The following is a 918483-nucleotide window of genomic DNA, read 5'->3' on the forward strand; positions in this document are numbered from 1 at the left end:
CATCAAGATCGAACAGCCCGACGGAGGTGATCCGCTGCGCCGCTTTGGCACACCTGCAGTGGACGACGACACTTTTGTGTGGCTCAGCGAGGCACGCAACAAACGCTGCATCACGCTCGATCTGCGCACCGAACGAGGCAAGGCCGTTTTTTTGAAACTGGTCGAAGTATCGGATGTCGTTCTGGAGAATTTTCGCCCCGGGACTCTGGAACGCTGGGGACTGGGATTCGATGCACTGAAGGCGGTCAATTCGCGCATCGTGCTACTGCGCGTGAGCGCCTACGGTCAAACAGGGCCGTACAGGGAAAAACCCGGATTTGCACGGGTTGCACACGGCTTTTCTGGTCTGGCAAATCTCGCGGGCACCGAGGATGGTCCACCGGTGGTGCCGGGATCTACCTCACTTGCCGACTACGCGGCAGGCATGTGGGGTGCCATTGGCGTACTGATGGCGTTGCGAGTTGCCGAAAAATCGGGCGTCGGGCAGGTCGTGGACATCTCGCTGTATGAAGCGATCTTCAGACTGCTCGACGAAATTGCGCCGGTCTACGCTCGCCTAGGTGAGGTCCGCAAGCGCATGGGGCCCGATGTATCGCACGTGGTACCGCATGGTCATTGGCAGACGGCCGATGGCAAGTGGGTCGCGCTGGCGTGCTCCAGTGACAAGATTTTCGAGCGCCTCGCTGTTGCCATGGACCGGGCCGACCTCGTGGCTCCAGGCACCTACGACACCAATGCTCGCCGATTGAAGGGTCGCGGTGTCATCAACGGTGCCATCGCCGAATGGATGGGGGCATGGAACAACAGGAGGCCATCCAACGATGCGATGACGCCGGCGTTCCCTGCGGACCCATCATGGCGATCGACGACATCTTCAACGATCCCCAATATCGGGCTCGCGGGAATCTGCTGGAAGTTCAGGACGAGCGCGCCGGCGATGTCGTCGTGCCAGGATCGATTCCGCTGCTCACGGAAACGCCGGCCGTTTTTCATCATCTTGGTCGAGCCTTGGGCGCTGACACGGACTCGGTACTTACCGCCCTTCTGGGTCTCGGCCCTGACGAGATTCGGGCCTTGCGCTCAGGCAACGCTATCTGATCGACCCGGGCCTCTGTGCACGCCGCGCAGCAGAGAACGCCTACAGAAACCGGCTCAGCAGTTTGCGCGAGTGCTTGTCCAGCGCGTTTGAATCGCGCACGCGAAACTGGAGGCCGTCGCTTGCGGTGATCAGCAGATGCGTGCGGCCTTCGAGTTTGCGGATGTCTTCTTCCGCCTTGAGCACCAGATCGAACGGGCCACGGTCGGTTTCCACGGTCCAGGTGCTGGGTGTCGCGAACGTCGATACGTTGAGAATCCGCTGAATGGTCGGCACGAATTCGCGGGCCGCGAGTTCGTCTTCGATGAGCTGGCGCTGGTCGGCCGACAACTGATCGATGTGATCGATCCAGATGAGTTCGTGGCCGTCGGTGCCGAACAGCGAGAGGCCCTCGTTGGGCGCGCTGATCGGGTAGGCACGCACCGGCAGCACGCCCACATGCTCGACGCCATCGGACGCGCGGCGCAGCGTGAGGCGACCGTGGGCGTTGCGCGAGAGTTCGAAGGCGAGGTTCGCCGGGGTCTGGCTTTGCAATGACATGTTGTCTGCGCTCTTTCTGTCTTTCTTGAGTCTCTAGCTGGCTGCTCAGATTTGCACGGAGGACCGGTTCTCATGCACCGGCTTGGCGATGGCCGTGGCATCGACGCGCGACGCGGCGTCGATGACGACGCCAGCGGCTTCGGCATCTTCCTCGGCGCGGCGCGCCTGTGCCATGTAGAGACGCCAGTACGCGCCCTCCTTCGCCATCAGTTCGTCGTGCGGGCCAACCTCGACGATCTCGCCGCGGTCCATGACGACGAGGCGGTCGGCCTTGCGCAGCGTGGACAGGCGGTGGGCGATGGCAATGGTGGTGCGGCCCTGCACGAGGTTGTCGAGCGCCTTCTGGATTTCCTTCTCGGTTTCCGTATCCACGGCCGACGTCGCTTCGTCGAGGATCAGGATGCGCGGGTCGATCAGCAACGCGCGCGCAATCGAGATGCGCTGGCGCTCGCCACCCGAGAGGCCCTGTCCGCGCTCGCCCACGAGCGAGTCATAGCCATGAGGCAGGCGCAGGATGAACTCATGCGCATGGGCCGCACGGGCAGCGGCGACGATTTCCTCGCGCGTGGCGTCCGGCTTGCCGTAGGCGATGTTCTCGGAGATCGTGCCGAAGAACAGGAATGGCTCCTGCAGCACCAGACCGATGTTGCGACGGAAGTCCGAGACCGCGATACGGCGCAGGTCCACGCCGTCGAGCTGGATCGAACCCTCGCTCACGTCATAGAAGCGGCAGATCAGATTGACCAGCGTGCTCTTGCCCGAGCCGCTGTGACCGACGAGGCCGATCATCTCGCCGGGCTTGATCTGCAGGTCCAGATGCTTGATGACCGAGCGGCTGCCGTAGCGAAAGCTCACGTCTTCCATGGTGAGCGAGCCCTTGACGTTCTTGAGCGGCACGGGGTTCTGCGGATCGGGCACATTGCTCACGTGATCGAGAATATCGAAGATGCGCTTGGCACCTGCGGCGGCCTTCTGCGTGACCGACACGATGCGGCTCATCGAATCCAGACGGCTGTAGAAACGGCCGATGTAGGCGATGAACGCGGTCAGCACACCAACCGTGATGCTGCCCTTGGAGACCAGCCAGATGCCGAATCCCCAGACGATGAGCAGACCCACTTCGGTCAGAAATGTCACGGTGGGCGTGAACAGCGACCAGGTCTTGTTGACCCGGTCGTTGGCCTGCAGATTCGCGAGATTGGCGTCGGCAAAGCGGTCGGATTCGCGCTGCTCCTGAGCAAAGGCCTTGACCACACGGATGCCGGGAATGGTGTCGGCCAGCACGTTGGTGACCTCGGACCAGACGCGGTCGATCTTCTCGAAGCCGGTGCGAAGGCGCTCGCGCACCATGTGGATCATCCAGGCGATGAATGGCAGCGGCACCAGCGTGACCAGCGCCAGCCACGGGTTGATCAAGAAGAGAATCGCCGCCGTCATCAGCATCATCAGCACGTCGGTGGCGAAATCGAGCGCATTGAGCGACAGGAACAGGTTGATGCGGTCGGTCTCCGCGCCGATGCGGGCCATCAGATCGCCGGTGCGCTTGCTGCCGTAGTAGTCAAGCGAGAGCTTGAGCAGGTGGTCATAGGTCGAGGTGCGCAGGCCCGAACCGATGCGCTCGGACACCTTGGCCAGCACGAAGGTGCGCGCCCAGCCCAGAATCCACGCCACGACCGCCGAGGCGAGCAACCCGCCGAGATAGAGCGTGACCAGACTCGGATCGATCTTCTCGCCGTTCTGAAACGGGATCAGGATCTTGTCCATGATCGGAATGGTCAGATACGGCGCGACGAGCTGGGCCCCGGTCGCCGCCAGCGTCAGCAGGAAGCCGAGCAGCAGTTGATTTTTGTAAGGTTTTGCAAATCTCCAGAGCCTGAGCAGCACCCAGGTCGAGGTCTGCGGCGCCTGTTGGCGCGCACAGGCGGGACACTCTTCGCTGTCGGGCGGCAGCGGCGTGTGGCAGGTGGGGCAGAGCGTTTCGTCCTCGTCTAATTCGGCCGGAACGGGGGCGCCGTTGCCCGGAGCCTGCAAACGGCGCTCGATCTTGTCGAATTTCTGCATCAGCACCAGCGCCTCTGGATGCTGGGCCAGCGTGAAGCGCCACAGTTCATGGCGACGATGGTCGTCGTGCAATTCCAGCGTGCCCACACCACCATGATCGAGCAGGCGCAGCGACATGCCGGGCTCGATCATCCAGTCCCGAATTGTGCCTTCCGCATTGCGAAAAACCAGACGCTGCGCCGTCAAGGCCAGCAGTCCCTTTTCGAAGCGCAGATCGGGGGTCAGGTCAACCTCGAGCGACGCCAGCACGTTTTCATCAGTACCGAGTTTTGCTCGCAATTGCTGGCCGGCGACGGAGTTCATGGCGCCGGCAGCGTCCACAGGATGGCGGTGATTTTGCATTTGGTTTATTTTTCGGCCCTAGGCACTTTCAAGACACTGATAGTGCCCATATCTGAATTGTCCATGACATCAGGGGCGGCAAGGCGATATCTTCTGTCAACGCGCGTGCCCCGTCTCAGGCTGACATCCCGTCACTCAAGTCGCAATTAACGCGCACAATGCATCCGTTGTGGTCATTTGGTCATCGACAATCCGGTTTCCAATTTGGCGTTTCAAGAATTCACTAGTTGCAATCCATGGCGACATTCAACGATATTCAACTCTTGCGCACCACCTATCTGCGCGGCCCCAGCGTCTGGACCTATCGCCCCGTACTCGAGGTATGGCTGGATCTGGGAGAGTTGGAGGACTACCCGTCCAACAAAATCCCCGGACTCAACGAGCGGCTCACGGCCTGGTTGCCCGATCTGATCGAGCACCACTGCGGCGTGGGCGAGCGCGGCGGCTTTCTGCTGCGCCTGAAGGAAGGCACCTGGATGGGCCATGTGCTCGAGCATGTGGTGATCGAGCTGCTCAACCTCGCCGGCATGCCCGCGGAATTTGGCCAGACGCGCGAGATTTCCCAGCGCGGCGTCTACCGCATGGTGTTCCGCTGCCCGAGGAAACCGTCGCCCGCACGGCGCTCGCCTACGGCCACAAGCTGTTGATGGCGGCGATCAACGATCAGCCCTTCGATCTGAAGCCCGCGATCCAGGCGATCAAGACCGAGATCAACGACCGCTACCTTGGCCCGAGCACCGGCAGCATCGTCGATGCGGCGGGTGATCGCCGCATTCCGCATATCCGCCTGAACGACGGCAATCTGGTGCAGTTGGGCTACGGCGCTGCCCAGCGCCGCATCTGGACCGCCGAGAGCGACCAGACCAGTGCCATCGCCGAAGGCATTGCGCAGGACAAGGACTTCACCAAGCGCCTGCTCGCGGCCTGCGGCGTGCCCGTGCCCGAAGGCCAGATCGTCCATTCACCCGAAGAGGCCTGGGAGGTCGCGCAGGACATCGGTTTCCCCGTGACCGTGAAACCGTCCGACGGCAATCACGCGCGTGGCGTCACGCTGGACCTGCACGCCGAAGACGACATCAAGGCCGCGTTCGCGCTGGCCCAGCCCGAAGGCTCGGATGTGATCGTCGAGAAGTTCATCGATGGCATCGAGCATCGCCTGCTGATCGTCGGCGGCAAGCTGGTCGCGGCCTGCCGTGGCGAAACGGTGAGTGTCGCCGGTAACGGCAAGTCGACGCTCGCCGAGTTGGTCGCCGTGGTCAACCAGGACCCGCGCCGTGGGCCCGAGCAGGAATACCCGCTCGACTGGATCAATCTGGATGCCGGGGCCGTCAAGCTCGAACTCAAGCGCCAGAACGTCACGCCCACGTCCGTGCCTGCGCCGGGCGAGTCGATCCTGCTACAGCGCAACGGCAACATGGCCATCGACTGCACGGACGAAGTGCACCCGGACGTCGCCTACTACGCCACGCTTGCGGCGAAGATCGTCGGCCTCGACATCGCCGGCATGGACATGATCCTGCAGGACGTTTCCAAGCCGATGAAGGGCCAGGGCGCGATCCTCGAAGTGAATGCCGGCCCGGGCCTGCTCATGCATCTGAAGCCCACCAGCGGCGCGCCTCGCCCCGTGGGTCAGGCCATCGTCGAACACCTGTTTCCCACCACCGAGGACGGCACTGGTGCGGGCCGCATCCCCGTGGTCGGCATTGTGGGCACGCGTGAAAACGCATTCGTTGCGCGACTCGTCGGCTGGCTGCTGCAGCTCTCGGGCAAGCACACGGGCGTGGCCAGCGAACAGGGCATGTTCCTGAACAATCGCCAGACGCAGAAGACCAACACCGCCAACTGGGCCGGCGCACATCGCCTGCTCACCAACCGGCTGGCTCAGGCCGCCGTGATCGAGACCACCGCTCGTTCGATCCTCGAAGAAGGCCTGGCCTACGACCGCTGCCTGGTCGGTGTGGTCACGGACATGGACGGGTTCGAAACCCTCAAGGACCACGACGTGCACGAGCAGGGACAGATGACCCGCGTGATGCGCACGCAGATCGACGTGGTGCTGGATGAGGGCGCCGGCGTGCTCAATGCCGACATCGAACAGGTGGCCGATCTGGCCCGTCTGTGCGACGGCGAAGTGCTGTTCTACTCCATGAACGCCGACAACGAACACATCGCCAAACACCGCGCCGAGAACGCCGAGGGCCGCGCCGTGTTCGTGCGCGCCAATCAGGTGGTACTGGCCACGGGCGCACAGGAGCGCGTCCTGGGCACGCTGGACGCGCTGTCCCTGCCCGGCGCGCGCAAGCCCGACACCCCGGCGCTGCTGGCCGCCATTGCCACCGCGTGGTCGATGGACATCGCGCCGGACCTGATCGGCGCAGGCATCAAAACCTTCGAGTACAACGAGATCTGAGACCGATTCCGCCCAGGGACTGGTTCCCGGCGGCGGCGCCCCAAAAGAAAGAACAAAACATGCAAGTTACCCGCGTACGAGCCCTGCGTGGCCCGAATCTCTGGACCCGCAGCACGGCCATCGAGGCCGTCGTGCATTGCGACTCCAATGAATGCGTGTACTCCGACATCGCCGGTTTTGAAGACCGCCTGCGTGCGCGCTTTCCGAAGATCGGAATACTCCAGCCTCATGGCGCCGATCAGCGCCTGTCGATTGCTCATGTGCTGGAGCTGGCAGGACTGTCGCTCCAGGCCCAGGCCGGTTGCCCCGTGACGTTCAGCCGCACGCACTCCACCATGGAGCCGGGTACCTATCAGGTCGTCGTCGAATACACCGAAGAAGCCGTGGGCCGCAAGGCCATGGAGTACGCCGAGGCGCTGATCCGCGCCGCGCTCGACGACACGCCGTTCGACGCCGACAAGGCGATTGCCGACCTGCGCGAAATCGACGAGGACGAGCGCATCGGCCCCTCGACCGGCTCCATCGTGGATGCGGCGGTCGCGCGCGGCATTCCGTTTCGCCGACTGACCTCGGGCTCGCTGGTGCTGCTCGGCTGGGGCTCCAAGGCGCGGCGCATCCAGGCCGCCGAACTCGATCAGACCAGCGCCGTGGCCGAGTCCATTGCGCAGGACAAGGACCTCACCAAACGGCTGCTGCACGCGGCTGGCGTGCCCGTGCCGCTCGGCCGTCCGGTCAAGGACGTCGAGGACGCGTGGACCGTGGCCCAGGAAGTCGGCCTGCCCGTGGTCGTGAAGCCGCAGGACGGCAACCAGGGCAAGGGCGTGGTCGTGAACATCACCACGCGCGAAGGTCTGGAGGCCGCATTCAAGGTGGCCGAGGAATTCGGCGACGACGTGATGGTCGAACGCTTTCTGCCGGGCCACGACTTCCGCCTGCTGGTGGTCGGCGGCCAGCTCGTTGCGGCCGCGCGCCGCGAGCCGCCGCAGGTGCTCGGCGACGGCCAGCACAACATCCGCGAACTCGTCGAGATCGTGAACCGCGACCCGCGCCGGGGCTCGGGTCATGGCACGGCTCTCACCAAGATTCGCCTTGACGACATCGCCATCGCGCGCATCGCCACCGAAGGCCTGACGCCCGAGTCCGTGCCCGCGCAGGGCCAGCGCGTCGTGCTGCGCAACAACGCCAACCTGTCCACCGGCGGCAGCGCCACCGACGTGACCGACGACGTGCATCCCGAAGTGGCAGCGCGCGCCATCGAGGCCGCGCAGACCATCGGCCTGCACATCTGCGGTGTGGACGTGGTCTGCGAAACCATGCTCAAGCCGCTCGAAGAACAGAACGGCGGCATCGTCGAAGTGAACGCCGCCCCGGGCCTTCGCATGCACCTCGCGCCCTCGTTCGGCAAGCCGCGCAACGTCGGCGTGCCGATGGTCGATGAGTTGTTCGCACCGGGTCAGGACGGCCGCATTCCGCTGGTCGCGGTCACCGGCACCAACGGCAAGACCACCACCACCCGCGTGATTGCGCATCTGTTCACATCGCACGGTTGGCGCACCGCCATGACCAACACCGACGGCGTGTACGTCAACGGTCGCCAGATCGACAGCGGAGACTGCTCCGGCCCGCGCAGCGCGCGCAATGCGCTGGCCCATCCCGAAACCGATGCGGCGGTGCTCGAGTGCGCGCGCGGCGGCATTCTGCGTGAGGGCCTCGGCTTCGACCGCTGCCAGGTCGCCGTCGTCACCAACGTGGGCGAAGGCGATCACCTCGGCTTGAATTTCATCACCACCGTGGAAGACGTGGCCGTGCTCAAGCGCGTGATCGTGCAGAACGTGGCTCCTTCGGGATACGGGGTGCTGAACGCCGCCGATCCGCTGGTCGCCGCGATGGCTGCGGTCTGCCCCGGCAAGGTCATCTTCTTCGCGGCCGACCGCCACCACCCCGTCATGGCCACGCATCGCGCGCAGGGCAACCGTGTGGTGTACGTGGACGGCGACAACATCGTGGCCGCCGAAGGTTCATGGCGCGAGAGCATTCCGATGCGCGAGATTCCGATCACGCGCGGCGGCCTGATCACCTTCCAGGTCGAGAACGTGATGGCCTCCATTGGTGCCGCGTGGGCCTGCGGCTTGCCATGGCAGACGATCCGCCGCGGCCTCGCGGGCTTCATGAGCGACAGCGACAACGCACCCGCGCGCTTCAACGTGATGGAGTACAAGGGCGCCACCGTGATCGCCGACTACGGCCACAACCCCGATGCCATCCGCGCGCTCTCGCAGGCCGTTCAGGCCATGCCTGCCAAGCGCCGCAGCGTGGTGATCTCGGGTGCCGGAGACCGTCGCGATCAGGACATCGTCGAGCAGACACGCATCCTCGGCCAGTACTTCGACGACGTGATCCTGTATCAGGATGCCTGCCAGCGCGGTCGTGAAGACGGCGAGGTACTGGCGCTGCTCAAGCAGGGTCTCGAAGGCGCACCACGCACCACCTACAGCACCGAAATCCATGGCGAATTCATCGCCATCGATCACGCGCTCGAGCGGCTGCAACCGGGCGATCTGAGCCTCGTGCTCGTGGATCAGGTGGAAGAAGCGCTTGAACATCTGAACAAGCGCGTCTCCGAAGCCAAATGAGCGCGCAACAGGGAAACCGACACACCATCATGCACGCCTCCATCCGCAGGTCCCTGCTGTCGGCCATTGTGCTGGCATCGCTGTCGTTTGCAGCCTGCGCCGCCGATGGCGAAAAGATCGGAACCGTGGACACCGCCTTCAAGCTGCTCGGACGCGACCACGACATCATCGTCGAGGCGTATGACGACCCGGCCGTGCAGGGTGTGAGTTGCTATGTCTCGCGTGCCCGCATCGGCGGCGTCAAGGGTTCGCTCGGTCTCGCGGAAGATCGCGCCGAAGCGTCGATCTCGTGCCATCAGGTGGGTGCCATCAGCTTTCCTCAGCCCATCCGGCAAAAGGAAGAAGTCTTCAGCGAGCGCATCTCGATTCTCTTCAAGCGCCTGAACGTGGTGCGCATGGTGGACCCCAAGCGCAACACGCTCGTGTACCTGACCTACTCCGACAAGCTCATCGACGGTTCGCCGCAGAACTCGGTGTCTGCCGTGCCGGTGGCGCATTCCACGCCGATCCCGGTGAAGAAATAAGCGGCTGCGCGTTCAGCGCCCGCCGAACTGGTCCTTGAGCCCGACCCAGCATTCCGCGTAGTCCCGATCCAGCTCGGGGCTGTCGAGCGCCGCCTGCGTGGGAATGAAGCGGTAACGGCTCTCGAACATGAAGGCCAGCGTGTGATCGAGCTTCTGCGGCGCGAGTGCCGCATGGGACGCCTTGTCGAAGGCCTCTTCATCGGGTCCATGCGGCACCATGAGATTGTGCAGGCTCGCGCCGCCGGGCTTGAAACCGCCGGGCTTGGCGTCGTATTCGCCGTAGACCAGTCCCATGAATTCGCTCATCACGTTGCGGTGGTACCAGGGTGGGCGGAAGGTGTCTTCCATCACCAGCCAGCGCGGCGGAAAGATCACGAAGTCGCAGTTGGCCGTGCCGGGCGTGTCGCTCGGCGAGGTCAGCACGGTGAAGATCGACGGGTCAGGGTGATCGAAGCTGATCGAGCCTATCGTCATGAAGTTTGCCGTGTCGTATTTGAGCGGCGCGAGGTTGCCATGCCACGCGACCACGTTGAACGGTGAACTCTTCGCAGGGGCGCTCCAGAGACGCCCGCCGAATTTTTTCACAAGCTCGTAGCCACCTGCCGATTCGTGTTCGAACGCGGCGACGGGTGCCATGAAATCCCGTGCATTGGCCAGCCCGTTCGAGCCAATCGGCCCCAGCTCCGGCAGACGGAACTGCGCCCCGTAGTTCTCGCAGATGTAGCCGCGCGAAACGCCGTCGGGCAGCGCCACCTTGAACGCCACGCCACGCGGCACCAGAATGATCTCGCCGGGACTCACATCGAGCACGCCCATCTCGGTGGTGACGACGATGCGCCCCTGCTGCGGCACGATCAGCATCTCGCCATCGGCATTGATGAGCGCGCGTCGCTCCATGCAGCGCCCCGCCACATACATGTGAACGCCGACGCCGATCTGCGCGTCCGCATCGCCATTGGCCATCATGGTGCGCACGCCGTCGATGAAGTCGATGTCCGCCACCTCGGCCGGGATCGCCGCAGGGTGCCAGCGCATCGGCTCGGGCGGCACGGCAATGTCGCGGTCGCCACCGGTCTGCCAGTGCGGCTGCGCGTACGGCGCATACCGCCCCGCCACCACCGACGGCTGACGGCGGTACAGCCAACTGCGCCGGTTGTCGCGACGCGGCGCAGTGAATGCCGTGCCCGAAAGCTGCTCGGCATACAGCTCAAGCGGCGCGCGCTGCGGGCTGTTGCGCCCGCCCGGCAACGCTCCCTCGACTGCTTCGCTGGCGTACTCGTTGCCGAAGCCGCTTTGGTAGGCAAGGGGGCGATTCGCCGTGATGCGTGAAGAGTCCATGGCGCTGTCTCCGTGCTTGAAACTCAAACCTGCCCGGCCAGCTTGCGCAGCGCCTGCTCAAACACCTCCACGGGCTGTCCGCCCTGAATCAGATGGCGGTCGTTGATGATCACGGCGGGCACCGAGTTGATGCCGTGCTGGTGATAGAACGCCTCGCGCTCGCGCACCTCGCGGGCGTACTCGTCGGATTCGAGAATCTCCTTCGCGCGCGCCTCGTCCAGCCCTTGCTCGCGCACGATGCGCAGCAGCACGGCGTGATCGCTTGGGTTCTCTCCTTCGGTGAAATAGGCGCTGAACAGCGCGTGCTTGAGCGCACGCTGCTGCTCGCTCGAACCTTGTTCGTCAATCCAGTGCAGCAGCCGATGCGCATCGAAGGTGTTGTAGACGCGGCGGCGCTTGTCCATGTTGAACGTGAAGCCCAGGTCCGCCCCACGGTCGGTGATGGCGCGCTGGTTCTGGCGCATCTGCTCGGCCGGAGCGCCATACTTGCGCTGCAGGTGTTCGATCACGTCCTCGCCTTCGGGAACCATGTCGGCATTGAGCTCGAACGGCTGAAAATGCATGTCGAGCCGCACCTGGTCCTTGACGCGCTCGGCCGCCTGTTCGAGCGCATGCAGGCCGATGGCACACCACGGGCAGGAAACGTCGGAGACGAAATCGATCTTCAGGGTCTTGGGCGCAGTCATCGCATGGCTCCAGTCATCGGGTTGAATCTGTCCGCATCGTAGTCCTGACGCGAAGCCCAAGCCTCAGCAGGGTTGAATTTCGAGCCGGTTGCGCAACTCGGTCTTGAGCACCTTTCCGTAGCTGTTCTTGGGCAGGGCATCGACAAAGCGATATGCCTTGGGTCGCTTGAAGCGCGCGATATGGTCGAGGCACAGCGTGTGGAGTTCGTCGTCGCCGGGCCGGGCGCCATCGCGCGCCACGAGAAACGCGATCACGACCTCGCCCCAGTCCGCATCGCGCTGGCCCACCACCGCCACTTCGCTGATCTGCGGGTGCAGCAGCAGCACCTCCTCCACTTCGCGCGGATAGATGTTGGAGCCGCCGGAGATGATCACGTCCTTGGAGCGGTCACGCAGCGTGAGAAAGCCGTCCGCATCGAGGCTGCCGATGTCGCCCGTGTGCAGCCAGCCATCGCGCAACGCGGCCTGCGTGGCCGATTCGTTGCCCCAGTAACCGGCCATCACCGGATCACCACGCACGACGACTTCGCCAAGCTCGCCGGTGGGCACCGCCACGTCATTCGCGCCGGCCACGCGCACTTCGACATTCGCGTGCGCGCGGCCCACCGAAGCGATGCGCTCGGACCAGCGCGGGTGCGCGGAGTCGGCAATCTGCGCGCGTGACAATGCCGTGATCGTCATCGGGCACTCGCCCTGTCCGTAGATCTGCACGAACTTCTGGCCCATGGTGTCGAGCGCGCGGCGCAGGTCCTCCACGTACATGGGTCCACCGCCGTAGACAATCGTCTTGAAGCCGCCCACATCGGCCTGCACCTGACGCACATGATCGACAAGGCGGTGCACCATGGTGGGCGCGGCAAACAGGCTGAGATGCCCGATGCTGGCCGCCAGTCCGACGAGTTCCGCCGGATCGAATCCGCCCGACACCGGCACCACATGCCTCGCGCCGCGCAGCATGTGTGCATAGTTGTAGAGACCCGCGCCGTGCGACATGGGCGCCGCGTAGACCATCGCGTCATGCGCCTGCACGTCGTCCACGTCGGTGAAATACGCCATGGTGGCAGCGAGCAGGTTGCGGTGCGTCTGCATCACGCCCTTGGGCCGACCGGTCGTGCCCGAGGTATAGAACAGCGATGCCGTTTCGTCGGCGTTCTTTTCCTGCATGGCGAGGCGTTCGCCCGCGCTCCTCCAGGCCTGCCATGAAGCAGTACCGAACACGAGCAGATCATCTTCGTGCGCACCGGCCTCGATTGCCGCCGACTGCAACTGGGCCGAGACGCAAACGACGCGCGCGCCGGAGTTCTCGAGAACGTAGGCAAGCTCCTTGCTGTGCAATTTGTAGTTCACGGGAACCGAGATTGCACCCGCCCAATGGATCGCATGCAGGGCCTCCAGATATTGCGTGCAGTTGGCGGAAAAAATGGCCACGCGGTCGCCCGGGCCCACCTTGCAGCGCTCCCGCAGGTGCCGGGCGAGCCGCGCCACGCGGTCTTCGAGCGTGCGGTAGTCGCATACCAGCTCTGCGCCGCAAAACACGGCAGGACGTTCACCATGCGCGAGTGCTGCTCGATGAAGCAACTGCGAAATGTTCATCGCGTGCGCTCCAGGACGCTCACATAGTTGGCGACGGCCGAGCCGCCCATGTTGAAGACGGCGCCCAGTTTGGGATCGCGCACCTGGATGTCGCCGGCCTCGCCGGTCAGTTGCATCGCCGACAGCACATGCATCGACACGCCGGTCGCGCCGATCGGATGGCCCTTGGCCTTGAGGCCCCGGACGCATTCACCGGCAGGCGTCCGTCCCGCATCACCGTGCCGTCTTCGATCACGCGGTGGCCCTGGCCCGTCTCCGCGAGACCCATGGCCTCGTAAGTCAGCAGCTCCGCAATCGTGAAGCAGTCATGGACCTCGGCAAACGACAGATCATTCACCACACAGCCCGCCTGTTGCAGCGACTGCTGCCACGCACGGCGCGGGCCTTCGAACTGCACCACGTCGCGCCCCTTCATCGGCAGATAGTCGTTGACCTGTGCGCGCGAGCGAAAACTCACGGCGCGCTCGAAGTCCGCGATGGCTTCGTCACTGGCCAGAATCAGCGCGGCGGCGCCGTCGGAGACCAGCGAGCAATCCGTCTTGCGCAATGGCGCGGCGATCATCGGATTCTTTTCCGAGACGGTGTTGCAGAACTCGAAACCCAGATCACGCCGCATGTGCGCCCATGGGTTGAGCGTGCCGTTGGCGTGGTTCTTCGCGGCGATGCGCGCAAGCGTCGCCGCGTGGTCGCCGTAGCGCGCAAAGTAGTCCTGCGCGATGCTGCCGAAGATGCCGGGAAAGCCTCCGTCGCCCGGCTGCACTTCGCCCGAATAACCGCAGTCGCCGAGAATGCGCGTGACTTCCGCGCCGCTCACTGCCGTCATTTTCTCGGCACCGATCACGAGCGCGATGCGCGCACGTCCGGACTCGATTGCGTCGCACGCCGCATAGACGGCGGCGGACCCCGAGGCGCAGGCGTTTTCAAGGCGCGTGGCAGGCTTCCAGCGCAATGCCGGATCTGCCTGCAACGCAAGTGACGACGCGAAAATGTCGGGCGCAAATCCGCCGTTGAGGTTGCCCAGCCAGACCCCATCCACGGCGCTGCCGTCGATGCCCGCGTGTTGCAGGGCCCCGGTTGCCGACTTGGTGATCAACTCCTGCAGCGACAAGCCATCCAGCTTGCCAAATGGTAGATGCGCCCAGCCCACGATCGATACACCCATGATGATCTCCTTGAATTGCGTTGCGTTGGTGGTTCAATGGGTGCATGGTACGAAGCACCGCGCGCCCCGTACAGTCGCGCAACTACCCTAGGGTTAACACCAGCCATGACCGCCAGCCTCTTCGACGACGACCCGCATCAGCGAGCACCGCTCTGGCTGGGCGAGGAGGCGGTTTTGCTGAAAGGCCTGGCACTGGCGGATGCCGATGCGATGATGCGGGACATCGAAACCATCACGCAATGCGCGCCCTTCCGGCACATGGTCACGCCGGGTGGCCGCGCCATGTCGGTGGCGACCAGCAGTTGTGGTGATCTGGGCTGGGTCAGCGATCTGCGCGGCTATCGCTACGCCCCCACCGACCCGGAATCGGGCCAACCGTGGCCCGCCATTCCGGAGCGCTGGCTGCGGCTCGCCATGCGCGCCAGAGAGCTTGCCGGTTTTGCGTCGGCTGGCGACCCCGATGCCTGCCTGATCAATCGCTACGCTCCGGGGGCGCGGCTGTCGCTTCATCAGGATCGCGACGAACGCGATTTCGGCGCACCCATCGTCTCGGTTTCCCTGGGCCTGCCGGCTGTTTTTCTGTGGGGCGGTGACAAGCGCTCCGATCCCTATCGCACAATTCCTCTCGAACATGGAGACGTGCTGATTTGGGGCGGCGTGGATCGTCTGCGCTTTCACGGCGTGCGACCCGTGGCCCAGGGCGGATCGCAGCAAGCGCCGGGCTTTCGCTACAACATCACCATGCGCAAGGCGGCATGACGACTCGAAAAGCCCTGATGTCTCCCCATTTCAGGTAGGGCTATGGAGGCCAGGGGTTATGGTTGAGCAATATGCGCTAGGATTTTGAGCCGGGATCAACCCATAGCACGCGGCCTGTGGTCACGTGGCGTGGGAATCTTCCAATGGCACGATGACCATTGAAGTCTGCATTCATCTTTTTTCATTATTTGCACAAGGAGTGGCGTGCGCGTTCTATACGTTGAAGACAATCAACAGCTCAGAGAGTCCATCACCATGCTGCTGCAGAGCGAAGGGCGGCTTGTGTCCGCGTGCGTCAACGCCGAGGACGCACTCGCCCTTGATGCCAGCGAGCCCTTCGATCTGGTGATCACCGATGTCACGCTGCCGGGCATGTCGGGGCTGGAGTTCAGTGCGCGCCTGCTGAGCGCCGATGCGGCACGCCAGATCATCGTTTGCAGCGGCTACCAACTGGATCGGGAAATCGGCGAACTCGGCGGCCGCAATGTCCGCACGCTCGTCAAGCCGTTCGGCATCGACGAGCTGGAATCGGTGCTGGATCGGGTTGAGGCATCGCTTTCCAGCGAACGTTGAGCGCTCCTGCGGTGGCAGGAGCGACACACGGGCACCACGCAGCTCCAGTCACCGCTCCCGCAAGGCCTCGCGTCCCTTGTTGAACGGCTTGATCAAATATTGCATGACCGTCTTGCTGCCGGTAAGAATTTCCACCGACGCAATCATCCCCGGACTGATCGGGAATACCTTGTCATCCCGTTTGAGGTGATCCGCCTCGGTGCGCAGAAACACGCGGTAGTAGTACTGGTCGCGCTTCACGTCATCCTGGATGGTGTCCGGCGAAATCGTCACCACCTTGGCGGGCAGGCCGCCGTAGATCGCGTAGTCGTATGCCGTGACCTTTACCGTTGCCGACTGTCCCGGGCGGATGAAGGCCACGTCGCGCGGCGATATGCGCGCCTCGATCAGCAGCTTCTCGTCGAGCGGAACAATCTCCATGAGCTTGCCATTCGGGGGAATCACGCCGCCGACCGTCGTGATCGCGATGTCCTTGACCACGCCGCGCACGGGCGATGTGAAGGTCAGGCGGGTCAGCGCGTCTGCACGCCCGCGCGTCACCTGCCGCAGCGATTCGATTTCCGCATTGGCCTTGGCCAGTTCCTCCCGCGCCTTCACCAGGTATTGGCTGCGCGCTTCGGCAATGCGCGTCACCAGATCGTTGGCCTGGCGTTTGAGGCGCAGAACTTCCACATCACTCGCCGCGCCGCGCTGCACCAGCGGTTCGGTCAGCGACAATTCCTTGCGCACCAGCATCAGAGCCTCCTGAAGGCCCGAGACAGTGCCCGCGAGTGCATCGCGCCGCGAACTGTAGAGCGCGGTTTCGGTTCGCACCAGATCGGCATCGCTGCGAACATCGTCGGGAAACTTGAGCGGTGTGTCGTTCACCTCGGCGTAGAGACGCGCCGAGGTCGCCTGCGCCGCGCGCATGCGCACGAGGCTTTCCTGCACGGTGGCCTCGCTTCGGGTGCGATCGAGTTGGGCCAGCACGTCGCCGGCGTTCACGATGTCGCCCTCCTTCACCTTGAGTTCCACGAGAATCCCGCCTTCGAGCGACTGGATGATCTGTTCGCGTGAAGACGGGACCACCTTGCCGACGCCAGTGGACACTTCGGAGAGTTCGAAGAGCGTCGCCCACGCTCCGAATGCCAGCAGAAGCAACGCGACGATCCACACGATCAGGAACGGGAATGGCAGGCCCACACCCTTGCCCGGCGAGTTCACGGGCAACGGCTTGGGCTTGGGCATTCGGGAGCCACCCGTGGCGCGCCTGGCGCCGCCGACGCTCACCTGCTGGACATTCAGCACCGGCTTTGGCAAGGCCGTGGGCGCCATGGAAGTTTCTGCCGCCTGCCCGGCCACCGGCACCTGCGTGTCGCCAAGCGCCGGATCGGTACGTTCGTTCGCATTCACCGCGTCATGCCTTGCCATTTGCCAGTTCCCCCAGTACGTGCTTCTTCGGGCCGTCCATCACCACGCGGCCGTTGTCGAGAACGATGATGCGATCCACCCACTGCAACACCTGCATGCGGTGCGTCGCCACGATCAGCGTGCGCGGCGCAAGCCAGGGCGTGAGCGTGTCGATGACCTGATGCTCGGTCACCTCGTCGAAATGCGCGGTCGGCTCGTCGAGCAGCAGCACCGACGGCTGACGCACGATGGTGCGCGCGAGCAGCAGGGCCTGACGCTGGCCCCGGAGAGGCCCAGCCCGCCTTCGTGGATCTGCTCGTCAAGCCCTTCCGCACGCCCCTGAACCAGCGCCAGACCACCCGACATGCGCAGTGCCTCGATCAACTCGCCGTCGCTAGCCATGGGCCGACCCAGCATCAGGTTCTCGCGGATCGTGCCGTAGAAAAGATTGGCGTTCTGCGCCAGCAGGCCAACGTCGCGGCGAACGTCCTGTGGGTCGATCAATGACAGATCCCGACCGTCGAGGCTCACCGTGCCAGCGTTGGGTTTGTACATGCCGGCGAGGAGTTGCAGCAGCGTGGATTTTCCGGCACCCATGCGGCCCAGCACCGCGATCTTCTCGCCGGGCTTGATGCGCAGGCTGGGCAACTCGAGCGCGGCGCGCATGGCTTCCTCGGAGTACTGAAAGCGCACGCCCATCGTGCGATATGCGCCCTGCACAAACGGCACGTGCACGCGGCGGCTGTCCTCAGGCACATCGACCGGGCGTTCCATGAGCTTGTTCAGCCCGTCGCGCGCCACCTTGGCCTGCTGCCAGCGCGCCAGCAGGCTGGCGATCTGAGCCATCGGCGAGATCATGCGCGAGGACAGGATCGAACTGCCAACCAGCGCGCCCGTCGTCATCTCGCCCTTCATCACGAGATAGCAACCCACGAGAAGCACCACGGCATACACGACGCCCTGGATTTCCTGGGTCCAGGTCATGAGCATGTTAGTCAAAAAGCGCTGGCGCATGCCGATGTCGGCGGACACCATGTTCACGTGGTTCCAGCGATTCTGGAATCGCGGCTCCGCGCGCAGCGTCTTGATGTCGTCGATGCCCTGCACCGCCTCCACCAGCATCGCGTTGCGCAGCGCGGATTCGCGCATGCCGGCGTTCGCAAGTCTGGCCAGTGGTCGCTGCGCGAGCAGCCCGGGCAAAAGCAATAGCGGCAGTGCGGCCAGCGGAATCCAGACGAGTGAGCCGCCGATCAGCCAGAGCACTCCAAGAAACAAGAAGAAGAATGGGAGATCGGCAGCCGCGCCGATGGTCGTCGATGTGAACAGTTCACGCACCTGATCGATCTCCCGGACCTGCGCAATGAAGCTGCCCGTGGATTTTGGCCTCGCGTCATAGCGCAGCCGCAGCGCCCGACCGAAGACCACGTCGGAAATCTGCAGATCGGCGCGCTTGCCAAGGACGTCGATGATGTAGGTACGGCACAGTCGCATGACGAACTCAAACGCGATGGCCAGCATCACGCCGCCGAACAGCACCCACAGCGTGGACTCCGATTGCGAGGGCACGACGCGGTCGTACACCTGCATCGAGAACATCATTCCCGACAGCGCGAGCAGGTTGGCAACGAGCGAGGCAAGCACCACCTCGCCATAGCGATGCCAGTCCTTGAGCGCTACCCGCCAGAACCAGCTTGGTTTCCACGGCTTGATGTACTCGTCAACCCGTGCGTCGGGCACTTCGGCAAGCGGGCGCAGCATGGCCGCGCGCACCACCAGCTTCTTGAGCTCAGCGCCATCCATCGCAGTTTGCGCGCCGTGCTCTCCGCTGAACGCAATGCCTACCTGGTTCTGGGCATCGACCGTGCTGATCACACCCACCCGGCCATCGACAAACTCCACGACGACCGGCAGTCGCCACGCATCGAGCAGCGATGGGTCAAAGCCGGACAGCCGAAGACGCAACCCCATCTGGCGGGCCATGATTTCGAGCAGCGTGTCGAGCGGCGTGCCACGCTCCCACGCGAGCGCGGCACGGGCGTTCTCGGCCGAAGCCCCGATGCCGTAGTGGCGGCCGACCGTCAGCATGGCGTCAAGCCACGCAGCGTACTGTTGAGGTAAATCCATCTGTGATCAACTCCTGGGGCGTTCGCCGAGCGCGCTGCGCACCATGTGGTCTTGTAGAAATGCACCGGCGACAGGTCGTGCATGGTCATCGGCTGCAAACTCACGGAAGCAACTCCATGCCCTGCACGATCTTGTTGTTCAGGCCAAAGAATTCACGCAACCGCCCCGTGGCGGAGACATACTCGAGCCGGTATTGCCAGAGGTCGTGAAGCAGCGCCTGCTCGTCGGCCTCGGCCTGATGGATTTCCTGCTCCGCGTTGAGCAGATCGAGGATGGAGCGCGTGCCCAACTGGTATTGCTCGCGATACAGGTCGCGCACCGAAAGAATGCTTTGCCTTCGGTACTCCACATCGGCAAGCCGCGCCTGCGCGCCCACCGCCAACTCACGCCACGCACGTGATTGATCGCCAGCCTGCAAGAGAACGGTCTCGATGCGCTCGCGCGTGGCCGCTTCTTCGGCAGCAGCAGCCTTGATCTGGGCGTCGTTCGCGCCGCCTTGGTACAACGGCACCGAGAAATTCAACTGCAGCGAATGGTGCACGCCATGGCGCTCATTGGTGCTGGGATTGACCCCCTTCACCGCCTTGTTTCCCGTGGCGTCGAGCGTGATGGTCGGCAGCTTGGCGGCGCGCGTCGCCGCCAACTGCGCCTTCGCAGCCTGGCGCTCGGCCTGCACGATGATGACGTCCGGAAGGAGCTGGAACTCGGGAGTGGCGCTCGCCCACAGGGTCTCGTGCTCAAGTCCTGGAAGCACCTCCACCTGGCGCGTTCCCACCTCTCCCACAAACGTTCGCAGCCTTTGCCGCCACTGCGCCAGTTCGGAGGACATCTGGCCGAGATAGGCCCGAGCGCCCTGCGAGCGCGCCCGCGCCTGAATCGGATCGGCCTTGGTGCTAAGGCCGGCGTTGGCGCGGAGTTCGGCAAGTTCAAGCACCTTTTCCACCGCGCTGACCTGCCCCTGCGCGATGTCGGTCAACGCCTGGTAACGATGCACCATCAAAGCCGCCTCCGCAGTGCCACGCGAAATCACATCGATCTGTTTGAGCACCACCGCCTGTTGACGCCTCACCAATGCCTGACTGCGCCCGACCTGGCTGTCGACCTTGCCAAAGTCGTAGAGCATCTGCGAGGCGGACACCGAGGCAATAAGGCTGCTCGCACCGAGACTGCTGGAGTTGCTCGTGCCTGTGCCCATGCCGACGCGCACCTGAGGGTAGTAGCCGGCCTTGGCGTAGTCCACGCCCGCCGCATGTTGCGCCAGCGTGGAAACCGCATCGGTTATGGAGGGGTGTTGCTGCACCGCCAGTTGCACGGCACGCGCCATGGAAAGCACACCAGCGGGAGCGCCGTCCTTGGCCAGAACGCGCGGCGCAGGCGCATCCACCTCGGACGCGAGGCGAGACGGAGCCAACCGTTTGTTCTCGGCCGTGACGGGTGAACTCGATGCCGGAACGCCGCCTTCGCTCTCGGGTGCGTTGGTCATGCGGCCGATGGCACCTGGCGGTGTCGTCTGTCCAGCCGCTTGTTGCTGCGCCTGAGCCAAACCCTGAGTCACCACGAACAATATGCCAACCGCCTTACTCCAACGCGACGGACGACACCGCGCATTCATATTTTCCAATTTGATTTCCCTAACCTCAAAAAACTCGCTCCAAAGACCGCCTGCTGCCATTGCGGATCGAGGCGGGTTGCATGGCGCACGCGGCTGTGATCGCCATGGCTACTGCAAGGATTTGCTATCCAAGAGACCGCACGATTTCGTGCAGGACTGGCTTTGTTTGAATTCCCGGAAGACCTCTGGGATCTGGAGAGAAGCAACTGGGTCGCTTTCAAAAGCACCAACAAGTCATGGGTGGGAAGCCGTCACCTGCGCGGTTTCTACGGAATCCAGTGACCCAATGAAAACGGATTACCGCAGGAAGAATTCAGAACTGCCGAGAACCCGCCGTCATTGAATTCACTCAAACACGCACCGTTACTCGCACAGCAAATCGGCATAGACAAAACGCACCTTCCGCCAAATCGCAGAAGGTGCGTTGAAATGAACCAGGGCCTGTTCTCCCAACGCGCGGGAATCGCGTTGTGCAGTCTTGGGACGGGATGGGATGCAAGGCGCGGGCTCGAAGCAAGGTAGGTACCTTGCGAGAGACTGCAACGCCGCAGACCGCCCAAGACTGCGCAGCCCTCCGGGCTTGCGCGACCCCGTGGGTTGGGTGAACAGACTCTAATGATTTAGGAGTATGAAAAGTTGGGTCTTGCGCTGACGCAAGACCCAACCCTTTATTCATCAGACCAGAGAAATCTGATGGTTCGCGAGCAAGGTTGCGAGATCGGTATGCACACCCGTCAACGTGACGAGAGCGGTCGGAGAGAACGCATCGCCCGCGCCATCCCGGTCGATGCTCACGACGGTGTTGCCACCGGAATGCGTGACCGAAAGGTACTGGGCAATGTTGTCTCCCGCATTGATGCTCGCCTCGCCGTTGACGTACTGTGCGGCAAACTTGCCATTCACGGTGGGCGTGTAGCCGACCAGCAGGTCACTCACGTCGATGCGGTCAGCCATCGACGACGCCTCCCAGTCGCCAACCCTGAAGCCGTTCACCGTGTCGCTGCCGTTGCCGCCGGTCCCGTCGCTGGCCGACAGCAACTTGAACATCAGAGTGCTGCGACTGTCAGGATGAACTTGGAAGACTTCGTTGCCCACATGACTGACCAGTTGATCGTTCGCCGCATTGCCACCGACATCAGGCGAGGTCGCAGGCCGCGTTGCAATATGCGAATCAGGCTCCATGTTCGCGCCATCGGCATGCCGCTCGGGGCTCGGGATCGCCGTTGCACTGTCACGCGCATTTCCAGGAGCGACGGACGTGACGTCGTCCACCGCGCCCATCCATTTCAGCGGCGCAGCCAGTTCCGTGCCAGTTCGCGCAGCGCTCGTCAGATGCTGCGGATCTTCAACACCGACAACCTCCGCTTGTGACAGCGGATCAACCAATGGCATTGCCAAAGCTGTCAAGCCAGGTTGAACGCCGTATGTGTAGTTAGGGACACCCCACCATGCCCCATTCCCTGCGGCATCAGCAACCAGTACAGCAAATTCATATCGGTGACTCGTATTTGCGATGAAAGCACTCGCTGGAATCGTAATGCTCCAGTCTCCGTTGCCATGGTTGTCCTTGCTTTCGTAGGTCACACCATTCATAACGACCCTGATTGCATACACAAATCCCCCTGCAGGAACACCTGTTATCCGGGTGTCTATGGTGATATTTCCAGTCGCTTCGTAGGCGTGGATATAGTTATCGCTCGTAACCATGGGTGTCGTGTAGAGAACACTCGTGACGTCAAGGGGTATGGTATCCAGAGTGTATAGATATGGGCTACTTGTTTCACTCGTAATACCGAATGAGTTCACGGCAACAGCCGTCAACGAATGGTTGCCCTCCCCCACTATTGCGGTCGCTACCTGGTAGCTCCAGACACCATCGGCGCCGGCCACCGCACTGCCGATCAGCTTGCCATTGTCATATATCCGCACGGTATCGCCTGCGCCCGCATGACCGGAGATGTATGGTTTGGCGTCATTGGTGATCCCACCGTTGGGAATGATGCCTTGCAGTATTCCCACATCGTCATATATGAAGTCGATATGCGGCGCATCGGGCACCGGTATTATCAGGAGACTGATCGGGTAAAGATTCGAGGCTGCACTTTCCTGCCCCGCTCCATCTGTCGCCGTCGCAGTGAAATTGTGAATACTTTCGACGCCGGCTATCGTCATGAATGGGCCAACCGTCAGGCTCCATGTACCGTCGCTGTTGGTGATCGTCGTTGTTCCCACCTTCGTTCCGTTGTCGTAGATCGAAATGACAGTGCCGGGTGTCCCCGTCCCGCTCAGAGTCGGCGTGGTGTCGTCGGTCTTGGCTCCAGGTTGGACAATGCCCTGAACAGCTCCCACGTCATCCATCACCTTCACGATGATGGGTGCTGCCGGGACGGCGAGCAAATCGAAATGGATCGGTGTACCAAGCGGTCCCAGGTTGCCAGCCGCATCCACCGGCTGTGCTTGCCAACTGTGTGGCCCAACTGACAATGGCAGGCTCGGCTCAAAGCTCCAAGTGCCGTCGGCACGCACATCGGCCACTCCGATCATCACTCCGTTGTCGAACACTCGCACGGTCGAGACGTCTGAAGGGTCTGCCTTTCCGCTGAAGGTGGGCTTGCCGTCATCAGTCTGTCCTCCGGTCTTGATCTCGCCCGTCACAGCGCCGTAGTCATCCCACAGCAGCACGCCGCTCAAGCTATTTCCAGCCGGGGCGTCGGTGTCGACCGCATAGCCTTGATTGGTCGTCTTGTCGGCCGGGTTGCCCGCCGCATCGGTCAGTGTGGCGGTGACTTGCAGCGTGCGGTCAGCATCGGCCACAAGCTCCGAGCCCTGCACCTGCACGCTCCAGCCCGTGCCGTTCAACGTGGCCGTGTAGTGGTTGCCGTTCAGGCTCACCACCACCGTGGTGCTTGCAGCGTCCGCCGGAACACCCGTGATCGTGCCCGTCAAGGTGACCATGCCCTGCGCCTCGACCGCGTTCACCACCCCGTCCGCCGTCACCGGGTCCACGTGGATGACCACGTTGCTCATGTCCGGTGCCGTGGTGTCCAGCTGCACGCTGAAGGGCGCGCTTGCTGCGCTCTCGTTGCCTGCCGCATCCACCGTGGTGGCTGTGAAGACGTGTTCGCCATCCGAGGTGAGCTGGTGTGCCTCGTCCAGTGTGTACGACCAGGTGCCGTCGGGGCGCACGTTCGTCTTGCCCACAAGCAGGCCGTCCACATAGATGTTCACCCGCTCGCCTGCCGTGCCCGTGCCGATCAGCGTCGGCGTCGTGTCGTCCGTGACATCCCCGCTCGCTAGGTTGCCCTGCCTGTCGCCCACGTCATCAATGCCCTTGCCGATGACGGGGGCCGGCGAGGCGGTCGTGTCCACCGTGACCGTATAGTCCTGCGTCACCGTGTGGTTGGCCGCGTTCGTTGCCTGCACGCTATAGGTGTGCTGGCCGTCGCTCTGGTCTGCGAGCGTGATGCTCCAGTGGCCTGCCGCGTCCGCCGTGGTCGTGCCCACCAGGGTTGCGCCGTCATAGATCGCAACGCTGGCGCCCGCCGTCGCCGTGCCCACGAACGTGGGGGTGGCGTCGTTGGTGAGTCCTCCATCGGCAATCAGCTCCAGCGCCGCCTGCGCGTTGTCCTCCACGCGGGTGATCGTGAGCTCCAGTGCGCTCGTGTCCACCGTGAAGTCCAGCGGCGCACTCGCGTTGCTGGTGTTGCCCGCCGCGTCGGTCGCGGTCGTGGTGATGCTGTGCGCTCCCTCGCCCAGGCCCGTGGCCGGGGTGAAGCTCCAGGTGCCGCCCGGCTGCACCGTCGTCTCACCGATCTTCACGCCGTTGTCCAGGATCGTGATGGTCTCGCCCGCCGTGCCACTGCCGCTCAGCGTGGGGGTGGCATCGTCGGTGGTGTCGCCCTGCGTGATCGCAATGACCGCACCGCCTGCGTTGTTCACGTTGTCCGTGGCATGCACGGTTTCAGGTGCGTCAGGTGCCACGGTGTCCACGGTGAGCGGGTAGCCGCCCGTGTGCGCGCTCTCCACGCCCGCCGCATTGGTGGTGGTCGCCGTGAGGACGTGATCGCCATCACCCAGCGCGCTCAACTCCACGCTCCATTTACCGTCGGGCTGCACCGTGGTGCTGCCCACTTCCCTCGCGCCGTCGTAGATGGTCACGATGGTGCCGGGCGTGCCGCTGCCGCTGACCACCGGGGTGGCATCATCGGTCACTCCGTCCTTGGGGATCGCACCCGTGATCGTGCCTTCGTTGTCCTGCACGCCCGTGATGGCCGGCGCAGCAGGCGCCACTCCATCGAACATGAAGCCGATCTCACCCGTCTCCGAGCCAATGTTGCCAGCCGCATCCACCGGCCGCAGCGTGAAGATGTGGTCCCGGCCACTGATCGCGTTGTCCGGCGACACGCTGAACGTGCCGTCCGGGTTCACGACAGCCGTGCCGATCACCACGCCGTGGTCCAGCAACTCCACCTTCGTCACGCCTTCGGCAGCGATGCCGGTGTAGGTGGGCGTGGCATCGTCCGTCGTGCTGCCCCATCCAATCGGGCCAGTGACCGCCCCTTCGTCGTCCATCAGCGAAAGGTTTGTGAGGCAGCCGTCTGCCGGTGCCGCAGCAGCCACCGTATAGCCTTGATTGGTCGTCTTGTCAGCCGGGTTGCCCGCTGCATCGGTCAGTGTGGCGGTGACTTGCAGCGTGCGGTCAGCATCGGCCACAAGCTCCGAGCCCTGCACCTGCACGCTCCAGCCCGTGCCGTTCAACGTGGCCGTGTAGTGGTTGCCGTTCAGGCTCACCACCACCGTGGTGCTTGCAGCGTCCGCCGGGACACCCGTGATCGTGCCCGTCAAGGTGACCATGCCCTGCGCTTCGACCGCGTTCACCACCCCGTCGGCCGTCACCGGGTCTACGTGGATGACCACGTTGCTCATGTCCGGTGCCGTGGTGTCCAGCTGCACGCTGAAGGGCGCGCTTGCTGCGCTCTCGTTGCCTGCCGCATCCACCGTGGTGGCTGTGAAGATGTGTTCGCCATCCGAGGTGAGCTGGTGCGTCTCGTCCAGTGTGTACGACCAGGTGCCGTCGGCGCGCACGTTCGTCTTTCCCACAAGCAGGCCGTCCACATAGATGTTCACCCGCTCGCCTGCCGTGCCCGTGCCGATCAGCGTCGGCGTCGTGTCGTCCGTGACATCCCCGCTCGCCAGGTTGCCCTGCCTGTCGCCCACGTCATCAATGCCCTTGCCGATGACGGGGGCCGGCGAGGCGGTCGTGTCCACCGTGACCGTGTAGTCCTGCGTCACCGTGTGGTTGGCCGCGTTCGTTGCCTGCACGCTATAGGTGTGCTGGCCGTCGGTCTGGTCTGCGAGCGTGATGCTCCAGTGGCCTGCCGCGTCCGCCGTGGTCGTGCCCACCAGGGTTGCGCCGTCATAGATCGCAACGCTGGCGCCCGCCGTCGCCGTGCCCACGAACGTGGGGGTGGCGTCGTTGGTGAGTCCTCCATCGGCGATCAGCTCCAGCGCCGCCTGCGCGTTGTCCTCCACGCGGGTGATCGTGAGCTCCAGTGCGCTCGTGTCCACCGTGAAGTCCAGCGGCGCACTCGCGTTGCTGGTGTTGCCCGCCGCGTCGGTGGCGGTCGTGGTGATGCTGTGCGCTCCCTCGCCCAGGCCCGTGGCCGGGGTGAAGCTCCAGGTGCCGTCCGGCTGCACCGTCGTCTCACCGATCTTCACGCCGTTGTCCAGGATCGTGATGGTCTCGCCCGCCGTGCCGCTGCCGCTCAGCGTGGGGGTGGCATCGTCGGTGGTGTCGCCCTGCGTGATCGCAATGACCGCACCGCCTGCGTTATTCACGTTGTCCGTGGCATGCACGGTTTCAGGTGCGTCAGGTGCCACGGTATCCACCGTGAGCGGGTAGCCGCCCGTGTGCGCGCTCTCCACGCCCGCCGCATTGGTGGTGGTCGCCGTGAGGACGTGATCGCCATCACCAAGCGCGCTCACCTCCACGCTCCATTTACCGTCGGGCTGCACCGTGGTGCTGCCCACTTCCCTCGCGCCGTCGTAGATGGTCACGATGGTGCCGGGCGTGCCGCTGCCGCTGACCACCGGGGTGGCATCATCGGTCACTCCGTCCTTGGGGATCGCACCCGTGATCGTGCCTTCGTTGTCCTGCACGCCCGTGATGGCCGGCGCAGCAGGCGCCACTCCATCGAACATGAAGCCGATCTCACCCGTCTCCGAGCCGATGTTGCCAGCCGCATCCACCGGCCGCAGCGTGAAGATGTGATCCCGGCCACTGATCGCGTTGTCCGGCGACACGCTGAACGTGCCATCCGGGTTCACGACAGCCGTGCCGATCACCACGCCGTGGTCCAGCAACTCCACCTTCGTCACGCCTTCGGCAGCGATGCCGGTGTAGGTGGGCGTGGCATCGTCCGTCGTGCTGCCCCATCCAATCGGGCCAGTGACCGCCCCTTCGTTGTCCATCAGAGCAAGGCTTGTGAGGCTGCCTGCAGGTGGCGGCTCTGTGTCGAATGCTTGCTCAGCATTGGCCGCCGCAGTGGGGTTGCCCGCAAGATCATGAGCCGCTGCTGCGGCAACGCTGATCGAAATGATGCCCGTTGCGCCGACCGGTGGCGTCACCTGCAGCGTGTAGACAGTTGGAGACACTTGGGTGAACTGTCCGGCGATGCCGCCTTGAATCGCGATATCGCTCGCATCGAATCCCTCCACCGCCTCGCTGAACGTAAAAGTGAAGGTGACAACGCCATCCTTGCCGACAATGCCAGCGACGTCGTCGGTAATCAAGAGCGTGGGTGCCAAGGCATCGACGATAGTCGTTGCTTCGCCACTGGTGTTGCCCGCTGAATCAGTTGCAGTCGCGGTAATGACGTTGCCGTCATTCAGGTTGCCCGGATTTGGGACCTCAAAGCTGCCATCTGCTCCAGCAGTGACCGTGGCGGTTGTTTCGTCGGGGAACGTCACCGTCACCGTTGAACCAGGTTCCGCGTGGCCAGTGATGGGATTGGTCGCACCCACAGGATCAATGGTCGGAATGGTCGGAGCGAGCGCATCGACGATTGCGGACCCTTCGCCGCTGGTGTTGCCCGCAGCATCGGTTGCGGTGACGGTGATGACGTCTCCATCATTGAGACTACCCGGGTTCGCCACTTGGAAGCTGCCGTCTGTTCCTGCAGTGACCGTAGCCGTAGTTTCATCGGGGAAGGTCACCAACACCGTCGAGCCAGGTTCTGCATGACCGGTGATCGGGTTAGACGCTCCGACAGGATCAATGGTCGGGACGTTCGGAGCGAGCGCATCGACGATGGCCGACCCTTCGCCGCTGGTGTTGCCTGCAGTATCGGTTGCAGTGACGGTAATGACGTCTTCGTTATTGAGGTTACCCGGGTTCGCCACTTGGAAGCTGCCGTCTGTTCCTGCAGTGACCGTAGCCGTAGTTGCATCGGGGAAAGTCACCAGCACTGTCGAGCCAGGTTCTGCATGACCGGTGATCGGATTGGTCGCTCCGACGGGATCAATGGTCGGAATAGTGGGCGCGATTGCATCGACGGTAGCTGTTGCTTCGCCACTCGTGTTACCTGCGGCATCGGTTGCGGTTGCAGTGATGAGGTCACCGTCGTTGAGATTGCCCGGATTCGGTACTTCAAAACTACCGTCTGTTCCTGCGGTGACTGCTGCCGTTGTGCCATCAGGGAAAGTCACCGTCACCATCGAGCCCGGTTCGGCGTGACCGGTGATTGGATTGGTCGCACCCACAGGGTCAATGGTCGGAATGTTCGGAGCAAGCGCGTCGACGATGGCAGTCCCTTCGCCGCTCGTGTTACCTGCAGCATCAGTGGCAGTTGCCGTGACTATGTCGCCGTCGTTAAGGTTGCCCGGGTTTGAAACCTCGAAGCTTCCGTCTGACCCTGCAGTGACCATGGCTGTTGTTTCATCGGGAAAGGTCACGGTGACCTTTGAGCCAGGCTCGGCATGGCCTGTGATCGGATTGGTCGCTCCGACGGGGTCAATGGTCGGAATAGTGGGCGCAATTGCATCGACGTTGACCGTCGCTTCACCACTGGTGTTACCTGCAGGATCAGTGGCGGTGGCTGTGATCACGTCGCCATCGTTGAGGTTGCCCGGGTTTGGAACCTCGAAGCTGCCGTCAGTGCCCGCGGTGACCGTAGCTGTTGTTTCGTCCGGGAAGGTCACAGTGACCGTTGAGCCAGGCTCGGCATGGCCCGTGATCGGATCCGTTGCACCGACAGGATCAATGGTTGGAACACTGGGCGCAATTGCATCGACCGTAGCCATCGCTTCGCCACTGGTATTACCTGCGGGATCCGTTGCGGTCGCCGTGATGATGTCGCCATCGTTGAGATTGCCAGGATTCGGCAATTCAAAACTGCCGTCCGCTCCCGCAACTACCGTTGTGGTCGTTTCATCGGCAAACGTCACCGTCACTGTTGAGCCAGGTTCTGCATGGCCTGTGATGGGATTGGTGGGACCGACAGGATCAATGGTCGGAACACTGGGCGCGACTGCATCAACGATGGCAGTCCCTTCGCCGCTCGTGTTACCTGCAGCATCGGTAGCGGTTGCCGTGATCACGTCGCCGTCGTTAAGGTTGCCCGGATTTGGGACCTCGAAGCTGCCGTCTGGTCCTGCAGTGACCGCAGTGATTGTTTCATCCGGGAAGGTCACGGTCACGGTTGAGCCAGGTTCGGCATGGCCTGTGATCGGATCGGTTGCCCCGACAGGATCAATCGTCGGAATGTCCGGAGCGAGCGCATCGACGACGGCAGTCCCTTCGCCGCTCGTGTTACCTGCGGCATCGGTTGCAGTTGCCGTGATCACGTCGCCGTCGTTAAGGTTGCCCGGATTTGGGACCTCGAAGCTGCCGTCTGGTCCTGCAGTAACCGTAGTAATTGTTTCATCCGGGAAGGTCACGGTCACGGATGAGCCAGGCTCGGCATGGCCTGTGATCGGATCGGTTGCGCCGACAGGATCAATGGTTGGAACAGTGGGCGCGATTGCATCGACGGTAGCCGTCACCTCGTCACTGGTATTGCCTGCGGGATCCGTTGCGGTGGCCGTGATGATGTCGCCATCGCTAAGATTACCCGGATTCGGCAATTCAAAACTGCCGTCCGCTCCCGCGACTACCGTCGTGGTTGTTTCATCGGGAAACGTCACCGTCACTGTTGAGCCAGGTTCTGCATGGCCAGTGATCGGATCGGTAGCTCCGACAGGATCAATGGTCGGAACGCTGGGCGCGACTGCGTCGACGATGGCTGTCCCTTCGCCGCTCGTGTTACCTGCAGCATCAGTTGCAGTTGCCGTGAGTATGTCGCCGTCGTTGAGGTTGCCCGGGTTTGGAACCTCGAAGCTGCCGTCATTGCCCGCTGTGACCGTAGCTGTTGTTTCGTCCGGGAAGGTCACTGTGACCGTTGAGCCAGGCTCGGCATGGCCCGTGATCGGATCCGTTGCACCGACAGGATCAATGGTTGGAACACTGGGCGCAATTGCATCGACGGTAGCCGTCGCTTCGCCACTGGTGTTGCCCGCGGGATCAGTGGCGGTGGCTGTGATCACGTCGCCATCGTTGAGGTTGCCCGGGTTTGGAACCTCGAAACTGCCGTCAGTGCCCGCTGTGACCGTAGCTGTTGTTTCGTCCGGGAAGGTCACTGTGACCGTTGAGCCAGGTTCAGCATGGCCCGTGATCGGATCGGTTGCGCCGACAGGATCAATGGTCGGAATAGTGGGCGCGACTGCATCGACGATGGCTGTCCCTTCACCACTGGTGTTACCTGCAGCATCAGTTGCAGTTGCCGTGATGATGTCGCCATCGTTAAGGTTGCCCGGATTTGGAACCTCGAAGCTGCCGTCTGATCCTGCAGTGACCGTAGTGATTGTTTCATCCGGGAAGGTCACGGTCACGGTTGAGCCAGGCTCGGCATGGCCTGTGATCGGATCAGTTGCCCCCACAGGATCAATGGTCGGAACAGCGGGCGCGATTGCGTCGACGGTAGCCGTCGCTTCGCCGCTGGTATTGCCTGCGGGATCTGTTGCCGTTGCCGTGATGATGTCGCCATCGTTCAGGTTGCCGGGATTTGGCACTTCAAAACGGCCATCCGTTCCCGCGGTGACTGTCGCCGTTGTTTCATTGGGAAATGTCACCGTCACTGTCGATCCAGGCTCGGCGTGACCTGTAATCGGATCAGTCGCACCCACAGGGTCTATCGTTGGAATGTTTGGAGCGAGTGCGTCGACGATGACGATCGCTTCACCGCTGGTGTTGCCTGCGGGATCGGTTGCGGTCGCTGTGACGATGTCGCCATCACTGAGATTGCCCGGATTCGGGACTGCGAAACTCCCGTCTGTACCCGCGGTAACCGTCGACGTTGTTTCATCGGGAAAGGTCACGGTCACCGTCGAGCCAGGTTCTGCGTAGCCCGTGATCGGGCCAGTTGCACCGACAGGATCAATGACGGGAACAGCGGGAGCGACTGCATCCACGGTAGCGATCGCTTCCCCGCTTGTGTTGCCTGCCGCATCGGTTGCGGTGGCGGTGATGATGTCACCATCCTTGAGGTTACCGGGATTGGGTACCTCGAAACTGCCGTCAGCGCCCGCAATGACGGTAGTGATTGTTTCATCCGGAAAGGTCACGGTCACCGTTGAACCGGGCTCTGCGTGACCCGTGATCGGATCAGTCGCACCCACGGGCTCTATCGTCGGAATATCAGGAGCGAGCGCATCGACGATGGCGATTGCCTCACCGCTGGTGTTGCCTGCAGCGTCGGTTGCGGTCACGGTGATCTTGTCCCCATCGGCCAGATCACCGGGGTTGGGGACGCTGAAGCTGCCACTGGGGTCGGCGGTCACGGTGTCCTTGGAGCCATCCGGATAAGTCACGGTCACGGTCGAACCGGGTTCTGCATGGCCGGTGATGGGGTGGGTCGCGTTCACAGGATCGATGTCTGGCACGCTAGGCGGTGTCGTGTCTACGGGCTGCACATCCACCTCTACCGTAGTTTCGCCGCTGGTGTTGCCAGCAGGATCGGTGGCGGTCACCGTGATCTTGTCGCCATCCTCGAGCCCGCCGGGGTTCGGTATGACGAAACTGCCGTCCGGACCTGCCACCGCGGTGTCTTTCGAGCCGTCGGGAAAAATCACGGTCACGGTCGATCCAGGCTCAGCGCTGCCGGTAATCGGCTCGTTCGGATCGACCGGATTCACGCTGGGAAGGTCCGGCGCAACGGCATCCACGATGACCGTCGCTTCACCGCTGATGTTGCCTGCGGGATCGGTAGCCGTGACGGTGATCTTGTCTTCGTGGTTGAGATCACCGGGGTTGGGTACCGTGAAGCTACCATCAGGTTTCGCCACGGTAGTCCCAGTTGAGCCGTCGGGATAGGTCACCGTCACCGTGGAGCCGGGCTCGGCATGTCCGGTGATGGGATCATTGGCATTCACCGGATCGACCGTTGGCACCGCCGGAGCGGCGGCATCCACCGTGGCGATTGTGCCGGCGCTGACGTTACCCGCCTGATCGATTGCAACCGCTGTAATCGTGTCTCCATCCGCGAGACCGGGATTCGCCACGGAAAAGCTGCCATCTGCACCGGCTACCGTGGTGGCAGTACTTCCATCGGGAAACGTCACCGACACCGTCGCTCCGGGCTCGGCATGGCCGGTGATCGCATCGTGACCGTTGACCAGATCCAGGATCGGCGCGGCAGGTGCCACCGCATCCACTGTCACTACCGTCGGCTCACTGATGCCCCGCTCGGGTCGGCGGCAGTCACCGACACCTTGTCACCATCGTGCAATCCGGGATTGGGCACCTTGAACTTGCCGTCGGCCCCAACTACAGCGCTAGCCGTTGTTCCATCTGGAAAGGTCACGGTCACCGTCGAGCCCGGCACGGCCATGCCGGTGATCGCGTCGGTTCCGTTCACCGGATGAACGTTCGGAGGAGGTGGTTTGACCGTTGGCCCATCAGAGCCGCCAGAGCCGCCGGAGCCCGAGGCCGCAGCAGCCAGACCGCCCACGCCCCCACCCAAGCCCAGCACCAGCGGGAGCATGCCGTTGTCACCCTCCGTCAACAAGGACTCTATGGAATGGAGGTTGGAGTAGCTATACGCCACAGGACCTTCGCCAGATGCGAAATCCACGAGCCATAGACCTTCCTGATCGTCGTTGAGCACCAGGTTGCTCGCATCGCCTCCGAGTTGGGCGAAGAAATCTTGAACCGTGATGACCTCCCCGCTTTGCAGCTTGAGTATCAGATCATTGCCGACGCGAATCATTTCCTCGACATCCTCGCGCGTGACCCCGACCTGAACGACCGACGCATCGGACAAACGAAACTCCGCTGGCATATCGGATTTGGAAACGGCTGTCTTTTTGGAAACGACGACGATTTTCACATTAGCTACTAAAGAAGACATAGATATACTCAATTTAGGAAATTTAAATAGACGTGCTTATTTGCCGAAAATTCGGCGTAGCAAAAACGATTGGGTGAATCAAACTGCGAACTCCGGCCTGTGCCAAGCCTCCCCGCTCGCTTAAAGAGGAAATTCGATCAACTCAACTGGGATTAATTTCAAACATTCCATACCGCGAATGCAGGAACGTACACAGATTAACCAGACCCATTCCTGAACGACTGACAAATCTCAAGCCTTGGAGTAACCAAAGGAATGGCTAAGAATCATTGACATATTTCCGAATCAGTTAACATTGGTTAACAAACAATTTGCCTTGGACTAAGACTGGCGACACGAATGATTATCGCTAGTGCTCGCCAAGGTGAAATCGATCACCAATTGATTCTCCAACCAAGAGCAGCAATGCAAACAAGAAAATCAATCGCTCTCCGAAAAATATTTTCACCGTCAGATAATTAACTGTTTGTAGTCGGGTCTGGTCAAATTCTTTCGACCACATTAACAACCGGCATTCGATTGATATGGCATTTATAGCAGATATATGCCCAACCGATAATTCAAAATATTCCAACTGCATGAAAAGCAGAAACTATGAAATATCGAACGCTGCCGCTACAAAGCGGACGGCACGAATTATAGTGCTGGGTCTGCAGATTGAATTTCAGAAACGAATTTCCACAATCGTCACCAGAGTATCGCCATAAGAACTGGTTACGCGAAGTTATGGAATTTTTAATATAAATCAACTCACCTCAAAATCGAACTGAATTATTTGATTGCATTTGTCGCGTAATGCAAAGGGATATACCCAATCGCGGGTTCTTGCCTGTCACCGCGAATTCAGGCAACCAAGGTAGTTGCTGCAATATGCAATTTCGAGCGGGATGTTGATGCGCCAGCAGGCTCGGTGGTTCCGCCGTGGCCTCGGCGCCCGCATCTCGCTCAATGAGCCCCTCGTGTGATCGTGTCGATGCTTGAATTCAGACGCGCTCGTCGATGTGCGAGAACAAAGCATCAATGTCGCCCAAGGCGGTTTGGCCGCCAAACAAATGCGGCGCCGTGGAGACGCCGCACAAACCAGGCCCTTTGGTCTGGCAATTGGAAAGAGGTACGTGGCGAGCGTGTCTGCCCTCTCCCCCTCACTCCACCGTCACACTCTTCGCCAGATTGCGCGGCTTGTCCACGTCTGTGCCGCGCGCTACGGCGGTGTGATAGGCGAGCAATTGCAGCGGCACTACGTGCAGGATCGGGCTCAAGGCGCCGTAGTGTTCGGGCATGCGGATCACGTGCATGCCTTCTTCGCTTTCGATATGTGAGTCGCCGTCGGCCAGCACGTAAAGCACGCCGCCGCGCGCACGGACTTCCTGCATGTTGCTCTTGAGTTTTTCGAGCAGTTCATCGTGCGGCGCGACCGTCACCACCGGCATGCTGTTGGTGACCAGCGCCAGCGGGCCGTGCTTGAGTTCGCCTGCGGGATAGGCTTCGGCGTGGATGTAGCTGATTTCCTTGAGCTTGAGCGCGCCTTCGAGGGCGATCGGATAGTGCATGCCGCGGCCTAGGAACAACGCGTTTTCCTTGGTCGCGAAATCTTCGGCCCAACTGATGATCTGGGGCTCGAGCGCCAGCACCGATTGCAATGCCACCGGCAGGTGACGCATCGAAGCAAGGTACTGCGCCTCACGCTCCTGGGCAGGCGATCCTTGGACTGGGCGAGTGCGAGTGTCAGCAGGAACAATCCCAGTAATTGGGTGGTGAACGCCTTGGTGGAGGCCACGCCGATCTCCACGCCGGCGCGCGTGATGTAGGCCAGTTCGCATTCGCGCACCATGGCGCTGGTGGCGACGTTGCAGACGGTGAGCGTGTGCGTCATGCCAAGGCTCTGCGCGTGGCGCAGCGCGGCAAGCGTGTCTGCGGTTTCGCCGGACTGGCTGATCGTCACGACCAGCGTTCGAGGATTGGGAACGCTCGTGCGGTAGCGGTATTCGCTGGCCACTTCGACATTGCAAGGGATGCCCGCGATGGCCTCGATCCAGTACTTGGCGGTGCAGCCGCTGTAGTAGCTGGTGCCGCACGCGAGAATCAGCACGCTGTCGATTTCCTTGAACACGCGCCATGCGGCGGTCTCGGTATTTCCGTCGGCGTCGACTCCGTCAAACAACTCGGGAACAATGCCTTGCAGACCCTCGAGTGTGTCGGCCACGGCGCGTGGCTGCTCGAAGATTTCCTTTTGCATGTAGTGGCGATACGGCCCCAGTTCGGCGGCGCCGCTGTGGGCGCGCACGGTGCGCACCGGGCGCTGCGGGTCGTCCATGCGTTGGCCGTCGCGGTTGACGATCCAGTATCGGCCCGGCTGCAGATCGACCAGATCGCCCTCCTGCAAATAGACGATCTGGTCGGTCACACCCGCCAATGCCATCGCATCGCTTGCCAGAAAGTTCTCGCCCTGACCCACACCCAGAACCAGTGGTGAACCGGCACGCGCGCCGACGACACGATGCGGTTCGTCCTTGTGCATCACGGCGATGGCGAACGCGCCATGCAATTGCACGATGGCGGACTTCACCGCCTCGAACAGGTCGCCGTCGTAGAGACTGTCGACGAGGTGCGCGATGACTTCGGTATCCGTCTGGCTGGAGAACACATAGCCGCGCGATTGCAGTGAGGCACGCAGCTCCTGGTAGTTCTCGATGATGCCGTTGTGCACCAGCGCGACACGCCCGGCGCGCTCGGTCTCGCCGGGTGCGGCGTCCGGGCCGTGGCTGAAATGCGGATGCGCGTTGTGCACGGCCGGCGCGCCATGGGTGGCCCAGCGTGTGTGCGCGATGCCGGTCGCGCCTTCGAGATGTTCGGCCTCGACCTGGGCCTGCAATTCGGACACCCGCGCCGTGCTGCGCGCCCGGTGCAGGCCGCCGGTGGGTGGATTGCCGAGACTCGCCTCGTGCACGGCCACGCCGCAGGAGTCATAGCCGCGATATTCGAGGCGCTGAAGGCCCTGCACGAGGATGGGAACAATATTGCGCTGGGAAACCGCGCCAACGATGCCGCACATAGACTGAACTCCTTATCGCCAGACGCCGAGCGCCCTGCGTTGTTGTTTGGTGGGTGACCGCAAGGATCACGAGTGAACCGCATGGTACGCAGGCTCCTTTGAAATTTCTCATTCAATTTTTTTGATTTTTGGAATAATATTTCGCAACAATATTTCAATGAAATATTCATTCAAAAATCAGTCAATTTATGGAATTTTCAGAAACCATCGACACCATCGATGCGATTGACCGGCAGGTGCTCGACCAGCTTCAGCGCGATGCATCGATCAGCAATCAGGCGCTCGCCGAGCTGGTTCATGTATCCCCGCCCACCTGTCTGCGGCGCGTGCGACGCCTGCATGAACTTGGGCTGATCGAAAAACAGGTGGCGCTGCTGCAACCGGACAGGCTCGCGCAGTTGCAGGGCCACGGGCTCACGGTGATTGTCGAGATCACCCTCGACAGGCAGGGGGCGGAATTCCAGGCCGCTTTTGAAACCCGCATTGCGGCCGATCCGCAGGTGCAGCAATGCTGGCGCGTCTCGCCCGGGCCGGATTTCATCCTCGTGGTGCACGCACACGACATGCCGGGCTATCAGGCTCTCACTCAGCGCTTGTTCACGCAGGATGCCAATGTGCGCAACGTGAAGGCGTTCTTTGCGACACGCCGCGCCAAGTTCGACACCCGCGTTCCGCTGGCCTGATGGGTTGAACTATTGAAGCTGCGCCCCCATTTATGATCGCATTGCCCATGCATCCAACCACGTTCGCAAACGACCACGGCCGTCGTTGCGGTGTTGACCTACGATGCGACATGAGCAGTCCCCCTTAGAGTATTTCGCAATGCCGAACGCCGCTTGAGTGCTTCGGCTCAGGAGCTTGTTGCATGGAGTTCAAGGACTATTACAAAATTCTGGGCGTCGAAAAAAGCGCCTCGGCGGATGAAATCAAGAAGGCTTATCGCAAGCTGGCCCGCAAATTCCATCCCGACGTCAGCAAGGAAAAGGATGCCGCCGCACGCATGGCCGAGGTCAACGAGGCCAACACCGTGTTGTCCGACCCGGAAAAGCGTGCCGCGTATGACAACCTCGGCAAGGAAAGTGCCTACCGGGCCGGTCAGGACTTCCGCCCACCGCCGAATTGGGATGCCGGATTCGAGTTCAGCGATCGCGGCGACGGCCCCGGCATGGACAACGCCGACTTCAGCGACTTCTTTGAGCAGATGTTCGGTCAGGCAGCGCGAGCCCAGCGCGGCGGTGCGGGCGGAGCCTCGCGCTCTGGCGGCTTTCGCGGCGGACCACCGCCATCGCAGCGCGGCGAGGATCATCACGCGAAGATCGAACTCGACCTGCTCGACGCATACACCGGTGCCGAGCGCATGCTCACGCTGCGCGGAGCGAAGTTCGACGAAAACGGGCAACTCGTCAACCAGGAACGCCAGTTGCAGGTCACGATTCCGAAGGGCGTGCGCGAAGGCCAGTTGATTCGCCTGGCCGGCCAGGGCAGCCCCGGATATGGTGGCGCGTCCAATGGCGACCTGTTTCTCGAGGTCCAGTTCAAGCCCGATCCACGCTGGCGCGCGCAGGACCGCGACGTCTACCAGTCGGTGAATGTGTCGCCATGGGAGGCCGAACTGGGTGGCCCCATTGAAGTCACCACGCCCTCGGGCGCCACGGTCGAGGTCAATGTTCCAGCCCATTGGAAGAGCGGCCGCAAGCTGCGCCTGAAAGAGCGCGGCATTCCCGCAGCAACGCCGGGTGATCTGTATCTGGAACTGCATCTGGTGCTGCCCCCCGCCAACACCGACGAGCAACGCGCGGCGTACACCGCGATGTCCAAGGCATTTGCGCAGTTCAATCCGCGCAGCGGCCAGTGAGCAGGAGTTTCGCAATGTCCCCCCAACACACCACCACCCGCGCCTTGGCCGAACTGCTCGATGACGACAGCCTGAGCCTTGAAGATCTCGCCCGCGCCTGCGCCATGGCCCCGATTGGGTCACCACGCGCGTCTCGGAAGGTTTGCTGCACGGCGACCAGACCGCCGGAACATGGCGCTTCACCAGCACCACGGTCATCCGCGCACGGCGCATGGCGCGACTTGAATCAACCTTCGAGGCCGACCCGCAACTGGCGGCGCTGACCACAGACCTGATGGAGGAAGTCACCGAACTCAGGCGACAAATGCAGCAACTGCAAGCCACATTGCAGCGGCCATAAAAACCGGCACGAGGGCAGCGAAATGCTGCCATCCTCTTCCCGACTGACTTGCGGCGGTTGACCGAATGACGCTGCGCAGCAGCGCAATGGGTTCTGCCGCAGGTATCCAAAGCGCATTTTTGACAAAGCCGCGACGGCATCAAAAATCCACCGCCACCCTCCGCTCAGCGCAAGAAACTAATTCCTGGAAGGCCGCTTCCAGTCGGCAATGCTGACCTGCTTCCCCCGCGCCACGGTCAGGGCTCCCGGCGCCGCATTCTTGGTCACGGTGGAACCGCCTCCCACTGTCCCGCCCGCGCCAATGACCACGGGCGCCACCAGCACGCAGTTGCTGCCGATGTGTACGTCGGCCTCGATCACCGTGCGATGCTTGTTTGCGCCATCGTAGTTCGCGGTGATGCTGCCCGCGCCGAAGTTCACGCGCTCGCCTACCGTCGCGTCGCCCAGATAGGCCAGATGATTGGCCTTGGCTCCATCGGCGAGCGTCGAATTCTTCACCTCGACAAAGTTGCCGATGTGCACCTCGCGCCCGAGTTGCGCGCCGGGGCGCAAACGTGCAAACGGGCCGATCAGCGCAGCCTCGCCCACCGTGACGCCCGCCTTCTCGCCGTCGATGTGCGTGAAGGGATGGATCACCGCGCCCGCCGCGATCTTCGCGTTGCTGATGTGGCAATAGGCACCGATGCGCGCGCCTTCTCCAAGCTCCACCTCTCCGGTGAAGATACAGCCCACGTCGATCTCGACATCGGTGCCGCAGACCAGGCTGGCGAGCGTGCCGCGCGCATCGTCGCGCAGATCGAAGCGCGCGGGATCGGCCAGGCGCACGCCTTGCTCCATCAGGGCTGTTGCTTGCCGCTGCTGGTGCGCGCGTTCGAGCTCGGCCAGTTGCAACGGGCTGTTCACCCCCGCGACCTGGAGGGGATCGTCGATGCAGTGTCCAACCACCGCCACGCCGTCGGCCGCGGCCATCGCCACCACGTCGGTCAGGTAGTACTCCTTTTGCGCATTGTTGTTGTCTAGCCGCGCGAGCCACTGTTTGAGGTGCTTGACGGGCGCGGCCATGATGCCGCTGTAGACCTCGTTGATGGCGCGCTGCGCGTCGCTCGCGTCCTTGTGCTCGACGATGCGCTGCACCGTGTCGCGCTCATCGCGCACGATACGGCCATAGCCCGCAGGGTCCGGCAAACGCACCGTGAGCAGCGCGAGCTTGTCACCGCCCGATGCCTGCACCAGATCGGCCACCGTCTTCGCAAGCGTGAGCGGGACATCACCCGAGAGCACCACGACCACGCCATCGTCGTCCGGCAGCTTGGGCACGGCCTGCTGAACCGCGTGACCGGTGCCGAGCTGTGGCTCCTGGCGCACGAACTGCAGATCGAGCCTGGTGGACGCGGGCAGCTTGAAAGCGGCACATGCGGCTTCCACCTCATCGGCACCATGCCCCGTCACGGCCACCACGCGCCGCGGAGCAAGCCATTGCGCCTGAGCCACCACATGCTGCAGCAGCGGCCTGCCCGCCAGTCGCTGCAAAACCTTGGGAGTGCGGCTTTTCATGCGCGTGCCCTTGCCCGCTGCCATGATGATGATGTCGAGTTGTGCTGCCATGTGTGACGTATGCGGGCCGACGATTGCGCGCGGACCACCGCTTGGAGGTAGTGAAAACAAGCGCCGATTATCCGGGCTGCGCAGGGTTCAACGCGTCCGGGCCCGTTTCATTGCGTAAGCCGGAAAATCCACCCGTCACTTCCACTGGTAGCGCACCGCGTGTGCTGCCGCGGGCTCCATGACCCAATGCTCTCGCGGACCGAGGTGCAGCGTCTGCCCGGCTACGAGAATCAAATCCTCCGGTGGAAACGCCGTGCTGCTAGAGCCGGTGCGGGTCACCCAGGCGCTGCCGCTGCCATCGAGCAGTCGCAACTGCATCGGGCGACGGCCGCGCAGGCTGACGGCCTGGCCCGCACGCAAGGTGTTCATTTCGAAGAAATTTTCACGCCGGGCGCCCCGGCATTGTTGCAAATGAGGAACATGAATCGCGGTCATGACGGGCTCCTTTCAAGCGCTGCAAGTCGTTGGATGTAGCCCCATTTGACTGCGGGAGCATTCCATCGTCCAATGAAATGCAACCCGCAGATAGATGCGCAATCCGCATCAATTCAATCAACCTCCCGACCATGCCCGCCCCCGCCAGCAAACCCTCCGCCTCCACCCAGCCCTCGCTGCCGCCGACACCCCCGCCGACCGCGCACCTGCGAACACGGCCGGTGTCGGTAGGCAACTGGCGCGCCTTTCTGGCGGTGGCGCGGCATCTGAACTTTCGGGCTGCGGCCGACGAGCTGGCGCTTACGCAATCGGCGGTGAGCCGCCAGATTCAGTCGCTGGAGGAGGAGGTTGGCGTGCCGCTGTTCTTGCGTCACACGCGCGCCGTCGAACTGACCACGGCGGGCGGCCAGCTTTTTCAGACGCTCACGCCTGCCCTCGAACGCCTTGACGCTGCCGTGCGCATGGTGCGCCAGTCGGCTGGACGAAAAAACGTGGCGATCACGACCTGGGCGAGCTTTGCGTCGATGTGGCTGATTCCCCGGCTCGAAGACTTCCAGCGCAGCTATCCCGATATCGACATCCGCATCGACGCGAGCGACAACACGCTCGACCTGGACACCTCGGACGTCGATCTCGCACTGCGCTCGAACGTGATCGGCGCGCAGTCCGCCGGAGCGCAGCGCCTGTTCGGCGAACAGCTATGCGTGGTCGCGAGCCCGTGGCTTCTCAAGAGCAAGCCGCCGATCAAAACCCCCGCCGACGTGGCCACCTTCACGTTGATCGAGGCGGGCGACGCGCATCGCCTGCCTTACTTTGAATGGATCACCTGGCGGCGCTGGTTCGAGGTCTACGGCGTTTCACGCCTGCAGCCCGCACGCTGGCTGTATTTCAACTATGCGCAGCAAATCGTTCAGTCCACGCTCGCCGGTCAGGGGCTGGCGCTTGCGCGCATGCCGCTCGTGGCCGACGCGCTCGCGGCTGGCGATCTGGTCGAGGTGCTGCCCGGGCACCGGCTCGAGTCACCGCTCGTCTACTGGCTGGTGATCGGCCCGCGCAGCACCCATCGACCGGAGGTGCAGGCGTTCTGCGCCTGGCTGCGATTGCAGGCCAAGGCCACCCGGCTGGCGATGGGCGAGGTGCCGGACAGCGACCTCGTGGATGACATGTCCTAGCCGGGGAAAGCGCCCTGGCCGGGACGGAATCGGTCAACTCAGTGTCACGCGCGCGAACTTGCGCTTGCCGACCTGAAGCACGAACGTGCCCGCGTCGATCTTCAAGCCCTTGTCGCTGACCACCGCACCGTCGATGCGCACGCCCCCGCCGTCGATCAGGCGGTTGGCTTCGCTGCTCGATGGCGCCAGATGGGCCTGCTTGAGCAGCGCACCGATTCCCAGCGGCGCGCCCGAGAGCTGAACCTGTGGTATCTCATCGGGGATGCCGCCCCTGGAACGGTTGATGAAATCCTGCTCTGCCGCATGCGCCGCCGCAGCACTGTGAAAGCGCGCGGTGATCTCCTTGGCGAGCAGCACCTTGGCGTCCTTGGGATTGCGTCCGCCTTCGATCTCGAGCTTGAGCGCCGCGATCTCCGGCAGGCTCATGAACGACAGCAGCGTGAACCAGTCCCACATCAGCGTGTCCGAGATCGACAGCACCTTGGCGAACATGGTGTTGGCGTCCTCGGTGATACCGATGTAGTTGTTCCTGGACTTGGACATCTTGTGCTCGCCATCCAGCCCCACAAGCAGCGGCATGGTAAGTACACACTGCGGCTCCTGACCGTATTCCGCCTGAAGATGACGCCCCATGAGCAGGTTGAATTTCTGGTCGGTGCCACCCAGTTCCAGATCCGACTGGAGCGCGACCGAGTCGTATCCCTGCAGCAGCGGGTAGAGAAATTCATGCAGGCTGATCGAGCTGCCTTCGGTGAAGCGCTGGTGAAAATCGTTGCGCTCCATCATGCGGGCAACGGTGTACTTGGCCGAGAGCTCGATCATGCCGCGCGCGCCGAGCTTGTCGCACCATTCGCTGTTGTAGCGCAGTTCGGTCCGGGACGGATCGAGCACCTTGTACGCCTGATCACGGTAGGTTTCGGCGTTGACCTTGATCTGCTCCGCAGTCAGCGGCGGGCGCGTGCTGTTGCGCCCGGACGGGTCGCCGATCAGCGTCGTGAAGTCGCCGATCAGAAAGATCACCGTGTGGCCGAGATCCTGCAACTGGCGCATCTTGTTCAGAACAACCGTGTGGCCGATATGGATATCCGGTGCCGTGGGATCCAGCCCCAGCTTGATGCGCAGCGGCACGCCCGTCGCCTCGGAACGTGCCAGTTTCTGAACCCAATCCTCTCTGGGAAGAAGTTCATCGACGCCGCGCAGCGTGGTTTCAAGCGCTTGTCCGACACCATCGGTGACAGGATATGTTTTAGGAACTGGATGATTCATAAGGGTTTTTATACTATCTGGGCGGCCCTGGTCGTTATACTTCCGGGCTTCGATGCGGTAAAGGATTCTAGTAGGCTCGTCTTCAGGCGTGTGCCCTCTCCCTGCCACCGCGCACCAGAATACTGCGGTATCTGATCTCACTCCCTCCTGATAGTCAGTCGGCGTGAGTCTGGATATGCGCCACGCTCAGGGGTACGAGTTTTGAAGCATGGTTTCACCAGCGCGTATACGGCCATGGCCGATCGCCTTGTTCTGATAGCCCGGAATAATCCAAAGCGCATCGCGGCAGCCGTGGCTGTCGTTCTTCTGACCGGTGGCGGTGGTGCGTTCGCCGTGGCGAACCTGGGACCGGACGTAGCCGATCTGCCGGTTCGCACCGTCACCCACTCCGTTGCCTCGCTCGCCGACGAGCAACCCCTGTCCGCACTCGTGGACATTCCCAGCTACTCGCTTTACCGCTCCGACACCTCGCGCAGCAACGACAGCGCCGAAAGCCTGCTCCAGCGCATGGGCGTGGCCGATCCCGCAGCCGCAGCATTCCTGCGATCCAATGAACTCGTGCGCCAGAACCTGACCGGACGCGCCGGCCGTTCGGTGACCGCCGAAACCACCGACGACCACCGCCTCACGCTGCTGACCGCCCGCTGGGCACCCGACGAAAGCGGCACCTTCAAGCGCCTCGTGGTCAAAAAGGGCAGCGACGGCAAATTCACGGCCGAAATCGAATCCGCGCCACTGACCGTGGCCAGCCGTTTTGCGGGCGGCATCATCCGCAACTCGCTGTTCGCCGCGACCGATGCGTCGAACATTCCGGACTCCGTGGCCGTGCAACTGGCCGACGTGTTCGCCAACAACATCGATTTTCATCGCGCACTGCGCAAGGACGACCGTTTTGCGGTCGTCTATGAAACGCTGGAAGCCGACGGCGAGCCGCTGCGCGCCGGTCGTGTGCTGAGCGCTGAATTCCACAACAACGGCAAGACCTTCGACGCCGTCTGGTTCCAGGAGCCCGGCCGCGCCAAGGGCGCGTACTACACACTCAATGGCGACAGCATGCAGCGCGCCTTCCTGACCTCGCCCGTCGAGTTCACCCGCATCAGCAGCGCGTTCTCGATGCGCATGCACCCGATCCTCAAGGACTGGCGCGCCCACAACGGCACTGACCTGGCCGCCCCCACGGGCACGACCGTGCGCACCGTGAGCGACGGCGTGGTCTCGTTTGCCGGTGTGCAGAACGGGTATGGCAACGTCATCTACATCCAGCACTCGGGCAAGCAGGAAACGGTCTACGCCCACCTGAGTTCCATCGACGTCAAGAAGGGCCAGTCGGTCGAGCAGGGTCAAAAAATCGGCGCTGTGGGCTCCACCGGCTGGGCCACCGGCCCGCACCTGCACTACGAACTGCGTGTCGACGGCGAGCAACGCGACCCGATGGCCAACGCCTTGGCAAGCGACGCTTCCCGTCCCATCTCCAAGCCAGCCCGTGAATCATTCGACCGGCTCGCGGACAATATGCGCATTCAGTTGTCGTCTGCCGCCATGGCGATGACCACACGTCCGGAATAACGGCAGCAACGTTTCGTTTCGAGCACCCGGGGCCGCCGCCGATCGCACTGCATGACGACAGCCCCCGGCAACCCCGACGCCCCATTGTTCATCGGCCTCATGTCCGGCACCTCGCTCGACGGCGTGGATGGCGTTCTCGTCGCGTTCTCGCCAGAAGGCAAGGCGGAGCTCAGGCAGCACGCAAGCAGCCCATTCACCGACGATCTGCGTGCCGAGTTGCTCGCGCTCAACACCTCCGGCACCGACGAACTGCACCGCAGCGCGCTCGCGGCCAACGGTCTGGTCCGCACCTATGCCCGTATCGTGCAGGAACTGCTTGCACAAGCGGGCGTTGCGCCCTCCGATGTCGCCGCGATGGGCGCCCACGGCCAGACCGTGCGCCATCGCCCTCGTGAATTCGACGGTACGGGCTACACCCTTCAACTCAACAACCCGGCGCTGCTCGCCGAACTCACGGGCATCACGGTGGTCGCCGATTTCCGCACGCGCGATGTTGCCGCGGGCGGCCAGGGGGCGCCGCTGGTTCCCGCGTTTCATGCAGGTGTTTTCGGGCGATCCGGCGAAACGGTTGCCGTGCTGAACCTCGGCGGCATTGCCAACCTGAGCATCCTGCGCGCCGATGGCGGCGTGCTCGGTTTCGACTGCGGCCCGGCCAACGCGCTGATGGATTTCTGGTGTCACGAGCACACCGGCCAGTGGTTTGACGCGAGGGGCGACTGGGCGGCGCAAGGAAGGGTCGTGCAACCACTGCTCGGCGCACTTCTCGAAGATCCGTACTTCAGGCTTGAGCCGCCCAAAAGCACCGGGCGGGACCTGTTCCACCCCGAATGGCTGCGCACCCGTCTTGCCACGCACGGCGGGCTGGACGCATCCGACGTGCAGGCCACGCTCGCCGAACTGACCGCAATCTCCTGCGCCGACGATCTCAAGCGCCACGCGCCCGACGCGCGCGAACTCATCGTGTGCGGCGGCGGCGCGCTCAACGACCATCTCATGCGCCGCCTGCAAGCCCATTTGCCCGGTGTGACGGTGCAATCCTCGCTCGCGCACGGCATCGATCCGCAACAGGTGGAGGCCGCCGCTTTCGCGTGGCTCGCGCGCCAGTGCCTGCTCGGGCTGCCGGGCAATCTGGCATCGGTGACCGGTGCGCGCGGCGCGCGGGTTCTCGGCGCAATCCATCCCGTCTGAGCGGCTTCGCAACACCTGTGCGCAAAAAAACCGCCTCGAAAGGCGGTTTTTCGTTGAGGAGGACTGCTTCTTTCCGAACTACACCGAGAAGCTCGAACCGCAGCCGCAGGTGGTCGTCGCATTCGGGTTCTTGATCACGAACTGCGCGCCTTGCAAGTCTTCCTTGTAGTCGATTTCCGCACCCAGCAGATACTGGTAGCTCATCGCGTCGATCAACAAAGACACGCCATTCTTGGTCATTGTCGTATCGTCTTCGTTGGTGATTTCATCAAACGTGAAACCATACTGAAAGCCCGAGCAACCGCCACCTTGGACGAAGACACGGAGCTTCAGGTCCGGATTGCCCTCTTCCGCGATCAGGTCAGCCACCTTGGCAGCGGCGCTGTCGGTGAAGACGATGGGCTCGGGCATCATTTCGGACGTCGTGGTAATGTTTTCTGCAACTGCGCTCATGGAATGAGACTCCTGTTTGGAGATATATGTGCACGATGCTACTTCAATGGGCGAGTAAATGCATCGGAATTGAGATTAGACGGCAAAGCCGTTGTGGACATTGAAAACAACCGCAGCGCAGAGCGCCGCAGGCCGACGCCTCCGCAAAGTGCAGCGAGCCTCTTGAATCCACAGCCACGCCGGGCCCTCAAACACCCGATCGAGAACGAAACAAAAAACCGCCCGAAGGCGGTTCCTTGTGAAGCAGTCGTTGGAATGAACCCAACAACATCCAAACGATCAACGCTTGGAGAACTGCTTGGCGCGGCGTGCAGAGTGCAAGCCGACCTTCTTGCGCTCGACCTCACGCGCATCGCGAGTCACAAAGCCGGCTTGGCTCAGGACAGGCTTCAGCGAAGCGTCATAGTCGATCAAGGCGCGGGTGATGCCGTGGCGGGTTGCACCGGCCTGGCCGGATTCACCACCGCCGTGTACGTTCACCTGGATGTCGAAAGTCTCGACATTGTCGGTGAGCGCCAGCGGTTGCTTGGCAATCATGATGGAGGTCTGACGGCCGAAGAACTGCTGAATGTCTTTGCCATTCACAGTGATCTTGCCGGAACCCTTCTTGAGAAACACGCGGGCGACGCTGGATTTGCGACGACCGGTGCCATTGTTCCATTCACCAATCATTCAAGGCTCCTTAGATTTCCAGCGCTTTGGGCTGCTGCGCAGTGTGCGGATGTTCTTGGCCGCCGTACACCTTGAGCTTCTTGATCATGGCATAGCCGAGGGGACCCTTGGGCAGCATGCCCTTGACGGCCTTCTCGAGCGCACGGCCAGGATGCTTGGCTTGCATGTCGCGGAAGTTGGTGGCTGTGATGCCGCCGGGGAAGCCAGAGTGACGGTAGTACACCTTGTCGAGCGACTTGGTGCCGGTCACCTTGATCTTGGAGGCGTTGATGATGACGATGAAGTCACCGGTATCAACGTGAGGCGTGTAAATGGCCTTGTGTTTGCCGCGCAGACGGAGGGCAACTTCGCTGGCTACCCGTCCGAGCACCTTATCGGTGGCGTCAATCACAAACCACTCGTGCACGACCTCAGCGGGCTTTGCGCTGAAAGTAGTAGTCATGAGTTTCTCTTTTCAATCAAGAAGAGGAGGTTTGTCGGTCCTTTTCCACGGTCGGTGCAACTCTGTTGGAAGCCTCTTAGGTGGTATTTGCTCCAAAAACCCGGCAAAACCAAGGTATCAGGAGCACTTTGCCGCGGGACCCATAAATCGCTGCAAAGCCAAGCATTATACAAAATTCCGCAGGCCAAGGTGCGGGCGCCAGAAACGCAGGTCGCAAATACAACGCAAACGCGGTCGGCTACTGCGTGTACATCTGGCGCTCGCGGCGCTCTTCGTCGCGCTTGCGCTTGCTTTCGACGCAGACGGGGTGGCTTTCCATGCCGGGCTGCTGGCACTGGTTGTGCACGCACATCGGTCTGCCAATGAAGCTCACATTGGCACAGGCCTCTTCCGGGCTGGCGCGCCTGGCGGGCTTGGGCTGCGCCGCCACGGGCGCGGACTGCTGTGCCGGTGCCAACGCGGGCTGCGCGGGCTCCTGCGTCACGGGCGCTTCCATGGGCTTGCGAACGGGAGCAACGCGCGGTCTGGCTTCCTTGGCCGCCACGACAGCCGCCGCTGGCGGCGCGGTGGCGGCAACGGCAGTAGTAGATGCAACACTTGCAGCTTCCGCGGAAGATGGTGCCACCGGCAATGCGGAAGAAGAAGCAATGGCGGCGGCTTGCGATGCGGCATGAGCAGCGGCAGCGCTCGCCGCCGTGGCAGAACGCGGCTCCGCCAGTTCCGTGATGATTTCGTCGTCGGGTGTGGGCACATGGGCCGGAGCAATGGCCACGGTGGCCTGCGCCGCAGGCGAGCGAGTCGATACATACCAGGCGGCGGCGCCTGCGACCAGCATCATCAGCGCCGCAGATACCAGCAACGTGCGACGCGCGCCCCGGCGGTGTCCGATTGACGGAGGTTTGCCTTTGGCGACGGGCGACGATGCCTTGCCGCTACCGGGTGCGCTCCGCCCGCTCTTGCTGCGTGACGACCGCTTCACCCCGCTACCCAACGCCGCGTCGGCTTCGTCGGCGTCCTCGGCATCGTGATCGACGAATCGCGTAGGCTCGAACGGCTCGGCCAGGGAGTCCTCGAAATCCCCGGGCAGGCGGACCAGGGTGTCCTGAAATTCCGCCACCGCCACAGCTGCCTTCTTGTTTCGGGCCTTGTCCTTTTCGTCTTTTTTATTCGTTGTTTCTTCGGCCGAGCCCGGAAGGTGCAATACCGTCACCAGATGGTCGGTATTGCGGCGTTCCGGCACCGGCTCGGGCACGCTGACCGGGTCGGCAGCGACTGCCCCGGACTCATCGACCAGGCCCGCCAGAATCGAGGTGCCATTGCCACTGCCTTTGCGCGCCTGCGGGTCGAGCCAGTTGTCGCCCAGATCGGCGCGGAAATCGAACTTGTCGAGATGCGCCGGAGCGCTCGTCAGCCCCATCTGTTCGAGAAAGGCTTCCACCGTCCAGTGCCGGTCGCGCGGCTGCAGCGACAGCGCCTTGGTGATTGTCTCGACAAAGGGCGTGGAATATTCAATTCCGAACTGCTTGCGCACCGTGCGCGCAACGCGGGAAAACGGCACCATGCGATCACGGATCGAACGCAGTGTGGAGGGCAGCGGCACGTCGTTGCAGATCACGCCATAGATCACGGCCGCCAGCGAATAGATATCGCTCCACGGCCCGGGCTTGAGGTCGCTTTGCGCGTCGGCATATTGCTCGATTGGCGCGTAGTTCACCTTGAGCACGGCAGTGTGCTTGCGCTCGCGGTCTTCGATGGCGAAGCGCGCTGCACCCAGATCCAGCAGTACCGGCGGGCCGTTGTCCTGCAAAAAGATGTTGTCGGGCGAGATATCGCGATGCAGCGTCTTGCCGTTGTGCAGCACGGAGAGCGCGCTGCAGACCGACCAGATCACCTTGCGCAGCCAATCCTCGGTGGGCGGTGTACGCATGTGGGTGCGCGCCTGCTTGAGCGTCATACCCGTGTACAACGGCATCACCATGTAGGCGGTCTGATTCGCTTCCCAGAAACGGAACACCTTGACCAGCGAAGGATGGTCAAACTGCGCGAGCAGCCGCGCTTCCTCGACGAACGACGCGAGACCGGCCTGGAACGACGACGCATCCGAGGACGACCGCACCCAGAGCGTGCGTCCGTTGGCGCGCGCGGCCAGCGACGTCGGCATGTATTCCTTGACCGCCACGAATCTCAGCAGCGAGTGGTCGAATGCCTGATAGACCATCCCGAAACCGCCGACTCCGAGCAATCCCAGAATCTCGAACTCGCCAAGTCGCGCGCCCACAGGCAGCGCGTCCACATGGTCGACGGTGCGGGGAAGACGGGAGCCGGGAATATCGGACATGGGAAATCAGAAAATGCAACGCATTGTCAGGAACACTCAAAAAATCTAAGGTTAGAGCAATAACACCGGCTCTGCCGATACGACTCGCACTCAATGCGTATTTTCGTATGGGCCGAAGCAATTCAGAACCGCGTAAAAACCATGCTTCGTGGCGGTAACCCTACATTTTGCAACGAACTTGCCGATTTGCCTATTTCAACGGCTTTTCGTGACACTGGGCTTGCACCGGGTCCCGGCGACGTAAACTCCGGCGATGTTCAGTTATCGCCACGCCTTTCACGCGGGAAACCATGCCGATGTGCTCAAGCACACCGTGCTGATCAGCATCCTGCAATACCTCACGCAAAAAGACACGGCCCTGACCGTGCTCGACACCCATGCCGGTGCCGGTCTGTATCGACTGGACAGTGAATTCTCCGAGACCAGCGGCGAGGCGGTCGATGGCGTGCAGCGATTGTTCGATGCCAAGGATCTGGCGCCAGCGTTGCAGGAATACGTCGATCTGATCCAGTCTTTCAATTCCGGGAGTTCGCACAAGGTCTATCCCGGCTCGCCCTTCATCGCCCAGCATGTGATGCAGGGACGCGACCGCGACCGCCTCAAGCTGTTCGAGCTGCACCCCACCGACACGCGCACGCTCAAGGCCAACATCGCGCAGCTCGATGCCGGGCGCCAGATCGCGGTGTTGCAGGAAGACGGCTTCGAGGCCCTGAAGAAGTTTCTGCCGCCGCCCTCCAAGCGGGCCCTGGTGCTGTGCGACCCGAGCTACGAACTCAAGAGCGACTACGCTCGCATGCTCGACATGGTGGATGACTCGCTCAAGCGTTTTCCCACGGGTGTCTACGCCGTGTGGTATCCGATCATTCCGCGCCCCGAAGCGCATGATCTGCCACGCCGTTTGAAGACCATGGCCGTCAAGGCCGGGAAGTCCTGGCTGCACGCCAGCCTCACGGTCAAGTCCAGCAAGCTGAGCGGCCCGGCGATGGGCGAAAAGCGTCCGGGACTGCCTGCAAGCGGCATGTTCGTGATCAATCCGCCCTTCACCCTCAAGGGCGACATGCAAAAGGCACTGCCGCAAATGGCGGAGTTGCTGGCGCAGGACCGCAACGCGACGCATGCCCTTGAATCAGGCGGCGGCTGAGTCCAGTCCACAATCGATCAACGCTTTTTGGCCTTGCGCGTCGTGGTCGCCTGAGATTTCTGCGCGCGCGCCGACGGTTTGCGTTCGGAGCGCGCTGGCTGCGTGGCGCTGACTTCGGCGAGCGGCACGCGTGAGGAAACCGGTTTGTTTGAAGTGCTGCCGTCGGCACTCGCGGTCAGCAAATCGTCCGGGCAGGAGTCGCTGCCCTTGTGCAGCTTCCACAGCTCGACCTGCTTGAGTCCAAGGCCTTGAATGCCCAGTTCCTGCGCGGCTGCCTGGCTCAAATCGATCACGCGACCGTGAGCAAATGGTCCGCGATCGTTGATGCGCACAAACACCGTCTTGCCCGTGGAAATATTGCGAACGCAGACCTTGGAGCCAAACGGTAGCGTGCGATGAGCGGCGGTCATTTCGCCCCGGTTGTAGCGCTCGCCATTGGCCGTCAGCCGTCCGTGAAACTGCCCGCCGTACCAGGATGCGAGGCCCTTGCCGATCATGACTCCGGGCACCGAGGTTTCCACGTCGTCGTCACCTTCATCGTCTCCGTCGTCACTATCGCGCTGCTGTTTCGCCGCAGTGCGGTCGATGGGTGCCCGCAGGCCCGCGCCGTAGGCCGTCACACCTTGGCCACTCTCGGGCTCCCCCGGATAGGGAGTCACGCTGCCCTTGTTGACCTCGACCGCCGCAGGTGGGCCGCTCCAGCTACGCTCATACCAGTTCGGCCCCAGCCTTAGCGAGGTGATTGGCGTCAGCTCGGACGTCGTTGCGGTAGCGGAGGGGTGAACGAGCGCGTCAACGGTGGAACTCGCGTCCTCCGCCGTGGGCTGCGCCGCGCAGCCGATCAGCAATGCGCCCAACAGAAAGCAACCGCCCAGCCTGCCGGGGCGACGCTCCGATATGATTTTTGTGGCTGCAATCTGCAACGAAAGTCTTCTTTTCCAGGCGACGATATTCATTCACATCGCCCGGAAAATAATAGGAATGGGTATGGCTTGACGGGCGTCCTTGCCCGCAAGCATACGATGACTCTCCGCGCCTGGCTCAAGGTAATGTGCATTCCAGAATCGAGCCTCCCGATCCGCCCGAAGTTCCTCGCGCGCATTTTTCCCTGTGAGAAAAAAGGCAAACCGCACCGATCATTGTGCTGCTTCGGTTACGGCTTGAGGCGGCTCTTGCCACTCGTTTGCAGGCCTTGCAATGCGTGAATGACGAAAGGAAATGTCACTCACAGAGTCGGCCTAACCGCGGCCTGTTCGAATCCCGACGCGTTCGCAGATTTCCAGCGTCGGCGCGCTCTGGTTCATGGTGTAGAAATGGATGCCCGGGACGCCCGCCCTGATCAACTGCTCGCAGAGGTTGGCGACCACGTCGAGCCCGAACGCGCGAATGCTCTGCACGTCGTCGCCATAGCCTTGCAGGCGCAGACGAATCCAGCGCGGAATCTCGGCACCGCATGCGTCGGAAAAACGCATGAGCTGCGAGGCCCGATGATCGGCATGATGCCCGGCACGACGGGTATGTCGACGCCGAGTTTGCGCGTGTCGTCCACAAACCGGAAGTAGGCATCGGCGTTGAAAAAATACTGCGTGATCGCCGAATTCGCTCCCGCCTGCACCTTGGTCACATAAGCCTTCAGATCGGCGTCGGCAGAGCGCGCCTGCGGATGCACCTCGGGATAGGCCGCGACCTCGATGTGAAAGTCGTCACCCGTTTCTTTGCGGATGAAGGCCACCAGATCACTCGCAAAATGGAATTCACCGCCAATGCCATAGCCGCTCGGCAAATCGCCGCGCAGCGCCACCAGGCGGCGCACGCCCATGGCCTTGAGCAACGCAAGCTGCTCGCGCACGCTGTCGTGCGTCGCGCCGATGCAGGAAAAATGCGATGCCGCATCGACACCCTCGGACAGGATTTCCCGCACGGCATTGAACGTGCCTTCCTGCGTCGAGCCACCCGCGCCATAGGTCACCGAGCAGAATTCGGGCTTGCGTTCGTAGAGTTGCGCGCGCACGGCGCGCAGCTTCTGCGCACCTTCTGGCGTCTTGGGCGGAAAGAATTCAAAGCTGACAGGAAACTTGTCGGCGTTCTCGCTCATGGTCATTGCCCTTACTTCGCTTTCTTCTTCGCAAAAACAAAAAATTCGTGATTGCCGTCGCCGCCATCGATGGGCGAATCCAGCCACTGAAGAACCTCAAGCCCCACGTCCTTGCAACAGTCGCGAATGCGCTGCTCGACCTCGGCATACAGCGCCTTGTCGCGCACGATGCCGCCCTTGCCGACCTGGCCCGGCTGCAACTCGAACTGCGGCTTGACCAGCATGAGCAGCCGCGCATCGGCGTGCATCAGCGGCACCAGCGCCGGAAGAATCAACGTGAGCGAAATGAACGACACGTCGCCGGTGATGAAATCGAACACCGGCGTGATGTCCACGTCCTGCGTGCCCTCGCGGCGCCTGTGCTGCACCGGCATTGAACCATCGACCTTCGCCCTGGCGCGTGCGGCACGCTCGGCCTTGAAGTCCTCGACCTCCTGCTCCTTCGCGTCGTCGCTGTCGTCGTAGTCCTCATCGACCATGCCGCCATTGCGCATCCACGCATAGGGTGCGGTCGGCTGGGTTTCGTTGTCTTCGGCTTCCTCGACGATCTCGCTGAGGGCAGCCTCGCACGCATCACGCAAGGACTCCGCCGTCATTGAACGTGCGTTCAACCCTTCCACGCAGACCACCCGCGGATCGCTGCGCAAGCGCTCGTGCAACTGCGCATTGCCGACATCGACACCGATCACCTGCGCCGCGCCCTGCTGCAGCAGGCAGTCGGTAAACCCGCCCGTGCTCTGCCCCACATCGAGACAACGCAGCCCGCTCACCTTGAAGCCCGTAACGGCAAGCGCGCCTTCCAGCTTGAGACCGCCACGCGAGATGTACCTGGCCTCTGCCGCGTCGAGCAGCTCCACCTCGGCCATCTCCGGAATATCGTCACCATTCTTGGCAACCTTCTGCCACGGCAGCCCCGGCGCGAGACGCCATTGCACGCCCGCGCCAATCAGGCGCTGAGCCTGCGAACGCGTGGCGGCGTGGCCCTTGTCAACCAAATAAACGTCTGCGCGCATGGCGCCTCCCAACAAAACAGTGTCGCTGACCTGGAAAACGGTGTGCGTGTCGCGCACTGGCTTCCGTCTTCGTTCCCTCTCCCCATGTCTGGTGGAGAGGGAGATCAGACCCCGATCCGTGCTTAGTAGCGGTAGGTATCCGGCTTGTAGGGTCCGTTCTTGTCCACGCCGATGTATGTCGCTTGCGAATCCGTCAGTTCGGTCAGTACCGCGCCCACCTTCTTCAGGTGCAGGCGCGCCACCTTCTCGTCGAGAATCTTCGGCAGCACATACACCTTGCCGACTTCATACGCATCAGGCTTGGTGAACAGCTCGATCTGCGCAATCGTCTGATTCGCGAACGAGGACGACATCACAAAGCTCGGGTGACCCGTGGCACAGCCCAGGTTCACCAGACGGCCCTTGGCCAGCAGCGTGATCTTCTTGCCGTCGGGGAACGTGATCTGGTCGACCTGCGGCTTGACTTCTTCCCACTGGTACTTTTCGATCGAAGCGACATCGATTTCGTTGTCGAAGTGACCGATGTTGCAGACGATGGCCTGGTCCTTCATGGCCGCCATGTGCTCGTGGCGGATGATGTCCTTGTTGCCGGTGGTCGTCACGAAGATGTCGGCCTTGTCGGCAGCGTATTCCATGGTCACGACGCGGTAGCCTTCCATGGCGGCCTGCAACGCGTTGATCGGATCGATCTCGGTCACCCACACCTGCGCCGACAGCGCACGCAGCGCCTGCGCCGAGCCCTTGCCCACGTCGCCATAACCGGCCACGCAGGCCACCTTGCCGGCGATCATCACGTCGGTCGCGCGCTTGATGCCATCCACCAGCGATTCACGGCAGCCGTAGAGATTGTCGAACTTGGACTTGGTCACCGAGTCGTTCACGTTGATCGCACGGAACAGCAACGTGCCCTTGGCGGACATCTCGTTCAGACGATGCACACCCGTCGTGGTCTCTTCCGTCACGCCCATGATTTGCGCGCCCTTGCGGCTGTACCAGGTGGCGTCCTGAGCGAGTTTGGCCTTGATGGCTGCGAACACGATGCGCTCTTCTTCGCTGGTCGGGTTGGCGAGCACGGACTGGTCCTTCTCGGCCTTCTTGCCCAGATGCATGAGCATCGTGGCATCACCGCCATCGTCCAGAATCATGTTCGGGCCTTCACCGTCGGTGTTGGCGGGGCCGAATTCGAAGATGCTGTGGGTGTAGTCCCAGTAGTCTTCCAGAGATTCGCCCTTGATCGCAAACACCGGCGTGCCGGTTGCTGCAATGGCGGCGGCCGCGTGATCCTGCGTGGAAAAAATGTTGCACGACGCCCAGCGCACATCGGCACCCAGCGCCTTCAGCGTTTCGATCAGCACGGCCGTCTGAATGGTCATGTGCAGCGAGCCGGTGATGCGCGCGCCCTTGAGCGGTTGCGACTTGGCGAACTCCTCGCGAATCGCCATCAGACCGGGCATTTCGGTCTCGGCAATCTTGATTTCCTTGCGGCCCCAATCGGCCAGCGAAATGTCCGCAATCGCGCGGTCTTGGGTCTTGGTGTCCATGGTTTGCTTTCTCCACTCGAGAATTTCAAAAACCACGTTCTGGGGGAGCAATCAACAAAAAATGGGGAATTGCATCTCACCGCACAGAAAGCGTGGGCGAGCGTCGTTGCCAATGTGTTGATCCGAGCCTCACGCCTGACTGGCGCTGCAACGCTCCTCGGAAAACGCGGATTATAGCGGTTCACCGCGATCTGCGGAGGCGTCTGGCGACGGATCGATGCCGCGAGCAGTGTTCGTTGTCCGTCACGATGAATACGCCACGAAGCGCTCACTGTACTGGCAGAATCAACCAACAAAACAAACAAGCGACGCGTGCTTGCCCGCAACCCCCTCCGAACCAATAGCCCGGCCGGATGACCCAAGCAGCTCTCACATCTCCATCGAATGACGCTGGTCGCCAACGCTGGCGCATCCATGAGCGCAGCCTGCCGATCTTCTGGCTGCTGCTCAGCGCGCTGTATCTGGGATGGCTTGCGGTTTTCTGGCCTGGCGTTCTCGGCGAGGACAGCGCCGCCGTTCTGATGGAAGTCGACACAGAGGGTCGATCTTCATCCGGCAAAACAGCGTTCTGGTACTACTTTCTGAAGGCCACTTACGGAACCACGCATCGCGTTGAAGTGCCCATCGCCCTCCTGATGCTGCTCTGCGCATTTCTCTTCGCAAGAATGCTGTCTTGGTATTGGGACGCGCAGCGTCGCCGACTGCTCTGCGTCTTTTTGCTGGTTTTCATCTGCGCGGCGCCGCATATGGTGTATTTCATCGGTACGCTGTATCCGGACGCGATCTTTGCAGTCTCCAGCACGGCGTTGCTGTTTGAAATCTGGATCGTCTGCAACACGAGAAGGGCCGGTTGGCTGTCCTGCGGCGTCTTCTTTACCGCCTTGCCTTTCGCGGTCTTTGCGAGACCCAACGGCATACTCTTCCTGCTGCCCGCCGTGATCGCCCTCGCCTTCGTTCAAGGCAAGGGACGCCATGTGTTGGCCGCAATCATCGGCTTGTGGTGCATCGTGATATTCGGCAGCACGCGTATTCACACATCCCAGTCACAAAGCGCGGTGCATTCGCTGGTGCTGTTCGAGACTGTGAAACTCATGCAGCCGCGTGCGATGAACGAATTCTGGGCGCAGATGCCGGACATGAACGACCCCTGGGTCCTTAGAAAACCCAAGCTGTCGCCACGCACGCTGGAAATTCTCGAAGGATATCGCCCCAGGGAATTGCTGCGCGCCTACTCCGATCCTGTCTACTGGGACATGCTGGTGTTCCACCCGTCGGGCCCGCAACTGCTCGGCCTGCCCGCGCCGCAAACCGAGGAGCTCACGCACGAATTCCTGCGCTACAACCTCTGGCACAACCTCCCCGACATCGCCGCCAGCCGCGTGAATGTTTTTCTGGCCGCCGCGTTGGCGCAGGGAGGGTTTCCTGCGCTGGACTACGCGCCTTATGTGCTGAATCGCGTCCGCACCAATTCAACTTTCCGACGCTTCGGGCTGAACGAGCTAGAACAGGTTTTGCGCAAGATCCATCGCAGCAGCCATGAATGGCGCTGGCTGTTTTGGACGCCATGGCTGGGTATCGGTCTGCTGATTGGGGCATTCAGAAAATCAGCGAATCGCAAAGATGTGCCTGCGCTTTTGATCTGCGTTTGCGCTCTGCTCCAATTGACAGGAATCTACCTCTTTGCATCGGCTGCCGAATATCGCTATCTACTGCCGCTTTTTACGTTGCCGCTGACTTTGATTCCCGTGTTGATCCAGTTCGGAGACCGAAAATCTCGAATAACACCGCGCCAGACCGGGAATCCGCTGGCAAACGAGTAGTGAATCATCCGTTCGATGCCCGCGCGCCTCTGTAAAATGCGGGAACTGGCCGAGGTTTCTTCACACGGACCCGCGCTTTCTCGACAGATTTCCCTGGATCTCCCTTGACATACGCCCCCGAAACCCGGCGCCGCCGCACCTTTGCCATCATTTCCCACCCTGACGCCGGCAAGACCACGCTGACGGAAAAACTGCTGCTGTTTTCGGGCGCGATCCAGATCGCGGGCGCCGTGAAGGGCCGAAAGGCCAGTCGCCATGCCACATCCGACTGGATGGAAATCGAAAAGCAGCGCGGTATCTCGGTGGCGTCGTCGGTGATGCAGATGAGCTACCGCGATCACGTGATCAACCTGCTCGACACTCCCGGCCACAAAGACTTTTCGGAAGACACTTATCGCGTGCTTACCGCTGTTGACTCCGCGCTGATGGTGATCGACGCGGCCAACGGTGTGGAGGCCCAGACCCGCCGCCTGATCGAAGTCTGCCGCCAGCGCGACACGCCCATCATCACTTTCGTTAACAAGATGGACCGGGAAGTGCGCGACCCGCTCGACATTCTTGATGAAGTGGAGCGCGAGCTCGGCATGCCATGCTGTCCCATCACCTGGCCGGTCGGCCAGGGCAAGAGCTTCGGCGGCATCATCAATCTGCGCACGCGGAGCATGACGGTGTTTGACGCTGGCAACGAACGTCGCCCGCAGGACTTCGAGACCATTCCACTCAGCGACGCTGACAAACTGCGCGCGCGCTTCGGCCAGGCATTTGACGATGCGCTCGAGAGCATGGAACTCGCCGTCGGCGCATCTGCCGAATGGGATCACGAGGCCTTTCTCGCGGGCAAGCTCACGCCCGTGTTCTTCGGCTCCGGTGTGAACAATTTCGGCGTGATGGAAGTACTCGACGCAGTGGTCGACATGTCTCCGCCGCCCGGCCCGCGCAAAAGCACGCTCGTCGTCAACAAGCAGCCGGTGGAAAAAACCATTGAACCGGAAGACGATGGCTTCTCCGGCGTGGTCTTCAAGGTGCAGGCCAATATGGACGCCAACCACCGCGACCGCATTGCCTTCGTGCGCGTGGCTTCGGGCCGCTACACCCACGGCATGAAAATGAAGGTGCAACGCACCGGAAAAGAACTGCGGCCCACATCGGTCGTCACCTTCATGAGCCAGCGCCGTGAAGCGGTGGAAGAGGCCTACGCGGGCGACATCATCGGCTTCACGATCCACGGCGGTGTGCAGCTAGGCGACACCATCACCGATGGCCCGAATCTGCAATTCACGGGCCTGCCATTTTTCGCACCGGAAATGTTCATGACCGTGGTGCTGAAAAACCCGCTACGCACCAAGCAACTCCAGCAAGGCCTCATGCAGCTCGGCGAAGAAGGCGCGATCCAGGTCTTCAAACCCGAAGCTGGCGGCAACATGCTGCTGGGCGCCGTCGGCCAACTGCAGTTTGAAGTCGTGCAACATCGTTTGAACACCGAGTACGACTGCGACATTCGATTGGAAGGCTGCCAGTACACCGGCGCGCGCTGGATCACAGCCGATACGCCAGCAGAGTTACGCGAGTTTGAAAACGCCTATCCCCTGCGCATGGCTACGGATGCAGCAAACACGCTGGCTTATCTGTGCACCAGCCCCTATGACGTGCGTCTGGCGCAGGAGCGGTTTCCGAAGATTCACTTCCATCCGCTGCGGGAGCATGCGGGGTTGGCGTTGCAGGCGTCATAAATTATTTTATAGATGATTACATGTTTTGGATTTTCCACTCACCTTGAGATTCAACTTTCACAAGAAATGGATAAACTCACGACTCCGGCTGACATCAATTGCCACCAAAAGTGTCGTAGCTTTATATTATAAATAATGCTCAAAAACATACAAACATTACGATTTTTGGCTGCACTCTGGGTCGTTTTTCATCATATGACCCCCCCTATTGTTCCGTTCAACTTTGCAATATTACCAAAAGCTGTTTCTCTTTTGGGATTTGCTGGCGTTGATATTTTTTTCGTGATTAGTGGAATAATCATGGCAGAAACAACGCGTGGAGCAACTCCAGGCTGGAAGACAGCGAAATATTTTATATTACAGCGCTTTGGCCGAATCTACATTGGTTGGTGGCCCTTTTTTATAATTTACTTTATCATTTTCACGCGACTAAATTCCATCAATCCCCAGATCAGCGTTTTAGGCTCAATATTCCTTTGGCCTCAAGATCTAACAAAATATCTTTTAGCAATTACATGGACGTTGAGTTTTGAACTCTATTTTTATTTGATGATTGCATTGATTATTTTATGGAATCGAGTACATGCCACAAAAATATTAATGACCGTTGGCGTCGCGGTCATTATTTTAAACATCTTCTATTATGTAAATGGCATGTACCTTCCGCAAAATGAATCAATCGCAAAAAAATACTTGATCATCCCTTTCTATACTTCGCCACTGATTATAGAATTCATTTGCGGCTTTTTCGTCGCAGATATAATGCACAAGAAAGCCAAAATTAACCCTATACCTTGGGCGCTGGCTGCGCTTATCTCTGTCGTACTTGCATATTTCTATCAAATGCATGGAAAGCTAAATCAAAGCGGAATGGCCGGGTTTTTTCATGTCATCGAACGTGTGATTTTCTTTGGAACATTTGCTGTTTGCTTATGCATATGTGCACTGGGTCTTGAAAAGCGGCATGTGTCACCGTTCAAAGCACTTCAAAGAATGGGCGACGCCTCATATAGCATCTATTTATCGCATATTTTTTTTATTGCACTCGCAAGTTTCAGTTATTTTAAGCTCCAAGGAAAGATTCAACTGAATGGGAATCTATGGTGGTTGTTTACTGTCATGGCAATATTATTTTATTCTTGGTTTCATTTTTTGAAAATAGAAAAACCTTTGCATGAAAAATTAAAGGCGTTTATATTCCGCCACGTAACGAAGTAGGCGTCACATATTTCCATTGGCAACGCGCAGTAAATATGCGGTGCAGTCATAATTTTTCTGAATCGATTTGAATATCGAACTATGAACTTATTAATTACATCGATCACGATTCTTTGCGTTGTAGGAATTTCTGTCGGGCAAATGCTTTTCAAAAAAGCGGCATCTGGCATTCCAACCGATTTTGTGTGGCGAGACTGGATTCTAAATCCTTGGTTGATTACTGCTTTGGTGTTATATGGTATAACAACACTGGTTTGGATTTGGGTGCTGAGATATGCTCCCTTGCATTTAGCATACCCATTCATGGGCCTTGCTTTCCTTATAGTACCCTGTCTTGGTTGGCTTTTTTTAGGTGAATCTGTTCAAATGCCCACTGTCATTGGCGGTATTTTTATACTACTGGGAATTGGGATTGCTTCAAGGGCGACTTAGTAACCGCGTACTAATGAAAATCTCCGTTGCCATTCCCTGTTACAAAGTCACTCACCATGTGATGGGTGTCATCGCCGCTATTGGATCTGATGTCGAAATCATCTATGCCGTTGATGACGCGTGTCCAGACAATTCAGGCAAGTTCATTGAGGAGCACAACAGGGATCCGCGTGTGCGCGTGCTGTATTGCCCAGAGAACCGCGGCGTCGGAGGCGCAATTGTCATGGCTTACAGGGCTGCAATAGCGGACGGGATGGATATTGTCGTGAAGATAGATGGAGATGGTCAGATGAACCCCGCACTACTGCCGCTGTTCGTACGACCACTCTTACGTCATCAGGCGGACTACACCAAGGGCAACCGCTTCTTTCGCCCAGAGTCCGTGCAAGGTATGCCTCCAGTGCGTCTGTTTGGCAATGCGGTGTTGTCGTTCCTTACCAAGCTGAGTTGCGGCTATTGGAACTGCATGGACCCGACGAACGGCTACACGGCAGTGCGCACTAACGTTCTGGAAGAGCTTCCGCTCGACAGATTAGAGCGTCGTTATTTTTTTGAAACGGACATGTTGTTTCGCCTGAACACTATTCGCGCGGTCGTAAAGGATGTGCCGATGGATTCGGTGTACGCGGACGAAGAATCCAATCTCAAGATAGGGAAAGTCCTGCCCGAGTTCCTAAGGAAGCATATCTCGCGACTGGGCCGCAGGTATGTCTACAACTATCTAGTGCGCGACTTCAATGTCGGCACGATATACAGCCTTGCTGGAGCTTTGCTGGTATTCGGCGGTGGACTGTTCGGGCTGGGCCATTGGATATCGGGCAATCTACACAACCAGACCGCATCAAGCGGGACCGTGATGCTCGCGGCGCTGCCGATCATTATCGGCATCCAGTGCCTGATCGCATTCATGCATTATGACGTGAGCAATGTGCCTACGGAGCCGCTCAGCGTGTCATTGGACGATATCAAAACACCCATCCGTCCTCCAAATACGGATACCGACATCTGAGTCGCGTCGCATTCTGTCAAGCGTATGCCACCGAATTTTCGTCGCATTCACAAGGCTATTGTCTTTGTCATGCTTCTCGTGACATCGCATTTGGTCACTGCTCAGAGCGCCTCTACGACTCAGGCCCGCCGCCTTCCGTTGATCATTGCGCCCAATCTTGTCGGTGAATTCATCTGCCCCAAATCGGCTGCAGACAGCAGTGGTGTCACGACGCAAGCACAGGCAGTGGATTTCTGCGCCAAACATGGTGAAACTGGCGCTATAGCCGTCAACACGTTGCTCGATCGATTGGAACCAGGCGGCCCCAAGGGCGACGTGCAGGTGGGCTACACGCTCACATTGCAATTGCTCGGTCTCTACAGGAAAAGTGGCACGGGCTGGCAGATCGATGAAAGCCATGTGGATGCCTCGCTGCAACTCATCCGTGAGATCAGGCGGCCCGTGGTGATCTACCTGGCTGCGGACCACTTCGACACGGTCGGGCCGCTCGCCGAGGAACTCGCGAAAGATCCGCGCAACCTGATGGCGTTGAGCGATGGCACGCCACCCCAACTGGGTTATTTCGGCTACACCATCCTGCCGTACACACTGTCGACCGACCCGACGATTCCGGTGAACATGTATCGCTACGCGGCGCTGGAATATATCGCTGGCAAGCTGCGGACGCTGCCGAGGGAGGCGCAGGAGCGCATCGTCGCCGTCAACCTTGTGGGTGAACTGCACCACATGTTTCCCGATTTCGAGAACGGCATGGGTCTGAAGCAGGAGATGCGGGTCACGGACTACAGCCCCGTTTCGGTAGCCGGATTCAGGCAATGGCTGAAAACCAAATATACGAGCGTGCAGACGCTTGCCCAACGCACCGGATTGCAATACGCAAGTTTCGATGAGGTACCCGCACCCGCCAAGGACATTCGCAAAGACAAGCTGCAAAGCTTTGGCGAACATTACGACGCGTATGCGAACGGCATTCTGCCCATCGGTGGCTGGTTGTGGGATCCCGCAGGTGCCGTCAAACGCCTCGATCTGTATGTCGATGGTAAGCAGGCCGGCACAGTCAGCCAGCAGTTGAACCGGCTCGACGTCTATCGCGCCGTCGAAGAAATCACCTCGCCCAATACCGGTTATCGCATCGACTACGACTACAGCGGACTCAGACCCGGAAAGCATCTGGCGCAGATCGTCGCGGTGTCTGGCAACGGCAGCAAGTCGCTGCTTGGTGAACGTGAATTCGTGGTGGTGCCGCGCAATCAATCGGCCACTGGCACGCGCACTCCTTCCGGTTTGAAGAGCTTGCCCTCTTCGGAAAAGGTGGTTTCCGGCATCCGCACCTATATGGACACGCCCAAGCCGCTGCAGGATCTGTACTTTAATCCGCTCGCACGGGACTGGAATACCTACCGCGCCGCGCAGGTATATGCGTTCCTCCAGGATTTCCATGCGCGCGCGTTGAAGGCGGGCATTCCGGCAGACAAGCTGTATTCGCACCAGATCGTGCCCAACGTGAATTCCTCCTGGAATCACGAGCTGTTCGCTGCCAACACCACGCTCTTTGGCAATACGCCGTGGAAGCAAGGACTCAACATGTACGGCGGCTCCACCAACAGTCCATGGATGCAGTTCTTCATTGCCGCGCGCAAAATCGCCGACTATGGCGTGCCCGAATTCAACCCCCAGCAATGGAAGCTCGATGGCGTGCACCTGGCTGCCATGCAGACGCAGATGGACGCAGGCGCGCGCTTCATTGCTCCATACTACTTTTCGGTGATTCCGCAGCGTTTCAAGGCTGCCACCGAGCACGGCGTGAATCGCATGGAACTCGGGCCCGACAACTCCAAGGACGGATCCGACAAGTTCTACAACGCCATCATCGAATTCGCGAAACGCTGAGAACTGCGCGCCGCATACATTGCCCGACATGCTCCCCCTTTCTCTCTGGCCCCTCACCGACCGCGCAAGGCTGCACGGCATCTTCACCGACATCGACGACACGCTCACCACCGATGGCGCCATCACGCAGGATGCGCTGGATTCGCTCGCGGCCTTGAAAATCGCGGGGCTGCACGTCATCCCCATCACGGGTCGCCCGATCGGCTGGAGCGAGCCATTCGCCGCACAATGGCCGGTTGATGCCATCGTGGCCGAAAACGGATCCGTGGCTTTTCGCCATGAGGGCGATTCGCGTCTGCAAAGAAAAATCTACCAGCAGCAGGACGACTCCATACGCCAGCGCAACTACGCGCGCATGCAGGAGGTTGCTCAGCAGATCGTGCTCGAGGTGTCGGGCGCGACGCTCGCGACAGACTCCGCGGGCCGCGAGACCGACATTGCGATTGACCACAGCGAGTTCACTCACCTGCCACAAAAAAGCATTGACCAGGCCGTTGCAATCATGCGCGCGGCGGGCATGAACGCCACCGTGAGCAGCATCCATATCAACGGCTGGTTTGGGGATCACAACAAGCTCGAAGGCGCGCGCTGGATAGTGCGCGAACTGTTCGGGCGCGACCTGGATGCCGAGCTCGACTGTTGGGCCTACGTGGGCGATTCAACCAATGATCAGTTGATGTTCGCGACGTTCAGGAACAGCATTGGCGTGGCGAACATCGCGCGCTTCGTTCCGCAGCTCAAGGAGCTTCCGAAGTACGTCACGCAGGGTGAGCGTGGTGCGGGATTTGCGGAAGTGGCGAGGGCGCTGCTGAATCGCTGAACACTCTTTCAGCCATCCAGACAAGAAAAGGCGCCAGAGGCGCCTTTCTTTGTTTCAACTGCACGAACGGGCGAGGTTGCCCGTCGCCCGCCCTCGGGGCGTGTCCTGTCAGTGCTGCAGGATCTTGTTGAGGAAGTCCTTGGTACGCGGCTGGCGTGCGTCCGGGTTGCCGAAGAATTCGTCGCGCGAGCAGTCTTCGAGGATCTTGCCGCCGACATCCATGAAGATCACGCGGCTCGACACCTTGCGGGCGAAGCCCATTTCGTGGGTCACGCACATCATGGTCATGCCTTCGTTGGCGAGGCCGATCATCACATCCAGCACTTCGCCGACCATTTCGGGGTCGAGCGCGGAGGTCGGTTCGTCGAACAGCATCACGATCGGGTCCATCGACAGCGCACGGGCAATCGCCACGCGCTGCTGCTGCCCACCGGAGAGCTGACCAGGGAACTTGTCCTTGTGTGCCGACAGGCCCACGCGGTCAAGCATCTTCAGGCCGCGCTTCTTCGCGTCGTCCGTGCTGCGGCCCAGCACCTTGATCTGGGCGATCGTGAGGTTTTCGGTCACCGAGAGGTGCGGGAACAGTTCGAAGTGCTGGAACACCATGCCGACACGGCTGCGCAGCTTGGGCAGATTGGTCTTGGGATCATGCACGGCCACGCCGTCCACGAAGATCTGACCCTTCTGGAATGGCTCGAGCGCGTTGATGGTCTTGATGAGCGTGGATTTGCCGGAGCCCGAAGGGCCGCACACGACCACCACTTCGCCCTTCTGGATATTGGTGGAGCAATCGGTCAGCACCTGAAAGTTGCCGTACCACTTGGAAACGTTTTTGAGTTCAATCATTTTTGAATTCCTCGGATGGGAGCGGCTTGGTCAGCGGATGATGGCGATCTTCTTGTGCAGGCGCTTGACGAACCACGAGAGCGCGTAGCAGAGCACAAAGTAGGTCACCGCAGCCATGAGATACGACTCCACCGGGCGGCCATAGTTCTTGCCCGCAATATCGAAGCCTTTGAGCATGTCGTAGGCGCCGATGGCGTAGACCAGCGAGGTGTCCTGGAACAGGATGATGGTCTGCGTGAGCAATACCGGCAGCATGTTGCGAAACGCCTGAGGCAGCACGACAAGGCGCATGTTCTGGCCGTAGGTCATGCCGACAGCCTGGCCGGCGAACACCTGACCACGCGGAATGGACTGAATGCCCGCACGCATGATTTCGCTGAAGTAGGCGGCCTCGAACGCGATGAAGGTGACGATGGCCGAAGTCTCCGCGCCGATGGGCTTGCCGATGATCATCGGCATCAGCAAGAAGAACCACAGAATCATCATCACCAGCGGAATCGAACGCATGCCGTTGACATAAATGGTGGCCGGAATGTCGAGCCATTTCTTGCCGGACAGGCGCATGAGCGCGAGCAGTGTGCCGAAGACGATGCCGCCGATGGTGGCAATCACCGTGAGCATCACGCTGTACTTGAGACCCTTCCAGACATAGTTGGAGAAAACGTCCCAGGAAAAGAATGACCAGTCGAGAGCGAGATTCATATCAGTGACCTCCTCCGCTGGCGGCAATCATGCCGGGTACACGCGAGCGCTTTTCAATGAACGTCATGATGCGGTTGACCATGAAGGCCGAGAACACATAGAGCGCCGTGACTGCCAGATAGACTTCCACGCCGCGCGCGGTTTCTTCCTGCGCCTGCATGGCAAACATGGTGAGCTCGGCGACCGACACCGCGAACGCCACCGACGAGTTCTTGAACACGTTCATGGTCTCGCTGGTGAGCGGGGGAATGATGATGCGAAACGCCATCGGCAGCAGCACATAGCGATAGGTCTGGAACGTGGTGAAGCCCACCGCCATGCCCGCATAGCGCTGGCCGCGCGGCAGTGCCTGGATACCCGAGCGCACCTGCTCGGCGATACGCGCCGAAGTGAACAGGCCGATGGCAAATACCACGAGCACGAAACCATCGACGCGCTTGAGCGCCGGAAAGATCGCCGGAATCACGTGATACCAGACGAACACCTGCACCAGCAGGGGAATGTTTCGGAACAGCTCGACCCATGCATTGCCGAGCCGCACGATCCAGGGCCGATCCGGCAACGTACGCAAGGTACCAATGATGGATCCGAGCACCAGCGCAATCAGCAACGAGAGCAGCGACACGGAAACGGTCCAGCCCCACGCAGACAACATCCAATCGAGATAAGTGATGTCGCCGTTTTTTCCAAAACAGCTTTGCCCGACCTCTTGGGTAATGGTGTCTTGACAGAACACCTGCCAATCCCAACTCATACGAGCACCTCTTCATTCTTCAAACATGGAACCGTGAAGATCACGCTGATTTCCCATGGCGCACGATAGTACATAACGATTTGCAGCCAACACGATTCAAACAAAAAGCGCCCCTTCACCACGTGTCGAAGGGGCGCGACCTATGCTTCGGAATTACTCGGGAAGCTTGTATTCTTCCATCGGCTTGTCGTTAGGAGCGTCCCACGCAGCCTTGGTGGCGGCCGACAGCGGCAGGCCGATCTTCACGTTGTTCGGAGGAATCGGCTGCATGAACCACTTGTCGTACAGCTTGGCCAGCGAACCGTCCTTGATCTGACGAGCGATGGAGTCGTCCACGGCCTTCTTGAAGGCTGCGTCATCCTTGCGCATCATGCAGGCGATCGGCTCGACCGACAGCACTTCGCCAACGATCTTGTAATCGGTGGGTGCCTTGGACTTGGAGATGTTGGCAGCCAGAATCGAGCCGTCCATGATGAACGCGTCGGCACGGCCGGTCTCCAGCATCAGGAAGGAGTCGGCGTGGTCCTTGCCCATAACTTCCTTGAAGCTCAGGCCATCGGCGCGCTTGTTCTTGCGCAGCGTCTGCACCGAAGTGGTACCGGTGGTCGTTACCAGCGTCTTGCCGTTCAGGTCCTTGATGCCGGTGATGCCGGAGTTGGCCTTCACCGCAATGCGCACTTCTTCCACGTAGGTGGTGTACGCGAACGCAGCGTCCTTCTGGCGACCCAGGTTGTTGGTGGTCGAACCGCACTCGATGTCCACGGTGCCGTTCTGCACCAGAGGAATCCGGTTCTGCGACGTCACGGGCTGGTACTTGATGTCCATCTTCGCCAGACCCAGCTGCTTCTGGACGTCCTTGAGAATGTTCTCACCCATCTCGGTGTGAAAACCCACGTACTTGCCATTGCCCAATGTGTAGCCGAGGCCAGAAGACTCGCGAACCCCGAAGGTCACGGTGCCTGAAGACTTGATCTTTGCCAGTGTGTCATTGGCCTGGGCGAATGCCGTGCCCGCAGCCAACACAGAAATAGCAGCGACCATCAAATGCTTCTTCATAGAATCTCCTTGCGTGTGAAGCGAAAATTGAATTGTAGTGATCTGAGCCTTGATTTTGATCATTGCAAAATGATCGATGATCCGCTCACCGTTTGTCACCTACCCACAATTGTGTATTGTGCGGAATTCTCGCCTCAGTTGGGGACCTCGCTTGTAGGGTATTTCCAGAAGTCCTTCAACAAATAGCTGATCGGCAGGTTCAGCGGCCGATTGGTCGGAGGGATCGCCTGGTTGAACCATTTGTCATACAGGGCATAGATCTCGCGGCTGGAAATCAAGCGGCGCATCTCGTCATCCACCAATTTTTTGAACTCGGCGTCGTCCTTGCGCAGCATGATCGCGAGCGGCTCCGAGGTGATGAATCGGCCCACCACTTTCACGGACTGAGGGTTCTTGCTGTTCGCGACCAGGCCGTACAGCAGCACATCGTCCATTACAAATGCGTCCGCCTCGCCCTTCACAACCATCGCCATCGCGGCGTCGTGATCCGGGGCTTCCAGAATATTCATCTGCAGATTGAGAGCGCGGTTCGCCTGCTGCAGCGCCGCCAGTGGCGTCGTGCCCTTGGTCGAAACCACCTTCTTCTTCTCGAGCTCGTCGATACGTTCGATTTTGCTGGCGGCGGGCACCAGCATGCGCGCACCCGTGATGTAGTGCGGGATGGTGAAGGCCACATCCTTGCGGCGCTCTGCGTTGTTGGTGGTGGAGCCGCACTCCAGATCCGCCTTGCCGGACTTGATCACTTCCACGCGATTGGCGGGGGCACGACCATGAACTGCACCGGCATGTTCTTCGCGCCGGTCTTCGCACGCACGACTTCGGCGATGCGCAGGCACAGATCCATGGCATAGCCGACAGGTTTGCCGGCGTTCATGTACGAAAAAGGGATTGACGCCTCGCGGTGTGCAATGACGAAGGGCCCGCCCTTGGTCACGCGCTCCAACACACCCTCCGCACTGGCCGTCAACGCGAAAACGCTCAGGCCCAGGCACGTCAATGCCTTCCGATTCAGGACTCTCATGGGATCACCGTACTCCTTGGTCTACTCTGGAGCCAGAACCGTGCCAATGGGTTGGTCTGGCGCGCAACCACCCTCGCTACGCCTGCGAGCCTTGAAGCCCGTTGTTCTCAAATTTCAGCGGATGTATCGATCGGATGCTGTGAGTACCAATGCTAATTGCTACAGCAAATCATGCCAAAAAAACATAATCAACTATCGTCAATCGAGCACGTTAGCTTCCGCCTTTTGACCTTGAAGATAACTCCACAGTGACTGGGCAAGCGAGTTGACGGGTTCCTTGCCGCTCGGTTTTTCGCGGTAGGCGCGCACTTCCATCACCATGCTGAATTCGCTGGAACCCGGCGGCGCAGCACTGACCAGCTTGTGCGCGCGCAGTTCTTTCTTCACGGCGCTATGCGGCAAAAACGCCACGCCGTGGCCCTCCATGGCCATGGCCTTGAGACCTTCGGCCATGTCGGTTTCATACACACGATCCAGATGGATGGTGGTGGCCGCCTCCTTGAGGATCAAATCGGTCACGCGACTCATGTAGGCACCCGGGGCATAGGCCAGATAGGGAAGCGGCTGCCCGGGCTTGCCCGGAAGGCAGTAAACGGGCAAGCCATCGGCATCGGGTTTCACATAGGGCGCCAGCGTCTCCTGACCGAGGCTGACCATCTCGTAGCGGTCGGCGTCGAGCTGAATCGGTTGCGAAGGATGGAAGTAGGCGATCATCAGATCGCAGCCGCCTTCAATCAGACGCACCACGGCATCATGCACATTGAGCGCCAGCAGCCGCGTCTTCAGAGGTCCGAACTCGCCCCTGAGCATGGTGAGCCAGGCCGGAAAGAAGGTGAACGCCAGCGTGTGCGGCACGGCGAACACGATCATGTCGTTGCCGGTACTGGTGTGGGCACGCAACATGGCGCGGGTGTTTTGCAGCGCCTGCAGCATCTCCAGCGCCTGGTCGTAGAGGGTCTTGCCGGCAGGGGTGAGACGTGTCGGATAGGAGCTGCGGTCCACGAGATCCATCCCCGCCCAGGCTTCGAGCGCCTGGATCCGGCGTGAAAAAGCAGGTTGCGTCACATGGCGCAATTGCGCGGAGCGACTGAAGCTGCGGGTTTCTGCGAGGCTGACGAAGTCCTCAAGCCACTTGGTTTCCATGGCGAGCATTATCCGCGCGCGGCCCGCACTCCATGCACGCGCCTGGACGGCGTGCAGAAATCTTCGACGCCGCCGCACCACAATGGCGCGCTCCAATGGGCGACGTTTTCTTGCCCACTCGGGAACACCCCGACATAGCCCCGAATACTTCGGGGCAAAATGCCCCGGTCACACGTTTGATGCAGCCCTTTGCACATGCCACCGAAAGGCTTGGATTCAGGGCATCCCTGCTGCGTGCAGTCTGCATTCCGTTTCCTGCCGAATTCCCGCCCCTGCCTTTTCAGATGTCCTCCAACTTGCCCGCCGGACCGGATCACCAAGCCGCCCCGCAAACTCCGCCTCCCTCGCAACCGACCTCCGACGAACCCCGATCATTGTGCATCGAAGACTGGCTTACCGTCATCGTCATGGCGGCGCTAGCGCTGATCACCTTTGCCAACGTCATCGTGCGGTACTTCACCAGTTCATCGTTCGCATGGACCGAGGAGATATCGGTGTTTCTGATGATCGTGCTCGCGCTCGTTGCCGGTTCCGCTGCCGTGGCGCGTGATCGACACATCCGCATCGAATTCTTCAGCGAGTCAGGCTCCGCCCACCGTCGTCGCAGGCTCGCGCAACTGGGTGCCGTGATGGTCGCGCTGTTGTTCACGCTGATCGCCGTGCTCAGCATCCGTACGCTGTGGGACGACTACCGGTTTGAGGAAACCTCGCCGGGCATCGGCGTTCCGGTGTGGTGGTACACCATGTGGCTGCCGATTCTCTCGATTGCGATTGCGCTGCGCGCGGTCGGACTCTTTGTGCGCCGCTCGCGCCAGTCCGATGCCGAATACCTGATCGATGCCACCGTGACCGACGCGCCCATGGCCGGAGACAAGCAGCCATGATCGCCACCCTGCTGTTTGTTGCCTTCATCGTGCTGATGTTGGTGGGCGTGCCGATTGGTGCCGCGCTGGGTCTGGCCGGTGCGGCCGCGATTGCGCTGGCGAACCAGGACACGCAATGGTTCGGCCTGATGGCCGTGCCGCAGAATTTCTACGCGGGTCTGGGCAAGTACCCGCTGCTGGCGATTCCGATGTTCGTGCTGGTCGGATCGATCTTTGATCGCTCGGGCGTGGCGCTGCGGCTGGTGAATTTCGCGGTCGCCATCGTCGGGCGCGGCCCGGGCATGTTGCCGCTGGTAGCGATTGCCGTGGCGATGTTTCTGGGCGGCATTTCCGGCTCCGGTCCCGCGAATGCGGCGGCGGTTGGCGCGGTGATGATCGCAGCGATGAATCGCGCGGGTTATCCCAACAGCTTCTCGGCTTCAGTCGTCGGCGCGGCGGCTGCGACCGACATTTTGATTCCGCCCTCGGTGGCATTCATCATCTATTCGGTGCTCGTGCCCGGCGCCTCCGTGCCCGCGCTGTTCGCCGCAGGCATGGTGCCCGGCGTGCTTGCCGGTCTGGCGCTGATCGTGCCGGCCGTGTGGATGGCGCGCAAACACAAGATGGGCCATCTCGAATCGTCGATGCCGCGCCCGCCTTTCTGGAAGAGCCTGCGCGAGGCCTCCTGGGGTCTGGCCGCGCCGGTGGTGATTCTGGGCGGCATGCGCGCCGGCTGGTTCACGCCAACCGAGGCGGCGGTGGTGGCCGTGTTCTACGGGCTGTTCGTCGGGATGGTGGTCTATCGCACGATCAAGGTGCGCGACCTGTTCATCATTCTGCGCGAAGCGGGTGAACTCTCTGCCGTGATCCTGCTGGTCGTCTCGCTCGCCGGCATTTTCGCGTTTTCGCTCTCGACGCTCGGCGTGATCGACCCGGTGGCCAATGCCATCGTGAACTCGGGCCTCGGCGAATACGGCGTGCTGGCGCTGCTGATCCTGTTGCTCATCACGGTGGGCATGTTCCTGGACGGCGTGTCGATTTTCCTGATCTTTGTGCCGCTGCTGCTGCCGGTGATGAATCACTACCGATGGGACCCGGTGTGGTTCGGCGTGATCCTCACGCTCAAGGTGGCGCTCGGCCAGTTCACCCCACCGCTTGCCGTGAACCTGATGGTGTCCTGCCGCATCGCGAATGTGCGCATGGAATCCACGGTGCGCTGGGTCGGCCCGATGCTGCTCGCCATGTTCATCGTGATGATCGCGGTGATCGCCTTCCCGCAACTCGCGCTGTGGCTGCCCAGATATCTCGGCTACTGATTCGATTTCATTTCCGCAATTTCAACGAGGAGACACCCCATGAAGCTTCGCACTTTCCTGACCGCCACGGCCGCCGCAGCAGCAGCGCTTGCACTGTCGCCATCGGTGGCGCTCGCTCAGCAGAACTACAAGAGCGAATACCGTCTGTCGCTGGTGCTGGGCCCGCCGTCGCCGTGGGGCATGGCCGGTCAGATCTGGGCCGATCTGGTGAAGGAACGCACCAAGGGCCGCATCAACATCAAGCTGTACCCCGGCGTGTCGCTGATCCAGGGCGACCAGACGCGCGAATTCAGCGCGCTGCGCCAGGGCGTGATCGACATGTCGGTGGGCTCGACCATCAACTGGTCGCCGCAGGTGAAGTCGCTGAACCTGTTCTCGCTGCCGTTCCTGATGCCGGACTACGCCGCCGTCGATGCGCTCACGCAGGGCGAGGTCGGCAAGGAAGTATTCAAGACGCTCGAGAAATCCGGCGTCGTGCCGCTGGCCTGGGGCGAAAACGGCTACCGCGAACTGACCAATTCCAAGCATGCGATCAGCAAGCCCGAAGACCTCAAGGGCATGAAGATCCGCGTCGTCGGCTCGCCGATCTTCGCCGACATGTTCACCGCCATGGGTGCGAATCCCACACAGATGAGCTGGGCCGACGCACAGCCGGCGCTCTCCAGCGGCGCGGTCGATGGTCAGGAGAACCCGCTCTTCATGTTCACGATCCTGAAGCTGCACACCGTCGGCCAGAAGCATGTAACCACCTGGGGCTACATGGCCGACCCGCTGGTGTTCGTGGTCAACAAGGACATCTGGGCAAGCTGGACCAAGGCCGATCAGGACATCGTGCGCCAGGCGGCCATCGACGCGGGCAAGCAGGAAATCGGCATCGCCCGCAAGGGCCTGGTCGAGCCCGGCAAGCCGCTGCTGAAGGACATCGCGGGCATGGGTGTGACGGTCACGCAGCTCACACCCGAGCAGCGCGAAGCCTTCGTCAGGGTGACCCGCCCCGTCTACGACAAGTGGAAGCCGACCATCGGCACCGATCTGGTCAACATGGCTGAAAAGGCCATCGCGGCGCGTCCCAAGCAATAAATGGGGGAGACGTCCTCGCCTCGAATCGGTCGCCGCTGGTGAAGTCATGACAGATCTGCTTTCCCTCTTCAGGACCATGGTGCGCATCCGTGCGTTCGAGGACGCCGCCGAGGCCGCGAGCCAGGGCGGCGTCACGTGGGGCGGCGCCGCGACGGACAAGGTTTCCGAAGTGCGCGTGAAGGGCCCGCTGCATCTGTCCACCGGACAGGAGGCCGTGGCGGCGGGCGTGTGCGCGCACCTCAATGCCGAGGACCTGCTGACCTCCACGCATCGCGGCCACGGCCACACGCTGGCCAAGGGCGCAGACGCGACGAAGATGATGTGCGAACTGTTCGGGCGCGCCAGCGGCTACAACGGCGGCAAGGGCGGCTCCATGCACATCGCCGATTTTTCCGTGGGCATGCTCGGCGCCAACGGTGTGGTGACGGCCGGACTGCCGATTGCCGTCGGCGCGGCGCATGCGTTGAAGATCCGCAAGACGGATGCCATCGCCGTGAGTTTCTTCGGCGACGGAGCGATCAACCGGGGGCCGTTTCTCGAAGCACTCAACTGGGCGCAGGTCTACCGCCTGCCCGTGCTTTTCGTGTGCGAGGACAACCAGATTTCAGCCACCACCCGCTCCGCGCCCATGACCGCCGGAAGCAGCGCCGCAAGCGCGCGCGCCGAGTCCATGGGCATTGCCGCAACGCGCGTGGACGGGAATTCGGTGGAGGCCGTGAGCGCCGCTGCCGCGCAGCTGATCGCGCAAATTCGTGCGGGCTCCGGCCCGAAGCTGCTGCACGCCATCACGTACCGCCAGAAGGGCCATGTGTCGGTCGATCCCGCAACCTATCGCGATCCGGCCGAGGTTGCGAATGCGCTTCTGGACGATCCCATCGGGCGCGCACGCACGCTGCTCAGGCAACGCGGCCTGGCCGACGAGGCCGCAAACGTCGAGGCCGAAGCCAGAGCGGAGATCGCCGCCGCGTTGCTTGTTGCCAGCAGCGCTGAAGTGCCCGACGGGCAGGCCGCATACACCGACATCATGACAACCGGCGACGGAACGTGGACATGATGAGCCATCCTGCAGCTATCGCGACCGCGTCCACGACGATGACCTATGCGCAGGCCGCCGCCAGCGCGCTCACCGAGGCGATGCGCGCCGACCCGACCGTGATCGCCATCGGCGAGGATCTCGGACGCGGCGGCGTGTTCGGTCAATACCGCACGGTCGAGGGGAAGAATCTCGTCGAGGTGTTTGGCACGGAACGCGTGATCGACACGCCGATCTCGGAGGCCACCATCATGGGCGCGGGCGTCGGCATGGCGCTTGCCGGGCTGCGTCCCGTCGTCGAGATGCGCGTTGCGGATTTCGCGCTGTGCGCCATCGACGAGTTGGTCAATCAGGCCGCGAAGAACCGCTACATGTTCGGCGGACAGGGCCGCGTGCCCCTGGTCGCACGCCTGCCCATCGGCATCTGGACCGCATCGGCGGCGCAGCACTCGCAATCGTTCGAAGCCTGGTTTGCGCACGTGCCAGGGCTTGTGGTCGCGACACCCTCCACGCCTCAGGACAACTACAGCCTGCTGCACGCGGCGCTGGCATCGGGCGATCCCGTGGTCTACATGGAGCACAAGGAACTGTGGTGCATGCAGGGCGAGGTGACACCAGAACGCATCGAGCTGGGCCGCGCACGCATTGCATTTTCGGGCAGTGCAAACCGTAACGATCTGACCGTCGTTTCCTGGTCCAGGCAATTGCATGCCTGCGTGGATGCCGCAAGGCAGTTGGCCGAACGCGGAGTGCATGCCGAGGTCATCGACCTGCGCACCATCTGGCCCTGGGATCGCGATGCGGTGCTTGCGAGCGCAAGCGGCACGCGGCGTCTGCTCGTCGTGCATGAGGCCGTGCAGGCAGCGGGCTTTGGCGCGGAAGTGGCCGCCACCGTGGCCGAGCACACCGATGCGCGCGTGGCGCGCTTGGGCGCTCCACGCATCCCGGTCGGCTACGCCAGCTCGCTGGAGGCCGAATCGCGCATCAGCGCCGCGCAGGTGGTCGCGGCTGCCGAGCGCCTCCTCACACGCTGAGCGCCGCGACCTCGCCGGAATCATTCATGCCGGATTCGGTCGCACCGCCGCGTTGTTGCTCCTGCGCGTCGCGCTGCAGCGCCCACATGTGCGCGTAGCGACCGCCACTGGACAGCAATTGCGCGTGCGTGCCGCGCTCGAGAATGTGCCCGGCTTCCATCACGATGATCTCGTGCGCATCGACCACGGTGGAGAGGCGGTGCGCGATCACCAGGGCGGTCTTGTTCTGGGCCGCGCTGCGCAATTCGCTTTGAATGGCGCGCTCGTTGGCCGAATCGAGCGCCGAGGTCGCCTCGTCGAAAATCAGGATCGGCGGATTCTTGAGCAGCGTGCGCGCAATCGCCACGCGCTGCTTCTCGCCGCCCGAGAGCTTGAGGCCGCGCTCGCCCACCATGGTTTCGTAACCCTTGGGCGTGGACACGATGAAATCGTGAATGCGCGCCGCCCTGGCTGCGGTTTCGACCTCTGCCTGTGTCGCACCTGCACGTCCGTAGGCGATGTTGTAGGCAATGGTGTCGTTGAACAGCACGGTGTCCTGCGGCACGATGCCGATGGCCTGCCGCACGCTCGCCTGCGTGACATCACGGATGTCCTGCCCCGCAATCGTGACGCGACCACCCTGCACGTCGTAGAAGCGGAACAACAGCCGCGCCAGCGTGGACTTGCCCGAACCCGAAGGCCCCACCACGGCAACCGTCTTGCCGGCGGGAATCTCGAAGCTCACGCCATGCAGGATGGGGCGCTCTGCCTCGTAGGCGAACTGCACGTTCTCGAAGCGCACGGTGGGCGAGCCCTCGACCACCAACGCGGGCGCGCCGGGTTTGTCGGCCACCTCGCGCTCACGGTCCATGAGCGTGAACATGCGGTCCAGATCGGTCAGGCTCTGTTTGATCTCGCGGTAGATGGCACCCAGGAAATTCAGTGGAATGTACAACTGGATCATGAACGCATTGATCATCACCAGATCACCGAGCGACAGGCGACCGTCCACCACCCCCTGCGTGGCGCGCCACAGCATGGAGACCAGCGCGACCGCGATGATCACCTGCTGGCCCGAATTGAGCAGGCTCAGGGATCGCTGGCTCTTGAGGCGCGCGCTGCGCAGCTTTTCCAGGCTTTCGTCGTAGCGGCTGGCCTCGAAGCCCTCGTTGTTGAAGTATTTGACCGTCTCGTAGTTCAGCAGCGAATCGATGGCCTTGGTGTGCGCGGACGAATCGGCCATGTTGGCCTCGCGGCGAAAGCGCGTGCGCCACTCGGTCATCGAGACGGTGAAGGTGATGTAGAGCACCAGCGCCGTGACCGTGATCCAGAAGAACCAGGCGTCGAACTTCACCGCCAGAATGCCGAGCACCAGCGCCACTTCGACAAACGTGGGGAAGATGCTGTAGAGCGAGTACGAGATCAGCGACTCGACGCCCTTGACGCCGCGCTCGATGTCGCGCGTCATGCCGCCGGTCTGGCGTTCGAGGTGAAAGCGCAGGCTCAACCCGTGCAGATGCTCGAACGTGGTGAGCGCGATGCTGCGCGCGGCGCCCTGCGTGGCCTTGGCAAAAACCAGTTCGCGCAGTTCCGTGAACAGCGAGGTGGACAGCCGCAGCAGCCCATATGCGAGCAGCAGCCCCACCGGCACGACGAGGATCGCGGCAGGATCGCCGGGCTTGATCGACAGCGCGTCGACCAGATGCTTGAGCAGGATCGGCACACCCACGTTGGCCAGCTTGGCCGCCAGCACGAACAGCAACGCCGCGAGCACACGCCATTTGTAGCGCATCAGATAGGGCACAAGGCGACCCAGCGTCTCCCAGTCGGAGGAAGTGCGGGGAATGGTTGGGGTATCGGGAGAATCGGAAGATGAGCCGCGGCCGCGCATAAGGTGTCGTGAGGTCCGTTATCTGTTGTTCTGAGCAGGTGGACCGTGGCGGCGCACCTTGCCGGTCGATTGTGCGCCCAAGTGCAAAGACCTGTCGCCCGGCGATGACTGCGTCCGGACAAGGGCCGAATCGCCGAATTGCGGCCCTTGCGTTCGATCTACTCGATAATCAGGGTTTACCCTGCATATGCTTTTGCCGTTTGCGGCAACAGTGTCGAACCGATTTCATGAGCACAACGACCATGACCGATCCCGAAACCCTGCGCATCATCGCGCCCCGACTACCTGACGACAAGGAACTGGTTCTGCGCGTCATCCCCATGCCCGCCGACACCAACGGCAACGGCGACATCTTCGGCGGCTGGGTCATGGCCCAGGTCGACCTTGCCGGTTCGGTGCTGCCCGCTCGCTTGGCGCAAGGCCGCGTGGCAACGGTCGCGGTGAAGGAATTCACCTTCAAGCAACCGGTGCGTGTGGGCGACATCCTGTCGTTCTTCGCGCGCATCAGTCGCGTGGGCAACACCTCGATCACCGTGGACGTGGAAGTGTTCGCCGAACGCATGACGCTGCAAGGCCAGCACATCAAGGTCACCGAGGCCACACTGACCTACGTCGCCATCGACGATCAAGGTCATTCACGCGTGATCCCGAAGAAGGCCTGAGCGATCGCACGGGCCGCGCCGCCAGCAGACCTGCCAGACAGACAAAAAAGGCGATGCATTCAATATGCATCGCCTTTTGTCTTGGAGTATCTTGCGCGTCGCGCTAAGGATGAGGATCGCTCGATCAGGAAACCGTGGATGCCGAGGCGCTCGTGCTGCCGGAGGTCGATGTCGACGAGGCCGCTGCGTTGCCGCGCGATGCAGCATTGCTGCCGATGCCCGCTTCGATCTCGCCGGAGAGTTGGCCGCCCTCTTCGATCACCACCTTGCCATAACGGATCTTGCCGCTGACCTTGCCGGTGCTGTAGATCACGAGTTTGTCGCGAACGGTGAGCGTACCGTCGAATTCGCCATGGATCTCGGCGATGTCGATTTCGGCAGAGCCACGGAAAGCGCCCTGTTCCGTGATCTGGATAACGCGCGAATCCATCGTCGCTTCGACCGTGCCTTCGACCACCAAGGTGTCGCAATCGGTGATCTCGACACCCTTGAGCTTGATGTTCGGGCCGACGGTCAGCTTGCTGCCGGCAGACTCGCTGGCAGGGCTCGCTGCAGACTTGCTCGTGACCGAGCCCAGTCCCGCCGATGACGACGAGGACGGTGTCGTCGCCGAACTGCCGCCAGACAGCGATGAACCGCTTCCCAATACCGAGCCCGGCTGACGAGGTTGCAGGGTATCGGAATCACGCTTGCCGAAAAATGGGTTTTGAACTGCCATCAATACTCCTTGAAATAACACTTGCTCGAGAATCCGCCGAGGATCTGTTCCTTGGATACCTTACGCCACATGCGCGCCCATCGTCAAACAAGCCCCGATTGTCCACTCGGGCTCGCGGTGCGAGCCTGCGCGGAAAATCTGGAATGCTGTGCAGCCGATCAACTCCATGTACGTTGATGTGTGATTGCCGCACTGTTTGTCAGCCAGCGACTATCACGCGTACCCATTGGCAAAGAATCGTAATGAGTAATCAGGACGCCAACCGTCTGGTTACGCAAGAAGCGTAACCAAATGGCTCGCACGATGCATGTACTTGCAGTGCTTGCTTCGGTAAACAGAGCAAGGCGTCGCCAACACCACCGAATGGGCCTGGGTGACCCGTCAAATTAGCTATCGGGTTCACACGCGTGGCTCCAGCCAATGACCCGCATGCTGCCAGCCTTTTCGCCCTCGATCTCCAACTCGAGGCAGGCCTTATCTTTCTTGTATTTCAGAAGGCATACGGGGCGGTCGACCGCGCACTGGTCGATTTCTTTGAACCCCTGTTGGTATATGCGTTTTTGCAGTCCCCACATGGGTGATTCGCGGGAGTGTTTCGAAGGATTGGGAAGCCAGCCCTGCCTCAAAACAACGGCACGGGCCTTGGAGATTCTCATGCCTTGCTTGAGGCCGACATCATCCTGAGCATTGGAAACACTGCCGAATGCCAGTGTGCCAAAGAGCCAAATGAACGAAATTAACCGTTTCATTTGACGGGCGCTCTCTTGTCGTCCCTGACGTGCCACGCTCGACGCTCGCTGTCTATCCCAAGGCTCGCATGGTCTCTTACAGTCGGCTGAAATCGGGAGCGCGCTTTTCCAGAAAGGCCGTGAAGGCTTCCTTGGCAGCCGGCTCGCCAAGCATGCGGCCAAAGCTGGTGGCCTCTTCGTCGATGCGTGCCAATAGTTCATCGGCATTGCTTTTCTTGAGCAGGCGCTTGGTCTCGATCAGCGATGCCAGCGACTTCGCCGCGAGCTTTCTGGCCTGCATCTGGGCGACCATGTTGCATTCCGTCGGCGGCACGACGCGGTTGACGAGGCCCACTTCAAGCGCCGCTTCGGCCATGAACGGTTCGCCCAGCAGCAGCGCTTCCGCCGCGCGGTGATAGCCGAGCATCTGCGGCACGAGCAGGCTCGAACCGGCCTCGGGACACAGCCCCAGATTCACGAACGGCATGGAGAACGCCGCGTTGTCGCCCGCATAGACCAGATCGCAGTGGAACAGCATCGTGGTGCCGACACCCACGGCAGGTCCGCAGACGGCCGCCAGCAGGGGTTTGGGGAAGGTGGCAATCTGGCGCAGAAAACGAAACACCGGCGCGTCGCGGCCCGCTGGCGGGTTCTTCAGAAAATCCCCGATGTCGTTGCCCGCGCTGAAGACTGCCACGTCGCCCTGGAACACCACGACGCGCACCGCTGCATCCCTGGCCGCCGTTTCCAGCGCATCCGCCAGTTGCGCGTACATCGTTGCGGTGAGCGAGTTCTTCTTGCTCACGCGGTTGAACGTGATGGTCGTGACACCTTGCTCCTGGTGCACCAGAATGTCCTGCTCGGGCGTGCTCATGTGTGTGACTCCTGATCAATGGATGTGCGGACAGGAAGGTCCGCGCACGGCACATTTTTGTGTGCTGCGCGCAAACGTCATTCCTTGTAGTAGACGATTTGGTTGCTGGTGGCCAGCATCAGGCCTTCGGCGCTCCACAATTGTGCCGTCTGATCACAGAAGCCATTGCGAAATTCCTGCCCTTGGCCTGCGCAAAGAGGAAGCCGCTGCCGACCGTCGCAAGCTGCTCGCGATTCGCATGGAAATACGTGGTGATCGACACCGTTCCCGCAGGCACCTGGCGCGCACGGCGCAGCCACAGGCGTGGGTAGAACACGTCGGACAAGGCGGCAAGCGCCTGAAAATCCAGCGGACGCTCGGGCGCATCACGCACCCATAGCTGCGAGAGGCTGCTGTCGCCGCTGTCGTCCCACACGGCGGGCAGATTGCCGGACACGGGACGCATCTCGTATGAACTCAGCCATTGCGAGCGAAAAGCCGGCTCAGCGCGCTCGAAGTGCCCCGGGCTCTCTACCTGCGGCATCGGCGTGTCGGTCACGCCCCATGTGGCGCGGCGCACCGCAGTCACTGCGGTCGCCGTCGTGGCGATGAGCATCTGTCCGTCGGGGCCCGGCTGCTCCAGCGTGATGATCCAGTGCTGGGTCGAGCGATTGGTGCGCACCGGAGTGGCCTTCACGGTGAACGCGCCTTCCGTCACCGCGCCCGCGAAATTCACGGTCAGCGACAGCGGATCGCCGAGCAGTTGCGGATGCGCCAGCACCGCCTGCAGCAAGGTCGCCGCCGTGATGCCGCCGAAAGGCCCCACCATGTTCCAGTAGGCGTGGGTGGTGCGGCCGGTGAAGATGCCGGGCTCGCGGGCCTCCAGCAGCAAAGCATCGTCCAGAGGATGAATCGTGGCTTGGTTTGTCATGGTGGGAGTGTGCCGTTTTTTCCTGACTCACACCCGCTCGAAGATACCTGCAGCGCCCTGCCCCATGCCCACGCACATCGTGACCATGCCGTACTTGAGCTTCTTGCGTTGCAGCGCGTGCACCACGGTGGCCGAACGAATGGCGCCGGTCGCGCCGAGCGGGTGACCCAGAGCGATTGCGCCGCCCATCGGGTTCACCTTGGACATGTCGAGTCCGAGCGTGTTGATCACCGCAAGCGACTGCGCGGCGAATGCCTCGTTGAGCTCGATCCAGTCCATGTCGTCCTGATGAAGTCCGGCGTAGCGCAGTGCGGCGGGTATTGCCTCGATCGGGCCGATGCCCATGATTTCCGGCGGCACGCCCTTGCTCGCATAGCTCACGAATCGCGCGAGCGGCGTGAGCCCGAAGCGCTTGATGGCCGCTTCGCTGGCGAGAATCAACGCACCGGCGCCATCGCTGGTCTGCGAGCTATTGCCTGCGGTGACCGAGCCGCGCGCGGCGAAAACCGTGCGCAGTTTGGCCAGTCCTTCCAGCGAGGTATCGGGACGAGGACCTTCGTCGAGATTCACGGTGCGCGTGCTCTGCACGGTCTCGCCTTTGGCGAGATTCAAACCGCGATCCGCCACTTCGATGGGCATAATCTCGCTCGCGAATTCACCGGCCTGCTGCGCCGCAATCGCGCGGCGGTGTGATTCGAGCGCGAACGCATCCTGCGCCTCGCGCGTCACCTTCCACTGCTGCGCCACCTTCTCCGCCGTGAGACCCATGCCGTAGGCAATGCCCACATCCCCATCACGCTCGAAGATCGACGGAGAAAGCGACGGCGCGTTGCCCATCATCGGCACCATGCTCATGCTCTCCACGCCAGCCGCGATCATCACATCGGCCTCGCCCACACGAATACGGTCGGCAGCCATGGCCACCGCCGACAGGCCCGAGGCGCAGAAACGGTTCACCGTGATGCCGCCGACGCTGGTCGGCAAACCCGCCAGAACCGCACCGATACGGGCCACGTTCAGCCCCTGCTGCGCTTCCGGAATCGCGCAGCCGCAGATGATGTCTTCGATCGCCTTGGGATCGAGGCTCGGCACCTGCGCAAGCGCGGCCTTCAAGGTCGTCGCGAGCAGATCATCCGGACGGTAGTTGCGAAAAAAGCCCTTGTGCGAACGCCCGATCGGCGTGCGCGTAGCGGCAACGATGTAGGCGTCTTGCTGTTGTTTCATGACCAGATTCCTTGTCTGACTATTCTGTTGCTCGTCCATCTCAACGAGCGTCAATGAGGGCTGAATTGCTCCCTCGCCCGCTTGCGGGAGAGGGTTGGGGTGAGGGTGACGTCGGCTCTCGCAAGGCATGCAGGATCACCTCCAGCACACCCTCCAAATTGCCGATGACTTCGTGATTCCAGAAGCGCAATACTTGCCAGCCTGCGCTCTTCAAAAACAGCGTACGGTGCTCGTCGTAAACGATGGCGCTGCCGTGAGCATGCTGACCACCATCCAGTTCAATGGCCAGACGCTTGGGCACACACGCGAAGTCCACGAAGTAGCTACCCACCGGGTGCTGGCGACGAAACTTCACCCCGTCGATTTGCCTGGACCGAAGTTTCTGCCAAAGCATGTGTTCGGCATCGGTCGAATTCTGCCGAAGCGCGCGGGCGCGCGGCACCCTCACCCCATCCCTCTCCCGCTCGCGGGAGAGGGGGTTTTCCGGGCGGTGCTGGATGTCGCGCGCTTCGGCAAGCATGATCAGTTCCTCACAGGCTTGCCGGTATTCAGCATGCCGAGAATGCGCTCATGCGTCTTCGGGTGCGCGATCAGATGCGTGAACGCCTTGCGCTCGAGCTTCATGAGGTATTGCTCGTCGACGAGCGTGCCCGCGTCCACATCGCCGCCGCAGACGATCTCTGCGATCAGGGTGGCGATGTGTTGGTCGAACTCGCTGATGAAGCCGCCGTCGCGCATGTTCACGAGCGATCCGCGAATCGTGGCGATGCCGCTGCGGCCCGCGACCGGGAACGTGCGGGCAAGCGGCGCACGCCAGCCCGAGTCCGCCATCGCCTTGGCTTCGTTAATCGCCACGTGCAGCAACTCGTCCTTGTGCGCGACGATGATGTCGCTGTCCAGCAAATACCCGAGTTTGCGGGACTCGATGGCGCTGGTGCCGACCTTGGCCATGGCCGCAGCGGTGAAGCCTTCGGTGAGAAACGGCAGCAGGTCCTTGCCGGTGCTCGTCGCCGCATTCTCGGCCGCGCGGCGGGCAATATAGGTCAGGCCACCCGCGCCCGGAACCAGACCGACGCCGACCTCCACGAGGCCGATGTAGCTCTCCATGTGCGCCACGCGGCGCGCGGAGTACACCGCCAGCTCGCAGCCACCGCCAAGCGCCATGCCATGTATCGCAGCCACCACCGGCACCTGCGCGTATCGCATGCGCAGCATCATGTTCTGCAGCTCCTGCTCGATGCTTTCGATTGCATCCGCTCCGCCGACTACGAACGCGGGCATGGTTGCTTCCAGATCGGCACCCACGCTGAATGGCGCGTCGCCTGACCAGATCACCATACCCTTGAAATCGCTTTCGGCCACGTCAACGGCTTCCATCAGCCCTTCCATGACCTCGGGACTGATGGCGTGCATCTTGTTCTTGATGCTGGCGATCAACACCTCACCATCGAGTGTCCAGGTGCGCAGCGCCCGGCTTTCGGCAATCGTGGTGCCGGCGGTCTGCCAATCGGGGAGATTGGTTTCGCCGAGCAACTTTTCGGGAAAAATCTGGCGCTCGTAGACCGGCAGTTCACGGCGGGGAATGAACTTGCCCTGCGATGCGCTCCACGAGCCCTGCGCGGTGTGCACGCCACCGGCGTCGGCCACCGGCCTTCGAACACCCACTGGGGCAATGGCGCATTGGCAAGTGCCTTGCCCGCGTCGATGTCTTCCTGAACCATCTTCGCCACTTCAAGCCAGCCGGCTTCCTGCCACAGCTCGAACGGGCCTTGCTTCACGCCGAAACCCCAGCGCATGGCCTGATCGATATCGCGCGCAGTGTCGGCGATGTGCTCAAGATGAACCGCAGCGTAGTGAAAACTGTCGCGCAGGATCGCCCACAGGAACTGGCCTTGCGCGCCTTCGGCACCGCGCAGCAGCTTCAGGCGCTCGCCTGCGGGCTTCTTGAGCATGCGTCCGTAGACCTCGTCGCTCTTTTGACCCGCTGGAATGTATTCCTCGCTGTCCATCTCGAACTGCAGGATGTCGCTACCCACTTTCTTGAAGAACCCGGCCTTGGTTTTCTGACCGAGGTTGCCCAGGTCGAGCAGTTTCTGCAACACGGCGGGTGTGCCGAAATTACCGTAGAACGGATCGGTTTCAAGGCTCAGGTTGTCCTGCAGCGTCTTGATGACATGGGTCATCGTATCGAGCCCCACCACGTCGGCCGTGCGGAACGTGCCGCTCGATGCGCGCCCGAGTTTCTTGCCGGTGAGATCGTCGACCACGTCGTAGGTCAGGCCAAAGTTCTCTGCCTGCTTCATCGTCGAGAGCATTCCCGCGATGCCGATGCGGTTGGCGATGAAGTTGGGCGTATCGTGCGCTCGCACCACGCCTTTGCCGAGCGTCGTCGTCACGAAGGTTTCGAGCTGATCGAGCACCTCGGGATTGGTCGTTGGCGTGTTGATCAGTTCCACCAGTTGCATGTAGCGCGGTGGATTGAAGAAGTGGATGCCGCAAAAGCGCGGCTTGATCGCATCGGGCAGCGCTTCAGAGAGCTTGGTGATCGACAGGCCCGAGGTGTTCGACGCTACCAGCGCATGCTTGGCAACGAACGGTGCGATCTTGTGATACAGGTCGAGCTTCCAGTCCATGCGCTCGGCAATGGCTTCGATGATCAGGTCGCAGCCCTTGAGCAGCTTCATGTGCTCCTCATAATTCGCGGGCTGGATCAGATCGGCATCCTCGGCGACGCCGATCGGCGAGGGCTTGAGCTTCTTGAGATTGGCAATCGCCTTCTCCGCAATCGCGCTCTTGGCACCTTCCTTCGCAGGCAGGTCGAACAGGATCACGGGCACCTTCACATTGACGAGATGGGCCGCAATCTGCGCCCCCATCACGCCCGCGCCGAGCACGGCGACTTTTTTCACCTGGAATCTGGACATAGGGTTGGTTTTCCTTTGAATTTTTTCTTCGGCCATGCATACGATGGCTGCGGAGCAGGTCAGGACAGCAGACGCACCCAAGGGGCGTCAATTCACACGCTGCCAGGTTTGCGTGCGCCAGAACGGCCCCAGAAATCCGCGCACCTCCAGCCTGGCGCCACCGTCGGTGGGCGTGAGGCTTGCGCGGTATTCCTTGCCGTTCTCGGGATCGATGATCTTGCCGCCGGACCACACATCCTTGTCGGCTTCCTTCTTGCCGCCGCGGATGATGTCGAGCCCGACCATCGGCTTGTCCTTGCGGTCGCCGGTGCACTCATGGCACACGGCGGCAGGATCGGCGCCTTTCTTTAGCACTTTCTCGATGCGCCCCACAAGAGCGCCCGCGTCTTCGGTGATGCGGACCTCGGCCTTGGCCTCTCCGGTCTTGTCATCGACGTTGCGCCAGAGACCCACGGGTGACATTTGCGCAAACGCGGGTGCGGCAAGCGCCATGCCCAGCACGGCTGCAAACAACTTCTTCATACGGCCTCCTTCGAAAAAAGTGCTCGAGATTTCAGCCTGGCCAACAATCAGGCCAGTGCTGCGTCGGTATCCATCAGCGACTTCGATCCGGCACGCGCGCTGCGCATCAGCGACGCGGTTTCGGGGAACAGCTTGGCGAAGTAGAAACGCGCCGTCTGCAGCTTGCCCTGATAGAACGGATCGGTGTTGCCGCTGCCGATTTCGCGCAGCGCAACCTGTGCCATGCGAGCGAAGAAATAGCCGAACACGAGGTGTCCCGCCACGCGCAGGTAGTCCACCGACGCCGCGCCCACTTCGTCGGGATTCTGCATGCCCTTGAAGCCGATCTCGGTGGTGAACTTGGTCATCTGGTCGCCCAGCATCGCCAGTGGATTGATGAACTCGGCCATCTTTTCGTTCACGCCTTCTTCTTCCACCAGTTGGCCGATCAGCTTGCCAAACTTCTTGAGCGAGGCGCCCTGGTTCGACAGAATCTTGCGGCCCAGCAGATCGAGCGCCTGGATGCCGTTCGTGCCTTCGTAGATCATGTTGATGCGCGCATCGCGCACAAACTGCTCCATGCCCCATTCCTTGATATAGCCATGGCCGCCAAAGACCTGCTGGCCGAGCATGGTGGCCGTCCAGCCGTTGTCGGTGACAAAGGCCTTCACGATGGGAGTGAGCAGCGCGACGAGATCGGCGCTGTCCGCGCGCACCTTTTCGTCGGCATGATGGAGTTCCTTGTCGATCAGGAACGCGCTGTAGGTGATGAGCGCCCGCCCCCTTCGGCATATGCCTTGGCGGTGAGCAGCATGCGGCGCACGTCGGGGTGCACGATGATGGGATCGGCCGGCTTGTCCTTGGCCTTGATGCCCGAGAGGCTGCGCATCTGCAGACGGTCCTTGGCGTAGCTGAGCGCGTTCTGATAAGCCACTTCGGTCAGGCCGAGCGACTGATTGCCCACGCCCAGACGCGCCGCATTCATCATCACGAACATCGCCTGCAGGCCCTTGTTGGGCTCGCCCACCAACGTGCCGATGGCGCCGTCGATGTTGATCTGCGCGGTGGCGTTGCCGTGAATGCCCATCTTGTGCTCGAGCGCACCGCAGAAGATCGGATTGCGCTCGCCGATCGAACCATCGGCATTCACATGGAACTTGGGCACGACGAACAGGCTGATGCCCTTGGAGCCCACGGGCGCATCGGGCAGTCGCGCGAGCACCAGGTGCAAAATGTTTTCGGTGAAGTCATGCTCACCCGCGCTGATGAAAATCTTGTTGCCGGTGATCTTGTAGGTGCCATCCGCCTGCGGCTCGGCCTTGGTGCGCAGCAGACCCAAATCGGTGCCGCAGTGCGGCTCGGTCAGGCACATCGTGCCGGTCCACTCGCCACTCGTGAGCTTGGGCAGATAGGTCTTCTTCTGCTCGTCCGTGCCATAGGCATGCAGCGCCTCGTACGCGCCGTGCGAGAGGCCGGGATACATGGTCCAGGCCTGATTCGCGCTGTTGAGCATTTCATAGAGCGCAGAATTCACCACGAACGGCAGGCCCTGGCCACCGTAGTCGGGGTCGCAGGAGAGCGCCGGCCAGCCGCCTTCGATGAACTGCCTGTAGGCGTCCTTGAAGCCCTTGGGCGTGGTCACTTCACGTGTCGTCTTGTCGAGCGTGCAGCCCTCGTCATCACCGCTGATGTTGAGCGGAAAGGTCACGTTGGCGGCAAACTTGCCGGCCTCTTCGAGCACCGCATTGATGGTGTCGGCGTCGACCTCGGCATACGACTTCATCTGCTGGTAGTCGTCGGTGATCTTAAAGACTTCATGCATGAGGAACTGCATGTCGCGGAGCGGCGGCGTGTATGTGGGCATGTGGACTCCAGAAAATGGGGTGAGAGTGTTATGGGGAAATCGGAAAGAGGCAGGTGTCTGCTGAAGATCGAAAGTCGTTGCTCAGGCCGTCATCACGTTGCCGCGAGCGCGGCGGCGCCGTAGCGCTGAAGAATGCTGTTGAAGCCCCCGACCGCGCGCTGGATCGAGCCGGGAGTGCGCAGGAAGCGGGCCTCGTAGTGCAGCGCCAGAATCAGGCCGTGGATTTCAAACAGCATCTGATTGGCATCCACATCGGCCTTGATCTGACCGCATTCGATGCATTGCTCGATGGCCCGCTTCATCGCGGCGTGCCAGGTGAGCACCGAATTCGCGAGCGCGTCGCGCACGGGCCCCGTGCGGTCATCGAACTCAATCGCGCCGCTGATGTAGATGCAGCCGGAATCCAGTTCGATCGACGTGCGCTTCATCCAGTTGTCGAACATCGCGCGCAGCCGATCAATGCCGCGCGGTGCGGTCATCGCGGGATAAAAGACCTCTTGCTCGAAACGCGTGTGGTATTCCCGAATCACGGAAATCTGCAACTCTTCGCGCGAGCCAAAATGGGCGAACACACCGGACTTGCTCATGCCCGTCACGTCGGCGAGCGCGCCAATCGACAGCCCTTCCAGACCAATGTGCGTAGCCAGCCCCAGCGCTGCCTCGATGATGACGGACTTGGTCTGCTGCCCCTTGTGCAACACCCGGCCCTCCCGACTAGCGGAAACGCGCGCGGTCTTGCGAGTGGATGTGGTTGCGGTCATGCGGATCAATAAAACGAACGATCGTGCTATTTTGCACAAAAGTCGATCACAACACCAGCGTTTGACCTTATCTTCTTGTAATTGCAGGGAAAACCCTTGAGAGGCCATTTCCCAAGTGAAATGGAATCGCGCCGCAATCTTTGGCCCTCAAAGACCTGTCTGCGCTCTCATCGAGCTGAAACGGCAGCGTGTACGCGTTTTGCCGCTTCAGGTGCGATCATTTGCTTGGCTGGGTTCTTCTCGCAGACATTGAAGGTCACTCCATCATGGTTTGCGAAAAGTCGCAACTTCGGTAGGGACTGTGCAAGGGATGCACAAAAAAAACAAAGGCCGACGACGGTCGGCCTTAGATGGTTGAACTGTCCTAGTCATGCCAGGGCGGTCTATTTTTTGATTGGAATGGGGCAACAAGTCCCTGTCTCGGCGCAAGTGGGCGAAACGATGATCAATACAGAATCGTACACTTTGTGCGTTGGGCCATATGCCTCGCGGTTACCAAGGCCTGTATCGACAGTGACTGGAAGATTGTTCGTATTCAGCGGATCAAGTAAGCGCTTGATTGCATTCACTCGCTCCTTTGACAGCGTTTCGGAACGAAGGTCTTTGCGAAAGTAGATCGCGCTGATATCAATCTCAGATAGCGGTCTTACGTCGCGGCTCCACACAAACCATTCAGCAAACTTCCGCTCCTCCCCTGCACTCAAAGCAGCGCTACGAGACTCGAAGACAACGGTATGTTCCAAGCCTCCAAGGGAGCAGGCAATGGGGCGCAAGGGCGTAACAAAAAAGATTACCGCCAATAAAGCAGCACATCTCCTTGAGCCAAATGTCCTCATGGTCTTTCACCTCTGCCGTTGTCTTTGCCATGGCCGGTTGTCCCGTCGCCGCGTCCTCGCACTGATACGCATCGCTTCGGCGCATCACATCAGATTCATCAGAGACGGCCCGTCTTCGAGGTGAGGCGCTCAACCGACTCTGCGCTCAAAAATACAGGCCTTGGGCCTCCAATATTCAACTGCCCAACTTCTTGGGATCAGTTCAATGGGCGGATTTTTATTCTCGGTGCCGTCCTGATCAACGCATGGCTTCGAGCAGGTTTTGGACGTCGGCGGCGGGTGTGCTCTTGAAGCCCGAGCGGACGTAGCGCAGCAGGCGTCCGCGCAGCAGATCTCCGAGCAAGGCCGCGCGGCGCTGGGCTTCGGCGGTTGGGGCGGCGGCGCTCGCGGCGTCCGCGCCACCGCGCAGGCATTGGCGCAGCGAGGCCTCGATCTTGTCGAAGAACAGGTTCATGCGCTGCTGCAAGCGTTCGTTTTCAAACACCAGGGCATCGCCCACCATGACCTTGACCATGCCCGGGTTGCGCTCGGCGAATTGCAACACCATGGTCACGATGCGCATGGCCTGATCCGTGCCGTTGACCGGCGTTTCGCCTTCCCCGTGCGGCTCGGTGATGCGATTGATCAACGTGAACACGCTGCTTTCGATGAACTCGATCAAGCCCTCGAACATCTGCGCCTTGCTGGCGAAATGGCGATAGAGCGCGGCCTCGCTCACCTCAAGGCGCGCGGCCAGCGCGGCGGTGGTGATGCGTTCCGCGCCCGGCTGCTGCAGCATGGTGGCGAGCGCCTGAAGGATTTGCACCCTTCGCTCGCCCGGCCGCGGACGCTTGCGCGCTGCCACTGGCACCGCAGGGTTCGAGATTCCGGATTCTTCTACTGAGGACATAGGATTGCATTCGCAACAGTTGTAAGCAGAATTTTCGCACACTCGCCCGTCTCATAGCATTCGTAGGCGCTGATACATTGCAAGTTCCTGCAATTGCCGAACCAGTTTCAGTAGATTCCAAAAACGCCAAGACCCTTGCGCAAAGCCGCATGCAGCCTACCTGCCGACCGAAAAATGCGGTCCGGCAGGTGATTTGTAAAGACCGAAATGAATCAGTAGCTTCGGATCATGGTGCCGTACGCCTGATCGGTCAGGATTTCCAGCAGCATGGCATGAGGCACCCGGCCATCGACGATGTGTACGGCGTTCACGCCGCTCTTGGCCGCATCGATGGCGCCCGCGAGCTTGGGCAGCATGCCACCGGAAATCGTGCCGTCCTCGATCAGGTCATCGATCTCACGTGAGGTCAGCTCGGTCAAAAGCTTGCCGGCTTTGTCGAGCACGCCCGGAATGTTGGTCAGCAGCACCAGCTTTTCGGCCTGCAACACCGAGGCCAGCTTGCTGGCCACCACGTCGGCGTTGATGTTGTAGCTCTCGTTTTCCTCGCCGAAGCCAATCGGGCTGATCACCGGGATGAATGCATCGTCCTGCAGCGCCTTCACCACGCTCGGGTCGATGGCGACGATGTCGCCGACCTGACCCACGTCGTGTTCGAGGTTGGGATCCTTGTTGTCGAGCAACTTGAGCTTTTTGGCACGGATCAAGCCGCCGTCGCGGCCCGTCAGGCCCACGGCCTTGCCGCCCGCCTGGTTGATCAGGCCGACGATGTCCTGCTGCACTTCACCGGCGAGCACCCACTCGACCACTTCCATGGTTTCGGAGTCGGTGACGCGCATGCCCTGGATGAACTCGCCCTTCTTGCCCAGGCGCTTGAGAGCGGTCTCGATCTGCGGGCCGCCGCCGTGCACCACGACCGGGTTCATGCCGACGAGTTTGAGCAGTACCACGTCTTCCGCAAAGTCGGCCTGCAGTTCCGGATCGGTCATCGCGTTGCCGCCGTACTTGATCACCATGGTCTTGCCATGGAACTTGCGGATGTAGGGCAGCGCCTGTGCCAGGATTTCTGCCTTGTCGCGCGGGCAATCGAGGAAAGATCGTTCATGGGTTGAAGGCCTTCCGAAAATGGAATGAGGTCAGGGAATGGAATAACCTGAAATTGTGCCGCAAACACAGAGGAGCCGAAGCAAGGCCGCCAGAATCGCGCGCTGGCGTCCAGCAGCAGCAATCAATGCTTGAGCCAGTTCGGCACCTTGAAGCGCACGATGCACAGATAGGCCACCACATAGCTCACCACGAACAGTCCGCAGAACGCCATCAGCACCCAGGTCTTGTTCCAGAACAGGATGGCAGGCACGACGGTCAGCATCGTGAAGGCCCACAGATAGGGCGATGTGCGGTTGTTGCGCATCAACATGCGGCGTGATTCGTCATCGTGGAACACGCCGATCACGATGCGGCGATAGATGAGTTGGTGAAAGTGCAGCGCATCCGCCATGCCGGGCGACACCCCGCGCACCAGCTTGCGGTAGATCGAGAACAGCGTCTCCCAGATCGGGTAGATCAGCAGCAGCACCGGGAACCAGGGTGACACCTCCGGGTTGCGTTGCACCAGCGCAATGCTGACCATGGCGATCACCACACCCCAGATGTAGGCCCCGCCATCGCCCGCGAACAGCATGCCGCGCGGGTAGTTCCAGATCAGGAAGCCGCCGGTCACGGCCGACAGGCAAATGATGAGTGAGCCGAGCGCACGGTCGTTGACCTGCAGGCAGACGTGGGCGAGCGCAAGGCTGATGACCAGCGCCACCATCCCCGCCAGGCCGTTGTAGCCGTCAATGATGTTGAATGCATGCGGCAGGCCAGCAATGGCCAGCAAGACGATGCCCATGCCGATCCACGGTGCCTGCACCAGCAGCGCGTCCAGCCAGGGCGCGCCGAGGCGAGGGATCGTCATGCCCAGCAGCGAGATTGCGAGCACGCCAGACAGAAGCGTGAGACCGAGGCGGTAGCGCACCGTCATGCGCTGCGTCATGTCTTCGATGATGCCGCCGAGCGCCGCCGGAAGCAGCGCCACCATCCACCAGTACGCCCAGTTGCCGAGCCTGAGCGAGCCCGGATCACCTGCGTGGGTGGTCAGTATCACGCCCGACCCCCAACTGACGAACAGTCCGGTCAGCAGCGCGATACCGCCCATGCGCGGCACCTCGCCCGTGTGAAAGCGTTGCGGTTTGAACTCGTCGTAATGCGGCGTCCGGCGTCCACGCAACGCACGGATGATCAGCGCGGCCGTCATGCCCGCCACCAGAAAAGCGATCAGCGACAACCAGATCATGTGCGTCCTGCTGTCACCGGTGTCACCTGGGCATTGGCGCGAGGCGGCGCGCCCGTCGGTAGACCGACGAACTCCACAAACGGAGCAGACTGCTCACGTGCCAGATCAAATGAGAAAGTGATCGCCCACTCGCACGTTGGGCTGCATGAATGACGCGTACAGGAGCACGAACGATCGACAAACCGGCAAGGCGAATACGCAGACTCAGATCGACATCCTCACAGTACATGAAATAACGCTCGTCAAAACCCCGAACCTGCCTCCACACGGCGGCTGGCAAAACCAGACAGGCGGCGTTGACCCAATCCAGCCGTTTTTCGGCGTGACCGAGCGCGCGGCGTTGCCAAAGCGCAACAGGTGTAGGTAACGCACGTTCGCTGTCCTGCACCTGGCCGGCCTCATCGACCTGCACCGGATAGGCGCAACCCACGCCCGATTGCGCCGCGCAACCCACCAAGTCTGCAAACGGATCTGCGATCAAACGGATGTCCGGATTGAGCACGCAGACAAATTCTTCGACCGCATCTGCGAGTGCCCGATTGTGGTTTTCGCCGAATCCCAAGGGATGGTCGTTGCGGCGCACCTGAAACTCGAATGGCCACGCGGACAAAGGATCTGCGGGCCATTGCAACTCCTCCGCGGGCTTGTTCAGCGTGATGACCACCCGATGAACGGAACCGGCACTGAATCGCCTCAAATCCTCCAACAGTTCTGTAACGGCTGTACCGTGTCCGTGGCTGACAATCGACACGACCAGACGCTTTGGAGTTGTTATCTCGGAATCCATTGGCGTGTATTGTCCTCGTTACAGACCCTGGCCGTGTCATTAATTGATTCCCGCCAAGCGTTGAGCCTTGGTCATAATTCGGGGATGACACAGAATATTGAGGATTTGCACGTTTACCTGCGCAAAATCCGCCCCGGCGAACGCACATCGCTTTCCGTAATCGCAAGTTTAGTCCACGAAGGTGCCACGGTGCTCGATCTGGGCTGCGGCAGCGGTGCGCTGGGACAGTACCTCCATGAAACTCTCGGTTGCACAAGTGACGGCCTGACATGGAGTGACGCCGAGGCGGAGCACGCGCGTCCGCACTACCGTCAAGTGGAAGTTGCCGACCTCGAAAATTGCAATTTACTTACATTATTTTCAAATAGACACTACGACTACATTGTCTGTGCCGACGTGCTCGAGCACCTGCGCCAGCCCGAGCGGATTCTTCAAGCCTGCAGGCAACTCCTCAAGCCCGGGGCCAATTGCTGGTGTCGGTGCCCAACGCTGGCTACGCGGGGCTGGTCGCAGAATTGCTGCAAGGCGAATTCCGTTATCGCGATGAAGGGTTGCTTGACCGCACCCATCTGCGCTTCTTCACGCGCCGGTCTCTGGCACGCTTTCTGGGCGAGAACGCCTGGCGCATCGACGTGCTGGATACGGTCCGGCGCGAGTTGCCCGATTCCGAGTTCAAGACCCGCTTCGATGACCTGCCTCCCGCTGTCGCGCGCTTTCTGCTGAACACGCCCGACGCGCTCGCCTACCAGTTCATCGGCGCCGCGCACCCCGAAACCGCACCCGTCAGTGACAATCCCGATCAGGCCGAGGACAGCGAACCTGCGCATGCTTTGTTCACCTCGCAGGTGTTCGCGGATCTCGGCGACGGGTTTGCGGAAGACGCCAAGATCAGCGCGACCGGCATCATGGGTCAGGATCGACAATCGGTGAAGTTCGACATCCCGGTGGCCACCTCGCCCCTGCGTCGGCTGCGCATTGACCCTGCCGACCGACCCGGGTTCCTGTACCTCTACGCGATCGTGCTTCGCAACGCCAGGGCGATGTGCTCTGGAGCTGGTCGCCAGAGCACGCCGACAGCCTGCATCTCAGCACCACGCCGCAGCATCAGATCGCCTGGCAGCCACCCGCGCCCAGGGTCTCGTCGGCGATGGTGCTGCTGCTCACGGGTGATGATCCCTGGTTCGAGCTGCCGCTGATTCCTGAAGAACTTGCCAACGATATCGATCAGACGCTGTCGCTTGAACTCGAGGTCGGCTGGCCCATGTCGGCCGACTATCTGGCGATGGCCCATCAGGTGCAGCCGCTGCACGCACACATCGATCAGTTGAACACCGAGGTCAATGACCTCAACGGCTGCGTCGTCGATCTGAATGGCCAGATCAACACTCTCAATGGCCAGATCAACACCCTCAATGACGAAACGACCAGCCTCTCGCACTCACTCGCGGCCAGTGAATACCAGCGTCGCAGCTTCCAGGATGAGTCTGCGCAATTCCAGCGCAACGCCACCCGGCTCGAGCACGAGTTGGTCAAGGTGCAGGGTGAGTTCAAGGATCTCGCCTCGCATCTGAAGAACATCGAGAACTCGACGGTGTTCAAGGCGACGCGTCCGCTGGTCAACGCCAAGATCGCGCTTGATCGTCTGCGCGGCAGAATGCCAAAGCACGAAAAGCTGAAAGCCAGTGCATTCGCGCCGATCACCCGGCCCGCCACTCCGGTCGCGCCGTCCACGCATCCGGTCGACGTGATCGTGCCGGTCTACCGCGGGTTGGCGGATACCCAGCTTTGCGTGGAATCGGTGCTCGCGGCCCCGGTACAGGTGCCCTACCGCCTGGTCATCATCAACGATTGCAGCCCCGAGCCCGAAGTGACGCAGTGGCTGCGCGAGCGTGCTGCGGGCGAGCCGCGCATCCTGCTGCTGGAGAACGCGGAAAACCTCGGCTTTGTCGGCACGGTCAATCGCGGCATGGCGCTGTCGGACGCCAACGACGTGCTGCTGCTCAACAGCGATACCGAAGTCGCCAACAACTGGCTCGACCGCATTCGCGCGGCCGCGTATGGCGACAGAAAGATCGCTTCGGTCACGCCGTTCTCGACCAATGCGACGATCTGCAGCTATCCGCGCTTTTGTGAAGACAACCCGCTGCCCCCTGGATACGACACGGCGCGCATGGACGCGCTGTGCGCGAAAACCAACCCCGGCGCCGTCATCGACGTGCCCACCGGGTGGGTTTCTGCATGTACATCCGCCGCGACAGCCTGAAGGACGTCGGCCTTTTCGACGTGGAGAACTTCGGCAAGGGTTACGGCGAAGAAAACGACTTCTGCCAGCGCGCCGAAGATGCGGGCTGGCGCAATCTGCATCTGCTCGACACCTTCGTCTTGCATACGGGTGGCGTGAGCTTTGGTGACAGCAAGAGCCCGCGAGAGCGCGCGGCAATGGAAAAGCTCGCGCGCCTGCATCCGAACTACGCGCACGATGTGCACCGGTTCGTACAGGCCGATCCGGCGCGCCCGTATCGCCTGGCACTCGACCTGGCCCGCATCCGCGACGCTGGTCTTCCGGTCATCCTGACCGTGCTGCATGATCGCGCGGGCGGCACGGTGCGGCACGTGCGCGAGCTTGCAGAGCATCTCTCGGACAAGGCCGTGTTCCTGATCCTCACGCCCTATGCGAACAAATGCGTTGCGCTGCGCATGGCGGGCGAGAACGAGGGTTTCGAGCTCACGTTCAAGATCGCCGAGCAGTTCGAGGATCTGCTCAACGTGCTGCGCCAGTTGCATGTGTCACACGTGCACTATCACCACCTGCTCGGTCACGACAAACATGTGCGCGACATTCCCGCGCTGCTCAATGTCAGCTACGACTTCACCGCGCACGACTTCTATAGCTACTGCACCTACATCACCATCACGGGTGAGGAAAACCGCTACCAGGGAGAGATCTCGCCCGGCCAATGCAAGTGCTGCACGCCCGACATGCCCGCGCCTCTGGAAGGCAACGTGGCGCGCTGGCGTGGTGCCAATGCACGCTTCCTGAGCGCCGCGCGCACCGTTCTCACGCCAAGCCGCGACACGGCCAGACGCATCATCGGTTTCGCGCCCGCCGCCAACGTGCATGCCGTCCAGCACACCGATATCGACACCAGCGTGCCCCTGCCCGATCCGTCGCCGCAGCCGATCAAGGACGACCGGCCGCTGCGCATCGTCGTGCTCGGAGCACTCAGCGCGATCAAGGGTGCCGACGTACTGGAAACCGTCGCAATCGAAGCCGCACGTCAGGACGCCCCGGTCGAGTTCCACTTGCTCGGCTACGGATACCGCCACCTGCTGAGCCAGCCCAAGGCCGCGCTCAGCGTGCACGGAGCCTACAAGGAAGAGGACCTGCCGCGCCTGCTCGCGTGGCTCAAGCCCGATCTGATCTGGTTTCCGGCGCAGTGGCCCGAGACCTACAGCTACACGCTGAGCGCCGCGCTGCAGGCCGGGTTGCCCGTGGTCGTGCCCGACATCGGGCCTTTGCGGAACGCGTGGTCAATCGCCCATGGACCTGGGTTCACGACTGGGATCGCGACGCCAGGCAATGGATCAACTTCTTCAAACAGGTGCGCGAAGAGAACTTCGTTCCGGCCATTGCACCGGTTCTCGATCTGGCACAGCCCGACGCGGCCAATGCGGTCGAAACGCCCGACGCCGAGCGCTGGACCTATCAGAACGACTACTTCAGCAACATGTCCGCACCGTCGGAACCGACCGAAGACGGCACGCCGCTCGAGCGTGACTACGTATTGCAGTTCGTGCCCGAGCGCGCATACAGCGGCGCGACGAAGGCGGGCATTCTCGGCATGCTGGTCTACCTGCGCTCGCTCCCGGTGTTGAGCGGCGTGGCGCGCAAGATACCGCCACAGTTTCAGCGCCAGGTGAAGACTTGGTTGAACGGCTGAGCGCCTACGCTGCCATCAAGAGATCAAAACGGGCTCCTTCGAGAGCCCGTTTTCTTGCAGTCGCACGCATCACGTGCCGCCAGCGCGCACGCGAAACAGCGTCCAGTTTGCGCCATCGGTCTGCACCAGTTCCAGATGCGCATTGCCCTTGAGCAGAGCCGCGTCCTGCAGGTTGGCGAGCACGAAGTTCGCGTGCAGCTTCCGGAAATCGAAGCGCTCCGGCTGCACGCTCAGCGTCACGGCATCCATGCGTGGACTGCTGATCTGGAAATCCCCGGGCGCCATCAGTTCGGAAGCCAGTTTGATCTGCATGAACTGGTAGCGGTTGTAGACCGCCTCCAGCTTGCCCTCGGGGTCGAGGTCTCGCCAAAACCTGAGTGGCGGATCGTAGAAGAAACCATTCACCACGCCCACACCTGAAATCGGCAGCGCGCTCACCCACAGGTCTTCGTTCACCACTGCAACGCGTGCGGGAGCATCGGCTTGCGTGCGCAGCGCGGACCGCAGTTCGGCCACCAACTGCACGTGCTGCGGCGCCTGCTGCAAGGGGTTGAACGGAAGACTGACCGACAGGGTCCACACGGTACAGATCGCCACCGCGCTCCACACCTGCCCGCGCACCAGAAGATAGGCAAGCCACGCCGCACCTGCGAGCACCAGCACCAGTACGGCGGGTTCAGCCAGTCCTGCATCGGCACCGGCATCATCGTGAGCCAGTGCCAGTGGAACCACGCAAAACCGATGGCGCAAGCCGCGCCAAGCCATTGCAAGGCCGTCGTGCGCGCGCGCGAAGCATCCGCCCATTGCCGCATCAACGGGGCGTCCCTGAGCAGCGAGCCCAACAGAAACGCCTGAGCAAGCACCAGCACCACATCAAGCCGAAACGCGGGCACCTTGCCCCACAGCGTCGCGCGCGCCCACCACGCCGGAATGCCGATGAACATGTGCGTGAGCACGAACGCGACGAACAACCAGAGCACGATTACCAGCGCATCGATGGAGCGCCTGATCACCGCCCGCAGGACGGTCGCCACCGCGAGCGGAATCAACAGGTAAAGACTTCCGGCCGCATCACTCGGAATCGACCACTGCGAGCTTTCGTACAGGGTCACGAGGTTGGCCAGGCCCTTGGACAGATGCCAGGGCTCGACATAGCCGCCAAGCTCCATCGAGCGCTGCCCCGGATACACCGTCGCTCCCAGCGCGCGGATGGCGTCCTCGGCGTCGTGCCACCACGCGGCCAGCAACACGCCACCCAGCAGCACGGCGCACACTGCGCCGAGCAATTGCGCCCCGCCCGCATTCACACGCGAACGCACCTGCCACAGTTGCGCGAGCGTGAGCAGCACCATCAGATAGGCCAGCGGAATCTGCCAACCCGGATAAAGCACCAGCACGAACCCAGCTGCAGACCACCCCAGCACCGCACCCCAGATCATTGCACTCGTCGCGCGTTCGGCAAGAAACATCCGCACGGCAGCGAGCGCCGCGAGCAATGGAAAGAAGCTCGCATACGCGGGCCAGCCCGACCAGCCGACCGAGTAGGCCGATCCAGGCACCAGCACCGCCAGCACGGCCGCCTTGCGCCAATCCAACGCGAACCAGCCGCGCAGAACCGCCCACAGAGCGAGAAAACAGGCAAAGAACGGAAACCACCAATGCCAGGCCAGGCCGCGCTTCAGATCCAGCACCAGAAACCCCCAGCTCGCGGGCTTGGCGATGGCCTCCAGTCCTCGCGTGGGCGCACCGCTCATGCCGACCACGTTCATGTTCTGACCGTAGACGCCGTGCAACGGATTGACCGATGCGAATCGTTCCGGCTCCACGGCCTGGCTCATGGCCAGAGGAGTGACGATCAGCCATTCGTCGCGCCGCACCTCCTGCGCTTTTCCAAGAAAAGGCGCGCCATCGTGTTCGAGCAATTTCGCGTGATCGAGCAACAGCGACAGCGACGATCCACTCCATCCGCCAGCCACCAACAAGGCAAACGACATCGCCACTGCCGCCATGAACCCCGGCGCGCCTCGCGCGCTTTCGCGCCGTGAAAACGCAACGCCCAGATAGACGAGCGGAAGCAACGCGGCCAATGCCAATGTCAGCCTGGCCCTTGTGGAAGATTTGCGTGGGCCCTGCGGAATCTGGATCTGCCGCACCTGCTCGCTGAGTTGCAGATCGAACTGGCCGCCATCTCCGTTCGTGACCTGCACGCGCAGCGGCAGCATGGTCGAGGAAAGATCCTGCGGCAGGCGCACCGGCAATTGAAAACCGCTGCTGAGCCACAAGGCCTGTTTTGACGATTCGACCACGTCGGGGCGATTCGTGAGAAAACCGAGTCGGCCACGATAGATCGACTGCTCACCAAGCCAGATTTCCACCAACGTGACATAGACGCTTGGGTTGTAGGCTGCGGCCCATCCCTGCAAGGTCAGCACACCATCACGAACCTCGGCCTTGTCGACAAAGCCCTTGCCTGCCGCGCGTACTTCCGGTGCAGCGGGTGTGAGGCCGGCGCTCGCGACATCGATCTCTGAGCGCGTATCCCGCGCGTGAGAAGGCGCGGACAGCAAGGCGACAAGACAAAGAATGAATACAGAGAGCACCGTCACCCACGCGCTGCGCGGCTGTGCGGTGAATGACAGATGACTGCTACGCGGCATGGTGTGCGCGGCTCGCGCACGATACGCCAGCCCCTGATCCTCCTGTGCCGCGCAAGTTATCACAGTTTGCGTCGGCGATTGACCCCACGGCGACGGCCTATTTGTAGCCCGGCATCACCTGATAGCGCAATTGCTGCATCAGCCTGCGACGCAGCATCTGCATGCCGCTGAGCTGCGGCTGGCGGAACACACCCACGGTGTCGCCCCAGGCCGCGCTGTCCTCGCTTGCATGCGGCTCCCAATCGGTGCTGACGTGCAACAGTTCAAGCGACGCGTATTTGGCAAGCGCACGGTATGCGTCCGGATAAAAACGCCAGCAGTCCTGTGGATAACGATGCTCGGGCCCGCGCGAGGGAGCGAGCAGGAAGATGTGACCACCCGGCTTGAGCACGCGCACCATCTCGAGCCACGAGCACCAGAAATACTCCACATGCTCGAACGCCTGCCCCGAGACGATCACGTCGACAGAAAAGCTGTCGAACGGCAGCCGATACGGCGATTCAAGCACCACATCGACATTGGGACCCGCCGCCAGATCGACACCGGTGTATTGCCAGGCCGGGTGCACAAAGAACTGCTTGTAGCTGCCATTGACGTCGTAGCTTCCGATGTCGATGATCTTGAGCGACTTGGTGGTACTGCCCGAGAGAAACTGATGAACCAGCCCTTGCACATGGGCCAGTGAACTCGTATGCATTGCGTGTCCTTATTCTGGTTTTTCCACCACCCAGGCATCCTGGTGGTGCCAGAAATGCTGGGGCGCAAACTTCAGGATTCGCGCACCCGGCAGATGTTCGGCGATGCGATTTTCCACGTACTGCTGCGACGTGAATGCCGTGCCGTATTCCGCGCCTTCAATGGCATTGGATTCACTCGATGCGGTGAAGAAGAAACCCTCGGCATCGAGCGGAACGTTGGTGCGCCGCACGGCTTCCGCACCGTGCGTCGTGAATACCAGCACGCCACCCGGAGCGACCATGTCATAAATCCGCCTGAGCCAGCGCGACCAGGTCGATGCCGGCAGATGGCTGAACAGCGAAAGCACGAACACCGCGTCGTGCTGACGACTCCACTGCACATGCTCGGGCACGGCGGCGGAGACGAAACCATTCACGTTGAACGCCGCGCGCGCAAACGACACCGAATCGGCCACCACGTCGGAGACTACGACGCGATCCGCGCCGAGCGCCTTCACCAGATGACGCGTGAAGCGGCCATGGCCGCTCGCGAATTCCAGAAAACTGCGCGTGCGCAGCAGCGGATGGTTGACCTCTTCGAGCAACAGTACCAGCTCGGACATGGTGCGCCAGCCGTCGGCCAGATAGTCGCGGATCGGATTGAGGCTCGAAGGATGGTCTGCGAAGAACTTGTAGATGTCGTCCGCCTCGGAAATCTCGCAGGGGCAGCCCATCCACTGCCCGTAGGAGAGCAGCGGAAATTTCGCCTCGATGAGGTTGTGTGCGGCAAGCCGCGTAGCCGCGACGTCGCGCGCGGCGGTCAGCAATTCGCCGGCCGCGTTCATGTCTCCACGGGCGATCAGTGCCTGCGCGCTTTCAATCGGGCTTTGCGCGGCCTGTGTGTTTTCTGAAGAAGACATCATCAATCTCAAAATTCGGTTGTACCAGTCAGGACCGGCGATCAGATCCACTCGTGCGGAAGACGAACCAGGCCCGGCATGAGCGTTGGCGAAACAAAACGGAAGTGCTGGTAGTGCAGCCACGCATCGTAAAGCACCAGGCCGCTTTCATCGAACAGGTAGGCGCTCACCACATATTCGCCGCTGTGCAGCGGCAGATTGGGAAAGCGCAGTACGCACTCCCAAGTGCCATCCGGCATGCGCCGCGGATGCGCGCCTTCTTCATGGGTCGCGAGCGACGTGATGCCCGTGCCCTGCGATTGCTCGATCATGAAACCCAGATTGGGCCGCTCATCACCGCGCCCTCGCACGTGAAAGGTGACCACAAGATCCACACTTTCGAGCAGCGGCGGCTTGCCGTCGGCCAGATCGGCAATCGTTGCCGACAGCAGACTGGCCCCGAGGCCATCAGGATCGGGCTGCATGCGCGTGCCGGTTGCGGACTGCGTGGCGGGCAGGTCATCGCCGAGAGCATTGAGCGTCACGTCCGATGGAAGGTCTGCCTCGCCCAGCTCCGATGGCGCAACTGGAACAACGGCATCGGCGCGCAAGCGGCTGTGCATCTCGTAGGAGCCCATGACCGCCTCGGTCGGCCCCATCTCCATGATCTGCCCGGCCTTCAGCCAGATCGCCTGATCGCACAGATGACGGATGTGATACGAGCTGTGCGAGCAGAACAGAATCGTGCAGCCCGCATCGCGGAACTCCATGATGCGCGCCACGCATTTTTTCTGGAAATGCTGGTCGCCCACGGCCAGCGCCTCGTCGATGATCAGCACATCCGGCGGCACGGCGGTGATCAGTGCAAAGGCAAGACGCACCGTCATCCCGGAGGAATAGGTCTTGACGGCGCGATCCATGGCCTCGCCAAGCTCGGAGAACGCGATGATTCCCGGCTCGAGCTTCGCCATTTCTTCGTGGCTGATGCCGATCAGGCTACCGGCAAAATACAGGTTGTCGCGCCCGCTGAACTCGGGATGGAAACCCGCTCCGAGCTCTAGGATCGCGGTGACGCGCCCCACCCGCTCGACCGTACCCGAACTGGGCTGCATCGTGCCCGCCAGCAGCTTGAGCAACGAGCTTTTGCCCGCGCCGTTGTCACCCACCACGCCAACGCACTGGCCTCGTTTGAGTTCAAACGAAATGTCCTTGAGCGCCCAGTGACTGCGGTGCCGCACCTTGTTGCTGAACAGCGCCTTGAAACGCTCGCGCGGAGAATCGTAGAGCTTGTATTCCTTGCTCACATGGCTCACGCGCAGCACCGCATCGTCGCCACTGGCAAGCGCGCCGGTTGGTGGGGAAGCCTTCACGACGTTCATAGCCAATCTACCAACTGATCATGGCTGCGGCGCACGGCCACGGACAAGAGCGCTGCGGCGCCCGCAATCCACAGAGCCAGGGCGATCCATACGCTCCACGCAGGCCATGCCCCCTGCAGCAAAATCGTCTGCCAGCCGGAAACCACCGGCGTCATCGGATTGATCCACAACACCCAACGCCAGGCAGCGGGAAACATCGTCATGGGAAACAACACGGGCGACACAAAAATCCCGATCTGCAACGCGAATCCCACGATCTGTACCGTGTCGCGCAATGCCGCCGCCATGATGGCAAACAAATAGGCCAACAGAAAACTCATCACCACCTGCAGCAATAGCAGGGGATCACCGCGATCACCGGCAGGGCGAAATGATGGACCGGCGCATATGCCAGTGTGAGCAGCAACAGCATCGGCCCGAATACCACGGTGCTGGCCAAGACGGTGCGCGCAGGAAAAATGATCGGCGGAAGCGCATTCTTCTGCAGCAGCCCACCCGCATCGAGCAGGCTTGACGTACCGCGCCCGAAGGCATCGCAGAACGCCATCCACGCCAGCGACCCGACGATCAGATAAGTGCCGACGCGTGAGGTCGGAGCATGTTCGCCAAGGCGCATGGCGAACACCACGTCGAACACCAGATAGTAAGCCGCCACGGTGAGCAGCGGCTGGATGTACGCCCAGAGCACCCCCATTGCCGAACCCTGATAGCGCGCGACGACCTCTCGCCGCGTGAGGACAGCGACAAGGCTTCGCAAGCGCCAGAGCTGCGCGAGTTCAGTGAAAAAAGTGCCCATGCAAACGAAACACCGCCGGGAAGAACAAATGGGAGTAGGACACTCAAACGCGGCAACGCGAGAGACTCACCACAGGTGCAAGTCTTCTCGCGTCTAAAACCAATTTTCGAATACTGGTTGTGGGTTCGGAACGATCAATCACGCAGCGGCAACCAGACATCCATGGTACCAGCGATCACGCCAAGGGCGGCCGTGCATGACACGTTGCCTTCCGAACTCACGGGCATCCGTGGATGGTTTGTGATTTACTTTTTCGCTGGTGCCGCTGCAGCTGCAGCAGGCTTGCTTGCAGCCATCGCCTTGAGAGCGTCTTCGTGAACCGTGGCGTCCTTGATGAGGGCCTTGTTCTTTTCCACGCGCTTGTCGGAGAGCAGTTTGGTTGTTGAATCCGCCTTCAAACGATCTGCAACGTCCTCATAGGGAACCACACGAGCTGGTCGCTGTTCCACATACTGAATGATGTGATAACCAAACTGCGTCTTCACAACATCGCTCAACGGTTTTTCCTTGGAGAGTCCACCGATGGCGCGTTCGAATTCGGGAACATACCGACCATCAGGCGCGAAGCCGAGATCGCCGCCATTGGGGCCATTGGTCTTGTCTTCCGAGTTTTCCTTGGCGAGCTTTTGAAAGTCCGCGCCAGCCTTCAATTCTGCCAACAGTTTCTCGGCCTTGGCCTTGGACGCCGGCTTGTCACCTTCGATCAGGATGTGACGAACGTGGGTTTCCGGTGGAGCTTCAAAGGCCTTGGGGTTGGAGCGATAGAAGTCGCGTGCATAACTGTCTATGGCCTTGGCGTCAGGCATGTGCGACGCATCAATTTGCTCCAGACGTGCCGTCGAAAGAACGCGCTCCTTGGCCAGTTGCAACTGCGCCTTCATCTGAGGTGTTGCCGCCAGGCCGTTCTTTTCTGCCTCTTGGGCCAACAGACGACGAGCTGCCAAGGTGCTGGCAATCTGTTTCAGAACGGCCGGATTTTCCAATGTTCGTTCACGCGTGGGCGCGGGTGCATTTTGCAGCTCCGCACGAATATCCTGGTCGGTGATGTTGATGCCGCCGACCTCCATCACCACGGCCGGTTGTGCGGCCAACGCACCAGTTACCAAAAAAAGCCCGAAGGCGGCAGCACCAAATTTACGAGACGTTCTCATGACGGTTTAAAAAATCCTGGGTCACAGAAGCAGACTAGCTTATAAGTCCGCAAACGCAATACCTTCGCGCACGTGGGAGCCACCGCAAAGTGAGGGAGTGCCTAGGACGCAAGTTCCTAGATCGCCATCGGCGAGCACGAGTCGGAGATATCACACGGACATTTCACTAAGGAAATGCAAAAAATTAGAGATAAAAAAAGGCGGGGAAGTTCCCCGCCTTTTTATTCACGCATCGCTGCGTACACATCCCAAGAATTAGGGAGTGACACGAACGAAACGGTGACCCCAGTTCACACCGAAGTTACCGGCAGTGCCGGAAGCCACGGATGGGTTGTAAGCGCTAACAAACGCTTGACCCAGGATTGGCAGACCAGCAACGCGTGCGCCGGGGGTGTTCAGCTGAGCCCAGCCATTTGCATAGCCAGTGTCCATGTCCTTCAGAGACACGGAAGCGGCCAGAACGGCGGATTGAGCAGCACCAGCGTTGTTGAAGCTCAACACCGAGGTCTCACCGCAGAACAGCGTAGGCGCTGTTGGGGTACCGGGAGAGATCACCACGTCATCAGGCGATGCTGGCGAGTTCTCTTCGCGATCCCAGACCGTGTAGGTCACATTGCGCACGCAGACTGCGTCACCGTTCATTACCGTGTTGGCAGAAGTGAAGTGCTTGTTCACGGTCGTGTTGTACACGGCGGTAGGCTTGGTTGCCGAGTAATCCACAGCCACTGCATAGCGACGTGTAGGCATCGAGAACACCCAGTCGGTCTCAGCCTTGATGGTAGGCTCAGTCCAGAACTCGTTGATCACAGCACGTGTCGTGATGGCATCGGCCAACTTGATGGCTTGATCAGCAGGCCAGTTGGTGGATTCTGCCGTGTACACGGTGTACGGTGTAGACATGTCGGGCAAGTCATACATCGCAGCTGCGTAAGCAGGTGTCGTTGGCGAAGCAGCGGAACCCACGAACAGCGGATCGGACGAGAACGTTCCTGGATTTGTAACCGGCTCAGAAACCTGCGGGAAGTACACGATGTTACCGGAAGCCAGTGCTGACGGATTGACGGCACTGTTCACCGCTTCGATAGCCGTAGCTGCACCGCTCCATGACAGTGCCTTAGGCACGTTCATGATGGTCCAGTTAGCAGCCAGACCCGTGGTCGGGTTGGTCATACCGATGGCTGGATTCTTGTAAGCGGCTTCGTTGGCCAGATCCTTGTTGATCGCGCTCCAAGCCAGGTTGGTGCCGTCGTCCGCGCACTTGGCAACGCTGTTTGCGTGCTTGATCAGCGGGTACAGACCGGTCGTCGACTTAGGAATGTCGGCCATGTTGAAGATTTCAACGTAACCTTCACGCGTGTTATTGGCCTTCTCTTCCGCAGTCACATTCGGGTTCAGACGCGATGTGATGAACGGAGTGTCGTTGATCTTGGCCTTGGAAGGCTTCGTGCAAGTGTTGTCTTCGGTCTTCAGGTAAGACAGGCCATCCTTGTTCTTGCTGATGTTGGCAGTCCACACGTCACCAGGCGACAGGAAGACTTGGAAGTCAAACACGTCGTCGGAATTGCGGGCGCCACGGAAACGAACCTTCACAGCCTTGCCGTTCACGGTGTCGGTGTTGATCAGCGACAGCAGGTTGGCATTGCCATCTTGCGTGCTGAAGTAAGGCACCAGCAGCATGTGGCCGGTACCAGTGTTGCCGAACTGCAGGTCGTTAGCAGTTGCAGTACCACCGATAGTACCGATGGCGTGCGCGCTACCAGCAAAGCCCACCACTGCGGTGGCGATGCTCAGAGCGAGAACATTCTTCTTCATAGAAACTCCAGTTGAAAAGTTGTTTGGCGCAACTAAGGTAGAGGTTGATTACGCCTTTTAATCCTAGCATAGCGGGCAGGCAATTTGCCTAGAGAATTCACCCCGCTGCCGCAGATATGTTGGTTGAGTGCAACATTTACAGGTACTCGATACTCGTTTCCTCCATCAGTCACGCCATTTCAACCTGCAATAGGACAACAGACGCGGACTCAAATTTTTTCGAATATCCACCATTGCCCGTCCTCCAAAAGCCATGTTTCGTCAATGTAGGTGACGATTTGTTTCGGAAAATTCTGCCGAAACATTATGGCAGCCGTGGCAGCCAGACGAATCTGCGCATCGCACTTGTCCTTCGTCGGACATGTGACCTTGACCACATCACCCTCCAGTACACGCACATCCTTGCCACGCTGCTCCTTGTATTTCTCAGGAGTGACCGAAGCACGAAATGATGGCGTATTGTATTGATATGCCGCATTCTGGTCACCTTTTATCAGCGCCGCCCAACGCGCGTTTGCGCGCGCCTTGACCGCATCTTCGGGGCTACCACCGCCCATGCTGGCGCAGCCCGCCAACACTGCCAGTGCGACGCCAGAAACCGCAATTTTGAAGGTTGCCATAGGGCGAATTCCAACGCCTTTCAGACCACGGGGAACATCAATCTTCGTCATGCTTTTTTACTCCTGGATACAGATTTTAATAGCGAGTTAAACGCTGGACTACTGGGGTGTGGGCGCTGCGAGCGGCGGCGCCGTTCTTGGCGCAGCTCGTTCGCGGTTGTAATTGTCCACTTCTCTCAGCCCTTCAATCGATCACGCAGGTCGTCGGAAACCTCCCTGATATCGATGTCGGTGCGTACGACTCTGGGCGAGAGAACCACCAAAAGTTCCGTCCGGTCATTTGTACTCCCTTGGGTTCCGAACAGGCCGCCCAGCAGGGGAATCTGCGAAAGCACGGGAACACCCTTCTTCGATTTCGATTCGGTGTCCTTGATCAAGCCTCCCATGACGATGGATTCCCCGGACCGCACCGCCACCTTGCTGCTGACCTGGCGTTGCATGAATGACGGGGTGTCGGAGCTTTTATCCAGAATGTCTGTCAACATTTGGTCTACCTGCATGGTCACCAGATTTCCCGCGTTGACCGAGGGAGTCACGACCAGATTGACACCTGTATCCTTGTATTGGATCGAATTCGTGACCGTACTATTCGTTCCGTTTGGAATGATGGTGGTAGCCGTGTTCACAGCCCGCTGCTCGCCCACCGCGATAGTAGCTGTGTGGTTGTCGAGCACCATCAGATTAGGACTGGACACGACCTTCAGATGCGTCTTTTCCGCCAGCGCGGTCAACGTAGCCTGAACTCGACCATAGGGATTGAGGCTTTGGTAGGTGAAGCCGCCCGCAGCATTGACCGAGCCGCCCACAGTACCTCTGCCAGTGCGATTATTGGGTACTGAGCCCGGCTTGTTTCCATCCGTGAAATACCACTGCAATCCATATTCCAAATCATCGCCGAGCGTGACCTCGATGATGCTCGCTTCGATCAGCACCTGGGTCGGCGGAATATCCAGCCGTTTGAGGGTGGCCTCAATCTTTTCGTACTCCGCGCGGGTCGACCAGATCAGTACCGAATTGTTCAGCGCGTCAGCCACGACTCGAATCGAACCGAAGTTGGCAGCCATCGAGATCGAGGGACGATTGGCGTTGTTCGCCGTGTTTCGCGTATTGAGGTTGGACAAACCTCCGGAGCTGAAGCCCGATCCCATGTTTTGACCGAACATGCCCGCGCCGCCGCCGTAGCCGACCCCTCCGCCATAACCTCCATATCCGCCACCATAGCCGCCTCCGCCGCCATAGGCGTTGTTGACACCGCCCAGATTGGCGTTGAAGGCATTGTTGCTGTTGCCGTAAGGATTGTTGACACCGGCGGTACCAGCGACCGCTCCGCCCATCCCCGGAGCCACACCGGTGGCGCCGGTCGCGCCGCCGCTCTGGAACGGGTTGTTCTGCATACCACCAAACACCCCACTGAGCACCGACGCCAGATGCTGGGCGTTGCCGTTTTGCACTTGGTAAATGAACAACTGCGGCTCTGCCCCGTTGTCGCTTGGCTTGTCGAGCTTTTCGATCCAGCGGCGGGCTTCTTCAAGGTAAGCGGCACGCGGCGTCACGACCAGAATGCTGTTGATGCGCGCGATGGGCAACACACGAATCGCGCCATAGAGCGGAAAATTCTCGCTGAGCGCCACGGCGGGGGTGTTTGCGGCCGCGGCACCTCCGGCTGGAGTGCCCTGGGATTGGCCTGCCGGTCGCGCCGCTGCGGGAGCGCCGCCCGCCGGGGCACCGCCCGAGGCACCGCTGTTCAGCAGTTGCAGGGCGGATTCGACTTCCTTCACGGACGCGTATTTGAGCGGGAAGACGCCGACCGACATGCCCTTGAGCATGTTCACGTCGAAGGTCTTGACCATGTCCATCCAGCCTTCCGCCTGGTTACGCGTGCCCACCATGACCAGCATGTTGCGCAGCGTGTCCACGCGCACGATGGCTTCGCCCTGCACCATCGGCTTGAGGATCGCGGCCATTTCGGTGGCGCCGATGAACTCCAGCGGAATGATGACCACGCCGTAGCCGGGCGGCAGCGAGCCCTTGGTGCCCGCAACGCGAATGTTGGAGACCACGCCCTTGAGCGAGTCGAGCTTGCCCACGTGGTAGACGCCGCGCGAATCACGACCCATGGCGAGGCCATTGACCTGCAAGGCGCTTTCCAGCAGCGAGAGCGCGTCATCGGGCGAGATCGGGCCACGGGTGGCCAGTGTCACGCTGCCGGTGATCGGCTGATGCAGGATGTAGTCGACCTTGAGAACCTCGCGCATGAAGACCGTGACCACGTCCTGGATCGGCGCGTCTTCGAATTTGTAGCCGCTTGGCGAGCCTTCCACGGGCACGTAGGCCGGTGGCATGTTGATCAGCTTGTCGTCTCCACGCAGGATGCGCGGCTCGAAGTCGGGCTGGGGCGGCTTCTTGGGATCATCGCTGGTCGCCGCCGTGGCGGGCACGGCAACGGCAGCCTTTGCTGCGGCAGGGTCAACAACGGTCTGGGCATGCAAGCTCCCCCACAGAGCCAGCAGCAGGCCCGTAGTAATCAGTTGACGCGGTTTCATTGAATTCTTCTTCACTCTATTCATTGGGTAACTGGGCGTGCTCCGGCTCTGGCACGGATTTCGTTTCGTCGGCGCAGGCGCTCCCGCTGAGCTTCTTCCATGGCGGCACGCCGCTCTTCTGCGGAAGCATCGACAGGGATGTTTCCGGAATTCTGCGGTGCCTGACCATCAGGCGCTCCACCGGCGACCACCGGCTTTGGCACGGGCGCGGGCTTGGCCGTCAGAAGCGGCAGCTTCTTCGTTTCACCATTGCTCTCGAAGATCGCATCGCGATCATCGATGGACTTGAAGGTCCAGGCGCCGAGCTTGTCGTTGATGGCCACCATGCGCACCTTGCCCTCGACTTTCGCGAGCATGCCCGAGGGCGAGTCGCCCCCGCCATAAAGGCCGAAGACGTGAATGCCCGCAAACGGATCGGGCGGTGGCGCCTTCTTTTCCTCTTCCTTGGGCGGTGGCGGTGGTGGTGGACGGCGGCTTGGCGAGAACAGCGGACGCTCCAGCGTCTCGACAAACAGCCCCACGTCCACCTTGGAGGCAGAACTGGGCAGTGGATCTGCAAACTGCAGGTCCGGCATGACCGCCTGCGGCGGCGTCCAGACCACGTTGCGCAGAGAACCATCGGGCTTGAGCCACATCGCTGCCAGCCCCAGTGTGAGCAGCAGGATCAGGATACCGAGAATGCGTGTTGCGGACAGTGTCATGCAGGTTTGCGGTGCAACACCGAGAGTTTGAGGTCGGCGCCAAGGCGCTGCGGCTTGTCAGCGCGCTGCAGGCCGACGACCTGGATATTGATGCCATCCACCAGGATCACCGGAGTGAGGCTGGGCAGTACCGCGAGCGCCGCCTGCAGATGAATTAGCTCGCCTTCGGCGCGAACGGACAGCGAAATGCGCTCGAAACCCTGCTCCGTCTTGGTCGGCAGCACCTGGCTGCTCACCACCGTCAAACCGGCCGTGCTAAGCACCGAGCGCACGCGCTGCTGCGCGTCATTGCCGGCCTGGGTGGCGTCCATTTCGCTCGGGTAGATGAACAGCGACATGCGATCACCGAGCAGCTTGGCCTTTTCATCCATTTTCCCGGCACTTGCCTGCAGGCCGAGCAGGCGTGCAAATCGCGGCTCAAGGCGGTTGATCTGATCCTCACCTTCCGCATATTTGTTGGACACAAAGATGCCGAGCGCGAACAGCGGTATCAGGCACACGACCACTGTGAGCGCCATGAGAATCCAGTCGCGACGAGAGAGCTGGTTCATCATTAGCCTCCAATCGTTTCTGCGGAGGATGGCGCACCCGTCCTGGCGGGAGCGGGCGCTGGCGCGGGAGCGGCTGCCGGTGCCGGAGCAACAGCGGGCGCCGGAGTTGGTGGAGCCGCCGCCGGAGCAGCAGCAGCAGGCGTCGTCACCGCAGCGGCCGGTGCAGCGCTTGCCGGTGCCTGTGCGCTCGACGCGGCATTGGCCGGAGCCAGTGCCGCGGCCGTGGCAGCATCTGCCAGAGAAACGCCAAAACCATCCGTCAACTGAAATTCAATCTGGAATGTTTCCTTGACCATTCCAGGCTGGCGCACGGCCGGAGACGGTGCACGCACTTCCTTGATTTCGGGCATCGATCCGAGCTTTTGCATGAGCGAGGCGGAATCACTCGCCTGTCCACCAATCATCACCTTGCGGCCCTCGATCTGCAGGCGTTGCAAAACGGTGTCGTCGGGCAGCGCCTTGGTGAGCGCCTGGACAACCTGCAAGGTGTCCAGGCGATGGCCGATGATGTCGGCCAGCGCCTTCACCTGATCTTCGATCTTGACCAGGCCCTCCCGCTTGCCGACTTGCGGCCCTGCGGCTTTGTCGAGCGCTGCGTAGGCTACGTTGGCTTGCATGGCGCGGGCCCGCATTTGCAGATAGGGAGTGATCGCCATGGCTACGCACAGCGCCAGGGCGAGGCCGGACAAAATCCCAACCGTCGTCCAGTAACGCTTGCCACTGCGGGCGCGCCGCGCCTCGCCGAAACCCGGCATGGGCATCGCCGCGTCGGTGCGCTGCGGCAGGAGCGCCCACACTTCGGGCTCGCTGCCCGTTGCGACGCCCGCCTGGGTCGAAAGATATTGCTCGACACGCGAACGCGATGCCAGCGCCATTTCCACGTTGACCACGCCTGCCGCATTGGCAGCGCCGTCGGGATCGATGGCGTAGCCCCACACCAACGCGGAGGAAGCGAACGGGTTGCTGTTGGCCGCCTCCAGGGCAAGCGCCTGCACCATCTTGTCCGAATCCAGCAACGGCATCGTGAGGCGCTTGCGCAGCAGCAGATTCTCGGGCAGCAATACGGCCGCAAAGTCCGATGCGTTCTGCGCGGACTCGGCTGCCGACGCACGGGTCTTGCGACGGAACCCGCGCGTGCGGGCGTCCGGCTCCCAGATCGAGCCCCCTTGCGCATCGGCACCCGCCACACGGATCTCCACGCGCGGAGCCAGCCAGGCCCACGCAGGCGTGCGCACCAACTTGGCCCATGGGCTGCGCAAGTCGTGCCATAAATTCCGCAGGTCGAGACCAAAGAGCCTCAGATCGTCACTGGCAATGGGCATGCTTCAAGTAAAGTTTCATGAATTCGGCGAGGGAGCCTGCTCCACGCGGGAATCGGCATAAAAAACCCGCCATGGTAACCCGTCAGGCGAGCTGTTAGTGATCAGGTAGCGACGAACCACCGTGATCGCCCCTCCATCGGGAAGCGGGACGCGGGCGCTCATTTCCACGGACTTGGTAGACGTGGGCCCGGCCAACCAGGCGCCATTCATGCCGCTGGTATCCGCGCCGACATTATCCCCAGATCGCGCCTGCACGAAGCTGGCAACCGCCCCCGCATTACCCCCTGCAACAATATTGAGCACATTGGGAGGAGCGGCCTGCACATTGACCTGGCCGCTGCCGCCCGAATCCGTCGTCACGAGCGGCGCAATGCGCGCGTAGACCGCATAGTCCATTCCGGGCAGGCGCATGAGATCCTCGGGCGCTTCGAAACTGATCGGCCTTCCGGAAGGACCGGGCGTGGTGCGTATCGCGAGGATGGCATTGGCGAGATTGCCAGCGCTGCCATCGTCCATGCCACCACCAATCTTGAACAGCGCCTGCAGCAGTTCAACCGGCGCACGGTTGATATTGATGTAGCCATTCATCGGAGTCATCCGCACCATCACGTCCCGCCCTGCATAGGGAACCGGCGCTTCTATCAGTTTTTCCGGGCGTTTACCGCTCGCCACCATCGACTGCAACGCGACCTGCATCGCTCCTTCGGCGACCGCCTTGGCTTCGACGGTCTGGCGCGCGAACGAAGCGACCTTGAGCTCGGACTTCACCGTCAGCATGATTCCCGTCACCAGCACGCTGAGCGACGCCACCAGCCACAGCACGGCGATCAGCGCAAAGCCGCCATGATCGCGCACCTGCCGAACTGCGGCATGCGGGCTGGAACGCCGGGCTTGGGAATTGCGGGCGACTGCGATCATGATCCGCCAATCACTTCGTCATCACCATCCGCGCCACCGGGGAGTGAACCGGGCAGCGGCCACAAGGGCACGACCCATTGCAATGGCGCTCTCGCCTCACGCTGAATATCGATGGAAATGCGTGCGGGCAGATAGCCGGGATGCGCCCAGGTGCCCTCCCACTCGGTATTCGCGTCCATGTTCAGCGGCCGGTCGTTTTCGTACTGGAAAGAGGCGGCGGCTACGCCCTGCATCAGCACCTGAGAGGAAGCCGCGCCCCAGTCGGGGAAGTTCGCCTGATCGTCCCAGGGAAGGTACCGCAACACCAGTGCGTTCGAGCCTTCGACCGGCTCGACGCCGAGATGGAAGAAACTGCGTCCGCCAGCGCCATAGCGCGCAGGCAGCACACCCACCCACGAAACCTGATCGGGCCCACCCAAAAACAGCGGCGGGGGACGTCCACTGCTGGGCGCTGAGCCCAGTTGCGGCAGGGGCGCGTTGATGCCAGCGCCGACCACGGGACGCGCCGACGGCCGGCCCAGCGTGGATCGCACAAAGCGTTCGGCAAGCCGTTCCTCGTCCTGCATGGCGAGGTGCGCATCGACGCGGTCGCTGCTCTGCCCCGCGCTACGCATGCCCGACACCAGCGCAAGCATGATGGTGGACAGCAGCACCATGACCACCAGCATTTCGACGAGCGTGAAACCCCGCGGTTCGCGTGCGCACGGCCTTGTCGCCGGCTGTTGTCTTGTCGGAGCCGTCATATCCCCGGCCTCCGGGGGCCACGTTCGGGACGCAGCGTCCTGAGGATCATTTCCCTGGGCTCGCCCCGGTCCATCCAGCGAACGGATACGACCAGCTCGTGCAGCTTGGGCGCCTGGGGTGCGGAGTTGCCCGAATCGTAGGGCTGGGTCTGCAACGACCAGGCGATGTCGCCCACCGCTCCCGACTCGTTGAGCCCCGCGGTCGGCACCGCGTCCACGCGGCTGATCGTGGATTCGGCAATCGAAGTCGCCTGCTGGCGTAAATCGAGATCGCCCACCGTGCGCACGCTGCTGCCGGTGGCCCGGTAGAGAACGCCCAGCGAGATCGCCATGATCGCGAACGCGACCAGCAACTCCAGCAGCGAAAAGCCGCGAACACGCCGCCGTGACGGCACCCGGCCACGCACGGCCGCCCTGGGTGCGAACCTGAACCTGTTCATTTCTGCACCGGCTCCTGTTCGACGCGGCCCGAGAACCAGTCGACGCGCAGGCGCACGCCATCCCCTGAGCTGCGCAGAACGTCGACGCTGCCACCGCTGGCACCGCCCGAGGAGAGGAAGCGGATCGCAAAATGTGCGCCCTTGGCCTCGCTGTCCGCCACGATGGCTCGCATGTCGATGCTCTCGGGAATCGCGCGCTGCTTTGCGCCTTCGATGCCGTATTGCCGGTGTTCGAGATCGACGGCAAACACGCTGTCGCGTCCGGTCAGAGTGGCCATCTGGCGCGCCGCGCGCATCTCGGAGACCACGCCGCGCACCGCATCGCGATATTCCATCGACGTCTTCATCTTGTCATAGGCCGAGGGCGCGATCGACATGACCAGAGCCAGGATGGCGAACACCACCATCAGCTCGATCAATGTGAATCCGCGCTCCCGTGCCACAACAAGACGATGCCTTTGAAAGAAAAACGAAATTATTTGGTGTTGCGCACGTCGGCGTTTTCACCCTCGCCACCCGGAGCACCGTCGGCACCGAGCGAGAGAATTTCCAGACCGCCGTTCGGGCCGGGATTGGCATAACGGAAAGGATGGCCCCACGCGTCCGCAGGAACGTCATCGCCCTTGAGGTACGGGCCGGCCCAGCCGCTTGCGTTGCCGGGGCGCTTCATCAGCGCGCCCAAACCTTCGTCATTGGTCGGATAGCGGCCCACGTCGAGCTTGTAGATTTCGAGCGCCTTGTCGATGTCGGAGATCTGCACCGCCGTCGTCTTGGACTTGGCACCGCCCAACTGGTTGAGCACCTTGGGGCCGACCAGACCGGCCAGCATGGTCAGAATTGCCAGCACGACCAGCAATTCAATCAAAGTGAAGCCCGCCTGGGCCTTTTTCTTGCGAGGGTTGTTCATGGTTTGCGTCATATAAAACAAAACAGTTAAATCAGGCAGCGAGATCGTTGACGGACAGAATGCCCATGAGGATCGACACGATGATCGCCGCTATCAGGATACCGAGCACGAGGATCAGCACCGGCTCCACCAAGGTCAAGGTCCGTTTGATACCCACCTCCACCTCACGGTTCAAAATATTCGCCAGTTCGAGCGTCATCGGGCCAATGCGGCCCGTTTCCTCTCCAACGCGCAACAGATTGATGGCGAGCGGCTCGAAGATGGCTGTTCCGATGGCCGCATCTGCCACCTTGCTACCCTCCTTGACCTTGGGAGCCATGGTCTCCAGAGGTTTGCGCAGCAGGAGGTTGGTCACGGTCTGGGTGGAAATATGCAACGCCGTCAGCAGCGGAACGCCATTGCCGAGCAGCGTGCCGAGCGAGCGCGAAAACAGCGTCATCTCGTATTTCTTGGACAGCGTGCCGACCAGCGGCATGCGCAGGATCACCGACTGCCACCACTGGCGTCCGCCCGGCGTCCTGAGCCATTTGAGCAGCAGCCAGATCACCAGCGCCGCCACGATCACGATCACCAGACCGTAGTGCTGGAAGACCTTGCCGATGTTCATCACCACGCGCGTCGGCACGGGCAGCGCGTCGCCCATGTCGTTGAACAGCTTTTCAAACTGCGGCACGACGAAACCCAGCATCGCGATCAGCGACAGCACCGCCACGCCCAGCAGGATCGCCGGATAAATCGCGGCTGAAATCACGCTCTCGCGCAGCGAGCGGATGCGCTCCATGTGCTCGACCAGACGTGCCATCACCGACGCCATCTGGCCGCTGATCTCGCCCGAGCGGATCATGTTCACGTAGAAATCGCTGAAAAGCTGCGGATGATTGGCAAGCGCCTTGGATAGCGGTGTGCCGCTCTTGACCTTGTCCAGAATGTCGATGAGCAGCGCGGTCACCGTGGGCTTGTAACTCATGTCGATCAGCACACGCAACGCGTTGTCCAGCGCCAGTCCGGCCTTGAGCATGATGGCCAGTTCGGAGGTCAGCGAGAGCACATCGGCCGCATTGACCTTGGCCTTGGGGTTGCCTTTTTTCTTTGCGGGATTGAGCGCAGTGCCGACGGCACCGGCCTTGCCCGCTGCGGATGCACCCGAAGCGCCGGCCTCGCGCACGTCAAGCGGCGTCAACCCCTGATCACGCAGACGCTTGAGCACCTGCGCGGCGCTCGTGGCGTTGAGACTGCCCTTGGTAACCTTGCCGTTCGCGGCGGCCGCGCTCCAGTCGAAATCAGGCATCGTTCTGATCCTGCGTCACGCGGGCCAGCTCATCCAGGCTCGTCGCACCCGCCAACACCTTGCGCAGGCCGTCCTCGTGCAGGCTGAGCATGCCGTCGCGCGCTGCGATGGTGTTGATTTCCACGGCGTCCTTGCCCTGAAGAATCGCCGTGCGAATCTTTTCGTCGAGTGACAGCAATTCGTGAATACCGGTACGGCCACGAAAGCCCGTCTGGCGGCATTGTTTGCAGCCGACGGGTTTGTAGACCGGCGTGCCCAGTTCGCAAAAGCGCGACAGGCCCGAGGTCTTCCATTCGGTCTCCGACGGGATATGTGGCGCCTTGCATTCGTTGCACAGCGTACGCACGAGGCGCTGGGCCAGAATGCCGTTCACTGACGACGTAATCAGATAGCCTTCGACGCCCATGTCCTTCAAGCGGATGATGGCGCCGGCCGCCGTGTTCGTGTGCAGCGTGGACAACACCAGGTGACCGGTCAGCGCAGACTGCACGGCGATCTGCGCCGTTTCGCCATCGCGCATTTCGCCGATCATGATGATGTCCGGGTCTTGTCGCAGAATCGAGCGCAGCGCGTTCGCGAAGGTCAGATTGATCTGCGAGTGCACCTGGATCTGGTTGATTCCCTCAAGCTGGTATTCGACCGGATCCTCGACCGTGATGATCTTCTGCGTCTCGGAATCGAGCTTGGCGAGCGCCGCGTACAGCGTGGTCGTCTTGCCCGAACCGGTCGGCCCGGTGACCAACAAAATGCCGTGCGGCTTGGCGAGCAGGCCGTTGAACTTTTCAAGCGTATCGGTGGCAAAGCCCATGTCCACCAGGCTGAAGCGCACGCTTGCACGGTCCAGCACGCGCATCACGATGCTTTCGCCATGCACGGTCGGAACCGTGGAGACACGCAAATCTAGCTCGCGCCCCTTCACGCGGGTCTTGATGCGCCCGTCCTGCGGCAGGCGACGCTCGGCGATATCGAGGTGCGCGAGCAGCTTGACGCGCGAGCCCACGGCCGCGCTGTGCTTGGGCGGAACGATTTCCGAGGAATGAATCACGCCATCGACGCGGTAACGCACATGCATGCCATCGTCGAACGGCTCAAGGTGGATGTCCGATGCGCGCATGTCGATCACGCGACCAACAATCGCATTGACCAATCGAATGACCGGCGCCTCGCTCGCGAGGTCTTTCAGGTGCTCGACGAAATCGCCCGAGTCGCCATCGAGGCCTTCCATGCCTTCGCCATCGACTTCCTGCGCCGGTTGCGCGAGCGCGCGCTCGATGTCGGACACGTTGGCGACGAATGGCCGCACCTCGAGCCCCGAAACCATGCGCAACGCCCTGAGCACGAAATCGTCCTGCGGCACGGCCATGGCCACATCGAGACGGTCATCCTCGACGCGCAGCGGATAGACGTTGTGGCTGACCAGAAAATCCGGCAGCAGCCCCTCGACCTCGGGCATGAGCGTGGGGAACTCCTCGGCGGTCACGAAGGGCACGTTCAGCTGCCTGGAGAGTGCCTGGCTGATGTCCAGTTCGGAGACCACGCCGAGTTGCACCAGCACCTTGCCCAGCATGCCACCCATTTCCTGTTGCGCATTGAGGGCACGCTCCAGATCGCGGTGATTGATCTTACCTGCCTGCAACAGCATCTCGCCCAGACGCAAGCGTCCGGCCGCTGGCGGATCTACGAGGACGGGTTCAAGGGGCTCTGCTAGTTGTGTCATCATCAAATAAGAGTTCTCACCTGCGCGGGAATGCATGGTTCATGCCGCACGGTCGTGGCAATCCAACCCTCCATCATACCGATCACGCCTTTCAATGGCTGGCGACAAGCACAGATAAGAAATACATGCGATCAGCACTGTCACATATCGGAAGAATTAGTGGAAATATAGGAGCAAGCGCCGTTGTCGCACTGGCGATACTGGCGGGCAATGCCCACGCCCAGATCGCCGCCGACGGACTGATGCCGCGCGCACCGTTGCTGATCACGCCGATGGTTTCGGGCATCCTGCTGTGCAACGAGGGCAACCAGAGGACGGAGCTCACGACGCTCGAACAGATCGAGGAATGGTGCGAAAAGAACCACCAGACCCGCGATCTCGCGGCCAAGGCGGCGCTGGACGAACTGGAGCCCAACGGCCCGGCCGGCAAGGTCCAATTGGGCTACACCTTGCTGGTTCCCTTGCTGGAACTGTATGAGAAGCAAGGCAACGACTGGCGGATCAGCCCTGCCAGGGCGAAAAAATACCTCAACGTCATCTCGGTCATCGACCGCCCCGTTGTCGTCTACCTGATGGGGGATCACTACGACAGCAGTTCCGCCCTCTCCCAGGAACTGGCCCGTGATCCGCAGAACCTGCTGGCCTATGCGAGCGGCCCGGTGCCCGTCACCCGCTACATCGGGCACGGAATCATTCCATTCACGTTGCGCACCGACGAAAACATTCCGGTCAATCGCTACCGCTTCCAGGCGCTGCGCTACATGACCCAGCAGCTACGCGCGCTCGATGCGCCGACGCGCTCGCGGATCGCTGCCGTCACGCTGGCCGGGGAAATTCACCACATGTATCCCGACTTCGAGAACGGTGTGGGCGAATTCGACCACATCAAGGTGACCGACTACCGCCCCGAATCGCAGCAGGAATTCCGCGCCTGGCTCAAGGACAAATACGGCACGGTGGAACGCCTGAATCGCAAGCTCGGCTTCCGGTATGCAGCTATGGCCGATATCGAAGCGCCGTCGCTCGACATCCGCACACAGCCCCTCAAGACCTTTGCCCAGCATTACGACGCCTACGCTGCGGGCACGCTGCCGATGTCTGGCTGGCTCTGGGATCCCGAGAAGAAGATCGACCAGATCACTCTGCATGTGGACGGCAAGTTTCACGCCGCCGTCGCCGTGGGTCTCGGACGCATGGACGTCTATCGCGCCAAGCCCGAGGTAACCACTCCCAACACCGGCTTTCGCGGCCTGATCGATTTCAGCGCCATGGCACCCGGCAAGCACGTTGCGCAGATGGTCGCAAGCTCGAAGGGCAAGCGGTTTCTGCTCGGCGAGCGTGAGTTCGTGGTCGTGCCGCCGGATCAGTCATCCACCAGCGCCATCCCGCAGCCGCAACGCCTGAAGGGTTTGCCAGAAGCGGGCGAACTCGCGTCCGTGCAGCTTTGGCTCGATCGGCCCAAGCCGCTGCAGGATGTTTACTACAACCCGATGGCGCGCGAATGGAACCGGTTTCGCGCGCATCAGGTGAACCAGTTGCTCGACCATTTCTACCGCATCGCACGCGCCGAAGGTCTGCCGGCCGACTTGCTGTATTCACACCAAATCATCCCCGAGACCAATGGTGCCTGGAATCCCGTGCTGTTCGCATCGGACCAGTCGATTTCAAACACCACACCCTGGCGCACAGGCATCAACCAGTACGGCGCGAGTCCCTACGTTTTCGAATATCTGAACGAACGTTTGGTACGCGCCTATGGGGTGCCCGAGTTCAATCCCCTGCAGGGACGCAACCCCGAAGCCGCGCGTGCGGCGCTGGTCAGGCACTACCAGGCCGGCGCAAGGTTCGTGAGCCCGTTTTTCATCTCGGTGGTACCGGCGCGTCTGCGCGCGGCCGATGACAAGCGCCTGTTCGATATCGCGACGGACAATCCGGTCGATGGCAACGACGCGTTTCACGACACCCTGCAATGGTTCGTGCGCAAATAGGCCATGGCGGCCTCTCACGTCTCAGGCAGGCTCAGGCGAACAATTCGGCGTTCTTGAACGCGACTCCCGACTGGTCCTTGGCCGACAGGCTGGGCGTGCCTTCAAAGTGCCAGTCGACGCCGATGTCGGGGTCGTTCCAGACAATGCAGCGCTCGTGTTCGGGTGCGTAATAGTCGGTGGTCTTGTAGAGAAAATCCGCCGTCTCGCTGAGCACCACAAAGCCGTGCGCGAATCCCGGCGGCACCCATAGCTGGTGCTGGTTTTCCTCGCTCAGTTCCGTGCCGACCCATTGGCCCAGCGTGGGTGAGTTCCGGCGAAGATCCACGGCCACGTCGAAGACGGAACCGCGCACCACGCGCACCAGCTTGCCCTGTGGCTGCTGAATCTGGTAGTGCAGCCCCGCAGCACGCCCTTGCTGCTGCGACTGTGGTTGTCCTGCACGAAGGGGTGGTTGGTCCCGGTGGCTTCGTTGAACGCCCTCTGGTTGAAACTCTCGAAGAAAAAGCCGCGCGCATCTCCGAACACCTTGGGTTCGATCAGCACGACGTCGGGAATGGTCAGGCGGGTTGCTTTCATGCTCGTTCAATACACCTTGTCGCGCAGAACGCGCATCAGATACTGACCATAACCACTTTTGGTCAGCGGCTTGGCGAGACGTTCCAGTTGCGCCGCGTCGATCCATTGGTGACGCCATGCGATCTCTTCCGGACACGCGATCTTCAGACCCTGACGGTGCTCGAGCGTGGAAATGAACTGCCCGGCTTCGAGCAGGCTTTCGTGCGTGCCGGTGTCGAGCCACGCATAGCCACGGCCCATGATTTCGACGTTCAACTCGCCCTTGTCGAGGTACAGGCGATTCAGATCGGTGATTTCAAGTTCGCCGCGAGCGGAGGGCTTCAGGCCCTTGGCCATCTCCACGACCTGCTCATCGTAGAAGTACAGTCCCGTGACCGCATAGTTGGACTTCGGCTCGGCCGGCTTTTCTTCGAGCGACAACACCTTGCCTGCCCCGTCGAACTCGGCCACGCCATAGCGCTCGGGATCGTGCACGTGGTAGGCGAACACGCTCGCGCCCGACGTGCGATTGCGCGCGCTGCCCAGCAGCTCATGGAAGTCGTGTCCATAGAAGATGTTGTCGCCGAGCACCAGCGCGCTCGGGCTGCCATCCAGAAATTTCTCGCCGATCACGAAGGCCTGCGCCAGACCGTCGGGACTGGGTTGCACTTCGTAGCTCAGGCGAATGCCCCATTGGCTGCCGTCGCCCAGCAGTTGCTCGAAGCGCGGCGTGTCCTGCGGCGTGCTGATGATCAGGATGTCGCGAATGCCCGCGAGCAACAGCGTGCTCAGCGGGTAATAGATCATGGGCTTGTCGTAGACCGGCAGCAGTTGCTTGCTGATCGCCAATGTCGCTGGATGCAGGCGCGTGCCGGATCCACCCGCGAGAATGATGCCCTTGCGCTGAATGGTGCTGTTCGTGTTCATGATGATTCTTGTCGGATGGTGGTCACAGGATTTCCGTGAGCATGCGCTCGACGCCCTGTTGCCAATGCGGCAGCGTGAGGCCAAAGGTGGACTGCAACCGGCTTGTGTCGAGGCGCGAGTTGTGGGGCCGTTGGGCCGGCGTCGGGAAGGCCGACGTCGGAACCGGCGCGATCTCCGTCGCCTTGATCTGCAGAGCGGGCTGAATTTTCTGCGCGCGCTCGATCACGAATTTCGCGTAGTCGAACCAGGTGGTGACGCCGCCCGCGACACAGTGGTACAGGCCTGCCTCCTCGGGCCTGCGCTGCAAATGGCGAATGGCATGCGCCGTCACATCGGCCAGCAGATCGGCTCCCGTGGGTGCGCCGAACTGGTCGTCGATGACGGTCAGGCGTTCACGCTCCTGAGCAAGGCGCAGCATGGTTTTTGCGAAGTTGCCACCGCGCGCCGCATAGACCCAACTGGTGCGCAGGATCAGGTGCCGGGCACCGCTGGCACGGATAAGCTCCTCGCCTTCGCGCTTGGTGCTGCCATATACGGACAGCGGACCGGCCACATCGGTTTCGACCCATGGGCGTTCGCCCGAGCCGTCAAACACATAGTCCGTGCTGTAGTGGACCAGCCAGGCGCCCAGGCGCGCCGCCTCTTCGGCTATCAAACCCGGCGTCGTGGCGTTGAGCTTGCGCGCCAGTTCGGGCTCGCTCTCGGCCTTGTCGACCGCGGTATGCGCTGCGGCATTGACGATCACATCAGGCGAGAGCGTACGCACGGCAGCAGCGACGCCCTCGGGGTTTGAAAAATCACCGCAATGGTCGGTACTGTCGAAGTCCAGTGCAGTGACCTGCCCCAAGACGCTCAGGCTGCGCTGCAACTCCCAGCCGACCTGACCGCCCTTGCCCAGCAGAAGAATCTTCATGCGCTGGCCTTGTTCTCTTGGCTGTATTGCTGCGATATCCAGTCGCGGTAGGAGCCGGTCTGCACGCCAGCCACCCAATCGGCGTTGTCCAGATACCACTCCACGGTCTTGCGGATACCGGTCTCGAAGGTCTCGGCGGGCTTCCAGCCGAGTTCGCGCTCGAGCTTGCGCGCGTCGATCGCATAGCGGCGGTCATGGCCCGGACGGTCGGTCACATAGGTGATCTGCTCGCGGTAGCTCTTGCCGTCGGCACGCGGACGCAATTCGTCAAGCAGACCGCAGACCAGGTTCACGATCTCGATGTTCGGTTTCTCGTTCCAGCCGCCGACGTTGTAGGTCTCGCCGAGCTTGCCGCCTTCGAGTACGCGCCGGATCGCGCTGCAATGGTCTCGCACGTACAGCCAATCGCGGATCTGCATGCCGTCACCATAGACCGGCAATGGCTTGCCAGCCAGCGCATTCACGATCATCAGCGGAATCAGCTTTTCGGGAAAATGGTAGGGGCCGTAGTTGTTGCTGCAGTTGGTGGTGAGCACCGGCAGTCCATAGGTGTGATGCCAGGCGCGCACCAGATGGTCGCTGGCCGCCTTGCTCGCCGAATACGGGCTGTTGGGCTCGTAGTTGTGTTCTTCGGTGAACGCCGGATCGGTTGGCTTGAGCGAACCGTAGACTTCGTCGGTGGACACGTGCAGAAAGCGAAATGCCTGCCTGTCCGCATCCGCAAGCCCGGCCCAGTAGTGGCGCGCGGCCTCCAGCAGACGAAAGGTGCCGACGACGTTGGTCTCGATGAAGTCTTCGGGTCCATGGATCGAGCGATCCACATGCGACTCAGCCGCGAAATTCACGATGGCGCGCGGCTGATGCTCCTTGAGCAGGCGCTCGATCAGCGCGCTGTCGCCGATGTCGCCCTGGACAAATTGGTGGCGCGCATCCCCCTGAAGCGTCCGCAGATTCTGCAGATTGCCGGCATAGGTGAGCTTGTCGACGTTGACCACTGGCTCGTTGTGAGTGGCCAGCCAGTCCAGCACGAAGTTGGCGCCAATGAAGCCTGCGCCGCCAGTGACCAGAATCATGGTTGTGTGTCCGAAAGGGAAAATTGACAAAACCCTTAATTATCCCATCACTCACACGGCACCCTTCCGGTAACGAAAAGTCATAGACTTCAAGGCTTTGAACCGATCAAAGTCATTAGGGTCTGTTCAATATCGACCGTAAAGGATCACCATGAGCGATCAAAAGCCATCCGGCGGATACAAGGGCCCGGGAGCGATTCCGGAACAACTGCAACAGCTCCCGCACCTCGCCAGGGAGTCGGCGGAACAGATCTGGCAGGCCGGTCTCGGCGCATTTTCCAAGGCGCAGAAGGAAGGCGGCAAGGTCTTCAACGGGCTGGTGCAGGATGGAATGGCGCTGCAAAAGCAGGCACAGGCGCTGGCGCAGGAACAGTTGCAGGCCGCCGGCGCGCGATTCGAAGACCTGACGAGCAGGATGGGCTCGCGCGCGAGCGAACCGCTCGACAAGCTCGAGTCGCTTTTCGAGCAGCGCGTGGCCAAGGCGCTCGAGCGGCTGGGAATTCCCAGCGCCGAGGAACTGCAGGCCCTCAAGGCACAGGTTGAATCCCTGACCGAGGAACTCAAGCAAAGCCGCGCACGCGAGTCCAAAGGACAAGGCCCGACGACCCATCCCGGCGACAACGGCGGCCGCTGAATTCCTCGAAACGAAAATCCTACCCCGCGCCGACTCCGCCCGGTCTCATCGATTACCCAGTGTCCATAGCCGCATTGGCGAGTTAGAGTCATCACTCAACAAGCCATTGCAGTGAAAAAAGACAAGACGGCAAGGAGACGGGCATGGCGACCAGGAAGGCACCGCGCCGCACCGCCGAGCGCATTCTCGAGAGCAGCCTCGCGCTGTTCAACCGCTTTGGTGAGCCCAATGTTTCCACCAATGCGATCTCGGCAGAACTGCGCATCAGCCCGGGCAATCTGCACTATCACTTTCCCGCCAAGGACGATCTGATCAATGCGCTGTTCGGTCAGTACGAAGCGGCGCTGCATCCCGTTCTGCGTGCGGCCGACGGCGTCACGAATGTCGAGGACGCCTGGTTCTTCGTGCATTCGGTGCTTGAGGCGAACTGGCAATACCGTTTTATCTACCGCAACCTCAACGAGCTGTTGTCTCGCAATCTGCGTCTCGAAGCGAGCATGCGCCAGACGCTCGACGATCTCACCCGAAGCCTGCACCAGTTGCTCGTCACCATGCAGCAGCACCATTCCGTGATCGCGCCGCCGCTGGGCTGGGCAACCGTCTCCCGCAGCATGGTGCTGTTGCTGGTCTTCTGGCTGAGTTATGAATACGTGCTCGATCCACGGCACGCGCTCGAAGACGAAAATGCGCAGACCGCCGCCATGCGCAGCGCAGCGCATGTGCTGAGCCTGCTCGCGCCCTACGCCGCGCCCGATCAGCGGGCGCATTTGCAGCGCCTGATCGACACCTACGCCGAGCTAGCCAGAGACGAAGCCGCCGTGGCCTGAAAGTCCGTGCGTCAGATCGTCACGGTGCGACCGACACCCGGCGTGCGGCAATTTCGAGCAGCCCGTCGAATATCAGCGGTTCGACGAGCTCGAACGGTCGCGTCATGCTCGGGGCCATCTTCCAGCCCGCGCCGCCGGTCATCAGGCATGCGGGTTCCATGTCGCAATGCTCCCTCAGGTGCTGGTACATGCGCTCGACCGCGCCGGCAATCGCATAGGTGCCGCCGCTCGTGAGCGCATCGCTGGTGTTCGACGGGAACGGGCGCACCTCGCCCGTTGGCACATGCAGTCCGGCGGTGCCGGTTTCGAGCGCGCGCAGCATGATGCCGTGCCCCGGAAGAATCAGGCCGCCGAGAAACCTGCCGTCGGTGTCGATGGCCTCGACGGTCACCGCCGTGCCGACCATCACCAGCACCAGCGGCCGCGCCGGGCCCTGCGCGAGCAAGCGATGGCGCGCGCCGATCATCGCGACCCAGCGGTCTGCGCCCAGACGCGAAGGATGGTCATAGCCGTTCGAGAGCCCAGCCTCGTGCTGCGACGGCACGACCCATTGCGGGGCCACGTCCCAGATTTCCATCTGCTCGGCCACGCGCCGCTTGACCGCATCGCCCGCAACCACGCAGCCCAGCATGTGTTCGGGAGCGGGGAGCCTCGCCCAGGGCCCTTCGGCGAGGCGATCAATGTGGTCCAGAAATTCCGCGCCGTGCGCCAGCAGTTGCGCGCCGGGCTGGGGGCATCGAACAACGCCCATTTGAGACGGGTGTTGCCCACGTCGATGGCCAGGAATGTCATGCGAGCGATTATCGTGAGTTTTCGAGAGTTAACACTTGATAGTCAAAACTGAGGTGCAGAATGTGCCTCTTGCCAAGCGCGCCGCGCAAACGGAAGGGTAAATCTCTTACATGCATCGTCATGGGAACCCCTTACAGTGGCAAGTCGCTAAATTCCGCAACCTTAGGAGATCAAAGCATGGGATTGTTTAGTTTCATCAAAGAAGCCGGTGAAAAGCTCTTCGGCGGCTCGTCCGCACAAGCAGCCGCTCCATCCGAAGATCTGAACGCCAAGGCCGCATCCGCGATTGCCACTTACATTGGCGCGCAGAACCTCGGTGTCTCCGACGTGAACGTGAAGTTCGACGGCGCATCCGGTGCCGTGACCGTGACGGGCGTTGCGCCCACGCAGTCCGCCAAGGAAAAGGTCACCCTGTGCTGCGGCAACGTAGCCAGCGTGCAGTCCGTGGACAACCAGATGAGCGTGACCAATCCGGAACCCGAAGCCCAGTACCACGATGTGGTGCGCGGCGACACGCTGTCCGCCATCTCCAAGAAGTACTACGGCGACGCCAACAAGTACAACGTCATTTTCGAAGCGAACAAGCCCATGCTGTCTGATCCGAACAAGATCTACCCGGGCCAGAAGCTGCGCATTCCTGCACAGTAATTCGCCAGCGATGTGCCGATGACCGCGCGACGCAATCGCGCGTGATCGGCCATTCGACAAAAAGCCAAACCGCTTCGGCTGTCTGGCTTTTTCTTTGTTTTTAGCTGGCGTTCACTGCCTCCACGGCAAACCGCGAAAACGCCAGCCGCCCAGGCGATTGCGTTGCCCGCTGGCATCCACGTCGCCCTCGAAACCTTCAAGTATGTTGTAGGCCTCGATTCCGAGTTCCGTCGCACGTTTGGCGGCCGCCACCGAGCGCACGCCGCTGCGGCACAGCAGCACCACCTTCTTGCCGCCCTCGGGCACGGCAGCGCGCAACTGTTCATCGAACGCCGCGTTCATTGCCATGCCGGGCCACTGCTTCCAGGCCACGGCGACTGCACCGGGCACGGTGCCGACCCATTCACGTTCGGCGTCGGTGCGCACATCGATCAAAACCGCCTGCCCGTCCTGGACCCAGCGCCAGGCCAGTTGCGGACTCACGTCGCCCGCATAGCCGTCAGCGGGCCGGGGTTGATCCAATGATCCGGGGGCGGATGACGTAGAAGATGAGGATGAGGATTGCGGCGTGGTAGTCATGCGCTCGATTCTGGCAGATGCCCACACAGGGCCGCGCGCCGCAAGACATCACTCCCACGAGGGCGTTGCCTGTTCCTTGAGGCTGCGGCGCAGCGCCTTGTACTCGGGCATCACCGAGCCCACCGTGTCCCAGAAACGCGGCGAATGATCCATCACCCGCAGGTGTGAAAGCTCGTGCACCACCACGTAGTCGATCACCGAGGGCCGGAAATGCAGCAACCGCCAATTCAGGCAAATCGAGCCATCCGAACGCGCACTGCCCCAGCGGGTCTGCGCGCTCGACAGCCGAAGCCGCGTCCAGCGCACGCCGAGCTGCGGCGCAAAGTGATCGAGCCGCGCGACGAAATGGGCACGCGCCTGCCTGAGCAGCCACGCCTGCACCGCGTCGCGCACCTTGGAGGCGTCGGCCGCATGCGGCAAGGCGATGTGCAGTTCGCGCGGCTCACCGGGCAGCGCGGAATCGAGCAATGCGCCGCCGCGCCCCGCAAAACGGTGCTCCGCATCGAGAACGATTCTGAGCGGCTCGCCGAGAAACGGGAACACCGCGCCGTTCTTCCATTCAATGCGCGCATCCTCGCGCTTTTGCTGGCGCAGTTGCGCATCGCCGAGCTTGCGCAGAATCCAGCCGGATTTTTCCTTGAGCGCCTCGTCAATGGCCGACAGCGTCACCCACGACGGCGCGCGCACGGACAGGCCGTCCGCATCCACGACAAAACCGATGCTGCGACGTCGCACCCGTTGCAGTGCATAGGCCACGCGCGCGTGCCCCAGAAGCACCTCGCGATTGGCGCGGGGATGGCTGAACGACGCCGGTTGGAGCACGCGGTCTAGCGGCTCGGCGGGCGCAGGTTCGCGGTGATCGCCGGAGGTCGCCGGTGCCGGCTCTGTTTCCCGGAGGGCCGGCGCAAACTCGGCCCACAGATCCTGCGACTCGTCCGAGGCGGGCTTCAGGCGCCTACTGCGTCCATCACTGCTCCTGCGTGGCGCGACGACAGGGCTGGGCGTCTCCTGCCGGACGGTCGCCGGTTTGGCGTCGCCCGAGATGCCAAACAATTCGAGCGCCATCTGAATCAAGCCCTGCCCCACTTTTTTTGTTACTTTCCGGGAGGATAGGCCTCGGGTCGAGGCGCCGCATCTCCGCTTCGATCCAGTCCTGGGCCTTCTGCATGAGTTCGTCCTGCGTCAGGCCCTCGGATGAAATCTGCGGACCAATGGAGACATCGACGACGCCGGGCCGCTTGGTGAACGGCTTCCTTGGCCACACCCGCGCCGAGGTCACGGCAATCGGCACCACGGGAACGCCCGCGCTCAATGCAAGGCGTGCGCCGCCGCTCTTGTATTGCCCCACCTCACCGCGCGCAATGCGCGTGCCTTCGGGGAACATGATCACCCAGGTGCCCTGAGCCAGCAGCTTGCGGCCCTGCTGCAGCAGCTTGGCGAATGCGCGGCTGCCCTGGCTGCGGTCGATGTGAACCATGTCGAGGCTGCCGATCGACCAGCCAAAGAACGGAATCTTCAGCAGTTCCTTCTTGAACACATAGGCGAGTTGGCGCGGCATGATCGCCGGCATCAGAAAGGTCTCGTAGGTGGACTGATGCTTGCACAGCAACACCACGCCCTGCTTCGGATCGACGGGCAGATTTTCCATGCCCGTGACGCGATTCGAGATACCGAGCAGCGGACGCGCGCTGTTGACCGAGAGCGCCAGCCAGGCACGCGCAATCGCGTAGACGGTCTGTTGCTTCGCTCCCGAAAAGCGCGCGATCAGGACGGCCAGCGTGTAGGGAATGACGGTGACACTCATCCACAGCAGATGAAGAACGGAACGGATGAAAGCCATATTTTTGAATCAGTTTCCTAAAGGGGTGCCGCCGCCAGAACGCATCGTCGCAAGCGCATGGAACCGGCGTCGCCCACTCAATGCAGGGGCACCTTGGCGGCCTGCGCCGCCGCGATGAAGTCTACAAATGCGCCCAGATCGGCATGCACATGCGTGCCCTTGGGCCACGGTTCGGGCAGATCGTCTGCGGGATTTATCTCGGTCGCCGCGCCGGTGCAGATCAAATGCAATTGCGGCAGGCCGATGGCCGCAGCGGCCTGCAGATGCAGCAGGCTGCTGCCCACGGCCAGCATCTCGCCGCGTTCGACGCCGTAACGGTCACGAATCTGCTCCATCAATCCCGGCGCAGGCTTGCGGCAACTACAGTGCTCGGCCTCGCTGTGCGGGCAGAAGAACACCGCGTCGATCTTTCCGCCTACCGCCGACACCTGCTTGAGCAGGCGCGCGTGAATGGCATTGAGCGCATGCACGTCAAACACCCCACGCCCGAGCCCCGGCTGGTTGGTGGCGATCACCACGTGCCAGCCGGCGCGCGACAGTTGCGCAACCGCCTCGAGCGCACCGGGAATCGGAATCCATTCATCGGGCGTGGAGATGTACTCGTTGCCCAGGACATTGAGTGTGCCGTCGCGGTCGAAGATGGCGATTTTCATGACTCGATTATGAAAGCAATCTGGCGGAAGCCCGCACTGCATTGTCCATGGATCCTCGGGCGCTCATCGGTCAGGGGACTCTATGCGAGACGCGACAGGTCGGCCACGCGGTTCATCGCCACATGCAGCGATTGCAGCAGGCCCTGACGATTCAGGCGCAGCGCCTCCTCGTCGGCGTTGACCATCACGTCGTCGAAGAAGGTGTCGACCGGTGCGCGCAATGCGGCCAGCGTTTGCAGGCTGCCGGTGTAGTCGCCTTCGGCAAATCGGGCATCGGCCTCGGGGACGGTCTGCTGCATCGCGGCGTAGAGCGCCTGCTCGGCTGGTTCCCGAAGCATCGCGGGATTCACATGCGGATCGACCTGACCGGCCTTCTTGAGGATATTGCCGATGCGCTTGTTCGCGGCAGCCAGCGCCGGTGCCTCGGGCAATTCGGCAAACGCGCGCACCGCTTGCAGCGCCTTGGGAATCTCGCCCCATGGCACGTTGGCGGCGATCACCGCATCGGCCTCCTGAGCGCTGTAGCCCTGCTCGCGGAGATAGCCCGCCAGGCGCTCGTGGATGAATTCCAGCAACTGCGCATTGCTCTTTTGGGCATCGGGCAGCAACGCACCGAAGGCCTTCGCCGCGGCGTCCAGAATGCGCGTCAGATCAAGCGGCAATTCCTTGTCGATCAGCATGCGGATCACGCCGAGCGCGTGACGGCGCAGCGCAAACGGATCGCGGTCACCGGTCGGCAGATTGCCGATGCCGAACATGCCCACCAGCGTCTCGAGCTTGTCGGCCAGTGCCACCACCACGCCCACGTTCTCGCGCGGCAGTTCGTCGCCCGCGAAACGCGGCTTGTAGTGGTCTTCGATGGCGTGCGCCACCTGCACCGACAGTCCGTCATTGGCAGCGTAGTAGCCGCCCATGATGCCCTGCAGCTCGGGGAACTCGCCGACCATGTCGGTGACCAGATCGGTCTTGGCCAGCATCGCGGCGGTGTCGACGCTCTCCAGCAGATATTCTTCGGCGATTTCGCCTTCGACGCTGCCCAGTTGCTCGGGATGCGCCTTGGCGATGGCGTCGAACAGATCGTGCGCAATCGCCTTGGCAATGGCGCGCACCCGCTGCATGCGTTCGCCCTGGGTGCCGAGCTTGTTGTGATACACGACCTTCGAGAGCGCATCGACGCGCGAGAGCAGCGTCTTCTTGCGGTCCTGGTCGAAGAAGAATTTCGCATCCGCCAGGCGCGGACGCACCACGCGCTCGTTGCCGCCCGTGACCGCGCTGGCATCCGATGGGCTGATATTGCTGACGACCAGGAATTGGTGGGTCAACCTGCCTTCGGCCGACAGCAGCGGGAAGTACTTCTGGTTGGCCTTCATCGTGAGAATCAGGCATTCCTGCGGCACGTCGAGAAATTCCTTCTCGAACTCGCAGACCAGCACGTTCGGGCGTTCGACCAGTGCGGTCACTTCGTCGAGCAGTGCCTCGTCTTCGATGGCGCGAACGCCACCGCCCACGCGTTCGGCAGCGGCCTTCAGTTGCCGTGCGATTTCATCGCGGCGCTCGGGGAAACTGGCGATCACGGCGCCCTGCTCGCGCAGTTGCGCGGCATAGGTATCGGCGCTCGTGATGCCGATGGGATCGACGCTCGCTTCGAACCGATGGCCGTGCGTGATGTTGCCGGCCTTGAGGCCCAGCGCACTCACTGACAGCAGAACCTCGGTGCCATGCAGCACGACGAGACCGTGCGCCGGGCGCACGAAGTTCACACTGCTCCAGCCGTCCTGCAACTGGTAGCGCATGACCTTGGGAATCGGCAGCCTGGCGATGGCTTCATCGAGCGCGTTCTGCACGCCTTCGGTGAGTTGCGCGCCCTTGGCGGTGCTGTGGTAGTAGAGGATGTCGGCCTTGCCGTCGTTGACGCGCTCAAGCGTCGCCACGGCGGATTCTTCGGCACCGAGAGCGTTGAGCTTCTTCACCAGTGCGGGCGATGCCTTGCCTTCGGCGTCGAGCCCCACGCTCACGGGCATGAGCTTTTGCGACACCGCCTTGTCGGCGGCTTGCGGCAGCACTTCGGTGATGTGCGCGGCCAGGCGGCGCGGTGAAGCATAGGCCGTGATGCGCGAGCCGGGCGAGGTCAGCCCCTGGGCCTTGAGCTGCTCGAACAGCACGACCGCGAACGCATCACCCAGTTTCTGGAGCACCTTGGGAGGCAGCTCTTCGACAAACAGTTCAACAAGAAGATTCGGTGTTGTCATGATGGATTTCCCTGCTGCGGCGCCTTATGCGCCCTTCTTGTTATGGCTGCTGCCGCCGCTGCTTTGTTGCTGCTGCTCGGCCTTGGCCAGATCGGCGAGCACTTCGTCGGCCCAAGCCCTCGGAGCCATTGGGAAGCCCAGCCGCGCGCGGCTGTCGAGATAGGCCTTGGCCACGGCGCGCGCCAGATTGCGGATGCGGCCGATGTAGGCCGCGCGTTCGGTCACCGAGATCGCGCCGCGCGCGTCGAGCAGATTGAAGGTGTGAGCGGCCTTGAGCACCTGCTCGTAGGCCGGCAGCGCGAGCTGCGCCTCCATCAGGTGCTGCGCCTGTTTTTCATGCGCGCCGAAGGCGGTGAACAGAAACTCCGCATCCGAATGCTCGAAGTTGTATGCCGACTGTTCCACCTCGTTCTGATGGAACACGTCGCCGTAGCTCAGCCTGCGGCCATTGCCGTCGTCGGTCCAGACGAGGTCGTACATGTTTTCCACGCCCTGCAGATACATCGCGAGGCGTTCGAGCCCATAGGTGATCTCGCCGGTCGCGGGCTTGCAGTCGATGCCGCCCACTTGCTGGAAATAGGTGAACTGCGTCACTTCCATGCCGTTGAGCCAGACTTCCCAACCAAGGCCCCATGCGCCGAGCGTTGGATTCTCCCAGTCGTCCTCGACAAAGCGGATGTCGTTCTTCTTCAGGTCGAAGCCGAGTGCCTCGAGCGAACCGAGATACAGCTCCAGAATGTTGTCCGGCGCGGGTTTCAGAACCACCTGGTACTGGTAGTAGTGCTGGCCGCGATTCGGATTCTCGCCATAACGACCATCCTTGGGACGGCGGCTGGGCTGCACGTAAGCGGCCTTCCACGGCTCGGGGCCGATGGCGCGCAGGAACGTGGCGGTGTGCGAAGTACCGGCACCCACTTCCATATCGTAGGGCTGCAAGAGCGCACAGCCCTGATCGGCCCAGTACGACTGCAATTTCAGAATGATTTGTTGGAAGGTCAGCATGTCGGTTCTGGCTAATTCGGTGAACGCGTTTTCTCGCGTGAACCGGCGATTTTAGTTGGCGCAAACAAAACGGGGGCCGAAGCCCCCGGATACTCGGTACCGACGCGGTTGGTTACTTGCCGTCCCAACTGCGCAGAACCAGCGACGCATTGGTGCCGCCAAAGCCGAAGCTGTTGGAGAGCACGTGGCGCAATTGCGCATCGCGCGACTCGGTCACGAGGGGCAGATCGCCGACGGCCGGATCGGGATTCTCCACGTTCGCGGAACCCGCAATAAAGCCCTTGTTCAGCATGATCAGGCAGTAGATTGCTTCCTGCACGCCGGTTGCGCCCTGCGAATGCCCGGTGAGGGACTTGGTGGACGAAAACGGCGGCACTTTGTCGCCGAACACCTTGCGCATCGCATGCAATTCCGGCACATCGCCGACGGGCGTGGAGGTGCCGTGCGTGTTGATGTAGTCGATGGGGCCATCCAGGTCACCGATGGCCTGTTCCATGCACGCCACGGCGCCGACGCCGGAAGGCGCGACCATGTCCTCGCCATCCGAGGAGATGCCGAAGCCGACGATTTCCGCGAGGATGTTCGCGCCACGTGCCTGGGCATGCTCAAGGCTTTCGAGTACCAGCGCGCCGCCGCCGCCCGCGATCACGAAACCGTCACGGTCGGCATCGTAGGGACGCGAAGCCTTCTCGGGATCGTCATTGCGCTTGGAGGACATCGCGCCCATGCCGTCAAACAGCAACGCAAGCCCCCAGGACAGTTCCTCGCCACCTCCGGCGAACATCACGTCCTGCATGCCCCAGGCGATCTGCTGGGCCGCCGCGCCAATGCAATGCGCCGAAGTGCTACAGGCGGAGGTGATCGAGTAGTTGATGCCCTTGATCTTGAAGTAGGTCGCCAGATTGGCCGACACCGTCGAGCCCATGCAGCGCGTGACCTGGTACGGTCCCACGCGGCGAATGCCCTTGGTGCGCAGCGTATCGGCCGCCTCGATCTGGTTGGCCGGCGAGCCGCCGCCCGAGCCCATGATCAGGCCGGTGCGCAGGTTGGAGATTTGCTCGGGTTGCAGGCCCGCCTGTGCAATCGCGTCGGACAGCGCCACGAACGCATAGGCGGCGGCGCCACCCATGAACCGCAGTTGCCGACGATCGATGCGCTCTTCCAGGTTGATTTGCGGAATGCCTGCGACCTGGCTGCGAAGACCCATCTCGGTGAACTCCGGCATGGCCTTGATACCCGAGCGACCCTCGCGCAGCGAAGCCTCCACCGTTTCAAGATCGTTGCCGATGCACGAGACGATACCCGCGCCCGTGATCACCACCCGCTTTTTCATGCTGCTGCCCCTTGGCCATTGCCTTCGCGCATGAAAAGGCCCACGCGCAGGTCATTGGCCGCATAGATTTCCTTGCCGTCGGCGAGCAGACGCGCATCGCCGATGGCCATATTGAGCTTGCGTTTGATGACACGCTTGATGTCAATTTCGTAAGTAACCAGTTTCACGTCGGGTCCGACCTCGCCCGTGAACTTGACCTCGCCCGCGCCGAGCGCGCGACCACGCCCCGGCAATTGCAGCCACGTCAGGTAGAAGCCGATGAGCTGCCACATGGCATCAAGGCCAAGGCAACCGGGCATCACCGGGTCGCCGCGGAAATGGCAGTCGAAGAACCACAGATCGGGCTTGATGTCGAGTTCGGCCACGATCTTTCCCAGCCCATGCGCACCGCCATCACTGTCGATGTGCGTGATGCGATCAAACATCAGCATGGGTGGCAGGGGCAGGCGCCCGCTGTCCGGGGTGAACAACCGGCCCTCACCGGAGGCGATCAGTTGCTCGTAGGAAAAGGAATCAGCCATTGTCAGTCATTCTCCAGACGGTCATGCGCCGTCATCGTGGGATCGCTGGAATTCAATCCAGACATGAACATTCTTGCAAAAAGGGCATCATTATCAAGGCTTGCAGTCGCCCGATTGCAACAAACGGCCAAGAAATTGATACAAAACCTCGAAGCGCTGGCCCATTATCGCCAATGCTCCTGCGCGCCGGCCCGGCGCCCGCGCAACGCGAGCAGCACCGCCCGAGCAGCCCCAGCCCCAGAACGGCCACAGCCCGAGACGCCCAACCCACCATGCAAACGGCGTGACCGCGCCGCTCACTCCGCGCACCTGCGTCAGCAGCACGCCGCGTTGGGTGTTTTCCAGGCGATCCGTGACCTGCCCACGGTGATCGATCACCGCGGTTGCTCCGGTATTCGTAGCGCGCACCATCGGACGCTCGAACTCCAACGAGCGCATGCGGCTGATCGCAAGATGCTGGTCAATCGCAACGGAATTGCCAAACCAGCCGATGTTGCTCAGGTTCACCATGAAGGTCGGCGCCTGGGTCGCATCGACAAACCGCGCGCCGAGTTCCTCGCCGAACAAATCCTCATAACAGATGTTGGGCGCAATGCGCTCGCCCTTCCAGACGAACGATGGCTGGCCGATATGGCCGCGATTGAAATCGCCCAGCGGGATGTTCATCATCTCGGTGAACCAGCGGAAGAACGGCGGAATGAATTCACCGAACGGCACCAGATGGTGCTTGTCATATTGGTAGGGCTGCTGCATGCCGGGCGCAAAACCATAGACCGAATTCGTGTAGCCCTCGGTGAAATTGCCAAGCGGAATGCCGACCAGCAACGCCTGCTCGCCACCGGGCTGGGAATAGCGCGCGGATATGGCTTCCAAGTAGCCGGGCGGCAATTGCTGGGGCAGCAGCGGAATCGCGGTTTCCGGCGCGACCACCAGTTGCGCCCGAGCCTCGTTCAGGCGACCCGCGTACCACTCAAGCGCCAGCGGGATGCCGCTGCCGGGCTGGAATTTCTCGTCCTGCGGTATCTGGCCCTGCATCAGCGCGAGCGACATCGGCGCGGAGAGGTGACTGGCTTCGAGCGTCTTCAATCCGGTCTGCCGCTGCGAGGCCACGCCGCCCAGCACCATGAGCACGCCCGCGACCGCAATCCACCATTTCTGGTTGTGCGAATCCTCGGTGCGCCACATCGCGGCCGATGCCGCAAGAAAGGCCGCAGCAAAACAGATGCCGTACACGCCGACGTAACGTGCGAGCGCCGCAAGCGGCCCGTCGACGTGCGCGTATCCGATGGCACCCCACGGAAAACCGGTCCACCATTGGCCGCGCGCCAGCTCCGCCAGCAGCCACAGGGCAGCAAACAATACCGCAGCCCGGAGTCGGCTATGCGGCAGGCGCTTTCGGAACCACCACACGGCAATCGCGTAGTAGCTGCCGAGAAACGCGGCCAGCCCCACCACGGCCAACACCGCCAGCGGCGCGGCAAGCCCGCCGTAGGTATGCATGGAGATATACAGCCACCAGAAGGTGCCGCACAGCCAGGCGGTAGCGAAAACCCAGGCCATGAAACCCGCGCGGCGCGGCGTCGCGACCCTCAGGATCGCGTGGACAAAAACCGCCAGCGACGCCAGTTGCAGCCACCACAGCGGCTGCCCGCCCCAGGGCCAGGCCAGAGAAAGCGCCTGCGCCACTCCGGCGAGCGCCACCAGCGGCCAAAGCCACCAGGGGCCGCGAACGCCCGTAGCGCGCGGGGCGGCGGGATCATCGTGCACCATGTGCGTTTGCTGCATCGTCGGTCAGCTTGCCATTCAGGAGTTTTCCCCGGCCGCGCCCTCGGGAGCGGGCGAGACCTTGAACCAGCGCACCGCTCCGCCCTTGCCGTGCAGCACGATGAAGCGCAGCCCGCCGATGTCGAAATGCTCGCCCTTGCGCGGCACGCGGCCGAGTTCGTGGGTGATCAGGCCGCCGATGGTGTCGAACGACTCATCGAGATCGGAACTCTCGAGCGTGACGCCGAACGCCTCGGCCACGCGCTCGACGGGCGTGTCGCCGCTGACACGATAGGTCTGGTCCGCGAGGCCGAAGATGTCGCCCTCTTCCTCGGGAAGATCGAATTCGTCCTCGATCTCGCCGACGATTTCCTCGATCACGTCCTCGAACGTGACCAGTCCGGCTGTGCGGCCAAACTCGTCGATCACGAGCGCCATGTGGCTGCGCGAGCTGCGGAATTCGGTCGAAAGATCGTTCAGGCTCTTGCTCTCCGGCACGAACAGCGCCGGGCGCACCATGGTGCGGATGTTGAGGCTCGGCGAGCGCGAGAGCTTGAGCAGGTCCTTGGCGAGCAGCACGCCGATGATGTTGTCGCGCTCACCCTGATAGACCGGAAACCGCGAATGCGCCGTGCGGATCACCTGCAGGATCAGGTCGTCGATCGGCTCGTCGATGTTCAGCAGATCCATGCGCTTGGCGGGCACCATCACGTCGCTGGCGGTCAACTCCGCCATGCGCAGCACGCGTTCCAGAAGCACCCGGGTGTCCGCATTGATGACGTCGTCATGCTCGGCCTCGGCCATTGCGGCCACCAGTTCTTCGGTGGAATTGGGCCCCGGGTTGATGAATTCGATGACGCGTTGCAGGAGCGTGCGTTTGTCTTCCTTGTCGGAATGACGCGCGGGATGCGGATCTGACACAGTCTTGATGCAGGACGTGCGGTGGTGAAGGGGACTCAAGAATAACGGATTGTGGCCGAACCCGCGTCGGACTTCGCGCCGCCGATTGCCGCGCTATTCACTCGGCCGATTGATGACGGCCGTCACGCACGCCCTGGCGGATTTCCTGCAGGCCGCCAAGCATGTTCCAGAATTGTTGAGCCTGCTTCTTGAACTGGTAGTCGAGTTCGCCAAACTGCACGGCCACCATCTTGCTCATGCGCGTGTCGAAACTCGCGGGCGGCAGTTGCAGATAGGCCTCGGATTCCGATCCATCGCGGTGCACGGTCGCGCCAGCGTTGCGGGCGATCTTGAGCATCGCGGTGTTTTCGGAGAGCGCGTGGATGAACATCATCTTCACGTCGCGGCTGCGCGCCAGCATCATGGCGCGATCGAACAACTGCGCGCCATAGCCGCGACCACGGGCCTTGGAGAGCACGGAGACGCCGAACTCGGCGCAGCTCTTGAATTCCTCATGTTCCGCATAGGCCACATGGGCCATGGCGATGAGTTCAAGGCGTCGGTTGAACACGCCAATGACCTCATCGCGGTCGAAATCGATGTGATCGACGTAGCGGCGCACCTGCGCATCGCTGGCGGGGTAGCCAAAGCGCAGATAGCGATCCTCTGGACTCAGACTCAGCAAATGCGTAGCAATGCGCTCGCGGTGTTGGGCAGCCAGCGAACGAATGGGCACTGGAGCAGAAACCATTTTTGAAACACCTCGTTGTGTCGACTCGGGTTGATCCACCTTGGAGCCAACGCCCCAGATGCGTCGGCCCATGTCCCAGGAAGTGAGAAGCCAGTCTTTCGTCAATAGCATGATGCAGCCATTCTAGGGTTTTCCCTAGGAATTCGCATCGATTTTGCTGCATTGCAATATAAAAACTGGGGATGTTTCCGTTTCGAGTCGCCGGATGCGCGAAAAATCCAGAAACCAGGCCGTTTGATTGCTATGAACTCAGAAGCAAATCAAACCGGCACCGCCGTTGTGGCCTTGACACGGTCGAGCACGAAACTGGTCTTGCAGTCCTGCACGCTCGGATGCTTGAGCAGCGTCTCCATGATGAAGCGGCTGTAGTGCGCCATGTCGGCCACCACGACGCGCAGCAGATAGTCCATCTCGCCGGTCAGCGCCGAGCACTCCACCACCTCGGGCCAGGACTGCACGCTGGCGCGAAACAGGTCCATGGGATTGCGCTTGTGAATCTCGGTGTTCTTTTCAAGCCGCACATTGATGTAGGCGGTCAGCCCGAGCCCGACCGCCTCGGGTTTGACCAGCGCGACATAGCGCTCGATGATGCCCGCGTCTTCGAGCCGCTTGGCGCGGCGAAGCACGGCGCTGGGCGAGAGGCCGACGCGCTCGCCGATCACGTCATAGGTTTCGCGCCCATTGGCCTGCAGGCTGCGCAGGATCGCGCGATCCAGTTTGTCCAGCGACACCGCCGAAGAATCACCCAGTGGGGAAGAAGTGCTCATGGAAACGATTTTCCGCCACTTCGGCGCCCTGGTTAATCCGAGACTTCCCTAGCGCATGAATATTGCATTTCATTTGCCAATTCATCATAAATAGTGCGTTCCATGCGATTATCCCGGATGAAATAGGCGAAAAAAAGCCAGCATAGCCAATTACATTCAATGTTTGACGGAGCAGCGCTGCGACGGCGCGACACAAACACCGCTTGTTCAAGCAACGGAGACACATCATGAACGCCCCATCACCTCACGACCCGAAGAATCCGCCTGGGAAAATCCCATGGGCACCGACGGTTTCGAATTCATCGAATACGCCGCCCCGATCCCGTCGCGATGGGGAAGTCGTTCGAATCCATGGGATTCAAGCCCGTCGCCCGCCACCGCCACAAGAACGTGCTGCTGTACCGTCAGGGCGAAATCAACTTCATCATCAACGCCGAGCCCGACAGCTTCGCCCAGCGCTTTGCCCGCCTGCATGGGCCGAGCGTCTGCGCCATCGCGTTCCGCGTGCACGATGCCAAGGCCGCCTACGAACGCGCGCTCAATCTCGGCGCATGGGGCTATGCCGGTACCGCCGAGCCGGGACAATTGAACATTCCCGCGATCAAGGGCGTGGGCGACAGCCTGATCTATTTTGTGGACCGCTGGCGCGGCAAGAACGGCGCGCGCCCGGGCGACATCGGCAACATCGGCTTCTTCGACGTGGACTTCGTGCCGCTGCCCGGCATCAGCACCGAGGAAATGCTCTGCCCCAAGGGCGCGGGACTCACCTATGTGGACCACCTCACGCACAACGTGCACCGGGGCCGCATGGTCGAATGGGCCGATTTCTACGAGCGTTTGTTCAACTTCCGCGAAATCCGCTACTTCGACATCGAGGGCCAGGTCACGGGCGTCAAGAGCAAGGCCATGACCAGCCCCTGCGGCAAGATCCGCATTCCGATCAACGAGGAAGGCAAGGAAAAGCCGGGGCAGATTCAGGAATACCTGGACATGTACAAGGGCGAGGGTATCCAGCACATCGCCATGGGCTCGTACGACCTCTACGCCACGGTGGATCAGTTGCGTGCCAACGGCGTGCGGCTGCTCGACACCATCGATACCTACTACGAGCTGATCGACAAGCGCATCCCGGAGCATGGCGAAAGCGTCGCTGAGCTGCAAAAGCGCAAGATTCTGATCGACGGGAAAAAGGATGCCATCCTGCTGCAGATCTTCAGCGAGAACCAGCTTGGCCCGATCTTCTTCGAGTTCATCGAGCGCAAGGGCGACGACGGCTTCGGCAACGGCAATTTCAAGGCGCTGTTTGAAAGCATCGAGCTCGACCAGATGCGCCGCGGCGTGCTCTGATTCGATCCAACCGACGCCTCAGGAGGCAAGCCATGGGACAGGCACCGGTCACCTACGGCCAGTCCACGCGCCCGCCGCGCGGCGACTACGGCCGCGCGCGGGAGGATTTCACCTGCGCACAGAACTTCGATGCGTACACGGAAGCGGATCACGATACCTATCACCGCCTCTACGAACGCCAGTCGGCCCTGCTTCCAGGTCTGGCGAGCCAGGCCTTCATCGACGTGTTGCCAAGGCTCGGGCCAAGGAGCGCATTCCGCGCTTTGACGACATCAACGAATCACTGCACAAGGCCACGCGCTGGGAGATCGTCGCGGTACCGGGGCTGATTCCCGAACGCGCCTTTTTCTCGCTGCTCGCCAATCGCCGGTTTCCGGTGACGGACTGGATTCGCAAGCCCGAGGAATTCGAATACATCGTCGAGCCCGACGTGTTCCACGACCTCTTCGGCCATGTGCCGCTGTTGTTCAATCCGGTGATCGCCGACTACATCCAGCGCTACGGCCAGGGCGGTCTCAAGGCAGAGGAACTCGGCGCGGGCGAGATGCTTGCGCGGCTCTACTGGTACACCATCGAATTCGGCCTGATCCGCGAGCCGGAGGGGCTGCGGGCCTATGGCGCGGGCATTCTGAGCTCCAGCGGCGAACTCAAGCACAGCGTGCAAAGCCCCGAGCCGCAACGTCTGCCGCTGGAACTCGCGCGCACCATGCGCACGCGCTACAAGATCGACACCTACCAGCAGACGTATTTCGTGATCGACAGCTTCGAGCAGCTGTTCGAATTGACGGCGCCCGATTTCACCCATCTCTACGACCAGCTGCGCGCCCTGCCCGAATTCGGTGCCGACAGCAAGCCGCTTGCGGCGCGCACGGCCTGATCAGCGCGCGACGAGCGAACGCACCAGCGCCCACAGTGGCGGGGCCGCCAGCATCTGCACATGGGCGTAGCCAGCCAGCAGGTGATGGTCGGTGTTCGCCAGTTGCGAGGTCGATTCGGGAAACACCACGTTGTCGCAGTCGGAGTAGACGCAGTGCCAGCGCACGCGCGAAAACGCGCTGCCGGGTTGCGATTCGTCCCTGCGCAGTTGGGCGAGCCATGCGCTGTCCGGTCGCATCTGCCGCACATTGGCCCCCGTCACGCACAGCGCGAGCGGCGACCCCTGGTGCGGGCTGCCGATGGTGACCGCTGCCAACGGCACCAGCTCACTGCCTGTGGACTGCGCGCGCAACCAGTCACGCAGCACCAGCCCGCCCATGCTGTGACCCACGAGCAGCGGAGCGAGCCCGGTGGCGGCATGCAGTCGCCTGACCGCAGAGTCGAGCGCGGGCCGGGCCGTCTCGATGGTGTGCAGCAGCATCGGCAAGCTCACCGCCACGTAGGGAATGTTTTCCTTGCGCAATTGCTCCATGAGCTGCGTCCAGACCGCGCGATTGCACATCCAGCCATGGACCAGCACCACGCCGCGTCGCCCACCGGAATCTTCGGGCAGGTGATCCGGAACGGCCCATTCGCGCCATGGAATCTGCCACGCGAACTGTCTCGCCGATTCCCGGGTTTCGGCGTTCCAGGCCCTGAACACCGAAGCGCGCGCGGCACGCGGCAGTCCGCCGTGCCACTTGAATGCCTGCATCACCAGAAACTGCAATCCCAGCCAGAACCGTCCGAACAGCATGAACAGCAGCACGCCGAATCCCGCGAGCCACGGCGAGCGCGGCCATGCCCATGCGATCCAGGCCATCAGGCACAAGACATTGAAAAAACCGACAGCGCGCAGCCACCATGCGACCATGGACCCATCCCTTGTTGAACCGGTAAGCGATCAAAGCGAAGCCGAACAAATACCTGCGACGCACTGTTCCACATTGCCCCGCGCCATTGTGCATGCGCTTGTGCGTGAAGGCGTGTCGCACGGGCACAATGTTGGCCGAGCCACACCCATAACGAGACACCAGCCCATGACCCGCACCCAGCCCGCACTTCCCGCCGACATCACCGTTCTGGAGCGCGGCTGGCTGTCCGCCAACAACGTGCTGTTTCAGGGAAGCGAAGGCAGCGCGCTGGTGGACAGCGGCTATTTCACCCACGCCAGCCAGACCGTGGAACTGGTCGCCGCGTCGCTTGCAGGAGGTGCGCTCGATCTGCTGATCAACACCCATCTGCACAGCGATCATTGCGGTGGCAATGCGGCATTGCAGACGTTCTGGCCCCAGGCCGAAACGCGCGTTCCTCCGGGCCATTTGGAACAGGTCCGGCATTGGGATCCGGTGGCCCTGGGCTACGAACCCACCGGCCAATACTGCCCGCCGTTTCGCGCCGATTCTGCGCTGCGCCCGGGCGACGAGATCCGGCTCGGCGACGGCCTCTGGCAAATCCACGCCGCTCCCGGGCACGACGCGCACGCGGTCATTCTGTTCGAGCCCGACGCGCGGCTGCTGATCTCGGGTGATGCACTCTGGGAAAACGGCTTTGGCGTGGTGTTTCCCGAACTTGAAGGCGAGGAAGGCTTTGCCGATGTGGGTGCGACGCTCGATCTCATCGAACGCCTTGCGCCCGAAATCGTCATTCCCGGCCACGGCGCCGTGTTCTCCGACGTGCCCCGGTCGCTCGATACCGCCCGCCGACGCCTCGCGGGCTTCGTGGCCGATCCGCACAAGCACGCGCGCCATGCCGCCAAGGTGCTGCTCAAGTACAAGCTGCTCGAATGGCAGAGCGTGCCGATGCCAGACGCGCTGTGCTGGCTTCACGGCACGGCCTATTTCCGCCTGCTGCACGCGCGCTATTTCGCCGCGACGCCGATGCAGGACTGGGCCGGGGACCTGGTGCGCGACCTGGTCGCGAGCGGCGCTGCGGCGGTTCAGGAAGACCTGCTGATCAACGCCTGAGGCAAACGCGGGTGCCAGACAAGTCGATGACATTGATTCATGGATGACCATGATGGATCAAGGAAATTTGTTGGTATGACGCAACAAATGCCCCATCTCCCACACTGAATTTGCTGGAAATTCCATCTCAGATCAAAGCAATTACGCGAACGAGATTGATTCTCAATAATAATCGCGTCCAGTTTTATCAGAGGGTATTTTCATGCAATCCAAGCGCTCCAACGTGAAGAAGCCACGCAGCCTGCGTCTGGCCGAAAGCGTCACCGCCGTTGCCGTCCTGCTTCCGCTCGGCGCACTGGCCCAGACTCCGACAGCACCCGAGGCGACTGCCGCCACCACCGCCGAAGCCCTGCCTACCGTGACGGTGAAGGAGCAGGCTATCGATCCGAATCCGAATGCCGAAGTCGGCGCGCCCTACAAGGCCAAGACGTCTGCCGACACGCGGCACACACGTCCGCTCGCCGAGACGCCGCAAACCATTTCGGTGATCACCAAATCGGCCATCGACGATTCCGGCATGACCGACCTCAAGCAGATTCTCGCCGCCCAACCCGGCATCACGCTCGGCACCGGCGAAAACGGTAATGCCTTCGGTGATCGCTACATCATCCGTGGCCAGGAAGCGCGCTCCGACGTGTTCGTGGACGGTCTTCGTGACCCCGGCATGACCACGCGCGAGAGCTTCGCCGCCGAACAGGTGGAAATAACCAAGGGCCCGAACTCCACGTTCGCGGGCCGCGGTTCCGCCGGTGGCGCGGTGAACATGATCACCAAGCAGGCCACGCTCGACTACGACTTCACACGCTTTTCCGGCTCGGTCGGCACCGACAGCCACTATCGCCTGACGATGGACGCCAACAAGGCCATCAACGACACCTTCGCGCTGCGCGTGAATGCGCTCGTGGGAAGCGAAGACGTGCCCGACCGCGGCCCGTCCGAGCGCAAGCGCAAGGGTCTGGCGCTCTCGGGCATCTGGGAAGTGAATCCCGACCTGAACGTGACCGTGGACTACTACGGCTTTCGCGGCAAGGACAACCAGCCCGACCTCGGCGGCTACCTCGTCGGCACGGCGCCCGCGCGCTACCCGGCCCGCAATGTTCCGGTGTACGCACAGTCCAACGACTTCCTGAAGTCGGACGTGGACACGCTGACGGCGCGCGTCAACTACCGCATCGCACCCGACCTCAAGCTCAACAGCCTGACGCGCTATGGTACGGCGAGCAATAGCTACGCCACCACAGGCGCATCGAGCCGCACCGCTTTCAATCCTGACGGCAGCACCTACGCCACTGCGGGCCTGGACAACGGCCACACAGGTTGGCAGGAGGTGCACTACTTCGCGCACCAGACCAATCTGCGTTGGGACACCAAGATCGCCGGCATGAAGCACGAATTCATTACTGGCTTCGAATACACCGACCACATGGTCAAGTCCGGTAACTACGCCATCAGCAATTCCGGCTCTTACAACTGCCGCACCAGTGCGACGGCCACGGCCAACAATGGCTGGTGCTTCACCAATGCCTCTGGCGCGAGCTTTGGCGACCCGACCACGATGGCCGGTCGCAGCTACACACGTCGTGGCCAGTCTGCCGACTGGCAGGTGCGCACCTACGCGCTGTCGCTCATGGACACCGTAGATCTAACCGACAAGTGGACTGTGTTTGGCGGCGTTCGCGCTGACCACTACAAGCTCAGCTACCTTACTCGTAACAACACCACAGGCGTGCAGACAGGTGACTACGGTTTCAGTGACACACTGTTCAACGGCCATCTGGGTGTTAGCTACAAGATCAACCCGCAGGGCATGGTTTACGCTGGCTACGGCACTTCGCAGGACATCAACGGCGGCGAACCCGACGCTGGCACCAACAGCGGCTACGGTGGTCTCGTGATTTACAACGGCAGCGCCGCTGGCGCCAAGCCCGAGCGTTCGCAGAACTTCGAACTCGGTACCAAATGGAATCTGCTGGATGACAAACTGTTGGCTACCGCCGCAGTGTTTCAAACCACCAAGACCGATGTCATGGAGGGGGCGAACTACGATACACAAGGCACCTTCAACACAGGAAAGAATCGCGTTCGTGGTGTCGAATTCGGCCTCGCTGGCAACGTTACCAAGGAATTTCAAGTTCAGGCAGGTGTGGCCATTATGAAATCCAAGGTTTTGCGCTCGGCAAATGCTTCCAACGTCGGCCATCCTCTCTCAAACTTCGCCGATCGTGCGTTCTCGTTGCAGGGCAAATATCAAATCACCAAGGACTTCTCGCTGGGTGCTGTGGCACGCCACGAAAGCAGTCGCTGCGGCGGACAGCCTGACACAGGGGCGGGTTACACCACCACCGGCACTTGCTCGCAGCCCGTGCCGGCGTTCACCGTCTACGACGCGTTCGCGTCCTACCGCATCAACAAGCACGCCGACCTGCGCCTGAATGTCTTGAACCTGACGAACAAGGACTACTACACCGCCGTGTACCGTTCCGGCTCGTTCCTGTACAAGGGCGACGCGCGCGCCGTGCGCCTGACCTTGAACCTCGATCTGTAATTCAGGCAGCCCGGTTCAGTTCGCCGCAGACTACGGAGCCGCACCGGGTGCGCTCCGGGTTTGCTTCACAATCCGTGAAAAAATCCATGCCGGCGCCTGTCCGGCATTTCCGCTTGTATCGGCCATCGACCCTGACCTCATGCCATGCTGATCACCATCGACAACGTTCTCACCAAAGAGCAGGTCCGCCAGTTCCGCGAACGCCTCGATGCGGCCCCCTGGAGCGATGGCGCCGCCACCGCCGGGACGCTCGCCAGAAGCGTCAAGCGCAATCAGCAGATCGACGATGCAAGCGAGCTGTGCGTGGCACTTGGCAACCAGATCCTGCGCGCGCTCTCGCAGATGCCGCGCTTCATTTCCGCCGCGCTGCCGCGCACCATCTATCCGCCCAAGTTCAACCGCTACAGCGGCGGCGGCACCTATGGCGCGCATGTGGACAGCGCGCTGATGTTCCTGCCCGGCGCGCAGCAGCAGAAACAACAGATGCGCACCGATCTTTCGGCCACGCTGTTCCTCGCCGAGCCCGATGAGTACGAAGGCGGCGTGCTCGAGGTCGAGGGCCCATTCGGCGTGCAGGAAGTCAAGCTCGATGCGGGCGACATGGTGCTCTATCCGTCGAGCAGCCTGCACCGCGTCACCCCCGTCACGAGCGGCGCGCGCGTGGCCTCGTTCTTCTGGATCGAGAGCCTGGTGCCCGACGAGGGCGAGCGCACGCTGCTGTTCGATCTGGACCAGTCCGTGCAGCAGCTCACGCCATCCATGCCACCTGATGATCCGCGACTCGTACAGCTCACCGGGGTCTATCACAACCTGTTGCGACGCTGGGCCAGGACTTGATCTACGCTCGCATGCTTTTGAATCCGACCGAAGGAATCTCCCTATGAAAAATCTCCGTACCACTCTCTGCATCGCCGCACTCACGCTGTGCGCGAACACGGCCTTTGCACACGGCAACGTGCAGTGCAAGGAATACCCCAAGGCCGAATGGCGTCCACATACCGAGCTGCAGGAAAAGCTCGTGAAGGATGGCTGGACCGTGCGCCGCATGGAAAAGACCGACACCTGCTACGAGGTCTATGGCAAGGACCCCAAGGGCAAGCGCGTCGAGGCCTTCTTCGATCCCAAGACCTTTGAACGCGTCGAAGAGTAAACCGCTTGCACGCTGATCACGCCGCCGCCGCACCGCAGCGGGTGCGCGTCTGGGACTGGCTCGTGCGCCTGTTGCATTGGGGGCTGGTGGTCTGCATCGCGCTGTCCTGGTGGAGCCGCCATGACCTCGGCCCGCTGCACGAGCGCACGGGTTATGTCGTCATCGGCATTCTCGTGGCGCGCGTGGTGTGGGGCTTTGTCGGCAGCCGCTATGCGCGATTTGCGCAGTTCGTGAAGGCGTCGGGCCCGACCATCGCCTATGCGCGCGCGGTCATCGCCAGAAAGGCGCCACGCCACATCGGCCACAACCCGCTCGGCGGCTGGATGGTCGTCGCTCTGCTCGCCTGTCTCGGCTTGCTGACCTTCACCGGCTGGCTCTACACCACGGACATGTTCTGGGTTATGGCTGGCTCGCCAATCTGCACAAGTACACGGCGTGGGTGCTGCTCGGACTGATTGCGCTGCACATCGGCGGCATGCTCTGGACCTGCTGGGAACATCGCGAAAACCTCGTGCGAGCGATGTTCACCGGAAACAAGGCCACGGCGTCGGGCGACGACGTGGAGTGATAGTAGATTCACCCCCTGAGGCGCTTCGCGCCTTCCCCCTCTCTATGCTGCGCTGCGCGCAGCGGAGGGGACGCCGCCAGCGCGGCGGGGCGGCCCTTGCGCGGCGGCTCTCGCATGAGGCCGCTTTTGCATTTGGTCTGCAAGGGATTCCTGAGGCGCTTCGCGCCTTCCCCCTCTCTATGCCGCGCTGCGCACAGCGGAGGGGGACGCCGCCAGCGCGGCGGGGCGGCCCTTGCGCGGCGGCCCTCGCATGAGGCCGCTTTTGCACTGGCCTGTACGGCGTCCTTGAAGCCGCTTCACGCCTGGCGCTCGCTCGCTCAAGCTTGCCTTGTGGTCAAGGAAGGTCCTTGTTGGGCTCGGGCTCGCTCGCCAGGCGCGGGCCGATCATGCCGAGTCGTGACTTGATCGACTGCGGTTGGCCGGTCAGGATGGCCGCGTAGTTGGTCGTGTTCGCGAGCACGTTCTTCACGTAGGTCCGGGTCTCGAGGAACGGCACGTTCTCGGCCCAGATCGCGGCGTCGATCACCGGGCCGTTGCGCCAGCTGCGTGGGCGGCCCGGGCCGGCGTTGTAACCGGCGGCGGCAAGCGCCATCGAGTTGTCGAAATCGTCGAGTGCCAGCTTCAAATAGGCCGTGCCGATGGTGATGTTGGTCTCGCGGTCGTAGATCATCTCGGGCGTGAAATTCGTCATGCCGATCTTGCGCGCGGTCCAGCGGGCCGTGGCCGGCATCACCTGCATGAGCCCTGACGCGCCCACATGCGAGCGCGCATCCATGATGAAGCGGCTCTCCTGGCGGATCAGACCATAGACATAGGCAGGATCGAGACCGATGCTCTTCGAATGTTCCACCACCGAACCGCGAAACGGCATCGGGAAGCGCTGCGACACGTCGATGAACGACTTGGTGCGCTCGCTGGTGTTGATGCAGCGGTCCCAGACCTCCTGCTTGCACGCCAGATCGGCAGCGGCCAGCAACTCGCGGTCGTTCATGCCGCCGGGCGTGTGCAGATTCGTCGCGTAGTTCCACTCGCGCACACCTTCGCTGCGCAGGCCGAGCAGGATTGCGTAGAGCCCGCGGTTGAGCCCGGGATTCGCCCGCGCGCCCGCGATTTCTTCGGGTGTCAGCGCCTGTGGCGGCGGCGGCGGAGTGACCTTCAGGCCGAGTTCCTCACGCGCCAGTTGCTCATAAAAGCTGCTGGTTCCGGAAATCGTTTCAAACAGGCGTTTGGCATTCGCCTTGTCCTCGTCGCCCGGCCGGTTGGACAGGTAGGCCCGGCCGCGCCAGTACACCCAGGTGGGATCGGTGCGACCGGCAGCGCTCATCGCGTCGATGCTGCGCGCGGCCACCTTCCATTGACCGGCACGCATCGCGGCGCGCGTGCGCCAGCCCAGCATGTCGTCGTTCAGATCGGCGTCGCGGCTCACGTTGTTGAAGTATCCGAGCGCATCGGGCGACAACGCGATTGCAGCCTGCTTGCCGATCAGCCCCCAGAGCCAGTTACGCTCCTCGGCCGAGAGCTGCACGCCCCATTTGCTGTCGAGCAGACCTGCGGCCTGCGCTGGATCGCTCACCGCCAGCCGGATCAGCGCAAGCACGATGAATTCCTGCTTCATCTTGCCGCGCGCCGTGGCTCGGCCCGTGAGATATTTGGTCGGGGAATCGATGGCCTCGCGCAGGCTTCCCGAAGCGTCGGGCGCGACGATCTGCACCGCCTTCTGCACCGCGCGCAGGCGGTTGGCCTCGGCAGCCAGGCGCGCCTTCTTCCACACGTCGACGGCCTTGATCTTCTGGTTGGCATACAGCTCGGCAGCCGCATACGCGCAGCCGTCATCGAGTTCGCGCTGGCCGTACCAGTTGCGCAGAATCAGCTCCGCGCCTTCTTCGGTCGCCTTGCCCAGCATCTGATCGACGTTGAGCGCGTAGCACTGCACTTCCTTGTCGTCACGCATGCGGAATTTGGAATGCACGTCCATGAAACGTTCCCAGTCGCGCCGCTGCCCGAGCAACAACAGCCAATCGTTGCGCAGTCGGTCTTCCTGATACGTGCCGGCATAACGTTGCAAAAATGCATCGACTTCGGGCTGGCTGGCCTCTTCGAGCCGCGCCTTCAATTCCCAGTACGCGGCCCACGGCTCGAGCACGTGGCCACGGGCGCCAGGCAACAGCGTGGTGAGTTTTTGCTTGTCTTTCTGCCTGAATGCTTTTTGCATTTCCAGCAGCACATCATCGCCTCGGGTCTGAGCCGAAACGGAGGGAAGCGCACCTGCCAGACTAGCCCGAGCAGGAACGGTGTCAGAATCTTGAGCCATTGCATTGTGGGATTATGTGATGGACAAAGCAGCCCTGCGCCGCGCACTGGTAGAACAACGCCTGAATTTGCCTGATCGACTGGAACGTGCCGACATGTTGCAGCGTGTCATGCGCATCTGGCTCGTCGATCGTCCCGATCTCGTGATCGGTGCTTACTGGCCAATCAAGGGCGAGTTCGATCCGCTCCCCGCGCTGCACCGCTGGAAGGAAGACGGCGAGTTGCTCGACGAACCCCAGCGCCGCCGCATCGGCCTGCCCGTGGTCAACCGCGAGCACAAAACCCTCACCTTCCACGCCTGGTATCCCGGCTGCCCGATGGAGGAGGATGCCTACGGTATTCCCAAGCCCAAGGACACCGAACTGATCGTGCCCTCGCTGCTGTTCGTTCCCTGCGTGGGCTATGGCGCGGGCGGTTATCGCCTCGGCTACGGCGGCGGCTTCTACGACCGCACACTGGCTGCTCTGGAGCCGCGCCCATTCACCGTCGGGCTTGGCTACACCCATGGCTACGTCGATGAATTCGAGCCCGAGGCGCACGACCAACCGCTCGATGCGATCCTCAACGACAACGGCGTCGTCTGGCCGGTGGGTTGAGGATTCGCCCTTCCCGGGCGCCAGACTTTTCAATACATTTGTTGACGACTTTTACCCATTGCGCAATCACACCATCCCGCCGCGCCACTGCGCCCAGCCACGCGCGCGCAGTTCGCAGGCCGGACAGTTGCCACAGCCATATCCCCAATCGTGCAATTGATCGCGCACACCCTGATAGCAGGTGTGCGTGTCGCGGCGGATCAGCTCGACGAGCCGGTCGCCGCCCAATTCATGGGCGAGCTGCCAAGTCTGCGCCTTGCTCAGCCACATCAGCGGCGTCTCGATGAGCAGGCGCCGCTCAAGCCCCAGGCTGAGCGCGAGCTGCATGGCCTTCATCGTGTCGTCGCGGCAATCGGGGTAGCCGGAAAAATCGGTTTCGCACACACCGGTCACGATCACCGAAATGCCGCGCCGGTACGCGAGCGCACCCGCAAGCGTCAGAAACAGCAGATTGCGTCCTGGCACAAAGGTGTTCGGCAGCCCATCGGCCTGCATCGCAAAGGCCACGTCATCGGTGAGCGACGATCCACCGATCTGCGCCAGCACGTCGAGCGACAGCACGTGGTCTTCGCCCAGCCTGTCGCGCCATTCGGGAAATGCCTCGGTCAGCGCCTCGCGTGCGCTCGGACGTATCTCCATTTCCACGCTGTGGCGCTGGCCGTAGTCGAAACCGAGCGTCTCCACATGCTCGTAGCGCGTGAGTGCCTGGGCGAGGCAGGTGGTGGAATCCTGACCGCCGGAAAATAGAACCAGGGCGCGCGAGTGGTGACCCGTGCCCGCCGAAGAGATGGAAAGCGATGACATGGGCGGGGATTAAACCACCGCCAAGCACGACATCGCGAGCCAGGCCTACACTGCCCACCCCATCAACGGCAAGGTGATCGCCATGCTCCAGCTTCATTTCGGCAACAAGAACTACTCCTCCTGGTCGATGCGCCCATGGGTGCTGCTCAAGCAGGCCGGCATTCCGTTCGAGGAAGTGCTGGTGCGCTTCGACAGCTTTGCCGCAGGTTCCAAGTTCAAGACACAGCTCGCCACGGTCTCACCCACGGGCAAGGTGCCGGTGCTGGTGGACGGCGATCTTGTGGTCTGGGACACGCTCGCCATCGCGGAATACCTGGCCGAAAAATTCCCCGAAAAACACCTGTGGCCGCAGGACGCCAAGGCCCGCGCCATTGCGCGCAGCGTCTGCGCCGAAATGCACAGCAGCTTCACCGCCCTTCGCAGCCATTGCACGATGAACATCGAAGCGCGCCTGCCCGACGTCGGCGCGCTGGCCTGGCGCGACAAGCCCGAGCTACGGGCCGATGTGCAGCGCATCATCGAGATATGGAGCGGCCTGCTCGAAACCCACAAGGGTCCGATGCTGTTTGGCGAATTCAGCATCGCCGATGCGTACTACGCACCCGTATGCTCACGCATCGCCACCTACGCGCTGCCCGTGCCCGAGTCCATCAAGGCCTACATCGACCGCGTGATGGCATTGCCCGGCGTCGCCGCCTGGGTCAAGGATGCGCAGGCCGAGCAGGATTTCGTTCCGTTCGAGGAGCCCTACCGCCTGCGACGCTAGGGCCTGTTCACTCAACGCGATCCCCGTGCACCTGAAATCGGCTTCATTGACCCCAACTGTCCGTGCATGCCAAGAACCCTACTCACACCCGAACAACGCATCGAGTTGGATGCCGTGATGCGCAAGCGCCACGGCAATGCGGCGCTAGCTCGCCGGGCGCGCTGCGTCGTCCTTTGGAGCGATGGTGAGCGCCGGGTCGACATCCGCAACAAGCTCGCCTGCAACGACGCGTTTATCACCAAGTGGACTACAGCGTTCGAGGCGCAGGGCCTGGCCGGACTGGTGTCCGTGCATCCCGGTCGCGCGCCAAGGGTGCCCGTGGCCAAACTCGATGCCCGGGTTCTGAATCGAACGCTCAAGCACCTGCCCAAGGACGGCTCCACGCACTGGAGCAGCCGCAAGCTGGCCGATGAACTGGGGGATGTGTCGTTCTCCACCATCCAGCGTATCTGGCGCAAGCATGGCATTCGCCCCCATCGGCTGGACACGCACATGGTCTCCAACGACCCGGACTTTGAGGTCAAGGCGGCCGACGTGATCGGGCTGTACCTCGAGCCGCCTGCGCATGCGGTCGTGTTCTGCGTGGACGAGAAGACTGCGATCCAGGCACTGGACCGCAAGGATCGGATGCTGCCGCTATCGCCCGGGCGCGCCCAAAGCCACGGCTTCGAGTACAAGCGCAACGGCACGCTGAGCCTGTTCGCCGCACTGAATACCGGCACCGGCGAAGTACTGGGCAAGACGGCCACGCGCCACACCAGCGAGCAGTTCGTGAGCTTTCTGCAAGAAGTCGTCGCCAGCCAACCCAGGCGCCGCGAGATTCACGTCATCTGCGACAACGTCAGCAGTCACAAAACGCCGCTCGTGCAGGCGTTCCTGGCCAGGCACCGTCGCGTGCACATGCACTACACCCCGACGTACTCGTCGTGGCTGAACCAGGTGGAAAACTGGTTTGCCCGCATCCAGCGCGACGTCATTGCTCGCGGGGTCTTCACGTCAGTCAAAGACCTGGACAAGAAGCTCATGCGATACATCCGCCAATACAACAAAGATCCAAAACCGATGAAGTGGATCTACGCTGATCCTACTCGACGCATCACATCCGATTCTTCGGATTCAGTGGACTAGGTGTGAACAGTCAAGAGGTTATTTGCAGATTTGAGCCTGGCCATCGGAGCGATGTGGCCGATGCCGCTGTGCGGCCTGTGCCAGTTGTAATGATGCTGCCAGCTCGCCAGGGCATTGGTCCGCTCGGCTGAATTCTGGTACGTCCACCCATACGCCCACTCGCGCAGCACCGACTGGATGAACCTCTCGGCCTTGCCATTGGTCTGTGGCCGGTACGGCCTGGTGAACTTGTGCTGCACGCCCAAGGCCTTGCAGGCAGCAGCAAACTCCTTGGACCGGAACGCCGCACCGTTATCAGTCAGCAAGCGTTTGACGCGCACGCCCAGCCCCTCGTAGTACGCCAGCGCGTTGTGCAGGAACGCGACGGCCTCGTGCTTCTTCTCGTCGGGATGCATGGCGGTGAAGGCAATGCGTGCATGGTCGTCAATGGCCACGAACAACGTCTCCCAGCCTGCACCATTGACCGAGTCGCGCCGGTTGCCAGTTACTCGATGGCTGGGTCTGACGATACGCCCGAGCTTCTTGGTGTCGATGTGCAGCATGTCGCCGGGAGCTTCGTGCTCGTAGCGAATCACCGGCTCAGCAGGCTGCAGGTCGCTGAGGCGAGAAAGGCCCGCGCGGCCAGTACACGGATGACGGTGGATGCAGAGACGCCTGCATAGCGGGCAATGCGCGACTGAAGCATCCGGCGACGGCGCAACTCGACGATGAGCAGGGCCTTGGACTCGTCAATGGCGCGGGGCGAGCGAGCTGGCCTGGAGGACGCATCGGCAAGAGCAGCTTCGCCGCCGCTCAGATACCGACCCAGCCACTTCCTGGCCGTCTGCGCTGTGACGCCTTGGTCAAGGCCGGCCTGAGCGGCGTTCAGACCATCAACGGTCATTTGTTTAACCATCTCAAGTCGGCGGGCAAAGGTAAGTCGGGCATGCTTATGGGTGTTCATCCGGTTGGGTGTCCTGAGTAGGTTGGGTGTTTGGCGACCTCCAGTCTCTCAAACCCAACCCGGATGAACACCGGATATAACCTATTGAATCTTCACACCTAGAACTGCCGTTCAGTTGGCAATTCCATGGCATGTCAGCTTCTTTGACCATCACGGATCTTTTCGCGTTCTACGCCATGCTTCTAAATGATCGTCGCCGCCTCACTATATGAAAACTGCTCGCGGAGCCTGACGCCTCGCTTTTAGTTTATCTAATACCGTACACTCGCAAATTTTTACCATTAGAAACAAAATTTATAAAATTGCTAGAATCTACAAATTCATATTTGCTTGATAGGTATGCCTAGCTGCCATCTTGATCTCACCGGAAACTATATCGAGGAATGCCCATAGGTGGACTTAGGTGCACCAGACGGAGGAAGAGATGCTACAACCATGACAGTTTCAGAGCTCATCGAGCATTGGAGATTCAGGAGTCACCGCGTGCAGCTCGCACACTACGAGTGTGCTCGCAGGTTTGAACGATTTCACCTATGGCTTGGATTGCCAGCTATTGCACTTGGCACGATTGTCGGGACAGCGGTTTTTGCTTCTTTAGAAAAGTCCGCAGACGTCCGACTTCAAATTGGCGTAGGGTTACTCAGCGTGGTGGCCGCGGTCCTAACGGGTCTACAGACATTTCTAAGATATGCGGAGCTGGCCGAGAAACATCGCCTTGCGGGTGCGCGTTTCGCCAACCTAAAGCATCGAATTGAATTGCTGACAACGCTCCAAGCAGAGACGGAGATACGTTCACAATTAGTGGCAATCGAAGACACATGGGCGAAGCTCCGTGAGGAAAGCCCATCACTATCATCTGGTGTCTGGCGACATATAGAGCAACAAGTCCAGTTTGGGCAACCACTCTATGGATTTGGTGAGCAAACGCCATAGTCCATGGTATTGATGTCAACGCGCAGCCCAAAATGAGGTGCTGCGCACTGCGGAATCCGAGGAGGCCTTGCGCGCGCAGCGGGCCTATGTCGAGCGACTTCCGCTAGGTGGAAGGAGGGGTGTTTTGTGCCGCTTCCAGTGCTTCGGCAAAAGCCGCGACCACTCTTCTCCATTTAGCGGAACTTGATGCAAGGCGTTCTAGGCGTAGCGCCAAATGCTGAGATTCCTCCGCACTAGAAATCCGCTCTTCTTCGATTCTTAAGTATTTACATAAAATTTGCACATTTTTCGATCCTCCCTTGAACAAGCCTCGCTCAATTCGCGATATCTGGGAATGGCTGACGCTCGTTCGCCCTGCCAACTCTAACAGTGTCAATCCGAGCTTTTTACGCGCGAGTCGAATCCGAACGCCAAGCGCCACTGCTTCCTCTGGGTCTCTGTAGCTCGTTGCCATTTCCGAGTATTATGTGCAAAATTTTTGCAAATTCCTATGACTGTCTATGTTGATGACTCCCGCTTGTCCTGGCGAGGCCGCAGTTGGTGCCATCTGGTAGCCGATTCCATTGCCGAGCTACATGCCTTCGCCGCCCAACTTGGTCTCCGCCAAGAGTGGTTTCAGTACCGCACGATGTATCCTCACTACGACGTGACCATGCGCGTGCAACGGCGAGCGCTTGCGCTGGGCGCTCAGGTGGGCGATAAAAAGACAATCGTTGCCTGTGCCAAAAGGCTCCGAACAGAACTGAGCAGGCAAAATTTCCACACCGGTGCGCCGCCCGATCCTCCACAGGGTGCGCTTACCTGTAAAGAAGTGACGTCAGCCGACGAACCTTTACAGCAATCTCTATTTGGTGCCTGAGCCCGAACCCATGACGACCTCGAAGCCCGCCCAGAGAAATGTCCGTAAGCCTTCCGGAGCGGTGAATGTCGAGCTCCTACCGTCTCATAGTCTCACCGTCACTGCCTACTACAAGCAGGCGTCCCGGACAGATCGATTTAAAACTAGTGAACACCAGGATCACTACCGAGAACTCGGCTTTGGTTTCTTCGGTGAGGTCGGTGGGCTGCTTTCCGCCTTAAAAAAGAGCAAGCGAGATCAGCTCACGCCACCACAAGCCCAGGTTGTTGGTGAGGAGTTGGGTGACGCTCTTTGGTATCTCGTGAATATGGCGGCCTTATCGGGCATCGATGTAGAAGAATTCGCCAAGGCGAGTGTGCAGTTTCTACGCCAATACTTCGATGAGCAACCAAGGGTAGCACCTTCTATAGTGACCTTCAAATCCTTGGATGGCATCACTGCGCAGCACCACTTGCAGCTTTCACGTCATGGCGACTCGCCCTCAGAATGTTGGCAAAGGATAGCGGCGAAATCGTTGTCCGAGATCTGCGAGACATATTGGCAAATAGGGGAGGTGATCGTGGTCAGACATTCGGACGCCTACTCGGAGGGCTCGCGCTTGTGAGCGCGAGGCATGGGCTTCGGGTAGAGCTCATAGCCCAAGAAAATTTGAAAAAGATCGCTGACCGGTGGCCAGGTGACAACCCAAGACATGTATCTCTTCAAATGTATGGTGAGTCTCATGAGCAACTTCCATCGAAAATGGAAGTACTGTTCACTCAGCGCAAGGTGGGCAGCCGAATCGTCGTCGTGCAGCAGATGAATGGGGTTAACATCGGCGATCCCTTGACGGATAACAGCCATCGACCAGATGGGTATCGTTTTCACGATGTCTTTCACTTAGCCTATGCTGTGCACTTGGGATGGTCCCCGGTGATTCGAGCACTATTGAAGGTGAAGCGAAAATCTGATCCTCGGATTGACGAGAACGAAGACGGCGCTCGTGCCATCATCATTGAAGAAGGCATTGCTACGTGGATCTTCAATCACTCTGCGCGCCAGTCACCAAAACACTACGCCGCCGTCGTCGAAGGGCGACTTGACTATGCGTTGCTGAAGACGGTTCGCGGGATGGTTTCGGGATTTGAAGTGGCCGACCTTCCTCTGTGGCAATGGGAACGAGCCATCTTGGAAGGCTTCCGTGTTTTCCGACTTCTGCTCGAGAACAAGGGCGGGACCGTGGAGGCCGATCTCCGCAAGCGCACGTTGACTTACAAGCCGCTAGCGGCGATAGCACCATGACACCCACAACCTTTGTACGCGCCCTGGCCGTGGTCCACCTTCCAAATGTGTTCAATCCATACGCAGACACATGTGACGTCTACGACCAAGATAATGCACCGGCCGTGCGTCGCCGAAACCTGCGGACACTTCTCACGGCTGCTGAGCGCTTGGGCATTGACACCATTTGGATGGGGCGAGACCTGGGCTATCGGGGTGGGCGTCGAACGGGTTTGGCTCTAACAGACGAGCGACATCTTCCTGCGATGAGCCATATCTATCCGGGAACTCAGTCGTCGCGTACGACGGTCGGTCCGGAAGTGGCAGAGCGAACCGCAGCTGAGATCTGGGCTGTTCTATCCCTGCTGGACAAGCCGCCACTGCTGTGGAACGTCTTCCCACTCCACCCGCATGAGGCAGGTGACCCATTCACCAATCGCAAATTCACCAGCAAGGAGCTCCGCGAGGTGGACGAGCTGAACGCATCTCTGATTCGCTGGCTAGGCATCCGCCGCATCGTGTCGATTGGTCAAGACGCAGCGTCGTATGCAGCAAAGTTCGGGGTAGAGGTGCAGAGTGTCCGTCATCCCAGCTATGGCGGGGTCAGAGAGTTCCGTGAAGGGATCAGCCGCCTCCACGGAATTGATGTGCGCAAACGCGCGCCCTCAATCCGTCAAGGCGCTCTCTTCTAAGGTACCGCCGCAGCTTTGACTGCTTCCAGCACCTGCTTCGCAGCGGGCATAGACTGGCGCCAGCTTTTCAGGTCCAGTGCCGCTTGTGTCGAAATACAGGTAAGAGAGCCGACTTTCAGATTGCTCTCATTGGCCACGAACTGAAGCAGTTGTGACAATCCGATCAAGTTGCCGAGTCCCCGCTGGCAGTAGTAGTGGTAACGATAGATAGCAGTGAGATCGACTTGATCCCGATTAGTTAGCTTGAAACTCAGATGGCTCAAACAGGGCATATTGCGCACTAGCTTGCCGTCAAGCTTTACATCGAACGTCGGAACTTCCCAGCCGAAAGCATCAGCGGGATCAAGATCCACCGAGGGCTCGACCACGCCCAACTCATAGACCGCTTGGTATGGATGACCGCCGGTTGTGGCTCTCGTCAACTTATCAATGACCTGCTCAATGGGGATGACCCACTTTGTTGGATCCTTCGCTCGGCGCCTCATGATCCGGAGCGCGTACGTGCCCCACGTATTGTCTTTCTGGGCCTTGGCCATTTTCTCTATGAAGGCATCATAGAGTGCCGGGCGGCCATGGCGGCGATACATCGATTGTGGAAAGATGGTTGCCGCAACCGTATTGATGCTGAGATCAGGTTGGCGAGCATCCTGTGAACGCACGCGCAGTGCATCATCTACGACTGCAATGACATTGCGATCAGCAGCCGTGATGCGTGTAGGGTCTGTGATCTCCAGAACCAGATTCCGCCCTTCACGGCCGTTACCTTCGAGAAAATTCAAGGCGTCGACCCAAACTGGAACGATGCGGTCACCAGGAAGAAGCTTGGCCATCGCTATACCTTAAATGCCGTTACGGCATGAGATTGAACATAGGAATGGGGTAGCCAAGCTTTGCCTTGCTCGCCCCAGTCCTCACCCCAAGTGTTCCGAATACGGAAGTGGAGCTCGCCAGTCCCGCTGTGCTTCCCGAGCCCTGTTGCAACCACGGCGTGGTACATGTTAGTGCTTAGAAGCATGTGGGAAAACTCAATCATTCCCTGCGTAGGCTTTAGAAACGTGTCTGTGAGCTTGAGAATCAAGCCCACGGGTTTCCCTTGCCGCAGTTCGTCCTCAATCTGCTGAGGCGCTGTAGAAATCAACTGCACCGTGGCGGCGTAGAGCTTCTCTGAAGCCGCGAGCTGCGGCAAGTCAGGCGGCGCCTCAAGCGGTTCGTGCACGAGATACGGGCAGGCCATGTCGGCGGGTTGGCCATGCTGGGCGAGCGCCTCGGACAAATGCATCATCTGCAAACCGCCCCCGGCTTTCCATGTCGCAGATCTCCTTGCTGCCGCACGATAGATGTACTCGGCACTTAGCACTGAGTCTGTGCCGCTCAGGTTGCGGTTGAGTTCAGATGCTGTAAAAGCAAGGCAAGTAGGACGGTTTCCCTGAGGCCGCGGAGGCCCCCAATTTGCCGACAGGTCAATGCTAGAAACTATAGTCATTGCGCCTTTGCCTCTTGAACCAAGCGTTGGCGCGTCGAGGCACTGAGCCCCTTCTCAACTGCTTCCAACCGGGTGCGAAGTGCGAACGCAGAACTGCCCGACTCTGAATGCCGACTGGTCCCGCTCCAAGGCTGCACTTCGTCAAAGACCAACTGCACCGGCGCAGTAGCACCATCCCGTGGAAGTTCCAGCGAGTAATTCATCGGTGAGGAACTCCCTACCGGGAGATCCTGAGATGCCGCAACGGGCAACTGATTGCGACTGTCGATGAGAAGGGGCTTGAGTACATAGCCCTCTGCTTGTGCCTCCGTAACAGACCAAAGATAGCCGCCTGTCACATGGCTGGGTAGTTCCATAATGATGTGGTCATCTGCGCGGGGCTCGAGTATCGATTCCTTGTCGTTCGGACCGATCCGCCAAACATCCTTGCTGCCTTCGAATGTTGTGCCTTGGGGAGTTAGCGCTCGTTTGATGCTCGCGGGCGGAATGCGTGCCAACGACTTGGCCATTCCCCGTCGAGTTTGCCCAAACGAACCAGTGACCACACCATTGCGGTATAGCTGAGGCCGAGGCGCAGTGACAGCTGATATATCGTCGCAGGGTCTCGGACCGACTCCCAATTCCAGCGTTGTGCCTTGAGCACCTTGACGACCAGGGCTAATGGTGCCATCAAGGAGTAAGCGAACTGGTCCGCTTCGAGCTCAACTTCATTTGCGTCAGACCCATAGTCGAGCTGTTCGTCAGTGTTGGTCCCATGACCAAGAAAAAAATGGCCTAGCTCGTGGGCACAGGTCATGTGGAACATGCCCGCCGGCCGAAGGTAGTTGAGCAGGATGCCGACGCTGTCCTCCCGCAGAAACGCTCCCAGGAGCTTGTCCAGAGGCCGGACCATGACATCTATGCCCTCATCCTCTGCAATTGCGATCGGATCAATTCGGGTGTAGCCATCGGCCAGGCGAGCGCGCGTGTGCGGACTCGCCAACACTTCGGCGGCAAGTCGTGCAACTTTGAGAGCGGTCCCGCGCGCGATCATTTTGGTTTCCTTGTCGTAGCTTTCTTGCCGGTCCCGCTGGCCCGGAGGAACTCGGCGAAGCGAGCCACTTCGTCGAGATCCTTCTCCGACAAGTCCCTGAAGGTTCGTGCATAGAACGCAACTTTCTCGGATACCTCCTTGGTCTCACCAGACAAAAAGTAATTCACAGGGCGACCGTAGAGCTTAGCCAACCGGTCTAGTTCGACGGCTTCAACCTTCCGGTTTCCGGACTCGATATTTGTGACGGCCGGACGTGAAATACCGAGAGTTATCGCGACATCGTCCTGTGAAAGACCGAGATATTCCCTGGCTTCTTTCAGGCGTACTGCCATTGCTTCGCGTTGCTTGGTCGCGTCTGCGCCGGCAGTCATTTGGCTTGCCCCACAACATACCTCAGCACACGCTTGGTGAGGTCTTCGATGAACTGTCCTTTGCTGTCGTATCCACCCCGGCGTATCACGCTCCCCTCCGGAAGCTCCATCCCGACAATTTTTTCCAATTCGATAAGTGCATCTACAGCTGTCAGAGAGTCGAGAGGATCTATCAATCCGTCAACAGACTCTGATGCCCCGTCAACGGCAAGAGAGTGACCGTCCCAGAACTGTCGTAGACACGCCTCGATGGCTGATTTGAGTTGATCTACGTCCATGTGAGCTCCTTGTCTGAATATCAAACGCATTCTGTACGAATATCTTACATCACTCTTGTTCGGAGATCAAGGGGTTCGACAAACCATCCTGAGTGACAGCACTGGCCATAGCTGCCCTATGCACGAACAGGCATAAGCCGAGCGGGCTGCCGAGTTTGCGATTCCTGCCCACGTACTGAAAAAGCAGGATGCATCCGACCGATGAGCGTGCCGTTGACTATTTAGCGGGTCGTTGCGACATGGAATTGCCTTTCATGGGTACGTCACAACCGATTGAACGCACCCTTCCTTAGCATTTCAGCTTCTTTGGCAACCACCATGGATTTTTTCAAGTTCTACGCCATGCTTCTAGATGAACGTCGCCATCTCACTGAATCGCCCCGGGTTTCGAGGAGGCTGGTTGGTTTAAGTAGTCGTCCCTGAAATATTCATTTCACGCGCCCCTACCTCTGCCCAAGATTTGCCAGCGCTCGCAGCCCATGACTCGCAGCCAGCCCGAACTGGCTCGCTCAAGTCCGTCAAGGGTTGTTCTTACAACGCGACGCTGCGCCACTGACGCCAGCGTGCACACGGCGTGCAGCCACAAAAAAATCGCCCACAAAAAGGCAATCCCCTTCCTCGCGATCATGCGCAGCAGCCACCTGAGGTTGTAGTAGCCCGCTGCGCACAGCACCGCATGCACGCTGTCGCCCTGCTCGCCCTTGAGAGGGCAGCGGTTCATGCGGTGGTCGGCCTTGAGGTGGCCGATGATCGGCTCGATGGCCTGGCGGCGCTTGAGTTGTTGCCGCTCCTGTGCGCTGAGCCGTTTGCTCTTGCCCCGGTGCACGATGCGCACATCCGGGTTGTCCGCATCCACACCCCGGTAGCCCAGATCGACAACCACCCTCGTGGGCCGGGCCTGACAGTCCTGCATCAGGATGCGGCACTGCTCCAGTTGTTCGCTCAGCGTGTGTCCGTCATACGGATTGCCCGCAAACGCCCGGGCACCCACGATCAGGTTGCCCCTGAGCGTGCTGGCGATGCCCACCTTCACGCCAAACTCGTAGGGCTGTCTGGCCTTGCCCTTGCTGATGCAGCTGACCGCCGGCGCATGCCATGCGTAGAGCTTGGGCTGCCCCTCAACGGGTTTGCGCTGGCGGCTTTGGGTGGCGATGCGAGCGGCTTTGTCCAGGGTCTCTTGCAATGCCTGGCGCACCGCGTGACCAAGGGCGCTGGCCTTGCGCCCGATCTCTCGCACCAGCCTGCCCACGATGGTGCGCTGGCGCTTGATGGCCCGGCGCATGCGCTTGAACTGGCGGGCATCCGATTCATTGAACACGTGCTTGAGGTACAGCAGCGAGATCATGATGCGCAGCGGCACGCGCGGCCGCCCCGCATGGCTCGCGCGAGCAGCACGCTGCACCTGTTCGCCGAAAAGATCCAAATCGGGCAGAGCCGCACCTGTGCGCGCTTTGCGAGAAAAGACCTGGGCGACCTGCGCCTCGATCTCCTGCCAGGGCACGCGCGAGGCCAGCACCGCCAGCGGGTGACGCACATCGATCATGTGATCTGCTCCGTTTTGAAGGACTTGATGACGCCGCGCATTACCTCTCTGGCTTCGAGGAGTGCCCAGCTTCTACGGGGAATATGATCATACGAGACCTGACATTGAAAATGCGGATTGATCCATGACCCAATCCGCATTGGCAGCCTGTCACTCACATCGCGCAGAGAATCCCTTGGTCCTGAGCGTAAGATCCGGCACCCCACAAGCAATACACTCGACGCATGCAAATCTTTATGGTCGGCGGCGCGGTTCGTGACCGCCTGATGGGCAATGCCGTGAATGATCGCGACTGGGTCGTGGTTGGTGCCCTGCCCGACGAAATGACCCGGCTCGGCTACATGGCCGTGGGGCGGGATTTTCCTGTGTTCCTGCACCCCGAGACGCATGAGGAATATGCGCTTGCGCGCACCGAACGCAAGAGCGGGCGCGGCTATCGCGGCTTCGTGGTGCAGACCTCACCCGACGTGACGCTGGAAGAAGACCTCTCGCGGCGCGATCTCACCGTGAATGCAATGGCGGCGCCCGCCGATTGGGATGGGTCGCCGCTGACCGTCGTCGATCCGCACGACGGTCAGCGCGATCTGCACGACAAGGTGCTGCGCCACGTCACCGCTGCCTTTCGCGAAGACCCGGTGCGCATCCTCCGGATTGCGCGTTTTGCCGCACGGTTTGCGGACTTCAGCGTGGCCCCCGAAACCATGGCGCTGATGCGTGCGATGGTGGATGAGGGCGAGGTCGATCATCTGGTCGCCGAACGCGTCTGGCAGGAGCTATCGCGTGGGCTCATGGAGCAGCGTCCGTCGCGCATGTTCGAGGTGCTGCGCGAATGTGGGGCGCTCGCGCGCCTGCTGCCGGAACTCGACCGGCTGTGGGGCGTGCCGCAGCGCGCCGAATACCACCCGAGGTCGATACCGGCGTGCACGTGATGATGGTGGTCGATATGTCGGCGCGCCTGGCTGCGCATCTCGACGTGCGCTTTGCGTGCCTGGTGCACGATCTTGGCAAGGGCACGACGCCCGCCGACATCCTGCCGCGCCATCATGCGCACGAGGAGCGCAGCGTCGATCTGGTGAACGCCGTTTGCGACCGCTGGCGTGTGCCCAATGACCTGCATGAGCTGGCCGTGCTGGTCGCGCGCGAGCACGGCAATATCCATCGCAGCAAGGAGCTGCAGGCGGCCGCGCTGCTGCGCCTGTTCGAGCGCTGTGATGCGATCCGCAAACCCCGGCGATTTGCCGACGCGCTGTTTGCCTGTGAATGCGATGCGCGTGGCCGCTTGGGCTTTGAAGATCGACCCTATCCGCAACGCGCACGACTGTGGGACGCGTTGCAATCGGTGCTCGCCGTGAACACCGGACCGATTGCCGGTGCCGCCGCGAAGAAGGGGCTCAAGGGCGAGGCCATAGGCGCAGCCGTCGCCGATGCGCGCCGCGAGGCGCTGCGCAGGTGGCTGTCCGGGGAGCCGCCAGGGTTATCGGCCGACGCGCAAAATCCGGCGACATGAGCAGCGACTCCGCGACAACCCCACCGGTCCTCATCATCAGAACCACCCAGGCGCTGCGCGATCTGGCCGCGTGCGGGACTGTTTCTTCATCTTCCGATGAGGCATGCAATTGCCGACTTGCGCGTTACAAAGGCTGGGACAGCATCACCGAGATGCTCTGGCCGGCTGCGCAGATGCGGCAGGTGGCAGACCTGCGCGAACCCGGCGTGGACGAGCCGACGTTCGAGGAATTTCATCCCGCGCGCACGCGCTACGAAAGCCCCGATGCGCCGATTGCGCTGGCCTACTTTCCCGTGAATCGCGCGACCGTGTGGCGATGCCGGCGCTGTGGATTGCAGGTGATGCGTTATACCGAGTTTGGTGGGTATTACGTGGATCACCGGGTGCGCGTGCTGGATGTCGCGCTGGTGATGGATGCTCCCTCACCGTCGCCCTCTTCTTCTTGAGTTTTTACCAGGGCCTGTTCACACAACCCACGGGGTCGCGCAAGCCAGATCGGGTCGCGCGTGCCCTTGGTGTCTTCAGATGATCGACTGGATCCAGCGGGTGATTTCGGCTGCGGGCAACGCGCCCGAGATTCGGCCCAGCTCCTTGCCTTCCTTGAAGACCGCCATCGTGGGGATGCTGCGGATGTTGTAGGGGGCTGCGGCCTGAGGATGGGCCTCGGTGTCGAGCTTCGCGAGCTGTGCCTGTGTCTTGAGCGTGTTCGCGGCCTGCTCAAAGGCCGGGGCCATCATGCGGCAGGGGCCGCACCACGGGGCCCAGAAATCGACGACCACGGGGAACTGGCTGCGGCCTATGTGTTTTGCGAAACTGGTGTCGTCAAGCACCACGGGATGGCCGGTCACCAGCGGCTGATGGCAGTTGCCGCAGTTGGCTTCGCCGCCGAGCTGGTCGGCTGCGATGCGGTTGGTGGTGTGGCAGTGCGGGCAGACGATGTGCAGTTTGTTGTCGGACATGGAAGAACTCTTTTCTCGTGGGGCTGCGTGGACATGCGGCCAAGCGTGCCGCATTGATGCGAAGCAGGTGAGGACAGGCGCACACAATTCAAGCGTCTTACAGGCCAGCGGCATCAGGACCTACATTCCCCGGCACGCGCGACTTGCTATGGTGAAAGGAATGCACGGGCTTCCCAGGCTGACACTCAGCCATGCACTCTTCCTGGATTTTGACGGTACGCTGGTAGACATCGCATCTCAGCCGGACGCCGTGCGGGTGCAGGAAGGCACGGTGCAAGCGCTTGCAGTGCTGAACCAGTCGCTGCAGGGTGCGCTGGCCATCGTCACCGGTCGCACGCTTGCCGACATCGACTACTACCTCGCGCCGCTGAAACTCACGGTGGCGAGCGAACACGGCGCGCACCTGCGCCTTGCGGGCGAAGCGGCATCATCCACGCCCGAGGCAAGCGTCGCGCTGGACGCTGCGGCGCAGCGGCTCGCGCATGCGCTGCTCGAGTACCCCGATCTTTTGCTGGAGACCAAGACATCGGGGCTCGCGCTGCACTACCGCAATGCGCCCCTGCTTGAACCGGTATGCAGCGCGTTGATGAGCGAATTGGCCCGCGAGCTGCCCGGCATGGAGTTGCTGCGCGGCAAATGCGTGCTGGAACTCAAGCCCGCCGGCAAGGACAAGGGCCGCGCGGTGCTCGAACTGATGCGGCTGCCGACGTTTGCCGGGCGCACGCCGATCTTCGTCGGCGACGACATCACCGACGAAGCCGCCTTCACCGCCGTGCAGCAATCGAGAGGCATCGGCGTGAAGATCGGCGCTGGCGAAAGCCATGCGCTCGAGCGCTGCGAATCGCCAGCGCAAGTGTGTGAATGGCTGCGCATCTCTTCAGGAGCAATCACCAGATGACCGATTCCAGCACCGCGCGCTTTGGCGCATCGGCCCCGCCTTCGCTGCATCTTGGCGTGATCGGCAACTGCTCGATCAGCGCACTCGTGGACACGCAGGGTGACATCGTGTGGAGCTGTTTTCCGCGCTTTGACGGCGATCCGGTTTTCAACGCGCTGCTACAACCGGGCGAGGCGGGAAGCCGCTTCGCGATCGAGCTTGAAGACCTCGCGAGCACGCAGCAATGGTATGAACCGAAGACTGCGGTGCTGCGCACCCTGCTCACCGACCGCAGCGGCAACAGCCTGGAGATCACCGATTTCGCGCCACGCTTTCATTCGCGCTCGCGCTTTTTCCGACCCGTGATGCTGGTGCGCAGAATCAGGCCACTGCAAGGCGCACCACGCATTCGCGTGCGCCTGAAACTGCGATTCGACTGGGGCAAGACCGAACCGGCCATCACGCGCGGCAGCAACCATGTGCGCTATGTCGGACCGCAATGGGCGCTGCGCCTGAACACCGATGCTCCGGTGTCGTATGTGCTTGAGGAGCAGCCATTCCTGCTGACGCGAGAGCTGCACTTCATGCTCGGCGCGGACGAGTCGCTAGCCACCGGCATTGCCGATACCGTGCGCCAGTTCGAGCACGAAACCATCGCCTACTGGCGCAAGTGGAGCCAGAGCCTGTCGATTCCGCTGGAGTGGCAGGACGCGGTGATCCGTGCGGCCATCACGCTCAAGCTGTCGCTGTATGAAGAGACCGGTGCCATCGTCGCGGCCATGACCACCAGCATTCCCGAATCGCCCCACAGCGGGCGCAACTGGGACTACCGCTACTGCTGGCTGCGTGACGCGTTCTTCGTGGTGCGCGCGCTCAACAGCCTGTCGGAGACCGGCACGATGGAGGACTACCTGCGCTGGCTGTCCAACATCGTCGTCGAGGCCAACACCGGCCACATCCAGCCGCTCTACGGCATCGGTCTTGAAAACCAGTTGCCCGAAATCGTCATGGATCACATCGACGGGTATCGCGGCATGGGCCCGGTGCGCGTGGGCAATCAGGCGGCCGAACATTTCCAGCACGACGTCTACGGCAACATCGTGCTCGGTGCCGCGCAGGCGTTTCACGACCGGCGCCTGCTGCATCCGGCGGGCGATGCGGAGTTCCAGTACCTCGAACGCATCGGCGAGCAGGCAATACGCGTGTACGGCCAGCCCGACGCCGGCATGTGGGAGCTGCGCACCCGCGCGCGCATACACACCTCCTCCGCGCTGATGAGCTGGGCCGCGTGCGACCGGCTGGCCAAGATTGCCGTGCACCTGGGGCAGCCCGAACGCGCGCACTACTGGAGCGGCCACGCGGCGCGCATGCGCGAGGAAATCCTCACGCGTTCGTGGAGCGAAACGCGCCAAGCCTTCGCCGAGAGTTTCGAGGGCAGCGAACTCGATGCGAGCGTGCTGCTGATGAGCGAGGTCGGACTGATCGACGCACGCGATCCGCGTTTCGTGAGCACCGTGGACGCGCTCGAGAAAAACCTCTGCGATGGCCCGTTCATGCGCCGCTACGAGGCTGCGGATGATTTCGGCAAACCCGAGACCTCGTTCAACATCTGCACGTTCTGGCGTATCGATGCGCTCGCGCGCATCGGCCGCAAGGAGCAGGCACGCGAAATCTTCGAAGCCATGCTGGCCGCCCGCAATCCGCTCGGCCTGTTGTCCGAAGACACGCATTCGACAACCCGCGAGATGTGGGGCAACTTTCCTCAGACCTATTCGATGGTGGGCGTGATCAACGCGGCCATCGCCCTATCCCGACCGTGGAGCAGCGTGATCTGATGAGCCGCCTCGTCGTCGTATCCAACCGCCTAGCCGATCCGCGCAAACCCGCGGCGGGAGGGCTGGCCGTGGCCCTGGGCGAATCGCTTCAGGAGAGCGGCGGCCTCTGGTTCGGCTGGAGCGGCAATGTGATCGACGAAGCGCCCACGGGCGGCGGCGAGGTGCACACGCGCAGCTCCGGCAATGTCACGCTCGCCACCATCGATCTGGGGCGGGACGACTACGAGACCTACTACGAGGGCTATTCCAACAGCGTGCTGTGGCCGGTGTTCCACTACCGGCTCGATCTTGCGGATTTCAACACCCGCTATCTCGCCGGTTATCGGCGCGTGAACGCACTGTTCGCGCGCCAGCTCCGCCCGATGCTGCGTGACGACGACATCATCTGGGTGCACGACTACCACCTGATTCCGCTCGCGGCCGAGTTGCGGGCGCTTGGATGCCGGCAGCGCATCGGCTTCTTCCTGCACGTGCCGCTGCCGCCCTCGCTGATTCTTGCGGCGATTCCGCAGCACGAGTGGCTGATGCGTTCGCTGTTCGCCTACGACCTCGTCGGCCTGCAAAGCGAAGCCGATGTGAATCACTGCATGCGCTACATGACGACCGAAACCGGGGCCACGTTGCAGCCCGATCAGCGGGTTTCGGTGGCGGGCGCGAGCGTGCAGATCATGGCGTTTCCGATCGGCATCGACGTGGAGGAGTTCCGGCAACTGGGCCGCTCGAGCGAAGCCCAGAATACCTACGAGCGCCTTCGCAGCGAATACTCACGCCGACAGTTGCTGCTGGGTATCGACCGGCTCGACTATTCCAAGGGCATACCGCAGCGCGTGCGCGCGTTTCGCGAACTGCTCGAGCGCTATCCCGACAACGTCAGGAGCGCGACGCTGCTGATGATTGCATCGCCGAGCCGCGACGCGGTGAACGCCTATGCCGATCTGCGCCAGGAACTCGAAGGACTGTGCGGCGCCATCAACGGCGATTTCGGTGACATCGAATGGATGCCGGTGCGCTACATCCACCGCACCGTGGCGCGCAAGCGCGTGCCGGGCCTGTGCCGTGCGTCGCGCGTGGCGCTGGTCACGCCGCTGCGTGACGGCATGAATCTGGTCGCAAAGGAGTACGTGGTCGCGCAGGACCCCGATGATCCCGGCGTGCTCGTGCTTTCGCGTTTTGCGGGTGCGGCCGAGCAGCTCAGGGACGCGCTGCTCGTCAATCCCTACGACACCCAGGGCATGGCGGAGGGGATTCAGATCGCGCTGCACATGCCGCTCGAAGAACGTCGGCGCAGACACCGCGCCCTGCTCGAAAACGTGGAACGCTTTGACATCCACTGGTGGCGTGAATCGTTTCTGCGCGCGCTTCAGCGGTCGTCGCAAACAAGCGCCAGCGCCGCATAGTCGCCGACCTTGTCGGCGAGTCCCGCAGCACGCAATTCCAGCCCATGGGTGAGCGCCGGAAAATAGCGGTGTAGCTCGCGCTCCAGGCGCGGCAGCAGCATCGTCGAATGATTGAGAAACACCGAGCCACCGAGGCTGATGCGCTGAAGATCGAGCGTGGCGGTGAGGTTGTAGAGCAGCCTTCCCATGATCTCGCACAGCCGCTGGACGGCGGCGTCGGCTTGCGCATCGCCGCCCGCCGCCGCAGCCATCAGGCTCGCGGCATCCCGGCCGATGCGATGCTCGAGCGAGCCGCCCGCAATCATCGATTCCACGTCGCCGCGATTGCCGCAGCCGCAGACCGCTGCCGGATCGCCATCGACCACGAAACTGTGGCCCGCATGTCCCGCGTTGCCGTTCTTGCCGCGCAGCACCCGTCCATCGACGCACAGCCCGACGCCGACACCCGTGCTCCAGGTGACGTAGGCGCAGTTATCCGAGCCCTTGAGCGCACCCCAGCGGCGCTCCGCCACAAGTGCGGCGACCGCATCATTGGCGATGCGCACCCGGCCCAACGCGGCGCGCAGCGGCGCTTCGAGCGGGATATGCGTCCATGCATTGCCGATGCCGCGCGGCGAACCGGCCAGGCCGCCGCAGATGTTGGGATTCGCGACTTCGATGCCATCGTCGATCAGCACAAACGGGCCGCAACTCGACACGCCGGTCGCAACCAGCGACGAGCGCTCGATGCCGACGCGGGCGCAGGCGGTGTCGATCAGCGCCAGCACCTGACGCGCAAGCGCGTCCACCTCGCCGGTCTTCACCGTGGGTTCGACCACGCGCACGGCCATCGGCGCGGGCAGGTCTCCCGACGACGCATCATCCACCAGACTCACGGCCACCTTGGTGCCGCCGATATCCACGCAGGCTTTCATGCCAATCCTCAGAATCTCTCGATTTCCACCGATCTTGCCGCATGCACGCGGCGCTGGCTGTAGGACTCGGAGGGCAATTGCCGCGCCTGCTTCGGAGCACTCATCAGAGCAACACGCCGGGCTTCTCGCCGTGCTCGTACACCACGTGCGCACGTCCGACGATCAGGGGATCGAGCTTGCCCACCTGTTCGAGGTCGCGGCTCGCGTACGAGAGCTTGTGCAGCACGTAGCGCAGCGCATTGAGCCGTGCGCGCTTCTTGCAGTTGCTCTTGATGACCGTCCACGGCGAATCGGCGGTATCGGTCTCGAAAAACATGGCTTCCTTTGCGCGCGTGTAGTCGTCCCATTTGTCGAGCGAGGCCATGTCGATGGGACTGAGTTTCCATTGCTTGAGCGGGTGCGCCTTGCGCTCCTTGAAACGGCGACGCTGCTCCTCGCGGCTGACGCTGAACCAGAACTTGATGAGAAAGACGCCGCTGCGCACCAGATGGCGTTCGAATTCCGGCACCTGGCGCATGAACTCGGCGTATTCCTCGGGTGTGCAAAAGCCCATCACCCGCTCGACGCCCGCGCGGTTGTACCAACTGCGGTCCAGCAGCACGATTTCGCCGCGCGTCGGAAGGTGCTGCACATAGCGCTGAAAGTACCATTGCCCCTGCTCGGTCGGCGTCGGCTTTTCGAGCGCCACCACGCGTGCGCCGCGCGGATTCAGGTGTTCCATGAACCGCTTGATGGTGCCGCCCTTGCCCGCCGCATCGCGCCCCTCGAAGAGGATGACCACGCGCTGCCCGGTCTCCCTCACCCATGCCTGCAGCTTGAGCAGTTCCACCTGCAGCCGGAATTTCTCGCGCTCATAGACCGAACGGCGCATGAGATTCAGGTAGGGATAGGCACCCTCGCGCCAGCCGGGCGCAAGCTCTTCATCGGGGTTGCCCTTGGGCGTGCCGTTCTTTTCTTCGCGGGTCCACAGCGCCTGGCGCAGCGCGCGGCGATCATCCTCTGAAGCTCCGTCGAGCAGCGCGCGCAAGGCGCTCGCGCGTTCGCCCGCTGCGCCGCCCGCGTCGATCAACCCACGCGCCACCTCGGTGAATTCCGTCTGCCGCGCGCTGCCCGCTTCGCGCGCCACATGGCGTGCCAGCGCTTGCGGCTCGAGCGATGGCGGCACGTCTCCAAGCGCTGCGGCCCGCACGGGCCTTTCCCCGGTCGCGCGGCGAGCGGTAGCCTGGACGGTTTTCTGGGTGACCCGTGGGGTTCTCGTCATCGTCGAATCCTCGTGGAAGTGGAAGTGCAAAGCCTTTGACTTTGCTACCGCCTCCACGAGGCCCGCTTGAGCCAACGCAACGCCGCAAGGGCGGCACGCACGGCCCCGCGCGAACACGTTCAGGCGATCACATCCAGCGCGATCATCAGATGTAGCGCGCGAGAAGACTCAGCAATCCGCTCAGCACCAGCGTGCTCGCAAGCGGTATGAACCAGTCGCGCCCAAACAGGCGAAAGCGGAAATCGCCCGGCAGTCGCCCCAGCCCGAGCTTGCGCAGCCCCGGCATGAGTCCGTTGAGCAGCACCAGCGCGAGAAACACGACGATTACCCAGCGGATCATCTTCAGGCCTCTTTCTTCATCACAGCCGGTGCGTGCGGTCACCGTGAGAGAAGCCCATCGCCAGCCAGCCCTCGCCGGTGCCGAGCATCAGCACCTTGAACAGCTCGCCCATCTCGTGCTCCATCACGAGCTTGGCGGCCTGCGAGCGCTGTCGTTGCTCGCGCTTTTCCATCTCCCTGGCGATGCCGCAGTTGAGCAGAAAATGCGCCTGGTTCGTGTAGCCCAGCACCTGCAGGCCCGCGTCCTGCGCAGCCAGCGCCATGCCCGTGAAGTTGACGTGCGCGGTGATGTCCTTGAGGCCGACATCGACCAGCGGATCGAAATCCACCTGATGCGCGCGGTGGCACACCAGCGTGCCCATGTGGCGCTGCGGATGAAAGAACTCGGCCTCGGGAAAACCGTAGTCGATGAAGATCGCCGCGCCACGCTGGAGCCGGTCCGCAATCGTCCGGATGAACGCCTCACCCTGTGGCTGCAATTCCGTCAGGTAGTCCTGCGGGCCAGGCACGTCGACCGGTGGGCGCAGATCGGTGGGCCGGTCCTCCCAGGCAAAGCTGCCGTCCGCCGCCAGCGCCACGCCGCGCTCGTGCCACACGCCGTCCTGCTCGCCGCCCTTGCGGAACACGAGTTGAACCGGCATCGCGTCGAGCACCTCGTTGCCCACGATCACGCCCTCGATAGACTCCGGCAGTTGATCGACCCACGCCACCTGATCGCCGAACGCGCCAAGCGTCTGCTGCTGGCGCGCCCGCAAGCTGCCCGACAGATCGACGATGGTGTAGCGCCGCACGCGGCTGCCGAGCGCCTCCAGCAATTGTTTGGCCAGCGCGCCGGTGCCCGCGCCGAACTCCCAGACCTCATGCGTGCCCGAGCTGTCCAGCGCCTCGCGCACCTGCTGGGCCAGCGCCCAGCCGAAGAGCGGCGAGAGTTCGGGCGCCGTCACGAAGTCGCTGCCCGACTGCGGCATCGTGCCGAATTTGGCCGTGCCATTGGCGTAGTAGCCGAGCCCGGGCGTATACAGCGCCAGTTCCATGAAGCGGTCAAACGGCAGCCAGCCATCCGCCGCGCGAATGGCCTGTTCGATGTGCTGCTTGAGCGCCGTCGTTAAACTGGCGGAATCTATTGATGATGAGTTCACACCCCCGATTGTCCCCAATGCCTCATTCCACGAGATCACCCCGGCCTCGCACCGTGCTCGTCACCGGCGCGGCCAAGCGCCTGGGGCGTGAGATTGCGCTTGCGCTGGCGGCCTCGGGCTGGCAGGTCGCCGTGCACTACCGCTCGTCCGAGAGCGACGCCATCGCCACCGAGGCAGAATGCGCGGCGCTGTCCGGCCACAGCGCCCGTTTTGCCGCGAATTTCGAGGACGAAGCCGAAGTGCGCGCCCTGCTGCCCCGCGTGATCGCGCATTTTGGCGATGTGGATGCGGTGGTCAACAGCGCATCGCTGTTTGAGCACGACAACGTGCAGACCTTCGGCTACGCACGGCTCGATCAGCACCTGCGCAGCAACACCGGCGCGCCCATCGTGCTGGCGCAAAGCCTGCACGCGCACCTGCGGGCACGCGCAGACGGCGGCGAGCCCGACGTCCAGGGCGTCATCGTGAATCTGCTCGACCAGAAGCTCTGGAACCAGAACCCCGATTTTCTGAGCTACACGCTCTCCAAGGCCGCGCTCGAAGCCGCCGGCACCATGCTCGCCCTTGCGCTGGCACCGCTCGTGCGCGTGGTCGGCGTGGCGCCCGGCCTCACGATAACGAGCCACATGCTCGAAGGCGAGAAATTCGAGCAACTGCACCGCCTGAGCCCGCTCGGCCGTTCCTCCACGCCCGCCGACGTGGCCGCGACGGTGCAGTTCGCGCTGACCAACCGCTCGATCACCGGCACCACGCTGCTCGTGGATGGCGGTCAGCACCTGATGCGCTTCGAGCGCGATTTTTCGCTCATGTGAGCACGGCCGCGCCGCTCCCCCTTTTGCCCTCCGGAACCTCCTCACCATGCACAACGCCGCTGGTACCCAGATACTGACTTTGACGGGTTTGCGCTTCGACGCCAACCTCGGAATCCTCGCTCATGAGAAAATCGCACCCCAGCCGATCCAGGTGGATGCCGAGCTGAATCTGGGCACCCAGGCCCTCACCCCGCGCGACGACGACATCCTGCATGTGCTGGACTACCGCAAGGTACGCCAGATCATCATCGACGAGTGCCGCAGCGATCACGTGAACCTGCTGGAAAGCCTGATCGGCAAGCTCGCCCAACGCCTGATGCAACTGCCCGGCGTGCTGGGCGTGCGCGTCAAGATCGCGAAACTTGAAATTTTTGACGACTGCGAAGTAGCCATTCGCGTCGAGACCGGACAGTGGTGACCCCATGAACGCTATTACTGACAACCCGTGGATTGCCGAAGAGGCCGCAGCCGAGGCGCAAGCCGAAAGCCAGGCAGGCAGGATCAAGATCGAGCGCGAGCAGATCAAGCTCGAAAAACGCCTGTGCCGCGAGGTCGGCCGTGCCATCACCGACTTCAACATGATCGAGGAAGGCGACAAGGTCATGGTCTGCATGTCCGGCGGCAAGGACAGTTACACGCTGCTCGACATCCTGCGCAAGCTGCAAAAGCGCGCGCCGGTGAAGTTCGATCTCGTGGCCGTCAACCTCGACCAGAAGCAGCCCGGCTTTCCCGATCACATCCTGCCCGACTACTTCAAGAGCATCGGCGTCGACTACCACATCGAAACCCAGGACACCTACAGCGTCGTCAAGCGCGTGATCCCCGAGGGCAAGACCACCTGCGGCCTGTGCTCACGCCTGCGTCGGGCGATTCTGTACTCGGTGGCCGACAAGCTCGGCTGCACCAAGGTGGCGCTCGGCCACCACCGCGACGACATCGTGCAGACGCTGATGCTCAACATGTTCTACGGTGGCCGCATGAAGGGCATGCCGCCCAAGCTCGTCTCGGACGACGGCAAGCATGTGGTGATCCGCCCGATGGCCTACGTGCCCGAGAAGGACACCATCCGCTGGGCGCAATACCAGCAGTTCCCGATCATCCCGTGCAACCTCTGCGGCAGCCAGGACGGCCTGCAACGTGTGGCCGTGGGCGAGATGCTGCGCGAGTGGGACAAGAAATTCCCGGGCCGCATCGAGAGCATGTTCCGGGCAATGGGCAACATCGTGACCACGCACATGATGGACCCCGAACTGCACGACTTCAAGAACGCCAGGGCCACCGGCATTGCCGATCCCGACGGCGACATGGCGTTCGACCCTGAGGAAATGCCGGTTGCGCCCGCATTTGCGGGCGGTGTCCAGGTCGTGCAGCTTTCCTGAGAACTTGACAGGCTTTTGGGAATCCAACAGTCTATGCCGGGTTGAGATGGGTTCCTGATTGAAACCGTCTCGAATTGGACTGTCTGGATCACTGTCATGACCTATTTGCTGCGGCGCGTTCGCCTTTCGTTCTTTTTCGGCCTGTTCACGGCCCTGCTGCTGGTCGGCTGCTCCACCACGAGGCAGGTCGAGAGCAATGTGAACAGCTACTCCACTCTCTCGGCACTGCCCAGCCCGCCCACCTATCGGCTCGAGCGCCTGCCCTCGCAGGCCGCCAATGCGGTGCGCTTTGACGCCATCGAATCGCAGGCTCAGCAGGCGCTCGCCAACTTCGGGCTACAGCGCGACGACAGCAACGCCACTCTGGTGCTGCAACTCGGCGCCGAGGCCGGTTTCGTGCCGAATCCGTACTGGGGCCCGGCCTATGGCTACCCCTACTGGGGAGGCGCTCCGTTCTATGGCCGCATGGGCTTTGGTTTCGGACGCGGCGGCGGTTGGGGAGTCGGCATGGGCGGCGCGTGGATGATGGACACGCCGACGCCGCTCTACCACCGCAAGGTCAGCCTGATCCTGCGCGACGCCAGCACGCAGAAAATCGTGTATGAAACGTCCGCCGTGTATGAAGATGTCTGGACCGACGACCCCGCCATCTACGGCGTGCTGTTCAACCAGGCACTGGCGGGCTTCCCGACGCCGCCGCAAGGCACACGCGTGTTGAGAACCCTGGTGGACAAGCAGACCACCCGACCCGTGCCCGCAGCAGGCTCGGTGTCGACTTCGGCACCAGCGCCAGCACCGGCGCCTGCCGCGCGCTGACCGCTCTGGCGGCAAGCAGCAAGCGAACATTCCGCAACATCTTGACCAACATCAATTTGCAAAGTTCAACATTTGCGCGCATTTCATCGTGCTAAGGTCAATGCAATATGACCGGCGATCCAGCTGGCAAGGGCTTGACGCCCACTTCAACCATTGACCACCGCTCCAACCGTTTCTCAAAGGACCTTCGGATGAAGAAGAAGAACCACATCGCATCTTCCGCACTGCTTTGCGCCCTGCTCGTCGGCGCGGCCTTCAACGCGCACGCGGCCGGTTACGGCGATGCGCTCAAGGGCGCGATGGGCAGCGCGGGCGATTCGGCGGCGCTTTCTTCGCTCGGACTGTCAGGCTCCGGCACGGCAACCAACGCGGCAGGCGTGATCACCTACTGCATGAAGAACAACTACCTGAACGCGGACAAGGCGGCGGCCGTCAAGGACCAACTGCTCGGGAAAATCGGCCTCGGCCCAAAGGAAGAACCCAAGGACGAAGGCTATCTGAGCGGCCTCTCCGGCATGGTGACCGGCAAGGACGGCAAGACCTTCAGCCTCGACAAGGTCAAGGGCAGCATCAAGGAAAAAGCCTGCGACTTCGTGCTCGACAACGCCAAGTCGCTGCTTTGATTCTTTTGCATGTGCCAGGAGCCGATGCAGTCCCACCCGACCGCATCGGCTTTTTTTGATTCGCGCGGCGCTACGGTGCCACCGGCAAGTCACCCTTTCTTGTTTTCTGCGCCAGCCCCTACGACAACCGTTTCCCATCCGCATGCACGCCACCCGCATCATCGCCATTCGCCACGGAGAAACCGCCTGGAATGTGGACACCCGTATTCAGGGCCATCTCGACATTCCGCTCAACGACATGGGTGAATGGCAGGCGCAGCAAGCCGCCAACGCGCTCGCCCATGAAAGCGTCGATGCCGTCTACAGCAGCGATCTGCTGCGTGCCTTTGCCACGGCGCAGGCGATTGCCCAACGCACGGGCGCACCGCTGATCGCGAACGAGCAACTGCGCGAGCGCAGCTTCGGCGATTTTCAGGGACGCACCTTCGCCCAGATCGAAGCCGAATCGCCCGAAGACGCGCTGCGCTGGCGCAAACGCGATCCCGAGTTCAGCCCCGCGGGCGGCGGAGAGTCGCTCAGCATGCTGCGCGAGCGCATCGACAAAACCGTCAACGAGCTGGCAAGCCGGCACCCCGATGAACAGATCGTGCTCGTCGCGCACGGCGGCGTGATGGACGTGCTGTACCGGCTCGCCACCAAGCTCGACCTGCGCGCGCCGCGCACCTGGGAGCTGACCAACGCAGCCATCAACCGCCTGCTCTGGACCCCCGACAGCGGCCTCACGCTCGTGGGCTGGGCCGACACCGGACATCTGAATCAGCAAAGCCGCGATGAAATCCATTCCTGAGTACCTGCAGCAACTGCAAGGCAAATCGGTAGACCAGATCGAGACGCCGGCCCTCGTCATCGACCTTGACGCCATGGATCGCAACATCCAGCGCATGGCCGAATTCACGCGCAAGCACCGCGTGCGCTGGCGTCCACACGCCAAGCTGCACAAGAGCGCCGACATTGCGCTGCTGCTGGAGCAGGCCGGTGCCATCGGCCACTGCGTGCAAAAGCTCTCCGAGGCCGAAGTGCTGGCCTCGCTCGGCGTGAACAACCTCTACATCAGCAACGAGATCATCGCGCCGTCCAAGCTGCGCCGCGTGGCCCAGCTTGCACAGCAACTCAACGCGCGCGGCGGCAGACTCGCCATCGCGGTCGATTCGGAAATCGGCGTCGAGCTGCTGGCGCGTTCGCTTCGCGACCTGGCGGGCAACGACATCATCGACGTGTTCGTGGACATCGACGTCGGCCATGGACGCTGCGGCGTAGCGCCCGGCGAGCCCGCGGTGGCGCTGGCCCAGGCCATCACGGAACACGCGTCATTGCGCTTTGCGGGCCTGCATGCATATCACGGCCGCGCTCAGCACTTTCGCAGCATCGCGGAGCGGCGTCAGGCGATTGCACAGGTCATCGAGGCGGTCGAGCGCACACGCAGGCTGATCGTCCAATCGGGCCTGCAAGTGCATCTCGTCACCGGCTCGGGCACCGGCACGCTGATCCACGAGGCCGCAAGCGGCGTCTACGGCGAGCTACAGGCGGGTTCGTTTTTATTCATGGACGCGGACTACGCGCAGAACGAACGCGACCCGGCGCAACCCGCATTCGAACACGCCCTGTTCATCAAGGCACAGGTGATCTCGGCCGATGACCGGCACGCCGTCTGCGACGCGGGCCACAAGAGCCACGCCATCGACTCGGGGCTGCCCACGGTTCATGCGACCGATGATTCAACGCAACTGACATTCGCCAACGGCGGCGACGAACACGGCCTGCTCCACCCCGACAACCCCGACCACTGGGTGCCCGCGCTCGGCAGCACCGTCTGGCTGATCCCGGACACTGCGACCCCACGGTCAACCTGCACGACTACATGATCGGCGTGCGCGGCGGACTCAAACACGGATTCGTGGAAAGTCTGGTTCGTGTGGATGCGCGGGGCGCGTTGCGCTAGTCTTACTGCGTCATAAAAATCAAGGCTTTGACCGGTACCACCAGTGAGTATCAAAGCGCTGGTCCTGTCCTTGCCGCAGCAGGCGTTTGAGACGATCACTTGGCGTGAGGGCACCAACGTGTCATTGACGGACGATTCGCCTTACGCATGCGCCATGCCGGTAGCTGACTGTCTGTAAGGTTGTCATCGTTATGAAATGTCTCGTCGTAATCGCTCATCCTGTTACTGACAGTTTGTGTCATAGCTTGGCTCAGTTTGCCATTGCTGCTTTGAATGCCAAAGGTCATGAAGTGATTGTCGAGGATCTCTACGAGTCCCGTTTTTCACCGGCACTGACTACCAAAGAACGGCAAAGCTACTACAGTCCTGAGTTCGATGCTACTGCAACCCAAGGGCAGATTGATCGCTTGCTATCTGCTGAAATGCTGGTACTAATTTTTCCCACTTGGTGGTTTGGCTTTCCAGCAATGCTCAAGGGGTGGTTTGATCGCGTCTGGGCTCCCGGAGTTGCATATGACCATGCCACCGACCTAGGGCCAATCAAGCCTCGACTCCAGAACCTGCGGCATGCTTTGGCAATCACATCGCTGGGCTCGCCATGGTGGGTGGACCGTCTGTTGCTTTGGCAACCGGTTAGACGAGTATTGAAAACCGCACTATTGGGGACTTGCGCCCCCAATGCCGTTTTAGTATGTTATCGCTCTATAAAGCTGAATCGGTCACGCAGAGCCGAGTGCAATCATATTGCAATCGTATTCAGCGCACACTTTCCACATGGCCACGCAAGTAGTCGATATGCGAATGACATGCGAACTAAATAAAAACCAGCCTAAAGCCTGTTCACACAACGCACGGGAATCAGGTTGCGCGACCCCGTGGGTTGCATGAACAGCCCCAATTGAACTGACCTCAAGAAGTTGGACAGTTGAAATTTAGAGGCTCAAGGTCTGAGTTCGGTACTGCACCAGACTCAGACCTTTTAGTTTGAGCTTCAGCCGATGTGCTGGAACACCGCGAGTCCAAGTTGAGCCAATTACGCAGGCCGACTGGTCTTGATCCCCTGCGTTGCCGCCCATGCGCCGATGTCGTCGCGCCGGATCGCGGCCGCCATGAGCTGCGGAAAGGCGTCCGGCGTGCAGGCGAACGAGGGCACGCCGAGCGCGGCGAGTTTGCTGGCGAGTTGCGCGTCGTAGGCTGACGCGCCTTCGTCGCTGAGCGCGAGCAGTGTGATGAACTGCACGCCCGATTCCACGAGTTCGTGGGCGCGGCGCAAAAGCCCTGCTTCCACGCCGCCTTCGTAGAGGTCGGAGATCAGCACCAGAATCGTGTTGCGCGGCTCACGGATCAGGCTCTGGCAATAGCCGACCGCGCCATTGATGTCGGTGCCGCCGCCAAGCTGCACGCCGAACAGCACCTCGACCGGATCGTCGAGCTTTTCCGTCATGTCGACCACCGCCGTGTCGAACACCACCATCTTGGTCGCCACTGCGGGCAGGCTGGCCATCACCGCGCCGAAGATGCTGGAATAGACGACCGAGTTCGCCATCGAGCCACTCTGGTCGATGCACAGCACCACCTCGCGCTGCGGCTTGCGTGACTTGCGACCGTAGCCGATCAGCGTCTCGGGCACGATGGTGCGGTATTCGGGTTGCCAGTGGCGCAGGTTCGCGCGGATCGTGCGGTGCCAGTCGATCTCGGAATGGCGTGGACGGCGGTTGCGCTGGCTGCGGTCGAGCGCGCCACTGACCGCGCTGCGCATCGGCTCTTCGAGTTTTCGCATGAGTTCATCCACGACCTTCTGCACCACCGCACGAGCGGTGGCCTTGGTGCTTTGGGGAATCACGCTCGAGAGCGAAATCAGGTCCGCCACCAGGTGGACGTCGGCCTGCACGCTCTCGAGCATTTCGGGCTGGAGCATGAGCTGGCGAAGATTCAGCCGCTCCATCGCATCGCGCTGCATGACCTGCACGACCGAACTCGGGAAATACCGGCGGATGTCACCGAGCCAGCGCGAGACGTTGGGCGAGGAATTGCCGAGTCCGCCGCGACGCGGGCCGTCCTCGCGCTGTGGCTGCTCGTAGAGCGCGGCCAACGCCTGATCGACATCGCGAATGCCGCCCGCAAGCGCGCCGCAACTTGCGTCGGCAGGCTCTCCGAGCACCAGACGCCAGCGCTGCAAACGGTCTGTGGGCGGCAGGTCTTCGAGTCTGGTGAGCGGCTCTGCGCTCGCGTCGGACTGATCGGTCTTTTTTGTGCGTGCCATGGGGTCACGTTCCTTTCATTCAGCGCTCGGAGGCCACGCCCCAGAGCGTGCGCAGCGTCGGCAGCACCAGTGAGGCGCGTTTGGCGTCGAGCGCGGTGGCGCCGCCAGTGCCTGCGCCGGTGGGACCGACGACCGCCGCCGCGCCAGCGCCGCTGGACTGGCCACGCACCGCGCGCGAGCCCAGTTGCTGGCGTTCGGCGCGGCTGAAGTCCGCAAAGCTGCGGCGAACCAGCGGCAGCACCTGCAGGAACTGCGCCTCGCCCAACTGCGCGAGCCACGCATCGACCGCGCCCCAGATCGCATCGTCGTGCAGCAGCACCAGCGCCTGGCGGTTGAGAAAACCCTCTAGCCACGCGGCCGCATCGACCGGAGCAACGCCGAGCGACAGGTTGTGCGCGAACTGCTGGCCGATGCGCTGCTCGTCCCAGATCTTCGCGTCGAGCAGCAGGCGCGTCGCCATGCCACGCAGCAGCGCGGCGCAGGTATCGGCCTCGGCCATCACCTGCAGGGCGCGTTGCCAGGCCTCGGTGGTTTCCGCAAAGTCGCGCAGGCCGATGGCATCGTCGGCCAGCAGCGCCAGCTTCTGCACGCCTCGGGCCGCCTCTTCGTCCAGCGACAGGCAGGCATTCGGCAGGCCAATCGCCGCGCGCAGCACCAGTTGGTCGATCACGCCGGCCAGCAGCGTGCTGTCGGTCTGCCGCACGCTGCCGTAGCGGTAGACGTTGGCGAGCGCGGGCAACGCGCGCAGCAGTTGTTGCACATCGCCGGTGATCGCGGCGCGTGCCGAGACCTCGTTCATGAGCCGTTCGACCAACGGCGGCAATTGCGCGAGCAGCGCATCGTCGATGGCCTCGGCGATTTCGGGCAATGTGGTCTGCGGTGTGAGCGACTGCAGCACGCGCGTGGCCGCCGCCGTCTCCACCGTCGATCCGAAACGGCTTGACTCGATCAGCCTGACCACGAGTTCCGGCTGCCATTGCAGATCCCAGCTCTCGCGGAAGGTGCCGCGGTTACGCTGTTGGTCGGCAGCGCGCGTGCCCCAGTGAATGCCGAGCAGGCGCAGCCGATGCAGCAGGTGGCTGCGTGCGAGATCGGTGTCCTTGCGCAGGTCGAGCGCGACGATCTTCGATGCCGCCTCGGGCTTCAGGCGCAGGGTCTTCTGCTGCTGCTCCAGATCGCGCTGCAGGGGCACCAGCGGCACGTCGGGCGGGACGCTGCCCAGCACGTCGCCGATCACCAGCGCGTCCTGGATCAACCGGAGCGGCGCGGACTCGCCCATGCAGATGACGGTGCGCACCGCCTCGTGCAGTTCGGGCAGTCCCGGTTCGGTCTGCGCGCGCAGCGCCGCAAGACCTTCGGCCAGTCGCGTGGCCTCGATGATGTGGGCGCTCGAGCAATCGAGATCATGGCTGCGCAGCAGCTGCGCCACGCGCGCAAGCCAGGCCGCCGCGCGGCTCGGCCGGATGAAGCGCGGGCCCGGTTCGGTGTCCGTTGGGTCGGCCAGCGCGTTCGTGCGCCACAAGTGCGCATACCAGCCGGGGGAGTCCACACCCGCGCCGTAGCCGCTGGCGCTTGCGAGATTGCGATGCGTCCAGGGCGCCCACGTGGCCTGCACCTTGAGCCTGGGAAGTCCCTTGAGCGTGGCCGCATCGGCCTTCGCCGTCGTGGCTGCCTGTAGCGCGGGCACATGCCAAGCGCCGCAGATCACCGCGATGCGCTGGAATCCGGCCCTCGCGGCTTCGCGCATCGTCTGGCGCATCGTGGCCTCGCGGCGCTCCTCGCGCAGCGCGTATCTTTCACCGCGCAGGCCGTTGGGAAGTTCCTCGCGCAAGGCCGTCATCGCCATGCCCACGGCCTCGAACACCGCACTGTCGCCGCCGCGCTCCTCCACCAGCCGGTTCCACCATGTTTCGCCGTCGGCAAAGCCCGCCGCCTCGGCCAGCGCATCGAGCGGATCACGCGCGTAGCGCTGATCGGGGTGCGGCGCTCCGGACCCGGCCAGGACGGCTTCATCGCCCTCGGCCACATCTTCCGGCGGCGCTGCCGTTTCGTTTTTTTCCGGCTCGGCCAGCTCGGCTTCGCGCGAGGCTTGCGCCTCCTTGTCGAGCGCCATTTCGGTGGCCTGCGGCAGGTCCATGAAGCGCACCGGTAGCCCGCGCTGCACGGCCCAGCGCATCGCAACCCATTCGGGCGAGAACTCGGCGAGCGGGAAGAACGAGGCGCGACTCGGCTCGTCCTGGCTGTAGACCAGCATCGCGACCGGCGGCTGCAATTGCTGCTCGGCGACCGCGGGCAGCAGCGTCTCGCATTCGGCTGGGCCTTCGATCAGCAGCGCGTCGGGTTGCAGCGCCTCCAGCGCCCCGAGCAGGCTGCGCGCGCTGCCGGGCCCGTGGTGGCGAATGCCAAAGAAATGAAACGGCAAACTGGATTCGGCCATGCGTCAACTCATGTGTGAAGAACCATCGGGACGGGAAAAGGCGGGCTCAGATCTGCTCGCGGCAGGCGCGATACAGGTCCTTCCATTCCGCGCGCTCCTTCACCACGGTCTCGAGATACTCCTTCCACACCACAGTGTCCTGCACCGGGTCCTTGACCACCGCGCCGAGCAGCCCCGAAGCCACGTCGCCCGCACGCATCACGCCATCGCCAAAGTGCCCGGCCAGCGCCATGCCGCTGTTGATCACCGAGATTGCTTCCGCCGTGGAAAGTGTGGACGTGGGCGACTTAACGCGCACGCTCTTGCCGTCCTCGGTCTGGCCGCTACGCAGCTCGCGGAAGATCTGCACCACGCGCCTGATTTCCTCCAGCGCCGGTGGCTCGGCGGGCAGCGCGAGCGCGCGGCCCATCTCGCCCACGCGTTTCATCACGATCTGCACCTCCTCTGCCTCGCTCGCGGGCACCGGCAACACCACCGTGTTGAAGCGGCGCTTGAGCGCGCTGGACAACTCGTTCACGCCCTTGTCGCGATTGTTCGCGGTGGCGATCACCGAGAAGCCCTGGACCGCCTGCACCTCGCTTTCAAGCTCCGGCACGGGCAGCGTCTTTTCCGACAGCACGGTGATCAGCGTGTCCTGCACGTCGGCGGGAATGCGCGTGAGTTCCTCGATGCGAGCGATCTGGCCGCGCTTCATCGCATTGACCATGGGGCTCGGAATCAGCGCCTTTTCCGAGGGGCCGTGCGCGAGCAACTGCGCGTAGTTCCAGCCGTATCGCAACTGCTCCTCGCTCGTTCCTGCCGTGCCCTGCACCAGCAGCGTGGAGTCACCGCTCACCGCCGCCGCGAGATGCTCCGACACCCATGATTTGGCCGTACCCGGCACGCCATAGAGCAGCAGCGCGCGGTCGGTGGCGAGCGTCGCCACCGCGATCTCCATCAGCCGTGCATTGCCGATGTACTTCGGTGAAATCTCGACGCCGTTTTGCAGCGTTCCACCCATCAGGTATTGCAGCACGGCCCAGGGCGAGAGTTTCCAGTTGGGCGGACGCGCGCGGTCATCGACCTGCGACAGCGCGTCCAGCTCGTGCGCGAATTGTTGCTCTGCATGTTGGCGAAGAACCTGGCTCATGGTGTGAAGCTCTCTGTGGGCAAATGGATGGATGGAAGAAAGGATGGATGGACTACGTTGAAATTGCGCAAAGCGTCTGGCGTATGCCCGCAATCGTGCGCACGCGCTGCCAGACTTGGTCATAGCTTTGGGCCTGTGCCTGCGCATCGGCCGCGTTCACCGCGCTGCTCGCCTTGTCGATGATGGCCAGCAATCCGGGCAGGCTTTGCGGAGCCAGCCACAGCGCGGCGCTGACCAGGGCCTGCGAGAGCGTATGGCGAACGCTCCAGTCCCGATTTGTGGCCGTCTGGTCGTGGGTCTGCGCGATGGCGACCACGAGCGCATCGGACAGCGTGCGGTGCAGATGATCGGCTGGCCGCATCAGCTCGCCCATGCGCACCAGCAGCTCGAACACGAGCTTCGGCGCGGCCTCCAGGCGCTGTTGCCAGTAGGCCTCGCGCTCGGTCTGCGTCATCGCGTTCAGCAGCACGTTGAGGCTTTCGCGCGCGTGCGGGTTTCCCTGCATCGAGGTCAGCAACTGCAGCCAGTCGCGACCCGGCGCGCGCGCGGCGGCTTCGAGCAAGCCGTCCCGGATCGGGCGCTGCCACTCGGTCTTGCCGGTCCATGCAAAAAGCGCCTCGGGCGTCATGTCGAGATGACGGGTCCACCAGTCAGGCGGGGTCATGCGCGTGAGCTGGTACAGCCACCACGCCCGCTCGCCGCCCTTGAAGAAACCATGGGGCTTGATGGCGATGCCATCGCGCGGCCAGTCGGCGTTTTCCTTCTCGGGCGGTTCGATGGTCCAGCCAGCCTTCTCTCCGTCGCGCCTGAGCAGTGGCTCGACCCAGGCGATCACGCGTTGCGCATGCGCGCTTTCGGGCAAGGCCGAGAGTTGCTCTGCCGCCAGTTGTCGCACCTCGCCGCTGCGGTCGGTGAGCAGTCGCTCGAGCAGCGCCTCGTCGTCCATCGACAGGCGTTCATTCAGCACTTCGAGCATCGCCAGACGCTCCTTCGCGCCAAGCTCCTTGAGCGCGGCTTCGAAGCGTTCGCGCGCTGCCGCCGGACTCCGCGCGCGCTCGTTGCGCAGCACGGCCAGGCGCTGCTCGAACGCACCTTCGAGCCAGAGCTTCTCGGGATCGGCCTGCTGGTCCGCGCCCGCCGCATATTTCCACGCGGGATTCTGCTCAGCGAGCCACAGGCCGCGTGCCCCAGCACCGCCAGCAGGTCTTCGCGCAGCGCGGTGCTGCGCGCGCCCGCATCGAGCGCCGCAGGCAACAGCGTGAACGGCAGCCGCAGGCCCGCACGCGCAAGCAGATTCCAGCTCTGACAGATCAGGTCTGCGGAGCCCTCGCGCAGCGCCGCACTCAGGGCTTCGATCACGCTGGCGTCGGTGGGCGCGGCGAGCGCGTCATCGGGCGCGACCGATAGATCCGGCGCCGTGCCGCATGCGGCTGGCAGATGGCCCGCGCGCCCAAGCAATCCCGCCGCACCCGCAGCGCGCAGCAGTTGCACACTCGCGCGATGCGCACCCTTGGGTGCCGGTGCGGCCTCGTTCGCATCGCGCAGCAGCGCCAGCAAGGCATCGGGCCATTGCGGATCAAAGGCCTCCAGCCGCTGCGTGCCCACCAGCGCCTGTTGCATCAGGGCCTGTTCGTCGAGCCGCATTTCCTCACTCATTGCACCTCTCCCGGCAAGGACCAGAGCAGTGACGCAGCGTCCCCTGCCGCAACCGCATTCCACACGCCAAGCAGGCGCCAGCGCTCGTCACTCCATTCGCCCATCGCCAGCACCGGCCGCCCACCACTCGCCGCGAGCAACGCCCAGCCCTCGGCTTCCGGCAGATCGAGCCGCAACATGCGCCGCACCACGCCCTCCGTGGTCGTCGCGATCCAGTGCCTGCCCTCCACGCGGTGAATGCTCACATCTCGCAGCATCAGTGGCTGGAGACTCTGAAACGGATTGCCGGCCAGCCGCTCGGCCAGATCGCGCCAGCTCTGCGCGGCTTCGCCGTGGGCCAGCAGGCTTTCGGCACGCGCATGACCGGCGTCGAGCAATTGGCTGTCATCGGCGGCCATCGCGCGCAACGGCGCGCCTCCCGGATAGAAATGCAGGCTCGCGGCGTAGCTGCGGCCTGCGATCCAGGCGCGCTCGTAGCCACGCCCGCCGTGGGCATAGTCCTGCAACAGCGCAAAGCGCTGCGTCTGCTCGCCCCAGAGCCACATGCGGCGCTCCACGAGCCGCCCCTGGCCCTCGATCTGGCTGCCGCCCAGCACCAGCCAGCGGTCGGTGACGGCAGGTGTCGCGGCCAGTAGCTCCGCCTTGTCCTGATTCCAGCCGATCGCGCTCATCAGGTCATCGAGCATCGCAGGCGGCAGTTGATCGCGCCGTGCCGCGGCATCAAGCAGCAATTGCCATTGCCCGAGATGCGCGAGAACCAGCGCGGGCCAATCGTCGCGCGGACCGGCGACGTCGAGCAATTGCATGACGCGCGCCGCCATGCCCGGAGCCTGCGCGTCCACCAATCGTGCCGCAAGGTTCTGCCAGGTCTGGCGGGTGGCCTGCTCGCCAAGGTTCAGCGTGGCGAGGCCCTGACGCAGCATGTCCTGCATCCACAGCGACAGTTCCGCAAGACCTCCGTCCACGCGGCTCCAGCGCTTAGCCTGGCGCTTGGCGGCCCCTTCGGGATCGGGCAGAGTTGTGGCTACTGCGGCGGCCTTGGCTTCCTTCTTGTCCGCGCGGTCACGTCGCGAATGAAGCCACTCGCTGACCCACTCGGGCCGTGTGTCGGACGTGGCGACCTTCCCCGCCGTGCGCAGCAGCAACAGGGCCAGCCCGTGCTTGCACGGAAACTTGCGGCTCGGGCAACTGCATTTGAACGACGGACCGCTCAGGTCCACCTGCGTTTGATAGGGCTTGCTGCCGCTGCCCTGGCATTCGCCCCAGACCGCCGAGTCGTCGCAGCCGAGCGTCGGCCATTGGGCGGGAGACTTCAGACCTTGCGCGGCCTTGGTTGAGGAAGCATCCGGGGAAAGCCCCAAAACTTCGGCTTCACTGGTGAGCACGTACGACCTTCTCCGTTCCCTGACGGTGGTTGTTGGCAATGACTTATGGGGGATTTATACCAAAGCCTCGATGACATTCATGGGTGGACGTTTGCCCTGCTGCGCATGCGGGATTCAGGGTAGACGCCAGTGTCGCGCCGAATCGGGCCATCGACAATCACGCCCATGCTCTCTCCCAGTCAGGTCATCGTTCTCGCCACACCGGTGTTTTTCGCGCTGATTGCCGTCGAATGGATCATCAGCGCACGCCGCAAGGTCCATCCCTATCGGCTCGCGGACGCGCTGAGCTCGATGAGTCTTGGCCTCATGAGCCAGACCAGCGCGGTGTTCACCAAGCTGCTCACGGTGGGCATCTACACGGCGGTGTTCGAGCATGTTGCGCTGGTGCGCGCCGACGCGTTCTGGACGAGCATTCCCGGCTGGCTGATTGCGTTGCTGTTCTACGATTTTCTCTACTACTGGAACCACCGCCTTGGCCACGAGGTCGGCGTGCTGTGGGCGGCGCATGTGGTGCATCACCAGAGCCAGCAATACAACCTCTCCACCGCGCTGCGGCAGCCGGGCAGCTACGCGCTGCTGTCGTGGCTGTTCTATCTGCCGATGGCGCTCGCGGGCGTGCCGCCGCTGGTGTTCGTGGTCGTCGGGCTCATCGATCTGCTCTACCAGTTCTGGGTGCATACGGAACAGGTGCGACGTCTCGGCTGGTTCGACCGCTGGTTCTGCGCGCCCAGCAATCACCGCGTGCACCATGCGGTCAACGATCCATATCTCGACCGGAACTATGGCGGCATCCTGATCATCTGGGATCGCATGTTCGGCACGTTCAAGGAAGAGGACGACCGCGAACCCTGTGTCTACGGCACGCGCGGCCTGCTCAAAAGCTGGGACCCGCTGTGGGCCAATGCCTCGATCTACAGCCAGCTTGCACACGACAGTTGGCACACGCGCGGCGTCGCCGACAAGCTGCGCGTGTGGCTCAAGCCGCCGGGCTGGCGGCCCGCCGACGTGGCGGCACGCTTTCCCAAACCGGCGTTCGTGCTCGACGAGCATCGCGTACTGTTCGAGCCCGCGCTCTCGCGCGGCGTGACGTGGTTTGCCTGTATCCAATTCGCTGCGCTGATTGCGGGTGCGGCGCTGTTTTTGTGGAATGCCGATCGAGCGCCGCTTGCACACAACCTGGTCTGGTTCGCTGCGCTCACGACCGGTCAATGGGTGCTCGGCGCATGTCTGCAGGGCCGCATCGGCGTGTGGCTGGCGCTGATGATCGATTGCGCGGCACTCGCCACCGCCACCGGCGCGCTCGGCCTCAGCGACTGGCACATGGTCTTCAAGCCCGCCGTCATGCTGCTCGCCTGTGCGCAGGTATTGAGCGCACAGCGTGCCGCGCCCTTGGACGGCGCGGGCCACGCGCGGCCCTACTCGCTGCGCTGGCTGCTGGTGGCGCTGCAATGGTCACTCGTCGGTGACGTGTGCCTGATGTTCGCCTCGCCCGCGATGTTCCTGCCCGGGCTCGTGAGTTTTCTGCTCGCGCACATCGCCTACATCGTCGTGTTGAAGCGCGGCATGCGGTGGTTTGCCGACCGGCGCGCATTGGTTGTCACGCTCGCGCTGGGCGTGGGCATGTATGGGTTTCTGTGGCATGGCGGGCTGCCTGCGGAGTTGCGCATTCCGGTTGCGGTCTACGTCGGTGTGATCGCGCTGATGGCCGCACAGGCCTGGGGGCGCTCGCGAGAGATGCAATCACCCGGTGCGCTGCGCGTGGCAGTCGGCGCGAGCTTCTTCATGGCAAGCGACACGATCCTCGCCATCGACCGATTCGTGCAGCCGGTGCCGCATGCCTTGTTCTGGGTTCTGGCAAGCTACTTCGCCGCACAGACGCTGATCGTGCATGGACTCACGGCCCACAGGAGCCCTTAAAAACCCACTGCCGCAGAGGCTCTAAGGGTTGACCCCGATACCCCTCGCGGCCGATAATGCGGGCTTCGCAATTACAGGAGTCCCCACGTGGACAGTGCCAGTTCAACCAGTGATTTATCGCTCGCCGCAATGGCAGCGTTGCTGGCCGACTGACAGACTCCCCGCTTGAACGGGAGCCGTCAATCGGCACCAGAACCGTTCAATGCATTGCGGCGCTCGGCGTTCATCGCGCAGGCTTTCCATATCGTCATTTCGACGCGCTGTTTCGCGCATGCGCGTCGTGGCCGATCCATGGTTTTCGTTTGCGCATCGTTCACTGCGATGCACCGGATTGCCCTTGGGCAGCGGCGCATCGATTGACCCGTGCCGTCTGACGTGGCTGTTTCTTACCTTACCGAAGGAGAACGCCATGAAGACCTTTTTCATCCGCTCTATCCGGCAAAGCCGCGACCGCATCGCGACCGCCATGGCCGATGCCGGCGCAACCCGCGCCGCATCCAACGTCGCGTCGCATGAGCCTTCGCAGGCACCGCTTGAGCAACAGGTGATGGCGCTGGACACGCTCACCACCTGGCCCACGCACCGCATCCGCAGCTTTCTGTCGATGCAGTCGCGCCGCGTGCGCTGATTTTTCACCTCGATAGACAAGGAGCCCTCCATGGATCCCGACCCTGGCCCGCCAGCGCTGCCCGCACCTCGGGCAGCGCTTCGATTCCTTCTTTGAAATTTTCCGGTCAGGCCGACCGGTTGCGCGCGCACTCACCTTCCTTGCGGAGCTAGTGCGAAGCTCCTTTCGGCCTGGCCCCAAGGAGCACCCATGCAACACCTGAACCAAGGCCTCGTTCACACCGCCCGCGAAGCACGCATCGGACAGATGCGCCACAGCGCACTGCTCGCCACCATCAAGCACGACCGCGCCGATCTGCTGAGCCAACTTCTCAATCACCTGGGCAACCGGCACTTTGCCCGGACGCTCGCCGACCTGAGCGCCGCCGAACAGGTGCGCGCCCTCAGGCTGCTCAACGCCAAGAAGCGCGCGTCGCTGTACCGCGAACTCTCGCAGCCGCAGCGCGATCTCTGGCATGCAGTGCTCAAGCGCGAAGCCAGGCGCTCGTTGATCCGCCGACTGACGAGCTGGCTGCGGCCCGCACGACTCAAGGCCACGCGCCCATGAACACGAAGAGCGTGCCATGCAGATTCTCAGCAACCTCTTCCGCGCGTTCCTGCGCCGCCGCCGCGTGGGCGGCCTCTTCACACGCCGCGCCATTCCCACCGGCGATGGTGCGACCCAGACTCGCGCCGCACCGCCCGAGCTGACCCGCGACCTGCTGCGCGCATCGCATGGCGATGCCGCCAACGCAATCGCATCGCTGCAATCAAGCGAGGATGGTCTCACCACCGAACAGGCACAGGCTGTGCTCGCGCGGGTCGGTCCCAACGAGGTCGAGCATGAACAGCCGCTGTCGCCGCTGCAGCATCTGTGGCAGTGCTACAAGAACCCGTTCAACCTGCTGCTCACGCTCCTGGCCGTGGTCTCCTACGCCACCGAGGACGTGCAGGCCACAATCGTGATCGGCAGCATGGTGGCGCTCTCCACGCTGCTGCGCTTCGTGCAGGAGGGCCGCTCCAGCCGCGCCGCCGCGCGTCTTCAGGCGCTCGTGAGCAACCGGGCCACGGTGCTGCGCAAACAAGCGCATGCAGCGCCATCGATACGCAACGCCGACCCGGTGGCGAGCGGCTTCGGCGCACACGCCGTGCAGCAGGAGCTGCCGCTGCGCGAACTGGTGCCCGGCGATCTCGTCGCGCTGTCCGCAGGTGACATGATTCCCGCCGATTGCCGCGTGCTCAGCGCCAAGGACCTGTTCGTGAGCCAGGCCGCGATGACGGGCGAATCGCTGCCCGTCGAAAAGCAGCCGCAGGCGAGCGCCGCGATTGCCGATGCGGGCACGCTGCTCGATGCGGGCAATCTGCTCTTCATGGGCACGAATGTGGTCTCGGGCTCGGCGCTTGCGCTCGTGCTGGCAACCGGCAATCGCACCTATTTCGGCACCATCGCCACGCGCGTGACCGGTACCGACCGCGCACCCACGGCGTTCGAGAACGGTGTGAACAGCGTGAGCTGGCTGCTCATCCGCTTTGCGGCAATCATGGTGCCTATCGTGCTGTTCATCAACGGCTACACCAAGGGCGACTGGACCGAGGCGTTCCTGTTCGCACTCTCCGTGGCCGTGGGTCTCACGCCCGAGATGCTGCCGATGATCGTGACCTCCACGCTCGCCAAGGGAGCGGTATCGCTGTCGCGCCAGAAAGTGGTGGTCAAGCGCCTCGACGCGATCCAGAATTTCGGCGCGATGGACGTGCTGTGCACCGACAAGACCGGCACGCTCACGCAGGACCGGATCGCACTGGAACGCCACACCGATGTCATGGGCCGCGACAGCGACGATGTGTTGCAGTTCGCCTACCTCAACAGCTTTCATCAGACGGGTCTGAAGAATCTGCTCGACCGCGCGGTGCTGGAACATGTGGAACTGCACACGGCCCTGCGCGTGTCGGAGGACTACCGCAAGGTCGACGAGATTCCCTTCGACTTCCAGCGCCGCCGCATGTCGGTGGTGGTGGCCGAGCGCAATCACCATCACGAATTGATCTGCAAGGGCGCGCTCGAGGAAATCCTGGAGTGCTGCACCCACATGCGCGATGGCAATCAAGTACTGCCGCTCACATCCGAGCGCAGGCAGCAGGTGCTCGCCGTGACCGAGCGGCTCAACGCCGAGGGCCTGCGCGTCGTGGCCGTGGCGATGAAGGAAGTGCCCCCGACAGGACGAGCTACACCATCGCCGACGAATCGGCGCTCACGCTGATCGGCTACGTGGCCTTCCTCGATCCGCCCAAGGAATCCGCCGCCGCCGCGATTGCCGCATTGCACGAACATGGTGTGGCCGTGAAGGTGCTCACGGGCGACAGCGAACTCGTGGCGCGCAAGGTCTGCCGCGACGTGGGCCTGTCCGTGCAGACGGTGCTGCTCGGAAGCGACATCGAGGCCATGGACGAGGCTGCGCTGCGCAGCGCCGTGGAGCGCCACGCGCTGTTCGCCAAGCTCGCGCCGCTGCACAAGGAACGCATCGTGCGCGCGCTGCGCATGAACGGGCACATCACCGGCTTCATGGGCGACGGCATCAACGATGCACCCGCGCTGCGCGCCGCCGATATCGGCATCAGCGTGGACAGCGCGGTGGACATTGCGCGCGAAGCCGCCGACATCATCCTGCTCGAAAAAAGCCTGATGGTGCTGGAGCAAGGCGTGATCGAGGGCCGCCGCACGTTCAGCAACATGCTCAAGTACATCCGCATGACCGCGAGTTCCAACTTCGGCAACGTGTTCTCGGTGTTGATCGCCTCGGCGTTCATCCCGTTCCTGCCGATGTTGCCGATGCAGTTGCTCATGCAGAACCTGCTGTACGACATCTCGCAGATCGCGATTCCGTTCGACCACGTGGACGAGGAACTCGTGAAGAAGCCGCTGCGCTGGAACCCCGCCGATCTGGGCCGGTTCATGCTGTTCTTCGGCCCGATCAGCTCGGTGTTCGACGTGCTCACCTTCGTGCTGATGTGGTTCGTCTTCCAAGCCAACGCGCCCGAGCACCAGACGCTGTTCCAGTCCGGCTGGTTCGTCGTCGGACTGCTCACGCAGACGCTGATCGTGCACATGATCCGCACACCGAAGCTGCCGTTCCTTCAGAGCCGAGCCTCGCGGCCATTGATGCTGATGACCGTTGCCGTGATGGCGGTCGGCATCTTCCTGCCGATGGGGCCGCTGGCCGGCCACTTCAAGATGCAGGCGCTGCCGGCCAGCTACTTCCCATGGATGTTCGTCATATTGCTCTGCTACGCTGTGATGACAACGCTGCTCAAGCGGGTCTACATCAGGCGCTACGGCTGGCAGTGAAAAGAATCACAAAGACCACAGTTCTGCAGAAAGACCGGTTGCATGCAGGCCCTACACAACCTCAACACGGTGGCGGCGCTCAACACGCTCGTCAGTCTTTTCTTCGCCTTCGTCTTCGGCAGCGTGATCGGGCTGGAGCGCCAGATTCGCCAGCGCACGGCGGGGCTGCGCACCAACACGCTCGTGGCCGTGGGCGCGGCGGTGTTCGTGGATCTGGCGCTGCGCCTCAACGGCACCGAGGGCGCGACGCGCGTGATCGCCTATGTGGTCTCGGGCGTGGGCTTCCTGGGCGCGGGATCGATCATGAAGGAAGGCGCGAACGTCACCGGGCTGAACACCGCGGCCACGCTCTGGGGCTCGGCCGCCGTGGGCGCATGCTGCGGTTCGAGCATGATTGTCGAGGGCGGCATGGCGACGGTGTTCGTGCTCGCGTCGAACACGCTGCTGCGACCGGTGGTCAACACCATCAACCGCCGCCCGGTCGACGAGGAAGCGGGCGAGGCCATGTACTACGTCTACGCCATCTGCAACAGTGGCGTGCAGGCCGCCGTGCGCGAGAAGATGCTGTCGCTGCTCGAGGCCGCGAACTATCCGGCGCGCTCGGTCGAAAAACACCCCTTTGGCCCGCAGGACACGGAAATCGAAATCGTGCTGCACGCCACCTCGGTGGATGCGGCCGAGCTCGATCAGGTGGTCCAGCAGATCGGGCAGTTGCCCGGCGTGATGCAGGCGTTCTGGAACCCGAGCACGTCCGAATAGGGGGCGATCAGAACAGGCCGCCGGCCGCGCTCGGTGGCGTCACGCCCAGATGCCTGAACGCGGCGAGCGTCGCCACACGCCCGCGCGGCGTGCGCTGCAGGTATCCCTGCTGAATCAGATACGGCTCGATCACGTCTTCGATCGTGCCGCTTTCCTCGCCAATGCTCGCCGCAATATTGTCGAGCCCGACCGGACCGCCATCGAAGCGGTGGATCACGGCTTCAAGCAGCTTTCTGTCCATCACGTCAAAGCCCTGCGGATCGACGTCGAGCATGGTCAGCGCGCGCTGGGCAATGTCGAGCGTGATGTGCCCGTCGCCCTTCACGTCGGCATAGTCGCGCACGCGGCGCAGCAGGCGGTTGGCGATGCGCGGCGTGCCACGCGAGCGACGCGCGATCTCGAAGCCGCCCTCCTCGTCGATGGGCGCGCCGAGCAGCCCCGCGCTGCGGCGAACGATCAGCGCCAGTTCGTCGGGCGTGTAGAACTCGAGCCGCGCGACGATGCCGAAGCGGTCGCGCAGCGGATTGGTCAGCATGCCCGCGCGCGTCGTGGCGCCGACCAGCGTGAACGGTTGCAGGTCGAGCTTGATCGAGCGCGCCGCAGGTCCTTCGCCGATCATGATGTCGATCTGGTAGTCCTCCAGCGCCGGGTAGAGGATTTCTTCGACCACGGGCGAGAGCCGGTGGATCTCGTCGATGAACAGCACGTCGTTGCGTTCGAGGTTGGTCAGCAGCGCGGCGAGGTCCTTGGGCTTTTCGAGCACCGGCCCCGAGGTCTGGCGCAGGTTCACGCCCAACTCGGTCGCGATGATGTGGCTGAGCGTGGTCTTGCCCAGACCCGGCGGGCCGAACAGCAGCACGTGGTCGAGCGCTTCGGAACGCTTGCGGGCCGCGCCGATGAAGATTTCGAGCTGCTCGCGCGCCTTGGCCTGGCCGACGTATTCCTGCAGCATCTTGGGCCGCAGCGCGCGCTCGAGCGCGTCTTCCTGGGGCGATGCGGGCGCGGCGGAAACCACGCGCGGCTGTTGCGGAGCGGGAGCGAAATCGTCGGTGTGAATGGTCATGCGTGCGCTGGAAGATCGATGGTGTCGGGACGCCGCAGAATCCGGCTGCTGGTCATTATCCCTTGATGCCCTTTTCCGCGAGCCTTCGCGCATAGGCCGCGAGGATCAGGCGCTCGGAATGCACCAGATAGTCGTTGAGCGCCTGCGCCGCCTCGGCCGGTTTGCCCGACTCGAACAGAGCCAGAATCTGCAGGTTCATGTCGACGTAGGGCGCATGCAGAAACTGCGGGTCCTGCATCAGGCCGAACGCCACGCGCAGTTCGGCAAGCAGGTGCGAGAACATCACGTTGAGCCGTTCGCTGTCGGCCAGCTCGACCACGGCCTTGTGAAACGACATGTTGGCCGTGCCCACGCCCAGCCAGTCACCGCCTTCGCGAAACGCGACCGCGTTGCTGACCGCTTCGCGCATGCGCGCAAGTGCCGGGTGCATCGGGTAGCCCTGGGCGAGCGCCTGGCATTCGATCATGCGGCGCACGCGGTAGATGTCGATGATGGCCGCGATGCTGGGTACGACCACCGACACGCCCTTGTTCGGCTCGTGCGACAGCAGCCCTTCCTTGGTCAGCACGCGAAACGCCTCGCGCACGGTGCTGCGCGAGATGTCCAGGCTCTCGCACAGCGCCGCCTCGGACAGCCGCTGCCCAGGCACCCATTCGCCGAGGATGAGCTTGTCGCGCAGGCGCTCGACGATGCGGTCCGTGAGGTTCTGGGTTTCGGTAGTGCTTGACATGGCGGACGGGCTCATCGTTTCTCTGATCGCGATCCGCGCAAGTTTAGGCCAATGCGGAAGACAGGCGCAGCGAACGCTGACGGGTTCGTAGCGCCCTTGTGACCCGACGGTTACCCGACTGGGGTTTGCACCTATGCGGATTCGCCCATTGTGTTAAGACAATATGACATTGTCAGACAATCAAATTGATTTTGTACAGCACATAACTCATTTTGAAAATCCATAACACCACTTTCATCAGATAAACCCGTCGCAACCATTCACAGGAAACAACATGCTCACGGACGTCAACCTCTGGCCACTGATTGGTGTGGCCATCATCATTGCGGGCTTCGTGCTGCGCTTCAACCCGATGCTGGTGGTGATCGTCACCGCCATCGGCACGGCGCTGGCGGCCGGCTTTCCGATTGACAAGGTGCTGGCCACCATCGGCACGGGATTCGTGAAGACGCGCAACCTGCCGCTGATCATCCTGCTGCCGCTTGCCGTGATCGGCCTGCTCGAACGCCATGGCCTGCGCCAGCACGCGCAGCGCTGGATCAGCAGCATCAAGTCGGCCACCGCTGGTCGCCTGTTCATCGTCTATCTGGCCGCTCGCCAGCTCACCGCCGCCGTGGGCCTGACCAGTCTCGGTGGTCATCCGCAGATGGTGCGACCACTGCTTGCTCCAATGGCCGAAGGTGCCACCGAAAACCGCTACGGCAAGCTGCCGCCCAAGGTGCGCGACAAGCTGCGCGCGTTCTCTGCCGCGACCGACAACGTCGGTCTGTTCTTCGGTGAGGACATCTTCGTGGCGTTCGGCGCCATCGTGCTGATGACCACCTTCCTGCGCGAGGCCGGCATCAACGTCGAGCCGATCCACGTGGCGCTCTGGGGCATTCCGACGGCGATCTGCTCGTTCGTGATCCATGCCACGCGCCTGTACCGCCTCGACAAGTCGCTGGCGAAGGAAATTGCCGCCGAGCGGGCCTCGGCAGGCAGCGCCGAGACCACGGAAAACAACGACTACAAGGCGGCCTGATCATGACGCTCACGATTCAACACCTGTATTACCTGATCGGCTTCATCCTCGCCGTCACCGCCTATCTCACGGTGCGCGACACGACCAATCCGCGCCGCTTCTCAAGCGCCCTGTTCTGGGCGATCTACGCCGTCGTGTTCCTGGCGGGCGATGTGATCGCACCGATGTGGATCGGCGTGATGGCGGTCGTCATGGCGCTGATCGCCGGGTTCGGCGGCGTGGCCGGTGGCAAGCACCAGCCGCGCACCGACGCGCAGTATCTGGAGAGCGCCAAGCGCCTTGGCAACAAGCTGTTCGTGCCCGCGCTCACGATTCCGCTGGTCACCATGGTCGGCACGCTGTCGGCCAAGTACCTGGTGTTCGGCGGCACACCGCTGCTCGATCCCAAAAACACCACGCTGGTGAGCCTGGGCGTGGGCTGCGTGCTGGCGCTGATCCTCGCCTGCCATCTGACGCGCGAGACCCCGGTGCAGGGCATGCGCGAGTCGTGGCGACTGACCGATGCGCTCGGCTGGGCGCTGGTGCTGCCGCAGATGCTGGGCATGCTCGGCCTCGTGTTCTCGGACGCGGGCGTGGGCAGGGCCGTGGCCTATGTGACCACCACCTACATCAACATGGACATCAAGTTCATCGCCGTCGCGGTGTATGTGATCGGCATGGCGCTGTTCACCGTCATCATGGGCAATGGCTTCGCCGCGTTTCCGGTGATGACGGGCGGCGTGGGCGTGCCGGTGCTGGTCAACCACTTCGGCGGCAATCCGGCCGTGATGGCCGCCGTGGGCATGCTCTCGGGCTATTGCGGGACCCTGATGACGCCGATGGCCGCCAATTTCAATCTCGTGCCCGCAGCGCTCCTGGAGATCGACAAGAATGCGGTGATCAAGGCGCAGATTCCGACGGCCCTATTGCTTCTCACCGCAAACGTGTTCATCCTGTACTTCCTGATGTTCCGCTGACCGGCGTTTAGCCAACAACAAACAAAGGACACAAGCATGCCCGCACCGAAAACCGCTCCCACGATCCTGCTGACCGGCTTCGAGCCGTTTGAAGACGATCCGGTCAATCCCGCGTGGGAGATTGCGCGCGCGCTCGATGGCGAAGTGATCGCTGGAGCCACGGTGCACGGCGTCGAACTGCCCTGCGTGTTCGGCGATTCGATCACGGCGCTCGACGCAGCCATCGAACACCTCAAGCCGGTGCTGGTCGTGGCGCTCGGCTTTGCCGGCAACCGCTGCGAGATCACGCCCGAGCGCGTCGCCATCAACCTCGACGACGCGCGCATTGCCGACAACGCGGGCAGGCAACCCGTGGACACGCAGGTGGTGGAAGGCGGCCCGTCCGCGTATTTCACGACGCTGCCGATCAAGGCGATGACGCAGGCCATGCTCGACGAGGGCGTGGCGGCGTCGGTCTCCAACACTGCGGGCACCTTTGTGTGCAACCACATCTTCTATGCCGTGATGCACAGTCTCGCCCAGCACTCGGCCGCGCCCGGCGCACGAGGCGGCTTCATCCACATTCCGCCGCTGCCCGAGATGAAGACGCGCGGCGCCCAGCAGACCCGCAACGGCATGGACCTTGCCACGCAGGTCAGGGGCATCCGCGCCGCGCTGCATGCGGCGATGACCGTGACGCAGGATCTGCGCGTGACGGCCGGCCAGATTTCCTGAGTCGCGCCGAAAACCAGCACCAAGGAGCAACACCATGATGAAGATGGACCTCAACAGCGACCTCGGCGAGAGCTTCGGCGCCTGGACCATGGGCGACGATGCCGCGATGCTCGACATCGTGAGCAGCGCCAACGTGGCCTGCGGATTTCATGCTGGCGATCCGGCTGGCATCCTCAAGACGCTGAAGGCCGCGAAGGAGCGCAACGTCGCCGTCGGCGCGCACGTGTCGTATCCCGACCTCGTCGGCTTTGGCCGCCGCAATATGGACATCGGCAGCGCCGATCTGATCGCCAGCGTGATCTACCAGATCGGTGCGCTGCAAGGCCTCGCGCAGGCGGCGGGCACCCGCGTCTCGTACGTGAAGCCACACGGCGCGCTCTACAACAAGATTGCCCAGGACAGGCGCCAGGCGGACGACGTGATCAAGGCGCTGCTTGCAATCGACAAGTCGCTCGTGCTGGTCGTATTGGCCGGCGCTCCGCTGATCGAGTGGGCGCGCGACGCGGGCCTCAGCGTGGTGGCCGAGGCGTTTGCCGACCGCGCCTACACGCCGGCGGGCGAACTGGTCTCGCGCACGCTTGCGGGCGCGGTGCTGCATGACGAGAACGCAATCACCGAGCGCATGTTGCGACTGGTGCGCGAGGGCGCGCTGGAGGCCATCGACGGCAGCACCGTGCGCATCGAGGCCGAATCGATCTGCGTGCATGGCGACAGCCCCGGCGCGGTGTCGATTGCACGCAATCTGCGCGAGCGATTCGAGCGCGAGAACATCCGGATCGCCTCGTTCGCGGGCTGAGGCAATCGATGAAAGTGCCCAAGAACACGATGCGCTTCCTGCCCGTGAACAGCCGCGCGCTGCTGGTGGAGCTGGCCGACCTCGACGACACGCTGGCGCTGCTGGCGTCGCTGCAGAAGACGCCCGTGCACGGCGTGGAGGAACTGGTCCCTGCGGCGCAGACCATCCTCGTGCAGTTCCGCCCCTCGGCCACGACCGCGCCGCAGATCGTGCGCGAGATCGCATCGCGCCGACTCGATGCGCGCGCCGGGCGCAGCGACGTGCTGGTCGAAATTCCGGTGCACTACAACGGCGAGGATCTGACCGATGTCGCGCAGATGCTCGGCATCAGCGCGGACGAAGTCATCCGCCGCCACACGCAAGGCGAATACACCGTGGCCTTCACGGGCTTCGCGCCGGGCTTTGGTTATCTGGTCGGCGGCGATCCGATCTTCAACGTGCCGCGCCGCAGCTCGCCGCGCACGCGCGTGCCTGCGGGCTCGGTGGCGCTTGCCGGCCATTTCAGCGCGGTCTACCCGCAGGCCAGCCCCGGCGGCTGGCAATTGATCGGCGTGACCGAAACGCCGATGTGGGACCTGTCTCGCGAATTGCCCGCACTGCTGCAACCCGGCTATCGCGTGAAGTTCGTGGATGCGGCGACCCTGCCCCAGGCAGCGGCTACAGCCGCTGAAGCGCCAGCGCCTGAAACCAAGCAACAGGACCCCTCTCGCACGAGCGCCCTGCTCGTGCGCGCCACCGGCCTGCTCAGCGTGTTTCAGGACCGGGGCCGCCATGGACAGGCGGGGCAAGGCGTATCGGCTGCGGGTGCGGTCGATCAGGCCGCGCTCAAGACCGCCAATCGACTCGTCGGCAATGCAAGCGACGTAGCGGCGCTCGAGACCGTGGGCGGTGGCCTGCAACTCAAGAGCCGCGGCGACACGGTCGTCGCCGTCACGGGTGCCGACGCCGTGCTCAGCATCACGACCGCCGCAGGCCAGCGCTGGAACGCGGCACGCTACGCGCCGTTTGCGCTGGCCGATGGGGACACGCTCGCCATCGGCCAGCCCGTCGCCGGTGCGCGCTGCTACGTGGCCGTGCGCGGTGGCTTCGACGTGACGCCGGTGCTGGGAAGCTGCTCCACCGACACGCTCGCCCATGTGGGACCCGAGGCGCTCAAGGTGGGAGACGTGTTGTCCGTTCTGCCCGCGCCGCGCCATGCCATCGTGGGCGAGGCCGCACTCGCGCCCGACGATCTGCCCACGCTGCACGACGACGTCGTGCTCGACATCGAATTCGGCCCGCGCACCGACTGGTTCACGCCCGACGCCGTGGAGTTGCTGTGCACGCAGCGCTGGCAGGTCACGCCGCAATCCAACCGCGTGGGCCTGCGCATTCTGGGCGACGTGCCGCTGTCGCGCACCGTCACTGCGGAGCTGCCGAGCGAGGGCACGCCGCTGGGTGCGCTACAGGTCCCCGCCAACGGCCAGCCCGTGCTGTTTCTTGCCGACCATCCGCTGACCGGCGGCTATCCGGTGATTGCCTGCATCGCGCCACACCATCTCGACCGCGCGGGGCAGATTCCCGTGGGCGCGTGGCTGCGCTTCAACCCGATTCGCCAGTTCAGCGAGATCGCACCCGCTGAATCCGCCTCCCTTTCCGACGAAGAAGAAACGCCATGAAAAAAGTCCTGATTGCCAACCGTGGCGAGATCGCCGTGCGCGTCGCGCGCGCCTGCGCCGACTACGGCGTGAAATCCGTCGCCCTCTATGCCGACTCCGACATCGACGCGCAACACGTGCGCATGGCCGACGAGGCCTTTGGCCTTCAGGGCGAGCGTCCGGCAGACAGTTATCTCAACATCGCGAAGATCATCGACATCGCGAAGCGAAGCGGCGCCGATGCCGTGCATCCGGGCTACGGCTTTCTCTCCGAGAGCGAGTCCTTTGCGCAAGCCGTGCTCGACGCAGGCCTCGTCTGGATCGGCCCGAGGCCCGAGACCATCGCCCTGCTCGGCGACAAGGTGAGCGCGCGCAAGGTGGCGCTCGATGTGGGCGCGCCCCTGGTGGCGGGCACCCAGGATCCGGTGAAGGATGCGGGCGAGGTGCTGGCTTTCGCCGAGCAGCACGGCCTGCCGATCATCATCAAGGCGGCATTCGGCGGCGGCGGTCGCGGCATGAAGATTGCGTGGCGCATGGACGAGGTCGAAGAGCTGTTCGCGTCCGCCACGCGCGAGGCCATCACCGCCTTCGGTCGCGGCGAATGCTTCGTCGAGCAGTTCCTCGACAAGCCGCGCCACATCGAGGCTCAGGTCATCGCCGACACGCACGGCAACGTGGTGGTACTCGGCACGCGCGACTGCTCGCTGCAGCGCCGCAATCAAAAGCTGGTCGAGGAAGCGCCCGCGCCGTTCATCACCGATGAGCAGCGCGAGCGCATCCACCAGTCCGCGCGCGACATCTGCGCCAAGGCGGGCTACGTGAGCGCGGGCACGGTCGAGTACCTGCTGAGCCAGAGCGGCGCGATCTCGTTTCTCGAAGTCAACACGCGGCTCCAGGTCGAGCATCCGGTGACGGAGCAGACCACCGGTGTCGATCTCGTGGTCGAGCAACTGCGCGTGGCCGATGGCCTGCCGCTGTCGATCACCGCAACGCCAGAGTCCGAGGGCCATGCGATCGAATTCCGCATCAACGCCGAGGACGTGGGTCGCGGCTTCCTGCCCACACCCGGCCGGATCACGCGTTTCGACGCACCGGGCGGCCCGGGCGTTCGCGTCGATTCTGGCGTGCAGGCGGGATCGGTGGTCTCGGGCTCGTTCGATTCGATGATGGCCAAGCTCATCGTCACCGGTGCCACGCGCGAACAGGCGCTGGTGCGCGCGCGCCGCGCGCTGAAGGAATTCCACATCGAGGGCGTGGCGTCGGTCCTGCCGTTTCACCGCGCGGTGCTCGAACAGGCAGATTTCGATGGCGCTCAGGGTTTCAAGGTTCACACGCGCTGGATCGAGACCGAGTTCAACGAACCGCTCGCCGCCGCCGTGCGCGCCGAGCCGCTTGCCGACCTGTCGCTGACCCGCACGGCCATCGAGATCGATGGCAGGCGCGTGTCGCTCGGCCTGCCCGCTGCGCTGCTCGGCACGCTGTCGGCAGCGCCCGGCGCGGCGAACGCGGCATCCACCCATGCGGCTGCGGCCACCGATCCCGACGTCGTCGAATCGCCCATCGCGGGCAACCTGCATGCCTGGAAGGTGCAGGACGGGGACGCGGTCAAGGAGGGCGACGTGATTGCCGTGATGGAGGCGATGAAGATGGAAATGCAGGTCACCGCGCACAAGAGCGGAAAGATTGCATTGCTGGCCCAACCCGGCACCGCGCAGACGCTCGGCGCAGCGCTCGCACGCATCGCATGACGGCGTGAAGGCGGCGGCAGGAGACGGCCCCGCGCCTCGCATCCTCGCCTCACATTCTCTTTTTTCAACCACCACTATTTCAACGAGACATATGAACAAGACACCGATGAAGAGACGCTCCCTGCTGGCGATGGCCGCCGCGACCGCCGCCGTGCTGATGGCTCCCACGGCACACGCGCAGGCGAACTACCCCGACAAGCCGATCCGCCTGATCATTCCGTTTGCGGCGGGCGGCTCGGTCGACATGGTCGGCCGCATCATCAGCGAGATACTGACCAAGCAACTCAACGCCACCGTCATCGTCGAGAACGTTCCCGGCGCAGCGGGCGTGGTGGGCGCGCAAAAGGTGGTCAGTTCCAAGCCCGACGGCTATACGCTGATGGCCGGGTCGAGCAACGAAATGGCTGGCACGAAGTTCGTGAACGCCGCGCAGAAATACGACCCCGCCGTCGATCTGACGCCGATCGGCCTTGCGGCCATCGCTCCGAACATCTGGGTGGCGGGCGCGAACATGAAGGTCAAGAACGTCGAGGAATTCGTCGCGCTCGCCAAGGCCAATCCCGGCAAGTACAGCTACGGCAGCCCCGGCATCGGCTCCACGCCGCACTTTTCGGGCGAGCTGATCAAGAAGATCGCGGGCGTGGAAGTCGCGCACATTCCCTACAAGGGCTCGGCCGCAATGGTCAGCGATCTCGCGGGCGGGACGCTGGACTTCGGCGTGATCTCGCAATCGCTGGCCGCACCATTCATCAAGGATGGTCGCATGACCGCGCTGGGCGTCACCACGGCCCACCGCATCGCATCGATGAAGGACGTGCCCGCGCTTGGCGAAAGCCCTTCGCTCAAGGGCTATGCGCTCAACGGCTGGTTCGCATTCGCCGGACCCAAGGGCCTGCCGCCGGAGATCGTGAGCAAGCTCCAAGGCGCGCTCAAGGCCGGTCTGGCCGACCCCGCGATCCGCGAACGCCTGGACGCCGCCGGTGCACCCGCTGCCAAGGGCGATGAAGATCTCGCCAGGATCATCCGCACCGACATGGCCAAGTACGCCGACCTGGTGAAGTTCGCCAAGATCACGCCCGAATAAGCGCCCCCGTTGGCTAAGGCCTGTTGCGGCACGCGCCGCAGCAGGTTTTTTTTCATCTGCCGTTGCACGCCCGGCACTGGATGCAAACACAGCCGCCCCAAGCCCCACCGCAATGCCGGGGTTGCGCGCATTCGTTACCATTGCATCCCTCACGGGCGCGCGCGGGACACAGCGAATTACCGGTTCCACGAAGCCGCGCCGCGAGAACTCCGATCCATTTCGGCCCTTGCCCGTACGCCCGATACGTCGCAAGAGCCCTGCACCGGGAGAGGCCACCCGGAAAACCAAGCCATGACCCAGAACACTCCACCCTCTTTCTTCAGCCGCATCGCGATTGCGATCGGCAGTTTTTTTGCCATCCTCGGCAATGCGCGTCTGGCGGACGACGTCTCGCGTCTGCGCGGCGGCGAGGCGCTCGCGGCCGATGTGCCAGCCCCCGAACCCCGCGAAGTGCGCATCGAGGTTCCCGTGGAGAAGATCGTCGAGACGCGTGTGGAAGTGCCCGTGGAAAAAATCATCGAGCGCAGCGTGCAGATCCGCGTGCCGACCGACACCGCCGCACTGCAAGTGCTTGGCCTGATGCAGCGCGAGGCGCGCTTCGTGGATTTCATCCAGGAGGACGTCGCGAGCTATACCGATGCCGAAATCGGCGCCGCCGCGCGCGTGGTGCACGAGGGCTGCCGCAAGGTGCTCAAGGAGCATTTCAGGCTCGTGCCGGTGCGCGATGAAGCCGAGGGCGCGCGCATCACCGTGGCCCCCGGATTCGACACCACGGCCATTCGGCTGACCGGCAACGTGGTCGGCCAGGCACCGTTCACCGGCACGCTCACGCACCGTGGCTGGAAGGTCTCGCAGATGCAGTTGCCGCTGCTTACCGACGAGAAGGCCGCCGAGATCGTGGCCCAGGCAGAAGTGGAACTGTAGATTCATGGATTCATCTTCCAACTCCAACGCGCGCTTCTGCATCGGCATCGACCTCGGCACGACGCATTGCGCCCTGTCCTATGTGGACAGGCACGCCAGCGACGGCGAACGCATCGAGCAGCAGGTTCTGGACATTCCGCAACTCACGGCTCCAGCCAGCGTGGAAGGCCGATCGCTGCTGCCCTCGTTTCTCTACCTGCCGCACGAGAATGAACTGAGCGCCGCCGACATGGCACTGCCGGGTGCGGACGAGCAGCGCTTCATCGTCGGTGAATTCGCACGCACGCGCGGCGCAAACACGCCGATTCGCATGGTCAGCAGCGCCAAGAGCTGGCTGTGCCACCCGGGGGTGGATCGCCGCGCAGCGATTTTGCCGGCCGATGCGCCGCCGGAAGTCGAACGCGTATCGCCGCTCGAAGCCACCACACGCTATCTCCAGCATCTGCGCTGGGCATGGAACAACGCGCATCCCGACGCACCGTTCGACGAGCAGGACATTACCGTCACGATCCCCGCGTCGTTCGATCCGGCGGCGCGCGAGCTGACGGCCGAGGCCTGCCGCAAGGCCGGATTCAGAAATCTCACGCTGCTCGAAGAACCACAGGCCGCGCTCTATAGCTGGATCGAGCAAAGTGGCGGACAGTGGCGCAAGCAGGTCCGCAACGGCGACATCATTCTGGTGGTGGACGTGGGCGGCGGCACCACCGATCTGTCGCTGATCGCGGTGCTGGAGAGCGCCGGCAATCTGGAACTGCAACGCGTGGCCGTGGGCGAACACATTTTGCTGGGCGGCGACAACATGGATCTGGCGCTGGCCTACGGTCTGGCGCGCAAGCTCGCAGCCGAGGGCAAACAGCTCGACGCATGGCAGACGCGTGCGCTCGCGCATGGTTGCCGCGCGGCCAAGGAACAACTGCTCGCCGACGCCAGCCTGCAAAGCGTTCCCGTGGTGGTGCCGAGTCGCGGCAGCAAGCTGATCGGCGGCAGCATCCGCACCGAACTCACGCGCACCGAAGTGCTGCAGACGCTGGTGGAGGGCTTCTTCCCGCAGGTGGCCGCAGGCGACAGGCCGCAGACGCGCGCGCGTGCGGGCCTCACGCAGTTGGGACTGCCGTATGCGCAGGATGCAGCGGTCACGCGCCATCTCGCGGCCTTTCTTTCGCGCCAGGCCGGAGCGACGCAGCAGATCGAGGGCTTGCAGGGCACGCAACCCGCAGGTGCGGCGTTCCTGCATCCGAGCGCGATCCTGTTCAACGGCGGCGTGCTCAAATCCGCACAGATCGAACAGCGCATCGTCGATGTCATCAACGGCTGGCTGGCCGCCGACAACGCCCCTGCGCTGCGCGTGCTCGACGGCGCCAACCTCGATCTCGCGGTGGCGCGCGGCGCGGCGTATTACGGCCATGTGCGCACGGGGCGCGGCGTGCGCATTCGCGGCGGCACGGCGCAGTCCTACTACGTCGGAGTGGAGTCGAACATGCCGGCGATCCCGGGCATGGAGCCACCGATTTCGGCGCTGTGCCTGGCGCCGTTCGGCATGGAAGAAGGCAGTGAGGTGCGGCTCGATGCGCAGGAGTTCGGCCTGGTGGTGGGCGAGCCCGTGCGCCTGCGTTTCTTCGGATCGTCGGTGCGCCGCAGCGACGCCGTGGGCGCGATGCTGGACTTCTGGGGACCCGACGAACTGGTCGAACTGCAGGAGATCGAAGCCACGCTGCCCGCCGAAGGTCGCAACCCGGGCGAGGTCGTTCCGGTCACCCTGCTCGCACGCGTGACCGACATCGGCACGCTGGAACTCAACGCCATGCCCGTGGGGGCAACGAGCGCTGGAAAGTGGAGTTCGACGTGCGCGCCGAAACCGCCGCCGAGGCCCAACCATGAACGCGCCACAAACCATGCAAAAAACCCTGCTCGACAGCCTCGTCTATCTGGACAAGGACTTCGCGGCGGATCGCTACGAGGTCTGGTCCGGCGAGAGCGCACACACCCGCATCACCCGGCTTCAGGGCCGCAAAGCCGGGGCCAGCGTGCTGCCGTTTTCCGCCGAGGTCAGCGCGCAGGAAACGCGCGCCTATCCGGTCTCGACGCTGCACATGCTCGCGGCGCTGTGGCCGGAGCTGGCCGAGCAGCCTGCGGTCAACGTGAGCGAATATGCCGAGCGCTCGGCGTCCGAATTCGGCTGGGTGCAGGGCACGCTCTCGACCTTTCAGGTACGCAGCAAGACGCAGCGCGATGGGCAGGACGTCGTGACCGCGCAGTCGAGCCACTTTCAACTGCGCGGGCTCGAACATGGCCGCTACATCGATCTGATCACCACGCCCGACTATTTCGCATCGGGCTTCAACGCGCTGCTGCCGCTACAGATGACGCTGCTGGCCAAGTTCGCCTTGCCGGTGTGCATGTACATGCGACTGCTGCCCGCTCGCGATCACGCGGAAAATTGGATTGCCGTGCCGCTCGTGATCGTCGAATCACGACCTGCGCTCCTGCGCGACATCGCGGCGCTGTTCTGATGACCGCCCAGGCCGCAGCCCGCTTTGTCGTCGGCATCGATCTGGGGACCAGCAACACCGTCGCGGCCTTCGTTTCGCTTGAAAGCCCGTCGGCAGAAATCGCCTTGCTGCCGATTCCACAGCTCAGCGCCGCCGACGAGATCGGCGCGCAGCCGCTGCTGCCCTCGGTGCGCTATCACGGCGCGGTGGGCGAGATCGGCGAGGCCACCTGGCAAAGGCCCTGGCCTGCACTCGGATCGGACGCGGCCCAGCCGGCCATCATCGGTCGCTGGGCGCGCGATCTGGGCACGGCCGTGCCATCGCGTCTCGTGGCCAGCGCCAAGAGCTGGCTGTCGCACAACGGGGTTGATCGGCACGCAGCGATCCTGCCATGGGGCGCGCCCGACGAGGTGCACAAGATATCGCCGGTGGCCGCCTCGGCAAGCTATCTCGCGCATGTGAAGGCCGCGTGGGACGTCGCGCATGCGCCACAAGCGCCGCTTGAGCGGCAGATCGTCGTGCTGACCGTGCCGGCCTCGTTCGACGAGGGCGCGCGCGCGTTGACGCTGGAGGCGGCGCGGCTTGCCGGTCTGCCGCAGGTGCATCTGCTCGAAGAGCCCAAGGCCGCATTTCATGACTGGCTGGTATTGCAAGGCACGCGGCTCGCGCAGCAGCTCAGCGACAGCCGCCTCGTGCTGGTGGTGGACGTGGGCGGCGGAACGACCGATCTCACGCTGATCCGCGTCGAGCAGGCGGTTGCACCCGACGTGTTGCCCACGCTCTCGCGCATTGCCGTGGGCGAGCATCTGATGCTTGGCGGCGACAACATGGATCTCGCGCTCGCGCACCGCCTCGAGCCACAGTTTCTCAACGCGGGCGAGCAACGCCTGTCCGCCGCGCGCTTCGCTCAATTGGTGCAGCGCTGTCGCATCGCCAAGATCGGGTTGCTGGCGCAGGACGCGCCGGATTCGCTATCGGTCACGCTGCTCGGCGGCGGCTCGCGCCTGATGGCACAGACCCGCTCGGTGGTGCTCACGCGCTCGGACGTCCAGTCGTGGATCGTCGAAGGCTTTCTGCCGCTCGCGACGCTCGGCGACACGCCCACAAAACGCCAGGGAGCGCTGCGCGGCTTTGGCCTGCCCTATCCAGCGGACGCCGCGATCTCACGGCATCTCGCGCAGTTTCTGTCGCAACACGCCGCCGGGGAATTGCCCGACACGGTGTTGCTCAACGGCGGCGTCTTCCACGCCCATGCTCTGGCCGAGCGGCTTACGCAGCAGCTCGGCCAATGGCGCGAGCAGCCGGTTCGCGTGCTGCACAACCCGCATCCGGACTGGTCCGTGGCACGCGGTGCGGCGGCCTATGGCCTGACACTTGCCGAAGCAGAACAGGCGGTGCGTGCTCTCCGCCAGCCGCCCCACATCGCTGGTGCGCTGCCCCGCATCGGTGGCGGCGCGGCGCGCAGCTACTGGCTCGCGCTGCGCGGCAAACCGGGCGCGAAGCCACAACTGATGTGCCTGCTGCCACGCGGCACGCAGGAGGGCACGCGCATCACGCTCACGGGCAGACGCTTCGCGCTGCGGCTGGGCCAGGCCGTGCGCTTCGAGCTGCTCGCGAACAGCCATGGCGACCAGCCATTTCAGGCCGGCCAACTCATCGCACAGCAAGGTGAAGGCTGGGTGCAACTGCCACCGCTCGCGACGGTGCTGCAATCGTCCGATGCCTCGTCCACGCGCAGCTCCATCGAGGTGCAACTCCAGGCCGTGATGACCGAGGTCGGCACGCTCGAAGTGCGCTGCCTCGCCGTGGACGATCCCGATCAGCAGCAGTGGCTGCTGCCGTTTGATCTGCGTGCCGGGACACAGGGCGATGCCGATGCTGGCGACGGGGATCGCGAGCACGCCCGCGAGACGGCGGCCATCGGACAGATCGAGCGCATCTTCGGCAATCAGGCGCAGGAGGTCACGGCCAGGGAGGTGCGGCAATTGCGCCAGTCACTGGAAAGGATTCTGGGTCCGCGCGAGGGCTGGGAAATCCGCCTGCTGCGCACGCTGTTTGACGCGCTGCTTGAGCGCAGCAAGCGCAGGCGCCGCACGGCCGAGCATGAACGCGTGTGGCTCAATCTCGCGGGCTGGTGCCTGCGCCCGGGCGTTGGCGCCGATCTCGATGAGTGGCGCATTGCGCAGATTTGGCAATTGCACGATCACGGTCTGGCGCACGCGCGCGAGCCAGCCAACTGGACCGAATGGTGGGTTTTCTGGCGCCGCGTCGCGGCGGGTCTGAACGAGGCGCAGCAGATGCAGGTGCTCGAAGAGGTCGCAGGCCAGATGCAAAAGGCCGTGCAACAGACCACGCAGCGCGGCGGCGGTAAGTCCACGCATGGCAGTTATGAAGACATGCTGCGTCTCTTTGCGGCGATGGAAGCCGTGCCCTGGCAGCACCGTCAGGAGATGGGGCAGTGGATGCTTGAGCGGCTCAAGCGCCCCGAGGAAACGCCACAGACCTGGTGGGCCATCGGCCGCATCGCCGCACGCCAGCCGCTGGCGGCCAATGCCCACCTCACCATGCCGCCCGGTCCCGCCACGGAATTTCTCAACGCCACGCTTGCGCAGGATTGGCGCAAGAACGAAACCGCGATGTTCGCGGCCGTGCAGATCACCCGCATGACCGGCGACCGCGCGCGCGACATCAACGACGCGCAGCGCGCCGAGGTACTCGCAAAGCTCAAAACCTCAGGCGCGCCCGCTCGCTGGATCGCGTTAGTGCAGAGCGTGCAGGAAATGGACGCCGACGACCGCAAGCGCAGCTTTGGCGACAGCCTGCCGCCGGGGCTGCGCCTGCTCGGCTGAATCAGCGGCAGTCAGCCAAGCCTTACGGATTGAGCCACTGCTTAAGCTTGGCCTTGTACGGCGTGTCGAAGCGGCCATACCAGTCCTTGCCATTCAGGTTCGAACAGTTGGCCAGGCCGCCGTACAACGTGCCGGTCACATAACGTGTGGAGCCGATGGTGTAGAGCAGGGACGATCCGCTGCTGCCTCCCTCGGTCGTGCCCTGCGTCCAGTTCACGGAATAGAAACCAGCCGAGGAATCGGTGGCATCGGCGCATATTCCATTCGCGCAATTCCCAAACCCCTTGATCGTGCCGATGCTGAGCTTCTGCATGTCACCGTTGGGGTGGTGGACTCCCGCAATGCCCGCGCCGCCGGGAACCGCGTTGCCAAAATAGCTGCCCGCGTACACCACTCCTGCTGGGGCTTCTCATTGAGCTGCAGGAAGGAGGTGTCCGTGCTGGCGGTGGCATAGAGCAGTGTCGCGCCCTTGGTCAGTTGCCGAACGCCCGACGATGACGTACCCGAATTGCACGCCGTCGAGGTGTAAAACCAGGCCGTAACCAGCGTGGACGCTGCGGCCTGCGTGGAAATGCAGTGATTGGCGGTCAGGAAATACGGCGTTCCACTGGACTTCGCATCGTTGATCAGCGTGCCTGTGCAGTAGTACCCTTTCCGGTCGCTCACGTATTCCATGCTCGCAACGGCCCGGCCCTGGTTCAGATAGTCCGGCTGGCACATCACGTCGATATTGCAACTGCCCGACGATGCTTTTTCGGCGACGGCCTGCTGCAATTGATCGGCGCTGTAGACATTGTGCGAAAGATGCGGCACCGCGATCTGCACCTGCGAGGCGTCGGCATTGGCTCCGATCTCGACCTCCAGAATCGTAGCGGAACTACCGAAAGAGGGACTCCAGTAGGTGCGTGCTTCGGTTTCGTCGGAGCCGCTGCGCAGCAGCTGATCCGCCTGCGCCTGCAGTTCCGCCGCACTCATTTGCACGGCATCGCCTCCGGGCGTGCCGTAGAAGCGGAGCACGGCATCGCGGGGCAGCTTCTGCACCAGCACGCCGAGCCGCACGCCCTGCGCGCTCGGTGATTCGAATTCAATGGCTGCCACGCGAGAACCGTCGGACAAGGACTTCCATTTCAGCAACGCCGAAGTGGCGGGCACCGAGGCCGTGGCGGCCACGTCGCGCCCCACACCGATCTGCATCGGCGTGCCGGGCGGCGCATCCACCGCCGCAGCGAGCGTGCTCCGCTTGAGCGCCGCCGCCGGTGACGCGAGCGAGACCCTGGCAATTCCCGCCTCCGATGCCAGACCGCGCACGGTGTTTTCGGGCTGGGCTGAAACTGCGGCGCTCTTGGCAACCACCGTGTCGTAAGGCTCGATCCGTTCGGCCAGATTCGGCTGAGACGGCGTTGTCGTACCCCCGCCCGTGCCGGGCGTCGTGCCGCCGCTGCCACCGTCGTTGCCATTGCTGTTACTGCTGCTGCCGCTTCCGCCGCCGCAGCCTGCAACGACCAGCGCCACACTGCCAACTAACCACCATGCCTTGGACTGTTTGCTCATTACCTGCTCCTCTTGATTCGCTCGAAATTCAAGCAAATCATAGGACAGAAAATCGCGAACCCATGCGGCGCATCAGTATCAAATGTTCAACGAAGTCTTCGCTCCGAGTGTTCGCTCGTGCTTCTTTTTGCCTGTCTATCTATTTGGCCAACGCCTTGAGCGCCATCTTGATGCCGTCGCTCACACCAATGGCGGCGGGCAATGCCTTGAGCGCGAGCGCGGCTTCCTTGTCGTTGTAGCCCAGCGCCAGCAGCGCCTGGAGAATGTCGGCCTGCGCATCGTTCACGGCGTGAGCCTTGACGCCGCCGATGTCGGCACCGAGCTTGCCCTTGAGTTCCAGCAGCAGCCGCTCGGCGGTCTTCTTGCCGATACCGGGCACCTTCACGAGTCGCCCCGCCTCCTGCAGCGACACCGCCTGCGCGAGATCCGCGACGCCCATGCCCGAGAGAATCGACAGCGCGGTGCGCGGGCCGACCCCCGAGATCTTGATCAGCTCGCGAAACGTCTGGCGCTCCTGCGTCGATCCAAAGCCGTAGAGCAACTGCGCATCCTCGCGCACGATGAACTGGGTGAGCAGCGCCACGCGCTCGCCCACTGCGGGCAGGTTGTAGAAGGTGCTCATGGGCACCTGCACCTCGTAGCCCACGCCGTTGCAGTCCAAGAGAACCTCGGGAGGATTTTTCTCCAGCAGCGTGCCGGTCAATTTGCCGATCATGAATTGAGTTCCTTCGCCGCCCAAACGCAGCATGACAGTCGAAATTATCGACGCGATCGAGGCGCGTGCGGACGCCACACAAACGCGCAGAGTGGTCGCGCGTAGGCGCGTGATTCATCAATCATCGATCACAACTCCATAGAACCCACTAACGATGAAATAATTCTTCGATCTGGAGCCAATATTTGGGAGTTTCGATGCTTGTTGATGGTATTCGTGTGATCGCCCCTGGCCGCTATCCGGAGGACGAATGGAGCGAGGCAGAGGTATTGGGTGGATTCATCTGGTTATGGAATCAACACGCCTACTATCGACAGGGCTCGGTGGAGTCTGCGGTTGAGGTACTGATGCCCATCATCAACTCTCGCAATTTCTGCTTTTTTGTCAGAAATCAGCAGCCCCTGGGCTATGTGAACTGGGCATATTTGAGTGAGCAGGACGAGCAGGCGTATGCGCACAAGGCAAAGCCCTACACCTATTTCACCGACCGCCAGTACGACGCCGGTACTCCGGTGCGGTTGTGGATGCTGTCGTGGTTCTTCCCTGTGGGAGGCAGTCAGATCGCAAAACGCCTTTTGAGACGCCATGTGCTCAAGAACGAGCGGGTTCATTTTCTGTACCACAAGTCGGCCCCCGGAACGGTGACGACCAAGTTCTTCACAGGATTGAGTGGAGACGCTTGAGAGACACCTGCGCGGCCTAAGGGCCTGAAGCGTGGGGATCACGAAAAAAGCCACGCTGGTGTTCGACGCCAGCGTGGCTTTGAGTTTGCGCGCGATGCGGTTACTTCCCGGTTCGTCGTTCGCTTCGCTGGCGCCGGAACGCGGCCAGGCCGATCAGCGCAGCCAGGCCACCCAGAGCCAATGGTGAGTCGACCGGAACCGCCGCGACCGTGCCCGGATCCTTCTTGTTCAGCTTGTTGGTGATCGTCGCCGTGGCGGTCTGGCCTTCGGCAATCGTGCCAGGCTGAACGTAGGTAGGCGTTGCCCATTCCATGCCCGTGGGCGCTGTCGGCAGGGTTTCGGTAACGGTGCACGCGCTGCCCGCCTGGACGGTGATCGGCGCAGCGACGCCTTGGTTGGCGCTCACCGCGAGGCTGCCGTTCGTGTTGAATACAGGATTGGTGCACGACACGCTGAAATCGATGCTACCGCTGTATGCGGGCGCGTCCGCATCCACCTGCACCGTCTTCGTCACTTGAAGCTGGCCGGTCTTGATTCCATCCTTGAGCAAGGTGTTGACGATGGCCAGCGACTGCGCGCCACCGGACGGCATGGGCGCACCTGCCGGAGGAAGCGTGGCCGCGCCCCAGTGGTAGCCCCCGGGCGACGCGGGCAGCGCGCCCTCGGTCACGGAGCAAATGCTGCCCGAAGCCACGGTGATGGGAGCGGCACTTCCCAGATTGCCGGTGACCGTGATCGTGCCAGCCTGGCTGAAGCTGGGCGTGGTGCAGTTGAGCGTGAATGGAATGTTGCCGCTGAAGGCCGGCGCATCGGCTGGTGCATCCACACGCTTGGTCACCGTCACGGTGCCAGTGGCGGCCTGCGATTGCAGGTACCAGTCGTTGCCGACCTTCGCCAGCTTGTATGCATAGCTACCCTGGGTGACCGTCCCGCCGTCGAGCGTGAAGACCGCGTTGGAGTTGCCCGTCACCTGCACCACCAGAATGCCCTTGCCGTCGCCGGTCGTCGTGGTGTCGGCGCCGGGACATGCCGGATCGGCGAATGGCGTCACCTTGAGCACGGTAGTGCCGCTCGTATCGCCGTTCACCACCAGCCTGTCGGAGGCCGCGCCGCTGCCCGCCAGGCAGGTGTCGACGGCGAGCGCCGCACCGTTGCTGCCGCTGTAGCTCGGACGCATGGTCAGCACGTCGTCAGGGGCACCATCCACCAGATTGGTGGTGGACGCGTCCGAGGTCACGGGGCCGTTCATCACGAACGCCGCCGCGCCTGGCTTGAAGGCGTTGAGCGTGGAGGCCGCTTTCATGTCGACGCTGGTGTAGCTGGCGGTTTTGTCGCCGTTGCTCTTCTCGACCAGATTCCACGTCGAGGCGTTGTTCAGATCGATGTCCAGCGTTGATGTGGCATAGGCCTTGTTGGTCAGCCCTGTCGCGATGCTCTTGTTGTCCAGAGTGAACTGCACCGAACTTGCCGTCGTCGCCGCGCGGTACTTGATGATGTCGATCAGATAGCCGTTGCTCGCAGCGGTGAGGTTGGAGGCGCGGTCGAAAAGGATCTGCACACCCTGTTGCCCACTATCCACCAGCACGAGCGGTGCCGTGGTCGACTGGGTCTTGACCGTGGCCTTTGCAAACAGCGCCTGAATATTGGTTGAATCCGTATTGCTGCCCCAGTCGTCGATGCCTATCGCCAGCGCCGACCGGCTAGCGTTGATCTCCGCAGAACTGTTGGCACCATTTGCCAGCAATTGCGAGCCGCTGACCGCCATCTTGATCGCCGGGCTCATATAGGGCTGGCTCCCACCAAGAGTCGCACCCATGTCGATCGTCAGCGCGCCGCTGGACACCACCAGTCCCTTGCCGCTACCGATGGCCCGGGTCTTGCCGATTTTGATGGCGCTGCTGTCAGCGACCGCGCCGCTCTGCACCAGCGTGATATTGCTGTCATTGAGCACGGCCTGCGAAACCGCCTCGCCACTCGCACCTGAAGCGGATCCCGACACATAGATGCCTTCGATGCGGGATCCGGTCATCGTCATATTGAGCGTGCCCTTGACCTCGATCTTGCCCGAACTGCCGTTGCCCGCGTCCTGATTTGCACCCTGAATGGCTCGCAGGCCCGAGTTCAGAATCGGAAGGACCTTCCCCCGGACGAGTTCTGGTTCAGCGTCAGGTTGTCCAGGGTGACCGTCGTGAACGTTCCATTGAGAGCGGTGTTACCCGTGCCGCCTTCGCCCGAGATCACGGCCGATCCGGCGAGAATCCCATAGATGGCTGCGCCCCCGTACTATTGCCGCCGCCGTAGGTCATGACCGCCTTGATGTTGGCGTCGGCCGTGGTGATGTTCACGCCGCTGTGGCTGCCGATAGACGTCGTGTTGTCCGTAGTGGATGTGTCGAACGTGAGATTTCCCGTCTGGATGGAGGCCGCTGGCCCGAGCGCATACTGATTGCCGATGCCGCCATAGCCGCCGTTGACATAGGCTTTCACGTTGGCGTTGCCGACCGTCAGTGGCCCTCGCAGATTGGAGCGCGTGAGCACGTAAAAGCCGGCCGTGGGGCTTTGCACCAGTTGCCCACTGGTCGCCGGGATGACCGTGCAGCCAGCCGACGGCTGCGGGCCGTCGCCCGCCATATACGAGCCATCCGCCGCTTGCGGGCAATTCTGTGCAGAGGCGCCGAACACGGCACCCACCAGCACGGCGCCCACCACCGTTTGCTTACCGGCGCGTCGGGTGATTTCCGAGCACGCCACCCAGGCCCCAGCGCCGCGTTCCACTTGCTGGTATAGGTCTTGTTCATGCGTTATCCTTGATAGGTCATCTGCCGGGAGATCCTCTGCGCGGCTTGACCGACAGGCGGTCAGTGCGGGTCGCACGCGCGGTTCACTCAACTCCCCGCATATGTAAATTGATCCACGATGGATGATCGTTTAATTCTATGCGAGCTAATTACGTCTCGCTATCGCATTTGACTCATTGACAGTATGTGAACATGATTTAGCTCAAATGGATTGACCGATGGCATCAGGCCCGTCTGTGTTTTTCAGTTCAAGGATGACCGGAGCAACGTCGGTGCTCTCGAAGCACTCGAATCAAAACTGCCTATCATGTGACCCATTGCCGCAATTGGCGGTGCCCTTCAGAGAATTGCCGCGTGATCCTGCGACACACATTCACTCCTCTCAACAACACCCGGTTGGGCCACCTTTGCGGCCCGGCGGACGTGCATCTGCGGACCATTGAAAATGCGCTCGCCGTCAAGATCGCGCATCGGCACGAACAGTTCAAGGTCGACGGTCCCAAGGCCAAGGTCACGCAGGCGATGGAACTGCTGCAGGCTCTCTACGAGATGGCCGAGCGACCGATCAAGGAAGAAAAGCTGCAGCTCATGCTCGCCGGCGACAGCAAGATGCTTGAGCACGACGCCGAAGGCGCGATCACGTTGAACACGCGCCGCGCCGACCTGCGCGCGCGCACACCGACACAGACCACCTATCTCGAAAACATCGCATCACACGACATCACTTTCGGCATCGGCCCGGCGGGCACCGGCAAGACCTATCTTGCGGTCGCATGCGCGGTCGATGCGCTCGAGCGCAGCAACGTGCAGCGGATTGTGCTCACGCGTCCGGCGGTCGAAGCGGGTGAGCGTCTGGGCTTTCTGCCCGGCGATCTCACGCAGAAGGTCGACCCCTACCTGCGCCCGTTGTATGACGCGCTCTACGACCTGATGGGCTTTGACAAGGTGCAGAAGGCCTTCGAGCGCAACCAGCTCGAGATCGCGCCGCTGGCCTTCATGCGCGGGCGCACGTTGAACAATGCGTTCGTGATACTCGACGAAGCACAGAACACCACGCCCGAACAGATGAAGATGTTCCTCACGCGCATCGGCTTTGGCGCCAAGGCCGTCGTGACCGGCGACGTGAGCCAGATCGACCTGCCCAAGGGTTCGCTCAGCGGTCTGATCGATGCCGAGCGCGTGCTCAAGCGGGTCAAGGGCATTGCGATCTCGCGTTTTACGACCGCCGACGTGGTGCGTCATCCGCTGGTCGCGCGCATCGTCGATGCATACGATGCCCAGAGCAAGACCCGAAGCCCTCGGGCTTGAAAAGCAGGTCACGCCGGTCATGCCGCCTCTGAACCAACTCTCGCTGTCGCTGCAGTTCGCGAAATTCGACGGCGCCGCCGAGCACCGCGCCGTGCTCTCGCGCAGCAAGGTCACGCGCTGGATTCGCCATGCGCTGGCCGTCGATGCCGAAATCACGGTGCGCATCGTCGGTGCCGAAGAAGGTCGGCAGCTCAACCGTGAATTCCGCAAGAAGGACTATGCGACCAACGTGCTGACCTTCGACTATCAGCAGGAGCCCGAGGTGATGGCCGATCTCGTGCTGTGCGCGCCCGTGGTCGAGCGCGAGGCCCGCGAGCAGAACAAGTCGCTACAGGAGCACTATGCGCATCTGCTGGTGCATGGCACGCTGCACGCGCAAGGCTGGGACCATGAGACCAGCACCGAGGACGCCGAGGAAATGGAAGCCTACGAAACCGCGATCATGCAGGAGCTTGGCTTCGAAGATCCGTATTCACGCTAGCACCGGCATGGAAATGATTTCTCTCACTCATTGGGGACTGCTTCTGGCGGCCGCCTTTGTTGCCGGTGCGCTGAATTCGGTTGCCGGAGGCGGCAGTTTCCTAACCTTGCCCGCGCTGGTTTTTACCGGCGTTCCACCCGTGATCGCCAATGCCACGGGCACCGTCGCATTGCTGCCGGGGTACGTCGCGGGCGCATGGGGATTTCGCGAGGACATGGCACCACCGCCCGGTCTCACGATGCGCACGGTGGTCATCACCGCGCTGGTCGGCGGCATGCTCGGAGCCGCGCTGCTGCTGGTCACGCCCGACGCGGTGTTCCGCAAGGTCGTGCCATGGCTGCTGCTCGCGGCCACCGCGATGTTCGCCTTCGGCCCGCAAATCCGCGCCTGGGCCGCGAAGGAGTCGCACCCGGATCAACCGGCATCGCCCGTCAAGGGAATGCTCGGCATGCTCGCGGTGGCCATCTATGGCGGTTATTTCAACGGCGGCCTGGGCATTCTGTTGCTGGCCCTGTTCGGGCTGCTCGGGCAGACACAGCTCAATGCCATGAACGGCATGAAGAATCTGGTCTCGGCGCTGCTGACGGCAATTGCCGTGGCAATCTATGCGATTGGCGGCGTGGTGCAGTGGAAGCAGGCACTGGTGATGATGCTGGCCGCCACGCTCGGCGGGTATATCGGGGCGCGGGTGGCGCGGAAGTTGCCAGCGGCGGGGGTGCGGTGGGGATTGTGGCTACGGGTTTGGTGATGGCAGGGGTGTTCTTTTGGAGGGGCTGATCGCTCCCTCATCCTCCTCTACCCCTTGATTTGATGGTCTTCTATTGGCCGGTGCTGGCGATTCTGTTGTGGGAGCCGGGACTGCCCCGGCGGGGCAATCACTTTTTGCTGGCGCGCAAAAAGTATTCAAAAAAGCGCTTTGAAGGCACGCGGTGGAATGCGGGGAAGTGGGTTCTGCACTTCGCGTTGCTCGTGCCTTGACTTGGCACGGACTGCGCCTGTTTCATTTTTTCTTGTCGTCGGTCGTCGCTTGTACGCACTCCTTGACCGTGTCGATCAATGCGGTCAGCAGCACGCGGTCATCGTTTTTGCGCCAGGCCATGATCGCGGGGGTGAGCATTTTCACGCCTCTGAGGGGCAGGAAACGCACGCCGTTGATGCCCGCCCTGGCCATGCAGGCGGGCACGAGTGCGACGCCGCAGCCGGTCGATACCAGGGCCACCACGGTGAGCCACTGGCGTGCGGCGTGGCTGGTGCGGGGGTGGATTCCGGCCTGGTGCATGCAGGCGATCACGTTGTCGTAGTTCGCCGGTGACACGTCGCGAGCGAACATCACGAAGTCTTCGCGGGCGATCTGGGTGAGGTCGATGTCCTTGTTTTCCGCGAGCGGGTGGTTCTGCGGCAGGCATGCGACCAGCACTTCGGATTCGAGGGTCACCAGCGCCAGGTCTTCGGGTGGAAAGCCGATGTTGAGAAAGCCCACGTCGATGTCGCCCGAGGCGAGCGCGCGCAGTTGTTCGCCGGTGGACATCTCGTGCATGCACAGCTCGACATGGGGCCTGCGCGCCTCGAAGGCCTTGCAGTATTGCGGCACGTTGCGATAGACCATCGATCCCGTGATCCCCACGTCGAGCCGTCCCTCCGTGCCCTGCGCGACGCTGCGCACCACGTCGGCGGCGCGCTGAAGTTGAGCGACGACCTTGCGCGCCTCGAGCAGAAACGCCTCGCCCGCAGGCGTCAGGCTCACGTGCTTGGCGTCGCGTTTGACGAGCAGCACACCGAGGTCTTGCTCCAGCGTCTTGAGTGCGGTGGAGAGCGGGGGTTGCGTGATGCACAGGCGCTGCGCCGCGCGACCGAAATGGCGTTCTTCGGCGAGCACGATGAAATAGCGGAGCAGATGGGTTTTCATGAACGCGATATCTTGCATCCATCCGCCGGTCTTGCGTGCGTCGAGCCAACTGGCGTTTTCCCGGACGTTCAACTGGACTCCCTCTTTCTCTCTCTCGCTGCCGGATATTTCTTCAATACGACTTGGGAAGGCCCAGCACCTTCTCCGCAATGAAGTTCATGATCAGTTGCGGGCTGACGGGCGCAAGGCGCGGAATCCAGGATTCGCGCATGTAGCGCTCGACGTGGTATTCCTTGGCGTAACCCATGCCGCCGTGGGTGAAAATCGCCGTCTCGCAGGCCTTCGCGCAGGCCTCGGCACCAAGGTATTTGGCGGCATTGGCCTCGGCGCCGCACGGCAGATGACGGTCGTACAGGAAGGCCGCTTTCTGCACCATGAGATGCGCCGATTCGAGCTGCATCCACGATTGCGCGAGCGGATGCTGAATGCCCTGATTCTGGCCAATGGGCCGGTCGAAAACCACGCGCTCATTGGCATAGCGCGTCGCCTTGGCGAGCGCCGCGCGGCCCAGGCCCACGGCTTCGGCGGCGATCAGGATGCGCTCGGGATTGAGGCCGTGCAGGATGTACGAGAAGCCCTTGTTTTCCTCGCCGATGCGGTCCTCGACCGGAATGCGCAGGCCATCGATGAACACCTGATTGGAGTCCACGCATTTGCGCCCGAGCTTGTCGATCTCGCGAATCTCCATGGTGCTGCGATCCACGTCGGTATAGAACAGGCTCAGCCCCTCGGTCCCCTTGCACTCCTCGACCGGCTTGGTGCGCGCGAGCAGCAGAATCTTGTTGGCGACCTGCGCCGTGGAAATCCACACCTTCTGTCCATGCACGACGTAGTGATCGCCCTTGCGTTCGGCGCGCGTCTTGAGCTTCAGCGTGTTGAGTCCGGCGTTCGGCTCCGTCACGCCGAAGCAGGCCTTGTCGCGCCCGGCGATCAGCGGCGGCAGCCAGCGCCGCTTCTGCTCATCGGTGCCGAACACCACCACCGGATGCAGGCCAAAGATGTTCATGTGTACCGCCGACGCTCCCGACAGACCGGCTCCGGTCGCGGCGATGGTGTGCATCATCAATGCCGCCTCGCTGATGCCAAGACCCGCGCCACCGAACTCTTCGGGCATGGCGATGCCCAGCCAGCCCGCGTCGGCGAGCGCTTGGTGGAAATCGTCGGGAAAGCCGCCTTCGCGGTCCTTTCGCAGCCAGTAGTCGTCGTCAAACGGGGCGCAGACGCGCTCGATGGCGTCGCGGATCTGTTCCTGTTGCTCGTTCAGGAGGAAGTCCATGGCTGTCTCTCTTTGCTGCGGTTGCTGTCTCGGTCGATCGGTTTCTTCGTCACTCGGGTCGCCGAACGCGTGCCGGGTTTTCGCCGTAGGGCGGGCTGTAGATGACCAGTAGCCGAACCGGCGTGTCGCTGGTCACGCGAAAAATGTGCATGCTGTCTTCGGGGAAGAAACAGGTGTCGCCGGGCTGCATGGTGAAGGTCTCGCCCTCCACCTGCACCTCGGCCGTGCCCTCCAGCAGATAGCAGGCCTGCTCCATGCCGGGATGCGCATGCGGCAGCGCGCCGCCGCCCTTCTCGAGCGTGCCGAGCAGCAGCTCCATGTGTCTCGCGCCGACGTTGGCGGCGCTGACCAGACGGCGGTTGACCGTGCCGTGATGGTTGGCGGGGCTGTAGCCTTCGACGTCCTGTTCGCGGATCAGATATTTGCTGGTGCTTGTCATGAGGCTTCCTTGGCGTCTGGTTGTGGCTGCTGGGCCTGCATGCAGGCCTTGCTGCCGAGCATGGCATCGAGCATCGCGTCATCGATGCCAATCGAGCGCAGCACGGATTCCGTGTGTTCGCCCAATTGCGGCGCGTGCGCCACGCTGCTTGAAGGCGGCGTGGCGCTCCATTGCGTGGGATTGCCGGTGGTGCGCAGTGGCCCTTCCGTGGGATGCTGCACCGCGCGCACAAAGCCCGTGGCCTGCAGATGCGGATCGCTGAGCAGGTCTTCGGGCGAGGACATCGGCATATTGGGGATGTCGGCCGCGTCCAGCAGCACGCGCCATTCGGCGCTGGTGCGCTCGCGCATCAACCGGGCGACCTCGGCGTAGACGGCGTCGATGTTCGCCGCACGTTGCGTGTGCGTGGCGAACATCGCGTCCTGCATGCGCTCGCTCTGGCCGATGGCGGCAAAGAAGTTGTGCCAGTGCTTGTCGTTGTAGATCAGCACGCAGAGATGGCCATCGCGGGTGCGATACGGCTTGCGGTGCGCCGTGAGCAGGCGGCTATAGCCCGGCCCGCCGAGCTGCGGCTCGAAGCTCAACCCCGCCATGTGGTCGCCGAGGATGAATTGCGTCATCGCCTCGAACATCGGCACGACGACGGATTGCCCACGGCCCGACTTCTCGCGCGCATAGAGCGCCGCCGTGACCGCATACACCGCATGCAGGCCGGTCACGCGGTCGGCCAGCGTCATAGGCATGTAGGCAGGCTCGCCGCCGCTGTACTGCTGAGACAGCCATGGCACGCCGGTCGCGCCCTGGATCAGGTCGTCGTACGCGGGCTTGGCCGCGTAGGGCCCGTGCTGGTCGAAACCACAGCAACTGACGAGGATGAGCCGCGGATTGCGCGCCGCAAGCAGTTCGTAGCTCAGGCCGAGACGCTCCATGGCCTGAGGCCGCACATTGCTGATGAGCACGTCGGTGTCGTCGACCAGCGCCAGCAGCGCCTCGCGCGCAGACTCCTGCTTGAGATCGAGCACGATGGAGCGCTTGCCCTGGTTGGCCTGCAGAAAGATATGGCCCATGCCGGGATTGCGCATCGGCCCCACATGACGCATATTGTCGCCCTGCGGGGACTCGACCTTGATCACATCCGCGCCGAGCGCGGCCATGATCTGCGTGGCGAACGGCCCGAGGATCACCGAGGTCATGTCGAGAATCTTCACCCCGGCGAGCGGCCCCTGCGCCTGTCCTGCATGCTTGCTCATGTCGCTCACCTCAGAGGTTCTCGTTGGTTCGTTCATTCCTGCACGATGCCGGCCTGCTTGATCAGCTTGCCCAGTAGGCGAGTTGCTCGTTCACATAAGTGGCGAACTCGGCAGGCGTCCTGGTCGGCCAGACTTCAAAGCCCACGCCCGCCAGTTGTTCGCGCACGGCCTTGTCCTCAAGGATCACCTGCAGCTCGGAATTGATGCGCTCGACGACCTCCCTGGGCGTGTTGGCGGGCGCGAAGATGCCGTTCCACGAGGTCAGGTCAAAGCCCGGAATCGTCTTGCCGATCGGCGGCACGTTGGGCAGCAGGTTCGAGCCCTTGGCCGCGGTCACGCCGAGCGCGCGCACGCGTTCGCCCTTGAGCATGCTCCAGCTCGACCCCAGATCGGCGACGTAGACCTGAATCTGGTCGCCCATCAGATCGGTGAGTGCCTGCGGACTGGACTTGTAGGGCACCTTGGTGATGTCGAGCTTGGCGTTGTATTTGATCGTCTCGGCCGCCACTTCCGACGTGCTGTTCGGCGTGCCATACGAGAGCTTGTCGGGATGGGCCTTGGCGTAGTCGATCAGCTCCTGCACGTTCTTCACCGGCAGCTTGGGGTTGACCACCAGCGCGAACGGCAGCTCGCCTACACGCGTGATCGGCGTGAAGTCCTTCACCGGGTCGTACTTGAGGCTCTTGAACAGCCACGGGTTGGCCGAATGCGAGGTGTTCGTGGTCATGAACAGCGTGTAGCCATCGGGCTTGGCCTTGGCCGCAAACTGCGCACCGATCTGTGCGCTAGCGCCCGCACGGTTGTCCACGATGACCGATTGCTTGAGGCGCTCGCCGAGCTTGAGCGCCACCACACGCGCCACGGCGTCGGTGCCGCTGCCCGCGGCAAAGGGCACGACCAGCGTGATCGGCCCGGCGGTGGGAAAGGCGGTCTGGGCCTGCGCCCAGGGCAGGCTCGCGGCGAGAGCGGCCACGGTGGCCGCCTTCAAAAAGGTGGAACGCTTGATGATGAACATGCTGGTGTCTCCTTGTATCCAACGCCGTGGGATGTGTTGTTCGGCGATGGATCCATGGTGCGCAGTTCAAGTATTCGCGTCCAATTCCTTTTGGCTGGCCAACGATTCGTTTTGCGGATGCTTACTACTGAAACGCCACTTCCGCGAAGCTGCGCAGCTTGCGGCTGTGCAGGCGCTGGGTGCCGCCTTCGCGCAGGATGTCGATTGCGCGCATGCCGATGCGCAGATGCTGATCGACCCGCTCACGGTAGAAATGATTGGCCATGCCGGGTAGCTTGATCTCCCCATGCAGCGGCTTGTCGGATACGCACAGCAGGGTTCCGTAGGGCACGCGAAAGCGAAAGCCGTTGGCGGCGATGGTCGCGCTTTCCATGTCGAGCGCGACCGCGCGGCTCTGGCTGAAGCGCCGCTGCGGCATGTTGTCGGGCAGCAGCTCCCAGTTGCGGTTGTCGGTGCTCGCGACCGTGCCGGTGCGCATGATGCGCTTGAGCTGGTCCTCGGGCACCTGAGCCACGTCGGCCACGGCCTGCTGCAGCGCAAGCTGGATTTCGGCGAGCGCCGGAATCGGCACCCACAGCGGCAGATCCTCGTCGAGCACGTGGTCCTCGCGCACATAGGCATGCGCGAGCACGTAATCGCCCAACTGCTGGCTGTTGCGCAGCCCCGCGCAGTGGCCGAGCATCATCCACGCGTGGGGCCTCAGCACGGCGATGTGGTCGGTGATGGTCTTGGCGTTCGCGGGACCGACGCCGATGTTGACCATCGTGATTCCGCTGCCGTCCGCGCGCACGAGGTGGTAGGCGGGCATCTGCGGCAGACGCGGCGGTGCCACGCCGAGTTCGTCACCGGGCTTCGCGTGCAGGCCCTTGCGTCGCTTGACCACGTTGCCGGGCTCGATGAACGCGATGTATTCGCTGTCCTCCCTGGCCATCTCCGAGTGACCGAGACGCAGGAACTCGTCGATGTAGAACTGGTAATTGGTGAACAGCACGAAGTTCTGGAACCACTCGGGCTGTGTGCCGGTGTAGTGGCGCAGGCGGTGCAGCGAATAGTCCACGCGCGGCGCGGTGAACAACGACAGCGGCTGCGCTTCACCGGGCCGGGGCTCCCAGGTGCCGTTGGCGATGCCGTCATCCATCGACGAGAGATCGGGCAGGTCGAACACGTCGCGCATCAGCGTGCGACGTTCCTGGGTGAGCGAGCCTTCGATGTGATCGTTCTCGGCGAACGAAAAATGGATCGGGATCGGCTGTGTGCTCACGCCGACCTCAAGCTCCACGTCATGGCTCGCGCGCAACAGGCGGAACTGCTCAAGGTAGTAGTTGGCGAACAGATCGGGACGCGTCAACGTGGTTTCATATCGCCCAGGCCCTTCGACAAAGCCGTAGGCAAACGCCGAGGGCTTGCGCGAGACCGTCGAGGTCTGCATGCGCACGAACGGGTAGTAAGCGCGCACATGCTCCGTCGGCGTCTCCCCGGCCACGAAGCGCTGCATCGCATCGCGCAGGAGATTGATCTGCTGTTGATAAATGCGTTGCACCTGCGCCAGCGCATCGGCCGGGTCGGTATGCAGCGTCGGTTCTGTGATCAATGGAATGGATGACATGGGCCTATTGTCCACAGCTTGGTGACATTTGCCTGGAGCAGTTGCCAAAGACATGCACGCAGCGGTCTCGTCAGCCACCGCGCGCGCGTGGCGATGCGCGTGGCGATAATGGCGGGCATGCGCCGCACACACGACCTCAGCCCCACGCCGCTCGCCACGGTTCCTGCATGGATGACGCCAGCCACGCTGCTGCGTGTTTCCGTCGCCGTGGCGGTGCTCACCATCGTGCTGAAGACGCTTGCGTGGTGGGTGACGGGCTCGGTCGGCATGCTGTCCGATGCGCTTGAATCCTTCGTCAATCTCGCGGGTGCCGTGTTCGCCCTCGCGATGGTGACGATTGCGCGTCGGCCAGCGGACGAAGACCATCCCTACGGTCACCACAAGGCCGAGTTCTTTTCGTCGGGTTTCGAAGGCATCTTGATCATCGGCGCGGCCATTGCAATCGTCTGGGCCGCCGTCTCGCGCCTGCTGACGCCGCAGCCCGTGGAGCAGGTCGGCTGGGGATCGGCGCTGCTGATCCTGAGCAGCGCCTGCAACGGCGTGCTCGCGTGGTACATGCTGCGCGCGGCGCGGGTGCACCACTCCAAGGCGCTCGAAGGCGACGCGCGGCATTTGTTCACCGATGTGTGGACGTCGGCGGGTGTGTTGATCGGGCTCGTCGCCGCAATGCTGACGGGCTGGCACTGGATCGATCCGCTGGTCGCGATCCTGGTGGCGCTCAACATCCTGCGGGAAGGCGGCTCGATGCTCTGGGAGTCTTCGCAGGGCCTGATGGACGAGGCCCTGCCGCACGACCAACTGCAAAGCCTCGAACAGGTGCTCGCGCAGCACAGCGTTGCCAGCGATGGCGCGGTGCGTTTCGACAGCCTGATCTCCCGCCGCGCGGGCAGCCGCAACTTTCTGGATGTCCACATGCACGTGCCCGCCGAATGGACGCTGGGCCGCGCCGCGAGACTGCGCACCGATGTGGAAACGGCGCTGATGCAGGCCGTTCCGAATCTGCGCGCGATCATTGAAATCCTGCCGCTCGGGCAAGACACGGTGTTCGAGACCGTGGCATCGCAGGCCGCAGCGGGCGAAGCACCACAAGGACAGTGAATTGATCACCGTATTGCAACGTGTGCGCGAGGCGCGCGTGGAAGTGGCTGATGAAGTCGTTGGCCAGATCGGCCAGGGCCTGCTGGTGCTGCTGTGCGCCGAGCAGGGCGACAACGACAGGCTCGCCGACAGGTTGCTCGCGAAGATTCTGAAACTGCGCATCTTCAGCGATGAAGCCGGCAAGATGAACCGCAGCGTGCAGGACGTCGGCGGCGGTCTGTTGGTGGTGAGCCAGTTCACGCTGGCCGCCGATACCCGTGGTGGCAACCGGCCCAGCTTCACGGCCGCCGCAGCGCCCGACGAGGGCCGTCGCCTCTACGAATATTTCGTCGCCGAGGCACGCGCCGCGCATCCACTCGTGGAGACCGGCCGATTTGCGGCGGACATGCAGGTGCATCTCGTCAACGACGGGCCGGTCACGATTCCCATGACGATGCGCGAAGGCTGACCGCGCATTCAGCGCGCCGCGCGAATCAGATCCACGGCCTTCTCGGCAATCATGATCACCGGCGCGTTGGTGTTGCCGCTCACGATGCGCGGCATGATCGATGCATCCACCACGCGCAGCCCCTGAATGCCGTGCACGCGCAATTGCGCATCGACCACATCCATCGGCCCCGAGCCCATGCGGCACGAACCCACCGGGTGGTAGATGGTGTCCGCGTAGTCGCGTATGTATGCGGCGATCTGCTCGTCGGTCTGCGCGTTCGCGGAATATGCCAGTTCCGTGCCGCCGAGTTGGGTAAGCGCCGGTTGAGCAAGGATCTGGCGCATGGTCTTCACCGCGCCGATCATCTTCTGCAGATCGTCCGGGTCGGCGAAAAATGCCGGATCGATCTGCGGCGCTGCAAGCGCATCGGCACTCGCGAGCGTGATCCGGCCACGGCTTTTGGGCTGCAACAGACAGACGTGACACGAGTAGCCATGGCCCCACACCGTCTTGCGTCCGTGATCGACGAGCTTGCCGATGACGAAGTGCAGTTGCAGATCGGGCACGGCTTGCGCGGCGCTGCTCTTGAGAAAGCCGCCGGCCTCCGCGAAGTTGGTCGTCAGCATGCCGGTTCGCCGTGATTTCCATTCGAAGATTCCGTTCAGCAGACGCATCGCGCCCTTGAGCGAGAGGCCGAAGGAGTCGTTGAGACCCGGGCCATCAACCACGGTCACGACGTCGGGATGATCGTGCAGATGTTCGCCGACACCCGAAAGATCGTGCACCACGTCGATACCGAGACGCTGCAAATGCGCGCCGTTGCCAATACCCGAGAGCATCAGCACCTGCGGCGACAGCAGCGCGCCCGCGCTGAGCAGCACCTCGTGCGTGGCGCGTTCCGAATGCAGGGCGCCGCCCTTGAAATACTCCACACCCACGGCGCGCCGATCTTCCAGAAGAATCCGCGTGACCTGCGCGCCGGTCACCACCTGCAAATTGGGTCGCGACAGATGCGGCGTGAGATAGGCCTTGGCGGCGCTGAATCGCTCGCCGTTTCTGTGCGTGACCTGGTAGAGCCCACGCCTTCGAGCGAGGGGCCGTTGAAATCATGGTTGTGCGCATGACCGGCCTGCACGCCCGCCTGCACGAATGCATGGCTCAGCGGATTCGGACTGCGCAGATCGGCCACGTTGAGCGGCCCGCCCGAGCCGTGCAGCGCGTCGCCGCCGCGTTCATTGTTCTCGGCGCGGATGAAGTACGGCAGCACGTCGCTCCAGGCCCACCCGGCGTTGCCCTGTTCGGCCCAATGGTCGTAGTCGCTTGCATGTCCGCGCGTATAGATCATCGCGTTGACCGAGCTTGAACCGCCGAGCGTCTTGCCGCGCGGCTGGTAGCCACGGCGCCCGCCCAGGCCCGGTTGCGGCGTGGTCGAAAGCTTCCAGTTGTTCGAACTCGTCTTCGCCATCGCCGCGAGTCCGGCGGGCAATGAATCAGCATGCTGCTGTCCGGCCCTCCGGCCTCGATGAGGCAAACGCGCACTTGCGGGTCTTCGCTCAGGCGTCCTGCAAGCACGCATCCCGCCGATCCACCCCCCACCACGATGTAGTCGAACATGTGACACCTGTATTCGCTTTCGAGAACGTCGCCGCCAGATTTGCCGATACGATGTATGGCGCGTTGCACCATTAGGTGCCTGCTCACCCAACGCACGGGGATCGCGTTAGGTGAGCAGGCACCAAGCAACCCAGACGTATTCCCATTCCTATCCACAAGGCAGACTTTATATGACGATTTCCACGGTAGGCATCATCGGCGCGGGCACGATGGGCAACGGTATTGCACAAGCTTGCGCGGTCTCAGGCATCAATGTCGTGATGGTGGACATTTCCGACGCCGCAGTGCAAAAGGGCATCGCCACGGTGACGGGTAGCCTCGATCGTCTGATCAAGAAGGAAAAGATTGCAGAAGCGGACAAAGCCGCCGCGCTTGCGCGCATCAAGGGTTCTACCAGCTACGACGATCTCAAGGCAGCGCAGATCGTGATCGAGGCCGCCACCGAGAACTTCGACCTCAAGGTCAAGATCCTCCAGCAGGTCGATGCGCTGCTCGCACCCGACGTGATTCTGGCGTCGAACACCTCGTCGATCTCGATCACCAAGCTGGCCGCCGTCACCAGCCGCGCCGACCGATTCATCGGCATGCATTTCTTCAACCCCGTGCCGATGATGGCGCTGGTGGAAATCATCCGTGGCCTGCAGACCTCCGACGACACGCACGCCGCCGTGAAGACCCTGTCCGAGCGGCTCGGCAAGAGCCCGATCACCGTGAAGAATGCGCCGGGCTTCGTGGTCAACCGCATTCTGGTGCCGATGATCAACGAAGCCTTCTTCGTGCTCGCAGAAGGCTCCGCCACTGCCGAGGACATCGATGCCGGCATGAAGCTCGGCTGCAATCAACCCATCGGCCCGCTGGCGCTGGCCGACATGATCGGCCTCGACGTGTGCCTGGCCGTGATGGACGTGTACCTCGACGAGTTCGGCGACAGCAAGTACCGCCCCTGCCCGTTGCTCAAGGAAATGGTCGCTGCCGGTCGCCTCGGTCGAAAGACCGGCCAGGGCGTGTACAAGTACTGATCATTGCAAGAGAAGAGGCGTAGCATCTGCACGAGTTCGCCACCTTTGTGGATGGTCGGCTCTCTGAACCAAAGCAGCATGAAATACGCCCTTCTCGCCGATCTGCACTCCAATCTTCAGGCGCTGGACGCCTGCCTGGAACACGCGCGCGCGCAGAATGCGCAGCAGTTCGCATTCATCGGCGATCTGGTCGGCTATGGCGGCAATCCTGCCGAAGTGGTTGATCGCGTGATGGCGCTGGTTTCGTGCGGCGCGCCGTGCGTGCGCGGCAACCATGAATACATGGCGCTGAATCCGCCCGACGTCATCCGTCAGGTGCAGGACGAAGGTGCGGCGTGGACACACGCGCAGTTGCAGCCGCTGCATCGCAGCTTTCTGGAAAATCTGCCGCTGACCACGAGGCTAGGGCAGGATGTGCTGCTGGTTCACGCGAGCGCCGATTCGCCCGACAAGTGGCACTACGTGAGCGACAACGCCGCAGCCGAGCGCTGCATGCGCGCAGCCGCCGCGCAGGACGAGGCCATCCGCTATGTGTTCGTGGGGCATGTGCACGCGCAGTCGCTCTACTTCCTCACGCCGACCGCCAAGCTGATGCGCTTCACGCCCGAGCCCGGCGTGCCGATTCCCGTGCCGCCGCACCGGCAATGGCTCGCCGTGGTGGGCTCGTGCGGCCAGCCGCGTGATCGCGATCCTCGCGCCATGTACGCCATCTACGACAGCGACGCGGCCACCATCACCTTTCACCGCGTGGTCTACGACCATCTGGCGGCAGCGATGGCCGTGCGAAAGACGCACGCGTTGCCACACCATTTCGCCGACCGGCTCGAATGGGGGCTATAAAGGTAGCTCAAGCGCAAATGCACGGAGGCGCGGACTTCGCACCTGCATACAGAACGCCCCGGCTTGCGACTGACTGATGATTGATTGACTGACCCGCTCGCTCCTTCACTCCCTTCCTCGATCAGAAGACATGAAATTGCTGACACCGGGAACCGAGATCGATGGATTCATCGTTCATGACTGCGTGCATGCCGGAGGCATGGCGCACATCTATCACGTGACCTACGCGCAGATTGCCCGCGATCCGGGCTTTGCGCTGGTGATGAAGATTCCGCGCATGACGCCCGGCGATGGTGCCGAGAACATCGTGAGCTTCGAGGTCGAACTGCAGATTCACCCGACCCTCTCGGGCCCGCATGTGCCGCGCTTCGTGGCCGCTGGCGATCTGCTGCGACTGCCGTACATCGTGATGGAATACCTCCCGGGCTCGACACTCCAGCACTGGATCGACGCGCATCCGCGCGGCAACATCGGCGAGATCGCGTTGATCGGCAACGCAGTGGCGGTGGCCGTGCACAGCCTGCACCAGCAGAACGTCTGCCATCTCGACCTCAAACCCGCGAACGTGCTGCTCAGGGAAGATGGCGTCGCCGCGTTGCTGGACTTCGGACTATCCTGCCACGCGCACTACCCCGACCTGCTCGCCGAGGAAATGCGCAGCGCCGTGGGATCGCCCGCATGGATTGCTCCCGAGCAGATCGTGGGCGTGCGCGGCGACCTGCGCAGCGACATCTTCGCCATCGGCGTGCTGCTCTATGAAATGGTGACTGGCGAACTGCCGTTCGGCGCGCCGACCACGCAGGGCGGTCTGCGTCAGCGCCTGTGGATGACGCCCACGCCGCCGCGCCGCCTGCGCGCCGACGTGCCGGGCTGGTTGCAGGAAATCATCCTGCGCTGCCTCGAACCCGAAGCCGCTCGCCGCTATCCCTCGGCCGCGCATCTGGCATTCGATCTCGCGCATCCCGACCATGTGCCCATCACCGATCGCGGCACGCGCGAGAGCGCACCCGGCGCGCGCGCGCAGTTCAAGCGATGGATCAAGGCGGCCGGCATGCACTACCAGCCCAGTCCGCTGCCCAAGGAGCAGTTGCAGGAAGTGCCGATCGTCATGGTGGCCGTGCCGCACAGGGACGTGAGCGACGCCACCATGTATTCGCTGCGGCAGGCGGTCAACCGCTCGCTCGGCATCCGGCCCGGCGCGCGGCTGGCATGCGTGTCGGTGATCTCGCCGTCGGCGAGCAATACCAGCCAGCACGAGCGCAGCGAAACCACCTTGCACCGCACGCATCTCGCGCGGCTCAAGCAATGGACGGCGACGCTCGATCTTGCGGGCCACAGCGCGAGCTGCCACGTGCTCGAATCGGGTGACGTCGCGCAGGCACTGGTGCGCTACGCACGCGGCAATCAGGTCACGATGATCATCATCGGCGCCGCCACTCATGGCCTGCAGATGCAGCGCTTTGTGGACACCGTGCCGATCCGCGTCGCCCGCGACGCGCCCTGCACCGTGATTCTCGTGAAGCAGCAACTGCCATTTCACGCGCTGGCCTGAACGGGCCGCCCTGCTTCGCTCACACGCGGGGCATTCGGGCGTTCCCGGGCGTTGCGCGCTGCGACAATGGCGGCATGCACAACGATGACGACGACTCCACTTCACAGGCAACGGGCGCAGCGGCGCACGCCTATTCCGCGCTCACGCCCGATCTGGTGCTCGATGCGCTGGCCGAACTGGGCATGAACGGCGATGGTCGGCTGATGGCGCTGGGCTCCTATGAAAATCGCGTCTACCAGGTCACTCTCGAAGACGGTGCGCGAGTCGTGGCAAAGTTCTACCGCCCGGGGCGCTGGAGCGATGACCAGATCCTCGAAGAGCACGCGTTCGCGCTTGAACTCGCCGCCGCCGAAGTGCCGATGGTTGCGCCGCTTCAGGTGCATGGCAGGACGCTGCATCATCACGCGGGTTTTTCGTTTTCGGTCAGCCCGTGGCGCGGCGGACGCACGCCAGAGCTCGACGATTTCGAAACCCTGGAATGGATCGGCCGCTTTCTCGCGCGCATCCACACCGTGGGCGCCGAGCGGCCATTCGTGCTGCGCCCGATGCTTGACGTGCAGACCTTCGGCATCGACAGCCGCGACTGGCTGCTGGCGCACCAAAGCATCCCGCTCGATCAGGAATCAGGCTGGCGCAAGGCCTGCGACGAGGCGCTGGCAATCATCACCGACAAGATGAACGCGCGTCACTCCTTCACGCAACTGCGTCTGCACGGAGATTGCCACCCGGGCAATGTGTTGTGGACACCGGTCGATGACAACGGCCACGGCGGACCGCACTTTGTCGACCTCGACGACGCGCGCATGGGCCCGAGCGTGCAGGACCTGTGGATGCTGATGTCGGGCGAACGCGCGCAGCGCAGCATGCAACTGTCCACGCTGCTCGAAGGCTATGAGCAGTTCCGCGACTTCGACCGCCGCGAACTCGCACTCATCGAGCCGCTGCGCACGCTGCGCCTGATCCACTACAGCGCGTGGCTCGCGCGGCGCTATGCCGATCCGATCTTTCCGATCAATTTCCCGTGGTTCGGTTCAAGCGACTACTGGCGCGGCCAGACCGACATGCTCGTCGAGCAGATCGAGGCGATGCAGGAGCCGTCACTGCTGGTCTGAGCGACTCAATCAATCAATCAATCAATCAATCAATCAATCAATCAATCAACCCGTCACTGTGCGCCTGCCGCGGTCAACAGTTCCGCGATTGCCCGCTGGTTGCGCTTTCGTGCGTGGGCCAGCGGCGTGACGCCGTCCTTGTCGGCCAGATTCACATCGGCACCGGCGGCGATCACGTCGCGCACGATCTGCTGATGGGGCGCGCCGCCGTCGCTCAGCACGATGGCTTCCAAGAGACAGGTCCAGCCAAGATCATTGACGTGGTTGAGGTTCACGCCCGCGTCGATCAGCGCCTTGGCAACGGCCACGTGACCGCGTTCGCACGCGGGAATGAGCCCGGTGCCGCCGTAGCGGTTGGTGCTTTGGAGATCGGCACCGCGCGACAGCGTCATGCGCAGGATTTCGAGATGGCCGCGCGCCGAGGCCAGCAGGTACGCGCTGTCCTTCTGCGCATTCTGGAGGTTCACGTCCGCGCCCTGCAGGATCAGCGAGCGCGCCACCTCGATGTGATTGCCCGCCGTCGCCAGCAGGAGCGGCGTGTTGCCTTGCTCATCGCGCGCGTTGACGGGCGCATCCCTGGCAAGCAGTTTGCGCACCGCCAGTTCGTCGCCGGCCTGCGAGAACTTCAGCAACTGCTCGCCGAGCGCCTTGCCATGCACCGCCTGGCGGCGTGCGGATTCCGTCGTGGTCGCGGCAATCTGGCGGTAGGTCTCGGCATTGGCTTTGTGCACGGCTTCCCTCGCAGGTGATTGCGCGAAGCTGGCCGCGCTCAGCGCCACCAGCCCCGCACACAGAAGGTTGAAACGCAGCGAGACCGACACGGGGGTTTTCACTGGCCGCATTATTTTTTGCGTGCCGGTGTTCTGGCCTTCATCGACTGCTTCCAGCCATTGACGATCACGTCGCCAAAGAACTTGCGATCCAGCAGCAGCCACACCAGCACCGGCGCGAGCGTGGGCAGCACCAGCACGCCGACCTGATAACCGAACACGATGGACTCGACCTGCCAGGGATCCACACGCAAGGTCCGGATGTCGAGCTTTGCCGCCACTAGCACCTGCATGAGCAGGTACATCACCAGACTGAAGCTCTGGATCGGCAGCAGGATCAGATATCCGGCAACCGCCTTCTGGATTCGCCCCGGCGCGCGATTGGCGGCATAGGCAGCGAGAATCAGCGCCAGAAAGATCGGCAAGCCGAAGGCATAACGGCCCGGGTCGGCATCCACCACCACATCGGCGATCCGGCCCCCGGCACTCGGGACCGACACGCCGACGCTGGTCTGCACCTCGATCAAGCCGGGCTGTTTATGGATCTCGCGCACCCACATCGGCGCGACCTCTTCGAGGGCGACGTGCGAGAGAAACGCAATCGGATATGAAACCCAGGGTGTGACCTTGGTCCAGATCAGCGTCAACACGATGATGCCCGCGAACGCAAACGCGGCGAATCGCGGCACCACCTTGCTTTTTTTTGCGGCCTCATCGCCGCCCGCCTCCGCTTCTGTGGTCGCAATGGAAGAAGTGGTTGGTTCGGTCATCTCGGTTTCCTCCCTCTGCTCATGCGCCAGCGCGTTCACACCGAAGGCCTTGGCCGTGCGTGCGGTGACAGGTCCAGCGAATGGCTCACCGAGCCCTCGCCCGAGCCCATACGCGGCGCGCTGGCTGCAACCGGCGGGGCAGGAGGCTCATCAGATGGCGGCGGCTCATTGGCGGCCCGCTCCTTGGAGCCCGCACGCACCCACAACAGCCAGACGATCAACACGTCGAGCATGATCAGCCCCTGCCAGAGGAACTCGTGCGCAAAGTTGAACACCGACATATTCCATTGGCCAAGATAGAACAGGCTGATGACGCGCACCACGTTCAGTGCCTGGATCGCGAAGAACCCGGCAACGAAGCCGATGAGCTTGTGACGCCAGCTTGACGGAAATGCAATGATGGCCGCAAACAGCACAATGCAGGCCTCGATGCCGTTGCAACCCGCCTCGATCGAGACGCCGAAGCCGGTCGCGTTGTTCCAAAGCACCTTGCCCTGCGCGGTCGCGGTTTCGTCGAACCAGACCACCAGCGTGGAACAGATTCTGGCGAGCAGGGCGGTCCACGGCAGGACGATGTGCTGCTGCACCCAGTTGAGCATGTTCAGGCCGAACAGCGTCAACTGGATCGTGAGGAACAGAAGAAAAAAACGCAACATGGTGATCGAAGGGTCACAAATCGGGCCGACAAGGAAAAATGCCGCGCAACGCCAAGAATCCTCCGCACGAATGGCTGGTCAAGCGTCGATCCGATTTGCGCAGAGGTTCCCTAGGTTACACGGCATTTTCGCTCAAACCAACAGTTCAGCCGATCTCGGCAGCCTGTTCAGGGTTTTGCGCGGTGGCCTCGCAACAGGTGACGACCTTCGATCAAACGAGCAGCGCGTTCACGCGTTTGACATAAGCGGCCGGATCTTCCGGCATGCCGCCCTCGGCGAGCAGTGCCTGATCGAACAGAATGTGCGCGAGATCGTCGAAGTGCACCGAACCCTCGAGCTTCTTCACCAGCGGGTGTTCCGGATTCACTTCCAGCACCGGCCTGGATTGCGGAATCGGCTGGCCGGCCTGCTTGAGCATGCGCGCAAGTTGGGCACTCATGCCGCCGTCCTGCACCACGATGCAGGCCGGGGAATCGACCAGACGCGTGGTGACGCGCACGTCTTCCACTTCGTTGTTCAGCGCCTGCTTGAGCCTGGCCAGCGTCGGCTTGAAGGTCTCGGCAGCCTCTTCAGCGGCCTTCTTCTCGGCCTCGTCCTGCAACTTGCCGAGATCGACCGCCCCCTTGGCCACCGATTGCAGCGGCGTGCCATCGAATTCGGTCAGATAGTTCAACGCCCACTCGTCCACGCGATCCGTCATCAATAGGACTTCGATGCCCTTCTTCTTGAACACTTCGAGCTGCGGGCTGTTCCTGGCCGCGGCCAGCGTGTCGGCGGTGATGTAGTAGATCGCCTCCTGGCCTTCCTTCATCCGCGACTTGTAGTCGGCGAACGAGACCGTCAGGCCGTCGCTCGTCGACGATGCAAAGCGCAGCAGCTTGGCAATGCGCTCGCTGTTGCCGAAGTCCTCACCCAGGCCTTCCTTGAGCACCGCGCCGAACTCGCTGTAGAACTGCGTGTATTTGCCTTCCTTGGCCTTGTCGTCCTCGCTGACCACGTCCACCACATCGCCTTCGGTCACCGCTGCCGCGTCGTGCCTGTCATGCTTGGCCAGGTCTTCGAGCATCGACAGCACACGGCGCGTGTTGCCGTCGCGAATCAGGCGCACATCGCGGCTTTCCTGTAGCAGTTCGCGGCTCACGTTGAGCGGCAGATCGGCGGAGTCGATCACGCCCTTCACGAAACGCAGATAGGTGGGCATCAGCGCCTCGGCGTCGTCCATGATGAACACGCGCTTGACGTAGAGCTTGATGCCTGCCTTCTTGTCCCGGTTCCACAGGTCCATGGGCGCGTGCGCCGGGATGTACAACAGCTGCGTGTACTCGGTATTGCCCTCGACCCGGTTGTGGCTCCAGGTGAGCGGTGCCTCGCTGTCGTGGCTGATGTTCTTGTAGAACTCGATGTACTGCTCGGGCGTGATGTCCTTCTTCGGGCGTGTCCACAGCGCGCTCGCCTGATTGACGGTTTCCCACTCGCCGGTCTTCACCATGTCGCCGGGCTGATCGTTCTCGCCCTCTTTCCACTCCTCCTTCTCCATGAGGATTGGCAGGCTGATGTGGTCGGAATACTTGTTGATGAGCTGCTTGAGTTTCCAGGCATTGAGGAACTCTTCGGCATCTTCGCGCAGATGCAGCGTGATGCTGGTACCGCGCTCGGCGCGCTCGATCTGCTCGACCTCGAAGTCGCCCGAACCGCCGCTCACCCAGCGCACTCCCTCGCTCGCGGACAGACCCGCGCGGCGCGACTCGACGGTGATCCTGTCGGCCACGATGAAGCCCGAATAAAAGCCCACGCCGAACTGACCGATGAGCTGCGAATCGGCCTTCTGATCGCCCGAGAGCTTGCTCATGAAGTCCTTGGTGCCGCTCTTGGCGATGGTGCCTAGGTTGTCGATGGCTTCCTGCTCGCTCATGCCGATGCCGGTGTCGGCAATCGTCAGGGTCCGAGCCTTCTTGTCGAAGGAAACGCGCACTTCAAGCTGGGGCTGCCCCTCATACAGCTCAGGCTTGTTCAAGGCCTCGAAGCGCAGCTTGTCGCACGCGTCGGAGGCGTTGGAAATCAGCTCGCGCAGAAAGATTTCCTTGTTGGAGTACAGCGAATGCGTGACCAGATGCAGCAGTTGTGCCACCTCGGCCTGAAAGGAATGAGTGTGTTTGGTGTTCATGAATGAATGAATGCGAAAAAGTCTCTTCCCGATGCCCGCGGCAGCGCGTGGACATCTCCGTGTGACGCATCGGCGAGCGACAAAGCGGCGCTGCGCGCCGCGCTCCAGCCCCTCCGAGCTTGCGGGCAGATGGGGGTGAATACGGTGAGTTCAAGACGCCCGTGCGCGCATCACCCAGGTCCCAGGCCCGCGCACGCAAGCAAGCAATATCTACTACAACCAATCACTCACATGACAAGTTGCTGAAATTTCTTTTCCGAATTGCTTCAAATGTAACTATATGCTTCTATTTCACACAATTTTCATCACGAATGTAGCAGCAACTTTGCTGATTTGTATCAAATTATTTTTCATTTGAAATATTCTGGAAAATTAACAAACTCGACTTGAAAAAAATGCATTATGAAAAAATATCATTTAAAAACATAGATATTTCGCTATTGTTTTCGATCTAAGAAAATTAGCTTGCTAATAAATATCACTTTTTGTATCAAAAGTGACGTAACGTCATGTCATCCATTTGGCTTACATTCACGTTCGATTTGCATCTGACGATCCAGCTAGTTTTGGCAATAGCGTTTTACTAATCGAGTGCTTGGCGAGACGAGCGAGAGAAGGCAGATCCTGTGGACCGCGCAGCAATGCCGATCTGCGCAATGAAAGGAGAACGACCCGACCTTCAGCGGAGCAATCCGTTGTCAGTCAGCGTTGTCCGGACATCGCGAGAGGACCGCAGCAGTGGCCTTTTTGCAAGTCACCCAGTTCCCCAGTAGCGCGACTTCCTTGCGCGAACGAAGGGATGATTTTTTTCTGTGGAGTTTTTTATGTCTTTCAAGAAATCCGCCGTCATCGGCGCAACGCTTCTGGCTTCCATCTTCGCCTCGTCGGCAGTACATGCCGCCACGACCACATCCAAGTTCGACGTGACTCTGACGGTGCTGCCCAAGTGCGTGATCACCAACAGCAGCATTGCAGACATCAACCTGGGCACGGTCGATACGGGCGCCACCAATCTGATCGGCAACACCACGTTCACGATGCAGTGCACGAAGAAGACCGCCTACTCCATCTCCCTGACTCCCGGTGCGGTCGGTGCGGGTGCCAACAACACCGGCACGCTCAAGGGCGCTGCCGATGCAACCCAGACCGTCGCTTACGGACTCTTTTCGGACGCCGCTGCGGTCGTGCCTTGGGGCAAGACGAGTTTCGTGACAGGCACATCGAGCGCAACATCTTCTGCCGGCGTTGATTTCAAGGTCTACGCCAAGGTAGCGTCCGTTCCCGACGTCCCACAGGACAAATACACGGACAACGTCACGATCACCGTGACCTACTGATCCAGCAGATCAGATTTCTCCGCCCCATCGTCGAGCGTTCACATGTTCAGTCTGCGTTTGTTTCCGGTTTCCCGACTCTTGATTGCCACATGTGCGCTCGGCGGTTTGTTGATGGCGTCCACCGTACGGGCGGGTGGGTTGGAGGTCTCGCCCACCACGCTGCAGATCACCTCGCAGCAGTCCGCCGACGGCATCACCCTCAGCAACGTCGGCGCGACCGCTTTGCATGCTCAAGTGCGCGTGTTTGCGTGGTCGCAGCAGGACAATGAAGATCTGCTCACGCCAAGCAACGCGCTGATCGTCAGCCCTCCGATGCTGCAGATCGCTCCGGGAAGCAGCCAGTTGCTGCGCGTGATCCGCAGCTCGGGCGCGCCAGCGCCCGGCACCGAGCAGACCTACCGTCTGATCATCGATGAAATTCCTGCCACGGTGACTCCGACTGATGCGGCTGGCAGCGCTCCGCCCAAGGGGCTTTCGAATTCGCTGAATTTCTACATGCGTTATTCCCTGCCGGTATTTCTCGGCGACACCAACGATGCGCCCAAGACGCAGCTCACATGGCGCGTCGACAAGGCCCCCAGGGAATGGACGCTCACCGTGACCAACAATGGGCCTACCGCGCACAGGTGGCCGATCTCCAGGCCGTGAGAGCAGATGACAGCAAGCAAGTGCTGATGCCCGGCATGCTGGGTTATGTGTTGTCCGGACAGACACGCCGCTGGAGCTTTCCCGCGCCCGCCAATGCAGCAGGCCTGGGACGTTTCGAAGCCATGATCAATCGCGACGTGCAGCCGCTCGATGTTGTCTCGACACCCTGACACCAGATGGGTGCGATGGGCGGCATGCACTCTCCTGACGGCCAGCGTCACCTCGGCGCTGCAGGCTCAGACCGCCTCGCCCCTGCGTGCCTCTGATCTGCCTCCGATCACGGCGCCCGCCCCGCAAGCGCCGCTGGCGACAGAATCCCGCTGTATCTGTCTACCCATCTGAACACGCGCGATCAAGGGATGACGCCCGCGCAATTGCGCAACGGCTCGGTCTGGATGCTGCGCGAGACGCTGACCGCCATGGGCGTCAAGCGCGAGGCCCTGCCCACAGGTTCGGGCAGCGACGCCGACTGGGTGCTGCTCAATGCCATCCCCGCTGCCGTCGTCGACTTCAACGCCGGGCGGCAGACGCTGGTGCTCACGCTGCCGTTCGAGGCGCTCAACTGGACCAGCACCGACATCAACACCGATCGGCGCACCACGCCCGTGCCGACCTCGTCGTCAGGCATGCTGGTGAACTACGACCTCTACGGCTGGGCCGGTGACCAGAGCCGCTCATTGAATGCCTCCACCGAGTTTCGTGCGTTTCGCGAGAATTCGGTGATCAGCAACACGATGCTGTCACGATATCAGGACCACTCGAACCCGTCAGGTTCGGCGATGGCGCCGTCGAGCTTCAGGAACGTGCGCCTGGACACCACCTACAGCCGCTCCTGGCAGGACGATCTGTTGACGCTGCGCATCGGTGACACGCTGACCGGCGCGCTGCCGTGGAGCCGCGCGACGCGCATCGGCGGCATTCAGCTCGCGCGCAACTTTGGCTTGCAGCCTTATGCATCGACCGCGCCGCTTCCCGCGCTCATGGGCACGAGCGCCATGCCGTCCGACGTGGCGCTGTACATCAACGGTCTCCAGCAATACCAGGGCAAGGTTCCGGCAGGTCCGTTTTCGCTGAACGCCATTCCGGGCATGACCGGCAGCGGCAACGCCCAGGTGGTTCTCACCGACGCGCTGGGCCGGGCCACCACGCTGCAGTTCAGTTTCTATCAAGCCAATCAGTTGCTCAAAAAGGGACTGAGCGACTGGTCCGCAGAATTGGGCTGGGTTCGCAAGGACTACGGCAATTCATCGTTCAACTATGGCTCCGATCCCATGACCAGCGGTACCTGGCGCTATGGCGTGACGGACGGTCTCACGCTGCAAAGCCATGCGGAAGTCACTCCCAAGCTGGTCAATGCCGGTGGCGGAGCTTCATGGCTGGTTGGCGACCTTGGCGTGATCAGCGCCGCCGCAGCGGGCAGCCGCCTTGAGGGGCAAAGCGGATCGCTCGCAAGGCTTGACTACAACTGGAGCAACCAGCGCTTCAACGTCAATGTCTCGGGCACGCGCGCGAGCGAACAGTATCGTGATGCGGCATCGCTTTATGAGGACACTCGCCTCGCGAGTTCGGGCAACGCCTTTGTGGGCTACAGCCACCCCAGCTGGGGCAGCCTGAATCTGGGCATGGTTTATCTGCGCAACCACGGTGACACGGAGGCGCAGCGCTACGCAACGGGAAGCTGGAGCCGCTCGATGGGCTCGCGCGCCTACGTGAGCGTGAACCTCAACCACAACCTCGATGACAGCAAGAAAAGCAACGTACAGCTTTTGTTCAACTGGTATCTGGACGGACGTTTGAACCTGGGCAGCACGCTTTCGCACCAGGACGGCAAGACGCAGTTGGCTGCGACCGCACATCAGCGCGCACCCAGCGAAGGCGGCTGGGGCTGGCGAACCGGCGCACAGGCGGGCAACGGCGGCTCCGGTTTCGCCCAGGTGGACTACGTGGGCCGCAGCTTCGAAGCGAATGCTGCGGTATCTCGCACCAGCGGCAACACATCGGGTGCGCTCGGCGCCTCGGGCGCGCTGGTCCTGATGGATGGTCATACCTTCGCCAGCCGCAGGATCTTCGATGGCTTCGCCGTGGTCAGCACCAATGGTGTGCCCGGGGTTCCGGTCAAACGGGAGAACATCGTCGTCGGAGAAACCAACGACAAGGGTGTGATGCTGGTGCCTCAGCTCGGCGCGTATCGCGACAACAAGATTTCGATTGACGCCATGAGCCTGCCCGCCCGGATGCGCGTGCCCGACGTGAATCGAATGGTGGCACCGACCGACCGATCCGGCGTGCTGGTCAAGTTCGATCTGAGCATCGCGCGCTCGGCGACCGTGGTGCTGCACGGCAGCGACCGTCGGCCTCTACCGATCGGCAGCATCGTCATCGCCACCAATGCGCAGTCGAAATCGACGGACAATGCAGACAGACAGAACAGTGTCGTCGGTTACGACGGCGCAACCTTCTTTGATGCGCTGCAGGAGCGTAACCGCTTGACGGCCTATCTGCCCAACGGCTCCAGTTGCACGGCAAATCTGGATTGGCCCGGGGCCAAACCCACGGAAGTGCCGACCATCGGGCCGCTCGTGTGCCGACCATGAGAGATGAATCCATGCCACGAATGATTTTCAACAACCCCCTCTGCAAGGCGCTGTCGGCAACGCTGCTGGGTCTACTGAGTACGCTGTTCGTTGCGGGGTCTGCCACGGCCGCCGTGAAATGCACCGCCGATGCGGGCGACCTGTCGTTCGGATCGATCATTCCATGGCAAGGGGAGCGAGCATCAACGGCAGCATTGCGGTGAAGTGCTCAAGCGAGTGGACGGATTTTTGGTCAAACAGGAATGTGGCGGTCTGCCTTTCCATCGGCACCGGATCGGCGAGTGCCAGTTGGGAGCCGCGGCAGATGGCGCTCAATGGCACGCGCGGCGCCGCGTCCCTGAACTTCCAGATCCTCAACTCAGACAACGTGTTCTTCGGCTCGGCCTACAAGCCACGACCCGTGGTCATCAGCAGTCTACAGGTGCCCGGGCGCGGAGGTACCAGCCAGACGGTGACCATTCCGATGCGCGGCCTCATTTCTTCGACTCAAATGCCGGCCACCATGGCACCGGGCACTTATCGAAGCAGCTTTGGCGGGAGCAATACCTTGCTCGCGGTGTCGAGTCCCACCATCGGGACCCCGGCGGATTGCTCCACGACAACGAACGTGGACGCGACATTTCCATTCGAGGTCTCCGCCGAGGTGCCGAACTTCTGCGCGATCTCCACCGTCAGCGACATGCAGTTCGCAGATGTCGCGGGTATTGGCGACACCTCGCGCAACGCCGTGGCCAACATCGCCGTGCAGTGCACCTACACGACGCCGTACAAGATCAATCTGACACCGTCCAATGCCAGCACCAACGGCCAGGGCCGGATGGCGCTTCAGTCGGGCGGGACGGACTCGGTTCCATATTCGCTGTTTCAGAACGCGGCACGCACCGTGGCCTGGGGCAACCAGAGCAGCAGCAACTATTCCGGCACCGGCAGCGGCCTGGTTCAGAACGTCCCGGTCTATGGCCTTGTGCCCGCGAATCTCGACGCGACACCAGGTAACTACCGCGACAGCGTGCAGGTGACCGTGACGTACTGAACGGCCCTAGCGTTCGACGCTCCGCCCGAACACTCATTCAAATCGCTCACCCGCCCCAGATACCGCCACTGCCCGACCGGCAGATTGCCGAGCGCGACCTTGCCGATGCGGATGCGCTTCAGGCCCACGACCTTGAGGCCGACCTGTTCGCACATGCGGCGGATCTGGCGCTTCTTGCCTTCGACGAGCACGAAGCGCAATTGCTCGGGTTCTGCCATTCGACCCTGGCGGGCTTGAGCTTCTGGCCGTCAAGCGACAGGCCGTGGTTGAGCAGCGCGAGCTTGTCCTCGGGAACACCGAGCGCACGTCCTTGTCACGGTCCTCGTAGATCACGCGCACCAAATATTCCTTGTCGACCGACGAATCCTCGCCGATGAGCTGGCGCGCGACGCGGCCATCCTGCGTGAGCACGAGCAGCCCGACCGAGTCGATATCGAGACGACCGCACGGCGCAATACCGCGCAGTTGCGTGGGCGTGAAACGATTGCGACTGGGATCGTCGCGCCAGTGGGTGCGCGGATTGATCAGCGCCACGGCGGGCGTGTGGCCATCTTCGGCCTGACCGCTCACATAACCCATGGGCTTGTGCAACAGGATGGTGACCTGCTGCTCCTGCCTACCTTGGGCCTGCCGATCGACGTCGATGCGGTCCTCGGGGCCGACCTGCTGGCCCATCTCGGCCACCTGACCGTTCACGCGCACCCAGCCATTGGCAATCCAGTCGTCGGCCTCGCGGCGCGAGCACATGCCCTGATCGGCCATGCGCTTGTTCAGGCGCATCGTGTCGCCGGGTTCCTTGCGAATCACCGGCGGCGGCTGTCGCACGGCGGACGCTCCACTGGCCGGTGCGGTCCAGGTATTGCCGCGCGGCTTGGGTTCGTACGCGGGTTTGCCGCCGACACTCGATGGCTTGGCACGCGCGGCGCTGCCCGCAGGCGGCGTCGGCGCGGGCGCATCCTTGGCTGCGGGAGATCGCTTGAGTGCCAGCCGGGGACGCTCAGACGAAGGAGCAGCGCCGCGCCTGGCGTCCGCTGCCGGTGTGGACGGCGATGAGGATGTTGGTGATGATGGCTTTTCGGGCATGGTGCGTATTGTCGCAAGCCTCGGCCCGGCCGCCGACAAACGGGACTTGCGCGTTGGTGTTCAGGCGATCTGGATGGAAGTGCCTGAGGTATCGACCCCGTCGTCGCCCAGAACCGCCGACTGCGCGCCGCGCTTGGTGCGCCGACCACCGACGCCGCTTGCCGCAGGGTCCTGCGTGAACATGCCGGTGCGCAGCGCCTGCAAATCGAGCACGCGCACGCCGCCATATTCGACGCTGATCGCGCGCTGCTCCTCGAGCACCGCCAGCGCCTCGTTCACGCGCTGGCGCGACAGGCCCACGATATAGGCCAGCTCCTGCTGCGTGATGCGCAGAATCTCGCCGACGGCCGGATACAGCACCGGATTGAACAGGGCCGCCAAGCTGCGCGCCACGCGCACGTCGGGATTGCCCATGCGGTCGATCTCGCGCGCGGCGATGAACTGTCCAAGTCGCTCGTTGAGCTGGTTCATCACGAAGCGGTTGAAGCCAATCGAATGATCAAGCAGCCAATGGAAGGTGTCGATCGGCAACCCGGCCACCAGGCTTTTGCGCAGCGCCTGGATGTTGTAGCGATACGGTTCGCGCTTCATCGCCGTGCCCTCGCCAAACCAGCCGCCGGGCGGCACGCCGGTAAAGGTCATGGTGAGACCATCGGCATTGTCGGCACTCATCTTGAGCAGACCTTCGACCAGACCGAACCAGTAGGTCACGGGATGGCCGATGCGACAGACATAGTCGCCGCGCAGCGCATCGCCCACGAGCAGCGAGGCGATGGCGCGCTCGCGTTCATGCGAATTGAGAAGGCGCAGCCACGGGATTCCATCGAGCTCCTGCGCGGATGGAAGGCGACGACGTTGATGCAACGAGAGTTCCTGACTCATAGCGCGAGAGCATCGCTCAGGATGACCGCTTGTAGGAAGGAGGGATAACCCGATCGCGTTGCAAGCGTGCCGCGCCCGCACTCGCACCCACGCTCATCAACTCACGGCAGCGCGTACCGGTATCCGCGAAACGCCCAGATGGTGCGCGCGTTCTCGATGCGCTCAAGCACCAGGCCCGGCCCTGCGGATTCACCTTCATGCAACACCTGCCCGTTGACGATCACCATGCGGTACTTGGGATTGGACGAGTAGGTGATGCCTGCGAGTTGCAGGCTGGGCAATTGCTCGCGCACGGCGGCGGGCAGATTGGCCACGGTGTATATCGGCGCCGCTGGTGCGCCCGACTGCGCGGGCGCTGCCGGTGCGGACGCTGGAGCCGACGCGGGCACGGCAGGGGGCGCCGAGGCTGGTGTGGACCGGGCTTCGCGCTTCGCAGCGGCCGGTGCCGACGCGGCAGGTTTCGGCGCGGCGGGTGGCGGGGGAGGTGGCGTCACATCGATTTCGAGCGGAGCCGGGGCCTCGGCGACTGCCGCCGCCGCAGGCTTGGGCGCGGGTTCCGGCGCAGCTTCGGCGGCGGCGGACGAAGCCACTGGCGCTGCAGGTGCGGGCGCGGTTGGTTGCGCCACGATCACGGGGGTTCGCACATCCGGGTTGCGCGGCGCAAACTGCAGCCACGCCAGCGCCAATGCGGCCGCAGCGGCCAGTCCGGCAATCAGCCATGCGCCGCGCGGGCCACCGCCGCTGTGATTGTTGCGAGCGGGCGTCTTGCCCGAGGGGGCCGTGGACACCACCGGCGTGTGCAGACCGGGCACGTTACCCCTGCCGCGTTCTGCTTGGGCGCGCCTAAGCGCATCGAGGATATAGGACATGGGTAACTCAAGCTCCAGTACGCAGACGCGGTTCCGCCACTCCGGCGGCGCGATTCAACAACATCAGGGTCAGCGGGCCGGCCTGGCCATCGGGCGTGATGCCCTGCGCCAGTTGGAATTGCCGGATGCGCTCGCGCCGCACCGCCGTCGGTCTGCCCGACGTGGGCTTGGCCTTGGCGCCCGGCCAGTTCGACAACTGCTCGTCGAGCCACTCCTGTGCCTCGGGCTGGGTGGCGGGGTCGGCACCTTCGGCGAGCACCTTGGGCGCGCGCCACAGCGTCGTGATTTCACCATGCCACAGCGATGCCAGTTCGCTCACCGGAATCATCGTCTGCGAGCCGTTGGCGCCCTCTAGCCACGCGTCCTCTTCATTGAGCGCCACGAGCACCGCGTTCACCCTGGTGGCTTGGCCGTTGCGGTTGTTCGAGACCAGCGTGAGCAGCACCGGCCGGTTGAGCTGGCGCACGAGCGCGAGACCGGCCTTGCGATTGCGATAACACTGCACGCCGCCGCGCGCGAGCGCGGGACAGGGATCGGCGCTCTTGCCGTGAGCTTGAGGTTCCAGTGGGACGCCAGCACCTTCCATGCGGCAAAACCGTCGTCGCCGGTCTGCGCGCCAGAAACTGGTCAAGACTCATCTGCGAGGCTGCGGGCGAAACAGCCGCCGATGAGGCGCTGTCCGAAGCGGTCTCGGCGGCCACGGGCTGAGACGCAACGGAAGAAGCCTCCGCAATCGCAGCGGAAGCCGCGACCACGGGCTCACTCGCAACGCTTGCAGGCGCGGCAGCAGCCGCAGCGCCCGATGGCAACCCGGATGCCGAAGACTTCGCCGCCGCAGCGCTGTCACGCGCGGGCTCTCCACGCAAGGCCCAGCCCGCGCCTCCTGCCACCAGCGCGAGCGCCAGCGCGCTCACGGGCCACCACATGCGGCTCGACGAAGTGGCGCGTTGGTCCGCATTTGCATGCGTGGCCGCCCTGCTCTTTTTTGCGTCGAAGACCTCTCGCGCGGCCTGTTTGACGACTGCCTCGGAGACCTCGCGCGAGCCCGCCGAATATGCGCCAAGCAGCGACCGATCACACAGCAGATTGATGCGCCTTGGCACGCCGCCCGTCAGCGCATGCACGCGTTGCAAGGCCTTGGAGCCGAAGGGCGACGGGCCCTTCAAACCCGCAACGCTCAGGCGGTGCGCGACATACTGGCGCGTCTCATCAAGGCTCAGCGCATCAAGGTGATAACGCGCAATCACGCGCTGCGCGAGTTGCTCCATCGACGGCTCGGCCACCATGGCGCGCAGCTCGGGCTGGCCGATCAGGATGATCTGCAGGAGTTTGCGCTCGCTGGTTTCGAGGTTGGTCAACAGACGCAGTTGTTCGAGCACGTCGGGCGCGAGATTCTGCGCCTCGTCGATGATCAGCACGTTGTTGCGACCGCGTGCATAGGAGTCGAGCAGGAACGCATTCAGCGGATCGATGCAGTCCTTGACGGTCTCCGAGCCCGGCACCGCCGGAGCGTGCGCGACCCCGAATTCGTCGCAGATTGATCGCAACAGCTCCAGCACCGTGAGTTTGGGATTGAAGATGTAGGCCACGTTGCAGTGCGCCGGGATCTGCTCCAGAAAACAGCGGCAGACCGTGGTCTTGCCGGTACCGATTTCCCCGTCAGCAGCACGAAGCCGCCACCCGCGTCCAGCCCGTAGAGCAGGTGTGCGAGCGCTTCGCGATGGCGGTCGCTCATGAACAGGTAACGCGGATCCGGTGCGATGGAAAAAGGCTGGTGTTCCAGCCCGAAAAACGAGGCGTACATGGTGTCGAGGATAACGCCTGAGTGAATCAACCCCGTGACGGCGCAAACGAGGCTGGCATGCGCGCGGGAATAAACAGATAAAAGCGTCCGAACATCATCGAAAACCCTTGAAAGCACCGGGATGTCCGGGTTTTGTCACCCACTTCACCACAGCAGGGTTAGACCCGTGAGGACTAACCCGCAAATTGTCAGCGCAAAGACATATAGGCGTCAAAGTTCTTTCTACCATCTGCAACATCTTGATGTACACGTCCGTTGCTTTTTGCAATGGGCTCATCGGTTCACCCACTGGATAGGTACAGGAATGAAGACGACGTTCCCCCATTTGCTGCTGCGACACGCCGCCGAGAGACCGGATGCAGCAGCCTTGCGCGAGAAAGAGTATGGCATCTGGCAGACCTGGAGCTGGCGCAGGGCCGCGACCGAGGTACGCCAGATGGCCTGTGGCCTGCTCGCTCTGGGATTTGAACGAGGATTGAATCTTGCGTTCGTGAGTGACAACCGGCCTCACGTCTATCTGGGCTTCGTTGCGGTGCAGAGCATTGGCGGTGTGCCGATTCCGTTGTATCAGGACGCCGTGGCTTCGGAAATGAACTTTGTGATGCGGGACGCCGAAATCGCCTTCGCGTTCGCAGAAAATCAGGAGCAGGTGGACAAGTTACTCGAGGTTCGCGAGACCGTTCCCTCGATTCGTCACATCATCTATGACGACCCGCGCGGCCTGCGTAAGTACGATGCTCCCGGACTCATCAGCACCGAAGACCTCATGAAACAAGGTGCGGAGTGGGATCGGGCGAACCCCGGCGCATGGGAAAGAATGGTGGAAAGTGTCGAGCCGCATGACGTCTCGGTCATTCTCTACACCTCGGGCACCACCGGCACGCCCAAGGGCGTTTGCCAGACGCACAGCAGCTTCGCCGGCTCTGCCCAGGGCGCCATCGAAGTGGACAAGCTGAACCCGTCCGACAACGTGATCTCCTATTTGCCGCCAGCGTGGGTCGGTGACCATCTTTTCTCGTTCGCGCAATGGCTGTCGGCAGGGTTCACGATCAACTGCCCCGAATCGGCGAGCACGGTCAACATCGATCTGCGGGAAGTCGGGCCTACTTACTACTTTGCGCCTCCACGTATTTTTGAAGGCATGCTCACCTCGGTGTCGATCCGCATGGAAGATGCCGCAAAGCCCAAGCGCTGGCTGTTCGAGAAATGCATGGATCTGGCGCGCCGCGTCGGCTCCGACATTCTCGACGGCAAGTCAGTGAGCGCTATGGATCGCTTCAAGTACAAGCTCGGAGATGTCTTCATCTACGGCCCGCTGCGCAACGTGATGGGCCTGTCGCGCATTCGGGTGGCGTACACCGCCGGCGCGGCGATTGGCCCGGACCTGTTCCGCTTCTTTCGCTCCATCGGCATCAACCTCAAGCAGCTCTACGGTCAGACCGAAACCTGCGCCTACGTCTGCATCCAGCGCGACCGTGCGGTCAAGCTCAACAGCGTGGGCCGCGCGGCGCCCGGCATTGAACTCAAGATCGCGGACAACGGCGAGGTGCTGGTCAAGGGCGTTTCGGTGCTCAAGGAATACTACAAGCGTCCCGACGCGACTGCCGAGGTGATCGACGCCAACGGCTACTTCCATACGGGCGACGCGGGTGTGCTCGATGCCGATGGCGACCTGCGCATCATCGATCGCGCGAAGGACGTCGGCAAGATGAACAGCGGCGCGATGTTTGCGCCCAACTACATCGAGAACAAGCTCAAGTTCTTCCCGCACATCAAGGAAGCCGTGTGCTTTGGCAACCAGCGTGACAAGGTCTGCGCGTTCATCAATATCGACTACGAGGCAGTAGGCAACTGGGCCGAACGCCAGAACCTGCCCTACGGTGGCTATGTGGACCTCGCCACCAAGCAGATGGTCATTGCCTTGATCGGCGATTGCATTGCGCAGGTCAACAAGGATCTGGCCGCCGAGCCCGGAATGGCCGACACGCAGGTGGCGCGTTTCCTCGTGCTGCACAAGGAACTCGACCCGGACGACGATGAACTGACGCGCACCCGCAAGGTGCGACGCAACTTCATCGCGGACAAATATGGTGTGCTCGTCGATGCGCTTTATGGCGGCAAAACCGAGCAATTCATTGAAACCCAGGTGAAGTTCGAGGACGGTCGCAAGGGCAGCGTGAGTGCCACGCTGGCGATTGCCGACGCCAAACGCCACCCAGCGGTCGCCTGAGACGCAAGCGAGGCAAGCACCCATCATGAGCAACGACAAGAAGATCGGCGATGTCATTCTGGACATCAACAACATCAGCCTCAGATTCGGCGGCGTGAAGGCGCTCACCGACATCTCGTTCAACGTGAAGGAGCACGAGATCCGCTCCATCATCGGCCCGAACGGCGCAGGCAAGAGCTCCATGCTCAACTGCATCAACGGCGTGTACACGCCCAGCGAAGGATCGATCACCTTTCGCGGCAAGACCTTTGATCACATGAACAGCCGCCAGGTGGCGGAAATGGGCGTGGCGCGCACGTTCCAGAACCTCGCGCTGTTCAAGGGCATGAGCGTGATCGACAACATCATGACCGGCCGCAACCTCCAGATCAGAAGCAACATCCTGCTGCAGGCATTGCGCATTGGCCCCGCCGAGCGCGAAGAGGTCCGGCACCGCGAGTTCGTGGAACACATCATCGACTTCCTCGAGATCCAGGCGTTCCGCAAGACGCCCGTGGGCCAGTTGCCCTACGGCCTGCAAAAGCGCGTCGATCTTGGGCGCGCGCTGGCCATGGAGCCCCAGGTGCTGCTGCTCGACGAGCCGATGGCCGGCATGAACGTCGAAGAAAAGCAGGACATGTGCCGCTTCATCCTCGACGTGAATGACGAATTCGGCACCACCATCGTGCTCATCGAACACGACATGGGCGTGGTCATGGACATCTCGGACCGCGTGGTCGTGCTCGACTACGGCAAGAAGATCGGCGACGGCGCACCCGACGAAGTACGCAACAACGAAGACGTGATCCGGGCCTACCTCGGCACGAGTCATTGAAGGAGCACGAGCATGGGATTTTTTCTCGAAACCTTGTTCGGCGGCCTGATGGTCGGAACGCTCTACGCGCTGATCGCCATCGGCTTCGTGCTGATCTTCAAGGCATCCGGCGTTTTCAACTTCGCGCAGGGCGCGATGGTGCTGTTCTCGGCGTTGGCCATGGCCCGCTTCTCGGAATGGATACCGCAGTGGCTCGGCATGGCGCCGGGGCTCGTCGGCAACCTGCTCGCCATCGTGGTCACGCTCGTCATCATGGTGATCGTCGCCTATCTGATCGAACGCTTTGCGCTGAGCCGCCTCGTGAATCAGGAGCCCATCGCCCTGTTGATGGCGACGCTCGGCATTGCGTACTTCCTCGATGGCTTGGGCCCGCTGATCTTCGGCAGCCAAGTCTACAAGATCGACGTCGGCATGCCCAAGGATCCGACGTTCATTCTCGATGGCATTTTCCCGGGCGGCGTCATGATCAGCATGGAGGATCTGTATGCGGCCTGCATTGCAGCGGTGCTGGTGATCTGCCTGAGCATCTTCTTCCAGAAAACCAAGACGGGCCGCGCACTGCGCGCAGTGGCCGATGACCACCAGGCTGCGCAGTCCATCGGTATTCCGCTGTCGCGCATCTGGGTGATCGTCTGGTCGGTCGCGGGCGGCGTGGCGCTGGTCGTGGGCATCATCTGGGGATCGAAACTGGGTGTGCAGTATTCGCTGTCGCTGGTGGCACTGAAGGCGCTGCCAGTGGTGATCCTGGGCGGCCTGACATCGCTGCCGGGTGCCATCATCGGCGGCCTGATCATCGGCGTGGGCGAGAAGCTCTCCGAGGTGTATCTGGGTCCGCTCGTGGGTGGCGGCATCGAAACCTGGTTCGCCTACGGACTTGCCCTGTGCTTTCTGCTGGTGCGGCCTCAGGGGCTGTTCGGCGACAAGATCATTGACCGCGTGTAAGAGGGAAAACAGACCATGTTTTATCGTGAAAGCGGTCAGTTCAAGACCACCTACAAGGCCGATCAGCAAATCTTCGCCGTGGCGCAGGATCGCTACGCCATCCTGCTGGTACTGGCGATTGCATTTCTGGTGATCCCGTTTGTCGCCAGCGACTACACTTTCCAGGCCATCCTGATTCCGTTCGTGATCATGTCGCTCGGGGCCATCGGTCTCAATATCCTGGTGGGCTACTGCGGGCAAATTTCGCTGGGCACGGCGGCCTTCATGGCCGTGGGCGCTTACGCGGCATACAACTTCCAGTCGCGCTTTGAAGGCATGCCACTGCCGATTTCGCTGCTCGGCGGCGGCCTCGTGGCGATGGTGTTCGGCGTGATCTTCGGTCTGCCCAGCCTGCGCATTCGCGGTCTCTATCTGGCGGTTGCCACGCTCGCGGCGCAGTTCTTCGTGGACTGGCTCACGACCCGCGCCGCATGGGTCACCAACAATTCCTCCTCGGGCTCGGTGAGCGCCGGAACACTGTCGATTGCGGGATGGAAGATCGACACTCCGATGGAGAAATATCTGCTGTGCCTGATCATCCTGTGCCTGCTCGGCCTCGCGGCTAAGAACCTCGTGCGCAGCGCGATTGGCCGCGAATGGATGGCCATGCGCGACATGGACGTCGCGGCCTCGGTGATCGGCATTCGCCCGGTGTATGCCAAGCTGTCCGCGTTCGCGGTCAGTTCATTCATCGTCGGCATCGCCGGCGCGCTCTGGGGCTTCGTGCACCTGGGTGCCTGGGAGCCCGCGGCATTCAGCCTGGACCGCTCGTTCCAGTTGCTTTTCATGGTGATCATCGGTGGCCTGGGCTCGATCGTCGGTGGCATCTTTGGTGCCGGATTCTTCATCCTGCTGCCGCTCGTGCTCAATCAGATTCCGCACTGGCTGGGCCTGCCGCTGTCCACCGCGACGGCAACCTATCTGGAGCACATGATTTTTGGTGCATTGATCGTGTTTTTCCTGATTGTCGAACCGCACGGTCTTGCCAAGCTGTGGGCGACGGCACGTCAGAAATTGCGCGTCTGGCCGTTCCCTCACTGATCACTGCGCCGTTGATTTTTCGTTTTTCCGTGACTCATCGAAGACACCACGAAAGAGTGTCAGCAAACCCCGGGATTCGTCCCACCACCGTTAGGAGACTTCAAACATGATGTTGAGAAAAGTTGCGATCGCTGCTTCCACCGTTGCGGCAGCAATGGGCGCCATGTTGGCAACACCTGCTGTACACGCACAGGAGCAATTTGTGCCACTGCTGGTGTACCGCACCGGCCAGTTCGCGCCTCTGGGAATCCCATGGGGCGATGGCAAGCAGGACTACCTGAAGCTCGTGAATGCGCGCGGCGGCATCAACGGCGTGAAGATCAAGTTCGAGGAATGCGAAACCGCTTACGACACAGCCAAAGGTGTTGAGTGCTATGAACGCCTGAAGGGCAAGGACGGCGGCTCATCGGGCTTTGACACCCAATCGACCGGTATCACGTTCGCGGTGACCGACAAGGCGCCCGGCGACAAGATGCCCGTGATCACGCCCGGCTACGGCCTCTCGCAAGCGGTGGACGGCAAGGTGTTCGAGTGGAACTTCCCGCTGCTCGGCACGTACTGGACCGCCGCCGACTCGATGATCCAGGACATTCTGAAGAAGGAAAAGGGCAGCCTCAAGGGCAAGAAGATCGCGCTCGTCTATCACGACTCGCCGTACGGCAAAGAGCCCATTCCGCTGCTGCAAAAGCGTGCCGCGAAAGATGGCTTCGAGCTGACACTGCTGCCGGTTACCGCGCCTGGCGTGGAGCAGAAATCGACATGGCTGCAGATCCGCCAGCAACGCCCCGACTACGTTTTGCTGTGGTCTGCGGGCGTGATGACGCCAACCGCCGTGCGTGAAGCGCAGGCCACGGGCTACCCACGCGAGAAGATGTACGCCGTGTGGTGGGGTGGTTCGGACCATGACGTGAAGGACATCGGCGCGGGTGCCAAGGGCTACAACACCGTGACGATCCACAACACTGCGGACCGTGACAAGGTGCTCGATGAAATCAAGACCCAAGTCTACGACAAGGGACAGGGAACGGCCAAGAGCGCCAGCGAAATCGGTCAGCTCGCCTACAACCGCGGCGTGATGATCGCCATGCTGCAGGTGGAAGCCATCCGTGCCGCACAGGAAAAATACGGCAAGGGCAAGGTGGTGACGTCCGAGCAAGTGCGCTGGGGTCTGGAAAACCTGAACCTCACGCAAGAGCGTCTGAACGAGCTTGGCTTCGGCAAGATGCTGCGCCCCTTCAAGACCAGCTGTGACAACCACATCGGCGCCGACTGGGCACGCATCGCCACCTGGGACGGCTCCAAGTTCGTGGTCGGCTCCGACTGGTATCAGGCGGACAAGTCCATGGTCGATCCGCTCGTGAAGGAATACGCGGACAAGTACGCCAAGGAAAAGAACGTCAAGACGCGTTCCTGCAGCTAATGCTGTGACCCTAGCGCCCGTTGCGCGTCGGCATCTGACGCGCAACGGGCGTATCGCAACCTCGATATCCGACCCATCACCACATCAAGAGGACATTGCATGAGCGATACCTTAACAACCCAACCGCACTCTACGGCTGCCGCGCCGCTGGTGGAAGTCAACGGTATCGAGGTGATCTACAACCACGTGATCCTCGTGCTCAAAGGCGTTTCGCTGTCGGTGCCGCAGGGACGCATCGTGGCCCTGCTCGGCGGTAACGGCGCCGGCAAGACGACGACGCTGCGCGCGATCTCGAACCTGCTCAAGGGCGAGCGCGGCGAAGTCACCAAGGGTGGCATCACGCTCGAAGGCCAGCGCATCGAAAACCTCTCGCCCGCCGAACTCGTCAAGCGCGGCGTGGTGCAGGTGATGGAAGGCCGTCATTGCTTTGCCCACCTGACGATTGAAGAAAACCTGCTCACCGGCAGCTACACGCGATCGGATCGCGGGGAAATCGCTGCCAATCTCGAGAAGGTCTACAACTATTTTCCGCGTCTCAAGACACGTCGTACTTCGCAGGCGGCCTACACCTCGGGCGGCGAGCAGCAGATGTGCGCGATCGGACGTGCCTTGATGAGCAACCCGCGCATGGTGCTCCTGGACGAGCCGTCGATGGGTCTCGCGCCGCAGATCGTTGACGAGGTATTCCACATCGTCAAGGACCTGAACACCAAGGAAGGCACGACCTTCCTGCTGGCCGAGCAGAACACCAACATGGCGCTCAAATACGCCGACTACGGCTACATCATGGAAAGTGGCCGCATCGTGATGGATGGCGAAGCGCAGTCCTTGGCCAACAACGAGGACGTCAAGGAGTTCTACCTCGGCGTGGGCGGCGGCGAGCGCAAGAGCTTCAAGGACGTGAAGAGCTACAAGCGCCGCAAGCGCTGGCTGGCTTAAGTCCGGCCCATCGCTCACCCACCGGTTTTTCATTTTTCGGCCACCTCCCGAAAACCCCCACTTAACTCGGGCGGCTCCATGCGGCCCGAGTGCCCCAGGAAATTGTCATGACGTCCTTCTACGATGCACTGGAAACCCGCGACCCGAAGGATCGCGAGGCTGCGTTGATGGCCGCACTGCCTGCGCAGGTCGCGAACGCGCAAAACAAATCCAAGGCGTTTGCGGACATTCTCGCGGGCGTCGATGCCGCATCGGTGACCAGCCGCGAGGCGCTCGCCAGACTGCCCGTCACGCGCAAATATGAGCTGCTCGAACGCCAGCAGAAGGAGCGCGCAAACGACCCTCTCGGCGGCTTCAGCACGCTGGCTTTCGGCGCGGCAATGCCGCGCATCTTCGCGAGCCCCGGCCCCATCTACGAACCCGAGGGCACGAAGAAGGACTACTGGCGCATGGCACGTGCCCTGCATGCCGCTGGGTTTCGCAGCGGCGAGCTGGTCCACAACAGCTTCAGCTACCACTTCGTGCCCGCGGGCTCGATGATGGAAACCGGCGCGCATGCGCTCGGCTGCACGGTTTTCCCCGGGGGCACGGGCCAGACCGAGCAGCAGGTGCAGGCCATGGCGGAACTCAGGCCCGCGGGCTACATCGGCACACCCAGCTTTCTCAAGATCATTCTGGAGAAGGCCGCAGAACAGGGCGTAAAGCTCGGCAGCGTGACCAAGGCCCTGCTGTCTGGCGAGGCGTTTCCGCCGTCGCTGCGTGACTGGATGGCCGAGCGCGGCGTCGCCGGTTACCAGTGCTATGCGACGGCCGATCTGGGCCTGATCGCCTACGAAACCGAAGCCCGCGAAGGTCTGGTGCTCGACGAGAGCGTGATCGTCGAAATCGTGCGCCCGGGCACCGGCGATCCCGTCGCGGAAGGCGAAGTCGGCGAACTGGTGATCACCACGCTGAACGCCGACTATCCCCTGATCCGCTTTGGCACGGGCGATCTCTCGGCGGTTCTGCCGGGTCACTGCCCGACGGGACGCACCAATACCCGCATCAAGGGCTGGATGGGTCGCGCCGATCAAACGACGAAGGTGCGCGGCATGTTCGTGCATCCGGGTCAGGTGGCGACGGTCACCCGGCGTTTTCCGCAGATCGCCAAGGCGCGCCTGGTGGTCAGCGGCGAGATGGCGAATGACCAGATGACGCTGAGGGTCGAGACCAGCGAAACCGCCGCAGGCTTTGCCGCACAGGTGGCGGAAGCGCTGCGCGATGTGACCAAGCTGCGCGGCGAGATCGAAATGGTCGCGCCCGGCACCCTGCCCAACGACGGCAAGGTGATCGAGGACGCACGCAGCTATCAATGAATGGCCGTCTGCTATTTGGGCAACCACCTAGCACAGCCATCTTTCACGAAATTGACGTCCAGAGCCGCAAACACCACTCTGAATGTCAATTTGCCGCATCAATGGGTAGCGATCAAGAGAATAGGTGCTCACTTCTCAGTGGTTTCCTTGATGCAACCTACGGCAATCTTTTTTACCATTGCGCCCTCTGTCACCAGGACCCTGTATGAAGAAGACATTCAAGTTCGCAGTCGCCGCCGTCGCGGTGTTCGCCGCATTCGGCGCATCCGCCCAGACCTTCCCTGAGAAGGGCAAGACCATCACCATCGTGGTTCCGTTCACCGCCGGTGGCCCCACCGACCGCGTGGCGCGCGATCTGGCCGAAGCCCTGCGCAAGCCGCTGGGTGGCGCCACCATCGTGATCGACAACACCGCAGGTGCGGGCAGCTCCATCGGCATGGCCAAGGTGGCACGCGCCAATCCGGACGGCTACACACTGCTGCTGAACCACATCGGCATGGCGACCGTGCCCGGCCTGTATCGCAAGCTGCCCTTCAATGTGGAGAAGGACTTCGAGTACATGGGCATCATCAACGACGTGCCCATGACGCTGGTCGGCAAGCCCACGCTGACTGCCAACAACTACAAGGAACTGAGCGCCTGGATCACCGCCAACAAGGGCAAGATCAACCTGGCCAATGCTGGCATCGGGTCCGCATCTCACCTGTGCGGCCTGCTGTTCCAGAGCCAGTTGAAGACCGAGATGACGCCCGTGCCGTACAAGGGCGCCGCACCCGCGATTGCCGACCTGATGGGCAATCAGGTCGATCTGCTGTGTGACCAGACCACTAACACGACGCAGCAGATCGAAGGCAAGAAGGTCAAGGCCTACGCCGTGACCACGCCCAAGCGCCTGAGCACGCCCGCGCTCAAGGATCTGCCGACGTTGCAGGAAGAAGGCCTGAAGGGCTTTGAAGTGACGATCTGGCACGGCCTGTACGCGCCCAAGGGCACGCCTGCCGCCGTGATCAAGACCGTGAACGACGCGCTCAAGGTGGCTTTGAAGGATCCGACTTTCGTGAAGAACGAAGAGGCTCTCGGTGCCGTGATCGCCAATGACGACCGCCTGACACCCGAAGGCCACAAGAAATTCGTGATCAGCGAAATCAACAAGTGGGGCCCGATCATCAAGGCCGCGGGCGCTTACGCGGACTGATCCGGCTGCGCCGTACCGGGATCGCCGAGCCTGGTGTCGGTTATCCCGGTGACGATTCCAAAAAAGGTGGCCTCTTTCGAGGCCACCTTTTTTGCTGCCCGGCTGTCGAAAACTTACCAGATTACGTCGTTGTTCTCGGCCGCGCTGCGGCGCAGCATGTCGATGAACGGGATTGCGCGCTGGCGCAGTTCCACGAGTTCACCTTCGGAGACGTTCTGATCGTCCTCGGCGGCATTGTCGGATTCGGAAATCTTGTCCTTGTCGGCACGGCCCAGATTCTCTTCGGCCACTACGGCCTTTTCGAGCGCGGCAATGGCACCGGGAATCTGCGCGACGGTCACGATGCCGTGGTGTTCATTGGGGTCCTTGCCGATGATCGTGAGGATCTGGCGAGCATTGGGCTCGAGCATGATGACGTCGGCCGTCGAGCGGGATTTGAATTTGTAGAGCATGTCAATTTCGCTTTGCGTTGTTCATTCAGTAGGTGGATGACGATGATCGCGGACCTCATGCGACGGGCACGCCCGGCGCCTGCGCCAAGGGTGCCGGCTCCGGTGACGCATACATGTAGTCACGGGTGAAAGGATAAACCGATTGAGCACCGGGCATCGCACCCGTCTGTAGGTCGCCATCGGGTCGTGCCGCCAGCAACTGGTGCAAGGAGATCCAGCCGCGCTCGAATCCGATGGCGCAGCCCGCGAGATAGAGGCGATAGGCGCGCAGTGCCTTGCCGCCTTGCTCGTCGCCGTGCTGACGGTTGAGAATGCGCGCCGCCTCGCCCAATTGCGACTCGAGCGCGTCCGACCAGCTCCACAGCGTCTTCGCGTAATGCGGGCGCAGGTTTTCGGTGTCCACCATTTCGAGCCCGCCCAGCGCCAGATCGCGCTGCACCGTGCTCACATGCATCAGTTCACCGCCCGGAAAGATGTAGCGCTCGATGAAATCGCCCATGCCGGCGCCCAACTGCGGATTGTCCACGCCGCCGGACGTGATGCCGTGGTTCATCAGCAGGCCGCCGGGCGCAAGCAGTTCGCGCACCGTCCTGAAATAGGCCACCATCTGCGCGCGGCCCACGTGTTCGAACATTCCCACCGAAGCGATCTTGTCGAACGGCCCTCGCTCCTGAGTTCGCGATAGTCGACGAGCTTCACGCGCACCCGGCTGCCCAGGCCGCGCTGCTCTATGAGTCGCTGCACATGGGCGAACTGGTTCCTGGACAGCGTGATGCCGGTCGCATCCACGCCGTAGTTCTCGGCGGCCCACAGCAGCAGTGCGCCCCAGCCCGCGCCGACGTCGAGAAAGCGCTCTCCCACATGCAGATGGAGCTTGCGGCAGATGTGATCGAGCTTGGCCTCCTGGGCTTGCGCCAGCGAGAGGCCAGGCGTGCGGAAATAGGCGCACGAATACACGCGGCGCGGATCGAGCCACAGCGCATAGAAGTCGTCGGAAAGGTCGTAGTGGAACTGGATGTTGCGCGCGTCATGCGACAGCGTGTGCACCGCCATCGAGCGCGTGCGCATGATGACGCGGTGCCACCAGTTGCGGCCATCGGCGTCCTTGGGGTCGAGCTTGAGCAGGGACGCAGCCGCCGCCATCAACTGCCGCATGCTGCCATCGATGGCGACGCGGCCCTCGACAATCGCGGCGCCGACATTGCCGATTTCACCCATCGCAAACGCCACCATGGACAAGCGATCCTTGAAGCCGAGCCGGACTTCGGGATCCTTGGCTCCAAGGCGTTTGCCATCTGGCAGTTGTACCTGAATGCTGACTGGTGACGCTGCAAGGCTGAGCTCGAGCGACTTCATCAAGTCTTTCACACCGGCCCCCGACAGAATATTTAACAATCTCGATTTTTCGTGCCAGAGTGCACGATAGTCAATGGATCGTGTCCTACAGGATTGCTGGCACCATTCCGATGCCGTCGTTCACGCGCTCGTCACGGCGAGACAGTGACGCTTTGCAGCGAAAACGCCGAACCCCCAAGTGAAATCGCCGCTCAAATAGCCGACTTTTGATCCAAGTTGCCACAAATATGGCCTAATAGCGGGTTTAGTGGATTTTTTCTCTAGGAGCCAATCATGGGCAACAAGATCGTTACCGAAGCAGACCGCAAGCGCACTCCCCGTCCAACTCCCATGCCCGGCATGCCGGTCGCCACTGGCGGCCGTGGCCAGCGCGTGAGCCTGGAGCGTGGTGTGTCCACCCGCAGCAAGAAGAACCCTGGCAAGCGTCCGCACCAAGGTTGATCCGCTAGGAATCCGTTTCTTTCTGCGCATTCGCCATGTGCGCGCCGTTCAGCCACTGAACCGCTGCACATCGCGAATGGCGCGCGCCCTTGGCCTTTAGCCTCGCGAAAAATCAACTGGGCTGCGGCACCGTGAACTGCTCGCGCGCCTGCGTCGCCGCCTTGCGGACGTGACACCCCTCGATATGGTCGTTGACCAGACCCATGGCCTGCATGAAGGCATACATCGTGGTCGGTCCGACAAAGCTGAATCCCCGCTTCTTGAGATCCTTGGACAGCGCCTGTGACGCCGCCGTCGCCGTGAGTGCGCGCGCCGCCTCGTAGGTATGAATCTCGGGCCGATCCTGTTGCGCAAGCGGCGCATAGCCCCACACATACGCGCCGAGCGAGCCGAATTCACGGCGCAGCTCGATCACCCGTTTGGCATTGTTGATGGTTGACTCGATCTTGCCGCGATGACGCACGATGCTCGCGTCGGCCAGCAGGCGGGCGATGTCCTTCTCGCAAAAGCGCGAAAGCTCCTCGGCCTCGAAGTGGGCAAAACCCGCGCGAAAGGACTCGCGCTTCTTCAGGATGGTGATCCAGCTCAGCCCCGCCTGGAACCCTTCGAGGCAGAGCTTCTCGAACAGGCGGCGCTCGTCATCGACGGGAAAGCCCCATTCGTGATCGTGATAATGCTTGTAGAGCGGCGAAGCCTCGCACCAGAAGCAGCGCTGATGGCCGCTGTCGTCGGTAAAGAGTCCCGCCACGCTGTCGGTTGATTGCTGCTTGTTTTCGGCCATGCGAATATTGTGCCGCGAAACCCGAAAATACTGTACGTCCATCCATGAAAAAAGCCCTCCGCCTTGCATCGTCCGTGCTCACCGTGCTGGCATTGGGCGCATGTGCGTCGTCGGGGGACAGCATCATCGGCTACTACTGGCAGTCGTTTCGGGGCCACATGGATCTCATGGGGTCGGCCCGGCCGCTCAACGATTGGATCAACGACACGAGCCAGAAACCGGCCCTGCGCGAACGGCTGGAACTGGCCCTGCGCGCGCGGCAGTTCGCCATCGACGAACTCGGCCTGCCCGACAACGCGAGCTACCGCCGCTATGCGCAACTGGGCCGCAGCGCCGCCGTCTGGAACGTGGTCGGCGCGCCGCCTTACTCGCTCAAGCTGCACACCTGGTGTTTTCCGGTTACGGGATGCATCGGCTATCGCGGCTATTTCGCCGAGGCCGACGCCAAGGCCGAGGCCGAGCGACTCGCGCAATCGGGGCTTGAGGTCAGCGTCTATCCGGTGCCGGCGTATTCCACGCTCGGCTATTCCAACTGGCTGGGCGGCGACCCGCTGCTCAACACCTTTGTCGGCTGGCCCGAGGGTGATTTTGTTCGACTGCTGTTTCACGAACTCGCGCACCAGGTGGTCTATGCATCGGGCGACACGGCGTTCAACGAATCCTATGCCACTGCGGTCGAGCGTCTGGGCGTCGATCAATGGCTCCGCGAACATTCCACCGACAAGGCACGGGCCGAATTCGCAACCAGCGAAAAACGCCGCGCGCAGTTTCGCGCGCTGACGCGTGACGCGCGTGCACAGCTATCGCGAATCTACACGGCGGGCGACACTGAGACTGCGGCAGGTCGCGCTGAACTGCACGCGCAAAAGCAAGGCGCCATGCAAGCCTTCCGCGAAGCCTACGCGCGGCAGCGCGAACGCTGGATCAACGAAGACGGGGTGCGGCCCGAGCAGCTTGCGAACCTCGACCGCTGGGTCATGGACGCGAACAACGCGAGCTTCGGCGCGCAGGGTGCCTATGACGATCTGGTGCCCGCGTTCATCGCCCTGTTTGAACAGCAGGGACGCAACTGGCAGCGGTTTCACGCGGCGGTGCAGGCCCTGGCCGACGAGCCGCAGGACGCGCGTCTCGCGCAGCTCAGGGCGCTGGTGCCAACGACGCATATCGGCTCGATTGCGCAGCCGCCTGCCGCGGACCGCTGATGCCAGCGGCTCGTGGGTGCTAGCCGCGCAGGGATTCGATCAGGTCGATGTATTGCTGCTTGGCGTCGTCAGTGCTCGTGTCCTTGAGCTTCTCCCATGCGTCCCACTTCGCACGACCGACGATGTCGGAGAAGCTGGGCTTCTTTTCCTCGTTGTCACCCACCGTGGCCTGCTTGTAGAGCGCGTAGATCTTGAGCAGCGTCGGATTGTCGGGACGCTCGCTGAGCAGCTTGGAATTGGCGACGGCGGTTTCAAAAGTGGCGTTCAGATCGGACATCGTTATCTCCTTGAAATGACTATGGACTGCGCGCCAGTGTAGCCAAAAATCCAAAGATTGCGAACGGTCGTGCTATTTTTCTTCGGCACCCACGCGCCGCCGCCTTTCATTCGCCGCACAGCCCGTCCACGGCCTGGAACATTGCCTGCCGGGATTGACTGATCACCATGCCCTTCCAGGTCTCGGACTCGTCGTAGAAGGCGTTGCGCATCTGCGCGCGAATTTGCACGGCGAGCATCTCGTCGGCGTCGGGGTGCAGGCTCAGCCATTGATCGGCGCGCAGCGCCTGCAGCACCTGGACGGCGGCAATCGTGCCGAATTCCAACGTCAGGCCGGTGAATTCCGCCTGCGGGCATTCTTCGTGAATGCAGCCATACATCTGGCCCGTCAGTTCCGAGGAAGCGGACGCGCCATCGCCCGCCACCGTGACCGGCGTGGCCCCGCCACCATCCCACCAGCGCACGGCGCGCTGCCGGTCTTCGGCCTGGTTGCGGCCCGCGTAGATGCGCTCGCCATGGCCATAAGGCCCCAGCCCGGTGTGCAGATCGAGCCAGGCGATCCGCCTGGCGCTCCGGCCATGGGTCTGCAATATCGCACGCAGGGTCCGGTGGCTCCAGGTTGGCGCGTTGCCGCCGTAGAACAGCCCGTCCGCATGCTGGTATTGACCGCGACTGATGACGGCCTGCAGGGCCGCCTCGCCGCGCGTCGCCACCAGTCGGCCCAGCGCCATCTCGTTTTGCAGCGACGGTGGCCATTGCGCGGGCAGCAGGATTGGATGCAGCTCGTCGTATTCCGGGTTGGCGGGCAGCGGCCTCGTGAAGTCGATGAAGTTGCGGTTGAGATCCACGTTGTCTTCGGTGACCCGGCGCCGGAAGGAAAAACCGTGCGGATTGAGCGCGTGCACATACAGCACCGCCACGCCGTTCGCGCGCGCCTTTTCGCGCCACTCGTCGTCGTACAGCGCGAACACCTGCACGCCGCTGCCGCACAGGCCCTCGACGCCGTGACAGCCGCTGCTCACGATCAGCAAACGCTCGGCGTCGGGCTCTCCGTCCAGCGCCACGTCAACCGCCAGTTCCTCGCCTTCGAGTCCAGGAAGCGGATGCCGGTGCTGCATGAGCGCGATTCCCGCCGTTGCCAGGCCCGCGATGAAGCGGGCACGCGCCAACGCGTAGCAGTCGGCAAATGCAGAGGAGATGGCGATCATGGCGTGTCCTGCGGTTTCAAGAATCGCCGACATGTTCACGCGCATGCGTGAAAACCGCATGGCAGTATGCGAAAAAGGGGATTGCGAGGGCCAGTCGCCCTCACCCTCGCGCCGAATCACTTCACTGTGGGATCAGCCAGCCACTGTTGCGCGAGTTCGACCCAGTAGGTCGCGCCCAGGGGAATCAGATCGTCGTTGAAGTCATAGCTCGGGTTGTGCAGCGTGCACGGTCCTTCGCCGTGGCCCATCTCGCGGTGCGCACCGTCGCCATTGGCGATGAAGCAGTAGGCACCGGGCTTTTCCATGAGCATGAACGAGAAGTCTTCTGCGCCCATGGTGGGTTCCTGATCGAGCACCTGGGCATCGCCGACGATGCCGCGCATCACCTTGCGCGCGAACTCGGCCTCGGCGGGCGAGTTGATCGTGGGCGGATAGTTGCGGTTGAGCTCGAAGTCGCAGGTCGCCTCGAAGGCCGAGCAGATATGCTCAGCCACCTCGCGCATGCGGCGCTCGAGCAGATCGAGGGTGTCGATGCTGAAGGTGCGCACCGTGCCCTGCATCTCGCAGGAATCGGGCACCACATTGTTGGCCTCGCCCGCATGGATCATCGTGACGGAGATGACGCCCGCCTCGATGGGCTTCTTGTTGCGGCTGATGATGTTCTGGAAGGCCTGCACCATCTGCGCGGCAATCGGCACGGGGTCGATGCCCATGTGCGGCATGGCGGCGTGGCTGCCCTTGCCGTGAATCGTGATCGTGAAGTCGTTGCTCGATGCCATGACCGGACCGGGGCTCACCGCGAAGCAGCCAGCCGCCATGCCAGGCCAGTTGTGCATGCCGAACACGGCCTGCATCGGGAATTTCTCGAACAGCCCATCCTTGATCATCTCGCGCGCGCCACCGCCGCCCTCTTCCGCAGGCTGGAAGATCAGGTACACGGTGCCGTCGAAATGACGATGCTGGGAGAAATACTGCGCCGCCGCGAGCAACATGGCCGTGTGACCGTCGTGGCCGCAGGCATGCATCTTCCCGGAGTGCTTGCTCGCGTGTTCGAAGGTGTTGAACTCCTGCATCGGCAGCGCGTCGATATCGGCGCGCAGGCCGATGGCGCGTCCGCAGGCACCGCCATCGCGGCCCTGAACAATGCCGACCACACCGGTCTTGCCCATGCCGCGATCAATGGGAATGCCCCACTCCGTGAGCTTGGCCGCCACCAGATCGGCGGTGCGCACCTCTTCAAAACACAGTTCCGGATGAGCGTGGATGTCGCGGCGCACGGCCGCGATGGACGCCGCTTGGGCGACGATGGAATCAATGACTTTCATTTGCTGGCTTTCTTGAGGCCTGGCCCTCGAAGCTGCCCCGGCGCGGCGCGCGCTTGATTTTTCGCGCCGCCCGAAGGACAAAGGTTCAGGCGCTGGTCGAATCGGCAGTCTAGCCCGGCAGCACGCAGCGCGCTACCGGGTTCCTACCGTCCCAACCAGGCGATAGCCGCCCGACAGGATGTTCCTGTTACGTTACACGCGCACCTTGCCGTCGCCGGTCAGCATCGACAGCTCGACAAACCGCGACTTGGCCGTCTGCGCCTGGAACGCCACCGGGAATCCGGCGACCTGCTGGCCATTGAGCGCGTCAAGCGCCGTCACGAGCGATTCCCGCGTGAGCTTGGTGCCCGACGCGGCGCGGCGCAGACCCTCCGACAGCACGCGAGCGGCCAGGAAACCCTCCATGCTCGAATAGTTGGGCGCCATGTTTTTTCCGCTCTTGGCAAGCACGGCGAGGAACTCGCGCGTCACCGGGTGCGTGGTCTTGAAAGGCGATGGCACGACCTGGGTCACCACCACGCCTTCGGCCTCCTTGCCGAGCGCGGACTGCAGCGCAGCCGTGCCGACGAACGAGACGTTGTAGAACTGGCCGCCATAACCCGCAGCGCGCGCCTCGCGCACGAAACCGGCGCTTGCGGCATAGGTCGTGATCTGCACGATCACGTCGGGCTTTTCGGCGACGAGCTTCTGCACGGCTTCCTTCACGTTGGAGGAATTGCGCTCGACCGTTGCAGCCGCCACCGGCGTCAGGCCTTCTGGTGCCAGCGCGGCGGTCACGCCCTCCAGACCCGACTGACCGTAGGCGTCATTCTGGTAGAACACTGCAATCTTCTTGAGCCCCAGTCCAGTGAGCTGTCGCACCATGAGCGCCGTCTCATCCGCATAGGACGCGCGCACGTTGAACACCAGTTGGCGCAGCGCCGGCTGGCGCAGGGCCTGCGCGCCCGTGAGCGGCGCAAACAAGGGAATGCGTGCCTGCTGGATCAGCGGCAACGCCGCCACGCTCGTGGGTGTACCCAGATAGCCGAACAGCGCGAACACGTCGTCGGCAATGAAGCGCTTGGTGTTGGCCACGCAGCGCTCGGGCTCGTAACCGTCGTCGAGCACGCGAATGCGCACTTCGCGCCCGTTGACGCCGCCGCGCGAATTCAGGTCGTCGAAAAACAGCTGTGCGCCGTGGTGGTATTGCACGCCGAGTTCGGCGGACAGGCCGGAGAGCGCGCACGACTGCCCCAGCACGATGGGATTCGATTCCTGCGCGCGCGCCGCGGGCAGGAATCCCGCCGCCGCGGACGCCGCCAGGGTCGCAACAAACTGCCTGCGGCCACCATGAACCGCATCACTCATCGGCTTCCCGAAGCCCTCTTTTCGCTGTGAAACATCATCATCCTCTGCATGAAACCAAGATCGACCTGACAACGCCGCAGGCCCTTTTCAGGGTCGGCGCCACGGGTTCCTCATCACCGGACAATCGCTGCGTTGCGGGCCGTTTCGCGGGCTCGAAGGAGCGCCAGCTTCACGCGCACCCCGCAACGCGCTAGAGTGGCCCGTACGGCAAAACCCATCGGCGGCGAATACCAGCTTGCATATGTCAACAAACGTATTGATAGTTAACAATAACTGAAATTTCGCGTGTTTTTGCTAAAACTAGTAAGTATTTACCCACTAATTTTTGCGACAAGTTGAAACACATGCAGCACTTTCACAACATTGTCATCACGACGAAAGGGGCGTGCCCCCACGACTGCCCGGACACCTGCGCGCTGGTCACCACCGTCATTGACGGCGTCGCCACCAAGGTGAGCGGCAATCCGGACCACCCGTTCACCGGTGGCGTGCTGTGTGCCAAGGTGAGCAAGTACACGGAACGCACCTATCACGCCGAACGCGTGCTGCAACCGCTCAAACGAAGCGGCCCCAAGGGCAGCGGCCAGTTCACACCGGTTTCATGGGACGAAGCACTGAGCGACATCGCCAGCCGCCTGCACGCCATCGCCGCTCGAAACCCGGAGGCCGTGCTGCCCTACAGCTATGCCGGCACCATGGGCATGGTGCAGGGCGAGAGCATGGATCGCCGCTTCTTTCACCAATTGGGCGCTTCGCTGCTGGACCGCACGATCTGCTCGACCGCCGGGGGCGAGGCGCTCCTGCACACCTATGGCGGCAAGCTCGGCATGCGCGTGCAGTTCTACGCCGAGAGCCGGTTGATCCTGATCTGGGGCAGCAACAGCATCGGCAGCAACCTGCATTTCTGGCGTTTCGCACAGGAGGCCAAGCGCAACGGAGCCCGCCTGATCTGCATCGACCCACGCCGGAGCGAGACCGCCGACAAATGCCACGAGCATCTGCAACTGCTGCCCGGCACCGATGCGGCGCTGGCGCTCGCGCTGATGCACGAACTCATCGTGAACGACTGGCTCGACCACGACTACATCGCGCGCCACACGCTGGGCTGGGACGAACTCAGGGAACGCGCCCTGCAATGGCCGCCCGAACGCGCGGCCGAGGTCTGCGGCCTGCCCGTTGCACAAATCCGGCAGCTCGCGCGCGACTACGGCACCACCCCCAAGGCCGCGATCCGGGTGAACTATGGCGTGCAGCGCACGCGCGGCGGCGGCAACGCCATTCGCGCGATTGCCTGCCTGCCCGCACTGACCGGTGCGTGGCGCGACCGCGCGGGCGGATTGCTGCTGTCGTCGTCAAGCATCTACCCGTTCAAGCGCGCCGCATTGCAACGCCCGGACCTGCTGGTCCAGCGCCGCCCGCGCACCATCAACATGAGCGCGATTGGCGATGCCCTGCTGCACGCGGGTGATGCGCAATTCGGCCCGCGGGTCGAGGCCCTGGTCGTCTACAACAGCAACCCGGTGGCCGTCGCGCCCGACTCGGTCAAGGTTGCACAAGGCTTTGCGCGCGAAGACCTGTTCACCGTGGTGCTCGAACATTTCATGACCGACACGGCAGACCAAGCCGACTACGTGCTGCCCGCAACCACCCAGCTTGAGCACTGGGACATCCACGGCAGCTACGGCCACAGTGACGTGCTGCTCAACCGCCCCGCCATCGCACCCGAAGGCCAGGCGCGCAGCAATGCGCAGATCTTCCGCGACCTGGCCGCGCACATGGCAAGACTCGATCCAGCATTCGCCGCGCCGCATTTTCAGGATGACGATGAGGCGCTGTGCCGCACCGCGATCGCAGGCACGAACGTCGACCTCGACAGCCTGATGCGCGATGGATTCGCGAGCCTCGTCGTCCCCGACGCACCGTTCGCCGATGGCGGATTTCAAACCCCGTCGGGCAAATGCGAATTCGTCAGCGAAAACCTCGCGCGGCTCGGTGTCAACGCCCTGCCCGATCACGTTCCCAACTACGAATTGCCGGGAAGCGACCCGCGCTATCCACTCGCGATGATTTCCCCGCCTGCGCGCAATTTCTTGAACTCAACTTTTGTGAACGTCAAAAGCCTGCGCAACAGCGAGGGACGCCCGCTGCTCGAGATGCATCCCGACGACGCGGCATCGCGCGCCATCGCCGATGGCGACCGGATCCGCGTGCACAACGCGCGCGGCGAGCATGTCTGCCACGCGTCCATCAATGGCCGCGCACGTCAGGGCGTGGTGGTGGGTCTCGGCATCTGGTGGCGCAAGAACGGCGAGAACGGAACCAACGTGAACGAACTCACGCACCAGCAGCTCACCGACATCGGACGCGGTCCCTGCTTCTATGACTGCGTCGTGCAGGTCGAGAAGTGCGCGGCCTGAGGTGGGCTTAGGGCCTGCTCACACAATCCACGGGGTCGCGCAAGCCCGAAGGGTTGTGCAGCGTTGGGTGAACAGGCCCTAGTCCAGCTTCACGCCGGTCGCCTTGATGATCGGCCCCCAGCGTTTGGCCTCCGCGCGCGCCATGGCGTGGAACTGCTCGGGCGTACCGGCGAGTGACTCCATGCCGAAGTCCTGCATGCGCTTGACGACGTCGGGCGCGGCCAGAGCCTTGTTGAGTTCGGCATTGAGGCGCGCCGTGATGTCGGCAGGCAGCCCCGCAGGCGCGAGCAGGCCCTGGAATGCGTAGACCTCGGTGTCCTTCACACCCGCTTCCGCGAGCGTGGGCACGTCGGGCAGCAGCGGCGCGCGCCTGGCCGAACCAATGGCAAGCGCCTTGACCTTGCCCGACTGGATGACCGACAGTCCCGCTGCCAGATCGAGAAACATGCACGGCACCTGTCCGCCCATCACATCCTGCACCGCAGGCGCAGCGCCGCGATACGGAATATGCGTGAGAAAGGTCTTTGTACGGAACTTGAACATTTCCATCGCCAGGTGGTGCGGCGATCCATTGCCCGGAGACGCGTAGTTCACCTGGCCGGGATGGGCTCGCACGTAGGCGAGAAAGTCCTTGAAGGTCAGGCCTTCCTTGAAGTTCGGGTTCACCACCAGCACCAGCGGAAAACGCGTGAGCCCGCCGACGTAGGTGAAGTCCTTTTCGGGATGGAACGGCAGCTTGGTGAACAGGTATTCGTTGTAGGCGAGCACGGCGTTGTCAGCCGAAAGCACGGTGTAGCCATCGGGTTTGGCGGTCGCCACGATCTGCGCGCCGATATTGGTCGACGCGCCGGGCCGGTTGTCCACCACGATCTGTTGTCCAAGCGACGGACGCATCGCTTCGGCCACGGTGCGCGCCAGCACATCGGTGCCGCCGCCTGCGGGATAGGGAACGACCCAGCGGATCGGCTGATGCGGGTACGCCGACTGCGCATGCACCCAGGGCGTGACCGCTGATGCACCGGCCAGGGCGATGGTGCGCTGTAGCAGGTTTCTGCGCTGCATGGATGAGTCTCCTTGTGATGAATGAGTTCTGGTTTTTCGCAATGCTCAGACCGCTGCCGGATCGGCAATCGCCTGCTCGATGGCGCCGAAGATGCTCTGCCCCGCCTTGTTCTTCATCTCGATGCGGATGGTGTCGCCGAACTTCATGAATTCGGTCTTGGGCTGGCCGTCCTGAATGGTTTCGATGCAGCGCTTTTCGGCGATGCAGGAATAGCCCTTGGACCAGTCCTTGTTGCTCACCGTGCCGCTGCCGACAATGGTTCCGGCGCGCACGTTGCGGGTCTTGCAGATGTGCGCGATCAACTGGCCGAAATGAAAGGTCATCTCCGGCCCGGCATCGCACATGCCCACGCGGCGGCCATTCCAGGTCGATTGCAGCGTGAGATTCACGCGGCCCTTGTCCCAGGCATCGCCCAGTTCATCGAGCGTGATCGCCACCGGACTGAACGCGGTCGCCGGCTTGCTCTGGAAGAAGCCAAAGCCTTTCGCCAGTTCGGCGGGAATGAGATTGCGCAGGCTCACGTCGTTGGCAATCATCATCAGACGAATGCCATCGAGCGCCTGCTCGGGCGTGGTGCCCATCTTCACGTCGCCCGTGATCACGGCGATCTCGGCCTCGAAATCAATGCCCATGGCCTCGCTCGGCACGACGACGTCGTCGCACGGGCCGATGAAATCATCGCTGCCGCCCTGGTACATCAGCGGATCGACGTAGAAACTCTCGGGCACCTCGGCGTTGCGCGCCTTGCGCACCAGCTCGACGTGATTGATGTAGGCCGACCCATCCGCCCACTGATAGGCGCGCGGCAGCGGCGCCATGCACTGTGCAGGGTCAAACGGAAACGCGTGGCGACCGCGTCCGGCGTTGAGCTGCACGGAAAGATCCTGTAGTTGCGGCGAGATGAAATTCCAGTCATCGAGCACCTGCTGCATGCGGTCGGCAATGCCCGTCGCGTAGTGCGCCGTGCTCAGATCACGCGAGACCACGACGAGTTGTCCGTCACGGGAACCGTCTTTGTAAGTGGCTAGTTTCATGGCGGCAAATCTCCTGAGCTTGCTTGGCTGACGCGTCGCTTCTTTCATCATGCACGAGCATGAATTACGATACGTGGAATTGATTCAACAAAAAATAATTTCAAAATTCTAGTTCAGATGCAAAAGGAACGTGCCGGCATTCAATCCGTGGAAGTGGGTTTTGCGCTGCTCGACGCGCTGACACGCTCAAACGGGCCTTTGATGCTCAAGGATCTGGCCGCCGCCGCGGGCATGAGCGCGGCCAAGGCGCACCGCTACTTGGTGAGCTACCAACGGCTGGCGCTGGTCGTGCAGGATCCGCGCAGCAGCCGCTACGACCTGGGGCCTGCCGCGCTCAAGCTCGGCCTGGCCTCGTTGTCGCGACTCGACGCGGTCCGGCTGGCGCGCGAACGCGTGCCGCAGTTGCTCGACCAGATCGGCCACACCATGGCGCTTGCCGTCTGGGGCAATCGCGGTGCGACGCTGGTGCATTGGGAAGAGTCGCCGCAGCAGGCGATCACCGCGAATCTGCGCCTCGGGGACGTGATGCCGCTGTTGTCCTCGGCAACCGGCCGCTGCTTCGGCGCCTGTCTGCCGCGCGACAAGACCGCAGCGCTCATTGCAGAGGAACTGCAACTTGCCCAGCGCCACAAGCGCGCCGACATGCCGCTCACTCCAAAGGCCGTGGACGCCATGTTCGGCGAGGTGCGCGAGCATGGCTGCGCACGCGTGGTGAACACGCTGCTACCGGGCATCGCCGCGTTCTGCGCGCCGGTGTTCGACTCCGACGGTCATCTGGTGCTGGGCATGCTCACGCTCGGCTCGGTAGCGACGTTCGACGTCGAATGGGATGGCGCCATTGCCACGCCGTTGCGCGCGGCGGCGGCGCAATTGTCCAGTGATCTGGGTTGGGTCGGCCCGCCCTTGTCGAACACTTAGGGATCCGTTGCCGCTTCTGCGCGAAAATGGCGCAAGACCCATGCCTCGTCGCGCGCTTTTGCTGATCACCATCGCCGTTCTCGCCCTGCACTGGCTGGTGCTGGGGGCATGCCCATGGGCGGCACGGATGAGGGCAGCGCCGAGCGCATCGCATTTCACACGCGCATGGTGACGCCGCCGCCGCCAGCGCCCGAACCGGTTTCCGAGCCCGAGGCAGCGCCCGCTGCGGCGAAACCCGCGCAACCGGCCGCGCCCAAACCAAGGCCACGACCGAGGCCAGCAGTGCCCCGCAAAGCGCCGCCCCCGGACGCCGAGGAGACACCTGAGCCGATTCACGAAGCGCAGGAAGCACCCGACAACGCCCCGCAGATAGAACCACCCGAGCCACCAACCACCCGCCAGGAGGCCGCCAGCGCGCCTGAGCGCATCGCCCCGGAACCGATGCCGTCGGCCTCCGATGCTTCGCCCGCCGTGCCAGCGCCCGCCGCTGCTTCCGCCGCGTCGGCGCCCGCGAGCCCGGACGATGAATTGAGCGCCGGCGTCGACATCCGCCCACCCGGTGCCGCAGGCGCCCATGCCAGCACGGAGCCGCCTCCGATCAGGCTGCCCGCCTCGGTCACGCTCCACTACGCGGTGCATGGTGAGGTCAAGAAAATGGCCTACAACGTCAGCGGCCAGTTGCAGTGGAAAAACGAAGGCAGCCGCTACGAAGCAAGCCAGGAAGTCAGCGCGTTTTTGCTCGGCACGCGCAGTCAGAAGAGCACTGGCGCGATCACGCCCAACGGGCTTGCGCCGATTCGATTCGGGGACAAGGGCAGAAAGGAAGTCGCAGCGCATTTCGACTTCGACCAGCGCGTGGTCACCTACAGCGCCAACACCCCCCGAGCGCCATCAGCGCCGGAGCGCAGGATCGTGTGAGCGTGCTCATCCAGCTCGGCGCGATGATGGCGGCTGCTCCCGACCGCTACCCGCCCGGCACGCAGATCACGTTCACCACCGTGGGTCCGCGCAACGCTGATCGCTGGACGTTCACCGTCGGCGAACGCGAGACGCTGGAACTTCCCGCCGGCCCGACGCCCGCCATCCGCCTGCAGAAACTGCCCCGGCATGATCGCGATCTGCGTGCGGATCTGTGGCTCGGCATTGATCGTCAGTATCTGCCGGTGCGCCTGCGACTCACGCAATCGAATGGGGATTTTGCCGAGCTGGCCTTGAAATGACGCCGCGCGAAGCATTCAGCGCGAAGCCGGTCCTGGTTGACAGGATCACGGATAACAACGTATTTTAAATACGCACTTGGGTCGATTGATTTTCGCGGTAGAGGCGATATTTCAGAGGCGGGAATCGATGCATCGATAGGGAGTCGGCAGAATATTCAATTCAAGGCCGAGTCCAACGTATACTGCGAGTGTGCTGATTCGGCATTTTCTTCACACAAACCGGAAAATCGATTTCCAGCCGAATCACGTTGACGGTTTTCATGCGAGCTCCTGTTGATTTCCGCGTTGCATTTGTCACTACGGCGACAAATCAACGCGGTTTCTTTTTGGGCGATGGATTCACCGGGCCCTGCATGGTCAATCTTCCACTATCTCAGAAAATAACCTCGCATAAATAAAAAATTGTTTTTTTCGCGAGATTTGCACAACTTCCGGATGACACGTCAAAAGCATGGAATACTGGTTGACAGATGGATACCAGCTTGCCATCTCGCAAGGCCGGATCGGGACAAGATCACTCCCGCCCTCGCACCCTTGAAATGGCGACTCAGGTACCCATCTATTTCTGCAGTGAAAAGAGGAACTTGACCATGCACATGCTCTACGACTCAGATTCTTTTGTGGTCGTCCACATGCAGCCTGACGCCGACCTGAATGGCTCAGAAAAACCTGCTGCCGTCCAGCCCACGGTTCCTCAACTGCCGCGCCACGGCTTCGAGATCGTGGACAAGCGATCCGGCAAAGAGGTCTATCTCGATGGCTCCTGGGCAGAAATGTTCCAGTTGCAGATTCTCGAATGGCAGCGCAACACACCCACGCAGGAAGAAGTCGAAGACACGCTCGATGGCTATGTGGGCCTCGCGCAAAATCCGGTGCTGGTGCACTGAGTTTCAACGCCAGCGATATTTCTTGCTGACCACCCCATCGGCCGCGCCGTTTGCACTCAGCGTGCAAGCGGCGTTTTTTCTTGTGCCTCGGCGGCCCTGGGACCATAGAGGCGGCGATACAGCGGTGCCACCAGCAGCAGCACGGCGATAAGCCGACACACCTGGAATGCCGTCACCACCGGCACGCCAAGTTGCAACACCTTGGCCGTGATGGCCATCTCGGCAATACCGCCCGGTGATGTGCTGAGCACGAGCGTGACCCAGTGCTGCCCGGTCAGCCACGACAGGCCGACCGCAAACAGCGCGCACAACGCCATGAGTGCGAACGTGCCGACCGCGACCATGCCCATCCAGCGCGGCGCGGTGCGCAGAAATTCACGACTGAAGCGCACGCCAAGGCTCACGCCTATAAATAGCTGTGCAGCGTTCACCATGATCTGTGGAATCGCCGACAGCGTGTGACCAGTGACCGTGATCAACAGCGTCACCAGCAGCGCGCCGAGAAACCACGGATTTGCGCGGCCCAGCCTGCGCATGACGAGCGCTCCGGCTCCCGTCGCCGTCATCAGGATGATGAGCCCCGTGGCATCAACCACGCGCGTTGCGGGTGGCAGATGGTCTATGCCTTGCAGCCCACTCCACTGCAACGCGAACGGTATCGTGATGGTGACGATGAGCAAGCGCAGGCTATGCGCCGCAGCAACGAGGTCGGTGCGCGCACCTTCGCGCTCGGCCAGCAGCGTCATCTCGGATGCGCCGCCGATGGCACCGGCGAAGTAGCAGGTGGCGCGCGCCGGTCGCGCGGCGAGCAGGGGCATGCGCGGTGCGGTCATGCGATACAGCCAGGCACCGAATCCCCAGCCCAGCAACAGCGCCCAGACGATGGCGAGTGCAATCGCCCACCAGAGGCCGCTCACCAGCCGCGCAACTTCAGGGGTGAAATAAAGACCGAGCGCCGTGGCAATCGTCCACTGTCCGGCGTTGCGGCAGGCCGTGGCACTCCGGGTTGCCGCGCCCATCATCGAGAGCAGCGCCGTGACGAGCAGCGGGCCGATCATCCACGGCAGCGGCGTATGCAGCGCGACGCAGAGTTCGGCGGCAAGCCATGCCGCGAGGAGCGTGAGACAGACGCGCAGAAAATACGTGAGATGCGGGGGCATGGACGAGCGCAGCGGCAAACTTCAGGGTATGGCGAACAACGTGGCGTCACCGCATAGAACAGGCTGCGCGGCATTTGCTTGACACCATTGTGCGTCAATCACCATGCGCCGCATCCCGGTTCACGAGCCGCCTGCGCAGCGCAGCTTCAGCCCCGTCTGCGCGCGGCCATTTCCCGCCCCATGGCTTGTTGCTCGCGCTCGTCCACCACGGCGCGCGCCTGCGGATAGGCGATTTCATCTTCGAGTTGCATGTGGCGCGCGTAACGCTGTTCGAACACGTCGAAGCTGGCCTCCTGCCCGGGCGTGAAACCGCTTTGCGAACCATCGGCCAGAGCGAGCAGCGCTTCGCGCACCACCGGGTTCCAGAACTGGTGCATCTCTTCGTGGTCCTGCTCGAGTTGCCGCACCAGCGACTGGATGCGCGCGTCCCCCGCACAGCGCATCTTGAGCGCGGGAAAGATATGCAACTCTTCATCCTCATGATGCAGCGGCGCGGCCACGTCGAAATAGCGCAGCACATCGCGTGCCGCCTGCCGCGCGGAATCGTCGCAACCTTTCTCGCCCAGATAGCGGCGCAGATCGGCCAGCAGTTTCAGCGAAAGCCGCACGCGGTCGTGACAGGCATCGAGCATCTCGAACGGTTGGTCAAAGCCGACGCCGGGCGAGCGCACGCCGGGCAGCGAGATTCTGTTGTTCACGCGAATCCTCCATCGAAAACACAGGACGGCGGCAGGCCGTGCGATCCCACTGCACCAGCGCCCACCCGACGCCCGAGGCGATCAGCCCCGTCATCGCGAGAAAGAAGCTCAGGCGATGCGGGGCCTGTGCGAGCAAGCGTGCACCTCAGTGCGGTTCGGGCATGGCCATGGGTGATTTCCGGACGGCTATCGCGGCGTGACCGTGCGCGCCGGAATCAGCCGCAGGAGCCGAGCGCGCCGCACTGTGTGCAGTAGTCGCAGCCGTCCTTGCGGATTACCGCATGCGCGCCGCATTCCTGGCATTTCTTGCCGGCCATGGCCGGTGGATTGCTGCCGATGGCGATATCGGTATTGACCGACAGCATCGGTTCGCCGAGCGGCAGCACCTGCTGCTGGGGAGCGGCGCGTTGCGCGAGGATGTTCTGCACGGCGTAGGCAATCGCGGCCACCTCCGATTCGTGCCACATCGGCACGCGCGTGCCGTCGTCCTTGGTGTGGAACCCCAGGCGCACCGGGCCGCGATCCCACGCCACCTTACGCATGTCGCTGAGCGCGCGTTCGAGAAAACCGCCACGAGCGGCGAGCGACAATAGGCGCATGCTCGACGTGATCCACTGCTGCGATTCACCGCTCTGGCCCACGGGCATGAAGAACTCGATGGCGCGATCCACCGTGCCGCCATGGCCATCCGGCACCGGCAGGAACGAGACGATCAGGTACAGCGCCTTGTGGCCTTCCTGCGTCCAGTATTCGAGCTTCTCGGCGACCGCCGACAGACCGCCCTTGGGACGGCTCTCGATCATCACGCGCATCGGATCGACCGCAGGCGCCGACACGAGCGCGGCAGGCGCTGCCGCCTCTTGCTTCTTGGGAGCCGGCGTGACTTCGAGCACCGCGCCCAGGATGCTGTTCGGGCGATAGGTCGCGAGGCCCTTGAGGCCCGAATGCCAGGCCTGTAGATACAGGTTCTTGAAGTCGTCGTAGGGGTAGTCTTCGGGCACGTTGACCGTCTTGGAAATCGCCGTGTCGACGAACGGCTGCACGGCCTCCATCATCGCCACGTGATCGCCCGCCGCCATTTCCATGGCGTTGACGAAATAGTCGGGCAACTGGTTCACGTCACCGCCCAGGGTCTTGTACAGGCGCCATGCGTAGTCCTCGACCACGTACTCGCTCTTGCTGCCGTCGGCCTCGCGCTTGCGGCGGGTGTAGGTCCACGAGAACGGCGGCTCGATGCCGTTCGATGCGTTGTCGGCGAACGCGAGACTCACGGTGCCGGTCGGCGCAATCGACAGCAAGTGGCTGTTGCGGATGCCGTGCTTGCGGATCTGCTTCTTGATGTCCTCAGGCAGTCGGCTCGCAAACGTGCCTTCCTGCAGATAGCCATCGGCCTTGAATTTAGGGAAGGCGCCCTTTTCCCTGGCAAGCTCCACCGAAGCGGAATACGCGGCGTTGCGCATGTGCTCGGCGATCTTCACCGCCATGTCGCGGCCTTCCTTGCGGTCGTAGCGCAGCTTGAGCATTGCGAGCGTGTTGCCCATGCCGGTGAAACCCACGCCGATGCGGCGCTTGGCGGCCGATTCGGCCTGCTGCTGGGGCAGCGGCCAGAAGGTCACGTCGAGCACGTTGTCGAGCGCGCGCACCTGGGTGGCGACCGACTTCTCGAACAGCTCGAAGTCGAATTGCGCATCGCCCTGAATGCCGAACGGATTGCGCACGAAGCGCGTCAGGATGATCGGGCCCAGATCGCAGCAGCCATACGGCGGCAGCGGCTGCTCGCCGCACGGGTTGGTCGCCTGGATGTGCTCGGCGTAATGCAGGTTGTTGTCGGTGTTGATCTGGTCCAGGAACAGGATGCCGGGCTCGGCAAAGTCGTAGGCCGACTTCATGATCGTGTTCCACAACTCGCGCGCGGGCAGCGTGCGGTAGACCCACTTGCCGTCGGCACGCTGGCGCGCGCCCTCCTTTTGCAGCTCGACACCCGGCATGGCTTCGTGGACCAGTTCCCATGGACCATCGGCCTCGACGGCGTCCATAAAATCGTCGGGCACGCCGACCGAGACGTTGAAGTTGTTCCAGCGGCCCGGCGTGCGCTTGGCCGTGATGAAGTCGAGCACGTCGGGATGATCGATGCGCAGCACGCCCATCTGCGCGCCGCGACGTGCGCCCGCGCTCTCGACGGTGGAGCACGATTGGTCGAACACGTTGATGTAGCTGCACGGACCCGAGGCCATCGAGGCCGTGCCCTTGACCAGCGCGCCGCGCGGACGGATGCGCGAGAAGTCGTAGCCCACGCCGCCGCCTCGGCGCATGGTCTCGGCGGCTTCGCGAAGCGCCTCGTAGATGCCGGGGAAGCCCGCGTCGTCCACGCCCTGGATGCAGTCGCCCACGGGCTGCACGAAGCAGTTGATCAGCGTGGCCTGAATGTCGGTACCTGCGGCGCTCATGATGCGGCCCGCGCCGATGGCACCGAGGCGCAGGTTGTCCATGAACCGGGCTTCGAGCGACTCACGCAGGTCTTCACGCTCCACCGATGCCAGTGCACGCGCCACGCGGCGATACAGCTCCTCCACATCCTTCTCGTCGTTCTTGAAATATTTCTCGCGCAGGACGTCGAGGCTGATGGGTTGCATGGCAAGGGTAGGCGTCAGATCGGCTGATTCGCGTTTCATGAAAAGTGTCACTCCACAGATGGAACGTTGGATTGGATGGAATGGAATGGGAATTCGGGAGGGTCGCAGGAGGGAGCTGAATCCGGTGTTCCGGAAGCCTCGCGCGCCAGACCATCTTTCTACACCTTCCACAGAAAAAGTGTCTGCATTCTGGTCAAGATTTCAGAAATGCACGCTTTGATTTCGATAGCAGCAATTTATGCTGACATGCCAAAATCCTTGAGAATCAGCCCCCATTCCGGCCCCGTTTATGGACACAAATTCGCTTGAAAATGCCCGCCCGCAAGCGTGCGCGGCACAGGACTTTGTGAGGTTATTATTTGACAATGGCTTCCATCCTCCAACGCACGCCAAAGGCTTCCAAAGGGATCGCCGCGCTGGTCTGCGCCCTGCTGCTTGCCGGTTGCGCCACGGCGCCGCACCAGCCATCGCCCCGCGTGCCCGAACTGCGCCTTTTTGACAGCCCCAGCGCAGAGGTTCGCTGGCGCGAGCAACTCGCGCACCTTAAGTCGGCCGACGTGCTGATGCTTGGCGAACAGCATGATGCGGCGGAGCACCACGAGTGGGAAGCGCAGACGGTGCGCGAGCTGGCTGCTCGCGGTCGATTGGCGGCGGTCGTGCTGGAGATGGCCGACGCTGGCACGAGCACGCGCGGGCTCGCAGCCACGGCCAGCGAAACACAGGTACGGGAATTGCTGAGCTGGAATGACGAGGGCTGGCCCTGGAAATCCTACGGCCCGGTCGTCATGGCTGCCGTGCGCGCCGACGTCCCGGTGATCGGCGGGAATCTGCCGCTGGGCAAGATGCGCGCCACGATGCAGGAGACGCGCTTTGACACGCATTTGAATGCAGAAGCCATGCAGATCCAGATGGATGCCATCAAGATCGGGCATTGCGATCTGTTACCCGAGTCCCGGCTGTTGCCCATGGCCCGTATTCAGCTCGCGCGCGACGAGAGCATGGCGAACGCGGTGCAATCGGCGGTCAAGCCGGGCAAGACCGTGCTGTTGATTGCCGGACATGGCCATGTACGCCGCAGCGTCGGCGTGGCCCAATGGCTTGCGCCCAGTCTGACGGTGCGCGCGGCCATCGCGCAGACCGGTGAAGTGAATGACGCTCTCAAAAATGAAGCGGATATGTTCATCATCACGCCTGCCGTGCCGCCCAAGGACCACTGCGCGGAGTTACGCCAGCACTTCAAGCGCTGAGGGTCCCTGCCGCCGCCGCCCGACATCGCAACGCAGGTACCGGCCTGCTGCGACAATCGGAGCATATGACCCGAATTCTTCTTACATCCTGACCCTTTCCTGTCCGGACCGCGTCGGTCTGGTCCATGCGGTTTCCGGCTTTCTCGCCGAACGCAACGGCAACATCGAAGAAGCAGCCCAGTACAACGACAAGGCCACCGGTCTTTTCTTCATGCGCGTGCAATTTGCGTGCGAAAGCATCGAACTGGCGACGTTAAAGGACGATCTGTCGGCATTTGCCGAGAAATACGACATCCGCTGGAGCCTGCACGCGACCATCGCCGCGATGAAAACCGTCTTGATGGTCAGCAGGGAAGGCCATTGCCTGAACGATTTGCTGTTCCGCTGGAAGTCCGGTCTGCTGCCGATCGACATCCGAGCGATCATCAGCAATCACCGCGACTTCTACCAACTGGCCGCGAGCTACAACATCCCGTTCCACCACATCCCGGTCAGCGCGGCCACCAAGGCGCAGGCCGAGGCCAGGCAGTTCGAGATCATCGAGGCCGAGGGCGCGGAACTCGTGGTGCTTGCGCGCTACATGCAGGTGCTTTCGGACGACCTGTGCCGCAAGCTCGCGGGTCGCGCGATCAACATCCACCACAGTTTCCTGCCGAGTTTCAAGGGCGCCAAGCCCTACTACCAGGCACATGACCGAGGCGTGAAGCTGATCGGCGCGACCGCACACTATGTGACCGCCGACCTCGACGAGGGGCCGATCATCGAGCAGGACGTGGCCCGTGCCAGCCATTCCGATACCGTCGAAGACCTCACCGCGCGGGGCCGCGACACCGAAAGCCAGGTGCTCGCCCGCGCGGTCAAATGGCACAGCGAGCACCGCGTGCTGATGAACGGGCACAAGACCGTGATCTTCAAGTAAGCTGCGTGCGCGGCACCCCGCTTTCTTCGACGGAACGACCAGGAACATGAGCAGCGCCACTCCCCCTTGCCACTGAGCGGCGACCCGGCCGCGCTGCGCCGGATTCCGCCGATACAGTGCCTGCTCACCTTCGAGGCGCTCGCGCGGCTGCGCAGCGTCACGCTTTCCGCCGACGAACTGTGCGTCACGCCGAGCGCCGTGAGCCATCGCGTCAAGCAGCTCGAACAGATTCTCGGTGTGCGCTTGTTTGGTCGCGCGGATTTCTCGCTCACCACCGATGGCAGCGCCTATCTGGCCCACGTGCGCGAAGGCCTTGGGGCGCTGCAAAGGTTTCCCGGCGCCGCCAGCGCACCGGGCAAGCGCCGCCTCAAACTGGCCGTCACACCGACGTTTGCCCGCGCCATCCTGATTCCACGCCTGCGCCAGTTCACCGAGGCGTATCCGGAAATCGATCTGGCGCTGCAGGTCTCGATCCCGCTGCTCGACGTCGTGGCCGAAGACGCCGATCTCGTGGTGCGCTTCGGCCCTGGTCACTATGCCGACATGGAGCATGTGGAACTGGCCCGCGACATCGTCACGCCACTCGCCTCGCCCGCCTTCGTGCGCGAGCATGGGCCGTTCGAGCGCCCCGAAGACCTCGAAGGCATTCCGCTGCTCCGCAGCCCGCTCGAGCCCTGGCGAAGCTGGTTCGACGTCTGTGGCCTCCACTGGCCCGCGCCCAGCGAAGGCTCGCAGTTCAACGACATCGGCCTGATGTGCGACGCGGCATCGGCCGGCATGGGCGTGGCACTGGTGCGCCTGAAGCTGGGCCGCCCGTGGCTCGAACAGGGCACGCTGGTGCGCCTGTTCGACAACATCGTCGCGCCCAGCCCGCACGCTCACTATCTGTGCTGGCGCACCGGGACGATGGATCGCTGGGAATGCTCGGCGTTTGCCGACTGGCTCAGGAAGACGCTGGCCTGAACGTCGACGCCGAGGCCGCTTCAAGTTCACACAGGCATGCAAATTTGTTCACGCCGCGCGCGCGGTGCATGAACTACATTCAGGGCATGAGCACAGCCCCATCGTCCACCGATCAGAAGCCGCCATCGCCGAGCGAACGCGCCGTGCGCCAGAAGGAAATCGTCGCGGCCCTGGGCAGGTACCTGCCCGCGCACGCATTGCTCTGGAATGCTGAAGACACCACGCCCTACGAGTGCGACGGCCTGACGGCCTACCGCCAGCGCCCGCTCGTCGTGGCCCTGCCCGAAACCGAAGAACAGGTGCAGGCCGTGCTGCGCGTCTGTCACGGGCTTGAAGTACCCGGTCTGTGGCCTCCACTGGCCCGCGCCCAGCGAAGGCTCGCAGTTCAACGACATCGGCCTGATGTGCGACGCGGCCTCGGCCGGCATGGGCGTGGCACTGGTGCGCCTGAAGCTGGGCCGCCCGTGGCTTGAACAGGGCACGCTGGTGCGCCTGTTCGACAACATCGTCGCGCCCAGCCCGCACGCGCACTATCTGTGCTGGCGCACCGGGACGATGGATCGCTGGGAATGCTCGGCGTTTGCCGACTGGCTCAGGAAGACGCTGGCCTGAACGTCGACGCCGAGGCCGCTTCAAGTTCACACAGGCATGCAAATTTGTTCACGCCGCGCGCGCGGTGCATGAACTACATTCAGGGCATGAGCACAGCCCCATCGTCCACCGATCAGAAGCCGCCATCGCCGAGCGAACGTGCCGCGCGCCAGAAGGAAATCGTCGCGGCCCTGGGCAGGCACCTGCCCGCGCACGCATTGCTCTGGAATGCTGAAGACACCACGCCCTACGAGTGCGACGGCCTGACGGCCTACCGCCAGCGTCCGCTCGTGGTGGCCCTGCCCGAAACCGAAGAACAGGTGCAGGCCGTGCTGCGCGTCTGTCACGGGCTTGAAGTACCCGTCGTCGCGCGGGGCGCGGGCACGGGCCTGTCGGGCGGAGCGATGCCGCACGCGCTGGGCGTGACGCTGTCGCTCGCCAAGTTCAACCGGATTCTTGAAGTCGACCCCGTCGGCCGCACGGCGCGCGTGCAATGCGGCGTGCGCAATCTGGCGATCAGCGAGGCCGCCGCGCCGCACAACCTGTACTACGCGCCCGACCCGAGCAGCCAGATCGCCTGCACCATCGGCGGCAACGTGGCCGAGAATTCCGGCGGCGTGCACTGCCTGAAATACGGCCTCACCGTGCACAACGTGCTGCGCGTGCGGGGCTTCACGATTGAAGGCGACCCGATCACGTTAGGCAGCGAGGCGCTTGACGTGCCGGGCTACGACCTGCTGGCCGCGATGATCGGCAGCGAAGGCATGCTGGCCGTGGCACTCGAGGTCACGGTCAAGCTCATCCCAAGCCGCAGCTCGCGCGCTGCATCATGGCGAGCTTCGACGATGTGCGCAAAGCCGGTGACGCGGTGGCCGCAGTGATCGCCGCGGGCATCATTCCAGCGGGTCTGGAAATGATGGACAAGCCGATGACCGCCGCCGTCGAAGACTTCGTGCGCGCCGACTACGACCTGACCGCCGAAGCCATCCTGCTGTGCGAGAGCGACGGCACGCCCGAAGAAGTCGAAGAGGAAATCGGCCGCATGAGCGAGGTGTTGCGCCACGCCGGCGCCACCGCCATCACCGTGAGCAACAACGAGGAGGAGCGCCTGCGCTTCTGGAGCGGCCGCAAGAACGCCTTTCCCGCCAGTGGCCGCATCAGCCCGACTACATGTGCATGGACTCGACCATCCCGCGCAAGCGCCTGGCCGACATCCTGCTCGCCATCCAGGAGATGGAGAAGAAATACCGCCTGCGCTGCGCCAATGTGTTCCACGCGGGCGACGGCAACCTGCACCCGCTGATCCTGTTCGATGCGAACGATCCTGACGAGCTGCATCGCTGCGAACTGTTCGGAGCCGACATCCTCGAAACCAGCGTCGCCATGGGCGGCACGGTGACCGGCGAACATGGCGTCGGCGTGGAAAAGCTCAACAGCATGTGCACCCAGTTCACGACCGAGGAAAACCAGCAGATGTTCGCCCTCAAGGCCGCGTTCGACCCCAAGGGTCTGCTCAACCCCGGCAAGGTGATCCCGACGCTCAACCGATGCGCGGAGTACGGCAAGATGCTGGTGCGCGGCGGACAGATCAGGCATCCGGAACTGGAGCGTTTTTGAGCGCGCCATAGCGCGACTTCCTACGCGCGGGTTCTGCGGGCTCAAAATGGCACGGCGGCGGACGACGCACACCTGCCGTGGCCTACAAGCGAACGGGTCGCCGGTGTTCAAGAATGGCGGCTTTCCGGCTGAAAAGTAAAAGGAATCGCCATGTTACGAGCTGTTTGCCTCTTTCCGTTGAGCGCAGTGCTCTGCCCCGTCTCCCTCTGCGCGGCGCAGGCGCAGAGCGGCATTCCGCCGATGGTGAAAACCGAGGGCTCCGTGCAATATGCATGCGGCGGCATCGGCTCCGACGAGTCCACCGCGATGCGCGGGGCGATGAAGGAATATCCGCTGTCGCTGCTGTTCTCGCAAAAAAGCGGCGAGTATCTCGCCAGCGTTGATGTCGAGATCACCGGCAAGGGCGGCAGCGACAACACCGATGCACGCTTCAAGGCGCAGGGGCCGGTGTGCCTGCTCAAGCTCCCCGCAGGGCAATACACCGTCAAGGCGACCGCTCCGGAGAAGGAAAGCCAGAGCCGCAACGTGACGGTCGGCAACGAGGGCAAGACGCTGGACTTCCGCTATTGAGTTGAGCCGCGAGCCGCCAGCGCGGCGACAATAGCGGCATCATGGCCAACAACGATTCCTCCATCCCATCCTCCGCATCCGGCAGCAGCAGCGACGGCAACGGCACGACCCGGGCGACTACCAGTCCCATCTGCAGGCGGGCAACGCGCTTGTCGCTCAGGCACAGACCGTCGCGACCGCCGACTTCAAACAGGCCCGCGCTCTGTGGCAGGAAGCGGGCAAGCAATACTATCTGGCCCACAAGGCCGACCGCGACGAGCCCGAGGCCGCGTTTAAGCTCGCACAGGCCTGGATGGCCGAGGCGCACGCGCTGCAAAAGGAAGGCTCGGACAACGCCAGAATCATGTGGGAAAACGCCGCAGCGCAGGCCGAACTGGCCTTCGATCTGACGCCTGAGAATGGCCGTCTGGCGATGGCGGTCGCCACCTGCTATCACTACTCGGGACACCCCGAAGAGGCAGAGGCCTGGCAGCAACTGGCCAGGCATTTGCTCGACGGTGACGCCAAGCTCGAAGGGCATGGCGAGAACAATGTGCAGTCCACGGGCGATCCTGAAGCGACGGACTGAAGTCCCGTTGCCCGTCGTCTCACTGCCGCGTGAGCATGGCCCAGATGATCGTGGCGTGCGAGATCACGAACAGCACCAGACCGATCAGGCCGCCCACGATCGTGCCGTTGATGCGGATGTATTGCAGGTCGCTGCCGATGTGTTGCTCGATCAGTTCGGCCATCTCCAGCGCATCCCAGCGCTCGACGGTCGCGCGGATGTGCTCGGCGACCGATTGCGCCACATCGGGTGCCCATTGCGCGGCCCAGAGTTCGAGCCGCACGTTGAGCCGGTGGCGCAGCGCCGCATCGCCCACGAGTGACATGCCCAGCCACTTGCCCATCTGCGAAACGTTGCGCGCAATCGCGGAATCCTCGTCCTGCAAATCGCTGCGCAGCCTGCCGCGCAGGTCGGCCCAGATTTCGTGCACGTAGGAGCCAAGCGCCTCGTCATTCTGCAGATAGATGCGGATTTGCTCGCCGCGCTGCTCCCAGTCCGGATCCTCCTGCATGCGCTCGATCAGGCGCTTTATGCCCAGATCGAGGGCGTCGCGCAACTGGTGGTTGGGGTCCTTGGCGACCTCGACCAGCAACGTCTCCACGGCATGCGAGATCGCCGAAGCACCCTTGCCGCTGAGCCAATCCGTCGGCAGCACCTTCTGCTTGAGCGGATGCTCGCGTTTGATCCAGTTGACCAGCGTCTGCGCGATGAAGCTGCGCGTGTCGGGCGTCTGCAGCAAGGTATTCAGCCGCACCAGCAGATCGTCGAGCAGCACCTGGTGGCGGCGTTCATGGGTGAACGCACCCAGCGCTGCGGCCATGGTGCGCGAGATGTCGAGCTGCCCGATCAGCGCCTTGGCCGCGCGGTTCAGCAATTCCTGGATCTTGTCGTCTTCCACGGTGTCGAGCGCCGTCGCCAGCAAGCGCGATACCTGCTTGCCGAGCAGACCGGCGTTGGCGGGCGAGGTCAGCCACTGCGCGAGCATGTCCGCCGGGTCATGCCTGCGGATCATCGTCACGAGCGACGGCGCATCGAGAAAGCGGTCGCGCACGAAGGCCGACAGGTTGTCGCCGATGCGGTCCTTGTTGCGCGCGATGATGTTGGTGTGCCGCGAGAGATACGGCAGCGGAATGCGCTTGAACAGCGCCGAGACGGCAAACCAGTCGGCGAGCGCACCGACCATGGCGGCCTCGGACATGGCGCGGATGCATTCGACCCAGAGATTCTGCGGAAACGCATAGGTCAACGCGAACACCACGACCACGGCAACGAACAGGCCCGTGGCCTGCGCCTTGGCACGTGACAAATGCGCCGCACGGGCTGCCGTGGCGGCGCTGACACCCGGCGAATCCAGATCCTCCAGCGGAAGCATTTGCATACGCACAAGCATAGCCCGACAGGCGCGTGAAATCATGCCTCACGCTGTAGGAGATGAACGCGTACGCCCGTCTGCGGGGCGACCGACTACTGCCGCTGCCCGCGCTACAGCTATTTGCCGTTGATCGCCAGCAGTTCGACTTCAAAGTTCAGCGTGGCGTTCGGCGGAATCAGGCCGCCGCCCGCGCCGCGCGCGCCGTAGGCGATGCTGGCCGGACAGGTGAGCTTGGCCTTGCCGCCGACCTTCATCTTCTGCACGCCTTCGGTCCAGCACGGGATCACGCCGTTGAGCGGAAAGTCGATGGACTGGCCGCGCTTGATGGAGCTGTCGAACTCCTTGCCGGATTCCGGGAACCAGCCGCGGTAGTGGACGCGGACCGTGTCCGTGGACTTGGGGGTGGGGCCGGAGCCTTCCTTGAGGCTTTCGTAGATGAGGCCGGAGGTGGTGGTGACGGGGTCGGCGGCTTGGGCTGCTGTGGCCGCAGCGAGGGCCAGGGTGGCTGTGGTTGCCAGGCGGAGGATGTTTTTCATCGGGTTTTTGGTGGAGGTGGTTTGGTTGATAGCGGAGGCCGGGACTGCCCCGGCGGGGCAATCACTTTTTGCTTGCGCGCAAAAAGTAATCAAAAACGCGCTTGGAAGTCACGCGGCGGAACTCACTTCGCTACTTCGTAGCTCCGTTCGGACAACCGCCGCGAGTCAGTGGAATGCGCAGAGGTGGGTTCGGCACTTTGCTTCGCTCGTGCCGCTCGTGGCGAGGGTGGGTGACGGTGCAGCAATCACCCTTTGCCAGCCGCAATCCCCATCGCATCCAGAGCCTTCGAAAGATAACCCACCGTGCGATCCACGTTGTGCCATTTTTCGAGGCCGAACAAGCCGATGCGGAAGGTCTTGAAGTCCGGGCCTTCGTCGCATTGCAGCGGCACGCCGGATGCGGCCTGGACTCCGACGGCGACGAAGGCCTTGCCGGACTGGATGTCGGGGTTGGTGGTGTAGCTCACCACCACGCCGGGGCCTTGAAGCCCTCGGCCGCCACGCTGGGGAAACCGCGCGATTCGAGCAGTTTTCGCACCTTGGCACCGAGTTCGATCTGTTCGTCGCGCACCTTGGCGAAGCCGTAGTCGCGGGTTTCGAGCATCACGTCGCGCAACTGCACGAGCGCGTCGGTCGGCATGGTCGTGTGATAGGCGTGCTGGCCTTTTTCGTAGCCCTCGGCGATGGTCATCCACTTCTTCAGGTCGCACGAGAAGCTGGAGCTTTGCGTGGGCTCGATGGCCTGGCGCGCGCGCTCGGAGAGCATCACCATCGCGCAGCAGGGCGTGCTGCTCCAGCCTTTTTGCGGCGCGCTGATGAGTATGTCAACACCGGTCTTCTGCATGTCCACCCAGATCGCGCCGGAGGCCACGCAGTCGAGCACCATGAGCGCGCCGACGTCGTGCGCGGCGTCGGCGATGGTCTTGATGTATTCATCGGGCAGCATGATGCCGCTGGCGGTCTCGACGTGCGGAGCGAAGACGACCCGGGGCTGCTCGATGCGGATGGTTTCGGCCACGTCGGCGGCCAGCGCTGGCGCCCAGGGGTCCTGCGGGCCCTCGCCCTGCTTGCGGGCCTTGCAGACGATGGAGCCGCCACCCAGGGCGCCTTCATCGAAAATCTGCGTCCAGCGGTAGCTGAACCAGCCATTGCGCACGATCAGCACCTTCTCGCGGTTGGCGAACTGGCGCGCGACGGCCTCCATGCCGAAGGTGCCGCTGCCCGGGATGAGCACGGCGGTGTGGGCGTTGTAGACCTGCTTGAGGGTGCCGAGAATGTCCTGCACCACGCCAACAAACTTCCTGGACATGTGGTTGAGCGCGCGGTCGGTGTAGACCACCGAAAACTCCATCAGACCATCGGGATCCACATCGGGCAGCAATCCGGGCATCGGTATATCTCCAGTTATGGGCTCGCGGTCAGCATTCACACAAAGCGTCCGCCGCGAGCCCGTTCAGCCAAGAAACACGGGTATGTTCTACGGTTATCTTTTCGATAGAAATACAGCTTAGCACGCACATCCGCGCGTCATCGCGCGGCGGTCTGGCGCCTGCCGAAGATGCCGCTGCCCACACGCACCAGCGTGCTGCCGGCAGCCACGGCGGCGGCCAGATCGTCGGTCATGCCCATGGAGAGCGTGTCGAAGCCGTCGAGGCCCGGAATCCGCTGCGCCGCCATCTCGTCGAACAATTGCCTTGCGCGCCGATGCACCGCAAGCTGGGCATCAAAACCGTCGGCTGGCTCGGGAATGCACATGAGCCCGCGCACCACGATGCGCGGCAGCGCCGCGGCGGCCCGCGCCAGTTCGGCGGCCTCTTGCGGCGCGACGCCGGACTTGTTTGCGCCGCCGTCGATGTTCACCTGAATGCAGACCATGAGCGGCGGCAGGCTTTCGGGCCGCTGCTCGGACAGGCGCTGGGCGATCTTCAGGCGATCGACCGTGTGCGCCCAGTCGAAATGCTCGGCCACGAGGCGCGTCTTGTTGCTCTGGATCGGTCCGATGCAATGCCATTCGAGCCGCTCGGGCAGGCCGAATCCCGCCACCTCGGTCATCTTCTCGACCGCCTCCTGAATGTAGTTCTCGCCAAAGCGGCGCTGCCCCGCCTCGGCCGCCTCGCGCACGGCGGCAGCGGCAAAGGTCTTGGAGACCGCCAGCAGGCCCACGTCTGCCACCGGACGCCCGGCCCGTTCACAGGCGTTTGCGATCTGCTCGCGCACGCGATGGAGATTGTTGGAAATCGTCGTCATAATGTTCGTTCAAGAGTCAGTTTCGGTCGATCCGACTAGCGGTTCAAGTCAAACAAACGTAACCTGTCGATCTGTTTGGAAACAAGACTCCAAGCGTATCAAACGATCTGAGGGATCCCGTGGATATCACCCAACTGCTGGCATTCAGCGTCAAGAACAAAGCATCCGACCTGCACCTCTCGGCAGGTCTGCCGCCCATGATCCGTGTGCACGGCGACGTGCGCCGCATCAACGTGGACGCGCTCGACCACAAGACCGTGCACGGCATGGTCTACGACATCATGAGCGATGCCCAGCGCAAGACCTACGAGGAATTCCTCGAGGTCGATTTCTCGTTCGAGATCGAAGGCCTGGCGCGTTTCCGGGTGAACGCCTTCAACCAGAACCGCGGCGCCGCGGCGGTGTTCCGGACGATTCCGAGCAAGATCCTGACGCTGGAGCAGCTCAATGCGCCCAAGATCTTTGCCGATCTGTCGCTGAAGCCACGCGGCCTCGTGCTGGTGACCGGCCCCACCGGCTCGGGCAAGTCCACCACGCTCGCCGCGATGGTCAACTTCCTGAACGAAACCGAATACGGCCACATCCTCACGGTGGAAGACCCGATCGAATTCGTGCACGAATCCAAGAAATGTCTGGTCAACCAGCGCGAAGTCGGCCCGATGACGCTGTCCTTCGCGGCCGCGCTGAAATCCGCCCTGCGTGAAGACCCGGACGCGATTCTGGTCGGCGAAATGCGCGATCTGGAAACCATTCGCCTCGCGATGACCGCCGCCGAAACCGGCCACCTGGTGTTCGGCACGCTGCACACATCGAGCGCCGCCAAGACCATCGACCGGATCATCGACGTGTTCCCCGCCGAAGAAAAGGAAATGGTCCGCGCGATGCTCTCCGAGTCGCTGCAGGCCGTGATCTCGCAGACGCTGTGCAAGACCAAGGACGGCCAGGGCCGCGTGGCGGCGCACGAAATCATGCTGGGTACCAGCGCGATCCGCAACCTGATCCGCGAGGCCAAGGTCGCGCAGATGTATTCCACCATCCAGACCAGCAACAACGTGGGCATGCAGACGCTGGATCAGAACTTGACCGATCTGGTGCGCCGCAACATCATCAGCCCAGCCGAAGCCCGCAGCAAGGCCAAGATTCCGGAAAATTTCCCCGGATGATGCGCTAGTACCAACTCCACACCGGCACAGGCAATGCGCGCCGGTACAGGAAGACCCCGATGAAAGGCATCTTCGACCTGCTCAAACCCAAGAGCCCCAAGGAGGGCAGGGAGATTGCCGAGTCGACTCTTTTCACGACCGCGTTTTCCATGGGCAAGAGTGCGGGCAAATCCGCCGCTCCCTGGGAGGCACGCGCCGTCGAGGTGGTGGCCCAGCGCGTTCCCAAGAGCCGCGGCGGCAAGCTGCTGGAGTCGGTCTGGGAAAAAGACCAGTACATGTCGCACCTGAGCAAGGACGCGCTGGAGCGCATGCAGCGCTTTTTCGCGTTCGCGTCGGTGCCGCCGGGCCGCGACCTGATCCGCCAGGACGAATACGGCACGTTCATGGTCGTGCTGCTCACGGGCAGCATCGGCGTGGATCGGCGCCAGCCCTGGGGCGAGCACCTGCGGCTGGCCGAGACCCGGCCCGGCGACATCCTGGGCGAAATGTCGCTGCTGGACAGCGGCATCCGCTTTTCCACCTGCACGACGCTCACCGACTGCGAGATCGCCGTGCTCAGCGCCGACGCCATCGACGAGATGATGGCCCAGGACGCGCCGCTCGCCGCCGCGCTGATTGCATTGCTGGCGCGCAAATTGTCGCTGCGCCTGCGCGTGGTCAGCTCGCGCCTCAGCGACAATCCGAATGGATGAAACTTGAACGGCTGGCCATCTTCGATAGCCAGCCGCTCTACCCTGCAACCACCCACAAACACCGTTAGCGACCCGCCCTCGGGCCTACCGGGAGACCAAGAGGATTCAAATGGAACGCGATCAGGCCAGTAAATTCATCAACGATCTGCTTCGTCTGATGGTCAGCCGCGGTGGCAGTGACCTGTTCATCACCGCCGAATTCCCGCCCGCCATCAAGGTGGACGGCAAGGTCACCAAGGTGTCGCCACAGCCACTCACGCCCGCGCACACGCTGATCCTCGCCCGCTCGATCATGAGCGACAAGCAGATTGCGGATTTCGAGCGCACCAAGGAGTGCAACTTCGCGATCTCGCCCGCGGGCATCGGCCGCTTCCGTGTGAACGCCTTCGTGCAACAGGGCCGCGTCGGTCTGGTGCTGCGTACGATTCCGCTCACGCTGCCGACGATTGACGGTCTCGGCGTGCCGCAGATCCTCAAGGAAGTCACGATGTCCAAGCGCGGGCTGTGCATTCTGGTGGGCGCGACCGGCTCGGGCAAATCAACGACGCTGGCCGCCATGCTCGACTGGCGCAACGAGAACTCGTTCGGCCACATCATCACGGTTGAAGACCCGGTGGAATTCGTGCATCCGCACAAGAACTGCGTGGTCACGCAGCGCGAGGTGGGACTGGATACCGACAGTTGGGAAGCGGCGCTCAAGAACACGCTGCGCCAGGCGCCCGACGTCATCCTGATGGGCGAAATCCGTGATCGCGAAACCATGGAACACGCCGTGGCCTTTGCCGAAACCGGTCACCTGTGCCTCGCCACGCTGCACGCCAACAGCGCCAACCAGGCGCTGGATCGCATCATCAACTTCTTCCCCGAAGAACGCCGCGCGCAACTGCTGATGGACCTGTCGCTGAACCTGCGCGCGCTGGTCTCGCAGCGCCTGATTCCCAAGCAAGACACCAAGGGCCGCGCCGCGGCCGTGGAGATCATGTTGAACTCGCCGCTGATCGCCGATCTGATCTTCAAGGGCGAGGTCGCCGAGATCAAGGAGATCATGAAGAAGAGCCGCAATCTCGGCATGCAGACCTTCGATCAGGCGCTGTTCGACCTGTTCGAGGCCAACATGATCACCTACGAAGACGCGCTCAGGAATGCTGACTCGGTCAACGACCTGCGCCTGCAGATCAAGCTGAGCAGCCAGCGCGCCAAGACCACGGACCTGTCGGCGGGCACCGAACACTTCGCCATCGTTTGAGCGCCAGGAACACGCATCGGAGAATTTCTGAATGAGCAGTATTAGCAGCAGCATCAATCCACGTCCCTACGAATCCACGCCCGCACGCAAGGTCGCCTTTCTGGGCCTCGGCGTCATGGGCTATCCGATGGCAGGCCACCTTGCCAAGGCCGGACATCAGGTATCGGTGTTCAACCGTACGGCGGCCAAGGCCCAGGCCTGGACTGCGGAATTCGGTGGCAGCTTCGGCGCGACGCCGAACGAGGCGGTCAAGGATGCCGACATCGTGTTCTGCTGCGTCGGCAATGACGACGATCTGCGCTCGGTCGTGCTCGGTGCCGACGGCGCTTTTGCCGGGATGAAAAACGGCGCGATCTTCGCGGATCACACCACCGCTTCGGCACAGGTCGCGCGCGAGCTGCACGCACTGGCAGCGAAGCAGGGCCTTGCATTCATCGACGCGCCGGTCTCGGGCGGTCAGGCCGGTGCGCAGAACGGCATGCTCACGGTGATGTGCGGCGGCGATCAGGCCGCGTTCGACGCCGTGACACCGATCGCCATGGCGTTCTCGCGTGCGTTCACGCGCATCGGCGAGAGCGGCGCGGGCCAGCTCGCGAAGATGGTCAACCAGATCTGCATCGCGGGGCTGGTACAAGGCTTGTCCGAAGCCATCGCATTCGGCCAGCAGGCCGAACTCGACATGAATACCGTGCTCGACGTCATCAGCAAGGGCGCGGCGCAGAGCTGGCAGATGGAAAATCGCGGCAAGACCATGGTGGCGGGCAAGTTCGACTTCGGCTTCGCGGTGGACTGGATGCGCAAGGATCTGGGTCTGGTGCTGGACGAAGCCAAGCGCAACGGCGCGCGCGTGCCGGTCACGGCGCTGGTCGATCAGTTCTATGGCGACGTGCAGCAGGCGGGCGGCAGCCGCTTCGATACCTCGAGCCTGATCACGCGACTGCGCAAACCCGGCAAATAACCCTCACCGAACGAACAAAAAAACCGGCCCGAACATTTCGTTCGGCCCGGTTTTTCTTTATGGGCTTTCGTTCAACGCACGGGTGCCGTCTGCACGGGCGGCAGGGGAGTGCCCTGAATCTCCGAGCGAGATGGCAGCGCCGGTGGCGGCGCCGACTCCGCTGAAGGCGCGGGAGCCAGTGCTGCCGGCGCAGGCGTCGCGGCAGGGGCTGTCGACGTTCCCGCATCCTGCACCGCAGGCGCCGACTGCTGCTTGCTGTAGTTGGCCAGTTCCTCTTCAGGAACCACCTCGAACACGCGCACCACCTTGCGCACGTTGTCCACGCCGCGCGCGATTTCCGCCGCGCGCTTGGCTTCACGCGGGGTGACGCGGCCCATCAGATAGACCACGTCGCGCTCGGTCACGACCTTGAAGACGTTGGCCGACAGGTCCTTGGCATCGAGCAGGCTGGCCTTGACCTTGCCGGTGATCAGCGTGTCGCGCGAGCGCTGGGAAAAGCCCGAGTTCGCCATCACGCCGAGTTCGTTGACCACCGATTTCACGTTCTCGACGGCGGCGGCCTCCTTCTCGGCCTTCTGGCTTTCCTCGACGGTGGGCACTTCGCCGGTGAGCAGCACCTGGCGGTTGTAGCTCGTGACGTTGAAATGGCCGCGACCGTTCATCGAGTCCTTGAGGCGACCGGAGACCTTGTTCTCGATGGCTTCGTCCTCGACCTGGGTGCCGGTGGTGCGGCGATCCGTGGCCATGAGCGTGCCCATCACCGCGCCACCACCGAGCACCACGGGGCGCAGGCCGTGGTCAGTCCGGCGGCGAGCAACGTTGCGGCCAGCACGGTGCACGTGGTACGGGCATGAGGGAATTTCATCAAAGCATCTCCTGTTCACCAAGTAACTGTGTATCCACACCGTCGCACAGACAGTGCAGTATGAGCAAGTGCACCTCGCGCACGCGGGCGGCGCGCTCGTGCGGCACGCAGATCTGCACGTCGGTCTCGCGCATCACGCCGCCCATTGCGCCGGAATCCCGCGCGCATAGCGCAATCACCGACATGTCGCGCTCGTGGGCGGCGAGCACGGCTTCGAGCAGCGCCGGCTCGTCGCCATTGACGCACAGCACCAGCAGCACGTCTCCGGCCGCGCCCAGCGCGCGCACCTGCCGCGCAAACGCGCCGACTTCAAACGACTGCCCGAGGCTTCCGGACCATCCGGCGTCGGCCGACAGGGCAATCGCCGCCAGTTCCGGGCGCTCGCGCTCGAAGCCTGCCACGCACATCATCGCGAACTGCAGCGCCTGGGCAGACGAGAGGCCCGCGCCGCATGCCAGCACCTTGGAGCCATTGGTCACACAGGCGAGCAAGGACTGAACCGCCGAGTCGATGGGGTCGCTCAGGGCCTGCGCCGCCTGGTACTTGACGTCGGCGCTGTCGATGAAATGTTGTTGGATTCGTTGCTCAAGCATGGACTGCCGATGATACTTTGCCCGGTGAGATGCCGAGTGACTGATTTGCAGGGATCCGTATCAGCCCGGGCCGAATCCGCCTCATTCATTCGTGCATTCAATCCCCCGCGTCGAACGCGCCTTTGAGCCAGACCAGTTGCGGGTCGAGCAGCACCACATCGAAGCGGCACGGCGGATGCGCGGGCAGCGACGACAGGAAATGGCGCGCGGCAAGAACGATGCGACGGCGCTTGACTCCGCCAATGCTCGCGCCCGCGCCGCCATAGTCCACCGATCCCCGGCTGCGCACCTCGACAAAGACCAGCGTGCCGCTCGGCTCGCGCATGATCAGGTCGATTTCACCGCCGCCTCGCCCGGGGGTTCGATAATTGCGGCTGACGAGTTTCAGTCCGGCTCTGCGCAGATGTGCGAGCGCCTGATCCTCGGCCCGCATGCCCGGGCACGCGTGGTTCGGTCGGCGACCGTCGCCTCGGCCGAGGTCTGCGCCACGCGCCCCTTCATTCTTTTCAGGAAATCCCATGAGCACATCTTTTGCCTCTGCCCTGAACGCTGCACGCGATGCAGCCGGTGCTCAGCATTATCCGCAGGGTGCCCTGTACGTGGTGGCGACCCCGATCGGCAATCTCTCGGATATCACGCTGCGCGCGCTGCATGTGCTGCAGATCGCCGACACCATCGCCTGCGAGGACACGCGCCACACGCAGCAGATGCTGCGCGCCTACGGGCTCGACAAGTCTGGCGGCCAGTTGCTCGCCGTGCATCAGCACAACGAGGCCGAACGCGCAACGCAGGTGATCGATCTGCTGCGCCAGGGCAAACGGGTCGCGTATGTGAGTGATGCGGGCACACCCGGCGTGAGCGACCCGGGCGCGCGGCTTTGCGCCGCCGTGCAGGCAGCGGGTCTGCGCTCGATCCCGCTGCCGGGCGCGAGCAGCGTGACCACGGCCATCAGCGTGGCAGGCATTGTTTCGCCCGATGCGCAGGGTTTCCTGTTCGCCGGATTTCTGCCCACCAAGGCGAGCGAACGTGCTTCGGTGATCGACACGCTGGCGCTCGAGCCGCGTGCCGTCGTGCTGCTCGAAGCGCCGCACCGCATCGAAGAAGTCGCCAGGGCGCTCGCCGTGCTGGGCGAGCGGCCGGTGACGCTGGCGCGGGAAATCAGCAAGCAGTTCGAGCAGATCACCACGCACCCGGCGAGCGCCCTGCACGCCTGGCTCAAGTCGGACAGCCAGCACAGCCGTGGTGAATTCGTCGTCGTGATACATCCCGCCGCGCCACAGGCCGACGCGGACGATCCCAAGGAACGCCAGATTCTGCAATGGTTGCTGGCCGAACTGCCGATGAAGACCGCCGTGCGCCTGACCGCGCAGATCACCGGCGGCGCACGCAACCGCATCTACGACATGGCGCTGGCCCTGAAGGACGCTCCGCACGAATCCGGCGCAGGCGACGAAGCCTGAAGGCCAGGGCATCAGCCCCCACGCGCTTCAAGGCGGGTCTTCCACGACGAAAGGCCGACGCATCACGAGCGATTGCTCCGTGGAGCGCAGTTCGGCGTCAAGCGCATCACGTTCGTCTTCGAGCGCATCCAGACGTTCGAGCAGCGCGCATACGCGCTTGCCGTCCGTGCCGCGCATGAGCGCCGCATCGATGTCCAGCTTGAGCGCCGAATGGGCGACGACGATTTCTGCGCAGCGCGACGCCTGCGGTTGTCCGAGCACCGCGGACGCGACCGCCGTGCCGGCAACGCCGTGCGGCTCGTGCTCGCATTGATCGGCGATGCGTTGATAGGCAACTCGCAGCGCCTCCAAATCCTTGGAGGCTCGGGCGATGTCCTCAAGCATCCGGTGAAGCTTGACCAGATGAGACTTGGCGATTTTTTCAGGGAACATAACGGGCACTCCTCAAGTATCAACGATGTGGCGCTGCAACGAGCCCCTTCCAGACTGAAATTCAACACGACGCCCGCACAAGAAATGGCATTAGGTATGTAGTGTGCGAGTAACGTGATAAAAATCAACAACGGCCCATCAAACGTCGCAGGTATGAGGTTACAAAATGCAGTGATCGCACACCTACTGATCGATGTCGAAACCGCTTTCGCAGTGATGGTGTTAAGAGAAAAGACAAGGAGACTGGTGAGTGATCGAGCTTTATCACAGCGTCAGTGCGCGTTCGTTCCGCGTCCTGTGGCTACTGGAGGAATTGGGTCTGCCGTACCGATTGAAGATGCTGCCCTTTCCACCGCGTGCGATGGCGCGCAGCTTTCTCGAACTCAATCCGCTGGGCACCGTGCCGCTGCTGATCGACGGGGAACAACGGCTTACGGAGTCGAGCGCGATCTGCCAGTTTCTGTGCGACTTCGTGCCCGGCACAAGTTTGAAGGTAGCGCCCGGCGACGCCGCGTATGCGGCTTATCTGAACTGGTTGTTCATGTCCGATGCAACGCTCACCTTTCCGCTGACGCTGGTGTTGCGCTACACGCATTTCGAACCGCCTGAACGCCGCCAACCACAGGTCGCCCAGGACTACGCGCGCTGGTTTCTCGGTCGTCTACGGGCCGTCGAGAGCGCCACGTCGCAACACGAATACCTGTGCGCCGAGCGCTTCACCGCCGCCGACATCGCGGTGAGCTACGCGCTCATGCTCTCGGAATTTCTCGACATGTCCTCGCAATGGGGACCAGCCACGCAGGCTTACTGGCAGCGGCTGCGCGCGCGACCGGCGTTTGTACGGAGTCTGGCGATCGAGCGGCAGGCCGCCATCGAGCAAGGCGTTGATCCGACGCCCTCCCCGCTGCTGCGGCCCTGAACGACAACAACGGCGACAACGAACTGCGGAGCCACCCCATGATCACCGTGACCGACGACACCACGATTGGCGAGGCCTTGCAGGCCGCCGTCGAACGCTATGCGGACAACAGCCTGCTGGCCGTTCCGGCGAATCCCCAGCGCGGCTATGCGCAGCAGGGCGTGGAGATCAGCTACCGCGATGCGGGCCGGCAGATCGCCGAACTCGCGCGCGTCTATGCCGACGCGGGTTACGGACTGGGCCACCGCGTTGCGCTGCTGCTGGAAAGCCGCCCCGAACACATGCTGCACAAGCTCGCGCTCAACACGCTGGGCATCTGCTGCGTGCCGATCAATCCCGATTACCGTCGACGCGAATTGAATTACCTGATCGATCATTCCAAGGCCGATCTCGTCGTCTGCCTGGCATCGCGGCTCGCATCGATCCGCGAGTCGCTCGAAGACACCGCGCACCAACCCGCCGTGGTGGCGCTCGACGAACAGCGCGCCGCAGGCTCGCTGACATCGTTGCCGAAGGCCGCGCGTGCGGCGCAGGCCGGCGCGGTGAACGCCGACACGCCCGCGAGCATTCTCTACACCTCCGGCACCACCGGTCAGCCCAAGGGCTGCGTGCTCTCACATGCCTACGAACTCGCGGCGGGCAAGTGGTATGCAAGCCAGCCCGGCTTCGTGTCGATTCAGGAAGGGCGCGAGCGGCTCTTCAACCCGCTGCCGCTGTTCCATGTGAATGCGTCGATCCTGTCGTTCTACTGCATGCTGCTCTCGGGTGGCTGTCAGGTGCAGACCGACCGCTTTCAGCCATCGCGCTGGTGGGAAGAGGTCGCAAGCAGTCGCGCGACCATCGTGCACTACCTCGGCGTGATCATTCCGCTGTTGCTCAAGCAGCCCGCGTCGCCGTGGGAGACGCAGCACGTCGTGCGCTTTGGCTACGGCGCGGGCGTCGAGCCGCAACTGCATGCGGTATTCGAGCAGCGCTTCGGCTTTCCGTTGATCGAACTGTGGGGCATGACGGAAGTGGTGCGCACGATCTCCGACTACACCAGTGATCGTCAGGTCGGCACACGTTCGTTTGGCCGCGGCATGCCCGGGCTCGAAGTCCGGGTGGCCGACGAATATGGCGAGTCGGTTCCGTCCGGCACACCCGGCGAGATGCTGGTGCGCTACTCGGCCGAGACGCCGCGCAAGCACTTCTTCAGCGAATACCTCGACGATCCCGTCGCCACCGAGAAGGCTTGGAGTGGCGGCTGGTTTCACACCGGCGACGTGGTGGTGCAGGACCCGGACGGCCTGCTGCACTTCATGGACCGGCGCAAGAACATCATCCGCCGCTCGGGCGAAAACATCGCGGCGGCCGAGGTCGAGGCCATCCTGCTCACCCATCCCAAGGTACAGGGCGTGGCCGTGATGGCGGCGCCCGACGCGATCCGCGAGGAAGAGGTGCTGGCCAGCATCGTGCTCGTGCCCGGCGTGCCCGCCGACGACGCCATCTGCAGCGAACTGTTCGATTTCTGCCAGAAGGAAATGGCGTACTACAAGGTCCCGGGCTGGTGGTGGTTCACCGACGAGATCCCGACCACCGGCACGCAGAAAATCCAGAAGCACCGGATTCTCGCGGCGGGCCAGGAGCCGACCGCGCTGGCAGGCATCCGCGATCTGCGGACGAGAAAAAAGCGCGGATGAGGGGCCTTCCTGCGCGGCGCAAGCCACCGGTCGATCCATGCACGGATTGCCTGCCCGTCAGGCGGCGGAGCGGCGGATCATGTCCGCGCCCTTCTCCCCGATCATCATGGTCGCCGCGCAGGTGTTCGCGGAGGTGATTTCAGGCATGACGGAGGCGTCGATCACGCGCAGATTCGGCACGCCATGCACGCGCAATTGCGCATCGACCACGGCCTGCGCGTCGCTCTGCGGCCCCATGCGCGCCGTGCCGTTGACGTGGTACGAAGAGACGCCATAGCGGTAGATGAAATCGAGAATCTCGTCGTCCGACTGCACCTGCGGCCCGGGCATTACCTCGGCCACGCGGTAATGCTCCAGCGCCTTCGTGTGCAGCAGCGAGCGCGCAATGCGCACGCCGCGAATCAGTGTCTGGCGGTCGCCCTCGTCGGCCAGATAGTTCGGCTGCACCACCGGCGCGTCGCCGGGATCGGCCGATGCAAGCTGCACCGTGCCTTCGCTTTTCGGGCGATGCTGCCATACGCCACAGGTCATGCCCGGAAAGACATCGAGCTGGCCCACATAGCCCTCGCGGTAACTGGCGGGCGAGAACACACCCTGCAGATCGGGCCGCGCGAGCCCCGCCTCGGACTGCCAGAACCAGTGCACGACCGACGGGCTCAGCGCCAGGATATTCGGCTTGCCGCGCAGCCAATCCAGCGCCTGCCCCCACAGACGCGGCACGCGTGCGAGTTCGTTGATCGTGACGGCGTTGCGTACCGTGGCAACCAGGCGAATCGAGAAATGGTCTTTCAAATGCTGGCCGACGCCCGGCAGATGCGCCTGCGTTGCAATGCCCAGCGCGCGCAACTTTTCACCATCGCCGATGCCGGAGAGTTGCAGCAGCTTTGGCGTATTGAGCGCGCCCGCAGCGACGATCACCTCGCGCCGTGCGCGCACCACGCGCCGGGCACCGCCCTGTGCGTAGGCCACGCCGCTGGCCCTGCCCTGCTCGATCAGCACGCGCTCGGCAACGGCATGGGTCACCACCTTGAGGTTGCTGCGACCCATTGCCGGTCGCAGGAAGGTGGCGGCGGTGCTCATGCGCCAGCCGTTGTGGATGGTGCGCTGAAAATATCCTGCACCTTGCTGGAAGGCACCGTTGTAGTCCGGATTGCGCGGCATGCCGAGTTCGCCCGCGCCTTGCAGGAAGGCCTCGCACACCGGGTGTGGCCAATGCGGCAGCGTGACCTTCAGTGGCCCGTCATGGCCGCGCAGCGCGGGGTCGCCGCCATCGACAAAGGTCTCGCTGCGCCGAAAGTACGGCAGCACCTCGTCAAACGACCAGCCGGGATTGCCGCGCGCGGCCCAGCCATCGAAATCCTCGCGCTGCCCACGGTTGTAGACCAGTCCGTTGATCGACGTGGAGCCGCCAAGCGTCTTGCCTTGCGGCAGCGGAATGCGCCTGCCGCCGGTGCGTGCCGTGGGCTCGGAACTGAACTGCCAGGCGACCGCCGGATTGAAGATCACCTTGATGAAGCCCGCAGGCAGTTTGAGATACGGACGGTGATCGGGCGGCCCGGCTTCGAGCACGCAGACGCTCACGTGCGCATCTTCGCTGAGCCTTGCGGCAACGATGGCACCCGCCGCCCCACTGCCGACGATCACGTAGTCAAAAAACGTGTCATCGGCGGGCGTGCTCATGCATGCGCTCCGAGATAGGCCGCACGCACCTTGGGATCGCGCCGCAGCTCGGCCGCACTGCCTTCGAGCGTGAAGCGGCCAGTCTCCAGCACATAGGCGCGGTCGGCCACGGCCAGCGCCTGATTCGCCATCTGCTCGACCAGCAGGATGGTCACGCCCTGCGCCTTGAGTTGCCGCACGATGGCAAAGATCTCCTTGACGATCAATGGCGCAAGGCCCAGCGAAGGCTCGTCGAGCAGCAACAGCCGGGGCCGCGACATGAGCGCGCGGGCAATGGCCAGCATCTGCTGCTCGCCGCCGGACATCGTGCCCGCCATCTGCTCGCGGCGCTCGCGCAATCGCGGGAAGGCGTCGAACTGCCGCTCGACGTCGGCGGCAATCGCGGCGGCGCCGTCCTTGCGGTGGTATGCGCCGAGAATCAGGTTGTCGTGCACGGTCTGGTCGGCAAACACCTGCCGGCCCTCGGGCGACTGCGCGATGCCGAGCGGCACCCGCAGATGGCCGGCCATGCGCGTGATGTCCTGTCCCTGGAACTGAATGCTGCCGGCGGCGGCTGGCTCAAGACCCGAGATCGCCTTCATGAGCGTGCTCTTGCCCGCGCCATTGCCACCGATGATGGTGACCACCTCGCCCGCATCCACATGCAGCGAAACGCCCTTGAGCGCCTGCACCGCGCCGTAATGCACCTGTAGAGAATCCACGCGCAGCAATGCGGTCTGTTCAGGCATGCTGGCCTCCGGTCATGTCGTCGTCGAGCGCGTCCTGTTCGTCCTCGGTGCCCAGATAGGCGGCGATCACACGCGGATTGTTCTGCACCTCGGAAGGCGTGCCTTCGGCGATCTTCTGGCCGTAGTCGAGCACGATCACGTGGTCCGACACGGCCATCACCAGATCCATGTGATGCTCGATCAGCAGCACCGTGATGCCCAGATCGCGGATGCGCGCGATCACCTGGATCAGCTCCTGCGTCTCCTGCGGGTTGAGGCCCGCCGCGGGCTCGTCGAGCAGCAGCAGGCGCGGATGCGTGGCGAGCGCGCGTGCCAGTTCGAGGCGGCGCTGCAGCCCGTAGGGCAGGCTGCCGGCGATGTCGAGCGCCTTGTCGCGCAGGTGCAGGCGTTCGAGGATCTGCAACGCTTCGTCGCGAGCGGCAAGCTCCGCCTTGCGCGCCTTCCCCACGCCGATCAGGCTCGCGAAAAACCCCGCAGGGATGTGCGAGTGCAGGCCGACCTTCACGTTGTCAAGCACCGTCATGTCGCTGAACAGGCGCAGATTCTGGAAGGTGCGCCCGAGCCCCAGGCGCGCAATCCTGTTGGGCGACACACCGACGATGTTCTGACCGGCCAGCAGAATCGTTCCGCGTTCCGGCGTGACGATGCCCGAGAGGATGTTGAGCAGCGTGGTCTTGCCCGCGCCGTTCGGGCCGATCAGCGAATGCACATGGCCGGGCTTGATGCTGATATCGACGTTGTTGGTCGGCACCACGCCGCCGTAGGCCTTGTACAGCCCCTTGCCGTCGAGCAGCACCGGCGACGCCTCGCCGCTGGTCGCGGCGCGCTTCAACTGCCATGCGGGAAGCGCATCGGGCAGCGCCTCTTTGGGCACAAGGCCCGGCGCGAACTTGCGCGCCAGCGTGCGCACGAAGCCCGCGAGCCCGTTGGGCATGGCGTACAGCGCGAACAGCAGCAAGGCGCCGTAGGTGAAATGCTGCACGTCGGGCCAGCGCGAGAGCAGCGAATCCAGCAGTGTGAGCACCACCGCGCCGAGCAGCGGCCCGTAGACCGAGTTGCCACCGAACAGCACGATCAGCAGAAAGAAGATCGACAGATTGAAGGTGATGAAATCGGAATTGATGTACTGGTTCTGCTGCGCAATCAGCGCACCGGCAATCCCGCAGGTGAAGGCGCTGATCACGAAGGCCAGCACCTTGAATTTGTAGACGCTGACGCCCACGCTCTCGGCCGCGACCTCCGCCGTGTTCACCGCCAGGAACGCGCGGCCAAAGCGCCCTGCGAGCAGGTAGCGAAACATCACGTGCAGCAGCACGCAGAGGATCAACACGAACCAGACCCATTGCCTGGTGCCGAACATCTGGCCTCCGAAATTCAACGGGATCACGCCATAGATGCCCTGCTGGCCCGCAAACAGATCCTGCCACTCCGAGACGATCTTCTCCACGACGATGCCAAAGCCGATGGTCACCATCGCCAGCGCCGGCCCTTTCACGCGCAGCGCGGGCAACGCGATCACCACGCCGAACAGTCCCGCGAGCACACCGGCCATCGCGAAGGCAAGCCACGGATTCCAGCCCCAGCGCGCGGTAAGTAGCGCCACGGCGTAGGCGCCCACGGCGAACAGCCCCGCATGGCCGAGCGACTTCTGCCCGGTGTAGTTCACCAGCACATTCAGGCCCGCCGCAGCGATGTAATTCACGCCGATGAGAAACACGATGCGCAGATAGAAATCGTTGCTGGTCACGAGCGGCACGGCGGCCACCAGCGCCACCACCACCAGCAGCCACAGGTAATGCTTGAGCTCGCCCTTCATCATCAGACTTTCTCCACGATCTTCTGGCCCATGAGGCCCTGTGGTCTGACGACGAGCACCACGATGATGAGCACGAAGATGCTGATCTCGCGCAGCTCGGCCTGCCAGAGCCCGACGAGCGCCTCGATCAGCCCGAGCAGAAAGCCCCCGAGCATGCAGCCGCGCGGACTCGTGAGGCCACCGAGGATCGCCGAGGAAAACGCCTTGAGCGCAAGCGTCATGCCCATGAACACCGAGGCCGTGGTGATCGGCGCAATCAGCAGTCCCGCAAGGCCCGCGAGGCTCGAACTGATGACGAAGGCCAGCACCACGATGGCCCCCACATTGATGCCCATGAGCGTTGCGGCGCTGCCGCTCTGCGCGACGGCTCGCACCGCCTTGCCGATGCGCGTGCGCCGCATCACGTAGTCGAGACTGAGCAGCACGATGACGCTGCACACCAGCACCAGCACCTCCTGCGGCAACACACCGGCGCCGCCGATGCGAATCACATCGCTGCCGAGTGGCGACGGCATCACCATCGGCGACGGCCCCCAGATCGCGAGCGCGGTGTTCTGGATGATGATGCCGAAGCCGATGGTGCTCATCACCCAGGCCATGCCGCCGCGCCCCACGAAGGGCCGCACCGCCGTGTAATACAGCACCACGCCCAAGAGACCCAGCACGGCCATGGTGGCGATCAGGCTGAGCACATAGCGCACCAGGGAGACGTCGGCCGGCACCAGCGTGTCGGTGATGTTCTTGCCCGCGAGCAACAGCAGCACGGACACCGCCACGAACGCGCCCGCGACCAGAAACTCGCCCTGACCGAAGTTCAGCGTCTTCGTGGTGTTGAAGGTGATGTTGAAACCCACCGCGACCAGCGCGTAGATGCTGCCCAGTGCGAGCCCGCTAAAGACGGCCTGCAGAATCGAATCGAACATAGTCGCTGCCCCACGTGCAACAAACCTGCAAAAGGACAAGGCCTGCCGACCTGTGGTCGGGGCAGGCCTTGCTGCTTCAATATTTCACCGGATCACTTCTTCAGATCGGCGGGCTTGAGAGACTTGTAGACATCGTCCTCGAAGCGCACGACCTCACTGCCCTTCCAGCGCGCGAGATAGAAATCGCTCACGCTCAGACCTTCATGGTTGGTCTTGGAAAACGGCTTGTCGTAGGTCTTGATCACGCCCTCGGTCTTGTTCAGGCTCTCGAGCGCCGCGGCGACCTTATCGCCATCGGTGCTGTTGGCCTGCTTCATCGCGGCGGCCAGCAGCATCACCGAGTCATAGGCCTGGGCGGAGCAGGGAAAAGTGGTCAGCGTGGGGAAGTTCACGCGCACGCGCTGGCCGAGCGCCTTGGTCCTGGCCGAAGTGTCCTCGGTGGTGGACGCCGCCATGATCAGGTGTTCGGCGAGCTTGGTGCCCGCCATCTTGGGCAGCAGCGAACTCAGGTTGCCCCAGGTGCCAAGCGTGATCGGCATGTAGTTGACCTTCTCCATGCTGCGCAGCACCTGCGCGGCGCCGTCCGCAATGCCGTAGATGATCACCGTGTCGGCACCCGCAGCCTTGATCTTGTTGAGCTGCGAGGTCATGTCGGTGTCCTTGGGACCGTACTTTTCCACCGCCACGGGCTTCACGCCATGCAGCGCGAGGATCTCGGTCGCATCCTTGATGCCGCCCTGGCCGTAACCAGTGGAGTCGGCCAGAATCGCGATCTTCTTGTCCTTGGAGGCCTTCACCGCATAGGCGCCGAGCAGCGAGACCTGCTCGCGATCCACCATGGAGATGCGGTACAGGTAGTTCTGCGGCTCCTTGGCGTAGCGCGTGGTGATTTCGGTCGCCGTACCAATCGGCACGACCACCGGAATCTTTTTCTGCTGGGGAATGTGCAGCCAGGCGAGCGCGTTGCCCGAATTGGCCGGACCGACGATGCCGCTGACCTTCTCGCTGTCGATCAACTCCTGCACCGTCTGGATCGCCTTGGGCGGCGTACCCTGATCGTCGCGCACCACGCCGACGACCTTGCGGCCCATGATGCCGCCTGCCTTGTTGATGTCCTCGATTGCGGCCTCGAAGCCCCAGCGACCGGCAATGCCGAGTTCGGCCACACCGCTGGCCGACTGGTCGGCGGTGTAGCCGATCTTGATGTCCTGCGCCTGCGCGCCCGCCACGGCCCAGGTTCCGAGGGCGCCCACCACCCAGTGGCAAATCGCTTTCTTCATGCTCGCGTCTCCTATCGTGTTGATTTTCACAGCCCTATCCAGACACGGCGGCGCTCCACACGAGTGGGGCCCCCATCACCAGAATCAATGTAGCGGCTATCAACAGGAACGCATCCCGGGTTTATCCCGAAGCCATCGAGCACGTTGGAAATCTGCCAAGGACGTCATGCATAGGCAAGCCCGGTGGCGACGCCGCCGAACAGGTCGCCCTCGACCTGCGGTGTATCGGGAAACGCGGTGCGCAGCACGTCACGCAGCGCGGTGAGCGCGGAGGATCCGCCGGTCAGGTAAATGGCTCCAGGCGCGCCAACTCCGGCAGTGCGCACGCAGTTCTGCGCGCAACTGACCACCTGGCCGAGCAGGCCGTGCAGCCGCGTCTGCAGATCCTCGGGCGAAATCTGCGCGCCGAGATCGCGTTCGAGCCAGTTCAGGTCGATGGGCGTGGCCAGATGCGCGCTGGACGCGCCGATCTTCGCCTGCTCCACGGCGTCCGCGAGCCGGTGACCTTCGCGTTCTTCGAGCACCTGCATGAGGCGTTGGTGCAGACGCGGATCGGCGTAGTTGGTGCGCAGATCGCGCGCCGCCGCAATCGCCTTGGGCGCATACAGCCACTGAATCAAATGCCAGGTCGAGAGATCAAAGAACACGCTGCTCGGCACCTCTCGGCCACCCGGGCCGATATGGCGGTAGCCGAGCAGGGGCATGACCTGCTCGACGTTGAGCCGGTGATCGAAATCCGTGCCGCCGATGTGCACGCCACCGGTCGCGAGAATGTCGCTGCTGCGATTGTGCTTGCCTGCGTGGCCGGGCCCAAGCCGCACCACCGTGAAGTCGGACGTGCCGCCACCGACGTCGACCACCAGCGCGATGGTTTCTTCGCTCAGGCGCTGCTCGTAGTCCAGTGCCGCCGCAATCGGTTCGAGCTGAAAGCTCACCTCGCCCAGGCCCGCATCGCGCGCCGCAGCGGCGAGCGCGTTCTGCGCCTCGCGATCACGTTCCGGGTGCTCGTCGACAAAGTGCACCGGACGTCCGAGCACCACGCGTTCGGGCAATCGGCCATTGAGGGCGAGCTGCGCCTTTTTCGCAACGTGGCGCAGAAACAGCGAGATGATGTCCTGATAACTCACGAGCCTGTCGTGAACCAGGGTCTTCTCCTGCAGCAGCGCGCTGCCCAGCAGGCTCTTGAGCGATCGCATCAGGCGGCCCGGCTCGCCCTCCAGATACTGCCGCATGGCATCGCGCCCGAAGTGCGTGCGATGCTCCTCGGTGTTGATGAAGAGCGCTGTCGGCATGCCGGTGAACCCGCCTTCGAGCGCCAGCAGACGCGACGGTTCGCCGGGCGCGCGCCAGGCGGCAGCGGAGTTGGAAGTTCCGAAGTCAATGCCGAGCGTGCCGGCTGCGGTGGGAGAAGAATCTGTCATGGCGCTGGCGAAAGAATCTGTCATGGCGCGTTCGCAGCGACCGCATTTGCCTGCGGCCCGCGAGACCACCTCGTTCACGACACTACTAGGGCCTGTTCACACAACGCACGGGATCGCGTTGTGCAGTCTTGGGATGGGATGCAAGGCGCAGGCTCGAAGCAAGGTAGGTACCTTGCGAGAGACTGCAACGCCGCAGACCGCCCAAGACTGCGCAACCCTTCGGGCAAGCCAGGCAGGGCCGCCCCTGCGGCGTTGCATTCCTTGCGCGGGTGCCTACCCGCGCGGCGTCACGCGCCTAGCATGGGCGGTCCTGTCTGGCTTGCGCGACCCCGTGGGTTGTGTGAACAGGCCCTAGATGTTCAAAATGAAAAAGCCCGCTTGGTTAAAAGCGGGCTTTTCGATTTGGTTGCGCGAGAAGGATTTGAACCTCCGACCTTTGGGTTATGAGCCCAACGAGCTACCAGACTGCTCCATCGCGCGGTAAGCTGAAATTATAACCTATTTTCGAGGTTCAATTTGAATTAAGCGGCAGATTCGTTATTTTCTGCGACTTCCGGGGCGCGGTCGACCAACTCGACATAAGCCATCGGTGCATTGTCACCCACTCGGTAACCCATCTTCAGGATACGTGTGTAGCCGCCTGGACGCGCGTTGAAACGCGGGCCGAGGTCGTTGAACAGCTTGGTCACGCTGTCACGGTCGCGCAGGCGGTCAAACGCCAGACGACGGTTGGCAACGGTGTCGACCTTGGCCAGAGTGATCATGGGCTCGATCACGCGGCGCAGTTCCTTTGCCTTGGGAACGGTAGTCTTGATGGCCTCGTGCTCGATGAGCGAGTTCATCATGTTCTTCAGCATCGCGAGGCGGTGCGAGCTGGTGCGATTCAATTTGCGAAGGCCGAGACCGTGGCGCATGGGAATTTCCTTTTTTAAATTTAAAGCGGCTAGCCGGATCAGGTACTAGCCGCTGCGCGGTACGCGTATTTTGCGAGGCTCTCTAAAGCAATGCCCGAGAGAGCCCGCGATTATAGCGTTGAAGATCAACGCTTGTCGAGACCCGCCGGTGGCCAGTTCTCGAGTTTCATGCCGAGCGTGAGGCCACGCGAGGCAAGAACTTCCTTGATTTCATTGAGCGACTTGCGACCCAGATTCGGCGTCTTGAGCAACTCATTCTCGGTGCGCTGGATCAGATCACCGATGTAGTAGATGTTCTCTGCCTTGAGGCAGTTGGCCGAACGCACGGTGAGTTCCAGCTCGTCCACGGGACGCAGCAGGATCGGATCGAACGTCGCGTTGTTGCGCGAGCCGGACGGCGCATCGAATGCCGCCAGTTCGCCGCCTTCGAGCTGAGCGAACACCGCGAGCTGTTCCACCAGGATCTTGGCGGAGGCGCGCACTGCGTCTTCAGCGGTGATGGCACCGTTGGTTTCGATCTCGACGACCAGCTTGTCCAGGTCGGTACGTTGCTCCACACGAGCGCTTTCCACGGTGTAGCTCACGCGCTTGACCGGTGAGAACGATGCGTCCAGAACGATGCGGCCAATCGACTTGGTCGACTCGTCAGCATAGCGGCGCAGGTTGCCGGGCACATAGCCACGACCCTTTTCGACCTTGATCTGCATGTCCAGCTTGCCGCCGGCAGACAGATGGGCGATCACGTGATCCGGATTGACGATCTCGACGTCATGCGGAGTCTGGATGTCCTGTGCGGTGACAACGCCTTCGCCGTCCTTGCGCAGGCTCAGCGTCACTTCGTCACGGTTGTGCAGCTTGAAGACCACACCCTTCAGGTTCAGAAGAATGTTGACTACGTCTTCCTGAACGCCATCAATGGACGAGTACTCGTGGAGCACGCCGGCGATGGTCACTTCGGTGGCGGCATAACCCACCATGGAGGACAGCAGCACGCGACGGATGGCATTGCCCAATGTATGGCCATAACCCCGCTCGAACGGCTCCAACTCGACCTTGGCACGATTGTGACCAAGCTGCTCAACGTTAATTGCCTTGGGCTTCAGCAAATTGGTTTGCATGCGAACTTCCTCTTAATACCCCCAGCTCGTTACACCGGTAAGGCTAGTGAAGCGCCTAAACCGCGATGCCTCGCGGTTCAGGAACAGTTTCTCGATAACTTCAGCCTGGCAGCGAATTAGCGCGAATACAACTCAACGATCAGCGATTCGTTGATGTCGGCTGCGAATTCGTCACGGTCAGGAGACTTCTTGAAGGTGCCTTCGACCTTGTCTGCGTTCACCTCGACCCAAGCAGGCATGCCCACTTGTTGAGCCAGTTGCAGGGCTTCGACGATACGAGCCTGCTTCTTGGACTTCTCACGCACGGCAACCACATCACCAGCCTTCACGAGGTAGGAAGCGATGTTCACGGATTGACCGTTCACGGTGATGGCCTTGTGCGACACCAGTTGACGTGCTTCAGCACGTGTGGAGCCGAAGCCCATGCGGTACACGACGTTGTCCAGACGCGATTCGAGCACGGACAGCAGGTTGGCGCCGGTGTTGCCCTTCTTGCTGTCGGCCATCTCGAAATAGCGGCGGAATTGCTTCTCCAGCACGCCATACATGCGCTTTACTTTTTGCTTTTCGCGCAGTTGCAGGCCGTAGTCGGAGGTACGAGCACCCGAAGTGCGACCGTGCTGGCCGGGCTTGGTGTCGAACTTGGATTTGTCCGCAATCGAGCGACGGGCGCTCTTCAGGAACAGGTCGGTGCCTTCACGGCGGGAGAGTTTGGCCTTGGGCCGAGGTAACGTGCCACTTGAGCTTCCTTGTTTTCATCTGCCGTGCTGTTTGACCAGTACGGGAGCCACCATCGCTGAAAGCAACGGTGGCGGTGGGCTTATGAATCGATTAGATACGACGACGCTTCTGAGGGCGGCAGCCGTTGTGGGGAACCGGGGTCACATCGGAGATCGAGGTGATGCGGATGCCCAGCGCGCCCAGAGCGCGCACCGACGATTCGCGACCTGGGCCAGGCCCTTGATCTCGACGTCGACATTCTTGATACCTTGTTCCATGGCGGCGCGGCCAGCCACTTCCGAAGCTACCTGAGCAGCAAACGGAGTCGACTTGCGCGAACCCTTGAAACCCTGGCCGCCGGACGAAGCCCACGAGAGGGCATTGCCTTGGCGATCAGTGATGGTGATGATCGTGTTGTTGAACGATGCGTGCACGTGTGCGATGCCGTCAGAAACGTTCTTGCGAACCTTCTTGCGAACACGCTGGGCAGCATTGTTTGCGGGAGATTTAGCCATGGTGCTCTACCTATCTCTTTACTTCTTGAGTGCCGCTGCGCCCTTGCGCGGACCCTTGCGAGTGCGTGCATTGGTGCGCGTACGCTGGCCACGCATAGGCAGGCCTCGGCGATGGCGGAAGCCGCGATAGCAACCAATGTCCATCAAACGCTTGATGTTCATGGTGGTTTCGCGACGCAGGTCACCTTCGATGGTGAACTGGGCGATTTGATCGCGGATCTTTTCGAGATCTGCGTCAGTGAAGTCTTTGACCTTCTTGGCGAAGGCGATTCCGCATGCTTCGCAGATCTTGCGAGCGCGAGTGCGACCGATGCCATAGATGGCGGTCAGGCCAATCTCGGCATGCTGATGCGGAGGAATATTGATACCAGCGATACGTGCCATTTGCGTCCTCTAATGTCTCAATCAGCCTTGGCGCTGCTTGTGGCGTGCATCTGTACAGATGACACGCACAACGCCCTTGCGTCGGATGATCTTGCAGTTGCGGCAAATCTTCTTGACCGAAGCCGAAACTCTCATTGCGTTCTCCTAAATTTCCAATCGTCCCGGCTGCGAGCAGCGGAACACAAAGTCTCATACAAAATTTTGTGCCCGCGATAGATCGAAGGGCATCAATTTGCCGTTGCTTTCAGGCGAACCCAGCATTATGCCGCATTCGCCCAAAACCTGCTTGCCTCAGTCTCAGATCGTTGTTTTGAAGTTCGCCTTCTTCAACAACGACTCGTACTGCTGCGACATCATGTAGTTCTGAACCTGGGCCATGAAGTCCATGGTCACGACCACGATGATCATGAGGGAGGTGCCGCCAAAATAGAACGGCACGTTGTACTTCAGGATCAGGAACTCCGGCAACAGGCAGACGAATGTGATGTACACAGCGCCCACGAGTGTCAGTCGCACCAGGATCTTGTCGATGTAGCGTGCGGTGTTCTCGCCGGGACGGATACCCGGAATGAACGCACCACTCTTCTTCAAGTTGTCTGCTGTCTCGCGGCTGTTGAAAACCAGGGCCGTGTAGAAGAAGCAGAAGAAAATGATTGCAGCAGCGTAGAGCAACACGTAGATCGGCTGACCCGGGGTGAGAGCACCCGCGATGTCCTTCAACCAGCGCATGGACTCACCGGCACTGAACCAGTTCACCACAGTAGCAGGCAACAAGATGATGGACGAAGCAAAGATCGGGGGATCACGCCGGCCATGTTGAGCTTCAAAGGCAGATGGGAAGATTGACCCCCATAGACCTTGTTGCCCACCTGACGCCGCGCGTAGTTCACCAGGATCTTGCGTTGGCCGCGCTCGACGAACACCACGAAGTAGGTCACCAGCGCAATGATCACGATGATCAGGATTGCAGCCAGCGGGCCCATGGCGCCTGTGCGTACGAGTTCGAACATGCCACCGATCGCACTGGGCAGACCAGCCGCGATACCACCGAAGATCAGGATGGAAATACCATTGCCCAATCCGCGCTCGGTGATCTGCTCGCCCAGCCACATGAGGAACATGGTGCCAGCGGTGAGGCTGACAACGGCCGTCATGCGGAAGCCGAACCCGGGGTTCAGCACCAGACCAGCGGAGCTCTCCAGAGCGACGGCAATACCCAGCGACTGGAACAGCGCCAGACCCAGCGTCCCGTAACGGGTGTACTGCGTGATCTTGCGACGACCGGCTTCGCCTTCCTTCTTCAACTGCTCAAATGTCGGGACCACGTAGGTCATGAGCTGCATGATGATCGATGCCGAGATGTACGGCATGATCCCCAGTGCGAACACCGTGAAGCGCGAGAGCGCTCCACCCGAGAACATGTTGAACAGGTTCAGAATGCCACCTTGTTGGCCACTGAACAGCTGCTGCAGCTGAGCGGGGTCGATGCCCGGCACGGGGATATGCGCCCCGATGCGGTATACGACCAACGCCAGCAACAAAAACATCAGCCGACGACGCAGGTCGCCGAACTTGCCCGTTTTCGCAATTTGCGCTGCGTTAGTAGCCACGGATGCCTTTCTAGTTACCAGATCAGGCGATGGAGCCGCCGGCTGCTTCGATCGCAGCCTTTGCACCCGCAGTCGCGCCAATGCCGTTGAGCTTCACAGCCGTGGCGATTTCGCCCGACTTGATCACCTTCACGAACTTGACCAGTTGACCCACGAGGCCTGCATTCTTCAATGCAGCGACATCCACTTCGGCCAGGCCGAGTGCGGACAGTGCAGTCAGAGTCACTTCGCCGTTGAACTTCAACGACTGCGACTTGAAACCGCGCTTGGGCAGACGACGTTGCAGAGGCATCTGACCGCCTTCGAAGCCTACCTTGTGGTAGCCACCCGAACGCGACTTCTGACCCTTGTGACCACGACCGGCGGTCTTACCCAGACCCGAACCGATACCGCGGCCCACGCGACGCTTGGCGTGCTTTGCACCGTCTGCAGGCTTGATGCTATTGAGTTCCATCATCAATCCTTTCAGAGGACTTTGACCAGATAGCTGATCTTGTTGATCATGCCGCGCACTTCGGGCGTGTCCTTGAGTTCGCTGGTGCTGTTGAGCTTGCGAAGACCCAGGCCACGCACGGTGGCGCGGTGCGATTCCTTGGTGCCGATAGGGCTGCGCACCAGTTGAATCTTGACTGTTTGTTGCGTTGTCATTGCGTGCCTCTCAATCAGGCGGCGTACAGGTCTTCAACGCTCTTGCCGCGCTTGGCTGCCACTTCTGCGGGAGTAGTGGAATTTGCCAGTGCGTCAAACGTTGCACGAACCATGTTGTAAGGGTTGGACGAGCCGTGGCTCTTCGCAACGATGTCGGTGATACCCATCACCTCGAACACTGCGCGCATCGGGCCGCCAGCGATGATGCCGGTACCCTTAGGGGCCGGAGCAACCATCACGAATGCAGCGCCATGGTGACCGTTCACGGTGTGGTGCAGGGTGCCGTCCTTCAACGAAACCTTCACCATGTTGCGACGGGCTTCTTCCATGGCCTTCTGCACAGCAGCAGGCACTTCCTTGGACTTGCCCTTGCCCATGCCAACGCGGCCATCACCGTCGCCAACCACGGTCAGTGCAGCGAAGCCGAGAATACGACCACCCTTCACAACCTTGGTGACGCGGTTCACCGCGATCATTTTTTCGCGCAGACCGTCGTCACGACCTTCGTCTTGCACCTTGGGGAAAACTTTGCCATTTTTATCCGCTCCGCTTAGAACTGCAGACCCGCTTCGCGGGCAGCTTCAGCCAAAGCCTTCACGCGGCCGTGGTATGCGAAACCAGCGCGATCGAAAGCCACTTTTTCAACGCCGGCAGCCTTTGCCTTCTCAGCGATGAGCTTGCCGATGGCCTGTGCAGCCGAGACGTTGCCGCCCTTGCCTGCACCGCCCAGCGACTTGCGCACGTCGGCTTCCGCAGTGGAGGCCGTAGCCAGCACCTTGGCGCCATCGCCGGAAATCAGCGTCGCGTAGATATGGAGGTTCGTACGATTCACTGTCAGACGGGCAATGCCTTGTTGGGCAATACGGATGCGGGTCTGACGAGCACGACGAAGACGCTGCTCTTTCTTTGTCAACATTTTGCAGCTCCTTACTTCTTCTTGGTCTCTTTGATGACGACCTTTTCATCCGAATAACGGATGCCCTTGCCCTTGTATGGCTCGGGAGGACGCACAGCGCGGATTTCTGCAGCCAACTGGCCAACGCGTTGACGATCAGCACCCTTGAGGATGATTTCCGTCGGCGTGGGAGTCGCCACAGTGATGCCAGCGGGCATCTCGAAGTTCACAGGGTGCGAATAGCCCACTGCCAGGTTCAGCTTGGAACCCGATGCAGCAGCCTTGAAGCCCACGCCGATCAGCGTCAGCTTCTTTTCGAAACCCTTGCTCACGCCCACAACCATGTTGTTCACCAGCTGACGCATGGTGCCGCTCATGGCGTTGGCTTCGCGGGACTCATTGGCAGGGGCAAATGTGAACTTGCCGTCTTCCAGAGACACCTTCACCAGAGCGTTGGAGTTCAGGGACAAAGTGCCGCCTGTACCCTTCACGCTGATCTGGTCGTCTTTCATGGACACGTCCACGCCTTGCGGGACGGTTACCGGGGATTTGCCTACACGGGACATTTCAGTTTCTCCTCAATGCCACGTTAAGCGACGTAGCAAAGCACTTCGCCACCCACACCGGTAGCGCGTGCCTTGCGGTCGGTCATCACACCCTTGGGTGTGGTGACGATTGCCACGCCCAGACCGTTCTGCACGGTAGGGATGGAATCACGACCCTTGTAGACACGCAGGCCGGGGCGGCTCACGCGCTCGATACGCTCGATCACTGGGCGACCGGCGTAGTACTTCAATGTGATTTGGAGTTCGGACTTGCCGTCTTCCGACTTGACCTGGAAGCCGTCAATGTAACCCTCGTCCTTCAGCACTTGGGCAATGGCTACCTTCACCTTGGAAGATGGCACCGAAACCGATGCCTTGGAAACCATTTGCGCATTGCGAATGCGGGTCAGCAAGTCAGCGATGGGATCACTCATGCTCATGTTGTATCTCTCCTGCCTGCTTACCAGCTGGCCTTGGTGACACCGGGGATGTCGCCAGCAAAAGCCAGTTCACGGATCTTTGCGCGACCCAGACCAAACTGGCGGAACGTGCCACGTGGGCGGCCAGTGATTTCGCAGCGGTTGCGCTGACGGGTCGGGTTGGCGTTGCGGGGGAGCTTTTGCAGACCCAGGCGGGCTGCTTCACGCTCTTCATCGCTACGCTTCGCGTCGTTGGCGATTGCCTTCAGTTCTGCGTACTTCGCAGCGTACTTGGCGGCCAGTTTTTCGCGCTTCAGTTCGCGCTGGATCAAAGCTACTTTAGCCATCGCTGCCTCAGTTCTTGAAGGGGAAACGGAAGCCTTGGAGAAGAGCCTTGGCTTCTTCGTCGTTCTTGGCTGTCGTTGTGATGCTGATATTGAGACCACGCAGTGCGTCGACCTTGTCGTACTCAATTTCAGGGAAGATGATCTGTTCTTTGACGCCGATGTTGTAGTTGCCACGGCCGTCGAAAGCGCGACCGGAGATACCACGGAAGTCACGAACGCGCGGCAGGGCCACGGTCACGAAACGGTCCAGGAACTCATACATCTGAACGCCACGCAGCGTCACCATGCAGCCAATGGCCTGACCTTCGCGGATCTTGAAACCGGCGATCGGGCGCTTGGACTTGGTGACCACAGGCTTCTGGCCAGCGATCTTCGTGAGGTCGGCCACAGCGTGGTCCATGACCTTCTTGTCAGCTACGGCCTCGCTCACACCCATGTTCAGGGTGATCTTGGTGAGACGCGGAACTTGCATGGGAGACTTGTAGCCGAACTTTTCTGTGAGTTCAGCAACAATCTTTTCGCGATAGTATTTTTGCAGACGTGCCATGTTGACTCCTTAGGCTGCCTTGATTTCGGCGCCGTTGGACTTGAACACGCGAATGCGCGAACCGTCAGCCTGCACCTTGATGCCCACGCGGTCAGCCTTGCCCGAGGTGGCGTTGAAGATTGCCACGTTGGACTGGTGGATCGGCATGGCCTTTTCCACGATACCGCCAGTCGTACCCTTCATCGGGTTCGGCTTGACGTGCTTCTTGACTAGGTTGATGCCTTCCACGACAACGTGGGAGTCATCCTTGCGCAGCGCAACCGTGCCGCGCTTGCCCTTATCGCGCCCTGTGAGCACGATGACTTCATCGCCCTTGCGAATCTTGTTCATAAGTCGTGTCCTTAGAGAACTTCAGGTGCCAGCGACACGATCTTCATGAACTTTTCAGTCCGAAGTTCACGCGTCACGGGGCCGAAGATGCGGGTGCCGATTGGCTCCAGCTTGGCGTTCAGCAACACTGCTGCGTTGCCGTCGAACTTGACAAGCGAACCATCGCCACGGCGGATGCCCTTGGCTGTACGAACCACCACTGCGCTGTACACGTCGCCTTTTTTGACGCGGCCACGCGGTGCTGCTTCCTTGATGGTCACCTTGATGATGTCACCGACGCTTGCATAGCGACGCTTGGAGCCGCCGAGCACCTTGATGCACAGGACGGACTTCGCGCCGGTATTGTCGGCGACGTCTAACCGAGTTTCTGTCTGGATCATTTCAATATTCCCAACTTGCACCGGAATCACCCTCACGAAATGAGAGCAAACCAGTCAGTCTTGGGCCCGTCGTCAGAGCTGCAAACCATTCACAGCTCATCCGCTGGGCAGAAAAGTTTTCGCATAAATTAATGCGAAGCCTTGTATTCTCGCAAAGAAATATCCTGCCGTCAAGCGGCTGGATGTACTTCGCAGGTGTTGCATCCCTGAAAAAGAGGCTCAGGGCTGCGGAACCGTTGCGTATTGTTGCGCAATTGCCGAAAAAACGTCCAATTGCGGATCTATTCCCAGCTCCTCGCCAAGGATTTCGGCCACGCGCGGCGCCACGGCTGCCGCCTGACGCGCATCGAGAAACAGCATCCGCACGCGGCGCGCCAGCACGTCTTCCACCGTACGGGCGTATTCGCAGCGGGCGGCAAACCGCACCATCGCCTCGGTGAAGCCCGGAGCCAGTTCGACCCCGGCGCCCTCCAGCGATTGCACGAAACCCGCCTCGCTGCCATAGGAATGCAGGCCCTGCGGATCGTTCATGCCCTCGCGCATCGGGCCCGTCGTCGCGCCCACCACTGGAAGACGGACCGTGACGCCGCCGGCACGCCTGGGCAGGAGCCTCGCGTCCATGCAGTGCTCGAGCACGTCTTCGGCCATCGAGCGATAGGTGGTCCACTTGCCGCCCGTGACCGTCACCAGCCCGCTGGCACTGACCAGCACCGTGTGTTCGCGGCTGATCTTCTTGGTGTTGCCCGCGTCGTCGTCCTGATGCTTGACCAGCGGGCGCAGCCCCGCCCAGATGCTGCGCACGTCCGATATGCGGGGCGCGCGGCGCAGGTATCGCGCCGCTTCCCTCAGAATGAAGGCGACCTCTTTTTTCATGGCCTCGGGCTCGTAGTCAAGCTGGTTCTTCGGGCTGTCCGTCGTGCCCAGAATCACCTTTCCCAGCCACGGCACGGCAAACAGCACGCGGCCATCGGTGGTCTTGGGCACCATCAGTGCGTGATCGGAGGGCAGAAACTCGCGATCCACCACGATGTGCACGCCCTGGCTCGGCGCGACCATGGGCTTGACCGGCTTGCCGACGGCCTCACCATCCTTTTCGCGCAGCGCATCGACCCATACGCCGGCCGCGTTCACCACGCAGCGCGCCTTGATCTCGAAACGCGCCCCGGCTTCCTTGTCCACGCAGACGAGCCCGTTGACCTTGCCATCGGCATAGGTGAGCCCGGTCACCTCGCAATAGTTCACGAGCAGCGCGCCCTTGAGCGCCGCCGTGCGGGCCAGCGCAAGCGCTAGGCGCGCGTCGTCGAACTGGCCATCCCAATACTTGACGCCGCCCTTGAGCCCGTCGCTCGCCACCGTGGGCAGGCAGCGGATGGTGTCCATGCGCCCGAGAAATTCGGTCGCGCCAAGCCCTGCGGCACCCGCGAGCGCGTCGTACATCTTGAGCCCCGCGCCGTAGAACGGCGTCTCCCACAGCTTGTAGGATGGCATCACAAAGGCCAGCGGTCGCGCCAGATGCGGCGCATTCCTGAGCAGCGTGGTGCGCTCATGCAGTGCCTCGCGCACCAGCGAGATATTGCCCTGGGCCAGATAGCGCACGCCGCCATGCACCAGCTTGGTCGCACGCGAGGATGTGCCCTTGGCGAAGTCGTGCGATTCGAGCAGCACCACCTTGAAGCCGCGCGCAGCGGCATCGAGCGCCGTGCCCAGCCCCGTCGCGCCACCGCCGACGATGGCAAGGTCGTATTCGACCGGCTCGGCCAGTTGCTTCAGCAGTTCTGAGCGTACGGTCTGGAGCGGAGCTTGGTTCGTGTGGATGCCGTTCATGGTGTGAAATCGCTGAAGGGTTGGCTGGCGTATCAATCGCTGTTTGTGCGATTTTTTTCTATTATGTTCCTTTTTTTTCGTTTTCGACGGACAATGTTTTCAAACCAAGCGCCTTGGCGTTCCTGCCAGGCCCGACCGAGCGCCCGACCCAAACCTCATCACCGCCATGATTGCCAATCCCCGCCTTGACCTGCTCGTCGACGAAGTGCGTCGCCAGGGCTCCGCCTCGGTGGAGGCGCTCGCGGACAAGCTCGGCGTGACGTTGCAGACGGTGCGGCGCGACGTCAAGCAGCTTGCCCAGCAAGGCGTTCTGTCGCGCTATCACGGCGGCGTGCGCATGCCCGCCTCCACCACCGAGAACATCGGCTACGTTCAGCGCCAGTTGCTCAACGAGGCCGCCAAGCGCTCCATCGCCCGCCAGGTGGCCAGCGCGATTCCCGATGGCTGTTCGCTGATCCTGAACATCGGCACCACCACCGAGGCCATCGCGCGCGCGCTCATGCAGCATCAAGGGCTGCGCGTGATCACCAACAGCCTGAACGTGGCCGCGATCCTGGCCGACAACCCGGAATGCGAGGTCATCGTCGCGGGCGGCGTGGTTCGCTCGCGCGATCACGGCATCGTCGGCGAGACGGCGGTCGATTTCATCCGCCAGTTCCGCGTCGATATCGGCGTGATCGGCATCTCGGGCATCGAGCAGGATGGTTCGTTGCGCGACTTCGATCTGCGCGAGGTGAAGGTCGCGCAGTCCATCATTGCGCAGTCGCGCGAGGTCTGGCTGGCCGCCGATGCGAGCAAGTTCGACCGGCCCGCGATGATCGAGCTGGCCCGGCTCGGCCAGATCGACGTGCTCTATACCGATGTCGAACCGCCCGCGCCCTATGCCGCGCTGCTCGAAGAAGCCGGCGTGCGATGCGTGATTGCCTCCCGAACCCCATAACCTCAGCCGAAAAACCATGACCTCGTACCTTCTCGCTCTTGACCAGGGCACCTCCAGCTCGCGCAGCATCGTGTTCGACGCGAAGGGCCAGATCGTCGCGCTCGCGCAGCACGAGTTGCCGCAGATCTATCCGCGTCCGGGCTGGGTCGAGCACAGCCCTGCGCAGATCTGGAACACCCAGCTCGCCACCGCGCAGGAGGCCCTCAAGAAGGCGGGCATCAACGCAAGCCAGATCCGCTCCATCGGCATCACCAACCAGCGCGAGACCACGGTGCTGTGGAACCGCAAGACCGGCGCGCCGGTCCACAACGCCATCGTCTGGCAGGACCGCCGCGCCGAGCCGATCTGCGCCGAGCTGCGCGAGCGCGGCTTGGCCGAGACCATCCAGACCAAGACCGGTTTGCTGATCGACGCCTACTTCTCGGGCACCAAGCTGCAATGGCTGCTCGACAACGTGCCCGGCGCGCGCGCGCAGGCCGAGCGCGGCGAACTGGCGTTCGGCACCGTGGATTCTTGGCTGATCTGGCAGCTCACGCAGGGCCGACGCCACCTCACCGATGTGAGCAATGCGTCGCGCACCATGCTCTTCAATGTGCATACCAACACATGGGACGACGAACTGCTCGCAGCCCTGAACATCCCGCGCTCGCTGATGCCCGAGGTGCTGCCGTCGAGTGCGGATTTCGGCGCGACGGCAGAGGCACTGCTCGGCAGCAGCATCGCCATCGGCGGCGTCGCGGGCGACCAGCAAAGCGCGCTGTTCGGCCAGGCCTGTTTCAGCGCCGGCATGGCCAAGAACACCTATGGCACGGGTTGCTTCCTGTTGATGCACACCGGCCACCACTTCCAGGCCTCGCACAACGGTCTGCTCACCACCAGCGCGGCGCAGACGCACACGCGCGCCGAATTTGCGATGGAGGGCAGCGTGTTCGTCGGCGGTGCGGTCGTGCAATGGTTGCGCGATGGCTTGCGCGCCATCGAAAACAGCGGCGAGGTGCAATCGCTCGCCGAAAACGTTCCCGACTCGGGCGGCGTGATGCTGGTGCCAGCGTTCACCGGCCTCGGCGCGCCCTACTGGAAACCCGACGCGCGCGGCACGATCACCGGTCTGACACGCGGCACGACCATCGCGCACATCGCACGCGCCGCACTCGAGTCGATTGCCTACCAAAGCGCCGCGCTGCTGCAGGCGATGAGCCGCGACGCCGTGGCCGCCGGTGGCGCGCCCGTCACCGAACTGCGTGTGGACGGCGGTGCCAGCGTGAACAATCTGCTGATGCAGTTCCAGGCCGATCTGCTCGGGATTCCCGTGGTGCGTCCGGCGTGTGTGGAAACCACCGCGCTCGGCGCGGCCTATCTCGCGGGACTGTCTTCGGGCCTGTACCAAAGCACGAAGGAACTGTCGGCGCTCTGGAAGGCCGAACGCCGCTTCATGCCGACCATGCAACGCGGCCGCGCCGCCGAACTCATGCAGCAGTGGGAGCATGCGGTGCGCCAGACCACTGCGGCCTAAGCCGATCAGGCCTGCATAAAAAAGAACTGGCGCCTCAAGGGCGCCAGTTCTTTGGGGGAGTTACTCGTTGTCGTCGGCTAGCAGCGCCTTGTAGATCACGGCACCGATGATTGCGCCCACGATGGGCATCACCCAGAAGAACCAGAGCTGCGAGATCGCAATCGAAGGGCCGAACACGGCCACGCCGGTGCTACGAGCCGGGTTCACCGAGGTGTTGGTGACCGGAATCGAGATCAGGTGAATCAGCGTGAGGCACAGGCCAATCGCCAGGCCGCCGAAGCCGCCTGCGGCACGCTTGGCGGTGGCACCCAGAATCACGATCACGAAGATCGCGGTCAGCACGACCTCAGCAACCAGCGCCGCCATCATCGAATAGCCGCCTGGCGAATGCTCGCCAAAGCCGTTGGTGGCAAAACCGCCGATGTCCGCGCCCGGCTTGCCCGTGGCGATCACATAGAGTACGGCACCGGCGACGATGGCTCCAAGCACCTGCGCAATGATGTAGCCCGGCAATTCGGACGCCTTGAAGCGGCCACCCACCGCCAGCCCGACCGACACCGCCGGGTTGAAATGACCGCCCGAGATCGGGCCGAGCGCATAGGCGCCGGTCAGCACCGTCAGGCCGAAGGCGAAGGAAACGCCGAGCAGGCCGATGCCCACATTGGGGAATCCCGCAGCCAGCACGGCACTGCCGCAACCGCCGAAGGTCAGCCAGAACGTGCCGATAAATTCAGCGGCCCACTTTTTGATGTTGGATGTCATATCCATTCCTTTTGATCAAATGACTCTTTGTTGCACTGCGCCTATGCAATTGCTGCGCCTGTACAGGCACCGCAATTGCCGCAGTCAATCCGGGCAAAATGCTACCGAGTCCTTGTGACGCGCAGTGGCAAACAATGTGAACAATTCATCGGACGGTGCGCAAAATGCGTTGCCAAATGGAACAAACAGCGGAACCTCCCCCAAAGACCGGAAAGTCATGAGCGCGCGGCCTTCCCGTGCGCGCCGACTTGCAGGCCTGTGCTGGCTGCTCGTGGCAGCGCACTGGCTCACGGCCTGCAGCGTCGCAACGACCGCGCCACCACACCTCTTCACGCACTGCAATGCAGCGGCCGGTGCGCCGCAGTTCCGGTTGCTCGGCGAGGTGCGTTGGGATGTGGATGCGCAATACGGCGGCGTGCCCGTCGGCGGGCTTTCCTCCATCGACTGGGACGCCGCGCGTGGGCAGTTCGTGATGGTCAGCGATGACCGATCGGTCCACGGACCGGCGCGCTTTTATTCCGCGCGCATGCGCTACGACGCAAGCGGACTGCACGAGGTGTGGCTGACCGGCATGCACGGCCTGCGCGGACCCGATCAGCAGACCTACGCAAACGCGCGACAAGCGCGCCCGCATGTGCCCGTGCCCGACGCCGAAGCGCTGCGCATCGTCCCCGGCACTGATCGCATGCTGTGGACCAGCGAAGGAGATTTTGCGCGCGGCTTCGGCCCGGAACTCAACGAGATTGGCAGCGATGGTCGCTGGATCGGCGAATGGCCTTTGCCCTCGATGCTGCGGCCGCCCGCCAATCCCATCGAAGCAGCGAACACCGGACCGCGCAACGCCTTCACGCTCGAAGGCATGAGCTTCAGCCCCGACGGGCGCACGCTCTGGCTGTCGATGGAAGGCGCGCTCAGGCAGGACGGCGCCATGCCCTCGCCCGGCCACTCAGGCGCGCCGGTACGCATCACCGCACTGGACGCGAAGACGAGTCCGCACGCGCCGATCCGGCAGATCGCCTATCAGCCCGACGCGCTCGCCGACGACATCGCCCTGCTCCCGCAGCGGGCGATCAACGGCGTGAGCGACATACTCGCGGACGGCCCGGATCACCTGCTGGTGCTCGAACGCTCGTTCTCCCTCGGGCAGGGTTGGGGCGCGAGGCTTTATCGCATCGACATCCGCCCCGGTGCGGCGACCGACGTGCTGCCCATGCAGGCTCTGGTCCCGGGCCAGTATCGCTCCGCTGACAAGACGCTGGTACTGGATTTCGCGCGGCTCGGCCTGCGCAGCCTGGACAACCTCGAGGGCATGAGCTGGGGCCCGCCCCTGCCGGGCGGCGAACGTGTCCTCGTGCTGGTGAGCGACAACAATTTCAATCCGGCCGAAGTCACGCAATTCATTGCGCTTGCCGAGCAGACCGTCTGTACCGCCGACTGATTCACGCTGAAATCAGATCGATCCATGAGTGCGTCGGGCGTATAGTCCCGATGCACTCCGCGTTCCGTTCCAGACACATCCAAAGCAGACTCCATGACCCCATCCAGCTCCTTCCCCACCATGGCCTTCATCGGCGGCGGCAACATGGCCAGCGCCATCATCGGCGGCCTGATCGCCAAGGGCATGCCGGCATCGCAAATCCTGGTGGTCGAGCCTTGGGAAGAAGCGCGCGCCAGTCTTCGGAAAAACTTCGGCATCGTCGCGTTGCCCGAGGCCAGCGCCGCCCTTGCCAGCGCAGGGCTCGCGGTCTGGGCCGTCAAACCGCAAACCTTCAAGGACGCCGCCGCAGCCAGCGCCGAATTCACGCGCCACGCCGTGCACCTGAGCATCGCCGCTGGCATTACCAGCGACAGCATCGCCGCGTGGCTCGCCACCGACCGCATCGTGCGCGCCATGCCCAACACGCCCGCGCTGGTCGGCAAGGGCATCACGGGTCTGTTCGCCCGCGCAGCCGTGACCACCAATGAGAAGTTGCTGATCGAACAGGTCATCAGCACCACCGGCCAATTCGTCTGGGTGAAGGACGAGAGCAACCTCGACGCGGTCACCGCGATTTCCGGCTCGGGTCCTGCCTATGTGTTCCTGTTCCTCGAAGCCATGACCCAGGCCGGCAAGGACATGGGGCTGCCGCCGGAGCAGGCCTACCAACTCGCCGTCGCCACCTTCCAGGGCGGCTCGGAACTCGCCGCGCGCTCCAGCGAATCCCCCGACGTCCTGCGCCAGCGCGTGACCAGCAAGGGCGGCACCACGCACGCCGCCATCGTTCACATGCAGGAGCACAAGGTGCTCGAGCATTTCATCGACGCCATGCGTGCAGCGGAAAAACGCGCGCAGGAATTGGCGGTTGAGTTCGGGAAATAAGCCGCAGCCTCAGGCAGCCCCCCAGATCGCCGAGCGCATCGAAATCGCGGCCATCTGGAAATCGCTGTTGAAGAAACGCGGCGTCTCGCCCTCATGCACCGCGCCAGCGGCGTGCAGCAGCGGCAGATAGTGATCGAAGGTCGGGTGGGCACGCTGCGCCACCTGGCCAAGCTCCTGAAAGCGCGTGAGCGCCTTGAGGTCGCCCGCTTCGATGCGCGAGGCGACATGCTCATCGAACTCGCTGGCCCAGTCGTACGCCTGGTTGGGCGCTGCGTCGGGCTTGAGCGCGCGCAGGTTGTGCACGATGTTGCCGCTCGCGACGACGAGCACGCCCTGATCGCGCAAGGCGCGCAACTGCTCGCCCAGCGCGAAATGTTCTTCGGGCGGACGGCTGTAGACCAGGCTCAGTTGCATCACCGGAATGTCGGCGTTCGGGAACATCGGCTTGAGCGCGCTCCAGGTGCCGTGATCAAGACCCCATTCGGTCTCGTCCACCAGCACGGGACGATTCGTTTGCGGCGAATCGAGGCGCAATGCCAGCTCGCTCGCGACCTCGGGGAAACCGGGAGCAGGATATTGCTGCGCGAACAATTCCTCGGGAAATCCGCCAAAGTCATGGATGGTGCGCGGCTTTGGCATGCCGGTCAGCGCCCATTCATTGCGCGTGAGCCAGTGCGCCGAGATGCACAGAACAAGCTGCGGCTTGCCATGCTGCGCGAGCAGCGACTGGCCCAGCGTCTGCCAGCTTTGCCTGTATTCGTTGTCCTCGATCGCGTTCATGGGACTGCCATGGCCGACGAACAGCACGGGCATGCGCGGCGATGGCTTGAGCGAGGCCAGCCCCGCTGCTGCGGCCAATTGATCGGGAGAATGGAACGAGTGAGTTGTGGACATGATTCTCTCCAGTTGGGGTCACTTCAGCGCAATGCAAATCCAAGCACCACCCCGGCGAAAATCGCGACGCCCATGTAGTGGCTCTTGCTGAATGCGGTGAAGCAGCCTTCGCGTGTGCGGTGGCGGATCAGCGTGTAGTGCCAGACCATCTGCGCCGCAGCCACGGCCATGCCCAGCCAGAACGGCCAGCCCAGCCGGTGCGGTGCAATCGCCACGGCGGTGAGGCACCAGCACAACGCGAAAAACAGCATGATGCCGGCCACGTCGAAACGACCGAGCGTGATGGCCGAGGTCTTCATGCCGATCTTGAGGTCGTCGTCGCGATCAACCATCGCATATTCGGTGTCGTAGGCCAGCACCATGAACATGTTGGCGGTCCAAAGCAGCCACGCGGTGCGTGGCACCTCGCCGACCACCGCCGCGAACGCGATGACGACGCCAAAATTGAAGGCAATGCCCAGAAAAGCCTGAGGCATCGCGAAGAATCGCTTGGTGAACGGATAGAGGATCGTGAACAGCACGGCCGGAACGGACCACGCCACCGCTTCCCAGCGCGTGGTCAGCACCAGTCCGAGCGAGATCAGCGCGAGCACTGCGCCGAGCATCGCGGCCTCGAAAACGGAGACCTGCCCGCTGGTGATCGGGCGGGCCTGGGTGCGCTTCACATGCTTGTCGAAATCGCGGTCGGCAATGTCATTGATGCAGCAACCGGCGCTGCGCATGAGCACCGTGCCAAGCACGAACACGATCAGCAGATGCCATCCCGGAAAACCATCCCCAGCGACCCAGAGCGCGACCAGCGTCGGCCAGACCAGCACCAGCCAACCCGCGGGCCGGTTGAAGCGGACCAGATCCAGATACAGGGACAGGCGTGAGCGAGGAGCGACGGCAGACATTCGGTGTCAAAGAGATGAGTTGAAGCGACAGCGGCAAACCCGGGACACGAATCCGTTTGCAGGCTTGGCCCAGCGTTTATACGCGATGGACTCCGCCTGTGTGCGTGGGCGGCAGGTCTCCCCATGCGGCAGTCAGAATGCCTGGACGACGAACGGCCTCGACCGCAAAAGCAGAAAGGGCGCCGACCTTTCGGTCAGCGCCCTTTTATCTCGCTGCGGTGGTTTGCCATGCTCAGGACAGGCGGGTCACTCCGGGCAGCTCGCAGGCGAAGACCGCGTTGCGCAACGCGGCAATCGCTTCGTAACGTGTGAAGCTGCGGCGCCATGCCAGCACCACACGGCGCATTGGCGGGCCGCTGCCGTCTTCTTCCTTGATGGGGAGGTAGCGGATGTGCGCATCGTCGCTCTTGCGGCGGCGCGAAGTGGTGATCAGCGCATCGCGCGGCACCGACAGGCGCGGCACCAGGGTCATGCCCATTCCGGCGGAGACCATGTGCTTGATGGTTTCGAGCGACGAGCCTTCGAACGTGCGGCGAATCCCTTCCGAATTGCTCGCATAGCGCGCGAACTCGGGACAGACTTCGAGAACGTGATCGCGGAAGCAATGGCCCGCGCCCAGCAGCAGCATGGTTTCGTTCTTGAGCTCGGCGGCCGAGACATAGGGCTTTTCCGCAAGCGGGTGGCTGGCGGGAAGCGCGGCCATGAAAGGCTCGTCATACAGCGGCGCAAGCGCCAGGCCGGTATCGGGGAAAGGCTCGGCCATGATGGCGCAGTCGATCTCACCGGTGCGCAGCATTTCCAGCAGCTTGGCGGTGAAGTTTTCCTGCAGCATGAGCGGCATCTGGGGCGTGCGTGCGATCGCGTGGCGCACCAGTTCGGGCAGAAGATAGGGGCCGACGGTATAGATCACGCCCAGCGTGAGCGCACCTGCGAGCGGATCCTTGCCGCGCTTGGCGATTTCCTTGATCGCTGCAGCCTGTTCAAGCACGCTTTGCGCCTGGCGGACGATCTGTTCACCCAAAGGCGTGACAGACACATCACCGGCACTGCGCTCGAACAGCTTGATTTCCAGTTCGTCTTCCAGTTTTTTGACGGCGACAGACAAGGTCGGCTGCGAGACGTAGCACGCGTCGGCAGCGCGACCAAAGTGCTTCTCCCGGGCTACTGCGACGATATATTTGAGTTCTGTGAGGGTCATGTGATTTCCTGCAAGGCCTTACAACATTTTGCACTGTGGCGTTGCCGACGGTATCGTGTGCATGCATTCCATGCAAACCGCAAAAACAATTGAGTGAGCACTAACAATTGAAATCCACGGGCTTTTGCATCTATCAGCACAGAAACAGCGCGCAACGCAGGCTATATAAAAAGACTCGCGTCCCTTCCGAAAAATATCAACTTCATACAAGCACCTGAAATCCAAAACATCTGACTTGCAGACGGACTACGCTTTCAAAAAATCAGATTTGCTACCCAGCCAGCGCGCCACATGGCGCTCCGACAACGCCGGATACTCATCCAGCATTTTTGGAGCAGCATTGCGAGCCCAACTCAGCAACTCACAATCGATAGACAAATCTGCAAATCGTAACAAAGTGTCACCAGATTGGCGCGCACCCAACAGTTCCCCCGGGCCCCGAATCTCCAGATCTCGCCGTGCTATCTCGAAACCATCGTTGGTTTCGACCATTGCCTTGAGCCTTTCGCGGGCAGCGTTCGCCAAACGTCCGCTTTCACCTGTTGAATAAAGTAACACACATGCCGAGGCGGCGGCTCCTCTTCCGACGCGACCTCTGAGTTGATGCAATTGGGACAGGCCAAAACGCTCCGCATGCTCGATCACCATCAATGACGCATTGGGCACGTCAACCCCGACTTCGATGACCGTCGTGCTGACAAGTACGCTGATGGTACCGCTCTTGAAACCTTCCATTACATATTTCTTTTCAACCGCCGCCATACGCGAATGCAATAGCCCCACCGACACTCCCGGCAGCGCCTCACTGAGTTCCAGGTGCGTGGCGGTGGCATTCGACAGGTCGAGCGCCTCGCTTTCCTCGATCAGCGGGCAAACCCAGTACACCTGACGACCGTCGGCTACCTGCGCTGCGATGCGCTCGATCACCTGATCCTTGCGGCTGTCGGAGATCACCTTGGTCACGATCGGCGTGCGCCCCGGCGGAAGCTCGTCGATCGTGGAAACATCGAGATCAGCAAAGTAGCTCATCGCCAGCGTCCTAGGAATGGGAGTTGCACTCATCATGAGCATGTGTGGTTCCATCCCCTGTGCCTGAAGCTTTTGCCGAAGCGCCAGGCGCTGGGCCACGCCGAAGCGATGTTGCTCGTCGATGACCGCAAGCGCCAGGTTGCTGAATTTCACCTGCTCTTGAATTACTGCATGTGTACCAACAACCAGTGCCGCCTCGCCACTCTCAACCATTGCGAGCATTTGCGTGCGCTCTTTTTTCTTCTGCCCTCCGGCAAGCCACGCGACGCGCTTGCCGCGCGCCGCGAGAATCGGCTCGATCCAGCCAATCAGCTTGGAAAAATGCTGTTCGGCGAGGATTTCCGTGGGCGCCATCAAAGCACATTGCCAGCCCGCATCCATGCAGATCGCGGCTGCCATGGCCGCAACCACAGTCTTTCCCGAGCCGACATCGCCCTGGAGCAGCCGGTGCATCGGCGTCGATCGCGCAAGGTCGGCAAAAATTTCTGCGCAGACGCGGCGCTGCGCGGCGGTCAGGTGAAACGGCAAAACGGCCTGAAGCTGCTCATGCAACGCACTCGAGTCCTGCGCAGGCTTGAGTGATGGGGCGCGCAAACGTGCGCGCTCTCTTTTTGCGGTGAGCTGTGAAAGTTGCTGTGCAAGCAACTCTTCGGCCTTCAGGCGCTGCCATGCGGGGTGCGTGTGATCCTCGAGCGTCGCCAGCGCCACGTCCGGCGTCGGGTGATGCAGGAAGAACAGCGAGTCCTGGAGGCTCCAAAGCGGCTCCAGCCTCTTGGCCCCCGCAGTGCTACGGGAGCCGGTGGCAGGGCCTGCCCGATGGTCTCGGAAAGATCGGCCCGGCGCAGCCCGCCCGCGACCGCGCGGCGCAGATAGGCCTGGGGCAATTGCGCGACCGTCGGATAGACCGGCGTGAGCGCGGCTGGCAGCTCGCCGTCGGCCTTCTTGAACACCGGATGCAGCATCTGACGCCCCAGAAGCCGCCCTTGACCTCACCGCGCGCGCGAATGCGTTCGCCAACCGCCATGGTCTTCTGATGGGATGGATAAAAGCTGAAGAACCGCAGCTCACACTCGCCACTGCCGTCGTCAAGACGCACGACCAGTTGACGGCGCGGACGCATCTGCACCTCGCTGGAAATCACCGCGCCTTCGATCTGCGCCGTCTCGCCATCGCGCGCATTGCGGATCGGTGTGATGCGTGTCTCGTCCTCATAGCGGTGCGGCAGATGCAGCGCCAGATCAATGTCGCGCACCAACCCGAGCTTGTGCAGCGCCTTTTGCGGCGCGCTCAGCGCAGCCTTTTTTCCGTCCGGCGGGGGAGACGCGCGTGCGGAATCGGATGAGGACGAGGAAGAGGAAGCCGGCATCTCGGCGAGCGCTGCGAATGGGACGGATGAAGGGACCGACGGGCCGAAAGGCTATCACGTCTGAGGCGTGATCTTCATGATACGGCGCGCGGTATGCGGCCAACGGCGAAACAACTGCGCGGCAAATGCGGAAAAGCCGGTGAATTCCGCCTGGTCTTAGAATTCGCGGCTTGAAAGTATCTCGCGCGGCCCGGGTCGCGCGGGTCAGAAAGTCGCAGCCAGTTTCCTTTTTTGGAGTCGTTCAGGCCTGTCAAGCCCCGCTCTTGCGAGTTGAACGCTTCCCTGCCATCCATGTCACAACCTTCGTCCGCAGCACCCCGTCGCGAATTCAGCTTGAGCGACTTCGATTTCGAACTCCCCGAATCCCTGATCGCGCAGCACCCGGTCGCCGTGCGCAGTGCCTCGCGCCTTCTCGATGGCCGCAACGCCACGCCCGTGGACCGCATCTTCAACGGACTGCCCGAGCTGCTGCAGGCCGGCGATCTGCTGGTCTTCAACGACACCCGCGTGCTCAAGGCCCGGCTGTTCGGCGAGAAGCAAAGCGGCGGCAAGCTGGAAATACTGGTGGAGCGCGTGCTGCAAGGCAACGAAGTCGTGGCCCACATGCGCGTGAGCAAGAAACCGCTGGTCGGCGGTCGCATGCATCTGTGCGGCGGTCTTGGCGGCGGCGGCTTCGACGCCATACTGCTCGGTCGCTGGCCCGATGAAAACGGCCCGTTGTTCCATGTGGCCTTTCACGGACCGAACGGCGAGACTCCCTACGAACTGATGGAAAGGCACGGTCACCTGCCGCTGCCGCCCTACATCGAACGCCAGCAGAACGGCGACACCGACCCCGACGAAGAGGAAGACAGCGAGCGTTACCAGACGGTCTTTGCTGCCAACCCCGGCGCGGTAGCGGCTCCGACCGCCGCCCTGCACTTTGACGATTCGGTGCTGCAACGCCTTCAGGAACGCGGTGTGGAACGCGCAAGCGTCACGCTTCACGTGGGCGCCGGCACCTTCCAGCCCGTCAAGACGGAAAGCCTCGCCGAGCACGTCATGCACAGCGAGTGGTATCACATACCGCTTGCCACACTCGCGGCGCTGGAGCGCTGCCGACAGCGCGGTGGCCGCATCGTCGCCGTCGGCACGACGACCGTGCGCACGCTCGAATCCTGGGCCCGCTCCGGCAACACCACGGGCGACACCAACATCTTCATCACGCCAGGCTACGAATACCGGATGGTGGACCTGCTGATCACCAATTTCCACCTGCCCAAGAGCACGCTGATGATGCTGGTGAGCGCGTTCGCCGGCTACGAGCACATCATGTCGCTCTACCAGCATGCGATCCGCCAGCAGTACCGATTCTTCAGCTACGGTGACTCGATGCTGCTGGCGCGCAAGCGCGATTGACGACGTTCGTGGGCTGTTCACCGGGCCCTAACGTTGCGCGGCGATGGGCTCCAGACCCGTGGCCTCGATGGTCTTGCGCGCGGCGGGCGATGTGTAGAACCTGAGCAGCGACTCCAGGCCCTTCGCATTGGTCGAGGTTGTGGCCACGCCTGCCGAGAAGATCGTGTACTGCTGGACCGATTCGGGAATCTTGCCCACGAACGAGGTGCCTTCTATCGGCAGCAATTCGCTGACCTGCTGCAGCCCGATCTCGGCCTCGCCACGCGCGACGATGGTGCCGACGCGTTCGGTCAGGATCTTGCGGCTCTTGGGCATGACCTGATCGTGGATGCCGAGCTTTCTGAGCATCGCCGATTCGTAGTACGTGCCGCTCGCACTTGCGGAATACGCAATGCTTTTCGCGTTGAGCAGCACCTGCCTGAATTTTTCCTCGCTGCTGATGTCGGGCACCGGCGCGCCCTTCTTCACCGACAGGCCAATCGCCGAGCGCACCAGATCGACCTGCGATCCCGGGCGCACATAGGTTTGCTCCACCAGTTTGTCGAGCGCCGGACGCGCCAGAATCACCACGTCCGCGACCTCGCCCTTTTCAAGCCGGTTGGGAATCGACGTGGGCGATGCGCCCATCGAGGAGCCGAGCGCCGTCTCGACGCGGGTGCCCGTGGCCTGGGTGAATTCCGGCGCAAGGCGCTGATGCGCCTCTGCAAAACCGCCGGAGGTCATCACGCGGACCGCCTCAGCAGCGCCGCCATCGGTGACCGGCGAGGTCGGCGTTTGCGCGCAACCCGCCGCCAGCAACGCGGCGGCCAGCAGCCACGCGCGGCGGCCAAGTGTGAATTGCGTAGTGATTGACACGGCTTGGGGCATTGTTTTGGTCTCCTGGAATGTGCCTGCATTCGGGCAGGTGATTTGAGTATGCGCGCGCCTGTGCCTGCGCCAAACTGCCAGTGTGAAAGCAGTTGTCAGTCGGCGCGGCGCGCGTCCAGCGCAAATGCGATTGCATTTTTATAATCGACCGCAAGCCTATGGCCCTGGTCCCCGCCGTTGATACACACCCTTTTGTCGCTACCCCTGGGTGGCATTCATTTGTGCCCAAGTCCACCGACAGCGAATCGTCGCCCGTTTCAGCGTACCGCGTTGCCCCTCGGCGCTCACCGGAATCGTTCTCACGATTGCCGCCACGGCGGCGTTTTCGGTGCTCGACGCAGGCTCGAAATACGTCGGCTCGCTCGTGCCCATCTTCATGGCGCTGTGGCTGCGCTACAGCCTGCAAAGCATCTTCACGATCGGTTTTGCCACGAGCCGCTGGGGCACCGCCATCTTTCGCACCAGGCACTGGCGCTTTCAACTCGCGCGCGGGATGTTGTTCTGTCTGAGCAATGCCTGCGCGATGATGAGTCTGCGCTATCTGCCGCTGGCCGAATTCACCGCCATCATCGCGATGACGCCGATTGCGATGACGCTGGTCGCGGCGCTGTGGCTCAAGCAACCGGTGAGCCGGCTGCGCTGGCTGCTGGTGTTCGTGGGCTTTGCGGGCACTCTGGTGATCATTCGGCCCGGTGGCGAGGGCTTCTCGTTCGGCGCACTGTTCTGGCCTCTGCTGCAATTGCTCGCCAACACCACCTACCAGATCGTGAGCAGCGAAATGGCCGGCCGCGAACGCCCCGAGACCACGCAGATCTATACCAGCCTGCTCGCGTTTTCACTGACCACGCTGCTCCTGCCGTGGACCTGGAGCGCGAGCATGACGCCCGCGCTGTGGCTCGGAACGCTTGCGATGGGGCTGGGCAGCGCGGTGGGCCATCTGCTGCTGCTCAAGGCGTATGAATACGCGCGCCCCGCTACGATCACGCCATTTCTCTACAGCCAGATTCCGTTTGCGCTGTGCGCGGGCTGGTTCATGTACGGCCACATTCCCGATCAATGGGCCGTGGCCGGCATGGTGACGATTGCGGTGGGCGGCATGCTCAGCGTCTGGCTCTCGGTGCGTGAGTCACGCTGAGCGGCGAAGCGCCCTGCTTGTCAAGCGGACGGCGAGAGCTTGCGCATCTTGAACGCGGCCCAGATCTGCAATGCGCCATAAAACAGCGCACCAACGGCGATCCAGATCGCGCCGACGAACACGCCCGCAAGCGGCGCCATCACGAGCATCACGCCGAGGATGATGCCGAGCAGACCGCTGAGAATCAGCATCCATTCGTTGTCGATTTCCTTGCGCACGCGTATCGCCCAGATGATGCGCATGACGCCCGAGACCACGAACCAGATACCCATCACCGCCGCGATGCTCGTTGCCATCGACAACGGGTTCATCAACGCCAGCACACCGAAGATGATGGAGATGACCGCATAGAGAATCATCCAGCCGCGATTGACGCCCGCGTTCTTGCCGAACGCGCCGATCAGGCCCGTGATGCCTTCGGCCAGCGCGAGCAGACCGATGGCCCAGGTAAGGCCAGCGCCCGCAGCGAGCGGATTGATCACGCCCATGATGCCGAACAGCACCGAGAAGATGCCAAACAGCAGGACTACCCACCAGCTGCGACCCACGGTGTCGCGCAGAAAGTTCGAGCCCATGGGGCTGCGTGGATCGGGTTGCGTTGACATATCGTGCCTTCCAGTTTCAGGAGATGAATCTGCTTTGATTATGAAAGCTCATGCGCCGCAGGTCTATCGGCCAAGACCTACGAAACACCGGGCCCGCAGCGGCCTCAGAAGCCCACGGCCATGCCATCCTTGCGCGGATCGGAGCCCGCGACATAGCAATCGCCATCCCGCAGGATCAACTGCGCACCACCGAACGCGAACACACCGTTTCCTTCTTCCACGGTAATCTCGTGGCCACGCGCGCGCAGCTCGGCAAGCACATGGGTGTCGAATGCGGGCTCGACGGCGACCTGCTTGCCACCGGTGACGCGCCAGCGCGGCGCATCGGCCGCGGCCTGCGGGTTCTGGCCATAGCGCAGCACGCGAAGCGCCATCTGCAGATGGCCTTGCGACTGCATCGGCCCACCCATCACGCCAAATGCCATCTGCGGCGTGCCGTCGGCATGCATGGCGAACGCGGGAATGATGGTGTGCGAGGGACGCTTGTTCGGCCCCACTTCATTGGCGTGACCAGTTTGCGTGGTGAAGCCGCAGCCGCGGTTCTGCAGGCTGATGCCCGTGCCCGGCACGACCACGCCGGAGCCGAAGCCCATGTAGTTGGACTGGATGAACGAGACCATCATGCCGCTTTCGTCCGCGGCTGCGAGGTAGACCGTGCCGCCGCGCCGGGGCGCGCCGTAGTCCGGGTCACCGGCCTGCTTCAGATCGATGAGGCTGGCGCGTTCACGCAGATAGCCGCGATCGAGCAGTTCCTCCTGCGGCTTCACGCGCATGTAGTCCATGTCGGCGTTGTATTCGTGCAGATCGGCCAGCGCGAGCTTCATCGCCTCGATCTGTAGATGCACCGTGTCCGCGCTGTCCAGCGGCTGAGCGCCGATGCCCAGCTCGTCGAGCATGCCGAGCGCCATCAGCGCAGCGATGCCCTGACCATTCGGCGGAATTTCATGGATCACCGAATCGCCAAACTTCTGCGACACCGTGCCCACCCAATCGGCCTTGTGCGCGGCCAGATCATCGACGGTCATCACGCCGCCGTTGGCTTGAGAGTGCGCGGCCATTTTCTCGGCCAATTCGCCGCGATAGAACGCCTCGCCCCTGGTGCGCGCGATCAACTCGAGTGTGCGCGCATGCGCCTCGCTCTTGAAAATTTCTCCGGCGCGCAGGGCGTGCCCATTGGGCATGAAGCACTCGGCAAAGCCGGGCTCTGCACCGAGCTTTTGCGCGGCCAGTTCCCACAGCGTGGCGATCACGGGCGAGACCGGAAAGCCGTTGCGCGCATAGTCGATTGCCGGTTGCGCCACCTGCTCAAGAGGCAGCTTGCCGAAGCGGCGCGAGAGTTCCACCCACGCGGACACCGCGCCCGGCACCGTCACCGCGTTCCAGCCCTTTTCGGGAATGCCGCCAAACCGCCTGAAATACTCGGGCGTCCATGCTGCGGGCGAGCGGCCCGAGGCGTTCAGGCCATGCAGCTCCTTGCCGTCCCACAGGATTGCGAATCCGTCACTGCCAATGCCGCAGCCCGAAGGCTCGACAACGGTCAGCGTCATCGCCGCGGCGATGGCGGCATCCACCGCATTGCCGCCCGCGAGCAGCATGCGCAGACCGGCCTGCGCGGCCAGCGGCTGCGAGGTGCTGACCACGTTGCGGCTCAGCACCGAGGAACGATGCGAGGCATAGGGCAGCGCCCAGTCCTTGATGGTGGTAGTCATGTCGTTTGCCTCCTCAGTCGAGCGTGATGTTGTTGTCCTTGATGATCCTGGCCCAGCGTGCGCCATCGGCCTTCACCATCGCCTGGAACTGCGCAGGTGTGCCGGCCTTCGCAGGTTCCGCGCCGAGCTTGGCGAGCGCACTTGCCACCTCGGGGTTCTGCACAGCCTTGTTGAAGGCCGCATTCACCTTGGCGACCAGTTCCGGCTTCATGCCCGCAGGGCCGTAGACGCCGAACCAGGTCACCGATGAATAACCCGGCAGACCGGATTCGGCAATCGTCGGCAAATCGGGCGCGAGCGCGCTGCGCTGCAGGCTGGTGACGGCCAGCGCCTTGAGGCGACCACTGGCCACGTGCGGCATGCCCGTGGGAATCGAATCGAACAGCAGATGCACCTGCCCGGCCGCGAGATCGGTGATCGATTGGGCCGTGCCCTTGTACGGCACGTGCGTGAGCTTCACGCCTGCGCGCGCCGCGAATTCGAGCGCGTTCAGATGCACGATGGTGCCGTTGCCGCTGCTCGCATAGTTGAGCCTGCCCGGATTGGCCTTGGCATAGGCAATCAGCTCCTGCACGTTCTTGACGGGCAGCGATGGCGTCACCAGCAGCACGCTCGCGGCGTCGGCCATGTGCGCAATCGGTGTGAAATCCTGATCGACCTTGTACGACAGACGCGGCATGAGGTGCGGCGAGATCGCATGCGTGCTGCTCGTCGTGAACAGCAGCGTATAGCCATCGGGCGCCGCCTTGACCGCTTCCGCCGCGCCAATCGTGCCGCCTGCGCCGGGCTTGTTGTCGACGACGAACTGCTGGCCGAGTTCCTGCGACACGCGCTGAGCGATCACGCGCGAAATCAGGTCGGTGGCACCGCTTGCGGGAAAGGGAACCACCAGGCGCACCGGCTTGTTCGGCCACGCATCAGTCGCGGCATCCGCATGGGCCAGCGTGCCGGTGCACAGGCCCGCGAGCAGCAACGCGCCGATCACGGCCCTGCGCCCCGGAAGCAGCGCAAGCGCGCTTCGATCATGATTCCTGGCAGCGTCAATCTGGTTCATGGTTGCCCTCGCGTCGATGGGGAAAAGAAAGAGACAAGAAGGTCTATCTTATGCAGCGCGTGTGCCCACGACCATCAGAAATTCAGCAAACGACCTTTACCCGATTGGCAATGCTTCACAATGGCCCTGACCAAACCGGCAACGCAACACTTCCAACCGCGAGACTCGCATGACGGTCGCCAATCAACTGCAGGACACCGCGCTGCGCTACTTTCTCGAAGTGGTCCAGTGCGGCTCGGTCAGCCTCGCGTCGCAGCGGCTGCACGTGGCCATGTCGGCCATCAGCCGCCAGATCGCGAGTCTTGAGGCGCAACTCGGCGCGCCGCTGTTCGAGCGCCATGCGCGCGGCATGGTGCCGACGGCCGCCGGAGAAATTCTCGCGCAACATGCGCGGCGCATCAGCCTCGAAGCCACGCAGGCCGTGGAAGCGATTCAGGCACTCGCCACGCTCGGCGCCGGCGGTGTGCGTATCGCCACCTCCGATGCGTTCGCGAATGAACTCGTGCCGAGCGTGTGCGCGCAGTTTCAGCAGGACTACCCCGGCGTGCGCTTCGAGGTGCTGATGTGCCCGACCGCGCAGGTCTCGGGCAGGCTGCTGTCGGGCGATGCCGACATCGGGTTGTGCTTCAGCCTCGCACCGGTCAAGGACATCCACGTGGTGCATCGTCAGAACGCACCGGTCGTCGCGATTCTTCCGCCGGATCATCCGCTCGCGCGCAGACGCCGGGTCTCGCTGGCCGAACTCACGCGCTATCCGCTCGCGTTGCCACCCGCAGAAACAGCCGTGCGCCAGGTCGTGGACATGGCCTGCGCGCGGCAGGAACTGGCGCTTGATCCGGTGCTCGTCAGCAACCACGCGCAGACGCTGCTCAAGTACGTGCAATACAGCGGCGGCGTCAGTGTGTCGAGCGAAGTCAGCGTGCGCCATCTGGTCGCGAGCGGTGAACTGATCGCCAGGCCGATCTCGGACGCGGGCATGGACCTGCGTGACATCGAGGTGCAAACGCTGGCAGGGCGCACGTTGCAACCTGCTGCAAAGGCCTGGCTGGAGCTACTGGTTCAGCGGCTTGAACATGGCGATTGACGCTCGCAGGCCATCGCGCGCGTTCAGCTCCACCAGAACCGCAGCATGTGAAAGAAGATCGGAGCGGAAAAGCAGATCGAGTCGATGCGGTCGAGCATGCCGCCATGGCCCTGAATCAGCTGGCCCCAGTCCTTCACGCCGCGATCACGCTTGATGGCCGACATCACCAGCCCGCCGAAGAATCCGAACAGGCAGGCAACGAAGCCGATGATCGCCGCCTGCCAATGCGTGAATGGCGTCATCCATGAGAGCAGCACGCCCAGACCAGACGCGAGCACGATGCCGCCGATCAGCCCTTCCACGGTCTTGGAAGGCGAGAGCACCGGCGCGATCCTGTGCCGACCAAACAGCTTGCCGCAGACGTACTGGAGCACGTCGGACGCCTGCACCACAAAGATCAGCCACATCGCAGGCCAGATCCTGTCGCCTTGAAAACCTGCGAGGTTGAGTGTGACCAGTGCGGGCACATACGAGATGCAATACACCGAGACCATCAGCCCCCACTGGATCTTGGCGCTGCGTTCGAGAAAATGCTTGGTGTCCTCCTGCTTCAACCCCGCAATCGGAAGCAGCAGGAAGACGTAGAGCGGAATGAAGATCGAGTACATGCCGTACCAGTCCGAATAGATCAGGAAATACTGGTACGGAATCACGAAATAGAACGCGATCAACAGCGAGAAATAGTCGCCGCGCCGCGTGGGCAGCAGGCTGATGAACTCGCGCAGCGCAAACAGCGAAATGAACGCGAACAGCACGATGAACGCACCCTTGCCGAGCACGATGGCCACGCCGATCAGGCTCATCATCACCCACCAGGCATTGATGCGCGAATTCAGGTTGACGATCACGGGCGACGGCATCGGGCCGCTTCGGCGCTTGAGCACCCAGCCGACGGTGGAGGCAAACACCAGGATCGCCGCGAGAATGCCGAACAGCAGATAGGTCTGCGATGCGTAGGCCGGGGTCATTCCTGCACCTCCTTGAGCTTGAGCAGTTCGGTCGCCGCGTATTGCAGATACTCCGCTTTGGGACAGCCCTCCTTGCGTTCGAGCGGCGCACCGAAGGTCACCGTCGAGAGCAGGGGAACCGGAATCAGCGCGCCCTTGGGCATGACGCGCCGCAGGTTGGAGATCCACACCGGCACCAGCTCGACGTCGGGAAACGCCTCCTTCAGATAGAACAGGCCGCTCTTGAACTCAAGCAGGTCCACATCGTCCTCAAGATTGCGCGTGCCTTCGGGAAAGAAGATGATCGAAAAGCCATTGGTGAGCGCATCTTTCACGGGTTGCAACGGATCGGACTGCCCCTCGCGATTGCGGTTGATCGTGACGCCGTTGAAGGTGTCCTGAATGAGAAAGCGTCGCACGCCATCCTTGAGCCAGTAATCGGACGCCGCAATGGGCCGCGTGTTCTGGCGCATGAAGCGCGGCAACGATGCCCACAACAAAATGAAGTCGATGTGGCTGTTGTGGTTCGCAAAATAGATGCGCTGCGCGGTCGATGGTTTGCTGCCCCACCAGATGCTGCGCGCGCCCGTCAGCAAGCGCGCGCTGCTGCGCGTGAGAAACGCGACGCCACGGCCCAGCCAGCGCAGGATGACATTGTTACTCGCACTCATCGGAAACATCCATTCAACAAGACTCGCATCATCTTCAGCGGCAATTCAAAGTGGCCTCATTGTGCACAGCAGCAACGCGGCCATCATGACGCCATACTGCGCCACGAGCAGCGCCACCTGACACTTGAACAGCCGCAGACAGCCGCGAAACCGCAGTTGCCAGTCACGCCCCAGCTTGGCCTCTGGCATCAAGCCGAAATGCAGCAGGCTTTGGTCGAGCGCCTGCAACGCGCCGCGCTCGCTCGTGCCCGAATCGATCATGCGCGCCAGTTGCGCGAGCAGATCGGCGTCGAACATCACGCGGATCGCCACGTAGTGCTGTGCCGCCATCAGCAACAACGAGAGCACGACCAGCACGTAGCAAACCTTGGATTCACCACTTCCAAGCAACCACGCCAGCAGTGTGAACGCAAACGCCAGATAGGCTGATTTCAAGACCGAATCCGCGTGCCGCAGCAGGCGCGAGAGCACATGGAGATGCATGGCCGTCGTCGTCATCGCGAAACCTCCCTTGTCGGCGCCTGCATGAGCCGCAACTGCGCGATCTGTTCGGGCCGCAAAACCACCCACGGCCTCGCCGCGCGAACGATCTGCATGGCGGCTTCGGGCGATTCGGCAGCGCCGCGATGCAGCAACCATCCACACAGCACCGCAGCGCTGCGCGAGTAGCCGAGCGCACAGAAAACCAGCACGTTTTTTGAACCGGTCGACCAGAGCATGGCGTCCAGCCGCCGCGCCGCCACACGAAGTTGTTTCACCTGCAACGGCACCAGATCGAGCGAAAGATACCGCGCATAGAATTGCGTACCCAATAAAAGCGGCAATTCCGCAGCGCAATCAAACATCGCGTCATAAGCGGCAACGTCGCCCGCCGACGGAATGCGGCCAAGCCACAGCGTGACGCCATCGACGGTGATGACTCTCGAGTCCTGCGCATGGGTGCGCGTCCATATGCGACTGTTGAGCCAGGCACCCGCAAAATAGGGCGCAAACAGGATGCGGCTCGCGACCGACACCGCTCCGTCTTCCGGGCGCTTCTGAAAGAAATGCGGGCGCACCAACCCGTAGGCCAGCGCAACCCACACCAGGCTCACGGCGGGATAGAACAGCCACAGCCATGCGCCACCGCCCGCCCAAGCGAATGCAACCAGCAGCAGCGCGCCCAGCAGATAAACGCCTGCGATTTGCATGTGTCTGCGGGTTCGCGCCTGCTCACCATCGCCTTGAAATGGCGACTTTGCGCGTAAGGGAAACAGCCACATGCACAGCGCGCCCACGAGCAGGCCGGTGGGAAGATCGATGAAGTGGTGTTGCCATGTGGTGAGCACCGACACGCCGATCAACAGACACCAGACATGCACCAGCCAGACCCATCCCGCGCTCACGTGCCGACGGTAGAAATCCCAGAGGATGATCAGCAAAACGATATGCAGCGAAGGTGCCTGGTTGAACGGTTTGTCAAAGCCCATGAGCACGTCGAACCACAGGCCGAAGAAACCGTCGAGTGGTGGCCGCTCAAAGCTGAACTTCAACGGAATCAGCACGAAGCAGGTGATCGAGATGAGCTGCGCCGCGAACAGCCGCAGCGCCTGCTGGCGCAGCTCGAAACGGTTCCAGCACAGCAACAGCGAGAGCCCGTAGAACAGGTCGATGGACCAGTAGGGAACAATCGTCCACGGCCAGAGCGGGATCTGCTTTTCCCACTCAAAGACGATGCTGGGCACATCGCTCAGGCCCGATGCGTGTTGATTCGCAAACCCGTAGGTGAGAAAAAAGAACGGCGCCAGGCACAGCAGATACAGCACGCCGCGCTTCCACGTTCCGGGCTCGCGCTTCAGGAGCTCGTTGTCGCCCGGCATCAGAGTTTCTGCGCCACGGCCACGGTGAAGATGCCGAACTCGTCGATGCATTGATCGACCTTGCGAAACCCCGCCTGTTCCACGAGCGCATCCATCTCGGCCTGTGAGCGCATGCGCATCACCCAGGCATCGCCCTGGCGGTGCGAGGTCAGCGCACGCGCAATGAACTCCTGCTGGGGATGCCAGATCTGGCAGGTGTAGACCAGATAGCCGCCCTGCTCCACCGCCTGCTGCAAGCCAGCAAGCGAGCGGCGCAGCAGATCGTTGTCGTTGAACAGCTCATACAGCCCCGACACCACGGCCAAATTCACGCGCGGCTCGATGGCTGCCAGCGACGCGGTGTCGAACGCATCGCCATGCACGAATTGCGCGATGTCGGAGAGTCCACGCTCCGCGATGAGCTTCTGACCTGCCGACACGTTGATGTCGCTGTAGTCGCGCAGCAGCACCGATGCGGGCCGCTGCGCGAACGCGGCGACCGCGTCGAGGATGTAGCGCCCATGGCCCGAGGCGATGTCGAGCATGCGCACCGGGCGCCTGGCCTCGCTCAGCTTGCGCGCGTACTTGCGCAGCAGCAGCTCGATGTGCGTCTTGCGCACGCGAATGCCGCGCCAGCCAATCGCCTGGAGGTATTGCCTGTCGATCAGATTGCCGACGACACCCTGGCTCTCGGGCCGATTGCGGTAGACAAAATCGAGCGTGCTGCCCGAGTCATACCCCGTGTCCTCGCCGATCTTGAGGCCCGTCGAAAACCGGCTGCCGAATTTGAGGTTGGCCTTGGCCATCTTACAGTAGCGATCACGCAGCGAGCCTGCGGGCAGCGGCGTGCTCAATTCTTCCGCGAGCGCGCAACCCAATCCGATCTTGTCGGCATCGAGGACATCGGGGCCTGATACGCCTCGTTGAAGCACCGGGTGACGAAGCGGCGGATCTTGCGCACGGCGATCATGCGATCCTTCTCACCGAGCGTGTCGTGATAGAAGCCGGGCAGCGTGTGAAACTCCTTGAGCGGATGCGGAAGCCGCTGGTAGAACGCGAACTGCGGCTTTCTTTGCACCACGAAATCAGCGCCCGAAGAAAGCACCTGCGTAGGCACGTGGATGCTCTCGGAATTGCCGACGATGCGGTCAGACGCTTCATACAGACCCAGCAGCATGCGCACCGAAATCGCGCGCGCGATCTGCGGGTCGCTGTCGTAGGCGGCGGCACGCTGCTTGTCATGCGTGAGCATGCCGGACTTTACATAACTCGTGATGAAGAAATTGCCGCGCAGCTTGTGCAACAGCGTGAGCCCGGGTCGTGCAAACGGTACATAGAGCTTGATGTCGAAGGCTGGCGAGGCCAGGCACAGCGCTCTGAGCCTCGGCGCGTAGTCATGCACCCAGGTGGCCGCGAGCACCGCGCCCACGCTCTGCGCGACGATGGCCATGTTCTCGGGCGCGATACCGAATGCGTCATGCAGATGGCGTGTGAAATACTCAATGTCCTGCACGCACGCGGAAAACGAAGGCGCATCGCCACGCTCGCCCGGAGACTGGCCATGGCCGCGCGCATCCCACGCGAAAAAATCAAATTCCGGCAGATCGAGTTCATCGACCAGATGCGCCATGCGCCCCGAATGTTCGTGGCCGCGATGGAACAGCAGAATCGCCTTTTTTCCGGCCTGCGGAGTGCTGGCATGCCAGTGCTGGAAAAACAGCTCCGTGCCATCGTGGCTGACAAACCGATGCTGACTATTGACTCTCATGCACCCTCCGGTGTGAATATTGTTGTGACCGGTTGACCGGTCGCCCACCGACTTAACGCGCCGCACCGACTCCATTCCTGACACGGTGGGCGATGGTCCAGAGCAACAGCACGCAGATGATCGCCAGCAGAACGCGACAGGCAAGATGAAGCACCTGAGGCGATGCGCCGAGTACCGGCCCCACCACCAGCAGCACGGCGATCACGCCGAACGCGAACGCCCGGTCGCTCTTGCCCATGGGACCGTCATAGCGTCGCGCGGCCCCGACGAGCGGTGCCATCACGCCCGCGTATTCACTCAGCCCCGCCAAAAATACTGCACTGAACAACAGCCACGGATCGACCGCAACAAAGGCCACGAGGCACGCGTAAAGCGCGGTATCGGACACCACATCGCACAGTTCGTTGTAATAAGCGCCGAGCGTGCTCTGCTGACCGAACTCGCGCGCGAGCATGCCATCGACGGCGTTGAATGCCATGCGCACCAGCATCCACGCGGGAAACAGCAGCAGCCATGCAGAAGCGACTCCGTCGCCATGAACAACGTAGAGAAAGCCCGCAAGAATCACCGACGCGAACATCGCCGTCAGCGTGACCTGATTGGCCGTGACGCCCGCCCGATGGAGGGTGTTCACCAGCGGTCTCAGCAGGTTTTGAAAAGCGGGTTTCAGTTGATAGATCGATGGCATGTGCAATGCGGCGAATGACCCGCTTCGCGGGACCGTTCGGCGCATTCTACGCATGGGGTTCGTCAGAAACCGTGCTGCTCGCGGAACTCGCGCGCCTTGCCGAAATGTCCGTTACCGATGAACGGCACGGGCGGGCGCAGCGCCGACAACGGGGACGGGTGATTGCTCATCAGCACCAGATGCCCACGATCCTGCGGAATGAATGCGCGTTTGGATTGCGCATGGCTGCCCCACAGCATGAAGACCACGGGCTTGTCGCCCTGCGCGACGTGGCGGATCACCGCGTCCGTCAGCTGCTCCCAGCCCTTGCCGGAGTGGCTCGCCGCCTGGCCTTCTTCCACCGTGAGACAGGTGTTGAGCAGCAGCACGCCGTGCGTCGCCCACTTCACCAGACTTCCACCCGGCTCGGGAAACGATGGAAACGGCACGCCCAGGTCGCGCTGCATTTCCTTGAATATGTTCTGCAGCGACGGCGGCATACGCACACCCGGCGCGACTGAAAACGCAAGGCCTTCCGCCTGTCCGCGACCGTGGTACGGGTCCTGACCCAGAATCACCACACGCACGTCTTCGGGTGGCGTGAGTTCGAGCGCTCGCAGTGGCAAGGGCGGAAAAATCACCGCGCCCGCGTCGATCCTCGATTGCAGGAAGGCGATCAGCGACTCGCCCTTGGCACTTGTGAAGAACTCATTCACCAAGGCTTGCCAGCCTGGCGCGACGGGCCAGTCTGCGGGCCGGGCGGACATCAGTTGCGCGCTCATGATGGGATGCAATCGTCGCTGGACTATGCAAACAATTTCGCCAGCGCCTCGCCGGGTTCATCGGCGCGCATGAACGCCTCGCCCACCAGGAATGCATGGATGCCCGCATCGCGCATGGTCTTCACGTCGTCTGCGGTGAGGATGCCCGATTCGGTGACCAGCAACCTGTCGTCAGGAACGCGCTTTTGCAGATCGAGCGTGGTCTGCAGGCTCACCTCAAAGGTGCGCAGATTGCGGTTGTTGATGCCGAGCAGCGGCGTCTTGAGCTTCAGCGCGCGGTCGAGTTCCTCGCCGTCGTGCACCTCGACCAGCACCGCCATGTCGAGGCTGCGCGCGATGTTTTCCATCTCTGTCATCTGCGCATCGTCGAGGCACGCGGCGATCAGCAGCACGGCGTCTGCGCCCATCGCGCGCGACTCATATATCTGGTAGGGATCGACCATGAAGTCCTTGCGCAGCACCGGCAGCATGCAACTCGCGCGCGCTTGCTTGAGGAAGTCGGGCTCGCCTTGAAAGAACTGGCGATCGGTCAACACCGACAGGCATGCCGCACTCACCTTGCCGTCGCCTTCGGCGTAGCTTTGCGCGATGTCGGCGGGAATGAACTCCTCGCGGATCACGCCCTTGCTCGGGCTGGCCTTTTTTACCTCGGCGATCACGGCGGCCTGGTTCTTCGCGATCCTGGCCCTGAGCGCGCCAACGAAATCGCGCGTCAGCACGCGGCTCTCGGCGTCGCGTCGCATGTCCTCGAAGGACATGCGCTTCTTGGCTGCGGCGACTTCCTCGACTTTGACTTCGCAGATTTTTTTCAGGATATCGGACATGTTTTCTTTCTTGACTCCGTTGCGACCCGATCAGGCCGCGAATTTCTGCGTGAAGGCCACCAGCTCATCGAGCTTCTTGAGCGCTGAACCGCTATCGAGCGCGACCTGCGCCTGCTTGAGGCCGTCTTCAATCGACCCAGCCACGTTGGCCGCATACAGCGCCGCGCCGGCATTCAGGCAGACGATGTCGCGCGCCGGGCCGGTATCTCCCTTGAGCACGCCCATCAGCATGGCGCGCGACTCCTCGGGCGTTTCCACGCGAAACGCGCGGGTGCCAGCCATGCGCAGCCCGAAGTCTTCGGGATGCACCTCATATTCGCGCACGACGCCGTCCTTGAGTTCACCCACCAGCGTGCCCGCGCCGAGACTGATCTCGTCCAGCCCGTCGCGGCCATAGACCACGAGCGCGTGTTCCGCGCCGAGACGCTGCAACGCGCGCACCTGAATGCCGACGAGGTCTTCGTGGAACACGCCCATCAGGATGTTGGGCGCGCTTGCGGGATTGGTGAGCGGCCCCAGGATGTTGAAGAGCGTGCGCACGCCGAGCTCCTTGCGCACCGGCGCAACGTTCTTCATCGCGGGATGGTGGTTGGGCGCGAACATGAATCCAATGCCCACTTCGTCAATGCTTTGCGCGATCTGGCCGGACTGGAGGTTGATGTTCACGCCCAGCGCTTCCATGACGTCAGCGCTGCCTGACTTGCTGCTCACGCTGCGCCCGCCATGCTTGCTGACCTTGCCTCCAGCAGCGGCAATCACGAAAGTGGAGCAGGTGGAAATGTTGAAGGTGTTCGCGCCGTCGCCCCCGGTGCCGACGATATCGACCAGATGCTTCTTGCTCGCCACGTTGACCTTGTTGGAGAACTCGCGCATCACCTCGGCGGCGGCCGAGATCTCGCCGATGGTTTCCTTCTTCACGCGCAGGCCGGTGATGATGGATGCCGTCATCACGGGCGACATCTCGCCGCGCATGATCATGCGCATCAGGTGCAGCATTTCGTCGTGGAAGATTTCGCGATGTTCGATGGTGCGCTGTAGCGCTTCCTGAGGTGTGATGGTCATGTCGTCTGCTTCGTTATGGGCCGGTCATCGTTGCTCAAGAAAATTGCGCAGCATCGCGTGGCCGTGTTCGGTCAGGATGCTCTCCGGATGGAACTGCACGCCTTCGACCGCGAGCGTCTTGTGACGCACGCCCTGAATCTCTCCGTCCTCGCTCGTCGCGGTGACTTCGAGCACGTCGGGACAGGTGTTGCGGTCGATGACCAGCGAGTGATAACGGTTGACCGTGAACTCCTTGGGCAGATCGGTGAACACGCCCTGCTGGTCCGTCGAGATCACGCTGGTCTTGCCATGCATCTGCTGCACGGCGCGGATGATGTCGCCGCCAAATGCCGCGCCGATGGCCTGATGTCCCAGACACACGCCGAGCACCGGCAGCTTGCCCGCGAAGTGTTTGATGGTTTCGACCGAAATGCCCGCCTCGTTGGGCGAACAGGGACCGGGCGAGATCACGATGCGCGCGATGCCTTCGCGTTCGACGAGCGCCTTCACTTCATCGAGCGTGGCTTCATCGTTGCGCACCACGTGCACGTCGGCGCCCAGCTCCGAGAGGTACTGCACGATGTTGTAGGTGAAGCTGTCGTAGTTGTCCACCATCAGGAGTCTCATTATCATAAGTCCTTGATTTTATTTGATTTTTTCATTACAAACGACCGCCATTACACACTTCATTACACACATCGGCGGTCGATTGCGTTGGGACAGAGCACAAACAAGTGCTGGCACCAGGCGGCAACAAGGCTTGGGGGCAGTCGCGAAGCACGCCAACGCACTATGCTGAGGGCGCGCATGCCCCAACCTTGTTGGGCCGAGCGCAGCGACAAGACGAGCGCACTCTCACCTCGCGACGAGGCAGCGTGCGAAACATCAGTTCGACGATGAAGCTGGGGAGCTATGGGCATCGGGCAATCTCCTTATGTTTGGAGCCGCCGTGCCGGGGAAGCCTTCTTGAAACCTTGCCTGCCGGTACGACGGCAAGGTGCGGTCAAGACCGCGACGACATGCCGCTTCCTATTGGAAGCGCCACCACAGAGCGATGTTGGTCGAAGCGGTACGGGTCATGGACAGACCAAAGCATTGAATTAAAAAAGCTGGAACCTAGTTCGAGCGCACCCGAACGAGTCCCAACATGAACGCACGGGATTTTATCACGAACAAACTACGCAAAGTCCACTTCCGAGGCAATGACGAGATCACCTCGGCTCGACACCCAGCGCCCAGGGAATTCACAGCAACTCCCGCACCAACCCATCAGCCCCAATCGATATCGGAAGCCTTGGTCGGACCGCCAAGCCAACACGCAAGGATCGTGACCTAGTTGAAATGGCTCGTGCGGCGCTGCCGGTCATCTCAGCACTCAATTAGGTAGAGGTGGGGAGCAAGTGGGCCAGCCACTCCACATTGACCGCTCTCCTTGTAGGCAGTCCATCAACCGCCTGCAGAGTGCCAAGTCTGCGGTGAACCGCATTGTGTGATGCTATCTCGCTATATCAGCATCCCAGCCAGATATGACATCACCGGATTTGCTCTCTTAATCCTACGCTCTGAGCAATAGATGCCGCTGCTTGTTACTTTGGAAACTGCTGGGATATCAGACCATATCGAATCGGTCTTGATGGGCTTTGCGCCACCCATGACGCTGGTACCGTGAGCGCCAATATCGAGCTTGCGTCCTTATCGCTCGATGGGCCGGCAACCAATCGATTCTTGCACACCGAGCAAGACGAAGCCACCTGCGGCGGATGCCAATCATCTCACTCGCCTACGTTCAGGGCATCGTCCCTGGCGTCCGTCGCGGGCATAACGACACTACAGCCTCTGGCAGGGCAAGAAAGGAGCCGGTGATGTAGCGCTTCCGAAAGGAGACGAAGACATGTACAAGGACATTCCAACATCAAAGGTGTTCTATCGTCCCATCGAAGCGGCCATCCGATGGGCCGGGTTGCTGCGGTACCTGCCGATGATCCTGGCCACCATCGCATCACCGCGTTTCCTGCCGCCATCGCTGAACTGCCCGCGGTGGAATGAGTGCCGGCTGTACTCAGAGCGCATCTACGACGGCATCCTCAACGGAGAGCTGCCCTACGGCCAGAACGGGATCACGCTCAATGACCCGAAGATACTGCAGGCGCCAGACTTGACCGTTCGCCATGTCGATCTGAAACGCTGGATGCACACCCACTATCCCGAGCACCGCCCACGGTTCCTGTTCAGCCGTGGCGAACGCATGGCGCATCCTTTCATCTCCTTAGAAACAGGACAGGCGATCCTGGTTGAGCGGTTGGCCCTTCAGGCCGCACTGGAGCATGCCCGGCGCCAGATGCGGGAACTGCAGGAGCAGCACGACAGCTTGCTCAAGCAGTCCACCGTGCTGCTGGCGTCCAAGCAATGCGAGATCAGCGAGCGCGCAGAGACGACGTATCTCAACATCATCGGCGGGATGCTGACGCTGATGCTGGGCCAGTCCCCTTCGGGCGTGCCTTACTCCAGCTTCAAAACGCAGGAGGCTCTTGTCTCGGCATTGGTCGCGCACTACGGCGGCACCATGGGCATCACGGAGCGAACCTTGAACGGCAAGTTCGCCAACGCCAGGAAGTACGTCCGTAGTGCAAGTGAATGAGGTTTTCCAGCTTGTATGTGCAATCGCGGAGATTGCATTTGCAATGTCTTTCCGTAGCCATGTCTATTGAATAGAGGTCACGCCAACAAACGCCACCGAGCGTTCAGGAGTGACCGCCATGTCGCAGACACCTGTACTCCCGCCGAACGAGCGCCGCATCCTGCGCCTCGATGAAGTCGAAGCCAAGTCCGGCTTCAAACGCGCCCACATTTACAACCTGATGAAGAAGCGCCAGTTTCCCCAGGCGCTGCGCCTGGGCGTGCGCGCCGTCGGCTGGGATTCGATCGAAATCGACCAGTGGATCGCCGAGCGCCTCAACCACCGGACCTGACCCGTTCTCCCGCGGACTTCCCATTCCAACACGGAGAGCGCCATGCAGGTCTTATCCATCATTTCAACGAAGGGCGGCGTCGGCAAGACCACGACGGCCGCCAACCTGGGCGGGCTCGCCGCCGACGCGGGGCTGCGCGTGCTGCTGCTCGATCTCGACGTCCAGCCCACCTTGTCCTCCTACTACGAGTTGGCGCACCGCGCGCCCGGCGGCATCTACGAGCTGTTGGCCTTCAACGAGCGCGACTTCGGTCGGCTCGTGTCCCGCACGATGATCGCGGGCCTGCACCTGGTGCTCTCCAATGACCACCGGGGCGAGCTGAACACCTTGCTGCTGCACGCGCCGGACGGGCGCCTGCGACTGCGCCATCTGCTGCCGGCGCTGGCGTCGCTTTACGACCTGGTGCTGATCGACACCCAGGGTGCGCGATCGGTGCTGTTGGAGATGGCAGTGCTTGCCTCCGACGTAGCGTTGTCGCCCGTGACCCCGGAAATCCTCGCGGCCCGCGAGCTGCGGCGCGGCACCATGCAGTTGCTCGAAGACATTGCGCCGTACCGGCACCTGGGCATCGAGCCGCCGCCGCTGCATCTGCTCATCAACCGCGTCCATCCGGTGTCCGCCAATGCACGGCTGATCCAGCAGGCCCTGCGCGACCTGTTCCAGGACCATGCCGGTATCCGCGTGCTCGCCACCGACGTGCCAGCCATCGAAGCCTATCCCCGCGCCGCGACGCGCGGCCTGCCGGTGCATCGGGTCGAGCACCGCCAGCCGGCCGGCAGAGTCGCCCCTGCCGCGCTCGACACGATGCGCGCGCTCGCCAGCGAGTTGTTCCCGCAATGGCAGGACCGACTGGCTCAAGTATCCGGCCGCCCGCAGCGACCTCTTGATCCTGGGAGGCCCCATGGCGAACGCACATGAACTGGCCCGCGGCCACAAGCGGCTGCGCGCGCTGATCGAGTTTGCGGTGGGCGAAGGCTGGCACGTCAAGCGCACGCCCGGAGGACACCTGAAGTTCACCAAGGCCGGCTGCGCGGCGATCTACACCAGCTCGACCGCGAGCGACCACCGGGCCGAATTGAACGCCCGTGCGCAGATCCGCCGCGCCGAGCGAGAGGCCCGCATGGCGCTGGCCGGCGGTCGCGGGGACTGCGAGGGGTGCGGCCATGGCTGACATGACCTCTCAGGACATGGCCGGCAAGCTGCTCGCCGCCGGGTTCGAGCGCGTTGGCCCCTCGGCCACGGCCCTGAGCGACCCGATCGCGGACACGCCGATGGTCGTGACGCTGGACCAGTTGCGTCCCTACGACCACGACCCGCGCAAGAAGCGTAACCCCGCTTACGAGGAGATCAAGGCATCGATCCGCGAGCGTGGCCTGGATGCGGCGCCGGCCATCACTCGGCGTCCAGGCGAGGACCACTACATCATCCGCAACGGCGGCAACACGCGGCTGGCGATCCTGCGTGAACTGTGGTCGGAGACCAAGGACGAACGCTTTTTCCGCATATCGTGCCTGTTCCGCCCGTGGCCCGAGCGCGGCGAGATCGTCGCGCTGACCGGGCATCTCGCGGAAAACGAACTGCGCGGCGGTCTCACCTTCATCGAGCGAGCCCTGGGCGTGGAGAAGGCGCGCGAGTTCTACGAGCTGGAAAGCGGCATCCCGCTGAGCCAGTCCGAACTGGCCCGCCGCCTGGCCGCCGACGGATACCCCGTGCAGCAGTCGCACATCAGCCGGATGGCCGACGCTGTGCGCTACCTGCTGCCGGCGATCCCGACCGTGCTCTATGCCGGACTGGGGCGCCACCAGGTCGAACGGCTGTCGGTCATGCGCAAGGCCAGCGAGCGCACCTGGGAGCACTACGCCAAGGGCCGCTCTCTGGCTCAGGACTTCGACGACTTCTTCCAGGAAGTGCTTTCGCAGTTTGATGTTCAGGCCGACGAATTCTCCGCGCAGCGCGTGCAGGACGAGCTGATCGGGCAGATGGCCGAACTGCTGGGCATCGACTACGACGTACTCGCCCTGGACATGACCGAATCCGAGAGCCGCCAACGCGCCTTGGTCAGCGACCCGACGCCGCCCTCGAAGCCGCCCGCCTTGCCTGATCCGGGGGCCGTCGCGCGTCCACCAGCCGTAACCGCGCCGCCCGCCGCGATGCCTGCACCGCCTGCAGACCCGCCAGCGGCTGCCCCCTCGATGCGCGAGAGCGACGCGGATGCCAACCAGGCGGGCATGGCCAGCCCCACGGCGGCTAGCGATCTACTTGCCGAGCACATCGTCTCGCCGGCGCCGACGACCGAACGGCTTCAGTCCATCCAGCGCATGCTCGCCGATCAGTTGGGTGATGCGCTGCCGCCCGATTTTTCGGCGAGCGTCCTGCAGTCCATCCCGGTGCAGGCCGGTGGGCTCTATCCGATCTCCGATGTCTGGTACATCGATCCCGGCCTGGACACGCCGGACCGCTTGCGCATCCACATCGCGCAGTTCGCCCGCGAGATCGCGCACGAGGCAGAGCTGGACGAGTGCATCGAAGACCGCCCGACGGCATCGGCTTCGCATGCCATGCCCACACCCAGGCCCCAGCGCCGCGTGGCCTTGCCGTCCTCGCGCTGCTGGCCTGCCTGGCCGGTCAGCAGCCCGCCGACGTCGGCCTGGACGATGGGCAGATCGTCATCGACTTACCGGGGTTGCTTCACGGCGAGGGCCAAAGTGGCAGCACCGGAGCCCGTCGATTGAGCGACACCGCGCTGGTCAAGCTGTTCCGGCTGCTGCGGCTGGCCCGGCGCCTGCGCGACCTGGAAGCCGACGCCGCGGGTTCTGGAACCTGAGCAAGGGAGGCCAGCATGTCCGCACCACACCCACTCAACCAGGCCGTCATCGCGCAGGCCCTCTACGACCTGCGCAATGGGCAACTGCGCCGCTGCAAGCTGATGGGGTTTGGCGAGGAAGACCTGGACGCCCTCAAGCATCCTGCGCTGATCAGCGTGCTGGCCAACGCCAACGTCTCCTGGTGCTCGGTGACCGTCAACCGCGAAGTGCTTCGGCGGCTGCTCAAGCAGGCGCAGGACGTGGAGAAGGAAATCGCCACGGTCGATCGCATGTTGCGCCTGGGTGCCAGCACGGAAATGGTGAGCCGCTTCTACGGCTTGACCCACCAGGAGGTCGCCTTGCGCCGGGAAGTGCTTGGCCTGCCCAAGCGCAAGGGGCGCCACCCCGTCCTGGACGAGACCCAGGACACCGAACTGTGGCGGCGCTGGAAAGCCATCACCAGCACCAGAAACGTCGATCTGGAGGACGAGACCTCGATTCTCGATGCGGCCATGGACCTGGCCGAGGCATGTCACTGCCGCTCTCGGTGGTCTGGGCCGCGATCAGGAACTGGGTCGATCAGGGATTGGGCTAGGCCATGGCCGTGGACGACACCGCCCCACGAGCCCCGCGTCAAGGCCCCATCGCACTCGCCGACCTGTTCGACGCTGCGCTGAAGGACCTCGCGCCCAAGCCCAGCTCTGGCGCTCCCGCGCCCCTGCCTGCTCCGACGCCCACGCCTCCTACGTCCGGCGATGCTTTCCTGTTCAGTGGCAATCGGCATGAGACGGTGCCGCGGCGGCTGTTCCTCGACCGTCGCCTGACGCCGCTGGAGCGAAACGCCTGGCAGGTGTTCCGCCTGCTGCTCAACGATGACGGCGTGACGGCATTCCCGACGTATGAGCAGCTTCGGCCCTTGCTCGCATCCATGCCCTGCGCGGGCCAAGCCTCCCACGAAACCGTGGCACGGGCGCTGACGCTGCTGCGTCTGACACGATGGCTGAGCCTCGTGCGACGACGGCGCGACCCCAAGACCGGCCGCATCCTCGGCAACCTCTACGTCCTGCACGACGAACCCTTGACGCCGTTCGAGGCGATGCAACTCGACGCCGACTACCTCGCGCTGGTCAGCCAGTCCCTGGGCCATTCGGCCAAGGCCGTCCAGATGGTCGGCTTGAACACGCTCAGGGAGATCGCAGAAGACCCGCTGCTGTCCGGCCGCACGCTGCCGTCGCGGCTGCAGATCCTGGCCGAACGCCTCGCCAGCCAGGACATCCTGACCACCGGAAGTTATCCACAGGAGGATGCCGTCCACGATTCCGAAGAAGGGGCTTCGAGCCTTCTTCGGAATGCTGATGACCCGTCTTCGGATTCCGAAGCAGGGCTGAAACCCGCGCCAGACGGCGCTCTTCGGAATCCGAAGCAGGCCCGTACAGTACGTAGTAGTTGTATTAATGAAGTACGTACTACCGCGCAGGCGCGCGCGCTGGGCGATCTGCAATGGCCCAAGCGCTTCACGGAACTGAAGGCGGAACAGCAGACAGGTGCCAGGGTGGCATTGCAGCAGGTCGATGCCTCGCTGAGACAGGCCGTGCTGGACGAATGGGCCACACGATGTAGCAGCCATGGCATCCGCAATCCTGCGGGGTATCTGTTCGGCATCATCCAGCGCGCCATCCACGGTGAGTTCAACGCCTGGGCCAAGCAAGACGCGCCATCAGCATCCACTCCGCCAAATAAGCGGCCACCACCCGCACCGCCACCCCAGCCGCCCAGCAAGCCGGTGCCGCCGGAAGTCGCCAAGCAGCACATCGAGCGGCTGCGCAATCTGCTCGCCAGCAAGTGATCCGGTCAGGCGGCGAAGTGGATGCTGATGGCCGCCAGTGGAGCTATCCCCTGGGGATAGTTCAGCGGTTGGACACGACGCCGACCAGGTCCAGGTCCAGGTCCAGGTCCGGCATCGGGCATCGGCCGCGGCATCGGCGTTGTCCGCTCTGGTCGCGGCGCACAGGCTTCCTTGGCGCTCCATGGAGCTATCCCCTGGGGATAGCTCGCGCGGAATGTAGCCGCAATGCCTTGAACCGGGGCCTTGCGGGTTTCGGTTTGTTGACTGACTGCCTTCCGCTTCCTGCCGAAGCTGGCCGCTCCTTTTCCCACAACGAGCGGACACCATGGCAACCAACAACGAACCTTTGCAACTCAACCTCGGCTCCCTGCGCAGCGCAATGTCGCTGACGCTGCACACCCACCACGCCTCGCGCATCTGGCATGGCCGCGCCGCCGCCGAGGGGCGACCGGGCATCGTCGGCCTGAACGGCTACATCGCCGTCATGAACAAAATGAAGCGCGGCTCGGAGCAGGACGACCCGTACAGCGACTGGTGGATGCTGCGCATCGAGGACAAGCTCGACCAGACCAAGACCACGCTGCAGACGCTGCGCGAACAGGTGGACCAGGCCCTGGCCGGCGTGCCCGCCGCGTTGACCCTGGGCGAGAACCTCAACGTGCAGCCCGTCAAGCTGCCGCTGTTCGTCAATGCGCAGTTGGGCTTTGCCGCTGTCTATCTCCTGGCCGACTACGACGACATCGCGCGCAAGCTGATCCTCGCCCACCACACCGCGCTGATCGACCGCAGCACCTTAGAGCGCTGGCTCAACGAGGGCGCGCACGCGCTGCGCAGCCTGTTCTCGCTGGCCCAGCAGTATCGCTATTCGGGCTGCACCCGCGACGATTTCGCGGCGAAGAATGCCGCAGCGCGGGCCGCGCTGGAGAAGTTCGGCGAGTTGCCGCAGGACGTGCTCGAAGGCACGCGCCGCTCGAAGTTTGCGCCACCCATCGTGCGCCGTGGTCTGCAACAGCGCGGTGAGAGTCCTGCCGCAGCCGCTACCAGCGTCGATGGTGATGCGGCCGCTGCTGCCGACCCATCCGAAAACGCAGCCACTGCCGGCGAGGACGAATCCGCATGAGCGATCTGAACCAGCCGACCCGCTACTTCCGGGGCCTGCAACAGGGAGCCTTCATGCGCCTGGAACACGCGGCCTCTCTAAAAGGCCTTTTAAAGCCTTTTAAAGGTAAAGGGGACTTGGAGGCCTGGGCCAGCCAGTGCTTCGCCATGCGCGACGAGTTGATCGGCCTGGCGCAGCGACAAGTGCTGCAACAGGCCAGTGGGCATCCCTTCCACCTGCTGCCCGTGGAACTGGCCCAGCAGACCACTGGCGCGGGAACGACGTTCCTGCGCTGGCGCAGGCACGACCGCTCGGCCATGGGCGTGGCCCTGTGGCAGGAGCTGATGGCGAGCACCAGCACGCCGGTCAACCTGCTGGCCGACCTGCACGCGATCGAGCTGCAGCGCATCACGCTGAACATGCAGATCAGCCTGTTGCACACCCTGGGCAGGCAGGCACAGGAGTGCGCCAGCAAGGCCGCCGAGGCGGAAGACGCCTACCTGCGCCGGCTCACGTCCTTTCCCGCCGCAATGCGCGATCGGTGATTGCGCCGGGCATCCCAGCACGCGCCCGGCGCCGACCAGGTGCGGGTATTTCAACCACCACGGAGATCACACCATGAGCACGCATTTTTCTGGCGAAGGCAACATCGGCTCGCTCCCCGAGTACCGGGAGTTCCCCAACGGCAACGACGAACCACGCCGGCTGCTCCGGCTGAACGTGTATTTCGACAACCCTGTCCCCACCAAGGGCGGTGACTTCGAGGACCGTGGCGGCTTCTGGGCGCCGGTGGAAATCTGGCACCGCGAAGCCGGTCACTGGAAGGACCTCTACCAGAAGGGCATGCGCGTGCTGGTCGTCGGCCGCATGGAGCGCGAACCCTGGACGGACAACGAGGATCAGCCGCGCGAGACCTGGCAGGTCAACGCGCGCAGCGTCGGCATCCTGCCGTTCCGCATCGAATCCGTGGCCCTCAGCCCCAAATCGCAGGAGCCCGCGCAGGAAGCGCCGCCGAAGCCCCAGACCGCCGAGGAACCGGCTGCGCCGAAGGAGACCAAGCGCAGGAAGTGACCCGGCATGGGGCGGCAGCGGTTCTGCGCCGCCCCCATGTCCTCGCCAGCTATCCCCAGGGGATAGCTCCACCGGCGTCCACCGACTTCCACGCGCTCCCGAACATCGCGGCTCCCGGCCCGCACACCACCGGCTGTACACCACCCCCACCGCAGCCATCCCATCTCGTGAAAGCGGTCGCCGCCGCATGCAGCTTGTTTGCTGCTGCCCCAACAGGCGCTCGGCATCCTCGATCCCAGCAACTCCATGAACAACGGGAAGCGGATGGACGGACATGCGGCTGTTTCTGTGCGAGAAGCCCTCCCAGGGCAAAGACATCGGCCGGATTCTCGGCGCCACGCAGCGCGGTGAAGGCTGCCTCAACGGCTCCGGCGTCACGGTCACCTGGTGCGTCGGCCATCTCGTCGAAGCGGCAGCACCCGAGGTCTATGACGCGGCGCTCAAGCGCTGGTCGTTGGAGCAGTTGCCCATCATCCCTCAGCAGTGGCGGGTCGAGGTCAAACCGCAGACCGCCACGCAATTCAAGGTCGTCAAAACGCTTCTGGCGAAGGCGACCCATCTCGTCATTGCCACCGATGCCGACCGCGAGGGTGAACTGATCGCCCGCGAGATCATCGACCTGTGCGGATACCGCGGCCCCATAGCACGCCTGTGGCTGTCGGCGCTCAACGATGCGTCCATCCGCACCGCGCTCGCCAAGCTGCGGCCCTCGGCCGAGACGCTGCCGATGTATTACTCGGCGCTGGCGCGCTCGCGCGCCGACTGGCTTGTGGGCATGAACCTCAGCCGGCTGTTCACCGTGCTCGGGCGGCAGGCCGGCTACGACGGCGTGCTGTCGGTCGGGCGTGTACAGACCCCGACGCTCAAACTCGTGGTGGACCGCGACCGAGAGATCGCGGCCTTCGAGTCCGTGCCCTACTGGGCCATCGACGTGTCCCTGTCCGCAGGCGGTCAGACGTTCACCGCGCAGTGGGTGGCACCCGATGCCAGCACCGACGACGCCGGCCGCTGCCTGCAGCAGCCCGTCGCACAGCAAGCCGCGCAGCAGATCCGCGCCGCGGGCAGTGCCCAGGTGGTGTCGGTCGAGACCGAGCGCGTGCGCGAAGGCCCGCCGCTGCTGTTCGACCTGGGCACCCTGCAGGAGGTGTGCTCCAAGCAGCTTGGGCTGGACGTGCAGGAGACGCTGGAGATCGCTCAGGCCCTGTACGAGACGCACAAGGCCACGACGTACCCGCGCTCGGATTCCGGCTACCTGCCCGAAAGCATGTTCGCCGAGGTGCCTACGGTCCTCGACAGCCTGCTCAAGACCGATCCCTCGCTGCGCCCGATCATGGAGCAGCTCGACCGCTCCGTGCGTTCGCGCGCCTGGAACGACGGCAAGGTGACGGCGCACCACGGCATCATCCCGACGCTCGAACCCGCGAATCTCTCCGCCATGAGCGAGAAGGAACGGGCGGTGTACCGGCTGATCCGGGCACATTACCTGGCCCAGTTCCTCCCGCACCACGAGTTCGACCGCACCGTGGCCGATCTCTCCTGCGGCCAGCAGAAGCTGGTGGCCACGGGCAAGCAGGTCGTCGCCAAGGGATGGCGCCTGGTGCTGGCCGAACCGCAAGCGGACGAGGACGGCGATGGTGCCGCGCGCAGCCAAGTGCTGCCTGCGCTGCGTGACGGGATGGCATGCCAGATCGCCGGGGCCGACATCAAGGCCCTCAAGACGATGCAGCCTAAGCCCTATACCCAGGGCGAACTGATCAAGGCGATGAAGGGCGTTGCGCGTTTCGTGACCGACCCGCGCCTGAAGCAGAAGCTCAAGGACACGACGGGCATCGGCACCGAGGCGACGCGGGCCAACATCATCAGCGGGCTGATCGCCCGCGGCTATATCGTGAAGAAGGGTCGCTCCATCCGCGCATCGGATGCGGCGTTCACGCTGATCGACGCCGTGCCCGCGGCGATTGCCGACCCCGGCACCACCGCCGTCTGGGAACAGGCGCTGGACATGATCGAGGGCGGACAACTCACCCTGGATGTGTTCATCGGCAAGCAGGCCGCCTGGATTTCGCAGTTGATCGCGCAGCACAGCAGCACCTCGCTGTCCATCAAGGTTCCTCAAGGACCGGCTTGTCCGCAGTGTGGCGCGCCCACGCGCCAACGCACCGGCAAGAGCGGCCCGTTCTGGTCGTGCAGTCGCTATCCCGACTGCAAAGGCACGCTGCCGGTCGAAACCGGCACGTCCAGGCGTGGTGCCTCGCGTCCACGCCGTACCAGTGGCGGCGGCCGCAAAGGCGCCTGACCGCCCCGATTCCCCGTGAGCCATGCCCGCCATCGGCGGCGTGGCCCGTGTTCCGCATGCCCTGCGGGACGCCCAGCGCGCAACGCCTTCTTGTCCGTGTGCGCGTCCCGTTCAGCCGCCCCCGGCCGCGGGACCTGAAGGTAGCTTCTCCGCGAACCGCACCCCGCGCGTTCTCCCCGTCCGCATCTCTTCCGCACGCTGCGAAGGGTCCCCCGATGGCTTGCCTGTGCGAGCCACCCGGAGACCCTTCGTGGTCAGCGGTATTCGGTGCCGGTGCCCGCCGGCGCAAAAACGGGCTCCCTTTGTGCGCGGATGTGCGCCAGACGATGCCGGCCCCAGCCACGACATGGGCCGGGTGTGATTGCTGGATGAGCAGACGGTTCTAGCGACGACCGGGCCTGCCAATCAGCCCACGGGTGGTTCTTCTTTCCTCCCGAGCCGAAGACCCCTGGGGCCTTCGGCGCCTTTCTCCTGCCTTTCAACTCCCCGGCCAGGGCGATGGCCCTGCGCCATACGAACAGGAGACCGACATGCACCCGAAACTTTGCGCACCGCCGCGCAACACGCCGCTGCTCTACGGCAGCGTCTGCAGCGGCATCGAGGCCGTGAGCCTCGCTTGGCAACCGCTCGGCCTCGAAGCCGCGTGGTTCGCCGAGATCGAGCCGTTCCCGAGCGCCGTGCTCGCCCACCGTTACCCCCGCGTGCCCAACCTGGGCGACATGACCACGATCGCCCGCCAGGTCCGCGCCGGCACCGTGCCCGCGCCAGACCTCCTGGTCGGCGGCACGCCGTGCCAGTCGTTCAGCGTGGCCGGCGCCCGCCGTGGCCTGGCTGACCCGCGCGGCGCCCTGACCCTTGCCTATGTGGAGCTTGCAAATGCCATCGACCAAACCCGCCGCCAAGACCGCCGCCCGCCGGCAACGCTCGTCTGGGAAAACGTCCCCGGCGTCCTCAGCGACCGCAGCAACGCCTTCGGACACTTCCTGGGAGCACTGGCCGGCGAAAGCCGTGCGCTCGAACCGCCAGGGCAAAAATGGGCGCACGCAGGTTGTGTGTCTGGACCCCGGCGCCGCATCGCCTGGCGCTTGCTCGATGCTCAATATTTCGGCGTCGCCCAACGGCGCCGTCGCGTGTTTCTTGTGGCAAGTGGTGGAGGTGGCGTCGATCCCGCCGAGGTACTTTTTGAGCGCCCAGGCCTGCGCGGGGATTCTTCGCCGGGCTTCGCGCCGTGGCAAGACGCTGCCGGCGCTGCTGGATCGGGCGCTGCGGCAGCAGGCGGGTACTCGGGATATGCAGGACTGAAGCAGCCCTACGGCAAGGCCACGGTGACGTTCGGATTCGGCGGGGGCAACACCGCAGGACCCATCGACGTCGCGGCCTGCTGACCGCGGCGCCCGGCCCGAAGAACGACTTCGAGGTCGAGACCTTCGTGGCGCAGTCCATCGCGGGCAGCATCAGCCACACGCTCAGCACCGCCAACGGCGGCAAGGGCTGCAGCGAGGACGGCACCGGCAAGGGTGTGCCGATCATTGCCTTCACCGCACAGGGCTGCGGGCGGATGCGACGACGAACCATGCACCGACGCTGCGTGCCGGCGGACATCGCCTCAGCCACGCGAACGCCGGCGTGGTGCCGGCCATCGCGTTCGCGCAGAACTCGCGCGGCGAGCTGCGGCTGGAATCCGGCCACGGCCAGCTTGCCGGGACGCTCTCCACGGGTGGCGGCAAGCCGGGCCAAGGCCGGCCGATGGTGATCGGCGTGGCGCTGCGCGGTCGCACCGAAGGCCTGGCCGCTGAACTGGGCGATGGCGTCTCGACCGCGCTGCGCACCAGCGGCGGCGGTGCCGACAAGCCCCATGTGCTGGCACCGGACTTCGAGGCACATTTCCGCTACGACTGGAATAACCCCGGTCCGGGCGACTGGTCGCAGTGGCGGGTGCGTCGGCTGATGCCGGTCGAATGCGAGCGGCTTCAAGGCATGCCCGACGACTACACGCTGGTCCCGTACCGCGGTAAGCCCGCCGCCGACGCGCCGCGCTACAAGGCGATCGGCAACTCCATGGCCGTGCCGTGCGTCGCGTGGCTGGGCCAGCGGCTGGTGCAATGCCTGCACAAGACGGGATCGAGCGCTACGGATTGATGCACGACGCGGCCGGCGGGCCGCGCGATCCTTCCTCCTGCATTGCCGACGCATCGGCAACAGCCAGCAGCCAGGGTGTCAAGGCTGCCGTGGGTTCCTCCCACGCCACCCGCCAGTTCGCCCCGGCATCTCACCGGCGAACGCTGCCCACCGGGCATCGATGCCACCTTCCTCCAACCCACGGGATGTATGCCGCGTCCCGTCAGGGGCGTGTCGTCAACCCGGTCGATATCAGGACTTTCCATGGACACCATCACCCGACAAGACCGCATCACGCTCAAGAACCTCAAGGTCGCGGATTTCGCGAGCGAGGAAACGCTGTGCTTCACCGCCACCGTCATGTTCGACGGCAGGCCCATCGCCGAAGCCCGCAATGACGGACACGGCGGCTCGACGTTCGTGCGCGCGTTGCAAGGCCAGGCCGCGCTGCTGGCCCAAGCCGAGGAATTTGCCAAGAGCCTGCCGCCGGCATCGCTCGACGTCGAACGCGAGGACGACGAGCCACTTCTCATCGACATGACGCTCGACTTCCTCGTGGACCAGTTGGCCGATGCCATGCACGCAGAGCGCAAGCTGCGCACCGCGTTCAACCGCGACATCGGCAACAAGGTGCTGTTCATCAAGGACGGCCGGCTGCTGTTCCTCAAGGGCATCAAGCTCAAGGCCATTGCCGACCGCGCGGCATATTTCGCAAAGCTGCGCAGCCGACAGGACCAGCCCATCGTCATCCTGGCCGAGCTGCCAGCGGACGAGGCATTCGCCATCTGGAAGCAGCATGTCCTGGGCGACAAGCCCCGCTGATCCAGCCTCACCGCACCGTCATGACCGCCCCGCACTCGTTGCGGGGCTTTTCTTTGTCCCTGCGCACATCAATCGGGGCTGGACCAGATGCCGATTTCCAACTGACGTGGCGCGGCACCCTCACGAAGCTGCTCGCATGTTCGCTGATTCGTCAGCACATGCCAGCAGCCAGGGTTTCAGGCTGCCGCGGGGTTCTCTCCGCCCAACCCACCAGTCCGCATCGCATCCATTGCGCGGACGCGCGTTCCCAAGACGCTGATGCTTTTTTTCAACCGCGTGCGGGAGCTGCCATCCCGTGAGGGACAGGGCCCCGCTTTTCCAAGGAGCCCATCCATGTCCCAGCAAGCCTCTTTCGGCCGATTCGGTCAATTGGCCTTGACCTACTGCGGCAAGTTCCTGCCGCTCGAAGTCCTGCACAGCGCCGCCGGCCACTACATCGGCACGCGCGATACCGAAGGTCCCGTCTCGCGGGAATCTCGTGAGTACTTCCGCAGCCATGCCGCGGCTCAACGTGCCCTCGAAAGAGGCGGCTGGTCCCAGCTCGCCATTCCCTGATCCAACTGGAGGAATCACGTCATGAACCAGCTACTGCCGCAGGAAGTCGTCGATCAGATCGTTCGGGAAGAACGGCATTTCAGCGCCGCGCCCCAAGCCTTTTTCGAGGCATGGAAGCGTGGTGTCGAGATCGCCGGCCCGCAATGGTTTGGCGATGGCACCCGTGAAGGTCTGAACCAGGCCAAGAGCAAGTGGGATCTGCGTCCCGACATGCTGCGCCTCAACGATGCCCTCGGCGTCCTGAGCAGCGGGGAACGCATGTTCCTGTCCGCGATGGTCAGCTTCTACAACGCGCGCGAGGGCGGTGCCATGCTCAAGCGCTGCCACTTCAACGGGTTGTCGGACTTCGACGGCCTCGATCTGCCTCGTCGCCAGGTGATCGCCGACCTGCTGCTGAACTACAGCGGTTGGTGAGCCGGTCCCTGGCACATCTTCATCACTGCGTTCACGCGACCCCATGAGGGACATGCGCCTCGTCCGAGGCCATGTCCCTCGCATTTTCTCCCCGCCCAGTGCCATCCGGCATCAGGCGGTTACTCTGCGGATGCCATCGTCCGCAAGGGCTGGCTCCGTTCATTCATCGAAAGGAGCCTTCATGGCCAACAACTACTACGAAGCCACCGGCGCTCTCGTGCTCGACCGAGTGACGCCCGTCATCCAGGCGCTGTTCGGCACCTTCGCGCTGGACGAGAGCCACCCCGGCAACGGGCAGGCCTACATCGCCCAGATCGCCGAGACCACCAATCCGCAATGGCCGGACGTGCTCGATGGCCTGGAAGACTTTGCCACGCAACTCGGCATTCCGATGCCGGACGACGAAGGGTTGTCGATCCCGCCGCTGCTCGAATTGCTCGCCGTGCACTTCGGTGCTGATGAGGACGACGAGCTGGCGAACTTGATCGAGCGTCATTCGTTCGAGGGCACCGCCGATCTCGATGCGTTGTTTCTGATCGCCCCCGGTTCGATGACGGCCACAACCTGACCGCCATCCAGTTTGAGGGATGCTGGTATTGCAGCAAGCCGCGGCTGTTCGAGTTCGGCGGCAACGGCTGCTACCTGAGCCGCGCGGTTCGCGTCATCAGCTCCTCCTCCCAGGCCCTCCAGCTCGGCGACCAATTGCGCAAGGCCATTGTGGCCGCCGACATCGAAGAGGCTTCGGCCCTGCTCGCGCTGAAGACCATCAATCTGCTGGCGGGCGTCAGCGACGAGCCATTCCGCATGAATTTGCGCCGGCGCGTCGCCGAGCGATTGGCCCAAACGCCAACGATCAGCATCACCTGACGCTGTTTCCTTTCTTTCCACCCACCGGGGTCAATTCCCGGTGGCGGGATTGGCTCCATCATTATTCTGTTGGAGAAATCCCATGTCCCAGAATCCCAATCCCTTTCTACGCGGCTACTGGAATCTGAAAATCGTCCGCACGCTGTCCATCAGCCACGAGGACGGAAGCCCGCATGTCTGGCGAAACATCCACCCGAGCCAGCAGCACCTCTGCGACGCGGCGCTGGTTTCTTCTCCCTGCATCGTCACCAGCGACTTCGCGGTGGTCAGGACTGGCACCGAACCTGTCGGCGCCGCACTGATCGCCGAATGCGACGCGGCTGAAGGGGTCAGCGGCGAAGGCGTGGTGGGTGCCGTGGTGTACGCGATCCACGGCGACGACTTCGACGGCCGCCCCGTCCACATTGGCGACACCTATTCGGCCGAGGCCGCACGGGAAGTCGTGCAGCGGTTGAGCTTCGAGACCGGCTACTACAGCCGGTGCTGGGAAATCAGCAGCGCGCACATCAGCCACGAAACCGGCCAGTACCTGGCCAACCTGGCTGACCTCGCGACGGCGGAAGCCTTTTTGTTCGTTGCGTTCCGGGTTCCCTACAGCCCGGCGATCGGCGTCAAGCTGATTTCCACGCCCTGGACGGACCAGCACCTGCAGGACGTCGAGGAGATCTCCGCCGAGCAGCTTCGGCAGGAGCACTGCAGCAAGGGCATGCCGGACGACCTGGCACAGATCCTTGCACTGGCCGGCCAGGCCGACGTGCGCATCCTCATCCTCGATGCCGACGCACCCGTGTTGCTGGGCCTCCCGCTGGCCGGCGAATAGCTGCCACACACATCCCCGGCCTTCCTTGTCCTCACCGCATGCCGGCCCGTCTCCCGCCAGGGAGCCGGGCCGGCGCACTTTCACAGGAGCGATCCCATGTTCCCCGACCTCATCACACCCGCATCCGACTTCGAGCACCAGCTTGGAGCCTGCGTCAACGCCATGAGCCAGGACGATGCCATCGGCCAGATCCTGGTATTCGAGCGCATGCGTGGCGCCCTGCACATGCGCCATATCGCCAGCGCCGACCTAATGAACACCGACATTGACGACTACGACATGGTCGTCTTCGACGGTGGCAATACCAGCGGCGATGCATGGAAACATGTCTTCTTCCCGCGTCAGCGCGAGCACTACTTCGTGTACGAAGCCTGACCCAACCAGCCCCTTCCGAGGGGCTGTTTCTTGCCCGCGGCGCCGGAAAGCGGGCGCGGCTCGGTGCGCTTTCCTGCGGGCAGGTCGCCCATTCCGGAAGGCATCCTTGCTTCCATGTTCGTCGGCGTTGCCGGCACATGCCCAGGCAGTCGAGACCTTCGAGGCTGCAAGCGCGGGAAACCGTGCTGGTCGTTTCTTCCTACGGACCTACCGCGTCCATCCACGCCACCCACAAGGGACCTCTCCCTTGCGGGCGGGAATCCCTTGTTTTTCCTCAAGGAGTTTCCCCATGGACCGTTCCCTCATCAAATCCATGATGCCTTCGCTGGTCGCAGCCCATGTGCCCCGCAACGTGCGATCGTTCAAGTACCACGTGTTCGATGATCAGCCGCTGTCCTCAATGCTGGGCTTTGCCATCGACCCCCAACCCTTCGACGGCAAGGTGGTCGCCGCGACCGACGATGCCATCGTCGTCAAGCTCAAGCCTTCCGAGTTCGCGGTGCTCGATCCCAGCCTGGTGACCACGGTTCCTGCCGAGGGCGCCAAGGTGCATGTCCAACCCTATGCCCGTCGTCGATTCGACGGACTGCGCGCGGACACGCCGGAGGTCATCACCGAGAAGACTTCGGATGGCACGCCGTACACCATCACGAGGCACATCCTCGGCTCGGCGCCGGCCAAGCTGCCCATTCCCACGCCGCAGTGCATGGAGTTGGGCCAGCTCATCGAGCAGTTGGAAGAGATGCCGGCCCCCGATCGCTTCCGGCGCATCACCCACATGCTGGTGGATGCCGGTGCCCGCGACTTCACCTGGGTCGATCCCATGCCCTCCAAGATCATCGAGACCCCGCCGGCGATCAGCTTCACGGTCTCGACCGCGAAGTTCGAGGGCCGGGTGACGATCCTCTACGACCGCGGCGGAGACACCTACGTGGTGGAACTGCACCGTCAGAACGGTGAATCGGTCGAACTGGTCGATCGGCACGACGAGGTGTATTTCGACATGCTCGGCGAAGTGCTGGAGCGGCTCATCGACGACGGGCGCTGGCGCCAGATCGACGTGAGCATCCTCGACGCGAAGGCGGCCCGTAAGCGCCAAGCCGTCCCGGCATGACGCCCCTCGGCTGACCCGAGGCACCCGCCACGGCGTTCCAGCCATTCCTGCCGCGTGCCCTACAGGCCCTTCATCCCATCGGGTGGAGGGCCTTTCTCTTTTTTTACACAGGAGATTTCATCCATGTCACTGCGATTCAAAGGCGCCGACCTGCGCCCGTGCTGACCGAAGCCATCGCCAATCAGTGCCGCATCGTCCTGGTCAAGGACCAGGGCGTGTACTTCCTCGCCGAGCGTGGGGAGCGTCGCCCGGATGGACGCCAGCAACTGCTCGCCTACGCCGTCGGCTGCAACCCGGACACCGACCCGTTCGATGACTGGTGGCACCTCGCCGGCCGCGAGCTGGGCGGCGACGATTTTGCGGAGTATTTCGACCCGAAGGACGGCCTGTTCACGCGCCTCCTGCACTCGGCGGACGATCTCGTGCTGTCCGCCACCGCCACGCACCTGTCCTTGGCCGTGGTGCCTCCCGCCTGAAGCGGCAACCGCCGCGCAGCCCTCGCAGCCCCGCACCGGGGCTTTCTTTTGTTCGCACCACGGCCATCGCCGCGCATGCGCGTTCGTCTCCAGCCGCCAAGGCACGCCCCGCGGGCCACAGCGCCGGCATGCCACCGGAGACGACCGCATGAACACATCATCGACCTCGCCGAGGCTGCACCTGCTGCCGGTGTCGCTGCGCACGGCCAACGTCTTCGTGCCGGCACACCATCACCGTCCGGTCCAGGCTGCGAAGTTCGCCCTGGCCGTCACGCTGGTCGACAGCGACCTGATCCGCGGCGTGGCCATCGTCGGCCGGCCGGTCGCGCGTCAGCTGGACGCTGGAAGTCACACGGCTGTGCACCGACGGCGCACCCAACGCCTGCAGCAAGCTCTACGGCGCGGCCTGGAAGGTGGCAAGGGCGCTGGGCTACATCCGCCTGATCACCTACACCTTGTCCGACAAAGGTGGCGCCAGCCTGCGCGCCGCCGGCTGGCGGCTGGTCGGCGCGCGCGGCGGCGGCGCCTGGAGCCGTCCCGGCCGGCCGCGCGCCGATACCCCGAGCACCTGCGCGGCCCAAGTGCCCGTGGCAGGCGCCCGGCGGCGAGGACAAAGGGAAGCGCCCGGATGCCGATTGATTGCTGCCGCGCACGCAAGGCCCGGCCATGCTGACCCCATGCCTGCTGACGTTGTCAGCGACATGCCAGGCGACCATCGGTCTTCGAGGTTGCGGCGCAGTTCCCACTGCGTGACCGAGCCAGCTCGCACCGCATCCATCCGCGAGCGGCCACCAGCCTCTGGTGGCGGATGCTTTCGCCTTATCAACCCACCGCGGGGTTACGCACCTTCCCCGCATGCGTGGGCCGGTGTGTCTCCGCTTCATCCCAATGGAGATTCACCATGAACACCACGTCCAACGAGAAATCGTATTTCGACCTCCACACCTCGGGCATCGGCTACGTCCAGCGTGTCCGTGAAGTGCCCGTCCGGGGCGGCCGCCGTGCGCAGCCGTTCCTGGCTTGCACCATCGCCGCGCTGGTCGGTCCCGCCAGGGACCCCAGCTACCGCTACTTCGACGTCAAGGTCTCGGGTGCCGAGGCCAAGAAGCTCGTTCAGCGCTACATCGGCGTTGACGATCCCAAGCAGCGCCCGCTGGTGCGCTTCCGCCTCGGCGACCTCTGGGGCGATGCGTACATCCGTGACAAAGGCGAGCACGCCGGCAAGCCGGCCGCCAGCCTCAAGGCGCGACTGCTCAAGGCCGAGCTGATCGACCGGGCCGAACTGGCTTCAACCAAGCAGCACGAGTTGATCACCCGTGGCATCGGCTACCTCAGCCGCCCGAAGGACGTCAGTCCCCCGGACGGTGATGCGTTCCTCGCATGCACGGTCGCCGCACTGACCGGGCCTGTCGGTGAGCCGGAATATCGGTACTTCGACACCATCGTCGCCACCCCGAGGCCGAGCACCTGGTTCGCCGGTGCGTCCAGGCCATCGAAGGGGACCGCAAGGTGCTGATCGGCTTCAGGTTGAACGACATGAAGGTCGATCCGTACATCCGCACCAAGGGCGAGCGCGCCGGGGAACCGGGAGCGAGCCTGGAATCGACGCTGATCCACATCAGTTTGATCAAGATCGACGGCACCCAGGTTTATCCGACGAGCCAGGCGCAAGCCGAGGCGTCGCCGGCCCAGGACGCGCCCGCGCCCGAAGCCGAGGACGCCGCCGACCCCGCTGCCGGGCAGCCTGACGAGCCCGCCGAGCGCGAGCCGGAAGGTGAAGTCGAAGAGCAGGAGCCGGCATTGGCTGCTTCGTTCTGATCCGGCATGGCCCTCACGGGCCTTGCCGTTCCTCCCATTCACAAGGAGAACCATCATGGCAGTCACATCGGCGCCCGTGAAATCGGTCGCGCCCATCGTTGTCCCGGGCCAGCTCACGCTGCGCACCATCCGCGGTCGCAACGGCCCGTTCACGGTCGGCCGCCTCACCACGCACCTCGGTGTGTTCGAGGTCAAGGACCCGGAGCTGGAACAGTACCCCGAAGGCAAGTACGACGGGGAATTCATCATCCGCTACATCTTCCCGAAGTCCTACCCGGTCGGCGGCGGCATGCGGTTCGAGATCCGCGCCAGCCTGGACGGGATGACGCTCTCGGGCATCGACAAACTGAGCCGGGACGAAGCTCGCAGCTTCGCCGTCCCGGACGTCGATCCGCTCGATGAAGAGCTGGGCACACAGCCTGCGGCAACGCCGGCCAAACCCACCAAGGCATCCAGGCCCGCCAAACCTGCCCTGTGCAGGCCTCGGCAGACCCGTTGGTCGATACCACGCCGTTCGGTGTGGATGCGCCGCCGCCCGCTGCGACCGCTGCCTCCGGCAGCACCGAAGATGGCAACGCCGCGCTGTTCGGCATCCTGTGGCCGCTGGGCGAGTCCGTGAAGCTGGACTCGACCATCGACCGCCGCACCCTGCGCGCGCAGATCGCCCGTCTGGGCGAGCTGGGCTACGCGCTGGACTTCAAGACGCAGGAGTGGAGCCGCCAGGCCGAACTGCAATCTGCGTGATCGCGAACGCCGCATCCGCGGTGTTCTTCATCCAACCGCCGGGGTTCCTTCCCCATGCGGGGGAGGCCCCGGCACCTTTCTGGAGGTCTCCATCATGTCCACCATCGCTTGCGATACACCTCGTTCTGCGCTGGATGAATCCGCGTGGCGGGCTCTCTGCGAGACGGCAGCCGCACAAGCCACCAAGGGTTGCGAACTGTCTCACGACTACTACGTAGAACGCTTCAGTTCGGCGATCGACGCGCAAGTTGGTCGATTGCCCGAAGAGCAGCGCGCACAGGCCCTGCAGATCGCACAGGAATGGGACTACGCCACACCGGCCGAAAGGCAGGAAACCCAGGACTGGAACGCTGAACACGGCTATTGCTCGCACGGAATCGAGCTGGGTTATTGCCCGGCTGGTTGCGATTCGGACTACTGAGGTCCGACACACGTCATCGCCGCTTGCGCGGCTTTTCACCACCCGTCGGGGTTCTCCCCCTATGGGGGCCTCCGACTCAACTTTCCCAGGAGGCCTCTCATGGGCTGGTATTTCTCCCATCAATCGCGGTCTGAACTGATCGCAGAACTGATCGCACCGCAGGAGACCGAGCGCATCAGCGCGAAGGTCATCGCTCGCGCATTACGCGGCAACGTGCTGTGGTCCGTGGTCGAAATGATCGCCAAGGTCGAGGGTGTGCATTGTAATCTCGCGCCGGGCCAGTCCCTGCGCTACATCCGCTGCGATCTGCTTGAGCGCAGCGGCAACCAGTGGGGCTACAAGCCGCTGGAAGAGTCCATGCACCCGTACTACTACTCGTGCCCGCTGTCCTATCTGGACCTCGCACCGGAGCAGTCCGCCGAATGGCGTGCAGGCGTTCGCGCCTACCACGCACGGCGGCGCACACCCACGGCTGTCACGGCTCCCGCCGCGATGCTGATGGTCTGAACCAGGAGGAACCGACATGGACCCCATCCTGGCTGCGCTCTCACCCTCGCTACTGGCACTCGTTGAAGGAAGTTTGTCCAACAACGAAGTGTCCTCCGGCGAGGAGATGCTGGAGTACTTCATCAGCAACGGCCTCACCGAGGAACAGGCACGGCAGGCGCTGACCTACCGCGAACAGTACCTCAACAACCTCTACCTGGACGGCTTCACGCCGATCACCTCGGCAGACGAAGCGCTTCACTTCAACCCGCACACCCGGCAGTTCGAGCCGGACTGAGCGGTTTTCTTCCACCCCCTGGGGCAGTACATGCCCGAGGGGCGGTGCTGCTCCCGTTCATCCGAGGACACCACCATGCCCGCCAACACTTCTTCCTCCACGCTGTACCGTATCGACGAATGCCCGGACGTGATGGCCGACGCTTGCGTCGGCGATGACCAGGGCAACCTAATCTTCCTGTCCATCTGGGCGCGCGACACCGCCGTCCAGCAGTTCCTTGCTCGCCTGACCCTCGGGCGCGACGAGCAGGGACTGGAGCAGTTCCACGTCATCACCGATCAGGGCGGCAGCGTCCCGGTGTTCATCGGCAACGTCGATCGCCTGGAAAAGCGCATCACGCGCGCCTACCGGCGAACGCTGTTTGGTTCGCTGTCCAACGTGTGGCTGTTCGACCGGCGCTGCGTCAGGCCCGACAAGGCCAACGCCAGCGCACTGGCATTGCTGCCACAGGGCAGCGCCCACCGGCTTGACCGCCTGTGGATGCTGGTGCGGGACACCTGCCCGTTGCCGCTGCTCGACCACTGGCGCGAGACCGTGCTGGAACTGCTGCAAACGCGCGAAATGCTGGCCCGCCTTCCGTTCGCCCTCGGGCAGCTGGAAGGCCATCGGCTTGCCATCGACGTGCCGGCGTTGACCCTGGCGCTGGGTTCCCTGATCCGCAGTGACGTGCTCACCGCCTATCCCTATCCGGCCAAGATCTGGACGCCGGTAGCGGTAGCGGTTTGACCCACCCGCGGAGGCATGCCTTGGCGTGCTTCCGTCATTCATCCCCGCCAACCAGGAGACTTCCATGGCCCTCATGTTCCCGCGGCTCGCCCGCAATTTCGTGAAAAACGGGTACTTCCCGACCGACGAACCCACGCTTGAAAGAGCCCTCAATGCACTGATGTCCAGTGCGCCTGAATCCAATGGGCCGATGTGCATCCTTGATCCCTGCGCCGGCGAAGGCGTGGCGATCGCCGAAGCCGCCCACGCCCTCGGGCGCGAGCAGGCCAAGGCGTTCGCTGTCGAGTTCGATGTGGAACGGGCACGCCATGCCCGTGGACTGGTCGATCACTGCCTGCACGCGGACCTGATGGACACGATGATCTCCAAGCAGTCGTTCGGGCTGCTCTGGCTCAACCCGCCGTATGGCGACCTGTCCAAGGACGTCAACGGCAACATCGGCTACCAGGGCCAGGGCCGTGCCCGCCTCGAAAAGCTGTTCTATCAGCGCACCCTGCCGTTGCTGCAATACGGCGGCGTGCTGGTCTTCATCGTTCCCGGTTACGTGCTCGACGCGGACCTGGTCGGCTGGCTGACGCGCCACTACACCGATCTGCGCATCTACCGAGCGGTGGAAACGCAGTTCAAGCAAGTGGTGATCTTCGGTCGGAGGGTGCGCCAGCGCGACCAGGCTGTGGATTCGGTCAAAGCCACGCGCGCGCTGCTGTTGCAGATCGGGCAAGGCGACGCTGAAGCCGAGGAACTGCCGAGCGATTGGCCGTTCCTGCCGTACATCGTCCCCGCCAGTCCGGCCGAGCCGGAGCATTTTTTCCGCGTGACGATGGAGCCCGAGCAGTTCGCCGACGAGGTCGGCCGGCTGCAAGGCCTCTGGCCGTCGCTGGACACGCACCTGGGGGCCGCGCAGCAGTCGTTGCGTCCACCGGCGCGGGCCTTGTCCCACTGGCATCTCGCCTTGGCCTTGGCCGCGGGCGCGATCTCGGGGGTTGTGCGTTCCAAGACCGGGCGCCTGCTCGTCGTCAAAGGGACACCCACAAGGAGAAATCCCTGCAGAAGGAGTTCACCGAGCGCGACGACGGCTCCATCGCCGAGACCCGCATCCTTACCGACCGGTTCGTTCCCGTCATCCGCGCATGGGACATGACGCCTGACTCCGTGACACGGGGCGAGGTGTTGACCATCCGTTGATTGCGTTTCTTCCGCCGACGGTTCGCCGTCGCCTTCTTCCACCCACAGGGTCCAGCCGCCCGATGGGGTGCCGTGGCCCTTCCATCTCAAGGAGCCTTCCATGGCAGCCCAAGTACTTTCTATCAACCAGACATCGAGCCTGCGTTTCACGCCCGGCCAGGTGGTCATGACCTGCGGGGTTGACGCCCTGGTCGAACAGGGTCTGCTCAACCCGATTCCGTTCCTGCGCCGCCACCTCAGCGGCGACTGGGGCGACCTCGACGACAGTGACAAGCGGCAGAACGATGCCGCGCTGAAGTCCGGCGAGGATCGTCTGTTTTCTTCCTACAAGGTCACACTCGGCCTGAAGCTTTGGATCATCACCGAATGGGATCGCAGCGTCACCACGCTGCTGCTGCCCAGCGAGTACTGATCCACACCACGCACGACGGCCATTTGCCGCCGCGTGTCATTCCTTTCTCCCACCACGGGGCATGTCATCGCCCCTCTGGGGGTGGTGCATGTCCCACTACTTTGGAGCATCACCATGTCCCTCGATCTCGATACCACCGCCGCCGATACCACGCCCGTACAGGGCGAGCTGCTCGACGCGGAATCTTCCCCTCTGACCCTGAGCCTTCAGGATTTCGTCGGCGAGTTCGGCGACGAATTGCTCGATTCGCTGAACCGCGCCAACCCGCCGGTCTATACCGGCCAGCCCCAGGCGCACCGGCAACTCATCGTCGCCAGCCTCAAGCGCAAGCTGTTCCAGGCCCAGGCCGAAGTTGTTCATGCCGCCGCCGAGCTGCTGGTCGATCAAGGCGAACGCGCTGCGATCGTCAATGGCGAAATGGGTTGCGGCAAGACGACCGTCGGCATCGCCACGGCTGCCGTGCTCAACGCCGAAGGCTACCGCCGCACCCTGGTGCTTTCGCCACCCCACCTGGTCTACAAATGGCGGCGCGAGATCCAGGAGACGGTGGCGGGCGCCAAGGTCTGGGTCCTCAACGGCCCGGACACCTTGGTCAAGCTCATCAAGCTGCGCGAGCAGTTGGGTGTGCAGCCCACGGGCCAGGAGTTCTTTGTCCTGGGCCGCGTGCGGATGCGGATGGGGTTCCATTGGAAGCCTGTCTTCACCACGCGGCGCACCCGCCACGGCGACGTGGCAGCGTGCCCAGACTGCGGCACGGTCATCACCGACCTCGACGGCGAACCGGTCAACCCGGTCGCGCTCGAAGCCGAGGAGTCACGCAGGAAGTGCAGCCATTGCGCCGCACCCCTGTGGACGCTGATCCGCCCGCGTAGTCTGTCCGGCAGTGACCAGTCTTCGGTCGTCCTCAAAGCCTTGAAGCGCATCCCGACCATCGGGGAAGTCACAGCGCAGAAGCTGATGCAGAAGTTCGGTGACGGCTTCCTGGCCTCGATGCTGGGCGACAACATCCATGAGTTCATCAACCTCATGGACAGTAACGGCGAACTGGTGTTTTCCGACCGTCAGGCCACGCGCATGGAACGTGCGATGGCCAACATGGAGTTCGGCTTTGGCGAGGGCGGCTACCAACCCTCGGAATTCATCAAGAGATACCTGCCGCAAGGCACGTTCGACCTGCTTATCGCCGACGAGGCGCACGAGTACAAGAACGGTGGCAGTGCCCAGGGCCAGGCCATGGGCGTGCTGGCGGCGAAGGCTCGCAAGACCTTGCTGCTGACCGGCACGCTGATGGGCGGCTACGGCGATGATCTGTTCTACCTGCTGTTCCGGGCACTGCCTGGACGGATGATCGAAGACGGCTACCGCCCGACCACGAGCGGCAGTATGACCTCGGCGGCGATGGCGTTCATGCGTGATCACGGTGTCCTGAAGGACATCTATTCCGAGAGCACCGGCCCGGCGCACAAGACGGCCAAGGGCACCAAAGTATCGGTGCGCACGGTCAAGGCTCCGGGCTTTGGCCCCAAGGGTGTCCTGCGCTGCATCCTGCCGTTCACGATCTTCCTCAAGCTCAAGGACATCGGTGGCAACGTCCTGCCGCCGTATGACGAAGAGTTCCGCGAAGTCGCGATGGACACGGCGCAAGCCGCGGCCTACCGCGATCTGGCGGGTCGGCTGACCGCGGAGCTGAAACAGGCTCTGGCGCGACGCGACACGACGCTGCTGGGCGTGGTCCTCAACGTGCTGCTGGCCTGGCCGGATTGCTGCTTCCGGTCGGAGACCGTGGTGCATCCGCGCACGCGCAACACCTTGGCGTTCGTCCCGGCTCAGTTCAATGAGTTCGAGATCAGCCCCAAGGAGCGTGAACTGATCGACATCTGCAAGGCAGAGAAGGCACAGGGGCGCAAGGTCCTGGCCTACACGGTCTATACCGGCACGCGCGACACCACGTCGCGCCTGAAGGTACTGCTGGAGCAGGAAGGTTTTCGGGTGGCGGTGCTGCGCGCAAGCGTGGATGCCAGCCGCCGCGAGGACTGGATTGCCGAGCAACTGGACCGTGGCATCGACGTGCTCATCACCAATCCCGAGTTGGTCAAGACGGGACTGGATCTGTTGGAGTTCCCGACGATTGTGTTCATGCAAAGTGGCTACAACGTGTACTCGCTCCAACAGGCGGCACGCCGCTCCTGGCGCATCGGGCAGAAACAGCCGGTGCGCGTGATCTATCTCGGCTACGCGGCTACTTCGCAGATGACCTGCCTGGAGCTGATGGCCAAGAAGATCATGGTCTCGCAGTCCACCTCGGGCGACGTGCCCGAATCCGGGCTCGATGTCCTGAACCAGGACGGTGATTCCGTCGAGGTCGCACTGGCCCGGCAATTGGTCACCGCCTGATCCCCACGCCATCGCCGGCCTAGCGCCGCCGGCTTTCTGTTCTTCCCACCTTGCAGCCCCGTCCGCGTTCTTCGTGGGCGGGCTGCGGCTTTTCGGATGGGCATTTACTTTTAATTCGATAAATGTTGTATTATAGAATCATGAATGAAGATCAAGCTGTTTCCGCCCTCGGTGCCTTGGCCCACACCCAGCGTCTGCGCGTCTTCCGCGCCCTGGTCGTCGTCGGCCCGAGGGGTTGACGCCCAGCGTACTGGCCGACCAGCTCGACGTCGCCCGCAACTCCCTGTCCTTCCATCTAAAGGAATTGGCTCACGCCGGCCTCGTCACCGTCGAGCAGCAAGGGCGCCACCTGATCTACCGCGCCGACTTCGCGCAGATGAACAGCCTGCTCGGCTACATGACCGAACACTGCTGCCAGGGCGGTGCATGCGAAGTCACTGAATCTCCTTCCACCTGTCCCTCCTGCTGAAAGCACGCCATGACCACAGAGGCCACATACAACGCACTGTTCATCTGCACGGGCAATTCCGCCCGCTCCATCCTCGCTGAAGGCATCCTCAACGAGCTGGGCCAGGGGCGCTTTCGGGTCTACTCGGCAGGCAGCCATCCCAAGGGGAAGTCCACCCACTGGCGCTCGCCACGCTGGAGCGGCTGCATATGCCGGCGACCGGTTATCGCAGCAAGAGCTGGGATGAGTTTGTGGCGCCAGGCGCGCCAGTATTCGATTTCATTTTCACCGTCTGCGACAACGCCGCTGGCGAAGTCTGCCCGCTTTGGCCGGGCCAGCCGGTGTCGGCGCATTGGGGCGTGCCCGATCCGGCAGCCGTCGAAGGCACAGAAGAACAACGGCTCAAGGCGTTCAAGGATGCCGCGCTGACCTTGCGCCGCCGCATCGAGCTGTTTCTCTCGCTGCCACTGCAACGCCTGGACGCCATGTCGCTGCAACGCGAGTTGCGAAACATCGGCCAAGAGTGAACCGTGAAGGGCTTTCTGGAACGCTCGGGCCAAGAGGCGCTGCCCCTGGTTCTGGTCGATGGCGAGGTGGCCTTGGCCGGCCGCTATCCCAAGCGCAGCGAATTGACCCGCTGGGCTGGCATCAAGGCACCCGAAGCCGCCCAGCCCAAGGCGCTTGCTGCTCTGGCCCTGATAGCCGCTGCTGCTGAACAAGGGGATTACATGCACTTTCTGACCGAACCGCCCCGGTTTCTTTTCTTCACTGGCAAAGGGGGCGTCGGCAAGACCTCCATCGCCTGCGCAACGGCCGTGCAACTGGCGGCCCAGGGCAAGCGCGTGCTGCTCGTCAGCACCGACCCGGCTTCCAACGTGGGGCAGGTGTTCGGCGAGACGATTGGCAACCGCATCACGGCGATTCCTGCCGTACCGAACCTGTGGGCGCTGGAAATTGACCCGCAGGCTGCGGCACAGGCCTACCGTGAACGGATCGCCGGGCCGGTGCGGGGCGTGCTGCCCGACGACGTGGTGCGCGGCATCGAAGAATCCCTGTCGGGCGCCTGCACCACGGAAATCGCCGCCTTCGACGAGTTCACGGCGCTGCTGACCGATGCGGCGTTGACGCAGGACTACGAACACATCATTTTCGACACGGCGCCTACCGGCCACACCATCCGCCTGCTGCAACTGCCGGGCACATGGAGCGGCTTTCTCGAAGCGGACAAGGGCGATGCGTCGTGCCTTGGCCCTTTGGCGGGGCTGGAAAAGCAGCGCAGCCAGTACAAGGCTGCGGTAGAGGCGTTGGCCGATCCCTTGCGCACCCGCCTGGTGCTGGTGGCCCGTGCGCAGCGCCCCACACTGCGCGAGGCGGCACGCACCCATGAAGAGCTGGCCGCCATCGGCTTGTCGCAGCAACACCTAGTCATCAACGGCGTCTTCCCCGCCGGCGAGGCTGAAAACGATGCCCTGGCCACCGCCATCTACAAAAGAGAGCAGGCCACACTTGTCGCCATTCCGCAGGCGCTCCAGGCGTTGCCTCGGGATCAGATCGCGCTCAAGCCGTTCAACCTCGTGGGCCTCGATGCCCTGCGCCACCTGCTGGTTGATACCGACGCCACGCATGGCGCCGATGCCATTGAGCTGCCTACCCGGATCAATGCGCCAGACTTGTCCACCCTGGTCGATGAGATCGCCGTCGATGGACACGGGCTGGTCATGGTGATGGGCAAGGGCGGCGTGGGCAAGACCACGCTGGCTGCCGCCATCGCTGTAGAGTTGGCCAGCCGGGGGCTGCCCGTCCACCTGACCACCTCCGACCCGGCCGCGCATCTGGCCGATACGCTGGAAGGCTCCCTTCCCAATCTGGCACTCAGCCGCATCGACCCGCAGGAGGCCACGGCGCACTATCGCCAGCATGTGATGGACACCAAGGGCGCGCAGCTCGATGCCGAAGGCCGCGCGCTGCTGGAAGAAGACCTGCGCTCGCCCTGCACCGAGGAAATCGCGGTGTTCCAGGCGTTCTCCCGCGCCATCCGCGAAGGGGCAGGAAGTTCGTGGTGATGGACACCGCGCCCACCGGTCACACCTTGCTGCTGCTCGACGCCACCGGCGCCTACCACCGCGACATCGCCCGGCAGATGGGTGAGACGGGCGTTCACTTCACGACGCCGATGATGCAGTTGCAAGACCCGAAGCAGACCAAGGTGCTCATCGTCATCCTGGCCGAAACCACGCCCGTGCTGGAAGCTGCCAACCTGCAAGACGACCTGCGCCGCGCGGGTATCGAGCCTTGGGCCTGGGTCGTCAACAACAGTGTGGCAGCCGCGCACCCACATTCCCCGCTGCTGCGCCAGCGCGCGCGCAACGAGCTGCAGGAAATCGACGCCGTGTCCACGCGGCATGCCCGACGCCATGCCGTCGTGCCTCTTCTGACCGAGGAGCCGGTGGGGGTGGAGCGTCTGCGGGCTTTGGCGAACTGGAAAACCTCATGAATCTAGATAGCCCCCAAAACGGACATTCGATGCCGAATCCTCCCTCACGCTTGTCCTTCCTGGATCGCTACCTCACCGTCTGGATTTTCGCCGCGATGGCGCTCGGCGTCGCCCTGGGCACGCTCTTCGACGGTTTGCCCGATACGCTGAATGCGCTCTCGATCGGCACGACCAACGTCCCGATCGCCATCGGCCTGATCTTGATGATGTACCCGCCGCTGGCCAAGGTGCGCTACGAGACGCTGCACGAGGTCTTCGCCGACCGGCGCGTGCTGCTGCTATCGCTGGTGCAGAACTGGATCATCGGGCCGGTGCTGATGTTCGTGCTGGCGGTGATTTTCCTGCGAGACCAGCCGGAATACATGACCGGCCTGATCCTGATCGGACTGGCGCGCTGTATCGCCATGGTGCTGGTGTGGAACCAGTTGGCGCGTGGCGACAACCAGTATGTCGCGGGGCTGGTCGCCTTCAATTCGATCTTCCAGATCCTGTTCTTCTCGACCTACGCCTGGTTCTTCCTGTCGGTGCTACCACCACTGTTCGGCCTGCAAGGCAGCGTCATCGACGTCGGCTTCTGGACGATCACCGAGGCAGTGCTGATCTACCTGGGCATTCCGTTCCTGGCCGGCTTCCTTACCCGGCGCACGCTGATTCGGCGCAAGGGCGAGGACTGGTACGAGCGTGCCTTCCTGCCGCGGATCAGTCCCATCACGCTGGCGGCGCTGCTGTTCACCATCGTGGCCATGTTCAGCCTCAAGGGTGCCGACGTGGTGCGCCTGCCGCTGGACGCGCTGAAGATCGCCGTGCCGCTGGCGCTCTACTTCGTGATCCAGTTCCTCATCAGTTTCTTCATGGGCCGGCTGATCCAGGCCGACTATCCGCGCACCACCGCCATCGCCTTCACCGCCGCAGGCAACAACTTCGAGCTGGCCATCGCCGTGGCCATCGCGTCGTTCGGCCTGGCCTCGCCGGTCGCCTTCGCCACGGTGATCGGGCCGCTGGTGGAAGTGCCGGTGCTCATCGGGCTGGTACATGTCGCCTTGTGGCTGGGCCGCCGGTGGCGGTTCACAGGAACCCGCATGTATTCCGCCAACCCTACGAATCCCACGAACCCCTGAACCGAGGCAATGTCATGAGCCCTATCACCATCTATCACAACCCCGCCTGCGGGACGTCGCGCAACGTACTCGCCTTGATCCGCAACAGCGGCGAGGAGCCGACGGTCATCGAGTACCTGAAGACGCCACCCGACCGAGAGACGCTAATAGCACTGATCGCTGCGATGGGCGTACCAGTACGCTCTGTGCTGCGCGAGAAAGGCACGCCCTACGCCGAACTCGGCCTGGATGATCCTTCGTTGCGCGACGAGCAGTTGATCGGCTTCATGCTCCATCATCCCATCCTCATCAACCGGCCCATCGTGGTCACGCCGCTGGGCACGCGCCTGTGCCGACCTTCGGAAACGGTGCTGGACATCCTGCCGCAACCCCAGCGCGGCGCGTTCAACAAGGAAGACGGCGAAGCCGTGGTGAATGCGGAAGGCCACCGTGTCTGAATCCAGAATCGACCTGCCCAATCTCGACACCGCGCTGTTCCAGCAACCCGATGCCCAGCGGCTGCTGGCGCCCGAACGTGCCACGCACGCGCCCCGCTTCCTGCTGCTTTACGGCTCGCTGCGCGAACGCTCGTTCAGCCGTCTGGCGGCCGAAGAAGCGGCGCGCATCCTGCGTGCGCTCGGCGGTGAGACACGGATGTTCAACCCCTCGGGCCTGCCGCTGGTGGACGATGCGCCTCACGATCACCCGAAGGTCAGGGAACTGCACGAGCTGGTGCAATGGGCCGAAAGCATGGTATGGAGTTCGCCCGAGCGCCACGGCGCCATGACCGGCTTGATGAAGACCCAGATCGACTGGATTCCACTGTCGGTCGGCGCGGTGCGTCCGACTCAGGGCAAGACGCTGGCGGTGATGCAGGTGTCGGGGGCTCGCAGTCCTTCAACGCCGTCAACCAGATGCGCGTGTTGGGCCGCTGGATGCGGATGCTGACCGTCCCCAACCAGTCTTCGGTCGCCAAGGCGTACCAGGAGTTCGATGAAGCAGGACGCATGAAGCCCTCGGCCTATTACGACCGTATCGTGGATGTGATGGAAGAGTTGATGAAGTTCACGCTGCTCACGCGCGATGCGGCGCCGTACCTGGTGGACCGCTACAGCGAGCGCAAGGAAAATGCCGAAGCCTTGAGCCGGCGCGTCAATCAAGCGGCGATCTGAGAACCGTCAGCGTAGTAAAAAGAGGGCCGAAGGCCCCAGGCTCACCTTCGCTCAGGTGTGCAAGGTAGAGATCAAAGCGCTCGGCTGCATTCATCGATTCTCCTGCACGAAGTCGAGAAGATCGAACTATGAAACTTATGACACAGTAAGATTACGGCAGATGCCGGAAATACGCCTCGCGCACAATCTCGCCCGCCCGATCCACGTCGAAGGCCGGCAGACCAGGCCGCAGCAGCGTGTCCATATCGCGGCGAAAGCCTGCCTTGCCCAGGCGCACGTCGAGGTGCGCGTTGGCCTCTTGCGCACTGAAGTGGGTGCCTTCCTGCTCCAGATACCAGACGAAGGCCTGCATCGTCTTAGCGCCATCGACCGCATACGGTGTGCTGCCGGCTTCGCCGAGTTGCCAGGCATGCACCAGGTCGAACAGGTCGCGGCCTTGCTCACGCTGCATCAGGGCGCGCGTCTTGGTCCCCAGCATCTCGTTGATGTCGTAAGAGCGCGCCGTGGCCTGCATGCGGTCGCCGTCTTCGTCGAGCACGTCCAGCGCCACATCGACCAGGGGATAGAGCGAGGCGCTTTCGTTGAGGTTGACTTCGACCTTGATGGTTTCCTCGCGCTGCAGGCCCAGTGGGATGAACTTGTAGGCGGTGCGCAGGATTTTCGAGGGCCGCAGCACGTTGCGGATCGCGAGCCACGCATCGGCAATCAGCGAATCGCTGGGCAGCCCCAGCACGGGCGTCAGCACCCGGCGCAGGTGGCCGTCCAGCGTGTCGGTGTCCATCGACTTGACCAGCACCAGGTCGATGTCCTCCGAATACCTCGCCGCCGGCGCCAGATGCGCCTTGTGCAGTACCGTGCCGCCGCGCATCGCCAGGTGTTCGCGTAGCACCTCGTCGCCGAAGATCGCCGCCACGCCGCGCGACAGCCGCAGGTCCTGCTCGATCTGGCTGCGTTTGGGCCAGGGCGCATGGGCCTGCCATGCCGTCAGGTGGGTTTGCTGCATCATGTGTTGGCTCCTTGCTGGGGCGGAACCCAGACCTTGAAATCCGCGTTAGTGTTGTCGGCGCGTTCGCCACGCTGGGGCAGCGCGCCTTCGAGCGCGATCAGCCGCATCGGCCTGTCCCGCAGCCAATTCGACAGCGGCGCCAGCAGGCTGGCCTGTTCGTCGAGCGCCAACAGCGCGCCGAGCCTTTGTGCCACCGGCACGCTCTGCATGGCGTCCAGCGCCTGAGTCAGACCTTCTTGCTCGCAATGGGGCCAGAGCGCGCTCAGAACTTCCCGCACCCGGCTCATGCCGCCAAGCGTGCTGTCGCGTTGGATCAGGTCCAGCACGGTCAGCTCGGGCGTACTGACCCTGAAGCGGCCATCGGCGCTGTCGTGCCATCGGGTCGGCATCGCTTCGATGCGTGCGCAGGTGTGAAAGACGAGTTCATGTCGACCGACGGTGATCGGACGGCGCTTGGTTTCCACCATCACCTGCGTGACCATGACGGCATACGGGGAGGCGCCGTAGGCCTCGGCTGCACTGAGCAGTCCGACGTAATACGGCGTTTTCAGGGTCTTGCGCAGGTAGGCGTCGAGCCATGTCTCCAGGGGTGGGCTTCCGGTCGCCGCGTACTGCAACGGTACGATCAGCCAATGATCCGAACCGCGGGACAGGCGCACCAATCGCCCAGCCCGCTGCTGGCGATACAGCGCCTTGCGCAGTGCCTCGGGGCTGGCATCGGCCAACCTGGCGCGCAGGTCGCCAGTGCGGATGTTTAGCTTGCCCATGCGCTCGCAGGCGTCCAGGACATCCGAAAGATGTTGGGGCATGGTCAGGACGATAGATTGCAATTAATTCGCGCAATGTACCATTTATTGTCCTATAACGCGAAATATTTTCATAACTATGCGCGGATAAGCACTACCCAGCCTCGCTAAAAGCGGGCAGCCCCCAGTTCTCATTCCTGGCTGACCGCACAGCACTGCGCAGCCAAGGTATCGGCATCGCAACAGAAGAGTCGATGCCATGCTCGCAATCCATGTATCCCGGCGTCTGGTCGGTGCCGGCCTGCTGGCCGCAGCCCTGGCCAGCGGCTGCGCGACCACCACCGCGCCGCTCACGCCCGACGCCATCGAGGCAGCCGCGCCCGTACTCGAGCCTGAGGCGCCCCAATTCATTCCGGTCGTCCGCTATGGCCGCTACACCCTCGTCGAGCTGGCACCGATGGCGGCACAGCGCGACCTGCTGTTGCAGACCGTCGATGTCTCCATGCCGGAGGACGCCCGCACCACGGTCGGTGACGGGCTGCGGCATGTGCTCAAACGCAGCGGCTACCAGCTTTGCGAGACGACGCATGCCGTGATCGAGTTGTACGCGCTGCCGCTGCCGGCCGCGCACCTGCATCTGGGCCCCATGAGCCTGCGCGATGCACTGCTGATCCTGGCCGGGCCGGCCTGGGAACTGCACGCGGATGACCGCACGCGCCAAGTCTGCTTCGAGGGGGGCGCAGGCGACGCCAGGGTCGCACCAGGTGCCGAACCGTTTGCCGCCGAGACGGTGCAGAGCTTCCCTCTCGCGGGAGGCCAGCCATGAACACCGCCCCACAATCTTCCCGGCGCACGACTGCCGCCGTGGTCGTGCAAAGCCTGCTCTGGCTTTGGCTGGCCTGCCTCAGCGTTTTCGTGTTCCTGGGCTTTCAGGCGATGAACGACCTGGCCGACCGGGAGCGGGTCGATTCGGATCTGCAGCGCCTCGAAGCGCAGGTGGCCGGTCTGACCGAGAGCATGCAGCAGCGGCCAGCGGCCGCGACGGCGGCAGGACTGCAAGACACCCGCCAGGCTCTGGAAGACCGCATGGCGCAGGTCGAGCAGACCCTGAGCGGCCACGCCGCCACGGACGATCTTCAGGCGCTGCGCGCGGAGGTCGAGCAGATCAAGGCGCGTCAGGCGACAGCCCGTGCCGCTACGCCTGCGCAGTCGCGATCGCCAAGCAGGCCCGCCGCTTCCAAACCCGAGCCGCTCCCGCTGCCGTTCCGCGTGGTAGGCGCCGAACTGCGCGCCGGCCAGCGCAGCGTGTCCGTTGCGCCAGCGACCGGCGCTTTCACCGCCGACCAGCTTCAGGTGCTGCTGCCGGGCGATACCGTCGGCCCCTGGCGCGTGCAGGCCATCGAGGGGAACACCGCCGTGTTCCGGGCCGGCGAGCAGATCCGCCGCTTAGCGATTCCCTGAGGAGGCCATGCGATGAAACGCCACCCCATCCTCATCGTGTCGCTGCTCGCGGCGCTTCACCTGCCGGCGGCTGCACAGCAGACGCGCCAGCAAGCTTCCAACATCCAGCCGCCTCGCACCAGCCAGACCCAGATCGAGCACAGCCGCGATGGAAGGCTGGCGAAGGAATGGGGCCTGCGCGACGACGAGTTCGCCCGCTACCGCGAACTGATGGAGGGGCCGCTCGGCATCTATTCGCCCAACCTGGACCCGCTTTCCGCGCTGGGCGTCGAGGCCCGCTCGGATGAAGAGCGGCGGCGCTACGCGCAATTGCAGGTGCAGGCCGAAGCGCGCCGCGTCGAGAAGCTGCTCGCGTACCAGCGCGCCTATGACGAGGCCTGGCTGCGCCTGAACCCCGGTATGCAGCGCGTGAACCTGCCTGACGACAAGCCCGGCGCAGGCGCCGTGCGCGGCAGTGGCCGCACAGCCGTTTTCGTCAAAGACGGCTGCGCGCCTTGCGGGCAGCTCGTGCAGCGCCTGCAAACCTCGGGTGCCGAGCTCGACTTGTACATGGTCGGCAGCCGCCAGGACGATGCGCGCATCCGCGACTGGGCCAAACGTGCGCAGATCGACCCGGCACGGGTGCGCAGCGGCAGCATCACGCTCAACCACGACGGCGGCCGTTGGCTGTCGCTGGGCCTGCCTGGCGACCTGCCGGCGGTCGTGCGTGAGGTGAACGGCCAATGGCAGCGTCAGCCCTGATCGTTGTGTCTGTCTCGTGGAGACTGCGCGCGCTGCTGCTCATGATCGGCCTGTACGTCGGCGCCGTCCATGCCCAGGAGATTCCGCCGCCGGCCTACCAGCTCGCCGCACAGCGCGCCGGCATCCCTTCAACCGTGCTCTACGCCGTGGCCCTGCAGGAGAGCGGGATTCGGCGCAGCGGCCGCGTCGTCCCATGGCCGTGGTCCATCAACGTCGCCGGCGAGTCGCGCCGCTTCGCCACCCGGGCCGAAGCCTGCACCGGCCTGCAGCAGGCGATGCGCTCCATCCCGCACACACGCATCGACGCAGGCCTGGGGCAGATCAACCTCGGTTACCAGAAGCACCGTTTCACCAGCCCGTGCGAGTTGCTCGACCCGTACCGCAACCTCGCCATCGCCGCCGACATCCTCCGCGAACAGCACACGCCCGGCGAGGACTGGCTGCAGGCGATCGGCCGCTACCACCGCCCGCAGGGGGCGAGCCCGCCGCGCGGTATCGGCACAGCGTATCCCGGCACCTCGCCCGCGTGCAGGGCACGCGCCCAGCCGTCACGGCGCTTGCCCAGCGCCAGGAGACTTCACGATGAAGAATTCCCATCCAGCCAATCTCACGTTGAGGGGCCTGCTCATGCTGCTGGCGGCTCTGCCGTTGGTCACGAACGCCGCCGAGCCGCTGATCGTGGTGGAAGACCGTGGCGGCACCTCGGCGCTGCCGTACTACGATGCGCTTAACCTTCAACCGCGCGGCAACAGCGCGGCACGGCCTCCCATCCCGACGCCCAAGATTCCCGCAACACCTGCTGACGAGGCTGCGATGCTGCCGGTGCGCAGTGCCAAGCTCACGCCCGGCACGGTGTCGCGGCGGGTCATCGAGGCACCGGGCCTGCGGCCTTTTGTGGTCGTTGGCGACGACGAGGTTTCCCAGGCCTGGTTGCACCGTCATGCGGCTTCGCTGCGCGGGCGTGGCGCGGTCGGCCTGGTGGTCAACGTCGAGACGGCGCAGGCCCTGGCGCGCCTGCGTGCGCTAGCGCCCGGCGTGCCACTGGCACCCGCGACCGGCGACGACCTGGCCGAGCGCCTGGGCCTACGTCACTACCCGGTGCTGATCACGGCGACCGGCATCGAGCAATGAAGCCATGTCGGGGAAACAACCGGTTGAGGTTCTGCTACGCCCCGCGGTGGAGCTATACACCGTGGCGGCATGTGCGGGCGCCGCGTTTCTGTCCCTGGTGGCCCCGTGGTCGCTCGCGTTGAGTCCGGCGATGGGCGTCGGCAGCGCCTTGGCGTTCAGTGCCTACGGCGCGATCCGCTACCGCGATGCCCGCGTGATCCTGCGCTACCGGCGCAACATCCGCCGCCTGCCACGTTACGTGATGACCAGCCGCGACGTGCCGGTCAGCCAGCAGCGCCTGTTTATCGGGCGCGGCTTCTTGTGGGAGCAGAAGCACACCCATAGGTTGACGCAGACTTATCGGCCCGAATTCCGGCGCTACGTCGAGCCGACGCCGGCCTATCGGCTCGCGCGGCGCCTGGAAGAGCGGCTGGAGTTCGCGCCGTTTCCGCTTTCGCACCTACCGAAGCTCACGGGCTGGGATCTGGCTTTCAATCCCGTGCGTCCCTTGCCGCCCGTGGGCGGGCTGCCGCGGCTGCACGGCATCGAGCCCGAGGAAGTGGACGTCGGCCTGCCCCTGGGCGAGCGCGTCGGGCATTCGCTGGTGCTGGGCACGACGCGGGTGGGTAAGACCCGCTTGGCCGAGCTCTTCATCACCCAGGACATTCGCCGCAGGAACGCCGCAGGCGAACACGAGGTCGTGATCGTCTTCGATCCCAAGGGCGATGCCGACCTGCTCAAGCGCATGTACGTGGAGGCCAAGCGTGCAGGCCGCGAGAGCGAGTTCTACATCTTCCATCTGGGGTGGCCGGAGATTTCTGCCCGCTACAACGCCGTGGGGCGCTTTGGTCGGATCAGCGAGGTTGCCACCCGTATCGCGGGCCAGCTTTCCGGCGAAGGCAACAGCGCGGCCTTCCGCGAGTTCGCCTGGCGCTTCGTGAACATCATCGCGCGCGCCCTGGTGGAACTGGGACAGCGGCCGGACTACATGCTGATCCAGCGCCACGTCATCAACATCGATGCGCTGTTTATCGAGTATGCGCAGCACTACTTCGCGAAGACCGAGCCCAAGGCCTGGGAGGTCATCGTCCAGCTCGAGGCGCGCATCAACGACAAGAACATCCCGCGCAACATGATCGGGCGCGAGAAGCGCGTGGTGGCACTGGAGCAGTACCTCTCCCAGGCGCGCAACTACGACCCGGTGCTGGACGGCCTGCGCTCGGCCGTCCGGTACGACAAGACCTACTTCGACAAGATCGTCGCATCGTTGCTGCCGCTGCTGGAAAAACTCACCAGCGGCAAGATCGCGCAACTCCTGGCGCCGAACTATTCCGACCTGGCCGACCCCCGCCCGATCTTCGATTGGATGCAGGTGATCAGAAAGCGCGCCGTGGTCTATGTGGGGCTGGATGCGCTGTCTGACGCCGAGGTCTCCGCAGCAGTCGGGAACTCCATGTTCTCCGATCTGGTGTCGGTCGCAGGGCACATCTACAAGCACGGGATCGACGACGGTCTGCCAAACGTGTCGACATCGGCATCCGCGGACGCCCGGGTGCCGATCAACGTTCATGCGGATGAATTCAACGAACTCATGGGCGACGAGTTCATCCCGATGATCAATAAAGGCGGCGGCGCCGGCATCCAGGTCACCGCCTACACGCAGACGCTTTCCGACATCGAAGCTCGCATCGGCAATCGCGCGAAGGCCGGTCAGGTGATCGGCAACTTCAACAACCTGTTCATGCTCCGAGTCCGGGAGACGGCCACCGCCGAGCTGCTGACCCGGCAACTGCCCAAGGTCGAGGTCTATACCACCACCATCGTTTCTGGGGCGACCGACAGCTCGGACATCCGTGGCGCAACAGACTTCACATCAAACACCCAGGACCGCATCAGCATGTCCAGCGTACCGATGATCGAGCCACCGCACATCGTCGGCCTGCCCAAGGGACAGTGTTTTGCGCTCCTGCAGGGCGGGCAGCTCTGGAAGATCAGGATGCCGCTGCCCGCGCCCGATCCAGATGAAGTGATGCCGCGGGACTTGCAGCAACTCGCCGGCTACATGCGCCAGAGCTACACCGATGCGACCCAATGGTGGGTGTTCACCAGTTCCCCTGCGTTGCAGGATGCGGCTTTGCCCGACGATCTGCTTGATGGAGTAGCCACTGGCGAGCCTGCCACCGCCTCCCGCGCGGGTGACACGGCCGGTAACGAGGCTGCACCATGAGTGATGCCGCCGCCACCGCACAGCGGGAACAGAACGAGCGCCAGGGCCTGATCATTGGTGCCATCACATTGCCGTTCCGGCTGCTCGGGGTGTTGATCGGCTCGCTGCTGTTCTCGATCGTGGTGGAGTGCGTGGGCATGCACCTGTTCTGGAAGGATCAGGGCTGGCGGCACTCCCAGCAAATGCTGCAGTACGAGTTGGGGCACCTGTCCAACCACTTCACGCGCAGCGTCGTGGTCCAGGAGCCGGGGCGCACGGCGCACGAGCTGGTGGATACCGGGTACGAATGGGTGTTCGTGCGCTCGGGATTGCTGGAGCGGATGAGCCAGACCGCCGAACGCGCTCGCGCGCCCAGTCAAGGGCCCACACGGAACTTCCGGTACTTCATCAGTCAAGTCTATGTCTGGACCGAGAGCTATCTGATCGCCGCGGCCTTCACGACACTGACCTTCCTCGTGCGGCTGCTGGTGCTGGCTCTCACGCTGCCGCTGATCTTCACGGCGGCCTTTGTCGGTTTGATCGATGGCCTGGTGCGGCGTGACGTGCGCCGCTTCGGCGCGGGCCGGGAATCCGGCTTCATCTACCACCGCGCGAAAGCGAGCTTGATGCCGCTGGCCGTGCTGCCTTGGGTCACATACCTGGCGCTGCCAATCTCGGTGCATCCGCTGGTGATTCTGTTGCCCAGCGCAGCGTTGCTGGGGCTGGCGGTGAGCCTGACGGCGGGGAGCTTCAAGAAGTACCTGTGAGATTGGTATCCGAGGTCTGTTCGAGAGCGGTAGGGGACGCGTTGAGTGCCTCACCCAAATGCAGTCGCAACAACTTTGTAAGTCGCGGGCGCGCATTTTCGGACACTATCTGCTGGGCAGCTTCCAAAAATGGGGGCACTCCTGTGGAAAAGGTGCCTCTTTCCCCGCTTCCGAGCAAAGGATTCTTGATCTCTTTTCGATAGAAGTGGACGAACGTGCCGAAGTTCTTTCTCGTCAGCGCAAGAATTGTGTCGTACGCTTCTTTGACACTTGCTTCATTGATGGTGTCTGTATCACTGGGGTCCCAGCCTCCTGTCGCCACTTGTAGGACAGCATCAAGGAGAGAGGATCTGGCCGAAAGCCGGCGATTACCTTCCATGAGGGCTTCTTTGATAACTGTGTGAAAGTCGTCCAGTGGCATCAGTTGGCTGAGCCAACGACTTGGTGAACCGCTCCAACGCTCTGTGTTTGGAGAGAATAAACTCGTAAAACCTACAAATAACTCGTAAAAATTTTAATGAGCGTTAGAATATAGTCGTAAATAAGGCTCCAGCATCCATGCGGGTTTGAATCGCCCCGGATTCCCTAGACACTGTTGAGCCGTTGGGAATGCCGTCTTTCGAACTCTACCGGAGAGATATCTCCGGCGGTGCCATGACGCCTTTTCGGGTTGTAAAACATCTCGATGTAGTTGAAGACATCAGCCCTGGCCTCATCGCGCGTCGAGTAAATCTGGCGACGAATACGCTCGCGCTTGAGCAACTGGAAGAAGCTCTCAGCCACCGCGTTATCGTGACAATTGCCGCGACGACTCATGCTGGAGACAAGGTTGTGATCACGCAGAAAGTCCTGCCAGTCATGGCCAGTAAACTGACTGCCCTGATCCGAATGCACCATGACAGGCAGCTTGGGCCTGCGACGCCACAAGGCCATCAACAGTGCATCGAGCACCAAGCCAGTATTGATGCGGCTGCCCATAGACCAGCCAACAACCTGACGTGAGAACAGGTCAACCACCACCGCCAGATACAACCAACCTTCATGGGTGCGGATGTATGTGATGTCAGTCACCCAAGCTTGGTTGGGCTCGGCGGCTGCGAAGCGGCGCTGCAGGTGATTGGGAGCGACGATGGCAGGTTTGCCCCCGCGCATGCCCGCACGGCGTTTGTAGCCCGTCTGTGAACGCAGCCCCTCGATTTTGAGCAGTCGCGCCACGCGATGCTTGCCACAGCGCTCGCCCAAATCACGCATGTCCATGGTCAGCTTGCGATAGCCATAGACGCCGCCACTCTCGAGCCAGGCGTGCTTGAGAAGGCCGAGCAGACGTTGATCGTCCTTTGCACGAAGACTCATTGGCTCCACCTTCCAGGCGTAGTAGCCGCTGGGGTGTACGGCCATGGCCTTGCACAGTCGGCGAATGCTGTACTCGCCTTCATGGCGCTTGATGAATGCGTACTTCACCCGGACTGCTTGGCAAAGTACGCTGCGGCCTTTTTTAGGATGTCGCGCTCCTCGGTGACACGTTTGAGCTCGGCCTTCAGTCGTCGCAATTCCTCGGTTTGCGACACCTGTGCCTGCCGATCATGGGCAGGCGTTCGTTGAGCCTTGATCCATTGATAAAGGCTGTGCTGACTCACCCCCAGCCGAGCAGAAACATCGGCCACCTTATGGCCGCGCTCAGTGATCTGCTTGACCGCTTCGGTCTTGAATTCTTGGGGATATCTTTGCTTACTCATGGCACCTCCTATTGGGCCTTAGATTTGAGGCTCAGAGGTGTCTAGAAAACCCGGGGCGATTCAATGGTGACCGCCTGATGTTCCGCAGAGCAGTGAGCAACCTGCTGTCCAACGCCTTGCGCCATGCGTCGGATGCAGGCGAAGTCACGATCAGCATCTCAATCACAGTGCACGCCACCTCCGTATCGGTGGAAAACACGGGCCAGGACATCGACCCAAGAATCCTGCCCCGTCTGTTTGATCGCTTCTACCGTGCCGACCCCTCGCGCGCCCATACGGACACAGACGGTAGCGGCTTGGGGTTGGCAATCACCCGCGCCATTGTGCACGCGCATGGCGGGGGCGTCGAGGCAGCATCTTCTCGTGGACGAACACGTTTCACATTGATGTTCCCCATGGGGACATGAAACCGTGTCCTTACTTGTCCAATCTTCTCATTTTGCACTATGGGCGACTGCTACCGAATAGCGAAAAATTGCAGACTGTGGTTGAGTCAACGGGATTTCTCTCCTAACGTAGCCTCGTGTTGACTAAACACACTTCGGGTGAGTAAGTGGGCTTAGCCACGGTACATTTCAAGACGGGATTTTCGTTGTTCTGGGCTTTCGTTCAGAAATTCGTCCGTTACTTGCTTGCGCGTCTTGTTCGATGCGTGCGATGTGTCTTTAACGGGGTAGTTTTGGCTGCGGAACGTTTCCGTACCACCGTTCTTCACGAATTCAACTGCTTCGGCCTGAACTTGTGCGCGCGTCTTGTCGCTCTTGAAGTGTTCAGGATAGACAACGTATCCCTTCTCCGTATTTGTCGAATGAATGTAGCTGTTTGCGAAAGCGCTGTTCATTGTTGTCAGCGACAGCGCCGCGAAAGCCATGGACAACAGGATGGAAGTGCGAGTCTTTTGCATGATTCATGTGCCTTTCAGTTGGTTTGAAATCACCTCGATGCGGTTGCTTTCGAGATGGGTCTATTGTTGAAAAGTCACGGTGACGAAAGCCACACAGGAAGATGACATTCATGCAATGCAGTTCGCAATGAGGGCGAGAAGAAAAAAGCCATGACTTGTGAGGTCATGGCTTTGGGGAGGCATCGTCAGGCTACTGATGCTTCATTCGGAAGTTCCTCTTCCGAGGGGTCATTTCGATGGATCAATCGATACAGCAACGGAAGCACCAGCAGAGTTAGTACGGTAGACGAAAGAATCCCACCGATCACGACGGTGGCCAACGGTCGTTGGACTTCGGCACCGGTTCCAGTGGCGATGGCCATTGGCACGAAGCCCAAGGACGCTACCAACGCTGTCATCAACACTGGGCGCAGGCGCGAGAGCGCACCCGTGTGCACGGCATCGGGCACGGCCATTCCCGTTTCGCGCAATGCTCGAATGGATGAAATCATTACCAGACCATTGAGTACCGCGACGCCCGACAGCGCAATGAATCCAATGGCTGCTGAGATCGATAACGGAATGTCTCGCAGCCACAGTGCCAGAATACCGCCGGTGAGGGCGAACGGAATTCCTGTGAACACGATCAGTCCGTCGCGCACATTGCCAAACATTGCGAAGAGCAACATGAAGACCAACAGCAATGCGACAGGAACCACAATCTGCAATCGTTGTTGTGCTGACTGCATGTTCTCGAAAGTGCCACCCCATCGAGTCCAATACCCACTGGGCATTTGAATGGAATCCAGATCACGTTGGGCCTGCTCCACAAACGAGCCAATATCGCGGCCTCGAACGTTGGCGCTGACAACAATTCGCCGCTTTCCATCTTCTCGGCTTACCTGATTCGGGCCTGGTGATAGCTCGAACGAGGCAACTGAAGAGAGTGGCACAAACCCTTGTCTGCTTCCGCCCTGTTGAGGCAATCCAATGGGAAGACGCTCAAGTGAAGCAAGGTCATTGCGCACCGCTTCTGGCAGACGCACTTGAATGTCAAAGCGTCGATCTCCTACAAAGACAGTCCCTGCTTCCTGGCCTCCGATTGCGGTTGCAATAGTCTGCTGCACGTCACCCATGTTGAGACCGTAGCGGGAGGCCTTCTCGCGGTCGACTTGCACGGTAAGCATGGGCAGACCGGTGGTCTGCTCCACTTTGACCTCTGAAGAGCCAGGAACCTTCTGCAGCATTGTCGCGATGGATTGCGCTGTACGCTCCAGTACCTGCATGTCGTCACCAAACACCTTCACGGCCACATCGCTGCGGACACCAGAAATCAGTTCATTGAATCGCAACTGAATTGGCTGAGAGAACTCGTAGTTGCTTCCTGGAATGCTGTCGGCAACCTCTTGTACTGCCGCCAACAAGTCCTCGCGACTGCGACTGGGATCAGGCCACTTTTCGCGTGGCTTGAGCATGATGTAGCCATCGGAAATGTTTGGAGGCATTGGGTCGGATGCGATTTCCGCTGTACCGGTTCGCGCAAATACTCGCTCGACCTCCGGAAACTTTTCCTTGATGGTGCTCTCCAGTCGCATCTGCATCTCGAGCGATTGGGTCAGGCTAGTACCGGGAACACGTAGAGCCTGAATCGCGAAGTCGCCTTCATTGAGATTGGGTGCGAACTCGCTTCCCATACGAGATGCCAGCAGCAGACTGAGCACCACTGCAATAATTGATGTCGCAATCACAACCACGGGCATACGCATCACGTTCGAGAGCAAAGGCTCGTAGGCCTTCCGCGCCCACGTCATCAGGCGGTTTTCCTTCTCGGCAACGCGCTTGCCGATGAACAACGCAATAGCTGCAGGAATGAAGGTGATGGACAGAATCATCGCACCAGCAAGAGCCAACACGACGGTGAGCGCCATCGGGTGGAACATCTTGCCCTCGACTCCCGTCAGTGCAAAGATGGGCAGATAGACGACCATGATGATGAGTTGCCCGAACAGCAATGGCCTGCGCGATTCCTTGGCTGCTGCAAACACCTCATGAAAGCGTTCACTGCGCGTGAGCAAGCGGCCCTTGAGCTCCTGAGCATGTGCCAGACGACGGACGCAGTTCTCCACAATGACCACCGCACCGTCGATGATGATGCCGAAGTCAAGGGCTCCAAGACTCATGAGATTTGCACTGATCTTGTACTGCACCATGCCAGTGAAGGTGAACAGCATCGATAAGGGAATGATGAGTGCGGTGATCAGAGCAGCGCGGATGTTGCCAAGAAACAAGAATAGAACCACGACAACAAGCGCCGCGCCTTCCACCAGGTTTTTCTTCACAGTCGCAATAGCCTTTTCCACAAGCGTGGTGCGGTCGTAGACCGTCACGATCTTCACCCCTTCAGGGATGTTCTTGCGGATGGAGTCCATGCGCTCGTCGACCGCTTTGGAAACTTTGCGACTGTTTTCACCAATCAGCATGAAGACGGTTCCCAGAACCACTTCGCGACCGTTGTCTGTGGCCGCGCCCGTGCGAAGTTCACGTCCCAGCTCCACATTTGCGAGGTCACGAATGCGAACGGGTTGGCCTTGGGCGGTCCCAACAATCACCTCTTTGAGGTCGTCAATGCCATTCACCTGGCCCGGAGCGCGAATGAGGTATTGCTCGCCTTCGCGTTCAATATATCCAGCACCAACATTGGTGTTGTTGTTCTGCAGCGCAGTAACCAGCTTGTCCATCGAAATGCCGTAGGACGCGAGCTTGTCCAGGCTTGGCGCAATGAGGTATTCCTTCGAGAAGCCACCAATCGAATTGATTTCTGTGACCCCAGGCACATTGCGCAACTGTGGCTTGATAACCCAATCCTGGATCTCACGCAAATCCATCGGCGTGTACGGTGTGCCGTCCTCTTTTTTGGCTCCTTCTTCTGCCTCAACAGTCCAGAGGTAGATTTCACCCAAGCCCGTAGAAATCGGCCCCATGTTCGGAGAAATTCCCGTGGGCAGCTTCTCCCGCGCTTCCTGAATGCGTTCGTTGACGAGCTGACGGGCAAAGTAAACGTCGGTCCCGTCTTTGAAGATGACAGTGACCTGGGACAGACCGTAGCGGGACATAGAGCGGGTCTGCTCCAAATTCGGAAGACCCGCCATTACGGTTTCAATGGGATAGGTGATGCGCTGCTCGGTCTCAAGGGGCGAGTAGCCAGGAGCCTGCGTGTTGATTTGCACCTGAACATTGGTGATATCCGGTACGGCATCGATAGAAAGACGCTGATAACTGAACACGCCAAGGGCGGCCATGGCAAAAGCTGCCACGAGTACAAGCCAGCGTTGCTCGATGGCAAAGCGGATGATTCGCTCAAACATGTGAACTCCAGATCAGTGCGCGTGCTCGGCAGATGCCTTGCCTTGCTCGGCCTTCAACATGAAGGAGCCATCTTTGACATAGTCCTGTCCGGGCTTCAGACCAGAAGTGACTTCGGTGGTTTTACCGTCCGATCGACCCAACTGCACGACTTGAGCCTTGTAACCACCTTCAACCGGAACAAACACTACGCTCTCCTTGCCGTCTGGTCGTTGGATGGCTTTTGTTTCGACTGCAATAGGTACCTGCGACTCTTCGGCCAATACCTTCACTTCTACGAACAGACCAGGTCTCCACACTCCCTGTGGATTGGCGAGCGCCACACGAGCGGGAGCTGTCCGTGTCTGCTCACCAATCAGAGTGCCTACATAAGCAATCTTGCCTTCTGCGGACGAGTCAAAGGCTGTGGCACGCACAGTGACCGGTGAGCCGATGCGGACGTAAGGCAACTGCGGTGCAGATACATTCATCTCTGCCCAAACTGCACTCAAGTCAGACACCGTGAACGAGGCCGTGCTTTCAGATACGGATTCGCCTACAGTCAAATGTTTTTCGACAACGATACCTGCCACGGGCGAGCGCAGTTCATATCGACTTGCTCCGCCAGAGCCCGCCCCAATGGCCGAGAGCTTCTGAGAAGCGTTGGCTACGGCAATTTCCGCTTCTTGCAACGCTTGACGAGCCTGCAAATAGTCTTGCTCTGCAGAAATTTTCTCTTCCCAGAGCTGCTTTTCTCGCTGATAAGAATTCTTTGCCAGTGCCAGACGTTTCTGCGCTGTTTGCAATTCACTGCGTTGATCCGAAACGGACGGACTTTGAATCACAGCCAAAAGCTGGCCTTTTGCCACTTGCTCGCCCAACCGGGCATGAACCGATGCGACTACACCCGACACACGTGGAACAACGTGGGCCGTACGGTCTTCGTCAAACCGAATCTCTCCTGGAAGGACCACCTCTCTCCGAACAGACGCGACGCCCGCTTTGGAGAGCGTCACTCCTACCATCTTTGATTGAGCGTCACTTAGCTTGATGAGTCCTTCTTCTTCATGCCCTTCCTTGGGCTGTTTCTGCGTGTTGGTCACGGCTTCAGCCTTCTTGCCCTGTTCGTCGTGGTGCTCCTTGTCGGCATGCCCATCAGATTCCTTATGCGCATCCTTCTTCACACCTTCTTCGTCATGATGTTCTCCATCCTTGTGTGATTGCGCGTCGGCATGGCTTGTTGCGGTCGGAGTTTGAGCCGAGGTAGAAGTGGTGGCGGAAGGACGAAGAATGAGCGCCCCCCAACCATTCCACAAGCCAAAATCACTGCAACAGCTATCCAGTGTTTGCGAGCGGAGAGAGATGATTCGAATTGAGTTTTGTCTGACATGTTCAAATTCCATTGGTGGCAGGGTTCGCAAATGAGACCCCAGGAGTCGATCGATTTCCGCACGAGCTGTATGCGATGCCATGAGTTGATCAAGTAGCTGGCGTTGGCCTTCAAACAGCGTGCGTTGAGCATCAAGGACATCCAAGAAACTGAATTTCCCTAGCGAGAAGCCGCGCACGGCAACTTCATAGGCCGATTGAGAAGTGGGAATGACTTGGCTCTTCAGCAGTGAAACCTGTTGGTTGCTGCTGAGCAATTTTTGACGTGCGGCGAACACTTGTGACTGAATCAGAAGCCTTTGCTCTTGCAGCTTCTGTTCGGCTTGGTCAACCCGCTTTATCGCTTGCAACTGGTTGCCTGCATTGCGATCGAAAAGTGGTAAGGGGATGCTCACCCCGAAAACGATCTGGTTGCGTCCGACTTCGCTGGCGCGCTTGACCCCCAGGCTCACAGTGGGATCCTGTACTCTCTTGGCACGCTCCAATTCCGAAATCGCTCTGCTTTGGTCGACAACGCGTCGGGCCAAAACAATGGATGGCGACTCTTCTATCGATGTCTCGATTTGGTCGGCTGTGGGAGCTTCCGCCATTGCGGAGAAGTCTCCTACGGCCTCTCCAATCTCTGAAGCGTTGCCTCCCAAAGAGACGCAAGATTTTGCTGCGTAACCACAATCGACGACTTCGACTGCTGCAGCTCCAAGTCTGCATTGGCTTGAGCGACTTGAGCGCGACTGGCTTCGAGTGGGGGAACCTTACCCGCTTGAACACGCTTTTGGGCGGCATCAGTCGCCAGACTAGCCAGTTCATAGGTCTTCAAGGCAAACTGAACTCTCTGCTGGGCAAGCAGAAGTTCATTGAAGTAGCTCACAAGCTGAAACCTCAACATTGCCTGAGTCTCGAATACAGTGGCGTTGGCAGATGCCTTCTCGCTCTCTGCAATCCGCATTCGCGCCTCTCGTTTGCCTCCCAATTCGATGAGCTGATTCATTTGCATCGTAGTGGTACGAGAACTGGAGCGCGTATCTTCCTGGCTGAAAGACAGTTCGGGATTTGGACGAACTTTGCTTTGCAGTATTGCCCCTCAGTTGAAGCAACGCCATATCTGGCTGCCTGCAAACCGGGGTTGGCCGCCAACGCCTTGTCCCACGCCATCGACAATGTCGTAGATGCGCTCGATTGCAACGCTGGTGCCTTCTTGGAAACAACGACCTCCGGCGTTGCAATTGCATCGGTTTGCGCGCGAGCGGAAAATGAACACGCAAGCAACATTCCAAAGAGTAGGAAATTGGCTTTCCGATACGACGAACGTGCCCCGGTGGGACCACGCGATGGGGTAGGCATGAGTGCTTCTCCTGATTTCCTGGTTTGGTGCACAACCTCCAGCCCGCTTTTAAAACTGCGAGATGTCCAGACGAAGCAAACAACAACTGCACAGGTAACTGCGCAAGAGGAGCGCAACCTGCACATGTGTTGACCTTCGCAAGGAATGGCTCAATGTGCGATTGCACAAACTTTAGAAATTGGCAATGAACACAATGCCAACTGGAAGATTACAAATTTGTAATCTTCCAATTTCATGCAAATCCGAGAAAATGCAATGCATGAGACTGCTGCTAATTGAAGATGAAGCCAAATTAGGCGAGTACCTCCGAAAAGGACTTGCAGAGGAAGGCTATACCGTCGACGTTGCAACCAATGGCATTGACGGACTGCATTTGGCGATGGAGTTGGAATATGACCTCATCGTGCTTGATGGCATGTTGCCTGGAATTGACGGTTTTGCCGTGCTTGCAGCGTTGCGGCAGTCAAAGGTCGTTCCCGTTTTGATGCTCACTGCACGATCAGATGTTGAAGATCGCGTGCGCGGACTGCAGAGCGGTGCGGATGACTACATGATCAAGCCATTTGCATTCTCTGAACTCGTTGCTCGTATACAAGTGTTGATGCGAAGAGCGCAGACACATCAGGCATCGCCAGAACCCACGTTGCTCAAAATATCGGACTTGGAGGTCGATCTGGTACGCCGCAAGGCGGTGCGAGGCGGTGTTCGTTTGGATTTGACGGCCAAGGAGTTCAATCTGTTGGCACTGCTTTTACGTCGGCAAGGTGAGGTGCTATCTCGGACAGAGCTGGCTTCTCAAGTTTGGGACATGAACTTCGACAGTGAAACGAATGTGGTTGAAGTGGCTGTAAGACGATTGCGCATGAAAGTGGACCAACCATTTGACTTCCCGCTGATTCACACAGTGCGCGGAATGGGCTATGTGCTGGAGAGTCGAGCACAACCATGAGTCTCCCTAAGGACGTTCCGCATCTTGGACGACGGCTCTCCCGTTGGATGGCGTTGCTATCACTGCTTGGGTTAGGCGCTGTAGGAACGGTGGTGTATCTTGTTTTTGACACCACGCTCTCGGCCAGACAACGTGAAATGCTGGACCAGAAGCAGCAGGCGTTGGTTCACGTCCTGGCTGATGACAACGTGGAACACAAAGACAAGTCCTTGGATCACATGTTGACGGACTTTTTGGCAGGGCATTCAGATTACGCCATCAGAATTGTCGATGCAAGTGGTGCCAATCTGTTTGACAGTCGCATCCCCGGTCTGAGCCGTGAACACACGCTGGAGCGTACTTTCCCCGTGAAAATCGCTTCGCTCAAATCTGACCATATGCACGACGCAGTAGCAACATTGGTCATGGATCGACGCCCCGATGATGTTTTGCTGAGAGCACTGGGGTGGACGTTGTTTATTTCAATGATTGCAGGCTCAACGCTTCTGTCATTTTTCGGTGGGCTGCTGGTTCGGGGAAGTTTGCGTCCCATCCAATCATTGGTCACACAAATCAGTGAGCTGTCGGCCAAAGATTTTGAGCGCCGTCTCGATGGCAGTGGTCTGCCTCAAGAATTACTGCCAATCGTCACGCAATTCAATGCATTGCTCGATCGGCTGGCAGATGCGTACAGACAGTTGGAATCATTCAACGCAGATGTCGCGCATGAATTGAACACGCCACTTGCAACTTTGATTTCAAGCTCGGAAGTGGTGCTGCGAAAGCCACGTCCCGTTGAAGAAATGCGCGAGGTGCTGGAGTCCAATCTCGAAGACTTACGTCGCATTGCTGGAATTGTGGGTGACATGCTGTTCCTCTCTCGCGCCGATAGAGGCGTAGGAGCAAGAGAAACAAAAATGTGTAGCCTCGCTACGGTAGCGAATGAAGTCGTTGAGTTCTATGAGGCAGTTGCTTTGGATGCTGATTTGACGATTGAAGTTCGTGGAGATGCGCAAGCTCAAATTGATGCGCCATTGATACGTCGGGCCGTGTCAAATCTCCTCAGTAACGCGACTCGTTATGCAACAGGCGGCTCTAACGTTGTCATTCAAATTGCCGAGAGTTCTCGAAATGCGCACACCGAAGCGATCCTATCGGTGACGAATGTAGGCGTTGACATCGAGCAGCATCATTTGCGGCATCTCTTCGACCGGTTTTATCGTGCTGACTCCTCTCGGCACAACGTAGACCGAAATCACGGGCTGGGTTTAGCCATCGTGAAAGGCATTGCAAAGATGCATGGCGGAACCGTTTTTGCCCAATCTGAGGGCGGAACCACTACATTCGGTTTGATTCTGCCCCAAGTGTCGCCCGATGAACCATCGGCCACCTGATCGCACTCATTAGCTCATCGTCGAGCCCTATGATCGTGGACTGATCATGTATTGAGCTGAGCTGCCCCGAGTTTGCCATATCGGAAGTTTGCCAGCGCGCCATCTGCATCGCAGATGCTCAGATTCGTAGTGAAATTTTTTTCTAGTCAAAGTTCCATTTCAGCCGATGTCCAAAGATGACAAAAATATCATTTTTGTGCCGAGATTCTGTCGGGATTGAGTCAATACGATAGGCCCTGGACAGTAACTCGAAAGAGTTGCTGAAGTTCAACCAAACCTACATCCGACACGCCGTGTCGCGCAGGGTACTGAAACTAGGAGCGCGTCGATGAGTTTTTTCAAAAAAATGTTGAGCGGTGGTCATCATGGTGGTCATAACTCTGGCCATGGTTCCCATTCATACGGGAACGACTACCGAAACGACGATTCGGTGATGCGTCGCAGCGCTGGCATCTCTTGCAAAAACTGTGGTGCCTCAGTTCAGCAAGGCGCTCGGTTTTGTCAGCAATGTGGAACTTCAGTGGTCCCGACCGTATGCGCTCAGTGTCAAACACCGTTGCAGCCAGGAGCAAAATTTTGCAACCAATGTGGCACCGCATCCAAGTAACCGGCAATGCGTGCATCGACTCCCAGCGAAATGCAATTTCGGGGACGTTGATTCCAAAATTGCTTTGAGAAAGCGATGTCTCGTGGCACTGTGAACATCGGCCACCCCATGGATTCGTTGGAATTTGCGAATCCATGGGGTGGCCGATGTTCGCGTTTTGATCAATTTTCGCGTTAAAAAGCTTGATGACCAATGTCTCCATCGCCTGTGTCGAGAGTAATTTCATCTCGCAACAATTGGCAATCGATGATCATTCAATGCATGCTTTCGAGTACCTGGATTGCATCGAGGTCCATGTGATGTCGCCCATTCAGACGGTGTCTTGAGGTTGTCCTGGCACCTCTCCAACCATCTATTGAGGTCGAAAAGCGGAGCGGATTTCATTGCACAAATGTCATCTTCCAGTGTGCGATTTGTTAGGGTGATTTTTTAACAATGGATTCATCTCGAAAGCACCTGCATCGAGCTGATTTAAACCACCATTGAAAGGAAACTCACCATGCGAACAATCCGCACCTCCAAATTCGTCGCTTTGGCACTGGCCGCCACATCCTTCGTCGCCGCAGGTGGCGCTTTGGCCAATGGCTACGTGCATCCGGAAAACTCGGAGAAGGGCTACAAAGTAGTGCCGGAACATTTCAAAAGTGATAAGAGCCGCTAACACGACCTGAATTGCAGCTCGAATCGCCAGTAGAATTCGCGCCTTCATGGCCCGTCGTCCCGTAAGCAAAGAGCTGTGGCAGAAGCTGCAGCCATTGATCCCACCATTCATCCCGTCCAGCAAGGGAGGTCCTCGCACTCGCGCCGTCAGCGACAAGGCCGCCTTCGAAGGAATCATTTTTGTTCTGAGATCAGGCATCCCTTGGGAGGACCTGCCTCAGTCTATGGGCTACGGCAGCGGCATGACGTGCTGGAGACGTTTGCGTGAGTGGCAAGCAGCCGGTGTGTGGCAGCAATTGCATCTGGCAATGCTGGAGCATCTGCGCGAATACGATCAGATCGATTGGGGCCGGGCGAGCATTGATGGCTCATCGGTTCCAAGCCCCCGGGGGGCCGGAAACAGGCCCCAACCCCACAGATAGAGGCAAACTCGGCTCCAAAAGACATATCGTCGTAGATGCTCGAGGTGTGCCCCTTGTGGTCTTGGTAAGTGGAGCGAATCGGCATGACTCGATGCTCTTCGAGAAGTGTCTGGATGCACTGCCAGCCGTCAAAGGACTGAGCGGCAGACCGCGTCGGCGACCTGGCAAACTGCATGCAGACAAGGGGTACGACTACCAACGATGCAGGGACTATCTGAAGCGGCGGGGCATCACCAGTCGCATTGCGCGAAAAGGCATTGAAAGCAGCAAGCGGCTGGGCAAACACCGCTGGGTCGTGGAACGCACGCATGGCTGGTTTGCGGGCTTTGGCAAACTGCGAATCCGATTCGAGCGTCAACTGGCCACGCATCAAGCGCTCTTGTCTTTGGCTGCTGCGATCATCTGCTCATGGTTTGTGGATTGGTTGTGTTAGATGGTATGGAAGCCTCCCTCCCGAGAGGCTTGTGCTTTGCGCCAATCAGGGCCAGTGTGTGAAGTCTTACTGCACAGGAGACTGTCATGGACCATACAGTTATTGCGGTTGACACCGCCAAGAAGGTATTCCAGTTGCACTGGGTGGATCACAGCACCGGTAGCATCGAACGGCTGCAGCTCAAGCGAACGCGTATGCTCGAGTGGTTTACTCTCCGCGAGCCATCACTCGTAGTGATGGAGGCCTGCGGCGGCGCGCATGAGTGGGCTCGCGCTCTGGCGCAACTCGGGCACGAAGTGCGTCTGATCTCCCCGCGCAAGGTCCGTCCGTTCGTTCAGCGCAACAAGACCGATGCCGCGGATGCACAGGCGATCTGGACGGCGTGCCAGCAACCGGGCATGCGCTTTGTACCAGTGAAGACTCAAGCGCAGCAGGTTGTGTTGTCGCTGCATCGGATTCGGGCGCAGCTCATGAAGAGCCGAATCATGCAAACCAACGAACTACGAGGCATTCTCTATGAGTTCGGCCTTGTGCTGCCAGAAGGCCATCGCGCGCTGCTCAAAGCAATGCCAGATGCGCTTGTTGATGCAGCCCAGCGCCTGCCAGCGATCTTGATGGAGAGTCTGAACGAGCAAATGCGCCGCATTGCCCAACTGAGCCAGGATATCGATCAGATCGAACACAGGCTTGCCCAGCAACTGCGTGAGTCCCCGAATTGCCAGAGCGTTGCTCAGATACCCGGCATTGGCCTGCTTACCGCAACCGCAGTTGTTGCCAGCATGGGTAGTCCAGATGCGTTCAAGGATGCCAGAGAATTCTCTGCGTGGATCGGATTGGTGCCACGCCAAAGCGGCACGGGCGGTCGAGTTCGGCAAATGGGCATCAGCAAACGTGGGGACGCATATCTGCGAACGCTGCTAATGCATGCGGCAAGATCTGTTGTGCTCAGAAGCCACGAAGCATCCACCTGGCCGTGGCTGCAAACGTTGCTCAAGCGTAGGCCCTACAACGTAGTGGTTGCGGCTGTTGCCAACAAGCTGGCCAGGACCATCTGGGCCGTGCTTGCCAAGGGACAGGCGTGGAACGCGCAAGCTTGGCAGGGCGCGCACTGAAAAGCACGAAGAATTGATTATGAATCTGACGTTTTTGAAGGAGAGCAAGCGACCCCAAATGTGTGATGGGCCAGACAGGTCGGACCGAGATGAGGACACTCCGATTAGAGCCAAGAGCATCTAGCTCGAGTGTTAGATGGGAGCCTCATCAGCGAATGCCATCAGGGCCAGCAGGCAACCAGCCTGCACAACAGGCCGGATATAAGACTGCAGCCCTGCCTCCTGATTCTTCACGCACAAAGGTTACTTGTAATCCGGGAGGCTTCCATATAAGCGGCTCTAAGTCTCGCGCGCAAGTTCAAGCCGAGGCAGCTGATTTTGTGAAGAAGGGTGGAATGGATTCATTCAAGAGCAATAACTATTCTCCCGCAGAGTCATCTGGTGCATCGTCGAAAACTCGGGAACAGGTGCAGAACGAGTATCTCAACGAAACACCTGAACAGCGCAAGGACCGTATGGAGCTGTATCGCGGTCGGATGTTCTGATCACCGTGGTCTCGTGCATTTGCTGAGCAGAGGGAATCTTCTGAAGCATCGGCAAGCGTTTAAACCTCGTGGGAAGCGTCGAGCATGACGCTTCCCGTCGACATCGAGCACACGTTGCGTCATCTCAGCCACTTTTGTGGTGCTCACTCTGAACTTCATGACCACGAATGTTTTGCAAAGTCTGTTTGCGCTCAGTGGCAAGCCAACGGCGCTTCATATCGGAGTTGGAGTTTGGTTGGCAACCGTATGCAATCTGCCATTGTGGATCGCGCTCGGAAAAATCGTCGATACATCAAGCCTCGGTGGAACTGCATTCATTTTTGCGTTTTGCGTTGCGATTGCCGCAGCCAACACAGCCTTGCTTAGCCTTTTCGCATTCGGTCCGTGGCGTAGATTGGTGCTCTCTGCGTTCATTGTGATCGCAGCATTGTCAAGCCATTTCATGCTGACGTACGGCGTTGTCATTGACACAGGAATGGCAACCAATACGATCCAAACCGACATCAAAGAAGTTCAAGATCTTCTGAATCTGAGATTGTTCGTTACCGTGCTTTTGTTGGCTGGCCCACCGCTGTGGTGGATCTGGCGGACGAAGACCTCGAGCCGAAAATTTGGGCAAGTTCTAGTCTGGCATATCGGAACAGTGATTGGCTCAATGATGCTTGTTGTATCGATCACCTTCATGGCATTTCAGCCGTTGGCATCTACCATGCGGGATCACACCAAAATTCGATATCTGATCAATCCGTTTAACTCGTTGTACGCGTTCGGAAAATCGATAAAGGGTTCGCAGAGTCTCAGCGCTTCAGAGTTGTTACCAGTGGGACAAGACGCTCGAGTATCAGTGGCAGATCAGCGCAATGAAGATCCTGTATTGTTTCTCATCGTGGGAGAGACGGCGCGAGCAGCGAGCTTTCCAGCCTACGGCTACGAAAGGCCCACAACGCCCCGATTGTCGGGAAGAGATGACATCTTCTACGCCGCAAACGCGTGGTCATGCGGAACTAGTACCGCTGAATCGTTGCCATGCATGTTTTCACCTCTAGGCAGAACTGAGTTCTTGTCCAGAAGTCAGGATACCGAGAACTTGCTTGAGGTTTTGCAGCGTGCAGGCCTTGCCGTGCTTTGGTTGGACAACCAGTCAGGATGCAAAGGTATTTGCAAAAGAGTCCCAACCGCCGTACCGAGCGCCTCGCCTGAGCATTCCAGTTGTGCTCAATTGGAGACATGCCAAGACACGATCATGCTTTCGGGAATCGCTGAGAGAATCAAGTCACTGCCAGCAGAATCGAGGAAGCGTGGAACTGTCGTTGTGCTCCACCAAATGGGTAGTCACGGCCCTGCCTACTACCGGCGGTCAAGTCCCGAGCGCAAGGTGTTTATGCCTGAATGCACAAGCTCGGCACTTCAATCTTGCAAACAGGGTGAAGTCAAAAATGCATACGACAACAGCATTGTTGAGACTGACTATTTTCTCTCGCAATCAATCCAGTGGTTGTCTGACAATTCAGGCTCAAGTGCCACTGCAATGTTGTACGTCTCCGACCACGGAGAATCACTTGGTGAAGGCAATTTGTACTTGCATGGGTTGCCGTACGCGCTTGCGCCTGATGAGCAAAAGAAAATTCCGTGGATATTCTGGATGTCTGCCCCCATGACTACTCAACTTGGCATATCGCCAAAGTGCCTCCAAAAGGAAATGAAAGAGAAGAGCATTAGCCATGACAACTACTTTCATACAGTTCTCGGCGTCATGGGTGTTCAGACCAGCATCTACAACCCAACTTTTGATGTATTGAGTAGTTGTCGACGTTGAGATCAATACGTCATTTCTTGTCCAAATCCAGCCCTTGTTCTCTCGATTTCGAGAAAGCGATTCAGAGACTCAAGGATCAATCCGACCTATCCAGGTAAAACCATGTCAACAAAAACAAGCCTCGATATCCCTGTTCTCTTGCCGCAAGGTATCGAAATTCAAGATGTTCTCGTCAAGCGATTGCTTGAGGAATTATCCGGAAAAGAGGGCGTCAATAGTGCTCACGTGAAGCCTGGCGTGGGAGGGCAAGCACCTCAGCTGTGCATCCACTTTGACCCTGAGGTTCAAAGTCTTGCACGCATCCGTGAAATTGCTCAAGCCGCTGGTATTTATGTCACTGAAAGGTTTGGACATCAGCTATGGCAAACGGACGGCATTAACAATGCTCGCCGGGCGCGAACAGTTGCAGACTCACTGCTCCTGCTCCAGGGCGTGATTGATGCGGACGCAAACGTCAATGGATTAGTGCATGTTGACTTTGACCGACAGCTGACGAACGAGTCCACCATCCTCAATGCATTGTCAGGTATGGGCGTCGTTGTGGAGAAGCGCAATCAAGCGGACGCTGAACATGGTCAACCGGGGCACAAACATCAGGGCGATGAAAGCGGTGACCATAAGCACGAGCATGGAGGATTTTTCGGGGCCAACACCGAGATGATTTTTGCCTTGATCTGCGGCGCGCTTCTGCTGATCGGGGTGATGCTCCCAAAGCTGATGCAAGGTGTTCCTGGTTGGCTCCCACTTGCGTGCTTTGTATTTGCCTATTTCTTTGGCGGGTTCTACACACTGCGAGAGGCGATCGACAACATCAAGCTCAAGCGCTTCGAAATCGACACCTTGATGCTAGTTGCCGCTGCAGGAGCAGCTGCACTGGGCTCATGGGCTGAAGGCGCGTTACTGCTGTTCCTCTTCAGCTTGGGACATGCGCTTGAACACTTTGCAATGGGCAGAGCCAAGCGTGCGATTGAAGCGCTTGCTGAGCTAGCACCCGACAGAGCGACTGTTCGGAGAGACGGAAGCACTTTTGACGTTGCCGTAGAAGACTTACTAGTCGGTGATGTGGTCATTGTTCGACCCAACGAACGGCTTCCAGCGGACGGGTTCATCGTCAAAGGAAGCTCGGCAATCAATCAAGCGCCCGTCACCGGGGAAAGTATTCCTGTAGACAAGCGCCCCGTCGAAAACCTCGGGCTTGCCCGATCCAAACCGGACAGCATTGACTCTGCATCCAGAGTCTTTACCGGGACAATCAACGGCGCTGGGGGCATCGAAATTGAAGTCACCCGCAAGTCCTCCGATTCGGCACTTGCTCGTGTCGTCAAAATGGTCAGCGAAGCGGAGACACGGAAGTCCCCAACTCAGCGATTCACGGACAAGTTCGAACGCATTTTTGTTCCTGCGGTTTTGGCCCTTGCCTTTCTGTTGCTCTTTGCGTGGGTAGTAGTGGACGAGCCATTTCGAGATAGCTTCTATCGCGCCATGGCGGTCCTTGTTGCCGCGAGTCCATGTGCGCTGGCCATCGCCACGCCTAGTGCGGTTCTTTCCGGAATTGGACGTGCTGCGCGAGCGGGCGTGCTTATCAAGGGAGGTGCTCCGCTGGAAGAGTTGGGCTCGCTCAACGCCATGGCCTTTGACAAAACAGGCACGCTGACTGAAGGTCGACCACGCATCACAGATGTTGTTCCAACCGATGGCACTACGGAGAAAGAGCTACTGACAGCGGCTGTGGCAGTTGAATCGCTCAGCGATCATCCACTTGCGTCAGCCATCGCTCGCGACGGATTGGAACGCCTTGGCGGAACTGCCCCGGTTGCCGCAGAAGGGCTGAGCAACCTGATCGGTCGCGGTGTCACCGCAACGCTGAATGGCGAGACTGTATGGATCGGGAAGGCAGAAATGTTTGGGGTGGACGGTATTCCCGAATTGGGTGCCGAAGTTCGTGAAAGCATTGCCAAGTTACGCGACGTTGGTCGTACTACGATGGTTGTGCGTAAAGGGGCACGCGACTTGGGAGCCATCGGTTTGTTGGATACCCCTAGAGAAGGGGCAAAGGAGGCCTTGCAACAACTTCGTGATTTAGGTATCAGCCGGATGATCATGATTTCAGGGATCATGAAAAGGTTGCGAACGCGATCGCACAACAAGTCGGTATTGACGAGGCATGGGGCGATCTGATGCCTGAGGACAAGGTTGACGCCATTCAAAAATTGCGTGAAAAGACAAAAGTGGCGATGGTGGGTGATGGCGTCAACGATGCGCCCGCGATGGCCAACTCAACAGTTGGTATCGCCATGGGTGCTGCGGGATCTGACGTTGCACTAGAAACCGCAGACGTGGCACTTATGGCCGATGATCTGAAGCAACTTCCATTCGCGGTGGGACTCAGTCGTCATACTCGATCAATCATTCGTCAGAACGTTTTCGTGAGTCTTGGCATTGTGGCTGTGCTGGTTCCAGCCACGATCATGGGCATGAGCATGGGTGCGGCAGTTGCGGTTCATGAAGGTTCGACAATTTTGGTCGTCTTCAACGCGCTCAGACTGTTGGCTTATCGTAGTCGCGCCGCATGAGTTCGCAGCTTACGTAGGTTCAGCGTGGTTAGGCCGATGACGCTTGAAAACGTTTTCGCGACTATTGTCGAAGCTGAAGCGCGAATTGGCAGAGCGAACGCAACGAACTCGCGTTGAAAAATAGCGGCCTCGGTGCACGCCTTGTGGTCGCTTGGTAGCAATGGCGGAACCATTCGCGACTTTCCAAAAAAGCCTTTGGCCCACATGCACATCGACGACGTCTAGTGGTAGCGGGAACACAAGATTTCTGGAGAGTCGCGCTGAAAATGTTGGAGTTTTTGATGGCATGATCATTCGTTTCTCGCAATGACTCGGGGTGAAAAAGTCTTCGATTCTTTCTATCGTGCCTGTTTGGCGATGCGACGAAACAAGCGTATTACGATGTTGCATGAACCGACATGGATGCTTACCCATCAACGTGTTCAGTGTTCTCTTGTAGTAAATCTGAAGTCGCCACTTTATTAAACGCTTCATGCACAGGGGCTGCGATGTGGTCGGCATGTTCCCGGGGCGTTGAGTGAACGCGATGAAATCGTTCGTTCAAATCGTCAAGGACGCCGTAGCGGGGAGATGCTTGCTGACTTGTGATCAAGGCTTCGCGCCGCAAGTTCAACCGCCCTCCCTGATCGTTTCACAGCAGCGTGTGCGCGTGTCGTGTAGAGGCCAAACCCGGGCCAAAGCACCCAGTAGAACAACGTGATCAGTCCGACTCCAATAAGTTTGACGAACCATGATGCTACAGAGGTCACAACGAGCCCGGTCAGCAGCGCCCATTGCCAGAGCACGATGACGAGTGCTAGGTACGCAAGGACAGGCATCCAGCGACAACGTCGCACCTGAACCGTGCCTGAACCGCCCCGGGATTCGTGGAGGCTGTTTGGTTTAAGTCAGGCCGCCATCGTGGTGGCCTGACAGGCGAGTTGCCGCCAGTAGTTTGCCTCAGCTTCTGCAGGCGGGATGTACCCGATGGGCTCCAGCAGACGGTGGTGGTTGAACCAGGCCACCCATTCAAGCGTCGCCAATTCAACGGACTCCTTGGTTTTCCACGGTGCCCGGCGGTGAATCAGCTCAGCCTTGTACAGGCCATTGATCGTCTCGGCCAGGGCGTTGTCATAGGAGTCGCCCTTGCTGCCCACAGACGGCTCAATACCCGCTTCTGCCAGCCGCTCGGTGTACCGAATGCTCACGTACTGAGAGCCGCGATCCGAGTGACATACCAGACTCCCATCGCGTTCAGGCTGCCGGGCATACAGGGCCTGCTCCAGTGCATCGAGCACGAAGTCCGTTCGCATCGAACTGCTCACACGCCAGCCCACGATGCGACGAGCAAACACGTCGATGACGAAGGCCACATAGAGCCATCCCTGCCAGGTCGACACGTATGTGAAGTCCGAGACCCATAGTTGATTCGGGCGCTCGGCACGAAACTGCCGGTTGACGAGGTCCAGCGGGCAAGCAGCCTTGGCGTCACTGATAGTGGTGCGCACGACCTTGCCGCGCATTACGCCACGCAGTCCCATGCGGCGCATCAGGCGCTCGACCGTACATCTCGCCACGACCGTGCCCTCGCGTGCCAACTGCCGCCAGACCTTGTCGGCGCCGTAGACCTGCATGTTGGCCTGCCAGACGCGCTGTATCTCCGGCACGAGGACATCATCGCGGCGCGCTCTGGCGCAGCGTTTGTGCGGCTCGCGCAGCAGCGCCGCGTGTCTTCGATACCCCGACGGGGCGATCTGCAATACCTTGCAGACCGGCTCGACCCCGAAAGTGTTGCGGTGCTTGTCGATGAAGTCCCTCAGGACTTGAGTCGGCGGTCGAGCTCCGCCTGGGCGAAAAACGCGCTGGCCAGCTTCAGAATCTCGTTGGCCCGGCGCAGTTCCTTGACCTCGCGCTCCAGGTCCTTCACACGCTGTGCCTCGCTGGTAGTGACGCCTTCGCGCACACCCTTATCGACTTCGACACGCTTTACCCATTCATGCAGCGTCTGCGGCACGCAGCCAATCTTGGGGGCGATAGATTCAATGGCTGCCCACAGCGATGGGTACTCCCCCCGGTGCTCCTGCACCATCCTCACAGCCCGCTCACGGACTTCGGGCGAGAACTTGTTCGACTTCTTCATAGCTCAATCCTCTCAGAGAAAAGAGCCTCCTCAAAAGCCGGGGCGGTTCAGGTGGTTTCCCTGCTCATGATTGGTTTGCGTTTCTAAGGTTGCCGGTGATGCGTAACTTGGAGAGGATACGCTGAGCGAGATTTTCAGCCCCAAACCCTCATCAATCCGGTCACTCGCGAATTCCCATTGTTTGCGACCTGAAGTCGCCTGGATCTCCACCATCGCGTCATTGCTGATCACACAGGAATGGTGCGATGGTCGCTTCAACCCGGCTGCGCGTCGCGCATCGCGGCGTGCCTCTGCTTCTCGTGACGGTCCTCCTGATGGGCCTGTCGCCGATAGCCCGCGCCGAGAACCCGGCGCAACGGCAAGAACTTGCCACCGCGCTGCGTCAACTTGATGCGCTGGAGCGCACCGTCGCGTACAGCGCCGCCCATACCCCCGTCGCTCCGGGCGAGCGCTACCACTTCGACTACCCACGGATTCTGGCCGACCTGGCGCGCATGCGCGCCGGCATCCAAGCCTACCTTACGCCATCGCGCGCCCAGCCGCGCGCCCCCTCCGAACTGGCAGGTGACTACCGCACCGAGCGGGCCACGCCTGCATCGCAGACACCCGCGCCGGAGGGCCAGCCATGAATGGCGCCCAGCTTTCGGCTTTCCAGGCCAACAGCGGCATCGCGCCTGCCGCGATGGCAACCGTGCTGGTCGGCGCCGTCTTCGCCGTGTTGCTGGTGTGGGGCGTGTGGGCTATCCGAACGGCCTACGTAGGGTGGTCGGAAAGCCGCCTCAACCAACGCCAGTTCCTGGGCGTGTGCATCCGCTTCGTCGCGATGTACGTCGTACTGACTTTCTTCCTCCTCTCCTGAAAGGACTGACCATGCAAAGCCGCATCCTCACCTCCCGTCTCGCCCAGCGCGCTGCCGTGGCCCTCGCCGGCGCGCTGCCCGCGCTGTCGTTCGCACATGGACTGCCGCAACTGGAGAACCCCACGCGGGGCACCGGCAGCGGCATCATGCAAACCATCCGCAATTACGGCTACGACATCATCATGCTCGTGGCCTTGCTGGTGGTGGCCTCGATGTTCATTGGCGTGTGCTACCACGCCTACGGAACCTACGCGGAAATCCACACTGGCCGCAAGACCTGGGGCCAGTTCGGACTCACCGTCGCCATCGGTGCCGTCCTGCTCGTGATCGGCATCTGGCTGCTCACCGAAGCCACCGGCATCCTGTAAGCGGGTGCAGGCCATGTCCGAGCACCAGCACATCCGTGCTGACGGAACACTCACGTTCCTTCCGCACCGGCTCAACCGCCACCCGGTGGTCGTGCGCGGCCTCACGGCGGACGAGCTGTGGGTCTGCTGCGGCCTGTCCGGCGCCGCCGGCCTGCTGATCGGCGCGCCTCTGTCCTGGGTGTTCCGTACGATCGCGCTGGCGCCCACCTTCGTCGTCCTGGGCGTGGCCCTGGGCGTCTTTGTGGGCGGCGGCATCCTGCGTCGGCTCAAGCGCGGCCGGCCCGATACCTGGCTGTACCGACAGTTGCAGTGGCGCATCGCCACGCGGCATCCGCTGGTGGCCGGTTGGGTGGGCGGCCATGTACTGATCTCGCGCTCGGGCTTCTGGTCCACCCGCAGATTCCTGCAAAGGAGCGCGCGATGAGTCGTTTCAAGAACGAGGTCACCCACCTGCAGGCGCACATCAAGACGCTGCGCCTGGGCGTTGGCGCGCTGATCGTCGTCGCACTGGTGATGGGCGGCGGCTGGTGGAGCGCACCGCGCGACCTGACCATCCATGTGCCGCCAGACCTGCGCTCGGGAAGCACCCGCAAGTGGTGGGAGGTGCCGCCCGAGTCGGTGTATGCCTTCACGTTCTATGTGTTCCAGCAGCTCAACCGCTGGCCGACCAATGGCGAGGAAGACTACCCGCGCAACCTGCATGCACTGTCTCCGTACCTCACGCCCGCATGCCATGCATTCCTGCGCGCCGACTACGACTACCGGCGCAGCACCGGCGAGCTGCGGCAGCGCGTGCGCGGCATCTACGAAATCCCCGGCCGCGGCTACGGCGAAGACCCCACTGCGCGCGTGCGCGTGGTCTCCGACCGCGACTGGGTGGTGACGCTGGACATCAGCGCCGACGAGTACCACGGCGCTGAACAGGTCAAGCGCGCCCTGGTCCGCTACCCCATCAAGGTGACGCGGGTAGATATCGATCCAGCGCGCAACCCGTTCGGCCTGGCCCTCGACTGCTACGACGGCACGCCGCAGCGCATCAGCGCGCCGGAGCCGACGCGCTCGGCGCCCACCCAAGGCGGCCTGGCGCCGCCGCCTCAAGGAGAAACCCCATGAAGTACCCCGTACTTGCCTGGCTGGGGCTGCTGGCCGTGGCCACGGCCCCATTGCCCAGGCCGTGGAGATCCTGCGCTGGGAACGCATGCCGCTGGCCGTGCCCTTGCGGGTGGGTCAGGAGCGTATCGTGTTCATCGACAGGAACGTGCGCGTGGGCGTACCGGCGGGTGTTGGCGAGCGGCTGCGCGTGCAAAGCGCAGGCGGTGCGGTGTACCTGCGTGCGAACGAGCCGATCGAGCCCACGCGGTTGCAACTGCAGGACGCTGACACGGGCGTCTTGATCCTGCTGGACATAGCCGCCGAGCCGGCCAAGGACGGCGAGCCGGCGCTGGAGCCGGTGCGCATCGTCGAAAGCAGTACCACCCCTGCGCGTTACGGCGACCAGCGGGCCGATGCCGACGAGGCCTCGGCACTCGCCAAGGGCCAGGCGGCCGCGCGATCAACCCATCGCGAAACGCCAATCCCCGTGGTGCTGACGCGCTTCGCCGCGCAGAACCTGTACGCGCCACTGCGCACCGTCGAACCGCTGCCAGGCGTCATGCGGGTCAACCTGCGCCGCGACCTGGAAGTCGGCACGCTGCTGTCGACGCTGCCGGTACGCGCCACCGCGCTCGCCTCCTGGCGCCTGGAAGACCAGTGGGTGACGGCCGTGCGCCTCAGCAATTACGGCGCGGGATGGATCACGCTCGACCCGCGGGTGCTGCAAGGCGACTTTTTGACGGCAACCTTCCAACATGAGGTGCTCGGCCCGCGCGGCACACCCGAGGACACCACCGCTCTGTACCTGGTGACGCGCGGCCGTGGCCTCGCACCATCGCTGCTGCCGGCCATTCACCGCTTCGACCCGGCTGCGCACCTGCGGCAACCCGAGGTCAGCGACGACAAGGAGGCCCATCATGCGCAGTAACGGCCTGCTCAAGTGGCTGATGATCCCGGTGGCCCTCCTGGTGCTGTTCGTCGGCATCCGGCTGTTCTCGGGAAGCGGTACCCCGGCACCGTCCCAAGCCGAAAGCGGTAGCCAGCTCACGTCCGAGGAGATGAAGGCGCTGGGCATCGAGGGCGATACCCCGCGCGACACGGTGGCGACGCTCGTGGCGCAGGTGAAGCAACTGCGCACCGAGCTTCAGGCTGCACTCTCTGACAACAAGGCCCAGCGCTCCGAGAACCAGCGCCTGCGCCAGCGCGAGAACTCGATCGACCAGCGCATCAGTTCCGCGCTGGAGTCCGAACGCTCCGACCTGCGGCGCGACCAGCAACAGGCTACCAGCGAACGCCAGCAGACCGAGGGATTGCTCGCGGACCTCCAACGTCGGCTCGACAGCATCGGCGGACGCGGCGGCGGCCACGCCGATCTGCCGGTGGCCTGGGACTGCGCGACGGCGATGAGGCCGGGATGGAAGATGGTGTGCGGTGGGTGGAACCTCAGGATGCGAAGCAGACCGATGGCCGTAGCAACACGAGCGGCAAGGCCAGCGGCGGCATGAGCTTCCCGACGAGCTTCGGCCCGGCGCAGCGCACGCTGGAAACCACTGCGGAAACCGTGGCGAATGCGGGCGCCCGCGCCGCCGGGGTCAAAAGTGCCAGGCCCGTCTATACGGTGCCGACGAATTCAACCCTCATGGGGTCGGTGGCGATGACCGCGCTGATTGGCCGCGTGCCGATCGACGGCACGGTGAACGATCCCTATCCGTTCAAGGTACTCGTCGGCCCCGACAACCTGACGGCCAACGGCATCGACATCCCCGACGTCGCGGGTGCCGTGTTCAGCGGCACGGCCTCTGGTGACTGGACGCTCTCGTGCGTGCGTGGTCAGGTGCGCAGCATCACCTTCGTCTTTCACGACGGGACCATCCGCACGATCCCGAGGACCGCGAAGGCAACCAGCAGAACAACCAGCAGCGCGACGGCCTTGGCTGGATCAGCGATCCGCATGGCATTCCTTGCGTCAGCGGGGAACGGCGCAGCAACGCCCAGCAGTACCTCGGCTCGCAGGCCCTGATCACCGCGGCGGGCGCGGCGTGGCCTCGCTCATCGAATCCGACAGCGGCAGGGCCTCCTATGTCGGCGCCGATGGCTCGATTGGCAGCGTCGGCATCAGCGGACAGGAAGCGGTCGGCCGGATTCTCGCGGGCGGGGTCCAGGAGATGTCGAGCTGGGTCAACAAGCTGTATGGCCAGGCCTTTGCCGCCGTCTATGTGCAGCCCGGCGCCAAGGTCGCCGTCCACCTCGAAAAACCCCTTGCCATCGACTTCGACCCCGAAGGCCGCCGCGTCGATCACCGTGCAGGAGAAGCCCATGCGCTCGAACTTGATTAACTTGGCCAAGGGCCTCGCACTGGCCGTTGCCGTGGCCGCACTCAGCGCCTGCGCCACCAGCAAGGAGGAACTGCTGACCCACGGCGACCGCACGATGATGGACATCTGGCAGCAGGAAACCGGCGACGGCTCGGGTGGCGGTGCAGGCCAGGTCGCGCGCCGCCAACTGCTCGATGCACGCCAGAGCCTGCGCCGGCCGTTGACCGACGCGGATGTGCTGGCCGCGCCCGCCGAACAGATGCGCTACACGCGCACGGCCCGCAATGAGATCTATCGCCAGTTCCAGCGACTGCCCAATCCTGACCTTGTGATGTACGTGTACCCACACCTGGCCGGCACGGACCCTGTCCCTGTGCCGGGCTACACGACGGTCTTCCCGCTGTACCAGCGCATCCAGTACGCCATGCCGGGCGAGCGCGTGGAGGACTACTGATGCGGTGGAAATTTTCCTGGCCGAAGCTGGCCGTCGCCGCACCGGGCGAATCCGAAGGCAACGACCAGCCGGACCACTGGCAGCGCCACGTCGAGACCCTGCGCCAGGCCAGCATCCCCGAACCCGGCGCGGCGGTCCAGGGCCGCAGGCCGGCGACCGTGGCCGACGAACAGGCGCTGTACGACGTGGCGCCGTCGTTCGTGGAACTGCTGCCCTGGGTGGAGTTCCTGCCCAAGTCGAAGTCCATGCTGCTGGAGGATGGACAGTCCGTGGCCGCGTTCTTCGAGCTGGTGCCTCTGGGCACCGAAGGTCGGGAACCCGGATGGCTCGCGCATGCCCGTGACGCCTTGGAGAACGCGCTGCAGGACAGCTTCGATGAGTTGGACGAGAACCCCTGGGTGCTGCAGCTCTACGCCCAGGACGAGCCCAGCTTCGACCAGTACATGCAGACCTTGCGCAACTACGTGCAACCGCGCGCCCGCGGCACGGATTTCACGGAGTTCTACCTGCGTTTCTTCGGCCACCACCTGCGCGCAGTGGCCAAGCCCGGCGGGCTGTTCGAGGACACGGTGGTCACGCGACTGCGCTGGCGCGGCCAGACACGGCGAGTTCGGATGGTGGTCTATCGCCGCTCCACCGGGCAAGCCACACGCCGCGGGCAAACGCCCGAGCAATTGCTGGGCATCGTCTGCGACCGCCTGTGCGGCGGGCTCGCCAACGCCGGCATCCAGGCCCGGCGCCTGGGTGCGGCAGATGTTCACGACTGGCTCTTGCGCTGGTTCAACCCCAATCCCGCGCTGCTCGGCCCGGGGGCGAGGACCGGGAGCGCTTCTATGCGCTCGCGCGTTACCCCGAGGAGAGCGAGGACGGCGAGATCGAACTGGCAAGCGGGCGGGATTTCAGCCAGCGGCTGTTCTTCGGACCGCCGCGCTCCGATGTCGCGCAAGGGACCTGGTATTTCGACGGAATGCCGCACCGCGTCCTGATCACCGACCGACTGCGCATGCCACCCGGCACCGGGCATCTGACGGGCGAGACCCGCAAGGGCGATGCGATCAACACGCTGTTCGACCAGATGCCAGAGGACACGTTGATGTGCCTGACGATGGTCGCCACGCCCCAGGACGTCCTCGAATCGGATTTGAACCACCTGGCGAGAAAGGCCGTGGGCGAAACCCTGGCGTCCGAGCAGACGCTCAAGGACGTGCACGAGGCCCGCTCGCTGATCGGCAGCGCGCACAAGCTCTACCGCGGCACCCTGGCGTTCTACCTGCGCGGACGCGACGAGGCCGAGCTGGACCGACGCGGCCTGGATCTGGCGAACGTGATGCTCAACGCCGGTTTGCAGCCGGTGCGTGAGGACGACGAAGTGGCGCCGCTGAACAGCTATCTGCGCTGGCTGCCATGCTGCTACAACCCCAGCCAGGATCGCAAGAAGTGGTACACGCAACTGATGTTCGCGCAGCACGCGGCGAATCTCTCACCGGTGTGGGGGCGCAGCCAGGGCACCGGGCATCCCGGCGTCACGATGTTCAACCGTGGGGGCGGCCCGATCACCTTCGATCCGCTCAACCGGCTGGACCGGCAGATGAACGCCCACCTGTTCCTGTTCGGTCCGACGGGCTCGGGCAAGTCCGCGACGCTCAACAACCTGCTGAACCAGGTCACGGCGGTCTACCGGCCGCGCCTGTTCATCGTGGAGGCTGGCAACAGCTTCGGGTTGTTCGCCGAATTCGCGCGCAAGCTCGGCCTGACGGTCCACCGCGTCAAGTTGGCGCCGGGCGTGGGTGTGAGCCTGGCGCCCTTTGCCGACGCGCGCCGGCTCATCGAGACCCCGAGCGCCGTGCAGACGCTCGATGCCGATGCGCTGGACGAGGATCAGCCACCGGACGCCACGGCGACCGAGGTGGACGAGCAGCGTGACGTGCTCGGCGAGTTGGAGATCACGGCGCGCCTGATGATCACCGGCGGCGAGGACAAGGAAGAAGCCCGGATGACGCGGGCGGACCGTTCGCTGATCCGCCAATGCATCCTTGATGCGGCCGAGCGCTGCCACGGCGAGAAGCGCACCGTGCTCACGCGCGACGTGCGCGACGCGCTGCGCGAACGGGCCAGCGACACCACGCTCCCCGAGATGCGGCGCGTGCGCCTGCTGGAAATGGCGGACGCCATGGACATGTTCTGCCAGGGCACCGATGGCGAAATGTTCGACCGGGCCGGCACCCCTTGGCCCGAGGCCGACATCACGCTGGTTGATCTCGCGACGTATGCCCGTGAGGGCTACAACGCACAGCTTTCCATCGCCTACATCAGCCTCATCAGCACGGTCAACAACATCGCCGAGCGCGACCAGTACCTCGGGCGGCCGATCATCAACGTCACCGATGAAGGGCACATCATCACGAAGAATCCACTGCTCGCACCCTACGTGGTGAAGATCACGAAGATGTGGCGCAAGCTGGGTGCGTGGTTCTGGCTCGCGACGCAGAACATCGACGATCTGCCGCGGGCCGCGGAGCCGATGCTCAACATGATCGAGTGGTGGATCTGCCTGTCGATGCCCCGGACGAGGTGGAGAAGATCGCGCGTTTCCGCGAACTCTCGCCCGCACAGAAAGCGCTGATGCTGTCGGCGCGCAAAGAGGCGGGGAAATTCACCGAGGGTGTGATCCTGTCCAAGAGCATGGAAGTGCTGTTCCGAGCCGTTCCGCCGAGTCTGTATCTCGCGCTCGCACAAACCGAACCCGAGGAGAAAGCCGAGCGCTACCAGATCATGCAGCAGTACGGGATCAGCGAGTTGGAGGCCGCCTTCAAAGTGGCCGAGAAGATCGACCAGGCGCGCGGCATCGAGTCGCCGGCTCTGAACTTGCCACAGTGATCACAGGAGAGTGCCATGGCTCCAAAACGTCCCTCCATTCCAATCCAGGTGCAAGCTTTCCGCCGTCGCCCGCGCCGGTGGCCTCGCTGGCACTGGGCCGTGGCTGCTGGGCTGGTCGGGGTGCCGTTGATCTGGTTCATGTTCAGGTCGCCAGGCGAGCCTGCGCCGCAACCGGCCGCCCCGGTCAGCGCCGCGAGTATCGAGCAGTTGACCGGGCCTCTTTGGCGCTTAGGCAGTCCCGAGGCGCGTTTCAGCATCATCTTCTATGCCGATCTGGAGTGCCCGTACTGCAAGAGCTACTCACCGCAGCTGCGGCAGTGGATCGATACACACCAGGACGTGAGCCTGCAGTGGCATCACCTGCCGCTGTCCATCCACGAGCCCGCCGCAAGCCAGGAGGCACGCCTGGTCGAATGCGCCGGCCAGGCGGGAGGACACGAGGCGTTCTGGGCGGCGGTCCAATGGGTCTATGCCCACACGCGCAGCGACGGCCAGGGCGTGCCGAACCTGGAGGCATTTCCCGGCATGTCCAAGGCTCTGAAGACGTGCATGAGCGGCGAAGAGTCCGCGCGCATCGTGCAGGCACAGGCTGGCGAAGCCACCGCGTCGGGCATCACGGCGACGCCTTCGCTGCGGCTGGTCGACCGCACGAGCGGCAGGAGCCTCGTGCTGCCTGGCCCAGTGCCCGGCGATTCACTGCTGTCGGCGATCGACATGCTCGCCACCAATGACCCGGCCGAAGCCAAGGCCACGGTCTCCCCTGACACGCCCGCCAGCGCAGAGGACGACACGCCGCGATAGCCAACCTGTCGAAAGTCTATCCAGGATGGTTACCTGCGGCAGGTGCAGCGTCGGCGATGTTCACTCTGCAATCTGCCTGCGGGCTTCGCGCACGCCCATCTGAAGCACTTCGCGCACGCGCACGAGTTGCGCCTCGCGGGGCGTGACCTGGCCGGTTTCCCATTTGTAGACGCTCAGTGGCGACACACCGAGCAGCCGGGCCATCTCTTTCTGGGTCATGTGAAACGCCTGCCGCTTGGCGACCAGCGCCTCATGGCTGAAGACGAATGCGCGGCCTCTTCGTTTGGCAGGCGCCTGCGCCCCGTAGACGAATCCGCGGACGGCTCCCGGGGCTGCTGGCGCTCAGCCGTTGCCAGGGCTTTTTCCAATGCCTTGGCCAGGCTGCGCACCTGCCCTGCCAGATCTTTGACGTCGCGCTTGAGTGTCGCGATCTCTGAGCGCTGGCTCGTTGCCGTCTTGCGCAGGGAGGCCATCTCCTCCTTGTTCTCTTTGCGTGCAATGCGCGCAACTTCCGACCGGAACGATTCAGAAAACGCAGTCATGGTTTATGGCCCGTCGCTGTTGGACTTGTTGTGGATCACTCAGAAAATCCAACGCCGCCGAGCCTTGCGAACGACGGCGCCTTCCCGGAAAGGCGAGCCGGCTTACTTGCCGGCCTTCTCGGCCTTGCGCTTGGCGGCCTTGGGATCGACCACGGCTTTGAACTTGGCGCCCGCAACGAACTTCGGCACGGTCGCGGCCGGGATCTTCAGGGCTGCGCCGGTGGCGGGGTTCTTGCCCATGCGCGCGGCACGCTTGGCCGCCTTGAAGGTGCCGAAGCCCACGAGTTGAACGGCATCGCCTTTCTTCACGGCCGTCTGGACGGTGTCGATCAAGGTGTCGAGGACGGCGTTGGCGGCAGCTTTGGACAGGTCGTTCTTGGCAGCGAGGATTTCAACGAGTTGGGTGCGATTCATAGGGACGGGTATGGGTGAAGGTTGCGATCCATGGTTTATAGCCGATACCCAGTTGGGTCGATCCAAACCAACTTACATCAGATTCCTGGCGACGAGCCATCGCGTCACCAGGAAATAGGGGCGCGCCACGCTGCGCATTGTTCGTGGCCTGCGACGGCGCTTTGGTTTGGACTATCGGGGTCCTCCCTCTTCTTTGGCGCCACCTCATGTTCCATCCCACGCCCTCCCATCCACGCTTGTGCCGGTTTGCATGGGCTCTCATGGCAGTCCTCGTGTGCTCGGGTACTTCCTCGGCCCAAGAAGTCTGGGTCATCACCGAGTCCGGACAACCGCTGCACGGCGCGCACTCTCCCACGCGCGTGATCGAACTGGATGCTGCGCAACGCATCGAGGCGGAACTCACAACAGGCTTGCCCAGCGATCCACGGCAGGCCGAACCGATCGTGCGGCGACGCCTCAAGGAAGGCGGGCCGGCATTGCAACACCGCATGCAGACCGCCTACCAAGGCATCACCGATGCCTGGAGCTTGGGCATCACAACGCTTCCGGCGGTCGTGGTGGACCAACGCTACGTGGTCTATGGCGAGGCCAACCTGGACCAGGCGCTGGCTCGCATCGCCCGATATCGCAAGGAGCGGCCGTGATCCCCCGCCCATTCGACCTGCTGCGCCGCCTGCGCGTCGCCGTGGCCTCGCTGCTGCTGGTCAGCGCCACCGGCAGCCACGCCTTGAACACGGCCACCATCGTCTCATCGGTCCTGTCGCCGGACTGCCTGGAATACCGCGTGGTGGGGATCTGCTACTGGCTCTACTGCACCTGGACCGGCTGCACGGTGCGCACGTCCGTCAAGGTGCGCCACTACGTGCCCGATGCGGTCGTCTCCAGCTACAGCAACACCGGCGAGAACCCTGGGTCGAAGTCCGCGCCATGAGCGCGCCCAACCCCTCGGCCCAGGCCGGCGGCGACGGCACCACCAACGAAGATCACGAGAACAACCTCGCGAAATTTAAGAACGCTGACGTCATCGGCCATCCCGGCGTCGAGGTGTTCAACCAGTTCGCCTCGTCCTCGGGCTACTTCTGCCAGGGCGCCGGGACGGCGTTCATGCCATATCTGCTCAGTACCTTGGACACCTTGGCCTGGCGCTACAACGTGCCCGAGATGGCCTATCCGGAAGCGCTGATCCCGGGCATGCGCGAGGTCGGCGCGCGCTCGACGATGAACCTCTGGGGCAATGTCTATCCGCGCGGCGGCTTCCTGCACCAGACCGACGACCACAAGGCCGGCGCCGTGGTGGCCCAGCGGGCCGGCGATGTCGTCACGCGCCGCGGGCAGTTGCACGTCTATCAGCCGCTGCTGGCCAATGCACGCGATGGCTACTGGCCTGCCGGCGCACTGGTCGAGGGCGATGCCTCGACCGGCAAATGGCAGGAACTCGCGCCCGTCCTGTCCTCGTCCTGCACGGTTTTCCCGCACAGCGGTTTCCTAACGCAAGCCCAGCAAAGCGATTACGCCTGGGCGCTGTGGCGGCCCTATGCCTGCTGCGAACGCCGTGGACAGGTGTTCCTTGGCAGCGTCGATTTCAATTGAGGGTATGGCGATGAAGCGTCCTGAACTGACGAACCTCTCCACCAAGGCGTACCGCCTGCTGCGGCCGACAGTACTCGTCGGCGCGCTCGTCCTGGGCTGCGGCCTGGCGTGGGCACAGACGGGATTCCAGACCAGCGGCCCCGTGATCGGCGATGAAGTCATGTACTCGATCGGCGGCGGCAGTGCGGTGTCCATGGGCCGCGCGGCCGGCATGCGTTCGATTGGGGTCGGCGTGGGTTGGAACAGCAACCTGATCTGCGGCGATATGAGCATCACAACGACGCTCAAGAACCAGCTCAACGGCATCACGAATGGCTTTCAGCAGATCATGAGCAACGTGATCCAGAGCGCCACCAGCGCGGTGGCGTCTCTGCCGGCCCTCATCATTCAGCGCGCAGATCCCGGCCTCTACAACCTGCTCACCAATGGCGTGCTGCAGGCGCGCCTGGACTTCGACCGCTCGAAGCTGACGTGCCGCGCCATGGCCGAGAAGATGGCCGACACGGCGGGAGGCCAGCTCGGATGGAGCCAGCTTGCCGAGGGCATGGCGCTGCGCCAGGCGGTGTCGAGCACGGATGCCGTTTCGGCGATCGAGCAAGCGGAGACCAACCGCGGCAACGACGGTGTGCCCTGGGTGGGCGGCAGCAACGCCGGTGGTAGGGGCCAGTCGGCTATCAAGGTGGTCGGTGACGTCACTCGGGCGGGCTACAACTTGGTCAACGGCCGCGGCGTGACCGACACGTCGTCCATCGCCCAGGCCAGTTGCGCGAGCCTGTCCTGCCAGACCTGGACGTCGCCACAGCAGGCGGTCGCATGGGCCACGCGGGTACTGGGGGAGAAGGAGCAACGCACGTGCGATTCCTGCACCAAGACCGAGACGGTGCCCGGCGTCGGGCTGACACCGCTGATCCAGGAGGAGTACGAGACCAAGCTGGAAGCCCTGCAAGAGCTGATTTCCGGGACGCGCCACACGACGTTCGAGAACCTGCGCGGGGCTGGCAGCACGTCGCTTCCCATCACGCGGGGCGTGATCGAAGCCTTGCGCGACGAGCCTGACCAGGACCTGCTGGCGCGGCGCCTCGCGTCCGAGGTGGCGCTTTCGTCGGTGCTGGAAAAAGCCCTGCTGCTCCAGCGGACCCTGCTGACGGGCAAGAAGGAGCCCAACGTGGCGGCCAACCAGTTGGCGGTCGATGCCGTGAACCACGAGAGCGACACGCTCGACCGCGAGATCCGCAACCTGAAGACGGAATTGGAGCTGCGCCGCGAGCTGACGAACAACTCGCCGATGGCGATCATCCAGCGCCACGGCACGCGTGCAGCTGGCTCGCGCGGCATCTACGAGGGCGATCCGGTGCCCGATCGCCTCGATCGATTGCAGAAGGGCAACCCGGGAGGCCGGCCATGAACGCGGCCTGGCTGCGGCCTCGCTGGCTGTTCAGCCGGCGCGTGGCAAAGGCGCTGCTGTGGACGGTGCTGATCGTCGCCTCTGCCGTGGCGGCCAACATCGCCGGCATCTACTTGGTCGGCGGTGTCGCCGGCTGGGAGCGGTGGCTCGCGGCCGCCGCGGGCTACTTCCTGGTGTGGCGGCTTGGCCTGTATGGGGCGACGGCCTACGGTTGGGTCTGGATGCGCCGCCGACTGTTGGCGCGCGAGGACCAAAACGGGGCAGATAGGCAGGCGCGGCGCCGCCTGGTGCGCAGTGAGATCGCGGGCGTTGTCGCTCTCGTGGCGCTGGAAGCCAGCCTTTTGATTCAAGCCGGTTGAGGGGAGGTTCGGGCCATGACGCTTTTCACGACCGACTACCTGGAGTACTACCTGACGCTGGTGTCCTGGATCGTCCACAACGGGATCTGGGCGGTTCTGGTGGCCAGCGGCGTGTTCGCCCTCCCCTTCGTGGCCATCATCATCCAGGAGTGGCTGAAGGCCCGCGCCGAAGGGGCCGACGAAGGCAACAAGGGCGTGCTCTCGGCCGCGCGCATCGAGAACCGGGTGTTCGTCGCCATCGTGGTCGTGATGTTCGCCGGCATCCCGTTCATCGACGTGGATCTCAACACCATCCAGTACGACAACTCGCGCTCGGCCCAGTGCCAGGTCAGCGTGCCGCAGCCCACCGATACCGGCTGGTCGCAGTCCTTTAGCACCATAAACAACCAGAGTGCCAAGGTGCCGGTCTGGTGGGCCTTCATGCACACGCTCTCGCGTGCCGTCACGGGCGCTTCCGTAGCGGCGATCCCCTGCGGCACCGATCTGCGGCAGATGCGCATGGAGATCGACGCCACGCGCATCGACGATCCGGTCCTGGCCCAGGCGGTGGCGGACTTCACACACAACTGCTACGGACCGGCCCGCGCCAAGCTGTTCATGCAGCGCCCCGACCTCGATGAAGCCCAGATGCACGATGTCACCTGGATTGGCTCACGCTTTTTCATAGACACGGCCGGCTACTACGACAGCTATCGCTCCAGCACCCCGCGCGACGACTGGCCCTACGACAGCGACCGCGACGCCGGACTGGCGCAGGTGTCCAGCGGCGGCGGCTATCCGACCTGCCGGCAATGGTGGGCCGATGGCGGCAGCGGCCTGCGGACGCGGCTGCTGGGCCAGGTGGACCCGAACCTGCTCACGCGACTGGCCGGCTGGGCTGGGTTCCTGAGCCGCGCCGAGGTGGACGATTCGGTGATCCGCACGATTGCGTCGCCGCGGCAGCAGAAGCTCAACAGGGGTTCCGTCTATACCGACTACGGCGGCCAGATCGACAAGACCTTGCCGAACATCATCACACGCGCAGCGGGCGACGTCGGCATGACGATGGGTGCGACGGGGGTTTTTCCGGCGATGGATGTGGTGCGCCAGGCCCTGCCCATGGTGCTCGCGTTACTCAAGATGGCCTTGGTGATCTGCATCCCGTTGGTGCTGCTCATTGGGACCTACGACCTGAAGACGGTTGTGACCGTGAGCGTCGTGCAATTCGCTTTGTTCTTCGTGGACTTCTGGTTCCAGTTGGCCCGCTGGATCGACAGTACGATCCTTGATGCGCTCTACGGATGGGGCTGGGGCTGGAACCGGCCGCACAGCAATTTCGATCCGGTGATGGGGCTGAACAATGCCTTCGGCGATATGCTGCTGAACTTCGTCATGGCGACGATGTTCCTGGTCCTTCCCGGATTCTGGCTGGCGAGCCTCGCCTGGGTTGGGATTCGAGCTGGACATGCCATCCAAGGACTTTCAGATGGCAGCAAGAGCGCCGGCCAAGCGGGTGGCAAGGGTGCTGGGGCGCTCACCGGGGGCAAGCTGAAATAGCGTGGACACGGTCAATCGTCTGTGTACAACTCGTGCGAAATGTCGTTGTACAGATTGGGATCGTAGCCCGGCGTTTTCCGCAGTTCGGTGAGGTCAGTGAAAGGCCACTCTTCTTCATCAGAGGGAGTGGTAGCAGCAGCCCATCCCGCCATTGCCAAGCCCAGCAACACGACCGCGAACCAGAACGCCACATAGAACAGCAATCCCAGTACAGCCAGCTTGACCACCCACAGCAGCGCGGCGGCGCCAGCCACCGGCATCCCCTTGGATGCCAGCCAGCTCGACACCCGCCGCTCACCACGCGCATAGGCGCGCCATCCACGGCCAAAGCTGCGGCCGAGGCGTTCTGCGGTACTGATGCGGGTAGTCGTGTTCATGGTCGTCACCTGCTACATGTGAGATCGCTACTCCAGTTTGCTCCAATCCTGCTTGCTTGCCAGTACCAATGCGTCCCAGTCGTCTGGCGGGTTTCCGCGCCCGAGCATCTTCTCGAACACTGCATACGGGTCTGACTTGCTACCCGATGACCGCAGCGTCTGCTCGTCGTTGACCCAGGCGTACACGATGACCTTCGCCTTCGAGTCGTACCGGAAAAACAGCCGGTACCGTCTTCCGAGCTTGGCCCGCCGCCAGTGGCGATAAGCCGGCCCCATGGTATTGCCCTGGCGGTATTCGTCGCGCGCCGGATCGCCCGGCACCACGTCTTGCATCAACTGGACCAAGGCCCGGAAGAACTTAACGTTGGCGTTGGATCCGAAGCCCTCCGGGTCGTTCTCTTGCGCACGCAGCACGGCCGCGCGCAGTTTCATCAACTGCTCGATCAGGTTGTCGTGGAACAGCAGCGTCCAGCCATGCTGTTGCATCAGATTTCCACGTCCTCATCGAAATCGTCACCCAGGTTCACCTTGTGGCCCGCATGCTCCAGCATCGTACGAGCCAGATCCTCCGGCAGACCGCGAATGTTCCGGCCAGCCTCCATATCGCGCGCCAGCAGGGTCAGGAACGCGGCAATGGCGGGGTCTTCATGCTCGGCATCAGCACGGGTCACGACCACTTCGCCGTCACGCAGGTTGAACGCGACTTTGCCGCCGGTATCCACCCCCAGCGCCTGCCGGATGGACTTGGGCAACGTGATCTGGCCTTTGGAGGTCAGCGTGGCAATTTCATGAATGGCAGGCATGGCGGTTCTCCTGATCGCAATGCCCGCATGGTAAGGAAAATTCCTTACCATGTCAATATAGGGCCTCATGGCGTCCTTCCGAATCCAACAAGCAATCCATCGTAGGACGGTAACAGCGAGCCTTCCCACACCAATCCGGCCCCGCCACACCCGCATTGGCAGTGGACGATCAATGCCCCATCGCCCTATACCCAAAGGCCGAAGGCTGCTAAAGGCCAAAGGGCCGAAAGGGGAAGGGAATGGGGTGCAAGGGGAAAGGCTCTACCCAAAAAGGCTAAAAGGCCACCCGGTCGGCCCATCACCAGGACATCCGCATGCTCTCCCTGTTCCAGCGAAAACGGCCTGTGATCTTGGCCACTGCGGTGCCTACACCCGCCGCCGATCTCCCCAAAGGGCTACTGCGGCCCGAGTCGGCCGCATCGCTGCTCACGACGTCGCGCAGGCGGAAACTTCTGGAGCACATCTGGCAGCGCACGTCGCTATCGCGCAAGCAGTTCGCCACCCTCTATCGCGCGCCACTGGAGCGCTATGCCGAGCTGGTTCAACAGTTCCCTGCCTCCGAAAGCCACCACCACGCCTACGCCGGCGGCATGCTCGACCACGGCCTGGAAATCGTCGCCTACAGCTTGAAACTGCGGCAGTCCCATCTGCTGCCGATTGGCGCCAGTCCCGAAGACCAGGCGGCGCAGTCTGAAGCCTGGACTGCCGCGGTCGCCTATGCCGCGCTGCTGCACGACATCGGCAAGATCGCCGTCGATCTGCACGTCGAACTGGCCGACGGCTCGCTGTGGCACCCCTGGCACGGCCCGCTGCACCAGCCATACCGCTTCCGCTACCGCGACGATCGGGAATATCGGCTTCACAGCGCCGCGACCGGTTTGCTCTACCGCCAACTCCTCGACCGTGATGCCCTGGACTGGCTCAGTGGCTATCCCGACCTGTGGGGACCGCTGCTCTACGTCCTGGCCGGCCAGTACGAGCACGCCGGCGTGCTGGGCGAACTTGTCGTGCAGGCCGACCGGGCTTCGGTGGCCCAGGAACTGGGCGGCGATCCGGCCCGCGCCATGGCTGCGCCCAAGCACGCGCTGCAGCGCAAGCTGCTCGACGGGTTGCGCTACCTGCTCAAGGAACAGTTGAAACTGAACCAGCCGGAAGCCTCCGATGGCTGGCTCACCGAGGATGGTTTGTGGCTGGTGAGCAAGACGGTCTCGGACAAACTGCGCGCGCATCTCCTGTCTCAGGGCATCGACGGCATTCCAGCGAACAACACCGCGGTGTTCAACGTCCTGCAGGATCACGGCATGTTGCAGCCGACGTCCGACGGCAAGGCGGTCTGGCGCGCGACCGTGACCAGCACGACTGGCTGGTCCCACTCGTTCACCTTGTTGCGTCTAACGCCCACGCTGATCTGGGAGCCGCGTGAGCGGCCGGCACCGTTCCCCGGCACGGTGGCGATCGACGTGGCGCCCACGGACAAAGAGGCTGACGTGTTCACCACCATTTCGACGGCCGGCCCGCTGGCCGCCCCGGAAGGCCAAGAAGATCCACCAGGGGAAGGAGGTCGTTCATCTTCAGCTCCTTCGTCCAAGTTCCAAACCTTGCCGGACGTGATGGAAGACATGCTTTCGATGGTGGGTATCGGCGACTTACCCGCGATCGGGCAGGACGCGGCAGTGCTCTCAGAGCAGGTGCCTGCCGCACGTCCCGAAATACCAACCTTGCCCGCGTCACTGCCGTCGTCGCCTGCGCCAGCGCCCTCGATAGCGCATCCATCCGGGGAGCACTTCATGGCGTGGCTGAAACAGGGCATCTTGTCCCGCCGACTCATCATCAACGACGCAAAAGCGCTCGTGCATACGGTGAGCGGCACGACCTACCTGGTCAGTCCCGGGGTCTTCCAGCGCTATGCGCAAGAGCACCCGCAAGTCGGCGCGCAGGCTAAGCAGGAGAGCCAGCAAGACTGGCAGTGGATACAAAAGCGCTTCGAGAGGCTGCAACTGCATCGCAAGCAGCCGAACGGCCTGAATATCTGGACCTGTAAAGTCACCGGGCCTAGAAAGTCCCGTCACCTGCACGGATACCTTTTGGAAGATTCAAGCCTGCTTTTCTTAGAAACGCCGCCGAATAATCCCTACTTATCCCTGTTGTGTGAGACCACAGGAAGCGGACTTCATGAAAGCAATGAGGGTCAACATTGAAGTCCCCTCAAATACCTGAGCCACTCAGAAGTAGAGATTGGGGAACAGTTTGACACGGTACTCGACCGGTGGGATTCGGCCGAGGGCTTCATGGGGTCGATGGTGGTTGTATCGCTGTAGCCAGTCGGCCGTCATGTCACGCACCTCCTGCAGTGAATCGAAGACGTAGCGGCGAAAGCTGTCAGCGCCCTTCGAAATCGGCAGGAGCGGACAGTCCTTAATGTAGCGGATACTCACCCTCCTCTTATGGAGACCAACTGCTGGCTCCGACGTTGGCTCAGCAAGCGATCCCATCGAAAGGTCACCAGCGGCATTCTCCAAATCAGTCTTTCTGGCTCCTGAGTTATGTGTCGATCACACCCGATACGCGCCTCATATTCCTTGACTTGTATCCGACTATGGAGTTTTCATAGGAATTTGTCCGCTTACGGCGACATCCCGTTTTCCTTGGTGCATGGTGGCCGAAAGCAAGCAGATCGCGCCAAGGGATATTGCAACGTCAGCCAAATTGAAAGCGGGCCAATGCGCTCCGTGCCAATGGAAATCGAGGAAATCGACTACAGCCCCTCGCAACAGGCGGTCAACTGCGTTACCCAGCGCGCCACCTAAGATCAGGCTATAACCCACGCCTTCCCATTTAGATACTCCTTGACGCAATAGGCGGATCAGCCAGATTGAGACTCCCAGCGCAAGCGCGGCAAAACCGAAACGCGCCCAGCTACCAGCACCAGCCAGCAGGCTGAATGCGGCGCCGTTGTTCTTCAAGTGGACGAGATTGAAGAAAGGGGTTACAGCGACTTGATCGCCATAGCCGAAAAAAAGCGAGACGGCGGCCTTTGCGACCTGATCGCCAAATAGCACTGCGGCAGCCAAGCCGTACCAGATTCCGATTGCCCGCAGCCTCGTCAGCCTCCAGGCACTCGCCAGCATCGTCAACAGCGAACCAGCAAGCGCAAGGCTGCCGGAGGCGATGCCCCAGCCGGCCAGCACGTCGGCGGGAAAGTGCATGCCCGCAGCAATGCGCGACCAGCCGACCAGAACGACATAAGCAACTAACGCCAATCGGTGGCGTACACCTGTCAGCGGCCACAACGCCCCGGCAACAAGTGCGGCGTAAGTGGAATGACCGCTCGGCAGGCTATAGTGCTCCTCCACTGTGCCAAGCACGTGATTCAAATGGCCAAATACCGCTGCCGGTCGCGGAAAATCGAGCCAAAATTTCAAGATGGAGGCTATTGCAATCGCGATGCCGAAGCCGATCACGAATTGAAGAAGCTGCCGCCGAATTGCCAAGGCGTGATCGGCTGCTGCCGTTGATCTTGACCATGCCCACAGTCCGAGCATCACTAGGGGCGCAGTCCAGTAGTTGCCCAGGACGTTGCTGAAGATCCAGGCCAGCGGTATCAAAATCGGCGGCGTGGCCTCGTTGACGAACTGAAACAGGGCGCCATTCAATCCGCCCCAATCGTAGAGAACGGCCTCCCAACTCATCGGCGCAACAGCCTCAACCCGTTGCCGACCACCAGCAGACTGGCCCCCATGTCGGCAAACACCGCCATCCACATCGTGGCTTGCCCGGTGAAAGTCAGGATCAGGAACACCGCCTTGATCCCCAGCGCGAGGGCGATGTTCTGCTTCAAGATGCTGGCTGTTGCACGGGACAGCCGCACAAACGTTGGCAGCTTGCGTAGGTCGTCATCCATCAGCGCAACGTCGGCGGTTTCGATGGCGGTATCGGTTCCCGCCGCCCCCATTGCAAAGCCGATGTCCGCACGCGCGAGCGCCGGCGCATCGTTGATGCCGTCACCCACCATGCCGGTTTTCCCGTCTGCCGACAGTTGCTCCACCTCGCGCAGCTTGTCTTCGGGCAGCAGGTTGCCCCGGCTGCGGTCAATGCCGACCTGGCTGGCGATGGCGGTGGCGGTGTGCGGGTTATCACCGGTCAGCATGATGGCTTTGATCCCCAGGCTGTGCAGTTCGGCAATGGCTTGGCGGCTGCTGTCCTTCACGGTGTCAGCCACTGCGAACAGAGCCCGCACCCCATCCTGACCGATTAGCGCCACCACGGTCTTGCCTTCGGCTTCAAGCGCGGACACCCGCAATTCCAGCGCAGGCGAACACATGTCCAGTTCCTCGACCAGGCGGTGGTTGCCTAGGTGATAGATCTGCCCGTCGATGCGGCCACGAACCCCGCGCCCAGGCAGCGCCGCGAAATCGGCTACATCGCGCGGCGTCAATCCATCGTTGACTGCGGCACGTGCCACCGCTAGGGACACCGGGTGATCTGAACGGGCGGCGAGGCTGGCGGCCAGCAATCTGGACGCATCAGGATCAGCGTTGCTCCATGCCGCGAAATCAGTCTGCGCTGGCTTGCCGTGCGTGATGGTGCCAGTTTTGTCCAAGGCCAGCCATTTGAGCTTGTGTCCCTCTTCCAGATAGACACCACCCTTGATCAGGATGCCGCGCCGTGCGGCAGCGGCCAGACCGCTGACAATGCTCACCGGCGTGGAGATCACCAAAGCACACGGACAGGCGATGACCAGCAGAACCAGCGCCTTGTAGATCCAGTCCAGCCACGGCCCGCCGAACACCAGCGGAGGCACAAGCGCTACGGCGAGGGCCACCGCAAATACGATAGGCGTGTACAGCCGCGCAAACTGATCGACGAAGCGTTGCGTCGGTGCGCGGCTTCCCTGAGCCGCTTCAACGGCGTGGATGATGCGAGCCAATGTCGATGCGCTGGCTGCGGCGGTGACGCGGAATTCGAACGAACCCTCCCCATTGATCGTGCCTGCGAACACGGAATCGCCTTCAGCCTTGTCAACCGGAAGGCTCTCTCCAGTGATCGGTGCCTGATTGACGGTGGAGCGGCCCTCAACGACCAGGCCATCGAGGGCAATGCGCTCACCAGGTTTAACGCGCACACGGCTGCCCACGGGTACAGCCTTGGCGTCCACCGCAGCCCAACCGCCGTCCGCTTGTTGAACCAATGCTGTATCCGGCGCGAGATCCATCAAACCACGGATGGCGTTGCGAGCCCGATCCAGGGACTTGGCCTCGATCACTTCGGCCAGTGCAAACAGCACCATCACCATGGCCGCCTCAGGCCAATGGCCTATGAGCATAGCGCCGGTGACCGCAATGGACATCAACGCATTCATGTTCAGGTTGCGGTTCCTGAGCGCAATCCAGCCCTTCTTATACGTAGTGAGGCCGCCAGTGAGGATGGCCACCAAGGCCAGCGCGACCACAGCCCAGTGGTTGCCGCCGTTGAGCCAGTACACGACCTCGGCCAGCGTTGCGGCTACGCCTGACACCACAAGCGGCCACCAGTTTGTGCGCGCAGGCGCTTGTGCCTCGGCCGCCGAAGGGGCTGAGGCCGTGCGTATCTCGGCATCGAAGCCGAGTGATTTCAGGGCCGCAAGCACATGGGGGAGTGCGTCGGGTGTGTGCCCGACTTGCAGGCTTCGCTGGACGAGGTTGAACTCAAGATTCGCAACGCCTGGCACGCCGGCGAGCTTGCCGCGAATCAATGCCTCCTCGGTGGGGCAGTCCATTTGCTGGATGGACAACACGGTACTTTGCTGCGCTGCCTTCTCGTCCATCCGAACCGCTCGCATGCCGATGGCCGATAGCGCCTCTTCGATGGGGCGGAGCGAGGCGGGCTGATAGCTAATGCCCAGCGTTCTCTGCACCAGATTGAATTCGAGGCCGCCCACGCCCGGCACTTTCCCGAGCTTGTCGCGAATCAGCGCTTCCTCGGTCGGGCAATCCATGTTCTCGATGCGGTAGCGCACCTGTCGCAACGCTGCATCGACCGTGTTCGGTTTCGGGCTGGGCATCGCAACGGCAGAGCAGCCACATCCCTTGGAACCACATTCACTCATGGCAACTCCTCTTGTGTAAATCTGAGGTTGATGATTTAACACTCTATAGTTACTATAGAGTCAAGTCATTTATCCCAATCCGCACCATGAACCTCCAGATCGGAGAACTTGCCAAGCGCGCTGCCTGTCCGGTGGTGACGATCCGCTACTACGAGCGAGAGGGGCTGCTGCCGCAGGCTCGCCGCAGCCAGGGGAACTTCCGCTTGTACGGAGAGGCGCATGTGGAACGCTTGCAGTTCATACTTCGCTGCCGCTCGCTCGACATGCCATTGAGCGACGTGCGGACTTTGTTGAGCTACCGGGACCGACCTGCGCAGGATTGCGGTGAGGTCAACCTGCTTCTGGATGAGCGCATCCGGGAGGTGAAATCACGGATCGATGCGCTGCGCGAACTGGAACACCAGTTGGCCGACTTGCGCGATGCGTGCTCCGGCGCCAGACCTGTCGAAGCGTGCGGAATTCTGCAAGGACTATCGGGATGCGCGTGTGATGCGCGGGGAGCCATCGCTCCCGTCGAGTGACAAATGGGTGGGCTGATCAAGCCATGACAGACCCCCTCCAGCCCCTGATGCTCTTCCGGTTGTGGTGCCGCGCATAGATAATGAATTATAATCATTCGCATTTATAAGCGAATTCTCCGCCGGTAAGGCCCCATGCAAGCCCTGCGCATACTCTTAGCCGTTCTGTTCTCTTGGCTCGTGGCCGTCTCCGGCGCGCATGCTGATCCCTTGGCTACGCAAGACAAGGCCAAGCAAACCTGGCAATTGCTGGACTACCTTGCGGTCGATTACGGCGGCGCTGTGCGGGATGGCAAGGTTCAAAGTGCCAGCGAATATGAAGAAATGAAGGAGTTTGCTGCGACGGCAGTGCAGCAACTTGCTGCACTGCCGAGCACGCCGGCACTCCCTGAACTGAAACGCCAAGCCACGGCACTTAGCGAACTCATCGCAGCCAAGGCCGACGCGAAGGCCGTGGCCGACAGTGCCCATTCACTGGCGGCGGCGCTGGTCAAGGCGTACCCGTTCCCGCTTTCGCCCTCCACGCCGCCGGATCTCGCGCGCGCCAAGGTGCTTTTTGAAGCCAACTGCGCGGCATGCCACGGGGCGACTGGCCGGGGCGATGGCCCGCTCGGCGCAAAGCTGACCCCACCGCCGATCGCATTCACCGATCGCGACCGGGCACGCTCGCGCAGCGTGCTCGCGCTCTATCAGGTCATCTCTCAAGGCGTTGCTGGCACGTCGATGCCCAGTTTCGCCACGCTCTCCGACGAAGATCGGTGGGCGTTGGCATTTTTCGCCGGAACGCTGTCGCACGACGACGCCATGCGCGCGCGCGGTGAACAATCCTGGGGCCGAGATGCCACCGCCAAAGCCGTCTTTCCCGACTTGGCGGCCGCTGCCACATTGACCGAGGCCGCCTTGTCCGAACGGATGCCGCCAGACACGGCACGCGATCTGACCGCCTACGTCCGCAGCCATCCAGAAGTGACCATCACCGCCAACGGCACGGGCGGGGTGGGCTTGGCCCGCGCACGGCTTCAGGAGAGCCTTGCCGCAGCGCGCGCAGGCGACCAGGCCAACGCGACGCGCTTGGCTTTGTCCGCCTATCTGGATGGCTTTGAGCCACTGGAGCCGGCATTGCGCGCACGCAACCAGGCGCTGCTCACCGAAGTGGAAAATTCCATGCTGGCCTACCGCGGCGCACTTGCCAGCGGCAAGCTGGAGCAAGCGGACGCTACAGCGCAGAAGCTGGACTACCTTTTTGCCCAAGTCGATACCGAATTGGGGCGAATAAAGCCGAGCCGCTGACCACCTTCATTGCCTCGATCACCATCTTGCTGCGCGAAGGCGTGGAAGCGCTGTTGATCGTCGTCGGCATGCTCGCTTTCCTGAAGAAGGCCGAACGGCGCGATGTTCTGGCCTACGTCCACGGCGGTTGGATCGTGGCGCTCGCCTGCGGCGGCTTGACTTGGGCCGTGGCAACCTACTTCGTTAGCATCAGCGGTGCCAGCCGGGAGGTGACCGAAGGGGTGTCGTCGCTCTTTGCGGCCATTGTTCTGTTGAGTGTCGGCCTCTGGATGCACCAGAAGAGCACCGCCGGCAAATGGCAGGCATATCTGAAGGAAAAACTCTCCGCAGCCATGACGCGCCGCTCGGCATGGGCATTATTCGCGCTGTCGTTCATCGCCGTCTACCGCGAGGTTTTCGAGACGGTGCTCTTCTACTCGGCCTTGGCCGGTGACGGCAACAACGGTGCATTGCTCGGTGGACTGCTGAGCGGGATGGCCGCCCTCGCCATCCTCGCATGGCTCATGCTGCGCACCAGCGCCCGCATGCCGATTGGCAAGTTCTTCAGCCTCAGCTCGATTCTGGTGGCTGTCCTCGCTGTAGTGCTTGCGGGCAAGGGAGTTGCGGGTCTTCAAGAAGCCGGTTGGCTGAGCGCCAGCCCGATCCATTGGCCACGCATCGAAGTGCTTGGGATTTATCCGTCGGCAGAGACCACCTTAGCGCAAGCCGTGATCCTCATCATTGCATTGGTCGGTTTTGCGCTGAATGCCCAGACTGCTCGCCGGTCGCAGGCGGCGTGATGTTCGGTGCTCCTGAATCGTTGGGCTCGAAACCATCGCACTGATTACCCCAAGGATGCTCTCCGCGTTGACGTCCACTTCCCATGATGCAATTCCGTCGCGTGCCAGCTGGCACGCCAAACAGCGTGACCCATTACCTAGTCCGCCCTGAACAATTCCGTTTTCAGGCAGCCGCAGTTGTTGGCATGCGAAGTTGGCGGGCAAGGGCGTCCAGGCGATGTTTGCTGTCCGTGGTCACCACGAACTTCCGTAAGCGTCGCCTCAACACCCTCTTGACGAGGATGACAGCGGATAGTCAAACGTCCAGGACGTGGCGCAGCAGGGCGAAGCCGACGCGCCAATGGGAGCCATCGCCGGGGTCGATGGTGGCGGTGCGGCTGTTGATGCGCACGATGATGCCCACCACGGTCTGCAGGTACTTGTCCTCAAAGGCCACCTTTTCGCCACAGCGGAAGTCGTTGCGTGTCGGTCGCGTTGGGGCGGGCGGCTCTGGCTCCACCGCTTGAGGAGGTGCCGCAGGATCGGGCGGAGGCGGTTCGATTGCGGCGTAGGGCAGCTTCCACTCCTTGCGCTCTCGCAAGTCCTGCAAGGTGACCTGGGCCTCGCGCATGGCCACGACCTTGCCTTCACGCAGGCTGCCATCGCGCCAGTCCACAAAGCGCACCGTCTGGCCCAGGTGCATGTCCTTGCGCACGGCAATGATGCGCCGCGGATCGGCCAGCAGCCGCTCGATCAGCGTGCTCAGCTGGAACAGCTCCAGGCTGCTGGCGCTCTGCAGGGCGTCCAGCACCCGAGGGTCGATGCCGGGTGCACTCATGCTGCCCGGCGCTGCTGTGTTGGGCTGACCCCTGTGTGCATCAGGTTCCAGGGCAACAGCTCATCGATGCGGTTGATGGGGTGCTGGGCAATGCGGCCGAGCACCTCACGCAGGTAGGCCTCGGGGTCCAGCCCATTGAGCTTGGCGGTCTGCACCAGGCTGTAGATTGCGGCCGCGCGCTCGCCGCCCGCGTCCGAGCCCATGAACAGGTAGTTGCCCCGCCCCAAGGCCACCCCACGCAGCGCCCGCTCGGCGGCGTTGTTGTCCATCTCGATACGGCCGTCATCGCAATAGCGCGTCAGGGCCTGCCAGCGCGCAAGGCTGTAGCCGATGGCCTGTGCCAATTCCGATTTGGCCGACACCCGCCCCAGCAGTTGGCTCAGCCAGGCGTGCATCTCCTGCAGCAGCGGGCCAGCCCGCGCCTGGCGTTGGGCCTGCCGAACATCGGGAGCTTGTCCCCGAATGTCGCGTTCGATCGCATACAGCTCGGCGATGCGTCCGAGCGCCTGTGCGGCGATGGAAGTCTCGTCTTTGCCGCTGCTGAGGTACAGATCCCACCAAGGTCGGCGCGCGTGCGCCCAGCAAGCGGCCTCGGTGATCTGGCCTGATCCGTAGAGCTTGCCCCAGCCGCCATAGGCGTCTGCCTGCAGGATGCCCCGGTATTGCCGCAGGTGCCGCTGTGGGTGTTCACCCTTGCGGTCCGGCGTGTACTGGTACCAGGCTGCAGGAGGCTCGCTGGAGCCGATCGGGCGGTCGTCTCTGACGTACACCCACAAGCGTCCGGTCTTGGTCTTGCCCCGCCCGGGCTGCAGCACCGGGACGGGGGTGTCGTCGGCGTGGATCTTGGCCGCCGCCAAGGTGTAGCGCCCCAGCGCCGCCACCAGCGGGTCCAGCAACTGATCGGCCTGATCGACCCAGCCGGCCAGCGTGGAGCGGTCCAGCTCAACGCCGCTGCGGGCGTAGATGCCGCTTTGGCGGTACAAGGGCAAGTGGTCGCAATACTTGGAGACCAGCACATGGGCCAGCAGGCCGGCGCCGGCCACACCACGCGCAATCGGGCGGCCCGGTGCGCTGGCCTGGAAGATCGTCTGGCAGCCCACGCAAACCAGCTTGGGCCGCACATGCCGGATCACCTTGAAGTGCGCCGGCACGTACTCCAGCTGCTCGGAGACGTCTTGCCCGATCTTGCGCAACCGGGCACCGCAGGCCGTGCAGCCGCAGGGTTGGCCCGTACCGTCGTGATGGCTGTTGCTGAGCTGGGGCAGGTGTTCCTGGACGTCGCGCGGCAGATGCGCCGGCAGACGGCGGTCGATCTGCGCGTCATTGGCGGGGGCCGGCACCGGGACACCCTTGGCACGCATGCTCAATGCGGCTTGGTCGCCATCGATCAAAGGTATCTGTGCCGCCCACTGTTCACTGGAGGTGCCGAATTCGGAACGAACCCGGCGCAGCAGTTGCAACTTGAGCTTGTCGACCATCAGCTTGAGCAGTGCCACCTCGCTATCGCGCGCCTTGATGAGGCGCAGCAATTCTTCGTAGCTCGCAGGTGATGGGGTGGGCGTCGACACGGCCTGGAGTGTGCCTCACCCCCAGTCCGGCTCCATCGGGAATGACCCGCAACGCCAGCTCTACGCGGCCAGCTCCGGCCGATGCGTGCGCGCTGGCATGCGCCAATCGATGCCTTCGAGCAGCATCGACAACTGTGCCGGTGTCAGCGATACGCCACCGCCCGAGGCTTGGGGCCAGACGAAGCGCCCGCGTTCGAGTCGCTTGCTGAGCAACAGCAGGCCCTGGCCATCGAACCACAGCACCTTGAGGATGTCGCCGCGCCGGCCGCGGAAGACGAAGACGTGGCCACTGAACGGGTTCTCGCTCAGCGCGGTCTGCACCATCGCGGCCAGACCATCGAAGCCCTTGCGCATGTCGGTGTGTCCGGCCACGATCCACACCCTCGTGTTCGCTGGCAGGCCGATCATGCGCGCAGCGCGGCCAGCACCGTCGTCAGTTGCGCGGCATCGACCTGACCACTCAGGCGGATGACGGCGCCACACAGTTCGATCTCCACCGTCCCCGTGGACGGTTGGGCAAGGGTGGTCGCCACCACATCGGCACAGGGCTGCTGTGCGAGCACAGTCACGGGTAACAGCGTCGGGGTGCCCGATTGCCAATGACCCAGCTTCATCCAGTGACGCAGCAGATTGGCATTGACGCCGTTGCGCAGCGCCAGACCCGCGACCGATGCGCCCGGTCTGCTGGCCTGTTCGACCAGCCAAGCCTTGAAGGTTGAGAAATAGATGTGCTTGCCGTTGCGAAGGGTGCGCTCAACCTTCGGGCCGCTCCACTCAGGGGTATGTCCACTGTCTTGCATATGGACGCATGCTGACCTGCTCCCCTCGGCCCGGCAACAAGGGCCTTGAGGCCACGCTTACGAACTTCCTGCGCCCCTTGGCCCGGATACCGTGGCGCTGCATCAACTGCCGAACCCGCTCCTTGCCCACCCGATGGCCTCGCGACAGCAGTTCCTTGCGCATGCGCGGCCAGCCGTATTCGCCACGCAACTGCGCGTGGATGGCCCGGATGTGCGCCAGCACTGCCTCATCGCCAAGACTGCGCCTGGGGCCTTGTCCAGGCCCGCGCCCAGATGCTTGCCAGCTGAAGTACCCGCTGGGGCTGACCTCCAGAACCTCGCACATCAGCGTGATCGGCCAACGTCTCTTCATCGACCTGATCCAGGCGTACCTTGCAACACGTCCTGTGCAAAGTACGCCGCGGCTTTTTTTGCGATGTCGCGCTCCATCTTTACCCGTGCCAGTTCCGCTCGCAGCCGAGCGATCTCCCCCTGCTCGGGGGTCACCATCGCCACGGGTTTACCTTCTGCGGACATCCCCAACTGGCCTTTGGCATCGGCCCTGACCCAGTTCGTCAGACTGGCCTTGGGCATCCTCAGCGTCTTGGCCACCACCGACGCTGCCCGTCCACCCTTCACCTGCCTGACGGCCTCCTGCTTGAACTCCAGGGTGTACTTCCCTCTGCTTTTCACTTCATTCATCTCATGCTCCATACCGGCATTCTCCGGGTTGAGCTATGAACTCCGAAATTCGGGGCAACCTCAGTATCCCATTCCACGCACGGTGTGAATGAGCTTCGGATTGAACGCATCGTCTATCTTCGCGCGGAGACGGCGGATGGCTACATCGATGACGTTGCTATCGCTGTCGAAATTCATGTCCCATACCTGCGACGCGATCAGAGAACGTGGAAGGACCTCCCCCTGGCGACGGGCCAGGAGCTCAAGCAACGCGAACTCCTTGCTGGTGAGATTGATGCGTTGGCCAGCGCGCGTTGCGCGCCGGCGCGCCAAGTCCAGCACCAAATCGGCAACCTGGATGCGATCAGGCTGGCTCGGAGCGCTTCCGCGTCGCAGCAGCGTCCGCACCCGCGCCAGCAACTCAGAGAACGCGAATGGCTTGACGAGGTAGTCGTCCGCTCCCAGTTCCAATCCCTTGACACGGTCGTCTACACCGCCACGCGCCGTCAGAAAGAGCACAGGGACCTGTTTACCGGCATCTCGAAGGGCACGCACGATGCGCCAGCCATCGACATCCGGCAGCATGACATCCAAGACCACCAGATCGTATGTCTCGCCCATGGCCAGGTGGTGTCCGTCCAATCCGTTGCGCGCCAGATCCACGACGAATCCCGCCTCCATGAGACCTTGGCGGACGTAATCCGCCGTCTTGTTCTCGTCTTCAACGACCAGCAGTTTCATCGCATGTCCCATGAAATCGCTACGGCGCGGAAAAATAGCCGCTCACGATGTACGCATTCATCCACTTTCAATCAGCAATTTACTGGTTGCCAGCTTCCACGAACATTACATGAATGTAATTCAGGGGTCATTCGATGGAAAGCGCCCAACCCATAGCATGACCTGCATTGCGTCGAACTGTGCCGCTCAGGATGGGGTGGCGTTTAGAACGACTTCCGAGTCATCTATGGAGGATTTCAGGCCATGCCGCCTCGTTCACCCTTTTTTATCGTGCCCACACAGGGCCTTTCTCGTCGGCGTTTCGTCCAAGGGTTAGCCGCCGGCGGCGTTCTCGCTGGGCTGTCCACGCCGGCGTTCAAGGCATTTGCCCAGCAAGGCTCCGCGACGCGCGGTGCCGCCCCTGTGCTGAAGGGCACCGAGTTCGACTTGGTGATCGCCGAATCGCCCGTGAACTTCACGGGCAAGCCAGGCGTGGCTACGACCATCAACGGCTCGCTGCCGGCACCGACATTGCGTTGGCGCGAGGGTGACACCGTCACAATCCGTGTAACCAACAAGCTGCGTGAAGCCACATCCATTCACTGGCACGGGATCATCCTGCCGTATCAGATGGATGGCGTGCCGGGCATCAGCTTCAATGGCATCGCTCCCGGCGAGACCTTCACGTACCGCTTCAAGGTTCAGCAGAGCGGCTCCTACTGGTACCACTCGCACTCCGGCTTCCAGGAACTCACGGGCATGTACGGGGCGATCATCATCGACCCCGCTGGCGCCGAGACCATCCACGCCGACCGTGACCACGTGCTGCTGTTCTCGGATTGGACCGACGAAGACCCGATGCGGGTGTTCACCAAGCTCAAGTCCCAAAGCGACTATTACAACTACAACCAACCTACCGTCTTCGACTTCTTCCGGGACGCCTCGCGCGAAGGCACGGCCGCTGCGATCGACAAGCGCAAGATGTGGAACGAGATGCGGATGAATCCGACGGATCTCGCAGATCTGTCTGCCGCCACGCTGACCTATCTGGCCAACGGCGTCACCCCCGCCGGCAATTGGACGGCGCTGTTCCGACCGGGTGAGCGCGTGCGGCTGCGCATGGTCAACGGTGCGGGCAACACCTTCTACGACGTACGCATTCCAGGACTGAAACTCACGGTGGTGCACGTCGATGGTGTTGACGTGGAGCCGGTGACCGTCGATGAGTTCCGATTCGGTCCTGGCGAAACCGTCGACGTGATCGTCCAGCCACGGGATGACGCTTACACGATCTTCGCCCAGGCGATGGACCGGACAGGCTACGCGCGTGCCACGCTGGCCGTGCGTGAAGGTCTTCAAGCTCCCGTGCCTGCCCTCGATCCGGTCGAATGGCTGACCATGAACGACATGATGGGCGGCATGATGGGGGCATGGACCATGGCGGGTCCGGCCAGGCCATGGAGATGACCGGGATGACCGGGATGACGGGCATGACGGGCATGACGGGCATGACGGGCATGACGGGCATGACGGGCATGACGGGCATGACTGGGATGACCGGGATGGGCTCGGGTTCGATGTCCGGGATGGATCATGGGGCGATGGCAGGCATGAATCACGGCGCCATGAACCACGGTGGCATGGCGATGGATCACAGCCAACACGCCGCGGCGGCGGGGGGACTGGCCGTGCCCAGCACTACTGCTCGCCACGCTCGCACCGAGTATGGTGCCAGCACGGACATGCGCGTTGACATGGCGCGCACCAACCTCGATGATCCCGGCATCGGACTGCGCAACAACGGTCGGCGCGTGTTGACCCTCGCGGATCTGCATACCCCGTCGGGGCCGCTGGACAAGAGAGGCCCCGGCCGGGAGGTCGAACTGCACCTCACGGGCAACATGGAACGCTACGCATGGTCCCTGGACGGGCTGGAGTTCGGAAAGTCCACGCCGGTGCACTTCAAACACGGCGAGCGGCTGCGGGTCATTCTGCACAACGACACCATGATGACCCATCCCATGCACCTGCACGGCATGTGGAGCGAGCTGGAAAGCCCCGACGGTCGCTTCCTTGCGCGCCGCCACACCCTGCCGGTGCAGCCGGCACAACGCATCAGCTTCCTGGTGACAGCCGACGCGCTCGGCCGCTGGGCGTGGCACTGCCACCTGATGTTCCACATGGATGCCGGCATGTTCCGCGAAGTCGTGGTGTCTTGAACCCAGCGCACAAGGAAGACCAAGAATGTCCAAAGCACTCCCCACTCGCGCACTGGCCACGACGCTTCTGGCCCTGGTAAGCGTCGCCGCCCAGGCACAAGCACAGAACGACCATGCAGCGCACGGCCAGGCCGACGCTCAAACGGCCGCGCCATCCACTCAGACCGTGGCTCCTGCCGCCGACCCGCACGCGGGTCACGCGACGTCGGCGAGCGGCTCGACCGCGGCCCCGGCCATGGATCACGGCAACATGCAGATGCAGGGCGGGTCGGCGCCTCCTGACGCCCGCGATCCGCATGGCTACTCCAATGGCCTGACATTGGGATCGGGCGACTACGCCGTACCCGGTGTGCCGCGGCTGATGCTGGCCGACGAACACAGGTTCTTTTCGTTGCGCGGCGAAACTCTGGAACGCCGCTTCACGCGCAAAGGAGACGACTCCACGGCCTACGACCTCCAGGCGTGGTATGGGACGACCTACAACAAGGCCGTCGTGAAGGCCGAAGGCGATATCGCCAAAGGAAAGCTCGAAGAATCGCGTACCGAGCTTCTCTGGGGCACGCCGTCGCACCGTACTGGGACACCCAGCTCGGCGTTCGGGTGGATAACGGGGAAGGCCCGAGCCGTCAATGGTTGGCTTTCGGCATCCAGGGCCTCGCCCCTACTGGTTCGAGCTGGAGGCGACGGGCTACGTGGGAAGTGGTGGACGTACGGCGCTGCGTGTCGAAGGCAGCTACGAGCTGCTGCTGACCCAGCGACTGATTCTGGAGCCTCGCGCCGAGTTGCAGTTTTATGGCAAGGACGACCCTGAACGCGGTATCGGCAAGGGCCTGGCCGAAGCGTCTGCTGGCTTGCGCCTGCGCTATGAATTCAGTCGCCAGTTCGCCCCCTATATCGGCGTGGAACGGGCGGGCAGCTTCGGACGCACCGCGGACTATGTGCGTGCCGAAGGCGGCCGTGCGCAGCAGACGCGCTGGGTGGCTGGCGTGCGATTCTGGTTCTAGAACCTAGCGGGTTTGAGGCGGGTCAGTTTTGCGTGGAAATTAACAATCGAGGAGATGTCGCCCACCGAGCTGACGCTGGCGCACGAGGCCGTGCCGGCCCTCCAATGGCCGGCCATGACCATGGGCTTCAAGCTGAGCAGCCCGCAGCTCGCCGCGGGTCTTTCGGTTCGGCAGCAGGTGCGATTCACCTTCTCCCAGCAAGGTGAGGACTACGTGATCACCGCCATCGAAAAGGTGCAGCCATGATCGCCAACGCTCACAAGAAGCTGGAGGCTTGGCAGCACGCGCACCCGGATCAACGACTGCAGGGCAAGGAGCGATGGGACGTGATCACACAGGCCGCGGAGGAAGTCGGCCGTGCCACCTGTGCCGACGCTGTCGCCACGCTGCATCGCCGTGGAGATCCGCCGTGGCAGCACCACGGTGCAGGCCGAGCTACCGCTGGACGCGCGCAGCGCCGCCTGGCTGCGCGAGGTTCTGGGTTGATCCGCGTCGACGCCGTCTGGCTGGCCGTGCAACCGCTGGACATGCGCCTGGGCACCGAAGCCGCACTGGCCCGCGTGGTCGGCATCTTCGGTGCCGCACACCCGCACCATGCCTACCTGTTCACCAACCGGCGCGCCAACCGCCTGAAGTGCTTGGTGCACGACGGCATCGGCGTGTGGCTTGCGGCCAGGCGACTCAACGCCAGCAAGTTCGTGTGGCCGCTGGACGGCGCCAGCACGCAAAACCTGACGCGCGTGCAACTTGACGCGCTCGTGCTGGGCCTGCCGTGGCAGCACCTGGGCGAGGCCGGCATCATCCGCACGATCTGAAGCACGCTGCACGGCTCGGACAATTGCCGGATATGCCGATGCGCTGAGGTCGTCGACGTGGCACGATGCCCGTCCATGATCAGCGCAGAGCAACTGGACGCCTTGGATCCGCAGACGCGGCAGGCCGTGCAGTCGCTGCTCGCCCAGGTGCAGCAGCGTGACCAGGAGATCGCCTTCAAGCAAGCGATCATCGACAAGCTCACGCACGAGATGGCGATCCTCAAGCGCATGAAGTTCGCCGCCACCAGCGAGCGCTTCGCCAGCACCCTCTCGCCCGAGCAGCGCAGCCTGCTGGAGGAGACGCTGGACACCGACATCCATGAGCTCGACGCCGAGCTGCAGCGCCATCGCAAGAAGGCCGACAACAAGGACGAGGACGAGAAGAAGGCGCCCAAGCGCACCCAGTTACCCGCCGACCTGCCGCGCCGCGACGTGCCCCATGAGCCGACCGATACGAGCTGCGGCTGCGGCCAGGACATGCAACGCATCGGGGAGGACGTGGCCGAAAAGCTCGACTACCAGCCCGGCGTGTTCACGGTCGAACGCCACGTGCGCGGCAAGTGGGTTTGCAAGTGCTGCGAGCGCATCGTGCAGGCACCGGTGCCGGCACACGTGATCGACAAGGGCATCCCGACGACCGGCCTGCTGGCCCATGTGCTGGTGGCCAAGTTCATGGATCACTTGCCCCTGTACCGGCAGGAGGCCGTGTTCGCGCGGGCCGGCCACGTGATCGCCCGCTCGACGCTGGCCGAGTGGGTGGGTGCCTGTGGCGCGCAGCTGCAGCCCCTGGTGCAGGCTCTGGCCGACGAACTGCGGCGCCACCTGGTGCTGCACGCCGACGAGACGCCGGTGGCCATGCTCAAGCCGGGCAACGGCAAGACCCACAAAGCCTACATCTGGTCGTACTGCACACCGAGCACCAATCCCGTCAAGGCGGTGGTGTTCGAGTTCAGCGAGACCCGCAGCGGTGAGAACGTGCGCGACTTCCTGCGGCTGGACACGCCCTGCGCATGGCGGGGCACGCTGGTGACTGACGGCTTCAGTGGCTACTCGGCCTGTGTCGACAAAGTCGTGACCTCGGCCCAATGCATGGCTCACAGCCGACGCAAGTTCCACGAACTGTGGGCCAACCATGGCAGCAAGGTCGGCGAGCAGGCGCTGCGCTTCTACCAGGCCCTGTTCCGCATCGAGCGCCAGGCCGAACAGCTCGCCAGTGAGGAGCGACAGCGGCTCCGGCAGCGCAAGTCACACCGGGTGCTCGCCGTGTTCCACCGATGGCTGCTCGCAAAGCGGCAGCCGGTGCCGCCCGGCTCCGCGACCATCAAGGCGATCGACTACAGCCTGAAACGCTGGAAGGAGCTCACGCACTTCGTCAGCGACGGCGACGTGCCGATCTCGAACAACTGGGTCGAGAACCAGATCCGCCCAATTGCCGTTGGAAGATCGAATTGGTTGTTCGCCGGCAGCCTGCGGGCAGGCAAACGGGCCGCGGCCATCATGAGCCTGCTGCACTCGGCCCGCATCAACGGGCACGACCCCTACGCCTACTTCAAGGACGTGCTGGATCGCCTGCCGACGCACCCGGCCAGCCGGATCGACGAGCTGCTGCCGCATCGCTGGTCACCGAGCTGAAGCCTCTTCGCCGTTGGACGCCAATTCCCATCCCCGGTGTCAGGGGCTGGGAATCTACACCGTGCCCCGGCCTACAACCGTCAAGATGTGTTCGGCGGACGCATACTCTACGGCGGCGTGCGTGCGCGCTTCACCGGCCTCGAAGCCAACGGCAATCTGCGTCTACAAGGGCCGGACGGGTTATCGCGGACTTCCGACGGCTCGACGCTGGATCTGGCATGGCGGACTGACGTTGTACGGGCCACAAACCTAGATACCGGCGAGCCGCTACCACGCATCGCTCCGCTGCGCATTGGCGCGACCCTGGTCTACGGTAACGGGCCGTGGAACGCGCGGCTTGGCTTCGACTACAACGCAGCGCAACGCCGAGTGCCGGCCAACACGCGCGAGACCGAGGCCTACACGCTGTGGAACGCCGCGATCACCTACGGCATGAAGGCACAGCGGGCGCGGCTGACCTGGTACGCGCGCATAGACAACTTGACCAACAAGCTCGCCTACAGCCCTACCTCGATCCTGACCACGACGGTGTATCCGAACGCACCGCTGCCGGGACGCACGCTCAGGATCGGCGTAAGGGCGACCTTCTGATCCGGTTGTAGTGGAGCCCTCCGATCTATGCCGGGCTCCCAAACGAGAACCCTGGTCTGCTCCTTACTCTGCAATCCAAATACCATCAGCTATCGCAAACGACTGGTTGGCGGCGATTGAACCGGAGGCGGGCCAACAAGTGCGGCGATGATGGGGCAAGGGGACGCTTGCCCCATCTCCTCGCACTGCAAGAGCATGTCCCGTAGAGCACCTTGCATGCGTTCGAGATCGCCGAGCTTCTCATCGATCTGGTCAAGGCGCCGCCGTGTCACCGTCTGAATGGCTCGGCGATTCCGCCCATCCTCCAGGTCCAAGAGCGATTTCACCTCGTCCAGCGAGAACCCAAGGCTTTGCGCGCGCTTGATGAAACCTATCCGCTGGATCATCGAAGCGGGGTAGCGCCGGAAGCTGCCGGCGGCCTTCGGGATCGGCAACAGGCCGCGTCCCTGGTAGTAGCGGATTGTCTCCACGCCGACACCAGCGACCTTCGCCAGCCTGCCGACAGTCATCCAATCACCCGGACCTTCTTTCATTGAGGGATCCACTGTCTTATTCATGACCGACAAAGAATAACGCAGCACTGCGTAGTTGACCCCTGCCTCCATTTGATCCAAATCAATTTCCCGCAGCTCAGTTGGGAATAGGATCACAGGTGTCAATGGGTCAATAGGCCGCACATGCGCACACTTCTCAACCACCGCAGGATTCGCGCCATCGCGTGGATGGTGCTCGGGGTATGGCTGTTTGCGCTCGGGGCCGGGGTGGCCAATGCCTGCCTTCTGGAGTCTCCGCAGCAACATCGGCATGCTGTCGGATATGAGCATGTTCCATCGTCCGGGCATGGAAATCATGAAGGCCTCCATGGTGAGCACGAAGAAGGTTCGCACGACCCGTCGAAGGCCCCGTGCCTGAAGCTCTGCGGCGACGTCAACCAGTCCGCCATTCAGAAAGCACCAACCTTCGCGTTCGACCTCGTCGGTTTGGCGCCTCCCGCCTATGGAGACCAGCTGCTGGCTCCGACGTTGGCTCTGCGAGCCATCCCATCGAGGGGTCACCAGCGACCACCTCCCAAGCGGCCGTCGTGGCTGCTGTTCGAGCGTCTCGCGCTGTAGCGCCTCCTTTGAGTTGCCGTGTCGGTCACACCCGGCGCACAACTCATAAGCCTTGACTCTGTACCCGACTACGGAGTTTTCATAGGGCTTTGTCCGCTTGCGGCGACATCGGTTTCGCCCCAATGGCAGGCACCCGCGGCTAAAGGAGAGAGAAATGAAATTCACGCATTCGATCGCGGCCATCGTTGGCGCCGCACTGGTCACCTTGTCTGCGTTCGCGCAGGACAACCATCAGGCCCATCACCCCGCAGGTGCGAGTCCGACCGCGGCCGAGACGCCAAGGGCGCCGACCACCGAGGGCATGGATGCGCAACTGAAGTCGATGCAGGCCATGCACGAACGGATGGTGGCTGCGAAGACGCCTGCGCAGCGCAAGGCGCTCATGGCCGAACACATGCAGGCCATGCGGGCTGGCATGGCGATGATGGGCGCAATGAAGGATGGAGCCGAGTCGGCGCCGACAGCTGAGCGGCAGCAAATGCTCGAAATGCGCATGGACATGTGCCAATCCATGATGCAGATGATGATGGACCGGATGCCTGAGCCGGCGAAGTGAGGAGGACGACCATGACAACTTCTCACCGCACCAGTCCGAGGTTTTCGCGCTCGCGATGGTTCCTGGGCTTTCTGATCTTCCTGGCCGTGAGCCTCTACATGCTGCTGACGGAACACCGCGGGCACTACCTGGCCGCGCTGCCACTGGTCCTCCTGGCGACTTGCGTCATCGCTCATGTGCTGATGCATCGCCATGCCGTACCAGGCGACGGTAGCAAGGCGAATCCACCGTACCCGGGAGAGCGCAAATGAACCACGATGCGCCCGCTTATGGGCTTTGGCTGCTCGTCCTCGTGAACTCGGCGGTCTTCATCATGTTCGCCTTCAGCTTCTTCAAACCGCAGACCTCGCGCGACTGGAGAACCTTCGGGACATTCGCAGCGTTCATTGTTGCCTTGTTCGTCGAGATGTACGGCTTTCCGCTGACGCTGTACGTGCTGTCCGGCTGGCTTCAGACCAAGTATCCCAGTCTGGACTTGCTGTCGCACAACAGCGGCCATCTCTGGTCGACCCTGCTGGGCGAGAGCGGCGACCCTCACTTCAGCCCGCTTCATATCGCAAGCTACATCTTCATCGGGGCGGCTTCTGGCTTCTGTCGAGCGCCTGGACGGTGCTCTACCACGCGCAACGGCACGCCCAACTTGCCGTGAGCGGCCCATACGCCAGGATTCGGCACCCGCAGTATGTGGCCTTCGTGGCGATCCTTTTCGGCTTTCTGCTGCAGTGGCCGACGCTGTTGACGCTGCTGATGTTCCCCTTCCTCGTCGTGATGTATTCGAGGCTGGCTGTCAACGAGGAGAAGGACATGCGCAAGCAGTTCGGCGCCGAGTTCGACGCCTATGCCGCGCGCACGCCGCGCTTCCTTCCCTCCCTCTCGGACACGCGCCAGCGAGGCTGACATGAAGAAGACCCGCTGGCGTCAGCGCATCAATCGACCGTACCTGGCTGCAGCCTACGGACAAGGCGATGGCTGCGGCTCCCGCTCGGATGCGGACATGAGCGCCGCGCCCCGCCGGGCGTCGACACACGCAATGCTGATCGCCTGCGACCAGACCTAACGGAGAACCCATGGCAAAGAACAAGAAGGGCGCCAAAGGCGCCAAGCACAAGGCCGATGTGGACGGCACCGGCACTGCCCACGGCTCAGCGCGCGACGAGACAGCGACACGCTCGATCGGCCGCGAGGACTACGAAGCACAGTTGCACATGCTGCAGATCGAACTGGTGAAACTGCAGCGGCATTTCATCAAATGCAACGACCGTATCCTGATCCTCTTGGAGGGAAGGGACGGCGCAGGCAAGGACGGCAGCATCAAGCGGTTGGTCGAACACCTGAGTCCTCGGGAAACACGGGTCGTCGCGCTAGGAAAGCCCTCCGACCGGGATCGCACGGGCTGGTACTTCCAGCGCTACGTCCCGCACCTGCCGGTTGGCGAAGAGCTCGTGGTGTTCAACCGCAGTTGGTACAACCGTGCGGGCGTGGAACCGGTGATGGGCTTCTGTACCGCCGAGGAGCACGAGGAATTCATGAACTCAGTGCCCAAGTTCGAGGAGATGCTGGTCAACTCCGGCATCAAGCTGCTGAAGTACTACCTCGACATCGGCAAGAAGGAGCAGAGCCGCCGGCTCGGGGAACGCCGCCGTGATCCCCTCAAACAGTGGAAGTCGAGCCCGGTGGATGCCGTCGCGCTGAAGCACTGGGACGGCTATACACGGGCGCGCGACGAGATGTTCATGCGCACCCATACGGCCGCAGCGCCCTGGTCTGTCGTGCACGGCGACAACAAACGGTTGGCGAGGCTCAACCTGATCAGAGACATCCTCTCCCGGCTGCACTACGCCGGCAAGAAGCACAAGGTCATCGCTCCCGACCGGGAGATCGTCTTCGAGTTCTCGCAGGACTGCCTGGACTCGGGCCGACTCGCTCGTTGAGACCACGTACACAGCGAACAGGAAGAACATCCATGAAGTCGATCAACGTTGAAGTCGGAGGGCTCGTATCGAGCCTGAGCGCGGAGGGAGTACGCCGCAAGCTGCTGCAGCTTCCCGGCGTCCATCATGCAGATGTCAACTATGTTGCGGGAAGCGCAACGGTCCATCTCGATGAGGGACAACTCAGTGTCGAGGATCTGCGCCAGCGCATCGCCGAATGCGGCTATCACTGCCGTGGCGAGCAGACGCCCAAGCACGTGTGCGCGCCCGCCGCTGGCGTCTCTGCCGACCCCAGCCATGCGGTGCACGGCCATCACGGCGCACCCGCACGTCAGGCGCAAGAGATGGGGCATGAGGGGCACCACGCGCATGCCCCCGCCACGGCCGCACGCGCGAAGGCTGCGGCCACGACGCCCGCCGCCCATGCTGCGCACCAGGCCCACGCAGGCGACCCTGCGATGGCCGACATGATGCACGACATGGGCCACGGGTCGGGCTCGATGCAGGACATGGCCCGGGACATGCGCAATCGCTTCTTCGTGGCCCTGGTCTTCGCCATTCCCGTGTTCTTCTATTCCCCGATGGGGAAGATGTTCGGCGACTTCCAGACGCCGTTCGGGCTGGACGACAAGCTCTTTCTTTTCTTCCTCGCAAGTGCCGCGATCATCTATCCAGGTTGGCCTTTCTACGTGGCGGCGTGGCGCGCGCTGCGCAACGGCGTCGCCAACATGGCCACGTTGGTCGTGCTGTCGGTGGGCACCGGCTACCTGTTCAGCATCGGCGCGACCTTCTTCTACGAGGGTGAGGTGTTCTATGAAGCGGCATCGGTGCTGCTGGTCTTCATCCTGCTGGGGCACTGGCTGGAGATGCGCGCCCGCGCGGGCGCATCCGACGCGATTCGCGCGTTGATGGATCTCGCCCCACCCATGGCCACGGTCGTGCGCAACGGGGTGGAGACCAAGGTACCGACCGCCGAGGTTGCAGCCGGGGAACTGGTCGTGATCAAGCCCGGCGACAAGATCCCGGTGGATGGCGAGATCGTCGAGGGCGCGTCGCAAGTGGACGAGTCGATGCTGACGGGCGAGTCCATGCCGGTCAAGAAGGGCGTGGGCAGCACCGTCGTAGGCGCCAGCATCAACAAGAGCGGGAGCTTTCGCTACAAGGCCACGAAGGTCGGCGCGGACACGGCCTTGGCGCAGATCGTCAAGCTGGTCCAGGAGGCCCAGAACTCGAAGGCCCCCGGCCAGCTGCTGGCCGACCAGGCATCCCAGTGGCTGGTGCTGGCGGCGATCGTGATTGGCCTGCTGACCTTCAGCGTCTGGTACTGGGTGATGGGACAGACATTGCTGTTCGCACTCACCTTGACCATCACCGTGTTCGTGATCGCCTGCCCTGACGCGCTGGGGCTGGCCACCCCGATGGCCATAATGGTCGGGACCGGGCTGGGCGCAATGAACGGCATTCTCTTCAAGAATGCGGCCGCATTGGAGAACGCCACCAAGTTGACGGTCGTGGTGTTCGACAAGACCGGCACCTTGACACTGGGGCAGCCCGATGTCGTCGAGATGGTGGCCGCGCCCGGTGTCGAGGAGACGCGGCTTCTGGCGACGGCCGCCGCGGTGGAGAAGTTCTCCGAGCACCCCTCGCGCTCGCAGTGCTCAAGCGTGCAGGAGACATGCCGACGGAGGTCACCGAGAACTTCACCAACATCGATGGGCAAGGCGCACGGGCCACTATCGGGGGCGAGACGGTGCTCCTGGGCAACCGGCTGCTGATGCAGTCGGAACAGGTGGATCTGGCCCCCTTGCCAGCGAGGCGGCGCGGCTGCAAGGCGGGGGGCGCACTGTGGTCCACGTCGCGCGCGGTGGCCGGCTGATCGGCCTCATCGCGATCGCCGATGCCGTGCGGCCGACCTCGCGCGAGACGATCGCCAAGCTGCAGGCACGCGGCGTGAAGGTCGCGATGCTGACCGGGGACAACCAGGCGACCGCCGAGCGCATCGGCAAGGAACTGGGTATCGACATCGTGCTTGCGGATGTGTTGCCCGGGCAGAAGGCTTCCAAGATCAAGGAACTGCAGCAGCAGGGTCACAAGGTCGGCATGGTCGGCGACGGCATCAACGACGCTCCGGCGCTGACGCAGGCCGACGTGGGCTTTGCGATTGGCGCGGGACGGACGTTGCGATGGAAAGCGCCCAGGTGGTGTTGATGAAGAGTGACCCCTACGACGTGGTCGGGGCCATCGAACTGTCCCGGGCGACGCTGCGCAAGATGCACCAGAACCTCTGGTGGGCCGTGGCCTACAACGTGATCGCCTTCCCGCTGGCGGCCGGGGTGCTGTATCCGTTCACCTTGTCGCCCGAGGTCGCCGCATTGTCCATGTCGGGCAGTTCCGCGATCGTCGCGATCAATGCGCTGATGCTCAAGCGCACGCGCCTGCCGGGGATCAAGCGCGTGACGTCGCGTGCCAGTGTCCCAGCGGCCGCGTCAGCCTGAGCGGCGGGCCACCATGGTAGAGAGCCGCGCCATGCGATCACCGCGCGAATCCGGGCCCACCCGCCAGCAAGACCTCGGCGTCGCGCAGCTGGGTTGGCTCGCTGCGGCCGTATTCGTCGTCTCGGCCGGATATGGAGCACTGATGCCCTTGATCCCCGACTGGCTGCGGCCCTTGATGGGCGACGCGGATCCTGCGGCGCTTGCGCGCCATGTCGGCTACCTCAGCGGCATCTACACGGCGGGCATCCTGCTGGGTGCGCCCCTGTGGGGCATGCTGGCGGACAGGCTGGGGCGTGCCCGCGTGTTGCTGGTGGGCCTGATCGGCTACGTGGCCAGCCTGCTCCCGCTGCTGCGCCCCGAGTCCCTGGGCGTGGTCGGCATCTATGCGCTGCGCGGCGCGACGGGCTTTTTTGTGGCCGCGGTCGTGCCGGTGGTGCCGGCGCTCGTCGCGCAGTACACCCCAGAATCGATTCGCGCCAGGCGCTTTGCATGGCTGGGTGCGATGTCGCTGCTCGGGTTCCTGTTCGGCCCCGGCCTGAACGCCGCTGCAGAACGGCTTGTCGGCCTGGGCTTCTTGAACGTGCTGGTACAGGGCTCATCGACCACGCTCGTGATCGCACTCTCGGCCGCGCTCGGCGCGCTGATGATGCTGGGCCTGGCCGCAACGCTTCCCGCACCTTCCTCCCTTGGAGAGGCGGACGCAGCCGATCACGACGGAGCACCCCGGAGCCGCTCCCTGGCGCTCTGGATTCTCAACGGTGTGGTCATGTTCGTGCTTGCCGGCTTTGAACTCGGCATCGTGCTGCAGGGCCAGCGCCACCCCGATCTCTCCTCCCGAGAGGTGTCGTTGATGTTCGCCGAGTGCAGTCTGGTGATGCTGGGCGTCAACGCGGTGCTGTTCTTCACCGGCCTGCTGGAGCGCGCCGACCCACGCCGCGTACTGGCCTGCGGCATGGTCCTGGGCATCGCCGGGCTCCTGATGCTGGCCCGGCATGGCAGCGAGATGTGGCTGTACGTCGGCGTGAGTTTCACGGCTGCGGGCACGGGTCTCGTGCTCCCCACCCTGGCCTACCTCGCTGCCGGCACCTCGGCGCGGCGGCTCGGTATCGCGATGGGAGGGCTCGCCGCGGCAGCCGGCCTCGGACAAACACTGGGATCGGCCGCCACCGGATGGCTATTCGGCGCTGTGATGCAGAGCACCTTTGCGTGGCTGTCGATTCCACTGGCCGCCACCCTCGCGCTGCTGCTCATTCCGCGGCATTGGTGGCCAGCCAACCCCGTCCTGGTGAGCGCTTCACCGTCCCGCACTTTTCTCACTTCCACGGAAACCGAACCATGAGACTGATCCTGATGTCCCTGCTCGCAGCGCTTGCCCTGTCGCTGAGCGGATGCGGCTACAACGACTTCCAGCGGCTGGACGAGCAGACCAAGTCCGCCTGGTCCGAGGTGCTGAACCAGTACCAGCGGCGCGCCGACCTGATCCCCAACATCGTCGCGACCGTCAAGGGCGAGACCAACTTCGAGCAGGAGACGCTGACCCGGGTGGTCGAGGCCCGCGCGAAGGCGACCTCGATCCAGGCCACGCCGGAACTCGTCAACAACCCCGAGGCGTTCCAGAAGTTCCAGGCGGCACAGGGCGAACTGTCCGGCGCGCTGAGCCGGCTGCTGGTGGTGAGCGAGAACTACCCGCAACTCAAGGCGAACCAGGCTTTTCAAGACCTGCGTGCCCAACTTGAGGGCACGGAGAACCGCATCACCGTGGCGCGTGGGCGCTACGTGAAGGCGGTGCAGGATTACAACGTGCTCACGCGCAGCTTCCCGACCAACATCACGGCCAAGCTGTTCAGCTACGACGTCAAGCCCAATTTCTCGGTCGCCGACGAGAAGGCCATGGCGGCGCCGCCACAGGTCGATTTCGGCGCCTCGGCGCCGGCGGCGCGCCCCTGACATGAGAACGCCCAGAACAGCGGTGCTCTCTCCGGCGGCCCCTCTTCGGCTGGCCCCCGCTCTGGCCTGGCTGCTGCTGAGCCTGTTCCTTTCGGTCGCGTCCGCGCAGGAGTTGGTCGCCGTTCCCCCGCTGCAGGCGCGCGTCACCGATCTCACGGGAACGCTCGCCGCCGATCGTGTCGCCGCGCTGGATGCGCAGCTTCGGGCCTTCGAGCAACGCAAGGGCGTGCAGATCGCCGTGCTGATGGTCCGCTCGACGCGGCCCGAACCCGTCGAGCAGTACGCCCTGCGGGTGGTAGAGCAATGGAAGCTCGGCCGTCGCAAGGTGGACGACGGCGCGTTGCTCCTGGTGGCCAAGGACGACCGCACCGTGCGCATCGAAGTCGGATACGGCATCGAGGGTGCGCTGAGCGACGTGGTATCGCGGCGAATCATCGACGAGGTGATCACGCCGCGCCTGCGCCAGGGCGATTTCGACGGCGGCATCGCCGCAGGCGCCGAACAGATCATGCGGGTGATCGATGGCGAGGCCCTGCCTGCGGCGGACCCACGGCGGCAGGGGCAGACCAACGACATCGGGCAGGCTTGGCCCTTCCTGTTCGTCGCGGCCCTGATGCTGGGCGGAGTGCTACGCAACGCCCTCGGCCGCCTTCCAGGCTCCCTGGTCACGGCTGGCGTGCTGGGTGCCGCTGCGTGGCTGTTGGTGGGCACCTTCGCGGTGGCCGCGGTGGCTGGACTGGCGGGATTCCTCGTCACGCTGCTGGGCATCGGCATGGGTGGCCACGGCGGCATGCACGGGCGCCACCGGGGAGGCGGCTGGCCGGGCGGAGGATTGGGCGGTGGTGGCGGTGGATTCCGCGGCGGCGGCGGCGGCTTCGGTGGCGGCGGCGCGTCAGGACGGTGGTGAGATGAACATGCAACGACTTCTTCGCCACCTTGCGACCACGGATCGCGCAGTCCGCCGCGCCTTCCCCCGTGCGCGCTGGATGCGATCGAGCAGGCCATCCGCACGGGAGAGTTCCAGCATGGGGCCAGCTGCGCTTCGTGGTCGAGGGTGCGCTGGACGGATCGCCACTGTGGCGCAACCAATCGCCGGGCGAGCGGGCGCTGGACCTGTTCGCACGCCTGGGTGTGTGGGATACGGCGCGCAACAGCGGCGTCCTGATCTACGTGCTGCTGGCCGACCGGGCCGTGGAGATCGTGGCCGATCGCGGCATCCATGCCTGTTGCGGTGCCGAAAGGTGGTCGGCTGTGTGCCAGCGCATGGAAGCCCAGTTTGCGCAGGGACGCTTCGAGGCCGGAGCCCTGGAAGGCATCGTGGCCGTCAGCCACCTGCTGGCGCAGCATTTTCCGCGGGGCGCGGACCACGGCAACGAGTTGCCGGATCGGCCGGTCCTTCTTTGAACGACAACATCCTTGGAGACCTACCATGCAACTTCAGTTTCTGGGTGCCACCGGCACCGTGACCGGTTCCAAATACCTGCTGCGCCATGGCGACGCGACCATTCTGGTGGACTGCGGCCTGTTCCAGGGATTCAAGCAGCTGCGCCTGCGCAACTGGGAGCCGCTGCCGGTCGCGCCCAAGACCGTCGACGCGGTCGTGCTCACCCACGCCCACATCGACCACAGCGGCTACCTGCCACTGCTGGCGCGACAAGGCTTTCGCGGCCGGGTTTACTGCACGTCCGCGACGCACGAGCTGTGCAAGATCCTGCTCACCGACAGCGGCCATCTGCAGGAGGAAGAGGCGAAGTTCGCCAACCGGCACGGTTTCTCCAAACACCAGCCCGCGCTGCCGCTGTACACCCGTGAGGACGCCGAGCGCTGCCTGAAGCTGTTCGCGCCACGTCCGTTCTCTCAGGACTTCGAGGCGCTGCCCGGACTCACCGCGCGGTTGACGCCTTCCGGGCACATGCTCGGCTCGGCCTTCGTGCACCTCAACGATGGCCGGCGATCCGTGCTCTTCTCCGGCGACATCGGCCGGCCTAACGACCCGGTGCTGCGCCCGCCGGTGCAGGTCCCCGGCGCCGACTACCTGCTGGTGGAATCCACCTACGGCAACCGCAAGCATGAAGCGTCCGACGCACTGGCGCAGCTGGAGACTGTCATCAACAAGACGGCCGCCCGTGGAGGGGTCGTGGTCATCCCAGCGTTCGCTGTCGGCCGAGCGCAGAGCCTGATGTACGGCATCTACCAACTCAAGAAGCAAGGGCGCATCCACCAGCACCTGCCCGTGTACCTGGACAGCCCGATGGCCATCGATGCCACACGGCTGTACCACGCCCATCGCGACGAGCACCGGCTCTCGCCCGAGGAATGCGAGGGCATGTGCCATGCCGCGAAGATCGTCAACAAGGTCGAGGAGTCCAAGGCGCTCAGCGCCGGTCGTGGACCGATGGTCATCATCTCCGCCAGTGGCATGGCCACGGGAGGCCGCGTGGTGCACCACCTCAAGTCATTCGCGCCCGACCATCGCAACACCATCCTGTTCGCCGGCTACCAGGCGGGCGGCACCCGTGGCGCCGCGATCGTGCACGGCGCGTCCACCGTCCGCATCCATGGCCAGGACGTGCCGATCGGCGCCGAGGTGGCCTCGCTCGACAACCTTTCCGCCCACGCCGATGCCGACGAGATCCTCGCGTGGATGCGCGGCTTCACGCAAACACCGCGCCGAACCTTCGTGACCCACGGCGAGCCGGAGGCGGCCGATGCGCTGCGCGCGCGGATCGACCATGAACTGGGCTGGTCGGTTGCCGTGCCCGAGTACCTGCAGACGGTGGATCTGGTATGACGGCGCACCTGCACGAGACCGGCACCGGCACCGGCACCGGAGAGGATGGCGTGAACACGCTGCAGGCGTGGCGCACCGGCATCGACACCCATCAGGAGCCGGTGGTCTACATGCGGCGCGACTGCCCTGTCTGCCGGTCGGAGGGTTTCACGACCCAGGCGCGCGTGCAGCTGACGGCCGGCCGCCGCAGCATCGTGGCGACGCTCAGCGTCGTCGATGGGGATTGGCTGGCCGAGAACGTCGCTGGCCTGTCCGAATCGGCATGGGCGTCGCTGGGGGCGCAGCCGGGCCAGCTGGTCACGGTGACCCATGCACCGCCGCTGGATTCGCTCAGCCATGTCCGGGCCAAGGTCTACGGCAATGCCCTGGGCGATGCCGAGTTCAGCGCCATCATCTCCGACGTCGCGGCGGGCCACTACTCGGACCTGCATCTGGCCACCTTCATCACCGCCTGCGCCGGCGATCGCCTGGACCTCGCGGAGACCGTCTCGCTCACGAAAGCCATGATTGGCGTCGGTGACCGCATCGATTGGGGGCGCCCGCTGGTGGTGGACAAGCATTGCGTCGGCGGCCTGCCCGGCAACCGCACGACCCTGCTCGTGGTGCCCATCGTGGCCGCCTGCGGCCTCACGATGCCCAAGACGTCCTCGCGCGCCATCACTTCGCCGGCCGGGACGGCCGACACGATGGAGGTGCTGGCGCCGGTGAACCTGGATGTGCCGAGCATGCGGCGCGTGGTCGAACGCACGGGCGGCTGCATCGTCTGGGGCGGCTCGGTACGGCTCAGCCCCGCCGACGACATCCTCATCCGCGTCGAGCGGCCGCTGGACCTGGACAGCGAGGGCCAGCTCGTCGCCTCGGTCCTGTCCAAGAAGGCCGCCGCGGGCTCGACCCATGTGCTGATCGACCTGCCCGTGGGTGCCACCGCCAAAGTGCGCAGCGCGCAGGCCGCGGCGGCGCTCGGTCGGCGCCTGCAGGAGGTGGGCAGCGCCATCGGCCTGCACGTGGCCTTGCGCGTCACCGATGGTGAGCAGCCGGTCGGCCGCGGGATCGGCCCGGCACTGGAGGCCCGCGACGTGCTGGCCGTCCTGCAAGGGACGCCCGAGGCCCCGGCCGACCTGCGGGAGCGAGCGTTGCGGCTGGCGGCGGACATCCTCGAAATGGGCGGTGCAGCGCCCGCCGGCGGCGGCCTGACGCTCGCCACGCAGGTGCTGGCCGACGGCCGCGCCTGGGCCACGTTCCAGGCGATCTGCGCTGAGCAGGGCGGCCTGCGCAGCATCCCGGTGGCAACGCATCGGCACACCGTCGCATCGCCGTCCACGGGACGGGTCTCCCGAATCGACAACCGGCTGCTCGCGCGGGCGGCCAAGCTCGCCGGAGCACCGACCGCCGCTGCCGCCGGCATCGACGTGCATGCGCGCCTGGGCGACCAGGTCGAAGCGGGACAGCCGCTCTTCACGCTGCACGCCCAGGCGCCGGGCGAGCTGGCCTATGCGCTGCAGTTCGTCCGCTCGCGCCCACCGATCTTCCAGATTTCGGAGAACCTATGAAACCTCTCGTTTTTCACCTGCCGGGCGACGAAGACTTCGCCGATGGACTGATCCGGGCGTTGGGCGCGCAGCGGGCTGCCCTGCAACTGCACCGGTTCCCGGACGGCGAGTCGCTGGTGCGGCTGGACGCCGACGTCACCGGCCGCACCGTCGTGATCGTGGCCAGCCTGGCACAGCCGGACGCCAAGGCGCTGCCCTTGTTGTTCGCCGCGGACGCAGCGCGCGACCTCGGCGCCACCCGCGTATTGCTGGCTGCGCCGTACCTGGCGTACCTGCGTCAGGACCGGCGCTTCAACACGGGCGAAGCCATCACGTCCCGCACGTTCGCTGCGCTGGTGTCGACGGTGTTCGACGGTATCGTCACCGTCGATCCCCATCTGCACCGCTACCGCTCGCTCGGCGAGGTCTACCGGGTGCCGACCCGTGTGGTCCAGTCCGCGCCCGCCATCGCGGCCTGGGTCGCAGCCCATGTGGACCGTCCCGTGTTGATCGGACCCGATGCGGAAAGCGAGCAATGGGTCCAGGAAGTCGCGCGCTTGGCTGGCGCGCCGTTCACGGTGTTGCAGAAGATCCGCCGGGGCGACAAGGACGTGGAGGTCAGCCTTCCCGACACCGCGGCCCTGGCAGACCGCCAGCCCGTGCTCATCGATGACATCGTGTCCAGCGCGCGCACGATGATCCAGGCAATCGCCAGTGTGCGCAGCGTGGGATTGCCGCCACCGGTGTGCATCGGGGTGCACGCCCTGTTCGCCGCCGACGCGTACCACGCACTTCTTGCGGCAGGGCCCCAGCGGGTGGTGACCTGCGACACCGTGCCGCATGTCTCCAACGGCATCAGCGTGGTGGCACCGCTGGCGACAGCGGTGCAGGAACTGATGGAAGCCGGCGCGCCATGAGCCGCTGCGCCGCGCTCGCCATGACGCTCACGATCGAGGGGAGATGACTGCCCATGTGCTTTTCCGCACCCGCCAGTTTCACGGCCGCAGCGGTTCTGCTGGGCCTGGGGACCGTCACCATGCGCCGGGCCCGCTCACGGCGCGAACTGCCGTATGCCGCCATCCCGCTGCTGTTCGGGGTCCAGCAACTGCTCGAAGGCATGCTGTGGCTGACGTTCCCCGACCGCGCGCCCTTGCTGAACGTGGCGCTGACGCATCTCTACTCGTTCTTCTCGCACGTCCTGTGGCCGATCTACGTCCCGCTGGCTGCGCTGGCGCTGGAGAGCGTCCGTTGGCGCCGTCGGGTTCTGGTGGCCATTGCAGTCGCGGGCGCGCTCGTCGGTCTGTACCTGCTGGCGATGCTGGTGAAGCTGCCCATCACGGCCCGCGTGGTCGGCCAGCACATCCTCTACGACTCTCCGCACTTCTACGTGATGACCACGATGGCCCTGTATCTGATCGGCACCTGCGCAAGCCTGATGGTTTCTAGCCACCGGCGCGTGGCGGCTTTTGGGGTGGCCGCCTTTGTCTCCGCAATCGCCGCCTACATGTTCTATGCAACCTGGTTCATCTCGGTGTGGTGCTTCTTTGCCGCTGTGCTCAGCTTCATCGTGCTGTGGCAGTTCCGTGAGCCCGAGCGAGGCTGGCCGTGCCATGACGAATCCTCCGGCCAGATTCAAGCCCGCACTGGCCTACGCGGACTGCGGCCGCACGCAGGGCCCGATGCGCCGCGCGGCGTTCTTCACGGTTCAGTTGCTCGACGGATTCGAGACCATGCGCGATGCGGTCGCCGGCCGGCTGCCGACGGTATTCGCGCAAGCGGAACTCGCGCAAGGCACCAAGACCGGGCACTTCATCGCCGCGTTCTGCATCCTGTCCCTGCACCGGGTAATCGAGGAGGGCTCATGACCGCACAAAACCGTCTGTCCGTTCTGTTCTCCGACATCGCACCGGCGGACCAGGCCGCGCTGCAGCAACGGCTTCCGACCCACTGGCACGCGCACTTCGTCCAGAACGAACGCCTGGTGGTATCCGATGTCGGCGATGAAGACACCGAGGTGCTGTGCGTCTTCGTGCGCACGCGCGTTGACGAATCGGTGCTCCGGTTGCTGCCGCGCGTGCGGCTCGTGGCAACGCGCTCCGCGGGCTTCGATCACATCGACCTGCAGGCTTGCCGCCGACGCGGCATTGCCGTGTGCCACGTGCCGGACTATGGGTCCGCCAGCGTCGCCGAACATGCCTTCGCGCTGCTGCTGGGCGTGGCTCGCCATCTGACACAAGCCCACGAGCGGGCGCGCCAAGGTTCTTTCGCTTACCGCGGCCTCACCGGCTTCGAGCTGGAAGGAAAGACGCTGGGCATCGTCGGGCTGGGCCGGATCGGGCGCCACGTGGCCCGTATCGCCCTGGGCTTCGGCATGGAAGTTCTCGCGTACGACCCGGCCCTCGCCCATCGCTCGACATCACGGCAGCACCCATCGCCGGCGTCCGCGTGGTGACGTGGGAGCAGATCCTGCAAAGCAGCGATGTTCTGAGCCTTCATGTTCCGGCCACGCAGGCCACGCACCACCTTCTCGATGGCCAGGCCTTCGCGCGCATGAAACCGGGCATGGTACTGATCAACACGGCACGGGGTGCGCTCATCGACGAGGCCGCCCTGCTGCACGCACTGGAGGCAGGTACCGTCGCCGCAGCAGGTCTGGACGTGCTGGAACAGGAAGGGGATCTGTCTCCCGAAGTGCCCACGGGCTGCGGCGGACTGGGTTGCGATACCGGCTGGTCGGCATCCAGCCCACTGCTGACGCATCCGCGTGTGCTCGTGACACCGCATGTCGGGTTCAATACGTCGGAGGCGATCGCGCGCATCCTCGACGAGACCATCTCGAACATCGCAGCCTGGCATGCGGGCCGCCTGCGCAACAGGTTGGATGAGCCATGACGCGACCGAACCGCCCCGTTTCCACCGTGCGTCTTGCGGGCCGCCCAACGCAACGCTCGGCGCTGCGCCGGGCCACGCAGATCGCTATGGCCCTGAGCGGGTTCCTGCTCTGGGTGGCCTGGCACCGGGGCCTGATGCGCTGCGATACCCACCGGGCGGCCGACCGCTTCGCCGAAGTGCTGCAGCGATTGGGCACGACCTTCGTGAAGCTGGGCCAGCATCTCAGCCTGCGGGCCGACATTCTGGCGCCCGATGCGCAAGAGGCTCTGGCCAGCCTGCAGGCCAATGTGGCGCCGTTTCCTCCCGAGCAGGCGGTCCAGGAGGTCGAGGCGGCGCTCGGCCGCCCATGGCAGCAGGTCTTCGCACGCTTCGACATGCACGCGCTCGCCGCGGCCTCGATCGCCCAGATTCATCGTGCAGCCCTGTCGGACGGGACGGAAGTGGTGGTGAAGATCCGCCGCCCTGGCGCGGCCGAGCAGGCCGAGACCGACATGCGCATCCTGCGCCGCATCGTCCTGGTCATGCAGGGGCTCGTGCCCTCGCTGCGTCGCTGGGGCTGGCAGCCATCGTGGACGAGGTTGCGGCCAACTTCCGCTACGAGATGGATTTGTCGCGCGAGGCAGCTTCCGTGCGACGTTTCGCCGACGCCTGGCGCAGCTCTGCCGACATCGTGATCCCCGACGTGGTGGACGGCCTGTGCACGCCGACCGTCATGGTCCAGCAGTTCAGCCACGGAGCTCACCTGCACGGTCTGCCTTCGCCCACCGCGGTGGCGGCCGCGGGCAAACTCGTGGACAGCTACGTCGCCCAGATCTTCCGCGATGGCTTCTTCCACGGCGACCCCCATCCCGGCAACGTCTTCGTGATGGACGATGGCCGCATCTGCCTGCACGACTTCGGCATCGTGGGCCGGGTCGACGGCAACATGCGGCGGGCGCTGGTGGCGTTCGCCCTGGCCTTCGTCGAGCAGGATGCCGAATGGGTGGTCGATGCCTGGCTCGACCTGGGCCTGCTCGGCGACGGCACCGATCGGGCCGTGTTCGTGCCTGTCGTGCGTGCCCTGGTCGCAGACTGCGCACAGAGGCCGCTGAAGGACTGGTCGCTCTCAGGTGCTCTCGCGCAGCTCGTGGCGGCGGGCCGGACCCAGGAAGTCCGGCTGCCCAGGGACCTCCTCGTGCTCACGCGTACCCTGTTGTTGCTCGAAGGGACGGTGCGCCTGCTGGCACCCGAGTTTTCCATCATCGAAGCCATCTCTCGCCACACGACCACGGGCGTCTTCGACGAGCCCAAGTCTGCGGCATCGCAGCGTCTGCCCTATGAACTGGGGAACGCGGCCCACGCCCTGCCCTCCCTGCTGGCGCGGCGTCTGCACAGCGTCTTGCGGCAGGGTGACCTGCTGCAACTGTCGATCAAGCCGGATGCCAGGATGCTGAGCGGGATCGACCGCCTCGGCCGTCGCGTCGCGCTGGCGCTCGTGACGCTCGGCCTGTACATCGCATCGAGCTTGTTGATGCAGCACGGCGTGGGCCCGCGCTGGGGCGACATGCCGGTACTCGCGCTGCTGGGCTATGCGCTGGCGATCCGGTTCACGTTTTCCATCGCGCGCAGCCGCGGCTGAGGCGCCTCATCAAGCAAGGAGTCAGGCATGAACAAGGTCAGAGTGGCGGTGAACGGATACGGTGTGATCGGCAAGCGGGTGGCGGATGCGGTCGCACTCCAGGAGGACATGGCGCTGGCCGGCGTCGCGGACGTGGTGCACGACTATCGCCTTCAGGTGGCCGCGCAGCGCGCTTTTCCGATTTACGCGGCGACCGCTGAAGCCGCACAATCGATGCGTGCTGCGGGGCTTCCTGTCGCGGGCGATCTGGCCGACCTGCTCGCCAACGCGGACGTCGTGGTCGATTGCACACCCAAGAAAGTCGCCGCGGTCAACAAGAGGGCGTACGACGCTGCCGGTGTGAAGTCCATCTTCCATGGCGGCGAGTCCCACGCGTTGACCGGTCATTCGTTCGTCGCGCAGGAGAACTACGCAACCGCGATCGGCCGCACCTCCACCCGGGTGGTGTCCTGCAACACGACGTCGATCGTGCGCACCCTGGGGGCGCTTCGGACAGCGGGCCTGCTCAAGCGAGCCCGCGGGACGCTGATCCGCCGGGCTTCCGACCCGTGGGAGGCGCATGCGGAGGGCATCATCAACACGCTCGTGCCGGAGAAGACGATCCCCAGCCATCAGGGACCGGACGCGCGCACTGTGATCCCGGACCTGGACGTCGTCAAGATCGCGGTCAAGGCGCCGCACAACAGCAGCCACCTGCACACCTGGTGGGTCGAACTGACGAGGCCGGCCACGCGCGACGAGGTGCTGGCGGCCTTTCGCGCGGCACCACGGATCGCGTTCGTGCGATCCTCGGATGGTCTCGTGGCCCTCAACAGCACGGTGGAACTGATGGCCGATCTCGGCCGCCCGCGCGGCGACCTGTGGGAGGTCGCCTTGTGGGAGGACGTCCTTTCGGTCGATGGCGATCAGGTGTACTACACCTACCAGGTCTTCAACCAGGCGATCGTGATTCCCGAAACCATCGATGCGATTCGTGCGTTGAGCGGCATCGAGGCCGATCCGTCAGCGTCAATCGCTCGGACGGATGCCGCACTCGGCTTGCGGCACGACTTCATCCACGACCGCGACTAGGCGTCGATTCACGCTTGGGCGGTACATTCTGCCGCTGGTGCCGCTGGTGCCGCTGGTGCCTCGACGACCGTGCATCACAGCAGGTGCGATATCTCGTTCAACGGCTTTAGGCCTGAGCCGAATCTGCCGATCGCATCGCGATGCGCGCCAAGCTCGCTGTAGGGGAGGTAGCGAATTCCCAGCTCCGCCACCCGCGTGAATGCCGGCCGACGCAACTGGCTGCGGACATCCTCGCGGCGAGCGTCCGGCGCCACCAGGAACATCGAGACGCCCGCTCCCAGTTCCGTTCCCAAGGCCAGGTCGAGCATGCGCACGATGCCGGAATAGATCGAGGTCGAGTGCTCGACCTCGAAGGCAGCGGCGACCTTCGAGCCGTCGGCCTCCACCCAAATGACGTCGATCAGGCGAACAGAGTCCAGACCGGCCCGGGCCTGCGCGGGGAGCTGCGTCAGACAGCCGTCTCCAAGGCGACCTCCCTGATAACTGCGCCCCTGATCGTTGGACGCAATCCAGACACCGTAGCCGAGCGACTTGCCCAGGTCGCGCAGCCATCCCTGAATTTCGGTGTGGGTCGCGTCGCTCTCGCGCTCCGCGGCCCAGCGTTTGTGGGCCGCGGCCGATTCCTCGCGCACCTTTTCGAGATCGGCCTCCCAGCCCTGGAGGGCGGCCGCATCGTCATCGCGCGGTGGCGCCGCGTACCGGCCCGAGCCGATGTCGAACAGCAGCCCAGCCAGTGCCCCCATGTCGTTCGACAACGCGTTGCGGTGCTGGGCATTGAGGCGAAGGCCGCCTTCGCGCATCGAGAGGTAGTGCTCCCACTTGCCGAGCTTGACGCTGCTGCCCGTGACCGCGTTGTAGCCCTTCACGATCGCGGTGTTGAACGGCATCACGATCGTGGGGTGAACGAAGTACAGGAGATTCGCCACGGCGGGCCCAGACCCTTGATCTGACGAGCGTCGATCCGCCGTATTGCTTCGATCACTTCCTCTGCGCTGTTGCAGCAGTCGCAGGTGTGCAACAACCGGGCAAAGGCCTGTTGGTTGGTCGCGTTCTCGTAGATGTCGGGAATGCGCAGCTTGGGCTTCCACAGGAATGCATGGTCTGCCCCTTGAAGATCTGGCGCTGCTCGGCCACCGAGCCGACCACCGTTTCGAGCGAGGAACCGCGGAATGCGCTACCGAAGGTGCCCGCATCGATGTCCTTGACCACCTGCGCCAGGCCGCGGCGAATCGAGCGGAAGTTCTTCAGCCGTTCTTCCCAAAGGAACCAGGTGTTGTAGGTGCTCAGCGGATCGGCTTTCCAGTGACCGATGAGAGTTTCAAGCGCGTGGGACATGGTCTCGATAAATGGGCGGGCACAGGGTTCCAATTGGACCACGGCCTCGTACCGATCGGCGCCGGAAACGACGTTATTCTTGTCCCTATGGGGAGAACAGGGGAATCATGCCGAGACCATCACCGCCCGCGGGTCGCCGTGGCCTCCCACCGCGGCCAACTCCTCGGCGGTCAATATGCTCGCGGGATCGACGCCGAGCGCCTGCGCTGCCTCGGTCGCGACGTGCGCCCACGTGCAGCGGTTCGCGAACAGCATGCCGGCAACGTCGAGCGTCCCACCGCGCGCCTGGTAGCCCAGTGCACGGGTCTGCCGAGGCCCTGTATCGATGCGGCGCAACAGGCCCAGCGTCGGCTCCGGCCGCATGTGCGAGACGATGACGCGCACCGCAGCGGTGTCCGGGAACAGCGAGCGCAATGCCGCGTCGCCCGCCACGAAAGCCCGCTCGCGCTCGTCGCGTGGCAGCCGGAAGCGGCCCGGCTCGATGACGCAGGTGACTGCCGTCCGATGCCCGGCGTCGTCCAGCCGCCGCGCCGCGAGCAGCGCCTGCTGTAGCTGGTACGCACCGATGGCGACCAGCAAGACATCGGGTGCGTCGCAGGGCTTCACCACGCAGGCACCCTGATCGACCAAGCGTTCGGCCTGCTCGGCACTCAACTGGCTGGCGACGGCCCGCTTGGGAACGACCAGCGTCCAGAACTGGCCATGCGAGGCGTAGGCCGCGCGCAGCGCCGCAACGGCACTGTTGGCATCGACCGGGAACAACACGCGCGAGGTGTCGGACATTTCGCCCAACAGCGCTTCGGCCAGCGTCGGATCCTGGTGCGACTGCTCGTTCTTGCCGTTCTCCCAGGTGTGGGACGTCGCAACCGTGACCACCGACAGCCATCCGGGTGGTGTGCCTGCCTGCGCCTGATGTCGCGCGAACAGGATTTCCTGGCGCAGCGCGCCCAGCATCTTGACGGCAAATGCCTCGTAAGAGACGACCAAGTTGATGCCGCCCTTGTTGCCCAGCGCCGCGCTGACCACCGCTTCTTCGTTGAGCGCCGTGATCACGGCGCCATCGACGGCCTCCGCCAAGCCCGGTTCGGGCGTGAAGACGCGGTGTTTGAGCAGGTCCAATGTCTGGCCCATGCGGTTGCTGCGCAGCTCGTCCGGATTGCCCACCCGCGGACGCAGCTGTGGGTTGGCTTGGACGAGGGCCGCGAAGGCTCCGTCGAGTGCCGCCATTGGCGAGACCTCGCCCTGGCCCGCAACATGCCACTGCGGAACCGGAAGTCTGGGGGCCGCCACCTGGCGGTGCGCCAGGGCATGGTCCCGCTCCAGGGGACGATGCTGCACTTCGTGTCGGCACAGTAGTGCCACCGCTTCGTCGAGTTCGTGCGACGGCACGAAGAGAGCGCGAGCACCCTCGTTGAATTGCTGAAGCGCTATCTGGTCGACCCGGGGTTCCCCTCCAGCGGCAGGTTGTGCGCGGCATTGGTTCCAGCACCGGGGAAGCCGAATCCCTTGGGCGCTTCGGCGATGGTGTAGTGGAGGGGTACCGGGTACTGAACGGTGCCCTGCGAAACTCCAGCCGCGCAGGCCGACAACCGCTCCTCCATCGCGTGAACGGCCCAGGCGAACGCGGCGGGGTCGGTGCCGTCGATCTCCATCGGGTCGAAGCCGTTCAGCCGCAGATGCTGGTGGAACCATTCTCGGCCCCCTGCTGCTGCATGGTGCTGCGCTGTTCGATGCGGCGACCGTTGAGGATCATGAACGGAGCGACGAAGCCGCTGTCTTCTGCCCGCCACCAGCGCGGCGCCCAGTCACTGCCACGCTGCTCCTCGAAAGCGCCGTCGCTGAGGAACACCACCAGCCGCTCGCCGGGCAAGGGCATGTGCACGTACTGCAGTTCGGCAAAGCCGAGATAGCCGCCCTCGGACAGACCGCCTGCCGTATTCGGGCCGACGTGGCTGCCCAGCGGCGAGGCGGGACGCCCCTGTGCGTCGATCGCGTAGCTATAGAAATCCCGGGCAAAGCGCGTGAGGCCGCTTTCGCTGCGGTCGTATCTCTCGGCGTGGCGCGGCGTCATGTTGCCCACCAGAAGGTTGCAGGCATCGATGCCCGCGACGCAATGGCCCTGGCCCATCAACCAGCCACGCGTCAACCCACTGAGCGCGTTCGCGGCCAGGTAGCCGACATAGGCCGGCACGATGTTCAGCGACCCACCGGTATGCCCCTCCGGCGTCTCCTTGAAATCCTCGGCTCTCATCCCCCGGCCATCGGGATAGACCCGGTCGGCATAGGTCATGTGAACCGTCAACCACATGCCTGCCACGGCCAGGCGGTCCGCCGCCCACAGCGTGCGATACACCGCGGTTGTGTCGCTCGCCTTGCCTTCGGCAACCAGCACCTGTGCGAGATCGTGGACTCGCAGTTGCGTGAGATCGTTGTGGGTGATGGGCCGTGGCCGCGCGCCCAGCGGGCGAACTCGGGATCAGACTCGCGGAACACGCGGACGCGCTCGGCGACCCAGGGAAGCTCGTGGTTCATGTGGAAAGTCCTTGAGAGCCAGCACGCAGGTAAGCGCGACGGCGAGATTGGGAAGGCTGGCGTCTGCGATCGTCTTTCGCGCGCCAGCGGCACGGCCATCTAGCGTTCATGGCTGGTGTTCTCCATAAAGATCAGAGCGGGTCAAGGGCACGGGCCAGCTTCCGCCGTCGCGTTTGGACGCGACGATCTGGTAGATCCCAGTTCCCCCGGCCTCGAATTCCAGTGCACACGCCGCCATGTACAAGCGCCAGATGCGGAAGGTCACCTCATCGACCTCCCGCAAGGCCTCCTCCCGGCGCGCTTCGAGCCGCTGGACCCAATGACGCAAGGTCAGCGCGTAGTGGGGTCGAAGACCTTCGACGTCATGGATCTCGAAGCCGGAGCGCTCCATCCCTAGCTGGATATTGCTGACGCAGTCCAATTCGCCGTCGGGAAGACGTAGCGGTTGATGAACTCGGTCGCGACGGTTCGGTTCCAGCCCTCCTCGTCATGGGTGATCCCGTGGTTGAGGAAGAGTCCTCCTGGCCGCAAAACCCGCTGGACCACGGCGTAGTAGGCCGCTAGGTTCGCGAGTCCCACGTGCTCGAACATGCCAATGCTTGACACCTTGTCGAAAACGGCCGTGCCTTCGAGGTCACGGTAGTCGCGCAGTTCAACGGTGACGAGATCCTGCAGGCCCTCCGAGCGGATGCGCTCGCGCGCGTATTCGAGTTGCTGTTGGCTGAGCGTGATGCCGTGCGCACGGACGCCATGTTCTCTTGCCGCCCAGCATACGAGCGCGCCCCAGCCGCAGCCGATGTCGAGCAGGCGTTCGCCTCGCTGCAGACGCAGCTTGCGGCAGATGTGCTCCAGCTTGTTGCACTGAGCCTGGTCCAGCGTGTCATCCGTCGCCTTGAAATAGCCACATGAGTAGACCCTCTCGGCATCGAGCCAGAGGCCATAAAACGCGTTGGACACATCGTAGTGAAAGGAGATCGCGGCCTGATCGGTTTGACGCGAATGGCGATGGGAGAAGCGACGTGCGACGCGCGAGGCCAGACTCCGCGAGGGCTTCAACCCGTCCTGGTCGGACACGCGCAGCAGCAGTGCGTCGCGCAACAGGGCCAGTTTGTCGCGCCAAGAGAGCGAAAACTTCTCGAAATGCGCCTTGAGCCCGAGCGCGGTGTACAGGTCTCCCTCAATGTCGATGGTGCCGCGGAAATAGGCTTCCGCCAGCAGCAGCGGATCCGGGCGCAGGACCAAGCGACGCAGCAGACCCGGGTCACGGATGATCAGGGTGTATTCCGGGTGCGATTCGAGCTCGTGCAAGAGCATATCGCCCAGACGCAACGCCGGCGGGCGCTCGATGCCGGCCAGCAGCCGGCGCAAGATCCGTAGCGCGGCGGCATATCCGTCGGGCGATACGGTTCGATCCCGTGTCGTGTGGTGGCTCATCGGGGGCGCCTCGCTCGCTCGTGTGCAGCGGATGCTGCGAAGTGGATAGACGACTCACACTTGGCGCTGGCATGATCGGCACGACCACAACCGCTGCACCGCATGTACGTAGAGCGTCGTGATGCCGGGGAATGTCGACGATGATCAGAGCGATTCATGCGCGGACACGACGGGACTTCGCGCGCACCGAATTGCGCTGAACGTCCGCATCCGCTCCTTCGATCAAGCCGCAGACGGAATGGCCATCCGGGACGCCGTCCGGCAGCCGCTTCCAGTCGCGCTCTGCCTGCTGCATGCGGCGATGCAAATCCGTCGCCTCCTTCAGCCGCCGGGCCTGCTCGTCAAGCCGTTCGCTCAGCAGCGCCCGCGCGCGCGGACAAGGCGATGCACCGCGCTGGCTCATCTCGACAAACTCTGCAGCGTCCTTGAGCGTGAAGCCGAGGGCCAATGCATTGCGTATGAAACGCACCCGGGCGACGCTTCGATCCGAGAATGCGCGGTAGCCGTTCGTGCCCCGGCCATCGGGCACCACTAGCCCCACCCGAAGGTAGTGACGCAACGTGTCCGGTGTGACGCCTGCCGCCTTGGCGCATTCAATGAGTTGCATCACCATCCTCCAGCAAGGTTGTCTTGAATCCCTTCACTTTCGAGCGAGTTTGAACCCAGGTGCTGCACATGGGTCAAGGGCCCGGTGTCTGAACCGCTCCGTTTCTTCCTTCAACGTGCGGTTGGATGGGCAACTGGACCATCTTCGGCGCGAGCATCAACGGGCGTGGCTCCCGGCCCGGAGGAAGACTTATCGTGGTCTTGTCCCAGTTCATTGCCTATACCAAACCACTTGCCTGGTCATTCAGCGCTCGGAACGTCTCACGCGCGATCGCTAACTGGGCGACTTCAGTGTTGGGCGAGTAGGCGCGATTGCGCTCTTCGTCTAGTTCCAGGCCGATGAACTCCAGGCCATCAACGATGCGCCGACGCAACGCGGCCGAATTTTCTCCAGCTCCGCCAGTGAAGGCCACAGCATCGCAACCGCCCATCGCGGCGGCGTAGGCGCCGATGTACTTGCGCACGCGGTACGCGTGAACCTGCATTGCCAGTTGGGCGGCTGCGACTCCTTCTCCCGCGCGCTTCTCCACAATCCGCAGGTCCGAACTCTCACCCGACAATCCTTTGAGTCCACTGTCGCTGTAAAGCGCCGCCTCGATCTGCGCCAACGTCAAACCCAGTGCGCGTGCGACGAAGCCGGGTACGCCAGGGTCGAGGTCTCCACAGCGCGTGCCCATCACAAGACCTTCAAGCGCGGTCATTCCCATCGATGTATCGACCGACCTTCCGCGATCGATCGCGCAGACGCTGGCGCCGCTTCCAATGTGGCAGCTCACGATACGAAGTTCTGACGGCGGCCGTTTCAGCTCGGTGCTGACGGCGGCCAGTACACCCTGGTGGGACAGGCCATGGAAGCCGTATCTCCGTACCCCTGCCGCGCGCCACGATAGCGGAACAGCATAGGAATGGGCGTATTCGGGCATGTCGTCATGGAAAGCGGTGTCGAAGACCGCGACGTGGCGCACGCCGGGCCAACGCTCACGGGTCAGGCGTATGCCGGCCAATGCGGCAGGATTGTGATGCGGCGCCAGAGCCGAAGCCCTGCCGATCTCGCGTTCGACTTCTTCATCCACGAGCACCGCGTTGCTCAACAGTGGGCCGCCGTGTGCGACGCGGTGACCAATGCCATCGAGCGTTGTGACACCCGCCCTGTGCAAGTGCCGCTCGATCTCCTCGAAGGTCGCAGCATCCACCGCAGGATGATCAATCGCCGAGTCGATCAATGGCAAGGTACGAGCCGACTCGAAAACTCCGAACTTCAGGGTCGCACTGCCGGCATTGATGGCGAGGACGCGCATGTCGGAGCTCCGTCAGCGCCGGTCAGTGCCGACGTCGCCGCCATTGGCAACGTTCATCAGATCGAATTGCCAAGTTTCGCTCGGCGCTAGCAGCACGCGAGGCCGCCGATCAGGCCCATGCTTCCGATGCTGTAGCGCCGTTGCTGGCGTGGTGATACGGGAGAATCCAACTTTGATCCGTGCCTGGACGACGCTGAAAAGCGGAATCGGCCGTGGCAGGCGCATCGCCTCCGACAAGGAGCGTGCTGCTTGCGACCCGTGAGCGTCTCTTTTTGCAGCCACAGTGGAGGGTCGTTCAGTTGGCATAGGCCTGCTCGAACACAAGCTCAGCCCACAGGTCCCGGCTCTTGCGCCATGATTCCATGGCCTGCCCAATCGCGTCTGCACCAGTTCGCTCAAGCTGATACCAAGGATTTTCGACCCGATGGGGATCCTGCGCACTCCACTGCTCAAGCCATCGTTGCACCCATGGCAGCAGCGCCAGGGCCGGGGTCACCTGCTCGGACCAGACCTTTCGACTGACGCGCATGGGGTGCAGCGCGCGAAGTTCACGAGCCGAGTCGGGGGTGACGGCGAAGCGGACCCACGGCGACACCCACTGCGAATAGAAGCGCTCGGTGATCTCCGAAAGTGCTTCGACCTTGTCGAACCCCGCCGGGTTGGCGTCGTAAGGCAGGTCTTCCAGCCGCCGCGGCTGGAACTGCGCAGCGGCGGCCGACTCCGAAGAGGCGCTGTCCTCCAGAACCATCTCGTAGAGTCCAGGCTTGAGTGCCTGGATCGATTCGGCATGATGAAAGATGGCGCGGTGCTCGCGTCGCGCCACCCCGCGGAGACGAAGATGCCAAGGTGGCCAACATGTTGGTGCAGCAGGTACACCACGCGCTGGCCCGCCGCCACCAGGTCTGCGGTCGTCGGATATACCGCTTTGAGCCAGCCGAGCGCCTGGTGGGGCGGTGTGATGTTGTCGCCGTTGGAGCAAAAGACTACCAGCGGTGCGCCAATGCGGCTGAGATCCGCGCGGCAGTGGCCATCGACCACGACCTCGCCGCTCTCCAGGTGATTGCCTACGAAAAGATCGCCTGCGATCGACAACATTTCCTCGCGTGCAAGCTGGTAGAAGCCATTCCACCAACGCTCGAACTCCAGGAAGCGATCGCGCTCAGTCTCCGGCTGCGCGAAGAGCGTGTCGTATTTCTTGAACACGCCCTCGGGCCGCAACGCCTCGAAGTTCTGGACCAGCCAGGCACCGTCGAATCGCCCGGCGCCGAGGTCCGACGCCCAGTGCGCCGGCCAGATGCCGCCCGTGAACCCACCGAGCAGCCGCATGGGGTTGATGCCTCTCTCGCCTGCCCAGTACGACAGCGGCGAGCCATTGAGCACTGCCAAGGCGGCACGGTGCTCGCAGTGCGACAGCGCCAGCGTGATCGCCCAACCGCCTTGGCAGTTGCCGTAGACGATCGGGGCCTTGCCTCGGTGGCGCTTGGCCACTATGTCGATGAATGTGGCCAGGGTCTGGACGACTGCGCCCATGGTCTGGCCCTCGACGGGCTCCGGATCGAACACTACGAAGTACACGGGATGGCCTTCGAGCAGTGCCATGCCAACTTCAGAATCGCGTTTGAAGCCGCCAATGCCAGGGCCGTGGCCGGCGCGTGGATCGACCACCAGCACCGGCGCGGCGCCTTTGCGCACATGCTTCTCCAAGGCGTCGGTGCCACAGCGAGTGACACGCAGGAGCCGGTAGTTGCTCGCTGGCTGCAAGTCGTGGCCGTCGGCCACCTGCTCTGACTCGAAGTGGAGAAGCGGCGGCATACCCGCCGCTTCGTGTTCGGTCATGTTGTTAGCGCGCTGCCTCAGCGCTTCGCCTGACGCGACGGTCCGCCACAGCATGTCGCCCCAGTAGGCGGCAAAGAGCGCAAGCGGTGCGGCGGCCATACCCTGGGAGTTCGTGCGGGTGTCCATGGCGTCGATCAGCGACAGCAGCAGCCGCCATGCCCTTCGAACGGGCAGCGGCCGGCGCATGGGAGGCACCTGCACCCTCCGCGATGCCCGGCGAGGAATCAGCGGATGCCTCGTAGCCCGCGGCAGATAAGGCCACGATCAGCTCAGGCGTCTTCTGGGCCGTCTGTTCGCCGGTGACACTCGCTGTGCCGCGAGCGAGATCGACATGCACGTCTTGCACACCAGCTACGCGCTTGAGCGCCTTGCTGACCGAGTTCGCGCAGGAGGCGCAAGTCATGCCGGCAACCTTGAGTTCGATGGTTTCCATGATGATGCTCCGGTGGTTTCAGTGGTGGTGCCCGGACTGGCCGTCGGATTTCGGGTGGCTCCGGTCGTCTGATTGGAGCGCAGGCGAACCCTCTTCATCGCCCCGAGGCGGCTGATCTTGATGGTCATGACCGCCATGTGCGCCGTGACTGCCATGGCCGAAGATGTGCATCAACGGACAGGCGAGGATGAAGAGGAAGGGAAGCAGTTGCAGAAGATGGGCGTTGTGGCGGTAGAACATCCAGGCAACGGCGGCGGCGAGGCCGAGCCACAGCAGCCACTGGTTGATGCGAGACCAGTTCGGGCTGTTTCGACCGTTCTGCTTCGGGTCGTATGGCAGGGTCATGACGGTGCTCCTTGGTGAGGATGGGATCTGATGGTTCGTGGAATCTCCCGTGGTCGTGCACGGGTTGCCGTCTTGAGGCCGGGCGCTCGACTGGGGATGTACGGCGACCAGGCCAACAGCTAAACAGCGTTGCGCTCAGCACCGGGGCAGATGCCCCGATCCCTGGCAGCGGGGGCGCAGACGTCGAGAGAATCTGAGTGGCTATAGAGCCAACCGCTGGAGTGCAATCCGCAGCGGGGGGCCTCGGTGCTGCTGAATCGCGTCGCCCAGCCGCACAAATGTGGCTGCGGGCCAGTCAACCAGATCGGGGGACGCGCTTAAGAGGACGGCCGTCGCGAGAGCCTCCGCATTCGGGTCCAGTTTGCCCTTCAACGGCTGGGCGCTCAACGAGACCTTCTCGCAGAAATCAAGGCAGTTCGCTTGCTCACCTGTATCTGCGTCAGAAACAAGAGCTTGGGCATGCGAATGTGACGTGCGGTCGACAGCCGCCGCTTCGTGATGGGGTCAGCTGACCCACGCTGGTCATCCACGATCCGTACGGCGCATGCGTGCGCGATCCCCGTCACGATGCCGAACAACCACACCAGGAGCACCTGGATGGCCCAGCGGCGAAGTTGGCGGCGGTTGCGAAGCATGGTTGATGTAAGGCAAGCGTAGTTTGAGGCTCAGATTAGAACCAGATCCACTCCAGTTCTTTGATGTTAGTCAAACTTCCATTCCGTACCTGACTACGGACTACAGAAATAGTCCGGGCGGGGAAAGCCGAAGTTCGGCGCATGGGGAAGGTTGCATTCCATACGCAGGCCGAGCTTGCGCCACCGGTCTGCCAACGTAGGGACTACCAAGACCTCTGCTCCTGACCCCACCGCACCCGCCCGAAGCGCCCGTCACGCGAGATCGCCTGACGCGGCGATGAGGAAGAAGCGAGTCCAGCGCGTCTGTGACGGCGCCCTCTGTTGCCCCCTCTGCAACATTCGTACGGGCACCACCAACGTGTTTGTCTTCAGGCCCCGCCGAACCTCTCGCCCCAATGACCATCCGAGATGCTCGCGGCGCGCAACGCCGGTGGCCTCACAGCCCGTATGTAGACCTATAAGGCTGCGACACAAGCTCAGCCGAGTGCCGCTGAGTCAGCCGCGATGCCCCTTCTGAAGCAAAGAGTAGAGGCGTGCAACTTCATTGCTGGTGATGGCGATGTTCCGGCCGTCCTTCGCAACCACGGACGTACCGATCTTCTGATATGTCGCGCGGCCAAAACGGTCTTCCTGCGCCATGAGGCCGTCTTTGAAGATGTAGAGCGTTCCTCCATCGGCCAACGGAATCATCTCCTTGGCAGCCTGGACTGCGGCATCACCGGCGAACACCGGTGCGGAAAGCGCGCCCAACAGAGTGGCGAGGACGATATAAGACTTCATGATCAGCGCCTTTGTGAAACGTCGGCAACTTGCGTCGCGTCATCACTTTAGGAGCGTGTCGCTTTCCAAGCGATTGCGCCATGATTACAGTGCGTTAATGCGGCGTTCCCAAAGAGATGAGCTCTGCAAGCAGCGAACACACCGAAACGGCATGCTCCCGCCGAAAGCCCTTGGACCACCGGCTCGTCATAGGACTTCCCGCTTGCAGTAAATGGCCCATTCAAGGCGTGTTCACCGAGCAAGCCGGGCGACGGTGGCACACGCGCCCTGGGCAACTTGCACATCAAGCACCTGATTTCGGCCACGCGGATGGGGTTCTGCATGCGTGCCGCCAACCGAAGTAGTACAGCCCGAGCTGTTCCGTGCCCGAGCGCTCAGAGACATCCACGCGGCTGCACCACCTTGGTCGACGACATCGACTGAAATGCCACGGCCATCAGCTCAAGCTCCACCCGCGCTCTTTCAAACGGGGACACGGGGGTCTACGGTGGGCCTTGCGCCGAAGGAACGGTCGGCCAGACCATAGTAGCCCTCCCAGACGGCTCACGTGAGCGTGCGGGCTCTTGCCCCGCAATCAGTGGCAGGAGCCGCAGCAGCCCCTCGCCTGACAGCGGATGCCGGTGCAGCTGCCGGCGCGTTCACCTGAGCGGGCGAATACCCAGCGTCGGCAATCGCCTTCTGGACGATGCCCGCGTTCGCATCGGTTGCCACGCTCACCAAATGGCGGCCCAGGTCGACCTGGACATCTGCACCTGGGTCGATGGTCTTGACCGCCTTGGTGATGGTGCTGGCGCAATGGCCGCAGGTCATATCGTTCACTTCGAATGCAAGCATTGGTTCTCTCCGTCAGTGGTTAGGTGCTGCTGACTCTAGACCTTGCCATCGTGGCAATGTCAAGTGTCAGTTTCTGGTCTCCCATCGAGGGCCCACTCCAAGCGGAGCAGACGCTGGGCTTCTCATCGAGCATCTCGTAAAGTGAAGCCGCCGCGGCGCTGCGCGGCGGCTTCATCTTGTACGAGGTTGGATGCTCTTCGGCTCTCCGCCGTTCGCCCTAACCGACAATCAGCCTCCACTGTAGAGTTGCATGCGTGCGTTCCGCTCCGCCGGCGTCTCGCTCAGCAGCTCGCGAACCACTTCTTCGCGCGTCTTGCCCGGTCCGGCACTGGGCGCCGGGGATGGGTAGTTGCTTTCGCCGTAAGAGAGGAGCCCTTGCCGTGCCGCACCTTCAGCTTCCGCCTGGACTTGTGCACGGGTTTTATCGCTCTTGAAGTGCTCCGGATGAACGATTACGCCCTTCTCATTGTTGGCGGAATGCTCGTAGGCTGCAGACGCAATCCCCGGCAGTCCCAGAGTAGCCACTGCGGCTAGGGCAGCGATCAGCGAAGTGAGGGATGGGCGACGTTGAGTAGTCATGATGAGGATCCTTGTAGAGTCGATGAACTTGCATCTCCGTACCCTTGTTGGGTCATGAGGAGATGTATTCATCGTAGGGAACCCCACCCAACAGAAGCAGGACAGTACGATGAGATTTCTGTCAGCTTTCCCGCTGCATTGACCATGTCACTGTGGCAAGCTCTAACCTGCACGCATGAGCAAGCAGCAAGCTGCGGTGGCGCAGTTGGAGAACATGCCATGAACTACTATGAATGCCGCACGGAGACCCTCGCGATAAGTCGGGCTGTTCTGAAACTTTACAAGCAAACGCTGCGCCTTGGAATCCGCGACGTGGCGGAACATTTGCTGCAGATATTGGAAGAACTTGCCCGCACCGAGCCAGAATGCAGTACGGCTCGTGATCAGGCCTACTTGGCTATCATTCCTTACATGGTCAGCCAACGTTGAAATTGTGAGCGTGACCTGCTCGGTATGAGCCGGCGAAATCCCAAACAGCGTGCGTCCTTGTGCCGGAACTCGCAGAGCCGATGCGGAATGTCGGCACCCACAAGCAGATCACGGATAATCCAGGGTTGACCCAATCACCCTCCGTCTTAGCGAGATCACGTCTTCATGTCGCGAGCGGAAACCGCAAGATGAAGCAAGTCCGCCCCTGGGAAGACGTTGCCATAACGCTACCGCTGTGGGCCTCGGCAATGGCGCGAGTAATGGCCAGCCCCAAGCCGCTCCCATCGGAGTCCGGATGGGCTCGTGAGGGATCGACACGATAGAAACGATCAAACAGACGGGGCAAGACCTTGGGATCAATGTCTTGCCCCGTGTTCTCCACTGTCACCGAGGTGACGCTCTCCGCATCTGCGATACTGATCGTGATCAGACCAGCATCCGGGGTATAGCGCAAGGCGTTGGATAGCAGGTTGCTCAGTGCACGACGGAACATCAGTCGATCACCATCAATGGTGCCATCACCATCGAGCCTAAGCTGGATATTCTTTTCCTCCGCCACAGCCTCGTAGAAGTCCAGCAACGCCTGAGCTTCCTTTCGTGCAGAGAACCGCTCCTTGTTCGGCAGATCTACGCCACGCTCGGTCTTGGCAAGAAAGAGCATGTCAGACACCATGCGCGCCAAACGCTGAAACTCCTCGGCGTTGGACGCCAGGATGTCCCGATACGTTGCGGCATCACGCTTGGTTGCCAGCACCACCTGTGTCTGGGTCAGGAGATTGCTGATCGGCGTGCGCAGCTCGTGTGCCAGGTCCGATGAGAAATCGGTCAGCCGCTGGAAATCCTCCTGCAGACGGTCCAGCATGCGGTTGAGCTCCTGCGCAAGGTCTGCCATTTCTACCGGCACAGCCCCTACTGGCATACGCTCCGACAGCCGCTGGCTTGAGACCACTGCGGCGCGTGACTTCATCTCGCGCAGCGGTGCCAATCCCTGACGCGCAGCCAGCCAGGACAATAGGCCGCATGCAACGATGGCTGAGGCGACATAGAAGGCCAGGCTGCTACGCAGTCTATTCAGGAACTCGGTGTGGTGTTTGGTATCTGTCGCGATCAATACCTGCAGCGCCGATGCAGAGTAGCCCGAAAGCGATTGGAAGCTCAGCGTGTGAAACTCGGAATCGTGATTGCGCCACACCCCAAAAGTCCCTTTGGTATCGGTATGGATGGCTTTGCTACGCTGGACATCAAGCTCGGAATCTGAGGACTGAAAGACGATCTCCTGATGAGCATCTTTCACCAGGACATAGAGATCATGGTGATATCCCAAGGCATCGCTCAAGCGGGAGTGCGCGTCGCTCGCGGAGCTGGCATTACCCAAAATTTCCTCGATCAACTGTCGCTTTTCCTCTAAAGCGATCTGATCGAGCACGACAAAATGACGCTGAGTCTCTGCTAGGAACAACAATCCTAGCCCGAGCACCACGGCAGCCACCACCACAGTAAAGAAAAGGGTTAAACGGCGGGTCAGCGAAAGCCTGCCCAGGCGCTGTTGTCGCTGCACCTTTATTCCTCCTCCGGTACATCCAGCACGTAGCCCATGCCCCGCACGGTCTGGATGAGCTTGACGGCATGCCCCTCATCTATCTTCACGCGCAAGCGGCGCATCGCCACTTCGATGACATTGGTGTCGCTGTCAAAGTTCATGTCCCAGACCTGCGAGGCGATCAGGGAGCGTGGCAGCACTTCACCGTGCCGGCGCATCAGCAGCTCCAGCAAGCCAAACTCCTTGGCTGTCAAGTCAACACGCTTGCCGTTGCGGGAGACACGGCGACGCAACAGATCCAGCTCCAAATCGGCCACCTTCAGCATGGTGCCCTCGTTGCCGGCATGACCGCGCCGCATAATGATCCGAACCCTGGCCAGCAACTCTGCAAACGAGAAGGGCTTGACAAGGTAATCATCGGCCCCCAGCTCCAGCCCTTTTACCCGATCCTCCACCTGGTCGCGGGCGGTCAGGAACAGGACGGGCATCTCAAGGCCACGGTCGCGCAGGGACTGCAAGACCTGCCAGCCATTCAACCCCGGCAGCATGACGTCCAGGATCACCAGGTCGTACTCACCTTGCAAAGCCAAATGCAGCCCGTCTGCGCCGTTAGGCACAAGGTCTGAAACGTATCCCGCTTCAGTCAATCCCTGCCGGAGGTACTCCCCGTCTTAGGCTCGTCTTCAACAACCAATATCTTCACGTTTGCTCTCCGTTCACAGCATTGAACGAGAGTGTGCCGAACTCAAAGCGCCCTGACATGAAGATAACAACAATGTAATGTCTGGAACATCTGGGTGACAGGGTGCCCTCTCCAGAATCTTCACATCGTGAGATCAAAGATTCTTGCAGAGGAAACCATGGTCACTTCTACTCTTTCGCCGTCTGTCAGGGCGTCCCTGCCCTGGGTTTTGGCGCTGTTCGCGGGAGCGTCTTTCGCGCAAGCCTCAACGCCGGAGGCAGCGTCGCAGCCCCCACTACTGACGACGCTGCAGTACTCATCGCCAATCCAGGCTTACCAAGGCTACGTGGAGCAGCCTGTGCAGTCCTGGCGAACAGCCAATGATCGCGTCGGGCAGATCGGGGGTTGGCGCACCTACGCCAAGGAAGCCAAGACGCAGGCGCCATCGTCGCCAACCCCGGATGCTGCTCCCGTCAGTGATCCGCATTCGAGCCATCACGGTGGAGGCAAGCAATGATGGGATTGGGTACCACTCATGCCAGATTAGCCCTGTCCGGCATTGGCTTCGCCGTTTTGACCGGATGCGCCAGCGTCAGCTTGGATCAGAACATTAGCCGCGTGAACGACGAAGCCAGCGCGTTCACCGAAGGCAAACTCTCGCTCGCACGCAGTCAGGACGACCGCGACCAGCGCGCGCAAGCCGCTCAGGCCCTGCTCGCTCAGCCCGTGGGGCAGAAAGAGGCCGTTCAGTTGGCTTTGGTGAACAGCCCCTCTTTGCAGGCGCTGCTAGCACAGGGTTGGGCGGAGTCGGCCGACGCGGCCCAAGGGGGCCGGATCGCCAACCCGATCTTCAGCTTTGAGCGCATGGTCGCGGGCGACGAACTGGAACTGGGCCGTGCCTTGGCATTCGGCTTGTTGGACGTGCTGACGCTTCCAGCCCGGTACAACGTGGCGACCGGGCGCATCGAGCAGTCGCAGTTGCGCTTGAGCAGCGACGTGGTGGATCAGGTCACCCAGGTACGTCAGGCATGGGTGCGGGCCGTGGCCGCCCAGCAAGCACTCAAGTATGCCAAGCAGGTCTATGAAAGCGCGGAGGCCGGAGCCGAGTTGGCCAAGCGCATGCAAGGCGTTGGCAACTTCAACCGGATCACACGTGCTCGCGAGCAGGCCTTCTACGCTGACGCTGCCACCCGGCTCAGCACCGCAGGGCACCAGGCGACGGCCAGCCGGGAAGAACTCGTGCGCCTGCTTGGGCTCGATGAGGCCCAGGCGCAAGCGCTTCGCCTGCCCGAGCGACTCCCCGACCTTCCCAAAGAGCCGCTGCAGCCGCAGGCTGTTGCCACACAGGCTTCCAGAGCGCGCCTGGACATTCGGCTGGCGCAGGCCTCGTTGGATAGCGCGGCCAAGGCCCAAGGTCTGAACCTGGTGACCAGCTTCACTGACATCGAGTTGGAGGGGCGTCGCAATACCAGCTGGGATCGCGCCGAGGGCACCCGTTCGACCGCGCGTGGTTGGGAAATCGCCGTACGCCTTCCGATCTTCGATTGGGGCGGGATACAGCGCGATGCGATGAACGCACGGACCTTGGCCGCAGCCAACCAGCTCGAAGCCACCGTGCGCGCAGCAGGCTCCAGCCTGCGGGAAAGCTACTCGGCCTACCGCACGGCCTACGACGTGGCCCGCCACCACCGCGACGAGGTGGTGCCGCTGCGCAAGGTGATCTCGGAGGAAAACCAGCTTCGCTACAACGGCATGCTGATCAGCGTTTTCGAGCTGCTGGCCGATGCGCGCGATCAGGTCAGCGCCGTCTCCGCTGCCATCGACGCACAGCAGCAGTTCTGGCTGGCCGACGCCGCCATGCAGGCGTCCGTGATCGGACGCCCACGAGCACCAGCCTGTCCGTCGCATCCAGTGCACCCGGCGGCGGCGACGCCGGCCATTGAAGCAAAGAACATCATCATGACATCCAGACGAGATTTTTTTAAGTTCGCCGGCATCGCAGGTGGCGCTGTTGCGGCGAGCTCGGTCAGCCGCGTGGCGATGGCCGCCCTGCCTGAACCTGTCATCCAGACCAGTGCGAGCACCATGGCACCGCTGGTACCCAACTCAGGCCGGCCCTACAACCCTGTGGTCACGCTCAATGGCTGGACGCTCCCGTGGCGGATGAACCAGGGCGTCAAAGAGTTCCACCTCGTGGCCGAGCCTGTGGTGCGCGAGATGGCGCCCGGCATGAAGGCCCATCTGTGGGCTACAACGGTCAGAGCCCCGGCCCCACGATCGAAGTGGTCGAAGGCGACCGCGTGCGCATCTTCGTCACCAACCGCCTGCCGGAACACACCTCCATCCACTGGCATGGCCAGCGGCTGCCCAACGGCATGGACGGCGTGGCGGGTTTGAACCAGCCCGCCATCCCGGCCGGCAAGACCTTCGTGTACGAGTTCACCGCCAAACGCCCGGGCACCTTCATGTACCACCCGCATGCAGACGAGATGGTGCAGATGGCCATGGGCATGATGGGCTTCTGGGTCACGCACCCGAAGGACAAGCATCCCTTGATCGACGTGGTGCAGAGGGACTTCTGCTTCCTGCTGAGTGCCTACGACATCGAGCCTGGCGCTGCGACGCCCAAGGTTGCCGAGATGACGGACTTCAACCTGTGGACATGGAACAGCCGCGTCTTTCCTGGCATCGATTCCCTGAACGTTCGGCTCAACGACAAGGTGCGCGTTCGCATAGGCAATCTCACGATGACCAATCACCCGATGCACTTGCATGGGCACGAGTTCGTGGTCACCGGCACCGACGGCGGGCCGACACCCAAGAGCACGCGCTGGCATGAAGTGACCGCCGACGTGGCCGTCGGACAGATGCGCCAGATCGAGTTCGTGGCAGACGAGGAAGGCGACTGGGCCTTCCACTGCCACAAGAGCCATCACACGATGAACGCGATGGGCCACGACGTTCCCACGCTCATCGGCGTGGATCACACTGGCCTAGCCCGGAAGGTCAACAAGCTCATCCCAGAATACATGGTCATGGGCGAGCGAGGAATGGCAGACATGGCTGAGATGGAAATGCCCATTCCAGACAACACCGTGCCCATGATGACGGGACAAGGACCGTTCGGTTCGGTGGAGATGGGCGGGATGTTCAGCGTGCTCAAGGTACGCAGGGACCAGCAGCCAGGTGACTACAAGGACCCCGGCTGGTTCAAGCATCCGGCAGGCACGGTCGCCCACGAATACACCGGCCCATTGGCGGAGCCAGCCCGCTTCAGCGCAGAAGGCGGTCAGTCCATGCCGCGCGAGCGCAAGCCCGCGACGCCAACCGAGGTCAAGGTGCGCAAGCCGACGTCACATGGTGCGCACTGATTTCTTCCCTTCGTTTTTAACTGGAGATCATCCATGAAGTTCACGCGATCCACCTTCTACCGCCTGCTGGCTGCCGCCGCGCTGACCGCTTCGGGGGCCGCCATGGCCGCAGGCAACCATGCCGGTGGCCATGGCCACGGTGATGGAGAGGAAACCGCCATCGGAAAGCCCGGTGTCGCCGCCAAGGCCAGCCGCACGATCACCATCGAGATGAGCGACACCATGCGTTTCACCCCCTCGAACATTCAGGTCAAGCAGGGCGAGACCGTTCGCTTCATCGTCAAGAACGCCGGCAAGGTCAAGCATGAACTCAGCTTGGGCACCGAGAAGGAACTGCTTGAGCATCTGGAGCAGATGCGGAAATTCCCGGACATGGAGCACGACGAGCCCGGCAAGGTCACGCTGCAGCCTGGCAAGCAAGGCGAGATCGTCTGGCAGTTCACCAAAGCTGGCGGTGTGAACTTCGCCTGCCTGATTCCCGGCCACTACGAAGCTGGCATGAAGGGCCTCGTTCAGGTCAGCAAGAAGTAGAACCACGCCGCTTCATCAAGGATGCACGGTGACTGTGTCACCTCTCCCACGTCCTGCTGATCCGCAAGGCGGATCAGCAGACATTTTTCAACTCGCGCCCGTGAGGTAGTCATGAACAGCTTCAAGCAATTTCTCTCCGTTTCCGCCGTCGCGCTCGGCATTTTCCTGCCCATGAGCGGGATGGCCCAGACCACATCCGAATCGCCCAAGGCACAGGCCTCTCAACAAGCGTCGCTGACCGACGGTGAGATCAGGAAGGTGGACCTGGACAACGGCAAGGTCACCATCAAGCATGGCGATATCAAGCACCTGGACATGCCGGGAATGACCATGGTTTTCACCGCCAAGGACAAGGGACTGCTTTCCAACCTCAAGCCCGGGACAAGGTGAAATTCATGGTCGTCAACGAAGGCGGAAAAATGGTCGTCACGGATATACGTCCAGCGAACTGAGGCGAACATGCGGAAGGCTGCAATGCGGATGAGGATGGGTCGGCAGTCCGTGTCCGCTTGCCCATTGTTTCCCGGTAGCTGAAAAATCACCATGCATCACGACCACTCCTCCCCCATACCAGCGATCGACGCAGTGGCTTCTGGCGTTCGCGCTACACCCTGGGAATGCTCGTCCTCGGTATCGTTGCCGGGTACTTCCTCTGGACCGAACACCGGGCCCATCTACAGCAGTGGTGGCCCTATGCGCTGCTGTTGGCCTGTCCGCTGATGCACGTATTCATGCACAAGGGCATGGCGGACATGGCAACCAATCCCCTGGGTCCGACGAGGGCAGGCGGTCGAATTCCGACAGGGACTGACCATGGGCCGCGCGGGGTAGGCCTTATGCCTGCGTCTCTTTGACCGCTTCGCCTCTCTTCGGCCGTTCAGCCAGTCCGAACGCGGTTGCACACGCAACTGACATGCTATGCCAGCAGGAAGGGCCCACTGCATTCTCCGGGTCTGCCACAAGTGAGCGTGCCGCGCGCCGCACCTCCGTTCGCATGGGATCGCTTGGCTGCACTTGGGAACCGCCGGCGAACCGCAAAGTCGCATACTGCAACACAGGTACCTGGAGGGAGCGAACCATGAAGCTGAAGCAGTTGGTCTGGATCACGACAGGACTGCTTGCTTTGATCGCCACAGCGGCAGGCAGCTACTTCCATCTTCTCAAGAGTGCTCCGCCAGCGGTTCCGCCCACCCGCAGCCTCCGGCCAGAAGATCCGCAGGTGCTGCGACTCGGCGCCGCGATCTATGCACAGCAATGTGCGGCCTGCCATGGGGTCAAGGGCGAAGGCCAGCCCAACTGGCGTGACCGCGGACCTGATGGTCTCTTGCCAGCGCCGCCCACGACCCCAGCGGCCACACTTGGCATCACCCCGATGAACAGCTGTTCGCCATCACCAAATATGGCTTGGCGAAGTTGATTGAGCAGCCCGACTACCGGACGGCCATGCCGGTCTACGACAAGGTACTGAGCGACGACGAGATCGTGGCCGCGTTGTCATGGATAAAGTCCCAATGGCCTCTTGAAGTTCGGCGCCGTCACGACGTGATCAATTCCCAATACCGCAAGTCGCTGAATCGATAACCAGCACCGCCACCGGATACTGCAATAGGCTAGACGGAATCGCTCGCCAGGATATTGGCTTGACCTTCACACAATGGCAAGGCTAATAATCAAGCCAGAATTTACGAAAGCACGGGTATGAACGACCACACGCATAAGCATACGCACGGCAAAAGGGACGCAGCTTCTTCGGTCGAACGTCCAGTAGCGACCAATGCTGCCGCCGCCATCGATGGCACACCAGGATTGGCTGGTTCCGCAGTTACCTACACCTGCCCGATGCACCCGGAAGTGCGGCAGGACCATCCGGGGCGCTGCCCCAAGTGCCAGATGCACCTGGTCCCTGAAGGGCAAGTTGCGCATGGCGACCACCGCCACCACGACCACCACGCTCACGCTGCTCGTGAGTCGGCTCCTGTGGCGCCTGCCGCCGCACCGCAGGAAGCGCCTGCCGGCACCACCTATACCTGCCCGATGCACCCGGAAGTCCGGCAGGACCATCCGGGCAATTGCCCCAAGTGCGGCATGACACTGGAGCCGATCATTCCGCTGGATGAAGAGGACAACAGCGAGTTGAAGGATTTTCAGCGGCGCTTCTGGTGGACGCTGCCGCTTACTGTGATCGTCACGGTTCTTGCGATGTGGGGCCATCGCCTTGGCTTGTTCAGCATGGCAACGCAGACCTGGGTCGAATTGTTGCTGTCGCTCCCCGTCGTGCTCTGGACCGGATGGCCATTCTTCGTGCGGGGCTGGCAGTCGATCGTCCACCGCAGCCCGAACATGTGGACCTTGATCGGCCTGGGAACGGCCGCGGCATTCGTCTACAGCGTTGTTGCCACGGTGACCCCGGGTGTGTTTCCCGAATCGTTCGTGGCGATGGGTCGCGTCGCCGTGTACTTCGAGGCCGCGGTGGTCATTATTTCGCTGACCATGCTGGGCCAGATCATCGAGCTGAAAGCCCGCTCCCAAACATCGGCCGCGATCAAGTCCCTGCTGGGGTTGGCGCCGAAGACCGCCCGGCGCATCAATGCGGACGGCAGTGAAGAAGATGTGCCTCTCAACCACGTACACGTCGGCGATCTGCTGCGCGTGCGTCCCGGCGAGAAGATTCCGGTCGATGGCACGGTCACCGAAGGCAGCAGCGCGGTCGATGAGTCCATGCTGACCGGTGAACCAGTACCTGTGACCAAGCGGGTTGGCGACAAGCTGATCGGCGCTACCCTCAACACCAACGGTGCGCTGATCATGCAGTCCGAGAAGGTCGGGGCGGCCACCATGCTGTCGCAGATCGTCCAGATGGTCGCGTCTGCCCAGCGCTCCAAGGCCCCCATGCAACGCATGGCCGACGTGGTGGCGGGCAAGTTCGTCATGGTGGTCGTACTGGTCGCCATCGCCACGTTCTTTGTCTGGGGTCTGTTCGGGCCGGAGCCTAGCTGGGTGTTCGGGCTGATCAACGCGGTGGCTGTGCTGATCATTGCCTGCCCGTGCGCGTTGGGCTTGGCCACGCCGATGTCGGTGATGGTCGCCACCGGCCGCGCCGCGACGCAGGGCGTGCTGTTTCGCGATGCCGGTGCGATCGAGAAGATGCGCGAGGTGGACACCCTGATCGTGGACAAGACCGGCACGCTCACGGAAGGCAGACCCGCGTTCGATACAGCCATTGCGGCTCCGGGCTTCACGCCCGATGAAGTGCTGAGGCTGGCAGCCAGTCTGGACCAGGGCAGCGAGCACCCGCTGGCAGACGCGATCGTCAGCGCTGCGCGAGCCAAGGGCTTGCAACTGGCCAAGCCCTCTGATTTCGAGTCGGGCAGCGGCATCGGCGTGCGCGGAACGGTGGAGGGACGGCGCCTGGCATTGGGCAATACGGCACTGATGGAGCAGGAAGGAGTGGCGGTTTCTGCACTGCGTGCCGACGGAGAACGGTTGCGCGGTGAAGGCGCCAGCATCATGCACTTGGCCGTAGACGGCGTGTTCGCGGGCATCCTGGCCGTGACCGACCCCATCAAGGCCAGTACGCCCGATGCCATCCGAACCCTTCACGCCAGCGGTCTGCGCATCGTGATGGCGACTGGAGATGGACTTACCACAGCCAAGGCCGTGGGGCCAAGCTCGGCATCGATGAAGTGCACGGCGAGGTCAAACCCGCTGACAAGCTGGCGCTGGTGGACAAACTGCAAAAGGAAGGTCACGTGGTTGCCATGGCGGGAGACGGCATCAACGATGCGCCGGCCCTGGCCAAGTCCGATGTGGGCGTCGCCATGGGCACGGGCACCGACGTTGCAATGAACAGCGGCCAGATCACCCTCGTGAAGGGTGATCTGCGCGGCATCGCCTCGTCCCGCGAGGTCTCCATCGACACGGTACGCAACATGCGGCAGAACCTGCTGTTCGCCTTTGTCTACAACGGCATCGGTGTACCCATCGCGGCTGGCGTGTTCTATCCGTTCACGGGCTGGCTTCTCTCCCCATTGATCGCGGCGCTGGCGATGAGCCTGAGTTCTGCTTCTGTGATTTTCAATGCGCTTCGGTTGCGCGGCGTGAAGTAGCCCAGGATGATTTGGAGCCGCTATCAAGTCGAACAACTCGAAAATCAAGTCTTTAGATTGATTGACATCAATTCCACAACACAATCACCTGGCTAACATATCCCCATGATCTGCTTTAGACGCATCGTCACGCAATGGGGCCGCTGGATTGCCAGCGGTCTCGTCGTGACCTTGCTCTTTTCGCAGGTCGCATTGGCGATGTATGCCTGCCCCAAACTGGACTCGGACACGCACGTCGCATCAATGCAGATGGCAGGCATCGCCATGGAGGATGCCGCCAGCATGTCCGGTATGCCGGACTGCCACGCCATGCCGGGAACCATGGACGGTGAGGCGCCGCAGTTGTGCCGAGCACATTGCAGCGGCGATGGCAAGCCGGTGCCTTCATTGCAAGGCTTGGACGTCCAGAGTCTCGCTGCCCAGGCGGTCTGGTTCGCGTACATGCTTCCGGCCGTGATCGAATTCCACGCGGCAGCCGGGCAGCACGTCGCCTATGTCCCGCCCGACCATCGAGCGGGCTTTCCGCCGATCTACCTCACGCTCCAAGTCCTGCGGAATTGACACGCCGATCCGTGCTCGCCGCGCACCGATGCGGCAGACCACGTGATTTCGTGAATACCAATTCCGAGGACAACCATGTTTACTCCCTTTTTTGGCGCCCCCGAGGGCGCCCGTCGGCGTACGGCCGAGGCACAACGCCGGCCTCGATGCGATTGCATCGTCTGAAAGCTATCAGCATCGCATTGGCGGGCAGTGCGCTTGTTTCGCCTGTAGCCTACGCCCTCGATTTTGCTGAGGCACGCCTTATCGCGGAGCAGCAGAGCCCGCGCATAAGCGCGCAGCAGTTGCAGGTTAACGTCGCCGAATCCGTGCAGAAGGCAGCAGGCTCGCTGCCCGATCCCAAGCTCTCGCTCGGCATCGAAAACTACCCCATCAGCGGCATGGATCGCTGGAGCATGACGCGCGAATCCATGACGATGCAGCGCCTGGCGCTCATGCAGGAAGTGCCCAACAGGGCCAAGCGCGACGCCCAGGTCGCCAGTGCGCAGGCGCGTGTGGATCGAGAGCGCGCGGCGCTGGTTTTGCAGCGATTGCAGATCCGCCAGGAACTCAGCCTGGCGTGGATCGCCGCGCAGGCGGTGGAGCAACGGGAGATACTGCTGACGGAACTGCTCGCGGAGAACCAGCGCCTGCAAGACAGTCTCCCCGCTCGCGTCGCCGGCGGCACGGCCCAGGCTGGCGACCTGTTGGTCGCGCAACAGGAGGCGCTGACACTCACGGACCGCCGTGACGATCTACAGCGGGACCGGGCCAAGGCCAGGGCCGCATTGCGGCGCTGGGTGGGCTCCAGGGCCGACGAAGCACTGCAAGGCGATCCAGGCCCGCTCACTCGCCCCGTCGCGCAACTGCGCACAGAACTGGCGAATCACGCGGAGCTTGAACTCTATCCGGCGATGCAAAGCATGGCCCGGGCCGAGTCCCGCGAAGCCCAATCAGAGACCCGCGGCGATTGGGCCTGGGAGATTGCCTATAGCCGGCGTGATCGCCGATGGGGCGACATGGTGTCATTCCAGGTGACATTCGATCTGCCATGGCAGAAGGATCGACGCCAAGTGCCCATGATCGAGGCAAAACGGCACGAGTTGGAGCGTCTGGACGCCGAACGCGAAGACGTGGCGCGGCGGCATTTGCAGGAGTTGGACGACAGCGCCGCCGAACTCCAAGCGTTGAACAGCCAGATCGACCGCCTGCAGACCGCCGGCTTGCAGCTGGTACGGAACCGAGCGGCGCTTGCGTTGAGCAACTACCGATCCGCCAAGGGGGACCTGAGCGCTGTGCTCAGTGCACGCGCCCAGGTGCTGGAGACGCGCATGCGTCTGATCGACCTCGGAGCGCAGCGCGACAGCCTCGTCGCCCGACTGAACAGCCTGATCGCGGACTGAGTGGAGACCCTCGCCATGAATACCTCTTCGAGAAACATTCTTGCCGGCTTGACGCTGGTTGCTGCCGGTATTGCCGTTGGATGGGGCGTCCCCAGTGGCGCGCCGGCCACCTCAGCGGCTCCCCCGCTGCCAACATCACCGTTGCAAGCGCTCCGACCGAGCGCAAGGTGCTGTATTGGTACGACCCGATGGTGCCGACCCAGAAGTTCGACAAGCCCGGCAAGTCGCCCTACATGGACATGCCGTTGATGCCGAAGTACGCGGATGAAGACACGCAAGACAGCACGGGCCTCAGCGTGTCGGCGCAAGCGGTGCAAGCCCTGGGGCTGCGTACAGCCGAAGTCCTGCAAGGCAAGATCGGCGCAGATGTGAACGTCGTGGGCACCGTGCTGCTCAACGACCGCGACGTCAGCATCGTGCAGGCGCGGACCGCTGGCTTCGTCGAGCGTGTCTACGCACGGGCTGCGGGCGACGTGATCGCAGCAGGGGCACCGCTGGCTGACCTATTGCTGCCGGAGTGGATCGCCGCACAGCGCGAGTTTCTCTCGGTTCGCGCGATGGGCGACGCACCGTTGACCGCAGCTGCCCGCCAACGGCTGCTGCTGCTCGGCATGCCGCAAGCCCTGATCGCCCAGGTGGAGCGCACAGGCGAGCCCAAGGGCTGTACACGGTCACAACACCTCAAGGCGGCTTGGTGGCCGAACTGATGGTGCGCCAGGGCATGACGGTTTCCGCCGGGGAAAGCCTGGCCAGGGTGAATGGCTTGGCCACGGTGTGGATCGAAGCGGCCGTCCCCGAAGCACAAAGCGGACCATTGCAGGTCGGCCAAACGGCGCAGGTCCGGCTGGCGGCGTTTCCCGGTGAAGTGCTCCAGGCGCGCATCGTGAGCATCCTGCCCGAAGCCAACCGCGACACCCGTACGGTGCGAGTGCGGCTTGAAATGGCCAATCCCGGCCAGCGCCTGAAGGCCGGCATGTCCGGCCAGATCGCGCTCAAAGGCAACGAACAGCCCGCGCTGCTTGTTCCCAGCGAAGCGGTCATCCGCACCGGCAAGCGCGCACTGGCCTATGTGGTCGATGGACCCGGCAAGTTCCATCCCGTGGAGGTCCAGGTGGGCGCGGAGGTAGGCGATCAACTGGTGGTCAACGGCGGGCTCGCGGCGGGACAGCAGGTGGTGGCCTCGGCGCAGTTCCTGATCGATTCGGAAGCCAGCCTGCGGGGCGTGCTGCCTGCAGGTGCCGCGGCGTCCGCACCTGCATCGCCGCACAACGGGCACGGCACATCGTCGCCACCGGCCGCGGCCACCAACGCTTTCGTGGTGCGCGGCGTGATCGAGGAGATGTCGCCCACCGAGCTGACGCTGGCGCACGAGGCCGTGCCAGCCCTCCAATGGCCGGCCATGACCATGGGCTTCAAGCTGAGCAGCCCGCAGCTCGCCGAGGGTCTTTCGGTTCGGCAGCAGGTGCGATTCACCTTCTCCAAGCAAGGTGAGGGCTACGTGATCACCGCCATCGAAAAGGTGCAGCCATGATCGCCAAGCTGATTCGATGGTCGGTGGCCAAGCGCTTCCTGGTGCTGCTGGCCACCGCCATGCTCACGGCATGGGGCGTGTGGGGCGTTCGCAGCACGCCCGTGGATGCGCTGCCGGACTTGTCAGACGTGCAGGTCATCATTCGCACCAACTACCCAGGACAGGCGCCGCAGATCGTCGAGAACCAGGTCACCTACCCGTTGGCCACCACCATGCTGTCGGTGCCAGGGGCCAAGACCGTGCGCGGCTTCTCGTTCTTTGGCGACTCGTTCGTCTATGTCTTGTTCGAGGACGGAACCGACCTGTACTGGGCCCGCTCACGGGTACTGGAATACCTGAACCAGGTCCAGGGCCGATTGCCCGCCACGGCGAAGCCGGCCCTGGGTCCGGACGCCACAGGCGTCGGCTGGATCTTCCAGTACGCGCTCGTGGATCGCACGGGCAAGAACGATCTGGCGCAACTGCGTGCGTTGCAGGACTGGTTCCTGAAGTTCGAACTCAAGAGCCTGCCCAACGTGGCCGAGGTGGCATCGGTGGGGGCATGGTCAAGCAGTACCAGGTCGTGCTCGACCCGATCAAGTTGGCGTCCTATGGCCTCAGTCAGGCTCAAGTCCGCGATGCCCTGATGGGGGCCAACCAGGAGACCGGCGGCTCCGTCCTGGAATTGTCAGGCGCGGAGTACATGGTCCGCGCGAGCGGCTACCTCAAGACCCTGGACGAGTTCCGGGAGATCCCCTTGACGGCACGCGGCGGTGTGCCGGTGCGGCTGGGGGATGTGGCGACGCTCCAGATAGGCCCGGAGATGCGGCGTGGCATTGCCGAACTCGACGGAGAAGGCGAGGTCGCCGGCGGCGTGGTGGTGCTGCGCTCCGGCAAGAATGCCCAGGAGACGATCGCTGCCGTCAAGGCCAAGCTCGCGGAGCTGCAGGGCAGCCTGCCGCCGGGCGTCGAGATCGTCACCACCTACGACCGCAGCGCGCTGATCGAGCGGGCCATTCGCAATCTCACGACCAAGCTGGGCGAAGAGTTTCTGGTGGTGGCGCTGGTCTGCGCACTGTTCCTTTGGCATCTTCGCTCTGCGTTGGTGGCCATCATTTCCCTCCCGCTGGGCGTGATGACGGCATTCCTTGTCATGCGCTACCAGGGCATCAACGCCAACATCATGTCGCTGGGGGGATTGCCATCGCCGTGGGGGCGATGGTGGATGCAGCGGTGGTGATGATCGAGAACGCCCACAAGAAGCTGGAGGCTTGGCAGCACGCGCACCCAGATCAACGGCTGCAGGGCAAGGAACGGTGGGACGTGATCACACAGGCCGCGGAGGAAGTCGGTCCTGCGCTCTTCTTCTCGCTGCTCATCATCACGCTCTCGTTCATCCCGGTCTTCACCCTAGAAGCGCAGGAAGGCCGGCTGTTCGGCCCGCTGGCGTTCACCAAGACCTACGCGATGGCCGCGGCCGCAGGGCTGTCAGTGACGCTGATTCCCGTACTCATGGGCTACTGGATTCGCGGGCGTATCCCGGATGAGCAGAAGAACCCCATCACCCGCATCCTGATCGCGGCCTACCGGCCAGCACTGGAGTGGGTACTGCGCCGGCCCAAGGCGACGCTGCTGATCGCCGTGCTGGCCTTGGCGACCACCGCCTGGCCCTTGGCGCGGCTCGGCGGTGAGTTTCTGCCGAGGTTGGACGAAGGGGACCTGCTCTACATGCCCTCGGCCCTGCCGGGACTCTCGGCGCAGCGCGCCACGGAGTTGCTGCAGCTGAGCAACCGCATGATCAAGACCGTGCCTGAAGTGGACAAGGTGTTCGGCAAGGCAGGACGGGCTGAAACGGCAACCGATCCGGCGCCACTGGAGATGTTCGAGACCACGGTGAAGCTCAAGCCCAGGGAGCAATGGCGTCCAGGCATGACGCCCGAAAAGCTCGTGGAAGAGCTGGACCGTGCCGTGAAGATCCCGGGCCTGTCCAACATCTGGATTCCCCCCATCCGCAATCGCATCGACATGCTGGCCACTGGCATCAAGAGCCCGATCGGGGTGAAGGTGACCGGTAACGACCTGGGCGTCATCGATCGCATCGCTGCAGAGGTCGAGCAGGTCGCCAAGGGCATTCCCGGCGTGACGTCATCCCTCGCGGAGCGCTTGACGGGTGGGCGCTACGTGGATGTTCAGATCGACCGCGTAGCCGCCGGTCGCTACGGCCTGAACATCGCCGATGTCCAGACGGTCATCGCCGGCGCGGTGGGTGGCGAAAACGTCTCGGAAACGGTCGAGGGGCTTGCCCGCTTTCCGATCAATCTGCGCTACGCGCGAGAATGGCGTGATTCACCACAACGGCTGGCAGAACTACCCATCTTCACGCCGATGGGTCAGCAGATCACGTTGGGGACCGTGGCACGCATCGCGATCACCGATGGGCCGCCCATGCTCAAGAGCGAGAACGCACGGCCCTCCGGTTGGGTCTACGTCGATGTGCGCGGCCGTGATCTAGCCTCGGTGGCCAACGAACTGCGCGATGCCATCGGGCAGCAGGTCAAGCTGGAGCCGGGTGTGAGCATCACCTACTCCGGGCAGTTCGAATACATGGAGCGGGCCAATGCACGCCTGAAGGTTGTGGTGCCTGCCACCCTGTTGATCATCTTCGTTCTGTTGTACCTGACCTTCGCGCGTGTGGACGAAGCGGGCTTGATCATGGCGACCTTGCCCTTCGCGCTCACGGGGGGCATCTGGTTCCTGTACCTGCTGAATTACAACCTGTCCATCGCCACCGGCGTGGGATTCATTGCGCTGGCAGGTGTGGCGGCGGAGTTCGGCGTAGTGATGCTCATCTATCTGAAGCAGGCCTTGGCGGAACGTTGCCCGGATGGCCGCAACCCAACGCGAGAAGAACTGCTCGATGCGATCCGGGAAGGGGCGGTGCTGCGCGTGCGCCCAAAAGCGATGACCGTTGCGGTCATCCTGGCGGGCCTGGTACCCATTGTTTGGAGCAGCGGCACGGGCTCTGAAGTCATGAGCCGCATAGCAGCTCCGATGCTCGGCGGGATGGTGACCGCACCGTTGCTGTCGCTGTTCGTGATTCCGGCTGCCTATCTGCTGATGCGTAAGCCGCGCTAACTTGGCCGTCCAGCAGGGCCTCACGACGAGGCCCTGCTGGACGCGAGGGATCAAGCCGCCCGCGCAGAAGCCGGGAGCATTTCTCTCTGGCAAGGACTTCCTATTGCATTGATCCTTACAAGAAAATAATCATCTGCTCATCACTCTGTCAGGGGTGACCTGAACAATGGTTAAGCAATTCATGCATTCAATCTTGGGGCACTGATCCATGGAATTGCGACACCTTCGTTGTTTTGTAGCCCTAGCAGAAGAGTTGCATTTCACCCGAGCGGCGGAGCGCCTGCATATCGAGCAACCCCCGCTGTCCCGAGCCATCAAGGAACTTGAGGATGAGTTAGGAGTGGTGCTCTTCGATCGAAATCGACGTGGAACTCTGCTGACCTCCGCGGGCGTCGCCTTTCTGCAGGACGTTCGCAGATTGTTTACCGTATTGGAACAAGCACGGGAGAACGTCAAAGCGGTAGCAGCGGGCTCACAAGGGAGCCTGCGCATCGCCGTATCCGACGGCGCGATTGATCCTCGGCTGTCGGCGTTCCTGGCCCATTGTCGCGAGGAAGAGCCGGAGATCGAGATTCGCCTGTCCGAAGTGCCCTTGGCCGAGCAAGTGCGAGGACTCCGATCAGGCGACTTCACCATCGGATTTGCGCACGCTGCCGATGTGGGCGAAGGCATCGTGGCCGAAACAATCTGGCAGGATCCATTGGTGGTCGCGATGCCTCCTAGGCACCCGCTGTTGTCGCACAAGAAGATTCCCCTGCACGAACTCGCCTGCCATCCTCTGGTGCTGTGCAACCCACAGGTATGCGAAGGCTACTGCCGTGAACTGGCCCGGCTCTTGCGGCCGCTGGAACGTGAACCCAACGTCGCTGAGCAGGTGTCTTCGCTCGACATGATGCTCACCTTGGTTGGCGCAGGCTATGGTGTCGGCTTCACAACCGCGGCCAGGATCGCAGTCAGCCAGCGTCCTGATGTCGTAATCCGTCCCCTGGCCGTTGATTCGGCGGTGATCACCACCTATCTGCTTCGGCCCGATAGCGACGACTTGCCGGAGGCGCTGGAGCGATTTATCGTGCGCCTGCGCGAGCACTCGGGTGACTGAGGGAATGTGCTGCCCTTCGGAACGCTCGATCTCAGGCCTCGGTTGGATTGCGAAGATTGCTTTCCGTTGCCGCGATCAATTCGGCCGCACTGATCTTGAGCGCCATGGAAATTTTAAGTATGAGGGGGAGCGTGGGTACATGCTCGCCACGCTCGATCTTGCCCATGTGCGAGCGCGAAATGCCTGCCAGGGCTGCGAACTCGTCTTGAGCGATTGCTTGAGCGACACGCGCTGCGCGTACGGCCTGCCCAAACGCCATTGCTGGAGCGGACTCATACGTAGATGTGCCAGCGGGACGACCTGGCTGAATAGTGGGCTTCTGCATCAGCAGAAGCGTCGAATAATCCGCAAAAATTAACCACGTTAAAGTTATAGACGTTAAACTTCACTCTATTAATTCATGTTGGCTGAACCTGATCTGCTTTTTCGCTTTTATAGGCTCACATGCCCACCGTCATCAGCCAACCTCCCCATCTCAGGCTTGCGATAGCGCCAGGCGTAACGTCATCGAGGCTTTCGGACCTGCTTGCGCTCCAACGCGCCGAAGAGCCAGAGGTCACCATAGCGCTCCTTGAGGTCAGAGGTGACGAGATTCTTGCGGGACTGAAGGATGGCCATTACGACGCAGCGATGTCGCTTCAAGGAGCGACCGATTCGGCTCTCCATACACAACCCTTGTGGATCGAGCACATGGCAGTTGCTATGCCGTTGCGATCCTCCTTGATGGATCACGCCAAGCTCGCGATCGCCGATTTGCTGGATCACCCTGTCTTCCGCTGGCAGGCAGAGAGTTGCCCTTTGCTGGATCAGCGGTTGTCTTCACTTCCTGCGGTGAGGCAGCAGAGCACGCAGTACGTGGCTTCCTTCGAGATGCTGGCGCTCAAGGTCGCCGCAGGCTATGGCGTGGGAATCTCTACGCAATCGCGCATCGAGCGCGCTCACGGATGGGGACTCAGTATGCGATCGCTCGCCGACGGCCCCTACGAGGTCGTGACGTACCTCCAGCGGCCCTACGTACAAGCCACTCCGGCGACCGAGCGGTTCGAGCGCAGAGCGCTGCAGGTTGCAGTTACGATCTGATAGTGACAGGCGAGGCGGGCGCGATCAGCACACTGTCCTGAACCGGCTGCGGTACTCGGCCGGCGTGGTGCCCAGGGTCCTGCGGAATGCGCGGTTGAGCGCGTCAGTGGTATTGAAGCCGCAGGTTGTGGCAATCCGTTCAAGCGGTTCGTCGGTGGTTTCCAACCGATTGCGCGCCATCTCCACGCGCACCGATTCAATGTAAGCGGCCGGCGTCATGTTCAATTCCGTCTTGAAGATGCGGGTCAGTTGCCGATCGCTTACATGTGCCTGTTCGGCCAGTTCCGCGATGCTCATGGGCTTACCGATGCAGCGCATGATGTAGTGGCGCAGCGCATCCATGCGCCGGGTCTTGGACGCCGGTTCCAGCGAGGCACTGAATTGGCTTTGCCCACTCGGGCGCTTTAGGAACATCACCAGTTGGCGCGCCACGCGCAGCGCCAACCGCTCGCCGAAGTCATCGGCGACCAAAGCCAACGCCAGGTCCAGACAGGCGGTCAGGCCGGCGCCGGTCCAGACATCACGGTCGCGGATGAAGATCGGGTCGGCATCCACCTTGACCTCCGGGTGCTCGTCAGCGAGTTGTTGCGCGGTGGACCAATGTGTGGTGACACGACGGCCTTCGAGCAGGCCTGTCGCAGCCAGGACATGCGCGCCCACGCACACGGACGCGAGGCGTCGGGTATGGCCTGCAAGCGCCCTCACAGATACCACCACCGAAGGCGCTACGACGGCGCGCACGCGTCGCTGCGCATCGACCTCGACCGCGCCCGGCACCACGAGGGTGTCGATCCTACGGGGGCGAGGTCGGCGAATGTCGTATCGGGCAGTACACGCACACCGGCCGAAGTCATGACGGGCGCAAGCGTCGCAGCCGCCAACACCACCTCGTAGCCCGTCGGCTCGTCCATCTCGCGCTGAAGAAGTGAGAACACCTCGGCCGGACCGGTCACGTCCAGCAGATAGACGTGCTCGAACAGCACCATGACGATGAGGCGCTTGATGTTTGCCATGCTGCAAGCTCCGTGGGTGCCCGCGCACCGCAATGTCTGAATCTACATGTTAGATGACATTGCCGACATTCCGCTGCGCTTCTAGCATGACGAGGCGGTCATTTCTGATGGCCGGATCCTCCATTTCCCATTCAAGGAAGTACAACTATGAACTCCTCGACCACGCTGCGCCAGCTCAACGGACTGGACCCCACACCGGCCACGTTAGACGGTGCCACCTTGATCCTCGTGGACTATCAGAACACCTACACGCGCGGCGTCATGGAACTGGCCGGCTGGCAGCCGGCGCTGGCTTCGGCATCTGAACTGTTGACCCGGGCGCGCGCCGCCGACACCAACATCATCCATGTCGTTCACGACGGTGGAGAGGGCTCGCCCTACGACCTCGCCGCCGAGATCGGTCAGATTCATCCCGCCGTCGCGCCGCTGCCCAACGAGCCCGTGGTCGTCAAGACGGCGCCCAATGCATTCGTCGGCACCGATTTGGGCGAGCGCGTTGAGGCGGCCGGTAACAAACAGGTCATCGTCATGGGATTCATGACCCACATGTGCGTGACGTTCACCGCCGAGGGTGCATTTCTACGCGGCAACCAGCCCACCGTAATGGCCGATGCCTGCGCGACGCGGGCCATCCGCACGGACGTGGTGAATGTGGAAGCCGCGGCCCTGCATGAGGGCGCTTTGGCGACGATCGCCGATCTCTACGCGGTCGTGGTGCGTTCGGGTACGTCGATCCGATAGAGGCCTCGCCCGGCTAACGCGCTGGCGTCACTCGCGCTCGATAACTCGAAGCAAAGCCGTTCGACGCTTCGACATGGGTCCGAAGGCCCTCGTGACATCTTCAACGCTTTTCTCCGACTTCAATGCGTCGAGGATGTCGGCCCAGTCCTGCATGATCACCTTGCGCGATTCCACGAACTTCGTGTGGTCGTATGGAGCGCGCGAGGAGTCCTTGTTCTTCTTCGAGTGTGCGAGTTGGAGATCGACCCGCTTTTCGGGATACCCAAGCAACCCAAGGATCGTCGTGGCGGTCGAACGGAAGCCATGGGACGAAAACCGCCCGCCATAACCCATGCGCTTGAGTGCTTGATTGAGCGTCGTTGCCGACATCACTTGTCCCGGCTTCCTGTAGCTCGGGAACAATACTTTGCCGCCGCCAGTTAGAGCATGTAGCTCCCTAAGAGCGGCCACCGCCTGCCGTGACAGGGGAACCAAATGGGGGCGTCGCATCTTCATACGCTCGGACGGAATCGACCACATGGCGTTGTCCAGGTCGAACTCTTCCCAGGAGGCCTTGCGCAGTTCTACGGTGCGCACGTAGGTCAAGGCCATCAGCTTGAGGGCGAGGACTGTCGTCTGATAACCCCCTTCGTTGTCCACCCGATTGAGAAAGTCCGGGATCTCTGCCCATGTCAAAGGAGGGTTGTGGCGGACCTGAGGGCGCTTGACCAGTCCCTTGAGCAAGGCGGCAGGATCGAATTCGCAGAGACCTTGGGCAGCCGCATAACTGAAGATTTGCCCACACCACTGGCGAATGAGGATCGCCACAGTCTTCGCGCCACGAGCCGCCACATCCTTGATGATGGGGCGCAGATGTGGAGCCCTGATGCTGCTGATCGGCAACTTGCCAATCCGGGGGAAAACATCCTTCTCAAGGTAGCTGGTGACTTGGTTGGTGTAGTACTCGCTCCAGTGAGCATTGCTGACGATCCACTCCCGAGCAACGGTCTCGAACGTGCGTTCGTATGTGTCGGCCTGGAGGGCGATCGCCGCCTTCTTCTCTACGATGGGGTCGAGTCCCTTCTTGACCAACGCCTTTGCCCGGTCCCGTTCCGCACGGGCCGCCTCCAGCGTGATTTTTGGGTATACCCCGATCGAGTACACCTGTTCAGCGCCGCCCAGCCGGTAGCGGTACCACCAGAGCTTGGAGCCGTTAGGCTGAACGCGCAAAAAGAGGCTGCCTCCGTCCCGGAGTTGGTACACCTTGGGCCTGGGCTGCGCCGTTTCCACTTTGCGCGCCGAGAGAAGATTGAGTGCTGTGAGTGCCATGTGTATAACGCCTCCAAATTGGCCCGTTACACACTCCATTACACACATGAGCACTGGATTTGTCCAGCTTTCAGAATCGCTCGATGGACGATCAACCCTTTAAAAACAAGGACTTAGAGTTTCTCCGTGGAGGTTGATGGAAGCCAGTGGACCTCAATCGTAGTTATCCACCATCAGCAGTTTGATTCTGGAAGTCATGATGCGTTGCCTCCCGGTTCGGTGCGCGGCTGCAAGCCGGCGGCGCGCATGCGCGCCAGTTCTTCGTGTTCGTAGTCGATGTAGCAGGCAATCATCGCGCGGTAGATGCGTTCGATGAGATCGGCGTTGCCGCCCTCTTTTTCGGCCTGCGGGCGCACGCGCTCGATGATGGCGTCGATGCGGTCCTGATCGTAGACGAGGTTCTCGTCATTCTTCACCTTGGCGGCCTGGGTCATGTAGCCGCCGCGTTCCACGAGCAGCGGCACGAGGATGTCGTCGAGCGCGTTCACGCCGACGCGCACCTCGTGCATGGTCTCGCAGTTCACCACCTTGTCAATTGCACGGCCCGTCATCACTCAAGTCCTTCTTCGACCAGTTCCGACGCACGCAGCAGCGCGCGCGCCTTGTGCTCGGTTTCCTTCCATTCCAGCTCCGGCACCGAATCGGCCACCACGCCGGCGGCGGCCTGCACGTAGAGCATGCCGTCCTTGACGATGGCGGTGCGGATCGCAATTGCCAGATCCATGTCGCCCGCGTAGCTCAGGTAGCCGCAGGCACCGCCGTAGATTCCGCGCTTGGTCGGTTCGAGCCGGTCGATGACCTCCATCGCATGCACCTTGGGCGCACCGGTCAGCGTGCCTGCGGGGAACGTGGCCTTGAGCACGTCCATATTGGTCATGCCGTCGTTGAGAATGCCCTCGACGTTGCTCACGATGTGCATCACGTGGCTGTAGCGCTCGACCGCAAACGCTTCGGTGACCTTCACGGTGCCGGTCTTGGCGATGCGGCCGATGTCGTTGCGCGCCAGATCGATGAGCATCACGTGCTCGGCGCGCTCCTTGGGATCGTTGATCAGCTCGTGCTCGGTGGCCTTGTCGGCCTCGGGCGTTGCGCCACGCGGCCGCGTTCCGGCAAGCGGCCGGATCGTGACCTTGTGGCCTTCGGGCACGGCCTCGTGGCGCACCAGAATCTCGGGACTCGCGCCCACCACCTGGAATTCGCCGAAGTTGTAGTAGTACATGTAGGGCGACGGATTCAGCGAACGCAGCGCGCGGTACAGGCTGAGCGGGCTTTCCGTGTAGCGCTTGTGGATGCGCTGGCCCACCTGCACCTGCATGAAGTCGCCTGCCGCAATCAGTTCCTTGGCCTCGGCCACGGCCTGCAGGTAGGCGTGCTTGGAGAAGCTGCGCTCGGCAGGGTGGTTCTCGGTGGCGCGCACGACCGGCGCACTCACCGAATACTTCAGCAAATCCTTCAACTCGCGCAGCCGCTTCTTGCCCTTGGCATAGGCCTCGGCCTGGCCGGGGTCGGCGTAGACGATGAGGTAGAGCTTGCCCGAGAGGTTGTCGATGACCGCAACCTCCTCGCATTGCAGCAGCAGAATGTCCGGGCAGCCCAGCGTGTCGGTGGGGCAACTGTTCTCGAGTTTTTTCTCGATGTAGCGCACCGCGTCGTAGCCGAAATAGCCCGCGAGGCCACCGCAAAAACGCGGCAGGCCCGCGCTCAGCGCCACCTTGAAACGCTTCTGATAGTCGGCGATGAAGTCGAGCGGATTGACCTGCGAGGTTTCGACCACCTTGCCGTCGGTGACGACCTCGGTCTTCGCGTCCTTGCCAAATCCGGTCGAGCGCAGCAGAGTGCGCGCGGGCAGGCCGATGAAGCTGTAGCGCCCAAAGCGTTCACCGCCCACCACCGACTCCAGCAGAAAGCTGTGGGTGCCGTCGCCGCGCGCATGCGAGAGCTTCAGATACAGCGAGAGAGGGGTTTCGAGATCCGCAAAGGCTTCCGCGATCAGCGGTATGCGGTTGTAGCCGTCGGCGGCCAGACTTTTGAATTCAAGTTCTGTAATCACAGGTGAGTTCCCAGCTCTGCAACCCATGCCATCCGCACAGTCTCGCTGGCGGTGTCAGGATGGATTGCGGATTCATTCAATTTCGGCTTCCTCGAATCGGAAGCGGCGGGTGCACGCTGGGAGGTGCCCCAGGTGCATTACGACATCAATGACGCAGGCTTACGCCAGGGCCAGGCTCCCCGGTCTCCAAGACCTGCAATCGACGTGCGATGAATGAACATAGATCGTGAGTGTAGCAAGACTGAATGAAGTTTCCGAGGCCATTGCGCGACAACCTGAGGCAATCGCCTGGCAACCACGCGAAAACCCTGTGGTTGGTGAAATCAAACTGCTCCACACTGCGTTCACAAAAAGCACGATCGTTCTTTTATGAGAGACACCACCATGATTTCCACGACCCGCCGCGCGCTGGCCATCGCGCCACTGGCGCTCGCACTCGCCCCGTTCACCCGCGAGGCACGGGCTGCTGATGCCGCGATGGAGGTAGGTGGCGTCAGCTTTGCCGCCACCCAGCAGGTCCAGCAAAGCACGCTGCAGCTCAACGGCGCCGGCGTGCGCTACAAGACTGTCTTCAAGGTCTATGCGGCGGCGCTCTACCTGGAAAAGGCCGCACACACTCCCGCCGAAGTGTTCGCCCAGACGGGCGCCAAACGCATGATCGTTCACATGCTGCGCGAGATCGATTCCGGCGAGCTTGGCAAGCTGTTCTCGCGCGGCATGGAGGACAACATGGACAAGGCCGCGTTCTCCAAGGTGGTCTCGGGTGTGCTGCGCATGAGCCAGATCTTTTCGGATCACAAAAAGCTGCAGGCAGGCGAACAGTTCATGGTGGACTGGATTCCCGGCACCGGCACGGTCATCACCGTGCGTGGACAGCCGCAGGGCGAGGCGTTCAAGCAACCCGAATTCTTTAACGCCCTGATGGGTATCTGGCTAGGGCCAAATCCCGTTGACTGGAAGCTCAAGGAAGGCTTGCTGGGCAAGAAGGACTGAGATACACCCCGCCTATGGCTCAATATCTGTTTTGACGGATCTGTAGCCAAAATGCATCAATCCCCGGGATGGCATGTTTTTCAATTTGCGTATATTGTTAGAAACTATTGCGAAAGTTGAGTATTTTCGACTCCAGTTGCCAACCCGGAAGGATTCATTGATGAGACTCGCCAATGCCAAGGTCGGCGTGCGCCTGGCCTTTGCCTTCAGCCTGATTCTCCTTATCACGCTGGTGATCGCGGGCATCGGCGTCTGGCGTCTGCAGGAACTTGCGGACACCACACGCCAGCTCACGACCATCGACAACGACCGCCTGCGTGCCGCCGTGAAATGGCATAACGCGGTCGAACAGAACTGGCTGCGCACCCAGACCGCCATGCTTGACGCCGATATCGGCAACCTCAGGAGCTGGCGCGAGGAAATCCGCAAGACAGCCGATGTGGTCGATGTTGCGCGCAAGCGCATTACCGATCTGGTGAGCACCAGCGAGGGCATCGGCCTGCTCAAGGAAATCGATGTCGCGCGTGAGGGCTATCGCAAGCTGCGTGAATCGCTGCTCGAGCGCCGCAACCGGGGCGAGGACGTGACGGACGCGCTCGAACGCGATCTCAAGCCGCAGGCCGATGCCTACATTGGCGCAATCGCCCGCATGGAGGAGCGCCAGTCGCTGCTCTACGACCAGACGCGCCACGAGGCCGACGAAAAGGCCGCGCAAGGCCGCGTGATCCTGATCACCGGCGCCGTCATCGCGCTGCTGCTCGGCATCGCGCTGTCCTACCTGCTGACCCGCTCGATCACCGGTCCGCTGCAACTCGCGGCCCGGCGCGCCGGGCAGATCGCCGAGGGCGACCTGACCCAGCCGATCAGCGCCGACGGCAAGGACGAGGCCGCGCAGTTGTTGCAGGCGCTGCAGCACATGCAGGACAGGCTCTCGCAACTGGTCTCGGGCGTGCGCTCCAACGCCGAGAGCGTGGCGATTGCCAGCGCGGAAATCTCGCAGGGCAACAACAATCTGTCTTCGCGCACCGAACAACAGGCCAGCGCGCTTGAGGAAACTGCGGCGTCGATGGAGGAGCTTGGCTCCACCGTGCGCCAGAACGCCGACAACGCGCGCCAGGCCAACCACCTCGCGATGAGCGCCAGCTCGGTCGCCGTACAGGGCGGCAACGTGGTGGCGGAAGTCGTGGACACGATGAAGGGCATCAACGATTCGAGCCGCAAGATCGCCGACATCATCGGCGTGATCGATGGCATCGCGTTCCAGACCAACATCCTCGCGCTCAACGCCGCCGTCGAAGCGGCGCGCGCGGGAGAGCAGGGGCGCGGCTTCGCGGTCGTCGCGGGCGAGGTCCGCAGCCTCGCACAGCGCAGCGCCGAAGCCGCCAAGGAAATCAAGGCGCTCATCAACAACAGCGTCGAGCGCGTCGAGCAGGGCACGCAATTGGTCGACAAGGCGGGCGACACGATGACCGAGATCGTCAACGCGATCCGCCGCGTCACCGACATCATGGGCGAGATCAGTGCCGCGAGCAGCGAACAAAGCGCGGGCGTGAGTCAGGTCGGCGAAGCGATCACGCAGATGGATCACGCCACCCAGCAGAACGCGGCTCTCGTCGAAGAAAGCGCCGCCGCCGCCGACAGCCTCAAGACCCAGGCCGCGCAACTGGTTCAGGCCGTCGCCGTGTTCCGTGTCGCCCAGGAGCACGAACGCGCCCAGGCCCTGCCGCAGCGCAGTTCCATGGCGATCGGTGCAGACGCCCGCCACCCGCCGCTGCGCTCCGCCGCGCCAGGTGCCCTGACCCAACGCAGCAGCGCGACGACCACGCCGGTGTCGCCGGTGATCGCATCGGTGCGGCGTAACAAGGAGCGCAACGTGGCCGCCGACCAGCACGATCAGTGGGAGAGTTTCTGAGCCACGGCGACCCGGCGCCAACGCCTATCAGGCGAGGATTTTTGCGGCAAGAAACAGCCCCAATCCAAACACCAGATGAGTCGCCAGGCTCGTCGCCCGACTCAACCACGGGCGTGATGTCCTGGACGCCGCGACTCCAGCGCCCAGCGCGGGCTGAAGAACCAGCCACGGCAACAAGACCGAGATGGCACCAAACCATAGTGCAGGCACCAGAGTGGGTTCGCGCAACCACTGCGGGCCAGCCGCGCAGGCCAATGCAAAGGCGAACGCGATCCCGGTGAGGTAGTGCATCGCCCAGCCCCATTTTTTCTCGCCCCGGATGGCAGGTGCTTCCTGGATGGATTGATGCCGCCAGATTCCATGGAACCAATGCCCGCCCCAGCGACCCAGCATCGCGTAATCCAGCGTTGGAACGCCCATCAGGCGCAGCCATATCGACCACGCATCCATCACCAGGGTGGCTCCGGCACCCACAACGACCAAGGACCAAATCTCGCCGATCGATTCGCGCACACAAGCCTCGCCTTCATTCGTGAACTACAGTGTGGGTTCGACTATAGAAGTTCAAGTGGACTTGAGCGCAAGAGGTGAGAATGGACATTTCCGAGGTTGCAAAACGATCAGGATTGGCGGCATCAACACTTCGTTTCTACGAAGAAAAAGGCCTGATCCGCTCGATGGGCCGCCAGGCCAGACGACGCATCTTCAGCCCTGAAGTGCTCGATCAGCTAGCCATCATCGCCCTGGGGCGAGCGGCTGGATTTTCATTAAAAGAGATCGGACTCATGCTGGGCGCCAACGGTGAACCGCACATCGACAGGCAGATGTTGCTCACGAAAGCGGCAGAAATTAACCGCATCATCAAACAGATGACGGCCGTCCGCGAGGGCTTGCGCCATGCGGCGAACTGCCCCGAAAAAAGCCATCTGGTTTGCAAGAATTTTCAACGCCTGATGCGCGCTGCCGGTTCAGGCGAAATCCGGCCCTTGGTGCTCGCGGCAAGCAAGCACGGATCCGAGGCCGGATGATGGGCAACTTCACGGCCTGTGCGCTGCTCACGCGCGAGTCAGCCAAGGATGCCGCTGCGTTCAGGAAGCAATACGGCCTGTCCTGCGACGATTGACGCGAATTCCAAGCACCCGCTGCGCCTTCACGCCAGTTCCGTGAGCGAATCCACGAACGCGTCGGCATTCACGCTGCGGATCGGTTCACCGTGGTTGTAGCCGTAGGTCACGAGCACCACGGGACAACCGGCGGCGCGGGCCGCGCTGGCGTCGTTGCTCGAATCACCGACCATCAGCGTCTTCGCGGGCGGCGTGCACAGCGCTTCGCAGGTTTTCACGAGCGGCATCGGATCGGGTTTTTTGCGCTCGAACGCATCGCCGCCGAAGACGTGGCCGAAATAGCCGTGCAGGCCCTTGGCCTTGAGCAGTTCATGCGCGAAGGCCGTGGGCTTGTTGGTCAGGCAGGCCATCGGATAACCGGCCCGGGCGAGTGCGGCGAGTCCATCGGCCACGCCGGGATAGAGCGTGGAATACTGCCCGTTGATGCGTTCGTAATGCCACTGGTAGCGATCCCAGGCCCGGGCATGAGTTGCTGCACCTTCACCGCCACGTCGCCATCGCCGCTCTCGCTCAGCACATGGGTGAGCACTGACTGCAGCAGGTGCTCCGAGCCCTTGCCGACCATGTGTTCGATGTGGCTGGCAGCGATTGCCGGCAGTTTCAGATCGAGCAGCATGCCGTCGATGGCCTTGGCGAAATCCCCGAGCGTGTCGACCATGGTTCCATCGAGATCGACCATCACGGCCACGCAGGAAGCCAGCAGTTGACGGGGAGTGGTGGCGGGAGCCATAAATCAAGACCTTCCAAAAGTTCCGAAGAAAAAAAGCTCGCCGGTCACCGGCTGACTGACGTCAGAAAATCCGCAATTGTCCGTCCAGTCCGACACGCGAACATCAAAGAGCCGTACAAAAATGGGAACTCACAACTCGTAAATTGAACCGAATTGGCGTCCGTGGGTGTTGACGAAGCTTCTCTTCATCGTCCCGGCCAATCCATACATTCTTTCCCAGGAGGTTCCACCATGCGTTTTTCCCTGACTTCTTCGTCGCTTCGTGCCATTCCCGCGGCCCTGTTGCTGTGCCTGGGTGCCGTCGGCGCTCACGCGGCCACACCGGTCGAAGAAGGTTGCTCGTCGGCCAACCCGCAGATCTGCCAGCGCGAAGCCGCAGCGGCGCGCCAGGCGAGCCGTGGCGGCCAGTTGACGGCCCCGGATGCATCGGCACTCGAGCGCAATGCCCTCGCGCGTTGCGCCGCGTTCAAGACCGACGAAGGCCGTGGTGACTGCGAGGCCCGCGTGCGCGCTGCACGCAGCTCCGGCTCGGTGAACGGCGGCGGTCAGTTGCTCGAAGCCACCACGCCCGTGCGTCAGTGATCTTCGGCAGGTGATCGCGGGCTTGTCGGGCAACGACATCCCGGATAACAAAGAGGCGCTTCGGCGCCTCTTTGTCGTTGGTGGGGCTTGCACAAAGCCCGCTCGGGCCGCTCAGCCCGCAAGACTCGCGCGCATCCTGGCGATTTCGGCTGCGTAGTCGCCCTTGCCGAAGATCGCGCTGCCGGCCACGAAGGTGTCGGCGCCCGCGTCGGCCACGCGGCGGATGTTGTCCGCCTTCACGCCGCCATCCACTTCGAGGCGAATGTCCCGGCCCGAGGCGTCGATGCGCTTGCGCGCGTCCTCGATCTTGCGCAATGCGGAATCGATGAAGCTCTGTCCGCCAAAACCGGGGTTCACGCTCATGATCAGGATGAGGTCGATTTCATCGATCATCCAGTCGAGCACTTCGAGCGATGCAGCGGGATTGAATACCAGACCGGCCTTCACGCCCTTGGACTTGATGGCCTGCACGCTGCGATGCACGTGGGCCGATGCGTCGGGGTGAAAGCTGATGTAGTCGGCGCCGGCGTCGGCAAATGCGGCAGCGAGCGCGTCCACGGGCTCGATCATCAGGTGCACGTCCACGGGCACGGCAACACCGGCGGCGGTCTTTGCATGGGGCTTGAGCGCCTGGCAGACCATGGGGCCAAACGTCAGATTGGGCACGTAATGGTTGTCCATCACGTCGAAGTGAATCCAGTCTGCCCCGGCGGCGATCACGTCGCGCACTTCGTCGCCCAGACGGGCGAAGTCGGCAGAGAGAATGGACGGGGCGATGCGAAATGGAGTGGTCATGGTGCGATTTTCGCAGCAACCCGATACCTTTGCAGTTATTTTGCCGTCCCGCGGGGTCGGGTCCGGCATCCCGGTACCATTGCGCCATGCCCAAATACCAATTCGCGGTCGAGGTCTTCCCCGAATACCTGCCAGACCAGTCCGATCCCGAGCGCGAGGTCTTCAGCTTCGCCTACACGATCACCGTGACCAACAACGGTGACGTGCCCGCGCAACTGATTTCGCGGCACTGGATCATCAACGACGCGCGCGGCCACACCGAAGAGGTCAAGGGCCTCGGCGTTGTTGGACAACAGCCTTTGCTGCGTCCGGGCGAGTCGTTCCAGTACACCAGCGGTTGCCGTCTGCGCACGGTCTCCGGCACCATGCACGGCAGCTATTTCTGCGTCGCGGAAGACGGCGAGCAGTTCACCTGTCCCATCAGCCTGTTCGTGCTCGAAGCGCTGGGCGGCGGCAGCCACGACCCTTCCATCCAACACCGGGTGCTCCATTGAAGAAACGCGTAGAGAACGCCAAAACACTTACGCAACTCCTCGCTCCCGTCGATCCCAAAGCCTCGCTTGCACAGCGCAATCTGCAATTGATTGCGCTGCTCGACTGGGTGCGTGGCGACCGGCAATCGGTGGAAGCGGCGACCGCGCGCGTGGCCGAACTGGTATCGCTGGCCGAGCAATCGCCCGTGCTGCGCGAGCGCCTGCAGCGCTGGTGGCAGGCGATCATGCAGTCGGTGGACATCACCATGCTGCTCGCCGATTTCGGCTTTGCGCAGCGCACCTCGATGCTCAGCGAACTGGCCGAGCGTCTGCGCCACAAGGTGCTGCCGAACAACCCCGACACCATCGACGCGTCCGAGCTGTTCATGGCCGCGCTCTACAGCGAATTCGACGCGCTGTGGCTGAACGCGCTGGACGAGGACCTGATCAACCGCCTGAGTCAGGTGTTCACGCCCGAGCAGGGGTCTGGCGAGGCCTCGACCCACTGGCATCACGCGCTGGCAGACGCCATCACCTATTGCGCGGGCAATATTCTGGCGACCGGTTTTGCGCCCGAGCTGCGCCTTCGCATGACCAAGGAAATGCGTGATGCCCAGCCCTTTCACGCGCTGGTGAGCGATGCGGAAAGCCTGCGCGTGGAGGTGCTGCATCCGCTGCGCACCAGCAACCGGCTCGACGCCACCGTGGCGCGTCTGCGCGATCGCCTCGATGCCTGTCGCAACGCCGCGAACACGGTCTACACCCATTTCGAGGACAACGGCATTTCCGTGGGTCTGGTGTTCCGTCTGCGCCAGTTGCGCGCGCGGATCGTGCGCGTGCGCGAGCTGCTCGAATGCCTGCTCTCGCCCAAGCCCGCCGTGGCCGCAGTGCGCCTGATGGCGCGGCTGGTGAGCGTCAGCCGCGAGCGCCGCAGCCTGAAGGCGCTGTTCATGGCCAATTCCTCGCTGCTCGCGGCCAAGGTGGCCGAGCGCAATGCGGAAACCGGCTCGCACTACATCACGCGCACGCCGTCGGAATATTTTTCGATGGTGAAAAAGGCCGCTGGCGGCGGCCTGGTGATGGCGTTCACCACGCTGATCAAGTTCGGCCTCTACTCGTTTGCGTTCTCGGCGTTCTGGGGCGGCTTCTGGGCGGGCGTGAATTACGCGGCCAGCTTCGTTCTGGTGCAGCTCTTTCACTTCACCGTGGCCACCAAGCAGCCGGCGATGACCGCGCCCGCGATGGCCGCGAAGCTCAAGAACATCGAGGACGAAGGCAGCGAACAGGCCTTCGTCGACGAGGTCACGCATCTCGTGCGCTCGCAGGTCGCGGCGATTCTGGGCAACGTGCTGATCGTGTTTCCGGCGGTGCTCGGCATCACGCTGCTGCTGGCCAAGCTGCTGGGTCATTCGGCCATCAGCGAGCACGAGGCCAGGCACGTGATCGACACGCTCAAGCCCTGGGGTGGATCGCTGCTGTTTGCGGCATTCACCGGTGTGCTGCTGTTTGCCTCGAGCATCTTTGCGGGCTGGGTTGAAAACTGGTTCGTGCTCAATCGCCTCGATGCCGCGATCCACTACAACCCGCGCATCACCCGCGCCATCGGCGCGGCGCGGGCCACGCGCATCGCACTCTTTTTGCGCAACAACCTGTCGGGGCTGGCGGCGAACATCTCGCTCGGTTTCATGCTCGGATTGGTGCCGGTGATCGCAGCGTTCTTCGGGCTCGGGCTCGATGTGCGCCACGTCACGCTGTCGACCGGCCAGATGGCGGCGGCGGCATCGGCCCTTGGCCCCGAGGTGATGCACATGGCCGCGTTCTGGTGGTCGATGGCGACGCTGCTGTTCATCGGCGCGCTCAACGTGCTGGTGAGCTTCTATCTCGCGTTCCGTCTCGCACTGATCGCGCAGAACGTGACGGGTGTGGAGCGCTCGCGCATCGCGCGCGCACTGCGTCAACGCATATTCCATTCCCCGCTGAGTTTTTTTGCGCCGTCACGCGCAAACGTCTGATATGGTGTGCGGATTCGCGCCATGAATCTCCGTCCCCGACGAACCGTCCGCGAGTCACGGATTCATGGCGACACACGGCGGTCACCTTCGTGCCTGTAAAGTGGCGAAGGGTTCGCTCACCGTGCTTCGGCACTGACCCATCGGTTCGCTGATCCGATACCGTTTCCTGCACGCGCATGCGCTCCGGGAACGGCGGCAGCCAGCGCGGTCACTCCGTGCTGCATCCCGGCGAACGACAAGAGGACAGCAGACATGAATGAATTGATGGGTTTCTGGGGCAGTGGCTGCGCCCCTCCGCAGGATTGCCGACGGTGCAATGGTCGCTGCTTCTCGCGGCGGCCTCGGTCTGCGGATACCTCGTTTACCGCCACACGGGCCTGCCCAAGGTCGTGGGCTATTCCATCGTCGGCATGGTCGCCGGTCTGCTGGGTTTCAACGGCGCCCTGTGGCCCCTACAGGGCATTGGCCTGTTCATGATGGAACTGGCGATTGCCGTCGTGCTGTTCGATGCCGGGGGCCGCATTCCCTGGCGCTGGTTTCGCCACAACCCGATGGTGCTGGTGCAGAGCATCGCCGAATCGGCGCTCACCTATCTGGCGGTCTACTGGATCATGCTGTGGTTGAACGTGCCGCGAGAGGCCGCAGGCCCGATTGCGCTGGTCGCCATGGCCGCGTCACCGGCCGTGGTCGCGCGCGTCGTGGCCGACACGCGCGCGGCCGGTCCGGTCACGGACCGGGCCATCGTGCTGTCAACGCTCTCCACGCTGTATGCGCTCACCTTCGGCGGCGCGCATGCCGAGATGCTGAGCCGACCGGGCAGCAATTTCTTCGAAGCGATTCCACCGGTGCTGGTGATGTTCGGCGTGTCCATCGTCGTCGGCATGCTGCTGTCGGGCTTTATCCGGCTGGCGCTGCGCTACATGAGCCCGGCCAGCGAAAACACCTCGATTCTCGCGCTCGCGCTCATCGCGGCAAGCACTACCGTGGCCGCGCACCTCGGGGGATCGGCGCCGCTTGCCGCGCTGATCGGCGGCATGCTCATCAAGCAACTGCATCCGCGCCCCTGGGCGCTGCCCCGGCAGTTGGGAACGGCGTCTTCGGTGCTCAACATGCTGATGTTCGTGCTGGTGTCCACGGTGGCGGCGCAGGCGGACTGGACCCTGACGATCGCCAGCACCGTGTTTGCGCTGATCGCCGTGCGCCTGCTCGCCAAGGCGCTGGGCGTGGGCATCGGCAACATCGGCAGCGGCGCAAGCTGGCGGCAGGCGCTGTGGGTGGGTGCGGCGATGATGCCGATGTCGTCGATTGCGCTGTTGATCGCATCGCAGTTCGTGACCGCATCGCCGGCCACCGGCGCGATCATCGCCAGCATCGCGCTGCCCACGATCCTGCTCATGGAGGTGTTCGGAGCCGTGATTGCCACCGTGGCACTGTACCGCGCCGGAGAAACCCACAAGCCCTGGGCGACGCTGCCCTCGAGCCAGTCTGGAGGCGAGTCCCGTGAGTCTTGAAGCCTTTCATCATTCGAAGCCGCTGACGCTGGGCGTCGAGCTCGAACTGCAGCTCGTGAACACCCACGACTACGATCTCGCGCCCTACGCCGAGGACATGCTGCGCCTGATGCACAAGACGCCGCTGCCCGGCAGCGTGGTGCCCGAGATGACGAACTCGATGATCGAGATCTCGACCGACGTCTGCCACTCGTGCAACGAGGTGATCAGCCAGCTCACGCCGATCCGCGACGCGCTCGTCAGGAGTGCCGACAAGCTCAACATCGCCGTGGTGGGTGGCGGCACGCATCCGTTCCAGCAGTGGCACGAGCGGCGCATCTACGACAAGCCGCGCTTTCACGAGCTATCGGCGCTCTACGGCTATCTCACCAAGCAATTCACCATCTTCGGCCAGCACGTGCACATCGGCTGCCCCGACGCGGACGCCGCGCTGCTGATGCTGCACCGCATGTCGCGCTACATCCCGCACTGCATTGCGCTGTCGGCTTCGAGCCCGTATGTGCAGGGACAGGACACGCAGTTCGATTCCGCGCGCCTGAATTCGGTGTTCGCGTTTCCGCTGTCGGGCCGCGCGCCGTGCGTGCTCAAGTGGAGCGAATTCGAGTCCTACTTCGACAAGATGACGCACACCGGCGTGGTCAAGAGCATGAAGGACTTCTACTGGGACATCCGCCCCAAGCCCGAGTACGGCACCATCGAGATCCGCGTGTTCGACACCCCGCTGACCATCGAGCGCGCAGCCGCGCTCGCGGGCTATGTGCAGTCGCTCGGCGCGTGGTTTCTCAACGAGCAGCCCTTCGTCCCCGAGGAAGACGACTACCTCGTCTACACCTACAACCGCTTTCAGGCCTGCCGCTTCGGGCTTGACGCGGTCTATGTCGATCCGCCGTCGGGCACGCACATGCAGTTGCGCGACCACATTTTGCAGACCATGGACAGGATCGCGCCCTATGCCGAGGCCAATGGCGCAACCGGCGCGCTCGAGCTGCTGCGCAAGGACGTGCAGATCGGCCAGAACGACGCGCGCTGGCTGCGTGAACGCCAGCGCGAGGAGCAGATGCTGGCCGAAGTGAGCCGCCAGGCATCGCTCAAGTTCCGTGGCAACTGAGTGTCTTGCATGGGTGAGTTCGATCTGATTGCGCACTATTTCACGCGTCCCGTGCGCCGCGCGGCGCTGGGCGTGGGAGACGATTGCGCGCTGCTGCGCATCGAGCCGGGCATGCAGCTGGCGGTGTCGAGCGACATGCTGGTCGCCGGTCGGCACTTCTTTGACGACGTGAATCCGGTGCATCTGGGCCACAAGTCGCTGGCGGTGAATCTGAGCGATCTGGCGGCCAGCGGCGCCCGGCCGCTCGCATTCACGCTGGCGCTTTCGCTGCCCGCCGTCGATGAGCCGTGGCTCAAGGGATTTGCGCAGGGCCTGCTCGCACTGGCCGACGCGCACGACATCGAACTCGTGGGTGGCGATACCACGCATGGCCCGCTGAACATCTGCATCACCGCATTCGGCGAGGTGCCGCCCGGCAAGGCCCTGCTGCGCAGCGGCGCCTTGCCCGGTGACGACATCTGGGTGAGCGGCACACTCGGCGACGCGCGGCTGGCGCTCGACGCGGCCCTTGGCAAGATCGACCCGCCACTGCCGCCCGAGGTGCTGGATGCGGCGCGCGAGCGGCTCGAATGCCCCACGCCGCGTGTCGCGCTGGGCATGGCGCTGCGCGGTATCGCGAGCAGCGCGCTCGACCTCAGTGACGGCCTGCTCGGCGATCTCACGCACATCCTGGAGCAATCGCAGGTGGGCGCGCAGATCGACGCCGACGCCGCGCTGCAAACCATGGCCGCACGCGCCTTCGCCCCGGCACTGCGGCTTGCAGACACGCAGTGGCTGGAATGCGTGCTCGCGGGCGGCGACGACTACGAACTCGCGTTCACCGCGCCCGCCGCGCTGCGCGTAGCGGTGCAGGACGCCGCATGCTCGGCCAGCACGCGCGTCACGCGCATCGGCAGCATCACCGCAGGGCACGGCATTCGCGTGCTCGACGCCAACGGGCGGGCACTGCCACGCCAACGCTGGGACTCGTTCGACCACTTCGCGTGAGGCCGACGCTGGTAGCATGGCGCTCTCCGGCACCACCGACTTCGAGGTTTCATGCTTATTCCATCGCTCTCGCAGCCCGGCATCGGGCGGACCGTTCATCTGGCAATCGCCGCCGCCCTGGGCACGGCCACCGGGGTGATGCCGCATGCGGCCCTCGCGGCCGACGGCAATTCGAGCATCACGCAGGTCAAGGTCTATCCGGGCAGCGCCACGGTGGAACGCCTCGCGCGGGTTCCCGCCGGTGCACGCAGCATCACCATCCGCTGCCTGTCGCCGCAACTGGACGCGCAGAGTCTTCAGGTGCATGCCGACTCGAGCGTGCGCATCGGCGAGACCAGCATCCGGGTGCAGGAGCGCGATCTGGACAAGGAATGCGCCACGCCGCTCGACGATCAGGTGCGGCAGGCCGAAGACCGCGTCGCCATTGCCAAGGCCGAGACCGACTCGCTCGAACTGGCCACGAGCTATCTCAAGACCGTTGCCACCAAGGCACCTGATGACGTGCACAGCGGCCCCGGAACGCCCGGCTCGGCCTCGATCAACAGCACCACCGACGCGCTGCGCCGCTCGTCGCAGGACGTGCTGCTCAAGCTGCATCAGGCCAGGCGCAAGCAGGAGCTTGCCGATCTCGCGCTCAAGGAACTCATGACCGAGCGCAACCGCACGGCCGGACCGAATGCGCGCGTGTCCACGGTGACCATCACGCTCGCCGCCGAACGCGAAAGCGATCTGCGCCTGTCCTACCAGTTGCGTGGGCCGAGCTGGTCGCCCAGCTACCGCGCGACGCTGGACAGCGCCACCAGCGTCGTGCGTCTCGAACGCATGGCTCTGGTCGCCCAGAACACCGGCGAGGACTGGCGCAACGTGCAGCTCACGCTGTCCACCGGTCAACCGACGCGCGCCACGTCGGGCCGCATGCCCAACGCATGGACGCTCGACATCTACACGCCGCCGCCCGAGACCGATATGCAGCGGCGGGGCATACCCTCGCCCGCGCCCGCGCCCGTGGCCGTTTCCGGCCCGGTGATGATGATCGAGGGCGCGCCCGAAATGCCACGCTTCGACGTGCAGGTCAGCGACAACGCCTACGCCACCGAGTTCAGCGTGCCGCAGCGCATCACGGTGCCCTCGGGCGGGCAGCGTGTCACGCTGTCGCTTGGCACGCAGGACGCGCGCGCGCAACTCGTCTCACGCAGCGCTCCGGCGGTCGAACAGGCCGCCTACCTGGTCGCGCAACTGCCCACGCTGCCCGGTGTCTGGCCAACGGCAAGCGTCGCGCTGTATCGCGACAATGCCTACGTCGGCCAGGGCACGCTCAACAACAACGCCGACGAGCTGTCGCGCACCGGCCTCGCGTTCGGGCGTGACGAGCGCGTCGTCGTCACCGCCGAGCCGCAGCAGCAGAATTCCGGCAGCGCGGGCTTCACCGGCGCCAACGTGGAGCGCAAGGTACAGCACGCGTACCGCGTCGAAAACCGCCACCAGCGACCGGTGGCGCTGCAGGTGCTGGAGTCGGCGCCGGTATCGCGCAACGAGCAGATCGAGGTGAGGTCCCAATATGAGCCCGCGCCCGCCGACAAGGAATGGAACCGCCGCCCCGGATTGATCCTCTGGAGCGAGACCCTTGCTCCCGGCTCCTCGCAGCGATTCGTGGCTACGCATACACTGCGTTACCCCAAGGACGCACGGCTGCAGGAATCGCAGTGATTTTTGCGCCACCGGCACGCCCGTCCCATCCGTTGACCATGCAAGATTTTTCGCACTCACCCGCTCCCGCATCCGAGCCGCAGCCCCAGGCGGCGCGACCGTCGCTTCGGCGCTTCATGTTCGCCAATCCGCTGCATCTGGTGGCGCTCGGCTTTGGCAGCGGGCTCTCGCGCGTCGCCCCCGGTACGGTCGGCACGGCCTGGGGATGGCTGGCATTTCTGATGATGCAGTTGTGGCTCTCGCAGGCGCAGTTGGGCCTCGTGATTGCCGTGTCGCTGGTGCTCGGCTGGATCGCCTGCACCGTCACCGCACGCAACATGGGCGTGATGGATCCCGGCAGCATCGTCTGGGACGAGGTGATCGCGATCTGGATCATCCTGTGGCTTGCCATGCCCATGGGCTTCTGGGGACAGCTCGCCGCGTTCGGCCTGTTCCGTTTTTTCGATGCCGTGAAACCCGGCCCCGTCAAATGGGCCGATCAGCTCTTCAAGGGCTTTGGCTGGCGAGGCGGCTTCGGCATCATGTTTGATGATCTGGTTGCCGCGTTCTGCACGCTGCTGGTGATTGCGCTCTGGAGGTGGATCTGATGCTCGAACAAGACAACCCGCAAGGCGTTTCGCAATCCTCGGCCAGAGAACTGTTCGGCCTGTCGAGTGAACAGCTCGAACCGCATCTGCGCAGGCTGGCCGACACCCTCAAGACGCGCCGGTGGATGCTGACCACCGCCGAAAGCTGCACCGGCGGCATGATCGCCGCGGCCTGCACCGACCTGGCCGGATCGAGTGACTGGTTCGAGCGCGGTTTCGTGAGCTACGGCAACGCCGCCAAGACGGACATGCTGGGCGTGCCCGGCATGCTCATCCTACTGCACGGCGCCGTCAGCGAACCCGTGGTGCGCGCCATGGCGACCGGCGCGGTGCTGCGTTCGCAGGCACAGGTCAGCATCGCGGTCACCGGCGTCGCCGGCCCGGGCGGAGGCACCGAGGCCAAGCCCGTCGGCACCGTGTGGTTTGGCTGGCAGGTGGATGGCGCGCTGCACAGCGAGGTGGTGCACTTCGTGGGTGACCGGGCGACGGTACGCACGGAGACGCTGCGGCACGCCATTGTCCGGCTCAACGAACTGATGGCCTGAGCGAAACGGACGTTCAGAACACCACGCCCGAGACCAGCGCAATGTTGGCGTAGGGCGTGAATTCCCCGGTGCGCACGACCGCGACCGCACGCTGACTCAAGCGCTTGAACTCCTCATGCGACAGGGTCTCGGCCACCGGTAGCCGATCCGCGTTGTCGGCCCACCAGCGCGGCATCTCACCCTGCGCACCCAGCGATTCGCGCGCGATCACGGCGGTCTCCACCTTGAGTTCGGAAAGCACCGCGTCGAGCACCTGCGTGACCGAAGGCACGCCCTTGCACAGTGCCAGATCGATGCGACGGACACCGGGTGGAACCGGCAGGCCGGCGTCACCGATCACCAGCACGTCGCCGTGGCCCATGCCGGCAATCACGCCCGACAACTCTGCGTGAAGCAGCGTCGTGCGCTTCATGGCGTATTTGGGCGCGTTGCGCGGGTGAGTTGCTCGACCTCCTGCGCGGTCGGAATCGACGGCTGGGCCCCGGCCCGCGTCACGCAGATGCTGGCCGCGCGCATCGCCCATTGCGTGGCCGCATCCAGCGTTGCGCCGCCCGCGAGCTGCACGGCAAGCGCGCCGAGAAACGTGTCGCCCGCGGCGGTGCTGTCCACGGCCTGCACCTTGAGCGCCTCGTGCCAGCGCGCGCCGTGCGCATCGCATGCCACGGCACCATTCGCGCCCAGCGTCACGACCACCTGGGCTACGCCGCGCGCGAACAATTGCTGCGCCGCAATGGCCGCCTGCTGCACGTCCTGCACGGCCAGCCCGCTGAGGGCTGCGGCCTCGGTCTCGTTCACCACCAACACGTCGATGCTGCCCCACCATGACGGCGCAATCGCCTGCATCGGCGAGGGATTGAGCGCCACCTTGCAACTCACCTTGCGCGCGATTCGCAGCGCTTTCGCGACCTCGGCAAGCGGTGTCTCGAACTGCAGCACGACGAACCGGGCATCGCGCAGCAGCCGCTCCAGCAAGTCCTCCGCCACGCTCAGCCGCTGGTTGGCACCGGCCAGCACGACAATCTGGTTCTGCCCCGCATCGTCCACCGAAATCACCGCCACGCCGGTCGCCGCGTCACCCGCATGCATGACGTGCGAAACGTCGATGCCGTCCGCGCGCAGCGATGCGAGCAATTGCTCGCCGTAGGCATCATTGCCAACGCAGGACAGCAGGCGCACCTGCGCTCCCTGACGCGCGCAGCTCACCGCCTGATTGCCGCCCTTGCCACCGGGCACGTAGCGCAGGTCGCGGCCGAGCAGGGTCTCGCCGGCCACCGGCATGTGCGGCACGCGCAGCACCATGTCCATGTTCAGGCTGCCCAATACCACGATGCGCGGGCGATCATCCGGAGAATTTGTCGAGGCTGCTGTCATCATCACATCAGGTTTCGAAGACGGTCTGCGGCGTTGCGCGGCTCAGCGCCTTGCCGCTGCTCTCGCGCGTCACCAGCGACGGCGCGAGCAGTTGAATGCATGGATCGTGCGCGCTGCCGCAAGCGCCCCTGTCCGCCGACATCTGCGCGAGCAGTCGCGCCAGCGTCTGCGCGGCCATCGGCACCACGGGCTGCGCGATGCTCGCCAGCGGTGGCTGCGTGTAGCTCGCCAATTCGATGTCGTCATATCCCACCACGGCGATGTCCTCGGGCACGCGCAGGTTCTGCTCATGCACGGCACGCAGCGCGCCGATGGCCATCAGATCATTGCAGGCAAACACCGCGCTCGGCCGGTTCGCAGCGTCGCGCTTCAACAGCGAGAGCATGGCGAGATAGCCGCCGTTGACCGAGAAATCACCGTACACCAGCAGATCGCTCGTCCGGCCCGCATCGCGCAGCGCCTCGCGCCAGCCCTGCACGCGCGACTCGCTCGAATGCAGTTGCTCGGGCCGCCAATGCAGGCAATGCGCCGATGCCCGAGCCGCAGCAGATGCTGCGCCGCGATGCTGCCACCCTTCACATGATCGGTCTGCACGCAGGGCCGATCCAGTCCCGCAATGTCACGGTCGATCAGCACCATCGGCATGTTGCTTTCGGCCAGATGCCTGGACATGCGCTCGTCATCGGTGGTCGATGCCACGATCACGCCGTCCACGCGCTTTTGCGCAAGCACGTCCAGATACACGCGCTGGCGCTCCGCGTTGTCGTCGGTATTGCACAGCAGCAGTGCGTAGCCTGCGGCGAAGCAGGCGTCTTCCACGGCGCGCACCAGTTCCGCAAAGTAGGGATTGGAGTTGTTGGGCACCAGCATGCCGATGGTGTGCGTGGCATTCATCTTGAGGCTGCGGGCCACGGCGCTCGGCACATAGCCGAGCGTGCGCACGGCGTCCATCACGCGCGCCCCGGTGTCAGCGCTCACCGAACGCGTCTTGTTGAGCACGTGCGATACCGTCGTCACCGAAACGCCCGCGAGCCGCGCCACGTCCTTGATGCTGTTCATCGGCCGCCGCTCGCGTCAGGCAATCGCGCGCTTCTGGCGCAGCGTGTCGATGATCACCGCCACCACGATCACGACGCCGGTGATGATGCGCTTTTGCGGCTCGCTGGCACCGACCTGCGCGAGTCCGGCCTCAAGCACCGCGATGATCAGCACGCCAAAGAAGGTGGCGATGACCGAGCCGCGCCCGCCCATCAGGCTGGTGCCGCCGATGACGACCGCCGCAATCACCTGCAGCTCCATGCCGACGCCGGTATTCGGATCGGCGGCCTCGAGCCGCGCGGATTGCATGAGCCCGGCAAGCGCCGCGAGCAGGCCCATGATGGCAAATACCGTGATGCGGATCGGACGCGGGTCGATGCCCGCCAGGCGCATCGCCTCCTCGTTGGTGCCGATGCCGATCACGTAGCGCCCGAACACCGTGCGTGTGAGCACGATGTGGCCGACGATCACGATGATCACCGCAATCAGGAACGCCGACGAGATGCCCTCCATGATCGGCGCGGCAAGGCCCGAGATCGCGTCGCCCACATATTGCGTGCGCGAATCCGTCACCACATAGGCCGCGCCGCGCAGCGCCTCCAGCATGCCCAGCGAAACGATGAAGGTCGGCAGACGCCAGATCACCGATACCGTGCCCGTCACCGCGCCGCACACGAGTCCGGTCAACAGGCCGAGCGCGCCCGCCGCCCACACGTTCATTCCCCAGATCAGGATCGCCTGCGCCGCGACGGCCGCCGACAGCGCCAGCACCGAGCCCACCGACAGGTCGATGCCCGCGATGATGAGCACAAAGGTCATGCCCACGGCCATCACGGCGAGCGCAGGTATTTCGTTGGCGATGGTGACGAAGGTTTCCTTGCTCCAGAAATACTCGCTCAGCGAACTGAACAGCGCGACCATTCCCAGCAGCACCAGCAGCAGGCCCAGATAGGTGCCCCAGGAGCCACGCAGCGCCTGGCTCATGGTGGACGGTGCGGGTTTTTCCCTGACGACGCTGTTCATGGCATGGTTCTTTCTGTTCTCTTTTCTGGAGATCGATGGGGCGCCGCAGCTCAGGCCAGCGCCGCATTCTGCGGTGAGGCGTTGCCGAATGCAGCGGCAAGCAATTGCTTTTCGGTCCACGCGCCGCGCTCGAAAATCGCGACCAGGCTTCCGTTGTGCATCACGCCGATGCGGTCGCACATGGCCATCAGCTCCCGCAGATCGCTGGACACCATGAGCACCGCCTTGTGGGCGGCGACCATCGCGTCCATCTCGTTGTACAGGTCGGCCCGCGCGCCCACGTCCACGCCGCGCGTGGGCTCGTCGAGCAGCAGCACGTCGCAGGACTGGTGCAGCCAGCGTGCGAACACCACCTTCTGCTGATTGCCGCCGCTGAGCGTAGCCACCGGCTGCTCGGCATCGCGCGAGCGAATGCGCAGACGCTGAATCCAGTTGCGCGCCACTTCGGCCTCGCGTCCGGCCTGCAACCATCCGGCGCTCGACACATGCTCGACACCCGCGAGCGTGGTGTTCACGCGGATCGACTGGGGCAGCAGCAGGCCCTGGGACTTGCGATCCTCGGTGACGAGCCCGATGCCCGCATCGATGGCGTGTACCGGGCTGCGCCAATTGGGCGACACGCTCGCGCGCGGCCTGCCCTGCTCATCGAACAGGCTGATGTCGCCGGCCTGCGCGCGGTCCGCACCGAACAGCAAGCGCACCAGTTCGGTCCTGCCCGAGCCGACCAGACCGGCCAGGCCCATGATCTCTCCGGCGTAGAGATCCAGGCTCACGTCGCGCACCACCGTGCCACGGCGCAGGCCGCGCGCCGACATGCGCAAGCCGCCGCGACTGCGCCGCGCCCGGCCCTCGTTGTCCTGCACCACATGGCCGACCATGCGCTCGACCAGCTCATGCTCCTGCACGCCGCGCATGGCACGCACGTCCACCAGGCGGCCATCGCGCAGCACGGCCACACGGTCCGCGATGCGCTGCAATTCTTCCAGCCGGTGCGACACGTAGACGATGGCCACGCCGCGCGCCTTCATCAACGCGATCTGCTCGAACAGGTGCTCGATCTCGGCGGGCGTGAGCATCGCTGTGGGCTCGTCGAGCACCAGCACGCGCGTGCCGTCCTGCAGATTGCGCGCGATCTCCACCATCTGCTGCTGGCCGATTCCCAGCTCGGCGACGGGCGTGTCGGGATCGATGTTGCCCATGCCGATCTTGGCGAGCTGCTGTTTCGCGAGCATGCGGATGCGTTCGTTGTTCAACCAGCCCATCGATTGGGCAGCCGGTCCAGCAGCAGGTTCTCGGCCACGGTGAGCGTGGGAATCAGGCCCAGTTCCTGCATCACCATGCGCAGGCCCTGGGCCTCCGCATCGCGGCGCGAACGCGGCACGAAGGCCACGCCGTCCAGCTCGAGCGCGCCGTCGAAATCCTGCACCAGTCCGCACAGGATCTTCGACAGCGTGCTCTTGCCCGCGCCGTTCTCGCCGGTCAGCGCCATCACTTCACCGGCGCGCAACTCCAGCGTCACGCCCTGCAGCACCACCGTGCCGGCATACGACTTGCCCACGTCGCGCATCACCACGCGCGGCGGTCCTGCGGATGCGGGAGTTTCAGACGATGACGCCATCTTCCTGTCGCTCTTGAACGCTTACTTCGAGTCCTTGGTGACCAGCACCACGTCGGTCTTCACCTCGGCCGGCAGATCGGCCTGCTTCTTGCCTTCGGCAATCGCCTTGAGTGCGATGTCGATGCCGAACACCGCCTGCTTGGCGGCAAACTGATCGGCCGTGGCGAGCACGCGGCCATCCTTGAGCATGGGCTTGAGGGCCGCAATGTTGTCGTAGCCCACCACGTCGACCTTGCCCGTGCGACCGGCGGCCTTCACCGCAGCCACCACGCCGAGCGCCATGCTGTCATTGCCCGCCAGAATGGCCTTCAGATCGGGATGCTCGCGCAGCATGCCGGCGGCGACGGTATTGCCCTTGTCGATTTCCCACTGACCGGATTGCACGCTCACCACGTTGGCGCCCACGGCCTTCATTGCGTCCTGATAACCGAGCGTGCGCTGCTGCCCGTTGAACGACGTGGAGACGCCTTCGACTATGCCCACCTTGTCGCCCGATTTCAGCTTCTTGCCGAGGAAATCGCCCACCTGCTTTGCACCGGCGCGATTGTCCGGCCCCACGAACGGCACCTTGAGATCCTTGCTGGCGAGCGCATCGGCATCAAGCTTGTTGTCGATGTTGATGATCAGCACGCCCTTGTCGGCCGCCGCCTTGAGCGCCGGAACCAGCGCCTTGGAATCGGCCGGCGCGATGACGATGGCATTCACGCGCTGCGCCACCATCTGCTCGACCATCTTGATCTGTGCGGCGGTGTCGGTCTCGTCCTTGATGCCATTGGCCACAAGTGTGAACTTGGCGGCGTTCTGCTTCTGGTGCGCTTTCGCCCGTCCTCCATGGTGCGGAAGAACTCGTTTGCCAGCGACTTCATCACCAGCGCCACCTTCGGCTTGTCCGCAGCGACGGCGTTGTGAGCAAAACCGGCAACCGTAGCCAGGGCCAGAGCGGCAGTCAAAGTGCGACGGGAAAAGTGCATGAGCGTCTCCAGAGGGTGGAAGTGACCGGCGCAAGGCACGCGCTTGCCCGCATTTCGCCGATCCAGTGATTTGAACGAAGAAGCGCGATTTTGCACCCACGCAAACGTTTGCGGCCTGCGGTTTACCCTAGGAATCTTCTCTACCAATGTGAGAAGCGGGCGTTTTTCCCGTGCAGTCAATCGATCGACAGATCCAGCGACTTGACCAGAGCCGCCCAGTGGGGAATCTCGGCGCGCAGTTTTTTGTCGAGTGCTTCCGGAGTGCTTGCGACGACGTCGGCACCGTCCTGATTGATGCGCGCAACCACGGCCGGAGCCGTCGCGGCCTTGCGAATCGCCTCCGAAAGATATTGAACCCGCTCCTTCGGTGTTCCGGCGGGAGCGAAGACGCCATACCAGCCCTCGATGGAAACGTGGCTCACGCCCTGCTGCTCCAGCGAGGGAACGTTCTTGAATGCACCCACCGCATTGGAATGGGTGACCGCCAGCGCCCGCACCTTGCCGGAAGAATAGAGCGACTCCACGGATGGAGGCGAGGTGATCAGCATATCGACCGAGCCACCGAGAAGATCATTCGTCGCGGGACCGGCTCCGCGATACGGCACATGCATCAATGTCACGCCCTTCTTCTGGGCCAGCGTCGCTCCCGCCAGATGGGACAGCGTGCCGTTGCCCGGCGTGGCAAAGCTCACCTTCCCGGGCCGCTCGGCGGCGGCCTTGAGATAGTCGGCCAGTGATTTGTGCGGGCTTTCCGCGCGCACCACGAGCACCAGCGGTGCCGAAGTGATCTGGGAAAGTGCCACGAAATCCTTGAGGGGATCAAAGCCCGGATTCTTGTAGAGCGAGGGATTCACGGCCATCACGCTGTTCTGCGACAGCACGAGCGTGTAGCCGTCGGGCTTGGCGCGCGCGACCGCCGTGGTTCCGAGGTTGCCGCCTGCGCCCGCACGGTTCTCGATGACCACCGCCTGCCCGATCAGCTTGCTCAACTCATTTCCAAGCAGCCGCGCAATGCCGTCATTTCCGCCGCCCGGCGGAAACGGCGACACCAGCGTGACGGATTGCCTGGGGAAGTCCGGCAAGGGCGTCAACGCCTGAGCCAGTGCGGCGGGATGCGCCAACGAGAGCGCGGCCCATCCCGCCACGCCAAGACACCAATTTCTTCGTTTTTCCTGAGATGCGCTCGTCATGCCTGCTCCTTTTTTCTCATGATGGGGTGGATGGTCGTGCCTGCTTGTCCCAGAGGCTGGCAACAAAGCGCTCGCACTGCGCGAGCTGGCTCAGCTCCACGAATTCGTTGGGGCGATGCGCCTGAACGATGCTGCCGGGGCCGCAGATGATGGTCGGTATGCCCGACTGCTGGTAGATGCCGCCTTCGGTCATATAGCTCACGCCAAGACCCGCGCCCGCGCGCCCTCAAGCTCCATCGCGACCCGCGCCAGCTCGGCATTCGCGCTGGGCGACAAGGCCGGGTTGTCGCTGAGTTTTTCAAACCGGAGGCTGGCATCGGGCGCGTTGCGCAACATGCGCGGCAATACGTCACTCGCGCCGAACTGGCTGATTTTTTCAAAGATGCGATCCGGGTCGCTGCGCGGCAGATAGCGATAACCGAACGTGAACTCGCAATCCCTTGGCACGATGTTGCGCGCAAGGCCGCCTTCGATCAGGCTGACCTGCAAGGTATCAAACGGCGTCTCGAAGCTGCTGTCGGGCTCTGGCGACCGCATCATCTGCTCGGACATTTCGTCGATGAAGCCGATCACCCGCGCCGCATGCTGAATGGCGTTGACGCCTTCGTTGGTTCGCGAGGCATGGGCCTCCTTTCCCCGAACGCAACAGCGGTAGTTGCGACTGCCCTTGTGGGCGCGCACGATCTGCATTTCCGTGGGCTCGCCGACGATGCACGCTGAGGGGCGGATTCCGGCCGCCGCCAGATCGGCGAGCAGGGTTCGCACCCCTTTGCAGCCCACCTCTTCGTCGTAGGTGAACGCCAGATGCAAAGGCCGCCGAAGGCGCGATGCATCGATCACACCGACGCTCGACAGAACGCTGGCAATGAAACCCTTCATGTCGCAGGCACCGCGGCCATAGAGCCGGCCATCGACGATCTCCACCTTGAACGGGTCCGTGCGCCAGTCCTGACCATCCACGGGAACCACGTCGGTGTGTCCGGACAGCAGCATGCCGCCCTCGACCTCGGGCCCTATGCTCGCGAACAGATTCGCCTTGCGGCGGGTATCGTCATAACTCAATCGCGTGGCGAAACCATGCTGGATCAAATGGCTTTGCGTCCACTCGATCAGATCCAGGTTCGAATCCCTGCTGACCGTGGGAAATGAAATCAGCCGCCGGAGAATCTCCAGGGTTTCCTGACGTGGCAAAAGCATGCGATGACCCTCCTGCAGGACACGCGGATGGACTCAGAGCGTCAGCTCTTCCCACTCGTGAGCGATAAAGGCGGCGCGCTCGCCGGTGTGAACCACCGGATCACGCCGGAGGCCGATGACGATGGCTTCGCGCGCGAGCTGCACGGTCTCGACGGGATTGCCATAGAGATCCATGGACTGGCCGAGAATCGCGTCGGCGGCGAGGGTCTCGCCCGCCGCTGCCTGCGCAATGAAAAGCCCGCCCCTGGCAAACGTCATCCAGCCACGCTTCGTCACGCGGCGCACGCGGGTCGGAAGCACATCGCCGTCGATCACGGGCAGGATGCCCAGATGCGCCGCGAGGCGCGTGAAGCCCTTGTCAGCCAGTTCGACGTTGTGCGCCTCGTATCGGCTGCCGCCACCGAGTTCCAGCATGAAGGCCGCGACACCGCGCGCGAGGCATTGGTAGTCGAGCGCACCCGCAATGTTTCCGGGCAGCTCCCCGGCCCACCGACATCCATGCGACAGGCCACATTGGGCTCGAACAGACTGATCAGGCGCAGCAGCTCCTGCTCGGGAATGGGGCTCTGCGGATGCACCTTGTACACGGCATAGGCGCGCGAATCGAACAGCGCATTCATGGTGTGCAGGTTGATCAACACGTCGGCGACGCCGTCGATCTCCTGCATCAGCGCATGGGCCAGACGCTCCGAAATCAGGCCACCGGGATTGCCGGGATAGGTCTGGTCCAGGTCGAGTTCGTCGTAGGGGTTGCGCTTGCGGCGCGCGTCGAGCGCATGCGGGTTGCCGGTGGGCGTGACCACGACGTTCCCGCTCATCTGCGCCGGGTCGATTCGGCGCGCGAATCTCAGCGCCGCGATCATCCCGTTGATTTCGTCGCCGTGTACCTGACCGTGAAGCCATAAGGTCTTGCCGGGCCGGGCGCCGCGAATCGCGAGATAGGGCAGGCCCACCGCCATTCCCGACGACATGGAGCCGACGTCGATCATCCCCTCGCGTATTGCCGCTGCTCCTTGGCTGGCAAGAAAGTCCTTGATTTGTCCCATACGTGCCTCGCTACAACGCTCAGTCCAGCTTGAGTCCCATCGACTTGATCAACTGCGACCACTTGGCAGTGTCCGCAGCCACGAATCTGGCAAATGCCGCAGGGTCCATGGGCGGCGGCATTTCCATCATCTGGGCCTTGAATTTTTCCGCAAGGCCCGGGGCTTCCTGCGCCGCCTTGAGCTGGCCGTACAACCAGTTCACCGACTCCGGCGGCGTGCCCGCCGGGGCGAAAAATCCATACCAGTTGAGCGCCTCATAACCGGGAACCCCGGCCTCGGCGACCGACGGCGTCTCGGGGAAAAGTGCCGACCGCTTGGCGCTCGTCACCGCCATCAGCCTGATCTTTCCCGCCTTGATGTTGGAGACGGCGGAAGTGTCGAGAAATGCGAAATCGACACGCCCGCCCATCAGGTCCGTCAGCGCGGGGGTCGAGCCCTTGTAGGGGACATGCTGCGCATCCACCGCCGACATCTGCGCGAACATCGCACCCGCAAGATGCTGGGACGTCCCTGTGCCGCCGGAGGCATAGGTCAGCTTGCCCGGGTGTTCCTTGCCGTATCGGACAAGCTCGGAGACGGTCTGGAACGGAGCGTCCGGACGCGTCACGAGCAACAGCGGAATCTGCACGCCCATGGCGACGGGCATCAGATCCCGGGAAGGGTTGTAGTTCAGCGACTTGTAGGCGCTCGGTGCAATGCTGATGTTGCCCGGGCTTCCCATCACGAACTGATAGCCGTCGGGTTTGGCACGTGCCACGGCCCCACGCCGATGATTCCGCCGGAGCCGGCCTTGTTGTCGATCACGATGTTGGCGCCGCTGCGCTGACTGATCTCATTCGTGTAGAGACGTCCGACCACGTCCACGCCACCACCGGCCGGGAAGGGCACGGTCATCATGATCGGGCGCTCGGGATAGGCCGCCGTCGCGATGGGATGAACCCCCGCAAGCCCCAGCAGGCCCGCGCACAACACGGCGGATTTGAACAATGGCTTCATGCTTGTACTCCCTTTTTTGGATAGCGGATCATTCGTGCGCCCGGACCTTGTCGAGCCCGGCATGGCTGAACGCCTGCGCAAGATCGCGCTTCAGGTCTTCGGGCTCCTCAAGACCGATGTGCAGTCGCACGACCGGCCCGTGCGCCGACCAATCGGTGACGCTGCGTGCCTGTTTCATGTCTGTCGGCGTCACCAGGCTTTCATAGCCACCCCACGATGCGCCGAGCCCGAACAACGCCAGGCTGTCGATGAAACGATCAACCTGTTGCTGCGATGTACCGACCGGGAGTTCCAGCGAGACGAGCCCGTTCGTTCCGTGGCAGTCACGTATCCAGAGATCGTGTCCGGCATGCGAGGGCAGGGCCGGGCAGTAGACCTTGACCACGGCGGGGTGCGTCTCAAGCCAGCGCGCAACATCGAGCGCATGCTGCTCATGGGTCTTCAGGCGTGCGGCGAGACTGCGCACACCGCGAAGCACGAGCCACGCGTCGTCGGGGCTCACCGTCATGCCGAACGCATCGCAGCGTTCCGCGAGCGGCTGCCAGTATTCCTGCCTGGTGGCAACGGTTCCCATCATCACGTCCGAATGACCCGAGAGGTATTTGGTCGCAGCCATCACGGACACGTCGGCACCGAGCGTGAGCGGCCGATACTGCACGCCCGACCCCCAGGTGTTGTCCACCATCACCATCGCGCCCTGCGCATGCGCCATGGCGCACAGCGCCGGGAGATCGCACATCTCGTACACCAACGAGCCGGGGCACTCGGCGTACAGCATGCGCGTATTGGCTCGCATTCCCGCCCGCGCGTCGCTGCCGTCCGCGGCAAAAAAGCTGAACTCGATGCCGTAGGGCCGAAGAAACTGCTCGGTGAGATGGCGCATCGGCTGATAGGCCGAGTCGGTGATCAGCACGTGGTCGCCAGGCTTCAGATAGCTCAGCAGCGCCATGGCAATCGCCGCAAGCCCGGTGGGTAACAGCCGGGTGCGGTAGGCGCCTTCGAGTTCGCTCACGGCATCTTCGAGCGCAAAGCTGGTCGGTGTGCCGCGCGCGCCGTAGCTGAAGATGCGCTCTTCACCCCGACGCGCCCGCATCTCTCGCTGATGCGCCGTGCTGTCGAAGACAACGGTGCTCGCGCGAACAATGGCCGGATTCATGGCCGAGCCACCCACGTAGGCAGGGTTCTTGCCCATGTGCGGCAAGCGCGTCTGCCAGGCGGTATGCGGGCTCTCGTCGAAGTCAGTGCTCATGGTCGTGATCGTGTGGAAGATGAACCTTGCTCGCGCAACGGCGGGATCAGTCGAGCTTTGCGCCGAGAGTTTCACCAGCTCGCCCCAGCGCTTGATATCCAGCGCGAGCTGCTGCGAGAACTCCTGCGGCGTGTTGGCCACGACCTCGCTGCCGCCATCGACCACCAGCTTCGTGACCTCGGGCGTATGCAGCGTGCGGGTGATCGCGTCGTGCAGAAACTTCACACGCTCGGGCGGCGTGCCAGCGGGGGCAAAGAATCCATACCAGTCTTCGTAGGTCGCGTTCGACAGCCCCAGTTCCTCAAGCGTGGGCACCTTGGCGAAGATGCCGACGCGGCGTGGACTCGTCACAGCGAGCGCGCGCAACTGGCCGCTCTGGATCATGCCCGCCGCCGATGCCGTCGAGGTGATCAGCACATCCACCTGCTTGCCGAGCAGATCATTGAGCGCAGGACCCGCGCCCTTGTAGGGAACGTGCGTCATCGGAACGCCCTTCTCCTTGGCGAGCACAGCACCCACGAGATGCGACAGCGTGCCATTGCCCGGAGTGGCAAAGGTGATCTTTCCCGGCTCAGCCTTGGCCTGTGCCGCGAGGTCGGCGAAGGTCTTGAACGGCGAGCTTGCCGCCACCACAATCGCCAGCGGCGCGGCATTCACCTGCGTGATCGGAACGAAGTTCTTGAGCGGATCGAAACCGGGCGCGCTGTAGAGCGCCGGGTTCACCGCCATCAGCGACACCTGCCCCGTCAAAAGCGTGTATCCATCGGCCCTGGATTCGACGACTGCCTTGGCACCGATGTTGCCGCCTGCGCCGCCGCGGTTGTCCACGACGGCCGGTTGGCCGGTGAAGTCCGACAGCTTGGTCGTGACCCAGCGCGTGGTCGCATCATTGCCACCACCGGGCGGGAACGGCGAGATGAAACGCAGCGGCTGCGACGGATAACCGTTGACCTTGGCAAGGGGCTCAGCCAAGGCGGCGGTACCGAGAATGGCACCGATGAGGAAGGCGCTGATCGAACGGATGGCATGCATGGGTTGGTCTCCTGATGTGTCGGTCGCGGGCTGCCCGCGAATGTGTCGTCCGCGCTTCCTATGTCCCGGCGTGCTCCGGCAACCGGAACTCTGCGAGTTCCTGCGCGTCGAGCTGCTGCACCAGCCCGGTCTCCCACGCAAGGTACTGGCGCGCGGCCTCCTTGTTGCCGTCGTGCCGGTCGTGCACGAAGAACAGGTAGTCAACGCAGTCCGCATCGGCGGGCCGGTCGGCGCTTGCGTGTAGCGGCAGTCCGGCCTCCTTCCACGCCTGTATTCCGCCGGTCAGCAGAAGCGGCGCGACGCTCAAATCCTGAGCGTTCCAACGCGCAAGATCCGCCTCGTCCGCCACCAGCACCACGTCGTTCTTCATGCCGTCCAGGTCGCTTGCAAGACGCGGACGGATGGACCAGATCGAACCCGGAATGTGTTCCTTGCGATAGGCCATGCCTGCGCGCAGATCCACCACCGTGACCGTGCCCGCCTGCAGGCGCTGCGCCAGTTCCGGCGCGGAGATGCCTTGCAGCACCGGTGGCGTGGGTGCGGAAATCGGCTTCAACGACAGGCCGCTCGCGACGCCGCCCTTGAGCACGCTGGCGTCATGCCCCATCTGGCGCAACCAGCTTGCGACCACGGCCGCACGGACGTCGTCACCATCAAACAGCACCAGCCTGGCGCGGCGCACACCCACGTACTGGTCCGCCGCCTGCATCAACTGGCCGCCGGGCGTGAGTTGAGCGCCCGGCAGCGTGCCTGCCCGGTATTCCTCCGGAGTGCGCACGTCGCACAGGAACAGCGATCGGTCGCTGTCCTGCGCCCATTGCCCGACCGTGCCCGCATCGACGAAGGGCACCTCGAACCGTTCGGCCAGTGCCTGCGACTGCGCCTTGAGCGACTGGTTTCCCGTGTCCTCGGCGTAGTGGCGCGACTTGCCATGATCGAGTGGAAGATCGACCAGATACCAGCCCTGTGTCCCGTTTTCCAGTGCGTACACGGGGTTGGCAATGCCCAGATTGATCAGCGTCTGCGCACCAAGAATGGAGCGCGTTCGACCCGCGCAATTGATGACGATGGGAGTTTCATCGTCGGGCACGATGTCCTTGATGCGGTAGGCGAGTTCGCCATTCGGGCAGCAGATGGCACCCGGGATGCTCATCTTGTGAAACTCGGAAATCGGGCGACCGTCGAGCACCACGGGAGGACGCTCGCGTATTTGCCACTCGGCCAGCTCGCGCGCGGTCACACGTGGCGTGCCGTAGGCGTGCTCCACCAGTTCGCCGAAGGTCTTGGAGGGCAGGTTCACGCCCGCAAACAGCGCGTAGCCCGCCCGCTTCCACGCGGCCGCGCCGCCGCTCAGTTCAAAGACCTCGGTATAGCCCAGTTCGCGCAGGCGCTCTGCCGCACGTGCGGCAACGCCAGCGGTGCGATCATCGCCACCGTCGTACACCGCCACACGCGTCTGCCTGCGAGGCACCAGCCTGAAGACATCGACTTCGAGCCTGCTGAATGGCAGCGGCGTGGCATGGAACAGGTGCGATTCGCCATACTGACCGTGTTCACGCACGTCGAACAGGGCAATCTCCTCGCCGTCGTGCAGCCAGCTCTTGAGTGTGGATACGTCAATCGATTCAGTCATATTGCAAGGCTCGAAAATTTCGGACAAAGCTCTCCCCGCACCTCGCGCGAGGCGCTGTCGAAGAACGGTATTCACGGAACCGAAGCCGCGTTTCAGCGGCGCGTCTGCACGCCGATCGCCATGGTCTGACAGGTGCCGTTCTGCAGGTCGTAGCTGGTGCGTTCGTTCAGGGTCTCCAGCGCGCGGCCATACATGTGCAGATGGCGGATGACCTGGTTGCCCTGAATTTCCACGGAGTGGATGTCCTCGGGCATCAGCGCGATGCCGGTGCCCGGTTCCACCACCACCAGATCCACCTCCTTGAGAGCTCCCTTGCCGGGCACCGATCCATCGTCGGTGCGCTCATAGACGCGGTTGTGCTCCGAACCCTCAACCGCCGCGATGCAGGCCCAGGTCGTGTGGTTGTGCGGAACGATCTTCTTGCCGGGGCGCATCACGTTGAGATACAGCGCATAGCTCTGGTCCGGATCTTCCGCGATCAGATAGCGCGCCTGATGCTCACCCTCTTCGGGTGCCGCAAACCGCTCCTGTGCCCAGTATTCGGGGTGCGATGCGAGAGAGATCAACTCGGCCAGCACCTTGTCCAGCTTCGGACGCGTCGGCTCGCCGCCAGCAACGGCCTGCTTCATGTGGCCGATGGCCGTTTCGACCGCGCTCTTGCGTTGCTGCTCTGTGTTGCTCACCGCGTGCTCCTTCGTTGTGTTCAATGGAATCAATGTATCAATCACATTTCCCGATAACAATCCTAGCGGTGTTGATGAACACTTAAGTAATATTGATATATGGAGAAAATGCTTGAGCTAGAACTGCTTCGCACACTGGTGACCATCGCCAATCTGCAAAGTTTCGCCGCGACGGCCGTGCAGCTCGGGCGTACGCAGTCGGCTATCACCCAGCAGATGCAGCGACTGGAAGACAGCGTGGGTCATCCGCTGTTCGAGAAGCAGGGACGCCAGAAACGGCTCACGGACCACGGTGAGCGCTTGCTGGTCTATGCGCGCCACATCCTGGCGATCCACGACGAGGCCGTACTCAGCCTGCAGAACCGCCAGATCGAGGGTCTGGTGCGCATCGGCGCGCCGCACGACGTGTCCGACACCATGCTGCCGCCGGTGTTGCAGGAGATCGCGCGCAATTTCCCGAGCATGCAGATGGATGTGCACGTGGGGCGCAGCCCGTTCCTCATGGAATCGCTCAGGCAGGGCGAGCTGGATCTGGTGATCTCCAACCGCGAGGACGATGCATTCGAGGGCTTTGTCCTGCGCTCCACGCCGACCGTGTGGCTCTGCGGGGCGAACTACGTGCACGATCCCGCCAAGACCGTGCCTCTGGTGCTGGCCGACGGACCCAGCATCTTTCGCAAGCTCGCGTGCGAATCACTGGACGCGGCAGGCATCCGCTGGACTCCGCGCCACACCTGCACAAGCCTCGTGGGCATTCTCGCGGCGCTGCGCGCCGGGCTCGGCGTGACGGCGCGGGGCGTCGAGCAACTCGATCCCGGGCTGCGCGTACTCGGTGTGGGCGATGGAATGCCGATGCTTCCGGAACTCGTGTATCGCCTCTACGTTCGCAGCCACGTCATCAACCCGGTGACCCGGCAGGTGTTTGAAAACCTGAAGACACGCATGCGGTTCGCGCCGACATGAGGGTTCGATCACCCGGACGATCCAGCCCCGCGCTTTCGCGCGACCTCCGGCTCAAACCACGGGAATCTCCACCAGCCTACGGTTCGTGATCCTGCGATACAGCATCGGGCCCAGCACCACGGCAGCGGCCAGGCACCACAGCACGACGCAGACCGCGCTTGACCAGAAGATCGACACCGCGCCGTCGCTGATGGACAGTGCGCGGCGCAGGTTCTGCTCCATCATGCTGCCGAGCACCACGCCGAGCACCATCGGTGCCATGGGCACGTTCAGCTTGCGCAGCAGATAGCCGATCACGCCGATGGCCACCACCGACACCAGATCGAAGGTCGTGGCACTGATCGCGTACACGCCGATGAAGCTGATGGTCAGCACGCCGGGCACGAGCAGCCAGCCCGGAATCGACAGCATGGATGCGAACACGCGCACCATCGGAACGTTCATGACGAACAGCATCACGTTGGCGATGAACATCGATGCGATCAGGCCCCAGACCAGCGCGGGCTGCTGGTCGAAGAGCACCGGTCCGGGCGTGATGTTGTAGAGCGTGAGCGCGCCCATCATCACGGCCGTGGTTCCCGAGCCCGGCACGCCAAGCGTGAGCATGGGAATGAACGATCCCGTGGCCGCACTGTTGTTGGCGGCTTCCGGAGCCGTCAGGCCGCGCATGTCGCCGCTGCCGAATTTGGCGTCGGGATCGCGGCCCTCGCTGTAGCGCCTTTCGTTGGCGTAGGCGACCGCAGAGGCAACGCTCGCTCCCGCGCCCGGCAGCACGCCGATCACGAAGCCCAGCAGACCGCCGCGCACGGTGCTGCCACTCGTGAAGCGCAGTTCCCGCAGGTTGAACAGCTTGCGCTTGCTGCGCGGCACTTCGACGCTCTGGCCGGCGAGCTTGTTCTCGAGCAACTGCAGCATCTCGGCGACGGCAAAGAGTCCGATCACCACCACCACGAAATCCAGGCCGTCCGCAAGATGCGGCACGTCGAAGGTGTAGCGGTACACGCCCGAATTGGCATCCACGCCGACGGTCGCAATCCCGAGTCCCATCGCTGCGGCGAGCACGCCCTTCACGGGCTGGTCGCCGAGCAGGCTGGTGAGCGCACAGAACGCGAACACCATCAACACGAAATACTCCGCAGGCCCGAAGGCCAGTGCCCAGCGCGCGAGAAACGGAGCAAAGGCCGCTATGCCGATGATGGCGATCAGCGAGCCGACGAACGAGGACCAGGCAGACAGCGAAAGCGCCACGCTGGCCAGTCCCTGACGCGCGAGCGGATAGCCGTCGATGGTGGTCATCACGGACGCCGCTTCGCCCGGCACGTTGATCAGGATCGAGGTGATGCGCCCACCGTATTCGGCACCCACGTAGACGGCGGCCAGCAGGATCAGCGCCGTGTCCGGCGGCAGGCCCATGGCGAACGCAATCGGCACGAGCATCGCCACGCCGTTGATCGGGCCGAGCCCCGGCAACACGCCGACGACGGTTCCAAAAAAGGAGCCGATCAGCGCCACCAGCAGATTGGTGAGCGAGAACGCCACCCCAAAGCCCAGCGAGAGATTGTCCAAGATGCCGTTCATAGCCAAGCCTCCAGCATGCCGAGCGGCAGCACCACGTCAAGCACCAGATCAAACAACAGATAAAGGCACACGCCCATCACGATTCCGCCGATGGCGCTGCGAATCCATGGGCCGTCAAACAGTCGCCCCACGCAGGCCGTGGCGAGCGCCGTGGCGATGATGAAGCCCAGAAGCTGGAACAGACACGCGTAGCCCACCACGATCAGCACCATGAGCGCGATGCGACTGTTGGCACCCGGCGGGTTGGGCCTGGCCGCATTGCCGCCCTTGACGGCGAGGCGCACGCCGCACAGCGCGATCACTGCCGCGAGCATCATCGGAAAGACGCGCGGCCCCATGGGTTCGTAGGCGAACGGGGTCTCAAGGTCGTGGCCGAACCACACCAAAAAGGCAGACAGCCCGAGCGCCGCGACGCCCAGTGTCCGATCGTTGAATGTCATGATGAACTCCTGTCAAGCGAAGTGTCTGGCACGCTGCCAGCGCACCGCTGCGCTCCGCATGCGAGCCAGCGATGCCGCACCGCGCACGATCAACGCGCGCGACATGGACGGAATGCCGTGAGTGAGGGGAGGAAAGTGAAGAAGAGGAAAAGAGCCGCAGCCTGCGCGTGCCTCGCTACTTCATCAGCCCGAAGGTTCTGGCGAGTTCCGCGTAGGCCTTGGTCTGCTTTTTCACGTAGGCCTCGAGTTCCGCGCCGGTTCTGTTGAACGGGAACAGTCCCATCTGTTGCTGCACCTTGGCGAATTCGGGCGTGGCCATGGTTTTTTCGAATGCCCGCTTCCACCAATCGTAGTCGTCATCGTGCACCTTGGGACCCATGTAGAAGCCGCGAATGACGGGCCATTCGATGTTGAAGCCCTGCTCCGCCGCAGTCGGCACGTGGGCCAGCTTTCCGGGAAGGCGCTCGTTGTGGTAGACCGCGAGCACGCGAATCGGCGCACCGCCATCAAGCATCGTGGCGGCTTCTGCGGCATCGCCCATGAAGGCCTGGATGTGTCCACCGCGCAAGGCCGTCACTGCCTCGCCGCCGCCTTCGAACGCGACGAAACGCATTTTCCTGTGATCGAGCCCTGCGGCCCTCGCGGTGAGTGCGGCCTTCATCCAGTCCTGGCTGCCGATGGAGCCGCCCGCGCCCAGCACCACTTTGGAGGGATCGCTCTTGAAGGCGTTCATCAGGTCCTTCAAATCCTTCATCGGTGAATCATCGCGCACCACGGCAACGCCGTAGTCCGCGCCCACGGCCACAAGCCAGCGCACGTCGTTCACGTCGTACCTGCCGAATTTGCCCTGCGCGAGATTCAGCAGCGAGCCGCTCGAAAAGGCCACCAATGCCCCGCCTTCCGCTGGCCGTTGCGCGACGACGCTGTTGTATGCCACCGCGCCGATGCCACCCGGCATGTAGAGGGTGCGCATGGCGCGCGTCAGTTCGCCGGACTCGCGCAGCGCCGTCTGCGCGAGGCGGCAGGTCAGGTCAAAACCGCCCCCGGGCTGCGCGGGCGCGATGCACTCTGGGCGACGCGGTTCTGCATGCGCTGCCGTGGCAATCAGCAAGACAAAAACGGCCAGTATCGGGCCGACACCAGGAACGGACTTCCATCGACTGAAACGGCAATTGAACATGTGCTGTGTCTCCGGTTGTAGATGTTGAAAGCTGCCGTAAAGCTTAGACAGCGCAGGCTTTCGTCCGGCTTTCAATCAAGGGTTATTCCCAAGCGGATCCTGGGTTCCGGTGAAGCGCAGCCCCGCCTGCAAGCCCATTACCTTGCCGTCCACGCACCGGTTGCGCAGGCTGAGCGTTGCGCCGTGGGTCGCGGCGATGGTCTGCACAATCGCGAGGCCCAGGCCCGCGCCCGGCTGCCGCCTGCCCGCAGCGCCTCGGCGAAAGCGGCTGCCGGCGCGCGCGATATCGTCGTCGCTCATGCCGCCGCCCGAATCCTCCACGAGCACGCTCAACGCACTGTCTTCACTGCGCAACGCAAGCGTCACCTGACCACCGCGAGGCGTGTAGCGGATCGCGTTGTCCAGAAGATTGCTCAGGGCCTCGCGGAGCAGCCATTCGAGGCCCTGCACCCGCGCCTTCGATGCATCACCGCGCGAGCAAAGCTCCACGCCGAGATCGATGTTCCGCGCCCTCGCGAGTGGCCACAGACTCGCGACGACCGCCTGCGCGAGCGCTGCCAGTTCCACCGGCGTCATCTCAGCGCCCTGCCCCGCTTCGCGCGCGCGGGCCAGCGCCAGCATTTGCTGCGTGAGGCGCTCCGCGCGCGTGAGGCTCTCCTGCATCGCGTGCAGCGCGGATCGCATTTCCTCGGGATCGCGCTCGCGCAGCGCGTAGCTCACCTGTGTGCGCAGCACGGCGATGGGCGTGCGCAACTGATGCGATGCATCGTCAAGAAACTGACGCTGCGCGCGCGCCATCTGCGCATGCCGCTCCATCACGTGATTGATGGATCGCACCAGCGGCTTGACTTCGGACGGCAGGCCTTGCACCTCGACGGGGGACAGATCGTCGGGCGCGCGCGCATCGAGCCGTGCACGCAGCCGCACCAACGGCTTGAGCGTCATGACCACGCCGGCCACCAACAGCAGCACGCTCATCGCGACCACCAGAGCATCGCGCTCGATGGCCCGCTGGACCATGTCCGACTCAAGCTCGCTGCGCATGCGCAGGCTCTCGGCCACCTGCACGATGATGCGGCTGTCCGGATTGCTGGCAATGGGCGGCGACGCCTCGCGCATCACGGCCGCAACGCGCACCGGCTCGTCCATGTAGAGCGCGTTGTAGAACCTCGGCTCGTTCAGCCTCAACGGCTCGCGCGGCAGAGGTAGATCGGGATTGCCGATCTCGGCCAGTCCGTCATCGAGTGCCACGCGGAAGTACACCGCGCCATTCACGGTCAACTCGAAAAATTCCAGCAGCAGATAGGGCTGCTCCACCGACAGTCCACCGCTCTCGGTCGAGGTGTTGTAGTTCACCGCGCGCAAGGCACCGGCCATGGCGCGGTCGTGGGCGACGTCAACCTGCGAGCGCATGAAGTGCGTGGACCACAGCAGACTGCCGCCCATGACCAGCAGCAGCGCGGGCACGAGCCACCACAACAGCGCGGCCTTGAGCGAGCGCGGACGCCAGCGGACGAACCGCGTGCAAGACCGCGCCTCATGCGTCATGAAGACCCCGTGTCGCCATCGCGGGCGGGCTGTTCCTCAAGGCAATAGCCAAGCCCGCGCAAGGTGACGATCTGCACGCGCAGGTCCACGAGCTTCTTGCGCAGGCGGTGGATCAGCACCTCGATGGCCTCCGGGTTGACCTCGCTGTCACCGGGAAACACGCGATCCAGTATCTGCTGCTTGGTAACCGGCTCGCCGCTGCGCTGAATCAGCACCCGCAACACCCCATGCTCGCGCGGCGACAGCGCGAGTGGTTCACCGCCGCCGACGTGAAAGCGCTGCGCCGCCAGATCGAGGGTCAACGGCCCGCATGACAGGCGCGGTTTCTCGCGACCACGGCTGCGGCGCACAAGGGCCTGCAAGCGGGCCTCCAGTTCGTCCACCATGAAGGGCTTGGGAAGGAAATCATCGGCGCCGTTCCTGAGCATTGCGACACGTTCGACCAGCGAGTCGCGCGCCGTGAGCACCAGCACCGGCGTGCGGTCGTCGCGCGCGCGCATGCGCTCGAGCACGCCATGGCCACTGATTCCGGGAAGCCCCAGATCGAGCACGACTGCATCGAATTCTTCCTGTCGAAGGCGGGCATCGGCCAGCGCTCCGTCGTCGGCCCACTCCACCACAATGCCCGCCTGCCGCGCCAGCGTGCGCGACAGCCAGTGCGCAAGATCGTGTTCATCCTCGACCAGCAGAATTCGCATGCCATCCCCTCGCCTCCGCGCCCCAACGGGCGTCGGTTTTGTTTGCAGGAGAAGCAGTCTAGTGGTGCGATCAATGCACCCACGCATAGGGCGTGATCGATATCAAGCCTCACCGACGCGTCGGCAAATTCGTCGCCAATCAGGCAGGCAGCATCACGCGCCGTGGCACTTCTTGTACTTCTTGCCGCTGCCGCAAGGGCAGAGATCGTTGCGGCCCGGCTCGTGCGCCTTGCGCACGGTTTCCACGCGCGGACCCAGGCTTTTCCAGACCTGGCGCAGGTCGTAGCACGCCCAGATCGCCTCGCCGACCTGCTCGACACGTTCGCGGCTGGTGCTGGCCGGGCCCTGGTCGTCATAGAGATTGACGGCGGGGACGCCCGCATCGTCTTCGGTGATCGCGACGATTTTTTCCAGCGATTCGTCGATCCATTTCTGGGCCTCCTTGTCGCGCGGCGCGGCCCATTCCTCGAACCAGTTTTCCACGGCAAACATGAAACCCAGCGCCCAGACCTGCGCAAATGACGGGATGTCCTGACCTTCGAGTTCGGCGCGCCCCTCGTCGGGCAGCATCAGGATCGCGCCGCGCATGTCCATGCATTCAGGCTGGAAGGCGTCGTCGGAGTCGAGCGAGTCGGTGTCCATGTCGAGCTGCGTCGCCACTTCGTTCAGCCGCAGCCCGCAGAGTTCGAGGAATCGCGCCTGCTGCGCCTCGTCCTTGAAGATGTCCGATTGCAACGGAAGCGGCTGACCCGGCTGCGCATCGTCGATTTCAATGCCGCTACCCAGCAGCATTGGCAGCCATTCGGTGACGGGGACGGTGCGGCGCGTGCACACGAGCGCGGTCAGAAAACCGTCGCAGAACTCCCACTGCGGCGTTTCCTCGCTGCGCTCGCGCACATCTTCAAGCACCGCATCGAGTTCGTCGAGCGCCTCGCTGCTCAGTGCCTGATGGAGTTCTGACGCGGCGTCTTCGCCCGTAGGTGGCGTCGCGTTGGGGTCGGAGTCTGGTGCGGCCATGGGAAATCTTCGGTGGTGCGATTGATCGAATGGGTGATTGGCGCAGCAGCCCAAAGCCGTGCGCAAACGCCATGAAAACGAGCTTCAATTTTACGTCGCAGCTGCGCGACCACCGCGCGCAAAGACCTGGCCTCACCCGGCATGAAGGGTATTCATGGCGCCGCCGCACAGCCACGGTCAAGCCGCTGCCATACTGTCAGGCTAACAACCGACGCATTTCGCATCATTCTTTTTATTATTGCGACCTGCGTCATATCCCCCGCAACTTACGCGTCTGACCGATGAGCCAAACTCTCGCCCCTCGCCGCCTTCCCGCATGGGTTCCCCTGCGCTATACATCGTTCTGCGTCGCGTTGCTCGGCACGGGGCTGTTCTTCGCCGCCGCGCGTTTCTGGGGCGGGGGTTGGTGGTGGGTCGGTTATGGCGTCTGTCTGGCGCTGTCCGTGCTGGGCGTGTGGGACATGCTTCAGACCCATCACTCCATCCTGCGCAACTACCCGATCATCGGGCACTTCCGTTTCATGCTGGAGTACATCCGCCCGGAAATCCGGCAGTATTTCATCGAGTCCGAACAGGAGGCGCTGCCGTTCTCGCGCGCGCAGCGCTCGCTGGTCTATCAGCGCTCCAAGGGCGAGTCCGACAGCCGCCCGCTCGGAACCCTGCTCAACGTGAGCGCACAGGGCTACGAATGGGTGAACCATTCGATGCAGCCCACCAAGCTCACCTCGCACGACTTCCGCATCTGGATCGGTGGCGACCCGGACCAGCCCGTCGAAGGGGTGTCGCCCTGCACCCAGCCCTACCATGCGAGCATCTTCAACATCTCGGCGATGAGTTTTGGCGCACTGTCGGCCAACGCGATTCTGGCGCTCAACAAGGGCGCGAAAACCGGCGGCTTCGCGCATGACACCGGCGAGGGATCGATCAGCCAGCACCACCGTGTCCACGGCGGCGATCTGATCTGGGAGGTGGCCTCGGGCTACTTCGGCTGCCGCAACGACGACGGCAGCTTCAACGAAGAAAAGTACACCGCCAACGCCACCGACCCGCAGGTCAAGATGATCGAGCTGAAGCTCAGCCAGGGTGCCAAGCCCGGTCATGGCGGCATGCTGCTCGGCCCCAAGGTCACGCCCGAAATTGCCGCCGCGCGCGGCGTTCCGGTCGGCGTGGACTGCATCAGCCCGCCCACGCACAGCGCGTTCAAGACGCCGGTCGAGATGATGCATTTCATCGCCCGCCTGCGCGAAAAATCGGGTGGCAAGCCTACCGGCTTCAAGTTCTGCGTGGGCCATCCCTGGGAATGGTTCGCCATCGTCAAGGCGATGCTCGAGACCAACATCACGCCCGATTTCATCGTCGTCGATGGGGCCGAGGGCGGCACGGGCGCGGCACCGGTCGAATTCGTCGACCATGTCGGCGTGCCGCTGCAGGAAGGCCTGCTGCTGGTGCACAACACGCTGATCGGCGCTGGCCTGCGCCACCGCGTGAAGATCGGCGCGGCAGGAAAGGTGATCACCGCGTTCGACATCGCGCGCATGATGGCTCTGGGTGCCGACTGGTGCAATGCGGGGCGCGGCTTCATGATGGCGCTGGGCTGCATCCAGGCGCAAAACTGCCACACCGGCCACTGCCCCACGGGCGTTGCCACGCAGGATGCGGGTCGTCAGAAGGCTCTGGTCGTGCCCGACAAGGCCACACGCGTCGCCAATTTCCACAACAGCACGCTGCACGCGTTGCTGGAGATGGTGCAGGCAGCGGGCCTGCAACATCCGGGCGAGATCACGGCGCATCACATCGTGCGCCGCATCTCCGACACCGAGGTGCGCCAGCTCGCCAATCTGGTGTTGCGCGTGGAGCCGGGCGCACTGCTCGGCGAACTGGACAAGCAGCACAACGTGTTCAAGCAATACTGGCCCGGCGCAAGCGCCAACACCTTTGCGTTCTCACCGCCGCCGCTCGCACCGAGCGCGCCGGAAAAGGCGAAAAAAGCTGCCAAGGCCGAAGCACTGCCGACATCCTGATACGCTAGGGCCCTCTGCACGAATCGATCAACAAGCCGGTTCGTCCACGAGATCCCCAGGGATAGTTTCGGCGGCCCGACGTCAGCGCCAGCAATGCGGACGCACGGCGGGCCGCCTCGTACTTCAGTATCTTCGCCGTGCCACCGATTCCACCCGCCGCCACCACCCGCCTAACCACGGATTTCGACGCCTTCCTCACGGAACAACTGCGCACGCAGTCCAAGAACATTCAACGCTACGAAACCGGCGGTCAGTGGGTCTGGATCAAGCGCACCGGCCCGCTGGTGCCCGCCTGGCGCTACCGCATCCTGCGCGTACTGCGCGTGCTGATGAACGAGCCGGTGCTGGGGCCGGTCGTGAACCACGGCGGGCGCGAGGCCATCGCCACCGAAGTGCGGCGCCTCAGGGATCTCGCCTCGCGCGGCATTCGCGTGCCGGCGGTACTGGCCGCGCAGGACGATGGTTTTGTGATGAGCCACCTGGGCCTGCCCGGCGAGCAGGTGCACTCGCTGGGCAACGTCATCCGCGCCGCCGTTCCCAAGGGTGCCGAGGCCGTCATGCCGCTTTGGCGGCAGGGCCTCGCGATGATCGACCAGGTCCACCGCTCGGGCACGGTGCTGAGCCAGGCATTCGCACGCAATCTGGTGGTCTGCCCCGACGGCGAGCTTGCCTGTGTCGATTTCGAGGACGATCCGACCGCCGTGCTGCCGCTCCCGGTCTGTCAGGTGCGCGACGCACTGTGCTACGCGCATTCGACCGCCATCTATCTGAGTCATGCGGGCGCGCTCGAACAGGCACGCGCGACCTGGCAGCAATGGATCGCCCAACCCGGACGCAGCCCGGAGTTCCACACCGTGCTGAACAACACACTCGGGCGCATGCGCTGGCTGCGCATGCTTCCCGCCAACCGCAGCCTCGGGCGTGACACGGAGCGCCTGCGGGCGATGTGGGATCTGATGCGCCCCGCTCCGTAGAGAAGCGCGCCATTGCATAAAATTGTGAATAATTGTCAATTATTGAGCATAATTTTATTCACATCAAGCTAATACATGATCCAAATCAATAGCCTGCGTCTAGAGTTGCGCCATCCGGTCTCCCCGCAACTTTGGTTGGGTCAATATGTATTTTTCGCCATCTGGTTCTCGCCTGCTGCATCTTCTTTTCGTTGTCCTGATGCTTGCAGTCTCCGGATTGTTGTCTGCGCAAGCACACGCGCAGGCAGGCCCCAGAATTCTGGTGTTGACGACCGACGAAGGTCAGCCGGGCGATACGAATACATTCGAGCAGGATGGCAAAGACGCCTCGGACAACCTGGCCCGGGCGTTTGGTAACGGAACCGCCTTCATCTCGCCCGCGCCGCAGGTGAAGTATCTGTATGGAGCGCTTTCGATCCGTAGCACGAAGGCGGGCGACGTCATCGCCGCGCGTCCAAATACCGATGACAGCCTCTATCCCAGCACCGCCACCAACACCGTGCGGGTCGTGGATTCCGCAGGCACCGCCGTCGATCCTGCAACGGGACTGACGACCGGTGCCAACGAGAGGGTGGTGTACGTGCCGGACAGTCGGCCAAGACTCGACTCCGCCAACCTCGCCGCGATCTTCAAACCCGATGACGCGGAACGCTACGACCTGGTGGTGATCGGCTCCACCTACCGCAAGGTGACCGACGAGGCGTATCAGACATTGGCGGCGCTCATGCAGAATCCCGCACTCAAGCCCAGGGCCGTTCTGTTCTTTGTCGATTCCTGCTGCGATGGGGTTATTCGAGCGCCTTGAACGTCGCTCGCTTCAGCGCACTGGTACTCAAAAAGGCAACGGCCGGCGTGGCACCGACCATCAATGCGACTGCCGGAACCGCCTTTTTTGGCATGGACACACTGCTCGTGAGCGGTATTTACTCGGGCTCCTTCGAGACACTGCTGCCATCGATTCGCGGCGGATATTTCACGCACATGACGGGAGTTCCCAAGGACAACATCCTTTACGGACCCATACCATCCGCAGCATCGAGTACCGGCAACGCCTATGGCGCATTCTTCCCCGCTGCGCAAGTCTTCAGCCAACCCAACGAGCCCGGTGGAACCTGCCTGTTCTCCGTCATCGACATCTCGCCGTTTGACACCAGCGCGGGGCTTAACAACCCCTATCAATTCAATACCTCGAGCATCGGACACAACCTCGGACAGGCTTTTGTCAATGCGGCGGCGGCGGGAGGCTCGTGTGGCGGCATGGCGTCGATTGCCGCGTCACCGCCAACGCAGTCCGTCACGCTGAATGCGCCAATGGCCACCATCACGCTGACGGTCAAGAATGAAACCCTGCCCGTGCCGAACGGCTCCCCTGCCGGCTCGGGATCGATTTCCGGTGGCCGCGTGGCCGCGACGCTGCCTGCGCATCTGCAATTCGCCGCGAACAACACGATCACGACGACCTGCACGCAAGGCATCGATCCTGGCACGAGCGCGCAGGGAGTGACGACCAATACCACCACCGGTTTTTCCGTCACCGGCATCACCATTCCCAACCTCGGTTCGTGCCAGATCACCTTGCCCGTGACCTGGACCGACACCAGCGTTCCAGCCACCAATGCCTGCATCCAATCCGCGCTCAATACCGCGACGCTGAGCATCACCCCGGGCGCGGCCCAGCAGTTCAGCACCACCCAGGGGCAGACCAACGACATCGCGACCGCGAGCGTGGTCTGCACCGCCCCGAGCTGGAACTGACGGCCATGCCCGTCTCCGGCCCCTATGCCGCTGGCGGCACCGTGACCTACAGCGTCACCGTGAAAAACCTCAGCCAGACCGCCGCCGCACCGGCGAGCGGCGCCTTTCTGAGCGGTCTCGCGCCTGCCGGCGCAACGCTGGTGAGCGTGGTCAACAGCGCCACCAACGCGTCAGTGAACTGCGCCAATCCCGCCAACTGCCCGCTGCCGCAGACGTCCCTGCCGACGATGGCTCGGGTACCAACACGACGAGCTATACGGTTCAATTCATCGCGCCCTTTAGCAGCCCGGCGATGAACTGGACGCCCACGGTTTCGCTGGCCGTGCCGACTTCGGAAGTCACCCTCGCGAACAACTCCGCCGCGCTTGCAGCCGCTGTCCAGAAAACGGTGTCGGTGGCCTCGGTCATCACCACGACCGGTCCGGCAAGCCTCGCGCAATATGTGGGCGATGCAATGAACTTCAATATTGGCGGCTGCATGAACCCTGCGGGCGCAGGCAACAGCCCGCTTGGTTCGCCCACATCCGGACCAGAGATCTCGCAAGTGGGCGATGCAGGTGTCGCCTGCGCCGTCGCGTTCACGAATGCGCCCGATCCCGCCAAACTCCCGGCGGGCTACGTGCTGGCCTCACCCACACCCACGCTGGTAAACACGCCCGACAGCCTGGGTAACGATCACTTCCTCGCGACCTGGAACGCCGTGCCACCGAGTGCCGTCTCGATCACCGGCAGCGTCCAGGGCGCACCCAGCACGTTCCCAGCCGACCTCGTCGGCAAGACCGTGAACTACAGCCTGGACTGCGCACCCGGCGCGGCCATTCCCGCAAGTGGTCAATTGACGATTGACGCAAACGGCCAGTTGACGGCACCATCCACGGTCGTGCCTTCGGGCTCGAATTGCACGGCGATGACCATCGACGGCATCGGCCAGTTGCCCGCCGCGCCGCAGAACTACGAGTGGAAGAGTTCCAGCGCCACGCTGCAAGGCAGCAATGCCTTCGTCGCCACGCTGGTCATGGCACCCAAGCAGCAGGCAGTGACCGTCACCGGCGTCGTGACCGGCGCACCACCCACCTTCCCGGCCGATCTGGTCGGCAAGACGGTTGCGCTCACCATGAACTGCACCCCGGACGCCGCACAGCCCGACACCGTCACCCTGACGATCGACGCGACGGGACACCTGAGCACCCCCACGCAACCCATGGTGAGCGCCACGGCAAGCTGCTCACCCCAACTCGCCGAGTCCACGCCCTCGCTGGCACTGCCGCAGGACTACGAGTGGAAGCCTTCGAGCGTGTCACCCGCAAGCGGCAACAGCAGCTTCGTCATCACCCTGACCATGGCCAAGAAGACCATCACACCAACGCTCGCCACCCCCGTACCCACGCTCGGCGAATGGGCGGTCTACGCACTGAGCGTGCTGATGCTGCTGGCCGCGGCGTGGCAGATGCGCATGCGTGGCCAGCGCGCGCAGCGCCAGCCAACCAAGCGCTGATCACACCAGCGCCCACCATCACTCCACACTCACACGCGCCGCGTCGACAATGGCCTTCCAGTGGGCGGCGTCCTTGTCGAGCACGGCGCGGAATTCCTGTGGGGTGGAGCCGACGGGGATCAGTCCCATGTCGGACAGGCGCTTCGAAATCTCCGGTTGCTTGACGATGGCCGCGAGTTCCGCGCCGAGCTTGTCGACGATGGGCTGTGGTGTGGATGCGGGCAGGAAGAAGCCGAACCAGCCGTTGGCCTCGAAGCCTGAATAGCCCAGCTCGCCGAGCGTCTTCACGTCGGGCAGCGCGGGGTGACGTTGCTGGCCGGTGATTGCAAGAATCGTGACCTTGTCGGACTTGATGTGCGGGTACGCGCCCGTGGCGTCGACGAACGCGCTGGCCAGTTGGCCGCCGAGCATCGCCGCCATTTCCGGGCCCGAGCCCTGATACGGCACGTGCGTGAGATCGATACCGGCCTTCATCTTGAACTGCTCGCCATTGAGATGCGACGAGGTGGCGTTGCCGTACGAGCCGAAGTTGAATTTCGCGGGATCGGCCTTGGCCTCCTTGACGAAATCCGCCAGTGTCTTGATGCCCGAGCTGCGCGGCACCATGATCAGGTCGGCCGACTTCGCGGTCTGCGACACCGGTGTGAGGTCGCTGAGCTTGTAGGGCACGCGCTTGTAGAGCGACGGAATCTGCACCAGCGCCGTGATGCCGAGCAGCACGGTGTAGCCGTCGCCCGGTGCCTTCGCGACCAGATCGTTGCCGAGCATGCCGCTCGCGCCCGGCTTGTTCTCGACGATCACGCCCTGCCCCAGCGCTGGCTGAGTTGCGCGCTCACGAGGCGGCCAATGATGTCGGTGCCGCCGCCCGCCGGGTAGGGCACGATCACGCGAATCGGTCGGCTCGGGTAGTTGTCTGCAAGGGCAGGAATCCATGGTGCTGCGGCCAGCGCTGCGCCTGCGAGGATGTTCCTGAGGGTCTGTCTACGCGTTGACTTCATGATGGCTTGTCTCCTCTGATTTTTTAGACGGTCCATTCGAAAACTCCGGGCCTCCCCGATTACAGCGTGCGCGCGATGATCTCTTTCATGATCTCGTCACTGCCGCCGTAGATGCGACCGATGCGCGCATCGGCCCAGGCGCGGCCGATCTGGTATTCCGCCATGTAGCCGTAGCCGCCGTGCAGTTGCAGGAACTCGTCGAGCAGGCGGTTTTGCAGCGCCGTGGCGTTGAGCTTGACCATCGCCGCGCGGTCCGGTGTGAGCTTGCGCTCCAGATGCAGCGCGATGCAATCGTCGGTGAACACGCGCAGCATCGTGGCCTGCGATTTGGCCTCGGCGAGCTTGAAGCGCGTGTTCTGGAAGTCGAACACCGGATGACCGAAAGCCTTGCGATCACGCGTGTAGTCGATGGTTTTCTGCAGAAAGGTCTCGACCGAAGCGGCGGCGCGCACCGCCACCACCAGCCGCTCCTGCGCAAGCTCGTGCATGAGGTATTTGAAGCCCATGTTCTCCTCGCCGAGCAGGTTGCCCACGGGCACCTTCACATCGTCGAAGAACAGCTCCGATGTGTCCTGCGCCATCAGGCCGATCTTCTCGAGCTTGCGCCCCTTGCTGAAGCCCGGCGTGCCCTCTTCCACGATGATCAGCGAAACGCCCTTGGCGCCCATTTCGGGCGCGGTCTTGGCAACGACGATGACGAGCCCCGAGTTGATGCCGTTGGTGATGAAGGTCTTCGCGCCGTTGATGATGTAGTGCTCGCCCTCGCGGCGCGCCGTCGTGCGCACCGACTTGAGATCGCTGCCCGCGCCGGGCTCGGTCATCGCAATCGCGCCGATCAGTTCGCCGGAGGCCATGCGCGGCAGCCACTGGTCCTTCTGCTCGGTGTTGCCGTAGGCGTTGATGTAGGGCGCGACGATGTCGGAATGCAGCGGAAAGCCGAGCCCGCTTGCGCCGGTGCGCGCAATCTCTTCGAGCAGCACCGCCGCGTGGCCGAAGTCGCCGCCGCCGCCGTAGGGCTCGGGCAGCATGGGGTTGAGCAACCCTTCCTGACCGGCCTTGCGCCAGACCTCCTTGGGCACGATGCCATCACGCTCCCACTGCGCGTGAAACGGCGCGATTTCCTTGTCGAAGAAGCGGCGCGCGGCCTCGCGAAACTGTTCATGGTCTTCGCGGAATACGGAGCGTTCAATCAGATCCTGCATGGTGTGCCTCGATGAAAACAGTGGGAAGAAAGAGACTAAAAAATAAACGGGTTCAGTGCCTGGAAGAAGCCCCGGCCTCGACGCCGCTGGCGAGCGCCGCGCGCACGTCGTATCCGGCATCGGGATCGCCGCGAAAGCGCTCCTTGAGCACGCGCCGCAGCAGCTTGCCGGTCTCCAGACGCGGCAGCCGCGTCTCGAACACCAGGCGTCTCGGCCATTTCACTTTCGACAGATGGGAGGCGGCCTGCGCGGCGATGGCGTGCGCGAGTTCCTCGCTCGGCATCTCGCCGGGCTTGAGCACGACCACGGCGATGGGCTGCTCGCCGAAGTCCTCGTGCGGCACGCCGACGACAGCGACTTCATCGACGGCGGCATGGGCGACGAGCGCATTTTCGATCTCCTGCGGATAGACGTTCACGCCGCCCGAGAGAATCAGGTCCGCGCGCCGGTCGCTCAGGAACAGATAGCCGTCCTCGTCGACATAGCCGATGTCGCCGTAGGTCGCCCAGCCGTGCTCGTTCATGGCCTCGCGCGTCTTGGCAGCGTCGTTGAGATAGCTGAATTCGCCACCTTTTTCAAAATAGATCCGGCCGACTTCGTTCGCGCCGAGTTCCTTGCCGTCGTCGTCCACGATGTGCAGCACGCCCGCAAACGCCCGCCCCACCGAACCGGGCTTGCGCCGCCACTCTGCCGAGTCGATCAGCGTGGTGCCGCAACCCTCGGAGCCCGCGTAGTACTCCATCAGAATGTCGCCCCACCAGTCGAGCATCGCCAGCTTGAGCGGCACCGGGCAAGGCGCGGCCGCGTGGATCGCAACGCGGTGCGTGGACAGGTCAAAGCGCTGCCTGACCGCATCGGGCAGCTTGAGCATGCGGCTCATCATGGTCGGCACCCACTGGCTGTGGGTGACGCCGAATCGCTCGATGCAGGCGAGCGAAAACTCGGCGTTGAACTGCCGCATGATGACGGCGCGGCCACCCGAATCGAGCGCGCGCAGCGTGTAGCGCAGCGGCGCGGCGTGATAAAGCGGCGCGGGCGAGAGATACACCGTTTGCTCGCCAAACTGCATGAGCCGCTGCGTATTCGCAACTTCCGGGTCGGTCTGCTGGCGAAACTGCGCGCCAAACAGCGGCTTTCGCACGCCCTTGGGCCGGCCCGTCGTGCCCGAGGAATACAGCAGATCGCGGCCCAACGCGCGCGTGCTCAGGTCCGTCGCGGGCAGCGAGGCCGCCGCGTCCAGCAGCTCGTCGATGCTGCGCACCCCCGGCGTGTCGCCATCGACGGAAAAGCACGGCAGCCCGAGCGCCTGATGCGCCGCCTCAGCGTTCGCCCAGGTGCTGGACGACACGAACAAGCGCTGCGCACCGCTGTCCTGCACGATGTACTGAACCTCTGCGGGCGTGAGGTGCGTGCTGATCACCGCCGCATACAGGCCCGCCTCGCGCGCGGCGAGCACCAGCTCCACGATCTCGACGCGGTTCTCCAGCAGGATGGCAATCGTGTCCTGCTCCTTCAGGCCCTGCCCGGCCAGCCACTGCGCCAGCCGCAGCGCGCGCTCGGCGATGCGCCTGGCGGTGAATGATTCTCCGGTCTCGGCCTGGATCAGAACCACCTTGTCGGGCTCGCGCTGCGCCCAGCTCAGAAAGTTGTGCATCGAATGTCTCCAAAACTTGGCACCCGCAAGCCATTGCATCACTCGCTGGCGCCTTCACGGGTTCGTCAATTCATAACATCCGGTTCACGAGTCTCGAATTCCGAATGGGAGTGCGCAGTATCCGCGCGCACCGCGCGGTGTTTTCTCGGGTTAATACCCATTCGAATTCGTTTTTCTGAAACCTATCATTAATTTAATGAACCAAACGTCTCATAAATCATGAACCATCCCGTGATCGTCGATGCCATTCGCAGCCCCATGGCCAGGGCCAAGCCAGACGGCGCGCTGGCCGAGGTCCATCCGTGGATCTGCTCTCGCAAGTGCTCGCGCAGTTGATCAGCCGCACCGGCATCGACCCCGGCATGGTCGATGACGTGATCTGCGGCTGCGTGAGCCAGGCCGGTGAGCAGGCGGGCACGCCCGGACGGCTTGCGTGGCTGGCGGCAGGCTTGCCCGTGCACGTGCCCTCCACGACCATCGACCGCAAATGCGGATCGAGCCAGCAGGCCGTGCACTTTGCGGCGCAGGCCATCATGTCGGGCACGCAGGACATCGTGATCGCCTGCGGTGTCGAATCCATGAGCCGCGTGCCCATGGGCAGCTCGCGCATGGGCAAGAACACCACCGGCCAGCGCTTCGACGAACGCTACGCGCCGGGCCTCGTGGGCCAGGGCGTTTCCGCCGATCTCGTGGCCGCAAAATGGGGGCTGACGCGCGACGATCTTGACCGGTACGCAGCGCGCTCGCACCAGCGCGCCCACGCCGCGCAGTCGGGCGGCGGTTTTGCACGCGAGATCGTCGGCATCGATACACCGAATGGTCAGGTGATCGCCGATGAAACCATTCGCGCCGGCACCACGCCCGAAAAGCTCGCGGGCCTCAAGGCGGTGTTCGAGAGCGAGGAGTTGTCGCAGCGCTTTCCGCAGATCCGCTGGAGCACCACGGCAGGCAACGCCTCGCAGATGACCGATGGCGCGAGCGCCATGCTCATCATGAGCGAGCGCCGCGCCGCCCAGCTCGGGCTCAAGCCGCGCGCGCGCTTCGTCGCGTTCGACGTGGTGGGGGACGATCCGCTCTACATGCTGACCGCGCCCATCCCCGCCACCGAACGCGTGCTGGCCAAGGCCGGCATGAAACTCGACGACATCCAGCACTACGAAATCAACGAGGCCTTCGCATCGGTGCCGCTCGCCTGGCAGAAACAACTCAAGGCCGACGGAGAGCGCCTGAATCCGCGCGGCGGCGCGATTGCGCTCGGCCATCCGCTGGGCGCTTCGGGCGTGCGGCTGATGACCACGATGCTGCACGCGCTCGAAGACAGCGGCCAGCGCTATGGCCTGCAATCCATGTGCGAGGCAGGCGGCATGGCGAATGCCACGATCATTGAAATCACGCGCTGAGCGCGGCAATTCGGAGCCTGAAACGCAAGGACGATCAAGATGAAACTTCAAAAGGGAATGACCGCCATCGTGACCGGCGGTGTATCGGGCCTCGGCGAGGCCACCGCGCTGGCTCTGCTGGAGCGCGGGCTGAACGTGGTGGCGGTTGACCTCAACGAGGAACGCGGCGCGGCCATGCAGAAACAGCATGCCGGACCACTGGTCTTCGTGAAGGCCGACGTGGCCGATGGCGAGCAGATGCAGGCAGCGATTGCGGCCGCAGAAGGCTTTGGAGAATTCCGCGCGCTGATCCACTGCGCGGGCGTCGGCGGCCCGGTGCGCCTGGTCGAAAAGGACGGCAGCCCGGGGTCACTCGAAAAGTACAGCAACATCGTGCGCATCAATCTGATCGGCACCTTCAACACGCTGCGTTTGGCGGCGGCCTCGATGGCGAAGAACGCGCCCATCGAGGGCGAGCGCGGGGCCTGCGTGCTCACCGCATCGGTTGCGGGATACGAGGGCCAGATCGGGCAGATTCCCTATGCATCGGCCAAGGCCGGCATCATCGGCATGACCATCGTCGCGGCGCGCGATCTGGCAACCAAGATGATCCGCGTGTGCACGATTGCGCCAGGCCTGTTCGACACGCCGATTCTCGCCAAACTGCCTGAGGAAATCCGCCAGTCGCTGGCCGCGTCGGTGCCGAATCCACCGCGCCTCGGACGGCCCAATGAATACGCGCTGACCGCGCTGCACATCCTCGAAAATCCCATGCTCAATGGCGAGACGATTCGCCTGGATGGCGCGATCCGCATGCAGCCACGCTGAGCAGCATCCATTCCCGATCTTTCAGGAGACTCCCATGGCAGACGCATCCCCATTGCTGGTCGAAATTCGCGGCAACCTGCAGATCATGACGCTCAACCGTCCCGAAGCGAAAAACGCCGTGACGCTGGAGATGGCCGAAGCCATGGTCACCGCGCTCGACGCGTTCGACGCCCATCCCGAATTGAGCGTGGGCATCATCGTCGGCGCGGGCGGCACGTTCTGCGCGGGCATGGACCTCAAGGGCTTCCTGCAAGGCAAGCGTCCGACGATTCCCGGTCGCGGCTTCTGCGGCATCACCATCAAGCCGCCGCGCAAGCCGATCATTGCCGCGGTCGAGGGCTATGCGCTCGCAGGCGGATTTGAAGTGGTGCTGGCGTGCGACCTGATCGTCGCCTCGCGCGAAGCCAAATTCGGCCTGCCCGAAGTGAAGCGCGGCCTCGCGGCGGCGGGCGGTGGCCTGCTGCGCCTGCCCAGGCGCATGCCGTATCACATCGCCATGGAGTGCATTCTCACGGGTGACATGCTGAGCGCCGAGCGCGCCCACCAGAACGGGCTGATCAACCGCCTCGTCGAACCCGGCGCGGCACTCGATGCCGCCATCGAACTCGCCAACGCCGTGGCGGCCAACGGGCCGCTGTCGCTGATCGCGAGCAAGCAGGTTGCGACCGAATCCGTGGACTGGAGCCGGAGCGACATGTTCGAGCGACAGGCCGCCATCACCAACCCGGTGTTCGCCTCGCAGGATGCCCGCGAAGGCGCCTCGGCGTTCGCAGAAAAGCGCAAGCCGGTCTGGAAGGGCGTCTGAAGCGGGCGACCGGCTTCATGCATGCGCGCTGCGATTCATTTTCTTCGGTCACTCACTACAGGCATTGGAGACAGACAGGCATGAGCACCCGCACCGCCACCCCATCATCATCCCGATCATTCACGTCATCGCGACGACGCGGCGCGCTGCTCGCAGCCTGCGCGCTGGCGCTCTCTGCCGTCGCCGCGCACGCCGAGCCCCACTGGCCCACGCGCACCATCACGCTGGTGGTTCCCGGTGCGGCGGGCGGATCGACCGACATACCGGCGCGCCTGCTTGCGCAGAAGCTCGCCGACCGTCTCGGCCAACCCGTCATCGTGGACAACAAACCCGGCGCGGGCGGCTCGCTCGGGCGGGCATCGTGGCGCGCGCCCAGCCCGATGGCTACACCGTGCTCGTCGGCAATTCGGGCTCGAACGCTATCAACTACACGGCGTACAAGAAGCTCTCTTACAAGCCCACGGATTTCATCGCACTCACCGACATGATCTCGTTCGCGAACGTGCTCGTCGTGCCGATCAAGTCGCCCATCAAGAGCCTCAACGAACTCACCGAAGCCGCCCGCAGCGCGCCGGGCAAGCTCGCGTTCTCGTCGGCGGGCGTCGGACAGACCACGCACCTCATGGGCGAACTGTTCAAGCAGCGCACCGGCACCGACGTCGTGCACGTGCCCTACAAGGGCTCGGCACCCGGCACCATGGCCGTCGTGTCGGGCGAGACGCAATTCATGTTCGACAACATGACCGCCTCGCTCGCTCACATCAAGGACGGCAAGCTGCGCCCGCTCGCCGTCACCGGCTCAGTGCGCGAGCCCGAGTTGCCCGACGTGCCGACGATGACCGAACTCGGCATGAAGGACTTCAACAAGGTCGGCTGGATGGGCTTTCTCGTGCCCGCCAAAACGCCGCCCGACGTCGTGAAGAAGCTCAACGACAACCTCACCGCCGTGCTGCACATGCCCGATGTGCAAAAGCGTTTTCGCGAACTCGGTGGTCGTCCCGGCGGCATGCCGCAGGAGCAGTTCAGCAAGATGGTGAATGACGACCAGAAGAGCTGGGGCGAACTGATCACCAGCCAGCGTCTGCAACTCGATTGAATCGGCGTCAGCGCCAGACTTTTCGCGGATCACCCTCGGCCAGCGCAGCCCGTACCTCGGCGGTGTGCGCCCCGGCCGCGCAGGCGTGGGGCGTGTCGTAGGCCCTGCCATCAAAACGCGGCGCGGGCGCCGCCTGCAACACACCGCCCTGCTCGTTGTAGATCCCGCGCGCCCGCATGTGCGGGTGCTGCGAGGCTTCGAGCGGACTGAGCACCGCGCCAAAGCACACATCGGTCGGCTCGAACACCGATTGCCAATGCGCGCGTGGCTGCTCCAGAAAAATCGCCTGCAGGCGCGCGCGGCGCTTCGGCCAGGCCGCGCGGTCGTATTGGGCGCTGGCGAAATCCGGGTCTCCGGTCAGTGACAGGGTGTCGAGCAGCAGCGCATAGAACTGCGGCTCGATCGCGCCGATGGTGATGTGGTGGCCGTCCGCGCAGACATAGGTCTCGTAGAACGGCGAGCTGTCGTACATGCTCTGGCCGCGTTCGTCGGCAACCAGGCCGCGCTCGCGCGCGCTCAGCGCCAGATTGAGCATGTGGGCAGCGCCATCGACGATGGCGGCGTCGACCACCGTCCCCTTGCCAGTTTCACGGGCCTGAATGATGCCCGCGAGCAGCCCCGTCATGAGATAGAGCGCGCCGCCGCCGATGTCGCCCACCATGGCGAACGAGGAGACGGGCCGCGCATCCGCCGGGCTGCAGCCCCAGAGCGCACCGGCAACCGACGCGTAGTTGTTGTCGTGCCCGGCGCGCGGCGCGAGCGGGCCATCCTGGCCCCAGCCGGTCATGCGTGCGTAGACGAGTTTGGGATGGATGGCAAGGCATGTCTCGGGCCCCAGGCCCAGGCGCTCCATCACGCCCGGCCGCATGCCTTCGATGAGCACGTCGGCGCTCTCGACCAACGACAGCACGAGTTGCCTGCCCGCCTCGCTTTTCAAATCTGCAAACACCGAACGTTTGCCGCGATTGATCAACGGGCCCGTGGGGCCGGCGTTCTCTGTTTCGCGCACCACGGAAATCACGTCGGCACCGAGATCGGCCAGATGCATCGCGCAGAACGGACCCGGGCCGAGCCCGCCGATTTCGAGGACGCGAACGCTGTAGAGTACCTTGCTCATGTAGTTTGTCTCCAGAAAGTTATCGTTCAGGACAGGCTGGACGCACCCAGCACGCCCTCGATGGCACGCACCAGCGTGACCAGGCGTGGGCCGGTGTCCGTCTCCAGCTCGCGGCTTTGGGGTTGTAGGTGGGAATGGATGCGGCAAACACCCAGTATTCGCCATCCAGCGGCTGCGACAGCGGCACGGCGATGGATTGAATTTCGCGGTGCAGGTCGCCGTGGCTGCGGCAAAAGCCATGCTCGGCGAGATCGCGGGCCGCATCGGCAAGGCGCTCGCGCAGCTTGGCGGCGCGTTCCGCGTCACGCTCGGTGAGATCGGCCAGATAGGCTTCGCGCTCGGCCTGTGGCAGGCACAGCAGGTAGGCGCGGCCTGTGGCCGTGCGCGAGAGCGACATGCCGACGCCGATTTCCGGCGTGAAGACCTTGTTGTCCATGCCGTTGGCCAGTTCCGCGAGCACCAGCTTGCGGCCCGAGCCGACGCCGATCTGGATCTGCCCGCCGATGTGGTTGGCCAGCTCCATCATCTGCGGCCGCGCAAACTGCCGCATGCGCATGCGCGCGAGCACCGGCGACGACAGATTGAGCAGCGCGATGCCGGGCACGAATTTGGACATGCGCTCCGAATAGCGCAGCAGATCCAGCTCGCACAGGGTCTCGGTCAGGCGAAACAGCGTGGGCTTGGGCAGCCCTGTCAAGTCCATGAGTTCCTTGCCGCTAAGTTCCTGGCGCTTGTTGGAAAAGCAGTTCAGGATGGATACGCCTCTTACCAGCGCGCTGACCAGCTTGCTGTCGGCATCTGAACTCATAAACATCCTTGGAATGGGTTTCACTTGAGACGCGTGTCTCGAATTCCACGATTCTATGCAAAAGATTGCCCGCGCAGGCAAAAGAAAAGCTCCAGCGCGTAAAGCGGTGGAGCCTGACTCTATGGATCCGCTACCGCTCTAGGCGGCAGGGCAAACCTGATTACTGGCTTGCGATTTCCAGACGTGCTTCGCGAGCTTCCTGGATGAATTCGATCAACGATTCGATGACGTAACGCATGGTGGACTTTCCCATGAGATGCCTTGGAGGCAGGCCGCGTGGTGCATCTCGTACCGCGCGGCTGCTAGGGCGAACAAATCAGTGTTAACCCTATGATCGTAAGTATAAACCGATATAGGGTTTACACCGATTCATCCATGGAATACCATCCAAAACCCAGGGTTATCACCTGGAAATAACCCGACTCAGGCCTCTTCCTCGGTCCACTCGACCTGCGCACCCAGGCTGCGCAGGTTCTCGACGAACTGCGGGTGGGCGCGGCGGATCGGGGTCGCGTTGCGGATTTCCGAGCGTCCCTGGATGCTGGCCGCCACCATGAACAGCGCAATCGCCACGCGGATGATGTACGGGCTCTCCACGGTGGCCGGCACGAGCTTGCTGCCGCCGAAGGTGATGATGCGATGCGGGTCGGACGAGAACACGTGCGCCCCGAACTTGGAGAGTTCACCGGTCCAGCCGAGCGCTCCGTCGTAGACCTTGTTCCAGAACATCGCATTGCCCTCGGCCGAGACGCCAAGCGCGATGAAGATCGGCAGCAGATCGACCGGGAAATAGGGCCATGGCGCGGCCTCCACCTTGGTGAGCGTGTTCGAGGTGAATGGCGTCTGCACCTTGAGCGCGCCATCGCGCCAGGCACGCGACCAGCCGTCCTTGTGCTCTACGTGCACGCCGAACTTGGCGAACGTGCGGTCGATCAGCGGAAAGTTGTCGGGCGTGGAGTTCTTCACGACGACATCGCCGCCGGTGATCGCACCCAGCGCGAGGAAGGTGGTGATTTCATGGAAATCCTCGTCGAAACGGAATTCACCGCCGCCGAGCCTGCCGCCACCGATCACCGTGACGCGCGAGGTACCAATGCCCTTGATCTGCGCGCCCAGCATCTGCATGAACTGGCAAAACTCCTGCACATGGGGCTCCGAGGCCGCGTTGTTGAGCGTGGAGGTGCCTTGCGCACTCACGGCGCAGAGCACGAAATTCTCGGTCGTGGTGACCGAGGCGTAGTCCAGCCAGTGCCCGACCGCATGGAGCGGGCCGTCGCGGCTGATCAGCAGCGAGCCGAGCGAGCGCTCGACCTTGCCGCCGAAATTGCGGAACACCTCGACGTGCGGGTCGATCTCGCGCACGCCCAGCGTGCAGCCCTTGACGTTGTCTTCAAGCCGGGCCACGCCAAAACGCGCCAGCAGCGGCGGCACCAGCATGATCGAGGAACGCATCTCCTCGGGCAGATGGTGCTTTGCCGGGTCGAAATGCGTGTTCTTGTGATGCAGCGAGAGCGTGCCGCTGTCGCGGTCCCACTGCACGTCGCTGCCGAGTTCGCGGTAGATATCAAGAATCTTGCGCACGTCGGTGATGTCGGGCACGCCGATGAGCTTGAGCGGCTCGGACGTCAGCAGGGTGGCACACAGGATGGGGAGCACTGCATTCTTGTTCGCGGACGGCGTGATGCGTCCGCGCAGCGGCTTGCCGCCGTGCACGATCAGATTGGACATGGCTGTGGGAACGGGTTTCGAAATGGGAACAAAGACAACAAAACGGGATGGCGATGGATGAATTCGCGATCCCGAACTGTACGCTGTGTCCGACAGCCCTGCCGCCACCCGGCCGATTTGCATGCGCCGGATGGGTCAAAAAATGTGTCTTCAGGCGCTGGAAGACAGCTTCATCAGCACCAGCCCCGAGACGATCAGCACGGCCGCGGCGATCCGCATGACCGTGACCTGTTCGCCGAGCACCACGATGCCGACGACAAACGCGCCGACCGCGCCGATACCCGTCCAGATCGTATAGGCCGTGCCAAGCGGCAACGTGCGCATGGCCACCGCCAGCAGGCCGAAGCTGGCGATCATTGTCGTGATGGTGACGACGCTCGGCCACAGCCGCGTGAAACCATACGACTGCTTCATGGAATACGCCCAGATGATTTCGAGCGCGCCAGCCAAAAGAAGATAAACCCAAGCCATGATGAAACTCCTTGATGAACAGTGAGTGACCGGGTCGTCCCAGAAACATGAATGGATGCAGCACGCTGCACAAGGTCGTCCTTCTGGTGCACCCTGCGCTTCGCGCGGCGGGCTGGCCAGTTCATTCACAGAACCGGGAGCGATGTTATGCGAGCCGGGCATCTTCGGCCCGCATTCGATCAACATCCCGCGACTGCTTGGGTGGTTGCGGCGCAACAATTGCGGAATCTGGGAAACTTCGCCAAGGAACGCCTGAAAAGAGATATTGAACCTTCATAGAAATTTTCAAAGGTATCTCAGTAGAAATACTAGGGTTAGCACACATTGATTTGAAAGAATTGACGCGTATAACCAAGTTGTGACTTAAAAATCACATAAATGATTTAATCCAATTTTTTGCAAAGGATAGTCATGAAATCGACTCAATTTGCTATTGGTGCGGTCTTTTTTTTCGTCAGCGTTCTTTTTTCTTTTGGAAGCATAGCTGCGGATGCTGGTACCCGCGGCTTGCCAGATATTACCCCGAGTACCTCGGGCTCCAGAACCCTTCAAGAGGCGATGGATAAAGCAGGTATAACGAAATATCTCACCCCTGAAAATGGCATCGTCACGGACAGATTAACCCAAACTACCGAATCGATAATAAAAGAATTAGGGGAATATTATGCTGGCACCTGGCTAGAATATGATGAAAACCACAAGGCCTATCAAGTAGTTGCAACAACCAACCCAATAACAAACAGCAGAACCCTTCAAAACAATCCAGAAATTATAGTGGTTCTAGTTAAATACTCCAAAAAACAACTAAGGGATTTGTATCACGATTTATTTTATACCTTCATTATTTATCCAGGGGAGACATAGATATTACATCCGGAAATGTTGATTATATGAAAAACCTGGTGGCTGTACGTGTCAATACTGGAGATATTGACAAGGTATCAAGTGCACTTAGAAAAGCTGGGTACAACATGGACATGATGTACTTTGAAGAAGCATCAAGGCCTGTCCCTGTCCCTGCTACCGCCATTCCTTGATAAATCCGAACTGCTGCTTGATGACCCGAAACGGGTGTTCCACCTTGGCCCGGATGCGCGTTGATCGTCTGTATCTGATCGACAAGGTAATCTTTGCACTGCGGACTTGTCGAGAAATTCGCGCTTGCGAGTTTTCTTGGTCGACAGGTTCAAGCCCAGACTGATTGCTTTATGCGGCGATGATCGCAAAATTGCGCTGAGGGTCACTGCCTTCAACGGGAGTTTTGCAGACTTTTCCTAAGGCACCCGGTTTTCACGCAGAAAGTCCGCGATGATCGCCAGCACCACCTCGGGCGCCTCGCGAAACGGCACGTGACCGAGGCCTTCGAGCAGCACCATGCGCGAGGGCTCTCCGCCACTCAATTGCGAGATGATCTGCGGCTGCACCGCCGAGCCGAATTCATCGCGCTCGCCGTGCAGCGCGAGTGTCGGGCAGCGCAGGCGGGGCAGTTGGTCCTTGATGGACCAGTCCGCGAAATCGGGGTGCAACCAGCTTTCGATCCACGCGTCGAGCACCCACTGGGTCTTGTCGCCGTGATAGCGCGCCAGCCGAGCGAACTGCACCGGGTCGCTGTACACGCCCTGCGCCTCGCGGATGCCGTTCCTGGTGCATTCCTCGACGAACGCCTGTGCGCCGATGGTAATGACTGCGTCACAGTCCGCGCCGGTCGACTCGGCGCAGCACACCGCCATGCCGCCGCCCACACTGTGGCCGAGCGCGATGAAGTGGCTGATGCCCAATTGCTCGCGAATTTGCGGGAAATACCGGCTGGCCTCTTCGACCACGAAATTCAGCGAGGGCTGATCCACGCGCGCATCGGACTGCCCAAAGCCCAGGCGGTCATACGCGATCACCCTGCGGCCCGTGGCCTCGCTCAGTTGCTTCGGGAAGTCGCGCCACAGGCTCACCGCGCCGAGCGAATCGTGGAACATCACGATCGGCGAGCCACCCGAGTGGCCCGCCGGTGTCCAACTGCGCGCGAAGATCCGGCCATGCGGGTGCTGCACCCATAGGTCATCCATCTGCATCGCGGCGATTTCGCCGCCTGCGGGGTTTGCACGCGTATGTTCATGATGCTGCTACTGCTCCGTCCTGCGTTGGCCGCCGCTGTTCAGGCGGCCAGCGAATCCTCGACCACGGCCGCTTCGGCCACCAAATTGCCCACAGTTGCACCGTAGTACTGCGCCACGCGCTTGCGCAGCTTGAGTACCGCCTTGTCCTTGCTCACGAGCACGGCCTGATGGGCGCTTGCGAGATCGAGGAAATGCTGGTCGTCCGGATCGGTGCAGGTGAAACGGATCTTCGCGGCCTCGGGCACATACTCGACGGCGGCATCGAACGCGGCAAGCACGCCCGCCACGGTCTTGCCGTAGTACGCCACGCGCGGCGCGATCTGGCTGTATTCGAGCACGCGTTCAAGCTCGACGCGCTGCGTCTCATCGGCAATCCAGCGCAACCGCCCATCGGCCACCAGCGCGCGGATCGGTGCGACGTGCGGATCGTCAAAGATCAGCATGTCGAGCACGACGTTGGTGTCGAGCACCAGGGCGCGCGGCAATGCGCCCTCGTAGCCCTCATTGCATTGCGGCCAGCGCAGAACGATCTTCACGCCTGCACGCTCCCGCCGTCTTCCTGCCCGGCCCTGCGCGGCTTGACCGCGCCCTTGATCATGTCGAAGCGGAACAGCCGGCATTCGATTGGCCCGTTCCACATCGGCGTGCGGCGCGATTCCTTGAGGCGCATCTTGCCCGGCAACTTCAGGTCGGGCGTGAGCATGAAGGCGCTCCAGCCGCTGTAGTTCTTCTTCCAGTGCGAGGCCAGCTCGCTGAAGAACTCCACGCCGTCTTCGGTCTGTGCGGTCTCGCGGCCCGCGCGCTCGACCATGTCCATGCGTTCCTGCGAATTGCGCCCCGCCGAACCGGCCGCCGCGATGCGCTCGCCATACGGCGGATTGAGCAGCAGGATGCCCGGCCTCTCGCACGGCGGCATGCGCTGCAGCGCGTCGCCGCCACGCAGTTCGATGGTGTCCGCCACGCCCGCGCGCTCGGCATTGTTCTGCGAGAAATCGACCATGCGAAACGAGATGTCGGAGCCGTAGATGCCCACCGGGCTTTCGGGCAGGATCTGCGCCTCGGCCTCGTCGAGCATCGCTTCCCAGACATGCTTCTGGAACGGCACCAGCTTCTCGAATGCAAACCGGCGCAGGATGCCGGCGGGAATGCGGCGCGCGATCTGCGCGGCCTCGATCACCACCGTGCCCGAGCCGCAGCACGGGTCGTACAGCGGCTGCGGATCATCGCCATGCGGGTCCCAGCCGGTCGCGGCAATCATCGCCGCCGCTAGCGTTTCCTTGAGCGGCGCATCGCCCTTGTCCTCGCGCCAGCCGCGCTTGAACAGCGCCTCGCCCGAGGTGTCGATGTAGATCGTCGCCTCGTCGGTCGTCAGGTGCAGGTGCACGCGCACGTCGGGATGGCGCGTCTCCACGCTCGGGCGCTGGTCCTGGTTTTTCGCGCGGAAACGGTCGGCAATCGCATCCTTGACGCGCAACGCGGCAAAGTTCAGGCTGGTCAGCGGACTGTGCTGCGCGGTGGTCTCGATCTTGAACGTCTCGCGTGTGGAAAACCAGATCTCCCAGGCCACCTCGCTGGCCGCGCGATACAGATCGTTCTCGCTGCGGTACAGGGTCTGCGAGAGCTGGATCAGCACGCGCTGCGCGAGACGGCTGTGCAGATTGAGCAGCATCGCGTCGCGCCAGGTGCCGCGCACGTGCACGCCGCCACGGCCCACCATCAGGTCGTGGCCGCTGTAGCCGGTGATGGCATACACCTCATCGGCCAAAAAACCCTCGACGCCAGCGGCGCAGGGCAAAAACAAATGCAAAGGGTTCATATCTGGGTCGCAAGGATACGCGTTTGCGCTTTTCCCAGCGAAATGCGGGACGTAAAAATGCGGGAAAGAAAGTTCGCGCGCCGCTGCACGAATGCCGCCGCCGCGAACGCAGCAGGCCCTTCGCAAATGGGCGTGAAAATGAACAAAATACGGCAAACCGCTAAACTTGGCCCCAATGACGGAAAAGCCGTTGACGTTCCTGCGCGCGGAGCGTCACCAAAACGGCCATCCGATGAACGGCGCGCTATGCCTGCGGGCAGGAGCCGCTTGACACGCAAGCGGTGCTTTTATGGTCTGGAAAATCCTCTTACTCGCCCTCATTCTTGTCTTTCCACTGTGCGGGCTCTATATGCATCTGCGCGGCAAGGTTCGGCACAAGGCGATGCGTCAGTTGTTCGACCATTCGACCTTCACCGCGCCGTTCAACGTATTCATGCTGGCGTTCTCCAGGGTGCCGCGCACGCCGTATCTTCCGGTGAGCACCTTTCCCGAACTCGACCCGCTACAGGCGCACTGGCGCGAGATCCGCGAAGAGGCGGTCAATCTGCAGAAGAACATGCAGATCAAGGCGGCCGCAAACAATGACGACGCGGGCTTCAACTCGTTCTTCAAGACCGGCTGGAAGCGCTTTTATCTGAAGTGGTATGGCGACGCCCATCCTTCCGCAATGGAGCTGTGCCCGGTCACCACCTCGCTGGTGTCGAAGATCCCGACGATCAAGGCCGCGATGTTTGCCGAGCTGCCGCCGGGTGCCAAGCTCAACCTGCACCGCGATCCCTATGCGGGCTCGCTGCGCTACCACCTGGGCCTGCTCGCGCCCAACGACGACGAATGCATGATTTCGGTCGATGGCCAGACCTACAGCTGGCGCGAGGGCGAAGGCGTAATCTTTGACGAGACCTACATGCACTGGGCCGAAAACCGCACCAACGGCAACCGCATCGTGCTGTTCTGCGACGTCGAGCGCCCGATGACCAACGGCTTTGCGCAATGGCTCAATCGCTGGCTCGGCAAGAACGTGGTGGCCGCCGCGAGTTCGCCCAACAATGAGGGCGATCCGCGCGGACTGATCAGCAAGCTGTTCAAGGTTTCGTTCTACGCGGGCAAGTACCGCCGGGCATTCAAGGCCTGGAACAAGACCGCGTACAAGCTCACCAAGTTCGGCCTGATCCTCGCCGCGCTTGCAGGCATCGTCGCGATCTTCGTGAAGCTCTGACGGATCGCGGCTCAGGTCCTGCGATCCGTTTTTTGCCGAGCGGAGCGACGCCCGAGACACGCATGGCCGAGTCCGCCGAGCAGGATCGACAGCAGCACATAGCCCGCGTGCGACAGCGTGGGGATCGCGGTCGGCGCGAGCGCTTTCGTGTCGCCCTGTGTCTGCGCGGTCGCCGCTGGTTTTGGTGGTTCGGTGGCCGCTACGGCTCCGGAAGCCACGCCCGCAGCAGCGCTGCCATCGGCGGGCGCGGCAGGGGGCGGCACGGCATCCACCTGCATCAGCGGATGGGCGCACTGACCCGCCTGCGCGACGATGGACGCGAACGGGCGATTGTCCACGCCGCTGAACCGGATGTTGTCCACGCGCCAGAACTGCGCTGCGTCCGGGTTGGCATTGGCCGTGGAACCGACACGCCAGCCGATGCGCAACAGCTTGCCCGCGTACTCACGCCCGAAGTTCACCGTGACATTGCGCTTCCAGCCGTTGCTGCGTCCCGTGAATGCAGGCTGGTTGCGTAGCGGATTGGCATTGGGCAATGCGCCCTGCCGTGTCCACCAGATCCGTCCGGTATAGGGCACGATCTCGGCAGCGACGCCCACGTCCAGGGAGTGCGGCAGCGACACGATGAGCTGGCCGCCATTGGTTTCGTCGGCGGCAAAGGCGTAGTCCTGATCGAAGCTGAGGATCAGGTCGGTGTCGCTACTCGCCTTGATTTCGGGCGTGTACATGGTGGTCAACAGGGTCTGGTCTGGAACGCTGACCTGATACCAGTGTTCGCCAGCATTGTCCCCTGCGACGGCCCATTGCGAGTTCTCCAGATTCATCGCACCAGGCCAGACGCGGACCGGATCATCCGTGCTGCTCGCACCGGCGATGTCGGCGTTGATCCAGGCGGAGACCGTCTGCCCGCGCGCGCTGGCCAGTTCATTCGCGAGACGGACGTTCACACCGATCTGTGCATTGGCAAACGAGGTCATGCCCGCCAAGGTCATCGGTACGCGCATGGCAAGCGACTTGCCCGGAGCAATTGCATCGGGAAGGTCGAGACTCGCGCCCTTGGGGAAGGCGATCTGCGCTTGGTCGGACTGGAACGCGAGCGAGATTCCGGAAATTTCCGTGTTGCCGCGATTGACCAGATTGAAGGTCAGCATCGCGGTTTCGCCATTGTCCAGAAGGTCGTCGGCATCGCAGCGCATCGCGCCGCCCACCGACGTGGAAACGCGCAGGTCGTCGACCAACAGCAGCGGGCCGGCGTTGTAGCTCTCGACCACGCCTTGCAGATTGATCGACACGCGATCAGGTGCGAGCGCATCGAGCCCCGCGCCACGCTTGGCGAATGCGCCCAGGCAGCTCGCGTAATCCTGCGAATCGCTGGCCGCCATGCTGGCCAGCACCGCGTCGCGGGCCTCGGTGAACGTCGGGTTGACCGGCGTGAGCTTGAGGCTCGTGACGAAGTAGTTCTTCATGCGCTGCTGGGCATCGGCAAACTCGCGTTGATTCAGGATCGACGCATAGCATTCCCACAGCATCGTCGCCCAGACTTCGCCCACGTTGTGAATTTCCGCATTGCCAAAACCCGTGCCCGCCGTGTGCTGGATCAGCGCATGATTCACCGGCACATTGGCTGGCAGTGGCTCGCCATCCTGGATGTGCTTGAAGGTCAGCGGATTCTTCGCCATGTCGGTCGAATACGGATAGCGCCGACTGCCGAAATACGCGGTATTCGATCCGTCCACGGCGGGGTTCACACTGTCTGCATTGGCATATGCGCCCTGCGCGTAGGCACCCTGAAATTGCGCGTTGCCGGGTTTGGCGCGATCCTTGTCGGTGACAGTGACGAGCTGCGCGACGAAGTCCCCCCAGCCCTCGCCCAGCCCCGCGCCGAGACGGGTCGTGAGCCCGTTGGCGTTGCCGATGAGGCGCCGCGTCAGATAGTGGCCCCATTCGTGCGCGACGATGGTGTTGTCAAGCGCCGCGCTGCGTGTCGGGCCACCCTTGTCGAACACGTACATGCGCATATTGGGCGACGCGCCATCGGCGGGCGTGGCCATGCTGGCGTTGTTGCGCACCGAATACGCCAGCGCCCAGGCGTCGATTGGATCGCCCTCGATGCCGCCGCGTCCGAAATTGCGGGCCTGCGCATTGCCGGATGCCTCGTCGAAACCCGCGTCATAGAACCAGTCGTGCAGCCAGTTGACCATGTAGAACAGGTTGGCGACCGAGGTCGATGCCTGGCCCTGATTCCTGACCGCGTCTGCGGAAGGGTCGTAGCCGTAGTCGAACGCATCGGTCGAGCTGCATGCAAAAAAATCGCCATCGACGCTGCGCGAGTTTTCCGGGCACGAAGCGATGTTGGCGAACGGCGCGCCAGCGAAACCATCGGGCTTTTCACGTCCGCCCAGGCCCGCACGTTGTTGCCGTAGGTGAACGAGAGGCGCGGGTGAATGCTGCTGTCCACCCACGGATCGGCCTTGGAAAACGGGGCGCTTGCAAGTCGCAGCCTTGACGGGGAAACCAGCCGCGCCGAATAGCCGTCCGGCGCGGAACCCGGATAGGGGTTGAGATCGAGGCCCTGCGGCCCGGGATAGGGCACGCCGGTCTCGGGATGGGCCCAGACGCCGTAGCCAAAGGCTCTCGGCGCAGCCAACGGGGCCGCCGCCGTCGGTGTTGCGGGCGCAGCCTGATGCGAGGTGAGGTTGTTGCGAAACAGCAGCCTGCCGTCGTCGCTAGCCACGACATACGAATACGCGTTGTGGACACCGGCCTCAAGCACCCGCAGCTCCAGATAGAACCCGGGCACAAGCCCCTGCGGCATGCGAAACCACACGCGGCGATAACGAATCGGCGCTTCGAGCGTCGCGCCCTGGCCGCCGCGCAACGACCCGGGAAGCGAGAGCTGACGGTAACCGTCGGCATCCTTCCTGGATGGCAGTTCGGCATCCACCAGTTGCCGCGCGGCGTCGGCCTGAAAATCAAAGTCGAGCAGTGCCACCTGCGCGGCCAACGCTGGCGTGCGCGCAGCGGCGGCCTTGGTGGTGCCCGCAGTCTTTGCAAGCCCGGTGCTGCCGATGAAGCCGCCCACGTTGAGCGCGACGCCGCGCCTGTCGAGTAGCACCGTCGCCTGCTCGCGAAACACCGGAATGCCGTCGCGCTGATTGGTCAATTGCACGACTCGTCCGCCTTGCGCGAGAGCTTGATCGAGCTTGACCGGTGCGGCATCGACCTCGGCGGCGCTGACTCCGTAGAGTTCGGCCACAGCCTTGAGTTCAGCGCGTGCGGATTGAGCGAGATTCGCGGGTCCCGACTTCTCCTTGCCGGACGCCGGTGCACGCGCCGGATCGAGCCACAGGAAGGTGGCCACGCCCAGCTGTTCGTCATAGGTCAGGCGCTGGACCGAAGCGGGCGCGGCCTTGCGCAGTTTCGCCGCCTTCGCGCGATCCGCCTGCGTGGCAGAAAGCGCGTCAATGTTCGGCAGATCGCGCGCCCAGGCCACGCCAGCAGAGGCCACGCCGAGCCACACGGAGGCGTGAAGACAGTGTCGCAACGTCCTGCGCATGGCACTTTCCCTCGTCTGGATTCAGCGGCCCGACCACCATGGAAGGCGCGGCGCGAATGGGGTGAGCGGGACAAATTCGGTTGATTTGCGGAGAGCACCAGACGGCATCCGGTGCTTGATCACATGCTAGGAACTATCGCGCGCAGACTTGTTTTCATTTGTTCTTCCGCTGTAAGACGGTAGCTCGCGCATGCCCCGGCGAAATGCGAATGCGCGGCCTTCAAGGCCGTTTTCGCGGGTTTCTACCGTGATGCCATCGCGAGCAGGCGCGCGTGGATCGTCGCTGGAATCGGCACGACCGAGCGAAGGGATGGGCTCACGAATGCGATCCCGGTCACATGGCCGATGCAGATCTGCACTTTCGATGCTGAGGGCAAAGTGCTCGGGCAGTCCAAAGTGATGCGGGCCCTTGAGTCCGGGTGTCCGTGGGATCAGACCGCCTTGCGCAGATTGGCCGGAGGAATCTTCAGCGCCTCGCGGTACTTGGCCACGGTGCGACGCGCGCACTCGATGCCCTGCTCGGCGAGCATGTCGGCGATCTTGCTGTCCGAGAGCGGCTTCTTCGGGCTTTCGGAACTCAGCAACTGCTTGATCAACGCCTTCACCGCCGTGCTCGACGCGCTGCCGCCGGTCTCGGTGCCAAGGCCCGAGCCGAAGAAATACTTGAGCTCGAACGTGCCCTGCGGCGTCGACAGGTATTTGGCCGTGGTCACGCGGCTGATGGTGGACTCGTGCAGGCCGAGTTCATCGGCGATGTCGCGCAGCACCAGCGGGCGCATGGCGAGTTCGCCGTGCACGAAGAAGTTCTTCTGGCGCTCGACGATGGCGGTCGAGACGCGCAATATGGTGTCAAAGCGCTGCTGCACGTTCTTGATGAACCAGCGCGCTTCCTGAAGACGCTGCTGCAGCCCCGCGTTGGCCTCGTTGCCGCGCTGGCCACGCAGCGCGTTGGCATAAACGTCGTGCACGCGCAGTCGCGGCATCACGTCGGGATTGAGTTGCACGGTAAAACGCATCTGCGCGCCGCGACCGACGTTCTTGACGATCACGTCGGGCACGATGATCTGGCGCTGCACGTCGGCAAACCGGCGACCGGGACGCGGCTCCAGGCGCGCAATCAGGTTCATCGCGGCGCGTGTGGAATCCTCCCCCGCGCCGCAGGCCTGCATGAGACGCTTGACGTCCTTGCGCGCGAGCAGGTCGAGCGAGTCGCGGCAAATGCGCAACGCGACCGCGATCATGGCCGGATCGCCCTCTTCGTCGAGGTTCATGGCGTGCAATTGCAGCGTCAGGCACTCGCTCAGATTGCGCGCGCCGACACCCGCCGGATCGAGACTCTGCAAAAGACGCAGGCCGACCGTGAAGCGATGCACGAGTTCTTCCAGCTCTTCGGTCGGCGCGTCGTTGCCGGCCAGCGCAATGGCCAGTTCGGCGAGCGACTCTTCGAGATAGCCGTCGTCGTTCAACGACTCGATCAGGAAACGCACCGCCGCGCTGTCGATGTCCGACAAATGCAGCGCCAGCGCCTGGCGGTGCAGGTGGTCGCTCAGGGATTCGTGCGCGCCTGCCAGATCGATGGCATCGGTCTCTTCGTCGCCCGAACCGCTGGTGCTGCTACGCGCGGGAGCGTCACCGCCCCACTCGCCATCGTCGGGGGCCATCTCGACGGTCCCGTCGCCCTCCCAATCGACCTGCTCGGACGATTCCGAAGCGGCGCTGGCAGCATCTGCATCCGGCGCTGCCTGATCTTCGGACGAGGTAGCGGTGCTGGACGCGGAGGCCGCCGGATACAGCGCGCTGTCCGCGTCTGCGGCGTCTTCGCTTACGGGCTGATCCGCACGCTCGATGCCGAATTCTTCGCGCTCCGCGCCTTCGGTCGTGCGCTCCAGGAACGGGTTGTCGTCGAGCATTTGCTCGACTTCCTGTTCGAGTTCGAGCGTGGACAGTTGCAGCAGCTTGATCGATTGCTGCAACTGCGGCGTGAGTGCCAGATGCTGCGAAACGCGCAGCGACAGTCCGGGTTTCATGAGCGCGCCCGGAGGCCCGTGCCGACGTCAACGGCGAGCAGGACCTGCCCACACAACCCACGAGGTCGCGCAAGCCAGGCAGGGGCGCCGATGCAACCGCGCATGGCGCTCACATGCGGAAATGTTCGCCGAGGTAAACCCGGCGCACATCTGCGTTTTCGACGATGTCCGAAGGAGTGCCCTGCGCGAGCACGCTGCCATCGCTGATGATGAAGGCGTGATCGCAAATGCCGAGCGTTTCGCGCACGTTGTGATCGGTGATGAGCACGCCGATGCCGCGCTCCTTGAGAAAGCCGATGATGCGCTGGATTTCGATCACCGCGATCGGATCGATACCGGCAAACGGCTCGTCAAGCAGGATGAAGCGCGGCTGCGTGGCCAGCGCGCGGGCAATTTCCACGCGGCGGCGTTCACCGCCCGAGAGCGCAAGCGCGGGCGATTCGCGCAGATGATCGACGCGCAGTTCCTGAAGCAGCGAGGTCAGGCGCTCCTCGATCACGGCGCGCGAAAGCGCATGGCCGTGCTCGTCCTGCTGCAACTCGAGTACGGCGCGCACGTTTTCCTCGACGTTGAGCTTGCGAAAGATCGACGCTTCCTGCGGCAGATACGACAGCCCGAGCCGCGAGCGGCGGTGGATCGGCAGGTTCTGCACCGATTGCCCGTCGATGTAGATCTCGCCCGCGTCACTACGCACCAGACCGACGATCATGTAGAACGAGGTCGTCTTGCCAGCGCCGTTGGGGCCGAGCAGGCCGACCACCTCGCCCTTGCGCACGGACAGCGAAACGTCCTTGACGACCTTGCGACTGCCGTAGGATTTTTCCAGGTGCAGGGCTTCGAGGCGGCTCTGCGGATCGATCAGGGTGGCGGGTTCAGCCCCGTCCATCGAGGGCTCAAGGCGCTCATTGTTCATCGCGAATTCCTGCAGACTCACTTGCCGCCGCCATTGCTCAGTTCGGGACTGGTGCGCAGTACGGGCGCATCACCCGAGCGCTCGGGCCGGGGCGTCGGTGAGGCCCGTCGGCGGGTTTTTCCTTGGGCGTGAGCGTCATGCGCACGCGGCCCGAAGGCGTGCCAGCGGTGGATGACGGCGTGGAGGTGTTCTTGACGCCATCCACGGTGAACACGTCGGTGAGATTGTTGTAGACGATGAGTGCGCCGTTGACCTGGTCGGTCAGCGTCGTGTCGCGATAGCGGCGCAGCTCGCCACGGCGGATGAACTTGACGATGTCGGCCTTGCCGTCGTATTCGATCACCTCGCCTTCGCCTTCCACGAACTCATGCGGCGCGCCCGGCGCGGAGTCGCGCTTCTGGCGGAAGAAAGCGCGCTTGCCAGCGGGGGCGGTCACCGTGCCGAACTGGAAACCGTCCGGGTCCTGGCGCACCTCAAGCTGCGCGCCGCGCAACACGATGGTGCCCTTGGTCATCACCACATTGCCCGTGAACACGCTGATCTGCTTGAGCTCGTCATGGCGCAGCGCATCGGCTTCGATGTTCATCGGCTTGTCGCGGTCGGCACGCTCCGCATGCACCACGGCCGGGCCAAATGCCAACAGGCAGCTAAAAAAGAGCGGGATAAGTCTGGTTTTCATAGGGCATGAATCTTGCTGGGTCATTGTACTGAACCCACGGCGTGACGACGGCGATAGCAGCAGATATCGCCCAATTGCAGAGGTCAAAACGACGAATGGCAGCACTCAGGCGTCGTTAAAAACAAAAGGCGCGCCACGAATGACGCGCCTTTCAAGAGCCCATCCAGCAAAAACTCAAGCCTTGAGCGTCGCGAGATACTCCACGACCTGCAGCACGCTCTGCATGTTGCCAGCCATCGTGCCGTCGGTGTAGTACTTGCCGCCCACGCCCATCGAAGGCACACCCTCGACCTGGTAAGCCTCTTGCAGTTGCCCCGCCTTGCGCAGCAGATTGGCGGTGTTGAAGGAGTTGTACGCCTCCTTGAACTTCGCCACGTCCACGCCCTGCTGACCGATCCATTCGAAGATCGCCTCGTCCTTGTTGAGCGCCTTGCGCTCCACGTGCACCGCGCGGAACACCGTGGTGTGCAGCTTGGGCAGCAGGTTCATGGCTTCGAGCGCGAAATACAGCTTTTGCTGCGGCACGAACGTGGCATTGAATGCCACGGGCACGCGGCGAATCACCATGTTGGCCGGAGCCGCCTTGGCCCAGGCCTCGAACGTGGGCTCGAACGCGTTGCAGTGCGGGCAGCTATACCAGAAGAACTCGATCACCTCGACCTTGCCGGCTGGAGCATCGGTGGCTGCGGGCTTCTTGAGCTTGATGTAGTCCTTGCCCTCCTTGAAGGCGCGGGCCTGGGCCTGCGCGTGCATGGACGAAAGGGGCAATGTCAGGGCGGAAGCGGCCACCGCCGTGGCGGTGGAGACGGAAAACTCGCGGCGTTTCATGAGATGAACATTCCTCTTCAGTGTTTTTGTAGCAACTCGTGATTGTGAGCGATGTGCGCGAAAAAAGTTCAGCGCTGCACGCGAACCAAGGTGGTGTCGATGCCCGCTCCGTCCAGTTTGCCCTTGAGGGAATCGGCATCGTCGCGCTTGCCGAACGGGCCGACACGCACGCGGAACACCGTGCGACCGCTCTGCTCACGCTCGCTCACGCGCGCCTCCCAGCCGAGCATGGCGAGCTTGGCGCGCTGCGCGTCGGCATTGCTCTGGCTGCTGAACACACCGGCCTGCACGAAATAGTCGAACGGATCGCTGGACGTAGGCGCCGGCGCGGGCGCGGGGGCCGCCGCCGCACGGGCGCGGGCCAGATCGCCAAGCGGATCGCTGCTGGTGGTCGATGGTGCCGCGCGCGCCGTCTGCGTGGCCGACGATGCGCCGGGCTTGGGCGCCGATGCGACCACGGTCGGACTCGACGCCGGAACCGAAGGAGCAGGCGCGGGCGTCACCGACCCCGCCACGGCCGGTGGCGTGGTGGTGGCGTCTCCCGGTGGCTGCGCAGGTGCGGTTCTCGCCGGGTTCTTGCCGTACAACGTGGAATTCGGGTCCCAGTTCTTGTTGCGCTGCGCCTCGGCCTCGTCCTGGTCCGTTCCGCGCGTGGCGTTCTTGTTCAGGAAGGGCACGGGCACCTTGGTCACGTAGACGGCCACGGCCAGCGCCGCCGCCAGACCGACGAGCACGCCCAGGATGAGCCCCAGGACGAGGCCACCACGTTGCTTGTTAACGTTCATAAATCCGCTTGTAGTCACTCTTGTTTACATGCGTTCCGGAGCAGAAACGCCCAGAACGGCCAATCCATTGTGCAACACCTGCGCGGTCGCGGCGACCAGCGCGAGGCGTGCGAGCCTGACCTTCTCATCATCCACAAGGATACGCTCTGCGTCGTAGTACGAGTGGTACGCAGACGCCAGATCGCGCAGGTAAAAGGTAACGTCATGTGGCGCATTGCTGGCGGCTGCGGCGGTGAGCATCTCGGGATACTTGGCGAGCAGCAGCATCAGCGCCTGAGCCTGTGGGCCGTCGAGCGCCGACAGATCCGCGTCCTTGAGCGCGGGAACACCCGCGCCGCCCTGCTCCTGCCAGGTGCGCAGCACCGAGCAAATGCGAGCATGCGCGTACTGCACGTAGTACACCGGGTTGTCGTTGTTCTGCGCCACGGCCAGATCGACGTCGAAGGTGTATTCGGTGTCGGGTTTGCGCGACAGCAGGAAGAAGCGCACGGCGTCCTTGCTGGTCCATTCGATCAGGTCGCGCAACGTCACGTAGGAGCCGGCACGCTTGCTGATCTTCACTTCCTCGCCGTTGCGCACCACGCGCACCATGGTGTGCAGCACGTAGTCGGGATAGCCCTCGGGAATGCCGACGTTCGCGGCCTGCAAGCCGGCGCGCACGCGCGCAATCGTGCCGTGGTGATCCGTGCCCTGGATGTTCACCACCTTGCCGTAGCCGCGCTCGAACTTCTGGATGTGATAGGCCACATCGGGCAGAAAGTAGGTGTAGTTGCCGTCGGACTTGCGCATCACGCGGTCCTTGTCGTCGCCGTAGTCGGTCGACCTGAGCCACAGCGCTCCGTCCTGCTCGTAGGTGTGGCCGCTGTCGATCAGGCGCCTGACGGTTTCTTCGACATGGCCATGGGTGTACAGGCTCGATTCAAGGTAGTACTCATTGAATCGCAGATTGAAGGCCTGGAGGTCCTTGTCCTGCTCGTTGCGCAGATAGGCGACCGCGAAGTTGCGGATGTTCGCGTCATCGTTGACGTCGCCATTCGCGGTGAACTCGCGGTCGTCGGCCTTGACGGTTTCCTTGTGGAGAAACGCCTGGGCGATGTCCGCAATGTAGTCACCGTTGTAGAAACTTTTGGAAAGCGGATTGTCCGGATCGGTGGGCCAGCACTCATCGCCGGGCTTGAAACCCTTGGCACGTAATTGCGTGCTCTTGGTCAGCGTGTCGATCTGCACGCCCGCGTCGTTGTAATAGAACTCGCGGTGCACGTCCCAGCCCTGAGTGGAATACAGGTTGCTGATCGCATCTCCAATGGCGGCCTGACGGCCATGGCCGACGTGCAGCGGGCCGGTCGGATTGGCAGAGACGAACTCGACCAGCACTTTTTCCCCGCGGTCCGGCTGAAAGCCGAACTTCTCGCCCTGCGCAAGCACTTCGCGCACGATTTCCTGCTTGGCGGCGGGCTTGAGGCGGATGTTCAGAAAACCCGGGCCGGCGATTTCGATCGCATCCACCCACTTCTGGAAAGCCGGCGTGGCCTCCAGCGAGGTTTTCAATTGTTCACCAAGCGCTCGCGGATTGGCCTTCAGCGGCTTGGCCAGTTGCATCGCGGCCGTGCAGGCGAAATCGCCATGCGCTGCCACCTTGGGGTTTTCAAAAGCCGCACGCGCACCTGCGCCGGGCGAGAGTTTTTCGAGCTCGGCAGCCAGGGCGGCGAGCAAATCCAGTTTGACGGAGAGCATCCGCCAATTTTACGTGCGCGTGTCATCTGAGCTATGTCAAGTAGCGTTATGCTGACTGACCCGTCCTAATTTCGGGGTTTTTTGTCGTTTTTTGCAGGAGATCAACATGAAGAAACTGCTTTCCACGTTCGCTTCCGTCGGCTTCGCCCTGTCCCTGGGAGTGATCGCCGCCACACCCGCCGCTGCCAAGGAGCCCACCGCCCAGCAGCAAAAGATGGCTACCTGCAACACCGATGCAGGTGCCAAGGATCTCAAGGGGGATGATCGCAAGGCATTCATGAAGTCCTGCCTGTCCAACAAGCCGGCCAAGGCCACGACGCAGCAGGAAAAAATGAAGACCTGCAACGTTGACGCGGGCGCCAAGGAACTCAAGGGCGACGAGCGCAAGGCGTTCATGAAGGAATGCCTGAGCAACAAGCCAGCCTGAGGGTAGCCACCCTCACCCCTGCCCTCTCCCGCAAGCGGGAGAGGGGGCCATGCGCAGAGAGCACCGCGTGACTTCCAAAAAACGCATTTTTGATTCCTTTTTGGCGCAAGCAAAAAGGAATTGCCCCGCCGGGGCAGTCCCGGCTCCGGGGAAAAACGACACAGCAAACGCAAGAAAACTAAGAAGAAACCGCCACCCCGCGAGCCAGGAACACCGCGAGAATCGGAATCAAGGCCAGCAGATGCGCCTCGATCATCACCAGCCGCCGCACGTTGCGGATCTCCACATCGGAGGGCAGCGCACCCGACGACCGCAGATTGCGGCGCCAGCGCATGAAGCGCACCGTCGGCCCGATGGACATCAGCGCAATCACCACGAACAGCGTGACCTTCAGGTGCAAGAGCGGCTGTGACCAATACCAGCCGACGCCCTTCATGCCCCAGTAGGTGCGCGCAACGCCGGTGATCAGCACGACCAGCGCGGAGATCCCGTAGATCATGTCCACGCGCGCAAGCCGCTCGACCACGGCGGCATTCAACCACTCCTTGCGGCACAGGGCGGCCTCGCTCGCGAGAAAGACCGTCATCGTGAGAATCGCCAGAAAATGCGCGTATGCCAGCAGGGCTTCGGTGGTCATGGGTTGTCGTCGGTGAGTGCCGGGGCGTCAGTCTACGTCGTCCGGTTCGAGATCAGAAACATCGGCCTCGGCCACGAGCTTGTGGGTGTCGCCATCGAACATCAGGGCCTTGTCGCCGAGATCCACCATGTAGAAGTGTCCCTTGTCGGTCAGGAAGTGCCACGCCACCGTTTGCTGGCCTTCGTGTTCATGCGACGGATTGCCCGCCGTGATCCGGTCCAGTTCATGGTCCGCTGCCTCGCACAGCGCGTCGATCACGAGCGCATAGCGCGGCATCCCTGCGGCGGCGGCCTCCTCGCGTTCTTCAAGATTGGGGATCAGCCCGGCAATCTCGTCATAACGTGCTTGCAGTTCCTCCTCGTCGAGCGCCTGCAGGTCGGGATGCTGCTTGAGCCAGCGGCTGTTGAATTCCACGAGGTCCTCGCGTTCGTCGAGCGCATAGAACTCGCTGTTGAATTCGTTGAGCGCGTCGCGCTCGGTGTTGTCGCCGAACAGTTCGCTGTCCAGAAACCGGTCGAGCTCTTCCTCGCTCAGGCGCTCGATGATCGCCAGGCTTTTCTCGAACAGCGCGGCATGCCCGATGGCCTGCATGTCGGCGAGGCCCTCCTGCACGTATTCGATGATCTCGGCGTCACAGCCGATGTTGTAGATGAACTGCGCAAAGCCACCGTTCTTCACCTGCGCGAGGTAGTAATCGACGTAGTAGCTCTTGAGCGCCTCGGGCGAAATTTCCTCGTATTCCACCAGCCGCTCGATCAGTTCGTTGACACTTTCGATGTTGGAGTCGATCACGTCATAACTGTCGTCGCTGGCAACGCTTTGCTTCGAGACCAGGATCGCAGGGGAAAGCAACATCGTCGTTGTCGTCGTCATCATCATCACTCCATGCTGGATTGGAAATGGCGCGGTGCACGCACCGGCCCTAGGTCGTCATCGGCGCAGATCCTTGAATTCCTTGCTCACCCAATCGTCCACCAGGGCCTTTTCGTAGCGCAAGGAATCGTCCGCATAGCGGCCTGCCTTGAGCTGCAACGAGGCATCCTGCAAGGTGCGCGAGCCGGACTGCAGCACCTTGCCCCGGGACGAGAGACGCTTGAAGGTGAGCGTGATGCGCGGCGGCACCACGCCCTGAGCGGAACGCGCCTCGCCCGAACTATCCGCCGCCGATGTGACAGGCGCGCGACGGATGTCGGAAATATGGACCTCGGCGCGCTCACCCTCCGGCAGGGCTGCGGCGATACGGTCGGCGATGTGCTCGGACAGCTTCTCCACCCAGGCGCGACGCGCGGCTGAGGATTCACGGCGCTCCGAAGGCGCGGACGTGAAGTGTTCGGGATTGTCGGTCGTGACGCTCACCGTTCCGGGCTGAATCTCGCGCGGCGGTGGCGGCTGGTCCGGGTTTTTTTGCAGCAGCGTGCAACCACCTGCCAACAGCAGCGTCGCACCCATGATCAATGCGCCTGCGGCCCGCCTCAACACGGCCGGCGCGCGCCATGCGCCCGCACCGGGCAATGAACTGGAATCGGCGGAAATCGGCAAACAGAGCATGTCAATCCTTTCGCTGGTCGTTTTCGGCGGCATCAGCCGTGCGGGTCGCGTCGCCAGAACGTCGGCTCCGCGTATTGCTGCTTGAGATATTCGATCCACAGCCGCACCCTGAGCGGCATGTGCTTGCGCTGCGGAAAGACCACGAAGATACCGTTGGGCGGCGCGGCAAAGGCTTCGAGCACGGGCACGAGACGCCCGGCCTCGATCTCGGACTCCACTTCCCAGGTGCTGCGCCAGGCAATGCCCCAGCCCCGAGACACCAGTCATGCAGCACCTGCCCGTCCGAGCAGTCGAGCGGGCCGCCCGGCTTGAAATGCACGACCTCGCCCGAGCCATCTTCGTGCGGAATGCGAAATGCCCAGCCGCGCGTTTGCGAAGCTTCGCTCGACAGCGTCAGGCAGTCGTGCTGCGACAGCTCCGAGGGATGTCCGGGCGTGCCACGTCGGCGCAGGTACTCGGGTGTGGCAACACACAGCCGCCGGTTGTCGGCCACGCGCACGCTCACCAGCGACGAATCGGGCAGGTCGCCCACGCGCACCGCGCAGTCATAGCCTTCGCCGGTCAGATCGACCACGCGGTCGCTCAGGTTCAGCGAGATCGTCACCTCGGGATGCCGTTCGCGATACCGGGGAATCAGCGGTGCCACGTGCCGCCGGCCGAAACCGGCCGGTGCGGTGATGCGCAGATGGCCCGTCGCCTTCACACCGCCCGCGCTCACGCTGGCTTCGACGCTTGCCAGCTCGGAGAGCAGGCGCTGGCAGTCTTCAAGAAACGCGATGCCCTCGTGCGTCAGCGAGAGCCTGCGCGTGGTGCGCATCACCAGCTTCACGCCAAGACGCTCTTCCAGCGCATCGAGCCGCCGGCCCATGATGGCAGGCGCGACACCCTCGACCTTGGCCGCCGCCGTGAGGCTTCCTCGCGTGGCTATGGCAACGAATGATTCGAGCTGTTTGAGACGGTCCATGAAGCGATGATTTCCGGCTGCGGCATTCAGGCTGCAGGCAGCAACGCACAATACGCGCTGGCGCATCGCTTGCTCGCTCACCTGCTTTCCAGCCTATTATCAACGGCTGATCCCCGTTTGAACCAACGCCTGCGCAATCACGATGCCCAGTTCCACTTCCTCCCACAAGAACAGCTCCGCGAAATCATCGCTCGCCGCATCGCAGGCGGAGACTTGGTATGCGCCGGGCCAGTTGGTGCGCCTGTTCGGACAGACTCCGGTGAACCTCGCGTTCTGGGGCTCCGACCAACGACTGCGCATGGCCACACTCGACTGGTGCAACTGGTTCGGACTCGATCCCGCCAAGGTGATCGGCCGAACGCTGCAGGAACTGTTGCCGGCCGACTATCTCGCCGCCTGGCATCCACAATTCGACACTGCGGCACGCGGCGAGACCGCACAGTACACCGACTTGCAGCAGGACAGCCTGGGCTCGCAGCGCTGGCGGCATGTGCATCTGTCGCCGCAGCTGCCGCATTTTTTTTCACCGTCCGAGGCCGATGCGCCCTCCCCGGTGCAGGGCGTGATGATGGTGATGACCGACGCCACGCGCGAGCATCTGCGCGAACAGATGCTAGAGCGCCAGCGCGAGCAGATCCAGCATCTTCAGCAGGCATTGCAGGAGCAGGGCGATGCCAACGCGGAGGTCGACAAGCTGCGCGCGCTGCTCGACTGGCGCACGGCCATGCTCACCGAGCACAACGAAATGCTGCAGCTGCTCTCGCACGAAATCCGCCAGCCGCTGAACAATGCCTCGGCCGCGATGCAGGCGACGATGAAGGCCATCGACGATCTGCATCTCAAGAACACCGACCCCGCGACCAAGGCCCTGACACGCGCCGAACATGTGCTCCAGCAGGTGATCGGCACGCTCGACAACACGCTGGCAGCCGGCACCATTCTCGCGGTCGGCGGCAAGGCCAGTTCGTCGAGCGATACCGATCTGCCGACGCTGATCCAGCTCGTCATGCATGACATCGCGGCCGACCAGCGACCGCGCATCAGCGAGCAGTGGGACACCAACACGCGCACCGTGCAGTTGCATCCGGCGCTGATGCGCCTGACCATCCGCAACCTGCTGAACAATGCGCTGGCCTATGCGCCCGAGGGCACGCGGGTGACGCTGCGCATCTCCGAATCCGACGACCCGCTTGCGCTCATCATCGAAGTGGCCGACAACGGCCCGGGCATCTCCGAGGAACTGCGCCCGCGCCTGTTCGACAAGGGCTCGCGCGGCAGCGGAAACCGCAACCGCGCGGGCGCCGGCCTTGGCCTCTTCATCGTTCGCTCGGTGGTGCAACTTCATCAAGGTACAGTAGAGGCATTGCCCAATGATCCGCAGGGAACGATCATGCGACTGGTCATTCCCCAGGGTCTCGCGGACTGATCCAGGGTTGCCGCCGAGGCGCCTGCCTCCGGCCCGCCGCCATCACCTCCCATCCATCACCGAACGACATGCTGCCCGGAACCCTTGCACTGGTTGACGACGACACCGAATATTGCGAATTCCTCGCACAACACCTGCGCGCGCAAGGCGTCGAAGTGCAGGCCTACAGCGACAGCAGCGACCTGCTCGCGGATCTGGCGCCGTATCGCTTCGACTTCTACGTGCTCGACCTGATGCTTCCGGGCGTGGACGGAGCCGAACTGATCCGCATCCTGCGCAAGCGCACCCAGGCCGGCGTGCTCATCGTCTCGGGCCGCCTTGGCCCCGAGGTGTTTGCCGAAGTGATCAACGCGGGCGCGGACATGTACCTCACCAAGCCGGTCACGTTCGAGCAGGTCGAACTCGCGATCCGCGCGGTACACCGCCGCATCATGACCACGGCCCGGACGGCTACGGCATGGAAACTCGACAAGCGCCGCAGCGTCCTCACCGCTCCCGACGGCCAAACCGTGGAGCTCAGTCCCACCGACCTGATCCTCATGGACTGCTTTCTCAAGGCCGAGGGCGCGACGGTCACCCGCGAACAGATCCGCGAACTGCTGGACGGCACGAGCGCCGCCGAGTCCGACAACAGCCTGCATGCCACGATCTACCGCCTGAGGAGGCGCATCGAACGCGTGACGCCGCTGGCCGTGCCACTTCAGTCGCAGCAGAAAGTCGGCTACCAGTTCCGGGCTCCGCTGATCGCGGGCTGAGGACCTGCGCGCGCCGGAAAAAGAAAAACGGGCTCCAGGGCCCGTTCTTCAATGCATCCGGAAAACAATCCGATTACATGGTCATCTTGGCTTCGACGTCGTTGATCTTGCGACGTGCCAGAGCCAGGTTGGCGCGGCTGCTGTCGAGCACGTAATAGATGAAGATGCCTGCCAGCTTCGACGAAGGGCGAATGATGTGGTATTGCTTGCCCAGGGTGATCAGAATGTCTTCGATCGAATCATTCAGGCCCAGCGCCTTCATTGTCTTCATCTTGGCGCGCACCACTTCGGTGTTGCCGGCGGCTGCCAGTTCCAGATCCACGCCGGTACCGATGCTGCCCAGCATCATGCCGCTGTTGTAGTCCACCACGGCAGCGCACATTGCGCCTTCCATCGACATCAGATCTTGCAGGCTTTCGTTGAGATTTGCCATTTTTCGTACCCCTATCAGTTTCGGTTTTAAAACGGTCGCTGTTGATTAATAGCGCCTTATAGTGATTGTATAGAATCAGTTCTGACTTGTATCAACCAGTCACTTAGATAGGCGATTTCGATTGTCATCTATTGTGAACAAGCGCAATTCATCATTCAGACACGCCTATAGGGCAACCAAACCCGCACCCGCTCCGTCGATTCAATGCACAAAAGTCACAAATAAAACGCGTTTCGCGTAATTGATCGGACAAACAGTTCCCAATACAGTGACACATGACGATGCCCGATGGAATCAGCGGCATCGAAGGCTTCCAGTAATTCAAGGTAGAGGTAGACACCACCATGACCGATCGCATTGCCGTTCACGGCCTTCAAGTTGCTCCCGAGTTGCACAGCTTCATCGAGAAGGAAGTTCTGCCAGGCACCGGCGTTGAGGCCGCTGCATTCTGGAAGGGGTTCGACCTGCTCGTTGGCGACCTCGCACCGAAGAACGCCGCCCTGCTCGCCGAGCGCGACCGTCTGCAGAAGGAACTGGACACCTGGCACAAGGCCAACCCCGGGCCGATCACCAACATGGCCGCCTACCGCGACTTCCTCACGAAGATCGGCTACATGGTCGAGCCGCCCAAGGATGCTCGCGCCACCACCGCCAACGTCGATGCCGAACTGGCCAAAATCGCCGGGCCGCAACTCGTCGTGCCGATTCTCAACGCGCGCTACGCACTGAACGCCGCCAACGCGCGCTGGGGCTCGCTGTATGACGCGCTCTATGGCACCGACGTGATCGGCGAAGAAGGCGGCGCGGAAAAAGGCAAGGGCTACAACCCGGCACGCGGCGCGAAGGTGATCGAATTCGCTCGCAACTTCCTGGACCAGGCCACGGCGCTTGCCAAGGGCTCGCACAAGGACGCCACGGCCTACAAGGTCGCTGATGGCAAGCTCGAGGTCATGCTCAAGGATGGATCGACCACCGGTCTCAAGGATGCGGCGCAGTTCGTCGGCTACCAGGGCGGTGCCGCTGCGCCGTCGTCGGTGCTGCTCAAGAACAACGGCCTGCACATCGACATCCGCATCGATGACACAACACCGATCGGCAAGACGGATGCGGCCGGCGTGTCCGACGTGGTGGTGGAAGCCGCCGTGTCCACGATCCTCGATCTCGAGGATTCCGTGGCCGCCGTCGATGCGAACGACAAGGTGCTCGGCTACCGCAACTGGCTGGGCATTCTGAAGGGCTCGCTGACCGAGTCTTTCGACAAGGGCGGCAAGACCATCACGCGCGGCCTCAATGCCGACCGCGAGTACACCGGCGCGGACGGCAAACCACTCAAGCTGCATGGCCGCTCGCTGATGTTCCTGCGCAACGTGGGTCATTTGATGACCAACCCTGCCATCCTGTGGGGCGCGGACAGCAAGGAAATTCCCGAAGGCATCATGGACGCCGTCGTGACCACCGCCATCGCCATGCACGACCTGAAGGGCAACGGTGCCAACGGCCTGCGCAACAGCCGCACCGGCAGCGTCTACATCGTCAAGCCGAAGATGCATGGCCCGGCCGAGGTCGGCTTTGCCAACGAGCTGTTTGGCCGCGTCGAAAAGCTCCTGGGCCTGCCCGAGAACACCGTCAAGCTCGGCATCATGGACGAGGAACGCCGCACCAGCGTGAATCTGAAGGCGTCGATCGCCGCAGCACCGGCGCGCGTGGCCTTCATCAACACCGGCTTCCTCGACCGCACCGGCGACGAGATGCACACGGCCATGCAAGCGGGCCCGATGGTCCGCAAGGGCGAGATGAAGACCAGCGCCTGGCTGCAGGCCTATGAAAAGAACAACGTGCTCGTCGGCCTCACCATGGGCCTGCGTGGCCGCGCACAGATCGGCAAGGGCATGTGGGCCATGCCCGATCTGATGAAGGCCATGCTCGAACAGAAGATCGCCCACCCAATGCCGGTGCCAACACCGCCTGGGTGCCTTCGCCCACCGGTGCCACGCTGCACGCGCTGCACTACCACCAGGTGAGTGTCGAAGACGTGCAAAAGGAACTCGAGAAGACCAGTGCCGACGCGGAGCGCGACAACATCCTCGCGAACCTGTTGCAGATTCCGGTCGCCCAGGACCCGAAGTGGACCGCCGCCGAAATACAGCAGGAACTCGACAACAACGTGCAGGGCATTCTGGGCTACGTGGTGCGCTGGGTCGATGCGGGCATTGGCTGCTCCAAGGTGCCCGACATCCATGACGTCGGCCTGATGGAAGACCGCGCCACGCTGCGCATCTCGAGCCAGCACATCGCCAACTGGCTGCTGCACGGCATCGTCACCGAGCAGCAAGTGCGCGACACGTTCACCCGCATGGCCAAGGTGGTGGATGGGCAGAACGCGGGCGATGCGTCCTATGTCAGCCTCGAGAAGAATCCGCAGGGTGCCGCGTATCAGGCCGCCCTAGACCTGGTGTTCAAGGGCGTGGATCAGCCTTCGGGCTACACCGAGCCGCTGCTGCACGCATGGCGCCTCAAGGTGAAGGCCAACGCGAAGTAACGCAAGCCTCAAGCCGTCAACATCAGGAAGCCCGCTGTTCGCAGCGGGCTTTTTTCGTTGCGTGTCGCCAAGCCGCACCAGAACGTCGTCATTCGATACAGCCGCGGCGTTTCATTCACGCCCGTGACAGTCCATTGCAAGCAATGTCCCGAAGCCATCCCCCAAAAACAGCATTTCAAAATGTTTCCAAGGCACAAACTACGTAAAAACACTCAGATCGACGTACATCCAAATCTTGACATCGGTCAACCAATCAGTCTCCGATGTGAGTATTCACTACCATCAAAAGTAAAACAGGATTGACCCAGTCGACGATCTCAGAAGCTGACCAAATGTGTCTTATGAAATTACAAAATCAATAAATTGACACATTAACCGCCGTCCTCCCTGTTGCGTAGTCCTGTCATTGATTAACAATACAGACTATTGAACTCATCAGTCCAATAGATTTCAATTAGTGTTTCCATCCGGTCGGGTGTGAATCGAACACCTTCTCCCATGCGCCACCTACGGCATGGCAAGAGGGGTCAGCAGCAGGGAGGGGTTGCCCAACAGCAACCGGAGGCCATGATGAAAATTCTTTCCGTATTCGGTACCCGTCCGGAGGCCATCAAGATGGCTCCGCTCGTGAAAGCGCTTGCCGTCGAGCCCGGCATCGAAAGCCTGGTCTGCGTGACCGGGCAGCATCGCCAGATGCTCGATCAGGTGATGCAGCTCTTTCAGATCAAGGCCGACTTCGATCTCGCGGTGATGCAGCCGAACCAGACGCTCAACGGATTGTTCGCGCGCGCCGTGACGGGGGTGGACGAAGTGTTGGCCAAGGTGCAGCCCGACGTGGTGCTGGTGCACGGCGATACCAGCACGGCCTGTGCCTGTGCGCTGGCCGCGTTTCATCGCCGCGTTGCCGTGGGGCATGTGGAAGCCGGTCTGCGCACGGGCAATCTAAGCATGCCGTTTCCCGAGGAAATGAATCGCCGCGTCGTTGACAGCGTGAGCGAATGGATGTTTGCGCCGACCGTGACGTCCAGGGCCAACCTGCTGCGCGAACACCTGCACGGACGCATTCACGTGACCGGCAACACCGTGATCGATGCGCTCGCCGCCACCAGCGACAGGCTGCAGCGCGACCACGCGCTGTCTGACCAACTCGCCGCCCGTTATCCGTGGATCGACGCGTCGCGCAAGATGGTGCTCGTGACCGGGCATCGTCGTGAAAGCTTTGGCGATGGCTTCCGCTCGATCTGCGCGGCGCTCGCGCAGCTTGCCGAGCGCGAGGACGTGCAGATCGTCTACCCGTGCACCTGAACCCCGCCGTGCGCGAGGTGGTCATGTCCACGCTCGGTGATGCGCCGCGCATCCATCTGATCGAACCGCTCGACTATCTCGATTTCGTCTGGATGATGCAGCGCGCGCACATCATCGTCACCGATTCGGGTGGCGTGCAGGAGGAAGCGCCCTACCTCGGCAAGCCGGTGCTGGTGATGCGCGACGTCACCGAGCGCCCCGAGGCGGTCGCAGCCGGTACGGTCGCCATCGTGGGCACGCGCAGTGAACGCATCATCGACGCGGTATCGCGCCTGCTCGACGACGACGCCTATCACGCGTCATTCTCGCGGCGCATCAACCCCTATGGCGATGGCCATGCATCGGCACGCATCGTCGCCGCGCTGCTGGGGCGCGGCTTTGAGGAGTTTGGCGTGCAGGTCGAGGGCTCGATACCCGCCCCTCGGGTGCGGCTGCGCCAATCATCACCGCCCCGTAAGCGCGAGCGCGAGGCATTTCATGTCTGCACCGAGACTTCTTCAGTCGCGAACCCCCCGGGCCCCTGCATGGCGGCGCATGCCATGGGGATTCGGCGGTATGGCGCTGCTGCTGACCGGCACGCTCGCGCAGGCCAGCACGCTGAGCAATGATCTCCAATTGCTGACCCAGGGCCAGCGCTTCGAGCGTCGCATCTCGCTCGCGACGATGGGCATGCCGGGCAACGCCGTCAACGTGCCTGCGGGATCGCTGCAGGAGTTCTACTTTCCGGCACACCCGTCGCAGCTCTCGCGCTCGCTTCAGGTGGTCGCTCCGGCCAACCAACCGGCACCGGCATTCACGCTCAACGGAGCCGCGCAACCCGTGCAGGCCGCCACACCGGCTCAACCCGACCAGTTGCTGCGCACGTCACTGCCGCTGAACCCGGCCGCCACGGCCACGCGGCTCGGCATGCAGGTGGCGCCGGCTCCGCAGACCGCCTGCGACGCAAGGCCCGCCGGTGCCGTCGCGTTGAAGTCCGCCAGCTATCTTTCGTACTATCCGGTCGCTGCTTCCCTGCCACCCCTCGAGCAAGCATGGAGTGCGCAGGCGGTTGCCGCACTGCCCGAACAACCATTCCTCATGGTGGCCGCGCCGCCATTGAGCGCCGAGGCGTTCGACACCGCATGGCGCGTGGGCGTCGCCATGGCGCGGCTCGGTCGTCCCGCGTCGATTCATACGCTGCCGCGCGTGGGCGACAAGGTCGATACGCGCGCGCTCAGCATTCCACCGTCGCTCGCCGCGCTGCGCGCGTTCGCGGGGCTCAGCGACGCCAAGGAACAGCACACGATCGAAGACCCCGCCGAGATCGGCGCGCTGCTGATGCTCGATGCGGGCAGCACGCTCGCCGACGTGGTGGTGGTCGACAGACAACTGCAAAGCCAGATCGCCCAGGCGCTCGACGCACTGCACAACCAGATCACCGATGCGGACGCGCTCGCCGTGTTTCAGCGCTGGCGCGATCAGAAGATGCCGCTTGCGCGCGAGGCTGCGCTGAGCGCTCCCGTGGCACGCATGGCGTTCGGCGCGCATCCTGCATGGGCGGTGGCCGTGGGCAGCGCGGCACAGGTCGCCGCCATCAGTGACAAGCCCGGCTGGCTGGCGCTGAGCGCCGTTGCCGACGGCGCTGCCCGCCTGCCCGAACAGCAGGCCAACCACCCGATCCTGCGGCCCGACAGCCCCACGTCATCGTCGCAGTTTGCGGTGCAGGCACCGGAGAACTGGAGCGCGAGCTTTGCGCTGCTGCCGCCCACCGGCGCAAGCCACACGCCCACCCATGTCAGCGCGAGTTTTCTGATTCCCGCGCAGACGAAATCACAGTATCCCGTGGGCGCGTTGCGCTGGAACGGCGTTCTGCTGGCTGCGAGCAGACTCAGTGCCGGCAGCGAGCGTGACACGCTGAGTGCCGACATCCCCGTCTATGCGCTCAGCGACATCAATCTGCTGCAGGTGTCGCTTGAGCAGAACGCGCCTGAAGGCGATTGCAAGCAGGCGCTCACCGTACCGACCACGGCGCTGCAACTGGACGTGCGTTTCGACGCTCCGCGCCAGACCGCGCTGCCCCGCAATCCGACGTTCGCAGATCTGATCCCGCATCTCGGGCTGAGCGCCGAACTCGCGGTGCCGAGGGACTATCTGGTGCACGTGCGACCGGGTCTGAGCAATGCGATCCGCATGGCGGTCGCGGCCAATCTGTCGGCCCATTCCGCGCAACTGGTGCTGGTCGAAAAGAACCAGCCCTACACACCCGCACGCACCTTTGTCGCGCTCGACGTGGCCCTGCCGGGCACCAATCGCAGCGTGAACCTGCTCGGCGACCGCGTGGCGTTTCGCGACCGCTCAATCGACGACCTGCCCTGGAAACCCACCACCGACGTCAGCGCCGTGCAAGCAGTGACGGCCGGTCATCAGGCCGGACTGCTGTGGTATCCGATGGGCGAAGCCAGGGCCGCGATCAAGCCCACGGGGCTGCTGGTCAACCACGGGCAACTCGCCCTGCTCGGGCCGAACTCCGAGGTCGCCTGGATCAACGCCTCGGGCTCGGTCGTGCATGCCTCCGACGCCAACACCGCCGGCCCGATGTACGAGTGGCGTTCGTTGTTTTCCTGGGGCGTGCCGGTCACGCTCGGCGCGCTGATCCTGTTCATCTTGCTGCTGGCCGCCGCAACCTTCGCCGCACGCAGGGCGCGCAACAAGACAACACATACGGAGGGCTCGCCATGATGCCGTCGCACTATGTTCCGTACCTGCTTGCGGACTACTACCACTGGCTCGAAATCGCGGGCGTGGTGGTGGCGGTCGTGATCCTGCTCTCGAGCCTCGATGATCTGTTCGTCGATGCCTGGTTCTGGATTCGCAAGGCCTACCGGCGCTTCATCATGCGCCGCTATCCGCCGCTCACCAGTCAGGCGCTTCGCGCCGTGCCCGAACAGCCGCTGGCCATCATGGTTCCGGCCTGGCTCGAATACGACGTCATCGCGCTGATGCTCGAGAGCATGGTGAACACGCTCGAATACAAGAACTACATGATCTTCGTAGGCACCTACCAGAACGATGATCGCACCCGCAACGAGGTCGAGCGCATGCGCCGACGCTACCGCCAACTGATCCGTGTCGAGGTGCCGCACGACGGCCCCACCTGCAAGGCCGATTGCCTGAACTGGATCATCCAGGCCATCTTCCAGCAAAACGAACGCCAGAGCGCCCCGTTCGCGGGTGTCATCCTGCATGACAGCGAAGACCTGCTGCATCCGCTCGAACTCAAGTACTACAACTACCTGCTGCCGCGCGTGGACTTCATCCAGTTGCCGGTGGCCTCCATCGAACGCCACTGGTATGAACTGGTCGCGGGCACCTACATGGACGAATTTGCCGAATGGCATACCAAGGATCTCGTTGTGCGCGAGAGCATGTCTCGCATGGTGCCGTCGGCGGGTGTGGGCACCTGTTTCTCGCGCCGGGCGATGGAGTATCTCGCCAGCCAGACCAACAACCAGCCGTTCAACACCGACACGCTGACCGAAGACTACGACATCGGAGCGCGCCTGTCGCGCATGGGCATGAAGCAGATCTTCGGGCGCTTTCCGGTGGAGCGCACCTCGCGCCGCAAATCCTGGTTCGGACTCGGCCCGCAGAAGGAGGTCACGCAGATGCTGCCGCTCGACATCCGCGAATATTTCCCCAACACCTTCAAGACCGCGTACCGCCAGAAGGCGCGCTGGACGCTGGGCATCGGGCTGCAGGGCTGGACGCAGGTGGGCTGGAAGGGATCGCTCGCCACCAAATACCTGCTGTTCCGTGATCGCAAGGGCCTTGTCACCTCGTTCATCGCCATCGCCGGGTACTTTCTGCTGCTGAACTTTCTGGCCTTCTGGTTCGCCGATCGCATGGGCTGGTGGCAGACCTATTTCCCCTCCGAGTTCTCGCCGCGCGGCTGGGTCGGCACGCTGATCGTGCTCAACGGCATCGCGCTGCTGCTGCGTACCCTGCAACGCGCGATCTTCGTCAACCGGCTCTATGGTTGGGAGCACGCGCTGCTCTCCGCGCCGCGCATGGTGATCGGCAACTTCATCAACGCCATGGCCGCCGCGCGCGCCTGGAAACTGTTCATAGCGCACCTCATCACGGGCAAGCGCCTTGCGTGGGACAAGACCATGCACGACTTCCCGTCCGCCGACCAGCTCGTGCAGCAGCGCCAGAGCCTCGGTGAGTTGCTCATGAGCTGGAAGGTGATCGACGAGGCGCAGCTCGCCATCGCGCTGAACCGCCAGCAGCAGGTGGGATTGAAGCTCGGCGAAATTTTGCTGCAGCACGACTACCTCGACGAAAGCACGCTGGAGGAAGCGATCTCGTACCAGCGCTACGTCGAAGAGGTCTCGCGCCCAGCGCCGCTGATGCCGGAGCCGAGCCAATGAATGCCCGGCTCACCAGCATCGCCGCCGCCACGCTGATCGCGCTTGCGGGCGGCACCGCCGTGGCCGCGCCCGCCGCTGCGCCGGACACAGCACAGGCCGCGCTCAAAGGCCCGGTGTTCAAGCTCGCGAACCAGGCATTCGCCGCCTACAACGCCAAGCGCTATGCGCAGGCGGAGCAGCTCGCGCGCCGTGCCATCGCCATGCGTCCCGACGTGCTGCGTCTGCGCATGCTGCTGATCTACGCGCTGCAAAAGCAGGGCAAGAACGCCGAGGCGCTCGAAGCGGTGAACAATGCCCAAGCGGGCGGACTTCAATCGGACGAACTCACGCAGGCCAAAAGCAATCTGAAAGGCGGCGGCGGCGACGCTGGCGAGACGCAGAGCGCCGCATTCCGCCAAGGCTTTCCGATCGCCACCCAGGCCTTTGCGGATTACAACGCACAGCAATACGAATCGAGCGCCAAGCTCGCCGAACAGGCGCTGCGCATCGATCCCTCGCAGGGCACCTGGGCGCTGCTGTGGATCACCGCGCTCGAGGCGCAGAAGCAGTTGCAAGCCGCCATTGACGCGGCCGACACGGCGATTGCGCTGGGTACGCCCAACAGGCAGGATCTGGTTGCGCGCAAGCAGGCGCTCAGGAAATCGATGTCCGTCGCGCCCGCCGTTTCGGCCTATCAGGCACTGATTGCTTTCGATGGCGCGAAGGCCGTCGGCTTCGCACGTGAAGCCGTCGCGCTGTCGCCGGACACCCAGAGTCATCGACTGCTGCTGATGACCGCATTGCAGCTCAACCGCCAGATCGCCGACGGCGAGACCGCCGCGACCGAGGCCCTTCAGCAGGACGACGAGGACACCACGGCGCTTGTGATGCGCGCCTATTTCCGCCAGTTTCAGGGCAAGACGGCGCTGGCCAACAAGGACTTCGACGAGGCCATTGCGCAGGACTGGCTGGAGGATGAACAGCGCGCCAGCCTGCGCCTGATCGCCGCCGATGCCGCACTCGTTGCTGGCGACTACGAGCGCGCAAAGACGCTGGTCGCGCCGCTTGACGCCAACGACAAGGCGGTTGCCGAGCGCCTGAAAAAGATCGCCAGCCGCGAACCCCCGCCGCAGGAAATCACCGCCGCGAGCTACCCGCCGCCCGCGCAGGATTGCCGCCTCACGCCCTATGGTTCGGTGTGCGATCTCAGGCCCGCAGACGGTGCCAGCACCGCGAGCGCCAAGGCCTATGCCGCGTATGGCAAGCAGGACTATCAGGAGGCCATCATTCAGGCGCAGAAGGCGGTGGAGCAGTCCCCGGACAGCCCCGCCATGCACCGTCTGCTCACCGTCGCGCTGGCCGCTGGCAACACGCAGCAGCAGGAGCAGGCGATGCAGCGCATCGCCACCGAACTCGAGGCCACGCCCGACGACGCCGGTCTGCTCATGCAGCGCGCCTACATCCATCAGCGCAGAAAAGAGCCCGAACTCGCGCTCGAAGATTTCCGCGCCGCGCGCGCCACCGGCAAGGCACCTGCGCTCGCGATCCTCGACGAGGGCTACGCGCTCGCACGCACCGGTCGCAAGGCCGAGGCGGTCGCCACGCTCAAGCAGGCCATCGACCAGAGCGACACCAACGAACTCGAACTTGATCGCGGCCAGCGCTACAACACGCGCGGCGCGATCTCCGGGCTGTCCCGCGAATGGGGTGCATCGGTGTCCACGAGCTATCGCGGCGCGCGGCCCGCCGGTTCGGGGCTGAACGGAACACCGGTCACCACGGGATCGGATTCGGTCTTCGGCATGGCCGACGTCTACTGGCGGCCGCCCGAATTTCTCAACAGCTCCACGCAGGTCTTCGAGGTCTATGGTCGCGTGATGAGCACGCTGCACGGCGGCTCGTCCACCACCGGCGAGCAGACCATCGTCGATCCCTGCACCGGTCGCCCGGCACCCATCAATGCGGCGAGAAACGATGGCGTGTCGGGTCTGCCGACCACCATCGGATCGCTGGGCCTGCGCTTCACTCCATCGACCGACTACGCGCTCACCTTCGGCCTCGAGCGGCGCTTTCTGCTGGGCTCGAATACGCGGTCCGGCTCGATCACGCCCGCGTCTGCCGATCTGCGCTGCCAGCTCAGCGGTCGCGATCCGGCGCAACCGGGCGCGCCCGTCGTCGGCAATGCGCAGTCGATCCTGTTCGACGCCAACGCGAGCAGCGGCGGCTGGCTGGCCTATGCCACCTACGGCTTCTATCACGGCACGGGCCTGCGTTTTGACGTGCCGAGCTGGTTCACCGTGGAAGGCTACGTGCAGGGCGGCTACTACCGCGAAGACCTGTCCGCCGACTTCTGGATGCGCGACCAGAACACCGGCGCGAACGGAGAACGCCAGCGCGGCAAGTATCGCCGCGACCAATGGTTTGCCAATGCCGAAGCACGCGCGGGCCGGAGCTTTCGCATCGACGCAGTGAGCGATCGCCTGATGCTGTTTCCGCACCTCGTGCTGGCCCTGGACTACCAGCGCCAGAACTACCGCGCACACGTTCCCGGATTCGACGAAACCGTGCGCGTGCTCGGCAACGGATCGACCTGGTCGGCGGGCGGAGGCGCTGGCATGAGCGTGCGCTACGCATTCCGCGAGGACCGCTACCACGCGCCGCGCTCCTATGTCGACTGGACAGTGCAGTACCGCACCAACCTGGGCGGCGGCGAGGCCGACCGCGCCAAGGGCTGGTTCATGAGCCTCTCGATGTGGTACTGAGCTCAGCCACCCAACACCCGGAAATGGATCACAGGAATTTCACCCGTTCGAGGAGTCAGAGATGAAAACGTTGCCCCCTACCGAAGCCGCCTTCCCACTGCCATGCACACGGCGCCGTGCGATGCAATGGGCCGGTGCCGCCGTCAGCCTGCTCGCCAGCGCGCGCAGTGGCTGGGCGCAGGACAATGGTTCGTCGCTGGTCATCAAGGGCAAGGACGGCTGGCTGTTCGCGGGCTGGGGCAGCCTGACGCAGGTGGACGCGAGCGGCATCGACCGCAACGTCAAACTGATCGAGCGCGCGCACCAACTGCTCAAGGAAGCGGGCATCGAACTGGTTGTGCTGCTGTTGCCCGACAAGGTGCATTTCTACAGCGACAAGCTGCCCGAGAGCACGACCATCAGCCCCGCGGTGCAGCAGCGCTACGCGCTCATTCTCGACAAGCTGCGGGGCGCCGGCATCGCCAGCTTCGATGATCTGGCCGTCATGAAGAAGGTCAGTGCCAGCGGCGCGAACGTGTTCTATCGCACGGACCAGCACTGGACACTGGAGGCCGCCGATGCCACCGCCCAGGGCACGGCCGATCTGATCCGCAAGGTCAAGCCGGAACTGGCGGGCAACCCAGGCTCGGGCACGCCGCTCGGCGCGCTCACCAAGGAGCGCCGCTATGGCGATCTCGCCGAGCTGTTCCTCTCGCCCGACGAGAAAAAGCAGGTCGGGCGCGAGATCTACACCGTGCGCCGTCAGGCCGAGTGACAAAGCCTGCTCGACGATGCACCGGCGCCGGTACACGTCACCGGCCACAGCATGGTCCAGCCGTATTTCGGCTTTCCCCAAAAGCTCTCCAGCCTGCTCGACCGGCCCGTGTCGCTGAACTGGAAACCCGGCAATATCGGTCCGTGGGTGATGCTGCTCGAATACCTTGAATCGCCCGCGTTCAAACAGCACAAGCCGCAGGTGCTGGTGTGGCAGATGTTCGAGCCGAGCTTCAATCAGGGACCCGACGCCGCAGGCCTGTGGGACAGCGCATCCGTGATGCCCGCGGACACCTGGACGCAGCGCATCACCCGCGCGCTCGGGGGCACGACGTCATGAACCCGCGCGACGCCAAGCCCGCATCCACCGACGCGCCCGCGCCGAGTCATCGCACCAGCGCCATCGTGTGGATGGTGTTGCTGGTCGCGGGACTGGTGGTGGGACTGTGGTCGCTCAGCCATGTGCAACTCCGGCCCGAGAAGACAACGCGCGACGCGTGGCTGAACGGCAGTGCGGAGACGGCCATCAATCAGTCGCTGCGCCTGCCGGGTCAAAGCTGGATCGAGATGGCCAGCGCCGCCGCGCGCTATCGCCTGCTTGGTGATCTGGGAGAGAAGGTGGTGCTCGGCTGCCCGCAGTGGATGTTCTATCACGACGGCCTGCGCGTGCAGCCCGGCGCGGCGTCCGATGTCGTGAGCCAGCGCCTGCAGTTGATTGCGCATTGGCGCAGGCAGTTGCAGTCGCACAAGGTGCAGATGCTGGTGGTCGCCGTGCCCGACAAGGCGCGCGTGGAAAACGAACATCTGTGCGGTCGCACGATGACGGCGTCCCTGCATGCACGCTACGACCAGTTGCGCCGAACTCTGGCCGCAGATGCGATCCCGTTCGTCGATCTACGCAGCGTGCTCGAAGCGCAACCAGAAGACATGTATTTCCGCACCGACGTGCACATGAATCCGGCAGGTGCCAGGCGCGCGGCGCAGGCCGTTGCCGCGGGCGCGCTGGCGCTGCTTGGCGCGCGCGGTGATCAGCGCTTCGACATTTCCGCGCCCACGCCGCCCGAGGCGCGCATGGGCGATCTGCTGGTGCTCTCCGGCCTCAAGGATGCGCCCGAGGGCTGGCGGCCCGAGATCGAGCACGTCGCGGCCCAGACCATCACGCCCGTGCGCAGCGGCGGCCTGCTCGACGATACGCCGCCCGTCGAGGTGTTGCTTGCGGGCAGCTCCAACGGCCTGCGCAGCAACTTCGCCGAATGGCTGGGCCACGATCTGGGGCGCGAGGTGTGGAACCTCAGCATGGATGGTGGCCAGTTCTCCGGTGCGATGCTCAAGGCGTTGGCGCAGGCGGAACGCTGGCCGCAAAGCCTGCGGCTGGTGATCTGGGAGTTCTCCGAAAACACCATGTCACTGCCGCTGACCGAAGACGAGAAGAACACCCTCAGGCAGATCACGGCACCCGTTCTCGCGTCCGCCAACACCGCCCTCCGTTAGCGCACCATGCTGTTCAATTCCTACCTCTTTCTGCTGCTGTTCCTACCCATCGCGCTCATGGGCTACTACGCGGCGGGCCGCATCAGCCTTCGGCTGGCGGCGTTCTGGCTGTGCGTGTCCTCGTTCATCTTCTACGGCTGGTGGAACCCGCAGTTCGTTGCACTGCTTGCGTGCTCGATCCTGTTCAACTACGTCATCGGCCTGCTGATCCTGCACTTTGCGGGTTCACCGCGCAGGCAGTTGCTGGTCACCAGCGTGGGCGTGATCGTCGATCTGGTGGTGCTCTTTCACTACAAGTATTTCGCTGCGCTGTTCAATTTCCTCAGCGACTGGGGCCTTGCGCATGGCGCGATGGACACGCTGATCCTGCCGCTCGGAATCTCTTTCTTCACGTTCACGCAGATCGGATTTCTGCTCGATTGCCGCAGCGGCCTCGTCAAGGAAAAGGGCTTTCTGAGCTATGTGCTGTTCGTGACCTTCTTCCCGCACCTGATCGCTGGCCCGATCCTGCACCACAAGGAGATGATTCCGCAGTTTGCCGATCCGGCCAACTACCGGTTCAAGGCCGAAAACCTGTCGATTGGCGGCGTGCTGTTCGTCATCGGCCTCGCCAAGAAGGTGCTTCTCGCGGACGGCATCGCGCCCTATGCCGATGCGGGATTTGCCTCGCCCGATGATTTGCAGTTCTGGGGTTCATGGGCCACGAGCCTGAGCTATGCACTGCAGATCTACTTCGATTTTTCGGGCTACTCCGACATGGCGCTCGGCCTCGCGAAGATGTTTGGCATCGCGTTTCCGCTCAACTTCAACTCCCCCTACAAGGCCGCGAGCATCGTTGATTTCTGGGCGCGCTGGCACATCACGCTCACGCGCTATCTGACCTCGTATCTGTACTATCCGGTCGCGATGGCAATCTCGCGCGCCCGCGAGAAGCGCGGCATGACGGTGGGCTCGGGCGCAGCCAGATCACCGGGCGGTTTCGCGGCCACCATCATCGTGCCGACGCTGTTCACCATGGGACTCGCAGGCGTCTGGCACGGCGCGGGCATGCAGTACCTGGTGTTCGGCATCTGGCACGGCCTGTGCCTGTCGATCAATCATGGCTGGCGCATCTTCGTCGTCGGCAAGAAGCCCGCAGCGCAGCGTCACACCAGCCTTGCCACGCAGATCGCCTGCGTGCTGATCACCTTCGCCGCCGTGCTCATCGGCCAGGCGTTCTTCCGCGCGGACGGCATGCCCAAGGCCTGGTCACTGATCGAGGGCATGTTTGGAATGCGCGGCTTCGAGAGCCTGGAGTCGCTCTCCTACGCCATCGGTCTGCCGCCGGGCGATGCGTGGCGGCTCCTGATCGGCCACCACATGCAGGGCGTCTACATCGCGTTGCTGCTCTCTATCGCGTGGTTCACGCCGAACGCGCACCAGATTCTGGGCCGCTACTCGCCCGCGCTGTTCAAGACGCTCAAGAACCCCATTGCAGGCCTGAGCTGGCGGCCAAGCATCGGCTGGATGCTCGTGACCCTGCTGCTGCTCGCGCTGTGCGTTGCCAACGTCCACAAGGAAACGCGTTTCCTTTACTTTCAGTTCTGAACCAACCCGTTGTTTGAAATAGGAGATCATCATGAGCATGAACGAAATTGAATCCAGGGCCGCTTCGCTGATCGAGGGGATCATCATGACGCCGGTCGACGCCGACACGCTGCTGATCGATTCGGGCCTCGTCGATTCGCTGTCTGCGGTCGACGTCACGCTCGCCGTCGAGCGCGAATTCGGCGTGAAGATTCCGCCCTCGGAAATCGACGTGCATCTGCAATCGGTGCAGACGCTCGCGCAATACATACAGGCCCGCGCACAGGTGTGACGACGGGTTCGCCGACAAGGGCGACACCAGCGGTTGCCGCCGAGTTGCGGCGCCCCGCGCAAGGAGACTGACATGCGGTTTGACTTCGACCTATTCGAGTTCCTCGAACTCTCCGAGAACCCGCGCGACGCGGCGATTCACGATGCCAGCGGCGAGCTGAGCTGGCAGGCCCTGCGCACGGCCGTGGACGTCTGGATGATCGCCGCCCTCGAAGCCGGCGCGCACGCCGATCTGCCGCTCGTGATCACTGGCCACAAGGAGGCCGACTTCGTCGTCGCGATGCTCGGCTGTCTGCGTCTTGGCGTGCCGTTCGTGCCGATTGACGTGATCAACCCGCAGGCACGTGCGGAGCGCATCACCGAACTGGTGAATGCCTCACTGGTCTACGACACGCAGAAAAAACGCTTTCTGCCCACCGGCCACGAGCCTCTGGAGCTGGAGGAAAAGGGCGTGGCCTACATCATGTTCACGTCGGGCAGCACGGGCGATCCGAAGGGCGTGCAGATCGGACGCGAGAGCATGGGCCTGTTTGCGAGCTGGATCCGCGATTGCCTGAACCTCGGCGAGGCGCCGGTGTTCATGGACCAGATGTTGTTCAGCTTCGATTTCTCGCTGTTCAACTGGGTGGGCGCGCTCGCCTGCGGCGGTGCCGTGGCGCTTTGCGCGCGCGAGACCATCGAGGACGATGCCGCGTTCGCTGCCTATCTGGCCCACACGCGCGTGTCGGTCTGGGCTTCGACGCCCTCGTTCGTGCGCCAGCAGATGCTCGGCGCGAGTTTCAACGCGACGCATCTGCCCGATCTGAAGGCCTTCGTGTTCGGCGCGGAATCGCTCACACCGACCATGGCCGAAGCACTCTGGGAGCGCTTTCCCGAAGTGCGCATCATCAATTCCTACGGCCCGACCGAGGCCACCTGCTCGACCACCTGGGTGGAGATCGATGCGGCCCTGCGCGAGAGCGCGCCGCTGCCGTTTCCGATTGGCCGCGCCAAGCCCTATGCGGACGTGTTCATCGACAACGGCGAGATCTGCATCGCGGGCGATCATGTGATGCGCGGGTATCTGAATCGCCCCGATCTCAACGAAACGCGCATGTTCACGCGCGAGGGAAAACGCGGCTATCGCTCGGGCGACGTCGGCGACATCGACGCGCAAGGCCTGGTCACCTTCCGTGGTCGGCGCGACGATCAGATCAAGATGCACGGCTACCGCATCGAGCTTGCCGAAGTCGATGCCGCGCTCGCGCTCCTGCCGGGCGTGCGCGCCGGTGCGGCCATCGCGCTCAGGCGGCCCGACGGCGTGATCGTGCGCATGATCGGCTTCGTCGAGCCGGATCATGGCGGGCCGGCCGGCCTGCATCCGCCGTACACCGAAATCAAGAACTGGAAGACCATCCTCGCGCAGCGCGTGCCGCCGTACATGGTGCCCTCGGAACTGTTCGTGTGCCACGGCTTACCGATCACGCAGACCGAGAAGGTCGACCGCAAGAAGCTCGAACAGATGTACCGCGAAAGCCGCACCGCCGGGTCTGCGACGCGGCCCGCGCCACTGACAGGACAAGCCGCATGAAACACCTCCCGCCACTCGCACTTTCACTGCTCGCCCTGGCACTCGCATCGAGCGCACATGCCGAAGGCGCGTTCGCACAACTCTACGCCGCAAGACCGCCCGCAGGCTCTTCGTTCGTGCGCGTGCTCAACCCGCATGCCGAGCCCCTGCGGGTGAAGATCGGCAACGGTCCCGAGCAGACGCTCACGGGCAACACGGTCGCGTCGAGCTACGCCATCGTGAAGGGCCAGACCGACTTCACCGTCACGCTCAATGGCCGTGCAGGTCCGCCGATGAAGGTCGCGCCGGACAGCTTCACCTCGCTGCTGCCAACGGCCTCCAACGATCCCGCGCAGCTCAAGGCACTCGACGATTCCGCCGGGGCGACGCAGGACGCGCTGAAGGCCGGACTGCGCTTCTACAACCTGAGCAGCGATTGCACCGCTGGCAAGGTGGGCATCTCGCCAGCGGGCACGCCGCTGTTCGCGCCGGTGGCCTATGGCGCGTCCGCAGCACGCGCCATCAATCCGGTGAAGGCCACGCTCGTGGGAAGTTGCGGTGCGGTCAACACGGCCACGCTTGACCTGCCCGCACTCCAGCCCGGCGAACACTTCAGCATGTTCCTGACGGGCAGCGCCGCGAAACCGGCTCTCAAGGGCCAGCGCAGCGCCACGGACGGATACAAGCCTTGACGCAGAATCCACCCGATACCTCTTTGGGACTCAGCTCAGCCATGCAAGCGTCTCGCCCCGTCTTTCGTGACGACCATGAAATGCTGCGCGCACAGGTGCAGCGTTTCGTGGCGCAGGAAATTCTGCCGTTCTACGCGCAGTGGGAAGACATGGGCGTGACGCCGCGCGAACTGTGGCGCAAGGCCGGTGCGAACGGCCTGCTCAACTGCGCGATTCCCGCACCCTGGGGACATGACGGCGATTTCGGCCATGCGGCTGTGGTGCTCGAAACCATCGCGCGCGCCAACTGTCTGGGCATCGGTTTTTCGATCCACTCGGACATGGTCGCTCCCTACATCCTGCATCTGGGCACGCGCGAGCAAAAGGACCGCTGGCTGCCACGCATGACCTCGGGCGAATGGATTGGCGCCATTGCCATGACGGAGCCCGACGCGGGCAGTGACCTCAAGGCGATCCGCACGCGCGCCCGCCGCGAGCACGACCACTATGTGCTCAGCGGAGTGAAGACCTTCATCACCAATGGTGCGAACGCCGACATCGTGATCGTGCTCGCAAGCACGGCGCCCGAACTTGGCGCGCGCGGGCTCTCGCTGTTCGTGGTGGAACGCGGCATGGCCGGCTTCACCTCGGGCGCGCCGCTTCGCAAGATCGGGCAGCATGCGCAGGACACCAGCGAGCTTTTTTTCAACGACGTGCAACTGCCGCTTGAGAACCGTCTGGGCGCGGAAAACGCGGCATTCGAACACGCCACCGCCGAACTCGCGCAGGAGCGGCTCGCCATTGCGCTGCGCGCCGCCGCGAGTCTCGAAGGCATGATCGACGCCACCGCCGACTACGTGAAACAACGCAAGGCATTTGGCCGCCGCATCGTGGATTTCCAGAACGCGCGCTTCAAGCTCGCCGATGCGATTGCGCAGACCACCATGCTGCGCGTGTTTCTCGACGATTGCCTGGCCAGACACATGCGCCTTGAACTCGACCCGGTCACCGCCGCCATCGCCAAGCTGAACGCCACGGAACTGCAGGGCCGCATCCTCGACGACCTGCTGCAGATGTTCGGTGGTTACGGCTACATGGCCGAATACGGCATCGGCCGCGCGTGGACCGATGCGCGCGCGCTGCGCATCCTCGGCGGCACGAGCGAGATCATGCGCGACATCATCGGCAAGCGCATCTGACCGACGTTTCAGCGCGTCGGTGCCTGCTGTTTGAGTTCCACCGCGCGATCGAGCTTCCAGACGCTGCGCAGCGCAACGCCTTCGGGCGTGTTCTGCGAGGCCCATGGCTCGAGCGCAAACGCGACGACGCGCTGAGCGCCGTAGCCCTGCGCCACCTTCCATTGATCGCGCAGCCGCGTGACAGCCGCCGTGCGCGCCTGGAACTGGCCCCGCATATTGGCGGTGGCCGGCAGGCGCTCGAACAGTTCGACGACCAGATCGAACGGGGCAGCGCGCTTGAGCAGCATTTGATGCAAGGGCTCCAGATTGGCATAGTTGTTCATGCCGTGAACCCCGACACCGTCCTGAATCATCGGACGGACCCGAACCCGGTCGAGCAGATGGCTCCACAGTTGCGCCAGCAGTTCGGGACTCGCCATTTCGCTGTAATACGTGGAGATCGCGGGTTCATGGCCGCTGGTCTCGATCGCCACCTCGGACAACGGCTTGAGCCATTGCGCAAGCAGCTCGCGCCGTTGCGCCGGGCCCCAGTGGTACTGCTCGATCTCGTACGGGATGTACCAGCCCTCGAACGCCGGGTGCTTTTGCCACGTGACCGAGCGCATGTAGTCGATGGAGTTCCTGCCGATGGACTGCATGTAGCCCGACACCTCGTTGATGTCGGATTTGTCGATTTCATCCCACCAGCGCTCGTTGTAGGGCAGGCCGATGTTCACGCCAAGACCGACCTTGCCGGCTTCGTCCAGCAGCGTCTGCAACATGCGGCCACGCGCCTCCCAGGTCCGGGACGCCTCGCCCTCGATGCCCACCCATTGCAGGAACAGCGAATCGCATCCGAGTTCCACCATGCCGGTAAGGACGCTGCGCCAGCGCTCCGGTTTCCAGTCCATATGTTCCTGCCAGGGTTGCAGGAAGGTGCCGCCGACCATCTGCGTGCTCTTGCAACCCGCCAGCGCCAGGGCACCGCCAGCGGCAGTGATGCCTGTCACCCGCAACCAGTCGCGACGCGAAAAATGGCGGCTGGAAATCGATTGAGAAAATATGGACATTGATCCGACTCTATCGAAAATCCCGGGAAAGACCGTATGTGCAGGCAATAGAGCGTAAAACGCTGGTTGCAACTTTCATTGGCCGACATCCTCCGATATGGCGTGCTGCAGATCGGAAAAACCTTGGCAAATTCAAACCATTCTTACCAAAACAAGTGTCAATTGCTCGCCCTGCGCAGCACCAGCACGTCGATGCTCGACGGCACGCCGAGCCGCACCGCAAAGCCCGCCCAGAGACCCGCGCCGTTGCTCACGAAGAGCTTCATGCGATCCACGTCGTACGCGCCGCGTACAAAGCCATTGTTGACCGGCGCGACCAGCCAGCGATCCATGCCGAGCACGTGCCCGCCATGGGTATGGCCCGAAATCTGGAGGCCAACGCCATGCGCCGCGTTTTCATGCGCGAGCTTGGGCTGGTGCGCGAGCAGGAGATGAAAGTCCGCGCCCCTGGCCTGGGCCCTGACGGCCTCGATGTCGGGCGGCAGGCCCTCGGGCATGCCCGGATCGGAGTTCTGTTGCGACAGCCGCCCATAGGCCGGATCACCGATTCCCGAGATCGCAAGCGTGCGGCCCTTGATCGTCACGCGCCGGGTCTGGTTTTCCAGATAGCCGAGGTTCAGCGACCGGTAGACGCGCGCCCAGGCGTTGTAGCCGCTGTAATACTCATGATTGCCCGGTGCCGAGAACACGCCGTATTTCGCGCGCAATTGCGACAGCGGCGCAATATTGCCCGCCTGCGTACCGGCATCGCCATCGACCATGTCACCCGGCAACACCACCAGATCGGGCTTTGCCGCCAGCGTGCGGTTGACGATGCCCTGCACGTAATGCACGTCGTTGATCGGACTCGCATGGATATCCGCGATCACCGCCACCCGCAGGCCGTCGAGTTCGGCGGGCAGGCCGGCAAGCGCTATTTCCTGCTCGCGCACCTCGGGACCTTGAGCGCCTGCGTCACGCCAAAGCCCGTCACCAGCAGCGCCACGGCCACGATCACGGCGGTGAACAGTCGGCGTGAATGCGGGGTGAATACGCCGAGCAGGCCGACCACGTCACGCAGCACGGCCAGCAAAAAGGCCAGCATCAGCGCCGAAAACATCCAGCCCGCCACTACCTGAAGGTGGGCGATCACGAAATAGCTGATCTGGGTGTTGCGCATCACCCAGATCAGCGCCGCTGGCATGGCCCCGAGCAGCGCGGTGATGACAAATGCCAGCCAGAACGCGCCGCGACGCTCGCGCTGGAGCAAAGGCCACCACAGCCACAGGGCGACGGGCAATACGATCAGACTGGCGTAGAAGATCATTCGAGATGCTTTGGTGAATTCGGCACTCCGAGTCGATACACTGTGACCCGAAAGTACCCCATGAGCCCCGTTGAACACGAAGCCTCCGACACCAGCCACTGCCCGCTGTGCGGTCAGGCCAATGAGTGCGCGATTGTCGCAGGCTATCCTCCCGAGAGTTGCTGGTGCATGAAAGAGTCCATATCGCCCGAGGCTCTTGCACGCGTGCCCGACGAGCAACAGGGCAAAAGCTGCATCTGCCCTCAATGCGCAAGGCCAGTGACGACATCGGCCTGAGTCGCGCCTGGCCTGCCTCGCCGTATGGCCCGGCCTGCCCATGTCACTCGCAACCGATATGATTCGGCCTCGTTTTTCACTTCTGCAAAGGATCCAGAAATGCCCACCTACCACGTCGAAATGATGGAAGGCCGCACGGTCGAACAAAAGCGCAAGCTTGCCGAAGAAATCACGCGCGTGAGCGTCGAGGTGCTGGGCGGCTCGCCCGAATCCGTGGACATCCTGATCACCGACGTCAAGCGCGAAAACTGGGCCACCGGCGGCAAGCTCTGGCTCGACCGACAGTGACATGAGAGGTTTCATGCAGGCCACCTTCAGTGGCTCTGCTTCGGTCGGTGCGTTGCGGGAACGCTATGGCGAACGCTACCGCTGGCTTCTGCTGTTGTCGGTGCTCACGGGCACCATCGCCTCGCTGATCCCATCGACCAGCGTGAACGTGGCCATTCCGGCGATGAGCGCCTATTTCGGGCTCGGTCAGGCCCGCGCGCAATGGATCACCTCGGGCTTCATGGTCGCGTCCACCGTGTCGATGCTGACCACGCCCTGGCTGCTCACCCGATTCGGCTACCGCGCAACCTATATGGGCGCGGTGTTGCTGCTCATGATCGGCGCGATCATGGGTGGCGTGGCCGTGCAATTCCCGCTAGTGCTGGCCTCGCGTGTGGCCGAAGGCATGGCGGCCGGCATCATCCAGCCGATTCCCGCGGTCATCATCCTGCATGCCTTCAAGCCACACGAGCAGGGGCGCGCGGGCGGGCTCTTCGGCATGGGCGTGGTGCTCGCGCCTGCGATTGCCCCGGCGCTCGGCGGCGTGCTGACCGATCTGCTCGGCTGGCGCAGCACCTTCTTCATGGTCGTGCCGGTCACGCTGCTCTCGCTGTGGCTCGGACTCAAGTTCGTTCCGCACTCCTCGCCCGGTGGGGCCAGCGTCGGCGAGAACGCTGCGGGGCTCGACTGGATCGGCCTTACCTTCGGCGCGGGCGGCACGCTGTGCCTGCTCAACGGCATGGCGCAACTGCACCAGGAACCACGCGGCCCGGCGCTGGTGCTGCTCGCGCTCGCGGTGCTGATGCTCGTGGCGTTCGTGTTCTGGCAAAAGCGGATGCTCGCGCGTGGACGCAGACCTCTCATGGACCTGCGCCTGTTTCGCTGCCGCCCGTTCGTGATGGGCTGCATCGTCTCGGCCGTCTATGGCACGGCAATGTTCGGCTCGACCTATCTGCTGCCGCTGTTCATGCAGATGGGCATCGGCCTGTCGGCGAGCTACGCCGGGAACCTGCTGCTGCCCGCCGGACTGGTGCTGGCGCTGACGTTTCCCGTCGTCGGGCGTCTGGCCGACAAACAGCCGACGCACTGGCTGGTGAGCATCGGCCTGGGCCTGCTGGCGCTGTCGTTTGCGCTGATGATCTTCGTGGGTTCGGGCACGGCGCTGTGGCTGCTGGCCGCCTTCATCGCCGTGGGACGCATCGGCCTTGGCTTCATCCTGCCGAGTCTGAATCTGGGTGCCATGCGTCCGCTCGACAAATCACTGATCGCGCAGGGCTCGAGCACCATCAGCTTCATCCGCATGCTTGGCGGCGCGGCGGGCGTGGGCCTGTTCGGCATCGTGCTGCAGTGGCGCATGGAGGTGCACGAGGCCGACCCCGCGCTCGGCATCAAGGCCGCACACCTGATCGCGTTTCACGAGTGCTTCGTGCTGTTGACCGCGCTGTGCCTGGTGGCACTTGCAGCCGCCACACGGTTGCGCTCGCCGCATCCACCGCCGGACAAAAGCGAGTGATGGTCCGCGTTTTGTACTATGGCAGCCACCCGTCGGGCAGAATCCCCGTATCCTCCCGAAACGCGAAAGCCTTCAACGCATGTGCCAGCTCTTAGGAATGAACTGCAACACCCCGACTGACGTGCGCTTCAGTTTCTCGGGTTCACCCAGCGCGCGGGCAACACCGGTGATCACACCGATGGCTGGGGCATTGCGTTCTTCGAAGACAAGGGACTGCGCCATTTCGTGGACCACGAACGCGCCATCGATTCGCCGGTCGCCAAGCTGATCCGCGAGTATCCGATCCGCAGCAAGAACGTCATCGCGCACATCCGCAAGGCCACGCAGGGCGTCGTGAGTCTGGAGAACTGCCACCCGTTCGTGCGCGAACTCTGGGGCCACTACTGGGTGTTTGCGCACAACGGCGACCTGAAGGATTTCAGGCCCAATCTGCACAGCCACTTCCAGCCCGTGGGCAGCACCGACAGCGAGCAGGCGTTTTGCTGGATCATGCAGGAACTCTCCAAGTCGCACGCCCGCATGCCGAGCATCGACGAACTCACCATCACGCTGCGCGAACTTTCGCCGCGCATCGCCCGGCACGGCACGTTCAACTTCCTGCTCTCGAACGGCCAGGCGCTGTGGGCCCACGCATCCACTCACCTGTACTACGTCGAGCGCAGGCATCCGTTCGCCCATGCGCAGTTGTGCGACGAAGACCTCAAGGTGAATTTCGCCTCCGAGACCACGCCCGACGACAAGGTTGCCGTCGTCGTGACCGCGCCGCTCACGACGAACGAACAATGGACCGCATTCCAGAGCGGCGAGCTGCGCGTGTTCGTCAACGGCGAGGCGCGCTGAACCGCGCGAGCGTCAGGCCTTGATGCCCGCCGTGGTGCCCACGCCCGCAGCCAGATAACCACCATCCACGGGCAAAAACACGCCGTTCACATACGCCGCACCGTCGCTGCACAGGTAGACGATGGCATTGGCGATCTCGTTCGTCACGCCCATGCGCCTCGCGGGAATCGTGGCCTCGAAGGCGGCGCGTGTCTCGGGCGTGTAGTTCCTCTCGGTCATCGGCGTAAGCACCGGCCCGGGCGCCACCGCGTTGACGGTGATGCCATGGCTGCCAAGCTCCATCGCGAACTGGCGCGTCAGCCCGGTGATCGCCGTCTTCGACGTGCCATAGGCCACGCGCCCCACACCCGCACGCTCCGAGCTGATCGAAGCCAGGTTCACGATGCGACCGAAGCGCTGCGCGATCATCCCGCGCGCCGCACGCTGCGAGCACAGAAACGTCCCGCCCACGTTCACGTCCATCGCCTTGCGGAACATCTCCCAGGAGCACTCCATGACGGCCGCGACCGGCATGATGCCCGCGCTGTTGACCAGCACGTCCGCAGCCTTGCCGAAATGCTGCTCCAGCGCGCCGAAGGCCTCATCCACCGACTGCGGACTGCTCACATCGATGGCGAGCGCCACCGCGCCATCCGGGCGCTGCGCATGGAGCCGCTGCGCCACGGCACGCGCATTGTCGATCTGGATGTCGAGCACCGCGACCCGGTATCCCGCCTGCGCAAGCTGCTCGGCCACCGCAGCGCCAATGCCCGAACCACCGCCCGTGATTGCCGCGACCTTGTCGGTCGGTGGTGTGGTGGGGGTGTGCTGTTGCTGCGCCATGGGCCTGTCTCCTACTTTATTTGTTCGACGATAGCAGAACCCCGACGCCTGCCGCTCAGAGAAAGCCGATCCACCTGCCCGCGAGCAACACCGCGCACCACAGCAGCAACGAAAAAAGGGCGCGCACGCGAACCGCTGGCGCAATGCCGTGACCCGCCACCATCCGCACCCAACCCGCGCTGCGGTGTTGCCAAACCACATTCGTCAGGGCGATCAACAGCAATGCAAGCTTGCAAAGAAAAGCGATGTTGCCCAGGTAGTCATGCGGGCGCACAGAAAACAGCCACACGCCCGTCACCAGCGCGAGCACCAGCCCGCAGCCAGCCGTTCGCGACAGCCTGGCGGCCAGCGCAGGCAGCAACGCCGCGTCGCCCATGCGCCCGAGGATCAGGAAATCCAGCGTGAACACCGCCCCTACCAACAGCGCCAGCCCCAGAATATGCGCCGCATTCACGAAAAGATAGGCCACCCCCGACTGCTGCAGCCAGCGCGCCCCGGGCCATGCGGCGATGAGGTCAAGCGCGAACGCCATTGCCGTCCGAACCCACTCCATCACTCCTTGATGCGCTCGGGATACATGTCGTACCGCTTGCCATCCAGGGTGATGCGCACCGCCTTCATGTGCAGCATCGTGTGATCCTGCGCCCGATTGCCCAGCACCGTGATGCGATCCCCCACCTTGGCCGTCTGCCCCGTGAAGCCCGAGCGCTCGGTCTGCGAAGGATTCCCGAGATCCACCTGCCACGACTGCCCGACCTGATTCCTGACCCGCAATTTCGGATGCGGCGGCGCCATCGAGATCGACTCGATCGAGCCCTCCAGCGTTGTCTGCTCCCCATCCGCCCACGACCAACCGTGATGAGCGAACGCGACCGAATGCCCCGCCAGGGCCAACGCCACCAACGCGAGCCGCCTCGCGACCGTGTTGCTGTGAAGCTTCTGCATAAAGTCTCCTTGCGAGGTCTATCTATTGGCCTCGGGTGAAGCGCATTATTTCTCTGGCTCCGTGTCGAACAGGTTGTGAATTGCAACATGTTCGTCTTGAAGCACCGATGGCGCACTCTGGCGTAGACAACCAGGGGCCGGTCACCGGAACGAATGCCCTGTCAAGCCACCGCGTCGGCTGCCGACATTTCCATACGTCCGGTGACGCCGAGAATGCCACTGAGGACTCGCCCGAGTTCATGAGACGCTGATCTCGCATGCGAAGCACTCAGCTTCGCCGCGACAAAGCCATCAGGTCTTATCAACACCGCGTCACCCTTTTGTACTTCATACAAATTTTCGAACTTTGAATCCATGGCATGGTAAGCGCCCTGCTCTCCCACCGAGATTGCGGCGATTTCAATGTCCAGCATCTCGCTCACCTGCCTGACCGCTTCGCGCCATGGTTCCTGAAGTTCGTGGCCGATCAGCACAAAGCGACGTCCCCACAGATCGATGGTGGAAACGCGCTTTCCAGACGAATCCTCCAGCCATGCATGCGGCGCGCGTACGCCGGGAACGGTGGATTCGACATATTCGACCAGTTCAGGAACCGGGGCCTTCTCGCCATTGGGAACCACCGCCTGAGAATGGTAGACAGTTCCCAGTTGATAACCCGTATGCAGCACCGCGTTGTCGCCATGCGGGGCGGTTCGCTGTTTCAGAAACAGTTCTGCCTCGGCAGAAATCCGCCCCTTGGCGAACAATGCCCCCTCACCCACGCGCGCTGCCTCGGCGATGGCCTGATAGTGCAGAGAATTGTAGGTTGCCGATTTGACGGTGATGCGCGCCTTGGATTTTCGTTCGGTCTCAAACGTGTCCAGTAGCGAGTCGCCCGCCTTGCCTTTGAGAACCAGTGCCAGCTTCCAGGCCAAATTGTTGGCGTCCTGGATACCCGAATTCATGCCGAATCCACCCCAAGGCGAATGCCAATGTGCGGCATCGCCCGCAAACAGTACCCGTTGTTCGCGCCAGTGGCGCAGCAGACCGGTGCTGTAGTCAAAGCGGTAGGTCTGAAAAATCTCGATCGGCAGGTCGGGCATGCCCAACGCGCCTCGTATGCGCTCGAGCAGCACTTCATGCACGGGCGGCGTGTCCTCGTCATGCCGGAAGCTGTATCGCCACAGGCCATTGTCCGGATGCTTGCTGCCGAACCATCCCGCATATCGCGGGTGCAGCACAAATGAGTGAAAGAAGCCATCCTTGCCAAGGGTGTCGTCCAGATCCGCGCGGAACTCCACCAGAACCTGATTGCCGAAGGTTGGCCCATGATCCTGTCCGCGTCCCAGCCGCGAACGCACAAAGCTGTGCGCTCCATCGCACGCCACCACATAGCGCGCGGTGACTTCCTTGATGGTGTGCGACTGCATGTCTTCCACTCTCAGGTGAACCCCTGTGTCGAACTGCTCGATGTCCGTGACCCGTGCGTTGAAGTGCAAGGAGGTGCTGGGTAAGACTCGGCGCGGCGGCAGATGGCAGCCTCGTAGTCTGAGGCGGGAACCTTGCGCGGATAGACTGGGCTGTACTGCGCCCACTTCGCTTCATACTCTTCATGTGTCCCGTCGATGGCCCTTATGGCTGCGACAGGGCCATTGGCGACGTTCACATAGAAGCCCTGGCCATTGGCCGCTTCGGTTTCCCAACCCGCATCCCGAAGCAGATCCCAGACGCCCCATTGACGGAAAAACTCGGCGGTGGAAGCGTGCAGGTACTGACCTTTGGGCAGCGTCGTGGTGCCAGGCCGCTTCTCAAACAAGGCAACGTTCAGGCCTTCGCGCCCGAGAAGAAACGCCGTGACCAGTCCCACGGGACCGCCGCCACACACCACCACGTCAAAATGATCGGCCGCGCGGTGCCTCGAGTGCTGTGTCATGACAAAGCCCTTTCCCCTGCGCTTCGGGCCATGCGTTCAGGGCTCTTGCTCCACTCGGACCACGAGCCCACGTAAAGCAGAGGGCGATGTCCCAGCGCCCGCAGCGTCAACACCGCCAGCGCGGAGAGCACGCCGCCACCGCAATAGACCACGACATCCTTGCCCTCGCGAACGCCCACATCGTCGTACAGCTTTTCGATCTCCGCGACGGTTCGCAGATTGCCGACAGGCGTCCACTGTTCAGAAGCCGGCAGATTGCGGGCACCTGGAATGCTCCCTGCGAGAAACGCGTTCTCATCTCGCGCATCGATCAGCAGGGCGTCGTCTCCCAGGGTCTCCACGTCGGTCACCAACGACTGCGGCAGGCTCCCTGATTGCAGGCGCAACCGCAGAGCTTCATCGTTCGGCTCACGGTACGTTTCGCCCTGCGCTAACGGGCCTCCCTGATGAGCCCATGCCTTGATTCCACCATCCAGTACCCTGACGTTCTCGAGCCCAGCCCAGCGCAGCACCCACCAGGCTCGAGCCGCCAGTGCCATGGACGGACCATAGACCACGATTTCAGTGTCTTCGTTCACGCCCCAGGCCCTGAGCTGGCGCTCAAGCAAAGCGATCTCAGGCAGTGGAAGATTCCCAGACGCTGGCGTGGGCGGTGCGGCAAACACTTCCCGAATCTGGGCGTGCACGGCACCCAGAATATGGGCGTCCCGGTAGTCCTTGAACTCGTCGGCGGGCTCGCCCAGACGAACATCGATGAACAGCCGATTGGAATGGGGGTGGTCGAGCAATTGCTCCGGCTGGACGATGTCATCCGAGAGCGAGGAAAGCTTGTGGTCCATGGCTTGGGGTCCCTTTTCAGAAGGTTCGGCTCCTGCCTCAATCGGCGACGGGCAAATTGCGCTCTTTGATCAATTTTTTCCAGAAACTGGTTTCGGTCCGCAACACATTTGCGAGCGCTGCGGTACTGGTGTCAGGCAATTCCGCGGCCCAGCCCTTGACCGTCTCCTGCGTGCCTGCAGCCTTGGCGATTGCGGTGATCTTTTCCGACAGACTCTTCACGATGGCCGGATCGAGATTCCTCGGCCCGAACACCGCAATCCAGGCACCAATCGCCGGGATATCCTTGAATCCCGATTCATGCAGGGTTGGCACGTTGGTGGCCACCGCGCTGCGCTCTGCGGAACTGACCGCCAGTGCCTCCATGGTTCCAGCCGTGATGTGGGGCCACGCCGTCACCAGCGAAATGATCGCGATGTCGACATCACCTCCCATCACCGCCGCCAACTGTTTGGACCCGGTGTTGTAGGGCACATGCACCATCTGCACGCCCGCGCTGAGATTGATCAGCTCGCCCAGATAGTGCATGCCGGTACCCACTCCGGCAGACGCGAAGTTGATTCGGCTCTGACTGGCCTTGGCCTGCGCCAGCAAATTCTTGAATGTCTTGAACTTCCCGGCCTTGGCAACGATGACGTAGGGCGTGGTCGTGATCTGGGCAATCGGCTGGAGATCACGCAGGCCATCGGCATTCTTGTCGTCGGTCGCCGCACGGATGGTGATCGAGGAGCCGGTCACCAACAGCGTATAGCCGTCCGCAGGCGCTGCCATTACCTGTTTGGCCGCGACTTCACCGCCTGCGCCCGGTTTCGGTTCAACCACGAAGGCCTGTTTGTAGTGCGCCGCCAGTTCCTGCGAAAACAGGCGCGTTGAATTAGCCGGAAAGCCGTCGTTCCACGGCATGACCACCTTGACCGGCTTGTGGGGATAGCCCTGCGCAAATGTCGAAGTGGACCCACAGAGTGCCAAGCCACCCAAGGCCAGTATCAGTCGTCTCGTTTGCGTCATGGGTACGTTCTCCATCTGTCGGCTAAAGGTTTGCTGGATCCATTTGTCATCGGGCAACGCTTCGCATTCAGATGACATGTGTCGCGCGATAAGCGGCGATGTCTTCATCCGATTTGCCCAAGAGTTGCTTGAGCAGCGCTTCTGTGCTGCTGCCCAGCTTCGGCGGTGCGCGCTCGTATTGCACCGGAGTTCCCATCAGCCGAAGCGGACTCGCGATGGTGGAAACCGTGCCACCATCTTCGGTCGGAAGATCCACACGCAAGCCGCGATGAATGACCTGCGGATCCTCAAATACCTGTTCGTAGTTGTTGATCCGGCCACAGGGAACGCCCGAGGCCTCCAGACGCTCGATCCAGTCTGCCGAGGAGCGTGTGAGCATGGTCCTGGCCAGCTCGGGAATCAGTGTTTCTCGGCCTGTGATACGCCCCGTCACCTTGGTCCAGTTCTGGTCTGCGGCAAGGTCCGCGCGACCGATTGCCTCGCAATACTTCTGCCATTGCGCGTCGTTACCTACGGCCACTACCATTTCCCCGTCGGCTGTTGCGAACACCTGGTATGGCACCAAGCTGGCATGTGCGTTGCCATAACGAAACGGTACCTTGTGGCTGGAGAAATACCCGGTCACCTGATTGCCGCCCAATGCCACCAGGCAGTCGAGAAGTGCCATGTCGATGTACTGGCCGCGACCGGATACGCCGCGATGATTGAGGGCCGCCAGGATGGCAATGGACGAGTACATGCCGGTGATCACGTCCGCGATGGCAATCCCAACCTTCTGAGGCCCGCCACCGGGCAGATCGTCGCGTTCGCCGGTAATGCTCATGAGCCCTCCCTGCGCCTGAAACACGAAGTCGTATCCGGGCTTATGGGCGCTCGGCCCGGTCTGTCCATAACCGGTGATGGAGCAGTAGACCAAGCGCGGATTGATTGCGCTGAGGCTGTCGTAGTCCAATCCATAGCGCTTGAGATCGCCAATCTTGTAGTTCTCGACCACCACATCCGAAATCGCCGCAAGCTCGCGGACGATCTGCTGTCCTTCGGCGCTTGACATATCGACCGTGATGGACTTCTTGCCCCGGTTCGCGGCGGCGTAATAGGTCGAGTCGTGCGTGTACTCGCCTTGATCGTCGCGTATCCAGGGCGGTCCCCAGCCGCGTGTGTCATCGCCGACCTTGGGACGTTCCACCTTGATGACCTCGGCACCAAGGTCGGCCAGATTCTGCGTCGCCCATGGTCCCGCCAGCACGCGCGAAAGATCAAGCACGCGGATATGCGACAGCGCGCCCTTGGTCGGTGGGTGGAAGTCATGCCGTCACCTCAATCCAGCTTCACATTGGCCGTGCTGATGACCCGGGACCACTTGTCGATCTCGGCACTCACGAATGCCGAGAATTCGGGCTGGGTCATGCTGCCAGGCTCGGCACCCTGCTCTGCGTACAGCGACTTCATCTTTGGCGTGTTCAGCACGTCGCGCACATCAGCGTTGATCTTGTTGGCCAACTCGGGCCTCATGTGTCCAGGGCCGTAGAGGCCGAACCATGAACTCGCCTCGAAGCCCTTCACGCCCGCTTCATCGAGCGTCGGAACGTCTGGCACGGCGGTGGATCGCTTGAGGGACGTGACGCCGAGCGCCCTGAGTTTTCCGGCCTTCACATGCTGAACCACGCCCGTGATCGAATCGAACATCACCGGTATCGTGCCCCCCAGCAAATCGTTGAGCGCCGGAGCCGCGCCCTTGTACGGCACGTGCACCATCTGCACTCCGGTCATGGTCTTGAACAACTCACCCGACAGATGGTTACCGCCCCCGTTCCCGCCGAGCCGAAACTCAGTTTCCCGGGATTGTCTTTGCCGTATTGAATAAGCTCCTGCACGTTCTTCACGGGCAAGGCCGGATTCAGCAGCAACAGGCTGGGAACTACCGCGACCTGCGCCAAAGGCGTGAAGGCCGTCCTGGTGTCATACCGCAGATTCTTGTAGAGCCCCGGATTGATCACATGATGCGTTGCCGTCAACATCAACGTGTAGCCGTCTGGCGCGGTGCGCGCAAGCTGCTCGGAAAAGATCGTTCCGCTCGCGCCCGCCTTGTTGTCCACGATCACCGGAACCGACCACCTCTGCCCCAGCTCCGAGGCCAGTTGTCGGGCCAGAATGTCGGTTGTTCCTCCAGCCGGGAACGGAACCACGATCTTCACTGCCTGAGTCGGAAAGGCTTGCGCGGACGCAGCGCCCACGGCCAACGAAGCCAGCCATCCCATCGACCATTTAACGAATCCAGATTTCATTCCCATCGCCGAAGTCTCCTATATCTTTAGTCACGTATTTCGTATATCGATATACGGCTTCAGCGCGGGAACTCTGCCATTGCCTCGCCCACGGCAACCACTTCGTCACGCTGATTTCGAACCTCCACGTCAAGACATACCCATCGGCTTTTCGAGGTGGTCTTGATGAGCGTGATCCTCCCCTTGGGGGTAATGGTGTCGCCCGGCTTGACCGGGCTCTTCCAGCGCGTTTCAAGACGACGTTGCACTGCGTTCTGTTCGTATAACCAGTCCGTGAGCATGCGGGTGATCACGCCGAAATTGTTCATGCCGTGCATGATGATTCCGCCGAAATTGGTCTTTCCAAAATCACCCTTCATGTAGTTGTCGTCAAGGTGCAGTGGATTGAAATCCAGAGACGCCTCACAGAAGTCCCGGATGGTTTCGCGTGTCGGAGAGAAGGGGTTACCGACGATTTCGTAGCCAACGCTCAATTTTTCAAAACTCATATCAGATCTCCGATGATGGACTTACTGCGGGCGGATGGTCTGGCCACGGCCAGAGCAAATCACTTCGTGGTTCTGGTTAAAGAACACGTTGTCGTGCACCACGAACAGCCGATCCTTCTTGATAAATTTGTCCAGCGCACACGCTTCCAGCCGGATGACATCGCCGGGCCGCGCGGGCTGGTTGTAGCTCCAGGATTGACCGGCATTGACCGTGCCAGGACTGCGCATCCAGTCATCCGCTGGCGTGCATGCAAACATGAGCAGAATGTGAATGGCAGGCGGTGCGATCAAACCGCCATATGGAGACTTCCGGGCGTATTCCTCGTCGAAATACAAAGGATGCATGTCCCCGACCACACGGCAGTATTTCTGGATGGCTTCCAGGGTCAGCGTGTACGGAATGGTCTTGCGCGGTTCACCTGGAATGATGTCGTCCCAGATTTTGCGAAGGTTCTGGTCTTTCCAGAAGTCGGTCTCGAACGCTGTTTCTTTCATGGCTTCCTGCTCAGTTGAAATTGCGAAGAACATCCTGTAGAATGTCCGCTTAGCGGTCATTTAAGTCCGCTGTACGTTCATTTTTGCAATTTATCAGCCTGAGTCAACAGCGGCGCGGGAAATCCCTTATGGCAACACCAGAGAGCGAATCCTTTGTCAGAACCTTTGCACGCGGCTTGCGCGTCATCGAAGTGATGGGTCAATCCACCAGCCGACAGAACATGGCACAGATCAGCGAGGCGGCACAGTTGCCACGCACCGTGGTGCGGCGCCTGTTGCTCACGCTGATCGATCTGGGATTCGTGGGGACCGACGACAAGGACTATTGGCTCACCCCCAAGGTGCTGCGTCTCGGGATGACGTATCTCTACACATTGCCGTTCTGGCGGCAATCGCAATTGGTTCTGGAGGAACTGGGAACGCGCATCAAGCAATCGTGTGCGGTCTCGGTACTGGATGACGGCGACATCGTTTACATCCAGCGTTTTCACACCAAACGAATCCTCGCGTTCAGCCCCTCGATCGGCAGTCGCCTGCCCGCCTATTCCGTCTCGATGGGACGAGTGCTGCTCAGCGGCTTGCCAGCAGAACAATTCGGCGCCTATCTAGACGCAACGGAACTCACCGCCCTGACACCCCACACAGTCACGGACAAGAAAAAGTTGCAAAAGATCATCACCCATGTGCGGGAACAGGGCTATTCATGGTCCGACGCCGAATACGACGAATCCATCTGCGGCCTGGCAGTTCCGATCCGCGACGCCCAGGGACACATCGTCGCAGCCATCAATGTGAGTTTGATTTCAGGCGAGTTCACAGAGGAACAGGCACGCGCGGAATTCCTGCCCCTGCTGAAGCTTGCGGCTTCGCGGTTGAAGCAGGCAAGGTGAGGGCGATGCGGCGTGAACCTGCGCTTGCCAACAGCTTCCCCGGCAATAGATCCCCAACGGTTACAGAACGGCAGGAGACTGACCAAAAAGAAATCAACAATGCTATTCTAGGGGCTGGCGGGGATCGAAAAAACAACAAAGAACCGCATGGAACTTAGGTTCTAGAAATCACTTTTCAAAAGATGCCAACAAAAGTACCAACAGAATAAAAAGTGACCTTCAATCCCTGTATCCGCCCCTATCAGCGGATCGAACCTTCAGATCGACGTCCTTCGACCGTTTCAGGTCATGATCTTCAGTTCATTCGGATCATACCGACCTACATCTTTGGTAGATGTCTTGCCCCGCAAACCCCCTCAACTTTATCCACCTAGAACCGTCTTGCAGTCTGTTCAACTGGACATCCACTTCCCGAATTCAATTTCTTTCGTCCAAGATCATCTATAGGTGGTCGTTGTAGCCACCTTCCCTTTCCCGTTGTCGATGTCCGGCTTCCTGCCCCCCCAATACGTCGATACGACGGCACCAGAGCGAAACCTGACAGGCCGTTGAACAGCGCCTGTAACTGTACTTATGGCTGGGGAATTTCAGATGAGCGAAGAAGGCGCTGGTGACTTGAGACGGCGCATCACATCGTCATTCAAGTGAGTGATTTCCAGAAGGATCGAGTCTTCAACGTCTTCCTTGGTGCGATCTTTCAGGATGTATTCGATACAGCCAGCATCCCTGTACTTCGTAAAGTCGTGGTTCATGGGATCAGCCCAAGGCAGGCTGACCCATTCGGCTTCGCACATTTCGACCCAATGATCAGCACGTATGCCCTTGGGTACTTCGATCACGCCATGAAGGTGAAATTGCTTCACTGTTTGGTCGTGTCGGCTGACCTTTCCTTCCTTGACTACCAAGTGTTGAAGTTTGGCCCGATTCTTACGGGCTACGGCCTTCGCACCGAGCGCTTTACGGCATAGGCCGTTGTACCACCGCTTATATGTCGCAAGAGCCTGCTGCTCCGTCAAACGCTCAGACTCGTGGTACACCGATGCCCCAGTCAGATCGTCTGGCAGCCACTTGCCCGGCTGACGCTGCCTGAAGTTCAATGTAAAGGCGATGGACTTCATGCCATCAAATGCACCAGCAAACCAGATCTCAAACTCTTTCTTGATTTCACGCTTCATAAATTTCTCCGAAGTTGGCTTTCAGAGATACTTACGAAATCCGCGAATTCATCGAAACCGTGACGGAATTTGGACAGACTGGGGAAGTGTTTGAAGCGGCTGTTCGGCAGTGCCGTAGTGACAAGGCCGTGCTTGTCTTGGCGGAATCAGACCCTCTGTCGCGTCAACTGGGCATGCTGGCGCTGTTAGTACAGCAAAACGTACCGTTGGCCGCTGCTGGTCATTCGGATCTTAACAACGTGCTGGAACCACTGTTCACCGGTACACGGGCTGGTGTCTGCTCCAAGGTCACAAAGCCGAAGGTGAGAAAGAAGTCCCCACGTGACAAAGGTCTTGGCAATCCAGACCTTGCAACCGCTCGGGTCACTTCAGTGACCGTTCGCAAGAAAAACGCCGATGCCTTCGCGTCCAAGTACGTTCATCAGGTTCTGGAATGGCGAGATAGGGGAGACACGTTGGCAAAGATTGCGGCGCGATTAAATGACATGAATTTACCGGGGAGACGGGGCGGAAAATGGCATTCAACGTCTGTACGCAATCTGATAGAGCGTTGTAAGCTTCTAACTTAGCAAAAAGAAGACCCACATGCGGCGTAACTATCAACGACACCAGGGCTACAAGCAGGCTCTAGTAAATCGCCACGATCAAGCAGCTTCTTTTGTCTGAGGAATCCCAACATCAGGAACAATTAGGCTTGGGCTAAAAAACATGACTTCATTACCTACATAGCGCCGTTGGGCCGTATAGTTGAGCCCATATGTCTTTGTATTGACGAGTTGATACATGGCACGTATTTCCTCTGCGTTGTCGTAAGACACAACCCAATGCCGCCTGAAACTTTTGGCCTTAATAGTTTTTGCGATTGCAACATGATCGTCATGTTCATAATAGTTGCGGTACAACCCCTTACCTTTGACGTAATACGGAGGGTCAAGATAAATCAGCGAATCTTCTGGCAAAAACTCTTTACAACGTTTCAGAAGAGCTAGCGAATCCTCTCTGTACACCGTGATGTCCTTCGAACGCTTTGCGATCTCCGCAATTCGGGCGGCAATGACTTCCTTCTTGAAGCGGGCATCTAATTTGTAGACTCCTTCCTGACTCTTCCCCCCAATAACACCCGCCTTCAAGATACCAGAGCGGTTGGTTCTGTTCATAAACAACGTGGCAAACCCTTTCTCAACTAGGCTGGCTTGACAGTCTTCACGGAGTATCGAGCGCCATTTAAACCACTCAGTAATGGTGATGGGAGTTGATGCCAATAACTCTAGCAATTCCTCAGAATGTCGTGTCACAGAAACCCAAAATGCAAATACTGCAGGGTCAGCATCGTTGATATGGATGTGGCTTGCATGACCTTGAAACAGTAGATTGAGTGCTACCCCAGCGCCACCCGCATAAGGCTCAAGGTAGTGCCCCCCACAACACCATTAGCCTCCATCACCCTAGCAATGAATGGTGCAAAAGGCGCTTTACCACCAGGGTAGCGAAGCGGGCTGTAAAGCCTATTTGAGAACATTTGGAACCTTCTTCAAATTGACTGTCAAGGCGCTGAGTTTTGCTTCATCCACTGCATAACCATTTTTCATCACACCGTATATTGCGCCCTTGAACTGATCGAGAAACTGATTGGTCAACACTGGATTCCTTCCGACCCAATGCTTCCAAGCACCGTAGGATTTATTCCCACAATTAAGTATCTTCTGCATTTCTTGGTCTTGGTAAAAGCGCTTAAAAATACTACGCGGCTTCTCTGAGCCCCTATATGCCTTAATCCGCTCATTGAGATCAACGGTCGCACCAATAATATTCATCATGCTAATTGTTTCTCGCGCTACATTTGTGAAGACATCACGAGTGAATTGTAGCTCATTTTCCCAAAACCCATCATCTGCAGGAAGATTGTAAAGATGCTGAAAAATCAACTGATCAGGCGGAAAATTGCCAGGCAAGAGAACGATTGTTTTGTACTTTTCGCCTTTTATTTTTGATCTAGCGTCTGAGTCAAGACAAATTACACTTTTATCCATGAATTCTGGCACTTTTTTATCAATTAGATGAACAAAATTAGTACATCCAAGAGTCACCTCCGACATGGAAATAGTGAATTTTTTTATCGGCTGTCTACTTATCAATGCATCAAAGAAATTCTCTGCTTCTCTATCTTCAAAGTAGACATTCACAGCTGGCAATTGTGCAGTTGATCCTGTGCCGACTGTTCTCGTGTGAATGTCGGCACTAATCTTCGCCCAAGACCAATCCTGCATTACCTGAACATCACCAAATGTGTTGCTCAGATAAACGGTCTTGAACTTTTTGCTGCGCTCATGCTGACTCTGTTCATGGGCATATTCAATCATGACTGGGGAGTGAGATGTCATCACCACCTGCAGTTTCAGATTTCTACATTCACGCTCAAAAATCTTAAGCAAGTTAATCTGAGCGGTTGGAAACAATCCCGCATCGACTTCATCAATTAGTAGCATGCCGCCTTTGTAATCAGCATACTCTGCCTTCAGCTTCTTAAATGAAAGCAGTGCCATTATTATCTGACCCGCATTGTCTTCACCTGCAGAAACCGACTCATGGTTATAGTTATCTCCATGGGCTACGGCGGAGGTGATTGTTCCATGCGTCCCAGTAGCTTGCGTAGAGTTTCTATTGAGCAATTCGTTAGTCAGCGCAATAAACTCCTGCTCATGCGCTTTTAAATACTCAAAATCAATTTCCTTGTAATCACGATCAGCAATTGGGTACAAGCGCTTCAAGCTCAAAAAAATTACAGGATGAGTAAAATTTCGGCTTGTATTCCCTGTTGCTGCGCTATTTTTTCTAACTACAGGTCGAGGCAATATATTTTTGCTAACATCATCAGTTCTAGTCATCAGCTCCAAATTGGCTGTTGCAATTTGGTTGGTATACCCTTCATGAATAAAAATACTAGCCGAAAGCGATCCTGGTACATCGAATTTCTCAGATATTCTAATGTGCTCTTTGTATTGAGACTTGAAGCTCTTGCCGCTAATTTGCTTGAATTCACGCAGGCTTCCGCCGGTGACATAGTCCTTTTCAAAGCTAAAAATTTGCGCCGCGATCCCGAGGATGGATGATTTAGAGGTTCCGTTCTTCCCGCAAATAATAGTAACATAGTCCCCAAACTCAATTTCAACATTCTTCAGTGCTCTGAATTTATCAATTGCTATTTTCTTAAGTTGTGTCGCCGTCATAGCGCAGTCCCTATTTATTGTTAAAGCATTCATTCAAGGATAGATATTACTACTCTTCGATCTCTTACAAAGATACTTGCCCATGTATCATTAGAACAAGCGATTGCCCTTGGACGTTTTGACCCATCCATCATTTTGATGGATTAGGCAGCACAGGGATTCTTTGACGCTATGGACTTCAAATCACGCTCACGCCCTCCGAGAGACTGATATTCAGGCATTGACATCTTAATCAAATTTTTCGAATCCTCGATCAATCGCCCAGCATCATATAAAGCTTTCTGATTCATGACCCCGGTCTTTTTTCCAATAGACTTTTCTCTTTCGATATCGCTTTCCGACATTTCAATAGCCATGCGACTCATAAGAATTGCATTCGCAAGTTCATAAAGCCTTGCTTCGCGCGATTTTTTACATGCATCCAAAGCGGCCTTTCGTTCTTGCTCTGCTGCTCGTTGCACCTGTAGTTTTTGCTGCTGCTCCTCCGCCAGTCTTTTGCGTTCTTGTGCAGCGGTAGCTATTTGATTCTCTCTGGCTTCCCGTTCTGCTTCTTTTTGGGCCTTGCAGTAATCGGAGGTCGATCTTATGCACTCCTCTCCTGGCCCTCCTCGCTTACGTCTTTCATTCTCGGAAATTCTCTGCTTGTAAAGTTCATCAAGTCGTTTCTGCCCAGTGGCTAGGCAAGCTTGGCTATCTGTTCTATTTTTGAATCCAGCACAAAATCTCATGATTTCGCCTTGCTCAGTCATGCCATCAATTCGCTCAAACTGAGCAAATGCAGCAGAAGAAATAGCAAGCAGAACTCCGCACGAGAAATACCTAAAATACCTTTTATCGATCATTTTCCCCTCACCTCAAAAATAGAAAAATTACTCTGAAATTTTTCAAAAATTCTTTTGAATATAGGGCGGATGTGCCAGTGCAAAACACTCATCGTCACCTTGTTCACGGAATCTGAAATTGGCCTCCGACGCGTACTTTGCGGCTTCCGCTTCGCTGGGGAACTTGAAATGGTCTTCCAAACGTTGACCCCAGCCCCTGTCATGTTCGTACACGTCAACGCACCAGCTTTCCGACGAGGGCTTTTTTAGTGACTTGGCTTTCATCTTCGACATCATCTACTCTCCCCTGAAGTTGTTGATTACATCGCCATACCTTGTAGCCAATGAGCGGTATCGCCCTCGGCTCGACTATCCAAGAGAAGCCTACCGTAACTTCTCCTGACACATGGCCTAACAGTCAAAATTATTTGACTTACCCGGCGTCTAGTGCGGATGTTTGGCCTGATGAACCAGCGGTGCAGCATCACGCCAGTTCTGTAGTTCGATGGTATTGAAGACTGTGCAGCGTGGGCCGAGTTTTCGTGCCTTGGGAAAGTCATTTCTATCCTTTGACCACCGCCACAGCGTGCTGACCCCGATACCCAAGAATTCGGCGGCGGCTTTGGGGCGAATGGATGAATTAATTTGATGCATTGATGAGCTCCATATTGAAGTCCGCCATAACTCGTGTTGGGCGGTATGAAGCAATTTCAGCATGCAATTCCTGAATTCGAACTGGCACCATGCTGGCATCGTCATGACGCTGCAGGCGGGGTCATGATGTTGCTGGCAGACTCATCTTGCCATTCGCGGCACCAACGCCGAATGACATCTGGATTTTCCAAGTCTTCGTACTTGGAGAGCATGTCGCGGGCGAAGGCCGTAGCACTTTTATAGTTCTGCGGCGCGGCCTGCCACATCTCCCAGCATTCTTTAACTTGTTGCTTCGCGATGGCTTTCGGATCATTGATCCATCTGGCTTTCGCAGCGGATTTCGCCATGACGCGTCTTGCGTCCTTCAGGATTTCCGCTTCAATCTTGCGTATCCGATCTGTTGTGGCGTTCGGGAGTCGCGCCAGCACCTGCTCTCGCTCGGCGATGCAGACCATTTCCATGGCCTCGGTGACAAGCATGGACGCTTGAAACATGGATTGATCTGTGGATCGTCCATTCTTGCTCCCTTCGGAAAATAAGACATCAACCATGAACACCTTTTCCAGCGCAATCAGGGCGTAGCACTGGGCGTCTGTCGGTTGGCTGTCCTGTGGACTCCGGCGCCGTTGATGAAGAATTGCTTCCAAGATTTCGATGTCTGAAAACTGCTGATCAGGGTATCCATCGGGCAACCGCGTCGGATCGGGCCAGTTTCCCAGTAGCGCCGCCGCATCGTCGACGGTGAAGTTCCATGTACCGTTTTCGTCGCACATGTAGTCAGGAAAGAATTGAAGTTCCCAGCCCCCATCCTGAATCAGACGACGCGCGAATTCACCGCTGAACTCTTCCAACTCTTTGGTATGCAGGCTGGCCTTCAGCGCGTCCATTTCTGTTCGCAGTGTGTTCGTGCTGGCTTGCCATTGATTGAGATTGCAGCCATTCAGAACATGGCTTGCGCGTTGATAGATTGCGCCCGTAAACGGAAACTGCGTGTGCGGGTGCTGACTCATAGGATTGCCATCCAACTTCATCAACGCTGGCCGACTGACTTGAATGGAATCACATCAGCGCCAGCCTTCAATTTGTCCAAGTAGTCCGCCCATGTCCGCATCATTGTTAGGCGTTGATCCATGAACTCGGCCCGGTCATACGCGGCACCTAGCGGGCCAGACTTGCCATGCGCTAGCTGGGCTTCAATAACGTCGGTATGAATTCCTGGCAACCGTTCAATGATCAATGTTCGCGCCATCGCACGGAAACCATGGGCCGTCATTTCTTCACCTGAATAACCAAGACGGCGAAGCGCGGCGTTGATCGTCATGTCGGACATGGGGCGACCTTCTCCCCGCGTGGATGGAAAGACAAATGTTCTATGCCCCGTCAGCGGTTGAATTTCACGTAGTATTTCCAGCGCCTGTGGGGCGAGCGGAACAAAGTGCGGTCTGCCATTCAATTTCTGGGCGACAGTGCGCTTCATGGACGCTGAAGGAATGGTCAGCATTCCAGCGTCAAGGTCGATCCAAGACCATTCCATCTTACGAATGTTGGCTGGGCGCTGGAATAGAAGTGCCGACAGTTGCAACGCCGCCTTGGTGATGGGCTGCCCACTGTAGGTGTCGAAAGCCCGCAGTAGCTCTCCAACCTTCAACGGTTCCAAAACGGCAGGCATGTGTTTCACGACGACCGGTTCCAACGCGCCGCGCAGGTCAGGCATCGGGTTTCGTTCACAACGTCCCGTTTGAATGCCGTAGCGAAATACCTGTCCTGAATTCTGGTTCAGGGTATGGGCAGCATCGCGATTGCCCCGCTGCTCCACCTTCCGAAGCGCGCTCAACATCATCGGCGCAGTGATGTCAGGTAACTGAAACCGACCGACATACGGGAAGATGTCTCTTTCAAGCCCACGCAGCCACTTGGCGGCGTACTTTTCGCTCCAGCCAGACTTTTTGATGCCATGGTATTCCCGCGCCACAGATTCGAACGTGCTTTCACCAGCCACAGCGCGGGCAACCTTTGCCGCATGCTTGACGACACCTGGGTCAAATCCATCAGCAAGCAGAGACCTTGCTTCGTCCCGACGCTTTCTCGCTTGTGCCAGCGTGACTGTGGGATAAACACCAAGGGACAGCGTCTTTTGCTTGCCCCCGAAGCGATAAGCCATCCGCCAATACTTGCCTGCGGCCTTGATGTGAAGGTACAGGCCACCACCATCGCTGTGCTTGTCGCCTGCGGGCTTGCCCGAGTGTTTGGCTTGTCGAATGGCAGTGTCGTTTAGGGCATTGTTGGTATCTAGGGCTGTTGGTACACGAGATACCAACAAAAACACCAAGAAAGTGTTGGTATGTCCATAGACTACCTAACACCACCCGAGACAACAAAAACCCGCAATGCCAGAAAGCATGCGGGTTTCGAGGTGATTGGAGACAACCTAAGATGACTCGTTGGTGCGGCTGGCGGGGATCGAACCCACGACCCTTGGCTTCGGAGGCCAATACTCTATCCACTGAGCTACAGCCGCTTGCTGTGTCTGGCCTGTGCATGCTTTTGGGGCAGACATCGGCAGAAGAAGAAAAAGAAAGACGCGGCGGAAAAGCGCTGTTGGCGTGTTGACCACGACAGATGCGCTATCCGACGGACCGGAGATTATCGCACGGGTCGGCGCATGTTTCTTTCCAAGCCGACAGAGGCTTCATTCTGCGAGGTACTTTTGAAATCCCAAACCCGCTAAATAGACATCCACTGACATACTGCCGGTTTGCACCAGGGGGGAACTTCCTCCACTCAGGACCCAGCCGTGTATGAGCCCGACGAATAACGCATGCAAGCCTTGCGCCGCGATGGGAGCGGGCATGGGAGAGTCACGTTCAGTTGTTCGGCGGCTGCGGCCAAGTCCTGGGTGAACTTGGCGCGCGATACCCTGGCGGCGTCGATGTGGCGCTCGCGCATGTCTTCGAGTTCGCCGACGTATTCCATCTTGAACATCGCGGTGTCGAAGATTTTGCGTCGGCGTTCGTCGAGGGTGACGTTTTCAAAGACGTTGCGGATCGATTCGCGGATGCGCACGAGCGGCGGCATGTCACCGTACAGGTCGTCGCAGAGTTCATCAAATGGCATGCAGACGCGGTTGAGCATGGAACTGAAGAGGTCCACCTTGTCCTTGAAATGCCAGTACACCGCACCACGCGTGGCACCGGCGCGTTGCGCGATGTCGCCGAGTGAGGTGCGGGAAACGCCCTTTTCGAAGAAAACCTCTTCGGCCGCATCCAGAAGTCTGGTGCGGGTTTCGTCTGCTTCTGCCTTGGTTCGCCTAGCCATCTATATGGACCCTTGTGATCTCTGTCCAATACCTGCCGGACGTGGGAGCCGGTGTGAGTGAAAGCAAAGTGCTCTTCCGCTCTTATTATACATTTATGGATGTATGTATAATTGCGGATCAAATTCGTCGGATATGGGCGAGTTGTGTCTGTTTTCAGCCGCGCCTACACACGCGCACAAGAACTGATTGATATCCTTAATAAAAATGTTTACCGGAAGGACTTTCATGCATCCCGTGTATGAAGCAAATCAGGCGGCTGAAGGCCGCTCGTCGCTTATTTTTCGTCGCTCCAAAGCTGCCGCGCTGGTGGTCACCTTGATCGCCACGCTGGGTCTCACTGCCTGCGGCGACAAAAAAGCGGATCAGCAGCAAGCTGCGCAAGGTCAACAAAAGCCTCCGGAAGTGGGTGTAGTCACGGTCGCGGTGCAAAACGTGCCCATCGTCTCCGACCTGCCGGGCCGTCTGGAGCCGTCCCGCATTGCCGAAGTCCGCGCCCGTGCGGCCGGTATCGTGCAAAAGCGTCTGTTCAAGGAAGGCTCGGATGTGAAGGCCGGTCAGGCGCTGTTCCAGATCGACAGCACGCCGTATCGCGCCAACTTGCAGAGCGCGCAGGCGACGCTGGCGCAGGCGGAAGCCAACCTCGCGCAGGCAGCCTCCACCTCGCGCCGCTACAAGCCGCTGGTCGAGGCCAATGCCATCAGCAAGCAGGAATACGACGTGGCCGTGGCCTCCGAAAAAGCTGCTGCGGCGCAGGTTGCCGCAGGCAAGGCTGCCGTGACCAACGCCAACGTGAGCCTGGGCTATGCGAGCGTGACCGCGCCGATTTCCGGGCGCATCGGTCGTGCGCTGGTCACCGAGGGTGCGCTGGTCGGCCAGGGTGATGCGACCAAGCTCGCCGTCATCCAGCAGATCAATCCGATGTACGTGAACATCACGCAGTCGTCTTCCGAGATTCTGCGCATGCGTGAGGCACTGGCGCAGGGCAAGGTGTCCAGCGATGGCCAGGCCGGCGCGCGCGTGTCGGTCTACACGGACGATGGGCGCAAGATGCCGCAGGAAGGCCGACTGCTGTTCACCGACCTGACCGTGGACGAGACCACGGGTCAGGTGCAGGTGCGTGCCGAGATCCCGAATGCCGACGGCATGTTGCTGCCGGGCATGTACGTGCGCGTGCGGCTGGAGCAGGCTCAGATCGACAATGCGGTGGTGCTTCCACAGCAGTCGGTCACGCGCAACGAGAAGGGCAACTTCGTGATGGTCGTGGCCGACGACGGCTCGGTGAGCCCGCGTCCGGTGCAGATCGGCCAGTCGCAGGGTACGAACTGGGTTGTGACCTCGGGTCTCAAGCCCGGCGAAAAGGTGATGGTCGATGGGCTGGTGAAGGTCGGCATGGGTGCCAAGAAGGTGACTCCAGTGCCATGGACCGGCACCTCGCAGCCGAAGCAAGCCCAACAGCCGCAACAGTCCGCAAGCGGCGCTCAGGCTCCTGCATCGGCCGCCTCGGCGCCCGCAGCCGCGGCCTCGCCCGCCAAGTAATCGGAACGACCTCACATGTCGAATTTTTTCATCCACAGACCCATCTTTGCATGGGTGATTGCCATCTTTGTGGTGCTCTTCGGTATTGTGTCGATCACACAGTTGCCGGTGGCACAGTTCCCGTCCGTGGCGCCGCCGACCATCACCGTGACCGCGACCTATCCGGGCGCGACCTCCGAGGCGATGACCGATTCGGTGCTGCAGCTCATCGAACGTGAAATCAACGGCGCCGAAGGTCTCATGTACATGGAGACCAAGGCCCCGCAGGTGGCCAGGGAACGCTGACCATCACCTTCCAGCCGGGCACCAACCCCGAGCTTGCGCAGGTGGACGTGCAAAACCGTCTGGCCCGTGCGCTGCCGCGCCTGCCGTCCGTCGTGCAGGCGCTGGGCGTGCGCGTGGACAAGGCGATGAGCAACTTCCTGATGATTCTGACGTTCCAGTCGACCGACGGCTCCACGTCGCGTGACGATATTGCGGACTACGTGAACCGCAACGTGCTGCCAGAAATCCAGCGCCTGGAAGGCGTCGGCAAGGCACAGCTTTTTGCCGCTGGTCGCGCGATGCGCATCTGGGTCGATCCCGCCAAATTGCAGGGCTATGGCCTGTCGATCGCTTCGGTGAATCAGGCCATCGCAGCGCAGAACCAGCAGATTTCCGGCGGCTCGCTCGGTGATGCGCCCTCGATTCCCGGCACGACCATGAGCGCCACCATCGTGGTGCCCGGCCAGCTCACGACTCCCGAGCAATTCGGCAACGTGGTGTTGCGCTCCAATGCCGACGGCTCCACCGTTCGCATCAAGGACGTGGCCCGTGTCGAACTGGGCGTCGAAACCTATGCGTTCAATTCGCGCCTGGACGGCAAGCCTGCCGTGGCATTGGCGGTTCAGCTCACATCGACGGCCAACGCGATGGCGACCGCCAAGTTCGTCAACCAGAAGATGGCCGAACTCGCGCCCTTCCTGCCTGCCGGTGTGGAGTGGTCTGCGCCATACGACACCTCGAAGTTCGTGAAGATTTCCATCGAGAAGGTGGTGCACACGCTGCTGGAAGCCATCGTGCTGGTGTTCATCGTGATGCTGCTCTTCCTGCAGAACATCCGCTACACGCTGATCCCGACCATCGTGGTGCCGATCGCGCTGCTCGGCACGTTTGCGGTGATGCTGCTGATCGGTCTGACCATCAACATTCTGGCGATGTTCGCCATGGTGCTGGTGATCGGTATCGTCGTGGACGATGCCATCGTGGTGGTGGAGAACGTCGAACGGATCATGTCCGAGGAAGGCATTCCGCCCAAGGAAGCGACGATCAAGGCCATGGGCCAGATCCAGGGCGCGGTCGTCGGTATCACCGTGATTCTGGTGACCGTGTTCATTCCGCTGGCGTTGTTCAGCGGCGCAACCGGCAACATCTACCGCCAGTTCTCGCTGGTGATGGCGATCTCGATCTTCTTCTCGGGCTTCTTCGCGCTCACGCTGACTCCCGCGCTGTGCGCGACCATGCTCAAGCCGATTGCCAAGGGCCATGCCCACGACAAGAAGACCGGCCTGCTCGGCCCGTTCTTCAACTGGTTCAACCGCAACTTCGACAAGGGTGCCAAGCAGTACAACCGCGCGGTCACCGGTGTGGTCAAGCGCTCGCTCCAGTCGATGATCGTGTTCGCGCTGGTGGTCGCCGGTGTGGTGTTCCTGTTCATGCGCATGCCGACCTCGTTCCTGCCCGTGGAAGACCAGGGCTATGTGATCTCGCTGGTGCAACTGCCGCCGGGCGCGACGCAGGAGCGCACCAGCAAGACCATGGCCGAGCTGGAAGACTTCGTGCTCAAGCAGCCTGAAACCGCGCACATCGTGTCGATTCTGGGCTTCAGCTTCGCCGGTTCGGGGCAGAACGTGGGTCTTGCATTCACGATGCTCAAGGACTGGTCAGAGCGCACCGGGCCGGGCCATGATGCCAACTCCTATGCTGGCAAGACCATGGGCGCGATGATGGCCATTCGTGATGGCTTCATCTATACGCTTGTGCCGCCGTCGATTCCCGAACTCGGCAACAGCGATGGTTTCACGTTCCGCCTGCAGGATCGCGGCAACAAGGGCCACGCGGCTTTGGTGGCCGCGCGCAACGAGCTGATCGCCAAGGCCAATCAAAGTGCCATGCTGGCCGGCGTGCGCTTTGACGGTGTGGACGATGCGCCGCAGTGGCAGGTCGACATCAATCGCGACGCCGTGGCTGCACAACGCGTGAGCATGGGCGATCTCGCATCGACGCTGGCAACCGCGCTCGGCTCGTCGAACTCGACCGACTTCCCGAACAAGGGCTACATGCAGCGCGTGACCATCCAGGCCGACGCCGGTCGCCGCATGCAACCCGAAGACGTGATGCGCCTGACGGTGCCCAACGCCGAAGGCAAGCTGGTCGAGTTGTCCACGATGGTCAACGCCAAGTGGATCTCCGGCCCGATGCAGGTGACGCGCTACAACGGCTACCCGGCCATGGCCATCACCGGCAGTGCCAAGCCGCCCTATACCAGCGGCCAGGCGATGGAAGAGATGCAAAAGCTCGCCGCCGACCTACCCGAGGGCTTCGGCTTCGAGTGGACCGGCCAGTCGCTGGACGAACGCAAGGCTGGCTCCTCGGCCATGTACCTGTACGCGTTCTCGATCCTCGCGGTGTTCCTGTGTCTCGCGGCGCTGTACGAGAGCTGGTCGATCCCGCTGTCGGTGATGCTGGTGGTGCCACTGGGCGTGCTCGGTGCGCTGCTCGGCATGCTGTTGCGCGGAATGCCCAACGACATTTACTTCCAGGTGGCGCTGATCACGGTGATCGGTCTGTCGGCGAAGAACGCGATTCTGATCGTGGAATTCGCCAAGGATCTGCACGCCGAAGGCATGAGCGCGTATGACGCCGCGCTCGAAGCGGCCCATCTGCGTTTCCGACCGATTCTGATGACCTCGCTCGCCTTCATTCTGGGCGTGGTGCCGCTCTACATCGCCTCGGGCGCGAGCGCGGCCAGCCAGAAGGCCATCGGCACCGGCGTGTTCTGGGGCATGATCATCGGCACGCCGTTGGCGGTGTTCCTCGTGCCCGTGTTCTTTGTCGTGGTCTTCAAGCTGTTTGGCAAGAAGGAAAAGCAGGATATCGCTCCTCAGGGTGGCGGCCATTCCGGTGTCGCTGCACATGGAGGATCTCACCATGAATAACTACAAACTCGCTCCCACGCTGCTGGTTGCGGCGCTGCTGGCCACCGGCTGCTCGTTCATTCCGCGAATGGACAAGACCGAGCTGCCAGTGTCCGGCCAGTACCCGATTGCCACGGCGGAAACCAACGCGCCTGCTGCCGACATTCCGTGGCAGAACTTCTACACGGACCCGCGCCTGCAACAGATCATCGGCATGACGCTCGAGAACAACCGCGACCTGCAGGTGGCGGTGCTGAACATCGAGCAGGCACGTGCGCAGTACGACATCCAGCGCTCGCAGCTCTACCCCGAGATCGGCGCCAGCGCATCGGCCTCGCGTGCCCGCAGCCCGCTCACGGGCGGCTATGTCAACACCTACACCGTGGGGCTGGGCCTTGCGAGCTGGGAGATCGACTTCTGGGGCCGCATCCGCAGCATGAAGGAACAGGCGCTTGCGCAATACCTCGCCACGGAAGAAGGCCGCAAGGGCACGCAGATTTCGCTGATCGCTGCGGTGGCCAATACCTGGCTCAATTTGCAGGCCGATGAGGAACTGCTCGACATCTCGCGCCGCACCCTGCAAACGCGCGAGGAGTCGATCAAGCTCGCCAAGCTGCGCTTTGATGCGGGCGCGGCCTCCGAACTCGACTTCCGTCAGGCGCAGACCCTGACCGAGACGGCCCGCGCCACGCTCGCCGAGCAGACCCGCAAGCGCGATCTGGACATCAACGCGCTGACCTTGCTGGTCGGCCAGCAGGTGCCGCAGGAGCTGCTCGCCAGCCTCAAGGGCAAGAAGCTGACCGACCTGCCGCCGCTCGCCGACGTGCCTGCGGGCCTGCCGTCCGACCTGCTGCTGCGCCGCCCGGACATCCGCGCCGCAGAGCAGCAGATGATTGCTGCCAACGCCAGCATCGGCGCGGCGCGCGCACTGTTCTTCCCGAACATCTCGCTCACCGCATCGGCAGGCTTTGCCAATACCGAGCTGTCGGACCTGTTCCAGTCGAGTTCAAAGTTCTTCAGCATCGGGCCCTCGCTGTATCTGCCGATCTTCAACGCGGGCCGCAACCAGGCCAACCTCGAAGTCGCGCAGGCCACGAAGAAAATCGCTGCGGCGCAGTACGACAAGTCGATCCAGACCGCATTCCGTGAAGTCTCGGATTCGCTGGTGAGCCGCCGCTCGCTCGTCGATCAACTGGCCGCCCAGCAGGCCCAGGTGGACGCCGTGAGCGCGCAGTTCAAGCTGTCCGACCTGCGCTACCGCAACGGCGTGTCGAGCTATCTGGACCTGCTCGACGCCCAGCGAACCCTGTTCACCGCCGAGCAGGCCGTGGTGCAGGTGCGCCTGGCGCTGATGCAAAATCAGGTCAACCTGTACAAGGTGGTCGGCGGTGGCTGGAGCCCCGAGGACGAACGCGCTGCCGCCAACGCGGTCCCGAATCGCGGTGACCGGGCCAACGCGACGGCGCAGTAGTCGAAAATCGAACCCAATTCGATCCAGGGCACTTCGGTGCCCTTTTTTTTGGTTTATTTATGTTGGTAAATTGACTCAACGCAAGCCAATTCCGCCGCAGACGTCAACCCGGATGAATGCGCGGTGGCCTTTGAAAATCGCGTCGATATAATCGTTGGATAACTTTAGCTTGATACACACCGAGACTGAGGAACCCATGAGCGACACCCACGCAGTAGAAGCGCATACTGGCCCATCAAGAATCCAAAACAACTGCTGGTAACCGTCCTTGCGGCGTTTGTGATCCCGGTGTTCATCATCATCGGCCTCGTCTATTTCGTCACCTCCAAGGACAAACCTGCGGCGGGCAGCGGCAATCCCGAAAAGGCCCTCGCCGAACGCATTCAAAAAATCGGCTCCGTGGAAATCCGCGACGCCAATCGCCCGCTGCGCGCTGGCGATGAAGTCTACAAAGTGCAGTGCGCGGCCTGCCACGCCACCGGTGCCGCCGGTGCCCCAAGTTCGAAGACGCGGCCGCATGGGCTCCGCGCCTGAAACAGGGCTTCGAAGCGCTGGTGCAATCCTCGCTCAAGGGCAAGGGCGCCATGGCACCGCAAGGCGGCGGCGACTTCAACGACATCGAAATCGCGCGCGGTGTCGCCTACATGGCCAACGCCGCTGGCGGCAAGTTCCCGATCCCCGACAAGCCAGCCGAAGGCGCATCCGCTCCCGCATCGGCTGAAGCTCCTGCCGCATCCGCACCGGCAGCTCCTGCTGCCACCGCACCAGCGGCTCCGGAAGCTTCCGCGCCTGCCGCTGCAGCAGTTGCTGCTCCTGCGGCCGCCGCGGTGAGTGCAGATGCTGGCAAGGCGCTGTACGACAAGACTTGCTTCGTCTGTCACGCGGCTGGCGTGGCCGGTGCACCGAAATTCGGCGACAAGAATGCCTGGGCTCCGTTTGTCGCGACGGGCATCGACACCATGGTCAAGGTGGCGATCACGGGCAAGGGCGCAATGCCGCCGAGGGGTGGGTCTACCGCATCGGACGACGAGATTCGCGCTGCGGTGCAGTACATGGTAGATCACGCGAAGTAGTCTTCTCGTTTGCTCTTCTTTTTGAAGAATGGAAAACCGGCCTTTGTGCCGGTTTTCTCTTTTGGGCGTGCGAGAACCTCTGGGTGCGCTTTCCTCTGAGAGGCTGCTGGCCGGGACTCGCCCCGGCGGGCGAATTACTTTCTTTTGTCAAAAAAGAAAGTAATCAAAGAAAGTTGAGCCCGCTGCCCACGACCCCTCGCATTGCGAGGGGCGACCTGGGGCGAGACGGTCGTGCGGTGCGCTGTGCAACTCACTGCGCGCCAAGGCGCTTCGTTCGAACAAGCACAGCGAGTCAGTTCTTGAAGCTGTTGCGTCACTTGACGCAACAGCCACCGCACAACCGCCTCGCTCCAGGCGTGGTCAGAGGGCCGGGATCGGGAGTCGGCACGTCGCTGCGCTCGTGCAATAGCGGGCGCATACGCCTCCACGCAACTCAACCCCGGCACGAGCGCAGCGACGTGCCGAACGCACCTCTTTCCAGCTGACTTGCGGCGGTTGTCCGAGCGAAGTGACGAAGGAACGAAGCGAGTTCTGCCGCAGGTATTCAAAGCGCTTTTTGGTGCCTTTTTGGCAAGACAAAAAGGTACTGCGCCGCCGGGCGCAATCCCGGCCAGCAGCCCTCAAACAAACCACCACAACAAGTCAAAACCAACCGATTCGAACAGAAGAAGAAGAAGAAGAAACAACCCGCTCAAACCCAAACCGCCCAGGCAACTCCCCAAACAACACCTCTTCCACCCCGGCGAGCACCCCCGCCTCCAACGCCGCCGCCCCATCCACCATATCCTGCGAGTGCACCACCCCCAACCCGGCAGGCAAGACCAGATAAAGCCGCCCTTCTTCATCCATCAGCACCGAACGAACCGCCGAGACCTTCTGCGGCAACCCGGTATGCGTGTGGATATGCAGTTGCGGCCCGGCCCCGCCGTCATCGGCGGCGACAAAGCGCAGCCGCCATACCCAGGGTGTGTTTTCCAGATCAACAAACACGCGCTGCGGCCCGTTCTGGAAGAACCAGCGGCCGTCGTCGTCCTCAAGGTAGTTGCGGCCGATGAAATCGATCAGCTTTTCGTGTTCGATCCGGCTGCCGCGCGATTCGGGAAAGGGGCCGAGTGCCTGGGCCCCGGTATCGCGCAGATACCAGTTGCCGCGCGCATCGAGTGCCAGCCAGCCGTGACAGGCGGGCACGTTGGGCCACTTGGCCATTGCTTGCTTGACGATGTCATCCATCGACCCATTGTGCACGGGTCCTTGGATTCTTTTGCGATCTCACTGCGTCCCGCCGGGATACGCCAAGGAAAATCAATGCAGCACATGCGCGCGTGGCGGCGCCGCGCCGCGTTCTCCAGCGGCTGCGGCGCTCGCATGGTGGGCCACGATGCGCCAGCCCTGTGGCTGCTTCAGATAGACATTGGTGGCGTGGACCAGCGCCTCGCGCGGGCCGTCCGGCAGGTTGACGACGACATGCTCGATCACGCTGTGCACCGCGCTGCCGTGCGACTGCATGCGCACCACCTCGCCGGGCTGCACATTGAGGCCGCCGCGCTCGAGCATCGATGCGAACAGCTCACGGATCGCCTGAACACCGACCACCCGCGCGCCACCGCCGGGGTGTACGCAGAAGACATCGTCATCATCGGCCCAGCAGGCCATCAATCGCTCCAGATCGGCGGTGTGCAGCGCTTCATAGAAAGCCGCCTCGACCTCATCCGGACTGCCGGCCAGCAAGGCGGCACGCGTTGTTGCTCGTTTCATGATTCACCCGTAGCACAAGGTTAAATTCTGTTATTTCAGCGGCGCGACGAGTCTCGTGGGATTCTCTGCGCGAATCGGATCGACGCTAGACCAGGCGGCCCGATCCGCGCCAGCAGCTTGCCGATCCATTCGTGCAGAGACTCCCTACGCCTACAACGCGAGCAGGATAATCTATGGAAAATGTGTGACACTGCGCCCGCCGACATCCTCAGGCGGGACGCTGGAGGCGGCAATCAATCAATATAGTAGGCAATTGACGCCAGCGTGTCCCGAACCATTTTCTCTTTCTACCTCATACGCTCATGACCATCAAACGACTCCTTGCATTCATCGCGACCGTAGCGAGCGCGCTCGCCCTGTCTGGTTGCGGCTACAACCAATTCCAGCAGCTCGACGAGCAGAGCAAGGCCGCCTGGAGCGAAGTGCTGAACCAATACCAGCGCCGCGCCGATCTGGTGCCCAACATCGTGGCATCCGTCAAGGGTGAAGCCAACTTCGAGCAGGAAACGCTGACCAAGGTGATCGAGGCACGCTCCAAGGCCACGTCGATCCAGGCCACGCCCGATCTGGTGAACAACCCCGAAGCCTTCAACAAGTTCCAGCAGGCACAGGGCGAATTGTCGAGCGCGCTCACGCGCCTGATGGTGGTCTCCGAGCGGTATCCCGACCTCAAGGCCAATCAGGCATTCCGCGACCTGCGCGTAACGCTCGAAGGCACGGAAAACCGCATCACCGTGGCCCGCAATCGCTACATCCAGACCGTCCAGGAATACAACACGCTCGCCCGCAGCTTCCCCAACAATCTGACGGCCATGGTCATGGGCTACAAGCCCAAGGCCAACTTCACCGTGCAGAACGAGGCCGAGATCAGCAAGCCGCCAACGGTTGACTTCTCCAACACACCTGCTGCGAGCAAGCCCTGATCGATCGATTCATCGATCACTGGATAGATAGATATCAAATAGATGCAGATGCCGACGTTTTTCGCGCGTTTGTTGCAGGCTTGGCTTGCGGCGCTGTTGCTGGGCCTGCCACTCACGGGCGTGCAAGCGCAACAGTTGCTGCCCGTGCCGGCGCTCACCGGCCATGTCATCGATCAGACCGGAACGCTGGATGCCGCAGCCGCGCAGGCGCTTGAAGCGCAGCTCGACGGCATCGAGAAGAAGAATGGCTCGCAGGTCGTCGTGCTCATGGTGCCCTCCACGGCACCCGAGGACATTGCCTCGTACGCCAACCGCGTCGGCAACGCCTGGAAGATCGGGCGCAAGGATGTGGGCGACGGGCTCATCATCCTCGTGTCCAAGAACGACCGGCGCATGCGCATCGAAGTCTCGAAGGCACTCGAAGGCGCGGTGCCCGATCTCGCAGCGGCCCGCATCATCGATGGTGCCATGGCGCCCAAATTCCGCCAGAACGACTATGCGGGCGGACTCAAGGCCGCGGTCGATCAGGTCGGCGCACGCATTGCGGGCGAAGAACTACCGCTGCCCGAGGCGCCGAAACCCCAAGGCCGCAATGAAGCATCGTCCTCCGGCTTCGACTGGCAGGACATGGCGATCTTCCTGTTCTTCGCCGTGATGGTCGCCGGTCCCATCGTGCGCGGCATTTTTGGCCGCCCGATTGGTGGCGTGCTGATGGGCGGCGGCACCGGCTTTCTCGCGTTCATGCTCACCACGAGTATGGGTCTGGCAGCCGGTGCGGGCGTGCTCGCATTGCTCTACACCTGGCTGTTCAGCGGCAAGGGCGGTGGCGGCCCGATCGTGCACGGCGGAGGCTTTCCCGGCGGCTTCGGCGGCGGGGTGGTTTTGGTGGCGGGGCGGCGGCTTCAGCGGTGGCGGCGGGGGATTCAGCTCCGGCGGTGGCGGTGACTTCGGGGCGGCGGCGCTTCCGGAGACTGGTGATCGAGGCTGGCAGCCACATGACAAACAACACCCCCACCACCTCCCACGACAACGCGCAGGATTCATCCCCAATGCATGCCACGCGGCACTCCACCGGTTTTTTTGCACGTCTGGCGCGGCTGGTTCGCCATCGACTCGCCGAGGGCTCACTCTCACGCGTGCTGCCCGATGATGTGAGCGAGCGCCTCGCGCAGCGCGTGACGGCCAGCGAACAACGCCACACCGGGCAGATCCGCATCTGCGTCGAGGGCGGCCTGCCGCTGTCCTATATCTGGCGTTCGGCCGGTGCCCGTGAGCGCGCGGTGACCCAATTCGGCAAGCTGCGTGTCTGGGATACCGAGCACAACAATGGCGTGCTGATCTACCTGCTGGTGGCCGAACACGCGATTGAAATCGTCGCGGATCGCGGCATCGCACGCAACGTCGATCCCAAAGTCTGGCACGCCGTCATCGCCCGCATGCGAGAGCAATTCCGCGAAGGGCACTACGAAGACGGCCTGACCGAGGCGATTGCCAACGTTTCGGCCGCACTGGTTGAACAATATCCCGCCAATCCGGACGCTTTACAGCGGCACGCGAACGAACTGCCGGACACGCCCATCGTGATTCGCACCTGATGGTCTGAACGGTTGAGACTGCGAGCACCCCAAAGGCAAAAAGCCGCTTGATTCCTCAAGCGGCTTTTTTTGCGCGCGCCATCAGGATGACGCATTGCGGTGGCGGGGGGTGGTTCAGCGCTTCTGGCGGAACTTGCGCAGCGCGGCGATCTGTGCGGCCATAACGGCCAGCTCGGACTGGGCGCGGGCCAGATCGACTTCGCTCTTGGCGTTCTTGAGCGCTTCCTCGGCGGCATTGCGGGCTTCCTGAGCCTTCTGATCGTCCAGATCCTTGCCGCGAATCGCGGTGTCGGACAGAACGGTCACGCGGTCGGGTTGCACTTCCAGAATGCCGCCGGCCACGAAGACGAATTCCTCGTCTCCATTCGGCAGTTCGATGCGAACGGAACCGGGCTTGATGCGGGTGATCAGCGGCGTGTGCCTGGGCAGAATGCCCAGTTCGCCGGCTTCACCGGGCAGCGCAACGAAGCGTGCCTCGCCGGAGAAGATCGATTCTTCGGCGCTGACCACATCGACTTGGATGGTGTTCATGTTGGGCTCCTGGAAAAGGGATGGAAAGAGGCTTGTTCGGTGATGGCAGATGGCTGACGGGTCGTGTATCCACCCATCGGCCAGCCTGAGCATCAGCGTTTAGCCAACCTTCTTGGCCTTTTCGAAGGCTTCGTCGATCGAGCCGACCATGTAGAACGCCTGCTCTGGCAGGTGATCGCACTCGCCAGCCACAATCATCTTGAAGCCGCGGATGGTTTCAGCCAGAGGCACGTACTTGCCTGGAGCGCCCGTGAACACTTCAGCGACGTGGAACGGCTGCGACAGGAAACGCTGGATCTTGCGAGCGCGGGACACGAGGAGCTTGTCTTCGGGAGCCAGCTCGTCCATGCCCAGAATCGCGATGATGTCGCGCAGTTCCTTGTAGCGCTGCAGCGTGCCCTGCACCTGGCGGGCCACGGAGTAGTGCTCTTCACCAACGACTTGCGGGTCGAGCTGACGGCTGGTGGAGTCCAGCGGATCGACCGCGGGGTAAATACCCAGCGATGCGATGTCACGCGACAGCACGACAGTGGAATCCAGGTGGGCGAAGGTGGTCGCTGGCGACGGATCGGTCAAGTCATCGGCAGGCACGTAAACGGCCTGGATCGACGTGATCGAGCCCACCTTGGTCGAGGTGATGCGCTCTTGCAGACGGCCCATTTCTTCGGCCAGCGTAGGCTGGTAGCCCACGGCGGAAGGCATGCGGCCCAGCAGCGCGGACACTTCGGTACCGGCCAGTGTGTAGCGATAGATGTTGTCCACGAAGAACAGCACGTCCTTGCCTTCGTCACGGAAGGCTTCGGCCATCGTCAGGCCGGTCAGCGCCACGCGCAGACGGTTTCCTGGCGGCTCGTTCATCTGGCCGTAGACCATGGCCACCTTGGAGTCGTTGAGCGAAGCCTGGTTCACCACGCCTGCGTCGGACATTTCGTGATAGAAGTCGTTGCCCTCACGGGTACGCTCGCCCACACCCGCAAACACCGACAGACCACCGTGGCCCTTGGCGATGTTGTTGATGAGTTCCATCATGTTCACGGTCTTGCCCACGCCCGCGCCACCGAACAGACCCACCTTGCCGCCCTTGGCGAAGGGAGAGATCAGGTCGATCACCTTGATGCCGGTTTCCAGCAATTCCTGCGACGGCGAGAGCTCGTCGTAGGCTGGTGCCTTGCGGTGGATCGGAGCGGTGAGGCTTTGATCCACGGGACCGCGTTCGTCGATCGGGTTACCCAGCACGTCCATGATGCGGCCCAGGGTCGCCTTGCCCACGGGCACGGTGATCGGTTGGCCGGTGTTGTACACCATGATGCCGCGCTTGAGGCCGTCGGACGAACCCAGAGCAATGGTACGCACCACGCCGTCGCCCAGCAGCTGCTGGACTTCAAGCGTCAGTGGCGAACCTTCGAGCTTCAGGGCGTCATACACCTTGGGCATTTGGTCGCGTGGGAACTCGACGTCCACCACAGCGCCAATACATTGAACAATCTTGCCTTGTACTTGAGCCATTTGTTTGCTCCAGAAATTTAAACTGCCGCGGCACCCGCGACGATCTCCGAAAGTTCTTTCGTGATCGCGGCCTGGCGCGTCTTGTTGTAGACCAGCTTCAGTTCGTTGATGACGTTGCCTGCGTTGTCGGTGGCGGCCTTCATGGCCACCATTCGCGCAGACTGCTCCGACGCCATGTTTTCGGCCACCGCCTGATAAATCAGCGACTCCACATAGCGAACGAGCAATTCGTCGATCACGGTCTGAGCATCGGGCTCATAGATGTAGTCCCAGCCATGCTCGGACTTCTCGGCCTGCATCTTCTCGGAGGACAGGGGCAGAAGCTGCTCCACCACCGATTCCTGCTTCATGGTGTTGATGAACTTGGTGTACGAGAGGTACACCGCGTTGATCTTGCCTTCCGTATACGCATCAAGCAGCACCTTGACGGGGCCGATGAGCTTTTCCAGATGCGGCGTATCGCCAAGGCCCGTCGCATGAGAGACCACCTTGGCACCCACACGGTTCAGGAAACCCAGACCCTTGTTGCCGATGGCCACGGCCTGCACGGACACACCCTCACCCTGCAGATCGCGCAGTTTGTTGGTGACGGCACGAAGCACGTTGGTGTTCATGCCGCCGCACAGACCCTTGTCAGTCGTCACCACAATGACGCCGGCCACCTTGGAGTCGTTCACCTTCATGAAGGGATGAACGTACTCCGGGTTGGCCTGACCCAGATGCGCAGCAATGTTGCGCACCTTCTCACTGTATGGACGAGCAGCGCGCATGCGATCCTGAGCCTTGCGCATCTTGGCGGCGGCCACCATTTCCATGGCCTTGGTGATCTTCTTGGTGTTTTCCACCGATTTGATCTTGCCGCGTATTTCCTTACCTGCTGCCATGATGGATGTTCCTCGTCCGGATTAAACGAACGACTTCTTGAACGCAGCGATGGCCTGGGAAAGCTCGGCTTCGTCCTTGCCTTCCTTGTCGAACGCACGGTTCTTGTCCAGACGTTCCACCAGAGCAGCGTGGCTGGTCTTGAGGAACTGATGCATGCCGTGCTCGAAAGGCAGAACCTTCTTCACATCGATGTCGTCCAGGAAGCCCTTGTTGGCGGCGAACAGCGACGCTGCCATCAGGCTGATGGGCAGTGGGCTGTACTGGGGTTGCTTGAGCAGTTCCGTCACGCGGGCACCACGGTCGAGCTGCTTGCGGGTCGCTTCGTCCAGATCGGAAGCGAACTGCGCGAACGCAGCCAGTTCACGGTACTGCGCCAGATCGGTACGGATACCGCCGGACAGGCCCTTGATGATCTTGGTCTGAGCCGACGAGCCCACGCGCGACACCGAGATACCGGCGTTGATGGCGGGACGGATGCCGGCGTTGAACAGGCTGGTTTCCAAGAAGATCTGACCGTCGGTGATCGAAATCACGTTGGTCGGAACGAAGGCAGACACGTCGCCGGCCTGGGTTTCGATGATCGGCAGAGCCGTCAGCGAACCGGTCTGGCCCTTGACTTCGCCCTTGGTGAAGGCTTCCACGTACTCGGCGTTCACGCGAGCGGCGCGCTCGAGCAGACGGCTGTGGAGATAGAACACGTCGCCGGGAAGGCCTCGCGTCCTGGAGGACGGCGCAGCAGCAGCGAAACCTGACGGTATGCAACGGCTTGCTTGGACAGGTCGTCATAGACGATCAGCGCGTCTTCACCGCGGTCGCGGAAGTATTCGCCCATCGTGCAGCCGGAGTAGGCCGACACGTACTGCATCGCAGCGGATTCGGAAGCGGTGGCAGCCACGACGATGGTGTAGTCCATCGCACCGGCCTGCTCGAGAGCACGCACCACGTTCTTGACCGAAGAAGCCTTTTGACCGATGGCCACATAAACGCAAACGACGCCCTGGCCCTTCTGGTTGATGATGGCGTCGATCGCCACGGCGGTCTTGCCGGTCTGACGGTCGCCAATGATCAGCTCGCGCTGGCCACGGCCGATTGGCACCATGGCGTCGATGGCCTTGGTACCCGTCTGCAGAGGCTGGTCAACGGATTGACGCGCGATAACGCCGGGAGCAACCTTTTCGATCACGTCCGTCATCTTGGCATTGATCGGGCCTTTGCCGTCGATGGGCTGACCCAGGGCGTTCACCACGCGGCCAATGAGTTCGGGGCCGACGGGCACTTCCAGAATGCGGCCCGTGCACTTCACGGTGTCGCCCTCGGAGATGTGCTCGTACTCGCCCAGAATCACGGCGCCGACGGAGTCGCGCTCGAGGTTCAGTGCCAGGCCGTAAGACGGCTGGCCATCGGAGCCTGCTGGGAATTCCAGCATTTCGCCCTGCATCACATCGGACAAGCCGTGCACGCGCACGATACCGTCAGTCACGGAAACGACCGTGCCCTGGTTACGGATATCAGCGCCAGCAGCCAGCCCTTCGATGCGGCTCTTAATCAGTTCTGAAATTTCAGCGGGATTGAGTTGCATGACTCTTTCCTTCAATCTTTGGTTAGCCGGGTCCTCGCCGCATCACGCAGTGAGGGCTGCTTTCATTTGTTCCAGGCGGGCCTTGACCGAGGTGTCAAGCACCTCATCACCCACGACAACACGCACGCCACCGATCAGCGACTCATCGGTCTTTTCAGACAGATTGAGCTTGCGGCCGAAGCGCTTTTCGAGCGTGCTGCCGAGATCAGCCAAGGCAGCGGCGTCCATTGGAAACGCGCTGTAGACCAGCGCGTCCGAGGATCCCTTGCTGTTGTTGACCAACGAGCGGAACTGGGCTGCAATTTCTGGCAGCACGGTCACGCGGCCGTTGTCGATCACGGTACGCAGGAAGTTCCTGGCGATTTCCGGCAGGTCGGAACCTGCGACGGAGGTGAACACACCGAACAATTGCTCGGAAGTCACCTTCGGGTTATCGGCCAGCGAGCGCATCTGAGGGTTGGCGGCAATCGCCGCCAGCTTTTCCGCCCAGTCAGCCGCAACGCCCGTATCAGAGCCTGCAATGTTCTTGCAGGCCTTGAACAGCGCTTCGGCGTAAGGGCGGGCAATGGTGGCGAGTTCTGCCATGGTTGCTCCCTTACAGCTCGGTCTTCAGACGGTTCAACAGATCCGCATGAACGCCAGCGTTGACTTCCTTGCGGAGAATCTGCTCGGCTCCCTTGACGGCCAATGCCGCCACCTGCTCACGCAAGGCTTCACGGGCTTGAATCGACTGCTGTTGGGCTTCGGCCTGCGCGGCGGCGACAATCTTGTTGCCTTCTTCCGTAGCGCGTGCTTTTGCCTCTTCAATGATGGCCTGCGCGCGACGCTCGGCATCGGCCAGGCGTGTAGCAGTTTCGTTGCTGGCCGCAGCCAATTCCTTCTTCACGCGCTGGTCGGCAGCGGCGAGTTCGGTTTTGGCCTTGTCGGCAGCAGCGAGACCATCAGCGATTTTCTGGGCTCGTTCATCCAGTGCCTTCGCGATCGGGGGCCACACGAACTTCATCGTGAACAGCGCCAAGATCAGGAAAACAATGGCCTGAACGAACAGGGTCGCATTGATACTCACGGCAACACCTTTCTATCTAGGGCGTTGATCGGAGCTTAGGCCAGAACGAAGGGGTTGGCGAAAGCGAACAGCAGGGCGATGGCAACACCGATCAGGAACGCAGCGTCGATCAGACCGGCCAAGATGAACATCTTGGTTTGCAGTTCGTTGATCAGTTCAGGCTGACGTGCCGACGCTTCCAGGAACTTGCCACCCATCAGTGCGATACCGATCGATGCGCCAATAGCGCCAAGACCCACGATCAGACCACAAGCCAGAGCGACGAGACCGAGAATGTTTTCCATGATGACTCCTAGGGGGAAAGAAAGAAAAGTTAAGAAAGAAAGGAAAAGGAAACGAAAGGATCAGTGATGTTCATGCGCCTGGCCGAGGTAAATCAGCGTCAGCATCATGAAAATGAAGGCCTGCAGGGTGATGATCAGAATGTGGAAGATCGCCCAGATAGAGCCTGCAATGATGTGCCCCAAGGGGAGCAACACACCAGAGAGCGACATAGCGGCTGCGCCACCCATCAGGGCAATCAGCATGAACACCAACTCACCAGCGTACATATTGCCGAACAGTCGCATGCCATGCGACACAGTCTTGGCAACATATTCAATCACCTGCATGAGCAGGTTCACCACGCCGAGGATCACGGCGAAGATCGGATTCTTGCTGGTGCCGAACGGTGCAGTCACCAGTTCGTGAGCCCAGCCGCCGACGCCCTTGATCTTGACGCTGTAGTAGAAGCACAGCAAGAGCACGGCGGTGGACAGACCCAGAGTGGTCGAGAGATCGGCGGTAGGCACGACGCGCAGGTATGCGTGGTGGTCGCCGGTCGCGCCCTGCCAGAGCACAGGCAGCAGGTCAACCGGCAGCAGGTCCATGGCGTTCATCAGGAAGATCCAGACGAACACGGTCAGCGCGAGCGGCGCAATGAACTTGCGCGACTGTGCATTGTGAATATTGGCCTTGGCCTGGTTGTCCACCATCTCGACCATCATTTCCACCGCCGCCTGGAAGCGACCCGGAACGCCGGAGGTGGCCTTGCGCGCGGCAAGCCAGAAGAGGAACAAAAACACCGCGCCGAGGATCACACTGACTGCAACCGAGTCAAGGTTCACCACCGAGAAATCGATGATCGACTTCTGCTTGATGTTCTGAAGATGCTGCAAGTGGTGAACGATGTATTCACTTGCTGTTTGTGCGTTCGCGTCTGCGGCCATCGGACAACTCTTCTCTCAATTAATCAAACAATCAGTTCTTACCTGCCGGATCGCAACAACAGTGCAACCCAGTAAGCCTTCATAGTGACAACCATGCCGATCAGCAAGGCCAGCCAGTTCACGCCCGGAACGATCCGGGGCGCGGCCACCAGCATGGCCACCGTCAGCAAAATCTTGACCAGTTCCCAGCCAAAGAGCCCAACCATGGCACCCCGGCTGAACCGCGCCCGCGAGCCAAACCTCGCGCAAACACCAGCGACGGTATCACCACGGCCAGCGCGCCATATGCCACCGAGTACGCAATATGCGACTTCGAGGACACCAGCCAGGCCAGCAGCACGGCAACCGCCCCACCAGCACCTGCGCCACGACGATCCACCAGATGGAAAACGTCTTGTGCCGCTTGCGCCATTCCCGCGCTTCGTGCGCAGTCAGGGGCTTGAAATCGGAATCTTCAATCTCAGCTTCAGTCCCGGGCGTCATGTCATTCTTCATTCGGCGACGTCCATGTGACAGACTAAAACTTTAACAAAGCTCTTGATTATAAATAGAAACCCGCACCGGTAGACGGCTGGCACCCCGTTTCTTGCATTCTCGAGGCGTCGCCCTGCGTGCTGTCGCCGTCAACCAACGACTGCACCAGATTGTTAAAACAGTGCTTGCCAAAGTCCCAAAACCCTGCTTTGACGTAGGTCATGCAGGGAGCTTGAGATTTTGCACAATGCCCTTACATGATGGTGACACTCCAATCACAAAGCACGAGTAAACCACCATGACCACTGAAACCGTCACCCAAACCCCCGATCCGCGCAAGGAATCCCTGATCGAATACCCGTCCCAGTTCCCCATCAAGGTGATGGGCCTGAACGTCGATGGCTTCGTGAATGCGGTGACCACGGTCGCACGGGAGTTCGACCCCACCTACGACGCCAGCACCGTCGAGCTGCGCAACAGCAAGGGTGACAAGTACATGGGCGTGACGATCACCGTCACCGCCACCAGCCGCGAACAGCTCGACAACCTGTATCGTGCGCTCACCTCGCACCCGATGGTCAAGATTGTGCTGTAAGGCTTCGCGTGACCATGCGGGTTCGTCAACTGGGGCGGGTCGACTATGTCGACACCGCCCTTTCCATGCAGCGCTTCACCGAAAACCGCAGCCCCGAATCAGAAGATGAACTCTGGCTCTGCGAACACGCGCCGGTGTTCACCCAGGGCATCGCGGGCAAGACCGATCACCTGCTCGCCCCAGGCGACATCCAGATCGTCCAGACCAATCGCGGCGGCCAGGTGACTTACCACGGCCCGGCCAACTCGTGGCCTACCCGCTGATCGATCTGCGCCGCACCGGCTATTTCGTCAAGGAATACGTCTACCGGCTCGAGGAAGCGGTGATCCGCACGCTCATGCACTTCGGCGTCACCGGCCACCGTGTTGCCCACGCACCGGGCGTGTACGTGCGCCTCGACGATCCCGCCGGACACTCGATGCTCGCGCAACGACCGCAAAAGGGTCTTGGCAAGGACGATGCGCAGGACTTCACCGGACTGGGGAAAATCGCCGCATTGGGCATCAAGGTCTCGCGGCACTGCACCTACCACGGTGTGGCGCTGAACGTGAACATGGACCTCGAACCCTATAACCGAATCAACCCGTGCGGCTATGCCGGGCTGAGAACGGTCGATCTTTCTACAATGGGCGTCAACATCACCAATGACGAGGCGGCGCAGGTACTCACAGATCAACTGCAGCGCCGCCTGGCACCCTGAACAAGACGAGCAGCCATGAGCACACCCGAAGTCGTACGCGAAGCGCAATCGGCAGAAGCCTACAACCCGCTGGCCAAACAGAAGGCCGCGGCCAAGCTCTCCCGCATCCCCATCAAGGTCGAGCAGGGCGAAATCCTCAAGAAGCCCGAGTGGATCCGCGTGAAAGCCGGCAGCCCCACCACGCGCTTCTACGAAATCAAGGACATCCTGCGCGAGAACAAGCTGCACACTGTCTGCGAAGAAGCCTCGTGCCCCAACATCGGCGAATGCTTCGGCAAGGGCACGGCCACCTTCATGATCATGGGCGACAAGTGCACGCGCCGCTGCCCCTTCTGCGACGTGGGCCATGGCCGCCCCGATCCGCTCGACGTCAACGAGCCGCTCAACCTCGCGAAGACCATCGCGCAGTTGCGTCTCAAGTACGTGGTGATCACCAGCGTCGACCGCGACGACCTGCGCGACGGCGGCTCGGGCCACTTCGTCGAGTGCATCAAGAACATCCGCGAACTCTCGCCGCAGACACAGATCGAAATCCTCGTGCCCGATTTCCGTGGCCGCGACGACCGCGCCCTGGAAATCCTCAAGGCCGCGCCGCCCGACGTGATGAACCACAACCTCGAAACCGCGCCGCGCCTGTACAAGGAAGCGCGTCCCGGTTCGGACTACCAGTTCAGCCTGAACCTGCTCAAGAAGTTCAAGGCGCTGCATCCCCAGGTGCCGACCAAGAGCGGCATCATGGTGGGCCTGGGCGAGACCAACGAGGAAATCCTCCAGGTGATGCGCGACATGCGCGCGCACGACATCGACATGCTCACCATCGGCCAGTACCTCGCGCCCAGCAACAGCCACCTGCCGGTGCGCCGCTACGTGCACCCCGACACCTTCAAGATGTTCGAGCAAGAGGCCTACAAGATGGGCTTCTCGCACGCCGCCGTCGGCGCGATGGTGCGATCAAGCTACCACGCCGACCAGCAGGCGCACGCGGCGGGGGTCTGAGGTCTGGGAGGACTTTTCGTCGGCCCTACCAAGCGCTCGCTCGTCGAATCAAGCGAATCCCTACGTTTTCCGCCCTCAGGCCGCCGCCGCGCACAACGACTGCGGATCGTCACTGTCCAGCACTGTCTGGGCCCATTCTGTGAGTTTGGCGGCGTCGGCACGCAGGATCTCCTGCTTGACGGCGAGGATCTGGGCTGGGTGCATGGAGAAGCAGCGCAGGCCGAGGCCGAGCAGTAGCCGGGTCATGGTGACGTCTCCTGCCGTTTCGCCGCAGACGCTGACTTCCTTGCCGGCCTCGTTGGCGGCTGCAATCACGTCGGCGATCAAGCGCAGCACGGCGGGATGCATGGGGTCGTAGAGGTGTGCGACTGCCTCGTCGGCGCGGTCGATGGCGAGTGTGTATTGCACCAGATCGTTGGTGCCGATCGATACGTAGTCAAGGTGCTTCAGAAAACTGCGCACCATGAGCGCGGCGGCGGGCACTTCGATCATCGCGCCGATCTTGAGCGTGCCGTAGGCCACGCCGCGTGTGTCGAGTTCGGCGCGGGCCAGGTCGAGTTGGGCGAGCGTCTGGCGGATCTCGCCGACGCCCGACAGCATGGGGAACAGCAGGTGCACCGGGCCGTGCCTGGCTGCGCGCAGAATCGCCCGCAGTTGCGTGCGGAACATCGAGGCATCGGCCAGGCTCCAGCGAATCGAGCGCAGGCCGAGCGCGGGGTTGAGCACCGACTGCTCGCGGTGTCCTTTGTCGAGGGGTTTGTCGGCGCCGATGTCGATGGTGCGAATCGTCACCGGTGCGCCCTTCATGCCGTCGAGGGCCTCAAGGTACGAGGCGTATTGTTCGTCCTCGTCGGGCATCTTTCCGGCGCGTCCCATGAACAGGAATTCCGTGCGGAACAGGCCCACGCCCGCCGCACCGCCGCGCATGGCGGCCTCGCAGTCGCCGGGGCGCTCGATGTTGGCAAGCAGCCTGATGGACTGTCCGTCCAGCGTGACCGCCGGCGTATGTCTGAGGCGCGAGAGCCGCTCGCGCTCGAGCGACACCTGGCGCTGGCGAAAACCGTACTCTTCGAGAATGATCGACGACGGGTTGACGATCACCACACCTGCATCACCGTCGATCACCACCCAGTCATCCTGGCGCACGAGCTGGCTGGCGCTGCGTGCGCCGACGACGGCGGGGATGTCCATGCTGCGCGCGACGATGGCGGTGTGCGAGGTCTTGCCGCCGACGTCGGTGACGAAGCCCGCGAATACGCTGTTCTTGAACTGCAGCATGTCCGCCGGAGACAGATCGCTGGCCACGAGCACCAACGGGTCTTCGGCAAAATCTTCGCTCATGCCCGCAAGCACCGGCTGCGCGCGGCGCGGGCTGGACGGCGGCGCCACCGGGCTGGCCACGCCGCGCATATAGCGCAGAATGCGCTCGGCGACCTGTTCGAGGTCGGCCTTGCGTTCGCGCAGGTACTCGTCCTCCATCTCGTCGAACTGGCGTGTGATGAGTTCGAGCTGTGTCGTGAGCGCCCATTCGGCGTTGTACAGACGGTCCGAAATCCAGCGTTTCACGCCGTTTTCCAGCAACTCGTCCTGCAGCAGCATCAGGTGCACGTCCAGCAGTGCGGCGAGTTCGTGCGGGACGTCGGCAGGCATTTCTTCCTGCATGCGCTTGAGCTCGTCGACCACCGTGTCACGCGCACGGCGCGCGCGCTTGATTTCGTCGCCGATCTGATGTGGCTCGATGAAATAGTGCACCACCTCCATGCGACTGGAGACGGCGATCACCGCGCGGCCGATGGCAATTCCAGGAGCCACAGCCAATCCATGTATTGCAAATGTCATGGTCGCCCAGCCTCCGTTTTACATACTCTGCTGCCCCGCATCTCTCGTCACTGGCGGCAGCAGTATCGTCAATCCACTTGAATGAATGAACGAGTGACAAACCAGCGGACTACATGCCGGGCGTCACTCGCCTTCGCCGAACTTTCCGTCGATCAGCGCGATCAGCGCGTCCATCGACTCCGCTTCCTGCTCGCCATCGGTCTCGATTTCGATCTCGGATCCCATGCCTGCGGCGAGCATCATGACGCCCATGATGCTCTTGGCGTTGATGCGGCGTTCACCGCGTGAAATCCAGACGTCGCAAGGGCAACTGCCAGCGAGCTTGGTGAGCTTGGCAGACGCGCGGGCATGCAGCCCCAATTTATTGCTGATGGTGATTTTTTTCTTGATCATTTCTTGAACAACTCAATCGAGCCTGATTCTGAGGCGCGGTCGGCGCAACCTGCATCACGCCTTGCGTGCCGCCCACCATGGCGCGTGACACGAGCGACTCCAGATCTTCCGTGCGATAACACACTGCGCGCAGCAACATCGGCAGATTCACGCCGCACAGCAGGCGCACCCGTTGCCCATCGGTGAGCCGCTGTGCCACATTGCACGGCGTCGCGCCGAAGACGTCGGTGAGTAGCAACACGGGGCCGGGATGCTGATCCAGCATTACCTGCGCGGTCGCCTGAGTCGTCTCGGGGGTCTCGTTCGGCGGCACGTCGAGCGCCAGCACTTCCTCCTCACACTCGGGAAACACATGAAGCGCGCATTCGCGCAGCGCGTGTGCCAAGGGTGCGTGAGCGATGATGAGAATGTGCGTCGTCATGGTGGAAGATGTCTGGCGGACATTATGGCGTGCCGTTGGCCGATTCAGGCAGGTACGCCGAGCGCGCACCTGATCCCTTCATTGCAACGTGATCGACTCCAGAAAGCTGTCGGCCATGGCGTCGTTGCGCTGGTCAGAGTAGACCACAGCGTGCACCAATTGCACGTTGCCTGCGTGCAACCGCGCGAACCACACGGCATCGACCTGGACGCTGCTGCCATCGCTCCTGCGTCCCGTGGTCTGCATGCGGATGGACTGCGGCAGATTCAAACCGCCCTTGCGCGCAAAGCTGCGCTCCTCGGGCGGCGTGCCGGGAGTCTGCGGGGGCAAACGCAACTGGGCACGCACGGCGTCGTGCCAGAGCGCGAGCACGGTGCTGATGCGCGAAGGGTCGCCAAGCTCCATCCACGACATTGCAAACAGCGCGCCCCCGGCTTCGCAGCCGACCATGGACAGTTCGACCTTGTCGCTTCCAAGTTCCACCGTTTTCGTGCCCTGGTCGGGTTTGCAGGGCAGAGACACTGTGAGATGCGCCCGTTCGAGCGGCACGTTGCGCCAGTTGAACGACGGATTGCAGGCCGTCAGCAGCAGCAGCAGCAACCCAGAAATCGCGCCGACGCCCAGCGCACGCAGACTGCGCCACTGAAACGAAGGCGGGGAAACCGCGTGAGCGCCATGTGCTTGCATGCGGCGATTATGCGGTCTGCCTCGTGGAGCCGAACTTTTTGCCCTCGGCGAGGCTCTATCAGCAATCCCTGCCGCTTGCGGCACAATGGGAGTCAATGACCGACGGCGGGCTCCGGCAATCAGCGAGTACCGCGTCTTCGCAGGAACGATGCAATGAAATTCAAAACGTGGCTGGCCGCCGCCGTGGTGGTGGCATTCGCAGGTGCTGGTGCCTGGGTGTTCCTGGGCACGGGTACCTCTGTCGCGCCGGCGTCGAACTTCGTGCTGCTCGATGGCTCGACCAAAACCACCGATCAGATGAAGGGGCGCGTGACGCTCGTGAATTTCTGGGCGACGAGTTGCACCACCTGCGTGGCCGAGATGCCAGAGATCGTCGCGACCTATCAAAAATACAAGGACAAGGGTTTTGACACCGTGGCCGTTGCCATGCAGTACGACCCGCCAGCCTATGTCGTGAACTTTGCCGAATCGCGCAAGCTGCCATTCCAGGTCGCCATCGACAACACGGGAGCCAACGCCAAAGCCTGGGGCGACGTGAAGCTCACGCCCTCCACCTTCATCGTGGACAAGCAGGGGCAGATCGTGAAGTCTTACGTCGGCGCGCCGGACTTTGCCGAATTGCACAAATTGATCGAAAAGCTGCTCGCGGCTTAACACCCGTCACACAACATGAAAAAGAGGCCGATTTCGCCATGGAATCGGCCTCTTGCTCTTTGCGGATGACCGCGTCCTACTTGTTGCGATAAGCGTCGTGGCAGGACTTGCAGGTGTTGGCGGTAGCGCCAAAAGCGGACTTCATGCCTTCGAGTGTTCCGGTCTTGGTGGCGGCGGCCAGCTTGGCCGATTCCGCTACCAGCTTGTCGGCGTGCTCCTTGAATTTTTCGGGCTCAAGCCAGATGTCTTCCTTGGCCTTGTTGGGCGCGCCCTTTTCCGAGCCCGGACCGAAGCCTGCCCATGGCAGCTTGGCCATTGCCGCGACCACGTCGGCGTTCTCCTGAGCGGCCTTGGCATCGAACGGCACCTTGCCCTGCGCCATCGCGCCCAGACGACCGAAATGCTGGCCCATCACAAACAACGCGCTCTGGCGGTATTTGATGGCATCTTCCGCCTTGGCGAACTGGGCCGAAGCCGGGACCGCGAACAGCGTGCAGGCCGAGGCGGCAAGAATCGAGACGCGTGCTTTGTATTTCATGGGCGACCTTTCATTTTGGAGTTGATGAGAGCGCAAACACAATAGTCGGCAACGCCTGAAAACCACGATCCCGCTCATGCGCCATCGCATGGCACATGAGCCCATTGCCTACTATCATCGGCCATTGTGTACGCTTCCTATCGCAAGCGCACGCGAATCGCACGGTTTTTCGACTTCAAACAGGGAACCCACGGCATGCCAAACCAATCCGTCCGCATATGGGATCTACCGACGCGACTGTTTCACTGGGCGCTCGCGCTCTGCGTCGTCGCCTTGGTCGTCAGCGCCAAGATGAATGCCATGGACTGGCATTTTCGGTTCGGCTACAGCGTTCTGGCCCTGCTCGCATTCCGGCTGGTCTGGGGCATCTTTGGCGGATATTGGTCGCGCTTCACCAGCTTTTTGCACACGCCGGGTCAATTTGCGCGCCACATAAGCGGCAAGGAAGATCACTCGACAGGACATTCACCGCTGGGCGCGCTGTCGGTATTTGCGCTGCTGCTGGTGTTGATCCTGCAGGTGGCCAGCGGCCTGATGAGCGACGACGAGATCTCGGTGTCCGGGCCGCTCACGCGTTTCGTGTCGGGCGAATGGGTCAGCACGGCCACCTGGTGGCACGCCAAGATCGGCCAGTATCTGATTTACGTGCTGGTGGGCCTGCATGTGCTGGCCATTGTTCTCTACGCCGTACGCGGCAAGAAGCTGGTCGGCCCGATGATCACCGGGGATAAACAGTTGCCCGCCACCGTGCGCCCCTCGCGCGACAATGCGGGCACTCGCTTCGCGGGGCTGCTCGTGCTGGCCGCTTGCACCGGCCTCGCCTGGTGGGTCTCCACATTAGGGTCATTCTGACGTTGGCCAGCAAACTCCAGCGACTACACTGGGCCATCGTTGTTTTGCGCGCGGACGGCCGACAGCCCGCAGCCGCGCCCCGGATTGCCTGTGGAAGACCACTCACCCTCCATCTCTCTCGCCACTCCCACGCTGCCCCATGAGATGGAAGTGGTGCGCGACATCTTCCGTGAATACGCCGACACGCTGGAGGTCGATCTGTCGTTCCAGGACTTCGAGGAAGAACTGGCGACGCTTCCCGGCGAATACGACGCGCCCCGTGGTCAGATCCTGCTGGCCTACGTCGATGGCAGCCTCGCGGGTTGCTGCGCGCTCAGGCCTCTCGATACCGCCGACTACTCCAACGCCGCAGAAATGAAGCGCCTCTATGTGCGCAAGGCGTTTCGCGGATTCGGGCTGGGGCGGACCCTCGCCGAGGGCATTCTGGATGCCGCGCGGCTGTCGGACTACGCCTGCGTGCTGCTCGATACGCTCGACGGCATGGAGTCCGCGCGTGCGCTCTACGCCGATCTGGGCTTCGAGGAAATTCCGCCCTATTATCACAACCCGGTGTCGGGCTCGCATTACCTCAAGGTCGATCTGCGCTGACGGACTCCGCTGCGCGCCGCGTCCTCAAACGCCGTGCATCAGCCCGCCGTCCACGCGCAGATTCTGGCCGGTGATGTAGCTGGCCGCATCGGACGCGAGAAACGCTATCGTCGCTGCCACTTCTTCGGCCCTGCCATAACGCTGCATCGGCACGGCCGCGCGACGCTCGTCCTTGGCGGGCAGGCTGTCGATCCAGCCTGGCAGGACGTTGTTCATGCGGATGCCGTCCCGGGCGTACTGGTCGCAGAAGATTTTCGTGAAAGCGGCCAGCCCTGAACGCGCCATGGCCGAGGTCGGAAACATTTCCGAGGGCTCGAAGGTCCACGCCGTGGAAATATTCACGATGGAGCCGCCGCCCTGCTGCTGCATGATCGGCGTGACGATGCGCGTGGCACGCACGACGTTGAGGAAATACACCTCAAGGCCCTTGATCCAGTCGGCGTCCGTGATCTCCAGCAAAGGTCCCTTCGGCCCGTGCCCCGCACCGTTCACCAGCACATCGACGCGGCCCCAGCGCGCCATCGTCTGATCGACTAGGCGTTGAATGTCCGCCACGTTCTGATTCGATCCCGTGACGCCAATGCCCCCAGCTCCGTCGCGAGAGCCTCGCCCTTGCCCGATGAGGAAAGAATCGCGATTTCGTAGCCATCGGTGCGCAACTTGCGCGCCGCAGCCGCGCCCATGCCGCTGCCGCCCGCGACGACCACGGCAACCTTTTTCGTCGTCAACTCAGTTGTTTGCTCACTCATTCAGGGCTCCCGAAGAAAACGTCAATATAACGGGCGATTGGGTCCCCGCCAGCAGCAGCGCTTCCGCCACCCGTCAAAAACAAAAGGCCGCGAAACGCGTCGCGGCCTTCTGAGCGGATTCACCGCAGACCCAGGTTCAAGCCTTGGCTTGCTGGAGCAGGGTGTCGGCGTCGCTGACTTCAAACTTGCCGGGGCCTTCGACGTTCAGGCTGACCACCTTGCCGTCCTTGACCAACATCGAATAGCGATTGCTGCGCAGGCCCAAGCCCTTGCCGTTCAGATCCAGCGTCAGGCCTGTCGCCTTGGCAAACGCGGCGTCGCCATCGGCCAGCATGCGCACCTTGCCGTCGGTCTTCTGGTCGCGCGCCCACGCGCCCATCACGAACGCATCGTTCACCGAGAGGCACCAGATTTCATCGACACCTGCGGACTTGAATTCGGCCGCCTTTTCCACGAAACCGGGAACGTGCTTGGCGGAGCAGGTGGGGGTGAAGGCGCCCGGCACGGCAAAGACGGCGATCGTCTTGCCAGCGGCGGCCTTTTGCACATCGACCGCGTTCGGGCCGAGGCTGCAGCCGTTGCCTTCGACTTCGGAATATTCCATCAGCGTGGCTGCGGGAAGGGTGTCACCAACTTTGATCATGGCTTGTGCTCCTGTTGAATGTCGCAAAACCGTTCGGCAACCGGAAGCGCCATGCGCAAACCGCCCAAAAACGCCCGAATGCCGTCCGGAAAAAGAAAAACGACCCACATTGTGGGTCGTTTCTTCGGGCCTTGCAGCCGGGGCAGCCTTTAAGGCTTACACCAGAGCAGCCTTTTGCACCAGGCGGGTAGCAACCCAGTTCTTGGTCTTGGAGAGCGGACGGCTTTCCTCGATCTCGACGGTGTCACCCATCTTGTACTCACCCTTTTCGTCGTGCGCGTGGTACTTGCTCGACTTGATCACGATCTTGTCGTAGATCGGGTGCTTCACGCGGCGCTCTACGAGCACCGTCACTGTCTTCTCACGCTTGTCGCTCACCACCTTGCCAATCAAGGTGCGCTTGAGGGATTTTTTAGCTTCCGTCATGTCGGCTCCTGATTACTTGGCGGCTTGCTTTTCAGCAAGAATGGTCTTCGCACGGGCGATGTCACGGCGCGTGGAACGCAGCGTGGAGGTATTGCCCAGTTGTTGCGTAGCCTTTTGCATGCGCAGACCAAAGTGAGCCTTTTGCAGGGACTTCACTTCGGCTTCGAGGCCGGCTACGTCTTTTTGGCGGAGTTCAGCAGATTTAGTCATTTGTCATATCTCCTGATCAGGCGCCAATTTGACGTGCAACGAACGTGGTGCGCAGCGGCAGCTTGGCGGCGGCCAGGCGGAACGCTTCACGAGCCAGCTCTTCAGGCACGCCCACGATTTCGTAGAGCACCTTGCCGGGCTGGATTTCAGCCACGTAGTACTCCGGATTGCCCTTACCGTTACCCATACGGACTTCGGCTGGCTTCGTGGAGATTGGCTTGTCGGGGAACACACGGATCCAGATACGGCCACCGCGCTTGACGTGGCGAGAGATCGCACGGCGAGCGGCTTCGATCTGGCGGGCCGTCAGACGGCCACGGTCCGTGGACTTCAAACCGAAATCGCCGAAGGCAACAGTGTTGCCGCGTGTGGCGATACCGGTGTTGCGGCCTTTGTGTTCCTTGCGGAACTTACGGCGTGCAGGTTGCAGCATCTTTATTCTCCTTTGCCGTCCGCTGCTGTAGCGGGCGCGTCAGTCTTGCGAACGCGCTTAACGGCGGTTGCGTCGGTGCCACCGGCACCAGCGGGCTTGTCGCTGCCATCGGCAGGAGCGGCATTGGTACCGCCCGCACGACGGGGAGCACCACGGCCTGGGCGGTCACCGTCACGGCGGCCATCACCACGGCCATCGCGACGCGGGCCACGTGGGCGACGCTCGTCGTCAGGACGTGGAGTCTCGACGGCGGGCAGGTCGTTACGACCCAGCGTGTCACCCTTGTAGACCCACACCTTCACGCCGATCACACCGTAGGTGGTCTTGGCTTCGGAGGTGCCGTAGTCGATGTCGGCGCGCAGCGTGTGCAGTGGCACACGGCCTTCGCGGTACCACTCGGTACGTGCGATTTCGATACCGTTCAGACGACCGGCAGACATGATCTTGATGCCCTGTGCACCCAGACGCATGGCGTTCTGCATGGCGCGCTTCATGGCACGACGGAACATGATGCGCTTTTCGAGCTGCTGGGTGATCGAGTCAGCAATCAGCTTGGCATCGATTTCAGGCTTGCGCACTTCTTCGATGTTCACTGCCACTGGCACGCCCAGACGCGTCGCGAGTTCCTTCTTGAGGTTCTCGATGTCTTCGCCCTTCTTGCCGATCACGACGCCCGGACGAGCCGAGTAGATCGTGATGCGTGCGTTCTTGGCAGGACGCTCGATCAGAACGCGCGAAACGGCGGCGTTCTTCAGCTTGGTCTTCAGGTACTCGCGCACCTTGATGTCTTCGGCCAGCATGCCCGCGAAATCGCGGTTGCTGGCGTACCAACGGCTTGCCCAGTTGCGGCTGACAGCCAGACGGAAGCCGGTTGGGTTGATTTTCTGTCCCATTTTCTTCCCTTTGGCTTAGTTACCAACAGTCACGTACACATGGCACGTGGGCTTGCTGATGCGGTTGCCGCGACCCTTGGCGCGAGCCGTGAAGCGCTTGAGAGTGGTGCCTTGCTCAACGTAGATGGTCTTGACGCGGAGTTCGTCAATATCTGCACCGTCGTTGTGCTCAGCGTTGGCGATTGCCGACTCGAGCACCTTCTTGATGATCACAGCAGCTTTTTTCTGCGTGAACTGCAAGGTGTTCAGAGCCTGGTCAACCTTCTTGCCACGGATGAGATCCGCAACCAGGCGACCCTTGTCAACCGACAGACGGACGCCCCGGAGGACTGCACGTGTTTCAGACATGGTCGTTCCTTATTTCTTCTGGACTTTTTTGTCCGCAGGGTGACCCTTGAAGGTGCGCGTCAGGGCGAATTCGCCCAGCTTGTGGCCCACCATCTGGTCGGTAACATAGACCGGCACGTGTTGCTTGCCGTTGTGCACGGCAATGGTCAGGCCGATGAAATCGGGCAGAACCATGGAACGACGCGACCAGGTCTTGACTGGTTTCTTATCCTTGGTGGCGATGGCCTTTTCGACCTTTGCCAGCAAGTGATGGTCAACAAATGGGCCCTTTTTGAGAGAACGTGTCATTTGCTACCCCTTACTTCTTACGACGCGACACGATCATGGTCTGTGTGCGCTTGTTGTTACGGGTACGGTAGCCCTTCGTCAGGTTACCCCATGGGTCCACTGCGTGACGGCCTTCACCGGTACGGCCTTCACCACCACCGTGCGGGTGGTCGATCGGGTTCATTGCGGTACCGCGGACGGTCGGACGGATACCCATCCAACGCTTCACGCCGGCCTTGCCCAGCTGACGCAGGCTGTGTTCTTCGTTGGCGACTTCACCGATCGTGGCGCGGCACTCGATATGAATCTTGCGCACTTCGCCGGAACGCATACGCACTTGAGCGTATGTGCCTTCACGCGCCAGCAGCGTTGCCGAAGCACCTGCGGAACGTGCGATCTGGGCACCTGCACCGGGCTTGAGCTCGATGCAGTGGATGGTCGAACCCACGGGAATGTTGCGGATCGGCAGGGTGTTGCCGACGCGGATCGGGGCTTCCGAACCGGACAGCAGCGTAGCGCCGACTTCCACATTGCGCGGAGCGATGATGTAGCGACGCTCGCCGTCTGCGTAGCACAGCAGTGCGATGTGCGCAGTACGGTTCGGATCGTATTCAACGCGCTCAACCTTGGCGGGGATGCCGTCCTTGTTGCGCTTGAAGTCCACCACGCGGTAGTGGTGCTTGTGGCCACCGCCCTTGTGACGGGTGGTGATGTGACCGTTGTTGTTACGGCCAGCCTTCTGGAATTGCGGCTCCAGCAGAGCTGCGAACGGAGCACCCTTGTGCAGGTGATCACGTGTGACCTTCACCGTGCCGCGTTGGCCCGGTGTGGTTGGTTTCAGCTTGATAACGGCCATGGTTTACGCAGCCTCCCCGGAAAGGTTCAGCTCTTGACCTTCCTTCAGCAGCACGTATGCCTTGCGAACGTTGTCGCGACGGCCCACGGTCTTGCCAAAGCGCTTGGTCTTGCCCTTCGTGTTCACCACAGAAACGCCCTTGACCTCGACCTTGAACATCAGTTCAACGGCAGCCTTGATTTCAGGCTTGGTCGCGTTCTGCAGCACCTTGAATGTCACAGCGTTGGACTTTTCAGCAACCATGGTGGCCTTTTCGGACACGATGGGAGCGACCAACACTTGCATCAGACGACCTTCTTCGAAGGTGCGCTGTGCGGGAGTCGGATTAACGCGGCTCATGCGAACATCTCCTTGAGCTTGTCGAGGGCACCCTTGGTGACGAGCACCTTCTTGTAGTGCACCAGCGACACTGGATCTGCATAACGCGGCTCGACGATGAACACGTTCTTGAGGTTGCGCGAAGCCAGATACAGGTTTTCGTCAACTTCGTCGGCAATCACCATCACCGATTCCAGGTTCATGGCCTTGAACTTGTCGGCCAGCACCTTGGTCTTCGGCGTGTCGAGCTTGAGGGATTCGACCACCGCCAGGCGACCGTCGCGGGCCAGCTGGGACAGGATCGAAGCCATACCGGCGCGGTACATCTTCTTGTTGATCTTCTGCATGAAGTTTTCTTCAGGCAGATTCGGGAATACACGACCACCCCCACGCCACAGAGGCGAGGAAGTCATACCGGCACGTGCGTTGCCAGTACCCTTTTGCTTGAAAGGCTTCTTGGTCGAGTGCTTGACCTGTTCGCGATCCTTCTGGGCGCGAGTGCCTTGACGGCCATTGGCGCGGAAGGCCACAACGATCTGGTGAACCAGGTCTTCGTTGTACTGACGGTCAAACACGGTTTCCGGCACATCGATCTTCGATGCGGCCTGGCCTTGTTCATTCAGGAGTTCGAGCTGCATTAGTTCGCTCCTTTGGAAGCGGCTGCCTTGATGGCGGGACGCACTGTCACGAAGCCACCCTTGGAGCCCGGAACAGCGCCCTTGATCATGAGCAGTTGGCGTGCTTCGTCTACACGAATCACGTCGAGATTTTGGGTGGTGACGGTTTCGTCGCCCATGTGACCAGTCATCCTCTTGCCTGGGAACACGCGGCCTGGATCCTGCGCCATACCGATGGAGCCGGGAACGTTGTGCGAACGGCTGTTACCGTGCGACGCGCGTTGCGAAGACATGTTGTGACGCTTGATCGTGCCGGCGTAGCCCTTACCGATCGAAGTGCCTTGCACGTCGACCTTCTGGCCCACCGTGAACAGCTCTGCCACGGGCAGAACGGCACCTGCGGCGTACTTGCCGGCAGTTTCGGAGGTCACGCGGAATTCACGGGTCACTTCACCGGCTTCCACACCTGCCTTGGCAAGGTGGCCGGCTTGAGGCTTGGTCACACGCGAAGCTTTGCGCGAACCGAATGTCACTTGCAGCGACACATAGCCATCGTTCTCTTGGGTTTTGACCTGGGTCACGCGGTTGTTCGACACATCCACCACCGTGACAGGAATTGCATCCCCGTCATCAGTGAACAGACGCATCATGCCCACCTTGCGGCCCAGCAACCCGAGGGAGTTGCTCAGACTCATTGGTTTTCTCCAGTACTTCCGCCGCTCCGACTTCAATTGGCCAGAACGTTTGCACTTGGTGCCATGCACCGACAAGTGCGCGAAAGAAGGTTAATAAAACTCCGCATTTGTCCCGAATCCACTACCCGCCGAGGGCACCTGCTGAAGGCGCGCCCGGCCCGGCGGCAATTTCAAGACGCAAAAATGCGAAGCTCAAAAGTATAACGCGGACTGCTCTTTCAAGCAAGCCCGCGTTATGCTGGTACGGCGCTCTACCTTCGCCGTACCGTTTGCGCAACAACCTGAACGCTTATTGCAGCTTGATTTCCACGTCGACGCCGGCTGGCAGGTCGAGCTTCATCAGAGCGTCAACCGTCTTGTCGGTCGGATCGACGATGTCCATCAGACGCTGGTGCGTACGGATTTCGAGCTGATCGCGGCTCGTCTTGTTGACGTGCGGCGAACGCAGGATGTCGAAACGCTTCATGCGTGTCGGCAGGGGCACGGGGCCCTTGACGATCGCGCCGGTGCGCTTGGCGGTGTCAACGATCTCGGCTGCCGACTGGTCGATCAGCTTGTAGTCGAACGCCTTCAGGCGGATACGGATCTTTTGCTTGGACATTGTGTATTCCCAGTGTGTTCCAGAAATTACGCAATGATCTTGGCAACCACGCCGGCGCCGACGGTACGGCCACCTTCGCGGATGGCGAAACGCAGACCTTCTTCCATGGCGATCGGAGCGATCAGCTTCACGGTGATGGACACGTTGTCACCAGGCATGACCATTTCCTTGTCTGCGGGCAGCTCGATCGAGCCGGTCACGTCAGTCGTGCGGAAATAGAACTGTGGGCGGTAGTTGTTGAAGAAAGGAGTGTGGCGACCACCTTCATCCTTCGACAGAACATACACCTCAGCGGTGAAGTGCGTGTGCGGCTTGATGGAGCCGGGCTTGCACAGCACCTGGCCACGCTCGACGTCTTCGCGCTTCGTGCCGCGCAGCAGCAGACCCACGTTGTCGCCAGCCTGGCCCTGGTCCAGCAGCTTGCGGAACATTTCCACGCCAGTGACCGTGGTCTTCTGGGTGTCACGAATACCGACGATTTCGATTTCTTCGCCGACCTTGACGATACCGCGCTCGATACGGCCCGTCACCACGGTACCACGACCGGAGATCGAGAACACGTCTTCCACAGGCATCAGGAAGGCACCGTCCACAGCGCGCTCGGGCGTGGGGATGTAGGTGTCCAGCGCTTCGGCCAGCTTCATGATGGCGGGTTCGCCCTTGTCGGACTGATCGCCTTCCAGAGCCAGCTTGGCGGAACCGCGAACGATCGGGGTGTCATCGCCAGGGAATTCGTACTTGTCGAGGAGTTCGCGAACTTCCATTTCGACCAGCTCGAGCAGCTCTTCGTCGTCCACCATGTCGCACTTGTTCAGGAACACGATGATGTAGGGCACGCCCACCTGACGGGCCAGCAGGATGTGCTCGCGGGTCTGGGGCATCGGGCCGTCAGCAGCGGAGCACACCAGAATCGCGCCGTCCATCTGCGCGGCGCCGGTGATCATGTTCTTCACATAGTCAGCGTGGCCGGGGCAGTCAACGTGTGCGTAGTGGCGGTTGGCCGTTTCGTACTCGACGTGAGCGGTGTTGATGGTAATGCCGCGGGCCTTTTCTTCAGGCGCAGCATCGATCTGGTCGTAAGCCTTGGCTTCGCCGCCAAACTTCTTCGACAGAACGGTAGCGATTGCAGCCGTCAGCGTGGTCTTGCCGTGGTCCACGTGACCGATGGTACCGACGTTGACGTGCGGCTTGGTCCGCTCAAACTTTTCTTTTGCCATTTCTTTCTCCAAAAAGAGCAGTGTCTGTGTTCAGGTTTAACGTCTGCCCCCGATTGCTTGATCGTCCCGCACAGAGCAACAGGACGGCACCGGATCGCAGATTGCAAAAATCTTTTGCGATGGTCAGGAATGAATGCCCCGGAACTCCGGAACACCCATCCCTGGATTGCACTCGGGCCAGATTACTTGGCGCGAGCAGCAACGATGGCTTCAGCCACGTTGCGAGGAGCTTCGGCGTATTGCTTGAACTCCATCGTGTACGTAGCGCGGCCCTGCGTTTGCGAACGCAGCGACGTCGCGTAGCCGAACATTTCGGACAGGGGCACTTCTGCCTTGATGGCCTTGCCGCCACCGACCATGTCTTCCATGCCCTGCACCATGCCGCGACGCGACGACAAGTCGCCCATCACGGTACCGGCGTAGTCTTCGGGCGTTTCCACTTCCACGGCCATCATCGGCTCGAGGATCACCGGGCTGGCCTTGCGGGCACCTTCCTTGAAACCGAAGATGGCAGCCATCTTGAACGCCATTTCGTTCGAGTCCACGTCGTGGTACGAACCGAATGTCAGGCGCACCTTGACGTCCACCACCGGGTAGCCAGCGAGCACGCCTTGCGTCAGCGCTTCGATCACGCCCTTCTCGACCGCAGGGATGTATTCGCGAGGAACCACACCGCCCTTGATCTCGTCGACGAACTCAAAGCCCTTGCCGGGTTCCTGAGGCTCGAGCGTCAGCACCACGTGACCGTACTGGCCCTTACCACCGGACTGGCGAACGAACTTGCCGTCCACGTCGGTGACCGTCTTGCGGATGGTCTCGCGGTAGGCGACCTGGGGCTTGCCCACGTTGGCTTCCACGTTGAACTCGCGCTTCATGCGGTCCACGATGATTTCCAGGTGCAGCTCGCCCATACCGGCGATGATGGTCTGACCCGATTCTTCGTCGGTTCGCACGCGGAACGATGGATCTTCTGCCGCCAGACGCGACAGAGCGATACCCATCTTTTCCTGGTCGGCCTTGGACTTGGGTTCCACGGCCTGTGCAATCACCGGCTCAGGGAACACCATGCGCTCGAGCACGATTGGCTGATCGACGTCGCACAGCGTTTCGCCGGTCGTCACGTCCTTCAGGCCCACGCAGGCAGCGATGTCGCCAGCACGAATTTCTTCGACTTCGATACGCTCGTTGGCCATCATTTGCACGATACGGCCGATGCGTTCCTTCTTGCCCTTCACGGCGTTGAACACGGTGTCGCCCTTGGTCAGGACGCCCGAGTAGACGCGCACGAAAGTCAACTGGCCCACGAACGGGTCGGTCATCAGCTTGAACGCCAGCGCCGAGAACTTTTCGCTGTCATCGGCCTTGCGCGAGAGCTTCTTCTCTTCGTCGTCAGGATCGGTGCCGGTCACGTCATCGATGTCCACCGGCGAAGGCAGATAGTCGATCACGGCGTCGAGCATGCGCTGCACGCCCTTGTTCTTGAACGCAGTACCGCACAGCATCGGCTGGATTTCGGTATTGATGGTGCGAGTGCGCAGGCCGTTCTTGATCTCGTCCTCGGAGAGGTCACCCTCTTCCAGGTACTTGTTCATCAGCTCTTCGCTGGCTTCGGCCGCAGCTTCCACCATGTTCTCGCGCCACTTCTTGGCGTCCGCAGCCAATTCGGCCGGGATTTCCTGGTATTCGAACTTCATGCCCTGGGACGCTTCGTCCCAGATGATGGCCTTCATCTTGAGCAGGTCGACCACGCCCGTGAAGTTTTCTTCGGCACCAATCGGAATCACCACGGGCACAGGATTGGCCTTCAGGCGCAGCTTCATCTGGTCGTAGACCTTGAAGAAGTTGGCACCGGTACGGTCCATCTTGTTCACGAACGCAAGGCGCGGGACCTTGTACTTGTTCGCCTGACGCCACACGGTTTCAGACTGCGGCTGCACGCCACCCACGGCGCAATACACCATGCAGGCACCGTCCAGCACGCGCATGGAACGCTCCACTTCGATCGTGAAGTCCACGTGGCCGGGGGTGTCGATGATGTTGAAGCGGTGCTCGGGGTAGGACATGTCCATGCCCTTCCAGAAGCAGGTCACTGCAGCGGAAGTGATGGTGATGCCGCGCTCTTGCTCCTGCTCCATCCAGTCGGTGGTGGCAGCGCCGTCGTGCACTTCACCCAGCTTGTGGGTCACGCCGGTATAGAACAGGATACGCTCGGTGGTAGTGGTCTTGCCGGCGTCGATGTGCGCGGAAATGCCAATATTGCGATAGCGCTCGATGGGGTTTTGCGAGCCATGATGAATCCTTGGGTTAGATCGCTATTTTTTAGGACAGCCTTCGCATATGCGAGCGACCGTCCGGTCTTCAAGGGGCCTCAATCAACACAAGGCCGCAGCATGAACTACACGCTGGCGGCCTTTATCGTGTCCGGAGATGAACCCCTGATGACTTCCGATCAGTAAATTAGAAGCGGAAGTGGCTGAACGCCTTGTTGGCTTCGGCCATGCGGTGCACTTCGTCACGACGCTTCATTGCGCCGCCACGGCCTTCGGTCGCCTCGACCAACTCGTTGGCCAGACGCTGGGCCATGGACTTCTCACCGCGCTTGCGAGCGGCTTCCTTGATCCAGCGCATCGACAGCGCCAGACGACGCACAGGGCGCACTTCCACAGGAACCTGGTAGTTCGCACCGCCCACGCGGCGCGACTTCACTTCGACCATCGGCTTCACGTTGTTGATGGCCGTGACGAACACTTCCAGAGGATCCTTCTCGGGGACTTCTTGGAGATCAGATCGAGAGCACCGTAAATGATGCGCTCGGCAACCGCCTTCTTGCCGCCTTCCATGATCACGTTCATGAATTTGGACAGCTCTACATTGCCGAACTTTGGATCCGGCAGAATTTCACGTTTGGGGACTTCGCGACGACGTGGCATTTTTTCACCTCTATCTTTGCTTCAGTTGGCATCTTTTCAGACACCGCGAGAGCCAAAACGGACTCTCACTTACTCGACCCACACAAAACATTTGCGCTTCGGGTCACTACGCTCTATCTCGCGCCACGCGGGATACAGCACCTACTAACTCGTTCAAAAACCAGGACTCAAAAAGCAAAAATGCTTACTTGGCCTTAGGCTTCTTGGCACCGTACTTGGAACGGGCTTGCTTGCGATCCTTGACGCCTTGCAGGTCAAGCGAACCGCGCACGATGTGGTAACGCACACCTGGCAAGTCCTTCACACGGCCGCCGCGCACCAGCACGACGCTGTGCTCTTGCAGGTTGTGGCCTTCACCGCCGATGTACGAAATGACTTCGAAACCGTTGGTCAGACGAACCTTGGCCACCTTACGCAGAGCGGAGTTTGGCTTCTTTGGCGTCGTGGTGTACACACGGGTGCACACGCCACGGCGCTGTGGGCAGTTTTCCATAGCAGGGCTCTTGGATTTAACAACTTCTACCGTGCGGCCCTGACGCACGAGTTGGTTAATGGTTGGCATTAAATAACGTCCCTAAACGTGAATTTGCTTCTGAAAAGCGAAAACGTGAATCCCTTCGGAATTTCCGAAAAGCCTTCTAATGTATCAGCTTGCGGTTTTTCAAGCAAACGCTGTTGCAAATCTCCACTGAAAGCCGGGGCGCGTGGCCCCTTCCATGGAAAAAGCCCGCCGATGCATGGGCGGGCTTTCAGCGATGGCTGGCGCGGCCAGACTGGCTGCTCAGCTACCGATTTGCAAGCAGGCCATCACTTGATCCACAGGCGGATCGCATCCCATGCGCGACCGAAGATGCCGGCCTGGGGCACGTCTTCAAGCGCTTCGAGCGGTACCGCGCCCACCTGCTGGTCACCGAGCATGACCTTGAGCGTACCGACGTTCTGGCCCTTGGTGAACGGCGCAATCAGCGGATCCTGGCGTTCGATCTGCGTGGTCACCTTGCCGGCGCTGCCCGACGGCACGGTGATCACGATGGCTTCCGGGCGACCAATCTTGAGCTTGTTGGCCGTGCCCTTCCAAACCTCGGGCGTGGCCGCCGGAGCACCGGCGTCGAACAGCTTCACGGCATCGAACGCGGTGTAACCCCAGTTCAGCAGCTTTTGCGACTCGTTGGCACGGGCCGACTCGCTGGTCGTGCCCAGCACGATGGAGATCAAACGGCGCTGGCCGACATTCGGGAAATCGCGCTTGGAGGTCGCCACGAGGCAGTAACCCGCCGCGTTGGTGTGGCCGGTCTTCAGGCCATCGACGGTCGGGTCGCGGAACAGCAGGGAATTGCGGTTGTAGCTGTTGGATTCCGGCGTGCCCGGATAGCGATAGTTCTTGGTCGCGTAGTAGTGCATGTACTCCGGGAAGTCCTTCATCAGGCGCTGCGCGAGCGTGGCCAGATCGCGAGCGGTCGTCAGGTGACCGGTGGCGGTCAGCCCTTCCGGATTCAGGTACTTGGTGTTGGTCAGCCCCAGCGCCTTGGCCTGATCGTTCATGAGGCGCACGAAATTCTCTTCCGAGCCGCCCACGCCTTCGGCCAGCGCCATCGACGCATCGTTGCCCGACTGGATGATCATGCCGCTGATCAGATCATTGACCTTCACCTGCATCTTCGGGTCGATGAACATGCGCGAGCCGGGCATCTTCCACGCCTTGACGCTCACGGGCAGCGTCTGCTCAAGCGAGATTTTCTTGGCGCGCAATGCGTCGAACACCACGTAGGCGGTCATCAGCTTGGTGAGCGAAGCTGGTTCGATCTGCGCATCGACGTCCTTGGAGGCAAGCACCTGGCCTGAGGTCACATCCACCAGCATGTAGTTGCGCGCCGCAATCTCGGGCGGTTGGGGAACCTGGGCCAGCGCCAGCACGGGAACCAACAGGGCAGCGCACGCGAGGTTGCGCATCGTGGACAGAAGAGACTTCATGGAATCAGGCAATCGAAAACAGTTCAAACGAAAATGGAGCACGACCTGCCAGCACAAGGGCAGGTACAGCTCACGACGCGTGGGCGGAACGCAGGTGTCTAGCCACCAGCCCCTTGAGCAGCGGCAATTGTCCGTGAAAGAAATGACCGCCCCGGGAACGACCGTAACCGGGAGTATCTGAGGCCGCGCCCAGTCCATGACCGAGGACAGCGTCACCGTATCGTCCGCCTCGCCATGAACGATCAGCGCGCGCTCGTGAAGTTCCTCCGGAATCGGTGCCACCGTGAAGCGGCTGGCCGCCGTTCCGACCAGGACGATCTGCTCGATGGCACGCGCGGCGGCAAGCCTCGCGATGGCATGGCTCGTGACGAACGCGCCAAACGAAAACCCGGACAGCGCAATCGGCCCCTGCGGCGCGACCTGATCGATCACGGCCAGCAGATCGTCAAGCTCGCCCGCGCCGTTGTCGTGCACGCCCTCGGTCGCACCGACGCCGCGAAAATTGAAGCGCACCGTCGTCCAGCCGCCTTGCACGAAAGCGCGCGCAAGCGTCTGCACGACCTTGTTGTCCATGGTGCCGCCGAACAGCGGATGGGGATGGGCGAGGATGGCGATGCCCCTGGGCGCACCGCTGCCGTCCACGACCGCCTGGTCGCGCTGCGCTTCGATGGAGCCCACGGGGCCGGTCAATGTCAGGCGTTCGGTTTGAGCGTTCACGTCAAGCTACCGTCAGGATGCTGCGCGGGCGATGGGACCGTGCAGCACATGCGAATTGAAAGGATTGGGGATGAGCAAAACCGGCGATCAGCGGCCGATTTCGGGCGGCGTGAGCAGGCGTTCGACCACCTCGCCGTTCTTAAGATGCGATTCGACGATCTCGTCGATGTCGCTTCCGTCGACATAGGTGTACCAGGTGCCCTCGGGGTAGACCACGGCAATCGGGCCACCGGCGCAGCGATCCAGGCATCCCGCCTTGTTCACGCGCACCTTGCCGGGCCGGCCAGGCCTGCGGCCTTGACGGCACGCTTGCAGTGATCGAACGCCTCTTGCGCACCATGGTGCGCGCAACTCGATTCGCCGTTTTGCCGGTCGTTCAGGCAAAAGAAGATGTGGCGCTTGTAGTAGCCGGTCGGGGCATCCGGTGTTTTGGTGCTATCGGTCATGGCCTGATTCTAGGGCCTGTTCACCGGCCCTGGTCCTCACTGCGCCGCGACACGAGCATCACCACATACACCAGTGCAGCGTAAGGCCAGATCCAGCCCAGCCACTGCGCCACGCCGTAGAAACGGATGAACCGCCCCTGCTCCCAGGCCTGCAGGGTCTGCGCAAAATAGGCGCTCGCCGGTGCCTGGTTGAGCAGATTCAGGTGCAGCATCAGCGCGAGCAGCAGCAGCGCCGCGCAGACCCGTCGCGGCACGGCCGTCAGCAGCAGCGCCGCGCTCACTCCGAGGCCCATGCCGACGCGCGTGGGAACGGTTTGCCATTCCCAGGCATGGCTCGGGCCGTAGCTGAGCAGAAACGTCAGCGCCGTGAACGACACACCCACGAGCGCCGTCACCAGGGTGAAGATCGCGCGCCGCGCCATTCCGCGAATGATGCAGTGGCCGAGCAGGCAGGGAATCAGAATGCCCAGCATCACCGCCAGCACTTCCCGACCGGGCGACAGCGGCTCGAGCACGTCATCGGCCACCGGCAGCCAGTCGATGAACGGCGTGTCGGAGAACCACTCGGTGAGCGCCATCTCGAGCCGCTCCCACATCTGCCCGAGGCCGAACGGCACAGATGCAGGAAAGAGCAGCGCAAAAGGCCACATCGCCAGCAACACCAGCGCGCCGCGCGCCTGCCGCACAAACCAGCGCTCGCGAAAGCGGCTCCAGCGCGAAATCGCGCCCAGTTTTTCGAGCAATGCGGCGACCAAAGCGCCCAGCAGGGTGCCCGCGGAATTCAGCACCAGATCCATATTGGAGGGCACGCGGCGCGGCAGGTAGATCTGGATGAACTCCATGCTGAGCGACAGCAGCGTGCCCGCGAGAAACGCCACCGGCACGGCGGCGCGCGACCACCCGGTGCGCAGCAGGGCGAGTGCCAGCAGGAATCCAAGCGGCGCATAGCCCGCCACGTTGGTGTTGACGTCGAACCAGGTCCAATACGGCGGCGGAATCCGGGCGAAAAGAAAAACCCGAGGATCGACGCCCTGCGAGCGCCAGCCGTCAAACGGGAACAGACTTGCGAAGACAATCAGCGCCGCATAGATCAGCGCAAGAGGCCAGGCCGAGGTCTTGTGCATTTCCGGATCGTCCGCCTGCTCCGTCAAAAGGGCTTGAGCACCACCAGCAGCACGGCGCCCATCAGCAGGAACACCGGCACCTCGTTGAACCAGCGGAACCACACGTGCGAGCGCATCGACTGACCCCTCGATATCTTGCGCAGCAACATGGCGCAGGCGTGGTGATAGCCGATCACCAGCAGCACGACGACCAGCTTGGCATGCATCCAGCCCTGCCCGCGCCCGATGCCATAACCGAGCCACAGCCACAGTCCCAGCAACAGTGCGGGCCCGGCAAGCATCGTGGTGAAACGCAGCAACTTGCGCGCCATGAGCAGCAGGCGTTCGCGCTCGGCCAGCGACCCCGGCGTCACCATGGCGAGGTTCACGAAGATGCGTGGCAGATAGAACAGCCCGGCAAACCAACTGACGACAAAAACGATGTGGAAGGCTTTTACCCAGAGCATTGACTCAGTGTAAGCCAGCAGGCGTTTGCATCTGCATACTTTCATATGCAAAAAGCACATCGGGGACACAAACCCACTGCAACGCAGCGGCCAAAGCGTGCCATTCCCGAAAATTAGTGAGCATCAAAGCCAATGTTTTCAATATTTGTGAAAAAAATTTCCGGAAAAATGCAAACGGATACGCAATTCACGTTACCAATAGCTATGATCAACCAAGTCTATCAACCAGAGAGGAAACTCCAATGAAGAAGCAAACACGCCTTTTGACCATGATGGCCCTGGCGAGCGGCCTGGCGCTGACCGGTTGCAAGACCATGGAGTCGGGCAACGTCGGCAGCCTGATGGATACCGGTTCCACGGCCATGAAGGCGATGTCGCTGTCCGACGCGGACATCGTCACGCTGTCCAATGAGTCATGCGAGGCCATGGACGCGCAGAGCAAGATCGCTCCGGCCAGCAGCAAGTACTCGCAGCGCCTGAACAAGGTCGTCTCGTCGATGCCGGGCACGATCAACGGCAAGAAGGCCGTGTACAAGGTCTACCTGACCGAAGACGTGAACGCCTGGGCGATGGCCAACGGTTGCATCCGCGTCTACAGCGGCCTGATGGACCTGATGAATGACGACGAACTGCGCGGCGTGATCGGCCACGAAATCGGCCACGTGGCCCTCGGCCACAGCAAGTCGCGCATGCAGACCGCGTATGCCGCTTCCGCCGTTCGCTCTTTGGCAGCCAACAGCGGCAATGGCGCGCTGGCTTCGCTGTCGCGTTCGCAAGCGGGCGAATTGGGCGAAAAGTTCCTCAACGCGCAGTTCTCGCAGTCGCAGGAATCGAATGCGGACGACTACTCGTTCGACCTGCTGACCGAGAAGAAGATGAAGCGCGAAGGCCTGGTCACCGGCTTCCAGAAGCTCTCCAAACTGAGCGGCGGCAGCGGTGGCAACTCGATGATGAGCTCGCACCCACCATCGGACGCGCGCGCCAAGCGCATGCAGGACCGCATCGACGGAAAGAAATAAGCGACAGCACGGCGGCGCACCAATGCGCCGCTTCTGGAGCACGGCAATGGCTCCCATGGGCGTCCCGGAACACCGGAGACGCCATTTTTTTTGGCCACGTCTTTTTTCACGGCGCAATAGTCTTTATTTCCGGCTTTTGTTCAATGTGGCGCACAATTTCGGGATGCATCTGTCGAATCCCACTCCCTTTCCCATTCACCGCCCGCGCCGTTTGCGCCGCGATGCGTTCACCCGCAATCTGGTGCGCGAGCACTCGCTCACGCCGCATGACCTGATCTATCCGGTGTTCGTGCACGAAGGCACGAACAAGCGCGTCGCCGTGCCGTCGATGCCCGGCGTGGATCGCCTGAGTCTCGATCTGCTGCTGCCCGTGGCCGAGGAATGCGTGAAGCTCGGCATTCCGGTGCTGTCGCTCTTTCCCTCGATCGAGGCGGAACTCAAGACGCCGGACGGCAAGGAAGCGCTGAACCCCGACGGCCTGATCCCGCGCGTGGTGCGCAAGCTCAAGGCGGAATTTCCCGATCTGGGCGTGCTCACCGACGTGGCGCTCGATCCCTACACCAGCCACGGCCAGGACGGCGTGCTCGACGAGACCGGCTACATCGTCAACGACGACACCGTCGAGATCCTCGTCGGCCAGGCACTCGCCCATGCCGAGGCGGGCGTGGACGTCGTCGCGCCGAGCGACATGATGGACGGGCGCATCGGCGCGATCCGCGAGGCCCTTGAGGCCAACGGCCACATCCACACGCGCATCATGGCCTACAGCGCCAAATACGCCAGCGCCTTCTACGGCCCGTTCCGCGACGCGGTGAACACGCGTGGCGCGCTCGGCAAGGCCGACAAGAACGTCTACCAGATGGATCCCGGCAATTCCGACGAGGCGCTGCGCGAAGTGGCGCTCGATCTCGCCGAAGGCGCCGACATGGTGATGGTCAAGCCCGGCATGCCTTATCTCGACATCGTGCGCCGCGTGAAGGACGAGTTCCGCGTGCCCACCTTCGCCTACCAGGTCAGCGGCGAATACGCCATGATCAAGGCCGCATCCGCCAATGGCTGGCTCGACCATGACCAGGTGATGATGGAGGCGCTGCTCGCCTTCAAGCGCGCCGGTGCCGATGGCGTGCTGACCTACTTCGCCATCGACGCCGCGAAACTGATGAAAGCGCGCTGAGCCGCAGACCGGCCGCTGCGGTGTGCGGGGCGGCGGCGGATTCGGACGCGGGTGCAAAATCAAAAAAATTCCATCAACAAAGCGCCGGAGAACACGACGTTGCCTGAAACACCTAACGCGTCCGCCTTCCGCGTTTTCCACGTGCGCCCGGGCGGCCCCGCACACGAACTGTTCGAGTTGCCCACGGCGCCGCCCGATGCGGGCTTTTTCTGGATCGCCTGCACCCGCAATTTTTTGAACGAGCACCTGCAGCACGTGCAGGCGACGCTGCAGGCGGTCACCGGGCAACAGTTGGTCGATCTGCACGTCTCCGACCTGCTCAATGCACAACTGCCCTCGCACTACGACTACACCTCTCAATATGACCTGCTGGTGTTCCGTCGTCTGGCGGCCAACGGCCAGCAATCATCGGACTCGGCGACCGCACCGGCCGATGGCGAACCGCCGCCGCCCGGGCCATTCAAAGGCACGCCCACCCTGCGCCGCATTCGCACGGGCGCGGTGGGTTTTGTCGTCTTTGACCCGTTGCTGTTTTCCGTGCATCCCGACGATTGCACCGTGCGCGAAGCCTATGCGGCACGGCTGCTCGCGCTCAAGACTCCGGTGGCTGGAGGTGTCCCGGGCCAGCCGCCTGCCGCAGAGGCTCCCAACAGCAAGCTTCCGCAGGAAACCAGACAGCGCGATCTGCGCGCCGGCCCCATCACCGCTCCCCGCATGCCGACCAGCCCCGCAGACGTGATGCTGCGGGTGGTGAATCTCATCGTTGACGGCTATCTCGATCTGCGCCGTGAACTGTCGCGCCAGCTCGACCACTGGCAGGTCGAGTTGCTGCGCCCCAAGGCACGCAGCATCAACTGGACGGCGCTGCTCGAATCGCGCCTCGCACTGCACCAGCTCGATGAAATCTGCGAGGACCAGCGCACCGCCGTGCAGGACTGGATCGACGCGCTCGAAGGCTGGCCAACGCCCGACACCTCGGGCGGAGTCCGCGAGAACGAACTGCTCAGGGTGCGCAGCCGCGACGTGCTCGAACACATCGAGCGCGTGGTGCACCACGTGCGTCGTCTCGAACAGAGCGCGGAGACCGCCGTGCAGATGCACTTCTCGCTACAGAGCAACCGCACCAACGACATCATGCGCACGCTCACGGCGCTGACCGCCGTGTTTCTGCCACTGAACCTGATTGCCGGCATTTTCGGCATGAACTTCGAGTTCACGCCGTTCGTGCATCTGAAGGAAGGCTTCTGGTGGGCGCTCTCGGCCATGCTGCTGATCGCGCTGGCCCTGATCCTGCTGTTCTGGCGCAAGCGGTATCTGGCGCGCACCGGCCAAAGCTGACACGATCCCGCAACCGCCCCCAGGGCGGCTGCGCCTTGCGTCCGTCAGTCAAGCCAGGTGTTGGGCAAAGAAGGCCTCCGTGCGCTCGTCGGCCAGTTGAGCCGCAGCCGCGTCGTAGGAGCCACGCTGATCGCAGTTGAAACCATGATCGGCCGCATAGAGAAACACCTGGATTTCGGGATGCGCCTGCTCGAGCGCCTTCACGCTTTCGACCGGGATGTGCGTGTCCCTGTCAGCAAAGTGGGCCATCAGCGGCACCTTGGGCTGGCGCGCGATTTCCGCTGGCGTGGTCATGCCGCCGCCGTAGTACGACACGGCGGCGGAAAGCCCGTTCAACTGGGCCGCAGCGCGCCATGTGAGCAGCCCGCCCCAGCAAAAGCCGAAAAGCCCGACCTTCGTGCCGCCGGACTCCCTGGCGGCATGGTCAATCGCGGCCTGGATGTCGGCCTGCACGCCCGGTGCCGGCAAGGCCTCCACCCCGGCCTTGAGCGCACCGCCGACCTTCATGTCGTCTGGCGTATAGCCCAGGTCCACATCGCCTTGCACGCGCGCGAACGTCGCGGGCGCGACCACCAGATAGCCACGCGCCGCCCAGCGGTCGGCCACCGAGCGGATGTGGGAATTCACGCCGAAGATTTCCTGCAAAACGACGAGCGCACCGCGCGCAGTGCCTTCGGGACGCGCGACATAGGCGGGAAAACGGAAGCCGTCGCTGGAAGTGAGATGGGTGAAATCGCTCATGAACAAGCTCTCCTGGTAAGGGAAAAAACAACCACAATGTGCAGGGCCGCAGCGTGAGTCGGGAAAACCACAACCACGCTCGGTGAATGCGTCAAATCGACAGTTTTGACGACAATCTTGCGCTTGCATATTGGCATAAATGGAGATCACGTTTTGAACAAGGTCGCACTCATCACTGGTGGCAGTCGTGGCATAGGCGCGGCGACGGCATTGCTGGCTGCCAGTCAGGGCTGGACCGTGGCAATCAACTACGTGCGCCACGCCCACGCAGCCGAAGAGGTGGCGCGCGCGGTCCGCAGCACGGGCGGCAAGGCCATCACGATCAAGGCCGACGTCTCGGTGGAGGCCGATGTGGTCACCATGTTCGAGACGCTCGATCATGAAGTCGGCCGCATCACCGCGCTCGTCAACAACGCGGGCGTGGTCGATCAGGCAGCGCGCGTCGACCAAATGCCCGGCGACCGGCTGCGCCGCATGTTCAGCATCAACGTGCTTGGCAGTTTTTATTGCGCGCGCGAGGCCGTGCGCCGCATGAGCACGCGCCATGGCGGCGCGGGCGGCAGCATCGTGAACGTGTCGAGCGCCGCGTCGCGCCTCGGTTCGCCGAACGAATACGTGGACTACGCCGCCGCCAAGGGCGCGATCGACGTGATGACCATCGGGCTTGCCAAGGAAGTCGCGGGCGAAGGCATCCGCGTGAACGCCGTGCGTCCGGGCTTCATCGAAACCGAAATCCACGCCAGCGGAGGACGCCCCAATCGGGTCAGCGAACTCGCGCCCGGCATACCGATGCAGCGCGGCGGCACGGCCGGGGAAGTGGCCGAGAGCATCGTCTGGCTGATGTCGGACGCGTCGCCGTTCACCACCATGTCGTTTCTGGAAATCTCCGGGGGCCGTTGATGGATCTGAAACCGCTCATCTCGCTGCTGGCCATCGTCAATCCGCTGGCAATCGTTCCCTTTTTCATTCATTACACGCAGGGCTTCAGCGACGAGCAAAAGCGGCAGACTGTGCGCACCGCCGCGCTCAGCACGTTCCTGGTGATCTCGGGCTGCGCACTGTTCGGCCTGAAGGTGCTTGATCTCTTCAACATCTCGCTGCAGAGTTTTCAGGTCGGCGGCGGCATGCTGCTGCTGATCAGCGCGATCAACATGCTGAACGCCCGCCCTGCCGAAGACAAGCCGAACAGCGAAACGCTTGAGGCCGGTGCGCAAAAGGTGGCAATGGGCAACAGCATCGCGGTCGTGCCGCTCACCATTCCGCTGCTCACCGGGCCAGCCGCCATGTCCACGGTGGTGATCTACGCGAATCAGGCGCACACCGTCTTGCAGCACCTGGTGCTGATCGGCTACGGGCTGGTGCTGGCCGCCGCGGTGTGGGGCTGTTTCTCGCTCGCCGAGCCGATCTCGCGCGTGCTCGGCAAGACCGGCATCAACGTAATGACGCGGCTGATGGGCCTGATTCTCGCGGCGCTCGCGGTCGAGGTCATGGCCGTGGGTCTGCAGAAACTGTTCCCGATCCTGAGCATGCGCTACCCGCCGCTTTGACACAAGGTTGCCGAACCATGCCCGCCCGACTCCTGCTTGTCGAAGACGATCCCGCGATTGCCCGCACCGTGATCTACACGCTCGAGCGCGAGGGCCTGCACATCAATCACAGCCTGCTACTCGGCGATGCCAGAACGCTGATCGCGGGCACGCGTTTCGACGCGCTGATTCTCGACGTGGGCCTGCCCGATGGCAACGGCCTGGAGCTACTGCGCGAACTGCGCCAGCACGCGCAGCACGCGGCCATGCCGGTGCTCGTGCTGAGCGCGCACGGCGAGGAGATCGACCGGGTGCTGGGTCTCGAACTCGGCGCGGACGACTATGTCGCCAAGCCCTTCAGCCCGCGTGAACTCGCGGCGCGCGTGAAGGGCCTGCTGCGCCGCGCGGTGACGTCGCCGCCCGTTGCCACGGCCACCGTTGCCGACGCGAACCCGTTTCGCGACGATGCGCTGGGCCAGCGCATGCATTTCAACGGCCAGCCGCTCGCTCTCACGCGCCGCGAATACCGGCTGCTCTCCACGCTGCTTGCCGGTGCCGGACGCATCCACTCGCGCGATCATCTGCTCACTGCCGCGTGGGGCGACGACAGCGAAAGCACGGATCGCACCATCGACACGCACATCAAGACGCTGCGTGCCAAGCTGCGCGCCGTGGACGCCAGTTGCGAATACATCAGCACGCATCGCGGCATGGGTTATTCGCTCGAAATTGCCAAAGGCTGACCCGCCATGCGCCTCGGCCTGCGCCTGCTGTTCGCGTTCTTTCTGATCAACGGCATCGCGGCGTTCTTCGTGCTGCGGGTGTTCACCGCCGAAATCAAACCCAGCGTGCGCGAGGTCATGGAAGACATGATGGTGGACACCGCCAACATCCTCGCCGAACTCGCGAGCGAAGAAGTGGCGAGCGGCCGCATGAGCCTTGCCCATCTGCGCTCGCAGGACAGCACCTTCGCGCGCAGCGTCAAGCGCTATGCCACGCGGCCCGTGGATGTGAGCATCTGGGGCCTGTCCAAGCAGTCGCTCGACTACCGCATCTACGTGGTCGACGCGACCGGCCACGTGATCTTTGACAGCGAGGGCCGCGCCGAGGGCATGGACTACTCGCGCTGGCGCGACGTGGCCCTCACGCTGCGGGGCCAGTACGGCGCGCGCGCATCGCGCGACATTGCCGAGGACGACACCAGCGGCGTGATGTACGTGGCCGCGCCGATTCTCTCGCAGGGCAGGATCATCGGCGCACTCACGGTCGCCAAGCCGACGCGCACGGTGCAGCGCTTCATCGAGCGCGCCGAGCGCAAGGTGCTCAACGGCGGCGTGCTGCTGCTCGCGCTCTCGGCACTGGTCGGCATTGCCATCACGCTGTGGATCGTCTGGCACGTGCGTCGGCTGCGCGACTACGCGCTGAGCGTGCAGGCCCCGAGCAACAGCTTCGGCGTGGCACCCGCCGTGCCCGAGGTTCCCGGCGAACTCGGCGATCTCGCGCGCGCCATGGAGCACATGCGCGAGCGCCTCGAAGGCCGCGACTACATCGAGGGCTATGTGCGCGCGCTCACGCATGAGCTCAAGAGCCCGGTGGCCGCGATTCGCGGCGCGGGCGAGCTGCTGCACGACGATCTCCCGCCCGAGGACCGCGCGCAGTTCGCATCCCAGGTGGTTGAGCAGAGCGTGCGCCTGCAACGCCTGATCGACCGGCTTCTGGAACTCAGCAAGCTCGAGCAGCGCCAGCACGCCGAAGCCGCCGCGCCGACTTCGCTGCGCGGCTGTGCCGAGCATGCGGTTGCGCAATGCAGGGCGCGCGCCTCGCAGCGTGGCGTGCAGCTCGCACTACAGGGCGAAGGTGCCGCAGGCCCGTGGGAAGCGGATCTCGTCACGCTCGCCATCGGCAACCTGATCGACAACGCCATCGATTTTTCACCGGAAGGCGGCACCGTGCGCGTCGAGCTCCAGGGCGCGAGCGTGACGGTCAGCGATGAAGGGCCCGGCGTTCCCGAATTTGCGCTGCCACGCCTTGGCGAGCGCTTCTTCACCACGGCACGTCCCGACGGCGCCCGCAGCGGATCGGGCCTGGGCCTGGCCATCGTGCGCCGCGTGCTCGACCTGCACGGCGGCGACTGGCAGATCGGCAACCTGCATCCCGGTTTCAGCATCCGATTGCAGTTCGGAAGGTAGCGCCTCGCGCGAAGGCGCAACACAAAGGTGCTCTTCACCTTCGCTTCACAAACTTCATTCGCGCCTCACTGCGCCGGGAAAGACTGCGCTCCATGAAACACCCTTCCTGGAGCCACACCTTGCGATTTCCACTTCTCTCCAAACTGATGGCGCTGCTGCTCGTCATCGTGCTGCTGATGTTCGGCCTGTCGATGATCGAAGGTGTCGTAAGCGACCGGCAGTTCTACCGCAGCGAGACCGAACGCAGCGTGGTGCAGAGCCTGGCGGGCTCGCAGACGCTGGTCGGCCCGATCATTCACAGTTCCTGCGTGGAGAGCTGGGACGTGGTCAGCGGCTCGGGCAAGGACCGCAGCGTGCGCGAGCAGCGCCGCGAGTTCATGCTCACCGCGCTGCCCGAAAACCTCAGGCTGCGCACCGGCGCGGCCATGGAAGAGCGTGCGCGCGGCCTGCACAAGGTGAATGCGTACACGCTCAAGGCCCAGGTGACGGCAGACTGGCCGAACCTCGCGCAGCTCGAACCCCAGCGCTCGGTGAAGGATTCGCGCATGCAATGCGGCGCGCCGATCCTGATGATGGCCGTGGGCGATGCGCGTGGCATTCGCACGGCGCAGATGGAGCTCGATGGCAAGAGCATCGCGCTCAAGCCCGGCACCTTTCACCCGATCTACACGCGCGGCCTGCATGCTTCGCTACCCGACTCGATGCGCGGCAACAAGGAGCCGCTGAACATCTCGCTCGATCTGGAACTGGTCGGCACGCAGAACGTGTCCATCGTTCCGATCGGCGGCAACAACGACGTGCAGATGCAGAGTAGCTGGCCGCACCCCTCGTTTGCGGGCCGATTTCTTCCTTCGCAGCGGGATGTGAGCGACGCGGGTTTTCAGGCCAGTTGGCGCGTATCGTCGCTGGCCACCACGGCGCAGCAGGACGTGCGATTGGGTCGCCGCGTGTGCGGCATGGGCGCCGACCAGGACGGGGACTACGGCAGCCACTCCGGACAGTCGTATGACGCGGTGCGGGCCGTGGTGACGGCGGCCGCGACCACCACCGCTGCGGCCGTGGAAGATGTGGCGAGCATCCCGACCCAGCCCGCTTCCGGTTGCGCGGACAGCTTCAGCGTGTCCTTCGTCGATCCGGTGAACCCCTATTCCCTGGCCGACCGCGCCACCAAGTACGGCGTGCTGTTCATCGCGCTGACCTTCGTGGCCGTGGGTCTGTTCGAACTCATGAAGAAACTGCGCGTACACCCGGTGCAGTATCTGCTGGTCGGTGCGGCGCTGTGCAGCTTCTTTCTGCTGCTCGTGAGTCTGTCCGAACACCTGTCTTTCGGCCTGTCGTACGCGATTGCATCGAGCGCGTGCGTGCTGCTGCTCGGCTACTACGCGAGCCATATCCTGGGCGGCTTCAGGATGGGCCTGCCGTTCGGTCTCGGCATTGCGCTGCTCTACGGCATGCTGTACGTGCTGCTGCAACTCGAGCAGACCGCGCTGGTCGTCGGGTCGATTGCACTGTTCGCCGTGCTCGGCGTGATCATGGTGCTGACCCGCAAGGTGAACTGGTATGCGCTGAGCACGCGCAACAACCACGGCAGCGCGGCTTCCTCCCACCTGCCCGCTGACGGAGCCGCAGCATGACGATGTCCGGTGCCAACCCCATGTCTGTGCGGCAGCCGAGCGGCCCGTCGCTCTCCCATGCCGAAGTGCAGCGTGTGCAGCGTTATCAGGACCGCCTGAACCGCGCACTCGCCGCGCGGGACCGCCAATCGCTCAGGCGGGCCAAGCAACGCGTGCTGGCCGCTGCCTACGCGCCGAGGCGGCGCATCATGTCCCCGGCCTTTCGCATGGCGCTCAAGCGGTTGTCGTGGCAGATGGCGGCCATGCTGCTCACGCGGGATCGGGCCAGATAGGAGGGCTCAGAGCACGGCACGGGCGCGCGACTTTTCAGGCGCGGCCAGTGCCTCGTCTCCCGACGAACACGCGCCCGCGCAGCCGTGGATCAGATGCTCCGGCAGGCCGTCGGGCGAAGCGACCTCGCCGGTCAACGGGTTGTAGCCCACGCGGCGCAGATGCGTTGCGAGCGCCGAATCCATCATTTGCGTGTGCTGCACCACCCAGATCGCAAGTTCGCGACCCATCTCGCGCAGCACGAACAACTCGCCCTTCTCGGCACGCAACAGCCCGGCGCGCATCACCTGCAGAACCACCCTGTGCTGCAGGCTGTGGCAATTGCCGGACGCAAAGCGGGTCGCCGCCATCCAGCGATCTTCCTGGCCAAAATGATGTTCGGTGTGCATCAGCAAGTCGCCCCAGACGGGAATCAACTCGACGTCCTCGGCAGCATCCACGGCCTGGAGAATTTCTATGCACTCCCGGTGCGTGTCATCCATCAGCGGGAGATTCAGCGCCAGTTCCCCGGACCATCGCAGAGCGCTCATTGGGTACGCCTCCTTGTTATTCAATTCAATTTCTGAAAGAACCATCGCTATCTGCGAGCGATAAGTTTTAGTGCTTCAGAAGGTTAGAAGTGAAAGACTACCGGCACTTTGATGTACCTCAGGCAGCCCAGCGGCATGGGGGCTTTCCCGGCATCGGGTCCGCTCAAATGGCCGGGTAGTCCCCGGTGCCGTCGGGCCAGCGCGTGAGCACGTCGAAACCGCTGTCGGTCACCGCCACCATATGCTCCCATTGCGCGGAAAGCGATTTGTCGTGGGTGATCACGGTCCAGCCATCAGCGAGTTCACGGGTCGTGGCCTTGCCTGCGGTGAGCATGGGCTCGATCGTGAAGATCATTCCCGGCTCCAACAACAGCCCCGCGCCGGGCTGACCGTAGTGCAGCACCTGCGGCTCGTCGTGATAAACCGTGCCAATGCCGTGGCCACAGTAGTCGCGTACCACGCCAAAGCGCTCGCGCTCAGCGATGCTCTGGATCGCATGGCCGACGTCGCCGAGCGTTGCGCCCGGCTTCACGGCGCGAATGCCGGCGAGCAGCGCCTCATAGGTCGTCTCGACCAGACGTCGCGCCTGATTGCCAGGCTCGCCCACGTAGTACATGCGGCTCGTGTCGCCGATCCAGCCGCGCGGCGTGGTCACCGCTACATCGAGGTTGATGATGTCGCCCTCTTTGAGTACCGTGGCCGCCGACGGAATGCCGTGGCAGACGACGTGGTTCACCGAAGTGCACAGCGCCCCGGGAAAGCCGCCGTAGCCGACATTGGTCGGCACGCAGCCCAGCACATCGACGATGTAGTCGTGGCAGAGACGGTCGAGGTGCCCGGTGCTCACGCCGGGTTGCACGTGGGGCGCGAGCATCGCGAGCACCCGCGCGGCAAGCCCGCCGGCCTCGCGCGACAGCGCGATCTCGTCGGCGCTGCGCAGCGGCACGCCGCGTTGCTGTTTTCCGCGACGGCTCATGCAGACGGTCCGAAATTTTTGACGATTCCCATCGGTCGATCATAGTTCGAATACACGAAACGGCTACGCCAGCCGACTCCCCAATGGAGCGCGACCGGCGTAGCCAGATTGCATCGCGAAAGATCAACCGAGCCCGCTACCTGCGGGCGTCGCTCAGAATCCTCGCAAATTACTGTGCGAAAGCGCGCTTCGCGTCGGCAATGCACTTGTCCTTCACGTCGCCGGACATGGCGTCGCAACGCTCGGCAGCCGCCTTGTAGTCGGCCTCACGCTTTTCTTCGGCGGCGTCCTTCTTGGTTTCTGCGACGTGGGCAGCCTTTTCATTGGGCGTCTCGCCCGGCTCGCCCTGAGCGCGTGCCACCTTGGCGTCTTCCTTGGCCTTCACGTGGGCGGCCTTGGCATCCTTCACGCAGACGTCCTTGGCATTGCCGCTCAGGTCGTCACACTTCTCCTTGGCGACTTCGTAGTCGGCATCGGCGCGTGCCTCACGGGCCTTGAAGCTGGCCTTGTTGCTGGGTTTGTACTGGGCTTCGAGATCGGCCTTGGCCACCTTTTGCTTGCCCGAGGCCTGCTTTTCGCACACGTCCTTGGCATTGGCGGACAGGCTTGCGCACTGGGCCTTTTCGGCCTTGTATTCGGCCTTGACACGGTCTTCCGCAGCCTTGTGCTCGGCCTTGGTCATGGCGAAGCCGGTGGTGGCAAAAAGGCCCATGACGGCAGCAGCGATCAGATGACGGGTGGTAGTTTGCATGACGTTCTTCCTTTATGAACCTCGTATATCGAGTGGAAGAAATTCTCGGGCGCAGACGACGCGTTCCAAGTCATCTGGCAAGTCATCCCTTGTAAGCCACCGACGCCCTCGACGCGTAGGCTGAGGCCGCATGACGCAGCCACCATTCCGGTCGCCCATGAAAAACCGCCTTGCGGCGGTCGGTAGGGAGCCGGAGTCAGGACTCGGCGTGGAGATCGGGTGGCGGGGCCACCGTGTAGGGTCGCGAGATTTGTTGATCAATCATTCGCATCCGTGGGCGAAACGCCGTTTGCGTTTCGGACTTCAACAGCAGCAATCGAGCGCCCTCTTGAACCAAAAGTGCGCGACGGCGCGACTCCTCGTCACCCTCTTTGACGGTACCGAGTGTCAACATGGTCCGTTCTTCCTTTAAAAACTATAGCAATCTAGTTGTCGATAGACCAATTGAACCGCGTCCGTCGTGTTCGGTCAAGTGCCGGTGCAGCAAATTCAATGCGAAAGATGCAGACCGCATTCGCGGTTGTCTTCTCCCTTGGTGGGATCGACATAGTCGAAATTGTTCGGCAAGCCATGCTCGACAAGGTATTCATGCAACTGCTTTGAACTCCAGTACAGCAGCGGGGCCACCTTGATCAGGCCATCGGGGTTGATGCTCACCGGCTCCATCTGCGCACGCACGGCGGTATCGGTGGCGCGCAACGCCGTGAACCAGACTTGCGGTCCCGTCTCGCGCAACGCGCGCGCAAAGGGCTCGAGCTTCACTTCCTCGGTGAATGCCTCGTGGCGCGGATCATACAGGCCGGGCATCGGCCCGTCCACGGCCTCGCGGTGCGCGCGGCTGCGGCGCGGCAGGTAGATGCTCAGGTTGAGCCCGAGCTGCCGCGTCACCTCGTCGGCAAACCGGTAGGTGGCGTCGGTGTTGTAGCCGTTGTCCATCCAGATCACGCGCATGTCGGGCTGCGCCTTCGCGCACATGTGCAGGATCACCGCCTCGAACGGGCGGAAGTTGGTCGTGACGATATTGGTCTTTGCGAGACCGACGGCCCAGTTGACCAGCCCCTGCGCGTCACGGCCCAGCGTGGCGTTGATGTGGGCGAGATCGATGTCTTGTGATGATGCACTCATGTGACTTCAGCTTCGGTACTTGTTTGAACGGATTCAGCGGCCGCCTTGCTCGACCCATCGGGCAATGTCTTCGGCCACCTGCGCGGCGGCTTCCGAAAGCGCCTTGGCACCTCCGGCAGCGTTCGGCGATGCCGCAGGGCGCTGTGCGACGAACACACGCTGCGCCACCAGCTCATCGCCTGCCTTGAGCGAGTCGATCAGCGAGGCACGCACGCGCACCAGGCCGATGCTGTCCTGCGGCGAACTGAACACCTGGCTGAACTCCTCGACCTCGGCACGCAGCACGGTCGGCGACTTGCCGCCCTTGATCTGCTGGTCGATGTTGGTGTCGCCGTAGATCACGGCACGCCGCGGACTCAGGCGGTCGCGCACCGCCTGTTGCATCAGCACGGCGGGCGTCTGGCTCCAGCGCGCCAGGGTATAGGGATGGAGCTGCTGCTCGTTCGCATAGGCCAGACGGTAGAAGACCGCCGTGCGGCCATCGGGCAGACCGGTGGATGCGAAATCGGCCAGCGCAATCGGCGCGAGCGGCTGCTGGGCAGCGGTCACATCGGCCGGTCGCTGCACGCCCGGGCCGAAGTCGTACACGTCGGCGCGCTGCGGCGGCTTGGGCAGGATCGAACCGCAACCGGCGAGCAGACCGGCCACGACGAACGCCGCAAGCGAAGCGCGCATGGCTCGCGCACGCGAGGGGCGGAAAAGGGAAGTTAGCGTCGTCAATGTCGTCGTCATGTGCATTTCGCCTCTTTCAACGTTGCGGTGCAGCACCGGCAGGGGCCACGAAGCCGGGCTCGCCGGGTCCGGCCGAGCCTGCGCCATTGCCGTAGATCAGCGACTGCGGGTTGTCGCTGATGTTGTCGGCGGTGCGGCCCAGACGGTGCGCCGCGCGGCCGGTTTCATCGGCGGCGCGGTTCAGGCGCGGCAGGGTCACGCGGCCAAAGCGGTCCGCCGCCGCAGACAGCGACTGGGCGCTGTTGGCGATCTCGCGCACCGGCCCGCCTTCCTCGCTCAGGCCGCGCACGGTCTTGCCGATGTCGCTGGCGGCACTGGCGGCGCTGTTGCCCGCCGCGCGCAACGAAGCCAGCGTCTGCTGCGCGTCCTTGGCAAGCACGGGCATGGTGGCCAGCGCCGGGTCGAGCTTGGTGGCAACCGTGTTGTCGAGGCGCTTGACCAACACGTTCACATTGGTCGCCGCATCACCGAGCTGCACGAGCGCGTTGCTGAAGTTCTTCTGGTTCTCGTCGCCCAGCAGTGTGTTGAGCTTGCGGGTCGCGTCGTTGACCTGCACCATGATGTTGGGAATCTGCTCGGCGATCTGGCTGAACTGCGAGGATTGCAGCGGCAGGCGCGGAATGCCGTCGGCGCCGGGCGGAACGGGTTCGAGCGGCGCGTCGGCATCGTCGAGCTGCACGTGCGCAAGCCCCGTCACGCCTTGATAGCCGAGCGTTGCGAAGGTCGTCTTGCTGATCGGCGCGTTCTCGTTGACCGCGATGCGGATCAGGATATTGCCGGTGGCTTCGGGATCAAAGCCCACCGACTGGACCTTGCCGACCGCCACGCCCTTGTAGCGCACGGCGGCCTGCGGTTGCAGGCCGGTGACGCTTTCCTTGCTCGACAACTCGAAGACCTGATAGTCCGTCTTGTCGCGCGTGAGCCAGAGACCGAGGCCGGCGAGCAATGCCACCACGACGATCACGAAAATGCCCGCAGCGAGGGCGTGTGACTTGTTTTCCATCAGCTTTCCTTGACCGGCGATCCGGCGAATTCAGGGGGCAACGCCGCCATTGCCCTACGGCCGCGATCTCCGAGAAAAAAGTGGTGAATGAAGGGATGATCGAAGCGCACGACCTCGGCCGGCGTGCCGGTGACGATCACGTGCTTGTCTGCCAGCACCGCCACCGTCGTGGACAGCGCAAACAGCGAATCCAGATCGTGCGTGACCATGATGACCGTGAGCCCCAGCGTGGCATGCAGTTCCTTGAGCAGCTCGCAGAACTCGTCCGAGCCGTTCGGATCGAGGCCCGCCGTGGGCTCGTCGAGCAGCAGCAGCGGCGGATCCATGATCAGCGCCCGCGCAAGCGCCACCCGCTTGATCATGCCGCCCGAGAGATCGGCGGGCATGCGTGTGGCCACTTCGGGCTTGAGCCCGGCCATCTGCAGCTTGACGAGTGCGGCGTCGTGGATCACGTCCTTGGGCAGCGTGCCCTGCTCCTGCAACGCAAAGCCGATGTTGTCGATCACATTGAAGGCCGAGAACAGCGCTCCGTGCTGAAACAGCATGCCCACGCGCGTGGTCGCGCCATCGGTGGTGAGCTCGCTGGCCGGACGCCCGAGCACGGTGACCGTGCCCGAGGTCGGCTGGGTGAGCCCCAGAATATGGCGCAGCAGCACGGTCTTGCCCGTACCCGAGCCCCCCACGAGCGAGAGGATTTCGCCCTTGCGCACCGTGAGGTTCAGGTCCTTGTGCACGGTGAAGGCATCCTTGCCCTCGCCGAAGACGGTCGACAGGTCCCGGACCTCGACCACCACCGGCGCGTCTTCGGGAGGCGGCGCCGGCGCCTGCGAGAGCGCGGCAGGCTGCGCGCCGGCGTCCATGTATTGCGTGGTTGACGCGTTCATCGCTCAGAACCCCACATTCTTGAACGCGATGGCGAACAGCGCATCCACGATGATGACCATGGTGATCGCACTCACCACCGAGGCGGTCGTGCCCTCGCCCAGGCTCTGCGTATTCGGCTCCACCGAGAGCCCCAGTGACAGCCGATCAGCGCGATGAATACGCCGAACACCACCGACTTGGCCATCGCCAGCCAGAGGTTGGAGACGTTCACCGCCGACGGCAGTGCCTGCACGAAATACGCGGGCGATATGTTCATCGCCAGATCGGCCGCCACCATGCCACCGGCGAGTGCCGCCAGGGTGGTCCACAGCGCGACCAGCGGCATGGCGATGCCGAGCGCCAGCGCGCGCGGCATGACCAGCCGAAAGCCATGCTGAATGCCCATCACGCTGAGCGCATCAAGTTCTTCCGTCACGCGCATCACGCCAATCTGCGCCGTGATCGCCGAGCCCGAACGGCCGGCCACCAGAATCGCGCCAAGCATAGGCCCGAGTTCGCGGATTAGCGAGATGCCGAGAATGTTGACGATGAAGGTTTCCGCGCCGAACTGCCGAAGCTGCAGCGACATCAGATAGGCCAGCACCACGCCGATCAGAAAACCCACGAGTGCGGTGATCGGCAGCGCCGTCGCGCCCATGCTGTACAGGTGCGCGGAGATGTCGCGCCATGGCCCCTTGCGCGGATTGGCGATGAGTCGGCCCAGGTCGAACACCAATTGCCCGATCAACGACACCAGATGCTTGAAATGCCCGAATGCGCCAAAGAGCAGCGCCCGAGGCTGTCCAACTGCGCATACAGCCAGGGTGGGCCTTGCTTTGGCTCCTCGACCTTGCTGAAGCGCGCAAGCTGGTCGAACACTTCCTGTTGCGCCGGCGTGAGCTGCAACTGCGCTGGCGCACGCTTGCCCCAGTGAGTCCAGAGGATCTGCGCGCCCACATGATCGAGGTGCTCCACGCCCTGCAGATCCCACGCGGCCTCCACGCCCGCACGGTCGAGTTCGGCATCAAGGCGCCTGAACACCTGCCGATCCGCAAAGGCGGCCGACACCCAATCCCCCTGCGCTTTCACGCTGGACGTACTGCCTGCAACGGGTTGGATCGATGGCGGGTTGGTAATTTGCATGACTAGGAATGAACGGGCCTGATGATCCTGCGGATCACGGCCCGGGAGGGGCTGATTTTGCACGTTCGGCAATCTTCGCGCAGCAAGCACCCCAAATCGGCATGGGCTCAGGCCCCATCCAACCCCGGCGCCCATCATTCCACAAAAGCGCAACGCGTCAGCGGGCCGTCCCTGCGCCGTGGTGTCGGACAACTGCCCGTGCGGCTTTCGCGGCCCTTCGGGGAAACACGCCGCCGCAACCTGCCAGCACCTTGGAAAAAACATCACAAACCCGCTAGCAGGCCCTGATTGCAAGCAGCTTACGCCATAAATTCGATAGCAAATCAGCAGTTACCCCTCGACACCCCGTTGCCTTTTTGCACAATGCCTGCACGAGACCCGCCGCCTCTTGCGGCCAAGGCATCCGGCATCCATCGATCGATCCATCCATCCATGAGCGACAACACAGAATTCGACTACATCATCATCGGCGGCGGCACCGCGGGTGCGCTGCTCTGCAACCGGCTGAGCGCCGACAAACAGAACAGCGTGCTGCTCGTCGAAGCGGGGCGGCGTGATGACTACCACTGGATCCACATTCCCGTCGGCTATCTCTACTGCATCGGCAACCCGCGCACCGACTGGCTCTACAACACCGAACCCGATCCCGGCCTGAACGGGCGCACCCTGCGCTATCCGCGCGGCAAGACGCTCGGCGGTTGCTCAAGCATCAACGGCATGATCTACATGCGCGGTCAGGCGCGCGACTACGAACAGTGGGCGCAGATCACCGGCGACGATGAATGGCGCTGGGACAAGGTGCTCGCGGCCTTTCGCCGCCACGAAGACCACTGGCGCCTCGACGATCCCGCCAAGGCCAGCGATGCGTTCAAGCAATTGCACGGCAGCAAGAGTACCGGTGGATCTGGCGAGTGGCGCGTGGAAAAGCAGCGCCTGCGCTGGGACATCCTCGACGCATTTGCTGAGGCAGCCACGCAGGCCGGTGTGCCGGCAACCGACGACTTCAACCGCGGCACGAACGAGGGCGTGGGCTATTTCGAAGTCAATCAGAAAGGCGGCTGGCGCTGGAACACCGCCAAGGCTTTCTTGCGCCCCACCTGCTATGGCCGCCCGAACTTCGAGATGTGGACCAATGCCCAGGCGTCCAGGTTGATCGTCGAGACCCAGCCCGACGGCACGCAGCGCTGCACCGGCGTGGAGGTCTGGACCGGCCAGGAAATGATCACCATGAAGGCGCACAAGGAAGTGATCCTGAGCGCAGGCGCGGTGAATTCGCCGCAATTGCTGCAACTCTCGGGCATCGGCCCGGCGGCCTTGCTTCAAAAACACGGCATCGACGTCGTGCGCGACCTGCCCGGCGTCGGCGCGAATTTGCAGGACCACCTGCAGATTCGCGCGGTCTACAAGGTCAGGAACGTGCCCACGCTCAACGTGCTGGCCAGCAACATGCTGGGCAAGGCGAAGATCGGCCTGGAATACGCGCTCAGGCGCAGCGGCCCGATGAGCATGGCGCCCTCGCAGCTCGGAGCCTTCACGCGCAGCAGCCCCGAGATGGAGCATCCCAACATCGAATATCACGTGCAGCCGCTGTCGCTCGACGCCTTTGGCGAGCCGCTGCACCACTTTCCGGCGTTCACCGCCAGCGTCTGCAACCTGAACCCGACCAGCCGCGGGTCGGTGACCATCAAAAGTGCCGACTTCAGAAAGGCCCGGCCATCGCACCCAATTACCTGTCCACGGATGAAGACCGCAAGGTCGCCGCAGACAGCCTGCGCGTGACGCGCAACATCTGCGCGCAGCCGGCGCTCGCCAAATACGCGCCCGAGGAATGGAAGCCGGGCCCGCAATACCAGAGTGACGAAGACCTGGCACGACTCGCGGGCGACATCGCCACCACCATCTTCCACCCCGTCGGCACCACACGCATGGGCCGCGCCGACGACCCCATGGCGGTGCTCGACTCACAGCTGCGCGTGCGCGGCATCGCCGGCCTGCGCGTGGTGGACGCGGGGGCGATGCCGACCATCACCAGCGGCAACACCAACTCGCCCACCCTGATGATGGCCGAGATGGCGTCACAGTGGATTCGCGGCAAGCGCAGCGCGGTTGAAGCCTAGGGCCTGTTCACCCAACGCCGCAGACCGCCCAAGACTGCGCAACCCTTCGGGCCTGCGCGACCCCGTGGGTTGGGTGAACAGGCCCTATGGCGTGCTCTTGAGTCCCACCGTGACCCCGAGCGAATCGGTGATCCGCTGTACCGTGATGCGATTGGGGATTGAAGATCCATCGATCTTCCCTTGCGGCGTGATCAGCATGCTGTAGCCGTTGGTCACGCCAGCGCCGTAGGGCGGTGTGAAGCGGTAGTCGGCCATATACACCGTGCCGCGTCCGGCGACCGAGAACTGCTCCGTGCACCGGACGCTGCCATGCGGAGTGGTTTCAAACCGGCAATCCATATTTCCGCCCACTGCCGACGCGCCGTTGATCCGCGTGAGATTCCATTTCGACGGCACCGGAGCGCCCGAGGTCGTGTTCAGCAGCACCGACCAGGTTCCGAGCAGGGACACTGGAGACGTGGCACCGGGGCCAATATGCAGCTTCTGCATATCCACCCATTGCTCGCCGGGCAGCCGGATCTGGCCCTTCGTGGTGGAGGTGAAGCGCATCTCCGCAGTACCGTCGCTGCCGGTATAACTGCCCACCAGCGCATTGCTGCCGAAATACCGTCCGCCGCGCACCTTGTTCAAGGCAACGCTGCTTTCCCCATTGGCGATGTGGCCGGAGCCGATATGGAAGGTCGCGTTGCCATCGGCCTGATATCCGTAGAGCTGCAGCACCAGCGTGTCCAGCTGTGTCTCGATCGTCATGCCGCGCCCGGGAGCACCGGTGTTCTCCGCATTGATGATCCACATGCCTGCCTCGGGCCGGAAGAAGCCGATCTCGATCTCGCTGCTCCTTGGTGTGTCCTCGATCGCGGTGAGGGGTGACTTGAACAAGGTTCTCATGCGCGTTGCGATCAGTCGATTTTTTGTGCCGGTCGATGTGGATTTGACGATCGTGCCGTCCCAACGCACACCGGTGCGCCGCATTTCAATGACTGCATTCGCGCCGTTCACCCCGTTCGCACTCTCCCAGATCACCAAACAGCTCGCCAAACCGTTGTCCACGGAACAGCCTTCGAGGCTTGAAGATGTGAACATATAGCCGGTCTCGTCCTGCCCGTGACCAAAACGTTCGAACTCACAGGCTGATTGGTGCCATCCAGCTCGGTGACAAACCAGTCCTCATACGCATCTGCACGCGTGAAACGGCCCGCGGGGATACCGTCAAACGTGAAATGGGAGATCGGCACTGCGCCCTCGTTGGGAAACTGAATGACGCCGGTAGTGGCACTGGTGAACCGAATCCTGACTTCGCCGGCAGAGCCTTCGAGCGCCGCGCTTCGCGCCGGGCCTCCGAGTGAACGACCGCCGCGATACGAGAACAACTGGCCCGTGAAGTCGTTGCCCGACATATTGCCGGCCGTCAAATGAAACGTGGCGTCACCCGACGCCTTGTAGTTGTATACCGTCATGACCAGCACGCCTTCGCGCACTTCAATGCCCATGCCGCGCCCGGCCTGCCCGTTCACCTCGGATGTCACCACCCAATTGCCCGGAACCACCGCAAAACTCGACGCCGCCCACGCCGCGCCGCCGCCGCAAAGATCAGGAACGCCGCGCAGACAAAGGATTGGATTGAACGCTTCATGATGGATGACTCCAGAGTAGAAATCTGAGGCCATCGTAGTCAGCACCACGTGAGCTGAAAATACGCCAAAGGTGCATGGCGTGCAGCGCCCGAACGGTATGCCATATGGTCTATGTAGGGTCTATGGATACCCGGCCAGCGAACACGATCGCACTACGCCTATCCCTATTTAGGGGCGAAAATCACGCAAATCCTGCCGTTTGGCCCCGGATTGCACCAAATAGGGTGGGGAAATCACCAATGCACTATCCATGTGCAACGATTAAAGTCCCCTACTCGAAAGCGCGCCTCGGCTCGCCACGAGGGGACCGAGGAGACGCCACAACTCAAACAACATACTGAACATATTCCGAGCATCCCCATAGATGCCAGTTCATACCAAGCGCCGCTAGTCGGCGCTTTTTTTTGCCCCAACTCCCAGCACGAACAACGCGAAACGCCGAACACACCTCCCCGCATCCCACTGGCTCGCGGTGGTTCTCCGAACGGTGCGCGCAAGCGCAAAGTGAGTTCCGCCGCGTGACTTCAAAGCGCGTTTGGGGTTAGCTTTTGCGCGCCCCGCGCATCTCGATGCGACAATCCCCCACCATGGAATGGATCATCATCTCCCTCGCCTCGATGCTCGGTGGCTTCGTCGACGCCATCGTCGGCGGTGGCGGCCTGATCCTCGTACCCGCGCTGTTCGCCACCTTCCCCAACGCCCGCCCGCTACCTTGCTCGGCACCAACAAGAGCGGCTCGATCTGGGGAACCGCCATCTCCACCTGGCAATACAGCCGCAAGGTGCAGATCCGCTGGAAAGCCATGCTGCCCGCCGCGATTGCCGCGCTGATCGGCTCGTTTCTCGGGGCCTGGGCGGTCACGCTGATCTCCGGGGACTTCCTGCGCAAGCTGCTGCCTTTCATCCTGATCGGCCTGCTGCTGTACACCCTCGCAAAAAAGGACCTGGGTCGCCACCACACGCCGCGCTATGACGACAACCGCGAGGTCGTGATGGCCTGCCTGATCGGGCTGAGCATTGGCGCGTACGACGGCTTTTTCGGCCCGGGCGCCGGCAGCTTCTTCATCTTCCTGTTCGTGCGGCTGCTCGGCTATGACTTTCTGAACGCATCGGCCTCGGCCAAGCTCATGAATCTGGCGAGCAATGCGTCCGCGCTGGTGCTTTTTGCGATCAAGGGACATATCTGGTGGCACTACGCGCTGGTGCTGGCGATCTGCAACGTGATCGGCAGCCTCGCGGGCACGCACCTGGCGCTCAAGCATGGCGCAGGCTTTGTGCGCGGAATCTTCATTCTGGTGGTCGGCGCGCTGATTCTGAAGACCGGCTACGACGCGTTTTTGCGCTAGGCGACTCCGTGGTTTGTGTGAACAGGCCCCAAGAATCCTCGGAAACCGCAATGCCACACACATGGCTTACAGTCAGCGGACTCGACGATTCACAACGGAGTCAGCAGATGCGAGCCATCACATTGATCGGCGCGCCCACCGATGTGGGTGCCAGCGTTCTGGGTGCCAGCATGGGACCCGAGGCCATGCGGATTGCGGGCATTGCGCAGGCTTTGCGCGCGCGCGATCTCAAGGTGCTTGATATTGGCAATCTGGTCGGCCCGGGCAACCCGCAGTCGCCCGCCCATGGCGGTTTTCGCCACCTCGACGAGGTGGTTGCCTGGAACCGGACGCTGTATGCCGCCACGCTCGACACGCTTGCCGCGGGCCGCCTGCCGCTGATGATGGGCGGCGACCATTGCCTTGCCATCGGTTCGATCAGCGCCGTCGCCCAGCATTGCCGCTCACGCCAAAAGCGCCTCAAGGTGCTTTGGTTCGATGCGCACGCCGATTCGAATACGCCCCAGACCAGCCCCAGCGGCAATCTGCATGGCATGCCGGTGGCGTGCCTGCTCGGCCACGGGCCGTCCGCGCTGACGCAACTGACGGACACTTTTCCCGTCCTGCGCGCCGCTCAGATCGCCATGATCGGCATCCGCAGCGTGGACGCGAGCGAAAAACACTTTGTGAACGAGCACCACATCGACGTCTACGACATGCGCACCATCGACGAGATGGGCATGCGCGCCGTCATGCAATCGGTGCTCTCGGACGTGGACGAGAACACCCACCTGCACCTGAGCTTCGACATGGATTTTCTCGATCCCGGCGTTGCGCCCGGCGTGGGCACGCCCGTGCGCGGCGGTCCGACCTACCGCGAAACACAGCTGTGCATGGAGATGCTGGCGGACTCGGGCGCGCTCGCGTCGGTCGATCTGGTGGAGCTCAACCCGGCGCTGGACATCCGCAATCAGACGGCTGAACTCGCCGTGGAGTTGCTCGAAAGCCTGTTCGGGAAGTCAACGCTGATGCGCGAGCCGCGTTAATTAGGGCCAGGCCCTAGGACGCCTCGCGCGCCGTGGAGCCCTTGGGGTTAATCCCCTCAGAATCGGGCAACCATCGGCAACCCCGTTTTTTTATAATGTGGCTGCTCCATGACACCACCCGCTACGAGCGGGGGTTCAGACCGGTTCCGGCTTGTGATCTGCAATGCCGGATTTTTTGTACCTGATGCGATGATCCGCAGGAACGAGAACACACATGAAAAAGAAGTTTTTTGCAACCGTCGCCGCTGCCGTGGCACTGTGCGCTGCCGTTTCGGTGCAGGCCCGTCCGCTGGATGCAATCCAGAAGGCCGGCAGCATCAACATGGCCTCGGAAGGCCAGTACGCGCCGTTCAACTTCTTCAAGGGCAAGCAGCTCACGGGCTATGAAATCGACGTGGCCGAGGCCGTCGCCAAGAAGATGGGCCTCAAGCACGAGTGGAAGACCGTGGGCTTCGACGCACTGCTCACCGGCCTCGCGCAGGATCGCTGGGATCTGGTCATCGCCTCGCACGGCATCACCGAAGAGCGCGCCAAGGCCGTGACCTTCACCCTGCCCCATTACTGCTCGGGCGGCATCATCGTGTCGCTGAATCCCGCGATCAAGTCCGCTGGCGATCTGGCGGGCAAGGTGGTGGCGGTGCAGACCGGCACGAGCTACCTCGAACACGTCAAGCACGTGCCGGGCGTGAAGGAAGTGAAGAACTTCCCGACCGACGAGGCCGCACGCAGCGCCCTGGCTTCCAAGCGCGTGGACGCCTGGGTGACCGACCGCTTCGTCGCCAAGGAAATGCTGGCCAAGGCACCCAAGGCCGGTTTCAAGACGGGCGACATGCTGTTCATCGAGCAGATCGCCGCCGCCGTCTCCAAGGGCAACACGCCGCTGGCCGACGCCTACAACACGGCGCTGAAGGCACTGATTGCAGACGGCACCATCAAGGCCATCTCGCAGAAGTACTTTCAGGAAGACGTGACCTGCAAGTAAGAAGCAAGCGCGCACGCTTTCATCGCTTTCTCTCCAATGAATGACGCCGGGCCCTGATGCCCGGCGAAGTACCTCCTCATGCTTTTAGCCCTCTGGCCCGCACACTGGAGCCGCAACCAACGCAGCAATGCGACACTGGTTGCGGCTTTGCTGTTGATGGTGCTGGTCCTTGCACTGCTGGGCCAGCTTCTTTCGTTCTTTCCCGAACCCATCGGCTCCAACGCCGATCTGTTCAAGGAGGGCGCGCTCACCACCCTGTACCTGACGCTCGTGAGCGGCGTCGTCGGCCTGATTCTGGGCACCAGCGCGGCGCTCGCGCGCACCTCGCGCCATGTCTGGCTGCGCTGGATTGCGGGCATCTACATCTGGGCGATTCGCGGCACGCCGCTGCTCGTGCAGATCCTGTTCGTCTACTTCGCCCTGCCGGTTCTGGTGCCGGGCCTGAATCTGCCGGACTTTGCCGCCGCCGTGGTCGCGCTGGGGCTGAACGTCGGCGCCTACAACTCCGAGGCGATTCGCGCGGGGCTGCTCGCCGTGCCGCGTGGCCAGACCGAAGCCGCGCGCGCACTCGGCCTTCCCAAGAGCCGGGTGTTTTTCGACGTGGTGTTTCCGCAGGCCTTCAAGATTTCGCTGCCGCCTCTGGTGAGCAACTTCGTCGCCTTGCTCAAGGACTCGTCGCTCGCCTACGCCATCGGTGTGGTCGAACTCACCAACGTCGGCAACCGCATTCAGTCCGCCACGTTTCAGCCGGTGGAAACGCTGGTGACCGTGGCCATCACCTACCTGATTCTCACGACACTGGTGACCCAGGTGGCCGCCGCCATCGAGTACCGTTTCGATGTGGAGGGCCGCGTCAAATGAGCGAGCTGAACAAAACTCCGGAGCAGTGCTACATCGTTGCCGACAGGGTCTGCAAATCGTTCGGCACGCATCAGGTGCTCAAGGAGGTCTCGACCTCGTTCAACACCGGCGAAGTCACCGTGATCATCGGCGCTTCGGGCTCGGGCAAGAGCACGCTGCTGCGCGCCATCAATCGGCTGGAACCGCATGACAGCGGCACCATCACCATCGGCGGCGTGCCGGTGACCGACAACGAGGCCACGCTGCAAAAGCAGCGCTGCGAGGTCGGCATGGTGTTCCAGCAGTTCAACCTGTTCGGCAACATGACGGTGTTGGACAACGTCAGCCTCGCGCCGCGCCGCATTCGCGGTCTCTCGCGCGAGCAGGCCAACGCCAGGGCGATGCTGCTGCTCACGCGCGTGGGGCTGCAGGACCATGCGCACAAGTACCCGTGGCAGCTTTCGGGCGGGCAGCAGCAACGTGTGGCGATTGCGCGCGCGCTCGCGATGGAGCCCAAGGTGATGCTGTTCGACGAACCCACGTCGGCGCTCGATCCCGAAATGGTTCAGGAAGTGCTCGACGTGATGCGCGAACTGGCCAACGGCGGCATGACGATGATCATCGTGACCCACGAAATGGGCTTCGCGCGCGAGGTCGCGGATCGCGTGATGTTCTTCGACCAGGGACGCATCGCTGCCGAAGCGCCACCGGCTGAATTTTTTGGCAATCCCGCCAATGAACGCATTCGCGCCTTCATCGGGCGCATGTCGAGCCACTGACGGCCCCGAGGTGGCAGCGCAGCGGGGCTGGCGACGATGATTGCTGGCGGCGGCCGTGGCGATTTTGAACGCTGCGGCAGCCTGCCACACCTACGTGTTTCTTCGAGATTTCCGATTTCCTGTCGATATGCGCTCCGAACGCCGTGGCCTTGTGGCCCTCTTGATCGTCACCATCGTCTGGGGAACCACCTTTCCCGCGATGAAACTCCTGTCCCAGCATCTCGACGCCTTACAGATCATCTGGGCGCGTTTTGCCATCGCGCTGCTGGTGCTGCTGCCCCTGTGGCGCGGCATGCGTGGCAGCGAATGCCGCTGGGGGCTGGCGCTCGGCATGCTGCTGTTCATCGCGTTCTGGCTGCAGATTGAGGGGCTGGCGCGCACCACGAGCAATCGCAACGCGTTCGTCACGGGGCTCAACGTGCTGGTCGTGCCGATACTCGCGATGCTGGTGCTGGGCAGGCGCTACGGGCTCGCGCTCTGGGCCGCCTGCGGCATGGCGCTGCTCGGAATGACGCTGATGTTCCACGAGAACGAGCCGTGGAATCTGGGCGACACGCTCACCCTCGCCAGCACCTTTTTCTATGCGGTCTACATCCTCGCGCTAGAGGAATGCGCGCGTCGCACCGCTGGGCAACCACTGCGCGCCACCCGCATGGCCGCCGCGCAGGCCACGGTGATGTTCGTTGCGGCTAGCGTGCTCGTGGTGATTCGCCATGGCGATATGCAAGGTGCGCTGGGGCCGCTGCTGGACATTCCACCCGCCTCCTGGATCGCGCTGGTCTACCTCGGCGTCTTTGCCAGCGTCCTGGTCGTGACCTTGCAGGCCTGGGGCCAGCAGCGCGTCGATGCCATGCGAAGCGCGATCATCTATGGCCTCGAACCGGTGTTTGCGGCGACGATGGGCTGGTTCCTGATCGGTGAAAGCCTGGGAATCACCGGACTGTTCGGAGCCGCGCTGATCGTCGGTGCGTTGATCGTGAGTCAGTTGCAGCCGCCGAAGGCCGTGCCGCAATGCGGGCAGTCGTAGCGCATCTCAATTCGCCGGAGCGCTGCTCAGGCCCAGATCTTCCGCCGTGCAGCGGTTGGTCTGATCCCACGAAGGCGTGGCCACGAGGTCCTTGGTGCGGCGCACGCAGACGCCAGACAGCACGTCTCCGTAGCTGCCACGCGCCGACAGCACCCCGGCCTCGTTCACACTGAGGTCCGTGAAGCTGTACGGAGTGGGCGTGGACCCGCCGTCGCCGGTGCAGACGCGGTTGCCCTTGGTGACCTGGAAGGTGTTGCCGGTCGCGACGAGCTTGCCCGAGAAGACGCAGTATTCCTTGGATCCGTCGTACTGGAAAACGGCCGAAAAATCATCGTCGATGACCTTTACGTTCATCAGTCCCTTGAGCGTATCGGTGATGCCGTAGCTGCTCTCGAACATCACCGCCTGAAAGCGGTTCCTCAGGCGCGCCCGGGTGTCGTCGAACACGTAACGGGACACGTTCTGCTGCTTCTCGCCGGGCAGGGTGATCGTGCCGCTCGACTCGGTGTTGAAGGTCAGTCGCACCTTGCCGACGTTGCGCGCCAGCTCGCCGTCGCGGCTGCGGCCGCCAATCGCCCGGCCATTCTGGTATTCGAGCAGATCGGCCACGAAGTTCTTGCCGTCGGTGACCTTGCCGGAGGCCTGGTAGAACGTCGCCGTGCCATCTTCACGGTAGCCGAAATAGGACACGACAACCGTCTCGCCGCTCTGGCGATCGATCTGCAGGCCGCGCCCGGTTTGCCGTTTTGCTCGGCGGCGAACGACCACAGGCCCGGCTGGGGCAGGGCCGCCCAAGCCGCTAACGAAAAACTGGCGATGGCTGCAGCCACCAGACTGCGAAAAATCCTGCTCATTGCGTCTCCGTGGGGTGGCAGATTGCTCATAGGTGCAACACCCAGTATATGAAATTGCGCCTGCCGCTCAAGGCGCGGGTGGCTCTTCGGTCGTGATCGAGATGTCTTCGGCCTTGCGCGGCGTGCCCATGGGCGCGGTCGCCTGACCCTTGGAAACGGCCGCGAGATCGGCCTCATTGGGGTACAGGCCCAGAAGCCAGTAGTCGAATACGCGCCGCACGATCGGTCCCGCCGCCGCCGCGCCGAAACCTGCATTTTCCACGATGATGGCCACGGCGATGCGCGGCTCCTCCAAAGGCGCAAAAGCCGAGAACAGCGAATGGTCCCGCTTGTGCTCATCCATCAGGCGGGCGTTGTAGCGCACGTTCTGCCCCAGGCTCACGGCCTGCGCCGTGCCGGTCTTGCCGCCCGAGGTGTACTGCGCGCCCGCAAACAGCCGCGCGCCGGTGCCGCCCTTGTTCACCAGTCCGAGCGATTTGTGGATCACCTCGACGTTCTTGGGCGAGTAGCCGAGCGAGACGCCCGGTGGCTGCTCGATTTCGGTGACCTTGCCTGTCACCGCGTCCTTGGTGGCCTTGGCGATGTGCGGCGTGTAGCGCGTTCCGCCATTGGCCAGCGTGGCCTCGGCGGCGGCGAGCTGCAGCATGGTGAAATTGTTGTAGCCCTGCCCGATGCCCAGCGACACGGTCTCGCCAGAGTACCAGCGCTTCATCTCCGGGCGCTTGTAGGTATTGCGCTTCCATTCGGTGCTGGGCAGCGTGCCGCGCACCTCGCCGTTCAGATCGACGCCGGTGATCTGGCCGAAACCGAGCGGCTTCATGAAGTCGTGGATCATGTCCACGCCCATGTCCACGGCCAGCGAATAGAAGTAGGTATTGCTCGAATGCTGGATGGCGCGGTACATGTCCACGCCGCCGAGGCCGCCCTCGTGGCTGCGGAAGGTGCGGCCACCGTAGTTGAAGAATCCAGGATCGTTGTAGACCTGCGTGGCCGAACGCTTGTTCATTTGCAACGCCGCCAGACCCATGAACGGCTTGTAGGTCGAGCCCGGCGGATACAGGCCGCGCAGCGCGCGGTTGAGCAGTGGCTTGTTGATGGATTCGTTGAGCGCCTGCCAGTTTTCCTGATCGATGCCTTCGACGAAGAGGTTGGGGTCGAACGTGGGCTTGCTCACGAGCGCAAGAATCTCGCCGTTGCGCGGGTCCATCGCAACCAGCGCGCCACGGCGGTCGCCGAACATTTCCTCGACGAGCTTTTGCAGCTTGATGTCCACGGACAGCATCACCGTGTCGCCGGGCGTGGCGGCATAGCTTGCGAGGCGGCGAATGGCATGCCCGCCCGCCGAGGTTTCCAGCCGCTCCACGCCGGTGGTGCCGTGCAGCGTCTTTTCGTAGGACGCCTCGACGCCGAGCTTGCCGATGTAGTCGGTGCCGCGGTAATTGGCCGCGTCGTCCGAATCCTCGATGCGTTCCTTTTCGCGCTGGTTGATGCGGCCGATGTAGCCGATCAGGTGCGCACCGGTTTCACCGAGCGGGTAGCTGCGGAACAGGCGCGCCTTGATGTCCACGCCGGGAAAACGAAAGCGCTGTGCCGCAAAGCGTGCCACCTCTTCATCGGTCAGACGCGTGCGGATCGGTATCGACTCGAAGCTCTTGGAGTCTTCCATCAGCCGCTTGAATTTGCGGCGGTCGCGCGGGCCGATTTCGACGATCTTGCCCAGCTCGTCAATCGTGTCTTCGAGGCTGGCGACCTTGGCGCGCGTGATCTCGAGCGTATAGGCCGAATAGTTCGACGCCAGCAGCACGCCGTTGCGATCCAGAATCAGGCCGCGGTTGGGGACGATGGGAACTACCGCCGTGCGATTGCTCTCGGCCTGCTCGGCCAGATCGTCGTGACGCCCGACCTGCAGCACCACCAGCCGCCAGGCGATGAGCATGAAGGCCAGCAGCACCAGCAGGCCGACGACCAGCACCCGCAACTTGAAGCGGGAGAAGTCTGCCTCCACATTCCGTAGTTCAGTCATGAGCGAGCGAAGTCCATCGAAGCCAGTCCGTTGTGCAGCGCGTGCGTCACAGCGGACGGTTCTCGTCCGGGTCGGGCGGACGCCGCTGCGGCGCGAGCAATATCCAGGAAGCGAGCGGCCACAAAACCGCTTCCAGAGCCGGTGCAATCAGACCTTCGAGGCCGGGCAAAGTTCCCCCGGAAATCAGGCGCAGCGCCAGCTCGATCGCATGCGCCCCGACGAACAGCGGCACCATCTGCAATGCCTGCAGCCACACATTGAACCACAGCATGCGGCGACTCGACATCTGCGCCGCAAACATCAGCAGGCAGTAGACCAGCGCGTGCTGGCCCATGAGCGCCGACTGGCTCACGTCCATGCAGAGGCCCAGCGCGAACGCCACGCTCATGCCGACGCGCTGCGGCTGGTGAATCCCCAGAAGGCGAGCAGCACCATGAGCCAGTCGGGCGTCCACACCACGCGGCCGAGCGGCAGGATGTTCATCGCCAGGCCGACGAGAATGCTGGCCGCGATGAACAGCGGGCTCACCGGAAGCAGCAGTTGCTGGCCCTTGGGCATCATGGCCGTGCTCCTTCGGAACGCCTGCCGGGCAGGTCCCTGGTCTTGGCAGGCTTGTCGGCCTTGCCGGACTTGGGTGCGGGCACTTCGGCCTCGACCTCGGCACGCACGCCGTCGGTGAGGGGCTGCAGCACCGTCACGTATTGCGCACCCGACATCATCGCGAGCGGTTCGCAATAGATGCGCGAAAACGAGGAATCGGCGCGCTTCTCGACCTTGACCACCTTGGCCACCGGCAGCCCCGGCTGGTAGACGCCGTCCATGCCGCTGGTGCTGAGCATGTCGCCCTCCTGCACGTCGGCATTGCTGGGCATGAAGCGCAGTTCCATGCCGCCGCCGTGGATCATCACCGGATCACCATAGGCCACGCCGCGCGCGCCGGTGCGCATGTTGCGAACCGGGATCGCCTGATCGCGGTCGATCAGCAGCGTGACTTCGGAAGACAGCGGGAACACGCGCGTGACCTGCCCGAGCACGCCCGAAGCATCGATCACCGGCGAGCCCGGCAGCACGCCCGCCATCTGGCCCCGGTCGATCACCACGCGGCGGGTATAGGGGTCGGCCGCGTCGTACACCACCTGCGCGGCCATGCCGGGCGCCTTGACGCGGTCGCGCAGTTCCAGTTGCTGGCGCAGTTGGGAGTTCTCCTGGAGCAGCAATTCGACCTGATGGGCCTGCTGCGACATCGCCGCCATGCGCGATTGCGCCACGTCACGGCCCTTTTGCGCCTCTTCCAGCGACTGGAAATAGCCCGCGCCGCCGCGTGCGAACTCCACCGGTTTGAGCATCAGCCACTGGATCGGCATGAGCACCGTTCCAATCGCCTTGCGCACCGGCTCGGTGACATGAAAACGCGCGTCCGCCACCATCAAAAACAGCGCCAAGGCGCTGTAGAGAGTCAGGCGAGCGAGGGCGAGGGGCCATGCTTGAAAAGCGACGGGGCCTTTCGGTCGAGCGTGCCTAGTGGCATGACCTACTCCGTCCGGCGTTCATCCCCCATGCCACGCTTGCCGCTCTTTCTTTCCGTCACTCGTTGGTGAAGATGCCGCCGTGCCGGTCCATGCGCTCGAGCGCAATGCCGCAGCCACGCACCACACAGGTCAACGGCTCCTCGGCGACCAGCACCGGCAGGCCGGTCTCTTCGGCCAGCAGGCGATCCAGGTCGCGCAGCAGCGCGCCGCCGCCGGTCAGCATCATGCCGCGCTCGGCGATGTCGGCACCCAGCTCGGGGGGCGTCTGCTCGAGCGCGTTCTTCACGGCCGAGACGATCTGGTTGAGCGGCTCGGTCAGCGCTTCCAGCACTTCGTTGCTGGAGATCGTGAAGCTGCGCGGCACGCCCTCGGAGAGGTTGCGGCCCTTGACTTCCATTTCCTTGACTTCGGAGCCCGGAAAGGCCGAGCCAATCTGCTTCTTGATCGATTCCGCCGTAGGCTCGCCGATCAGCATGCCGTAGTTGCGGCGGATGTAGTTGATGATGGCTTCGTCGAACTTGTCGCCACCCACGCGCACGGAGCCCTTGTAGACCATGCCGCCGAGCGAGATCACGCCCACTTCGGTCGTGCCGCCGCCGATGTCGACGACCATCGAGCCCGAAGCCTCCGAGACCGGAAGGCCGGCGCCGATGCCGGCCGCCATGGGCTCCTCGATCAGGTCGACGCTGGTGGCACCCGCCGCCTCGGCCGCGTCGCGAATCGCGCGGCGCTCGACCTGGGTCGAGCCGCAAGGCACGCAGATGATGATGCGCGGGCTCGGAGTCAGTACCGAGCGCGGATGCACCATCTTGATGAACTGCTTGATCATGTTCTCGGTGATCACGAAATCCGCAATCACGCCATCCTTCATCGGACGGATGGCCTCGATATTGCCAGGCACCTTGCCGAGCATGGCCTTGGCCTCATGGCCCACGGCCTGGATCACCTTCTTGCCGTGCGGTCCGCCTTCATGGCGGATGGCGACGACGGAGGGTTCGTCGAGCACAATGCCCTTGTCACGGGCGAAGATCAGGGTGTTGGCAGTGCCCAGATCGATGGCGAGGTCGGTGGAGAAGTACCGACGAAAAGCTCCGAACATTCAAGAATCCTCTCAGGCACGGCAGGCACATCGGCATGCCGTCGCCAGGAAATACGGTGTAGATATTGGCCGATTTCGCACAATCACCAACAGTGCGGACGATATAACGGCAAAGATGGAATAATACCGCAACACCTGTGAATAGCCTCTGTCAAAACCGCCCCAAACCGGGCTTTACACACAGTTTCTATGCGCAATTGACGCTCGATGGCCGTCATCAATTGTGTCGCATATAGCCACAGACTATCGCCTCGGAATGCCAATCCCAAAACAGGGAGGCGGCGATCCCTGGAAACGATGGCCAGACTCCCGGTTTCCGTGCGCGCGAAGCGGCCTTGGCAGGGTGGCAGGCGGGTATTCCATGCAAAGGCGGGATAATAGACAGCTTCGCCCAAACACATTCCCGGTCCGACAAATGCCCCTTGGCACTGGATTGCCGGATACCGGGTTGACGACTTCCCTCACGGATTTCTATGGCACTGACACAAGACGACATTGCCCGCATTGCCAATCTGGCGCGGCTGGAACTTAACACAAACGAGAGTGAGCGCATGCTCACAGGCCTGAATCAGTTCTTTGAAGTGGTCGAGCAGATGCGCGCCGTGGACACCACGGGCGTGACACCGCTTTCCCACCCGGTGGCCGCCATCAAGGACATCGAGCTGCGCCTTCGCGAGGACGTCGTGAGCGAGCCCGACAACCGCGAGGCCAACCAGAGGAGCGCCCCGGCAGTGGAAAACGGTATGTTCCTCGTGCCCAGGGTGATCGAGTAAGTTTCGACCATTTTTCCTCGCGGTGGGCAGCGCCTGCCCACCCGCCCGTCATTCAAACGATCGATCGATCGAACGAAGAAATTCGCATGAGCAGTACATCCCATTCCGATCTGCATGATCTGAGCCTCGCGCAACTGGCCGCCAAGCTCAAGGCGCGCGAGGTTTCCTCCGTCGAGGCCGCGCAGCATTTTCTCGCCCGGGCCAAGGCACATGACGATCTGGGCGCGTTCGTTGACATCAACGAGGATGTGACGCTCGCTCAGGCCCGGGCCGCCGACGCCGCACTCGCCGCTGGCAACAGCAACGCGCCGCTGGCAGGCGTACCGATTGCGCACAAGGATTTGTTCGTCACCAAGGACTTCCCGACCACGGCGGCGTCAAAGATGCTCACCGGCTACCAGTCGCCGTTCGACGCGACCATGGTGACCCGGCTCGCCGACGCGGGCTGCGTCACGCTCGGCAAGCTCAACATGGACGAATTCGCGATGGGCTCGGCCAACGAGAACTCGGCCATCGGCAAGGTGCTGAACCCGTGGGACCGGACACGCGTGCCCGGCGGCTCCTCGGGCGGCTCGGCCGCGGCCATCGCGGCGCGCCTGGTACCCGGCGCGACCGGCACCGACACCGGCGGCTCGATTCGCCAGCCCGCATCGTTTTGCGGCATCACCGGCATCAAGCCAACCTATGGCCGCGCCAGCCGCTACGGCATGATCGCGTTCGCTTCGAGCCTCGACCAGGCCGGCCCCATGGCCCGCACCGCCGAAGACTGTGCGCTGATGCTCTCCGCGATGTGCGGCCCCGATCCGGATCGCGACTCCACGAGCCTTGACACGCCCGCCGAGGATTTCACGCTCAGGCTCCATGATTCGCTTGCGGGCCTGCGCATCGGCATTCCCGAGGAATTCTTTGGCGACGGCCTCGCCACCGACGTCCGCGCCGCCATCGACGGCGCGCTGAAGGAGTACGAAAAGCTCGGCGCAAAGCTGGTTCCGATCAGCCTGCCACGCACCGAACTGTCGATCCCGGTGTACTACATCATCGCACCCGCCGAAGCGTCGTCCAACCTCTCGCGCTTTGACGGCGTGAAGTTCGGCCACCGCGCCAAGGAATACACCGACCTGCTCGACATGTACAAGAAGACCCGCGCCGAAGGCTTCGGCGACGAGGTCAAGCGCCGCATCATCATTGGCACCTACGTGCTGAGCCATGGGTACTACGACGCCTACTACCTGCAGGCGCAGAAGATCCGCCGCATGATCGCCGACGATTTTCAGTCCGCGTTCAAGGAATGCGACGTCATCGCCGGCCCCGCAGCGCCCACGGTGGCCTGGGCACTCGGCGGCAAGAGCGACCCGCTCGCCAACTACCTGGCCGACATCTACACACTGCCCGCCTCCCTCGCCGGCTTGCCCGGCATGAGCGTGCCCGCTGGTTTCGGCGAAGGCGGCATGCCGGTCGGCCTGCAACTCATCGGCAACTACTTCGACGAGGCGCGCCTGCTCAATGCGGCGCACCAGTTGCAGAAGGCGACGGATTTTCATCTGCGCCAACCTGCCACGTCGGCCAAGTAATTCAGCGCGAAGGAACACAGGACATGACCGAAAAAACCGTCAAGCTGATCAACGGCTACGAAGTGGTGATTGGCTTTGAAACCCACACCCAGCTCGCCACCCAGAGCAAGATCTTCAGCCGCGCCAGCACCGCGTTCGGCGCACAACCCAATACGCAGGCCTGCGCCGTTGATCTGGCGCTGCCCGGCACGCTGCCGGTGATGAACCAAAAGGCCGTGGAATGCGCGATCAGGCTGGGCCTGGCGCTCGGCTCGCACATCGCGCCCGTGAGCATTTTTGCGCGCAAGAATTATTTCTACCCCGATCTGCCCAAGGGCTACCAGATCAGCCAGTTCGAGATTCCCGTGGTGCAGGGCGGCACGGTGAGCTTCTTCGTCGGCGACGAAAAGAGGACCGTGCGCCTCGTGCGCGCCCACCTCGAAGAGGACGCCGGCAAATCGGTGCACGATGAATTCATCGGCCAATCCGGCATCGACCTGAATCGCGCCGGCACGCCGCTGCTCGAGATCGTGACCGAGCCCGACATGAGCAGCACCGAGGAAGCCGTGGCCTACGCCAAGGAGCTGCACAAGATCGTCACCTGGATCGGCATCTGCGACGGCAACATGCAGGAAGGCTCGTTCCGCTGCGACGCCAACGTGTCCGTGCGCAAGCCGGGCGGGCCACTCGGAACGCGACGCGAGATCAAGAATCTGAACTCGTTCAAGAACATGCAGATCGCCATCGACTACGAGATCCGCTGGCAGATCGAGGAAATCGAAGACGGCCGCAAGATCCAGCAGGCCACCGTGCTGTTCAACCCGGACACCGGCGAAACCCGCGCGATGCGCACCAAGGAAGACTCCGCCGACTACCGCTATTTCCCGACCCCGACCTGCCGCCGCTGCACGTAGCCGCCGAGTGGGTGGAAAAGGTGAAGGGCGAAATGCCCGAGTTGCCCCGCCAGCGCGCGGATCGCTTTGTCGAGCAATACGGCTTGCCCGAATACGACGCCACCACGCTCACGCAAAGCCAGGGCATGGCCGACTATTTCGAGATCGCCGCCAGGACCTGCGAGCAGCCCAAGCTCGCCTCCAACTGGGTGATGGGCGAAATCTCTCGCCGCCTCAATCTCGAAGAAATCGACATTGCACAGGTCAGGGTGCCGGCCGCCCAACTGGGCGCGCTGATCAAACGCATCCAGGACGGCACCATCAGCAACAACGCCGCCAAGCAGGTGTTCGAGGTTCTGTGGACCGGCGAAGGCTCGGACGTCGACGCGGTGATCGAGGCCAAGGGCCTCAAGCAGATGAACGATACCGGCGCACTCGAAACCATCATCGATGAGGTGATTGCGGCAAATCCTGCGAATGTGGAGCAATACAAGGCGGGGAAGGACAAGGCGTTCAACGCGCTTGTGGGGCAGGTGATGAAGGCCTCTCAGGGGAAGGCCAACCCTGGGCAGGTGAATGAGTTGTTGAAGGCCAGGTTGGCCTGATTACCTCTCTTTATTCTTTTATCTTTTATTCTCTCTTCTCTTTTCTTAGCGCTGCTGGCCGGGACTCGCCCGGCGGGCGAATTACTTTCTTTTGTCAAAAAAGAAAGTAATCAAAGAAAGTTGAGCCGCTGTCCACGACCCTCGCGTTGCGAGGGGCGACCTGGGGCGAGACGGTCGTACGGTGCACGGCAAAACTCGCTGCGAGCCTGCGGCTCTCCGCTCAAACAATTACCGTGAGCTAGACATTGAAGCTGTTGCGTCACTTGACGCAACAGCCACCGCACAACCGCCTCGCCCAGGCGTGGTCAGAGGCGGGGGATCGGGAGCCGGCACGTCGCTGCGCTCGTGCAGTAGCGGGCACCAACGCCCAACGCAACTCAACCCAGGCACGAGCGCAGCGACGTGCCGAACGCACCTCTTTCCAGCTGACTTGCGGCGGTTGTTCGAGCGAAGTGACGAAGGAACGAAGCGAGTTTTGCCGCAGGTATTCAAAGCGTTTTTTGGTGCCTTTTTGGCAAGACAAAAAGGTACTGCGCCGCCGGGCGCAATCCCGGCCAGCAGCCTCACCAAACAGTCACCAGAAAATGATACGAGCAAGGGAAAGTGCCGGGCTCATCTCTTCCCAACTGGCTTGCGGCAGTTGTACGAGCGAAGGAACGCAGCAAGTCCTACCGCAGGTATTCAAAACGCTTTTTTTGTGCCTTTTTGGCAAGACAAAAAAGGCAAGAACGCCACCCTGCATAATCAAAAAATGCCCGCCTCAATCCAATACAAAATCTCTGAATCCGACTATCTGGCAGCCGCTCGCCTCTACCGCAAACGCGCCAGCGGATGGGCCCGTGCATTAAAGGGGTTCCTGATCCTCGCTGGCGTTGCAATCACAGCATTCGGCGTCTACAGGCATTTGACGGGAGTGATGGTCGCGGGCCTTGTCTACGCCGCGATGCCCTGGTGGCTTCAGAAACTGATCAACGAGCCGCTGACTCGCCGTCAATATCGCCGGTACCCCGCGATGCAGGAGCAGCAAACGCTCTCGCTCGATGAGGCGGAAACGGGAGTGACCATGCAATCTATGATCGGCGAAACACGTTTGACATGGGAACACCTCATTCGCTGGGCGGAGGATGACGATTTCATTTTGCTCTATGTGCAGCCAAGCATGTACTTCATCGTGCCCAAGCGCGCCGACCCGGGCAATGCGGTGATCGGCCCGCTTCGCGAAGCGTTGCAGCGCCATTTCGGGGATCAAGGAAACAAGGCGCGCACCACCACCATCCATAAAAAATAAACTGATCCACGCCGCTGTTTCGGAACACGCCCTACCACTTCAATCGATTCAATGAATCCAATCAACCCATAGATTGACTGACACAGACCGACTGAACTCAAGATACTGGTGATCTCCGGATTCACCGACCGCCTACACGAAGAATCCTCCGAAGCAAGAATTGATACACAACAACAACGGAGATGAGCGATGAAGCTTCACATGAGTACGTCGTCCCCCACCGGCACCGAAGCCCAGACGCGCAATCGCCGCGCGCTGCTCAAAACCCTGGGCACTGCCGTCGGCTTGACGAGCCCGGCGCTGCGCGCATTCGCCGCCACCCCGCCTGCGCCCAACGAGAAAAAAATCACGCTGCCATTCGCCAATGGCGAGCGCGAACTGTTGGCTTTTCCCGAAAAGCGCCCGCTGATCGTGCTGACCAGCCGTCCGCCGCAGCTCGAAACGCCGTTCGACATATTCAACGCCGGACTGCTCACGCCCAATGATGCGTTCTTCGTGCGCTACCACTGGAGCGGCATTCCCACCGACATCAAGGCGGCGGATTTCCGCGTAAAGATCTCCGGTCTGGTCGATGCGGCGCTCGATCTTTCGCTGGATGATCTGAAAAAGCTCGGCGCGCCGATAAGCCTGGTGGCGGCCCACCAGTGTTCGGGCAACAGCCGGGGCTTCTTCGAGCCACGCGCCAACGGCGGGCAGCTCGGACATGGTGCGATGGGCAACGCCAAATGGACGGGCGTGTCGCTCAAGCGCGTGCTGGAAAAAGCGGGCGTCAAAAAAGGGGCCGTCCAGGTCAGCTTCAACGGCATGGACAAACCGCCAATCGAGGGCGGCCCGGATTTCGTGAAGGCGCTCGACATCGATCACGCGATGGATGGCGAGGTCATGCTCGCGTGGGCGATGAACGACAAGGATTTGCCCATGCTCAATGGCTATCCGCTGCGCCTGATCGTGCCGGGTTACTACGGCACCTACTGGATCAAGCATGTGAACGACATCCAGGTGCTCGACAAGGTATTCGATGGCTTCTGGATGGCGTCGGCCTACCGCATTCCCGCCAACGACTGCGCATGCACGCCCCGGGCAAGGCGCCGACCGAGACGGTGCCGATCAACCGGTTCAACACACGTTCGTTCATCACCAGTCTGCAGGACGGCGCGAAGATCAGGGCGGGCAAGGAAATCGTCTTGCGCGGCATTGCGTTCGACGGGGGTGCGGGCATCGCCGAGGTGTCGGTTTCCAGCGACGGCGGCAAGACCTGGACAAAGGCCAAGCTGGGCAAGGAACTGAGCAAGTATTCGTTCCGCGAATGGAAGGCCGCGTTCAAGCCGGCGAAAAAGGGGGCGTACGAACTCAAGGTGCGTGCCGTGAACCGCGCGGGCCAGGGTCAGCCGATGGAGGCGCTCTGGAATCCGGCTGGCTATATGCGCAACGTGATTGAAACCGTCCGCGTGACCGCGGCCTAGAAAGAAAGAGGGAGGCAAGGCAATACCATGAAAAAGACACACTCGACACGCGTTCGCTCGCTCGCATCGACGGCCCGCACCTGCACCGCGTTGGCGGCGCTGATCTGCGGCGCAGCGCTGCAACAACAGGCGCAGGCTCTCGAAATCGATCTGCCCGGCGAAACGGCCATCTACCGCGAAAGTGACCTGCCGGGCTACAAGCTCACATTGCAAAACTGCCTGATGTGCCATTCGGCCCAGTACGCGCAGTATCAGCCGACCACCTCGCCGCGCAGCTACTGGGAGGCCACGGTAAAAAAGATGAAGAAGCCTTTTGGGGCGACCTTCCCCGACGACGACATTCCTGCCATCGTGGACTACCTGAGCAAAACCTATGGGGCCGAAAGCACCGCGGGTGCAAATGCCGCCGAAGCCGCCAAAAAATAAATTGATCCACCACGCGGCGGCCATACCCTTGTCTTCGGACAACACTATCGATAACCGCAACGGCCACGCTCTGGGCGGTTCCCCTCTGAAAAACAGGTTGCCCGAACACAAAAGCGGGAGGCGCATTTTTCGGGCCGAAAAATGCAGGCTATGGGGCTGCATCAACCGGATGTATCCATAAACCCCTCAGCCTTGCGGGCGTCCGCATCGGACGGGTGTAACCTCGCCTACATTTCGCTTTCAGCCAACATTTGTGCGGAATTTTGAGTGTTCGCATGGCAAAGAGCGCCCGATTTACGTAACAAATTTCACAATCAATTGATTTACGCTATTCAATAGTAGAATTCAAATTACATTCCGCCGCTCTGACACTGCCGCGTCACTTTCTCGTCCGCAGTCTGATATTCGCCCGGCAACAGAAAGTCATCATGGGTCTGCAGCCTAGTCATCTCAAGCAAGTCTCCGGTCTGTCCAAAACCTCCCGAGTGGTGTCACCGTCCACCGCCACCGTGCCTTCTGACGAGGCCGCGACGCACTTGCAACAGGTGATGGATTCCCTGCCCCATCTGGTCTGGATCCGGACCGCCGATGATGGGGACCCGGGTTGGGGCAATGCGGCCTGGCGCGAATTCACCGGCAGGCACTCACATGACTGGCTGGAAGCCTTGCATCCCGACAGCGTCGAGTACATGACTCGGCAGTGGAACGAAACCCTCGAACATCGCACCGGATTTCAGGAAGAGCTGCGCCTTCGGGCGCGCGATGGCTCGTTCCGCTGGTTTCTCGTGGCGGCCATCTTTCATCAAGGCAAGAAGGATGGTCGCGGCGAGTCGGGCACGGGCCGGGGTCACTGGTATCTCGGCGCGATCGACATCCATGAGCGAGTGCTGGCGCGTCAATCGCTGATGCGTAATCTGGGCATGCAGGAAAAGATGCTGGATGCCAGTGTGGACTGCATCAAGATCGTCAACACCGACGGTACGCTGGCCCATATGAATCTCTCGGGCTGCCGGGCGCTCGGCGTGTCGCCCGATTCCGGTTTCGGCATGAAGTGGCTGGAGCTGCTGCCGCCCGAGATCCAGGCTCCCGGCCTGCGCGCTTTCCGCCAGGCGCTGCGCGGCAGCAACGCGCGCTTCGCGGGAAAGAGCATCGCGCCGGGAAAACCGGCGCAGTACTGGGACAACATTCTCACGCCGGTGTTCGATGACAACGGCAAGACCATGAGCATTCTGTGCGTCTCGCGCGACGTGACGCAGCAGCAGCTTACCGAGGAGCGGCTGCGCAAGGCCAACGAGGTCGACGAACTGACCGACCTGCCCAATCGCCGCGCGTTCAACGACGCGCTGCGACCGGCACTGCAGCGGGCGCGCGAGCAGGGCACGGGCGCGCTACTGATGCTGATCGATCTCGATCACTTCCAGCACCTCAACGACACCCTGGGGCACGCTGCGGGCGACCATTTGTTGCAAGTACTGGCGCGGCGCATCCAGGGCTGCCTGCCCGAGGATGCCCTCGTCGCGCGCATTGGCGGCGACGAGTTCGCCATCATCGCGCACGACGTCGGTGACGAAGACGCCCTGCAACGCATTGCCCATCGCGTGATGCTGCAGCTCGATCCGCCGATCAGCTACGCCGGCAAACGCATCAACGGCAGCATGAGCATCGGCTGCGCGCTCTATCCGCGCGACGCGCGCGAGGCGGTGGAGCTGATGAGCAATGCCGACGCGGCGCTCAACGAGATGAAGGTCAATGGCCGGGGTGGCGTGGGCGTGTTCTCGAGGGAAATCATGCGCCCGCTCGAAGACGAGGCCGGCCAGATGGACCAAGCGCGCCGCATCCTGCGCGACGGCACGGTGCGCGCCCATTACCAGCCCAAGGTGCGGCTGATCGACCGCAAGGTCGTGGGCATGGAGGCGCTGCTGCGCTCGCAGGACGCGGAGCACGGCAGTCTGCAGATGCCCGGCAAGGTGCAGGCGGCGTTTCTCAACTATGAACTGGCCACGCGCATCGCCGATGCCCTGCGCGCCAAGGTATTTGCCGACATCGTGACCTGGCAGCGCGCGGGGTTGCAGATCGTGCCGGTGTCCCTGAACGCCGCGCCGGTGGAGTTCATGCGCGACAACTACGCCGAGCGGCTGCTCAAGCATCTGGAGAAGGCTGGCGTGGATCCATCGCTGATCGAACTCGAAGTGACGGAACAGACCTTGCACGAGCGTGGCTCGAAGTACGTCACGCGCGCCCTCGCGCAACTGCGCGCGGCTGGCATCCGCGTGGCGCTCGACGATTTCGGCACGGGCCATTCGTCGCTCACGCGGCTGCGCGACTTTCCGGTGGACTGCCTGAAGATCGACTCCAATCTGGTCGGCAACTTCGGCAGCGACCCGGCCATCACCGCCGTGGTCAACGCCATCGGGCGGATCGGTTCGGATCTTTCGATGGAGCTCGTGGCCGAGGGGATAGAGACGGAAACACAGTGCCAGGCGCTGCTGGCAGCGGGTTTCGGGATCGGGCAGGGCCATCTGTTCAGCAGGGCCGTCCACGCCGAGGCCATCGCCGCGCTGCTTGCATCGGAGCAATCGGCATGGGGACGCGCAGAGCGCGCATCGGCCACCGCCTGATCCACAGCGCCCCGACGCTGAAGCGTGAAAAAAGGTCAGCGGGGAGTGGTTGACGCCGGCTTGTGATCGGAGCCCGCTGCCGAACCGCCCGCCGCCGCCGCACGCTCGATGGCCCACAGCTCCTTCAATTGCGCCAGTTCAGTGTCGAAACGCTGCTGGACCTTGCGCTTCTCTTCCTGTTGCGTCGCAATATAGCGCTGCTGCTCGGCAATGTCTTCCTCGTTGTCCGTGATACGGCGCTGCACCTTGGGTGGTGCCTTCTTGGGGTCGTTCTGGTAGAACTCGAGTTCTGTATTGATCGCCACCCGGTCGGCACGCAACTGCTCGATGCGCTTGTTGGCAATCTGGATCAGGTCATTGAACACCGCCAGCGCCGCCGTACGCTCGCCGTTGTGCGTGGCCTCGTCGGGGTAGCGCGTGATCAGGGCGCGGTCGCGGCGGCGCTGGTCGGCCACGCGGGCCTTCTGCTCCGCGTCGGCACGGCGCTGCGCCTCCTGCGCGGCGCGTTCGTTTTCGGTCAGCGTGGGGCCGAGGCGGCGGCGTTCGGTGCCGGTCTTGTCCAGCACGCGTTGCTCGCGGTCAAGGCATTCGGGAATCGGGCGGTCGGACGTGATGCGTCGGCCATTTTTGTCAACACAGCTGTACACGGCCGCGTTCTGCGCCGCTGCGGGCTGCACGGCAGCCATCAGAGCGATGGCGACCAGAACGCCGGAAACCCATTGACTTGCGACCGCTTTCAATCCATCCCTTTCGTTGCCCCGTACCCGGAGCGATCTACTTTTTCACTCGTCTTCGACACCGTAACGATCACGGTAGGCCACGACGCGCTGATGGTGGGCCTTCATTTCGTCGCCACCACCACTGTGCGCAAGATACTGCAATAAGTCTGCCAACTTTGCGATGGTGCAGACCTGCATGCCCAATTCTCCCCGGACATACTGAACCGCGCTGTGCGCCACGTCACGACCATTCTCGGTGGCTTTTTCCTGGCGGTCCAGCGCAATGGCGATGGCATGTGGCGTCGCGCCAGCAGCCTGAATCAACGCTATCGACTCGCGCGCAGCGGTACCGGCGGACATCACGTCGTCGATGATCAGCACCCGCCCCTTGAGCGGCGCGCCCACCAGCGTGCCGCCCTCGCCGTGGTCCTTGGCTTCCTTGCGGTTGTAAGCGAAAGGCACGTTGCGGCCAAGGCGCGCGAGCTCGACGGCCACCGTGGCCGCGAGCGGAATGCCCTTGTAGGCGGGGCCGAACACCATGTCGAACGCAAGGCCGCTGGCCAGAATGGCTTTTGCATAGAATCCGGCAAGGCGACCCATTTTTGCGCCATCATCAAACAGCCCCGCGTTGAAGAAGTAGGGGCTCATCCGCCCGGCCTTGGTTTTGAATTCTCCAAAGCGCAAAACGCCGGATTCCACTGCGAATTGCACGAAATCCAGCGCCAACTGGGACTGTTCTGCCGCTTTACCGCTCTTGTCGTTCACCATGAATTCTTCCTTGTTCAAACTGACCAGCCTCAACCTCAATGGCATCCGCTCCGCTGCATCCAAAGGGGTGGTCGAATGGCTGGACCAAAGCCGTCCGGATTGTATTTGCGTCCAGGAAATCAAGGCGCAGGCCAGCGATATTGCCGACAAATTCGAGTCGATTGGCGACCTCAAGGGCCACTTTCATTTCGCCGAGAAGAAGGGCTACTCGGGCGTCGGCGTCTACACGCGCCATGAGCCCAGCGACGTGGTGATCGGCTACGGCTCGGGCGAATTCGACGCCGAGGGCCGTTTTGTGGAAACGCGCTTCGACACGCCAAAGCGCAAGTTTTCCATCATCAGCGCCTATTTTCCGAGCGGCTCATCGGGCGATCTGCGGCAGCAGGCGAAATTCCGTTTTCTGGCCGAGTTCCATATGACGCTGATGAAGCTCAAGTCCGAGCGCGATTTCATTCTCTGCGGCGACGTCAACATCGCCCACCAGCAGGCCGACCTGAAAAACTGGCGCAGCAACCAGAAGAACAGCGGCTTTCTGCCCGAAGAACGTGAATGGATGACAAAGTTGTTGCACACATCTGATCCAACCGGCGGTCTGGTGGACGTGTACCGCCTCCTCCAGCCCGACACCACGGACGCCTGCTACACATGGTGGAGCAACCGCGGGCAGGCCTATGCGAACAACGTGGGCTGGCGTCTGGACTACCACCTCGCCACCCCGGCCATCGCCGCGCTCGCGCGAACCGAGGAAATCTACAAGGCGCAGAAGTTCTCGGATCACGCGCCGATCACCGTAGGCTATGACATGAAGCTGTGATGGCGTGAGCGCAGTTCAAGGGTGATAATGGATGCGATTAATTCTCATCCACAAATGACCAGAACTGCCTCCCGCCTCGTCTCGCGCCGCGATCTGCTGGCGCTTGCGTCGGCTTCTTTCCTGATGCCCGGTGCCAGCGCCTCGCCTGACATGAACACCGCCGCATCTCCCGCCGCCGCTGAGCTTCGCAATGCGCCCCCGGTGCGGCTCGCGCACAGCCATCAGCTCGACATGCGGGACCCCGCGAGCGGCCATGTGCGCCGCATCTTCGTGCAGGTGCCGGACACGCCCGCGCCCGCTGGCGGCTATCCGGTGCTGTATTTGCTGGATGCCAACGCGAGTTTCGCCGTGGCCGCGCAGCTCGCGCGCAACGGCGGCAATCGCCCCGCCGCGCTGCGCAAGGACCCGCTGATGGTCGTGGGCATTGGCTATCCCGTCGACGACACCATGGACCAGCAGGCACGCCGGCGCGACTACACGCCACCGCCAGCCACCGAAGCGGGCACCGGAGGTGCGGACGAGTTTCTGGATTTCATCGAAAAGCAGTTGCAACCCGCACTGCGCTCCGCGTGGAGCATCGACCCCGCGCGCCAGACGCTGTTCGGCCATTCGCTTGGCGGCTTGCTCACGGTGCATGCGCTCGTCACCCGCAATCGGCTGTTCACGCGCTATGCGGCGGCCAGCCCGTCGCTGTGGTGGAACGGCGCGCAAGCGCTGCAAACCATCGAGCAATGGATTGCCAACGGCGCGGCTACCGCATCACCCAAGGTGTGGATTCAATTGCGCGTGGGCTCGCGTGAGCGCGCAAGGCGCCACGAAAATGATCCGGCGCGCGCCGCCAGGGCCACGGAGCGCCGCATGAACGAACATGTAGAGGCCTTGGCCGCGCGCCTCTCGGGCTTGAACCGCCCGCAGTTGCAGGTGGACTACAGGGAACTGCCGGGCATCGACCACGGCGGCACGCTGGCACCGGCCCTGATCGAAGCCATCGCCTTGGCTCAGCGCGACGCCATGTAGCGCTGCGCGGCCTCCCAGCCCAGATCGGCCAGCGGACCGGCCTTGCGGCCCGTCTCCACCGCGTCTTCGGCCGCTGCCGTTCCTTCGGCCGCGCGCTGCGCGATGCCGTGCAGGATCGCGGCCATGCGGAACAGGTTGTAGGCGATGTAGAAGTCCCAATGTCCGGCGGCATCGCGGCCCGTGGCTTCGCCGTACCACTGCACGTATTGCGCTTCGCTGGGAATGCCGAGCGCGGCGAGATCGAGCCCGCCGATGCCGCGCCACAGATCGTGCGGAATGCGCCAGCCCATGCACTGGTACGCCAGATCGGCCAGCGGATGACCCAGCGTGGACAGCTCCCAGTCGAGCACGCCGATCACCCGCGCCTCGCTCGGGTGGAAGATCAGGTTGTCGAGCCGGTAGTCACCATGCACCAGCGTGGTCTCGTCGCCTTCGGGCAGATGCGCGGGCAGCCATTCCATGAGCCGGTGCATGGATGCATTCACGGGCAGCGTCGATTCCCTGCACTGGCGCGACCAGCGCGCGATCTGGCGGCTGACGTAGTTGCCTTCCTTGCCGTAGTCACCCAGACCCACGGCCTTGTGGTCCACCGCGTGCAGCGCGGCGATCACGCGGTTCATCTCGCGGTAGAGCGCCGTGCGTTCGGCGTTGGTCATGCCGGGCAGCGCCTGGTCCATGAACACGCGCCCCTCTAAAAACTCCATCACGAAGAACGGCGTGCCGATGAGGCTGGCATCCTCGCAATAGTCGAGCATGCGCGGCACCGGAACGCCGGTGTTCGCCAGCGCCTGCATCACGCGAAATTCGCGGTCGATGGCATGTGCCGACGCGATCAGCGTTCCCGGCGGCTTCTTGCGCAGAACGTAGTGGCGATTCTTGCCCGCATCGATGCGAAACGTGGGATTCGATTGCCCGCCCGCGAGCACGCTCACCTTGACCGGCTCGGCGTCCGCAAGGCCTTTGTCGCGCAGGTAGGTTTCAAGCGCGTCGAGGGCAGTGGAGTGGCGACCGCGTTCATAGGCCGCTCACCAGATGCGCGCCGTCCACGGCCACGGTTGCGCCCGACATCGCAGCGCCCGCGTCGGACGCCAGCAGCAGTAGCGGACCGTCGAGATCGCCAAGCTCACTGAAGCGGCGGCTCGGAATCCGCATGCGCAGCTTCTCCCCCAGCTCGCTCGTGAGGAAGTCGCGGTTCAGGTCGGTGATCACGTAGCCGGGCAGCAGGGCATTCACGCGAATGCCGTAGCGCGCAAGCTCCAGCGCCATGGCCTTGGTCGCCTGGATCACGCCTGCCTTGGAGATCGCATACGGTGCAACGCCGCCGCCCACGCGCTCGCCCAGAATCGAGGCCACGTTCACGATGGCACCGCCCTTCTTCGCGGCCACCATGCGGCGCGCGCCCTCGGTGGCGACGAGCCAGTTGCCCTTGAGGTTGGTGCCGATCACCTGGTCGAAATCGTCCTCGGTCTGATCGAGCAAGGCGCGCGTGACCGTGACACCCGCGTTGTTGATGATCACGTCGGGCACGGCCCATTCGCCGATGGCATCGAAGCCGCTCCTGACGCTTTGCGCGCTGCTCACGTCGAGCGAAAAAGCACGCGCCTGTCCACCGGCGTTCACGATCTCGTCCACCACGGACTGCAACTTGTCGCCGCGCCGCGCCGCCACGGCCACCCTGGCACCGTGGGCCGCGAGCATCTTCGCGAAGTGGGTGCCAAGCCCGCTCGATGCGCCGGTCACGAGCGCGAGTCGGCCCCTGAGACTGAATCTGTCGATGACATTGCTGGTGCTGCTACTCATGCCGATGCCTCCGCCGCCGCATGTGCCTTCTCGGCCATGTGCACCAGCTTGCGCGCCATGCTCCAGCGGTGCACCTCGCTCGGGCCGTCGTAGATGCGGAAGGCGCGCATGTCGCTGAAGATGCGCATCACCGGGGTTTCGCCCGTCACGCCCTGACCGCCCAGCATCTGCACGCTGCGGTCGACCACGCGCCATTCGGCCTCGGAGCAGATCACCTTGGCGCGGCTCGATTCATAGTTGCCCTTCTCGCCCTGATCGAGCAGCCACGCCGTGTGCCAGATGTTCAGGCGCGCGGTGTGCAGGTCCATGTCGTTGTCGGCCAGCATGAAGCCCACGCCTTCGTGCTCGGCCAGCGGCTTGCCGAAGGCCTGGCGCTTGCGCGTGTACTCGAGCGCGGTTTCATGCGCCCGGCGTGCCTGACCAAGCCAGCGCATGCAGTGCGTGAGGCGCGCGGGCGCGAGCCGCACCTGCGCATAGCGAAAGCCCTTGCCGACCTCGCCGAGCACGTCGCTTGCGGGCACGCGCAGATTGGTGAAACGCAGCACGCCATGGCCGCCGGTGAAGCACGAATCCATCGCGTCCATGCTGCGTTCGAGAACGATCTCGGGCCGGTCCATGTCCGAGAGGAACATGGTCGCCGAGCCGTCCTCCATGCGCGCCATGATGATCACGTAGTCCGCGCCTTCCGCGCCGGTGATGAACCATTTCACGCCGTTGATCAGGTAGTCGTCCCCGTCCCTGGTGGCGGTGGTTGCGAGCATCGACGGGTCGGCACCTGCACCGGGCGAAGGCTCGGTCATCGCAAAGCATGAGCGCGTTTTGCCTTCGACCTGCGGACGCAGCCAGCGCTCCTTCTGCGCGTGCGTCGCAACCTCCTCCATCAGGTGGATGTTGCCCTCGTCGGGCGCATGGATGTTCATCGCCGTGGGGCCGAGCCACGAGTAGCCGGCCTCCTCGAAGACCACGGCCTTTTCGATGTGCGTGAGGCCGAGGCCGCCCATGTCCCTGGATGCGTGCGGCGTGAGCAGCCCGGCGGCGCGTGCGCGCTGCACCAGTTCGCGGCGCAATTCCTCGCTCGGTCCGTGCGCGGACTGGCGCGGGTCGCGCTCCATGGGGATCACCTGCTCGGCGATGAAGCGCCGCGTCCTGCCTTGCAGTTCGCGCAACTCGGGGGAAAGCGAAAAGTCCATGGAGTCTCCTGTTGAAACCGGGGTGGCAAAGAATCAATCAACCGGCATCTTGCAACGAATTCGTCGGACCGTGCAGATTGTTGAACAATATTGAAGCACAATTACCTGCGCCTGAGCTATCCTGTTGGCGACATCCGTCGGCGTATTCCGCGCTGACCTCCCTCCACCCACCCTCTTCACGTTCTCATGGCGCGCATCCTGCTGACCGAGCCATCCAGCCCCCATTCCGGCAGCGCGCCCGACGCCTCGCGCAGCGCCTCCGGCACGGTGTTCTACGGCATCATGAATGGTCTCGAAAGCCAGCAATTCGTGCCCGGACAGCGGCTGGTCGAGGTCGATCTGGCCGCGCAATATGGCGTGAGCCGCAATTCCGTGCGCGAGGCATTGCAGCGCCTGGCGGCGGAAGGCGTGGTGGAACTCTCGCGCAACAAGGGCGCGGCGATCCGCTCGCTGAGCCTTGCTCAGACGCTCGAAGTGCTGGACGTTGCAGAGCGCATGACCGGCCTGCTCGCCCTGAGCGCCGCCAAGGGCATCGCCGCAGGTCGGCCACGCAAGGCTATCGAGCAGGCGCTGCGCGAACTCTCCAGGGCCAATGACGCGCACGACGGCGACGCCTTCGCGCGCGCGCGCCGCGGCCTCTACCGTGCGCTGCTCGAGGCCGGGGGCAGCCAGGAATTGCGCCGCTTGTTTCCGTCGATCCAGATGCCCATCGTCTATGCCCAGCACCGCCCCGCCACGTTGCAGAAGGTACGCATGCGCGACTATCTGGCGATGAGTGAATCCATCCTCGCAGGCAATGCGCAGGCCGCCGACAAGGCAGGCATGGCGCACGTGCAGAACGTGCGCGCCGCGATCCTGAGCAAATCCGCGTAGTCCGTCAACGCCGCGCGGCGAGCAGTTCCTTTTTCACCGCATCCTGAAAACGCGGATCCAGCATCGCCGCCACGTTGCAGCGCGACCATGGCGACGGCGCGGCGGGGTCGAGGTGGAACACGCGACCCGGCGCCATCTTCACGCCGTGCGGCAGCAGCGCCTCGGCCCATTGCAGCGAGTCTTCCACGCCTGGAAACCTCACCCACAGATACAGCGTCTGCGCATTGCGCGCGAACACTTCGCAGCCTTGCGCGTCGAGCCATGATTGCGCCTGCTGCGTCGCAGCGCCCAGCTTCTGGCGCAGCTTCACGAGATGGCGTTCGTAGCGCCCCTCGCGCAGCATCACATCGACCATGCGTTCGCAGTATTCCGATCCGCTCACGTGGATCAACGCCTTCAGATCGGCCAGATCATTGGCCAGCGCGGCGCTGCACGCGATATAGCCCACGCGCAGAGCGGCCGAAAACGACTTGGAAAAACTACCGATGTAGAGCGTGCGCTCCAGCTGATCGAGCGTGGACAGCCGCACCGACGAGGGCGGCTTGAAATCGGCGAACGGGTCGTCTTCGACGAACACCAGATTGTGCTTCTCCGCGAGCTGCAGCAGCCGGTACGCCTTGGGTGCGCCGAGGTCCGAGCCGGTCGGGTTGTGCGCCAGCGATTGGGTGAAGAACAGCCGTGGCCGTTCGGTGGTGAGGATGTTCTCCAGCGCGGCGAGATCGGGTCCGTCGGCCTGACGCGGCACGCCGATCACGCGCGCCCCCGCGAGCTTGAGCTTGCCGAACAGCAGGTAGTAGCCCGGCTCGTCGACCAGCACGGTCGCGCCCGGTGGAACGAAATAGCGGATCACCAGATCGAGAGCATCATTCGCGCCCTGCGTGAGAACCAGTTGATGCGGCGTCACCGCGAGCCCCAGCACCCCGAGCTTGCGCACCAGCGAATCGCGCAGCGGCGCGTAGCCAAAGCGATTGCCGTAGCGAAACAACGAACCCAGCCCGGTGCGCACGACCTTCTGGTGGTAGCGATCCATGCGCATGTCGGCCAGCCATTCGATGGGCGGAAAACCGTCGCCCACGGCGGCAACCTCGGGCTGGGTGATGAGCTGCTCGCGCGCCAGCCAGACGGTATCCATGGCGCGCACGAGCTGGCCGCTGTCCTCGTCGGCGGCCCGGGGTTTGCGCACCTGCCCGGCTGAAACATAGAAGCCCGAGCCGCGCCGGGCTCGATGAGCCCGCGCGAGACCAGCAGGTCGAATGCCGATACCACCGTGTTCTTGGCGTAGCGATGCAGTTGCGCCAGCTCGCGCAGCGACGGCAGTTTATCGCCGGGCTGGTACACGCCGTCGGCGATCTGCTGGCCGATGAGGTCGGCCAGTTTTTGCGCAATCGGCGCGGCGCGTCTTGGGGTCTCCGTCATGGGTTCGCGTCTCCCGATTGCTGCACTGCAACGACACTGTTTGCCCAAACTGTACCTTTAATCGACGGTACAGTTTGAATACAGTTTGTCCAACCGTTTGAAATTGCACCGCGTCGGCGCAACCCTCCTTTTCCGTACTGGACTCCGCACATGGCCATCGATTCCCGCCTCCCCAACTTCCGCGCCCTCAACCCCGCCGAGCGTTGGGACTACATCGCCAGGGCCTGCAAGCTGAGTGACGAAGAGCGTGCGCTGATCAGCAGTCCCGGTGCGCTGCCACACGCGCTCGCCGACGGCATGATCGAGAACGTGATCGGCACCTTCGAACTGCCGATCGGCGTGGCCGGCAACTTCCAGATCAACGGCCGCGATGTGCTGGTGCCGCTGGCGGTCGAGGAGCCCTCGATCATCGCCGCCGCATCCTTCATGGCAAAGCTGGCGCGTGACGATGGCGGCTTCCAGACGTCGAGCACCTTGCCGCTGATGCGCGCACAGGTGCAGGTCCTGGGTGTGAACGATCCCTACGGCGCACGCATCGCGCTGTTCAAGGCGCGTGACGAAATCCTCGCGCTCGCCAACAGCCGCGACAAGGTGTTGATCGGGCTGGGTGGCGGCTGCAAGGACATTGAAGTGCACGTGTTCCCAAGCACGCCACGCGGCCCGATGGTGGTGCTGCACCTGATTGTCGACGTGCGCGACGCGATGGGTGCAAACACCGTGAATACCATGGCCGAATCGATCTCACCGCTGATCGAACAGCTCACCGGCGGATCGGTGCGCCTGCGCATCCTCTCGAACCTCGCCGACCTGCGCCTGGCCCGCGCCCGCGTGCGCCTGACGCCCGGGACGCTGACCACCAGGGAGCGCAGCGGCGCCGAGATCATCGAAGGCATTCTGGACGCCTACACCTTCGCCGCCATCGACCCGTACCGCGCCGCAACCCACAACAAAGGCATCATGAACGGCATCGATCCGGTCATCGTCGCCACCGGCAACGACTGGCGCGCGGTCGAAGCCGGAGCGCACGCCTATGCCTGCCGCAATGGCCACTACACCTCGCTCACCACCTGGGAGAAGGACAACAGCGGCGCGCTGGTCGGCACCATCGAGCTGCCGATGCCCGTGGGTCTGGTCGGCGGCGCGACCAAGACCCATCCGCTGGCGCGTCTGGCGCTCAAGATCATGGATGTCAGGTCCGCACAGGAACTCGGTGAAATCGCTGCCGCCGTGGGCCTGGCGCAGAACCTCGGCGCGCTGCGCGCACTGGCCACCGAAGGCATCCAGCGCGGCCACATGGCGCTGCACGCGCGCAACATTGCGCTGGTCGCGGGAGCCGTGGGTGAAGAAGTCGAGCAGGTCGCCAAGCGCCTCGCCGCCGAACACGATGTGCGCACCGACCGCGCGCTCGAAGTGCTCGCCGAGTTGCGCGGCAAGAAGTAAATCGCGGGCCTTCCTTTTCCGCCCAAAAGCCGCGAGCACTGAAGCCCGCGCGCGGCTCGCATCCGCCGCGCGCGCAATGCGGGACAATCACGCCATGACGACCGCCCCAGAAAAGCAAGCGCGCAATCCGCTCCACGGCATCACTCTTGAACGCATGGTGACCGAGCTCGCCGATTTTTTCGGCTGGGCCGAGCTGGGCGAGCGCATTCCGGTGCGCTGCTTCACGCACGACCCGAGCGTGTCGTCGAGCCTCAAGTTTCTGCGCAAGACGCCCTGGGCGCGCGAGAAGGTGGAAGGGCTTTATCTGTTCATGCTGCGTGAGCAGCGGCGCGAGGCCGAGCGCGACGCAGCATCACGTTGATGGTTTTGCAGCGGCAGGCCGCCTGCGCACTCACCAGCAGGAGGCTCCGGTCAGCCGCGATCCACCGCCATCGACATTGCTCTGCGCGCCGGTGTGGGCCAGCACGTAGGTATAGCACTTCAGGTCCTTGGTCTGCGAGCCCTGCGGTACGGCCTTGACGGAATAGCTCTTTGCATCATCGATGAAGTCGACCGACAACTGGTAGTAGCTGCTGCCTCCCGAGCTTTGCACGACGGCGGGCAGCGCTGCGTAGCCAAGCTCCGCAGCCGTCTTGGCGTAGCGGTTGTGGATGCTGTAAAAGCGCTCCTGCCGCCCTGCCACCTCGAGCACGGCGTTCTTGGCGTCGGTGCGGCGCGCGCGCCTCATGTATTCGCTGTAGCTTGGAAACGCCAGCGCGGCGAGGATGGCGATGCAGGCCACGGTGATCATCAATTCGACAAGCGTGAATCCGTTCATCCGTTTCATTTCGCACATGGTCGGGTTCCCGTTCAACGCAATTGAATCCACGTGAGGCGGCCACCGCCCGATATGGACGGCTGGATCCTGGTGAACTTCTGTTCGCCGTCCCGGGCTCCGCTCCATATCACCGGGCCTCCTGGTGTCTCCTGCCGATTCACGCTGCCGACCTGATTGAGCATGAGTGCGGCGAGCGGCGCGCCGGTCGCCGTCGTCCCGTCGGTGATGTAGGGACGATCGAGCGATCCCGTATCGGGGTTGAGCGTCAGGAGAAAGCCCGTCGTCTCTCCGGCCGTGCAGGTGGCGGGGTCGATTGCCGAATTGCCCGGAATGATCGTATTGAGCGTCAACATCCCGTCGTTCAGCGTCGGGTTGTAGATGACCTGTTCATACCACGTGCCTTTGTCGCTGCTCGTTGTCGTACCCGGCAAGGCAATTCGCCAGCCCACATGATTGTTGGCCGTGGATTCGCAACGGTTGCTGCCAACCCAGCAGACGGGGTTGCTGCTGACGGTGCGCCCCTGCGTGGTGTATCCACTGCCGATGACCGTGACGGCGTTGAGCGTTTGCGTCTGCAGCCCCTCGCCCGTGGTGTTGCGCGACGCCGGGAGTGACGCGTAGGCGGTTGTGCTTCTGGCATTCCAGGCTTCGAGATTCCAGTCCCACAGGCCGTAGAGGTACTGGGCTCCCGCAGCGGGAACCGCGCCGCCGCTCGTGGTGGCGGGCAGTAGCAGACCGGTTCCGAAATTGATGATCAATCGCGGTGACGCGATGCCCGGCTGTTTCACGCGGCTCACCGTGGGCTGCGTCGAGATCGGCAGACCGGTCGCCGCAAGCGGCTTGCTGTCTGCCTTCCAGTCTGCCGCATTGCTGCTGCTCAGGTCGAAACGCCAGAGGTTGCCCTTGAGGTCGCCCGCGTACACATAGTCCGTGACCTTGTCGCCATCGAGATCGGCGGACGTGAGTTCGATGATGCCGTTCTTGCCGACTCCGGCAGCCGGTGCTGCCGCGCCCGAATCGAGATAACGGAAGCTGGTCGCGCCCGATGCGGAATCCACCGTCATCACGAAGATTCCAGCCTTGCCGCTCGCGCTGTTGCGGCCATTGCCGAACAGCACGGCCCAATGACCGTTGTGAAGACGCCGCACGATCGGCTTGCCGGAAACACTGCCCAGATGCTTGCCGCACTGGGTATCGCCGATACAGGTGATGGTGCTGGAAGTCCAGTCGCCCACGACGACTGCCTCGGCACTGGCATCACTGCTGGAAAAGGCGGACGGATCGGTGACGTCGAGCACGTAGAACGCGCCCTGCGCGGTGTCGGTCAGATTGCCGATGACGCCGCCCTTGTTGCCGCCATTGCCCAGCCCGCCCGCGAGCCAGGTGTGCCACGCGCCCCGGTAATACAGATCGCCGGTTCCGGGCGAGCCGTCCACATAGGCATTGTGTGCGTACTTCTCGTCGCTGAAATTTGCGGGGTCGGTCACGCTGCTCACACCGAACGAAGCGAGCGCCGCTCCAGGCATGTAGGCGATGAGTTCACGCCCGTCGTTGGCCGAGAGCGGATCGAACTTGCCGCCCCGGTAGGCTCCCGCGCGAAAGCCATGCAGAAAGCCATCGTTGGCGCCGACATACACCACGTTGGTGCGCGATGCCTTGCTCGCCGCGAACGCCGAATAGGACGTATCGCCCTCGGGCATGGCCGCATCGGGATACAACGCATCCACCCACACCTGCCGATACGACTGGTTGGGCGGGCCTACCCACGCGGGATTCGAACTCTGAATGTCGCCCAGTACCCCGGTGCGTTTGCGATAGGTCTGGTGGGTGCTGGTGGCCTGGGTTTCGTAGGTCCGATCTCCAGCGAGATAGTTCAGACGCGAGGCGTCCTGCGCCGCACCGGGCACCACGTTGCTCAGGCTCAGCGCCTTCTGCTGGGCGTCGCCGAGGCGGTCCCAGCGCAAGGGAATTCCGGCCGCGCCATTCCACGTCATGAGGTTGCGCTGCGCGGGGGATTGCGCCGTCACCAAAGCCCCGCCCGTCGAGGCGCAGACACCGCCGGTCAACACGCAACTGGCATTCCAGTTCGCCATCGGTGCCACCGAGACTCGGTCGGTGGCCGGGTTGTAGACCATGTTCTTCGCGATGAACTCTCCCCACCAGTTTTCCGTGTGGAAGTACGAAAAGAAGACCTGATCGCCGGTTTCGAGCTTGGTCGATGGATCGGTATTGGCCGACGAGGTCGTCGTCGACGCGCTCAACTGCTCGGCGCGAAAGCAACTGATCTCATGCACGTTGCTGCCGGTTCCGGTGCTGGCCGCAAAGCCGAAGTAAAACTTGGACGGCAGGGTTTCGTCAGCCGCGAGAATGGATTTGTCGCGCACCACATCCACAAAATTGCCGCCTTTGACGCTGTAGGCAAGACTGATCTCGCCCTTGCGGGAAAGCCGCAGGTCATAGGTGATCGCGTTGGCGTCGGTGCGTCGGGGCGCTGCGATACCCTGCTGGTTCGCGATCTTCGCAGGCACCACCGAGCTTCCGAGCCACCGGTTGTTGGGAACGCTGATGAGCTTGCCACCCGCGCTGACCGTGCCCTTGGTGCACGCATCCTTGAGCGCCGTCCGCTTGGCGGTCGGAGGCATCGCGTTGGGGAAGGCGGGCTTGGTCTGCGCATTGGCATTCAGATAGGTCCAATTGACGTTACCCCGGCCCCGCAACACGACGTTGTTGGGCTTGGGCGCTTCGCCGGTGTTGCCCACCTTGTTGCTCGCATTGAAGTTGCCGAACTCGTCGATTCCAAGCCCGATGAAGCCGCCGACGAGCCCTCCCGGATCGGCGGGAATATTGTCGGCATCGGACGAACACCCGTAGCCGAGCGAAGCGCCCGTGGCCCCGAGTCCGGGCAATTTGGTTGCGCTCAACTCGCCGATCAGTTGCTGTACCTGGTCCCCGTCGATCAGGAAAAAACTCAGTCCGTCCGCGCCGTTGCCATCCTTGGAATATGTGTGCCCGACGTTGTTGACCCAGCCGTTGTAGGCATTGCCGCCGTAGGTATAGCTGGTGAAGGTCACGCGCAGGCCTTCATCGCTGGGCAGCGTCTGTCTGGAGAACACGGCACCGCGTTGGTTGTTGCCGTTGACGCCCTCCATCTGGACATCGCCATTGGTCAGGCGCAGCGCACCACTTCCGACATCGTCGGGCAATCGACCGCCGGGCTTTGCGCCGCCCACGTGCGTCTTGCCGCTGTAGTAGCTCAAACCCACGCATCGGGGAATCAAACCGCTTCCATTGCCTGCGGTCAGGCAGGCGCCATCCACCGCGTACCACTGCGAGGAACTCGCGCCATTGAGCGGATCGTTGATGGTCAGCGCCGCAAACGCAGGCGGCGCGCACACCGCCATCGTGAGCAGCATCGTCGGCGCAGCCCGTCGTTTGCTGCTGCGAACCGGCGTTGGCGGGGGATGTCTTTCTTTTTTTTCTGCGTCATGGCGTTTTCCAGACTGAGGATGGCCCGGGCTCCGGGCTTTAGTTGCTCAGGTCCACGACCCGCGAGCCCGTGAGTGCGAACGTGCTCTGCACGACCGAGACGGTGTCCTCCCGCCCGCCTTTCGCGCTGGCGGTCACCTGATAGATCGGCGACCCGCCCGATGCGCCGCCTACGCCGAGGTAGGCAATGTGCAGGCTCGGCAAGGCCGCATAGTTGATGTCGCCGCTGCTTGAGAGGCCCCTATCCGCATCGACGACGAAGCTGGTGCCCGGCTGGTAGTCGAAGCGCGTGTCCCAAGGCACGCTCGTGGCAGACGCCAGCGCCGCATTGCAGACCTTCAGCGACGACGCGTCCACGATGGTGACGACGCCCGCACAGTTCTGCGGCACGGACGCGTGGCCTTCGCGAAGCCACCATTCGCCGTACTGCAAGGCGCTTTGCGCGGCTTCGTCGGCGCGCTGTTTGTCCAGGGTATTGCCGGCCGCCATTTCCTGCTGACCGAATCCGCGAAACATCGTGATGGCCAGCACACCGATCACGAGCAGCATCATCAGCGTGGTGACCAGCACCGCACCTTCATGCCGCGTGCGCCCGCGCGCAAGGCGCGCCCCAAGGCACCGATGAAGAGGTTTCGCCGCCGGATTTTTCATCATGTGTGATTCATCAATGGAATGATGTGGACCAGTACCGGCAGGCTAGAGGCCGTGCCACCCGACGCCGGGCGCGTCACCGGATCGCGAAACGTCAACCGGGCCCGCACGGCATGCACGCCGGACCACATCGCCGCCGTCGTGAGCGCGCTGGCGGGCAGGTAGGTGTCGGGCTGCCCATCGCCATCGGTGTCAACGCTGTAGCGCAGCTCCATGCGCGCGATGCCGCTGACCAGCACCACCGGTGCTTGTCCATCACCCGACGAACAGGTCAGCTCGCCCTGTGCGTTGACGGTCAGCGTGTTCAGCATCACGCTTTTTGCCGCGCCGGTGTTAACGCCGCCCAGACAATCCACGAGCGCATCATGTGGCTGGGTTTCGAATCGAATGGAGATCGTATCGGACGCCCCCGATGCGCCGTCCGATCCCGTGATGAACTGCCCGGCGGCGAAGCTCCCTGACGAGCCAAACACCGACGCACGCGTCGTGGTGAGCGGATCGACGAAATAACCGGCGCTGCGGATCGCATTGCTCAGACTGTTGATCGCCACGCGGCGCGATTTTTGCAGGTCCGCAAGTCCGCTCTGATTGTTGAAGCTCGTCTTCGCGTTCAGGTACAGGGTCGTCAAACCCGCGAGCATGAACAGGCCGATGGCCAGGCCCACCATCAGTTCGAGCAGGGTCATGCCGGCGCTGTGGTGAAAGCGATTGCGGTATCGGTGGAGTCCGGACAGGTGCATATGCGCGCTCAGATGCTGACGTGGGTGATGAAGCTACGCGGACTGTCGGAAGCCGTGGCCGTTGCGGCACTGGTCGATGGGTCGGCGCTGCCGTTGCCGGAGACATAGCGCTCGTGCCAACGGACGGTGACCGTGCAGCGCGTCAGCCGCTGGGTGGTCTGCGTGCACTGGATCGAGCCGCTCGGATTCGGCAACGCAGCATCGAGTGAGCCGGCCCACTCCACCAGATCGTTGCCGACCAGTTCTTCGGGCGAGCATTGCGGTCTCGCCACCACGCCCGTAGCATCGCAATTCAGCCCATTCGCCACGCCAAGCGATGAACCTGCGTCGATCTTCCCCTGCTTGAGCGTGATGCTGGCGGTTCTGCCTTCACCGTCGCGCCAGTAGGCGGCGTTGCTTTGGATGATCGACGCCAGCGAGGCGGCCTGCAGCGCCGCGACGCTACGCGCATTCGCCGTGCTGCTGCTGGCCATGGCGTGTGCCATCATTTTCAGCGGCCCAAGCATGCCGATGGCCACCACCAACAGCGCGATGCCGGACTCAAGCAGCGTGAAGCCGCCTTCACGACCGCGCGCGGCCATCGCGGCTTTCCCGATCTTTCGCGTGCTCATGCGCATCCCGTTGCTCCTGCCTTGAGAACGGTCTCGCGCCCCGCTCGGTTGATGAGCGCGCAACGCGTTGCGTTGGCGTCGATGGGCGATGTGTGCAACGTGAACGTGACGCTCGCGCTCAGATTGGAGGCCAGCCCCGTGCGCCCCATGGTCAGCGACGAACGTCCGTCACCCGCCTGAAAAGTATCCCCGCCGGTCAAGGCGGGCTGCACGCGAAGAATCGCCTCGCCGCCATCCACCGAGCCGTCCGCATCGTCGTCCGCAAACACGATCCAGCCTTTCGCCCAGTCGGCGCCGCCCGATCCCTGACAAGCCGTTCCCTCGCTCGCGCACAGACTGACGGCAGATCCGCGACGACGCGCTTCGCTGCGTGCATATTCGAGATCGAGACTGAATCGCTTCACCGCAGCCGTTGCGCGATTGACGCGCCAGAGGCTCGCAAAGGAAGGCGCCGCAACGACCAGCAAGATCGCCAATACGCTCAGAGTCACGAGGATTTCGGTCAGCGTAAAACCGATGGCGCGAGACCGGCGCGGCCTTCGAAACATCCCCGATGGCCCTCGCTTGGCGGTGAATATGTCAACGGGAGAGGACAACACGAAAGTGGCTTCAGTGACTGAGAATCAAAAGTGGGCCTCAGACAATACCTGCTGTCACAAAGCAAATTTTGATACTGACGACGCAGCTTTCAGGGTTTGCCAAACGCGCGCACTTCGTTTGAACTACATCAGGGAATTTTTGTATGCAGGTGGTGATGAGCGACGGGTTCTGACTGGATTTGCCAGTGCGCATTCCTGATGTTTTCAAACTCCAGGTCACCCCCCATACTTGAACCGGCCAACAGACCGTCCCGACCACGCGGTGAACACCGCTTTCACATCGTCATCGAGTGGCGCTATCATTTATCTGGCCCTGCTCTGCCAAGCGTTGCCGTATTGGCTCCACGAGCGTTTTTGAATGCAAGTGGTTTCGTCAATTCGGGCCGTGGGGTATCCCCATGGCTGCATCCAAAGTGGATTTCACCGGGCGCGAACCAGCCGCAGATTCGTTCAGCCGTCAGTTCGCGCAAGACCTGCAGGTTGGCAGACCGCAGGGCCTTCTTGTATCGACGTAACACCAGCAACAAGGGAGCAAATCTGAGGGCCAGTACCAATGCTCGACACGTGGCGCTCGCCGTGGCGCATGCGTGGCTTGCCGACAGCGACGCCGATGGTGGCCGACACCAGCGTTCGTTGATTGCCAGAGCGCAAAATTGCCTCGGCCTGGCATCGAGCGACCAGCCCGATTGGCTCGTCACTTGGAGCCTACGCCTGCACCACATGCCTGACCCCATGTGGGCCCGGCTCGATGTTCAGCGCCTCGCATCGGCCTTAGTCGAGCAACAGAGCCTGGGAGCCGCGTGTTATCCGCAATGGCGCGTCATCACGCAGGCTGCCGCCGAAAAAGGGATACCGGACGATGAAGAACCCGACCCGCACGGATTGGGCATTGGGTGGGCAGAGGGCTACGGCGAGGAGGATGACGACACGGAGTCCACCAACGCTGCGCCAAATTTCTCGCAATGGGTGCAGCAGGAGCGCCCAGCGGTCCGTCGCTGGTTGTTGCGTCCCGCTCGCATGCAGATCGCCGCGATGGCTCTGCACGATCTGGGATTGCCGAACTGGGCCGACAGCCAACAGCTTGCACAGGCTCTCGGAATAGGTGTCTCCGATCTCGACTGGCTCGCGAGGCCCGCGTGGCAATTCGCCCCTCGCGACCAGCACGGCAAAAGCCTGGCCGCCAGCCACTATCGCCACAGGCTCACTCCCAAGGCACGCGGAGGTTTGCGATTGCTGGAAGTGCCCAAGCAACAGCTTGCGGCTGTGCAGAAAAAGATTCACGTCCAATTGCTCAGCCGCATCCCCGTGCATGAAGCCGCGCACGGCTTTGTCACGGGCCGCAGCGTGCTGACTCACGCCGCCCTGCACGCCGGACAACCCGTTGTATGCACATTCGATCTGCGTGACTTCTTCCACAGCATCACGGCTGCGCAAATCCGCGCGCTGTGGCGCAGTCTCGGCTATCCCGCAGGGATCGCTGCGCAACTAACGGCCTTGACAACCACCGTCACACCCGCTGGAGTGCGCGAGCGTCTGCTCGAAGATGCAAGCGCAACGCGTTCGCAGATCAAACGCCTCGCAACCCCGCATCTGACGCAGGGCGCTGCATCATCACCCGCGCTTGCCAATCTGTGCGCATTCCATCTCGACATGCGCCTGTCCGCCCTGGCCGAGCGTTTCGACGCACGCTATTCCCGCTATGCAGACGACTTGGTCTTTTCAGGCCCCGATTCGCTGCGCCGCCACTTCGCATCGCTGCGTGGATGGGTGCGCGGCATTGCGCAGGACGAAGGCTTCGCGCTCCACCCGGACAAGACCCGTCGCATGCCCGACCACACGCGCCAACGCATCACCGGCGTGGTCGTCAACGAGAAACCCAATCTTTCGCGCGCAGACTACGACCTGCTGCGCGCGCAACTGTATCGACTGGCTGCGCAGCAAGACCCCGCATCCGATGAATTGCTGGCGACCTTGCGTGGCAGGGTCGCCTGGGCGTGCCAACTCGTCAGTCCTTCGCGGCAGGAGAAACTGAAAACTCTGCTCTCACGCATTCCGCGAGACGATGCTCCACACAAGATGGTGAAACCCATTTTTCAGTGAAAAAATGGCGGGATACCGACCTGTTCAGATCCCCCGAAGTTCATTTGCCGCCACTGCCCCATCGCGCTGCAGCCTGTGGACTTGTCCTGAGCGCTCTGGCGTCCGTGTATCTCTCCATCCGCAATCCTCACGAATCACATAGCCGAATACAGCCAGCGCGAAGTACCGCCGAAAAGCATCATGCCGTCTCCAACACTCGAAGGAACGATATGAATTCGCTCAAAGGAAAAGTCGCACTGGTCACAGGCGGCAGCTCGGGAATAGGCCGCGCGGCGGCGTTGTTGTTCGCGTCCGAAGGCGCCTCGGTCGTCATCGGCGCGCGCAGCGAGCAGCCATTGCGGGAACTCGTTGCCGAGATAGAACATGCGGGTGGCAACGCCGTTCAACTGGCCGGTGACGTCGGCCACGAAGACTATATGCAGCAACTGGCCGCAACCGCCGTGCGCTCGTTCGGACGGCTGGATATCGCGTTCAATAACGCGGGTACGTTAGGCCCCATGGGACCCACCGAGGGAATCTCCCTGAACGAATGGAACGCCGCATTGCAGACCAACCTGACCAGTGCGTTCCTGGCGGCAAAACACCAGGTGCCACAGATGCTCAAGCAACAGCATGGCGGCGCAAGCATCGTATTCACAGGCACCTTCGTAGGCTACACGGTCGGCTTCCCGGGAGTTGCCGCCTACGCCGCGAGCAAGGCGGGCCTCGTCGGATTGGCGCAGGCCCTCGCCGTCGAATACGGCCCTCGCGGAATTCGCGCCAACGTGCTGTTGCCGGGAGGAACCGACACCCCGATGGGCAGACAAATGAGCAACACCCCGGAAGCCCTCGCCGCCGTTGCGAATCTCCACGCGCTCAAGCGATTGGCAACGCCAGAAGAGATTGCGCGGGCGGCTCTGTTTTTGGCAAGCGATGCATCGGCGTTTATGACGGGCGCGGCCATGTTGGTGGATGGAGGGGTGTCGGTGAATCGGGGTTGAGTTGGGCGGATGCCGCCCTTTGCTGCCAGGATGTTCTGGATGGAGGTATGTGGTTGATCGAACAGCTTGCCGATCTGATACGCAATTTGTCGCCAGCCTTCCAGCGCTTGCACATCAATGCCTTCTGCGTTTCTGTGTAGTAGGTCGGTGATCTTTGGTTCACACAACACTCCTTGCACAGAGGTACTCACTGTGTTGCATTGACCGGTTGAATCCGCCGCCAGATGCAGTCATTCAATTGCTGCAAAATTCAGGGCTGACAAGAGCTTTGAGGAAGACTCATCAATGACGAGAGAGCCTGACTATCAAAATCCTGACGTACCTAAATGGGCTTCAGTAGATGCGTATTTTTCTGAAAAATTGGCGCCAGAAGATGAGGCCCTACGTACCGCGTTAGCTGCAAACGCAAATGCTGGTATGCCAACGCATGATGTCTCTGCCGTACAGGGAAAATTCTTGGCACTTCTCGTTAGTCTTAGCCAGGCCAAGCGAGTGCTGGAAATCGGGACATTAGGCGGGTACAGCACGATCTGGATGGCGAGAGCGTTGCCCATCGATGGCGTCATCACCACCATTGAAGTAGACCCGGAACGAGCCAAAGTTGCGGCCCAGAACTGTGCATTCGCAGGATGCGGGAAGAAGGTGGATATTCGTATTGGCGCCGCATCTGAGGTATTGCCTCAACTTCAAGGGCCATACGATTTCATCTTCATTGATGCAGACAAGCCGAACAATCCGAAATATCTGGAATGGGCTTTGAAGCTCGCACGGCCCGGAACAGTCATTGTTGGCGATAACGTGGTTCGAGGAGGCGCCGTGGTGGATACGGATAGTCAAGATGGCAACGTCCGTGGAGTCCGAAAATTCATCGATATGCTTTCTAAAAATCAGCGTCTGGACAGCACTGCATTGCAAACAGTCGGTGAAAAGGGCTGGGATGGTCTGACAATTTCTATTGTCAAGAGTTAGGCTTTCTACCCCGATAGCTCAATCAAGCCGTCCATGACGGCCCTTGGTCGATCACACCAATTCATGGCCGGTGATGCAGATATCCGGCACCGGTTCAGCTTGCCTGCATTTCACTGACCGTTTCTCACCAGAAATGCAGCCGTTGGGGTCGACAACATCGGTACTGAGTAGATTGCTCTTTAGCCGAAAACTGTACTTCGATTTGCAGATGGGGCTGGCAGCAATCGCTGCAACCGAGTCTCTCAACCCCCCAGCCCACCGAACTGAAACCCCGCCCCGAGCATCCCCAGCCTCCATGCGGCAAAATCCTTTTCAAGAACCAATGCATTTCGAATCTTCGTTGTCGCGATTCGGTTCCTGTCGCGACAAAAGCTCCAAGCAGTGATCGTAGGTTCAACACTTCATCGCCCCACATGCTCCACTACCAAACCATTCCCGTCACCGCCTTCCAACAAAACGCTTCCATCGTCTGGTGCGACGCCACCAATGATGCGGCGATCATCGATCCCGGGGGCGATCTGGATGTGTTGATGGGTGAGGTGCGCAGGCTTGGGCTGAATCTGAAAGCCTTGTGGCTGACGCATGCGCATATTGATCATGCGGGGGGTACGGGCGAGTTGGCGCAGAAGTTGGACTTGCCGATCATCGGGCCTGAGGAAGGGGATCAGTTCTGGATCGATGGGCTGCCGCAGCAGAGCCAGATGTTCAACTTTCCGCCCGCGCTTGCGTTCACACCGACGCGTTGGCTACATGACGGGGATACGGTGCAGATCGGCAATGAGACCTTGAATGTGCGGCACTGCCCAGGGCACACGCCCGGGCATGTGGTGTTTCATGCGCCGCAGATCGATCGCGCGTTTGTGGGGGATGTGCTGTTTGCGGGAAGCATCGGGCGCACCGATTTTCCCAAGGGCAACCATCAGCAGTTGATCGACTCGATCACCGGGCGTCTGTGGCCCATGGGGGATCAGACGGTATTCATTCCCGGGCACGGGCCGGAGAGCACGTTCGGACGCGAGCGGCGCACCAATCCCTATGTGGCGAACACCTGAGGCGCGCTAACGCCCGCGTCGTCTTTCTGTCCGTTTCTATTTCTGGTTGCGGCGTGCGGCTTCGTACAGGCCCTGCACGCGGGCGACGTTTTCCTGTAGTTCCTTGATGCGGTGAGGGCCGCTCGGGTGGGTCGACAGAAATTGCAGGCCCTGTTGGCCGGTGGCCTTGCCCATTTTTTCCCAGAGCGTGATCGACGCCTGCGGGTTGTAGCCTGCGCGTGCGGCGAGTTCGAGGCCGACCAGATCGGCGTCGGTTTCGTCCGAGCGGCTGAATTTCAGCGTCAGGAGTTGCGACCCGAGTCCCGCTGCGGCGCGGCCCACGTCGCCCAGGCCCAGCAGAGACGCGCCGAGCGAGATGCCGAGATTGGTGGCCTGCGTCTTGGCGATGCGTGCGCGGGAGTGTTCACGCAGTGCGTGCGCCATTTCATGGCCCATGATCATCGCGATCTCGTCATCGGTGAGCTTGAGCTGGTCGATGATGCCGGTGTAGAACGCGATCTTTCCGCCCGGCATGCAGAAGGCGTTGATCTGTTTGCTGCCGACGAGGTTGACCTCCCAGCGCCAGCCGCGCGCGCGTTCGTTCCATGCGTAGGTATATGGAATGAGTCGCTTGGCGATGTCGCGCAGGCGAATGAGCTGCGGATTGTCGTCACCCGCAAGCGCGCGCTTGGCCTTGGCCTGCGCGAGCAGTTGGTCGTACTGCTGCGTGGCGGATTTTTCGAGCGTTTCGGCAGGCACCAGATTGCGAAGCGAAGAAGCGTTGCCGACATCCACCTGCGCCATGGCCGGTGCCGCGATGGCCGCCGTGGCGGCCATCACAAAGGCGCGTCGTGGATTCCATGGCGTCGTCGTGCCGCACAGGCATGCACCCGTGGTTACCGAGGGAGCTTCGTCGCGGGAGTGGCTGGATTGCTGGGTCATGCACACCAGTTTAATTTAGGGCACGGCGGCTTGCAGGCGCTCGCGCCTTGAAGCCTGGAGTTCGGCGCGCACGACCACCAACAGGCCGACCATGACCAGCGCCAGCCCCACCCAGGATTGCAGCGCCTGATGCTCGCCCACCACCCAGATCGCGAGCACGAACGCCGCGACCGGCTCGATCAGCGAAAGCGTCACGCCCGTGGGTCCGGAAATCCCCCGCAGGCCGCTGGAGAACAGCGCATGCGCAACGCCGGACACCACCACGCCCAGATAGAGCGCCACGAGCAGCGACGAGGCGGTGAAGCGCGGCACGCCGGCCAACGCGAATGCGACCGGAACGGCGAACAGGGCCGCGCCACTGAACACGTAGAAATTCACCAGCGCAGGCGATGCGCGAGCCACAAGGCGCTTGTTGATCAGCGCGTACGCGGCATACGACAGCCCCGCGAGCAGACACAGCAGCAATCCGGGCACCGAAAGCGAGGAAGCCGCGCCCGAGCCCTTGCTGAGGGCCATGGCGACACCGCCCGCGATGCTGACTGCCGTGCCGCACCACCAGAGTGCCGACAGCGGCGTGCGCAGAAAAATCGCCTGCATGAGCCCGGCCCAGATCGGGCTCGATCCAATCGCCACCGCCGTGCCCACGGCCACGCCGGTGAGCTTCACGCCCGCGTAAAAACAGATGCTGTATCCGCCGATGCCGACGGCTGCAAGCGCGACGTGGCGCAGGTCCATTCCCAACTGCGAGGGTGTCGGGAGCAGAGGCCGTCGCGAGCGCAGCGGGCCGCGCTGCGCCAGCACCCAGCACAACGCGGCGTAGAACCCCGCCGACACCACCAGTTGCGCCGCGCCCAGCCAGTAGGGCGACAGGCTGCCGCCACCCAGGCTTTGCGCGGTGCCGGTCGTGCCCCAGAAGACGGCGGCAATGCTGACCAGCGTGATGCCGAGAGCCGGTGAAATGGTGTGAATCTTGGTGTTCGCCATGCCGCGATGATGCGTGCGGGATGGCCGGTGATTTGTAGAGAAACGCTTCTTGTCTTCGACTGTGTTGTCTTTTTTCTTTTATTTTTTTATCAGTCCCTGCGCCGCAGGTCGCGCGCGCCGATCTTGCGGTCGCGCCGCAGCGCAAACGCGAGCGCGCTCGCGCTACGGTAGCCGTAACGCAGCGCCGTGGTCTCGAGCGAGTCGCCGCGCGCAAGGGCCACCTCCGCCGCATCGAGCCTCAGGTCACGCAGCCATTGCTGCGGCGTCTTGGCCGTCAGCTCAAGCCAGCGCAGATGAAAGCGCTGCGCGCTCAAATGCACCAGCGCGGCCATGCGGCGCGTGTTCCAGTTCTCGTGCAGGCTGCGCAAGACCTGTTCGCGCACGTGCTCCAGATCGAGATCGCGGCGCACGAGCACGCGCGGCGCGCCCAGCAGGCCCGAGAGATGATCGCCCGCGTCGCCGCCGGACTGCGGCGTGCGCAGCGCCGCGGGTACGGCAAACCGCCGCAGCTTGTCGACGCCGCTGCGGTCATGCGGCGCGTCGATGACGAGCAGCCTCGCGCCCGGTGACGCGAGAAAGCCGTGTTCTACGCCCGCCGGCACCACCATGCCGCAGGCCGCGTCGACGAATGCGGCGCGCCCGTTGACCTCCAGCTCCATCCGGCCTTCGAGCGCGTACAGGATCTGCGCGTGATCGTGCGCGTGCGCCGCGTGTTCGCCGCTGTAGTGGCGAATCGACGCGACGGGTGCAGTCAGCGCGAACGGAGGTGGGGCGTGGCGGGCCATTGGCAGATGGTAGCGCGGCCTCGGGCATGACATCCGCATAATGACGCCTGCCGCTCCAACCTGGCCTCACATGTCGTCCGAATCCACCGCACAGAACCAAACCACATCCGGGACGCCCAGAAAATCGTGGCGCGACGCCTGGCTTGTCTATCTTCAGCCCGAAAGCCTGCGCATGCTGTCGCTCGGATTTGCAGCGGGGCTGCCGTTGATGCTGGTGCTCGGAACGCTGTCGTTTCGGCTGCGCGAGGCCGGTATTGATCGCGGCACCATCGGGCATCTGAGCTGGGTGGGGCTGGCCTATGGCTTCAAGTGGATCTGGGCGCCCATCGTGGACCGCGTGCCGCTGCCCGGTCTGACGCGCGCCATGGGCCGCCGCCGCAGCTGGCTGCTCATCGCGCAGATCGGCGTGATGTGCGGGCTGGCGGGCATGGCGCTCGCGAATCCGCAGACCGCGCTGCAACCGATGGTGGTGTGGGCGCTGGTGACGGCGTTCGCCTCGGCGACCCAGGACATTGCGCTCGATGCCTACCGCATCGAATGCGCTCCCGCCAAGGAGCAGGCGGCTCTCGCCGCGAGTTACCAGACGGGCTACCGCCTGGCGATGATCTGGTCCGGCGCTGGCGTGCTGTGGCTGGCCGCGCGTGCAGAACTCTCGGGCAGCGCGGGCGGTTATCAGAATGCCGCGTGGCAACTGGCCTATCTGGTGATGGCGGGCTCGATGCTCGTCGGCATTGTCACCGTGCTGATTTCGCCCGAACCCCAACGCGTGGAAATGCCTGCCGCGCGCAGCGCTGGCGAGTGGCTCCAGAGCACGCTGATCGAGCCGTTTGCGGATTTCTTCCGGCGCTACAAATGGCACGCCGCCGTGATTCTTGCGCTGATCGCCGTCTACCGCATCAGCGACGTGGTCATGGGCATCATGGCCAATCCGTTCTACGTGGACACCGGTTTCACCAAGGACGAGGTCGCCACCGTCACCAAGATCTACGGCGTCATCATGACGCTGGTGGGCGCGTTCATCGGCGGCAGCCTGTCGATGCGCTTTGGCGTGATGCGCATCCTGATGCTCGGCGCGATCCTGAGCGCCTTCACCAATCTGCTGTTCGCCTGGCTCGCGGGCTATGGCCACAGCGTGCCCGCGCTGATTGCCGTGGTGTCGGCAGACAACCTGGCCTCGGGCATCGCCTCGGCGGCGTTCGTGGGCTATCTCTCAAGCCTCACCAACATCAGCTACTCGGCATCGCAATATGCGCTGTTCTCGTCGCTCATGCTGCTGCTGCCGAAGTTCATCGCGGGTTTTTCGGGCGACTACGTGAACGCGCATGGCTACGCCAATTTCTTCGCCAGCACGGCGGCGCTGGGGCTGCCGGTGCTGCTGCTGGTCTGGGCTGCGGGCCGGGTCAAGAAAAGCGGAGAGCGCGCAGGCGAGTCTTCCGTTTCCTCTGCCGTTGGATAAACTGCGCGGCGCTTTACCTATCTTTACGGAAACCGTAAAGACGCGCAGCACACCTGGTGCACCATCTCCGTCAGACATTCATACCTGCGCTCATGCGAATGCGTCGGCGGTGTCCGTGCAATCCGCGAATCGAACAATCCAAGCCACATGCCACACAACCTGCTGATGATCGAAGACGACGCCCGACTCGCCCAGATGGTGAGCGAGTATCTGGGGCAGTCCGGCCTGCATGTCACGCACTGCGGAGACGGCACCAGCGGGCTGGCGCGCCTGACCGGACCCGAAGCGGCGGAACTTCCCGATCTGGTGATTCTCGATCTGATGCTGCCCGACATGGACGGGCTTGAAATCTGCCGCCGCATCCGCTCGCTGCCCGCGCCCGCGTCCCAGGTACCGGTGCTGATGCTGACCGCCAAGGGCGATCCGATGGACCGCGTGATCGGTCTTGAAATCGGTGCCGACGACTATCTGCCCAAGCCATTCGAGCCACGCGAGCTGCTGGCCCGCATTCGCGCGATTCTTCGCCGCCGCGAGACCGGCGCGCAACCGGCCACGCAGACGCTGCGTTTCGGCTCGCTGGAGATCGACCGCGATGCGCGCACGGTCACCGTGAACGGCCAGCTCGCCGATCTCACCTCCTACCAGTTCGATCTGCTCGTGACGATTGCCGAACGCGCGGGCCGCGTGCTCACGCGCGACCAGATCATGGAGGCCGTGCGTGGCCGCGAGCTTGAGGCGTTTGACCGGTCCATCGACGTGCACATGGGCCGTATTCGCGCGGCCATCGAGGTCGATCCGAAGAATCCGCGCCGCATTCTCACGGTCCGCGGGGTCGGTTATGTCTTCGCGAAACAGCAGGATTGACGAGATGATGAAACGCCTGCTGCTGCATCGAGACTCGCCGCTTTTCGTTACTTTTTCTGTTCGGTCACGCTCCGGTGTCCGCATCGCAGGATCGTTGTGAGTCCTGATTGACAACCATGTCCCTGATCAGCCCGTTTTCCCGCCGACTCTATCTGCGCATCTGGCTTGCGGTGGTCGGGGCGTGCTGGTCTTTGCATTCGCCATCGGTTTTGCCTGGCGCTGGGCGGCCGAGCACAGCGTGCAGAACATGCAGCCGCCGGCACGCGAGATCGTCATCGTCGGCGCAGATGGCAAGGCGATTCTGGAGGGCCTTGCCACGCGCGAGCGGCGCGAACCCGGCGAGCCCACGGAATACAACATCGAGACGGAATCGGGCGAGAAGCTGCATATGCAGCTCTCGGCCCGCGCTCCGCGCCAACAGGGACGTGATGGCGCGCGCGGCGTCGCCTACTGGCTGCGCCCGCCGTTTGGCTTCTTCTGGGTTCTCGCGGCGGTCGGCATTGCCGTGACCATCGGCGTGTTTCCGATCATCCGCAAGCTGTTGCAGCGCCTTGAAAATCTGCAGCGCAGCGTCAAGCGTTTTGGCGAGGGCGATCTGCGGGTGCGGGTGCGCGCCCAGGGACATGACGAGGTGGCCGATCTGGCGCGGCAATTCAACGCCGCCGCGTCGCGCATCGAGACGCTGGTGCAGTCGCACAAGTCGCTGCTCGCGAACGCGTCACACGAACTCCGCTCACCGCTCACACGCATCCGCATGGGCATGGAGCTGATGCAGGACGGCACGCCCTCGCCCGCCTCGCGCGCAGAAATTCTGCGCAATATTGCGGAGCTGGACCAGTTGGTCGATGAAATCCTGCTCGCCAGCCGACTCGACTCCGGCGCGTCCGAAGTCGGCACCATGGAGACCGTCGATCTGCTTGGCCTGTCTGCCGAGGAGTGCGCGCGGGTCGATGCCGATCTGAGTGCCCGCACCGATGGGCTCAACGTCACCGATCTGGACGTGCAGGGCATTGCCAAGCTGCTGCGGCGCGCGGTGCGCAATCTGCTGGAAAACGCTCGCCGCTACAGCCTGGGCGAGGTCACGCTGGATCTCACGCGCGAGAGCAACGAGGTCGTGATCCGCGTGTGCGATCACGGCCCGGGCGTGCCGCCGGAACAGCGCGAGCGCATCTTCGAGCCGTTCTACCGCCTGCCGGGCGCGAGCGAGCGCTCGGGCGGCGTGGGTCTGGGTCTGGCGCTGGTGCGCTCGATTGCGCAGCGCCACCATGGCAGCGTCAAGTGCGAAGACCGGCTAGACGGCCAATCGGGCGCATGCTTCGTGTTGCGGTTGCCGGTGAGCGGCTAAGAATCGCCTGCACGCCCCGACCAGGAAATCGCGCGGATTTTTCCGCGTCCCTTAGTTCCGGCCCGCCGCCTTCTCCGGCCAGCACCAAAGCGAAATTGCGTAGATCACGGCGCCCGCGACCAGCGCCAGGGATGCGCATTCAAGGGCGCGATCGAATCCCCTGCCATCCGCAGAATGCTGGAGCAGCCATGCCACCAGCGGCGGTCCCGCAATCTGACCGATGCTGTATGTGCCGGTCACCAGCCCGGCAAAACTGTCTGCTGACGCGGGCCATTCGCGGCGCGCCTCCTGCAACGCAAAGAAAGAGATCGCGGTGAAGGGCAGTCCCACAAGCAGGCTGCTGACGAGAAAACCGATGGTGGTGGGCATCCACAGCGTCAGGGCCACGCCCGCAGCCTGGATCAGGTAGGCCACCAACAACAGCCAGCGGCGCGACCAGCGCACCGGCAGGCGCGTGCTGATCAAGGTGCCGACGAGCGCGCCCGCGCCAGCAATCGGCCAGAAGAGATCCGCCCAGCCGGTATTGCCTGGCAGGACGGTGCGCGCAATCACCGGCAGAAAGGTCGCGGTGATGATGTACCCGAAACCCGACAGGCCGTAAGCCAGGGCATGCAACACGCGCGTGGGTACGGGTTGGGCGCGCATGCTCGCGGCCTGCGCCTGCGTGGGTTTTGGTGCGCCCGTGCTCAAAGTCAGGGCCGCCGGGCCGCGTATCACGGGCCAGATGAACACGCACAGCAACGCGGCCAGCACGCTGAATGCCACCCACCCACTGCGTGACTGCCAATGCGCGGCCACCATCACGCTGGTCATCAGACCCGTGATGAGAATGCCCGAGCCAGGACCCCCGAAAACAAGTCCCGCGAGTTCGGGCCGCCCGAGTGCCGAAAGCCGCACCATGCACCACGAGGCCGTGCCGAGAAACGTGATGCCGCTCGCCACGCCCGCTGCAAAACGCAGCAGCGGCCAGGCATCCTGAATCGGAAACGCCATCGCCAACGTGAGGATCACCGTGGCAGACAGGCCCCATTTCGCCAGACGCGCCGGGTGCCATTTCGCGTAGATCGCAGGTGACAGCCACGGAAGCGCCATGCCGATGAGCGCACCGACGAGATAGCCCAGATAGTTGGCGGTGGCGAGCCAGCTTCCCGTGCGAGGTCGATCACTCCGTCGTGCAGCATCATGGGCAGCAGCGGCGTGAACGCGAAACGACCAATCCCCATCGCCACGGCCAGCGACGCCAGCCCCGCCAGCCCGACGATCCATGGTCTGACGGAGCCCGAGGGCGGTTGCTGCGCGGGGGTGGCTGTTTCCGGGGTGGAGGAATAGGTGCTCATGGCGCGTGGATAAATCTTTTTTTTAGATTAATTCATATAAAATAATCTCGCAACAAGATTCTAATCCTGAAGGCTCTTCATGGACCTGTTGTCACTCGACATTTTCCGCACGGTCGCGCAGGAACATAGCGTCACGCGTGCCGCCGAGCGGCTCGGACGCGTGCAGTCCAATGTCACCACGCGCGTACAGCAACTCGAGGAGCAGCTCGGCACCGCGCTGTTTTTCCGCGAAGGCAAGCGCATGCAGCTCACGCCCGCCGGAACCACCTTGCTCGGATACGCCGAGCGCCTGCTGTCGCTCGCAGAAGAGGCGCGCCAGGCGGTCTCGCCCGAACATCCCATGGGACGCCTGCGGCTCGGCGCGATGGAAAGCACGTCGCTCGTGCGCCTGCCCCAGCCGCTCGCGCAATTGCATGCCGACTGGCCCGATCTGCGACTGGAACTGCGCACCTCGCCCTCGCGTCAGTTGATCGAGCAGTTGCTCGCCCACGAAATCGATGCCGCGCTGGTCGCCTGGCCACCGCCCGGCATGGACGCCGACGAGCTGTCCGTGGATTGCACTCCCATCTACGAGGAAGCACTGCTGCTGGCGCTGCCGGCCACGCATCCGCAGGTGGCGTCTGCCCGGGACCTTGAACTGCATACCGTCGCCGCCTTCACCCGCGGCTGCACCTATCGCCAGATCGGCGAAGACTGGATGCGCGCCGGTGGCCGCCAGCAGCCGCAGGTGATCGAGCTGGCCTCCTACCCGGCGATTCTCGCGTGCGTCGCCGCAGGCAGTTGCGCGGGCGTCGTGCCCCAAGCCCTGCTCGACCAGTTGCGCGCGCCGCCCGCACTGCAATGGGTGCCGCTTCAGCCCTGCACCACCATGCTGGTCACCCGCCAAGGCTTTGCGACACCGGCATTCACGGCGCTCAGGAACGCCCTGCTGGCCAGCGCCAACGTCCGTGCCGAGTCCGCCACGGCATCCGTGTCATAACCCCACCTTCAGGAGAGCACCATGTCCGCCGCTTCCATCCCGTCCATGCTCGAGCAACTGGGCATCGAACACCCCATCGTCCAGGGCCCGATGACCGGCTCCGACACGCCCGCACTCGCAGCGGCTGTTTCCGGGGCGGGCGCACTCGGCATGCTCGGCTGCGGCATGCGCTCCCCAGCGCGATGCAGGAGGCCGCAAGCGCCGTGCGCAAGGCCACCGACCGGCCCTTCGGCATGAACCTGTTCGTGCAAAAGACACCGTCGCCCGACGCCGCCACCGTTCAGAAAGCCATCGAGCGCCTCGCGCCGCTGTACGCCGAATTCGGCCTCACGCCGAGCGTGCCGGCGCAGTGGTGCGAAGATTTCAACGCCCAGTTTGAAACCCTGCTCGCGCTGAAGCCCGCCGTTGCGAGCTTCACCTTCGGCATCCTCACGCAGCCCCAGGTGGATCAATTGCACGCCGCCGGTTGCCATGTCATCGGCACCGCCACGACCTTCGCCGAAGCCGAGGCCTGGCAGGCCGTCGGTGCCGACGCCGTCGTCGCCTCGGGCATGGAATCCGGCGGTCATCGCGGAACCTTCCTGGGCGATTTCCAGGCCAGCATGATCGGCACCCTGCCGCTGGTCGCCGAATGCGCCGCACGCCTGCACATACCCGTGATCGCGGCCGGCGGCATCATGAACGGTAGCAGCATCGCCGCCGCACAATCCCTCGGCGCACAGGCCGTGCAGATGGGCACGGCATTCCTCGTCTGCCCCGAATCCGGCATCGGCCCGCCTACCGCGAAGCCATGGCCGCAGCCACGGCCAGCGACACGCGCTGCACCCGCATCTACTCGGGCCGCTACGCACGCGGCATCGTCAACACGATGATGGACAAGCTCGCCGAGTTCGAGCACGACATCCCGAATACCCCGTGCAGAACGCACTCACCGGCCCCTGCGCAAGGCCGCAGCCGCCGCAGGCCGAGCCGACTACCTGTCCCTCTGGGCCGGCCAGGGCATCGCCACCGCCCGAGTCATGCCCGCAGCAGAACTCGTACAAAAACTGGTGAACGAACTCAAAGAAACCGCGCGGCGTTAGTAAACGGCTTGCACGAGCGAAGCAAAGTGCCGATCCCACCTCCCCGGATTCGACTGACTCGCGGGGGTTGTCCGAACGGAGCGCGTCAGCGCAAAGTGAGTTCCACCGCGTGACTTCAAAGCGCGTTTTTGATTACTTTTTGAGCGCAAGCAAAAAGTGATTGCCCCGCCGGGGCAGTCCCGGCCTCCGCAAGCAACGCCCCGACAAGAGCAAACCCGAGCGCCCGAGGCACGAGCGAAGCAAAGTGCCGATCCCACCTCCCCGGATTCCACTGACTCGCGGGGGTTGTCCGAACGGAGCGCGTCAGCGCAGAGTGAGTTCCACCGCGTGACTTCAAAGCGCGTTTTTGATTACTTTTTGAGCGCAAGCAAAAAGTGATTGCCCCGCCGGGGGCAGTCCCGGCCCCGAAATTCAACCCCTCAGCAAAACCCGATGACGCCTCAAAGAAAAGCGCCAAGCCGGGCGCACTCCGACTTCAAGAATTCCACCACTGCGTCTTCTCCCGCGTATGCCTGCGCCTGAACCGCGAATACACGTTGTCATTCGCCTCCAGTTGCAACCGGTCAAACAACTCCATCACCACCACGCCGAGCGGGTGCAGACCGCAAACCGCTTCCAGCCGCCAGCGCATGTTGCGCAGCGTGTCGTCGGTGCCCGGAATGAAACCGGCCACTCCGTCGAACAGACCGACGCGATGCGTCCATAGTTCGTCCAGCGCCGCCTGTTGGTCGGGCGTCTCGCCGTTCACACCGAGGATGAAGCGCTCGGTCTCGCCGAGCTTGACGGAGTTGATCAGTACCGGTCCATTCATCGCGATGGCGCGCAGCAGCGGTTCGTCATCATGGTCGATGAAGCTGTCGCAGGCGGCGATCAGCCAGCGCGTGTCCAGATGCGCCGCGAGAAAATCGCGCTCGGCCATCCACATGCGCTTGAGGCGTTCGTAGTTGGCCTTGACGTCGGCCTCGCGGCGAAGCAGCACGATCAGCATGGCGTGCTGGTACAGCAGCTCGGACTGCCCGACGAATTCGCGCCGCACCTTCGCCAGATGCTCGTCCAGATTCACCGAAGCGCCATGCGCGTACTTCGCCTCTTCCTCGCCCGTGATGATGCTTTCACGCAGATGCGTGAAATCCTGTGCGTCGAGTTGCTGCACGTGCGCATCCGCGCCAAAGCGCCGCCGGTGCCGCGTGAAGGAGAACCATTTTTCGAAAGCAGATTTGCGGCGATGGATCATGGTGACAACGGTTCATTCAGTTCAGGCGATGGGGCTTGTTTGTTCGCTCAACAGCCAAGATAGCGACCGAGGATGCTGTCGCTGCGCACCAGCCGCCGCTGCACGTAGAGATCGAGCCGCTTGCGATCAGGCTTGCGCAGCTTGATCAAGGGCGGCATGGCCTTCGCGACCGGGCGCATCATGAGCTGCACCTTGAGCATGCCACGACTCCAGCGCGAAGCCACGTGGTAATAGAACGGCCCGTCCTCGGCGCGCGCCAGCGCCAGACGGTAGCCGCCGCGCTTGCGCATCACGTACTGGATCGCCAGATGCATGCTCAGATAGTCGGGCGAGAAAATGCGCTGCCGCACCTGGTCGAAAATGCCTTCGGCGCGCAATTGCTCGATGTAGGCCTCGTTGCTTCCCGGGACCACGCGCGTGGTGAATTCCGCTTGCAGATCGACGATGAACGGACTTGCCGGCGGCGCGGCCATGAACCAGTTTTCGACCACGGGATAGGCCGCATCGCTCGTGAATTGCTCGAGATAAAAGCCCACGTAGTCGCTTTGCGTGCGCGCCTGCGTTGCGATCACCCACTCCAGCGAGGTGGTGAGAATCGTGCTGGCGTCGAGCCAGATCCCGCCATGGCGCTTGAGCAGTTCGGCGCGCACCCAGTCGGCACGCTTGGGCGCGGTGCTCTGCTGCAGTTCTGCAGGAATGGCGTCCAGATAGCGCAGCACGCTGCGCTCATCGAGGATGCGAATGTCGAACTCCGGACACATGCGGCGCCAATTGTCGAAGCAGCGCTGAATCAGCTCCGGCTGCGCCGTGCCGCTCCAGAATGCCCAGATGATCCGGGGAATGCGGTTCTGGTTACCCACCGGCGGGGCCGCGTCGTGCGCGGTGGGAATCTCAACGCACTGAAACGGCCGCTCGACAAAGCTGCGCACGGGCTTGTTGCGCAGTTGTTCAAAACCGTAGACGAGCCGCGCGAACATCAGTTCACGACGGTCGCTCGCCGAAATGAGGGGCGTATTGACGACAGACGAATTCACGCTACCTCGCTGGCTTTCAACCACCGTTGAAGTTTGGATTTTCGCAACCACCATCCGCGCACGGCATAAGCCTTGCACAGGGCCTCGGGCGACAGCGGGGAGGAAGCCAGAAAATGCTGCCGGATGCTTTGCAAGGCCTGCGTCTTTTGCGGGTCACCGTCGGCCACCGAATTCATGTAGCGCATCGCGCCAATGAAGTTGCGCGCGCTCTGGTGCGCCAGCGCCAGTCGGACCTTCTCGTTGCCCGCGCAGGCCACACTGGTCTGCAAGGCCGCGCGGAAATCCACGAGCGCATGCGCCTGATCGAGCGCCTTGCCGAGGTTGGGCGTTGCCAGAATGCTGGTGCTGCGCTGGCGATATGCAACCCAGGGTTGATCGGCGTAATAAAAGGTCGAAGCGCGCAGCATCATGAGCGGCATGGTTGCCATGTCTTCAAAATAACGGCCGACCGGAAAGCGCAGATCACTGCCCCACAGCGCGCGTTTCGATATTTTGGACCAGGCATGCAGCTCACCGGGCATGAGCGCAGCGGCCAATACCTCGCAGCGGTCGCTCAACACGCGCCGCGCAGGGCCTGCGAAGCTGCTTCGGTGGCGCTCACCGCGCAGGCGATGTTTCCATTTCGACGTCTCGCGCCAGACCTGAAAGTCGCAGAGCACCACATCGGGCGCATGCGCCGCCGCGATGCTCTCCAACGCGCTTATGCTGCCCGGCAGCAGCTTGTCGTCAGAATCGAGAAACCACAGGTATTCACCGCGCGCAGCTTCAATCATTGAATTGCGCGCCGCGCTCAGGCCCTGGTTGCGCTCGTGCTGCATCAAGGTCAGCCGCCCCGGCCAACGCTGCGCGAGCGTCTGCAAGAGTTCGCCTGAGCCGTCGGTGGCGCAGTCGTTGAGCACCAGTACCTCGACGCCCGCCACATCCTCGATCTGAGCAACCACGGACAGCAGGCATTCCTCCAGAAAGGGCTCGACGTTGTAGACCGGCACCAGCACGCTGAGCCAGGGCGAGGCCGGGGATGAATCGGAATGCTGCCGTGTCGTCATATCCGCGAAAGATCCAGAGGCTCATCACCCGCAATGATTTGCCCGAACAGCGTCTCGTAGCGCGCGATCATGCGTTCAAGCGTGTAGAGCGTGTCGGCATCGGCGCGGCCCTGTGCGGCGAGCCGTTCGCCGTCTTCGGGACGGGTCAGCACGCGCTCCAGCGCGTCGGCGAGCGAGGCGGCGTCTTCGTGCGCGACGAGCAGTCCGTTGCGGTCATGGTCAATGACTTCCTGCACGCCAGGCGCTCGCGTCCCGATGGCCACGCAACCGGCGGCCATGCCTTCGATGAGCGAGAGCGGCATGCCTTCGTAATGCGTGGACAGCACGCAGATCTGGTGCGTCATCAGCAGACCGGGCACGTCCTTGTGATGGCCGAGAAACTCGACCTGATCGGTAAGCCCGAGTTCCGCGCTGAGCTTGTGCGCGGCATTTCTCGCACTGGCCTTGCCTGCGCCCGCGAGCTTCACGCTGGGCCGGTGGCCCCGGCTGCGCAGCAGCGCAATCGCGCGAAGCAGCGTGGTGTGATCCTTCTGCCGCGCAAACCGCGCCGCCATGATGATCCCGGGAATGCGCTCGCGCCAGGAGTGCTGCACCGCCGCGGCGAAGGGCGCGGTGCGGATGCCGTTCGAGATGGCGAGCGTCTTCGCGACCGGCGTGCCCTTGTCGAGCAGTACCTGCTTGACGCCTTCCGAGCACCCCACGATGGCGTCGGTTCGCCGCGAAAGCCACAGCATCTGCCGTGTCCGCGACCAGGTGTAGCGCTCGCGCGAGTTGTGTTCGACGTGCACGAGATGCGGCACCTTCGCAAGCAGCCCCGCATAACGGCCCCAGAGATGCTCGCTGAAGCCATGCGCGACCAGAATGTCGGGCCTGAAGCGCTCGCAGATTTTCACGAGTTGGCGAACGGTGGCGATATGCGCCCAGCCCGCGACCATCTCCACGGGAATGCCTTCGCTCAGGAGCGCATCAACGCGTGCCTGTTCGGTGTGCGGCTTGCGCCGGAGCACCAGCAGCGGCTCGAATGATTGTCCCGCGAGATGTCCGCGAACCAGATCCACGGCCACCTGCGTGGCCCCGGAGAATCCGCCGGTGACGAAATGCAGCACGCGTGGACGCCGCAGCGCGCGATCGGTGGACTCGGTCGGGGTGCTGGCGTGGCTGGGCGTGGACATGGCAACGAGTGTACGGGAAGCATCGCGCAATTTGCGCCGCTCATCGCCGCGAGGTGCGTGTCGTCAACTCTTGGCGGCGGCCGCATCGCACACGGTGCGCTCCAGACCGATCAGCATCGACCAAAGCAGGATGATGCTGAACAGATAGAACATGATGCCGCTGTTGTGGGCAAAGAATACCTGCGTGAGACCGAAGCCGAAATACAGCACCGGCACGCAGACACCGCACATGCGCACAGCCAGCACCATGCGCCTGAGCGGCGGGTTGATGCCCGCATCGAGCAGCCGCATGCGTTCGCGCGTGGGCCAGAACATGCGCAGTGGCAGGATGTAGAACCACATCAGGAGCGCGACGCCCACCAGTCCGGTTTTCACGAACACGTCGAGTATCTCGTTGTGCACGAACTTGTATATGACGATGGCGGGCTGGTACTGGCCCAGTGCGACGCGCCTCGCCTTTTCCTGCGTATAGCCCGCCACGCCCCAGCCGAGCAATGGCTTTTCCTTGCCAGCTTCGAGCGCGAAACGCCAATGTTCGAGGCGCTGCCCCACGGAGGTGTTGGCATTGCGCTGGGTGTCGTAGACCCTGATTTCCGACGCCATCTCGTCCCAGCGCACCGTCAGCATTTCGCGGTTGATCACCGACATCAACCCTGCTGCAACCATCAGCCCCACCACCACACGCCAGAACAGGCGCACGCGATAACGGTAGAGCAGCACCAGCCCGAAGGGCATGGCGACCAGCACCGCCAGCCAACCGCCGCGCGAGGCCGACAGCACCGAGGCATCGAGCCCCGCGACGATGGCAACCGTTGCCAGAACCTTTTCGCTCCAGTTCAACTGCTTGTGGATCGCCGCCAGAAACACGGTCAGCAGCACCGAGAGCAACAAGGCGAGATTGCCGTACTGGATGGCATTGGTTCGCCCGGTCGCGCGCCATTCGCCCAGCACGTGCACCTGCCAGATGGCGATGGCACCTGCGCCGATGCAGCCCGCGATCAAGCCCCAGATGAACGCGCGGGGGCGCGGCGGATACACCGTGGCGTAGAGCAGGCAGGGAATCGCCAGAATGAATTTGGATGGCCGGTCCCACTGGCCTAGGCGCTCGGACGGATCGGCCATCGCAATCCAGATCAGCGCCATCGAGAACAGGCAGACCGCGAACCAGTAAGTGAGTGGTCGCTGCGGCGCAACCGGCCAGCGCTTGAGCGTGAGCAGCGCGCCAATCAGCAGCAGCGCGGCGCCGTAGGAATACCCCGAGGCAAGCCACAGCGCGAGGCCGGGAACCGCAAACGCGGCGGCCGAATTCAACTGAACCGGCCAGGACGTTTCGGCCGGATTTCCGTAAGCAAATTTCAAGATGAGGGACTCGTGTTGAACCGCAGTGATTGCAAATTGCAGTTTGTCCCATGAAAGGTCGCCAGCGCCATGCGGACTAACAAGTACGCCGCGCTACCAATAGCGATTTTTTTCTGCGCACACCCATCACAGGCCGCACAACCTTGAGCAAACCAGACCATCTGGCAATGAATGCAGACGCGGTTTCAGTGACCAGCGCTGACCACTTCGCCAGCCTTCAGGCGATAGACCGTGCCGCAATAAGGGCACTTGCCTTCGCCATGGGCGACGTCGAGATACACCTTGGGGTGCGAATTCCAGAGCTTCATGTCGGCCTTGGGATTGGGGCAGTACACACCGCCCTGGGCGTTCAGATCCTTGGCCAGGAGTTCAACGATAGCTTGGGACATAGCGATCAGACCTTTGTGAGCCAGTGGGCGTATTTCGGATTGCGTCCATTGACGATGTCAAAGAATGCTGTCTGGATTTTCTCGGTCAGCGGGCCTCGGCTGCCGGAGCCGATCTCCACGCGGTCGAGTTCGCGGATCGGCGTGATTTCCGCCGCCGTGCCGCTGAAGAAGGCTTCATCGGCGATGTAGACCTCATCGCGCGTGATGCGCTTTTGCACCACCTCGATGCCCAGGTCCTGGCAGATCGCGAACACGGTGTTGCGCGTGATGCCGTTGAGCGCGCCAGCCGACAGATCTGGGGTGTAGACCACGCCGTTCTTGATGATGAAGACGTTCTCGCCGGAACCCTCGGAGACGAAACCCGAGCTGTCCAGCAGCAGCGCCTCGTCATAACCGTCGTCGATCGCTTCCATGTTGGCAAGGATCGAGTTCGTGTAGTTGCTCGATGCCTTGGCCTGCGTCATCGTGATGTTCACATGGTGACGCGTGAAGCTCGAGGTCTTCACGCGGATGCCGCGCTTCATGCCGTCTTCGCCCAGATACGCGCCCCATGCCCAGGCCGCCACCATCATGTGGATCGTGTTGCCCTTGGGCGATACACCCAGCTTCTCGGAGCCGATCCAGGTCAGAGGACGCAGATAGCACGACTCGAGCTGGTTCTCGCGCACCACGGCCTTTTGCGCCTCGTTCACCTCTTGCTTGGTGAACGGAATCTTCATGCGCAGGATCTTGGCGCTGTTGAAGAGCCGGTCGGTATGGTCGTCGAGCCGGAAGATCGCCGTGCCCTGCTCCGTCTTGTACGCTCGCACGCCTTCGAAAGCGCCGCACCCATAGTGCAGCGAGTGCGTCAGCACGTGGATCTTGGCATCGCGCCAATCCAGCATCTGGCCGTCCATCCAGATCTTGCCGTCACGGTCGGCCATCGAGGGAGCTACCGGGCTCATGAGTGTCCTTTTTTCAATTGCTGTTCATCGCAAAACAGGCGATTTTACGATTGAGTCGGGGAAATAGCATCCGTCGGGCGCTCGGAGGCATGGTCTTCGGGTTGTTGCGGACGGGTCAATTCCCACTTCGTCACTCGGCCATTCACGAATTCGACGTCCACAAACGACCGCGTTCCATCCGTCCAGCGGTAGCGTTCGGGGTCGGTTCCCTCGGGTGTCAACAGCTCCCCGAGCGAGCGCGTCATCGCCACCACGTGCAGCAGATTCACGCCCGGGCGCAGCTTGGCGTTGAGCATGACCGCACTGCCAACATAGCCAATCGGGCTTTTGTTGGCCTTCTGCATCACGTTCATCATGCGTGTGTAATGCAGCAAGCCCCACATCACGACGCCGCCCAGCACCGTGATCGGCCCCTGCCAGCCCCAGGCGTTGTAGGACGCGATGAACAGACAGGCGATACCGATCGGGATGAGATATTTGCGGAAATTCATGGGGCGCATTGTCTTACGACTTGCGCGCGGGGCACTGTGGATGCTGCGTAGGTTTTTTTTGGGGAGGATCGTGACGCCTTGCTCAGAAGCGCAGATCAGCCCCCGGAGCAATCGTCCAAGAGACTTCAACCCAGCCCGCGCACGATACTCATCGCCTCTTCCACCCGCTCCACCGCATGGATTTCGAGGCCTTCGATGGGCTTTTTGGGTGCGTTGGCCTTGGGCACGACCGCGACCGAGAAGCCGAGTTTGGCTGCCTCTTTCAGGCGCTCCTGCCCGCGCGGGGCGGGGCGCACCTCGCCGGCCAGGCCGACTTCACCGAACGCGATGAAACCCTTGGGCAGGGCCTTGCCGCGCAGGCTGGAGGTGATCGACAGCATCACGGCCAGATCGGCAGCGGGCTCGCTGATGCGCACGCCGCCGACCGCGTTGACGAACACGTCCTGATCGGCAGAGGCCACGCCCGCGTGGCGATGCAGCACGGCGAGCAGCATGGCGAGCCGGTCGCGATCAAGGCCCACGGACAGTCTGCGCGGCGCGGGGCCGGCCGAATCGACGAGCGCCTGGATTTCGACCAGCATGGGCCGCGTGCCCTCGAGCGTGACGAGCACGCAGCTTCCGGGCACGGGCTCGCTGTGCTGCGACAGGAAGATCGCGCTCGGGTTGGTCACGCCCTTGAGGCCACGCTCGGTCATCGCGAACACACCGATTTCATTGACCGCGCCAAAGCGGTTCTTGATCGCGCGCACGAGGCGGAAACTCGAATGCGTGTCGCCTTCGAAATACAGCACGGTATCGACCATGTGTTCGAGCACGCGCGGACCGGCGAGCGCGCCCTCCTTGGTGACGTGGCCTACGAGAATCACCGAAATGCCCGTGGACTTGGCGGCCCGCGTGAGATGCGCCGCGCACTCGCGCACCTGGGCGACCGAGCCCGGCGCACTGGTGAGCTGGTCGGAATAAACGGTCTGGATCGAGTCGATCACCACGACGGCGGGCTGGGTGGCCTCCATCGTGGCGAGGATCTTTTCGAGCTGGATCTCGGCCAGCACGTTCACCTGGCTGTGGTCGAGTCCGAGGCGGCGCGAGCGCAGCGCGACCTGCGCGCCGCTTTCCTCGCCGGTCACGTAGAGCGTGGGCATGCCGGTGCGGTGCAGCGCGTCGAGGGCCTGAAGCAGCAAGGTGGACTTGCCGATTCCGGGATCACCGCCGATCAGCACCACGCCGCCCTCGACCATACCGCCGCCGAGCACGCGGTCAAGTTCCTCGATGCCACTGGGCGAGCGAGCCACGTCCTGCGCCTCGATGGCGGCCAGCGGCGTGACCGCCTGGGCCTGTGCCAGCCCGGCGTAACTGGACGCGCTCATGCGGTTCCGGCTGGCGCTGTTGCCCCCTTCCGCGACCGATTCCACCAAGGTGTTCCATGCGCCGCAGGACGGGCATTTGCCAAGCCAGCGCGGACTGGTGCCGCCGCATTCGGAGCAGGTGAAGATTGCCTTGTCTTTGGCCATGGAATGAAAACGAGAAGAGATGAAGGAGAGAGTGACGTGGACTACTGATGAAATATACAGCAGTCCACCGCCTCCGCCACGCGCGGCGAAGTCCCGCGCCGCAGCCACCACAGGCGCCGCGAAAAAGGGCTTTGTGATTCAATGGGCAATCACAGACCCCAACCCATTTTCCGGAGACAAGAAATGACGCAAGAATCGCTCACCCTGTACTACGCCCCCGGCTCCTGCGCGCAAGCCGTGCACATCGCGCTCGAGGAGGCCAATGCCCGCTACGAGGCAAAGCGGCTTGACTTCGCCAGTCAGCAGCAGCGCTCGCCGGAATACCTGGCCATCAATCCCAAGGGTCGCGTGCCTGCGCTGGTCACCCAGGAAGGCGTCCTGACCGAAGCGCCTGCGCTGCTCGCCTACATCGCTCAGCGGTATGCAGATGCAAAGCTCGCGCCCACCGATGCGTTTGGATTTGCGCGCATGCAGGAGTTCAACAACTATCTGGCGTCCACGGTCCACGTCAACCACGCCCATCGCCCGCGCGCGGTACGCTGGGCCGACGAGCCCGAAGCCCAGGCCGCCATGCAGCGCAAGGTGCCGGCCAACATGACCGACAACTTCACCTACATCGAGAAGCAATACCTGAACGGTCCCTGGGTGCTCGGTGATCAGTACAGCGTCTGCGATCCTTACCTCTTCACCGTCGCGGGCTGGCTCAAGAGCGACGGCGTGGACATTGCACAGTTTCCCAAAGTGAATGATCACTTCAAGCGCATGTCCGAACGCGAAGCAGTGAAACGCGCGTTGGCATAAATCGCACTAAGCGCCTCGACTCAGCCGCCCCGACCCAATAGTCCATCGAAGCCGTCAAGGCTTCGTGAACAAAACATACTCCAAAGCACAAAAAAGAAAACCGGGGCCTTTCGACCCCGGTCCTCTGCGCATCACCTCTGCCCGACAATTGCACCGGGCATGCGTAATTTATCACTCAAATGGTTGCGGCCGCTTGGGTTTATCACTTGAAGGCCGAAGGATTGGTAACGATAGCCCCGCCCGCTCCCCGGTAAGTGTGTTCAAAAAAGCCACAATATCCGTATTTTCTGTCAGGGTAAGCGTCCTGCTGAACGGGATGCGCCCCAGGGTGTCCATCAGCCCCGCCGAGATGAATTGTTGCGAGTTCAATGTCCGCGCCACAGCCTCAATGCCTCGGACAGCGAACGCGCCTCGGGCACGAAGTGGTCGATCAGCCCGCCCAGCACCACGGCGCAGACCAGCGCGCCGAGCAGCGGCTTCCAGGTCAGGTGCACGGCGGCGCTGAGCCAGCCCGCGCGTTCTGCGCCCATGAGCGCACGCGCGGTGGCGATGGAAAATGCCAGCTCCACAGCAACGGCCAGCAGCACGTCGGAGCCGAAGTACAGCCACATCAGCGCACCAGCGCCCGAGGCCACAACCACCACCGCCACGAAGATCGCGACAACCGGCACGACAACGATTGCGCCCTCATCCGCAGCACCAACCGCCTCGAGCGCGCCCGAAGCGAGATCGCCGAACATGCTGCCGTCCAAATGGGAGGTCACCGTATCGGCGATATCGACCGCATCGGCAAAGCGTTCGTCGCGGGTGCTGGCCGAGGTTTCATGTCCTTCTTCCCGGCTCTCGCGCAGCAGCACCCAGCGCGACCACTCGTACAACACCAGCAGATAGACCAGATAGCCCGAGCCGAGCGTGACCAAATAACGCAGCGCGAGAGAACCATCTCCGACCAACATCCATTGAAAACGCGAGATTGACCACATGAAGGCCATCATGAAAACGCCGATCACCCAGCCGTGCAGCACGAGCGCATTGCGGCGGCGCAGGCGCTGCCCGAAGTGCTCGCGACGAGGTGCGCGCATGCGGCGCCAGTTGGAGACGCGAGACTTGCTTCGGTCGAATGAGGCCATATGCGGACGGATGCTATCCGATGCGCGTCACTCGACGACAACGAACGGCACGCGCGGCGCGACCGCGCACATCAATTCGTAGCCGATGGTTCCCCCGCGCGCGCGACCTCGTCGATGGGCAGCACGGTGCCGTTGGCCGCCTTGCCCCAGAGCGTGACCTCCGAGCCCATGTGCGCGCCCGCCACGTCCGTGATGTCCACCGTGAGCATGTCCATGCTCACGCGGCCCACGAGCCGCGTGCGCACGCCGTCGACCAGCACCGGCGTGCCGGTTCCGCAATGGCGCGGATAGCCGTCGGCGTAGCCGCAACTGACCACGCCGATCGTCATCGGGCCTTCGGCGGTGAAGGTCGAGCCGTAGCCGATCGTGTCGCCCTTTTGCAGGTGCTGAATGGCGATCAGCCCGCCCGTCAGCGTCATCGTCGGCTGCAATCCCCAGTCGGCGATGGTGCGCTCGGGATAGTCCGGCGCGCTGCCGTAGAGCACGATGCCGGCGCGCACCCAGTCGCCGCGCACCTCGGCCTCGCTGCCGCGCAACAGGGTCGCCGCGCTGTTGCAGATAGTGCGCTCGCCGGGCAGGTCGCCGGTGGTTTCCAGAAATGCCTTGAGTTGATGGTGAATGCCGCGCGGGCCGTCGGCATCGCTGAAATGCGTGATGAAACCGACCTCGTCGACCTGGGGCAGTGCGTTCAGGCGCGCCCAGGCGGCGCGGTATCGCTCGGGGTGAAGCCAAGGCGGTTCATGCCCGAGTTCATCTTGAGGAACACATGGTGCGGCGTCTGGGTCTTGTGCGCGGCCAGCCAGTCGATCTGTTCGTCGCAGTGCACGGCATGCCAGAGGCCGAGACGAGAGCAGATCTCCAGATCGCGGGGCTCGAACGCGCCTTCGAGCAACAGGATCGGGCCGCGCCAACCGAGCTGGCGCACGCGCTCGGCCTCGGCGAAGTCCAGCATCGCCAGGCCATCCGCGGCGCGCAGCGCGTCAAATACGCGTTCAATGCCATGGCCATAGGCATTGGCCTTGACTACCGCCCAGACCTTGGCATCGACCGCCGCCTCACGCGCTCGCGACAAATTATGTTGCACTGCAGCGGTGTGGATGGTCGCTTGGATCGGACGAGGCATGGCGGTGTTTGTACGGAGCGAAAGGTGGTCATTCTGTCATCGCCAGACAGACTCTGCGTGATATAACCGCCCGTCGCACAGCAGAGTGTTCGGATTTTTTTCTGCGCATCAGTTTGACTGATAGTCCAAGCTGGGGCCTGTTTTCACCGAATTTGCAAGATGAGTTTCACTCGACACTGCCCAGGCGCAGCACGCCAGACTTCGCACATGCGCGGTACTATCTTTTCAGCCGCAAAAATCGGCGCTGCCTAAGGCGAACCAGACACACGATGAAGCGCGGTTTCTACACCATCATGTCGGCGCAGTTTTTCAGCTCGCTGGCCGACAATGCCCTGTTCGTGGCCGCTGTGGAGTTGCTGCGCACCAGCGGCGCTCCCGAATGGCAGCGCGCCGCCCTGGTGCCCATGTTCGCGCTGTTCTACGTGGTGCTTGCGCCGTTCGTGGGCGCGTTTGCGGACTCGATGCCCAAGGGCAAGGTCATGTTCATCAGCAACGCGATCAAGGTCGTGGGCTGTCTGATGATGCTGTTCGGTCATCACCCGTTGCTCGCGTATGCGGTCGTCGGGCTCGGCGCGGCCGCTTATTCGCCAGCCAAATACGGCATCCTCACCGAACTGCTGCCCGCATCGCAATTGGTGCGGGCCAACGGCTGGATCGAGGGTCTGACCATCGGTTCGATCATTCTGGGCGTGCTGCTCGGCGGCCAACTGGTCGGCCCGCATCTCTCGGGCATGCTGCTGGATTTTGACCTGCCGGGCGTCGATCTGGGCATCGAACTGCCCGCGCAGGCGGCCATTCTTTCACTCGTGCCGATCTACGCACTCGCGGCGTGGTTCAACCTGCGCATCCCGCGCACCCAGGCGGAGCTGCGCCCCATGCCGGGCAATCCGCTGGAGTTGCTGCCCGACTTCTGGAATTGCAACAACCGCCTGTGGCAGGACAAGCTCGGCCAGATCTCGCTGGCCACGACCACGCTGTTCTGGGGTGTCTCGGGCAACCTGCGCTACATCGTGCTCGCCTGGAGCGCCGCAGCACTGGGCTACAGCACCACGCAGGCCTCGGCCTTGGTGGGCGTCGTGGCCATCGGCACGGCGGCCGGCGCGGTGATCGCGTCGGTGCAGATGAAGCTCGAGGGTGCGACCAAGGTGATCCCGATGGGCATCGCCATGGGGCTGCTGGTGATCCTCATGAACGTCATCGACACGCTGTGGCTGGCGATTCCGTTTCTCATCATTCTGGGCGGGCTCGGCGGCTTTCTGGTCGTGCCGATGAATGCCCTGCTGCAACACCGCGGCGCCAATCTCATGGGCTCGGGCCGCTCGATTGCGGTGCAGAACTTCAACGAACAGGCCTGCATTCTGGCGCTGGGCGCGTTCTACAGCCTGTCCACGAAGTTCGGCCTGTCGGCCTTCGGCGCGATCACCGTGTTCGGCATCGTCGTCGCGGGCACCATGTGGCTGATCGGGCGCTGGCACCGAAACAACCTCAAGAACTACCCCGACGAGGTCAACCGGCTTCTGGACATCGCCAGGCGCGATTGCCACTGACGCGGCAGCCCCCCATGACCAGCCTCTACGACTTCCAGGCCGCGCGCATCGATGGCCGACCGCTGCGCCTGTCGGACTATCGCGGGCAGGTGCTGCTGATCGTCAACACCGCCAGCGCCTGCGGTTTCACGCCGCAATTTGCCGGGCTCGAAGAACTGCATCGCAAATACGCGGCACGCGGACTGGTGGTGCTGGGCTTTCCGTGCAACCAGTTCGGCAAGCAGGAACCGGGGAGCAATATCGAGATCGGCGCATTCTGCGAGAAGAACTACGGCGTCGATTTCATGATGATGGCGAAGATCGACGTGAACGGGCCGGATGCGATTGCGCTCTACGACTGGTTGAAACGCGAAGCACCCGGCGTGCTGGGCACGCAGCGCATCAAGTGGAACTTCACCAAATTCCTCATTGGCCGCGACGGCCGGGTGCTCAAGCGCTTTGCGCCGCGCACCAAGCCTGAGGAACTGATGGGCGACATCGAGGCGGCGCTCGGTTCAGAAGGATCAGCGCGACAGGTCACCCGCGACGCGTGATGGCCGGGGAATCCAGCCCCGCGCCATGCTCCATATCGATGTGGCGCGGGGAGGCGCCGTGACCACCACGGTTGCGCGCCGCGCGCCCGACAGCGACAGCGCGCCAATGCGGACCCATGTGCCTGCGGGCAGTCGCCCGGGCAACCAGGGCGCATCTCCCTCGAACAGGCGCTGACTGGTCGGCACGCCCGACTCCTGCCACTCGATAACCACGCCGCCGCTTTCGCAACGAAGACCTTGGATATCCGCCGCGCACAGCAACTGCGGTTGATCGGTTGAAAGAACGAGCCTGGTGCTGGAAATGTCCATGATGAATCCCCTTGAAACAGGGATACAAGCGTAGGTTTTTCGCGCCCCGAAGGTCAGGCACAGCGCGCGGGCAAGCTGGGCGGCACAGCGCAATCGCACAAGCTCTGTTATCGTTGAAATTCGTGCAATCTGTGTCTGTTCTGCATGCGCGCGCATCCGCAGAATCGACGCTCACCCCGTTGGAGCGTTCTTGCGAATTCGCGGAGCGCGCATGACAAGGCGTCCATGGACCATCTTTTTTCTACCGGCACCGATGTGCTCGATCTGCCTGCGCATGCCACGCCAGCGCCCGAGGACGAGCGGCTGCCCCGGCATCTGTATCAGCGCTGGGCAGATCACTACGCCAACGCCATCCGCGCGAACGTGCTCGGGCCGCATGAACGCATGCCTTCGGTGCGCGAGATTCGCGAGCGTCACGATGTGAGCCATACCACGGCGCTACAGGTGCTGCGCGAGCTTGAGTCGCGCGGACTCATCGAGGCACGCGCACGCGTGGGCTACTTCGTGCGCACGCAGGCCAGCGCCATGCCCGCCGCGCGTGAGCCGCAAAAACTGGTGCCGTTCGATGCCGATTCCGGCTCCTTTCAGCGCATCGGCGAACGCATTGCCACCTATCTCAACAAGGCGCGTCTGGTGGGCGAATTCAAGGTCGATCTGGGCAGCGCGATGCCAGCGCCCGAATTGTTCGACGCCAGCTTTCTGAATCGCCATGCCATCGCGCTCCTGCGCGAACAGCCGGATCTGCTGGTCAGGGCTCCGTCCGCGCCGTTCACGCACCCGGAATTTCAGGCGGCAATGTCACGCTATGCGCTCAGCTTCGGTCTCACGATTGCCCCATCCGGGATCACCGCGACCATGGGCAATTCCGAGGCCATGAACATCTCGCTCGATGCGCTCACCCAGCCCGGGGACGTGGTGGCCATCGAGTCGCCGACGTTCTACGGAATCGTGCAGGCCGTGCAGGCGCGCGGCTTGCGGGCGCTCGAGATTCCGTCGAGCCCGCACACCGGCATGTCGCCGGAGGCGCTGGAACTGGCGCTTCGCAACTATCCCGAACTCAAGGCCGTGGTCGTCGTGCCGCACCTGCAGATGCCGCTGGGCGCGACCATGCCCGACAGCCACAAGGAGCGCATCGTCCAGATGTGCTCGCGCCATGGCGTCGCGTTGATCGAAGACGACATCTACCGCGAGTTCATGGAAGACCCCGGCGTGCACCGGCCGTGCCGCGCCTGGGATAGCGACGGCACGGTGATTTATTGCGCGTCGCTGAGCAAGAGCTTCGCGCCGGGCCTGCGGCTTGGCTGGATGAATGCCGGCCGCTGGCACGAACGCGTGCAGATGGTCAAATTCTCGCGCTCCCGCAACATGCCGATGTGGCCGCAACTGCTGGGCGCGCGCACCATCGGGTCGCCGTTTCATCTACGCCATCTGGCGCGGCTGCGCCAGCACCTGCACCGCCAGCGCGAGCAGGCCGCGCAGGCCGTGGCGAGGCACTTCCCGATCGGTACGCGCATGAGCCTGCCGCGCGGCGGTCTCAGCATCTGGGTCGAATTGCCGCCAGCGGTGAACACCGCCAGACTCTATGACGAAGCGTTGGCGCTCGGCATTCGCATCGCACCGGGCGACATGTTTTCCAGCACCGACGAATACGGCCATTTCTTGCGCTTGTCATGCGGGCTTCCGTTCACGCCTGTGGTGGAAGATGCCTATCGCACGCTGGGCAGGATGATGCACGCGCAACTGGACCACTGAACGGCGACGGCGCAGCCAGCCGATCCAGCAATCCCTCAGGCATCAAAGCCGCAGCGCACGCGGCGCATCAGATCGGCGAGCGTCTTTCCCGACTCCTGCGCATAGGTTTCGTCCAGCAGCTCGCATTGGTCGATCCGGTCGACGCGAAAGGTACGAAAATCCTCGCGCAACTCGCACCACGCGGACAGCGTCCAGACCTTGCCCCAGTACAGACATGCCAGCGGGCGCACGCGTCGTTCGCTGAGCCGGTCTTCGAGGTCGAGATACAGCAACCGCATCACGCGCTGCGAATGCACCGCGTCGCGCAGGGTCTTGAGCGTTTGCTGCGTGCGCTGATCCAGCCCGCTGCCCGGCGCAAACAGCGCCTGCGCCTCGGCCGCCACGCGGGCCGACGACGGCAATACCGAGAGAATCTTGCCGAGCGCGCTCTCCACTTCGCGCGCCAGTGCGCCGTCGATCCACGCCTGCGCCACGCGCGAGGCGATCACCAGAGCGTCGGCCTCGGCCTGCGTGAACATCAGCGGCGGCAGCTCGAAGCCCGAACCCAGCCGATAACCGACGCCCGCCTCGCCTTCAATGGGCACGCCCTGGTGCTGCAGATCGGCCACGTCGCGGTAGACCGTGCGCAGCGACACTTCGAGCCGCTGCGCCAGAAACGCCGCCGTGGACAGACGCCGTCCGCGAATCAGTTGCACCAGCTGGAAGAGTCTGTCGGCACGGCGCATGGGCGCGATGGAATAAAAAGGTAAGAAACAGAAGAACCAAGGCCGCGATCTTACGCGGCCAATCGTTCAACGGTTCTTGGCGTGCAGCCCGATGGTGTTGCCCTCGGTGTCGCGCACATGGGCCATGAAGCCGATGTCCCGGGCAGTTCCACGCATTCGTCGAGCACCTGGCCACCGGCCTTACGTGCACGTTCCATCGCGGCCTCGACGCTGGGCTCGCAATCCAGATAGATGCGCACACCGCCATCGTGCGACGGCGTGAGCTTGCCGCTACCCACCAGGCAGCCACCGGTCGCCGGATCGTCATACGCAAAGATCACCATCGGCGTGCCGCCGCAGTCGTCAAGACGCATCTTGCGCGCCAGCATGGATTCGTAGAACACCTGGGCGCGCGGCAGGTCGGTGCAGGGGATTTCGAACCAGTTGATCACGGAACGGTTTGCAGACATGAAGAAACTCCTGTGGTTGAAAAGTTGAACAGGACTTCATGGTGCGGTCAGCCTGCTGACAACGTACTGTCAGCAGGCTGGTTCGGAGATCTTCAGGCCCCGCGCAAACGCCGGGCGCGTTCGAGCTGCTGCGCCACCTGGCGTGCCTGCATGCCATACATGTCGGCAAAGGCATCGACGTTCGCAGCGCCGCTCATCTCGAACGCGCGCAGCAGCGCTTCGTCCTTGGCGCTGCGCGCGGCCACTTCGGCAAGCGCTTCATCGAGCAGCGCGTTGGTGGCATCGTCGCGTCCGCGCACCAGTTCCAGATAGGCTTCGCGCGACAGGCCCGAGGCCTCGAAGGCGATTTCCATGCGGCGGCGCAGCTTCTGCGTGAGGTCTTCGCCGTCGCGTGGCTTGCGGCGACGGAAGACCTCCACGAGCGCGTGGAACACATGCTCCGGTGCCATCTGCTCGACCACGTTGCCCGCCAGATCGTGGCGCGGCTGTCCCTGCGAAACCGCTTGCAGATAACGCGAGGAACGGGTGTGGATGCCGAGCGCGAGCTTCAGGTCCGCGGCGGCGAAAACCCCGGGCTGTGCGGCTTCCAGATCCTGAAAGATGCCGCGTTTGAGCGGCTTGGGATTCTCGCCAAACAACTGCGGATACAAGGTCTGCAATTGAAGCAGCGCGGGGTTTTGGCGACGCGGCGCGGGGCCTGCCCTCCGGGCGCTGGTTGCTGCTTGGGCCTGGCTGCGCCATTGTCGCCCGAAGGCTGATCACCGCCTTCGCCGCGACCGGCTTGGTTGTGACGCCGACCACCGCGCTTGCGGCGCGGCGCGCCTGTAGCCGGGGATTCGGACGGAGGCGCTTTCTGGGCCTGCGTTGGCAGGGGCGCGCTGTCCGCGCCATCCTTTGGCACCCCGGTGTCGGTTGCGGCGGCCACGGCCTGTCCGGATACGTCGGCGGGGTTCACAGGTTCGGTCACGGGAGAGTTCATTGGCAATTCATGCGCGGCGCACCCGGCCGCGTCTTGGTCTATCAAAACGCGTCATCATGCCATTGTCTGGAATCCCGCGCGTTTTTGAACGCAGCTGGAGACCCTCTGCTCGCCGTCCGGCATTGTTCACTTCCTCATTCTGCCGCGCGCGGCCTCAGCCCAGCGCTTCGTCCAGCGCCTCGATCCAGTGCTTGACCGGCACGCCCGTGCCCGACTGCAAATGGGTGATGCAGCCCACGTTGCTCGACAGGATCAGCGCGGGTTTTTCGTCGCCGCAGGCCTCATCGAGCGCGGCGAGCTTGCGTGCGCGCAACTGCCTGGACAGCTCGGGTTGCAGGATCGAATAGGTTCCGGCGGAGCCGCAGCACAGGTGCGATTCGGTGCGCGAGGTGAGCATCTGAAAACCCAGCTTGGCCAGGTCGCGTTCCACGCCCCCCGCAGTTTCTGTGCGTGCTGCAACGTGCACGGCGGATGGTAGGCGAGCTTGCCCTTGAAATGCACGCGGCCCTGGAGCCTCCCGGCCAGTTCGGGCAGCATCGCGGGCAGCAACTCGCTCAGATCGCGCGCCATGGCGCTGATGCGCCCTGCCTTGTCGGCGTACTGCGCATCGTCCTTCAAGGCGTGCGCGTAGTCCTTGACCATGGCGCTGCACCCCGAGGCGTTCACGACGATGCACTCGACCTGGCCCGACGACACCATCGGCCACCAGGCGTCGATGTTGGCACGCATCTGCGCGCGCCCGCCGTCCTGATCGTTCAGGTGAAACTTCACCGCGCCGCAGCAGCCCGCATTGCCCGCGACGACGGTCTGCACGCCCACGGCATCGAGCACGCGCGCCGTCGCGTAGTTGATGTTGGGAAGCATGGACGGCTGCACGCAGCCCGCCAGCAGCAGCACCTTGCGCGCATGCTCACGCGTCGGCCACGCGCCATGCGCCGTCTTCGGCGGCACCTTGGCCTGAATGCTCTCGGGCAAGAGCCCGCGCACCGCCTGGCCGAGCTTCATCGCCGGTGCGAACAGTGGCGATGGAATGCCTTCCTTCAACGCCCAGCGCTTGAGGCGTTCACCCGCCGGGCGCGGCACTTTTTCATCGACCACCTGCCTGCCGATGTCCAGCAGATGACCGTATTGCACGCCGCTCGGGCAGGTGCTCTCGCAGTTGCGGCAGGTCAGGCAGCGATCCAGATGCACCTGCGTCGCGCGCGTCGGCTCTTTGCCTTCGAGCACCTGCTTGATCAGATAGATGCGCCCGCGCGGGCCGTCCAGCTCATCGCCGAGGGTCTGGTAGGTGGGACAGGTGGCGGTGCAGAAACCGCAATGCACGCACTTGCGCAGAATGGCCTCGGCCTCCTGCCCGTGCGCGGTGTTCTGGTACTCGGGAGCTAGCTGTGTTTGCATGGCTTGCGGGGCTGGTTCAATCGGCGTGGCGGACGGTGGCCTCAGCCGCCCGTGCCCATGCGCAGGGGTTGAAAGATGCCCGACGGATCGAAGGCCTGCCGGAGGCGCTCGGTGATCGCGGCAAGCGCGGGCTGTGCGGATGGCGGGGTCGGCAGGGCTTCACCCTCGTGCGCAGCGCCCTGCGCCGGTGCGGCAAACAGCAGGGCGCTGCCGCCCACCGCTTGCGCCGTCGCCTGCAACGCCGCGCCGCATGCCAGCGGTGCCTGCACCCAGCGCAGCGCCCCCTGCCATTCGACGAGCGCCGGGGCTACGCCCTCTGGCAGCGCCAGCACCGGCGCGGTCTGCGGCACCGACAGCCGCCACAGCGCCAATTCGGGACGCGCGGCGCGATCCGCAAACCACGGCAAGGCGTGATCGCGGCAGGCGTGCCAGTCGGCGGCGACCTGCGCGCTGTCCTGGCGCTCGCCGCCCATGCTGGCGCATGCCGCCTCGACCGCAGCCCTGGCGCCGCGCAGGCGAACATACAACTGGCCCTTGCCACCATCCTCGACCCAGCAGCTCGCATTCACGGGCAGCGGCTGGCCGCCCCATGCATGCAACTGCGCAAGCGCGGCGGCCTGATCGAGTTCGAACTTCAGCGTCGTCTCGGCCACGGGAACGGGCAGCACCTTGAGGCTGACCTCGGTGATCACGCCCAGCGTGCCCCACGACCCCGCCATCACGCGCGAGACGTCGTAACCCGCGACGTTCTTCATCACCTGCCCGCCAAAGCGCAGCAACTCACCCTTGCCGTTGATGATTTCAATGCCAAGCACATAGTCGCGCACCGCGCCGACGCTGGCGCGCGCCGGACCCGACAGCCCCGCTGCCACCATGCCGCCGACCGTGCTGCCTTCGCCAAAACGCGGAGGCTCGAACGGCAGACACTGGCCGCGCGAGGCCAGTTCCGCCTCCAGTTCCGACAGGCGCGTGCCCGCGCGAACGGTTACCACCAGCTCGCTGGGCTCGTAGTCGACCACGCCCAGATGCCTGCGCATGTCCAGACGCTCGGCGCGGCATTTCGCCACGCTGTCTCCGCCGATGAAGTCCTTGGTGCCGCCGCCGCTGACGCGCAAGCCGGTGCCCGCGCGCGCGCTGTCGCGCACGCGTTCGATGATCTGGGAGAGCGCTGCTGATTCCATGCAGGCATGGTAGCGCCCAAGCCCGCTCTGGCGCGATCCGGCGGCGTGATTTTTTTGAAAGACCGGCGTGAGCGTTTTGGTGGCGACGCCGGGCTGCGTGTCAACGATGAACCCGGCGCAGGTCTTCGCGCAGCATGTTGAGGGCCAGATCGAGTTCGCGCATCAGAAAATTCCGCGTCACATGGTGGCGCGTGAGTCCGCGTTGCTGCACGATGTAGATCGGCTGTGCCTGCGCGCCGGACTCGCGCAGCACGTTGAGCGTGATGGCCGTGCTGGAGCGGCCGCGCTCGTCCTTCCAGACACCGAACTGCATCAGCACCGAAGGCGTCTCGCCGCGATCCGCGGAACCGGTCGGCTCGCCTGCAAGCACCTGCACGCCGATGTCGCGCAGATAGAGCGTGGTGCGGCGCGCGACCAACTCGGGCGTGACGCCGGCTGCCGAGGCCGCGTCATCGATCTCGGGTTCGAGCAGCACGACGGCCCGCACGCCGCGCAGGGCCTGCGGGTCGCGATGGGTGATGTCGGAATGGGCGAACACGGACAGCGACGACGCCAGCAGCAGCAAGAACGCCAGCATCGCGCGCAACCATTGGAACGCATGCATAGTCACCTTCCTCTCTCTCGATGATGAGACGAGCCCCATCGCCTGCGACGAAGCCCTCAGGCGGCCAGTTCGCACCACTGCACGCAAAGGCCGCGAACAATCGTGCTGTCGTTTGTAACCGATGCGTGTGAAAGTACCTCGCCCGACCGGGGCATGCGCGCGATTTCTTCGGCTGGACGGCCACCGATCACCGAGGTGACGAACAAACGATTGCCCTCTGCGCCCCCGAAACACGGCATGGTCGGGCACTGCACGGGAACGGGCAACTCGGCCCGCAATTCGCCGCCGGGCGAAAGGCACAGCACGCGCGCGCCCTCGTACATGGCGCACCAGTAGTTGCCCTCGGCATCCATGGCTGCGCCGTCGGGACGACCGCCGTAACCGCCCGCGCCCGGCTTCCAGCCATCGGGTTTGGGCGCGAATTGCCGAAACACGCGTGGCTCGCCGACGGGCTCATGCGCGGCGTTGCAGTCCCAGCTACGAATCAGGTGCGCGGGTGTATCGGCCCAATACAGCGTGCTGCCATCGGGCGACCACGCAAGGCCGTTCGCGGTCGCGACGCCATCAAGCACCCTGCGAACCTGCGGCGCACCGCGCGTGCGCAGATCGACGCAGAACAGCGCGGCAACGGGCTGGCGCGGGCCGCTCGCGGGTTCGTGCATCGTTCCGACCCAGAAGCGCCCCAGTGCATCGCACTTGCCGTCGTTGGCGCGCTGGGTCTGGGGATCGATGGGCAAGGTGGCGACATGGCGCAGTTCGCCGCCCCAGGCGCTCGCATGATGAATCTCGTGCCGCAACGCGATCACGAGGCCGCTCGCCTTGCCATCGATGCGCGCCGGGGCAATGCAGCCGGGTTCGCTGGGCATGGGCCAGCGCTGCGTCTCGCCACCATCGGGACGGCAGCGCAGGAGGGCGCGGCCCGCGATGTCCACCCAGTAGAGGCGGTTTTCCTCGGGGTGCCAGAAAGGCGACTCGCCGAGTTGCGAGGTCGAATGCGGCAGCGACTGCCATGCGCTGGCGGCGTCGGGAGGTATGTGATTCATGGCAGTTCACATTATTCCCGCTCGACGTTTCAATCGAACGTCGCACAGACAAAAGAAGGCCCGCACGCGGCGGGCCAAAGTTCGGCATGGGGCGGCGCCACCACGCCGCCCGCCCGGTTCACGCTGCTCAACGGTGATATGCGGTTTCGCCGTGCGAGGTGATGTCCAGACCTTCGCGCTCGGCCTCTTCGCTGACACGCAGGCCCACGGTCAGATCGGCGATCTTGTAGGCAATGAACGCCACGACGCCGGACCATACAATGGTGAACAGCACGCTCTTGATCTGCACCCACACCTGATGTCCCATCGCGAAGTCGGCAGGCTGCACGCCGCCAAGTGCCGGTGCCGCGAACACGCCCGTCAGGATCGCGCCGACGATGCCGCCCACGCCGTGCACACCGAACGCATCGAACGCGTCATCCACCTTGAGCAGGCGCTTCAATCCGCCCACACCCCACAGACACACGAGGCCGCAGACCAGACCGATCACGATGGCACCCATCGGGCCGACGAAACCAGCGGCGGGCGTGACGCCCACCAGGCCCGCGACCGCACCCGAGGCCGCACCCAGCATCGAGGCCTTGCCCTTGTGCAGCGCCTCGCCAGCGAGCCACGAGAGCGTTGCCGCAGCCGTTGCGAGCACGGTGTTCACAAAGGCCAGCCCCGCGACCGCGTTGGCTGCACCGGCGGAGCCCGCGTTGAATCCGAACCAGCCCACCCACAGCAGCGAAGCGCCCACCATGGTCAGCGTCAGCGAATGCGGCATGAACGCTTCCCTGCCGAAGCCGATGCGCTTGCCCACCATGTAGGCCCCCACGAGGCCCGCGATACCGGCGTTGATGTGCACCACGGTGCCGCCCGCGAAATCGAGTGCGCCGTCCGCCGCGAGCAGGCCACCGCCCCAGACGATATGGGCCATCGGCAGATAGCTGAAGGTGAACCACAGGGTCGAGAAGATCAGCACCGCAGTGAACTTCGTGCGCTCGGCAAACGCGCCGACGATCAGTGCCACGGTGATGGCCGCGAACGTGCCCTGGAACGCAAAGAACACATACTCGGGAATTGTCGTCAGTGCGCCGAACGATTCGAGATTGATGCCCTTCATGAACAGCTTGTCGAAGCCGCCGATGAATTTGCCTTCGCCCGAAAACGCGAGGCTATAGCCGTACACGGCCCACAGCACCGACACCAGCGAGAAGATCACGAACACCTGCACCAGCACCGACAGCATGTTCTTGGAGCGGCCCAGGCCACCGTAGAACAGCGCCAGACCGGGGATGATCATCAGGATCACGAGCAGCGTGGAGGTCAGCATCCAGGCGGTGTCGCCCGAATCGATCTTGGGCACCGGTGCGGCAGCAGCAGGCGCTGCGGTGTCGGCGGCTGCTGGCGCGGCAGGTGCAGCAGCAGGAGCTTCGGGTGTGGCCGTGGCCGCCACCGGTTCGGAGGCCGCAGGCGTCTGGGCCAGTGCAGCGCCGCCACCGGCGAGCAGGCTGAATCCCAGAAGGAATGAAGCAAGCAGTTTTTTCATGGCAGAACGTCTTGATGAGTCGTTGTTCGGGATGAGCGCGTGACGGCTCAGAGCGCCTCGTTGCCGGTCTCGCCGGTGCGGATGCGGATGACCTGCTCGAGCGACGAGACAAAAATCTTGCCGTCACCGATCTTGCCGGTGCGCGCTGCGGCTTCGATGGCCTCGATGGCGCGGTCGACGATGGCGTCATCGAGCGCTGCCTCGATCTTCACCTTGGGCAAGAAATCGACCACGTATTCGGCGCCGCGATACAGCTCCGTATGGCCCTTTTGACGACCGAAGCCTTTCACCTCGGTCACCGTGATGCCCTGCACGCCGATCTCGGAAAGTGCCTCGCGCACTTCGTCGAGCTTGAAGGGTTTGATGATGGCAGTGACCATTTTCATTTGCGGCTCCTCGGAATGTGAAATGGGTAGTTACACCGGTTCAAGCACGGACCGTGCCATGTCATGAAATCCGTGGATTCTTCAGCCACGCGCACCAAAAACGTTGATCGCCCGCAGCGTCCGGCGTCAAGCGGTGGCAATGCGCACCAGATTGGTGCCAAAGTTGGCGGTTTTGCGCACGAGAGCGCGCACCTCGCTGGGGAGAACGGTTTTCATGAGTCTCGCTTTAGTGCAAAGCCGTGCGCTGACCGGCCTGCAGGCCATGCCCGTCACCGTCGAGGTGCATCTGGCCAACGGCCTGCCGAGCTTCACGCTGGTGGGCCTCGCGGACGTCGAGGTCAAGGAAGCGCGCGAACGCGTGCGCTCGGCGCTTCAGAACTCGGGGCTTGAATTCCCGGCCAACAAGAAGATCACGGTGAACCTCGCGCCCGCCGATCTGCCCAAGGATTCGGGGCGCTTTGACCTCCCCATCGCCATGGGCATCCTCGCGGCCAGCGGGCAGGTCGATGGCGCGCGCTTCGCGGGCTACGAGTTCGCCGGAGAGCTGTCGCTGTCGGGCGCGCTGCGGCCGGTGCGCGGCGCACTCGCTACGGGCCTCGCGATTCGCTCGCAGTCCGGACCGGCCACGGCATTGCGGCAGGTGCTGCCGCCCGGCAGCGCCGAAGAGGCGGCGCTGGTGCCCGACGCGCAGATCTACCGCGCGGAACACCTGCTCGACGTGGTGCAGCATTTTCTGCCGGTCAGCGCATCGTCGAGCGACGACGTCGTCACCGGTTTGCAGCGCATGCAGGCACGCGAGATCGCGCCACCGGACAACGGCCCGGACCTTGCCGACGTGAAGGGCCAGAGCGCCGCCAAGCGCGCGATGGAAATCGCTGCGGCCGGCATGCATGGCATGTTGCTCGTCGGCCCGCCGGGATCGGGCAAATCGATGCTGGCTCAGCGCTTTGCAGGATTGCTGCCACCGATGACGCTGGAGCAGGCGCTGGAGAGCGCGGCGATTGCCAGCCTCGCAGGCCGATTCACGCCGCAGCAATGGATGCAGCGGCGCACCAGCCATCCGCACCACACCTGTAGCGCCATCGCTCTGGTAGGTGGCGGATCGCCGCCCGGCCAGGCGAAATCTCGCTGGCACACGAAGGCGTGCTGTTCCTCGACGAGTTCCCGAGTTCGGACGCAGCGCGCTCGAGGCACTGCGCGAGCCGCTGGAGACCGGCACGATCACGATCTCGCGCGCGGCGCAACGCGCGGAGTTTCCCGCGCGTTTCACCCTGATCGCGGCGATGAACCCCTGCCCCTGCGGCTATCTCGGCTCGTTGCAGCGCCTGTGCCGCTGCTCGCCCGAACAGGTTGCGCGTTATCAGGCCAAGCTCAGCGGCCCGCTGCTTGACCGCATCGACCTGCATGTGGAGGTGCCCGCGCTGCCGCCCGAGGAACTGCTCAACGCCCCGCCGGAGAAACCAGCGCCGCCACACGCGAGCGCATCATCGCTGCGGCAGAGCGCGCATGGCAGCGCCAGGGTTGTGCCAACCAGCGATTGCAGGGCCGCGAGATCGACATCCACGTGCGGCTCGACGATGCCGCAGCGCGCTTTCTACAGACCGCAGCCGCGCGGCTGGGCTGGTCGGCGCGCAGCACCCACCGCGCACTCAAGGTGGCGCGCACCATCGCCGATCTCGCGGGCAGTGAATGCATAGGCGCAGGACATGTCGCGGAGGCGATGCAGTACCGGCGCGGACTCACGGGCGGGCGCTGACGAAGCGTTTCACACGCCCAGATACTGCCTGCGCGCCACCGGATCCGAGGCCAGTTCGTGCATCGTCGACTGATGCACGATCTGGCCTTTTTCGAGCACGAACGCACGGTCGGCAACCACCTGTGCAAACGGCAGGTTCTGCTCGCTCAGCAGAATGCCGACGCCCTGGCGCTTGAGTTCGAGAATCGAGCGCGCCATCTGCTCGACGATCAGCGGCGCAACACCTTCCGAAGGCTCATCGAGCAGCACCAGATACGGCTGGCCCATGAGCGTGCGCGCCACGGTCAGCATCTGCTGCTCACCGCCGCTCATCGCGCCGCCGGGGCGGTCTGGCATTTCGCCGAGATTGGGGAAAAGCTGGAATAGCGTCTCGGGCGTCCAGCGCACGAGCGGGGTGCCATCGGGCCACTGGCGCGGTTTCTGGCGGCCGACCTCCAGGTTTTCGAGCACCGTGAGTTCGGTGAAGATGCGCCGGTCCTCGGGCACGAAGCCGAGACCGCGCTGCGCGATCTGGTGCGATGCCTTGCGCGAGATGTCTTCGCCCATGAAACGGATGGCTCCCTCGCGCCGCGGCACGAGCGCGGCAATCGATTCGAGCGTGGTCGATTTTCCGGCGCCGTTGCGCCCCATGAGCGCAACCACCTCGCCGCGCCGCACGTTGAGCGACACGTCGAACAGAATCTGCGCGCCACCATACCAGGCGTTGAGCCCCTGGACGTCGAGCAGTGGAAGGTCTGCGCCTGCGTTCGTCGCCGCGCGGGCGGTCTTCTCGTCACTCATGCATGCTTCTCCAGCACCAGACCGGTTCCGAGGTAGGCCTGCTGCACCCGCTCGTCATCGCGGATCTGCTGCGGCGTGCCTTCGGCCAGCAGCTTGCCACGCACCAGCACCGCCACGCGATCGGCCTGGCCGAACACCACATCCATGCTGTGCTCGGTAAACAGCACACCCATCTGGCGCTCGCGCGCAATGCGGCGGGTCAGCTGCATGAGCGCAACCCGCTCGGCCGGGGCCATGCCGGCGGTGGGTTCGTCCATCAACAGAAGTTTGGGCGCATGGGCGAGGGCCATGGCGAGTTCCACACGCTTGATATCGCCATAGGCCAGCTCGCTGCAGGCGCGCTCGGCCTGCTGCGCCATGCCCACGCCGTCGAGCAGCGCCAGCGCGTCGGCCCTGCGATGCGATGCGGCGCGCGGCCAGAATTGCCAGAGGCGCCGGTCGGCAGACAGCAGCGCCATCTGCACGTTTTCCAGCACGGTGAACGAGGCAAAGGTCTGGGCGATCTGGAACGTGCGCCCCACGCCCTTGCGCCAGACGTGGCGCGGCGCGAGGCCCGCGATGTCCTCGCCGTCGAGCAGCACGCGGCCACTGTCCGGCGCGAGCTGGCCGCCCACCATGTTGAAGGTCGTCGTCTTGCCCGCGCCATTGGGGCCGATCATCGCGAGCAACTCGCCCGCCTGCACGGCGAACGACACGCCCTGCACCGCCTTCACGCCGCCAAAGGACTTGCTCAGTTGTTCGATCTGCAACAGCGCCGGGGCGGTCGTCGTCATGCGCGCGCCCCCGGCTTGCGTGCGGCAACGCGCGCGTACAGCGATTGCGCAAAGCCCGCAATGCCCTGTGGAAACAGCAGCACCAGCACCAGCATGATCACGCCCAGGAGCGCGCGCCAGTACTCGGTGTTGCGCGCCACGGTGTCGTGCAGCCAGGTGAATGCGGCCGCGCCCACCACCGGCCCCGCAAGTGTCTGCACGCCACCCAGCAACACCATCACGAGCCCGTCGACCGACTTGGTGACCGACAGCGCATCGGGCGCGACACTGCCCTTGGAGAACACGAACAGCGCGCCCGAAAGCCCCGCGAACAGGCCGGCAATCACAAAAGCCGTCCACTGCACGCGTCGCACGTCGATGCCGATGGCGTCTGCACGCAATGCCGAATCGCGACCCGCGCGCAGCGCGAATCCGAGCGGCGAAAACAGGATGCGGCGCAGCAGGTAGACCCCGAGCGCGCACACGCCCAGCGCAAGCCAGTAGAACGCCGCGCCGTGCGATGCCCACTCGGGCGGCCAGACCCCGGTGAGCCCGTTGCTGCCGCCGGTGAAGTCATCCCACTGGAACACGATGGCCCAGCTGATCTGCGCGAACGCAAGCGTCAGCATCGTCAGGTACACACCCGACAGACGCACGCAGAACCAGCCATAGAGCAAGGCGCCCGCCGCTGCGACCAGCGGACCGAACACCAGCGCGGCCTCCATCGGCAAATCAAGCCGCCGCACCAGCAAGGCCGCGCCGTAAGCGCCGAGCCCGAAGTAGGCGGCATGACCAAACGAATGCATGCCGCCCGGCCCGAGGATGAAGTGCAGGCTCGCGGCAAACAGCGCGGCAATCGCCATGTCGGTGAGCAGCACCGTCGCGTAGCTCTCCTGGCCGGCAACCAGCGGCAGGCAGCACAGCACCAGCAACAGCGCGATCCACGCCGCCGTGGCCCCCTGCCCCGCGGCATGCAGCGGCGGTTCGTTGCCCGGCGCCTGGCGTGCAAGCGACTGTGGCTTGCCCATCAAACCCCAAGGCCGCCAGATCAGCACGGCGGCCATCACCAGAAACTCCACGACCAGCGTGAGCTTGGAGAACGAAATTTCCACGCCACCAATCTCCTGCAAGCCCAGCCAGATGCACACGGCCTTGAGTTCGGCAATCAGCAAGGCCGCGACAAACGCGCCCGGAATGCTGCCCATGCCGCCGACGACGACAACGACGAACGCCGCGCCGATGGTCAGCATGTCCATCTCGAGACTCGCCGGTTCGCGCGGCAACTGGAGCGCGCCGCCGAGTCCGGCAAGCAGCGTGCCGAGCGCGAACACCGCCGTGAAAAGCCATGCCTGATTCACACCGAGAGCGCCAACCATCGCGCGATCCTGCGTGGCCGCGCGCACCAGCGTGCCAAAGCGCGTGCGGGTGAGCAGCAGATGCAGTGCGAACAGCACGATCGGCCCCACGGCGATCAGCAGCAGGTCATAGCTTGGAAACTGCCGTCCGAGAATCGACACTGACCCCTCGAAGCCCTGGGCGCGCGGGCCGAACAGTTCCTCCGGCCCCAAATCCACAGCGCCGCGTCCTTGATGACCAGAACCAGCGCAAACGTCGCGAGCAACTGGAACAGCTCGGGCGCGCCATAGATGCGGCGCAACAGCAGGATTTCTGTCAGCGCGCCCAGCAATCCGCAGGCCAGCGGCGCGAGCAGCAGCGCGGGCCAGAAGCCGATGTGCGGCGCAAGCACGTCCACGCTCGAATACGCAATGAAGGCCCCCAGCATGAAGAACGAGCCATGCGCAAAATTGATGCACCGCGTGACTCCGAAGATCAGCGACAGCCCCACCGAGACCAGAAACAGCGACGACGCGCTGGCCAGCCCGTTGAGCAGTTGCGCGAGCAGACCGGACACGCTCATGCGGCGAAGTTTCTCTGAGTCATGGGACGGGGCTCTCGTGCGTGGAAGGTTGGCCGTTGGTCGGGTGAGATGGCGATGTTACTTGCCCTTGGAATTTTCTGCGCCCGCATCGAGGTCGGCCTCGGACTCGGCCCCGACTCCGCTCGCCTTGTCGAGCCGTTGCATGTTGTCCAGCAGCTTGAGCAGGTAATGCAGCATATGCGCCATGTCACCCACCGAAAAATCCGCAAGCGCCTGATCGTAGAAGCGCCGGATCAGCTCGGGGGCCTCATCGTGCCACACGCGCGCGCCCTCCCGTGTCATGCGCACCAGCCGTGAGCGGCGATCCGCCGGGTCGGACACCAGCTCGACATGCCCGTCGCGCTCCATGCGGCCCACCAGACCCGAGAGATTCTGGCGGCTGACCATCAGATAGCGCGCCAGTTCGCCCACTCCCACGCCACCGTCCGACTCCGGGCGCGACAGCGCTCCGAGCACCGCCCATTGCTGCGTGGTCAGCCCCAGCGATTCGACGGCTCGACTGCCTGTTTTATGCAACATATTTGCACATTGGTACAAACGGAAAAAAATTCGATTGGCGAGATCATCATGCGATTTCTCCAATTTCTCGGCGTTTTTTTGAGGGTTATCCATGACTCTCAGTTCCATTTCCGCAGTTGCAAAGGAGAATTTTCACCCTTAATATATGACAACATATTTACTTAATCAAGATTCAGCACACCAAGCATCACGGCGAAGGAGATCTCATGCAGGGATTGAAGGACAAGACCATCATAGTGACGGGCGGGGCGGCGGCATCGGCGGCGCGACCTGTCTGCGGCTTGCCGCCGAGGGCGCGCGCGTGGCGGTGCTCGACCGCGATCCCGCTGCCGCAGAGAAGACCGCAGCGCGGATCGCGGAGTCCGGCGGCAGGGCGCTCGCGCTGGCCTGCGACATCACTCAGCGTGCCTCCATCGACGCGGCGCTCGGGCAGATCGCGTCGGACCTCGGCCCGGTGGACATACTCGTCAACAACGCGGGCTGGGACGTGTTCAAACCGTTCACGCAGACCAGCACCGACGAGTGGGAGCGGCTCATCGCCATCAACCTCACCGGCGCGCTGCACATGCATCACGCCGTGCTGCCGGGCATGGTGGAAAGGCGCGGCGGACGCATCGTGAACATCGCCTCCGATGCGGCGCGCGTGGGCTCGTCGGGCGAGGCGGTCTACGCGGCATGCAAGGGCGGACTCGTGTCATTTTCCAAGACCATTGCGCGCGAACATGCGCGCCACGGCATCACGGTGAACGTCGTATGTCCCGGGCCGACGGAAACCGCGCTTTTCGCCGGATTCGCCGACGCGGCCCGAATCCCGAAAAGCTGCGCGAGGCCTTTGTGCGCGCGATTCCGCTGGGTCGCATGGGCCAGCCGCAGGACCTCGCGGGAGCCATCGCCTTCTTTGCCAGCGACGACGCAGGCTTCATCACCGGACAGGTGCTGAGCGTGTCGGGCGGCCTCACGATGAACGGCTGATTTTTCAGGAGAGCTGACATGTCATTTGAAGACATTCTTTATGAAGTGCGCAACGGCGTCGCGTGGATCACCATCAACCGCCCCGAGAAGATGAACGCGTTTCGCGGCACGACCTGCGACGAACTCATCAAGGCGCTGAACAAAGCCGGCTACGACCGGTCGGTCGGCTGCATCGTGCTCGCGGGCGCGGGCGACAAGGCGTTCTGCACCGGCGGCGACCAGTCCGCGCATGATGGCAACTACGACGGTCGCGGCACCATCGGCCTGCCGATGGAGGAGTTGCACACCGCGATTCGCGACGTGCCCAAGCCGGTGATTGCACGCGTGCAGGGTTATGCGATCGGTGGCGGCAATGTGCTGTGCACGATCTGCGATCTCACCATCTGCTCCGAGAAGGCCGTATTCGGTCAAGTCGGCCCGAAGATGGGCTCGGTCGATCCGGGCTATGGCACGGCCTTTCTCGCACGCGTGGTGGGCGAGAAAAAGGCGCGAGAGATCTGGTATCTCAACAAACGCTATTCGGGCCAGGAGGCCGTGGCGATGGGTCTCGCCAACATCTGCGTGCCACCGGAACAGCTCGACGAGACCGTGCAGGAATGGGCCGAAACCATCTGCGAGCGCAGCCCCACGGCCATCGCCATCGCCAAGCGCAGCTTCAACATGGACACCGCGCATCAGGCAGGCATTGCGGGCATGGGCATGTACGCGCTCAAGCTCTACTACGACACCGACGAGTCGCGCGAGGGCGTGGCGGCACTCAAGGAAAAACGCAAGCCGGATTTTCGCAAGTACGCGAAGTAAGCCCCGGCATCCATTCACCGCCAAAGGCCCGCCATGAACCCCTATCTCGACGATGACCTGATGACCCTCGGCGAACACGCCCGGCGATTCGCGCAGGGCCGCGTAGCGCCAGGATTTCAGGAGCGTGATCGCACCCGCGTGCTGGATCGCGAACTGATGCGCGAAATGGGCGAGATGGGTTTCATCGCGCCGGAACTGCCGGAGAAATTCGGCGGACAGGGCATGGGCAGCCTGGCCGCTGGCGTGATTCACGAAGCGATTGCCGCGGCCGATCTGTCGATCAGCTACATCAACCTGCTCGCGTCGTTGAACGGCCAGATCCTGGCCGCGCATGGCGCGCCCGAGGTCGCGCGGCCCTGGCTAGAAAGGCTGGTCCAGGGCGAGGCCTTGCTCGCGATTGCCCTGACCGAGCCACGCGGCGGATCGGACGCCGCCAACCTGCGCCTGCGCGTGGAGCGCGTGGGCGACGAATATGTGATCAATGGCGAGAAGACGTCGATCTCGGCGGCGGATCAGGCCGACGGCGTCATCGTCTTTGGCCGCACGGGCACGGTGCAATCGGGCGCCCACGGAGTCACCGCGCTGTTCGTTCCCACCGACGTGCCGGGACTCACGCGCAGTCGCTTCGATTGCCATGGACAGCGCGCCATCGGGCGCGGATCGCTGTTCTTTGAAAACGTGCGCATTCCCCTGAACCACCGGCTGGGCGAGGAGAACAAGGGCTTCGTGCAGGTCATGCAGGGCTTTGATTTCTCGCGAGCGCTGATCGGCCTGCAAGTGCTAGCCGTGGCGCGCGCCGCGCTCGATGAAAGCTGGGAATATGCCGCCCAGCGCGAGGCGTTCGGTCAGCCGCTGACGGCGTTTCAGGGCGTGAGCCATCCGCTGGCGGACTATGACACCCAGGTCACGGCAGCGCGTCTCATGTGTCTTCAGGCGCTGTGGCTCAAGGATCGCGATCTGCCGCACAGCGCCGAGGCCGCCATGTGCAAGTGGTGGGCACCGAAGCTCGCATACGACGCGATCCATCAATGCCTGCTCACGCACGGTCACGGAGGCTATGACCGGGGAATCATGGAACAGCGGCTGCGCGACGTGCTGGGCTTTCAGATCGGCGACGGCACCGCGCAGATCATGAAGACCATCATCGCGCGCACGCGCGCAGGCCGCGGGGCCGTGCCGGTCTGAGCGATTGCGTTTCCGGTTTTCGCTGCCTCACCCCACATTCACCCTTTCGCCGCTGCCCGGTACCACCACCACGACAATGAGGAGACAAGCCATGGAGTTCGATACCGTCTTGCTGGCCGCGCGCCGCGCACGTATGCTTGATCAGGGGCTCTGGCATCAGAGCACGATCAATGAGGCGCTCGATGCCTGCGTTGCCGAATGTCCCGACAAGCTGGCGCTGGTTGCGCTGCGGCTCGAGACCCAGGAGCGCACACAGTTCAGCTACCGCGAAATGGCGCGCATGGCGGATCGCATCGCCATCGGGCTGTCGCGCCTGGGCGTGCGCAAGGGCGATGTCGTCGCCTGCCAATTGCCCAACTGGTGGCAGTTCACGCTGCTGTACCTGGCGTGCTCGCGCATCGGCGCGGTGATGAATCCGCTCATGCACATCTTTCGCGAACGCGAACTGCGCTTCATGCTGCAGCATGGCGAGGCCAGGGTATTCATCGCGCCCCGGGTCTTCCGTGGGCATGATTTCGAGGCGATGGTCCGGGGCCTGCAAAGCGAGTTGCCGCATCTGGCGCACACCGTGATCATCGGCGCGCAGGGTGCGAACAGCTTCGAGGCCCTGCTCAGCGATCCGCATTGGGAGGAACAGGCAGACGCGCAGGACGTGCTGACCCGCTCTCGTCCCACGCCCGATGACGTTACGCAGCTCATCTACACCTCGGGCACGACCGGCGAGCCCAAGGGCGTGATGCACACCGCCAACACGCTCATGGCCAACATCATTCCCTACGCCCGGCGATTGCATCTCGGCAGCGACGACGTGGTGCTTATGGCTTCTCCCATGGCGCACCAGACCGGCTTCATGTACGGGCTGATGATGCCCATCCTGCTCAAGGCACGCGCCGTGCTCCAGGACGTTTGGGATGCGGCTCAGGCAACGGCGTTGATCCGCGAACAGGGCGTCACGTTCACGATGGCGTCCACGCCCTTTCTCACCGATCTGTCCAACCATGTGGCGGCGGACGGCGGCGGCATTCCCAGTCTGCGCACCTTTCTGAGCGCAGGCGCACCGATTCCCGGCCCTTGGTCGAGAAGGCGCGCAAAGCGCTTGGCGCGAAGATCATCTCGGCCTGGGGGATGACGGAAAACGGCGCGGTCACCACCACCCTGCCCGAAGACGACGACGAGCGCTCGGTGCACACCGACGGCAAGCCCTTGCCAGGCGTGGAAATCAGGATCGCGGACCTCGACGGCACGGCGCTTGCGGCCGGACAGGAAGGCAAGCTGCTGCTGCGTTCGTGCTCCAACTTTGGCGGCTACCTCAAGCGCCCGCATCTCAACGCCACGGATGCCGACGACTGGTTCGATACCGGCGACCTCGCCTACAAGGACGAGCAAGGCTACATTCGCATCACCGGTCGCAGCAAGGACGTCATCATTCGCGGCGGTGAAAACATTCCGGTGGTGGAAATCGAATCGCTGCTCTACCGCCACCCCGACATACAGCACGCGGCCATCGTCGCCTACCCCGACGAGCGGCTGGGCGAACGCGCATGCGCGGTCGTCGTTGTGCGTGCGGGTGCGAAACTCACACTCGATGATCTGCGCGCTTTCCTGCAGAACGAGCGCGTGGCGTTGCAATACATCCCGAAAAACTGCACCTGCTGGAGCAAATGCCCGCGACGCCTTCGGGGAAGATCCAGAAATTCAGGCTGAGGGAGATCGTGGCAGGCGCGCACGCGCATTGATCCGCAAAAAAACGAGGTCCGGAACATGCCAGCGCGCGCCTGGCCATGTCGCTATAAACGCAGCAGCCCACCAAGGACCTCACGTGATACCGACCCACAAAAACACCCACCCGCCCTGCGCCGAGCAGCGGATTTCGCGCTACGACTGGAGTGCGCTGTCCGCGGAACTGGACGAGCAGGGTTGCGCCGTGCTGCAACGGCTTCTGTCCGTCGAGGAGTGCCAAAGCATTGCCGGGATGTACCCGCAAGAGACGCTGTTCCGCAGCCACGTCCGCATGGCGCGGCATGGCTTTGGCAAAGGGGAATACCGCTATTTCCAGTACCCCTTGCCGGGCCTTGTTTCCGCGCTGCGCACGGCGCTCTATCCCCGCCTCGCACAGGTCGCCAACCATTGGAATGTACGCATGGCGCTGCCGACGCGCTACCCCGACAGCCATGCGACCTATCTGGAGATGTGCCACCGCGCAGGGCAGCTACGGCCCACGCCCCTGCTGCTGCAATACCGGGCCGGTGACTACAACTGCCTGCATCAGGATCTCTACGGCGATCTCGCGTTTCCGCTACAGGTCGCGATTCTGCTATCCGATCCGCAAGAGGACTTCACCGGCGGGGAATTCGTGCTGACCGAGCAGCGGCCGCGCATGCAAAGCCGGGTCGAGGTCGTGCCGCTGCAACGCGGCGATGCGGTGGCGTTTGCGGTTCACCAGCGCCCGGTTCAGGGAACCAGAGGCAGCTACCGGGTCAACCTGCGCCACGGCGTGAGCCGCGTTCGATCCGGGATGCGGCACACGCTTGGCATCATCTTTCACGATGCCCAATAAGCCCGGGGCTCGCGCGGCGATTGACGCCAGCACTGGTCTGGCGGAGCGAACTGGTGTCTACTGCGCGGCGGCCGGGCGCAGCTTCTTCACTTCCTCGTCGCTCGGCTGGTAGTCCTTGCCGTCGGCGTAGTGGTAGTTCACCATCACGCCCCTGCCGAGCTTGGCGTCGTAGGCCGTCTTGCCGATATACGCGCCCATCGTGGACTGGTGATCCTGTGCGCGATAGGTGATTCGACCAAACGGCGTGTCGACCTCCAGCCCCTTGAATGCCTCGACCAGCTTGGCCGTGTCGGCGCTGCCATTGGTCTTGCGCAGGCCTGCGGCTATCGACTGGATTGCGTTGTAGCCGACGATGGTGCCAAGGCGCGGGTAATCCTTGTACTTGGCCTGATAGGCTTTAAGGAAGGCCGCGTGCTCGGGCGTGTTGATCGAATACCACGGGTAGCCCGTCACGGTCCAGCCCACGGGGGCTTCTTTCTTGAGCGGATCGAGATACTCGGGCTCGGCGGTCAGCAGCCCCACCACCTCGCGGCCCTTGAACAGGCCGCGCGTGTTGCCTTCGCGCACGAACTTGCCCATATCTGCCGCGAACAGCACGTTGAAGATCGCGTCCGGCCTGGAATCGGCGAGCGCCTGCACCACACTGCCGGCATCGATCTTGCCCAGCGCGGGTGCCTGTTCGGCGACGAATTCGATGTCCGGCTGCTTTTCCTTCATGAGCTTCTTGAAGGTGGCGACCGCGGATTGACCGTATTCGTAATTGGGATAGACGATTGCCCAGCGCTTCTTGTTGAGCTTGACCGCCTCGGGCACGAGCATGGCGACCTGCATATAGGTCGAAGCGCGCAGGCGGTAGGTGTAGGGATTGCCGTCCGCCCAGACGATCTTGTCCGTCAGCGGCTCGGACGCAAGAAAGAAGCGCTGCTTCTGCTTGGCGAAGTCGGTCAGCGCGAGCCCCACGTGCGACAGAAAGCTGCCCGTGAGCACGTCGATCTTCTCGCGGGCGTAAAGCTCCTCGGCGGCGCGCACCGCATCGCCCGGCGTGCCGTTGTCGTCGCGGATCACCAGCTTGAGCTGCTTGCCCGCGATGCCACCGGATTTATTGACTTGCTCTATTGCCAGTTCCATGCCCTTTCTATAGGGCTCGAGAAACGCTGGCTGGGCCTTGTAGCTATTGATTTCGCCGATCTTGATGACCTCGGCGGCGAAAGAATTCGATACCAGAGCGCAGGCAGCCAAAGGCAGAGTCCAGCGCAAGGAAGTCCATTTGTATGCCTGCATCGTTATTCACCTTATCACTAATTCATCTCAAGAGATGGCCTTGAAATGTACCCGGAAGTTGGTATTTACCTGAAAATATCAAACTTTCGTCGCGCTGGATTCACTGTCGGGAGCCAGGCAATGGCTATCAGCGCCTCACCAATCCACTCCCGCGCTCCCAAGCGCCCTTGAAGGCAGGCATTGTTTTTTTCCTGCCTGGTTTGTTTTTAAGTTCAACGAACATGAGTGCATTTCTTGAAGAACGTGTCCTGTCGGTACATCACTGGACCGACCGCCTTTTCTCCTTCACCACCACACGCGACACCTCGCTGCGTTTCTCCAACGGCCATTTCACCATGATCGGCCTGAAGGTGGACGGCAAGAACCTGCTGCGCGCCTATTCCATCGCCAGCCCGAACTATGAGGAGCACCTCGAATTCCTGTCGATCAAGGTGCCCGATGGTCCGCTCACGTCCAAGCTGCAGAACATCAAGGTCGGCGACACCATCATCGTGGGCAAGAAGCCCACGGGCACGCTGCTGATCGACTACCTGCTGCCCGGCAAGAACCTGTATCTGATCGGCACCGGCACCGGCCTCGCGCCCTGGCTGGCCGTTGCGCGCGACCCCGAGACCTACGAACGCTATGAAAAGGTGGTGGTGGTGCACGGTGTGCGTCACAGCAACGAGCTGGCCTACCAGGATCTGTTCGAGACGGAACTGCCCGGGCACGAATTCCTCGGCGAAATCACCAAGGACAAGCTGATCTACTACCCGACCGTCACGCGCGAGCCGTTCCGCAACCATGGCCGCATCTCCACGCAGATCAACGAAGGCAAGTTCCCGCAGAACATCGGCCTGCCCGAGCTGAATCCCGAGACGGACCGGGTGATGCTGTGCGGCAGCCCCGCGATGCTGGCCGAATTGAAGGAACTGCTGGAAAAGCGTGGTTTCAAGGAAGGCAACACGACCACGCCGGGCGACTTCGTGATCGAACGCGCGTTCGTGGAGAAGTAACCAGAAAGAAAGCGGCAGGCTGACCACGGCCAGGCCGCTTCCGGGCCACCGGCCTCGCGTGAAAGCCTAGCGCGCGTTCAGCCTGAGAGTGCTGCCGTTGTGATTCATGAATTCGGGCGCCTGTATGCCCTGGGCCACGTCGGCGGCCTTGGTGCGAATCTGGGCCGTGCCACGGTCAGCAGAACCCGGTTTTTGCGGCGCCGCCGACTGCGCCGTCCCGGCGGTCTGCGCCAAGCCGAAGGCTGGCAGCAGCATCCAGACACCCGCGAGCGTGACCATGCACAGCACCAACGCCACAAGGGCAACCCAGATCCAGCGTGCGGACACACCGCCAGCGTGCGTGGGTGGCGCCACCGGTGCGGTCGAGTTCAAATCCATAGGCAAAAAATCCTCGCTGACGACTGTCTAACCGAGGTCTTTGATAGACAACAGCTAGTCGGCGCAAAGATTAACGGCCATTGATGACACCGGGACACCGATATTTGTAAATAGTGTAAATAATTGCGCGAATCTGCGGCGACCCAAGAGTCACCTGGAAGTTAGGCAAGCCGCGCGCCATTGGGCGGAAGGGGCGCAGTTTTCTGCCGCTTTTCCTCTTCTTCCTGCTCCAGCGCGCGCGCCACGGCGGCCGCGAAAAGCAGCACGGCGGCGGAAAAATACATCCACATCAGCAGCACCACCAGCGAACCGGCCGCGCCATAGGCCGAAACCACCGCCGCCGTCGAAAGATAAAACGCCAACGCCTGCTTTCCGCCCGTGAACAGGATCGCGCCGACAAACGCGCCGATCCACAGAAAGCGCAAACGGGGCGCAGCCGGTCCGCCAATGCGCATCATGCCGACGAACAGCGCCATCGCCACGCCGAAGGCGATCAGCTCGTTGATGAATTGCAGCAACACCCCGAGCCAAATGGCAGCTTTGCGCTGGCCCAGGTCGCGACCACCTTGATCGCGGTGGAGACGACGAGCGAGATCAGCAACAGAAAGCCGATGGCCATGACGTAGGCAAGGCCGCGCAGACGCAGCGAAGCCATGTTCCACCATGCCGGCTTTTCGGTCTTGACCGGCTCGCGTCCGTTGTTCCACAACTGCTGCAACGAGTTCTGCAATTCCACGAACACGCCCGACGCACCCGAAAGCAGCAGCACAAAACCGGCAATCGACGCGAACCAGCCCTCCGCCGGATTGCGCGCGCTCGACAGCGCCATGCGCACCACTTCCGCGCCGCGCTCGCCCACGACACTGCTCACCTGGGCGAGCAGATTGGTCTCCAGATACGACTGATCGATCCACCAGCTGAGCACACCGACCAGCACCAGCAACAGCGGCGCGAGACTCAGCATGCCGTAGAACGACATGGCCGCGCTCATGCGCAAACCCTCGGCATCCAGCCACAGATGCACGGCCCGCACCAGCGGCTCGATCACCGCATAGCCTGCCTTGCCCCAATCGAGGACGCGTTGTTTGAATGAAGAACTCATGCGGGCATTTTGGACGGGGATGCTTGTCCTTACATGTCAGCGCACGCCGACAAGACCGATAAACTCAGGCCATCAGATTCAGACAGGATGACTTTCTCACCATGCGCAAGCGCTGCTCTTTGGTCGGCATGCCCGGCTCCGGAAAATCCACCGTGGGACGTCAGCTTGCGCGCCGCCTCGAGGTGCCGTTCATCGATCTCGACCAGCGCCTTGAAGAAGTGCTCGGTTCATCAATCCGCCAATATTTTGAAGAACAGGGCGAAGAGGCCTTTCGCAAGCGCGAAGCCGACCTGCTCGCCGAACTGACGTCGCGGCCCGGCGACATGATCCTCTCGACCGGCGGCGGTGCCGTGCTGCGCGAGGACAACCGCGCCAATCTGCTTGCCCACGGTGGCAGCGTCATGTACCTGCGCGCCGCACCCGACGAAATTTTCAAGCGCATCCGTCACGACAAGGCTCGCCCGCTGCTGCAGGTGACGAATCCGCTACAGCGCCTGCGCGATCTCCACGCCGAACGCGATCCGCTCTACCGCGCGGCCTCGCACTATGTGATCGAGACCGGTCGCCCCACGGTCAACACGCTGGTCAACATGATCGTGATGCAGCTCGAAATGGTTCCTTAGACCACGGGAACCCGCGGCATTCATCGCGACGGATATTTGTCCTCATAGATCCGGCGTGCCTGAACGGGACTGCCCTGGTCAGGTAGACAAACGAGTGCACAGAGATTTTCGCCAGAATTCAAGGAGAAGACCGTCGAGCAAGTGGCCGACCTGTATTGCTCTCGATTTCGGGTCATGCACTACACGGCCACCATATTATGTTTGGCCCGCCAGGAACGCACATGCGCGCCATATTCGGCCCGCACGCGGGCCAAAGTTGCCTGGTCTTTGACGCTCAGCCCGGCGCGTTCGCGGAACAACCGCGAACGCTCATCGCGCAGGCTAGCGATAAGTTTGGCGTCGGGGTTTTCTTTCCTGGTTTCATCGGCAATCTGTCCGGTGAGGATTGCGCGAAGGTCGGTGATGACCTCACAGGCGCACTCGAAGGCTATCGCCTCGGTCTGTGTCCATTTCTGCATTCTTCGACCCCCTTTACAACTGTTTGCTCCCGCGTACCCTAACTTGCAGTATCAGGGATCGCAACGTATGACCCATTTTGATTTACAAGTTCATCATCATGTCTTGAGGCGAAATCACCATCAAGCTGAAATCGTAGGCCCAAGCGACGACGAAGGCCGCGAAACTAGCTATGCCGAATCCCCAAACCCTCGCTGTCTTTTCGGGAAAGGCATACAGCGAAAACAACCAAGCTCACAGCCCACAGCGTCACGTTGCACGATCAGAATTCAGCCATGCGCGGATAATCCCACGAGCGCGTTCAACGCTTTCGCGTTCGCGATACGGCTTAACAACAGGCACGCGACGATGGCTCCCTGATTTCCCGACGATGAATTTTTCTCCACGCAAACCGACACTCCACCGCCCGACTCAACGCCTGCGCGGCGAGCCGCAGCGCAGCAACAGTGAGCCCGCGCGTTTGCTGTGCTTCAACAAGCCCTATGGCGTGCTCAGCCAGTTCACGCCCGAGGGCCGCTGGCGCGGTCTGAAGGAGTTCATCGACGTGCCGGGCGTGTATGTCGCGGGCAGGCTCGATGCCGACAGCGAAGGACTGCTGCTGCTCACCAACGACGGCTTGCTGCAGGCCCATATCTCGAGCCCGAAGTTCAAGATGGAGAAGACCTATCTGATTCAGGTGGAAGGCATTCCCGAGGAGGCCGCGCTGCAGCGCCTGCGCGAAGGGGTGACACTCAACGACGGCCCGACCCAGCCGGCGAGCGCGCGTCGCATCGACACGCCCGCATGGCTCGAGCCGCGAGATCCGCCGATCCGCGTGCGACAGAACATTCCCGATTGCTGGATCGAACTCATCATCCGCGAAGGCCGCAACCGCCAGGTGCGGCGCATGACGGCGGCCATCGGGCATCCCACATTGCGATTGATTCGCGCGGCCATTGGGCCGTATTCGATCGAGGGGCTCGCCACCGGCGAGTGGAAGGACGTGCCGCCGCAGTCGTGAGTGACCCGTCCTAAATTACGTTGACACTTTAGACGGTTGAACATTCCGGAGTAATTCAGCCATAGACGCCCGGTGCACAGCATCGGGCGTCTGCATTTTCAGCGATGTGTGCAGTCTCTCGCAGTTGTATATCTGCACGGACTCCTTCACCATTCGCCTGGCCTGGGCCAGATCGGCTGGCCTTTGAAGTAGTAACTCACCTTTCAGGATTCCGTTGACCCGCTCGGCCAGTGCATTCTGGTAGCAGTCGTAGCCATCGGTCATCGAGCACGTCACCCCGTGACGCTTGTGCAACTCCTGGTAGTAGTCTGCGCAGTATTGAATGCCTCTGTCCGAATGATGCGTCAGTGGTTGCTGGCTTTGTCGTGCTTTCAATGCGTTCTTGAACGCCTGCGCCACTTCCTGCGTCTGCAGGCTTGCGTGGACATGCCAGCCCACGATCTTGCGTGAGTAGGCGTCTGTGATCAGGCTCAGGTAGACGAACTTTCCCTGCGTGGGCAGGTAGGTGATGTCCGCCACCCAGACTTGCTCGCTTCTTGTGGCCTGCTCCTGCTGTGGCCCGCCCTTGAGCAGGTTCGGGTGGCGCCTGAAGCGATGATGGCTGTGAGTTGTCTTGTGATAGGCCCGCTTTGGCGCAACAAGCATTCTGGCGTTGCGCAGCACATCAAACAGCGCGTCCCGTCCCATCGCTATACCCGCCTTCTGTAGCGGAACCTCCAGCATTTTCTGGAGCTTGCGCGTGCCCACCCGGGGTTGGCGCATGCGCTCGTGTTCAACAAGTTGCACGACCGTCTGGGCCTGGTTCATGCGCGCGGCGTGGCGCTGGCAGCCCTGGTAATGCGCCTGACGGCTCATGCCCATGTGTTGGCAAGCTCTGCTCACACTCAGTCCTTGGACGAGTTTTTCCTGGAGAACTTGCCCAAAGGCTTTTTTACGACACGCACTCCGTAGTCTTTGCGAAGCACATCGATCACTGCTTCAAACAATTGCGCCTTCTGCTGAGAATCCTTGAGCTGTACTTCAAGCTCCTTGATCCGTTGCTCAGGCGTGAGTGGCTGAGGTTCTTTATCTATCCGCATGGCAGCAGATGATGCACCAACACTCCAGCCCAGTCGCCCGTGTTTGCGCAACCACACCAACACGGTCGATCTCCCCTGAATGCCGTATTTGCTTTGCGCTTGTCTGTATGTCAGCTCGCCTTTTTCTACCTGCTCCACCACCGCCAGCTTAAAAGCCAGCGTGTAGTCGCGCTGCGTACGTTTGATCTCTGATTCCATCTCGCTTGCCTTTTTTGCAAGTCCAAGGTGTCAACTTTATTCAGGACGGTCAGAGCCAATATGAAGGTGAAGGCGGCATTCGCTGACAGGTGGAATGCGCAGCAGCTCCCTATGATGCTCTTTTATGCACATGCATTGCGCGTGCTGGCGCGCCGATGCATTTTCATTGCAAGGAGCACGCACGCATGTCCAATTCCCCCAACGCGCAAGCCCGTGAAATCCTGTCCGCAGGCACGGCGGCACCGGATTTTTCCTTGCGCGCAACCCCGATCAATCCCTTGCCTTGAGCGAATTGCGCGGACGCCCGGTGGTGCTGGTGTTCTATCCCGCAGACTGGAGCCCGGTGTGCGGTGACGAGCTGGCGGTTTTCAATCAGGCCATGCCCTGTTGAAGGCGAAGAACGCGCAGGTTGTCGGCATCTCGGTGGACAGCGTGTGGTGCCATCAGGCCTTCATCAAGGATCGCAATCTGCATTTCGATCTGCTCGCCGACTTTGAACCCAAGGGCGAGGTCTCGCGCATCTACGGCGCTTATGACGACAAGGCCGGTTCAAGCAAACGAGCGCTCTACGTGATCGATGCCGATGGAAAGATCGCCTGGAGCTACCTCTCACCCGTGGCCGTGAATCCCGGTGTCGATGGCGTCATCGACGCACTCGACAAGCTCGGCCAGAACTCATAACCCATCCCACCAGAGAGAGCCCGAACATGTCAACACTCCACATGCCCGTCAGCGCTGACGATCACGTCGCCGGCAATCCCAAAGCGCCCATCGTGCTGGTTGAATACGGCGACTACCAGTGTCCCGCATGCGGCGCGGCCTACCCACTGGTCCAGCAGATTCAGCAGAAATTTGGCGACGACGTCTGCCTGGTGTTTCGCAACTTCCCACTTGTCGACATGCACCCGCAGGCGCAGAGCGCAGCCGTGGTGGCTGAGTTCGCCGCCAAGCACGGCAAATTCTGGGAAGCGCATGATGCGCTGTATGAAAATCAGCGTTCGCTCGGTGAAAGTTTCTATGTCGAGTTGGTGAACTCGCTCGGGCTCTCGTCCGACGACCTGAAGCAGGCAATGCAAACCGACGCGTTCGAGCAGCGCATTCGCCGCGACATCGACAGCGGCCTGCGCAGCGGCGTGAATGGGACGCCCACGTTCTACGTGAACGGCGAGCGCTTCGACACACCGGGTGGATTCAATGATCTGCCGCAGGTGCTTGAAGAAATGCTGCGACCGACGCGTTGAAGACGGAAAGCCGCCTGACTCTCTCGCTCAACCGTCAGTTCTTGAGCGACGGATAAAGCCTCTCAAGCGCTTCGTCGAGGCAGCGGCGCAGCAGCGTCTGCACGGCCTGCAGATCGGCCTCTGCGGACGGCGCAGGTAGATCCGCCGCTTTTACGGGACTGATGGTTGCCGCGTCGGTGGGCAACTGCGCCTGAATGCGGCTCCACAGCGCCTCCCAATCCGCCTGGTGATGTTCGATTGCCTGCTGGACGGCTGCGTTCCATTGCTGCGGGGCGGATGGCGCGCTGTAGCGGCCCCTGCCCGGCCGAAGTGCGAGATCACCAGATACTTGAGCAAGGCCTGCGATGCGAGCGCGGTGAGATAGTCGCCCGACAGCCGGAAGCGTTGCGACTCCTGATCGAACATCTTGTTGGCGCCCCACGCCGCGCCCGCAAACGTGACCGCGCCGACCAGCGCGCCGACGAGGGCGCCGGTCCCGAGCGTCATGCCACCGGCCATCAGATCGGCACCGAGTCCTGTAGCGGCGCCCGCCGTGAGCGCGCCCCATAGGCTTGCGGCGCGCGGATCGTTGGGCGTGGTGATCTGCAGATCGCTCTTGAGCTGCTGCTGGATCTGGCTGGCCGCATCGCCATCGAGCTGATGCACCCTCAGCAATTGACGCGTGGCATCTGCATCGGCCTTCTGCAGCGTGGCGAGCAGGCGCTTCATGGCCTCGCGCGTTTCGGGCGGCAGCTCTTCCTGCGATGGCCTGAGCTTCTGCTGGATCTTGCCGAGCGCACGTTCCCAGAACCGGGCCTCGCCCTGATGCAGCATTTCCTGCGCGGTTGCCGAGCGAATCAATTGCTCGGCCAGCGCCCTGAGGCTCGACTCCTCGCTCGCGCGCTGGCGTTCTTCACGCGCTGCCAGCAGGCGTTCGTAGGCGGGCAGCTTCGCGGCGGGCAGCAGCGGAGCGATGCTCTGCAACATGCGCCGCTCATGCCACCAACTGCGCGTGAACGCGTCGAGCACCAACACGTCGTGCACCATGCCGCTGAATGGCTGCACTGCCGCGCGCCAGCGCGCGAGGTCGGCAGCGGTCTGCTCGGGCGTGGTGTCGCTGCCGATCTGGTTGAGCAGGATGATCACCGGCTTGTCCATCCATTGCAGGATGCGCATCTCGGCCTCCCAGTAGCCCGCATCCGCCGGATCTTCCGCAGCGTTCACCAGATACAGCATCACGTCGGCGTGATCGCGCGCCGCGACCAAGGCGCGCTGACTCATGTAGAACGGCTTGTCGCGCCAGCGGTCCCAGATGTTGGAGAGAAACCAGCCGAGCGGATTGCCCTGTTGCCTGAGCCGCTCATACAGCCGCACCGAATCGCCAAAACCCGGTGTATCCCAAAGCCAGAGCTGGTCACCTTGCGCATCGGATTGCAGCAGATAGCGCTGCGACTGGCTGGTGACGTGCGCCGCATCCTGGATCTCGCCCACGTCGTCGGCGAGCAGCGTGCGTGTGAGCGAGGTCTTGCCGATGTTGGTGTGCGAGAGCAGGCACCATTGGATCTGGCGGTCGCTGCTCATGCTCGATGAAGTCGTAGTCGCCGGAGTATCGGAAATGTTTTGGTTGGGCATAAAACGATTGATCGTCTGGAACAACTACAGATTACAACGCATCGTGGAATCGAGAGAGCGAAACCGAACACTGACGCGCATCGTGTGCTTCCTACGGGTGTTCATTTAGGGTTGGCGTTTCCTCTCGATGCCAAGAAATTGCGCCCTGCGTCGATTGGGAGATTCAATCCAAATCTGTATCTTCTGACGATACAATTCATATAGCCAGACCGAGCAATGTTCGATGATCAAGTCATTTCGCCACAAAGGCCTGGAAGCGTTTTTCCTTTATGGAACCAAAGCGGGAATTATCCCCGCTCACGCGCCCAGACTAGCGCGACTGCTTTTCAGACTGGACCTTTCCAAAGTGGCGCAGGACATGAATCTTCCGGGCTGGAATCTGCACCCACTGCGTGGGGATCTGACCGAATTTTGGTCAGTATCGGTAAACGGAAACTGGCGAGTGATTTTCTCTTTCGACGGTGAAGACGCCATTCTTGTCGACTACCTCGACTACCACTGAAGACTGAATAGAGAGTTGAAACCATGACAACCCGCATGTCCCATCCCCCGCATCCCGGCATCACGTTGCGTGACGATGTGCTTCCGGCATTGGAACTGACTGTCTCCGCAGCGGCAGAACAATTGGGCATAGGACGGGTCACGCTCTCGCGGGTGCTGCATGGTCACGCGGCGATCTCGCCCGAAATGGCGCTGCGGCTGGAGGCATGGCTCGGCAAGAACCGGGGAGGAGATGCGAGCGTCTGGCTGTCCCAGCAAGCCGCCTATGACATATGGCAGGCGGCAGAACGGCTGAAGAAATCACTCGCGAGAATTAGGCCAGCGCCCGCACCGACCCCAGAGTGATCGTGGCGTGCCTTCACGGCACCCACACCGCCGAAAGCCCCGCATTGCGCACGAACTCCCCCACAGCTCGCGCCGCTCCTGCACGCGTTTCGGAGCGCCGGTGTTGCGCTCGGCGAAGTCCTGCGTCCACAGCCAGATCGCTGCATGCTGGCCCCAGCGCTCGCGGGCGGCTTGCAGCAGTTCGCCGTGGATTTCCGTTTCGGGTGTGGCGGCCATGTTGATGAGCAGCACGGCGGCGGTGTCCTCGCGCTTGCCCGCAACGGATGACGCGGACGGCAGCGCTGCGCCATAGGCCAGCGCGGGCTCGATCACGAGATGCGCGCCCGCGCCATATTGCGTGGCGATCCAGGATTCGATCACCGCCTTGCGCTCGGCGCTGATGTCAAAGCTGTAGGGCAGCACATGCAGGGTGACGGCAAGCCCGCCGAAGTCGCGTTGCAGGTTCTGAAAATAAGGCTGAGTGAGCGGCAACTGCACATGGCGCGCGAGCCACCAGACGCGCACGCCCTGATACAGCGCGAACAGCAGGCGCGGCGCGACCACCAGCATCCCGAGCAGGGCCGTGTAGGCGATCACCCATTGCTTGCCCCATGAGGCGTTGACGAACATCGACCCACCAGCCGCAGGCGCAATCATCACCGCGTTGTGTGAATTCGCGTGACTGCCCGTGCTGTTGACCCAGCCGCGCAGCGATTCGATTTCGGAGAGCGACCAGGGCGGCACGCCGAACAGCCATTGCACCGGCGCGAAAATGAAATTCAGCAGTTGCTGCACGCTCGTGGCCGAGAGAAACGTGCTCTCCCAGCCCACCTGATACTCGTTGGTGAGTCCCGTCATCCACAGCGACAGGAGCGCGCCCAACGCCATCATCGCCGCGCCCAGATGCAGCCACAGCAGCCACTGTGCGTGGCGCGTCCTGGCGCCGACCTGCCACCAGTTGCGCTCGAAGCTCAGCGCCATCTTGCGCAAGCCGCCACCGGCGGCCGGCAGGCGCGCGCGCAGTTTTCCGCGCCAGCCACCCGTCACGGCGTCGCCGGAAGATGCAGCCGACGACGACGCATTCGCAGCCTGAAGCACCACGGGTGCGCTGCGTCGGGGGCGCAAAACCGAGCGCACCGCGCTCACCAGCATCCACGCATAGACCAGCAGATTCCACAGCACGATGCCCAGCAGCGAAGGCGCGAGCAAGTCCACGCGATGCGGGTTGGTGATGCGATGCATGGCAAAGCCGGTCACCAGCGCGCCCGCGAGCACGGCGAACGGCACCCAGCGCGCCAGGCCGGGCGCGTGTTTCCAGACCTGGCGGATCTCCTCGGGCAACTGGCTCGCGGCAATGATGCGCTGCGCCCGCTGCTCCACGAAGGCCAGGAACTGCTCGCGACTGGCCGAGCCGCCCCTGGTGTTCGGGTTGCCGATGGCATGCAGGGTGTCCTGCGTGATTGCGGCGCAGCGCTCGGCACTGGGCAGTGCCTCGTTGGGGGCGGCGGTTTCGATGGCGTAGGCCAGAAGGATGTCGCGTGCGGAGCTGGAATGCATGGATTGATGTTACCCGCTGGCCCGCCGTCCGGATCAAGGGGCATTCGGCCTACACGCGCGAGCCGGTTGGCACGGGTTTTTACTTATGCGTTTTTATTATTTGTGAATCACATTCTTGATGATTCAGAATTTGCATTGAGCATAGTCAACAACCCACGATGGAACTCCGACAACTCGAAGCCTTTGCCGCGGTCATGTCCACGGGCAGCGTTACCGCAGCCGGTCGGGTGCTGGGCCGCTCGCAACCCGCCGTCACGCGTCTGGTTCAGGAACTCGAAGCCGCCATCGGCTACCCGCTGTTCAGCCGCAACGGCCCGCGCGTCTCGCCCACCGAGCAGGCATTTCTGCTGTTCGAGGATGTCGAGCATGCGCTGCAAAGCCTTCAGCAGATTCGCCGCCGTGCGAAGGAAATCGAACATGGCGTGGCGCGGCCGCTGCACGTGCTCGCGACCTCGGCGCTCGCGGCCGGGCTGATTCCCGCGGCGCTCGCGCTGCTCGAAAAGCGTGGCGACAGTGCTGCCGCAGCGCAGATCCAGTTGCGCAGCGCGTCCCCGAGCGGGTGGCGCAAGGCGTGCTGACGGGCGCAGCGCACATGGGCGTGACCAGTCTTCCGCTCGAGCATCGCGGGTTGCAGGTGCACTGGCTTGCCGAGGCTCCGTGCGTTGCCGTGCTACCCGAGCAGGATCCGCTGGCGCGTGGTTCCACCGTCGCGCTCGCCGACCTCGCGCAGCGGCGCGTCATCACCCTGGCGAATCCCTATCGCCTGCTCGGTCGGCTCGACGAAGCGTTTGCCGCAGCCGGCGGTAAGTCCGGCGTGGGCACGCGCCCGTTCATCAACACCAATTCATCCGTCAATGCCATGGCCGCCGTGCGCGCCGGACTGGGCGTCTCGGTGCTCGAGCCGGTCAGCGCGCTCGGCCTGCCGCTCTCGGGCGTGGTGGTGCGTGCCATCGACACTCATATTCCATTCCTGTTCGGCGTGGTGTCACCGCAGACCGCGCCCATCACTGCCGCGATGCAGGCGCTCATTGGCGCACTGGCCGAGGCCGCGCAGGCCCTGCTGCCGGGCTTTGTGCGCCACGACGCCGCGCGGCATGCCGAATTGCTGCTGCAAAGCGCCGCGCCGCTTGCTGCCCATCACGAACAGGAAGAAGCAGAGATCTCCCATGACTCCACCGACCGCCGCCCCGCCGCACGGACTCGAACAACTCGAAGCGCGCGTTGCCCAGGATCTCGCGTGGCTCGACCTGCCCGCGAAGAACTGGCTGCCGGACACCGAGGTGAACGGCCAGCCGGTGCTGCCCGTTGCCATCATCGGCGCTGGCATGGGCGGTCTCGCGACCTCTGCCGCGCTCCAGTTCCTCGGCGTGCGTGCGCCGATCTTCGACCGCGCGCCTGCGGGCCTTGAAGGCCCATGGGCCACGACCGCGCGCATGGAAACGCTGCGCTCGCCCAAGTCGCTCACCGGTCCCGCGCTCGGCAAACCGTCGCTCACCTTTCGCGCCTGGTTCGAATCGCAATTCGGCACCGATGCCTGGGAACAGCTCGACAAGATTCCGCGCCTGCAATGGATGGACTATCTGCGCTGGTATCGCAAGGTGCTGGCGCTCGAGGTGCACAACCAGCACACGCTGCTGTCGGTGCTGCCGCGCGGTGCCGATGGCGTGGTGCAGCTCGACCTCGAGACGCCGGACGGACCGCGCCGGGTGCTCGCGCGTCACGTGGTGCTGGCCACGGGACGCGATGGCCTGGGCGGCGCCTGGGTTCCGCCCATCGCCGACAATTTGCCACGCCGGGCATGGGCGCATTCGTCCGATGAAATGGACTACGGCATGCTCAAGGGCAAGCGGGTTGGCGTCGTTGGCGCGGGTGCCTCGGCCATGGACAGCGCGGCCACGGCGCTGGAGAGCGGCGCCGCGAGCGTCGATCTGCTGATCCGCCGTAGCGACATTCCGCGCGTCAACAAGGGCAAGGGAGCGGGCAGTCCGGGGCTCACGCACGGTCATCTGAATCTGCCCGACGCGTGGAAGTGGAAGATCCGCCACTACATCAACGTGCAGCAGGTGCCGCCGCCGCGTGGCAGCACCCTGCGCGTATCGCGCCATGAAAATGCGCGCTTCAATCTGGGCACGCAGATTCTCGATCTGCAATGGACGAACGACGAGATCCGCGCGGTCACCAACAAGGGCGTTTTCCGTTTCGACTTCCTGATCTTCTCGACCGGCTTTCGCATCGACTGGAGCCAGCGTCCCGAATTCGCGAAGCTGGCTCCGCACGTGCGCGCATGGAAGGATCGCTTCACGCATCCCGCAGGCGAGGAAGACCAGGAACTGGCCGACTCGCCCGATCTCGGGCCCGCGTTCGAGCTCATGGAAAAAGTCCCCGGCGCATGCCCGGGCCTCTCGCGCGTGCACGTGTTCGCGTATCCCGCCGCGCTCTCGCAGGGCACGATCTCGGGCGACATTCCCGCAGTGAGTGTGGGTGCGCAGCGCATCGCGCAGGGCATCGCGGGAACGCTGTATGCCGAAGACATCGAATGGCACTACGACAATCTCCAGACCTTCGAGGAACCCGAGGTCTTCGGCGATGAGTGGACGCCCGCCGAGCCGCCGCCACAAGAGGCCGCAACATGACCGGCTGGCTCATCCGTCGCCTGACGCAGGCGATTCTCGTGGTGCTGTTGATGACCGTGATCGTCTTCATCGGCCTGCATGCCATCGGCAATCCCGTGGACATCCTGATCGGCCAGGATGTGGACCAGATCGAGCGCGCGCGCATCATCGCCGAACTCGGTCTCGATCAGCCGCTGTGGCGCCAGTATCTCGGCTTTCTGAACGGCGCGTTGCACGGCAATCTGGGCACGAGCTTCGTCTACAACGTACCGGCGATCCAGCTCATTTTGCAGCGCCTTCCCGCCACGCTCGAACTCGCCGTGGCCGCTCTGCTGCTGGCGGTGCTGATCGGCGTGCCGCTGGGCCTGTTCGCGGGGCTGTATCCCGACAACGCGTTCGCCAAGACCATCATGGCGGGCAGCATCGTGGGCTTTTCGCTGCCCACGTTCTGGGTCGGCCTCATGCTCATCATGGCGTTCAGCGTGACGCTGGGCTGGCTGCCAGCCAGCGGGCGCGGCGACACCGTCGAAGTGCTCGGCGCGCAATGGTCGTTCCTGACGGCCAACGGCCTCAAGCACATGCTGCTTCCGGCGATCAACCTGTCGCTGTTCAAGATCTCACTCGTGATCCGCCTCACGCGTGCCGGAGTGCGCGAGGTGCTGCCGCTGGATTTCGTGAAGTTTGCGCGCGCCAAGGGCCTGTCGCCGCTGCGCGTGATCGGCGTGCATGTGTTGCGCAACACCATGATTCCGCTGGTCACCGTGCTGGGTCTTGAGCTGGGCTCGACGATTGCGTTCGCCGTGGTCACCGAAAGCATCTTCTCGTGGCCCGGCGCGGGCAAGCTGATTCTGGACAGCATCAACGCGCTCGACCGGCCCGTGATCGTGTCCTACCTGGTGGTCGTGGTGTGCCTGTTCGTCACGCTCAACCTCATCGTCGACATTCTCTACAAGGTGCTCGATCCGCGTGTGCGCCTGGAGGGAGCAGCATGAGCCAGCGCGTCACCCAGCCATCGTCCGTCACGCCGCCCGCCGTGCCCGCCAGACAGGCATCGCCATGGCGCGAACACCTGCGCGATTTCTTCGAGTCGCGCCTTGCGGTGTTCGGCCTCGTCGTCGCCGTGCTGCTGATCCTCGCCGCGCTGCTTGCGCCGTGGATCACGCCGCAGAATCCCTACGACCTGATGCAGCTCGACGTGATGGATGCGCGCCTCAAGCCCGGCACGATGAACGGGCTCGAAACCTTCCGCTACATGCTCGGCACCGACGGCCAGGGCCGCGACCTGTATTCGGCGATTCTCTACGGCCTGCGCATCAGCCTGATCGTCGGCGTCGGCTCGGCGTTGATCGCGGGCGTCATCGGCACGCTGCTTGGCCTGCTCGCGGCCTACGCGGGCGGCAGGATCGACGCGGTCATCATGCGCCTCGTCGACCTGATCCTGTCGTTTCCGTCGATCCTCGTCGCGATGATGATCCTCGCCTGGCTCGGCAAGGGTGTCGGCAATGTGGTGCTCACGCTGGTGATTCTCGAATGGGCCTACTACGCGCGCACCGCACGCGGCCAGGCGCTTGTCGAGCGCCGCAAGGAATACGTCGAGGCCGCGCAATGCCAGGACATTCCGAACTGGCGCATCATGGTCCGGCACATCCTGCCCAACTGCCTGCCGCCGCTGATCGTCATCGGCACGCTGCAGATCGCGCGCGCCATCACGCTCGAGGCCACGCTGAGCTTTCTGGGTCTCGGCGTGCCGGTCACCGAGCCATCGCTCGGCCTGCTGATCTCCAACGGCTACCAGTACATGCTCTCGGGCGAATACTGGATCAGCTTCTATCCCGGGATTGCGCTGCTCATCACCATCGTCGCGATCAATCTGGTGGGCGACCGCCTGCGCGACGTCCTGAATCCGAGGAACGTGAAATGAACGGCACGACCCCCACTCCCGTGCCGACCCTGGAAGTGCGCCATCTGCGCACCGTGTTCGACACCCGCGCGGGCATGCTCAAGGCCGTGGACGACGTGTCGTTCACCATCGGACGCGGCCGCATTCTGGGGCTCGTCGGCGAATCGGGATCGGGCAAATCCGTGACCGGCTTTTCGATCATGGGTCTGGTCGATCCACCGGGCCGCGTGGCCGGTGGCGAGATTCTGTTTCAGGGACGCGACCTCACGAAGATGTCGCCACGTGAGCTGCGTGCGCTACAGGGCAACCGCATCGCGATGATCTTCCAGGATCCGATGATGACGCTGAACCCCGTGCTGCGCGTCGATACGCAAATGACCGAGGCGGTGCAGGCGCACGCCAGGGTCAGCAAGGACGCCGCGCGCGAACGCTCGCGCGAGACGCTCGCCATGATGGGCATTCCGAGCCCCGATGAGCGCCTGCTGGCCTATCCACACCAGCTCTCGGGCGGCATGCGCCAGCGCGTGGCCATCGCGATTGCGATGCTGCACCGGCCCGACCTGATCATCGCGGACGAGCCCACCACCGCGCTCGACGTGACGATCCAGGCGCAGATCCTGTCCGAAGTGCAGAAGCTCGTGCAGCAGCAGGGAACCTCGCTGATCTGGATTACGCACGACCTGTCGGTGGTGGCCGGGCTCGCGGACGAGATGGCCGTGATGTATGCGGGCCGCATCGTCGAACAAGGCAGCGTGGACGCGGTGCTTGATCATCCGCTGCACCCCTACACCGCCGGTCTGATCGGCAGCCTGCCGAGCAACAACCGGCGCGGACAGCGGCTGCACCAGATTCCCGGCATGACGCCCAATCTGCTGCATCTGCCGGAGGGATGCGCCTTTGCCGCGCGTTGCCCGCGTGTCGGCAGTGCATGCGCGGCGCAGCCCGGGTTGACCGAGCCGCTGCCGGGCAGGCAGGTGCGCTGCTTCTACCCCGCCGTGCAAGGAACCCAGGCATGAAACCGGCGCAAGAGCCATCCTCCGAGCAGCAAACTCCGGCGTTCGCGCCCGTGGTCGAACTCAAGGGCGTCAGCAAACGCTTTGGCGAACACAGTGACGGCATCGTGAGCCGCGCGCTGCAAGGCATCGGCCTTGAAAAGCCGACGCCAATCACGCGCGCGGTGGACAGGGTCGATCTCATCGTGAAGCCCGGCGAAGTCGTCGGTCTCGTGGGTGAATCGGGCTGCGGCAAATCGACGCTGGGCCGCATGGCGGCGGGGCTGCTGCCGCCGTCGGACGGCGAGGTGCTGCTCCATGGCCGCCATTTCGCGGGCATGACGTCAGCGGAAAAACATGCCGCACGTCTTTCCGTGCAGATGATCTTCCAGAACCCGTATGCGAGCCTGAACCCGCGTCTGCGCGTCGACGAGATCGTGGGCGAGGCCGCGCGCATTCACGGCCTCGTGGATCGCGCGGGGTTTGACGACTACGTCTGTGCGCAGCTCGAACGCGCGGGGCTCGACCCCGCGCTGCGCAGCCGTTACCCGCATCAGTTCAGCGGCGGCCAGCGCCAGCGCATCGGCATTGCGCGCGCGCTCGCGGTGCAGCCATCGATGCTGGTGTGCGATGAGGCGGTGGCGGCACTCGACGTGTCGATACAGGCGCAGATCCTCAATCTGTTCATGGATCTGCGCGAGCAGTTGAACCTCACCTACCTGTTCATCAGCCATGACCTCGGCGTGGTCGAACACGTCTCGGACCGCGTGGTGGTGATGTACCTCGGGCGCATCATCGAATCGGCCGCCGTCGAGGAACTGTTCGCACGCCCCAACCATCCGTACACGCAGGCGCTGCTCGCCGAAGTGCCTGACATGAAGGCACGCCACAAGCGCTATTCCGCCATCAAGGGCGAGATTCCGAGCCCACTGAATCCGCCGAGCGGCTGCCATTTTCATCCGCGCTGTCCGCACGCCATGCCGCGCTGCGCCGTCGAGGCCCGCAGCTCAAGGGCATTGCCATCCACCACTTCAGCGCCTGCCATCTCAACGACGTGGCGAGTGCCTGAACCGCACTCAAACCGATCTCATTCGATTCCATTTCAAAAGGAGCCTGCCATGAAACGCATCATTCTCTCCACCCTCGCCTCCGCGCTGCTGTCCGCCGGAATGGCCGCGCAGGCGCAAAACCTCAACATCGCATTTGCCGACCCGCTGTCCTCGCTCGACCCGCAACTCAACAACCATGCGGGGGATCGCTCCGTCGATCTGCACTTCTGGGATCTGCTGGTCCAGAACAACTACAACAAGCTGCAGCCTGGCCTCGCCGAGAGCTGGAAGAACCTCGATCCCAAGACCTGGGAATTCAGGCTTCGCAAGGACGTGAAGTGGCAGGACGGCAAGCCCTTCACCGCCGATGACGTCATCTTCTCGTACCAGCGTGCGCGCGCCGTGCCCGGCAGCGTGGCGACGTTCGCCGGCTATTTGCGCACGGTGGAATCGGTCACCGCGAAGGACCCGCACACCCTCGTCATCAAGACCCACATTCCCAATCCCGATCTGCCGCTGAACCTCGCGTCCGTGCACATCGTGAGCAAGCATGTGGGCGAGAAATCCTCCACCGAGGACTACAACGCAGGCAAGGCCGTCGTCGGCACCGGTCCCTACAAATGGGTGTCGTACACGCCGGGTGACCGTGTCGTGATGGAGCGCAGCAGCAGTTACTGGGGCGACAAGCCGATCTGGGAAAAGGTGAACTACCGCTACATGAACAACGCCGCCGCGCGCACCGCTGCGCTGCTGTCGGGCGACGTGGACGTGATCGACAAGGTCTCGGTCTCGGATCTTGCGCGCCTGAAGAATGCCGCCAACGTGACCGTCTATCCCTACGATGGCCTGCGCGTGATGCTGCTGCAACCCACCTTCAATCCCGCGCAGAACCAGTACATCACGGACAACGCGGGCAAGCCTCTCGCCAAGAACCCGCTGCTGGACCAGCGCGTGCGCGAAGCGCTGAGCCTCGCGATCAATCGCGGCGCAATCACCAGCCGCATCCTGCAGGACGCCGCGACCGAGGCCAACCAGTGGATGCCCAAGGGCACCTTCGGCTACAACCCGGACATCAGGAACATCCCGTTCGACGCGGCCCGAGCCAAGAAGCTGCTGGCCGACGCGGGCTTCCCGGAAGGCTTCAAGCTGACCATGCACGTGCCCAACGACCGCTATCCACAAGGCCCCGAGACCGCGCAGGCGGTCGCCCAGTTCTGGACGCGCATCGGCGTGAAGACGCAGGTCGAGGTCGTGCCGTGGGCCGTGTATTCGGGCCGTGCCAACAAGAACGAATACGCGATGAGCATGCTCGCCTGGGGCAACGGTACGGGCGAGGCGAGCTATGCGCTCGTGAACGTCCTGGCGACCGTGGACGGCAAGAAGGGCCTCGGCGCATCGAACTGGGGACACTATTCCAACCCGGCCGTGGACAAGGCACTGGAGCAGTCCACCGAAGAGTTCGATGCGGCCAAGCGCGAGGCGATTCTGCGGCAGTCGGCCAAGACGGTGTCGGACGACGTGGGCGTGATTCCGCTGTTCCACTACCGCAATGTCTGGGCCGCCAAGAAGGGCCTCAAGGTCACGCCCGTTTCCAGTGACCGCACCACGGCAATGATGGTCACCAAGGTCGCTCCGTAATGAGCCGCCTGCAGGTCGCGGTCACGCCCGCTGACGCCCTGATCGACGAGCCCAGGCGCATCGTCGTCGGTGGCGCGGAACCCGGCTCGGTCATCGGAATCGACACGCAGACCGGGCGCAGCGGCGTGGTGTGGCGCAGCCATGCGCGCTACCGCGCCGATGCGCGTGGCGAGGTCGATCTCGCACGGGCCGAGCCGCTTGAAGGCAGCCGTTATGCGCATGCCGATGGCATGGGCCTGATCTGGTCGCAGTCGCCCGTGGATTCCAGAAGCCGTGAGCTGTTCAACAGCCCGGTGACGGATGCGTTGGTCACCACCATCAGCGCGCATGACGTGAGCGAAGGCAACGGCGACACGCCGCATGTCGAGGCCACACTCATTCAGCGTCTCGTCGCACCGGGCGTGACGCGCCGCGAGGTGCGCGAGGAGGGTCTCGTGGGAACGCTCTATCTGCCTGCGGGCGAGGGGCCGCATCCGGCGGTGATGATTCTCAATGGCTCGGGCGGCGGCATCAACGAGCCGCGCGCCGCGCTCTATGCTTCGCGCGGATTCGCGGCGCTGGCGCTGGCGTATTTCAAGGCCCGGGGCTGTCGGAGTACATCTCCAACACGCCGCTCGAATACTTCCAGAAGGGCCTTCGGTGGATGCGCCGGAATCTGCGTCCGAAGAACGACTTCGTCGCGGTGAGCGGTCAGTCGCGCGGCGGCGAACTCGCGTTGCTGCTCGGCGCCACCTTCCCAAGGGAAGTAAACGCCGTCGTGGCCTACGTGCCCAGCGCGTTCGTGCACAGCGGCCAGAACGCCAGCGACCCCCGCGTCGGTCGCGAAGGCCCGACCTGGCTGCTCGATGGTCAGCCGCTCAGGCATTGGTGGGAGGGCAACCGCACCGCAAGCTGGAAACCGTTCGACGAAGGTCCCGAGCCCCATCGCCATGACCGCGCGATGCGCACCGCGTTGCAGGACCCCGAAACGATTGCGCGCGCCCGCATTCCCGTGGAGAACATCGAAGGCCCCGTGATGCTGTTGTCGGGCACCGACGATGGCTCATGGCCGTCGAGCACCTTCTCGGCCATCGTGCGCGACCGGCTCGCCGAGGTGAGGCATCCGCACGACGTGCAGTGGCTCGACTACGAGGGTGCCGGACACTCGATCCTGTTTCCCTACGTACCCACGACGCAGCATGTCTACGCCCACCCGGTATCGGGCAAGGTGAGCACCAGCGGCGGCAATGACCGCGACAACGCCCGCGCAGACGCCGAATCCTGGCCCGCCGTACTGCGCTTTCTGCGCGGCGCGGTCGAGGCGCATGCGCGCGCCCGCACCTGAGCCATCACAACACACCCGAGCAAGGAGTCATTACATGGCAGACCATCCTTCAACCCACAAGCCGAGCCACGACCTCGTCGATCACATCGTCGGCCTCAGGCCCGGCGGCCGTACCTATGAAGTGCGCCACCAGCGCGAGAAAGTGGTTGCGGCCACGCAGGGCAGCTACGACGCGCTGTTCGATCCGCATCTGCCCGACCTGTCGCTCACCGAGCGACTGCTCGTGGCCTTGCATGCCTGCGTTCTGACACCTGCGCCGGAACTGGCGGCGCACTACCGCGCGCGTCTCGTCACCGATGGTTGCGACGCGGCGTTGATCCAGTTCGCCGAATCCGCTGCGCACGAAACCGCATCGAGCAACGCACGTCTCAATGCCATGTTGACGTTCACGCGCACGCTGATCGAAGACCCGGTCGAAGGTGACAAGGCGGCGCTGCTCGCGCTGCCCGCCGCCGGCATCAGCACACCGGCCGTGGTGGCGCTGTCGCAGTTGATCGCATTCCTGTCGTATCAGGTTCGTCTCGTCGCCGGTCTCAAGGCGATGAAGGCATCCGAAGAAGAGGAGACCCACGCATGAGCACGCCCGCCGCATTCAAGCCCGAACGCATCATTCAATCGCACGGCTTCACCAACGCATCACTCGAATGGGACGCATGGCTCGACGTGGTGGACGTGGACAAGGCCACGCCCGCGCAGATCGCCGTTCTGGAGGAAAGCCACCCGAAGGCCAAGACCAGCGACTACTACCTGCTCCTTGTGCACCAGCCCGAGATCCTGCGCCAGCGCTCGACCGCGTTCAACGCGATCATGTATGCGCCGGGCGGGCTCTCGCGCGCGGAACGCGAGCTGGGCGCGACCGTGGTCTCGCGCATCAACGGCTGCGTGTATTGCGCATCGGTGCATGCGCAGCGCTTCGAGCAGTTGGCCAAGCGTGCCGACGTGATCGGGCAGGTGTTCGATGAACCGCGCGGCGCCGGCACGACGGCTCGCGAGAAGGCCATCGCCGCGTTCTCGGTGAAGATCACCGAATCGCCGTCAGCGCTGAATGCCGCCGACATCGATGCACTGAAAAGCGAAGGCATGAACGAAGCCGAAATTCTCGATCTGCTGCATTCGGATGCAATCTTTGCCTGGGCGAACCGGTTGATGCTGAATCTGGGCGAGCCGGTTTTTCCCGAAGGTTCCTGAGCGCGTCGCAGACCGTCGCTCAACACGGCAGCAGATACTCCGCGCCCCAAACGTCGGCCAAAGCCCGGGCCTTTTGCAGCCGCACCGGCCCCGATTCAAAGTCGAGCACACGAATGAGATCGGCATGCGCGGGGCGCACCGGCAGCTCGCGCGTGCGCGCATCGGTCATCAGCCAGAGCCACGCCTGCATGCCGCGCGCTGCCTGCGCGGCCAGCAGATCGTCCGCGCAGGACAGCGCTTCGGACAGCGGTGTTCCACCACCGCCGCCGATGGGCGCGATCAGCCAGTCATCGCTCCACGCTCCGGCCTTGCAGGGCGCGAGCCGCAATTGCACGCCATCGCCTCCGAGGCTGATCAGCGCCACATGCTCACGGCGTTGGTAGGCCTCGCGGAACAGATCCAGCAGCACGCCCTTGGCGCGCGCGAGCCCGCCGCCCATCACCATCGACGACGAGCAATCGAGCACCACACAGTGCAGACGGCCTGAGACGGGATTCAGGTCACGGAAACGCAGGTGTTCCGCCGTCAACGCCCGCGCGCCACGCGCAGCCAGCGTGCGCGGCCAATCGACGCCGGTGGACGTTCGCGTAGACCGGCCGGGCTCGCAGTGATCATGAAGCGGTGGTTCCGCCCCCTTGGCGTGCGACGCGCGGGCCGACTCGGGCAGTGGCGCGGCGCGGGGGCTCAGGCTTTTTTTGCGAGCGACTCTCCCGGGCGCGGTGGCTCCCTCATCCACCGGGAAGCTGTTTCGCTGCGCGCCACGCCCACGGGCTGCGGCGGCATATGGCCCCAATCGTCCTGCGCCGAAGGCTGGTCGCGCGCGGACGACTCCCGCGCATGCTCCGGCGACGCGGATGACGACGGCGGTGACGCGGACGACACACCACGCGAAGCCGCACCGGCCTTGCGACGATGGACCAGCGCCCACTCCGCCACCGCGTGCACGTGCTCGGGCAGCACCTCGGGCGCATTGCTCCAGGCCGCATAGGCCCGGGCCGCGCGCAGCAGCACGATGTCCCCACGCATGCCGTCTACCTGCGCGGCAACGCACAGCTCGCCTGCCGATTGCAGCACCGCGTCGCTCCACGGCAGTTCGCCTTCGGCCGCAAGACGCCGCCGCGCCTCGCCCAGGCGGTCGGCCAACCGCTGCTGCTCGTCCGCATGTTGCGCACGGAACGCCGCAGGATTTGCGTCGAACGCAAGGCGCGCGCGCACGATGCTCTGGCGCAGCGCGACGTCGCCCACATTCGACAGATGCACGCACAGCCCCATGCGGTCGAGCAGTTGCGGGCGCAACATGCCTTCCTCGGGATTCATCGTGCCGACCAGCACGAAGCGCGCGGCATGACTGTGCGATATGCCGTCGCGCTCGATCACGTTGACGCCGCTGGCGGCGGCATCGAGCAGCACATCGACCAGTGCGTCGGGCAACAGGTTGATCTCATCCACGTAGAGCACGCCGCCGTGCGCGCGCGCCAGCAGACCCGGCGCGAAGCGCAGCTCGCTCATCGAGAGCGCGGCCTGTAGATCGAGCGTGCCGACCACATGCTCCCGCGTTGCGCCAAGCGGCAGGGTCACGAACGGCGCGTCCGGCAGCAGTTCGGCAAGTGCGCGCGCGCCGGTCGATTTCGCGGTGCCGCGCGGCCCCTGAACCAGCACGCCGCCGATGCGCGGGTCTATCGCCGCCAGCAGCAGCGCGGTGCGCAAACCGGCCTGTCCGGCGATGGCCGCAAACGGAAACAACGGTAGCGCGGGCGGCGACTGCGCCATGATCGCGCGGTCTTTCATTTTCTTCATCCTCGTCCTTCCATGCGCTGCTCATGGTCGAGCAGCAGGTCTTCGAGCTTCTCGCGGTAGTCGCTCGGCTCTTCCCACAGGCCGCGTTGCATGGCTTCGAGCAGCCGGTTCGTCATGTCGCGCAGCGCGTCGGGGTTGTGCCGCACCAGAAAATCGTGCACCCGCTCATCGAGCAGATACGCATCCGTCACCATGGCGTAATGGTGATCGGCCACCTGGTGCGTGGTGGCGTCGAATCCAAACAGATAGTCCACGGTCGCCGCCATCTCGAACGCGCCCTTGTAGCCGTGGCGCATGGCTCCGGCAATCCATTTGGGATTGGTCACGCGCGCCCGCACCACGCGCGCGATTTCCTCGCCCAGACTGCGCACCCTGGCCTGCTGCGGGTTGGCGTGGTCGCCGTGGTAGAGCGCGGGCTGCCTGCCCGAGAGATGCGTGGCGGCCGCCGCCATGCCGCCGTGGAACTGGAAATAGTCGCCCGAATCGAGCACGTCATGCTCGCCGCTGTCACGGTTTTGCAGCGCCACGTCGAGCTGGCCGAGACGCCGTGTGAGCGCACCGAGCGCGGGCACGCCATCGGCGTCCTGCCCATAGGCGAACGCGCTCCATTGCAGATAGGCACGCGCCAGATCGTCCTCGCTCTGCCACGCACCGGTCTGGAAAATGCCTTGCAGGCCCGATCCGTAGTGTCCCGCTGGAGCGCCGAAGACGCGCCAGCCTGCCTGCCTGCGCGCTGCCTCCTCGGCCATGCCATCGGCCTGCAATGCGGCGCGCTCCTCGTCGATGCGCGCACGGATCGGGTTTTCCTCTGCGTCCTCGCCGTCGAGTGCGGCAACCGCCTGCACGGCCGCATCGAACATCTGCACGACGTTCGGAAACGCATCGCGAAAGAAGCCCGAGATGCGCAGCGTCACGTCGACACGCGGACGCCCGAGACCCACACGCGGAACGACCTCGAAGTCCACGACACGATGGCTGCCCGCGGCCCATTTCGGACGAACGCCGATCAACGCAAACGCCTGGGCGATGTCGTCGCCACCGGTGCGCATGGTGGCCGTGCCCCACACCGACAGGCCCAGCGTGCGCGGGTATTCGCCGTGCTCCTGCAAATAGCGTTCGAGCACCTTCGCGGCGGCCTGCTGACCTAGCTCCCACGCCGATGGCGTGGGGATGGCGCGGCTGTCGAGTGTGTAGAAATTGCGCCCGGTCGGCAGCACATCGGGACGCCCGCGCGATGGCGAGCCGCTCGGCCCGGCAGGTACGAATCGCCCGTTGAGGCCACGCAGCAGTTGGGTGATTTCCTGCTCGCCGCAGGCATCGAGCGCCGGGGCCAGCGTGTCGTGCAGATGCGCGAGCGCCGCCCGTGTCTGCGGCCATTCTGCGGCGGGCTCGGGCTTGTCGATCAAGCGCGCCGCGAGCAGCTCGATCCGCTCGCGCGTGTCGCCCTCGTGCCGCCAGGGCTCATCGCTCACCTCTTGCAACGCCAGCGGGCGCGCACCGGCCCACGCACGCGCGGGTTCGATGCGAAGCGGATCGAAATCCGCGCCGAGCAGATCGTCGGCAAGCGCCTGCAACATGCCTGGGCGGTCGCCATCGGACGGAAAGCGCGCAAGCGCGAGCAGCGTGTCGCGGCGCTGCGTGCCCTGCGGTGATTGCCCGAACACGTGCAGGCCGTCGCGGATCTGCGTTTCTTTGAGTTCGCAGAGATAGGCGTCGATGCGCGCGAGCAGCGCATCATCATCATCTTCTTCGTCGCTCCCCGCACGCGCCGGATCACGCGGCAGATCCTGGAGCAAATGCTGCTCGCGCACGATGGCGAGAATCTGCCTGCGCAGCCATTCGGCACGACGCTGATCGACCAGCAGCGCGTCGTAGAACTCATCGACCAGCCGCTCCAGATCCTGTAGCGGGCCGTGGTTTTCGGCGCGCGTGAGTGGCGGCATCAGATGGTCGATGATCACCGCCTGGCTGCGCCGCTTGGCCTGCGCACCCTCGCCCGGATCGTTGACGATGAACGGGTACAGATGCGGCAGCGGCCCGAGAATCGCATCGGGCCAGCATTGCGCAGACAACGCGAGGCTCTTGCCCGGCAGCCATTCGAGATTGCCATGCTTGCCCACGTGCACCATTGCATCCGCATGCCAGACATCGCGCAGCCAGAAATAGAACGCGAGATAGCCGTGCGGCGGCACCAGTTCGGCGTCGTGATAGCTCGCATAGTCCTGCGCGCCCATGCCCCTGCCGTCGCCGGTATCGAGCAGCGCACGCGCCGGTTGGATGCCACGAACACCGCGCCCAGGCGCAAGCCCGCAATCATGAAGCGGCCCTCGCGCAACGCGGGATCGTCATGCGGCGTGCCCCAGCGCGCATGGATCGCCTCGGCCATGCCGGGCGCAAGCCGGGCAAGACGCTTCTCGTAGTCCGCCAGCGCATAGCTCTGCAACGCGGGCCGCAGCGGCCAGGCGGCGGGATCGTTGGCAATGCCTTGCAGCAGCGTCTGCATGAGTGCCTCGCCCGATGCGGGCAACGCCCCGACGTCACCGAGCGCATACGCATCGCGCGCCAGTGCTTGCAGGATGGTGACCACCGACTGCGGCGTATCGAGCCCCACGCCGCTGCCGATGCGGCCCTCGCTGCCGGGATAGTTGGCCAGCACCAGCGCGATGCGCTTGTCGGCGTTCGGCGTGCTGCGCAGGCGGCACCAGCGCTCGGCGAGTTCGGCCACGAAGTCGATGCGATCCGGCTCGGGCTGGTAGGCCACCACGTCCGTCTGCGTGATCGGGCAGCGATGCGACAGCCCCTTGAAGCTCACGGCACGCGTGATGATGCGGCCATCCATCTCGGGCAAGACCACCTGCATCGCGATGTCGCGCGGACGCAGGCCCTGGCTGTCGGCGAGCCAGTCATCGCGATTGCCGCCGCTTGCGATCACCTGTAACACGGGTGCATCTGCGGCGAGCGTGGCGTCTTCACCGACTGCCGAAAATGCCGTGGTGTTGAGCACCAGCGCCACGCCATGCTCGCTGCACAGCGTCTGGAAGACGGACAGGCAGAGCCCGTCCTTGAGCGAGTCGAGCGCCACGGGCAGCGGATTCATGCCGCGCGCATGAACTGCCAGCGCCAGCGCATCGAACGCGGCGGTATTACCCGACAGCAGATGCGCGCGGTAGAACGTGATCGCCACGACCGGCGCGCCCTCATGCCATGCGGCGCGCAGATCATCGATCCCCGCGACCGCGTGCGATGCGCACAGCGCCGACGGCACGTGCACGGCGATCTGCGGCAGGGTGCGCGGCGGCGGGGTTCGCTGCCGAGCGCCAGACCATGAAACGCCACGGCGCGCAGGAAACCGCTCGCGTTGTCGGGGCCGCCCGCGCGCAGGTATTGCCACAGCAGACGGCTGACCGGCAACGGCAGCGTGCTGCGCGCGAGCAGTTGCAGGTCTTCCTGCAGATCGCCCGAGAACATCGCAAGCCGCTGGCCGCGCCGCCGCGCCAGTGCCGTGATCTGCTGCACGCCATAGGGCCACGCGGATTCGGAGCCCAGATGATCGACCACCACCACCTTGGCATGCTGCAACACCTCGTCCACATACAGGTCGAGCGACGCGGGCTGGCGCAGATGCAGCAGGTTGGCGAGCCGAATTTCGGGGAAGTCCGGCTGCTGCGCGTGCAGCGATGCCGCGGCCTGCGCGAGCAGCGCGAGCGTGGTGTCCGCCGAACTGAGGATCACCACGTCGGCAGGCGTCTGATCCAGGCGCGTGACGATGCCCTCATCCTCCACAAATCCGCCCGGGCGGGTGCTGAGCAAGTGCATGGCGAGTCCCCGGTCAGGCCGCCACGTGCTTCAACCCTTCGCGCAGCGCCACCGCGTCGAGGCTCTGGCCAATGAACACCAGGCGGGTGGCGCGCGGCTCGTCTTGCCGCCATGCGCGGTCGAACTGCGTGTCGATGCGGCGACCCACGCCCTGCACCAGCCAGCGCATCGGCTTGCCCGGAATATGCGCAAAGCCCTTGACGCGCAGGATGTCGTGCGCGCTCACCAGGTCCTCGATGGCGGCGAGCAAGCGTTCGCGGGAGACGGCAGGCAGCTCGATCACCAGCGAATCGAACGCGTCGTGGTCATGGTCCTCTTCGTGATCGTGATGGCTCAGGCGCGCATCGATGGTGGTCTCGGCGGCCTTCGAGAGCCCGAGCAACACGTCAAACGGAAGCTGCCCGTGCGATGCATGCACGATCTTCACCCCGGCGGGCAATTCCTCGCGCACCAGTGCACGCACCTTTTCAAGCGCTGCGGCATCGACGCAATCGACCTTGTTGAGCACCACCAGATCGGCAGCGCTCAACTGGTCTTCGAACAGCTCGTGCAGCGGCGATTCATGGTCCAGATTCGGATCGGCACGGCGCTGCTCCTCGACCGCCTGCGGATGCGCGGCGAACTGGCCTCTGGCCGTGGCGGGCGTATCGACCACGGTCACGACGGCATCGACGGTGAACACATTGGCGATCTCCGGCCACTGGAACGCCTGCACCAGCGGCTTGGGCAGCGCAAGGCCCGAGGTCTCGATGAGCACCGCATCGATCTGCTCACGGCGCGCCGCGAGTTCCTTCATGACGGGAAAGAACTCCTCCTGCACCGTGCAGCACATGCAGCCATTGGCCAGTTCGTAGAGCGCGCCCTGTACTTCGTTGCCGCTGTCGTCGCAACCGATGCCGCAGCCCTTGAGGATTTCTCCGTCGATGCCGAGTTCGCCGAACTCATTGACGACCACGGCGATGCGGCGTCCGTTCGCGTTGTCCAGAATGTGGCGCAGCAGCGTGGTCTTGCCGCTGCCAAGAAAGCCGGTGACGATGGTGACGGGGATTTTGGCGAGATTCATGCTCACAAGTCCTTTGCGGACCTCGCACACCCGCGAAGTCCATTGGTGGTCTGTTGATTCAGTCAAACAAAACACACCACGGTCCGGGCATGGGGCATGGGCAGAGGCGGGAAAGCGCGCCGTGAGGAACGGGCACCTGACCTGACGCATCGACCGGCCCGAACATGCGCACTCCCGCGGCGTCCGAAGCGATGCGAAGGCCGGTATCCGGGCTTGCGAAACGTCTGCAATGCGCGCTGTGCGATGCACAGCGTGGATGCAGACTCAGTCCAGCGCCTTCCCACGTCGATTGGCATTGCGACGCAGTGACTGCCGATCCTTTTTTGGAAGACCAGCGTGCGGACCTGAGATTTCGCCTACCGTTGCGGGGGCAGCGCAGGAATGGCGGTCTCCATGCTGGAGTGGCCGCGCACCTGCTTCTCGTTGAACCCCTGGTCTGCGGGTGGCCGCTGCTTGCAGCGTCGCAAACCGAAGGGCACCTTCGAATCTGGCGGCTCGACCGAGAGGCCGAACCGCCGCTGGGAATTATCGTTCATCCCCTGCGTGAAATGCGGAAAAGCGCGTCGGCGCCGCCCGGTTATTTCAGGCCGAGTTCCTTGTCATACGCGGCGCGTGCCTGCACGCCGGTGTTGGCGAAGTCGGTGAACACGCCGTCGATGCCAAGGCGGAAATAGGTCAGGAACTCGGCGAGCGGATCACCCTTGTAGATGCCCGCGAGGCGGCCCGGCTCGTTGCGGAACGTGAAGCTGTGCACCACGAGATCCGCCTTGTGCGCCCGCGCGATCAGCCCCGTGTCCTTGAGCGTGTTCACGTCCTTGAGACCTGCGCCTTCCTTGTACGGCACGACGGAATGCGCCAGCACTTCGGGCTTCCACGGGCCGATGCCGTCGGCATAGGTCTTGATTTCCGCGAGTCCGGCGGGCGTGAGCATTTCGGCGAAGGTGCGCGCATCGCCTGCCAGCGTCCAGCTGTAGGGACGGCCGCTGATGAAGGTCCACTCGTCGTTGGTGATGAAGATCATCGAGCCGTCCCTGTAATCGATGTCGTTGCCATCAATCAGCTGGACGCCCTTGGCCTTCATGCCGGCCTTGCGCAGGTATTTGAGACTGGCCGGATCGAAGCTCTGGATGTAGATCGGCGAGCCCTTGGTGTTGAGCTTGTTCTTTTCGAGCAGCGCGAGCGTCGCGTCCTCGAGCGGCGAGCTGCCCGGCTTGCCGCAGCCGTTGGCGATGGCCTGCTGGTTGTTCCAGTACGGATTCTTGGTTTCCGCGTAGACGGCGATGGTGCGCTTTTGCTCCTTGCCCTTGGCAACGGCGATGTCGATCACGTCCTGCGCGCTGATGATGGGCAGCTTGCCGTTGTATTCGGTCGGGCGCTCGCTGCGGTTGTCCAGCGTGGTTCCGGCGATCCAGTCGCGCAGCTCCTGCATCGTGAAGTCGCTGATCGACCAGTCGTTGGTGTGGTCCTCGCCATCCACCACGAGTGCCTTGAGCGGATCGGCCTGATCCGACAGGTATTTGGCCGGGCCGTTCTCGGGCTTGGCCGGGTATTTCACATCGACCAGTACGCCGGGCGTCGTGCGCTTGCGCTGGGCCACCTGGGCGTTGGTCTTGGCGACCTCCTGCACATTGGTGTTGTCACCAAGCCATGCATTGTGGCGCGCCACCAATTGGCAGTCGCGCGTGAGGTGCATGTCCATCTCGATCATGTCCGCGCCCGCGTCGACCGCCTTTTCGTAGGCCATGCGCGTCTGCTCGGGGAAGTAGCCGGAGAGTCCACGGTGCGCGATGATCTGCGGCGGCGAACCGTCGAGCGTCTTGTAGGGCGAGTCGTCGTCGTCGCTGCCGCCGCAGGCGGAGATCATCAGCGTGGCGCACGCAACGGCTGTCAGGGAGAGCAGACGGCTGGATCGATGGAACTTGAACATAGCGTGTTCTGTATGAAAGTTGAAATAGTTCTGCAACGACCGGTTCTCGCGAGACAGTCGGCCTGCCATGTTCGGGTCGCCACATGAAGATTTCGTGACGGCTTTGCGAAGGCGCGGCAGGCAAATGACAACCGGTTCTCACGATTGTCGTCGAACACCGCGCGGACCTTCAACGCATCAGCGGCGCAACCGCTCCATCGAGTTCATCGCGCAGACGCGTGCCCTGCTCGATCTTGGCGACCACCTTGCCCTCGCGGTTGAGCACGATGGCGGTGGGCACGACCTGGATCCTTCCGAAGGTGCCGAAGTCGAACTGGCGCATCTTTTCCCGGCCCGCCGCAGGCGCTGCCCGCATGGCGATCGGCAGGCCGAGCTCGCGGGACTCGTTGATCTTCTTGCCGCGAAACTTGAACGGGTCGTCGAGATCGACGAACAGCACCTGCAGACCCCTGGCCTGGTACTTGTTGAACGCGTCGATGACCGCCGGTCGCCCGTTGGCGACGCAGGGCGCGCACCAGTCCGCGCCAAAGTAGATCACCAGTGGCTTGCCCGCGTACTGGTTCAGATCGACGGGCTGGCCGTTGACCAGCTCGACCTGCTCCATGGCCCGGGCCTGTCCCCCAGTTCGGACTGCCACGCGTGTGCGGCGCTGGACAGGATCCAGCAGATGACGAACACCATCAGGCCCACATAAACAGGGGCCTGACTCCGGCTTTGTCTTCGCATGACTCGCCTCCTCTCGGGATGGGAAACGAGTGTAGGCCCGCGATCATCGAGTCGGCAACCTCTGGAGCCAGGCGTTGCGTTGCTAACGAAAGTTACTACCCTGTTCGGGGTATGTCGGGACGTACAGCGTTGCGGTGCTCAGGCCTCAGAGGCCCAGCTTTTTGGCGACGTAGTCCGCGTCCTTGTCCCCACGGCCCGAGAGGTTCACGAGGATGTTCACGTCCTTCGAAAGCCCGGGGCGATGCGCATCGCCCACGCGACCGCGTGCGAACTCTCGAGCGCCGGAATGATGCCTTCCACGCGCGACAGCGTCATGAAGGCGTCCAGCGTTTCCTGGTCGTCCACGCTCTCGTAGGACACGCGGCCAATGTCCTTCAGATAGCTGTGCTGCGGCCCGACTCCCGGGTAGTCGAGGCCCGATGCAATCGAGTGCACGGCGGCCGGCGTGCCATCGGCGTTCTCCAGCACGTAGCACTTCATGCCATGGATCTCGCCAGGCTTGCCGACCGACAGCGTGGCCGCGTGCTTGCCCGGCTTGTCCACGCCCTCGCCTGCGGGTTCGACGCCGACGAGCCTGACGCCTTCATCGTTCAGGAACGCGGTGAAGATGCCCATCGCATTGGAGCCGCCACCGACGCAGGCGCTCACATACTCGGGCAGCCTGTCGTGCTTCTTCTGAAATTGCTCGCGCGCCTCGCGGCCGACGATGGCCTGGAAATCGCGCACCATCTTCGGAAACGGATGCGGACCGACCACCGAGCCGATGGCGTAGAGCGTGTTGACCGGGTCCTTCAGATACTCCTCGAACGCGCTGTCCACCGCATCCTTCAACGTCGCCTGGCCGCGCGTGACGGCCACCAGATTGCAGCCCAGGATGCGCATCTTGGTGACGTTCGGATGCTCCTTCTCGATGTCGACCTGGCCCATGTGGATCTCGCACGGAATGCCCACCAGCGCGCATGCCGTCGCCAGTGCCACGCCGTGCTGGCCCGCGCCGGTCTCGGCGATCACCTTGGTCTTGCCCATGAACCTCGCGAGCAGCGCTTCGCCAAGGCAGTGGTTGATCTTGTGCGCGCCCGTGTGATTCAGGTCTTCGCGCTTGAGGTGAATCTGCGCGCCGCCGAGCTGTTCCGACAGCCGCCGCGCGTGAAAGATCGGGCTCGGGCGACCGACGTAGTCGGCAAACAGTTGCGCGAGTTCGTCCTGAAAATCCTTACGCTGCACGATCTCGTCATACGCCTTGCCGATGTCGTCCATCGCCTGCTTGAGATGCGGTGGCACCAACTGCCCGCCATAAGCGCCAAAGAAGCCATTGGCATCGGGCATCGCTGCGGCGTCGAGCTTGTTCGTCATGAAGGTCTTCTCCCGGAATATCTGTGGTGAATGGTGGCTTTTGACAACCCGCATTCATACCATATTCGTGGCTCATGCCAGGGGTTGCTCACCGAGGCGATACCCTACCGCGCGAAATCCAGCATGGCGGCGCGCGCGGCTTGTGCCTACACTCGGCGAACGTTGTGCAACGGAGGCGCTATGCCAGCATCCACCACGCATCCACGGGACCTGCCCGGCAACCAGTTTCGCGACTGGACCGGCCATCACCTTCTGGCCACCGATCCGGCGCTACAGGAAGCGATCACACGTGCGCAGGCGGGTTGGGCCATGCCGTGGCTCGATATCTACGCGCAGCAACTGGGCAATGCGCAGAGTTTCGAGCTGGCGGAACTTGCCAACCGGCATGCGCCGCAATTGCACGGCTTCGACACGCGCGGCGAGCGCATCGACAGCGTGGAGTTTCATCCCGCGTGGCATGCGCTGCTCGGCATGTATCGCGAACGCGGGCTGGTGTCGCTGCCGTTTGAAGATCTCCGGCAACAAGGCCGATGGAGCGCATGGGCCGCTGGCTTTTATCTGCACGGTCAGGTCGAGCAGGGCACGCTGTGCCCGCAACCATGACCCAGGCGAGCATTCCACTGTTGCAACGCGAGCCCGCCTTGTGGGAAGCGCTTGGCGACAAGCTGATGAGCCGTTCATACGACGCGCGCGATGCGCCCATCCATGAAAAGACAAGTCTGTGGATCGGCATGGGAATGACCGAAAAGCAAGGCGGATCGGACGTGCGCAGCAATACCACGCTGGCGACGGCGGTCGGCGCGGGCGGACGCGGCGCGGCGTACCGGATCAACGGGCACAAGTGGTTTTATTCCGCGCCGATGAGCGATGCGCATCTGGTCGTTGCGCGGCTCGGCACCGCCGATGGTCCGCTCGGTTGCTTCTTCGTGCCGCGCTGGAGAGACGACGGCACGCGCAATGGCGTCGTGGTGCAGCGCCTCAAGGACAAGGTCGGCAATCGCAGCAATTCGAGCAGCGAGGTGGAATTCGTCGACGCCATCGGCACGCTGATTGGCGAAGAGGGACGCGGGATTCCCACGATCATCGAGATGGCCACCTACACGCGCCTGAACTGCGTGATCGGCAGCGCCGCCATCGTGCGCTCAGCGCTCGTTCAGGCGATTGCCTACACACGCAGGCGCGCGGCCTTCGGCAAGCAGCTTGTGCAACAGCCGCTGATGCGTGCGGTGCTAGCCGATCTGGCTCTGGAGAGCGAGGCGGCGCTCGTGCTTGCGATGCATCTCGCGCAGGCCTATGAAGACGACGCAACGCACGCGAATCCGCTGGCGCGTGCATGGAAGCGCGTGATGACGCCCGCCGCCAAATTCTGGGTCTGCAAGCGCGGCGTGGAAATCACGGGCGAGGCGATGGAAATCCTTGGCGGCAATGGCTACGTGAACGACAGCATCGTCGCGCGCCTGTTCCGCGAGGCGCCGGTGAATTCGATCTGGGAAGGTTCGGGCAACGTGATGTGCCTCGACGTGTTGCGTGCGCTCGCGCGCGAGCGCGATGCGCTGGAGCTGCTACATGCCGACTTCAGCAACGCCGCGCTCGACGAGCCGCGCATCGCCAAGGCCCTGCACGAATTGCAGGCGCTGTTTTCCGCGCCGCCCGATCAGCTTGAGGCAATGGCCCGCCTGCTGGTGCAGCGGCTGGTGCTGGTTGCAAAGGCCTGCCTGCTCAAGCGCCACGCGCCCGAATTCGTAGCCGACGCCTTCATCGCCACGCGGCTCGCGAGTCCCATGGGCTGGGCGGAGTCGTCGGTGCCGTGGACATCCGCGGCATGGACGTGGATGCACTGCTGGAACGCGCGCTGCCCGCGTGATGCGCAGTCACGCAAGCCATGGTTGGCGGCAGTGTCTGTCATGGCAGCGTCCTCGGACTGCGCCACAATCTTGCTCCATCATGCTTCAGTTCCAAGACATCCAGGCAGCCGCGGCCCGCCTTCAAGGGCAGGTGCTCGACACGCCCTGCGTCGAATCGAGAACACTCTCGCAGATCGTCGGCGCGCAGGTGTTTCTCAAGTTCGAGAACCTGCAATTCACCGCCTCGTTCAAGGAGCGCGGCGCCTGCAACAAGCTCAGCCAGCTCTCCGCCGAGGAGCGCGCGCGTGGCGTGGTGGCCATGAGCGCGGGCAACCACGCGCAGGGTGTGGCCTATCACGCGCAGCGCATGGGCATGAAGGCGGTCATCGTGATGCCGCGCTTCACCCCCGGCGTGAAGGTGGAGCGCACGCGCGGCTTTGGTGCCGAGGTGGTGCTGTTCGGTGACGCACTCGAGGAAGCCCGCGCCCACGCCTACCAGTTGGCCGAAGAGCGCGGCCTGACGTTCGTGCATCCCTACGATGATGAACAGATCGCCGCCGGTCAGGGCACGATTGCCCTTGAGATGCTGGCCGAGCAGCCCGATCTCGACACGCTGGTCATCGCCATCGGCGGTGGCGGCCTGCTCGCGGGCATTGCCACGGCGGCCAGGGCGCTCAAGCCGTCCATCGAGATCATCGGCGTGCAGACCGCGCGTTTTCCCGCGATGGTCAATGCCATCAAGGGCACGCACCACGAGCAGGGCAGCTCGACCATCGCCGAGGGCATCGCCGTCGGCCAGCCCGGGCAGATCACGCAGGAAATCATCGCGCGTCTCGTGGACGACCTCGTGCTGGTGCAGGAAGGCGACATCGAGCAGGCCGTGCTGATGCTGCTCGAAATCGAGAAGACACTGGTCGAAGGCGCGGGTGCGGCGGGTCTGGCGGCGCTGCTGCGCTATCCCGAGCGTTTCCGGGACAAGAAGGTGGGACTGGTGCTGAGCGGCGGCAACATCGACCCGCTGCTGCTCGCCGCCATCATCGAGCGCGGCATGGTGCGCTCGGGGCGGCTCGCGCGCATCAAGGTCAGCGCCCGCGACGTGCCCGGCGTGCTCGCGCGCATCACGGCAACGGTCGCGGCGGCCGGCGCAAACATCGATGAAGTGCACCACCAGCGCGCATTCACGCTGCTGGCCGCGCAGAACGTGGAGATCGAACTCGTGCTGCAAACGCGTGGCAGGGACCACGTGCAGCAGGTGCTCGAGCAACTGCGCGCGTCGGGCATGGAGGCAGACCTGATGTGAACCGTCGGGATGCTCAGGGGCAAAACCGGCCCCTGTGCCCGTGTTCGCGTAAACTTGCGGCATATCAAGGCGCAGGGGTCGCATCGATCCGCTGCGCACCACCGTCATATCGCCGAACTGAACGAGGAGACACCGCATGGCCCACGATCATCACGACATTGCCCCCAATCAAGCCGACGTCGAGGCCGCGCACGCCCGCGATGTCACGGAAACCGTGGTGCCGCTCATCCCCGTCGTTCTGCCCGTCGTGGGCGCGGTGATGATGTTCCTGCTGGCATTCATCGCGGTGAGCATGGCCTGATTCCCGGTTTCGGCTCTCGCTACAAGGCCCTGCGACGCAGGGCTTTTTTGTTCCTCGTCAATGCTTGAGATGCTTTGAATCGCATAACCCTATGCGTCGTTTGCATAGTTTTCGGTCGTTTTGACGAGACAAACGCAAGTCCGATTCATAAAATTGACACCCCAATCGGCTTGGCGCGAACGAATAAAAAAGTGCGGGATAGATGAGGTGACTCACGGTTTCCCCGGATCGCGAGTGTCAGCCGAAGGAGCGAGAAGCCGTTTTTTCAAAGGCAGTGCTCAGCAGACAGACGACGGAATTGTGGAACACGCGCCTTGCCCCGACGCTCCTACCCCCGGTCTTTCTCGCTCGCGTTGCCGCTTCCTTTGAAAAAACTGTTTTTTCAACATTAGGAAGCTCCGAGATGAACGCACCCACGATGCACGGCCTGAATATTCAGGCACCCGCATATGTCAAGAATGCCCGGCTGATCGCCTGGGTTGCCGACATGGCGGCCCTTTGCAAGCCCGCCAGGATTCACTGGTGCGACGGTTCGCAACAAGAGTACGACGCGCTCTGCCAGCAACTGGTCGACGCGGGCACGTTCAAGAAGCTCAATCCCGCCAAGCGCCCCGGCAGTTTTCTCGCCTGGTCCGATCCGTCGGACGTGGCCCGTGTGGAAGACCGCACCTATATCTGCTCGGCCAGGAAGGAAGACGCGGGCCCGACCAACAACTGGATGGAACCCGCAGAAATGCGCGCCACGCTGAACCCGCTGTTCGACGGCTGCATGGAAGGCCGCACGATGTACGTCGTGCCGTTCTCGATGGGCCCGCTCGGCTCGCCGATTGCGCACGTCGGCGTGGAGCTGTCCGACAGCGCCTATGTGGCCGTGAACATGAAGATCATGACGCGCATGGGCAAGGCCGTGTACGACGTGATCGGCACCGAAGGCGAGTTCGTGCCCTGCGTGCACACCATCGGTGCGCCGCTCAAAGCGGGCGAGAAGGACACGACGTCCTGGCCCTGCAACAAGACCAAGTACATCGTCCACTATCCCGAAACCCGCGAAATCTGGTCCTACGGTTCGGGCTACGGCGGCAACGCGCTGCTGGGCAAGAAGTGCCTGGCGCTGCGCATCGCGTCCACCATGGGCCGCGAGCAGGGCTGGCTGGCCGAGCACATGCTGATCCTCGGCGTGACCAATCCCGAGGGCAAGAAGTCGCATGTTGCGGCAGCGTTCCCTAGCGCCTGCGGCAAGACCAATTTCTCGATGCTGGTTCCTCCGGCCGCATTCGACGGCTGGAAGGTCACCACCATCGGCGACGACATCGCCTGGATCAAGCCCCAGGCCGACGGCAGCCTGCGCGCCATCAACCCCGAAGCCGGTTACTTCGGCGTGGCTCCGGGCACGAACTACCACACCAACCCGAACTGCATGGCCAGCCTCGACAAGGATGTGATCTTCACGAACGTCGCGCTGACCGATGACGGCGACGTCTGGTGGGAAGGCATGGAAAAGGACCACGACGGCAAGCTGCCCGATCACCTGATCGACTGGCAGGGCAAGGACTGGACACCCCAGATCGCCAAGGAAACCGGTGCCAAGGCAGCGCACCCGAACGCCCGCTTCACCGTGGCCGCGACCAACAACCCCGCGCTCGACGAGGCCTGGGACGATCCCAAGGGCGTGAAAATCGACGCGATCATCTTCGGTGGCCGCCGCTCCACCACCGTGCCGCTCGTGACCGAGGCGCGCAACTGGAACGAAGGCGTCTACATGGCCGCCACCATGGGCTCCGAGACCACCGCCGCCGCGTTCGGCGCGCAGGGCGTGGTGCGCCGCGATCCGTTCGCGATGCTGCCCTTCATCGGCTACAACATGGCCGAATACTTCCAGCACTGGCTGGACATGGGCACCAGGATCGAGAAGATCGGCCAGACCGCACTGCCGCGGATCTACACCACGAACTGGTTCCGCAAGAACGCCGATGGCAAGTTCGTGTGGCCCGGTTATGGCGAGAACATGCGCGTTCTGAAGTGGATGCTGGACCGTCTCGACAACAGGGCCACGGGCCAGCAGACCGCATTTGGCGTGGCTCCCACGTATGCGGAAATCAACTGGTCCGGCGTGGAATTCACTCCCGAGCAGTTCGACAGCGTGACCAGCATCGACAAGGCCGCATGGGCCGAGGAAATGAAGCTGCATGCCGAGCATTTCGAGAAACTGGCCCACAAGCTGCCCGCCGAAATGCTGGAAATCAAGGCCGAACTCGAAAAGCGTCTGGCCGCCTGACGTGCCCAATCCGGCCTGCGTGGCCGGGTTGGTGATGAATAGAACCCCAAAAGGAGTCCTGCATCGGCAGGGCTCCTTTTTTCATTTGCGCTCAGTGAAGGCGTAAAGCATCCTTATGCGGAAGCGGCGTGGGAATGTGTCGCGCTCCTCGCCCGGACGCAAAGGGCGCGTCTACACAATTTCTACAAGCTCCGTTCACTGCCCGACAAGATTGCGCGCAGACACTTGGCAGGTTCAATCTGGAGCCTTTCTCTGTGACCCTCAATACCGCCCAATTGCTGGCCGACGAAGCCAGATACTGCTCGTTTGGCGACACCGTCCACTACGTCAATCCCCCGAAAATCTTCACCAGTTGCGATGGCAGCTACATGTACGACGATGCCGGCACACCGTATCTGGATCTGCAGATGTGGTACTCGGCCGTCAACTTTGGCTACAAGAACAAGCGTCTTGAGGCGAAGATGATCGAGCAACTCAGGGAGCTGCCGCAAGTCGCAAGTCAGTACCTGCATCCCACCAAGATCGAGCTTGCGAAATTCATTGCGCAAGATGCGGAAAAGAAATGGGGTCATCAAGGCCGGGTGCATTTCAACGTCGGCGGTGCGCAGGCAATCGAAGATTCGCTGAAGGTGGTGCGCAACGCCAGCAACGGCAAGAGCCTGATGTTCGCATTTGAAGGCGGATATCACGGACGCACGCTTGGCGCCTCGTCGATCACATCGAGCTACCGCTATCGTCGCCGCTTTGGCCACTTCAGTGATCGCGCGCAATTCATTCCATTCCCGTACCCGTTTCGTCGCCCCAAGGGCATGACGGCAGAAGAATATTCGGAGCAGATCGTGCGCGAGTTTGAGCGCAAGTTCGAGAACGAGTACCACGCCGTCTGGGACCCCAAGACCAACCAGTGCGAATACGCGGCGTTTTACGTGGAGCCGATTCAGGGCACGGGCGGCTACGTGGTGCCGCCGCCGAATTTCTTCAAGGGCTTGAAGAAGGTGCTCGACGATCACGGTGTGCTGATGGTGGTCGATGAAATCCAGATGGGCTTCTGGCGCACGGGCACGCTTTGGTCGGTGGAAAACTTTGGCATCAAGCCCGACGTACTGGTGTTTGCGAAGGCGCTGACCAATGGCCTCAATGCGCTGTCGGGTCTATGGGCGCGCGAGGAACTCATCAATCCGACGATATTCCCGCCGGGCTCCACCCACTCGACTTTCGCCTCGAACCCATTGGGTACCGCGCTGGGTCTCGAAGTGATGAAGATGACGCACGAGGTCGACTTCGGCAAGCAGGTGCGCGAATCCGGTGCCTACTTTCTCGAAGGGCTGAAGGAGCTTCAAAAACGCCACAAGGAGATCGGCGATGTAGACGGCATGGGCCTCGCGCTGCGTGCCGAGATCTGCACGGACGACGGCTTCACGCCCAACAAGGCGCTGCTCGACAAGATGGTGGATATCGGCCTTGAGGGCGGCCTTGAGTACAACGGTCAGAAACGCGGCCTGGTGCTCGACGTGGGCGGCTACTACAAGAACGTGATCACCTTCGCACCGTCGCTGATGATCACGCGCGGCGAGATCGACGAGGCCATGGTGTTGCTCGATCAACTGATTACCAAGGCGAAGAAGTAAGGCTCTTTGTTATTCACCCTTCTCTTTTCTGCCAATCACAGGCGAATAAGGAAAGGGTTGTTGTCCTGCCATTGAGGCCATAGACGAGTTGAATTCAACGCGGTATCGCAACCAGCTAGAGCCTTCGGCGCTGATCCGGCAATTTGCCGCGCATCCGCCCGAAGGCTTTGTCGTGGATGAGCGCTGGCCTGCACCGGCATTCACGGCACCCTTCGATCTGCTGACGACCGCGGATGAGGCACTCAAACGCAAATTGCAAAAACTGCCTTGTGGCCCGTGGCTCGCAAGGCGACTCACGCTTGACACGGACTTCGTCGGTACAACACTGACGGAATACGCGCCCATGCCGCAGGGCATCCCGGCATCCAGGCTCGCGGCGCAACTGCGCGAGCATGCCGGCGGGCGCATGCTCACCATCGTGAAGGATTTGCCGCAGTCTTCACCGCTGCTGGGCGCTGACGACAATGCATTCTCCGATGCGCTGGTTCAGCAGCTCGTTCAAATGGGCTTCATCCTCGTGGAGGGGCAGGCGCTCGCCTACGTGCCCATCGATTTCACGAGCATCGATGAGTATCTTGCGCGACTCTCCAAAGGCCGCCGCCAGAATCTCAAACGCAAGCTCAAGAGCCTGGCGCATTTGCAGATTGCACGCATTGCAACTGGCGAACATTTTGCAAGCGATATGCGTGTGAGCGAGTACTACGCGCTGTTCGATGCCGTTTATGCGCAAAGCGAGATTCACTTCGACAAACTCACACCGGCTTTTTTTGCCGCGATTCTGCGCGATGCGTCGAACGGCGGTATCGTGTTCGAATACCGCAGCGCGGCCGATGGCGCGCTGCTTGGCTGGAACCTTTGTTTCGAGCATCAGGGCCGCCTCATCGACAAATACATCGGCCTTTCGTACCCACGCGCCCGTGAGATGAATCTGTATTTCGTCAGCTGGATGATCAACCTCGAATACGCCATCGAGCGTGGAATCACGCACTACGTCGCAGGCTGGACAGACCCCGAAGTGAAAGCCCAGCTCGGTGCACGATTCACATTCACGCGGCACGCGGTTTTCATCCGCAACCGGCTGCTGCGGGCGCTCGGGCGAAGATTTTCCGGGCGCTTTGAAAGTGACCGTCAGTGGAGCGAGGAACATCTCACATGACACCCCTGGTGCTTGACGTCGATGGCTCCGTGGGCGCGCTCCCCGATGAAATCCGACTGACGCTCAACGACTGGCAGGAAGCCATGCGTTTTGGCTGCACGCTCCGCCGCTATGCGGCGTTTCGCTCGCTGGTCGAAGGACAGATGCCCGCGCGCTACGGCACTGCGTTGATGGGCAGTGGCGATTTTCATCACCTGAGCTGGATGTTGATCGAGCGCTGTATCCAACGCCACGGCTTCAGCGCCAGTCGTCCGCTGCGCGTGGTGGTGCTCGACAACCATCCCGACAACATGCTGTTTCCCTGGGGCATTCACTGTGGCTCATGGGTGCGGCGCGTGGCGATGCATCCGGCGGTATCGCAGGTGCATGTGGCAGGCATTACCTCACAGGACATCAGCGCCCGGCACGCGTGGGAAAACTACGCTGCGCCGCTGCGTGCTGGCAAGCTCACGTACTGGAGCAGCGGTGTCGACACCGCATGGGCGACACGTAAAGGCCTGAGCAGCGCGTTCCGCAATTTCGACAGCTTGAGCGCGCTCGCCCATGGTCTGTCGCAAATGCTCGGGCAGAGCAGGCAACCTACGTATCTCAGCATCGACAAGGACGTTTTTGCACTGGATGTGGTGCAGACCAACTGGGATCAGGGCAGCATGCGCGAGAGCGAGGCGGCGCTGATCATTGAGACGCTTTCCGGCCAGATCGTGGACAGCGACATTACCGGGACATTTCGTCATGGCGCTACGCGACATGGTGGAAGCGTCTGCTCAGTGCCGGGGACGGTCAGGATACGCAGATCGACAGCGCGGCGCTCGCAGCGGCGCAAAGCGGTCAGCATGCATTCAACGTGCGGCTTCTGGACCGCATCGCTCGCTGTCACGTTGCATCAGTAACATCCGCGATATGAGTGATCGCCAGGAGACGCCATGTTCGACACGCTGATCGACTCCATGCTCCGGACCGCCTTCGCGCCGCTGGTGCAGACCGGCCGGCTTGAGGTGGTCACGCCCGCGGGCAGGGTTCTGATCCTCGGAGATGGCGGGGTGCCGCAAGCACGTATCCGTTTTACGGATCGGCGCGCGGTGATCAACCTGCTGCGTGATCCTGATCTGAACTTCGGTGAGATGTTCATGCAGGAGCGGCTGGTGGTGGAGCAAGGTTCAGTCTACGACGTGCTGGAGCTGGTGCTGCGCCACGCCAAGAACGTGCCGGACAACCCGTTCGTGCAAGTGCTGGATGCGATTCGCATGAAGCTGCGACCGTTCCTGCAGAACAACCTGCGCCGCAAATCGCGCGCGAACGTGGCGCATCACTACGATCTGGATGACCGGATGTATGGTCTGTTCCTCGATCAGGATCGTCAGTATTCCTGCGCCTATTTCGAACGCGGCGACGAAGACCTCGAAACCGCGCAACTCGCGAAGAAGCGCCACATTGCCGCCAAGCTGCTGGTGGAGCCCGGTCATCGCGTGCTCGACATCGGCTGCGGTTGGGCGGCATGGCACGTTATCTCGCCGAGATCGGCCAGGCCGGGCATGTGAAGGGAGTGACGCTGTCCACCGAACAGCTTGAGGGAGCGAAGCGGCGCGCGCTGGACACGCCCGTGTCCGGGCGGCTCGAATACGCACTGGAAGACTACCGTGACACACGCGGGCCGTTTGACCGTATCGTTTCCGTCGGCATGTTCGAGCATGTGGGCGCCCAGTTTCATGACGCGTTCTTCAAGCAGTGCTACAACCTGCTCGCCGAAGATGGCGTGATGCTGCTGCACTTCATCGGCAACTTTGAACCACCCGCCTTCAACAACCCTGGATCGAGCGCTACATCTTCCCCGGCGGCCACCTGCCATCGATGTCGGAGTTCACGCCCGCCATGGAACGATCTGGATTGCTGGTCAGCGATGTCGAAGTGCTGCGTCTGCACTACGCGCGCACGCTCAGGCTGTGGCGCGAGCGCTTTCTGGCGCGCCGCGATGACGCCAAGGCCCTGCTGGACGAACGATTTTGCAGGATGTGGGAGTTTTATCTGGCGATGTCCGAAACCGCGTTCCGTTATCAGGACATCGCCGTTTTCCAGGTGCAGCTCGTGCGCAATCAGGCGGCGGTGCCGCTCACACGCGACTACGTGGGACAGCGCCGTGATGCACTCAGGGTGCGTGAGTTGCAGTCTCCGCGATATGCGAACATAGGCGCTCGAACTGCACATCCGTAAGCCATTCGCTGTTGCTGATCGCGACAAGGCGCTGCGCCCAGTCGCGCGCAATCATTACGCTGTCGAGCACCGCGCGTCCGAGAAGCGGTGCATAACGCACGTAGTCGGGCAGGATGTTCACGAACGGCAGCGACAGCCCCAACCCGGAAGACCAATAGGCGCGCATCAATGCATCGCGCGATACGCGGCTCGGCATGCGCAGCAAAATCACCGGCCACGTGCCCTGGGCATTGGGTGCAACATCACGCACGATCTCCACGCCGGAAATTTGAGCGAGTGTCTGGATTCGGTTTTCCGCACGGGCTTGGGCCTGCGCGAGGTGCGAAGTCAAGCGTTTAAGTGCGCGCACGCCCACACGCCTGCGCCACGCGCCGAGCGTGTGCTGGGGAATGAACGCATCAAAATCATCGCCCGCTGCGGTGATCCAATCGTCTGCCGCGAGGTTCTTGCGCAACGGTGCTCCATACGCCCAATCGAGCGTGGCCGGTCGGTACACGGCGGCATAGCCCGCAAGCTCCGCGCTGCGAAGCAGTTCCCAGCCCAGACTGAATCCCACGGTTCGTGAATGCGTTACGCGCAAACGGCTTCGCAACTGCGGATCACGCGCTACCAGCACCCCGCCTTCAAAGGTCGTGAGTCCCTTTCCAACCGCCAGACTGAACAGGCCGATGTCGCCTTGCATGCCCACGGACTCGCCATTCACGCGCGCGCCGAGCGCTTGCGCGGCGTCTTCGATCACGTACGCGCCAACCATGCGCGCGAAGTGCTGTGCGACCCGCACGTCGGCCACGCGGCCACCGAGATGCGTGGGAACAATGGCAAGCGTTTTTTCGCTACACAGACTGCGCAACATCTGCTCGTCCATGTCCAGCGCCTGCGGACTCAGGTCGCACAGGCGCGCTTGCAGTCCGCACTGTGATATCGCCATCGCGACCAGCGGGCAGGTGTATGCGGGCACGATGACTTCGTTGCGCGCGGGTGCCAGCTTCTGCAAGGTGCGCAGTGCCACCACGAGTGCCGAGGTGCCCGAGCATTCGAGTTGCGTGGCTGGCACCTTGAGCCATTGCGCCAGCGCATCTTCCAGATTGGCATCGCCCCAGGGCAGCAAGTCAGAGGCAAGAAGCCGCAATCCGGCGGTGGGAGGAACCTTGATTCGCGCAACTTGCATTCATGCATTGTCCACGATGCGTGCCGCGCTGGCCGTGCCGCTCTGATGCTCGTCGCCCGGCTCATCGGTCTCGCTGAACGCGAGACACACGATGCCGGCAATGATGAACACACAACCCACGATCTGCGGCCAACCGATGTCTTCATTGAACAGGTAGTGCGAGAGCGCGAGCACCGAGATGATCTCCAGATGCGAAGCCGCGAACGCGGGCCCGATGGGCGCGCGCCTGAGCAGACTCATCCACGTGAAGAACGCACCGATGTAGCCCACGAACGCGCCATAGATCCATGGCTCGCCGAACACGCGCATTAGCCATGACGGCGTGAACTCAAGCGGCAGCGCAGCACTGCCCGCTTTCTTGAAGCTGAGCTGCGCCAGCGTGTCAAATGCCATCAGCACCAGAAAGCCGACGATGTAGAAGCGCCTGCTCATCCCTTGAGCCCCACGACCGCTACACCGATCGACACCAGCACGATGCCCGCAACACGCAACGGTGCCAATTTTTCCTTGAAGAAAATGCGACCCGCGATCATGATCGCGACGATGTTGATTGAGCCCAGCAGCACGCCATCCGACAGCGGCACGAGCGACAGAAACGCGAGCCAGAAGATGAATTCGGCCACGTAGCAGCCCATGCCAATCCACAGCCATGGCTTGCCCAGCATGAAGCGCCAGCGCGCCATGCCGTCCAGCTCACCGGGCTGGCTGGCCGCGGCCTTGAACGCCAACTGCCCTCCACTATCCACCAGCACGTTGAGCGCCCACAAGGTGAGAACCAGCGGCGACAGTTCACCGCTCATGCTGCGCTGGCTCCGGCTGTGACCTGGCGGCGCAGACGCGGGCGAGAAACTCGTTGACGCGGGCAATCACCGTGCGGCGCTCGCGGTCGATGGTGATCATGTGATAACAGTTGTCGAGCAGCACCAGCTCGACCTGCGCATTCACCGCACCCCGCGCGATGTCGTGCGCGTTGGAGACCGAGGAGATGTCGTCATGGCTCGCATGTATCACGAGGCATGGCGCGCACAGTTTGTTCAGGTGCGACTGCACATGCGCCGAAAGGCGTCGAAGCTCGATGATCGACCACCAGGGATTTCCGGGCAGGCCCGCTGCCGCACTGTCACCACTGTGCATCTGCTCGACGATGCGCGCCCTCAATGCCTCGTCCTTGATGCCATAGGGGGGCGCCTCCATGAACACGCTCTTGCGGCCAATGCCAAGGCTGCGAAACAGCGGCAGCAGGAATGCGAGTCGGGTATAGCCGGGAATGCTCCATCCGTCGTACCGGAAGGTGGTGGACAACGCGCAGACACCGGCCACTTTGTCCGTGCGTTTTTCTGCAATCGCAAGCGAGAGCAAGGCACCCATCGAAAGACCCCGACCACGACCTGATCGACATGCCCGCTGAAACGATCCAGCCCCGATTCAACGCTGGCAAGCCAGTCCTGCCAGCGTGTGCTCACCAGATCCTCCATCGCACCGCAATGACCTGCAAGCTGCACCGCATATACCGTGAATCCCTGCCTGTTGAGTCCCTTGCCGAGCACGCGCATTTCAGCGGGCGTTCCCGTCAACCCATGCACGAGCAGCACTCCGGTGCGCGCCGCAGGGCCGAAGCCCGGCATCACGAATTCGTTGCGCGTGAGGCATAGCGATTGCAGCGCGGCCTCGGCCTCGCTTTTCCGTACTGCGTGGAATCCGTCTGCGGCGTTCATGCATGGGTCTCCAGTCCGAGCGCGATTTTTTCAAGCAGCGCGGTCGCTTCGGTGAACGTTTCGAACGGCACGTGCGCGATGCCGTGTGCCTCGCAGTGTCCAATGAGCTTGTACTTGGCGAGCACCAGATCGGCCTTGTGCGACACGCAAAAATCCGAGGTGCTGTCGCCCACATACAAGACGCGCAGGGCGTCACCCTGCTGTTCGACAAGACGCTCGCACTTGCAATTGCCGCTCGCGCGCTGGCAGCGGGCGCTGGCCCATGGCGACTCCAGGTGCCAGCGGCGTTCACCCGCGCCCACCAGACGATTGGCGATCACGTCCAGATGGCCGAGGCCGTGGCGCGCGAGCACGTGACGGATGGCGTAGTCGATGCCGTCACTCACCACTTGCACCTTGATGCCGTGTGCGTGCGCCACAGCCACAAAGTCGGCAAAGCCCGGATCGATTTCAATGCCGTCAAGATGCGCGCGCAACTCGTCTTCGCTCATGTCGAGCAGCGCGACCTGGCCCTTCATGCATTCACGCGAACCGATCTCGCCGCGCTCCCACGCGTCTTCCAGTTCCTGCCAGCCCGGCATCCCGAAACGCGTGAGCAGGGTATCGGTCACGTCGAGCAGGCTGATCGTGCCGTCGAAATCGGATTGCACCATCCAGCCGGTATGCGCTGGATACAGGTCGATGCGTTTATTCATGGAAAGTCACTCTCACGTTTTGTCCCACGCGCGCCCTGGTCGGGGCTGCTCAAATGCCAGCACGCATTCGATGATGCGAACCGGTCCTCGCTGGGTGTCATCCTGCAGGTGCGCCGAGCCAAACACCGGGCTGATGCGAACGACCTTTGCGTCCGGCAGCGCGGCCGCGTTGTTGCCGGGGTCGCCGTCGAACACCACGGTCGCGCGCATGCCTTCGCGCACGGCGTTGGCAAAGCTTTCGTTGAGCTCCGCACGCACGATGAGCGGCTTCTGCGGCAACACCGTGATCACTGGCTGGGCGGGGCTCGCCTGGCTGCCCGTATGGGTTCTCACGCGCACCACGGTTCCCGCTTCGGGTGCGCGCAGCTCGAAGCGTTTCTGCGCGGAGCGCAACTGATCGACCTTGGCTTGCGCAACCTTCACCTCTGCGGCCGCGACGTCGGATTCGGATTGCGCGTCGCGCAGTTGCTGTGCCGCGTCATCCACGTTTTGCGCATCGGCAGCGCCTTCGCGCGCGGCGGCCTGCCAGCGGGCAAGCGTGGCCTTCAATTGCGGCAACCGCGCGGCTTTTGCTTTCTCGCGCGCTTGTGCGAGCCTGGACTCGGACTCGGCCACCGACAGATCGGCGCGTGATGCGTCATCGGCCACGCGTAGCAACAGTTGGCCGCGTTGCACGCTCTCGCCTTCTTTCGCCGGCAATTGCAATACCGTGCCGTCAATGCCCGGGCCAGCTCCAGCAAGCCGCCCTCCACGTCGATCTTGCCGCGCGCCACGGCAGCGGGAGCATTTTGTGCCTGCGCTGCCGCAACTGCGGCGTTGGTGGTGGAAGTGGGCACGCCACTTCCGGAAGGCGAACAACCCACGAGCAGTCCGCCGAAGATGAGGGCTGACGCTACCATCAGGCTGAATGCGGATGGGCGCCGTGTCGTTTTCATTGCGTCATTCCTTGGTCTTCGTCTTCGACGGGCGCGGACTGGCGCCAGTCGCTGCGGATAGCGCCGTCTTCCATGCCGAGTACGCGATCCGCGTGGCGCACCAGACGCGGGTCGTGGCTGACGCACAGCACGGTGGTGCCATGCATCCGGGCCGCGCGGTGCAGGATGTCAATCACGCGCTGGCCGCATTCGGCGTCCAGCGCACTGGTGGGTTCGTCGGCAAACAGCAATTGCGGCTGCTTGGCCATCGCGCGCGCAATCGCCACGCGCTGTTTTTCGCCACCGGAGAGTTCCGCAGGCCGCATGTGCGCACGATGCGAGAGCCCGACTTCGTCAAGCGCCTCCTGCGCGCGGCGTTTGGTTTCGGAGCTGCGCATGCCCATGTAGCCCAGCGGCAATTGCACCTGCTCCAGCGCGGTCAGCGCGGGAAACAGGTTGAAGCCCTGGAAAACGAAACCCGTGTTGCGCAGGCGAAAGTGTTCAAGGTCACCAGCGCTCATGCGTTCAAGGTCCTGCCCGAGCGCGTAGGCCTTGCCGCTGTCCGGCGTGAGCAGGCCCGACATCAGCGACAGCAGCGTGCTCTTGCCACAGCCGGAGGGCCCTGAGATCAGCGAGAGTTCGCCCGCATAAAGTTCCACGCTCAGTCCCTGCAACACATGCACGCGCACGAGGCCCGACAGGTAAGACTTCTTCAGCGCCACCGCCTGCAGACTGGGCTGCGCGGTGGGCAGCAACGGCTGGACTGGAGCGGGGTTGTCATCATGTTCATGGCCAACAATCCTGATCAACGCAGCAATGTGGCGGGATCGGCCCGCAGCAAACCGCGCATTGCCCCAATACCCGAGAGCAGCGCGAGCAAGGCGATCAGCGCGGCGCAGCCCAGCAAGGCCTGGCCATTGAGCGCAACAGGCACGCGATACATGCGAGCCACCGCCAGCAATGCCATGCTCGCGATGGCGGCCAGCAGCAGTCCCATTCCACCAATCCACAAAGCCTGCTCGATCACCACGCGACCGAGCGCAGAACGGCTCACCCCCAGCGCATTGAGCACCGCATATTCACGTGCCGAACCCGCCACCACGGTCTTGAGCGACTGGCTGGTCACGACGGCGCCGACCAGACACACGACAATCGCCATGAACAGCACGCCAGCGCCGGCACCGGTGTCGAACATCCAGTAGATCTGCGAACGGCGCGCGAACACCTGCGCGGTCCACACTTCGTGCGGGCCGAAACTCGCGCCGTTGGCTCTCAGTCGAGCCTGAACTGCCTGCACATCGGCGCCGCTGCGCACACGCGCCACGAGATAGGTGCTGCCGCGATTGGCGGGTTGATCGGAAATTTCACGGGCGCTCTCCAGCGACGAAATCACGTTCACCCCGCCCAATCCGCGCAGTCCATCCACCGCCGCCACGATGCGCACCGGGTGGTTGTTGATCCACGCGATGCCGCCTTCGGTGGACGCCAGTGTGGGCAGGTCGGCCCGGTCGACGATCACGCCTCCAGGCTCGCGCAGCAGATTGCGCTGCCAGGGCGCGAGCACGCGGTCGAACATCAGCGCATTCCCTGCGGTGGATATGCCCGAGAGGTAAATCGACACTCCGCCCACCGCCTCGGCGCTGGCGCTGCGCGCGCGCCAGTCGCCATCCACCCATTGGTAGGGCTCGACGACCGGGATGTCGGGATCCATGCGCATGCGCATCTCCACGTCGGGCCGATGTTGCGACCGAAATTCACGCTCTGCGTACCCGGATAGCCCACCCACAGATCGGCGGACGTAGCGCTTACATAAATGGCCGCCGTGCTGAAAATGCCCAGTACCAGCGCAGCCTGCATCACCAGCAACACGCCTGCAAAGCCCACCGCGAACACCGAGGGAACAAAGCGGCGCCATTCATAGGCGAGCGTCTTGCGGGCCAGCGCGATCATTGCGCGGTCTCCGCGTTGGCCTGCGCGGGCAACGGCGCGCCGCCCAGGGCCTTGTACAGCGCGATATACGCAAGTGCCTGCGCACCCTGCGCGATGGCTTGGTCGCTCTGGTTTTGCAGCGCCGCGCGTTGGTCAGCCAGACCGCTGAACTCGCTCGCGAGCCCCAACCGCTGGCGACGCTTGACAACATCGCCGCGCGCGGCCAACTGTTGGGCCATGTCTTCGAGTGCCTCGATGCGCTCATGCTGCGCGGCAATTCCGGCGAGCGCAGTCTCCACATCGGCAATGCCTTCGAGCACACTCTGGCGATAGCCCTTGACGGCAATGTCAAACGCCGCCTCGTCTGCTTCGACCTGCGAGCGACGACGGCCCCAATCGAACAGAGGGATGTCGATCACCGGCCCGATCAGCGGCATCTGATCGGAGGTGGTGCGAAAGTTGCGCGTGAGGTTGTACGAATACAGCAGCGAACCGGAAAGCGCGAAACGCGGATAGAGCGCCGAACGCGACAGCCCCAGCGTGCCGGCGGCGTGCTCCACCGCTGCTTCGGCGGACTCGATGTCGGGACGGGTGCGCAGCAAATCGGCGGGAAGCACCTGGAGCTGGAATGCAAGCGGCTGCGGCATGCGGGCCTGCACGTCCGTTGCAAGCCATCGGCCGTCGGGCTGCGTGCGGCCCAACAAAACGGCCAGTGCATGTGCCGCGCGAGCCTGCGATTCCTTGACGCCGTAGAACTGGGCGCGGCTTTGCCCGAGTTGCAACTGCACCTCCTGCACCGCGTCGTGGCTTCCAAGACGTTGCTGAAGACGCACCTGCGTGAGTTTCAGCGCCCGCTCATCAAGCGCCACGCGCTGCTCCAGCAGCCCCCGCTGGCGCTGGGCCATGCGGATGTCCAGCCAACGATGCACCACATCTGCCACGAGATTGACGCTCGCACCGCGCGCCTGCGCCTGGGCTGTCAACAGTTCGCCATGGGCGACCTGCATCGTGGCCTCGCGCGCACCGAACAGGCCCAGATCCCACGCGACATCGATGCTCGCGTGAAAATACGAGTCCACGGCGGCGATGTCCTGCAATGTGCGCGCGCCGCCGGTCATTTCAGGTTTGTAGGTGGAAGACGCCACGCCCATCAGCGAACGCTGGCGCTTGAGACGCCCGAGCGCCTGCACGAGATCGAGGTTCTGGTTCAGCGCTTCGTTCACCAGCGCGTTGAGTTCGGGATCGTTGAAGCGATGCCACCATTGCTGGAGATCGTCAACGCCGAGTTGGACACCTTGCACGCCGCCGCTGTTGCCGGCCGGCTGAAGCCACTGCGCGGGCGTGGAACGGTCCATCTTCGGCAGTTCCGACGTGGCGCAGCCAGCCAGAAGTGACGAAAGACCGATACACAGGAGGACGCGGGAGGAAGTTACTTTCACACTCATGCGGTTGAAACGCAGACCGCTGAATGACATTCAGTTGCAGCGCGGGGCCGAAGACAATATTTCCTGCTTGCCATTTGACAAGTGCAAACTTGCGCCAGATTGCACGGTTTATGGAGAAAGTATGGAGATGTAAACATGCCCGCCGTGCCTCGATGGGATGCGGGTGCGGCGCGTGCTGGACCGGATTGCCGTGGATAATGTCCCGCACCGTCTGCGGGGCGGCGCAACCCTCTGGTTTGGGCACCCTGCACGTACCGCGAGCCATCCAATGAAATCGAACCACGCCACGGCGGCGACCGCCCCTTTGGTACTTGTCGTAGAGGACGAGCCGGGCATCGCCACCATCCTGAGGGCCTATCTCGAACGCGATGGGCTGCGCACACAGCTCGCGCATGACGGCCCCGAGGCCGTGCAACTGTTTCGTCTGCATCAACCTGACCTGGTGCTGCTGGACATTCACCTGCCCACCATGGATGGCGTCGACGTGCTGCGCTCCATTCGCGATCAGGGGCAGACGCCCGTGATCATGGTGACCGCCCTTGCAGACGACGTCGACAAACTGGTCGCGCTGCGACTTGGCGCCGACGACTATGTCGTGAAACCCTTCAATCCGGCAGAAGTGGTCGCTCGCGTTCGCGCGGTATTGCGCCGCACGAACGCGCGACCGGCTCCGGATGCCGCTCCCATCCGCGTCGGGGCCCTGGAGATCAACTCCGAAGAGCACAGCGCCGTGGTCTACGATGACGCGGGTCACGCGCGGCCACTGCCGTTGACGCTCACCGAGTTCCGGCTGCTGTCGCTGCTCGCATCACAGCCGCGGCGCTGCTTTTCGCGCCTGCATCTCATCGAGAAGTGCCTGCCCGAGAGCGACGCGCTGGAGCGCGTGATCGATTCGCATCTCTCCAAGCTGCGCCGCAAACTTCAGCTCGCTGGCCAGGAAGAACTGATTGAAACCGTGCGCGGAATTGGCTACCGCCTATGGCCCGAGGACTGAACCGCATCTGGGTGCGTTTCGGACTGTGGATTGCGGCCACGGTCCTGAGCACCATTGCGCTGCTGTCCGCCGGAGTGTGGGCTTTTTCCAGTGTCAAGTACTACGATTTTTACTGGAGACTGCCCGACGAAGTGCGCGTGGAGCTGGATGACCTCAATGCCAGGAACCTCGACGAGAGCCCGCGCGCCATGCAGATCTACGCCCAATACTGGCGCGGCGACCTGCTGTTTGGCGAACAGGTGTCGCTGCTCATCGGGCTGATCGTGTGCCTGCCGTTCGGGCTCACCGTCGGGTTCTGGGTATCGCGCTACGTGACCCGGCCGCTGGCGTCGATTGTGGAAGTGGCGGAACGCGTGAAACAGGGCGATTTCTCGGCACGCGCGCTGACCGATGGCACGCGCGGCGAAATGGGCGAGGTGGTGCATACCTTCAACAAAATGATCGACTCGCTGGAGGAACTGGAATCCGAGCGCCGCGCCACCGCGGCGTCCATCTCTCACGAGTTGCGCACGCCCTTGGCAGTGCTCAAGGCGCATCTGCACGCGGTCTGCGACGGCGTGATCGTGGCAGACGAAGCCGCGTTCCAGACGCTGCTGGCACAGACCGAACATCTGGGTCGTCTGGTGGACGATCTGCACACGCTCTCGATGGCCGAGGCAGGACAGATTTCTCTTCAAAAGCAGCGGCTCAGTCTCGGTGATCTGGTGAGCGAAGCCCTTGCCCAGATGCAGCCGCAGCTACAGGCGGCAGCAATGGAAGTGGAACTCAGCTTGCCGCTCGACGAGAGCGAAGGCGATGTGCGCGCCGACCCAGACCGCATGCGCCAAATCATCTTCAATCTGGTGAGCAACGCGGTACGCCACGCATCGAGCGGCCATTGGCTGGGCGTGAGCGTGCGTTCCCTGCACGAACATGCCACCGGCGAGGCCTGGGTGGAACTTGCGATCAGCGATGCGGGGCCCGGCCTGCCCAAGGAAATCATTGCGCATCCGTTTCAGCGTTTTGCGCTGGCGCCTGGCAAGCGGCGACGCGAGGGCTCAGGCCTTGGCCTGTCGATCGTGCGCGCGCTCACGGAATTGCAGGGTGGGACGGTCGCCACCCACCCATCCGATCGTGGCGGCACCTGTTTCATTCTGCGATTCGCCCACGCGTAGACAACAAGCGCCCGTAGGCATCTCCACACTTTGCACACATGGTGCTCTCATAATCGTCAGCGATCCGTTTGAGACACGCGCGGCATGAGTTCCATTTCAGTTTTCTTCGACACCCACTGGAGTCAGGCCATCGACGGTTTGTCGGCCCACGTCGTGGTTCCCGTGGTCAACGCGTTGGGCATCGCACAGGCAGCAGGGGATCCGCGCGAGATCGCGCAGGCGGCGATGATTGCCATGCTGCAACTGTTCCTGATCGCTTGCGTCATGCGGCCGCTCGAGGGCCTGATTCCCGCCGAGCGCTGGGAGCACCGCCACCACACCACGGTGGATCGCAACTTCACGCTGCTGATGCTGCTCGGGCTGTTTCCGCTGTTCAGCTTCATCGTGCTGATGCCATTCGCGCACCTGCTCGGTGGTGGCCCGGCGACCGATGCACCGAGCGGCATCAAGGCGTGGGTGCCGTGGTTTGCCGATCACCCTTACCTGCTGTTTGCCGTTTACTACGTGATCTACGATCTGGTGTACTACTGGATGCATCGGGCGCAGCACCTGATTCCGTGGTGGTGGGCGATGCACAGCATGCATCACAGCCAGCGCCAGATGAGTTGCTGGAGCAACGACCGCAGTAACTATGTGGACGGCATGCTGCAGTCCATCATCCTTGCGAGCGTCGGCCTGGTCATGGGCGTCGAGCCTTCCGAATTTGCGATGCTGGGGCTCCTGAGTGAGCTGGTGCAAAACTTTTCACACGCCAATGTCGCATTGCGCCTTGGGAGGCTGGGCCGCATCGGGGAGCACGTGTTCGTCGGCCCGCGCTTTCACCGCAATCACCACATGCTGCGTGACGCCGAGCGCCCCGAACGACACAACTGCAACTTCGGGCAGGTGCTGCCGTGGTGGGATCAGCTATTTGGCACCGCGCTCTACCACGACGAGCCGCTGCGCCTTACGGGCGTGAGCGACCCCGAAGTGGATGCCGACAACGAACGCGGCGTGATCAGCATGCAGTGGCACAGCACGCGCCGGTTCTGGGGTGCAGTGACCTGCCGCGCCGGTTGGCGGCCAGGGGACGTGTCTTTTGGGCGAGGCTACCGCCCAGTGCATGACCTCGACAAACAGCCCCTGCTCGACCCGGAATCACCACGCTGACTCAATCCAATGGGCCGAAAAAAGAACGCCCGTGAAGACCGGCCTCATTCCAGGCGGCTGTCCTCCTCGACACAGGCGCGCTTGAGCGCCTTGGCGGAGTAGTCGATGGTTTGCTTCATTGCGCCGCCCAGCAGCCTGGCGTCGATGTGCAGCTGAAAATTCGCTCCGGCATTCACCTGATGGGCCTCGGCGGTCAGCATGCTGCCGCATTGCACGGTCCATTCCTTGCGGTTCTTGTTCACCAGTTGGCTCTGGGTGATCCGGCACTGCTTGAACTGCTGCGACAGCAACTGATCGGGATACAGAAATCCGTCCTTGTCCACCTGCTCCTTGACGAAGCAGCGGTTCTTGACGCGCGGCGGCTTGGCCGGCTTGTTGCCGATGGCGGATTTGGTTTCGGTGACTTCAAATGCGCCGGGCCTCGCGGCCTGCGCCGAAGGAGAAAAGCCCGCAAGCGTCAGCGCCGCAAGAAGAAAAAGACCGGAGGCGGAAAAAGATGGAGCACGCATGACAAGGAAAATAGCAGGTTTGGAACAACCCTTGCGTAGGCGATGGGGCTAGGGTTGCAAACAGCCGTAACCGGCCTCGCAAGCTGCGGGCGCGATGTCACAAGGCACTCGCTACACTGAGTGCAGCCGTCGGCGGCCATCCGGTCGCGGGTTATTGTGGGAGTGGGCACATGTCGGTTGTTTCGGTTCGGTATTCTTCTTCGCGCACGCTGGCGGTATCGCTGCTCGCGGCCTTTGTGGCGGTGGGTTGCGCGGGCAGCGGCAGCAATGCATCCGCGCCCGGTTCGGACGCGTCGTCGCCCGCTTCGTCTGCCGCCACGTCGGGCCAGAATGCAGGCAAGGCGGGCACCCCGAACGCCTCGGCTCCCGATGCTGGCGCACGCCGCTCCACCGCCGAGTTGCGGGCCGAGCAGACTCCGGGTTTTGTCCGCATGCAGTTCGATGTGCTGCGACTCACGGCGCTCTACGATGGCCGGGTCGACATCGATGCGAAGCAACTCAAGAACGCGTCGGCGAACTCGATTGCGCAATTGCTGCGTCAGGGCAAGCAGCCGGCCAAGGGCGCTGTTCAGACCTCGGTGAACGCCTTTCTGCTCGACGACGGCAAGGGCAACATCGTGCTCGTCGATACCGGCTCCGCAGATACCATGGGCGAAAACGCCGGGCATCTGCACAAGGCGCTTGCGGCGTCGGGCTATCGCGCCGAGGATGTCACGGCCATTTTGCTGACCCATCTGCACCCCGATCATGCGGGCGGCCTGCTCAAGGACGGCGCACTGGCGTTCCCGAACGCTCAGGTCTATGCCGCCAAACAGGAAGCGGATTTCTGGCTCTCCGAATCCATCGCGCAGGCGGCTCCGGAAGCGAACCGCGTGTATTTCGCCGGTGCGGTCAAGGCCGTTACGCCCTATCAGGCGAGCGGTCGTTTCCACACCTTCACCTCGGGCAAGCTGCCCATCGAGGGTTTCGACGCGGTGGCGCTGCACGGCCACACGCCGGGGCACACCGGGTTCATGGTGAGCTCGGGCAGCGAGAAGCTGCTGCTGTGGGGCGACGTGGTGCACAGCCATACGACGCAATTCGCCAACCCGGCGATTTCGCTCGAATTCGACAACGACCTGCGCATGGCCCGTGCCGCGCGCATCAAGGTGCTGCGTGAGTCGGCGCGAAACGGTCAATGGATTGCCGGTGCGCACATGCCGTTTCCGGGCGTGGGCCGCGTGGTGACCCAGGGTACGGGCTATCGCTGGGTGCCACTCGATTTCGCGCAAGCCATGTCAGCGGCAGAAAAGCGCCAGCCCTGAGACGCCGGGGCGGGGCCAGCGACGCCCTGTCCCCACAATTCCACGGGCTTCTGTATCGCAGCTTGCGCTGGGCTTGTATCGCTTCATAATACTGTATTTATAAACAGTAATACGATGCGATGCAGCTGATCCGCAAACTGTCGATCCTGGCCGACGCCGCCAAATATGACGCGAGTTGCGCGTCCAGTGGCGTGAAGGGCCGCGACTCGCGAGGCGGGCGCGGCATCGGTTCGGCCGAGGGCTCGGGCATCTGCCACAGCTACACGCCGGACGGGCGCTGCGTGTCGCTGCTCAAGATTCTGCTGACCAATTTCTGCGTCTACGACTGCCAGTACTGCATCAACCGCAAAAGCTCGAACGTCCAGCGCGCACGGTTTGCGGTGCAGGAGGTGGTCGATCTCACGCTGGATTTTTACCGCCGCAATCTCATCGAAGGGCTGTTCCTGAGCAGCGGCATCATCCAGTCGGCCGACTACACCATGGAGCAGCTTGTGCAGGTCGCGCGAGACCTGCGTGAGGTGCACGATTTTCGGGGCTACATCCACCTCAAGACGATTCCCGAAGCCTCGTCCGACTTGCTGGCCGAGGCCGGGCGATTTGCCGACCGCCTGAGCATCAACATCGAACTGCCGACCGAGCAGGGACTCGAGGCCTTTGCGCCCGAGAAATCGCTGCCCAGCATTCATCGCTCGATGGACGACGTGGCGCAGCGCGTGAAGGCGCACGACGAGGAGCGCCGCCTGGCCCAGCAGCGGCGCGTTCGCTCGCTGCCGGGCGCGCGGCGCGCTCAGCCACTCGCCGTGCCGGGCTTCGCCCCTGCGGGCCAGAGCACGCAGATGATCGTCGGCGCGGATCGCAGCAGCGACAGCGACATTCTCACCACCAGCTCGGCGCTCTACGGCGGCTATCGCCTGCGCCGGGTCTATTACTCGGCGTACAGCCCGATACCGGACGCGTCGAGCACGCTGCCACCCGTCGCACCACCGATGGTGCGCGAGCACCGGCTGTATCAGGCCGACTGGCTGATGCGCTTCTACGGGTTTGCGGCCACCGAGGTCACCGAGCACCAACCGGACGGCATGCTCGATCTCGAACTCGATCCCAAGCTCGCCTGGGCGCTAGCGCATCGCCACTGGTTTCCGGTGCGCATCGCCACCGCGCCACGCGAAATGCTGCTGCGCATTCCGGGGCTGGGCGTGAAGTCCGTGGACCTGCTGATCGCCGCGCGCCGCGTGCGCCCCCTGCGCACCGACGATCTGCGGCGGCTGCGCGTCTCGCTGCCCAAGGTATTGCCGTTCGTGGAATTGGCCGATCATCATCCGCGCGGGCAACTCGATGATGCCGACCTGCGCGCACGGCTGTTGCAATCGACGCGCATCGGCTCCGTGCAGCAGCGGCACGCGGGGTTTGCATGGCAGGAGCGCGAGCAGCTCGCGCTGTTCTGAGGCACGCCTTGACGGGAGACCGCATGCCGCCATGGATCATCCGTCTGGAGTCCCCCGACGACTGGGGCGGCTTTCGGCTCGCGGCGCGGCATCTGCTCGCGCATCGCGTGCCCGCGCACGCCGTGCGCTGGATCACCGATCAGGGTACGGCGACCGCCGACGGAAATAACGACCTGTTCACCGCGGCTGCGGGTGACGACGCGGCGATTGCGCCGCATGAGGTGGAATTGCGCCTGCTCGAAGCGGGATCATGTCGGGCTACAGATACGCCGCCGATCGCACTGTCGCGCCTAGCGATGCAGACCTGCGCGCAGGCCAGCCTGCACGCCGATCCCGACCGTTTCGAGCTGCTCTACCGCTGGCTCACGCGCGTCAGCGCCGGCACGGTGGATGCGGGCGATCCGCTGGACGGCGACTGGATCCGCATCGCGCGCGCGGCCCGTGCGGTGCAACGCGAGATTCACAAGATGCGCGCCTTCGTGCGCTTCAAACCGCTGACGCGAGCGCAGCTTCTTCCGCCGCTCTACATCGCGTGGTTCGAACCGGCGCACCACGTGGTGCGCGCCAATGCCGACTTTTTCGTGCGGCGTTTCACCGGCATGCACTGGGCGATTCTCACGCCGCAGCTCGGCCTGCGCTGGAATGGCGAAACGCTGGAGGAGGTGAGCGACTGCCGCCCCGATCAGCTTCCCGCCGCCGACGCGGGCGAAGCCCTGTGGCTCACCTACTATCAGAGCACCTTCAACCCGGCCCGGCTCAAGCCCCAGGCCATGCTGCGCGAGATGCCGCGCCGGTACTGGAAGAACCTCCCGGAGGCGCGCCTGATTCCTCAACTCGAGGCATCGGCGCGACAGACCACCGACGAGATGCTGCGCGTGAAGCCCGGGCTTGGAGCCCGCGCAGATCAGTCGTAGCGACGGATGTTGTCCACTGCCACGCCGTTCATCGCGCGGCTCAGGTCGGCGATCATGCGGGCTTCGCGCAGGGCAAGGTTGTAGTGGCTTTCCTCTTCCTTGGCGCGGCGACGTGCGTCGGCCCAGGATTTGCCGATGTTCGCGAAACGTGCGAAGGTGGCGCTCAGGGAAACGGAAGAATTGCTCAAGTTGTTAGCCGCGCGCTGCACGCGCTCCACACCGGCGTGGTGCATGGTGGCGTCGGTACGTACAAAGCTTGTCATGATGTGAACCTATTGGGATGTCCGCGGGAGCAAAATCTCCTGCAGAACCGCTACTTTAGGGTTTACCCTAAATCATTTCAAATTTATATTTTGAATCTCAGTCATTCATTTGAGTGATGATAGTGCGTGACCACTCCTAGCCACTTCAATTTCCGCGCCCTCGATCTGAATCTACTTCGGGTGTTTGACGAGGTGATGGCAGAGCGAAACCTCACGCGCGCGGCAGCGAATCTGTCGATCACCCAGCCTGCCGTCAGCAACGCGTTGCGACGGCTGCGCGAGTTGCTCGGCGACGAGTTGCTGTTGCGCAAAGGCCACGGGGTCGAGCCGACTGCGCACGCCGTGGCCATCTGGCCCGTGGTGCGCCAGTCGCTCGAGATGCTGCAGCAGTCACTGCTGCCGGACAGCTTCAACCCAGCCACCACAAACATCACCTTTGTGCTGGCAATGGCCGATTCGACCGTTGCCACGCTGATTCCCCCGCTGATCGAGATTGTCGAGCGCGAGGCACCGGGGCTTGCGCTGCGCATCATGCCGCTGATCAACCGCGATCCGCGCCATCTGCTGGACGAGGCGGCGGTCGATCTGGCGGTGGGCTATTTCCCGTCCGTGCTGGCCGATCTGACCGCGCAGGCGCAATCGGGCACGCTGCCCGAGTACGAAACCCGCCGTCTCTACGACGGTGAATATGTGGCCGTGATGCGCAAGGGCCATGCGCTGGCCGATCACCCGCTCACGCTGGACGAATATTGCAGCTCGCGCCACCTGCTCGTGAGCTTCTCGGGCCAGGGCTGGGGATTCATCGACGAGGCGCTGGCGCTGCTTGGGCGGCAGCGGCGCATTTCGCTCACCGTCAACCAGTATTCAACGGCGGCCAGAGTGGTGGCCCACTCCGACATGGTCACGGTACTGCCCAGGCACTTCATACCGCTCACCGGCATTGCCGACCAACTGCATCAGCAGCCCCTGCCGCTGGACGTGACGGCGGTGCACGTGGCCGCGCTCTGGCAGCGCCGTGGTCGGCACCAGGCGGCCACGGCCTGGCTGCTGGGCGTGTTCCAGCGGGTCGCGCAAAGCCTCGCCGTCTGAGGACAGCGCGGCCCTGCTCAGTGCGTACGCCAACGCCTCATGTGAGCCATCACCTGCCACTGCGCGAGCCAGAGCGCCAGATAGCCCCAGGTCTCGAACAGTTCTTCGGCAATCGGCGTCGAGGCCGGAACATACGGAAAAGGAAGATGCTGCTTGGTGTGTTCTTCGGCAACGGCGGACATCAGCATCGCGACGACCAACAGCAGCCATCGAAACCAGGGCCACGCGCGTTCCCTGTGCAGGCGCGCGACCACGCGGCTCCAGGCGGAGCTGCGCCACATGGCGGTCAGGCCGATCAGCAGCAGCGCGGCGCAGATCCAGGGCACGGCCGGCCGGTACCAGAGCACGCTGGAGCTGACAATCGGGCCATGGTCGTCAAACCCCCTGGGAGCCAGAAACGCCGCACCCCAGGCCAGTTCGCGCCCCGCCATGACGAGCCACACCAGCGCGGCGGTCCACCATAGCGCGCGCGTTGAAGCCTCGGTCTGCCTCACGGCGGCCCACATTGCCGTCACCGCACCCGCGAACAGCATCAGCGCCTGCGCATTCTCAAGCGGTCCGTTTTCCCAACCCCAGTTCGCCGGTAAAACCGCCGACACTGGCAGGGTGGTCAACAGGCCCAGCAGCACGACGATGTTCCAGAATGTCGTGCCGGAACCCCCGACCCGGGCGCGCGAGGGAGCGTCAGTCACGACTCCTTGATTTTTGGGTGAGGTGCCGATGGACATGCAGTGTCCGAGAGAATATAAAAATTTCACAATTCGGCGATTTTCTCTTATTGGTAACAACAGTTTTCTCTATGCGGCTTCAGCTACTGTCCGACCTGCACCTCGAAACCCATCCGCGATTCGAGCCCACGCCCGCCACTGGCGCCAACGCACTGGTGCTGGCGGGCGATATCGGCTCCTATCAACAGGGCTCGCGCATCGCGGGTGAATATTTCGGGCTCGAACGCTTTTCCCCGCTACCGCAGTTCGCTCACTGGCCCGTGCCCGTGATCTTCGTGCCCGGCAACCATGAGTACGACAACCTGGATTTCGACGAAACGCATGCGCGCCTGCGAGCCACCTGCGATGCGCTCGGCCTGATCTGGCTCGAGCGCGAAACACTGGTGCTCGATGGCGTGCGCTTCATCGGCACCACGCTGTGGAGCGACTTCGATGCGCTGGCCGAGGACGATGCCAAGGTTCATCCCGCCCGTTATCTGCAAAAGCGCGAAAAGGCCTTTCGCGCGGCGAACTTCTACCTGCGAAAGACCGGCGGCACGCGCAATGCCGAGCCTTTTCTGGCCGAGCAGATGCGTGAGCAGTCGCTGGTCTGCCAGGAGTGGCTCGAACATGCGCTGCGCACGCCCCATGCCGACGGTCCCACGGCGGTAATCACTCACTTTGCCCCGAGCCTGCGCAGCGCCGATCCGCGCTATGGCCTCGTGCCTGGAACCGCCGGTTTCTGCAATGCACTCGACCACCTGCTGCCGTATGCCGATCTGTGGATGCACGGTCATCTGCACGCGCCCAGCGACTACGCGGTCACCGCAGCGCGCGAGGACGGCCAAACCCGCACCTGTCGTGTGGTGGCGAATCCGCTCGGATATGCTGTCAAGGGTGAGCAAGAGACCTTCCGGCCCGATTTCTGCGTCGAGATTTGATGCCGCTCAGCCGCTGGCATTTCGCTCATTGAGAACCATCAACCGACAGCCGCATTGACTCATGTCAAGCCACTGATTTTGTCGGCCCGTAATCTGAGAACATTCTCAAGAATGGAGATTCACCATGAAGATCTTGCTCGCAGTCGACGGAAGCGCGTACACCCAGAAGATGCTGGACTATCTGGTCACCCACCAGGCCACCATGGGCGAAGCGGTCGAATACACCGCACTCACGGTCTGCGCCGAAGTGCCGCCGCGCGCGCGCAAGGCCCTTGGCAAGGAAACCGTGGAGCAGTACTACGCCGAAGAGTGCGAAAAGGTGCTGAGCCCGGTGCTGGCATTTCTCTCGCAGCACGGCATCACGGTGGCGTCGCTCGCCAAGGTCGGCCAAGCCGGTGAAACCATTGCGCAGATCGCCGAGGAAGGCAAGTACGATCTCATCATCATGGGCACGCACGGCGCGAATGCATTGAACAGGCTGGTCATGGGATCGGTCAGCACCAAGGTGCTGGCGCAATGCAGCGTGCCGGTCATGCTGATTCGCTGACGACCTGCCACTTCCGGTAACCGGAACCAGGAGCCGCGCTTGCGGCTCTTCTGCTTTCAGCCGCCGTCTTTTTCTGTGCCAGGCGGCGCTTCGCTGTCCCGCGAACGTGCGCTGCGGCGGCTGCCCGCCCTGCGTGACGGATAGGCGCGCTCGGTGACCTGCTCGGCGCTCTCCATCTGGGCGACCTGATCGAGCAGCGTGGACAACGCCTGATTCAACGCGGCGACGGAATCGGCATTCAGCGGCTCCAGCAATCCGACGTTGATGGCGCGCACGCGCGGCCAGATGTCGTCGTGCAGCCGTTGGCCTTGCGGCGTGAGCTGCAATTGCGCCTCACGCCGATTGGTTTCGCGGTTCGTGCGCTGCACCAGACCCTTGTCCATCATCGTCGCGACGGCGCGCGAGATACGCGAACGATCCAGCTCCAGCCGCTCGGCGAGATCGGAGGGGCCGATGCCGGGCTCCCGCATCAGCCACATCAGCATGCCCCATTCGCGGCGCGTGATGCCGTAGTCGCGCTCGCACAGACGCGTGATCAGCCGTCCTGCCGAAGCATGGAGCTTGGAGAGGCGATAGAGAAACAATTGCGAGGGCTGCTGCGGATCGGTCAGGCTCGAGGACGGCAGCGGCGCGGCATCGGATAGGGGTGCGTTTGGCATGCGGGAAAACTCGGGGCTGTTGTATTAGAACAATTGTGCCTGCTGTCTCTAAATTGCGGTCACATTTCGCGCGCGTGCCTTCGCAGCGCGTGCACGCACCGTCCTAGCAGGCCGCATTTGGGGAATCATCTCATGATCAAGCGTCGTCAATTCATCACCCGTTCCGGTTCCGCCACGCTCGCCACGATGGCGGCCTCGGTGGCCGCGCCCGTCGCGCTGTGGAGCGCCGGTCCCGCGCATGCCAACGACCCGTTGCTGCGGCTGATCGTCGGCTATCCGCCGGGCGGTGGCTCGGACCGCGTGGCGCGCATCATCGCCGACAAGATGGGCGCGGCGCTCGGCTCGTCGGTGATCGTCGAGAACCGCGCGGGCGCGGGCGGCCGGGTGGCGGCGCAATACGTCAAGAGCGCGCCCGCCAACCAGCCCATGCTGATGCTTGCCAACCCTGCGGTGATGGTGATCTCGCCGCTGGTGGTGAACGATGTGGGATACGACGCGGACAAGGATTTCGTGCCGGTCAGTGAAGTCAACAACTATCTTTTCGGCGTGGCGGTGTCGAGCGCCGTTCCGGTCAAGGAAATGCAGCACCTGCTGGCCTGGCTCAAGGCCAATCCCAAGCAGGCCAACATGGGCGTTCCGGCCACGGGCAGCCTGCCGCATTTCTTCTCGCTGATGCTCGGCGAAAAGGCCGGCGTGACCGTCGAGGCCGTCGGCTACAAGGGCTCGGCTCCGCTGCTCACCGACCTGATCGGCGGCCAGGTGCCCGTGGCGGTGGACACGCTCGACGTGCTGCTGCCCCAGCACGAGGCCGGCAAGCTACGGCTGCTGGCCATCTCGGGCGAGCAGCGTCACCCCGCCCTGCCGAAGGTGCCCACGCTCAAGGAATCGGGCGTGAATCTGGCCGCCGAAGGCTGGAACATCTTCTTCGCCCGCGCAGCATGCCCGCCGCGCAGGTGCAGCGCTATTCGGACGAGATCCGCAAGATCATGCAGGACCCCGACACCGTGCGCCAGTTCAAGACCAGCAATCTGGACCCCGTGGTGAGCACGACCGCGGAAACGCAAAAGCGTCTCGCCGCGTATCGCAAGCAATGGGAACCCGTCATTCGCGCCTCGGGTTATCGCGCGTGACGATGCGGGCTTCGACGACGGGCGCGCGCCGCCCCAACATGGTCTTCATCGTCGCCGACGATCTGGGCTATGCCGATCTGGGCTGCTACGGCGGGCGCGACGGCACGTTCGGCCCGGTCTCGCCCGAGCTGGACCGGCTTGCCGCGCAGGGACTCAGGCTCACGCAGGGCTATTCCAACTCGCCGGTGTGCTCTCCCACGCGTTTTGCGCTGATGACGGCGCGCTATCAATACCGGCTGCGCGGCGCGGCCGAGGAGCCGATCCGCACCAGCACGCGCGGCAACGACCAGCTCGGTCTGCCGCCCAGCCACCCGACGCTGCCCTCGCTGCTGCGCGACGCGGGATACCGCACGGCGCTCATGGGCAAATGGCACCTTGGTTATCCGCCGCATTTCAGCCCGCTGCGTTCGGGCTACGAGGAATTCTTCGGGCCGATGTCCGGCGGCGTGGACTATTTCACGCATTGCGGCGCCAACGGCCAGCATGACCTGTGGTTCGGCGAGGAAGAAAAATCGCAGCCCGGTTATCTCACCGACCTGATCACCGATGCGTCGGTGGACTTCGTCGACCGCATGGCCGAGGGTGCGCGTGGCGATGCGCCGTTCTTCCTAAGCGTGCACTACACCGCGCCGCACTGGCCCTGGGAGAGCCGGGACGACGAGGCGGTGTCGCGCGAACTGGTCGAAAACCGGCAGGCCCTCTACCACCTGCATGGCGGCAACATCGACACCTACCGCCGCATGATCCACCACATGGACGAAGGCATCGGTCAGATCATGCGCGCGCTGGAGCGCCACGGCCTCGCCGAGGACACGCTGGTGGTCTTCACGAGCGACAACGGCGGTGAACGCTTTTCCGACAACTGGCCTCTGGTGGGCGGGAAGATGGACCTCACCGAAGGCGGTATCCGCGTGCCGTGGATCGCTCATTGGCCGCGTGTGATCGCGGCGGGTGGCGAAAGCCCGCAGCCCTGCATGACCATGGACTGGTCCGCCACCCTGCTGGCCCTCGCAGGCGCGTCGGCGCATCCCGACTACCCGTGGGACGGCCAGTCGCTCGAGCCCCTGCTGCGCGACGCCGCGTTCAGCGCAGAGCGCCCGCAGTTCTGGCGCATGAACCATCGCGGCCAGCGCGCCATGCGGCTCGGTGACTGGAAATATCTGCGCGTGGACGGCATCGACTATCTCTTTCACCTGGCCGCCGACGAGCGCGAGCGTGCGAATCTCGCGAAGGTTTTCCCGGATCGGCTCGGCGCGATGATCACCCAATGGGAAGCGTGGAACGCCAGCATGCCCGCAATCCCGGGCGATGCCACCGTCAGTCTCTGCTTTACCGAAGACGACATGCCGCAGCGCTGACCAGCGTCTTGCTGGCCGCCTCGGTCAGCGCGGCAGACAGGCCGTCCAGCACCTCGGATTCCAGATTCCACGAATGCCAATAAAGCTGGATCGGCAGCTTGTAGCCCGGCGCCAGATCCACCAGCGCGCCCCTGGCAATCAGCGGCGCCGCCATCAGCTCGGGCACGACGCTCACGCCCCAGCCCGCCGCCACGGCGCGCAACTGGCCCTCGGAACTCGGCACGAACACGCTGGCGAGCGACACCCGCTTGAGCCCGAAGCGCCGCGCGACGAACTCGGCCTGCATGTCATCCTTGCGGTTGAAGCAGACGAAGGTCAGGTCGCGAAAATTCAGCGCGGTCAGCCCCGCAGGCAGATGCGTCTGCGCGAAACTCGGCGACGCGACCGCGACGTATTCCATCGCGCCGAGCGGCACGACCTTGCAGCCACGCAGCGGCTGCTTGAGCGTGGTCACGCATCCCAGCACCTGACCGGAGCGCAGCCACTCCTGCGTGAAGTCCTGATCGTCCGTGATGATCTCCAGCGGCAGATTGCGCCGCGCCAGCGGTCCGAGCGCATCGAGCGCCCAGGTGGCGATGCTGTCCGCATTGATGGCGATGGAAATGCGTTCTTCGTCGCGCGCGCCACCCGGTGCCCGGGGGCCAGCTCCTGCAGATCACGCTCCAGATCGGCGCGCAGCAAGCGCATTTGTTTGGTGTGTTTTAACAGCAATTGACCCGCATTTGTGGGGCGAAGCGGGCGCGTTCGCACAATCAGCACCGAACCGACCTGCGCCTCGAGCGCCCTCAGCCGCTGCGACACGGCGGACTGCGTGACGTTCAGGCGTTGCGCGGCGCGCTCGAAACCGCCCTCTTCGACGATCGCCGCAAGGCACTCCAGCGCACCGGGGTCGTAGGTGTTCATCTTGTCGTCCCGCTTTTCTCTTGTCTATTAGTCAAACTGATGTTTTTCGAATAACTTTAATTTCACTTTTCATTTGAGGCAAGCCATCGCACACTGCGCTCCATGAAAACCATCGTCCTTGGCGCCGGCATCATCGGCATCTCTACAGCGTGGCATCTCCTGGAGCGTGGCCACGAAGTCGTTGTGGTCGACCGCCAGCCCGATGCGGCGCTCGAGACCAGTTTCGCCAACGGCGCCCAGATCTCGGTGAGCTATTGCGAGCCCTGGGCCAATCGCGAAGCACCGCTCAAGGCGATCAAGTGGCTGTTCGACAAGGAGGCACCGCTGCTGCTGCGCCCCCAGATCGACCCGCACCAGTGGAGCTGGTTGTTCAGATTCCTCGGCCAGTGCAACGACCGGGCCTTCGAGCGCAACGTGCAACAGATCGTGGCGCTCGGTGCATACAGCCACGCGGCGCTCAAGGAAATGATCGGCAAGACGAACTTCGAGTTCGACCGGCTCGAACGCGGCATTGCCCATTTCTACACCGACCAGAAATCCTTTGACGCGGCAGGCCAGGCGGTTGACGTGATGCGCCGCTACGGCGTGCAGCGCCGCGTGGTCAGCAAGGAAGAACTGCTGAGCATCGAGCCGGCATTCAGGGCCTATGGCGATCACATCACGGGCGGCACGTTCACCAGTTCGGACGAAAGCGGCGACGCACGCGTGTTCACCCAGAAACTCGCCAAGCTCTGCGAGGAACGCGGTGCGCAGTTTTTCTACAGCCACGACATCGTGCGCCTGAACCGGGCCGATAACGCGGTGAAATCCGTGTCGGTCCGCGCCCGCAGCGTTTCCGGCGACACGCCGATGAAGGCCTTCGATCTCCAGGGCGATGCCATCGTCGTGGCCTGCGGCAGCTACACCGCGCCGATGCTGCGCAGCGTCGGTGTCAACGTGCCGATCTATCCGGGCAAGGGTTACAGCGCCACGTTCAACATCCTCAAGCCCGATGAGGCGCCGTCCGTTTCCACCATCGACGATGGCAAGAAAGTGGCGATCAGCCGCCTCGGCAACCAGCTTCGCGTGGCTGGAACCATCGAGCTGGGTGGCTTCGATCACGATCTCGATTCGCCGGTCGCACGCGCGCGTTGCCACATGCTGTCGCGCCGCATCGAAACCATCCTGCCCGGTGTCTGCGACACGCGCACGCCCGAGGAAGGTGGCGACCCGCAATACTGGACCGGCCTGCGCCCCGCCACGCCCACCAATATCCCATTGATCGGCCACACGCCGCTCAAGGGTCTGTGGATCAACGCGGGCACGGCACGCTCGGCTGGACGCACGGCGCGGGTTCGGGCAAGGCCATGGCCGAACTGCTGTGCGGCGAGCGGCCCGCCATGGCATTCCATTTTGCGGGTGACGAGGTGAAGCGGCCCGTCATTCATCGCACGCCGCACGCTGCTGCCTGAGGCTCCCCCACCGCAGCAAGGCCGTCAGCATTCGACGATGTTGACCGCCAGGCCTCCGCGTGAAGTCTCCTTGTACTTCGTCATCATGTCCGCGCCGGTCTCGCGCATCGTCTTGATCACCTGATCGAGGCTCACGTGGTGCGTGCCATCGCCGCGCAGCGCCATGCGCGCCGCGTTGATCGCCTTCACCGCCGCGAGTGCATTGCGTTCGATGCATGGAATCTGCACCAGCCCGCCGACCGGGTCGCAGGTCAGTCCGAGATGATGTTCCATGCCGATCTCGGCGGCGTTCTCGACCTGCTCGGGCGTGCCGCCCAGCACCGCGCACAGGCCCGCCGCAGCCATCGAGCAGGCAACGCCGACCTCGCCCTGGCAGCCCACTTCCGCGCCCGAGATCGAGGCGTTTTCCTTGTAGAGAATCCCGATGGCGCCCGAGGTCAGCAGAAAGTCGATCACGCCGCGCTCGTTCGCGCCCTTGATGAAGCGCGTGTAGTAATGCAGCACGGCGGGAACAATGCCGGCCGCGCCGTTCGTGGGCGCGGTCACGACGCGGCCACCGGCGGCGTTTTCCTCGTTGACCGCGAGCGCGAACAGGTTCACCCAGTCGATCACCTGCAGCGGGTCGTCGCTCACATCGGGCGCGCTGACCAGCGCCTTGTGCAGCGCGGGCGCGCGTCGGCGCACGCGAAATCCGCCGGGCAACTCGCCTGCGGTGCCGCAGCCACGCTCGACGCATGCCTGCATGGCGCGCCAGATCGTGAGCAGGCCGGAATCGATGTCCGCGTCGCTGCGCCAATGCCGCTCGTTCACGCGCATCACCTGTGCTATCGGCCCGCCCTGCGCACGCGCCTGCTCCAGCAACTGCTCGGCGCTGTGAAACGGCAGGGGCAGAACCTCGGTATCGGGCGCAATCGCGGTCTGGCGTTCGGCACCGCTCGCCGCGGCTTCCTCCCCCACGATGAAGCCACCGCCGACCGAGTAGTACACGTGCGTGTCGAGCTGCCTGCCTGCCGCGTCCCAGGCCTCGAAGCGCATGCCGTTGGCATGAAACGGCAGTGTGACCATGGGATCGAGCACCAGATCCACGCCGTCCTTGAACGCAATCTGCGGCCCGTCCGCAAGAGCCAGCCGCTGCTCGCGGCGCACGCTTGCGATGAAGCCATCGATGGCGTCAACGTCCACGGTATCGGGCGCAAAGCCCGCAAGCCCGAGGATCACGGCACGGTCGCTGGCATGCCCTCGCCCGGTGGCTCCGAGCGAGCCATACAGAACGCAGCGCAGCCGCGCGACGCCGTCCAGTTGCGCGTTGCGTGCAAGCCGCTGCACGAACTGCCGCGCGGCGCGCATCGGACCCACCGTGTGCGAGCTCGATGGGCCGATGCCGATTTTGAAGAGGTCGAAAACGCTGACTGCCATGCACAGACTCCTCAGGCAATTGCTTCAACGCCGATTGTGGCCGACCCGAGGCGCTTGCTCACAATAAATCCGACGCAGGGAGTGCAGGTTTCATCAGCGCCGCTCCATCGCCGACACCACACCTGAATGCTCCCACCATGCGGGCAGCAAGGCGCGCACCTGAGCGCGGGAAAACCGGTCGTCCATGAGATGGATGACGCCCTCGTCCTGCGGCGTGCGGATCACGCGCCCTGCCGCCTGCACCACCTTCTGCAGGCCCGGGAACAGATAGGTGTAGTCATACCCCTTGCCAGCGAACAGTTGGTTCATGCGCTCGCTGATCTGCTCATTCACGGGATTGAGCTGCGGCAGCCCGAGCGTGGCGAGAAACGCGCCGATCAGACGCCGCCCCGGCAGGTCGATACCCTCCGCAAACGCGCCGCCCAGCACCGCAAATCCGATCCCCTGGCTGCTCTCGGTGAACTGGCCGAGGAACTCGCGCTGCTGCGCTTCGGCCATGCGACGCGACTGGCGCCACAGCGGGATCTGCGGATGATCGCGACTCAGCGCATCGGCCACCTGCTCCAGGTATTCATAGCTGCTGAAGAACGCCAGATAGTTGCCGCGCCGCGCCGCAAACTGCGCGGCCATCAGCCGCACCACCGGCTCGATGGAAGCCGCGCGGTGCGCATACCGCGTGGAAATGTGGCGCGCGACGTGCACCGCCAGTTGCTCGGCGCGAAACGGCGACCCGACCTCGAGCGTCGCGTGCCGCTCGGGCAGTCCCAGCAGATCGGCATGAAAGGCCATGGGCTGCAAGGTGGCCGAGAACAGCGTGGCCGCATGCACGTCGGCCCAGCGCTCGGCCAGATAGGGCGCGGGCACGATGTTGCGCACGCTGATGTCGGTCTCGCCCGCCTTGGCATGCAGGGCCTTGCTGCGCTGCATGTCGATGAGCGAATGGTCACCGAAATTCTCGAGCAGGCGCAGCACCTGAAGCACTTCCATCTGAAACCCATGCACGTCGGCATCGAGCGTGTCGGGATGGTCCGCGAAATGCTCGCCAATCGACTGCACGCACTGCGTCAGCGCATTGAGCAATGAAGACGGAAAGGCCTCGTGCACCGCGTAGTCACCGACCTGCGCCTTGTTCAGCGCGCTCCATTGCCGCTTGACCGACGCAAGTGCCTTCTTCACACGCGGCGCGGCGTCGGCCGTGGAAGACTGCGCGGCCAGCTTCAGCGCCTCGGGAGACAACGTGGCGCTGAACATGCCGCGTGCGCGATCCATCAGGTTGTGCGCCTCGTCGACCAGCAAGGCCACGCGCCACTCGTTCGCCTGCGTGAGGGCACGCAGCAGGCCGCCAAAATCGAAAAAATAGTTGTAGTCGCCCACCACCACGTCGACCCAGCGCGCCAGCTCCTGCGACAGGTAGTACGGGCAGATTCCGTGCACCAGCGCCACCGAGCGCACGCTCTCCTGATCGAGCAATTGCGACGGCTCGGCGAGCGCATCGGCGCGTGCCTGCGGCAGGCGGTCATAGAAGCCGCTCGCGAGCGGGCAGGCATCGCCATGGCAGGCGCTGCCCGGGTTCTCGCAGGATTTCTCGCGCGCCACCATTTCGAGTACGCGCAACGACGCGCGCCCCTCGTCGCGCAACTCGCGCAGCGCATCCAGCGCGAGCTGCCTTCCCGACGTCTTCGCCGACAGATAGAACAGCTTGTCGATGCGCTGACCCGGCATTGCCTTGAGCGCCGGAAAGATCGTGCCCACCGTCTTGCCGATGCCTGTGGGTGCCTGCGCGAGCAGCACGCGGCCCTTGGTGGTGGCGCGGTACACGGCCTCGGCCAGTTCCCGCTGGCCGGCGCGAAACTGCGGATGCGAAAACGCCAGCGCCTGCAACGCCGCATCGCGCTCCCTGCGATGCGCGGCCTCCAGCAGCGCCCACGCCATGAACAGGCGGCATTGCGCCTCGAAAAAATCCCGCAGATCGACCGCGCTCCAGTGTTCGGTGAACAGCGTCTCGCGCTCGCTGTCGATGTCGAAATACACGAGGGCGATATCGAGCGACTCCAGGCCGCGCGCCTCGCACAGCAGCCAGCCGTAGATGCGCGCCTGCGCCCAGTGCAGCGCACGTTGCGCCGGGGACTGGCGATCGAGCCGGCCCTTGAAGGTCTTGATTTCTTCGAGCCGCCGTGCCTTGGTATCAAAGCCATCGGCGCGGCCGCAGACCTGCAGGTTCTGATAGTGGCTCTTGAGTAGGATCTCGGACTCGTAGCTCGTGCCATCGCGCCTGCCCGTCACCTTGCCGTGCCCGGCAATTCCTTCGAGCGCGGTGGGCGCGGGCGTGAAGCGCAAATCCAGATCGCCCGACTTGGCCGTGAAGGCGCACAGCTCGCGCACCGCAATGCGGTAGTGGTGATCGGGCAGCGGCAGATCAGGCATTGCCGCCACGTGGCTCGTCGCTGCCGAGCTGCACTTGCGCATGCTGCAATTCCTCGTCGAACTGCAGCGGCGTCGCCTTGCACAATGCCATCCACACCGCAAACGGCAGCCTGCAATTCGCATGTCGCGCAGGCCGCAAAAGCTCGAAGCGCGGCGCGTCGTCGACATTGCCGTGCATGACCCAGACGCCATACTCTTCGGGCAATTCCTCGGGTTCGGCGATCCCCGCGGGGAAGACGTAATGGCACTCCTCGCTGAGCCAGTGATAGGCCAGTCGCTTGGCCTGGTGGCGCAGATCGGAGAGCAGATCGGCGCGACTGGCCTTGACCTCGTGCACCAGTGGATGCAGATAGCGCTGCGTCGAGGTATTGCGAATCGAGAACAGATCGGGCCGGGCCACCCGCCAGATGCGCCGCGCGGCGCGCTGCACCTCCGGCGCCAGTTGCGCCTCGTCAGGCCAGAGCATGTCGCCCGGCGCGCTCACCCCGGCGGGTACGGCGGCGGGCTGCACCGGCTCTTCCAGCGCGGCGCGCAGCATGAGTTCGCGCCACACGATGCGCCCCTGCGGCAGCAACTGCTGCTGCGCAAAGCGATGTTCGATCCGGTCATGCAGCGTGATCGAGCGCACGCCTTTTTGCCTGGCATCGGCCAGCAGGGCAATCGCCGTGTCGGTCAGCCGAAGCCGCTCATGGCCCTCGGGAGTCACCTGCAGGCAGGCCAGCCCCGCCGCCAGCAACTCGATTTCGAGCGCGTCCTGACACGGCCAGCCCGCAGAGCGCCAGATCTGCATCAGGCGCGTGCGGTGGTGACGGGAAAGCGGCGGGCAGGGCGAGATCGTTGGCATCGGACACTGATTTTATATACAGCATCGCATTTCTGGCGGACAAAGGAAAAAATCCGCCTCACTGCCAGGCAGTCAGGCGGATTTTCAGCGGCGCTTGAAGTTTGAATTACTTCGTTTCGTTCGCCAGTTGTGCCTTGTTCAGGCTTTCGACGCTGGGAGCCACCAGGCCCTTGGGCGCGATGCCCGTGCCGACGGAATCGGCCGTGGTGAGGCGACGCACATACAGCAGGTCCGTACCTGGCTTGGACAACGTGCCCGCAACACCTTCGCCTTCGTTCACGCTGTAGGTGAAGCGATAGACGCGGATGATCTGGGAGTTGGCATCGCGCTTGATGCACTGCACGTTTCCGGCGTTCTCACCGAAGATGATGTTCTCGCAGCCGAAACGCTTGTCGGACGTGGACATCATGCCCGTGCCGGTACCGGAACCGTCGACCGGTGTATCGAGCTTGTAGAACTCGGTGCTGATGCCGAGATCGCCCACCGCAGTCATGAGCCACTGGCCCTTGAGGCTTTCAGGCTTGGTGTCGTAGGTGAATTGGTAGCGCGAGATTTCCTTCTCGCCTTCGTTCGGGAAAGTCACATAGCCCTTGGTGCCCGATTCGAAACGCAACTTCACCTCACCCGCATCGCCCACTTCCTGCGCATTCTCGGCACCGCCGCCGAAGTAGCGACCACCGCGGTACTGATGCAGCTTGCCGGTGAACTTGTTGTCCTTGATAGCGCCCGAAGCGAGGTAGAACGCCGGTGCGCCGGAAATGTCGTACGCATACATCTGCATCACGAGTGTCGAGCCTTGGACATCCAGCGCCATGCCGCGACCGGGGCCGCCATTGTTTTCACTCGTGATCACCCAGGCACCGGCCTGAGGTGCGAAGGCCTGCGCCACACCGGCACCCAACAATCCGCCAATCAGTAGAAGCTTCTTCAACATTGATTTCTCCAATTCTCAACCACAGAACCTGGTTGGTAAACCTAGGATTATATCAAGGGCTGCTAATAAACCGAACGGGGGGTCGTGTTGCTCGAATAGGCCGGGCGATATTCAGCACGCAAGCCGATAGGCACGCAACTCAAGCCGGTGACACGCACACCCGGAGCACATCGGCTCCGTAGGCCTCGAGTTTCTTGGTCCCCAAACCGGAGATGCCATGAAGGTCTTCGAGCGATGCCGGATTGCGTTCGGCAATCGCCGCCAGCGTGGCGTCGTGAAAGATCACATAGGCCGGAAGATTGTGTTCGCGTGCCACTTCGGCGCGCCAGGCTTTCAGGTTGATGAAGCGAACCTGCCCGTCCTGATCCAGGTTTTCCGCCGCCACCGACAGCTTGACGCCGCTCTTTTTCCGGGTGCGCTTGCCCGCGCCCGCCATGGCTTCGCGCAGTTGCACCGGTTGCTCACCACGCAGCACGGCCCGCGAGCCGCTCGTGAGGCTCAGCGTGTCAAAGCTGTGCCCGCTCTCAAGCATCACCTTTTGCAGGCCCACCGCGCCCGTAGCCAGCAACTGGCGCAGCACGCCCCGCAGTTGCGGTTCGGAGTACTCGGTGCCAAGGCCGAAGGTGGAGAGCTTTTCGTGACCGAACTGGCGTACCTTGTCGGTGTCCTTGCCGCGCACGATGTCCATGATGTGGCCGGTGCCAAAGCTGATGCCGCTGGCCTCATGCACGCGGTAGATCGTCGAGAGCAGCTTGCGCGCAGCATCCGTGCCGTCCCATACCTCGGGCGGATGGAGGCAGTTGTCGCAATTGCCGCAGGGCTCGGAATGCTCGCCGAAATACGCAAGCAGTCGCACGCGGCGGCAATCGGTGGCCTCGGCAAGGCCGAGCAGCGCATCGAGTTTGCCACGCATGATGCGTTTGAATTCCTCGGTCGCCGGGCTTTCATCGATCATGCGGCGCTGGTTCACCACGTCGTTAAGGCCATAGACCATCCACGCGTCCGCAGGCAACCCGTCGCGGCCCGCGCGGCCCGTTTCCTGGTAGTAGCCTTCGATGTTCTTGGGCATGTCCACGTGGGCCACAAAGCGCACATCGGGCTTGTCGATGCCCATGCCGAAGGCGATGGTGGCGGTCATCACGATGCCATCCTCGCGCAAAAAGCGGTCCTGATTCTGCTGGCGCACATCGCTCGACAGTCCCGCGTGATATGGCAGCGCGGTGATACCCGCATGGCTGAGCGCCTGCGCCAACTCCTCCACGCGTTTGCGTGACTGGCAATACACCACGCCCGCATCGCCCGGATGCTCGTTCTGTATGAATTTGAGCAACTGCGTGAGCGGCTCCTTCTTCTCGACGATGGTGTAGCGGATGTTCGGGCGATCAAAGCTGCTGACGAACTGGCGCGCCTCCTGCAACTGGAGCCCATCGACGATATCCACCCGCGTGAGCGCATCGGCCGTCGCCGTCAGCGCAATGCGCGGCACGCCCGGATATCGCTCGTGCAACACCGTCAGCATGCGGTATTCGGGGCGGAAATCATGGCCCCATTGGCTCACGCAGTGCGCCTCGTCGATGGCGAACAATCCCAGTTGCCCGCGCTGGTACAGGCCATCAAGCAAGGAAAGAAAACGATCCGTATTGACCCGCTCGGGCGCGGCATAAAGCAGCGTGATCTCGCCACGCGCCACGCGGTTTTCGACATCCAGTGTGGAGGGCCAGTCGAGCGTGGAATTGAGAAACGCCGCGTCGACCCCGGCTTCGTGCAGCGCGCCGACCTGGTCGTGCATCAGCGCGATCAGTGGCGAGACCACGATCGCCACGCCCTTGCCCGCATCGCGCCGCACGATCGCGGGCACCTGGTAGCACAGCGACTTGCCGCCACCGGTAGGCATGAGCACGAGCGCATCACCCCCAGCGATCACATGCTCGATGATCGCCTCCTGCGAGCCCCGGAACTGCTCGTAGCCGAAGACATCATTGAGAACAAAATGCGCAGGAGACAAACCAGAACTCTCTCTTTTCGATAGCATGCCGCTCCTGTCGATGAAAGGATTGCAGACCGTGATCCTGGGGCGGCCGGTGGCACGGCTGAACGCACATCCGCCCATCACCCCAAACCCTCTATTGTGCTACTGCTCGCGCCGGATCGGGCGCTCGGCTGGATCAAGCCCTGGCAATTCGTGCAGCGCACGAAGGAACGCGAGTATTCCTCGCAAAAACAGGGACTCCGCGTTCCCGCGCCTGCGAAACCTCCCGCTTCCATACAATCACGGCATGACCCTGCCTCACTACACCCGCGCCCAGCAGCTTCCCGAGATTCTGGAGAACCGCATCGCGATTCTCGATGGTGCCATGGGCACGATGATCCAGCGCTTCAAGCTCGGTGAGGCACAGTATCGCGGCGAAGGCTACAACGGCCCCGGCACCGCGGGAGACCGCTTCAAGGACTTTGCACGCGATGTCAAAGGCAACAACGAGTTGCTCTCGATCACCCGCCCCGACGTGATCCGCGACATCCACGAGCGCTACCTGGCCGCAGGTGCCGACCTGATCGAGACCAATACCTTCGGCGCCACCACCATTGCCCAGGAAGACTACGGCATGGCCGAGCTGGCACGCGAGATGAACCTCGCCTCCGCGCAACTGGCCCGCGCAGCCTGCGACAAATATTCGACACCCGACAAGCCACGCTACGTGGCCGGCGCACTGGGCCCCACACCCAAGACCGCCAGCATCAGCCCCGACGTCAACGACCCCGGCGCCCGCAACGTCACGTTCGAGCAACTGCGCAAGGCCTATTTCGAACAGACCATAGCGCTCATCGAGGGCGGCGCAGACGTCATCCTCGTTGAAACCATTTTCGACACCCTGAACGCCAAGGCCGCCCTGTTCGCCGTCGAGGAAGCCTTCGACGCCACCGGCGAAATCCTGCCGATCATGATCAGCGGCACCGTCACCGACGCCTCCGGCCGCATCCTCTCCGGCCAGACCGTGACGGCGTTCTGGCACAGCGTGCGCCACGCCAACCCGCTGTCCATCGGTTTGAACTGCGCACTCGGCGCAACACTGATGCGCCCCTACATCCAGGAACTGAACAAGGCCGCCCCCGACACCTTCATCAGCTGCTACCCCAACGCCGGCCTGCCCAACCCGATGAGCGACACCGGCTTTGACGAAACCCCCGACGTCACCTCCCGCCTCGTCCACGAATTCGCGGCGGAAGGCTTGGTCAACGTCGTCGGCGGCTGCTGCGGTACCACGCCGGATCACATAGCAGCGATTGGAAAAGCTGTGGGGCAGGTGAAGACGCGGCAGGTTTTTTATCCGGCCACGGCGTAGGGCGATAAAAGGACGCGACGCGCATGTGATGTGCGTCGTGGTGGTTTGCTGTTGCAGCGGCGTTGGGAGCCAGCTGTGTTCTGGGCGGGAGCTTGGTCAAGGAGCGCTGTTGCGCGCTATGGCTTGGCGATGAGGCTTGGGGCAGTGCATATATCCCAGTGAACTAAACTACTTCATCGGGATTCCGGGGTCGAGGCCGCGTTCCGGCCAGTGCACGTATCCCAGTGAACTAAACTAATACGAGCAATAACTTCAAAACCCGCCAAGTTCCGGCCAGTGCACATATCCCAGTGAACTAAACTTCGATTGGTGGTTGCAATGATCACCGACGGGTTCCGGCCAGTGCACATATCCCAGTGAACTAAACTACTTTCTGCGCTTTGGCCTTTATCTTGTCTGTTCCGGCCAGTGCACATATCCCAGTGAACTAAACTCCGACAGCGCACGAATCTCGCGCTCCGCTGGTTCCGGCCAGTGCACATATCCCAGTGAACTAAACTCCGACAGCGCACGAATCTCGCGCTCCGCTGGTTCCGGCCAGTGCACATATCCCAGTGAACTAAACTCGTAGAGCGCGGGAGAACAGTTTTGGCCGGGTTCCGGCCAGTGCACATATCCCAGTGAACTAAACTCACGTTCCCCTAGAAAATCACGTTGCGCCGGTTCCGGCCAGTGCACATATCCCAGTGAACTAAACTTACATCCTCGATGGCCATGATCAGACCCTCGTTCCGGCCAGTGCACATATCCCAGTGAACTAAACTTAGCGCGAAGAATACCATCAACAAACAAGGTTCCGGCCAGTGCACATATCCCAGTGAACTAAACTGTTGACCAAGCTAAGGATGTAGCCGCCCATGTTCCGGCCAGTGCACATATCCCAGTGAACTAAACTTTTTGCTCTGCTGCCTTGTGCTGCCCTATGGTTCCGGCCAGTGCACATATCCCCGTGAACTAAACTGCGCTTCTTCGTCTCCTTCGCTTGCACGTTGTTCCGGCCAGTGCACATATCCCAGTGAACTAAACTAGGATCAACAGCAGGGAATCCGCTCACGGGGTTCCGGCCAGTGCACATATCCCAGTGAACTAAACTCGAAATGAACACGCTGCGAGAAGCCTCGGAGTTCCGGCCAGTGCACATATCCCAGTGAACTAAACTACGTCCACGCTAGACTCGATGCTGGCCGCGGTTCCGGCCAGTGCACATATCCCAGTGAACTAAACTCGGCACCACATAGTCGGGCAGCGCTCCCGAGTTCCGGCCAGTGCACATATCCCAGTGAACTAAACTTCAAAGGAAATCGACCGCGACGAACTGATGGTTCCGGCCAGTGCACATATCCCAGTGAACTAAACTGAGCTGCTCGATGGTGGCTGGGCCTGTCTGGTTCCGGCCAGTGCACATATCCCAGTGAACTAAACTTTTTCGCCATTTGCCATTGCTTAGCCTCCGGTTCCGGCCAGTGCACATATCCCAGTGAACTAGACTATATCATTGATCATCACAGATTCGGTGATAGTTCCGGCCAGTGCACATATCCCAGTGAACTAAACTGTGAAGCACGCGCGCCTGTCGTCAGCTTCGGTTCCGGCCAGTGCACATATCCCAGTGAACTAAACTCTCGGCAAGCCGCTGATCGTGGTTGTAGCCGTTCCGGCCAGTGCACATATCCCAGTGAACTAAACTCTCGGCAAGCCGCTGATCGTGGTTGTAGCCGTTCCGGCCAGTGCACATATCCCAGTGAACTAAACTGCGGGCAATCTGTTCCCGATGGCAGACAAGGTTCCGGCCAGTGCACATATCCCAGTGAACTAAACTTTTCGTGCGGATCGCCAGCGCTGCTGACAAGTTCCGGCCAGTGCACATATCCCAGTGAACTAAACTAGGCCGTCTCTCGCGGCCATGGCCGCGATTGTTCCGGCCAGTGCACATATCCCAGTGAACTAAACTGGGACGCACGTAGCATGTGTTGCTCCGGCGGTTCCGGCCAGTGCACATATCCCAGTGAACTAAACTTTTCTTTGGCCGCTTCGCTTTGGGCGGGCTGTTCCGGCCAGTGCACATATCCCAGTGAACTAAACTCTGCGCCGCATCAAGGTAGCAGCCCTCCGAGTTCCGGCCAGTGCACATATCCCAGTGAACTAAACTCACGACATGGAGCGAAGCTGCTGCGTTCGTGTTCCGGCCAGTGCACATATCCCAGTGAACTAAACTACCCCCGCCGTTCACTGTTGCGACGGCTGGGTTCCGGCCAGTGCACATATCCCAGTGAACTAAACTGATCGCAGCAAATTTAAGAAAGCACCCAGAGTTCCGGCCAGTGCACATATCCCAGTGAACTAAACTTGCCGTTGACAAGGTCACCGGCCCATTGAAGTTCCGGCCAGTGCACATATCCCAGTGAACTAAACTGGCTCTATCGTGTGGACACTTGGCGCTACTGTTCCGGCCAGTGCACATATCCCAGTGAACTAAACTTCATTGTTCGCGTGTCCGATGTGAGCGGTTGTTCCGGCCAGTGCACATATCCCAGTGAACTAAACTGGCGAAGATATTGGTGCAACCGTGCGTGGAGTTCCGGCCAGTGCACATATCCCAGTGAACTAAACTGCGAGGCGCTGTCGGCGTTTGCACTGCGGTGTTCCGGCCAGTGCACATATCCCAGTGAACTAAACTGTTGCGAGCAGGTGCATAGTTCCTTTAAGCGTTCCGGCCAGTGCACATATCCCAGTGAACTAAACTTTTGCCGCGATTGCCAAGTCGCACGGCGTCGTTCCGGCCAGTGCACATATCCCAGTGAACTAAACTACCTTTGACGATGACGACGTCGAAGTCCTGGTTCCGGCCAGTGCACATATCCCAGTGAACTAAACTTGAGCCGCAGGCGCAGCGATTGCGCGTTGAGTTCCGGCCAGTGCACATATCCCAGTGAACTAAACTACCAACAGATTTTTGCCGCACCAGCGACAAGTTCCGGCCAGTGCACATATCCCAGTGAACTAAACTAACAACACCGGCGCGCCGAACCACGCCAGAAGTTCCGGCCAGTGCACATATCCCAGTGAACTAAACTAAAGCACGCCAGATTCGGCAAATACGCCCTGTTCCGGCCAGTGCACATATCCCAGTGAACTAAACTCGCGTATTCGCGTAGGGCAGCGGGCAAAGTGTTCCGGCCAGTGCACATATCCCAGTGAACTAAACTCCACCGGCGCGAACTGCGAGATCCACCGGTGTTCCGGCCAGTGCACATATCCCAGTGAACTAAACTGCTCACGGGCGTGTACTCAACGCTCGTGCCGTTCCGGCCAGTGCACATATCCCAGTGAACTAAACTCGTCGGCGGCTTCAACCAGCGGCTGCGCTGGTTCCGGCCAGTGCACATATCCCAGTGAACTAAACTCAAATGGCGCGAGCGCCAACAGGCGCAGCAGTTCCGGCCAGTGCACATATCCCAGTGAACTAAACTTGCGCGTCCATTCTCCGCAGCCTCGGGGGAGTTCCGGCCAGTGCACATATCCCAGTGAACTAAACTGGGTCTAGCGGGCTTGGCATGAAGCCGGGTGTTCCGGCCAGTGCACATATCCCAGTGAACTAAACTTCTGCGCCGTCATGGGCAGACTTCGTGGCAGTTCCGGCCAGTGCACATATCCCAGTGAACTAAACTTGAGGACGCAGTCTGGAAAGCGCGCGGTTTGTTCCGGCCAGTGCACATATCCCAGTGAACTAAACTGGTTTCGACCAAGCTGCGGCGTCTAATCAGGTTCCGGCCAGTGCACATATCCCAGTGAACTAAACTGGCGTATCCGTGGTTAGTGCCAATACTGACGTTCCGGCCAGTGCACATATCCCAGTGAACTAAACTCCCGCGAGGCGTATGAGACAGAACTACGCGCGTTCCGGCCAGTGCACATATCCCAGTGAACTAAACTGGAAGCGAAGTAGATGGAGCGTATTCGGAGGTTCCGGCCAGTGCACATATCCCAGTGAACTAAACTGGGCTACGACACCGTGCCTGCAAGTCAGGAGTTCCGGCCAGTGCACATATCCCAGTGAACTAAACTGCCGCTCAGGCAGTCCAGTCTGACGACCCTGTTCCGGCCAGTGCACATATCCCAGTGAACTAAACTATCGCCCTTGATCAATGGCCACACGTCAGCGTTCCGGCCAGTGCACATATCCCAGTGAACTAAACTGTGTCCGCGATAACCCCTTGATTTTTCAAGGGGTTTTTCGCTTTTGCGCCTGGGGAAATCATGGAAAAAGTTAGAAAAGATCGAACTGATCCGGTGGTTTTTGAGCCGCTTGCTGGCTTTTTCCATGGAAGGTGATGGTGCGTTCGTACTGTTTGTCGGTGAATTGGAGGATATGCACTTTCCCTCCGTTCGGCAATGAGCGCTCCACCGTTTTGCACAAGGTGTCCACCTGGGCCTGGCTGGTGCAAAAGCGAAGATACACGCTGAACTGACTCATCTGAAACCCGATGTCCAGCAATGCATTGCGAAACCCGGTTGCAGCCTTGCGTTCGGCTTTTGTGATCACGGGCAAATCAAACATCACCAGCATCCACATGAGTCGGTACCCTGAAAGCATGATGAATGACTCCGCATAGGGGTTGAGAGCCTTGGCTGCTCAGTCCGGCTCGAAGCTGCCTGCCAGCGACAGCGGCAGTCCCGGCAGTGGCAGATCCAGCTTGTTGCGTTCTCCCAAGAACACCTGCGCGAGAGATGTTGCCAGGCGCTGCATGCAGACCATGACGGGTGTGACGCCTATGTTGGTAGGCAGGTCGTCGTACAGGACTCGAACCAATGCCCTTTTGGTTTCGGGCGTGACGTGAGATTCACCCGTTCTATTCAATTGCCAGACCTTGAGGTCTACCACCGGACGAAATGGCTCCATCAGGTCGTCAACGAGTCGCATGGCGTTTGCGTCGTTGCTGTGATGCAGGCCGATGCTCGGATGTAGACCCGCTGCAACCACCGCACGCGCCGTGGCCGAGCGCAAAACTGTGTAGCCGTAGTTGAGCAATGCATTGAGTCCGCCGCCTTCCTGATCACGGCGGAAGTCCGGGCCGAACAACAGTCCCCAGTAACGGCGTGCGGCCTGCCCCTCAATGTTGTCCGGATCGCCGCTGCGAACCTTGCCAACCAGGGCCGACAGAGGCACCGTCAGAGCGCCTGCGGCCTCCAAGGCGGCGGCTTGTTGCTCTATCTTCGCTTTGACGATCGATGACCAAAGCCGCTTGATCATCGGCTGGCTCGCGGCGATCTGTGCCTCGATCCGCTTGGACTGCACATGGTGTCCGTCGAGCGTGAAAAGCATGCCGACCACATTGTGGTTGGCACCGCACAGCACAAAGGGTGCGCCGCGCTCGGCCAATGCGACCAACATATTGTTGGTGTAAGTGATGCCGTGCGCGTTGGCGATGACAGCGGCAATATCGTCGAGCGGAATCTGCCCGAGTTCCTTGCGCTCGCCTTCCGAGTCGCGCACGACCATGAAGCCGCGATTGACGAACAGATGGCGCCGGTCGTCTGCAATTTCGACTATGCGGCCCACCATGGTTGCTCACTCTTTCCCACCTGAGTCTCGCAATTCGCCGATGGGCGACAGCGTGACACGCCGGGCTCTGGCTTTCTGAAATGAGCCTACCATCTTTGATATGTACGGAAGTTCTCGCGAACGGTTGCGAGCGTCAACGTTGGCTTCATTGAGTGGTGACATGTAGACCTGTCCGGCAGCGGATATCGTAGCGACACGCAATGTGCGTTCTTGGCCCTCGTGCTCCAGGCGCACGCAGTCGCCAATCATCAATCGCAGGGCCAGCGGTCTGCCATTCAGGCCTACATCGGACTGTCGTAGTTTCCGCTGCGCCTCAGCCGCGTTACTTCCTTTGCGCATCCATTCAGCGACGATGGCGTAGGCTTCAAAGGTGGAAATGACTTTGCCCTCCCATTTGCCACTCTCGCCCACCGTGATTTCCACGCAATAGTTGCTCCCTCCCACATAGCCCTTGTACGGAAGTGGAGCGCCCTGCGCATCAACGCCGTGCCGTTGCGGTTGTGACGGCTCTGAAATTCGGACAAGCGTGCTGACTTCGCGACCCGCTGTCCCGTCGGCCTTTTTACGTTGCTTGATCGATCCATCGCGACCAATGCCGTAGCTCGTCTCTTCCATCATCGCGCCTTCATGGCCGTGATCGGGCTTATGGCTGACCCAGATGGCATTCACGGCACGTTCCACATGCTCGCGATAGGTTGGCCAGGGCATTGGCATGTCGTCGACCAGCCGCGTCAAGCCGCCCTCCCGCGCATCAGAACTGGCGCGGGCAAAACGTTGAAGCAGGCCCTGGTCGGTGACGCCGATCACACATGCGTCCACCGCATGATGGCGATGATCGTTGCGGTTCTTTTCACCGTTCAGACCCAGTACGTCGTTCAAACCGAACTTGGCCCGCAGCATGGCCGTCATCTGGCCTGGAATCACACGCGTCGCACTTCCCGGCGCGATCAATCGCAGATACTCTGCCGCAATACGCGAAAGGTAGCGAGTGTCGTTCAGCGCGCGCGCAAGAAAGTCCTTGTCCTCACCCAGCCAGCGTTCGTAGCCATCGGCAGCGAACCGGTAGCGTTTGTACTTGGACATGCGTTCGGCCCGCAGCAATATGCCGTCGTAGCTCCAGCCTTGCGCCTCAAAGTCCTCACGCGCTTGCCAAGGGGTGCGATTGCGCTTGATCCGATTGGCCTCACGCATCACAACGGTACGGTTGTTCAGGCTGTCATCCAGGGTCTTGGAGAACGGCAGAATGTGCTCGATCTCCACGCGCTCACTGAGCAGCAGAGCCGCACTGATCTGTACGCCGCTATAGGGGCAGCACCGGTCGGCTGCGTCGAAGCTCAATTCCTCCCACAGAATCCATTTCTGAATGTCGGCGACGCGTACGCGCTCCTCGCTGATATTGCGCGTCTCGGCAATCATGGTGCGGATGCGCGCATTGCGCTTCTGGTTATCGGCCTGTTTGCGCTGCGTCTCCATCTTTTGCTCACGGCTTTGCTTCAGATCGCGCGCCAATTCGACGACGATTTCACTCGGCCTGCCGTATCGGCGAATCAATGCGTTGACGACGACGCGAACCTGGTTCAATCCGATATGCACCGTCGGATTGGCGATCTTGCCAAAGCGCTTTTCTTCCGTGTGATCGGGCTCGCCACTGCCAAACGCGACGTGGCGCTGCAAGGCGCGACCGTAGTACGGCAGTTGCTTGAACGCGTAGACCGGTTTGATTTCGCCAGAAGACGCAATAATGCGCTCGCCAATTTGCTCCACATCTTCGGAGGCGTACTCAAAATCGAAGCCCAGATCGCTGTGATGTGAAAAACCTGCGGCTCGCACCGCTTTGTCGTAGGTGAGCACTGCTGATTGCAATACGGGAAGAATAGCGCTCAAGGCCTTGCGGCTCAGACTGCCGTAGCCTTCGGGCAGGCTGGTATTGGCGATCGCCGCAGCGCGCATTTCGTCTACGCCTGTGTTCGCTTGCAGCCATGCAATCAGGCGTTCTTCGCTTTCTTCCGTCATCAAGTTGAAAACGATCTCGTCCTGCAACTGCGAATCGAACTGGGCCCACTGCGCACCGAAAAGGTCCTTCTTGCCCAGAATCGCAGTCGTTGCATTGCCTTTGAGTTCCTGGCGCTTCGGGTCTTCGAGGTTGAATTGAGTAGCACCAGACAAATTGAGCGCCTTGCGCATTTGCTCGAACGTGACTTTGGCTTTGGATTCAAGCATCGCCGCAATCTGATCGCGTTGGGCCAAGGTCAGTGATTCTTCATGCAGATCGGGATGCAACACGCGCAGATTGTTCACTTCCTGGTAGATGCGGAACCGCTGCGTGCTGGGCAGTGCAAGCAGTGCACGTTCTTCCTCGGGAATCAGTGTGCAGCGCCCCGGCTTCACCGGCCGCAGGTTGCGTTGGAACAGCAGGGTATCGCGGAGATCGGCCCGTGCGGTTTCGTTGAACTGCGAGGGATTCAACGCCGCCTGCGCGTCCCAGAGCGTGTCGAACTCCTGGGCCACCATCGCGCGCTCGACATACAGGTCATAACGCTTGTCGATGCGCTTCTTCCCTTCCTCGCCCACCATCGGTGTTTCGCGGTATCGCGCGCGCACTCCGTGGCCCTTGACGCCTCCGGAGTTCTCCTGCATTCGCACTTTCCAGTACCACTCGCCAACCGTCCTGCAACCCGTCTCGAGCAACTGCGTACGCATCGTATTGATTGCCTGCTTGAGCGCACCGCTGTCGTTGTCCTTCTTGTCGGTCTTGCGATTGCTCAAAAAGCCACGCCGCTGGTTCAAATGAAACAGCACACGTCCGAACTCGGCAGGGGCCAGTGCTTCATTCAGACCTTTGGCACGCAATTCATAAGGGTTGAGTACTTCCAGCTTTTTCCGCTCGGCAATGTCGGCTGGAAAAAAACCATACTCCACCAATTTGCGCACCATGCGCTCCTTGCGCTTGAGCATTCGGTCACGTCGACGACGCATGGCACGTGCGGCCCGCCGCGTCACCGCGAGGGAACTGCCATCTTTAGGGTTGCGACCGTCGCTGAAAATGCGCACGCCGGCACGTATTAGTGCCGTGGGTTCGGCCTGCTGATTCAAACGGATGGCAGCCCATCCCAACGAAGTCGATCCTAAATCCAGCGCCAAGCGATAGCTCATATTTCCTCCCGTTTAGTTCAATTTGTAACTCAAATCATGAGAAAAAGAAATATTTTTGATGCTAGTCACAATTTCAGGCGGATTCTTGACTTTGGTCTAAAGGCAATGAAGATTCTGGTTTTCCCTATCCAGGGTCTGTTTCACATAACGCAGGGCGATCAGGTTGCGTAAAAGGTCCTGCCTATTCAACCGGATTCAATTTCGGTGATGCTTGATGAGCGAGGAAAAAAGCAGGTACAATTCAGCTCACCAATTCACTGGGATATGTGCTCTGGACGCTAACAAGCATAAAGGTGCACCAAATGGAAAGCCTCGCAATGCGAGGCTTTCGTCTTTTTGGAAATGATCTCTTGGTTCTGCCACCATGTGGTCATTGAGATTGACGCACGTTCGCAGGCATCTGGTTTCTCGCTTCTTGCGCCGGACATTGAGTCTCAATCTCTTACTGATCACCTTTCTCAATACTTCCTTGCGGACGAGGTAAGTGTTCAGCGCAAACATATAGGGCTTGAACTCCACTATGACAGTTTGGAGCCCTACGGGCACCAACGCACCGTTGCAGCAACGCCCGCGCGGCAAGAAAAATGCTCGGTCGATTCAACAACGCCCGCACCTCAAAAGAACGACCGCCATGGCTGACCCGCCATTTCATCACCCCAAATTCGGCGCCAGCACCCTGCGCAGCACTTCCACATCCATGCCACGCCGCTTCGCCATGTCTTCCAACTGATCCTCGCCGATCTGCCCCACGTTGAAATAGGTGGAATCGGGGTGGCCCAGGTAGAAGCCGCTCACGCTGGACGCGGGGAACATCGCCATGCTTTCGGTGAGCTGCATGCCGATGTCGCCCGCGTCCAGCACCTTGAACAGATCGATCTTTGCGGTGTGGTCCGGGCACGCGGGGTAGCCCGGTGCGGGGCGGATGCCTTTGTATTGCTCCTTGATGAGCTCGGCGTTGCTCAGGTTCTCGTCGGCCGCGTAGCCCCACAGGTCCTTGCGGACACGCTGGTGCAGGCATTCTGCAAAGGCTTCGGCGAGGCGGTCGGCCAGCGCCTTGAACATGATGCCGGAGTAGTCGTCGAGCGCGTCCTGGAATTCCTTGTCCTTCCTGTCGGCACCGATGCCGGCGGTCACGGCGAACAGGCCGGCGTAATCCTTGATGCCCGATTCCTTCGTGGCCACGAAATCCGACAGGCAGCGGCTTGGGCGCATCACGCCTTCGATCTCCTGCTTCTCGGTCTGCTGGCGCATGCCGTACCAGGTCATCAGCACCTGGCTGCGCGAGTCGTCGGTGTAGAACTCGATGTCGTCACCGACACGATTCGCGGGGAACAGGCCCATCACGCCGTTGGCCTGCAACCAGCGGCCTTCGACAATTTTCTTGAGCATGGCCTTTGCATCGGCCAACACCTTGCGCGCTTCGGTGCCGACGATCTCGTCGTCGAGGATGGCGGGATAGCCCCCGCAAGATCCCAGGTCTGGAAGTACGGGCCCCAGTCGATGTATCCGGCGATTTCCGCGAGATCGAAATTCTTGAACACGCGGCGGCCCATGGCGCGCGGATGCACCGGCTGAAACCGCGCGAAATCGACGGGCGTGGCATTGGCACGGGCCTTGTCCAGCGTCCACAACGGCACCTTCTTCTTGTTGGCGTGCTGCGTGCGTACCTTGTCGTAGTCGGCCAGCATCTCGGTGACGTATTTCTCCTTGTTCTCGCCAAGCAGGCTCTGGGCCACGCTCACGCTGCGCGAGGCGTCGGGAACATAGACCACGGGGCCTTCGTACTTGGGCGCGATCTTCACCGCGGTGTGCACGCGTGAGCAGGTTGCGCCGCCGATCAGCAGCGGAATCTTCTTGATGCGGAAATAGTCGTCCTTGTCCATCTCGCCCGCCACGTACTGCATCTCTTCGAGGCTCGGCGTGATCAGGCCCGACAGGCCGATGATGTCCGCACGTTCGGCCTTGGCGCGCGCGAGAATTTCGTGGCAGGGCACCATCACGCCCATGTTGATGACTTCGAAGTTATTGCACTGAAGCACCACGGTCACGATGTTCTTGCCGATGTCGTGCACGTCGCCCTTCACCGTGGCGATCACGATCTTGCCCTTGCTCGACACGTCGAGCCCCGCGGCTTCCTGCTGGCGCTTTTCTTCTTCGATGTAGGGCACGAGATGCGCGACGGCCTGCTTCATCACGCGCGCGGACTTCACCACCTGCGGCAGGAACATCTTGCCCGCGCCGAACAGGTCGCCGACGATGTTCATGCCGTCCATCAACGGGCCTTCGATCACGTGCAGCGGACGGCCACCGCCCTTCACGACGATCTGCTGATAGGCCTCTTCCGTGTCATCGACGATGAAGTCCGTGATGCCGTGCACCAGCGCATGCGACAGGCGCTCGCCCACGGTTTTGGGATGATCGGGCGTGCCGCGCCACTCGAGCTTCTTGCTGTCGTCCTTGGCTGCGCCCTTGGCGGTTTCGGCGATTTCTAGCAGGCGCTCGGCCGCATCGGAACGGCGATTCAGGACCACGTCCTCCACGCGCTCGCGCAGCTCGGGCTCGAGGTCGTCATACACGCCCACCATGCCGGCGTTGACGATGCCCATGTCCATGCCGGCCTTGATCGCGTGGTAGAGAAACACGGTGTGGATCGCCTCGCGCACCGGGTCGTTGCCACGGAACGAGAAGCTCACGTTCGAGACACCACCGCTCACCTTGGCGCCCGGCAAATGCTGCTTGATCCACTGCGTGGCCTCGATGAAATCGACGGCGTAGTTGTTGTGTTCCTCGATGCCGGTTGCCACGGCGAAAATGTTCGGATCAAAGATGATGTCTTCGGGCGCGAAGCCCACCTCATCCACCAGCACACGGTAGGCGCGCTCGCAGATTTCCGTCTTGCGCGCGAAGGTATCTGCCTGGCCCTTTTCATCGAATGCCATCACCACCGCCGCCGCGCCGTAACGCTTGACGAGCTTGGCCTGTTGCTTGAACTGCTCGACGCCTTCCTTCATGGAAATCGAATTGACGATGCCCTTGCCCTGGATGCAGCGCAGGCCCGCCTCGATCACCTCCCACTTCGATGAATCGACCATCACCGGAACCTTGGCGATGTCGGGCTCGGAGGCAATCAGGTTCAGAAAACGCACCATCGCGGCCTTGCTGTCGAGCATGGCCTCGTCCATGTTCACATCGATGACCTGGGCGCCGTTCTCTACCTGCTGGCGCGCGACGGCCAGCGCCTCTTCATACTGCTCGTTGAGGATCATGCGCGCGAACGCCTTGGAGCCCGTCACGTTGGTACGCTCGCCCACGTTCACGAACAGCGAACCCTCGCCGATGAAAACCGGCTCAAGGCCCGAAAGGCGCATCGGCTCGACGGCCTCGGCAGCCGGGGAAGGAGAAGTGGGAGTAGCGGACATCAAGCTCACCTGTGCAAAAGCAGCAAACAGAAAATCTGAAAAACAGGTGAGCGCCGTTGTCATCGTGCGGGCCGGAACACTGCCAAAAAGCGTGCTGGCACCCACCCCAAGCCTGACCGGCCACCTGAAATCACGAACCGATTCCTTGCTGGTGGCCTGCTGCAGCGCTCCTTGGGGCGAAGCGCACGATTTTAAGGCAAGGCCGTCAGGCCTGCACGTCGGGCGAAGATGCCCTCGCCACGGGCTGTGCAGGCGGCTGCCCCGCCGTCACGCCGAGCAGTTGCGGCAGCCGCCGCACCGCGTCTCGGTCCTTCTCGCGCTCACCTTCGCTCAGCTCGTTCCAGTGCACCAGCGACGGGTGGGTCTTGCGCTCGTCGTCGCGCTCGGGCCAAAGCGCCAGCCGTTCAAAAAGCGATGCGCGGCCCAGCGTTCGTGCTCGATCATCGCGAGGAATTCAAGCAGCTGGTCATCGATCTTTCTCACATCGCCCTGCACCGCCATGAGTTTGTACGGGATGTGATCGGCCTGCGCGCGGTTCGCATCGCGTGCGTCCTCGCTGAGTTGCGCCCAGTCGTTCTTGTAGGCCTCGCTTTCGGCCATGGTGCCCTGCGTCAGCGCGAGGTAGTCGGCGTGAATGGCGCGTGCGAGCTGGTCCTGCTGCTCGCCGCAGATCATCTCCACGGTGCAGAATTCCGCGAGATTGCCGAACAGCCGCAAACGCGGACGCGTGCCCGCGAGCAATGCCGGAAGGCCGTCGATCTCCGCGCAGCGCGCAAACACCGGAAATTGCGCATTCGGCGCGGCCTGCAGAAGCTCGGCGGCGGCGCTGATGTTGGCCTCGTCGTCGGGCAGCGCGCAGATCACGATGTGCAGTGTGTCGGACGGGCATGCGAAGGCCTCATCCACCAGCGCGCGGTAGTGCGCGTCGGCACCGTGAAAGCGGATGTCCGCGATGCGGTCGGCCATGGGATGGCGCGCGGCCAGCGTCTTGCGCGCCGCGCCAGGATCGCCGCCGACCACCCACACATGCCATTGCACGCCCTCGGGCAAGCCGAGATGAAACACGCGCAGCCCCTGCACCAGAATCGCCTGCGCCTCCTGCCCGAAACCGATCAGATCGACACGCACGCGCCCCGCGCCGTTCATGAGCGCGGGGCAAGCTCCTGCGCAAAGCGGTCGAACAGGCTGCGCGCCACCATTTTGTGCAGGTTGAAGAAGTGCACGCGCACGGGCTGAATTTCCGCCTGCACATGGCTGCGGAACAGGTCCACGAGCTGCGGATTATCGAGATGGACATGGCAGTCGCAGGTCTCGCGGTCGAGGTTCTTTCGCGCGCTCCACAGCTCGCGCACCAGCCCCGCGACCTGAATGCCGGTCTTCTGCTCCTGTGCAAAACAGATCACGCGACGCGCCTTCTGCGCGCCCGCGCTCTTGAGCACGGACGACGTGGTCGCGTCTCCGGAAATCACCAGATGTCCGGCGCGGCGCAGCGCGGCGATGTCGCTGGAATCCGCATTGCGCTCAATGATCACGCCCGTTTCGTGATGCGTCTCGCGCAGGTCTGCGGCTATGCTGCGGCCCTTCCTGCCCGCGCCGACGATGACCGTGGGCCGCTTCTTGAGCATCACGCGCAGTTGCGTGACGTTGTCGCGAAACACGCCGCCCACCAGTTTCATCAGCCCGCGAATGAGCACCAGCGTCACCAGCAGTTTCGCGATGATGAGCTGCCACGGCACGTCGGGGCTCTCCAGAGCGGTGCCCGAAGGGTCCGAGCCCATGACGGTCTTGACGAGGCGAAACAGCCGGTCGGGGAAATAGCGCACCGATCCGATTTCGGGATAGGCGCGCACGAGACCAAACCAGGTAAGCACGATGATGGCCACCACGACGGCGGCCCAGAACAGGCTGGTGAACTTGCGTCCCAATTTCATGTTGTCCGGATTCCTTCTGCTTCGTCGCTCATCGAGCGCTTTCAGGCATGCCCAGATGCTCGCGTGTCTTGGCCAGCCAGTCACGCGTGGCGGTCGCGACGCTGCTGTTCGCGCCGAGACGTGCGGACTCGTTATCGAGCTGCATCTGCGTGGCCGACGCGAGTTGCAGCGACATCGCGCCCAGCTTGCCCTGGCGCGCCAGATACTCGGCGATGCCTGCGCGTGCGAGCGGGTGGTACAGATAAATGGCCGCGAGCGACTGCATCTGCGCCGTGCTCGCAAGCGGCAACTGGCGCGCGATGTCCGCCGCCACGGTGACGCTCGAAGTCGGTGTCAACGTGCGCGTGTACGGGTCGGCGAAGAACCACGATGAATGGGTCTCTGCGCGGTCGAACGACTGTATCGCGCCGGTCTCCATATCGTATTTGCGGCCGTAGAAGCTCTCCAGGTCACTCGCCAGTTGCTCGGGCGGCATGCGCATCGAGCCCGGCACCTGCCAGATCTGCGCCTGTATGGCATCGACGGCGGTGGTCACCGTCACCAGTTGCTGCTCGTTGCTCGACAGCATCAACTCGTTGGGCAGCACACGCGCAAACGGCATCGAGATCAGGTTGCCGTTGTGACTGTCGATCACCTTCACCGACGGCGTGAGCGAACCGGTCACGTTGTCCTGCACGAACAGGCGTTGGCCGTCCTGCGAGAACTCGGTCCACTGCGCGTTGGCGGTGACCGGAATGACCTGTCCCACGGACTGCCCGGACTCCAGATTCCACAGCCGCATCCTGCGCGCGTCTTCCGATACCACCATGGTCTTGCCATCGGGGCTGAAGCGCAGCATCGGCGATGCAATGCTCTGCACGTCCAGCGCCTTCTTCGCGCTCGCGAGGTTCCATACGCTCAGGCGGCCATCCTTGTTGGAGGTGGCCATCCATTGCCCATCGGTGCTGAACCTGCCGAAGCTGGGCTGCTCCTTGTCTTCAAACAGTGGCTTGCGCGTTTCCAGATCGATGACGCGCAAGCCCTTGCCATCGGACAGCGCCATGCGCTTGAAGCTCGGGTCCAGCGCGTAGGGCGGCAGTTCGCCTTCCGTGGGCTTCCACTCCTTGAGGAGCTTGCCGTCGGTGACCTGCCAGATGCCCATGCTGTCGGCGCTCATGCGCCCCGTCATGAGCTTTTCGTCGGCGCTGAATATCGGCAGGGAACGCGTGCTGATTGCGCTGCCGATCTGCTTGCCGGTCTCGGCGTCGTAGAGCCGCGTCGTGTATTTTCCGGACGTGGTCGCCACCACGCCCGAGCGCAGCGTATTGAGACTGGTGATGGTCTCCGGCTCGCGAATGAAATCGGCCTGGGTCTCGCGGGTGGCGATATTCGTGCGCGACACGACGCCCGAATCCTTGCGCACCGCGTAGAGATACTTGCCATTCGGGTCGCTCGCGATGCGCCGCGTGTCGGCCGCGAACGTGAGCTGGTTCACCAGTTGCGGCGTCGGCCCCTGCTGGTAAAGAAAAGCGCGTGCATTGCGCGTCACCACCGAGTGCGCCTGATCGGGCGAGCGCATTTCGCTTGCGTAGTTGTCGGGCAACACGGTCTTGAGCGCGCCGAGCGGCAACTTGTGCGACTCTTCGCGCTCACCGTTGGGCAGGCGGTAGACGTCGGTCGTGGAGTCGCCCATGCCGAGCAGGGTGTTCGCGCCCGGATTGAACGCCACCCATTGGTAGATGCTGCCGCCCGTGGACAGCGGGCGCGGGTCGCCGCCGTCCCATAGCTCGATATTGGAGCCGCGCCAGAACACCAGCTTTTCACCGCCTTCGGCAAAACTCACCTTGGGGCTTGCAAACCCGATCCGCACCGTGCGCGTCTCGACGGCGTCCGGATTGCCCAGCTTCACGATGAGGCATTCGCCCTTCTTGTCCTCGCGCTCCGCGCACAGCGTGGCCGCGGAACCATCGGGCGCGAAATCGAGTTGCACCACCTGCGAGAGGTTGGCAGGCACCGAGGCCTTGGCGCCCGGCTGGCCGGCGCGCACGATCTGCAGATTGGTGCCCAGTTGCCGCAGGCCGAGCCATTTTCCATCGACGCTCACGCCCTGCAGCACCAGTCGCTCGGCGGCCTGGTTGGGCACCATGAATTCATGCTCGCCGGTGGCCATGTCGTAGCGCACGACGCGGAACTTGTCGTCGGTGAAGTAGAGGCGGTTGTCACGGTCGAAATACGGCTTGCCGATGCCCTGCTGCATGTCGAGCTGCTTGAGATCGGCCACCAGCTTGTGAGTGCGCACGTCCCAGATCTGCATGCGCAGCGTGCTGGTGCCGATGCGCGCACGGCCCGCGAGGTAATGCCCGTCGGGGCTGAACGCCAGATCGGCGGGGCTCATGTTCGGCAGCGGCGTCAGGTCTTCCTTGGTCGCCAGCATCGACTCGGCAAATGCGGTTGCGTTGGCATTGCCCTGGCGCACCGACGCGGCGATGTAGGCCGCAGGATCGCCATACTCGTTTTGCGCGAGCCGGTTCAAGCCCGAGGTGTAGAGCGTCAGCGCGAAATTCTGCTGCGCGCGATTCTTCTGCTGCCACGCCATCACGCCCGCAAACGCCGCTGCTACCGCGAGCCCGCCCATGCCGACCGCAACGCCGACGACGATGCGGTGCCTGCGGCGCATGCGCTCGATCTGGTAGGCCTGATCACGCTTGGTCAGATCGGCGAGCGAGACGCCGAGGATCGTCGCGATGATCTTGAGCTTGGCAAGATTCAGTCGCTCCTCGTACTGCTGCACGCGCTGCTTGATCTCGCCAGCGGGCAGCTTCTGCGCCTGCAAATGCTGGCGATAGGCTTCGGATGAGGTGAATCCCTCGTCGCGCGAATGCGGCAGGCGCACATCGGCGGCCAGCGCCTCGTCGGCCTGCGACTCGATGATCTGGCCTTGCTCGTCCACCGCGTGGCGCAACACCGCCGGGAAGCACTGGTCGTCGCTTTGCACTCCGTCATACGCGGGCTCGCCGCGCAGGATCATGGCGATGATCTGTTTGCCCTTGCCGTTGCGCTTGAAGTGGCGCAGCTCTTCCTGAACGTAGTCCGAGCGCGCCGATCGCGGCGAGGCGAGAAACACCAGGAAGTCCGAATGGTCAAGCGCCTCCTTGAGCGATGCGCTCAGATCGGAATTGGCCGACAGCTCCTTCTCGTCCTGGAACACCGGAAAGATCTGGGCGGGGATCGGCTGTCCATGCGCATTCGGCTTGCCGATCAGCTCGGCGGGAATCTGGTACGTCTCGAGGCTGTGGTGCAGCCAGTCAGCCCATTTGCGGCCCTGCTCGCGGTTGTCCGAATGGCTGTAGCTGATGAACGCCCGATATCGCTTTGGCTGCGCGGCTGGCGACTCGTCTGTCGCACCGGAGGTGTCGGGAAGTTCGTTGTCTGTCATGTGAAGCAGTGCCCTCCAGGCTGAAATACCGCCGCGTCCGGGGATCCTCTGCCGCAGCGTGATGGCAGACGGGGGTGTAACACTGCCGGGAAAACCCGCACGGAGCAAATTGTGTGCAGGCGTGAGCGCGAAAGCGGCCCGCGCCTCGTGAAAAGTTACATAACGCAAGCCCGTTCAAGGCCGAGGCCGTATGGCGGCGCGTGGCAAATCGTTGCAGTCTCAAACGCCTGCATACCGCTTTGCAGCGGTGGCCGTATCACCGCGCCTGCGGTCGATCCCGGTCAGCGCACCGGCAGGAACTGCAGGAACGATCCGCCAACCAGCCCCTGGGCGTAACCGATGACCGCGCGGCGGTATTTCTCGGTGGTCACGGCGGCCAGCAGATCAAGCCGCGCAATGATCTTGCCGAACTCGCGCTCGTAGCTCAGGTTGCGTTCGTTGGCGTTGATTTCATCGGCCAGCAGCAGTGGCTTGCCGTTGTCGCCCTTGCGGTGCGCAAGCATCCAGGCGGCAATCTCGATGTTGCGCGCGGCGTTGTAGATGTTCTGGGCGTCCTGGCCGTCGATCAGATAGAACTCGGTCTTGCCGCCATGCGCGGTGATCAGCATGTCGGCCGTGCCGTAGACGAACGCGCCGACACGGTCACCGGTGAATGCGGGGGACAGGGCCAGATCCATGGCCTCGATATCGCGCTTGCCCTTGAGCGGCGGCCAGGCCTGCTCGGTGGCCCGGGCGACTTCTGCCTTGTCCGGCGGGGCCTTCAGCTCGGGATTGCTTTCCGCATTGGCATTGCCGTCACGGCTGCTCGCCAGGGGCGGTGTCTCGACGGCCGCCTTCAACGCCTTGAGCGCATCTTCGCGGCTTGCAAAACCGCCCTTCTTCCATTCGGCGGGATTGCGCCGGTACAGCTTGTCGGCCAGCCTGAGCAATGCGTTGAGGTTGTCGCGCATGCCGACGTTGGCCACCCGGTTCATGTCCGACTGAAGCCACTCGCTGACCGAGGCACCATGCCCTTGACCTCGCCGCGATCCGTCCTGGCGGTACTGCAACCCACCAGCGCCAGCACGGCCACGCCGACGATCACGCCATTGAACATCTGGGCAAAAGGTCGAATGCTGCTCCTCATGGCGGTGCATTCTCCAAGACAAAGGCGGCTTTTCGTTCATCACATGTGCCTGGGGCCATCACTTTTTTGCAAACGAAAGTGACACACCGCAGCACAACCACCGATTGCAAACTCTGTGTTGCCCCCCGAACACCCGTGCGCAGATGCCGCGAGCCGGACTGAAGCGCAGCCTCAGTCCAGACGGATGTTGCGTTCCTTGATGAGCTTGCCGGGCCAGTTCGCGTCGGCTTGGGCCTCAGGCCTTCACAGGCACCATCTGCGCCGATGCCGGCAGCCCGAAGAGCCGGTCGAACGTCCAGTTGAACACATAGGTGTAGCAAAGGAAAAACAGCAGCAGTCCGGCCTCCATCACGGTGGCCTCCCACAGGCCTACGTCGAACCACCAGGCCATCAGCGGGATCAGCACGACGGCGAGACCGCCCTCAAAACCCAGCGCATGGGCAATGCGGCGTGCGATGGAGCGCCCACGCACGGCCTGGCGCGACTCCCATTTTTCGAACAGCGAATTGAAGGTCACGTTCCAGACAATGGCGATGGTCGAGGCCGCGATCGCCATGCCGCCCGAGTGACCGGCACTTTGGCCGATGGCCATGAACATCACGCTGGTGGCGAGAATCGCGATGAGTTCATAAAGGGCCACATAGATCACGCGACGCTTCGGACCCTGCAGGCCTATGGCTTGTGTTGATTGTTGTTGTGAAGTCATAAGGGCGAGTCTATGACGACTCGATTGAAATAAAAAGTCAGATTCTTTCAGTTTTGCTGATAGATTGGTTTGCCATGGCATTCACTTCCGACAATGTTCAGGTCTTTCTCGCCGTTCTCGACAGGGGCTCGTTCTCGGCGGCGGCGCGCTCGCTGTCGCGCGTGCCCTCGGCGGTGAGCATGACCATCGGCCTGCTCGAAGCCGAACTCGATGTGCTGCTCTTTGACCGCTCCACCCGCGAGCCCCGGCCCACGGCGGCGGCGCTGGCGCTGGAGCCCCAGGCGCGGCTTCTGGCGCAGCAACTCGCGGCGCTCAACCGGCAGGCCGAGGCGTTGCAGATGGGTCTGGAGGAGCGCCTGACCTTTGCCATCGCGCCCGAGCTGCTCTCCACCACCTGGGCCGACGCGCTCACGCCGCTGATTGCGGAATTCCCCTCGCTCATCGTCGAAGTGCTGGCCGCGCCGCAAACCGATGCGCTCGAACTGGTGCACAGCGGGCGGGCGCATCTGGCGCTGGTGTTCGAGCGCCCGGCCATCGACGGGCGCGAGGATTTTCAGGAAATGGGGCAGGAAACGCTGGTGGCCGTGATGTCGCCGCAGTTCGCGCCGTGGCTTGAGGCGCTGGCCACGAAGGCGGCTGCGTCAGCCCCGACGCTCACCGTCGCGAGGCTCGCGCGCACGCGGCAGGTGCTGGTGGCCAGTCGCGATCCGCAGCAGACCGACCTGCGCTTCGTGTTCTCGCGCCAGCTCTGGCGCACCGACAGCCATCAGGCTGCGCTGTCGCTGATCAGCGCCGGCCTCGCCTGGGGTTGGCTGCCCAGAAGCCTCGTCGAATCGCACATTCTGGCGGGCCTGCTGATGGAAATTCCGGTGGAAAACCTCAGCAACGGTACTACCCTGTTCGTGGACTGGGTCTGGTCGCGCGAGCGGGCGCTGGGATTGGGCGCGCAGCGCTTCATCGCGCTGATGCAGGCACGGCGCGCGCAGGAACCGCCCACGCACAGGTCGCAATGAACGGGAGCACGAGCAAGGAATGACCAGGACCTGTTCACGCAACGCCGCAAGCAAAGCAAAGCACATCGGCAACGCGCTGCTCGGCCCTGTGCCCGAGTCGCGCGCCCGCACCACCGCCGCTTGTGATGAAGACCAGCGCTCAGAGCTGTAGGCTCGCCCGGCCGATGCCGTCGAATTCGGCCTGCACCAGATCACCTGCGCGCGCCGTCAGCATGCCTACCCAGTTGCCGGTGGTGACCACGGTTCCTGCGGGCACCGTACCGAACCACCGAGTCACATCACGCAACCACTCCACAAGCAGCCATGCGGGATCGCCGAGGCTGTGCGTGCCGGTGAACATCAGGGCATCGGCACCGCCAATGCGAATGCTGCAACGCTGCGCGCCCCAGTCGCGACCGGGTTGATACGCCACCCAATCGCCCAGCACCAGCGCGCCGTGCACGCCCATGTCGGCGAGCTTGAGCAAGGCAGGGACCTCATCCAGCGGCTGTTGCCAGCGTGTGTCCACGATCTCGATGGATACGGTCATCGCATCGATGAACGCATGCGCGGAGTCAGCCGTCAGCGCCGAAGCCTGCGGCTCCGTCACCTCGCTGCCAAGGCGCAATGCGATCTCGGCCTCCACCAGCCGAACGTGAAACGGCCATGCACCGGCATTTGCTGGCGACGCCCACACACCGGCATCGGGAAGCGGCGCATGCGTGATCGCCGAATCCCGGTTCGCGCCGCCGGATTTCCAGTGACGCGGCACGCGATCTGCAAACAGCTTCAACGCGCCGTGGGTCGCGACGGCGCGTTGCACGGCATAGGCATCGTCGGCGGCTTGCAGAGCGTTCAAATGCGCGCCGGCATCGGTCGTCGAGCGTTCAAGACGTGCGTCGCAAAGCGCCTGCGCGACTGCTGCCAACGGCGATTCGTCGTGGTTGGTGCGGATGTTCATGCGGGCATTGTGCGGGAGAGTTCAGCGGGCAGATCGTGCCGATTTCCAATATGGGAAAACCGGGCACTATACTGAAATAAAAAGGAGGCATAAGTGACACACATACTCAGTATTCGAGTTTTGCGATCTGCGGTCATGGCGTCAGTTGCAGCTATAAGCTGTGTCGCTAGCTGGGCCGCGCGTGACTTTACGCCCCAAGCCGGCATTTGGGCCATTAGCGAAGAGCTCGACGGCAAGCCCGGACGGGCATGGCAATTGATGTGCAAGGCAACACACTGTTCATGCAGGTGTTCGGCTACGAAAAGGACGGCGAGGCGACCTTCTACACCGCAACCGGCCAATTGCAAGGCAACACGGTGACCGCGCCGTTGAAACGTTATCAAGGTGGCCGAAGCTTTGGCAGCCCGCCAAAAGACGCGGTTGAAAACGGGTCACCCGGCGATGTGACGCTCAGGTTTACCCATGGACTGGATGGAACGGTCCAATTTCCCGGAGAACCCGAACGGGCCATTTCACGGTTTTCAATGAGAAGTGCTGAATACAAAAGCCGCTATTGGGGCAAGAGGAAAATCCGTAGCTTTCTGGTTGCTCCCGTCGACCCTACCTATCAAACCAATTTTCTTGCGGAGCTCGGCATTTTCGGCCATTCCGGCACCGGAAAAGGCGGTTGGGAAATGTCCCTCTCGCGGCGGGATGGAAGAATCTGGAATCGATTGTCTTGTGAAGAGACCGCAGACTCCGATGAATTTTCGTGCCATAGACTGGCCGACCCTGGAACCAACGAGCTATCGGAAGTCAGTGCAGTGCGTCTGAAAATCGCAAATATCGACGCATACGGCACGATCGATCTCGAGAGCAATGGCGTCGTTCGACGTTTTCCCCTGCAAGGCATTGCATTGGTCGGGGCGAGGAAGCCACGATTACGGGCTGCGGATCTGCCCAAGATGTCTATGTAGCAGATTTGCGAAACTGCGAACGGGTAACAACGCCAAGCAGCGGTACATGGATAGTTGAAGACGAGTTAACCGGCAAACCAGGCCGGGGATTTGCCATTGATGTTCAGAACGGTGTTGCGATGGCTGCCGTCTTCAACTATTTGCCTGACGGCTCTCCTACTTTCCACATGGGAAGCGCGGACTATGAGGGGATTACGGCCCGGTTTGCGCTGAATCGATTTGCCGGAGGGCGCTCGTTCGGAGGACCGTTGACCAGTGGCTCGCTGGTGGACTCGGCTGGAGAAATTTCGTTTCGGTTCTCCAAAAATCAGGAGCCCTATGGATTTGATACCGAACGCTTGTTGGCGATGGTCAAAATTCCCGGTGAGCCTGCCAAACGCATGGTGCGAATGTCTCTTGAAACCGCTGCGCTTTCACCTCAAGGCCTGCTGGGTCAATGGTGGATGACCTTCCTGACAGACTCCAATGGCCGCCGCGAGTCCAAATTGGTGAATTTGACCACCATCGACGGAGAGACGGTTGTCAGTGACGACGGCCTGGTGCGTTGCAACCGGTTGGCTGGTGAATACCCATGGGACATGCATTCACACATCAACTGTTCCTGGGTCCGTGGAACGGAAAAATGGACTGCCCGTTTTTTTCAAGAGTCCAACAATCGAAGCTACGACGCGCTTCAGATGAAGGATCGACATGGCAACTCAATGGGATTGGGCAGCCTGCCTTTGAAATGACCAGGGCGATTGCCACTCCTTCGGGCGATCCAGAATAGACACCCCCTCCTAAACCCCGCACGATGTCCGCTTCACCTTCACAACCAGCCGGAGACCTGCCCATGCCGCTCGATCGACGAAGTTTTCTGCTCCAATCTGGCTCCATCGCGTTGCCGGGTGCGCTATTCAGCGCTACGGCGATAAGCGCTGAAAATGCATGGCCTCAGGCGCGGCCTATTCGGGTGGTGATTCCATATGCTGCGGGCGGTGTTACGGACTCCGTGGGACGCAAGCTCATCGAGCAGATGTCCAAGGTGCTGGGCCAGTCGATGGTGGTGGAAAACAAGGGTGGTGCCGGTGGCACGGTGGGCATGCTGGAAGTGGCGAAGGCCAGGCCCGATGGCTATACGCTGGCGCTCAGTGCCATCAGTCCGCTCACGCTCTCGCCGCATCTGAACAAGCTGGGCTATGACGCGAACAAGGACATCGTGGCCGTGGCGCCGATGATGTATTCGCCGGTGTACGTGCTGGCGACGTCGGCCTTCAACGGATCGACGTGGGAAGACCTGATCGCGCAGGCCAGGGCCAAGCCGGACACGGTGCGTTTCGCGACCTCGGGCATGGGATCGGTGGGGCACATCATGCTCGAGCAGATTCAGGTGCGAACCGGCGCAAGGTTCATCCACGTGCCCTACAAGGGTGTGGGCCAGACCATCACCGATGCCGTGGGCGGGCAGTTCGAGGTCATGACGGGCAACCCGTTCGGCACGATCAACACGCTGATCGAACAGGGCAAGCTGCGCGTGCTGGCAACGACCGGGCCGCAGCGCGCGCCCAATCAACCGGCGGTTGCGACGCTGGCCGAAAAAGGCGTTCCCGAGGCCAATCTCACGTCGCTGTTTGGCTTCATGGCACCGGCCGGTACGCCGTCGCAGATCATCAACCGGCTCAACGAGGTGGTGCAGGAGCAGGTGGCCACGGAGGCCATCCGGGACACGCTGCGCGCCACCGATAACGTGGGCCTGCGCCAGAGCGCGGCAGAGTTTGCGGCGCTACTCAAGCAGGAAAGCCGCAACAACGCCGAGATCATCAAGAAGGCGAACATCACGGCGTAGCCGAATGCAGTCTCGCTGGCGGCGGTCTCCGACAGATGACGACGGCGCGCTCGCGCATACTGTCGGCTTTCCGTTTCGACGACCCCTTTTTTTCTCATCCCCCTCATCATCATCACAACAACAGGAATCGCGATGGCCCAGCAGCAGTCCAGCAACCCGTTCGACATCGAAGACAAAGACACACGCGAGTTGTGGAAGAAGTGGCAGCCCGATACGAAGGGCGACGCCAGGAACGGCAAGGGCAAGTCATCGGGTACTTTTGATCTTGGCGATTTCGACCCCGCGGCGAAACCGTTTTCCAGGGGCGACAAGTCCGACAACAAGCTGTTGATCGAGCAGATTGCCGATCAGCTCGATCTGCAGCAGCAGGTGTTCTATGCGGATCGCCGCTTCAAGCTGCTGGTGATCCTGCAGGGCATGGACACTTCCGGCAAGGACGGCACGGCGCGCGGCGTGTTCGGCGAGATGAGCCCGCTCGGCGTGCGCTCGGTGAGCTGGAAGGCTCCGACCGAACTCGAGCGGGCGCATGACTATCTCTGGCGCATTCACCAACAGGTGCCGGGCGCGGGCGAGATCGTCATCTTCAACCGCAGCCAGTACGAGGACGTGCTGGTGCCGGTGGTGAACCAGTGGATCACGCCGGAGCAGCAACAGCAGCGCTACGACCACATCAATCAGTTCGAGAAGCTGCTCAGCGATACCGGCACGGTGATTCTCAAATTCATGCTGCACATCAGCAAGGAAGAACAGCGCCTGCGCCTTCAGGAGCGCCTCGACGATCCGGCCAAGCACTGGAAATTCGAGATGGGCGACATCGAGGTGCGCAAGCAGTGGGATCAGTACCAGCGCGCCTACGCGCAACTGCTGCCGGCCACGCACACAGCCTGGGCACCGTGGACGATTGTTCCGGCCGACTCGAAGACGCACCGCAACCTGATGATTGCCACGATTACCCGCGCAGTGATGGAAAACCTCAAGCTGAAGTTTCCCGCAGGCGATCCACAATTGGCGAAGTTCAAGGTGGAATAAGAATCTCCGCGTACACCGTGCAGGCGGTCGAAGCGGATCACCAACGGGGTTATGCGTTTCAAGCATAACAACGATACAGAGCGGCCTTGGACAGGATAAATCGGCAGGAATACAGTGCGTTTCGTCGTGACCCATTCAACAATTCACGCAAGGCAAAATCCATGTCCAAAACCAAAGACACTCCCGTTGCTTCCCATCCGCTTCCCTCGTACCTGAATCCCGATCACCTCGGGCCCTGGGGCATCTACCTGCAACAGGTGGATCGCGTCACGCCGTATCTCGGCTCGCTCGCACGCTGGGTCGAGACGCTCAAGCGCCCCAAGCGCATTCTGGTCGTGGACGTGCCCATCGAACTCGACAACGGCACCATCGCCCACTACGAGGGCTACCGCGTGCAGCACAACCTGAGCCGTGGACCGGGCAAGGGCGGCGTGCGTTTTCACCAGGACGTGACGCTGTCGGAAGTGATGGCACTCTCGGCGTGGATGAGCGTCAAGAACGCTGCTGTCAACGTGCCCTACGGCGGTGCCAAGGGCGGTATTCGCGTCGACCCGCGCACGCTCTCCGTGGGTGAACTCGAACGCCTCACACGCCGCTACACCAGCGAAATCGGCATGATGATCGGCCCGTCCAAGGATATCCCGGCGCCCGACGTGAACACCAACGGCCAGATCATGGCCTGGATGATGGACACCTACTCGATGAACACCGGCGCGACATCGACCGGCGTGGTCACCGGCAAGCCGGTCGATCTCGGCGGTTCGCTGGGCCGTGTGGAAGCCACCGGGCGCGGCGTGTACACCGTCGGCGTGGAGGCGGCCAAGCTCTCGGGCCTGAACATTCAGGGCGCAAAGGTCGCCGTGCAGGGTTTTGGTAACGTGGGCGGCACCGCAGGCAAGCTGTTTGCGGAGGCCGGCGCACTCGTCGTGGCCGTGCAGGATCACACCGGCACCATCCACAACGCCAAGGGCATGGACGTGGCGGCGCTGCTCGAACATGTCGCCAAGAAGGGCGGCGTGGGCGGTTTTGCCGGTGCCGAGAAAATGGAGAACGAGGCGTTCTGGAGCGTGAACTGCGACATCCTGATCCCCGCCGCGCTCGAAGGCCAGATCAACAAGGACAACGCGGGCAAGATCAAGGCCAAGATGGTGATCGAAGGCGCCAACGGCCCCACCACGCCCGAGGCCGACGACATCCTGAACGACAAGGGCGTGCTCGTGCTGCCCGACGTGATCGCCAACGCTGGTGGCGTGACGGTCTCGTACTTCGAATGGGTGCAGGATTTCTCGAGCTTCTTCTGGACCGAAGACGAAATCAACGCCCGCCTCGTGCGCATCATGCAGGAAGCCTTCGCAGGCGTCTGGGCCGTGGCGCAGGAGCACAAGGTGACGCTGCGCACCGCCACCTTCATCGTGGCCTGCAAGCGCATCCTGCACGCCCGCGAGATGCGCGGTCTGTATCCTTGATTTGCGGGTTTCAAGCAACCGCATTGTCCAGGGCTTGCCGTACTGGCTAACTCCCGGGCGTCCCGAGACGCTCGGGAGGTGCCGCAAAACCGTGGCACTGAACAGGGCGCAGCTCACTTGACCAGAAGGTGGCGCGCCACCTTCTGGAATGAAGCAATGGCTTCATCGAAATGAGGCTTGAAGCTTCCATACACGAGTGGCAGCAGATTCGTTTCGTATTCGGCGCGGATTTGTCCGTCCGCGCCTGCTTGTGCGAGCGCCTTCTCCAGAACCTTGCCTGGATTTTCGGCAAAGTCCGGCTGCTGCTTGCCGAACTCGGTAACGTCCCCGCGACCAATGGCCCGAACGCCAGCGCACCGACTTCAACAAGCTCTGGCTGGCGTGTGACGATGCAATGCACATCGTAGATATGTCGTACCAGTGCGGTATCCCATGCGCGCTGCGTTTGGCCCGAACGGTGCTGGGCAAACCTCCGCAGAAACGAAAGGATCTTCTCAGCCAATGTCTCGGCCACAGAGAGCGTCAACACCTCAAAGGGGTGCCCTCGGTGCCCGCTAAACGATCAGCCAATGCGAACAGTGGAACGCGCTTGACTGGCAGCGCCGGTGTGCACAGGGTGAGTTCCAGTTGCAGATTCGGTCGCAATCCGTTGCTCACTGGATAGCGACGCTCGTAGGACCATTGCGAGTGCATGTAACGGTACTCGTTGAGCGCCCTCTCTCGATCACGGTCTTCGACCAAGCCGACGTCGGAAAGGGCCTGCACCACCCGTCCCCGAACCTCGTCACCGAGGTAGCGTTGAAGCTTGGTGCGGCTCAGCGCTCGCCCCGCGTCATTCAGCACAACCTTGAGGTCGGCATCCTCAGACATACGCTCAATCAGGCCGTGGGCCTTCGACAAGCTGGTGCCGCCGCAGAACACGAACTCCACGCATTCGAACTGCAAGGCAAACACCGCTCGCAGCGCATCGGTCAGATGCTCGTCCTTCTCAAGGAGCGACATCGTGATGCCGCCGAGGCTTGATTCAGCAACCAGTGCTTCGATCAGTTCGGCCCGTTCGTCTGTAAGCACCCTCACGTGCGCTCGTATTGAACCAGCTTACCGTTGAAGCCCAGCTTTCGCTGGATGCGGCGTTTGCCTGTGTTGATGACAATGCCCGAAGGCACCTGCGTGCTGATCCCAGCGTTGTACTCGCGAGCTTGACGCGACGGCCTGGCCTCGACACCCAACTTCTTCAGGATCTCGGGCGCCAGGATTTCCAGGGGCTTTACGGGTATGGGCTTGCCACTGAGCACGCTCGGCTTTGCCTTTGCATAGACGCCCACCCCCAACTTGACGAGCACGCCTTCGTGCTGGAGTTCCGTCAGTGCCCGGCTAATTTGTGCCGGACTGCCGAGGGATTCGAACTCAGCGCGCAGGAATACATCGGCGTTGCGATTCGCCAGGGAACGCTTGAGTCGGTTCACGATGTACATGGTTGCAGCTCCTGCTTGCTTACCTCAGTATGCCATGACACGTAAGTTATTACAGAAGAAAGATTTTTTCGCTCAAGCCATGCTCATTCTCCTGCCAGAAACCAGAAGGTCGCAAGTCCCTGCGTGCAGCGCGCGAGATCACTGCATCGCAAAAAACTGGCTCGGCGTCTGGCCGAACTGTTTCTTGAACATGGTGGCAAAGGCGCTCGGGCTTTCGTAGCCCAGCGCGAGGGCCACGTCGATCACCTTCTGTCCGCTTGCCAGCAGTTCGAGTGCGCGCAGCAGCCGCGCCTGTTGACGCCACTGGCCGAAGGTCATGCCGGTCTCCCTGGTGAACAGGCGCTGAATGGTCTTCACGTCGATGGCGAGGCGCTCGGCCCAATCGGAGAGTGTGGAGTCGTCGTCGAGCCGACGCTGCAAATGCTCGCAGATTTGCAGTAGCCGCGCGTCGGTGGGCAGATGCAGGTGCAGTGGCAGCACGGGCAGGCCGCGCAATTCGTCGAGCACAAGCCGCATGAGCCGCCCGTCGCGCGTGCCGCTCTGGTAGGGCTGCGCAACCTCCTCCGCAGCGCGGATCAGCTCGCGCAGCAGCGGCGAGATGCCGACGGCTTGCGTCGCATCGAGCAGTTGCGGCCCCGCATCGGTCTGCACCAGCAGGCTGCGCATGTGCACCTCGCCGACACAGCGGATTTCATGCATCACGCCCGACAGCACCCAGATGCCGCGCGTGGGCGGAACAACCCATTGGCCGCCTCCGGTCGTCACCACCATCACGCCGCGCACGGCATAGATGAGCTGGTGCTTGTTGTGTGCGTGCGACGGGATGTACCAGCCTGCGGGGTAGTCGGTGGCGCGGCAACTGACGGGCGCGCTGAGGGCCTCGATCTCCTTGAGGGATTCGGGCAGCGGTTTGGGATGGCGTTGGGGGCTCATGTCCTTTTTGCGAAGCTTATGGGCTGAATGGCGCGAGACAGACGTATCAGTATCCACGAATAATTGGGCTCATGTTCACATCACGCGGTGCCCACAGATTCGTTGGGTAGTCGTTCTACCGTCGGCAAAATCATGACAACAACCACTTCCGAAGCAACGCTGGACACGGGGGCAACAGCCCCTTCGATCACGGCGTCGTCACCTCCCAAAGCCCGGCCCGCCTTCGGCGTGCTCGCATCGATCAGCGGCGCGCACATGGTCAACGACATGATGCAGTCGCTGATTCTTGCGATGTATCCGATTCTCAAGGGCGAGTTCTCGCTGTCGTTCATGCAGATCGGCCTGATCACGCTGACCTACCAGCTCACCGCCTCGCTGCTGCAGCCGCTCGTGGGGCTGTTCACCGACAGGAAGCCGCTGCCGTATTCGCTGCCGTTCGGCATGACGTCCACGCTGATTGGCCTAATCCTGCTCGCGTTCGCGCCGAGCTTTGGCGTGGTGCTGCTCGCTGCTGCATTCGTCGGCGTGGGCTCGTCGATCTTTCATCCCGAGTCGTCGCGCATCGCACGTCTGGCCTCAGGCGGACAGCATGGCCTCGCGCAATCGGTATTCCAGGTCGGCGGCAATGCGGGCACCGCCATTGGCCCGCTGCTGGCGGCGCTGGTGATCGTGCCCTTCGGCCAGCGCAGCGTGGCGTGGTTTGCGCTGGCGGCGCTCGCGGGCATTTTCGTGCTCACCAAGGTCAGCCGCTGGTATGCAACCCACCATGTGGCGCAGGGCGCGCGCAGGCAGGCCCCGCCCGTTGCCCAGCCGTATCCGCGCAAGGTGGTGCTGGGCGCGATTGCGGTGCTGCTGGTGCTGATCTTCTCCAAATACTTCTACATCGCGGGCCTGAGCAGCTTCTACACCTTCTACCTGATCGAGAAGTTCGGCCTGTCGGTGCAAGGCGCGCAGATGCATTTGTTCTATTTTCTGTTTGCGTCGGCCGTGGGCACCGTGCTGGGTGGCCCCATCGGCGACCGTATCGGGCGCAAGCCGGTGATCTGGGCGTCGATCCTCGGCGTGGCACCGTTCGCGCTGATGCTGCCGCACGCCGACCTGTTCTGGACCACCGCATTCACCATCGTCATCGGCCTGGTGCTGTCCTCGGCGTTCTCGGCGATTCTGGTCTACGCTCAGGAACTCATGCCCGGCAAGGTGGGCATGGTCTCGGGTCTGTTCTTCGGATTCGCGTTCGGCATGGGCGGCCTCGGCGCGGCCGTGCTCGGCATCCTGGCCGACCGCACCAGCATCGACTTCGTCTACCACGCCATCGCCTACCTGCCGCTGCTCGGCGTGGTGACGATTCTGCTGCCCCGGAGTGCGGCGAAAAAGTAGCCAGGGCCCGAGGGCCTGTTCATCCAACGCACGGGGATCGAGTCGTGCGGTCCGGGATGGAATGCGATCACGGCGAAATCGGGCGCGTTGTCAGTCATGGCGGTCCTGTGTCGAGATGATCCATTGTGAAAATCATCGCATCGTGCCACCTGAGACAAGGCGTCGCAGCACGCCATCCGTACTTGAAAACAGGCCCCGCCGCACCCATCTACGTCGCTTCGAACGCGTGTGATGCATCGCGCCACGTAGAAAAAGACGAAGGACCGCAACCCATGACCGACACCCAGCAGACCCCGCGCCAGTACCCGCTGCGCGATTTCTTCAAGAATCCCGAGCGCGGCTACTACCGGTTATCCGACGATGGCAAGACGCTGGGCTTCATGCAGCCCACGGGCGAGGCGCGTCGCATGAACCTGTTCGTGCAGCAGCTCGATGGTGAAAAGTTGCTCGGCGAGCCCCGGCAGCTTACGCATGAGACCGAACGCGATCTCGCGGGCTATGTGTTCAAGGGCAACGAGGTGGTTCTGTTTTCCAAGGACTTCGGCGGCGACGAGAATTTCCATGTGCTTGCCGTGAACACGCGCACCGGTGCCGTGCAGGACCTCACGCCGTGGGACAAGGTGCGCGCCAGCATCGAGGACGACATGGAGGACGACGCGGACCACGTGCTCATCGGCCACAATCAGCGCAATGCGGAAGTGTTCGACGTCTATCGCGTGAACATCCACACCGGCGCTGCCGAGCGCGTGGCCGAGAATCCGGGCAACATCGTCGGCTGGCAGACCGATCACCGTGGCAAGCTGCGCGCCGCCGTCGCGAGCGATGGACTGATGAGCGTGGTGCTGTATCGCGACGACGAATCGCAAGCGTTTCGCCCGATCATCGAGACCGATTTTCGCGTGAACGTCGGCCCCGCGTTCTTTGATTTCGACAACCGGAGTCTGTACCTCTACAGCGCGCGCGGGCGCGACAAGCTCGCGTTCGTGCGCGTCGATCCAGCCCGGCCCAACGACGAACAGGTGATCTACGCGCGCGATGAGGTCGATCTCGATGGCGTGGGCTATTCGCACAAGCGCAAAGTGCTGACGGCTGCGAGCTACCAGACCGACCGGCTGCACCTGCATTTCTTCGACGACGAAACGCGCGACATCCACGCAAAGCTGCAAAAGCAATTGCCCGGCTACGAGGTACATCTGCAGGCCAGCAACAAGAACGAAGATGTGTTCGTGGTCGCGGCGGTCAATGATCGCACTCCCGGCAAGCGCTATCTGTACGACGCCCGGCGTGATGCGCTCACGCTGCTCGGTGAGATGAACCCAGCCATCGCCGAAGCCGACATGGCGCCGATGCAGCCCGTCCAATACACCAGCCGCGACGGACTCACGATTCACGGCTATCTCACGCTGCCCAAGGATCGCAAGCCCGGCGAAAAGCTGCCCGTGGTGATCAACCCGCATGGCGGCCCGTGGGCACGCGACAGTTGGGGCTTCAGCCCCGAGGTGCAGTTCCTCGCCAACCGGGGCTATGCGGTGCTGCAAATGAATTTTCGCGGCTCCACGGGCTATGGCCGCGCGTTCTGGGAGGCGAGCTTCGGCCAATGGGGCCTCAGCATGCAGGACGACATCACCGACGGCGTGCAATGGCTCATCGACCAGGGCATTGCCGATCCCGCGCGCATCGCGATCTATGGCGCAAGCTACGGCGGTTACGCGACGCTCGCGGGCGTGACGCTCACGCCCGACCTCTATGCGGCTGCGGTGGACTATGTGGGCGTGTCCAATCTGTTCACTTTTCTCGGCACCATTCCGCCCTACTGGAAGCCCATGCTCGAGAAGATGCAGGCCATGGTGGGCGACCCGGACAAGGACAAGGCGCGGCTCGAAGCTACGTCACCCGCGCTGCTCGCCGACCGCATCACCACGCCGCTCTTCATCGCCCAGGGCGCGCAGGACCCGCGCGTGAACAAGGCAGAGAGCGATCAGGTGGTGGCGGCTTTGAAGGCGCGCGGCGTCGAGGTGGAATACATGGTCAAGGACAACGAGGGCCACGGTTTTCACAACGATGAAAACAAGTTCGAGTTCTACGAGGCGATGGAAAAATTCCTCGCGCAGCATCTGAGGCCCCGAGCCGCGCATGCATGAGAGGGCGTGCGCCGTACTTCATGGACGACAAAGATGCTGTTGACCAATCACGAAGCGGCTCTCCATGAAACCCTGATGCCTTGCGCCCACCGATGACCTACCGTGGCAAGTGTCGTCGGTGCCGCAATGCTGCTGCGTGACGGGCATGTGCAAGACCATGCAAAGGAGACTCCTTCATGACTCGTCAACTCAAGGTCATCGCGCGCCCGCGCCGCCAGATGCTGCTCTGCGCAGCGACGCTCGGCGCATATGCGCTGCTTGCGAGCTTCGCGCCGCGCGTGCATGCCGAGCCTGCGTGGCCGGGCAAGCCGATCCAGCTCGTGATTCCCTATCCACCCGGTGGCAGCGCCGACCTGTTGGCGCGTCCGCTGGCCGTGCAATTGCAGCAGCAACTGGGCCAATCCGTGGTGCTGGAGTACAAGCCCGGCGCGGGTGGAACACTCGCATCGCAATATGTGGCGCGCGCCAGGCCCGATGGCTACACCATCCTCATGGTGCTGGCCGCGCACGCCATCAACGCGAGCCTGTACCCCAAGCTGCCCTACGACACGCGCAAGGACTTTGCGCCCGTGTCGCTGGTCGCGAACCTGCCGATGATTGTTGCCGCCAGCAAGAAGCTACCCGCAAAAAACATCGCCGAACTGATCAGCGCGGCCAAGGCCAGCCCCGGCACGCTCACATTCGGCTCGGCGGGCAACGGCAACACCGGCCACCTCGCCGCAGAACTGTTCGCGAGCGAAGCGGGAGTGCGCATGACGCACGTGCCCTACAAGGGCAGCGCCGGCGTCGTGACTGCGATGCTTGCAAGCGACATCGATCTCACGTTCGACAGCATCTCCACCTCGATGCCCCACATACGCGACGGACGCATGCACGCACTGGCCGTGACGAGCGCCACACGCTCGCCACTCGCCCCCGACGTGCCCACGATCCGCGAGCAGGGCCTGGCACATTTCGATGTGACCGGCTGGTACGCGATCATCGCGCCCGCCGAGACACCCGCCGACCTTCGCCAGAAACTGAGCGACGAGATCGCCCGGGCGCTCAAACAACCGCAGTTGCTGTCTCAACTCTCAGCCAGCGGCTATGAGCCCGTCGGCTCGACACCGCAAGCGCTGCAGGCGCACATCGACCGCGAAATCACGCGCTGGGGACAGGTGGTGAAGGCAACCGGGGCGCGCGTGGACTAGGGCCAATTCACATAGCGTATGGCATGACGCAACCCAGGCAACGCCCCCAATGCCAAGCGCTTTCCTTGTGCGGATAACACGCCGTGCAAGTGAAAGTAGAAAGTGCGAAAGCTGTAAAGCTGCTTTTCGTGATTGAGTGCAGGGCTGCTGATTTCCATGTGCGATTCAAGGCTTCTGTCAGGCCTCTGGTATCGCATGACCCAGATCGCGCAGCACCTTGAACCCAGCGGCGGATGGTGGCACGAAGTTTTTTCTGGTTTTTGTCATCGAGGGGCATGCTCGGTACCAAGTGGAGCAAGGCGGCTGGAAGCACATAGCCGTATTGCAGCAACGCCATGCAGAATTCGCGGTCCTTTTCTCGGCCAGCAGCTGCCTTCGCCAAGAAGAGGTCGAGTACATCCAGGCAGTAGCCGATCCGATCTTTGGTATTGCTGTTTTGGATACGATGCACCCTTTGCAGCCAGTCTTTGGGCAGTGCTGCCGTCTCCGGTCCGACGCCCTGGGCGTAGTAGCCGTAGGTTTGGTGAAACTGTGAACCTTCACCGATGGCGCCATCGATCCTGTCGGCAAGCTCTGGAACCATCAGAGGGTAAATGTCGGCCTCCATGGAGACCGTGAAAACTTCTTCCGGATGAGGCACCGACCCCAGAATGGACTGACTACCGATGACGATGAACTCATACTGGTTCGTGATTTCTGCACTGGCGCGAATGATGTGCTCCAGCTCTTCACGGGTCATAAGTTCTCCTCGGAAGATGGTTTTTGCTCCGTCTTTTCCAATGCATCACTGAGCTCGACGCCATGCTTGAGGGCGCTGACCTGAGCCAGGATGCGCTGGCGAGATTCTTCCGGCAGGATCGTGACCAGCGGAGATGTTTGGCGCAGCTGCTGGCATGTCGTGACTTGCCAAGCACTTTGCGCCACGATCTGGTTTTCAGAATCTCGGTCCATTCACGCCATAACGGGGCCGAGCGAGAGTCGGCTTTGAGCAGCCAGCGCTCGACCGTCTGTTGGGCTTGTTCCAGCAGGTCGGGGCGCGCCTTGACCATGCGCACCGCTTCGTCATGCAGTGCCAGGCTTTGCATATCCTGCAACTGGTGCCTCGTCGTATCTGCCGACACCCGCACCTGAACCACCGGAGCCGGGCGTGCGGAGCGTGCACCTGCGGAACCTGCGGGCGCAAATTGCAAGGTGTCACCAGCCAACAGCGCCAGATCTCCGCTCACCCCCAAGACCGACATCACACGCAAATAGCTGCCAATCGTCGGTGCCGGATCTCCGGTCTCGATGGCGCGCAACGTATTGCGGCTCATGCCAGCGCGCTCCGCCATTTCAACCGTCCCGAGGCCCCGCGACTTACGCAGGCGCCGCAGCCGGTCGCCTAGCTGCAGAAGCAGTTGGCGCTCCAGAAGAGGGCTGATTTCGGTATCGATCATTTGATCAATATTTTAACCAAAATACTCTATTTTGATCAAATTATCGACCAATTTTCATCGTGCAATAGATCATCTGAACTCTTTGATTTGGAAGCTGTTGGTCTCCTGTGAATGCGGGACCGGCGTTGAGGAGAGCAGCCTCTACGAGCGGTTCACCGCGCCACTCATCTCCTTGACCTTGTTGGCCAATGCAAAGATGTCGAACGGCTTGGTCAGCACCTGCATGCCGGGCTCCAGCAGGCCGTTGCCGACGGCGGCGTTTTCGGCGTAGCCGGTGATGAACAGCACCTGCAGATCGGGCCGTGTGACGCGCGCGGCGTCTGCCACCTGGCGGCCGTTGAGTCCGCCGGGCAGGCCCACGTCGGTGACCAGCATGTCGATGATGCCCGGCTGCTGGAGAATGCTCAGGCCGGACGGGCCGTCCTCGGCGGTGAGCACCATGTAGCCGGCTTCCTCGAGTACCTCGGCGATCAGTGCGGGGATCGTGGCTTCGTCCTCGATCACCATGATGCGCTTGCCGTTGCCGTTCTGCACCACCGCCTGGCGTTGCTGTGGCTCGCAGGGATCGGCTTCGCCGCCATGGCGCGGGAAATACAGGCACATCGTCGTGCCCACGCCGATCTCCGAGTACACGCGCACCTGCCCCCCGACTGGCGGACGAATCCATAGACCATCGAAAGCCCGAGCCCCGTGCCCTGCCCCGTGGGCTTGGTCGTGAAGAACGGATCGAAGACGCGGCTGATCATGTCCTGCGGAATTCCGACGCCGGTGTCGGTGACGCTCAGCGACACGTACTGGCCCGGCTCGAGATCGCGCTCGACGGCCGCTCGCGTATCGAGCGCGATGTTCGCGGTCTCGATGGTCAGGTGCCCGCCCAGCGGTGCCATCGCGTCGCGCGCGTTGATGCACAGGTTCAGCAGCGCGTTTTCGACCTGCGAGGCATCGACCTTGGTGGTCCACAGGCCAGCGCCGCTCACCACCTCCAGAACGATGTTCGGCCCGATGGAGCGCTGTATCAGCTCCTGCATGCCGACCACCAGCCGGTTCACGTCGATGGATTTGGGATCGAGCGTCTGCCTGCGCGCAAACGCGAGCAGGCGCTGGGTGAGCGCGGCGGCGCGCTTGATGCCTTCCTGGCTCATGCTCAGGTAACGCTCGGTGTCGTCGTACTGCCCCTTCTTCAAGCGCCGCTGAAGCACTTCGAGGCTCACGCTCATGCCTGCGAGCAGGTTGTTGAAGTCATGCGCGATGCCGCCTGTGAGCTGGCCCACGGCCTCCATCTTCTGCGCCTGGCGCAACGCCTCCTGCGCGCTCAGCAGTTCGCGCGAGCGCTGGAGCACCGCAGCCTCCAGGCCCTCGTTCACTTCGCGCAGGCGCTGTTCGCTGTCACGCAGCGCTGCGGCATTGCGCACGCGCTCGGTGGCCGAACGGGTGCGCTCGGCCACTTCCTGGATGAACAGCAGATCGTCTTCGGGCCAGGCCCGAACCTCGGCATCGTGCACATACAAAAAGGCCACGAGCTTGCCACTCTCCCACACCGGCACGTTGACCAGCGAGCGCACATTGATTTCCTGCGCCGCTTCATGCGCAGCCGCAGTACGCGGGTCCGTGCGGACATCGGGAATCGTCACGATCCGGTTGCGCTTGAGGTCGTCAACCAGCGAGCCGTACTTGCGCATGTGCTTGGCGCCGGACAGCTCGGCCATGCCCGGCGCGGTCCAGTTGCGCGCCAGTTGCACGATCTCCGTCTCCACATCGATGCTGCAAAAACCCACACGGCTGACATTCAGCGTGGTGCCGATGATCTCGGCCGCGCGGTAGCCCACCTCCGACGCCACTGCCAGATCGCGCAGCGAATCGGTGAGCTGCGCCAGTGCATCGCGCCGGATCGCGGCGCGGCGGCTCTGGCTCACGTCGCGCACCACCAGCAGCGAACCAAAGGCCACGCTGTCCGCATCGACCAATTGCGAGCGGGTGATCTCGACATGCATTGAGGTGCCATCGGCAAGCACGTGCGTGCCGGCCACATGCGTGCGCTGCGCGGGCAGGTCGCCGGCGGCGTGCCACTCGACCGCGCCATGCGCCACGTGGTCATCGCCGAACAGCGTTTCGGTGAACAGGCTGGCCTTGCTGCGGCCAAGCGCCTCGCTGGAGCGCAGGCCATAACGCAACTCGGCTGCGGGGTTCAGAAAAATCAGGTGGTCTTCGTTGTCGAACGCGAACACCGAATCCTGCATCTGGCCGAGCACGTCGTGCCGCAGCCGGTTGCCGGTGACGCCGGCGCTCTCGAGCAGGAAGATGTCGTTGTTGACGACCAGCGCGTCCACATCGCCGCCGTAGATGGCCTGCAGCGTCTCTTCCATTTCGCGCAGGCGGATCCGCAGTTCCTCGTTTTCGACGAGAAGCCCCGCGTGATCCGCTGGAGGTGGAGCGGAAGGAATTGCGGTCATGACGCCCCCGTTTCGGCAGGCAGGCCCAGCGCGACACGCAGTCGCTCGGTGTCGGACATGTCGCCGATGAATCGCCGCTGCGGCAATGGCAGCATGCGCACCAGCGTCGGCGAGGCGATGACCTGATCCGCCTTGGCCTGCGCGACGGTGGCGCGAATGTCGAGCACCGACAACTGGTGCCGCTCAGGAAGATGTTTGTTCAGAAACCGCCGCGCATTCACCGTGGCGCGCGCCGAGAGCGGGGAGGCCGTGCTGACGTACAGCCGGTAGACCTGCATCTCGATCTCGCCATCCGCAGGGGCGAACGCATCCAACGGCTCGAGAGCACGCGCTGCGGATGGCGGCATCGGTTTCAGACGACGGGCCTCACGTCGAGACCGACCAGCACCCGTTCCTCGTTGGACAGGTCGCCGATGATCTTGCGCATCGGTTCCGGAAACTTGCGCACCAGCGTCGGCACCGCGAGAATCTGGTCGCCCGCGGCCAGTTGTGGATTCACCAGCAGGTCGATGACCTCGATGCTGTAGCGTCCCGCGAGATGGTCTTCGCAGAGCTTTTTCAAATTGTCGAGCGCGGCCGACGAGCGCGCCGTCTTGCCCGCGATATACAGCCGAAGCTGCCATTCGGGCTTCTTGCCTGCTGCGGCACTGGCGCGCGAGGAGTGGGTTGCCATGTCAGTCAGCCTTTATTGCGCGGTTTGTTGCCGGATGAGCCGCTTCGGGCCGCCGAGATGTTTCGGGCTCGCTTCAAATGGCCTTCGGCCTCGATTTTTTCGCGCTCGATATCGAATGCGACCTGACCGGCGCGCTCCTGCGCTTCCACATTCAGCGCCACGATCTGTGCGTCGAGCGCCTTGCGACGGTTGGCCAGATCGGCCATGCGCCGCGCGTGATCGCGCTCGCGCAGATCGGTCGAGGCCACCACCTGCGCCTCGTGTGCCACGCGGGCCGTGCCGGTAAGCACCTGGTCGCCATACATGTAGACCTCGATGAGGTCCACGCCGCGATCCGAGAACACGAACTCACGCACCTGATTGGAGTGCGCCATGCCGCGCGACTTGAGCACCTGGAGCGTGCGCGTGCGCTCACCGTTGAAGGCCACGTTCTTGAGCCACAGCCAGGTGTCCATGAGCGATGAAACACCGATCTCCGTGCTCTCTTCCGCGCGACCGTCAGACGTGAGACTCGTGAACAGCGCGGTCGTGCCCTGTGTCTTCAGGAAATCGATGAGCCGCATCAGCGTGATCTTCAGGCCCGGGTCGTCGTTGTGGGAGGTGAGATTGCTGATCGGATCGACCGCTACCACGCTGGGCTCGAAATCTCTGACGAGGCTGTACATGTGCACCAGATGCTGCTCTAGGCCGTGCAGCGTGGGCGGGTCGATTCGATCTTCAGCAGGCCCTTGTTCACCCAACGACCCAGATTCAGCCCGATGGATTGCATGTTGCGCAGCAACTGGCTGGCCGACTCTTCGTAGGCAAACAGGATCGCGCGCTCGCCGCGCGCGCACGCTGCATCGACGAACGCCGCCGCGATGCTGCTCTTGCCGGTGCCCGGTGATCCCGAAATCAGCACGCTGCTGCCCTTGAACACGCCTTCACCGCCGAACATTTCGTCGAGCCCCGCGATGCCGGTGGACACGCGCTGGTTCGATGCCTCGTGGTTGAGCGACAGCGAGGTGATGGGCAGCACGGAAATACCGCTCGAACCGATCAGGAACGGATATTCGTTGGTGCCGTGCGCCGAGCCCCGGTACTTCACGACGCGCAGGCGCCGCGTCGAGACCTGATCGACGATGCGGTGATCGAGCAGGATCACGCAGTCCGCCACATACTCCTCGAGCCCATAGCGCGTGAACGAGCTTTCGCCACGTTCGCCGGTGATCACGGCGGTCACACCCTTGTCCTTGAGCCAGCGGAACAGGCGGCGCAGTTCGGCGCGCAGAATGCCGTGGTTGGACACGCCCGCAAACAGCGCCTCGACGGTGTCGAGCACCACGCGCTTGGCCTTGATGCTGTCGATTGCATAACCGAGGCGGATGAACAGGCCTTCGAGGTCGAACGCACCCGTTTCCTCGATCTCGTTGCGTTCCACGCGCACGAAGTCGAGGGCGATTTTCTTTTGCTTCTGCAGCTTTTGGAGATCGAAACCGAGCGACACCATGTTGGCGGCCAGTTCTTCCTCGGTTTCCTCGAACATCATGAAGACGCCGGGCTCGCCGTACTCGCTGGCGCCGCGCACCAGGAACTCTGCGGCCAGCATCGTCTTGCCACAACCGGCGGCACCGCAGACCAGCGTGGGACGGCCTTCGGGAAGACCGCCACCGGTGATTTCATCCAGACCGGTAATGCCGGTCGGACATTTTTGCACTGGCGGAACGGAAGTATCTTGCGCGGGGAACGTGTTTTTCTTTGTTTGGTAGTCATTGAGCCCGGCATGGAATACGCCGCCAATTGAGGACGCCAACTAATTGACAATCACTATTCAATTGTACGTAAGCGCTTATTGCCTACTTGTAGGAGGGCTCTGACAGTTCGGGCGGATCAGACGGCTCAGAACAACAGTGGCTTGACACGCTCGGCGGCGCGCTTCAGCGCCGGAACCACTGCCAGCGCACCCTCGAGTTGCATGCGCGCCGTGGGCGCATGCAGGGCCATCGTCGCGCGACATTCGCCCTTGTCGTCAAGGATCGGCACGGCCATGCCGATCAGTCCCAGCATGAATTCGTTCATCTCGAACGAATGGCCGTCGGCGCGGATCTGCTCGCACGCGGCTTCCAGCTCGTCGCGCCGCGTCAGCGTGTACGGCGTGAGCTTGGCGAAGTTCGCATGTTCGAGCACGGCCGCGCGCTTCTCGGGCGACATCATCGCGATGTACATCTTGCCGCTCGCCGTCGCGTGCAGCGGCACATACGAGCCCGCCTCGAACTGCGTGCGCAGCGGCCAGTGCGTTTCCACGCGGTCCAGGTAGCGCACCTTCAGACCTTCGAGCAGGGTGAGGTTGCAGGTCTCGTCGATTTCCTCGACCAGCTCCGCAAGGATGTGGTGGCGCAGCTCGCGGCGCGGATCGGTCTTGAGCGTGGCAAGCGCCATCTTCAACAGCCGCGGCCCGGGCTGAAAGCTGCGGTCGTTGGCATCACGTGTGAGCCAGTGCTGCGCCTCCAGATTGCTGCACATGCGCGAGGCCGTGGCCTTGGGAAGGTTCAGCGCACCCGCCACGTCCATGAGCCCCGCGCGCCCCGACTGCGCCACGAAATCGAGCACCGAAAGCGCACGCTCGGACACCGAATTCGGCTCGCTCGCAGCATCCGCATCGAGCGGCGCGCCAAGGACTGTTTTGACGGGGCTGGCAGCGGCTGCGACGGATTTTCTGGGCGGCATGGTGAGCGAGGTGAGAAGCGGGAACTTCGGGGTTTCTCCCATTGTACGTGTCGCATATTTGGATAGAGTTTCATCAAAAGGAACATATAGTTCCATTGAATGAAACCATGAAGGAGACAAACTCATGTTTTCCAACGGCTCTGCCCCGTATGACTACATCGTCGTGGGCGCCGGTTCGGCGGGCTGCGTGCTGGCCGCCCGGCTCAGCGAGGATCCGCGCAACCACGTGCTGCTGCTCGAAGCGGGCCCGCCGGATCGCTCGCCATGGATTCACCTGCCCATCGGCTATGGCAAGACGATGTGGAGCCCGGTCTACAACTGGAAGTTCGAGACCGATCCCGACCCGAACATGAACGGCCGACGCATCTACTGGCCACGCGGCAAGACGCTGGGCGGCTCCAGCTCGATCAACGGCCTGATCTACATTCGCGGACAGGCCGAGGACTACGACCACTGGGCGGCGCTTGGCAACGAAGGCTGGTCGTTTGCCGAGGTGCTGCCCTACTTCATCAAGTCCGAGGGCAACGAGCGCGGGGACAGCGCGTTTCACGGCGGCAACGGACCGCTGCAGGTTTCCGACATCGGTGCGCGGCACGAACTGATCGAGGCCTTCATCCACGGTGCCGTCGAGAACGGCGTGCCGCGTACCGAGGACTTCAACGGAGCATCACAGGAAGGCGCGGGCTACTACCAGCTCACCACGCGCAACGGCCTGCGCTGCAGCACCGCCAAGGGCTATCTGAACGACGCGAAGAAGCGCCCGAACCTGCGCATCGAAACCCATGCGCAGGCCACCGCGCTGGTCCTGCGCGGCAAGCGCGTGGTCGGCGTGAACTACGTGCAGCACGGCGCGACGAAAACCGCCTCGGCGGGCTGCGAGGTGCTGCTGTCGGCGGGCGCGATCCAGTCACCGCAGTTGCTGCAACTCTCGGGCATCGGGCCGCGCAGCTTGCTTGAGAGCCTCGATATTCCCGTCGTGCACGATCTGCCCGGTGTGGGCGAAAACCTTCAGGACCACCTGCAGATCCGCCTGAGCTACGAGTGCACCAAGCCGATCACCACCAACGACCAGCTCAACACGCTGTTCGGCCAGGCCAGGCTCGGTTGGGAATGGCTGATTCACCGCTCGGGTCCGCTGGCCGTCGGCATCAATCAGGGCGGCTGCTTCATGCATGCGCTGCGCGATGCCGGAGGCAGGCCGGTCACGACGACGCCCGACATCCAGTTCCACGTCTCCACGCTGTCGGCCGACATGGCGGGCGGCAAGGTGCATCCGTACTCGGGCTTCACGATGTCGGTGTGCCAGTTGCGGCCCGAATCACGCGGCCAGGTGCGCATCCGTTCGCGCGACGCGCTCGATCCGCCATCGATGCAGCCCCACTACCTCTCGACCCCGCTCGACCGCGACACCAACGTCGCGGCCGTGCGCGCCGCGCGCGCCATCGCCGCATCGCGCGCCATGAGCCCGTATGTGAAGCGCGAAGTGAAGCCGGGACCCGAGGCGCAGTCGTACGACGAACTGCTCGAGTTCTGCCGCAACAACGGCGCGACCATTTTTCATCCCAGCGGCACCTGCAGCATGGGACGCGACGCCATGGCCGTGGTCGATTCCCGACTGCGCGTCCACGGTGTAGAGGGCATCCGCGTTGTGGATTGCTCAGTCATGCCCACGCTGGTGTCGGGCAATACGAATGCGCCTGTCGTGATGATGGCCGAGAAGGCGGCCGACACGATCCGCGAAGACGCACGGCAACTCGCTGCGGCCTGAGACACGGCGCGGTTTCGCAACGCAACTCCTGCAAGAAGCAAGCAATACAACAGGACGGCGGTAGACCGCAGGGCCGCGCGTTCGCTCCTCGCCGCAAGCGACGGGCCAGCGCAGAACGCAACGCGTGTCATGTCGCTCCCACCGGAGACAAAAATGGCCATCTCAAACCAAGCTGTCGACCCGAAAGTCATTCGCAAGGTCGTCACGTCCGCCATCGTCGGCGCCACCATCGAGTGGTACGACTTCTTTCTGTACGGCGTGGTCGCCGGCATCGTGTTCAACAAGCTCTATTTTCCGAGCCATGACCCGACGATCTCCACGCTGCTGGCCTACACCACGTTCGCCGTGGGCTTCGTCACGCGGCCGCTCGGCGGCGTGATCTTCGGGCACTTCGGCGACAAGATAGGCCGCAAGGCGATGCTGGTGATGACGCTCATGATCATGGGCGTGGCCACGTTTCTCATCGGTCTCGTGCCGACCTACGCGCAGATCGGCATCGGCGCGCCGATCCTGCTGCTGCTGCTGCGGATCGCGCAGGGCATCGGGCTCGGCGGAGAATGGGGCGGCGCGGTGCTGATGGCCTATGAATACGCGCCCAAGGAACAGCGCGGCTTCTACGCGTCGCTGCCGCAGATCGGGCTGGCGCTCGGGCTGTTCATGGCCTCCGGCGTCGTGGGTCTGCTGTCATGGGCGCTGACCGACGAGCAGTTCATGTCCTGGGGCTGGCGCGTGGCTTTCCTGCTGTCGGGCGTGATGGTCGCCGTGGGCATGTTCATCCGCCTGCATGTGAAGGAGACACCCGAATTCGCCGCGATCAAAGAACGCAATGCCGAGACCGCGATCCCGTTCATGGACATGATCCGCCGCTACCCCGGCAACGTTCTCAAGGGCATGGGCGCGCGCTACATCGACGGCGTGTTCTTCAACGTGTTCGGCGTGTTCTCGATCACCTATCTCACCACCACGGTGAAGATATCGCGATCCGAAGCGCTGATCGGCGTGATGGTCGCTGCCGTCGTGATGTGCTTTGCGATTCCGTTCTTCGGTCGCATGTCCGACAGGATGGGCCGCGCGCGCATGTACATGTGGGGCTCGATCATCACCGGCCTCGTGTCGTTTCCCGCGTTCTGGCTGATGAGCACCAGCAACGGCAACATGATGATGATCTGGCTGGCCACCATCATCCCGTTCGGCATTCTCTACGCCATGGTCTATGCGCCCGAGGCCGCGCTGTTCTGCGATCTGTTCGACGCCAGGGTGCGCTATACCGGCATCTCGTTCGTCTACCAATTCTCGGGCATCTTCGCCTCGGGCATCACGCCGATCATCGCGACCGCGCTGCTCAAGCTCAACGGCGGCCAGCCGTGGCTGATCTGCGCTTACGTGCTGTTTGCGGGCCTGGTGTCGGCCTGGTGCGCCGCGATGATCGGCAGAGACGAAAAACGCGAGCACGCGGCCGAGCAGGTCAAGCTGCGGCCCGCGCGCACCTGATCGACAGCGGCGCTCGACCACAAAAATAAAAAAGCAAACAAACAAAAACCCCGCTGAATTTCTTCAGCGGGGTTTTTAGGCAAGGGGTGCGTCGGAAGGTCCGATCACGCCCTCTTGATGAGTCGCGCCAGGAAGATCAGGATCACGGCGCCGATGAAGGCCACGATGATGCTGCCGATCAGGCCACCGCCCGCGCCCAGTCCGAGCAGACCGAACACCCAGCCGCCGATCACTGCACCGATGATGCCGATGATGATGTTGCCCAGAATGCCGTAACCGCCGCCCTTCATGACCAAACCGGCCAACCAGCCCGCAATGCCCCGACAATGATGAACCAGATGAAAGCTGACATATCGATCTCCTTTTGAAACGCATGCTGCGGCCAAGCACGCGCCGGGCCGATGGCTTCAGGATTGAAACCTGCGGCGAGCATACGGGACGCAATTCGGCACGCAAGTAGGAAAGCGCCGCCATTTTTGGGCGTCGCAGCAAGCCGTTTTCCCCGCAGGCCCGCCTTGCCGCGGGTTACCCCGTTTGCCGGTTTTAAAAAAGCCGTGCTAGGATTTGCCTTTCATGCATCGCACCCAGCAGCTACTCACCACCCTACGACTAAGCCTAGTGCTTGGCCGGGGTCTGCTGCGTGCAAACGCTCCGTTGCCCGAGACTCATCAAGACTGATTCGCCGCCCGAAGAAGTCCGCTGATAAAACCACAGTCTCCTCGCGCAACACCTCAGACATCCCCCTGACCCCGGCCACACACCCGCCTTCGCTGCTACGCACCACGTAGAGCCAAGGGCGGCAGGGGACGTCATCGAAGTTTTAGTTTTCAATCGATTGACCGTGATTCGCGCCTTCTCACGAAGAACACTCGAGGCGCGATTCACCACTGATCTGGAGCCAACCAATGATGCATTCCAACCCTTCGCGCAAGTACCAGCCCTTCGCACCCATCGCCCTGGCAGATCGCACCTGGCCATCCCGGACCATCACCCGTGCGCCGATCTGGCTTTCGACCGATCTGCGCGATGGCAACCAGGCGCTGTTCGAGCCCATGAATGGCGAGCGCAAGATGGAGCTGTACTTGGAGCTCGTGCGCATCGGCTTCAAGCAGATCGAGGTCGGTTTTCCGGCGGCCTCGCAGACCGACTACGACTTCGTGCGCCGACTCATCGACGAGAACCTGATTCCCGACGACGTGACGATCATGGTGATGACGCAGTCGCGCGAGGACCTGATCGATCGCACCGTCGAGGCCGTGCGGGGCGCCCAACGCGCCATCGTCCACATCTACAACGCGGTCGCGCCCGCCTGGCGCAAGATCGTTTTCAACATGGACGTGCCGCAGGTGATGGCACTCGTCGAACACCACGTCTCGCACTTCAGGATGCAGTCGGACAAGCATCCCGAAACCGAATGGATCCTCCAGTACTCGCCCGAGACCTTCAGCAGCGCCGAGCTGGATGTCTCGCTCGCGGCCTGCCAGACCGCCATCAAAGCCTGGGGCGTGAACGCGAATCGCAAGATCATCATCAACCTGCCGACGACGGTGGAAAACGCCACCGCCAACGTGTTTGCAGACCAGATCGAATGGATGCATCGCCACCTCGTTCCGCGCGAGCACATCGTGCTCTCGGTGCATCCGCACAATGATCGCGGCACGGGCGTGGCGGCGGCGGAATTCGCGATGATGGCAGGGGCCGATCGCGTCGAAGGCTGTCTTTTCGGCAACGGCGAGCGCTGCGGCAACGTGGACATCGTGACGCTCGCGCTCAACATGTACACGCAGGGCGTGCATCCGCAACTCGATTTTTCCGACATCACGAGCGTGGCGCGCATCGCCGAGGAATGCACCTCGTTGCCGGTGCATCCGCGCCATCCGTATGCCGGTGATCTGGTGTTCACCGCGTTCTCGGGCTCGCATCAGGACGCGATCAAGAAGGGCTTCGGCGCGCAGGCCGCCGATGCGGTCTGGGAGGTTCCGTATCTGCCGATCGATCCCGCAGACCTTGGCCGCACCTACGACAGCGTGATCCGCGTGAACAGCCAGTCGGGCAAGGGCGGCATCTCGTTTCTCATGGAACGCGAACACGGCGTGGTGATGCCGCGCCGCATGCAGGTCGAATTCAGCAACGTGGTGCAGCGCCAGACCGACACGAGCGAAACCGAAATGACCGGTGATGCGCTCTGGACCTTGTTTGACGCAACCTATCTCACCACACCCCGCACGCCCGAGGCCATCGTCTGCCACGCACATCGCATGACGAACGAAGGCCAGAGCATCGAACTCGACGTGACCGTCAACGGCGTGCGCCAGAAGCTGCAAGGCGAAGGCAATGGCCCGATTGCCGCGACCGTCGATGCCCTGGGCCTGCCCTTGCGCGTGGACCACTACGAAGAGCGTGCCACGGGCAGCGGCGCCAGCGCGCAGGCGCTCGCCATCATCGAAGCGGCGATGGAAGGCGCGGCGGGCTCCACCTTCGGCGCCGGCATGAGCGCCAACATCATGACCGCATCGGTGCAGGCCGTGGTCAGCGTGGCAAACCGGCTGAATGCGCGGCGCGCCGCGCAGGAGGCGACGGCTTCTAACGTCGAGCCGGTCACCGTCTGAGGGCTGCGAGGGGCTGCGGCTGAGGGCCAAGTTCCTTCATGCCGCAAGCGCAGGGCATCGGCTCGGCTGCCATTTGTGCTGCGCAAGCACAAGCGTTGTTCCAAGCGGCCCTCTAGCCCAAAGCAGCCTTGTAGTCGATCATCCAATGCTTTCATCGCACAAACGAAACGAGAGGCGCGAGATGAAGCATTTCCCCAACCATGATGATCGCAGCGTTGCCGTTGGAAAATCCTTCAACGATGTTGCACACCCAAGGCCTGGCGGGCCATGGGTCGCCAGCTGGACGGCAAGCGCCCAGCCGGTCTGGGGCAGCGACTTTCTGTTTCCCACCAACGTTCCGGCGATGTTGCACGAGCAGACGGTGCGCCAGATCGCGCGCATCAGCCTGGGCGGCGAGCGCCTGCGCATCGTGCTCTCCAATGTCCATGGACAGTCGCCGATTCATATCGGGCACGCGACGGTGGCGCGCTCTGCGGAGCTTGACCCCGGCGCGGCGCATTCGGCACCGGATATTCGCACGATCACTTTCGGTGGCGAAAGCTGCGCGTCGATCCTGCCCGGCGCTTCGTTGGTCAGCGATCCCGTCGATATGGAAACCGAGTCGCTATCCCGGCTCACCGTGAGCCTGTATGTGCCCGGGCCTGCACCCCTCACCACGTTTCACTGGGATGGCAGGCAGACCACATGGATCGTGCCGGGCAATCAGACGCATGCCCGCGACCTCGACGTCGCGCCGCCGTCGATGTGCACCACGGCGCGTCCCCTGCTCACCGGCATTCACGTCGAACGCGAGAACGGGCCGAGGGCGCGCAGCGTGGTGGTTATCGGCGACTCGATCACCGATGGCGCGACCGCCAGTCTCGATCAGGACACCCGCTGGCCCGATTTTCTCGCAGCACGGCTTGCGCCCCATGGCGTTGCCGTGGTCAACGCAGGCATCTCGGGTGCGCGTCTGCTGTCGGATGGAATGGGCGTGAATGCGCTCGCTCGCCTCGAACGCGACGTGCTTTCGCAGCCCGGCGTCGAGGCGGTGATCGTGATGCTGGGCATCAACGACATCGCATGGCCCGGCACCGCCTTCGCGCGGCTTGCGGCCCTTCCTTCGCTGGCATCGATGACGGCGGGATTTCGGCAGTTGATTGCGCAATTGCGCGGCCATGGCATACGTGTGTTGGGTGCAACGCTTCTTCCGTTCGCCGGAGCCTTGCCCGATTCACCGCTGGCCGACTATTTTCAGCCCGAAAAGGACGCGCTGCGCCGCCGCGTCAATGACTGGATGCGAAGCAGCGATGCGTTCGATGGCATCGTGGATTTCGATGCCGCGCTGCGCGATCCCGATGATTCCACGCGCCTGATCGCCGCCTACGACAGCGGCGACCATCTGCATCCCGGCGATTCGGGCCTGCGCGCGATGGGCGAGGCGGTGGACCTTGGCCTGCTGCTGCCGGGGCGACTGTCGTTCCCGCCGCCTCATCCTCCGCTCATCAATCCACCCGCGCGCCCGACGCCTTGACGACCGGTGCCCAGTCGCTCACTTCCTTCTTGATGAAATCGCTGTACTGCTGAGGCGTGTTCTTCTCGGCCACGGCACCGAGCTTCAGATAGGCCTCCTTCACCTCGGGCTTGTCGAACGCGGCGTTCACGGCCTTGTTGATCTTTTCGATCACCTCCTTTGGCGTGCCCTTGGGAGCGATCAGGCCGAACCAGGAACTCACGTCGAACGGTGCAACGCCGCTTTCCTCCATGGTCGGAATGTCCGGCGCAGACGGCGAACGGGTCTTGGTGGTCACCGCGAGCGCGCGCAGCTTGCCGCCCTGCACCTGGGGCCAGGCCGAGGGCATGTTGTCGAACATGAATTGCACCTGCCCGCCGATCAGGTCGGTGAGCGCGGGTGCACTGCCCTTGTATGGCACGTGCTGTGTCTTGAGACCGGTACGGACCTTGAACATTTCGCCCGCCATGTGAATCGAGGTGCCGCTGCCCGACGACGCATAGGCCGCCTTGTCGTTGTTGGCGCGCGCCCATTCGATGAGCTCCTTCACGTTCCTGGCCGGCACGTTGTTGTTGACCACGAGTATGTTGGGCACCTTCGCGCCGAGCACGATCGCATCGAAGTCGCGGCTCAGGTCGAACTTGGCAGTCGGATACAGCGTCTGGTTGATGGCGCTGGTCACGGCCACGCACAGCAGCGTGTAGCCGTCGGCGGGCGCGGCCATGACCTGATCGGTGGCGATGTTGCTGCCACCGCCGGGCTTGTTGTCAACGATGAAGGATTGGCCCAGCGCCTGAGTGAGTTCCTTGGCCAGAATGCGCGCGACCACGTCGGTCGTGCCGCCAGCGGAAAAGCCCACGACGATGCGAACCGGCTTGCTGGGATAGTCGGCCGCCGCTTGCGCGAGCGTGCCGGCTCCCAACGCGGCGAGAATGCCGCCCGCCGTGAGGAGCGTGGCCGTGGCGCTGCGGCGGCTCACCGGCCCCGAAAACTCGAATGCATTGCTTGTCTCCTTGTCTGTGGTAGTGACCGTCCGTAGGTCGGCGCTGGGCCGAACGTGCGGTCAACTATAGGTGGAGACAATGCGATTCCGATTTCGGGTTTGCCCCGAACGCGGTCTACTTGACCTTGCCTGCCGAGATGTCCTGAATCATGCGTGCAGTGAGATACAGACGCGGCACGATGGTGCTGATCTGCACGTACTCGGCGTCGTTGGAATGCGCGCCATAGCCCGAGAGGCCGAAGCCCTCGATCACGCCGCCCTTGGCCTTGAGCGCCGCAAACGCCGCGTCCGTGCCGCCGCCGGTTGCCTTGTCCATGACCTTCATCGGCAGTTGCAGTTCCTTGTCGTAGATGCCCTGCGCATGTTTGGAGATGGCGCGGCCCGAATCGTTGGCCTCGAGCGGCGGACGGCGCACCTCGAACGTCAGTTCCACCTTGGAGCCGGGCAGCAGCTTGTTCCTGACCTTCTCGTTCATCGCCTTTTCCAGCGCGGTGAAATCGGCCACCTTGAGTGCGCGTGCATCGGCCTGCGCGCTCGCCTCGGCGGGAATCACATTGCGATTGGAGCCTGCCTTTGCGACGGTCCAATTGAGCTTCAGACCGTCCTCGGGCCTGGACGACAGGTCCTTCATCTGCAGCACCTGGTGCGAGAGTTCGTAGAGCGCGTTCACGCCGTCTTCAGGCTTGGCACCGGCATGCGAGGCCTTGCCCGTAACCTTCAGATAGGCTGCGCCGATGCCGCTGGTCGCCAGGCGCAGGCTGCCATCCGTGCCACCGCCTTCGAACGAGAACACCGCATCCTGCTCGGCGCCGAGGCGCGTGATGGTGTTGCGCGATGCAGGCGAGCTGATTTCCTCATCGCTGTTCATCAGCACGGTGAGCGTGCCGTAGTCCTCGTAGCCGAGCTTCTTGAGCAGCTCGACCGCATGAATGATCAGCGCCACACCCTGCTTGTCGTCAGAAATGCCAAGGCCGTAAGCCTTGTCGCCATCGACGCGGAACGGCTGGTCTTTGAGCATGCCCTTGAGGTACACGGTATCCATATGGGCGATCAGCATGATGCGGCTCTTGCCCTTGCCCTTGAACTCGGCATGCACCATCGGCCCGATCTGCTCGGGCGTATCGTCGAGACGCGTGACGTCGCTCGCGGGCAGTGTTTCCACCTTGCCACCGAGCGCGCGCAGCTTGCCCGCAACGTATTCGGCGATCTGCTTGGTGCCCTCCACATCCTTGCTGCCGGACTCGATGTGCACGAGGTCCTTAAGCGTATCGAGATAGGCTTGCTGCTGCTTTTGCGCAAGCCCATGGATGTCGGCCTGCGGGGCTGCTTGCGCGCCCAGACTGACGGCGGCCAGGGCCAGAGCGGTGAGCGAATGGCAACGGGCCAGGAAGGTGGAGCGGGGTTGCATGTGACGTGTCTCCTTCAACACATGGATGGATTTTTTTGGCGAAACCTGTCGATTCACCTTAAGTGAACACGTTGCACGATAGCAGCAAAGGACGTGTGAAAACAGGCTCGGCAAACAGGGCCATGAACCGCCGACAAAGCGTTCACGGCTGACGTCACGCGCACTTTGTTGAGGGCAATATCGATGCGTCGTCCGGCTACACGTTTCGTGAAAATATGCGTCTTTGGTCCCTGCATCCCCGTTATCTCGACACCAAGGGTCTCGTCGCCCTGTGGCGCGAGGCGCTGCTCGCGCAGGCCGTGCTGCGCGGCGAAACGCGCGGGTATCGCAATCATCCGCAGCTCGAGCGTTTCAGTGCACATGCTGCACCGCTCGATGCCATGTCCACCTACCTGCGGGCCGTGTGGCGCGAGGCCGAGGAGCGCGGATATTCATTCAACGCCTCCAAGATCCACGCGCCATCGGGGCCCGTCACTCCGATGCCGGTGAGCGACGGACAACTGGCCTACGAATGGGAGCACCTGCGCAACAAGCTCGCGCAACGCAGCCCCGCAGTGCTTGAGAAATGGGCGGACGTCCAGGTGCCCGAACTCCATCCCATGTGGGTGCTTGCGCCCGGGCCGATGGCGCGTTGGGAGCGGCCATTGTCACCCTCCTGAGCGCGAAAACCAGCGACAAGAAAAAAGGGCCCGGTGGCTACCGGGCCCTTGCCAGCGACTACAGCCAGCCTCGTTCATTTGCGCGCTTGCGCGTCCTTGAGGTAAGGGCCGTCGAGCAACGGGTTTTTGCCGGTCTGCAAGGCAATCCGATGGGCCTGGTTGGTCAGGGGCATGTAGTCAGGAGCGGCGCGCGCAATCGCTGCGTTGACGGCCGCGCTTATCAGCATGACGAGCGCGCCGCCACCGGAGTTGTTGTTGTTCGGAGAGTAGCTCATGCTCTGCGAGTTCCTCCAGAGTTCCTGACCTGTCTTGCTCACAAGGCGGTAGTCGAAATCCACCGTCACTGTGGTGGAAAACACAACATACTGCGCATCCCAACGGTTGATCGTGACAAACAGCACTGCATCTGCGCCGAACATTTTGGCGATGTTCTCCGGGGGCTCCTGTTGAATGCGTTCAGCTTCGTAAAAGCCCTCTTGTTCCAGCACCATCTTGGTCGTATTCACCGGAAACACGTAGTAGCCTTTTTCGGCAATGGGCACTGGCAGACTGCTGAGCACGTAGTTGGGGGCGTCCACATCCACAGATTGATTGACGACCGGCACCACGACGATCGATCGTGGGGTTGGTGCCTCGTACGCGACAACGTCGCGCTTGGGCGGATTAGTCTTGCAGCCAACGAGCAGCGCGCTGACCGCAATCATCGCGGGCAGAAACCATCGGATATTGCTTGTCTTCATGATGCGGCCTCAGTGTTCTTTTGCCCGGTTCCGCCCGGCTTTTTGTTGCGGTTTTCCAGAGTCTGGATAAGTGCATCCATCAGCGTCTGACTCTCCGGCCACAGTGCGCGCTCCAGGCGATACTGGGCAATCGCCTCGTCATTTCGGCCAGCCTGCAGATAGAGCGATCCAAGTTCCGCGTGCAAGCCCGGTGCCACCTTCTGGCGCGCCGTGCCCATGGCTGCGATGTGCTGCTCAAGTTTGGTTTGCAGCGTCACCACGTTTCCCGGGTTCTTGTAGGCACTGTAGAGGGCGGTGTCGTAGCCACCCCATTGGTACAAGCCCGATTCGCTGGCGCAACCAGTGGCAAGCGCCAGCACTGCGCCCATCGCCGTCCATTTGCAGGTGGCGAAAAAAGTGTGTCGATCCATGATCATTGTCTGGTTCAGCTGGTGAAATGTTTTCAGCGCAGATCGAAGGTCTTGCTGACCCCGTCTCCCACATAGAAGCGCTCGTTGATCAGGGCATTGCCGTTGAAATCGACCACGAGCTGATGCGTTCCAGGCTGAAGGGCCAACGCCGCCTTGCCCACTTCAAATTGCCCTGCCGTCCCCATTGGCAGGCCGTCGATACGCACATTCGCCCCGCTGAGGCTTTCGTGCGCAAGACGAAAGGAGATCTGTGGTCGCAATTCCAGCACCTGTTGCTTCTCGGTTGGCATCTGCACGCAACCCACGAGCGCCCAAGTGCCGAGCAGCGTGCCTGCCATCAAAGCCGCCGTCCGTGTTCGGAGACGCGATCTCGTATTCTTTCCTTGATTCATCACTGACCTCCCTCGAAATACACGACAAGAGCGCTCGCATCACGCTGTCCAAGGTCTCCGGAAACCACGCTTGCCATTGCGCCTTCATTCAATTCGTTGTCGCCAAACAGGCTGTCCACGCGAACCTGCGCCAGCTTCTGCCCGGGCAAGGTGATCAGCGCGCCCGTCTGCGGCGACTTGATCTGCTCGCCCGCGGACTGCACCGCGAGCAGCATTCCAGGTTTCAGTCCCTGACTCTTGCCGCCACTGACAAACAAACGAGAGCCTTCGCGTTTGAGGACGGCCGTTGTCCAGGGGCGGCGATTGAGTTCCACGGACAGTTTGCTGACGGCCTCGGAGACCGCTTGCCGGATGGCGGAGTCGTTGAGTGTTCCGTCATAGTTGGCGCGCGAGCCGAATCCGAAGGTGGAAGACACCTCATTGGTCGCTTCGCCTGCGCCAGACGTCGCGAAGAACACGTGTCCGGTGCGGGTGTCGACCATTCGGATATCCACCTTGGCAAATGCGACCTGCTTCTTGCTCGATGAGGCAAAACCCGAACTGCCAACCGTCTTGCGACCGAACTCGGTGAGTGAGCCGACGATCAGCGCGTCGACACCAATGAGGTTGAGCTTCTGATTGGTGAGTTGACTCTCGGTCACGACCTTGTCGATATCCGGACGCTCGAACACGAGATAAGCGCCCGACTCAGTCAATGCCTTGCTGAATAGATCGGTGACCTGTTTGCCCAACGGATCCCGGATTTGTCACGCAGAAGCGATTGACCGTAGGTGGTTTCGTTGGAAATGCGACCCAGCGCTACCTTGCGTTTGAGCACCGGTGCCGCCGGAGTCTGCTTCAGCACCTGGGCCTGAGCTTCGCGTTGTGTGGCCGCCGTGTGCGCGGAGTCCTTGGTTGCAATCGGTGCTTGCTGAACAGCGCAACCGCCCACCATCAATGTGGCCGCAATGGCCATGCCCACACTACTCCGCCCTCTCTTCATGCGCATATCGTTCCTCCGAGCTCGGTGGCTACAAATAATGCGCTGAATTATTGCAAAGTAAGACTTACAAATACTTTAATCTTTGTTGCCTAAAGTCACATTTATCAAAAGTCGCGCTGTCACCTCCTCCGGGACGCATCAGGCCGTAGCGGGTTTCGCCGTCGCCTTGGCCGCCACGCCCGCGCCCACGAATCCCGCCGACACCACCGACAGCGCCAGAGCCGCTGCGGAGCCGAAGAAGATGCCGGGCACCATGTTCGCGTCGAGCATCGCGCCAAATACCGGGGCCGCGAGGCAGAAGCCCAGGTCCAGTCCCGAGTAGACCGTTCCGTAGACGCGACCCGTGGCACCGGGCGGGGCAGCGCGCTTGATCAGCATGTCGCGCGACGGGCCAGCGATGCCGATGCCCAGGCCGGCGAGCGAAGTCACCACCAGCGCGGCCATGCCCGGCAGCACGCCAAGTCCGACCACGGCGAGCAATATGGCCGCGGCCAGCAGGCACAGCGAGATGATTTTCTCAAGGCGCTGCACGCGTGCCACCAGAAAGCCGCCGATCAGCATGCCGACGGCTCCGCACAGCATGTAGCCGGTCACCACCAGGGCGGTGACGGACAGGGGCGTGCCGTAGAGCTTGTGCAGGGCCGGGCTCGCGAAGCTCTGGATGGCCGACAGCGAGCAGGTGCTCCAGAAGAAGAACGAGAAGCACAGCCATACCGAGGGCAGCTTCAAAAAGGCCATCGGGTGCTCGGGCGCGGCGGGCGTCGCGCCATGCGCCGCTGGCTGGTTGGACCAGGAACCCTGGCGGTCGTCGAGCGCGTCGCGGTTGAGCACCATGATCACCAGCACGACGAAGGCGAGCGCCGCGCCGCTCAGGCAGGCGACACGCCAGGAACCCGTGGCGGTAGCGATGCCAGCCATGAATACCGGCGCCGTTGCCCATCCCAGATTGCCCGAGATGCCATGCACCGAGAAGCCGTGCCCGAGCCGTTTCGCCGATACGCGCTTGTTCAGAATGGTGAAGTCGACGGGGTGGAACGGCGCATTGCCCATGCCTGCCAGCAGCGAGGCGAGAATCAGTGACGCATAGCCACTGGCAGTGCCTGCGACCAGGCCCGCCGCGATGAAGCATGAGAGCGCGAAGAACAGCACCGGACGCGCGCCCACGCGATCGACGAGAAAGCCCGCGAGCATCTGGCCGACGCCCGAGACCACGAAGAACACCGACACCAGAAAGCCGAGCTGCGAGTAGCTGTAGCCGAATTCCGCGATCAGGAACGGAAACAGCGGCGGCAGCAGCATGTGGAAGAAGTGCGAGGAGCCATGCGCGAGGCCGATCAGGCCGATGGTTCGCGCGTCCTGCCGGAAATTGTCCGGCGACGACGGGGAAGCCGGTGATGTTGTCGTGGTCATGCGGTGATGTTAGGCGCAAGCTGCCGCGTCCGATATACGATAGTCTGCCAATTTCTATCGCGAACATGCCAAGCAGTCCACCACCCTCTCCCATAGCCGCACGTCGCGCCGCGCGGCCCGTGGCCCATGTGGAGGCGTTTTTGCCGCCGCCGTTCGTGCCGACGCGTGCGCGCCCGGTGCGCGTTCGCTACCGCAAGCTGCGCGCCGACACCCGGATCCTGCCCCACAGCCACGACTGGGCGCAGGTGGCGCTTTCGGCCTATGGCGTGCTGCGGCTGGATGTTCCCACCGGCACCTACATCGTGCCGCCGCATCGCGCGGTATGGGTGCCACCGGGCGTGGAGCACGCCGTGACCATGGTGGAGGACGCCGATCTGCGCACGCTCTATCTGTACCAGCCCGCAGGCCAGTGCGGGCCCTCGGTTGCGCGGCATGAACGTGCGGTCTGGCAGCAGTGCCGCGTACTCGAGGCCTCGGACCTGCTGCGCGCGCTGGCCCGGGAAATGCCGACCGAGCCCGACGATGGTCCGCCGCCCGATGCCGAAACACTCAGGCGCGAGCGGCACCTGAGCGCGCTGATCCTCGACGAACTGCGCCGCGCCAATCCCGTCAAGCTGGGCGTGGATCTGCCGCATGACAAGCGGCTGCGCACGCTCTGCGAGGCGGTGATCGCTGATCCCACCCTGCACGGCACGCTGGCGGACTGGGCGCGGAACACGGGCGCAAGCCCGCGCACCGTGGCAAGGCTGTTTCGCGACGAGTTGGGCAGCACCTTCACCCAATGGCGTCAGCAGGTGGTGCTGGCCAAGGCACTCTCGCTGGCCGCGACACGCATGCCGATGGCGCGGATCGCAACCGAACTGGGCTACAGCCCGAGCGCCTTCAGCGCGATGGTGCGCAAGTCGGTCGGCGAGTCTCCGGGCGGTTCTTTGGTTCGCTGTGAGCGCGCGCCGCGCGGACATCACAGCGTCTTCGCGAGCGCCTCCATCTGGCTCGCGCAAATGCCCCAACCTTCGTGAAAACCCATGTCCTCGTGCGTCTTGCGGTCCTGCGCATTCCAGTGGCGCGCGATGGCGGTGTAGCGCGTGCCCGAGCCTTCGGGTTCGAAGCTGACGATGGCGGTCATGAACGGCTTTTCGGACGGTATCCAGCCCGCGCGATAGGCGTCGGTGAACACCAGGCGGCGGTTGGGAACGACTTCGAGATACACCCCGTCATTGGGCATTTCCTGGCCCTCGGGGCTGCGCATGACCACGAGGCAGCGGCCGCCCGGGCGCAGATCGACCTCGGCGCGCGCCACGCTCCACGGCGCGGGCACGAACCATTTGACGAGCAATTCGGGCTCGGTCCAGCAGCGAAAGAGTTTGTCCGCAGGCGCGTCGATCAGGCGCGTGAGCACCAGATCGTTGGCGTGCGACGGCTTTTGCTCCGACGCCTCGCCGTCGCTCTTCGGGGTGAGGTGGAATCAGTCATGGCGATGTCTCCTTGTGGTGTGTGGTGCGGCGACGACCCAATCGACCGACGCCGCGCCGTGTCATTTCATGGAATGCACGCCGAAGCAATTGTCCTCGGTGTCCACCAAAAGCGTGCAGAAACCATAAGGCCCGATGGAAAACTTCGGCTTGAGCACCTTGCCCCGGCCGCCTCGACGCGTGACTGTTCCACCGCGCAATCCTCGCTCGTGAAATACACCAGCGTGCCGCCGCCACCCGACGTGACGCCGTCCATTTTCACGAGCATCCCGCAGGCACCCATGGACTCGGGCTTGCCAGGAAAGGACAGCATCTCCATGCCCGGTGCCTGCCCGTCGGGCACCTGCATGGGCTCGAGCTTCTTTTGCAGCACCGCCTCGTAGAAGGTGCGTGCGCGCTGCATGTCCTGCACATAGATTTCAAACCAGATGACGGGGTTCGGTGCGTTCATGTCGATCTCCTTGGGTCATTGCGTCGCCGGTATCAACGGGGCGCTTGCGGGTCGAACACGTTGACCATCCACGGCGTGTTGAAGCGGTCGGTCACCATGCCGAAGCCTGCCGACCAGAAGGTCTTGTCAAACGGCATCGTGACCTTTCCGCCTTCCGCCAACGCGTTGAAGACGCGACGCCCCTCCTCCACGTTGTCCACGGCGATGTTGACGTTGATGCCTTGTGGCGCTTGGTAGCCGCCGCCTGCGCAGCCCTCGGGCATGGTGTCAGAGCCCATGATTTCCTGTTCGCCGAATTTCACGTAGGCATGCATCACGCCGTTTTTCGCGCTCTCGGGCAGGGGCGGCATGCCTTCGGACGCGGGCATGTCGCCAAACCGCATGATCGGGCCCATTTTTCCGCCAAATACCTTGGCATAGAACGTCATGGCTTCCTCGCAGTTGCCATTGAAGGTGAGATAGGGGATGAGTTGCATGGAAATGTCTCCGTGGGTTGGAATCGCGTTGTGGAAAAAAAAGCTTGAAGAACGCTTCAGTGTCGGGCGTCCGGCTTTCAGATTGATGAACGCCGCATGCCTGAGCGACCGTTTAGGTTCGGGCCAGGATCAGGCCACCAGAATGGGCTGGAAGCCTCCGTAGATGAGGCGCTTGCCGTCGAACGGCATGTCCTTGGACATCTCGGGATCGTCCATCACGGCCTTCATGCCGCGCTCGCGCGTCGCCTTGTCCGGCCACACGACCCACGAGAACACGACGACCTCGTCGGGCTCGCGCTTGACGGCCATGGGCATGGAGGTGAGCTTGCCCTCGGGCACGTCATCCGCCCAGCACTCGACGACCGAAAGCGCGCCGTGCTTCTTGAACAATTGCGCCGAGGCGGTCGCCATCGCGAGATAGCGTTCCTTGTCCTGCGTTTTCACGGGGCAGAGAAACCCGTCAACGTAGTTCTGCTGCTTCATGGCTCTGACTCCTTCAATGGTTGGTCAACAAAATAAAAAAGAAAAATCCAGATGGAATTCAGCAAAGAATTCACAAATGTGGACAACGTTCACTTATTTTGCCGATTAAAATGGACACTGTCCACATCCAGTTTGTCCGGTTTGGTAAGGATTTGTGATGACGCCCTTGTTCGGGGCGTCGCCCTGCCACCGGCCCATGCACATGCCAGACAACCCATCCGACCTCGCCATTCGACGCAGCTACCACCATGGCGACCTGCGACAGTCGCTGATCGACGCAGGGCTCACGCTCGCGCGCGAGGGCGGGCCGCAGGCCATCGTGTTGCGCGAGGCCACGCGCCGCGCGGGCGTCGCGCCGAATGCGGCATACCGGCACTTCGCCAATCGGGAAGCGCTGTTCGAAGCCGTGCGCGCCCAGGTGCTGGCCACCATGGCCGGGGCCATTGCGGTGGAGATGCAGCCAGCGCGGCAACTGGGAGATGCGGCCGAGCGCTCCCGTGCCATGCTGGCCGCCGTGGGGCGTTCGTATCTCGCGTTTGCGCAAGCCGAGACGGGCTGGTTTCGCACCGCCTTTGCGCGCAGCGATGAAGGCAATGTGCAACAGGAAGCTGCGGCGCTCGGCCCGTCGGCCGACCCGTTTGAACTGCTGCGCGAATCGCTGGACGCCATGGTGCAGGCCGGAGTGCTGCCCGCAGAGCGCCGCGCCATGGCCGAGTATCTCGCCTGGTCCACGGTGCACGGCATGGCGACACTGATGATCGACGGCCCGCTGCGCCACAGCCCGCCCGGGCTGCGCGCGCAGCTCACGACCCGGCTGCTGCAGATGGTGGAAAAGGGGCTCTGAGGCCGCGCGCTCCGCCGCGCTCGCCACGCGACTACGATGGATGGAGCGCCGGTTGCGCCGCGCTCTTTCTTGGTTCCCCCACAAGGCCCTTGCCACGATGACCACCGAATCCGAACGCTTTCACAGCTACCTGCCGCGCGAGGGCCACGGCCTGCCGCATGATCCATTCAATGCCATCGTCGGGCCACGCCCGATCGGCTGGATTTCCACGCGCAGCGGCGCGGGCGTGCTCAATCTCGCGCCCTACAGCTTTTTCAACGCGTTCAACTACACGCCGCCGATCATCGGATTCGCGAGCATCGGCAGGAAAGACACGCTGGTCAACATCGAGGAAACGGGCGAGTTCGTGTGGAACCTGGCCACGCGGCCACTCGCCGAGGCGATGAATCAGAGCTGCGCCATGGTGCCGCCCGAGGTCAACGAATTCGACCTGGCCGGACTCGCAACGCTCGCATCCCACAAGGTCCAGCCGCCGCGCGTGGCCGACAGTCCGGTCACCATGGAATGCCGATGCACGCAGATCATCCAGCTTCAGGGCGTGGATGGCGAAGCGGTGGCGACCTGGCTGGTGCTCGGTGAAGTGCTGGCCGTGCACATCGACCGCAGCCTGCTCAAGGACGGCGTCTACGACACGGCGGCGGCCCAGCCGATTCTGCGTGGCGGCGGGCCGGCGGACTATTTCGCAATCGACGAGGCCCAGCGCTTTCGCATGTTCCGTCCGCGCTGAGCGGGCGCGTCAGGCCAGGGCCGCAGTTTCTTTGGCGACGCTGTTGCCGTGCATGCGGGCGGCGGCGATCAGGCCGTCGATGCTCCAGCCGCGCCCGAGCAGGATGCGGCGCGTGTTGAGATCCTCGAGCAACGCCTCGTCATCGACCTCTGGGCCAAGGTAGCTCAACGCCTTGTCGCGCAGGTGCACGTAGCCCTGCTCGTAGTCGCATGCGAGGCGATCCCAGAGCGCATGCGCGCCATCGGATTGGCGCGCGCCCGTCATCAGGCACTGGCCACCATCGAGCGCCCAGCGGTAGATGGCGCTCGCCAGCCCGCGCCGCTGATACCCGGGCGAAAATTTGGAATGCGGCGCGCGCAGCAGCCTGTCGGCGCGCCTGTTGATTTCGATGAGGCGGTTGAAGACCGTGTAACCGGCGAGCCGTCCTGCACGGGTGTCTTCGATATAGACATAGCGCTCGCCATCGGCTTCGCGCAGGTGCACGGTGAAACGGGGGTCTTCGAGCAGCGGCAATCGTTCTATGCCGTGCATGGAGTCGCCGGGCGTATGCAGCCGGTCGTGCAGTGACCGCAGTTCGTTTTCGATGGCCTCGGGGCCGGTGTGAACGTCGATACGCAATTCGACGGGTGCGGGCGCCGCCAACGGCGCGAGCACGGCGCTGGCGCGCTGTGCGAGGGAATCTGAAGGACAGGAAAGAAGTCGGGAATCGTCATCGTGATGGCTGCATGCAAATGCGGGCAACCATGACGCCCAGAACGGCGGTAGTGCGAGAAACATGGCGAAGAAGCTCCTTAGAACGGCGGGCATGGTAGGCCACACTGCGCCACTTGTCGCAAGCGCGCGCCCATGTCGCACCCTTTCGGTGCGATATGCATTGCATTCCAGCAGCTGGGCGGCGCGCAAAAAGAAAGCGGCCCGAGAGCCGCTTTCTTTTCCTTTGCATCACCCCGGGGTGACCGTGCAGGGATCAGCGCGACAGCGCGTCCAGTGTTGCCTTGTCGAAACGGCCGGTCGGGCTCAGGCCCTGATCCTTCTGGTAGGCGCGAACCGCGTTCGTGGTCCTCGGACCCATGGAGCCGTCGGGCGTCACGCTGTAGCCCAGTTCCTGCAGTCGCGCCTGCGCTTCACGCGTGGACATCGATGCGCCCGCGCGGGTCTGGGACGGAGCCGCAGCGCCGTCCACGCTCAGGCGACCGCCGCCACCGAGGCCCTGGCCCTGCACGGCTTGCGCCTTGTAGTTGCGCAGCGCCATGACCATCTGGTTGTAGGCGTCCATGAATGCCGCCGTGATGACCTTGCCCTGGGGGTATTCTGGTAGCCGCCCAGGCCGCCCCCTGCGGAGCCGCCGAAGACGCTGCCAAAACCCGCGAAATCGCTCTTGGAGGCGCTGCCTTCCGAAGACGACACCTGCACGCCCGAACGGTTGTCGACCAGGGTCAGCATGGCGCTGGCTTCGCGCGTCTTCATGCTGCCGCCGATGGCCGCAACTGCCGCACCGCGACCGCCACCGATCAGGCCGCCGAGCGCGCCGCCGATGCCGCCCGCGTCGCTGTTGGAGAAAATGATTTCAGGCGACATGGCGTAGTCCGACGCCACCATCTGGCCCTTGCCGAAGTTGCTGCCGCCGCGCATTTCGCCCGAGCCCATGATCTGGCGCTCGCGGTCCATGGCGCGCATGCCGGCCGCGCTGCGTTCCACGACGATGAAGCAATTCGATTGCTGCACCAGCAATCGCAGCAGGTTGGCCGTGGGTGGCAGGCGGTATTCGTTGCGCAGAATGGTGTACCAGCCCGCATCCTGGTTCTCGACCAGCGACACGGTGCCCAGCGGCGAAGCGCAGCGCTCGAGCTGGCTGCTGGCATTGGCGGTGTTCGAACCACCGGCCGCACCGGTCGCCACGGTCTTGGACTCCGAACTGCCCATCTTCATGTTGGTGGTTTCGCAGCCGGTCAGGACAACGGTAGCGCATGCTGCCGCGAGCAGGGTCAAATGGGTTTTGCGCATCACGGACTCCCCTTCCATACGCTTGGTTGAATTTGCATCCGAACGGACTCTATTTCCGCTCAAAAAGACCGCAAATAATACCGCTGCTTGCATTCACATTCGTGAATGATGCATTTTGTTACTTGATTTTGGTCAAGCGGTTTCAATTCGCCGACGCATTTCCGCGCAGCCGCTCGATCAATCCATTGAGCGACTCCATGGAACCGAACTGGATCGCGATCTCGCCCATGTCCTCCATGCGGCCGTGGCGTTTGACACGTTTCTTCACACGGACCTCCACGTCGGCGGTGAGCAGGTCGGAGAGTTCTTCTTCGACGCGTTTCATGTCGCGCGACTTTTCCTTCTTGGGCTTTTGCGGCTGAAGATTGAATTCCGCACCGAGCTTCTTGACCAGCGCCTCGGTCTCGCGCACCGACAGCTTCCTGGCCGCAATCTGGTTGCCTGCCGTGATCTGCGTGGCGCGCTCGAGCGCCAGCAGCGCGCGCGCGTGGCCCATGTCGATGTCGCCCGCCATCAGCATGGTCTGCACGGGATCGGCCAGATTCAGCAGGCGCAGCAGATTCGACGCGGCGCTGCGCGAGCGGCCCACGGCCTGTGCCGCCTGCTCATGGGTGAGCCCGAATTCGCGGATCAGCCGTTGCAGGCCCTGCGCCTCTTCCAGCGGATTCAGATCTTCGCGCTGGATGTTCTCGATCAGCGCCATGGCGGCGGCGGCCTCGTTCGGCACCTCGCGCACCAGCACCGGCACTTCCGTCAGTCCGGCCAACCCGGATGCGCGAAAACGCCGCTCGCCCGCGATGATTTCGTACTTGCCGGCGTTCTCGCCATCGGTAAGCCTGCGCACCAGGATGGGCTGCATGATGCCCTGCTGCTTGATGCTCTCGGCCAGCTCGTAGAGCGCGCCTTCGTCCATGCGTGTGCGCGGCTGGTACATGCCGGGCACAAGCTCGGTCAGCGCCAGCCTGCCCACGCCCTGCTCCGCCGCGGGCGCGCCATCCTTTGCGGCTGCGGCCGGAGCCTTGTCGGCCACCTTGGGGCCGAGCAGCGCTTCGAGTCCACGGCCAAGGCCCTTGGGTTTCTTCGTGACCATGTTGATCAATCCTTCTTCTTCGTTTCGTTCTTCTTCAGCGAATCCAGCATCGCGTGCCCTTCGGGCCAGTCGCCGAGGCCGGATTCGGCATTGATGTGTCCGTGCTCGCCCAGGTCCACAAAACGCGAGCCCCAAGCATCGGCGAGCGCCCTGGCCCGTGTGAACGTGCAGTACGGGTCGTCGCGGCTTGCCACCAGCGTGCCGGGAAATGGCAGGCGGTCCATCTGAACCGGCTGCCATCCATGCAGCGGCCCGGCGAGTTCGGGGCGCTCGACATCGCCGGGTGCCACGAGCAGCGCGGCGCGCACCTTTGCGGTATGGCGCGAATGGGCGGCCCACCACGCGGTCAGTATGCAGCCGAGGCTGTGTGCGACGAGGATCACCGGCTCGGGTGCATCGACGATGGTCTCCTCAAGCCGCGCCGACCAGTCGCCACGCAGCGGGCGCTGCCAGTCGTGCTGCTCCACGCGCCGGTAGCCGTGAAGCGCTTCCCAGCGGCTCTGCCAGTGCTGCTCTCCCGAGCCCTGCCAGCCCGGCAGGACCAATACGTTGGCTGGATTCATTGCAATCACATTTTCTTGATGCGCTTGACCATTTCCTTCGCAAACTCGACGAAGGCCACGCTGCCCTTGGCGCTCGCATCGAACACCACACCCGGCAGACCGTAGCTTGGCGCTTCGGCGAGGCGCACGTTGCGCGGGATCACGGTGTCGAACACCTTGTCGCCGAAGTGATCCTTGAGCTGATCGCTGACCTGGCTTTGCAGCGTGATGCGCGGGTCGTACATGACGCGCAGCAGACCGATGACCTGCAGGTCGGGATTCAGGTTCGCATGCACCTGCTTGATGGTGTTGACCAGATCGGTCAGCCCCTCGAGCGCGAAGTACTCGCACTGCATGGGCACCACCACGCCGTGCGCGCTGCACAGGCCGTTGAGCGTGAGCATGGACAGGCTGGGCGGGCAGTCGATCAGCACGAAGTCGTAGTCCTTCTCGGCCGCCGTCAGCGCCGTCTTCAAGCGCTTCTCGCGTTGCGCAAGCGGCACCAGTTCGACCTCGGCACCCGCGAGTTCACGGTTCGCGCCGAGCACGTGGTAGCCGCACTGCTCGGCCAGCACGGCGGCCTCCTTGACCGAGGCGGATTCGAGCAGCACGTCGTAGACGCTGAGTTCCAGCGCCCGCTTGTCCACGCCCGAGCCCATGGTGGCATTTCCCTGAGGATCGAGATCGACGAGCAACACCCGCTGCCCGATTTTGGCAAGACCCGCTGCGAGGTTCACGGTGGTGGTGGTCTTGCCGACTCCGCCCTTCTGATTGGCAATGCAGAATATCTTGGCCATGCGATCTTTTCGAGTGCTGGTGTTACTTGGAGATGGCCAGCTTGACGCCGAAACCAATGAGGAAAATGCCCGCCGTCTTTTCCAGCAAGCTCACGATCTTGGGATTCGCGCGCATGCGCTCAGCCAGAAAGTGTGTGAGCAAAATCATGATCGTTGCATAGAGCAAGGTCAGGGTTGCGACAGTTGCCGCCATCGCGCCGAACGTGATCAGACCGCGATGTGTCTGCGGGTTCACGAACAACGGAAAGAACGCCATGTAGAAGACGATTGCCTTGGGGTTCAGCAGCGTGATGATCGCACCCTGCCTGAAATAGTGATGCGGCTTGATGTTCACCACCGGAGCATCGCCCGGTTTGGCGCGCAACATGCGCCAGCCGATCCACGCCAGATAGGCGGCGCCCAGCCACTGCACCATGTGAAAGGCAGACGGATACGCCGCCATCAGACCGGCCACGCCGCCCACTGCGGCCCACATCAAGACCTGATCGCCGCAGATCACACCAAGGGTGGAGGCGAAGCCGCCGCGAAAACCACCCTTGCTCGTGGACGTGATCAGGGCAAGATTTCCCGGGCCGGGAATGCACAGGAACACGATGATCGCGGCGACGAACGCGCCGTAGTCGGCAATACCAAACATGGGAAGCTCCTGCGCCGGGCCAAAATGGAACCCCGAGTTTACGCGACCGGCCGCATCCAGACGATGCAACGGTCTGCATCAAGCGCCGGAACCTGCAACTGTTCCACGTGAAACACGTCCACGTCGTGTCCCAGCGCCGCCATTTCCTCATCCGGGCGTTTGCCCTTCATCGCGAACCAGATGCCGTGCTCGGCAAGCGTGTCTCGCGACCAGTGGGTGAAATCAACGAGCGAGGCGAATGCCCGGCAACTCACCACGTCGAATTTCTGCGTCAAGGTTTCCACGCGCGCATGCAGGCCATGCAGGTTGGGAAGTCTCAAGGTTGCCGCCGCCTGGTTGATGAACGCGGCTTTTTTTGCCACCGTGTCCACGCAGCTCACATCAAGCTGCGGACAGCAGATCGCGAACACCACTCCGGGAAGACCACCGCCCGAGCCCACGTCGAGCAGGCGTTCACGCTGGCCATGCGGCAGGCTTGCCAGATATCGCTGCAATGGCTTGACTGCGGCGAGGCTGTCCAGCAGATGGTGCGTGAGCATCTCCTGCGGATCACGCACCGATGTCAGGTTGTAGACCTTGTTCCACTTCTGCAGGACGGCGAGAAACTCCATCAATTGCGTGACCTGTTGCTCGTCCAGCTCCAGCGCCAGTTCCCGCGCGCCATCACGCAGTTGAATCGTCAATGCCTCGCTCATGCCGCCGCGTCCACCGTCTGGGCCGAGAGATTACCGAATTCCTTGAAGCCGCCCTTCTTCAGGTGCACCATCAACAAGGAGATCGCTGCGGGCGTCACGCCCGAGATCCGCGAGGCCTGCCCCAGCGTTTCGGGGCGATGCTTCTGAAGCGTCTGGCGCACTTCGATGGAAAGCGCGGCCACCTGCATGTAGTCAAGTTCATCCGGTAGCCGCATTTTTTCGAAATGCGTGGCACGCTCCACCTCGTCCTTTTGTCGGTCGATATAGCCCGAATACTTCGCAGCGATTTCCACCTGCTCGATCACCGGCACGCTGAGTTCGCCCAAGGTTTCACGTGAGACAGCGTCACTGGCAAACCGGCCACCATCCATGCCGGTCAGTTCCGCATAGCCGACGTTCGGGCGACGCAGCAGATCGAACAGGTTGTATTCATGATCGATGGCCTTGCCGAGAACGCGCTCCGATTCCGTCGCCGGAAGATTGCGTGGATTCACCCAGGTTGATTTCAGGCGCTCTGTTTCACGTGAAACAGCATCGCGTTTGCGGCTGAAGGCGTCCCAGCGCATGTCGTCGACAAGCCCCATCTTGCGCGCCACTTCGGTCAGGCGCATGTCGGCGTTGTCCTCGCGCAGTTGCAGGCGGAACTCTGCGCGGCTGGTGAACATGCGGTAGGGTTCGTTCACGCCCTTGGTGATCAGGTCATCCACCAGCACGCCGAGATAGGCCTCATCGCGTCGTGGCACCCAGGCCTCCTGCTCGCGGCATTGCAGCGCGGCATTGATGCCCGCGAACATGCCCTGCGCCGCCGCTTCCTCGTAGCCGGTCGTGCCGTTGATCTGTCCGGCAAAGAACAGCCCGTTGATCTGACGCGTCTCGAAACTGCTCCTGAGCGAGCGCGGGTCGAAATAGTCGTATTCGATGGCATACCCTGGGCGCAGGATGTGCGCGTTCTCCAGGCCAGCCATGCTGCGCACGAGTTCATATTGCACGTCGAATGGCAGGCTGGTCGAGATGCCGTTCGGGTAATACTCGTGCGTGGTCAGACCTTCGGGTTCCAGAAAGATCTGATGGCTTTCCTTGTCGGCGAAGCGGTTGATCTTGTCTTCCACGCTCGGGCAGTAGCGCGGACCCACGCCCTCGATCTTGCCGGTGAACATCGGGCTGCGGTCAAAGCCGGAGCGGATGATTTCGTGGGTACGCGCATTCGTATGCGTGATCCAGCAAGGCATCTGGCGCGGGTGCATCGCCTGGTTGCCCATGAAGCTGAAAACCGGCACCGAACCCTCGTTCACGCCTCCGGCCATGCCGTCGCCGGGTTGCTCTTCGCAGCGCGAAAAATCGATGCTGCGGCCATCGATGCGCGGAGGCGTGCCGGTCTTCAAACGGCCTTGCGGCAGTTGCAGTTCCTTCAACCGGGCCGAGAGCGACACCGCTGGCGGATCGCCCGCGCGCCCTGCCGCATAGTTGTTGAGTCCCACGTGAATCTTGCCGTCGAGGAAAGTACCTGCGGTCAACACCACGGTGCGACTCCTGAACCTGATTCCGACCTGGGTGACGGCACCGACGACGCGGTCGCCCTCCACCATCAGATCATCGACCGCCTGCTGGAAAAGCCAGAGATTGGGCTGGTTTTCAAGCATCTCGCGGATGGCTGCCTTGTACAGAATGCGGTCGGCCTGAGCGCGCGTGGCCCGAACGGCCGGGCCCTTGGAGCTGTTGAGAATGCGAAACTGGATGCCGCCCCGGTCGGTGGCCAGGGCCATGGCACCGCCCATCGCGTCGACTTCCTTGACCAGATGGCCCTTGCCAATACCGCCAATGCTCGGATTGCAGCTCATCTGCCCGAGCGTCTCGATATTGTGCGTGAGCAGCAAGGTCTTGCAACCCATGCGTGCTGCGGCAAGCGCCGCCTCGGTTCCGGCGTGACCGCCGCCCACTACGATGACATCAAAATTCTGGGGATACAACATGGAGTCTGACTCCGGGGACGCGCGGACCCGCTGGCTACACAAAACGCATACCGGCCGCGCGCAACCGGGAGGCAAAGGCCTCGACCCCCTGCAAAAGGAAGATCGGGCCAATGCAACTGATCTGAAACCGATCCATGTGGGACCGGGAGAACCGGTGATTTTCCCACGCTCCGGCGTTTCTGTCCTGCTTGCCGTCTGGAAGTCACTTCGAGCGATGTCGGCATGCCGCGAGGCGCGTCGCTGTTTCACGTGAAACAGCCCGATCCGCCTCGTGGGCAGTGAGCACCCACCCCTGCATGGCAATGCCAGTCGGTATAGCATGTTGCCCTGTCGTTTCTTTTTCAATGACTGTTGAAGGATACCCATGAAGCTCTACTATTCTCCCGGCGCTTGTTCACTGTCTCCGCATATCGTTCTTGAGGAAGCGGGCCTGAAATTCGAGCCCGTTTTGGCAAGCACCAAATCGCACAAGCTCAAGGACGGCACCGATTACTACAGCATCAACCCGCTCGGCTACGTTCCGCTTCTGGAACTCGACGATGGCAAGCGTCTGCACGAAGGCCCGGCCATTGTTCAATACCTCGCCGACCAGGCTCCCGATTCGAAGCTCGCCCGGCCAATGGCACGTGGGAGCGCTACAAGCTCCAGGAATGGCTGACCTTCATCGGTACGGAAATTCACAAGGGTTTCAGCCCGCTGTTCAATCCGGCCACGACGGATGACGCGAAGGATGGTGCGCGCAAAAGCGTCGCGAATCGTCTGAAGTACGTTGAAAACGAGCTTTCGGGCAAGCAATATCTGATGGGCGACCAGTTCACCGTGGCCGACGCCTATCTGTTCACCGTGACCAACTGGGCCGCGCACACGGGTGTCGATCTCTCGGGCTTCCCGAACCTCGTCAAGTACCGCGAGCGCGTCGGCGCACGTCCTGCGGTGGTCGCAGCCATGACGGCCGAGGGCCTGATCAAGTAACGCGCCCTCGCTCTCCTGAGCCGCACCGGCGTTTCCTGCGTGAGCGGGGGCGCCGGTTTTCCGTTTGGGCTTTCGACGCGGGCACGGCGAGGTGATCTTCACCACGCTCTGCGAACGCGAGGACTGCGTTCCCATCGGTTTTGGCGTCCGCAGGTTGCCGGCCGCCGTTTCACGTGGAACATGAATCCCGGGCCACCGCTTGAACACGCCAAAGGCTTGATTTATCCAAAGGGCTTGTGTGGTCCTACAGCACGGCGGGCCGTGACGGACTAATCTTGAGAGCTTGCATCTCCGGTATTCCGCCGAGAAAGAAAGGCCCATGACTTCCGCGAACTCCACCCTGTTCTCCCCGATAAAGGCAGGTGACCTGCACCTGTCCAACCGCATCGCCATGGCACCGCTCACGCGCAACCGCTCGCCCGATGCGATTCCCAAGGACATCACCGCCACGTACTACGCGCAGCGTGCGAGTGCCGGTCTGCTGATCACCGAGGCCACGGCCATCGACCCGTTCGCGCAGGGCTATTCCGACGTGCCGGGCCTGTACGGCACCGAGCAGCTCGACGGCTGGAAGAAAGTGACGGCCGCCGTGCACGCTCGTGGCGGCAAGATCGTCACGCAGCTCTGGCACGTGGGCCGCGTCTCGCATGTGGATTTGCTGCCGGACGGCGATCCACCGGTCGCGCCTTCGGCGATTCAGGCCAAGACCCGCACCTTCCTGATCGACAAGGCCACGGGCGAGGGCCAGTTCCTGCCGACCTCCAAGCCGCGCGCGCTACAGGCCAAGGAAATTCCGGTCATCGTCCACTCCTTCGTGCAGGCTGCGCGCAGCGCCGTCGAAACCGCAGGCTTTGACGGCGTGGAGATCCATGCGGCCAACGGTTACCTGCTCGACCAGTTTCTGAAGGACGGAGCCAACCACCGTACCGACGACTACGGCGGCTCGATCGAAAACCGCGCCCGCCTGCTGCTCGAAGTCACGCGTGCGCTGGCCGATGCGATTGGCGGTGGCAAGGTCGGCATTCGGCTCTCGCCGGTCACGCCCGCCAACGACATCGTGGACAGCAACCCGCAGCCGCTGTTCGACTACGTCGCCAAACAGCTTGCGCAGCTTGGCCTGGCCTATATCCACGTGATCGAAGGCGCGACCGGTGGCCCGCGCGAGATTGCGGACCGTCCGTTCGACTACGGTCAATTCAAGGACAGCTACCGCCTCAACGGCGGCAAGGGCGCATGGATGGTCAACAACGGCTACGACGCTGCGATGGCCGCGCGCGCCATCGAAAGCGGCCACGCCGACATCGTCGCCTTTGGCAAGCTGTTCATCGCCAACCCCGATCTGGTCGAGCGCCTGCACGACAACGCGCCGCTCAACGCCTGGGACCAGACCACGTTCTACGGCGGCGGCGAAAAGGGCTATACCGACTACCCGAAGCTGGCCTAGGGCCTGTTCACCCAACGCACGGGGATCGCGTTGTGCAGTCTTGGGATGGGATGCAAGGCGCAGGCTCGAAGCAAGGTAGGTACCTTGCGAGAGCCTGCAACGCCGCAGACCGCCCAAGAATGCACAACCCTTCGGGCTTGCGCGACCCCGTGGGTTGTGTGAACACGCCCTAATCACGCAGAGCGCGGTCGGCCTCAGCCGTCCTTGCGCTCCTCGATCTCCTTGCGCGCCATCGTGGTGAACGCGTTGTCGATCTCGTCGGCGCGCAGGGTCGGCTTGCCGGTCTTGCGCAGCGCGTCGATCTGCTCCTGCATGCGCGTCGCCACCTGCATGAGAACGCGGTGCAGCCCGAGCTGCTGACGCCGCGAATGTTCGAGGTGCTCAGACACCGGATGCATCGCCGACTGCACCAGCCCGCCCAGAAGCTGCGCAGCGCGCTCCGAGGCATCCGTGGCGGCAGACCCCTTG

General features: G+C 62.8%; 770 protein-coding genes, 2 tRNA genes, 139 pseudogenes, 1 CRISPR repeat array, 3 riboswitches and 1 other annotated feature (2 of these 916 cut by a window edge). Of the genes and pseudogenes, 414 read left to right on the top strand and 497 right to left on the bottom strand.

Going from position 1 to position 918483, the window contains the following annotated elements:
- Nucleotides 1-1098: pseudogene (locus H9K75_RS08545) on the top strand (CaiB/BaiF CoA transferase family protein) (it extends 119 nt beyond the left edge of the window).
- A gap of 40 nt (nucleotides 1099-1138) precedes the next feature.
- Here H9K75_RS08545 and H9K75_RS08550 read toward each other — a convergent pair.
- Nucleotides 1139-1636 carry a cyanophycin metabolism-associated DUF1854 family protein gene (locus H9K75_RS08550; RefSeq protein WP_187725439.1) on the bottom strand — a complete coding sequence of 166 codons (498 nt, stop codon included), beginning with the start codon at nucleotides 1634-1636 and terminating at the stop codon, nucleotides 1139-1141.
- Nucleotides 1637-1681: 45 nt separating this feature from the next.
- Nucleotides 1682-4039 carry a cyanophycin metabolism-associated ABC transporter gene (locus H9K75_RS08555; RefSeq protein ID WP_187725440.1) on the bottom strand — a complete coding sequence of 786 codons (2358 nt, stop codon included), beginning with the start codon at nucleotides 4037-4039 and terminating at the stop codon, nucleotides 1682-1684.
- 236 nt (nucleotides 4040-4275) lie between these two features.
- On the opposite strand from H9K75_RS08555, the pseudogene H9K75_RS08560 reads away from it, so the two are divergent.
- From H9K75_RS08560 to H9K75_RS08570, 3 genes and pseudogenes are all read left to right on the top strand, one after another.
- Nucleotides 4276-6449: pseudogene (locus H9K75_RS08560) on the top strand (cyanophycin synthetase).
- A 59-nt stretch (nucleotides 6450-6508) separates the two neighbouring features.
- Nucleotides 6509-9082, top strand: a complete 2574-nt coding sequence (gene cphA, locus H9K75_RS08565; protein ID WP_187725441.1) for a cyanophycin synthetase — start codon at nucleotides 6509-6511, stop codon at nucleotides 9080-9082.
- A 29-nt stretch (nucleotides 9083-9111) separates the two neighbouring features.
- Nucleotides 9112-9606 carry a CreA family protein gene (locus H9K75_RS08570; RefSeq protein WP_187725442.1) on the top strand — a complete coding sequence of 165 codons (495 nt, stop codon included), beginning with the start codon at nucleotides 9112-9114 and terminating at the stop codon, nucleotides 9604-9606.
- A 12-nt stretch (nucleotides 9607-9618) separates the two neighbouring features.
- On the opposite strand, the gene hmgA is transcribed toward H9K75_RS08570, so the two are convergent.
- The 4 genes and pseudogenes from hmgA to H9K75_RS08590 all read right to left on the bottom strand — a co-directional run bounded on the left by hmgA (nucleotide 9619) and on the right by H9K75_RS08590 (nucleotide 14385).
- A complete protein-coding gene (gene hmgA, locus H9K75_RS08575) occupies nucleotides 9619-10944 on the bottom strand; it encodes a homogentisate 1,2-dioxygenase (RefSeq protein WP_187725443.1) in 1326 nt (441 codons plus the stop codon).
- A 23-nt stretch (nucleotides 10945-10967) separates the two neighbouring features.
- The gene (locus tag H9K75_RS08580; RefSeq protein ID WP_187725444.1) at nucleotides 10968-11630 is read right to left on the bottom strand and encodes a DsbA family oxidoreductase; all 663 of its coding nucleotides are present in this window, start codon (nucleotides 11628-11630) and stop codon (nucleotides 10968-10970) included.
- 63 nt (nucleotides 11631-11693) lie between these two features.
- Nucleotides 11694-13223 carry an AMP-binding protein gene (locus H9K75_RS08585; RefSeq protein WP_187725445.1) on the bottom strand — a complete coding sequence of 510 codons (1530 nt, stop codon included), beginning with the start codon at nucleotides 13221-13223 and terminating at the stop codon, nucleotides 11694-11696.
- Nucleotides 13220-14385, bottom strand: a pseudogene (locus tag H9K75_RS08590) (acetyl-CoA acetyltransferase). The gene H9K75_RS08585 and the pseudogene H9K75_RS08590 overlap by 4 nt, the downstream one beginning before the upstream one ends.
- A 105-nt stretch (nucleotides 14386-14490) precedes the next feature.
- On the opposite strand from H9K75_RS08590, the gene alkB reads away from it, so the two are divergent.
- On the top strand, nucleotides 14491-15144 hold the full coding sequence (alkB, locus tag H9K75_RS08595) for a DNA oxidative demethylase AlkB (RefSeq protein WP_187725446.1): 654 nt from the start codon (nucleotides 14491-14493) through the stop codon (nucleotides 15142-15144).
- A gap of 255 nt (nucleotides 15145-15399) precedes the next feature.
- On the top strand, nucleotides 15400-15717 hold the full coding sequence (locus tag H9K75_RS08600; protein WP_264293992.1) for a response regulator: 318 nt from the start codon (nucleotides 15400-15402) through the stop codon (nucleotides 15715-15717).
- Nucleotides 15718-15765: 48 nt separating this feature from the next.
- On the opposite strand, the gene H9K75_RS08605 is transcribed toward H9K75_RS08600, so the two are convergent.
- From H9K75_RS08605 to glmS, 7 genes and pseudogenes are all read right to left on the bottom strand, one after another.
- Nucleotides 15766-17127 (bottom strand): HlyD family efflux transporter periplasmic adaptor subunit, encoded by a 1362-nt coding sequence (locus H9K75_RS08605; protein ID WP_226858611.1) that lies wholly within the window; start codon nucleotides 17125-17127, stop codon nucleotides 15766-15768.
- Nucleotides 17114-17353, bottom strand: coding sequence for a hypothetical protein (locus H9K75_RS24705; protein ID WP_264293993.1), 240 nt, complete (start codon nucleotides 17351-17353; stop codon nucleotides 17114-17116). Before H9K75_RS24705 ends, H9K75_RS08605 begins: the two co-directional genes overlap by 14 nt.
- Nucleotides 17296-19230 (bottom strand): ABC transporter transmembrane domain-containing protein, encoded by a 1935-nt coding sequence (locus H9K75_RS08610; protein WP_264293994.1) that lies wholly within the window; start codon nucleotides 19228-19230, stop codon nucleotides 17296-17298. Before H9K75_RS08610 ends, H9K75_RS24705 begins: the two co-directional genes overlap by 58 nt.
- Nucleotides 19231-19330: 100 nt before the next feature.
- Nucleotides 19331-20713 carry a TolC family protein gene (locus H9K75_RS08615; protein ID WP_187725448.1) on the bottom strand — a complete coding sequence of 461 codons (1383 nt, stop codon included), beginning with the start codon at nucleotides 20711-20713 and terminating at the stop codon, nucleotides 19331-19333.
- A gap of 804 nt (nucleotides 20714-21517) precedes the next feature.
- Nucleotides 21518-32596: an Ig-like domain-containing protein gene (locus H9K75_RS08620; protein WP_187725449.1), complete on the bottom strand. Its 11079-nt coding sequence runs from the start codon at nucleotides 32594-32596 to the stop codon at nucleotides 21518-21520.
- Nucleotides 32596-33285 carry a BapA/Bap/LapF family prefix-like domain-containing protein gene (locus tag H9K75_RS08625; protein ID WP_187725450.1) on the bottom strand — a complete coding sequence of 230 codons (690 nt, stop codon included), beginning with the start codon at nucleotides 33283-33285 and terminating at the stop codon, nucleotides 32596-32598. Before H9K75_RS08625 ends, H9K75_RS08620 begins: the two co-directional genes overlap by 1 nt.
- 1142 nt (nucleotides 33286-34427) lie before the next feature.
- A pseudogene (glmS, locus tag H9K75_RS08630) lies at nucleotides 34428-36337 on the bottom strand (glutamine--fructose-6-phosphate transaminase (isomerizing)).
- A 188-nt stretch (nucleotides 36338-36525) separates the two neighbouring features.
- Here glmS and H9K75_RS08635 point away from each other — a divergent pair.
- The 3 genes and pseudogenes from H9K75_RS08635 (at nucleotide 36526) to H9K75_RS08645 (ending at nucleotide 38532) form a co-directional block, all read left to right on the top strand.
- Nucleotides 36526-37020, top strand: coding sequence for an Lrp/AsnC family transcriptional regulator (locus H9K75_RS08635; RefSeq protein WP_187725451.1), 495 nt, complete (start codon nucleotides 36526-36528; stop codon nucleotides 37018-37020).
- A 182-nt stretch (nucleotides 37021-37202) separates the two neighbouring features.
- Complete coding sequence (locus H9K75_RS08640; protein WP_187725452.1) at nucleotides 37203-38192, top strand: DnaJ C-terminal domain-containing protein; 990 nt, start codon at nucleotides 37203-37205, stop codon at nucleotides 38190-38192.
- Between the two features lie 14 nt (nucleotides 38193-38206).
- Nucleotides 38207-38532 (top strand): annotated as a pseudogene (locus tag H9K75_RS08645) (chaperone modulator CbpM).
- 177 nt (nucleotides 38533-38709) lie between these two features.
- Here H9K75_RS08645 and glmU read toward each other — a convergent pair.
- Nucleotides 38710-40137, bottom strand: a complete 1428-nt coding sequence (gene glmU, locus H9K75_RS08650) for a bifunctional UDP-N-acetylglucosamine diphosphorylase/glucosamine-1-phosphate N-acetyltransferase GlmU (RefSeq protein WP_187725453.1) — start codon at nucleotides 40135-40137, stop codon at nucleotides 38710-38712.
- Between the two features lie 135 nt (nucleotides 40138-40272).
- Entirely contained in the window at nucleotides 40273-40506 is a 234-nt protein-coding gene (locus H9K75_RS08655) for a DUF2917 domain-containing protein (RefSeq protein ID WP_187725454.1), read from the bottom strand.
- A 197-nt stretch (nucleotides 40507-40703) separates the two neighbouring features.
- Here H9K75_RS08655 and H9K75_RS08660 point away from each other — a divergent pair, with 197 nt between their 5' ends.
- Nucleotides 40704-41744 carry a LysR substrate-binding domain-containing protein gene (locus H9K75_RS08660; RefSeq protein WP_187725455.1) on the top strand — a complete coding sequence of 347 codons (1041 nt, stop codon included), beginning with the start codon at nucleotides 40704-40706 and terminating at the stop codon, nucleotides 41742-41744.
- Between the two features lie 33 nt (nucleotides 41745-41777).
- On the opposite strand, the gene tyrS is transcribed toward H9K75_RS08660, so the two are convergent.
- Complete coding sequence (tyrS, locus tag H9K75_RS08665; RefSeq protein ID WP_187725456.1) at nucleotides 41778-43010, bottom strand: tyrosine--tRNA ligase; 1233 nt, start codon at nucleotides 43008-43010, stop codon at nucleotides 41778-41780.
- A 234-nt stretch (nucleotides 43011-43244) separates the two neighbouring features.
- Here tyrS and H9K75_RS08670 point away from each other — a divergent pair, with 234 nt between their 5' ends.
- Both H9K75_RS08670 and H9K75_RS08675 read left to right on the top strand, forming a co-directional pair.
- Complete coding sequence (locus H9K75_RS08670) at nucleotides 43245-44576, top strand: M23 family metallopeptidase (protein WP_187725457.1); 1332 nt, start codon at nucleotides 43245-43247, stop codon at nucleotides 44574-44576.
- A 51-nt stretch (nucleotides 44577-44627) separates the two neighbouring features.
- Nucleotides 44628-45764 carry an anhydro-N-acetylmuramic acid kinase gene (locus H9K75_RS08675; RefSeq protein ID WP_187725458.1) on the top strand — a complete coding sequence of 379 codons (1137 nt, stop codon included), beginning with the start codon at nucleotides 44628-44630 and terminating at the stop codon, nucleotides 45762-45764.
- Nucleotides 45765-45842: 78 nt separating this feature from the next.
- Here H9K75_RS08675 and erpA read toward each other — a convergent pair whose 3' ends face one another.
- From erpA to H9K75_RS08695, 4 genes are all read right to left on the bottom strand, one after another.
- Nucleotides 45843-46217 (bottom strand): iron-sulfur cluster insertion protein ErpA, encoded by a 375-nt coding sequence (gene erpA / locus H9K75_RS08680; RefSeq protein ID WP_187725459.1) that lies wholly within the window; start codon nucleotides 46215-46217, stop codon nucleotides 45843-45845.
- Between the two features lie 279 nt (nucleotides 46218-46496).
- On the bottom strand, nucleotides 46497-46889 hold the full coding sequence (gene rpsI, locus H9K75_RS08685; RefSeq protein WP_187725460.1) for a 30S ribosomal protein S9: 393 nt from the start codon (nucleotides 46887-46889) through the stop codon (nucleotides 46497-46499).
- A gap of 10 nt (nucleotides 46890-46899) precedes the next feature.
- Entirely contained in the window at nucleotides 46900-47331 is a 432-nt protein-coding gene (rplM, locus tag H9K75_RS08690; RefSeq protein WP_187725461.1) for a 50S ribosomal protein L13, read from the bottom strand.
- A gap of 238 nt (nucleotides 47332-47569) precedes the next feature.
- The gene (locus H9K75_RS08695) at nucleotides 47570-49669 is read right to left on the bottom strand and encodes a serine/threonine protein kinase (RefSeq protein WP_187725462.1); all 2100 of its coding nucleotides are present in this window, start codon (nucleotides 49667-49669) and stop codon (nucleotides 47570-47572) included.
- A 253-nt stretch (nucleotides 49670-49922) separates the two neighbouring features.
- On the opposite strand from H9K75_RS08695, the gene H9K75_RS08700 reads away from it, so the two are divergent.
- Entirely contained in the window at nucleotides 49923-50810 is an 888-nt protein-coding gene (locus H9K75_RS08700) for a 23S rRNA (adenine(2030)-N(6))-methyltransferase RlmJ (protein WP_187725463.1), read from the top strand.
- A gap of 17 nt (nucleotides 50811-50827) precedes the next feature.
- Here the strand turns inward: H9K75_RS08700 and H9K75_RS08705 are convergent, their stop codons facing one another.
- The 4 genes and pseudogenes from H9K75_RS08705 to ahcY all read right to left on the bottom strand — a co-directional run bounded on the left by H9K75_RS08705 (nucleotide 50828) and on the right by ahcY (nucleotide 55459).
- Complete coding sequence (locus H9K75_RS08705; RefSeq protein WP_319016904.1) at nucleotides 50828-51667, bottom strand: septal ring lytic transglycosylase RlpA family protein; 840 nt, start codon at nucleotides 51665-51667, stop codon at nucleotides 50828-50830.
- Between the two features lie 381 nt (nucleotides 51668-52048).
- A pseudogene (gene metF / locus H9K75_RS08710) lies at nucleotides 52049-52905 on the bottom strand (methylenetetrahydrofolate reductase [NAD(P)H]).
- A gap of 11 nt (nucleotides 52906-52916) precedes the next feature.
- Nucleotides 52917-53918 carry a TlyA family RNA methyltransferase gene (locus H9K75_RS08715; protein ID WP_187725464.1) on the bottom strand — a complete coding sequence of 334 codons (1002 nt, stop codon included), beginning with the start codon at nucleotides 53916-53918 and terminating at the stop codon, nucleotides 52917-52919.
- Between the two features lie 122 nt (nucleotides 53919-54040).
- Nucleotides 54041-55459, bottom strand: coding sequence for an adenosylhomocysteinase (ahcY, locus tag H9K75_RS08720; RefSeq protein WP_187725465.1), 1419 nt, complete (start codon nucleotides 55457-55459; stop codon nucleotides 54041-54043).
- Between the two features lie 91 nt (nucleotides 55460-55550).
- Nucleotides 55551-55624, bottom strand: a riboswitch (S-adenosyl-L-homocysteine riboswitch).
- 188 nt (nucleotides 55625-55812) lie between these two features.
- Between ahcY and H9K75_RS08725 the strand changes: the two genes are divergently transcribed.
- The 7 genes from H9K75_RS08725 to H9K75_RS08755 all read left to right on the top strand — a co-directional run bounded on the left by H9K75_RS08725 (nucleotide 55813) and on the right by H9K75_RS08755 (nucleotide 64378).
- A complete protein-coding gene (locus H9K75_RS08725; protein ID WP_187725466.1) occupies nucleotides 55813-57279 on the top strand; it encodes a hypothetical protein in 1467 nt (488 codons plus the stop codon).
- Nucleotides 57280-57383: 104 nt separating this feature from the next.
- The gene (locus H9K75_RS08730) at nucleotides 57384-59009 is read left to right on the top strand and encodes a peptide chain release factor 3 (RefSeq protein WP_187725467.1); all 1626 of its coding nucleotides are present in this window, start codon (nucleotides 57384-57386) and stop codon (nucleotides 59007-59009) included.
- A gap of 195 nt (nucleotides 59010-59204) precedes the next feature.
- Entirely contained in the window at nucleotides 59205-60227 is a 1023-nt protein-coding gene (locus tag H9K75_RS08735) for an acyltransferase family protein (protein WP_264293995.1), read from the top strand.
- A gap of 81 nt (nucleotides 60228-60308) precedes the next feature.
- Nucleotides 60309-60659: a DMT family transporter gene (locus H9K75_RS08740; RefSeq protein ID WP_187725469.1), complete on the top strand. Its 351-nt coding sequence runs from the start codon at nucleotides 60309-60311 to the stop codon at nucleotides 60657-60659.
- A 13-nt stretch (nucleotides 60660-60672) separates the two neighbouring features.
- Nucleotides 60673-61668: a glycosyltransferase gene (locus tag H9K75_RS08745; RefSeq protein ID WP_187725470.1), complete on the top strand. Its 996-nt coding sequence runs from the start codon at nucleotides 60673-60675 to the stop codon at nucleotides 61666-61668.
- 288 nt (nucleotides 61669-61956) lie between these two features.
- Nucleotides 61957-63558: a hypothetical protein gene (locus tag H9K75_RS08750; RefSeq protein WP_226858612.1), complete on the top strand. Its 1602-nt coding sequence runs from the start codon at nucleotides 61957-61959 to the stop codon at nucleotides 63556-63558.
- A 28-nt stretch (nucleotides 63559-63586) separates the two neighbouring features.
- Entirely contained in the window at nucleotides 63587-64378 is a 792-nt protein-coding gene (locus H9K75_RS08755; protein WP_187725471.1) for an HAD-IIB family hydrolase, read from the top strand.
- A 108-nt stretch (nucleotides 64379-64486) separates the two neighbouring features.
- Here the strand turns inward: H9K75_RS08755 and H9K75_RS08760 are convergent, their stop codons facing one another.
- From H9K75_RS08760 to H9K75_RS08785, 6 genes and pseudogenes are all read right to left on the bottom strand, one after another.
- On the bottom strand, nucleotides 64487-65224 hold the full coding sequence (locus H9K75_RS08760; protein WP_187725472.1) for an amino acid ABC transporter ATP-binding protein: 738 nt from the start codon (nucleotides 65222-65224) through the stop codon (nucleotides 64487-64489).
- Nucleotides 65225-65254: 30 nt separating this feature from the next.
- On the bottom strand, nucleotides 65255-65926 hold the full coding sequence (locus tag H9K75_RS08765) for an amino acid ABC transporter permease (RefSeq protein ID WP_187725473.1): 672 nt from the start codon (nucleotides 65924-65926) through the stop codon (nucleotides 65255-65257).
- Between the two features lies 1 nt (nucleotide 65927).
- Complete coding sequence (locus H9K75_RS08770) at nucleotides 65928-66680, bottom strand: amino acid ABC transporter permease (protein ID WP_187725474.1); 753 nt, start codon at nucleotides 66678-66680, stop codon at nucleotides 65928-65930.
- Nucleotides 66681-66833: 153 nt separating this feature from the next.
- Nucleotides 66834-67736, bottom strand: coding sequence for a transporter substrate-binding domain-containing protein (locus tag H9K75_RS08775; protein WP_187725475.1), 903 nt, complete (start codon nucleotides 67734-67736; stop codon nucleotides 66834-66836).
- A 134-nt stretch (nucleotides 67737-67870) separates the two neighbouring features.
- A pseudogene (locus H9K75_RS08780) lies at nucleotides 67871-68757 on the bottom strand (amino acid ABC transporter substrate-binding protein).
- 198 nt (nucleotides 68758-68955) lie between these two features.
- Nucleotides 68956-69900 carry a LysR family transcriptional regulator gene (locus tag H9K75_RS08785; RefSeq protein WP_187725476.1) on the bottom strand — a complete coding sequence of 315 codons (945 nt, stop codon included), beginning with the start codon at nucleotides 69898-69900 and terminating at the stop codon, nucleotides 68956-68958.
- Nucleotides 69901-70184: 284 nt separating this feature from the next.
- Between H9K75_RS08785 and H9K75_RS08790 the strand changes: the two genes are divergently transcribed.
- From H9K75_RS08790 to H9K75_RS08810, 5 genes are read left to right on the top strand one after another with little or no spacing between them, the layout of a single operon-like run.
- Nucleotides 70185-70784 (top strand): TRAP transporter small permease, encoded by a 600-nt coding sequence (locus H9K75_RS08790; protein WP_187725477.1) that lies wholly within the window; start codon nucleotides 70185-70187, stop codon nucleotides 70782-70784.
- Nucleotides 70781-72079 carry a TRAP transporter large permease gene (locus H9K75_RS08795; RefSeq protein WP_187725478.1) on the top strand — a complete coding sequence of 433 codons (1299 nt, stop codon included), beginning with the start codon at nucleotides 70781-70783 and terminating at the stop codon, nucleotides 72077-72079. The genes H9K75_RS08790 and H9K75_RS08795 overlap by 4 nt, the downstream gene beginning before the upstream one ends.
- Nucleotides 72080-72118: 39 nt before the next feature.
- The gene (locus H9K75_RS08800; protein WP_187725479.1) at nucleotides 72119-73159 is read left to right on the top strand and encodes a DctP family TRAP transporter solute-binding subunit; all 1041 of its coding nucleotides are present in this window, start codon (nucleotides 72119-72121) and stop codon (nucleotides 73157-73159) included.
- A 46-nt stretch (nucleotides 73160-73205) separates the two neighbouring features.
- Nucleotides 73206-74213 (top strand): thiamine pyrophosphate-dependent dehydrogenase E1 component subunit alpha, encoded by a 1008-nt coding sequence (locus H9K75_RS08805; protein WP_226858613.1) that lies wholly within the window; start codon nucleotides 73206-73208, stop codon nucleotides 74211-74213.
- Nucleotides 74213-75226, top strand: a complete 1014-nt coding sequence (locus tag H9K75_RS08810; protein ID WP_187725480.1) for an alpha-ketoacid dehydrogenase subunit beta — start codon at nucleotides 74213-74215, stop codon at nucleotides 75224-75226. The genes H9K75_RS08805 and H9K75_RS08810 overlap by 1 nt, the downstream gene beginning before the upstream one ends.
- On the opposite strand, the gene H9K75_RS08815 is transcribed toward H9K75_RS08810, so the two are convergent.
- The gene (locus tag H9K75_RS08815; RefSeq protein ID WP_187725481.1) at nucleotides 75216-77096 is read right to left on the bottom strand and encodes an ABCB family ABC transporter ATP-binding protein/permease; all 1881 of its coding nucleotides are present in this window, start codon (nucleotides 77094-77096) and stop codon (nucleotides 75216-75218) included. The genes H9K75_RS08810 and H9K75_RS08815 overlap by 11 nt on opposite strands.
- A gap of 227 nt (nucleotides 77097-77323) precedes the next feature.
- On the opposite strand from H9K75_RS08815, the gene H9K75_RS08820 reads away from it, so the two are divergent.
- Entirely contained in the window at nucleotides 77324-77758 is a 435-nt protein-coding gene (locus tag H9K75_RS08820; RefSeq protein ID WP_226858614.1) for an acyl-CoA thioesterase, read from the top strand.
- A gap of 124 nt (nucleotides 77759-77882) precedes the next feature.
- Here the strand turns inward: H9K75_RS08820 and H9K75_RS08825 are convergent, their stop codons facing one another.
- The 15 genes and pseudogenes from H9K75_RS08825 to H9K75_RS08890 all read right to left on the bottom strand — a co-directional run bounded on the left by H9K75_RS08825 (nucleotide 77883) and on the right by H9K75_RS08890 (nucleotide 93106).
- The gene (locus H9K75_RS08825; RefSeq protein WP_187725482.1) at nucleotides 77883-78476 is read right to left on the bottom strand and encodes a bactofilin family protein; all 594 of its coding nucleotides are present in this window, start codon (nucleotides 78474-78476) and stop codon (nucleotides 77883-77885) included.
- 386 nt (nucleotides 78477-78862) lie between these two features.
- Nucleotides 78863-79225, bottom strand: a complete 363-nt coding sequence (locus H9K75_RS08830) for a hypothetical protein (protein WP_187725483.1) — start codon at nucleotides 79223-79225, stop codon at nucleotides 78863-78865.
- Nucleotides 79226-79301: 76 nt separating this feature from the next.
- The gene (locus H9K75_RS08835; protein WP_187725484.1) at nucleotides 79302-80078 is read right to left on the bottom strand and encodes an enoyl-CoA hydratase; all 777 of its coding nucleotides are present in this window, start codon (nucleotides 80076-80078) and stop codon (nucleotides 79302-79304) included.
- A gap of 77 nt (nucleotides 80079-80155) precedes the next feature.
- Nucleotides 80156-80988, bottom strand: a pseudogene (locus H9K75_RS08840) (acyl-CoA thioesterase).
- Nucleotides 80989-81015: 27 nt separating this feature from the next.
- Entirely contained in the window at nucleotides 81016-82212 is a 1197-nt protein-coding gene (locus H9K75_RS08845; protein WP_187725485.1) for an acetyl-CoA C-acyltransferase, read from the bottom strand.
- A gap of 40 nt (nucleotides 82213-82252) precedes the next feature.
- Nucleotides 82253-82732: an endonuclease domain-containing protein gene (locus tag H9K75_RS08850; protein ID WP_187725486.1), complete on the bottom strand. Its 480-nt coding sequence runs from the start codon at nucleotides 82730-82732 to the stop codon at nucleotides 82253-82255.
- A 2-nt stretch (nucleotides 82733-82734) separates the two neighbouring features.
- Nucleotides 82735-85136, bottom strand: a pseudogene (locus H9K75_RS08855) (3-hydroxyacyl-CoA dehydrogenase NAD-binding domain-containing protein).
- Between the two features lie 87 nt (nucleotides 85137-85223).
- Nucleotides 85224-85658, bottom strand: coding sequence for a DUF2147 domain-containing protein (locus H9K75_RS08860; RefSeq protein WP_187725487.1), 435 nt, complete (start codon nucleotides 85656-85658; stop codon nucleotides 85224-85226).
- 47 nt (nucleotides 85659-85705) lie between these two features.
- Nucleotides 85706-87501 (bottom strand): annotated as a pseudogene (locus H9K75_RS08865) (acyl-CoA dehydrogenase C-terminal domain-containing protein).
- A 92-nt stretch (nucleotides 87502-87593) separates the two neighbouring features.
- On the bottom strand, nucleotides 87594-88262 hold the full coding sequence (locus tag H9K75_RS08870; protein ID WP_187725488.1) for a TetR/AcrR family transcriptional regulator: 669 nt from the start codon (nucleotides 88260-88262) through the stop codon (nucleotides 87594-87596).
- A 383-nt stretch (nucleotides 88263-88645) separates the two neighbouring features.
- A complete protein-coding gene (locus tag H9K75_RS23770; RefSeq protein ID WP_226858615.1) occupies nucleotides 88646-89098 on the bottom strand; it encodes a hypothetical protein in 453 nt (150 codons plus the stop codon).
- A 238-nt stretch (nucleotides 89099-89336) separates the two neighbouring features.
- The gene (gene slmA / locus H9K75_RS08875; RefSeq protein WP_187725489.1) at nucleotides 89337-89987 is read right to left on the bottom strand and encodes a nucleoid occlusion factor SlmA; all 651 of its coding nucleotides are present in this window, start codon (nucleotides 89985-89987) and stop codon (nucleotides 89337-89339) included.
- A gap of 212 nt (nucleotides 89988-90199) precedes the next feature.
- A pseudogene (gene argB, locus H9K75_RS08880) lies at nucleotides 90200-91089 on the bottom strand (acetylglutamate kinase).
- Nucleotides 91090-91212: 123 nt separating this feature from the next.
- Nucleotides 91213-92319, bottom strand: coding sequence for an MraY family glycosyltransferase (locus H9K75_RS08885; RefSeq protein WP_187725490.1), 1107 nt, complete (start codon nucleotides 92317-92319; stop codon nucleotides 91213-91215).
- A 22-nt stretch (nucleotides 92320-92341) separates the two neighbouring features.
- Nucleotides 92342-93106, bottom strand: coding sequence for a glycosyltransferase family protein (locus H9K75_RS08890; protein WP_187725491.1), 765 nt, complete (start codon nucleotides 93104-93106; stop codon nucleotides 92342-92344).
- Nucleotides 93107-93190: 84 nt separating this feature from the next.
- Between H9K75_RS08890 and H9K75_RS23775 the strand changes: the two genes are divergently transcribed.
- The 3 genes from H9K75_RS23775 (at nucleotide 93191) to H9K75_RS23785 (ending at nucleotide 96982) form a co-directional block, all read left to right on the top strand.
- A complete protein-coding gene (locus H9K75_RS23775; RefSeq protein ID WP_226858703.1) occupies nucleotides 93191-93829 on the top strand; it encodes a class I SAM-dependent methyltransferase in 639 nt (212 codons plus the stop codon).
- A gap of 319 nt (nucleotides 93830-94148) precedes the next feature.
- Entirely contained in the window at nucleotides 94149-95369 is a 1221-nt protein-coding gene (locus H9K75_RS23780) for a glycosyltransferase (protein ID WP_226858616.1), read from the top strand.
- Nucleotides 95345-96982 carry a glycosyltransferase gene (locus tag H9K75_RS23785; protein ID WP_226858617.1) on the top strand — a complete coding sequence of 546 codons (1638 nt, stop codon included), beginning with the start codon at nucleotides 95345-95347 and terminating at the stop codon, nucleotides 96980-96982. The genes H9K75_RS23780 and H9K75_RS23785 overlap by 25 nt, the downstream gene beginning before the upstream one ends.
- 134 nt (nucleotides 96983-97116) lie before the next feature.
- On the opposite strand, the gene H9K75_RS08900 is transcribed toward H9K75_RS23785, so the two are convergent.
- The 21 genes from H9K75_RS08900 to H9K75_RS08995 form a co-directional block, all read right to left on the bottom strand.
- A complete protein-coding gene (locus H9K75_RS08900; RefSeq protein ID WP_226858618.1) occupies nucleotides 97117-97572 on the bottom strand; it encodes a DUF7654 domain-containing protein in 456 nt (151 codons plus the stop codon).
- Nucleotides 97500-99704: a DUF7657 domain-containing protein gene (locus tag H9K75_RS08905; RefSeq protein WP_187725493.1), complete on the bottom strand. Its 2205-nt coding sequence runs from the start codon at nucleotides 99702-99704 to the stop codon at nucleotides 97500-97502. The genes H9K75_RS08900 and H9K75_RS08905 overlap by 73 nt, the downstream gene beginning before the upstream one ends.
- Nucleotides 99705-99801: 97 nt before the next feature.
- Nucleotides 99802-100401, bottom strand: coding sequence for a methyltransferase domain-containing protein (locus tag H9K75_RS08910; protein ID WP_187725494.1), 600 nt, complete (start codon nucleotides 100399-100401; stop codon nucleotides 99802-99804).
- Between the two features lie 9 nt (nucleotides 100402-100410).
- Nucleotides 100411-101301: a class I SAM-dependent methyltransferase gene (locus tag H9K75_RS08915; protein ID WP_187725495.1), complete on the bottom strand. Its 891-nt coding sequence runs from the start codon at nucleotides 101299-101301 to the stop codon at nucleotides 100411-100413.
- A gap of 41 nt (nucleotides 101302-101342) precedes the next feature.
- Entirely contained in the window at nucleotides 101343-102659 is a 1317-nt protein-coding gene (locus tag H9K75_RS08920) for an ABC transporter ATP-binding protein (RefSeq protein ID WP_187725496.1), read from the bottom strand.
- Nucleotides 102656-102985, bottom strand: coding sequence for an ABC transporter permease (locus tag H9K75_RS24710; protein ID WP_264294030.1), 330 nt, complete (start codon nucleotides 102983-102985; stop codon nucleotides 102656-102658). The genes H9K75_RS08920 and H9K75_RS24710 overlap by 4 nt, the downstream gene beginning before the upstream one ends.
- Complete coding sequence (locus tag H9K75_RS24715; RefSeq protein ID WP_264293996.1) at nucleotides 102979-103455, bottom strand: ABC transporter permease; 477 nt, start codon at nucleotides 103453-103455, stop codon at nucleotides 102979-102981. Before H9K75_RS24715 ends, H9K75_RS24710 begins: the two co-directional genes overlap by 7 nt.
- Before the next feature lie 245 nt (nucleotides 103456-103700).
- Entirely contained in the window at nucleotides 103701-104606 is a 906-nt protein-coding gene (locus tag H9K75_RS08930; protein ID WP_187725497.1) for a peptidylprolyl isomerase, read from the bottom strand.
- A 255-nt stretch (nucleotides 104607-104861) separates the two neighbouring features.
- The gene (locus tag H9K75_RS08935; RefSeq protein WP_187725498.1) at nucleotides 104862-106418 is read right to left on the bottom strand and encodes a cell surface protein; all 1557 of its coding nucleotides are present in this window, start codon (nucleotides 106416-106418) and stop codon (nucleotides 104862-104864) included.
- Between the two features lie 209 nt (nucleotides 106419-106627).
- Entirely contained in the window at nucleotides 106628-107089 is a 462-nt protein-coding gene (locus H9K75_RS08940) for a hypothetical protein (protein ID WP_187725499.1), read from the bottom strand.
- Between the two features lie 125 nt (nucleotides 107090-107214).
- Complete coding sequence (gspD, locus tag H9K75_RS08945; RefSeq protein WP_187725500.1) at nucleotides 107215-109581, bottom strand: type II secretion system secretin GspD; 2367 nt, start codon at nucleotides 109579-109581, stop codon at nucleotides 107215-107217.
- Nucleotides 109582-109601: 20 nt separating this feature from the next.
- Nucleotides 109602-110282 (bottom strand): hypothetical protein, encoded by a 681-nt coding sequence (locus H9K75_RS08950; protein ID WP_187725501.1) that lies wholly within the window; start codon nucleotides 110280-110282, stop codon nucleotides 109602-109604.
- On the bottom strand, nucleotides 110279-110833 hold the full coding sequence (gene gspM, locus H9K75_RS08955) for a type II secretion system protein GspM (protein WP_187725502.1): 555 nt from the start codon (nucleotides 110831-110833) through the stop codon (nucleotides 110279-110281). The genes H9K75_RS08950 and gspM overlap by 4 nt, the downstream gene beginning before the upstream one ends.
- A gap of 2 nt (nucleotides 110834-110835) precedes the next feature.
- On the bottom strand, nucleotides 110836-112092 hold the full coding sequence (locus H9K75_RS08960; RefSeq protein ID WP_226858619.1) for a PilN domain-containing protein: 1257 nt from the start codon (nucleotides 112090-112092) through the stop codon (nucleotides 110836-110838).
- 78 nt (nucleotides 112093-112170) lie between these two features.
- A complete protein-coding gene (locus H9K75_RS08965) occupies nucleotides 112171-113073 on the bottom strand; it encodes a type II secretion system minor pseudopilin (protein WP_187725504.1) in 903 nt (300 codons plus the stop codon).
- The gene (locus tag H9K75_RS08970) at nucleotides 113070-113816 is read right to left on the bottom strand and encodes a prepilin-type N-terminal cleavage/methylation domain-containing protein (protein ID WP_187725505.1); all 747 of its coding nucleotides are present in this window, start codon (nucleotides 113814-113816) and stop codon (nucleotides 113070-113072) included. The genes H9K75_RS08965 and H9K75_RS08970 overlap by 4 nt, the downstream gene beginning before the upstream one ends.
- Nucleotides 113813-114256, bottom strand: coding sequence for a type IV pilus modification PilV family protein (locus H9K75_RS08975; RefSeq protein WP_226858620.1), 444 nt, complete (start codon nucleotides 114254-114256; stop codon nucleotides 113813-113815). Before H9K75_RS08975 ends, H9K75_RS08970 begins: the two co-directional genes overlap by 4 nt.
- Nucleotides 114253-114675, bottom strand: coding sequence for a pilus assembly FimT family protein (locus tag H9K75_RS08980; protein ID WP_264293997.1), 423 nt, complete (start codon nucleotides 114673-114675; stop codon nucleotides 114253-114255). The genes H9K75_RS08975 and H9K75_RS08980 overlap by 4 nt, the downstream gene beginning before the upstream one ends.
- 56 nt (nucleotides 114676-114731) lie before the next feature.
- Entirely contained in the window at nucleotides 114732-115163 is a 432-nt protein-coding gene (gene gspG / locus H9K75_RS08985) for a type II secretion system major pseudopilin GspG (protein WP_187725507.1), read from the bottom strand.
- A 31-nt stretch (nucleotides 115164-115194) separates the two neighbouring features.
- A complete protein-coding gene (locus H9K75_RS08990; protein ID WP_187725508.1) occupies nucleotides 115195-116451 on the bottom strand; it encodes a type II secretion system F family protein in 1257 nt (418 codons plus the stop codon).
- On the bottom strand, nucleotides 116444-118171 hold the full coding sequence (locus H9K75_RS08995) for a GspE/PulE family protein (protein ID WP_404826415.1): 1728 nt from the start codon (nucleotides 118169-118171) through the stop codon (nucleotides 116444-116446). Before H9K75_RS08995 ends, H9K75_RS08990 begins: the two co-directional genes overlap by 8 nt.
- Nucleotides 118172-118293: 122 nt before the next feature.
- On the opposite strand from H9K75_RS08995, the gene H9K75_RS09000 reads away from it, so the two are divergent.
- Nucleotides 118294-120156, top strand: a complete 1863-nt coding sequence (locus H9K75_RS09000) for a beta-galactosidase (protein WP_187725509.1) — start codon at nucleotides 118294-118296, stop codon at nucleotides 120154-120156.
- 31 nt (nucleotides 120157-120187) lie between these two features.
- Here H9K75_RS09000 and rfbC read toward each other — a convergent pair.
- From rfbC to rfbB, 4 genes and pseudogenes are all read right to left on the bottom strand, one after another.
- A pseudogene (rfbC, locus tag H9K75_RS09005) lies at nucleotides 120188-120732 on the bottom strand (dTDP-4-dehydrorhamnose 3,5-epimerase).
- Nucleotides 120733-120738: 6 nt separating this feature from the next.
- Nucleotides 120739-121638 (bottom strand): glucose-1-phosphate thymidylyltransferase RfbA, encoded by a 900-nt coding sequence (gene rfbA / locus H9K75_RS09010; RefSeq protein ID WP_187725510.1) that lies wholly within the window; start codon nucleotides 121636-121638, stop codon nucleotides 120739-120741.
- Nucleotides 121639-121660: 22 nt separating this feature from the next.
- The gene (gene rfbD, locus H9K75_RS09015) at nucleotides 121661-122551 is read right to left on the bottom strand and encodes a dTDP-4-dehydrorhamnose reductase (protein ID WP_187725511.1); all 891 of its coding nucleotides are present in this window, start codon (nucleotides 122549-122551) and stop codon (nucleotides 121661-121663) included.
- Nucleotides 122548-123624, bottom strand: coding sequence for a dTDP-glucose 4,6-dehydratase (gene rfbB, locus H9K75_RS09020; protein WP_187725512.1), 1077 nt, complete (start codon nucleotides 123622-123624; stop codon nucleotides 122548-122550). The genes rfbD and rfbB overlap by 4 nt, the downstream gene beginning before the upstream one ends.
- 151 nt (nucleotides 123625-123775) lie before the next feature.
- Between rfbB and H9K75_RS09025 the strand changes: the two genes are divergently transcribed.
- The gene (locus tag H9K75_RS09025) at nucleotides 123776-124258 is read left to right on the top strand and encodes a phasin family protein (protein WP_187725513.1); all 483 of its coding nucleotides are present in this window, start codon (nucleotides 123776-123778) and stop codon (nucleotides 124256-124258) included.
- Between the two features lie 143 nt (nucleotides 124259-124401).
- Entirely contained in the window at nucleotides 124402-125085 is a 684-nt protein-coding gene (locus tag H9K75_RS09030) for a TetR/AcrR family transcriptional regulator (RefSeq protein WP_187725514.1), read from the top strand.
- Between the two features lie 19 nt (nucleotides 125086-125104).
- Here the strand turns inward: H9K75_RS09030 and H9K75_RS09035 are convergent.
- Nucleotides 125105-125877, bottom strand: a pseudogene (locus H9K75_RS09035) (type III pantothenate kinase).
- A 177-nt stretch (nucleotides 125878-126054) separates the two neighbouring features.
- On the opposite strand from H9K75_RS09035, the gene lysM reads away from it, so the two are divergent.
- Entirely contained in the window at nucleotides 126055-126525 is a 471-nt protein-coding gene (gene lysM, locus H9K75_RS09040) for a peptidoglycan-binding protein LysM (RefSeq protein ID WP_187725515.1), read from the top strand.
- A 111-nt stretch (nucleotides 126526-126636) separates the two neighbouring features.
- Here lysM and H9K75_RS09045 read toward each other — a convergent pair whose 3' ends face one another.
- The 12 genes from H9K75_RS09045 to H9K75_RS09100 all read right to left on the bottom strand — a co-directional run bounded on the left by H9K75_RS09045 (nucleotide 126637) and on the right by H9K75_RS09100 (nucleotide 138884).
- Nucleotides 126637-127104, bottom strand: coding sequence for a rhodanese-like domain-containing protein (locus H9K75_RS09045; protein WP_187725516.1), 468 nt, complete (start codon nucleotides 127102-127104; stop codon nucleotides 126637-126639).
- 48 nt (nucleotides 127105-127152) lie between these two features.
- Nucleotides 127153-128169: a M48 family metallopeptidase gene (locus H9K75_RS09050; protein WP_187725517.1), complete on the bottom strand. Its 1017-nt coding sequence runs from the start codon at nucleotides 128167-128169 to the stop codon at nucleotides 127153-127155.
- A complete protein-coding gene (locus H9K75_RS09055) occupies nucleotides 128072-128944 on the bottom strand; it encodes a lysophospholipid acyltransferase family protein (protein WP_187725518.1) in 873 nt (290 codons plus the stop codon). Before H9K75_RS09055 ends, H9K75_RS09050 begins: the two co-directional genes overlap by 98 nt.
- A 77-nt stretch (nucleotides 128945-129021) precedes the next feature.
- Entirely contained in the window at nucleotides 129022-129597 is a 576-nt protein-coding gene (gene gmhB / locus H9K75_RS09060) for a D-glycero-beta-D-manno-heptose 1,7-bisphosphate 7-phosphatase (protein ID WP_187725519.1), read from the bottom strand.
- Between the two features lie 80 nt (nucleotides 129598-129677).
- On the bottom strand, nucleotides 129678-131846 hold the full coding sequence (gene glyS / locus H9K75_RS09065; RefSeq protein WP_187725520.1) for a glycine--tRNA ligase subunit beta: 2169 nt from the start codon (nucleotides 131844-131846) through the stop codon (nucleotides 129678-129680).
- 24 nt (nucleotides 131847-131870) lie between these two features.
- A complete protein-coding gene (gene glyQ / locus H9K75_RS09070; RefSeq protein ID WP_187725521.1) occupies nucleotides 131871-132848 on the bottom strand; it encodes a glycine--tRNA ligase subunit alpha in 978 nt (325 codons plus the stop codon).
- A gap of 112 nt (nucleotides 132849-132960) precedes the next feature.
- Nucleotides 132961-134181: a beta-ketoacyl-ACP synthase I gene (gene fabB, locus H9K75_RS09075; protein ID WP_187725522.1), complete on the bottom strand. Its 1221-nt coding sequence runs from the start codon at nucleotides 134179-134181 to the stop codon at nucleotides 132961-132963.
- A complete protein-coding gene (gene fabA / locus H9K75_RS09080; protein WP_187725523.1) occupies nucleotides 134178-134702 on the bottom strand; it encodes a bifunctional 3-hydroxydecanoyl-ACP dehydratase/trans-2-decenoyl-ACP isomerase in 525 nt (174 codons plus the stop codon). The genes fabB and fabA overlap by 4 nt, the downstream gene beginning before the upstream one ends.
- A 93-nt stretch (nucleotides 134703-134795) precedes the next feature.
- The gene (gene lnt / locus H9K75_RS09085) at nucleotides 134796-136487 is read right to left on the bottom strand and encodes an apolipoprotein N-acyltransferase (protein ID WP_226858621.1); all 1692 of its coding nucleotides are present in this window, start codon (nucleotides 136485-136487) and stop codon (nucleotides 134796-134798) included.
- Between the two features lie 18 nt (nucleotides 136488-136505).
- Nucleotides 136506-137387, bottom strand: coding sequence for an HlyC/CorC family transporter (locus H9K75_RS09090; RefSeq protein WP_187725524.1), 882 nt, complete (start codon nucleotides 137385-137387; stop codon nucleotides 136506-136508).
- A 97-nt stretch (nucleotides 137388-137484) separates the two neighbouring features.
- Entirely contained in the window at nucleotides 137485-138117 is a 633-nt protein-coding gene (locus H9K75_RS09095; RefSeq protein WP_404826416.1) for a GNAT family N-acetyltransferase, read from the bottom strand.
- 260 nt (nucleotides 138118-138377) lie between these two features.
- Complete coding sequence (locus H9K75_RS09100) at nucleotides 138378-138884, bottom strand: Lrp/AsnC family transcriptional regulator (RefSeq protein WP_187725526.1); 507 nt, start codon at nucleotides 138882-138884, stop codon at nucleotides 138378-138380.
- Between the two features lie 227 nt (nucleotides 138885-139111).
- On the opposite strand from H9K75_RS09100, the pseudogene hppD reads away from it, so the two are divergent.
- Nucleotides 139112-140231 (top strand): annotated as a pseudogene (gene hppD / locus H9K75_RS09105) (4-hydroxyphenylpyruvate dioxygenase).
- A 32-nt stretch (nucleotides 140232-140263) separates the two neighbouring features.
- A pseudogene (gene phhA, locus H9K75_RS09110) lies at nucleotides 140264-141108 on the top strand (phenylalanine 4-monooxygenase).
- Here the strand turns inward: phhA and H9K75_RS09115 are convergent.
- A complete protein-coding gene (locus H9K75_RS09115; RefSeq protein ID WP_187725527.1) occupies nucleotides 141109-142020 on the bottom strand; it encodes an alpha/beta fold hydrolase in 912 nt (303 codons plus the stop codon).
- Between the two features lie 166 nt (nucleotides 142021-142186).
- On the opposite strand from H9K75_RS09115, the gene H9K75_RS09120 reads away from it, so the two are divergent.
- The 6 genes from H9K75_RS09120 to H9K75_RS24725 all read left to right on the top strand — a co-directional run bounded on the left by H9K75_RS09120 (nucleotide 142187) and on the right by H9K75_RS24725 (nucleotide 147376).
- The gene (locus H9K75_RS09120) at nucleotides 142187-143113 is read left to right on the top strand and encodes an MBL fold metallo-hydrolase (protein ID WP_187725528.1); all 927 of its coding nucleotides are present in this window, start codon (nucleotides 142187-142189) and stop codon (nucleotides 143111-143113) included.
- 202 nt (nucleotides 143114-143315) lie between these two features.
- A complete protein-coding gene (locus H9K75_RS09125; protein ID WP_187725529.1) occupies nucleotides 143316-145658 on the top strand; it encodes a TonB-dependent receptor in 2343 nt (780 codons plus the stop codon).
- Between the two features lie 144 nt (nucleotides 145659-145802).
- Nucleotides 145803-146495, top strand: a complete 693-nt coding sequence (locus H9K75_RS09130; RefSeq protein WP_187725530.1) for a Fe2+-dependent dioxygenase — start codon at nucleotides 145803-145805, stop codon at nucleotides 146493-146495.
- A gap of 43 nt (nucleotides 146496-146538) precedes the next feature.
- The gene (locus tag H9K75_RS09135) at nucleotides 146539-146808 is read left to right on the top strand and encodes a PepSY domain-containing protein (protein ID WP_187725531.1); all 270 of its coding nucleotides are present in this window, start codon (nucleotides 146539-146541) and stop codon (nucleotides 146806-146808) included.
- Nucleotides 146809-146813: 5 nt separating this feature from the next.
- Nucleotides 146814-147263, top strand: coding sequence for a cytochrome b/b6 domain-containing protein (locus H9K75_RS09140; protein ID WP_226858622.1), 450 nt, complete (start codon nucleotides 146814-146816; stop codon nucleotides 147261-147263).
- Nucleotides 147248-147376, top strand: a complete 129-nt coding sequence (locus H9K75_RS24725) for a hypothetical protein (protein ID WP_264293998.1) — start codon at nucleotides 147248-147250, stop codon at nucleotides 147374-147376. Before H9K75_RS09140 ends, H9K75_RS24725 begins: the two co-directional genes overlap by 16 nt.
- A 334-nt stretch (nucleotides 147377-147710) precedes the next feature.
- Here H9K75_RS24725 and H9K75_RS09145 read toward each other — a convergent pair.
- Nucleotides 147711-149692: pseudogene (locus H9K75_RS09145) on the bottom strand (transglycosylase SLT domain-containing protein).
- Nucleotides 149693-149706: 14 nt separating this feature from the next.
- Between H9K75_RS09145 and H9K75_RS09150 the strand changes: the two are divergent.
- Nucleotides 149707-150282: a 5-formyltetrahydrofolate cyclo-ligase gene (locus tag H9K75_RS09150; protein WP_187725532.1), complete on the top strand. Its 576-nt coding sequence runs from the start codon at nucleotides 149707-149709 to the stop codon at nucleotides 150280-150282.
- Nucleotides 150283-150348: 66 nt separating this feature from the next.
- On the opposite strand, the gene queC is transcribed toward H9K75_RS09150, so the two are convergent.
- Nucleotides 150349-151086, bottom strand: a complete 738-nt coding sequence (queC, locus tag H9K75_RS09155) for a 7-cyano-7-deazaguanine synthase QueC (protein ID WP_187725533.1) — start codon at nucleotides 151084-151086, stop codon at nucleotides 150349-150351.
- Between the two features lie 82 nt (nucleotides 151087-151168).
- On the opposite strand from queC, the gene H9K75_RS09160 reads away from it, so the two are divergent.
- Entirely contained in the window at nucleotides 151169-151852 is a 684-nt protein-coding gene (locus H9K75_RS09160; RefSeq protein WP_187725534.1) for a glutathione S-transferase family protein, read from the top strand.
- A gap of 66 nt (nucleotides 151853-151918) precedes the next feature.
- Nucleotides 151919-152980, top strand: coding sequence for an IS630 family transposase (locus H9K75_RS09165; RefSeq protein WP_187725535.1), 1062 nt, complete (start codon nucleotides 151919-151921; stop codon nucleotides 152978-152980).
- On the opposite strand, the pseudogene H9K75_RS09170 reads toward H9K75_RS09165, so the two are convergent.
- Nucleotides 152977-153923: pseudogene (locus tag H9K75_RS09170) on the bottom strand (IS481 family transposase). The gene H9K75_RS09165 and the pseudogene H9K75_RS09170 sit on opposite strands and share 4 nt — an antisense overlap.
- A 483-nt stretch (nucleotides 153924-154406) precedes the next feature.
- Between H9K75_RS09170 and H9K75_RS09175 the strand changes: the two are divergent.
- Nucleotides 154407-154856, top strand: coding sequence for an SLATT domain-containing protein (locus H9K75_RS09175; RefSeq protein WP_264293999.1), 450 nt, complete (start codon nucleotides 154407-154409; stop codon nucleotides 154854-154856).
- 103 nt (nucleotides 154857-154959) lie between these two features.
- Here H9K75_RS09175 and H9K75_RS09180 read toward each other — a convergent pair whose 3' ends face one another.
- Complete coding sequence (locus H9K75_RS09180; protein ID WP_187725537.1) at nucleotides 154960-155310, bottom strand: helix-turn-helix domain-containing protein; 351 nt, start codon at nucleotides 155308-155310, stop codon at nucleotides 154960-154962.
- Nucleotides 155311-155346: 36 nt separating this feature from the next.
- On the opposite strand from H9K75_RS09180, the gene H9K75_RS09185 reads away from it, so the two are divergent.
- The 4 genes from H9K75_RS09185 (at nucleotide 155347) to H9K75_RS23790 (ending at nucleotide 157667) form a co-directional block, all read left to right on the top strand.
- Nucleotides 155347-155715, top strand: a complete 369-nt coding sequence (locus H9K75_RS09185) for a DUF4031 domain-containing protein (RefSeq protein ID WP_187725538.1) — start codon at nucleotides 155347-155349, stop codon at nucleotides 155713-155715.
- Nucleotides 155716-155725: 10 nt separating this feature from the next.
- On the top strand, nucleotides 155726-156319 hold the full coding sequence (locus tag H9K75_RS09190) for a nucleoside triphosphate pyrophosphohydrolase family protein (protein ID WP_187725539.1): 594 nt from the start codon (nucleotides 155726-155728) through the stop codon (nucleotides 156317-156319).
- A gap of 137 nt (nucleotides 156320-156456) precedes the next feature.
- The gene (locus H9K75_RS09195; RefSeq protein WP_264294000.1) at nucleotides 156457-156996 is read left to right on the top strand and encodes a hypothetical protein; all 540 of its coding nucleotides are present in this window, start codon (nucleotides 156457-156459) and stop codon (nucleotides 156994-156996) included.
- Nucleotides 156997-157241: 245 nt separating this feature from the next.
- A complete protein-coding gene (locus H9K75_RS23790; protein ID WP_226858623.1) occupies nucleotides 157242-157667 on the top strand; it encodes a uracil-DNA glycosylase in 426 nt (141 codons plus the stop codon).
- On the opposite strand, the gene H9K75_RS09205 is transcribed toward H9K75_RS23790, so the two are convergent.
- The 7 genes from H9K75_RS09205 to H9K75_RS09235 form a co-directional block, all read right to left on the bottom strand.
- Entirely contained in the window at nucleotides 157664-158497 is an 834-nt protein-coding gene (locus tag H9K75_RS09205; RefSeq protein WP_187725542.1) for a thymidylate synthase family protein, read from the bottom strand. The two genes, H9K75_RS23790 and H9K75_RS09205, sit on opposite strands and share 4 nt — an antisense overlap.
- Before the next feature lie 2 nt (nucleotides 158498-158499).
- The gene (locus tag H9K75_RS09210) at nucleotides 158500-158949 is read right to left on the bottom strand and encodes a C1 family peptidase (RefSeq protein ID WP_187725543.1); all 450 of its coding nucleotides are present in this window, start codon (nucleotides 158947-158949) and stop codon (nucleotides 158500-158502) included.
- Between the two features lie 197 nt (nucleotides 158950-159146).
- Nucleotides 159147-159659 carry a protease inhibitor I42 family protein gene (locus H9K75_RS09215; protein WP_187725544.1) on the bottom strand — a complete coding sequence of 171 codons (513 nt, stop codon included), beginning with the start codon at nucleotides 159657-159659 and terminating at the stop codon, nucleotides 159147-159149.
- Nucleotides 159608-160183, bottom strand: a complete 576-nt coding sequence (locus H9K75_RS09220) for an ImmA/IrrE family metallo-endopeptidase (RefSeq protein WP_187725545.1) — start codon at nucleotides 160181-160183, stop codon at nucleotides 159608-159610. Before H9K75_RS09220 ends, H9K75_RS09215 begins: the two co-directional genes overlap by 52 nt.
- Nucleotides 160180-160515, bottom strand: coding sequence for a helix-turn-helix domain-containing protein (locus H9K75_RS09225; protein WP_264294001.1), 336 nt, complete (start codon nucleotides 160513-160515; stop codon nucleotides 160180-160182). Before H9K75_RS09225 ends, H9K75_RS09220 begins: the two co-directional genes overlap by 4 nt.
- Nucleotides 160516-160550: 35 nt before the next feature.
- Nucleotides 160551-160832: a hypothetical protein gene (locus H9K75_RS09230; RefSeq protein ID WP_187725547.1), complete on the bottom strand. Its 282-nt coding sequence runs from the start codon at nucleotides 160830-160832 to the stop codon at nucleotides 160551-160553.
- Nucleotides 160833-161265: 433 nt separating this feature from the next.
- Nucleotides 161266-162375, bottom strand: coding sequence for a transposase (locus H9K75_RS09235; protein ID WP_226858625.1), 1110 nt, complete (start codon nucleotides 162373-162375; stop codon nucleotides 161266-161268).
- A 224-nt stretch (nucleotides 162376-162599) separates the two neighbouring features.
- Between H9K75_RS09235 and H9K75_RS09240 the strand changes: the two are divergent.
- Nucleotides 162600-163882, top strand: a pseudogene (locus H9K75_RS09240) (multifunctional CCA addition/repair protein).
- The gene (locus H9K75_RS09245) at nucleotides 163879-164328 is read left to right on the top strand and encodes a hypothetical protein (RefSeq protein ID WP_187725548.1); all 450 of its coding nucleotides are present in this window, start codon (nucleotides 163879-163881) and stop codon (nucleotides 164326-164328) included. Before H9K75_RS09240 ends, H9K75_RS09245 begins: the two are co-directional and overlap by 4 nt.
- A gap of 75 nt (nucleotides 164329-164403) precedes the next feature.
- Here H9K75_RS09245 and trxC read toward each other — a convergent pair whose 3' ends face one another.
- Nucleotides 164404-164841 (bottom strand): thioredoxin TrxC, encoded by a 438-nt coding sequence (gene trxC / locus H9K75_RS09250; RefSeq protein ID WP_187725549.1) that lies wholly within the window; start codon nucleotides 164839-164841, stop codon nucleotides 164404-164406.
- 160 nt (nucleotides 164842-165001) lie between these two features.
- Between trxC and otsB the strand changes: the two genes are divergently transcribed.
- The 3 genes from otsB to otsA are packed head-to-tail and all read left to right on the top strand — an operon-like array spanning nucleotide 165002 to nucleotide 168950.
- Nucleotides 165002-165739: a trehalose-phosphatase gene (gene otsB / locus H9K75_RS09255; protein WP_187725550.1), complete on the top strand. Its 738-nt coding sequence runs from the start codon at nucleotides 165002-165004 to the stop codon at nucleotides 165737-165739.
- Nucleotides 165736-167553, top strand: a complete 1818-nt coding sequence (locus tag H9K75_RS09260) for a glycoside hydrolase family 15 protein (protein WP_187725551.1) — start codon at nucleotides 165736-165738, stop codon at nucleotides 167551-167553. Before otsB ends, H9K75_RS09260 begins: the two co-directional genes overlap by 4 nt.
- Nucleotides 167553-168950 (top strand): alpha,alpha-trehalose-phosphate synthase (UDP-forming), encoded by a 1398-nt coding sequence (otsA, locus tag H9K75_RS09265; protein ID WP_187725977.1) that lies wholly within the window; start codon nucleotides 167553-167555, stop codon nucleotides 168948-168950. Before H9K75_RS09260 ends, otsA begins: the two co-directional genes overlap by 1 nt.
- On the opposite strand, the gene H9K75_RS09270 is transcribed toward otsA, so the two are convergent.
- The 4 genes from H9K75_RS09270 to H9K75_RS09285 all read right to left on the bottom strand — a co-directional run bounded on the left by H9K75_RS09270 (nucleotide 168914) and on the right by H9K75_RS09285 (nucleotide 172612).
- Nucleotides 168914-169864 carry an ROK family protein gene (locus tag H9K75_RS09270; RefSeq protein ID WP_187725552.1) on the bottom strand — a complete coding sequence of 317 codons (951 nt, stop codon included), beginning with the start codon at nucleotides 169862-169864 and terminating at the stop codon, nucleotides 168914-168916. The two genes, otsA and H9K75_RS09270, sit on opposite strands and share 37 nt — an antisense overlap.
- Before the next feature lie 103 nt (nucleotides 169865-169967).
- Nucleotides 169968-171125, bottom strand: coding sequence for a polyphosphate kinase 2 (gene ppk2, locus H9K75_RS09275; RefSeq protein WP_187725553.1), 1158 nt, complete (start codon nucleotides 171123-171125; stop codon nucleotides 169968-169970).
- Between the two features lie 145 nt (nucleotides 171126-171270).
- Nucleotides 171271-171465 (bottom strand): DUF2905 domain-containing protein, encoded by a 195-nt coding sequence (locus H9K75_RS09280; RefSeq protein ID WP_187725554.1) that lies wholly within the window; start codon nucleotides 171463-171465, stop codon nucleotides 171271-171273.
- Between the two features lie 19 nt (nucleotides 171466-171484).
- Complete coding sequence (locus H9K75_RS09285; protein WP_226858706.1) at nucleotides 171485-172612, bottom strand: class I SAM-dependent methyltransferase; 1128 nt, start codon at nucleotides 172610-172612, stop codon at nucleotides 171485-171487.
- Between the two features lie 8 nt (nucleotides 172613-172620).
- Here H9K75_RS09285 and H9K75_RS09290 point away from each other — a divergent pair, with 8 nt between their 5' ends.
- The 8 genes and pseudogenes from H9K75_RS09290 to H9K75_RS09325 all read left to right on the top strand — a co-directional run bounded on the left by H9K75_RS09290 (nucleotide 172621) and on the right by H9K75_RS09325 (nucleotide 178993).
- Nucleotides 172621-173415, top strand: coding sequence for an SDR family oxidoreductase (locus H9K75_RS09290; protein ID WP_187725555.1), 795 nt, complete (start codon nucleotides 172621-172623; stop codon nucleotides 173413-173415).
- A gap of 46 nt (nucleotides 173416-173461) precedes the next feature.
- Nucleotides 173462-173833 (top strand): dihydroneopterin aldolase, encoded by a 372-nt coding sequence (locus H9K75_RS09295; RefSeq protein ID WP_187725556.1) that lies wholly within the window; start codon nucleotides 173462-173464, stop codon nucleotides 173831-173833.
- Nucleotides 173834-173837: 4 nt separating this feature from the next.
- Complete coding sequence (gene ttcA / locus H9K75_RS09300) at nucleotides 173838-174794, top strand: tRNA 2-thiocytidine(32) synthetase TtcA (RefSeq protein ID WP_187725557.1); 957 nt, start codon at nucleotides 173838-173840, stop codon at nucleotides 174792-174794.
- Between the two features lie 96 nt (nucleotides 174795-174890).
- Nucleotides 174891-175610: a DUF4136 domain-containing protein gene (locus H9K75_RS09305; protein ID WP_187725558.1), complete on the top strand. Its 720-nt coding sequence runs from the start codon at nucleotides 174891-174893 to the stop codon at nucleotides 175608-175610.
- 191 nt (nucleotides 175611-175801) lie between these two features.
- Nucleotides 175802-176233 carry a DUF2501 domain-containing protein gene (locus tag H9K75_RS09310; protein ID WP_187725559.1) on the top strand — a complete coding sequence of 144 codons (432 nt, stop codon included), beginning with the start codon at nucleotides 175802-175804 and terminating at the stop codon, nucleotides 176231-176233.
- Nucleotides 176234-176375: 142 nt separating this feature from the next.
- On the top strand, nucleotides 176376-177020 hold the full coding sequence (locus H9K75_RS09315) for a histidine phosphatase family protein (protein WP_187725560.1): 645 nt from the start codon (nucleotides 176376-176378) through the stop codon (nucleotides 177018-177020).
- Nucleotides 177004-178172 (top strand): annotated as a pseudogene (locus tag H9K75_RS09320) (DSD1 family PLP-dependent enzyme). Before H9K75_RS09315 ends, H9K75_RS09320 begins: the two are co-directional and overlap by 17 nt.
- A gap of 245 nt (nucleotides 178173-178417) precedes the next feature.
- On the top strand, nucleotides 178418-178993 hold the full coding sequence (locus H9K75_RS09325; RefSeq protein WP_264294002.1) for an NAD(P)H-dependent oxidoreductase: 576 nt from the start codon (nucleotides 178418-178420) through the stop codon (nucleotides 178991-178993).
- 212 nt (nucleotides 178994-179205) lie between these two features.
- Here H9K75_RS09325 and H9K75_RS09330 read toward each other — a convergent pair whose 3' ends face one another.
- The 5 genes and pseudogenes from H9K75_RS09330 to H9K75_RS09355 all read right to left on the bottom strand — a co-directional run bounded on the left by H9K75_RS09330 (nucleotide 179206) and on the right by H9K75_RS09355 (nucleotide 187042).
- Nucleotides 179206-180435, bottom strand: coding sequence for a VWA domain-containing protein (locus H9K75_RS09330; protein WP_187725561.1), 1230 nt, complete (start codon nucleotides 180433-180435; stop codon nucleotides 179206-179208).
- Nucleotides 180436-180454: 19 nt separating this feature from the next.
- Complete coding sequence (locus tag H9K75_RS09335) at nucleotides 180455-182872, bottom strand: DUF5682 family protein (RefSeq protein ID WP_187725562.1); 2418 nt, start codon at nucleotides 182870-182872, stop codon at nucleotides 180455-180457.
- A 46-nt stretch (nucleotides 182873-182918) separates the two neighbouring features.
- Complete coding sequence (locus tag H9K75_RS09340; RefSeq protein ID WP_187725563.1) at nucleotides 182919-184001, bottom strand: ATP-binding protein; 1083 nt, start codon at nucleotides 183999-184001, stop codon at nucleotides 182919-182921.
- 52 nt (nucleotides 184002-184053) lie between these two features.
- Nucleotides 184054-185657, bottom strand: a pseudogene (locus H9K75_RS09345) (DUF5691 domain-containing protein).
- Entirely contained in the window at nucleotides 185654-187042 is a 1389-nt protein-coding gene (locus H9K75_RS09355; protein WP_187725566.1) for an SWIM zinc finger family protein, read from the bottom strand. The pseudogene H9K75_RS09345 and the gene H9K75_RS09355 overlap by 4 nt, the downstream one beginning before the upstream one ends.
- 165 nt (nucleotides 187043-187207) lie before the next feature.
- Between H9K75_RS09355 and H9K75_RS09360 the strand changes: the two genes are divergently transcribed.
- On the top strand, nucleotides 187208-188959 hold the full coding sequence (locus H9K75_RS09360) for a lysoplasmalogenase family protein (RefSeq protein ID WP_187725567.1): 1752 nt from the start codon (nucleotides 187208-187210) through the stop codon (nucleotides 188957-188959).
- Between the two features lie 179 nt (nucleotides 188960-189138).
- On the opposite strand, the gene H9K75_RS09365 is transcribed toward H9K75_RS09360, so the two are convergent.
- Entirely contained in the window at nucleotides 189139-189276 is a 138-nt protein-coding gene (locus tag H9K75_RS09365) for a hypothetical protein (RefSeq protein ID WP_187725568.1), read from the bottom strand.
- 92 nt (nucleotides 189277-189368) lie between these two features.
- Between H9K75_RS09365 and H9K75_RS09370 the strand changes: the two genes are divergently transcribed.
- The 4 genes and pseudogenes from H9K75_RS09370 to H9K75_RS09385 all read left to right on the top strand — a co-directional run bounded on the left by H9K75_RS09370 (nucleotide 189369) and on the right by H9K75_RS09385 (nucleotide 193667).
- Nucleotides 189369-189587, top strand: a complete 219-nt coding sequence (locus tag H9K75_RS09370; protein WP_187725569.1) for a hypothetical protein — start codon at nucleotides 189369-189371, stop codon at nucleotides 189585-189587.
- A 189-nt stretch (nucleotides 189588-189776) separates the two neighbouring features.
- Nucleotides 189777-190133, top strand: coding sequence for a hypothetical protein (locus H9K75_RS09375; RefSeq protein WP_187725570.1), 357 nt, complete (start codon nucleotides 189777-189779; stop codon nucleotides 190131-190133).
- A 16-nt stretch (nucleotides 190134-190149) separates the two neighbouring features.
- Nucleotides 190150-192908 (top strand): annotated as a pseudogene (gene mgtA / locus H9K75_RS09380) (magnesium-translocating P-type ATPase).
- 42 nt (nucleotides 192909-192950) lie between these two features.
- Complete coding sequence (locus H9K75_RS09385; RefSeq protein WP_187725571.1) at nucleotides 192951-193667, top strand: MgtC/SapB family protein; 717 nt, start codon at nucleotides 192951-192953, stop codon at nucleotides 193665-193667.
- 7 nt (nucleotides 193668-193674) lie between these two features.
- Here H9K75_RS09385 and ruvB read toward each other — a convergent pair whose 3' ends face one another.
- Complete coding sequence (gene ruvB, locus H9K75_RS09390; protein ID WP_187725572.1) at nucleotides 193675-194730, bottom strand: Holliday junction branch migration DNA helicase RuvB; 1056 nt, start codon at nucleotides 194728-194730, stop codon at nucleotides 193675-193677.
- Between the two features lie 55 nt (nucleotides 194731-194785).
- Nucleotides 194786-195460: a GntR family transcriptional regulator gene (locus H9K75_RS09395; RefSeq protein ID WP_187725573.1), complete on the bottom strand. Its 675-nt coding sequence runs from the start codon at nucleotides 195458-195460 to the stop codon at nucleotides 194786-194788.
- 274 nt (nucleotides 195461-195734) lie between these two features.
- Here H9K75_RS09395 and H9K75_RS09400 point away from each other — a divergent pair, with 274 nt between their 5' ends.
- The 11 genes and pseudogenes from H9K75_RS09400 to H9K75_RS09450 all read left to right on the top strand — a co-directional run bounded on the left by H9K75_RS09400 (nucleotide 195735) and on the right by H9K75_RS09450 (nucleotide 209678).
- Nucleotides 195735-196481 (top strand): DUF969 domain-containing protein, encoded by a 747-nt coding sequence (locus H9K75_RS09400; RefSeq protein ID WP_187725574.1) that lies wholly within the window; start codon nucleotides 195735-195737, stop codon nucleotides 196479-196481.
- A 2-nt stretch (nucleotides 196482-196483) separates the two neighbouring features.
- Nucleotides 196484-197437 carry a DUF979 domain-containing protein gene (locus H9K75_RS09405; protein ID WP_187725575.1) on the top strand — a complete coding sequence of 318 codons (954 nt, stop codon included), beginning with the start codon at nucleotides 196484-196486 and terminating at the stop codon, nucleotides 197435-197437.
- Between the two features lie 36 nt (nucleotides 197438-197473).
- Nucleotides 197474-198151, top strand: coding sequence for a pyroglutamyl-peptidase I (gene pcp / locus H9K75_RS09410; RefSeq protein WP_187725576.1), 678 nt, complete (start codon nucleotides 197474-197476; stop codon nucleotides 198149-198151).
- Between the two features lie 37 nt (nucleotides 198152-198188).
- Nucleotides 198189-198947: a LamB/YcsF family protein gene (locus H9K75_RS09415; protein ID WP_187725979.1), complete on the top strand. Its 759-nt coding sequence runs from the start codon at nucleotides 198189-198191 to the stop codon at nucleotides 198945-198947.
- Nucleotides 198948-198976: 29 nt separating this feature from the next.
- On the top strand, nucleotides 198977-200605 hold the full coding sequence (locus H9K75_RS09420; protein WP_187725980.1) for a 5-oxoprolinase subunit B/C family protein: 1629 nt from the start codon (nucleotides 198977-198979) through the stop codon (nucleotides 200603-200605).
- Complete coding sequence (locus H9K75_RS09425) at nucleotides 200602-202332, top strand: acetyl/propionyl/methylcrotonyl-CoA carboxylase subunit alpha (protein ID WP_187725577.1); 1731 nt, start codon at nucleotides 200602-200604, stop codon at nucleotides 202330-202332. Before H9K75_RS09420 ends, H9K75_RS09425 begins: the two co-directional genes overlap by 4 nt.
- Before the next feature lie 91 nt (nucleotides 202333-202423).
- Nucleotides 202424-203416, top strand: coding sequence for a Bug family tripartite tricarboxylate transporter substrate binding protein (locus H9K75_RS09430; protein WP_187725578.1), 993 nt, complete (start codon nucleotides 202424-202426; stop codon nucleotides 203414-203416).
- A 291-nt stretch (nucleotides 203417-203707) separates the two neighbouring features.
- Nucleotides 203708-204340: a DUF2760 domain-containing protein gene (locus tag H9K75_RS09435; protein WP_187725579.1), complete on the top strand. Its 633-nt coding sequence runs from the start codon at nucleotides 203708-203710 to the stop codon at nucleotides 204338-204340.
- A gap of 4 nt (nucleotides 204341-204344) precedes the next feature.
- Nucleotides 204345-206218: pseudogene (locus H9K75_RS09440) on the top strand (Hsp70 family protein).
- Nucleotides 206215-206850, top strand: a complete 636-nt coding sequence (locus H9K75_RS09445) for a hypothetical protein (RefSeq protein ID WP_187725580.1) — start codon at nucleotides 206215-206217, stop codon at nucleotides 206848-206850. The pseudogene H9K75_RS09440 and the gene H9K75_RS09445 overlap by 4 nt, the downstream one beginning before the upstream one ends.
- Nucleotides 206850-209678, top strand: coding sequence for an Hsp70 family protein (locus tag H9K75_RS09450; protein ID WP_187725581.1), 2829 nt, complete (start codon nucleotides 206850-206852; stop codon nucleotides 209676-209678). The genes H9K75_RS09445 and H9K75_RS09450 overlap by 1 nt, the downstream gene beginning before the upstream one ends.
- 22 nt (nucleotides 209679-209700) lie before the next feature.
- Here the strand turns inward: H9K75_RS09450 and H9K75_RS23795 are convergent, their stop codons facing one another.
- The 3 genes from H9K75_RS23795 to ruvA form a co-directional block, all read right to left on the bottom strand.
- Nucleotides 209701-209895 (bottom strand): trypsin-like serine peptidase, encoded by a 195-nt coding sequence (locus H9K75_RS23795; RefSeq protein ID WP_226858627.1) that lies wholly within the window; start codon nucleotides 209893-209895, stop codon nucleotides 209701-209703.
- Entirely contained in the window at nucleotides 209892-211229 is a 1338-nt protein-coding gene (locus H9K75_RS09455) for a trypsin-like serine peptidase (RefSeq protein ID WP_226858628.1), read from the bottom strand. Before H9K75_RS09455 ends, H9K75_RS23795 begins: the two co-directional genes overlap by 4 nt.
- Before the next feature lie 139 nt (nucleotides 211230-211368).
- Entirely contained in the window at nucleotides 211369-211944 is a 576-nt protein-coding gene (ruvA, locus tag H9K75_RS09460; protein WP_187725582.1) for a Holliday junction branch migration protein RuvA, read from the bottom strand.
- A 197-nt stretch (nucleotides 211945-212141) separates the two neighbouring features.
- On the opposite strand from ruvA, the gene H9K75_RS09465 reads away from it, so the two are divergent.
- Complete coding sequence (locus tag H9K75_RS09465; RefSeq protein WP_187725583.1) at nucleotides 212142-212627, top strand: toxin-activating lysine-acyltransferase; 486 nt, start codon at nucleotides 212142-212144, stop codon at nucleotides 212625-212627.
- Between the two features lie 100 nt (nucleotides 212628-212727).
- Here the strand turns inward: H9K75_RS09465 and H9K75_RS09470 are convergent, their stop codons facing one another.
- Both H9K75_RS09470 and H9K75_RS09475 read right to left on the bottom strand, forming a co-directional pair.
- Nucleotides 212728-214656 carry a DUF5979 domain-containing protein gene (locus H9K75_RS09470; protein WP_187725584.1) on the bottom strand — a complete coding sequence of 643 codons (1929 nt, stop codon included), beginning with the start codon at nucleotides 214654-214656 and terminating at the stop codon, nucleotides 212728-212730.
- Nucleotides 214657-214864: 208 nt separating this feature from the next.
- Complete coding sequence (locus H9K75_RS09475; protein ID WP_187725585.1) at nucleotides 214865-215401, bottom strand: hypothetical protein; 537 nt, start codon at nucleotides 215399-215401, stop codon at nucleotides 214865-214867.
- Between the two features lie 377 nt (nucleotides 215402-215778).
- Between H9K75_RS09475 and H9K75_RS09480 the strand changes: the two genes are divergently transcribed.
- The 3 genes and pseudogenes from H9K75_RS09480 to H9K75_RS09490 all read left to right on the top strand — a co-directional run bounded on the left by H9K75_RS09480 (nucleotide 215779) and on the right by H9K75_RS09490 (nucleotide 217990).
- The gene (locus H9K75_RS09480; protein WP_187725586.1) at nucleotides 215779-216732 is read left to right on the top strand and encodes a PhoH family protein; all 954 of its coding nucleotides are present in this window, start codon (nucleotides 215779-215781) and stop codon (nucleotides 216730-216732) included.
- Between the two features lie 19 nt (nucleotides 216733-216751).
- Nucleotides 216752-217213 (top strand): rRNA maturation RNase YbeY, encoded by a 462-nt coding sequence (gene ybeY, locus H9K75_RS09485; RefSeq protein ID WP_187725981.1) that lies wholly within the window; start codon nucleotides 216752-216754, stop codon nucleotides 217211-217213.
- Nucleotides 217214-217226: 13 nt separating this feature from the next.
- Nucleotides 217227-217990 (top strand): annotated as a pseudogene (locus H9K75_RS09490) (sulfite exporter TauE/SafE family protein).
- Nucleotides 217991-218213: 223 nt separating this feature from the next.
- Here H9K75_RS09490 and H9K75_RS09495 read toward each other — a convergent pair.
- The 6 genes and pseudogenes from H9K75_RS09495 to H9K75_RS09520 form a co-directional block, all read right to left on the bottom strand.
- The gene (locus H9K75_RS09495) at nucleotides 218214-219119 is read right to left on the bottom strand and encodes a LysR family transcriptional regulator (RefSeq protein ID WP_187725982.1); all 906 of its coding nucleotides are present in this window, start codon (nucleotides 219117-219119) and stop codon (nucleotides 218214-218216) included.
- A 112-nt stretch (nucleotides 219120-219231) separates the two neighbouring features.
- Entirely contained in the window at nucleotides 219232-220395 is a 1164-nt protein-coding gene (locus tag H9K75_RS09500) for an acyl-CoA dehydrogenase family protein (RefSeq protein ID WP_187725587.1), read from the bottom strand.
- 49 nt (nucleotides 220396-220444) lie between these two features.
- Nucleotides 220445-220834: a cupin domain-containing protein gene (locus H9K75_RS09505; RefSeq protein ID WP_187725588.1), complete on the bottom strand. Its 390-nt coding sequence runs from the start codon at nucleotides 220832-220834 to the stop codon at nucleotides 220445-220447.
- A complete protein-coding gene (locus H9K75_RS09510; RefSeq protein WP_264294032.1) occupies nucleotides 220831-222027 on the bottom strand; it encodes a CaiB/BaiF CoA transferase family protein in 1197 nt (398 codons plus the stop codon). Before H9K75_RS09510 ends, H9K75_RS09505 begins: the two co-directional genes overlap by 4 nt.
- Nucleotides 222028-222116: 89 nt before the next feature.
- Nucleotides 222117-223090, bottom strand: a pseudogene (locus tag H9K75_RS09515) (Bug family tripartite tricarboxylate transporter substrate binding protein).
- A gap of 133 nt (nucleotides 223091-223223) precedes the next feature.
- Nucleotides 223224-224705 carry an AMP nucleosidase gene (locus tag H9K75_RS09520; protein WP_187725590.1) on the bottom strand — a complete coding sequence of 494 codons (1482 nt, stop codon included), beginning with the start codon at nucleotides 224703-224705 and terminating at the stop codon, nucleotides 223224-223226.
- A gap of 117 nt (nucleotides 224706-224822) precedes the next feature.
- Here H9K75_RS09520 and H9K75_RS09525 point away from each other — a divergent pair, with 117 nt between their 5' ends.
- Both H9K75_RS09525 and dtd read left to right on the top strand, forming a co-directional pair.
- The gene (locus tag H9K75_RS09525) at nucleotides 224823-225803 is read left to right on the top strand and encodes a cation diffusion facilitator family transporter (RefSeq protein WP_226858629.1); all 981 of its coding nucleotides are present in this window, start codon (nucleotides 224823-224825) and stop codon (nucleotides 225801-225803) included.
- Nucleotide 225804: 1 nt separating this feature from the next.
- Nucleotides 225805-226251 carry a D-aminoacyl-tRNA deacylase gene (gene dtd, locus H9K75_RS09530; RefSeq protein WP_187725591.1) on the top strand — a complete coding sequence of 149 codons (447 nt, stop codon included), beginning with the start codon at nucleotides 225805-225807 and terminating at the stop codon, nucleotides 226249-226251.
- An 8-nt stretch (nucleotides 226252-226259) separates the two neighbouring features.
- Here dtd and H9K75_RS23800 read toward each other — a convergent pair whose 3' ends face one another.
- From H9K75_RS23800 to H9K75_RS25115, 3 genes and pseudogenes are all read right to left on the bottom strand, one after another.
- On the bottom strand, nucleotides 226260-227222 hold the full coding sequence (locus H9K75_RS23800) for a GMC family oxidoreductase (RefSeq protein ID WP_404826437.1): 963 nt from the start codon (nucleotides 227220-227222) through the stop codon (nucleotides 226260-226262).
- Nucleotides 227216-227698, bottom strand: coding sequence for a GMC family oxidoreductase N-terminal domain-containing protein (locus H9K75_RS23805; RefSeq protein WP_404826417.1), 483 nt, complete (start codon nucleotides 227696-227698; stop codon nucleotides 227216-227218). The genes H9K75_RS23800 and H9K75_RS23805 overlap by 7 nt, the downstream gene beginning before the upstream one ends.
- A pseudogene (locus tag H9K75_RS25115) lies at nucleotides 227692-227919 on the bottom strand (lycopene cyclase family protein); the annotation flags it as partial. The pseudogene H9K75_RS25115 and the gene H9K75_RS23805, both read right to left, overlap by 7 nt.
- Nucleotides 227920-228017: 98 nt before the next feature.
- On the opposite strand from H9K75_RS25115, the gene H9K75_RS09540 reads away from it, so the two are divergent.
- The 4 genes from H9K75_RS09540 (at nucleotide 228018) to H9K75_RS09555 (ending at nucleotide 232370) form a co-directional block, all read left to right on the top strand.
- Nucleotides 228018-228866: a 3-hydroxybutyryl-CoA dehydrogenase gene (locus H9K75_RS09540; protein ID WP_187725592.1), complete on the top strand. Its 849-nt coding sequence runs from the start codon at nucleotides 228018-228020 to the stop codon at nucleotides 228864-228866.
- A 78-nt stretch (nucleotides 228867-228944) separates the two neighbouring features.
- Entirely contained in the window at nucleotides 228945-229706 is a 762-nt protein-coding gene (locus H9K75_RS09545) for a metallophosphoesterase family protein (protein ID WP_187725593.1), read from the top strand.
- Between the two features lie 130 nt (nucleotides 229707-229836).
- A complete protein-coding gene (locus tag H9K75_RS09550) occupies nucleotides 229837-231258 on the top strand; it encodes a bifunctional serine/threonine-protein kinase/universal stress protein (protein ID WP_187725594.1) in 1422 nt (473 codons plus the stop codon).
- A 74-nt stretch (nucleotides 231259-231332) separates the two neighbouring features.
- Nucleotides 231333-232370, top strand: coding sequence for a serine/threonine protein kinase (locus H9K75_RS09555; RefSeq protein ID WP_187725595.1), 1038 nt, complete (start codon nucleotides 231333-231335; stop codon nucleotides 232368-232370).
- A 53-nt stretch (nucleotides 232371-232423) separates the two neighbouring features.
- Here the strand turns inward: H9K75_RS09555 and H9K75_RS09560 are convergent, their stop codons facing one another.
- The 4 genes from H9K75_RS09560 to htpG all read right to left on the bottom strand — a co-directional run bounded on the left by H9K75_RS09560 (nucleotide 232424) and on the right by htpG (nucleotide 236730).
- A complete protein-coding gene (locus tag H9K75_RS09560; protein WP_187725596.1) occupies nucleotides 232424-233212 on the bottom strand; it encodes an ankyrin repeat domain-containing protein in 789 nt (262 codons plus the stop codon).
- Nucleotides 233212-233910: an exosortase H-associated membrane protein gene (locus H9K75_RS09565; protein ID WP_226858630.1), complete on the bottom strand. Its 699-nt coding sequence runs from the start codon at nucleotides 233908-233910 to the stop codon at nucleotides 233212-233214. Before H9K75_RS09565 ends, H9K75_RS09560 begins: the two co-directional genes overlap by 1 nt.
- A 35-nt stretch (nucleotides 233911-233945) precedes the next feature.
- Entirely contained in the window at nucleotides 233946-234566 is a 621-nt protein-coding gene (xrtH, locus tag H9K75_RS09570; protein ID WP_187725597.1) for an exosortase H, read from the bottom strand.
- A gap of 211 nt (nucleotides 234567-234777) precedes the next feature.
- Nucleotides 234778-236730: a molecular chaperone HtpG gene (htpG, locus tag H9K75_RS09575; protein WP_187725598.1), complete on the bottom strand. Its 1953-nt coding sequence runs from the start codon at nucleotides 236728-236730 to the stop codon at nucleotides 234778-234780.
- An 824-nt stretch (nucleotides 236731-237554) separates the two neighbouring features.
- Between htpG and H9K75_RS09580 the strand changes: the two genes are divergently transcribed.
- From H9K75_RS09580 to H9K75_RS09605, 6 genes are all read left to right on the top strand, one after another.
- The gene (locus H9K75_RS09580) at nucleotides 237555-238067 is read left to right on the top strand and encodes a Csu type fimbrial protein (protein WP_187725599.1); all 513 of its coding nucleotides are present in this window, start codon (nucleotides 237555-237557) and stop codon (nucleotides 238065-238067) included.
- A gap of 42 nt (nucleotides 238068-238109) precedes the next feature.
- Nucleotides 238110-238715, top strand: coding sequence for a fimbrial biogenesis chaperone (locus tag H9K75_RS09585; RefSeq protein ID WP_187725600.1), 606 nt, complete (start codon nucleotides 238110-238112; stop codon nucleotides 238713-238715).
- Nucleotides 238712-238885, top strand: a complete 174-nt coding sequence (locus H9K75_RS09590; protein ID WP_187725601.1) for a hypothetical protein — start codon at nucleotides 238712-238714, stop codon at nucleotides 238883-238885. Before H9K75_RS09585 ends, H9K75_RS09590 begins: the two co-directional genes overlap by 4 nt.
- A 189-nt stretch (nucleotides 238886-239074) precedes the next feature.
- Nucleotides 239075-241309: a fimbria/pilus outer membrane usher protein gene (locus H9K75_RS09595; protein WP_187725602.1), complete on the top strand. Its 2235-nt coding sequence runs from the start codon at nucleotides 239075-239077 to the stop codon at nucleotides 241307-241309.
- Nucleotides 241310-241320: 11 nt separating this feature from the next.
- The gene (locus H9K75_RS09600; protein WP_187725603.1) at nucleotides 241321-241512 is read left to right on the top strand and encodes a hypothetical protein; all 192 of its coding nucleotides are present in this window, start codon (nucleotides 241321-241323) and stop codon (nucleotides 241510-241512) included.
- On the top strand, nucleotides 241473-242342 hold the full coding sequence (locus H9K75_RS09605) for a Csu type fimbrial protein (protein ID WP_187725604.1): 870 nt from the start codon (nucleotides 241473-241475) through the stop codon (nucleotides 242340-242342). The genes H9K75_RS09600 and H9K75_RS09605 overlap by 40 nt, the downstream gene beginning before the upstream one ends.
- 53 nt (nucleotides 242343-242395) lie before the next feature.
- Here the strand turns inward: H9K75_RS09605 and H9K75_RS09610 are convergent.
- The 4 genes and pseudogenes from H9K75_RS09610 to H9K75_RS09630 form a co-directional block, all read right to left on the bottom strand.
- Nucleotides 242396-243122: pseudogene (locus H9K75_RS09610) on the bottom strand (pseudouridine synthase); the annotation flags it as partial.
- Between the two features lie 363 nt (nucleotides 243123-243485).
- Nucleotides 243486-244307 (bottom strand): Crp/Fnr family transcriptional regulator, encoded by an 822-nt coding sequence (locus tag H9K75_RS09615; RefSeq protein ID WP_187725605.1) that lies wholly within the window; start codon nucleotides 244305-244307, stop codon nucleotides 243486-243488.
- A gap of 101 nt (nucleotides 244308-244408) precedes the next feature.
- Nucleotides 244409-245176 (bottom strand): general secretion pathway protein GspB, encoded by a 768-nt coding sequence (locus H9K75_RS09620; protein ID WP_187725606.1) that lies wholly within the window; start codon nucleotides 245174-245176, stop codon nucleotides 244409-244411.
- 7 nt (nucleotides 245177-245183) lie between these two features.
- Nucleotides 245184-246980: pseudogene (locus H9K75_RS09630) on the bottom strand (AAA family ATPase).
- A 304-nt stretch (nucleotides 246981-247284) separates the two neighbouring features.
- Here H9K75_RS09630 and H9K75_RS09635 point away from each other — a divergent pair.
- The 8 genes from H9K75_RS09635 (at nucleotide 247285) to H9K75_RS09670 (ending at nucleotide 256955) form a co-directional block, all read left to right on the top strand.
- Nucleotides 247285-249210 carry an AMP-dependent synthetase/ligase gene (locus tag H9K75_RS09635; RefSeq protein ID WP_187725608.1) on the top strand — a complete coding sequence of 642 codons (1926 nt, stop codon included), beginning with the start codon at nucleotides 247285-247287 and terminating at the stop codon, nucleotides 249208-249210.
- 25 nt (nucleotides 249211-249235) lie between these two features.
- Entirely contained in the window at nucleotides 249236-250024 is a 789-nt protein-coding gene (locus tag H9K75_RS09640) for an ABC transporter ATP-binding protein (protein ID WP_187725609.1), read from the top strand.
- Between the two features lie 12 nt (nucleotides 250025-250036).
- Nucleotides 250037-250966 carry a branched-chain amino acid ABC transporter permease gene (locus tag H9K75_RS09645; protein ID WP_187725610.1) on the top strand — a complete coding sequence of 310 codons (930 nt, stop codon included), beginning with the start codon at nucleotides 250037-250039 and terminating at the stop codon, nucleotides 250964-250966.
- A gap of 15 nt (nucleotides 250967-250981) precedes the next feature.
- On the top strand, nucleotides 250982-252046 hold the full coding sequence (locus H9K75_RS09650) for a branched-chain amino acid ABC transporter permease (RefSeq protein WP_187725611.1): 1065 nt from the start codon (nucleotides 250982-250984) through the stop codon (nucleotides 252044-252046).
- A gap of 106 nt (nucleotides 252047-252152) precedes the next feature.
- Nucleotides 252153-253466: an ABC transporter substrate-binding protein gene (locus tag H9K75_RS09655; protein WP_187725612.1), complete on the top strand. Its 1314-nt coding sequence runs from the start codon at nucleotides 252153-252155 to the stop codon at nucleotides 253464-253466.
- A gap of 99 nt (nucleotides 253467-253565) precedes the next feature.
- On the top strand, nucleotides 253566-254405 hold the full coding sequence (locus H9K75_RS09660) for an ABC transporter ATP-binding protein (RefSeq protein ID WP_187725613.1): 840 nt from the start codon (nucleotides 253566-253568) through the stop codon (nucleotides 254403-254405).
- Between the two features lie 107 nt (nucleotides 254406-254512).
- On the top strand, nucleotides 254513-255760 hold the full coding sequence (locus tag H9K75_RS09665) for a phenylacetate--CoA ligase family protein (RefSeq protein WP_187725614.1): 1248 nt from the start codon (nucleotides 254513-254515) through the stop codon (nucleotides 255758-255760).
- A gap of 205 nt (nucleotides 255761-255965) precedes the next feature.
- Nucleotides 255966-256955, top strand: a complete 990-nt coding sequence (locus H9K75_RS09670; protein WP_187725615.1) for a tripartite tricarboxylate transporter substrate-binding protein — start codon at nucleotides 255966-255968, stop codon at nucleotides 256953-256955.
- A 113-nt stretch (nucleotides 256956-257068) separates the two neighbouring features.
- On the opposite strand, the gene H9K75_RS09675 is transcribed toward H9K75_RS09670, so the two are convergent.
- Both H9K75_RS09675 and H9K75_RS09680 read right to left on the bottom strand, forming a co-directional pair.
- Nucleotides 257069-257407, bottom strand: a complete 339-nt coding sequence (locus tag H9K75_RS09675; protein ID WP_187725616.1) for a DUF1840 domain-containing protein — start codon at nucleotides 257405-257407, stop codon at nucleotides 257069-257071.
- Between the two features lie 55 nt (nucleotides 257408-257462).
- Nucleotides 257463-258775 (bottom strand): annotated as a pseudogene (locus tag H9K75_RS09680) (class I SAM-dependent methyltransferase).
- 261 nt (nucleotides 258776-259036) lie between these two features.
- Here H9K75_RS09680 and H9K75_RS09685 point away from each other — a divergent pair.
- Nucleotides 259037-259204 carry a hypothetical protein gene (locus H9K75_RS09685; protein ID WP_187725617.1) on the top strand — a complete coding sequence of 56 codons (168 nt, stop codon included), beginning with the start codon at nucleotides 259037-259039 and terminating at the stop codon, nucleotides 259202-259204.
- 112 nt (nucleotides 259205-259316) lie between these two features.
- Here the strand turns inward: H9K75_RS09685 and H9K75_RS09690 are convergent, their stop codons facing one another.
- The gene (locus H9K75_RS09690; protein ID WP_187725618.1) at nucleotides 259317-259985 is read right to left on the bottom strand and encodes a DNA-3-methyladenine glycosylase I; all 669 of its coding nucleotides are present in this window, start codon (nucleotides 259983-259985) and stop codon (nucleotides 259317-259319) included.
- 44 nt (nucleotides 259986-260029) lie between these two features.
- Here H9K75_RS09690 and H9K75_RS09695 point away from each other — a divergent pair, with 44 nt between their 5' ends.
- Nucleotides 260030-261187 (top strand): aminopeptidase, encoded by a 1158-nt coding sequence (locus H9K75_RS09695; protein WP_187725619.1) that lies wholly within the window; start codon nucleotides 260030-260032, stop codon nucleotides 261185-261187.
- A 19-nt stretch (nucleotides 261188-261206) separates the two neighbouring features.
- Here the strand turns inward: H9K75_RS09695 and H9K75_RS09700 are convergent, their stop codons facing one another.
- From H9K75_RS09700 to H9K75_RS09715, 4 genes are all read right to left on the bottom strand, one after another.
- On the bottom strand, nucleotides 261207-261464 hold the full coding sequence (locus H9K75_RS09700) for an acyl-CoA-binding protein (RefSeq protein ID WP_187725620.1): 258 nt from the start codon (nucleotides 261462-261464) through the stop codon (nucleotides 261207-261209).
- A 106-nt stretch (nucleotides 261465-261570) separates the two neighbouring features.
- Nucleotides 261571-262671 (bottom strand): M14 family metallopeptidase, encoded by a 1101-nt coding sequence (locus H9K75_RS09705; RefSeq protein WP_187725985.1) that lies wholly within the window; start codon nucleotides 262669-262671, stop codon nucleotides 261571-261573.
- A gap of 116 nt (nucleotides 262672-262787) precedes the next feature.
- A complete protein-coding gene (locus H9K75_RS09710; protein WP_187725621.1) occupies nucleotides 262788-263996 on the bottom strand; it encodes a M20 aminoacylase family protein in 1209 nt (402 codons plus the stop codon).
- A 192-nt stretch (nucleotides 263997-264188) separates the two neighbouring features.
- Nucleotides 264189-265343, bottom strand: a complete 1155-nt coding sequence (locus tag H9K75_RS09715) for an ABC transporter substrate-binding protein (RefSeq protein WP_187725622.1) — start codon at nucleotides 265341-265343, stop codon at nucleotides 264189-264191.
- Nucleotides 265344-265687: 344 nt separating this feature from the next.
- Between H9K75_RS09715 and H9K75_RS09720 the strand changes: the two genes are divergently transcribed.
- The gene (locus H9K75_RS09720) at nucleotides 265688-267760 is read left to right on the top strand and encodes a molybdopterin-containing oxidoreductase family protein (protein WP_187725623.1); all 2073 of its coding nucleotides are present in this window, start codon (nucleotides 265688-265690) and stop codon (nucleotides 267758-267760) included.
- A gap of 78 nt (nucleotides 267761-267838) precedes the next feature.
- Here the strand turns inward: H9K75_RS09720 and H9K75_RS09725 are convergent, their stop codons facing one another.
- Both H9K75_RS09725 and H9K75_RS09730 read right to left on the bottom strand, forming a co-directional pair.
- The gene (locus H9K75_RS09725) at nucleotides 267839-268822 is read right to left on the bottom strand and encodes a Bug family tripartite tricarboxylate transporter substrate binding protein (protein WP_187725624.1); all 984 of its coding nucleotides are present in this window, start codon (nucleotides 268820-268822) and stop codon (nucleotides 267839-267841) included.
- A gap of 45 nt (nucleotides 268823-268867) precedes the next feature.
- Entirely contained in the window at nucleotides 268868-269857 is a 990-nt protein-coding gene (locus H9K75_RS09730; RefSeq protein WP_187725625.1) for a fumarylacetoacetate hydrolase family protein, read from the bottom strand.
- Between the two features lie 117 nt (nucleotides 269858-269974).
- On the opposite strand from H9K75_RS09730, the gene H9K75_RS09735 reads away from it, so the two are divergent.
- The 4 genes from H9K75_RS09735 to H9K75_RS09745 all read left to right on the top strand — a co-directional run bounded on the left by H9K75_RS09735 (nucleotide 269975) and on the right by H9K75_RS09745 (nucleotide 272882).
- Nucleotides 269975-270775 carry an IclR family transcriptional regulator gene (locus tag H9K75_RS09735; RefSeq protein ID WP_187725626.1) on the top strand — a complete coding sequence of 267 codons (801 nt, stop codon included), beginning with the start codon at nucleotides 269975-269977 and terminating at the stop codon, nucleotides 270773-270775.
- Nucleotides 270776-270883: 108 nt separating this feature from the next.
- Complete coding sequence (locus H9K75_RS09740; RefSeq protein WP_319016906.1) at nucleotides 270884-271693, top strand: hypothetical protein; 810 nt, start codon at nucleotides 270884-270886, stop codon at nucleotides 271691-271693.
- Nucleotides 271690-271995 (top strand): DUF3108 domain-containing protein, encoded by a 306-nt coding sequence (locus tag H9K75_RS25120; RefSeq protein ID WP_319016907.1) that lies wholly within the window; start codon nucleotides 271690-271692, stop codon nucleotides 271993-271995. Before H9K75_RS09740 ends, H9K75_RS25120 begins: the two co-directional genes overlap by 4 nt.
- 590 nt (nucleotides 271996-272585) lie before the next feature.
- Nucleotides 272586-272882: a BTH_I0359 family protein gene (locus H9K75_RS09745; RefSeq protein ID WP_187725627.1), complete on the top strand. Its 297-nt coding sequence runs from the start codon at nucleotides 272586-272588 to the stop codon at nucleotides 272880-272882.
- A gap of 56 nt (nucleotides 272883-272938) precedes the next feature.
- On the opposite strand, the gene H9K75_RS09750 is transcribed toward H9K75_RS09745, so the two are convergent.
- From H9K75_RS09750 to H9K75_RS09765, 4 genes are all read right to left on the bottom strand, one after another.
- Entirely contained in the window at nucleotides 272939-274042 is a 1104-nt protein-coding gene (locus H9K75_RS09750; protein WP_187725628.1) for an AbrB family transcriptional regulator, read from the bottom strand.
- A gap of 146 nt (nucleotides 274043-274188) precedes the next feature.
- Entirely contained in the window at nucleotides 274189-274740 is a 552-nt protein-coding gene (locus tag H9K75_RS09755; RefSeq protein ID WP_226858631.1) for a hemerythrin domain-containing protein, read from the bottom strand.
- Nucleotides 274688-274876 carry a hypothetical protein gene (locus tag H9K75_RS09760; RefSeq protein WP_187726192.1) on the bottom strand — a complete coding sequence of 63 codons (189 nt, stop codon included), beginning with the start codon at nucleotides 274874-274876 and terminating at the stop codon, nucleotides 274688-274690. The genes H9K75_RS09755 and H9K75_RS09760 overlap by 53 nt, the downstream gene beginning before the upstream one ends.
- Nucleotides 274877-274955: 79 nt before the next feature.
- A complete protein-coding gene (locus H9K75_RS09765) occupies nucleotides 274956-277412 on the bottom strand; it encodes an adenosylcobalamin-dependent ribonucleoside-diphosphate reductase (RefSeq protein ID WP_187725629.1) in 2457 nt (818 codons plus the stop codon).
- A 326-nt stretch (nucleotides 277413-277738) separates the two neighbouring features.
- Here H9K75_RS09765 and H9K75_RS09770 point away from each other — a divergent pair, with 326 nt between their 5' ends.
- The 8 genes and pseudogenes from H9K75_RS09770 (at nucleotide 277739) to H9K75_RS23815 (ending at nucleotide 283848) form a co-directional block, all read left to right on the top strand.
- Entirely contained in the window at nucleotides 277739-278620 is an 882-nt protein-coding gene (locus H9K75_RS09770) for a ChaN family lipoprotein (protein WP_187725630.1), read from the top strand.
- Complete coding sequence (gene purU, locus H9K75_RS09775) at nucleotides 278523-279539, top strand: formyltetrahydrofolate deformylase (RefSeq protein WP_404826419.1); 1017 nt, start codon at nucleotides 278523-278525, stop codon at nucleotides 279537-279539. Before H9K75_RS09770 ends, purU begins: the two co-directional genes overlap by 98 nt.
- Before the next feature lie 66 nt (nucleotides 279540-279605).
- Complete coding sequence (locus H9K75_RS09780; RefSeq protein WP_187725631.1) at nucleotides 279606-280502, top strand: LysR substrate-binding domain-containing protein; 897 nt, start codon at nucleotides 279606-279608, stop codon at nucleotides 280500-280502.
- A gap of 86 nt (nucleotides 280503-280588) precedes the next feature.
- A pseudogene (locus H9K75_RS09785) lies at nucleotides 280589-280843 on the top strand (FAD-binding oxidoreductase); the annotation flags it as partial.
- A 7-nt stretch (nucleotides 280844-280850) separates the two neighbouring features.
- Nucleotides 280851-281114: pseudogene (locus tag H9K75_RS09790) on the top strand (LysR substrate-binding domain-containing protein); the annotation flags it as partial.
- 86 nt (nucleotides 281115-281200) lie between these two features.
- Nucleotides 281201-282710: pseudogene (locus tag H9K75_RS09795) on the top strand (FAD-linked oxidase C-terminal domain-containing protein).
- A gap of 150 nt (nucleotides 282711-282860) precedes the next feature.
- Nucleotides 282861-283280, top strand: coding sequence for a peptidase associated/transthyretin-like domain-containing protein (locus H9K75_RS09800; protein ID WP_187725632.1), 420 nt, complete (start codon nucleotides 282861-282863; stop codon nucleotides 283278-283280).
- A gap of 292 nt (nucleotides 283281-283572) precedes the next feature.
- Nucleotides 283573-283848, top strand: a complete 276-nt coding sequence (locus H9K75_RS23815) for a hypothetical protein (RefSeq protein ID WP_226858632.1) — start codon at nucleotides 283573-283575, stop codon at nucleotides 283846-283848.
- Between the two features lie 19 nt (nucleotides 283849-283867).
- Here the strand turns inward: H9K75_RS23815 and H9K75_RS09810 are convergent, their stop codons facing one another.
- The 4 genes and pseudogenes from H9K75_RS09810 to H9K75_RS09825 all read right to left on the bottom strand — a co-directional run bounded on the left by H9K75_RS09810 (nucleotide 283868) and on the right by H9K75_RS09825 (nucleotide 287982).
- Nucleotides 283868-285205, bottom strand: a complete 1338-nt coding sequence (locus H9K75_RS09810) for a DUF445 domain-containing protein (RefSeq protein WP_226858633.1) — start codon at nucleotides 285203-285205, stop codon at nucleotides 283868-283870.
- Between the two features lie 110 nt (nucleotides 285206-285315).
- Nucleotides 285316-285735: an FKBP-type peptidyl-prolyl cis-trans isomerase gene (locus H9K75_RS09815; RefSeq protein ID WP_187725634.1), complete on the bottom strand. Its 420-nt coding sequence runs from the start codon at nucleotides 285733-285735 to the stop codon at nucleotides 285316-285318.
- 245 nt (nucleotides 285736-285980) lie between these two features.
- A pseudogene (locus tag H9K75_RS09820) lies at nucleotides 285981-287125 on the bottom strand (aminotransferase class V-fold PLP-dependent enzyme).
- Nucleotides 287126-287262: 137 nt separating this feature from the next.
- Complete coding sequence (locus H9K75_RS09825) at nucleotides 287263-287982, bottom strand: YggS family pyridoxal phosphate-dependent enzyme (protein WP_187725635.1); 720 nt, start codon at nucleotides 287980-287982, stop codon at nucleotides 287263-287265.
- A 119-nt stretch (nucleotides 287983-288101) separates the two neighbouring features.
- Here H9K75_RS09825 and H9K75_RS09830 point away from each other — a divergent pair, with 119 nt between their 5' ends.
- The 4 genes from H9K75_RS09830 (at nucleotide 288102) to H9K75_RS09845 (ending at nucleotide 292041) form a co-directional block, all read left to right on the top strand.
- Entirely contained in the window at nucleotides 288102-289145 is a 1044-nt protein-coding gene (locus H9K75_RS09830) for a type IV pilus twitching motility protein PilT (protein WP_187725636.1), read from the top strand.
- 59 nt (nucleotides 289146-289204) lie between these two features.
- Nucleotides 289205-289837, top strand: a complete 633-nt coding sequence (locus H9K75_RS09835; protein ID WP_187725637.1) for a cyclic nucleotide-binding domain-containing protein — start codon at nucleotides 289205-289207, stop codon at nucleotides 289835-289837.
- A gap of 109 nt (nucleotides 289838-289946) precedes the next feature.
- A complete protein-coding gene (locus H9K75_RS09840; protein ID WP_187725638.1) occupies nucleotides 289947-291083 on the top strand; it encodes a PilT/PilU family type 4a pilus ATPase in 1137 nt (378 codons plus the stop codon).
- 31 nt (nucleotides 291084-291114) lie between these two features.
- Nucleotides 291115-292041 carry an NAD(P)-dependent oxidoreductase gene (locus tag H9K75_RS09845; protein WP_187725639.1) on the top strand — a complete coding sequence of 309 codons (927 nt, stop codon included), beginning with the start codon at nucleotides 291115-291117 and terminating at the stop codon, nucleotides 292039-292041.
- A gap of 71 nt (nucleotides 292042-292112) precedes the next feature.
- Here H9K75_RS09845 and H9K75_RS09850 read toward each other — a convergent pair.
- From H9K75_RS09850 to H9K75_RS09860, 3 genes and pseudogenes are all read right to left on the bottom strand, one after another.
- Nucleotides 292113-292906: pseudogene (locus H9K75_RS09850) on the bottom strand (BON domain-containing protein).
- Nucleotides 292906-293499 (bottom strand): SIS domain-containing protein, encoded by a 594-nt coding sequence (locus H9K75_RS09855; RefSeq protein WP_187725640.1) that lies wholly within the window; start codon nucleotides 293497-293499, stop codon nucleotides 292906-292908. Before H9K75_RS09855 ends, H9K75_RS09850 begins: the two are co-directional and overlap by 1 nt.
- A gap of 97 nt (nucleotides 293500-293596) precedes the next feature.
- On the bottom strand, nucleotides 293597-294019 hold the full coding sequence (locus H9K75_RS09860) for a YraN family protein (RefSeq protein WP_187725641.1): 423 nt from the start codon (nucleotides 294017-294019) through the stop codon (nucleotides 293597-293599).
- Here H9K75_RS09860 and rsmI point away from each other — a divergent pair.
- The gene (gene rsmI, locus H9K75_RS09865) at nucleotides 294018-294959 is read left to right on the top strand and encodes a 16S rRNA (cytidine(1402)-2'-O)-methyltransferase (protein ID WP_187725642.1); all 942 of its coding nucleotides are present in this window, start codon (nucleotides 294018-294020) and stop codon (nucleotides 294957-294959) included. The genes H9K75_RS09860 and rsmI overlap by 2 nt on opposite strands.
- 27 nt (nucleotides 294960-294986) lie before the next feature.
- Here the strand turns inward: rsmI and H9K75_RS09870 are convergent, their stop codons facing one another.
- Entirely contained in the window at nucleotides 294987-295391 is a 405-nt protein-coding gene (locus H9K75_RS09870) for a hypothetical protein (RefSeq protein ID WP_187725643.1), read from the bottom strand.
- Between the two features lie 250 nt (nucleotides 295392-295641).
- Between H9K75_RS09870 and H9K75_RS09875 the strand changes: the two genes are divergently transcribed.
- Nucleotides 295642-296310 (top strand): glutathione S-transferase family protein, encoded by a 669-nt coding sequence (locus H9K75_RS09875; RefSeq protein ID WP_187725644.1) that lies wholly within the window; start codon nucleotides 295642-295644, stop codon nucleotides 296308-296310.
- Between the two features lie 38 nt (nucleotides 296311-296348).
- The gene (locus H9K75_RS09880) at nucleotides 296349-297989 is read left to right on the top strand and encodes an AMP-binding protein (protein ID WP_187725645.1); all 1641 of its coding nucleotides are present in this window, start codon (nucleotides 296349-296351) and stop codon (nucleotides 297987-297989) included.
- A 57-nt stretch (nucleotides 297990-298046) separates the two neighbouring features.
- Here the strand turns inward: H9K75_RS09880 and H9K75_RS09885 are convergent, their stop codons facing one another.
- The 25 genes and pseudogenes from H9K75_RS09885 to H9K75_RS10005 form a co-directional block, all read right to left on the bottom strand.
- On the bottom strand, nucleotides 298047-299669 hold the full coding sequence (locus H9K75_RS09885) for a GMC family oxidoreductase (RefSeq protein ID WP_187725646.1): 1623 nt from the start codon (nucleotides 299667-299669) through the stop codon (nucleotides 298047-298049).
- Nucleotides 299666-300397, bottom strand: a complete 732-nt coding sequence (locus tag H9K75_RS09890; RefSeq protein WP_187725647.1) for an ABC transporter ATP-binding protein — start codon at nucleotides 300395-300397, stop codon at nucleotides 299666-299668. Before H9K75_RS09890 ends, H9K75_RS09885 begins: the two co-directional genes overlap by 4 nt.
- Nucleotides 300390-302213 carry a branched-chain amino acid ABC transporter ATP-binding protein/permease gene (locus tag H9K75_RS09895; RefSeq protein WP_187725988.1) on the bottom strand — a complete coding sequence of 608 codons (1824 nt, stop codon included), beginning with the start codon at nucleotides 302211-302213 and terminating at the stop codon, nucleotides 300390-300392. Before H9K75_RS09895 ends, H9K75_RS09890 begins: the two co-directional genes overlap by 8 nt.
- Nucleotides 302214-302215: 2 nt before the next feature.
- The gene (locus H9K75_RS09900; protein ID WP_187725648.1) at nucleotides 302216-303136 is read right to left on the bottom strand and encodes a branched-chain amino acid ABC transporter permease; all 921 of its coding nucleotides are present in this window, start codon (nucleotides 303134-303136) and stop codon (nucleotides 302216-302218) included.
- 92 nt (nucleotides 303137-303228) lie between these two features.
- Nucleotides 303229-304416, bottom strand: coding sequence for an ABC transporter substrate-binding protein (locus tag H9K75_RS09905; protein ID WP_187725649.1), 1188 nt, complete (start codon nucleotides 304414-304416; stop codon nucleotides 303229-303231).
- A 164-nt stretch (nucleotides 304417-304580) separates the two neighbouring features.
- Nucleotides 304581-305861 carry an Hsp70 family protein gene (locus tag H9K75_RS09910; RefSeq protein ID WP_404826420.1) on the bottom strand — a complete coding sequence of 427 codons (1281 nt, stop codon included), beginning with the start codon at nucleotides 305859-305861 and terminating at the stop codon, nucleotides 304581-304583.
- A gap of 379 nt (nucleotides 305862-306240) precedes the next feature.
- Nucleotides 306241-306317: transfer RNA gene (locus H9K75_RS09915), tRNA-Met, on the bottom strand.
- 41 nt (nucleotides 306318-306358) lie between these two features.
- A complete protein-coding gene (rplQ, locus tag H9K75_RS09920) occupies nucleotides 306359-306751 on the bottom strand; it encodes a 50S ribosomal protein L17 (protein WP_187725651.1) in 393 nt (130 codons plus the stop codon).
- Nucleotides 306752-306876: 125 nt separating this feature from the next.
- Entirely contained in the window at nucleotides 306877-307869 is a 993-nt protein-coding gene (locus H9K75_RS09925) for a DNA-directed RNA polymerase subunit alpha (protein WP_187725652.1), read from the bottom strand.
- Nucleotides 307870-307985: 116 nt separating this feature from the next.
- Nucleotides 307986-308608 (bottom strand): annotated as a pseudogene (rpsD, locus tag H9K75_RS09930) (30S ribosomal protein S4).
- 92 nt (nucleotides 308609-308700) lie between these two features.
- Nucleotides 308701-309104, bottom strand: a pseudogene (rpsK, locus tag H9K75_RS09935) (30S ribosomal protein S11).
- 18 nt (nucleotides 309105-309122) lie between these two features.
- Nucleotides 309123-309488 (bottom strand): 30S ribosomal protein S13, encoded by a 366-nt coding sequence (gene rpsM / locus H9K75_RS09940; RefSeq protein ID WP_187725653.1) that lies wholly within the window; start codon nucleotides 309486-309488, stop codon nucleotides 309123-309125.
- A 21-nt stretch (nucleotides 309489-309509) separates the two neighbouring features.
- Nucleotides 309510-309623: a 50S ribosomal protein L36 gene (rpmJ, locus tag H9K75_RS09945; protein WP_019576345.1), complete on the bottom strand. Its 114-nt coding sequence runs from the start codon at nucleotides 309621-309623 to the stop codon at nucleotides 309510-309512.
- A 162-nt stretch (nucleotides 309624-309785) separates the two neighbouring features.
- Nucleotides 309786-311098 (bottom strand): annotated as a pseudogene (gene secY / locus H9K75_RS09950) (preprotein translocase subunit SecY).
- A gap of 22 nt (nucleotides 311099-311120) precedes the next feature.
- A complete protein-coding gene (gene rplO, locus H9K75_RS09955) occupies nucleotides 311121-311552 on the bottom strand; it encodes a 50S ribosomal protein L15 (protein ID WP_187725654.1) in 432 nt (143 codons plus the stop codon).
- Nucleotides 311553-311563: 11 nt separating this feature from the next.
- Complete coding sequence (gene rpmD / locus H9K75_RS09960; protein WP_166067731.1) at nucleotides 311564-311746, bottom strand: 50S ribosomal protein L30; 183 nt, start codon at nucleotides 311744-311746, stop codon at nucleotides 311564-311566.
- 14 nt (nucleotides 311747-311760) lie between these two features.
- A complete protein-coding gene (gene rpsE / locus H9K75_RS09965) occupies nucleotides 311761-312222 on the bottom strand; it encodes a 30S ribosomal protein S5 (protein ID WP_187725990.1) in 462 nt (153 codons plus the stop codon).
- Nucleotides 312223-312296: 74 nt separating this feature from the next.
- A complete protein-coding gene (rplR, locus tag H9K75_RS09970) occupies nucleotides 312297-312662 on the bottom strand; it encodes a 50S ribosomal protein L18 (protein ID WP_187725655.1) in 366 nt (121 codons plus the stop codon).
- 11 nt (nucleotides 312663-312673) lie between these two features.
- A complete protein-coding gene (gene rplF / locus H9K75_RS09975; protein WP_187725656.1) occupies nucleotides 312674-313207 on the bottom strand; it encodes a 50S ribosomal protein L6 in 534 nt (177 codons plus the stop codon).
- Nucleotides 313208-313230: 23 nt separating this feature from the next.
- Nucleotides 313231-313626: a 30S ribosomal protein S8 gene (gene rpsH, locus H9K75_RS09980; RefSeq protein ID WP_187725657.1), complete on the bottom strand. Its 396-nt coding sequence runs from the start codon at nucleotides 313624-313626 to the stop codon at nucleotides 313231-313233.
- Nucleotides 313627-313646: 20 nt separating this feature from the next.
- Nucleotides 313647-313952 carry a 30S ribosomal protein S14 gene (gene rpsN / locus H9K75_RS09985; RefSeq protein ID WP_187725658.1) on the bottom strand — a complete coding sequence of 102 codons (306 nt, stop codon included), beginning with the start codon at nucleotides 313950-313952 and terminating at the stop codon, nucleotides 313647-313649.
- 7 nt (nucleotides 313953-313959) lie between these two features.
- On the bottom strand, nucleotides 313960-314499 hold the full coding sequence (gene rplE / locus H9K75_RS09990; protein ID WP_187725659.1) for a 50S ribosomal protein L5: 540 nt from the start codon (nucleotides 314497-314499) through the stop codon (nucleotides 313960-313962).
- Nucleotides 314500-314508: 9 nt separating this feature from the next.
- Nucleotides 314509-314829, bottom strand: a complete 321-nt coding sequence (rplX, locus tag H9K75_RS09995; RefSeq protein ID WP_187725660.1) for a 50S ribosomal protein L24 — start codon at nucleotides 314827-314829, stop codon at nucleotides 314509-314511.
- 11 nt (nucleotides 314830-314840) lie between these two features.
- Nucleotides 314841-315209, bottom strand: coding sequence for a 50S ribosomal protein L14 (gene rplN / locus H9K75_RS10000; protein ID WP_187725991.1), 369 nt, complete (start codon nucleotides 315207-315209; stop codon nucleotides 314841-314843).
- Between the two features lie 219 nt (nucleotides 315210-315428).
- Nucleotides 315429-317033, bottom strand: coding sequence for a glycerol-3-phosphate dehydrogenase/oxidase (locus H9K75_RS10005; RefSeq protein ID WP_187725661.1), 1605 nt, complete (start codon nucleotides 317031-317033; stop codon nucleotides 315429-315431).
- A 166-nt stretch (nucleotides 317034-317199) separates the two neighbouring features.
- Here H9K75_RS10005 and H9K75_RS10010 point away from each other — a divergent pair, with 166 nt between their 5' ends.
- Complete coding sequence (locus H9K75_RS10010; RefSeq protein WP_187725662.1) at nucleotides 317200-317973, top strand: DeoR/GlpR family DNA-binding transcription regulator; 774 nt, start codon at nucleotides 317200-317202, stop codon at nucleotides 317971-317973.
- Nucleotides 317974-317989: 16 nt separating this feature from the next.
- The gene (glpK, locus tag H9K75_RS10015; RefSeq protein WP_187725663.1) at nucleotides 317990-319486 is read left to right on the top strand and encodes a glycerol kinase GlpK; all 1497 of its coding nucleotides are present in this window, start codon (nucleotides 317990-317992) and stop codon (nucleotides 319484-319486) included.
- A gap of 60 nt (nucleotides 319487-319546) precedes the next feature.
- On the opposite strand, the gene aqpZ is transcribed toward glpK, so the two are convergent.
- On the bottom strand, nucleotides 319547-320248 hold the full coding sequence (gene aqpZ / locus H9K75_RS10020; RefSeq protein ID WP_187725664.1) for an aquaporin Z: 702 nt from the start codon (nucleotides 320246-320248) through the stop codon (nucleotides 319547-319549).
- Nucleotides 320249-320465: 217 nt separating this feature from the next.
- Between aqpZ and H9K75_RS10025 the strand changes: the two genes are divergently transcribed.
- Nucleotides 320466-321686: an esterase-like activity of phytase family protein gene (locus H9K75_RS10025; RefSeq protein WP_187725665.1), complete on the top strand. Its 1221-nt coding sequence runs from the start codon at nucleotides 320466-320468 to the stop codon at nucleotides 321684-321686.
- A 93-nt stretch (nucleotides 321687-321779) separates the two neighbouring features.
- The gene (gene proC / locus H9K75_RS10030) at nucleotides 321780-322607 is read left to right on the top strand and encodes a pyrroline-5-carboxylate reductase (RefSeq protein WP_187725666.1); all 828 of its coding nucleotides are present in this window, start codon (nucleotides 321780-321782) and stop codon (nucleotides 322605-322607) included.
- A 9-nt stretch (nucleotides 322608-322616) separates the two neighbouring features.
- On the opposite strand, the gene ygiD is transcribed toward proC, so the two are convergent.
- The 4 genes and pseudogenes from ygiD to recG all read right to left on the bottom strand — a co-directional run bounded on the left by ygiD (nucleotide 322617) and on the right by recG (nucleotide 327990).
- Nucleotides 322617-323501, bottom strand: a complete 885-nt coding sequence (gene ygiD / locus H9K75_RS10035; RefSeq protein ID WP_187725667.1) for a 4,5-DOPA-extradiol-dioxygenase — start codon at nucleotides 323499-323501, stop codon at nucleotides 322617-322619.
- 23 nt (nucleotides 323502-323524) lie between these two features.
- Nucleotides 323525-324397, bottom strand: a complete 873-nt coding sequence (ubiA, locus tag H9K75_RS10040) for a 4-hydroxybenzoate octaprenyltransferase (RefSeq protein WP_187725668.1) — start codon at nucleotides 324395-324397, stop codon at nucleotides 323525-323527.
- 232 nt (nucleotides 324398-324629) lie between these two features.
- Entirely contained in the window at nucleotides 324630-325595 is a 966-nt protein-coding gene (locus tag H9K75_RS10045) for a LysR substrate-binding domain-containing protein (RefSeq protein WP_187725669.1), read from the bottom strand.
- A gap of 246 nt (nucleotides 325596-325841) precedes the next feature.
- Nucleotides 325842-327990: pseudogene (recG, locus tag H9K75_RS10050) on the bottom strand (ATP-dependent DNA helicase RecG).
- Nucleotides 327991-328281: 291 nt separating this feature from the next.
- On the opposite strand from recG, the gene queA reads away from it, so the two are divergent.
- Complete coding sequence (queA, locus tag H9K75_RS10055; RefSeq protein WP_187725670.1) at nucleotides 328282-329388, top strand: tRNA preQ1(34) S-adenosylmethionine ribosyltransferase-isomerase QueA; 1107 nt, start codon at nucleotides 328282-328284, stop codon at nucleotides 329386-329388.
- A 27-nt stretch (nucleotides 329389-329415) separates the two neighbouring features.
- Here queA and H9K75_RS10060 read toward each other — a convergent pair whose 3' ends face one another.
- Nucleotides 329416-330243: a substrate-binding domain-containing protein gene (locus H9K75_RS10060; RefSeq protein ID WP_226858634.1), complete on the bottom strand. Its 828-nt coding sequence runs from the start codon at nucleotides 330241-330243 to the stop codon at nucleotides 329416-329418.
- Between the two features lie 256 nt (nucleotides 330244-330499).
- Between H9K75_RS10060 and H9K75_RS10065 the strand changes: the two genes are divergently transcribed.
- Nucleotides 330500-331390 (top strand): DMT family transporter, encoded by an 891-nt coding sequence (locus H9K75_RS10065; protein ID WP_187725992.1) that lies wholly within the window; start codon nucleotides 330500-330502, stop codon nucleotides 331388-331390.
- Nucleotides 331391-331410: 20 nt separating this feature from the next.
- Here H9K75_RS10065 and H9K75_RS10070 read toward each other — a convergent pair whose 3' ends face one another.
- From H9K75_RS10070 to H9K75_RS10080, 3 genes are all read right to left on the bottom strand, one after another.
- The gene (locus tag H9K75_RS10070) at nucleotides 331411-331995 is read right to left on the bottom strand and encodes an HdeD family acid-resistance protein (RefSeq protein ID WP_226858635.1); all 585 of its coding nucleotides are present in this window, start codon (nucleotides 331993-331995) and stop codon (nucleotides 331411-331413) included.
- 104 nt (nucleotides 331996-332099) lie between these two features.
- Nucleotides 332100-333704, bottom strand: a complete 1605-nt coding sequence (locus H9K75_RS10075; protein ID WP_187725672.1) for a gamma-glutamyltransferase family protein — start codon at nucleotides 333702-333704, stop codon at nucleotides 332100-332102.
- A gap of 13 nt (nucleotides 333705-333717) precedes the next feature.
- Nucleotides 333718-334758 carry a Bug family tripartite tricarboxylate transporter substrate binding protein gene (locus H9K75_RS10080; RefSeq protein WP_187725673.1) on the bottom strand — a complete coding sequence of 347 codons (1041 nt, stop codon included), beginning with the start codon at nucleotides 334756-334758 and terminating at the stop codon, nucleotides 333718-333720.
- Nucleotides 334759-334927: 169 nt separating this feature from the next.
- Here H9K75_RS10080 and H9K75_RS10085 point away from each other — a divergent pair, with 169 nt between their 5' ends.
- Nucleotides 334928-335842, top strand: coding sequence for a LysR family transcriptional regulator (locus H9K75_RS10085; RefSeq protein ID WP_187725674.1), 915 nt, complete (start codon nucleotides 334928-334930; stop codon nucleotides 335840-335842).
- 23 nt (nucleotides 335843-335865) lie between these two features.
- Here H9K75_RS10085 and H9K75_RS10090 read toward each other — a convergent pair whose 3' ends face one another.
- From H9K75_RS10090 to H9K75_RS10135, 10 genes and pseudogenes are all read right to left on the bottom strand, one after another.
- Nucleotides 335866-336810 carry a phosphatidate cytidylyltransferase gene (locus H9K75_RS10090; protein WP_187725675.1) on the bottom strand — a complete coding sequence of 315 codons (945 nt, stop codon included), beginning with the start codon at nucleotides 336808-336810 and terminating at the stop codon, nucleotides 335866-335868.
- Nucleotides 336807-337460: a lysophospholipid acyltransferase family protein gene (locus tag H9K75_RS10095; RefSeq protein ID WP_226858636.1), complete on the bottom strand. Its 654-nt coding sequence runs from the start codon at nucleotides 337458-337460 to the stop codon at nucleotides 336807-336809. Before H9K75_RS10095 ends, H9K75_RS10090 begins: the two co-directional genes overlap by 4 nt.
- 45 nt (nucleotides 337461-337505) lie before the next feature.
- On the bottom strand, nucleotides 337506-337958 hold the full coding sequence (locus H9K75_RS10100) for a hypothetical protein (protein WP_187725677.1): 453 nt from the start codon (nucleotides 337956-337958) through the stop codon (nucleotides 337506-337508).
- Nucleotides 337955-339319: a phosphatase PAP2/dual specificity phosphatase family protein gene (locus H9K75_RS10105; protein ID WP_187725678.1), complete on the bottom strand. Its 1365-nt coding sequence runs from the start codon at nucleotides 339317-339319 to the stop codon at nucleotides 337955-337957. Before H9K75_RS10105 ends, H9K75_RS10100 begins: the two co-directional genes overlap by 4 nt.
- Nucleotides 339319-341066: pseudogene (locus H9K75_RS10110) on the bottom strand (bifunctional alpha/beta hydrolase/class I SAM-dependent methyltransferase). Before H9K75_RS10110 ends, H9K75_RS10105 begins: the two are co-directional and overlap by 1 nt.
- 52 nt (nucleotides 341067-341118) lie before the next feature.
- The gene (locus H9K75_RS10115) at nucleotides 341119-341754 is read right to left on the bottom strand and encodes a CDP-alcohol phosphatidyltransferase family protein (protein ID WP_187725679.1); all 636 of its coding nucleotides are present in this window, start codon (nucleotides 341752-341754) and stop codon (nucleotides 341119-341121) included.
- A 62-nt stretch (nucleotides 341755-341816) separates the two neighbouring features.
- The gene (locus tag H9K75_RS10120) at nucleotides 341817-342515 is read right to left on the bottom strand and encodes a uracil-DNA glycosylase (protein WP_187725680.1); all 699 of its coding nucleotides are present in this window, start codon (nucleotides 342513-342515) and stop codon (nucleotides 341817-341819) included.
- Between the two features lie 23 nt (nucleotides 342516-342538).
- Nucleotides 342539-343339 carry an indole-3-glycerol phosphate synthase TrpC gene (trpC, locus tag H9K75_RS10125; RefSeq protein ID WP_187725681.1) on the bottom strand — a complete coding sequence of 267 codons (801 nt, stop codon included), beginning with the start codon at nucleotides 343337-343339 and terminating at the stop codon, nucleotides 342539-342541.
- A 30-nt stretch (nucleotides 343340-343369) separates the two neighbouring features.
- Nucleotides 343370-344401: an anthranilate phosphoribosyltransferase gene (gene trpD, locus H9K75_RS10130; RefSeq protein ID WP_187725682.1), complete on the bottom strand. Its 1032-nt coding sequence runs from the start codon at nucleotides 344399-344401 to the stop codon at nucleotides 343370-343372.
- Nucleotides 344402-344425: 24 nt separating this feature from the next.
- A complete protein-coding gene (locus tag H9K75_RS10135; protein WP_187725683.1) occupies nucleotides 344426-345007 on the bottom strand; it encodes an aminodeoxychorismate/anthranilate synthase component II in 582 nt (193 codons plus the stop codon).
- 1264 nt (nucleotides 345008-346271) lie between these two features.
- On the opposite strand from H9K75_RS10135, the gene H9K75_RS10140 reads away from it, so the two are divergent.
- From H9K75_RS10140 to arsH, 38 genes and pseudogenes are all read left to right on the top strand, one after another.
- Nucleotides 346272-347018 (top strand): hypothetical protein, encoded by a 747-nt coding sequence (locus tag H9K75_RS10140; protein ID WP_060784124.1) that lies wholly within the window; start codon nucleotides 346272-346274, stop codon nucleotides 347016-347018.
- A 118-nt stretch (nucleotides 347019-347136) separates the two neighbouring features.
- Nucleotides 347137-347349 (top strand): AlpA family transcriptional regulator, encoded by a 213-nt coding sequence (locus H9K75_RS10145; RefSeq protein WP_003090093.1) that lies wholly within the window; start codon nucleotides 347137-347139, stop codon nucleotides 347347-347349.
- Nucleotides 347350-347391: 42 nt separating this feature from the next.
- Nucleotides 347392-348267 carry a ParA family protein gene (locus H9K75_RS10150; protein WP_187725684.1) on the top strand — a complete coding sequence of 292 codons (876 nt, stop codon included), beginning with the start codon at nucleotides 347392-347394 and terminating at the stop codon, nucleotides 348265-348267.
- Complete coding sequence (locus H9K75_RS10155; RefSeq protein ID WP_060784122.1) at nucleotides 348251-348520, top strand: hypothetical protein; 270 nt, start codon at nucleotides 348251-348253, stop codon at nucleotides 348518-348520. Before H9K75_RS10150 ends, H9K75_RS10155 begins: the two co-directional genes overlap by 17 nt.
- Nucleotides 348513-350173 (top strand): annotated as a pseudogene (locus H9K75_RS10160) (ParB family protein). Before H9K75_RS10155 ends, H9K75_RS10160 begins: the two are co-directional and overlap by 8 nt.
- A gap of 15 nt (nucleotides 350174-350188) precedes the next feature.
- Nucleotides 350189-350748 (top strand): annotated as a pseudogene (locus H9K75_RS10165) (DUF2857 domain-containing protein).
- Between the two features lie 3 nt (nucleotides 350749-350751).
- The gene (locus H9K75_RS10170; protein ID WP_060784119.1) at nucleotides 350752-351999 is read left to right on the top strand and encodes an STY4528 family pathogenicity island replication protein; all 1248 of its coding nucleotides are present in this window, start codon (nucleotides 350752-350754) and stop codon (nucleotides 351997-351999) included.
- A gap of 325 nt (nucleotides 352000-352324) precedes the next feature.
- Complete coding sequence (locus tag H9K75_RS10175; protein ID WP_187725685.1) at nucleotides 352325-353119, top strand: PFL_4669 family integrating conjugative element protein; 795 nt, start codon at nucleotides 352325-352327, stop codon at nucleotides 353117-353119.
- On the top strand, nucleotides 353116-353643 hold the full coding sequence (locus H9K75_RS10180; protein ID WP_057393109.1) for a DUF3158 family protein: 528 nt from the start codon (nucleotides 353116-353118) through the stop codon (nucleotides 353641-353643). The genes H9K75_RS10175 and H9K75_RS10180 overlap by 4 nt, the downstream gene beginning before the upstream one ends.
- 73 nt (nucleotides 353644-353716) lie before the next feature.
- Nucleotides 353717-354169 (top strand): single-stranded DNA-binding protein, encoded by a 453-nt coding sequence (locus H9K75_RS10185; RefSeq protein ID WP_187725686.1) that lies wholly within the window; start codon nucleotides 353717-353719, stop codon nucleotides 354167-354169.
- 274 nt (nucleotides 354170-354443) lie between these two features.
- Nucleotides 354444-356465, top strand: a complete 2022-nt coding sequence (locus tag H9K75_RS10190) for a DNA topoisomerase III (RefSeq protein WP_187725687.1) — start codon at nucleotides 354444-354446, stop codon at nucleotides 356463-356465.
- 530 nt (nucleotides 356466-356995) lie between these two features.
- Nucleotides 356996-358604 (top strand): annotated as a pseudogene (locus H9K75_RS10195) (DNA cytosine methyltransferase).
- Nucleotides 358605-358847: 243 nt separating this feature from the next.
- Nucleotides 358848-359405, top strand: coding sequence for a hypothetical protein (locus H9K75_RS10200; protein ID WP_003050381.1), 558 nt, complete (start codon nucleotides 358848-358850; stop codon nucleotides 359403-359405).
- 333 nt (nucleotides 359406-359738) lie between these two features.
- On the top strand, nucleotides 359739-359960 hold the full coding sequence (locus tag H9K75_RS10205) for a hypothetical protein (protein ID WP_003120032.1): 222 nt from the start codon (nucleotides 359739-359741) through the stop codon (nucleotides 359958-359960).
- 21 nt (nucleotides 359961-359981) lie between these two features.
- Complete coding sequence (locus tag H9K75_RS10210) at nucleotides 359982-360374, top strand: hypothetical protein (RefSeq protein WP_003050375.1); 393 nt, start codon at nucleotides 359982-359984, stop codon at nucleotides 360372-360374.
- 181 nt (nucleotides 360375-360555) lie between these two features.
- Nucleotides 360556-360942 carry a hypothetical protein gene (locus H9K75_RS25730; protein ID WP_449757729.1) on the top strand — a complete coding sequence of 129 codons (387 nt, stop codon included), beginning with the start codon at nucleotides 360556-360558 and terminating at the stop codon, nucleotides 360940-360942.
- Nucleotides 360943-361091: 149 nt separating this feature from the next.
- Nucleotides 361092-361241 (top strand): hypothetical protein, encoded by a 150-nt coding sequence (locus H9K75_RS25735; RefSeq protein WP_449757730.1) that lies wholly within the window; start codon nucleotides 361092-361094, stop codon nucleotides 361239-361241.
- Between the two features lie 82 nt (nucleotides 361242-361323).
- Nucleotides 361324-362061, top strand: coding sequence for a DUF5983 family protein (locus tag H9K75_RS10220; protein WP_187725688.1), 738 nt, complete (start codon nucleotides 361324-361326; stop codon nucleotides 362059-362061).
- Nucleotides 362062-362157: 96 nt separating this feature from the next.
- Nucleotides 362158-362436 carry a hypothetical protein gene (locus H9K75_RS10225; protein ID WP_003120030.1) on the top strand — a complete coding sequence of 93 codons (279 nt, stop codon included), beginning with the start codon at nucleotides 362158-362160 and terminating at the stop codon, nucleotides 362434-362436.
- A gap of 289 nt (nucleotides 362437-362725) precedes the next feature.
- Nucleotides 362726-363550: a GTPase gene (locus tag H9K75_RS10230; protein ID WP_187725689.1), complete on the top strand. Its 825-nt coding sequence runs from the start codon at nucleotides 362726-362728 to the stop codon at nucleotides 363548-363550.
- Nucleotides 363551-363673: 123 nt separating this feature from the next.
- Nucleotides 363674-364026 (top strand): annotated as a pseudogene (locus H9K75_RS10235) (DUF3085 domain-containing protein).
- A 148-nt stretch (nucleotides 364027-364174) separates the two neighbouring features.
- Nucleotides 364175-364931 (top strand): annotated as a pseudogene (locus tag H9K75_RS25485) (XF1762 family protein).
- Nucleotides 364928-365844 (top strand): annotated as a pseudogene (locus tag H9K75_RS10240) (DUF3577 domain-containing protein). The pseudogenes H9K75_RS25485 and H9K75_RS10240 overlap by 4 nt, the downstream one beginning before the upstream one ends.
- Before the next feature lie 55 nt (nucleotides 365845-365899).
- Nucleotides 365900-366588 (top strand): annotated as a pseudogene (locus H9K75_RS10245) (DUF3275 family protein).
- A gap of 94 nt (nucleotides 366589-366682) precedes the next feature.
- Entirely contained in the window at nucleotides 366683-367009 is a 327-nt protein-coding gene (locus tag H9K75_RS10250) for a hypothetical protein (RefSeq protein ID WP_187725690.1), read from the top strand.
- A 99-nt stretch (nucleotides 367010-367108) separates the two neighbouring features.
- Complete coding sequence (locus H9K75_RS10255) at nucleotides 367109-367516, top strand: hypothetical protein (protein WP_187725691.1); 408 nt, start codon at nucleotides 367109-367111, stop codon at nucleotides 367514-367516.
- Nucleotides 367517-367532: 16 nt separating this feature from the next.
- Nucleotides 367533-367793 (top strand): hypothetical protein, encoded by a 261-nt coding sequence (locus H9K75_RS10260; protein ID WP_187725692.1) that lies wholly within the window; start codon nucleotides 367533-367535, stop codon nucleotides 367791-367793.
- Nucleotides 367794-367868: 75 nt separating this feature from the next.
- Nucleotides 367869-368519, top strand: coding sequence for a hypothetical protein (locus tag H9K75_RS10265; protein WP_187725693.1), 651 nt, complete (start codon nucleotides 367869-367871; stop codon nucleotides 368517-368519).
- A gap of 64 nt (nucleotides 368520-368583) precedes the next feature.
- Nucleotides 368584-369704 (top strand): annotated as a pseudogene (locus tag H9K75_RS10270) (DUF6094 domain-containing protein).
- A 100-nt stretch (nucleotides 369705-369804) separates the two neighbouring features.
- Nucleotides 369805-370116: a hypothetical protein gene (locus H9K75_RS10275; RefSeq protein ID WP_187725694.1), complete on the top strand. Its 312-nt coding sequence runs from the start codon at nucleotides 369805-369807 to the stop codon at nucleotides 370114-370116.
- Between the two features lie 114 nt (nucleotides 370117-370230).
- Entirely contained in the window at nucleotides 370231-372510 is a 2280-nt protein-coding gene (locus tag H9K75_RS10280) for a helicase-related protein (RefSeq protein WP_187725695.1), read from the top strand.
- A 122-nt stretch (nucleotides 372511-372632) separates the two neighbouring features.
- Nucleotides 372633-372979: pseudogene (locus H9K75_RS10285) on the top strand (ArsR/SmtB family transcription factor).
- Between the two features lie 9 nt (nucleotides 372980-372988).
- A pseudogene (locus tag H9K75_RS10290) lies at nucleotides 372989-373485 on the top strand (arsenate reductase ArsC).
- 3 nt (nucleotides 373486-373488) lie between these two features.
- A pseudogene (locus H9K75_RS24735) lies at nucleotides 373489-373572 on the top strand (arsenic metallochaperone ArsD family protein); the annotation flags it as partial.
- A gap of 114 nt (nucleotides 373573-373686) precedes the next feature.
- Nucleotides 373687-375452: pseudogene (gene arsA, locus H9K75_RS10300) on the top strand (arsenical pump-driving ATPase).
- 29 nt (nucleotides 375453-375481) lie between these two features.
- A complete protein-coding gene (arsB, locus tag H9K75_RS10305; protein WP_187725696.1) occupies nucleotides 375482-376570 on the top strand; it encodes an ACR3 family arsenite efflux transporter in 1089 nt (362 codons plus the stop codon).
- A 14-nt stretch (nucleotides 376571-376584) separates the two neighbouring features.
- On the top strand, nucleotides 376585-377007 hold the full coding sequence (gene arsC, locus H9K75_RS10310) for an arsenate reductase (glutaredoxin) (RefSeq protein ID WP_187725697.1): 423 nt from the start codon (nucleotides 376585-376587) through the stop codon (nucleotides 377005-377007).
- A pseudogene (gene arsH, locus H9K75_RS10315) lies at nucleotides 377000-377721 on the top strand (arsenical resistance protein ArsH). Before arsC ends, arsH begins: the two are co-directional and overlap by 8 nt.
- Before the next feature lie 151 nt (nucleotides 377722-377872).
- Here the strand turns inward: arsH and H9K75_RS10320 are convergent.
- A complete protein-coding gene (locus H9K75_RS10320; protein ID WP_187725698.1) occupies nucleotides 377873-378727 on the bottom strand; it encodes a nucleotidyl transferase AbiEii/AbiGii toxin family protein in 855 nt (284 codons plus the stop codon).
- Entirely contained in the window at nucleotides 378724-379536 is an 813-nt protein-coding gene (locus H9K75_RS10325; protein ID WP_187725699.1) for a type IV toxin-antitoxin system AbiEi family antitoxin domain-containing protein, read from the bottom strand. Before H9K75_RS10325 ends, H9K75_RS10320 begins: the two co-directional genes overlap by 4 nt.
- A gap of 196 nt (nucleotides 379537-379732) precedes the next feature.
- Here H9K75_RS10325 and pilL2 point away from each other — a divergent pair, with 196 nt between their 5' ends.
- The 7 genes and pseudogenes from pilL2 to H9K75_RS10360 all read left to right on the top strand — a co-directional run bounded on the left by pilL2 (nucleotide 379733) and on the right by H9K75_RS10360 (nucleotide 385758).
- Nucleotides 379733-380299 carry a PFGI-1 class ICE element type IV pilus protein PilL2 gene (pilL2, locus tag H9K75_RS10330; RefSeq protein ID WP_187725700.1) on the top strand — a complete coding sequence of 189 codons (567 nt, stop codon included), beginning with the start codon at nucleotides 379733-379735 and terminating at the stop codon, nucleotides 380297-380299.
- Nucleotides 380296-380934 (top strand): hypothetical protein, encoded by a 639-nt coding sequence (locus tag H9K75_RS10335; protein WP_187725701.1) that lies wholly within the window; start codon nucleotides 380296-380298, stop codon nucleotides 380932-380934. The genes pilL2 and H9K75_RS10335 overlap by 4 nt, the downstream gene beginning before the upstream one ends.
- A gap of 12 nt (nucleotides 380935-380946) precedes the next feature.
- Nucleotides 380947-381675: a TIGR03759 family integrating conjugative element protein gene (locus tag H9K75_RS10340; protein WP_187725702.1), complete on the top strand. Its 729-nt coding sequence runs from the start codon at nucleotides 380947-380949 to the stop codon at nucleotides 381673-381675.
- Nucleotides 381657-382261: pseudogene (locus tag H9K75_RS10345) on the top strand (transglycosylase SLT domain-containing protein). Before H9K75_RS10340 ends, H9K75_RS10345 begins: the two are co-directional and overlap by 19 nt.
- Nucleotides 382258-382806 (top strand): integrating conjugative element protein, encoded by a 549-nt coding sequence (locus H9K75_RS10350; RefSeq protein ID WP_187725703.1) that lies wholly within the window; start codon nucleotides 382258-382260, stop codon nucleotides 382804-382806. Before H9K75_RS10345 ends, H9K75_RS10350 begins: the two are co-directional and overlap by 4 nt.
- 4 nt (nucleotides 382807-382810) lie before the next feature.
- The gene (gene traD, locus H9K75_RS10355; RefSeq protein ID WP_187725704.1) at nucleotides 382811-385012 is read left to right on the top strand and encodes a type IV conjugative transfer system coupling protein TraD; all 2202 of its coding nucleotides are present in this window, start codon (nucleotides 382811-382813) and stop codon (nucleotides 385010-385012) included.
- A complete protein-coding gene (locus tag H9K75_RS10360; protein WP_187725705.1) occupies nucleotides 385009-385758 on the top strand; it encodes a TIGR03747 family integrating conjugative element membrane protein in 750 nt (249 codons plus the stop codon). Before traD ends, H9K75_RS10360 begins: the two co-directional genes overlap by 4 nt.
- Here H9K75_RS10360 and H9K75_RS10365 read toward each other — a convergent pair.
- Together H9K75_RS10365 and H9K75_RS10370 are read right to left on the bottom strand one after the other, a co-directional pair.
- Entirely contained in the window at nucleotides 385742-386179 is a 438-nt protein-coding gene (locus H9K75_RS10365; RefSeq protein ID WP_187725706.1) for a hypothetical protein, read from the bottom strand. The genes H9K75_RS10360 and H9K75_RS10365 overlap by 17 nt on opposite strands.
- A 164-nt stretch (nucleotides 386180-386343) precedes the next feature.
- Nucleotides 386344-387494, bottom strand: a protein-coding gene (locus H9K75_RS10370; protein WP_187725707.1) for an IS3 family transposase whose coding sequence is annotated in 2 segments (ribosomal slippage) — nucleotides 386344-387248 and nucleotides 387248-387494 — 1152 coding nt in all. Because the reading frame shifts where the segments join, the coding sequence is not laid out codon by codon here.
- A gap of 59 nt (nucleotides 387495-387553) precedes the next feature.
- Between H9K75_RS10370 and H9K75_RS10375 the strand changes: the two are divergent.
- Nucleotides 387554-387901, top strand: a pseudogene (locus H9K75_RS10375) (ATP-binding protein); the annotation flags it as partial.
- Between the two features lie 152 nt (nucleotides 387902-388053).
- Here H9K75_RS10375 and H9K75_RS10380 read toward each other — a convergent pair.
- The 4 genes from H9K75_RS10380 to H9K75_RS25490 form a co-directional block, all read right to left on the bottom strand.
- Nucleotides 388054-388398, bottom strand: a complete 345-nt coding sequence (locus H9K75_RS10380; RefSeq protein WP_187725709.1) for a DUF4148 domain-containing protein — start codon at nucleotides 388396-388398, stop codon at nucleotides 388054-388056.
- A gap of 185 nt (nucleotides 388399-388583) precedes the next feature.
- Nucleotides 388584-391742: an efflux RND transporter permease subunit gene (locus H9K75_RS10385; protein ID WP_187725710.1), complete on the bottom strand. Its 3159-nt coding sequence runs from the start codon at nucleotides 391740-391742 to the stop codon at nucleotides 388584-388586.
- Between the two features lie 12 nt (nucleotides 391743-391754).
- Nucleotides 391755-393698 carry an efflux RND transporter periplasmic adaptor subunit gene (locus H9K75_RS10390; protein ID WP_319016908.1) on the bottom strand — a complete coding sequence of 648 codons (1944 nt, stop codon included), beginning with the start codon at nucleotides 393696-393698 and terminating at the stop codon, nucleotides 391755-391757.
- 14 nt (nucleotides 393699-393712) lie between these two features.
- Complete coding sequence (locus tag H9K75_RS25490; RefSeq protein ID WP_187725994.1) at nucleotides 393713-394102, bottom strand: TolC family protein; 390 nt, start codon at nucleotides 394100-394102, stop codon at nucleotides 393713-393715.
- Between the two features lie 129 nt (nucleotides 394103-394231).
- On the opposite strand from H9K75_RS25490, the gene H9K75_RS25495 reads away from it, so the two are divergent.
- From H9K75_RS25495 to H9K75_RS10440, 9 genes and pseudogenes are all read left to right on the top strand, one after another.
- Complete coding sequence (locus H9K75_RS25495; RefSeq protein WP_404826421.1) at nucleotides 394232-394582, top strand: hypothetical protein; 351 nt, start codon at nucleotides 394232-394234, stop codon at nucleotides 394580-394582.
- Between the two features lie 127 nt (nucleotides 394583-394709).
- The gene (locus H9K75_RS10405; protein ID WP_187725711.1) at nucleotides 394710-395399 is read left to right on the top strand and encodes a heavy metal response regulator transcription factor; all 690 of its coding nucleotides are present in this window, start codon (nucleotides 394710-394712) and stop codon (nucleotides 395397-395399) included.
- Nucleotides 395396-396772 (top strand): heavy metal sensor histidine kinase, encoded by a 1377-nt coding sequence (locus H9K75_RS10410; RefSeq protein ID WP_187725712.1) that lies wholly within the window; start codon nucleotides 395396-395398, stop codon nucleotides 396770-396772. The genes H9K75_RS10405 and H9K75_RS10410 overlap by 4 nt, the downstream gene beginning before the upstream one ends.
- Before the next feature lie 433 nt (nucleotides 396773-397205).
- A complete protein-coding gene (locus H9K75_RS23825; protein ID WP_226858713.1) occupies nucleotides 397206-397379 on the top strand; it encodes a zinc ribbon domain-containing protein in 174 nt (57 codons plus the stop codon).
- 499 nt (nucleotides 397380-397878) lie between these two features.
- On the top strand, nucleotides 397879-398040 hold the full coding sequence (locus tag H9K75_RS10420; protein WP_187725714.1) for a hypothetical protein: 162 nt from the start codon (nucleotides 397879-397881) through the stop codon (nucleotides 398038-398040).
- 46 nt (nucleotides 398041-398086) lie between these two features.
- Nucleotides 398087-398894 (top strand): IS5 family transposase gene (locus tag H9K75_RS10425; RefSeq protein ID WP_187725715.1). Its coding sequence is split into 2 segments (ribosomal slippage): nucleotides 398087-398424 and nucleotides 398423-398894, totalling 810 coding nucleotides; the frame shifts between segments, so codons are not numbered across the junction.
- Between the two features lie 86 nt (nucleotides 398895-398980).
- Nucleotides 398981-400006, top strand: a complete 1026-nt coding sequence (locus H9K75_RS10430) for an IS110 family RNA-guided transposase (RefSeq protein WP_187725716.1) — start codon at nucleotides 398981-398983, stop codon at nucleotides 400004-400006.
- Nucleotides 400007-400627: 621 nt separating this feature from the next.
- Entirely contained in the window at nucleotides 400628-402307 is a 1680-nt protein-coding gene (locus tag H9K75_RS10435) for a phosphoethanolamine transferase (RefSeq protein WP_226858637.1), read from the top strand.
- A gap of 102 nt (nucleotides 402308-402409) precedes the next feature.
- Nucleotides 402410-404880: pseudogene (locus H9K75_RS10440) on the top strand (heavy metal translocating P-type ATPase).
- 887 nt (nucleotides 404881-405767) lie between these two features.
- Here H9K75_RS10440 and H9K75_RS10445 read toward each other — a convergent pair.
- Both H9K75_RS10445 and H9K75_RS10450 read right to left on the bottom strand, forming a co-directional pair.
- Nucleotides 405768-406999 (bottom strand): IS3 family transposase gene (locus tag H9K75_RS10445; protein WP_404826422.1). Its coding sequence is split into 2 segments (ribosomal slippage): nucleotides 405768-406708 and nucleotides 406708-406999, totalling 1233 coding nucleotides; the frame shifts between segments, so codons are not numbered across the junction.
- Nucleotides 406605-406721: a sequence feature (AL1L pseudoknot), on the bottom strand. (Overlaps the previous gene by 117 nt.)
- Before the next feature lie 30 nt (nucleotides 407000-407029).
- A complete protein-coding gene (locus H9K75_RS10450) occupies nucleotides 407030-407230 on the bottom strand; it encodes a hypothetical protein (RefSeq protein WP_187725719.1) in 201 nt (66 codons plus the stop codon).
- A 14-nt stretch (nucleotides 407231-407244) separates the two neighbouring features.
- Here H9K75_RS10450 and H9K75_RS10455 point away from each other — a divergent pair, with 14 nt between their 5' ends.
- The 10 genes and pseudogenes from H9K75_RS10455 (at nucleotide 407245) to H9K75_RS10500 (ending at nucleotide 415765) form a co-directional block, all read left to right on the top strand.
- Nucleotides 407245-407628, top strand: coding sequence for an integrative conjugative element protein, RAQPRD family (locus tag H9K75_RS10455; protein ID WP_187725720.1), 384 nt, complete (start codon nucleotides 407245-407247; stop codon nucleotides 407626-407628).
- On the top strand, nucleotides 407625-407858 hold the full coding sequence (locus tag H9K75_RS10460) for a TIGR03758 family integrating conjugative element protein (RefSeq protein ID WP_187725721.1): 234 nt from the start codon (nucleotides 407625-407627) through the stop codon (nucleotides 407856-407858). Before H9K75_RS10455 ends, H9K75_RS10460 begins: the two co-directional genes overlap by 4 nt.
- 11 nt (nucleotides 407859-407869) lie before the next feature.
- On the top strand, nucleotides 407870-408226 hold the full coding sequence (locus tag H9K75_RS10465; RefSeq protein WP_187725722.1) for a TIGR03745 family integrating conjugative element membrane protein: 357 nt from the start codon (nucleotides 407870-407872) through the stop codon (nucleotides 408224-408226).
- Nucleotides 408227-408239: 13 nt separating this feature from the next.
- A complete protein-coding gene (locus H9K75_RS10470) occupies nucleotides 408240-408650 on the top strand; it encodes a TIGR03750 family conjugal transfer protein (RefSeq protein ID WP_187725723.1) in 411 nt (136 codons plus the stop codon).
- Nucleotides 408647-409339, top strand: a complete 693-nt coding sequence (locus tag H9K75_RS10475) for a PFL_4703 family integrating conjugative element protein (protein WP_187725724.1) — start codon at nucleotides 408647-408649, stop codon at nucleotides 409337-409339. The genes H9K75_RS10470 and H9K75_RS10475 overlap by 4 nt, the downstream gene beginning before the upstream one ends.
- 16 nt (nucleotides 409340-409355) lie before the next feature.
- Entirely contained in the window at nucleotides 409356-410246 is an 891-nt protein-coding gene (locus H9K75_RS10480; protein WP_449757732.1) for a TIGR03749 family integrating conjugative element protein, read from the top strand.
- Nucleotides 410236-411654: pseudogene (locus H9K75_RS10485) on the top strand (TIGR03752 family integrating conjugative element protein). The gene H9K75_RS10480 and the pseudogene H9K75_RS10485 overlap by 11 nt, the downstream one beginning before the upstream one ends.
- Nucleotides 411635-412087 carry a TIGR03751 family conjugal transfer lipoprotein gene (locus tag H9K75_RS10490; protein WP_187725725.1) on the top strand — a complete coding sequence of 151 codons (453 nt, stop codon included), beginning with the start codon at nucleotides 411635-411637 and terminating at the stop codon, nucleotides 412085-412087. Before H9K75_RS10485 ends, H9K75_RS10490 begins: the two are co-directional and overlap by 20 nt.
- Nucleotides 412087-414964: pseudogene (locus H9K75_RS10495) on the top strand (conjugative transfer ATPase). The gene H9K75_RS10490 and the pseudogene H9K75_RS10495 overlap by 1 nt, the downstream one beginning before the upstream one ends.
- A 15-nt stretch (nucleotides 414965-414979) precedes the next feature.
- Nucleotides 414980-415765, top strand: coding sequence for a DsbA family protein (locus H9K75_RS10500; RefSeq protein ID WP_187725726.1), 786 nt, complete (start codon nucleotides 414980-414982; stop codon nucleotides 415763-415765).
- A gap of 60 nt (nucleotides 415766-415825) precedes the next feature.
- Here the strand turns inward: H9K75_RS10500 and H9K75_RS23830 are convergent, their stop codons facing one another.
- From H9K75_RS23830 to H9K75_RS10510, 3 genes are all read right to left on the bottom strand, one after another.
- Entirely contained in the window at nucleotides 415826-415984 is a 159-nt protein-coding gene (locus H9K75_RS23830) for a helix-turn-helix domain-containing protein (RefSeq protein ID WP_264294005.1), read from the bottom strand.
- On the bottom strand, nucleotides 415981-416307 hold the full coding sequence (locus H9K75_RS10505) for a hypothetical protein (RefSeq protein ID WP_226858638.1): 327 nt from the start codon (nucleotides 416305-416307) through the stop codon (nucleotides 415981-415983). The genes H9K75_RS23830 and H9K75_RS10505 overlap by 4 nt, the downstream gene beginning before the upstream one ends.
- Before the next feature lie 102 nt (nucleotides 416308-416409).
- Entirely contained in the window at nucleotides 416410-416721 is a 312-nt protein-coding gene (locus tag H9K75_RS10510) for an HU family DNA-binding protein (RefSeq protein WP_187725727.1), read from the bottom strand.
- 260 nt (nucleotides 416722-416981) lie between these two features.
- On the opposite strand from H9K75_RS10510, the gene H9K75_RS10515 reads away from it, so the two are divergent.
- From H9K75_RS10515 to H9K75_RS10535, 5 genes and pseudogenes are all read left to right on the top strand, one after another.
- A complete protein-coding gene (locus H9K75_RS10515) occupies nucleotides 416982-417365 on the top strand; it encodes a TIGR03757 family integrating conjugative element protein (RefSeq protein WP_226858639.1) in 384 nt (127 codons plus the stop codon).
- A pseudogene (locus tag H9K75_RS10520) lies at nucleotides 417365-418311 on the top strand (TIGR03756 family integrating conjugative element protein). Before H9K75_RS10515 ends, H9K75_RS10520 begins: the two are co-directional and overlap by 1 nt.
- Before the next feature lie 10 nt (nucleotides 418312-418321).
- Nucleotides 418322-419716 carry an integrating conjugative element protein gene (locus H9K75_RS10525; RefSeq protein ID WP_187725729.1) on the top strand — a complete coding sequence of 465 codons (1395 nt, stop codon included), beginning with the start codon at nucleotides 418322-418324 and terminating at the stop codon, nucleotides 419714-419716.
- On the top strand, nucleotides 419713-420075 hold the full coding sequence (locus tag H9K75_RS10530) for a hypothetical protein (protein ID WP_187725730.1): 363 nt from the start codon (nucleotides 419713-419715) through the stop codon (nucleotides 420073-420075). The genes H9K75_RS10525 and H9K75_RS10530 overlap by 4 nt, the downstream gene beginning before the upstream one ends.
- Nucleotides 420076-420090: 15 nt before the next feature.
- Complete coding sequence (locus tag H9K75_RS10535; protein WP_187725731.1) at nucleotides 420091-421611, top strand: conjugal transfer protein TraG N-terminal domain-containing protein; 1521 nt, start codon at nucleotides 420091-420093, stop codon at nucleotides 421609-421611.
- Nucleotides 421612-421622: 11 nt separating this feature from the next.
- On the opposite strand, the gene H9K75_RS10540 is transcribed toward H9K75_RS10535, so the two are convergent.
- Genes H9K75_RS10540 through H9K75_RS10550 form a run of 3 tightly spaced genes read right to left on the bottom strand, consistent with a single transcriptional unit; the run spans nucleotide 421623 to nucleotide 422791 of the window.
- Nucleotides 421623-421988: a DUF3742 family protein gene (locus H9K75_RS10540; RefSeq protein WP_187725732.1), complete on the bottom strand. Its 366-nt coding sequence runs from the start codon at nucleotides 421986-421988 to the stop codon at nucleotides 421623-421625.
- A 27-nt stretch (nucleotides 421989-422015) separates the two neighbouring features.
- Nucleotides 422016-422474, bottom strand: a complete 459-nt coding sequence (locus tag H9K75_RS10545) for a type II toxin-antitoxin system YhaV family toxin (RefSeq protein WP_187725733.1) — start codon at nucleotides 422472-422474, stop codon at nucleotides 422016-422018.
- Complete coding sequence (locus H9K75_RS10550; RefSeq protein WP_187725734.1) at nucleotides 422474-422791, bottom strand: type II toxin-antitoxin system PrlF family antitoxin; 318 nt, start codon at nucleotides 422789-422791, stop codon at nucleotides 422474-422476. Before H9K75_RS10550 ends, H9K75_RS10545 begins: the two co-directional genes overlap by 1 nt.
- A gap of 314 nt (nucleotides 422792-423105) precedes the next feature.
- Between H9K75_RS10550 and mobH the strand changes: the two genes are divergently transcribed.
- Complete coding sequence (gene mobH, locus H9K75_RS10555; RefSeq protein WP_187725735.1) at nucleotides 423106-424989, top strand: MobH family relaxase; 1884 nt, start codon at nucleotides 423106-423108, stop codon at nucleotides 424987-424989.
- A 24-nt stretch (nucleotides 424990-425013) separates the two neighbouring features.
- On the opposite strand, the gene H9K75_RS25500 is transcribed toward mobH, so the two are convergent.
- The 3 genes from H9K75_RS25500 to H9K75_RS10570 form a co-directional block, all read right to left on the bottom strand.
- On the bottom strand, nucleotides 425014-425283 hold the full coding sequence (locus tag H9K75_RS25500; protein WP_226858715.1) for a transposase: 270 nt from the start codon (nucleotides 425281-425283) through the stop codon (nucleotides 425014-425016).
- 102 nt (nucleotides 425284-425385) lie between these two features.
- A complete protein-coding gene (gene lspA / locus H9K75_RS10565; RefSeq protein WP_187725736.1) occupies nucleotides 425386-426480 on the bottom strand; it encodes a signal peptidase II in 1095 nt (364 codons plus the stop codon).
- Entirely contained in the window at nucleotides 426477-428876 is a 2400-nt protein-coding gene (locus H9K75_RS10570) for a heavy metal translocating P-type ATPase (RefSeq protein ID WP_187725737.1), read from the bottom strand. Before H9K75_RS10570 ends, lspA begins: the two co-directional genes overlap by 4 nt.
- Before the next feature lie 86 nt (nucleotides 428877-428962).
- On the opposite strand from H9K75_RS10570, the gene cadR reads away from it, so the two are divergent.
- Nucleotides 428963-429397: a Cd(II)/Pb(II)-responsive transcriptional regulator gene (gene cadR, locus H9K75_RS10575; RefSeq protein WP_103018181.1), complete on the top strand. Its 435-nt coding sequence runs from the start codon at nucleotides 428963-428965 to the stop codon at nucleotides 429395-429397.
- 132 nt (nucleotides 429398-429529) lie between these two features.
- A pseudogene (locus H9K75_RS10580) lies at nucleotides 429530-431463 on the top strand (FTR1 family protein).
- Between the two features lie 295 nt (nucleotides 431464-431758).
- Here H9K75_RS10580 and H9K75_RS10585 read toward each other — a convergent pair.
- From H9K75_RS10585 to H9K75_RS10615, 6 genes and pseudogenes are all read right to left on the bottom strand, one after another.
- Nucleotides 431759-432280, bottom strand: a complete 522-nt coding sequence (locus tag H9K75_RS10585; protein ID WP_187725738.1) for a hypothetical protein — start codon at nucleotides 432278-432280, stop codon at nucleotides 431759-431761.
- Nucleotides 432277-433848: an IS66 family transposase gene (tnpC, locus tag H9K75_RS10590; protein WP_187725739.1), complete on the bottom strand. Its 1572-nt coding sequence runs from the start codon at nucleotides 433846-433848 to the stop codon at nucleotides 432277-432279. Before tnpC (H9K75_RS10590) ends, H9K75_RS10585 begins: the two co-directional genes overlap by 4 nt.
- A 60-nt stretch (nucleotides 433849-433908) precedes the next feature.
- Nucleotides 433909-434256 carry an IS66 family insertion sequence element accessory protein TnpB gene (gene tnpB / locus H9K75_RS10595; protein ID WP_054258153.1) on the bottom strand — a complete coding sequence of 116 codons (348 nt, stop codon included), beginning with the start codon at nucleotides 434254-434256 and terminating at the stop codon, nucleotides 433909-433911.
- Nucleotides 434253-434648, bottom strand: a complete 396-nt coding sequence (gene tnpA / locus H9K75_RS23835; RefSeq protein ID WP_226858640.1) for an IS66-like element accessory protein TnpA — start codon at nucleotides 434646-434648, stop codon at nucleotides 434253-434255. The genes tnpB (H9K75_RS10595) and tnpA overlap by 4 nt, the downstream gene beginning before the upstream one ends.
- A 58-nt stretch (nucleotides 434649-434706) precedes the next feature.
- Nucleotides 434707-435329: pseudogene (locus H9K75_RS23840) on the bottom strand (IS3 family transposase); the annotation flags it as partial.
- Nucleotides 435330-435389: 60 nt separating this feature from the next.
- On the bottom strand, nucleotides 435390-436049 hold the full coding sequence (locus H9K75_RS10615; protein WP_187725741.1) for a heavy metal response regulator transcription factor: 660 nt from the start codon (nucleotides 436047-436049) through the stop codon (nucleotides 435390-435392).
- 243 nt (nucleotides 436050-436292) lie between these two features.
- On the opposite strand from H9K75_RS10615, the pseudogene H9K75_RS10620 reads away from it, so the two are divergent.
- The 6 genes and pseudogenes from H9K75_RS10620 to H9K75_RS10645 all read left to right on the top strand — a co-directional run.
- A pseudogene (locus tag H9K75_RS10620) lies at nucleotides 436293-438247 on the top strand (copper resistance system multicopper oxidase).
- Nucleotides 438248-438503: 256 nt separating this feature from the next.
- Nucleotides 438504-439251 (top strand): annotated as a pseudogene (locus H9K75_RS10625) (copper resistance protein B).
- 120 nt (nucleotides 439252-439371) lie between these two features.
- A complete protein-coding gene (locus H9K75_RS25740) occupies nucleotides 439372-439497 on the top strand; it encodes a copper-binding protein (RefSeq protein WP_449757733.1) in 126 nt (41 codons plus the stop codon).
- Between the two features lie 281 nt (nucleotides 439498-439778).
- Nucleotides 439779-440066 (top strand): IS66 family insertion sequence element accessory protein TnpB, encoded by a 288-nt coding sequence (tnpB, locus tag H9K75_RS25505; protein WP_404826438.1) that lies wholly within the window; start codon nucleotides 439779-439781, stop codon nucleotides 440064-440066.
- Between the two features lie 75 nt (nucleotides 440067-440141).
- On the top strand, nucleotides 440142-441698 hold the full coding sequence (tnpC, locus tag H9K75_RS10640; protein ID WP_187725743.1) for an IS66 family transposase: 1557 nt from the start codon (nucleotides 440142-440144) through the stop codon (nucleotides 441696-441698).
- Between the two features lie 105 nt (nucleotides 441699-441803).
- Nucleotides 441804-442289 (top strand): annotated as a pseudogene (locus tag H9K75_RS10645) (TonB-dependent receptor domain-containing protein); the annotation flags it as partial.
- A gap of 89 nt (nucleotides 442290-442378) precedes the next feature.
- Here H9K75_RS10645 and H9K75_RS23845 read toward each other — a convergent pair.
- Nucleotides 442379-443176: a MerR family transcriptional regulator gene (locus H9K75_RS23845; RefSeq protein ID WP_226858642.1), complete on the bottom strand. Its 798-nt coding sequence runs from the start codon at nucleotides 443174-443176 to the stop codon at nucleotides 442379-442381.
- 379 nt (nucleotides 443177-443555) lie between these two features.
- Between H9K75_RS23845 and H9K75_RS10660 the strand changes: the two genes are divergently transcribed.
- From H9K75_RS10660 to H9K75_RS10745, 19 genes and pseudogenes are all read left to right on the top strand, one after another.
- On the top strand, nucleotides 443556-443957 hold the full coding sequence (locus tag H9K75_RS10660) for a hypothetical protein (RefSeq protein WP_003090236.1): 402 nt from the start codon (nucleotides 443556-443558) through the stop codon (nucleotides 443955-443957).
- 11 nt (nucleotides 443958-443968) lie between these two features.
- Nucleotides 443969-444208, top strand: a complete 240-nt coding sequence (locus H9K75_RS10665) for a DUF2933 domain-containing protein (protein WP_187725744.1) — start codon at nucleotides 443969-443971, stop codon at nucleotides 444206-444208.
- Nucleotides 444205-444854 (top strand): annotated as a pseudogene (locus tag H9K75_RS10670) (methyltransferase family protein). The gene H9K75_RS10665 and the pseudogene H9K75_RS10670 overlap by 4 nt, the downstream one beginning before the upstream one ends.
- 1 nt (nucleotide 444855) lies before the next feature.
- Entirely contained in the window at nucleotides 444856-445014 is a 159-nt protein-coding gene (locus H9K75_RS10675; protein ID WP_010791738.1) for a hypothetical protein, read from the top strand.
- 10 nt (nucleotides 445015-445024) lie between these two features.
- Complete coding sequence (gene ppk2 / locus H9K75_RS10680) at nucleotides 445025-445888, top strand: polyphosphate kinase 2 (RefSeq protein ID WP_023087280.1); 864 nt, start codon at nucleotides 445025-445027, stop codon at nucleotides 445886-445888.
- Between the two features lie 32 nt (nucleotides 445889-445920).
- Nucleotides 445921-448383 (top strand): annotated as a pseudogene (locus tag H9K75_RS10685) (heavy metal translocating P-type ATPase).
- A 13-nt stretch (nucleotides 448384-448396) separates the two neighbouring features.
- Nucleotides 448397-449722, top strand: coding sequence for an MFS transporter (locus H9K75_RS10690; protein WP_449757731.1), 1326 nt, complete (start codon nucleotides 448397-448399; stop codon nucleotides 449720-449722).
- Nucleotides 449719-450330, top strand: coding sequence for a LemA family protein (locus H9K75_RS10695; protein ID WP_023087277.1), 612 nt, complete (start codon nucleotides 449719-449721; stop codon nucleotides 450328-450330). The genes H9K75_RS10690 and H9K75_RS10695 overlap by 4 nt, the downstream gene beginning before the upstream one ends.
- Nucleotide 450331: 1 nt before the next feature.
- Complete coding sequence (locus H9K75_RS10700) at nucleotides 450332-451237, top strand: TPM domain-containing protein (protein WP_137922056.1); 906 nt, start codon at nucleotides 450332-450334, stop codon at nucleotides 451235-451237.
- Between the two features lies 1 nt (nucleotide 451238).
- Nucleotides 451239-451734, top strand: a pseudogene (locus tag H9K75_RS10705) (TPM domain-containing protein).
- 25 nt (nucleotides 451735-451759) lie between these two features.
- Nucleotides 451760-453121 carry an MBL fold metallo-hydrolase gene (locus tag H9K75_RS10710; RefSeq protein ID WP_023087275.1) on the top strand — a complete coding sequence of 454 codons (1362 nt, stop codon included), beginning with the start codon at nucleotides 451760-451762 and terminating at the stop codon, nucleotides 453119-453121.
- Complete coding sequence (locus tag H9K75_RS10715) at nucleotides 453118-454671, top strand: thymidine phosphorylase family protein (RefSeq protein ID WP_175154917.1); 1554 nt, start codon at nucleotides 453118-453120, stop codon at nucleotides 454669-454671. Before H9K75_RS10710 ends, H9K75_RS10715 begins: the two co-directional genes overlap by 4 nt.
- The gene (locus H9K75_RS10720; protein WP_003090267.1) at nucleotides 454668-455567 is read left to right on the top strand and encodes a ribose-phosphate pyrophosphokinase; all 900 of its coding nucleotides are present in this window, start codon (nucleotides 454668-454670) and stop codon (nucleotides 455565-455567) included. Before H9K75_RS10715 ends, H9K75_RS10720 begins: the two co-directional genes overlap by 4 nt.
- Nucleotides 455568-455620: 53 nt before the next feature.
- Nucleotides 455621-456264: pseudogene (locus H9K75_RS25125) on the top strand (DUF6629 family protein).
- Nucleotides 456261-456515 carry a hypothetical protein gene (locus H9K75_RS25130; protein WP_009516033.1) on the top strand — a complete coding sequence of 85 codons (255 nt, stop codon included), beginning with the start codon at nucleotides 456261-456263 and terminating at the stop codon, nucleotides 456513-456515. Before H9K75_RS25125 ends, H9K75_RS25130 begins: the two are co-directional and overlap by 4 nt.
- Nucleotides 456512-457102 (top strand): NAD(P)-dependent oxidoreductase, encoded by a 591-nt coding sequence (locus tag H9K75_RS25135; RefSeq protein ID WP_319016909.1) that lies wholly within the window; start codon nucleotides 456512-456514, stop codon nucleotides 457100-457102. Before H9K75_RS25130 ends, H9K75_RS25135 begins: the two co-directional genes overlap by 4 nt.
- Nucleotides 457096-457542: an NAD(P)-dependent oxidoreductase gene (locus H9K75_RS24750; protein WP_264294007.1), complete on the top strand. Its 447-nt coding sequence runs from the start codon at nucleotides 457096-457098 to the stop codon at nucleotides 457540-457542. Before H9K75_RS25135 ends, H9K75_RS24750 begins: the two co-directional genes overlap by 7 nt.
- An 86-nt stretch (nucleotides 457543-457628) precedes the next feature.
- Nucleotides 457629-459160 (top strand): annotated as a pseudogene (locus H9K75_RS10740) (ABC1 kinase family protein).
- A gap of 27 nt (nucleotides 459161-459187) precedes the next feature.
- Nucleotides 459188-460231, top strand: a complete 1044-nt coding sequence (locus H9K75_RS10745) for a type II glyceraldehyde-3-phosphate dehydrogenase (protein ID WP_187725745.1) — start codon at nucleotides 459188-459190, stop codon at nucleotides 460229-460231.
- Nucleotides 460232-460305: 74 nt separating this feature from the next.
- On the opposite strand, the pseudogene H9K75_RS10750 reads toward H9K75_RS10745, so the two are convergent.
- From H9K75_RS10750 to H9K75_RS10800, 11 genes and pseudogenes are all read right to left on the bottom strand, one after another.
- Nucleotides 460306-461566: pseudogene (locus H9K75_RS10750) on the bottom strand (type II restriction endonuclease).
- Between the two features lie 105 nt (nucleotides 461567-461671).
- Nucleotides 461672-464098, bottom strand: a pseudogene (locus tag H9K75_RS10755) (phosphoketolase family protein).
- A 106-nt stretch (nucleotides 464099-464204) separates the two neighbouring features.
- Nucleotides 464205-465532 (bottom strand): annotated as a pseudogene (locus tag H9K75_RS10760) (class I SAM-dependent methyltransferase).
- A gap of 154 nt (nucleotides 465533-465686) precedes the next feature.
- Nucleotides 465687-466139, bottom strand: coding sequence for a MerR family transcriptional regulator (locus H9K75_RS10765; protein WP_009516039.1), 453 nt, complete (start codon nucleotides 466137-466139; stop codon nucleotides 465687-465689).
- A gap of 217 nt (nucleotides 466140-466356) precedes the next feature.
- A complete protein-coding gene (locus H9K75_RS10770; protein WP_187725746.1) occupies nucleotides 466357-467436 on the bottom strand; it encodes an acetate/propionate family kinase in 1080 nt (359 codons plus the stop codon).
- 295 nt (nucleotides 467437-467731) lie between these two features.
- A pseudogene (locus H9K75_RS25510) lies at nucleotides 467732-469371 on the bottom strand (DUF3141 domain-containing protein).
- Entirely contained in the window at nucleotides 469277-469705 is a 429-nt protein-coding gene (locus H9K75_RS10780; protein ID WP_226858643.1) for a heavy-metal-associated domain-containing protein, read from the bottom strand. Before H9K75_RS10780 ends, H9K75_RS25510 begins: the two are co-directional and overlap by 95 nt.
- An 18-nt stretch (nucleotides 469706-469723) precedes the next feature.
- A complete protein-coding gene (locus H9K75_RS10785) occupies nucleotides 469724-470050 on the bottom strand; it encodes a DUF2933 domain-containing protein (RefSeq protein WP_187725747.1) in 327 nt (108 codons plus the stop codon).
- A 1130-nt stretch (nucleotides 470051-471180) separates the two neighbouring features.
- Entirely contained in the window at nucleotides 471181-471465 is a 285-nt protein-coding gene (locus H9K75_RS10790) for a CopK family periplasmic copper-binding protein (protein WP_187725748.1), read from the bottom strand.
- A gap of 543 nt (nucleotides 471466-472008) precedes the next feature.
- Nucleotides 472009-472299, bottom strand: a complete 291-nt coding sequence (locus tag H9K75_RS25140; protein ID WP_187725749.1) for a heavy-metal-associated domain-containing protein — start codon at nucleotides 472297-472299, stop codon at nucleotides 472009-472011.
- A gap of 228 nt (nucleotides 472300-472527) precedes the next feature.
- Nucleotides 472528-472878 carry a DUF4148 domain-containing protein gene (locus tag H9K75_RS10800; protein WP_226858644.1) on the bottom strand — a complete coding sequence of 117 codons (351 nt, stop codon included), beginning with the start codon at nucleotides 472876-472878 and terminating at the stop codon, nucleotides 472528-472530.
- A gap of 219 nt (nucleotides 472879-473097) precedes the next feature.
- Here H9K75_RS10800 and H9K75_RS10805 point away from each other — a divergent pair, with 219 nt between their 5' ends.
- The gene (locus H9K75_RS10805) at nucleotides 473098-473307 is read left to right on the top strand and encodes a hypothetical protein (RefSeq protein WP_187725751.1); all 210 of its coding nucleotides are present in this window, start codon (nucleotides 473098-473100) and stop codon (nucleotides 473305-473307) included.
- A gap of 163 nt (nucleotides 473308-473470) precedes the next feature.
- On the opposite strand, the gene H9K75_RS10810 is transcribed toward H9K75_RS10805, so the two are convergent.
- Together H9K75_RS10810 and H9K75_RS10815 are read right to left on the bottom strand one after the other, a co-directional pair.
- Nucleotides 473471-474865 carry a heavy metal sensor histidine kinase gene (locus H9K75_RS10810; protein ID WP_187725752.1) on the bottom strand — a complete coding sequence of 465 codons (1395 nt, stop codon included), beginning with the start codon at nucleotides 474863-474865 and terminating at the stop codon, nucleotides 473471-473473.
- 2 nt (nucleotides 474866-474867) lie between these two features.
- Nucleotides 474868-475550 (bottom strand): annotated as a pseudogene (locus H9K75_RS10815) (heavy metal response regulator transcription factor).
- 157 nt (nucleotides 475551-475707) lie between these two features.
- Here H9K75_RS10815 and H9K75_RS10820 point away from each other — a divergent pair.
- The 8 genes and pseudogenes from H9K75_RS10820 to H9K75_RS23855 all read left to right on the top strand — a co-directional run bounded on the left by H9K75_RS10820 (nucleotide 475708) and on the right by H9K75_RS23855 (nucleotide 481012).
- The gene (locus H9K75_RS10820) at nucleotides 475708-476046 is read left to right on the top strand and encodes a hypothetical protein (protein ID WP_187725753.1); all 339 of its coding nucleotides are present in this window, start codon (nucleotides 475708-475710) and stop codon (nucleotides 476044-476046) included.
- Nucleotides 476043-477472: pseudogene (locus H9K75_RS10825) on the top strand (TolC family protein). Before H9K75_RS10820 ends, H9K75_RS10825 begins: the two are co-directional and overlap by 4 nt.
- 16 nt (nucleotides 477473-477488) lie before the next feature.
- Nucleotides 477489-478900, top strand: a pseudogene (locus tag H9K75_RS10830) (multicopper oxidase family protein).
- A gap of 33 nt (nucleotides 478901-478933) precedes the next feature.
- The gene (locus H9K75_RS10835) at nucleotides 478934-479431 is read left to right on the top strand and encodes a cupredoxin domain-containing protein (RefSeq protein ID WP_038213835.1); all 498 of its coding nucleotides are present in this window, start codon (nucleotides 478934-478936) and stop codon (nucleotides 479429-479431) included.
- Between the two features lie 111 nt (nucleotides 479432-479542).
- A pseudogene (locus H9K75_RS10840) lies at nucleotides 479543-479883 on the top strand (copper-binding protein).
- Nucleotides 479884-479961: 78 nt separating this feature from the next.
- Nucleotides 479962-480242: pseudogene (locus H9K75_RS10845) on the top strand (DUF2933 domain-containing protein).
- Nucleotides 480243-480509: 267 nt separating this feature from the next.
- Complete coding sequence (locus tag H9K75_RS10850) at nucleotides 480510-480848, top strand: c-type cytochrome (protein ID WP_226858645.1); 339 nt, start codon at nucleotides 480510-480512, stop codon at nucleotides 480846-480848.
- The gene (locus tag H9K75_RS23855; protein WP_226858646.1) at nucleotides 480836-481012 is read left to right on the top strand and encodes a c-type cytochrome; all 177 of its coding nucleotides are present in this window, start codon (nucleotides 480836-480838) and stop codon (nucleotides 481010-481012) included. Before H9K75_RS10850 ends, H9K75_RS23855 begins: the two co-directional genes overlap by 13 nt.
- A gap of 66 nt (nucleotides 481013-481078) precedes the next feature.
- Here the strand turns inward: H9K75_RS23855 and H9K75_RS10855 are convergent, their stop codons facing one another.
- Complete coding sequence (locus tag H9K75_RS10855) at nucleotides 481079-481381, bottom strand: hypothetical protein (protein WP_187725754.1); 303 nt, start codon at nucleotides 481379-481381, stop codon at nucleotides 481079-481081.
- Here H9K75_RS10855 and H9K75_RS10860 point away from each other — a divergent pair.
- The 6 genes and pseudogenes from H9K75_RS10860 (at nucleotide 481271) to H9K75_RS10885 (ending at nucleotide 491224) form a co-directional block, all read left to right on the top strand.
- A pseudogene (locus H9K75_RS10860) lies at nucleotides 481271-483537 on the top strand (copper-transporting P-type ATPase). The gene H9K75_RS10855 and the pseudogene H9K75_RS10860 sit on opposite strands and share 111 nt — an antisense overlap.
- Before the next feature lie 105 nt (nucleotides 483538-483642).
- Entirely contained in the window at nucleotides 483643-484098 is a 456-nt protein-coding gene (locus tag H9K75_RS10865) for a hypothetical protein (RefSeq protein WP_187725755.1), read from the top strand.
- Between the two features lie 284 nt (nucleotides 484099-484382).
- Nucleotides 484383-485480: a TolC family protein gene (locus H9K75_RS10870; protein WP_264294011.1), complete on the top strand. Its 1098-nt coding sequence runs from the start codon at nucleotides 484383-484385 to the stop codon at nucleotides 485478-485480.
- A 94-nt stretch (nucleotides 485481-485574) separates the two neighbouring features.
- Nucleotides 485575-487008 (top strand): annotated as a pseudogene (locus tag H9K75_RS25145) (efflux RND transporter periplasmic adaptor subunit); the annotation flags it as partial.
- Nucleotides 487008-490125, top strand: a pseudogene (locus H9K75_RS10880) (efflux RND transporter permease subunit). The pseudogenes H9K75_RS25145 and H9K75_RS10880, both read left to right, overlap by 1 nt.
- Before the next feature lie 208 nt (nucleotides 490126-490333).
- Complete coding sequence (locus H9K75_RS10885) at nucleotides 490334-491224, top strand: LysR family transcriptional regulator (protein ID WP_187725756.1); 891 nt, start codon at nucleotides 490334-490336, stop codon at nucleotides 491222-491224.
- A 31-nt stretch (nucleotides 491225-491255) separates the two neighbouring features.
- On the opposite strand, the gene H9K75_RS10890 is transcribed toward H9K75_RS10885, so the two are convergent.
- A complete protein-coding gene (locus H9K75_RS10890) occupies nucleotides 491256-491549 on the bottom strand; it encodes a helix-turn-helix domain-containing protein (protein ID WP_035624306.1) in 294 nt (97 codons plus the stop codon).
- Nucleotides 491550-491668: 119 nt separating this feature from the next.
- Between H9K75_RS10890 and H9K75_RS10895 the strand changes: the two genes are divergently transcribed.
- Entirely contained in the window at nucleotides 491669-492304 is a 636-nt protein-coding gene (locus tag H9K75_RS10895) for a LysR substrate-binding domain-containing protein (RefSeq protein ID WP_035624309.1), read from the top strand.
- A gap of 24 nt (nucleotides 492305-492328) precedes the next feature.
- Here H9K75_RS10895 and H9K75_RS10900 read toward each other — a convergent pair whose 3' ends face one another.
- Complete coding sequence (locus H9K75_RS10900) at nucleotides 492329-493084, bottom strand: GlxA family transcriptional regulator (protein WP_264294012.1); 756 nt, start codon at nucleotides 493082-493084, stop codon at nucleotides 492329-492331.
- Nucleotides 493030-493317 (bottom strand): type 1 glutamine amidotransferase family protein, encoded by a 288-nt coding sequence (locus H9K75_RS23865; RefSeq protein WP_226858804.1) that lies wholly within the window; start codon nucleotides 493315-493317, stop codon nucleotides 493030-493032. Before H9K75_RS23865 ends, H9K75_RS10900 begins: the two co-directional genes overlap by 55 nt.
- Nucleotides 493318-493464: 147 nt before the next feature.
- Here H9K75_RS23865 and H9K75_RS10905 point away from each other — a divergent pair, with 147 nt between their 5' ends.
- Nucleotides 493465-494058, top strand: a complete 594-nt coding sequence (locus tag H9K75_RS10905; RefSeq protein WP_187725757.1) for a cysteine hydrolase family protein — start codon at nucleotides 493465-493467, stop codon at nucleotides 494056-494058.
- 27 nt (nucleotides 494059-494085) lie between these two features.
- On the opposite strand, the gene H9K75_RS10910 is transcribed toward H9K75_RS10905, so the two are convergent.
- The 3 genes from H9K75_RS10910 to trpE all read right to left on the bottom strand — a co-directional run bounded on the left by H9K75_RS10910 (nucleotide 494086) and on the right by trpE (nucleotide 497416).
- A complete protein-coding gene (locus H9K75_RS10910) occupies nucleotides 494086-495366 on the bottom strand; it encodes a tyrosine-type recombinase/integrase (RefSeq protein WP_060784731.1) in 1281 nt (426 codons plus the stop codon).
- Nucleotides 495367-495560: 194 nt separating this feature from the next.
- Nucleotides 495561-495917, bottom strand: coding sequence for a chorismate mutase (locus tag H9K75_RS10915; protein WP_187725758.1), 357 nt, complete (start codon nucleotides 495915-495917; stop codon nucleotides 495561-495563).
- Nucleotides 495917-497416, bottom strand: coding sequence for an anthranilate synthase component I (trpE, locus tag H9K75_RS10920; protein WP_187725759.1), 1500 nt, complete (start codon nucleotides 497414-497416; stop codon nucleotides 495917-495919). Before trpE ends, H9K75_RS10915 begins: the two co-directional genes overlap by 1 nt.
- Nucleotides 497417-497800: 384 nt before the next feature.
- Here trpE and H9K75_RS10925 point away from each other — a divergent pair, with 384 nt between their 5' ends.
- Nucleotides 497801-498409 carry a chalcone isomerase family protein gene (locus H9K75_RS10925; protein ID WP_226858647.1) on the top strand — a complete coding sequence of 203 codons (609 nt, stop codon included), beginning with the start codon at nucleotides 497801-497803 and terminating at the stop codon, nucleotides 498407-498409.
- Nucleotides 498410-498569: 160 nt separating this feature from the next.
- Nucleotides 498570-500321 carry a methyl-accepting chemotaxis protein gene (locus H9K75_RS10930; protein ID WP_187725760.1) on the top strand — a complete coding sequence of 584 codons (1752 nt, stop codon included), beginning with the start codon at nucleotides 498570-498572 and terminating at the stop codon, nucleotides 500319-500321.
- Between the two features lie 27 nt (nucleotides 500322-500348).
- Here H9K75_RS10930 and H9K75_RS10935 read toward each other — a convergent pair whose 3' ends face one another.
- On the bottom strand, nucleotides 500349-500771 hold the full coding sequence (locus H9K75_RS10935) for a DUF2938 domain-containing protein (protein WP_264294033.1): 423 nt from the start codon (nucleotides 500769-500771) through the stop codon (nucleotides 500349-500351).
- Between the two features lie 143 nt (nucleotides 500772-500914).
- On the opposite strand from H9K75_RS10935, the gene H9K75_RS10940 reads away from it, so the two are divergent.
- On the top strand, nucleotides 500915-501349 hold the full coding sequence (locus H9K75_RS10940; RefSeq protein WP_187725761.1) for a helix-turn-helix domain-containing protein: 435 nt from the start codon (nucleotides 500915-500917) through the stop codon (nucleotides 501347-501349).
- A 122-nt stretch (nucleotides 501350-501471) separates the two neighbouring features.
- On the opposite strand, the gene H9K75_RS10945 is transcribed toward H9K75_RS10940, so the two are convergent.
- Nucleotides 501472-502182 carry an HAD-IA family hydrolase gene (locus H9K75_RS10945; RefSeq protein ID WP_404826423.1) on the bottom strand — a complete coding sequence of 237 codons (711 nt, stop codon included), beginning with the start codon at nucleotides 502180-502182 and terminating at the stop codon, nucleotides 501472-501474.
- Nucleotides 502183-502406: 224 nt separating this feature from the next.
- Between H9K75_RS10945 and H9K75_RS10950 the strand changes: the two genes are divergently transcribed.
- Nucleotides 502407-502757 (top strand): hypothetical protein, encoded by a 351-nt coding sequence (locus H9K75_RS10950; protein ID WP_187725762.1) that lies wholly within the window; start codon nucleotides 502407-502409, stop codon nucleotides 502755-502757.
- Between the two features lie 111 nt (nucleotides 502758-502868).
- Here H9K75_RS10950 and rpe read toward each other — a convergent pair whose 3' ends face one another.
- The gene (gene rpe / locus H9K75_RS10955; RefSeq protein WP_187725763.1) at nucleotides 502869-503552 is read right to left on the bottom strand and encodes a ribulose-phosphate 3-epimerase; all 684 of its coding nucleotides are present in this window, start codon (nucleotides 503550-503552) and stop codon (nucleotides 502869-502871) included.
- 86 nt (nucleotides 503553-503638) lie between these two features.
- Here rpe and apaG point away from each other — a divergent pair, with 86 nt between their 5' ends.
- The 8 genes and pseudogenes from apaG (at nucleotide 503639) to H9K75_RS10995 (ending at nucleotide 512482) form a co-directional block, all read left to right on the top strand.
- Nucleotides 503639-504046, top strand: a complete 408-nt coding sequence (gene apaG, locus H9K75_RS10960) for a Co2+/Mg2+ efflux protein ApaG (RefSeq protein WP_187725764.1) — start codon at nucleotides 503639-503641, stop codon at nucleotides 504044-504046.
- A complete protein-coding gene (locus tag H9K75_RS10965) occupies nucleotides 504043-506037 on the top strand; it encodes a site-specific recombinase (protein WP_187725765.1) in 1995 nt (664 codons plus the stop codon). The genes apaG and H9K75_RS10965 overlap by 4 nt, the downstream gene beginning before the upstream one ends.
- 252 nt (nucleotides 506038-506289) lie before the next feature.
- Nucleotides 506290-507548, top strand: a pseudogene (locus tag H9K75_RS10970) (cation:proton antiporter).
- Nucleotides 507538-508656, top strand: coding sequence for a YbdK family carboxylate-amine ligase (locus H9K75_RS10975; protein WP_187725766.1), 1119 nt, complete (start codon nucleotides 507538-507540; stop codon nucleotides 508654-508656). Before H9K75_RS10970 ends, H9K75_RS10975 begins: the two are co-directional and overlap by 11 nt.
- A 9-nt stretch (nucleotides 508657-508665) precedes the next feature.
- Entirely contained in the window at nucleotides 508666-509643 is a 978-nt protein-coding gene (thiL, locus tag H9K75_RS10980) for a thiamine-phosphate kinase (RefSeq protein ID WP_187725767.1), read from the top strand.
- 51 nt (nucleotides 509644-509694) lie between these two features.
- Complete coding sequence (locus H9K75_RS10985) at nucleotides 509695-511350, top strand: DUF4139 domain-containing protein (protein ID WP_226858649.1); 1656 nt, start codon at nucleotides 509695-509697, stop codon at nucleotides 511348-511350.
- Between the two features lie 38 nt (nucleotides 511351-511388).
- Entirely contained in the window at nucleotides 511389-511937 is a 549-nt protein-coding gene (locus tag H9K75_RS10990) for a phosphatidylglycerophosphatase A family protein (protein WP_404826424.1), read from the top strand.
- The gene (locus tag H9K75_RS10995) at nucleotides 511937-512482 is read left to right on the top strand and encodes a CinA family protein (protein ID WP_187725768.1); all 546 of its coding nucleotides are present in this window, start codon (nucleotides 511937-511939) and stop codon (nucleotides 512480-512482) included. The genes H9K75_RS10990 and H9K75_RS10995 overlap by 1 nt, the downstream gene beginning before the upstream one ends.
- Nucleotides 512483-512495: 13 nt before the next feature.
- On the opposite strand, the gene rbsD is transcribed toward H9K75_RS10995, so the two are convergent.
- From rbsD to H9K75_RS11070, 18 genes and pseudogenes are all read right to left on the bottom strand, one after another.
- Complete coding sequence (rbsD, locus tag H9K75_RS11000) at nucleotides 512496-512894, bottom strand: D-ribose pyranase (protein ID WP_187725769.1); 399 nt, start codon at nucleotides 512892-512894, stop codon at nucleotides 512496-512498.
- Complete coding sequence (gene rbsK, locus H9K75_RS11005) at nucleotides 512891-513808, bottom strand: ribokinase (protein ID WP_319016911.1); 918 nt, start codon at nucleotides 513806-513808, stop codon at nucleotides 512891-512893. The genes rbsD and rbsK overlap by 4 nt, the downstream gene beginning before the upstream one ends.
- Nucleotides 513809-513860: 52 nt before the next feature.
- The gene (locus H9K75_RS24770; protein WP_264294013.1) at nucleotides 513861-514331 is read right to left on the bottom strand and encodes a LacI family DNA-binding transcriptional regulator; all 471 of its coding nucleotides are present in this window, start codon (nucleotides 514329-514331) and stop codon (nucleotides 513861-513863) included.
- A complete protein-coding gene (locus H9K75_RS11010) occupies nucleotides 514223-514912 on the bottom strand; it encodes a LacI family DNA-binding transcriptional regulator (RefSeq protein ID WP_264294014.1) in 690 nt (229 codons plus the stop codon). Before H9K75_RS11010 ends, H9K75_RS24770 begins: the two co-directional genes overlap by 109 nt.
- Before the next feature lie 15 nt (nucleotides 514913-514927).
- The gene (locus tag H9K75_RS11015) at nucleotides 514928-515914 is read right to left on the bottom strand and encodes an ABC transporter permease (RefSeq protein ID WP_187725771.1); all 987 of its coding nucleotides are present in this window, start codon (nucleotides 515912-515914) and stop codon (nucleotides 514928-514930) included.
- A 50-nt stretch (nucleotides 515915-515964) separates the two neighbouring features.
- A pseudogene (locus H9K75_RS11020) lies at nucleotides 515965-517481 on the bottom strand (sugar ABC transporter ATP-binding protein).
- Nucleotides 517482-517553: 72 nt separating this feature from the next.
- Nucleotides 517554-518503 (bottom strand): annotated as a pseudogene (locus H9K75_RS11025) (substrate-binding domain-containing protein).
- Between the two features lie 176 nt (nucleotides 518504-518679).
- Nucleotides 518680-519693 carry a Bug family tripartite tricarboxylate transporter substrate binding protein gene (locus H9K75_RS11030; protein WP_187725772.1) on the bottom strand — a complete coding sequence of 338 codons (1014 nt, stop codon included), beginning with the start codon at nucleotides 519691-519693 and terminating at the stop codon, nucleotides 518680-518682.
- 16 nt (nucleotides 519694-519709) lie between these two features.
- Nucleotides 519710-519886 (bottom strand): hypothetical protein, encoded by a 177-nt coding sequence (locus H9K75_RS23870; protein WP_226858719.1) that lies wholly within the window; start codon nucleotides 519884-519886, stop codon nucleotides 519710-519712.
- A gap of 5 nt (nucleotides 519887-519891) precedes the next feature.
- Nucleotides 519892-520890 (bottom strand): acetylornithine deacetylase, encoded by a 999-nt coding sequence (gene argE, locus H9K75_RS11035; protein ID WP_226858650.1) that lies wholly within the window; start codon nucleotides 520888-520890, stop codon nucleotides 519892-519894.
- A gap of 33 nt (nucleotides 520891-520923) precedes the next feature.
- Nucleotides 520924-521205, bottom strand: coding sequence for a hypothetical protein (locus tag H9K75_RS23875; RefSeq protein WP_226858651.1), 282 nt, complete (start codon nucleotides 521203-521205; stop codon nucleotides 520924-520926).
- Nucleotides 521202-521936: a M14 family metallopeptidase gene (locus H9K75_RS11040; RefSeq protein ID WP_226858652.1), complete on the bottom strand. Its 735-nt coding sequence runs from the start codon at nucleotides 521934-521936 to the stop codon at nucleotides 521202-521204. The genes H9K75_RS23875 and H9K75_RS11040 overlap by 4 nt, the downstream gene beginning before the upstream one ends.
- A 19-nt stretch (nucleotides 521937-521955) precedes the next feature.
- Entirely contained in the window at nucleotides 521956-522693 is a 738-nt protein-coding gene (locus H9K75_RS11045) for a Bug family tripartite tricarboxylate transporter substrate binding protein (RefSeq protein WP_187725773.1), read from the bottom strand.
- Nucleotides 522657-522932 carry a type 2 periplasmic-binding domain-containing protein gene (locus H9K75_RS11050; protein ID WP_187725774.1) on the bottom strand — a complete coding sequence of 92 codons (276 nt, stop codon included), beginning with the start codon at nucleotides 522930-522932 and terminating at the stop codon, nucleotides 522657-522659. Before H9K75_RS11050 ends, H9K75_RS11045 begins: the two co-directional genes overlap by 37 nt.
- A 28-nt stretch (nucleotides 522933-522960) precedes the next feature.
- Nucleotides 522961-524181 carry a cystathionine beta-lyase gene (metC, locus tag H9K75_RS11055; RefSeq protein WP_187725999.1) on the bottom strand — a complete coding sequence of 407 codons (1221 nt, stop codon included), beginning with the start codon at nucleotides 524179-524181 and terminating at the stop codon, nucleotides 522961-522963.
- Nucleotides 524182-524244: 63 nt separating this feature from the next.
- Nucleotides 524245-525213 (bottom strand): annotated as a pseudogene (locus H9K75_RS11060) (Bug family tripartite tricarboxylate transporter substrate binding protein); the annotation flags it as partial.
- Between the two features lie 58 nt (nucleotides 525214-525271).
- Nucleotides 525272-526846 carry a rhodanese-like domain-containing protein gene (locus tag H9K75_RS11065; RefSeq protein WP_187725775.1) on the bottom strand — a complete coding sequence of 525 codons (1575 nt, stop codon included), beginning with the start codon at nucleotides 526844-526846 and terminating at the stop codon, nucleotides 525272-525274.
- 92 nt (nucleotides 526847-526938) lie between these two features.
- Nucleotides 526939-527475: a cysteine dioxygenase family protein gene (locus H9K75_RS11070; RefSeq protein WP_187726000.1), complete on the bottom strand. Its 537-nt coding sequence runs from the start codon at nucleotides 527473-527475 to the stop codon at nucleotides 526939-526941.
- Nucleotides 527476-527637: 162 nt separating this feature from the next.
- Here H9K75_RS11070 and H9K75_RS11075 point away from each other — a divergent pair, with 162 nt between their 5' ends.
- Nucleotides 527638-528492, top strand: coding sequence for a LysR substrate-binding domain-containing protein (locus tag H9K75_RS11075; RefSeq protein WP_404826425.1), 855 nt, complete (start codon nucleotides 527638-527640; stop codon nucleotides 528490-528492).
- 51 nt (nucleotides 528493-528543) lie between these two features.
- Here H9K75_RS11075 and H9K75_RS11080 read toward each other — a convergent pair whose 3' ends face one another.
- The 6 genes from H9K75_RS11080 to H9K75_RS11105 all read right to left on the bottom strand — a co-directional run bounded on the left by H9K75_RS11080 (nucleotide 528544) and on the right by H9K75_RS11105 (nucleotide 534953).
- On the bottom strand, nucleotides 528544-530070 hold the full coding sequence (locus H9K75_RS11080) for a tripartite tricarboxylate transporter permease (protein ID WP_187725777.1): 1527 nt from the start codon (nucleotides 530068-530070) through the stop codon (nucleotides 528544-528546).
- The gene (locus H9K75_RS11085) at nucleotides 530067-530510 is read right to left on the bottom strand and encodes a tripartite tricarboxylate transporter TctB family protein (protein WP_187725778.1); all 444 of its coding nucleotides are present in this window, start codon (nucleotides 530508-530510) and stop codon (nucleotides 530067-530069) included. The genes H9K75_RS11080 and H9K75_RS11085 overlap by 4 nt, the downstream gene beginning before the upstream one ends.
- A 175-nt stretch (nucleotides 530511-530685) precedes the next feature.
- Nucleotides 530686-531690 carry a Bug family tripartite tricarboxylate transporter substrate binding protein gene (locus H9K75_RS11090; RefSeq protein ID WP_187725779.1) on the bottom strand — a complete coding sequence of 335 codons (1005 nt, stop codon included), beginning with the start codon at nucleotides 531688-531690 and terminating at the stop codon, nucleotides 530686-530688.
- A 75-nt stretch (nucleotides 531691-531765) separates the two neighbouring features.
- Nucleotides 531766-533238, bottom strand: coding sequence for a sensor histidine kinase (locus H9K75_RS11095; protein ID WP_187725780.1), 1473 nt, complete (start codon nucleotides 533236-533238; stop codon nucleotides 531766-531768).
- The gene (locus H9K75_RS11100; protein ID WP_187725781.1) at nucleotides 533235-533936 is read right to left on the bottom strand and encodes a response regulator; all 702 of its coding nucleotides are present in this window, start codon (nucleotides 533934-533936) and stop codon (nucleotides 533235-533237) included. The genes H9K75_RS11095 and H9K75_RS11100 overlap by 4 nt, the downstream gene beginning before the upstream one ends.
- A 153-nt stretch (nucleotides 533937-534089) precedes the next feature.
- Nucleotides 534090-534953 (bottom strand): UPF0149 family protein, encoded by an 864-nt coding sequence (locus H9K75_RS11105; protein ID WP_187725782.1) that lies wholly within the window; start codon nucleotides 534951-534953, stop codon nucleotides 534090-534092.
- A gap of 281 nt (nucleotides 534954-535234) precedes the next feature.
- Here H9K75_RS11105 and H9K75_RS11110 point away from each other — a divergent pair, with 281 nt between their 5' ends.
- The 6 genes from H9K75_RS11110 (at nucleotide 535235) to H9K75_RS11135 (ending at nucleotide 541198) form a co-directional block, all read left to right on the top strand.
- Entirely contained in the window at nucleotides 535235-536974 is a 1740-nt protein-coding gene (locus tag H9K75_RS11110) for an FMN-binding glutamate synthase family protein (protein ID WP_187725783.1), read from the top strand.
- A gap of 137 nt (nucleotides 536975-537111) precedes the next feature.
- Nucleotides 537112-537948, top strand: coding sequence for a BUD32 family EKC/KEOPS complex subunit (locus H9K75_RS11115; protein WP_226858653.1), 837 nt, complete (start codon nucleotides 537112-537114; stop codon nucleotides 537946-537948).
- A 199-nt stretch (nucleotides 537949-538147) separates the two neighbouring features.
- Nucleotides 538148-538753, top strand: coding sequence for a hypothetical protein (locus tag H9K75_RS11120; protein ID WP_187725784.1), 606 nt, complete (start codon nucleotides 538148-538150; stop codon nucleotides 538751-538753).
- Nucleotides 538750-539703 (top strand): hypothetical protein, encoded by a 954-nt coding sequence (locus H9K75_RS11125; RefSeq protein WP_226858654.1) that lies wholly within the window; start codon nucleotides 538750-538752, stop codon nucleotides 539701-539703. The genes H9K75_RS11120 and H9K75_RS11125 overlap by 4 nt, the downstream gene beginning before the upstream one ends.
- Before the next feature lie 5 nt (nucleotides 539704-539708).
- On the top strand, nucleotides 539709-539999 hold the full coding sequence (locus H9K75_RS11130) for a hypothetical protein (protein WP_187725786.1): 291 nt from the start codon (nucleotides 539709-539711) through the stop codon (nucleotides 539997-539999).
- The gene (locus H9K75_RS11135) at nucleotides 539996-541198 is read left to right on the top strand and encodes an IPTL-CTERM sorting domain-containing protein (protein ID WP_187725787.1); all 1203 of its coding nucleotides are present in this window, start codon (nucleotides 539996-539998) and stop codon (nucleotides 541196-541198) included. The genes H9K75_RS11130 and H9K75_RS11135 overlap by 4 nt, the downstream gene beginning before the upstream one ends.
- A gap of 18 nt (nucleotides 541199-541216) precedes the next feature.
- Here H9K75_RS11135 and H9K75_RS11140 read toward each other — a convergent pair.
- From H9K75_RS11140 to H9K75_RS11150, 3 genes and pseudogenes are all read right to left on the bottom strand, one after another.
- Nucleotides 541217-542196, bottom strand: a pseudogene (locus tag H9K75_RS11140) (Bug family tripartite tricarboxylate transporter substrate binding protein).
- 59 nt (nucleotides 542197-542255) lie between these two features.
- Entirely contained in the window at nucleotides 542256-543398 is a 1143-nt protein-coding gene (locus H9K75_RS11145; RefSeq protein WP_187725788.1) for an acyl-CoA dehydrogenase family protein, read from the bottom strand.
- Between the two features lie 52 nt (nucleotides 543399-543450).
- Nucleotides 543451-545052 carry an AMP-binding protein gene (locus H9K75_RS11150; RefSeq protein WP_187725789.1) on the bottom strand — a complete coding sequence of 534 codons (1602 nt, stop codon included), beginning with the start codon at nucleotides 545050-545052 and terminating at the stop codon, nucleotides 543451-543453.
- Nucleotides 545053-545271: 219 nt separating this feature from the next.
- Here H9K75_RS11150 and H9K75_RS11155 point away from each other — a divergent pair.
- The 3 genes and pseudogenes from H9K75_RS11155 (at nucleotide 545272) to H9K75_RS11165 (ending at nucleotide 548064) form a co-directional block, all read left to right on the top strand.
- Nucleotides 545272-546452: pseudogene (locus tag H9K75_RS11155) on the top strand (thiolase family protein).
- A gap of 39 nt (nucleotides 546453-546491) precedes the next feature.
- Complete coding sequence (locus H9K75_RS11160; protein WP_187725790.1) at nucleotides 546492-547259, top strand: SDR family NAD(P)-dependent oxidoreductase; 768 nt, start codon at nucleotides 546492-546494, stop codon at nucleotides 547257-547259.
- Between the two features lie 34 nt (nucleotides 547260-547293).
- Nucleotides 547294-548064 carry a crotonase/enoyl-CoA hydratase family protein gene (locus H9K75_RS11165; protein ID WP_187725791.1) on the top strand — a complete coding sequence of 257 codons (771 nt, stop codon included), beginning with the start codon at nucleotides 547294-547296 and terminating at the stop codon, nucleotides 548062-548064.
- A 55-nt stretch (nucleotides 548065-548119) separates the two neighbouring features.
- Here the strand turns inward: H9K75_RS11165 and H9K75_RS23880 are convergent, their stop codons facing one another.
- Entirely contained in the window at nucleotides 548120-548326 is a 207-nt protein-coding gene (locus H9K75_RS23880) for a hypothetical protein (RefSeq protein ID WP_226858805.1), read from the bottom strand.
- On the opposite strand from H9K75_RS23880, the pseudogene H9K75_RS11170 reads away from it, so the two are divergent.
- Nucleotides 548229-549160, top strand: a pseudogene (locus H9K75_RS11170) (Bug family tripartite tricarboxylate transporter substrate binding protein). The gene H9K75_RS23880 and the pseudogene H9K75_RS11170 overlap by 98 nt on opposite strands.
- 7 nt (nucleotides 549161-549167) lie before the next feature.
- On the opposite strand, the gene H9K75_RS11175 reads toward H9K75_RS11170, so the two are convergent.
- From H9K75_RS11175 to H9K75_RS11190, 4 genes and pseudogenes are all read right to left on the bottom strand, one after another.
- Nucleotides 549168-550277 carry a CaiB/BaiF CoA transferase family protein gene (locus H9K75_RS11175; RefSeq protein WP_187725792.1) on the bottom strand — a complete coding sequence of 370 codons (1110 nt, stop codon included), beginning with the start codon at nucleotides 550275-550277 and terminating at the stop codon, nucleotides 549168-549170.
- Nucleotides 550278-550303: 26 nt separating this feature from the next.
- Nucleotides 550304-551091: pseudogene (locus tag H9K75_RS11180) on the bottom strand (IclR family transcriptional regulator).
- Nucleotides 551092-551508: 417 nt separating this feature from the next.
- A complete protein-coding gene (locus H9K75_RS11185; protein ID WP_187725793.1) occupies nucleotides 551509-552813 on the bottom strand; it encodes a UDP-N-acetylglucosamine 1-carboxyvinyltransferase in 1305 nt (434 codons plus the stop codon).
- A 150-nt stretch (nucleotides 552814-552963) separates the two neighbouring features.
- Nucleotides 552964-553284, bottom strand: a complete 321-nt coding sequence (locus H9K75_RS11190; RefSeq protein WP_187726002.1) for a DMT family transporter — start codon at nucleotides 553282-553284, stop codon at nucleotides 552964-552966.
- A gap of 411 nt (nucleotides 553285-553695) precedes the next feature.
- Here H9K75_RS11190 and H9K75_RS11195 point away from each other — a divergent pair, with 411 nt between their 5' ends.
- Both H9K75_RS11195 and H9K75_RS11200 read left to right on the top strand, forming a co-directional pair.
- Complete coding sequence (locus tag H9K75_RS11195; protein ID WP_187725794.1) at nucleotides 553696-554148, top strand: hypothetical protein; 453 nt, start codon at nucleotides 553696-553698, stop codon at nucleotides 554146-554148.
- A gap of 26 nt (nucleotides 554149-554174) precedes the next feature.
- Nucleotides 554175-554321, top strand: a complete 147-nt coding sequence (locus H9K75_RS11200; protein ID WP_187725795.1) for a hypothetical protein — start codon at nucleotides 554175-554177, stop codon at nucleotides 554319-554321.
- Between the two features lie 237 nt (nucleotides 554322-554558).
- On the opposite strand, the gene H9K75_RS11205 is transcribed toward H9K75_RS11200, so the two are convergent.
- From H9K75_RS11205 to H9K75_RS11215, 3 genes are all read right to left on the bottom strand, one after another.
- Nucleotides 554559-555350 carry an alpha/beta fold hydrolase gene (locus H9K75_RS11205; RefSeq protein WP_187725796.1) on the bottom strand — a complete coding sequence of 264 codons (792 nt, stop codon included), beginning with the start codon at nucleotides 555348-555350 and terminating at the stop codon, nucleotides 554559-554561.
- A gap of 83 nt (nucleotides 555351-555433) precedes the next feature.
- Nucleotides 555434-555931 (bottom strand): putative toxin-antitoxin system toxin component, PIN family, encoded by a 498-nt coding sequence (locus tag H9K75_RS11210; protein WP_187725797.1) that lies wholly within the window; start codon nucleotides 555929-555931, stop codon nucleotides 555434-555436.
- Nucleotides 555928-557211 carry a THUMP domain-containing class I SAM-dependent RNA methyltransferase gene (locus tag H9K75_RS11215; RefSeq protein WP_187725798.1) on the bottom strand — a complete coding sequence of 428 codons (1284 nt, stop codon included), beginning with the start codon at nucleotides 557209-557211 and terminating at the stop codon, nucleotides 555928-555930. The genes H9K75_RS11210 and H9K75_RS11215 overlap by 4 nt, the downstream gene beginning before the upstream one ends.
- A 289-nt stretch (nucleotides 557212-557500) precedes the next feature.
- Here H9K75_RS11215 and H9K75_RS11220 point away from each other — a divergent pair, with 289 nt between their 5' ends.
- Nucleotides 557501-558427, top strand: coding sequence for an aspartyl/asparaginyl beta-hydroxylase domain-containing protein (locus tag H9K75_RS11220; protein WP_187725799.1), 927 nt, complete (start codon nucleotides 557501-557503; stop codon nucleotides 558425-558427).
- An 11-nt stretch (nucleotides 558428-558438) separates the two neighbouring features.
- Here the strand turns inward: H9K75_RS11220 and H9K75_RS11225 are convergent, their stop codons facing one another.
- The 7 genes from H9K75_RS11225 to argS form a co-directional block, all read right to left on the bottom strand.
- On the bottom strand, nucleotides 558439-560889 hold the full coding sequence (locus tag H9K75_RS11225) for an IPTL-CTERM sorting domain-containing protein (protein WP_187725800.1): 2451 nt from the start codon (nucleotides 560887-560889) through the stop codon (nucleotides 558439-558441).
- 1525 nt (nucleotides 560890-562414) lie between these two features.
- A complete protein-coding gene (locus H9K75_RS11230) occupies nucleotides 562415-564010 on the bottom strand; it encodes an RNA polymerase factor sigma-54 (RefSeq protein WP_187725801.1) in 1596 nt (531 codons plus the stop codon).
- 109 nt (nucleotides 564011-564119) lie between these two features.
- A complete protein-coding gene (lptB, locus tag H9K75_RS11235) occupies nucleotides 564120-564896 on the bottom strand; it encodes an LPS export ABC transporter ATP-binding protein (RefSeq protein WP_187726003.1) in 777 nt (258 codons plus the stop codon).
- A gap of 64 nt (nucleotides 564897-564960) precedes the next feature.
- Nucleotides 564961-565563 (bottom strand): lipopolysaccharide transport periplasmic protein LptA, encoded by a 603-nt coding sequence (gene lptA / locus H9K75_RS11240; protein ID WP_226858655.1) that lies wholly within the window; start codon nucleotides 565561-565563, stop codon nucleotides 564961-564963.
- Between the two features lie 213 nt (nucleotides 565564-565776).
- On the bottom strand, nucleotides 565777-566430 hold the full coding sequence (locus H9K75_RS11245; RefSeq protein WP_187725803.1) for a thiol:disulfide interchange protein DsbA/DsbL: 654 nt from the start codon (nucleotides 566428-566430) through the stop codon (nucleotides 565777-565779).
- Nucleotides 566431-566498: 68 nt separating this feature from the next.
- Nucleotides 566499-567215, bottom strand: a complete 717-nt coding sequence (locus H9K75_RS11250) for an SPOR domain-containing protein (RefSeq protein WP_187725804.1) — start codon at nucleotides 567213-567215, stop codon at nucleotides 566499-566501.
- Nucleotides 567216-567239: 24 nt separating this feature from the next.
- Nucleotides 567240-568949 carry an arginine--tRNA ligase gene (argS, locus tag H9K75_RS11255; RefSeq protein ID WP_187725805.1) on the bottom strand — a complete coding sequence of 570 codons (1710 nt, stop codon included), beginning with the start codon at nucleotides 568947-568949 and terminating at the stop codon, nucleotides 567240-567242.
- Between the two features lie 106 nt (nucleotides 568950-569055).
- Between argS and H9K75_RS11260 the strand changes: the two genes are divergently transcribed.
- On the top strand, nucleotides 569056-569376 hold the full coding sequence (locus H9K75_RS11260; protein ID WP_187725806.1) for a PsiF family protein: 321 nt from the start codon (nucleotides 569056-569058) through the stop codon (nucleotides 569374-569376).
- 178 nt (nucleotides 569377-569554) lie between these two features.
- Here H9K75_RS11260 and H9K75_RS11265 read toward each other — a convergent pair whose 3' ends face one another.
- The 4 genes and pseudogenes from H9K75_RS11265 to H9K75_RS11280 form a co-directional block, all read right to left on the bottom strand.
- Nucleotides 569555-570013, bottom strand: a complete 459-nt coding sequence (locus H9K75_RS11265) for a DUF2214 family protein (RefSeq protein WP_187725807.1) — start codon at nucleotides 570011-570013, stop codon at nucleotides 569555-569557.
- 27 nt (nucleotides 570014-570040) lie between these two features.
- The gene (locus tag H9K75_RS11270; RefSeq protein ID WP_226858656.1) at nucleotides 570041-570886 is read right to left on the bottom strand and encodes a DMP19 family protein; all 846 of its coding nucleotides are present in this window, start codon (nucleotides 570884-570886) and stop codon (nucleotides 570041-570043) included.
- Between the two features lie 57 nt (nucleotides 570887-570943).
- Nucleotides 570944-571561, bottom strand: coding sequence for a DUF3016 domain-containing protein (locus H9K75_RS11275; RefSeq protein ID WP_187725808.1), 618 nt, complete (start codon nucleotides 571559-571561; stop codon nucleotides 570944-570946).
- Between the two features lie 32 nt (nucleotides 571562-571593).
- Nucleotides 571594-572525 (bottom strand): annotated as a pseudogene (locus tag H9K75_RS11280) (LysR family transcriptional regulator).
- A gap of 142 nt (nucleotides 572526-572667) precedes the next feature.
- Between H9K75_RS11280 and H9K75_RS11285 the strand changes: the two are divergent.
- The gene (locus H9K75_RS11285; protein WP_187725809.1) at nucleotides 572668-573951 is read left to right on the top strand and encodes a sensor histidine kinase; all 1284 of its coding nucleotides are present in this window, start codon (nucleotides 572668-572670) and stop codon (nucleotides 573949-573951) included.
- Nucleotides 573952-574019: 68 nt separating this feature from the next.
- On the top strand, nucleotides 574020-574706 hold the full coding sequence (locus tag H9K75_RS11290) for a response regulator transcription factor (protein ID WP_187725810.1): 687 nt from the start codon (nucleotides 574020-574022) through the stop codon (nucleotides 574704-574706).
- Between the two features lie 73 nt (nucleotides 574707-574779).
- On the opposite strand, the gene H9K75_RS11295 is transcribed toward H9K75_RS11290, so the two are convergent.
- The gene (locus H9K75_RS11295) at nucleotides 574780-575139 is read right to left on the bottom strand and encodes a hypothetical protein (protein ID WP_187725811.1); all 360 of its coding nucleotides are present in this window, start codon (nucleotides 575137-575139) and stop codon (nucleotides 574780-574782) included.
- 344 nt (nucleotides 575140-575483) lie between these two features.
- Between H9K75_RS11295 and H9K75_RS11300 the strand changes: the two are divergent.
- The 12 genes and pseudogenes from H9K75_RS11300 (at nucleotide 575484) to H9K75_RS11355 (ending at nucleotide 593653) form a co-directional block, all read left to right on the top strand.
- A pseudogene (locus tag H9K75_RS11300) lies at nucleotides 575484-577678 on the top strand (malate synthase G).
- A 570-nt stretch (nucleotides 577679-578248) separates the two neighbouring features.
- Nucleotides 578249-579591 (top strand): annotated as a pseudogene (gene wecB / locus H9K75_RS11305) (non-hydrolyzing UDP-N-acetylglucosamine 2-epimerase).
- The gene (locus H9K75_RS11310; RefSeq protein ID WP_187725812.1) at nucleotides 579518-581701 is read left to right on the top strand and encodes a hypothetical protein; all 2184 of its coding nucleotides are present in this window, start codon (nucleotides 579518-579520) and stop codon (nucleotides 581699-581701) included. The pseudogene wecB and the gene H9K75_RS11310 overlap by 74 nt, the downstream one beginning before the upstream one ends.
- Nucleotides 581698-583392 carry a glycosyl transferase family protein gene (locus H9K75_RS11315; RefSeq protein ID WP_187725813.1) on the top strand — a complete coding sequence of 565 codons (1695 nt, stop codon included), beginning with the start codon at nucleotides 581698-581700 and terminating at the stop codon, nucleotides 583390-583392. Before H9K75_RS11310 ends, H9K75_RS11315 begins: the two co-directional genes overlap by 4 nt.
- Entirely contained in the window at nucleotides 583389-586133 is a 2745-nt protein-coding gene (locus H9K75_RS11320; RefSeq protein WP_187725814.1) for an NfrA family protein, read from the top strand. The genes H9K75_RS11315 and H9K75_RS11320 overlap by 4 nt, the downstream gene beginning before the upstream one ends.
- Before the next feature lie 121 nt (nucleotides 586134-586254).
- Nucleotides 586255-587226: pseudogene (locus H9K75_RS11325) on the top strand (alginate O-acetyltransferase AlgX-related protein).
- Nucleotides 587223-588377, top strand: coding sequence for an alginate O-acetyltransferase AlgX-related protein (locus H9K75_RS11330; RefSeq protein ID WP_187725815.1), 1155 nt, complete (start codon nucleotides 587223-587225; stop codon nucleotides 588375-588377). Before H9K75_RS11325 ends, H9K75_RS11330 begins: the two are co-directional and overlap by 4 nt.
- Before the next feature lie 6 nt (nucleotides 588378-588383).
- Nucleotides 588384-589964 (top strand): MBOAT family O-acyltransferase, encoded by a 1581-nt coding sequence (locus tag H9K75_RS11335; RefSeq protein ID WP_187725816.1) that lies wholly within the window; start codon nucleotides 588384-588386, stop codon nucleotides 589962-589964.
- Between the two features lie 31 nt (nucleotides 589965-589995).
- A complete protein-coding gene (locus H9K75_RS11340) occupies nucleotides 589996-590235 on the top strand; it encodes an acyl carrier protein (protein ID WP_187725817.1) in 240 nt (79 codons plus the stop codon).
- Nucleotides 590236-590307: 72 nt separating this feature from the next.
- Nucleotides 590308-591804, top strand: coding sequence for an AMP-binding protein (locus tag H9K75_RS11345; RefSeq protein WP_187725818.1), 1497 nt, complete (start codon nucleotides 590308-590310; stop codon nucleotides 591802-591804).
- A complete protein-coding gene (locus H9K75_RS11350; protein WP_187725819.1) occupies nucleotides 591801-592475 on the top strand; it encodes an alginate O-acetyltransferase AlgF in 675 nt (224 codons plus the stop codon). Before H9K75_RS11345 ends, H9K75_RS11350 begins: the two co-directional genes overlap by 4 nt.
- 41 nt (nucleotides 592476-592516) lie before the next feature.
- A complete protein-coding gene (locus H9K75_RS11355; protein WP_187725820.1) occupies nucleotides 592517-593653 on the top strand; it encodes an acyl-CoA dehydrogenase family protein in 1137 nt (378 codons plus the stop codon).
- A gap of 8 nt (nucleotides 593654-593661) precedes the next feature.
- Here H9K75_RS11355 and H9K75_RS11360 read toward each other — a convergent pair whose 3' ends face one another.
- The 3 genes from H9K75_RS11360 to H9K75_RS23890 all read right to left on the bottom strand — a co-directional run bounded on the left by H9K75_RS11360 (nucleotide 593662) and on the right by H9K75_RS23890 (nucleotide 596008).
- Nucleotides 593662-594702 (bottom strand): DUF4434 domain-containing protein, encoded by a 1041-nt coding sequence (locus H9K75_RS11360; protein ID WP_187725821.1) that lies wholly within the window; start codon nucleotides 594700-594702, stop codon nucleotides 593662-593664.
- A 158-nt stretch (nucleotides 594703-594860) separates the two neighbouring features.
- The gene (locus H9K75_RS11365) at nucleotides 594861-595634 is read right to left on the bottom strand and encodes a metallophosphoesterase (protein ID WP_226858657.1); all 774 of its coding nucleotides are present in this window, start codon (nucleotides 595632-595634) and stop codon (nucleotides 594861-594863) included.
- On the bottom strand, nucleotides 595616-596008 hold the full coding sequence (locus H9K75_RS23890; protein WP_226858658.1) for a hypothetical protein: 393 nt from the start codon (nucleotides 596006-596008) through the stop codon (nucleotides 595616-595618). Before H9K75_RS23890 ends, H9K75_RS11365 begins: the two co-directional genes overlap by 19 nt.
- Nucleotides 596009-596068: 60 nt before the next feature.
- Between H9K75_RS23890 and H9K75_RS11370 the strand changes: the two genes are divergently transcribed.
- From H9K75_RS11370 to H9K75_RS11385, 4 genes and pseudogenes are all read left to right on the top strand, one after another.
- Nucleotides 596069-596284, top strand: coding sequence for a cysteine-rich CWC family protein (locus tag H9K75_RS11370; protein ID WP_187725822.1), 216 nt, complete (start codon nucleotides 596069-596071; stop codon nucleotides 596282-596284).
- Between the two features lie 99 nt (nucleotides 596285-596383).
- Nucleotides 596384-596572, top strand: coding sequence for a 4-oxalocrotonate tautomerase (locus H9K75_RS11375; protein WP_187725823.1), 189 nt, complete (start codon nucleotides 596384-596386; stop codon nucleotides 596570-596572).
- A 13-nt stretch (nucleotides 596573-596585) separates the two neighbouring features.
- Nucleotides 596586-598064: a DHA2 family efflux MFS transporter permease subunit gene (locus H9K75_RS11380; RefSeq protein ID WP_187725824.1), complete on the top strand. Its 1479-nt coding sequence runs from the start codon at nucleotides 596586-596588 to the stop codon at nucleotides 598062-598064.
- Between the two features lie 79 nt (nucleotides 598065-598143).
- Nucleotides 598144-598904: pseudogene (locus H9K75_RS11385) on the top strand (class II glutamine amidotransferase).
- 12 nt (nucleotides 598905-598916) lie between these two features.
- On the opposite strand, the gene H9K75_RS11390 reads toward H9K75_RS11385, so the two are convergent.
- The 11 genes and pseudogenes from H9K75_RS11390 to H9K75_RS11440 all read right to left on the bottom strand — a co-directional run bounded on the left by H9K75_RS11390 (nucleotide 598917) and on the right by H9K75_RS11440 (nucleotide 607729).
- Nucleotides 598917-599726 carry an SDR family NAD(P)-dependent oxidoreductase gene (locus H9K75_RS11390; RefSeq protein WP_187725825.1) on the bottom strand — a complete coding sequence of 270 codons (810 nt, stop codon included), beginning with the start codon at nucleotides 599724-599726 and terminating at the stop codon, nucleotides 598917-598919.
- Between the two features lie 55 nt (nucleotides 599727-599781).
- Complete coding sequence (locus tag H9K75_RS11395) at nucleotides 599782-600258, bottom strand: DUF6644 family protein (protein WP_187725826.1); 477 nt, start codon at nucleotides 600256-600258, stop codon at nucleotides 599782-599784.
- Between the two features lie 20 nt (nucleotides 600259-600278).
- Nucleotides 600279-600671, bottom strand: a complete 393-nt coding sequence (locus tag H9K75_RS11400; RefSeq protein ID WP_187725827.1) for a DUF6152 family protein — start codon at nucleotides 600669-600671, stop codon at nucleotides 600279-600281.
- A 161-nt stretch (nucleotides 600672-600832) separates the two neighbouring features.
- Nucleotides 600833-601432, bottom strand: a complete 600-nt coding sequence (locus H9K75_RS25515) for an aromatic-ring hydroxylase C-terminal domain-containing protein (RefSeq protein WP_404826439.1) — start codon at nucleotides 601430-601432, stop codon at nucleotides 600833-600835.
- A 111-nt stretch (nucleotides 601433-601543) separates the two neighbouring features.
- Nucleotides 601544-602583 (bottom strand): annotated as a pseudogene (locus H9K75_RS25520) (FAD-dependent monooxygenase); the annotation flags it as partial.
- Nucleotides 602580-603422 carry a sulfurtransferase gene (locus tag H9K75_RS11415; protein WP_187725829.1) on the bottom strand — a complete coding sequence of 281 codons (843 nt, stop codon included), beginning with the start codon at nucleotides 603420-603422 and terminating at the stop codon, nucleotides 602580-602582. The pseudogene H9K75_RS25520 and the gene H9K75_RS11415, both read right to left, overlap by 4 nt.
- Nucleotides 603423-603459: 37 nt before the next feature.
- Nucleotides 603460-604428 carry a tripartite tricarboxylate transporter substrate binding protein gene (locus H9K75_RS11420; RefSeq protein WP_187725830.1) on the bottom strand — a complete coding sequence of 323 codons (969 nt, stop codon included), beginning with the start codon at nucleotides 604426-604428 and terminating at the stop codon, nucleotides 603460-603462.
- A gap of 67 nt (nucleotides 604429-604495) precedes the next feature.
- Nucleotides 604496-605692 (bottom strand): CaiB/BaiF CoA transferase family protein, encoded by a 1197-nt coding sequence (locus H9K75_RS11425; protein ID WP_264294015.1) that lies wholly within the window; start codon nucleotides 605690-605692, stop codon nucleotides 604496-604498.
- Nucleotides 605693-605745: 53 nt separating this feature from the next.
- Nucleotides 605746-606719, bottom strand: a pseudogene (locus tag H9K75_RS25525) (Bug family tripartite tricarboxylate transporter substrate binding protein).
- A gap of 53 nt (nucleotides 606720-606772) precedes the next feature.
- On the bottom strand, nucleotides 606773-607201 hold the full coding sequence (locus H9K75_RS11435; RefSeq protein WP_187725831.1) for a MaoC family dehydratase: 429 nt from the start codon (nucleotides 607199-607201) through the stop codon (nucleotides 606773-606775).
- Nucleotides 607202-607222: 21 nt separating this feature from the next.
- A complete protein-coding gene (locus tag H9K75_RS11440) occupies nucleotides 607223-607729 on the bottom strand; it encodes a MaoC family dehydratase (RefSeq protein ID WP_226858660.1) in 507 nt (168 codons plus the stop codon).
- 50 nt (nucleotides 607730-607779) lie between these two features.
- Between H9K75_RS11440 and H9K75_RS11445 the strand changes: the two genes are divergently transcribed.
- Nucleotides 607780-608586, top strand: a complete 807-nt coding sequence (locus H9K75_RS11445; protein ID WP_226858661.1) for an IclR family transcriptional regulator domain-containing protein — start codon at nucleotides 607780-607782, stop codon at nucleotides 608584-608586.
- A 587-nt stretch (nucleotides 608587-609173) separates the two neighbouring features.
- Here H9K75_RS11445 and H9K75_RS11450 read toward each other — a convergent pair.
- Nucleotides 609174-609761: a hypothetical protein gene (locus H9K75_RS11450; protein ID WP_187725832.1), complete on the bottom strand. Its 588-nt coding sequence runs from the start codon at nucleotides 609759-609761 to the stop codon at nucleotides 609174-609176.
- 14 nt (nucleotides 609762-609775) lie between these two features.
- Here H9K75_RS11450 and H9K75_RS11455 point away from each other — a divergent pair, with 14 nt between their 5' ends.
- Nucleotides 609776-610330, top strand: coding sequence for a recombinase family protein (locus tag H9K75_RS11455; RefSeq protein WP_187725833.1), 555 nt, complete (start codon nucleotides 609776-609778; stop codon nucleotides 610328-610330).
- A 75-nt stretch (nucleotides 610331-610405) separates the two neighbouring features.
- On the opposite strand, the gene H9K75_RS11460 is transcribed toward H9K75_RS11455, so the two are convergent.
- The 9 genes from H9K75_RS11460 to H9K75_RS25160 all read right to left on the bottom strand — a co-directional run bounded on the left by H9K75_RS11460 (nucleotide 610406) and on the right by H9K75_RS25160 (nucleotide 617778).
- A complete protein-coding gene (locus tag H9K75_RS11460; protein WP_226858720.1) occupies nucleotides 610406-611128 on the bottom strand; it encodes a DNA adenine methylase in 723 nt (240 codons plus the stop codon).
- 138 nt (nucleotides 611129-611266) lie between these two features.
- Nucleotides 611267-612988, bottom strand: a complete 1722-nt coding sequence (locus tag H9K75_RS11465; protein ID WP_187725834.1) for an AAA family ATPase — start codon at nucleotides 612986-612988, stop codon at nucleotides 611267-611269.
- Between the two features lie 143 nt (nucleotides 612989-613131).
- On the bottom strand, nucleotides 613132-613830 hold the full coding sequence (locus H9K75_RS11470; protein ID WP_187725835.1) for a hypothetical protein: 699 nt from the start codon (nucleotides 613828-613830) through the stop codon (nucleotides 613132-613134).
- A 42-nt stretch (nucleotides 613831-613872) separates the two neighbouring features.
- Entirely contained in the window at nucleotides 613873-614103 is a 231-nt protein-coding gene (locus H9K75_RS11475; protein ID WP_187725836.1) for a hypothetical protein, read from the bottom strand.
- Between the two features lie 150 nt (nucleotides 614104-614253).
- The gene (locus tag H9K75_RS11480; protein WP_187725837.1) at nucleotides 614254-614463 is read right to left on the bottom strand and encodes a helix-turn-helix transcriptional regulator; all 210 of its coding nucleotides are present in this window, start codon (nucleotides 614461-614463) and stop codon (nucleotides 614254-614256) included.
- A gap of 101 nt (nucleotides 614464-614564) precedes the next feature.
- Complete coding sequence (locus tag H9K75_RS11485; RefSeq protein WP_187725838.1) at nucleotides 614565-615473, bottom strand: hypothetical protein; 909 nt, start codon at nucleotides 615471-615473, stop codon at nucleotides 614565-614567.
- 20 nt (nucleotides 615474-615493) lie between these two features.
- Complete coding sequence (locus H9K75_RS11490) at nucleotides 615494-616789, bottom strand: tyrosine-type recombinase/integrase (RefSeq protein WP_226858662.1); 1296 nt, start codon at nucleotides 616787-616789, stop codon at nucleotides 615494-615496.
- A gap of 116 nt (nucleotides 616790-616905) precedes the next feature.
- A tRNA-Arg gene (locus tag H9K75_RS11495) sits at nucleotides 616906-616981 on the bottom strand.
- Between the two features lie 263 nt (nucleotides 616982-617244).
- The gene (locus H9K75_RS25160) at nucleotides 617245-617778 is read right to left on the bottom strand and encodes a TetR family transcriptional regulator (protein WP_187725839.1); all 534 of its coding nucleotides are present in this window, start codon (nucleotides 617776-617778) and stop codon (nucleotides 617245-617247) included.
- Between the two features lie 226 nt (nucleotides 617779-618004).
- Between H9K75_RS25160 and H9K75_RS11505 the strand changes: the two genes are divergently transcribed.
- The 4 genes and pseudogenes from H9K75_RS11505 to H9K75_RS11520 all read left to right on the top strand — a co-directional run bounded on the left by H9K75_RS11505 (nucleotide 618005) and on the right by H9K75_RS11520 (nucleotide 625035).
- A complete protein-coding gene (locus H9K75_RS11505) occupies nucleotides 618005-619315 on the top strand; it encodes an efflux RND transporter periplasmic adaptor subunit (RefSeq protein ID WP_187725840.1) in 1311 nt (436 codons plus the stop codon).
- A gap of 15 nt (nucleotides 619316-619330) precedes the next feature.
- Nucleotides 619331-622512, top strand: a pseudogene (locus tag H9K75_RS11510) (efflux RND transporter permease subunit).
- A complete protein-coding gene (locus H9K75_RS11515; protein ID WP_187725841.1) occupies nucleotides 622505-623962 on the top strand; it encodes an efflux transporter outer membrane subunit in 1458 nt (485 codons plus the stop codon). The pseudogene H9K75_RS11510 and the gene H9K75_RS11515 overlap by 8 nt, the downstream one beginning before the upstream one ends.
- Nucleotides 623963-624158: 196 nt before the next feature.
- Nucleotides 624159-625035: pseudogene (locus tag H9K75_RS11520) on the top strand (c-type cytochrome).
- A 642-nt stretch (nucleotides 625036-625677) separates the two neighbouring features.
- On the opposite strand, the gene H9K75_RS11525 reads toward H9K75_RS11520, so the two are convergent.
- Together H9K75_RS11525 and H9K75_RS11530 are read right to left on the bottom strand one after the other, a co-directional pair.
- Complete coding sequence (locus H9K75_RS11525; RefSeq protein ID WP_187725842.1) at nucleotides 625678-626265, bottom strand: DUF2946 family protein; 588 nt, start codon at nucleotides 626263-626265, stop codon at nucleotides 625678-625680.
- 72 nt (nucleotides 626266-626337) lie between these two features.
- Nucleotides 626338-626790 (bottom strand): YybH family protein, encoded by a 453-nt coding sequence (locus H9K75_RS11530; protein ID WP_187725843.1) that lies wholly within the window; start codon nucleotides 626788-626790, stop codon nucleotides 626338-626340.
- Between the two features lie 308 nt (nucleotides 626791-627098).
- On the opposite strand from H9K75_RS11530, the gene H9K75_RS11535 reads away from it, so the two are divergent.
- From H9K75_RS11535 to H9K75_RS11545, 3 genes and pseudogenes are all read left to right on the top strand, one after another.
- The gene (locus H9K75_RS11535) at nucleotides 627099-627713 is read left to right on the top strand and encodes a LemA family protein (RefSeq protein ID WP_187726009.1); all 615 of its coding nucleotides are present in this window, start codon (nucleotides 627099-627101) and stop codon (nucleotides 627711-627713) included.
- A 48-nt stretch (nucleotides 627714-627761) separates the two neighbouring features.
- A pseudogene (locus H9K75_RS11540) lies at nucleotides 627762-628691 on the top strand (TPM domain-containing protein).
- A 71-nt stretch (nucleotides 628692-628762) separates the two neighbouring features.
- Nucleotides 628763-629308 (top strand): TPM domain-containing protein, encoded by a 546-nt coding sequence (locus tag H9K75_RS11545; protein WP_187726010.1) that lies wholly within the window; start codon nucleotides 628763-628765, stop codon nucleotides 629306-629308.
- Between the two features lie 114 nt (nucleotides 629309-629422).
- Here the strand turns inward: H9K75_RS11545 and H9K75_RS11550 are convergent, their stop codons facing one another.
- From H9K75_RS11550 to H9K75_RS11590, 9 genes and pseudogenes are all read right to left on the bottom strand, one after another.
- Nucleotides 629423-629839, bottom strand: coding sequence for a F0F1 ATP synthase subunit epsilon (locus H9K75_RS11550; RefSeq protein ID WP_187722793.1), 417 nt, complete (start codon nucleotides 629837-629839; stop codon nucleotides 629423-629425).
- A gap of 99 nt (nucleotides 629840-629938) precedes the next feature.
- Entirely contained in the window at nucleotides 629939-631345 is a 1407-nt protein-coding gene (gene atpD, locus H9K75_RS11555; protein WP_187722794.1) for a F0F1 ATP synthase subunit beta, read from the bottom strand.
- A gap of 17 nt (nucleotides 631346-631362) precedes the next feature.
- Nucleotides 631363-632229, bottom strand: coding sequence for a F0F1 ATP synthase subunit gamma (gene atpG / locus H9K75_RS11560; protein ID WP_187722795.1), 867 nt, complete (start codon nucleotides 632227-632229; stop codon nucleotides 631363-631365).
- Nucleotides 632230-632250: 21 nt separating this feature from the next.
- Nucleotides 632251-633809: pseudogene (gene atpA, locus H9K75_RS11565) on the bottom strand (F0F1 ATP synthase subunit alpha).
- 42 nt (nucleotides 633810-633851) lie between these two features.
- Nucleotides 633852-634394: a F0F1 ATP synthase subunit delta gene (locus H9K75_RS11570; protein ID WP_187722796.1), complete on the bottom strand. Its 543-nt coding sequence runs from the start codon at nucleotides 634392-634394 to the stop codon at nucleotides 633852-633854.
- Nucleotides 634395-634404: 10 nt separating this feature from the next.
- Nucleotides 634405-634875, bottom strand: a complete 471-nt coding sequence (locus H9K75_RS11575) for a F0F1 ATP synthase subunit B (RefSeq protein WP_166067907.1) — start codon at nucleotides 634873-634875, stop codon at nucleotides 634405-634407.
- A 35-nt stretch (nucleotides 634876-634910) separates the two neighbouring features.
- The gene (gene atpE / locus H9K75_RS11580; RefSeq protein ID WP_091458130.1) at nucleotides 634911-635159 is read right to left on the bottom strand and encodes a F0F1 ATP synthase subunit C; all 249 of its coding nucleotides are present in this window, start codon (nucleotides 635157-635159) and stop codon (nucleotides 634911-634913) included.
- Between the two features lie 60 nt (nucleotides 635160-635219).
- Entirely contained in the window at nucleotides 635220-636083 is an 864-nt protein-coding gene (gene atpB / locus H9K75_RS11585; RefSeq protein ID WP_187722797.1) for a F0F1 ATP synthase subunit A, read from the bottom strand.
- Nucleotides 636084-636121: 38 nt separating this feature from the next.
- Nucleotides 636122-636578 (bottom strand): annotated as a pseudogene (locus tag H9K75_RS11590) (ATP synthase subunit I).
- 277 nt (nucleotides 636579-636855) lie between these two features.
- On the opposite strand from H9K75_RS11590, the gene H9K75_RS11595 reads away from it, so the two are divergent.
- The 3 genes and pseudogenes from H9K75_RS11595 to lipA all read left to right on the top strand — a co-directional run bounded on the left by H9K75_RS11595 (nucleotide 636856) and on the right by lipA (nucleotide 638848).
- Nucleotides 636856-637152, top strand: a complete 297-nt coding sequence (locus tag H9K75_RS11595) for a YbeD family protein (RefSeq protein WP_187722798.1) — start codon at nucleotides 636856-636858, stop codon at nucleotides 637150-637152.
- 14 nt (nucleotides 637153-637166) lie between these two features.
- Nucleotides 637167-637852: pseudogene (lipB, locus tag H9K75_RS11600) on the top strand (lipoyl(octanoyl) transferase LipB).
- 15 nt (nucleotides 637853-637867) lie between these two features.
- A complete protein-coding gene (lipA, locus tag H9K75_RS11605) occupies nucleotides 637868-638848 on the top strand; it encodes a lipoyl synthase (protein ID WP_187722799.1) in 981 nt (326 codons plus the stop codon).
- A 75-nt stretch (nucleotides 638849-638923) separates the two neighbouring features.
- Here lipA and ptsP read toward each other — a convergent pair whose 3' ends face one another.
- From ptsP to H9K75_RS11625, 4 genes are all read right to left on the bottom strand, one after another.
- Nucleotides 638924-640687 (bottom strand): phosphoenolpyruvate--protein phosphotransferase, encoded by a 1764-nt coding sequence (gene ptsP / locus H9K75_RS11610; protein ID WP_187722800.1) that lies wholly within the window; start codon nucleotides 640685-640687, stop codon nucleotides 638924-638926.
- Nucleotides 640688-640810: 123 nt separating this feature from the next.
- Nucleotides 640811-641080 carry an HPr family phosphocarrier protein gene (locus tag H9K75_RS11615; protein WP_187722801.1) on the bottom strand — a complete coding sequence of 90 codons (270 nt, stop codon included), beginning with the start codon at nucleotides 641078-641080 and terminating at the stop codon, nucleotides 640811-640813.
- Complete coding sequence (locus tag H9K75_RS11620) at nucleotides 641049-641501, bottom strand: PTS sugar transporter subunit IIA (protein ID WP_187722802.1); 453 nt, start codon at nucleotides 641499-641501, stop codon at nucleotides 641049-641051. The genes H9K75_RS11615 and H9K75_RS11620 overlap by 32 nt, the downstream gene beginning before the upstream one ends.
- Nucleotides 641502-641579: 78 nt before the next feature.
- The gene (locus H9K75_RS11625; protein ID WP_187722803.1) at nucleotides 641580-642188 is read right to left on the bottom strand and encodes a hypothetical protein; all 609 of its coding nucleotides are present in this window, start codon (nucleotides 642186-642188) and stop codon (nucleotides 641580-641582) included.
- Nucleotides 642189-642341: 153 nt separating this feature from the next.
- On the opposite strand from H9K75_RS11625, the gene H9K75_RS11630 reads away from it, so the two are divergent.
- On the top strand, nucleotides 642342-642842 hold the full coding sequence (locus H9K75_RS11630; protein WP_187722804.1) for a TlpA disulfide reductase family protein: 501 nt from the start codon (nucleotides 642342-642344) through the stop codon (nucleotides 642840-642842).
- 76 nt (nucleotides 642843-642918) lie between these two features.
- Here H9K75_RS11630 and H9K75_RS11635 read toward each other — a convergent pair whose 3' ends face one another.
- A complete protein-coding gene (locus tag H9K75_RS11635) occupies nucleotides 642919-643380 on the bottom strand; it encodes a c-type cytochrome (protein WP_187722805.1) in 462 nt (153 codons plus the stop codon).
- Nucleotides 643381-643575: 195 nt separating this feature from the next.
- Here H9K75_RS11635 and H9K75_RS11640 point away from each other — a divergent pair, with 195 nt between their 5' ends.
- The gene (locus H9K75_RS11640) at nucleotides 643576-644232 is read left to right on the top strand and encodes a cytochrome b/b6 domain-containing protein (RefSeq protein WP_187722806.1); all 657 of its coding nucleotides are present in this window, start codon (nucleotides 643576-643578) and stop codon (nucleotides 644230-644232) included.
- Between the two features lie 144 nt (nucleotides 644233-644376).
- The gene (locus H9K75_RS11645) at nucleotides 644377-644820 is read left to right on the top strand and encodes a GNAT family N-acetyltransferase (protein WP_187726011.1); all 444 of its coding nucleotides are present in this window, start codon (nucleotides 644377-644379) and stop codon (nucleotides 644818-644820) included.
- Between the two features lie 24 nt (nucleotides 644821-644844).
- Here H9K75_RS11645 and H9K75_RS11650 read toward each other — a convergent pair.
- From H9K75_RS11650 to fusA, 15 genes and pseudogenes are all read right to left on the bottom strand, one after another.
- Nucleotides 644845-645548: pseudogene (locus H9K75_RS11650) on the bottom strand (SDR family oxidoreductase).
- A 157-nt stretch (nucleotides 645549-645705) separates the two neighbouring features.
- Entirely contained in the window at nucleotides 645706-646212 is a 507-nt protein-coding gene (locus H9K75_RS11655; RefSeq protein WP_187722807.1) for a peroxiredoxin, read from the bottom strand.
- Nucleotides 646213-646368: 156 nt separating this feature from the next.
- Complete coding sequence (gene rpsQ / locus H9K75_RS11660) at nucleotides 646369-646638, bottom strand: 30S ribosomal protein S17 (protein ID WP_187722808.1); 270 nt, start codon at nucleotides 646636-646638, stop codon at nucleotides 646369-646371.
- 12 nt (nucleotides 646639-646650) lie between these two features.
- Entirely contained in the window at nucleotides 646651-646848 is a 198-nt protein-coding gene (rpmC, locus tag H9K75_RS11665) for a 50S ribosomal protein L29 (protein ID WP_187722809.1), read from the bottom strand.
- 16 nt (nucleotides 646849-646864) lie between these two features.
- Nucleotides 646865-647281: a 50S ribosomal protein L16 gene (gene rplP / locus H9K75_RS11670; RefSeq protein ID WP_187597738.1), complete on the bottom strand. Its 417-nt coding sequence runs from the start codon at nucleotides 647279-647281 to the stop codon at nucleotides 646865-646867.
- Between the two features lie 2 nt (nucleotides 647282-647283).
- Nucleotides 647284-648174 (bottom strand): 30S ribosomal protein S3, encoded by an 891-nt coding sequence (gene rpsC / locus H9K75_RS11675; RefSeq protein WP_187722810.1) that lies wholly within the window; start codon nucleotides 648172-648174, stop codon nucleotides 647284-647286.
- 15 nt (nucleotides 648175-648189) lie between these two features.
- Nucleotides 648190-648522, bottom strand: coding sequence for a 50S ribosomal protein L22 (gene rplV / locus H9K75_RS11680; RefSeq protein ID WP_123295387.1), 333 nt, complete (start codon nucleotides 648520-648522; stop codon nucleotides 648190-648192).
- Between the two features lie 9 nt (nucleotides 648523-648531).
- Nucleotides 648532-648810: a 30S ribosomal protein S19 gene (rpsS, locus tag H9K75_RS11685; protein ID WP_047349368.1), complete on the bottom strand. Its 279-nt coding sequence runs from the start codon at nucleotides 648808-648810 to the stop codon at nucleotides 648532-648534.
- Nucleotides 648811-648820: 10 nt separating this feature from the next.
- Nucleotides 648821-649645, bottom strand: a complete 825-nt coding sequence (rplB, locus tag H9K75_RS11690) for a 50S ribosomal protein L2 (protein ID WP_187722811.1) — start codon at nucleotides 649643-649645, stop codon at nucleotides 648821-648823.
- A 3-nt stretch (nucleotides 649646-649648) separates the two neighbouring features.
- Entirely contained in the window at nucleotides 649649-649984 is a 336-nt protein-coding gene (rplW, locus tag H9K75_RS11695) for a 50S ribosomal protein L23 (protein ID WP_187722812.1), read from the bottom strand.
- Entirely contained in the window at nucleotides 649981-650601 is a 621-nt protein-coding gene (gene rplD, locus H9K75_RS11700; RefSeq protein ID WP_187722813.1) for a 50S ribosomal protein L4, read from the bottom strand. Before rplD ends, rplW begins: the two co-directional genes overlap by 4 nt.
- Complete coding sequence (rplC, locus tag H9K75_RS11705) at nucleotides 650601-651275, bottom strand: 50S ribosomal protein L3 (protein WP_187722814.1); 675 nt, start codon at nucleotides 651273-651275, stop codon at nucleotides 650601-650603. The genes rplD and rplC overlap by 1 nt, the downstream gene beginning before the upstream one ends.
- Nucleotides 651276-651564: 289 nt before the next feature.
- Entirely contained in the window at nucleotides 651565-651876 is a 312-nt protein-coding gene (rpsJ, locus tag H9K75_RS11710) for a 30S ribosomal protein S10 (RefSeq protein WP_005796953.1), read from the bottom strand.
- Nucleotides 651877-651902: 26 nt separating this feature from the next.
- On the bottom strand, nucleotides 651903-653093 hold the full coding sequence (gene tuf / locus H9K75_RS11715) for an elongation factor Tu (protein ID WP_187722815.1): 1191 nt from the start codon (nucleotides 653091-653093) through the stop codon (nucleotides 651903-651905).
- Between the two features lie 182 nt (nucleotides 653094-653275).
- Nucleotides 653276-655366: an elongation factor G gene (gene fusA / locus H9K75_RS11720; RefSeq protein ID WP_226858721.1), complete on the bottom strand. Its 2091-nt coding sequence runs from the start codon at nucleotides 655364-655366 to the stop codon at nucleotides 653276-653278.
- On the opposite strand from fusA, the gene H9K75_RS23900 reads away from it, so the two are divergent.
- Nucleotides 655253-655549, top strand: a complete 297-nt coding sequence (locus tag H9K75_RS23900) for a hypothetical protein (RefSeq protein WP_226858108.1) — start codon at nucleotides 655253-655255, stop codon at nucleotides 655547-655549. The genes fusA and H9K75_RS23900 overlap by 114 nt on opposite strands.
- Before the next feature lies 1 nt (nucleotide 655550).
- On the opposite strand, the pseudogene rpsG reads toward H9K75_RS23900, so the two are convergent.
- From rpsG to H9K75_RS11755, 7 genes and pseudogenes are all read right to left on the bottom strand, one after another.
- Nucleotides 655551-656023, bottom strand: a pseudogene (gene rpsG, locus H9K75_RS11725) (30S ribosomal protein S7).
- Nucleotides 656024-656207: 184 nt separating this feature from the next.
- Nucleotides 656208-656585 (bottom strand): 30S ribosomal protein S12, encoded by a 378-nt coding sequence (gene rpsL, locus H9K75_RS11730; RefSeq protein ID WP_003059441.1) that lies wholly within the window; start codon nucleotides 656583-656585, stop codon nucleotides 656208-656210.
- Between the two features lie 245 nt (nucleotides 656586-656830).
- The gene (locus H9K75_RS11735; protein ID WP_187722816.1) at nucleotides 656831-657994 is read right to left on the bottom strand and encodes a D-alanyl-D-alanine carboxypeptidase family protein; all 1164 of its coding nucleotides are present in this window, start codon (nucleotides 657992-657994) and stop codon (nucleotides 656831-656833) included.
- A gap of 70 nt (nucleotides 657995-658064) precedes the next feature.
- Nucleotides 658065-658711 (bottom strand): annotated as a pseudogene (locus H9K75_RS11740) (alpha/beta hydrolase).
- 87 nt (nucleotides 658712-658798) lie between these two features.
- A pseudogene (locus tag H9K75_RS11745) lies at nucleotides 658799-659157 on the bottom strand ((2Fe-2S) ferredoxin domain-containing protein).
- 20 nt (nucleotides 659158-659177) lie between these two features.
- A complete protein-coding gene (locus H9K75_RS11750; RefSeq protein ID WP_187722817.1) occupies nucleotides 659178-660281 on the bottom strand; it encodes a VanZ family protein in 1104 nt (367 codons plus the stop codon).
- A 23-nt stretch (nucleotides 660282-660304) separates the two neighbouring features.
- Nucleotides 660305-660727, bottom strand: a complete 423-nt coding sequence (locus H9K75_RS11755; protein ID WP_187722818.1) for a CopD family protein — start codon at nucleotides 660725-660727, stop codon at nucleotides 660305-660307.
- Nucleotides 660728-660969: 242 nt separating this feature from the next.
- On the opposite strand from H9K75_RS11755, the gene H9K75_RS11760 reads away from it, so the two are divergent.
- The 3 genes from H9K75_RS11760 to H9K75_RS11770 all read left to right on the top strand — a co-directional run bounded on the left by H9K75_RS11760 (nucleotide 660970) and on the right by H9K75_RS11770 (nucleotide 664258).
- A complete protein-coding gene (locus H9K75_RS11760) occupies nucleotides 660970-661746 on the top strand; it encodes a M48 family metallopeptidase (protein ID WP_187722819.1) in 777 nt (258 codons plus the stop codon).
- Between the two features lie 163 nt (nucleotides 661747-661909).
- Nucleotides 661910-662920 carry a porphobilinogen synthase gene (gene hemB, locus H9K75_RS11765; RefSeq protein ID WP_187722820.1) on the top strand — a complete coding sequence of 337 codons (1011 nt, stop codon included), beginning with the start codon at nucleotides 661910-661912 and terminating at the stop codon, nucleotides 662918-662920.
- Between the two features lie 99 nt (nucleotides 662921-663019).
- The gene (locus H9K75_RS11770) at nucleotides 663020-664258 is read left to right on the top strand and encodes a magnesium transporter CorA family protein (RefSeq protein ID WP_187722821.1); all 1239 of its coding nucleotides are present in this window, start codon (nucleotides 663020-663022) and stop codon (nucleotides 664256-664258) included.
- A 48-nt stretch (nucleotides 664259-664306) separates the two neighbouring features.
- On the opposite strand, the gene H9K75_RS11775 is transcribed toward H9K75_RS11770, so the two are convergent.
- The gene (locus tag H9K75_RS11775; RefSeq protein WP_187722822.1) at nucleotides 664307-664999 is read right to left on the bottom strand and encodes a dienelactone hydrolase family protein; all 693 of its coding nucleotides are present in this window, start codon (nucleotides 664997-664999) and stop codon (nucleotides 664307-664309) included.
- Nucleotides 665000-665152: 153 nt separating this feature from the next.
- Between H9K75_RS11775 and H9K75_RS11780 the strand changes: the two genes are divergently transcribed.
- The 6 genes from H9K75_RS11780 (at nucleotide 665153) to H9K75_RS11805 (ending at nucleotide 670620) form a co-directional block, all read left to right on the top strand.
- A complete protein-coding gene (locus H9K75_RS11780; protein ID WP_187722823.1) occupies nucleotides 665153-665899 on the top strand; it encodes an SDR family oxidoreductase in 747 nt (248 codons plus the stop codon).
- Nucleotides 665899-666546 carry a MarC family protein gene (locus H9K75_RS11785; RefSeq protein WP_187722824.1) on the top strand — a complete coding sequence of 216 codons (648 nt, stop codon included), beginning with the start codon at nucleotides 665899-665901 and terminating at the stop codon, nucleotides 666544-666546. Before H9K75_RS11780 ends, H9K75_RS11785 begins: the two co-directional genes overlap by 1 nt.
- A 17-nt stretch (nucleotides 666547-666563) precedes the next feature.
- The gene (locus H9K75_RS11790) at nucleotides 666564-667268 is read left to right on the top strand and encodes a winged helix-turn-helix domain-containing protein (RefSeq protein ID WP_187722825.1); all 705 of its coding nucleotides are present in this window, start codon (nucleotides 666564-666566) and stop codon (nucleotides 667266-667268) included.
- 6 nt (nucleotides 667269-667274) lie between these two features.
- The gene (gene creC / locus H9K75_RS11795; protein WP_187722826.1) at nucleotides 667275-668714 is read left to right on the top strand and encodes a two-component system sensor histidine kinase CreC; all 1440 of its coding nucleotides are present in this window, start codon (nucleotides 667275-667277) and stop codon (nucleotides 668712-668714) included.
- A gap of 119 nt (nucleotides 668715-668833) precedes the next feature.
- Nucleotides 668834-670348, top strand: coding sequence for a cell envelope integrity protein CreD (gene creD / locus H9K75_RS11800; RefSeq protein WP_187722827.1), 1515 nt, complete (start codon nucleotides 668834-668836; stop codon nucleotides 670346-670348).
- Nucleotides 670345-670620 carry a hypothetical protein gene (locus H9K75_RS11805; protein WP_226858109.1) on the top strand — a complete coding sequence of 92 codons (276 nt, stop codon included), beginning with the start codon at nucleotides 670345-670347 and terminating at the stop codon, nucleotides 670618-670620. The genes creD and H9K75_RS11805 overlap by 4 nt, the downstream gene beginning before the upstream one ends.
- A gap of 6 nt (nucleotides 670621-670626) precedes the next feature.
- Here H9K75_RS11805 and H9K75_RS11810 read toward each other — a convergent pair whose 3' ends face one another.
- The 8 genes and pseudogenes from H9K75_RS11810 to H9K75_RS11845 all read right to left on the bottom strand — a co-directional run bounded on the left by H9K75_RS11810 (nucleotide 670627) and on the right by H9K75_RS11845 (nucleotide 677742).
- Complete coding sequence (locus H9K75_RS11810; RefSeq protein ID WP_187722828.1) at nucleotides 670627-671148, bottom strand: hemerythrin domain-containing protein; 522 nt, start codon at nucleotides 671146-671148, stop codon at nucleotides 670627-670629.
- Between the two features lie 163 nt (nucleotides 671149-671311).
- Nucleotides 671312-672124, bottom strand: coding sequence for a type I methionyl aminopeptidase (map, locus tag H9K75_RS11815; protein WP_187722829.1), 813 nt, complete (start codon nucleotides 672122-672124; stop codon nucleotides 671312-671314).
- Nucleotides 672125-672293: 169 nt separating this feature from the next.
- Nucleotides 672294-672875, bottom strand: coding sequence for a hypothetical protein (locus tag H9K75_RS11820; protein WP_187722830.1), 582 nt, complete (start codon nucleotides 672873-672875; stop codon nucleotides 672294-672296).
- Between the two features lie 489 nt (nucleotides 672876-673364).
- Nucleotides 673365-674000: a phosphoadenosine phosphosulfate reductase domain-containing protein gene (locus tag H9K75_RS11825; RefSeq protein ID WP_187722831.1), complete on the bottom strand. Its 636-nt coding sequence runs from the start codon at nucleotides 673998-674000 to the stop codon at nucleotides 673365-673367.
- A gap of 33 nt (nucleotides 674001-674033) precedes the next feature.
- Nucleotides 674034-674732 carry an ABC-type transport auxiliary lipoprotein family protein gene (locus tag H9K75_RS11830; protein ID WP_226858110.1) on the bottom strand — a complete coding sequence of 233 codons (699 nt, stop codon included), beginning with the start codon at nucleotides 674730-674732 and terminating at the stop codon, nucleotides 674034-674036.
- Between the two features lie 16 nt (nucleotides 674733-674748).
- Nucleotides 674749-675735 carry an MlaD family protein gene (locus H9K75_RS11835; RefSeq protein ID WP_187722832.1) on the bottom strand — a complete coding sequence of 329 codons (987 nt, stop codon included), beginning with the start codon at nucleotides 675733-675735 and terminating at the stop codon, nucleotides 674749-674751.
- The gene (locus H9K75_RS11840) at nucleotides 675735-676595 is read right to left on the bottom strand and encodes an ABC transporter ATP-binding protein (RefSeq protein WP_187726015.1); all 861 of its coding nucleotides are present in this window, start codon (nucleotides 676593-676595) and stop codon (nucleotides 675735-675737) included. Before H9K75_RS11840 ends, H9K75_RS11835 begins: the two co-directional genes overlap by 1 nt.
- Before the next feature lie 27 nt (nucleotides 676596-676622).
- Nucleotides 676623-677742, bottom strand: a pseudogene (locus tag H9K75_RS11845) (MlaE family ABC transporter permease).
- Nucleotides 677743-678174: 432 nt separating this feature from the next.
- Between H9K75_RS11845 and H9K75_RS11850 the strand changes: the two are divergent.
- Nucleotides 678175-679859: pseudogene (locus H9K75_RS11850) on the top strand (GMC family oxidoreductase).
- 84 nt (nucleotides 679860-679943) lie between these two features.
- On the opposite strand, the gene H9K75_RS11855 reads toward H9K75_RS11850, so the two are convergent.
- Both H9K75_RS11855 and H9K75_RS11860 read right to left on the bottom strand, forming a co-directional pair.
- Nucleotides 679944-680747 (bottom strand): hypothetical protein, encoded by an 804-nt coding sequence (locus H9K75_RS11855; protein ID WP_187722833.1) that lies wholly within the window; start codon nucleotides 680745-680747, stop codon nucleotides 679944-679946.
- Nucleotides 680748-680878: 131 nt separating this feature from the next.
- Nucleotides 680879-681541, bottom strand: coding sequence for a hypothetical protein (locus tag H9K75_RS11860; RefSeq protein WP_187722834.1), 663 nt, complete (start codon nucleotides 681539-681541; stop codon nucleotides 680879-680881).
- A gap of 539 nt (nucleotides 681542-682080) precedes the next feature.
- Here H9K75_RS11860 and H9K75_RS11865 point away from each other — a divergent pair.
- The 6 genes and pseudogenes from H9K75_RS11865 to H9K75_RS11890 all read left to right on the top strand — a co-directional run bounded on the left by H9K75_RS11865 (nucleotide 682081) and on the right by H9K75_RS11890 (nucleotide 687491).
- Nucleotides 682081-682838 (top strand): annotated as a pseudogene (locus H9K75_RS11865) (sulfite exporter TauE/SafE family protein).
- A gap of 107 nt (nucleotides 682839-682945) precedes the next feature.
- Entirely contained in the window at nucleotides 682946-683863 is a 918-nt protein-coding gene (rocF, locus tag H9K75_RS11870; protein ID WP_187722835.1) for an arginase, read from the top strand.
- 214 nt (nucleotides 683864-684077) lie between these two features.
- Nucleotides 684078-684845, top strand: a complete 768-nt coding sequence (locus tag H9K75_RS11875) for an ABC transporter substrate-binding protein (RefSeq protein WP_187722836.1) — start codon at nucleotides 684078-684080, stop codon at nucleotides 684843-684845.
- 78 nt (nucleotides 684846-684923) lie between these two features.
- Nucleotides 684924-685706, top strand: a complete 783-nt coding sequence (locus H9K75_RS11880) for an amino acid ABC transporter permease (protein WP_187722837.1) — start codon at nucleotides 684924-684926, stop codon at nucleotides 685704-685706.
- Entirely contained in the window at nucleotides 685703-686464 is a 762-nt protein-coding gene (locus H9K75_RS11885; RefSeq protein ID WP_187722838.1) for an amino acid ABC transporter ATP-binding protein, read from the top strand. The genes H9K75_RS11880 and H9K75_RS11885 overlap by 4 nt, the downstream gene beginning before the upstream one ends.
- A gap of 127 nt (nucleotides 686465-686591) precedes the next feature.
- Complete coding sequence (locus H9K75_RS11890; protein ID WP_187722839.1) at nucleotides 686592-687491, top strand: DMT family transporter; 900 nt, start codon at nucleotides 686592-686594, stop codon at nucleotides 687489-687491.
- A gap of 6 nt (nucleotides 687492-687497) precedes the next feature.
- Here H9K75_RS11890 and H9K75_RS11895 read toward each other — a convergent pair whose 3' ends face one another.
- The 5 genes and pseudogenes from H9K75_RS11895 to H9K75_RS11915 form a co-directional block, all read right to left on the bottom strand.
- Nucleotides 687498-688259 carry a hypothetical protein gene (locus H9K75_RS11895; RefSeq protein ID WP_187722840.1) on the bottom strand — a complete coding sequence of 254 codons (762 nt, stop codon included), beginning with the start codon at nucleotides 688257-688259 and terminating at the stop codon, nucleotides 687498-687500.
- A gap of 153 nt (nucleotides 688260-688412) precedes the next feature.
- Nucleotides 688413-690368: a penicillin-binding protein 2 gene (gene mrdA / locus H9K75_RS11900; protein WP_187722841.1), complete on the bottom strand. Its 1956-nt coding sequence runs from the start codon at nucleotides 690366-690368 to the stop codon at nucleotides 688413-688415.
- A gap of 46 nt (nucleotides 690369-690414) precedes the next feature.
- Nucleotides 690415-690929, bottom strand: a pseudogene (mreD, locus tag H9K75_RS11905) (rod shape-determining protein MreD).
- A pseudogene (gene mreC, locus H9K75_RS11910) lies at nucleotides 690926-691896 on the bottom strand (rod shape-determining protein MreC). The pseudogenes mreD and mreC overlap by 4 nt, the downstream one beginning before the upstream one ends.
- A gap of 56 nt (nucleotides 691897-691952) precedes the next feature.
- Entirely contained in the window at nucleotides 691953-692996 is a 1044-nt protein-coding gene (locus H9K75_RS11915; protein WP_187722842.1) for a rod shape-determining protein, read from the bottom strand.
- A 473-nt stretch (nucleotides 692997-693469) separates the two neighbouring features.
- Here H9K75_RS11915 and gatC point away from each other — a divergent pair, with 473 nt between their 5' ends.
- The 7 genes and pseudogenes from gatC to H9K75_RS11950 all read left to right on the top strand — a co-directional run bounded on the left by gatC (nucleotide 693470) and on the right by H9K75_RS11950 (nucleotide 702612).
- Nucleotides 693470-693769, top strand: a complete 300-nt coding sequence (gatC, locus tag H9K75_RS11920; protein WP_187722843.1) for an Asp-tRNA(Asn)/Glu-tRNA(Gln) amidotransferase subunit GatC — start codon at nucleotides 693470-693472, stop codon at nucleotides 693767-693769.
- 86 nt (nucleotides 693770-693855) lie between these two features.
- Complete coding sequence (gatA, locus tag H9K75_RS11925) at nucleotides 693856-695340, top strand: Asp-tRNA(Asn)/Glu-tRNA(Gln) amidotransferase subunit GatA (protein WP_187722844.1); 1485 nt, start codon at nucleotides 693856-693858, stop codon at nucleotides 695338-695340.
- A gap of 23 nt (nucleotides 695341-695363) precedes the next feature.
- Nucleotides 695364-696817 (top strand): annotated as a pseudogene (gene gatB / locus H9K75_RS11930) (Asp-tRNA(Asn)/Glu-tRNA(Gln) amidotransferase subunit GatB).
- Between the two features lie 475 nt (nucleotides 696818-697292).
- Nucleotides 697293-698105, top strand: a complete 813-nt coding sequence (locus H9K75_RS11935) for a YcxB family protein (protein ID WP_187722845.1) — start codon at nucleotides 697293-697295, stop codon at nucleotides 698103-698105.
- A gap of 201 nt (nucleotides 698106-698306) precedes the next feature.
- Nucleotides 698307-699568: pseudogene (gene sorA / locus H9K75_RS11940) on the top strand (SorA family sulfite dehydrogenase catalytic subunit).
- A 27-nt stretch (nucleotides 699569-699595) separates the two neighbouring features.
- Complete coding sequence (sorB, locus tag H9K75_RS11945; RefSeq protein ID WP_226858111.1) at nucleotides 699596-699994, top strand: SorB family sulfite dehydrogenase c-type cytochrome subunit; 399 nt, start codon at nucleotides 699596-699598, stop codon at nucleotides 699992-699994.
- A 428-nt stretch (nucleotides 699995-700422) separates the two neighbouring features.
- A complete protein-coding gene (locus H9K75_RS11950) occupies nucleotides 700423-702612 on the top strand; it encodes a putative bifunctional diguanylate cyclase/phosphodiesterase (RefSeq protein ID WP_187722846.1) in 2190 nt (729 codons plus the stop codon).
- A 35-nt stretch (nucleotides 702613-702647) separates the two neighbouring features.
- Here the strand turns inward: H9K75_RS11950 and H9K75_RS11955 are convergent, their stop codons facing one another.
- Nucleotides 702648-703298 (bottom strand): DUF4124 domain-containing protein, encoded by a 651-nt coding sequence (locus tag H9K75_RS11955; protein WP_187726017.1) that lies wholly within the window; start codon nucleotides 703296-703298, stop codon nucleotides 702648-702650.
- Nucleotides 703299-703394: 96 nt separating this feature from the next.
- Nucleotides 703395-704099 carry an orotate phosphoribosyltransferase gene (pyrE, locus tag H9K75_RS11960; RefSeq protein ID WP_187722847.1) on the bottom strand — a complete coding sequence of 235 codons (705 nt, stop codon included), beginning with the start codon at nucleotides 704097-704099 and terminating at the stop codon, nucleotides 703395-703397.
- A gap of 10 nt (nucleotides 704100-704109) precedes the next feature.
- Here pyrE and H9K75_RS11965 point away from each other — a divergent pair, with 10 nt between their 5' ends.
- Both H9K75_RS11965 and H9K75_RS11970 read left to right on the top strand, forming a co-directional pair.
- Nucleotides 704110-704913, top strand: coding sequence for an exodeoxyribonuclease III (locus H9K75_RS11965; RefSeq protein ID WP_187726018.1), 804 nt, complete (start codon nucleotides 704110-704112; stop codon nucleotides 704911-704913).
- A 54-nt stretch (nucleotides 704914-704967) separates the two neighbouring features.
- Nucleotides 704968-705930 (top strand): alpha/beta hydrolase, encoded by a 963-nt coding sequence (locus H9K75_RS11970; protein WP_187722848.1) that lies wholly within the window; start codon nucleotides 704968-704970, stop codon nucleotides 705928-705930.
- Here the strand turns inward: H9K75_RS11970 and H9K75_RS11975 are convergent.
- From H9K75_RS11975 to H9K75_RS11985, 3 genes are read right to left on the bottom strand one after another with little or no spacing between them, the layout of a single operon-like run.
- Entirely contained in the window at nucleotides 705912-706901 is a 990-nt protein-coding gene (locus H9K75_RS11975; RefSeq protein ID WP_187726019.1) for a phosphotransferase, read from the bottom strand. The genes H9K75_RS11970 and H9K75_RS11975 overlap by 19 nt on opposite strands.
- A gap of 43 nt (nucleotides 706902-706944) precedes the next feature.
- On the bottom strand, nucleotides 706945-707730 hold the full coding sequence (locus tag H9K75_RS11980) for an SDR family NAD(P)-dependent oxidoreductase (RefSeq protein ID WP_187722849.1): 786 nt from the start codon (nucleotides 707728-707730) through the stop codon (nucleotides 706945-706947).
- Nucleotides 707727-708920 carry an acyl-CoA dehydrogenase family protein gene (locus H9K75_RS11985; RefSeq protein WP_187722850.1) on the bottom strand — a complete coding sequence of 398 codons (1194 nt, stop codon included), beginning with the start codon at nucleotides 708918-708920 and terminating at the stop codon, nucleotides 707727-707729. The genes H9K75_RS11980 and H9K75_RS11985 overlap by 4 nt, the downstream gene beginning before the upstream one ends.
- A 186-nt stretch (nucleotides 708921-709106) precedes the next feature.
- On the opposite strand from H9K75_RS11985, the gene H9K75_RS11990 reads away from it, so the two are divergent.
- Nucleotides 709107-709793, top strand: a complete 687-nt coding sequence (locus H9K75_RS11990) for a GntR family transcriptional regulator (RefSeq protein WP_187722851.1) — start codon at nucleotides 709107-709109, stop codon at nucleotides 709791-709793.
- Between the two features lie 4 nt (nucleotides 709794-709797).
- Here the strand turns inward: H9K75_RS11990 and H9K75_RS11995 are convergent.
- Nucleotides 709798-711209: pseudogene (locus H9K75_RS11995) on the bottom strand (aminotransferase-like domain-containing protein).
- 150 nt (nucleotides 711210-711359) lie between these two features.
- On the opposite strand from H9K75_RS11995, the gene H9K75_RS12000 reads away from it, so the two are divergent.
- Nucleotides 711360-712649 (top strand): hydroxymethylglutaryl-CoA reductase, degradative, encoded by a 1290-nt coding sequence (locus H9K75_RS12000; protein WP_187722852.1) that lies wholly within the window; start codon nucleotides 711360-711362, stop codon nucleotides 712647-712649.
- Nucleotides 712650-712743: 94 nt separating this feature from the next.
- The gene (locus H9K75_RS12005; protein ID WP_319016814.1) at nucleotides 712744-713010 is read left to right on the top strand and encodes a VF530 family protein; all 267 of its coding nucleotides are present in this window, start codon (nucleotides 712744-712746) and stop codon (nucleotides 713008-713010) included.
- 30 nt (nucleotides 713011-713040) lie between these two features.
- Here H9K75_RS12005 and H9K75_RS12010 read toward each other — a convergent pair whose 3' ends face one another.
- From H9K75_RS12010 to H9K75_RS12035, 6 genes are all read right to left on the bottom strand, one after another.
- Nucleotides 713041-713475: a type IV pilin protein gene (locus H9K75_RS12010; protein WP_187722854.1), complete on the bottom strand. Its 435-nt coding sequence runs from the start codon at nucleotides 713473-713475 to the stop codon at nucleotides 713041-713043.
- A gap of 23 nt (nucleotides 713476-713498) precedes the next feature.
- Entirely contained in the window at nucleotides 713499-716879 is a 3381-nt protein-coding gene (locus H9K75_RS12015; RefSeq protein WP_187722855.1) for a pilus assembly protein, read from the bottom strand.
- 112 nt (nucleotides 716880-716991) lie between these two features.
- Entirely contained in the window at nucleotides 716992-717606 is a 615-nt protein-coding gene (locus tag H9K75_RS12020; protein ID WP_226858112.1) for a pilus assembly PilX family protein, read from the bottom strand.
- A complete protein-coding gene (locus tag H9K75_RS12025) occupies nucleotides 717603-718289 on the bottom strand; it encodes a PilW family protein (protein WP_187722856.1) in 687 nt (228 codons plus the stop codon). The genes H9K75_RS12020 and H9K75_RS12025 overlap by 4 nt, the downstream gene beginning before the upstream one ends.
- A 62-nt stretch (nucleotides 718290-718351) precedes the next feature.
- A complete protein-coding gene (locus H9K75_RS12030; protein WP_187722857.1) occupies nucleotides 718352-718954 on the bottom strand; it encodes a PilV family protein in 603 nt (200 codons plus the stop codon).
- Nucleotides 718951-719445, bottom strand: a complete 495-nt coding sequence (locus H9K75_RS12035; RefSeq protein WP_187722858.1) for a GspH/FimT family pseudopilin — start codon at nucleotides 719443-719445, stop codon at nucleotides 718951-718953. Before H9K75_RS12035 ends, H9K75_RS12030 begins: the two co-directional genes overlap by 4 nt.
- A gap of 672 nt (nucleotides 719446-720117) precedes the next feature.
- Between H9K75_RS12035 and H9K75_RS12040 the strand changes: the two genes are divergently transcribed.
- A complete protein-coding gene (locus H9K75_RS12040) occupies nucleotides 720118-721653 on the top strand; it encodes a reverse transcriptase family protein (protein ID WP_187722859.1) in 1536 nt (511 codons plus the stop codon).
- A gap of 209 nt (nucleotides 721654-721862) precedes the next feature.
- Nucleotides 721863-722633: an SDR family oxidoreductase gene (locus H9K75_RS12045; RefSeq protein WP_187722860.1), complete on the top strand. Its 771-nt coding sequence runs from the start codon at nucleotides 721863-721865 to the stop codon at nucleotides 722631-722633.
- Here the strand turns inward: H9K75_RS12045 and H9K75_RS25745 are convergent.
- A pseudogene (locus H9K75_RS25745) lies at nucleotides 722630-722748 on the bottom strand (IS30 family transposase); the annotation flags it as partial. The gene H9K75_RS12045 and the pseudogene H9K75_RS25745 sit on opposite strands and share 4 nt — an antisense overlap.
- Nucleotides 722749-722918: 170 nt before the next feature.
- On the opposite strand from H9K75_RS25745, the gene H9K75_RS12050 reads away from it, so the two are divergent.
- Both H9K75_RS12050 and H9K75_RS12055 read left to right on the top strand, forming a co-directional pair.
- Nucleotides 722919-723602 carry an O-methyltransferase gene (locus tag H9K75_RS12050; RefSeq protein ID WP_187722861.1) on the top strand — a complete coding sequence of 228 codons (684 nt, stop codon included), beginning with the start codon at nucleotides 722919-722921 and terminating at the stop codon, nucleotides 723600-723602.
- 413 nt (nucleotides 723603-724015) lie between these two features.
- Nucleotides 724016-724654, top strand: coding sequence for an MBL fold metallo-hydrolase (locus tag H9K75_RS12055; protein ID WP_187722862.1), 639 nt, complete (start codon nucleotides 724016-724018; stop codon nucleotides 724652-724654).
- Nucleotides 724655-724690: 36 nt separating this feature from the next.
- On the opposite strand, the gene H9K75_RS12060 is transcribed toward H9K75_RS12055, so the two are convergent.
- From H9K75_RS12060 to H9K75_RS12070, 3 genes are all read right to left on the bottom strand, one after another.
- Nucleotides 724691-725470 carry a M48 family metallopeptidase gene (locus tag H9K75_RS12060; protein ID WP_226858723.1) on the bottom strand — a complete coding sequence of 260 codons (780 nt, stop codon included), beginning with the start codon at nucleotides 725468-725470 and terminating at the stop codon, nucleotides 724691-724693.
- A gap of 120 nt (nucleotides 725471-725590) precedes the next feature.
- Nucleotides 725591-726559, bottom strand: coding sequence for a DMT family transporter (locus H9K75_RS12065; protein WP_187722864.1), 969 nt, complete (start codon nucleotides 726557-726559; stop codon nucleotides 725591-725593).
- Nucleotides 726560-726648: 89 nt separating this feature from the next.
- Complete coding sequence (locus tag H9K75_RS12070; RefSeq protein ID WP_187722865.1) at nucleotides 726649-727344, bottom strand: helix-turn-helix domain-containing protein; 696 nt, start codon at nucleotides 727342-727344, stop codon at nucleotides 726649-726651.
- Between the two features lie 70 nt (nucleotides 727345-727414).
- On the opposite strand from H9K75_RS12070, the gene H9K75_RS12075 reads away from it, so the two are divergent.
- The 3 genes and pseudogenes from H9K75_RS12075 to H9K75_RS12085 all read left to right on the top strand — a co-directional run bounded on the left by H9K75_RS12075 (nucleotide 727415) and on the right by H9K75_RS12085 (nucleotide 731009).
- Nucleotides 727415-728800, top strand: a complete 1386-nt coding sequence (locus tag H9K75_RS12075) for an AmpG family muropeptide MFS transporter (RefSeq protein WP_187722866.1) — start codon at nucleotides 727415-727417, stop codon at nucleotides 728798-728800.
- A 147-nt stretch (nucleotides 728801-728947) separates the two neighbouring features.
- The gene (locus H9K75_RS12080; RefSeq protein ID WP_187722867.1) at nucleotides 728948-729664 is read left to right on the top strand and encodes a response regulator transcription factor; all 717 of its coding nucleotides are present in this window, start codon (nucleotides 728948-728950) and stop codon (nucleotides 729662-729664) included.
- A gap of 116 nt (nucleotides 729665-729780) precedes the next feature.
- Nucleotides 729781-731009: pseudogene (locus H9K75_RS12085) on the top strand (HAMP domain-containing sensor histidine kinase).
- Between the two features lie 51 nt (nucleotides 731010-731060).
- Here H9K75_RS12085 and H9K75_RS12090 read toward each other — a convergent pair.
- Nucleotides 731061-732101: a YbfB/YjiJ family MFS transporter gene (locus tag H9K75_RS12090; protein ID WP_319016815.1), complete on the bottom strand. Its 1041-nt coding sequence runs from the start codon at nucleotides 732099-732101 to the stop codon at nucleotides 731061-731063.
- Entirely contained in the window at nucleotides 732017-732346 is a 330-nt protein-coding gene (locus H9K75_RS25165; RefSeq protein ID WP_319016816.1) for a YbfB/YjiJ family MFS transporter, read from the bottom strand. Before H9K75_RS25165 ends, H9K75_RS12090 begins: the two co-directional genes overlap by 85 nt.
- Nucleotides 732347-732425: 79 nt before the next feature.
- Between H9K75_RS25165 and H9K75_RS12095 the strand changes: the two genes are divergently transcribed.
- Both H9K75_RS12095 and H9K75_RS12100 read left to right on the top strand, forming a co-directional pair.
- Nucleotides 732426-733325, top strand: coding sequence for a LysR substrate-binding domain-containing protein (locus tag H9K75_RS12095; protein WP_187722868.1), 900 nt, complete (start codon nucleotides 732426-732428; stop codon nucleotides 733323-733325).
- Between the two features lie 45 nt (nucleotides 733326-733370).
- A pseudogene (locus H9K75_RS12100) lies at nucleotides 733371-734407 on the top strand (NAD(P)H-dependent flavin oxidoreductase).
- Between the two features lie 475 nt (nucleotides 734408-734882).
- Here H9K75_RS12100 and H9K75_RS12105 read toward each other — a convergent pair.
- The 9 genes from H9K75_RS12105 to radA form a co-directional block, all read right to left on the bottom strand.
- Entirely contained in the window at nucleotides 734883-735641 is a 759-nt protein-coding gene (locus tag H9K75_RS12105; protein ID WP_187722869.1) for a hypothetical protein, read from the bottom strand.
- Between the two features lie 47 nt (nucleotides 735642-735688).
- Complete coding sequence (locus H9K75_RS12110; protein ID WP_226858115.1) at nucleotides 735689-736675, bottom strand: glycosyltransferase family 32 protein; 987 nt, start codon at nucleotides 736673-736675, stop codon at nucleotides 735689-735691.
- A complete protein-coding gene (locus H9K75_RS12115; protein ID WP_187722870.1) occupies nucleotides 736672-737721 on the bottom strand; it encodes a glycosyltransferase family 2 protein in 1050 nt (349 codons plus the stop codon). Before H9K75_RS12115 ends, H9K75_RS12110 begins: the two co-directional genes overlap by 4 nt.
- A complete protein-coding gene (locus H9K75_RS12120; RefSeq protein WP_187722871.1) occupies nucleotides 737718-738893 on the bottom strand; it encodes a glycosyltransferase family 4 protein in 1176 nt (391 codons plus the stop codon). The genes H9K75_RS12115 and H9K75_RS12120 overlap by 4 nt, the downstream gene beginning before the upstream one ends.
- 63 nt (nucleotides 738894-738956) lie before the next feature.
- Nucleotides 738957-740252 carry an O-antigen ligase family protein gene (locus H9K75_RS12125; RefSeq protein ID WP_226858116.1) on the bottom strand — a complete coding sequence of 432 codons (1296 nt, stop codon included), beginning with the start codon at nucleotides 740250-740252 and terminating at the stop codon, nucleotides 738957-738959.
- Between the two features lie 185 nt (nucleotides 740253-740437).
- On the bottom strand, nucleotides 740438-740641 hold the full coding sequence (locus tag H9K75_RS12130; RefSeq protein WP_187722872.1) for a zinc-finger domain-containing protein: 204 nt from the start codon (nucleotides 740639-740641) through the stop codon (nucleotides 740438-740440).
- 5 nt (nucleotides 740642-740646) lie between these two features.
- Nucleotides 740647-741585 carry a branched-chain amino acid transaminase gene (locus H9K75_RS12135; RefSeq protein WP_187722873.1) on the bottom strand — a complete coding sequence of 313 codons (939 nt, stop codon included), beginning with the start codon at nucleotides 741583-741585 and terminating at the stop codon, nucleotides 740647-740649.
- Between the two features lie 44 nt (nucleotides 741586-741629).
- A complete protein-coding gene (locus H9K75_RS12140) occupies nucleotides 741630-742076 on the bottom strand; it encodes a glycerate kinase (protein WP_187722874.1) in 447 nt (148 codons plus the stop codon).
- A gap of 125 nt (nucleotides 742077-742201) precedes the next feature.
- Complete coding sequence (gene radA, locus H9K75_RS12145; protein WP_187722875.1) at nucleotides 742202-743587, bottom strand: DNA repair protein RadA; 1386 nt, start codon at nucleotides 743585-743587, stop codon at nucleotides 742202-742204.
- Nucleotides 743588-743770: 183 nt separating this feature from the next.
- Between radA and H9K75_RS12150 the strand changes: the two genes are divergently transcribed.
- Nucleotides 743771-744388, top strand: a complete 618-nt coding sequence (locus H9K75_RS12150; protein WP_187722876.1) for a glutathione S-transferase family protein — start codon at nucleotides 743771-743773, stop codon at nucleotides 744386-744388.
- Nucleotides 744389-744753: 365 nt separating this feature from the next.
- On the opposite strand, the gene H9K75_RS12155 is transcribed toward H9K75_RS12150, so the two are convergent.
- Nucleotides 744754-745470 (bottom strand): hypothetical protein, encoded by a 717-nt coding sequence (locus H9K75_RS12155; RefSeq protein WP_226858117.1) that lies wholly within the window; start codon nucleotides 745468-745470, stop codon nucleotides 744754-744756.
- A gap of 75 nt (nucleotides 745471-745545) precedes the next feature.
- Nucleotides 745546-746641: pseudogene (gene alr, locus H9K75_RS12160) on the bottom strand (alanine racemase).
- Nucleotides 746642-746910: 269 nt separating this feature from the next.
- On the opposite strand from alr, the gene lplT reads away from it, so the two are divergent.
- Nucleotides 746911-748188, top strand: a complete 1278-nt coding sequence (gene lplT / locus H9K75_RS12165) for a lysophospholipid transporter LplT (RefSeq protein WP_187722878.1) — start codon at nucleotides 746911-746913, stop codon at nucleotides 748186-748188.
- A gap of 14 nt (nucleotides 748189-748202) precedes the next feature.
- The gene (locus H9K75_RS12170) at nucleotides 748203-748721 is read left to right on the top strand and encodes a glutathione peroxidase (protein WP_187722879.1); all 519 of its coding nucleotides are present in this window, start codon (nucleotides 748203-748205) and stop codon (nucleotides 748719-748721) included.
- Here the strand turns inward: H9K75_RS12170 and H9K75_RS12175 are convergent.
- The gene (locus H9K75_RS12175) at nucleotides 748692-749030 is read right to left on the bottom strand and encodes a hypothetical protein (protein ID WP_187722880.1); all 339 of its coding nucleotides are present in this window, start codon (nucleotides 749028-749030) and stop codon (nucleotides 748692-748694) included. The two genes, H9K75_RS12170 and H9K75_RS12175, sit on opposite strands and share 30 nt — an antisense overlap.
- Before the next feature lie 225 nt (nucleotides 749031-749255).
- Between H9K75_RS12175 and H9K75_RS12180 the strand changes: the two genes are divergently transcribed.
- Complete coding sequence (locus H9K75_RS12180; RefSeq protein ID WP_187722881.1) at nucleotides 749256-750782, top strand: aminotransferase-like domain-containing protein; 1527 nt, start codon at nucleotides 749256-749258, stop codon at nucleotides 750780-750782.
- A 35-nt stretch (nucleotides 750783-750817) separates the two neighbouring features.
- Here the strand turns inward: H9K75_RS12180 and H9K75_RS12185 are convergent, their stop codons facing one another.
- The 9 genes and pseudogenes from H9K75_RS12185 to H9K75_RS12225 all read right to left on the bottom strand — a co-directional run bounded on the left by H9K75_RS12185 (nucleotide 750818) and on the right by H9K75_RS12225 (nucleotide 759078).
- Nucleotides 750818-751507 carry a helix-turn-helix transcriptional regulator gene (locus H9K75_RS12185; protein WP_187722882.1) on the bottom strand — a complete coding sequence of 230 codons (690 nt, stop codon included), beginning with the start codon at nucleotides 751505-751507 and terminating at the stop codon, nucleotides 750818-750820.
- A 50-nt stretch (nucleotides 751508-751557) separates the two neighbouring features.
- Complete coding sequence (locus H9K75_RS12190) at nucleotides 751558-751956, bottom strand: VOC family protein (RefSeq protein WP_226858118.1); 399 nt, start codon at nucleotides 751954-751956, stop codon at nucleotides 751558-751560.
- A 92-nt stretch (nucleotides 751957-752048) separates the two neighbouring features.
- Nucleotides 752049-752606, bottom strand: coding sequence for a ProQ/FINO family protein (locus H9K75_RS12195; RefSeq protein ID WP_264293779.1), 558 nt, complete (start codon nucleotides 752604-752606; stop codon nucleotides 752049-752051).
- Between the two features lie 483 nt (nucleotides 752607-753089).
- Nucleotides 753090-754333 (bottom strand): annotated as a pseudogene (glcF, locus tag H9K75_RS12200) (glycolate oxidase subunit GlcF).
- A gap of 41 nt (nucleotides 754334-754374) precedes the next feature.
- Nucleotides 754375-755514: a glycolate oxidase subunit GlcE gene (gene glcE, locus H9K75_RS12205; protein ID WP_187722883.1), complete on the bottom strand. Its 1140-nt coding sequence runs from the start codon at nucleotides 755512-755514 to the stop codon at nucleotides 754375-754377.
- 100 nt (nucleotides 755515-755614) lie between these two features.
- On the bottom strand, nucleotides 755615-756118 hold the full coding sequence (locus tag H9K75_RS12210; protein ID WP_187722884.1) for a hypothetical protein: 504 nt from the start codon (nucleotides 756116-756118) through the stop codon (nucleotides 755615-755617).
- A 56-nt stretch (nucleotides 756119-756174) separates the two neighbouring features.
- A complete protein-coding gene (locus tag H9K75_RS12215) occupies nucleotides 756175-757161 on the bottom strand; it encodes an SMP-30/gluconolactonase/LRE family protein (protein WP_187722885.1) in 987 nt (328 codons plus the stop codon).
- 127 nt (nucleotides 757162-757288) lie between these two features.
- A complete protein-coding gene (amt, locus tag H9K75_RS12220; RefSeq protein WP_187722886.1) occupies nucleotides 757289-758692 on the bottom strand; it encodes an ammonium transporter in 1404 nt (467 codons plus the stop codon).
- Between the two features lie 47 nt (nucleotides 758693-758739).
- The gene (locus tag H9K75_RS12225) at nucleotides 758740-759078 is read right to left on the bottom strand and encodes a P-II family nitrogen regulator (RefSeq protein WP_187722887.1); all 339 of its coding nucleotides are present in this window, start codon (nucleotides 759076-759078) and stop codon (nucleotides 758740-758742) included.
- A gap of 214 nt (nucleotides 759079-759292) precedes the next feature.
- Here H9K75_RS12225 and H9K75_RS12230 point away from each other — a divergent pair.
- Nucleotides 759293-760834: pseudogene (locus tag H9K75_RS12230) on the top strand (YifB family Mg chelatase-like AAA ATPase).
- 9 nt (nucleotides 760835-760843) lie between these two features.
- On the opposite strand, the gene H9K75_RS12235 reads toward H9K75_RS12230, so the two are convergent.
- The 4 genes and pseudogenes from H9K75_RS12235 to H9K75_RS12250 all read right to left on the bottom strand — a co-directional run bounded on the left by H9K75_RS12235 (nucleotide 760844) and on the right by H9K75_RS12250 (nucleotide 764917).
- Entirely contained in the window at nucleotides 760844-761614 is a 771-nt protein-coding gene (locus H9K75_RS12235; RefSeq protein ID WP_187722888.1) for an ABC transporter ATP-binding protein, read from the bottom strand.
- Nucleotides 761611-762387: an ABC transporter ATP-binding protein gene (locus H9K75_RS12240; protein WP_187722889.1), complete on the bottom strand. Its 777-nt coding sequence runs from the start codon at nucleotides 762385-762387 to the stop codon at nucleotides 761611-761613. Before H9K75_RS12240 ends, H9K75_RS12235 begins: the two co-directional genes overlap by 4 nt.
- Nucleotides 762384-764284, bottom strand: a pseudogene (locus H9K75_RS12245) (ABC transporter permease). The gene H9K75_RS12240 and the pseudogene H9K75_RS12245 overlap by 4 nt, the downstream one beginning before the upstream one ends.
- A 78-nt stretch (nucleotides 764285-764362) precedes the next feature.
- A complete protein-coding gene (locus H9K75_RS12250; RefSeq protein ID WP_187722890.1) occupies nucleotides 764363-764917 on the bottom strand; it encodes a MarR family winged helix-turn-helix transcriptional regulator in 555 nt (184 codons plus the stop codon).
- A gap of 113 nt (nucleotides 764918-765030) precedes the next feature.
- On the opposite strand from H9K75_RS12250, the pseudogene badH reads away from it, so the two are divergent.
- The 5 genes and pseudogenes from badH to H9K75_RS12275 all read left to right on the top strand — a co-directional run bounded on the left by badH (nucleotide 765031) and on the right by H9K75_RS12275 (nucleotide 770339).
- Nucleotides 765031-765796: pseudogene (badH, locus tag H9K75_RS12255) on the top strand (2-hydroxycyclohexanecarboxyl-CoA dehydrogenase).
- 18 nt (nucleotides 765797-765814) lie between these two features.
- Nucleotides 765815-766597 (top strand): 2-ketocyclohexanecarboxyl-CoA hydrolase, encoded by a 783-nt coding sequence (badI, locus tag H9K75_RS12260; protein ID WP_187722891.1) that lies wholly within the window; start codon nucleotides 765815-765817, stop codon nucleotides 766595-766597.
- Nucleotides 766598-766630: 33 nt separating this feature from the next.
- Entirely contained in the window at nucleotides 766631-767782 is a 1152-nt protein-coding gene (gene aliB / locus H9K75_RS12265) for a cyclohexanecarboxyl-CoA dehydrogenase (protein ID WP_187722892.1), read from the top strand.
- Between the two features lie 91 nt (nucleotides 767783-767873).
- Nucleotides 767874-769518: pseudogene (gene aliA / locus H9K75_RS12270) on the top strand (cyclohexanecarboxylate-CoA ligase).
- A gap of 131 nt (nucleotides 769519-769649) precedes the next feature.
- On the top strand, nucleotides 769650-770339 hold the full coding sequence (locus tag H9K75_RS12275) for a 2OG-Fe(II) oxygenase (protein ID WP_226858724.1): 690 nt from the start codon (nucleotides 769650-769652) through the stop codon (nucleotides 770337-770339).
- A 57-nt stretch (nucleotides 770340-770396) separates the two neighbouring features.
- Here the strand turns inward: H9K75_RS12275 and H9K75_RS12280 are convergent, their stop codons facing one another.
- Entirely contained in the window at nucleotides 770397-771620 is a 1224-nt protein-coding gene (locus H9K75_RS12280; protein ID WP_187722894.1) for an ABC transporter substrate-binding protein, read from the bottom strand.
- A gap of 221 nt (nucleotides 771621-771841) precedes the next feature.
- On the opposite strand from H9K75_RS12280, the gene H9K75_RS12285 reads away from it, so the two are divergent.
- Nucleotides 771842-772615: a ferredoxin--NADP reductase gene (locus tag H9K75_RS12285; RefSeq protein ID WP_187722895.1), complete on the top strand. Its 774-nt coding sequence runs from the start codon at nucleotides 771842-771844 to the stop codon at nucleotides 772613-772615.
- 66 nt (nucleotides 772616-772681) lie between these two features.
- On the opposite strand, the gene H9K75_RS12290 is transcribed toward H9K75_RS12285, so the two are convergent.
- Together H9K75_RS12290 and H9K75_RS12295 are read right to left on the bottom strand one after the other, a co-directional pair.
- Nucleotides 772682-772993 (bottom strand): hypothetical protein, encoded by a 312-nt coding sequence (locus H9K75_RS12290; RefSeq protein WP_187722896.1) that lies wholly within the window; start codon nucleotides 772991-772993, stop codon nucleotides 772682-772684.
- Between the two features lie 161 nt (nucleotides 772994-773154).
- Nucleotides 773155-774095: pseudogene (locus H9K75_RS12295) on the bottom strand (YihY/virulence factor BrkB family protein).
- 101 nt (nucleotides 774096-774196) lie between these two features.
- Here H9K75_RS12295 and H9K75_RS12300 point away from each other — a divergent pair.
- Nucleotides 774197-774718, top strand: a complete 522-nt coding sequence (locus H9K75_RS12300; RefSeq protein WP_187722897.1) for a shikimate kinase — start codon at nucleotides 774197-774199, stop codon at nucleotides 774716-774718.
- A gap of 179 nt (nucleotides 774719-774897) precedes the next feature.
- Here H9K75_RS12300 and H9K75_RS12305 read toward each other — a convergent pair whose 3' ends face one another.
- The gene (locus H9K75_RS12305; protein WP_187722898.1) at nucleotides 774898-775176 is read right to left on the bottom strand and encodes a hypothetical protein; all 279 of its coding nucleotides are present in this window, start codon (nucleotides 775174-775176) and stop codon (nucleotides 774898-774900) included.
- 368 nt (nucleotides 775177-775544) lie between these two features.
- Between H9K75_RS12305 and H9K75_RS12310 the strand changes: the two genes are divergently transcribed.
- Nucleotides 775545-776174 (top strand): pseudouridine synthase, encoded by a 630-nt coding sequence (locus H9K75_RS12310; protein WP_187722899.1) that lies wholly within the window; start codon nucleotides 775545-775547, stop codon nucleotides 776172-776174.
- 15 nt (nucleotides 776175-776189) lie between these two features.
- On the opposite strand, the gene H9K75_RS12315 is transcribed toward H9K75_RS12310, so the two are convergent.
- A protein-coding gene (locus H9K75_RS12315; protein WP_187722900.1) for an IS3 family transposase occupies nucleotides 776190-777451 on the bottom strand; the annotation gives its coding sequence in 2 pieces (ribosomal slippage) (nucleotides 776190-777107 and nucleotides 777110-777451; 1260 coding nt in all).
- A 316-nt stretch (nucleotides 777452-777767) separates the two neighbouring features.
- Here H9K75_RS12315 and H9K75_RS12320 point away from each other — a divergent pair.
- A pseudogene (locus H9K75_RS12320) lies at nucleotides 777768-778132 on the top strand (redoxin domain-containing protein).
- 26 nt (nucleotides 778133-778158) lie between these two features.
- Nucleotides 778159-778692: a DsbA family protein gene (locus H9K75_RS12325; protein ID WP_187722901.1), complete on the top strand. Its 534-nt coding sequence runs from the start codon at nucleotides 778159-778161 to the stop codon at nucleotides 778690-778692.
- A 34-nt stretch (nucleotides 778693-778726) separates the two neighbouring features.
- Here H9K75_RS12325 and H9K75_RS23910 read toward each other — a convergent pair whose 3' ends face one another.
- Nucleotides 778727-778876, bottom strand: coding sequence for a hypothetical protein (locus H9K75_RS23910; RefSeq protein WP_226858120.1), 150 nt, complete (start codon nucleotides 778874-778876; stop codon nucleotides 778727-778729).
- Complete coding sequence (locus H9K75_RS12330) at nucleotides 778843-780303, bottom strand: DUF3482 domain-containing protein (protein WP_226858121.1); 1461 nt, start codon at nucleotides 780301-780303, stop codon at nucleotides 778843-778845. Before H9K75_RS12330 ends, H9K75_RS23910 begins: the two co-directional genes overlap by 34 nt.
- 223 nt (nucleotides 780304-780526) lie before the next feature.
- Here H9K75_RS12330 and H9K75_RS12335 point away from each other — a divergent pair, with 223 nt between their 5' ends.
- The gene (locus H9K75_RS12335; RefSeq protein WP_187722902.1) at nucleotides 780527-780805 is read left to right on the top strand and encodes a type II toxin-antitoxin system RelE/ParE family toxin; all 279 of its coding nucleotides are present in this window, start codon (nucleotides 780527-780529) and stop codon (nucleotides 780803-780805) included.
- A gap of 35 nt (nucleotides 780806-780840) precedes the next feature.
- Nucleotides 780841-781149 carry a HigA family addiction module antitoxin gene (locus H9K75_RS12340; RefSeq protein WP_226858122.1) on the top strand — a complete coding sequence of 103 codons (309 nt, stop codon included), beginning with the start codon at nucleotides 780841-780843 and terminating at the stop codon, nucleotides 781147-781149.
- Here the strand turns inward: H9K75_RS12340 and H9K75_RS12345 are convergent.
- Entirely contained in the window at nucleotides 781105-782685 is a 1581-nt protein-coding gene (locus H9K75_RS12345; protein WP_226858123.1) for a DUF2868 domain-containing protein, read from the bottom strand. The genes H9K75_RS12340 and H9K75_RS12345 overlap by 45 nt on opposite strands.
- 158 nt (nucleotides 782686-782843) lie before the next feature.
- On the opposite strand from H9K75_RS12345, the pseudogene H9K75_RS12350 reads away from it, so the two are divergent.
- The 10 genes and pseudogenes from H9K75_RS12350 to H9K75_RS12395 form a co-directional block, all read left to right on the top strand.
- A pseudogene (locus H9K75_RS12350) lies at nucleotides 782844-783793 on the top strand (LysR family transcriptional regulator); the annotation flags it as partial.
- Between the two features lie 58 nt (nucleotides 783794-783851).
- Nucleotides 783852-785318: an FAD/NAD(P)-binding protein gene (locus tag H9K75_RS12355; protein WP_187722904.1), complete on the top strand. Its 1467-nt coding sequence runs from the start codon at nucleotides 783852-783854 to the stop codon at nucleotides 785316-785318.
- Entirely contained in the window at nucleotides 785315-786289 is a 975-nt protein-coding gene (locus H9K75_RS12360; RefSeq protein WP_187722905.1) for an ABC transporter permease, read from the top strand. Before H9K75_RS12355 ends, H9K75_RS12360 begins: the two co-directional genes overlap by 4 nt.
- Nucleotides 786286-787218, top strand: coding sequence for an ABC transporter permease (locus H9K75_RS12365; RefSeq protein WP_187722906.1), 933 nt, complete (start codon nucleotides 786286-786288; stop codon nucleotides 787216-787218). The genes H9K75_RS12360 and H9K75_RS12365 overlap by 4 nt, the downstream gene beginning before the upstream one ends.
- A complete protein-coding gene (locus H9K75_RS12370; RefSeq protein ID WP_187722907.1) occupies nucleotides 787215-788213 on the top strand; it encodes an ABC transporter ATP-binding protein in 999 nt (332 codons plus the stop codon). Before H9K75_RS12365 ends, H9K75_RS12370 begins: the two co-directional genes overlap by 4 nt.
- Nucleotides 788210-789258 (top strand): annotated as a pseudogene (locus H9K75_RS12375) (ABC transporter ATP-binding protein). Before H9K75_RS12370 ends, H9K75_RS12375 begins: the two are co-directional and overlap by 4 nt.
- 49 nt (nucleotides 789259-789307) lie before the next feature.
- A complete protein-coding gene (locus H9K75_RS12380; protein ID WP_187722909.1) occupies nucleotides 789308-790876 on the top strand; it encodes an ABC transporter substrate-binding protein in 1569 nt (522 codons plus the stop codon).
- A pseudogene (locus tag H9K75_RS12385) lies at nucleotides 790876-792200 on the top strand (acyl-CoA thioester hydrolase/BAAT C-terminal domain-containing protein). The gene H9K75_RS12380 and the pseudogene H9K75_RS12385 overlap by 1 nt, the downstream one beginning before the upstream one ends.
- Before the next feature lie 34 nt (nucleotides 792201-792234).
- Nucleotides 792235-792777 (top strand): CMD domain-containing protein, encoded by a 543-nt coding sequence (locus tag H9K75_RS12390; protein WP_187722911.1) that lies wholly within the window; start codon nucleotides 792235-792237, stop codon nucleotides 792775-792777.
- A complete protein-coding gene (locus H9K75_RS12395) occupies nucleotides 792774-793388 on the top strand; it encodes a peroxidase-related enzyme (protein ID WP_187722912.1) in 615 nt (204 codons plus the stop codon). The genes H9K75_RS12390 and H9K75_RS12395 overlap by 4 nt, the downstream gene beginning before the upstream one ends.
- A gap of 19 nt (nucleotides 793389-793407) precedes the next feature.
- On the opposite strand, the gene H9K75_RS12400 is transcribed toward H9K75_RS12395, so the two are convergent.
- The 8 genes and pseudogenes from H9K75_RS12400 to trpB form a co-directional block, all read right to left on the bottom strand.
- Nucleotides 793408-794124: a vWA domain-containing protein gene (locus H9K75_RS12400; RefSeq protein ID WP_226858124.1), complete on the bottom strand. Its 717-nt coding sequence runs from the start codon at nucleotides 794122-794124 to the stop codon at nucleotides 793408-793410.
- Nucleotides 794073-795158, bottom strand: a complete 1086-nt coding sequence (locus H9K75_RS12405) for an ATP-binding protein (protein ID WP_449757734.1) — start codon at nucleotides 795156-795158, stop codon at nucleotides 794073-794075. Before H9K75_RS12405 ends, H9K75_RS12400 begins: the two co-directional genes overlap by 52 nt.
- A 23-nt stretch (nucleotides 795159-795181) precedes the next feature.
- Nucleotides 795182-799001, bottom strand: a pseudogene (cobN, locus tag H9K75_RS12410) (cobaltochelatase subunit CobN).
- A gap of 13 nt (nucleotides 799002-799014) precedes the next feature.
- Nucleotides 799015-800064 (bottom strand): cobalamin biosynthesis protein CobW, encoded by a 1050-nt coding sequence (gene cobW, locus H9K75_RS12415; protein ID WP_187722913.1) that lies wholly within the window; start codon nucleotides 800062-800064, stop codon nucleotides 799015-799017.
- 181 nt (nucleotides 800065-800245) lie between these two features.
- Nucleotides 800246-800530: riboswitch (cobalamin riboswitch) on the bottom strand.
- 111 nt (nucleotides 800531-800641) lie between these two features.
- Nucleotides 800642-801991: a glycerophosphodiester phosphodiesterase family protein gene (locus tag H9K75_RS12420; RefSeq protein WP_187722914.1), complete on the bottom strand. Its 1350-nt coding sequence runs from the start codon at nucleotides 801989-801991 to the stop codon at nucleotides 800642-800644.
- 169 nt (nucleotides 801992-802160) lie between these two features.
- Nucleotides 802161-802595 carry a peroxiredoxin family protein gene (locus tag H9K75_RS12425; RefSeq protein WP_187722915.1) on the bottom strand — a complete coding sequence of 145 codons (435 nt, stop codon included), beginning with the start codon at nucleotides 802593-802595 and terminating at the stop codon, nucleotides 802161-802163.
- Nucleotides 802553-802717 (bottom strand): hypothetical protein, encoded by a 165-nt coding sequence (locus H9K75_RS12430; protein WP_187722916.1) that lies wholly within the window; start codon nucleotides 802715-802717, stop codon nucleotides 802553-802555. Before H9K75_RS12430 ends, H9K75_RS12425 begins: the two co-directional genes overlap by 43 nt.
- Nucleotides 802718-802862: 145 nt before the next feature.
- Nucleotides 802863-804070, bottom strand: a pseudogene (trpB, locus tag H9K75_RS12435) (tryptophan synthase subunit beta).
- Nucleotides 804071-804250: 180 nt separating this feature from the next.
- On the opposite strand from trpB, the pseudogene H9K75_RS12440 reads away from it, so the two are divergent.
- From H9K75_RS12440 to H9K75_RS24790, 10 genes and pseudogenes are all read left to right on the top strand, one after another.
- Nucleotides 804251-805545 (top strand): annotated as a pseudogene (locus H9K75_RS12440) (acyl-CoA dehydrogenase family protein); the annotation flags it as partial.
- A gap of 469 nt (nucleotides 805546-806014) precedes the next feature.
- The gene (locus H9K75_RS12445; RefSeq protein ID WP_187722917.1) at nucleotides 806015-807214 is read left to right on the top strand and encodes a threonine ammonia-lyase; all 1200 of its coding nucleotides are present in this window, start codon (nucleotides 806015-806017) and stop codon (nucleotides 807212-807214) included.
- Nucleotides 807215-807350: 136 nt separating this feature from the next.
- A complete protein-coding gene (locus tag H9K75_RS12450) occupies nucleotides 807351-807515 on the top strand; it encodes a hypothetical protein (RefSeq protein WP_187722918.1) in 165 nt (54 codons plus the stop codon).
- A gap of 403 nt (nucleotides 807516-807918) precedes the next feature.
- Nucleotides 807919-809790 carry a phosphoenolpyruvate carboxykinase (GTP) gene (locus H9K75_RS12455; RefSeq protein WP_187722919.1) on the top strand — a complete coding sequence of 624 codons (1872 nt, stop codon included), beginning with the start codon at nucleotides 807919-807921 and terminating at the stop codon, nucleotides 809788-809790.
- A 254-nt stretch (nucleotides 809791-810044) separates the two neighbouring features.
- Nucleotides 810045-811418: an aspartate aminotransferase family protein gene (locus tag H9K75_RS12460; protein WP_187722920.1), complete on the top strand. Its 1374-nt coding sequence runs from the start codon at nucleotides 810045-810047 to the stop codon at nucleotides 811416-811418.
- 88 nt (nucleotides 811419-811506) lie between these two features.
- Complete coding sequence (locus H9K75_RS12465) at nucleotides 811507-812574, top strand: GNAT family N-acetyltransferase (protein WP_187722921.1); 1068 nt, start codon at nucleotides 811507-811509, stop codon at nucleotides 812572-812574.
- Nucleotides 812571-813478 (top strand): annotated as a pseudogene (locus H9K75_RS12470) (hypothetical protein). Before H9K75_RS12465 ends, H9K75_RS12470 begins: the two are co-directional and overlap by 4 nt.
- A 19-nt stretch (nucleotides 813479-813497) precedes the next feature.
- Entirely contained in the window at nucleotides 813498-814112 is a 615-nt protein-coding gene (locus H9K75_RS24780; RefSeq protein ID WP_264293780.1) for a class I SAM-dependent methyltransferase, read from the top strand.
- Nucleotides 814070-814300, top strand: a pseudogene (locus H9K75_RS24785) (SAM-dependent methyltransferase); the annotation flags it as partial. The gene H9K75_RS24780 and the pseudogene H9K75_RS24785, both read left to right, overlap by 43 nt.
- Nucleotides 814301-814422: 122 nt before the next feature.
- Entirely contained in the window at nucleotides 814423-814782 is a 360-nt protein-coding gene (locus H9K75_RS24790; protein ID WP_264293781.1) for a class I SAM-dependent methyltransferase, read from the top strand.
- On the opposite strand, the gene H9K75_RS12480 is transcribed toward H9K75_RS24790, so the two are convergent.
- From H9K75_RS12480 to H9K75_RS12520, 10 genes and pseudogenes are all read right to left on the bottom strand, one after another.
- Nucleotides 814718-815950, bottom strand: a complete 1233-nt coding sequence (locus tag H9K75_RS12480; protein WP_187722922.1) for a DegT/DnrJ/EryC1/StrS family aminotransferase — start codon at nucleotides 815948-815950, stop codon at nucleotides 814718-814720. The two genes, H9K75_RS24790 and H9K75_RS12480, sit on opposite strands and share 65 nt — an antisense overlap.
- Nucleotides 815951-816382 carry a DMT family transporter gene (locus tag H9K75_RS12485; protein ID WP_187722923.1) on the bottom strand — a complete coding sequence of 144 codons (432 nt, stop codon included), beginning with the start codon at nucleotides 816380-816382 and terminating at the stop codon, nucleotides 815951-815953. It lies immediately after the preceding gene.
- Nucleotides 816379-816750 (bottom strand): DMT family transporter, encoded by a 372-nt coding sequence (locus tag H9K75_RS12490; RefSeq protein WP_187722924.1) that lies wholly within the window; start codon nucleotides 816748-816750, stop codon nucleotides 816379-816381. Before H9K75_RS12490 ends, H9K75_RS12485 begins: the two co-directional genes overlap by 4 nt.
- A pseudogene (locus tag H9K75_RS25170) lies at nucleotides 816740-817665 on the bottom strand (alpha/beta hydrolase). Before H9K75_RS25170 ends, H9K75_RS12490 begins: the two are co-directional and overlap by 11 nt.
- Nucleotides 817662-818360: an MtnX-like HAD-IB family phosphatase gene (locus H9K75_RS12500; protein ID WP_187722925.1), complete on the bottom strand. Its 699-nt coding sequence runs from the start codon at nucleotides 818358-818360 to the stop codon at nucleotides 817662-817664. Before H9K75_RS12500 ends, H9K75_RS25170 begins: the two are co-directional and overlap by 4 nt.
- 12 nt (nucleotides 818361-818372) lie before the next feature.
- Nucleotides 818373-819035, bottom strand: coding sequence for an efflux RND transporter periplasmic adaptor subunit (locus H9K75_RS12505; RefSeq protein WP_264293782.1), 663 nt, complete (start codon nucleotides 819033-819035; stop codon nucleotides 818373-818375).
- 256 nt (nucleotides 819036-819291) lie between these two features.
- Nucleotides 819292-820074 carry an ABC transporter ATP-binding protein gene (locus tag H9K75_RS12510; RefSeq protein ID WP_404826440.1) on the bottom strand — a complete coding sequence of 261 codons (783 nt, stop codon included), beginning with the start codon at nucleotides 820072-820074 and terminating at the stop codon, nucleotides 819292-819294.
- A 5-nt stretch (nucleotides 820075-820079) separates the two neighbouring features.
- Nucleotides 820080-820850 carry an ABC transporter permease gene (locus tag H9K75_RS12515; protein ID WP_319016923.1) on the bottom strand — a complete coding sequence of 257 codons (771 nt, stop codon included), beginning with the start codon at nucleotides 820848-820850 and terminating at the stop codon, nucleotides 820080-820082.
- The gene (locus tag H9K75_RS25175) at nucleotides 820850-821224 is read right to left on the bottom strand and encodes a hypothetical protein (protein WP_319016817.1); all 375 of its coding nucleotides are present in this window, start codon (nucleotides 821222-821224) and stop codon (nucleotides 820850-820852) included. The genes H9K75_RS12515 and H9K75_RS25175 overlap by 1 nt, the downstream gene beginning before the upstream one ends.
- On the bottom strand, nucleotides 821221-822558 hold the full coding sequence (locus H9K75_RS12520) for an efflux transporter outer membrane subunit (protein ID WP_264293783.1): 1338 nt from the start codon (nucleotides 822556-822558) through the stop codon (nucleotides 821221-821223). The genes H9K75_RS25175 and H9K75_RS12520 overlap by 4 nt, the downstream gene beginning before the upstream one ends.
- 358 nt (nucleotides 822559-822916) lie before the next feature.
- Between H9K75_RS12520 and H9K75_RS12525 the strand changes: the two genes are divergently transcribed.
- The 3 genes from H9K75_RS12525 to H9K75_RS12535 all read left to right on the top strand — a co-directional run bounded on the left by H9K75_RS12525 (nucleotide 822917) and on the right by H9K75_RS12535 (nucleotide 825945).
- A complete protein-coding gene (locus H9K75_RS12525) occupies nucleotides 822917-823642 on the top strand; it encodes a response regulator (RefSeq protein WP_187722927.1) in 726 nt (241 codons plus the stop codon).
- Nucleotides 823627-824796 (top strand): sensor histidine kinase, encoded by a 1170-nt coding sequence (locus H9K75_RS12530; protein WP_187722928.1) that lies wholly within the window; start codon nucleotides 823627-823629, stop codon nucleotides 824794-824796. The genes H9K75_RS12525 and H9K75_RS12530 overlap by 16 nt, the downstream gene beginning before the upstream one ends.
- 84 nt (nucleotides 824797-824880) lie before the next feature.
- Nucleotides 824881-825945, top strand: coding sequence for a sterol desaturase family protein (locus H9K75_RS12535; RefSeq protein WP_187722929.1), 1065 nt, complete (start codon nucleotides 824881-824883; stop codon nucleotides 825943-825945).
- Between the two features lie 44 nt (nucleotides 825946-825989).
- Here H9K75_RS12535 and H9K75_RS12540 read toward each other — a convergent pair whose 3' ends face one another.
- Entirely contained in the window at nucleotides 825990-826454 is a 465-nt protein-coding gene (locus H9K75_RS12540) for a DUF3617 family protein (RefSeq protein ID WP_187722930.1), read from the bottom strand.
- A gap of 170 nt (nucleotides 826455-826624) precedes the next feature.
- Here H9K75_RS12540 and H9K75_RS12545 point away from each other — a divergent pair, with 170 nt between their 5' ends.
- The 3 genes from H9K75_RS12545 to H9K75_RS12555 all read left to right on the top strand — a co-directional run bounded on the left by H9K75_RS12545 (nucleotide 826625) and on the right by H9K75_RS12555 (nucleotide 830117).
- Nucleotides 826625-827758, top strand: coding sequence for an MBL fold metallo-hydrolase (locus H9K75_RS12545; RefSeq protein WP_187722931.1), 1134 nt, complete (start codon nucleotides 826625-826627; stop codon nucleotides 827756-827758).
- Nucleotides 827759-827877: 119 nt separating this feature from the next.
- A complete protein-coding gene (locus tag H9K75_RS12550) occupies nucleotides 827878-829203 on the top strand; it encodes a putative DNA modification/repair radical SAM protein (RefSeq protein WP_187722932.1) in 1326 nt (441 codons plus the stop codon).
- Nucleotides 829204-829211: 8 nt separating this feature from the next.
- Complete coding sequence (locus H9K75_RS12555; RefSeq protein WP_226858131.1) at nucleotides 829212-830117, top strand: TIGR03915 family putative DNA repair protein; 906 nt, start codon at nucleotides 829212-829214, stop codon at nucleotides 830115-830117.
- Here the strand turns inward: H9K75_RS12555 and H9K75_RS12560 are convergent.
- A complete protein-coding gene (locus H9K75_RS12560; protein WP_187722933.1) occupies nucleotides 830108-830380 on the bottom strand; it encodes a hypothetical protein in 273 nt (90 codons plus the stop codon). The two genes, H9K75_RS12555 and H9K75_RS12560, sit on opposite strands and share 10 nt — an antisense overlap.
- A 195-nt stretch (nucleotides 830381-830575) precedes the next feature.
- Here H9K75_RS12560 and H9K75_RS12565 point away from each other — a divergent pair, with 195 nt between their 5' ends.
- Nucleotides 830576-831469 carry a LysR family transcriptional regulator gene (locus tag H9K75_RS12565; protein WP_187726028.1) on the top strand — a complete coding sequence of 298 codons (894 nt, stop codon included), beginning with the start codon at nucleotides 830576-830578 and terminating at the stop codon, nucleotides 831467-831469.
- Between the two features lie 17 nt (nucleotides 831470-831486).
- Here H9K75_RS12565 and H9K75_RS12570 read toward each other — a convergent pair whose 3' ends face one another.
- The gene (locus tag H9K75_RS12570; protein WP_187722934.1) at nucleotides 831487-832161 is read right to left on the bottom strand and encodes a hypothetical protein; all 675 of its coding nucleotides are present in this window, start codon (nucleotides 832159-832161) and stop codon (nucleotides 831487-831489) included.
- A gap of 107 nt (nucleotides 832162-832268) precedes the next feature.
- Here H9K75_RS12570 and H9K75_RS12575 point away from each other — a divergent pair, with 107 nt between their 5' ends.
- Together H9K75_RS12575 and H9K75_RS12580 are read left to right on the top strand one after the other, a co-directional pair.
- Complete coding sequence (locus tag H9K75_RS12575; RefSeq protein ID WP_187722935.1) at nucleotides 832269-833117, top strand: metallophosphoesterase; 849 nt, start codon at nucleotides 832269-832271, stop codon at nucleotides 833115-833117.
- A 124-nt stretch (nucleotides 833118-833241) separates the two neighbouring features.
- Entirely contained in the window at nucleotides 833242-833664 is a 423-nt protein-coding gene (locus tag H9K75_RS12580; protein WP_187722936.1) for a universal stress protein, read from the top strand.
- A 56-nt stretch (nucleotides 833665-833720) separates the two neighbouring features.
- Here H9K75_RS12580 and H9K75_RS12585 read toward each other — a convergent pair whose 3' ends face one another.
- Nucleotides 833721-834323, bottom strand: coding sequence for a MarR family winged helix-turn-helix transcriptional regulator (locus H9K75_RS12585; RefSeq protein WP_187722937.1), 603 nt, complete (start codon nucleotides 834321-834323; stop codon nucleotides 833721-833723).
- Nucleotides 834324-834455: 132 nt separating this feature from the next.
- Between H9K75_RS12585 and H9K75_RS12590 the strand changes: the two are divergent.
- Both H9K75_RS12590 and H9K75_RS12595 read left to right on the top strand, forming a co-directional pair.
- A pseudogene (locus H9K75_RS12590) lies at nucleotides 834456-835453 on the top strand (Bug family tripartite tricarboxylate transporter substrate binding protein).
- Between the two features lie 2 nt (nucleotides 835454-835455).
- Complete coding sequence (locus H9K75_RS12595; RefSeq protein ID WP_187726029.1) at nucleotides 835456-836811, top strand: sulfatase family protein; 1356 nt, start codon at nucleotides 835456-835458, stop codon at nucleotides 836809-836811.
- Here the strand turns inward: H9K75_RS12595 and H9K75_RS12600 are convergent.
- Nucleotides 836783-837714, bottom strand: a pseudogene (locus H9K75_RS12600) (LysR family transcriptional regulator ArgP). The gene H9K75_RS12595 and the pseudogene H9K75_RS12600 overlap by 29 nt on opposite strands.
- A gap of 102 nt (nucleotides 837715-837816) precedes the next feature.
- On the opposite strand from H9K75_RS12600, the pseudogene H9K75_RS12605 reads away from it, so the two are divergent.
- Nucleotides 837817-839165 (top strand): annotated as a pseudogene (locus tag H9K75_RS12605) (D-amino acid dehydrogenase).
- Nucleotides 839166-839189: 24 nt separating this feature from the next.
- Here H9K75_RS12605 and H9K75_RS12610 read toward each other — a convergent pair.
- From H9K75_RS12610 to recQ, 5 genes are all read right to left on the bottom strand, one after another.
- Nucleotides 839190-840581, bottom strand: a complete 1392-nt coding sequence (locus H9K75_RS12610) for an L-serine ammonia-lyase (RefSeq protein ID WP_187722938.1) — start codon at nucleotides 840579-840581, stop codon at nucleotides 839190-839192.
- Nucleotides 840582-840674: 93 nt separating this feature from the next.
- Complete coding sequence (locus H9K75_RS12615) at nucleotides 840675-843005, bottom strand: ATP-dependent DNA helicase (RefSeq protein WP_187726030.1); 2331 nt, start codon at nucleotides 843003-843005, stop codon at nucleotides 840675-840677.
- Nucleotides 842998-843849 carry a hypothetical protein gene (locus H9K75_RS12620; RefSeq protein WP_187722939.1) on the bottom strand — a complete coding sequence of 284 codons (852 nt, stop codon included), beginning with the start codon at nucleotides 843847-843849 and terminating at the stop codon, nucleotides 842998-843000. Before H9K75_RS12620 ends, H9K75_RS12615 begins: the two co-directional genes overlap by 8 nt.
- Before the next feature lie 106 nt (nucleotides 843850-843955).
- Nucleotides 843956-844783 carry a hypothetical protein gene (locus H9K75_RS12625; RefSeq protein WP_187722940.1) on the bottom strand — a complete coding sequence of 276 codons (828 nt, stop codon included), beginning with the start codon at nucleotides 844781-844783 and terminating at the stop codon, nucleotides 843956-843958.
- 139 nt (nucleotides 844784-844922) lie between these two features.
- Nucleotides 844923-846788, bottom strand: coding sequence for a DNA helicase RecQ (gene recQ / locus H9K75_RS12630; RefSeq protein WP_187722941.1), 1866 nt, complete (start codon nucleotides 846786-846788; stop codon nucleotides 844923-844925).
- Nucleotides 846789-847059: 271 nt separating this feature from the next.
- Here recQ and H9K75_RS12635 point away from each other — a divergent pair, with 271 nt between their 5' ends.
- On the top strand, nucleotides 847060-848124 hold the full coding sequence (locus H9K75_RS12635; protein ID WP_187722942.1) for a homocysteine S-methyltransferase family protein: 1065 nt from the start codon (nucleotides 847060-847062) through the stop codon (nucleotides 848122-848124).
- A gap of 134 nt (nucleotides 848125-848258) precedes the next feature.
- A CRISPR array of direct repeats spans nucleotides 848259-852321; the repeat unit is 36 nt; unit sequence GTTCCGGCCAGTGCACATATCCCAGTGAACTAAACT.
- Between the two features lie 70 nt (nucleotides 852322-852391).
- On the opposite strand, the gene cas2 is transcribed toward H9K75_RS12635, so the two are convergent.
- From cas2 to cas9, 3 genes are read right to left on the bottom strand one after another with little or no spacing between them, the layout of a single operon-like run.
- Nucleotides 852392-852697, bottom strand: a complete 306-nt coding sequence (cas2, locus tag H9K75_RS12640; protein ID WP_226858133.1) for a CRISPR-associated endonuclease Cas2 — start codon at nucleotides 852695-852697, stop codon at nucleotides 852392-852394.
- Nucleotides 852698-852757: 60 nt separating this feature from the next.
- Nucleotides 852758-853687, bottom strand: a complete 930-nt coding sequence (gene cas1 / locus H9K75_RS12645; RefSeq protein ID WP_187722944.1) for a type II CRISPR-associated endonuclease Cas1 — start codon at nucleotides 853685-853687, stop codon at nucleotides 852758-852760.
- 6 nt (nucleotides 853688-853693) lie between these two features.
- On the bottom strand, nucleotides 853694-856840 hold the full coding sequence (cas9, locus tag H9K75_RS12650; protein ID WP_187722945.1) for a type II CRISPR RNA-guided endonuclease Cas9: 3147 nt from the start codon (nucleotides 856838-856840) through the stop codon (nucleotides 853694-853696).
- Nucleotides 856841-857176: 336 nt separating this feature from the next.
- Between cas9 and H9K75_RS12655 the strand changes: the two genes are divergently transcribed.
- Entirely contained in the window at nucleotides 857177-857479 is a 303-nt protein-coding gene (locus H9K75_RS12655; protein WP_187722946.1) for a hypothetical protein, read from the top strand.
- Nucleotides 857480-857491: 12 nt separating this feature from the next.
- Here the strand turns inward: H9K75_RS12655 and metH are convergent.
- The 8 genes and pseudogenes from metH to H9K75_RS12690 form a co-directional block, all read right to left on the bottom strand.
- Nucleotides 857492-860208, bottom strand: a pseudogene (gene metH, locus H9K75_RS12660) (methionine synthase).
- A 92-nt stretch (nucleotides 860209-860300) separates the two neighbouring features.
- A riboswitch (S-adenosyl-L-homocysteine riboswitch) is annotated at nucleotides 860301-860438 on the bottom strand.
- 26 nt (nucleotides 860439-860464) lie between these two features.
- Complete coding sequence (locus tag H9K75_RS12665; protein ID WP_187722947.1) at nucleotides 860465-860608, bottom strand: hypothetical protein; 144 nt, start codon at nucleotides 860606-860608, stop codon at nucleotides 860465-860467.
- Nucleotides 860590-861405 (bottom strand): hypothetical protein, encoded by an 816-nt coding sequence (locus tag H9K75_RS12670; RefSeq protein ID WP_187722948.1) that lies wholly within the window; start codon nucleotides 861403-861405, stop codon nucleotides 860590-860592. The genes H9K75_RS12665 and H9K75_RS12670 overlap by 19 nt, the downstream gene beginning before the upstream one ends.
- Nucleotides 861402-862190, bottom strand: a complete 789-nt coding sequence (locus tag H9K75_RS12675) for an NAD-binding protein (protein WP_187722949.1) — start codon at nucleotides 862188-862190, stop codon at nucleotides 861402-861404. Before H9K75_RS12675 ends, H9K75_RS12670 begins: the two co-directional genes overlap by 4 nt.
- A 28-nt stretch (nucleotides 862191-862218) precedes the next feature.
- On the bottom strand, nucleotides 862219-865605 hold the full coding sequence (locus tag H9K75_RS12680; RefSeq protein WP_187722950.1) for a toll/interleukin-1 receptor domain-containing protein: 3387 nt from the start codon (nucleotides 865603-865605) through the stop codon (nucleotides 862219-862221).
- A gap of 281 nt (nucleotides 865606-865886) precedes the next feature.
- A complete protein-coding gene (locus tag H9K75_RS12685; RefSeq protein WP_319016818.1) occupies nucleotides 865887-866579 on the bottom strand; it encodes a hypothetical protein in 693 nt (230 codons plus the stop codon).
- Nucleotides 866576-866731 (bottom strand): hypothetical protein, encoded by a 156-nt coding sequence (locus H9K75_RS25180; RefSeq protein WP_319016819.1) that lies wholly within the window; start codon nucleotides 866729-866731, stop codon nucleotides 866576-866578. The genes H9K75_RS12685 and H9K75_RS25180 overlap by 4 nt, the downstream gene beginning before the upstream one ends.
- 235 nt (nucleotides 866732-866966) lie before the next feature.
- A complete protein-coding gene (locus H9K75_RS12690) occupies nucleotides 866967-867437 on the bottom strand; it encodes a PACE efflux transporter (protein WP_187722951.1) in 471 nt (156 codons plus the stop codon).
- A gap of 74 nt (nucleotides 867438-867511) precedes the next feature.
- Between H9K75_RS12690 and H9K75_RS12695 the strand changes: the two genes are divergently transcribed.
- The gene (locus H9K75_RS12695; protein ID WP_187722952.1) at nucleotides 867512-868450 is read left to right on the top strand and encodes a LysR family transcriptional regulator; all 939 of its coding nucleotides are present in this window, start codon (nucleotides 867512-867514) and stop codon (nucleotides 868448-868450) included.
- 139 nt (nucleotides 868451-868589) lie between these two features.
- Here the strand turns inward: H9K75_RS12695 and H9K75_RS12700 are convergent, their stop codons facing one another.
- Nucleotides 868590-869390 carry a fumarylacetoacetate hydrolase family protein gene (locus H9K75_RS12700; protein WP_187722953.1) on the bottom strand — a complete coding sequence of 267 codons (801 nt, stop codon included), beginning with the start codon at nucleotides 869388-869390 and terminating at the stop codon, nucleotides 868590-868592.
- A 248-nt stretch (nucleotides 869391-869638) separates the two neighbouring features.
- On the opposite strand from H9K75_RS12700, the gene H9K75_RS12705 reads away from it, so the two are divergent.
- From H9K75_RS12705 to H9K75_RS12725, 5 genes are all read left to right on the top strand, one after another.
- A complete protein-coding gene (locus tag H9K75_RS12705) occupies nucleotides 869639-870346 on the top strand; it encodes a hypothetical protein (protein WP_187722954.1) in 708 nt (235 codons plus the stop codon).
- 119 nt (nucleotides 870347-870465) lie between these two features.
- A complete protein-coding gene (locus tag H9K75_RS12710; protein WP_187722955.1) occupies nucleotides 870466-871077 on the top strand; it encodes a hypothetical protein in 612 nt (203 codons plus the stop codon).
- A 260-nt stretch (nucleotides 871078-871337) separates the two neighbouring features.
- Complete coding sequence (locus H9K75_RS12715) at nucleotides 871338-872171, top strand: Bug family tripartite tricarboxylate transporter substrate binding protein (protein ID WP_226858134.1); 834 nt, start codon at nucleotides 871338-871340, stop codon at nucleotides 872169-872171.
- Nucleotides 872172-872303: 132 nt separating this feature from the next.
- Nucleotides 872304-873200: a PPK2 family polyphosphate kinase gene (locus H9K75_RS12720; RefSeq protein ID WP_187722957.1), complete on the top strand. Its 897-nt coding sequence runs from the start codon at nucleotides 872304-872306 to the stop codon at nucleotides 873198-873200.
- A gap of 161 nt (nucleotides 873201-873361) precedes the next feature.
- Nucleotides 873362-874666: a Glu/Leu/Phe/Val family dehydrogenase gene (locus H9K75_RS12725; protein WP_187722958.1), complete on the top strand. Its 1305-nt coding sequence runs from the start codon at nucleotides 873362-873364 to the stop codon at nucleotides 874664-874666.
- 46 nt (nucleotides 874667-874712) lie between these two features.
- Here the strand turns inward: H9K75_RS12725 and H9K75_RS24795 are convergent, their stop codons facing one another.
- The 4 genes from H9K75_RS24795 to H9K75_RS12740 form a co-directional block, all read right to left on the bottom strand.
- Nucleotides 874713-875195, bottom strand: a complete 483-nt coding sequence (locus H9K75_RS24795; RefSeq protein WP_319016820.1) for a nucleotidyl transferase AbiEii/AbiGii toxin family protein — start codon at nucleotides 875193-875195, stop codon at nucleotides 874713-874715.
- The gene (locus H9K75_RS24800; protein ID WP_264293789.1) at nucleotides 875189-875737 is read right to left on the bottom strand and encodes a nucleotidyl transferase AbiEii/AbiGii toxin family protein; all 549 of its coding nucleotides are present in this window, start codon (nucleotides 875735-875737) and stop codon (nucleotides 875189-875191) included. Before H9K75_RS24800 ends, H9K75_RS24795 begins: the two co-directional genes overlap by 7 nt.
- A 2-nt stretch (nucleotides 875738-875739) precedes the next feature.
- Nucleotides 875740-876141 (bottom strand): DUF6088 family protein, encoded by a 402-nt coding sequence (locus H9K75_RS12735; RefSeq protein WP_187722959.1) that lies wholly within the window; start codon nucleotides 876139-876141, stop codon nucleotides 875740-875742.
- A gap of 138 nt (nucleotides 876142-876279) precedes the next feature.
- The gene (locus H9K75_RS12740; protein ID WP_187722960.1) at nucleotides 876280-877074 is read right to left on the bottom strand and encodes an AraC family transcriptional regulator; all 795 of its coding nucleotides are present in this window, start codon (nucleotides 877072-877074) and stop codon (nucleotides 876280-876282) included.
- Nucleotides 877075-877206: 132 nt separating this feature from the next.
- Between H9K75_RS12740 and H9K75_RS12745 the strand changes: the two genes are divergently transcribed.
- The 3 genes from H9K75_RS12745 (at nucleotide 877207) to H9K75_RS12755 (ending at nucleotide 881782) form a co-directional block, all read left to right on the top strand.
- On the top strand, nucleotides 877207-878451 hold the full coding sequence (locus H9K75_RS12745; RefSeq protein ID WP_187722961.1) for an MFS transporter: 1245 nt from the start codon (nucleotides 877207-877209) through the stop codon (nucleotides 878449-878451).
- Between the two features lie 272 nt (nucleotides 878452-878723).
- On the top strand, nucleotides 878724-880592 hold the full coding sequence (locus H9K75_RS12750; RefSeq protein WP_187722962.1) for an alpha/beta hydrolase family protein: 1869 nt from the start codon (nucleotides 878724-878726) through the stop codon (nucleotides 880590-880592).
- Between the two features lie 218 nt (nucleotides 880593-880810).
- A complete protein-coding gene (locus H9K75_RS12755; protein WP_404826441.1) occupies nucleotides 880811-881782 on the top strand; it encodes a tripartite tricarboxylate transporter substrate binding protein in 972 nt (323 codons plus the stop codon).
- Nucleotides 881783-881789: 7 nt separating this feature from the next.
- Here H9K75_RS12755 and H9K75_RS12760 read toward each other — a convergent pair whose 3' ends face one another.
- The 9 genes from H9K75_RS12760 to H9K75_RS12795 form a co-directional block, all read right to left on the bottom strand.
- Complete coding sequence (locus tag H9K75_RS12760) at nucleotides 881790-882521, bottom strand: DUF6036 family nucleotidyltransferase (protein WP_226858135.1); 732 nt, start codon at nucleotides 882519-882521, stop codon at nucleotides 881790-881792.
- The gene (locus H9K75_RS12765; RefSeq protein ID WP_319016821.1) at nucleotides 882511-883218 is read right to left on the bottom strand and encodes a helix-turn-helix transcriptional regulator; all 708 of its coding nucleotides are present in this window, start codon (nucleotides 883216-883218) and stop codon (nucleotides 882511-882513) included. The genes H9K75_RS12760 and H9K75_RS12765 overlap by 11 nt, the downstream gene beginning before the upstream one ends.
- A gap of 141 nt (nucleotides 883219-883359) precedes the next feature.
- Complete coding sequence (locus H9K75_RS23920; RefSeq protein ID WP_226858136.1) at nucleotides 883360-883755, bottom strand: response regulator; 396 nt, start codon at nucleotides 883753-883755, stop codon at nucleotides 883360-883362.
- Nucleotides 883719-885668, bottom strand: a complete 1950-nt coding sequence (locus tag H9K75_RS23925) for an ATP-binding protein (RefSeq protein WP_226858141.1) — start codon at nucleotides 885666-885668, stop codon at nucleotides 883719-883721. Before H9K75_RS23925 ends, H9K75_RS23920 begins: the two co-directional genes overlap by 37 nt.
- The gene (locus H9K75_RS12780) at nucleotides 885665-886015 is read right to left on the bottom strand and encodes a circadian clock KaiB family protein (RefSeq protein WP_226858143.1); all 351 of its coding nucleotides are present in this window, start codon (nucleotides 886013-886015) and stop codon (nucleotides 885665-885667) included. Before H9K75_RS12780 ends, H9K75_RS23925 begins: the two co-directional genes overlap by 4 nt.
- Nucleotides 886016-886020: 5 nt before the next feature.
- Entirely contained in the window at nucleotides 886021-886341 is a 321-nt protein-coding gene (locus H9K75_RS12785; protein WP_187722965.1) for a circadian clock KaiB family protein, read from the bottom strand.
- Nucleotides 886342-886346: 5 nt separating this feature from the next.
- Nucleotides 886347-887006: an ATPase domain-containing protein gene (locus H9K75_RS24805; protein WP_264293790.1), complete on the bottom strand. Its 660-nt coding sequence runs from the start codon at nucleotides 887004-887006 to the stop codon at nucleotides 886347-886349.
- 17 nt (nucleotides 887007-887023) lie between these two features.
- A complete protein-coding gene (gene kaiC, locus H9K75_RS12790) occupies nucleotides 887024-888037 on the bottom strand; it encodes a circadian clock protein KaiC (RefSeq protein WP_264293791.1) in 1014 nt (337 codons plus the stop codon).
- A 182-nt stretch (nucleotides 888038-888219) separates the two neighbouring features.
- A complete protein-coding gene (locus H9K75_RS12795; protein WP_187722966.1) occupies nucleotides 888220-889047 on the bottom strand; it encodes an IclR family transcriptional regulator in 828 nt (275 codons plus the stop codon).
- A 124-nt stretch (nucleotides 889048-889171) separates the two neighbouring features.
- Between H9K75_RS12795 and H9K75_RS12800 the strand changes: the two genes are divergently transcribed.
- Nucleotides 889172-890815: a GMC family oxidoreductase gene (locus tag H9K75_RS12800; RefSeq protein ID WP_187722967.1), complete on the top strand. Its 1644-nt coding sequence runs from the start codon at nucleotides 889172-889174 to the stop codon at nucleotides 890813-890815.
- Between the two features lie 153 nt (nucleotides 890816-890968).
- Complete coding sequence (locus H9K75_RS12805; protein WP_187722968.1) at nucleotides 890969-892306, top strand: MFS transporter; 1338 nt, start codon at nucleotides 890969-890971, stop codon at nucleotides 892304-892306.
- Between the two features lie 104 nt (nucleotides 892307-892410).
- Here the strand turns inward: H9K75_RS12805 and H9K75_RS12810 are convergent, their stop codons facing one another.
- Both H9K75_RS12810 and H9K75_RS23930 read right to left on the bottom strand, forming a co-directional pair.
- Nucleotides 892411-892596 carry a GlsB/YeaQ/YmgE family stress response membrane protein gene (locus tag H9K75_RS12810; RefSeq protein WP_187722969.1) on the bottom strand — a complete coding sequence of 62 codons (186 nt, stop codon included), beginning with the start codon at nucleotides 892594-892596 and terminating at the stop codon, nucleotides 892411-892413.
- Complete coding sequence (locus tag H9K75_RS23930) at nucleotides 892593-892739, bottom strand: hypothetical protein (protein ID WP_226858144.1); 147 nt, start codon at nucleotides 892737-892739, stop codon at nucleotides 892593-892595. Before H9K75_RS23930 ends, H9K75_RS12810 begins: the two co-directional genes overlap by 4 nt.
- Nucleotides 892740-893214: 475 nt before the next feature.
- On the opposite strand from H9K75_RS23930, the gene leuA reads away from it, so the two are divergent.
- Nucleotides 893215-894915 (top strand): 2-isopropylmalate synthase, encoded by a 1701-nt coding sequence (gene leuA / locus H9K75_RS12815; protein ID WP_187726031.1) that lies wholly within the window; start codon nucleotides 893215-893217, stop codon nucleotides 894913-894915.
- A gap of 181 nt (nucleotides 894916-895096) precedes the next feature.
- Nucleotides 895097-896428: an SGNH/GDSL hydrolase family protein gene (locus H9K75_RS12820; RefSeq protein WP_187722970.1), complete on the top strand. Its 1332-nt coding sequence runs from the start codon at nucleotides 895097-895099 to the stop codon at nucleotides 896426-896428.
- Here H9K75_RS12820 and H9K75_RS12825 read toward each other — a convergent pair.
- Both H9K75_RS12825 and H9K75_RS12830 read right to left on the bottom strand, forming a co-directional pair.
- Nucleotides 896400-897386, bottom strand: a complete 987-nt coding sequence (locus H9K75_RS12825; RefSeq protein WP_187722971.1) for a Bug family tripartite tricarboxylate transporter substrate binding protein — start codon at nucleotides 897384-897386, stop codon at nucleotides 896400-896402. The genes H9K75_RS12820 and H9K75_RS12825 overlap by 29 nt on opposite strands.
- A gap of 139 nt (nucleotides 897387-897525) precedes the next feature.
- Nucleotides 897526-898818, bottom strand: a complete 1293-nt coding sequence (locus H9K75_RS12830; RefSeq protein WP_187722972.1) for a M20/M25/M40 family metallo-hydrolase — start codon at nucleotides 898816-898818, stop codon at nucleotides 897526-897528.
- A gap of 215 nt (nucleotides 898819-899033) precedes the next feature.
- On the opposite strand from H9K75_RS12830, the gene H9K75_RS12835 reads away from it, so the two are divergent.
- Entirely contained in the window at nucleotides 899034-899477 is a 444-nt protein-coding gene (locus H9K75_RS12835) for a pyrimidine dimer DNA glycosylase/endonuclease V (RefSeq protein WP_187722973.1), read from the top strand.
- 74 nt (nucleotides 899478-899551) lie between these two features.
- Here the strand turns inward: H9K75_RS12835 and H9K75_RS12840 are convergent, their stop codons facing one another.
- The 6 genes from H9K75_RS12840 to H9K75_RS12860 form a co-directional block, all read right to left on the bottom strand.
- Entirely contained in the window at nucleotides 899552-900217 is a 666-nt protein-coding gene (locus H9K75_RS12840) for a DUF799 domain-containing protein (RefSeq protein ID WP_187722974.1), read from the bottom strand.
- Nucleotides 900214-900627 carry a DUF4810 domain-containing protein gene (locus H9K75_RS12845; protein WP_187722975.1) on the bottom strand — a complete coding sequence of 138 codons (414 nt, stop codon included), beginning with the start codon at nucleotides 900625-900627 and terminating at the stop codon, nucleotides 900214-900216. Before H9K75_RS12845 ends, H9K75_RS12840 begins: the two co-directional genes overlap by 4 nt.
- A 32-nt stretch (nucleotides 900628-900659) precedes the next feature.
- Nucleotides 900660-900965 carry a hypothetical protein gene (locus H9K75_RS12850; protein WP_187722976.1) on the bottom strand — a complete coding sequence of 102 codons (306 nt, stop codon included), beginning with the start codon at nucleotides 900963-900965 and terminating at the stop codon, nucleotides 900660-900662.
- Between the two features lie 53 nt (nucleotides 900966-901018).
- Nucleotides 901019-901750 (bottom strand): CsgG/HfaB family protein, encoded by a 732-nt coding sequence (locus H9K75_RS12855; RefSeq protein ID WP_226858146.1) that lies wholly within the window; start codon nucleotides 901748-901750, stop codon nucleotides 901019-901021.
- Entirely contained in the window at nucleotides 901711-902007 is a 297-nt protein-coding gene (locus tag H9K75_RS23935; RefSeq protein ID WP_226858147.1) for a hypothetical protein, read from the bottom strand. Before H9K75_RS23935 ends, H9K75_RS12855 begins: the two co-directional genes overlap by 40 nt.
- A gap of 132 nt (nucleotides 902008-902139) precedes the next feature.
- Nucleotides 902140-903411: an MFS transporter gene (locus tag H9K75_RS12860; protein ID WP_187722977.1), complete on the bottom strand. Its 1272-nt coding sequence runs from the start codon at nucleotides 903409-903411 to the stop codon at nucleotides 902140-902142.
- 65 nt (nucleotides 903412-903476) lie between these two features.
- Between H9K75_RS12860 and H9K75_RS12865 the strand changes: the two genes are divergently transcribed.
- Nucleotides 903477-904430, top strand: coding sequence for an AraC family transcriptional regulator (locus H9K75_RS12865; RefSeq protein WP_187722978.1), 954 nt, complete (start codon nucleotides 903477-903479; stop codon nucleotides 904428-904430).
- Here H9K75_RS12865 and H9K75_RS12870 read toward each other — a convergent pair.
- From H9K75_RS12870 to H9K75_RS12885, 4 genes and pseudogenes are all read right to left on the bottom strand, one after another.
- Nucleotides 904373-904810, bottom strand: a complete 438-nt coding sequence (locus H9K75_RS12870) for an SRPBCC family protein (protein ID WP_226858149.1) — start codon at nucleotides 904808-904810, stop codon at nucleotides 904373-904375. The genes H9K75_RS12865 and H9K75_RS12870 overlap by 58 nt on opposite strands.
- Nucleotides 904811-904945: 135 nt before the next feature.
- Nucleotides 904946-905334: pseudogene (locus tag H9K75_RS12875) on the bottom strand (VOC family protein).
- A 32-nt stretch (nucleotides 905335-905366) separates the two neighbouring features.
- Complete coding sequence (locus H9K75_RS12880; protein ID WP_187722979.1) at nucleotides 905367-905810, bottom strand: VOC family protein; 444 nt, start codon at nucleotides 905808-905810, stop codon at nucleotides 905367-905369.
- Between the two features lie 129 nt (nucleotides 905811-905939).
- Nucleotides 905940-906293, bottom strand: coding sequence for a DUF1428 domain-containing protein (locus H9K75_RS12885; RefSeq protein WP_187722980.1), 354 nt, complete (start codon nucleotides 906291-906293; stop codon nucleotides 905940-905942).
- A 202-nt stretch (nucleotides 906294-906495) separates the two neighbouring features.
- Between H9K75_RS12885 and H9K75_RS12890 the strand changes: the two genes are divergently transcribed.
- Together H9K75_RS12890 and H9K75_RS12895 are read left to right on the top strand one after the other, a co-directional pair.
- Complete coding sequence (locus tag H9K75_RS12890; RefSeq protein WP_187722981.1) at nucleotides 906496-907137, top strand: TetR/AcrR family transcriptional regulator; 642 nt, start codon at nucleotides 906496-906498, stop codon at nucleotides 907135-907137.
- Between the two features lie 97 nt (nucleotides 907138-907234).
- A complete protein-coding gene (locus H9K75_RS12895) occupies nucleotides 907235-907864 on the top strand; it encodes a flavin reductase family protein (RefSeq protein WP_187722982.1) in 630 nt (209 codons plus the stop codon).
- 9 nt (nucleotides 907865-907873) lie between these two features.
- Here H9K75_RS12895 and H9K75_RS12900 read toward each other — a convergent pair whose 3' ends face one another.
- The 8 genes and pseudogenes from H9K75_RS12900 to mnmG form a co-directional block, all read right to left on the bottom strand.
- Nucleotides 907874-908641 carry an N-acetyltransferase gene (locus H9K75_RS12900; RefSeq protein ID WP_226858151.1) on the bottom strand — a complete coding sequence of 256 codons (768 nt, stop codon included), beginning with the start codon at nucleotides 908639-908641 and terminating at the stop codon, nucleotides 907874-907876.
- A gap of 190 nt (nucleotides 908642-908831) precedes the next feature.
- Nucleotides 908832-909868, bottom strand: a pseudogene (locus H9K75_RS12905) (peptidoglycan-binding protein).
- Between the two features lie 142 nt (nucleotides 909869-910010).
- Nucleotides 910011-910958 (bottom strand): ParB/RepB/Spo0J family partition protein, encoded by a 948-nt coding sequence (locus tag H9K75_RS12910; RefSeq protein WP_187722983.1) that lies wholly within the window; start codon nucleotides 910956-910958, stop codon nucleotides 910011-910013.
- Nucleotides 910959-910963: 5 nt separating this feature from the next.
- Nucleotides 910964-911521: an RBBP9/YdeN family alpha/beta hydrolase gene (locus H9K75_RS12915; protein WP_187722984.1), complete on the bottom strand. Its 558-nt coding sequence runs from the start codon at nucleotides 911519-911521 to the stop codon at nucleotides 910964-910966.
- Between the two features lie 5 nt (nucleotides 911522-911526).
- Nucleotides 911527-912297 carry a ParA family protein gene (locus H9K75_RS12920; RefSeq protein ID WP_187722985.1) on the bottom strand — a complete coding sequence of 257 codons (771 nt, stop codon included), beginning with the start codon at nucleotides 912295-912297 and terminating at the stop codon, nucleotides 911527-911529.
- A gap of 22 nt (nucleotides 912298-912319) precedes the next feature.
- Nucleotides 912320-912934, bottom strand: coding sequence for a LysE family translocator (locus tag H9K75_RS12925; RefSeq protein ID WP_187722986.1), 615 nt, complete (start codon nucleotides 912932-912934; stop codon nucleotides 912320-912322).
- A gap of 38 nt (nucleotides 912935-912972) precedes the next feature.
- The gene (gene rsmG / locus H9K75_RS12930; RefSeq protein WP_187722987.1) at nucleotides 912973-913629 is read right to left on the bottom strand and encodes a 16S rRNA (guanine(527)-N(7))-methyltransferase RsmG; all 657 of its coding nucleotides are present in this window, start codon (nucleotides 913627-913629) and stop codon (nucleotides 912973-912975) included.
- The gene (gene mnmG, locus H9K75_RS12935; RefSeq protein ID WP_187722988.1) at nucleotides 913626-915599 is read right to left on the bottom strand and encodes a tRNA uridine-5-carboxymethylaminomethyl(34) synthesis enzyme MnmG; all 1974 of its coding nucleotides are present in this window, start codon (nucleotides 915597-915599) and stop codon (nucleotides 913626-913628) included. The genes rsmG and mnmG overlap by 4 nt, the downstream gene beginning before the upstream one ends.
- A gap of 364 nt (nucleotides 915600-915963) precedes the next feature.
- Between mnmG and gstA the strand changes: the two are divergent.
- Nucleotides 915964-916571: pseudogene (gene gstA / locus H9K75_RS12940) on the top strand (glutathione transferase GstA).
- A 319-nt stretch (nucleotides 916572-916890) separates the two neighbouring features.
- Nucleotides 916891-918015 (top strand): alkene reductase, encoded by a 1125-nt coding sequence (locus H9K75_RS12945; RefSeq protein ID WP_187722989.1) that lies wholly within the window; start codon nucleotides 916891-916893, stop codon nucleotides 918013-918015.
- Nucleotides 918016-918209: 194 nt separating this feature from the next.
- Here H9K75_RS12945 and H9K75_RS12950 read toward each other — a convergent pair whose 3' ends face one another.
- A protein-coding gene (locus tag H9K75_RS12950; RefSeq protein WP_187722990.1) for a DNA repair ATPase crosses the window boundary here: on the bottom strand, nucleotides 918210-918483 show its final stretch. 5198 nt of this gene lie beyond the right edge of the window; the window shows 274 of its 5472 coding nt (coding positions 5199-5472); its start codon lies beyond the right edge, outside the window; the stop codon is at nucleotides 918210-918212.

The sequence above is a fragment of the Diaphorobacter aerolatus genome (assembly GCF_014489535.1).
GTDB classification, from domain to species: domain Bacteria; phylum Pseudomonadota; class Gammaproteobacteria; order Burkholderiales; family Burkholderiaceae_C; genus Diaphorobacter_A; species Diaphorobacter_A aerolatus.

Excerpts from the sequence above, each read along its gene's own strand:
- H9K75_RS08550 (WP_187725439.1), bottom strand. The coding sequence starts at position 1,636 with ATGTCATTGCAAAGCCAGACCCCGGCGAACCTCGCCTTCGAACTCTCG.
- H9K75_RS08555 (WP_187725440.1), bottom strand. The coding sequence starts at position 4,039 with ATGCAAAATCACCGCCATCCTGTGGACGCTGCCGGCGCCATGAACTCC.
- cphA (WP_187725441.1), top strand. The coding sequence starts at position 6,509 with ATGCAAGTTACCCGCGTACGAGCCCTGCGTGGCCCGAATCTCTGGACC.
- H9K75_RS08570 (WP_187725442.1), top strand. The coding sequence starts at position 9,112 with ATGCACGCCTCCATCCGCAGGTCCCTGCTGTCGGCCATTGTGCTGGCA.
- hmgA (WP_187725443.1), bottom strand. The coding sequence starts at position 10,944 with ATGGACTCTTCACGCATCACGGCGAATCGCCCCCTTGCCTACCAAAGC.
- H9K75_RS08580 (WP_187725444.1), bottom strand. The coding sequence starts at position 11,630 with ATGACTGCGCCCAAGACCCTGAAGATCGATTTCGTCTCCGACGTTTCC.
- H9K75_RS08585 (WP_187725445.1), bottom strand. The coding sequence starts at position 13,223 with ATGAACATTTCGCAGTTGCTTCATCGAGCAGCACTCGCGCATGGTGAA.
- alkB (WP_187725446.1), top strand. The coding sequence starts at position 14,491 with ATGACCGCCAGCCTCTTCGACGACGACCCGCATCAGCGAGCACCGCTC.
- H9K75_RS08600 (WP_264293992.1), top strand. The coding sequence starts at position 15,400 with ATGCTGCTGCAGAGCGAAGGGCGGCTTGTGTCCGCGTGCGTCAACGCC.
- H9K75_RS08605 (WP_226858611.1), bottom strand. The coding sequence starts at position 17,127 with ATGGCAAGGCATGACGCGGTGAATGCGAACGAACGTACCGATCCGGCG.
- H9K75_RS08610 (WP_264293994.1), bottom strand. The coding sequence starts at position 19,230 with ATGGATTTACCTCAACAGTACGCTGCGTGGCTTGACGCCATGCTGACG.
- H9K75_RS08615 (WP_187725448.1), bottom strand. The coding sequence starts at position 20,713 with ATGACCAACGCACCCGAGAGCGAAGGCGGCGTTCCGGCATCGAGTTCA.
- H9K75_RS08625 (WP_187725450.1), bottom strand. The coding sequence starts at position 33,285 with ATGTCTTCTTTAGTAGCTAATGTGAAAATCGTCGTCGTTTCCAAAAAG.
- H9K75_RS08635 (WP_187725451.1), top strand. The coding sequence starts at position 36,526 with ATGGAATTTTCAGAAACCATCGACACCATCGATGCGATTGACCGGCAG.
- H9K75_RS08640 (WP_187725452.1), top strand. The coding sequence starts at position 37,203 with ATGGAGTTCAAGGACTATTACAAAATTCTGGGCGTCGAAAAAAGCGCC.
- glmU (WP_187725453.1), bottom strand. The coding sequence starts at position 40,137 with ATGGCAGCACAACTCGACATCATCATCATGGCAGCGGGCAAGGGCACG.
- H9K75_RS08655 (WP_187725454.1), bottom strand. The coding sequence starts at position 40,506 with ATGAACACCTTGCGTGCGGGCCAGGCCGTCAGCCTGCGCGGCCGTCGC.
- H9K75_RS08660 (WP_187725455.1), top strand. The coding sequence starts at position 40,704 with ATGCCCGCCCCCGCCAGCAAACCCTCCGCCTCCACCCAGCCCTCGCTG.
- tyrS (WP_187725456.1), bottom strand. The coding sequence starts at position 43,010 with ATGAATCATCCAGTTCCTAAAACATATCCTGTCACCGATGGTGTCGGA.
- H9K75_RS08670 (WP_187725457.1), top strand. The coding sequence starts at position 43,245 with ATGGCCGATCGCCTTGTTCTGATAGCCCGGAATAATCCAAAGCGCATC.
- H9K75_RS08675 (WP_187725458.1), top strand. The coding sequence starts at position 44,628 with ATGACGACAGCCCCCGGCAACCCCGACGCCCCATTGTTCATCGGCCTC.
- erpA (WP_187725459.1), bottom strand. The coding sequence starts at position 46,217 with ATGAGCGCAGTTGCAGAAAACATTACCACGACGTCCGAAATGATGCCC.
- rpsI (WP_187725460.1), bottom strand. The coding sequence starts at position 46,889 with ATGATTGGTGAATGGAACAATGGCACCGGTCGTCGCAAATCCAGCGTC.
- rplM (WP_187725461.1), bottom strand. The coding sequence starts at position 47,331 with ATGACTACTACTTTCAGCGCAAAGCCCGCTGAGGTCGTGCACGAGTGG.
- H9K75_RS08695 (WP_187725462.1), bottom strand. The coding sequence starts at position 49,669 with ATGTCCGATATTCCCGGCTCCCGTCTTCCCCGCACCGTCGACCATGTG.
- H9K75_RS08700 (WP_187725463.1), top strand. The coding sequence starts at position 49,923 with ATGTTCAGTTATCGCCACGCCTTTCACGCGGGAAACCATGCCGATGTG.
- H9K75_RS08715 (WP_187725464.1), bottom strand. The coding sequence starts at position 53,918 with ATGCGCGCAGACGTTTATTTGGTTGACAAGGGCCACGCCGCCACGCGT.
- ahcY (WP_187725465.1), bottom strand. The coding sequence starts at position 55,459 with ATGGACACCAAGACCCAAGACCGCGCGATTGCGGACATTTCGCTGGCC.
- H9K75_RS08725 (WP_187725466.1), top strand. The coding sequence starts at position 55,813 with ATGACCCAAGCAGCTCTCACATCTCCATCGAATGACGCTGGTCGCCAA.
- H9K75_RS08735 (WP_264293995.1), top strand. The coding sequence starts at position 59,205 with ATGACCCCCCCTATTGTTCCGTTCAACTTTGCAATATTACCAAAAGCT.
- H9K75_RS08740 (WP_187725469.1), top strand. The coding sequence starts at position 60,309 with ATGAACTTATTAATTACATCGATCACGATTCTTTGCGTTGTAGGAATT.
- H9K75_RS08745 (WP_187725470.1), top strand. The coding sequence starts at position 60,673 with ATGAAAATCTCCGTTGCCATTCCCTGTTACAAAGTCACTCACCATGTG.
- H9K75_RS08755 (WP_187725471.1), top strand. The coding sequence starts at position 63,587 with ATGCTCCCCCTTTCTCTCTGGCCCCTCACCGACCGCGCAAGGCTGCAC.
- H9K75_RS08760 (WP_187725472.1), bottom strand. The coding sequence starts at position 65,224 with ATGATTGAACTCAAAAACGTTTCCAAGTGGTACGGCAACTTTCAGGTG.
- H9K75_RS08765 (WP_187725473.1), bottom strand. The coding sequence starts at position 65,926 with ATGAATCTCGCTCTCGACTGGTCATTCTTTTCCTGGGACGTTTTCTCC.
- H9K75_RS08770 (WP_187725474.1), bottom strand. The coding sequence starts at position 66,680 with ATGAGTTGGGATTGGCAGGTGTTCTGTCAAGACACCATTACCCAAGAG.
- H9K75_RS08775 (WP_187725475.1), bottom strand. The coding sequence starts at position 67,736 with ATGAAGAAGCATTTGATGGTCGCTGCTATTTCTGTGTTGGCTGCGGGC.
- H9K75_RS08785 (WP_187725476.1), bottom strand. The coding sequence starts at position 69,900 with ATGGAAACCAAGTGGCTTGAGGACTTCGTCAGCCTCGCAGAAACCCGC.
- H9K75_RS08790 (WP_187725477.1), top strand. The coding sequence starts at position 70,185 with ATGTCCTCCAACTTGCCCGCCGGACCGGATCACCAAGCCGCCCCGCAA.
- H9K75_RS08795 (WP_187725478.1), top strand. The coding sequence starts at position 70,781 with ATGATCGCCACCCTGCTGTTTGTTGCCTTCATCGTGCTGATGTTGGTG.
- H9K75_RS08800 (WP_187725479.1), top strand. The coding sequence starts at position 72,119 with ATGAAGCTTCGCACTTTCCTGACCGCCACGGCCGCCGCAGCAGCAGCG.
- H9K75_RS08805 (WP_226858613.1), top strand. The coding sequence starts at position 73,206 with ATGACAGATCTGCTTTCCCTCTTCAGGACCATGGTGCGCATCCGTGCG.
- H9K75_RS08810 (WP_187725480.1), top strand. The coding sequence starts at position 74,213 with ATGAGCCATCCTGCAGCTATCGCGACCGCGTCCACGACGATGACCTAT.
- H9K75_RS08815 (WP_187725481.1), bottom strand. The coding sequence starts at position 77,096 with ATGCGCGGCCGCGGCTCATCTTCCGATTCTCCCGATACCCCAACCATT.
- H9K75_RS08820 (WP_226858614.1), top strand. The coding sequence starts at position 77,324 with ATGAGCACAACGACCATGACCGATCCCGAAACCCTGCGCATCATCGCG.
- H9K75_RS08825 (WP_187725482.1), bottom strand. The coding sequence starts at position 78,476 with ATGGCAGTTCAAAACCCATTTTTCGGCAAGCGTGATTCCGATACCCTG.
- H9K75_RS08830 (WP_187725483.1), bottom strand. The coding sequence starts at position 79,225 with ATGAAACGGTTAATTTCGTTCATTTGGCTCTTTGGCACACTGGCATTC.
- H9K75_RS08835 (WP_187725484.1), bottom strand. The coding sequence starts at position 80,078 with ATGAGCACGCCCGAGCAGGACATTCTGGTGCACCAGGAGCAAGGTGTC.
- H9K75_RS08845 (WP_187725485.1), bottom strand. The coding sequence starts at position 82,212 with ATGAAACAACAGCAAGACGCCTACATCGTTGCCGCTACGCGCACGCCG.
- H9K75_RS08850 (WP_187725486.1), bottom strand. The coding sequence starts at position 82,732 with ATGCTTGCCGAAGCGCGCGACATCCAGCACCGCCCGGAAAACCCCCTC.
- H9K75_RS08860 (WP_187725487.1), bottom strand. The coding sequence starts at position 85,658 with ATGAAGAAGTTGTTTGCAGCCGTGCTGGGCATGGCGCTTGCCGCACCC.
- H9K75_RS08870 (WP_187725488.1), bottom strand. The coding sequence starts at position 88,262 with ATGACCGCAACCACATCCACTCGCAAGACCGCGCGCGTTTCCGCTAGT.
- H9K75_RS23770 (WP_226858615.1), bottom strand. The coding sequence starts at position 89,098 with ATGAGGACATTTGGCTCAAGGAGATGTGCTGCTTTATTGGCGGTAATC.
- slmA (WP_187725489.1), bottom strand. The coding sequence starts at position 89,987 with ATGTCCTCAGTAGAAGAATCCGGAATCTCGAACCCTGCGGTGCCAGTG.
- H9K75_RS08885 (WP_187725490.1), bottom strand. The coding sequence starts at position 92,319 with ATGATCTGGTTGTCGCTGATCGCTTTTCTGGTGGCGGGCATGACGGCC.
- H9K75_RS08890 (WP_187725491.1), bottom strand. The coding sequence starts at position 93,106 with ATGGATTCCGAGATAACAACTCCAAAGCGTCTGGTCGTGTCGATTGTC.
- H9K75_RS23775 (WP_226858703.1), top strand. The coding sequence starts at position 93,191 with ATGACACAGAATATTGAGGATTTGCACGTTTACCTGCGCAAAATCCGC.
- H9K75_RS23785 (WP_226858617.1), top strand. The coding sequence starts at position 95,345 with ATGTACATCCGCCGCGACAGCCTGAAGGACGTCGGCCTTTTCGACGTG.
- H9K75_RS08905 (WP_187725493.1), bottom strand. The coding sequence starts at position 99,704 with ATGCCGCGTAGCAGTCATCTGTCATTCACCGCACAGCCGCGCAGCGCG.
- H9K75_RS08910 (WP_187725494.1), bottom strand. The coding sequence starts at position 100,401 with ATGCATACGAGTTCACTGGCCCATGTGCAAGGGCTGGTTCATCAGTTT.
- H9K75_RS08915 (WP_187725495.1), bottom strand. The coding sequence starts at position 101,301 with ATGTCTTCTTCAGAAAACACACAGGCCGCGCAAAGCCCGATTGAAAGC.
- H9K75_RS08920 (WP_187725496.1), bottom strand. The coding sequence starts at position 102,659 with ATGAACGTCGTGAAGGCTTCCCCACCAACCGGCGCGCTTGCCAGTGGC.
- H9K75_RS24715 (WP_264293996.1), bottom strand. The coding sequence starts at position 103,455 with ATGGGCACTTTTTTCACTGAACTCGCGCAGCTCTGGCGCTTGCGAAGC.
- H9K75_RS08930 (WP_187725497.1), bottom strand. The coding sequence starts at position 104,606 with ATGAGAACGTCTCGTAAATTTGGTGCTGCCGCCTTCGGGCTTTTTTTG.
- H9K75_RS08935 (WP_187725498.1), bottom strand. The coding sequence starts at position 106,418 with ATGAAGAAGAATGTTCTCGCTCTGAGCATCGCCACCGCAGTGGTGGGC.
- H9K75_RS08940 (WP_187725499.1), bottom strand. The coding sequence starts at position 107,089 with ATGACGAAGATTGATGTTCCCCGTGGTCTGAAAGGCGTTGGAATTCGC.
- gspD (WP_187725500.1), bottom strand. The coding sequence starts at position 109,581 with ATGAAACCGCGTCAACTGATTACTACGGGCCTGCTGCTGGCTCTGTGG.
- H9K75_RS08950 (WP_187725501.1), bottom strand. The coding sequence starts at position 110,282 with ATGACACTGTCCGCAACACGCATTCTCGGTATCCTGATCCTGCTGCTC.
- gspM (WP_187725502.1), bottom strand. The coding sequence starts at position 110,833 with ATGAACCAGCTCTCTCGTCGCGACTGGATTCTCATGGCGCTCACAGTG.
- H9K75_RS08965 (WP_187725504.1), bottom strand. The coding sequence starts at position 113,073 with ATGATCGCAGTCGCCCGCAATTCCCAAGCCCGGCGTTCCAGCCCGCAT.
- H9K75_RS08970 (WP_187725505.1), bottom strand. The coding sequence starts at position 113,816 with ATGACGGCTCCGACAAGACAACAGCCGGCGACAAGGCCGTGCGCACGC.
- H9K75_RS08975 (WP_226858620.1), bottom strand. The coding sequence starts at position 114,256 with ATGAACAGGTTCAGGTTCGCACCCAGGGCGGCCGTGCGTGGCCGGGTG.
- gspG (WP_187725507.1), bottom strand. The coding sequence starts at position 115,163 with ATGAACAACCCTCGCAAGAAAAAGGCCCAGGCGGGCTTCACTTTGATT.
- H9K75_RS08990 (WP_187725508.1), bottom strand. The coding sequence starts at position 116,451 with ATGCCTGATTTCGACTGGAGCGCGGCCGCCGCGAACGGCAAGGTTACC.
- H9K75_RS08995 (WP_404826415.1), bottom strand. The coding sequence starts at position 118,171 with ATGATGACACAACTAGCAGAGCCCCTTGAACCCGTCCTCGTAGATCCG.
- H9K75_RS09000 (WP_187725509.1), top strand. The coding sequence starts at position 118,294 with ATGCGATCAGCACTGTCACATATCGGAAGAATTAGTGGAAATATAGGA.
- rfbA (WP_187725510.1), bottom strand. The coding sequence starts at position 121,638 with ATGAACACGAACAGCACCATTCAGCGCAAGGGCATCATTCTCGCGGGT.
- rfbD (WP_187725511.1), bottom strand. The coding sequence starts at position 122,551 with ATGAAGATTCTTCTGCTGGGCAAGGGCGGTCAGGTCGGCTGGGAGTTG.
- rfbB (WP_187725512.1), bottom strand. The coding sequence starts at position 123,624 with ATGATTCTGGTCACTGGCGGCGCAGGCTTCATTGGCGCCAACTTCGTG.
- H9K75_RS09025 (WP_187725513.1), top strand. The coding sequence starts at position 123,776 with ATGAGCGATCAAAAGCCATCCGGCGGATACAAGGGCCCGGGAGCGATT.
- H9K75_RS09030 (WP_187725514.1), top strand. The coding sequence starts at position 124,402 with ATGGCGACCAGGAAGGCACCGCGCCGCACCGCCGAGCGCATTCTCGAG.
- lysM (WP_187725515.1), top strand. The coding sequence starts at position 126,055 with ATGGGATTGTTTAGTTTCATCAAAGAAGCCGGTGAAAAGCTCTTCGGC.
- H9K75_RS09045 (WP_187725516.1), bottom strand. The coding sequence starts at position 127,104 with ATGACTACCACGCCGCAATCCTCATCCTCATCTTCTACGTCATCCGCC.
- H9K75_RS09050 (WP_187725517.1), bottom strand. The coding sequence starts at position 128,169 with ATGGCGCTCGAATTGTTTGGCATCTCGGGCGACGCCAAACCGGCGACC.
- H9K75_RS09055 (WP_187725518.1), bottom strand. The coding sequence starts at position 128,944 with ATGGCTTTCATCCGTTCCGTTCTTCATCTGCTGTGGATGAGTGTCACC.
- gmhB (WP_187725519.1), bottom strand. The coding sequence starts at position 129,597 with ATGAAAATCGCCATCTTCGACCGCGACGGCACACTCAATGTCCTGGGC.
- glyS (WP_187725520.1), bottom strand. The coding sequence starts at position 131,846 with ATGACAACACCGAATCTTCTTGTTGAACTGTTTGTCGAAGAGCTGCCT.
- glyQ (WP_187725521.1), bottom strand. The coding sequence starts at position 132,848 with ATGCTGACCTTCCAACAAATCATTCTGAAATTGCAGTCGTACTGGGCC.
- fabB (WP_187725522.1), bottom strand. The coding sequence starts at position 134,181 with ATGAAAAAGCGGGTGGTGATCACGGGCGCGGGTATCGTCTCGTGCATC.
- fabA (WP_187725523.1), bottom strand. The coding sequence starts at position 134,702 with ATGGCTGATTCCTTTTCCTACGAGCAACTGATCGCCTCCGGTGAGGGC.
- lnt (WP_226858621.1), bottom strand. The coding sequence starts at position 136,487 with ATGCAGCAAACGCACATGGTGCACGATGATCCCGCCGCCCCGCGCGCT.
- H9K75_RS09095 (WP_404826416.1), bottom strand. The coding sequence starts at position 138,117 with ATGGTTTCTGCTCCAGTGCCCATTCGTTCGCTGGCTGCCCAACACCGC.
- H9K75_RS09100 (WP_187725526.1), bottom strand. The coding sequence starts at position 138,884 with ATGAGCACTTCTTCCCCACTGGGTGATTCTTCGGCGGTGTCGCTGGAC.
- H9K75_RS09115 (WP_187725527.1), bottom strand. The coding sequence starts at position 142,020 with ATGGTCGCATGGTGGCTGCGCGCTGTCGGTTTTTTCAATGTCTTGTGC.
- H9K75_RS09120 (WP_187725528.1), top strand. The coding sequence starts at position 142,187 with ATGACCCGCACCCAGCCCGCACTTCCCGCCGACATCACCGTTCTGGAG.
- H9K75_RS09125 (WP_187725529.1), top strand. The coding sequence starts at position 143,316 with ATGCAATCCAAGCGCTCCAACGTGAAGAAGCCACGCAGCCTGCGTCTG.
- H9K75_RS09130 (WP_187725530.1), top strand. The coding sequence starts at position 145,803 with ATGCTGATCACCATCGACAACGTTCTCACCAAAGAGCAGGTCCGCCAG.
- H9K75_RS09135 (WP_187725531.1), top strand. The coding sequence starts at position 146,539 with ATGAAAAATCTCCGTACCACTCTCTGCATCGCCGCACTCACGCTGTGC.
- H9K75_RS09150 (WP_187725532.1), top strand. The coding sequence starts at position 149,707 with ATGGACAAAGCAGCCCTGCGCCGCGCACTGGTAGAACAACGCCTGAAT.
- queC (WP_187725533.1), bottom strand. The coding sequence starts at position 151,086 with ATGTCATCGCTTTCCATCTCTTCGGCGGGCACGGGTCACCACTCGCGC.
- H9K75_RS09160 (WP_187725534.1), top strand. The coding sequence starts at position 151,169 with ATGCTCCAGCTTCATTTCGGCAACAAGAACTACTCCTCCTGGTCGATG.
- H9K75_RS09165 (WP_187725535.1), top strand. The coding sequence starts at position 151,919 with ATGCCAAGAACCCTACTCACACCCGAACAACGCATCGAGTTGGATGCC.
- H9K75_RS09180 (WP_187725537.1), bottom strand. The coding sequence starts at position 155,310 with ATGGCAACGAGCTACAGAGACCCAGAGGAAGCAGTGGCGCTTGGCGTT.
- H9K75_RS09185 (WP_187725538.1), top strand. The coding sequence starts at position 155,347 with ATGACTGTCTATGTTGATGACTCCCGCTTGTCCTGGCGAGGCCGCAGT.
- H9K75_RS09190 (WP_187725539.1), top strand. The coding sequence starts at position 155,726 with ATGACGACCTCGAAGCCCGCCCAGAGAAATGTCCGTAAGCCTTCCGGA.
- H9K75_RS09195 (WP_264294000.1), top strand. The coding sequence starts at position 156,457 with ATGGAAGTACTGTTCACTCAGCGCAAGGTGGGCAGCCGAATCGTCGTC.
- H9K75_RS23790 (WP_226858623.1), top strand. The coding sequence starts at position 157,242 with ATGAGCCATATCTATCCGGGAACTCAGTCGTCGCGTACGACGGTCGGT.
- H9K75_RS09205 (WP_187725542.1), bottom strand. The coding sequence starts at position 158,497 with ATGGCCAAGCTTCTTCCTGGTGACCGCATCGTTCCAGTTTGGGTCGAC.
- H9K75_RS09210 (WP_187725543.1), bottom strand. The coding sequence starts at position 158,949 with ATGATGCATTTGTCCGAGGCGCTCGCCCAGCATGGCCAACCCGCCGAC.
- H9K75_RS09215 (WP_187725544.1), bottom strand. The coding sequence starts at position 159,659 with ATGGCCAAGTCGTTGGCACGCATTCCGCCCGCGAGCATCAAACGAGCG.
- H9K75_RS09220 (WP_187725545.1), bottom strand. The coding sequence starts at position 160,183 with ATGATCGCGCGCGGGACCGCTCTCAAAGTTGCACGACTTGCCGCCGAA.
- H9K75_RS09225 (WP_264294001.1), bottom strand. The coding sequence starts at position 160,515 with ATGGCAGTACGCCTGAAAGAAGCCAGGGAATATCTCGGTCTTTCACAG.
- H9K75_RS09230 (WP_187725547.1), bottom strand. The coding sequence starts at position 160,832 with ATGGACGTAGATCAACTCAAATCAGCCATCGAGGCGTGTCTACGACAG.
- H9K75_RS09235 (WP_226858625.1), bottom strand. The coding sequence starts at position 162,375 with ATGATCGATGTGCGTCACCCGCTGGCGGTGCTGGCCTCGCGCGTGCCC.
- H9K75_RS09245 (WP_187725548.1), top strand. The coding sequence starts at position 163,879 with ATGAGCAGCGACTCCGCGACAACCCCACCGGTCCTCATCATCAGAACC.
- trxC (WP_187725549.1), bottom strand. The coding sequence starts at position 164,841 with ATGTCCGACAACAAACTGCACATCGTCTGCCCGCACTGCCACACCACC.
- otsB (WP_187725550.1), top strand. The coding sequence starts at position 165,002 with ATGCACGGGCTTCCCAGGCTGACACTCAGCCATGCACTCTTCCTGGAT.
- H9K75_RS09260 (WP_187725551.1), top strand. The coding sequence starts at position 165,736 with ATGACCGATTCCAGCACCGCGCGCTTTGGCGCATCGGCCCCGCCTTCG.
- otsA (WP_187725977.1), top strand. The coding sequence starts at position 167,553 with ATGAGCCGCCTCGTCGTCGTATCCAACCGCCTAGCCGATCCGCGCAAA.
- H9K75_RS09270 (WP_187725552.1), bottom strand. The coding sequence starts at position 169,864 with ATGAAAGCCTGCGTGGATATCGGCGGCACCAAGGTGGCCGTGAGTCTG.
- ppk2 (WP_187725553.1), bottom strand. The coding sequence starts at position 171,125 with ATGACGAGAACCCCACGGGTCACCCAGAAAACCGTCCAGGCTACCGCT.
- H9K75_RS09280 (WP_187725554.1), bottom strand. The coding sequence starts at position 171,465 with ATGATCCGCTGGGTAATCGTCGTGTTTCTCGCGCTGGTGCTGCTCAAC.
- H9K75_RS09290 (WP_187725555.1), top strand. The coding sequence starts at position 172,621 with ATGCCTCATTCCACGAGATCACCCCGGCCTCGCACCGTGCTCGTCACC.
- H9K75_RS09295 (WP_187725556.1), top strand. The coding sequence starts at position 173,462 with ATGCACAACGCCGCTGGTACCCAGATACTGACTTTGACGGGTTTGCGC.
- ttcA (WP_187725557.1), top strand. The coding sequence starts at position 173,838 with ATGAACGCTATTACTGACAACCCGTGGATTGCCGAAGAGGCCGCAGCC.
- H9K75_RS09305 (WP_187725558.1), top strand. The coding sequence starts at position 174,891 with ATGACCTATTTGCTGCGGCGCGTTCGCCTTTCGTTCTTTTTCGGCCTG.
- H9K75_RS09310 (WP_187725559.1), top strand. The coding sequence starts at position 175,802 with ATGAAGAAGAAGAACCACATCGCATCTTCCGCACTGCTTTGCGCCCTG.
- H9K75_RS09315 (WP_187725560.1), top strand. The coding sequence starts at position 176,376 with ATGCACGCCACCCGCATCATCGCCATTCGCCACGGAGAAACCGCCTGG.
- H9K75_RS09330 (WP_187725561.1), bottom strand. The coding sequence starts at position 180,435 with ATGGCACGCACAAAAAAGACCGATCAGTCCGACGCGAGCGCAGAGCCG.
- H9K75_RS09335 (WP_187725562.1), bottom strand. The coding sequence starts at position 182,872 with ATGGCCGAATCCAGTTTGCCGTTTCATTTCTTTGGCATTCGCCACCAC.
- H9K75_RS09340 (WP_187725563.1), bottom strand. The coding sequence starts at position 184,001 with ATGAGCCAGGTTCTTCGCCAACATGCAGAGCAACAATTCGCGCACGAG.
- H9K75_RS09360 (WP_187725567.1), top strand. The coding sequence starts at position 187,208 with ATGCTCTCTCCCAGTCAGGTCATCGTTCTCGCCACACCGGTGTTTTTC.
- H9K75_RS09370 (WP_187725569.1), top strand. The coding sequence starts at position 189,369 with ATGAAGACCTTTTTCATCCGCTCTATCCGGCAAAGCCGCGACCGCATC.
- H9K75_RS09375 (WP_187725570.1), top strand. The coding sequence starts at position 189,777 with ATGCAACACCTGAACCAAGGCCTCGTTCACACCGCCCGCGAAGCACGC.
- H9K75_RS09385 (WP_187725571.1), top strand. The coding sequence starts at position 192,951 with ATGCAGGCCCTACACAACCTCAACACGGTGGCGGCGCTCAACACGCTC.
- ruvB (WP_187725572.1), bottom strand. The coding sequence starts at position 194,730 with ATGACCATTCACACCGACGATTTCGCTCCCGCTCCGCAACAGCCGCGC.
- H9K75_RS09395 (WP_187725573.1), bottom strand. The coding sequence starts at position 195,460 with ATGTCAAGCACTACCGAAACCCAGAACCTCACGGACCGCATCGTCGAG.
- H9K75_RS09400 (WP_187725574.1), top strand. The coding sequence starts at position 195,735 with ATGCTCACGGACGTCAACCTCTGGCCACTGATTGGTGTGGCCATCATC.
- H9K75_RS09405 (WP_187725575.1), top strand. The coding sequence starts at position 196,484 with ATGACGCTCACGATTCAACACCTGTATTACCTGATCGGCTTCATCCTC.
- pcp (WP_187725576.1), top strand. The coding sequence starts at position 197,474 with ATGCCCGCACCGAAAACCGCTCCCACGATCCTGCTGACCGGCTTCGAG.
- H9K75_RS09415 (WP_187725979.1), top strand. The coding sequence starts at position 198,189 with ATGAAGATGGACCTCAACAGCGACCTCGGCGAGAGCTTCGGCGCCTGG.
- H9K75_RS09420 (WP_187725980.1), top strand. The coding sequence starts at position 198,977 with ATGCGCTTCCTGCCCGTGAACAGCCGCGCGCTGCTGGTGGAGCTGGCC.
- H9K75_RS09425 (WP_187725577.1), top strand. The coding sequence starts at position 200,602 with ATGAAAAAAGTCCTGATTGCCAACCGTGGCGAGATCGCCGTGCGCGTC.
- H9K75_RS09430 (WP_187725578.1), top strand. The coding sequence starts at position 202,424 with ATGAACAAGACACCGATGAAGAGACGCTCCCTGCTGGCGATGGCCGCC.
- H9K75_RS09435 (WP_187725579.1), top strand. The coding sequence starts at position 203,708 with ATGACCCAGAACACTCCACCCTCTTTCTTCAGCCGCATCGCGATTGCG.
- H9K75_RS09445 (WP_187725580.1), top strand. The coding sequence starts at position 206,215 with ATGAACGCGCCACAAACCATGCAAAAAACCCTGCTCGACAGCCTCGTC.
- H9K75_RS09450 (WP_187725581.1), top strand. The coding sequence starts at position 206,850 with ATGACCGCCCAGGCCGCAGCCCGCTTTGTCGTCGGCATCGATCTGGGG.
- H9K75_RS09455 (WP_226858628.1), bottom strand. The coding sequence starts at position 211,229 with ATGAGCAAACAGTCCAAGGCATGGTGGTTAGTTGGCAGTGTGGCGCTG.
- ruvA (WP_187725582.1), bottom strand. The coding sequence starts at position 211,944 with ATGATCGGCAAATTGACCGGCACGCTGCTGGAGAAAAATCCTCCCGAG.
- H9K75_RS09465 (WP_187725583.1), top strand. The coding sequence starts at position 212,142 with ATGCTTGTTGATGGTATTCGTGTGATCGCCCCTGGCCGCTATCCGGAG.
- H9K75_RS09470 (WP_187725584.1), bottom strand. The coding sequence starts at position 214,656 with ATGACCGGATCCCGCATCGAAGGCATCTATGTGTCGGGATCCGCTTCA.
- ybeY (WP_187725981.1), top strand. The coding sequence starts at position 216,752 with ATGCCGCCTCTGAACCAACTCTCGCTGTCGCTGCAGTTCGCGAAATTC.
- H9K75_RS09495 (WP_187725982.1), bottom strand. The coding sequence starts at position 219,119 with ATGAAAACCCATCTGCTCCGCTATTTCATCGTGCTCGCCGAAGAACGC.
- H9K75_RS09500 (WP_187725587.1), bottom strand. The coding sequence starts at position 220,395 with ATGGACTTCCTCCTGAACGAGCAACAGGAACAGATCCGCGACGCCATC.
- H9K75_RS09505 (WP_187725588.1), bottom strand. The coding sequence starts at position 220,834 with ATGACAAGCACCAGCAAATATCTGATCCGCGAACAGGACGTCGAAGGC.
- H9K75_RS09510 (WP_264294032.1), bottom strand. The coding sequence starts at position 222,027 with ATGACCTCGGTGATCCTCGGGCCGTTCGCCACGCAGATCATGGCCGCG.
- H9K75_RS09520 (WP_187725590.1), bottom strand. The coding sequence starts at position 224,705 with ATGTCATCCATTCCATTGATCACAGAACCGACGCTGCATACCGACCCG.
- H9K75_RS09525 (WP_226858629.1), top strand. The coding sequence starts at position 224,823 with ATGCGCCGCACACACGACCTCAGCCCCACGCCGCTCGCCACGGTTCCT.
- H9K75_RS23805 (WP_404826417.1), bottom strand. The coding sequence starts at position 227,698 with ATGGCGAAGACGAGTTCGAACAACTGGAAGCTTTCGACCACGCCGCAA.
- H9K75_RS09540 (WP_187725592.1), top strand. The coding sequence starts at position 228,018 with ATGACGATTTCCACGGTAGGCATCATCGGCGCGGGCACGATGGGCAAC.
- H9K75_RS09545 (WP_187725593.1), top strand. The coding sequence starts at position 228,945 with ATGAAATACGCCCTTCTCGCCGATCTGCACTCCAATCTTCAGGCGCTG.
- H9K75_RS09550 (WP_187725594.1), top strand. The coding sequence starts at position 229,837 with ATGAAATTGCTGACACCGGGAACCGAGATCGATGGATTCATCGTTCAT.
- H9K75_RS09555 (WP_187725595.1), top strand. The coding sequence starts at position 231,333 with ATGCACAACGATGACGACGACTCCACTTCACAGGCAACGGGCGCAGCG.
- H9K75_RS09560 (WP_187725596.1), bottom strand. The coding sequence starts at position 233,212 with ATGCGGCCAGTGAAAACCCCCGTGTCGGTCTCGCTGCGTTTCAACCTT.
- H9K75_RS09565 (WP_226858630.1), bottom strand. The coding sequence starts at position 233,910 with ATGACCGAACCAACCACTTCTTCCATTGCGACCACAGAAGCGGAGGCG.
- xrtH (WP_187725597.1), bottom strand. The coding sequence starts at position 234,566 with ATGTTGCGTTTTTTTCTTCTGTTCCTCACGATCCAGTTGACGCTGTTC.
- htpG (WP_187725598.1), bottom strand. The coding sequence starts at position 236,730 with ATGAACACCAAACACACTCATTCCTTTCAGGCCGAGGTGGCACAACTG.
- H9K75_RS09580 (WP_187725599.1), top strand. The coding sequence starts at position 237,555 with ATGTCTTTCAAGAAATCCGCCGTCATCGGCGCAACGCTTCTGGCTTCC.
- H9K75_RS09585 (WP_187725600.1), top strand. The coding sequence starts at position 238,110 with ATGTTCAGTCTGCGTTTGTTTCCGGTTTCCCGACTCTTGATTGCCACA.
- H9K75_RS09595 (WP_187725602.1), top strand. The coding sequence starts at position 239,075 with ATGACGCCCGCGCAATTGCGCAACGGCTCGGTCTGGATGCTGCGCGAG.
- H9K75_RS09600 (WP_187725603.1), top strand. The coding sequence starts at position 241,321 with ATGCCACGAATGATTTTCAACAACCCCCTCTGCAAGGCGCTGTCGGCA.
- H9K75_RS09605 (WP_187725604.1), top strand. The coding sequence starts at position 241,473 with ATGGCAAGGGGAGCGAGCATCAACGGCAGCATTGCGGTGAAGTGCTCA.
- H9K75_RS09615 (WP_187725605.1), bottom strand. The coding sequence starts at position 244,307 with ATGAGTCAGGAACTCTCGTTGCATCAACGTCGTCGCCTTCCATCCGCG.
- H9K75_RS09620 (WP_187725606.1), bottom strand. The coding sequence starts at position 245,176 with ATGTCCTATATCCTCGATGCGCTTAGGCGCGCCCAAGCAGAACGCGGC.
- H9K75_RS09635 (WP_187725608.1), top strand. The coding sequence starts at position 247,285 with ATGAAGACGACGTTCCCCCATTTGCTGCTGCGACACGCCGCCGAGAGA.
- H9K75_RS09640 (WP_187725609.1), top strand. The coding sequence starts at position 249,236 with ATGAGCAACGACAAGAAGATCGGCGATGTCATTCTGGACATCAACAAC.
- H9K75_RS09645 (WP_187725610.1), top strand. The coding sequence starts at position 250,037 with ATGGGATTTTTTCTCGAAACCTTGTTCGGCGGCCTGATGGTCGGAACG.
- H9K75_RS09650 (WP_187725611.1), top strand. The coding sequence starts at position 250,982 with ATGTTTTATCGTGAAAGCGGTCAGTTCAAGACCACCTACAAGGCCGAT.
- H9K75_RS09655 (WP_187725612.1), top strand. The coding sequence starts at position 252,153 with ATGATGTTGAGAAAAGTTGCGATCGCTGCTTCCACCGTTGCGGCAGCA.
- H9K75_RS09660 (WP_187725613.1), top strand. The coding sequence starts at position 253,566 with ATGAGCGATACCTTAACAACCCAACCGCACTCTACGGCTGCCGCGCCG.
- H9K75_RS09665 (WP_187725614.1), top strand. The coding sequence starts at position 254,513 with ATGACGTCCTTCTACGATGCACTGGAAACCCGCGACCCGAAGGATCGC.
- H9K75_RS09670 (WP_187725615.1), top strand. The coding sequence starts at position 255,966 with ATGAAGAAGACATTCAAGTTCGCAGTCGCCGCCGTCGCGGTGTTCGCC.
- H9K75_RS09675 (WP_187725616.1), bottom strand. The coding sequence starts at position 257,407 with ATGCTCTACAAATTCAAATCCCGCTCGACGGCCGACGTCATCATGCTC.
- H9K75_RS09685 (WP_187725617.1), top strand. The coding sequence starts at position 259,037 with ATGGGCAACAAGATCGTTACCGAAGCAGACCGCAAGCGCACTCCCCGT.
- H9K75_RS09690 (WP_187725618.1), bottom strand. The coding sequence starts at position 259,985 with ATGGCCGAAAACAAGCAGCAATCAACCGACAGCGTGGCGGGACTCTTT.
- H9K75_RS09695 (WP_187725619.1), top strand. The coding sequence starts at position 260,030 with ATGAAAAAAGCCCTCCGCCTTGCATCGTCCGTGCTCACCGTGCTGGCA.
- H9K75_RS09700 (WP_187725620.1), bottom strand. The coding sequence starts at position 261,464 with ATGTCCGATCTGAACGCCACTTTTGAAACCGCCGTCGCCAATTCCAAG.
- H9K75_RS09705 (WP_187725985.1), bottom strand. The coding sequence starts at position 262,671 with ATGATCGCCATCTCCTCTGCATTTGCCGACTGCTACGCGTTGGCGCGT.
- H9K75_RS09710 (WP_187725621.1), bottom strand. The coding sequence starts at position 263,996 with ATGAAAGTCATTGATTCCATCGTCGCCCAAGCGGCGTCCATCGCGGCC.
- H9K75_RS09715 (WP_187725622.1), bottom strand. The coding sequence starts at position 265,343 with ATGAGTGATGCGGTTCATGGTGGCCGCAGGCAGTTTGTTGCGACCCTG.
- H9K75_RS09720 (WP_187725623.1), top strand. The coding sequence starts at position 265,688 with ATGCAGCACTTTCACAACATTGTCATCACGACGAAAGGGGCGTGCCCC.
- H9K75_RS09725 (WP_187725624.1), bottom strand. The coding sequence starts at position 268,822 with ATGCAGCGCAGAAACCTGCTACAGCGCACCATCGCCCTGGCCGGTGCA.
- H9K75_RS09730 (WP_187725625.1), bottom strand. The coding sequence starts at position 269,857 with ATGAAACTAGCCACTTACAAAGACGGTTCCCGTGACGGACAACTCGTC.
- H9K75_RS09735 (WP_187725626.1), top strand. The coding sequence starts at position 269,975 with ATGCAAAAGGAACGTGCCGGCATTCAATCCGTGGAAGTGGGTTTTGCG.
- H9K75_RS09740 (WP_319016906.1), top strand. The coding sequence starts at position 270,884 with ATGCCCATGGGCGGCACGGATGAGGGCAGCGCCGAGCGCATCGCATTT.
- H9K75_RS09745 (WP_187725627.1), top strand. The coding sequence starts at position 272,586 with ATGCACATGCTCTACGACTCAGATTCTTTTGTGGTCGTCCACATGCAG.
- H9K75_RS09750 (WP_187725628.1), bottom strand. The coding sequence starts at position 274,042 with ATGCCCCCGCATCTCACGTATTTTCTGCGCGTCTGTCTCACGCTCCTC.
- H9K75_RS09765 (WP_187725629.1), bottom strand. The coding sequence starts at position 277,412 with ATGAAACGCGAATCAGCCGATCTGACGCCTACCCTTGCCATGCAACCC.
- H9K75_RS09770 (WP_187725630.1), top strand. The coding sequence starts at position 277,739 with ATGGCTTCCATCCTCCAACGCACGCCAAAGGCTTCCAAAGGGATCGCC.
- purU (WP_404826419.1), top strand. The coding sequence starts at position 278,523 with ATGACGCTCTCAAAAATGAAGCGGATATGTTCATCATCACGCCTGCCG.
- H9K75_RS09800 (WP_187725632.1), top strand. The coding sequence starts at position 282,861 with ATGTTACGAGCTGTTTGCCTCTTTCCGTTGAGCGCAGTGCTCTGCCCC.
- H9K75_RS23815 (WP_226858632.1), top strand. The coding sequence starts at position 283,573 with ATGGCCGAGGCGCACGCGCTGCAAAAGGAAGGCTCGGACAACGCCAGA.
- H9K75_RS09810 (WP_226858633.1), bottom strand. The coding sequence starts at position 285,205 with ATGCAAATGCTTCCGCTGGAGGATCTGGATTCGCCGGGTGTCAGCGCC.
- H9K75_RS09815 (WP_187725634.1), bottom strand. The coding sequence starts at position 285,735 with ATGAAAAACATCCTCCGCCTGGCAACCACAGCCACCCTGGCCCTCGCT.
- H9K75_RS09825 (WP_187725635.1), bottom strand. The coding sequence starts at position 287,982 with ATGACGACGATTTCCAACAATCTCCATCGCGTGCGCGAGCAGATCGCA.
- H9K75_RS09835 (WP_187725637.1), top strand. The coding sequence starts at position 289,205 with ATGAAAGGCATCTTCGACCTGCTCAAACCCAAGAGCCCCAAGGAGGGC.
- H9K75_RS09840 (WP_187725638.1), top strand. The coding sequence starts at position 289,947 with ATGGAACGCGATCAGGCCAGTAAATTCATCAACGATCTGCTTCGTCTG.
- H9K75_RS09845 (WP_187725639.1), top strand. The coding sequence starts at position 291,115 with ATGAGCAGTATTAGCAGCAGCATCAATCCACGTCCCTACGAATCCACG.
- H9K75_RS09855 (WP_187725640.1), bottom strand. The coding sequence starts at position 293,499 with ATGCTTGAGCAACGAATCCAACAACATTTCATCGACAGCGCCGACGTC.
- rsmI (WP_187725642.1), top strand. The coding sequence starts at position 294,018 with ATGAGCACATCTTTTGCCTCTGCCCTGAACGCTGCACGCGATGCAGCC.
- H9K75_RS09860 (WP_187725641.1), bottom strand. The coding sequence starts at position 294,019 with ATGGGATTTCCTGAAAAGAATGAAGGGGCGCGTGGCGCAGACCTCGGC.
- H9K75_RS09870 (WP_187725643.1), bottom strand. The coding sequence starts at position 295,391 with ATGTTCCCTGAAAAAATCGCCAAGTCTCATCTGGTCAAGCTTCACCGG.
- H9K75_RS09880 (WP_187725645.1), top strand. The coding sequence starts at position 296,349 with ATGATCACCGTGACCGACGACACCACGATTGGCGAGGCCTTGCAGGCC.
- H9K75_RS09885 (WP_187725646.1), bottom strand. The coding sequence starts at position 299,669 with ATGAGCACGCCCGCCGATGACACGTTTTTTGACTACGTGATCGTCGGC.
- H9K75_RS09890 (WP_187725647.1), bottom strand. The coding sequence starts at position 300,397 with ATGCCTGAACAGACCGCATTGCTGCGCGTGGATTCTCTACAGGTGCAT.
- H9K75_RS09895 (WP_187725988.1), bottom strand. The coding sequence starts at position 302,213 with ATGAAGGGCGAGCTCAAGCATTACCTGTGGCTGCTGGTGGTGGTGGCG.
- H9K75_RS09900 (WP_187725648.1), bottom strand. The coding sequence starts at position 303,136 with ATGTTCGATTCGATTCTGCAGGCCGTCTTTAGCGGGCTCGCACTGGGC.
- H9K75_RS09905 (WP_187725649.1), bottom strand. The coding sequence starts at position 304,416 with ATGAAGAAAGCGATTTGCCACTGGGTGGTGGGCGCCCTCGGAACCTGG.
- H9K75_RS09910 (WP_404826420.1), bottom strand. The coding sequence starts at position 305,861 with ATGACAGATTCTTTCGCCAGCGCCATGACAGATTCTTCTCCCACCGCA.
- rplQ (WP_187725651.1), bottom strand. The coding sequence starts at position 306,751 with ATGCGCCACGGTCTCGGCCTTCGCAAATTGAATCGCACCAGCTCGCAC.
- H9K75_RS09925 (WP_187725652.1), bottom strand. The coding sequence starts at position 307,869 with ATGCAAACCAATTTGCTGAAGCCCAAGGCAATTAACGTTGAGCAGCTT.
- rpsM (WP_187725653.1), bottom strand. The coding sequence starts at position 309,488 with ATGGCACGTATCGCTGGTATCAATATTCCTCCGCATCAGCATGCCGAG.
- rpmJ (WP_019576345.1), bottom strand. The coding sequence starts at position 309,623 with ATGAGAGTTTCGGCTTCGGTCAAGAAGATTTGCCGCAACTGCAAGATC.
- rplO (WP_187725654.1), bottom strand. The coding sequence starts at position 311,552 with ATGGAACTCAATAGCATCAAGCCTGCAGACGGTGCAAAGCACGCCAAG.
- rpmD (WP_166067731.1), bottom strand. The coding sequence starts at position 311,746 with ATGACAACGCAACAAACAGTCAAGATTCAACTGGTGCGCAGCCCTATC.
- rpsE (WP_187725990.1), bottom strand. The coding sequence starts at position 312,222 with ATGATCGCGGTGAACCGCGTCACCAAGGTTGTGAAGGGTGGTCGTATT.
- rplR (WP_187725655.1), bottom strand. The coding sequence starts at position 312,662 with ATGTTGACAAAGAAAGAGCAGCGTCTTCGTCGTGCTCGTCAGACCCGC.
- rplF (WP_187725656.1), bottom strand. The coding sequence starts at position 313,207 with ATGTCCCGTGTAGGCAAATCCCCGGTAACCGTCCCGCAAGGCGTGGAC.
- rpsH (WP_187725657.1), bottom strand. The coding sequence starts at position 313,626 with ATGAGCATGAGTGATCCCATCGCTGACTTGCTGACCCGCATTCGCAAT.
- rpsN (WP_187725658.1), bottom strand. The coding sequence starts at position 313,952 with ATGGCTAAAGTAGCTTTGATCCAGCGCGAACTGAAGCGCGAAAAACTG.
- rplE (WP_187725659.1), bottom strand. The coding sequence starts at position 314,499 with ATGGCACGTCTGCAAAAATACTATCGCGAAAAGATTGTTGCTGAACTC.
- rplX (WP_187725660.1), bottom strand. The coding sequence starts at position 314,829 with ATGAACAAGATTCGCAAGGGCGATGAAGTCATCGTGCTCACAGGGCGC.
- rplN (WP_187725991.1), bottom strand. The coding sequence starts at position 315,209 with ATGATCCAGACAGAAACTCGGTTAGACGTCGCCGACAATACCGGCGCG.
- H9K75_RS10005 (WP_187725661.1), bottom strand. The coding sequence starts at position 317,033 with ATGAACGGCATCCACACGAACCAAGCTCCGCTCCAGACCGTACGCTCA.
- H9K75_RS10010 (WP_187725662.1), top strand. The coding sequence starts at position 317,200 with ATGATTGCCAATCCCCGCCTTGACCTGCTCGTCGACGAAGTGCGTCGC.
- glpK (WP_187725663.1), top strand. The coding sequence starts at position 317,990 with ATGACCTCGTACCTTCTCGCTCTTGACCAGGGCACCTCCAGCTCGCGC.
- aqpZ (WP_187725664.1), bottom strand. The coding sequence starts at position 320,248 with ATGACATCCAACATCAAAAAGTGGGCCGCTGAATTTATCGGCACGTTC.
- H9K75_RS10025 (WP_187725665.1), top strand. The coding sequence starts at position 320,466 with ATGAGCGCGCGGCCTTCCCGTGCGCGCCGACTTGCAGGCCTGTGCTGG.
- proC (WP_187725666.1), top strand. The coding sequence starts at position 321,780 with ATGACCCCATCCAGCTCCTTCCCCACCATGGCCTTCATCGGCGGCGGC.
- ygiD (WP_187725667.1), bottom strand. The coding sequence starts at position 323,501 with ATGTCCACAACTCACTCGTTCCATTCTCCCGATCAATTGGCCGCAGCA.
- ubiA (WP_187725668.1), bottom strand. The coding sequence starts at position 324,397 with ATGTCTGCCGTCGCTCCTCGCTCACGCCTGTCCCTGTATCTGGATCTG.
- H9K75_RS10045 (WP_187725669.1), bottom strand. The coding sequence starts at position 325,595 with ATGACCCTCACAGAACTCAAATATATCGTCGCAGTAGCCCGGGAGAAG.
- queA (WP_187725670.1), top strand. The coding sequence starts at position 328,282 with ATGTCACAACCTTCGTCCGCAGCACCCCGTCGCGAATTCAGCTTGAGC.
- H9K75_RS10070 (WP_226858635.1), bottom strand. The coding sequence starts at position 331,995 with ATGTCAACGCAACCCGATCCACGCAGCCCCATGGGCTCGAACTTTCTG.
- H9K75_RS10075 (WP_187725672.1), bottom strand. The coding sequence starts at position 333,704 with ATGACTACCACCATCAAGGACTGGGCGCTGCCCTATGCCTCGCATCGT.
- H9K75_RS10080 (WP_187725673.1), bottom strand. The coding sequence starts at position 334,758 with ATGAACCAGATTGACGCTGCCAGGAATCATGATCGAAGCGCGCTTGCG.
- H9K75_RS10085 (WP_187725674.1), top strand. The coding sequence starts at position 334,928 with ATGACGGTCGCCAATCAACTGCAGGACACCGCGCTGCGCTACTTTCTC.
- H9K75_RS10090 (WP_187725675.1), bottom strand. The coding sequence starts at position 336,810 with ATGACCCCGGCCTACGCATCGCAGACCTATCTGCTGTTCGGCATTCTC.
- H9K75_RS10095 (WP_226858636.1), bottom strand. The coding sequence starts at position 337,460 with ATGAGTGCGAGTAACAATGTCATCCTGCGCTGGCTGGGCCGTGGCGTC.
- H9K75_RS10100 (WP_187725677.1), bottom strand. The coding sequence starts at position 337,958 with ATGACGACGACGGCCATGCATCTCCATGTGCTCTCGCGCCTGCTGCGG.
- H9K75_RS10105 (WP_187725678.1), bottom strand. The coding sequence starts at position 339,319 with ATGCCGGGCGACAACGAGCTCCTGAAGCGCGAGCCCGGAACGTGGAAG.
- H9K75_RS10115 (WP_187725679.1), bottom strand. The coding sequence starts at position 341,754 with ATGCCATCGATCTATCAACTGAAACCCGCTTTTCAAAACCTGCTGAGA.
- H9K75_RS10120 (WP_187725680.1), bottom strand. The coding sequence starts at position 342,515 with ATGAGCGCGCAACTGATGTCCGCCCGGCCCGCAGACTGGCCCGTCGCG.
- trpC (WP_187725681.1), bottom strand. The coding sequence starts at position 343,339 with ATGTCCGATATCCTGAAAAAAATCTGCGAAGTCAAAGTCGAGGAAGTC.
- trpD (WP_187725682.1), bottom strand. The coding sequence starts at position 344,401 with ATGACCATCACACCTCAGGAAGCGCTACAGCGCACCATCGAACATCGC.
- H9K75_RS10135 (WP_187725683.1), bottom strand. The coding sequence starts at position 345,007 with ATGAGACTCCTGATGGTGGACAACTACGACAGCTTCACCTACAACATC.
- H9K75_RS10140 (WP_060784124.1), top strand. The coding sequence starts at position 346,272 with ATGTACAAGGACATTCCAACATCAAAGGTGTTCTATCGTCCCATCGAA.
- H9K75_RS10145 (WP_003090093.1), top strand. The coding sequence starts at position 347,137 with ATGTCGCAGACACCTGTACTCCCGCCGAACGAGCGCCGCATCCTGCGC.
- H9K75_RS10150 (WP_187725684.1), top strand. The coding sequence starts at position 347,392 with ATGCAGGTCTTATCCATCATTTCAACGAAGGGCGGCGTCGGCAAGACC.
- H9K75_RS10155 (WP_060784122.1), top strand. The coding sequence starts at position 348,251 with ATGGCGAACGCACATGAACTGGCCCGCGGCCACAAGCGGCTGCGCGCG.
- H9K75_RS10170 (WP_060784119.1), top strand. The coding sequence starts at position 350,752 with ATGGCCGTGGACGACACCGCCCCACGAGCCCCGCGTCAAGGCCCCATC.
- H9K75_RS10175 (WP_187725685.1), top strand. The coding sequence starts at position 352,325 with ATGGCAACCAACAACGAACCTTTGCAACTCAACCTCGGCTCCCTGCGC.
- H9K75_RS10180 (WP_057393109.1), top strand. The coding sequence starts at position 353,116 with ATGAGCGATCTGAACCAGCCGACCCGCTACTTCCGGGGCCTGCAACAG.
- H9K75_RS10185 (WP_187725686.1), top strand. The coding sequence starts at position 353,717 with ATGAGCACGCATTTTTCTGGCGAAGGCAACATCGGCTCGCTCCCCGAG.
- H9K75_RS10190 (WP_187725687.1), top strand. The coding sequence starts at position 354,444 with ATGCGGCTGTTTCTGTGCGAGAAGCCCTCCCAGGGCAAAGACATCGGC.
- H9K75_RS10200 (WP_003050381.1), top strand. The coding sequence starts at position 358,848 with ATGGACACCATCACCCGACAAGACCGCATCACGCTCAAGAACCTCAAG.
- H9K75_RS10205 (WP_003120032.1), top strand. The coding sequence starts at position 359,739 with ATGTCCCAGCAAGCCTCTTTCGGCCGATTCGGTCAATTGGCCTTGACC.
- H9K75_RS10210 (WP_003050375.1), top strand. The coding sequence starts at position 359,982 with ATGAACCAGCTACTGCCGCAGGAAGTCGTCGATCAGATCGTTCGGGAA.
- H9K75_RS25730 (WP_449757729.1), top strand. The coding sequence starts at position 360,556 with ATGGCCAACAACTACTACGAAGCCACCGGCGCTCTCGTGCTCGACCGA.
- H9K75_RS10220 (WP_187725688.1), top strand. The coding sequence starts at position 361,324 with ATGTCCCAGAATCCCAATCCCTTTCTACGCGGCTACTGGAATCTGAAA.
- H9K75_RS10225 (WP_003120030.1), top strand. The coding sequence starts at position 362,158 with ATGTTCCCCGACCTCATCACACCCGCATCCGACTTCGAGCACCAGCTT.
- H9K75_RS10230 (WP_187725689.1), top strand. The coding sequence starts at position 362,726 with ATGGACCGTTCCCTCATCAAATCCATGATGCCTTCGCTGGTCGCAGCC.
- H9K75_RS10250 (WP_187725690.1), top strand. The coding sequence starts at position 366,683 with ATGTCCACCATCGCTTGCGATACACCTCGTTCTGCGCTGGATGAATCC.
- H9K75_RS10255 (WP_187725691.1), top strand. The coding sequence starts at position 367,109 with ATGGGCTGGTATTTCTCCCATCAATCGCGGTCTGAACTGATCGCAGAA.
- H9K75_RS10260 (WP_187725692.1), top strand. The coding sequence starts at position 367,533 with ATGGACCCCATCCTGGCTGCGCTCTCACCCTCGCTACTGGCACTCGTT.
- H9K75_RS10265 (WP_187725693.1), top strand. The coding sequence starts at position 367,869 with ATGCCCGCCAACACTTCTTCCTCCACGCTGTACCGTATCGACGAATGC.
- H9K75_RS10275 (WP_187725694.1), top strand. The coding sequence starts at position 369,805 with ATGGCAGCCCAAGTACTTTCTATCAACCAGACATCGAGCCTGCGTTTC.
- H9K75_RS10280 (WP_187725695.1), top strand. The coding sequence starts at position 370,231 with ATGTCCCTCGATCTCGATACCACCGCCGCCGATACCACGCCCGTACAG.
- arsB (WP_187725696.1), top strand. The coding sequence starts at position 375,482 with ATGCCGAATCCTCCCTCACGCTTGTCCTTCCTGGATCGCTACCTCACC.
- arsC (WP_187725697.1), top strand. The coding sequence starts at position 376,585 with ATGAGCCCTATCACCATCTATCACAACCCCGCCTGCGGGACGTCGCGC.
- H9K75_RS10320 (WP_187725698.1), bottom strand. The coding sequence starts at position 378,727 with ATGATGCAGCAAACCCACCTGACGGCATGGCAGGCCCATGCGCCCTGG.
- H9K75_RS10325 (WP_187725699.1), bottom strand. The coding sequence starts at position 379,536 with ATGCCCCAACATCTTTCGGATGTCCTGGACGCCTGCGAGCGCATGGGC.
- pilL2 (WP_187725700.1), top strand. The coding sequence starts at position 379,733 with ATGCTCGCAATCCATGTATCCCGGCGTCTGGTCGGTGCCGGCCTGCTG.
- H9K75_RS10335 (WP_187725701.1), top strand. The coding sequence starts at position 380,296 with ATGAACACCGCCCCACAATCTTCCCGGCGCACGACTGCCGCCGTGGTC.
- H9K75_RS10340 (WP_187725702.1), top strand. The coding sequence starts at position 380,947 with ATGAAACGCCACCCCATCCTCATCGTGTCGCTGCTCGCGGCGCTTCAC.
- H9K75_RS10350 (WP_187725703.1), top strand. The coding sequence starts at position 382,258 with ATGAAGAATTCCCATCCAGCCAATCTCACGTTGAGGGGCCTGCTCATG.
- traD (WP_187725704.1), top strand. The coding sequence starts at position 382,811 with ATGTCGGGGAAACAACCGGTTGAGGTTCTGCTACGCCCCGCGGTGGAG.
- H9K75_RS10360 (WP_187725705.1), top strand. The coding sequence starts at position 385,009 with ATGAGTGATGCCGCCGCCACCGCACAGCGGGAACAGAACGAGCGCCAG.
- H9K75_RS10365 (WP_187725706.1), bottom strand. The coding sequence starts at position 386,179 with ATGCCACTGGACGACTTTCACACAGTTATCAAAGAAGCCCTCATGGAA.
- H9K75_RS10380 (WP_187725709.1), bottom strand. The coding sequence starts at position 388,398 with ATGCAAAAGACTCGCACTTCCATCCTGTTGTCCATGGCTTTCGCGGCG.
- H9K75_RS10385 (WP_187725710.1), bottom strand. The coding sequence starts at position 391,742 with ATGTTTGAGCGAATCATCCGCTTTGCCATCGAGCAACGCTGGCTTGTA.
- H9K75_RS10390 (WP_319016908.1), bottom strand. The coding sequence starts at position 393,698 with ATGGCGGAAGCTCCCACAGCCGACCAAATCGAGACATCGATAGAAGAG.
- H9K75_RS25490 (WP_187725994.1), bottom strand. The coding sequence starts at position 394,102 with ATGCAAATGAATCAGCTCATCGAATTGGGAGGCAAACGAGAGGCGCGA.
- H9K75_RS10405 (WP_187725711.1), top strand. The coding sequence starts at position 394,710 with ATGAGACTGCTGCTAATTGAAGATGAAGCCAAATTAGGCGAGTACCTC.
- H9K75_RS10410 (WP_187725712.1), top strand. The coding sequence starts at position 395,396 with ATGAGTCTCCCTAAGGACGTTCCGCATCTTGGACGACGGCTCTCCCGT.
- H9K75_RS23825 (WP_226858713.1), top strand. The coding sequence starts at position 397,206 with ATGCGTCGCAGCGCTGGCATCTCTTGCAAAAACTGTGGTGCCTCAGTT.
- H9K75_RS10420 (WP_187725714.1), top strand. The coding sequence starts at position 397,879 with ATGCGAACAATCCGCACCTCCAAATTCGTCGCTTTGGCACTGGCCGCC.
- H9K75_RS10430 (WP_187725716.1), top strand. The coding sequence starts at position 398,981 with ATGGACCATACAGTTATTGCGGTTGACACCGCCAAGAAGGTATTCCAG.
- H9K75_RS10455 (WP_187725720.1), top strand. The coding sequence starts at position 407,245 with ATGGTCGCTTCAACCCGGCTGCGCGTCGCGCATCGCGGCGTGCCTCTG.
- H9K75_RS10460 (WP_187725721.1), top strand. The coding sequence starts at position 407,625 with ATGAATGGCGCCCAGCTTTCGGCTTTCCAGGCCAACAGCGGCATCGCG.
- H9K75_RS10465 (WP_187725722.1), top strand. The coding sequence starts at position 407,870 with ATGCAAAGCCGCATCCTCACCTCCCGTCTCGCCCAGCGCGCTGCCGTG.
- H9K75_RS10470 (WP_187725723.1), top strand. The coding sequence starts at position 408,240 with ATGTCCGAGCACCAGCACATCCGTGCTGACGGAACACTCACGTTCCTT.
- H9K75_RS10475 (WP_187725724.1), top strand. The coding sequence starts at position 408,647 with ATGAGTCGTTTCAAGAACGAGGTCACCCACCTGCAGGCGCACATCAAG.
- H9K75_RS10490 (WP_187725725.1), top strand. The coding sequence starts at position 411,635 with ATGCGCTCGAACTTGATTAACTTGGCCAAGGGCCTCGCACTGGCCGTT.
- H9K75_RS10500 (WP_187725726.1), top strand. The coding sequence starts at position 414,980 with ATGGCTCCAAAACGTCCCTCCATTCCAATCCAGGTGCAAGCTTTCCGC.
- H9K75_RS23830 (WP_264294005.1), bottom strand. The coding sequence starts at position 415,984 with ATGACCCAGAAAGAGATGGCCCGGCTGCTCGGTGTGTCGCCACTGAGC.
- H9K75_RS10505 (WP_226858638.1), bottom strand. The coding sequence starts at position 416,307 with ATGACTGCGTTTTCTGAATCGTTCCGGTCGGAAGTTGCGCGCATTGCA.
- H9K75_RS10510 (WP_187725727.1), bottom strand. The coding sequence starts at position 416,721 with ATGAATCGCACCCAACTCGTTGAAATCCTCGCTGCCAAGAACGACCTG.
- H9K75_RS10515 (WP_226858639.1), top strand. The coding sequence starts at position 416,982 with ATGGCAGTCCTCGTGTGCTCGGGTACTTCCTCGGCCCAAGAAGTCTGG.
- H9K75_RS10525 (WP_187725729.1), top strand. The coding sequence starts at position 418,322 with ATGAAGCGTCCTGAACTGACGAACCTCTCCACCAAGGCGTACCGCCTG.
- H9K75_RS10530 (WP_187725730.1), top strand. The coding sequence starts at position 419,713 with ATGAACGCGGCCTGGCTGCGGCCTCGCTGGCTGTTCAGCCGGCGCGTG.
- H9K75_RS10535 (WP_187725731.1), top strand. The coding sequence starts at position 420,091 with ATGACGCTTTTCACGACCGACTACCTGGAGTACTACCTGACGCTGGTG.
- H9K75_RS10540 (WP_187725732.1), bottom strand. The coding sequence starts at position 421,988 with ATGAACACGACTACCCGCATCAGTACCGCAGAACGCCTCGGCCGCAGC.
- H9K75_RS10545 (WP_187725733.1), bottom strand. The coding sequence starts at position 422,474 with ATGCAACAGCATGGCTGGACGCTGCTGTTCCACGACAACCTGATCGAG.
- H9K75_RS10550 (WP_187725734.1), bottom strand. The coding sequence starts at position 422,791 with ATGCCTGCCATTCATGAAATTGCCACGCTGACCTCCAAAGGCCAGATC.
- mobH (WP_187725735.1), top strand. The coding sequence starts at position 423,106 with ATGCTCTCCCTGTTCCAGCGAAAACGGCCTGTGATCTTGGCCACTGCG.
- H9K75_RS25500 (WP_226858715.1), bottom strand. The coding sequence starts at position 425,283 with ATGGGATCGCTTGCTGAGCCAACGTCGGAGCCAGCAGTTGGTCTCCAT.
- lspA (WP_187725736.1), bottom strand. The coding sequence starts at position 426,480 with ATGAGTTGGGAGGCCGTTCTCTACGATTGGGGCGGATTGAATGGCGCC.
- H9K75_RS10570 (WP_187725737.1), bottom strand. The coding sequence starts at position 428,876 with ATGAGTGAATGTGGTTCCAAGGGATGTGGCTGCTCTGCCGTTGCGATG.
- cadR (WP_103018181.1), top strand. The coding sequence starts at position 428,963 with ATGAACCTCCAGATCGGAGAACTTGCCAAGCGCGCTGCCTGTCCGGTG.
- H9K75_RS10585 (WP_187725738.1), bottom strand. The coding sequence starts at position 432,280 with ATGAGTGCACCCGGCATCGACCCTCGGGTGCTGGACGCCCTGCAGAGC.
- tnpB (WP_054258153.1), bottom strand. The coding sequence starts at position 434,256 with ATGATCGGCCTGCCAGCGAACACGAGGGTGTGGATCGTGGCCGGACAC.
- tnpA (WP_226858640.1), bottom strand. The coding sequence starts at position 434,648 with ATGCAAGACAGTGGACATACCCCTGAGTGGAGCGGCCCGAAGGTTGAG.
- H9K75_RS10615 (WP_187725741.1), bottom strand. The coding sequence starts at position 436,049 with ATGAAACTGCTGGTCGTTGAAGACGAGAACAAGACGGCGGATTACGTC.
- H9K75_RS25740 (WP_449757733.1), top strand. The coding sequence starts at position 439,372 with ATGGGCTTCAAGCTGAGCAGCCCGCAGCTCGCCGCGGGTCTTTCGGTT.
- tnpB (WP_404826438.1), top strand. The coding sequence starts at position 439,779 with ATGCGCCTGGGCACCGAAGCCGCACTGGCCCGCGTGGTCGGCATCTTC.
- tnpC (WP_187725743.1), top strand. The coding sequence starts at position 440,142 with ATGATCAGCGCAGAGCAACTGGACGCCTTGGATCCGCAGACGCGGCAG.
- H9K75_RS10660 (WP_003090236.1), top strand. The coding sequence starts at position 443,556 with ATGAAATTCACGCATTCGATCGCGGCCATCGTTGGCGCCGCACTGGTC.
- H9K75_RS10665 (WP_187725744.1), top strand. The coding sequence starts at position 443,969 with ATGACAACTTCTCACCGCACCAGTCCGAGGTTTTCGCGCTCGCGATGG.
- H9K75_RS10675 (WP_010791738.1), top strand. The coding sequence starts at position 444,856 with ATGAAGAAGACCCGCTGGCGTCAGCGCATCAATCGACCGTACCTGGCT.
- ppk2 (WP_023087280.1), top strand. The coding sequence starts at position 445,025 with ATGGCAAAGAACAAGAAGGGCGCCAAAGGCGCCAAGCACAAGGCCGAT.
- H9K75_RS10690 (WP_449757731.1), top strand. The coding sequence starts at position 448,397 with ATGGTAGAGAGCCGCGCCATGCGATCACCGCGCGAATCCGGGCCCACC.
- H9K75_RS10695 (WP_023087277.1), top strand. The coding sequence starts at position 449,719 with ATGAGACTGATCCTGATGTCCCTGCTCGCAGCGCTTGCCCTGTCGCTG.
- H9K75_RS10700 (WP_137922056.1), top strand. The coding sequence starts at position 450,332 with ATGAGAACGCCCAGAACAGCGGTGCTCTCTCCGGCGGCCCCTCTTCGG.
- H9K75_RS10710 (WP_023087275.1), top strand. The coding sequence starts at position 451,760 with ATGCAACTTCAGTTTCTGGGTGCCACCGGCACCGTGACCGGTTCCAAA.
- H9K75_RS10715 (WP_175154917.1), top strand. The coding sequence starts at position 453,118 with ATGACGGCGCACCTGCACGAGACCGGCACCGGCACCGGCACCGGAGAG.
- H9K75_RS10720 (WP_003090267.1), top strand. The coding sequence starts at position 454,668 with ATGAAACCTCTCGTTTTTCACCTGCCGGGCGACGAAGACTTCGCCGAT.
- H9K75_RS25130 (WP_009516033.1), top strand. The coding sequence starts at position 456,261 with ATGACGAATCCTCCGGCCAGATTCAAGCCCGCACTGGCCTACGCGGAC.
- H9K75_RS25135 (WP_319016909.1), top strand. The coding sequence starts at position 456,512 with ATGACCGCACAAAACCGTCTGTCCGTTCTGTTCTCCGACATCGCACCG.
- H9K75_RS10745 (WP_187725745.1), top strand. The coding sequence starts at position 459,188 with ATGAACAAGGTCAGAGTGGCGGTGAACGGATACGGTGTGATCGGCAAG.
- H9K75_RS10765 (WP_009516039.1), bottom strand. The coding sequence starts at position 466,139 with ATGCAACTCATTGAATGCGCCAAGGCGGCAGGCGTCACACCGGACACG.
- H9K75_RS10770 (WP_187725746.1), bottom strand. The coding sequence starts at position 467,436 with ATGCGCGTCCTCGCCATCAATGCCGGCAGTGCGACCCTGAAGTTCGGA.
- H9K75_RS10780 (WP_226858643.1), bottom strand. The coding sequence starts at position 469,705 with ATGGAAACCATCGAACTCAAGGTTGCCGGCATGACTTGCGCCTCCTGC.
- H9K75_RS10785 (WP_187725747.1), bottom strand. The coding sequence starts at position 470,050 with ATGACCCTGCCATACGACCCGAAGCAGAACGGTCGAAACAGCCCGAAC.
- H9K75_RS10790 (WP_187725748.1), bottom strand. The coding sequence starts at position 471,465 with ATGAAGTCTTATATCGTCCTCGCCACTCTGTTGGGCGCGCTTTCCGCA.
- H9K75_RS25140 (WP_187725749.1), bottom strand. The coding sequence starts at position 472,299 with ATGCTTGCATTCGAAGTGAACGATATGACCTGCGGCCATTGCGCCAGC.
- H9K75_RS10800 (WP_226858644.1), bottom strand. The coding sequence starts at position 472,878 with ATGACTACTCAACGTCGCCCATCCCTCACTTCGCTGATCGCTGCCCTA.
- H9K75_RS10805 (WP_187725751.1), top strand. The coding sequence starts at position 473,098 with ATGAACTACTATGAATGCCGCACGGAGACCCTCGCGATAAGTCGGGCT.
- H9K75_RS10820 (WP_187725753.1), top strand. The coding sequence starts at position 475,708 with ATGGTCACTTCTACTCTTTCGCCGTCTGTCAGGGCGTCCCTGCCCTGG.
- H9K75_RS10835 (WP_038213835.1), top strand. The coding sequence starts at position 478,934 with ATGAAGTTCACGCGATCCACCTTCTACCGCCTGCTGGCTGCCGCCGCG.
- H9K75_RS10850 (WP_226858645.1), top strand. The coding sequence starts at position 480,510 with ATGAAGCTGAAGCAGTTGGTCTGGATCACGACAGGACTGCTTGCTTTG.
- H9K75_RS10865 (WP_187725755.1), top strand. The coding sequence starts at position 483,643 with ATGATCTGCTTTAGACGCATCGTCACGCAATGGGGCCGCTGGATTGCC.
- H9K75_RS10885 (WP_187725756.1), top strand. The coding sequence starts at position 490,334 with ATGGAATTGCGACACCTTCGTTGTTTTGTAGCCCTAGCAGAAGAGTTG.
- H9K75_RS10890 (WP_035624306.1), bottom strand. The coding sequence starts at position 491,549 with ATGCAGAAGCCCACTATTCAGCCAGGTCGTCCCGCTGGCACATCTACG.
- H9K75_RS10895 (WP_035624309.1), top strand. The coding sequence starts at position 491,669 with ATGCCCACCGTCATCAGCCAACCTCCCCATCTCAGGCTTGCGATAGCG.
- H9K75_RS23865 (WP_226858804.1), bottom strand. The coding sequence starts at position 493,317 with ATGGCAAACATCAAGCGCCTCATCGTCATGGTGCTGTTCGAGCACGTC.
- H9K75_RS10905 (WP_187725757.1), top strand. The coding sequence starts at position 493,465 with ATGAACTCCTCGACCACGCTGCGCCAGCTCAACGGACTGGACCCCACA.
- H9K75_RS10910 (WP_060784731.1), bottom strand. The coding sequence starts at position 495,366 with ATGGCACTCACAGCACTCAATCTTCTCTCGGCGCGCAAAGTGGAAACG.
- H9K75_RS10915 (WP_187725758.1), bottom strand. The coding sequence starts at position 495,917 with ATGACGGGCCGTGCAATTGACAAGGTGGTGAACTGCGAGACCATGCAC.
- H9K75_RS10925 (WP_226858647.1), top strand. The coding sequence starts at position 497,801 with ATGATTTCCACGACCCGCCGCGCGCTGGCCATCGCGCCACTGGCGCTC.
- H9K75_RS10930 (WP_187725760.1), top strand. The coding sequence starts at position 498,570 with ATGAGACTCGCCAATGCCAAGGTCGGCGTGCGCCTGGCCTTTGCCTTC.
- H9K75_RS10935 (WP_264294033.1), bottom strand. The coding sequence starts at position 500,771 with ATGGATGCGTGGTCGATATGGCTGCGCCTGATGGGCGTTCCAACGCTG.
- H9K75_RS10940 (WP_187725761.1), top strand. The coding sequence starts at position 500,915 with ATGGACATTTCCGAGGTTGCAAAACGATCAGGATTGGCGGCATCAACA.
- H9K75_RS10950 (WP_187725762.1), top strand. The coding sequence starts at position 502,407 with ATGCGTTTTTCCCTGACTTCTTCGTCGCTTCGTGCCATTCCCGCGGCC.
- rpe (WP_187725763.1), bottom strand. The coding sequence starts at position 503,552 with ATGACCACTCCATTTCGCATCGCCCCGTCCATTCTCTCTGCCGACTTC.
- apaG (WP_187725764.1), top strand. The coding sequence starts at position 503,639 with ATGCCCAAATACCAATTCGCGGTCGAGGTCTTCCCCGAATACCTGCCA.
- thiL (WP_187725767.1), top strand. The coding sequence starts at position 508,666 with ATGGGTGAGTTCGATCTGATTGCGCACTATTTCACGCGTCCCGTGCGC.
- H9K75_RS10985 (WP_226858649.1), top strand. The coding sequence starts at position 509,695 with ATGCTTATTCCATCGCTCTCGCAGCCCGGCATCGGGCGGACCGTTCAT.
- H9K75_RS10990 (WP_404826424.1), top strand. The coding sequence starts at position 511,389 with ATGCAAGATTTTTCGCACTCACCCGCTCCCGCATCCGAGCCGCAGCCC.
- H9K75_RS10995 (WP_187725768.1), top strand. The coding sequence starts at position 511,937 with ATGCTCGAACAAGACAACCCGCAAGGCGTTTCGCAATCCTCGGCCAGA.
- rbsD (WP_187725769.1), bottom strand. The coding sequence starts at position 512,894 with ATGAAGCGCACGACGCTGCTTCACGCAGAGTTGTCGGGCGTGATTGCC.
- H9K75_RS11010 (WP_264294014.1), bottom strand. The coding sequence starts at position 514,912 with ATGAACAGCATCAAGGACGTGGCGCGGCTCGCGGGCGTTTCGGTGACG.
- H9K75_RS11015 (WP_187725771.1), bottom strand. The coding sequence starts at position 515,914 with ATGAACAGCGTCGTCAGGGAAAAACCCGCACCGTCCACCATGAGCCAG.
- H9K75_RS11030 (WP_187725772.1), bottom strand. The coding sequence starts at position 519,693 with ATGACGAGCGCATCTCAGGAAAAACGAAGAAATTGGTGTCTTGGCGTG.
- H9K75_RS23870 (WP_226858719.1), bottom strand. The coding sequence starts at position 519,886 with ATGACCGAAGGCGGCATCTACCAGCAGTCGGGCATACCGACCATCATC.
- argE (WP_226858650.1), bottom strand. The coding sequence starts at position 520,890 with ATGCTTTTGCCACGTCAGGAAACCCTGGAGATTCTCCGGCGGCTGATT.
- H9K75_RS11040 (WP_226858652.1), bottom strand. The coding sequence starts at position 521,936 with ATGGGACAAATCAAGGACTTTCTTGCCAGCCAAGGAGCAGCGGCAATA.
- H9K75_RS11050 (WP_187725774.1), bottom strand. The coding sequence starts at position 522,932 with ATGAAGCCATTGTTCAAATCCGCCGTGTTGTGCGCGGGCCTGCTGGGG.
- metC (WP_187725999.1), bottom strand. The coding sequence starts at position 524,181 with ATGAGCACTGACTTCGACGAGAGCCCGCATACCGCCTGGCAGACGCGC.
- H9K75_RS11065 (WP_187725775.1), bottom strand. The coding sequence starts at position 526,846 with ATGACTGAATCGATTGACGTATCCACACTCAAGAGCTGGCTGCACGAC.
- H9K75_RS11070 (WP_187726000.1), bottom strand. The coding sequence starts at position 527,475 with ATGAAGCAGGCCGTTGCTGGCGGCGAGCCGACGCGTCCGAAGCTGGAC.
- H9K75_RS11075 (WP_404826425.1), top strand. The coding sequence starts at position 527,638 with ATGCTTGAGCTAGAACTGCTTCGCACACTGGTGACCATCGCCAATCTG.
- H9K75_RS11080 (WP_187725777.1), bottom strand. The coding sequence starts at position 530,070 with ATGAACGGCATCTTGGACAATCTCTCGCTGGGCTTTGGGGTGGCGTTC.
- H9K75_RS11085 (WP_187725778.1), bottom strand. The coding sequence starts at position 530,510 with ATGACATTCAACGATCGGACACTGGGCGTCGCGGCGCTCGGGCTGTCT.
- H9K75_RS11090 (WP_187725779.1), bottom strand. The coding sequence starts at position 531,690 with ATGTTCAATTGCCGTTTCAGTCGATGGAAGTCCGTTCCTGGTGTCGGC.
- H9K75_RS11095 (WP_187725780.1), bottom strand. The coding sequence starts at position 533,238 with ATGACGCATGAGGCGCGGTCTTGCACGCGGTTCGTCCGCTGGCGTCCG.
- H9K75_RS11100 (WP_187725781.1), bottom strand. The coding sequence starts at position 533,936 with ATGCGAATTCTGCTGGTCGAGGATGAACACGATCTTGCGCACTGGCTG.
- H9K75_RS11105 (WP_187725782.1), bottom strand. The coding sequence starts at position 534,953 with ATGGCCGCACCAGACTCCGACCCCAACGCGACGCCACCTACGGGCGAA.
- H9K75_RS11110 (WP_187725783.1), top strand. The coding sequence starts at position 535,235 with ATGAGCCAAACTCTCGCCCCTCGCCGCCTTCCCGCATGGGTTCCCCTG.
- H9K75_RS11120 (WP_187725784.1), top strand. The coding sequence starts at position 538,148 with ATGCTTGCAGTCTCCGGATTGTTGTCTGCGCAAGCACACGCGCAGGCA.
- H9K75_RS11130 (WP_187725786.1), top strand. The coding sequence starts at position 539,709 with ATGCCCGTCTCCGGCCCCTATGCCGCTGGCGGCACCGTGACCTACAGC.
- H9K75_RS11135 (WP_187725787.1), top strand. The coding sequence starts at position 539,996 with ATGAACTGGACGCCCACGGTTTCGCTGGCCGTGCCGACTTCGGAAGTC.
- H9K75_RS11145 (WP_187725788.1), bottom strand. The coding sequence starts at position 543,398 with ATGCAGGATCTGATTGAACGCTCCGTATTCCGCGAAGACCATGAACAG.
- H9K75_RS11150 (WP_187725789.1), bottom strand. The coding sequence starts at position 545,052 with ATGCACAACTTTCTGAGCTGGGCGCAGCGCGAGCCCGACAAGGTGGTT.
- H9K75_RS11160 (WP_187725790.1), top strand. The coding sequence starts at position 546,492 with ATGAAACTTCAAAAGGGAATGACCGCCATCGTGACCGGCGGTGTATCG.
- H9K75_RS11165 (WP_187725791.1), top strand. The coding sequence starts at position 547,294 with ATGGCAGACGCATCCCCATTGCTGGTCGAAATTCGCGGCAACCTGCAG.
- H9K75_RS23880 (WP_226858805.1), bottom strand. The coding sequence starts at position 548,326 with ATGTCGGTCGATCCGCCCGCCGCACCGGGAACCACCAGCGTGATGGTG.
- H9K75_RS11175 (WP_187725792.1), bottom strand. The coding sequence starts at position 550,277 with ATGAGCAAGGTACTCTACAGCGTTCGCGTCCTCGAAATCGGCGGGCTC.
- H9K75_RS11185 (WP_187725793.1), bottom strand. The coding sequence starts at position 552,813 with ATGTCCAATCTGATCGTGCACGGCGGCAAGCCGCTGCGCGGACGCATC.
- H9K75_RS11190 (WP_187726002.1), bottom strand. The coding sequence starts at position 553,284 with ATGGCTTGGGTTTATCTTCTTTTGGCTGGCGCGCTCGAAATCATCTGG.
- H9K75_RS11195 (WP_187725794.1), top strand. The coding sequence starts at position 553,696 with ATGAAATCGACTCAATTTGCTATTGGTGCGGTCTTTTTTTTCGTCAGC.
- H9K75_RS11200 (WP_187725795.1), top strand. The coding sequence starts at position 554,175 with ATGAAAAACCTGGTGGCTGTACGTGTCAATACTGGAGATATTGACAAG.
- H9K75_RS11205 (WP_187725796.1), bottom strand. The coding sequence starts at position 555,350 with ATGCAGATGGATGACCTATGGGTGCAGCACCCGCATGGCCGGATCTTC.
- H9K75_RS11215 (WP_187725798.1), bottom strand. The coding sequence starts at position 557,211 with ATGAACCCTTTGCATTTGTTTTTGCCCTGCGCCGCTGGCGTCGAGGGT.
- H9K75_RS11220 (WP_187725799.1), top strand. The coding sequence starts at position 557,501 with ATGGTCTGGAAAATCCTCTTACTCGCCCTCATTCTTGTCTTTCCACTG.
- H9K75_RS11230 (WP_187725801.1), bottom strand. The coding sequence starts at position 564,010 with ATGAAACCCGGACTGTCGCTGCGCGTTTCGCAGCATCTGGCACTCACG.
- lptB (WP_187726003.1), bottom strand. The coding sequence starts at position 564,896 with ATGGACGGGGCTGAACCCGCCACCCTGATCGATCCGCAGAGCCGCCTC.
- H9K75_RS11245 (WP_187725803.1), bottom strand. The coding sequence starts at position 566,430 with ATGAAACGCCGCGAGTTTTCCGTCTCCACCGCCACGGCGGTGGCCGCT.
- H9K75_RS11250 (WP_187725804.1), bottom strand. The coding sequence starts at position 567,215 with ATGAACGTTAACAAGCAACGTGGTGGCCTCGTCCTGGGGCTCATCCTG.
- argS (WP_187725805.1), bottom strand. The coding sequence starts at position 568,949 with ATGCTCTCCGTCAAACTGGATTTGCTCGCCGCCCTGGCTGCCGAGCTC.
- H9K75_RS11260 (WP_187725806.1), top strand. The coding sequence starts at position 569,056 with ATGAAGAAACTGCTTTCCACGTTCGCTTCCGTCGGCTTCGCCCTGTCC.
- H9K75_RS11265 (WP_187725807.1), bottom strand. The coding sequence starts at position 570,013 with ATGACCACCGAAGCCCTGCTGGCATACGCGCATTTTCTGGCGATTCTC.
- H9K75_RS11270 (WP_226858656.1), bottom strand. The coding sequence starts at position 570,886 with ATGACGACGACAACGACGATGTTGCTTTCCCCTGCGATCCTGGTCTCG.
- H9K75_RS11275 (WP_187725808.1), bottom strand. The coding sequence starts at position 571,561 with ATGCTCTGTTTGCCGATTTCCGCCGATTCCAGTTCATTGCCCGGTGCG.
- H9K75_RS11285 (WP_187725809.1), top strand. The coding sequence starts at position 572,668 with ATGCCCAGTTCCACTTCCTCCCACAAGAACAGCTCCGCGAAATCATCG.
- H9K75_RS11290 (WP_187725810.1), top strand. The coding sequence starts at position 574,020 with ATGCTGCCCGGAACCCTTGCACTGGTTGACGACGACACCGAATATTGC.
- H9K75_RS11295 (WP_187725811.1), bottom strand. The coding sequence starts at position 575,139 with ATGGCAAATCTCAACGAAAGCCTGCAAGATCTGATGTCGATGGAAGGC.
- H9K75_RS11310 (WP_187725812.1), top strand. The coding sequence starts at position 579,518 with ATGCCATGGGGATTCGGCGGTATGGCGCTGCTGCTGACCGGCACGCTC.
- H9K75_RS11315 (WP_187725813.1), top strand. The coding sequence starts at position 581,698 with ATGATGCCGTCGCACTATGTTCCGTACCTGCTTGCGGACTACTACCAC.
- H9K75_RS11320 (WP_187725814.1), top strand. The coding sequence starts at position 583,389 with ATGAATGCCCGGCTCACCAGCATCGCCGCCGCCACGCTGATCGCGCTT.
- H9K75_RS11330 (WP_187725815.1), top strand. The coding sequence starts at position 587,223 with ATGAACCCGCGCGACGCCAAGCCCGCATCCACCGACGCGCCCGCGCCG.
- H9K75_RS11335 (WP_187725816.1), top strand. The coding sequence starts at position 588,384 with ATGCTGTTCAATTCCTACCTCTTTCTGCTGCTGTTCCTACCCATCGCG.
- H9K75_RS11340 (WP_187725817.1), top strand. The coding sequence starts at position 589,996 with ATGAGCATGAACGAAATTGAATCCAGGGCCGCTTCGCTGATCGAGGGG.
- H9K75_RS11345 (WP_187725818.1), top strand. The coding sequence starts at position 590,308 with ATGCGGTTTGACTTCGACCTATTCGAGTTCCTCGAACTCTCCGAGAAC.
- H9K75_RS11350 (WP_187725819.1), top strand. The coding sequence starts at position 591,801 with ATGAAACACCTCCCGCCACTCGCACTTTCACTGCTCGCCCTGGCACTC.
- H9K75_RS11355 (WP_187725820.1), top strand. The coding sequence starts at position 592,517 with ATGCAAGCGTCTCGCCCCGTCTTTCGTGACGACCATGAAATGCTGCGC.
- H9K75_RS11360 (WP_187725821.1), bottom strand. The coding sequence starts at position 594,702 with ATGTCCATATTTTCTCAATCGATTTCCAGCCGCCATTTTTCGCGTCGC.
- H9K75_RS23890 (WP_226858658.1), bottom strand. The coding sequence starts at position 596,008 with ATGATCTTCTACGCCAGTCTGATCGTATTGCCCGTCGCCCTGTGGCTG.
- H9K75_RS11370 (WP_187725822.1), top strand. The coding sequence starts at position 596,069 with ATGAGCCCCGTTGAACACGAAGCCTCCGACACCAGCCACTGCCCGCTG.
- H9K75_RS11375 (WP_187725823.1), top strand. The coding sequence starts at position 596,384 with ATGCCCACCTACCACGTCGAAATGATGGAAGGCCGCACGGTCGAACAA.
- H9K75_RS11380 (WP_187725824.1), top strand. The coding sequence starts at position 596,586 with ATGCAGGCCACCTTCAGTGGCTCTGCTTCGGTCGGTGCGTTGCGGGAA.
- H9K75_RS11390 (WP_187725825.1), bottom strand. The coding sequence starts at position 599,726 with ATGGCGCAGCAACAGCACACCCCCACCACACCACCGACCGACAAGGTC.
- H9K75_RS11395 (WP_187725826.1), bottom strand. The coding sequence starts at position 600,258 with ATGGCGTTCGCGCTTGACCTCATCGCCGCATGGCCCGGGGCGCGCTGG.
- H9K75_RS11400 (WP_187725827.1), bottom strand. The coding sequence starts at position 600,671 with ATGCAGAAGCTTCACAGCAACACGGTCGCGAGGCGGCTCGCGTTGGTG.
- H9K75_RS11415 (WP_187725829.1), bottom strand. The coding sequence starts at position 603,422 with ATGGACCACAAGCTTTCCTCGCTCTCGGATGACATCGTCCAGCCGGAG.
- H9K75_RS11420 (WP_187725830.1), bottom strand. The coding sequence starts at position 604,428 with ATGACGCAAACGAGACGACTGATACTGGCCTTGGGTGGCTTGGCACTC.
- H9K75_RS11435 (WP_187725831.1), bottom strand. The coding sequence starts at position 607,201 with ATGAGTTTTGAAAAATTGAGCGTTGGCTACGAAATCGTCGGTAACCCC.
- H9K75_RS11440 (WP_226858660.1), bottom strand. The coding sequence starts at position 607,729 with ATGTTCTTCGCAATTTCAACTGAGCAGGAAGCCATGAAAGAAACAGCG.
- H9K75_RS11450 (WP_187725832.1), bottom strand. The coding sequence starts at position 609,761 with ATGAAGCGTGAAATCAAGAAAGAGTTTGAGATCTGGTTTGCTGGTGCA.
- H9K75_RS11465 (WP_187725834.1), bottom strand. The coding sequence starts at position 612,988 with ATGACGGCGACACAACTTAAGAAAATAGCAATTGATAAATTCAGAGCA.
- H9K75_RS11470 (WP_187725835.1), bottom strand. The coding sequence starts at position 613,830 with ATGATCGATAAAAGGTATTTTAGGTATTTCTCGTGCGGAGTTCTGCTT.
- H9K75_RS11475 (WP_187725836.1), bottom strand. The coding sequence starts at position 614,103 with ATGTCGAAGATGAAAGCCAAGTCACTAAAAAAGCCCTCGTCGGAAAGC.
- H9K75_RS11480 (WP_187725837.1), bottom strand. The coding sequence starts at position 614,463 with ATGCATCAAATTAATTCATCCATTCGCCCCAAAGCCGCCGCCGAATTC.
- H9K75_RS11485 (WP_187725838.1), bottom strand. The coding sequence starts at position 615,473 with ATGAGTCAGCACCCGCACACGCAGTTTCCGTTTACGGGCGCAATCTAT.
- H9K75_RS25160 (WP_187725839.1), bottom strand. The coding sequence starts at position 617,778 with ATGGCTAGGCGAACCAAGGCAGAAGCAGACGAAACCCGCACCAGACTT.
- H9K75_RS11505 (WP_187725840.1), top strand. The coding sequence starts at position 618,005 with ATGCATCCCGTGTATGAAGCAAATCAGGCGGCTGAAGGCCGCTCGTCG.
- H9K75_RS11515 (WP_187725841.1), top strand. The coding sequence starts at position 622,505 with ATGAATAACTACAAACTCGCTCCCACGCTGCTGGTTGCGGCGCTGCTG.
- H9K75_RS11525 (WP_187725842.1), bottom strand. The coding sequence starts at position 626,265 with ATGGATGACATCGTCAAGCAAGCAATGGCCAAGTGGCCCAACGTGCCC.
- H9K75_RS11530 (WP_187725843.1), bottom strand. The coding sequence starts at position 626,790 with ATGAAACGAGCAACAACGCGTGCCGCCTTGCTGGCCGGCAGTCCGGAT.
- H9K75_RS11545 (WP_187726010.1), top strand. The coding sequence starts at position 628,763 with ATGCATGCCACGCGGCACTCCACCGGTTTTTTTGCACGTCTGGCGCGG.
- H9K75_RS11550 (WP_187722793.1), bottom strand. The coding sequence starts at position 629,839 with ATGAACACCATCCAAGTCGATGTGGTCAGCGCCGAAGAATCGATCTTC.
- atpD (WP_187722794.1), bottom strand. The coding sequence starts at position 631,345 with ATGGCTCAAGTACAAGGCAAGATTGTTCAATGTATTGGCGCTGTGGTG.
- atpG (WP_187722795.1), bottom strand. The coding sequence starts at position 632,229 with ATGGCAGCAGGTAAGGAAATACGCGGCAAGATCAAATCGGTGGAAAAC.
- H9K75_RS11570 (WP_187722796.1), bottom strand. The coding sequence starts at position 634,394 with ATGGCAGAACTCGCCACCATTGCCCGCCCTTACGCCGAAGCGCTGTTC.
- atpE (WP_091458130.1), bottom strand. The coding sequence starts at position 635,159 with ATGGAAAACATTCTCGGTCTCGTCGCTCTGGCTTGTGGTCTGATCGTG.
- atpB (WP_187722797.1), bottom strand. The coding sequence starts at position 636,083 with ATGGCCGCAGACGCGAACGCACAAACAGCAAGTGAATACATCGTTCAC.
- H9K75_RS11595 (WP_187722798.1), top strand. The coding sequence starts at position 636,856 with ATGACCACTGAAACCGTCACCCAAACCCCCGATCCGCGCAAGGAATCC.
- lipA (WP_187722799.1), top strand. The coding sequence starts at position 637,868 with ATGAGCACACCCGAAGTCGTACGCGAAGCGCAATCGGCAGAAGCCTAC.
- ptsP (WP_187722800.1), bottom strand. The coding sequence starts at position 640,687 with ATGACATTTGCAATACATGGATTGGCTGTGGCTCCTGGAATTGCCATC.
- H9K75_RS11615 (WP_187722801.1), bottom strand. The coding sequence starts at position 641,080 with ATGATCAAGAAAAAAATCACCATCAGCAATAAATTGGGGCTGCATGCC.
- H9K75_RS11620 (WP_187722802.1), bottom strand. The coding sequence starts at position 641,501 with ATGACGACGCACATTCTCATCATCGCTCACGCACCCTTGGCACACGCG.
- H9K75_RS11625 (WP_187722803.1), bottom strand. The coding sequence starts at position 642,188 with ATGCAAGCACATGGCGCTCACGCGGTTTCCCCGCCTTCGTTTCAGTGG.
- H9K75_RS11630 (WP_187722804.1), top strand. The coding sequence starts at position 642,342 with ATGAAATTCAAAACGTGGCTGGCCGCCGCCGTGGTGGTGGCATTCGCA.
- H9K75_RS11635 (WP_187722805.1), bottom strand. The coding sequence starts at position 643,380 with ATGAAATACAAAGCACGCGTCTCGATTCTTGCCGCCTCGGCCTGCACG.
- H9K75_RS11640 (WP_187722806.1), top strand. The coding sequence starts at position 643,576 with ATGCCAAACCAATCCGTCCGCATATGGGATCTACCGACGCGACTGTTT.
- H9K75_RS11645 (WP_187726011.1), top strand. The coding sequence starts at position 644,377 with ATGGAAGTGGTGCGCGACATCTTCCGTGAATACGCCGACACGCTGGAG.
- H9K75_RS11655 (WP_187722807.1), bottom strand. The coding sequence starts at position 646,212 with ATGATCAAAGTTGGTGACACCCTTCCCGCAGCCACGCTGATGGAATAT.
- rpsQ (WP_187722808.1), bottom strand. The coding sequence starts at position 646,638 with ATGACGGAAGCTAAAAAATCCCTCAAGCGCACCTTGATTGGCAAGGTG.
- rpmC (WP_187722809.1), bottom strand. The coding sequence starts at position 646,848 with ATGACTAAATCTGCTGAACTCCGCCAAAAAGACGTAGCCGGCCTCGAA.
- rplP (WP_187597738.1), bottom strand. The coding sequence starts at position 647,281 with ATGCTGCAACCTGCACGCCGTAAGTTCCGCAAGGAACACAAAGGCCGC.
- rpsC (WP_187722810.1), bottom strand. The coding sequence starts at position 648,174 with ATGGGACAGAAAATCAACCCAACCGGCTTCCGTCTGGCTGTCAGCCGC.
- rplV (WP_123295387.1), bottom strand. The coding sequence starts at position 648,522 with ATGTCTGAAACACGTGCAGTCCTCCGGGGCGTCCGTCTGTCGGTTGAC.
- rpsS (WP_047349368.1), bottom strand. The coding sequence starts at position 648,810 with ATGACACGTTCTCTCAAAAAGGGCCCATTTGTTGACCATCACTTGCTG.
- rplB (WP_187722811.1), bottom strand. The coding sequence starts at position 649,645 with ATGGCCGTTATCAAGCTGAAACCAACCACACCGGGCCAACGCGGCACG.
- rplW (WP_187722812.1), bottom strand. The coding sequence starts at position 649,984 with ATGAGCCGCGTTAATCCGACTCCCGCACAGCGCACCTTCGAAGAAGGT.
- rplD (WP_187722813.1), bottom strand. The coding sequence starts at position 650,601 with ATGCAGCTCGAACTCCTGAATGAACAAGGCCAGGCCGCATCGAAGATC.
- rplC (WP_187722814.1), bottom strand. The coding sequence starts at position 651,275 with ATGAGTCTGAGCAACTCCCTCGGGTTGCTGGGCCGCAAGGTGGGCATG.
- rpsJ (WP_005796953.1), bottom strand. The coding sequence starts at position 651,876 with ATGTCCAAGCAAAAGATCCGTATCCGCCTGAAGGCGTTCGACTACAAG.
- tuf (WP_187722815.1), bottom strand. The coding sequence starts at position 653,093 with ATGGCAAAAGAAAAGTTTGAGCGGACCAAGCCGCACGTCAACGTCGGT.
- rpsL (WP_003059441.1), bottom strand. The coding sequence starts at position 656,585 with ATGCCAACCATTAACCAACTCGTGCGTCAGGGCCGCACGGTAGAAGTT.
- H9K75_RS11735 (WP_187722816.1), bottom strand. The coding sequence starts at position 657,994 with ATGAAGTCTCTTCTGTCCACGATGCGCAACCTCGCGTGCGCTGCCCTG.
- H9K75_RS11750 (WP_187722817.1), bottom strand. The coding sequence starts at position 660,281 with ATGCACAAGACCTCGGCCTGGCCTCTTGCGCTGATCTATGCGGCGCTG.
- H9K75_RS11755 (WP_187722818.1), bottom strand. The coding sequence starts at position 660,727 with ATGCTCTGGGTAAAAGCCTTCCACATCGTTTTTGTCGTCAGTTGGTTT.
- H9K75_RS11760 (WP_187722819.1), top strand. The coding sequence starts at position 660,970 with ATGAAGAAGCAAACACGCCTTTTGACCATGATGGCCCTGGCGAGCGGC.
- hemB (WP_187722820.1), top strand. The coding sequence starts at position 661,910 with ATGCATCTGTCGAATCCCACTCCCTTTCCCATTCACCGCCCGCGCCGT.
- H9K75_RS11775 (WP_187722822.1), bottom strand. The coding sequence starts at position 664,999 with ATGAGCGATTTCACCCATCTCACTTCCAGCGACGGCTTCCGTTTTCCC.
- H9K75_RS11785 (WP_187722824.1), top strand. The coding sequence starts at position 665,899 with ATGGATCTGAAACCGCTCATCTCGCTGCTGGCCATCGTCAATCCGCTG.
- H9K75_RS11790 (WP_187722825.1), top strand. The coding sequence starts at position 666,564 with ATGCCCGCCCGACTCCTGCTTGTCGAAGACGATCCCGCGATTGCCCGC.
- creC (WP_187722826.1), top strand. The coding sequence starts at position 667,275 with ATGCGCCTCGGCCTGCGCCTGCTGTTCGCGTTCTTTCTGATCAACGGC.
- H9K75_RS11805 (WP_226858109.1), top strand. The coding sequence starts at position 670,345 with ATGACGATGTCCGGTGCCAACCCCATGTCTGTGCGGCAGCCGAGCGGC.
- H9K75_RS11810 (WP_187722828.1), bottom strand. The coding sequence starts at position 671,148 with ATGAGCGCTCTGCGATGGTCCGGGGAACTGGCGCTGAATCTCCCGCTG.
- map (WP_187722829.1), bottom strand. The coding sequence starts at position 672,124 with ATGAGCCGTCGCGGAAAACAGCAACGCGGCGTGCCGCTGCGCAGCGCC.
- H9K75_RS11820 (WP_187722830.1), bottom strand. The coding sequence starts at position 672,875 with ATGCAAACTACCACCCGTCATCTGATCGCTGCTGCCGTCATGGGCCTT.
- H9K75_RS11825 (WP_187722831.1), bottom strand. The coding sequence starts at position 674,000 with ATGAGTGCATCATCACAAGACATCGATCTCGCCCACATCAACGCCACG.
- H9K75_RS11830 (WP_226858110.1), bottom strand. The coding sequence starts at position 674,732 with ATGACGACGACATTGACGACGCTAACTTCCCTTTTCCGCCCCTCGCGT.
- H9K75_RS11835 (WP_187722832.1), bottom strand. The coding sequence starts at position 675,735 with ATGGAAAACAAGTCACACGCCCTCGCTGCGGGCATTTTCGTGATCGTC.
- H9K75_RS11840 (WP_187726015.1), bottom strand. The coding sequence starts at position 676,595 with ATGGACGCCGGCGCGCAGCCTGCCGCGCTCTCGCAGGCGCCGGCGCCG.
- H9K75_RS11855 (WP_187722833.1), bottom strand. The coding sequence starts at position 680,747 with ATGAGAACCTTGTTCAAGTCACCCCTCACCGCGATCGAGGACACACCA.
- rocF (WP_187722835.1), top strand. The coding sequence starts at position 682,946 with ATGCGAGCCATCACATTGATCGGCGCGCCCACCGATGTGGGTGCCAGC.
- H9K75_RS11875 (WP_187722836.1), top strand. The coding sequence starts at position 684,078 with ATGAAAAAGAAGTTTTTTGCAACCGTCGCCGCTGCCGTGGCACTGTGC.
- H9K75_RS11880 (WP_187722837.1), top strand. The coding sequence starts at position 684,924 with ATGCTTTTAGCCCTCTGGCCCGCACACTGGAGCCGCAACCAACGCAGC.
- H9K75_RS11885 (WP_187722838.1), top strand. The coding sequence starts at position 685,703 with ATGAGCGAGCTGAACAAAACTCCGGAGCAGTGCTACATCGTTGCCGAC.
- H9K75_RS11890 (WP_187722839.1), top strand. The coding sequence starts at position 686,592 with ATGCGCTCCGAACGCCGTGGCCTTGTGGCCCTCTTGATCGTCACCATC.
- mrdA (WP_187722841.1), bottom strand. The coding sequence starts at position 690,368 with ATGACTGAACTACGGAATGTGGAGGCAGACTTCTCCCGCTTCAAGTTG.
- H9K75_RS11915 (WP_187722842.1), bottom strand. The coding sequence starts at position 692,996 with ATGTTCGGAGCTTTTCGTCGGTACTTCTCCACCGACCTCGCCATCGAT.
- gatC (WP_187722843.1), top strand. The coding sequence starts at position 693,470 with ATGGCACTGACACAAGACGACATTGCCCGCATTGCCAATCTGGCGCGG.
- gatA (WP_187722844.1), top strand. The coding sequence starts at position 693,856 with ATGAGCAGTACATCCCATTCCGATCTGCATGATCTGAGCCTCGCGCAA.
- sorB (WP_226858111.1), top strand. The coding sequence starts at position 699,596 with ATGAAAAAGACACACTCGACACGCGTTCGCTCGCTCGCATCGACGGCC.
- H9K75_RS11950 (WP_187722846.1), top strand. The coding sequence starts at position 700,423 with ATGGGTCTGCAGCCTAGTCATCTCAAGCAAGTCTCCGGTCTGTCCAAA.
- H9K75_RS11955 (WP_187726017.1), bottom strand. The coding sequence starts at position 703,298 with ATGGCTGCCGTGCAGCCCGCAGCGGCGCAGAACGCGGCCGTGTACAGC.
- pyrE (WP_187722847.1), bottom strand. The coding sequence starts at position 704,099 with ATGGTGAACGACAAGAGCGGTAAAGCGGCAGAACAGTCCCAGTTGGCG.
- H9K75_RS11970 (WP_187722848.1), top strand. The coding sequence starts at position 704,968 with ATGACCAGAACTGCCTCCCGCCTCGTCTCGCGCCGCGATCTGCTGGCG.
- H9K75_RS11980 (WP_187722849.1), bottom strand. The coding sequence starts at position 707,730 with ATGAGTAGCAGCACCAGCAATGTCATCGACAGATTCAGTCTCAGGGGC.
- H9K75_RS11985 (WP_187722850.1), bottom strand. The coding sequence starts at position 708,920 with ATGGACTTTTCGCTTTCCCCCGAGTTGCGCGAACTGCAAGGCAGGACG.
- H9K75_RS11990 (WP_187722851.1), top strand. The coding sequence starts at position 709,107 with ATGGCGCGCATCCTGCTGACCGAGCCATCCAGCCCCCATTCCGGCAGC.
- H9K75_RS12000 (WP_187722852.1), top strand. The coding sequence starts at position 711,360 with ATGGCCATCGATTCCCGCCTCCCCAACTTCCGCGCCCTCAACCCCGCC.
- H9K75_RS12005 (WP_319016814.1), top strand. The coding sequence starts at position 712,744 with ATGACGACCGCCCCAGAAAAGCAAGCGCGCAATCCGCTCCACGGCATC.
- H9K75_RS12010 (WP_187722854.1), bottom strand. The coding sequence starts at position 713,475 with ATGAAACGGATGAACGGATTCACGCTTGTCGAATTGATGATCACCGTG.
- H9K75_RS12015 (WP_187722855.1), bottom strand. The coding sequence starts at position 716,879 with ATGCTGCTCACGATGGCGGTGTGCGCGCCGCCTGCGTTTGCGGCGCTG.
- H9K75_RS12020 (WP_226858112.1), bottom strand. The coding sequence starts at position 717,606 with ATGATGAAAAATCCGGCGGCGAAACCTCTTCATCGGTGCCTTGGGGCG.
- H9K75_RS12025 (WP_187722856.1), bottom strand. The coding sequence starts at position 718,289 with ATGACCCTGCTCGAACTGATGGTGGGCCTGGCCATCGGCCTGTTCATG.
- H9K75_RS12030 (WP_187722857.1), bottom strand. The coding sequence starts at position 718,954 with ATGAGCACGCGAAAGATCGGGAAAGCCGCGATGGCCGCGCGCGGTCGT.
- H9K75_RS12045 (WP_187722860.1), top strand. The coding sequence starts at position 721,863 with ATGAATTCGCTCAAAGGAAAAGTCGCACTGGTCACAGGCGGCAGCTCG.
- H9K75_RS12050 (WP_187722861.1), top strand. The coding sequence starts at position 722,919 with ATGACGAGAGAGCCTGACTATCAAAATCCTGACGTACCTAAATGGGCT.
- H9K75_RS12055 (WP_187722862.1), top strand. The coding sequence starts at position 724,016 with ATGCTCCACTACCAAACCATTCCCGTCACCGCCTTCCAACAAAACGCT.
- H9K75_RS12060 (WP_226858723.1), bottom strand. The coding sequence starts at position 725,470 with ATGGCCGCCACGGCGGCCATCGCGGCACCGGCCATGGCGCAGGTGGAT.
- H9K75_RS12065 (WP_187722864.1), bottom strand. The coding sequence starts at position 726,559 with ATGGCGAACACCAAGATTCACACCATTTCACCGGCTCTCGGCATCACG.
- H9K75_RS12070 (WP_187722865.1), bottom strand. The coding sequence starts at position 727,344 with ATGGCCCGCCACGCCCCACCTCCGTTCGCGCTGACTGCACCCGTCGCG.
- H9K75_RS12075 (WP_187722866.1), top strand. The coding sequence starts at position 727,415 with ATGTCGTCCGAATCCACCGCACAGAACCAAACCACATCCGGGACGCCC.
- H9K75_RS12080 (WP_187722867.1), top strand. The coding sequence starts at position 728,948 with ATGCCACACAACCTGCTGATGATCGAAGACGACGCCCGACTCGCCCAG.
- H9K75_RS12090 (WP_319016815.1), bottom strand. The coding sequence starts at position 732,101 with ATGGCGCTTCCGTGGCTGTCACCTGCGATCTACGCGAAATGGCACCCG.
- H9K75_RS25165 (WP_319016816.1), bottom strand. The coding sequence starts at position 732,346 with ATGAGCACCTATTCCTCCACCCCGGAAACAGCCACCCCCGCGCAGCAA.
- H9K75_RS12095 (WP_187722868.1), top strand. The coding sequence starts at position 732,426 with ATGGACCTGTTGTCACTCGACATTTTCCGCACGGTCGCGCAGGAACAT.
- H9K75_RS12105 (WP_187722869.1), bottom strand. The coding sequence starts at position 735,641 with ATGATCCATCGCCGCAAATCTGCTTTCGAAAAATGGTTCTCCTTCACG.
- H9K75_RS12115 (WP_187722870.1), bottom strand. The coding sequence starts at position 737,721 with ATGACGACACGGCAGCATTCCGATTCATCCCCGGCCTCGCCCTGGCTC.
- H9K75_RS12120 (WP_187722871.1), bottom strand. The coding sequence starts at position 738,893 with ATGTCCACGCCCAGCCACGCCAGCACCCCGACCGAGTCCACCGATCGC.
- H9K75_RS12130 (WP_187722872.1), bottom strand. The coding sequence starts at position 740,641 with ATGTCCCAAGCTATCGTTGAACTCCTGGCCAAGGATCTGAACGCCCAG.
- H9K75_RS12135 (WP_187722873.1), bottom strand. The coding sequence starts at position 741,585 with ATGAGCCCGGTAGCTCCCTCGATGGCCGACCGTGACGGCAAGATCTGG.
- H9K75_RS12140 (WP_187722874.1), bottom strand. The coding sequence starts at position 742,076 with ATGAATTTCCGCAAATATCTCATCCCGATCGGTATCGCCTGTCTGTTC.
- radA (WP_187722875.1), bottom strand. The coding sequence starts at position 743,587 with ATGGCCAAAGACAAGGCAATCTTCACCTGCTCCGAATGCGGCGGCACC.
- H9K75_RS12150 (WP_187722876.1), top strand. The coding sequence starts at position 743,771 with ATGACGCAAGAATCGCTCACCCTGTACTACGCCCCCGGCTCCTGCGCG.
- H9K75_RS12155 (WP_226858117.1), bottom strand. The coding sequence starts at position 745,470 with ATGCGCGCACCTCGTCGCGAGCACTTCGGGCAGCGCCTGCGCCGCCGC.
- lplT (WP_187722878.1), top strand. The coding sequence starts at position 746,911 with ATGAAGCGCGGTTTCTACACCATCATGTCGGCGCAGTTTTTCAGCTCG.
- H9K75_RS12170 (WP_187722879.1), top strand. The coding sequence starts at position 748,203 with ATGACCAGCCTCTACGACTTCCAGGCCGCGCGCATCGATGGCCGACCG.
- H9K75_RS12175 (WP_187722880.1), bottom strand. The coding sequence starts at position 749,030 with ATGGACATTTCCAGCACCAGGCTCGTTCTTTCAACCGATCAACCGCAG.
- H9K75_RS12180 (WP_187722881.1), top strand. The coding sequence starts at position 749,256 with ATGGACCATCTTTTTTCTACCGGCACCGATGTGCTCGATCTGCCTGCG.
- H9K75_RS12185 (WP_187722882.1), bottom strand. The coding sequence starts at position 751,507 with ATGCGCCGTGCCGACAGACTCTTCCAGCTGGTGCAACTGATTCGCGGA.
- H9K75_RS12190 (WP_226858118.1), bottom strand. The coding sequence starts at position 751,956 with ATGTCTGCAAACCGTTCCGTGATCAACTGGTTCGAAATCCCCTGCACC.
- glcE (WP_187722883.1), bottom strand. The coding sequence starts at position 755,514 with ATGGAATCAGCAGCGCTCTCCCAGATCATCGAACGCGTGCGCGACAGC.
- H9K75_RS12210 (WP_187722884.1), bottom strand. The coding sequence starts at position 756,118 with ATGCATGCGTTCCAATGGTTGCGCGCGATGCTGGCGTTCTTGCTGCTG.
- H9K75_RS12215 (WP_187722885.1), bottom strand. The coding sequence starts at position 757,161 with ATGAATCACATACCTCCCGACGCCGCCAGCGCATGGCAGTCGCTGCCG.
- amt (WP_187722886.1), bottom strand. The coding sequence starts at position 758,692 with ATGAAAAAACTGCTTGCTTCATTCCTTCTGGGATTCAGCCTGCTCGCC.
- H9K75_RS12225 (WP_187722887.1), bottom strand. The coding sequence starts at position 759,078 with ATGAAAATGGTCACTGCCATCATCAAACCCTTCAAGCTCGACGAAGTG.
- H9K75_RS12235 (WP_187722888.1), bottom strand. The coding sequence starts at position 761,614 with ATGAGTGACGAGAAGACCGCCCGCGCGGCGACGAACGCAGGCGCAGAC.
- H9K75_RS12240 (WP_187722889.1), bottom strand. The coding sequence starts at position 762,387 with ATGACGACGACCGCCCCGGCGCTGTTGCAGATCGAACAACTGAGCAAG.
- H9K75_RS12250 (WP_187722890.1), bottom strand. The coding sequence starts at position 764,917 with ATGGATAACCCTCAAAAAAACGCCGAGAAATTGGAGAAATCGCATGAT.
- badI (WP_187722891.1), top strand. The coding sequence starts at position 765,815 with ATGTCATTTGAAGACATTCTTTATGAAGTGCGCAACGGCGTCGCGTGG.
- aliB (WP_187722892.1), top strand. The coding sequence starts at position 766,631 with ATGAACCCCTATCTCGACGATGACCTGATGACCCTCGGCGAACACGCC.
- H9K75_RS12280 (WP_187722894.1), bottom strand. The coding sequence starts at position 771,620 with ATGCAGGCATACAAATGGACTTCCTTGCGCTGGACTCTGCCTTTGGCT.
- H9K75_RS12285 (WP_187722895.1), top strand. The coding sequence starts at position 771,842 with ATGAGTGCATTTCTTGAAGAACGTGTCCTGTCGGTACATCACTGGACC.
- H9K75_RS12290 (WP_187722896.1), bottom strand. The coding sequence starts at position 772,993 with ATGGATTTGAACTCGACCGCACCGGTGGCGCCACCCACGCACGCTGGC.
- H9K75_RS12300 (WP_187722897.1), top strand. The coding sequence starts at position 774,197 with ATGCGCAAGCGCTGCTCTTTGGTCGGCATGCCCGGCTCCGGAAAATCC.
- H9K75_RS12305 (WP_187722898.1), bottom strand. The coding sequence starts at position 775,176 with ATGCAGAAATGGACACAGACCGAGGCGATAGCCTTCGAGTGCGCCTGT.
- H9K75_RS12310 (WP_187722899.1), top strand. The coding sequence starts at position 775,545 with ATGAATTTTTCTCCACGCAAACCGACACTCCACCGCCCGACTCAACGC.
- H9K75_RS12325 (WP_187722901.1), top strand. The coding sequence starts at position 778,159 with ATGTCAACACTCCACATGCCCGTCAGCGCTGACGATCACGTCGCCGGC.
- H9K75_RS12330 (WP_226858121.1), bottom strand. The coding sequence starts at position 780,303 with ATGCCCAACCAAAACATTTCCGATACTCCGGCGACTACGACTTCATCG.
- H9K75_RS12335 (WP_187722902.1), top strand. The coding sequence starts at position 780,527 with ATGATCAAGTCATTTCGCCACAAAGGCCTGGAAGCGTTTTTCCTTTAT.
- H9K75_RS12340 (WP_226858122.1), top strand. The coding sequence starts at position 780,841 with ATGTCCCATCCCCCGCATCCCGGCATCACGTTGCGTGACGATGTGCTT.
- H9K75_RS12345 (WP_226858123.1), bottom strand. The coding sequence starts at position 782,685 with ATGCATTCCAGCTCCGCACGCGACATCCTTCTGGCCTACGCCATCGAA.
- H9K75_RS12355 (WP_187722904.1), top strand. The coding sequence starts at position 783,852 with ATGACTCCACCGACCGCCGCCCCGCCGCACGGACTCGAACAACTCGAA.
- H9K75_RS12360 (WP_187722905.1), top strand. The coding sequence starts at position 785,315 with ATGACCGGCTGGCTCATCCGTCGCCTGACGCAGGCGATTCTCGTGGTG.
- H9K75_RS12365 (WP_187722906.1), top strand. The coding sequence starts at position 786,286 with ATGAGCCAGCGCGTCACCCAGCCATCGTCCGTCACGCCGCCCGCCGTG.
- H9K75_RS12370 (WP_187722907.1), top strand. The coding sequence starts at position 787,215 with ATGAACGGCACGACCCCCACTCCCGTGCCGACCCTGGAAGTGCGCCAT.
- H9K75_RS12380 (WP_187722909.1), top strand. The coding sequence starts at position 789,308 with ATGAAACGCATCATTCTCTCCACCCTCGCCTCCGCGCTGCTGTCCGCC.
- H9K75_RS12390 (WP_187722911.1), top strand. The coding sequence starts at position 792,235 with ATGGCAGACCATCCTTCAACCCACAAGCCGAGCCACGACCTCGTCGAT.
- H9K75_RS12395 (WP_187722912.1), top strand. The coding sequence starts at position 792,774 with ATGAGCACGCCCGCCGCATTCAAGCCCGAACGCATCATTCAATCGCAC.
- H9K75_RS12405 (WP_449757734.1), bottom strand. The coding sequence starts at position 795,158 with ATGGCGCAGTCGCCGCCCGCGCTACCGTTGTTTCCGTTTGCGGCCATC.
- cobW (WP_187722913.1), bottom strand. The coding sequence starts at position 800,064 with ATGAATCTCGCCAAAATCCCCGTCACCATCGTCACCGGCTTTCTTGGC.
- H9K75_RS12420 (WP_187722914.1), bottom strand. The coding sequence starts at position 801,991 with ATGTTCAAGTTCCATCGATCCAGCCGTCTGCTCTCCCTGACAGCCGTT.
- H9K75_RS12425 (WP_187722915.1), bottom strand. The coding sequence starts at position 802,595 with ATGGAGCAGGTCGAGCTGGTCAACGGCCAGCCCGTCGATCTGAACCAG.
- H9K75_RS12430 (WP_187722916.1), bottom strand. The coding sequence starts at position 802,717 with ATGCGAAGACAAAGCCGGAGTCAGGCCCCTGTTTATGTGGGCCTGATG.
- H9K75_RS12445 (WP_187722917.1), top strand. The coding sequence starts at position 806,015 with ATGCTTCAGTTCCAAGACATCCAGGCAGCCGCGGCCCGCCTTCAAGGG.
- H9K75_RS12450 (WP_187722918.1), top strand. The coding sequence starts at position 807,351 with ATGGCCCACGATCATCACGACATTGCCCCCAATCAAGCCGACGTCGAG.
- H9K75_RS12455 (WP_187722919.1), top strand. The coding sequence starts at position 807,919 with ATGAACGCACCCACGATGCACGGCCTGAATATTCAGGCACCCGCATAT.
- H9K75_RS24780 (WP_264293780.1), top strand. The coding sequence starts at position 813,498 with ATGTTCGACACGCTGATCGACTCCATGCTCCGGACCGCCTTCGCGCCG.
- H9K75_RS24790 (WP_264293781.1), top strand. The coding sequence starts at position 814,423 with ATGTCGGAGTTCACGCCCGCCATGGAACGATCTGGATTGCTGGTCAGC.
- H9K75_RS12480 (WP_187722922.1), bottom strand. The coding sequence starts at position 815,950 with ATGCAAGTTGCGCGAATCAAGGTTCCTCCCACCGCCGGATTGCGGCTT.
- H9K75_RS12485 (WP_187722923.1), bottom strand. The coding sequence starts at position 816,382 with ATGAGCAGGCGCTTCTACATCGTCGGCTTTCTGGTGCTGATGGCATTT.
- H9K75_RS12490 (WP_187722924.1), bottom strand. The coding sequence starts at position 816,750 with ATGAGCGGTGAACTGTCGCCGCTGGTTCTCACCTTGTGGGCGCTCAAC.
- H9K75_RS12500 (WP_187722925.1), bottom strand. The coding sequence starts at position 818,360 with ATGAATAAACGCATCGACCTGTATCCAGCGCATACCGGCTGGATGGTG.
- H9K75_RS12515 (WP_319016923.1), bottom strand. The coding sequence starts at position 820,850 with ATGTTCGACCGCGTGCTCGCGCCCTGGCAGCGCAATCTGCTGCGCGAG.
- H9K75_RS25175 (WP_319016817.1), bottom strand. The coding sequence starts at position 821,224 with ATGATCGCGCTGGCCCGCAAGACGCTCGCCTATGAATGGCGCCGCTTT.
- H9K75_RS12520 (WP_264293783.1), bottom strand. The coding sequence starts at position 822,558 with ATGGACCGTTCCACGCCCGCGCAGTGGCTTCAGCCGGCCGGCAACAGC.
- H9K75_RS12525 (WP_187722927.1), top strand. The coding sequence starts at position 822,917 with ATGAAATCGAACCACGCCACGGCGGCGACCGCCCCTTTGGTACTTGTC.
- H9K75_RS12530 (WP_187722928.1), top strand. The coding sequence starts at position 823,627 with ATGGCCCGAGGACTGAACCGCATCTGGGTGCGTTTCGGACTGTGGATT.
- H9K75_RS12535 (WP_187722929.1), top strand. The coding sequence starts at position 824,881 with ATGAGTTCCATTTCAGTTTTCTTCGACACCCACTGGAGTCAGGCCATC.
- H9K75_RS12540 (WP_187722930.1), bottom strand. The coding sequence starts at position 826,454 with ATGCGTGCTCCATCTTTTTCCGCCTCCGGTCTTTTTCTTCTTGCGGCG.
- H9K75_RS12545 (WP_187722931.1), top strand. The coding sequence starts at position 826,625 with ATGTCGGTTGTTTCGGTTCGGTATTCTTCTTCGCGCACGCTGGCGGTA.
- H9K75_RS12550 (WP_187722932.1), top strand. The coding sequence starts at position 827,878 with ATGCAGCTGATCCGCAAACTGTCGATCCTGGCCGACGCCGCCAAATAT.
- H9K75_RS12560 (WP_187722933.1), bottom strand. The coding sequence starts at position 830,380 with ATGACAAGCTTTGTACGTACCGACGCCACCATGCACCACGCCGGTGTG.
- H9K75_RS12565 (WP_187726028.1), top strand. The coding sequence starts at position 830,576 with ATGGCAGAGCGAAACCTCACGCGCGCGGCAGCGAATCTGTCGATCACC.
- H9K75_RS12575 (WP_187722935.1), top strand. The coding sequence starts at position 832,269 with ATGCGGCTTCAGCTACTGTCCGACCTGCACCTCGAAACCCATCCGCGA.
- H9K75_RS12580 (WP_187722936.1), top strand. The coding sequence starts at position 833,242 with ATGAAGATCTTGCTCGCAGTCGACGGAAGCGCGTACACCCAGAAGATG.
- H9K75_RS12585 (WP_187722937.1), bottom strand. The coding sequence starts at position 834,323 with ATGCCAAACGCACCCCTATCCGATGCCGCGCCGCTGCCGTCCTCGAGC.
- H9K75_RS12595 (WP_187726029.1), top strand. The coding sequence starts at position 835,456 with ATGCGGGCTTCGACGACGGGCGCGCGCCGCCCCAACATGGTCTTCATC.
- H9K75_RS12610 (WP_187722938.1), bottom strand. The coding sequence starts at position 840,581 with ATGGCAGTCAGCGTTTTCGACCTCTTCAAAATCGGCATCGGCCCATCG.
- H9K75_RS12615 (WP_187726030.1), bottom strand. The coding sequence starts at position 843,005 with ATGCCTGATCTGCCGCTGCCCGATCACCACTACCGCATTGCGGTGCGC.
- H9K75_RS12620 (WP_187722939.1), bottom strand. The coding sequence starts at position 843,849 with ATGCCAACGATCTCGCCCTGCCCGCCGCTTTCCCGTCACCACCGCACG.
- H9K75_RS12625 (WP_187722940.1), bottom strand. The coding sequence starts at position 844,783 with ATGTTGAAGAAGCTTCTACTGATTGGCGGATTGTTGGGTGCCGGTGTG.
- H9K75_RS12635 (WP_187722942.1), top strand. The coding sequence starts at position 847,060 with ATGACCCTGCCTCACTACACCCGCGCCCAGCAGCTTCCCGAGATTCTG.
- cas2 (WP_226858133.1), bottom strand. The coding sequence starts at position 852,697 with ATGTGGATGCTGGTGATGTTTGATTTGCCCGTGATCACAAAAGCCGAA.
- cas1 (WP_187722944.1), bottom strand. The coding sequence starts at position 853,687 with ATGGTGGGCCGCATAGTCGAAATTGCAGACGACCGGCGCCATCTGTTC.
- cas9 (WP_187722945.1), bottom strand. The coding sequence starts at position 856,840 with ATGAGCTATCGCTTGGCGCTGGATTTAGGATCGACTTCGTTGGGATGG.
- H9K75_RS12670 (WP_187722948.1), bottom strand. The coding sequence starts at position 861,405 with ATGAACGGCGCGGGGCGCGTGCGTGTCGATCTGATCGGTTTCGGGCAG.
- H9K75_RS12675 (WP_187722949.1), bottom strand. The coding sequence starts at position 862,190 with ATGAAATTGGGACGCAAGTTCACCAGCCTGTTCTGGGCCGCCGTCGTG.
- H9K75_RS12680 (WP_187722950.1), bottom strand. The coding sequence starts at position 865,605 with ATGACAGACAACGAACTTCCCGACACCTCCGGTGCGACAGACGAGTCG.
- H9K75_RS12685 (WP_319016818.1), bottom strand. The coding sequence starts at position 866,579 with ATGAACCGGGTGGCCAACGTCGGCATGCGCGACAACCTCAACGCATTG.
- H9K75_RS25180 (WP_319016819.1), bottom strand. The coding sequence starts at position 866,731 with ATGAGGAGCAGCATTCGACCTTTTGCCCAGATGTTCAATGGCGTGATC.
- H9K75_RS12690 (WP_187722951.1), bottom strand. The coding sequence starts at position 867,437 with ATGACTTCACAACAACAATCAACACAAGCCATAGGCCTGCAGGGTCCG.
- H9K75_RS12695 (WP_187722952.1), top strand. The coding sequence starts at position 867,512 with ATGGCATTCACTTCCGACAATGTTCAGGTCTTTCTCGCCGTTCTCGAC.
- H9K75_RS12700 (WP_187722953.1), bottom strand. The coding sequence starts at position 869,390 with ATGAACATCCGCACCAACCACGACGAATCGCCGTTGGCAGCAGTCGCG.
- H9K75_RS12705 (WP_187722954.1), top strand. The coding sequence starts at position 869,639 with ATGGCAATTGATGTGCAAGGCAACACACTGTTCATGCAGGTGTTCGGC.
- H9K75_RS12710 (WP_187722955.1), top strand. The coding sequence starts at position 870,466 with ATGGCTGCCGTCTTCAACTATTTGCCTGACGGCTCTCCTACTTTCCAC.
- H9K75_RS12720 (WP_187722957.1), top strand. The coding sequence starts at position 872,304 with ATGGCCCAGCAGCAGTCCAGCAACCCGTTCGACATCGAAGACAAAGAC.
- H9K75_RS12725 (WP_187722958.1), top strand. The coding sequence starts at position 873,362 with ATGTCCAAAACCAAAGACACTCCCGTTGCTTCCCATCCGCTTCCCTCG.
- H9K75_RS12735 (WP_187722959.1), bottom strand. The coding sequence starts at position 876,141 with ATGTACATCGTGAACCGACTCAAGCGTTCCCTGGCGAATCGCAACGCC.
- H9K75_RS12740 (WP_187722960.1), bottom strand. The coding sequence starts at position 877,074 with ATGAGCCCCCAACGCCATCCCAAACCGCTGCCCGAATCCCTCAAGGAG.
- H9K75_RS12745 (WP_187722961.1), top strand. The coding sequence starts at position 877,207 with ATGACAACAACCACTTCCGAAGCAACGCTGGACACGGGGGCAACAGCC.
- H9K75_RS12750 (WP_187722962.1), top strand. The coding sequence starts at position 878,724 with ATGACCGACACCCAGCAGACCCCGCGCCAGTACCCGCTGCGCGATTTC.
- H9K75_RS12755 (WP_404826441.1), top strand. The coding sequence starts at position 880,811 with ATGCTGCTCTGCGCAGCGACGCTCGGCGCATATGCGCTGCTTGCGAGC.
- H9K75_RS12760 (WP_226858135.1), bottom strand. The coding sequence starts at position 882,521 with ATGACCCGTGAAGAGCTGGAGCACATCATTCGCGCCAGTGCAGAAATC.
- H9K75_RS12765 (WP_319016821.1), bottom strand. The coding sequence starts at position 883,218 with ATGATCGATACCGAAATCAGCCCTCTTCTGGAGCGCCAACTGCTTCTG.
- H9K75_RS23925 (WP_226858141.1), bottom strand. The coding sequence starts at position 885,668 with ATGACCGCAATTCCTTCCGCTCCACCTCCAGCGGATCACGCGGGGCTT.
- H9K75_RS12780 (WP_226858143.1), bottom strand. The coding sequence starts at position 886,015 with ATGCCGCCATCCGCAGCGCGTGCTCTCGAGCCGTTGGATGCGTTCGCC.
- H9K75_RS12785 (WP_187722965.1), bottom strand. The coding sequence starts at position 886,341 with ATGGCAACCCACTCCTCGCGCGCCAGTGCCGCAGCAGGCAAGAAGCCC.
- H9K75_RS24805 (WP_264293790.1), bottom strand. The coding sequence starts at position 887,006 with ATGTACAGCCTCGTCAGAGATTTCGAGCCCAGCGTGGTAGCGGTCGAT.
- H9K75_RS12795 (WP_187722966.1), bottom strand. The coding sequence starts at position 889,047 with ATGCCGCCCAGAAAATCCGTCGCAGCCGCTGCCAGCCCCGTCAAAACA.
- H9K75_RS12800 (WP_187722967.1), top strand. The coding sequence starts at position 889,172 with ATGTTTTCCAACGGCTCTGCCCCGTATGACTACATCGTCGTGGGCGCC.
- H9K75_RS12805 (WP_187722968.1), top strand. The coding sequence starts at position 890,969 with ATGGCCATCTCAAACCAAGCTGTCGACCCGAAAGTCATTCGCAAGGTC.
- H9K75_RS12810 (WP_187722969.1), bottom strand. The coding sequence starts at position 892,596 with ATGAAGGGCGGCGGTTACGGCATTCTGGGCAACATCATCATCGGCATC.
- H9K75_RS23930 (WP_226858144.1), bottom strand. The coding sequence starts at position 892,739 with ATGCTCGCCGCAGGTTTCAATCCTGAAGCCATCGGCCCGGCGCGTGCT.
- leuA (WP_187726031.1), top strand. The coding sequence starts at position 893,215 with ATGCATTCCAACCCTTCGCGCAAGTACCAGCCCTTCGCACCCATCGCC.
- H9K75_RS12820 (WP_187722970.1), top strand. The coding sequence starts at position 895,097 with ATGAAGCATTTCCCCAACCATGATGATCGCAGCGTTGCCGTTGGAAAA.
- H9K75_RS12830 (WP_187722972.1), bottom strand. The coding sequence starts at position 898,818 with ATGCAACCCCGCTCCACCTTCCTGGCCCGTTGCCATTCGCTCACCGCT.
- H9K75_RS12835 (WP_187722973.1), top strand. The coding sequence starts at position 899,034 with ATGCGTCTTTGGTCCCTGCATCCCCGTTATCTCGACACCAAGGGTCTC.
- H9K75_RS12840 (WP_187722974.1), bottom strand. The coding sequence starts at position 900,217 with ATGAAGACAAGCAATATCCGATGGTTTCTGCCCGCGATGATTGCGGTC.
- H9K75_RS12845 (WP_187722975.1), bottom strand. The coding sequence starts at position 900,627 with ATGGATCGACACACTTTTTTCGCCACCTGCAAATGGACGGCGATGGGC.
- H9K75_RS12850 (WP_187722976.1), bottom strand. The coding sequence starts at position 900,965 with ATGGCAGGCACGCTGCTCGGCACTTGGGCGCTCGTGGGTTGCGTGCAG.
- H9K75_RS23935 (WP_226858147.1), bottom strand. The coding sequence starts at position 902,007 with ATGCGCATGAAGAGAGGGCGGAGTAGTGTGGGCATGGCCATTGCGGCC.
- H9K75_RS12860 (WP_187722977.1), bottom strand. The coding sequence starts at position 903,411 with ATGACCACGACAACATCACCGGCTTCCCCGTCGTCGCCGGACAATTTC.
- H9K75_RS12865 (WP_187722978.1), top strand. The coding sequence starts at position 903,477 with ATGCCAAGCAGTCCACCACCCTCTCCCATAGCCGCACGTCGCGCCGCG.
- H9K75_RS12880 (WP_187722979.1), bottom strand. The coding sequence starts at position 905,810 with ATGCAACTCATCCCCTATCTCACCTTCAATGGCAACTGCGAGGAAGCC.
- H9K75_RS12885 (WP_187722980.1), bottom strand. The coding sequence starts at position 906,293 with ATGAAGCAGCAGAACTACGTTGACGGGTTTCTCTGCCCCGTGAAAACG.
- H9K75_RS12890 (WP_187722981.1), top strand. The coding sequence starts at position 906,496 with ATGCCAGACAACCCATCCGACCTCGCCATTCGACGCAGCTACCACCAT.
- H9K75_RS12895 (WP_187722982.1), top strand. The coding sequence starts at position 907,235 with ATGACCACCGAATCCGAACGCTTTCACAGCTACCTGCCGCGCGAGGGC.
- H9K75_RS12900 (WP_226858151.1), bottom strand. The coding sequence starts at position 908,641 with ATGTTTCTCGCACTACCGCCGTTCTGGGCGTCATGGTTGCCCGCATTT.
- H9K75_RS12910 (WP_187722983.1), bottom strand. The coding sequence starts at position 910,958 with ATGGTCACGAAGAAACCCAAGGGCCTTGGCCGTGGACTCGAAGCGCTG.
- H9K75_RS12915 (WP_187722984.1), bottom strand. The coding sequence starts at position 911,521 with ATGAATCCAGCCAACGTATTGGTCCTGCCGGGCTGGCAGGGCTCGGGA.
- H9K75_RS12920 (WP_187722985.1), bottom strand. The coding sequence starts at position 912,297 with ATGGCCAAGATATTCTGCATTGCCAATCAGAAGGGCGGAGTCGGCAAG.
- H9K75_RS12925 (WP_187722986.1), bottom strand. The coding sequence starts at position 912,934 with ATGTTTGGTATTGCCGACTACGGCGCGTTCGTCGCCGCGATCATCGTG.
- rsmG (WP_187722987.1), bottom strand. The coding sequence starts at position 913,629 with ATGAGCGAGGCATTGACGATTCAACTGCGTGATGGCGCGCGGGAACTG.
- mnmG (WP_187722988.1), bottom strand. The coding sequence starts at position 915,599 with ATGTTGTATCCCCAGAATTTTGATGTCATCGTAGTGGGCGGCGGTCAC.
- H9K75_RS12945 (WP_187722989.1), top strand. The coding sequence starts at position 916,891 with ATGACTTCCGCGAACTCCACCCTGTTCTCCCCGATAAAGGCAGGTGAC.